A 922746-nucleotide genomic window follows, 5' to 3' on the forward strand; every position below is an offset into this window, starting at 1 on the left:
GGGCCGGTGAGTGTTTCAGTCTGGCTGAGTGACAACATGCAGTGTCGCAGGCCATTCAGGCTGGTCTGACACTCAGCCAGCAGTTTCATCCCTTCCCGGCTGAGTTTGAAGTGATGCTTATTTTCACGTTCAAACAGTGAACAGCCAAGCTGGCTCTCCAGCTTTTTGATCTGTGCACTCACCGTAGACTGCGAAACATTCAGCTTGTTCGCTGCTCTGGAAAAACTGTTGTACTCAGCGACTGCCTGAAAATAATGCAGCAGCGCAAATGATTTATCCATCTTCATTGACATCTATCTATAAATAAATCCGTTTGAATGAATTATCATTGATGTTTTGCTCAATTTACACTGGTTCTAATGACATAACGATAGGTAATTCCAGTGAATCTTGACACCCGATATGCTTTTCAGATGGCACTTGATAGCAGCGCGGCAGGCGTTTTTATGGCTGTTTCGGGCCTTTATTGTTTAGCTGAAGGTCTGACACTGCCACAAATCGGCTGGTTTTTTACGGTGTTTTTTGTCGTGATGGTCGTGCTGGAAGTCCCCAGTGGGATACTTGCTGACCGCATCGGTCATTTACGGACTTATCGCATTGCCAAAGGCTTTGACATGCTGAATTTTGGCTTGCTGGTCTTGGCACCCAGTGCAGAGGTGATGCTTCTGGCATCTGCGGTCGGCGGGATCGGCAGAGCTCTGGGTTCCGGGTGTCTGGAAGCCTGGTTCGTCAATCAGCGGGATCTGATGTTGATATCCGACACGACAAAATCAGCCTTGTCCCAAGCGAATGTCTGGATTCTGACCGGATTGGGTTTAGGGGCTGCAATTGGGGGCGGTTTGACGAGTTTTGTCCCCCAGACGCCTGTCGCGGAGGTATTTGAAGCAAACCCTTACAAAGCAGCGCTTCTCCTGAGTTTGCTGATTCACTTTGCCGCATTTCTGCTGAGTTTTGCCAGTTTTCATGAAGGTGAAAATTATCAGCAGCTGAGGGTCGATAGGGAATATGTTGGGCCGAATCCTATTCAACGCAATGGCATCGCACGACTGAAGACCTTTTGTTCAGGCAAAATTGTGGTGTTGCTTTGCTGGCAGTTTTTGTTCGGGTACACACTCGCAAATCACAGTATCTATTGGCAACCCGTCCTCAGTACATTGCAGGGCGGGGGAGCAGTCTTGTCCTGGATTGGTTTGATTCTGGCATCAAATTATCTGGTTGCAGCTATCCTCGGGCACCTCTGCCGACGGATGCTGACGAAAGCCAGTGCGCCTGTCTGTTTACTGCTTCTGTCCTTGTTGGTGGGATTGTCACTGGTTGGGCTGTCGGTTGTGAATCATGTGAGGTATTTGATCATCGCTTGCTGGTTGCTGCTATCTGCCGTGTTTTTATCACGCCCGGTGATCGCGGCAGAATTACACTTGCATATCCGCCCCAGCTTCAGAAGTGCGGCAGTTTCATCCCTATCGTTCAGTTTGAATGCAGGGGGTATGGTGGCAGGAATGATTTTGTCTGTGCTCACAGTTCAATGGTCTGTGACTGCGGCTTGGCTGCTGAATGCGTTCTTGGTCTCGGGTCTGGCGTTGGGACTGTATCTGAAACATCGCCAATTGAATTCAGCCGTTCCGATTGATATGGCTGAAATATCCTGAGCCAACGCTGATGGAGGGGTGAATGAAAGGGGGAAAGGGCTGTTTTTTCAGTTCACCCTAAAATAAACCTTTACAACAGATGCGGCTCGCGTATGATTCGTTTTGCTCTGTCGCTCAGATATTGTCATGCAACAACAAGTCAAAGTTAAACCTCAGAATTTCTTCATTACTGACGTGATCCTCAGTGTTTCCCTTAGCTTCATCGTGACATTCAATCATTCAGCTATCAGCGCATCGCATCATTGCGATTCCTATTTTTGAATTCATAATTTGTAAGGGACATCTCATGTCAAACAAATCAACTGGTCTGGTAAAGTGGTTTAACGAAGAGAAAGGTTTTGGTTTCATCACTCAAGACAACGGCGGTGCTGACGTATTCGTTCACTTCCGTGCAATCGCTTCAGAAGGCTTCAAAACTCTGGCTGAAGGTCAGAAAGTGTCTTTTGACGTTGAGCAAGGCCAGAAAGGTCCTCAGGCTGCGAACGTTGTAAAACTGTAAGCCTGTTCCGGCGCAAAGCATTTATGTCTTTGCGCCGATCAATCCTCGTGTTGTAACCTTTCTACCCTCTCTTCAGCAATTTTCATCACAATATTCTTCTGATTCATTCGTTAAATCCCAACTGTCTCATTGTCGCAATATTTATTTGATACAAATTCTCTGAAAGAAGATGCTGCATGGTGAGCAATGCTCAGACCATCAGTTCATTTCATTAATTATTTAAGGATATATATGTCACGTTCAACCGGCCGTCACCGTTTTTGGTTTCAGCTGAACCGTTCCAACCATCGTTCAGACAATATAATACCAATCGCAGTCAATCACTGGTCATCCTAGCTTGTTCAAATGTTCGATAACTGCGTTAGATTTTTTGATTGTAGAATGACGACTTATCTAAAAAATCTGCCTGGTTCTCAAACATTTTTCCTGAGCTATTTTTGACCATTGACTTACTTTGATTGGTATAAAAGGAGAACTATGATTGTTAACTTCACGCTCTATCAAACGAATGTTTCCTGGAGCTCAAAGATTCATCAGTTAAATGATGACGTACTCATGCGTCATGTACAGGTTAAAGGCCAAATGGCTTCGAGAGATGTCGGATTCTCTTATTGCGAAGCATCTCAAACCGGGGAAATCCTGAGTGCTGATGAGCGAATCATCGGTCAATTCAGTGTCGTGGCTGAATTCTGACAGACGTCGAAAGCCATTTGCTCTCCGTAACCAACGCTCTCAGAGTTGATACGTTTTTAAAATTATCCGGCGGTTGCCTTCACTGAGCCCGGATCAAGTTTCTTACAGTATAAAATTGCATCTACACTCTCATTAATCCCCTCAATGAAAGGTGATGCAGTTGATTAAAGCTCTGATCGCAGTGATTTATATGGTCGCAGTCTTGGGTCTCAGTGGCTGCGAAAGTCTGTTTTTCTGGCCTTCCAAACAACTGGTTCCATCACCAGAAGTGTTGAAATTTACCAAGGAAGATAAATTTTTCACCGCTCAGGATGGTACGTTAATCCATGGCTGGCAAATTGCCGCGCAGGGTGAAAAACAGGGCACGATTTATTTTCTGCACGGGAATGCGCAGAACCTGAGCTACCATGTCGCCAATGTTTTCTGGCTGGCAGAAAAAGGCTGGGAAATTGTGATTATTGATTATCGGGGTTATGGCCGAACAGCCGGTGACCCTGATTTTGCCAAAGTTCAGCAGGATGCACTCGCGGGTTATCTGGGGGTTTTAGAATCCCGGCAGGATCAGAAACCTGTCATCGTCTGGGGGCAAAGTTTAGGTGCCTCCATCGCCATCAATATGGTTGCTGAATTGCCTGCAGCACAACGACCGCAGGGTTTAATTGTGGATAGTACATTCAGTTCCCACCAGAAAATTGTGCGGGAAACTTTGGGGAACTTCTGGCTGACGTATCTGTTTCAGTATCCATTGAGCTTGTTCTTTACCGACGATTACGCGCCTGAACAAGCGATTGCCCGAATTGATAATGTGCCGTTCCTTTTTGTTCACAGTGTTCAGGATCCGGTCATTGATATCAGCCATGCGCAAACCCTCTATCAGCTTGCCCATGATCCGAAGCAGCTCTGGGTGTCTCCCGTCCCTGGTCATATTGCCGCCTGGAACGATGAAGTCTGGCGGGATCATCTGGTCTGTCAACTGAATCGCTGGCCGCAGCTGAATACGCAGGAAGCTGCTTGTGAGGATGCGGGTCTGGCTGCCGCCAAATAAAAACGGACAATCATGAGATTGCCCGCTTCAAAGATGCTATATGCTCTGCGGTGTTAAACCAGAGCAGAGGCTGCCTGCCAGAATGCCTGATAACGCTCGCTTTCTTCCATCAGCACATCATGCTGTCCGGACAGCACGAGTTGTCCGTTCTCCATCAAGAAGATTCGGTCAGCATCCACAATGGTATCGAGCCGGTGGGCGACGGTGATGACCGTTTTATCCTGACAATGCCGATGTAATGAAGTCAGGACCTGTGCCTGATATTCGGTATCGAGGGAGGCGGTAACTTCGTCCATCAGCACAATTCGGGCATCGTGCAACAGCGCGCGTGCAATACTCAGACGCTGACGTTCGCCACCGGACAGACGATTTCCGTTCTCGCCAATCTGACTGTCGATTCCGTCGGGTAGCCGTGCGACCAGATCGTAAAGCGCTGCATCCTGAATCACCTGTGACAGCTCGCTGTCTGTTGCGTTCGGGTTCGCAATCAGCAGGTTATCTCTCAGGCTCCCGGACATTAATTGCACGTCCTGAGTGAGATAAGTCAAATGCCGGTAAAGGTGATTTGTGCCCATGTCGCCCAGGGTCAGGCCACCGATGGTTATCTCGCCGGATGTTGGTGCATGGAAGGCTGCGATGAGATGCAACAGGCTGGATTTTCCGGCACCACTGGGGCCAATGATGGCGACTTTTTCTCCGGGATGGATGGTCATAGATACTGGCCCTAATACACGCGTCTGATTCATCGACAGGCAGACCTGATTCAGCGCGATGGTCATGTCTTTCGGCTGCTGGCCGGTTCGGGCTTGTTGCGGTGCTGTCGCAATCTGGTGCAGATATCCTGCAGACCGGCTGAAGTGACGCAGTAATGTTGCGAAAATAGCCAGTCGGGTCATTGGCCGGGTACCGGCAAAGGATACGGCTGCGATGGCAAGCCAGGCATTCAGCGTGAGCGTACCTTCGCTCAGTTGCCAACTGCCGATAAGCAGGGCAGCCGGAATACTGAGATCGACCAGCAGCGTGGCTGCCATCACGCCGGCCCCGGCAGCCCATTCCAGTGCCAGACCGGAGTCGCGGATGTGACCAATTTTGCGACTTAAAGGTGCGGCAAGCCGATCAGCATTACCAAAACTTTTCAGCATGGGTAAGCAAGCGATGTATTCCAGCAGATCGTTTTTCACATGCGTCTGGCTTTCTCGGTCTTCGATTGCGGCCTGTCGGAAGTGTTTTTCAGCAAGATACAGGGTGGCTCCTGCCATCAGGAGAAACACAGTGACAGTTGCGGCGACAGGCGGGGACAGCCAGAACAGGCAACCTAGCATGGCGATGGGTAACACAGTGGCCGCAAAGAGTTCAGCGACCAGATGGCTGAATATATCTTCGAAGAGCTTCAGATCTTCAGTCAGCACTTTGATGCGCTCTCCCAGTCTTTGTCCCAGCAGGTTTGCTAACGGCTGGTGGCGCACATCCAGCAAAAGCTGGCCGCGCAGTGCATGGGATATCCGGTACGCCCCAAGGAAACTTTTCTTTGCGGTCTGGCCAACCCACCACTGGAGCGCAATCACGGCGGTGGCAATTGGGATCAGGAGCCAGCCTGAAAACGTCTGGTGACCGAGCAGTAGTGCGAGGACAAGAAACCAGATCACCAGAAACAGGGATTCATTGGCCATTCTGCCGATCATGCCTTGCCAGAACTCTGCCGTTTTCACACCACTGTGGCGAATGAGGAATTGAATATCATGCATGGGAAGTCTCCAGTAGCGAACCTTGTTCGATCAGCCAATGGCGGTGAAAACCGCTGATGGAATTGAGCGGGCGATGATGAATCACCAGCTGGATCTGGCTGGGAGCGTAGGCAGCGATGGCATTGAGGATTTTTTGTTCCATTTCGCCGTCAAGGTGTGCCGTTGCTTCATCCAGAATCAGGACAGGGGTATTCGCAAGCAATGCACGTGCAATCGACAGGCGCTGTGTTTCACCGCCACTGAACTGGCGGGCAGCTTCTCCCATCTGAGTATGGAGACCTTCAGGCAGTGCTTTGATGCAGTCATGCAGGGCGAGTTTGTCCAGCAACTGCCAGATACTTTCTTCGGTCATTTCGCAATTTTGGTGCTGATCCTTGATGGCCAGTGTGAGGTTGTCGTAGATGGAACCATGAAAGAATACAGATTGCTGACTGACCGTCGCTATATACCGGGCACGCGCCTCGTCAGATAAGGTACTGACGGGCTGCTGGTTCATCAACCAGTCGCCATGTTCCGGCAACAGCCCCCGGAGAGCACTTCCAGCAGTGAACTTTTCCCTGAACCGGACTGTCCCTGAATCAGAACACGGTCGCCGGGGTGAAGCTGTGTGGTGACTTGGGTGAGCACGGCGTGCCCGTCACGACTGATGGTCAGATTGTCGCAAGACAAAGAGCGCAGTTCAGAATCGCAGACCCCTGTCGTTTGTTGTGCATGTTGGAATAGCGGGAGTAACCGGATCAGGGTGTGGCTGGATTTCTGAATCTGGCTGACAACCTGAGTCAGATCCTGCCAGGGTTTGAGGACACCTGCGGTTATGGCGGTCGCCATGGTCAGATCGACCAGCGAAATGCTGCCTGCAGCATAAAGCATGAGCGCCACAGGAACTGTCAGAATGAATGAAGACTGCGCGACAGTCACAAAGCTGACCCAGCCGCCGATGAGTTGGCGGGTGTAGAAATTCACCACACGGTTGTGACGGCGCAGGGCTTTTCTGAGCTGGCGGAATGAATCGGTATCGACGGCAAATAATTTCATCACCCCGATGTGCTGCAGAAAATCCATCTGGGCGACATGCATGCGATCGATTACGGACTGATAACCCGCTAACCGGGTTGAAAAATGACGCATGATCAATGTCTGAACCAGTGCGGCAACGGGCAGGGGAAGCAGGGCGATCAGCCCAAGCCGCCAGTCGATATAAAACAGAAGGCCGGTCAGCAGCACCGGCATCAGCAGACCGTTGATGATATCTGTGCCATGATGCGCAATCAGCGGCTCCAGTCCCTGACAGTCATCCGTCAGTCGCTTTTCTAAATCTGCCCTGTGGTAGCGGCGGAGTTTTTCGGAAGGCATGGTTGCAAGCGAATGAACCAAGTGCTGCCGGACTTTCTGAATCATATGATACGCCGCAAGATGCGCCTGCCAGACAGCGATACCATAACAGAGATGACGGATTACAAATGCGGCTCCGGCAATCACAAGATAAGGTGTGGCGGACTGCTGGCTGAACAGTGCCTGTGCGGCCAGATACAGCATCAGCCATGGAATGAATTCAATCAGTGTGGTGATGAATGCAAATGAAATCGAGGTGATGACTCTGACTTTTTCGCTGTTCAGCATAGCCCGCAGGGCCTGGCCGGGAGTGAGATGATCGGTAAGTTGCATGATAAGGCTCCTTTTGAAACAAGAGCCATTGTGAAACCCGCAGACAGGCGGTGCTGCGAAAATCAGCAATAAAAATATAAGAATCGGAAATTTCTATCGGGTGCGGAATACTTTGGGGGTTACGCCGGTTTCCCGTTTAAAGACCTGACTGAAATAGCTGACCGACTGAAAACCATGCGCCAGCGCGATATCCGTGATCGAGGTCTGGGTTGTTCTCAGCGCATCTTTTGCCAGCGCAATGCGTCGTTGCTGTATCCAGGCGGCAATACTCATGTTGAATTCATCCCGGAAAGCTTGTTTTAAATAGCAAGTGTTGGTGCCGGTTTGTCGTGCCAGTGCGGTAATAGTCCAGGGGTGATCCGGTGATTGCTCGACCAGAGTCGCCGCTTCCCAGGCAAGCGAGTTCTCGCGCGGATGAATCATCATCAGTGCCAGCATTTCTCTGATTTTTCCCTGTAACCACAGTTGCCGGACATCTCCTGTGAACGGACACTGCCAGATAGATTTTGCGACATGCAGCAACTCGCCATGCATCTGACTTTGCCACCCGGAAAGATATTTGTCGTATTGCGCCAGACTGTGATCCTGCCGGTTATCAACGAGGGCCGAGGCCAGGCCGCTATCAAACGGAAAATGGATACGGATTGCCTGAAGATCGCCGCCTTTAGGCAGGATTAGGTCTTCATCCTCTTTTTGGGAGGCCAGAATGGTTGCCATACAGCGATAGCGGAAGAATTCGGCTGGATATTGCGGATATTCGGGGCTGAATGCCGCGTTGTTTCCGATGGCGCAAATGTAATATCCAGAGGGGGTAGAATCGAGCAATTTGATGGTTTTCAAGGCCTTGAGGTGATACACCTGCGCGCTCACACTGGCGTCGAGTAAAACGTTATCGACTTTGCCTTCAAGAAGGTCTGGTGGTAACGGTTTTACGGGGAGTTGATCCATCGGATACGAGCATGTCATCACAGTCATCATCTTTTATTTGGCTTGATAATGAGAATGATTATCGCAAAAGTTCAGTCAAGCATCAAAGCCCAAGTGCACTCATATGTATAAAAGAATCTGCACATGTATGAAAGGTCACGGGCAGCCCTGAGATTGCCCGTGACCCGCAGCTTCAGGCGTTCACGAATTTCAGCTGGGTTGATGGCTGATGCAGCGCTCGCCACATCGCTGTCAGTGCCAGGACGGCCAGTACGATGTTTGAGAGCGGCATGGCCAGCCAGACGCCCGCCAGCCCCAGCCATTTCGGCAACAGCCAGAGGAATGGCAACTGAATCAGCATATTGGCCAATGAAATGACCAGCGCCATGCCGCCCCGGCCGACCGACATGAAATACACTGAACTGATCACAATCAGTCCATCCAGAAACAGGCTGAACAGATGCAGCCTGATGCCGTTTGTTGCTTCACTCAGAAGTGCAGCATTGCCTTGGTTAAACCAGCCAATGATCGTGTCCGGCAGGAAGTTGAGCAGGGCGATCCAACTGATGCCCACAACGCAGGTGACTTTGCATGCCAGCCAGACGGTTTGCCGGATTTTATCTGCAGCCTGTTCGCCATGAAAATAACTCACTGGGGGTTGCATCCCTTCGGAAATCCCCTCGGCCAGCAGGTAATACAGCGTCATCAGATAGCCGACGATAGCATATGCAGCGACATGGGTTGCTGAACCGTACTCCATGAACAGGCGGTTGTGCAGAGCAACCATCACGCCTGTGTACAGATACATCACCAGACTGGACGATCCCAGTGCCAGAATATCCGCCATCTTTTTCAGATCGGGCAGGCAAGCCGACGATCGGATTCCGAGTGTCGAAAACCGGCTCAGGAAATAACTCAGCCCAAGCAAGAGGACAACACCCTGTGCAGTCACGGTCGCGATGGCAGCGCCCGCCAGTCCCCAGCCCAGCTTGCCGATCATCACATAATCCAGCACCGTATTCAGCACCGCGCCCAAAACCATTAAGGCCGTGGCAAATTTCGGAGAATCATCGTTTCGTAATAAAAACGGCATGGCACTGGCAGCAATACTGATCATTGAAAACACGGCAAAGATCCGCAGGTAGCTGGTGGCATATTCTGCCGTTTGGCCCGCAGCGCCTTGCAAAGCGAGCAAAGGGCGACCGAACTGCAGTAAAAAAGCAGAGCTTGCCAGCCCGGTGAAAGCAATGACGATCAAGGCATTCCCCAGTGAAGCACGGGCTTGCCCGGTCTCTTGCCTGCCGCGATAGGTTGAGATCAGGCTGCCAGCACCCATCCCAATCATCAGGCCGGTGCCAAGCAACAGACTGATGATTGGCCAGGCCATGTTCATCGCAGTCAGACCGTCCTGACCCAGATAGTGACCGACGAAAATGCCATCCACAATCTGATACAAACCGTTGACCAACATCGCCATCACGGCAGGAATGGTAAACCGGTAAAACGTCCGGCGAATGGATGTGACTTGTTGAATCGCTTCCATGATAAACCTCACAAGAACGAAAGCAGATTTCAGAATGGCGATGATTCTCTTATCAGATTAAGATGGAATAAAGTTAGTTACTATCCGGTTTTCGGATGGGTGAGGGGATCATGTCACGTATCAATTGGAACCTGGATCAGCTGGAGGCTTTTGTCACAGCGGCTCAAACGGGCTCCTTTACTGCAACCGCGCGAAAACTGGGGAAAGCACAGTCACGTATCAGCACCGCGATTGCCAATCTTGAAGCCGATCTGGGTTTTGCACTGTTTGACCGGGCCGGAAAATATCCGGTGCTCACGGAAGATGGCACTGCCGTTTTGAATGATGCCCTGTCGGTGCTCTCTCAGTGTGAGCGTTTGCAGTCGCGTGCGTTATCGGTTGCGGCATCTAAACCCGTACAACTGACCATTGCGATGGATGAAGCGGTGCCGATTGAAAATTTTGAAACGCTTTATGCCGGGCTTGCGCTGCAGTTTCCGAATTTAAGCCTGACATTGCTCAATGGCTCACAGGAAGATATTGCCCGTTGGATTGATGAAGGCAGAGCTGAGCTGGGATTCGTGTTACAGGATCACCCGTTGCCATTGTCACTGGAGCGGTATGCGATTGTCCGGACCGGGCAGTCGCTGATCGTATCCGACGATCATCCGCTGGCTTCGGTTGATGCACCAACCGAAAGCCAGTTGATTGCGTATCGGCAGCTGGTGATTCGGGATCGGATGGGCAATGCAATCGGTAAACCGCTTTCACCAAGCTATTGGCACGTCGATAGCTTTTATCTCATTTCATCGTTAGTGATGCGCGGGATCGGCTGGGCCTTTGTACCGGAACATGTTGCCAGAGCCGACTGGTACGCCGTGAAAACCTTGTCGACGCAGAATTTACCGTATCAGCCGGACTTCATGTTGTCAGCGGTGAAACGCCGGGACAGCGGCTGGAATGATGTGCTGAAGTGGATGCTGGATGAAGCGCAGCGCTTATTTCGCGAAGAAGGTGCACGATAATTCAGGCATGTCGGAAATCTTCAATCTTTGCTGCGGCTGATTGGGTACTTTAGTTTCAAAGACAAAGGAGAACCCTCATGACAGCACGATTAGATTATTTCAGTACGGCACCACAGGCGATGGAAATTCTGGTGAAACAGGAGCACTATTTCCATCATCAGTTTCGCGAATCGGCAACGATGTCGATGACGATTTGGGAATTGGTGAAGCTGAGAGTTTCGCAGATCAATCAATGCGCTTTTTGTATTGATATGCACAGTAAAGATGCGATCAAACTGGGCGAACAGCCAGAAAGACTTTATGGACTGAACGCATGGCGGGACATGCCCATGTATACTGATCAGGAACGCGTCGCACTGGCATTTGCAGAAACGCTCACTGCGGCACAACCGATTTCTGAGACGCAGTATCAGGAAATTCTGAACACGTTCGGTGAGCAGAGCATGGTCGACCTGACTTTGGCGATCAATGCGATGAACAGCTGGAATCGGGTGGTGAAAACTTTTCAACCTGCAGTGGGCAGTTTTTAAACGGACGGGTGATGGATTTCAGAATCTACAAACCACAAGGAAAACTTGCAGACCATATCCAGGCGATATGGTCTGTTGCTGTCCCTGAAAATCAGGCTGCCGCTGAGCAAAAGCTTCTGTTCAGCGATGCTGGCACAGGCATTGTGTTCAACCTTGGCTGCGAAATTGTTTGGGGAGAGCGGCCACAGCCGATGGGCGTGGTGCTTGAATCCGTCAGCCCCAAAGCGCAGGCAGTATTGCTGCCCCCGGGCGCTGTGCTGGCGGGGATTCGTTTTCATCCTGCAATGGGGTTCAGCTTTCTTGGGAAACGTTACGACCGTACTGTTCAGGCTGAGGACGATCCGGAACATGCGCGTGCATTACAAGCACTACAGTTGAAGCTGGTCAATAGCACCGGACATCAGGGTAGAATCAGCCTTATCTACCGCTGGCTGATTCAGTCAATGGATGTCCAGCAAGCGTCACATGATGCGATTTCCGGGATCATGAAAGCGGTGCATTCCCATGATGAGTCGCGGACTTTGCCTGTCAGTCCTCGTCAGATCGAGCGGCATTTTCAGAAATGGCTCGGTATCACGCCGAAACATTATCAGCGTATTCTCAGGGTGCGAAACACCATCGACGTGATCAGAACAACCCCTGATATCAATCTGGCGGAATTGGCTGTCGCACAAGGCTTTTCGGATCAGGCCCATATGACCCGGGAATTTTCTGCCATTGCCTGTATCACCCCCGGCAATTCAGCCAGCGGGTGAAACAGCGTATTGCCCGGGTTCAGTAATACTTGCTCAGCGACATTGATTTGGCCTGGTCTGTTGCTTTGATGATCTCAGATGTTTCCATATACAGGCTGGGACGAGCAGCGTCAGGATGACCGAAACGGCAACAAGCTGTTTGAAATCAATCGGCTGCGTTGCAGCTTCCGAAATCATGAAGCTACTGAAGATCGCCCCCAATCCGACTGAAAGATGCTGAACGGCATTCTGAATCCCAGCCATTTTTGTCCGGAGGGCTGCTGGTAAGTCACTCAGGGTCGAAGTGACTAAGATCAGACTTCGCGCTGAACTGACCGTCATAAATCCGGCAAACATTGCCAGTGCCAGGTGCGGATTGTCCGTAAAAAACCCCAGGACACTGCATAATCCCATCAGGCCGGACAACACCGCGATACAGGTCAGATCTGAGCATGTCCCGTGATACCTGCTGTAACTCTGAATGAGCAGGAAAGAACCCGTCCCCCCGGCAAGATAGCTCAGTGCGAGTGATGTTTCAGAGAGATGCAGCCGTTCTACCAGCATGACCGGAAACTGAGTTGACACCAGAAAGGTGCCAAGGATGGTCATGGCGATCAGTAAGGCGAATGGCAGTACAGCGAATGGAGGCATTTTTTGGGCATCTGCCGGATGTGAATCAAGCTCATCTTGCGGATGTGTTGCATCGGGACGAATCAGCACCAAAAGCAGACACATGAAAAGCAGTCCTCCGATCACATAGAACGTACTTTGCCAGCCGAAAAAGTGAGTCAGCCACAGCAAGACAGGGACGCCCAGCGTCAGTGCCAGTGGAAAAGTACTCATCAGCATCGCCATATGTCGTTTCCGCAGCTGAGGAGGACTGACCCGTGCAAGTGCGTTCATATTCGTCACTGCCAGCATCCCCCCAAAGCAACCTGCTGCGGCTCTGGCAACGAGCAGGGCATTGAAATGCTGTAAAAATGGCAAAAGAAGCGTCGAAATGGCTAAACCCAGCAGGCAAATCAGGTGCCACTTTCGTTCTGACTGAGCTGAGCGGGTCAACAACAGGCTGCTGAGTGCCGCACAGAGTGCATAGCTGCCGGACAGGTAGCCCGCCTGGGATGCGTCGTTGTGCGTTTCCTGAAGGATAAATATGCTGAGTGGCACAATGATCAATAAGTCCAGTGCCATCAGAAAATGGATCAGGTAGGTCAGCATGGTGCCATTGGAACGTGCGGTATGCTCGGAAATACGATTTGAATTCATGGTTGTTTTGTCCAAGTATCGTTCGAAAACTCAGATTGTATAAACCTGTTCAAAGGGATAAATTGGGTTTCATTGGTTTGATTATCCCGAAAAGTGGGTGAATGATGTTAGAGCAGGTCGAAACCCAGTGGCTGCAAACTTTTCATGCTGTCTATCTTTGTCAAAGTTTTAAGCAGGCTGCGGAGATGCTGACGGTGCCAACGTCCAATGTCAGTCGTCATATCGCTTTACTTGAATCGGCAATCAACGCACGGCTTTTCGAAAGAACGACTCGCCGGATGACCCCGACAGAGGCAGGGCATCAGCTCTATGGATCAACCTTGCCATTACTGACGGCCCTGAATGATGCATTGGAGGATGTCCGGGATCATGCCAAAAGCGTCACGGGGCAGTTAAAACTGCTGATGCCTGATTTACCCGTTTTGGCCGAAACGGTCGTGAGTTTTTGTGAAAAACATCCGCAACTGAGCCTTTGCTGTGAAACCAGCCTGAGCCCGAAAGAAGATTTGCTGGATGGCTTTGATATTGTCCTGAGTTTTCACCGGGGAGCGCTGGCAGACAGCGGCTGGGTTGCCAAAGAAGTGTTCCGGAAGCGAAGCTGTATTGTGGGGTCCCCGGCACTGATTGCGCGGGTTGGACAACCGAAAACGCTGCAAGAAATTCAGCAGTTGCCCTGTATTACGACGCTGACTGCGCTGAATGGCTCGCCGTGGATATTCAAAACGGCAGATGGAAAACAACAGACTCTGCCGGTGAAATCTGCATTTAAAGTGAACAGTGGAACCCTGGCCAGCCGGGCGGCGCTTGCTGGATTCGGGTTTGCCATGTTGGCTCAGGAAGCCTGTCAGGAGGCCATCGAATCGGGTCGGCTGGTTTTGATCGAACTGGAAGCTGAACCGGAAGATTTAGTGCTGCACGCCATCTACGCAGGCCGCAAACATCTGCCTCAGAAAATTCGTGCGTTTTTGACGCATCTGGAGAATCAGATGTCCTCCTCAAAGCTTTGATGCGATAAGAAACAGAGCGTTGTTCTGCGGCTGCCGGACTGCGATTCTTTGGCACAACGCAGCATTTCCCATGTTTCTCTGTAGCTGCCGGTAAATGGCTGTGATAGAAAATGAGCTGAGAAAAATCCAGTGTTCATAATGATTGAGTCAGGAGTCAGGAGATGGCAATTACTATTCGGCACATGGAAGATAAAGACATGGATGGACTGTGTGACATCTATTCAATTTCCAGTGTGCTGGAAAATACATCTCAGTTTATGCATCTGGGCAGTAAACGGATCGGGCAGTTGTTTTCTTCTTCAGACTTGATCACGCTGGTGGCTGATCTGGATGGTCGCGCTGTGGGCCATGTCACGCTGTTTACCCGCCAGAAACCGAAAGAAAAACATATCGCCAGTACAGCGATTGCTGTTCATCCTGAATTTCACGGCAGGGGCGTGGGATCGATGCTGATGGCGGAAGCCATTGATTTATCGGATAACTGGCTGAATGTCCTGCGTCTGGAACTGGAAGTGAATACCGATAATGCACCAGCGATTGCCCTGTACCGAAAATTTGGTTTTGGCTTGGAAGGTGAGAAGAAAATGGCAACCTTTAAATCGGGTCAGTATGCCGATTTATATCTGATGGCCCGGCTTGCAAGCTGGCACCAAGTGTGAGAAAGTTGCCCGCGTTGTACGTCTTAACGGTCACAAACCGTTAAGATTCAGCTTCGTATAACCCCACTGATAGGGTGTGGGGGTCTCTACCAGAATCCGTAAAATTCTGATTACGAAGAGTCAAGTCGATGAACGGCTTTTCTCTTTGTGTTAGTCAGAATCCATCTTGCTCCCGCATTGCAGAATTGCTGTTCATCATGCTTATCCACGTATTGAGAACCCGATGAAGAGCAACCCATGAATCAATTTATTGCCGGACTGCCGAAAGTAGAGCTGCATTTGCACATAGAAGGTTCGCTGGAACCTGAGCTGATGTTCGCCCTCGCCGAAAGAAATCAAATTGCCATTCCTTACCGTTCGCCAGAAGAAGTGCGTGCGGCTTATCAGTTCCATAATCTGCAGTCGTTTCTGGATATTTATTATCAGGGCGCGAATGTCCTGATTCATGAACAGGATTTTTATGATCTGACCTGGGCTTATCTGCTGCGGTGCAAGGCAGACAATGTGGTCCACACCGAGATTTTCTTTGATCCGCAGACACATACCGAGCGCGGGATCGCGTTTGAAACCGTGGTCCATGGTATCCATCGTGCGCTCGAGCAAGGCCGGACTGAGCTGGGAATTTCCAGCCAGTTGATCCTGTGCTTCTTACGTCATTTGGATCAGGATGCGGCATTTCGCACGTTGGAACAGGCGATGCCACACCGCGACAAAATCATTGGGGTCGGGCTGGATTCTTCTGAACTGGGCCATCCGCCGGAGAAGTTCAAAGATGTGTTTGAGAAAGCACTGGAAGCCGGGTTTCTGACGGTCGCCCACGCCGGGGAAGAAGGGCCATCGCAGAACATCGACAATACCCTTGATTTGCTGGGGGCAACCCGGGTTGATCATGGTGTGCGCTGTGTGGAAGATCCGGCGCTGGTTGCGCGGCTGATCCGGGAGCAGGTGCCTTTAACCGTGTGTCCGTTGTCGAATCTGAAACTCAAGGTGTTTGAATCGATGCGTGATCACAACATCGTTGAACTCCTGCGAAAAGAGTTATGTGTGACCATTAACTCGGATGATCCGGCTTATTTTGGTGGATACATGACAGATAACTTTCAGGCTGTCGCCGATGCGCATCCAATGAGCCGGGAAGAGATTGCTCAGTTCACCTTCAATGCCATTATGGCCAGTTTTATCAGTGAAGAAGAAAAACAGCGCCTGACGCAGTTGACGCGGAACTATCTGGAATCCTTCTGAAACACAAAGCCGCTGGTTTCAGCGGCTTGAATGCATCATGGATCCAGAAAATTACGCGATTTCAGCAGCAATGAGATCCAGCACTGATCTGAAAGTGTCATCATGCATGTTCAGCAGGTGATCCCCCACATACCATTCGAAGAAAGACTGGTTGGGCAGGGCTGCCTGCTGCGGGTAGCCAATCCAGATCTGATGGTTTTTCGCCAGTTGATCCCGAATTGCTGTTGCTTTGACTTCACTGACCGGCAGGTACAGATGGAATAAATTGGACTGCGGTGCGGCCGGGTTTGGCGTGAGCATCGGGTAGGCGCGCACAATCTCATAGATTTGTTGGGTTCGCTCGAACAATGCAGGCATCTGCGCCAGACGCTGATCAAATTGCATCGCGGCTGAAACCGCGTAAGGGGTCCGGTGAACAACATTGCCACCCTGACGTCGCATCCACCGGCGGGCTTTGTCGATCAAGGACTTATCGCCGAGTAACATGGCGCCACCCAGTCCGGCAATGCCTTTATAGAGTGAGACATAGGCTGAATGAAATCCCGCTGTAATCTCCTGATACTCGCGGCCATACCAGGCTTTGGCTTCCCACAGACGTGCGCCGTCTAAATGCAGATGAATATTGTGTTGCTGGCAATGGGCTTTGATGGCTTCTAAGTCATCCCATTGTGGCAACTGACCGCCAATTTCACGCATGGGCAATTCATACAGAACTGCGGCGATATCGTCTGGCCAGTCTTTCAGATCATCGAGCGTCCAGGTCTGGTAAGGATTCCCAACCGGCAAGACCGAAAACCGATTCTGAAGCTGATAGTTCTGGCCTTCATGCAGATAAATATGGCTGGATGGATGCATGGCTACGACAGGGTTGTTGCGTGCCATACAGGCCAGTTGCAGCGCGGTAGGCTGGGTCATGGTGCCGGTGACTACAAACAGGGCGGCCTCATAGCCCAGTAAAGCGGCGATTTTGGCTTCAAATGCCTGCAGAAAATCACCTTCACCATAAACGTCATGGTTGATTTGGTGCGCCTGGCACCAATCTGCCATGCGCTGAAACGTTTCTGCCGGGGTTGGCAGGTGGTTTCCCGGTACAAAAGTGGTGCATTGGTTTCGTAATGCCTGACTCATATCTTTCCTTGTCAGTTTGATTTTTTTCCAGAATATATCGCTGACAGAGAGTATAACGAGCTTGCAGGCATCACAAGATAAACGAATTTAAAAGTTGATTCTGCCCACCTTATTCAAGCGATTTAATAGGTGAATCTTGCAAATTCCGTTTCAATCGAGGCATAGAGCTCTGAAACCCAGGTCGGAGATTGCGCTGCAATCGGACGGATAGGGGCTTTTCTTGGATCATGTGGCGCAATCACGACATCAACATTCCCTTTACCGATTTTACCGACCAGCGTAAATAATTCTTCTATGGCGGTATCCCCGATAGCCAGACACCCAATCGAGTCAGCTTTGCCATGAATGAAAATATTGGTTCCCGGACGCGTTCTGCCTTCGAGATTGGCATATTTCATATCAAAATCGTTCGGGTAATTGAGTTTCATGGACAGATGAAAGCGGCTGTTCGGATTCAGCCCGATGATTTTATAAATCCCTTCCGGCACCTGACGATCACCTTCTTTCATTTTCGGACCGGCCTTGCCACTTGCCGCTGTGACAGGGTAACTATGTACGAAATGCCGGGCACCCCGTTGATCAATCGCCCACAGCTCCAGTGCCTTTTCTTCCTTCAGACCAAGCAGGGCAATTTTGGTGGGTGGGTAGGCAACATTGGCTTTTCTGAATCGGTATTTCAGGCGTTGTTCCGACAGTTGACCATAAATGGCGAGTACATCGTCGACGGTACGTTTTCCTGAGTGGCTGACAGATTGTGCGTGAGTATGAAACGACGTCAGTGCAGGCACTAAAAAGACGAGCGTTTGAAAGATTTTCTTGAACATAGCATCCAGGTTGCATTTTCTTACTTCTGATAAAATCCATGATAGGGGAAGCCGGAGAAAAATGTCTTTTCAGCAATGTCAAAATTTGCCAGAGGCCGACAATTTTTGACAGTCTCAGAGGAATAATTTGAGGTGATGACCAAAAGAAGTGTCTTGCATTTGAATTTGGCTGATTGAATTCATCATGAAGGCCGATGATGAGAAAGCATTGATATTGAAGTATTGAATTTGGATTAAAGTAATACATCCTTTGCACAATCGATTGTGCTCATCTGTTCATCGCCATAGCAGGTCAGATTCTCTTTGAGAATGCTATTTGGAATTAAAAAACCAGGTTTATCATTAATTTGAATCTTGCTCTCTTCAGTCGAAGACGTATGGGAAAGAGTTGTCCCATCGCTGAATTGCCAGTACGACCAATAACTGCTGGCACTCGCACACACGGTGATTGTACAGCGCTGGGGTTGTGTTTCACCGTTTGTCGTCATGAAGCACTGAGCATCCATTTCACTGCAGCCAGCGTAAGCCGATGCGCTCATGCACAGAAATGCAGACACAATGACGACTGCAGCGGGAAGGCGCTTGAAAGAAAGCATCAATACCTTTTGATTATCTCGGGTTGTGAAGAAAACCATATTTAATGATAAATCGGCTAAAGTTCAGGTTTATTTAAATGTGAATATTTAAATTGCGTTGAGATAATTTATATTGGAGTGCCTGAATAAATGCTTTGTCACCTTGATCTTTTGCAGATAAAGCAATGTTTAACCAGATACCTGATTCGACGGCATTTACCCGGTAGATTCGAATTTTGTCCATTCGGGTATTTTCGATTAATTCGACGGAATCCAGTTCGTCGACATGAATCTCAAAGACAGAGATACGTTGATTCTCTCCCTGAGCATAATGAATTAACAGATCATCCGTCAGAATTGCACCGCCTTCCAGTACGGACTTCCTGCCATAACTGTAAAAAAACTCAATCTGATCGTCAGGCGAGAGAATATAATGATTCACTAATGTATCGCGGGTGTTTTGTGAGATTTGGCTACCCGGCTGAACTTGATTTTCTGGCACATGACGCAGAACAAAAAAGTGAAGGGTTGCCATAATCAAGAGAAAGATCACAATCACGGGAGCAAATGTGATCATGAGTCCACGTGGCTTTTGAGGTGAGGACGGTTGATAAGGCTGCAAAATAGATATCCCTGCTTTTTTGTCGTCACAGTTTACGTGAAAGATACTTTATTGATAAGTCCTCCGTTGAGTTGATCTCAATTCACGACAGCGTTCAGATGAGGTTTCAGCGCGAGCATGTCTGAAATTGTGCGGGTATGTCGCGCTTGAGTTCAGTGCAAATTTCAGCATTTTTTCATGCGCGCCAGATACGCTTTGCTGGCACAAAGCGTACCCATAAATGCCTTTTGATACCGTCAATTCCCGCGCAGGCGGTAATCCAAAGGGCGCCGGGCTAAAAACACACGATAATCATCATTGAACAGATAAAATCACAACAGGGTTCAGGTCATTCTATAGAATCGTTCACAGCACCCAGACGAGGCTCCGGCGCATGAACATCACTGGGTTCCCGCCTGCGCGGGAACGACAAATTTCATACAATTTATACGATTACCGTCATTCCCGCGCAGGCGGGAATCCATAGGGCGTTGGGCTCAAAGCGCGTTCACAACATCATTGAGCAGATAAAATCACAGCAAAGTTCAGTCTTTCTGTCGCATTGTTCACAGCACCCAGACGTGGCTTCGGCGCATCAACGTCACTGGGTTCCCGCCTTCGCGGGAACGACGAATGACTTTAAATTCATCGCCTTACTAAAATTTTCGCGCAGGCGGGAATCCATAGAGCGCCGGGCTCAAAGCGCGTTCACAACATCATTGAACAGATAAAATCGCAGCGAAGTTCAGTCATTCTATAGAATCGTTCACAGCACCCAGACGAAACTCCGGCACATCAACGTCACTGGGTTCCCGCCTTCGCGGGAACGACAAATTTCATATAATTCATGCAATTACCGTCATTCCCGCGAAGGCGGGAATCCATAGGGCGCCGGGCTCAAAGCGCGTTCACAACATCATTGAACAGATAAAATCCCAGCAAAGTTCAGTCTTTCTGTCGCATTGTTCACAGCACCCAGATGAACCTTCAGCGCATCAACATCACTGGGCTCCCGCCTTCGCGAGAACAACAAATTTCATACAATTTATACGATTACCGTCATTCCCGCGCAGGCGGGAATCCATAGAGCGCAGGGCTCAAAGCGCGTTCAAAACATCATGGAACAGATAAAATCACAGCAAAGTTCAGCCTTTCTGTAAAATCGTTCACAGCACCCAGACGAACCTTCAGCGCATCAACGTCACTGGGTTCCCGCCTGCGCGGGAACGACAAATCATTTTAAATTCATCGCCTTACCGTCATTCCCGCGCAGGCGGGAATCCATAGAGCGCCGGGCTACAAACACACGAAAATCATCATTGAACAAATCAAATCCCAGCAAGGTTCAAGTCAATCTATAGAATCGTTCACAGTACCCAGACGAAGCTTCGGCGCATCAACGTCACTGGGTTCCCGCCTACGCGGGAACGACAAATTTTATATAATTCATACGATTACCGTCATTTCCGTGCAGGCGGGAATCCATCGAGCGCCGGGCTAAAAATACACGATAATCATCATTGAACAGATCAAATCCCAGCAAAGTTCAGCCTTTCTATAGAATCGTTCACAGCGTCCAGACGTGGCTCTGGCGCATCAACGTCACTGGGTTCCCGCCTTCGCGGGAACGACGAATTTCATATAATTCATGAGATTACCGTTATTCCCGCGCAGGCGGGAATCCATAGGGCGCCGGGCTCAAAGCGCGTTCAGAACATCATTGCACAGATCAAATCCCAGCAAAGTTCAGTCATTCTGTAGAACGGTTCACAGCACCCAGACGTGGCTCTGGCGCATGAACGTCACTGGGTTCCCGCCTTCGCGGGAACGACGAATTTCATATAATTCATGAGATTACCGTTATTCCCGCGCAGGCGGGAATCCATAGGGCGCCGGGCTCAAAGCGCGTTCAAAACATCATTGAACAGATAAAATCCCAGCAAAGTTCAGCCTTTCTATAGAATCGTTCACAGCGTCCAGACGTGGCTCTGGCGCATCAACGTCACTGGGTTCCCGCCTTCGCGGGAACGACGAATTTCATATAATTCATGAGATTACCGTTATTCCCGCGCAGGCGCAATGCTGTTCGGTTAAGAGGATTCCTTCTTTTTTCTGTTGCTTTTTAACGGATATTTATTCGGCCTCATCTTGACCGCCCTTTCATAATTTGGGCGGTCTGGCTTGGGGAGAATCAGATCTTTCAGAGTATCCGTTAAATCTTTGAGTCGTGCTGGTATCGACTGTAAGTTTTTCGTCTGGCATATCGCTGTATAATCATACAAAACGACCTTAAAACCGAGTTTAAAGCTGATTCTTAGAGGGCTAACTTTCGCCTCCTTTGCCGCTAGAGCCATTTCGTAACGGATCAAATTATAAGCAAGTAACAGCCCGTATAATTCCTGGTAGACCAAAGTAATTTTCTTACTTCTTAAGGCAATGGCTTTGCGGAGCATCGTGCATTTAATTTCACGATATCCTAGTTCAATTTCCCAACGCTGATGATAGAGTTCGATAATTTTAGCGGCATCATACTGACTTTTCGGTAACGATGTCGCGAGAAAGCGTTCCGGGAAGCCTTCAAATTGATAGCGGATGACCCGAAAGTGCCACTCTTGCGGTAATGATGGTGACTGTTTACGCGCATGGGGGCTTAGCTTTCGTTTCACCAACCAGTCGTTATCCGTGTATTTATCCACGATTTCAAAGTTGATGTCTTTCTTCAATGGTGTCACCCAGTGGCGATCATGACCTCGACTTTCAATATGATGAAGCAACTCAGCACTATGATAGAGCTTATCCATCAGCAGGACTGAGTGATCGTCGATATCATCCACCAACTGTGATGCTTGCGTGATTTCAGCCTCTCGATAAGGTCCGGCTGCTGCTTTAAGGATCAACCGCGAAGCGGTATCCATTAAGCAGGTCAACTGCATTACTGGATAGCCGGACTGGTACTCGGAAGCCGTGTTTGCAGAGCCAAAATGCTCTCGGCATTCTGGCGTATCTTCTACACGGAATTGGGTACCATCAATGGCATAAACTCTGAGACCTTCCCATTTATCGACCTCAACTTGTTCTGACCAGTGACTGGCGCTTTGATGAAAGAGCCACTGAATGGGCTCGACGCCCAACCTTTTACGAGCCTCAGTTAATGAGCTTTTAGCAGACAGCAGTGCATTATCTAACTGTTTGGAATTTAAAGCTAATTGCTCAGCGACCGTATGGATAGACTCTTGCCTAAGCAAAGACATTCCAATCACGAGCCTGAGGATATCTTGCGGCTGAATTTTGCGACGCCTGACCGTAGCATGAGATGTCATGCTCAAGGCATTGTTGACCCACTCAAAGGGCAAGTGAGCATTTAACACCTCTAAATAATCATTCTTGAGTGGGTAGCTTGAAGAAAAGTCTTCTAATTCAGCAGCAAACATACAGGCTCCTTTCAGTTGAACCGATAGTTTGCTCGAAATTAAGGATCGTTCAAGTCCTTAATTTTCCTTAAACGATCAGCATTGCGCGCAGGCGGGAATCCATAGGGCGCCGGGCTCAAAGCGCGTTCAGAACATCATTGCACAGATCAAATCCCAGCAAAGTTCAGTCATTCTGTAGAACGGTTCACAGCACCCAGACGAACCTTCAGCGCATCAACGTCACTGGGTTCCCGCCTTCGCGGGAACGACAAATTTCATATAATTCATCGTCTTACCGTCATTCCCGCGCAGGCGGGAATCCATAGAGCACCGGGCTCAAAGCGCGTTCATAACATCATTGAACAGATAAAATCCCAGCAAAGTTCAGTCATTCTGTAGAACGGTTCACAGCGCTCAGACGAGGCTCCGGCGCATGAACGTCGCTGGGTTCTCGCCTTCGCGGGAACGACGAATTTCATATAATTCATACGATTACCGTCATTCCCGCGCAGGCGGGAATCCATAGAGCACCGGGCTCAAAGCGCGTTCATAACATCATTGAACAGATAAAATCCCAGCAAAGTTCAGTCATTCTGTAGAACGGTTCACAGCGCTCAGACGAGGCTCCGGCGCATGAACGTCACTGGGTTCCCGCCTGCGCGGGAACGACAAATTTAATACAATTCATATGGTTACCGTCATTCCCGCGCAGGCGGGAATCCATAGAGCGCCGGGCTACAAACACACGAAAATCATCATTGAACAAATCAAATCCCAGCAAGGTTCAAGTCAATCTATAGAATCGTTCACAGTACCCAGACGAAGCTTCGGCGCATCAACGTCACTGGGTTCCCGCCTTCGCGGGAACGACGAATTTCATATAATTCATACGATTACCGTCATTCCCGCGCAGGCGGGAATCCATAGAGCACCGGGCTCAAAGCGCGTTCATAACATCATTGAACAGATAAAATCCCAGCAAAGTTCAGTCATTCTGTAGAACGGTTCACAGCGCTCAGACGAGCCTTCAGCGCATCAACGTCACTGGGTTCCCGCCTGCGCGGGAACGACAAATTTCATATAATTCATGAGATTACCGTCATTCCCGCGAAGGCGGGAATTCATAGAGCGCTGGGCTACAAACACACGAAAATCTTTATTGAACAGATAAATCCCAGCAAGGTTCAGCCATTCGGCAGAATCGTTCACAGCACCCAGACGTGGCTCTGGCGCATCAACGTCGCTGGATCCCGCCTGCGCGGGAACGACGAACATGAGGCATGACTCATGCAGGGTAATGAAAAGTTTAGGGAGCTGAGATTGAGCCTGCCAATCTTAGCTGCGATTTTGTGCCAGGGCATCACAGCGAATGACGGATTGAGCTTCAACCAACCCCGATAAGTGCCGACGGCTGTCCAGATAATGGGAGGTTTGCTTATGTTCGGCAAGTGCTGCTTCACTGGTATAGATTTCGTAGAGGTAGAAACAATGATCATCGTTCTGGGACACCAGAACATCAAATGTCAGGCAACCTGCCTCGGTTTCCACGGAGGCTTTCGCATTTTCTTTCATAATGGCCAGATACTGATCCTTAAAGCCTTTTTTCACGACATTTTTTACCACAATACAAAACATGATGAAGGTATCCTTTTCTGAGGAGGTGTTGTGTCCGAAATTGAATTAATCACCACACATTGTATACAATGTTGTTTGTGATTTCACAAGGAGTGAGACGAAATGAGTCAGAGACCAAAACCGTTGAATGGGTTACGACACCTTGCGCTGTGCGTTTATCCGTTTGAAGATTGTATCCGTTTTTATACCGAGACTCTGGGGATGGAAGTCCTCAGAAGGGCCAGTGATAACCTGGTTTATCTGAGTTGCGGGAACGATAACTTATCTTTGAGCAGAGCGGATGGGCCACAGGACAATCAGCAGCAATCGTTGGATCACTTTGGATTCATTGTAGACAGCAAAGAAGAATTGCAGGCTTGGTATGAATTTCTGCAATCGCAAGGTGTGCCTTTGTTAGACAGGCCACATGATCACAGTGATGGTGCACGGAGCTTTCATTGCACCGATCCGGCAGGGAATGTTGTTCAGCCGTTGTATCATCCGGCGGTCTCCGGGCAGCGGATTCGATGAATGAAGGATATCAACGCACCTGTATTGGAAAGTACTGCTGCGTTGATATCACTGGATACGAATGTATTACTTTTGATTGAGCAGATAGTCCAGAATCTCAACGATCTGAGCTGGGGAGGTGGCCCAGGCCTGAGCGCTGGCATCCACTTCCTTTAAGGGGTGGACGATGTCTTCACTGTGCAGTGTGATGTAGGGCTTATTCAGCGCGGCACAGTAACCGGCATCAAAAGCAGCATTCCATTGTTTGTACTTGTCACCGAACCGGATAATGGCGAGGTCGCATTGCTGAATCAGGTTCTGAATCCGAATCGCATTGACTTTCGCCGACTTGTGATCCCGCCAGAAACTGTTGGACTCTTCACCTAAACCGTCTCCGGCTGCATCACTGCTGTCATGGTCTGTAACCGCAGAAGTAAACACAATGTTCAGGTCTTTGGCTTCACAACCTTTGATAATTTGTTCGCGCCAGTCGGTGTGGATTTCACCCGAGAGATAGACATTCCAGGTCATTGAGGCATCCTCTGTTGCTTAAATGTTCGTGTGATAACTTGGGTTATTGTACACAATCAGAGGTTATGTTGCACTCGTTGTTCTGGAGTGAAGGTAAAGTAGAGATGTTCAATCAGAGAGAGCATTGCGGTCCGCTGTGTATCAGCAGCTGACCGCAAATGATGGTTGATAGCGTGGACTGCTGATTAATCGACCAATGAGATGACGGTGAGCTTTGGTGCTTTATAATTCCAGAATGCATGGCATCCATTGGCCCAGCCAGTGATGGACTTCCCTGAAGCTTTTGCTGCAAGTGCTACAGAAAACATTTCTTTTTCGTAAGGGGAGTCTTTGTTAATGATGAGTTGCCTCTCGCGGCCATCATCACATTGTTCTGTGTGTTTTTTTGCGCCATCCCCAGCAATCTCCACAATGATCATGTGCGCATCATGAACGGTGACACTTTTAACTTGAACCGGCCCAAAATCGCTGTTGGCTGTCACCGATGCTGTAAACAGCGTCATTGCCGCCATGAGAGTGAGATGTCTTACTTTTTTGATGATCATGATATTTCCTTATATGAGCTGAATTGATTGACGGCCTGAGGTCAGAAATTATCGAAAACAACGCTCCGCCCAGCGGGTCAGGCCGGATGTCACTGAGCCAAAATAGTCACCCGCAACAATCGGAACACCCGGCAGACGTGATTCGATCAGTTGCCGCAAAATTGGGGAGCGAGCACTGCCACCTGTCATGTAGATCACATCTGGCTGGCATTCTGCCTGAACCAGCGCTTCGTTGATCAACTGACTAATCTTTTCGGCATTACTTTTGACGGCGTCTGCGAGCTCTTTATCAGTGCAGTGTAACGCCAGATGTTCTTGTCCAATTTTTAGCTGGCTGCTGGCAACATGCTGTTCAGACAGTGCAATTTTCATCATTTCTGCTTCACGGACTAACTGATGCCCCAGTGTGTGCTGATAAACCTGCACCAATCGCTGAATGATTTCAGGCTCCGCAGAATCTCTGACCAGTTGTTTCAGCGTTGCAAAATTATTGCTGGCATAGAAGTCACTCTGCGCAGCAACGTTGTTAATGGCAACGGGATTCCAGAACTGGCTGAGTGGTGCTGCGAGTCCGCGCTGGTTACGTGTGTGCTTTCCAAACAACGGCATGATACGTTCGAAGGCGAGGGCGATATCCAGATCATTCCCGCCGACTCGGCTACCGCTGTGTGCAATCAGACCGGCGGTCCGATCGGTTTGATTCAGCCAGCTCGGACCCATTTGCAACACAGAACAGTCTGTCGTACCACCACCGATATCCACAACAAGTACTGTTTTGTCTTCCTTCAGCCGACTTTCATACTCAAGCCCGGCAGCCACGGGTTCAAACTGGAATTCAACCGATTGAAAACCAACCCGTGTCGCGGCACGACGCAGAATGGCTTCCGCCTGCTCATTGGCTTTTTCGCCGCTGGTTCCCTGAAAGTTGATGGGGCGGCCGATGACAGCCTGAGTGATTGTGTCTTCACAAATCGCCTCACAGCGGCGTTTGATGTTCGCCATCATGGCACAAACTAAATCTTCAAAAAGACTCAGTTGCATCTCATGCAAACCGGCCGCTCCCAGGAATGATTTGGGGGATTTGACGTAATAAACTTCATCGGGTTCAGCCAGATAGCTGTCCAGCGCTTGCTGCCCAAACTGCAAGGCTTGCGCATCGACAACAATGTCTTCTTCCCGGTTCGCAATAATGGATCGGCGAAGGAGAATCTCTCCGGCTTTATCTGCGGGTTTGATATCGTAATGTTTGAATAATGCTTCGCTGACGGCTTCCCGGGTGGGTGCGGCCAGTGTGGAAGGGATATAGAATTGATCGCCTTCTAAAGGGAGCAGCCTGGGCTGACCATTCTCCATGATTGCCACTGCGCAATTGGCTGTGCCATAGTCGAAACCGATATACATACTCCCTCCTGTTCAATGAAAAGCCGCACAGTGTACGTCAATTCGTTGTGAAGCAAAAGGGAGATAGGATCAGGTGAAATGGTTGGATTAACGGTAAAGTTTCTTAAAGAATTTAGATGTCAGCGTGTAGTCATATCGCAATTGAACCAGCGAGTAAATCAGCGTTGAGCCAGCCACCGTCCCCCATGGATAGAAGAAAAAGAGTATGGCGCCAAACAGCATCGTGGCGTTCTCTGCCCAGCGATGACGAATCAGTAAGGTGTATCCAGCGGTGAGATGCAGGACAATCATCACAACGGCCAGCAACACCATATAGAGGTTATTGGTCTCAACATTCATAACGCCGTCAATCGCCGCCTGAAAGCCGCAGACAATCCCCCAAATCAACCAGATCACGGCATATAAAGTATGAAAACCAATGGCCAGCCGGAACTTCAGTGAATATTTTGACTGCAAACCGTCCTGTGATTGGGCCTGATCGCCTTCCGTGCATTTTTTACACATTTCAGCAGGCGTGCCGTCTGGTTTGTCGAGTGTTCTGACACCACATTTCACACAGTTCATGTTTGACACACCACAGTTAAGTTTTCCCTAAAATTCAGCAAAATAAATATTCAGTCAGGTTTACAAAAATTGAAAATTCCCATCACTATGATTCCATATTCTATTCTGATGTTTAACATCCCACCTTCGATTTTTTGCTCTGTAAGCGGTTGCAATCATGAAAATTGCCGAGGGCTTCTCATTTTGATTCAGCAGGAAATTGGTTTTTTGTTATCAAAAATAATAAATTAGTTAATTAGTCTTTACTTATTTTATGGTCGAACCAGAGGTCAGACTTGCAAATAGAGGTTATACATTGATCGTGATAAGCAATGGTGCGCATGGTTTGGCGCAGGGTAAACTGCATAAAAGTCACTTGTTTTTGCTGTGAAATGACATAGTGCTGGGAAATAAAAAGGAGAAACCGAGTAGTTTCTCCTGGTGCTCAATGGTGAGACTCAGTGGACGGACAACAGAAAATTAATCATTCTACCCATTTCTCTTTTTCCTGTAGTAATTCAGGTAAACAATGAAGAAATGCATCGACGAGTTCCGGGTCGAAGTGCATACCGCTTTGATTTCGGATATAAGTCGTTGCTTCCTCAACGGACCAGGCTCTTTTATAAGGCCGCTCGCTGGTCAGGGCATCAAAAACATCAGCGATGGCGGTAATGCGGGCTTCGATCGGGATTGCATCACCATTCATGCCATATGGATACCCCGAGCCGTCCCATCTCTCATGGTGATAAATGGTGATATTCCGAGCCATTTGCATCAGGTCTGACGGGTCATCGCCAAGAATTTCTGCACCAATTAATGTATGACGCTTCATCACGTGCCATTCATCCACGGTGAGTTTTCCATTTTTCTTGAGAATGTTATCCGGGATGCCAATCTTCCCGATATCATGCATCGGTGCGGCATGGAGCAGGGTTTCCGACCAGCTCTCGCTAAGGCCTGCTGCCCGGGCTATGGTTTGTGCGTAATGACTCATACGAATGACATGGCAGCCCGTTTCATTGTCTTTATATTCAGCCGCTTTACCAAGCTTCTGAACGACAGATAAACGCGTTGACTTTAATTCATCCATACTGACCAGAGACAAATGATTCTTGACCCGGGCACAGACAATCGGCGGGCTGACAGGTTTGGTAATGAAATCCACTGCACCCAGTTCAAAACCCTGTGTTTCATTTTCGGTTTCAGACAGTGCGGTCACAAAAATTACCGGAATATGACGAAGGCCTGGCCGGGCTTTCAGTTCCTGAATGACCTCAAATCCAGACAAATCCGGCATCATGACATCCAGCAGAATCATATCTGGTTTTTCAGATGCAGCGAGCGCCAGAGCGCGACTGCCGTTTCTGGCAAACAGCAGACGGTAATCTGCAGACAAAATGTTTTTTAGTACCTGAAGGTTTGCCGGTTCATCATCGACCAGCAGTAGTGTTTTTCGATTATGCATCCTGAGCCTCTGCATGCGTCTTGCTTGCCAGGTATTCACTCAATAATGAAGCGGCCAAATCCAGTTCGAAATCGCTCATCGCGGTTTCCACATCATCGGCCAGTTCGGCTGGTAACTGAGCCTGGAGGGCCATGAAGGCAGATTCGGGCATTTCTCCTTGTTCCAGCTGTTGGATCATTTTAAGAATATCGTGGTGGTTGAGTGCTGTGTTCGATGGATTGGCTTCAAAATCGGTCAACATATCCATGGAACTCAGCAAGTTATTCATCGCCTGAAAACGTGCTCGATACTGGCTGAACAACGGCACTGTATTTTCTTCTCGTTGCAGGGCTTTTTCGAGCTGTTTCATACACTGGTAGAGCGCTGGCATGCACAAATTGCCGGCAACACCTTTCACCTTATGAACATGTGACAGGGCTTTGGTTTGGTTGCCACTCAGGATCCGGGCCAGAAAATCAGGATGGTGCTGGTGCTGGCTGATAAACTTCTGGATTGCGGCGATCTGAGATTGCTCCGAGCCCCAGAGCAGGCGGCCTTTTTTGAAGTCGATGAGGTGATCTGCTTCGTCTGCGTTATCCTGAGGCGAAATGTGGGTCTGAACAGCAATCCCCATCAAATAAGCAATTTCTGCATTCAGTCCATAAATATCAATCGGTTTGACCGCGAATCCGTTCATGCCGGCAGCCATCGCATCGCGCCGGTCTTTTTCAAGCACACTGGCTGTCAATGCAATCACAGGGACTTGCGGCAGCCCTTGTTCTGCTTCGTATTGTCGGATGGCCTGACAGGCCTGCAAGCCATCCATGATTGGCATCTGAACATCCATCAAAATGATATCGACCGGGTGTTGCTGATAGATGCGCAGGGCATCCCGGCCATTTCTGGCGGTGAGTAACTGATGGTGATTCCGTTTGAGCAGGCCGCTCATCAGTTCGAGATTCTGCGATACATCATCGGCGACGAGTATCTTGAGTGGTGGCAGGAGGATTTCTTCCTGATGATTGTCTTCAACTTTCGCCGGTTCCCCGCGTTGTAAAGGGAGATCGACTTTGAAGGTTGACCCTTGCGCCAGCTGGCTGTAAACACTGATCTGGCCATGCATGAGCTCTACCAACTGTTTGGCGATGGTGGTTCCCAAGCCAGTGCCACCAAATCTGCGCGACATGGTCGAGTCTGCCTGTGAAAACGGTGCAAAAATGCTGTTCAGGCGCTCGGGTGGGATCCCAATGCCCGTATCTTCCACCAGAATCGTAATGCCTTTGATTCTGCCGGGAGAAAGATGCAATTTCACGTACCCTTTTTCCGTAAACTTCACGGCATTACTCAGTAGATTCAGAATAATTTGCTGTACCCGTAATGGATCGCCCTGATAATACTCACTGAGTTGCGCATCATAGTGCAACTGGAGTTCAATGCCCTTTTTATTGGCCAGCAGGGACTGAGTTGCGATCAGCTGTTCACACATCTGACGCAGTGAAAAATGCCGGCTTTCAAGCTCTGTTGTGCCACTTTCCAGCTTGGCGGAGTCCAGAACATCATTCAGCAGGTTCAATAATGTTTTTGCAGAATTGCGGATAATGCCCAGATGACGTTGCTGTTCAGGGCTCATGTTGCTGTCCAGCATCAGCTCTGAAAACCCGATAATTGAGTTCATCGGGGTGCGTAATTCATGGCTCATGTTGGCCAGAAATGTACTTTTCGCCTGAGCTGCAATTTCGGCTTCTTCTTTGGAGCGGCGCAGGGCATCTTCCATGGCTTTTTGCTGGCTGATGTCGGTGATCACGCCAACAAAGGTACTGATCCCGTTGAGTTTGGATTCACCGATTGACAGTCGGATCGGCTTGATCAGGCCATTTTTGTGCATGGCCGAGACTTCTCGGCCAATTCCGATAATCCGTGCTTTCCCGGTTTCCAGATAATTCCCCAGATAAGAATCATGGGCACTTCGGTATGGCTCAGGCATCAGAATATTGATATTTTTTCCGATGACTTCGTTTTCCTGATAGCCGAGGATACGTTCCGCAGAAGCATTGAAAGATTGAATAATTCCGCGATGTGAGATTTTGATAATGCCATCGACCGCAGTATCAATTGTCGCTTTGAGTTCAGACGCCGTCTCTTCACTTCGTTGGAGTAAGGCTCGGTAGCGGGTGAGTGCATTCGCTGCAGCAATGAACAGGCTCAGTGTCACTGTAACAATAGTGATGGTGCCTGCCAGCAAGTAATGCCGCTGACTTCCAGCGGTGAAACCCGGGTCTGGCAGCCCGATAAAACGTGTCGCCTCCATGGCGGTATAGTGCATGCCTGCAATCGCTAATCCCATCACAATACTCGCGAGCAGCTGGACCTGATAACTGGGAATATCCAGCCGTTTACGAAGCCCGAAACTGATCCACAGCGCCAGTGTGGCCAGCGTTGCTGCCACCAGAATCGACAGTACAAACAAAACGGGCTCATATTTCAGCGATGGACCAAGGACCATAGCGGCCATGCCGATGTAATGCATTGAACCGATCCCAAGACCCACGGTAACACCGCAAAGCAGCAACCGTGTTGAACTCACGGTTTGTTTGGTGAGCAAATGGAGAGTGACCCAGGATGCAAGGAAACTCGGCACGAGTGAAATAAGTGTGGTGTTGATTTGATAGTTGACTGTGGTACAGAGCTCGAAGGCCAGCATGCCGATGAAATGCATCGACCAGACGCCCACACCCAAAGAGGCTGCGCCCATCAATATATGCAACCGTCGCATCAATGGCGTTGTACTGAGTTTTGTGGATTCGGCCAGCAAGAGGGCCAGAAACGAGGCGCCAATTGAAATCAATAGCGAAATAATGACCAGTGAGGCGTCGTATTCTCCCGAAACCAATAAGCTGGGATCTGTGTTGTCGGTGACAAAATAATGAGAAAAAAGATTTGTTGTCATTGTTTTATTCAGGCAAACCTGACATTGAATCGGATGCATAAAATACAACTGATTTGCAGAGACAGAAGTGCAATCACTTGTATATATTGCCGGGTCAGGAAGTCTTTTATTTATAAGGTGTTTATTTGTATTGGTACGCCACATTAGCTTGTGGCGTGAAAAGAGTAAACTGTAGTACTGTTAGTCAGTGCTAATAATCCGTAAAGGGTCAATTATTTCCGATTTTTTTGTTTTATCCCCCGTTTTTGCATTGACAAATTCGCGCAAGAAAAAAAGCGCCAACCACTTTGCCAGGGCGGGGAAAATTTGTGTGGTGGGATGATGACAGTGAAAGATTCAGAAGAAGTGGGTGTTTCTGAGAACACGTTAAGCAACGTTGAAAAATGGCGGCTGTTCAGACAGGGATCCTTGGCCGTTTCGCCATTATGTATTGCCGTCATTCCATGGGGATTACTGGCTGGCTCTTTCGCAATTGAAGCGGGGATGAATGTCATGCAAAGTGTCGCAATGTCGGCCATTGTATTTGCCGGGGCTGCGCAATTGGTGGCAACCGGTTTGATCAAAGCCGGTGTCGGAATATTGACGATCCTCCTGACAACTTTTTTCATCACATCGCGTCACTTGTTATACAGCATCACAATGCGTCCGACGATCAGCCCTTTACCATTACGCTGGCGTCTCGGGCTGGGGTTTCTGCTCACCGATGAGTTATTTGCACTTTGTGGGAATCAGTCTCCGAAACGTTTTCAACCCTGGTACGCGCTGGGTGCCGGACTCTGGTTCTACATCAGTTGGAATCTGGCAACGCTGGCCGGGATATTTGCCGGAAAATTTATTCCGAATCTTGATGAGCTCGGTTTGGATTTTGCGATTGCTGCAACTTTCATTGCCATTGTGATTCCAACCATTCAACGCTGGTCTGTTCTGATGACAGTGCTGGTTGCAGTGCTTGCTTCTGTTGTTGCTGCAGCGATGGAGATTGAGGGTGGGCTGATGATCGCCAGCTTGCTGGCAATGCTCTGCGGTTACAGCATTGAACGAATTTTTGGGAACACAACATTCGAGTACCTGAACAAGAAGGAAGAACAGGCATGATTTGGTTAACGATTCTTGCGATGGCTTTGATTGTTTTTGCCAGCCGGTATCTTTTTCTGGCACCGGGCCTGCCCATTCGGCTGAATCATCAGGCGCAACGTTTTTTAAGTTACGCCAGCCCGGCGGTTCTGACCGCGATCTGGGCGCCGATTGTGTTTGTACCCGAACAAAGCGGGTTAAATTTATCGTGGAGCAACCCCTATCTGATTGGGGCGCTGGTCTCGGCATTGATTGCCTGGAAAACGAAAAACGTGCTGTTGACCGCGGTGATAGGGATGGCTGTATTTGGTGGTGTATCGATACTGATGTGAGCATGTATGTTGATCGTTGGGGGCAAACCAGGTAAGACAGTCTCTTGCCTGGCTTGAGGTTGTGATTTACTTCCGGGGGCCGACGGGCACCATAATATGAGCGTAAGGCGTGTCTTTCCACATGACGTAAGGACCGCCATTGTTCGGATCTGTCGGCAGGGCGTCCAGTAAAGACTTATCCGGCGTGATGATCATCAGATGTGGCCCTTCCACAATCCACTGATTGTCCGGTGTTTCCTTTTCAGCGTAAGGGTCAATGTTACTGGCACCGCCATCGCCAGCCAGCATGTAGGAGATGCCGATGGATTCGATCTGAACCGGTTTTTTATTCATCCATGCATCAGCCCAGAGCATCCAGAGGCCATCCATACACATCGGGGCTGTCCCTTCAAGCTGCGGGGGTGTCGGAAAGCAGGTGTAGGAACCTGAACCTTCCTGAAGTACATTTTTATCCCAGTCCATAACAGTGACTTTATCCCGCAGGGTGGGAGGTGCAGCACTCAAAGCATCTTGCAGCATGGCGTCTTTGTCGGCCGACTGGGCAAACCCAGCAACGGTCATTGCGACAATAGCAAGGGGGAATAGGGATTTCATACCGTTATCCTTCGTTGAATCACGGCGCTGAGCAGGTATTGGAGAAAGTATAGCAAGGCGACCGGTTTATCTGTCAGTCATTCAGAACAACATGCGTCTCAGATCGTTTGGAAAGAAACGCAGAAGTGTTGGCCGCCGCCATTGACTTCACGGGTATGAGCGCCATGCTGATTGGAACAACAAAAATAATGTGAAGGTTTACCGATGTCTGATAAGCAGAAAAAATTTCTGGAAGGACCGATTAACAAAGCGCTGATTTCACTGGCGATTCCCATTATTCTCACCAATGTATTGCAGTCTGCCTATCAGTTTACCGATGCGTTCTGGGTGGGCCGGCTCGGAGCCTCTGAAGTCGCGGCAGTGTCTGTAAGTATGCCCGTGACTTTTCTGGTGATTGCCTTGGGTTCCGGCTTAGCAATGGCAGGTGCTACTTTGTCTGCGCAATATATGGGCGCGGGACAATATGAAAAAGTGAATCATGTTGCTGCCCAAACCATGCTGATGGTAGCTTTTACATCCGTGATACTGGGTCTCTCGGGTTATCTGCTCTCCCCTTATTTTCTGATGTTGCTTGGGGTCAGTGAGCAAGTTTATGGTGATGCACTGAAGTTCATGCATGTGTCATTTATCGGCGTGATTTTTGTGTTCCTCTTCGCCATGTTTCAGTCACTGATGCGGGGAATAGGGCAAATTAAAATCCCGCTGATGATCGTGTTCGGAACCGTCGTCCTGAACTTCTTTCTCGATCCCTTGTTCATTTTCGGATGGGGCATGTTCCCGGGCCTGGGTGTGATGGGCGCAGCGCTTGCGACGCTGGTCACTCAGTCGATCGCAGCTGTACTCGGCTTGATTGTGTTTTTACGGGGCAGGCATGGCATCCAACTGGAGTGGCGGAATTTCATTCCGGATTTTGTTTATATCCGGAAGGCTTTCTTTTTGGGAGTACCGGGCTCCGTTGAGTTGTCGGCTCGCGCGCTGGGGACCATTATTTTGTCTTTTTTGGTGGCCAGTTTCGGCACCGTGACCATTGCCTCTTACGGGGTTGGCGCGAATATCCTTCAGTTCGTGATGATTCCTGCGATGGGCTTGTCGATGGCTGTTTCAACCCTGGTCGGTCAGAACATGGGTGCCGGCCAGATCGAACGGGCTGAAAAAGTCACCTTGCTCGGCACCCTGTGGGGATTGATGGGCCTGACGCTGATTGGTGTGCTGGTGTATGTGTTCGCACCACAGGTGATTGCGATATTTATTCCGGATGACTCCGAGGTCATTCAGGCGGGGGCGCAGTTTCTCAGAACCATGTGCCTGACCTGGGGCGGGATTGGGATTCAGTTGTGTGTGGTTTCAGCGTTTCGTGCGTCCGGCAATATGCAGAACGCCATGATGGTGGCCCTGGTGTCACAATGGATGGTTCAGTTTCCGATCGCTTATGTTCTGTCGAAGCACACCACGCTGCAGGAGCAGGGTATTTGGTGGTCTTTCGCGGTGACGAATGTTGTGGTCGCTATTTTTGCTTTCTGCTGGTTTCGGCGCGGAACCTGGAAAAAAGGCCGGATGACGGACGAAGAACAGCAAATCGTTCATGTGTGTGATGAAGCCTTGATTGAGAAGGGGAATCAGTAGGCAGCCTGCTGACGGGATTCCGTTTTGAATTGCTGCGGGGTTTGTTTAAACGCCAGACGGAACGCTTCAATAAATGCGGACACAGATTGATAACCAATCTGATGCGCAACATCCTGAACGGAATCTCCTTTCTCCAGTAAATTGAGCGAACTCATCAGGCGGAGCCGCTGGCGCCATTGCGGAAAGGTCAGGTGAACTTCTTTTTTGAACAGGCGAGACAGTGTTCGCTCGGTTGCGCCTGTTTCTTCAGCCCATGTCTGAAGTGTTTTCTGGCTGTCCGGCTGTTCAGTCAGTGCGTTGACTATCGGTTGTAACCGGCGATCGGCAGGCATTGGCAGTTCCAGCGCACTGTCTTTTTTTGCCCGGAGCTCGTCGGCAAATACCGCCAGTAAATTCAGGAGCGGTTGCGTGATCGGCTGAGCAGGATCAACGACCTGAACCAGCTTCAGGATCAACGCCCGGAAAAACGGGCTGACCTCAATGGGCTGGCTCACCTTGGGTAATGCGTTGATTTGTGACGGATTCAGGTACAGGCCAATGAAAGTCGCTTCCCGGATCACATCCGATGCATGACTGACGCCCGCCGGAATAAACAGGGCTCTGTGATGCGGGATATAAAAATGATGGGAATCTGTCCTCGTTTTCAGAAGGCCCCTGGATGGGTAAAGTACCTGATGCCAGTCATGGCTGTGATTGGCGTCATGGAAGCCTTTCGCCATTTCAATCCGATTGATCAGGACAGGATGGTCCGGGTATTGCGAGAGCAAGGTGTTACTATTCACCGCTTGCTTTGTCTGATTGCCGGTATTTTTTGTCATATTGTCGTTATCTGTTGTTACCAATAGTGCATATTATGAATTGGAATCACGAATGACAAGTTTGAAAGAAGGGACAGTCATGAAAGTACATTTTGTCATGCACGAATCATTTGAAGGGCCGGGCGCGCTGCTGCAATGGGTCGATCAGCGCAATTACTCTACATCCTATTCGCGGGTTTATCTGGAAGAAGCTCTACCGGAGCAGGTGGATGAGATTGATTTACTGATTGTTCTGGGCGGGCCGCAAAGTCCATCGACAACCCAGGAAAGCTGTGCTTATTTTGATGCAAAAGCAGAGATTCAGCTCATTCAGCGGGTTGTGGCTACCGGGAAACCTGTGGTGGGTTTCTGCCTCGGGGCACAGTTGCTGGGAGAGGCTTTTGGTGCGTCATACACGCGAAGCCCTGAGCCGGAAGTCGGATGTTTCCCGATTGTCATCAACAAACATGCCCGGCTGGACCGGAAATTCGAAGGCTTTCCGGCACAACTGGTTGTTGGCCACTGGCACAATGATATGCCGGGTTTAACACCAGAGTGTCAGGTGCTGGCGACGAGTCTGGGTTGTCCGCGCCAGATTGTCCGCTACTCGTCGCAGGCTTATGGCTTTCAGTGTCATCCTGAGTTTACCCGTGAATCCATTGCCGGTTTGATTGAACATTCAGGCGCCGATCTCGAAGGTGCTGGCATTCGCCCTTTCATTCAGACTGCAGAAGTGCTGCTCAGTGTTGACTACAGCGAGATGAACCGTGCACTGTTTGGATTTATGGATGCGCTGGTGGCGGAATCACAGTTGAATGCCCGTATCTGAATCCTGAAAAACAGCCTTTGTTCCAATAAGACACCCGTGACCGGGTGTCTTTTCAGTTTCAGAGAGAAGCATTTGAGGAAGCGCGATGACGCAGCCGCATCACCATGCGGACCAGCGACTGTCTGCCCGGATTCAGTAAAATCACCAGAACGCCAGACAAAATCAGGCTGGCAGCCAGAATCTGAAGCGCACCGACAGGCTCGCCATAGAAGAGGGCGCCACCCATTAACCCGAAAACAGACACGGTCAGATTCACGGGGGCTACGGTACTGAGCGGATATTTCAGCAGCAAGCGATTCCAGACCCAGTAGCCGAACACCGTGGTCGGATAGGCCTGAAAGAGAACGGAAAACGTGGTGTAACGGTTCCAGCCCTCAATGGTCTCCGCAATGATTCCCGTGCCGTGCAAGGACAGTGCAAAAATCAGTAACGGCACGGGGGCAAACGCCATGCCCCAGATACTGAACGCGAACGCCTGCGTGGTGCCGGATTTTTTCACAATGGTGCTGACCAGACTCCACGACAAAGCAGAGATCAGGATCAGCACAACGCCCTGAAGCGTGATTGTGCCGTCGGTTGCCATCAGAGAGAGTGTGAGCCCGCAACCTGCAAACAGTGCGCCGATGACTTTATTGGCCGTGATTTTGTCCTGAAACACCAGAAAGCCGATCAGCAGGCCAAAGATGACATTGGTTTGCAGCAGCACAGATGCCATGCCAGCGGACAACCCCGCCGTAATCGACCAGGACGCTACACCCCAGACACCAACACCAAAAATCACGCCATAACTGATGAGATACCGCCATGGCACATTGGGTTTTTTCACAAAAAAGATCAGCGGCACCGTGGCTAAGGTAAAGCGGATGGCCGTCATCAACATGGGATCGGTCTGACTGACGCCTAACTTGATGACTGAAAAGTTGATTCCCCAGATCAGCATGACAAACAGACCCAGCAAAGCATCCTTGAAATTCATTCGTTGTCCTCCTGCGTGATTGATTTCAATTGCATTGTGCATTGCTGAACAAGAGCGGTGCAGATACAATTTTTAAATTCAAAAAGAGTACAGTTGGTGGTGGGATATGAAGTATAAGCAGCTTGCAGCGCAGTACATCTCAGCGATTCAGTCGGGCAAGCTGGCTGCACCGAGCCGGATGCCGTCGCTGCGTCAGTTTTCTCAGTTGCATCAGGTGAGCATGACGACCACGCTCAACTGCTACCAGCATCTTGAATCACAGGGGTGGATCGTCGCCAAACCTCAGTCGGGTTACTTTGTCGCAAAGCGGGGCACCCATCGCCAGCCCGCGCTTGCCCGGTTTGAAAGCCGGATGACTTCGGCTGCGGAATATCAGGCTTCTGAAGAATGGGGTTCACAGGGACAGGCGCCCGAAAGTCAGCATGCGGGTCCTTTGGGATATTCCCGGTTTGAAGCGGATGCCGTGCTGGCAAAGCAGCTGGAACAGAGTTTTCGCCGCGCTCACCAGCGATTGGGCGAACGGATGAATTTCTATCCTGCACCTCAGGGCGAGCAGATCACACGCACTGTTCTGTCGCAGCACTTTGCACCTTACGGTTTTCATTTTCAGCCGGATCAACTGGTGATCACCAATGGCTGTATGGATGCAATCCGGGCTGCAATCGAGGTTTGTACCCAGCCCGGTGATGCCATTGCAATCAGCTCCCCCTGCTTTAATGGATTGCTGACATTATTGCGGGAAATGTCGCGCAATATCGTTGAAATTCCGTCGGTGGAAAGTGGTATCGATTTAGACCAACTGGAATATCACATGCAGCAGGGGACGATTCAGGCTGGCTTGTTCTGTACCACACACATGAATCCGCAGGGCATTACGATGACGCCAGAACAGAAACAACGTCTGGCCCGGATGGCCGCGCAATATCAGGTGCCTGTGATTGAAGACGATGTATATATGGAGTTGCCGCACAACAATACGGTGCCCTTACCGGCGAAATATTATGATCAGGCGGGTTACATCTTGTGGTGTGGTTCGGTGTCGAAAACACTGGCGGCCAGTTACCGTTTAGGCTGGTGTTTGCCGGGGCGCTATTTCGAATCTTATCTGCGTCGCTTCGCGGCCGGATGTTTCGGCGTATCGTTGCCAGTGCAACTGGCCATTGCCGACTTTATCGATAACGGCCAATACAGTCGTTCTCTCAAACATCGCCGGTTTGCATTGCTGGCTAATAAACGCCGTTATATCGAATATCTGGAACAGGCGTTACCAGGGGAAGTCAGAATCAGCGACCCGGCAGGCGGTATGGTGCTGTGGTTGCAAATTCCGGCACTGAACCTGGCACGATTCAAACATCTTTTGCAGGCAGTCCAATTGGATATCCGGCTCGGAGCGCTGTTCACCAGTCGTGATTTGTACCGGGATTGTTTACGGATCAACATTGGGTATGCATTACCGGAACCGGGTGAACCCGAAAACGCCACCCAGCAAGCGCTGGATGCACTTACTCAGCTGTTGAAACAGGCGATGCAGACACAAGACGCTGCCTGCGCCATCACAGAAACCCGCAACGGTGACATTGCGGAGACAATTTCAGAATGACCCAGATGTATCATGTCGCTTTTATCATTTTGATGTTGAGGGGGCGCTGGTGAAAGGCATCGGACGCTTGTGTTTTTTTCTGGCGATGCCCGTATTTGCGCAGCCGGGCAGTCCGGTGAATATGCCGGAGATTCAGGCGTTGTGGCAGCAATGGACCACACAATTATCTGCAGTGCGAAGTGACCGCTTGATTGCGCAGCAACAATTGAACTGCTATCCCCAGCATTTGTTATTGCCGGAGAGTCAGTATCCGGATCTGACGCGATACGACTGGTCTGAACTGAAGTTACTTTATCAGATACAGCGGCATTGCGATGTTGAAACCGCCATACCGCGAGATCTGCACAGTGCGTCCTGGTTGCAAGCTGTGGCCTTTGAGCGTCGGCTGTGCCGGGGAGAAGACTTCGGCGGCGATTGGGACGAACAGTGGTCTGCACTGCATCCGGCTGGTGGCAGTTATGCCGATCGCTATCTGGCCTACCTTCAACAGCAGCCCGATCTCAGCCAATCCCATATTTTTTATCGTCAGCACACTGGCAGTCTGACACTCGCAAACCCTGAACATCCGTTGCATCAGACGTTTTCAGGTTTATCAGCAGCAGGACAAACTGCCATCTTGGGCGGCTATCGGTATTATCTGGCGAAAGACGGCCGCTTGTGGCGCAGTCATCCGCAGGGGATTGATGTACTGGAAGCCGAGCAGTGGCAGCCCATTGCTGCGAGGGTCGGTCTTTCTGTCGCGTCAACCCGTCAAACTGCGGGGCAATCCTGTGCCATGCAATACAGCAATTTGTGCCTGTCCCCTGTGACTCAGCAGCGCATCTGGTGGCAGGTTGTGTTGATGGTGTTACTTGTACTGGCATCTGGGATGGCGGTGCATTTGTTGCTCGAGCGACGCCGTACGATGAAAGAACGTCAGTTTATTTTGCAGTTGCTGACGCATGAACTGAGAACGCCAGTGGCCAGTCTCGGCTTTACCGTGGAGCAGTTTCGTGATCAGTTTGATGATCTGAGCACAGCCGCGCAGGATGCCTTTTACCGGCTGTCGGCTGATTTTCAGCGTCTGTCCCGATTGACTGAAACGAGTCAGGGATTTCTGAGTGATCAGCGGCAAGCCATGAAAGAGACCGATGCGGTGCTGTTTTCAGACTGGCTGACCGCGGTCACTGAATCTTATTCTCTCGATTATGAACTGGAAGGGGACCGGGAACTCGCGTTGCCCTATTACTGGCTGGGCGTCTGTCTGGATAATCTGCTTCGCAATGCGTTCATTCATGGTCAGCCGCCCGTGACGTTGCGGGCAAGCATTGAATCAAATCGTGTGTGGATTGAAGTCTGTGATCAGGGACAGTCACCTTTCCGGTGGTCGTTCGCTCGCTCACCTTCTGTCGCGGGGATGGGCGTCGGACTGATGATTGTCCGGCGTTTGATGCGCCGGTTCGGCGGACGGCTGATCCATCGCCGCCATCCGACACGTTATCGTCTGGAGTTACCGTTATGAGCCACATTTTGCTGGTGGAAGATGATGCCCTGCTAGGCGAGGGTCTGTCGGATTTTTTGCGTGAGCAGGGATTCACCTGTCGCTGGGTCCGGCGTCTGACTGAGGTTGAACCATGCTGGTATCAGGCTGATCTGGTCGTTCTTGACCGTCAGATGCCGGAAGGTGACAGTGTCAGCTGGTTGCCGGGTTGGCTGACGAAAAAAGCGTTACCGGTGATTCTGCTGACCGCAAAAACAGAGATTGAGCAAAGAGTGGAAGGCTTGGGCGCAGGTGCGAAAGATTATGTCATCAAACCGTTTGCTCACCAGGAACTTCTGGCCCGGATACAGGCGCAACTTCGGCCTTTGGGGGAAGTGGAAATCCGATATAAAGATTTGGTTGTGAGCCTGTCTGGTCAGCGGGTCAAACATGGGGAAGTCACCGTGTCGCTGAAACCCAAAGAGTTCCAGTTGCTGGCCTTGCTGATACAAAATCAGAACCGGGTGTATCACCGGGACGAGCTGCTCAATCGAGTTTGGGGTTTTCAGGCCTTTCCGTCCACCCGGACTGTCGATAATCACATTCTGCACCTGCGTCAGAAACTGCCTTCGCTGGACATTGAAACGGTCCGCAGTGTCGGCTACCGCCTGAAAGGAACAGACTCATGAGCGGCAGTATGGCTTGTTTCGGCGTCCGTTGGCTGGCGTTACTCGCCACGCTCTTCGCACCGCTCACCCTTCAGGCAGGGTGGTTCAGAGCAACACCGTTGCAACCGGTGTATCAGGCGCTGATGAATGAAGAGACGACACTGGCCTGGCAGGAATTGCAGCTGGTTTTGCGGCAATCTGAATCCGTCGATGTGCCCGCTGAACGATGGCGGCCCCTGTTTCAACAGATCCTGAACCAGAGTGAGTGCGGCCGCCGTTTGACCGGTACTCAGAAGATCCGCCCGGCATCCGGCCAGCCACAGGTCACGCTGGTGATTCAGCACAAAATGAATCTGAATCAGGACGTTTATCAGCTCAAGATTGCGATGGAGGGGCTCAGCCAGCCCACTCAGGTGTCGTTGTCTGATCGTGACGGAAAACACTGGCTGAATGGCAATCTGTCTCCTGCAGAATCGGGCTATGCCGAACTCGAGAGTCAGGACGGGGTTCAGCCCATTCCTGAGGGGGAGTATCTGCTCAGCGTGGGCAGTCAGCGTCATGTCTTGATTCTGGCAACCCAATGGTCCGGAACGCCAGCGTCTCCGGTCATGATAGACCCTGATGATTCATCTGCGAGCCCGTTTCAATTTTCGGCATCACCAGCGATGCAGGATGAGCGTTGTCAGCGCTCGCGCCGATTATGGCAATGGCTGGATGCAGAATATAGGTTGATTGCACCGATGGAAGCAGTGCGCATGGATCGTCAGAATCGAGCAATTCTGCCAGAAAGTTTTCCTGAGTCGGCAAACTGGTTGAGTGCGGTCGTTTCTGAACGTTATTTTCAGGGTGAGATCGAAGTTGAAACGATCAGTCGCGCGACGTTACCTGTCCGTTATCTGCCACATCGGGGCCATTGATTGTGGAATGAAGACAATGGGGTGACATTTCATGGGCGCTGATGCGGTTGAATACCTGTGTTGATTTCACACAGGTATGTTTATGAAAATGTTGACTGTATTCAAGATGCAATCCGCCAGACAAACTGCGGTTTTCGGACTGTTCACGACGGGCTTGCTCTGTTTTTCCTCCGTCACAGGTGCGAGCGTCATCAAATTGACTCAAGGCGAACATCAGGTTCAGCTGGATCCTGAAACTCTGGCGATGCACTGGACTGTGGGTGGACAGACTTATGCGGTGAATCAGGCCAATGCCAGCGTCGAGGGCAAGATGCAATCGGTGCTGTTACAGCCACAAGTTCAGCCCAATCAAGTGAGCTGGCAGTGGCAGCCCAGCGCGATTCAGGTGACAGCCCGCCTTGAAGGCCGGGATCTGTCTCTGGATTTTCAACGGCGCTCCCATCGCCCTGTTGAGCGTCATCATCCTGTTCGGCTGAACTGGTTTGATTTACCGCAGGACACTGTTTCCGAGTTATTGTTGCCCTTCAACGAGGGGATGCGGGTGCCTGTGGATCATCCGCAATGGGCCGCTTATCTTGCGCAGGAATATTCAGGCAGTAACACCACTCAAGATTTGAAAATGCCGTTCTGGACGCAGGCGGTGCGACCTGAAGCGCTATCCGGAAACACGGGTGTGAACGCGAAGAAGACACGTTTTTTGTCATTTTTGCTGGTGAATCCGTATCAAAACCGTTTGGATTTTCAGGATCTGACAAACCGCACAGCAAGTTCGCATCCAGCGAAGATGAATCTGTCGGCCAGCCATGACTTCACGCCGCTTAACCGGGAAAATCCGTTTCAGGTGCTGATTCATCTGGGGGAAGAAAATCTCTCTGGTGCGTTGCGATATCGTGCGTGGCGGGCATCGAAGGGTGAGCGGGAAAGCCTGCACGACAAAGCAGCACGCAACCCGGATGTCCGAAAACTGATTGGTGCCAGCCATGTGTATCTCTTTGGTTCAGACGGGATTGCCGAAGCCGATGTCAAAGACTGGCCGGGACTGACGCACTGGTATTTCAGCGACACCCGGCTGAGTGAATCAGCTTCAGAGGAAGTGATCCGTGAATTGAAACACCTGGGGCGAACGGGAACCCCTATCCGCTTGAACGCCTATCAGAAGCAGATCCTTGTGGCTGCGATCAACCAGTCTTTGGTCGCGCTTTATCCTTTTGCCAAAGGACAGACGGATGCAGACGAGATTGCGACCCAGTTTGATGCGATTCAATACCGTAAAGCGTATTTAGAACAACACGCGTCGCGCTTTTTAATACCGCCTTCACAGTGGGGCCAAAGTTTATCTGCGCCAGTTTTAGCAACCCTGAAAACTGCCGGATTGTCCCGGCTCTGGATCGGACTGGATAACTGGCTGCCTGCGTTCTTCCAGCCGGATGTAGTGGCTGAGGCGAAACAGGCGGGTTATCTGGTCGCGACTTATGACTCGTATAACACTGCGATTGATGTGGCGGACAACCCAAGCTGGCTGACGGCACATCTGCCCAAAGCGATGCGCACCGCCTGTGCGATTGAAAATGCAGATGGTCGTCTGCAACGCGGGTTTCGCGGGCAGGGCAACTATCTCAATCCCGGGTGCGGGCTGGATGCGGTGAAACGGCGGGCGAAACAGATTGTGGCACTGGGCGGGTTTAACAGTCTGTTTTTAGATGTTGACGCAACCGGGATGGTACGGGAGGACTATTCAGCGCGCGTTTATCGTGATGACGCCGGTGCATCGTCTCGTCCCAAGTCACAACAGGCGATGGCAGTGGCCTTTAATCAGCGTTTATCCTGGTTCAGCCAGCAGAATCTGGTGCTGGGCTCGGAAGACGGCAATGGGATCACAACCCGGGGTGTGGTTTTTGCGCATGGCATGGAAACCACAGGGTTTGGCTGGACCGATCCGGACATGAAGACTAATCGGCAATCACCGTATTATCTGGGGCGTGGTATCCCGATCACAAACCGGCTTTCTTTTTCCGGCAGGCGCAAGTGAAAGAGCCGTACCGGACTTTATTTTTCTCGCCAGCGTTTAAAGTACCTTTGTATCAGGCGGTCTTTCATGATGAACTGATCAACAGTCATCACTGGCATACCGACAGCCTGAAGTTTTCAGATGTTCAGGGGATCCGGGATCTGGCTGGCATGCTCTATAACACGCCGCCAATGGTACATTTGAACCGGGATGAAGCGCAGTCAGCTGAGCAACCAAGAATCAGGGCTCTGCAACATTATCAGCAGGGGTTTGCGCCGATTCATCAGGCGCTGTGGGATAAAGCTTTAATCGGATTTGAGTGGCTGGATGCGTCGGGGAATGTGCAGCAAACTCGTTTCAGCGATGGCAGTGTGCTTGTGGCGAACTTTACCCGGCAGGCGCAGCCCGTTGACATTGGGAAGACGCGCGTGATGATCCCAGCGATGAGTCTCCGGGCTGAACTGGCGGAAAATGCGGGTCACAAGGCTGAAGTGATTGTCTGGCAGGCGCAATCGCGTTGATCCAAACAATCGATCCCGATTCATCTCTGGAGCAATGCGACCCCGTGGCACCTGCCGGGCCACGGGGTTTTCATGCATCCGTTATTGCTGGCGGATAATATATTCCAGTGCGCCGACAATGGCGGCCACCTGAGCATCATTACACGCTGATGGCGTCACCAGCGGACTGTCCGGATAGACTTCTGTTGTGGAGGTGTACTGGCAGTCTGACAAGCCTGCACACAGACCCAGTTTTTTCAGCGGATAATCAATGACACCTTCCTGCGACACCGGTGATCCAATGATGTTGCCTTCATCGTCCGGTGGCGCAATGTGGGTCACTTTGCGGACTTCATCAATGATGGCTTTCTGGAAAGCGTCGTGTGGGTTGTCGGTATCGCCAACCACATAGAAACCGTCCGGAATAGTGCCCGGAATATATTCAACCCCGTCACGGGCAGCGAGTGCGGGGCGGAATTCGGTTTCATCGGTATCCGTAGTTTCGTGCAGATCAATGTGCGCCCGAATCTCAACACCCTGATCTTTAACCAGCTTCATCAGTGCGGCTGATTCTTCAGCAGGGCTGTTATCGTAAAACGAGCGGTTCGGATCAACGGCATTCGGGTTCCATCGGTTGATGGTTTCGTAGCCCCAGGGACTCACGCAGGGTGCAACCAGAATGTTGAAGAACTGGCTGTAATGCTCGGCTTTCTGATCGACAAACTGGATGGCACCGTGAACGCCGCTGGTTTCGTAACCATGCACGCCACCTGTGACCAGAATCGTCGGTTTATGGTCCTGCCATTGCTTGGATTTGATGGCCAACAGAGGATACTTCTCGGTGTCGTAAGAGAGTGCACCATATTGAAGTACATCGAAGCGGTTTTTCAGGGCTTCGATCCGGGTCACCACTTCATCCTGATAAGATCGCTGAATGGTGAGCTGCGCCAGCCATTCCGCTTTTTCTTTCATGGTCCACTTCTGGCCTGGCGTGCCGATAGGGTAGGTACGCTTACTGCTCATAGCTGTCCTTATTGATTGTGTTGAAGCGCCGGAAGCATACGCTTACCAGCCTTATTGTTCAATTGTTCAGGGTTTTAATACGGCGCCGTTGGTCCGGATAACATCCTGATACCAGTAGAAACTTTTCTTTCGGTAACGTGCCAGCGTGCCGCTGCCATCATCATGCCGATCGACATAAATATAGCCGTAACGCTTGCTCATTTCTGCCGTAGAGTTCGCGACCAGATCAATCGGTCCCCAACTGGTGAATCCCATCACCTCGACACCATCCGCAATGGCTTCCCGTGTCTGTACCAGGTGATCATTGAGATAAGCGATGCGGTAATCGTCGTTGATGTCGCCATTCTCTGCCACACTATCCTTCGCGCCGAGACCATTTTCGACAATGAACAACGGCTTTTGATATCTGTCGTGGAGCAGGTTCAGTAAATAACGCAGCCCCTTTGGATCGATCAGCCAGCCCCATTCACTCTTTTTCAGATATGGGTTTGGCACACTGTCGACAATATTGCCGACCTCTTTTTGTTTTGGATCCGCGCTTGCACAGCCACTGGCGTAGTAACTGAACGAGATGAAATCAACACTGGCGCTGGCCAGTGTTTCCAGATCACCCGGCATGATTTTCAGTTCGATGCCCTGATCCCGGAAATAGCGGAGCATATAGCCTGGATATTTGCCCCGGGTTTGCACATCACCGAAAAACAGCCACTTGTTGTTTTCATGCATCGCTGCCAAAACATCATCCGGGTTGCAGGTGTAAGGATAGTTCACCGCGCCCAGCAGCATATTGCCAATCTTGGCGTCGGGGATGATCTCGTGACATAAGTTGACGGCGATTGCGCTGGCTACGAGCTGGTGATGAATCGCCTGATAGATGGATTGTTCATCGGCATCTTCAGGTAAACCCACGCCTGTGAAAGGCGCATGGAGCGACATATTGATTTCGTTGAACGTCAGCCAGAGCTTCACCTTGTGCTGATAGCGTTCGAATACGGTTCGCGCATAACGTTCAAAACAAGCGATGGTTTTACGGCTCGCCCAGCCGCCCTGAGCTTTGACCAGGCCGAAAGGCATCTCATAGTGTGACAATGTCACAAATGGTGTGATGTGATGCGTTGCGAGTTCATCAAAAATCTGGTCATAAAAAGCCAGTCCGGCTTCGTTGGGGGTTTCCTCATCACCGTTCGGAAAAATACGTGTCCAGGCAATCGACAAGCGCAGGCAGGTGAATCCCATTTCTTTGAATAGTGCGATGTCTTCCGGATAGCGGTGATAGAAATCAATTGCGACGTCTTTAATACCGGGCGTTCGTTCCGCTTCAGGCTGATGCGGGCTCAAAATGCCCTTGGGCAAAAGGTCGGCTGTCGACAATCCTTTACCGCCTTCATTGAAGGCCCCTTCGACCTGATTGGCTGCGATCGCACCGCCCCACAGAAAGTGAGCAGGAAAAGTCTGCATGCTGTGTTCTTCCCTTGATATGAAGCCTGATAGGATCCTAGCAGACTCAGGTTCAGGAAAAACTGAATGGCAGTTGAATGCTGATTGTTTGATCGTGGGTCAGCATGAAAAAAAGCCCCTGCAAGTCAGGGGCAAACGTACACATGCATTTCCCAAAAAACATGGAGGTCTTCAATGTAACTTTCCGGGGAAAAGATGGCTTGATTCAGATCAATCGAATCACGTTCTCTGCATTTTCCTGGCGGAAAAGGAGAATTTTATGCGATCGGCTGCGCGTAACGTTTCCTATCCGGAACGGGAAAACTGATTTTCATCGCCCTTAGAAATCAAATGCTTTAGGCTGGTGGGCTGAAGTATTCAAGATAAAGGCAGATTCAACATGATTAAGCTACACCACCTGAATCAATCACGTTCGAAACGAATCATCTGGTTGCTGGAAGAACTGGGACTGAGCTATGAGATGGTGCCGTATCAACGCGATGCCGTGACTTTTCTGGCCCCACCTGAACTGAAATCAGTGCATCCTTTAGGAAAATCGCCAGTGCTTGAAGATGGCGATCTGGTGCTGACGGAGTCCGGCGCGATCACGGAGTATCTGATTGAAACTTATGGTGAAGGCCGGTTGGCACCGCAACGCGGAACACCAGAATATGCGGCTTATGTGCAGTGGATTCACTTTGCAGAGAGTTCAGCGATGCTGCCAATGCTGCTGAAGATGTTTCTTGAGAAGGACGGATGCGAGACCAATTTCCTGGCAGGGTATGCCGATAAAGAAATGATGAGCATTCTTTCGTATCTGGAGCAATCGCTGGCAGGAAAAAAATATCTGGTCGCAGAGCAATTGTCTGGTGCGGATATCATGATGTCTTTCATGATTGAAATTCTGTATCAGAAGGGAGTATTACCGTCTTTTCCGAATCTTGCACGTTATGAGAAGCAACTGCTGAGCCATGAAAGCTATGTCAGATCCAATGAAATAGAGTCGGGCAAACGCTGAGGCTGATGGTGAAAATTGCCCCTTTGGTAAGCCAAAGGGGCAGAGCCAATTAATCTGACGTTTGATTTTTTTGATCAATGACCGCGGCGCGGCGAACGGAAAAGAAACCTAAGCCGACCAGCAGGAATGGAATGGCGGCGGCAGTCACTTCTGCCCAAGCGAAATAGGCCAAATCTTTCACAAGCACAAAGTGCCCAATCACCACCAGCAGCAGACACATGATGGCGGTTGGAATCATTCTGACTTCGTCAATTGGCTTGGTGGTTTTTTTCATGAGAAGACCCTTAGTACTGATGTGAGTCTGTATTTCATCACAGCACGTGCAAGACAGACCGATACAGTTCAGGGGTTAAATGACCAAACAGTTTAGCTTGAGGGCTCGCTCTCAGATCGCAGGCATCGTGCCGCGAGATCGCCCAATGTATTGATGGCCGTCAATGTTTTCGGATTGAGCGGATAAGAGTAATTTAAACGGATGTGCTGCCGGGCATCTTGCTGAAGGCTGAAAATGGTTCCCGGTGCGATCGCAATGTTTGCCTGTGAGGCCAGTTCGTAGAATTTCTGGCAGTCAAACGGAGGCGGGAAACTCAGCCAGACCACATACCCACCATCCGGGTCGGACACTTGTGTCTGCTTTGGAAAGGCCTGTTTGATCGCCGCGATCATCGCTGTTTTTCGGCTTTGCAATGTGGTCCGCAGTTTTCTCAAGTGGTTGTCGTAGCCACCATGCAGTAAATAATGGCTGATCCCGAGCTGCGCGGGCACGCTGCTGGAAATGGTCGACAGAAACTGCTGACGCTGAATCTGATCACTCAGCTTGCCGGCCACAACCCAGCCAATCCGGAATCCCGGAGACAGGCATTTCGAAAAGGAACTGCACAGCAGGACCCGATTCTGCGGGTCAAACGCTTTTGCCGGTAAGGGCTTTTGTTCACTGAAGTACAGCTCCGAATACACATCATCTTCAATCAGATACGCCTCGTGGCGATTCAGCAGTGATACCAGACGTTGTTTTTGTGCATTGCTGAGGCTGTAACCGAGTGGGTTCTGAAAATTGGTCATCAGCCAGCAGGCTTTGACCGGATAGGCCGCCAGCTTTTCTTCCAGCACATCCAAATCGAGCCCGGAGGTCACGGAAGCCGGGATTTCAACCGGGATCAGTTTCAACCGTTCGATGGCCTGCAATGCACCGTAAAAAGTGGGCGATTCAATCGCGACGTAATCGCCGGGCTGGGTAACCACCTGCAAACTCAGATTCAAGGCTTCCAGCCCACCGGTTGTAATTACAATGTCATCTGGTTTCACCGAGAGCCCTTGCTGGACATACCGCTGGGCGATCAGGCGGCGTAATTCGTAGCTGCCTGGGGGCAGATTGGTGAGCGCACTGTTCTCTTTCATCTTTCGGGAGGCGCTGGCCAGGCTGCGGACCAGTTCCTGCTGCGGAAACAGGTTGGCTTCCGGAAAGGCTGAACTGAAAGGCATGAAATCGCTGCTTTTGGTGCGTTGAAACACATCATAAAGCAGGTCGTTAATTCGCATCGGGGGGTGTCCGGTGGAGGCGTTTCACCTTCTGCCCGGATCACTTGCCTGATATTCGTTGCGACCAGATACCCCGATTGAGGCTTCGCAACCAGCCAACCTTCGGTTTCAAGTAATTGATAGGCCTGAAGAACGGTCGCAGTGCTGACCTGAGCCTGACGACTACAGGCCCGGACCGATGGTATCTTCTCGCCGGATCGCCAGATCTGTTCACGGATTTGTTGTTTCAGTTGTAAAGCAAGTGACTGATATTTATTCATTTCTCTGAGGGTGTTTCAGTGTTTGAGTGAACATAGCATGTGGCTGCGCGAACACAAGCCTGAACAACGGAAACTGATGCGTGAATTGGGTTTGAGGTGATGGGAAGGTGATGTAATTCGGATTTGCCGGATCGCCCCCTGCTTTCTAGTGTCAATAAAATGATAAATAACTGTCATCCCGTTTTAGACCGCGTGTCATATACGCGTTTTAGCATAGCTGACGACTAACTGGACTAGTCCAGATTATCTGGGCTCATATGACACAAAAGGAAAAAACATGTCGATAATCAAGCAGCAGATTGGCGTCAGAACCGCAGCGTTTCTGGCCGTAATGGCCATCTCAGGATGTAACACTCAGGATGATCCGACACCGGAAGATAAAAAAGGGCAAGTTGGTGTAGGCCACATTGTGCCAGCCCCGGTCTCTGAGCAGCCTGTCGTGTTTACGATTTATCCCTATTTGCAGCAGCCCACTGCACACAGCATGGCTGTTTTGTTTGAAACCGGGGATGACTCGCCGGAAGTCTGGGTCAGAGCAACCGACAGTGAGGGTGAATTTCTGGTGGTAAAACCTGTGCAGGTTGACCAAACAAACCTCTACAGTGCAAGCATTCAAGGGCTGGTTGCCAGCACGGCTTATGAATACTTTATTGTCAGTGGTGGGAAAGGGAAAAAACTATCGGCTGTTTCAAACCGCTATATCTTCAATACTTATCCTTCAGCAGGTGAAAGTCCTTTACCATTCAATGTCATTGCGATCAGTGATACACAAAATAACAGTACCCTTGGTGCGCTGAACGATATCATCACCAAAGGCGTCATTCCCACGGTCTGTCAGAATCAGGCAGAGCAATGCGCCTCTGAAATTGCGGCGATCACCATTTCCGGTGATATCGTGAACAATGGCTACGATCTGCTTCAGTGGCGTCGCGACTTCTTTGATCAGTTGAAAGCGATCACACCTTATGTGCCGCTGGTCGCTGTACCGGGAAACCATGATTATTACGGTAATACAGAGCTGACGAACTACCGCCATTTCTTCCAGCAACCTGAGAATGGTTCTGTAGGCTATGAAGAACGTTGGTACTGGCTGGATTATGGCAACCTGAGGCTGGTGGGTCTGGACAGTTATCCCATCTCCAAAAATCACGGTCAGTTTCAGGCTGAAATTCTCGGAATTCAGCGGCAATGGCTCAGAGAGTTACTGGTCGATACAGAAAGTAATCAGGATGTCGATTATGTGCTGAGTATGTTCCACCATCCGTGTTTGTCTGAAATGTGGTTGTCAGGTGAAAGTATCGGCAGTTGCGAGATGGTTGCCGAAATGGAAGATTTCAGCCGGAAAACGGGTAAGCTGACGGGGCATTTATTTGGCCACACGCATGCTTATTCGCGTGGGCAGTCGATGGACACATCTCATCTCTGGCTGAATGCTGCGACAGCCGCGGGGTATCGTGAGAAGATCAACGATGACAACTACTATCACAACGACACACGCGACTACGATACGTTTGCCATCAGCCAGAGTGAGTTTGGTTTTAACCTGCTGACGTTCAATCAGGACGCGTCGCCATCCATGAAACTGACCCGCTACAGCGCCACCGTTGCATCGAAAGGGGGCGGTTTTGCCAGCCTGGAAGATACTTTTACGGTGTCGGATACGCTGACAATGCAGACTTCCGTGCAGGCACCGGATGCGCCCCAAGTGTCCGAAGGTCATGGGAATCTGGGGTTGAACCAGTTGAAGCTGGCAATCAGCCACTCGGATCCGGATACAATCTATGAAGTGCAATGGCAACTGAGCAAAAACAGCCAGTTCAGTGAGGGCGTTTTTGATCTCTGGGGGAACCAGACCCGGAGCCATAACATCTGGCCGATGCAGGACGGCACCACGCAAGGCAAGCCGGTGGATACGCAGGCTGGCGCTGATTTAACGAAAGTTAATCTGTCGGATTATTCGGGCAAGCTGAAAATGGGAGTTGATGAAACCTATAAATGGCAGAAACGATCGTCTGAACATTCCCATGACTCATATCGTGATCCGTTTCAGGGCAGTTCAGCGCCTGTGCTGACACTCTTCCCGGGGACACATGGTACTGGCGTGCCCGGGTTCGCAATGAAAACCTGGGATGGTCTGACTGGAGTGATACCGCAACCTTGTCCATCAATGAGGGCGTCACAACCGCACTGCCTTTAGTCAATGGTGGCGCAGAAAATCAGGATCTGACGGGCTGGACTCTTGAGCAAGGCTACTGGCGCGTTCTGGAGCAAATCGACAATATCACCGCATCTGAAGGCCAGTCCTATTTCAGCGCCCGTCCGAACGATTCAACTGCGGGTGGTGCGGCGTATGATGATTTGAGTCAGGTTGTTGATCTCCATCCGTACCAAGAGGCTATCGACCAATCCTCTGCTTTTCTGCGCCTGAGTTTCAGCAGCAACGGCTGGGGAGATGGTGATCATGCTGTCGTTACCTTACAAGCTCAGGACGCGAGCGGAAATAACCTGGGTGAACCCAGCGTGATTCAGACTGAAAGTCAGAAGCAAACCTGGCTTACTCAGACATCCTCAATGCGGATACCGGCCAATGCGCGATCGGTGAAACTGACGCTGCGGGCGGTGAAAAAATCCGGCAGTATGGCAGACGTGCATCTGGATGATTTTCAGCTCTCACTGACGCAGCCTTAATCCGGTGATCGTTTCTTAGGGGAAGAGACGAATGAGCAGGCGGCATCTGTTCCGGGGCCGCCTGATGTCATTGGGCCGCAGAAGCTATCATTTTGAGTCCGAAGATCCCCAGCAACCCGCCTGCAGTCCGGCAAAATGCTTTCTTGAAACTGAGATACACAGATTGTGCTTTTTCAGTGGACAGCAGAATCGCCACACAGGCGTACCAGCCAAAGTTTGATAAAAATACGCCGGCACTTAATACATAAGGTGTCCCGGATGGCACATCAGCAGGCAGCAATGCAGCGAATACGCTGCTGAATACCAGGGCTGTTTTCGGGTTGCACAACTGGGTTGTGAGGCCAAAAACAAACCATGATCCGGCATGCTTTTCTGTATGTTTCGGTGAAGTCTGAGGGGCAGGTTGATCACTGATTTTCCAGATGCGGTAAGCCAGAACGCAGAGGTAAGCTCCGCCCAGAATTTTGAATGTCAGATAAAGTTCAGACACAACCGTCAGCAAGGTGACGAGTCCGAATGAGGCCAGCAATGCAAACACCAGTGCACCACATCCCATCCCCAGCGCCACGGCGATCGCATGAACGCGTGACTGTGACATCGCGCACTGGGCCACGAGCAGGAAAGACGGGCCGGGTGTCATCGCGCCCAGCGTGAGTAAGGCCAAAATTGGCCAAAGGAAATGAAATTCGGACATCTGAATGCTTCTCTGTTGGGTTAACTTTTTGACGAGAACTTTTTCACAAGAACTTTGGTGCTGGATTGCCATATTCAAGGTCAACACGGACGATTCTAACCCGGCAGAATGCTTGCTTTCAATCAATCTCATATCAGAGGTGAAGCGTGTTCAATTGAACAGAACTGTCGGATTTTTTTGATGGTTTTGATAAAGCAGAGTTTTTTTGTTGTGCTACTTTTAATCCGTACAAGAGATAAATGGCAAGTAATCCAGCAGTTTAATGCTTTAAGCGAATAAGGACGCTGAAGTTCAGTGGCACACAGGGAGTCAGGATGAATCAACAACAGAATTTCCATTGGGCCTTATCCGCTTTAGTGCTGCTAAGTTTCAGCACGACGGCTCAGGAGCAGGGGGCCTCTGCGGCGCAGGCAAATAACCCATTGGCGAATATGACGGCGCTGAATTTCCAGAATTATTACATCGGTGATGTTACCGAATCCGATGAAGATGCCAATCAGTTCTGGATTCGCTATGCCAAGCCCGTCTCTGTGGCGGAGACCAACTGGATTGTGCGGGCTTCACTCCCCGTGAATACCTATCCAATCCCGCCCAATGGCAGTCATACGACTGGTATCGGTGATTTCAATATCTTTGCGGCGTATTTAATTGATACTGGTAATCCAGCTGTGAGCTTCGGTGTGGGGCCACAGTTAACAGCGCCCACTGCCAGTAAAGATGAAGTTGGCAGCGAAAAATGGTCTGCGGGCATCGCGAATGTACTTTTTAACGCGAGTTCTGCTGTTTTCCAATACGGTTATTTACTGACCTGGCAAGAAAGCTTTGCTGGTGAAGATGCCAGACAGGATGTAAATGTCGGTGCCTTTCAGCCGTTTGCCTTCTATCAACTGGGCGGCGGTACCTATCTGCGGGCTGCACCAATCTGGGTCTATAACTTTGAAGATGACAGCTACAGCGTGCCGCTTGGCGTTGGTGCGGGTCAGGTGATTAAAAAAGGCAAAACGGTCTACAACGTGTTTGTTGAGCCACAGTTTTCTGTGGCAGATGATGGCGCGGGGTATCCGGACTGGCAAGTTTTTCTAGGATTCAACATGCAGTTTATCGACTAAAGACTGACATCAGTTTAGCCGTGAATGATGGATATTTGTGAATCAGAGTCGCGAAGGAGTCATGCAATGAAAGCAACATCGAATCAAGAATCAACCCCGGATTTCAGATTGAAGCACCGAATCACAACAAGATCGGATGATATGCGTCGGACGGTCCGGCTGGCATCTGTGTTTGTTTTGAGCGCATTACTCGCCCCCGTGGCATTTGCGGCGGAAGAACCAAAGCCCGCGACAGATGCGACCAAATCCGCTAATCAGGCACTGATGGAAGCACTGCCGTTTGAGGATAAAACCAGTTTTGAAAATGCGCACAAAGGTTTTATTGCCGCTTTACCTCAAGAACAAATTAAAGGTGAGCAGGGAAATCTGGTCTGGGATCCGGCGAAGTATGCATTTATCGAAGAAGGGAAAGCGTCTCCGGATACAGTCAACCCCAGTTTGTGGCGTCAGTCGCAACTGATCAATATCTCTGGCTTGTTTGAAGTCACGGAAGGGATTTATCAGATCCGAAATCAGGATCTGTCGAATATGACGATTGTCGAAGGGAAAGAAGGCCTCACCATTTTTGACCCGCTGATTTCGACAGAAACCGCAAAGGTTGCTTTGGATCTGTATTTCGAACATCGTCCGAAAAAACCTGTGGTTGCTGTCGTTTATACCCACAGCCATGTCGATCACTACGGTGGTGTGCGGGGGTTGTGGATGAAGCGGATGTGACATCCGGGAAAGTGAAAATTTATGCGCCTGTTGGCTTTATGGAAGCTGCAGTCGCTGAAAACGTCATGGCAGGGACGGCGATGAGCCGCCGGGCCGCTTACATGTATGGTAACTTGCTGCCACCAAGTCCGACGGGACAAGTGGGTGCAGGCTTAGGGACGACGACTTCAGCAGGAACCGTCTCTTTAATTCCGCCGACAGATATCATTGAAAAAACTGGTGAGACGCGCGTAATCGACGGGCTGACTTACGAGTTTCTGTATGCGCCCGGCTCTGAAGCACCGTCGGAAATGCTCTTTTATATCAAAGAGAAGAAAGCCATCAATGCTGCTGAGGATTCTACGCATACCCTGCACAACACCTATTCTCTGCGTGGTGCGAAAATCCGGGATCCGCTGGCATGGTCGAAATACCTGAACCAAGCGATTCATATGTGGGGTAAGGATGCGAACGTCATGTTTGCCATGCACCACTGGCCTGTCTGGGGCAAGGACAATATTAACAAGCATCTGAAGTCGCAACGTGACCTGTATCGGTTTATTAACGATGAAACGCTTCGAATGGCGAACCAGGGGAAAACCATGGTTGAAATTGCGGAAGATTTCAAATTACCCGATGCGCTGAACACTTATTTTTCAAACCGGGGATATTACGGTTCCATCAATCACAATGTGAAAGCCACTTATGTGTTGTATCTGGGGTGGTTTATCGGGAATCCGGCAACCCTGCATCCTTTAACCCCTGTTGAATCTGCCAAACGTTATGTGGACATGATGGGCGGCACCGATGAATTACTGAAAAAAGCGAAGGCTTACTATGACAAAGGTGAGTATCGCTGGGTGGCGGAAGTGGTGAATCACGCCGTGTTTGCCGATCCGTCCAATCAGGCTGCCAAGAATCTGCAGGCAGACGCGTTGGAGCAAATGGGATATCAGGCAGAAAGTGGCCCTTGGCGTAACTTCTATCTGACGGGTGCCAAAGAGCTGCGGGAAGGGGTGAATAAATTGCCGGTACCCGATACGGCGAGCCCGGATACTGTGAAAGCCATGAGTCTGGATTTGTTCTTTGATTATCTGGCGATGCGGCTGAACAGCGAAAAGGCTGATGGAAAATCCATTGTGCTGAATTTTGATTTCACCGATGTGAAAGAAAAATATTTGCTGGAAATGGAGAATGGTGTTCTGAACCATACTCAGGGGGCTGAATCGAAAGAGGCAGATGTGTCTGTCACACTGGCGAGGACGACTCTCAATGCGATTATGCTGAAGCAAATGAAGCTCGAAGATGCGATCGAAAAAGGTGATGTGAAAATTTCCGGCGATCAGGACAAACTCGGCGAGTTGGTCTCCTATCTGGATAACTTTGATTTCTGGTTCAATATCGTGACGCCATAAGGTTGTTCAGCACGGGTAGTCACGGAACAGGGCACTCGATTTCGAGTGCCCTGTTGTTTCATGGCGAATCACGGTGAGGTCGGTGTTGTGTATCTTCTCCGGCTGTAATAAACAGCATTTTGGCATACTGTTGAATTTTTGCGGTATGCCAGGTGCCTTTTGGCACAAACACGTATGCACCGGGCTGTGACAATTCCACAGCGTGTATGCCTTCAGCCTGTTCAAGCTGAAACACCGCAGCGCCTTCCAGTAAAATGACGACTTCATCGCCTTGCGGATGAATTTCACTGCTAGGCCAGTTTTCTGAAAATTCATATAGGCTCACCAGATACTCGTTGTGAAAATCACCAAGCTGGCCAGCCATCAAGCGAGGCCAGAATGTCTCATCAATGGCTAACTCTTCAATACGGGCATCCGGACGAAGACGCAAACAGTGGTTTGCCAGTTGTCGCGGCTGTTTCATGTTCATGATCTGATCTCCCTGTCCATTCATTGCGCCGAAATACAATACCAATCGCAGTAAATAACTGGTCATCCTAGCTTGTTAAAATGTTCGATCACTGCGTTAGATTTTTTGATTGTAGAATCACTACTTATCTAAAAACCTGCCTTGTTCTCAAACATTTTTCCTGCGCTATTTCTGATCATTGACTTACTTTGATTGGTATAAGACAAAGATAGCAGACGGGTGCATTCATTCCCGATTGTTTCTGATGCGCCATTTAAACTTTGGCTGATTGAATCGTTTTTTACTTACGGTAAGTCGAATGACTATTGAGTCTGATGGAAAACAGTATTTATTATTTCTGAATGGTTCGGTTTTAAAGTGAATGATTTATCGCTGCAGATGCGGAAGTATTCGAAGAGAGAACTATTAGTTTGATCACATTTTTAATTTTATTTCCTGATTTTTTAGCAGCATGTTATTTCATCGATTGATGAACTGAAAACGGATTTATTTTTAACATTATAAATTGGGTGTTTGTCCTAAGTGACTGACATTGAAGGACAAGTTTTCTCACTGAACGCTCTGTAACTTCATGTTTTTACTATTTGTTTTTGATGTTCGACTGACCTGGTGATGAATTGTATCTCCGTAATATTTAAATCTATAGATAAGTCAATTTGAAAGTTGCTTTGATTATTTTTATAACAAAATAAAGATGAACACCCTGAAATAATTGATTGACTCGATAAAATTCACCTTGGTATAAGATTTATCGCATATGTGCAAAGTGTATTATTCAAAAACTTGCGCAGTTTTGAATGCGATAACAACAATGAACAAGAAGGCAAATATGAAAAAAGAATGGACACCTTTACTATTGATTATCCCATTCGGATATATATCGAGCGCTTCAGCGATTGAAACCAGTGCGTTTTATCCGGAAGAAGTCGAAATCCATTACAATCTTGGGCCTGCCGTCTGTAAAGCCGATTACAGACCGGTTACACGTGCAGAAGCATTGCGTTTCCGGGATTCGATCATGAATAAAATCGGTAAGTGGTCGTATGTCACGCTGGCTGATGGCTGGGTGATTATGGGGCCGGGTTATCAGGGGGAAATTAAAGAAGGGAGTGCTGAGCATACCGCTTGTTACCCGCTCAATGCCGACACCAACATTTTAACTTTCCCTTCTGTCACGATTGATGAAGGTTCGAAAGAGCGGGTTGAGTGGACGCTGGTGAACGATGCTGACAACTTCGTATTGCCGGCTGCCTATCTTGCGCATCATATGGGATACGCCTGGGTAGGCGGTCCGAAAGGCGCTCAGGTGGGTGAAGATATGAAAGTCTGGTGGGACAGTCAGGCCAATGTCTGGAAAATCCGCGGGAATGATGGCGCGTGTGAAGGCTATCGTTGTCAGGACAGGAGCACCATTTCGGTGAAAAACTTCTCGTACACCATGGATCCGAAGTCTTTCAAAGTTGATGGCTCTGTTGTGAACTCGAACAGCCAGCTGGTGAATACCATTTCGTCAACGGCGGTCAACAAAACCAGTATTGAACAACAGTACGTCATTGATATCAGCTACAACACCTCGACAAGCTGGTCACAAAACAACAGCTACAGCTTCAGTGAGAGCGTCGCGGTGACCAGTACGTTCAAGAGCCCGGAAGTGACCGGCGGGGTGGACAAGTCGATTCAGGTCACCATTGGCGCCACGCAAGGCTGGGGCAGTACCAGCGGCGGGGAAGAAAGTAACCGTGTGACGATTCAGGCCAGACCGACCGTGCCAGCAAACAGCGCGCTGAAAGTGCTGTTGAATGTATACCGTGCCGACATTTCTTACCCTTATGTGTTTGATGCAGATGTGTCTTACGAACTGGGCTTCGATGGCTTTATGCGCTGGTCGGGGAATGGCCTGTTGTGGCATCCGGAAGACAGACCTGATTTCAGTGCGACGTTCGCAATTGGCCGTTTTGCCGGAAATGAAAAGAGCCTTGAATTCCAGTGGGATCACCGTGATATCACCGGGATGAACAAAACCTGGGACTGGAACTGGATCGCGCAAACTGCGGGCTCTTATGACACCCGTTACTGGTTGGGTAAGGTGCTGTCGCCGAAGAAAGCCCGAATCAAAGGCCAGTTCTATGCTGAAGACCAATTCACCGGTGAGCTGTATTTTGAAGAAATCCCGTTGCCACAGGGAGACAGCAATATGGCAACGATGGAAAAAAGCATCAAAGATCAGTTGGAAGATGCGGGTCTGACGGATGTCCAGGTGAGTGTGAGAAAAGAAAACTCAGGCGTTTAATTGACATGATCTGAGTGAAACAATCAGCCGGAAACCCTGTGTGGTTTCCGGTTTTTTAGTTTTGCACTGGGATGACTGAACCAATCTGTTTCACGGCAAAGTAGATTCGGTGCTCACTGTGCGTTACCTGAATTTGTGTGAGACTGCCATTTGCGATATTCAGCGTTGAATACCATTTTGGATTTCGCCAGTCGAGTCCCAGAACATCTGCCAGAATCGCCCGGATGACACCACCGTGGGTAACGATCAGTAAATCGTTCCGATGGGTTGCGATGGTTTGCGCCCAGGTGGATTGAACCCGGCAGAAGAAATGATCCAGTGACTCAGCCTCCGGAAGAGGATGACTGGCCGGGTTGTCCCAAAATTGCTCCAATCGTTGCCAGGTCTGACTGTGCGGGGTTAGCGACTCAAATGGTTGGCCATCAAGTTCACCAAAGTCTATCTCCTGAAATCCGGACGCTGTGATCAAGGGGGTTGAACCGCGAAGTAACTCGGCCAGTGACTGGCAGCGGCGTAAGGGGGAGGTGATGATCACATCAAAGGGGATCGGTTGAGATTGTATCTGGCGACAGATGACGTGGTTGACGGTCTCGCTCACTGCTATGTCCGTGGTGCCATAGAGCGCTGGCGGGCCATTGACTTTCCCATGGCGAATCAGTGTCACCGTATAAGATTTCTCGCAAGTGTTCATGATGAAGCGCCTTTGAGCTGAAGTGGCAATCCGGCCGCAATCAGCGTGACTTCATTGGCTATCGCTGCGATTTTCTGATTCATCCGACCGGCATGATCCACAAAAGTGCGGCTGACTTCGCCCATCGGCACGACACCGAGTCCGACTTCGTTAGAAACGAAGATCAGTTGTGCCGGACACTGGCTGGCCGTTGCTGCCAGTTCAGCAATTCGGGCGGTTAACTGATCGTGGCTACAGGTTGTTCCGAGTTCGAAAATCAGATTATTGAGCCACAGGGTCAAGCATTCGATCAGCACAATGTCGTCAGCACGGAAGCTTTTCAGCAAAGCGGCTAATTCCAGCGGACATTCATGCTCAACCCAAACTGTGCCTCGCTGCTGCTGATGGTGCAGAATTCGCGCCTGCATTTCCTCATCGAATGCAGTGGCCGTTGCGACATAATGCAAAGTATGAGCCGGGGTCGATAATCCATGCGCCAGTTTTTCCGCATAGCTGGATTTGCCGGAACGGGCACCGCCCAGAATCAGGCGAATATTTGACGGGTCAGCCATGCATACCGCCTGTCGGATTCACTGAGGCAATGATGATCAGGTAGATCAGCAGTTCCATCAATTGTTGTGCAGCCCCCAGACAATCGCCGGTAAATCCGCCCAGTCTTGCATTCAGCCAGAACTTGAAGGCCATCCTGAAAATCACTGCACCCAGAATGAGCGGGAGCGTCAGTTGCGGGGTAAAAATCAGGCAGACCAGCACACCAGTGGCAATCAGAAAGAGTAATTCAGGCACCGTCTGGGCGTTGGCAATCGGCTTGCTTTTGCTGGTGTCACTCTCGCGGACATAGTGCATGTCAAAAATGAGAGTTGCAGCGACAGCCCGGCTGAGTGTATAGCCCACAATCAGTGCTGCGACCAGCCCGGTTTCTGTGGCCAGATAACTGAGCATGATGAATTTACCCAGCAACGCCATTACGAGCGTTGCCGCGCCATAGGTGCCGATCCGACTGTCTTTCATAATGGCCAGACGGCGTTCTGTCGTCATGCCGCCGCCGATGCCATCGGCCATATCTGTCAGGCCATCTTCATGAAAGGCACCAGTCAGCAGGAGACTGAACACCATCATCAGAAAAACAGCGATCTGGGGTGGAAACCAGTGAGCAGCCCAAGCGTACAGGAAGGCGCACAGCGCGCCCAATAACAGCCCGACCAGTGCAAAATATCGCCCGGCCCGGTTCATCCGTTCATCCGAGTAGGGCGTTGCCGCAGGGATCGGCAGGCGGCTGAAAAATGAAACCGCCAGACAAAATAGTTGCGCCTGATAACGAAGGTTGATCATTTACACCGTGACTCCGGCATCTGCAAAGCTGGCCATGTGATTGTAAAACTCAGCACTGGCGGCCAGCAGCGGGTAAGCAAGTGCTGCGCCTGTGCCTTCCCCCAAACGTAAACCCAGATCCAGTAACGGCTGTGCTTCCATTTCTGCCAGCACTTTCTGGTGGCCCTGTTCCTCAGAGCGGTGGGCAAAGATCATGATATCTCTTGCTTCCGGTTTGATGCGTGTTGCGATAAACGCGGCGACCGACACAATGAAACCATCAACCAGCACAGGCACACGCTGATCACTGGCCTGAAGAAACGCACCGACCATCTGCACAATCTCAAAACCGCCCAGTTCTTCGAGTGCACGGTATGGGTCGGGTTGACCGGTTTCGTGATATCTCGCGACCCCTTTTCGGATCAGGCTGATTTTCTGACTCATTTGTGTATCGTTGATGCCGGTTCCTTTACCGACGCAATAGGCAACGTCGGTTTGCGTGATTGCTGCCAGCAATGCGGAAGCACTACTGGTGTTGCCAATGCCCATTTCACCGAACATCAACAGGTTACAACCCGACTCAATGGTTCGTTGCGCAATGGCCCCCCCAGTTCAAGGCCCTGGGCAACCTGCGCTTTGGTCAGGGCCGGCTTTTCTGCAAGGTTTTGGGTTCTGGCACCTAAACGTTGCAGAATGAAATCAGGGTGATCGGTGTCAACCGGAAGCAGAATGCCGCAGTCAATCACTTTCAGCGCAATGGCATTGATGCGGCAGAACTGATTGATTGCTGCACCACCGGCTAGAAAATTCAGCACCATTTGTTGTGTGACTTCACTGGGGGCGATACTTACGCCTTCTTTTGCGATGCCATGGTCACCGGCAAACAGCAGCAGGGTCGGGTTGGACAGCGTAATTTGCTGAACGGCTTCTGGTTGTCCCTGGCTCTGAATCAGGGCTAGCTGTAATGCGGTTGTCTCAAGCTGCCCCAGAGAACCTGGTGGTTTGGTTTTGGTGTCAATACGTTCCTGAATCGCTTCACTATGAAGTGTATCTAAAGTCATCGCTGATCTCTCCGTGTCGATAATGGGGTCGCTGTATGATTCGGGGCGCTTCACAGCAAATACTTTGCCCAGCAGAGCGTATTCAGAGCCGCCGAGGTGCGATGTTACATCGAGCATGTCTGGCTGGGTGCCAGCGCAGACCGTCCGTTATTTCTTGTGACTTCTATGCTCAGAATTTTTTCGCAGTTTATCTGCATGTATAGCACCTATCCAGCGAAAACAAAGTGATTGATATTTTTATCAGGAATGTGCCCGAGAGGGGACGGTATTCCCTGATTGCTGCAAATGAAGGAGGCCAAAACTGACCGCGGCCAGACCCGCCACGCCAATAATGATCAGCCAGGATGTGTCGTAGCCAATCTGTTCTATTGAAAAACCTATCAGCAGATATGAAGGCATCAGGCCAATATTTCGGATGGTCAGGAGGACGCCGCTGATGCGACCCCGATGGCTGCTCGGGGAATGGTTGGCGATATAAACACCTTCCTTCGTCAGCAGTAAGACTTCGGCGACGGAAAGGATAAACCACGCCGCAAAAATAAAAGGAATAGCAGTAGAGAGCAGAATTCCCAGATATCCAAGTGCAAAGAGTGTGCCCGCCAGCGCCAGACTGTTGAACTCGGATTGCTTTCGGGTGAGCCGTAGCACAAAAGGCGTGGTCACAACGACGACAATGCTGGCGAATGTCATGAGCTGACCGAATAATACGGCACCGTCTGCACTGAATAACTGACTGAAATAGAGCGGGCTGGTGAGCGTCATCTGATTGAGCGCAAACCAGAGCAGCGTACATAGCGCGCCAAAAATGAGGAGACGGGGCCGTTCTCTGAATACCGCCCAAACGGAGCGATCGGTCGCCTGCTCTAAGGTGGATTGGTTGGTGTCATCGTTGTAGTGCTGATGCTGAACGCTGCTGACCTGGAACTGGACGATCAGGATACCGATGAGCACCGCCAGACCATTTCCCCAGTAAATCCATTCGGTGTGATTCCAGAACAGGTAGCCAGCCACAACGGGTCCAACGCCAGATCCAAGATTGTAAGCCAGATAACTCAGTGACATCACGGCATCGCGGTTTTGTGGCTGGGAATGATCCGCGACCAGCGCATGACTCGCTGGCAAAGCAACGCCAATAAAGAAATAGGCAAGACACATGGACGCAGGGGCAATCCAATGGTGTTCTGCAAAAAAGCCGCAGATCAGCAAAATGATAGCGCCGAGGAGTTCTCCGGCAACCATCACTTGCTTATGCCCGTAGCTATCTGACAACTTCCCGCCAAGAAAACCGCCCAGCATATAAGTACCGGTTACGATCATGACCAGCGTGCCCGCCGCTGCGGTTGAATAGCCTTGTTTTTGGGTCAGCAGCAGTGCCAGAAAAGGAATGATGAAATTACCCAGCCCGAGAATAAAACGCGCAAGTGACAGCGCATAAATTTCTTTCGGTAATCCTTGATAAGCTTTGAGAGATTCTGTGATACGTTGCGATATCAATGAAAAGTCCTTTTGAATGTGTCCCTTATCGCGCTGCAGACGGTATCAGCCACGATCCGCTTTGGTTGCTGAGGGAGCATGTTAACCCTAGGCAGGTATGGAATGATATGTTTTTTATTTCATATTGAAATGTTGTTCAAACAATAGCTTGCATCACGTATCACGTATCACGTATCACGCATCACGCTCATGTGACCTGCAGGCTTTGGGTTCCATGATAGCCCGGATGATTCACTGGTGGTTGAGACTGGCGGCTATGTTTCTGTTTCACAAGCATGGATCATGCTGGTTTTACAGTGCTGAATGAAGGTTTTGAAGGCAGGGCTGTTTCGCAAAAGCGGAGAAAAGTAACAGTAGACATTGTGCTGAAGGGTGGCGTCATGTTTCTTTTTATCTTCCAGCGCAATGAGAGAGCCGGCTTTCAGCTCGTCTTCGATGACATAGTAGGGAAGAATGCCCCACCCAAAATCATTCTTGATGAAATGAATTGCATCGTCATAAGAGTCGACGAAACAGACCTTTGAACTGAGCGGATTTGATTGGACGTCGGCAATACTGTTACAAACATAAATCTGTCTGTGATTTAAGATCTCATTGAAACACACAGTTCGATTCTCTTGAACGCGTTTATTCTGAGCAGAAACGACAATCACATCTTCACGAATGCCCAGTGTTTTTTTATCTAATTTATGTAGTGATAAATCATTAAATATGGAAATAACAATGTATATATCACCACGTTTCGACTGTTGTATGTTAGTAATATCTAATCCTCGGTGAATATTGACCGTTTTATCTTCATGATCGAGGATAACGTTTTGTAATAAATCGAGAAACCGGCTGGAGACCCGTTGATCAATGTAAATGTGTAACTCAGGTTTGTCGGCAAAAATCTCATCAGCAATGCTAGACAGAATTCTTTGGTAACTGAGTAAGTTTTCCATGTAGGGGATCAGTTGAATCGCTTCTTCCGTCGGAATTGCTTTCTGGCCATCGCGAATCAGTAAATCCACGCCCAGCTCTATTTCTAAACTGACAACACTGTTGCTCACCGAGGTTTGCGACTTTCTCATCAGTCGCGACGCGGATGAAATTGACCCCGTTTTGACGACATTCAGAAATGAGTAAACGTGGTTCAGATTTTTGATATACATTTTTATTGACTCGTCCGTGATTTCTACACAAGCGTACGAAACAAAAGTAAACTATTGTTTGAAAGGTTTCGTATTCAATTTGATTGAAAGATTCAAGCGTAAGGAAGCGTGATTTTTACCTGAACTATCGGGTGTTCAAAGTCGGGTAGATAGGAGATAAAAACACTTCCACTTGTTCAAATGTTTGGTTAGCAAGTGCCGATATCATTTTATGGTTCCATAAGCAACTGATAATGTAGGGTATCTATTTCTTTTATCTGTATATTAATTTGATAGATATTTATTATGTATCGGGGCGCTATCATAACGCTCTTGTTGAGCATTTTCAAACTGTGTGTCCGCACGATAATGATGTAAATTTGAGCGCAGTCACGTAATGGCTTGATTAGAGTCATTGGATTTCAATGGAACAATTGAATATACATCCAGAGCGTTGTTTATTTCATATTTCCTTCCTCTTTATTGATGTAAGTGTTATTTGTCTGGTCGGATGACGGAGGAGTTGTCCATCATTATCCTGCATGATCATCAGGCGATGATGCGTCATGATCAGAAAGCTTGTTTATTTTCATTTATAAAAACTAGTGAGTTTTTAACTAGTTTTTGTTGGTCGGATTTTTCATTGTCATTTTGGATGATTCTTCTTATCAATCTTGGCTTGAGTCTTATCTATCAATGAATACTGCGCGGTAAACCATTTCTCTCCTGTGAATAGTCAGTTTTTTGTTTCGTCGGGCTTCAAATATGATCCTCTCAACATTATAGGAGATATACCGTGAAAATAGGGATCTACTACGCATCGACATCTGGAAACACTGAGATGGTATCCGAGTGCTTATTGGATACGCTGGGTGAAAAAATTGCGGAAAAGTTTGATATCGAGGAAGTGGGTTTTAAAGATATTGAATTACAGGACATCATTATTTTTGGCTGCCCAACCTGGGATTATGGAAATCTTCAGTCGGAGTGGGAAGAGCAGTGGGACATTTTTGAACGTTTGAATCTTTCAGGAAAAACGGTGGCTTTATTTGGCGTGGGTGACCAATACGGCTATCCGGAGTGGTTTTTGGACGCCATGGGGATGATTCATGAGTCACTTGTCTTGCGAGGTGTTCAGCCGATTGGGCAGTGGAAAAATGAAGGCTATGAATTTGAAAAATCCCGTGCATTAACTGCAGATGGCAAACATTTTGTGGGTTTGGCAATTGACGAAGAAAGCCAATCTGTCATGACGCAATCCCGAGTTGCGGAATGGTGTTGCGACATTTTAGAAACTTACGCGGCGGCTGTTTAAGGGAGCTAAACAGAATGAGAGTTTTGAATCTCACGGAAGAATTACTGTTTCATCGTCATGACATGCAATTGCCGCTTTACCGTTATAAAGGCAATCTCATTACGCGGAAGCGGATGATTCAATCCGTCAGTGAGTTGTCGAGTCATCTTTGTCATTATATTGAACCCGGTGATCAGGTTGTTTTGTATCTGAACGACAGTCCGTCACTTGTGTGTGCTTTTCTCTCCACGATTGCCTGCGGTGGTATTCCTTCCGTTGTGAATCCGATGACGAAGCGTGAAGGTCTACAGCATGTGATTCAATTGACGGATGCAAAACTGATTTTTACCTCAATTGATAAGGCGGCTTATATACCGCATAGCTGCCAGTTTGAAGTGTTGTTTGCAGAGAATGATCATCAGGTTGATATATCGGATTTTTCTTTAGGAAAGGGAAATCCTGACTGGCGTGATTTTGTCAGAACACCAGGCACGGACACGAGTTACTTACAGCTGACATCCGGATCTACCGGCTTCCCAAAAGCTGTCCGCCATTCTGCAGAAGCAACATTAGCTTTTTGCCGCAACGTTGCCTGTTCATGGTTGGGCTTAAGCTCTGCGGATGTGATTTATTCCGTGCCGAAAATGTTTTTTGGCTATGGCATGGGTAACAGTCTGTTTTTCCCTCTTTTCACCGGTGCGTCTGCGGTTCTCGATTGCGATTGGCCGAAGTTGAACAGCATCGTCAGTCATCTGAATGAAAGCCGCCCGACGATTCTGTTTGGTGGCCCGGCTATTTTTAATTTACTGCGTCCAAGAGCGAAAGATGTTGCCAGTATTATCCGAACCGCCGTCTCTGCCGGGTCTGTACTGAGTCGTGAAGAGGCTGCCTATTGGGCAGACTTGGGGGTGCACATTAGGAATGGTTTTGGTGCAACCGAACTCGGCCATGTGTTTCTGGCCAGCATGAATGAAGCCCAGCGTGGTTCACTGTTAACCCGCGTATTGGATGGCTATGAGTATCGGCTGATTGATAAAAGCGGACAAGAGATTAAGACCCCACATGTTGCGGGTGTACTGTTGATCCGTGGACCAAGCTTGAGCTCCGGCTATCTCAAGCAGGATCAATTGACCGCAGAAAAATTCTGTGACGGTTGGTATCGCACCGGGGATTTGTTCGAGCTGGATGAACATGGCTCCTTCTGTTATCTGGGCCGCGAAGATGACTTATTTAAAGTCAATGGACGCTGGATTGTACCGGCGGTGGTCGAGCAATCTGTGTGTGAAGCCTTCGCGGATGTCCAAGAGGCCGTTCTGGTGCCCAGCTCCAGAGCGCGAGATACGTTACGCGCGACACTATTCGTTGTGACCCGATCCGGTGAAATTGATGCGGCCGCGATGAAGCATTTTATCCGCTCCCAACATGAATCATATATGGCTCCCGGTGTGGTGATCGCGCTCCATGAGATGCCAAGAAATGCAAACGGGAAATTGAATCGTCAGAGTCTGATCGATCTTGCCGAAGAGAACGATCTGGAAATCAGGGAGGCGACCCAGTGCAGCTAATCACCGTTTCCTGCAAGTTGTTTAAGAACAACTTGAATCATGTCAAGGGTCCTTATGGCGCTCATCGCGCGAAAGGATTGAAGGGACAGTCGTTATTGCCTGACCTGACGGCGTGCGTTGACGATGTTTTGGCCCAGGGGGCGTGCAGCGCTGAATCGATTGATCTGATCGTGAGCTTGTCGCTGTCTCCTGATCATCTGGTTGCAAAAACAAATGTCATGGGGCCACGGATTGGTCATCCGTTACAGCGTGAGATTGGCGCGAAGCATGCCTTTGTTTTTGATGCGATGGATGCTTCTCTGGCAAAAACACTCCATGTCGTGAATTTGCTTGCCAGTGCGCAAGGATATCGGCGTGTTTTGCTTGTCCGCGCTGAAAATACCGTTCACCTCGATCCCTGCAACCAATCAGGATTTGAGATTGCAAATGGCGTGATGGCCATGTTGCTGACGCCGGATCCGACACAGTCATTTTTCTCCGAAGCCATCCAATGGCAGGGCCAGCCGTTACGCGTCAATCTGGCCAAACATATTCAGGACGCGCACTCAGCAAAAGGTCAGTTTGTACTGCCGCATGCCCCTGCGCTCGCCCAGGAAATCAATCGGAGCGTCGATAAAATCCTGTCCAACCCTGCTTTTTCAGGGACAACACCGATCATTGAATCATGGCTGTCCGATTCACCGGAATCCGGTGTTTGTGAAGGTCCGTTCGGTATCCCGAATGACTTGGCACAGCGCCCATCAGATGCTGGACGATTTCAACTGGTGAGTGTTGATTTATTTTCGATGCAGGTGGATACGGTCACTCTGAAATGGGCTCAGGAGAGAAGCCATGCATAAAGTAAAACTGGCCTCAATTACATGTGAAATGCCATCTCAATCCTTTGGAAATGAAGACAAAGTCTTTGATCAGCTGCCTGAAATGTCCAATCGCTGGTGGCGTTTCTGGGGCATTGAAAAACGGGGCTACTTTCGTCCGGAAAATGGCGAAAGTGAACTCAAGGTGGCACAGAGGGTTGTCAGTCGGTTACTCGATCACAACGGTTTAGCTCCCGGTGATGTTGATCTGCTTTTGTGTTCTGCTTCTTGCCCGATCATGACAGACGATGGCCGCGGGGTTCAGTCGGATGCGCGCTTATATCCGAGGCTGGCGACCGCGTTGAAACAGTCGATGAATCTGAATCATGCGCTGCACATGGACACGCAAATGGAATGTGCGAGTTTTCTGTTAAATCTCAGAATTGCTGCCAGTTTTGTCCAGCAGGGGCTTGCCAGAAATGTCATTGTCGTTTGCAGCGAATATATCTCAAACATGCTCGATTTTACGGCCCGAAGTGCAACGATATTTGCCGATGGGTGTGCTGGTGCATTGATTACTCGCAGCGATGATGAGAGTGATTTGCTGAGTGCGACCCAGCACAGCCGGGCGGATCATTATGATATTGCGACAGCACAATGGCGTTTTCACGAAAACGATCCGGAAAAAACACGCGCCAAATTGCTTTTTACACTGGAAGAAGAAGGCCAGAGCAAAATGCAAGAGTTCGTCCCGGATAATGTACCGATTGCGGTGAACCGTGCTCTCAGCATGGCATCCCTGTCAACGGCAGATATTGATCATTTTGTATTTCATCAGCCGTCTCCTATTTTGCTGCATGCCTGGGCGTCCGGTGTCGGTTGCCCGGAAGAAAAATTCACCACAACCATGGATAAAACAGGGGTGGTGGTCTCGGTATCTATTCCTTTCACGCTGTATACCGCGTTGAAGGAAAACAAAATCCCGGAAGGCGGAACAGTCGTCCTTGCAGGGGCTGCGACAGGCTGGGGCTTTGCGGCCCAAGTCTGGAAACTTGGAAAAATGACTCTCTGTTAATAAAAAAAGGAATTGAAAAATGGAAGCACTTTATTCAGTGATTACCGAATATGTAATCGATGCTGCAGAGCTTGATATTGATGAATTAGCACCGGATGAAGATTTGATTGAACTCGGTCTGGATTCATTGGCCGGGCTGGAAATTGCGGTGAATATTGAGAAAAAATATCAGATTAAAATCCCGCCAGCGCGTTATGAAGAAATGACAACAGTCAGAAAGATCGCCGAAATTCTGTCTGAATTACTGGAAGAAAAACAAGCTGTCCCGGCTGAATAACGGACAACTGGATATCGAATGGACAAACAGATCTTAACTGTGGATGAAGTTGTCGTCGGGGCCGGTTTAACCGGCCTCGTGTATGCCAATGTACTGGCTGCGGGTGGGAAACGCGTCGCTTTAATTGAAAAGCACACTAAGCCTGGCGGGTATGCGACGAACTTTCTGCGTAAACGACGTTATATATTCGACTGCAGCCTCCATAAAATGACTGGGTTCGGTGAGTCCGGGAATGTTGAAAATGCTTTGAAGCGTGCCGACTTGTTCGATTTGATCGAATTTCATCCTTATCACCATCTGACGACATTCCGGCTGGATGATCTGGAGCTCACTCTGCCGGCGGATGGCGAGTCCTTGATGGCTTGTCTGCGGGATTACTTTCCGGATGAGAAAGCCCAGTTGGATGCGTTTTGCCATGATGTGAAAACCCATGGTTATCAGAACTACATGCTGGCAAGGATGGCATTGGGGGAATATGAGATTGACCCTGAGTTATTTTTACAAAGCAAGCAGCTCAGTAAAGTTTCGACTTACGATTATCTGAAACAACGGTTTGATGATCCTCGGTTAATTACCCTGTTCAGTTCTCTGGCGATTAATTTGGGTGTTGAGTCGGTCGAAGCGGATGCACTGTATTTTCTGCATTTCGCTTACACCTTTCTATATACCGAAAAACGTTATGTAAAAGGTTCATCCCAGGCTTTGTCCGATGCGCTCGCAGCAGCCTTTGTGAGTAAAGGTGGCACATTACTGGTCAGAGAAGAGGTGAACAGCATTGACGTTCATCACGGCCGGGTGACTGGCGTACACAGTCGCCGATATGATATCCGCTGCGATCATCTGATCTTTACCGGCTGTCCGCATCAGGTGCTCTCGCTGTTGCCTGCTGAAAACGTGCCGGCAGCATATCGCGATAAGTTTGATTCTTTGTCGTTTGGATTGGGTGCGTTTATCGTTTACCTCGGGCTGGATGTTCCACCATCATCCATTGGCATCAGTGAGCAGGATTATCTGATTGCATCGCCAGATTATGCGATGCAGGCAAAGCAAGCCTGCCTCGGGGAGGAGCGGTATGACACCTGGCCGCTTTCAATCTCAAACTATCATGCACTGGATGAAAATTACGGGTATGTCATTCAATTGGAAATGCTGGATCAGCAGGATGATTGGCTGACGCTGCCCCGTCGTGAATATAAAGCCAAGAAAGCACAAATCACCGAAAAGATCCTGCAACGAGCGCTCAGATATTTTCCTGAGCTGAAACCTCATATCGCATTCATTGAATCTTCGACGCCGCGTACAAATCAGAAATTTACCAATTCTGGGGGGGGCTCCTCGTTTGGTTATAAACCTTTACCGGGAAGAAATATGCGCTTTCTGAAAAAGCCACCGGTTGAGGGACTTTCTTTTGTTGGGACCTGGATGAATGGGGCTGGCTATGAACCGGCAATTTGCCTCGGATTCACTGCTGCAACGTTGAAATGCAGGGCGGATGCGATACGGAAATCACCTGAAACGAACAGTTTGGAGACGGTTTGATATGGATACAAATACTGCTGAATTTGAAAAGAAAATTAATCGGTTGAATACCGTCACTGAACGGTTGATCAACTCCTCTGAAAAACGTTCGATGAGTACGCTGAACGATCATCCCTGGGATGTACCCGTAGGAGAACATCCGGTATTGCGGAAGAAAGAACGGATTTCGATTTACGGAACAGATTACTGGGACAAGATGACTGAAGCAGAACGCATCCGTTTATCACAGGAAGAAATGGTGTCGTGGTGGTCTGCATTTATTCATCTGGAATCGCTTGTGGTTGAGTACTACATGAAAGAGCTCAATGGTGGTGCCTTTGATGATTTGCCTGTCATTCGTGATTACATGAAGCACTTTATTAAAGAAGAGCTGGTCCACACGTTGGTCTTCGGAAAGGCGCTGGACTATTTCGGCATCGAAATTTATCCCATGCCTGAGTTTCTTCGCAGCTTTTATGACGATAACGCGGGGACCGGAAAATATCCGCTGATGGCAGTCTACCTCACCATGATTATTGAATGGATTGCGGATGAATATCAGCGGCTTGATGCTGATGCAGAGTATGTACATCCCATGGCAAAAGCGGTTGTGCAGGCTCACTGGCGGGAAGAAATGCGCCATATCAAATGGGGCCAGCAAATGATCAAGAGCCTGATTGATACCGATGATGAGTTTAAAGAACACGCACAACAACTCACGCCTGTTTATGTGCGGCAACTCATTGATCAGGGTGTGACGAATGTCGATTGTTTTGACCGCGTAAACCCGGCAGATCCAGCTTTTGATGATCAGGAATCTTTGCTTGAAACGGTGCTTGAATCCCCGCATCGGCAGCAATTAAATGATGAATTGATGAAGCCACTGATGCATTACTTTATTTCTTCCGGAATTTATAACCCGATGTATCACGACATTTGGGAAATGCAGGGTTTTGGCCATCTGCTCGACACATTAAACCACAAGGATAGTTAAAGATTATGGCGAAATTAAATAGCATTGATGAAGTGATTACTTCAATGGAAGCACGTTTTCAGCCTGAACAAAGTAAAGGCATTGTTTCCCGTTATCAGTGGAAAATTAAAGGGGATAAAGGCCGTGATTTCTGTGTATTCGTCAATGACGGGAAATATGAAATTATTTCAGGGCTGGTCGAGAAACCCAATGTCACTTTTGAAACTGATGATGAAACTTATCTGCGTCTGGTGAATAACGAAATTAAAGGGATGACGGCCATTTTGACACGGAAACTGCTGGTCAAAGGGAATATTTATCTCGCCAGCAAAATGGACAACATTTTTAAGTGATCAATATGACAAGTACTTTTATTTCGGGAACGGGCTATGCACTTCCTGAACGGCGAGTATTGAATTCAGATATTGTGTCGATGATGAATACCTCTGAGTCTTTCATTCTGGAACGAACCGGGGTGATCAGCCGTTTCCATCAGAATGGTGACGCGGGGGTCAGTGAACTCATGATTCCGGCTGGCCAGCGGGCGATAGCGGATGCGGGTTTAAAACCGTCTGATATTGATTGTCTGATTGTGAATACACTTTCACCGGACCATCACGATCCGTCCCAGGCTTGCTTGATTCAAAAGCAGCTCGAATTGCGATCCGTCCCTGCGTTTGATATTCGCGCGCAGTGCAGCGGCTTTTTATACGGCTATGAAATTGCCAGTCATTTTCTGCAATCGGGCAAATACAGGCATGTGCTGTTGATCTGCGGAGAAGCCCTGTCGAAACGCATGGACTGCAGCGACAAAGGCCGCAATCTGGCCATTTTACTGGGAGACGGTGCTGGCGCGGCCGTTATAACTCGTCAGTCTCATGCCGGGCAGGGCATGCTGGATCTTGAACTGGGGGCAGACGGTAACTTTTTTGATTTGCTCATGACGCATAGTCCCGGTTCCAGTGGGGCAACTTTTCTGTCTCAGGAAGCGTACGACAGCGGTCAGACTCAGTTCGTGATGCAGGGCAAACCCATGTTTGACCATGCCAGCACAACGCTGACCGCCATTGCAACAGCGATGCTGAACAAACATGGCCTGACCCTGAATGCGATTGACTATGTACTGTGTCATCAGCCGAATCTGAGAATCCTGGATGCTGTCCGTGAAAATCTCAGCCTGCCGCCAGAGAAGTTACTGGTGACCGTTGATCAATTGGGAAACATGGCATCGGCCTCGTTTCCCGTGACTTACGCCGTATGCAAGTCTCAGTTCAAACCGGGCAATCTGATATTGATGCTGACCTATGGCTCAGGCGCAACCTGGGGGGCGGCATTGTATCAAGTGCCGGTGTGGTGACCGATGTTGCAATGTATACATTCAGGTGAAGTCGCCCCCAACCTGTATCTGCTCGGCAGTGCGGATGTGCCTGTTTACCTGTTTCAGGTCTCAGCTGATCAGTGGGCACTGATTGAAGGGGGAATCGCCCGGCACAGTCAGTCTGTCTGGGAGCAACTGACAAGCCTGATTGAACCGGAAAAGGTGCACTGGTGGCTGATCACGCATTCGCATTTTGATCATTGCGGCGCTCTGGCTGCGTTGTATCCGTTTTTGCCGAACGTTGTGGTTGTCGCCAGTGAAGCCACTCAGCAGCATTGGCAGAGTGACAGTGCGCAAGGGGTGATCTGCCGGTTGAACCAAGAACTGTGTGAGACCCCGGTTCCTCTGATGGATTTCCGGGAAATGCGAATCAAAGCGGTGCAGCCTCAGGAAGTCGTGTCCTTGAGTGAGACCTGCAGATTTGAGGTCATTGCAACACCGGGCCATGCCGAGGATCAGATCGCATTTTACGATCGGAAGAACAAACGTCTTTTTTGCGCAGATGCGCTGGGCGATCTGCATGTGCCATCGATGTCCTGGCGTCCGCTGATGTTTGATGATGTTGAAGCCTATCTGGCCAGTCTCAGCCGGTTGTCACAGTTAGCGGTTGATGAACTGATTCCCGGCCACGGCGGTTTGGTTAAAGGTGAAGGGATTCAGGCGCTGATTCATTCGGCATCAGAATCTGCTCACGATTTAATAGCCCGATTTCAGCATCGTCAGCGCAGTCATGAGGATACTGAAAATTTTGCGGCCTTGCTGACCACAGACTGGGCGTCCAACTGCGCTTCCTATATCTCACCTTTTCTTCATACACGCAGCATGGCAGTGATGCTTCATGCGATTAAAAAAGTACAGACAGGTAAACACTTATGAACAACCAATTGAACACCATTCAGGGCAAGGTGGTTTTAGTCACGGGTGGTTCTCGGGGAATCGGTAAGGCCATTGTCCAGTTGCTGGCGCATGCGGGGGCAACTGTGGTTTTTACCTACAGCAATAGTGCGGGCGCTGCCATGGACCTGGCTGCGTCTTTTCAGGCTCAGAATCTTCAGGTGCATGCATTTCAGGCAGATATTCGTGATAAAGACGTTGTGGAAGGACTGGTTGAAACCATTGAAACGCGTTTCGGCCCTTTGTTTGGCGTGATTAACAATGCGGGCATCACGGCAGATAAATCGGCAGTGACGATGTCTTCTGAAAACTGGGAGGATGTGATTGCAACAAACCTGAGCGGCACCTTTTATCTGACGCAGGCGGCATTGAGAAAAATGATTCATCACCGGGAAGGGAAGGTGATCATGATGTCCTCCGTCAGTGGTCTTCAGGCCAGTCCGGGCCAGGCCAATTATAGTGCAACGAAGGCAGCTCTGGTTGGCCTGACACGGACACTCAGCCATGAAATGGCTCGTTTTCATATTCAGGTGAACGCAATTGCGCCCGGCTTTATTGATACCGAAATGGTTCAGAACATGGATGAAGCGGCGAGAAAACGGATCAAAAATCTGGTCCCGGCACGTCGAATGGGCACGGTTGAGGAAATTGCGAATTGTGCGCTGTTTCTATTGTCGTCAGGGGCAGACTATATCACGGGTCATACGCTGGTCGTTGACGGTGGCATGAGTGTTTAAAAACAGGGAAATAACTATGAAACGCGTCGTTATTACAGGTCTTTCTGTGGTTTCACCGCTGGGCTGCGATAAGGAACAGTTCTGGCAGCGTCTGACCCGCGGAGAGTCTGGTATTGATACATTAACTAAGCTGGATGCGTCGCTGTATCCGCGTCCGCTGGCTGCAGAAGTGAGCGGCTGGGATACGACACCTGAAAGTCAGGATCAGTCATTACGCCCATTTGGTCAGGCTGTGGCATATACCGTGGCTGCCAGCCGGATGGCGCTTGCCGATGCCGGGTTCAGCCAGCTTGCACCAGACAATGATTATGGTGTGATTGTTGGAACGACGATGGGAAATCAGGACATCGTTGAACGGGCGATTGATCAATATCATCTGACTGAAGACAGCCCCGCCAGCACGATAAGCGGCCAAGAACTGGATTATTTTTCACCGTCACTGCTGAGCGCTGAAATCATGCAGCGGTTTGGTTTTCAGGGAAGTTCGATGACGTTGGCCAATGCCTGTGCTGCGGGAAACTATTCTGTTGGATTGGCATTTGACCGCATCCGAAGTGGGCGGAATCAGATGATCCTTGCCGGCGGAGCCGATCCGTTCAGCCGCACCTGCTACACCATTTTCCACCGTTTAAATGCCTCAACAGCTGAGACTTGCCGCCCGTTTGATAAAGCGCGGGACGGAATGGTCGTCGGGGAAGGGGCCGCCATGCTGGTTCTGGAAGAATATGAACATGCGATTGCCCGTGGTGCAAAAATTTATGCAGAAGTGAAAGGCTATGCGCTGACCTGCGATGCCCATCATGCCACGGCACCGCATCCAGAGGGAGAAGGGGCCGTAATGGCCATGCAGCAGGCATTGGCAATGGCTTCCCTGAAACCCAAAGACATTGATTATGTGAGTGCCCATGGCACCGGCACCAGTGCGAATGACATCTCAGAAGCGATTGCGATGCACAGCGTCTTCGGCGATGCATTGAAGCAGACGCCAGTGAGCTCTGTAAAATCGATGCTCGGCCATTGTATGGGCGCCGCCAGCGCCATTGAAGCGGTTGTTTGTGCACTGGCACTGGAACGTCAGACACTGCCGCCCACCATGAATACATCTGAGATTGATCCAGCGTTTCCTGTGGCATTCGATGTTATTCCGGGAGAAAGCCGTCAGGCTCAGGTCAATCATATCCTGAGCAATGCGTTTGCATTCGGCGGTAATGTTTCGTCGGTGATCTTCAGCAAGCTGGAAGAAGGAGTGCAGTCATGAATTACAGTTTTGATGCCATTGTTTTTAAAAGCCCCGGCAGTGAGAGTCCGGCGAAACTCGGTGAAGCGCTGAATGAGCAGGCGTTCGCGGGTCAGTTCGGGAATTATGATGAAAAGAAATCACTGGGGAAGAGCCGTCATCTGAGTGCGGCGACACGGCTGCTAAGCTCTACTGCGCTGAAGTTGACTGAGCACGAAGACATTGCTTTGTCTGTGAATGCCCGGCCGCATCAGGTCGGAGTCTATATTGCCTGTGAAAACATCAATCTTGAAGATGATTTCGAATTTGATCTGTGTGCGAAAAATTATGGGCCGGATTATGTGAGTCCCTTGAAAGCGCCCAATACGCTCGCGAATGCTGTTGGCAGTCATTTCGCACGCTTTGTTGGCATTAAAGGTCCGAACTGCACGGTGTCTGCCGGGCGGCTCAGTGTGTTTCAGGCATTGGATGCGGCCATGATGCATCTTGATAATGGTTCGGTTGAAAAGGCCATTGTGGGGGCCGTCGAAGTGGTTTCACCTTATCACAGTCGCTTGTCTGTGCCCGGCAGGGAAATTGCGGTGGCATCCGCGCTGAGACGCGGTCATCTTGAAGACACTGTTGTGTTTTATCCGCCGATCATCCGAATGGCGGTGAACCATGAAGCCTCAATTGCACAGTCCGTATCCGAACTGGCTCGAAGAAATCTGGGCGGTAAACCCATCGATGAAATTTGGGTTTCCGGTCAGCGTTTGTTGAATCAGGAACGTCTGCTTCAGAAATTACAGGATGCCGGACTTCATCCGCACCTGATTGTTTTCTCAGAGGAACATTTTGATGGGGAATGTGCCAATGGACTACTCCTCGCTGCCCTGGCGGAAGAAAAACTGACAGAGGCGGCATCGGCTGATGACGCGCAACAACGCGCGATTGTGATTCTTGAACTGGATGATCATGGTCAGTTTTCTCTGTTGCTGATGGAGGGCCGCTGAAATGCTATCCGTGACAAGCGCACAATCTGCGGCTATTGATGTGTCCGATCTCGATGTGAAAACTTTAATCCCGCACCGGGATCCTTTTTTACTGATTGACGGTCTTGAAGACTATCAGCCTGGGGAATCTCTGACCGCTGTGAAATTGGTGAGAGAGGATGAGTTCTGGGTTGCGGGTCACTTTCCTGAGTTTCCGGTGATGCCTGGGGTTTTGGTTGTGGAAGCATTAGCGCAGACTTGCGCGGCATTTATGGCGCTCGGACAGGCGCAAAAGGATGTCCGATCGGACTTGTATGTCTTGCTGAAAACGAATGTGCGTTACCCGAAGCCAGTTTTACCTGGGGTCAGGCTCCAATTGACAGTCCAGCTGGACATGGCATCTGATGCGTTACATGTGTTTAAAGTAAAAGCATTTCATGGCAAAACCGTGTGTGTTCGGGGTGAACTTGCGGTGGGGATTGCTCCCCGAGAAAAAGTGATCCCAGCTTGAATCCTGTGACACGCTGGTGGTCAGTTGAAGTCTAAATCACGTGGTTCAGGGATCATCCAGCGATGGGTGATCCCTCATCTTGTGACGACGAATTAGACTCAATCTCTGATGGAATACATCACGCCAGAAATTGTCGGAACATGAAACGCATTGATTGAGAAGCGGACAAATCTTAAGGCGAAAGCAGCAGCAAGTTTGTTTTTAAATTTTGGGAGATGTGCTGAAGTTCATCACTTGAGAATTCGCGATGCAAGATGAATACAAGTAACCTTCGGAGTACTGAAAACAGTCACTCAGATGTATTCACTTTTATTGATTAGGGTAAAAATTAAATGGCTGAGTTTATCTCGATTTTTATGGCCGCATGTTTAATGCTGGTCTCTCTGATTCATGTTTACTGGGCCTTTGGGGGCCGGAAAGGGATATTCAATGCCATACCGGTCGAAGGCGGAGAACGGTCTTTTACGCCAGGGGCATTCATTACATTTGTGGTCGCATTCGGACTTTTCTTATTTTCTATTTTGTCATTATCTTTGGTCGGAATGATTCAGTTACCGCGATTCGTGACCCATTATCTTTCCGCTGCCGGGTTTATCGTCTCGGGAATATTCTTCCTCAGATCGCTGGGCGATTTTCGGTTGGTCGGGTTCAGTAAAAAAGTGAAGGGAAGTGCGTTTGCGACCTGGGATAGCTGGGTTTATTCACCGCTTTGTTTGCTTCTTGGGGCAGGCTATTTTTATTTGTCTTTCATCAGGTAAACACGTATGTCCGATCGCTTGCAGACACAACAAACGCTGATTATTGGTGCTGGGATAGGCGGTTTAACCCTTGCAAATCTTTTATCTCAAAAAAATTTACCATTCACGATTGCTGAAAAATCGGAGGAAATTCGTGCGGTGGGCGCTGGGATTATCCTGCCGTCGAATGCCATGCGTATTTTGGATGTGTTGGGTCTTTCTCAGCAGATTGTGCAAAACGGACATGAAATACATCGATTTTCTATTCATTCCAAGCAGGGAAAGACGCTCAATCAAATTCAGGTCAATCATGCGGGTCAGGGGAGTGCTGTCGCCATTCCCCGCAGCTGTTTACATCAGCTTCTCGCGGACGCAATTGAACCATCACAATTACATTTAGGGCATGGACTTGAATCCCTTCATCCGGTGGAAAAGTCTTGTGAATTTGAAAATGGATTGAAATGTCACTACGACGTGCTGGTTGGTGCCGATGGGATTCGAAGCCGGGTCCGGGAACAGATTTTTGGCCAGGAACCGCTCAGGGATGCCCGACAGTTTTGTTTTCGGGGATTAGTGACTTTGCCTGATGCAGAAGGGCTTTCTCATCAGTTCTATGAACTTTGGGGGATTGGATTGCGTTTTGGTTTTGTCAGAGTCAATGCGGCACAATTTTACTGGTATGCGACCTTGTCTGAGTTGCCAGCTCAGATGGTATCAGACCGACCCATTGAGATGTTGCGGAAAGTCTTTTCGGATTGGTGGTGGCCAGTGAAAAGCTTGCTGGATGCGCAACAGGAAGACGCGTTGATCGAAACGCCATTGTTTGACCGGAAACCAAAGCAACAATGGCATAACGACAACGGTGTGGTGCTGCTCGGGGATGCGATCCATCCAATAACGCCAAATCTTGGTCAAGGCGCAGCCATGGCTATTGAAAGTGCTTACAGTCTGGCCGAAGCGATTGCGGAGAATCCGGTATCTCCAGACTTTTCATCTTATGTCCATGCACGCCGAAATCGCACTGCGATGATTAATCAACAATCCTGGATGATTGGGCAGTTAGCCAATATCCGGCACCCGATGCTGTGTCGGCTGAGGGAAATGGCAATGAGTCTGGCAACGGACCGGATCGCAACGGCGCAATACCGAAAGATGATTAATTGGTTCCCGGACTCTCTGGCTGCAGGTTGTTCCAAGCCTTAAGATGTCTGACAGAACCTGAACCGAATTCATCATTCTTGAAAGACACCTGATTCTGAAACAGTTTTCGTTCATAATCTGCTGCCAGTAGGAAATGGGTAGATGGAGCGAACCATGATATCGGCAATCTTGTTGGCAGGTATGATACAAAGCTTGATGCTGAGTGTGTTTCTGGTTGGAAAGAGCAAGACGCAACCCTTGTTCTGGTCGCTTGCAATGATTCATCTGTGTTTTGCTCTGGATCTGAGTTTGGTGATGGCGTGGCAGGAGCACTGGGTCTCATCACGATGGAACATGATGTGGCCGCTGCTTTATCCGGTCTTGTTTTATTTGTTTATACGGCAGTGTTTAACCGACATCAAGTTGGCCTGGCGGGATGGCGTCCATTTTCTCCCACTGTTTACGATGAGCCTCATTTGTATTGATTTAATCATGTCACCGGCAAATACCTTGCTCACGACAAGGCATGTATTGATTGCCTTCTGTCTGGTGGTGTTTTATCTGGGCTATTGTTTGGCGGGAATGCGTTTGGTCTGGCGATATCAAATCCGGCAGAGCACGTATCAAGCGAATCTTTCAAATGCGAACGTCACGGTATTATGGGGCATGTGCGGCAGTCTGCTGCTGGCATTGATCATGGTGTTACCGCAAGCCACGCTGAATCCTGGTGTACCGTTGCCGTATCTCGCAGTCTCTTTGCTGCTTTTTGTCATCACTTGCGCGTTACTCCTTCGCCCAGAGTTGCTTCATTTTGAAGTCTGGGCGGAATCGGTTGTTGAAACGGTACCTTTACAACCTGATGAAGTGATGACGGCACTCAGTCAGGACATTCTCCAGCTCATGGACAGTCAGCAATACTTTCTGAAACCTGAACTCAGTCTGGCGTCGTTAGCCGCTGAAATTGGGGTGAAACCTTATCTGCTGAGTCAGGTGCTGAATCAGGTCATGGGAATGAATTTCTACGATTTAGTGAATCGTCGACGTATTGCGTATGTCTGTGCGCGGATGGAAAAACAGCCATCAAAGGCAGTATTGGCTCTGGCATTCGAAGCAGGATTCAACTCGAAATCAACCTTCAATGCAGCTTTTAAAAAATATCAGTCGTGTACGCCATCACAGTATAAAACCCGGTTGAAAGGTGCGAATTCGTGAATTCGGACGTCTGATTCACTTATCCGGACGCTTTTTCAGGGTGGCTTCTTCATGCTGGACTTCCAGAAAAAAGGAGAAGCACATGAAATTGAAACCGATTTATCAAGCCTTATGGCTGTCTGTGTTTGTGGGGTTGACCGGGTGTGATTCAGAGGATTCCCCCGCAGAAACAACAGTGACAGAACCCGTGGCGGAACATGTTTATCCCGCACCGGGAGGCCAGTATCAGGTCGGGGTGAAAACGATCGATATTCTGGATGCCGGGCCAGATGGCATGAGCCCGGTGCCCCATGAAACACGCCGATTGCCGATCAAAGTGTTTTATCCCACGAAGGAAAAAACCGGCACCTATCAGCGTTACTTTGATTCGTGGGGTCATCAGGTCGCGTTTCTGGAAAAGAATCGGCCTCAGGGCGCACCAATCCACCCGAATCAGTTTGATTTACAGGGCATTCAGTCCTGGTCGCAGGGGGATGTCGCGATAGCCGAGGCGGAATCAGGCCAGGGCTGGCCAATCTTATTCTATTCCCACGGTGCTTTGTTATTTGAAGTGGATAATACGGAGCTTTTGGAAGATCTGGCCAGCCGGGGTTATGTCGTCGTTTCAATCAATCATCCCTATATTGCCGGTGCCGCCAGTTTTCAGGACGGCAGTGTCGTGAACGTCTATTTGCCGGAAGGGACGTCGAATGTGAGAACCGAGAAAGGTTCAGCTTATTTTAACGAGGTCGTGGCACCGCAGATTACCCATGATGTGATTTATGTTTATCAGTGGTTGTCCTGGCATCAGGAAATCTTTGACTATCAGTTGGATGACACCAGAATCGGGACGCTGGGTTACAGTCTGGGTGGTTCGGCAGCAATGAACAGCTGTGCTCAAATTGCAGCCTGTGCTGCCAGTGCAAATATGGACGGACTGTTGCTCGGAGACATTCGTTTTCAGCCGCTGAATAAGCCTTTATTGTTGCTCCAGACACCGGAGCAGGAGTTATCGGATGCATTTGCAGACAATGGTCATGATACTTTCCTGCTCACAATAGAGAAAACCACGCATCAGGATTTCATGGATCAAAATCGCTGGGTACTGGGTTATCCTTCTCAGATTGACATTGATCAGATACATGCCATCAAGAAACAAAGTATGGTGACTTTTTTTGATCATTATCTGAAAGGGGGGGATGTTCTTTGGCCGGAATATGAAGGCTTAACACTGGCGGAGAAATAAAGGGCTGTCACTTTCAGTGGGCATAAGTCGAAGGTTTTGAAGAAAAGGCAGCGACAATATTTTTAATTGCATTCTGAAATTTCTTCTGACAAAAAATTCCACATGATGAAAATGAAATTAATGCCTCAACTGGCCATGCCAGTTTCACAAACCACCACCACTGAAACCAGCAGGTTGTTCGGGGGGTAGGTGCGATACAAGTTTTTTAAACCCTCTGAGCGATTCGTCAGAGGGTTTTTTCATGCCTGCATCCGCGTTTCGCTCAGAGTTTCAATGAAGCTGATACAGGAAAGAGACGCATGAAAAATCATCGCGATATCACAGAACAACTCGATTTATTTCAATCAGAACCCCCATGGTCCAGGGATGATCTTTTGGCATCCGAATGGCTGGCGGTTATTTCAGAGTATTCAGGAACACATCCGCCAACTTTATCAGTTGCATGGGCTTCAGGAGGTTCGTACACCGCAGTTTCTGAAAAAAGATCTCTGGTAAACATCTGGCCATTTATCAATGTTCAGTGAAAGCATATTCTTTGGCGGCGATCAGGAAAACGATCAGGATTATGCGCTCAAATCCATGTCATGTCCCGCACACATTTTACTATTTAAACGCGGTGTGCACAGTTACCGGGATATGCCTGTGAAATTGTTTGAGTTCGGGCTGGTGCACCGCAACGAATCCTCCGGATCATTGAATGGTTGCCTGCGTTTACGTCAGTTCACTCAGGATGATGCCCATGTATTTTGTGCCTGGTCTCAGGCTCGGGATGAGGTGAGACATTTTCTGAGTCGGGCTCAGCTTGTCTATCGCCAGTATGGTTATCCGCAGTTGTCCGTCAAAATCTCCACGCAGCATTTGGCAATGATTCAGTCCGCTGGGTTGCACGTTATCTCGGACCAGAGCAACAGTAGTGTTGCCCGAATAATTAAACGATTCCACAAATTGAAAATTCCTAACATCCTGATTATCAGAGAAAAGGAAATCAAAAATGCACAAGTCGCACTTCGGCGCGGGAAGCAGGTAACAGCGGTGCAGCGATCGGATTTGGTGGCGATGTTGCTTGAGAAAAGGATCATGTAAAAATGCATGTGAGCCGTTCCCGTTGCAGGAAAATATGTCGCGGGGCGGAAATTATCCATGAATAGATATCAGGCGTTGTGTTTTTGAACGGGTGACTTTAAATGATGAAGCATTGGTTTCGAATATCAATCATTTGAGGTGATATGGCAGACTTTTTCTGTGTTCCGTGATTCAAATGATAAGGATGTAAAAATGGTATTGATATGGCATGTCAGTTCACTGAAAAAGACAAAAAATCGATTCAGAAGTTTCAAACATTAGACTGGCAGAATCTTCGAAGTCATCATTCGAAAGTTCTAACACCGGACCAAAAGTTTTTCCGTCTACAGTATGGTTCACATGGCGGAAATCACGTCTACTTTAATAGGAATGGGAAAGAGACTCGATTTGGGCTCTGCCAGGAAAAAGTTGGTACGATGTATGTTTCTTTGCATGAAATGACTGCAATGAAGGAAGTCTTCCAGAATGTATTTGCATTAACTGAAGTCGATCTCAGGCAGTATTTTATGGGTGAAATTCAGCTTAAACAAACGTTGAGTGTGCTTGATACAACGATTTTACTGGCACGTTCAAACGTGAAACTCCATGAGTTAACCTCACCCAATCGTCACGTCACACAAATGCTGGCAAAGTGGGCCTATCGCGCTGGCTTCGATGGGATTGAGTTTTTGAGTAATGTCACAGGAAAAAACTGTTGGGCGCTCTGGGCCGATACTCAGAAATATACAGTCGCAGGAATAGGCCTTGCAGAAACCGTAAAACAGACGGTATTGAGTGAACTGGTTATCGATGGGATTGATGCGATTGATGTTCTGATAGAACAGTTGAATATCTCAGTGGAGGCCACCTAAACCAACGGGGGAGAAAAGACCTCTCCCCAATTTTATGCCTGATCCGCAGTGCCATATAACTTTGCCAGTCTTTCAAGCTCTGTGAGGGCTTCATTCGGAACACCAACTTTCAGGAGTTGAGCAATCGTGTAGGGTTGTTGACCGTCGCAGATCCCTTGAATGGGTTCATTTCTTACGGACAGAAAGAAAGAGTATTCCATTCGATCACTGAGCTGTTTCTCTTTCAGTATTTTCAGTAACTGGCCGACACCTTTGACAATGCCACGGTCTGAATTTTGATCAGTGGCCGTAAACTGAAAAGTTGGATAGACAAATTTATTGTCCATACTCAGCGCCAATAGTCTGCCTTCTTCACGCCAGGATTTCATTGTTTGCCGGGTGACAGAGAGTAATTCTTGAGCCTGCTTTGCCGTGAGTACGCCACCATCATTTTTCACCTGCTGTGCAAACATTCTTTTGCTTTTCAGTCGGCGAAGTAACACTTTTTCTTCTTTGGTGAGTTGACCCAACACAGAAGCTATCGATTCATATTCAAGCACTTCCAGCATGAACAGACGATCAGAGTGGCTGAGTGTGTTAATTTCGATGTCTACGGCACCTGTTTTCATTGCGGTGATCACTCTGTCCAGTGCGTTTTGCATTCGCTGGGCCATCACCTCAATCAGTTCCAGTTTGCTGATTTCTGTAAGCGCCTTTAGTTTCTGGGAATGAGATTCTGATGTCACTACTGCCATGCTCCGCTCCGTGATTACAATTTACATGGATTTATTTTAGTGTAAATAGTCATGTCAAGGCAAATTGTATCTGACCATTTACAGTAACTTTGTATGATGTAAATTGTAACCTTGAGGGCTGGCTGATCTGAATACGCCTTTTTGAAGGCTGAACACAGGGCGGCCTTCTACAGGCCGCCTGTTGCTTGTAAGAGATTGATTTATTTTATTTCACTGCCAATTTCCTGTGTCCGGTTCGAGTCTTCCGTGGGTGGCCCCGGCTGCGTGAAGGCCGCAATCACGGAAGTCGCACACCGGGAAGCATGCTCAACAATCAAGTCCAAAGCGCTGGTAAACAGGAAGTTACCGTTGGTAATTTCGCCTAAAGCAAACATGCTTGCGTGGGCGAATCCCCGGCTGTCCAGCACCTGATAAGTTTCGTTGAGGATTTGTAAGCCACCATGCGGATGACAGCGTGCAAGTCCAGACGCAAACATCTGATTCAGTAATGGGGAGTCCGCCTGATTCAGATGACGGGCGTTGCCGGTGGCATACACAATCACATCATCGGGTGTCTCCGCATCTGAACCCATCTGATAACTGAGCTGGCCGGATTGAACGGCTGCCAGCAGTTTTTCCGCATTGACCTTCGGAATCGAAACCCGCAACGCCATCGCGTTGGACCAGTGCGTGTCCAATGCCCGCTCTTTTTCGGCGTCGGTCAGTTTCCGCCAGATGACATCCAGTGCCGCGTTTGCACTGTACAGAATTGCCTGCCAGCCCCGCGGCCCGCTGGCCCGTTGAATTTCATCCTGCAGGAAGCGCCCAAAGTCATGGACGGGTGGCGTCGGGAACCGGACAGACTCTGGCGTATCTTCAAAGTTCGCCCGATAGTGTCTCAGCTCTTGGTGGAACAGCAAGGCTAAATCAGCCAGCGTCAGTGTTTCATAATGTTGTTCTATGTAGCGCTTGGATAAAAATTGGTTGCGGTATGCGCCTTGTGTGCCCCGGACACTCGGGAAGAATCCGCCTCTGGAGCGGAATCGGATTTTCCCCTGGTGGCCACTTTCAAGGAGGCCGATTGCCATGTCGATGGCGCTGAGACGTGCGCCAACAATGGTGACATTATCTTGTGGATTAATTGCACGTACGACAGACCGCACAGGATAAGGGCTTGAAAAGACTTTATTTGCTGGTTGTGCGTTCTCCATGATTTTCGTGTGCGTCCCGCAGGCCAGAATGACGGCATCAGCAAAATACTGGTGTCCGCATTCGGTTGAGATTGTATATCCGTCGGTGCCGGTATCCGGATGAATGGCGGCAGCTGAGGCAGCGACCGTGACGATGAATATATTCTTTTCTGCGGCCTGCCGGATCACCCGGTGATAGCGATCCTGCATGTAACGCCCGAATAACGGACGGGGGGCGTAAGTGGATGCGCTGATGCTCAGATCAGGGAAGTCCGGCTGCCATTTGAACGGATACGCATTCAGCCACTGCATAAAATCCCCCGGCTGACCCGGTAAACCTGAGATCAGACCAGCCTGCGTATTGAGCAGATTCGAATGGCTGTCGTCTGCATAGGCATTGCCGACGCCCCAGACACTCTTTTTCTCCATGACCAGCAGAATAACATCCTGATTTTTCCGGGGTTGCCAATGCCGGGTAAATGCATCGATGAAAGCCAGTGAAGATGCGCCGCCACCAATCAACGTGAATGTAATACGTGCCATCGTGCTAAGCCTCACTTGTGTCTGTGGAAGGAAAGATCAAGCTTCGAATGCCCAGTCCCAGTCCAAGGACGGTGACAGAGCTGATGAGCGCCGAGTCTGTTTCAAGGAACTGACTGATCAGGCCTGCCCAGAAAGCGCCGGTCGCCTGAGCTAGATACATCACAATCAGATAGATGGCGATCACCCGAGAAAGAATTTCTCGTGAAAAGGCGGACTGAATTTCGCCATTGAGCAAGGTCACGGCCATGCTCCAGCTCAGACCGAAAACCATGAGCGCGGCGAAAATGACGGTCAGATGACTGCTGAGCCAAATGGTTGCAATGGCTGAAGCCATCAGGCCATAACATAACCAATAACCATGCTGGCTGTGACGTAACTTCAGGACCACAGGCAGGACGATCACGGTTAACAGCGCGCCCAGCCCCGTTGCACCCATGAGTGTCCCTTGGCCTGCCGTGCTCTGATTCAGATGGTATTTTGCGATGAAAGGCATCATGGACCAGATCACACTGCCTGCGAAAAACAAAATACAGGCATCAAAGGTACAGCGGCGAAACAGAGGTGAGGCGGCAATGTGCTGCCATGCATCGCGCATGGAAATAAACGCTGGCGGACTGGCTGTCGCAGACCGCTCGTTGTAAAACCCCCAGAAAAAATAGACAGAGACAGCCAGTAACAGGGCTGCCGTCAGCAGATAAACCTGCGCATAGGCCAGAACAAGCAGGAGTGTGCCGGCGACGGCTGGCCCCGTAGCGCGGGCAATATTAAACCCGAGGTTATTCAGCACGGCAGCATGTTTCACCTGTTCCCGAGGCACGGTTAATGCGATCCCGGCTTGTGCCACCGGCATCCGAAAGACAGTGGCCACAGAAAAAGCAGCCGTCACCGCAATCAGTAATGCCGGGGATAACAGCCCCCACCCAGTGGCGGCTGCAAGCGTCAGTGAAACCAGACCTAGGCTGAGTTGAGCCATGGTCAGGACCAGTGGTTTGCTGTATCTGTCGCCAACCTGGCCAGCCAGAATCCCAAACACCAGAAATGGCAGCGTGGCAGCCACCTGGACCAGTGAATTCATCACGGCAGAGGTCGACAGATGCGTTAATGCAATAGAAGAGGTCGTATTCTGAATCCAGATAGCGCCATTGCTTATGATATTCGCCAGCCAGAAATGGCGATACTGCGGGTTTTTGGCAACCGCGATTAGTTCTGCGTGCACGTCGCGACCTCCACTGTCCGGGTTGACCAGGTGAATTCACTGGCTGCCCAGTGCGCGATATCCCGAAACAAGGCTTCCATCTCGGCTTCGCTGTTTGCTTTGGCAACCACATGCAGCAGTGCATCATTCGACATGGTCATGGCCTGGTAGTGATGCCCGGATATTGCTCTGGATTGAAATTTGACGATTCCCGGGTGCTGAAAAGTCGGTACTCCTGCACAGGTTAAATGGCCAGACTGGGGTGGTAGCTGAAAGCGCCCCCCAATCTGCAAAGGAAAGCGGCTCGGTTCACAGAGGGCTTCCGAGGTGAACTCAGCGTGTAAATAAGCCTCAACAACGTTCACGCCATAAGCCAGTTCCACTTCCGTGAGCAGATCGTTGCCCCCAAGGCGGCAGGCGATTTCACACAGGGTGATTTGCTGATCGTTGCCAACGAAGCATTCGATATGGAACAGGGAATGCTGCGGGGTCGGGAATACCTGCTCGAGTAAATAGCGGCTGAATGCAGTTAAAGGTCGATAAAGAGGGTTTGATTCAGACAGCGTATACGAGCCGAGACTTTGACCACCGACAAAATCCATACAGTTCCCGACATAGCGGGCAGGGCTGGAAATCAAGACGTTTCCGTTGACGACAAGGCCATCAATATGGAACACCTCGCCTTCGATGAAGGGTTCGATGATCATATCCGTCGGGTCAATTTCAGTTCTGATTTCAGACCACTGTTCGAACGATTCGATGCGTAGTGTTTGCTGCGATCCCCGCCCGGCTGCTGGCTTGATGACGATGGGATAGGGTAAAGATGGCCAGTGCTTCACCAATTTTGCGTCCTGCGGCATCGCAACTGTGACACCGTAACGTGCCGCGTGTTGTTTCATCAGGATTTTATCTCTGAACAAAATGGCTTGTTCGTAATGCTGTCCGGGAAGGTGGAGGATTTCACGGATATGTGCCGCCCGGAGAATGTCGCCTTCCGAAAAAGCGAGCACTTTTTCAATGGCTGGTTGTGTTTTGATGGTGGCGACAAACTGCAGCAGTGCTGTCGCGGCGTGTGAGAAATAGTCATCCAGTTCGAGAATGTGACCGAACTGAGGCACCAGAAGATCTCTGTCTTCAGCCGTGAGCTGCTCTGTGATGAGCAAGGTGTTTTCATGGAAATACATCGCTCGGATAGAGGGTTTGATGGACAGGATAAATTTCTTACTGGATAAAATGAGCGTCGTCATGACAATCCTTCTTTTAATTTCAATGGATTCAGAGTAAAAGTTTGAATTTTTGCTTCATTAGTAGTCATACAGTTTATATCGATGTGAAATTTATGGTTTATATGACTGCATGACGTGATGGATACTTGCCCATTCAGCAGAGAAATGGAATCTCTGCAGCATACATATATGCAACAATGTGATCATGATCGGTTTATATGGCGGATTGATTGCATTGATACGCTGGGTTGTCTGCTGAGGTGTTGACCCCAATCGGTTGCCAGACTTGAACGGTCGCTCCTGTTCTTCATGACATCGACGGAAAGTGTTCTATGCTTTCATAGGTTTACTTATCCTGACGCGTATCTGAGTTGTTTCGCTTGGGCTCTTAAAAATAAGGAGTTGTGATGAAGTTACTGAAGAAACCGCACAGGCAGCCATTCAACTTGGTGCCTTCCAAAAAATGAGGATGGCTCGATTGATATCTGGTTCGGCCCGAAAAAGCCAAAGGATGTGGTTGATGCCGCCTTTATTCAAACGGCTCCGGGGCGTGATTATCTGGTTGCGTTACGGCTTTATGGCGCCATGGATGCTTTTTATGATCAAACCTGGAAACCAGACGACATTGTGAAAGTGAAGTAAACGGGTCCGTTGTTCGATCGCTCAGGCACAGCCGTGTTAACTGTGCCTGATTTTGATCACAGGACCGATCCAATCGGGTGGGTCGCATGTATCGAAGCGGCGTGCGAAGATATGGGTTCCAAGGTGCACCCGATCAACAGAAGAAAAAGGAATTTGCGTGTCGAATCAATTGAAAAGTGTGGCCATCGAACCCTGCAAAACATCAGATTCGGTGAGCCGGGATCAGGCAAGTACGATGCGTTCGGATTGGGCGCATAAGAAACAGAATTCTGTTTGTAACTTGCTGATGGAGGTCTCTGCATGAGTCCGTTAATGGAAGGGACCGATGGCAAGCTGCGTTGCGGATGGTGCAGTGCAACCGAAGCCTATATCGACTATCACGATCATGAATGGGGTTATCCGGTGGGTGACGACCAGCGGCTGTTTGAAAAAATTTGTCTGGAAGGGTTTCAGTCAGGCCTGAGCTGGCGAACCATTCTGGCCAAACGGGAGAATTTCAGACAAGCTTTTCAGCAGTTTGATTTCTATCAGGTCGCCAAATTTACAGAAAAAGATGTGGAAAGGTTACTTCAGGATGAAGGCATTGTCCGGCATCGGGGAAAAATTGAAGCCACCATCAATAATGCCCGGTGCGCCATCGAGATGGTGCAAAAAGAAGGCTCGCTGGCAGCATTTTTCTGGCGATACGAACCGGATACCTCCGGGGTGACCCCGCAGACCTTATCTGTGTCGGAAGAATCCAAAGCGATTTCAAAAGAACTCAAGAAACGGGGCTGGAAATTCGTAGGACCAACCACGGTCTACGCATTTATGCAGGCGATGGGACTGGTCAATGATCACGCAGAAGACTGCGCGTTTCGGGAAGAAGCTGAACGTATCCGGCAGAACTTTAGCCGGCCTTCCTGAATATGGCGAACCTCCCGTGCTCAGCACTCAGTGGCTTTGATCATTGAATCGCGATGCGTCATCGCCACTGAAACCTGCAAAATATGCTTTATTCATTGATCACGCCTTTGCGCAGAATAAAGTTCCCATAAGGCCTGAATTCAGTGCACTGGATGATCGCAAAAGCTTTCTTTGTTCGGTTGTAAAAATCAAACCGTTCCAGAGAAGAGGGTTGTTGACCGGCTTTGGCCGCAACCTAAGCCGATGTAATTCCCTGTCCGGTGAGTGCGGTTTTCGAGCTGATATTGACGATCGCGCCTGTGGATGCCCGAAGATCATCCTGTATGAGATGGACTAAATGGTAATAATGAATCTTTGATATTCTGCAACATCGGTCGGATACCGCGCAGCAAAGTATGACTCGCCAGCTCACGTAAAGTTAGTGCAGCGTTTTCACTGGATAAATCACGGGCTGCGAGATCAAGCAGGAAGCGCGTTTCTTCGACACTTGCTGCAGTCTGCACCGCAATCACTTTTTCATTATTTGGATAATCTTCGGGTAAAAAGTTCTGAGGGATGGGTGTCAGTGCCTCAGTTCCTTGGGTTAACCAGTGATAGTCACCGCGTTCAAGACGCCAGAAATGACAATGTGCATCGATAACCACCTTTCACTGTCTCCGTTAGATTGTGACGCCACCATCTACGGAAAGAGCTTGTCCTGTGACAAAGCGGCTTTCATCCGAGAGCAGGTAGGTGACCAGAGGGGTGACGTCTTCCACGGTGGCCAGACGTCCCATCGGCTGGCGTGCAATGAAGTCTTTTTCTGCTTGTTCTGGATCATCGGCGGTGGCAATACGTCCGCGCAAAGAGGGGGTGTCTACGGTTCCGGGACACAGGGCATTACAACGCACGCCATGTTGAACAAAATCTGCGGCAATCGCTTTGGTTAATCCGATGACGGCAGCTTTGGTCGCACCATATGCGGCACGATTAGGGAAGCCTTTGATGGATGAAGCCATGGAAGACATATTTAAAATGGAGGTGGATCCTGTGACTTTTGCGCGCTCCAGCATACCGGGCAGCACGGCGCGGGTCATTCGGACCATGGAGGTGATGTTGACATCAATGCTGGTTGTCCAGTCTTGATCAGAAAGACCGAGCAGCGTGCCGTGATGCACGATTCCCGCACAATTAAAGAGTCCATCCAGCGGGCCAGTGAAGGCAGCAATGGCTTCAATGGCATGTTTATCGGTCACATCCAGCGTTGTTGTGGTAATTCCAAACTGGCTTAACCCCTGTAATGAATCTGCATCCAGATCCGTTGCGATCACCTGAGCACCCTGTGCTGCGCATGAAATGGCACTTGCGCGGCCCATGCCTTGTCCCGCCGCTGTAATGAGGATTTTTTTACCCTGGAGTCGCATGTCACTTCCTTCTGAACGCATTGACACAGCAGAATGGTATATTCATATTTAAAATATCATTCCATATTTAATATGTACCGACAGGGTGCTGAACCATAAATTTCATGGATATTAATGAAATGTGACTGTTGAGTGAAAGTTGAACGATTTTCGGGTTGAAGGAGATTGAGAAGGAGATAAGATGACAAAGGATGTTGATCTGAAAGAAACGCGTTACCGTGCTCCGGCACTTGATCGTGGACTGGATATTCTGGAAGTGCTGGCAAAACAGTCGGGTGGTTTAACGCGTACTGAGCTTGTGTCTGAGCTTGGAGTCAGCGCATCGCAGATCTATCGCATGCTGGAGCGGCTGGTGGCGCGTGGTTACGTGAACCGGATAGAAGGCGGCGATCGCTATGCCTGTCGATAAAACTATTTTTATTGTCGACAAGCTATTCCCCGATCCGCCGTTTGACGGCAATGGCTCAACCTTTGATGGATGAGTTTTCCCGCGATATGCGGCAACCTTGTCACCTTGTGATTCCCCAGCATGGATTTGGTGTGATCATCGCGCAAGCCAGCGCTGTTTCTCATTGGGAGTTTCGGGCCAGAGTCGGGGCAACGATGGATTTATTTGAGACGGGCTCAGGGCTGACATTATTAGCCTGCCAGCATCCGTCGCGGGTGGATGAAATACTTGGCCAATGGGGGGTGACTGATGCCCAGCGACGTTTGCGTGCAGTTGAACCTGAGTTAAACAGCGTGCGGCAAGCGGGCTATCGGATTGAACCGTCTCATCAGGTTGTGGGGAGCACCGATATGAGTGTGCCAGTGTGTGGCCCATTTGGTGATGCAGTTGCAGCATTGACCTGCGCGTATATGGAGCCACCGAAAATACCGAGAAACCGGAACATTGACGCCACGCTGGACCGCCTCATTCAACTCAGCCATTCGCTTTCAAGCGACATTGGTGATGTGAATTGATCCAATACTTTTGGACACCGCGTTCAGTGAGTCAAATGATTTATCGGGGTGGATATGACAACCCAAAAGACCCGCAATATCGATACCGTTGAAGTTGGGATATTCAAAGGCCAACTGGTTGAGCAAGCTGAGGGTTTAGCCATTCTAAATCAGGCGGCTGTAGACTCAGATTTATGCTTGAGCCTCAAGGTCGGTTTTGTCTGAATTCATGGCATTAATGCTGACCGTTTACCTGAATAATTCAGCCCAGATTAGCGAGCTACCTCCCCAACTATACCTAAGTGGGCAGTAGGAGAGGTGTTGTCAAAAATGAACGGTTTAGCCTCTACATCTGCATATGAAAGCGATGATCACCACACATGCAAGATGTGATTTCATAGACTGTTATCCTGGTGTGCTCATGAGCCTGAATAGCTTTTGAACGAACTCATCACAGCGTTCAAGCTGTTCCAGAGAGATATACTCGTTGGGCTTGTGAGCCTCGTTGATGCTGCCCGGGCCACAAATAATGCTCGGTATTCCGTTGATGCTCTCAAACGACCCTCCTTCAGTACCATAGGATACCTTCCCACTTGGTTTGCTGAACAGCGGGTTGAGTTTCATGAAAGCGTCTGAACTGCAAGCGTCGGACATCCCTGGATAGTTGAACTGAGTACGCCATGTAAAACCACACTTTGGATCGACTGCTTTCATGCCTGGTGTCAACTGAGTGTCAATATCATCGTAGAGCTTCTGAAGCACGTGCAAAGGTTGGGTTTCTGGCAGATGGCGGATCTCGAAACGAAACGCGCAGTCCTCAGGTGTGATATTGGTTGCAACACCGCCAGATATCATCGTAGTGAGCATCGTATTATGAGGAACGGTGTAGTCATGATCATACGGGCCCTCGGTCTTGAATCGTTCAGCTTGCTCGCTAATTTTGACGATAGCTTTCGCGGCATACTCTATGGCATTGACCTGGTTGGGGGCGTCCGAAGAATGGCCGCAGGTGCCCTTTACATGGCATTGAACGCTGATTTTTCCTTTGTGGCCGTTGATGGTATTCATCATGGAGGGCTCGCCAATAATAGCCAGATCCGGGTGGATGTTATTCTGTCTGAGGTAATCAAGGGCACTGTGGATACCAATACAGCCAACCTCTTCATCATATGAGAATATGAGATATAGCGGTGCTGTAAGTTCGTTGTGATTCAGTTTGGCGATGTTGTAAAGGACAACGGCAATGAACCCCTTCATGTCACAGGTCCCCCGTCCATAGACCAAGCCATCACGAATGCTCATCTCGAAAGGGTTGCTGTTCCAGTCGGGCTCAACGGCTGGTACCACATCCGTATGCCCAGACAGCACGATTCCGCCTTCCTTCTCTGGCCCGATATGGGCGAACAGGTTAGCCTTCGTTTTCTCCTGGTTGTAAATGATGGTCGGGTTTATGTCATGCTCAGAAAGGAAAGCTTGGATCCAGTCAATGAGGTCCAGGTTGCTTTTCGAACTTGTCGAGTCAAAGCTAATCAGCTTCTGTAAAATGGATAGATAGCTTAACATGCTTCCCTCATGATGTATTTTTCTAACAGCAGAGTGCCCTTAAACAGTTGAGTTCTGGATGAGTACTCTTCAGGGCAGTGGCTGCGACCGTCCTTTGAAGGAATGAATATCATGGACGACGGGCATATTTTGTTGATGTAGGCTGCATCATGGCCTGCGCCGCTTGCCATGGTGCAATGGGTCAGGTTGAGCTCCTCTGCATATTGGGTCAGATTGCGTTGGATATCAGCATCACAGATTTCCGCTGGCGACGAAGAGAGGATTTGTATGCCGACTGGTGTTTGATGTTGTTCCTGGATTTGCTGAGCCACCTCTTTTAAGATGTTGATGAATTTTACGATCATTGCGTCATTGCTCGATCGAATGTCACACGTAAACGTACATCGGTTTGGAACCACATTCGCACCGTTTGGAAAGACAGAGCATTGCCCGATCGTTGCGACAAAATAATGTTCACTTTCGGTGGCAAAGCTGATGGCCGTATCATGAATAAAACGGAAGAGGTATGAAGCAGAATTGAATGCATCTTTCCTTAGATTCATTGGTGTTGTACCAGAGTGTGCCGCGGTCCCTTCAATCACAACTTCGATACGCTGGATGCCAACAATAGAGCTCACGATGCCTACATCGGTGTTGGTGTCTTCCAGATGCGGGCCTTGTTCGATATGTAATTCGACGAATTTTGCTATATCGCTGTCAGACAATACGCACTGATCCAATTGTTCAGGCGCTCCGCCGATGAGCCGTATGGCACCGTCCAGTGACAACCCACTGCGATCCTGACGCTCTAGCGCATTTTTGGGGAGTTTGCCTGCCATTGCCCGAGAACCAATGCAGGAAATTCCAAAGTCACTCGGCTCCTCACTTGTAAAGTCAATGACCAAGAAGTCACGCTTTGTCACGATTCCCTGTTCTACGATGCTCCGAGCGACCTCTAGTCCGGCAAGCACGCCTGCGATACCATCAAACCGACCCCCGTTTTGCACCGTATCCAGGTGAGAACCTGTGGCGATGGCAGGAAGATCGCTATGCCCTTTCAGGCGGCCGATCATATTCCCAGCCGGATCGACCGTGGTTTCCATGCCCAGTTTGTCAAACTCCGACTGAAGCCAAGCTCTTGCCTGCCGGTATTCCTTTGTAAAACAACGGCGAGCAAAGGATCCTTCTTCTGTCATCGTTGCTATGGTTTCAATGTCTTTCCATAATCGTTCTTGAGAAATCATAGTGTTACCTTTTGTTTTTGAGATCGATGTTTGATGAGTTTGATGATGGAAATGAGAACAAAGCAGACAATCACAAAAACTAAGCCCTTGCTAATGCCTGATTCTGTAAAGATGCCTAGTTCACCTCTGGAGATAGAGAGAGAACGTCGAAGGTTCTCTTCGAGCATTGGCCCGATAATGAAAGCGATCAAAAACGGAGCGGTGGGGATCTTTGCACTCATCATGAAGTAACCGAGTCCGCCCATAACGAGCAGTACTGCGATATCAAAAGTGTTATTCGTGACTGAGTAGATCCCGAACAGGCACAGGACCAATACACAGGGGAATAAGTAGTGCTTGGGAAGTTTGACGATATGTGAAAACATCCTTGCGGTGATCGAGCCAGCAAAGAACAGAATGAACGAGCTGAGAAGGATACCGATGAACAGCGAATAAATAAGGTTAATATTTGTTTCGAAAAGGAGAGGGCCTGGGTTGATCCCGTGGATCATAAAGGCTCCCAACATGACGCCGGTAATCACATCGCCGGGAATTCCGAGAGCCAATAGAGGGATCATTGTTGCGCCGCAGCAGCCGTTGTTTGCTGACTCTGAAGCAGCGATACCCTCGATGGAGCCATGGCCGAATTCTTCAGGGTTTTTGGAGCTTCGTTTGGCTTCGCTGTAGGAGAAGAATGCGGCCGAAGCTGGTCCGATACCTGGGATAGCGCCAAGAACTACGCCGATTGTGCTTCCTTTGAGAATCGCTTTGGACGAACTTTTAAGATCACGTAATGAGAAGGTGGTTTTTTTCACTTTCATGACAGGAGAAGCGCCTTCGCCTTTGTTCATGATGAGTTTCAATACTTCCGGGATGGCAAACAAGCCAATAAGGACGGGAACGACATTCAATTTACTTTGCAGGTTCTCGTTAAATGCAAAGCGATAGCTGCCATAGATATCCTGACCTACGGTAGCCAGTATCAGGCCCAGGCAGGCGGAAAGGATCCCCTTCCTAAGGTTGCCCTCGGACACTCCCGATATAATAAACAGAGCAATGACCATGATCAGGAAATATTCTGGCGGCCCAATCAGAAGCGCATAAGCGGCAAGGGGAATCGCAAGGAAAATCAGAGCGATGTTAGAGATGAAGTCTCCTATGCATGAAGAATACAGCGCAGCTTTCAGGGCCGTATTCGCTTTCCCTTGCTGGGCGAGTGGGTAACCATCGAGTACAGTACAGGCGGCAGAGGCGGTACCTGGGGTTTTAATTAATATCGCCGAAATTGATGCGCCATATGTACTGCCTTTGTACAGAGCAACCAACAATAAGATGCTCGTGATAGGAGGCATATAAAAGGTAAAAGGAAGCGCGAGCGTGACCGCCATGGTTCCCGTCATTCCGGGAATGGAACCAACGATCACACCAAACCATATACCAGCAACCATGACGATGATATTTTCGAGCGTAAAAACGAGTTCTGCTGCAGAGAGTATTTCATTCAACATATCTGGTTACACTCCTAAGAAGCCGGTTGGAAATTGTGTTTGAGCGATGTTTGTAAATATGAAATATATTAATAAAGTAAACAAAGCAGACACGCCAAAGGCCTTCAAAACAGAGGTCGTGCTTGCTGGGCCTGGATTTGACATCATGATCAAGGCTAAACTAAGAAAGATTGTCGATATGATAAATCCGAGAATAGAGATTAATTCATAATAGAGAATAAATAGGGTAAATATAAAAATAAGCTTGAGTGATTTACCTTTATTGATGTTTATCCTTAATTTGGATATCTGCTTTATGTTGGTTAAAATCATGGAGAAAGAAATAACACAACAAACTGATGTGATCGTATATGGCCAGAAGCTAGGCCCCACAGCAGAATTGGTTAAATAAGCTGGGGTTTCGACCCACACAGGAATAATAAAAAATATGACAAGGAGAGATAATATTAAAAATATTATTCCAATGACTAGTTCATTTCTTTGTTCGTTCATGAGGTGTACTCAAAAAAGGGTAGGGACCTACCCTATTGTTGATGGACAGTTATCTTAATAGCCGAATTTTTTTGAAAGCTCGACAAATAGTTTGTACTGATCGCCAGCAAACGCTTCGGCATCAACCTGGTTGATGAGCGAGATAGCACTACGTTTAGAAACAAGTTCTTTCCACTCGCTATCTTTCTCAACTTGAGTCAGTATGCTTTGCCATTTTTCTACGACATCCTGTGGGAGGTTTTTCGGACCATAAAGGCCACTCCACCCAGTGATCTGCCCCGCCTGTATATAGCCCATCTCTTTCGCTGTCGGTACATCAGGCATGCTGCTCAGACGGTCGGTTGCATAAACCAGCAGCGGGGTGAGTTTGCCTGACTCGATGTGCGGGATTAACGAGCTCCCCGCAATTGCCAAGAAGTCAATATGTCCGCCCAGGAGAGCAGAGGCCATTGCGCCGCCCCCGGTGTAAGGGATAAGGGTGGCCCCTGACTGAGCTTGAATGCCGTTATCGTCAAGCAGGGCCTGAACTGTGAAGCCATCAATCGCAAGCGGGCCTGATGCAGCATAGGTTAGCCTTCCCGGCTCGGCCTTGATTTTCTCGATTAACTGTTCAATCGTCTGGATACCGGATTTAGCATTAACGGCTAAAATCATCGGTGTCGATTCCACGATACTCAGGAAACTGTAGTCATCCCAGTCTGTTGGAGACTGTTTATTTACAGCAGGGTAGAGAGACATACCCACGCGTGACAGGAGCAACGTATAGCCGTCTGGTTTGGATTTGGAAACATAGCTGGCACCAACCATGCCCCCGTTACCTGTCTTGTTGATGACGACGATGGGAGTGTCATCAGTGTACTTTTGAGCCACAAGAGCAAGGGAGCGTGCTGCAATATCAGAAGCGCCACCTGCGCTATATGGCGCAACCAGTGTGATAGCTTTATCTGGATATTCAGATGCAACGGCACCGGTGGAATAAAGTGCACAGATGATTGACGAATAGAAAATACCCTTTTTCATATTATCCCTCTTAGTTGTATGTATTCAGATGTTCAGCAAGTTTTACCTGTTGTTTCATTCGCTCTTCGTAGGTCGTTCTGTTATTTTTTGCTAAAGTAGAAACGAGAACGTTTGCGATAATCATCGGTGCTGCGAAAGTAAATGTTCCGGAAACATTCTCGATGACCATGGTATTCTCTTTTTTCATGGAAATAGGCGACTGGAAGGAGTCCGTAACTGCCAGTACGTTGCAATTTAATTCCGAAAAATACGTTGCCACATCAACGGTCTGCTTGGTATATCGGCTAAAGCTGAAAGAAATCAAAATATCATTGCTGCTGACGAATTGTAATGAGTTAGATAAATTTGAATGAGAGTCATCAAGCAATATAACATTTTTAATGAAATTTTTTAGTAGGAAATGGATATAATAGGCCAGTGAGTATGAGCTCCTGGAACTATGGATATATATCGTATCAGAATTGCTTATTTTGTTGCACCAGTCGTCTATCTTGATCTGGTTTTCAATCGTATTAACTGACTCGATAATTCTCATATCACTAGCGATAATATCATGTAATATGCATCCATCTCCTTTAATAATTTCTTTCGTAATATTCATGGGTTGAAATTGAACTTTAACTTCGGCCTGTAGCTGCTTTTGAAATTCGTTATATCCAGCAAACCCAATAGCTTTCACAAACCGGTTAATGCTGGAAAGGCTGCATCCCGCTGATTGGCTAAACTCACTGATCGTCATGAACGCGACCTCAACCTTATTTACCTGAAGGTAATTCCAGATGGATTGATTCACTCCCTTCAGTGACTCAGTTTCATGTATAGCAGAATTCAAAATGTTCATAGCTCTGTATTGATTGTTTTAACTGTAAGTGAACATACCACTAACAAATACTTGTGGAAAAATATTTCCATTTCAAGTGTGACTCAAGTAATGTTTTTTGCTCTGATAAGGTTTATACCCTACATTTTTGTGGCTAAAATCACTGTTTTTGGCTGTGTTTGACAGGTTTGAATTAATTATTTCCAGAATGGTTCTGGGGTGAATCAGCACGCTGAGTTATAGGTTTGTTATCAAAAATGAAGGAAAATCGGAGGAGACTTGCATGCACTCATCTTTCGCTTCCTGAAAATAATTTGATGATGAAATTTGAAGAGGTGTGCAGCCACAGACAGAGCCTTAAGCACATAAATTTCATCTAAGGCTTTGTCTTTATAGGATTTTTTCTGGGCTGTTTTGCGAGTATTCATGGATTTATATACCATAGCCCTGGCTTTGCTGACTAAATCGGCATGAACTTTTATTTCAGCCAGTGATCTGATCTTATAATGCTCACTGACTTTCTGGATCGACGAAGAAGCACTAAGCCGTTGGTTATGCTCTGAACATCACGGTAACCATGGACGCGCTATCAGTATTCAGACACGGCGATCATGACTGCGCTTATGGTGAAGTGTCTATTAACCTGTCACTTCGTGCTGTTCAAGGTTTCATGAATTCAGTGTTTTCTCTGATGAAAGTACCGCTAACATGCCCGAACTTCAGCAGTCTCAGCAAACGCGTGAAAATACTCGATATCTCCATCAAAATACCTGCTCGAGGTGAAATTCGTCATTTTGCCATTGACGCAACTGGCAAGAAGCTTTTCGGTAAAGGGAAAATGAAAAAGCGTGGTAAGGAGAAACGCCGTTTCAGGCGAAAGTTCCATCTTGCTATTGCTCATCAAGTCATCTGCGCAGAACTCTCGTTATCAACCGTCACTGATCGCGAAATCAGGCCAACGATGCTCAACCAGACTTATCGTCAGATCAAATCGATATCAGATGACGGTGCGTATGATACCAAGCGATTCAACGGAAGAAGGCACAGCCCCTTATTCCGTCCAGATCTGGAACGGCATACTTGGAGCGCGGGTTATCCCAGAAATGTTGCGGTTGGAAACCAGCGGATTCACGGTAGCAATGAACACTGAAAAAAGACCAGTGGTTACCACAGTCGCTCAATCTCGGAAACGGCGATGTCGAGATATAAGCGGCTGCTTGGCTCAGCTTTAAGCCTGCGTGATTACAACGGTCAAGTCGGCGAAGCACTTGCAGCCGTTCGTGCGTTGAACAAGTTAACAGGGTTATGTATCCCTGAAACACATAAAGCTAGATCATGACTTATTTAGGATGGATCTGTTTGTTATCTGAGTTGATCAACAAAGCTATCGCCAGGATCTGACTGTCCGTGTACCGTGATTTGTTCATGCAGAATCTCCTTTCGTTTAGGTTACGAGATAATTCTACTTTTTGTCACTGTTATTTATCGGGGGGATTACCGTGTGTAGCCTGCTCTTCAGCCATTCTAACCAAATTCCATTGGCCCCTTCAAGATATCATCTTTTTGTTTTCGGCTGAGATAGCTGAGGAAACAAAGTATACTCAATAAGATAATTGAAATAATGGGGTGGTTTTTTATGGAACACAATATTTCATGCGAATAAGATGATAAAAAATTGAATTCCCATCTCTTATTGTATGAGATCATCACGGTAAGATAAATGAAGATAAGTGTAAATATGGTTGCAGAGGTAAGATAGTATTTTTTAACTTTGTCGATGTTTTTTTCGAGCTTTTTGTAGATTGGTTCATCTCCCAGTTGAACTTCTTTTGCGTCTACTATTATCGATGTTGGCAGGGCGATTGGTGCATAGCCAGTTATATTCTGTGACAGCCGGTGAATGACACTTTTATCAACAAGGGTAATTGGCTTTTCTTTACCACAAATGTTACATCTTTCAGCGATCACTCGGGGGCTATAGCGGTAAAATATGCCTAACCCTTTCCTTGAATCGTACATTTTTCCATGAGGATTTGCTCGCTTTAAATAATTAGAAAAAATATGATGATCAATTATCAACCCTGCAGCTTGAGCTTTCTCAAGTATCCAGATCAGAGGAACATAAGACAGATCGTCATCTGGGTAACCGCCTCCAACATTTGAGTGCATGCCACTGAACCATACCTGTTCAATTCGAGGTGGATTTTTGGATGTTTTTGATGATTCCTCTACTTCATTTTCCCAAAGAACAGGATGAAAAGTTTCTCTTTCATCATCAATTGCAAGTGCATGGCAGGCTTTCTCTACAATGTGAGAGAGGTGATGATCAGGGAGGTATAAATGAAAAAACTTATTCACTATTTCTTTCATGAATTTTATTGGAGCGCCATAGGCATCGACTGTATCCCATAATCCTACAAATTTTATTTTTATTTCTGGATTCAATTGCTGGATGACATTGGTATGATCTGTGCCTTCTACTCTGTTTTTCCAATTTTTTCGGTACTCACTAAACTTTTGAATCGCTTCTTTTCTCATCTTATCTGGTGACTCACCATTAAAATTGATTAATCCTCTATTTGCGATAAACCCAATCAAAACACGAATAGTAAATGCACCACGACTAAACCCAAAGCAGTAGATATGATCGCCAGGTTTATAATTTCGGCTTAGGAATAGATATAAGTCGATAACATTTCGCCTGAGTCCATATCCAAAGGCGCCGCCAAGGAGCTTCAATGGTTTAAAAGATGATGTTCCAACACCGTCATCATAGAGAGATATTTGAATAACTTCCTGATTATTATAGTCAATCGCTTTGTAAGTCCGCCAGACATTTGTTTTATTGAGTTTTGCAGCACTGTTGCCAGTCCCATCTGAGAGAAGGATGATATTTTTGGTCATGTTGATACCCTCTGATTAGAGTCTCTATATTAATTTAATTTTATTTGTCTTGTTCATTAGAAATGTTACGGATTCCATGTTGCTGCTCTTCATTTATGAAACAATGTCTATTTGTATGGAAATAATCATGCTATAAAACAATATCGAGTTTTTCTGCTATTGTTAAACTAATAATTATGTCAAATTGTCATTGGCGAGGTTAATATGAGCAAGTCTCCTTTTGATAAGTATTACTATAACTTAAAAAATAATTTCAATAGTTTTCTTCCAGGAGGTATTTTACTTGAGAAAATATATATTTATTCTGATAAATATTATTCTGTTGATGATTTGACTTTTAATGATGAGAATGAAAAGTTTAAAGAATTTATTGATTCTAAAAAAGAGAGCATTAACCTTTTAAAAATGAAATTAGAGGATGTGAATGGAAAAGTAAAGAGTGATTACTTATGCATGAGTGACTGTATCAAAGAGATTTCCATGAAAGACAAATCTGCATCCGATTATTTGACATTTAAAATATTTATCGAGAAAAAGGTTAAATTATTATTATGCGGGATGATAAATAGTATAAACGAAGTAGAGGAAATAAAATATGATATTGATTGCTTAGATGTAGAAAGCAGGAAATTTTATGAACAAAGAGGTGGTAGTTTAAAGAAATATTTACAAGCATTAACAGAATCTTATTTGAATTCTTATAAAAATAACTATCCAACGATTTCAAGATCTGGGGTTTCGAAAATATTTCTCAGTGAGATTGACTCAGAGAAAGATAAAATTGAACGTCTGTCGAAAAGAATAAAAACAGAGTTGATGATAGTGAAATCTCTGAGGGAGTATATTCACTTGAAAAGGCGGCGTTTAGATGTGAATATTGATGAATTTGATAAAACCATTAACTTTCTTAAAAAGTTCATAAAAATTGATATTGTAAAAGAGAAAAATATCGAGGGGAGAATGGAACATAAATTAGATGGTTGCGTTTTGATTAAAGATTTTAAAATATTTAATCATTTTGGAATTGAAACCATATCACTTCCGATTGTAGGTGTTTCAGCAATATATTTATTTTCCATTATTTATTTGGTAACATATTTTTATTCTGATTTGTCTTTTTTATTTTATTCTCTAGGGTTTATTTCTTTTTCAGATCTATATGATATTGCTTTAACTTCAATTTCGTTTTATCTATCAGTTTTATTATCTATATTTATTTATTTTAATTATATTGAGAGGTATTATAGATTGATGTTTAAAGAAAGAGATGAAAATAGATTTATTAAGTTAACTCGACATCATCGTTTTGAAATAACAAAGTTAATGAGCTTTTTAGTTATGCCGATAGTGATTTTACCTATTATCTCAGCGATAATTGACATTAATTATGATGAGGGGAAATATATTGTTCAAAAGGGATTTGAAAATCACTATCCAGTTAAAATTCTATTTTCTAATTATACACTTGTCAAGTTAGTCGATAATGAAGAATGGTACAAAGAAACATACTCTTGGATTCCTAACCGTAACATTAGCTGCTTTTATGGTGGCCGAAATTCTGATGATAGTATGGATGTTTGTACAAGTGATAGTGAACCTAAAGTTATATCAGTAGCGGTTCAACTTCATTCACAGGAAAACTTTATGGAAAAGTATTCGCGTTGTTTAATTGAGTCTGTGGATTCTAGTGAATACTTTGAGGTTCATTTTTGTAACAATAGTGATTATGCCATCAATGGATATAAGGTTAATAATGAAAGAGTAGAAAAATTTAATAATAATTGTGATTTGGATTCGAATTCAAATATGGAACAATATAAGGGTAAATATTCGGATAATTATAATGACCTGAAAAGGAAGTTATCACATTATGTTTTGAGTCGTGTTAATGAAAATAAAAAAATTGTAATTTCAGGTCATGCTAGTCAAGTTGGTGACTCTTTAAATAATTTTAAATTATCAAGTACTAGAATTAAGTATGTAATAGATAATCTAATTATTAATAATGGTAATGTTGATGTTGAAAATGACATTAAGGCAAGAATACCTTTTTCTGAACTTCATCCAATAGCACGCAAAATAGATGACCAACGCTCTGTAATTATTATGTTGTGTCAGTTTTAATCGTGAATTTGTGTCATGTTACGAACAAAGTTTGTGAGCAGCACTATCGTGTTGAAAATTGACGGTAAAAAAAGCGAGGCCATTTGGCCTCGCTTTGTTGAACACTGTGATCAAAAACCATCAGTCCTCAATATAGTTCTCGATGCTTGGGCATGAGCAGATCAGATTCCGGTCACCGAAGACGTTGTCGACGCGATTGACGGTTGGCCAGTATTTCGCACCTTTGGTGTGTGCCGATGGGAAGCACGCCAGCTCGCGGCTGTAGCTGTGGTTCCACTCCGCATCCATTAGGTCAGCCTGAGTATGCGGTGCATTGACCAGCGGGTTGTCTTCCAGTGGCCATTCACCAGCCTGAACGCGGGCAATTTCCTGACGGATGGCGATCATTGCATCGCAGAAGCGATCCAGTTCAGCCAGATCTTCCGATTCAGTCGGTTCGATCATCAGAGTGCCAGCAACCGGGAAGGACATGGTTGGCGCGTGGAAACCGTAGTCCATCAGACGCTTCGCGACATCTTCTTCAGAAATGCCAGAGGCTTCTTTCAGCGGACGGATGTCGATAATACATTCGTGCGCGATGCGTCCCTGCGTACCCCGGTACAGGACAGGGTAGTGGTCACGCAGACGTTCCATTACATAGTTTGCGTTCAGAATCGCCAGCTTGGTTGCCTGAGTCAGGCCTTCTGAACCCATCATCGCGATGTAAGCGTAAGAGATTGGCAGAATCGATGCCGAACCCAGTTCAGCCGCAGATACCGCGTACTGAGAACCTTCTGTGGCATTCACAGATTCTACGTGACCTGGCAGGAAGGGAGCCAGATGCGATTTCACACCAATCGGACCCATACCCGGACCGCCACCGCCATGCGGGATACAGAAGGTTTTGTGCAGGTTCAGGTGCGATACATCGGAACCGATAAAACCAGGGTTGGTCAGGCCAACCTGTGCGTTCATGTTTGCGCCGTCCAGATAAACTTGGCCGCCAGCCGCATGAACCAGTTCACACACTTCACGGACTGCTTCTTCGTAGACACCGTGCGTCGACGGGTAAGTAATCATGATGCATGACAGGTTGTCGCGGTGTTTTTCAATTTTCGCTTTCAGATCTTCAACGTCGATGTTGCCGTTTGCATCACAGCCAACGACCACAACTTTCATCGACACCATTGCCGCAGAAGCCGGGTTCGTACCGTGCGCAGAGCTTGGGATCAGGCACACATTCCGGTGCGCTTCACCATTGGCGGCATGGTAACGCTGAATTGCAATCAAACCGGCATACTCGCCCTGAGCACCAGAGTTTGGCTGCAGAGAGAATGCATCGTAGCCAGTGACAGAACACAGCATTTCAGACAGCTTGCTCGCCAGTTGCTGATAACCTTGGGTTTGATCCGCTGGCGCAAACGGGTGCAGGGCACCGAATTCAGGCCAGGTGACCGGAATCATTTCTGCCGCAGCGTTCAGCTTCATGGTGCAGCTGCCCAGTGGGATCATGCCGTGTGTGAGTGAATAGTCTTTGTTTTCCAGTTTCTTCATGTAACGCATCATTTGCGTTTCGCTGTGATACTGGTTAAAGACAGGGTGCGTCAGGTATTCACTGGTGCGGCGGCAGTTTTCCGGAATTGCGGCGAACTCGTTTGCTGCAATGTCGTCGGTAAACGCGGTGGCTTTCAGCGACTGGCCAGTGAAAATTTCCAGCAGTTCTTCAACATCAGAAACCTGCGTGGTTTCGTCCAGGCTGACACCCAGCTTGTCGCTGTACTTGCGCAGGTTGATTCCTGCAGCCAGCGCTTTTTTGTAGATCGCGTCGGTTTGTTTTGCCGTGTTGACGGTGATGGTATCGAAGAAGGTGTCATTCACCAGTTCAATGCCAGCGTTTTTCAGGCCAGCAGCCAGAATTGCAGTCAGGTGATGCACGCGACGGCCGATTTTACGCAGACCTTCCGGACCATGATACAGGGCATAAAATGCAGCCATGTTTGCCAGCAGTGCCTGAGCCGTACAAATGTTCGAGGTCGCTTTTTCACGACGGATATGCTGCTCACGGGTTTGCATCGCCATGCGCAACGCCTGATTGCCTTTAGCGTCTTTTGATACGCCAATGACACGGCCAGGCATGGTGCGTTTGTGAGCATCTTTGGTTGCCATGAAGCCAGCGTGCGGGCCACCAAAGCCCATTGGAACGCCGAAGCGCTGTGCGCTGCCGATGACAACGTCTGCGCCCATGTCGCCCGGTGCTTTCAGCAGCGTCAGTGCCAGCAGATCAGAAGCAACAGCCACCAGAGTCTTCTTGGCATGTGCTTTTTCGATGATGTCAGACAGGTCGGACACGGCACCTGTCGTGCCCGGGTACTGAACCAGTGCACCGAAAACGTCGTGATTGTCCAGTTCTTCTGCTTTGCCGCGAATGATTTCGATGCCGATGTATTCGGCACGGGTCACAACCACATCAATGGTTTGTGGATGCAGGTCTGTCGAGACGAAGAATGTTTTGCTCTTGCTTTTGCTCGCACGCTGACACAGGGTCATCGCTTCTGCAGCAGCAGTTGCTTCATCCAGCAGGGAAGCGTTCGCCAGTTCCATGCCGGTCAGATCCATGATCATTTGCTGATAGTTCAGCAGGGATTCCAGACGGCCCTGAGAGATTTCTGGCTGATAAGGCGTGTATGCGGTGTACCAGCCTGGATTTTCCAGGACGTTGCGCAGAATCACGTTCGGCGTGAAGGTGTTGTAGTAACCCTGACCGATGAAACTGCGGTTGATGACGTTTTGGCTCGCAACGACTTTCAGCGCAGCGAGCATATCTGCTTCGCTTTGTGGCTGATCCAGCTTCATGGCTTCTTTCAGACGAATGGAAGCCGGGACAGTTTCTTCAATCAACTTGTCAATGCTGTCGACGCCGATGGTGTTCAGCATGGTTGCTTGCTGTGCTGCATTCGGGCCGTTGTGACGGGTTGCAAAGGCTTGGTCGTCACTGAGTGCATGTAAAAGGTTCATGTCGGTCATGGTTCTTTCCTGAACAGTTACTACACATTGCCAGTCAAGTGCCGGCAATGGCGAGAAATCTCTTGGGTGGAAAAACGGCTTTCAATCCGAAAGCCGTGGTGTTCCTTAGTCTTCGATCGTCGCCTGATACTGGTCTTGATCGATCAGCTTGCTCAGTTCTTCAACATCAGCAATCTTGATTTTAGCAATCCAGCCGCCTTCGAACGGTTCTTCGTTGATCAGCTCCGGGCTGTCCGACAGATCTTCGTTGATGGCAACAATTTCACCTGTGACAGGCGCGTAAATATCAGAGGCCGCTTTCACAGACTCAACCAGAGAGAAAGACTCACCGGCTTCAGTGCTATCACCGACTTCAGGCAGGTCTACGAAAACCACATCACCCAGCAGGCCTTGAGCGTGGTCTGTGATTCCCATGGTGATTGTGCCGTCGCCGTTGTCGCGTACCCACTCGTGGCTTTCAGTAAACTTCAGGTTGCTCATTTGAATCTCCTTGCGCAATGTTTCCGCATCTTTTGTTATTTATACCGGCAGGAGCAGGGCTTCCGCCGGTTGATTTCCTTCATCCGCTGCGACGTTAAATCGCAGCTTCCTGATTAATGGTACAGCGGGAAGCGGCTGCACAGCTTTTGGACCTGCTGCTTCACGCGTTGTTCAACTTCACTGTTATCCTCTGGATTTGCCGCCAGGCCATCCAGCACATCACCAATCCATTCACCGATTTGTTTAAATTCGGCTTCACCAAAGCCACGGCTTGTCCCGGCAGGGGTGCCTAAACGAATGCCAGACGTGACCATTGGCTTTTCCGGATCAAACGGAATTCCGTTTTTGTTACAGGTGATGCCAGCGCGCTCCAGCGCTTCTTCAACCTGATTGCCTTTCAGACCCTTCGGACGCAGGTCAACCAGCATCAGGTGTGTGTCGGTGCCGCCTGTGACAATGTCACAACCACGTTCCTGCAGGGTTTCTGCCAGAACTTTGGCGTTGTTGATCACACGCTTGATATACAGCTTGAATTCTGGTTCCAGCGCTTCACCCAGTGCAACGGCTTTACCTGCGATCACATGCATTAGCGGACCACCTTGCAGCCCTGGGAAAACCGCCGAATTAATCTTCTTATTGATGTCTTCGAGGTTGGTCAGAATCATGCCGCCACGAGGACCACGCAATGTTTTGTGCGTTGTTGTTGTCACCACATGTGCATGCGGCAGTGGCGACGGATGTTCACCGGCAGCAATCAGGCCAGCAATATGGGCCATGTCGACCATCAGGTAGGCATCGACTTCATCGGCAATGGCGCGGAATTTTTCGAAATCGACCTGACGCGGAATGGCTGAGCCACCCGCAATAATCATTTTTGGTTTGTGCTCAAGCGCCAGCTCACGAACTTGATCGTAGTCGATATCGCAGCTGCCTTGCTTCACACCATACTGGATGGCATTAAACCATTTACCCGACAGAGCAGGGCGTGCACCGTGTGTCAGGTGACCCCCGGCATCCAGAGACATGCCCAGAATTGTATCGCCCGGTTGCAGCAGCGCCAGCATCACCGCCCCATTGGCCTGTGCGCCAGAGTGTGGCTGAACGTTGACGTATTCGCACTGGAACAGTTGTTTGGCACGTGAAATGGCAATGCGTTCAACTTCATCCACATGTTCGCAACCGCCGTAGTAACGGCGACCTGCGTAGCCTTCTGCATACTTGTTTGTCAGGCAAGTGCCTTGCGCCTGCATCACAGCCTTGGAAACAATGTTTTCGGATGCAATCAGCTCAATTTGCTGGTTCTGGCGGTTCAGCTCTGCGGTAATCCCGGCATTCACGGCTCCATCAACCTCAGCAAGGTTGGTTGAGAAGAACATCTCCAGATCATGGTTTTGGTATGAAGCTTTCATTTCACGTTATCCTCAATTCGCACTCTGAACCGGTGAATCAGCGCGGCTTGCAGAGCGGTGACTATTGTTATCGTCAGTGGTCACGCTTTGGTTTTCAGGTATGCATCTTGGTGTGCTTGCCTAACAAATGCGTAACATACGCTTCTATTGATAACGGATCAATCCGGAATTTCCAATAGTGGATAACTGTTCACTTTAGTGTCCGTAATCTTACGCAAACGTTTGCTTCTTGTCATGTAAATTTCTATGATGTGCACCAACTTTTCGGATTTTTCAGGTGAGTCATTGAACGCTTTAACGTGATTTTGACCCGTGTAATGCCAGAGGTAGCAAGGTTTTCTGGTAAGTTTTGAAATCAGTCCGCGTTTCATTCAGCAACATTGAAATCTGTTTGGAAACCAAAGTTGAAGGATAAATAAGATGATTTTTTGCACAAGGTTTCCTATTGGAAACTAAATCTCAAATTTGATGCATTGGTCATGTTTTTGTTATTGGCTTGCTTTCCTGTTGTGAATGGGGTGTGCCAGAATGTGCACAGAATCGCCATGGAGGGCAAAGATGAACAGTGATGACAATCATGTGGATCCATATCCATCGCTTACGGTAGCCAGGGATCAGGAAAACGACAAAGAATCCATTGAGCCTATGCAGTTAGGAAAGCGTCTGAAAGAGATCAGGATGGCGCACGGGCTGACACTGGAAGAAGCCAGTAAACGGACCGGTCTGGCCCGTTCGACATTGTCTAAGATTGAAAACGAACAGATTTCTCCGACATTTCAGGCGATGCAAAAACTGGCCACAGGGTTGCAGATTGATATTCCGCAACTCTTTGCGCCCCCCAAACAAATTGTTGCGACGGGTCGCCGTGATATCACCCGAAAAGATGAAGGGAAACCGCACCCGACAACAACCTATGAACATGAGCTGCTGGCAACACAGCTCCGAAACAAGAAGATGATGCCGTTCAAGTCACGCGTTCGTGCCCGGCATTTCGAAGATTACCCGGACTGGATTCGCCATGACGGGGAAGAGTTTCTGCTGGTGCTATCTGGCAGCATTACCTTCTTTTCAGAGTTTTATGAACCGGTACAGCTCGGGGAAGGGGATTCGGTGTATTACGACGCGACCATGGGCCACATGCTGGTGTCGGTGAGTGAAGAGGATGCCCAGATTTTGTGGGTGACCGCATCTTAATCAGAGAATCTTTTTAAATAAATCAATAGGGGCATCGGGTTCTGTCGCATTTTGTGACCTGCTCGGTTGAGTGGTTGGAAACTTTGTCTACTATTGGAAACATGAAAACATTTTCGCTACATGCTGTCTTCATGAGAGCAACATCTTCGCAGTGATCGCCTGATTGAGGCCGTCACAAGAATTGATGGAACAACCGCAGTGCGCGGTGAATGGAGTAAAAATCAATGTCTCAGGATCTTCTCGTAACACCTCTGCATGCCCTGCATATTGAAATGGGCGCTAAAATGGTTCCGTTTGCGGGCTATGATATGCCGGTTCAGTACGCACTGGGCGTCCGGAAAGAGCACATTCATTGCCGTGAATCTGCCGGCCTGTTTGATGTGTCGCACATGGGTCAGCTGCGTTTGCATGGTGCGAATGCCGCCAAAGCGCTGGAAGCACTGGTGCCAGTTGACATCATTGACTTGCCTGAAGGTAAGCAGCGCTACGCATTTTTCACCAATGAAGCGGGTGGTATTCTGGACGACCTGATGGTAACCAACTTTGGTGATCACCTGTTTGTGGTTGTGAATGCGGCCTGTAAAGATCAGGATATTGCACACATCAAAGCGCACCTGCCTTCGGATGTCACGCTGGAAGTGATTGAAGATCGCGCGTTACTGGCGCTGCAAGGCCCCAAAGCAGCAGCGGTTCTGGCGCGTTTGAATCCTGCTGCCAGCGAGATGCTGTTTATGGATGCCATCAAGCTGGAGCTTCAAGGGGTTGAATGTTACGTCAGCCGTTCTGGCTACACCGGCGAAGATGGTTACGAAATTTCTGTCCCTTCTGCACAGGCGGAAGCACTGGCGCGTACGCTATTGGGTTATGAGGAAGTGGAATGGATTGGTCTGGGTGCGCGTGATTCGCTGCGTCTGGAGTGTGGCTTGTGTCTGTACGGACATGACATCGACACCACGACAACACCCGTAGAAGCAAGCCTGTTGTGGGGCATCAGCAAACCTCGCCGTGCAGACGGTGAGCGTGCGGGCGGTTTCCCGGGTGCTGATCTGATTCTGAAGCAGATCGAAACCAAAGATGTGGCCCGTAAGCGTGTGGGTTTGATTGGTCAGTCCAAGGCGCCGGTTCGCGAAGGCAGTAAATTGTTTGATGCGAACGATAACGAAATTGGCATTGTCACCAGCGGCACTTTTGGTCCGACCAAAGAAGCACCGGTTGCCATGGCGTATGTCAAAACTGAGTTTGCCACGATTGGTACTGAGATTTTTGCAGAAGTTCGCGGTAAGAAACTGCCAATGACTGTTGAGAAGATGCCGTTTGTCCCGCAACGCTACTACCGCGGTTAATCGGGCACGCTGGCATCATGTGCGGGCATTGCTCAGATGCCTGTTCATGATCTTCTTAAAAGCGGAAAGTTCAGAACGACAAAAGGAGCGCCTAGCGCTCCTTTTGATCTGATGCCGGGTGGTCGTTTTAACTGTCCAGCATGTTATAAGCTGATGTAAACATCAGGCTGAATCCATCCTGAGTGATTTCCTGAGGTGTCAGCTCGGCTGCCTCTAAACGTCGGTAACACTCACTTAAAGCTGCAATCACGCGCTCTTGCTCTTGTTTGTCCAGTAATTCTGCGTTCATTTTATGCTCACTTCTGCTTTTTGCTTTTATTCTTCAGGCTCACATGGCAATACGAAAACCGTGTGAGATGCAGAAAACGCTGTGATTGTCTTTGTTCAGGATGGTGCACAAAGCACATGACAGCTATTTCTGTCGGTTACATAACTTGTGATACAGAATAGTAAGCAAACCGAAAGCCATTGTCAGGCGCAGGTCAAACCTGTTCACTGACAATGACTATCAAAATCAAAGATTAATAACGCTGATTGATGTCGTGCAACTTATTCATGAAACGCTGAATCTGAGTTTCATTGTTATTGTGGAATTCAGAGGTGGTCTGATTGATCACTGTGTCCGGATCTTCATTCAGGGTATGGAAGCGATAGGTGTTGTGGAAGTTCACATCCACACTCACCTGACCATCCGATAAGCTCACGCTGTATCCGTCATAGCTTTCAGTACAGATGATATCTTCCAGTTGCTTGCCATTTTCAACCGTTTTCCCCTGAGTTTTCACTTTCTCATAAACGTTCAGCAGGGTTCGGATATCGACACTGTTTTTCATCTTCTCCTCCCGTTCAAAAACGCCATCCTCCCTTAAATTTAGGTGTTGCTTAGATGCATGCAAGTGAATTTGCAAGGAGGGTTAATCTGGATCAATTCTAGTTGTAACATTTTAATTACAAGGCGTTGTTCAGAAGACGAAACACTTAAGCAGACTATTTCAAAACAAGGTAGTGACCTCTGTAAAAGCGCGTGTTAATTTGAGTGACATCACAATAACTAAACGGAATTTTACTGATGTTCAAGCAGCTTACTGAGGCACAACTCGATCCGATTTTATCCCTGACGCAATTGTTCCGCGCAGATGCCCGTCCAGACAAAATGGATCTCGGCATCGGGGTGTATAAAAACAGTGCCGGCGAAACGCCAATCATGCAGGCCGTGCTGCAAGCCGAGCAACAACTGCTGGATACTCAGAAAACCAAGGCTTATGTCGGCCTGGCCGGAGATGAAGTTTTCAATCAGTCGATGATGGATCTGCTGATTCAGGGCACCTCGGCGCATGGCCGGGCAGCCGCTGTTCAGACACCGGGCGCCAGTGGTGCATTGCGTATGTTGGCCGACCTAATGCGTTTGGCGCAACCGGACACCACGGTCTGGATTTCAAACCCGAGCTATGTGAATCACAAGCCAGTGATGGAAGCTGCGGGTCTGAACGTGAAGTTTTATCCGTATTTTGATCCGGCGACCAAGCAGGTGAATCGTGATGCCATGCTGACAGAACTGGCAAAAGCCGGTCCGAAAGATGTGGTGCTGCTGCATGGTTGCTGCCATAACCCGACGGGTGCCGATATTGCGTTTGAAGACTGGCAGGCGATTACAGAGCTGGCCAATAAGAATGGTTTCCTGCCGTTTGTCGATATCGCTTATCAGGGCTTTGGTGACGGGCTGGAGCAGGATGCAGCCGGACTACGTTATCTGGCTGATCATGTTGAAGAAATGATTGTGGCGACCTCTTGCTCGAAGAATTTCGGTTTGTACCGTGAGCGGACTGGTGCAGCAATCGTGATCAGTGATTCACTGAAAGAAGCCCAGAAGGCGAAAGGCCGTATTTTGCAACTGGCCCGTGCGTCTTACACCATGCCGCCGGATCATGGCGCTGCGCTGGTTGCGACGATTCTGAACGATGAAGCATTAACGGCAACCTGGAAAACAGAGCTGAATGACATGAACCAGCGCCTGTTACGCTTACGTGCCGGACTAACGCAAGCCGTTCGCGATCAGGGTTCGACTGATTTTGACTTCATTGAAAAACACAAAGGCATGTTCTCTGTCACTGGCCTGAGTCCGGAGCAGATTCTGAAGATGCGTGAGCAGTTTGGGATTTATGCCGTGGGCGATGGTCGGATTAATATTGCAGGCTTACAGGAAGACAAGCTGGATTATCTCGCGACAGCACTGCTGAGTGTCAGCAAATAATCAGCCGAGTCTGAAGACGAAAGCTGATGACAGAAGAAGGAGCCGCAGGGCTCCTTCTTTGTTTTAAAAGCGTTATTGTGCCGACGATGGATCCGGAAAAGTGAACATGGCCTGAACCGGATAATGGTCTGACAGATCACTGTAGTAGCCGTTGTGCCAGTATTCACCTTCAGGCAATGGCCATTTGCCTTTCAGATAATGCCAGTACCATTGCTCGTGAGACTGCAGCTTGATCACCTGCATGGCGGTTGGTACTGAAGGTTGCAGGTAATCGCCATGCCACAATACGTAGTCCAGGGTGTCGTTGTAATTCAGAGAATAGCCGTCACGATAGGCCCCGGATTTTGTGACCCAATTATATTTGGCTGAAAAGCTGCCCACCGAGTCATCGGGAAAATTGAGTTTGCTGTGTGTGGTGGCAAGCATGTCCTGAATCTGGTCCTGACGACTCCATTCAACGTTCAAATCACCGGCAATGATGACAGGCTCTGTGGCAGGGATTTGCTCTGCAGTAATAAAGCGTTGCATTTCCGCTAACTGAGCCATCCGCACCGGATGTTCCTTGTCGGGATTATCGGTGCTGGATTGCAAATGCGTGCCGAGCACGTGAAACCGCTGGCCGTTTTTCTCGAGGGTGATATAAGCAAATCCTTTATTGGAATAATAATCCCAGGTGCCTCGCTCACTGGCCTGATAGACATGAGCTTTTTGGCTCAGAATCGGATAGCGGGAGAGAATCGTGACACCCCCGCGAACCACGACAATCGAATTCGAACAGTCACCGGTGAGTGCATCCCAGCCTTTGCCGCTGCAATCCAGGCCGACAACCGGCGTTTGGTAAGGGTAAAGTGTCCCCAATTCACTGAGCATGTTTTCGGAATCTGCGTTATACGCTTCGTTGATGATCAGGACATCCGGTGTGTTACTGAGTGCTTCAATGGCTGACGGAATGCGTTGCGCACGGTTTGCCTGGTCCCAGTCACCAACTGGCAGTTGCATGGTGTTATAAGCCATGACATTCAGGGTTTCTGCATGTGTTGCAGCAGACAGCAGCAAACAGGTTGCGCCTAAAACTTTCTTCATTACTTCTTTCCTGCTTCCGATTGATTTTAGGGGTTCATCTCGAGGAAAGAGCATAGAAGCGAATATGTTAAACCAGTGTGAATCATTAGTGAAACTTGATGCGTACAAGCAAAATTGCCAATCGAAATGAGAAGTGTCTCGAAGAAATTAATTCGTTGAACGCAGGTAAAATTCCAGCGAGGTGCAGTAAAGACAGGCCGTGATGCATTGGGTTCAAAGGCGCTGGGACAGGCTGTTCCGGAAGGCGGCTGGGCCCGCTGACCGAATCGGTGCAGGCCGAACGATCAGCACTGCCAGATCTGGGGAGCGAGTGTCGCCGCCTGAGTCGTCAGCCATGCGGTCATGGCGTGTTCGAGTGCTTGCTGATTGGGCAGAGGAAAAGCACAAACATCACTGATCAGAACATGATCCGGTACATCCGGATGGGTGAATAACATACCGCAAGCAACAGGTTTGCTCTGAAAAAATCCAACGAATAATTGTGCCGGGCTGGATTCATCCAGCATGATTTGAGTCAGAAACTCAATGATGGCTTCAGCATCCTGTTCGTCCCACTGGCTCGCCTGAACCAAGGCATAACGGATAGTCAGCGGGTGACAATCCACCGGATAAATGCTCAGCAGTGATTGTGGGGGTGTGGCAGGTGCTGGCTGGAAAGGAACGGTATTTGGTGCTTGTTGTGTGGTCTGATATAAGGCCAGTCCTTGTTTGCTGAGTGGTGTCGGAAACTCAGCTTCCGTGATGTGACTGCCCATCCAGGCGTTTTTCAGTGTAATTAATTGAGTCACTTGAGCATGCATAGGTATTGGCTTCTTCTGAATTCAGCCCCAAACATACAGGAAAGCGCTGCACGAGGGTATGCTAAATTGCTGAAAAAAGATCATTCAAGGCTCAATGTTTATCGAAGTAGTCTTTATTGCGGATATATTTATGCATGTAATGATAAGTGATCGGCCTGAGAAGCCAACTGACTAAAGATTTGTACAGTCGGTTTGGCGTCGAAATGTTGTCATAGATTTTTTCATTGTGAAGCCACAGCATTTTTCCCACATGCCAGTACAGCAGTGGAATCGCCGGTAAGAAAGTGACGATATCCAGATCGCAGCAAATCCTGTAAGTGCAGTGCTGATAGCTGTACGCCTGTTTAAAGCTCCAGAAGCCTGCGGCGGGTTGTCCGAAGGTCACAATCCGTTTGATTGCGTCCGGAAACTCGAGGCCAAGCCGCTCTGCGGTTAATACCGCCATGGCACCGCCCGAGGAGTGACCCGTTAAAGACACGCGTTTTCCCTGCTGGATCAGCGGCGCTAACGTGTTTCGGATTTGCTGGTATAAGGACTCCGCCTGAAAGTGGCGTGCATCGGTTGCCTGAAGGAAGTCGGCTTCCTGAGATGTCGACATGGACGGACGCAATTGCTCATAAGGATTGCTATCGACTTTGCTGCTTTGCTGAAGTAAATAGTGGTAGCCCCAATGCACATGATAAGGGCGTTTACCGCTGATCATTTTTTTGGGAAAACAGGCAAAATTGAGCAGCCAGTCCCACAGATTCTGCGACCCTTTAAAGACAACTATCACCTCGTTTTTCTGACCCCATAAGACCCGGATGATGGTGCGTCCCCAGCGGTCTGTGATATCGCGCCTGCCTTCGGTCTCGAAGCCATATTGGGTATGGTCAAAATCCGCGGGGTAGGCTTCCCGGCACAGGATTGCATAGCGCTCGTACTGATAGCGTTTAAGTTTCTTCATATCTGCCGGAAGGGATACCTCTGAATCACAATTCACTTCTGCAGCCTAAGTTGTGAATATCGCAAATTCATGACAATGCGGTGCTCCGAAAAATTTTGTCTACACTTGAGCCAGAGCGCGGTGGCAAAAATATGAATGTCGTCAATCAGTAAGCGCATCAGATGAGTTTCAGAGAACAAGCCTATGCATGCTTGTTTTTTGTTCAAGATGCTGTCATTTTGTGTGGGTAAGCTATGCGTATCAGGTATTGTGCGTATGATGCGCCTGACTGTTGAGGGCATACAATCTGGGTGCGGCGCCCGGGATGTTACAAGGACAATTGTGATTGAGAAGCCAATTTTAGGAGAATGACTGATGGACAACGGTTTACAAAAGGCTTTAGAACAACAGTGGACTTCACCGGTATTTGACCCGACTGCTTATTTCAAACCCGTGGAAACCTGGATGCAGGTCCACCGTGTTTGGGAATCGATCGCAGCCAAGCAGTTCAAAGCAGCAACACATGACAGTTTCGACAACGCGCTGAAAAATATTGAAGCAGCAGACAAAGCCTTTCATGAAAAGGTGCAGCAGACGAAAGAGCAGGGACTGGTATTTCCTTTCGATATGATGCAGCTGGCCAGCGACAATATGGTTGCGGGCTGGAATGCCGTCACGGGTCTCACTGCAGAAAGTTCGGTTGAGCAGATTGAGCTCCTGGAAGATGCACTGGCTCAGAAAACCGTGGAATGTGAGAAAGCCCTGAAGGCGAAACAGACAGCACAGCGGAATCAGCGGAAAGCCAAAACTGATCTGGATGCTGCCAATGAAAAGCTGAAAGCATTGAATGAGGATCTGAAGGCATCTAAAACCGAACTCGATTCTGAAAAGAAATCGGTGAAAAAGCTTCAGTCTGAATGGCTGACAGAGCAGCAAAAGCTCATCAAAGAAAATGATCTGCTGAAGCAGCAGGTGGCTGAATTACAGCAAAAGCAAGCGGCGTTAGCGAAAGTTTCAGACGCCTCATGATATTCCACGATACGTCAAAAAGAGTGAAGGGCGCCCTCGGGCGCTTTTTTTGTGGTTCGGATACGTGCAGAAAGGGCAACCGGACAGGCACTCAGGCGCTGAATATCGGGGGAAAGCATCCATCCTGACCGGTTGCCAGAAACCGAAAAACGACGGAGTAAGTCGCTCATTTCCGGATGGAAATTCAGCTGTCCGCAGTCGCACGCCGGTTTCATGGTGATTCAATTTAGACTAAAATAGGGAAACAAAAAATTGAACAGTTGAAACAAAAAGGTTCCTCTTTTTTATGAGCGGTCAGCGCCTTAAAACTCAATTTCAGCGTCTTTACACCCATTTTTCCGGTCAGGACAGCGATACAAACCTCCAGGATATCTCCGAAATATTGTTCTGTACGCGGCGCAATGTGCGGATGGTCATCAATAAAATGGTGGATAAGGGCTGGATTGAATGGGAGCCGGCGATCGGCCGGGGAAAGCAGTCCCGCTTGGTTTTCCAGAGCACAGATACCGAACTTCAGTATCATCATGCCCGCAAGCTGGTCGCTGATGGCAAGCTGGAACCGGCACTGGAGGCGCTGGGGAACGATGCCAACCGGCTGGCACAGCTGATTCAGGAGCAGCTTGGGCTGACCACGCAGAAAGGACGGCAGATTGTCCGGGTGCCTTACTATCGGGCGTTTACCAATCTGAATCCGCTCCGGCCATTGCGCCGTTCCGAGCAGCATCTGGTCCGGCAGATTTTCAATGGCCTGACCCGGATGAATGAGGAAAAAGAGGAAGTGGAGGGCGATCTGGCCCATCACTGGGAATCATTTACGCCGCGGCACTGGCGATTTTATCTGCGTCCGGCGGTTCGTTTTCATGACGGCAGTCTGCTGGACAGCCAGGATGTGTTAGCCAGCCTTGAACGGCTGAAATCACATCGCTTATTCCGTCATCTGGAGACCATTACTTCACCGTTCCCGAACACCATTGATATTCGTTTAAGTCATGATGATCGGCGGTTGCCCGATTTGCTGACGAACATTATGGCCGTCATTCAGCCCGCAATGCTGGATGAAGCCAGAGAAGCCGAACTGTTTCCTGTCGGCACCGGGCCTTATAAAGTGGTTAAGAATGATAAACAGCGATTGATTCTGGAAGCCTTTGATCAATATTTTGGATTCAGAGCGCTGATTGATGTGGTTGAAATCTGGATTCTGACTGGCGTTACAGCGTGCTACCTGCAACCCAGCACGGATAAAATCGCCACACCGGTTAATGAAGTGCCCGAGCGGTTAACGCTCGATGAAGGCTGTAATTATCTGCTGATGAATCGGGTGAACGGTCTGGCCAGTGATCCGGAATGGCTGGCTTATTTCCAGAGCCGGCTTGGCCCGGTGCCTTTATTGTCGCGGATGCACCCCGGCGAAATTGGCGAAATCCGGTTGATCAATGCCTATGGTCTTTTACCGGGCTGGACAGACACCAATCCGCTTATTTCACCAGCGCCGATCCCGGCAAAGCGCATGGTTACCCTGGCATTTCCGCAGCATCACCCGGTTTATCATGAAGTCGCCAGAGCCATCGAAAGTGTGCTGGCTGAAGATGGCTTACGCCTGAAAGTCATGGAAATGAGCAATACAGATGTCCTGATGGGGAAACATGCGGAAAAGATTGATCTCTGGCTGAATGGTATGAGTATGAGCCATCACAGGGATGATGCATTTCTGGCATGGTTTTATAGCTTTGACCATATTTCCCGTGTGATGCCAGAAACAGAATTTGAAGCACTGGATCAACAAGTGGTTCACTGGCGGGCAATGGCGTCGCAGCCTTGTCCGAGCCATGACATTGGTTCGATTCTGGTTCGCAGCGGGCAGGTGATTCCGCTGTTTCATGCCTGGCTGGGCGTGAACAGTGCCGGGCCAGTGCAAGGCATGGAGCCAAATTCGATGGGATGGTTTGATTTCAAATCGGTATGGCTCAAACCGGGGTCAACATCCTGACCCCGGCAGATGAGGAAAGCTAAGTTATTGGGTGGTTTTCATGGTGGGTTGATCATCCCTGGGAACCCAGTCTTGCTCACTGAACCAGTTTCCAATCGGACGCCAGACAGTATCCAGAATGGATTTATACCAGGGGGCTTTTTCAGAGGCTTCTGCGGCTAAAATGGGCTGGACGGTGATCAGGCTGTCCCCCATATACCATTCGACTTTACCAACCTGCTGACCTTTGGCAATCGGGGCTTCAAGGTTACTGTTATAAAACACCTGATGCGCTAAATTGGTCCGCTGACGCCGGGGTACGGTAATCACACCGCCATCCCCCAGTTCGACCTGAACATTCGAAGGCGAACCGTACCAGACTCTGGCTTTTTTCAGCGTTTTGCTATCAAATTTCGGATTGAGGTCCTGATAAAACCGGAAACCCCAGGTCAGAAGTTTTTTGCTTTCATTTCTGCGCGCGTTGACATCTTCAGTGCCTAACACCACCGCAATGAGCCGCATGTCACCCTGAATCGCAGAAGAAACCAGGCTATAGCCTGCTTCTTTGGTGTATCCGGTTTTTACCCCGTCTGCATTCAGGCTGGCATCCCAGAGCAGCGGGTTCCGGTTGCCCTGTTTGATGTTGTGGTAGGTAAAGGATTTCAGTTTGAACAACGCATAGATGTCCGGCATGTCCTGAATCAGGGCCCGGGTCAGCAAAGCCATGTCGTAAGCCGATGTAGACTGAGAGTCACTGTCCAGCCCGTGCGGATTCGTGAAGTAGGTATTTTTCATCCCGATTCTTTCCGCTTCGCGATTCATCATTTCAATAAACGCTGAAGAATGTCCGGCGATATGCTCTGCCAGTGCAACAGTGGCATCGTTCCCGGAAGAAATAATGACACCGTGGTTCAAATCATCAACCGTGACTTCATCCCCAACGTTCAGGAACATGATTGAAGAACCGGGGAATTTTTTCCCCCAGGCATTTTCACTGATCACAACTCTGTCATCCTGATGAATATGCCCGGCTTTCAATTCCTTTCCGACGATATAAGTGGTCATGATTTTGACAAGGCTGGCGGGGGCGTGAGGCTTGTTTTCATCACTTCCGGCAATGACCTGGCCGGATTCATAGCTCATCAGAACCCAGGCATCTGCCGCAATCTCAGGCGGACTCGGCATGATCGTCTCATCCGCCTTTGCAGGCGATAACCAGAAAACCGGCAGGCTAAAAGCCCAGCACAGCACAGCGGGTTTTAAGCACGTTTTCTTCATATTCCAGTGTCCCCATCGGATGACGTCGACTTACTTTCAGCTTAGTCAAAACTCTGTTCCTGAGGATAATTTTTACGTGGGCAGCTAACATGAAAGTCACAGGAAAACTTACTCCGATGCATGTCATCATTGATGGATACGCAGATTGTTATTTCTTGATTCATGTATCAAAAAGCAATCAAGGTTTTCATGCATTTCTTTGCGTTTTGCGATAAATGTGTAACTTTATCGCTGCACAATCATGTCATGACACCGGATGAAAGGAACCAACGGCCATGAAACGCAACGCAATTTTGCTGGGATTACTGACTTTGGGAACGGCGGCAAATGCATATGCCGAGATCAGCAATGGTGATTTTGAAGACTGGAATCAAACCGGTGCGATTGGCTGGACGACGGTCGACTCAGGCATTCGTCTTCGTGAAACCAATCAGCAAGTACGTTCCGGCAATCGGGCGGCTGAGGTTACGGTGATGACGGGAGCGCAGGAGACAACGGATTTGCGCCAACGTATTCAGGTGACTGCGGGCCAGACGTATGACTTTTCAGTCTGGGTCTTACATACCGAAGGGCAGGTGGCGGCCCGTCTTTATGTGGATGGTTATCAGGGCTACTCATTGCCTGCGAATACAGGCCAGTGGCAGCAGCTAACGTATCGTTATACCGCGTCTGTGAGTCAAACCATCGAAATTGGACTGCGGTTCTACGATCAGCCGGGATTTGACGGCGCTGAAGTGGTTTATGTGGATCAGTTTTCACCCGCTGAAAACGCAGGAGAAGCAGGGAATCCACCGGCGTCGGGCAACGGGATTGAAAACCTGTCGAGCGACTACCAAAGTGCAGCCGGATTGAGTGGCTATGCGCTTAAAACAGCGCTTCATCAGATCATTCAGAATCACAGCGTACAGAGTTATGGCGATCTCTGGACCTTTTATTACTCCGGCGACCTTGATTCGAGTTATGAAAAAGACGGCAGTATTCTGGATATATACTCCGAAAAGCCTGCCGGGGCAGATACTTTCAGTTTCTCTCCAGGTAATGATCAGTGTGGCAGCTATCGCGGAGAAGGGGACTGCTATAACCGCGAACACAGCTTTCCCCGCAGTTGGTTTGGCGGGGCCGTCAGCCCGATGAATACGGATGTCCACCATATTTTCCCGACCGACGGTTATGTGAATTCGAAACGGAGCAGTTATCCTTATGGCGAAGTGATCAGCGCCGTTTATACTTCATCGAATGGTTCGAAATTAGGTGCAGCACGCGCAGGATTAGGCTACACCGGCACGGTCTTCGAACCGATTGATGACTTCAAAGGGGATATTGCCCGTGCCTATTTTTATATGGCGACCCGTTATCAGAATGTGATTGCCGGATGGGAGTCACAAAGTAATTTTGGCGATGCAGTTCTGGATGGCAGCCGCGATCAGGTTTTTGAAGACTGGTTTTTAGCCATGTTATTAGACTGGCATCAGCAGGATCCGGTCAGCCAGAAAGAAAGGATTCGGAACGAGGCTGCATATCTGTTTCAGGGGAACAGGAATCCCTTTGTCGATTACCCGGCATTTGCGGCCGAGATTTGGGAAGACTGAATTTTGTCTCAGTGGCGCAGGACCAGAATCGGTCCTGCGCTCGTCGGGTTTGCCTTCTTTTAAGGCTGCTGATAGGCCAGATTCAGATGGTTCTGACCTGACATAAATGCCACATGTAAATCAATCAGATGTTTCGATTCTTCTAACCACTTTTCATTATGTTGGTGCTGGCAAAACTCAGACATGGCCACAACCAGTCGATCCAGTTTTTTCAGCGCCCAGCGTCTTGCATCCGGCTGAAGTGACGTTTCAGTACTCATTGCCTGTAATTTGGCATAGGCAAACTGGAGATAGTTGTAACCCTGATCGGCATCGCCGAGATCGGTGTAATAGATACTGAGCCGCTGACAGGCGTCTAACCAGTAAGCCAGCGCTTCGCTGTCATGCGGCGTTTCGAGTTGCATAAATACACTGTCTGGTACCCGATGCACGCTACGGCGCAGAATATCAATATCCCGGTGATTGCCGCGCTCGTACCAGGCTTTGAGGTCGGTTAACCAGATGTTCAGATTCATGCGACTTGCTCCTGTGTGTGATCATAGTGGGCAACAAAGTGGTTGTCGCCAATTTGACGATATCCAGCAATGGATTGAAGGCTGAACTGACGAATTTTTTCAGCATCCAACGCATAATTGGGTTCATGATCCACCAATTGCTGGAAGGGGAGGTCCGGATTTGGCATTGCTGAGATCAGCAATTGAGTATAGGGGTGCGTGGGTTGGCGAAGAATGGCTTGTGTGTCACCCCGCTCAACAATTTTCCCGCGATACATCACCGCCGTTTCTTCAGCGATGTAATGTGCTGTTGCCAGATCGTGTGTGATATATAAGAAACCAATCCCCAGTTTTTGTTTCATTTCTTTCATCAGATTCAGAACCCCAAGCGAATTGAAACATCCAGCATGGAGGTGGGTTCATCGGCCAGAATCACCTTCGGATTGACCGCTAAAGCTCTGGCTAAATTGACCCGTTGTCTTTGCCCACCGCTGAGCTGGTGCGGATATTTGGTTAAATCATCGACGGGCAGTTCAACTTGCGTCATCAGGGATGCCAGCTTGTCACGAAGACCGGATTGACTGACCTGCTTGTGGATCAATAAGGGCCGGGTGAGATGATGAGCGATGGTATGCGTGGGATTCAGAGAGCCGAACGGATCCTGAAAAATCATTTGCACCTGATTTCTATATGCTAGCAGTTGCTTACGAGATTCAATGGTCCGGATATCCTGACCATGAAAGAGAATTTCACCGGAAGTCGGGGCGTGTACTTTGGTGATCAGGCGGGCACAGGTACTTTTTCCGCATCCGGATTCACCGACAAGCGCCAGTGTCCGGCCAGCATGAAGCTGAAAACTGACATCATCAAGCGCCCGAAAAGTATCTGAATGGCTGAAGCCTCCGCCAGACTGGAAATCTTTGACGATATGCTTGAGTTCAATGACGGGCCGGCTCATGCGTTGCACTCCTCTGGGGTGGTGTGTGATGGCGTCGCCTTAAGATGATGGATATCCGGGAATGATGCCCACAGTTGCTGAGTGTAGGCATGCTGTGGGTTTTCCCGAATGGCGCGGGCTGTATTGATCTCAACAATCTGCCCCTGGCGCATCACGGCAATGCGATCACACAGCTGGGTCATCAGCGCTAAATCATGGGTAATAAACAGAATCGAAAAATCAAACTCACTGCGCAATTGGTAGATTTGCTGCAGGATTTCACGTTGAACAACGACATCCAATGCGGTGGTCGGCTCATCCATAATGATGAGCTTGGGATTCAGGCTGAGTGCAATTGCAATGACCAGACGCTGACGCATGCCACCGCTGAACTGGTGTGGGTAATCTGAAAGCCTTTCCGGTGGAATATTCACCAGCTGTAAGAGTTTTTCTGCTTTGGCGACCGCCTGTGCTTGCGTATAGCCCAGATGATGTCGCATCACATCGCAAAACTGTTCCCGAACGGGGAGTACCGGGTTCAGCGAGTTCATGGCACTTTGAAATACCATGGCAATGTCTTTCCAGCGAATGGCCCCCATGGCACGGTCAGACAAGGTGAGCAAATCCTGATTCTGGAAGCGGATCTGACCATTGGTGATCAGTGCGGGTGGCTTATGCAGCCGGTTGATTGCAAAGGCAATGGTACTTTTTCCGCAGCCTGATTCACCAGCCAGCCCAAAAATTTCGCTTTTGCCAATATCAAAACTGACACGATTCACCGCCGTAAAGTCTCCTTTATCGGTGATGTACGTCACTTCCAGATCCCGGACTTCAAGCAATGGTTCCGGGTGAAAAGCCTGTTCCATCATTCTCTCCACAAAAATAACAAACAAAAAATAAGAATAGAAATTATTATCATTTGTGTTTGCTGTAAAGATCAAATCAGGGATTAGTGATCCGTGTAGGGAATTTTTTCTGATTTTTCATCTCATTATTATCGGCTTGAACCAAACTGTATGTAACGAAACAGTGTGTTTTTAAAGCAGTGGGTTGTCTCAGGGAGTCGAGCATGCGAGTAGGGCTGAGTATTTTTGTTTTGTTTTTTGGTCTGGCGATGCTGCCATGGACGGCACAGGCCAGTACGGGATCCGGAGGACTGGATTTAACGCAAACCTCTTTTGGCTATCTGGCGATTGTGATTTTTGTGGTTGCTTATGGATTAGTGATGGCTGAAGAATACATTCAGCTACCGAAATCTAAGCCGATGTTGCTCGCAGCGGGTTTGATCTGGATCCTGGTCGGCTGGGCCTATAAAGAGCAGGGAATGTTAGATGTCGCCCACACTGCTTTAGAGCACAACCTCCTTGAATATGCGGAACTGATGCTTTTTTTGCTGGTGGCCATGACCTACATCAGCGCGATGGATGAACGTCGTTTGTTTGACGGACTGCAAGGCTGGATGGTCAGCAAAGGGTTTCACTTTCAATCCTTATTCTGGCTGACAGGCTTCCTTTCTTTTTTCATTTCTCCGATCGCCGATAACCTGACAACGGCGCTGCTGATGTGTGCCGTGGTGATGAAAGTCGGGGGCGATAACACCCGGTTTATCAATCTGTCGTGTATCAACATCGTGATTGCTGCCAACGCAGGGGGCGCATTTAGCCCGTTTGGTGATATCACCACCCTGATGGTCTGGCAGGCAGGGTTGGTCCGTTTTACTCAATTCTTTGAACTGTTTGTCCCTGCGTTGGTGAATTACCTTGTGCCAGCGTTGGTGATGTCTTTCTTCGTACCCCGGACGAAGCCGGAAACCGTCAGTGAGTTCGTTGAACTCAAGCGAGGCGCGAAACGAATCGTTGGCCTGTTTCTGCTCACCATCATGACAGCCGTGGCTTTTCATACCTATCTGCATTATCCGCCGGTGATGGGCATGATGATGGGGATGGCGTATCTGTCGATTTTTGGTTTTTATCTTCAGAAGACTTTGCCGCGTTCACTGGAGAAAAAGCGAATGGCAGCCCTTGCGAAGAATGATAATGCTGCATTAGAACGATTAGGCTCCGTTGTCCCCTTTGATGTTTTTCGTCGGATTTCAATGGCGGAATGGGACACCTTGCTGTTCTTCTATGGGGTGGTGATGTGTGTGGGTGGCCTGAGCTTGCTGGGCTATCTGAGTGTGGCATCTCACATCATGTATACCCAGTGGGATCCGGTGTGGGCCAATATTATGGTCGGAGTCTTGTCGGCCATTGTCGATAACATTCCGGTGATGTTTGCGGTCTTAACCATGAATCCGGATATGTCGATTGACAACTGGTTACTGGTGACTTTAACGGCCGGTGTCGGCGGCAGTCTCTTATCTATTGGATCGGCAGCGGGCGTCGCGCTGATGGGCGCGGCCCATGGCCGGTATACCTTCTTCGGACACCTGAAATGGACGCCTGTGATTGCACTGGGGTATATCCTGAGCATTGTGGTACACCTGATGTTGAATGGCGCTGAATTGGGTTGAGTCATGATGAGAGTGCGGCTGAAAAATAAAAGATTTGTTCGAAGCGATTCATGAGTTTCTGGTGAATCTGACGTTTGCAGCCGTCGTGATTCATGTCATCGCGATTGGGGGAGCCGTCAAAACTGACCGGAAATCGTTACCTGAAAGGTATGGTGACCGGACGAAGAAATTAGGTTGAGCGGGTGCCGTTTTTCAGCGGAAGACAATCGGGGAATCTGCCGCATTGCATTGAATGCGGCAGTGGCGCGCTTTATTGCGCATCTTTCAGAGATGTAATCAGGTGATCAATATCTTCCCGGCTGACATCCAGGTGCGTGACGAAACGCATCGGATTTCCGGCACTGATCAGAATCCCTTTGGATTTCAGAATTTCGGCCAAGGCTTTCGGCTCGATCGTTTCATGCAGCTTTGCGAATACGATATTGGTGTCGACAAGCGCTGGCTTGGTGCTGAATCCCGGAACTGTGTTGAGCTGCTCGGCCAGATAGCGGGCATTCTCATGATCTTCTTTCAGCCTTGCTGCGTTCTCTTGCAGGGCAATTTTACCGGCGGCAGCCAGAATACCAGCCTGACGCATGCCACCTCCCAGCACTTTACGCCAGCGGCGTGCTTTTTGAATCAGTGACTGATTGCCCAGCAGCAGCGATCCGACGGGCGCGCCTAATCCTTTGGACAGACAAATGGTGAAGGAATCGAAGTATTTCACAATCTCGGTAATATCAACGTCCAGTGCAGCGGCTGCATTGTAAACCCGTGCCCCGTCCAGATGCAGCGACAGGCCGTGTTGATCGACAAAGGCTCTTGCTTCGGCCAGATAAGATAACGGAAGCACTTTGCCATTGATGGTGTTTTCTAAACTCAGTAGCTTTGTGCGGGCGAAATGGCTGTCTTCCGGTTTGATAGCCGCAGCCAGCTTATCAAAGGGCAGCGTACCGTCCGGCAGATTCTCAATGGGCTGTGGCTGAATTGAGCCCAGGACCGCCGCACCGCCACCTTCAAATTTGTAGTTGTGCGCCTGCTGACCGCACAGGTATTCATCACCACGTTCGCAGTGCGCCATGAGGCCGAGCAGGTTGGCTTGGGTGCCCGAGGTGCAAAACAGGGCGGCTTCAAATCCATGTCGTTCTGCAGCCCATTGTTCCAGTTCGTTGACCGTTGGATCGTCTCCGTAAACATCGTCACCGACTGCCGCAGCAGCGATGGCTTGCCGCATCGCGGCGGAAGGTCTTGTGACGGTATCTGAGCGAAAATCAATTGCGTGTACTGAAGCGGGAGAAAGGTTGTCTGTCATTGCGATTCATCCATTATTACGCGCTCAGAAAGCGGTTTTTTCCAAAAAAAAGACTATATCACGGGATAACGACAGCAGCCTTGATGGCCGCCAAAAAAAAGAATCCGGGCCTGATACAGGCCCGGTTGTTTCGGCGGGGTTAGTTAGTCGTGAAATGAGACTTCAGTCAGAGGTGCGGAGAGCTGCGTGGCTGCAAAGTCCGCCCAGCGATGTTTCATTTGACTTAACCATTGTTCAGGGGCGGCAATGGCGACAGGTTGGATAGAAAAAACCACCAGTTTTCCAGGCTCATCCCCTTCGATATCACAGACTACTGCGCCGCTGACAGATTTGGCGAGCTCCCTCTCTTCCACTTCGTCACCCAAGCGGAACAAATGGGGCATATCGGGTTGCTGTTTTATCCAACGCAGCGTGTTCAGCCAGATCGGGTGCCAGTCTTCAACGGGGTCCTTTGTTGTTAATGACAATGTGATATTTTTCTCCTCAAAGGGTGGGCGAGGGGATATTTCAGGAAAAGCTTCTTCATAGGAAGGAAACTCGCCTTTCACAAGCCACAAGGGCATATAACCACTTTCTATGTCGGGTTCCAGACCATAATTATCATAGGCATAAGCCGCCAAGCCTGTAATACACAAAGCAATGTAGCCTTTGCTATCGAAGTCTGCATTCTCAAATTCGTATTGCCTTTGTGCAATTTCGGTATAGTACTTTTTATGGCATTCCAGCGCGAAGCGTAACTTTTCCGGATATTTGGTCGCCCGGTCATTCCTGTGAATCGCTATCAGTAATTCCGCCAAAGGCAGATATAGATAGTGAAACATATCCTGTGCGGCACTGCCGCCAATATATTCTGGTGCGGAGTAGGTCACCATGTCCCGGATGCGTTCATGAATATCGGTATCCTCGGTGATCCAGAAGGCCCGGAACAGGCGGAAGAGCACCCGGCGCACATCGTTATGATCGCCCGTTGCCTCCGGATCACTGACATCCCAAATGTCGATATCTGACGCTTCAATGTCCAGCAGCATCCGTCCTTGCTGGAATGGATCACGGAGAATGAAAGTGACGGCGAATGCATCCAGCCATTCTGAAGTTGAAATCAGACGCTTTCCTTCATAGGGCCAGAACACGGGTAAGTCTTGAAACCAGCCGTGATAACCACGCTCTTTTTGGGTATAAGGGCCTAGATTGATCGCCAGAATCTGTGCGCAATCGTATAGCGGACGAATAACTTCCTGACGTTCCTTGCCAAGCAGGAGCGCATGAGCAAAATGAGCGAAAAACATGCCCGTGCTTGGTATGCCCCTTATGGTGCCTTTATGAAGCGCTCTGTAAGTGCTCAGGCAAAGCTGCTGCTTATCTTCTAGGAGTTCTTCCACAAAACCACGAGGACGACGCTCTGAGCCAATGATCACGTGACTGTCAATTTTTTCCATATTATCCTCTTAAATTACGTTGTAATCAGTCACAGATACTTTTGTCGGTTTGCCTGTTTGCGTATCTATATGCTGTCTGACAACTTTGTATTCTATTATTGCATTCTTATCATTCAGCAGATTCATGGTCTTTCTATATTCATGTTTTGTTGTTGCATCAAGCGTGGAACCGTTGATGTCATACCATTTTTCCATGGAAGCAACGACACTCTCAAAATACTCTTTCGTTCCCTGTTGTACGCGTTGACCATTCAAGCCTATCCGAGAGCCTAACTGAGAGTCGCCCCCTTTCGCTTCAATGATTACGATTTTACCATCGGGCTGATGCCAGATCTGGTCAAATTGTCCGCGTTTGTCGTTAGAGCCAGGATAGTGAGACATCAGTCGTTTAGCACCATTCTGCGCTTGTGTGGCTTCACCAGCCATTTCACCCATTGCTTCAGAGTAAATTCTCTGTTTTGCGCGATAGTAGTTGACTTTATCGGTATCAAGCCAGGTTTCAGATTCTTGTTTCGCTTTTTGACGCAGTTCAGAAAAGCAGTCAAAGTTGCAGTTATCAATTGACTGTCCGTCTAACCCTCGGGTGGGTTTCGTCAGCCCGTTATAATCCACGCTGACATCGTCCTGCTTTCCGATCGACTTCGCTTTAATATCCACCGATTTGGATGTCGCTGGACGAACCCAGCGACCGTCCGCACCAATTTCCCCAACTTCACGCATTTCAAGCCAGCGATCGAATGTGAGAGAACCGTGAGGATAAGCTTTCTGGTAATTATCGAATTCAGGCAGCTTGTCAGCATGATTGGCATTGTTCGCATCGAAGCCTTTCAATCTGCGCTGCTCTTTCGCGGAAAGGTCACCAGCCATGACTTTTTTGAGATAGTCAATCTCAGAAGCCAGCATGTGATTGCCATGCTTGGATAGACTCTCTGAGGCGATTTCCAGCAGTTCTTCTATCTTCAGTTTCTGCAGAGCATCAGAGATTGTTTCACCAGCTTTGACGAGTTTAAGACCTTTACCAACCGTCATATCAATGCCAGCGTCAATCAATGCTGCGATCAGCACCTCTTTTGCTTTGTCGGTGTCTCCCTGGCGTATCAGATCAACAAAGGCTTCAACATCTTCGGTAAATTCGTAGACGCTATATGCCAGTAATGCTGCATTTACTGCCCAGAACAATGCAGGAATGAAAAATGCGTTGTTTTGTGCGGCATTGCCACTGGTATAGATTGCTTGGTCAACATCACCACCAAAGGCAAAAACAGTAATCCCTGCAGCAAGCTTGGCAATGTCAACGCCAGAGGCTTTCAGTTGCAGTAATTTTTGATATTGACTGTTTTTGTAGGCTTCCAGCGTTTCAGGAGAGACATTCTGTCCTGTTTTAATGAGTGCTAATTGCTCCTTAATGTAGTTCTCTGTTTCTTTCTCAATGGCTTCCAGTTCGGCACGTTTATGCTTGGCAATAAATTCACCAATTACGGCACCACCTGCACCCGAGAAGCAACTCGTTTTAGCGGTATCTGAGTTGCCACCACTAATGGCTGAGTTTGCTCCTGCTAGTGCACATCCAAGTGCAGCATGCGTAATATATTGTGTGGCTGCACCGATGTCTGGGTTCTTCGGTAAACCATCTTTGCCGCGTTCACCTGCAGCAATACCGATCTGCTTCGCCAGTGATTGACCAATTTGCTGAACGGAGGAAGTTGCAACATTCTGCAGGAATGCATCGCCAAACTCAGAAAAACTATGGCCTTGAATTAATGAAGGTACAGCAGCATTGACTGTTGATTGAATCAGGGTGTTTTTGGCTTGATCAAGTAAGCCGATATCTTCCCCTTGGGCCAGCCAGCCAAGTGAATCAATTTCAGAGAGAACACCAGCGGTGACCATGGATGTGGCTAAATTTTTCAGGCTATCTGATGACGTGACATCTTTGAATGTTGCAGAAAGATCACCACCATTTGCCAGCATACTGGCAGTAACCTGGTTCAGGAGTGTTGTTGCTGCTGCATTCACGGCTGAAGCCATGAAACCGGTTCCACCCATCACGGTCAAACCTGCACCACCGGTAGCGGCGGCAATTGCGACGGCCAGAATTGCCATCGCAGCAGGTGTCAGACCACTTTGGTCGTAGTTCCACTCTTCTATGGCAAGTTCAATTTCCTGCCATTGGGTAGCTAGATTCGGATCGTTTCTTAAGTCTTGCAGCCACCGATATTCAGGAGATTTCGCCATATTGGCGATGGTTTCATCAATGTTATCCGGATTACCGGCATACTGGATGTTGATCCCATTGGCTGCATCGAGCATCAAGCCGCCTTTGGCAATAAACTCATTGTAATAGGCGGTTTCGCGATAATGTCCATGGCCTTTAAAGCGGAAGGAGAGAGCGCCTTCATAGGATTCTTCCAAACTGTACTGATCAAGTTGTTTCGCCAGTTCGAGGTTGATTTGTCCGTTCGGTGCGACGAGTTTCGTCACACCAAGACTGGATACCGAAACTGCACGTAAAGTGATATCTCCCATCAGGGTATTGAGAACAACACTGTTACCGCCTTTCAGCACGGAACGAAGAATCTCTGTTTTCTGGTAAGACTCTGAATAGGATTCATCTGAACCAAAAATACCGCCAGTTGATGATTTAAAACTCTTTTCACCCGCCTGAAGATTTTCTGCCGGGATAATTTGAATTCCCATGCCTGCTAGTAATTCCAGGATCCCTTCACTTTCAACAATGGCTCCCTGAGAGATGATTTCATTCTTTGCAACGATGGAGAGGATATCCACTGCAGAAAGCTTGGTTTGCAAATTCACCAGAGACTGACTGGAATCCGTCCATTTCTTACCGGATTGTGCATGTTGCTGGCGGACCTGCTGGGTTAACAATTGAACACTGCCACCGGCATTGATCTGCAGGGTTCCCTGTGAATCAAACTGGCCGCCTTTGCTGATCACATCACCCGCCGTGCTCAGGTTGAGTGAGTTTAAGCCCGTAATTTTGGCGAGATTCCCTGCTAATTCTGAAAAGCCGTATTCATAGTCGTGTCGGAAAACGAGCGTTTCATTTTTAATGGCATTGGCAATCAGTTTGGTGTCCCGGCCTTGAATTGTACCGGAATAGTTTTCAATATTATTGCCTGCCTGTATTTTCAGATTTTCCTGAGCTTTGATATTGCCCTGGTAATTGATGAAATCCTGTTTGGTTTGAATGAACAGATTTCGTCTGGCTAAAACTTCTCCACCATTGACCGTAAAACTTCCTGCATTGATCACACCATTGCCGACGCTGAAGGTGGTTTTATCAATTTTATTGGTCGCAATGGTTGTTTTCGACAGATACACAAAAGGAATGACAACTTTCTTTCCTGTCGGTAATGTTCTGAGCTCAGGCCAGATCACATCGCTGGAAATACTGTCAATTTGTGCGGAGGTCAGATTCTGGCCAAACTTGTAGCCTTTTTCTTGCATCAATGTCAGGGCGTTGTCATACAGCGACTTGATCATGTCATTGTAATTTTCATATTCGCCTTCGCCGACAATATAACTACGATTTAAAAGCTGATTGAGCTGCAGGCGAACGATATCCCGCTCGACATAAGGGGAGCCAATGAATAGGGGCTTTTGGGGAGCGACTGGGATCATGGTGGTAATATCACCCACACCAATCGGCACCCATTTCAGGTCATCAAATTGTTTTGGATGCCTGGAAGCTGCAAGTTGATAAAAGTATCCGAAACCATCGAAAATATCTGCCAGTGGTGACATGAAGACTTCTTCATAGAGATGTTCGGAGACACGGCTGGCTAACTGATAGCGTGCAGATGAATCCAGTGCGGACTGTAACTTAGTGACATCCCGGGTTAGTTGAATATTTGCATAAGCCGGAAATGCCAGCTGCATCGGAATCACCCAGGTTAATACTGATGCCGTTGCTTTTCTCCAGACAGGGGGTTGTTTCATCTGGGGATGGATAGGTTGATTTTGTTTTTTCATTTTGATTGTCATCCCTGATTATTTACCGAAGGTGATATTGCCGGTAATTACTTTACCGTTCGCAACGTGGATGTTGGCCTTATTGATTTCAAAAAGGGCAGGGAATTGTGCTGTTACATCATGCTTGATTAATTGATGGCTTGTCGTCGTCCATCTTTCAGTTTTTCGTTTTAAACACGCTCCAAATACACGTCGTGAGCAGTAACGCTTTTCATGCTGAGTGATCTGTTGTTGAACAATTTTTTCTTTCAAAACTAAACCGAGTGACTTAATTTCTTTGAGGGAGCCATTCATTTTACCCCAAATTTCAAAGTTACTGGCTTCGTTTAGAATCTTGTTTCCATTCAGAATGAGGTTGCCTGCAACCAGCATACGGCCAACAGGAGATAAAGCACTAATATATTGCTCATCAATAATATCGGTTGTGTTCTTAATTTTACTACATTTGCTTTTGATATCTCTGACTTCTTTATGCATCTCCGGATAGTCAATTGGCGCCATTACATCGTCATAACCCATATCAACCATCCATTCCCAGAATCCATTCTCTGTACAAATGTGTGGTAGTGGTTTCTTCACATGTTTGGTATGGGTTTTTGCATGGATGAAGTAGCGCTGATTGTTAATGGATGGAGCGTTGATCGACATATTTCCATTCAGAACTTCAATGACACCGGATCCATTCTTCAATGCATTTTTTGCATGAATAACCATTGCATTTTCTGCTGATATAGAAACAGTGTTAGAATCTGTAATTTGCATGTTTACAGTAGGGTCTTTGTATTCTTTTCTTTGTTTAATGTAAGGATTCGAGTTAATGATTTCAGGTGCACTTAGCGATAAGTTAAAACCAAAAATACTGGCCGATCTCTGCGCTTTACTCCAGTCAGTGAGTAAAGCAGAACCTTTGCAAGTGTTGATGAAATCTTTGATGATTCCTTTCCCGGATCCGATTTCAATCTCGTCTTTCGGATGGTGAACATTGCTGCCAAACTGTGATGAGCTGCGAGGTTTCTGGCAATTCCATGGTTTGAATATGCCATTGATGATTGTATTTTGGCTTGTTAAAGCCACATTACTTCCAACAAATATGCCTTGATGACTGTTTTGAATCGAAGTGATGCCGTTCACATAGAGAGAATCAAGCGCAAAGGCTTCACCGCCAGAATGGACGATCTTGTTGGCTGCAATTTTGATATTTTCCGCATAAATCAATCCGGAGGATGTATATGATTTCTCTGCAGATATTTCTATATTTCCAGCTTTGATACTATATTCTTTATAATGTTCGTTAGGCTGGATTGTGATATTCTCCGATTCCAAATAAACATTAGATTGTGTTTGTAGCGTGTTTTCTCTCATTGAGAAGTGACTAAATGATTTTATATGGATGTTTCCATTTGGAATAATGTGATTGCCACGATAGCTATCTACTAAAGAAATATCGCCACTGGTGTTCACATTTCCTTGGATGTTAATTTTGGTATTTAATCCCGTTGATTGGATAAAAACACTTCCTGAATCAATATTTCCATTGATCTGCAGGGACCGCGGAAGTTGTTTTGCGTTATTAATCGTGACTGACGCCGTGTGGTAATCCATCGATGTCAGCCCCGTAATCATCTGCAGATTCCCTTGCGACGCCATGAATTTACCGCTGTCTGGTGCCACCTCGTATTGGCCCGCTGAGTTTTTGTTGACGCGGGCAAAGGTATTAATGTCGGCATTGATATTCATTCGGTCGGCGAGTAAATCAACGAAGACCGCATCTTGTGTTCTCAATCCGCTACCGATGATATCCAGTGTGCCTTTCTGCGTCCTAACGCTTGTCAGCTTTCCTTGGTTGAATTGTGGCGAACCTGTTGTCAGGACCACACGTTTCGCATTTGTAAATTCACAAGAATCGCAGATCAGTCCGGCAGGGCTGGCAATCACAATATCGCTCGCGGGTCCCAGCACTTCAACGTCGCGAATCGACAAGGGTTTGGTTGAGGTATTGTGAATCACGGTCACTTGTGCTGGCTTGGCTTTGACGCCCCGGTTCAGGATTGGGTTATTGACCAGTAACAGGCGTTTGACGGTTTGACCATCGCTGGCCACCTGAACGTTTGCAGTACCATCCGGGCTGAGTTTCCCCATAAATACAAGCGTTTCGTCTTGATGTGTGTCAGCTTTTTCAGACGTCACAATCTTTGTGTTTTGCGAGGTAAGTGATGCGAAAACGGTATGGGGCAAGAAAAGGGAACAGGTGACCAGCACGACTGCAGGCCACTTTTTGCGCAATTTTATTGTCATGATATTTAGAATAACCTTTAGGGTAATTTCTCTGTGAGTAAAAAGAATTCATAACTGCATGAAAAGCAGTCAGTTCCTCCCTGTGTAAGAAGGTGAGCGATAATACTTCTCACTCCAGTGGTGAGCAAGTTGATTCATGTGCAATCGGAATGATTTTTGCTGGCGCATTGATTCGGGTCATTTTTGGGGAGGGGAGCGGAGCGGACACGAAATAAAGAACTTTCCCTACTTGTCTGACAATTGAGACACGCAATTCATTATTCTCAGGCTTCAATCTTAAGAAGCATGAATATGAAGAAACGATAACAATGCATCATCGTGACGTGTACAGCATCCTGAGGAAATTGTGTCGTGATATTTCCGGAGTGATGTATTGCTAAAGCCAAAGTATTGAGTGAGAACAACATGATATAGCATCTTCCTCACCAAATTGAGTGATGTATTGTTTTTAATACGAGTGGCTCGATGTCTGGTGTTTACGAAAAAAGTATTATTTATCTTACGCTTAGATGAATTTCTGGCTGGGAAGAAATTCCTCGCGCGTTAGAATCTTTGACTACACTATTAGTTGCGAGTCAACTGAGTGGAGGAAAGGAGGATGTTAGCTGAACACCGGCAATACCTGTTACCAGACGGTAACGGAAGTCATTTGGATGTGACAGTCATACCCACTGGCTTTCTTGAAGTTGAAATTATGGAAGAACACGATAAATATCAGGCAGAATTTGATGAGCTGTTATTTTTAGCGAACGGCAAAAAGACTGAGCTTGTTTGCCGTGATCATGCCGGTGGTGAATGTGTACGCTGGCAAGTTAAAATGGCTAGTGAAGATGCCCGGGAGCTGGCCAAATTAATCGAACTTGCTGAAGATGAATTTGAGCTGTTAATGCGTGATCTCTGACGGATTGCCAGCATCAAAATCCATTACAACTAGCCCTGCTTCGGCAGGGTTATTTCTTTGGGGAAAATTGATATGGCGCGCAATCGGTTGGGCAATCGATTGATTGTTGCGTGAGGTCAACACTCTGTTTCTCCAAGGCCCCGCCTTTCGGGTTGTTCATGCTATGGGGACGGTCTAAAATTCCCGTCACAATATACGAAAAACGTATGATTCATAAAAACCTACGCCCCTACCGCCGAGATAAAGAAGTACACCATGAAATTAGAAGCAATTGATTTTACCGCACCCGACGCACAAGAACGTTTCGTTGAATCGCTGCGAGAGACAGGATTTGGCGTTCTGAAAAATCACCCGTTGCAGCAAACCCTGGTCAGTTCGATTTATAACAACTGGCAGGGCTTCTTCGATTCGGAAGCTAAATATGACTTCCGTTTCAATGTCGAAACTCAGGATGGTTTTTTCCCGCCAGACGTTTCTGAGACGGCAAAAGGCCATACGCAAAAAGACATTAAAGAGTTTTTTCACTATTACCCTTGGGGTCAATGTCCTGAAGCGCTGAAAGCGGAGCTGCAAGATTATTATGATCAAGCGAACGCGCTGGCATCGACTTTGCTGGGTTGGGTTGAAAAACACTCGCCAGCGGACGTTTCTGCACTGTACACGCAGTCTCTGTCGAGCATGATTGAGAACAGCGACAGCACACTGCTACGCGTGCTGCATTATCCGCCACTGAAAGGTGAAGAAGAGCTGGGCGCAATTCGCGCTGGCGCACATGAAGACATTAACCTGCTGACTGTTCTGCCAGCGTCGAATGAGCCAGGTTTGCAAGTGAAAGCGAAAAACGGTGAATGGCTGGATGTACCGTGTGAATTCGGGAATCTGATCATCAACATCGGCGATATGCTGCAGGAAGCATCTGGCGGTTATTTCCCGTCGACCACGCACCGCGTGATTAACCCGGAAGGTGCGGATAAGACCAAATCCCGCATCTCTCTGCCGCTGTTCCTGCATCCGAAGCCAGAAGTGGTATTGTCTGATCGCCATACCGCGAAAAGCTACCTGATGGAACGGCTGAAAGAACTGGGCCTGATTTAATCTCACTCCCCATCTGATTTGACCAACGCCAGCCATTCGCGCTGGCGTTTTGACGTGTTGCGCCTGCCTCACGCAATGATTGCGTCCCGCTCAATCTTCTCACTCAGTGATGAACAAATGTCTGATACTTATATCGGATGGCTTTCAGATGAGGTGATGCCTGAGTCAACCGCATGATGATGTGAGCCAGTTGATTCCATGCCACTCTCTGTCCCTTGCAAAAAGTGCTGGTCAGCCAGACAAAAGGCGAGCAGTAACCCGGCAGCAGCCGCGTAAAAACCGAATTTATCCTTTTGGCGGATATCAGCGACAAAGTCTGGCAACCAGTTCAGCAGCATGGTTTGCAGAAAATTGAGTTGGCTGAGCATGTCTTGTTCTGCATCAGTTTCGTTCCCGTGCTGATTGGTCAATAGAATGAGGTTCCCCAGATAATCCAGAATGACGGCAAGATGATCGGCCGGCTCATTGAAATGCTGACGTTGCGCTAAACCACTGTGAGCCAGCCACGCTTCCATATCGCAGGCAGGCTGGCTGTTCATCAGGCCTGAGCCCGGTGTATAGACCGAGGCATAAGGCAACGCGCCGGTTTTCGGAGAACACAGAAATAAACCACAGAAATCAGCGGCCAGTTCAAGTTGTGCATCCTGACGGCGACTCAGGTGTTGCACGGCTGTTTGTAATGCCATGGCTGGCCGGGACAATGCAGGGGTTTGCGTGAGTACCTCAAACAAGGTATTCATTGCAGGGCTTTGGTACAACCCGATATGTTCGGATGTTAATTCCTGTGCGAACAGGGTCGACATCCACCAGTAAAATTCTGCACGTTCTTCGTTAAAGGCGATGAAGTCTTTCATGGTCATCCTTACAGTGATTGAACATGGCAAAGGAAGCACCGAAGTGCATTCCTTTGATGTCAGGTTGGATCAGAGGTCCATTGCTGGAAACAATGGGTTGATATCTGTGACTTCCGATGGTCCGTGAAAACCGGTGACGGCAGGGACAGCGCCGGTATATTTTTCAATATTCACCAGTGCTGATGCCGCCGAGGTTGCCTGCGCCAGCCGGGATGAACCGATGTCCTGCGTGAGCACATTCGGATCGCCATAGCTGCATAAAGTGCCCGGTTTTCCGCCTTCCAGTGGACTGTACCAGGCGCCTTCATGGATCCGGCACACGCCCGGCATAAAGTCGTCGGTGACGACGGCCCCTGCCAAAACCTGCCCGCGATCATTAAAGACCCGGACAATATCCCCGTTGCGAATGCCGCGGCTTTTTGCATCCTGTGTGTTGAGATACACAGGTTCCCGGTCTGCAACGGCATAGGTCGCGCGATGCTCTGTCGAGGAGCAGAGCTGCGAGTGCAGCCGGTGTTTGGGATGTGTGCTTTGCAGGTTGAGCGGGTAGGCTTGTGAGCCGGGTCCTCCATGGCTGCGTTCATTTTTTTCAAACCACATGGGATGCCCCTGACAGTCGTCATAACCCATGTCAGCAATCGTCTTACAGTAAATCTCGATGAGGCCGGATGCGGTGCCCAGGGGTTCGAGATCAGGTTCTTTCCGAAAAGATTCATGGCGTACCCAGGGCTGGCCGCCCGAAAATTCGACAAAGCCTGTTTCGTCCCAGAACTTTTTAAAGTTGGGTAAACGTACACCAAGACCGCGGCCCTGCAATCGGGCACCATTGTAGATGTGTTCAATCCAGTCCATTTGAGATTTGCCTCCAGTGAAGGCTTCTTCCCGATCAAAACGGCGGCAGAGTTCACGGAAAATTTCGAAGTCATCCTTCGCTTCAAACATGGGGTCAACCACCTTTGGCAGGGCAAGAATCCCGGCATTGGAGTGGTTGCCATATTGTTCAATATCATCCCGCTCATGTGTGGTTGTGGCAGGCAGCACAATATCCGCAAAGCGGCAGGTCGCGGTCCACTGATGATCCACGCAAATCACGGTTTCCAGCTTTTGCCAGGCGTTGATCATTTTGTTGCGATCCTGATGGTGATGAAACGGATTATTGCCGCAGAAAATGGCCATTTTCATCAGCGGATAAGTGATGTCGTGACCATTCCACTGGATGGTCTTCCCCGGATTTTCGATGCAATCGACAAAACGGGCCACCGGGATGTACGGTGAGTATCCCCGATATGAACCGTTATGAATGGGGTCGACTCCCGTGACACCGCTGAACCCGGACATGAGCGGTCCAGTGGAGGTCATCGCCCCGGCATCGTTGTAATGCCAGCCGAAGCCGAACCCACCTCCGGGCAGGCCAATCTGGCCGAGCATCGCAGCAACGACAACCAGCATCCACGCATACTGTTCGCCATGCTGCATGCGTTGCAGACACCAGCCTCCGATGATTTGAGTTCTGCCTGCAGCCATCTGACGGGCCAGTTTGCGGATCTCATCGGCGGGCACGCCACAAAGTTGCGCCGCCCATTCAGGCGATTTCGCAATACCGTCGCTTTCGCCCAGTAAATACGGCAGAAATTTATCAAAGCCAGTGGTGTAATCGGCGATGAAATCTTTGTTATAGCGCTGCTCCGTATACAGCGTGTGGGCGATGGCCAGCATAAGGGGCACATCGGTTTGCGGGTTCACTTTGATCTGGGTGCCACCGACCATTTTTTGTGTTTCGGAAACTACGGGGTCAATGTAAATCACCTCGATTTCACCGCTTCTGACTTTTTCTGCCAGCTGCTCATAATAAGCATAAGGGCTGTGATCCGGCACAAGCCAGCCAACCTGAAGGTTTTTCACCGGATCGGATCCCCAGATCACAATGGTTTTGGCATGTTCAAGCACCAGTGGCCAGGACGTTTGCTGCTCATAGACTTCCATTGCGCCAGCCACGTAGGGCAACACCACCTGCGCCGCACCGGTAGAATAGTCTCCGGCTTTCGACAGGTAGGTGCCATGCAGTCCAATAGCCCGCATCATCATGGTGCCTGCCGAATGCAATTTTCCGACGGACTGCCAGCCTGTATGGCCAGCATACAGAGCGCTCGGACCATATTCGTTCTGAACCCGCTCAAGCTCATGGTAGAAAAAGTCCAGCGCCTGAGACCAGGGTACCCGGACGAAACGGTTATCACCGCGCTGGCTGGTATCCGAGCGAAAGCCATGTTTCAGCCAGTCCAGCCGGACCATGGGATATTTCACCCGGGCCGGGTTATAAACCACTTCGCGTACGGCCTGGATCATATCTGTCGGATGTTTGTCTTTTTCGAACGGCACCGTTTCAACCCAGATGCCGTTCACGACTTTGGCGCGAAATGCGCCCCAGTGGGAACCGGAAAGGACGTGACGATCCATGATGGGTTTCATTTCTGAGGCGGCCAGTGCGTTTCGGGGGGCCAGCAAACTGCCGCCAATCACCGACGCGGCTGTCGTTGCAATCATTCCTGCCAGAAAGCGGCGGCGGCTCACGCCTTGATTCATTGTCTCAGTCGACATGTATTCTTCCTTCATTCAGTAGCTGAAGTGAGGGAGAGTCTGGCTCTCCCGTCAATTCTGGAGTCAGTGGCTGTTCGCGCCGCCTGTGTCTTTTCCGTGGTTTTGCAGGTATTTGAGTAACGTCCGCTCTTCGGTTTTACTCAGGCGATAGTAGGCACTCATCGCGTTCAGACCGGAAATCCAGCCATTGGCCGTGAAATGAGCCGGGTCGGGTGCGGCATGGCAGGCATTACAGGTTGCGTCATACATGGTATTGGCGTAATTCCAGACCGGCTGAAGACTGTCCAGCATGTTGTCAGCCGTGATCCAGGCTTCAACAGTCACCTGCTGCCAGACGATCTCTGTCGTCGGGTCGGTCTTTTCTTCGATCAGGGTTTGTGTGGCTTTGATATCGTCCCGTATCGTGGCTTTGAAAACACGTTTCCCCATGTATTCTGTCAGAACACGTCCTTTCCCGGATTTTTCCAGCCAGCCATCAATGCGAATTCTGAGCATGTCGTTTCGGCGTTCCAGCACGGTGACTTCTGATGCTGGCAGTAACTGACCCTCAGCTTTGCTTTGTGGATCGGCACTCGCATAAAGAGATTTCTCGCTGAGAGAATACAGCGTGTCTGCTGCTGCGCCCTGAGATTGGGCCGTTTGCTGCAGGTGCTGGAAGTCTTTCTGGAATCCGCCTGCCATGTTTGGCAGTTCATGGGCAATGCCTTTATGGCAGGCAATACAGTTCATCTGTTCTGCGGCAGCTTGCTGCATTTCAAATGCAGCTTTAGCGGATTGTTTGCTGTGATCCATATTCTCGTAGGCATGGCAGCTTTTGCAGGTCTTTGAGTTCTGGCTCTCCATGCGATCCCAGACTTTCTGCGCCATCTCTAACCGGTGATCTTCGAACTTTTCCGGGGTATCTATTTTTCCCGTGATGAAGTGGTGATAGAGATCTTTGGCTGCTTCCAGTTTTCGCAGCACTTTCCCGGGGAAATCTTTGGGCTGATGGCAGTCCGTACACACGGCCTGGACACCCGAGGCATTTTTGAAGTGTACCGTTTGACGGTATTCCTCATAGTTCTGCTGCATGGTGTGGCACGACGTGCAGAACTCAAGCGATGAGGTCATTTCGAATCCTTTGTGAACCACAAAGGTGCCAGCGAGACAGAGACCGATGCCAATCAGGAGTAAAGTAAGCATTGAGTATTTTGTGCTCGGTCTGGTGAATTGATGCCAGATGTGTTTCATAGTGACTACCCGTAAAAGAATAAATCCGCATCTAAATCAATAATGCAGGTGATTTTCCCGGGTAAGCTTACTGAGTGTTTATGAATAAGGTTATTACTAGCGGTGAACAGGGAATGTGGATTTGTGAAAGATGATGAACAGGAAGAATAACGCATCACACGAAATTTGTTCGTAATCTTGTGAGGTTGTAATGAATCAGCATATTCTCATAGTCGAAGATGAAATCGTGACCCGGTCTCAGATGGCGGCATATTTTAAAAGTGAAGGGTATCGTGTCAGCGAGGCGGAAAGCGGCACCGAGATGCAGGAAATACTCGAAAAAGAGCGTGTTGATCTGGTGCTGCTGGATATTAACTTGCCCGGTGATGATGGTTTGATTCTGACCCGGAGGCTGCGCGGCCAGTCAAATGTCGGCATCATTCTGGTAACTGGCCGTAACGATAACATTGATCGGATTGTCGGGCTGGAAATGGGGGCGGATGACTATGTGACGAAGCCATATCAGCTGAGAGAACTTCAGGTCCGGGTGAAGAATCTGTTATGGCGTATCTCATTGATGCATCAGGCAATCAGGCCTGAAGAAGCTGTGAAGGATCATCGAGGGTTGTTCCGGTTTGACGGATGGACGCTGGATACGCACAGACGTTTGCTGACCTGTGGCGATCAACCGGTCAAGCTTACGAAAGCGGAGTATGAACTGATGGTTTCATTTTCATCAAATCCAAATACGGTACTGACCCGTGAGCGACTGCTGAATATGCTCAGTCACCGGGTCGACGCACCCAATGATCGGGTTATCGATGTATTAATTCGGCGTATGCGTTCGAAAATGGAAAAAGACCCCAAAAACCCGCAACTTTTTATTACCGTCCATGGCGAAGGGTATTTATTTGCCGCGAGCGAATAGGGCCATGAAGGAGTGCTGAAATGATTTGTTACATTGAAGGGTTGGCGCAATGGCTAACTGGCGAATGAATCAGATCATGGATTGACTGAGGTCAATTTCCATCGAGCGGTATAGCTCACATGAAAATAGATCATGCCGGGGCTGCGCCGGGATAAAGAAAAACAATTAAAAGGCGGAAAAATAGGCCGTCATGACGGCATAGCGATGTAAGGTTTGCTGGCTGTTCAGCCGCTTTAAGGGGTGGTGCAAACTTGGTTTTCCATCTAGCAGACCAAATTGAAGCTGGAGCTGATCGCACAGTGATAACTCGCAGGGAAGCAATTTGATGCCGTCCTGTAAATAGCCCTGAATGTTGTCTGGCATTTGCCCAAGCCACCAGGACGGCAGCTGTTTACTGGCCTTGCTGCGATCAAACCAGTGATCGGTCAGCAGCAGTAACTGGTTGTTTTCATCCCGGTTCAGTTGTTTCAGGGTGAGATCGACGGCCTGAAGCAACGCATTTCTTCTTGCACGGTTCGCACTCTGTAACCGGTGCGCGATGATCCAGAGCGTAACGTCCGGGGTCCGGATACAGAAAACAGGCGGCATCAGAACATCTTCAGTTTGGAGCTGCTCAAGGTTTGCCGTCACACCGGATTTTTCAAGGGTCGCCAGAATCCGACGGCACATCAGCCGACCTAAGTGGCGATCACGCATCCCCCGGTTATGGACCGTTGGATAGTGTTGTGAGCAAAGCTGTAAGCAGTCTGATTGAAATTCTTCAATACTGGCGCTGATAAAATCGCTGAACAAAGACGTTGAACCTCAAACTGAGTTGAATTGAAGCCTTTTCATATGTTGGTTAATCATATTGCCAGAAAGGATGGCAGAAAAGTGTTATGTGCCTGAATAACCTGAAGCTGTATCAAATTTATGCGCTCGCGCTGTATCGCTACGGGCGAGAAACTTCGGTTAGGCAACAGAGAACACGGGTTCAGCGGAGTCTAACAAAGACGTCCGCTGATTGGCAGATGTGAAAGGGAATTAACTTTGGCTGGATATCTGACGGAAGGATTTAGGCATCCAGCGAAGCAGGGTTTTCTTGCGGAAGCTTAGTAAAATCAGTGCGCCGAGCAGATACAGTGCCGGTTCAGTGACGCCGGATTTGACGGACCAGAAATAATGCACGGGGGCGAGCAACACGGCCAGATAAACCCAGTTGTGTAACTGCTGCCAGCGTTTACCCAGCTTGCGCTGTATCTTTTGCGTGGAAGTCACAGCCAGTACACACAAAATCAACCAGCATACCGCACCCACAGTCAGATAAGGCCGCTCGGCAATTTCGCTGGCCAGTAATGCCCAGTCCAGATTTAGATCCAGCAGGATATAAACCAGTAAGTGCAGCACAGCCCAGAAAAAGCTGTAAAGGCCGAGAACACGGCGGACTTTGACCAAGCACCCTTGTTTCCACCATTTTGCAATGGGGGACACCATGAGCGTGATGAACAGCGTGTTCAGAGCTGCTTTTCCGGTAAAGTGGCTGAGTCCCTGAACGGGATCGGCACCGAACTGACCTTGCAGCGTCTGCAGCACCAGCAAGGCAACATAAAATAACGACACCGCATGAATCACGGTTTTGAGCGCCGTGATATGGCTGGGAGTCAGACGAATTTTTCTCAGTCGCTCAACGGGGGAGACCATTAATAGAACTTCCTTAAATCCATATCTTTGTAAAGACTGGCCACTTCGTTGGCGTACCCGTTGAACAGCTGAGTTGGCTGACGACGGCTGCTGAAGAGATTGCCTTCACCGATGAAACGCTCGCTGGCCTGACTCCAGCGCGGATGATCCACACTTGGATTGACATTGGCATAAAAACCGTATTCCTGAGGCGCGAGCCGGTTCCAGGTCGTTGGTGGTTGTTTGTCTGTCAGGGTAATTTTGACAATAGATTTGATGCTTTTGAAGCCATATTTCCAGGGCACAACCAGTCGCAAAGGTGCACCGTTTTGTGGCGCCAGTGTTTTACCATACAGGCCGACTGCAATCAGCGTCAGCGGGTTCATTGCTTCGTCCAGACGTAATCCTTCGACATAGGGATAATCTATGCCGCCCCCGATACGACGGGATGCCTGTCCCGGCATGCGTTCGGGATCATACAGCGTCTGAAATGCAACATACTGAGCGCTGCTGTTTGGTTGTGCCTGCCGAAGCAGAGCTGCGAGCGGGAATCCGATCCAGGGAATATTCATCGACCAGGCTTCCACGCAACGTAACCGGTAGATTCGCTCTTCAATCGGGTAGCGTTTGAAAATGTCTTCGTAATTGAGCTTGAAGGGGCGGGAAACCATACCGCCAATCTCAACGCTCCACGGGTCGGTGACAAAATTGGCTGCATTGCGGGCCGGATCAGATTTGTCGGTACCGAACTCATAGAAATTATTGTATTGCAGCACTTTATCTTCCGGGGTTAAAGATAAATCCGGATGAAATTGTGCTGATTCACGGGCATTCAGAACACGACGACGATCGGGTGTTTTCTCATCACTTTTTAATACATCAAACAGCCCCGCCTGTGCCTGTGAAGCGAGAGGAAGTGCGGCCAGCGTGATCCCTAATTTTTTAAGAATATCCCGCCGTTGCTGGTAAACAGATTCGGGGGTGACTTCACTTTCCTTGATGACCCAGGATGGCTTGGATTGAATACGCATGGGAATCCCTTGTAAGAAAAACGGAAAAATGGCCTGTGCCATAAAAGACCCGAATTGCATCAAATAATTTCATGGGATTTGAGCATTCACGCAAGTGTTGTCAATCTTCCGTGATCAGTCTCAGAAATGACCTGTTTTGATCAACAGCAGGCATCCTTCCTGTGTGAAAGGGTGGTGGTAGCTTCCCGGTGGGGTTCTGAGCCAGAATCCTTGCCTGTAGGTTCCCCACTCATCCTGAAAACTACCAGCCAGAATATAAATTTCAAGCCCGCCTTCATAGACCTGTTTAGGCAAGCTTGCCCCAGCTTTCCATTGAACCAGCAGAGTTCTGTCTGCTCCGAAACCGTGGAGTGGCAGCACTGACTGGCCCTCGTTATGGCCGGGTTGCCAGCGGGCATTGTGGGTATCAATTCGGAGTGTTTCCAGATCGCCTTCTGCGAACATATTCAGTTTGACATAGAGCACACAGCCGTTCTGACTGGCCGGGGCATGTTGAGTCTGAGCCGGGTTTCGCAGATAGGTACCCGCAGGATACCGGCCAAATTCATCTTCAAAAACGCCACTGACCACGAAAATCTCTTCACCATTGGGGTGAAAATGCGCCGAGAAAGAGGTTTCTGGTTCATACCGGACAATACTGGTGACCTGGCCGGACTCTTCTGCTTCACGCTCCAGTGGGATTCGCCACACCCCAGAGGCAGGAGAAGGGGTCCAGTTTTCGGCAAGGGTGTTGATGACCACACGCTGATCTCTGTCCATATTGATGGGTTTGAAAGAGGCGTCTGATCGCGGTTTCATGGTGTCGACTCCGAACGAATGTGTTTTTCACACTAACTAGTGTAGCCAAGCTTCCCGAGTTTGGATTTCAACATGGCAGATTCTTCCAGGCGCGTGATTTCGTTCATAGAAGGCGCTGAAGCTGTGAAGCGACACATCAAATCACACACTTTTACGATTGACCTCAGAAGAATGCTTGGTATTCTAGCGAACACTTGTACGCCGAATACAGAGGTTCACATGTCCGAAACCAAACCGCCGATTATCTGGCTCAATGTAATGATTTTCACCCTGACTTTTCTGGTTGCAGCCATCGGTGCGCCTGTCTATGCCTATCTTGTCGGATTTGACTGGCAGCAAGGCTTGATGCTGCTGGCCGCATTTACCTACTGTGGCATGTCGATCACAGCGGGTTACCACAGGCTCTGGTCCCATAAAGCCTACGAAGCCAATGCCGTGGTCCGCTTTATTTTTGCAATCGGTGGTGCTTTTGCGTTGCAAAATAGTATTCTGCACTGGTCGTCTGATCACCGGATTCACCATCGACATGTTGACAATAATGATGTTGACCCTTATTCGGCTAAACGTGGTTTTTTCTACAGTCATATTGGCTGGATGCTGCGTGAGTATCAGTCACATCGCTACACGGATTACTCCAATTGTCGTGATCTTCAGAAAGATAAAATCGTGATGTGGCAGCACAAGTACTACGTGCCTCTGGCGATCGTCACAAACTTTGGCATCCCGCTGTTATTTGGCTTATGGCACGGCGACGTGTGGGGCGCACTGTTGCTGGTGGGCGTGGTTCGATTGGTGCTGAGTCATCATACAACCTTCTTTATTAACTCGCTGGCCCATATCTGGGGGGAACAACCATACACGGACAAGAATACGGCCCGTGACAATGGCTTTCTGGCGTTCCTGACTTTTGGTGAGGGGTACCATAATTATCATCATATCTTCGAGAATGATTACCGGAACGGGATTCGCTGGTGGCAGTTTGATCCAACGAAATGGCTGATTCGCACTTGCGCCTGGCTCGGTCTGGCAAGCAACCTGCGAACCTGCCCGGAAGATAAAATTGAAAAGGCGAAGGCAACCATGATGCTCAAACGGATTCAAAACCGATTGAATCAGGGCCCGGATCAGTCGGCCATGCTGCATCGTGTTGAGGCTGAATATGAGGTTCTGATTCAGAAGATTTCTGAATACTATGCGACGAAGAAGCAGATGCTGGAAGCCCGGAAGAAAGAGTTGCGTGAGCAGTACGAAAACCTGGAGTTTGTTCAGCATTATCAGGAAGTCAAAGCGAAGCTTGAACAACAGCGCCGCTCCTGGAAGCTCCTGACATCGCAATACGCTTAATTCATCCATTTTAATGTCAATAAAAGCGGGCAGTGCTCGCTTTTTTTGTCATTCTTTTCTGATAATTCTTAAAATATTCCTATCAAACGCCACTTTTTTGACGTACATCTGACCTTTGCTGCCCCGGACAAAAGTAAACTGAGATTAAATTCAGGGGAGCTCTGAGAGGTGATCATTCTCTCATTCTGTGTCATAACTAAGAATGTAGATGTCACTTCCTGAGTCAAAATCAAAATTTGCCATAATCATAAGTGGTCTGTAAACGCATCGTTTGTGAGAGTCCACTTTGTTCAGATGGTTCTGGCAGTTGAACCAACACATCGTATTGGAGGCGCTTCCGTGTATCGTACATTACTTTGTACTTTGATTGGCTTAGCCTCAATGAGCGCAAACGCTATTGAGTACCGTATTCCTGCTGACGGCGGAAAGCTCGTTGGTGCGGTGGAGTATTATCAGGTTCCGGAGAACGAGAAAGAAAGTATCGCAGACATTGCCAACCACTTTGATGTCGGTTTTCTGGCTGTAATGGAAGCGAACAAAGGTGTGGACCCGTTCCTGCCTGAACCGGGCACCATGCTGACGATTCCGACCCAATTGATTCTGCCGGATGTCCCGCATGAAGGGATTGTGATCAATCTGGCTGAATTGCGTTTGTATTATTTTCCACCGGGTAAAGACTCTGTTTATGTGTTCCCGATTGGTATCGGGCGGATTGGCCGTGAAACACCGGTGATGACGACATCCATCAGTCAGAAGATTGAAAACCCGACCTGGACACCCACGGCGAACATTCGCCGCGAGTATCGTGAAGATCGGGGAATTGAATTACCTGCAGTGGTTCCGGCCGGTCCGGATAACCCGCTGGGTGAATATGCGATGCGTCTGGCACATAGCCGCGGAGAATATCTGATTCACGGCACCAACAAAGATTTCGGGATTGGCATGCGAGTCAGCTCAGGTTGTATTCGCATGAATCCATGGGATATTGAGTGGCTGTTCCCGCAGATTCCAAAGGGGACGAAAGTCAGAGTGATTAATCAGCCTGTGAAAGAAACGCGTGAGCCAGATGGCAGCCTGTATGTGGAAGTGCATCAACCGTTGTCAAAATCTGAATCGGAAGCGGGTTCAGTGAAAGTGGTGAAGGCTTCACGTTCACTTGTGAGTGCTGTAGAAAGTAACCATCAGGCCGTGACGAAGTTGTCTCAGGCGCTGGAGTCGCAGGAAGGGCTCCCAATCGCACTGGATTAATCAGCAAGCATCTTTTCAGCTTGATACATGAAACAGGCCGCATTTGCGGCCTGTTTGCTTGATGGGGGTCGGTCAGTGATTCCGAAACGACAGACAAAAAAAAGAGTGGTGCAGAAGCACCACTCTTTTTGTCGGTTTGCTATTACTTACGATACGAGCTAGCCATGTTGTCAATACGCTGGTTAGCGCGCATTGCTTCCTGGTAAGCAGCATCAGCAGATGCACGAGCGTCATTCACGGCGCCTGCCATCTGATCTTGCTGACTTTGCAGAGCACCTACTTGGTCAGAAAGCATGTCTACTTTGTTGGTGAGTTGTTGCATTTGGTCTACTTCATCTGAGCTAGAACAGCCAATCAAAGTTGCGCTCAGAATGATACCAGTAAGGATAGATAATGAACGGTTCATTTTTCTTTCTTCTCCTTTGTTTTGCCACTACAGACCGAGTGTAAAATTTTTCAGTCGGCAGAGTTAGTATGGCATATGTTATTCAAATTGCTCATCCAAGAAGCTTTTTTCCAAAAAAAAATTCTCTCAAAGACGAGAAAGAGCCCGTGGGCAACAGAGAGAATGCGACTTTAACGAATTTTAGTCAATGGTCGCTATGTGAATGATATGTCAAATCTTATTGTTCAATTCTCAAATAAGAGACGCTCGTTTTTGGTGATGGCGTCTACCAGAATGTTCGGGTTCAAGGTATGCGGGACTTTTTCCAGCAAGGTGCCGTCTGGCTTTAATAGGTAAAAGTAGGAACTATGGTCGATGGAATATTCAAGCGCTGAATCTTCCTGAGTCGATTTCATATAAAGGACGCCATACTTTTTGGCCAGTAATTGTGTCTGCGCCTGAGTTCCCGTCATCCCGGTAATCTCCGGATGGAAATATTGCGCGTATTGTGCGCTTTTTTCCGGTGTATCTCTTTCCGGGTCCAGTGTAATAAATACGGGCCAGACTTTACTGAGCTCATCTTGAGAGACGGCTTTTAATGCGGCGCCTAAAATTGCCAGCGAGGTGGGGCAGACATCCGGACAATGGGTGAAACCAAAGTAAACAACACGAAGGCGCTCATCGCTGGTGTTGAAGAGGTTGATGGTTTCTGAGCCGCTTTCAAGTTGTCCGCTGGTTTGCTCAGCTTCAGCTACACGGGTTTCGTGACTGTCTACAAAGTAACGGGTGGCAAAGCCGGCGATCAGCGCGACGGCCAGGATTATCCATTGGAATTTCACTGTGTCATCCTCAGGGAAACGTAAAGCGGTGGATGGGAACCGGAAACGGGTGTAATGCGCCCTTGCCATGTCATGGAATCTTCCGTACAGAAAGGGAGCATGAGTTCACCAGAAAAACTGCGATCCGGCTGTCTTATTAATTTCAGTTGATACTGCCCCATCATCATTTCATGGCCTTCAAGGCTCAGGAGCAGCGTGTCTGCCTCTTCAGGGAGTGCTGGCCATTGGACGGTCATTTGCGTCGGTTGCAACGGATGAACGACATCGTGACTTAACCGGACGATGGCGTCCTGCTGCTGGCAAACCTCCTGGCTCAAAGTACAGGCGAGGTCGGGCTGAAATTCAGAGGGTTTCTTGATGAGCTCGGGTAACCACTCAATGGCAGCAAAGCCGAGACCAAATGCAAGAACCAGTTTCAGTGGTAAAGCCCACGGTTTAAAACGAAGTGTTTGAGACATGAATCACCTGAGTGCGTATATCAACCGATGTATGGTATCACGCTTTTTTCAGCAGAAGCAGTCAGATAAAACAAAGGCCACACTCGTGGCCTTTGTGATGGGTTACGCGTCGGCGAACTTTTCCAGCCCCCACACGAGCAAAATACCCAGTAACATAGCGAGAATTGCATACACCAGTAAAGCAGGCTGGCCCGTGATGTGTTCAAAACTGAAGGGCGACAGATTCTGTTCCAGCAACGGGACTTGCTCGCCACTGGAATTCGTGCGCCAGGTCAGCGTTTCTTTCCAGGGCCATACCTTATTGAGCGTACCCAGCATCAGCCCTGTCAGAAACGTCAGGGTCAGGTCGCGGTAATGCCTGAGCAGCCAGGACAGCACGTGAGAAAAACACAACAGGCCAATGGCACAGCCTGTCGCAAACAGGCCCAGAGTTCCCAGTTGCAGCGACTTCGCTGCCGCCAGGATGGGGCCATACATCCCCAGAAGCAGCAGAATAAAACTGCCGGAGATGCCTGGCAGAATCATGGCACAGATGGCAATCGAACCGGCCAAAATCACGTTTGTGCTGGTCGGAGCCATGTCGATTGGATGCAACACGGTAATCCCGTAGGCAAAGGCAGCACCGGCAAGGATGCACACAATGCGTGACAGTCCCCAGTGCTGGACTTGTTTGAACATATGCACTGCAGAAATCAGGATCAGGCCGAAAAAGAACGACCAAAGCGGAATCGGATGGGTATGAAGCATCCAGGTGATCACACGTGCCAGCGTGAGGATGCTGGTCAGAATACCCGCTAGCAGAACAATCAGGAACCCGGCATTAATATGATTCAGAACGGCTTTTATTCCTTGCTGACGCCAAAGGGTTATCAGGCTCGGATTGATACGTCGAATGCTTTCAAGCAGGGTGTCGTAAATGCCTGTAATAAAAGCAATTGTGCCACCTGATACACCAGGGACGACATCCGCCGCACCCATCGCTAAACCTTTTAAAAATGTAAATACTTTGCTCATTACAACTCAGGAATCGTTTTTATGAAAGTGGGGGCATTATACCGTTTCAGCGTCAAAACGGTATGCGCACTTTGTTGCCTCTGAGTAAAAGTTTGTGATCGTTTATCTTAGATCTGTCCGCCGATTGGATAAATGATGAAATGTCTCAATATCCGGTCGAAATTTGTCGTCGATTTGCTTAACTCTAAGTATGAGCCTGAAAGGCTCGACTTGTCATAAGGTGAACACAATGAAATGGAACAGTGTGCTTTTGGCGACGCTGGTTGTTTCCGGAATGTTCGTTGCAGGCGCTCAGTCTGAAAGCCGACTGATGTCCTATGAAGATTATATGGAACGTTGCACTGAAACTTATGGTTCAGACCGGGTTTCAACCAGTGTGTGCGAAAACCAGTATCTGACGATGTATGCCAAAGAGGAAGAGTTAACCGCACAGGCGGATACCCGGATGCCTGAAGCGGTAACTCCGGAAGATGAAGTATCATCGCCGTCTATCTCAGAGCCTGAAACAGAACAGCCGGAATAACCGGCTGCTCTGAGGCCTAGTGACTGTGGATGGGACCAAGCGGTAACGTGATGCTCACCGTGACCCCTTGCCGGTCATCCCGGTTGTCGATTTGGATCTGTCCATGGTGATACTCCACAATCAGCCGGGCGATATAGAGCCCTAATCCAAGATGGGGCTTGGTTTGGTGCGCTTGATTTCGTACAGAAACCATAGAATGAAGCAACTGATTGGTCATATTCTCGGGCAGTAAAGGCCCCAGATTACTGATTGAGAGCTGTGCATGCGCCTGATTTTGTGACAATGTCACTTCAATCGGGTTCCCGGGTTCACTAAACTCTGTCGCATTCGCAATCAGTTTATCCAGCAGCTGAGCCAGAAAATCAGGTGCCCCGTGCATCATCAGCGTTGAATCTGTTGTTTTCACTCGGAATTCATAATCTGGAAAGGCGAGTTGATAGCCTTGAATACAGCCCCGGATAAGTTCATCCAATGCAAATTGCTCCCGATCAGCCCCTTGTAAGCTTTGCTCAATCCGGGTGGCTTCCGTCATGCTGGACAAGATCGTGCCTAATCGTCGGATACCTTCCTGAGCCCGGTCGATATATCGCTGCGAGTCTTCATCGTGTTGAACCATGGCCAGGTTATCCAGTGAAGAACGGACGACGGCAACGGGGGTTCTCAACTCATGGGAAAGGCGGGAGGATAAATTCTCAAGATAGTGGTTGTACTGGCTGAGTCGGCTCACCATGTCTGCAAGGCTGCGGGATAAGTCCCCGATCTCATCTCTGGAGGCGGACGATGCAATCGCTTCCCGAATCCGGCCCTGCGCATCAATCGATTGTTCAGCCTGATCCCGGAGCTGGCGAATGCGATTCGACAGACTGGATGCAAACAGAAACAGAATCACAGCAGCAATCAGGATGATAATCAGCAGCACATTGAACAGCTGCTCCAGTGCTCGGTTTTTGAGGGTCTGGACCCCAGCGGTGGATTCTTCAACGACGACTGCCCCCATCACCTGATTCTGCAGCCAGATAGGATAGGCGGCGGACAGAATCATGGCTTTGCCGTCAGAAGAAGGACGCCAGTGCGCATACCCCCGGCCATGTAATGCCTGATCAATGTGGACTCCCTGAAGCCTGGCCGGATTGGGGGGCTGATCATCAAACGGCTCTGGTTTATCCAGCAAAAAGGTATAGTACAACGGCCGGAGCACGTGTTCTTCAATCCAGGACTGAACCCCTTCAGATGTTTCATCGTAACGGATGGATGTCGCCCAGACACCATCCGAATGGCGGATGTCACCAGACTGTGCCAGTACCCGCTGATGCCGATCCAACACCCAGATCCGTGAGCTGCTGTGTCCCATCCCTTGAACAATGCGCTCGATTTCCGGTGAAGGCAGTAACACGGTGCCTAAAGTTCGTTCTGATTTTGGGTTTGACGTTGCGATGACCCGCTCAACATCCCGGCTTGTTGCCTGATCAACCTGATGGACGGCAATGGCCAGTTTCTGGCCCAGATGGTCAGAAGGGACACTGAATTCAAGGTCATAGCCTGTATTGCTCGGCTGCCATCGGGCCTGAATCAGTGCAGAAGGGGAGTACAAATCTGGTGAGTCCAGCTCATCTGTGATTTGCCAGACCGAGGTTTGCCCATTGCTTTCCAGCGCAATCAGATATCGCTCAAACGTGCCATCCGGTGTGGTGAGTGAGAGGGTCAGATGGTCATTCCGGTCGGCACGCAAGCTGCCTGAGCGGCGTGTAATGAGATGTCCATCGTTGACTTTCAGCGCGCCATAAATGTGTTGTTGTGCACTGCCGAGAATCAAATAAAACCCGTGTTCTGTGCGAAGATCTGGACGTTTGCTGAACAAGACAAAAGGCTGACCGTAATACTGCATTTTGGTGGGCAGATCTTCCGGCCAGTCTGCGAACTGGCCATCGACTTCGATTGTCGGGGGTAAATCATAAATGTAGAGATCCCTGCCTTGCTGCATTTGGGGCTGCATACTGGCTTGCTGACTGAAGAGCGCAGGACGCTCGTTGAGTGCGGTTGCGATGGCTCTGGCTGTGCCGATCAGGGTCTGTTCCTGACCCTGACGGAGTAACTTTTCCATTTCAAGTACAAACCGATAGCCAAACCATGGCAATGTGAGTAACAAACTGGCGATGATGATGATTTTGACGCGCAGGCCAATCTTAAATCGCTGCATCAGACGCCCCATCGATATCCCATACCGTAGACTGTGTGGATCTGGTCAAAATCAGGGTCATGCTGCAGGAATTTTTTGCGGATACGCTTGACGTGCGAGGTAATGGTGCTGTCATCAACAACGACTCTGGCATCGTCCATCAAATCTTGCCGGCTGCGAACATGTCCCGGACGTTTGGCGAGTGCATACACCATCCAGAATTCTGTGACGGTCAAATCAATGCGTTGTTCCTGCCAGAAAATCTGCATTTTATTCTGATCGATCGTTAATGCATCCCGGCGGAGTAATGTTTCGGCTGAACTTGGGACTGAAAGGAGCTCGCTGCGACGGAACAATGCCGCAATCCTTGCAACCAGGTGTGGCAGGCTGATGTCTTTCGTCAGGTAATCATCGGCCCCCATTCTTAAGCCACACACGGTGTCAAAGTCGCTGTCGCGGGCAGTCAGAAAAATGATTGGTAAAGTGGGAGACATGGCCCGCAAAGACTGGCACAGCGTAAATCCGCCGTCAATTTCATGTCCGAGTCCGATATCAATAATGGCCAGATCCGGAAGTTTTACATCAAATGCAGCCTGAGCCTGCAACCGGTCAGCATAGCCCTGCACACCGTAGCCATGTTTTTTCAGGACATCGGTGTAGTTTTCCCGGATGGCTGTTTCATCTTCAACAATTGCGATTTGCTTCATCTGTTACTTCGTTCTTCATTGTGAATAATGCAGACTATACCGCAACTCACAGGCTAAAAAAGTGCAAATGCATGCTCAGATGCAATTGCCATTTTTTTGCCACAATTCATCCGCACATTGCCTTTTTTCGTCCCGTCTGAAGCCAGAACTTCTTGGTTTAATTCACTCATCGGCACACCACGGCAGCTATGCACAGGGTGGCCTCGTTGAATACTCAAACACACATGAAGGAAAGATTGATGAAAACGATGATGAAAAAACATGCGCTGTCTCTGGTGGTCGCTGCGGCAATGGTAGCAGGTTCGGGTCAGGCTCATGCAGCTTCAGCAGATGCTCAGGCTCCGATTCAGCAGGAGCAATGGGTCGGAATGGGGTCCGGTGCAACAATGGGCGTGATTGTCGGGGGCCTGTCGGTGCGGTGATTGGTGCCATAGTGGGCGGTATTGTCGGGACAGCCGTCGGTCAGGACGGATATATCGGTTCGCAGCAAGCCCAATTAGACCGTCAGACAGAAACGATCAACCACCTCAACGCTCGCAACGCAGAATTGGAACCGCTTCAGGAGAGCTACAGTGCGTTGCAGCAGGAGCTTGCAAGTTTGCGAGTCACACAGCAACAACGGGATTTAGCGCTGGCAATGAATGTCCACTTCCGTACAGGTTCTGCAAAGATAGAGCCTCATTTTCAGTCCCAGCTGGATGAAATCGCTGAATTAATGAAGCAGTCACCCGAAGTGAACTGGGAGCTGTCCGGCTATGCGGACCGTCGCGGCGACACAGAGCGAAACCTGTCGTTGTCAGAAGAGCGAGCGAATCGTGTCCGGGATTATCTTGAATCACGCGGGGTGAATTCTGTTCAGATTGTGACAATTGCGTATGGTGAAGAAGAGCCACTGCAGGTTGACGAAACGGGCGAGTATGACTTTTTTGACCGCCGGGTGACTTTGCGCAGCCAGCAAGGTCCGGTCCAGACGGCTCAATCGAAGTAGGAGCTGGCGATGAATACGACCACGCGTTTTACACTCAGCAGTTGTCTGATTCCGATTGCAATCATGGTGTTATTTACTTTGCAGTTGGCGATTAAGGGGATAAGTCGACATCTTCAATGAATTATCTGATGCAGATAAAGGGAGTGAACCATGAAACATGGCAGCATACGGAGCATGCGAATATCAGTGAATCCGAGCAGACGATCATTGCGTCACGGGGGCCTACTGGCCCCTGATTCCCACTTTGTCTTTCTTTTTAAGGTGACCGTACTTCACTTGAGTTTAATTTACTGTTAACGCCCAGCGTTCAATGAGAAATGCCTGCATTCAGCGTGGTTCGGAGGACTGCAGGCTCTCTCTCAATCTGTCTTGTACCACTTCAACCAGCAGATCGGGCTGGAATTTGGAAATAAAGCGATCACAGCCAACTTTTTCGACCATGGCCTGATTAAAGCTGCCACTCAGTGATGTATTCAGCGCGATAAACAATTCATTCATCCGCTTGTCCTGACGAATTTCATGCGTGAGGCGGTAACCGTCCATTTCTGGCATTTCTGCGTCCGTGAACATCATCAGAATTTCCTGATAGACATCTTTGCCTTCACCGCACCAGGATTTCAGTAACTCCAGGGCTTGCCGGCCATTGGTTGCTTCAATCACTTCAAGGCCCAATTGTGACAGGGTATCGCGGATCTGAGCGCGCGCGGTTGATGAATCATCCACGATCAGTACTTTCTGTCCATATAGCTGACTGACCAGTGTCTGATCCAAAACAGCGTCTGAGATTTCGGTATTGTAAGACACAATTTCGGCCAGCACTTTTTCGACATCCACAATGCTGACCAGCCGTTCATGATTATCCCGTTTGACACGGGTAATGGCCGTTAGGTAATTGTTTTTCCCGGCATGCTGCGGTGGTGGCTGAATATCTTGCCAGGTTAGATTGGTAATGTTCAGTACCTGTCCAACCAGAAACCCCTGAACACTTCGGTTGTATTCAGTAATGATCAGATTGGTTTCACTGTTTTCGTCCGTTGCCCGGACTCCAATCGCCTGCCGTAAATCAATAATCGGGATCGACTGTCTGCGAATTGTTGCCACACCGCACACACTGGGATGGCTACCCGGCAAGGAGTGTAAATGAGGCTGCTTCACGACTTCGCGTATCTTGAAGACATTAATTGCAAACAGTTGCGCTGAGTGGAGTCTGAAAATCAGCAGCTCCAGGCGATTTTCTCCAACAAGCTGTGTTCGCAGATCGACTGCATCAAGAATGGTCGTCATCTTGTGATCCGATACGTTGAGTATTTATTTGGGATTTCAGGAAATTATAGAGATTTGCAAGTTAAAGTCATAAACATCGACAAAAGCTAAGAGCAATATCTCAGTTTCAGTGTATTGAAGCCTGGACAAGACTTTCCAATCGTTATCGTGATGATGAATCGGGCTTCACAAAATTGAGAACTCTTCTGTCTTCGTGACTAGTTCAGTATTTCATCCCGTAATTCATAGCCTCAGCAACATAACTCTTTGACTCTTGCGGCGGCTTTGACTCAAAGAGTAAATATTATTTTTCAAAAGTGTCCATTCGGATGATTTTTGTCTGAATTAAGTCTTGTTAACCTTTTTTTAACTTTTGTCCAGAAAAGCTTATCTGTCATTGATTTATCATGTTTCAAAATGTAAATGTATGAATTTGAAACAATTTAGCAACATATTTTGCATGAAAGTTGACTATAAATTCGCCAGAAAAGCTGAAACAATACCGGGTAATGAAGAGGCCAGCCTAATAATTGGCATGTGATGTTGTTCTTGGATGTTTCAGTGAGGTGTTGATGAAATTCTTGTTCATTCTTCTGATTTCAGTCATTGCTGGTGTGTTTTCGGGTGAGCATTTCCATTCGTTTATGGCTGGTTTTGGCGTTGCTTCTTTGGCTGTGGGTACAGCTTACTGGCTGGCTTTTCGTTCAACGCAATACCCGCAAATGGCTTTTTTGCTGTTACTGACCGGATTAATGGCCAAATTGGGAGTGACTGTGTTTGGCGTGATGTGGGGCCTTGAGAATCAGGTGATTCATTCACCATTCGTGTTCGCACTGTCTTATTTGTTCTTCTCGATTGTTGCGACTTATGGTTACTTTAAACTTCGTGAGTTTCAATTGAGTCGTCTTGAGGCTGCGCGCGCTTAACGGGACATGACAGAAACAGAAATGCATTTGATTCAGGGCCGTTTTAGACGGCCCTGATTGGTTTTTGGGGAAAAGAAGTGCGTTTAGCGGTGTGAGAACGGGTGACGCTGACCCATTTGAACGGTGGCTGCCACGTCAAGTGTATCGGTAAGTAAAGTCAGGTTGGCTTTGTAACCGGGTTGGAGCACACCATAGCTTTGATCAATACCCAAAGCTTTCGCCGGGTACAGACTGGCCATCCGTAACGCTTCTTCCAGACTGAGCCCCACATGCTGAATCAGGTTTCGGACGCCTTCAATCATGGTCAACGCAGCACCAGCAATGGTGCCATCTGCATAATGACATTTCCCATCGGTGACGAAAGCCGGTGTCCCCGCCATGTTGTATTCAGTCAGATCGGTTCCGGCTGGCGTCACTGCATCTGTGACCATGAACAGTTGCTCTCCTAATAACTGATGCGCAATTCGCACCGCCGCATAGTCGACATGAATGCCATCCACAATAATGCCCGCAAAAGGTTTCTGGTCGAACACATAACCGACCGCACCGGGTTCCCGCGAATCGAGCGGGCTCATTGCATTAAAGAGGTGCGTTGCCATCTGAATGCCGTTTTTGGCCATCAGATCGGCGTATCTGGCATTGGTATGACCCATAGAAACAATGATCCCTGCTTGTGTCAGGATATCGATTACGGCTTGGTCACATTGCTCCGGGGCGAGGGTAATGACTTTGATGCGGTCGGCATGCGACGCAAGAAAATGTGCAGTTTGTTCATCAAGCTCCCGGATACAGTCTTCCTGATGTGCCCCTTTCTTTTGCCTGTTGATAAATGGCCCTTCCAGATGCAACCCTAAAATGCCTTGATTGGCGGGTTCGTGAATGCTCTCCGCTAAGGCGATGACTTCAGAAAGAGACTCAGACTGGCTGGTAATAAAAGTCGGTAAGTAATGCGTTGTTCCAAAACGCAGATTGGTTGCATTCATGGTGTCTAAGGTGGACTGAGAGATGTCTGTATTCAGCAGGACACCGCCGCAACCATTCAATTGAATATCAATGAAACCCGCTGTGGCCAGAAGCCCGGAACCATCCAGTGTATCTGCCGGGATGATCTGGGATTGCTCGGCAACGGACATGGGTAGGATTGCACTGATGGTATCGCCGTCAATCAGAATGGCTTGGTCTTTTTCAATCGTGCTGCCATTGAACACGCTGGTATGGGTAATTGCGTACATGGGCCGTTTTCCGAATGTGAAGGGAGATGGCGCATTGGCTATCTTATTTTTCTTATGAAAATAAGATAGCCTGCATTGACCCGTGAATCAATGCTTCTGTGAAGCATTTGTTACGCGAAAGCGGGGCTACTTAATCAGGTTTAAGATGGTTTTGAAGCTGTCGCCTGAGGCGATTTTCTGAAGTTCAAAGAGCACCATCTCTGTGCTGGTGAGCGTGACACCGGCTTGTGACATGCGGTTCAGCGCAATGGTTTTATTGTTGCCAATCCGGGAAGAAACAGCATCTGCGACCACTTCCACATGAAAATCTTTGTCCAGTAAATCCATCGCTGTCTGGTAGACACAGATATGCGCTTCAATCCCGACCAGCAAAACATGATGGCAGCCTGATGATTTCAGAGCATCCATGAAGGCCGGAGATTGGCAGCCACTGAAACAGTTTTTGGCAATGGGGGAAAGATCGGTCAGGTGATCAGCAACTTGCGGAATGGTCGGGCCAAGTTTGTCGGGTAACTGTTCCAGCCAGAGAATCGGCAGCCCTAATGCTTTTGCACCTTGGGTCATGACAGACAGATTGCTGAATAAGGTTTCAGCGTCCTCCATAAGCGTCGCCAGCTTTCCCTGTACATCGACAATGACAAGTGCGGTTTTATTGCGATCCAACATAGGAACATCCTTTTCAATTTTTAATGATAAATATCTTTTACATGAGAAGTTTAGTCATTCTGTGGAGCAGGGGATTCACCACCTAGAACATGTGCCGTTCTGACTGAAAAGTCAAGGGTGGCACTACAGGCAGAGAGTGGGAGGTTGTCTCATTTCCCGGGCCGGAATATACCTTGTAACCTGTTTCGCCTTTACATTGCGGGGAAATGGCGGAACAATGTGACGATTCTGAAATGTACTTGATTCAATATGACTGAAAAAAAATCGAACCCGCTTACCGATCTTATCTTTAACGTGATTGTGCCCTCAGTTGTTCTGATGAAACTGAGTGGTCAGGACTATCTTGGTCCGGTGAATGCACTTGTCCTTGCGTTGGCTTTCCCGGTCGTTCTCGGGGGATATGAACTCCTCAAACATAAGAAATTCAATTTTATCTCGTTGTTGGGCTTTATCAGTGTTTTGCTCACCGGGGGAATTGGTTTACTTGAGCTGGATACGCAGTGGCTTGCCATTAAAGAAGCCCTGATCCCTGGCTTAATTGGTCTGGTTGTGTTTGGTTCTACCTTTACCCGTTATCCGATTGTCACGAAAATGATCTTTAATGACACGGTCCTGAATCTTGATCTGATTAAAGAGCACCTGAACAAGCATGATAAGCAGGCTGAATTCAACAAGTGTCTGACGCAGTCTAATTATCTGTTTGCCAGTACTTTTGCGTTTTCTGCCGTGATGAATTATGTGCTTGCGACCACGATTGTCACCAGCCCGGCAGGCTCAGAAGCTTTTAATGAAGAGCTCGGTGAGATGACGCTGCTGAGTTACCCGATGATTGCAATTCCATCCATGCTGATGATGTTTGGAATTTTCTATTATGTGTGGCGTTCAATTCGCCGGATGACTCATCTGGAAGCGAATCAAATCTTTAAAATGCAATAATTGCTTTGATTTGACGGAATGCACAAAGGCCTGAGACATCAGGCCTTTTTTACACTTGTGTTTTGTTAAATTCCATCCGGACGGACTCTCAGGAATCGGGCAAATCTTGGAATCTGATTGCTTGTATACCCGTTGTGTCTGAAGGTGATTCGGCTGCCGACTGCCGGGGGAGACAGGCGATCCGCATCCGTGAAACCCGATCCGATTTTAAACGGAGGATGACCCGCCATTTTGACCCAGATTGCCCCCATCATGCCCCGATATTTACCTTTGCCTGGTTCATAGCCCATGACCATGGCTTCGGCATCTTCGAAACGTTTTAACTTGAGGACGCCATCCGTTTTACCGTGCTGGTAACGTTGTGCATCCCAGTGCAACATCAGCCCTTCACCGCCGCGTTTTTCCACTTCAGACAGCAGGGTGTCCAGTGCCAGCGCGGTATCCACTTTCTGTTGAGGGATCACTTTCAGGTGCGGCAGATTCAATTGGGCGACGTGTTTGCTGAAATGCTGGTGGCGTTCTCCAAATGTTCCGTCATGCGCTGGCGCATCAAAAATCATGAACTGAATCTGACGCCATTGTGAGTCGTTCGGCTGCCTATCAAGTACAGTCTGCATCACCAGCGGGTAGTTTTCCCGGCCAGCCCAAAGCTCGCCTTCCAGCGGGAAACCAGGAAGGGATTCGGTAAACCAGAGCGGCGCAGCGATGGGGTGACCAGACCGTGTCAGCAGTTGTTTGCCTGTCCAGTGAGCTCGGATCCCATCCAGCTTTTCGCTGACCCAATAGTCTGAGAGTGTTCTGCCTTTGGGCAGGTCAAATTCTGGTTCTGAGCCACTGAGTGACGTGGCTTTCATAACACTGAATTCCGGTGTTGCTTGAGTCACTGGCGATAATGTCAGTGTAATCAGAAACGCTAAAACAGAGTATTTCATGCGTGATGTCCTTTGAATCATTTCAAATCAGTCAAAAGCACCATAAGTGAAATTTCTGTGGTTGCAGTGCAGGATAGAGAACAGGCTGCAGGAATGCGGCTGGCCTGAAGGCTTACATGATATCGGTGCAGAGTCTGTCAACGGAATTGCGAGTGATCTCCTGATAGATAGTCTTTTGCGAGCCGGGGTAGAACAAGTGAATATCACGGGTAAAATGAAGGTTTGATGGGTGAGATGCGCTGAATTGAGCATCATAGAATCAATTGATTATAATATTGAAATTGTTCTGACATCCATGAAAGCGAGTATGTTAGGCTTTGCCGGTTTATGATTGCTTGTCCTGTTAGGAGTATGGAATGGTTTTGATGTCGAACTGGAAGGTGGCGTTGGTTGCAGGGGTCATTGCAGGCGCTGTCCTGGCGTCATCAATTGGTTATATCCGACAACAGCCTCATTCGGCAGAACTGCAAACCCTGAGAGTACAGAATGCCGAGCAGGTTGAGCAGATTCAAAGCCTGAGCGAGCGCTTGGAAACGTTGGAATCGTTCCAGACTGATAAAGCTCTGGAAGTGAAAACACTTCAGGAGGCTCTGGAAGAAAAGCAGCTTGCGCTGGATACATTGCAAAAAGAGCATGCAAAGGAGTTAGCTTCTCTTAAACAGCAAAAGCAGCAACTGGCAGTCAGCAAAAAGAAACTGGACACTAAAGTTGAGACCCTGACGCAAGCGACGAAAATACAGCAGAACGTATTGTCCAATTCGAAAGCACTTTATCAGCAGCAATTAGAGCTTCAGAAACAGCTGAATCAGGCAGAAGCGAACTTGAAGCAAGCCCGTCGAGTGGCGGATGAGTTTAAGAAACCCTGTGATGAATTTAAGTCTGGCAAAAGCTGGAATTGGGTGTCTCAGGCGGATTGCGATCGCTACGAGCAGAAGCTGTCGAAAGTCGCAGAAGCTGAGGTTGAGAAATCGGCGCTTCAGCAAGAACTGGAAGTCCTGAACCAGAAAATTGAAGTCGCATTACCCGAGAACCAATCCGAGTAATTTCCTGCGAGAGGTGACACATGGACCAGTGTAAGATGAATCAGGTGTCTGTTCAGAATTTACTGGATGACATCCCGGACCATTTACCCGAGGAATGCTTTCAGAACTTGATTGTGTCCCCCATGTTCGCGTGGAACGTATTGTGTCCAGAGGACACCAGACCCCGGATGGAGACTGGTATGATCAGGAAGAAAACGAATGGGTCATGGTGATTCAGGGACAGACCGAACTTGCATTTGATGATGCGCGGCCTCCTGTACAGCTCAAAGCGGGTCAGAGTATTTTTTTGCCAGCCCATTGTCGTCACCGGGTCAATTGGACTTCACCGGACGAGGACACAATCTGGCTGGCAATTTTCTTCCCTGCCTGAGCAATGGCCTTGATGAACGCGCTCAGTCAGTGACAGGCGTTTTGAGTTGTCCGACGGGCAGGGCAAGTGCTGTCGGGAAACAGCGTGCTGCAGCCAATTGTTCCGCTTTTTCCACGATAGCCTCAAGTGACAATTGTTGTGTGATTGAAAAACGTTCTTCCCAGCGATTGCTGGCGCCACTTGCTGACTCTGAAATTATCCCTTCGCAGACCAATTGTTCCAGAATTCGTTCGGCTGCAGCCAGCGCCGATGATGCCTTGACTATTTCAGCCCGTGCATAACGTTGTCCGGCAAACGAGACGTCTGCGGCGCGTAAGGATGGGTCATCCCCCGGAATTTGTTGGGCACCAAAGAGTGGTGGGCCACCAATCACAGCGGACTGATACGCCGGAATGAATTGAGCCAGATGATCGATTGCACGCTGAGTACGTGCTTCAGCTTCTTGGGGCTGCCAGCCGCTTTTCAGCTTGGTTTTGAAAGATTCGCCAAGCTCGGGTTGTGCACTTGTTGCAGTGCTGCGGACAAGACCATCCTGAAACAGCGTGATCTCCGGTGTCATGCCGTGGAGCTGGAAATAACCATCCGGGTAGGGAGTAAGCTGTGCCATGCCTTCAGGCGTACCACGCTGGCCGTGAAAAATAACTTCGGGCCAGTCGGCTTGGCTGTCTTGCCAGTGGGTGACATAAGCTGCTTTAAACTCCACCAGACGCTGACGAGGTTGCGATGCCAGATTGTCCAGTGTGCCAGTACGATACCCACAGGCATTGATGACATAATCAACCTCAATCTCACGGCTGATCACATCAGCTTTGTTTACATCAAAAGACTGATAAGTGATCCGCCATTGATTCGGTTGCGGTAAGTACGCCAGATCGGTGACTTGTGTGCTGGTATGTACCTGACAATTGCCGAGCGCATCCAGCGCCAGAGAAACGGTAGCTGCAAGCCGGAAGACGCTGACCCCATATTCCTGTACCAGGACGAAAGGATATTGGAAGTTATTCAGATCTAAGTGTCGGGCGACCGGAATCATCCAGTCATCGGCAGTCATCGTGTAATCGGGGAGTTCCCGTTGTGCGAGCCGTTCCATGTCTTCCCGGGAATACAGACGAAAATATTCATCAGGGTGCCCAAGAACCGCGTTGCATTCATCCTGTGTCACGAGCGCCTGATAACGCTGTTTGAGCAGGTTGAGACGTGGAATGAGATGTTCCGGATGCTCCGGATCCTGGCGTGGTACGGCAATGACTGTTGGACGGATGTTGGCACTGTGCGGATACACGCGTAGTGTCTCGATGGATTGCTCCAAGAGTTGCAGACACTGTTGATCTGAAATGTCCCGATATAAATTACCACCGGCATGAAGATGGCAGATTGGCGGACCATTCACTAAGCTTGGACCTGCTTCAAACAGACTTACAGCGAAGCCTTGCTCGGCAAGCCGAAGGGCAATGGTGGAACCAGCCATTCCTCCTCCAATAACCCCGATTTTAAGATGGTTATTGGGGGTTTTATTGCTTGCGTCAGTCATATTCAATGGGAATTCATCATCATTTCAAATCTCGTACCCGGCATTTTACTCACCATTGGCACGCTTTGAAACCGTGTAATCGTGTTCAAAGGACTGTTTGTACATTTTTCTGTCAGAAATAATTTACATTGTAAATTCCCGTGAATTCTTTGTCCTTCGTCTTTGCGAACGGAGCGACCGAGATGTTTGTTTACAAATGGCACATTGTGCTGTTTGTCTGCATGAATAGCGATGAATGACGGTTTGAACAGATCATAACTCGTTCATTTCAGTGGAAGCTCATAACATTCTAATTCCGTCGAAAAAATGTCTTAGAAAAGATAAAGCGTCGAGATAACTTGCTCATTCCCTTGTCAAATTGGCCTTCTGTGTCTAAACCCTTAGTTGGTAGTGGTGAAATGAAAACAAGGAAATAATCATGATAAAAATAGTGAAATTCGTTCCGTTGGCGATCTTTCTTTCCGGTGCAACCTATGCTGCCACAGAGAATCTCTGGTATTTCGGTGCCCGGGTCGGTGGGACGCATTTTAATAGTTTCGATGGTGCATTGGATGGTCAGAAAAGTAATTTCGGACAGGATGACTGGGGTGGTGGTGTATTCCTTGGTTATCAATTCTCTCCATTAGTTGGCTTAGAAGGGGGTTATACCTATCTTGGCGAAGCCGATTATGATTTGGCAAGCGGTGGCTTTGAAGCTTATGGATTGGATTTGGTTGCGAAGCTGACCTGGCCTGTATCTGATGCGATCGATTTATATGCGAAAGGCGGGGCTTTCTTTTTTAATGTCGATAATTCAGTGAATGATACCGATGGTGATGGTGTTTCCGGTACTGCAGGTGTCGGCGCTGAATTCTTTATGAATCCAAGCTTGTCTACCCGGCTTGAATACCAATATTACAATCAGGTTGGTCGTAGTGAGCCGGGTAAAGCTGATATCCATTTCTATGGTTTGAGTCTGGTGTATCACTGGGGAGCGCCTGCTGCAGCCGCAGTTGTTGAAGAAGCAGCGCCACTACCTGAACCAGCACCATTGCCGCCATCAACGATTCAGCCGATTCGGGTGGCACTGCCATTTGACTTTGACAGCAGCCAGCTGACACAGGAAGACATTGACAGGTTACAACCCATTGCGGATCGTCTTGTGAAATACCCCGACAGTAAGTTACAGGTGATTGGGCATACCGATGCTTCAGGTAAGCCGGCCTATAACCAGAAACTTTCTGAAGAACGGGCGGCAGCGGTTGCCGGTTACCTTGCCGGATACTTTAGCATTGGTATGGATCGGATTGAGATTAAAGGCTTTGGTGAGCGTGATCCGATAGCGCCGAATAATACTGAGGACGGCCGAGCGCAAAACCGCCGTGTGGAAGCCTTTATGCCTGGCATGACCATGGATGATGGCCAGTAACACAATGCAATTTTCTGATGAAACAGGCCTCCTGATACGAGGCCTGTTTGTTTTAAGATTTTGCGATCGACGTTATGAAACGGTGATTCTTTGAGCCAGGTTTTTCATGTTTATTCTCTTATAAATTCCATGATTGATTAAAAGTTAGGCATGTTTCTCTGATTTCAGTCAATTTGAGTTGCGCGCAGTTCTGCGCTGAAACCTCACTGATTTAAAGGATTAATCATGAAACAGAGAATATTTCCGTTAGCGACACTGGCTGCAGTGTTTGCCTCATTGCCGGTGCAGGCTGAAACCGGTGTGAATGAGATTGATGTAAATTACAGCCCGCGTATTGTGGGCGGAACGGATGCCGTGGCTCAGGACTGGCAGTTTTTTACCCAGATAGTCTCCAGAAATGGGAATCGGCCTTTTTGTGGTGCCAGCTATTTAGGTGAGGGTTATGTCCTGACAGCAGCGCATTGTGTCGATAATGATCGGCCCTCAGATATAGCGGTTAAAATTGGCGCCCACCAGTTTAATGGGACCGATGGGATTCGTGCCGAAATCAGCCAGATTCATATTCACCCACAATATCGGCGTGCAACGCTCACCAATGATATTGCAGTGCTGAAACTCACCTCAAATGTGATTGCCCCAACAGTTGAAATAGCCGCAGGTAGTTTAAGCCAGTATGTGTCGGTTGGTGATAAGTTACGGGTTGCCGGCGTGGGCAGATTATTTGAAAACGGCACCAGCCCGACGATACTGCAAGAAGTCACCGTGCCACTGGTTAGTGACGCGGTTTGTCAGCAAGGCGGGGGCAGCTACCAGAATGTCGGCCTGGATAACTTCTGTGCCGGGTATGCTCAGGGACAAAAAGATTCATGTCAGGGGGACAGTGGCGGCCCGATCATCGTGAAACGAAACGGGCAAATCACGCAATTGGGAATTGTCAGTTGGGGAATTGGCTGTGCACGCCCCAATCAATATGGTGTTTACTCGGATATCGCGGCTTTACGGGATTGGGTTGATACGGTGATTTCAGGAACGGATACACCTGTCGCACTGAGCTATGAAAAACAAGTCGTTTTGCCTGATTTTCATGTGGGAGAATTGCGTCAGCATGAATTCAAGTTTACCAACACCGGCGTGGCTCCGATTTCAATCAATGAAGCAATTGCCAAATCAACCGGGGTGACTGATGCAGCTGTCGTTGCTTCAGATACGTGCTCAGTGGCGACTTTAACTCAGAATCAAAGCTGTGCTGTCCGGGTAGAATTCGGAGCAAGGATTGCGGGTCAGGCGGGTGTCACTGTGACTCTGTTTGCAGACCAGATTCAAGGGCCAGTCGAAGCTCATGTGACGGCTGCGGCACTGGATCAGAACGGTGGTGGTCAGTATGACTTCATCTATCCGAATGGTCTGGGGCAATATCGTCCGGGGACGATTGTCCTGGCAACAGATGGTCAGCGGTATCAGTGTCGGCCTTATCCAAGCAGCCAATGGTGTAATTTTGGTGGTGCATATGCCCCAGGGGCTGGCTGGGCTTCAAAGGATGCCTGGCTGACGCTGTAAACAGGATGGTGTGAATCACAAGCACTTCTCATTCAAGGCATCCTGCGTGAAGCGGATGCCTTGTTCAGCACATGATGTTTTCTATGAACGAGCTGGGGCAGGGCAATTCGGGCGCTTGGCAGTCGATGGGGGTAAACGATTTATTTCTGCCCGCAGATCATCGATACGGGTTGCATGAGCAGGGTGCGTTGACAGGATTTCAGGCGGTTGATTTCCACCGCTCGCTTTACTCATGTTTTGCCACAAGGTAACACTCTCGCGCGGATCAAACCCGGCCTGAGACATCATACGCAGACCGATGATGTCCGATTCTGACTCTTGCGCTCTGCCGTAAGGCATGAGTACCCCATATTGAAGTCCGAGTCCCAATCCGGCCATGGCCATTTCCTGATATTCTGTGCCACCGAGCGCAACACTGGAAATCTGTAAGCCGAGGTTGGCTAACTGGGAACGAGAGAGACGCTCATTGCTGTGTTTGGCCAACACATGCCCAATTTCATGGCCGATCACAGTCGCGAGTTGGTCCTGATTCTTCGCCACATCGAGTAACCCCGTGTAAACACCAATCTTACCGCCCGGCAGCGCAAAGGCATTGACCTGCTCACTGTCGAAAACAACAACTTCCCATCCGGGAAAACCATCCTGATGGCCTAACTGGGCCGTCAAAGCCCGCGTGACGCACTGTACATAACGGTTGACCTGGTTGTCTGAGCTGATTTTTTCCTTCTCCTTCATTTGTTCGAAGGACTGTGCACCCAACGTTGACATATCCTGCTCAGAAAACAGCAAAACCTGTTGTCTGCCTGTTGGGGAATTACTGCAGGCCGCAATAAAAAGGCTTGTTGCTATCATTACGGACAGGCGAAATGTATGCATTGCTCTCATCCTGTTCACTCCTTTGTATTTTTAGTATATGTCATGTGCTCCTCTGCTTATCAGTCAAATTCAGAGATGCTATGCTGATGGGCGAATAACAATGGCTAAGGAACGTGAATGTCAATCTGGCAAAAACAATTTGACCTGAAAGATCTGAATCAGTCGTCCAAAAACACCTTGGTTGAACACATCGGCATCGAATATTGTGCTTTTGATGACAATAGCTTAACCGCAATGATGCCAGTAGATACCCGGACTCACCAGCCTTTTGGAATGTTACACGGCGGTGCTTCCGTCGTGCTTGCGGAAACGTTAGGTTCAATTGCGGCGAACATGTGTGTGGATGAGGGAAAATACTGTGTTGGTCTGGATATCAATGCCAATCACGTGCGTGCTGTCCGGACTGGTTTTGTGAAAGGAACGGCTACGCCGGTCCATCTGGGGGCAACGACACAGGTCTGGCAGATTACAATCACCGATGAACGGGAACAGTTAGTTTGCACCAGCCGTCTGACCATGGCGGTATTACGCCATAAAAAGCAGGTGACATCATGAACCTGAATTTCAGTCAGGGCCGAGTGATTGCAAATCAGCATGAGTTGGTGATTCGGCTTGAGGGAAAAAACCGAGTGACTTTGCAGGCCAGAACGGATGATATCCGTTTGATTCGTCAGCCTGTTCTGATTACAGCCAGTGGGAGTGGGGTTCACTGGTCTGTTCATTTAGATGACGATGCCCAGTTAGCGCAATTGTCTGATGAACTTGGGATTGCAATCGAAGCAATGTGAAGTACACAGGATGTCGAATGGATTTTTGGCAGCTTTCCTGTTTTGGGGCTTGCATCGCGAAGTTCAGTTGCGTGGCTTTGAAGTCCTTATCATTTGTAACAGAATTGCTACGCTTTCCTGACTTGGAAAGCAGAATAAAAATATGGATATGTATTCGTTTATTTCACTGTAGAGCCATCGAATCAAGATGACATTCAAGGCGAGTGGGTCTGGAGGGCCTGTATACCTTATTTTGTGTCGTACAGTGGGATACGTTCAAGGCGTTAGAAAGGAAATCTATGCAAGAACAACAATTGAACCACATTGCTGTGAAGGCGTTTCGGAGCCTTTTTTCAAGGTGTCCTGATTTTTGTAATTTACAATCAACATTTTATGGCTGGGTTGCCTTCCTTTCATCAGATAAACAACGTGTTGTCATCAAGTTTTGTCGCCAACCGGGAAGGCTTTGTAAAGAAATCCAGGCATTAAAGCGTTTGAATTTATTGATCGATTGTAAAGTGCCGGAGGTTATATTTTTTGGTCAGGAAGAGGGGCAGGAATATATTGTGATGGAGTGGGTGGAGGGGGTGCCCGCTTATGAGTTACCTTCGGAAAAACAAGCCATTGATATTTTTTCTGAGCACCTGACAGATTTGTTAATTGAAATGCATGACCAACCTCAGAATCATGGCTTTGAGTTAATGGCGAATCAATATGATGTGCAGTTATTACCCGCCTTTGAGGCTTGGATGTCTCCAGTCCTGAGATATCTGACAAGTCAGAATTCTCCGTTCTCAACTGAATTAAAGCAACAGTACGAAAGTTTATGGGAATCGCGTGCTGAAGTGCTCTCGCCACTGAACGACGCTCCCTCTTTTGTGCATGATGATTGCCATCTGGGCAATGTTTTATTTGATCCGGAAACGTACCGGGTCACGGCGATATTAGACCCGGCGGATGCCGGTGTAAAACATCGTGAGTTTGACTTATTTCATTTGAATGATATGCGGCCAGAACTGGATCTGATGTCGCGTTATGCTGCTAAGTCGCCTTTAGCCGAAGGGTATGAGGCCAGACGATGGTATTTCAGTTTATGGGACGATGCGAAGCATGCTTCAAATATTGGCTGGTATGATGAGCAGCATTTGCTGCATAAAATGAAAGCTTACCAGCGATTGTCCAAGGGTTAACAAAGGAGACTTTGAGCCAAATGCTCAAATTGTTTATGATACCTGCGAGTCAGAATTGATGGTGACGGCTGTATGAAGAAAAAGAGCTTATTGTGTTTAACCCTGTTATTGACGGGGTGTGTGTCAACCGAGAGTCATCAAACGCCAGACGTTGCAGATACGAATGGAATCCCGCTGGAATCCGAGTCGATCGTCCAACCAGTCAGCCCGCCTGAAGTCGCCACGCCAGTGGAAGACGGACGGGTTGAACAGGTTGCAGTGCTGCTACCTGCCTCGAAAGCCAAACCTGCGGCAGTGAAGCCTAAGCCCCAGCCGGCTTATCTTAAAAAAACAGTGCTGAAAACAAAAGATGGCAAACTGATTTTGGGACGCCAAGAGTGGGTGTGGTTGAGCGCGGAGAAAAAATACGTTCGTGCACATGTCGAACTCGATCAAAAGGAATCAACACTGGGGGTCACTGCGTTAACACTGTTTGAACGGGACGGACGGGAGTGGGTGAAGTTTCAATCTCGAGGTAAAACATTCGAATTACCGGTTGTTCGCTGGCAGGGTAGTGAAGAAAACAGATTGGCTGTGGTTCAGCTTCGAACCAGACTTGGTGAACTGAATGATATGACAGATTTTGTGTTGGTGGACGGCAAAGAGGTTCGGTTAGGGACTGATTTTACACGCGATGTTGCGATTGTCGATCTGACCCGGGAATATGTTCAGCCGAAACAAAAACTGACTCAGTAAAACACGGCTAGATTCGACTCAATCCCAATAAAAAGCCTTGAGATTCAGGCAGCCGTGATATGGCTGCCTGAATTGTTGATGAGTTTTACTGATGGCTATCAGGCACCACAACAGAAACTTCGTAACTGGTGAATTTACGGATGTTAATCACACCCGTATCAAAAATCAGATATTGCCCTTTGATACCGAGTAATACACCAGAGACCACAGGATCTTTGTCAAAGTTATGGGATGCGATTTTTGTTGGGTACTGATCGACCGGATAGTTGATTTCAATGATGTTTTCATCAAGTCGTTCGATGGCATCTGCGCCAAATTTCAATAAGAGATCCTGCAATCTGGATTCGATTTCAGGCAGTAAGCGTGCTGCTTCGGACTTCAGATCGATAGTCTCCGCATCACCTTTGAGCATGGCCCGCCAATTGGTTTTATCAGCAATAAATTCAGCCAGCGCGATTTCGACCAACCCGGAAAGGTGGCGGTTTTTCACTTTAAGGATTGGGAGTGCCTGTGTGGCGCCCTGATCAATCCAACGGGTTGGAATCTGGGTGTGCCGGGTGATCCCAACTTTCAGGCCGGATGTATTCGATAGATAAACATAATGGGGCACCATGCAGTGCGTTTCACCCCATTCTGGCTCCCGGCAGGTGCCTTGTGCATAATGGCAGGTTTCCGGCTTCATCACACACATGTCACAGCGGGCCAGCTTCTTCATACAGGGAAAGCAATGTCCCTGAGAATAACTCTTTTTGGTTTTCCGGCCGCAGGCGTCACAGTAGATGTTGCCACTGAACGTGAGCTGGAGCGGCTGACCAATCAGCGGATTCAGCGCGAGTGCTTCCTCGCCGACCAATAGCTGATAATTCACGACATCGCCCAGCGAGGCGCGCATTTTACTCAGAGTACCTTGCATATCATTCTCTTACACATTGCTTGATGGGGGCGTTTTGGCCCTTATTTCAGTTCATTCTGATGAGTGACAGTCACCTGAGGATTGCAGGAGGGATGACCTGTCTGAACTGAATTTTTTGTTTTTGGATGACCTGTTGAGTTTATCATCCCGAAGAAGCAGATGAAAAAAACCGGCTGTATTCAGCCGGTTTCTGCGTCGAATTAGCGATTTTCCAGTCTGTTGTAGTCCAGTAATCCCCCTTCGATCGGGTGGTTCTGACGAAAGAGCGCATTGAGTTGATCACTGAACGCCCAAAACTCGGGAGCCGTTCGGCGCACCGCGACTTTATCCAGCAGCGCACGATAGTCCGCTTCACTGTAAATTCGCTTGGCTTGCTGAACGACATCAGGCAGATCAGACTCTTTGACTCGCCAGAAAACGCTCGGGTAGCTGCCAATCAGGCCATGAACCAGCGTCAGGGAATCTTTCGAGGGCTGTCGGTTTTTTTCTTCTGCAAACAGGCTTGAGATGTTTTTATGCGCACTGTTGCGAAGCAGCGTCAGCAACTGCGGTTTCACGGAAGGATCCTCAGGTTCCACCATAATAAAGGTGAGTTCCGGGTACAGTGTTGCCTGCCGTCCTTGAATTCTCGCCAGTGCCTGTAGTTGGTAGATGCTGTCTTTTTTCAATTGCACGTTTGCCAGTGAGTAACGGGACAGATCCTGATCAACGGGGGCCAGCTTCGATTTCAGCATGCGCATCAATTCAGCTTTCGGATTGTCCGTCTGATACACGATCCCTGAGGGCTGGGAAAAGTCATTAATATCGCCTTGCAGGAACTTCTGCAGATGCTGATCGGCATCCTGATACCAATCTGCCAGTTCTGCACGCCGTGTTTCCGGGGGGAGCAGTGACAGGAAGTTGGATTCACCTTCCATACGCAGGAAATCCATATACATCCGGGTCAGTAATTGATGTCCGAAATTGCCATACACATCAAAACCAGCGACCAGCAGGTAGTGGATTCGTTCAATCAGTGAATAATCGATCACCCAGGCTGTTTTCGTGGGTTCACCAACTAAGCCTTTGGTGACAGTTGCACTGTCAAAATGACGAAAAATTGTCAGTGCCGCGTTGTCATTCAAGCCGTCACCATCCCAGATTAAGTCTGTGGTGAGGTGCTCTCCATGCTTGAAGGTATCATTCATGAAGGCATTCTTGGCCCGCAGGAATTTGCCCTGTTCTTTGGAAAACCTGATCCAATTATGTAAGGGAAGTGTGGTGCTTTCAGCTTCTGCCGGCATGCGCAGGTGACTGGCCTGAGATGTGTAGAACGCAGCGACTTTTGGCAGATCAGCCATATCCGGATCCACGAAAACAACCCAGAACCTGTCGTGAATGACATTCAGCGCCAGTTGCCCACGGCATACAGGGCCTTTGATGAACCCCATGATGGTGTGTTGTGCGTTGTCGATCATATATCGATAGCGCGCATTCACCGGTAATTGTTCAAATGCCAACAATGGGTTTGCAGCCAGTTCAGGTTGATATCCCGGTAATGCGCTGACTGTATATTCCGGTGTGATGAAATGGGCTTTCAGTCTTGCCAGCCGCTCATCGGTCAGTGAAAACGGCATATGCGTTTTATCAACGATCGTTTCCCGGACCGGTAAAATGCGGTAGTACACCCGGCTGACACCAGGATCATCAAAGGGTCTGCGTGTGGCGATTGGATCGACAGGTTGTCCCGGTGCTGTTTTTGAACGCACAATCCGGAAAAAGGTAGTCCGTCCGTTTTCTGTCGGTATATCCGGGAAATACAGATGCGAGACAAACCAGTGTTCGAACAGATACCGGGCTGTGAGCTGATGTTTGAAGTCATTATGGTTGAGGAAGCTTTCCCATTTGCTGATTTCAGCTTTGGCGTTTTCTGGGATCTGATTTTGCGAGGCCATCGGCGCGCCGGCTGCAACCCAGTCCATCAGCAGTTGATGTTCCTGATCGGCCAGTTTCGGCAGACCGTAGGGCATGCCCCAAAGTGGGTAGGATTGTTCATAAGCAGACATTTCTTCGATGGTCGGGCATTGCTGATTCCGATCCAGCGAGAAATCCCAGTCCCCGGATAGAATTTTCTGGTCGGGAAGCGGGTGGTTTTGCTTTAACGTCAGCATCCGTGCCAGCACGCTGAGTTGCGTATTGGTTTCCGGCGTTTGCATCCGTTCGTTCAGAACCGCCTGAAACCCTTTCTGGCGCCAGACTTCTGTGCTGTGGGCATCGGCAAACATTCGGGTTGTGTTCGCTGCGATCAGACGGGTTCCCTGATAGACTTTTTCTTTATTGGCGCCGCGATCGATCCCTTCAGCGGATGACATTTTAAGCTGGCAGGGGGCGTCATAACAGGCGTGGCAAACCACACAGCGATTCTCAATCAGAGGTTTGACTTCACTCAGGTAGCGTTGTGCCTGACTGGTTTCTATCGGGAGTATGCGGTGCTGCGGGACGGGCTTTCCGTAAAGTTGATCAAAGTTAAACCCTGCGTAAGTTGCACAACCGGAGCCAATCAGTGCCAGAAGCAGGAGGAGGGGCCGCTTGGCCAGTTTAGATAGATGGAAAGTCATGGGCCTTTGGAAGTCTGCCATCAAAAACATTCAGTATAAGTGAACAATGCGTGATCTCAACTGTGAATAAACATTGTTCGATTCCGCGGCTTACTTCGGATCCGAATACTATCACTCAAAAAAAGGGAGCTGATCGCTCCCTCTGAAAGATGATTATTTGTTGAAGATAGCCTGAAACTCTTTCTTCATTGGTGGATGGCGACGCGCTTGCTTCAATTGCTTGCCCAGATCTTTTACGCAGTTACGCAGAACTTTGTCCAACAGCACTGCTTTATATTCACTTTGCTCTTCTTCACTCATGTGAGCCGGCAGTTGGGTCTCTTGCATTTCGCCCAGAAAATCAACACCGGCATAACTCTGGCTCAATGCAACTAAGGCATGGAACTGCTCAAAATTGTCCAGAACATTCTGGGCACTGGCTGGCAGCTCATCCCAGGCTTCACGTGATGTAGGCTCTGAGACTTTGTATACATTGACCAGCATGTTGAGTAATTCATCTGGTACTTGTTCAAATTCAACAACCTGACGCAGTTCTGGCGAACAATCGTCCAGTGTGTACTCAGTCGTTTCAACTTGGTCAAGGTCTTGCTTTTCAATCTCAGACATACAAATTCCTAAGGATATAAACGTAAAGGAAGCGAATGCTAATGACATAGTGCTAAATGTCAATATAGATGAGTTTTTCAAATGAGAAGAATCTGGTCGCTTTCTTTCCGTGTGTTTGTGAAATGCACAAAGCTGTGTGAACTTGATTGTGAAACACAGAGGTTGTGAGTTGTGTTGAGTAACTCATAATTTTTTCATGATGACTCTGTGCTATAAATGGTCAGAGAGAATGCGGAATAGATTCAACAGGATGCCTAAATGGATGCAATGCGAATATTGCTGGTCGATGATGTACAGGTAGAAAGGTTGCAACTCGCGGTGCGATTGCAACGTCTCGGTCATGTCGTCGAAACGGTAGGCTCTGGAGCTGAGGCGATTCACCGATACCCAAATTTTGAGCCTGATCTGGTTTTAATGGATATCAGTATGCCGGATATGGATGGTGTTGAGGTCGTCCGGCAACTTCGTCGTCAGCATACGGAATGGGTTCCCATTATTTTTTTGAGTGGTCATGATGAACCAGAAATGATTGCCGAGGCCATTGATATGGGGGGCGATGATTATCTGGTGAAGCCCGTGAATAAAATTGTGCTGGTTTCAAAGCTCAAAGCAATGCAGCGAATTGCAAATATGCGTCATCAACTGAAATCGACGTCGGAGCAACTGAGTATTGCGAACGAAAAGTTGTCAGAGCAGGTCAATGAAGACGGATTAACAAAAATCGCCAACCGGCGTTATCTGGATATTAAGCTGGCGGAATATATCTCGACCCATGGTCGGAGTAACAGTGCACTGACGGTGATTATGATCGACGTTGATCACTTTAAGCCGTACAACGATCATTATGGTCATTTGGAAGGTGACCGCTGCCTGCAAATGGTGGCCAGAGAACTGAAAGATAATTTCAGTCGAGCCGGGGAGTTGGTGGCTCGTTATGGTGGCGAGGAGTTTGTGGTTTTGTTGAGTCAGTGCGGTCAGGAGCGCGCGCTCAAAGAGTGTGAACGGCTGAAAAAATGTATTGAGCGGCTCGGAATCCCGCATACACGTTCCACGACATCTGATTTTGTGACGGTCAGTCAGGGGATGCTGTCCTGGTATCCGACCGGACTGGAAACACCGGAGCATATTTACTCCATTGTTGATAAAGTTCTGTATCAGGCAAAAGGGCAAGGACGGAATTGCTTCATTGCTGCTGAATTTACCTGATTTCACGACCGATTGGCGAGACCTTCACCAGGCTTGATACGGTGATGGACTTTTCGCTTGTCGGAATATCTGACCATGCTAATCTCTCTTCAGGTCCGGCATGGCGCCGTCAGTCGCCATGCTGCTCTCTAGTGACAAGAAGAAGGATAATAAAGTATGGAAATGTCTCTTAGTTCGCAGGAAGCCAGAGTGATTGGCTGTTTGTTAGAAAAAGAAGTCACCACCCCAGATCAGTACCCACTGACGTTAAATTCCCTGACTACAGCCTGTAACCAGAAAAGTAACCGTGAACCCGTGATGTCTCTGGATGAAGCGACCGTTTTGGATACCCTCGAAGGATTAAAATCGAAGCGCCTGATTCAGGAAGTCACAGGTTTCGGTAGCCGGGTGACAAAATATCAGCACCGGTTCTGCAACACCGAATTCAGTACGTTTCAGTTTACGGAGCAGGAAAAAGGCGCACTGTGTGTTCTGTTGTTGAGAGGCGCACAAACGGCCGGTGAAATCAGAACCCGCACAAATCGTCTGTGTCATTTTGCGGATGTCAAAGCTGCTGAACAAACGTTGGCTGCACTGGCAGAAGACAGCAAAGGTCCCTTTGTTTTGAAACTTCCCAGAGAGTCGGGGAAACGCGACAGTCGTTATATGCATCTGTTCAGCGGCGAAGACTTCAGTCATTTATCCGCTGAATCAGAGAGCGCTGTCTCACCAGCGGTCAATGATGAAACAGAAGAGCGACTGACATCCCTTGAACATGAAGTTGATTCTCTGAAAGAAGAGCTCGCCTTACTGAAAGATAAAATCAGGGAGTTAAGTGAATCAGCGTGATCCTGTACCAATCTGGTCTGTCTATTTAATACGTACACGCTGTAATCGCCTATATTGTGGAGTAACGACGGATGTGAACCGTCGTTACTCTGAGCACCAGACCGGTAAAAAAGGGGCCCGATTTTTAAGAGGCAAGGGCCCTTTGACGCTCGCTTGGAGTGCCGGGGTTGGGGATAAGCGCAAGGCGATGCAGCTGGAATATAAAATCAAACAATTGACCAAGCCCGTGAAAGAGGCATTGGCTGCCAATCAAATTGATCTTGCTGAATTATTCCCTGCCTGTTTTGAATGAACGTCTGATTGAGTCAGTCGTTCATAAATTCTGACTTGCGTAGAAGTGGGGGTATATCGTGAAAGCTTCCTGGATTTCACGACCAGCAGCCGGGATCTGTCTGCTTGTCGTCTCATCTGCTTTGCCAGTGAATGCCGCTGGCATCAGCAACCATCCAAAACCTGGACAGCCATTGAGTGACAATGCTGTTCGCCTGATGAATCTGTACACCACTTATATGCTGAAAGATGCGGTCTTACAGGGATGCTCCCGAAGCGGGGATGAAACCCGCCGACAGGTGAATCATCAGTACATTGAGTATTCCCGTCTTGCATTGGAGTACATTCAGGCCGGACGTTTCGTGGTCAAAGAACAGCTGCCAAAGGTTGAATTGATGGCCTGGCAGGAAAAATTAGCCAGCTCACAACATTATTATGCAAATGGCTTTAGTGAATTTTCGGATGAGCGTGTAACATTGGAGTGTCAGCATCTTGCGAACGCTCTGGAAGCAATGAACCAGCGTTTTGCAGCACTGAGGCGCTGATTTTATTGACTCAATTATCTGGAATCCCAAATATGGCTCTGAAAGCCACGATTTATAAAGCACAATTAAATGTCGCTGACATGGACAGAGACTGTTATCTGGACGGTTCTTTCACGTTAGCATGCCATCCTTCTGAAACCCTGCAACGCCTGATGCTACGCGTTCTGGCGTGGGGACTGAATGCAGATCCTGAATTAACTTTTACCAAAGGCCTTTGTGAAACCGATGAGCCAGACCTTTGGAAAAAAAATCTGAATGACGAGATTGAAATCTGGGTAGAGCTCGGCCTTCCTGATGAGAAAAGGATCCGAAAAGCCGCACAGAAATCGACACAAGTTGTCATTTATGCATATGGTGACCATGCAGCGCCTGTGTGGTGGCAAGCGATGAAGTCCAAAGCCACCCAGTATAAGAATGTCACCGTTGTTTTTATCGATGATGAAGTCATGGACAGCATGGCTGACATGGTAGCGCGAACCATGCAGCTGCAGTTGACCATCGAAGGTGAGCATGCCTGGTTATCATCTACTTCGGCGAACTGTACGATTTTGCCACAGTGGTGGCAGCGTTCTGCATCATAACTTGAAAAGTAAAAACAGAAGAGTGGTCTCACGCCACTCTTTTTTTGCCGGATGATTTTCGTTTGCGGGTTGAACGTACTGTGTCGTAAATCACCCCAGATGATGTAACGCCTGTGTTTACTGGTTCACAGAGGGGCGCTGGCTGACTTTCGTAAACCATGCATGCAACGATGGCAGTGATGGATTGACCGTGATGTCTAGATTCTTCATGAAATTACACATCACGAATGCAGTAATGTCGGCGACAGAAAATTGATCGCCCGCGATATACGCCGACTGAGATAGACGTTGGTCTAATTCTGGCAGAAAAGCCAGCAGTCGTTCTTTGGAAACTTGTCCCCAGCTTTCCACGCAGGTTTCTCTGTCCTGATAGATGCCTGTTAAATTTCTGAATGATTGCATTGCAACAAATAAGCCTTTGAATTCAACGATTCGCTGCCACATCTCAATGTGAGCTTTTTCGAGGGCGGTCCGGCCAAACAGTGAATGCTCAGAAGGATACATTTCATCAAAATAACGGCAAATCGCAAGAGATTCACAGATTGTTGTGCCATCCTCTAATTCCAGAACCGGGATCAGACCATTTGCGCTTTTTTCCTGAAACGATGCAGACAGATTTTCACCGCCACGAATGTCAACGGAAACGCGTTCGATATCAAGGTTCATTTCAGCGAGAAAAATGCTGACACGACGTGCACTCGGGGATGGAGCAAGTTCATAGATTTTCATGGTTTCCTCTTTATCAGAATGATCGTTTAGAATAGAATCTATAGCCATAAATGGCTTTGCGTCAAGTCTGTATACTGAAAAATAAAGCCTGAGAGAGAAAGTATGGCTAGGACTAAAAATTTTGATAGAGAAGAAAAGCTAATCCAGGCGATGGAGCTGTTCTGGCAGAAAGGCTACGCCGATACTTCCGTTGCTGATTTAGTCGATCATCTGGGGATTAATCGGTTCAGTCTTTACAACACTTATACAGATAAATCGACTCTGTTTAGTGAGGCACTGGATTATTACCTGCAGCAGATCGCATTCCCGCCATTGCAGAAGATTCTGCATGATGAAGCCGGTTATGCGGATATCCTGGCTTACTTAACTCGATTTGTGAACCTGCAGCGTGATCAGACATGTGGGTGTTTTATCCAAAATGCCTTGCTTGAACGTGCGCATTGCGATGCCAGTGTTCTGGATTCCGGCGCATTGCTGTTTGAAGCGCTTGCGGAGCGATTTCAGCGGGTGGTGCAGAATGCTCAGGTTGCCGGTGACTGGGATCCGTCTGCTGATCCGGTCCAGATGAGCCATTTTCTTGTGATGCAAATGCAGGGCATTCGGGTGCTTGGCAAAGCTCGTCAATACGACATGATGGATCATGGCGTGAAGATATTGTTTGGCATGATTGAGCAGATTCATCAGGCAGGTCGTGCGGCAAAATAGCGAAGTAAATGGCTGTCACATTGGATGGTCAGTGATCCGGGTTTCAGTATCAGGCCAGCATTGCGCTGGCCTTTATGGTTGATGGAGCATCACTGAAAGAGAAATGATCAACAATGATGATTAGCGAGTCATTGCCGCATTCAATCCCTGTTGCCAGAAGGCCACTTCCATTCGCGTCGCGGTGCGGAAAATATGAATGAGTTGCTGACCCCGTGAACTTGCGATCGGAATATCTGCCAGCAATTGATTCAGAAATAGAATGCTTTGCTGCACACTCTGCTGAAATTCTTCTCCGCCGTACATGGCGATCCAACTGTAGTAGGGGTTCCCTGTCTCAAGGGTATCCGGTGCGTGAATCAAGCGCTCTCCAATCATGGCATAGCCAATGGCGCACGGGGCGAGTGCCGTGAAGAGATCCGCTAAATCGCCTGCCATACCCGTATCCAGAACATAACGTGTGTAGGCGACAGTACCAACATCTTCAGCTTCGGCTTCCATGTCTGATTCAGTCAGTCCCCATTGCTGGCAATAGCTGATGTGATGATGCATCTCACTGCCGATCAGGGCTTCCAGACTCGGTAACGGTCGGCGCATTTCTTCGAGCGTTTTCGCTTTGAAAATGGCCAGTGCATAGGCTCTGGCATAGTGTTTAAGAAAGAGAAAATCCTGTTTGAGATAGTGTAAATAAGCCTGTTGGCTTAAATCACCCTTGGCGAGCTGAGTGACAAACGTATGGTGAGTGTACGCGTACCAGTCTTTGTCGCAAGCTTGGATTAAATCCAGATGGTTCATCGAAGGCTCCAAAAATCAGTGAGGTAGAAATCCGCAAAAAGGTGCATTAAAAGGCCGGTACAAAGTCTTTTGCTTTCGGTGCATGGCTGATGATTTTGTGCTGGTACATGAAGGTCGCAAATTGATCGTAACGCGCTTGATCTACCGCTGCCGGGCGCAGCGCAAAGCGGGGGAGTGTATCGCGCCATGCCAGCTGATTCAGCTCATTGTTCAGGGTGTCTGGTGAGTAAGCAATGAAAGTCTTCCAGGCTTGATCCGGGTGATTAATGATGAATTGGGTGGCTTTTTCTAATGCCAGATTGAATTTCTGAATATCCTCAGCGTTGTAGGTGTTTTTATTGGCCACGACAACCAGTTCATCATATGGCGGTACACCATGCTCTTCCGGGAAAAAGGCTTTGGACTGATAACCTTCCAGTGCCAGCTGATTTGATTCAAAGTTTCGTAACCCGCCCCAGATTGCATCGACTTTGCCTGATGCCAGTGAAGAAGACAGCGCCCAACCGACATTGACGATTTTTACATCCGTAAAGCTCACACCGGCTGTCTTGAGCATGGTGCCAATGGTTGCCTCTTCGTTTCCGGCGATAGCGATGCCAATGGTTTTGCCTTTCAGATCAGCCAGCGAGTGAATGCCTTTATTTTCCAGCACCATCAGCGTATTCAGCGGAGTTGCAATTAAGGTGGAGGCGCGAATAAGCGGCAAGCCAGCGGCAACATCAATGGTCAGACTGGTTTGATAGGAAATTGCCAGATCGGTTTTTCCGGCAGCAACCAGTTTTGCGGGCATGGATGGATCGGCAGGTTCCTGAATCTTGATGTCCAGGCCTTGTTCTTTAAATAAACCGTTTTCTTTCGCAATAATGATTGGGCCATGGTTTGGGTTGACAAACCAGTCCAGCATCAGCGTCAGTTCTTTAGCCTGAAGCTGAATGCTGGTTGCAGATACGGCAATCGCGAGCGCAGTACGCGCCGGAAAATAAGTCATGTGAACTTCCTTTGTGAATCAATTAAGAGTCAGACTGGCTGTTTTCAGACAGCCAGGGGATGGCGTGTTTTAAGAGTGCATCTGTGATGAAGTACAGTGCGACGGATAACCCGGCTAAGACCAGCAAGGCGGCAAACATTTCGTCAATCATCATCCGGGCATTTGCTTGCAGCATCAGGTAACCCAACCCTTCACTGGCACCCACCCATTCGCCAACCACGGCGCCGATGGGTGCAACAACAACCGCGACGCGAATCCCAGATGCCAGTGCGGGCAGGGCTGCAGGTAATCGGATATGCCAGAGGATTTGCCAGCGGGTGGCATTCATGGTTTTGGCTAAGTCCAGATACCCCTGCGGGGTATGGCGTAATCCGTCAAAACAGCAAGTGGTGACCGGGAAAAAGATGATGATGGCAGCCATAACCACTTTGGATGCAATGCCGTAGCCCAGCCAGAGCATCAGAATGGGTGCCAGCGCAAAAACAGGAATGGCCTGGCTGGCAATTAATACGGGCAGCAACCAGCGCCGTACCGGCGTAAACAGCAACATCAGCAGGGCACAAAACAGGCCGAAAGTGAGCCCGGTGAGCAACCCCAGAAAAATCTCCGTGGCCGTCACCCAAGCATGCCGGAACAGGACATCGTGCTGTTGAATCAGTTTATTGAAGACTGCCAGAGGCTCGGGCAGGATAAATCCAGGCAGTTGAAACACCATCACAACCGCCTGCCAAGCTAATCCGAGCATCAGCAGCGTGATGACAACCCGGAACGCCGGATGCTGCAACAGCCCGCCAGTGGTTTTGACAAATGGACGGGGTTGCTCGATGGGAGCTTGCGTGATCAATTTAGTCATCTTCATTTCCCATCATGGCCAGCGTCGTCATCAATTGGTGTTGTGCATCTGCCATGGCTGCGTTGATGGGTCTGGGGATTTCTCCCTCAGGTGCCCCGAAGGCGGTAAGACGGGCTGGTTTCCCTTGCATCAAAAACAGATGATGACCCAGCCGGAGTGCTTCTTGCGGGTCATGCGTAATCAGGAGCACGGTCCGGTCCTGCAGCAGTTCTGCGGCCAGATCCTGAAGTTTGTAGCGCGTGACGGCATCCAGCGCAGAAAAAGGCTCATCCATGATGACAATGGGTTTTTCCTGCATCAGTGTGCGGACTAAAGCGACGCGTTGGCGCATTCCACCGGAGAGCTCGGATGGACTGGCTTGAGCATAATCTGCCAATCCAACCTGCGCCAGCAAGTGCATGGCACGTGTCTGAGTTTGGGAATTCACTTTTCGTTGCCGGAGTCGATAGCTGAAACAGACGTTATCCATCACATTCAGCCAGGGCAGCAGTAGATCTTGCTGTGCCATGTAAGCGATCTGCGGGCTGACCGGGTGACCGTCAAACGTTGTGACCTGTCCGCGGTACTGAACATCTTCTGGCAACAGATTGGCCAGAAGCCTCAGTAAAGTCGTTTTTCCGCAACCACTCTGACCAAGAATGCAATGCCACTGGCCGGGAAACAGTGTCAAAGACAAATGTTCGAATAAGGGGGTTGAAGCACTCGGGAAATGAAGATAGATATCCGACAAATGCACGCCAGGTCCCTGTATTACACGGTTCATTTGGCTTGCCTGCGTGCTCATGCAAGATCCCCGGACTGCGTCTGAAATGCATGAAAATGATGGACCGGGCCATGACCCTGACCAATCTTTAACTGATCGGCAAATTTCAGCGCTAAAGTCAGGTAGTTTTTCGCTTCTGCGACGGCGCCAGTGCGTGTGTATCCCTGAGCAAGATAGGAGGCAATCGCTGCAGATAATGTGCAGCCAGTGCCATGGGTGTTTTTTGTCTGAATGCGTTGGGTACTGAAGGTGACAATGTCACCTTTGGTGAGTAGGTAATCCGTACTCTGGCTTTCGGTTTCCCAGTGACCGCCCTTGAGTAGCACGGCTTCAGTATCGAGTGATTGTAATTGTGCGATGATTGTTTCTTTGTCACTCGAGTCAACAGAGGGAACTGGCGCCGCATGATTGTCTGACCGGGTGAGCGCAATCGCCTCCGGTAAATTGGGGGTGATGAGGGTTGCTAAAGGCAGAAGTTCAGCTTTCAGCGTTGTGATGGCTTTGGTTTCCAGCAGCAGGTCACCGCTGGTGGCCACCATCACTGGATCAAGGACGATATGCTCAGGCCGATATTGGCGTAGTTTTCGGGCCACAGCCTCAATGACGCCAGCGTCACTAAGCATCCCAATTTTGACTGCTTTGACATTCAGATCACTGAAAACGGCATCTAATTGCGCTTCAACAAAATCAGGAGAGACAGGAAAGATGTCGGTAACGCCCAGAGTATTTTGGGCGGTCAGGGCTGTGATGACAGAGCATGCATATCCACCCGTCGCGGAAATCGCTTTGATATCGGCCTGAATACCAGCGCCGCCACCACTGTCGGATCCGGCGATCGTCAGAACGATAGGCGTTGTGTTGCGGTTTGAAGCGTGTTGGGTTTGTGCTGGCTTGTTCATCTGCTTCCCTTTGCATCAATACCAGTTTGATGGGCAGGGAAGACGTACAGTCGCCAGTGGGCCGAATCGAAAGGGCCATGTTATTGGCAGTTTCGGTGGCAGGCTATCTGCTAGTTCCCTCCGCCAGTGCTAACTGGATCAGGTTCAACGGGTCCCACGATGTGGTCTCAGCCTTCCGGCTCCCCGACTAACGTTACTTTGATTCTTTGATAACGGTTGTGACGCTGAAGAATAATCTCTCAAGCTTGTTATCGCGCGGTCATTCTAACCTTGTTTTTTCTGTGAAAGCAAAAGAATTACGCGAAATTTGTCTGAGTGATTTATTCCTGGCGATTTCAGCCTATGATATCGGTAACCTCATTGAACCGGAGCAAGCTTGTGAATATTCATCATAAAATTAACTATGTAGAGTTTCCTGCCCGCGATATTCAGAAAACAAAAGATTTTTTTCAGTCGGTTTTTGGTTGGTCGTTTACAGACTACGGTGACGAATATACCGCTTTTTCTGATCAGGGGCTGGATGGCGGATTTTATGCTGCGCCTATGAAATCGGACGCCTCGCAAGGGGCGGCACTCATTGTGTTGTTCAGTGATGATCTGGAGGCGACTGAGCAGCAAGTCATTGCAGCTGGAGGTCAGATTATCCGGCCCATTTTTGATTTTCCCGGCGGACGGCGCTTCCATTTCACCGAGCCCAGCGGGAATGAATTTGCAGTGTGGGCAGAACCCCGATAAATGATACTTCATGAAAAGAAAAGAGCTCCTGCACGGAGCTCTTTGATTCATGGATTGCCAGATTAATTTACAGTTGCAACACGGCTGGTCCGCTGGCCGGAAACCGTTCTGATCTGAACACCGGCCGAAGCTGCGGGTGGGTTCAGGGCATCAAAGGTTTGCCAGCTTGCGCCTTGATCGGCCGAGAACTCAATGGTCAGTCCAGGGAATGTGGTATTTGCTTTGAGCACGCCATTTTCAATCACACCACCGGGCACTGGCAGGTTGAAAGCAATACCGGCCTGTTCCAGTTTCGGCAGAACTTTCTGGCCCAGCAGGTTGGCGAAGTGATTGTAGTCGCTGTTCCGTGCGGCTTCATCGGCCGGAATACCAGCATTGTCGTTGGCTTCCCAACTCGCTGTATGCCAGGCACGCTCAGCCAGACCCAGTACACGCGGGAAGGTCATGCCTTCAAACTGATCTTCCGTACGCACCGTTTCTGCCCACAGAGAGCCCTGAAGACCGAGTACATTTTCAGGCTTCAGCAGTTTTTTCACACCAGCGGAAGCCACAACGTCTTCTTTTGTAATCGGTGCACCGGCGCGGGTGAAATCTGCATTGGCAAAGACATCATCCGGCATATAGCCAAAGGTTTTCCGGGTATCGGTGAACCGCGGTGCCCAGTAGTAGCCGCGCTCGTTTGGATCGGGCTCGTACGGGTGGTCGAAGTACAGGTGAGTTGCATGGTTATAGACGACTTTATAATCGTTGTTGGCCAGATTATAAGCGCGATCCGCAACACCCCATTCCCAGATGTTTTGCCATGCGTTCCCCCACAGCGTGGTGTTGGCCATTTCAGAACGAGGATAGACCTGACCATCATGCATCAGACCGTCTTCCCAGCCCGCCATATCCAAGCCATAGTTCGCGGTGATAACGGAAATTCGCTCCACGAAATAACGGCTCAGATCCGAGACACTGTTCACACCATCGGTGTTATTGGCAATAAATGCCTGACAAACCGGAGAGTTCACCCAGGCACCGGCAATTTCGTCACCACCGAAATGGAAGGTTTTGAGAGGCTGAATCCCCTGATGCAGGTCGACCAGGCCTTTTACCACGGCATCCACAAAGTTGTAGGTTGAATCCATGCAGACGTTGATCGCATTGTCGGTAAACATCTGAACAGACAGATATTGCGTGGTGTCATCAAAATCAGTCAGCAGATATTGGTTCGCTTTTTCAAGATTCCCCTGTGCCGCATAGTGATCGTAACGCGCTTCCATGGCTTTGATTGCAGCATGCGCATGTCCCGGAATATCAATTTCTGGCACCACTTCAATATTCAGTGCAGCCGCGTGTGTCAGGATCTCACGATACTCTTGCGCGGTGTAATAGCCATTGGACTCAGGTGTGCCGTCCGGGCCTGCGCCGAGGAAAGGCAGCAAGCAGGTTTTTTCTTCAGGATCGTGACAGCGTTTTGAACCGACTTCGGTTAACTCAGGCAAACCGTCAATCTCAACACGCCAGCCTTCATCATCAGCAAGGCGCAGATGCAGTTTGTTCAGTTTAAAGGCTGCCATTTGATCAAGTAGTTGAAGGATGGAATCTTTGGTCCGGAAGTTCCGCACGGAGTCGACGGACAAACCCCGGTATGCAAAACGTGGTGCATCTGAGATTTGAACAGCTGGAACCTGATTTCCATCAATCAGCTGCAGTAAAGATTGTGAAGCATATAACGCACCTGCGCCGTCTGCTGCGCCAATTGAAATGATGTCTTTTGCCGGATCTACATGGAGGTTATAAGCCTCGTCCCATTTCTGAACGCCATTGACCTGTACCTGGCTCCAGCCAATCTGGATACGTTTTTGAGTTGCAGGCGACCAGGGCACCGCGGTCAGACCCAATTGGTCTGCCAGGAACATGGCCTGATCTTCATAGCCATTGTCGTAAACAATGACCCAGTTGGAATCCAGTGCGACCTGACCTGAACCCATGGCGATTTGAGCGGGGGTCGGAATCACGCCTGTCGCTTGACTCAGGACGCTGAGATCTGCATTTCGCTGATATCGGTCTTGTGCTGTAAAAGGATCGTAATAGTCGGTAATCGCGGCACTGCCGTATCGTTTCCATTGTTGAGGTGTTGAGAAATCAGAAACGAAAGCGAGCTCTTCTGATGGTTTGGTCGGGACCCATCCATTGACACGATTACTCGTGCTGGCAATCAGCGAAGTGAACGTTTCTCCGTTTTCTTGTGAGACCAGATACCAGTTCGGCATGATGTCCGTTTTTGCCACTTGCCAGTCAGACGCATCGAATTCAATGGTCAGGGACTGGCCAGGTGCCAGTGGAACGAAGCTTGCTGTAGGCTCCAGCTTAAACATATCGCCATTGACGTGAGAAATCTTCACCTGATCGGTCAGAACATTTTTCACCATCCGTATGTGGCTGAAATATATAGCCCAGCCAGAGGCGGGCAGTGTTTGAGCGCTTTGATTCGTGAAATCGAGCTTGGCTCGGAAAGAGACCCAGTCCTCCTGAGTGTTATCAATAACAGTGTATTGAACATCCAGCCCCTGACCCAGTTGATCAAGTGTTGTGGCTGGGATGGCGAACGCAGGAGCAGCAAGTGCAGCCGATAAGGCAAATGCCAGTACTGACGTTTTCATCATCTTTGGTTCCTTTTTTCGATGAGTAAAAAATCAGTTTTCAGCCTAACGAGCAGAGTTGATTAATAAAAATATCAATAGATGAAGTTGCAAGGCTGTTTTTCGGAATTGTCGGGGGTCCCAAGAAAAGAATACAACCTAAGGATTTTTTCATTCTGTATTCGTGATAGGGATTGTAAATTTTATACTCACTGTCAATACATTTACCTGACAGATGGCATAAGTACGATAATTCTATATGCGAATCATTGTGTTATCCCTCCTCAAAAAATCATGCCGATTATTTTGGGAGAGGTTGATTCAACCAAGCGTTGTACAAGTGTCAATCAGTGAAAATGATGTTTGAAGATATCGTTTCGTGTCAATTGTACAAAATAGAGCTCTTCGTATGCGGGGCAGTGGGTCATGCAGCAAAGATAAATGCGACAGGTTCTGGTCGAAAAGTAATCATATTCATGCCGTTAATGATAAATGTGTTAAAAATGGCAGCCAGCTATCAGTTTCGGGATTGGAAGTGGATTTCCGCTTATCTGTAGAAGATACTCGCTCTGCAACACCCAAATAACGATAAAGGATAGACATATGACAAGAGCAGCAATCGTTCTGTGTTCATTACTGGCTCTGGCCGGTTGTGATGAAGAGACAGTCGAAAATTTACTTGAGGGAAAAGTTGAAGTGTTCACCATCCATAGCGCTGATATTCAAGGCGTGACGGGTGTGCAAGATGGTTACTATACATGGGTAGAGCTACAAAATTTAGATCAAACTTATAACATTGGTCTGCCTGCAAATGTACCTGTGGCCACACGTGCAGATCTGGTGAATGTTGCCGGTTCTGTTGAAGATACAGGTTGTGCCAAGATTCCGAGCACAGCCGGTATGTGTTTTGATGAAGCCGATAACAGCAGTTGCCTTCCAAACGAATTGAACGAAGTTGGCCTGAAAACGTATAAGATTGATCTGGACAATCTGAAAGCGGCGATTGATGCAGGTTTTTATCCAACAGCAGCACAATACTTGATTGAATATAAATTCAATTCGAACCTGACGATTCAAGACGCAGAATGCTCAAGCATTGAATAAAATTTCAATCGATGTCTTTGAAGTCGAAGAGCCGGGCTGTCAGCCCGGCTTTTTTGATGACAGAACAGCGGGTTAATCGATTGACTTCTCGGTGTGACGACTTTGAGACCATGCTTTGGTTATCCACAAAAGTTGTGCATAACTCTGTGGGAAATGCTGCTAAGCCAGAAGCCGTGACGCCTTTGCCAAAGTCAAGCACTCGGCTAGCAGATTTTTATTGTATTTTTTTGCTTTGTGAAACTGAGCAAAATACCACTTAAGTGACTGTATTTTATTCAAAAAAATATTTTACAGCGTGTTAATCGATTGAGTGGCCTGATTTTCGACTTTCAGAAGTGGTGACGGGCTCTTTTCTAAGGCAGCTTTTTTGAAAAAAAGCGCAGATAGTTCCGGGTGTTGTTGGTAGAGAAAAGCCCGGTCTCTTTGTTCAGCATCACTATGCGTCAGATAACCCCGGCCATTCGGGTATTCGGTATTCCAGAGCTGACTCTTCGAAACCATACTGCTGGCAATGAATTGGCCAAGGTAGGTGACTTCACCGGCTGAAATACTGAAGTGGACGTTGAGTGGTTTTTCAGTTTGAGAAAAGACGGTTTTTCTGCCATCGGTGCCTTTAAAGGTAATGCTGTGTAGCTGGTAATTTCCGGCGGGTAGGGGAACAGTAAACAGAGAACTGGTGAAATGAGACGTTTTGAAATTACTGTCGTTATTGTTATTGGAAATCGCGAGATCGGTGTCGCTGCCCTGGCGACGAAAATACAATGTTGACTGAAGATTTTCTCCGGTCGATGGCCAGATTGTTGATGCGCCGAGGCTGCCAACCAGATAACCCTGCTCACTTGAATTGGAGACATGGTAATTTTCAGGAACTGAGACGACGATGCCGTTACTACATCCAGTCAGAAACAAACCTAACAGACTGTAAACCAAAGGCTTCATGCCTTACCCATCCTATGGTTGTTGAACGATTGTATCAAAGGCCGGATGATCACACCGATCAACCAATCCCATATGAGTGTTGTATTACAAAGCACATTTATGCCATATAACTCACAAAATCTCACTGGATTGATGAAAAAAATACTGCATTAAAGGGAAGTTTGAGCATTAGCTCAAGTTTTTCAAGGAAATAGCATGCACGCAGAAGGATGATTTGACTGGCAAATCGTGTTGCCAGTCAAAGTTGACTCAGGACGTAATCACGTTTTTGAATTTACTTTTTTTGCTCTGGATGTAATCAACATCTGGCGGAAAGTCTTTGTTCGACTTGGCATGCCGCATCATATCGAACACTGTAAATTCAGTCAGAATCGCGAAGGTGTAAGGGATGAATTTACCCGCCGCTTGCAGGGTTGGGTCAAAATACTGGTCCCCGAGACGGATCAAAGCATGATCGATCACGGGATCTTCACAGCGGAAGCCAAGTACGTAGCGATCCCCTTTGCCATAAATGACATTCATATAACTGTTATAAAAACATTCATTCTCTTGCGTTGTGCAGGCATCCAGCTGTTCTTGCGTCATCGCTGAAACCGTTACAATACGCATGTTTTCAGGACGATACCCTAGATCTCTGAGTTGTTTTTGAATGGATTCGTTAGGAAGCTCTGTCACTTTACTTTCCGATAGACTGATTTTTCGCGCATTATAGCTTTCCTTCTCGCATTGGTCACTTTCTGCTTTGAACTGAAGCAGTTTGATTTCAGGAAAATGCTCTGCTTTTCAACGTCCCCGGAAGAGGAAACAAAATTTCCGGATTGATAGTTTAAATGAGATTTGTTTTCAACTAAGATGTGTGACCAGTGACTCAGATAACTGAGTATCAGAACAGTTACAGAAAGTGTGCCGCGATACGCTTTCTGAATCGGATGCTTAAGGTAACCGTTCCAAAATGAATATCATGAAATCCAGTCTTGCCTTTGTTGCTATCGGCCTGAGCGTAAATACAGCAGCCAGTACGCTCGATTCTGCACGAGCCATTGAAAGTCAAATCAATCAGTCCGCCGCGCAAAGCCAGGGGCGCATTGATCAAAGCGCTGAAGCTTCTTTAAGTATGAGGGCGGAAATTGAAGCCCTTCGGGAAGAGGTCAAGAACCTGACCGTTTACCGTGATCACTTAGCCCGTCTTGTGGACAGTCAGGAAGGTGAAAAATCCAGCCTGAAAGAGCAAATTGCGGGTATTCAGGAAACACGGCAGGGGGTTGTGCCTTTGATGTATCAGATGATTGATGGCCTGAAAACGCTGATTGAAACAGACAAACCCATCAAACGTGATCAGCGTCTGGCTCGTATTGCTAAGCTGGAATTTATGATGGCGCAAGCGGACATCAGTGATGCTGAAAAATACCGTCGTATTCTTGAGGCGTACCAGATCGAAATGGATTACGGTACAAAGCTGGGTCTATATCAGGGAAAAGTTGCGCTGTCACCTTCGGAAAGTATTCAGGCAGACTTGCTGTATTTAGGCCGGGTGGCCTTTGTTGCCCGAAGCCTGGATGGTCAGCGTTACTGGGCCTGGAATGACAGTACGTCACAATGGCAGGCACTTGAAGCCAATGTTGGCACAGATTTGGATAAAGCCTATGCGATGGCTTCGAAGCAAATTGCACCGGGTCTGATTTCACTGCCCGTGTCTGTCAATGTGGAGGGCCAGTAAGATGCAATTGAAAACTTTGACCTTAGCATTGTCTCTGCTGGCAATGTCTGCAAATGCATTGGCGGTGGACGGGTTAGTTCAGCAATCACGTCAGGACCAAAAATCTGAGAAAGCTCACCAGCAGGTCCGGGAGTCCGGTTTCAAACAAACGGAAGCGCAAATTCGTGCTGAACGGGATGCACTTCTGGCTGAGCGGAAAAAGCTGAACGAAGAAACGGATCGCCTGAGCGATATTTTTGGTAAAAATGAACAGTCGCTGGCTCAGTTAGAAGAAGAGCTCCGCCTGGAATCCGGAAGTCTTGGAGAGCTGTTTGGTGTGGTTCGCCAGACTGCAAAAGATCTGGATGCAGAGCTGGACACATCGGTGACAACAGCAGACCGGAATCAACATACGGACGTTGTGAAAAAGATTGTGGATGCGAAAGCTTTGCCATCTCTGAAGCAACTGAACGGCCTGTGGCAAGGCATGCTTGAACAAATTCATGCCAGTGCTGAACTGCGTAAAGTATCGGTGCCGCTCGTGAACGGAGAAGGCTATGAGTCTGAAGTTGAAGCTTACCGTTTGGGGAGCATTGGCCTGATTGGTGAGCAAGGTTATCTGGCCTGGCATGCTGACCGTCACGTGGCGACCCCCTATCTGAAACAGCCAGAGCATGCCCCTGTTTCCAGCCAGATTGCTGCGTTGTCAGAGACGGGCGTCCAAATGGCTGTCGTTGACCCGTCTCGGGGCAAGATGCTGGCGCAATTAGCGCATACGCCATCGTTAATGGATCGTCTGGCACAAGGGGGTGTTGTTGGTCAGATTATTCTGGGTCTGCTTGCGATTGGTGGTGTGATTGCATTGTATCGTGGCGGAAAATTACTGGTCATCCGTCAGCAAATTAAATCCCAGCTGAAAAACCCGCAGCAGCCGGGTAATAATCCACTCGGCCGAGTCCTGAGTGTTTACGACAAAGAACAGAACCGAACTGTTGAAGCCCTTGAATTACGTTTGCTGGAAACCATTGTGGATGAACAGCAAGGTTTGGAACGTGGCCTGTCCATGCTGAAACTCCTGGCTGCACTGGCGCCGATGCTGGGCTTGCTGGGGACGGTGACCGGGATGATCGAAACCTTCCAGGTGATTACACAGTTTGGTAATGGCGATCCGAAAGTGATGGCTGGTGGGATTTCAATGGCACTGGTCACAACGGTTCTGGGTCTGGTGTCTGCGATGCCATTATTGCTGGCGCATAATCTGCTCAGTACGCAGGCTGATGTTATTCGTAATATTCTGGAAAAACAAGGGATTAGCCTGGTTGCTGCTGAGGCTGAAAAAACAGGAAGCCCAGCGTAATGAATGTTTCATTGTTCAGTGCAGCATTTGCTGAAAACTGGTGGTTTTCCCTGCAGCATTTTATGCAGCAGGGAGGACAGGTGCTCTGGTGGCTGGCAGCGGTCGTTTTGTTCAGTTGGCTTTTGGTGACGGAGCGTTTGCTGTATCTGGCTTTTACTTACCCGAAACAAAAACAGCAGTGGCTGACTCAATGGCAGGCCCGCAGCGATCAAACGTCCTGGTATGCCCATGCCATTCGTTCCGGTTGGTTAAATGAAGCACATCTGGCACTCAGTCAGAATCTGAATGTGATCAAGGTACTGGTGGCGATTTGTCCGATGTTGGGGTTGCTGGGCACAGTGACCGGTATGATTTCTGTGTTTGATGTCATGGCCAATCAGGGCAGCAGCCAACCTAAACTCATGGCTTCGGGGATTTCTCTGGCAACGTTACCGACGATGGCCGGGATGGTTGCGGCACTTGCAGGTCTGTTTGTTCATGCCCGACTGGCAAAAGCGTGCCGGATGCGTGAGCAAAAATTAGAAAAATTATTAAGGAGTCAATGATGAGATTAAGTCGTCCATCTGCCGCTCGGGAAGAAGCACAAGTCGATCTGACGTCGATGCTGGATATTGTGTTCATCATGCTGATTTTCTTCATCGTGACGAGTTCATTCGTGCGTGAATCCGGTGTTGAAGTCAATCGGCCTCAGGCCAGCAACGTCGTCAGTCAGAAAGATGCCGGTATTTTCGTTGCCATTACGTCTGCCAACGATGTGTACATCGATAAGCGTGTCGTTGATGTCGAGCGTGTTCAGGCAACGTTAGAAACCATGCTGCTTGAACAGCCGGATGCTTCGCTGGTGATTCAGGCTGACGAACATGCTTATAGCGGCACGGTCGTGAAAGTGATGGATGCTGCAAAAGGGGCAGGGGTTCAGAATATTGCTCTGGCTGCGGAGAAACGCTGATGTTCAGGCTGTTGATTGCTGCGCCAATTGCCTTTGTGATGACGTGGGGCTTATTTAGCTTTATGGCCTGGATGGTGGATGACGGCCATCGTCAGCCACCAGAGAAAACAGAAACACTGGCATTCAACATGGTGATGGTGGAGCAGGAACGGGAGGCGCAGCGACGTCAGCGCGCTGTCCCGGAGAAGCCAGAAACACCTGAACCGCCCCCAGAAGCCATGCCGAAGCAATCGAAAGCAAGTGCGGTTACACCTTTGGCATCGCCAACCATGCCTTCTGTCGCACTGAATGCTTCCGTGACAGGGATGGCGGTGAATATCCCGACATTTTCTGACATTGGCAAAGACCAGCAGGCGATGCCGTTGTACCGGATTGAACCCAAATATCCGCCGCGGGCATTGAAACGGGGCATTCAAGGGTACGTGGTGCTGTCTTTCACCATTGACCCACAAGGACGTCCGACCGATATCCAGGTCGTTGATGCTGAGCCAAAACGAATGTTTGATCGTGAAGCGATTCGAGCCCTTCGAAGCTGGAAGTATCAGCCAAAACTGGAAGGCGGGCAAGCGTTAGCTCAGCCAGGCCAATCGGTGAAACTGGAGTTTAAACTGAACAAATCATGAAAAAGTATGCATTAATCTTCGCACTGCTTTTTACGCCTGTCGCTTTGTCTGCTCAGTTATCACAGTATTCAGCGGGAAAAGTTCAGCAAGCGCAAAAATTACAGCAGGAAAACAAACTGAATGAAGCGATTTCGGTCCTCAAAGGCATGGATATCTCTCGTGCTTATGACCGTGCCTTCATTGATCGTGTCCTTGGCGTGTATTACTGGCAGGCAGAAAAGCCTGCAGATTCGATTCGCCATTTGAGCCAGTCTGTGAGTAGTGGTCTGCTGGAAGATGAGCAGGCGCGTTCGACGCAACGTATGCTGGCCGATATTCTGTTATCTCAGGCGCAATATAAAACGGCTCTGAAGCATTATTACCAGCTCAGCCAGTCGATTCCTGCGTCAGAAAAAGCAAAAGCAGATGAGCTCTGGCTGAGAATTGCGCAGGCACATTATCAGATTGAAGAGTGGCGGCCGGTTCTTTCGGCTTTGCAACATTATGAGCGCATGCATCGGAAAGACGAAGTCCAACCGCTCACGATGAAATTAGGGGCCCAGTTACAGTTGAAGCAACTTCAGTCAGCACTGCCCACGCTGAATCGCTTAATTGTGCTGCAGCCAGAGAAAAAGGTGTGGTGGCAACAAATGGCGGGCATTCAAATGCAGCTGGATCGTCACCGGCATGCCATGGAAACACTGGCATTGGCACAGCGGCAGGGCGTTGATTTATCTCAGCAGGATCTGAAAACGCTGGGACAACTGTATGCTCAGCAGGGCATTCCTGAAAAAGCGGCACGCATTTTTGCGTCGTTAGAAAATAGCGACTCGGATGAAACCTTACTGGTGTCACTCGCCACCTACTGGCAAATGGCGAAAGAGTGGGATAAATCGATTTCGAGTTGGCAGAAAGCCGTTCAACTGAACAGCAAATATCGCTGGCAATTAGCGCAGTTGCTGATTCAGGAAGGGCAATATCAATTGGCCTTAAATGAACTGAATCAGATACAAGATTCAAAGCGCAAAGCTGATGTTGAGCTGGCCAAAGTTCGTGTATTTTACAAATTAGAGCAGTACGAACAGGCAATTGTTCATGCCAAAAAAGCCGATCAAATTGAGTCGTCCAAATCTTCTCAAAGCTGGATTAAGTACTTGAATCAGATTCGAAATATGAACTCCTGATCAAATCTGCAATATTTTTGGGAAATGACAAACGAAAGCGGCCTTGTGTGCCGCTTTTTGTGTTGTCACTTCTGGTCGGAAATAAGCTTCGTATTTTATCTGATTGAAAAATAATGCTATTCTCCATCACCAGTTGTGAGTATGAATGCATTGTGTTGAGTATGATGGCGTGCTTTGGCAGGGTTGTCTGAACTGTCACGGAAAAGAGAAGATGTTGTTTCTAATCAAAATAATTTTGCTGCAGAACTTGCTTGCTGGTGGGGCAGTTTGGGTGGGTTATCGTTTTTTTGATGTGCCATACATGCTCGGACAGGATGCGCTTTTTTACATGTTTGCTTTGCAATGGGGCATGGCTGCGCTGGTTTGGAATGGTGGGCGTAGCAGTGTGAAGTATGATCAGGATCCTGCTGCGCGAACCACCAATAAGATGTTGTCATCTGCACAGGTTCAGGCTGATAAAAAGAAAGCGTTCGCAGCGAATTATCATTTTGGGCTGCAGCTATTTATTTCTGGTCTGCTGCCCTTGATTGTTTGCGTGATGTACTCGGTATTGTAAGACACACTACACCAGAGGTGTAGCGTGACGATGCAAGATTCGGTCAGGCTGTGTACGGCAGGTATCCTGTGAATCCACAGATTTTCCAGCCGCTGGTTGTGTGTTTCAGATAATAAATGGACTGCCAGAGTAATTCATCTGCTTGACCGTCCGCCCGCTGGATGGTGCCGCGGAACTGTTTCCGGGCAATGGCCCGCACGTTTTCAATGGTGATTTCATTGAGCGTTGTGGCGCGATGCACTGCCGTTTTCAACGGTTCAGCATAGGCCGTATTTTGAGCCACCAAGGCTTGCTTAAGCCATTCCTCCCGATAGTCGGCCAATGTAGAAAAGGCAAACGTCCATTGCGCAGGGTCCTGACTGTGGTTGGCATTGACGGCGTAGAATTCCTGTTCAATAAAATCTTCAGCAACCTGTGTCCAGTCAGCATCACAATAGGCCTGAATATCACGTGTAACCAGCATGTCCCAGATCTCGGCGCGATGGGTATCTTGTTCCGAAAATGGATTGGTCTTTATCATGTCTTCTCTCCCAAAAAACAGCTTGATAGGGCGGCCACAAAAAATGTGGCGAAACCGTCGGCTATCAAACTGGATTTTCGGCGGAATTGGAACTCTGGGTGTGAGATGTTGGGATCTCAGGCAAAGAATTGAGTTTTAGGGGAAAAGTGACGATTGCTGCTTGATGTTCTTAAAGAAAAATCCCGCTTTATAACAGAGATATAAAGCGGGATTTTTTAGAAGTACAGTCTGACAACAGATTCTGCGACACAGCCAGGGCGGCGGCAGCCTTCAATTTCGACTGAAATTTCCTGAACAATTTCTAGTCCCCGTTTAATTGGCGTGACTGACTGAATTTTGGTGCGTGCACGAACACGATTTCCGGATTTGACCGGGTACGGGAAGCGCACCTGATTCAGTCCGTAATTCACCGTCATCTTCGCCGTCGGAAACTTCATATTATCCGGGTCAACGCTATCGGTCAGAACAGAAAGTAAAGACAGCGTCAGAAAACCATGCGCAATCGTGGTTTTAAACGGTGATTCTTGTTCTGCGCGCTCGGGATCAGTGTGAATCCACTGATGATCTTCTGTCACGTCAGCAAAACGATTGATTCGGTCCTGATCAATCGTCAACCATTCACCCACGTGAATTTCTTCACCGAGCGAACCATTTAATGTTTCCATGAGCTTGGCTGCTTCCGGGTGCAATTCAACAGGTGCAGGGGCAACATTCTGATTTACAGTGCCATTCGAAGCAATGCTTTCAGTTTTTGTCCAGCCATTGACATGCGCTTTATTTAAAAACTCAATCCAGTAATCACGGATTGATGGCGACAACCAATCTTTTAGCTCGAATGGATGCTTGGCCAGAATTTCACTTTTTTGTTTGAGAAAGTCGACCACTTTCATGCGTACCAACCTTTATCGATTTTTCTTCGTATGATTGAGGCGGCATATTGAATCTTGGCTGATCAGCGTCAGGATCAAAATGTGCCCTTGATCTCAATAAACTCATCGGATGAGTTGCCATTATTATAAATCAAAGTCTTTTAGTCACTGTAAACTGTGCGTCAAATCATGTTTCAGATGCTTATTGTGATCCTCATCACACTTTTTGGGGTGTCACTCAAGGTCAGAGTTCACATTACATACAGTCAAGGATTTTTATATTTAAATGAGATTTATATCATAAACATTCGGGTGAATATGACTGTTGATACTTTGGAGTATAGATTGTCGCAGGAAAAAGAAGCGAAAATTGTGCGGTTGGTTCCTTTTTGAACGACATGCGTTATACCTAGGTTATACCTGTTCTGCAGGGAGAAACGTTGTCAGGTGGGGTTGTGTGTTGTCGAACCTGGTTGTGGTGTTGTCTGATTCTATGGGTGTCTTACAGGGTAAGTGCTGCACCTGGCGATGAAATTGTTTTTGCGCTGGATAAATCAGTGAACCAGGCTGTTGAGCAGTCGATTCCTGGTGCGTCTCTGGCGGTGATCGTGAATGGTCAGATTCGGCTATTGAGAGGTTACGGTGTCACAAAGGTGGGTGGGGCAAAGAAAATTGACTCTGCCACCATCTTTCCGCTGGCTTCCATTTCTAAAACGTTTGCCTCTGCGGCAACAGCGATGCTTGTGGATCGGGGGTTACTTGAATGGGACACCCATGTCGTTCCATATCTTGACAAAATACAGTTCAGCGACCCGGCTCTGGGAAAATCGGTCACCTTAAGAAATGTGCTTTCACATACCACTGGATTGGTTCCGCAAGCCTATTCAGATTTACTTGAAAACGATGTGAGTTATCGACGTATCCTTTCGATTCTGGATCGGGTGAAGTTCGTTTGTGATCCCGGGGAATGTTATGGATATCAAAATATCGTCTATAACCTGAGTGCCGATATGATCACACTGGCTGCAGGCATGGATTACGCACAGTTCGTCAGCGAGCAAATTTTTATTCCATTGCACATGCAACATGCCAGTTTTGGTCTGAAAGCTTTCCTGAATTCAGAGAATCGGGTAGAGCCACATGTCCGAGTCAAAAAAGGATATGCTTCTGTTAAACCAGCGCCTTACTATTATCAGGTGCCTGCGGCTGCCGGTGTGAATGCAAGTTCACAAGATTTAGCACAATGGATGCTGGCACAGTTTGGTCAGTACCCTGAAGTGGTCAGTGATGAGAATCTGGCATTACTTCATCAGCCTGCCATTCGGGCGAACCAATACCGGTACCGTGCAAAACTGGATAATGTGTATTACGGTCTGGGGTGGCGAACCTTTGATTATCAAGGGATTACCGGGTTTGTACACCATGGCGGTTGGGTGCGCGGGATCAGAACAGAAATGTTATTTCATCCTGCAACACAAACAGGCATGGTGTTTCTGACCAATTGTGAAACAGACTACGCCCGAGAAATTGTACTTGAATTTTTGAGCCTGTATCAACGATATATTGACCCAGCATCCTCTGAACGGGAAGTAGCAACAGCGGATTAAAAAATTTTTGTGGACCCCTTGATATTTGGTCTGTCAGGCGTACACTTCGCTTGAAATTTGCCTTTTAGATGAACGACAAAGGAGCGAACGATGGCAAAGAAACACAAACATTCCCAGCAGCAAGCAGCGGTGTCAGAACCGTCTGAAAGCCTGACTGAACATGGGCGGGGTGCGATTCAGGATAATGCCCTGAAAGCTATCGTCACGAGTAAGATTTTTCGCAGCCGCGTTGAAAAATCCAAAAAAGGCAAAGGAAGCTTTCAACGGAAGGCAAAACACGGCGGACGAGAGTCCTGGCCAATCGCCGCTTAACTGAGTTGTGATTGCCCAGGACTCTTTTTTGATATGAGTAATATTCTGACTTTGTGGTCAGGATTCATAAGGTCGGGTATAGTGGTTTTCTTCTCTGCCTGAGTATTTGATTTGAAAGGAGTCTAATCGTGAAACGAAACTGGCTACACCTGTTCTCGCTGTTATTTTTCCTCAATGTCCAGACAGCCCACGCAGAAGAAAAAGTATTGGTTTTTGCAGCCTCTTCCTTAACGAATGCCTTGACTGAACTGGCTGAGCAATTTGAAACCCAAACGGGAGATCAGATTGTTCTGTCCTTTGCTTCCTCCTCTGCACTTGCCCGTCAACTGGCACAAGGGGCACCGGCTGATATTTATCTTTCTGCAAACACCAAATGGATGGACTATGTCGAGGCTCAGCAGGTGGTGAATGCGGATACGCGAAAAGATTTGCTTCACAATCGCCTGGTTTTGATCGGCCATGCGTCATCAACACTTGGGCTGATAACGCTGGGCAATGAACTGGATCTGGCTGCGCTGCTGAATGGCAGCCGGATTGCTGTTGGGGATCCGAACCATGTGCCAGCCGGTATTTATGCGAAACAGGCGCTGACTTCCTTAGGACTGTGGCAGCAGGCTGAACCTCGGTTGGCGAGGGCAAACAATGTTCGTGCCGCTTTGTTGTATGTTGAACGACAGGAAGCAGCGCTCGGGATTGTTTATCAGACAGATGCTCAGATTGCAGCAAATGTTCGTGTGATTGCACCGTTCCCGCAAGGCAGCCATGATCCAATTACTTACCCAATGGTCTTAACGCAAAAACAACCTTCTGGTATGGCACTGGCATTTTATCGTTTTCTTGAATCAGATCATGCGGCAGACGTATTTAAAAAATATGGTTTTTCCATGGATTAACCTGAAAAATCAAGAAGACTGAACCATGGATGTTTTGACTTTAAGCGATTACGAAATCACAGCACTTCAGCTCAGTCTGAAAGTTGCGCTCACGGCTGTATTGATCAGTCTGCCCGCTGGCATTGCCTGTGCCTGGGCACTGGCAAGAGGGCGCTTTTGGGGAAAGTCACTGCTGGATGGGCTGGTTCACCTGCCTTTGGTGTTACCCCCCGTTGTTGTGGGTTATCTGCTGCTGGTGCTGATGGGCCGGCAAGGGCTGATCGGCGCGTATCTGTATGATTGGTTTGGCCTTACTTTTGGTTTCAGCTGGCGGGGAGCGGTGCTGGCTGTTGCTGTTGTCGCCTTCCCGCTGATGGTCCGATCAATTCGGCTGGCATTGGAAAATGTCGATCCCAAGCTGGAGCAGGCTGCCCGGACTTTAGGGGCAAATCCCGTACAGGTCTTTCTGACCATCACACTTCCACTGATGCTGCCAGGTATTCTGACCGGTACCGTTCTGGCTTTTGCCCGCGCGTTGGGTGAGTTTGGTGCCACGATTACTTTCGTTTCGAATATTCCCGGAGAAACACAGACGATCCCGCTGGCGATGTTTTCTTTTATCGAAACGCCGGGCGCAGAAACAGAAGCGGCCCGCTTATGCGCGATTGCAGTTGCCATTGCTTTATTGTCGCTTGTGCTCTCAGAGTGGCTCGCCCGAGTCGCGCGGCGCCGTTTGGAGGGTTAATGTTCGAACTGACAGCAATAAAACAGGTCGGGCAGTTCAGGCTGAATGTCGATCTCAGATTGCCTGATTCCGGGATTACCGCGATTTTTGGGCGTTCAGGCGCAGGAAAAACCTCACTGATTCATCTTGTCAGTGGCCTGACTCAGCCGGATGAAGGAAGAGTTGTTCTGGGGGAGCATGTCTTGTGTGATACGTTTCAGGGCATTGATTTACCGCCGGAAAAGCGTCGTATCGGTTACGTTTTTCAGGACGCCAGATTATTCCCGCATTATAAAGTTCGTGGAAATTTGCTGTATGGCTGGCGGGGAAAGCACGATCCAACTTTTTTTGATGAAGTGATTCACCTGCTCGATATTGCTCATTTGCTCAATCGTTATCCTTCGGGTTTGTCTGGCGGAGAAAAACAGCGGGTTGCGATTGGCAGAGCGCTCTTGAGCCGCCCGGACATGTTATTGATGGATGAGCCTTTGGCTTCACTTGATTTACCCAGAAAGCAGGAACTGATGCCTTATCTGGAGTCGCTGGCAAAAAGCGTCAAGATTCCGATGCTTTATGTGAGCCACAGTCTGGACGAGATTTTACGGCTTGCCGATCATATGGTGGTACTGGATCAGGGAAAAGTGGTTGCGAATGGACCATTGACCGATGTGTGGGGGTCATCTGTGATGCAACCCTGGCTGAGTACCAAAGAGCAGAGCTCGATATTACAATTGAGTGTCAAACGGCATCACCCGGATTACCCGTTAACCGAGCTTGAAATTTGCTCCGAGATTCCTTTATGGGTCAGCCGGGTGCGTCGGCAGGCAGGGGAGTCGGTGCGTGTCCGTATACACGCCAATGATGTTTCAATCACTCGAATCAAGCCTGAACAAACCAGTATCCGTAATGTGATGCCTGCTCGGGTCGAAGGCATTGAACAGCATCGGTATCAGGCGGATGTTGCTGTGATCCGTTTACGGGTCGGCAGCTCTGTATTGATGGCTAATATAACCACTTGGGCGTTGGATGAACTCAACTTGCATGTCGGTGACTCACTGTATGCACAGATCAAAGGGGTCAGCCTGAGCCAGCAAGATCTTGCTTGAGTCCGTTTTTTCTTTGGTGCTCTAAGTGATCTAAACGATATTTTTGCGAGCACTAAAAACACTATTTGGGTCCAAAAAAGAACAAATTGGTTAAAAAGTAGCCAATCTATCCAGGTTAACTTTTGAACAATGTACAAGCGATTTAACCAACTGTTTCACCGCTATTAAAAGCAATTTTCTGCGCGAAAAATGACAAATATTTGTGTCAAATGATTGTCAGAAAGTGTGTTTTTTAATCACCGACTATTGCTAGCCTAAGCCTTCAGTCAGTATATTCTTCCACCGTTGTTGGCTGATTTGATAGTTGCACCTGTAAAGGTTGCCTATTGCAGAGACATGTTTCTGAAGCATCTTTTTTGATGCCTCTGCCTTATCAATCAGGATCTTATTATTACTAAGTGGAAGTACCCATGCGAATTCTTACAGTTTTGATTCTTTCAATGGTTGCACTGGTTGGCTGTGGCGGTTCAGGCAGTGATTCAGGCAGTTCATCTTCATCGCCATCCGGTAACAGCACCACAACCAATGGTGGCACTTCAGACAGACCTGATTCAGGAGAATGGAATCAGAATACCGGCGGTTCAAGCAATACAGGCTCAAATGGTTCAGATTCTGGCTCTGCGGGATCTGGCAGTAACAGTGGTTCAGATACCGGCTCGAATACCGGTGGATCGGATCAATCAATGGCAGACGAAATGCTGGCTGCTGTGAATCAGGCTCGAGCGCAAGGTCAAGACTGTGGTGGGACCTGGTATCCGGCCGTTGGTGCGCTGACCTGGGATTATGCTCTTGAAGAAGCAGCGTTCGTTCACTCAAGCAATATGGCGAACTATGATTTCTTCAGCCATACCGGGATTGACGGCTCTACACCAAGCTCTCGCGTCACTGCTCAAGGCTATAACTGGAAAACCGTGGGTGAAAACATTGCAGCCGGTCAGAAAAGTGTTTCAGCTGTGATGCAAGGTTGGCTGGACAGCCCTGGCCACTGTAAAAACATCATGAATGGCAGCTTCACACAGATGGGCGCTTCTTCTGTGACCAACTCTGGCAGCCAGTACGGCATTTACTGGACTCAGGTGTTTGCTGCACCGAAATAATCTGAAATAAAACAATGCTTTGGTTTTCAGTTTTTTCATGGCATTGCTATGCATGTCATGAACACCGAACAAACCAAGGGATTTGATAAAGCCCCTGATTGAACGGATAAATCAATCAGGGGCTGTTTTATTTGTGCCATTGCTGGTAGGCATCAATACAGCGAATGCCGGGTAGTTTTTGTTTGAAACTGTCATCGATTCCTTTTTTGCTGTAATTCTTCAGTTCGACATTATATTTTGCGGTGACCAGATCGTAGTTCTGAGAATGGATGATGGTGCCGGCACATTGCCGTTTGTACTGATCCCAGTCACTGTAATACTTGACATAAAAGGTCTGCGTCCAGGCGCCGCCTGAACCTGTTTCATCACCGGTGATCTTTCTGTTCACGATATTTTCTGCATAGTATTCCCAGCTACCGTCGTCGAAAATTGTAAATTGTGCCGGATTATCATATTGAAGACCCTCGCGAAAATAGGCGAGGTTGGTGAACTGAAAAGCAATGTTTTTCGTGCCGGGTGTTTTGTCTGTCCGGACAGGCAGATAGATCGTCTGGGTTTTATCAAACGGCGAAGTGGCCGCCTCTGCAGCTGCTTTTTCGTCGTTTTCACCTGAACTGCAGCCTTGAAGACCCAACAGACCCAGAGTGATGAGAACGAACAGGATACTGTGTCGATACATCATGGATTCTCCTTTGCGATACACATCAATGAATTTCGCCATCGTGCATCAGGCTTATCACTCTTGAGAATACCGACAAAGTTCCGGTTCAGGCGTATCAAGCATGAGACGAGTCGAATCTGAGTCATTCAGAAACTCAAGTCTGTTCTAAGGAAGCGTGCAGGAATTAGTTGATGTCCTGCCAGAAGTTCAGTGCCAAGCGGCAGACCCACTCCGGATCATCCAGCGGCAAGTCGTGCCCCGCGCTGGGGTGAACATGCAACGGGCACCGCCAGTGTTCAGCCAGCAGTTGGCTGCAGGATATGTCGACCAGTTCATCATGCTGAGAGGCGAGCAGCAGCACAGGTTTGTCCGGGACATCTTTATACCGGAAGGTCGCAGCAGCATTGAGTTGTCTCAGCAGATTCTTCCGTTCGGTCGGGCATTCTTTACGCCATTTCAGCCATGATCTTAAGATGTCAGGATCATCTGGAAACATATTCGAGGTCATTTTCAGGATCTCAGCTTCCTGTACAGAGGGCTGACTGAACATCAGCCGGAGAATCTTCGGATATTGCTGCCAGCGCAGGCGTTTGTAGAAAGGAGATTGCTTGCCGTCACTCGTGTTTAACAACACAAGGGATTTGACTTCTTCCGGGTAGAGCCGTGCCCATTCCAGTGCGATCATCCCACCCATGGAAATGGCCAGCAGATCATAAGTGCCTGCATCCGGCGCCCCCGGTATCTCTAATTGACGAGCATGCAGGAAATGCAGTTGCTGGTGCAGGTCATCCACCATCGCACTCACGGTCGCGGGGGAAGATTCCAGAAATCGCTGCCCATTACCAGCCAGATCTAATGCGATGACTGTACGAAAAGGGAACTTCAGCTTCAACTGACGCACAAAATCGCCCCAGTGACGCTGTTCGCGCAATAACCCCCGGAGCAGAATAATCGGTCGATGGCTTTGGTTCATACTTAGGATTCCTGAAAATTGTCGCGGTACCAGAGTGAATGTGCCTGTTGCCAATGCTCTCCCTGAGGATCATGGCTGAACCAGTTGGTATAAGCTTCGGTCGCATTGATCAGAAAGTCTAACAGAACAAGATGTTTACGCAGCGTGCGCTCCACACGGTGTTTTTTCAGCGGATGGAACAAGCCAAGCGGATGCCAGAGCTGAAGCGGATTTTTCCTCACCCACAGCCAGGAGCCCATCTCCAGTGTCAGCGGTAATAAAGTCCGGCCATGGGCGGTGATTTGATCATACAGATAGTCCCAGAGATCACCGTGGCAGGTATAGTGTTTGGTTTGGGGTTCGAATACGTAATTCTGATGGGGATAGGCCTGAAAGAACATGTTTCTGAGCTGAAAAATACTGCCCAGGTGTGACACCGGGGTTTGTTTACTTTTGGCATAGGGAAACCAGATTCGGTCTTTCACGCCGAAACCGGAATGGCAATCCAGCGCAATCATGAAGCGACTGTGTTTGCTTTGTGTGATCACACGATCCACCAGCAGTTGTGCTTCTGCTTCCATGGGGGCATTGGCTTTGCCACGATACCAGGGGATTTTACGGCTGAAGCGATGGCCGCCAACGAGCCAGGCCGTTTTTTCAACACTGTCAACCGGTGCATTGCGCATCAGATCAACATGCTGTGCGTTGGAGCGCCATTGCATCGCCATGCCAACCGGGTTAAGCAAAGGAATTGCGATGATCTGCATCTGTTGCAGTGAGCGTTGCAGGCTGATGTCCCACTTTTGCCGCGCACATAAACTGGAGAGAAGCGACAGGAGTACTTGGGTCCCGATTCGCTCCAGTCCATGAACACCGCCCACCAGAAACAGGCAGGGAAGGCCTGGGGCAGGATTCCCCAAGCGGCATTCATAAATCGGAAAATTCTGAGACTGGTAATGAATGTCCAGTAACTTCTCTGCCCGCATTTCATCGGGACGATGACCCGCATGGGTTTGAATTAAAGTCTCAAGCTGGGCAAGTTCGGGCAAACGTTCAGCTATATTCACTCCTACCTCATCATTCTTCTGAAAAAAGGGGGCTCTGAAAGTCCGTGTCATCAGTGTGCACGAAAATGCTGACAGTCAGATTGCAGCAGTTCTACAAAGTGATTGTCTTGTTGAGCTTAGTCCCGATTTATCCGAAGTGTTCAGGAATCCACTGAAGCGAGTGCCCAGCGAAATGCTTCAGAAAAGAGGTGCTTACCGTCTTCGTGGATGACATGCCCGTGTGCGAACAGAATCCGGTCAAACGGCCAGGTCAGAATTTCCTGCAGAGATTGTCTGAGCCGGGTTTTATCGTGGAAGGTTTTGCGAAAATACAGGGGCATTGCCGGACGAAAATAACAGCCGTTGGCGATCGCCAGCGCTACGGTTGCCGGATGATACTGATTTTTCATCCAGGCCATGGTGTCCCCAGAATCAGGGTTTGTGAGTCTGGGTCGCAGAACACAACTTCTTCCGAGACATCGCAACCGCGTAAGACGGTTTGCAGCAGCTGTCCGCGCCATTGCGGCGGACACTGGCTGCTGAGTGTCTGATCGAAAACGAGATCAGTACGTTTTAATGCCAGGCCGGGGGATGCATAAAAAGTTGCCTGCGGGTAGGCAAGCCACCATTCAGACAAAAACAGATGGTGGTTCAGGTTTGGGGTCACGATGGCCTGTACACGTCCAAGCTTTGATAAAGCCAACTGGATTTTTGTGGTGAGCTGAATCGGCGAGTGAATCAGTAATTGATTGTCGTCTAATCGGATCACGGTCATCCGGCTGCCGACAGGAACGCCAAAACGTTTCCAGGGCATGTCAAAATACCAGATGCGATTTCGATGCCATTCAATCATTGCTTTCATCCTAAAAGCCAATCCCTTGTTTTGGCGGAGTCTATCAGAGTTTTTTTCTGTCAGAAACAGCGACATGTTTTGATGCGACTTTTAAGATAGCGGAGGTTGTGAACATTTCAGCGTGGCATCTGGCTGAATGAGTATCGAAGGAATTGCAATGCTGTTCTGGTATGCCGTGAACTCACTCATGCCATGTAATTTCCACGACTGTCATCTCAATGAAAATAAAATAAATATACAATCAAAATGTATTTTTTTATGTGAGTTAACATATTCAACTGAATACAGTTAAAACAAGGAAATGGTTCTTTTTATCTATTCGTCTGGCAAGTAGAATCCCATAGGTTTTATTGAGCGTATTTATCAGTAAAAGCTGATGATGGTGTCACAGCGTTTCATCATCATTTCAAAATGAGTCGGGAAAAATTGCGTTAGACTTGAGTCATGGTGATCGTGACGTTTCGTCATAAAAGGAGATGATGATGAGAGGACTTCGGGCCTTGTCGAGGTGGCTGTCTGCCAGACCCTATTTTTATGCTATCGGCATTACGATAGCAATTATTGTGTGGATGCTGTCGGGTCAAAGTAAGACAGAAGATCATACAGCGCAAGTTGCCGGGGCGTCGGGGGCGGCTGCCACTGAAACTGCAGCTCAGGCGCCAATCCCTAAAGTCAGAATAACCACATTTCAGGCTGAGCAGGTTTACCGCAGTCTGACGCTGTACGGTAAAACGGAACCCAGCCGTCAGGCCACGGTGAAAGCCGAGGTGACTGGCAGAGTGATTGAAGTGGTCGCGCAGCGGGGAAGCTTTGTTCAAGAAGGTCAAATTATTGCATTGCTGGCCAAAGATGACCGTCCGGAACAGCTTCGCCGGGCCAAAGCACAACTGAAACAGCGTCAGATTGAATATGATGGTGTCAAGCAGTTGAACGCGAAAGGATTTCAGGGCAGAGCGCGACTGGCTGAAGCAGAAGCGGCTTTGGTTGACGCTCAGGCCAATGTTGCATCACTGACACTGGCACTTGAGAAAACCACGATTCGTGCCCCGCTCAGCGGTATTTTGAATGATCGTTTGGTTGAAGTCGGGGATTACGCTCAGGTCGGCGACCCGATCGGCACGATTGCTGATATCAATCCGCTGATTGTACGGGCAGATGTTACGGAATCAGACATTCTGAAAATCCGGCTCCATCAGGATGCGAATGCACGTTTAGTGGGCGGTATTCCGGTTTCAGGCAAAGTGCGCTACATCTCAAAAGTTGCGAATGAAGCGACAAACACATTCCGTATTGAAGTCTCTTTTGACAATCCTGATTTGCAGCTTCTGGCAGGAACCAGCGCTGAGTTGCAGGTGCCACTGGAAGAAACAGAAGCCATCAAAGTCACCCCTGCGGTACTGGCTTTAGATGATGTGGGTAACCTCGGCGTGAAAACGGTTGAAGGAGATGCCGTTGTCTTTACCCCAGTGAATGTGGTGAAAAGTGACGGTGATGGCACCTGGCTGGGTGGTTTTTCCGGTCAGGTTGATGTGATTACTGTCGGCCAGGGGTTTGTCCGGCCCGGCGATCGGGTTGAAGCGATTAAATTGGAGAACTGAGGATGCTTGGGATTATTGATGCTGCTTTGCATCGCACCCGCACCGTTGTACTGATTTTGATCTTGCTTCTGGTCAGCGGCTACATGAGTTATGTCAGCATTCCGAAAGAAGCTGAACCTGACATCACCATTCCTTTTATTTATGTGTCGATTTCTCATAGCGGGATTTCCCCGGAAGATGCCGAACGTTTGTTGCTCAGACCCATGGAGCAGGAACTGAGGGGCATTGATGGCGTAAAGGAAATGACGTCCACTGCCAGTGAAGGGCACGCTTCAGTTTTGCTCGAATTTGATGCCGGTGCGGATCCCAAAGAATCACTGGCGGATGTTCGGGAAAAAGTCAGTCTGGCAAAAGCCAAACTGCCCGATGAAACCGATGAACCCACGGTGAATGAAGTCACCATGGCGACAGAGAATCCTGCCATCACGGTGATGTTGTCCGGTTCAGCCCCAGAACGTGCACTAATTACCATTGCCCGGGATCTGAAAGACAAGCTTGAAGGCATGCGGGAAGTTCTGGAAGTAGACATTGGTGGTGACCGGGAAGATATGATTGAAATCCTGGTCGATCCACTGTTGATGGAAAGTTACGATCTGGATCAGGGGGATATCTACAATCTGATTTCCCGGAATAACCGCCTGGTGGCCGCCGGTACACTGGACAGCGGGGAAGGCCGATTTCCGATCAAACTGCCTGCGGTGTTCGACAATATTAAAGATGTCATGGAAATGCCGGTCAAAGTGTCCGGTGATAAAGTGGTGACCTTTGGTGATGTCGCCACGGTGCGGCGCACCTTTCAGGATGCTGAATCCTACGCACGGGTGAACGGGCAGCCAGCGGTTTCGCTGGAGGTGAAAAAACGTCCGGGTGAAAACATTATTGAAACGGTGGGTCAGGTCAAAGCCTTGATCAGTCAGGAGCAAGAATTCTGGCCACCGAACATTCATGTCGACTATACCGGCGATCAGTCCAAGCATGTGAAAACCATGTTGAACGATCTCCAGAACAACGTGCTGTCTGCCATTCTGCTGGTTGTGATTGTGATCATCGCGATTTTGGGCGGGCGAACAGCACTGTTGGTCGGGATTGCCATTCCCGGTTCTTTTTTAACCGGGATACTGGCGCTGTCTGTGCTGGGTTATACGGTGAATATGGTCGTGCTGTTCGCGCTGATTATGGCGGTCGGGATGCTGGTGGATGGTGCGATTGTGGTCACTGAGTATGCGGATCGGGAAATGAGCGAAGGCACTCCCCGATATGAAGCTTACAAGAAAGCGTCGAAGCGGATGGCATGGCCCATCATTGCTTCAACGGCAACCACATTGGCTGCTTTTGGTCCCTTGTTGTTCTGGCCGGGGATCATGGGCGAGTTCATGAAGTTCCTGCCGCTGACTCTGATCATGACACTGGTCGCTTCTTTGCTGATGGCACTCATCTTTGTTCCCACACTGGGCGGATTGATCGGTCGGCCAAGAAATATCTCGGCTGAAAAACGTCAGCGCTTTATTGAAGCGGAAGAAGGCGACATTGAACATCTGCCGGGCGCGACGGGGACTTATGTGCGTGTGCTCAAAGGCGCACTGAAGCGGCCATGGAAAGTGCTGATGGGGGCGCTGGTCTTTTCTGCGGCTGTGATCGTTTTGTACGGTCAGGCCGGAAATGGCACAGAGTTTTTTCCTGAGGTTGAGCCTGAAGGATTCAATATTGTGGTCCGGTCTCAGGGGGATCTGTCGATTGAAGAAAAAGATGTGCTGGTGCAGGAAGTTGAACATCAGTTGCTGGGCTTACCCGAGGTGGAAACTTTGTATGCACGAACAGGTGGAGATGACCGTATCGGCACCATTCGTGTGAATCTGATCGACTGGCAGGAACGTCGTCCTGCGGAAGAAACCATTGAAGCAATTCGGGAGCGAACCGCCGGATTAGCCGGTGTTCGGATCGAAGTTAAAAAGGATGAGTCCGGCCCGCCGACCGGTGATAAAGATGTCAATCTGGAAATCAGTTCCCGTTTTCCGGAAGTACTGAAAGACACGGTTGGGAAAATCCGCAAAGAGCTGGAGTCGAACCCGGCATTTACCAACATTGACGACACCAGCCCGAAACCTGGGATTGAATGGCAGATCAAAGTCAGAAGAGACGATGCTGCGCGCTTCGGTGCGGATGCAACTCTGGTCGGGAATAATGTTCAGTTTGTCACAACAGGCTTAACTCTGGGTGAGTACCGTGCTGATGATGTGGACGACGAAATGGATATCCGGGTGCGTTTTCCGGAGCAGTATCGTCATATCACTCGTCTCGAAGAGCTGCGACTGAAAACCGCGCAGGGACAGGTGCCTTTAAGTAATTTCAGCACGCTTCAAGCGGCCAATAAGCTCGACACCATCGAGAAAGTCGATGGTCGTCAGGCCTTGTCAGTGACGGCTGATATGGCACCGGGCTACAACCTGAGTATTGTGTTGCCTCAGGTCATGGCACGATTGCCGGAGCTGGGACTGGATCCTCGCGCTCAGATCACCTTACGGGGTGAAAATGAGGAGCAGGAAAAAGCCTCTGCATTTCTGAGCAAGGCGTTCATGGTTGCAATGGCAGTGATGGCGATTATTCTGGTGACTCAGTTCAATTCGCTTTATCAGGCGTTCCTGATTTTAACGGCAGTACTGTTCTCAACCGTGGGCGTTTTGTTGGGGCTACTGGTCTTCAATCAGCCGTTTGGGATTGTGATGTCCGGGATCGGGATCATCTCGCTGGCGGGGATTGTGGTGAACAACAATATTGTCCTGATTGATACTTACAATGTGTTGCGTCATCAGGGCATGGAGCCAATTGAAGCGATTCTGAGAACCGGGGCACAACGTTTGCGTCCCGTACTCATGACCACGGTGACGACCATTCTGGGCCTGATGCCAATGGTGATGATGGTGAACGTGGATCTGATTCAGCGGAAAGTTGAATTCGGCGCACCGTCCACGCAAATGTGGGCACAGCTGGCGACTGCTGTTGCAGGCGGCCTTGCATTCGCAACGGTTCTGACGCTGGTGATCACGCCCTGTATGCTGGCCTTGGGGATTCGTCGTCAGTTACGTAAAGATGCGAAAGCCAGACAACGGCAGGCACCGCACCTGATTGATGATGAAGCAGAACAATTGAATGAACGCGAACAGAAAGCGCTCGAAAGAGTGGGTTAAGTTGGATCAATGATGTGCTCAATGAAAAAACGCCACCGACACGGTGGCGTTTTGTTGGGTGCTTCAAGATCGTGATCAGGCAATCACGACAAAGAAGATAGCGGTCGCGACAATCCCGATCAGTGCATAAGGGATCTGCGTCAGGGCGTGTTGCATGGCGGTACAGCCGCTGCCTTGTGCAGAAAGCACAGTGGAGTCACTGAAGAAACAGGAGTGGCTGCCTGCAGCAGAAGCAGAAAGCAGGGCGCCAATCGTAATGGACACCGGGACGCCCAGATGTGCCCCAAGCGGGAAGACGATTGGCATTGCGACGGCAAACAAACCCCAGGACGAAGCCGTTGCGAACACCAGTGCTGCCATCACCAGAAAGATGATTGCAGGGAACATCTCCGCAGACAGCCAAGGGGCGACGGTTTCGATAACGTATTGAGTCAGGCCCAGCTGGTCATTGACATTTTTCAGCATAAAACCGGCAATCACAGTCGCCAGAGGCAGCATCATGATTTTGATCCCGTCATACACGGCTTCAAACATGGTGTTGACTGGCATCAGGCGCTGCAGACCATACAGGAACATGGTAAAGATCATCGCGACGAAAACACCGGCCAGCAGATCGATATCGAAATACCAGCTCGCGGCAACCAGCACGATCATGGGCAGTGCGAAGTTCAGGACACCCATGGTGGAATTCGGATGCGGTTTCACATCTTCACCCATGGCGATATCAACGCCGCCCTCAGGCTGAACCTGGCCATTTTGTGCGCGTTTTTCAGCGGCTTTCATTGCGCCTAGATCCGGGATTTTGCCCATGGCAACCAGGAAGACCACCAGCAGGGTTACCCAGCCGTAAGCCATGTACGGGATAGCTTCGATATAGGCGGTGATGCCTTTACCGGACGCGGCAATATCGTTGTCTTCCAGTAAAGAACTGAAGAAGATTGCCCAGGTTGAAATGGGAAGCAAAATACAGACAGGTGCCGCCGTTGAGTCAACCAGATAGGCCAGTTTCTCGCGGGAGATATTGTAGCTGTCGGTAATCCGCTTCATGGACGATGAAATCGCAATCGCATTCAGATAGTCGTCAATGAAGACCAAAATCCCCAGCACGAAAGTTAGCACCATGGACTGGCGCTTACTCTTCACCTTCGTGACCAGCGCTTCACTGAAGCTCAGAATACTGCCGCCTTTTTCCAGGATGGTAATCATCCCGCCCATCAGACCACAAACCAGAATCAGCCAGGCGATGGTTTCATCCATCATGACCGTCATGGACATATCGACGACATTTCCGACGATCGCTTGCGGATCAATCATGATCAATCCGGCAAGTGCGCCGCTGAACAGCGCCTCCACCGTTCGGTGTGTCAGCAGTGCTACGGCCAGCACAAAAAGTGTCGGTAACAAACTGAACCAGCCGTATGAGGTTCCGGCTTCATGGGTATTGCCGATCAAGGCAAAGGTGCCGATGATGCCTGCAATCGCCAGAATCGCCGACAGACTCTTCATATTTGGCTTTTGCGGTGCATCTAATAAAGGTGTTTTCACTGTCATACAAGAATTCCTTTCTTATCTTTCAGTTACGCTGAATGAAGCATCCAATCGATTTCCAGCGGGGTGACAGCCTTTTCAAAATCGGCCAGTTCGCGCTGCTTGCATGCTAGATAAAGCGAGATAAATGTTTGCGGTAGGTACATCGACATGAGCTCGCTTGATGCAAGCTTTATAAGTGCGTCCGGCATGCGTAAAGGTAACTCTACCGCATTGTCGGCCAGTTGTGGTGGGCATTGCTGTTCAGAAAAATGTTCGCTGGCAAGTACACCCGCTAAAATGACGGACGCAAGGATGTACGGATTCACATCCGCGCCGGCTATACGATGTTCGATTCGTCGGTTGTGAGCGTCACTCATGGGAATCCGAAGGGCTACACCACGATGGTTTTCTCCCCAGTTCGCATGAGTCGGTGTATACATGGAGGCGGAAAAGCGACGATAGGCATTCACGTTCGGGCAGAGTAAAGCCATGGAATCCGGCATCATCGCCAGCATGGCAGCCAGTGTCTGATAATAAAAAGAGCTGGCTTCACCCTGAGCATCGGTGAAAAGGTTGCTGCCTGCCTGATCAACCACACTCAGGTGCATGTGTTTCCCGTTCCCTGCCTCATCAGCAAATGGTTTCGCCATGAAAGTCACATCAAAATCATGGGCCTGTGCGACCTGACGAATCAGTCGTTTCGCCAGAATCACCTGATCACAGGCGTTCAGGACATCCTGCTGATGATTGAAGTTGATTTCGAACTGACCGGGCGCAGATTCAGATAATGCCCCCGAAGTATTTAAGCCTTGTTTGACTGCAGCATCGTTCAAGTCATGAAGGAATTCGGAGTAGTCATCCAGATTCTCGACATTGTAAACATCTGAACGATATTCACGGTCATGATGCACCGGGTTCAGCGGAGGCTGGATTCCGCCTTCAGTATCACGCTGTTTATCAAGCAGGTAAAACTCTAGCTCAATCGCCATCACGGGATACCAGCCTTTGCTGCGAATCTGGTTCATCAGATTTTCAAGCATGGTTCTGGGCGACAGCTCGATGGGCTGCTCACTTTTTGCGTCCATCATGGTCAGCATGATTTGAGCGACTTCGGGATTAAAGGTGGGGGTTAGTGTCCCCGGAATCGGGTAGCAGATATGATCCGGTTCGCCCAAGGCTTCCCCTAATCCTGCTTCTTCGACCACATTGCCTTCAATGCTCAGAGAAATCGTAGAAAGCGGGAGGTAAACCCCTTTTTCTACTTTTTCAATGCTTTCAATCGGAATACGTTTGCCTCTTGGCGTTGCATTGATGTCTGTAAAAATCAGATCGACAAACTTCGCTTTGGGCCATTTTTGTTTAAAATTTTTAACTTCTGTTTTAAATCCGTTCATTCACGAAACACCTCGTGTGGATACATCCTGTAACTTATATTTAACAGTTAAACGATAAATGGCAATAATTGTGCGCAAAATGTTCGAAATATCGAACGTTGATCAAATTTTAGTAACAATAATGTAAATTGTGTGTTGATTTTCCTTCGTACTCTAAGCTAGGTTTGTTCAATAAATCGAACACGTACTGCAGGAGATATGCGAATGAATGCAACACAGACTGGTCCCGTGATTGGCGTTGTATGTTGTCAGAAATCACTGGATGGGTATGCCATTCAAAGTGTGAATGAGTTCTATCTCAATGCAGTCAAACAGTTTGGTGCAAACCCTGTATTGCTGCCGGGCGGTTCAACAGAAGCTGAACTGAAGCAGTTACTGAGCCTGGTGGATGGCGTGCTGCTGACGGGCAGCCATTCTAATGTTGCACCGCATCGCTATGGCGCAACGCACGAAGAAGCGAAGAAAGATGAAGGACGCGATGCACTGTCTTTTGCGCTGATTGATTTCTGTATCCGGCTAGAAGTACCCATTCTGGGGATCTGCCGTGGTTTTCAGGAAATGAATGTGGCGCTTGGCGGAAGCCTGCATCCGAAAGTTCATGAAGTCGAAGGCTTTCAGGATCACCGCGAAAGCCCGCTGAATGATATGGCATTGAAGTATGCGCCGGCCCATTCGGTAAATATTTCGGACAACGGCACCTTTGCACAGTGGTTGGCACCGCTGGATAACATTCAGGTGAATTCATTGCACGGACAGGGCGTGAATCAACTTGCGCCCAGTCTGACGATTGAAGCGGTTGCCCCCGATGGATTGGTTGAAGCCTTTAGTTTACAGGCCCACCCATTCTTTATCGGTGTGCAGTGGCACCCAGAATGGCAAGCCGATAAGAACCATTTTTCACGGATTTTGTTTGATCAGTTTATGATATCGGCTTCTGACCGAAGGAGCCTTAAAGATGGAAACAGAGTTAATTGGTAAAAAAATCGCACAGCTGAGAAAAGAGCACAAACTGTCGCAGCGTGAACTGGCGGAAAGAGCAGATATCACGCACAGCGCAATTTCATCGATTGAAAACAGCAAAGTCAGCCCGTCGGTCAGCTCGCTGCACAAAATTGTGAAAGTGTTTGGCATGTCCCTGTCGGAATTTTTCACACAGGACCAGACACCCGACGGTCGCCCCGTGGTGATCAGGCCTGAGCAACTGATTGAAATGGGGAATGAGCAGGTTTCGATGAAGCTGGTCTGCGATGGCCGAAAAGACAGACAGATGGGATTTCTGATTGAGCTGTATCAGCCTCATTCCAGTACCGGTCTGATTAGTATTAAACACGAAGGTGAGGAGAGCGGTACCGTTATTGAAGGTGAAATTGAACTGACGCTGGGTGATAAAACTTATGTTATCCGCGAAAGTGAAAGTTACCTGTTCGATACCAGTATCCCGCATAAGTTTACCAATAAAACAGACAAAATTTGCCGGATCATCAGCGCACATACACCGGCGAGTTTCTGATCACCAACAGGGAATAGCCTTGCGCTTCTGTCCTGACGGGGATCGCGTCTGAACCTCAAAAGGACAGCGTATGTATACTCAACAGCAATGGACAGCACGGAAAGAACAACTCAACATCGAAAGCAGGGCATTCATCAATGGTCAGTACCAAAATGCCCTGAGTGACCAAACTTTTCCGGTCATCAACCCGGCCACCGATGAACACATTACAAGTGTTGCCCGGTGCGATGCAAAAGATGCCGCTGCTGCCGTTGAAATGGCCCGAAGTGCATTTGAACGGGGTGACTGGCAGCATCAAAGCCCGGCACAGCGCAAAGCAGTCCTGATGGCATTCGCCGATCGGATTGATCAGGAACGTGAAACACTGGCTTTACTGGAAACACTGGATACCGGGAAACCGATCAGCCACAGTTACAGCACGGACATTCCCGGCGCGGCCGCTGCCATCCGCTGGTACGCTGAAGCCATTGATAAAACCTACGGCGAAGTAGCAACCACGGAAGTGAATGTCCATGCCTATATCACGCATCAGCCGATTGGCGTTGTCGCCGCAATTGTTCCCTGGAATTTTCCGCTCTGGCTGGCCTGCTGGAAATTAGGCCCGGCGCTTGCGGCCGGGAACAGTGTCATTCTGAAACCTTCTGAAAAATCTCCGCTGACCGCGATTCATCTGGGCAAGCTGGCGCAGCAGGCCGGGATTCCTGACGGTGTTTTTCAGGTGTTACCCGGCTTCGGGCATGAAGTGGGGGATGCGCTGGCCCGTCATCCTGATGTCGACTGTATTACTTTTACCGGATCAACCCGTGTTGCCCGTCAGCTGATGATTTGCGCTGGTGAATCGAACATGAAGCGTGTCTGGGCTGAAGCGGGCGGCAAAAATGCCAACATCGTGTTCGCGGATTACAAAAATCTGGACAAGGCGGCAGCCGAAACCGCTGCAGGATGTTTTTACAATCAGGGGGAAGTCTGCGTCGCTGCAACCCGTCTGTTGGTTCACGCGAGCATTCATGACGCCTTTGTCGAGAAAGTGATCGCAGCGTCAGCAGCGTTTACGCCCAAAGATCCGCTGGATCCGGCTTCATCTATGGGTGCGCTGATTGATCAGGCGCATAAAGCCAAAGTACTCGATTATGTTGCTCAGGGGGAAGCGGCAGGAGCCAGCGTGCTGTGCGGCGGTGATGTTGCCGGTCAGGGGGCGTTTGTTTCCCCGGTGGTTCTGGGAAATGTGACGAATGAGATGTCGGTCGCCCGGGAAGAAATCTTTGGCCCTGTTCTCTGTGTGATTCCATTCGAAACGGAAGAAGAGGCCATTGCCATTGCCAATGATTCCCCTTACGGCCTGGGCGCGGCCCTCTGGACATCGGATCTGGACCGCGCACACCGGGTTGCCAGACAGCTTCAGGCGGGATCCGTCTGGATCAACAACTACAACGAAGGTGATATGACAGTACCGTTTGGCGGCTTCAAGCAAAGCGGTAATGGTCGGGATAAATCACTGCATGCCTTAGAGAAGTTCACGGAAGTGAAAACAACCTGGCTTCGTCTTGGTTCGTATTAAAAGGAGTTTTACTGTGATTGATCATACCGGTTCTTACTACGCCTCAACGGCGAACTTTACCCGCGAATTTCCAACGCTGACAGACAACATTGAGTGTGACATCTGTATTGTCGGGGCGGGATTCAGCGGACTGTCATCCGCGCTGCATCTGGCTCAGAAGGGCTTCAAAGTGGTTGTACTGGAAAGTGCAAAAGTCGGATTTGGCGCAACGGGCCGAAATGGCGGCCAGATTGTGAACAGTTACAGCCGAGACGTGGATGTGATTGAAAAGCGCTACGACAAAAAAACAGCGGATGCGCTGTGTAACATGATTTTTGAAGGCGGCGATATTATCCGTGGCCTGATTCAGGACCACAATATCGACTGTGATTACAAGCAGGGCGGATTGTTTACCGCGCTGAACCAGAAACAACTTGATGGCCTGAAACACCATAAAACCAACTGGGAACGATACGGCAATGAAGACCTGCGCATGCTCGACAAAACCGAGCTGCAAACCATGGTCGGTACTGATGTCTATGAAGGTGGTTTGCTGGACATGCGTGGCGGCCATATTCATCCGCTGAAACTGGCTCTGGGTGAAGCTGAAGTCATTCTGGGTCTGGGCGGACAAATCTTTGAGCAGTCTGCAGTGACCCGGATTGAGAAAGGTGCGAAGCCTGTCGCGCATACGGCACAGGGCTCAGTGAAAGCGCAATATCTGGTGCTGGCGGGCAATGCTTATCTGGGGGGACTGGCACCGAACATCAGCAATAAAGCCATTCCTTGTGGTACTCAGGTGGTGACCACAGAACAGCTGTCTGACGCCATGTGTGATGAGCTCCTGCCTCAGCGTTACTGTGTGGAAGATTGCAATTACCTGTTGGATTATTTCCGCATCACAGCAGACAACCGCATGCTCTTTGGCGGTGGGGTTGTGTATGGCGCCCGTGATCCGGAAGACGTCGAAAAGCTGATTCGACCGAAGATGGAGAAAGTCTTCCCGCAGTTGAAAGGCGTGAAGCTGGATTATGCCTGGACGGGTAATTTCCTGCTGACTTACTCCCGCATGCCACAGTTTGGCAGTTTTGCCGACAATATTTATTACCTGCAAGGATACAGCGGCCATGGTGTGACCTGTACACATCTTGCCGGCAAATTGCTGGCAGAAGCACTGACCGGCCATGCAGAGCGTTTTGATGCATTTGCGTCTCTACGTCATTACGCTTTCCCGGGCGGACGCCATTTCCAGGTGCCGTTTACCGCGCTTGGAGCCGCTTACTATAACCTCCGCGATAAGCTCGCGATCTAAGGAACGGAAGAGGAAAAGAACCATGTCGAAGACAGTGACTTTTGCGTCTGTGCAGCTTGCGATGTCATGGGATATCGAAAACAACCTGAAGAAAATTGGTGATGCCGTGAAAGAAGCGGCATCAAATGGCGCTAACGTGGTGGTTTTGCAGGAACTGTTTGCCGCCCCTTATTTCTGTAAAAAGCAGGTCGCTCAGTATTTTGATCTGGCGGAAGCAACCGACAGCAGCCCGCTGATTCGCCAGATGAGTCAGCTGGCTCGCGAGTATAACGTTGTCATTCCTGTCAGTTATTTTGAAAAAGCCGGGAACAGCTTTTTTAATTCGCTGGTGATGATCGATGCCGATGGCACGGTTCTGGATAATTACCGTAAATCTCATATCCCGGATGGCCCGGGTTACAGCGAGAAGTTTTACTTCAGCCCTGGTGATACTGGCTTCAAGGTGTGGGAAACCCAATTTGGGACGTTTGGTGTCGGGATCTGCTGGGATCAATGGTTTCCTGAGCTGGCTCGTTGTCTGGCACTGGCCGGTGCGGAAGCGATTTTCTATCCGACAGCGATTGGCTCGGAACCACAGGATCCGACGCTGGATTCACGGGATCACTGGCAGCGGACGATGCAGGGGCATTCCGCAGCGAATCTGGTCCCCGTGATTGCCGCCAACAGGACGGGTGTTGAAACCGACGACGGCATTGAAACGACGTTCTATGGTTCGTCATTCATCACGGATCACACCGGGAAGAAGCTGGCGGAAGCGGATCGTCATGAAGAAACGATTATTTACGCCACCATTGATCTGGCAGCGACTGCAAAAGCACGTTACAGCTGGGGGTTGTTCCGGGATCGTCGTCCGGATCTTTATGGCCGAATCAACTCACTGACCGGTCAGTAATTCTGACAAGCACAGGAAAGGAAGTTGGCCATGGAATTACAGGGCACCCCATCACAACACGGTTTTTATTTCCCTGCGGAGTTCGCCCCGCAGGAACAGGTTTGGCTGGCATGGCCGGATCGACCCGATAACTGGCGAGAGAATGCGAAGCCAGCGCAGCTCGCTTTTGTTGAAGTCGCGAAGGCCATCAGCCAACATACCCTTGTGTCCGTTGCCGCAAGTCCGAATCAGTTTCTCAATGCGACTCTGATGTTGCCTGAGCACATCAACGTTGTTGAGATGCCTCTGAACGATGCCTGGATGCGGGACATTGGTCCGACGATTGTGATCAATGATGCGGGTGAGCGCCGTGGGATCAGCTGGCAGTTTAATGCCTGGGGGGGCGATGTTGATGGACTCTATGCGCCATGGGATGACGACGACCGGGTCGCTGCACAGGTCTGTGAGCTATTGACGTTGGATCATTACCGGGCACCTTTTGTGCTGGAAGGGGGCGCGATTCATACCGACGGGGAGGGCACCCTGTATACCACAAAAGAATGCCTGTTATCTGCCGGACGAAATCCGCATCTGACCCAGGCTCAGATCGAAGCTTATCTGGCGGAATATCTCTCGGTTCAAAAGATCATCTGGTTGCCGGATGGATTGTTTAATGATGAAACAAACGGCCATGTCGATAATCTGTTACACGTGATTGCCCCGGCCGAAGTGGTGCTGAGCTGGTGTGACGATCCGGATGATCCGCAATACGAGATTTCACGACGGGCACTGGCGGTACTCGAAAATTCAACCGATGCTCAAGGACGAGTGATCAAAGTACACAAAATTCTGATCCCCGGACCCTTATTTCTGAGTGAGTCTGAAGCGGCAGGCATTGATGCTTCCGAAGGGATGAAGCGAGAAGCCGGGGAACGTTTAGGGGGCTCGTATGCCAACTTCCTGATGTGTAATCAAAAAGTGTTTCTGCCTTTACTTGATTCAGCGCGTGACCAGCAGGCCATTGATATCCTGAAAGCGGCGTTACCGGACTACGAGATTATTGGTATTCCCGCCAGAGAAATTCTGCTGGGTGGTGGCAATATTCACTGTATTACACAACAAATCCCTCAAGCACTTGCCAGCAAGACATGCTGACAAACCAGAGAAAACACAAGGTTTACTTATGCAGCAAATTCAAAATCCAAAATTGCTCACTTTTATATGCGAGCCGTCTGACACTTCGCTGGCCGTGACCAACCCTGCGACCGGTGCTGTGCTGTGCCATATTCCAACCCAGAATGAGGCTGAGATTGTTGCGGCCATTGAGCGCGCCAATATCGCGCAGAAATCCTGGGCAAAAGCCAGTGCGAAAGCACGCGCGGCGATTCTTCGTCGCTGGTATGCGCTGGTGATGGAGAATCAGGACGATCTTGGCCGACTGATGACGCTGGAGCAGGGCAAGCCGCTGGCAGAAGCCAAAGGTGAAGTGGCTTACGGGGCCAGTTTTATTGACTGGTTTGCGGAAGAAGCCAAACGCACTTATGGCGACAGTATTCCGGGACCAACAGCGGATAAACGGATCGTGACGGTGAAGCAGCCTATTGGTGTGACCTGTGCAATTACGCCATGGAACTTCCCGATTGCCATGATCACCCGGAAAGCGGCCCCGGCACTGGCCGCTGGCTGTAGTTTTATCTGTAAACCCGCAAATCAGACACCACTTTGTGCGTATGCAGTTGCCGAGCTGGCTTACGAGGCTGGCGTACCACGCGATTTGCTGCAGGTCGTTGTGAATGAATCATCAAGCTTGGTAGGCAAGGTGTTTACCGATAGTCCGGTGATTCGCAAGCTATCTTTTACCGGCTCAACCCGGGTCGGCAGCCTGCTGATGAAACAGTGTGCGGACAGTATCAAACGGACCTCAATGGAACTTGGCGGCAATGCGCCATTTATTGTGTTTGATGATGCGGATATCGAGCTGGCCGTGAAAGGTGCCGTGGCATCGAAATTCCGGAATGCGGGCCAGACCTGTGTCTGTGCAAATCGTTTCTACGTTCATGATGGCGTGTATGACCTGTTCATCGAGAAATTTAAAGCGGCTGTTGAAGCGCTCAAAGTGGGAGATGGACTGGAAGACGGGGTCACCATTGGCCCGGTGATTGATGAATCCGCCAAAGAGAAAATCATGCATCTGGCGGATCATACCGTGGCGCAGGGCGCAACTCTGGTGACGGGCGGCAACCCGCTCGCGGGGCTGTTCGTTCAGCCGACCATTTTAGCCAATGTTACCCATGACATGGATATCGTACAGGAAGAAATTTTCGGTCCGATCGCGCCTGTGATTCGCTTCAGCAGTGACGACGAACTGATTCAGATGGCGAACGATACCATCTACGGTCTTGCGTCTTACTTCTACAGCCAGAACATCAACCGGATCTGGAAAGTTGCGGAAGCACTGGAATACGGCATGGTTGGAATCAACGAAGGCATGATTTCAACGGAAGTTGCGCCGTTTGGCGGCGTGAAACAATCCGGGATCGGACGTGAAGGTGCCAAGCAAGGCATCGATGAATACATGGACATTAAATATCTCTGCTTCGGCGGCATTCAGGCATAAGGAAGGTGAATGATGAGTAATCAAACATGGCAAACGCGTAAACAGCAGGTGATTGCACAAGGCATGGGGAATCTGAGTCCTGTCTATGTTGAAAAAGCAAAGAACGCTGAAATCTGGGACATCGAAGGCAATCGGTATATCGATTTTGGCTCGGGGATTGCGGTGAACAATACCGGTCACTCGCACCCGCGGATTGTTGAAGCGGTCAAATCGCAACTGGAGAATTTTTCCCATACGTGTGCGATGGTCACGCCTTATACCTCGTTTGTTGAACTGGCAGAGCAACTGACCGAACGTGCGCCGGGCCCAAGCGCGAAAAAAGCGGTCTTTCTGACCACTGGTGCTGAAGCGGTTGAAAACGCGATGAAAGTTGCGCGTGCCCACACCAAACGTACCGGTGTGATTGCGTTCAAAGGCGGCTTCCATGGCCGGACAAATCTGACCATGGGGTTAACCGGGAAGGTCGCGCCTTATAAAGCCGGGTTCGGTCCTTTCCCGGGGGAGATTTACCACGCGCCTTATCCGAATGCATTCCACGGGATCAGTATTGAAGACAGCCTGCAGGCCATTGAAGACTTGTTTGCCTGTGATATCGAGCCTTCCCGTGTTGCCGCAATCATCTTTGAGCCCGTACAGGGAGAGGGAGGCTTTTACCAGGCGCCACCAGCTTTTGCGCAGGCATTACGTGCCCTGTGTGATCAACACGGCATTTTGCTGATTGCGGATGAAATTCAAACTGGTTTTGCACGGACAGGTAAACTCTTTGCGACTGAGCATCTGGGCATTGAGCCGGATCTGATGACCATGGCCAAAGGGATTGCTGGCGGGTTCCCGATTTCCGCTGTCGTTGGTAAGGCGGACATCATGGATGCTGCGGGTCCGGGTGGCCTGGGCGGAACCTATGCCGGTTCGCCTTTGGGCTGTGTGGCTGGTCTGGAAGTGCTGAGCATTATCGACGAAGAGCAACTGTGTGAGAAAGCACAAAAGATTGGTGAAGTGATGACCCGACATTTCCGGGCACTTCAGTCTGACTTTCCAGTGATTGGTGATGTCCGGAATCTGGGCGCAATGATTGCTGTCGAGTTCGTGGATCCGCAAACTGGTGCGCCACTGGCTGATTTGACCAAATCTCTGGTTGCTCAGGCCCGTGAAGAAGGCGTAATCCTGCTGTCTTGTGGTGTCAAAGGGAATGTGATTCGTTTTCTGCCTGCACTGACCATTGAAGACAGTATTCTGGAAGAAGGGATTGAGAAAGTGAGCAAAGCATTGGCCGCTTTGGTCTGATTGCCTCAGCGATTCTGACCATTTTTCAGGCCATCACAGAAACCGCTCGGAGATTTTCGGGCGGTTTTTTTGTGCAATCAGACTAAATCACTGCTTTTTATACGATTTTCATCGTTCATACATATTAGCTTCATCAAAGTGTCACCGGATGAAATTATGCTCCCGCCTCATTCAATCCATCTGTCAATACACAGACAGCAATGAACAATAAGAAAGGAGCATACAATGTGGAAGCGTGATGAGCAGGATTCGCAACTGACTCAAATGATTGAGGGGAAACTGTCGCGCCGTTGTTTTCTGACCGGAACGGCTGCCGCTGGTGCCGGTGCATTTCTTGCGGTCAATCCGGTTGCAAAAGCAGTCGCAGCAACCCCAACGTCGTCTTTGCTGAATTTTGAAGCCGTGCCGGCTTCCACCGCCGACACAGTGACGGTTCCGAAAGGCTATAAAGCAACGCCACTGATGTCCTGGGGCGACCCGATTTTTACAGGTGCTCCCGAATTTGATCAGCGTGGCAAGCAAGACTCTAAAGCGCAGGAACGCCAGTTTGGAGATAACACAGATGGCATGAGTTTCTTCCCGATCAGCGAAGATCGCGGTGTTCTGGCCATCAATAATGAGTACACCAATTACGAGTATCTGTTTGATCATCAGGGCGAGAAGATGACTGCGGACGATGTACGTAAAGCGCAGGCTGCTGTGGGGATCACCATTGTTGAAGTGGTTCGCAAAAACGGGCAGTGGGCGATTGATCGCAGTGGACAACGGAACCGCCGTATTACGGCCAATACGCCAATGATGCTGACCGGGCCTGCTGCCGGTCATGATCTGATGAAAACAAAAGCGGATCCTGCCGGGATCAAGCCGTTAGGAACCTTTAACAACTGCGCCAACGGCCAGACGCCGTGGGGAACCTATCTGACCTGCGAAGAAAACTTTGATGATTTCTTCGGCAGCAACCAGAAGGGCGACGTCACGGCTGATCAGGCACGTTATGGCATTTCTGCTTCACCGAGTGATTACAAGTGGCATCAGCACGATGATCGTTTTGATGTTCTGAAAAACCCCAATGAAGCCAACCGCTTTGGCTGGATCGTGGAGATCGACCCGCACGATCCGTCGTCTACACCGATGAAGCGAACCGCTTTAGGCCGGTTCAAGCACGAGAATGCGGCACTGACACTGAACGGTGATGGTCATGCCGTGGTGTATCTGGGTGACGATGAGCGGGGAGAGCACTTGTATAAGTTCGTTTCCAAACATCGGTATGAAAAAGGCAACGACGCCTCTAACCGGAAACTGCTGGAAGAAGGCACGCTGTATGTTGCAAAGTTCGACATGACGGGCGACCTGAAAGGGCGGGGTCAGTGGCTTGAACTGACATTCGGGAAAAATGGCCTGACGCCGGACAATGGCTTCAACGATCAGGCAGAAGTGGTCATCTTTGCCCGTCGTGCAGCAACTCAGGTGGGGGCAACAACCATGGATCGCCCGGAGTGGGTTGCGGTGCATCCGGATAACAAACATGTATTCTGTACGCTGACCAACAACAAAAACCGAGGCAAAGAAGGCCAGCCGGTTGGTGGTCCGAACCCGCGTCAGAAAAACCATTACGGCCAGATTCTGCGTTGGATGCCGCTGAATGGTGACCACACCAGCACAAGCTTTGTCTGGGATCTGTATCTGGTTGCGGGCAACCCGACGGTGCATCAGGGCGATTTGTATGCAGGCAGTGACAACATCAACGCTCAGAATATGTTTAACAGCCCGGACGGGATCGGGTTCGATACCGCAGGACGTTTGTGGATTCAGACAGACGGCAACTACTCGAATCAGGGGGATTTTGCCGGACAAGGGAATAATCAGATGCTGTGTGGCGATCCGATGACAGGCGAGATTCGCCGTTTCCTGACAGGCCCGGTGGCGTGTGAAATTACCGGACTTGCGTTTTCACCTGATCATAAAACCATGTTTGTTGGTGTTCAGCATCCGGGTGAAGAAGGCGCACCGTCACACTTCCCATATGGTGGCACAACCAAACCCCGTTCTACGATCATGATGATTACCCGTGAAGATGGTGGCGTCATCGGCGCTTGATGTCTAAACGACATTCTTCCGTCTTTTCTGTAAAACCCCTTGGTCAGCCAAGGGGTTTTTATATGAAGCGAATTCACTCGCGCCTTATCAATCAGCGGTTGTCTGCCATTGGGGCGGGCGATGTGCCCTGAGTTTTTCAAGCAATGCCTGAAGCTTGGCTGGTGGCCTGCCGGAGGGATAATAACAAGCCACACAGGCGGGTTCTGCCCGCCATTGTGGCAAGCAGGGCACCAGATTTCCCGGATGGGCTTGATTGTAGCGAGACACAAACCAGGTAGGCAGCAAACCAATGCCATGCCCCTTTACGATGGTATCAGACTGCAACACGACACTGTCACTGATGAGCCGGGACGATGCCGCGGGTAAAGTCACGACCTGATTCCCGTTGGTCAGGGACAGGCCGCCTTCATGTACCAGATTCAGATTCACCCACTCATGGGATAACAGATCATTGGGGTGTTCAGGCTGTCCGGCAAGCTCAAGATAAGCCGGTGATGCAAACAGTCCATATTGCCAGTATCCGAGCACTTCGCGTCGGAAGTTATTTTTTGGCGGCTTTCCGACCCAAACGATCAGATCGACCTGATTTTCCAGATCAGGCAAATATTGATCATGTAACCGGATATGAATATCGGGGTAGCAATGGAGAAAATCATCCAGGACTTCACTCATCCATCCACGAACCAGGCTGGTATGAACGGCAATGTTGAGTCGTCCGTGAATATTCTCATTGAATGCCTGTAATGCTTCTTTGCTTTGTGTGGCCAGTGCCAGCATTCGTTCACTGAAATCAAAAAAGATTTTTCCGGCAGCGGTGGGTTGTAAACGATTGCCCTGACGCGCAATTAGCGTTTGTCCGAGCTCAGCTTCCAACTGGCTGATGCGACGGCTGAAGGTGGATTTAGGTTGATTCAGTGCTTCTGCGGCAGCCGTCAGGCTTCGGTGCTGGCACAAGGCATGAAACGCTTTAATGGTGGCCAAATCTTGCATGGCTTCTGATTCCTCTGGCTCATTCGTTCAGGAAATGGAACGAATGATTCACTCTTTGGTGCTTATATTCTCCACCCTAATCAATAGAATGCAGATGATTTTGAGATTTATTATCATTTAGGAGAATGTTGATGTCCAGCCGTATCCCTGTGTTTCTGCCTGTTAGTCTGGCTGTTGCGGCAGCAATCAGTGCTTCAGCGCAGGCCCAAGCGCAGAATCAGTACACAGAAACCATGGTGGTCACCGCGTCGGGTTTTGAGCAGGTTCAAACCGATGCGCCAGCCAGTATCAGTGTGATTACCCGTGACGATCTCGAAAAGCGCTATTACCGGGATCTGACCGATGCACTGCGTGATGTACCAGGGGTTGTTGTCACGGGTGGGGGCGATAAAACGGATATCAGTATTCGTGGCATGGGTGCGAACTATACGCTGATTCTGGTCGACGGTAAGCGTCAGACATCTCGCCAAACGCGCCCGAACAGTGATAGTTCCGGCATTGAACAGGGTTGGGTGCCGCCATTGCAGGCGATTGAGCGGATTGAGGTGATTCGTGGTCCGATGTCAACGCTTTATGGCTCAGATGCCATCGGTGGTGTGATCAACATCATTACCCGAAAATTCGATCAAACCTGGTCTGGTAATGTTCAGCTCGACACAATCTATCAGGAAAACCGCAAGTCCGGCGACCAGAACAGTGCCAACTTCTTTTTGAATGGTCCGCTGGGCAGCGACAAGCTGGGGATGCAATTGTATGGTCAGGTCACGCAGCGTGATGAAGATGAGATCCCTCACGGATTCGAAGATAAAGATCTGCGCAGTGTGACGTCTAAACTGCTGTACAGCCTGACGGATAATCATGATCTGACGCTGGAACTGGGTGCTTCTGAGCAAAACCGTATCGGTACCGTGGGCAAATCAGTGCCGACTGAAGGTTGCCGTGGCGGTTGTGAAGATTCGGAAGATGAATACCGCCGGACATATGCAGCGCTGACGCATCAGGGCAACTGGGGGTTTGCGACATCCACGACGGACATCCAGCGGGAGGTCAATAAAAACTACAGCCGCCAGATTGAGGAAGTGAATACGCTGGCGAAAACCAGCTGGGTTGTGCCGGTCAGCAATCACCTGCTGGTGACCGGGGCAGAATTCAACTATGCAGAGCTGGATGATCAAACCACCAACCAGGTGTCTGACCGGACTCACATTAATAATCAGCAATGGGCAGTGTTCCTGGAAGATGAATGGCGCTTGACCGACAGCTTCTCGCTGACTCTGGGCGGACGGATTGACGATGATGAAAACTTCGGGAGTCATTTCAGCCCGAGAGCCTATGGTGTCTGGCGTGCAACCGACGACTGGACCTTTAAAGGCGGTGTATCTACGGGCTATCGTTCTCCGACACTGCGTGATATTACCCCGGACTGGGGCCGGGTCAGCCGGGGCGGAAACATTTACGGTAACCCGGATCTGAAGCCGGAAACGTCCGTGAATACCGAACTTGCGATGATTTATTCATCTCTGGAGAACACGGTGTTCAGTCTGACGGTGTTCTACAACCAGTTTGAAGACAAAATTACCCGGGTGACTTGTCCTGCATCAATTTGTACGGACGGGCCGAACCAGTTTGGTGCGGATCCGACCTATCAGGTCAATATCAATGAAGCAACAACCCAGGGTGTAGAGCTGAGTTATGCGACTTATCTGACCGAAAGTCTGCAGGCCAATGCAAGCTATACCTACACCGACTCAGAGCAGAAATCCGGTGAGTATCAGGGGCGTCCGCTGAACCAGTTGCCGGTGCATGTTGCGACACTGGGCACAGACTGGCAGGCGACCGAAAAGCTGAATCAATGGTTGAAAGTGACGTACCGTGGCAAAGAAAATGATCCGGTGACCACACCGTCCAGCTCAACCATTGTTGAACCCGCCTATACCTTTGTGGATCTCGGAATCGGTTATCAACTCACAGATCAGGCCAAACTCAAGGCTGCGGTCTACAACGTTCTCGACAAAGAAGTGGCCTATGAGGACCACGAATACATTGAAGACGGACGTCGTTACTGGCTGGGGCTGGATATTGCTTTCTGAGGCCTTTGGCCGGGTGTAATCCCTTGAAATCAAGTCGTGGTCAAGCCTGAGAAGTATGGTATAATCCGCCGCTAAATTTCATCCCCGTTGTGAGCCATATCACAGGTATGCAGCGGGGATTTTCTTTGTGTTAGAGCGTTTTACCGGAGCAATACTTTGCACTTTAAAGATCTTGGTCTTGACCAGCGACTGTTGAAAAAATTGAATCACATGGCCTTTGAGCAGGCGACAGAGATCCAGCAGCAAGCGATCCCTGTGGCGATTGCTGGAAAGGATTTGCTGGCATCCTCGAAAACCGGTTCCGGTAAAACACTGGCGTTTCTGCTGCCTGCCATGCAACGCATGTATCGCGGTAAGCCATTTACAAAGCGTGATCCACGCGTGGTCATCCTGACGCCAACCCGCGAACTGGCAAAACAAGTTTATGCACATCTGCGGATGCTCAATGCAGGTACACCCTATGACAGCGCCTTGATTGTCGGGGGAGAAAACTTCAACGATCAGGTGAAAGCATTCCGTAAAGACCCGATGTTTGTAGTGGCGACGCCGGGCCGTCTGGCGGATCATCTGGAGCACCGCAGTACGCATCTCAATGGCCTTGAAATGCTGATTCTGGATGAAGCTGACCGCATGCTGGATTTGGGCTTTGCACCACAGCTGCGTAAAATTCATCAGGCCGCCGATCACCGTCGTCGCCAGACGCTGATGTTCTCAGCCACACTGGATGATGCCGAAGTGCTGGATATTGCTTCGGAAATGCTGATTGATCCAAAGCGGATTGCGGTGGGACATGCGGCACAGGATCATGGTGATATTGAGCAGCGCTTTGTGCTTTGTGATCATCTGGACCATAAACAGGCAATTTTGGATCGTCTGCTGGCGCAGGAAGATTACGATCAGGTGATTATCTTTACTGCGACCCGTGAGGATACTGACCGTCTGACAGCTTTACTGAATGAGCGGAAGCTCAAAGCCATTGCACTGAGCGGAAATCTGACCCAACCGCAGCGCAGCAGCATTATGAGCCAGTTTGAACGGAATGTTCATAAAATTCTGGTGACAACAGATGTTGCCTCACGCGGCCTGGACATCAGTAAAGTGTCCCACGTGATTAACTTCGACATGCCAAAGCATGCGGAAGAATATGTTCACCGGATTGGCCGGACAGGTCGTGCCGGAAACAAAGGTGACGCAGTGTCGCTGGTGGGTCCGAAAGACTGGAAAAGCTTTAAAAATGTTGAAGCATTCCTGCAAAAACGAATCACTTTCACAGCACTGGAAGGACTGGAAGGGAAATTTAAAGGCCTGAAACCAGCGCCGAAGAAGAAATTCACGCCAAAGAAAAATGCGACGGTGAAACCGAAGCAAGATTCGCAAAAAGCGGCGCCAAAAGCGAAGAAGAAAATGGATAAACGCTTTTATGAAAATATGGCTGTGGGAGACAATGTCTTCATCCCAAAGAAGAAAAAACCTGCCGCATCCTCTTCAGACGAATAAATCATCAGCAGTCATCTAAAAAATCAGGCCAGCACTTTGCTGGCCTGATTTCATTCTGCGATTCCCCGAAAATTCTGGGCGTGACTTTAGCCGTGCGGTTTCGATAAATGCTGCACCAGCGCTTTCACAAACCTTGCCGCTTCACCCCCGGTACAGGCTCTGTGGTCAAAGGTAACGGAGAGTGGCATTGCTTTGACCATCACAGGTTTGTGGTGTTGCAGAATCAGTTTATCGACCAAACGACCTGCACCGACAATTGCCACTTGAGGCGGTGTCACGACCGGTGTTGCGTAAAGTCCGGCAATGGCACCGAAGTTCGAAAGCGTAATCGTTGCATGCTGAAATTCTTCCCGGCCAATTTTTCTGGCCCGAATCCCTTCCGCGGTTTCATTGATCCAGCGCCGAATGCCTTTGGGATTTAAACTTGCAGCATCTCTCAGGACCGGGACATATAAACCATGCGGGCTGTCGACCGCGATACCGATATTGACCTTGTGGTGAACACAGCGGGTCATGGTTTCCGCATCAAACCAGGCATTCAGGGCTGGCTCTTGTTCACAGGCACTGACGACCGCCTGAATCAGACGGGAAGTGATATCTTCATCTTTTGCCCATTTGTCGAGCAATGCTTCTTCGGTTATCGTGACAGCAGCCACCTGCTGATGGGATTCCGTCATACTGCCGACCATGGTGCGACGGGCACCTTTCAGCACTTCCGTGCCCGGCAATTGCTGATCGCAGGCGCGATATACATCTGCTTCGATAATGATGCCGCTCGGACCAGAGCCTGTGATTTTTTTCAGGTTGACCCCCAGCTTTTGGGCCAGCATGCGCGCTGCCGGCAAAGCACTGATTTGTTCAGCGGACGGTTTTACCTGACTGCCAATCCAGAATTCATCCGCACTGACTTGCTGTGCGTGAGAAACATTGCCCACGACTGTCGCAGCATCGGCACGTTGTTTATTTTTCTCTTTTTCGACGTTTTCATCCGGACCGTCTGTTGCGTTGGTTTCATCGATTTCAAGTAACAGACTGCCGATGGAAATCACATCACCCGCTTCACCATGGCGACTTTTAATGGTACCGCTATAGGGGCGGGTACTTCCACAGTCGCTTTGGCCGTTTCCACGGTCAGCACAACCTGATCGACTTCGACGGTATCACCCACCTGAACGTGCCATTCGATAATTTCTGATTCTGCGAGTCCTTCGCCGAGATCAGGCAAGGTAAAAGGTTTCATTTCCACCCCTCCACTAGTTGTTTAGCCGCAATGACAATGTCGTCTTTTTGAATCATGAAATAGTCTTCATTGCGGTAATAAGGCATCACCGTGTCGTAACCCGTTACGCGGATTGGTGGTGCTTTCAGTAAACACATCGCTTTTTCAGACACCTGAGCCAGCAGTTCGGCGCCAACACCGCAGGTTTTACTGGCTTCATGGACAACCAGCAACCGGCCGGTTTTTTCCAGTGAGGCAATAATCGTGCTCATATCAATTGGCTTGATCGAGGCCAGATCAATCACTTCGGCTTCGATTCCCATTTTGGACAGTTCATTCACAGCCTGAAGGGACTCAACGACACAGGCGCCCCAGGTGACCAAAGTCAGATCGCGACCTTTACGCAAGGTAAAGCAGGTATCCAGAGGCAGGGCTTCACCATTATCAATCACATCTGATTTTACGGTCCGGTAGATACGCTTTGGCTCGAAGAACATGACGGGATCATTACTGCGGATGGCCGCCAGTAATAATCCATAAGCGCGTTTGGGAGAAGACGGGATCACCACTTTCAGACCAGCCGTGTGGGCAAACATCGCCTCAATGCTTTCTGAGTGGTGCTCCGGCGCATGAATTCCACCACCAAAAGGCGCACGAAACACAGCAGGGCAGGTGAGGCGTCCCCGGGTTCTGTTTCGCCAGCGTGCGGCATGGCAGATCAAATGTTCCATCGCCGGGAAGACAAAGCCCTGAAACTGAAACTCAGCGACAGGGCGTAATCCCTGGCTGGCCATTCCGACAGTGACCCCGCCGATGAGCGCTTCTGCCAGTGGTGTATCTATGACGCGTTTCAGCCCAAATTTTTGTTTCAGGCCAACCGTTGCCCGGAAAACCCCGCCATTATCACCGACATCTTCGCCCAGAACGACCACATTGGGATCGCTTTCCATTTCATGATGCAGGGCCAGATTTACGGCTTCCAGCATTGTCATCTCAGCCATGGTGGCCTCCTTGCATCCGCATTGCTTTTTCAATGAGTGCATCCCGTTGCGCCCGAACCTCTTCCGTAGGTTGTTCATACAGATAGTCGAATGCGGTTTCCGGTGGTTGTGGTGCAATGTCCAGATAGCGTTTCACCGCCTGTTCGACCGTTTCACGGCATTGCGCCAGCCAGGCTTTCTCTTCTTCATCTGACCAGGCATTTTGTGACATCAGATAAGCTTTCAAGCGTTTTACCGGCTCGTATTGCCAGGCTTGCTGGAGTTCATCTTCGCTCCGGTAACGGCTGGCGTCATCCGCTGTAGTGTGATCGCCCAAGCGGTAGCTGATGGCTTCAATTAAGGTTGCGCCTTTGCCTTTCCGGGCACGATCCAGACTTTTCATCAGGACGTCATACATGGCAATAATGTCGTTTCCATCCACAGCAATACCGGGAATACCGGCACCTTTGGCTTTCTCCGACAAATATTCAGCACCACATTGCAATTTCCGGGGAACAGAGATTGCCCATTGGTTATTGTTGATAACAAAGACCAGCGGAATATTCCACGCACCGGCGCAGTTAATGGATTCGAGAAAATCACCTTTCGAGGTTGCACCGTCGCCACAGGTCACCAGTGCAGCATGATGTCCACCCTGAATTTTCAGTGCAGCGGCGACACCGACAGCATGCGTGCATTGGGTTGCAATCGGCACACAGAAGGGCAGATCGTGGCAGTGCTGATCATCCAGTGTAAAATCACTGCCGCGTTCATCACCTCCCCAGTACTGAAGATTCTTTTCCATCGCGATCCCGCGTGCCCACATCGCTGGCATATCCCGGTAGTAAGGGATAAAGACGTCGTCTTTGCGAAGCGAACGGCCGACGGCAATCCCAATGGCTTCTGACCCCAGATGAGAAGGGTAAGTCCCCAGTTTCCCTGTGCGCTGGAGTGCGACCGCTTTGTTATCGTAAACCCTTGTCAGCACCATATCCCGGTAAAATCCTTGCAGGGTTTCCAGGGTTGCCCATTCTGGCAGGGACGCAACAGCTTGTCCCTGATAGTCCAGAAAGCGGTGCATGCTTAAGGCTTGAACATTCATATCAAGCTCCTTCTGAGCTGCTTGAATTGTTGAGCAGCAAATGAACAATGGTTGATAGCATCATGCCAACGTTGCATAGTATGCATTTGTAAATTCTTGGTTTGGTGAACACCTCTAATTGTAATCAAAGTGTTAAAACTTGCTTTGGCGAAAGGCGGTGAACTGAGTAAAGAATTCGGTACAGTGGCAAATTAACCAGTGAGTTATGCTGGTTTTTAAATAGCTTAAGGGAGATATTTGGATGAAGCTGATGGGAATAGCAAGACGAAAAGCGTCACGTGCTGTTATGGAAGAATTGCAATTTGTGAATGTTTCGCCAGAAAAAGGTGTGGAAGGTGATTTTCGGGGCAAACCGGGCAAACGCCAGGTGACTGTGCTGAGTCTGGATGCCTGGACAGATGCCTGTCAGGAAGTCGGTGAATCTTTACCCTGGACAATTCGCCGCGCTAACCTGCTGGTTGAAGGAACGCGTTTTTCACAAGCCAATGTGGGGGATGTGATTCAGATTGGTCAGCTCCGATTAAAGGTGACGCGAGAAACCGATCCTTGCCCCAGAATGGATGAGCAGTTCCAAGGGATGACGCAGGCACTCAAACCCGACTGGCGGGGAGGCGTTTGCTGTACTGTTCTGTCCGGAGGAACGATCCAAGTGGGGGATACGGTCCGTATCGAATCCGGAAATGCCGTTCAGGAATAACCGCTGGCGACTCGTCTCAGTGCTAAGAAATTCCAGACATTGAATCAGAGCTGCCCAAACATTTCACTCATACTCATATAGTCGTACGGGAAGCTGAGTCAGGCCTAGTTTCGCCTCTGGCTGGGTGACCCGTGTTTTACAGCTGGAAGTGAGTGAAAATGAAGTTATCACTGATTGTCTTTATTGCCTGTTTTGCAGGCGCTGCCTGCTCTTCTCAGAGTCCTGGGTTGTATGCACAGCAAGAGCGATATGTGCAGCAAAGTTGTTATGATCACACGATTGCTGATAACTACGCCGATAGTTTTGATGTGTTTTTGTCGGAGCGGAAGCAAGAGTTGAGCGTCCTGAAACCCGAATTGACCTCAGAGAACTACCAGCAGTTACATACGGCTTTAAACCATTTCGCAGACTACTGGCAAACCCTGAATCAAGAGCGGGACATCGCTTGTGAACGCCAGGCAGCTTGTGAGTTCATGCAATTAAAGTCGCCTGAGATTAAAAGTGCAGATGCACACCTGTGTGATGGTTCAGAATTTATGTACAGTGTGAGCCGGGCGAAAATCATTTCCTTTTTCAGCGATATTGAAAGGTTGCAATTACAGCGGACTGACTTTTAATGTGACGCTGTCACAACTCTGAGTAGGTTCACGGGTCGGCAGAGGGGCTTTACCTGTGTTTCCATAAGTTGTGGTATCATGGTCAAAAAATATTTTCCGGGAAGCCTTCCTGCAGTCCGGAAAGCTGGTTTAGAATTAGGAAAAACATGCCGAGTTTTACTGTAAGCTGCCCGCACTGCCAAGAGGCAGTGACCTTGCAGCCCGCTTCTTTGTCAAATACTGTGTCTTGCCCGCATTGTTCCAAAGCAGTTTTAGATGGCAGACCCGTAGAAGGTGACAGTCACAACTTTGCAGCACTGATTCAAGGCCCCAAACCTGTTGTTGCAATTTTTTGGGGGAACAACTGTGCGCCCTGTCAGGCATTTAAACCTGTGGTTGATCAAGTCGCCCAACAAAAGAAGCAATATCGGTTTGTCAGAGTGAATGTGAAACAGCATCCGGCTCTGGCAAAGCGGTATCAGGTGAGAGGGGTGCCAACCGTTCTGATTTTCCGGAAAGGGCGGCAACAAGCGGCTTTGAATACAGCTTTACGTAAACCTGCATTTTTGAAGTGGCTGGCAGAAGTGCTTGAATAAGCGCAGAAGCGCAGCGGCTGAACAGATTCATCAAACCGTCATGCTGACATGATTGACTCATGATTCGCAGACATCACTATCAACACAATGAAGAAAATGAGGAGGAATTTATGGCGACTTGCCGTAAAGTTAGTAAGGAACGTCTGGCACTGAAAATGTCTCTTGCCGGTACAGTTGTCCTTGCCACCCTGGGTATTGGTTACGGACTGTATGTTGGATCGAGCGCGATCCTGCTCGACGGTATGTTCTCATTCCTGAGTATGGGTATGACAGGCTTAAGTCTGTATACCGCCTACCTGGTCTCAAGACCGGATGATAACCAATTCCAATTTGGTTATGCCCACATCGAACCTTTGATCAATGTCGTCAATGGCTTGCTCATCTTGGTAACCTGTTTGTTTGCACTGGCGAGTGGTGTGCAAACCATTGTCAACGGTGGCCATGAAGTTGTGCTGGAACATGCGATGGTTTATGCAGTTTTGTCGACTGTTTGCTGTTTTGGTATCTATTTCACGGAAACCCACATTGCCCGGAAGGAAGACTCCGAACTTGTTCGGGTTGACTCTCAGGAATGGTTGGTCGATGGCATCTTGAGTGCTGCAATTTTAGTTGGCTTTATGCTGGTGATGGTGTTCGACGCATTCGGTTATTCACACTGGAATGCTTATGTCGACCCGATTCTGGTTTCAGCGATGGCCATTGCAGCGTCGGTCTTACCGATTAAGGTACTCCGTCGTAATTTGCGAGAGGTGCTGCTGGTTGCACCGCAGGATAAAGTTCAGTCACGCGTAGACAGCGTGATCGAAGAACTATCCAAGCAATACCGTTTTGATGATTACACGCATCATTTTGCAAAGACGGGGCGTCAGTATGACCTGGAAGTTAATATTCTGGTGAAAGATGACCGGTACTGGACAACGAAACGCCAGGATAAAATCCGTCAGCTTTTATGGGATAGACTCCAGGGAGAGCTGGGGGATACCTGGTTGTCAGTGACATTCACTGGTCAAAAACGCTGGTTGTAATCCAGATCCGGCTTAGTTCCTAGAAGAAAATACGGCCATTCCGGCCGTATTTTTTATTAGTTTTTTTTATGTTGCTTTCAAAGAATCATAAGGCAAATAGTGCTGGTACTTTGTTGAAAAAAAGAGCAAAATACGCAGGTCTAAAGTAAGCCAACGGTTAATCATTGGTAGAAGTCGAGTTAAAAACCTGATTCCTGCATTTTACTGAGTAACTTTCTGATACTGAGCACCTTTTCGCAGTATGTTTTTAACTGAACTTCACCCGACCGGGGGTTGGACAGCACTGTTTGCTGTCGATTTTAGCTGTAACTGACGCTGAATGAACCGGCCAGTTGGCCTGAATGATAATCCGGATTGGGGAAAAGTGATGTTTGAGACACTATTGGTCATGGCATTTATTGTCGGCGGGCTTGTGACTGTTTTGAAGGAAAAGAAAACCTGCAAAAATATCAACTACTCAAGTAAATCACTGTAAGCTGAATAAACCCCATTCGGGAGTTGGCGAACAGCCCAAGATTGATTGTGTGAGATTTCACGAGAAAAGGTACCTGAGGGTGCCTTTTTTGTTGCATGGTTTTCGGAAATATCATCATACCAATCGCAGTCAATCACTGGTCATCCTCGCTTGTTCAAATGCTTGATCACTGCGTTAGATTTTTTGATTATACAATCACGAATTATCTAAAAACCGGTCTGGTTCTCAAACATTTTTCCTGCGCTATTTCTAATCACTTGCTTACTTTGATTGGTATCAGGTATTGTGGACATCTTCCGAGTGCAACACCTTTCTTATTCGAGACTTTAGCGCTTCAATAGCTCATCCTGCTAAGCGTTCCGTTCTGATCGACTGAACTATAGTGTTAGAGATGTAATCGTAAGACATTTATATCGAACAAATATAAATCTTAATGATAAATGGCTTGTGTTGTTTATGTAACGAGACGTTTTCGATATTATTGTCATGAATGCAAACATTTACTTTCTATACACATAAAGGATAAGTCGAGATGGCAGCTAGTTCTCGAAAAACAACAAAGGGAGAACTGACCCGACAAAAAATCATCGACGCGACACTCGCGTTGATTGCGAGCACTGGATTGAATAGTTTGTCACACCGCAGCATTGCGAATGCTGCCCAGGTGCGGTTATCACTGACCAGTTACTATTTTGAAAGCATGGATCACTTGATTCTGTGTGCTTTTGAAGAATTTGCTCGTCGTGAATTGAAGCAGATTCAATGGATTCGGGAACAGGTCGATGACATTCTTCAGCCTATCGTGACTCTTGGGGAAGGCAGCGATAGAGGGCCTGCGTTCAGCAACTGACTGATTTACTGACGCAATATATTCTGACTGAGTTAACAGATGAAAGCCGGCGGAAGCAACTGATTATCCGCTGTCACTTTTTGTTTTCGCTTGGTCAGTCAGAAGCCTTGATTCAGCGGATTAGTGACTATAAAGCAGAGGTGTTAAGCCTGATCAAAGCCACTGCGGAAATGATTGGCAGCCCTTCGCCTGAAGTGGATGCGAATTTAGTCGTTTTCACGTTCAGAGAATTTGAATTTTCGTTGGTAAGCGGGGATAAAAACTTCAATCAGGAGATTGTTTCTCAAACACTCAACCGTTTATTGTCGACGTTGATTGTAACCAATTCCGGTGAAAGCATTGAACACACTGATGTTTGATGCTTAAGTCGATGCTCAGATCAATTGCCCGGTGATGCCGGGCAATTGCTTCTCTGGGAAACCTGAAATCAGGCCTGTGATTTTTCTTGCCATTCATCGCGTAACTGGCGAATCGCTGCCGAACACGCTTTCCAGGCTGAAGTCTGCGTGAGGGACTGATCCGGTGATGCGGGTGACTTGAGCAGTGCATTTAAGACAGGCACCTGCGTTTGTGGCAACGCCTCCAGCGCTTCAATAGCACCAGCACGGTTGTTACACAGCATGACCATATCGCAACCAGCCTGAAGTGAGGCTTTTGCTCGCTCACCGTAACTGCCCAGTACATCTGCACCTTTCATGTTCAGGTCATCAGAAAACACAACGCCTTTGAAGTTTAACTGCTCGCGAAGCACGTTTTTTAACCAGTATTCGGAACCACTGGCTGGCTGGTTATCAAATTCAGGATAGATGACATGGGCAGGCATCATGGCATCCAGCAAATTTTGTTCAATCAGGGATTGGAACACGGTCATATCATGCGACATGACTGTCTGGCGATCATCGACCGGCGTTTCATGATGCGAATCGGCAATGACACCCCCATGGCCCGGAAAATGCTTGCCCGTGGCTGCCATGCCCGCAGATTTCATGCCCTGGATAAACTCGCCCGCATACTGAGCGATGATCTGTGGCTGGTCAGAAAAAGCGCGGTCGCCAATGGCTTTACAGTCAAAACCAATGTCGAGGACCGGCGCCAGACTCAGATCGATATCCATCGACAGCAATTCTGCGGCCATCAGCCATCCACCATCTTTGGCAAGCTGCAATCCGTTGTGGGTTTGTGCGAATGCTTTCGCTGGTGGGAGCAAGGTAAATCCGTCGCGGAAACGCTGTACACGACCGCCTTCCTGATCAACTGCAATCAAAATGGGACGTTTTGCTGCCTGACGAATGGATTGGGTCAGGGCGAAGAGTTGCTCTTTGTCGTGATAGTTGCGGGCGAAGAAAATGATTCCGCCGACTGTCGGGTGTTGCAGAATTTCGCGTTCTTCTGCATCAAGCTCGTAGCCTGATACATCAAGCATTAATGGGCCCATTTGGCACTCCAATACAACCGCTGGATTAGTCCGTTGATGAAGCTGATAAATTATCACAACAAGTCAGCAGTCAAAACCGTGTTGGGCAAGACTTCGCAGGAAGATGACAATATTTGAAGTGATCTTGTTCACTCATGAAAACACTATGTTTCATTTATTGCATTAGAAGTGTGATCAGTGTCGGTGAAATGTTCAGAGACAATCTTTACACTGCTTTTTTGCGGGTGTAGCGCACCCGAGCTGAAAAACACTGAGGACGCATCATGTCAGTATTGATTGCTATTGCCATTACCACCGGTATTCTTTCAGGGCTTTGGGGGTGGATCGCTGTCTCACTGGGTCTGTTGAGTTGGGCTGGGTTTCTGGGATGTACGACCTACTTTGCTTCGCCGCAAGACGGCCTGAAAGGGGTCGGACTCAGCCTTGCAACAAATTTAAGCGGCGTGGCCTGGGCGATGATGATCATCCATGGTTCTGAATGGATCGGGATTGAAGTGTTCGGCTATGTGATTACAGCGCTGGTTTCTTTTTTGATGTGTGTGCAGGCGAAGCGTCAGTGGCTGAGCTTTATTCCGGGAACTTTTATTGGCTGTTGCGCCACTTTCGCAGCAAATGGTCACTGGCAACTTGTGATTCCATCATTGATTTTGGGCGTTTGTTTTGGCTATGCCATGAAAACTTCAGGACTTTGGCTGCAAGCAAAATTCCAGAAAACAACAGCATCTGTCGTACACTCAGCCGCTGCTGTTTCCGGCAAATCCACTTCATAAAAGGTTCTGAATCAAAGCATTCGGGTATACGTCGCTTTAGAAAGCTGGAACCAGCTCGCCTTCATGTTGCCTGCAAAGCTGAATCAGCGACTCAGGGACCATCCCTTTTTCAATCAGCACACACACTCGGACAGACTGGTCTAACAGCTGTCCGGCCTTTTCTGCTAACAGTTCAGTGGTGACATGGGCTCTGTCGGCATCCCGTCTGCAAAGATCAATGAATACTGCCTGACTGTGTTCGTTTGTATACAGCACCATTTCTGCCTGTTGCATCAAGCGCAACGCTTTTAAGGGCAGCATCTCCACATCATCGCCGGTTTCAATCACGCAGATACTGCCGAAATGTTGCACTTTCTGATCGAGTAGCTGCGTAAAAGCAGCTTCAAGCGTGGCTTCTGACTGGGCATTTTCGACCTGAGGCAAGCGGAAGAATTGTTCCCAGAAATGTCGTCGTTCATCAACCGTTTGATAATAGGATTTCAGTCGCTCTCTTTGTTTTCCGGCGTAGTCTGCCAGCAGGGAGAGGTTCTGGGCGAGTTGTGTTTCGAGTTTTTCCCGAAGGTAGCGCACTAATACCGGAGACGCGCCACCACTGGAAATCGCAACCTGGATTGGAGAGCGATCAATGATTGAAGGCGTGATAAAGTCGCAGTGTGCCGGATCATCGACGGCATTCACCCATAGCTTTTTTTGCTGTGCATCGTGAAATATTCGTGTGTTCAGTTCACGGTCATCGGTTGTCGTCCAGACTTGGTAAAATCCGTTCAGAATCGATGGCTGATAGGACTCAGCACGCCAGTTGATTTGTTCCTGGCTCGCCAGTTTTTGCAATGCAGGGTGAATGCGTGGCGAAACCAGGGTGACTTCTGCGCCGGCGCGCAACAGTAAGTCCACTTTACGGCAGGCAACATCGCCGCCGCCGATCACCAGAACGGGTTTATGTGCCAATCGGGTAAAAACAGGAAAGTAATCCATGAATGCATCCTTGCAGTGAATAGCCTGTCGACATTACCCTGATGGTTCTGGCGATTCAAGCCTCAGTATGTGTCTGACTGTTATCGTAAAAAAAGTGTGCGGTCTTTCGCGAATCTTTGCTATTCCTACAGCAAGTGGATCGTGAATCGGCTCGCAGAAAATTGCAATTGGTGAAGTGAGGGAATTATGACAAATGACAAGGCTCTGTCATCAGTCGTCACCGTCAAGTGGCTGCTGGAAAATTTGAATACGGAACATGTAGTGACGGTTGATGCCAGCTGGTTTATGCCGGGCAGCGGACGTGACCCCAAAGCCGAGTGGCAGGAACAACGCATTCCGGGTGCAGTGTTCTTCGATTTTGATCAGGAGATCTGTGACAAGCAGTCTCATTTACCCCATATGCTGCCGGATGAGGCACAGTTTTCCCGTCAGGTTTCAGCGCTGGGGATCAGTAATCATCATCATGTTGTCGTTTATGACTCTCAGGGATTGTTTTCAGCGCCGCGAGTGTGGTGGATGTTTAAGGCCATGGGGCATGATGCTGTGGCGGTACTCGATGGCGGGTTACCTGCCTGGATTCAGAGCGAAGGTCCGCTGGATACAGGCCAGCCAAAATCCAGAGATTCCGGTCAGTACCAGGCAACATTTCAATCGGAGTGGGTGACGGATGCATCATCACTGATGGGGCATTTGGAAGATCCACAAATCGTCGTTTTAGATGCGCGCCCGGCTGCTCGTTTTTACGGCCAGCAACCCGAGCCGCGAGAAGGGATTCGCAGTGGTCATATGCCGAATGCGAAAAGTTTACCCTTTGGCCAGTTGGTGAAAAATAATCAGTTGTTGTCGCCACAATTGCTGAAACAGCGCTTTGATGCGATTTCAGATGAAGAACAGCAGTTAATCTTTAGTTGTGGTTCTGGCGTGACGGCCTGTATTTTGGCATTGGCGGCAGATGTTGCCGGACGGAAAAAGCTGACAGTTTATGATGGCTCCTGGACGGAGTGGGGTGCGGGGATGAAATATCCTGTGGTGTCGTGAGTTGCTCAGTGATTCGGGATAGAGAAGCGCCGGATGTCTTGCCTGAGTGTATCTCAGGCAAGATGATTGAACCCGTGTATGAGATGCCGGATAACGGTTATTGATGAACCACAGGAATATAACCGCGCTGATGGATTATAGTCTGTCCCTGCTGTGAGATGACAAAATTCAGAAAATCACGACCTTCATCTGTCAGTTTCTTGGTTTTGTACAGCATCATGAAAGGGCGGGAGATCAGATATTCGCCAGATTCCAGATTTTCCAGTGTTGGCGGCACACCTTCAAACGCTAACGCTTTGACTGATTCATCCAGCGAACCCAGCGACAGATATCCCAATGCATGTTGGTTTCGGGCAACCAGGCTTTTTACCATCCCATTGGTATTGACGACCAGCACCTTCGCATTGATGTCGGAAACTGTTTTATCACCAATGGTGCGGGTTAAACCCATAAATTCTTCAAAAGAGAATCTGGAGCCTGATGCATTTTCACGGCTGACCACGGCAATGGGTAAATCAGCGCCACCGACTTCTTTCCAGTTGCTGATCTTGCCCTGATAAATCGCGATGATTTGATCTCTGGTGAGTGAGTGGACCGGATTGTTTTTGTTCACAACCAGTGCAATCCCATCGTGCGCAATAATCGTGGTTGAAATGTCTGAGCCGATTTCATCTTCTTTGAGAAACCGGGAACTCATGCCCAGTTCAGAAGCATTTTGTTTTACCGCTAAAATCCCGGCGGATGAGCCGGTGCCCTGAACGGCAACCAGAGTGCTGGGATGGTTTTGCTGATAAGTCTCAGCCATGACTTCCAGAACATGGCTGACTGAGGTTGAACCTGAGACAGTGACCGTTTTGGCATGCGCTTGAATGGGAATAAGTGTGATGATGGCCATTAAGGTGGCCAGACGGTACAGCATGAACATCGCTCCATCAAAAGTGAGAAGTAAAGCGACATGATATGACGAAGTTATGACATTCATGTGAACGGTTTTTGTGCGACGACCGGATCGGCTCTGTTGACTTCAGACCCGGTATTTTTGTTCTTTCTCTTCGTACATGGCGTTATCGGCTTTTGCCAGCAGCATGTCCGGATCGCTGAGATTTCCCGGATGGAAAGGGACGAGGCCAACACTGATTCCCAGATGGAAGGTTTCCCGGAGTTCACGCGTTTTCTCAAAAATTTGATCAAGCCACTCCTGACAAAGTGTTTGATCTTCGCTAGGAAGCAGGACGATGAATTCATCACCACCAATGCGGTAAATCTGGCTGCCGGTTGGCGAATGACGAAAAAGAATATTTGCCATTTCAATCAGGACCAGGTCACCCTGATGGTGCCCCATGCGATCATTGACCTGTTTAAAATTATCAATATCAATATAAGCCATCATGCCACGGTTCAGGTTGATCGCCATATTATCGAAACGTCTGAACAAAGAACGACGATTCTGTAGCCCGGTGAGATCGTCCTGAAGGGCTTGGCGGCTCAGTTCCAGTTCCAGCTCGCGCGATTTAGTTATCTGCACTTTCAAGCGCTCAACCAGCTCGTGGCGCTGATCTAAAATTTTGATGAAACAGAAGCAGAGCAGGAAGACCCCGATATTGGAAAATATGTTGTCAGCGCGAACCAGCAGCCAGTAAGAGGCCAGTTCAGGTATTTCATCCAGCAAATCGGCAATCACACCCAGTCCGTAGGTTGAAGCGGCCAGGATCAGCAGAAACTTCATTTCTTTACCGGCAACCTCACGCACCAGCAAAAAAATGAGTGCTAGTGTCAGGCTGGAGGTAATCGTTTCCAGATTCCCCTTCATTGGAATAAAGGTCGTTGCCAGAACCACAAAACAGACAAATATTGTCAATCCGGTCGGCAGTTGAGAGATTTTTTTCATAATTAAGTGAAATGTTAACACGGTGAATCCGAGGGAGATAGTTCTTATCCAGCACTTCGTGAGATGGAGCCCGCAACTAAATTGACACTGAAATGGATTACATTTAACACTGTCTGTTTACTTGATTGATACCAGAAATGAAATCATTGTTTGCTGGCTACTGAGCAAGTTCATAGTCTGATATACCTGTTTTGTAACAAAATATGTGATTTAACAAGCTTGTAACAATTATTTATTTCCGGCTATTCTGAGGTTATAGCAGGTGCAACTCAATTGAGCACCTTCATTTCCTGCAGTGTTTTCAGCCTTGAGGAACAGAATACGATGCTATCCATGGCAGCCAATACGCCCCCCAATAAAGCGCTGCTTGCTGAGCGGGTCAATAAACTGATTCATGCACTCTCGAATGGCGTGTATGAACGGGAACACACATTGCGCTTATGTTTACTGTCTGCGCTGGCAGGTGAGAGTGTGTTTTTGCTTGGTCCCCCAGGGATTGCCAAGAGTTTGATTGCAAAACGTTTGATCGAAGCCTTTGATGGCAGCCGATTCTTTGATTATCTGATGACACGCTTTTCGACCCCGGAAGAAGTGTTCGGGCCTTTATCGATTCAGGAACTGAAAGATCACGGGAAGTACGTGCGTCTGGTTGATGGCTATCTGCCGACAGCAGAAGTTGTTTTTCTTGATGAAATCTGGAAAGCAGGTCCGGCGATTCTGAATACATTGCTGACTGTTGTGAATGAACGAACTTTCAAGAACGGTCAGGAAACACTCCATGTGCCTATGCGCTTACTGATTACGGCATCGAACGAATTACCAGATGAAGACAGTGGCCTGGAAGCATTGTATGACCGGATGCTGGTGCGTGTGTTTGTCAACCGTATTCAGGAAAAGCAGAACTTTAAAGCGATGCTGATGGGCGAAGGGCCAGAGATGGCGCAAATTCCGGAAGCACTGAAAATCAAAGCTGATGAGTATCAGCAATGGCAGGCGTTCATTGATCATGTGGTGTTGGATGAGGCGACCTTTGAAACCATTTATCAGTTGAAATCCATGATCGAAGAGAAGGTTGAATCCGGGAAAAGTAACGAGTTGTATATCTCGGACCGCCGTTGGAAAAAGTCTTTGCGCTTGTTGAAAGCCAGTGCATTTTTTAATGGTCGGGACAGTATTAACCCATTGGATTTGCTCTTGTTACAGGAATGTCTCTGGCACAGTCCGGAATCGCGGCAGGAGATCCGTGAGATTCTGCGCGATTTTGCCTCGAATACCGTGTTTGGACAGCAGGCGGCAACCCAGCAGGCAGATACAGCACAACATCAGATCGAAGAAGTACACCAGGAAGTGGCCAGCAAACTGAGCATGGTCTTTGGTCACGATACCCTGATGGGGAAAGAAAGATACAAATATGATTTCACCGGCGCGAAGCGCTACACCGTCAATAACAATCCAAAGATGATCAAGCTGGTCATGTTGCAACACAACCCTTCGGTAAACGAGCAGGAAACAGGCGACAGCCGCTGGGTTTATGTCGACGGGGATGAGTTTGAGAAAAAAATCAAAACCGGGCAGTGCGATATCTATGGATTTGTAAACAAGAATACCCATCTGTGTCGGTTACATTTCGAAATCGATGCCAGTGATCGACTGGTCATCAAAGATATTGCCAGCCGGAATGTACTGGTCGGCATTGCAGGCGATTATGGTGTGAGTCAGGATCAACTCGCGGGCTGGCAGCAGAAAGTACAGCAAGCGACAGATGCCATCAGTGAAGCAGCTCATTTGCTGAAACTCGCCCGAAGCCGCTTTCATGGCGCATTGCCGCACAACTTTGTCGATCCAGAGTTTCCAGTTCTGATTGAACAAAGTCTGGCGACGGCCAGTGAAGAAATTCAGTCGATTCAACGGCATCTGGATAAAAGTGCCATGCGTTTAACCCGGCTGACAGAATACTTTGCGTAAGGGGGCAGGTCGATGCCAGTGACGGAAGGAATTAACCTCGCGCTGATGCTCACAGAATCTGGGATCATTGAGAATGCGGTGAATGAACTCATGACGCGTCCGCAGCTGATGATGGCTGCGGAATCCAGCCCCGGGATCAAATCTTCCATGAAGCATCAGGTGCAAAAATGGCGGGGATACGTGCAGCATCGAATTGCTAAAGTGGATGTTGCCGACAGATTCAATCAGGAGTTGACGCTGTATCAGACCGTTCGCCAATGGTCCTCCGACGAATTTATGGAGAACGCAGAACAGGTTGTCAGAGAGCTTGAATCTACATCTGGATTTTATTTTAAAGCGCGCAAACTGTTGGATCATGACCAAAAAAAACACAACCCGATGTTTCACAGTTATTTCTGTCATCAATGGTATGAGCATCTGGAGGGGGCGTTGAAAGATGCACAGAAATCTGAGCTGGAGCACCATAAAGAAGAATTGCTGAAAGATTTGTATCAGCGCATCGAAACCATGCAGCACATGGAAAAGGTGGATGAGGCCGGGGATGAAAAGCGCGCTGGCAGGCTCTGGGACATGGCGAAAGCGAAACTCACCCGCACTGACGTTGAGCGGATGAAATCAATCGCAAAGTTTCTTCAGAAGAACAGCGATTTGCAGCAAATCGCGGATCGCTTGGGCCGAATGGCGAATGAAGTGGATGACCCGAATCAGGCCCGGGTTGAAAGTGAAGAACTGAAGATGGTCGAAGAGAAGAGTGACAGTGTCACCGATGACATCGTCGGTGTCCACCCAAGTGATGACCTGGCTCGTTTGCTTCCGAATGAAGCGATGTTTCTGGCCTACCCGGAACTCGAAGTCGTGTTTTATAAGCATCTGGTTGACAAGCGATTGATGAATTATCGGATGCAAGGCGCCAGCCGTAAGCTCCGGAAGGTCAAAGCCTATAAGACGCAGAGTAAGCAGGTTGAGCAGGATAAAGGGCCTTTCATTGTCTGTATTGATGCATCCGGTTCAATGTCAGGCTACCCCGAACAATGTGCCAAGGCATTGGCCTACGGCTTGATGCAGATTGCACTGGCTGACGAAAGAGATTGTTATGTCATGCTGTTTTCAACCCAGCATATCACCTACGAGCTGACCAAACAGGATGGCTTGAGCGAAGTGCTGAACTTTTTGTCTTACTCTTTCCATGGCGGTACGGATCTAGCACCGGTGCTCGATCAATCTATTGAACTGATGGGGAGTGAACAATACAAAAATGCCGATCTGATCGTGCTGTCCGATTTTATTGCGCCGTCACAGACCCCAGAGATGCAAGCGAAAATTGCCACCCTCAAAGCTCAGAAAAACCGCTTCCATGCCGTCTGTCTGTCCCGCTACGGGAATCCGGCTTTAATGGATATGTTCGACACCTGCTGGTCGCATCATCCATCTGCACTGGGACGGCTATTGTCTCGCCGGGCTTCCTGAATGAGTGAAACGGGGCAAATGATTGCGCCGTTCCTCCTTCACATACAGCAGTAATTTTTTGTGCGCTATGCTTAAGGAGAACAAACTCTAATCAGTCGAAGCTGATGATTTTCCTGTCGGCTTTGGCAACTCTGCCTCTGGGGAGCAAGCGTAATGAAGCTGTTTTCCTTTTTGATCCTTTTGCTGACGTCACTCGTACCGCTGAAGACCTATGCTGATGATGTCTGGGTCGTGGCTGTTCAGGGTGGGATCGGTCCTGCGGTCAGCGATTTTGTTTCCCGTGAAATTGAAGGTGCTCAGGAAGCACAGGCAAAACTGGTTGTTCTGAAAATGGACACACCGGGAGGGCTGGATACCTCCATGCGGGAAATCATCCGGGCAATCACAACCTCTTCTATTCCCATCGCAACCTGGGTTGGTCCTGCGGGATCCCGGGCTGCCAGTGCAGGCACTTATATTCTATATGCCAGCCATATTGCCGCCATGGCACCCGGTACGAATCTGGGCGCTGCAACCCCTGTCTCGTTGACGGGCTCCGGTGGTGGCAAGCCGGATAATCCATTTGAGCAGGAAAAGGAACAACCGGGTAAAGACGAATCTGCTGCACAAGATGAAGATCGTGATACAGGTGCTCAGGATGCCGTGAAAGCAGAAACAGCGATGGAAAAGAAAGTGATTAACGATGCAGCAGCATATATCGTCAGTTTGGCAAAGCTGCATGGACGGAACGAAGTCTGGGCCGAACGTGCCGTGCGGGAAGCGGCCAGCCTGGATGCCGAAGAAGCCAGCACAGAAAACGTGATCGATTTTCTTGCAACGGACATTGATGATCTTATCCGGCAAGCCGATGGCAGGACTGTGCTGATCAATGGTCTTGAGCAGACCTTGACGCTGCAAAATGTCGCCTACGTTGAACGCGAACAGGACTGGCGTTTCAAGCTATTGGCAGTGATCACTAACCCCAACGTTGCCTATATTCTGATGCTGATTGGGATCTATGGGCTATTGCTGGAATTTTATAATCCGGGCGTCGGTCTGCCGGGTGTGCTGGGCGGTATTTGTCTGTTGCTGGCCATGTATTCCCTGCAATTGCTGCCTGTCAGTTATGCCGGACTGGGCCTGATTATTTTGGGGATCATCCTGATGGTCGCAGAAGCTTTCAGCCCGAGCTTCGGCATCCTGGGTTTCGGCGGCATTGTGGCTTTCGTGATCGGTTCTGTCATGCTGATGGATACGGAAGTCCCCGGTTATCAGATTGCGCTGCCACTGATTATTGGACTGACCGTGACCTCGGCGCTGTTCACTTTTGTCATTCTGAGTCTGCTGTTGAAATCCCGGCGAAAACCCGTGACGACAGGCGTCGAGATGCTTGCCCACGATGAAGGACGCGTGGTGAGTGGCTTTCCCGGTGAGGGGCGGGTGCTGGTCGAAGGGGAAATCTGGCAGGCCAGATGCGATGCACCGTTGGGAATTGGTCAGACGGTGGTGATCAAGCGGGTCGATGGACTCTGTTTATATGTTGAAGCCAAAGAGAAGGAATAACCTATGCTGACTTACTCCCTGGCCACCATTATTGTGCTGGTGATCGCACTGATCATCAGCATGTTCCGAGTGTTGCGTGAATATGAACGTGCTGTGGTATTTTTATTGGGGCGTTTTTATGAGGTCAAAGGACCGGGCCTGATCATTATTATTCCGATTGTTCAGCAAATGGTTCGGGTTGATTTACGAACTATTGTTCTGGATGTCCCGACCCAGGACTTAATCACCCGGGATAATGTTTCTGTCAAAGTAAATGCTGTGGTTTATTTTCGGGTCCTTGATCCCAAAATGGCGATTAATAATGTCGAAAATTATCTTGAAGCAACCAGTCAGCTATCCCAAACCACGTTGCGCTCAGTGCTCGGGCAGCATGAGCTGGATGAGTTACTCTCTGCACGGGAGGAATTAAATCAAGACTTGCAGTCGATTCTCGACATGCATACGGATAACTGGGGCATAAAAATAGCCAATGTCGAGATCAAGCATGTGGATCTGGACGATAGTATGGTGCGTGCGCTGGCCCGTCAGGCAGAGGCAGAGCGTGCCAGACGGGCAAAAGTGATTCATGCGACAGGTGAGCTGGAAGCCTCGAAAAAGCTGATGGAAGCAGCAGAAGTGTTGAACAAAGCCCCGAATGCAGTCCAGCTTCGTTATTTACAAACCCTCACTGAAATCGCCAATGACAGAACCAGCACGATTGTATTTCCGCTGCCAATTGACTTAATTGACAAGGTTAAAAGTATTTCAACGCCGCTCACAAAAGAGCCAAATGGCGGCGATAAATAAGCAGGATATATGCCATGAGTCTGAATATGGTGAAAAGGAATTCAATTTTTTCCGCCTGAATGAAGAAAAATCAGGGATTGAGCGAAGAACTGCTTTTTTAAGTTATTCATTACAAATGAATGATTGAAATTAGACTTCAGATTGTTATGATTTCCGACGCATAGAGTTGATGAGACTATTATGTATTCAAATAAAAACGAGTAAGGAATAACAATGAAGAAAGTAATCGCAGCAGCAGTATTCGCAGGTATGATGCCATTCTCCCAAGCGATGGCTGATGAAGACATCGGTTGTGGTCTGGGTTCTATGGTTTTTGCGGGCCAGGAAGGTAAAGTATTTAAAGTTCTGGGCGCGACAACAAACGGCACCTCTGGTAACCAAACTTTTGGTATTACCTTCGGTACGCTGGGTTGTGATGGCGACAGCGAAATCTCTTCTAAAGAGAAACTGGCCATGTTCATCGACGGCAACATGGACAACCTGGCTCGCGACATGGCACGCGGCGAAGGTGAAACGCTGGCAACTCTGACTGACGTTTGGGGCATGAGCGACGAAGCGAAAGCTGAGTTCAACACACTGGCTCGTGACAACTATGCGTCAATCTTCGCTTCTGAGAACGTGACTTCTTCAAACGTTCTGGCGAACCTGAACACTATGGTTGCTGAGCAAAACAAGCTGGCAGCATACTCACTGTAATTTGAACACAGTGATTTGCCTGGATACAGCGCCTGATGGCGCTGTATCTGTTTAGAGGGCATGGTAAACATGCCTCCAAATATTGAATTGAAGTCCCGTTATCTTCCATGAAGTTCTGGTATACGCTGTTTCCTCTCACTGTCTTCAGTCACGCTGCATTCGCTTATTCGCAGCAAGACATTCAGCACCTGTCCGAATCTGATTACTGGCACACTCTGGGCCATTACCAGCAAGGCATGACAGGCTCATATCAGAGTCTGGTCGACTCTGAAGCATTCTTTATCAGTGAGCAGGGAAAAAATGATCCGTTTGCTGAACTCACAGCAACCGTGGCAGGCTTTGAACAAGAAGCTGAAACTTTGAATGGTCAGCCGGCTGATGACAGTCTGAGCTGTCGCTATCCGGCCCGTTTTCACTGGCTCAATGACAAATTACAAGCAAACTGGCCTCAGCCGGTTTGTCCACAGCAAACGGTTTGGAAACAGGCACTCAATCCAAAAGGGTTAACGCTGGTTTTTCCGACTGCCTTTATGAACAGTCCTTCATCGATGTTCGGCCATACATTGCTGCGTGTCGATGCCAAAGATCAGACGCGCCATCGCGAGCTGGTGGCTTTTGCGATCAATTTTGCCGCGACACCAGAGGCGGATGACAACGCCTTTTTGTATGCTGCGAAAGGCATGTTTGGACAGTATCCGGGAACGTTTACCGTGATGCCGTACTATCGGAAAGTTCGCGAGTATAACGATCTGGAATCCAGAGATATCTGGGAATATGCGATTGATCTGAAAGAAGATGAAGTTCAGCAGGTTCTGCGGCATCTGTGGGAAATGAATGGGGTCGAATTCGATTACTATTTCATTGATGAAAACTGTTCCTATCAGCTGCTGGCTTTGCTCGAAGCGGGTCGGGAAGGGCTGGATTTAACCTCTGGGTTTGATCTGCAGGCGATTCCCTCTGAAACGGTTAAAGTTCTGAAAGAACAAGGGTTAATCAAAACCCCGGAGTATCGCGCATCTTTCGGAACACGGTTGATGCATTACGCTGCTCAGCTAGATGATCAGCAATTGAAGGCTGCTCGTGATGCAATGGCGGGCCAGTATCCGGAGACGGGAACACTGGCCGAACGCGCCGCTACACTCGAAATGGCTTATGAATGGATGAACTTTGAGTTCTACGATCAAGCCTTACCCCGTGAAGAATATGCGCCGAAGCTGCAACAACTGTTGCTGGCGAGAAGTCAGTTAAAAACGTCTTCGCCTTTTTCTGAGCCGGTGAGACCGTCGAAATCACCGGAAGAAGGGCATGGCTCGTCTCGTTTTGGTCTGGGATATCGCTACAGCAATCATGATGAAGATCAGGCCTTGCTTGACTATCGCATTGCGTATCATGATTTACTCGACAATGCCGGCGGCTATATTCCGGGTGCTCAGATCAGCTTTTTTGATCTGCAGTTGGGCATTGACCAATCGGGAGATGTCGATCTGAATCAATTTTATTTCATTGATGCGATGTCACTGGCGCCAGATTACCGTGTCTTTGATTCGCTTTCCTGGAATATCCGTGCGGGTTATGACAGGCTGCCGGGTCGGACTGAACTGAACGGTCGGTATTTTGTGCAGGGCGGTTATGGTAAATCCTGGGGTGATGCCAACCGTCTCCATGCTTATTCCCTGGTGTCGACTGAGCTGAATTATTTTGACGCTCAGGGAGAAAATCTGAATCTGGGGATGGGGCTTGAATCCGGCGTGGTCTGGCAGGCAAGTGATGTACATAAACTGGCTTTGTCCGGGCAGGGTTATATCAATGGGATCAAATGCGCTGGCGGACTGAAGCCAAAGCCAGCTGGCATTGGGCGCTGAGTCCACAGTTCGGACTCAGAACTGAGGCTGGGTATCATCAGTGGCAGAAGGATGAATTTTCATCCATGTTGCGATTGTTTATGTACCTGTAATGCTCTGATTGAATGAATTCCTGCGCGGGTTTACAAGGGCTGGCGCGGGGATTGAATTCGTTATAGTGAAGGTCATGCCAGTATTGATCTCTTTATCATGACGAGAGAATTTTTTTGCTACCATGAATGCAAGAATATCTATATCCTTGGCGCCGGATCTTTTCTGAACCCTGTTTAACATACGTTCTGCACTTTTGAACAACACCGTTTTAGAACGTTTTTTCGTTAAATATTGGGAACTAACACTTATGCTCATTGCATCACTTGCCATCTTGTTTGGGTTTGCACTCTTAGTCTGGAGTGCGGATCGGTTTGTCGACGGCGCAGCAGCCAGTGCGGGTCATTTTGGGATGCCTCCCTTATTGATCGGTATGGTGGTTGTCGGGTTTGGTACTTCAGCACCAGAAATGGTCGTTTCGGCCATGGCGTCTCTGGATGGCAATCCGGAATTGGCGTTGGGAAATGCACTGGGTTCAAACATCGTTAATATTGGCCTGATCCTAGGCATCACGGCGGTCATCGCCCCAATTGCAGTGCAGTCCAAAATCATCCGGAAGGAATTGCCTTTGCTGATCCTCATCAGCCTGTTTGCCGGGCTGTTATTGTGGGATGGGCAATTAACCCGCATCGAAGCGCTGGTCTTGCTGGCAGGCTTTTTCGGGTTGATTGGATGGTCGATTTACTCAGGCCTGAAAGGGAAAGGAGATGCCCTGGAAGCTGAAACAGAGTCTGAATTGCAAGCGAACGACATGCCGCTGAAAAACGCATTGATGTGGTTGATTGTTGGCTTGGTGCTGCTGGTCGTCAGTTCCCGTATTCTGGTTTGGGGTGCTGTTACCATTGCGCAATCACTGGGCGTCAGCGACCTGATTATCGGTCTGACCATTGTCGCTCTTGGAACATCATTGCCTGAACTGGCTGCATCTGTTGCGGCGGCACGTAAAGGTGAACACGATATTGCTATTGGTAACGTGGTGGGCTCGAATATGTTCAATATTCTGGCCGTGATTGGTATTGCCGGCACAATTTCACCGATGAGCAGTATCGGGATGGAAGTGATTTACCGTGACTGGCTGGTAATGATGGGTCTGACGGTCGCACTCGTCGTGATGTGTCTTGGATTCAGAGGTCCGGGTCGAATCAATCGGTTTGAAGGTGGATTACTCCTGCTGGCGATCTCTGCATATAACTTATTTTTAATCAGCACGATTACCGGCTGATTATTTCAAGCGACAAAATGGGAATGGCTGCACTGGCCATTCCCGTACAATCCCCGCATAGAACGCCCTTCATTAAAAAGTGATCTTACTTCTGATTGTTTGTCATTTTTTGCGCATGATTACCTCAAATTGAGAGCCCGCTGAGGTATACACAATTTATTCATCATCTTAATTATCATCATTTATAAAGTCGTCCATTATGTCTACGGATAATTTGCGAATTGAATAAAGCAAATATCTCTTTTGCGAATCATTTTTGAAAACAATCCGTTTGAGAGAAAAGGACGTAATTCTATGCGTAAAACCCTGATCCATACCGCGGTTGTCCTCGGGCTCGGAAGCCCGGTGACTGCATTTGCGGTTGATTGTACAACACTACCTAACTGGAACACTGAGTCGGCTTATCCAGGTGGCACTCAGATCCAACATCTCAATATTGCTTATCAATCGAACTGGTGGAATCAGGGGAAAAACCCGGTCCAGTATTCTGATCCCTATGAAGAATGGTCCTCACTGGGTGCGTGCGATTCGCATGGTGGAAATCAGCCCCCGTCTGTGTCGCTGACGTCTCCTTTAAATCAGTCACAGTTTGGGACCAATGAAGTCATTACTCTGGCGGCGAATGCTTCCGACAGTGACGGCCAAATTGTGGATGTGACTTTCCAGATCGATGGTGGTGTTGTCGGTGTTGATGAAACTGCACCCTATGAAATCAGCTGGACGACCCTTGCTGGGGCGCATACGGTGACTGCGATAGCAACCGATAATCAGGGGGCTAGTCAGTCACAATCGGTCTCGATTACGGTGACCGCTGACGGCAATAATCAACCACCATCCGTGAGTCTGACTTACCCGACGGCCAGCACACAACTTTCTGAAGGTGACGCTGTCACGCTGATGGCCGATGCCTCGGATCAGGATGGTACGGTGACTTCAGTCGAATTCTACGTGGATGATCTGCTGGTTGGTACAGCAAACGCTGCGCCTTTCGATACGGCGTGGTCAGCCACCGCAGGAACGCATACCTTTCAATCCAAAGCGATCGACGATGCGGGGGCAGTGACCTGGAGTTCTGCTCTGACGCTGGCTGTTGCCGGGAGCGGTGCAGGCGGTGGTTGCGCTGGCGTCCCTGTGTATCAGGCAGGTACGGTATATCAGGTGGGTGATCAGGTTCAGAACGCAAATCAGAAATATCGGTGTGATGTCGCGGGCTGGTGTTCGTCAGATTCAGCCTGGGCGTATGAGCCGGGAACCGGATTGTACTGGACGGATGCATGGACGGATCAGGGCGTGTGCGCCGTTGTGCCAACCGTGAACTTTACTGCTCCGGCAGACCATGCTGTCGTACTGTCCGGTGACACCGTCACTTTGGCCGTTGATGCAACTGATGCGGATGGCAGCGTGACACAAGTTGAGTTCTTTGCGGCGGGCCAGAGTCTGGGGACAGACACGGCTGCACCATACACTGCAAGCTGGACTGCAGCGGGTGTGGGTGATGTCAGTCTGACTGCGGTTGCGACAGATAATGAAGGTAACACAGGGCAGGCCGGTGTGCTGGTGAGTGTCAGTGATCAGCCGCTGGTCGTGACGCTGACGTCACCAACATCAGGGACCACAGTCGGTTTAGGGAAATCTGTTTCTGTTTCGGCAGATGCGGCATCGCTGAATAGCACGGTCAGCCAGGTGGCGTTCCTGGTCAATGGGGCGGTCATGGCGACAGACACCACAGCACCTTACAGTGTGGACTGGACACCGGGCGCGGTCGGCAATTATACCGTGTCTGCACAAGTGACGGATGCCACCGGACTCAGTGCGAATTCTTCTGCTGCCACGGTCAAAGTGCTGGCACAATCTGTAAAGCGCCACCAACTGATCGGTTACTGGCATAACTTCGTGAATGGCGCAGGTTGTCCGATAAACCTCAGTGAGATGTCTGATGCCTGGGATGTCATCGACATTGCTTTTGCTGAAAATGACCGCAGCAGTAATGGTACCGTGCATTTCAATCTCTACAGTGGCGACATTCACAGTTCTTGTCCGGCATTGGACCCGCAAAAGTTCAAGCAGGACATGGCCGCACTTCAGGCACAGGGCAAGAAGTTTGTGCTGTCGCTGGGCGGTGCTGAAGGAACCATCACACTCAATACAGATACAGATGAAGCAAACTTCGTCAGCAGTCTGACCAGCATCGTGCAGGAATGGGGGTTTGACGGATTGGATATCGATCTCGAAAGTGGCTCGAATCTGGTTCACGGATCCCAGATTCAGGCACGTTTACCGCGCGCGCTGAAACAGATTGAAGCCAATATGGGCGGCGATATGTACCTGACCATGGCACCGGAACATCCTTATGTTCAGGGCGGTATGGTGGCTTATTCCGGTATCTGGGGTGCATACGTTCCACTGATCGACCAACTGCGCGATACACTGGATTTGCTGCATGTTCAGTTGTACAACAATGGCGGTTTGCCAAACCCGTACACAACGGGAGCAGCGCCGGAAGGATCGGTCGACATGATGGTGGCTCAATCGAAGATGCTGATTGAAGGCTTTACGTTGGCCAACGGTCAACAGTTTGCACCACTGCGTGATGATCAGGTTGCCATTGGGTTACCTTCGGGCCCGAGTTCTGCAAACTCTGGTCAGGCACCGACTCAGAATATTCTGGATGCGCTGGACTGTCTGACTCAGGGAACTCACTGTGGCAGTGTCGTCCCGGCATTCAACTATCCGAATTATGGCGGTGTGATGACCTGGTCCATCAACTGGGATAAACATGACGGCTATAACTTCTCGGGTCCGGTTGGCGCGAAGCTGGATGCAATGAACGCGCAATAACTCTGAAAAATAGTCAAAGTGACAAAACGGGCTGTTTTCACAGCCCGTTTCTTCAGGTTGGTATCACGGTTCATGCTTCAATAGGGTTTGATGTCACTGACGAACCCTTTTGGTTTGAGGGCCAGAATAGAACACTGCGTGTTCTGAACAATATCCTCTGCTGTGTTTCCCATAATAAAACCGGGGATGCCCGTTCGGGCGACGGTGCCCATCACCAGCAATTCAACCCCTTCCTGAGCGATCGTTGCCGGAATGCATTGCTCTGGCAGTCCTTTCGGATGACACGCTTTGATCTCACCCTGAATCCCCGACTGTGCCACGAGTGCCTGGAACCGCTCGATATGGCGGGCTTCAGTTGCTTGAATCGATGCCTCGAGCTCAGCATCAGGGACATGGATGAACGGGTTGCTGGCGATTTCATCATAAGGGAAATCCCAACTGGAAATCACAATCAGCTTTTGATCACACGCGTTGGATAACTGGCGTGCGGTCTGAAGTAATTCAATATCCAGATCTGTCTCGGATTGGGTGTCGTTTTCAGCATCGATGGCGACAGCAACATGCACCTTATTCTGAGCATGAGTCATCGGTCGGCACAACCAGACCGGGCACGGACACTGGCGCAGCAGCTCCATATCGAGAGCTTTCAGCCCACTGCCGGGCTGGGCCAGTTCTGCATGCTTGATCACCAGATCATAGCTTTCACGAATCACGTGCTGTATGACCAGCGTTGATGGCATAGGGCTGCTTGCGGTTCGAATGCTCGGAACCACAAGGTTTGTATTGGCGGGTAACAGAGCTTTAGCCTCGGTCATCGCTTCATTGATTTTATGAACTAACGCCTGTTCCCAACTGGATTGATACCCCCCAAGCGTTTCGGGCAGCGCAGGGTAAACAATCAGAACGGTCAATGGACTCTGATAAGCGTCTGCGAGACTGAGCGCCTGTTGCAGTCCTTGTGTTTCATCCTGAATTCCGTCGCTGATATAAAGCATATTCCTGAAGTTGTGCATGCTGAACACTCCCCGTTGAATCCTGCATTGATTCAATCCTAGACGAGAATCTGGCGGACAGTTTTGTCTTCGGATACTGACTGTTTTTCATCAGACATAAAAAATGAAAACTAACTACTTCTGGTTATAACGAATCCTGCTTTCTTAGTGAGAAAGGGTATTTTTAACTTGGCCGCGTCATCACAATAATAACGACTGTGTCAGAAAAACTGAGAAGTAAATGAAATGGAAAACAAAGTTGTGTGGGTGGGAATCGTGATGGCATTGACACTCAGTTCGCTGCTGACGACTGGCGTTGTCAGTGCAGGGTTGAGCTTGCTGGCATTCTCACTGTTGTTTACATTGATCGCCCGAAAAGCATGGGGCAAAAACGCACAAACCGAGACGGAGCAGACTTCCTCTTCAGATCAGTCGCATTACTGAACACCCGTCCCGCTGAGGATCGCCAGCAGCGATCCGGCACTGATCACTGCCCATAGAATCCCCCCTAAAATGAGCGGCTTTGCGCCCGCAGCGCGGAGTTTCTGAACCGTAATCCCCGCCCCGATCAAAAACAGGCAGACAACCAGCACACGCTTGGAAAATGCAAAGATTTCCTGATAAATCAAATTGAACTGTGGCAGCCAGTGGGCGGTTAATATCGCGACACAGTAAAACACGATAAATAGCGGGATTGTGATTTTTTTCTCTTTTCCACTGAAGATCAACGCACTGAGAAAAGCCAGCGGAATAATCCATAATGCACGTGCCAGTTTGAGCGTTGTTGCTGTTTTCAGTGCCTCATCACCATAAGCGCCGGCAGCCCCGACAACGGAAGAGGTGTCATGAATGGCGATCGCCGCCCACAGACCGAATTCATGCTGCGATAAGTCCAGCAAATGACCGATGGTCGGAAATAGAAACAGGGCGATCGCATTGAGAATGAACACGGTCGCTAAAGCCAGTGATGTTTGATGGCTGTTCGCCTGAATGGCCGGGGATACCGCTGCAATGGCGCTCCCCCCACAGATGGCTGTGCCTGACGCAATCAGGTGTCCTGTTTTCGGATCCAGACTGAACAATCGGGTCAGCAAGGTGCCCATCAGTAAGGTGACGACAATGGATGCGATAATCAGCCCGAGTCCGGACTGGCTGGCCTCGATGGCGACATCGAGCTGGATACCGAATCCTAACCCGACAATGGCTGTTGAAAGCAGTTTTTTCGTCAGGGCCGCCACCGGAAAGTCGGTTGGCACCAGCCCGAGTGTCGCCAGTGAAAAGCCCAGAATTAAAGCCACGGGGGAATTCACCACAGGCAACAGGCAAGCCGCAGCACAGAGCCAGAATAGTGGATAACGAATCAACTGATGTTTGATGGCAGCAGGTTGGAACGACATTCTTTGAAAACAGGCAGAAAATGATGGCAGCAGTATACCTGTTTCAGTCCAAATCACTGACTGAAAAATTAGCGGGCTGATACCAGAAGTTGAGCAGGATCGGGTTTGCCGGATGATGGTGCGTTATTTTTTCACCCAGAGCCCGCTGGGGTTCTGGTAGAAATGCCCCGACTCTGTTTTTTCAACCGCTTTTTGATACGCCAGGCGAGCCACTTCCGCAAGGGTCAGGCCGTTTGACACCGCAATACGCTGATAGCTTTCTTTACGGTCGTTGTTGACCTGCTGAATCAACTGGCGAACATCGGTAGAGGGTGACAAGGTGACTGGCGCGAGATAGCCATTATTGGCCTCGCCAACGAGCCCCTGCGCTTTGGCTTGCTGAAGATCAATGGCAAGCACATTTGCACAGAATAAAAAGATGGCAATGTAGGTCAGCAAACGTTTCATGACTGGCTCCCCGCCGGGTCAGAAGACATCGTCATCACTAAAAAGATCATCAATTTCCTTATCAACTTTAATTCGAATCTCGTGTTCAATTTTAACGTTCAGATTGACTTCAATCGGTTTATCCGACGCCGCAACCTGAACTGTGGGTGTACAGCCAGTCAACCCGGAAACGGTGATGAATAGTATTGCTGCGAAACAGCCTGTCATGCAGTAATACTTTAACTGAATATCCATGGGCTTCGACCTTTTCAAGTCATTTGCATCAAATTTCAGCGCAAAATCTACTTTTCCAGACCAAGCTGCTTCAGGAACATGCGCTCAAACTGAGACGCATTGATCGTGTTCAGCGTTTTGATCAGAGCCGGGATGTCATCTTCTAGGTTCAGGTTTATGTGAACCGGCCGACCATTTTGAAAATCAGGGTTTCGGCCTTTAAACCTCGAACTTGCATTTAATTGACCATCCTTTGAATAGTCTATATCAACGGCAAGTGAGTCGTATTGATAATTTTTGAGAATCCGCGCGAGCACTTTAAGACTATTTTGCGATCCGGATTCGATGTTTTCATCAATCGAAGAACCTTCTTTATATCGCAATACGCCACCGGGACTTCTTGAAAATAAAGCGCCTTTTTTGATCACTGGAAATCCATCCTGAATGCTGATGGGGAGAACGCCGTCCATCAGTCCGGTTAATTCGATATCTTTTGGCTTCGATAAATCTATCAGTTTCTTAAGATTGAGACTCTGGATACGCAAAGGAATCCTGTCAATATTTCGCAAAGAGGGGGTCACCACTTCCCGGGTACTGAGATAACCGCCCAGCGCTTTCGCACTCGCACGGTGTAAAACATAGCGCGGGGTTTGTGTGTCAAACTCTCCGGACAATGTGATGTCCTGAAAGAGGGTGCCGAAGAACAGCCAACCGGCATGGATGCTCATGGGTGTTCTGCTGCGGAGGGTGTTCTGCTGAAGCTGACCAGAGAAAGCGAGATTGACGTCGGCAAAGTGAATATCGCGGATATTGCCGTTCAGATGTTCCGTAAATACATCGAAGGCGCCAGACCAATGCGCTTTGTCGTACTTTAAATCAGCGGCAAGGGTCAGACTGCCGTTATTGAGGTCAATATTGAATGGCAGTTGTGCCAGATACATTTTCTTCAGGCTGTGATCACCAGAAAAGTCCAGACGCCGGGGCTGAATCTGAATCCGGGTGGACGCCGTGGACGGTTGGGTGCTGACAGCATATTCAAGCCAGGGAGGACTTTGCGCGGTGCGAACCAAGCCTGTCAATCCAATCAGATGAGGGCGGGCATTGATGTGGCCCTGCTGATGGAGGGCAGGGAATCGCTGCTCATTCAGGGTCAGGTGCAGGCTGTGTTGATAGTCGCTTGTCAGGTGCCAATCGCCTTCAGAAAAATCTCCCGTGACGGTATTCAGCCGAAGGGAGGTTTCCGCACTGATCTTCTGAACGGGTTGCGGATGACGCTGAGGTGAATTTTGTTCGGTGACCGGGCGTATACCACTGTAATCTGCCTCAAACAGCACCGCAGGCGTTTGATGGCTCGAGATGTGCCATTGCGTGAAAGGCTTTGAAGCGTTCCGTTCGGATTCCAGGCTGAATTGCGGTGCTTTCAGCTCAATCTGCCGCAGTGCCTGTTGTGTCTGGCCACCCATGTCGGGGAATTGCAGGACTGCGGCGCTGAGTCGCGTTTCTGACAGACGGACCTGAAGCTGCGCCGGATCAAGCCGGATGCTGAACTGCTGCGACAGATCAATCTGCCTGGCCTGCAGCGTTGTTGTCGCCAGTGTTTCTGCATTGAATGTCATTGCTGCGGCAGCCTGACACCCTGTGGGAGTCTCAGATTCTGCTGTTTCCGGATGAAGCGGAAACTGGCACTGAAGTTGTTGCAGCGTGACTTGCCCCCGGGTCTGTGGTGCGGTCAGGCTGACTTGGACAGCTTCAGGCCGCTGTAAAGAGAATTGCGCTCGATGCGGACTCAGGGAGAAGTCCCACAGCCAGTGGCCGTCTTGTGTCAGGTCCAGCGCTGCTGTGTCCGATTCAGATTTCAGCCAGTCTGGCAGCGTTATTGAAACTTGGGCGTGCTTCGGGAATTGTGTCTGAATCCGGTATTGCCAGTGTTGTAAAGGATTGGAGGCAGACGGCTGGTTTTGCGAGTCTGTACCGAGCCGTGTCGCCCGGATACGGACCACTTGAGATGCGAGTCTCGGCCAGGCTTTCGGCTTGAGACCCAATCGAGTGGAAAGTTTAGTGACGTTGTCACTATTGCAGGTGATCTCCTCCGGAACCTCAGATGTGAATTGCCAGTCAGCGGTACAAGTCAGTAGCGGTAATTGATGTTGGTCGGCGGCCATCAGGTGAAAGGAAGCTGATTGTGCGTCCGATGTTTTCAGGCGAGCGTCAAATGACAGCGGGTCTTCTGAGACAAGGGACAGGTTTCCTTTCAGTTCGAACTGAGTCTGCTCAGGGGCTTTGCTGAAATGGAGTGATGCATGAGAAAGCCAGCCTGTCAGCACGAGATCTGTCACGTGTATTGCCTGTACGGGGAGTTGAAAAAGAGATGCGCTGAGCTGTCCCAAACGCGGCCAGTTTGATGTGTCGGGCTCGCTTGATGTACCAATCAGCGGGGCCGGGTTCCAGTGTAGTTGATGGGCCATCAGGGTGAGGCTATCGCCAGGCTGGCTCAAATCCAGTTTGATGCTGAGATTTTCGATGGCGTCTGTCGGTTGAGATAATGTTGCTGACGCCTCTGACGATACCTGCTTCAGCGTGATGTGCAGTGGTCGCTTGGGTGTTTCATTCTGGTAAGAAAAAGCCAGTTGTTGAATATGGATTGGATAGGATTCAGCAGAAGGCATTATATGAGCAGGGAGTACAATCCGGCCATGACCAACCGTGCCTTGAAGTGAGAAAGAAGGTGACATTGTCACCTTTAGAGTGATGTCACGAATATTCTGTTCAGGCGCCAGAGACTCACCACTTTCCGAAAGGTGTGTTGTCGCCTGAGCGGCGGTCAGGGCAAAGCGACCTTCGGCTAAGGCCCTTGTGTCGTGAGCTGCGCCTGCTGCAGGATGACAGGTTCTGTAGACAGCTGAAGCTCTGCCATTTGTGCCTTGATGGGGACGCTTAGTGACAATGTCACCTTTTCGGCGTCAATTTGCCAGCCATTTTTCTGGCGGGCAAGTTGGGCTTCCTGAAGATCAACAGTCGTGCCTTTGATACCCAGTGTCAGCCGTTGTATTTGGATCGTCTGCTCCGTCAGGCTGATGCCGGAAAGAGCATGTAACTGAATCCCCTGAGCGGCAAGCCACAAGGTCACCAGCAGGGCGGATAAGGTCATCCCACATGCCAGAACGGCCAGACTGATCAGGCTGGTGCGCCGTAACCGGCGTAATGCCCGACGAGTGATGCTCAGCTTGCCATCATCTTGGTTGTCAGAAGACATAGACTCCAACGGATCAACGAATGCATGGAACTTTCTTTATAAGCATAATCTTAAGCGTCAGTGCAGGAGAGAAATTTGCCCTGTGGTGTCACTATTTTTACAGTGAGCGATGACGGTTTACGTCTGAAAAGCAGAAGAATTGAAGAGCTCATCCTTCTTGGGAATATTTTTTATCGTTTTTTTGGCAACATCTATACGATTTATTGATGCCTCTGTCACTGAATGCAGTGCAATGTGCTTTATCGGTATTTGAAGCAGTGAAATCGACTGAATGGCGGATATTGAGGGGATTGCATAAATAATTTAAACCTGAGACAAAGAAGCGCATTACTATAAGAAACAATACAGGACGTATTCGAATGTCAGATACAGCATCTCTCTCGCCACAGTCTCAGCAGCAAAGTGGTTTCAAACAACTGATCAAATCTCTGGGGCCTGGCATCATGATGGCTTCTGCCGCGGTTGGTGGGTCGCATCTGGTCGCCTCAACGAAAGCCGGGGCCATTTACGGATGGCAACTTGCAGCCATCATCCTGCTGGTGAACCTCTTTAAATATCCATTCTTCCGTGCAGGCATCCAGTTCACCATGGGAACCGGGAAAAGCTTAGTCGAAGGCTATGATGACATGGGCCGCGGTTACCTTTGGGTGTTTGCCGCATTGAACATGATTTCAGCGGTTGTGAATACAGCGGCACTGCTGCTGTTCAGTGCCAGCCTGCTGGGTTACTTCATGCCGGGGAATCTGCCACTTTCCGTCTTGTCTGCGATTGTGCTGGCAGCGTGCCTGATCATTCTGATGGCTGGTCATTACAAAGCGCTGGATGGGCTATCGAAAATCATCATGTCGGTTCTGGTGATAGCCACAATTTCTGCTGTGGTGATTGCAGCAGGAAATGGCAGTGCCGCCCCGGCGGATTATGAAGGTCCGTCGGCCTGGACCCTGGCATCATTTGGTTTCATTGTGGTGATGATGGGTTGGATGCCGGCACCGATTGAAATTTCTTGCCTGACATCGCTCTGGCTGAAAAGTCAGCGGAAACAGCAGACAGTCACGACACGCTCGGCGATTTTCGATTTTAATGTCGGTTATATTGGTACTGCGGTGCTGGCGGTCGTCTTCCTGTCACTGGGTGCTCTGGTGCTGTATGGCACTGGGACAGAACTGAAAGCGTCTGGAATTGGTTTCTCACATCAACTGGTCAGTATGTATGCCTCCACAATCGGGGAGTGGTCTCGCTACCTGATCGCAGTGATCGCATTTTTCTGTATTTTTGGCAGTACGATTACGGTGATCGACGGTTATTCCCGCGCACTGGCTGAAACACAGCTGCTGATTCAGAAAAAAACACTGGGTCAGACAAGTTATGTCAATGGCTGGATGATTCTGGTCAGTCTTTGTGCCATGGGGATTATTCTGTTCTTCACTTCAGCGCTGATGCCGATGATGGATTTTGCCATGGTGCTGGCATTCATGACGACCCCAATTTTTGCCTATCTGAATTACCGGTTGGTTACGCGGACTGAACTGCCGGACGATCTACAGTTCTCCAGTGGCATGAAATGGCTGTCATGGGCGGGATTGATTTATTTGTATGGCTTTCTTGTCGCATTTATCTGGTGGAAATGGTTGATGTAATCTCCAAAAAAAACACGAAAACATCGAAGCCCTCAACTTGAACTGAGGGCTTTTTTCTTTGTGATGCTTTTAAAACAACCGCTTGATATCAATATTTTCAGAAAGAATACGAAGAAAGCTTGCGGTATAGAGTAATTACTCTAAAATGATTGCAGCCGATTTTGAGGTCACAAGGACAAAACAATGATCATCAGGCCATCCATGGCTAAACCGCTCTCTCTGGCATTTTTCATCAGCACCATTGGTTTTCAGGCCCAGGCGGCAACGGTCAGCTTTGACGATGCCTGGCAGATGGTGCGAAATCATAACGATGAACTTGCCGCAGAAAAAAGCAACCTGGACAGGGCTGCTCATCTTCAGCAGGCTTCGCGCGCCATGTCGCTGCCCAGAGTTTCAGTTTCCGCAAACTATACCTATCTGGACGATCCGATTGAAATCGCGCCATCAGACATCATTGCCAGCACACCGGCCGGAAAAAATCAGTCGGCTCAGCTGGCTGGTCTGGCTCAGACGATTGGTGTGAATCCAGCGCAGCTCGACAAAATGTTCACCTCCCGATTAACCGATCGCGATATTTTAACCAGTTCAGTTCGGGCCGTCTGGCCAATCTTCATGGGCGGACGGATTATGACCGCGCAGGATATTGCCAAAGGGAAAACACAGGAAGCAAAGTACATGCTCGAAATGAAAGAGCATGCCAAATTTGAAGATTTATCGACTTACTACTTTGGTGTTGTGCTGGCCGAGCAGGTCCTGAAAACCCGACAGGACGCCGAGAAAGGGCTGGAAAAGCATTATCAGAATGCGCTCAAGATGGAAGCGCAGGGCCAGATCGCCAAGGTTGAGCGGCTTCAGGCCCAGTCTTCTTACGACAAAGCACGCGTCGAACGTCTGAAAGCACAGCGGGATCTGGAAATTGCACAGGTCGCACTGACCCGGCTGCTGAAACTACAAACCCCTGCTTTGCCTTCCACGGGCTTGTTTGTGAATGAAGACCTGCCTCCGATGTCGAGCTTCCTGAACAAGACACTGACAGATTATCCGGGCTTACACATTTTGGATGCCAAACAAACGCAGGCAAGCGGCTTGTTGGATGCGGAGAAAGGGAAGTACTACCCGGAAGTTTTCCTGTACGGCAATTACAACCTTTATGAGCAGGATACATTGGCGGCCAAAACCGCGCCGGATTGGGCCGTTGGTGTGGGTGTCAGTATTCCATTATTCGACAGCTCAGGTCGTTCCGACAAAGTGAAAGCTGCGCACAGTGCGATGACTCAGGTGAATTATCTGCGGGCTCAGGCTGAACAGGATCTGAGTGTATTGGTTGAGAAAACCTACCGCGAGGCCTCTCAGGCACTGGAAGAGTATGAAGGTTTGGCTTCCAGTATTACGCTGGCGGAAGAAAGCGTTGCCTTGCGTGAAAAAGCATTCAGTCAGGGGCTTTCAACATCTCTGGATGTGGTGGATGCGGAGCTCTATCTGGCCAGTGTGAGAACGCAGCGTGTGGCTGCGTCCTATCACTATGTTATCGCTTTATCCAAGTTACTGGCCGTCAGTGGCGACATTAACGCTTTTGACAATTATGAAAATTACAAAGGACTTAAGGTTAACTGAAATGAGTAAGTTGAAAACGCTGGCAGTGATTGTGCCTGCCATTGCACTGACAGGCTGGCTGGGTTATCGGTTTTGGGCGGCTTATCAGCCTCAGCCTGAACGTTTGCAAGGGCAGATTGAGGCGCAACAATATAATATCTCGTCGAAAGTTGCCGGGCGGATTGATCAGGTTCTGGTTCGCAAAGGCGATAAAGTGAGTGAAGGTCAGTTGATCTTCACGCTCCTCAGCCCGGAAATTGACGCCAAACTGGAACAGGCAAAAGCCAGTCAGCAGGCCGCCGGTGCTTTGGCGGATGAAGCGTCCAATGGTGCGCGTGCGCAGGAAATAGCCGCCGCGCAGGATCAGTGGCAGAAAGCCAAGGCAGCATCGACCCTGAGCGAAAAAACTTATCGTCGTATCAACAACCTTTACCGCGAGGGTGTGGTTGCCGAGCAGAAACGTGATGAAGCCTACACACAATGGCAGGCATCCCGCTATACAGAACAGGCCGCTTACCAGATGTATGAAATGGCCAAAGAAGGGGCGCGGGAAGAAACCAAACGCGCTGCACTGGAAAAAGAACGGATGGCCGCGGGTGCGGTTGCCGAAGTGGAAGCCTATGCTGCGGATACCAAAATTTCCAGCTGGCATAACGGTGAAGTCAGTCAGATTCTCCTGCATGATGGTGAACTGGCGCCACAGGGGTTTCCCGTGGTGAGTATTGTGGATATGGATGATGCCTGGTCGGTGTTTCATGTTCGTGAAGACAGGCTGAAAGATTTCGCCAAAGGCAGCCAGTTTGAAGCAAGGATCCCTGCATTGGGTGAGACGCAATACAAGTTTCAGGTGACGCATCTCTCTGTGATGGGGGACTTTGCAACCTGGCGGACCACCGACGCACAGCAAGGATTCGATATGCGGACGTTTGAGGTGGAAGCCCGGCCAATACAGCCCATTGATGGCTTACGTGTGGGCATGAGTGTGCTGGTGGAGTGATATGTGGCTGACCGCAATAAAACGTGAATGCAACATCATCAGGCAGGAGCCCTGGCTGAAAGCCATGCTGTTTTTCTTACCGGCTGCATTGTTTGTGCTGATGTGGTGGATTTTTTCTTACGGGATCGCCCGGGATCTTCCTGTCGGCGTGGTCGATCTGGATCAAAGCCGCTTATCCAGAGGATTAGTCCGGTACTACGATGCCAGTCCGACCCTGTCTGTTGCCCGGCAACTGAACAGTGTGGAAGAAGGATCGGCTTTACTGCGTCATGGCGAGATCTATGCGCTGGCCATTATCCCTGAATCCATGGAAGCCGAGACATTTCGGGGGCAGTCGCCAACCGTGGCTGTGTTTTATAACACGCAATTTATCCTGATCGCTAAACTGGTCAACAGTGCTTTTGTCTCAGCTCAGACAACCTATACCGCAGGTATTGATGCTCTGAAACACATGGCCAGCGGCACCGCTGTCCCGATTCAGGCACTCGGACAGGCGTTGCCGATTCGAAATCAGATTACGCCATTATTCAACAGTAACGCTCATTATGGTCAGTTTCTGGTTTCCGCAGCGATCCCGGCGATGTGGCAGATTTTTATGATCGCAACCACGGTTCTAGCACTGGCGGCTGAACAGCGCCGGCAGGGGTTGCTCGTCTGGCTGAATCAACAACCCATACAGCAGTTATGCGCCAAACTGGCGGTGTATGGCGTGCTCTACCTGATTCAGGGCATCCTGTTCTTGTGGGGGCTGTATGGTCTGCTTGGCTGGCCGATGCATGGCAGCTGGGGCATCTTGCTGCTTGCTCAGATCCTGATGGTGTTTGCCTGCCTCAGCATGGGGACAATGCTGTTTTTCCTGACACTGGATGCAACCCGTACCATGAGTCTGGTCGCCGGATTTACGGCACCTGCATTTGCCTTTATGGGGATTACATTTCCAGCGACGGATATGCCGGTTCTTGCGGCAGTATGGCGTGCGTTGCTACCCGTGACGCATTACATTGAGATTCAGGTGCAGCAGGTCGATTATGGCAATCATCTGCAACAGGCCATGCCCCAGATGTTTGCCTTAATGTGTTTTGTTGTGGCTTTTGCGCTTGGGATTCTGCGGATGCTGTCCTGGCGGCGGAAGCAACAGGAGGTTCTGGGATGAGCTGGCGTGAATTAGTACTCCACGAATTCAAAGCGATTTTTACCAATCCGGCGATTCTCTTTACGGTTTTTGGCGGCGTGTTGATTTACTCGTTGATTTATCCGTTGCCTTACGCGAATCAGTTACCCCGTGAACAGCACATTGCTGTTGTGAACTTAGATCACAGCGCCATAAGCCGCGAATTGGTGCGGATGGTGGATGCAACCCCTCAGGTTCAGGTGATGCGAACGGCATCCAGCCTGGATGAAGCGAAACAATGGCTGCTCAATCAGGATGTGCAGGGGATGCTGGTTATTCCGGAGCATTTCTACCGTGATCTGTTACTGGGCACGAGTCCAACGGTGGCTTTTGCCGGAGATGCTGCTTTGTTTCTGGTCTATGGTACGGTTGTGGAAGGGCTGGCGACAGCAACAGGCACGCTCAGTGCCAAAGCGAAAGTTGTCCGTATGGTTGCAGCAGGGAACAATCTGACCCTTGCAAGCGAGCAGTATGCGCCCCTCAAACTGAATATGTTGCCGGTGTTCAATCCGACCATGGGGTATATCAATTACATCGTTCCTGCGGTCTTTGTTCTGATCCTGCATCAGACTTTGCTGATCGGTTCAGCATTGGTTGGAGCCGCCCATCAGGAATCACGCCAGCGTGGAGAGATCCCGTACACCATGGCTTATGCGCCCTGGAAAATGATCATGGTCCGGGTGTCATTGTTTACGTTGATCTACCTCCCCCTGACAGCATATTACTTTGGTCTGAGTTTCGAATCCTATGGCATCAGTCGTCTGGCACAGATCGGTGATTTGATTGCCATGACGCTTCCTTTCCTTGTGTCGGTGACATTGCTGGGGATTGTGCTTGGCGAATTGGTTCCCCGAAAAGAACTGGTGACTGTGATTGTGTTGCTGAGTTCTTTGCCTTTGGTATTTTCTGCCGGATTTGTCTGGCCGGTTTCTGCGTTACCTGAGCCTGTTGACTGGCTGGCACAGTGGTTTCCTTCGACACCAGCGATCAATGGTTTCCTGAGGCTCAATCAAATGGGCGCAAGTTTTGCGCAGGTCGGTCATTGGTGGATACATCTCTGGGGCCTTGCCGGACTTTATCTCTGTATCGCGCTGGGCCTGATGCTGAGAAAGCAAACAATGCAGCGAATGCATTCCGTCAGTGCAATGGATAACAGAGTTGAATAGGCAATAGGCAGGGACTGTGTTAAAACAACACCTTCATTTATGCTGAATGTCAGGGAAAGAAATTTGAACCGGTTATTATCCTTTGAAGCACTGATGGTCCTGGATGCGATTGAACGCCGGGGGAGTTTTGCTGCTGCCTCTGAGGAGCTAGGGCGTGCACCTTCTTCCCTGAGTTATCAGGTGCAAAAGCTGGAGCAGGATTTAGATCTGGTGATCTTTGACCGATCCGGACATAAGGCTGTATTTACCAAAGCAGGCCGGTTACTGCTGGAACGAGGGCGGCTGTTGTTAACTGCTGCGGATGAAATGGTTTCGGATGCAACCGCACTGGCCCACGGGTGGGAGCTGGAACTGACCATCGCCTATGACGGCTTAGTACGGCTGGATTGGATGTTCCCCATTGTTGAAGCGCTGGGTCAGAAAAGCAAAACCCGCTTGAAATTCAGTGAAGAAATTCTGGCGGGGTGCTGGGAAGCACTGGCACAGGACAGGGCGGATATTTTGATCGCTCCGGCACCCAGTGTGGCACCACCGGAAGTGAAAATTCAGCCGTTGGGTAAAATGGATATTGTCTGGGTCGCGCATCCGGATCATCCAATTCACCGCCATAAAGATCCGCTCGCTCCGGCTGTTCGCCAGCAATATCGGGGAATCGCGGTGGCCGATACGGCGAGAAATCTACCTCCGATTACGCGTAATATTCTTGAAGAGCAGCCGTTATTAACGGTTTCCAGTATGCATGACAAGTTGATTGCGTTGCGTGCTGGATTGGGCATTGCAACCATTCCGAGTGATCTGATTCAGGACGATCTGGCAAAGGGGACACTGGTCATGATTGGAGATGATCCGGTTCATGAGTTTGAACTGGTGCTGGCCTGGAACCGAAGCCGTATGGGTAAAGCTAAATCCTGGGCCATTCAGCAGTTGGAGCAGCTTTGGAAAAAGCACCTTCATCAGTGATTTCGCCAAGCACGCAGGTTCTTGCTGAGCCTGCGTGCTGATTTTCAACACCAATCGGCTAGATTTGTTCAGCCTCCGTCTGCAGTGGTAACAAAAGCTCTGCGGTCTGATCTTCAAAATGAATGGCCACCTGAAAACCACTTTTTCTGGCCAGTGCCAGCATTCCCTGATTGGTGGGCATGGTGATTCCGGTTAAGCGCTGGATGCCACGATGCCTGCAATACTGAATGATGGTATTGAGCAGCATACTTCCCAAGCCTTGCCCCTTTAGATCAGAACGGACTAACACGGCGAACTCGGCTTCTTCATTTGTCGGGTCTGAAACTGCACGGCTGACGCCAAGAATGTCGCTTTCTTCATGGGTATCCGGGTCCAGTTGTACCGCGATATAAGCCATTTCCCGGTCGTAATCGATCTGAGTCAGATTGGCTAATGCTTCGTGATTGAATTCTCCGACTTCAGAAAAGAATCGGTTGTACAAATCATCGTGGGATACCCGGGCGATAAAGGCTTTGTGCTTTGGTTCATCCTCCGGTCGAATGGGGCGGAGTAATACAGGCGTCCGGTCTTTGAGGGCGGTCAGTAACTCCAGCTCTTTCGGATAAGGGCGAATGGCGAGGCGTTGTTGTGTGTCTCCGGAAAATGGGCGGATCGCCATTGACGCATCAATCACCGTCATTTCTTCGCCTGCGGCCAGCAGTGGGTGAATATCAAGCTCGGTGATTTCAGGGCAATCAATGATGAGCTGAGATAGCTTAACCAGCAGCTTACACAACGCGGGAATGTCCAATCGATCCGGCAAACTTCGTTGCTTGATTTTACCGGTTTTCAAAGCATTGATGACCAGGTATCGGGCCAGGGCCATGTTCAGCGGCGGGATTGCGACCGCGGCATCACGGTGAATGTCCCATTCCGCGGCTTCGTCTCCAATCAGGATCACAGGCCCAAATACGGGGTCGGTATGAACGGCAATCCGTAATTCCTGAGCACCTGCGCGGTTTGCCATGCGTTGTACCAGAAGTCCTTCGATGCGTGCTTTCGGGTAATTGAGTGAGACCCGATCCAGAATCGCCTGAGATGCATTGGCAACTTCCGCCGCCGTTCTCAGGTGCAGCATCACCCCATGTACTTCAGACTTGTGGCGAATATCCGGCGAACGCAGCTTGACTGCAACCGGATAGCCGATTTGTTCAGCAATATGTGCCGCTTCAGCCGGGTCGGAAGCGATCCAGGTGGGCAGCGTCTGAAAACCATAGTTTTCCAGTAACGGACGCACTTCATGGGTTTCCAGATGATCAATCTGCTGTGCCAGCAGTTGATCAAGTAATTGATGGACGTGCTCCGGATGGCTTTGTGTTTCACCGAAAGAAGAGGGCGTTTCCATCAGCTGTTTCTGGTTGCGGCGGTATTCCACCAAATGCATGAATGCAGTGACCGCGCTTTCCGGAGTCCGGTATGCCGGAAATCCAGCCTGTGTAAAAACTTGCCGGGCTTTTTGTGCCTGATTCTCGCCCGCCCAGTTACTCAGAATATTGAAGTGGATTGTTCTCGGGTGTTGTTTCAGAACCTGCACCAGGTGCTCTGCCGTTTCTTTACTCGGCGCGATAGCGGAAGGAGAATGCATGATCAGCAGGGCATCAAAGTCATCACTGTCGAGCAGGATTTTTGTGGCAGCTTCATAGCGAGAGATGTCCGCATCACCGACGATATCAATCGGGTTGGAAGGTGCCCAGCTGGCCGGTAAAACACGGGACAATTTGTCGACTGTCTCCTGATTTAAGGTCGCCAGTTTTCCGCCACGTTCTGTTAAGGCATCGACCGCCATAATTGCCGGTCCGCCGCCATTCGTCAGAATCGCAAGCCGTTCACCGCGAAGCGGGACAGCATGCGCCAGTGTTTCTACGGCCGCGAACAAATCATGGGTGTTATGGACACGCAGCATCCCCGAGCGCCGGATCGCTGCGTCATAAACTGCATCTAACCCAATTTCTCCCCCGGTATGCAGATGTGCAGCCGCACTGCCGATTTTGGTACGGCCACTTTTGAGCACCAGAATCCGGCGATTGCGTGCCGCCGCACGGGCCGCCGACATAAAGCGTCTGGCATCCCGGATGGAGTCGATATAAAGCAGAATTGCCTGTGTTTTACTGTCGCGGCTCAGGGTATCGAGCAACTCATCAAAACTGATATCACAGGTATCTCCGAGTGAGATAAAGGTCGAGAATCCGATCCCTTTATTTTTGGCCCAATCAAGAATGGTGGTGCAAACCGCCGCAGACTGAGACACAAAGGCAATATTGCCTTTGTTGGCTGAAATAGGAGAAAACGAGGCGTTCAGGTGATGCCAGGGAAGAATCATGCCCATGCTGTTTGGACCAATAAGCCGCATCCCGTATTGTTTCGCAACCTCATGCATGCGGATATCTTCCGTGACACCGTCACCATCCAGATCCACATTCATGCCGGCGGCCAGAACAATCGCCAGTTTGACGCCTTTACGGCCTAACTGATCAATGAGGGTGACATTGCGGTGGCCTTGCGTACATAAAATCGCGAGATCCGGAATCCGCGGAAGACTATTGATATCGGGATAAGCCAGCACACCTGCGACCGCATCATACTTTGGGGTCACAGGCATGATCGGACCGTTAAAATTACCGGAAAGCAGGTTTTTCATCACCACGTAGCCAGCCCGTTTCGGGTTATCAGAGGCACCAATGACGGCCACGGAGCGTGGTTTTAGCAGTGATTCAAGTCCTTTCATTGCGTTCATTCTCTCAGCGTTCTGTAGGCGATTGGTGGTCTTATTGCAGGCAAATGTACTTCAGTTTTGTGCTTTGCTGCTGTGAGTGTACTGGAAAACATTAGGAATTGTTTGTTTCCGTCAGCAGGTTCAGACCTGCATCATTGTATTTTTTTGTTGGCACAAATGGATTAAAAACTGGAATTCGTAACAAAAATCAACCTATTATTGAGGTAACTTTGATCCTGTGACATAACGCCAATATTAGCGCTCATTCAGAGACACAGGCTTGATTGGCGTCAGGTCGGGGTGCAGAATCTTTTCAAGACAAATAAATCAGGCACGATGAGAATGAAAAAACTTGCCTTAATGGTTGCAATTACTTCAGCTTTAGCAGGCTGTGCACTGGATAACGAACGTCAAACAATCAACGGCGCCGTTGTTCCTTCACTGGAAGATCAGGAGCAGGCTGCCCTGGCACAGCAGCAAATCGAACCGGAACCCATGTCGGTTGAGTATGCCGAAGAACCCATTGAACCACTACGCTCAGGTGATATTGCGGTCACCGATGAAGTGGTGCCGCCTGAGCAGGAAATTGCCCCGGTAGACACACCGGCAATGGCTCAGGAAAAACAGGTTGAAGTTCAGCAGAAAGCCATGCCTGAAATGGCGCCGGCAGCACCTCAGAAGCCAACTTACGAATATGCGTCAGAGCCGGTAACTGGTTTTACCGTTCAGGTGCTTGGTCTGAGTAAAAACAATGGCTTTGCGCCTTATGTTGCCAAACTACCCGGAGAACAACCGGTTTGGGTGAACCAGAAAACTTATCAGGAAAAGCCATGGTATACCTTGCTCTATGGTCATTTCGACACAGTTCAGGAAGCCCAGGCCGCGATAAAAGCCTTGCCTAGTGATATCCAGTCTTTCGGCCCCTTTGTTCGCAGCATGGCAAAAATCCATCAGTCCGCAGAACCGAAGCTGACAAAAGTTCACTAAAAATTGACAAAATACAGCTCTCCTGACCGGGGAGCTTATTTTTTGTATCTTTAGCCGATTTCAGCCCTGTGAATCCGGCGTACCGCTTGATGCCAGATTGATAAGATGCAATAGTTGATGCCTTCAGGCCTGCCGACGCTTTCTGTAGATTTCTGATGACGTTTGGTTCATCTCGGCAGTGCAAACAAGTTTTCGATCTGATGGCCTGATGCCGGCAGACAGTGTTTACAAGGGATCAAGATGAATCCAATCCAAGTATTACTTCTTTGTGGTGGCGGTGGTGCTGAACACGAAGTGTCTTTAGTGTCCGCGAACTTTGTTGAGCAAAACCTGCAATCGCTTGATGGGATTGAGTACATTCGTATTGAAATGAAGCAGAACGGCTGGTTTGATAACGATCAACAACGCTGGCAACTGAATCTTGACCGAACCCTTCAATCCGAAAGTGGCCAGAAGTTGTCGGTAGATTATGTTATTCCTTGCGTACACGGCTATCCGGGTGAAACCGGCGACTTACAGTCATTGTTAGAACTGGCGGGTTTACCTTATTTTGGTTGTGGTCCGCAAGCCAGTACCAACTGTTTCAATAAAATCACCTCCAAACTCTGGTTTGACGCACTGGGCATTCCCAATACGCCATATGTGTTTTTAAGCGAACAGAGTGAGGCGTCGCTGGCAAGTGCACAGGATGCGCTGAATCGCTGGGGAAGTGTGTTTGTAAAAGCTGCTTGTCAGGGCTCTTCTGTGGGATGTTACCGCGCAACGGACGAAGCCAGCCTGAAAACTGCGATTGAGCAAGCCTTCACCTTCTCGGATCAAGTCTTGGTTGAAAAAACGATCAAGCCTCGCGAACTGGAAGTCGCCGCATATCAATACGGTGATGCGTTAGTCATTACCAAGCCTGGCGAAGTCACATGTCCGGAAGGTAAATTCTATTCATACGAAGAGAAATACAGTACGGAGAGCCATTCGACCACGCAGGTTGAAGCGTTGAATCTTTCTGAAGAGCAAGTGAAGCAAATCCGAACTTATGCTGAAAAAGCTTTTGTGCATCTGAAACTGAAAGATTTATCCCGGATTGATTTTTTCCTGAGTGAAGATGGCGACATTCTGCTGAATGAAATCAATACTTTCCCTGGCATGACGCCCATCTCCATGTTCCCGCAAATGCTGGCACATTACGGCCACACTTTTTCTGATTATCTTGAAAAAGCAATTCGGAAAGCCGTTCAAGCTTAATGGGATGTCTCCATGAAAACGCCAGCCTGACTGGCGTTTTTCTTTTCGGCTGCAATACTCACTGAGAGCAATGATTAGAACCTTATGTCCACGAACAAAGAAAAATTGAATCGCTTCATTGCAATGCGACAACGTAACTATCGGGCGAGCCTGAAACTTGAAGGCTTTGAAGTGGATGCTCTGGACGAGACGGGCAACGATGAGGCAGCACATAAGTCAGAGGAAGCGCTGATCATACAGCTGAAAAAGGTCTATGCGAGATAAATATGGCGTTCAGCAGGACCCGGACTGCTACCCGGATTCTGCAGTACTGATTAATTTATTAAATATTGAGGATGAAGATGAACTGGCTTTGGCTGAACGTGATTTTACGCGTGTCAGAGCAGAGCATTTTGAACCGCAATTTGACCAATTTCATCTTACTTATCTGAAAACCATTCATTTTACCCTGTTCCAGGACATCTACCCATGGGCCGGGCACATTCGCCGCGTAGACATCACCAAAGGGCAAACGCGTTTCTGCCATGCTGGCAATATCGAACGTGAAGCAGAACGGCTGTTTGCGGCTTTAGAAGCAGATGCTTTTCTGTGTGGGTTGAACTTTGATACATTCATTCAACGGGTTGCGCATTATTATTGTGAATTGAATGTCATTCATCCCTTCAGAGAAGGGAACGGTAGAGTACAACGCATCTTCTTTGAAATTCTGGCCCTGAATGCCGGTTACGAAATCTGCTGGGAAGGGATCAACCTGAAAGAGTGGGTTGCTGCGAATCAAGCCGGCTATTTCGGTGAACTCAAGCCTCTTGAACGGTTATTTGAGAGAATCACTCAGCCGATGCAGGACACACACTCGCCACAATGGGCATCCAGTCCAGGCTGATTGACTGCTTCCTCTTCGCTGACTTACCTTTCCCAGGGTTTCTTTTTTACATACCGGGCAATTTCAGTATCATGCTTATCTTTGTGACCCGCATACTGAGCGGGCATGGCAGGGCTTTTCCAGCGCCCCTGAGATTGAATCTCGTGGATGGTCACCCCTGCATCTGAGAGATCTTTCACTGCGCCAACCCGAGGGGATTGTCCGGAAAATATCGTCTCGTGACTGATGCCAAGCTCGTCGCCAGCACGGCGGAAGACACGATAGATTGATGAATGGTCTAATGCCTGATCGCCAATATTTCCATGGCGGTCGATGCGTCGGAACAATATGCCGCTATCAAGGCTACCTATGATTAGCCAGCGTTGTAGTGCTTGCGATGCCAGGCTGCTCAATTCAATGCGGTGTTCTTTGACGAACAAAGAAATTAATCCGGAAGGGGCGATTTCCAAGTCTTCGACTGTTAATGCTGCGAGCTCACTACGTTTCAGCATGGCTTCGAACATCACCGACCATATGGCCATATCACGGACATCTTTGGGCTTGGTTGCGAGCGCAAAAACATCCAGCAATTGCTGAAGATGGTCATCCCGAAAGGCGGCAGCATTTTTATAATCATCCTGCTTTTCTATTCGATACTTGTTCAGCACGAGCCTGACTTCTGTATGCCGACAGGGGTCGGGGAGTGCATGACAGCGGTGCACTAATCCAATGGTGACAATGTAACGCTTCAGGCTGGCGAGTTTCCTTTTCTGTGCCATCCGATCAATAAATTCGTGCACAGTTTTCACTGCAGCGGGCAGCGGCTCCATTTTTGTTTCCAGGCAAAACTCAAGAAAATGGTTCCAGTCATTTTTAAAGGCAAGTAGTGTATTGGCAGAGTACTGTTGATGCGTCAATATACGCCACGCTTCGACATCCTCGATTGGCACAGAGAATTTTTGGACACTTGCTCGTTGCTTTGATTCGTCTTGAATCGCAGGGATATTTTTCATACTAACGCACTATAACTTGAAATATTGAACACTAATACTATAGATAATACCGACTGAATCAATCAAGTCGGTATCTCATTTCGATAAAGACGCTTTACAATCAGACAGGTTAATCGTCGTCGTCTGATTTCTCGACATCGACCAGATAATCGCCCATCAACCAGTTACGGCCAACCAGCAGCTTATATTCTAGCTTGCTGCGGTTTCTCAGGTTCACCGTGATGCGTTTATGCTCACCATTCCAGCTCAGGTCCATTTTCACCCCATAGCGACGCTCAACACCCTGTGCATTTCGAATTTTGCTGACCTTTACAATTTTTGCTTTATAGGTCGCTTTTTCACCTTTCTCATTTTCAGTCGTAAACTCAACCATATTGCCCAGATTTTCACGCATATCGTCGCTTTTATCACCCAAGACACGGATATCATAAGCATTGATTGACGTCGTGTTCGCCCCAGTATCAATTCTGGCCAGATACTGCATTTCAAGATCTGAGATTTGAATTGTTTCGACTTGCCCAACAATCGACTTCTTTTCCTGAGGCCGGCTTTTTCCTTCTTCAGCTGTCGTGAAAGGGCTGTTCAAAGCGCAGACGACAAACATAAATGGAATCAATACTTTCTTCACAAAACCTCCAAGAAAAACCACTTGTCTAAAGTGGCCACTTTATCTATCTAAAATTCATTGTTGTTCAGAGAATTGTCAAAGCCATCACCTGGTAAGCATAGATTCAGCTAATTGTGCGTCAGTCTCAAAATTGAGCGGATGTCACGATAGCAATCCTCAGTAGCGGTAAAGTGAAATGCCGCCATACCAAGCTGTCTGGCCGTTTCAACATTCGGCGTATTATCATCAATGAAGAAACAGCTTTCAGGCTGTAGCCCATACTTTTCCATAAATCGTTGGAATATAGCAGGTTCCGGTTTCAACAGCAGTTCTCTGGCAGAAACCAAGCCACCATGAAAGTCATCAATAAAATCATGCTTGTCGTAAAGCGTATCAAAGAAGGCGCTACTCATGTTCGTAAGATAGTAGACATGAAAGCCTTTCGCGATGAGCTCATCCAACAACGCTTTTGTCTCTTCGATGAGGTGCAAACTGTTTTGGATATGATGAATAAAGTCTTCCATACGAGCTTCAGGAAAACCGGTTCGGGCAGCAAACTTAGGGATGACTTCCGCCATGAACATCGTGCCACGATCCAGATCGAGCCAGTCGGTATGCTTTAACACATTGTTTAGCAACAGATCTTGCTCGTAGCTGGATTGAGTGAATGTCTCCGCAATCTTTCGCGGGTTCCACTCGAACAGCACACCACCAAAGTCAAAAATTACGTTACGAATCATATGCGTTTCCGTTAGGTACCTATTTATTGATATTATTCTGGCTCAGCCTGGTCGCAAACATCTATATTCATCCTGAAGACCAGGTCACATTTTTTATCAGGCCAGTAGGACATTTTGCAATGAGTGATAGCAGCCGTTTAGTTTTTTCCACAGAAACGGGTCGAATCAAAGAAGAGAAAGCAGCACCAGAGCGCCCCAAAGGAGATGGTGTCGTTCGTATCCAGCGACAGACGAAAGGCCGTAAAGGGAAGGGCGTGTGTATTGTCACCGGGCTTGATATGAATGATACCGAACTCAAACTTTTGGCCGCAGAACTCAAAAAGGTTTGTGGTTGCGGTGGTTCCGTGAAAGACGGAAGCATTGAGATTCAGGGCGACAAGCGCGACCTGCTGAAAACGACACTTGAGAAAAAAGGCCATACCGTAAAACTCGCAGGCGGTTAACTCACGCTCCAATCTGACGCGACAAGTGATGCCCCATATGATGGGGCTTTAAAACACAGGTTTAGTTTGTTACATCAAGCGCTGCTGTTGATGGATTCTGCGAAATCCATCGGTCATACAATGGAATACTTCAGGACTGATGGACCATCAATGCTGATGGTTCATTCACGATTAACGGTATTTGTACTATTTTAGGTAACTTGATCAGGCAAAACAGTTATTATTCTGTGGTTTCAGCGGAAGCAGTTCAGTACTCAGACCAAGCTTTGAATGGCACGCATCTTATGAACGGTTCGCCTGCTGGCCAGACCTATAATGCTAGCATCATCGGGCTGTACACCAATTACCTAAACCAATACAGCCTGAAATTTACATTGTGAACGAATAAAATATGAAGACAAACGAACATTTTGCCGTTCGTTTGTTCCAGGTAATTACACTGTCTTTGAAGAACAAGGCAAACTGACCATTTGCAGCAGAACTTCAATAAAGTGTTAATTACCTATTTTATGGTAAATCAGCGTTATGGTTAAATGGCTCGTTTTTCAACGACGTCATGCTTAAAAAGAGCAAGTGCGGGGTTCCCAAAGACGGTTGATAATGGAGCTACCGGACACTACATTTAACATAATCTATGTTATGCGTACTGAATCTGTAAGATCTAGTTAGAAATGTCAGGTTTGAGCCAGATTGAAATGTCATGTTGTTCTAGCTTCAAAACACGCTTTCTTTAACAGTGTTTGGAGCCCGTGGATGCTATTAACCATGACTGACAGTGAATTACTGAGAATCAAGCTCATCCAAGACATCTGTGACAAACGGCTCACCGGTGTTGAGGCTGCCCGCTTACTTAAACTGAGCCCGCGCCAAGTTTATCGTTTGGTCAAACGCTTCATTGAATTAGGCGCTGCTGGTTTGGTTTCATTAAAATGTGGCCAACCAGGCAATCATCGCCATGATGATAAATTAAAATTACAGACATTGGCTTTGCTCCATCAGCGATACAGCGACTTCGGTCCGACATTGGCTCATGAAAAACTCTCCGAGGATCATGACATCCATGTTTCCGTTGAAACCCTGCGCCAATGGATGATCGCTGACGGTCTTTGGGTTCCCCATGCCAAACGCAAGCCACGCGTCTACCAGCCTCGTCATCGTCGTGATTGCCTGGGTGAATTGGTTCAAATTGACGGCTCCCACCATGACTGGTTCGAAGGCCGCAGCCCTAAATGTTGTTTACTGGTTTACATCGATGATGCCACTGGCCGCCTGATGAACCTGCGCTTCAGTGACACTGAGTCGGCTTTCGATTATATGGCGGCTACCCGTGAATATCTCGAACAACACGGTAAACCGACCGCGTTCTATAGCGACCGGCATGCAGTTTTCCATGTTGGCAAGCGCGATGCCCACACTGAGCGTTTGACCCAATTTGGCCGGGTGCTGAAGGATCTCAATATCGAGCTGATCTGCGCCAACAGTTCGCAAGCCAAGGGCCGCGTTGAGCGGGCGAATAAAACGTTACAGGATCGCTTAGTCAAAGAAATGCGTCTGCAAAGCATTGATACGATTGAGCAAGCCAACGCATGGCTCCCCGACTTCATTGCAGATTTCAACCGTCGTTTTGCCAAGCCTCCACGGTATCCAAAGGACATGCACCGGCCTTTGCGGGAATCGCCTGAAGAGCTCAATGACATTTTTGCCTGGCAAGAGCTACGTAAGCTCTCAAAATCACTGACATTTCAGTATGACAAGGTTGTCTATCTTATTGACCCAACAGAAGAAAACCAGCGCTTGGTTAACCAGGTGGTCAAGGTGCTCGACCGTCCTGACGGCACCATTGCCATCCAGTATGGCCACCGGAAGTTAGAATTCAGAATCTTCGATAAACTGGCCGACGTAGACCAGGGGCAAGTCGTCGAGAACAAGCGCCTGGGTGCGGTTTTGAAATTTGCCCAGGCAAAGCAGGAGGAGTTCGAGCAGCAACAGAAACGAAGCCGCAGCAAGAGCGCCCCTAAGCGGACCGCCCAGCACCGGGCTATCCGGCAGCTGGAAACCCTGAACATTGCCTTGAGGAGTGCGCCAATAGCTCTTTCTCGGGCCTCTTCGCATATCGTCTATCGATTTAAGATCACATCCAGTGAACACACATTAAGATTCCTATCTCCATTTCTGTAAATATGTGCCACATACCGCATATTTTATATTAGAAATTACCAACTCTAATGTATATTGAACCATTATTGTCGGTGAATCATATTGCAAATTTTTAATATCCAAATTTAACGAATGGAGATTTCATCATGTCGGAATCAAACCCAATCCCCTTGTTACCACTTTTTAATACAATGCATCATGAAATCCTATTTACTTGGTTAGTAACTAATTCACTGGGTAATTCCTCCGACTCAGAGCAGGCTTTGTTTTTTTCAAAAAATGGCTCAGGTGGTCAGCTACTTGAATTTTACATGAAGCTAAATAATGTACAGAATTTAACGTATTATTCTGTACGCCAGTTTCTAGAACACTTCGCAGATTTAACAATTATTGTCGATGGTAATGAACTTAAGAATTCTACGGGTGAAGTCAATGTGACCCCGGCATTCAATTCTCCTACAACTAATATTGACACGAACTACAAAGTCTCAGTCGTAATTCCTGGGGAAAGTCCGACTCGTGTTTCTCAGCCACACTCAAAAGTGGAGATTCGCTTATGTTCAAAAACAGCGATGTACTCTGGTGTTGGAGAAATTTCCATCAAACAGTCAAGGCTCCCGTTTTCTTCATCACTACACACGGAAAGATCTCGCCTTGGTAGAATTCAGAAATACTTCTACTGGGATAAAAACAATGTTGGAAATAGTACATTTTCCCTTGAGGAAAGCTTTCTTCTTGATCCTAGTCAAAGTGGTTTTTACAATTTTAGTTTAACGCCTATGGCGACGAAGATGAATCTATCTGGCACAGTGACGTATGGATTTTCTAATGGAAACCTTCTTGGTCAATTAAGCACAGAAATAACAAATCAATTAACGACTGCAACTAAACATCTAGACACAGTCGCCATTTGGCTTAATAAATTTTATGACAGATTGAACAAGAGCAGAGAACAAGTTACATTCAATCCTGCAAATGTTAATCGGCATCCAGATTTACTGTTCGATTTTAATGAATTAATGCCTGCTGATGCTGCCGCAGAGCGTGATGGACTAATCTCAATTGGTAACAGAATAATGACAAATGAAAATAGTTGGATTTGGACACTTGCTCACGAATTTGGTCATATGCTTGGTTTACCTCATCAAGACAGGCACAAAATGAAAAGTTTAATGACCTACGACAACATAGAGGGGTTTCAGCCTTTAGATGTTTATATCTTAAACGAAATTGAAGCAGAAGATGCGCATCGTTCTTCTTCCTAAATTCCCCAGTGACACTCTGGAATACTCGCTGTTTGTCGCTAAACATCGGTACGTAAACAGAGTATCTATGACTACTCTACTCAATGTTTTCAAAAAACCTAACCGGAGGATTTTATACAGTTTTATTCTTACCATTGCCTCTGTTGTTGTTTGGATCAAGACCAAAACCTAAAACTTGCGAAAGCCCGCCATGCGGGCTTTCATTCATCAACCATTATGGCAAGCGTTACAACAGTAATAACAACCATCAACATGCGCATAGATGTTCCGCGCTTCTTTCAAGGCTTCATCACAATCTGGATAGAGCCCCAGGTAGGTTCGGTTTTCTAATTTAGGCAGATGGGTACAGCCATCCTGATGCACTTCGTGCTCACCAGAATTTTGTGCATGATCATTCACATAAAAATTCTTCATTGCTTGCTTCCCTATTCTGTTGTCGTATTTAAGGTATGCCTACAACACCACTCAAAAGCTATGTCAGTGGTTCGGAAAACGATAAATTTTCTCCCTGATTTGTTGAAACCGATCACTCTCTTTCTCAGCATTTTGCGATTTGCAGTTCATCGATTCTTGTTGTCCACCGATTGGAACGAAACGCCTGCCGCATGTGCCAATTCGATGTTGCAATCACGGATGCAGGTTTTAGTCCGTTCTTATAGCGGATGTTTAGATTATCGGTGATGCTCATCAGATCCCGACGCTTGGCTTCTGCGAGCGCTTCTCCGTTAAACATATCCAGCTGAAGTTTGTTTTCGCTCACCGGGCTGAGTTCATCCAACATCACACCTATCTTTTGATAGGAATAGCCCGGCCGGTAAATCTTTTCAAGTTGTGATTGGGCAGAAATGATCAATTTTTGAGTGTCTTGGGTTGGACAGATTAACGCAGCAGCACTGCTTTTGTTATGTTGTGGGAGCTGTTTAAAACGGTTCGTCCGAATATATACCCCCACAATTGCCGCCTGACTCCCCTGTTTTCTCAGCTTTTCTCCTGCGCGGTGGCAATGAAAAGCGAGTGCAGACTGAAGTTCCTGAAGGTCCTTGATCCCAACGCCAAAGCTGCGGGTCGACATGATTTGCTTTCTGACTTCATCAACGTCTCCCGGCTCAATGCAGGCAGTACCTTGCAGCTCCATCACTGTCCGTGACAGACCAACATTCCATAAACGTCGCATGGCAGCGGAATCCTGGCTGGCAAGTTCCCAGGCAGTGTGAATTTGGCTTGTTTTTAAACGGGTTGCCAATCGGGCACCAATGCCCCAGATATCCTGAATATCTGTCCTTTCCAGCAGCCAGCGGCGTTGTTGTTCCGTTTGGATATGAATCACACCATTGACGCGTCTTTCAAACTGCTTCGCAGCATGATTGGCTAATTTCGCCAGTGTCGGAGAGGTCCCGATCCCCACGCGCACTTTCAGTCCAAGTCGGGTCTGAATCGTATTCACGATATTGTTGCCATAATTCGTGAGGGTTTCAGGTGCCAGTCCATCTAATCGGATGAAGGCTTCATCAATCGAATATTGTTCAACCTGAGGTGAAAATTCGGCCAGCTCATCGATGAATCTTTTACTCATGTCTGCATAGAGTGTGTAGTTCGAGCTGCGGACTGCCACACCCAGTCGTTTTGCTTCCCGTTCAATTTTATACCAGATCGCGCCGCGCTTGATCCCAAGTGCTTTCGCCTGCTCGTTGATTGCGACGCAGCAGCCATCATTGTTAGAGAGAACAACAACGGGTTTGTTTGTTAACTGAGGATCGAAGAGCTGTTCGCAAGCCGTATAAAAACTTTTGGCATCGATCAGTGCCCAGATCTGGCCCTGTTTTCCCGGTTTGATCGTATCCATCAGCGCTCCAGAAGATTATGAATATTGCGTGTGACGACACCAAAAATTTCAGAGTCTTCTGGCATTGGAAACGGTGCCATACTGGCGTTTTCAGCTTTCAACCACCATGTATTATTTCTTCGGATCAGTCGCTTACAGGTAAATTCATCATGAATTCTGGCGATGACGATTCGACCAGGCAATACCGCTTCTGCACGATCGACGATCAATAAATCACCATCATAAATACCAGCGCCTGTCATTGAATCGCCAGCGGCTCTGAGCACAAAGGTGGCATTAGGGTGCCGAATCAAATACTCAGTCAGTTCCAGTGATTCTTCATGCCCTTCAGCCGGAGACGGAAAGCCACAACGCACCGGTTCGATGAATAGAGGTAATACTGCCATTGTGCCTCCCTACCCTTAATACTGTACATGCAAACAGTATAATCTCATCCTCTGCTCAGGAACAGAGAATCGTGGCAAGAAAAGCCAGAGAAAATGTAATCCGCTGAATACACTTCAAAAGAAACGAATGAACTAAATCAGCAAGGTTGCAATTTGATTGTCAAAGAGACGAAAGTACACATCATATTGGGAGCGGAACTGGGTTTGACCGACTGCCCGGGTCATCCGAAGACTAATGATTTGCGCAGCCGTATCGACAGCAATCACTTCTGAATCGAGAAAATCCAGATACTGACGAACTTCAGGATAGATGGCTTTGAATAAACTTTCTTTGGCAGAAAATGTCAGCGTCAGTTGAACGGCAACAGGCACATCCAGAACCTCTAAACGGTGCATCTCTTTTGGGGTCAGCAACATATTCTCTAGTGAACGGCAGTGAGCAGCATCAATTAACTTTTCCATGTCCAGCCCAACGATTTGTCCGTCTGTTTTAGGTTTGGTCAGCGCGATTGCCATGGTATCGTGATGAGAAATCGCGCCGACCACATGCTGAGGCCAAACGGGCGCACGTTGCTCTCCGATTGGAATCTGCTTATCCGCTTCAATCCCCATGGCCTGCAGGGCATCTCGCGCAGCAATCCGTCCGGCAAGGAACTCCGCTTGCCGTTTGGGCACTGATCGCTGGATCGTTTCCGGCATGTGAATTCCGGCATCGGTAAAATCTGATGCTCGATAAAGCTTTTGGTCAAATTCTCGCAAATAAACATATTCAGGACCGATGGCTAAAAATTTAGCATCAGAGATAAAATCCATTTACTTTTCCTCAGATGATACGATATGAATCAATTTCTTAACGCGCATCTTGCCATTGACGATTCAGAAATACCATCACCTTGAAATAAAGTCGTTCATTGATTTTCTGATCCATTATTGGTGTAAAAAACACCAAACTCTCCGCTAATTTAGGGTTTTCTCCATTTTCGTGTTTATCTTCCTGCTAGACTGGCCGCCTGTTGGTGACAGGGACTGGAATTGGAGAAGAATTAGAATGCGAAAAATCATAATGATTTTAGCGTTGTCTGTATTGAGTGGTTGTGCGTTACAGCCTGCCCCACAATATCACACCGGGCAATGCGTTGGGAAAATGACCACAGAAGAAGCTTACGGACATTTAGATCCGAATCGCTATACCATTCAGGTACTGGCTTTAAGCGAAGAGCGTGATATTCGAGGTTATTTACGCGAGATTCCGGGCCAAGACCCTATCTGGGTGAACTGGAAACATAGTCTGGGTAAAAGCTGGTATGCCGTAATTTACGGCGATTTTGCGACGAAACAAGAAGCAAAACAGCGAGTTCAGATGCTTTCTCCGCGGATTAAAGCACAAGGGCCTTTTGTTCGCAGCTTCGCTGAAGTGCAGAACGATAAGCAAACCGAAGTTTTCCGCATGCGTTAATTGCAAAAAGACGCCCGGCTCTGGAAAGACCGGGCGTCTTTTATGTTGAGGTTATCAGACGGACTCAATCAATTCAGGCAAGATCTCAAATAAATCTCCCACTAATCCATAGTCGGCAATCTCAAAGATTGGCGCTTCCGGATCCTGATTAATCGCAACAATGACTTTCGCATCTTTCATGCCGGCTAAATGCTGAATGGCCCCGGAAATACCCACCGCGATATAAAGCTCCGGCGCAACGATTTTCCCGGTTTGCCCAACCTGAAGATCATTTGAAACAAATCCGGCATCGACTGCAGCACGAGAAGCCCCCACCGCACCACCCAGTTTGTCCGCCAGTTGCTCAATGAGTGCAAAGTGCGCTTTGTCACCCAACCCCCGGCCTCCGGACACAACCACTCTTGCAACCGGTAGTTCTGGTCGGTCACTTTCAGTCACCTCCTGACCGAGATAGTCAGAAAGCGGGCTTTCAATCACTTTGTCGAGAGAGGTGATTTCCGCTGGATGCGTCGCACTCGCAACAGCATCGAATGCAGACGCGCGAATCGTCATCAATATTTTTGAGTCGGATGATTTCACTTTTGCGAGCGCATTCCCTGCATAAATTGGCCGAATAACCGTGTCGGGTGACTCAATACTGATCACGTCAGAAAGCACACCCACGCCAAGTAAACCCGCGATCCTGGGGAGAATATTTTTTCCAGAAGTTGTGGCCGCCATCAAGATGTGAGAATAATCCGCAGAAAGCTCTGCCACTAATTCAGACACATTTTCTGCCAGGCAATGCTGGTAAACCGGGTGATCAACCAGAATGACGTTGTTCACGCCCTCAAAATGGCTCACGGTATCTGCGACAGACTGACATTGGTGCCCGACCACTAAAACATGGCATTCTCCGGTCATCGCCTGACTGGCCGAAATTACTTTGGCTGTCTCGGGTGCCAGTATTTGCTGATGATGTTCCGCAATAATCAAAATACTCATGAGATCACCTTCGCTTCATGTTTGAGCTTGTCGACCAGCTCACTCACAGAACTGACTTTGATTCCCCCTTTTCGGGCAGGTGGTGCGATAACTTCAAGCACTTCATGATGAGGTGACAACGTCACACTTAAATTTTCCAGCGTCATTACAGCCATTGGTTTTTGCTTGGCTTTCATGATGTTTGGCAGTGAAGCATAACGTGGTTCATTCAGCCTGAGATCGGTACTGATCACTGCTGGCAATTTCAGTTTTAACGTTTCAAGACCACCATCGACTTCTCGGACAACTTCTGCATGGCCTTCCGAAATTTTCAGGTTCGACGCAAATGTTCCCTGCGGCAAATGAGCCAAGCCTGCCAGCATTTGTGCCACCTGATTATTATCTGAATCAATCGACTGTTTTCCCAGTAGCACGAGTTCCGGCGATTCTGTTTTCATGACAGCATGAATAATTTTCGCGACATTCAGCGGCTCGATGGAAGCTGGTGCATCAACGTGAATCGCGCGGTCCGCTCCTAGAGCAAGCGCTGTGCGTAACTGTTCCTGACACACAGCTTCTCCGGCAGACATCACAACAATTTCAGAAACGATTCCCGCTTCCTTCAAGCGAACTGCTTCTTCAACAGCGATTTCACAAAATGGGTTCATCGCCATTTTTACGTTATTCTGCTCCACACCAGAGCCATCTGATTTCACCCGAATTTTCACATAAGGGTCAATGACCCGTTTAATTGCAACCAAGACCTTCACAAGCAACTCCTTGTAAATCATGATGTTTTAACAAAACCACAACTGAACGCGGATACAAATTCCATCGATCAATCCCGATCAGATCGTTCTCTTCGTTTCAAATGAGTGTGGTTCGGGTTTACGTTTACGTCAACTGGACTACAGTTATTCATAATATTGCGTAAATCAGGGAGTTGGGATGGAACGGGAAAGTATGGCATTTGATGTTGTCATTGTCGGTGCAGGACCGGCAGGCTTGGCCTCTGCCTGTAAACTAATGCAGCTGGCCGCAGAACAACAACAGGAAATTTCAGTTTGTGTGATTGAAAAAGGCGCGGAAGTGGGTTCGCATATTCTGTCTGGCGCATTGTTTGAGCCAAGAGCACTGAACGAACTGTTCCCCGATTGGTCAGAGCGAGGCGCACCGTTAAATACGGCCGTCTCAGACGATCAGTTTTACTGGCTGACCAACGAATACAACCAGATCAAAATGCCCGCCGCATTCGTTCCCGCTCCCCTGCATAATCAGGGCAATTATATTATCAGCTTAGGAGAACTCTGCCGCTGGCTGGCGCAACAGGCCGAAGCATTGGGTGTCGCCATTTTTCCCGGATTCGCTGCAGCCGAGCTTTACTTCAATGAACAGCAGGCTGTCGCAGGTGTGATCACGACAGATATGGGCCGGGATAAACAAGGCCATGAAAAACAGGGATTTCAACCCGGAATTATTCTTGAAGCAAAATACACCATCTTTGCTGAAGGTGCTCGCGGTCATTTAGGAAAAGCCCTGATCGAGCGTTTCAAGCTGGATGAAAACAAACAACCACAACACTATGCAATTGGCTTTAAAGAGCTCTGGCAGATCCCTGCACAGCAACATCAGCCGGGGCTCGTTTTGCATTCAACCGGCTGGCCGTTAACTCAGACCGGAACATCCGGCGGTGGATTTCTGTACCATTTCGGAGAGAATCTCGTGTCCGTTGGCCTCGTGATTGACCTGAATTACAGCCACCCTTACCTCAGCCCTTTTGATGAATTTCAACAGATGAAACACCACCCCCGATTTGCCTCTATCCTTCAGGGGGAGAACGCATTGCGTATGGTGCCAGAGTCATCACGAAAGGCGGATATCATTCACTTCCGGAACAGAGTTTTCCTGGCGGGCTGCTGGTAGGATGTGATGCGGGGACTTTAAATGGTGCAAAAATTAAAGGGTCTCACACCGCTATGAAATCCGGCATGCTGGCCGCTGAAGCCATTTTTGAAGCGCTGATTGCAGGTCATGCCCACTCGGTGCCTGACTACCAAGCCCGGTTTCAAGCTTCGTGGTTGCAGGAAGAGTTATATCAGGCCCGGAATTTCGGGGCGGCAATCCATAAATTTGGACCAGTACTGGGCGGTGCTTTAGCAACGCTGGAGTTTAATGTTCTGAAAAAGCCGCTCTGGTCTGTCAAAGATCATCAACCGGATCATCTGCAGTTAAAAACAATCGATCAGGTGAAGCCCCTGAATTACCCCAAACCCGACGGCCAATTAAGCTTTGACCAAGCTTCATCGGTCTTTTTGTCGACGATCAAACATGAAGAAAATCAGCCCTGTCATTTACTGCTGAAAGATGCGCAAATCCCAACGAGCACACATTTATCGCTTTATGATGAACCCAGCCAGCGTTACTGCCCGGCAGGCGTTTATGAGATTGTTCAGAAGAAGGACGGGCCGTTTTTTCAAATCAACGCCGGGAACTGTATTCACTGCAAAACCTGCGACATTAAAGATCCGTCTCAGAACATACAATGGACGCCGCCGGAAGGTGGTAGCGGCCCCAACTATTCCTCAATGTAGCTTATTGACCGCCGGATTGGGTTTCCTGTCGAATCCAATCCAGATAAGCATGATAACCGGCTTCAACCGGTAAGCAGATGATTTCTGGTGTTTCATAGTGATGATTCGCCAGAATATCTGCTTCAACCGCCGGATACTTCTCGCGGGTTGTTTTGATGACGACCAGCTTTTCCCGATCGGACTGAACCTGCCCCTTCCAATGGTAAAAACTGTCAATCGACTGAACCTGGATACAGGCAGCCAGCTTCTGATTTAATAAAGAATGAATTAATCGCTCGCCCACAGTCTCATCTGTAAAAGTCGTCAATACAACACAACAGGATTCTTTCGACATTACTTCCCCCAATTCTAACGTTGCGTCAGCGCAATTTTTGCACTCAGTGCAACCAGAAGCCCGCCCGATACACCTTCAATCGCTTTGGTATAACCCGACATTTTGGGGTTCCCGAACACAAAACTACCTAACATGGCATACAGCAGGTTAATCACAGTGGCCAGTACACTGAATACACACCCTAAAATCATCAATTGCATGGTCACATTACCGGCTTGAACATCAATAAACTGCGGTAAAAAGGACAAGAAAAATAAACCAACCTTCGGATTTAAAATGCTGACAATCACGCCCTGTTTAAAAACATTCGAACTCTGGCTGATAGATTCCGCAGCAATCAGGCGGCTTTTTCCATTCAGACTATTTCTTATTGAAGAAATACCCAAATAAAGCAGATACGCCGCACCTAAATATTTCACAACACTAAATAAAAGTGCAGAATTCAGAATGAGTGTTGAAAGACCCAGTACAGCAGCAAAGGTGTGCCCCATGTACCCGACTCCCAGCCCAAGCGCGGCTTGAATGCCAGAGCGCATTTTGCCTCGCATCGCGTTTGAAACAATGTAAATCACATCTGGCCCTGGGACTAAATTTAAGCTGATAGAGGCTAATGCGAATAAGAATAAAGTTTGTAAATCCATTTCATTCCTCACTTTTATGATAAGCATTCTCAATAAGACTGATATTCAGGACTTCCAAAAACATCCCGGATGAAAGCGCGGAGAATCTTAAGAAAACACGAGTTATAGAGCATCATTCGCCAGAAAAAATCAAGCAGAAAGCGTCTCATCCTGAAAGCAATCACACACAGCATACTTTTAAGGCTCAAAATTATTCCATATAAGAACCAAACCTGTTTTTTTTGCCCGCACTAATAACAAATAAGTATACCTTTACAGCAACTTTGTACTTCCTGTGAATAGATTGTGTGCGATCTGTGTGTTAGTGTTTCAAAGTACTGCAACAAGAAGCACCACAACTAACAAACCAACAATTAGTAAACTTGCTCAAATCTTGTAGAGGGGACCCGATATGGATGTCAATACACAGGAAGTAAGTAGCTTTGATACTGATGTAATTCATTTGTATTTGCAGGAAATTTCTCACAAATCATTACTGACTAAAGAAGAGGAGATCCAGTACAGCCGTAAAAGTCTGGCGGGAGACCCAAGTGCGAAAGCAGTCATGATCGAAAGTAATTTGCGCCTTGTCGTTAGTATCGCCAAAAAGTATCGCGGTAGCACGATGCAACTCAGCGATCTGATTGATGAAGGAAACATTGGCCTCATCACCGCAGTTGAAAAGTTTGATCCGGAAAGAGGGTTCCGTTTCTCAACTTATGCCACGTGGTGGATTAAGCAAACCATTGAGCGTGCAATCCATAATCAGGCTCGTACCATTCGCCTGCCGGTGCACGTGTCAAAAGAAATCAATACGATTCTGAGAACACACAAGCAATTGATGAAAAACAGTAATCAGGAACCCACGCATGAGCAGGTTGCTGAGAAAATGCAGAAATCCGTTGAAGAGATTTCTGAGGTTCTGTCATACGACACCCCTGTTGTTTCTATTGACCAATCTTTGTCGGATGACAGTAATTCGAATTCAATTGCTTCTTTTATCGCAGATACGAATATCACTTCACCTGATACCTCACTGGATCAGTCAGATATTCATGCACTGGCGGTCACCATGCTGAAAACCCTGAACGAAAGAGACAGAGAAATCCTTTGTCGTCGTTTTGGCCTGCTGGGATACGAGGCTCAAACCCTTCAGGAGGTTGCTGAAGAAGTTGGCCTGACGCGTGAACGGATCCGTCAGTTGCAAGTCAGCTCGCTCAGCAAGCTGAAGAATGCGCTGCAGCGCGAAAACTACAGCCTGGAAATTTTGTTCTCCGAAACCGCTTAACGCGCGATTCGCCGTAAGATCCCGAAAGCCTGGCAAATTTTGTCAGGCTTTTCTTTGCGCTTTTCACGCAGTGCTGACATCCTATCAACGCGTCGTTTTAAGATGCTTGGCAGGCCCCTTTATCTTACCCATAATTTGGGGTATCCCTTTTGTATTACAGCAGTGAAGTAAACATGATTCTCAGAAAACTTTTATTGATAACTTCTGTCGTCTTACTGTCCTCTTGTGCCAGTTACAGCATTACAGAGCAAGAAGTCCAAAACTACCTGGATAAAAACGCCAGAGTGGAACAAAAAGTTGGCTTCGGTGGCTTTGCACAAGCCCATGTTCTCTTCAACGACATCAAAGTTGGTATTGGTCGTGCAGACACGGATCGCATCAACCTGGAAGCAAAATCCAAAGCAGATATCAGTATCAAAGGACAGCCTCAGCAGAAAGTTGCCATTCACGTCAACTTTAGTGCGATCCCCTATTACGACAAAAGTGAAGGTGCTGTTTACCTGAACAACCTGAAGGTTGAATCTCTGGACATTTCCCCCAACACACTGGGCCCTTTCTCCAGCAGCCAGGTACTTGCCCCACTCATTGAGATCGTTGGCCAGTACTTATTAAAAATTCCTGTCTACAAACTTCAGGAAGATGACTTGAAACAATCTCTGTTGAAGACAGCCCGTCCTGAGCTCAAAATCAAGAACCATGCATTGGTGATTCAAATCTGATCTGCTGATGTTTGAGGAGATGGTGTTGTGTTTGTTTATCCCTGCACAACACTATTTTTTAGGGTCCATACGAATAAAGTTATAGTGCGTTAAAGGCTTCTTCTTTTGCTTTCTCGTATTTCATCCTTATCAAAACTTCATCACGTGATTCAACAAGGAAGAGCGAAGTATTGCTACCGAAAATTGACTTGATTGTTTACACTAGAAAACAATCAAGTCAATTTTCACAAGCGCACCCCTCATTTGAATGCGCATGAGTCCATTTTCAGGATCGTTTTCATGCTGGATAACTTACAACAAATGGTCATTCTGGCCTCCGTCAGCCACGAGCAAAACTTTACCCGAGCAGCAGAACGCCTGGGAATCTCCAAGTCCCAGGTCAGCAAACAGATTCGCTTCCTCGAAGAAAGACTGGGCTGTCAGCTCGTTCAGCGTAGTACACGGACTGTCGCCCTCACCGACATCGGCCAGCAATATGCCGAGTTTGGCCAGCAACTGCTCGACACAGTCAAAGAAGCTGAGGCCATGGTGGCAGGTTACCGCAATGAAATCAAAGGGGTATTACGCGTTGGCGTTGCACAATCCTTTGGCAATACCAATATCACACCCGCCATGGTCGCATTTCAGAAAGCAAATCCGGATCTTGAACTGGAAATCAGTCTGTTCGATCACCGTCCTAACTTGCTTGAAGAAGGGTTTGATTGCTGGTTGGCGATTCACGAGCATCCGCCGGAAGGCATGGTTGCCAAAAAACTAGTGGACTGTGAGTTCATGGTTGTTGCTTCCCCGGACTACATTGCGCGCTACGGTCATCCCGAATCGCCGGCAGATCTGCGCAAGCACAACTGTATCACCTATGAAAGCCGTGAACGAAAATATGTTCAGTGGGATTTTATGAAAGACGGTGGGCGTGAATCGGTCCGTGTTGCGGGCAGTTATCGCATCAACAACGCGCCGGCTGTGCTGGAAGCCACAAAGGCTGGCGCCGGCATTGCCTATCTGGCCACCTATCTCATTCATGATGAGCTCGATACAGATCAACTGATTCAGCTCATGCCGGACTGGAAACCTGAGCTCGCCTTGCCGATGTATGCCGTTTACCCACGTCACAAATATCTGGCGCCCAAGGTCCGCGCATTTATAGACTTCATGGCAAACTGGATGTCGAGCCATCCTTTTCAACCAAGCACTAAAGCATCTGTTGCGTCTTAGTTCTGCAGTTGTGGATTCGGGCGGACTGTTCTACACCTATAGGAAGTTCAGTCAGGTGCCCGACCATGTTTTCAGATCGTTGTCGATTACAAACATTGCTCCGCAACATCTTCATCATGATGATGCTGCTCCTTTTCATCGGCTGTGCAACACAGCAGGAAGAAGCGCCACCTGAAGCAGAAGCGACCACACCAGCCGCAGAAGTTGGAACAACAGAACCACCACCGCCACCTCAGGTCATCCTGGCAGAAATCCCCGAAGTTCGGGAGACCATCTACTTCGACTCAGGCAGTTTTGAGATTACCCAGTCTGAACAGTTAAAAATCGATCCGATCGCAGTCCGGCTGAGACGCCATCCAGACAGTAATGTCATCATCATCGGGCACAGTTCTGAAAGTGATAACGAAGAAGACAATATGGCATTGTCTTATGAACGTGCGTTCTCCGTCGCCATCTACATCGCTTCAGTATTTGGCATTGAAGAAGAAAGAATACAAGTTGTCGCGCAGGGACAGGGCGACCCGGCTTCCTCGGGATCGAACAGCCGCGTTGAGTTGATTTCGCCGGAGACTGTGGTCAGAACTCTGGATGCATCGACAGATAGCAATCCGTTCTGACCACAAAGCAATACGTTGATTGTCTGAGCAACAACCAATCAGGATTGTGACTTTTTCAACGCTGGGAATGCGTACATCTGGCGAATAATGTCAGCGACACCCTCAGGTTGAGAGGCCAGTTTCGCGTTAAATCTATCTTTTTCATCCGCAGACACAGAATCATCAGCCACACCGGCAGCAATCAAGTTGGCCGGGAAAAGATGGTAAATATCCGTAATCTGACGATCAATTTCTTCAGACAATTCTTCTGGGGACTCAAACGGCTGGGTAATCACATCACCAAAACTGACGTGGACTCTGCGTTTCTCGCCTACGATCCCTTGAACGATACTTTCAATGTCCTCGAACTCACCTTTTTCATACATGCCCGTGGTGCGTTTCGCATCCAGCTCTTTGGCTTTCGCCAAATCACAGGGATCATTCTCGTAAGAAATCGCCACCGGCACAATATGCAGTTGGCTCATGAATTCTCCGAAAGACTGCTTCCGCTTCCGGCCTTCCATGTAAAACATTTTCAGCAATGCCGGATCTGTTTTATCGTTGCCATCTTTCGCACGTCCTTCTTTCTGAGCAATCCAGATTGAATGGCCGGTTTCAATGGAATTTGCAATGTAGTCCGACAGCAAGCCGAGCGCTTTCATCATTTCACGAGGCGCTTTTACAGAACGTTTGACAATAAAGCTCTTGTTCAGGCGCATCAGCTCAGTCGCACAAGGCTTCTTCAGCAAATTGTCACCAATCGCGATACGAACTGTATTCATCCCATTGTGGTACAGACACCAGTTCACCATAGCCGGATCCATCGCAATATCACGATGGTTTGAAATGAACAGATAAGCCTGATTTGGGTCCAGTTTATCCAGACCAGAATGTGTGACACCGTCACAGGAGTGTTCGATGGTCGCCGCCATATACTTCGCAACCTGTAACTGAACATCTTCAACCGTCTTGACACTTGACCATTTCCGGACAAGAAAACGCTGAATCAGTGGACGCAACAGCCAACCAAACACGCCCGACAACTGCGGAAAACGGTAGTTCAGAATGGCGTTAATGAACTCATCATCATTGATCAATCGCTGAATCGCCTCACTGACTTCATCATCATTGTACGGGCGAATGTCTTTATAAATATCGTTATTTGTTTGCACTATTTTGCTTCATCTAGTTTAAAACCGCGCTATTCTACGCAGAATTGTTGGTTTACCCAATGATCAGCCACAAACACTCAGATGGTTGGAGGTCTGACCAATCGAAATCTCTCTCGCCTGCAGTCCGTCACTGGTTCTTGACCCGAAAGATAAAACCGAAGACTATGTGCAGGCTTTTATCAGAGGTACCCCATGAATCAGGCTATTGAATATACACAGCACGAACCTTCTCAGCTGTTTGTCGGCGCTCGGAAAAAAAATGTCACAGCTTATCTGATCGCCATCCAACACGGTGTTGCACTGTTACGCCTCGGTAAACATGAATTTGCCCTCACACAAGGCACTGGCTTCTGGCTTCCGTTTGATTGCCTGCATGCCCTGACTGTCCTGCCGGGGTGTCGCTACCACAGAATTGACTTCTCAGCCAGACTGACACTGCCCTACCCGGAACAAGCCGGTTTTATCACCGTGAGCCCGCTTCTTCAGGCGTTGCTTGATGAGTTAAACCGACTCTCAACACTGCCTGTTCAAAGCAAGCATAGTTCTGAAAGCCACGTTTTGGCGGTCGTCGCAGATCAGTTGGCTGTTTTCAAGCCGTCGACACAGCAAATTTGCCCGGCATTAACACGCCAGCAGCAATCGTCACTCGCCGCATTGCTGGAAAGCACGCAGCCGTCCAGCAAGGATTCACTGTCTGCCATTGAGTCTGTACTGGGAATCAGTGTGAATGAACTGGAAGCTTGTCTGTTGGTCCGGGAAGCCCTGAAACTTTCCCGCTCAGGCAGAAAAGCAGAGCAAATTGCCAAAACACTGCACTGCCAATTAGACCATCTTCAGGCGTTAGGCCAAACCCTGACAGGCAAGCATTTCTGATTTTTTTGCTCCATATCGCGAAAGCCCCCGACTTTCTTACTGAACTCGGGGGCTTTCTGTCAAAAATGGTGTTTACTGTATCGGAATTTCAATCTGAAACATCACACCATCCTGCTCATCTTCATGCCACATGTAATCCAGACGATACTTCGCTGAAGCCCCATCATTTGCCCCCAAACCAACACTCATCAGAAGGCCATGTTTTCTGACCCACTCTTTAGCATCTTCAAAGGTCAGAATATCCAGATCTTCATACTTCTTCGGCATCCACAGCCCCAGGCCATAAAAAGCCGAGGACGAATTGTCTTTCAGCAACGGGTCACCGTTTTGTGCTTGCCAGTCATCCCAGAAGGACCGCTGAATCACCTCATGTTCAATGTCCCAACGCATGCGATCTGCACCAGCCATTCTTGCCTGCGTTGACGCAGCAGCACCTTTGCCTGCGTCCATCGGATGAACACACGTCAGTAAATAGGCACCGCGCTCATCTTCGGGCATCGATTTTAACTGATTCTGACTGTAATAATGGCAAGGTAACGCATTTGCAGAAAACGAAAAAAACAGTAGCCCTATATGCAATAGAGCGTCATGAAATTTCCGACGATAAGCGGCCACAAATCACCCTCAATATTGTTGTCTAACCCAGAATGTGAAGGCGACAGAAAAAATAAATTGATTTATTTTTAACCAAATTAATGCGCATAAAAACGCTCGCAGTGAATTATTTTAACGACACCTGGCGTTGTTAAGTGTGAAATTGGCCTATTTTTGACAATATTATCACGAATCGTTGTACTTCGAATCGGCACCGTTTCGGGACATGCCAATACCTGCCATTTCGCCAGGATTTCATTCGCCCGGTAAAACTTTGAAAAACTGAGAAAATTATCCGGGCCAATGACAAAAGTCAGCTCCACTTCAGGATCTATCTTTTGCAGCGTATTCAACACATCATAGGTTGTGACGGGTTGATCTTTTAAAGCAATCTCTTCTTCCAGACGGCTCAGCGATAAATTAGGTAAAGATAAATCAGAGATAAAAGCATGCACCATATTGCAACGAGACTCATAATCGAGCATATTTTTACCCCACGCATGCGCATAACTGGGTAATAATAAAACCTGATCAAAATGCGATAATCGTTCCAAAATGGATTGGTGGCCTAAACTGGGCGGATTAAATGCACTGCCAAACACCGCAATCTTTTTTGCCATATCTCGATTACCTCTTTTACCTCGGTGAATGAAAGAAAAAATACCATTTTCTTCACGATTCATCATTGATCCAACGCTAGAGTTATCGCATGATTTCATCAAAGGGTTAATATAATTTTACGCTCTCACCACTTTTTTACACTGACTGTTCAGAAAGTGGCCGAAGCGAAGAGGATTCATGTCATGGAACAGCTTATCCGTGCAGAAATGCAGGTTCTACCGGTCATTGATGCCGAGTTTGAGGTTCAGCGCCGCGTTGCATTCATTCAACAGAAACTGAAGCAAGCCAGATGCAAGAACCTGGTCCTGGGGATTAGTGGCGGCGTCGACTCCACAACCTGCGGTCGTCTTGCGCAGCTCGCCATCAATGGTCTGAACGAAGAAACACAAAGCAAAGATTACCAGTTCATTGCGGTCCGCTTGCCTTATGGTGTTCAGCAAGATGAAGAAGAAGCGCAACTCGCCCTTCGTTTCATCCAGCCAACACATTCCGTTTCCGTCAATATCAAGCCAGGTGCAGACGGCACACATGCAGAAACACTGGACGCTTTAGCCCATACTGCTCTGATTCCTGCAGACGACAGTAAAGTGGATTTCGTGAAAGGCAATGTCAAAGCACGGACACGAATGATTGCCCAGTACGAGATCGCAGGGCTAGTCAACGGTTTGGTGTTAGGGACAGACCATTCCGCTGAAAATATCACAGGTTTCTATACCAAATGGGGAGATGGCGCTTGCGACCTCGCACCACTCTTTGGCCTGAGCAAGCGCCAGGTTCGTCAGTTAGCGGATTATCTGGGCGCGCCAGAGTCACTGGTTCACAAGGTTCCGACGGCGGACCTGGAATGTCTGACGCCACAGAAAACAGACGAAGAAGCCTTACAGCTGACTTACGACGAGATCGATGATTTTCTTGAAGGGAAGCCGGTCAGTGACCATGTGACAGAAAAACTGATTGGGATTTATCAGGCGACACAACACAAGCGTCGTCCAATCCCAACGATTTACGATGAAGATCTGTCACACTGACCGTTAGCAGTGCCAATAAACACCAAGATCAAAAAGGGCTTGTATTCAAGCCCTTTCTTTGATCATTCAGCGTCTTTGTCGCCACTCTTTTCCTGACGAATCTGTTCTGCAATCACCCGGATTGCTTCACCGCTGCTGATGCCCTGTGCCATCAGCTCATGAATTCGTTCTGCCGCTTTTTGCTGTTCTTCGTGGGTCAGAGAAATAGATGAGTCACCAAACATTACGGCTCCTGTCGCTCACATTGAAAGGAGCGACATTCTATCGACTCTGGCAGAGACTGTCATCGACAATCTGTGTCCTGCTAGCCAGGATTTCCGTCCGGACGGGCCCGGGTTAAGACACGCCAGAAACAAAGCACGAATATTCCATAAGCCACAGCCCATAAAATCGCGGAAAGAACAAAGGCATGTATCATCATGCCAGGCATGAAGATAATCACGATCGTTCTGAAACACATCGCGATGATCAGCGTGAAAAATGCAACGCGGATCATCAACCCGGTCTGGAGTTTTCGTCCCGTATGCCCCAGAGACACCCGGACAATCATCGCCAGAATCATGCCGCCGATACCGCCAACGGTCAAAACATGTAAGGCAACACTATCACTGGCATGTTGCGGCTCAACTGATGACAGCCCTATCAGAAAAAGTCCGAGAATCGTGCTGTAATACGCGAAGTGAAGCAACCAGAGCAAGGGCTCTTTGTAAGTCTGAAGCGTGCGCCAACGAATCACCCGCGGTATCTGTGCAATGGCAGCCACCATGCAGATCCAGCCAAACCATGCAGGCGGTACCACAGACTGGCCAACAAGACCTGCAATGAGCGCTCCCCAGGCCGGGATTAATGCCAGAAGTTCACGCCAGGGAACACGTGATATCGGTTCTGTCTGTGTTCCTCTTGCGGTAAAAAACGGAATGACCCGCCCACCCATAACAATCATGATCACAGCGATCAGCAGTGTTAACTGTCGCGAAACCACGCTGAATTCTGTGGAACTCCAACCCAAAACTGCAAAATGCATCATGAGATTCAGGGCAATCAACAAGGCCAGCAGAGGGACGAAAAAGAGGTTCCGCCATTGCTTTTGCTTCAGAATCGGAACGGCCAAAAACACGATCGCCAGCACGATCCAAAGTTGGTCGGCAATCATCCAGAGCCAATGTGGATGAGACAGCAGCAGCATCACTCTCGCAATCAACCAGCAGCTGAAAACAGACGCCAGTTTCCACCCATTCACCCCGGGGATCCCCGTCCAGTTTTGAACGGCCGTCAGCAGAAACCCAACAATAATTGCGCCGGTAAATCCGATCAGCATTTCATGGGCATGCCACCACACCGGATTCCCATAGAGGGGGACGAATGTCTTGCCCAACCAGAATGCAGCCCACACCACCATCGCAAGGACAGAAAAGAGACTGGCAGAAAGGAAAAATGGTCGAAAGGCTAACCGAAAGAATGGCGGGACCCGAAGGGCCGCAGTTTTGTCGATGATTTGCATAAAGCCACACTGACTTAGATGTGAAATCATCATGATAGGAAAACAATGCTTCGCGGGTTTTGATATCAAACAAAAATCAGGACAATATTGTCCTGATTCTTCATCAAAAGAGCTGTGTCGCGCTAATAATCAGGGTAATCCACGGGACGAGTGATCCGCTGAATATCCAAGATCGAGATGTCGCCTTGCCAACGACTTTCAACCAGACCGACGCTGAGCCAGTAACGGCCATCAGGCACATCAATAGAAGGAAGGCTTGTCGGCAGTTTGCCATCGACATCCTGCGTCCAGATCGGCGTCCAGGTGGTATCGTTCAGATCAAACAAACTCATCGACAATACGGGCGAAGGGCAGGCTGTATTCGGTAAAACCTCGCGTTCTATCCGCCAATTTTTACTGTCTTTCCAGCCAATTTTCTGTTTCGGATCCGGTTTGGTCAGAATCACCCAGGAACTCCAGCTTTTCTCCTGATCGGCAGAAATTTTCAACTGATACAGACCAGCCGCTAAAGGTTCATCCAGACGGCGCGATTCAGAAACAAACATCCCGTTGTCAGACATAACAGGGGCCGGCAGATTGAAACCGCTATCCGGCCAGCGGGTGAACTCAATATTCACCTGCTTTTCCTGCGTCATCCCTGTCACAGACAGCCGAAGCAATACCTGATTCAGGTTCTGAATGACTTCCCGGCGAATCGCAACCTTTGACAACCATTCAGGCAGGCTCCGTTGCTTGAGGCTGAACCCGCAGTCTTCCGTAATCGCGAGTTCCAGCAGCTCATTCAAATTCGCTTGTTGTTCATCTGTCGCACCTTGCTGCCAGGCTTGAACCATAGTTTCAAAACTGGCGGTTGTATTCCCTTCCAGCAGCCGTTGATGAGCAACCGTATATAAGTCTTTGCCCACGAACCACTTTGCAGCGGCCTGTGGGGTCATCAACATCCAGGCGACAGCACCGACAACGGAGGAATACCACAACGACTTCATTCTTGCGGCGCTTTCATCCGGTAGCCCACGCCACGGAGCGTTTCGATTTCAATGCCCGGCAGTTTCTGACGTAACTGCAGAATATGCGTATCCACCGTCCGGGTCGTCGGGTAATGGTTATAGCCCCAGACCTGGTCCAGCAGCTCATCACGGGTAAACACACGTCCTGAGTTTTTGGCCAGGAAGACGAGCAATTCAAACTCAGTTCTAGTGAGCGTGACGGACTCTCCCTTTTGCTTTACTTCACGGCTTTCAAGGTTGATCAGTGTTTCACCAATCGAAATGATGTTTGCATTTTGCGGTTCAGACTCACCATTGCGCAAATGTACGCGGATACGCGCGAGCAGTTCTTCTTCCGCAAATGGTTTGGTCAGGTAGTCTTTCGCACCTGAGTCCAATCCAATCACCTTGTCATTCACAGAAACCATCGCAGTCAGCAAAATCACAGGAACCGATTTCAGCTTGAGCCAGTTGTCCAGATAAGTCAGCGAGTCACCCTCGGGAAGCTGGCGATCCAAAACAACAAGATCAGCATTTGGCCAGAGTGGCGCGACATTGGTTGCACAGTCAGCGTACAGACATTCGTAGCCTGCTTCTTTCAAACATTCGAGCAAACCATCAGCAAGGTTGCGGTCATCTTCAACCAGTAGCAGAGTTTGATTCACACGGTATCTCCAAAATAAAAGTGGTTGGCGGACCTATCAATTTCATCCGCCCACCCATTCGACGGATCATCGATTCAACGATTGTCAGTCCTAATCCGAGTCCCTTTTCACTGACGAAAGGTTTCCTCAGTCGAGCCCAATCTTTACTACCTAAATTTCCCTGGTCCTTCACGGTGACAATCAGTTTTCCATCATTGAACGATGAAGTTAATTCAATCGGTGCTTTGCCGTATTTATGAGCGTTGGACAGCAGGTTATCAATACAGGTTCCAAGCCAGTACATGTTCACATTGACCACACGATCTTCAGGGAGTGTCAATGAAACATCATAGGGCTCAGCGATAAACTCAATCCATTCATTATAGGATTCAACCTCTTGGATACTGAGTTCCTGATGATTCGCCTGTAAATAATCCTTACTCGCTTCTGCCAGTTGTCTCAGGCGTCGGGAATCTTCCGTGAGTCGTCTGAACTCATCATATAGGGTTTCTGGCAAAGCATCAAAGTGACGACGAAATCCTTCGACCGTCATGCTCAAGCTCGCGATTGGTGTGCGAAGCTCATGCGTCAGAATTTGTAAAACCAGCATTCGTTCCTGCATCGCGCGGCGGCGGATCCGCCAGCGATACATCACCCAGCCCATCAGCAACCCGATATTCACCACCAACAAGCCTGCCAGCAGGTAAGTTGTCAGATGAGATTTATCTTCTTCTTGCCAGCAAATATTACCACTTTTCACCAGACAAAATTCTGTCGCAATCAAACGTGTAAAGTGTAAATCATGTTGAGCAAGCGCCTGAGCCCAGGTCGGCTGATCATAAATAAAGTATTCGTTGCCATTGCGAACCCAGAGCTCCCCGTTCGAAATGAACGCCTCTGCGCCTGCAATGAATACCCGGATTTCCTCACTGCTCATTCGCTGTAAGCGCCCAAGCACAGTATCTGTTGCTGCCAGCTCCCTTTCCTGAATATGCAGATAATTGGACAACTCATTCTTCCGGTTTGGAAACTTCTCCAGATACCGGGCCGCATAACTCCCACCGCCCGGATGAATATAACCGGAACGCACAAACCAACCTCTTGGCAACACAGTGCTGTTACACATTGCCCGCGTAAAAACAACGGGATGTGTCACCAGCGGACTCACTGGCCAGGGCCCCTTACAGGTCTCAGCATTCTGATACAAACGGCGCAAAGCAGCCAAAGGATATTTCGCCGACTGCGGCAAAAGACTGGAAGGTAGTAAGAGTGGTGTTGGATACCGGCTTTGTAGTTGTCGGAAATCGTACGTGGCTAATGGTTGGCTGGAAAGCAGTTCCGCCCGGGCAGCTGCCATACGATCAGGCAAGCTGTCCGACTCCGCATGGAGGCAGCCAGAAAACAAAAGAGAAATCATCAGCACATACTTTTTCATAGCGCGAAAGTTTACCACCGAGCGGTTCAGGTTTGTCAGAAAATTGTCATGAGATCAGCTAACTATAAGATCAGAACCCCTGAACGTCATTTCCTGTTGTCGTTTTCCTGCCGGGCTGCACGAATCCTCACCATTTTCAGACAAACCATAAAGAAGCGCCGCTCATTCGAGCGGCGCTTCATCACAACACAATTGAGGAAATCACAGGAATCGTGCGATATTCTCGACACTTTCCTTCGCATCACCAAATAACATCTGGGTATTATTCTTAAAGAACAGCGGGTTCTGAACCCCGGCATAGCCTGTATTCATGGAGCGCTTGAACACAATCACGTGCTTTGCATGCCAGACTTCGAGGACCGGCATTCCCGCAATCGGACTGGTTGGATCTTCAGTCGCCGCCGGGTTCACCGTATCATTCGCACCAATGACCAAGACAACATCCGTCTCGGGGAAGTCATCATTGATTTCGTCCATTTCCAGAACGATGTCATAAGGGACTCTCGCTTCAGCAAGCAATACATTCATATGTCCTGGCAGACGCCCCGCAACCGGGTGAATCCCGAACCGGACATCAACACCTTTTGCGCGCAGTTTCTCTGTGATTTCATGCACCGGATATTGCGCTTGTGCCACAGCCATACCGTACCCCGGGGTAATAATCACAGAGCGGGCATCTTTCAGCATTTCCGCCACTTCTTCTGCAGACGCTTCATGATATTCACCCTCTTCTTCATCCCCCGTCGAGACTGCACCATCTGTGCCGAAACCACCGGCAATCACGCTGATGAAAGAGCGGTTCATTGCCTTACACATGATATAAGACAGAATCGCACCGGATGAACCCACCAGAGCCCCCGTGACAATCAACAGATTGTTTGCCAGCATAAAGCCCGCAGCCGCAGCCGCCCAGCCTGAGTATGAGTTCAGCATGGACACAACAACCGGCATGTCCGCACCACCAATGGACGCAACCAGATGATAGCCGAATGCAAAAGCAATCAGTGCGACCAGAATCAGCGGGAAAACCGAAGGATCCGGATCCACAAAAATCACCAGAAGCAGCAGCGAAACAACAACAGCAGCCAGATTCAGCTTGTGACGATGCGGCAGCATTAACGGCTTGGATGACATTGTGCCACGGAGTTTCCCGAATGCGACAACAGAGCCGGTAAAGGTTACCGCACCTATGAACACACCCAGGAAGATTTCAATCAAATGAATGGTTTGCATCGCCCCGACCAGTGGCTCACCATGATCCAGAAAAGTATTAAAACCAACGAGAACAGCCGCCATCCCCACAAAGCTGTGCAGAATCGCCACTAATTCAGGCATTTGGGTCATTTCAACTTTCTTGGCATAGTGAATCCCGATGGCACCACCCATGATCATGGCCAGAATAATCCAGCCGGTTCCAGCAGATTCAGGACCAAAGATCGTGGCAATCAGTGCGATGGCCATCCCGACCATCCCAAAGTAGTTCCCCGACTTTGCAGATTCCTGTTTCGACAAGCCAGCGAGTGACAGAATAAATAGAACGGCCGCGACGATATAAGCCGCTTGTACAATTCCAGCAGACATTGAAAACGACTCCCTTACTTATCTTTACGGAACATTTCGAGCATACGTTTGGTCACCGTAAAGCCACCAAAAATATTGATACTCGCAATTAAGACAGCAATAAAAGCAAGGAAGGAAACAAAGCCAACTCCCTGGCCAATTTGCAACAATGCCCCCACGATGATGATGCCGGAAATTGCATTCGTCACAGACATCAGCGGGGTGTGCAGCGCATGGGTGACGTTCCAGACCACGTAATAACCCACGACGCATGCCAGAACAAACACCGTAAAATGAGTCAGGAATTCAGCCGGTGCGGCGTCCGCAACCCAGCCAAACAGCGCTACACCCACAGCCATCAGACCATATTTCTTCGCAGGTGCCATGGGTGGTTTTTCTGGTTTCGCGAGCGGCTTCGCTTTTGCAACTTCCGGCTGCTTCGCGACAGCAGACACCTGAATTGGTGGTGCCGGCCAGGTGACCTCACCGTCTTTCACGACTGTCAGGCCGCGAAGGACTTCATCTTCAAAGTTGATATCGATGGTGCCGTCTTTCTCTTTGCAGAGCAATTTCATCAGGTTAACGAGGTTTGTCGCATACAACTGAGACGACTGATTCGGCAAACGGCTCACCATGTCGGTATAACCAATCACTTTCACCCCATTCGGTGTTGTGACGATTTTATCCGCTTCAGTGTAAGCACAGTTCCCGCCGTTGGCCGCAGCAAGATCGACAATCACACTACCCGGTTTCATCGAATCCACCATTTCCTGAGTAATCAGGCGTGGTGCCGGGCGACCCGGGATCAATGCCGTGGTGATAATAATATCGACATCTTTCGCCTGTTCTGCGTATAAACGCTCTGCTGCCCGGTTGAAATCATCCGACATTTCTTTGGCATAGCCATCACCGGTGCTGGTGTCCTCTTTGAAATCAACTTCAAGAAACTCAGCCCCCATGGACTCAACCTGCTCTTTGACTTCAGGCCGGACATCAAACGCACGGACGATCGCGCCGAGGCTGCCCGCAGCACCAATTGCAGCCAAACCTGCAACACCAGCACCGGCAATGAGGACTTTTGCAGGCGGGACTTTACCGGCAGCGGTAATTTGTCCGGTAAAGAAACGGCCGAATTCGTGTGCCGCCTCCACAACCGCACGATAACCGGCAATATTCGCCATGGAACTCAGCGCGTCGAGTGCCTGTGCACGCGAAATACGCGGCACGGAATCCATCGCCATCACACTGATATTTTTAGCGGAAAGCTTTTCCATCAATTCAGGATTTTGAGCGGGCCAGATAAAACTGACCAGGCTTGCACCTTCCTTGATGCGGCCAATTTCTTCATCGGTTGGGGCGTTGACCTTAAAAATCAGATCTGATTGCCAAACCTCATCTTTGGCTGCAACGCTGGCACCGGCAGCTTCATAAGCTGCATCATCAAAACTTGCATGGATACCAGCATCATGCTCAACCGCGACGCTGAACCCCATTTTTAATAACTGCTCGACCGTTTTTGGCGTCGCAGCCACTCGCGTTTCATTCGCAAGTATCTCTTTAGGCACACCTATCTGCATCGTTATTCCCTGAACAGTAGCAAAAATGTACACATTTAGTTCCTTCCCTGACTTTAAGGCAACGGAGAAAGGAACAAATACAACACTCTTCACTTGAGATTAAAAAACGGATATGAGGGCTTACAGAAAGCCGGACATATCAATGATCAGATGTAATTCACTTGCCAGACATCATCAGCAAAGTCAGTTACATCTATGGGCAGAACTTCAGTTCTGAGCTCACCTGAGCGTCTGATAAAATTCAGATCGCTGCTTTGATCAGCATCACCACTATCTACCGTTTTCTCCCAACCAGATTCAGAACAATCTCCCTCGGGTTAACTGTGAACCCAAAGGCCCGGCTGTTCTGAAAAAAAGTGCCGGATAAATCCTGACTTGTGTTCGTTGAGATACGCCTTTCAACAACGACACAGAGTCTTTACCGAAACATTGCCTCACCGGTTTGATCAATGAACATTTTGGCTTTATTGATCATGAAAGTTTTGGCATCCGCCTGACTTGCAAGTAAGTCAGACCGGATAAAAGTATGCGTTTTTAATTCACCCTCGATATTTTTGCAGATTCTGCCCGCAATGCGATATTGGCCGCCCTCGGAAATTGGCTCAGGGTATATCAGGTAACCCTGATATTCTTCCGGCTCTACAACGGCAGTACTCGCCTGACTCGCTTCTTTACCAAAAAGCTTCGACCAAAAACCCACTCAGCAACCCTCAATTCATGTAAGCAAAACACTATCATGCCATATGCTTCTGTAAAATAAACCCAACCAGATGAAAATCTGATAATAATGATGAAAATGTTATAACTCAGTGGGATACATGCCATCCCTAGAAAGAATTTGGATAAGAAAAAATAACGAAAAAAACGCCGACCCAAGGTCGGCGTTTCAAATGATACTTTTTCAGCATGCTTGATTAGCGAATCAAGCCGATATCTTTTTGCAGGTGAACCGGAAGATGAGAAACCTGATAGGTTTTCCCCGCTCCCTGAACGGACTCCTGACGTGTAAAAAGTACATCGAACGCGTGTGCAATCAATCCTTTGATATTCAGCGTGTAGGCTTTCTTTTCCATTGCGTCCTGTGTTGCGATGGTGTCGAAATCAATTGCCTGTGCCATGATTGCCTCTTCGAGAAAGTAAGTGATTCGTTGTTCTACAGGGCAAATAGTAAACGGTTGATTTTTGAACTAAAAATGACATTTTTTCTTTTCATGGATAAAAAAATCTAATCTGTTAAGCAAAAGTTTCACCTAAACAACCTCACCAAAATAAAAATCACACCATCAGTGCATAATATCCCGAAAAATGGTATCAATTGATGCGTAATTAACGCATCACCTCCCTACAAAACACGAAACATCACAAGATTTTAACAAGAAAAAAGGATTGAATATGCTTGCGCTGCTTGCGAGACACTCATCAATTTTATTAATACTTGCTGCCCTGACAGGTTTTACTTTTCCTGAGGTTTCATCTGTTGTTTTCCCCTATTTACCTTACATTCTTTTCTTTCTGATGCTATTTACATTAATTGGCATCAGACAAAATGAATTAATCAGACTTTTATTCCAGAGAAAGACTTGGGTATATGCCCTGTATCATGCCGGATTACTCACTGCAATCACGACAGGCATTGCCATCCTGTTCGGTGCTTCAGAGTCTTTAACGCTGGCTTTTGCCGCTGTCGCAGCGACAGGTTCATTATTTGCCACCCCAGCCATTGCACGTTCCGTCGGTCTTGATGTCATGAAAGCCATGGCGATGACCATCGCGACCACCTTACTGATGCCGGTTGTACTTTATATCAATCTGTCCCTCTTCCAGTCTCAACAGGTCCAGCTTGATCTGTCTGGTTACCTCGCACGCCTGATCATTTTTATTTTCGGCCCCATGTTCCTTTCTGCACTTTGTCATCGCTATATTCCGGCCCAACGACTGCAACGGACACACAGTAAAATTGCGCAACTGACAATCTTGCTGGTTCCGGCATTTCCACTGGGGCTGGTTTCAGAATTCCGGGCACTGGTCGATCAGTCCTGGCAGCAAGGGCTCATCTATTTCGGGTATGGTGTCGGCATGAGTCTGTTGTTTTTTCTGACGGGCATGGTGCTCTATATGCGGCACAGTCTCAGCGATGCCCTGCTGGCGGGCATCACCTCAACGAACAGAAATGTACTGCTAACGTACACGGTTGCCGGAACTGCACTGGGGCCGGATTATCTGGTCCTGATTGGTGCGCTGCAACTACCAATTTACGCAATGCCGATGGTCGTGCAATGGCTCGACCGCAAGCTTCAATCCGACTCAAACCCGCTGTCACCCACAACAGGCTAATCAAAAGAAAACTGCCTGTATTTTCAGCATCAACAGGCTCAATTGCGCAACGTGTGAGAGTTCGCTTGCATCTCTGGTTAAAATTTCATTATTATCAGCAAGTATTCTCAGGGCGGGGTGAAATTCCCCACCGGCGGTAACTGAACTGACCTGCACAGGTAGTGATGTTCAGAAGCCCGCGAGCGCTTCATCGCGGTTGTACTCAGGTACAGATGAAGGTCAGCAGATCTGGTGTAATGCCATCCTTGGCGTGAGTCCAGAGCCGACGGTTATAGTCCGGATGGAAGAGGATCAGCGGAGTTATCTCTCGCGTTTACAATCGTTCAGCGAGCCACAGGCTTGCCTGTACGCTCATTGATGTAAAACGAATTTCAGCCATCACTGGCCTGAAACGCTGTCTTATTGCGCCCTGATTCTGGTAACAAAATCATATTGGAGTTCATACCATGAATCAGTCTCTACTTTCCCCTTATGGCACCGCATTTGAGCGTGTCAAAGCTGGCATCCTTGCGATTCAGGAAGGTCGCGGTGTCCTTGTTGTTGACGATGAAGATCGCGAAAATGAAGGCGATATTATTTATGCCGCCGAAACGCTGACTGCCGAACAGATGGCACTGATGATCCGTGAATGCTCGGGGATTGTCTGTCTGTGCCTGACCGAAGAACGCGTCGCACAACTTGCGTTGCCAATGATGGTGGACAACAACACCAGCGCCAATCAAACCGGATTTACGGTCACCATTGAAGCTGCTCGGGGCGTGACCACAGGCGTCTCTGCTGCCGATCGCGTCACAACCATTCAGGCAGCCATTGCTGAGGATGCAAAACCTGGCGATCTCAACCGTCCGGGTCATATCTTCCCGCTGAAAGCAAATGCTGAAGGTGTATTAGGCCGTCGTGGCCATACGGAAGCAACCATCGATCTGATGCGATTGGCGGGTCGTCAGCCTTATGGTGTTTTATGTGAGCTGACCAACCCGGACGGCACCATGTCACGCTTACCTGAAGTGATTGCATTTGGTGAAAAACACCAGATGCCTGTGCTGACCATTGAAGATCTGGCTGCATACAGGCTGGCGCTGATTGCTGAACAGACGAACAATGAAGCCCATCATTTAGTGACAGCGTAACTAACATATCTAAGAGGCACAGTCAGGTGCCTCTTTTTCAGATCCCGGTCACCGGTATCCAGTAAACGAGCGCGCTCCAGGCTGCGACCCAAACCCCAATCAAAACCGCATCAAGCCAATCCCGATTCATATTGCCCCCCTGATGAATTCCCTCATCAGTAATGAATCGACCAATGCATGATTGGCATTAAGTTGTGATCTTCATTCTTCCAGAGCACAAAAAAAACCAGCAGAGGTTCCTGCTGGCTTTTCAATGATTTTCAGATGAATAAAACCCAGAAAATTTTACGCAGCGCCTTTTTCACACTCACATGGGATGTAGGTGATGAGATCCATTCTGGGCGCAGATAATGTCTTCTGTTCAGCAGCATACCCTTCAAAGGCTTCTGCCATGGTGCAGTCCAGCGACACAGGTGCCATTTCATAGTCGAGCAGTGCCTGATAGCCCTCTTTCCCTGTCGCCGTATAGCCGGATGAAACCGAGGTGTATACATCATCATCCACCAGCGGTTGCCAGACACCCTGTTTCCGAAACTCGATGGCTTCGATGCGATGCCCGCTTGGTGCACAACACCGGTAAGTAAAACGAAGATCCGCCGTGTAAGGGAAACTGCCGGTCCCTGTCCCTTCAACACCATTGTCCACGGCATTGTCGATCGCCCCTTCCAGTGCTTCACGGATTCTGATTCCCCGGACTTTATACACCATCAGGCCAATCGCAAACGGTAAGAGCCGTCCGGCAATATCGGCTGTGGAGATCGGCCCCGGATTCAACGAGGTTCTGACACCCCCGGCATTGTGAATCCCAAAGTCGACATCATAGCCCATACTTCTTCCCTGCCACACAAAGCTTTCTACGACGAGCGGTGCAATGGCGCTGCCTCCCCGGCTATCGGGGACACGGACATGCCGCAGCGTTTCTGTGATATCTGCAACATGGTTGGTCTGTCGTTCACGAACAGCCGGGCGGTAATCCAGATTCAGGATGTGCTCAATCACAGGGTCTTTGGCACACATATTGATGTTGGATTGATTTTTCAGATACCGCTTCACCGCTTCATGACAATCCGGATCCAGATGCTCATTGCGCGTTGCATCCAGCGTAAACTGACGCCCGAGTAACAGCTGGTTTCCGCCACTCACTTGTTCCAGTGAGCCATCTTCAGCAAAATCGAGATGAATCTGGCCCATCGACAGTGCATTACAGCCTGCCTGCACCACACAGGTTTCATTCACCTGAATGGCATAGACATCTTTCTTGCCGTAACCAACATTGGTGAAATCACCCTGCATGGTATGCGTATGGCCACCGATGATCACCCCCAGACCCGAGACCTGTTCCGCCAGCTCTAAATCACGCTCATAGCCTAAATGACTCAGCAAGATGATTTTATTGATCCCTTTCGCATGGAGTGCCGCAATGGTATTTTCAGCAACCGTCACAACATTTCTGAAGGATGTATCCGGATCTGGGTTGGCAATTTTATCCATGTTTTCAATGGTCAAGCCAAATATTGCGACGGGCTCACCCTGAACATCTTTCACCAGATAGCGTGCGCATTCTGTTTCAGGATCATACGCATACAGATTGGGTTTCGAACGCAGCGGGTTTCGCTTGCTTTGATCTTCCTGGCTCAGATCCCAGTTGCCTGCCAGCATCGGGAAATTTACCTGATCAAGAAAGTCAGCCACCAGGGTGTTCCCCATATCCAGCTCATGGTTGCCCAGAGCCATCATTTCAACCCCCACAGCACTGAGCAGTCGTGCATTGGCTTCGCCTTTAAACAACGAAAAGTACAAGGTGCCCTGAAAACAGTCACCGGCATGCACGAACAAGAATTCCCGGCCTTTCAGATAAGCTTGCTTTCTGGCCTCTTTCATGGCCGTTGATACCCGCGCAAAACCACCGCAACTGGCGTACACAGTCGTGTTCCCGTGCGAACCATCAGAAGACAAATGCTGTGTCCCTTCGAGCGCATGCTCTGGCAGGGTCAGTTGGATGGCAGAGGGTTCGAAATGCGAGTGTGTATCGTTGATATGAGCGATGGTAATTTGTGCTTTTTTGTTTTGGGTCATAAAGGCCTGATGTACTCCGTGAAAATTTTCAATCAGATATGATAGTTATCACATAATTGCTGGCATGATACAGCAAAGCGGGTGAACAAGGGATGAATATCTCATCTGTCACCAAAAGATCATCATTTTTGTTGGCACAAATGCAAAAAAGGCAGCGAATCTGCTGCCTTTCCGATATCGAATTGATTACTGATAATGGCCGTGACGCTGAAGCACTTCAATTTTATAGCCGTCCGGATCCAGCACAAAAAAGAACCGTGCAATCAACTGACCGTCCCGTGAGAATTCTTTGATGTCCAGCGGCGCATAACCCAGTGACTGAAAACGCGCATGTTCTTCATCCAGGTTATCGACGGCCACCGCGATATGGCCATAACCGCTGCCATGCGTATAAGGTTCAGCACCTTTGTTCCAGGTCAGCTCGATTTCCATATCGTTTTCATCATTTCGCAGGTACACCAGGCTGAAGTCTTCGAAATCCAAACGCTTTGAAATGTCTAAATCCAGTGCCTGCTTATAAAAATCCAGTGATTTTTCCAGATCGCGCACACGCACCATGGTGTGAATAATTTTTGCCATCAGCCAACTCCAGTCGTTTCATTGTTCTTCATTTTCAAGCCTTGCTCAGGCTTTCATATCAGGCGCGACTATAACAATCCCGATCGCTCACGACAAGCAGTATCCCGGCCTGGTCACAGAGAGACCAATGCAAATCAGAAAACAGCTGTTACCATGAAAAATCAACAGCTTCAGCAAAAATTGTGAGCATTTCCATGAACACACCGACACCAGATGCTATAGGCTTAAGAAGAGAAAAATAAAAAGGCTGATGAACTATGCATTTAAGCAGAATCGAAATTTCAGGATTCAGAGGGATCAAACGTTTGTCACTGTCCTTCAACCAGCTGACAGTATTGATTGGTGAAAACACCTGGGGTAAATCTTCACTGTTAGATGCGCTCAGTATCGCGCTCTCACCGGATGCCAAGTTCCATAACTTTCATTTTTCAGATTTTCATGTGGATTACTCTTTAGGGCACACGCAGGTTTCTCAGTTACAAATCATTCTGAAATGGGTCGAAGATTATCCGGGAGAACATAAAGCCCGGCGATACAGAGCATTTCAGCCTGTGTGGGTTAATCGTGGTAAAGAAGATAAAGAACTTTATTACCAGATCAGCAGTCTCCGTGACGAAGACAAAGTCACAACAGAGCGCAATTTTCTGGATACCAGCGGCAACATCATCGGCTGTAAAGAGACCACCAAACTGGTCAAGCAGCTCATGGTACTGCATCCCATTGTACGTATCCGCGATGCCCGCCAGCTTCGGATTGACGGAGAAGATAAGTTTGAAGATGTTGATCCGGCTTTGCGCAGTGATATCAACGCACGTATCCAAAGACGACTGGATAACACTTGCCGGCGATTGATGACCCGTCCGGGTCACGTGAGCAGTGAAGAAATCAAAAGCAGCATTCGGGCTTTGCGGACACTGGTTGATCATTACTTTGCATTTACGCCGCATCACAAAGCATCGCAGCACGAGTACCGTCATGCGCCGGTGCATACCCAGTATTCACCTAACCCGTTAGAAATGCTGGCTCGTCCGGAGATGACCAAGCAAAACAAACTGGTGCTGATGGGGCTGATCAACGCTTACATCCGTGCCCGCGGCCCCGTGGAACTGAAACGGATTTCCCGGCCGATTATGACGCTGGAAGATCCGGAAGGCCGGCTCCACCCGATTATCCTGCATCAGGCCTGGGCATTCGTCGCCAATATGCCGATGCAAAAAATTCTGACCACCAACAGTCCGGAGCTGGCTTCCGTGGTCCCCCTCAAAAGCATTAAAAAACTCAATCGTGAACCGGACCAAACGCGCGTATACAGTTTGGATCAGCACAGCCTGAGCCGGGATGAACTGCGGCGGGTTGGCTTTCATGTCCGCCTGCACCGGCCAGGCGCGCTCTATGCCCGGGCATGGCTGTTGGTTGAAGGGGAAACAGAAGTCTGGCTGCTCAATGAGTTTGCTTATCGCTGCGGCTACAATTTTGCCGCCGAAGGGGTCCAGATTATCGAATTTGCACAAAGCGGACTCAAACCCATCATTAAGATTGCAAAGCTGATGGGGATTGAGTGGCATGTGGTGACCGATGGTGACGCTGCGGGTAAAAAGTATGCTGAAACCGTCCGGCATATGCTGGGCAGTGAATCGGATAAACACCGCTTAACTGTCCTGCCGGATCTGGATATCGAACATTTTCTTTTTAACCATGGGTATGAGCCACTCTTCCGCAAGCTTGCGAAAGTGTCCACCGATAACCCTGCGCCGCCGAAGAAAATTATACAGAAGGCGTTAAAGCATCATGCCAAGCCCGATGTCGCGCTGGCTATGGTCGAATTTACGGACAGCAGTGAAATCGACCATATTCCAACTCTGCTCCGCTGGTTGTTAAAGCGTATGATCGCTTTAGCGCGTGCTGCAACAGCCTGACAGGCGATTTTGATGCCCGTCTGGCGAGATTACTGCTTTTCAAAAAACAGGGTGACGGTTCCGACATGAAATCCCCATTTGCTCATGGTTGCGACATTGAACATCCGGACGTCATCCTGCAGGAACATCCAGTCATCAAAGGCAATCTCATAAGTTGTATCACCCACCGGAACGCGCAGGGTATATTGCCAGTTCAGTGCATTCCCTGCGGTTTTCCCGGTCGCTTCCCCAACAACATCGCCTGCCGTTCCCGAATAACGCCCGTCTGAATGACGCGTGATCGTCCAGATCCGTTGTTGCTTTTCGCCATCATCAAACACAAAGTCCTCATTCAGCGTTAGCGTATTCCCTTTGACGGTGCCGAGAATATCAACCGAAAAGCGCCGGGTTTGTTTGCCACTTCTGTCCTGCAACATCCCCCAGGCTTTCACTTCTCCGTCAAAATAGCTGAACAGATTCAGTGCCGGCCGATGATACTTGTGGTCGTCAACAGACGTCGAGCAACCGGTCACCAGCAAAGCAACACAAAGCAACATCAATCGCTTCAGATCACGAACAGTCTGAGATCCTGAAATGATAATCATCGTGGTTATCTCCTCCAGAGAGATGAATTAAACATCCCCAATCAAACGCCTTCTCAGTTCAGGGTATTCGGTTCTGGGTGACAGCCAGATTGAAATGAATGCTTTTGCCATTTCCTCATCAGCAACTTCACCAATCACGCGATTGTCACGATAGAAAGTGCCGCCCTCAGCATGCGTGACAAAAATCAGCCGATCCCCTTTCCTGACATCTGGCCAGATTCCTGCCAACTGACGTAGCCAGCGCTGCCTTTTTCCGGATGAAAAACCCAGTTTCTGCCATTGTTCATCTGTGGCTTCCAGTAAATCGTCTTTATCGATGTCACGGCGGTACCGAATCACCAGAGCCAGTGGCGTTTGAGCTTCAGACACCTGAACCTCATATCGCCCCGACGGCGAACGCAGTTGCGAATCATAAATCACCCAAGGCCCCCATTTCAGGGTCGCTTCCCCGACCGTTGGCCACGCCTGCCAGGTTCCGGAAGCGCTGACTTGAGAAACAATTGCCAGCAGCCCCCCTGCCACAATAGATTTGAACTGACGCATCATGATTCCTCCCTTATGGAAGACGACGAATCCACATCAGTACCACGCCGGAGAACAGTAACCAGCAGGTACTGACAATCAAAAAAGTCAGCCATTTCCCCAACGGCCACACCACAACCCCCAACTGCAATCCGGCCAGATAACTGCTCGCGCCCCCCAGACTTCCGGCAATACACAGCACAAGCGGTGACATGCGGCGCAGATTCATCCGTAAAAACCAGAGAAAGCTGCCAAACCCGAACCAGAGCACAATAAGCCAGATTGGCAGACTTCCGGCTTCAAACCGGTAAATGCCCGTCCACATCAGCGTTAAGTCCATCAGGCTTCCGGCAATCGCGACCGGAATCACGAACTTCAGGCAAGAGGGATACCGCCACCAGCAAACCAGCAGCGCCATCATCAACAGCCACAGTCCGTCGTTTTGTCCCAGCACAGCCAACAGCCAGAACAGGTTGAATATCAGACCTGCCGCGACCAGCGCTTTCGTTGACAGCGGTGGTGTGAAGAATTGAGGTTTCAAGACGTCCATCTCATGTCACTCCATGAAGATCAGGGCCATTGTGGTCTGCTGGCGAGTACTTGTACCGTGCTGATGGTTTTTTCTTTAAACCCGCCTTCGCAGTAGCACAGGTAATACCGCCACATTCGAATGAATTGCGTATCGAATCCCTGCTTTTGCAATGTTTCAGTGCTGGCGTTAAAGGCCCGGTGCCAGTCAGACAGTGTTCGGGCATAATCCAGGCCGATATCCTTCAGATCGCGCAGTACAAAGTCGCTGTGTTTGGTCAGGCTTTGTGCCAGATGCGTGACCGAAGGCAGGAAGCCGCCCGGAAAAATATGTTTCTGAATGAAATCAACGCCCTTGCTGTATTGTTCAAAGCGTTGATCCGCAATGGTGATGGCCTGAATGGCCAGTAAGCCACCGGCTTTGAGTAAAGACTGGCACTGACGAATATAAGTCGGCAGAAAGGCTTTACCGACGGCTTCAATCATCTCGACTGACACCAGCTTGTCGTATTGCCCTTCCAGATCCCGGTAATCCTGTCGCAGCAAGGTGATCCGGTCTGCCAGTCCGGCTTCATGCACGCGCGCTTTCGCGTACTCGTACTGTGCGTCTGAAATCGTGGTTGTCGTGACCCGGCAGCCATAATGTCTGGCGGCATGAATTGCCATAGCGCCCCAACCCGTACCGATTTCCAGCAAGTGATCGTCTGGCTGGAGATCCAACTGACGGCACAATCTGTCCATTTTGAGCCACTGGGCTTGCTCCAGAGAGGTTTCGTCCGTGTCGTAGATCGCACAGGAATACAGCATATGCGGATCGAGAAAGGTGCGGTAAAACGCATTGCCCAGGTCGTAATGCGCGAGAATATTCTTCTTCGACCCGGCTTTGTCATTCTTACGTGACAAGTGAAGCCAGCCATCCCGCAGTTTCGTCAGCCAGCTGGTGTTGGCTTCCAGCCGATCCAGCATGGGGAGATTTCGAGCCAGAACCTGAACCACAACGGTCAGATCAGGTGAATCCCACCAGCCATCGATATAAGATTCGCCTGCTGCAATACTGCCGCCCTGAAGCAGGCGCTGATACACAGCCGGATTTTTGATCAGGACATGTGCCTGACAATCCGATGCCGCATCCCCAAACCTGTGGGTTTCTCCCTGACTGTCAACCAGAGTCAGGCCGGCATGACGAAGTTGTTTCAGCAGCTTAAACACCAGGTTTCGGGCCATAGAGCCTTCTTTTTCCCCGGTGTGATACCTGCTTTTGATTTCTGTATTCGACATTGTCTCACCTTAGCGTTCTGGTTGATTGGTTTGTTCTCTATCCTTGTGCACAGGCAAATGGCCTGAACCCGGGTGTCCGTAAAAAGGGACTTTCTTGCGCCAGAGCTTCCAGGCCTGGACATAAATGCCCCAGAGCACTTTCACAGTCTGAACTGGCGTCTGACGTAACAACTGCCAGAGCACGCTCGTGCTAAACGTCCGTCTGCGCAGCGCCATGGTCGCGTCCATGACGGTGTCCTGCTTTGCTTTTCCCGCAATGTCCAGGTGCACAAACACTTGCTTTTCAGGCGGCCTCAACCGCCATAAATAATGCTGAGCCATCGGATTGAAGGGCGACACATGAAAAGCTTTGCCCTGTATCCAGTGCTTTTCATGCCAATCCGAGACAGCAGGCACAGCGTAATAATGACGCTGGTTCCACGGGGTGTTACTGACCTCAGCCAGTAACCAGCGCCATTCCCCCTGTTCGTTAAAGCAGTAATACAAATTGATTGGGCTGAAGTAGACGCCGAAGTACCTCAACTGACAAAGCTGCATCACTTTACCGGTCAGCCGCTCTCCGGTTAACGCCATGATTTTCTCCTGCACTCTGGTTTTCAGCGGGCCATCCCCTTCATTGCGAAGATAATCCTGCCGCCGCCAGCGGGCCGGGTGATACCAGCGACAGCCAAACCCCCGAACCTGTTCGGCCAGTGCATCCAGCTCATCCAGATCAATCAGCGGCATAAACATCGGATAGGTAAAAGCATGCTGCGCTGGCGAATAGCGACGATGCCGCACCTGCCCGACAAAAAGTCCGCTCTGTAACCCTGCCGCACTCATGACACCAGCTCCAGATGCGAACTCGGATGTCCCTGATCAAGTGCAGCGATCCCAGCCACGACATCCAGTGCACTGCGAACGCCGTCTTCATGAAAACCGTTGTACCAGTAAGCGCCGCAGAACCAGCAACCCGCTTTGCCGTTGATCAAGGCTCGCTGCGTTTGCGCAGCAATGGATTCGTCATGAAACACCGGGTGTGCATATTGAAAACGACGCAGGATCTTGCCGGGATCAATATCTCCGGTGCGATTCAGCGTCACGCAGAAGGTTTCCGGTGCCTGAATCCCCTGAAGCAGATTCATGTTATATGTGACGCTCGCCAGCCGCCGCTCCCGGTTCGACACATCAGGCAGATGGTAATTCCAAGCGGCCCAGGCACGCCGCGATTCCGGCAGCATTCGGGTATCCGTATGCAGAACCACTTCGTTCATCTGATACGGCATGTCACTCAGGATTTGTTGTTCGGCTATGGTTGGATTGGCCAGCATCGCCAGCGCCTGATCGCTGTGGCAGGCAAAGATCACGTGATCAAAAAGCTGTGGCCCCTGATGTGTGGTCACTTCAACTTTCGGGCCGAATCGCTGAACCTGCAATACCGGCTCATTCAGACGAATGCGATCGTCAAAATCGCGAACCAGACTCCGGACATATTCGCGGGAGCCGCCCGGAATCACATACCACTGCGGACGGTTGGTGATTTCCAGTAACCCATGGTGGCGGAAGAAACGGACAAAAAACGGCAAAGGGAAAGCGCGCATATCTGAGAGTGTGGACGACCAGATTGCTGCGCCCATCGGCAGAATATAGTTCTGACAGAAGTACTCATCGAAGTTGTGTGCAGACAGAAACTGCCCAAGCGTCTGATCTGCGACGTCCTCAAGATTCACCGCTCTGGCGAGCTGATTAAACCGCAGAATTTCCCGGATGAAACGATAGAACTTTGGATTGAGCAGATTACGACGCTGGGCAAACATCGACCAGGCATCATGACCGTTATATTCAAGACCAATGGCCTCGTTTTGCACACTGAAACTCATTTCCGTAGCCTGACGCCCGATGCCGATTTCATCCAGCAATTGCTCAAAATTCGGATAAGTCCGATCATTGAAAACAATAAAACCGGTATCAATGGTATAACGGCCGCTCTCCACCGCAACATCCACGGTCGCAGTGTGACCGCCAATATAATTGTTGGCTTCAAATACGGTGATCTCATGGCTTTCATGTAGCTTCCAGGCGCAGGTCAGACCCGCAATCCCCGTTCCGATAATGGCTATTTTCATCATGATTTCCCTGTCATTCGTTTGATGATCGCCAGCTGTAATGACACCGGTAACAGCGACACCAGTTTAAGAAACCCACTGAATACCGGTGGGAAGTGAACTTCAGATTTTCTTTTCGCAATGCCTTTCCGGATTTTGTCTGAGGCGTAATCGGTCGAAACACGCATCGGCATTTCAAAATCGTTTTTATCCGTCAGCGGCGTTTTCACAAAACCAGGAGAAACCAGTGTAAAAGTGACACCGTCGCGCGCCAGATCGAGCTTGAGCGTATGGATCAGATACCGCACTGCTGCCTTAGATGCGCCATAAGCTTCGGCTCTGGGTAAAGGCACATAAGCGGCTGTGGAGCCAACAATGGCCACATGCGTGGTTTCGGTAAATCTGGGCTGCAGCGCCTCAAGACAATTCAGGACACCAAAGAAATTGACGTCAAACACCCGCCGGAACAGGGCAACATCGACTTCGCCATGCTCAATGTATTCGCAGGTGCCCGCATTGAGGATAATCAGACTGGGACGTATCGAAGGATCGCCCAAAGCATCCAGCGTGGCCTGATGGTCCGCCACATCAAATGCCAATGGGGTAATTCTTTCGCTGACCATGGCCAGCTGATGCAGCTTTTCAGGTGATCGTCCGCAGGCAATCACCTGCCAACCGTCTGCGGCATAGTCTTTTGCAAGCTGAGCGCCAATGCCTGAGCTGGCCCCGGTAATCAATACTGTCGACATCATCACAGTCCCGCCTTGATTGATTTCACGACGCGCCCCAACAGTGGGATGGCCTCGTAAAGCATTTCACCTAAATCGAAATAGTCACGGTGATGAATCACCTGGTTGTCCTGAAACGTCAGGTGGGAACACCCCTGAACTTCCCGGTGCTGACCCCGGTTGAGCTTGGGATGCGCAAACACCATGGTCCAGACAACGTATCCCTGTGCACCATCTGCCATCGACTGATGAATCCTGAATTCACAGTGCGTGACGTTTTGGAACAATCGCTGAAAGTAATCGTGCAGAGCAGGCCAGCCTTCAACCCGGTGCGCCGAATCTTCAAACACCACTGCCGGATGATAAAGCGCTTCAAGGCTGCTTAAATCCTGCTGGTCTAATTGGCTGTATATGCGGACAAACTGCGCCATCACCGAATCTGATGCCGGATTTTCCTGCCCTTCAATCGCTGAACTTGTGCTGAAATCTTGCATGATGTCTGGCTTCCTTTTTCTGCGCTGACAAAGGGTTTCACCGCGGTTCAGGCTTGTTCTGTAAAGGCTTTCGCCTGCTTGAATGCTTCGATGGCTTTTACCCGGGCCGCCTTGTGGTCCACCATGGGCGGCGGATAATCCAGGCTTTTCACATCCGGCCAGTCATACGGATTGTGGATGTATTTATCCGGCACTTTTGCCAGCTCTTTGACCCATGTACGGATGAATTCGCCATTTGGATCAAACTTTTTCCCTGCGCCGTCGGATTAAACACACGGAAGTAAGGTTGGGCGTCTGTCCCGGTTGATGCAGCCCATTGCCAGCCACCATTGTTCGAAGCCAGATCCCCGTCAATCAGCTGTGACATAAACCACTGTTCACCAGCCTGCCAGTGAATCAGCAAGTCTTTGGTCAGAAAACTGGCCGTAATCATGCGAAGCCGGTTGTGCATCCAACCGGTTGCTTTGAGCTGACGCATCGCGGCATCCACAATCGGGAATCCTGTCTCGCCGTTTTGCCAACGCTCCAGCGCTGATTGATCCCATTGCCAGTCCACCTGTCGGGTCCAGTTCACAAACGGCTGTGCCCGGCTCACCTGCGGATAGGCATCAATCAGATGACGGTAAAATTCACGCCAGATAATTTCATTGAGCCAGATAAACGGGCCTTGCTCCTGCTTTTCAAAAGCCTCCGGAAATTCATGCAAAACGGCCGACAAACACTGCCTTGCAGAAACTGCCCCGATGGCGAGATAAGGCGATAAACCGCTGGTGCCATCCACTGCGGGCAGATCGCGGTGCTCACCGTAATCCTGAACTTTCTCAACGCAAAAACGGATCAGACGCGCCCGGATGTCTTCTTCTCCGACGGGCCAGTCGCTGCTGTCTCTGAGGGCATATCCCATCCAGCGATCAACTTGCTCGTCACTCAGAGGGGTCGCAAATTTCATGTGTTCAGCATCATGGGCTTGCGCTGCTGGCGCAGGCTGAGCAAGTGCCGGGCTGAGATGGAACTGATTCAGCCACTCACGCCGAAATGGGGTGTAGACCTTAAACGGATCGCCTTGCCGGGTGAGCACACTGCCAGCCGGAAGCACACAGGTATCTTCAAACACACTGAATTTAATCTTTTGCTTTTTCAGTGCCTGACCCACAGCCTGATCCCGCAATTTTTCGTTCCATTCATACTGCTTGTTACAAAAGACGTGATCGCACGACCATGCCTCGGCCAGTGCAGCGATGGCAGCCGGAAGCGCCTCAAAATCAGCAACCTGCTCAATCCGAAGCGGTATATTGCATTCACTTAACTGTGCCTGGAGCGATATCAGGCGGCGGCGGATCAAATCAATTTGAATCGGCGCTGTGTCATGAGACGCCCATTGTTCCGGCGTGGCAAAAAAGACGGCAAACACGGGGTTTTTCTGTTTGCAGGCCTGAAGCAGCGCGGTGTTATCAACGACCCTTAAATCGGCCCGGAACCACATCATGCTGTTGGCGGATTCACGCTTCGTCATGCTCAGTCTCTCCTGCCAGTTGCTGTAACCAGGAACCATGAATCACCGCAATACTGCCTTTCAGAATCACAGGGCAATGCAACGCCGTATGCAGCCTCGCCAATTGCTTCAGGATGGCTTGCGGGAGTTTGCTTTCGCCCACCACCAGTACCTGCGCAAAATCCTGTTGTGATACGGCGGCTTCTAATCCGTGCAATTTGCCCTGAAATGGCAGATTCTCCAGGATAGTGACACTGTCACCATCCAGACTCAGCGCCAGCGCCGAGAGCCAGATATGATGTGAGATACCATCCTGTGCCGGCTCAAAACTCAGCAACAGTGCTTTTCGTCCGTTTCTCTTGCGGGCTTTCGCAACCAGTGCAGCGCAGTGCTCGATTAAAGCGGATTGCCATAATGCGCACTGTATGGGCTTGAGCGGATTCGCACTCTCATTCAATTGCCGGTCGACGGGCTCAACCACCTGCTCGATAAACAATGACAGCGGATATTCTTTCATCAGCTGAGTTAACAGTTGTTCCAGCTTTCCGCGTCGGCATTCAGCCAGCGCAGTCATCACAGGTGTCACCCAGGCCTGCTCGCTTTCCTGCTCTGCGACAGCCTCTGATCCGGTTTCGAGCAACGGACGCACTTTACTGATAGCGACGCCTTTATCGAGCCAGGACACAATCAGCTGAATCCGCTCAATATCTTCCTGCGTGTACAGTCTGTGCCCTTTTTCGGTCCGCTGCGGTTTGATTAAGCCATACCGGCGCTGCCAGGCACGCAAGGTCACCGAGTTGACGCCGGTGATTTCAGAGACTTCACGGATTGCAAATAATTTCACTTCAGAGGCCATAACGTAATTTCAACTCCTCCGGATACGGATGAAGGAATGTCTGCAATTGCAGATACGGATCCGGAAATTCTTTCAGGTAATGATTAATCAGTGCCAAAGGCACCAGAATCGGCTGATGCCCCAATCGGTAACTTTGGATCAGATCCAGCAGTTCCTGCTTTTGCGCCTTGGTCAGATTGCGTTTGAAATATCCCTGCAGGTGCATCAGCACATTGGTATTGTTTTTGCGGTTGGCCCGGTGACTCAGTGCCGCCATAAATTGCTGACGGTACGTGGCAAAGAATTCATTCAGATCCCAGTGTTTAATCCCGGCCACCAGAGGCCCCATCGACTTGTAAGCCGCGGGACAATGTGCCATCAGCACGAATTTGTATCGGGAATGAAACTTCACAAAAGCATCGATTGTCGGCTGCTGACCCACACTCTGATAAAAATCGTGCAGGGCATGAATACGGAATACAAAGTTCTCCCGCAGCACCGGATCATGTAATCGTCCGTCTTCTTCAACAGGCAACCAAGGCATGGCTGCCATCAGCTTGCGCGTGAAGACACCAACCGTGCCTCCCGGCACCGTATTACCATTCGGAATGTACAGTTTCACCCGCTCCATTCCGCAGGTCGGCGATTTAGCACAAACGATGAAACCACACAGATCATTGAGGCCAGCAATATGACGCTCGGCGAAACTCTGCATCGCCGCTGTATAGTCGTTTTCACCTTGCTTGCTATCGACTAAATGCTCGCCGTCTTCCTGCTGAACCAACCGGATAGTCGGACGGGGCACAGGCAAACCAATCGCCATTTCCGGACAGACCGGACGAAACCGAACGTATTGAGCCAGCTCATCGGTCACGAACCGATTCCGCTTATGCCCGCCATCGAATCGTACTTTCTCGCCAAGTACACAGGCACTGATACCCACCGGAATAGACATGTCACACCTATACAAAAATATTTCTTGTACAAGAATCTTAGATAAGACACCGGAGTTGTACAAGAAAAAAAAATGTATAGGTTTGTAACAGCTCTGAGTTCAGGGGAAAAAAAAGCTGCCTGAGCGATTCAGGCAGCTTTCAAATTTTTCAGCTCAATGAGGTCAACCAACCAGCCACGAGGTTTTGAATGACTTCGTCAGCAAATGTTCATGACCAGGTCGCTTCACGGGTTCTCGCATCTGGTCATCGAATGGCGGCGCATCATAATAATAGATGCGGTACAAATCGCCTCTTCGCGAAGCCTTTTGATGTTTTCGAACTAAGGTATATAAAACGCTGATGAGATGTTCAGGTTTCAATTCGCAAGCGGAAAAAAATTTACGATGGAAATATCGAACCCGATGAACAAAATATCCACCATCAACAAAGAAAGTAATTTTTCGATTCATGTTCGCCCAGATGCTAAAAAGCTCGGGACTGTTGATATCCGCTAATTATATGGATATGAACTGTACCGAGCTATGTCCGTATCGTAGTCTGATGCAGAGCAGACTGTCAAATCCTTTGATCAAAAAACAGCCCTGACTGACTGATTTCATCTGAGTGCGAGTCTACAGAAATTTACTGGGTTCACAAGAAGATAACCTCTCCATCCTTGTCTTCAGTGATCAGATTGCGAAGCTTGTTCTTTTTCTGAACGCCAGCGTTCAAAATCCTCCAGATCCTGTTGTACAAGCTTAAGGCAGACGGCCAGAATCAGTGCATCGTCCGTGAGGCCGAGAAACGGAATCACGTCCGGCAGTACATCCAGCGGATTAAACACATAAAGCAAGGCTGTCACAATGGCGGCGATGGTGAACCAGGGAATTTCCCGGTATTCCCCTTTCCAGTAGGCTTTGACCAGACTGTACATTGATTTCACAACATTGAAGTACTGTCGCAGGGACCCATTTTTCTGAACTTTTTCTTCAATGTCCTGTTCTTTTTCCAGGACCCGCTCAATGTCTTTATCAGTCACCTTTTTCGAAGATTTTTCCAGTTTTGCTGCCGCTTCCTGTTCTGTCATTTTTCCTGCCATACTCAGCGCCTCTGATTCACATGACCTCTGCGTTAACTATGGCTTTTCTGAGAAACATTGTCACCTCATTCCAAAGAGATGATGACCGCAAAAAACAAGCCGGGAGTTCCCGGCCTGCAATTGTGAATGTTCTAAGTGCATCAAAGCTTTCTGCCCAAACGCTTCTCAACCTGTTTCTTCTCCCAGTCCGTACTGAAAAAATTGAACCACTCATAGGTACTTGCAGCCTGAATGGCGACGCCAATCCCCCACCCCATTGCTGGCCACCAGGCCCAGATATAAGAGGGATCTGTGACAAAGTTGATGACAAACAATAAGCCGATCACCAGACAGTAAGTGATCAGATGCGAATAAAATGCCTTAATATCGCGCACATAAGAGAGCGCGCGTTCTTCTTCCGTGCTCACCGCGTTTTCCTTGTCCATGTCTGGCTCCTGTTTCAGTTCAGTGATATCGATTTCGAAAACAGCCGCAAAGGACTTCAGGGTCTCCAAGCCGGCATTCCCACCGCGCTCAATTCGCTGAATGGTCCGGACACTGACGCCACTCAATTGTGCCAATTGTTCCTGAGACCAGCCACGTTGTAACCTGAGTTTCCGAATTATCATCATTCAATTCCCTTTTGCTGTTTCAATGCCAAGCCTACTGAACTTTTCACCCGACAGGCCACGACATGGACCCGACACTAAGCCGACAACCTTTACTTTTCAATCAGTTAGAACGACATTAAAATTCAATCACATCGAAATGCACATTGGGCTGTGTTGCTTCCATGCGCACCAGTTCATCCAGCACAACGATTTGCAACCCACGGCTGGTTTGTAATGACAGGCACTCCTGCCTGTCACTGTTCCGGAGGGTATCTTTCGCATGGCCTTCTATCTGCTGACCATTGTTCAGGGTCAGCCTGACCGGTAATGTGTACAGACAGGCAATTTCGATATAGTCATATTGCTGACATGAGATCATCTTTCAATCTCCAATGCGATGGTTCGGACAGAGGACCGATCATTTTTTCACCCAATACATCCCTTCAGATTTCGGGCGAACCCGTTGAAAACCAAATTTTTCATACAAAGCCGGGACATCCGCCACCAAAGACACATAGGAACGCGGAAAGGCTTCCCGATCAATATAGGCCATCATGCATTCCATGATTTGTCGTCCTAGGCCATTTCCCTGATGCGCCGGGTCGACGGCGACATCGACAATGTCAAAATTAACGGCACCATCGCCAATCACCCGACCCATCCCGACAACCTGACCCTCATGGACAATATGAACACCATACAAGCTGTTCGGCAGCCCTTTCACAGCCGCTTCATATGATCGAGACGATAAACCTGAAATTTCGCGTAAACGCAAAAAGTCATCCGGACCAACAACTTGTTCAATCACCTGGTACATCAGTTTTCCTTTCATTCATGGCTGTTCATTCAATTTCCGAAAAATCCGTATCGTCTGTTCTCATCCTGATGAAAATACGCTGCCGCAGCTTCAATATCTTTTGAATACGCCTGCACGTTGACGATGTCATACATCACTGAACCTCCGCAAAAATAAGAGATGAAACAAGACTCAGGAGTAACCCGGATTGCCCCCGATCCTACCCGGATACTCAATAAAGTTGATATGCAATGAAAGGAATCGTGATCGTCTTCAATGGAAATGCACTGCTGGTGGAACGTTTGAAGTTCATTCGACGAAAAAACCCGCACTACTGCGGGTTTGTGGGGATCAGGCTTGCTCTTCCTGTATCGGAACCGGCTCAGGTTTTTCACGGGTGATCCACCAGCACAGGATAGATGCGAAAGTCACCATCACAACCCCTTGCCAGAACGTTGCAGTGAGCGTCAGCCCAAGCAGCTGCGCCGATAAAAATGTTGAAAATACCGGAACAAAGTAAGACAAAGTAGCCAGCAGTACCATATTGCCGCGCAGAATCCCGAGATTCCACAACGCATAACCACCGCCCATCGCCAGACCCGCCAGCAGCAGATCCCGGATCACCGGAAGATCAAACGCCATTGGGGGCTCATGAGAAAATAGATATTTCACCCAAAGGGCGACGGCTGTTGCCGCAAAAAACCAAGTGATCGCATTTTTGCCATCCGCCATCAGGCGGGTCAGATTACAGTAAATCGCCCAGATAAATGCACCGCTCAACGCCAGCGTATAACTGACCGGGTTACTTTGTACATTGGCGATTAACTGGGAAATCGATAAACCGCTGTCGCCGGAAACTGTCCAGGCAACGCCCAAAAAAGATAATAACAACGAGGGATATAACAGCCAGCTGACTGAGCGACGAGAAAAGATCACCGCAAACAAAACAGTCAGGCACGGCCAGAGGTAATTGATCAACCCCATCTCAACCGCTTGCAACCGGTCATTGGCCATCCCCAGAGACAGCGCCAGACACATCTCATAGCTGACAAACAGCCCCCCACCCAGCACAAGATATTTGTAGGAAAAAGAAGACAATTTGGGCAAACCAACCGTCAGGATAAGAATGACAGCACTGACACTGTAGATCATGGCGGCCCCACCCACCGGACCCAGTTGCTCGGTCACATTTCGGATCAGGGCAACCACACTGCTGAAAAGAAAAATTGCGCCACACCCGGCCAGCGTAAATTGATGACTGCGAACCACGTTTGAACCTTGTTGATGAAAACCTGAGAATCCACAACATTGCCTGAGAATAAAGGCGAAAACAACCCGAAAGAAAGCCGTTTATGGTCCGGATGCATACCTCAGCAACATGACGTCCCGATTCAGCCTTCGGGCTTCCAATAACATCAGTCTTTGCCGTAATTTCACGCCATCCAGAACTTGCTTCCCCTGATTGCTGATAAAGGGCTCCAGTAAAAACTGATATTCATTGATCAAATTTGCATCCGCCAGTGATGTGCCCAACGCGGGGCTGCCAAACAGAACAACATTACCGGAGATCCCGGATAAAAATTCTCGTGCCTGATCGATGTCCGGTCCTTTCAGAATCTCAGTATTCTGCCAGGGATATTCAAGCGGCCGGGTCGTGACAACCCGCTTGGGAATGGACTGTAATTCCATCGCCAGATACTGCATATATTTGGGTAAGTCCCGCCTTGTTGCGGCTTCAGGCCAAAACGCAGAAAAAAGATCATAAGTGTGACGCCCCAGAATCAAAGCTTCAGATGCATGCAATAATTCAAGGGCATATTCATGATGTTCCTGATCCACTACAGCATCCGCATGATGGCAGTGACCATTTAATGTCATGTTTAAAGAATAAATCAGATGAGCCATGGCATAACCCTGTGTCGATAACGCGCGCAGAAACGCTCTGCAAGACTGCCTCATGAGTATTTGCAGAGCACATCAGTTTTGCCAGTTTTCAGGGTCAAAAAGGTGTAAAAAAGTTTGTTTTTTTGCTGATAAATCAATAACTACTGTTCAGATCGGGCAAGCCTTATCCTGCGACTTTTGATTTGATGATTACAGATCTGTTCACACCGTAGCCCATGGCTCCCCAGGAACGGAAGAAAAACTACAGGATTGCGGCCAGATCCGGTGCGATCACCAGATTCCCTTTGACAACTTCTTTGTGGAGCTACGGCCGCCAGATTGGAATGTCATCCAATGCCGCTTTGGTTCTGTGGATCCCTCCTGCACGGTATACCAGCGTTCCAGCTTATCAATCACTGCCAGAGAACTGTCCTCAATGCCACAACATATTGGGTTGGTTTGTACAAAAAATTCCCCCCTTTGGGATGTAGGACATTTAGATTATTGACATCATGGCTTTCCATTGTGCATGTTTACTAATAAACTCTCGCTTTTGTGAATGAATACCTGTCCCGGCAAGACTAACGAATAGAGCCAAAATGGACCCAATCCCACTTCAATGACGACTTGAGACTGATGACGAAATCGCCGGTGAATGTAGTGATTTTTTCAAAACGAAGAAAAACTGTATCAAATTTCATAAAATATTTATCATTAAATATAAAAAACAAAAAAACAAAATTTCCGTTAAATAAAACTGGACAAAAAATTTTATTCCATTAAATTTAAAAAAAACATAAAAGGTCAAATCATGGATATTATATTTAATATATTAAAAGTATCTTTTCTTTTCACATTCATTCTGTTTTCTTCATTCTTCCTGGGGCAGAAGCTACCCATTCTTATCAGTGATTACGGTGCAACAAAGAAAAGAATAACAATGACTCTATCAACCATCTTGATTGGAGTGCTTATGGCATTGGTTTTATATGTTGTTTGCATAGGGTTTTTCTGGAACACTGATGTACTTATCTTTTCAATCACAATAACGCTTTTATTGGTAGGCACTTTGATACTATCTATCCTCTTTTCCCAAAAGGAGTATGGATTAATCATGACACAATCTTTTCCCTTACCCAACGCATTCAAAAACATCCACCTGACTGCGTCAGTAAATAAATTTGTTATCGAACATTCAAAGGGAAAAACAAAACAAGAAAACGATCACCTCATTAACGGCATCATCTCAGAGGCATTCAAGACCTTGAAAAAGCATAACATCCCATCTGGAAATTATAAGATGGAGTCTCATCTGCTTTGGGATCAAAAAAGACGAGATAATATCGAGTCGATATTGAAAGAATTAAACGCAATCATCATCGTCAATGAGCGTAGTAGTAAAAGCACTGAACTCATCGGAAATATCACGAAAACACTATTGACAGGAAAGTACAAACCAAAGCATCACTGGTTTAAAATTGAGTTCAAAATTCAGCATTCCAATTAAATCCTACAAGAATGTCAATGAGGTGAGAAAAAACTCACCTCTTTATGAATCCTGTCATATTGATGAACATTGACGTTATCCCTGCCATGAATGCCGGCCCCGGCAAGATATCAAGCTCACTCATCGGGAAGATTACCTATCTCGACCAGGGATTCGCACGTCTCAAGGTTCTTGCCCACTTCAATCACATAGCGCTGTGTTTTCTCATTTAAAAGTGATGACCTATTGTAAGAACAGCCACCGCTGTTCGTTTTTTCACCTTGAAGAATCGCACGCTCCAAATCAATCAGTGCCAACCCATGGGGGACATTTCTTTGGGAAACGTCTGCCTGATTGAGAAAATCTCTGGCTTCTCCTTCTGTCACGATCCGATAGTTCTTGGCAAATGCATCTACCGATAAGAAAACCATCAACATAAACAGATATTTCATGATTGCCCCCGCTTCAAAAACTTCATCAATCATCGTCACTGCATCACTTTTCGGGACAGCATCGGAATTTATTGAGCGTCGGAGCTTCTGTCACCAACAGGTTTGAGAGATACCGGGTTGCCAACTACACTCTCAATCAAAGTTGTAACCTTTAAGCATGAAACATACAGTATTTTGCTGGCTTCGTGCTTGAACATCTGTCTTGAATGGCACCTTGCGTGACTCATCTTGTTGTTCCGGGCGCTCGCCTGTTGACTCAATGCATTGAGCCCGAGGTGTCTGAACATTCATCAGATATAGGTGTGTACGATGGCCAGAGAGAAGAAAAATCCACCACGAGGTATCTTCGAGTTTTACGAAAAGCACCCAAAGTCTGCAGACCAGAAGATCTTTGGCCGGGTCAGCTTTCCGGACAGACGCGGTTTTCTGAAAGGCGCCGGTTTAGCCACGATGGCTGCCGTGCTCGGGGGCGCGATTCCATTTCACCGCAACATGCCTGCCGGGATGATTCCGGCTGCATTTGCTGAAGGTCTTGACGATGTCGTGATTGAAGGAAAAGACGGCTTAACCGTTTTGAATGACCGGCCCATGAATGCAGAAACACCACCTCATCTGCTGAATGACGATATTACCCCCACTGCGCGTCACTTCATTCGCAATAATGGTGTCCCTCCGGCTGAGGTCAATGCGGATGCATGGAAGTTCACGATTGACGGTCTGGTCGATAAACCCATGACATTAACCATTGCTGATCTGAAGAAAAACTTCGAGGTGGTCAAGCAGCAATTGGTTATCGAGTGCGGTGGGAACGGACGTGCCTTTTTTGAACCCAAAGCGACAGGGAATCAATGGACATACGGGGCTGTCGCCTGTTCGGAGTGGACTGGTGTTCGACTGGCTGATGTACTGAAAGCAGCAGGTGTAAAAGACAATGCTGTTTACACGGCTCACTACGGTGCGGACAAGCACCTGTCGGGGCAGGAAGGAAAATTACCCATTTCACGGGGTGTCCCCATCGAGAAAGCAATGGGCAGCGACAACCTGATTGCCTTTGCGCAAAACGGTGAGTCACTGCACCCCATGAACGGTGCTCCATTACGGCTGGTTGTGCCTGGTTGGCCTGGCTCCTGTTCGCAAAAGTGGCTGACACGAATTCAAATCCGGGATCAGATCCATGATGGCCCCAAAATGACCGGGACTTCATACCGCGTGCCGAACCGTCCCGTTGCACCCGGTGAAAAAGTAGACGAAAAAGATTTTGAGATTATCGAACGGATGCCGGTGAAATCTCTGATCACATCGCCACAAACCAATACTCAGGTTTCAGGCAGTGAAGTCGCCGTTCGCGGTCATGCATGGTCTGGCGATCGCAAAGTGGAAAAAGTGCAGGTTTCCATCGACTTTGGCGCCACCTGGATGGATACAGAACTTGCAGCTCCGGCCAATAAAGGGGCCTGGCAGACCTTCAATCTCAAGGTGAAGTTCCCGCAACCCGGCTACTATGAAATTTGGGCAAAAGCCACGGATGATCAAGGGGTCAGCCAACCTTTTGCGATTGCCTGGAATCCCAAAGGTTACCTGAACAACACCTTCCATCGGGTCGCTGTCGTCGTCAACGGATCACTGACATGACCATGGCATCTTTCTGCGAGCGGGTCATCCCACTCTCGTTTCTTCTGAATATTTGGGTCTGTTTGCCTCTTTCGGCAAACGAATCTCTGATTACTGCTGGTGAAGCACAAGGCTTGGTCTGCAAAGCCTGTCATCAGCTGGAAGCAGAGGGTGTGGTGGTCGTCGGACCGCCGCTCTGGGGACTGGCTGATCGTCCGATCGCCAGTTTTGACGGCTTTCAATACAGTGACGCCTTAAAACAACAGCAAGGAAAATGGGACGCGGACAAGCTGGATGCCTTTATCGCCTCCCCCGAAGACTTCGCCCCCGGTACAAACATGCTTTTCCCGGGCATCAAAGACCCGGGTGCCCGCGCAGCGATCATTGCCTGGCTAGCGACTAAAAATCCCTCTCCGCCGGATTGGTCCACCCCTTTTGAAAGTGAGCCGGTCAAATCCCCAGGGGAGGACATTCTGACCCCAGGAGAAAACATGACGCTGGTGGCAACGGCCTGCTCTGCCTGCCATTCACTCCATCTCGTCACACAGCAGGCACTCAGCCAAGAACGATGGGATGAACTTTTAGTCTGGATGGTTGAGGAACAGGGAATGGCTGAGCCGGAACCCAGTGATCGGGAGGCGATACTCACCTATCTGTCGACCTATTATGGGAGCTAGGTCATATTTACATATCGTCAATGATCAGAACTATCGATACATCCCAGACACCATTAGATGTTTTTTATCTGACTGAAGTCTCAACTGACAAACTTGATGCATAGTAAACTCCATGTCCTCACACTGTACATGGAGGTTCATATGCCTGGTGCTTTTGCTCACATCACAGCGGTCAATGTGGCTTCTGCCAACAATGCGATGCAGGCGCTAAACATGCCGAACAAAGCTAAAAAAGCTTTAGCGCAAAACAAAAGGTACTTAGAGCTGGGTTGTGTCAGCCCCGACTTCCCTTATCTCGCCATTCTGAATTCAGCACAAAACAAGTGGGCCGATGAAATGCACTACAACGATGTGGGTACGTTGATCAATGTGCTCATTCAGGAGGTCAAAGCAGTCGAACACGAACACTTTGACAAAGCCTTTGCCTGGCTATGCGGCTTTGTTTCACATGTCGCTGCTGATATTACGATTCATCCGGTCGTGGAAATGAAAGTGGGTCCTTATGCGGAAAACGCAAAACAACACAGGATCTGTGAGATGAATCAGGATGCTTATATCTGGCCATCCAGAATGCAACTCGGACAGCTCGGTTTGGCCGATCGTGTCAAAGAGAATATCGGCAGTTGTGTCGACAGTCAGGACGATAGTCGCATCGATCCAATCATCCGGCAAATTTGGTGTAATGCCCTTTCCGTTGTCTATCCTGCATACGCAAATGAATGTGAGCCGGACATTCACGCCTGGCATCAAGGTTTTCAGACGGTTGTGAATCATGCCGAGGAGTCACACCGATTATTCCCATGGGCACGTCATGTTGCCGCCAGACACGGGTTAACTTACCCGCTTCAAGAGGAAGTCAATCCAGTTTATATCGAGCATTTAGAAACACCGGATGGCCTGAAACACTATGATGAGATCTTTGATAAAGCCGTTGAAACGATCCAATTATTTTGGGAACAAACTGCGAGTTGTGTATTTGAAAACCAGACGACAGGCTTTTTCAAAAATTGGAATTTAGATACCGGCTACTGTGAAGATGGTCAGCTGACTGCATGGAGGGCGCTATGAGATTATTCACCACAGTCGCGTTATTTTTAACTGTCACTTCTTGTACAACACAAGCCGAATATCCTGAAGAAGTCATGTATGACATCGCTTCAATTTTAAAAGATATCAGTCAAGCTGTTGATGGTGAGCTGAAGTATGAAGATACAACAGGGCTCACAAGTGAAGAAGTGATCAAAAACGCAACTGCTTCAATCCCGGATCAACTCGCGAAACTCCCCAAACTGGCTGTCGAAGGGAACGTCTCTCGTTATCGTATTATTTCAGAATTTCAGGGCAACAATGCTGTCATGCTGATCTGTGATGGCGATATCGCACTGATGGAAGATGTCGGCTGCAATACAGAATTTGATAACATTTACTGGCACTCTCCGCAGCCCAACACCTGCACAATCAAACTCGATGCAGCCGCTATTTGCGGTAACTAGGATCGGGGGGGCAATCACAGCCTCATGGCAGAACCATACGAGTCTGCCATGAGGTATACGGATTCAGACCTGATCTGGCAGTCAGCCATACCGACGATGCGCTCCCCCTGTTTAAACCCGGTTATTCATGACCGAGACTTTCCCACTCTGTGAGCAACTGCATGATGTTGCATGAGTCTTGCCAGGTTGCACAGGGGCTCACCAGTTCCTTTCGTCCGGCTTCTACCGCTTCACGTATTTGCCGTACCTGATAAAAGAATGCATCGCCTTGGGCGGTGACTGCGATATCGCGTTTTGAAGTTTCATAGATTTCAACACTGAAGTGGTTTTCTCGTGCCGGAAGCCACGGATTCGATACCATGGTGATACAACCCTGACTGCCAAGGATCGTAAACTGATGCTTCAAACCATGGTCTTCAGCGGTATGGACAAAAGCAGAGTTTTGTTCACCAAAACTCATCAGTAAGCTCGATTCACAAATATTGTTATCCGCTCCCCTTCGGCTCACTGCCTGCAGAGTACGATTCTCGAAAGCTTGTTCGCCCAGCATCGTTTTCACAACCAGATACACTAAAGACACCGGGTAACACCCCAGATTATATAAAGCGCCTTTGCTCTCCGGATTGACGAACTGCGCAATCGAAGCGATGTACGATGTATGAATCGAGCGCAGTTCACCGATTTCTCCAGATTCAAGCACCGCAACCAGCTCACGAATCAATGGATGATGCAGGTACATCAAACCTTCGGCAAAAAACACCTGGTGTTGCCTGACGGCTTGCAGTGCCAGCTCAGTTTTCGCCATATCAATCGAAAGCGACTTCTCACACAGAATCGCTTTGCCTTGTTGCGCCGCTTTCAGGATAAAATCATGGTGAAGGTGATTCGGCAAAGCGATGTAAATGATATCGACCTGTTCATCACGCAAAAGCATTTCATAATCTGTGTAGGTTTTCTCAACAGCATGCTGCCTGGCAAACGCAGATAAGTTATCCGCTGAACGGCCGGCCACGGCATACAGCTCACTTTGATCGTCGCCTTTGATCGCTTCTGCCATCACGCCAGAAATAAAACTTGTTCCAAGAATTCCCCAATTCATCATGCCTTCTCTCCGTTTTTGTGTGTTTCAAAGGCCTGAACCTGCTCAGTGAACACCAACTTTAATGAACGCCACTGGATTGATAAACTTGCCTTCAGTCAATTCTTTATCAACCTATAGTGTGCAATGGACAAACTGACCAGCATGAGAGTGTTCGCGTATGTTGTCGAACACGGCAGCTTTCGCAACGCAGCTCACCACTTTGATCTTTCCCCCACCATGATCGGCAAACATGTCCGTTTTTTAGAACAAAGCTTGGGGACACAACTGATTCATCGCACCACAAGAAAACAGTCCCTGACCGAAGCAGGAAAACTTTACTACCAAGAGTGCCATCGCATTATTGAAGACATTAGCAATGCAGAAAACCTGATCCATACATTAGTGAACAGGCCACGAGGAACAGTAAAAGTGAACTGCCCGGTGACGTATGGAAAAAGAATTCTTGCCCCGATCGTAGCCGATTTTCTTGCTCAGTACCCTGATATCCATGTGGCGTTAATGCTCGACAATCATCTGATCGACCCGTTTCGCTCCGATGCCGACGTGATCATTCGGATCGGTGAACTGGTGGATTCTTCACTGGTCGCAAGAAAATTAGGCAACTACGAGATGACCTACTGTGCCGCCCCGAGTTATCTTGAACAGCATGGACAGATCAATTCATTAACTGATCTCAGCCATCACAGCTGCCTTGGCTTTCAATACCATCAAGGGGAATGCCAGCAAGTCATCAATTTGCCGTCCAATACCTTTCGCCGCAACAACACCCGGCTCACCTCAAATAATGGTGATGTCTTGAAATATGCATCCATTCAAGGCGCTGGCGTGCTGCTTCAGCCAAAGATATTGGTCGAACAGGAAATCGCATCAGGGCACTTAGTGGAAATACTCAAAGACGCGGTTCCGAAAGCCAAGCCGATTCACCTTCTGTATCGTTCAAAGCATCTGTCTCTGAAAAACCGCACCTTCATTGATTTTGTACTTGGTGCAGTAAATTTGGGGGACGTGATCGTGAGATAAGGCTGGACGTCTAGACTTTATCTTTTATCCATTGTCAGTTCAGGAATCCCCGCCAACACAAAAAGAAACTCCGGGTTTATATATATATTATCCACACGAATAATGTGAGCCAACTCAACTGTATGAACCTTCCCCAACCGCATAATCAGCTCGGCTTCATTCAAAAAAGCCTAATTTATTACCTTTCAGATGGAACCGAAGATGAAGAAAACCATTCACAGACCAAGCCTGGTGACGCTGGTCGCTGCGCTGTTGGGCACATCCTCCTATGCCGTTGCCGAAGTGCATCAGGTTACGCTGCTACATACCAACGACATTGAAAGTGTCTATGAGCCCGTTGATGCATTTTGGAACCCAGCGATCACCCGAATCGGAGGTATCCCCTATCTCGCCACACTCATCAAAGAAACGAGAGCGAAAGAAAAGACAAGTTTCCTCCTTGATGCTGGTGACATTTTCACGGGATCACTGGCAAAAAAATCTAAAGGGAAGCTCTCTTTCGATTTATACAGCGCCATGGGCTACGACGCAATCACACTGGGAAATCACGAGTTTGAATACGGTTGGGAAACGCTCAAGCAAACGATGCCCAGAGCCGCTTACCCCGTGTTGAATGCGAATATCAAATTTGAGCAAAATGACGCTCCTTTTGCTCAGCCTTATACCATTCTTGAACAGAATGGTGTTCGAGTGGGTGTCATTGGCGTGATGGGGATTGATGCCTTCTATAACACGATGTGGAAAGGGAACAGAAAAGGTTTAACCATTGATAACCCCATTGAAGTAACCCAATACTGGGTGGACAAAATTCGTGATGACGTCGATATGATTGTTGTTCTGACTCACCAGAATAAAACCGCCCCAATGCAAACCGACAAAGAAGCCGATCCAGAAGTACAACGTGGTTTCGATGAAGACTATGACATGGCGGGCAAATTGAAAGGGGTTGACGTCATTTTTGGTGGCCATTCCGACCATGGTTTGTGGAAACCCGTTGTTCATCCTAAAACAGGCACAGTTATCGGCTTAACTTTCGGGCAAGGGAAATACCTTGGCTACACAAAATTTTCCGTCGATACTGATAAACATGATGTCAAGCTGCTTGAAGGTAAACTGATTCCGGTTGAATCAGACAAACTGAAGCGCGATGAGAAAACCAGCCAGTTAATTGAAACCGCACGCAACAAACACCCGGAACTGACGCAGACATTAGCGACGCTGAACAAAACCGCTTACCGCAGCTATTACCGGGAATCAAATGTCGGTAACTTGGTTGCCGATATGATGCGCACTGCTGCAAATGCCGACATCAGTATGATCAGCTCTGGCAGTATACGTGTCGATCTGAACCAAGGCCCGGTGACCATGGAAAATATAATGGATCTCTTCCCATTCACCGATAAGCTGTCTCTGGTTGAGCTGACAGGAAAACAAGTCAAAGATCTGCTGGAGTACAGTTACACTCTCCCTTACGGATTAGCGCAATTCTCGGGTATCGAGGCACAATACGATAGTCAGAAACCAGAAGGAAACCGTTTACTGGCACTCAATATCAATGGCAGCGCAGTTGATGACGACCAGGTTTACAAGGTCGCGACCTATTCTTATGCTGCGAGTGGTGGCGATGGCTATAAAGTGTTTGCTGAGGGTAAAATGCTGTCTGAAACAGGCTCGATCACTCAAGTACTGATTGATCAGCTGAAAGCGCAGAAAAACGTTCAGGTGCCCGCTCTAGGCCGTCAAATCGACGTATCCAAACAATAAAGACGCTGTGGAGGGTAAGCCGTGCCTTTCAGAGAAGATTACAATGGGTGCAAGACTTACGGTTGCCCAAATTGTGGCAATCCCGAACCGTCACTCTACTCGCGCTCAGACAGGCTCGGTTACGATGCTTGGTATTGCTCTGCATGCGGTGCTTACCCGCCCGTATTATTGAATCAACCGATCATCGCACTGGCGGAGCAAATTCGTTCCCGCCAGTGTGATCACTCCCTCTTTCGCAGCTGCGCGTGCCGGCAGCCAACATTCCAGCGCTATGGCTTTACCGCAAGCGGCAGTCAACGCGTACAATGCACGCAATGCCGTCAAGTGCTCACCTTACCCAATGCCAGAAAGCTGGCGGATCTACTTCAGCCTCTCATGGATGCCTTAATCCATCAGGTTCGGCCCGAAGCGCTCCAAAAGACATGCAATCTGAGCGGCAAAGCGTTTGCAAAACGTCTGTCTCTCCTCGCCCGGCTACTCGCTCAAGTAAGCCGCAGCTGGGAAAAAAGATACAAATTCGCCTTGATTCAAACCCGCACGACACGACAAGTCTGCCGCTCTGGCTTTCAACACGACAATAGCCAGCAATGTGAAACCCACCTTTGGACGCTTTCGAGTGCAGATTCCCAGTCCGGCTATCTGCTGTTGTTCAACGACAATGCACTATATAAAGACACCCTGCTCGCGCCATCAGTGCTGGCACAGAGCCTTTATCACCTCGATCATGTCGAGCCAGTCTTAGAACATTTCATCGATGTATTGAGTAAAGCCGAGAATACATACAGCAAGATATTAGCCCGCAGCCAGTTCGATAAACTGGCATACAGCCTCCAACGTCATGCTAAATCAAAAGAGGCACAGATACTTCGCCCAGTCTACGCCGCCCATGCCCATTTCCAAAACCTGTACATGATGACACATAGCGTGCCGCCATCAGCGATTGCTCTGGAGCATGAAAGCTTCTTGCGTGGCGCTTCTATCACAGCGTTTAGCCACGAAATACAAAAAGGCCAAACCGATCTTTACTATTATCATTTAACCGAAAATAATGGCAGAACGCTGTCGCCTTCAATCAGTAAAAATATGAGTTGGTGGAATGAGAAATGGTATCGGTTACCGATTGAAAACCTCTATGGACGTTGGCAGTCAGGCATTGGCGTGCTAACCAATGAACAAAACAAAATTCATCAGATTTTTCCTTCACATCCTGACTGGAACCAATATTTCTGGCATGGTTTTAACCAATGGCTTACGCCACAATACGCCCGACGCATTAGCCTGAATCGGCTTCATCAATGGCAAACCATCTATCAGTATTTTTACAATATTGTTTTTACCGATCGGATCAACATTGAAACAATGTACAACGTTCAACCAATAAAAATAATCACAATTGTAGATTTTATAAATCAGGACAAATTTGACTCACGCCACCTGTAATTACGAGGATGTCATCAGTAAAAATAAAATCGCCGAAATTGAACGTTTGAATCCATCGTTGGTTATTTCACTTTGACTTCAACGAATCAATGATTTAGCTGTTATTTTTCGGGGAAATTACCACCCAAACAAGCTATCAAGCTCCTGTTCGACCCATAAATAGCTCATACCTATAATACGCTCAACCTCCGAGAGGTTACCAAAACATAGCAACGTTTGATCTTGACGCCTCGCATATTTGTCTTCAAAAGGATTTGCGAGTGTTTGTTGCTTTATTGTATCCAGCCAGGGTTTACCTAAGGAGCATGTATTTCCATAAAGAATAATCTTATTAATATTCAACGTGATTAGTAAGTTATAGAGAGATTGGCCAATAATAGTCGCAGCGCACTCAGCAACACTTAAAGCAATAGGATCTTGTTCTAGATATAACGCAACAAAATCACTAAAACCCATATCCTCTTTGGTGTAGCGATTAAGCGATTTTTTTTGAGATAAACTCTGCTGACGATATTTTCTACACAACGCTTTAGAACTCGCTTCAGTTTCTAGACAGCCTTCTCGTCCACAGCCACAAACAGTACCATTATCAACAGCTTTAATATGTCCAATCTGGCCACTACCAAACATTTTTCCGCGGTAGATTTGATTATTGATTAGGAATGAAGAACCAATACCATAATCAATATTCAGGATGCAGAAGTCTTGCTCGCTGCGCCCGTCCATCCACTTTTCTGCCAAAGCCAGCATAACACAATCATTATCGACTAATACGTTCACATTTAATCGCTTTTCTAAAATATATTTAATCTCTATTGTCTCTGTCCATGGAGCCTGTGGCTATTCAAAAACAGTAAAAAAGGGATGAAACCCGCCTCTAAAAGGTGATTCTATATGAGAAATCTCTGTTCAGTATGGTAACCCAGCAATAATTTCAACTAGTATACTTTGGGTAACCTTGAACCGCCTCCCCCTCATATAGCTGCTCCAATACAAAAAATAAAAATCATATTAAACATAGATTTAACCTAATTTATCTCGACCTTCATGGTGGTTACTAAAAGTTAACTAGTTGCACTAGAAATGTAGGTAACCATAATAAACCGCAAGACAGCGAAATCATTCTTCGCTCTATTAATATCCAAATATTGAAGGGTTAATATCATGAGTAACGTTCTAATCATTAACGCACACGAACCATCTCCATTTTCTGAAGGCAAGCTAAATGCGGCTTTGGTCGAGAAAGCTCGCGCCCAGTTAGAGTCAAAGGATCACGAAGTTCGCGTGGTGACGATGCAAGATGACATCGTGGTTGATGAACAACTAGCACATTTTGAGTGGGCAGACCGAGTCATTCTTCAGTCGCCAGTCAACTGGATGACGATTCCGTGGTCTTTCAAGAAATACATGGATGATGTATTTACCGCTGGAATGGGTGGTGCGCTATGTGCATTTGATGGTCGGACACCAGAGGAGCCAAAGAAAAATTACGGCACTGGCGGCACCCGCACTGATACTAAATACATGCTGTCTTTCACATTCAACGCGCCTGAAGAATCATTTAATGACGATAGTGAGTACCTATTCCAAGGTCGTAGTGTTGATGATTTGATGTTCCACATGCATGCCAACTTCCGCTTCTTTGGCATGTCTGCATTGCCTACTTTCGCTTGCTATGACGTCATGAAAAACGCGGACATTGAGAACGACTTCGCTCGCTTTGAAGCCCACCTAGACGCCAATTTTTAAGGAGATTGTCATGAGCACTGAATTTACTTACTACAATGCAGAAACGGCCCCTGAAGAGTCTAAAGCACTGGTAGAACAGTCACAAAAAGGCTTCGGAATGCTGCCAAACCTGCACGCCGTTCTCGCTGAAGCACCGGCAACCTACGAAGCATACAACACCGTCTTCGACCTATTTATGAAGAACACGACATTAAGTCCACTAGAGCAGCAAGTGGTCTTTATGACTGCAAACTTTGAAAATAACTGTCACTACTGCGTTCCTGGTCATACTTGGATGATGAAAGCGGGCAAAATGCCAGATGACGTTATTGAGGCATTGCGTGAAGGTACAACTATTCCTGATACGAAGCTGCAAGCACTGCATGATTTTACCAAGGCGCTGCTTGATAACCGTGGTCATATTGGTAATCAAAGACTGCAAGCATTTATAGACGCAGGCTTTACCAAACGCCAAGCACTGGAAGTTCTGACGGGGTTGTCTGCAAAGCTTATCTCAAACTTCACCAACGCATTGGCACACACTGAACCAGATGCGCCGTTCCAAAAGTTTGCGTGGACGCACCCTAGCGAGCGTTAATCTGAACACGCAGTACTCAAAAGCCAGTCAAAGCACTGTTACCATATGGTTACAGTGCTTTGAGTAAGGAGCCATTATGAACAATACAGTTAAAATCGACATCATTAGTGATGTCGTCTGCCCTTGGTGCATCATTGGCTACAACCATTTAAAAGCTGCGATTAACGAGCTTGGAATTGAGGATCGCATCGATATCGAGTGGCAGCCGTTTGAGCTGAATCCTGATATGCCTGCTGAAGGTGAAAATCTTCGTGAACACGTAGCACGCAAATATGGCAGCACAGTAGAAGAAAGTAAAAATGCGCGTATTCGCATCGCTGGCATCGGTGCTGAACATGGCTTCGAGTTTAATTACTTTGATGACATGAAGATGGTGAACACGTTTGACGCACACATTCTACTTGATTACGCCAAAGGCTTTGGCAAGCAAAGTGAACTAAAGATACGTCTGTTTACGGCTTTTTTCAGTGAACAGAAAGACATCTCTGACCGTGAAGTTCTAAAAAAAGAACTTATCTCTGTAGGTCTTGATGCTGAAGAAGGCATGCGTTGGTTAGATGATATGCAGCGACGCAGTGCGATACGTACCACTGAGAAGCAATGGCAGACAATGGGCGTTTCAAGCGTACCAACAGTGATTTTTAACAGAGAACATGGTGTTTCTGGTGCACATCCAGTGGAAGGTTACAAACAAATCTTAACTGAGTTAATGGCTCAGGCGAATCAAAGCTAGGTTACTAAAAATATACTGATTGCAACTTATTTCTTAGTGTCTTATCTTTTTTCTAATTAGTTGTGACTTCAATCCTAGGAGCCGAGATGACATACTCACAAAAACTCAAAGCGGGTGACGCTTTTCCTACATTAGAGGCAACAAAGCTGGATGGAACCAAAGTCAAACTAGGCCAACCTCAAGGTGATGCAACATGGCAAGCGGTGTTTGTCTATCGTGGTAAACATTGCCCACTCTGCACTAAATATCTGAATGAAATTGAGAGCTATAAACAAGCATTTAGTGACTCAGACGTTGATATTCTGGCTGTCTCTGGTGACTCGAAGCAACAATTGGAGCAACACCTAGAAAAGCTCGATATCAGTTTTCCAATCGCCTATGGTCTTACTGAGCAACAAATGAAGACTCTGGGGCTTTATATATCACTACCACGCTCTGAAGCCGAAACCGACCATAACTTTGCAGAGCCGGGGTTGTTTGTCGTCAATGAACACGGCAAATTACACGTGGTTGACATATCCAATAACCCGTTTGTAAGACCTGAACTCGGTGCACTGACCCGAGGTTTGGCATGGATTCGTAACCCAGAGAACCACTACCCCATCCGTGGCACGCTAGACTACTGAACCTCCAGTTCAAAAGACAACAAGGCAACCGTTTGGTTGCCTTGTTACATGACAGAGAGGAATTGATCAATGTTGCTCACGCTATTTAAGCTGCACGTTGTTGCTTTCAGACCATTTTCTCAACTCATCGAGAATCGTTAACGCACTGTGCCCAAACTCGGTGAGCTCGTAACTGACTGCCAATGGTTTTTCATTGAGCACACGACGTATTACCATGTTTTCACTTTCTAGTTCTTTTAGACGCTGGTCGACCATCTTCTTGCTTGCACCGCCCAACATTCTTGAAAGGTCATTGAATCTCACTGGACCATCTTTCAGATGGTAGATAATTGAGCCCTTCCATTTTGAACCTAAAATCCTCATACCTTTTTCTATCGCACAAGGCTCGGTACAGGCATCAACAACGCTCTTGCGCCCTTTTTGGTCAACTTCAACTTTTGCTTTCATACAGCCTCGCCAATTAGGAAACTAGGTCGCTTCGGTTTCACTGAGTGTCATTGAAGCACAGCTATTTGATTTACGCTCTACGCCCTAGTAGCACTACATATCAGTTGGATTGAATTCACCGTACCACTACACACTGTGCATGGTCACTGCACGAGCTGAACCGACCGCCTTATCCATCAGATAAGATCACGCTTACCTTCTGTGAAAGGCGATGACTCGCAGTCATTGCTGATAAGTATGTTACTCATAAATAATTACACAGCAAAGATAGATTGTATACACAAGTACCCCTACGCCATTATCACTTTTAAGTATATATTAGTTACCTGAAAGTTGATTGCAATTAGTATACTTTTAGTACCCTAGTTCAGAATGAACTGAATCAACTAACGTGAAAGTCTTGTAAACCTCCCTTAAACTAGGGGTATATGCACGTATTCTGAAAGACATCATAGAAAAAAAGCTGTAAAGCCAGCGATCAGGCGGGAGCTTGTCGACTATGCCCGGAAAGAGCATGGAGTATGCCTTCGTATGGCCTGTCGTGCCGTTGGCATCAGTGACTCTGTGTATCGTTATCAGCCGGATACCAATAGGAATGATCATGTTATTCTGAAACTGCAGGCAGCAGTTGAACAATACCCCGCTTATGGTTTCAGTAAGCTGCTCAAAATCCTGCGCCGTTGGGGACATCAGTGGAATCACAAACGAGTCTATCGTCTGTATTGCGACCTTAATTTGAACAAACGGCGGCGAGGCAAAAAACGTCTGCCAACACGCAGCCCTGAGCCACTATCCGTACCTGCCACAGCCAATTATTGTTGGTCTATGGATTTTATGAGCGATAGTCTGTTCTGTGGCCGGCGCTTCAGGACATTCAATCTCGTTGATGACTTCTATCGCGAAGCATTGGCGATTGAAATTGACCTCAGCTTACCGGCCAAACGAGTCATTCGGGTATTAGAGCGAGTCGTTGCCTGGCGAGGTTATCCCAAAAAGCTTCGTATGGATAATGGCCCCGAGTTTATTTCTACCGTGCTTGCTGAGTGGGCTGAAGAACACCATATCCAACTTGAATTTATACAGCCAGGAACACCAACTCAGAACTCATATGTTGAGGGCTTCAATCGCACATATCGCGATGAAATCCTGAACATTTATGTGTTCAAATCACTGACCGAGGTTCGAGAATTAACAGAAAACTGGGTACGTGAATATAACGAAGAGCGGCCTCATGATTCACTGAATGATCTGACGCCTTGGGAGTATCTGGCACGACATTCTCAGGCTGAAAACTCTAATTATGCATGTAACTAATTAGGGGAGATTTACAGGTCAAACAACTTAGCTATAGTCTCATCAGTTCTCGGTGAATAAGTACCTTGGGTAAAGATAGAAATATTAGTGTTTTATTTGAATAGATTATCGTTGGCATAATCTTCTCCCTACTTTCCAATACAAATATATTTTAAAATACTCACTAACTTGAAAATAAATAAGTAAATGGGTTCTAAATATTAATAGGTTGCCAATGGCTTGAAAAAAACAATAGGGAAAAACGTGCTAACTATCTAAGGTCAGCTAAAAGTTAAATAACCAAAAGTTACTTAATCTAGCTATCTGTAAACTAATTATGTTATAGCTAAGTCGCTTCGTTCTACACATTGTTGAGTTGACAAAAATAACTCATCACCGACCTAAATTACTTAATAAATCTTAACGCACTGCCACAACATCTTGGGAACCAAAATTCGTGGTAGTGCGAAGTCAAATACTACTATTTTTTATACTTTCAGCTATGAGATGGTTAAATATGTTGCAATATCTACGTTCTCAGCCAACGTGTCCAGCTGATTAATCAAATGAGACAAATAGGGTTGACTGTTGTGATAATCCAATGCACTTTGATTTTGATATTCCTCTAGCACTGTGAACTTGGCAGGATTCTCGATAGATTGGTGCAAATCATAACGAATACAACCGTCCTCTTCCCGAGATGGTACTATTAATGCTGATAATGCATTTTTTAAGATTTCTGTTTTATTTTCTTTAGCAACCAAAGTAGCAACAACCGTAATTTTAGAACTCATTGTTTTTCCTTATTTACTTATTTACTTATTTACTTAAGATATACTGAAATTATATATAATATAAAAAAAGTTTATTATACAGAAGATTTATCACTTTATTTACTGTATATTTATACAATCTTAAAATTATACCTTACAAAAGGTTGGATATAAACCCTTAAAAACCATTGGGAATTTCAAAATAAATGTATACCCTCAAGGAAATATTATTAATAACAGTGAAAAAAATCAAGTAATTTTTTAGTTAATTTGGTTTATTAAACTCTAAAAATTACGGGCTAAAACATGAAATGAAACAAAGGTATTTCTGTCAGAATTGGTTAGAACAAAATTGTCGGATACGCGACAAAGCTTTGTTAGGCAGAATCATGCAGAAATGTCCCTGGACAGAAGTATTTTAGAAAGTTAGCTTTATTTAAGCAGAACTGCGTGAGTACTCAATGACTTACACTTAGTAATTCCATTTTCTTTAATATCGCTTGATGCTGTTATTCTTGATTTTTTGAACCTATGAATACTCTTTACAAGTTTATCTATTTCACTTCGATTCTTGATAGCAGTTACAGATTGGCAATCTGAATAAATTGGTTTTATATAAGTAACCTCATTTTTTTGTATGACAATATTATAATCTGTATCTTTGAAATGCCTTTTAAGTGCTTCATTTAAGGCAATCCAGCCTGATGTTATAGAAGCCATAGAAGATGAACCGCCAAACAATGATCCATTGTGATTGCAATTTTTTTCAATATTTGCAACAGTTGCCTGAGCGAAAGGGATAGTTCAGTTGTTGCATTATCAGCAACAACTGCCATCACGTCTAATTGTCCAACAGCCTGTTGGACAAATTCTAATAACTAATTGTTCAAGAGGTTCTTGCACAAACGGGCTGGCATATTTATGCCCCTTTCCGCGATAACTTGAATTTAAGCCGATAAATTCTGTCCCTGATTTATCGGCACTGCCCGAGCGAATGGAAGCAAAGATTCGGTGAACGGTTTCTCCCAAAAGCTTGCATTGACGGGATTCTCAATCAATAACTTTCACCTGCATCTTTATGCAAGTTCGCTGGCAGAATCGCTCGGTGATCAGTAACACGTTTCTGGACAAAACTGAGTTGGGTGCTTCGGGCGGAATCTAACCATCGAATCACTTTTGATATCCCATAACGGAACCAGCCACCGCCTTTTGCGGGGACTGAGATGCACGGTTCTGGACATTTTCTGTCACCAGCGATCTGTCACACCAGACTGAGTTTATGCAGTGATTAATAGAAAGTATACAATAACTCATCAGCCCCGAAGCACTTCTGCCCCCATGTTTGTTCGCGTGGAGCTTTTTACTTTATGGGTTACCACTCAATCGAAGAACCATCAAATACGCGAAAACTTCCTGAAGTTTCTAGCGTCATAGATTCAGCAACATTAATGATTCCAGCAACACTTTCTTGAGGTGTGAATGTCGCGTCTTTGCCACCCATATCGGTTTGTAGCCAACCAGGGTGAACTGCTACTGTTTTAACACCTTGCTCGGCTAAGTTTTTCGCCGCCGATACTAGGATTTGATTAAGCGCCGCTTTTGATGTGCGATAGCTGTACATATTACCTGAACCGTTATCACCAATACTTGCAACTCGAGTCGAAATACCAACAATGGTTTTATGCTCACTAGCTGCTACATTTTCTCTTAACGCCTGAATAAGCAGAGCTGGTGCTACGGTGTTTATATTCAGAACTTCTAACCATTTTGATTGGGTCATTTCGCCCAGTTTTGCACAATCGTCACCCAGTACACCTGCATTTAGGATCAGGTGATCAATTGCTCTACCATCAAGGGTTTTATCGAGTGCGTTGATGTCTTTCTCTGAAGTCACATCAAGCTTTAGTAGCTCAACATGACCTGCATTCGACAGCTCGATTAACTCGCTCGCTTGTTGCGGATCACGACAAGCAGCCAGCACTTTCCAGCCTTTATCAAGGTACTGACGAACGAATTCTAAACCAAGACCACGATTTGAACCTGTAATAAGTACTGTTGACATTTTTCTTCCTCATCTATTTGGATGAGGCAAGTGTAGAGTGCCTTAATCTTAATGGTGCATAATGAAGAAGAATATCCAACAAGATTCGACATTGTCGAATCTTGAGTTACTTATTGAGGAACACGGAAGCAAAATGCTCAAGGCGAGGTTGATTTAGCTCGTTTGCATGTCCACTAACGCCCGCGACAGCGGCCAGACTACCATCAATGTATAACGGGATTGCTAAGCAATTGAGGTTAGCTTCTGCTTGCTCTAAATCAAGTGCAAAACCTTGTTGTTTCACTTTTAGTAGCTCTCGTTCAAGCGGATTATCGATTTGTTCTTTTGTACGTAGCTCACGCAGCAGATCGTCATCGAATGCTAAGAACACTTTACCAATAGCAGAAGAGGTAAGCCCTTCACGCCGCCCTCGCGGGCTTCGTATAGTTAATGGATTGTTTCGTTCTATAGCATCAATATACAAATACTCTTGTGTGCCACTTATCACGGCTAGATAAGCGGTGTTATTGGTAAGGCTCGCCATACGTTGGAGTAGAGAAGAGAAGTGGGTACGAATCGCTTCATCGTTTTGTTCAAGCGATATAGATAGCTCACGTAAACGTAGACCTAGACTGTAACCATGTTTGCTCTTTGTGACATACCCAAGCGAGCGTAGAGTTGCTAGTAGGCCATGAACTGTGGTCTTACTTAACTCTACTTGTTGACTAATATCTTGCAGAGAAAGAGGCTGATTATGCATAGAGAGCGTCTCGAGAATAGCAAAGGTGCGCTCGACAGACTGAATGTTACGGGTTTCTTTCGCCATGTGGTTACTGTGTGTTGGATAGACACCTAGAGTATACCCTCGGTTATATGTACAAGCAGTATTTGATTGGGACAAATTTGGGTTTGTACTCTAACCAAGAAATGTCCAGTTGCGAGATATGTCTGCCAGCGAACTTGTGTGATCACCGAGCGATTCTGAGTTTACTTATAACAGATAGAGTTTACTTACCTTAACCATGCCCTTAAAACTTATGTAAACCTCCCTCAAACTAAATAACTGTTCCTAAATGTAGATCACTGGAAAGCAAAAAATGAAGGGAACTCGGTAGAGTTTGTGCGATCTGATCAGTCGCCAAACATACAAACCCACAAAACAATACCGAGACCTATGATTTTAACATTACTTGACCGGGCAGAGCGACGCCGGATTATCAAAAATATCCACAAGACCAAAGACAAAGATCACTGCAGACGCTTAAACGCCAATTGTTACTCGCCGATGGGCTGACTGTTACAGCTGTCTCCAACATACTTGCCGCTGCTCGATCGTCCATCAATCGATGGGTTTAATGGTACACAGAATGTGGTATCGAGGGTTTAAAAAGCTCAACCAGAGGAAGAACGTCAACACTTCCTTTTGCTCAGATTTCAGCCGTAATCACAGCACTGTTGGAGTTCAGCCCTCAAGATCTGGGTTACCAACGCTCACGCTGGAGCACTGAGTTGATAGCGATAGAAATCAACCGAGTATTCGGCCTCAAGGTGCATGCATCAACGATTCGCCGCTGGCTTCCTAAGCTCGGTATTGTATGGCGAAGAGCAGCACCGACGTTACATATCAAAGATCCAGATAAAGAAGCGAAACTTGCCAGGATTCAACAGACTTTAGAGCAATGTGATATCAACCATCCCGTATTCTACGAAGACGAAGTAGACATTCACTTTAATCCTAAAATAGGAGCAGACTGGGTACACAAAGGCCAACAAAAGAAAGTGGCCACACCAGGACAAAACGCTAAACATTATCTGACGGGCGCGCTGCATGCGAAAACTGGCAAAGTTTCATACGTTGCCCAGTCCAGCAAGAACTCTGAACTGTTTATTGCGATGATGGAACAGCTAAAACGACAGTACCGGCGAGCCAAAACAATCACCCTCATCGTCGATAATTACATCATTCACAAGAGTCGAAAGACTCAAAGCTGGTTGAAGGAAAACCCGAAATTCATTTTACTGTTTCAGCCCCTATATTCCCCGTGGGTGAAAAAATAGAGAAGTTATGGCATGCCTTACATGAAACCATTACACGCAATCATCAATGCACAACAATGTGGAAACTCTTAAAGCAGGTGCGCTACTTCATGGATCATGCATCACCTTTTCCCGATGGAGGCCATGGGTTACTGAAAGTGGAGCGGAATTAGGAGCAGTTATTTAGTACAAGATCTTGCCATTCTTTCAAAATGGAGGGGGTTAAATACCAATAAAGAGGAAACATAAAGATCACAACATCGTGATCTTCCAGTCGACGCTGCTCCCTTTCAATATCAATATTGAAATTTGGGTACTCTGAATACCGGTCTACCAGAGTGACCCCTTCAACCGACTGTGGTGGCTTTAGCCAATGGTTAGTTAACTTCCGAGCGATGCTGAGACAGATGAGCGCATAGCACTAGAATACGTTTCATGGATCTTTACCCTCCCGAGCGCAATTCTATTAGGAACTTTGCACGACTTAGAGTCCGGGTATTCCAAAACCATGATGGCTGCGTTTATTGTGGTGATACAAGGCAGCACACTCACTGTGCTACCATATTAAAATGCGATTTAGCTTTTAGGGCAAGGTGCACCCGCATCTATCCAGATCGACATTGCTTTTACAAATTCACTATGACTTCCCGGCGCAGGAGACCGTTCCACCCCAGGATTCCAAGCCCACCTGACCAATGGATCATCCTTTACGTGATGCTCAAATTCCTTTTTAAAGGTTTTCATGTCATTACGACCTCCTCGGTAGACAAGATTTGAGTTGCTCGCTGGGTCTAACCACAATTCACATAATTCGACCGCACTCACGTCACGCTCGATTTTCATCCTAACTGGTGGCATATGCCAAACGAATCCCGGCATCAAGTCGTTCGCAGCACCCGGTGGCATTCCAGGCTCTTCACCATTGGTGTCCTGGTGGCAACCACGGCAGTTCACCGCATGTCCTGCACTACTCTGGATAAACTCTCCATTTTCTACTCGAAGGTGAAGGTTGTTCAGGAAGCTGATGTTCATAGGGTGAAGTTCGCGGTTATCGCCCACCGTAGGTCTGTGAAGCCCTTCCTCTTCTACGCCATGACAGTTAGCACAACGCGGATGTGTCGCAACCTGATGTAAATAGGCAAATGCCGTTTCAGGATTTGGGTTTGCGCTATATTCATCAAAAGGTGTCTCATACGGTATTGTGTCCGCTTTCAGTTCATCAGCTCCGAAACTAACACTAAGAACGACCCCTGACATCAATACCGAGCGCATAAAAGAATCCATCATATTGCTCTCCTCATTATGTTCTTAATACGCTTGTTATATGACTGGGTTTCATAGGTAATGCGCGTAAACGTACCCCGACAGCATTAAATACGGCGTTACTAACCGCGGGTGCAACACCTATCACCCCCGGCTCACCTAAGCCGACAGGAAACTCATCGCTGTCTACAAACTCAATATCCATCTCAGGCATATCATTCATCCTTAGCGGCAAATACGTATTGAAATTCGTCGAGCGGACCTGACCATTGTGATATGCATTTGATTCAAACAGAGCCAAACTTGCCCCCCAAAGTAAAGAGCCTTCAATTTGTGCTAATGCGCCATTTGGGTGAATAATTAAGCCGCCATCAACCACTGCGTAAAGTTTTTTCAGCGTGATTTTACCAGTTTGACGATTCACATGAACGTGAGCCGCGGTCGCAATCCAAGCCGGCATTGTCCGCTCTTGGCCAGCACTAACAGCAAAGCCAATTCCCTCATCTTTACCAAGTTTGATATTTACAACTTTCTTAGCTAATACTTCTAATGTGTTCCTAAGGCGTTTTGCACCACCAACACTTTCTGGTGCCTTGCCCGCTTGCTTACCTTTTCCATCCAGCATATCAAGACGGAATTGAACTGGATCTTTCCCTAATTTATGTGCTATTTCATCGATGAAGGATTCCAATCCCCATACAATCCAACCTTGTCCTACACTTCGTAACCAGCCTGGTGTAAATGTTTTTTGGGCTAATTCATTATTGATAGCTCGAGCTCTGTGATTAACCATGCTGTACCAATGATCAGCCCCAGAGGCTGAAAATGGATCAACCTTTCCTTTACCATCGACACCTGGTGGCATGAAATCTGGAGCCATTGTTTTGGTCGGCCAACCTGCTGCAAACGCTTGTTCTAAACCACTAAAGTTTCCTTCCTTGTCGAATGAAGCTTTCAACAAAGATGTGGATGCAGAGCGCGACTGGTCAAATAGGGAGTCATCAGCCCGAGTGAATACCAACTTAACTGGTCGCCCTATGGCTTTCGCTGTCAGCACTGCCGGTATAATCCAATCACCATAGAGGCGACGCCCAAAACCTCCCCCCAGGTAATAAGGTTTAATAACTACCTTCTCTTGAGGAACTTCAAGTGCTTTTGCTAAAACAGGAAGTGTTAATGACGGCCATTGATTTCCCGTATGGACATACCATGTATCCCCTTTAAATTCAGCGACGGCATTAAGAGGTTCAAGCTGAAAATGGTTTGCAGTGTCTGTGGTGTATAACCCTTCAATGCTTTCTTTCGCTTCAATACGTGCTTTTGCAACATCGCCTTCATCAACAAACAAGGTGCCTGTTGAATCACTGCTTACTAAGCGTTTACCTTCTGCTTGAATATCCGCTTCAGACACACTGGCTGTTTCACCTTTTTTATAATCCACCTTGATCAAGTCGACCGCTTTTATCGCTGCGGGGTAGTTTTTAGCGTAAACCACAACCCAGCCTTGCAATGTGTCACTTGGATCTTTTAAAATTTCATAACCAAGGTAACCATTGACCTTTTTCGACTTACTATCGTCAACCTTCCTTACTTCACTACCGTAGCGAGTTGGTGGTATAACGGGCCGTGCATACACCATACCCTCTACTTCAGCATCGATTCCATACACTGCAGTACCATTTGTTTTGGTCGGAATATCAAGTGCTTTAAAGTCTTGATTAAGTCCTGTAAGGTGGCGTTTATTAGCTGGTTTAATTGCCAACGCCGCGATCTCGTCAGCACTAAAGGTACGGTTGAATTTACCTTTTTGAACAATTTCGGCGTACGTTACAGAGTTGCTGCCAGCAATCACTCGACCTTTTTCAGCTCGCGCGCTCCCAGGCTTCACGCCCAACAATTTCGCGCCAGCTTCAATCAATGCGATTCGTCCTGCAGCACCTGCTTGAGACAAAGGTTTAAAGCTTTGGAAGACAGACCAAGAGCCCCCGGTAACCATAAAGCCCCATTTTTTATCGGTATCGACATATTCAATCGATACTTTGTCCCAATCACACTCAAGCTCATCAGCGACAATACGTGCAAGCGCAGTACCGATATGCTGACCCATTTCTGCTTTAGCGATATTAATTATTACGTCACCATTTGGTGTCATATGCCACCAAATGGTAGGTGAAAATGCTTCTTGTGAAACCGCTTCCGCAGCAGACAAATCAAAGCTAACCAATGTAGGTGCAAAAGCCATAATAAGCCCAGCGCTAGCACTCCCAACCATGAATGAGCGACGATTCAAATCAACAGTCTCTTTCTTTTTTTGAAATAACTTTTTCATCACCGCCTCCTGTTATGCTTCTTTTTCATTTGGGTCGAACACTTGCACTGCTGACTGTGACTCAGACACAGCTCGCTTAATCGCACTTTTAATGCGTTTGTAGGCCATACAGCGGCAGTAGTTCGTGCTCATGTGGTTGTCGATATCCTTATCGGAAGGATTAGGATTGCGGTCCAACAAAGTCGCTGCTTGCATAATTTGTCCAGATTGACAGTAACCGCACTGAGGAACTTGTTCCTCTACCCATGCTTTTTGCAGAGGATGCTCGTTGTTTAGCCCCTCGATAGTCGTTATCTGCTTGCCGGCTGCCATTGAAAGTGGGAATGAGCATGAACGAACAGCGTTGCCATCTACATGAACTGTACAAGCACCACACATTGCGACACCGCAACCAAACTTTGTGCCCTTAAGACCGATTTCATCACGGATCACCCAAAGCAATGGCGTATCATCGCTTGCTTCTGCGCTCACCTCACTACCGTTTAATGTAAACGTTACCATGCCTTTGTCCTCTTGATTAATTTTTCAATTAACGCCAAATCAACTTAAAATAACCTAACCATTTTTTAAAAATGAAATTGAAAGAACACCCCGAACACACTCCAAAAGCGGCGTTCTTTCATTCCTACAATCAGAAGCGACTTTCGAACATTTACATACTTAGCCAAGTTCTGAAAAAATCTTCATCGGTGTAATTGGCGCTTCGCCTACCGATAGCCCAACTGCGCAAATAAAGCGCATTACCATCAACGGATGTCTACCGTACAGCACCTGAGGCCGCATAATACTGCGCGATGGCATAACCAAGACAATCTAGCCTCACGACAACTGCATGAGCATTAAGGAGGCGTTCCTTACCTTAAAATTCAATCTCGGCCAAAATAATGTGACGACTCAAACGAAGCACTTGTTGATATTCGATTCCTTTAAACACATTGCCCTATATTCGATTCAAGACAGCCTGCGGCCAATAAGCGCCGCGCGTTGACTAGATCGTCAAGGGTGTCTACGTCAACAGTTGCACGTGGCATGCTTAAAAACTGAGTCCTAACAGTAGTATCACGTAGTAGTTTTTTAGCACCGTGCTCGCCGCTTAATGCGCTGAGTAATACGTTATCTTCGGGTGGGAATATTGCAGGTACGCCTAAACATTGGTTATAACGCGCACACCAACGTGTTGGTTGTCGTTTAAAGCCTGATACCAGCTTTTTCAAGTCATCACTGGTAAGAGCAACTTGATCTGCAAGCACAAATAGAAGCGCTCGGTCAGACTGGCCAAGTTTCTTTGCGGCAAAGGCAATACTGTTACCTAGCCCTTTTTGCCATTGTTTGTTGTACATCACTTCTACATAGCTAGTATCTTCAAGTGCTCCATGCACCTCATGGTGCCATGCACCGCTAATCACATACGTTGGCTCATTATTGACGGAGTTAAGCATTTGCACTGCTTTTTTAACAATGCTCGTATCACCGAGTTGCTGAGTTAGCTTACACTGGCCGAACCGAGAAGATTGTCCTGCTGCTAGTAGCACTTTAGTGATCTTCACTTAGCTTACTCCCCATTCACTCAATGAACGGCCGTCTCTACCACACAAGCTTGCATGTATTTCACTCAGCATAGAAAGGGCGATACTCTCGGGCGTCTCTCCACCGATATTTAAACCTACAGGGCCAAATACAGGTGCTTTAATATCTGCTTTCGTAATACCACTTGTTTCAAATACTTCTGCGCGTCTGTGCGCGGGCCCTAACATGCCTAAGTAGTTCAAAGGTAGTAGTGCCAAAGCTTTAAGCACTTGACTGTCAAGATCCACACTGTGTGCCATTAAAATCACTGAGCTAACTCGTTGCGTGTGACAAAATTCAGCTAGCCTTTTGGCACTATCGCGTAAGATAAAATCTGCATGTTGGAAATATTCACGGCGTGCATTGGCTGGGCGTGGGTCCCAAAGACTGACGTTCCAACCAAGTTTTTTTGCCATTTGATAAACGGGAACAGCATCACTACCAGCGCCTGCAATTAACAAATGAGGCTCAGGGTTGATATGGGTTCGCAACCAGCGATAGCCATCCTGTTCAAGCAACTCTGCTCGACGGTTGAGCGACCATTTTTTTCCCCCTCAGCGAGTTCAAAATAACCTTGTGCTTCACCATCCTCTGGGTTGATACACTGGTAATAGAGCCCTTGCTGATGAGCCTCAAGAGCATTAAACAGTTCTTTAAGACCTAAGTAGGCATTTTCTTTGCTGACAGGTTGTAGCAATATATGAACTACGCCGCGACAACCTATGCCTAACTGGAATGTCAAATCATCTTCGTCGGTCGCATCGTAAGTGAGTGTCAATGAGCGCTGGTCTGACATCACTCTTTTAGCATGGAGTTGAATGTCTGCTTCAAGGCAACCACCAGATAGCAATCCAAGACGTTGCCCTCGTCCCGATATCATCATCATGGCACCTGGCTTTCTATAGCTGGATCCAGTAATTTCATAGATAGTGCATAAAACCCACTCACAATTGTCGCGGCTTGCATTCCATTGAGTCAAAATGTCTCTTAAACTATTCGTCATGAACTTCTCCTAGCCCGCCAAAAAATGCCACCATGCTTACTGCAAAATATCTATAATGAATCACGAAAATGACCATGGAGTTTTTTCCGAATTTGCAACTTAGACTCAAGCAATCATGACAAGCCTAATATCACGATAGTGGTACAGCGCCCACCATTTTCACGCAACACATTCTTAACACTTACTTCCATGACAAAGCCATTCTAGGCAAAATCTTATTAACTTAAAGCTAATACAAAACGAACAAAAAACAACCAGTATACTTTTGGTAACCATGTGTTTTTCACTTGCTTTTTACGACATAGCGCTTAAAACGAAAAACAATAACATCTTGTTATTTAATGTATAAACTCCACTATCATTCACCTACAACTCACTATGAAAATTTCTTTTATAAACTGACCTAAACAAGAAAGCAGGAAACAAGATCTTCCGAGGCAATGCGTTGTTGGAAGCAAACATGCAAAAAGGTGAATAGGTCGCAGGCAAATACTTTGCTTTGGCCACACGATGAGGCTGATACGTAAGGAGTGTTCAAACATGAATCTGCCAGGGATCTCAACATGTCAGTGAAACAGTCGCCCACAACTATCGGAATTTGGTTAGATTTATAAAGGTGAGTACGAAACTTTATTCTTATTACTTATTGCGACAATAATTTGTACTTGTACAAGTATGGTTAAACTTACTTTTTAAGGGGCTAAATAAGCTTTTGTCGTTAAAAAGAATGCTGAGTTAGGATCTCCGCAATACTCTTATCTTTAGCAGTATGTCTATCTACCTATCACCTCTTAGTGGTGGATAGACGAGATCTATATTAACTTCAAAGGTTAATGGAAATATTATTACCGAGCCGTTGGGAAATATGGTGATATGATCAATCTTCTACTACGTTATACGCAAAATAAAAAGATAGCGAGAGTTTTCCAAAAGGCTATCGGACAACATGGATTCCCCGAAAAGGTGTTAATTGACGGCAGTCATAACAACGCGTTAGTACCGCATCATATCAATGTTGAACATTGGCAGAGTGGCCTGATGCTCAACCTCATTGAAGTCCTTCAAGTAAAATACCTGAACAATATCGTCGAGCAAAGCCACCGCAGAATGAAAGGAAAAATGAACCAGGCACTGGGCTGGAAATCTGATGAAGGCGCAAAGGCCTCATAAGTCAGCATAGAATTGTGGGCGATGGTTAAAAGCGGACAGATCGACAACCCTGACGGTTTACCTGCTTGGGATGAATTCTACGTGTTTGCAGCCTAATGGCATTTCTAAATCAGTACGAATGCACATCTGCATCACTTTGCGACAAAACCGTATTGATTGACTTTTACTAAAGAACGCATGATTAAGACTACATTGCTGAAACAGGCCGTTACTGGATGAGGCTGATAATGTCAACGGCCGAATCTAGTCGATAGTAAACTTCTTGTCTTCAATGGACTGTAGATAGAGTTCCAGCACCAGTATTATCTTAGGCATCACATCATAGACAAAACCCTCTCTACGATGAAATGCCTGCTGTACCGCACCTATGGCCAAGGAATGCATAAAATTCACCTCATGGTCGACCTGGTCTTGGGTCCATTCGGGATTCCGTTGCTGCATTGCTTTCATCAGAAACCTCATATAATAGGTCTCACCGAAAACAAAGCCCTTAAGCTGCTGCACAGGAAGATAATCCCTGTTCTCTCTCAGGTACCGGGCATAAGGGCCGAAAAACGACTGAATAAAAGAGCCTGCATCCCATTCCACCCAATCTTCTTTGTCTGTCGTGGCATCAAGGTGCTCAACGATGTTCTGGATATTTTTATCGTGACGCTCCGCCAGAGCTTGGATCACGGCATCAAGATTAGGGAAAAAATGATAGAGCGAACCCGCTGATGTGCGGGAGGCCTTAGACAAATTTTGAATAGTCAGCTGCTCAATTCCACTATCTACAATTATTGCGGTGGCAGCCTCAAGAATTTGCTCAACTCGCTTACGTCCTCTGTCCTGCCTAGGACTATGCCCGATGTGTGGCACTTGCTTTTGGTTTCCCAAAGTACCCTGCTTGTTTTTCATTGCTTAGCACTCTTTTAAATCAAGATCTTATCTAAGTTGTTACTTTCCAATTATACAAAATTTGAATATTTTTTTTAGTTTTATCTCAGTAAAACTAGAAATTAAGTTCTAGTTTGGTGATAATTTAAGAAATAGAATCAAGATTCTAGTTTTATGTTGTTAGCATAATAGGTAAAGAAATGTATAAAAATGCTTATATTTTAACTGCAGGTTCTCCTAGGAATTTGCTACTGATCTCGGCAGTATCTTTTATAGCCGGGTGTACTCCCGCGCCCTCAATCGTGATGTTTGGCGCTTCATTTCCGGATTGGTTGCTATGTTCTGCAGCAGGCATCCTGATTACCTGCCTGCTGCATGTTTTACTCAGCAACAACAGAGCAAAGCTGCTGCTCAAACCTGTCGCTATCGTTTATCCATGCATAACGGCCATATCCTCAATGCTTGTCTGGCTACTGCTTTTTCCTAATTAACTCAATACATTCAAGTAATTCAGCATCAAGAAAGTCGGTATTAAGAAATGTCATTACTAAGAAAAATCTATGCACTTGTTTTGCTCGGTCTTACTGTTTTTGTTCTGGGGCTGGTTCTGGATAGAGTTGATAGCGCCCCGAGAACAGATGACGCCTACGCCTGGGCAGACACAATAGATGTGGTTCCTGAGGTAAGCGGACGTATTATCGAGCTTCCGGTTCAGGATAATCAGCTGGTGCGCAAAGGCGATCTGCTGTACAGGGTCGATCCTCGTCCGTACGAAAACGCACTGGCCGCAGCACAGGCAAAGCTGGCTACGCTGGATGAGCAGATCAGACTGCAACAGCGCTCGGTGGACGCTCAAAAATTTAATGCCGAGGCCGTCTCCGCGCAGGAAAAGAGCGCTAAAGCTCGCTACATTCAGGCGGCAGACTCATACCAGCGTAAACTATCTCTGGTTAAAAAGGGCTATGTATCCAGAGACGATCTGGAGCAAGCCTTGAGCGCAAAGAATAGCGCCGAAGCTATCTATAAAGCCGCCCGTCTTCAGACTCGTCAAGCAAATTCGGCAATAACCGACGTTAAAGCCCTTGTCGCTCAGAAGGCAGAGGTAAAAGTCCAAATTGTGACAGCCAAGCTCAACCTTGAATACAGCGAGGTTTATGCCCCTTTTGACGGAAGGATAGCTTCACTGAGAACCACTGTCGGTCAGTACGCCTCTCCAGCTCAGTCTGTAATGACGCTAATTGATACCAGTCAATGGTACGTGATAGCCCACTTTAGAGAAACAGACCTTAAGGGTGTTCATAACGGAACCCCAGCCAGAGTGTACCTGACCGCAGATACCAGCAAGCATTATACCGGCGTCGTTGAATCTATGAGCTATGGCGTTGCTCCTAAAGATGGTGGCCGCATAGTTAACGGTCTGCCGTCAGTCGAACGCAGTATAAACTGGGTGCATGTCTCACAGCGATTCCCTGTCAAAATTGCAATACAAGATCCTGATCCCTGGTTATTCCGTATCGGTGCTTCAGCAATAGCAACAGTGCAACGAGATATAAAAGCGGAAGATAAATAACTATGCAGATCCAAGCTGAGCACAAACATACAGGCTTCTTGCACCGCCTGGCACAGGATCTGATGCCCTATCCGGGAAGAGCAAACCAGGTACTGCGAACCGTATTGGCATGCGCTATCGTTATCCTTATTTCCCAGACTCTTATGGTACCGTGGTTAGCCCTTTCATTGGTGGTGGTTTTCTTTGTAACCCAGACCAACGTCGTAGTGACCCGGTTAACCGGTGCACTGTTTATACTTGCAGCCACGCTGGCTATTGCCTTGTCACTGCTGATCATTATGGTCACCTGGAATGCACCGCTGCTGCGGATTCTCTCAGCTTGCATCGTTTTTTTCGGCAGCGTGTTTCTTATGCGCACCAGCAAGTTGGAAGTTATCTTTTTCGTTGTTGCTATTGTTGTCATTTACGCGCAAAGCCTGGTTGATATTGCACCTAACGCCGAACTGCTTGTCAGAAGCATTCTCTGGGTATGGGTGGCCGTCAGTTACGCCATCGCCGTAACGGTGATCATCAATACGCTTTTTTTGCCGATTGATCCGGTAAAGCAATTCAAACATGCCATGCAGGGTCAACTGGAGGCGGTGATTCGCCTGCTTGAGCCGGCAAAGACCGAGGAGCGTTTATCGGACGATCCCGGCAAAGCAGGCCGGGAGATGCAGTCTCTCTACAAGCTGCTCAGGTTCAGCGTGATGAGTGATCAATCGATCAGGGACAGGGAGCAGGAGCATCTGGCTCTGCTCTCCTTGATCTCGGAACTGAGGGCAATCACCTGTCATCTGCCCGCCGTCATCAATCACCCCGCAGACAGAGAGCTCGCCCGTCACTTGCAACAAAGCTGCCGGCTTATCTCAGCATCAATAGCGGAAAACAGCGCCTTTCCTGCGATCACCTTTGATAAACAGGCGGGAGAAAACGCTGCGTTAAAAAACATGGCAACCACTCTGCATAGCTACTACGAAGGTTCGGCAATACATAATTCAACAGCAGAGGCGGGCAAAGCCGGTTTTCTGGTGTCTGATGCATTCAGCAATCCGCGCTACCCTATGTTTGCCTTAAAAACACTGCTAAGTGCATTCCTGAGCTATCTGCTGTATGCAATGACGGATTGGGAAGGAATCCACACCATTATGCTGACCTGCGTGATAGTTGCCCAGCCGGGACTGGGCAACATACAGCGAAAGATAGCACTGCGTCTGATTGGCGCCTGCATTGGCGGCCTGATAGCGCTGGGCTCGATTGTTTTTATCCTGCCGCAACTGGATTCTGTTTTCGGTCTTCTGATGCTGACCCTGCCCGTTATGGCTGTCTCTTCCTGGATCACAACCGGCCCGGAAAGAATAAGCTATGCCGGTATTCAGATGATGTTTACCTTCTCCCTGGCCGTTCTGGGAGCATTTGGCCCTGTTTATGAGCTGACGGAGGTCCGGGACCGGATAATAGGCATTATCGCCGGTATCATTATCGCCGGTATCACGCACCTTCTGATCTCACCCGAACGGGAAAGCGATCTGCTGCTGTCCAAGCTGTCCAGACTGCTCAATTTAGCCAGAGAAGGGTTCGGCCGTGCAGATACTCCCTACCGCAGAACGGAGATAAACAGCGGTATGGCGGAGTGTGAAGATATCTCTTCCCGGGTTGCGCTGGAGCCCACTTGGATGCGTACAGAAGGTGCACACGACATCATTTATCACAAGCAGCAAATGCTGCTCCAGGGTGTAAAGCATGTGTTGATACAAACCGACAGGCTTTCCCTGATCATCCGTCATATGTCAAAGCAACACCTTTCCCAGAGCGAGGCCGCGCTCGCCCTGCTGGAAGCCAGACTGAAACAGACCTCCAACTGGCTGGAAGGAAAAAGCGAACGAGCGCCTTTGCTAAACAGTTTCAACCTGTTAGCTGCTACAATGCCGGAAGAATTAAAGATCTCGGCAATAGAACTTAATGAAAGCCTTAATCAACTGAACCAGCTCTCTACCGATTTCGATAAAGTTAGCTCTTAGGTTACTAAAAGTAAACTGATTGACCATAGTTACCATAAGGACATAATACGTCTTGTAAGGGCTGGGCGTATGTCCAATTCGTCATCAACAGAACAGCAGGTGCCGAAATTGAGCAAAACAGCAGACCTAGATATAAAAAACGCAGTGGCAAAAAAAATCATTGCGCTAGTGCCTTGGATATTTGTGTTTCTCTGGAGCACGGGTTTTATCGGAGCAAAATACACTGTGGCTTACAGCGAGCCCTATTTTCTTCTGTTTCTGCGCGGAATATTGTCCTGTATTGCGTTCGCGGTACTGGCTCTGCTGTTTAAAGCAGACTGGCCCAGCAAGAGCACAGCACTTAAGCAGATGACAACCGGCTTGATGATACAGGCGATGTTTCTTGGTGGCTGTTTTAAAGCTATCTACCTAGGAATGCCAGCGGCTTTTGTCTCGTTGGTAACCGGCATGCAGCCTATACTCACTGCATTGATTGTTACGTCACTGTATAGAAAAAAATTCAAAGCTATCCAATGGGTGGCTATTGCGATTGGTTTTCTTGGTGTTTATTTGGTACTCAACCCGAATACAGAAAACAACACTATCGAGTTCAGCGCCATTTTGGCGGCAGCTGTCGGGCTCCTTGGTATGACTATTGGGAGCCTCTACCAGAAGAGATTCAGGGGAAACGGCCATGTGCTGACACAAGTATTCTTCCAGTATGTTTCGTTGACGCTGATCATGGGGATGTTGACTTTTATCTTTGAGAAGCAGAATGTCCTGTGGAGTGCCAGCTTTGTACTTGGACTCGGCTGGCTGGTATTTGTTGTCTCGGTCTGTGCCATTCTTCTGCTGATGTTTATGATTGAAAGCGGAGAGTCGACCAAGGTAGCCACGTACTTCTATCTAGTGCCTGTTTTCACTGCTATAGAGTCATGGCTACTGTTCAATGAAAGCATTTCAACCATTGGGATGCTTGGTATGATATTTTCACTTGTCGGTTTGCTGGTCTTTATGCGTACGTCAAACTAAACGCTTCTCGAGACTTTCTGTTTTTTAATCATTACCTATAGTTTCTGACTACTAATGAGCGCTGCACCTTCATTATAATTCAAGCCAAGAGCCTGATTCACCTTTTCCTTTCACTTTGCGGTGCCTTTATTCATTGAAGTAGTTCAGGTATTTCACTTGAACCACTTCAATGAGGTTGAGCTTCAGGCTACTCAACCATAGCTCAACATTAAGAATATGCAGTGCTAACACGTTGGAATGGCAGCTATCAATTACCACCTTTTCGAGTCATCCATGAAGTCCGATTACCTTTTGGAAAACTCTCGCTCTCTTTTTTGTTTCGCGTATAACGTAGGAGAAGATCAATCAAATCAGCATATTTATCTGCCGCCAGGTAGTAATATTCCGATTGACGTTAAGACTGGCTTCTTTCTCAGGTACGCCCAGTGCTCCAGTAGTGGTGAAAATTTGATAACCCTCCAATTAATAGTCGAGTGTTCAACTTAGACACCCTGCTCTGTCATCGCCTCTTCGCTTACACAGTAGCTTAAACTCAGCACTCCTGTTTGCAACAAACCAGTATTCGACTTACCTGACAGTCAGGGTCGAATTCCCAGGCCCTCAACTGATAATATCACCCTTCACGTACACGAATATCCTTTTCGAGACCCCCTAGTAGCAAAAAGTCGAGGTCTCGTGGGTAGATAGAACTTTTTATTTAATAAACCTATTGTTCTGGAATATAAAGTCCCAATCGATTGATTTTATTTAACATACGTGTTCGTACATTTATCGAAAAAACAGTGGTTACCAAAAGAAAACTAATTACAAACAGTTTCCTTTTGTTTTATAACTTGAAAGGTCCGGCTGTACTTGGTCACTGAAAAATGTGAGAAGCTAAGTAACTCCGGAAATCATCTAGAACAAATAGTACGTTCCGACATTAATTTGTAGGAGAAGAAAATGAAGAAAACTATACTCATAACCGGTGCCGCGACAGGTCTGGGTAAGGGTACCGCAATCGGCCTCGCTCAGGCTGGTCATAAGGTGATTGCCACCGTCGAAAACTGGCCGCAGGTCACCCAGTTGCGCGCCGATGCGGATGCCGCATGTGTCGATCTTGTGGTCGAGAAGCTCGACTATCTCAAGCCCGATGATCACGATACGGTTCTGCGCAAATATGGCAAAGAGGTCGATATCGCGGTGCTCAATGCCGCCACAGGACAGACTGGCCCGGTAGCGGAGGTGCCTGTCGATCGTATCCGCGAGGTCTTCGAGGTGAATGTCTTCCACACCCTAGAACTGGCGCAGCGCTTTGCAGCCATCTTCGTCAAGCGCGACAGCGGAAAGATCATTTTCACGTCGTCGATCGCTGGCTTCTGGATCCTGCCCTATCTTGCGCCCTATGTCGCGTCAAAACACGCGCTCGAGGCCATTGCACAGCTCATGCGACATGAGCTGGAAGACACCAATGTCAAGATTGCGACCATCAACCCCGGTCCGTACCGTACTGGCTTCAATGACCGCATGTATGACACGGTCGATCAGTGGTTTGAGCCAGGCGTAAACTTCAGCGACGAAGCTCCGCTGCGCGAAATGCAAGCGCAGATAGCAGGAGAAGACCTTCAGCTCGATCCGCAGCCGATGATCGACTTCATGGTCAATCTCATCCCGCAAGACGATCACAAGTTTCGCAACGTTTACCACGAGGGTTTTGTCGAAGATGTCAAGCAGTATCAGCTAGGTCTCTGGACGCAGCCGATGAAAGGGAAAGCGTAATTAGAACGCAACGTGAGCCGGAGACAAGTCCGGCTCATGGCAATAGGAGTTTTTTATACGACGACCGGTGATACACGCTATGACTATGTTCAAATTTGAGGTCGGACCGCCCTTTCTCTTAACATGAATACCAAAATATGAAGTAAATCTTTGTAATTCTTTAATTGCGCTAAATACAGATCGATATTGGAGAATAGACTTAGAAATCGCCCAAATAGAAGACAAGTCCGCTAGTTACGCGAGGTAATGATATGGCAGAGAACACAGCAGGAAATAAGCAACAAGGTGCCCGTGCACAGTTGAATTACCATTTGGATGACGGTAGCCCTTTGCAAATCCTGATTGACGCTGATGGCATTCCAGGCAAGCGAATTGATCCACCATTGGAAACAATTACCATCCATTTGGAGGACGTTAGAGACTCACTTCCCGTATTTAAGGATGGCGGGCTAGAGTTCACCGTATCACCTACTCAAGTGGAATCATTTGAACCACTTGAAAACATCAAAGCACAATATGACAACGAATCGGAAGCCTTGATTAAAAAGGTGACAGGTGCTTCCGAAGTCGTGATATTTGACCATACCATTCGGGTTGATGGACCGGGCGTCAGACCTCCTGCAAGACATGTTCATGGCGACTACAACGCGACCTCAGCTCTGAAACGCCTGAAGGACGTTCTTGGCGAAGAACAGGCTGCACAATGGGTCGAATCAGGTTTCGGTATTGTCAATATATGGCGCCCGATTGTGGGCCCAGTCCAGCGTGCGCCACTAGCCTTTATTGACCCCGCAACCATGGATGAGAAGGACTGGCTGGACATTGATATTGTCTACCCGGATCGAATTGGGCATATCATAGGCCTAAAGTACAGCGAACAGCACCGCTGGGTCTATTGGCCAGAAATGACGACTGATAATGCTGTCGTTTTTAACGTCTATAGCAGCACTGGCCTGGCACCAGTAGCGCACTCAGCTGCGGACGTCATTGGCACGCCAAAGGACGCCCCCACCCGCAAGAGCATTGAAACACGTTGCTTGGCCAAATTTGAGCGTTCGTAGCTGTGCATAACTTTGCAACAGAACCCTTGCACAGCTCATGCAACTCTAATTATGCATGTAACTAATTAGGGGAGGTTTACATATACTCAACGCTAATGGTATTCGTTATTCTATAGTTTGAAAGGCGCACATGGCGTTCCCTGGTGATACTTGAGTTGCCAACAAGTCCCTGTAAAAACCCAAATAGAACAACGTTTCGCATAATCACTAACTTCACCTGAGGCACTCACCATTGCTGACTCATACGTCAGAAGTTGAACTGATGGCTCAAGCTGAATGCATTGGTAACTTTGAGAATGAATACGCGTATTAGAAGGCTCTTCTGATGCCATCAATTGTTTAATCGACGTAAAATCATAACTGTTTCCTGATTTACCCACTTCTAAAAAACAGGGATGAATTAGACGATCAATATCCGCTTTACTTTGACGTATGTCGTACTGATGCAATTCGATCTCTTGTTCAATGAGAATATCCATTGAATCTCCCAAGCTAAAATGACAGGTAACACCGCATCAGAGGTGGCAACGTTATTCCAAGAAACTAAACATCCCCCCCCCCCCCCGAAACACAATAACCAACTGAACCGAGAAGCTGTTATGTGATGAGAGTGCTCTGAAACGCCTTGCTAGGCGAGCGCTGCCCAACGAAAGTACGGCCGCTGACCAACCATACGCTCAACGTCAGCACCTAGATTTTTGTAAAAATCGTGTGCTTTCACATTATTCGAACTCGCCGTCCACGCGATGTGCGATGCCTGTGCTATTTCAGCTTGGGCTTTCATCGCTTGCATCAGTTCACGGCCATAACCCTTCGACCTTTGCTCTGCAATCACGAAAAGATCGTCAAGCCAGATAGAAGGTTCGCCACTAAATGAAGAATACCGATAATGGAATAAAGCAAAACCCAGAACTTTACTCGCCCGTTCCAACAACAAAGCATGGGCAAATGGATAATCACCGAATAACGTGAGTTCAATTTTTTCTACCGTTGTAGAAATTTCACCGTTAAAGCCTTTCATACTTCGATCAAATTCAGCTTTCAGCGCAATGAGTTCTAACAATTTACCGGCATCTCGCCTGGTCGCTTTCCTTACGATCATTTCTTCTCCATGACTGAAAATTTGGTTGTCCGCTATCGCCCAGTGACATTATGCAACACGCGTTCCAGTTCACCTTTGAACAATAGGCTAGCTTCATATCTGTCGGATAAACAACAGGTTAGCACCAGATAACGCCAGAAAAGATGCACAAGCTCTGTTAAAACGCTTCGCCATGTGCGGTTTTGTGAACCATTGCCTCACATATATTCCAAGGATGGCGTATATAGAGATTGCGCACATTTCTAAGACCAAGAACGTTAAACCCAAAACAAAAAACTGTCCATTTACACTTGTGGAAACATCGACAAATTGTGGGAGAAACGCAGTAAAGATCAAGATGGCCTTGGGGTTGCCAGCGGCGAGTACAAACTCTTGTTTCGCTAAGCCTAAATGGTTACGATGGTTCTCTATTTCTGTCATTGGACTGGCTTCTGAACGCCAAAGTTGAAACGCAATCCACAGCAAGTAGGCTGCACCCAAAAGTTTTATCACGAGAAATAGGGTCTCAGATGCGTAAAGCACGACGGCTAAACCTGAAGCAGCGAATACGATCATTACTGTAAAAGCTGAAATCCGGCCAAGGCCAGCAATGAACGCAGACTTAAAGCCATAACAACGAGCATTGTTCATTGATAACAGGTTGTTTGGCCCTGGTGTCATATTGAGCGCAAAACATGCAGGGATAAAGAGTAATAACTTCCAGATTTCCACAATCGTTCCTCCATGAAAACGAACACCACCCGGCAGCGGTCTGTTCACACATCGCTAGCCGGGCCTTGTTATGTGCTCCGTGGGGCGAACATGATAATTGCCATCCCCAAAAGTGCCACACCAGAACCCACAAGATCCCAAGTGGTTGGGCGAATACCATCAACAGCCCACAACCATAAAATAGCCATGAAAATATAGACGCCTCCATACGCAGCATAAACTCTGCCTGCAGCGGTTGGATGTAAAGACAGCAGCCAAGCGAATACCGCAAGACTCAGTGCAGCCGGCAGCAGCAACCAAACCGATTTCCCCTCACGCAGATAAAGATATGGTAGGTAACAGCCAACAATTTCGGCGAAAGCGGTGATTAAAAATAGACCGACTGTTTTTACTTCCGGCAAAAGATAATTCCTCTGATTGATGACACATGATCAATGGCATGGACTCCTCTCATCAAGCTTTGCCGCACGAGGAAAGCCTGCTCATGCACGGGCACCCACCAAAGTGTCGGTAATATACTGCTTATGGCTATTGAGATATTGGATATCCGCTAAGTAAGCCAAATGATGCCCATCTTTGATATTTTCGATGAAAGCTTGGTTACCCTGACTGGCTTCATTGTACATATGGTCTACCAAAGCTTGTACTCTGTCCATCATTGCATCCACGAAAACCAGACGGTCTTTTTCTGGTAAACCATAAGCATCACAAAACTGCTTGGCTCGTACAGACTGAGATTGCAAGTCACCCATTGCATCATACTCGTGAGTTTTGAATGGAGCCCAGCAGTATACGGCATAAGCGATATCCCAAATTCTGGGTGCGGGATGTGCAGTATCAAAGTCAATCATGCCCACAGTTTCTGAGCCAATCAGCGTAACATTATAAGGCGCATAGTCTCCGTGACAGATAACCTCGATTGGCTCTCGACTGGGAAGCATCCACTCTAGTGATTCGTTCGAATGTTTTGATAGAAACGAACTGGATACATCATGAAATAAACGGAGGAGTTTAGCCGCAGAAGTCAGGGCTTCAGTCGTAGCAATATGACCTTTCAGCGGATCATTGAAAACCTCACCGTCAACATAAGACAAAATTTCATTTCCTTTATCATCGAAACCATCAGGCTGTGGGGCTGCATGAAAGCCACTTTCAGCAATATGTGACAATAAACAATGTACTGTTTCAGACCACTTGCTACGTGGTCGATAAATCTTATTTTCTGATCGAAAAATCTGACCTTCTCGCCCACCTTGAAGCTCTTCCATCGATATCCTTATGTGTAATTTATTTGTGCTTAAAACGCCGACTTAAGGGGCTGGAAACGCGACACCTTGACAGTCAATCTTGAGGCGTTTGTGATATGTAACGACCCAGATAATTTTTGATGAAATTTACATCAGCACTATAGAAGTCACTCAGTGGAATTTGGTGTGAGACACGCAATACCGATGCTGCCGCAGAACCTTCACCACTGAACCCTATTGCAACCCCAAATACCACGCGTTTGCGATCCATCTTTAACGGCTTGTTAGGAATACTAAGTACCGTGATACGACATAATTGCTATCAAGTTAGAGGGCTTAGCACTATTTGTTGTTAATACCCATTGCTCTAGAAATCTATTGCCTTGAAACAAAGTATAAGAAGTCGTAGTTAGACTACCTGATTGTACAATTATTTCTTTTTTGTAAGTAAAACCGCTACCGGCAGGGGGTAACCAGGCTTCCATACTTGCTTGTATTTTATCAATACTACCTTGATGAACAAAAACAGAACAAAGATTGTTGTTTAGCAAAACCAATCCAAATTTACCTTCGCTATTTTCTAAATACCATGCTCTTCCATCGTTACCTTTAAGGTAGTTTTCGGCAATTTCTTTAGGTGCAACTTTGAAGCCTTTTCTTTGCGCAGAGGTTTCTAGAGCCGATTCGTCTTGACGCCCCACAACACAAGTACCCATAAACAGTTGTATTGGTGTTGATTTGCGTAAAGCAAGGCCTTGATCCTCTTGCGCTGTTGTTGCCTTACAGCCAACAACTGAAATTATAAAGGTCGCAAGAATATATAATTTAACTCGATTCATGTTCCGTATTCCTAAACACCATGTTAAGGGGTGAAGCACGCACTACGATGCCTCCGCATAACCACCTAACCTAAAGGTAACGTAACACATAGTAAAAATGTCACGCGTTGCGAATCCCTTTTGAACAGTTGGTTATGTTTCTAGCTCACGTTTGACGGCTAGGACTTCAGCCTCTGCGAGATCGTAAAACTTGCGCTTTGCCGTGGCTGCAACTGGGTTGTGTAGCTTCCTGATATTGTTCAATTTCCATGCTAACCAACCCTCTTCAAACGCCGACTCTTCACAACCTGAAAACTTGCAGTCTGCTTTGCTCCAAGGTGCGCAGGAAACGATATCAATGATAGCGACAATTTGACCCTCATAATCCTCATCCCCATCCTTTGTTAACCTTGTATTATTTTGTACCAGCGCTACGTTTCGCATTGGGAGTCGTTCTGGCATCCAAGATCTGATTTCCAATGATTTAGTTTCATTGGAAATCATGGTTCCCCATGGTTCAACTACGGATAAAGCTTTCAAATTTTCCTCCATGAAGCATAACGCCGCAGTAAGTAGTGAGCAACGCTCACCATGACACCTAACCCATTGTGCTGTAAATACTTAAGCCGATTTCATAGACAGGATCTTTAGCTCTAACCCCATATTTTAGATAGAAAAAAGGCTTCACTTATGATCTGATAATCGTCGCCAAACAAACAACCAGAATCAACCGTGAAGCCGATGACGATTATCTCTTTAAAAAAGCAACTGGTGCAATTCTTCGATGCCAGTTTTCTCGAAAAAACTGCAAGAAAGTGTGGTTTTACTCAGCGGGCCAGAGCAATTCAGCCTCAACAATTGGTACTCAGCCTTCTCGCGGCTTTGAGCAAGGGCAATTGCCACGCCATTGCCGACCTTCATCGCCAGTTCAACGGGATGTGTCTGAGTGAAAAGCAAAATGTGGCTTATAAGCCTTTTCATAACCAGTTGCGAAAAGATAGTTTTGCCGACTTTATGAAAGAGCTGGTCAAATTTGCAATAGTTCAGCTGTTCCAGAAGAGTTCGCGTTCAATGCCAGCAAATTTATCTCATTTCGACGATGTTATTCTGCAGGATGGCAGTTCTTTTCGAGTTCACGACGGACTTCGTGAGGTTTTTCCAAGCCGCTTCAAAAACTATCCTGCTGCGATTGAATGTCATATGACCATGTCGCTGTTTGACCAGTCACCAAAAACGATGACAGTAACGGCAGATACAGCATCTGAGCGGACGTACTTGCCCACACCTGGCAACCTAGAGAAAAAATTGCTTTTAGCCGATGCTGGCTATGTGGATTTTAGCTATTTCGAGCAACTTTCTCGTCATAACGGCCATTTTATCGTCCGTGGCGGTAAATCACTGAACCCAACAATTGTTAGTGCCCACAATGGCAATGGTCGGCGTTTACCAAGATTAATAGATATGAAACTCAAGGATATTAGCCGAAAAACTAACCGCTCCGAAGTTCTTGACCTGAGATGCAAGCGAGGAAAGTACGAGTTCCGGGTGGTGCGTCGATGGTTCGCTGAAGAAAAGCGTTTTTGTCTGTGGTTGACAAACTTGCCGACATCACAATTTTCAGCAGACGATATCATGGCGCTCTATCGGTGCCGATGGCAAATTGAGTTGCTATTCAAGGAGTTAAAGTCGCATACGAATTGGCGTCGTTTTGTAACGGCACAAAAAGCCATTGCTGAGGGGCTGATTTGGGCCAGTTTGCTAGCGCTGATTGTTCGGCGAAGTATTGCCATAACCAGCCTGCCGTCAGTATCTGTATTAAAAGCGGCAAAAAATGTTGATGTTTGGCTACTTCCAATATTGGAAAGCTTGATGCACCAAGCAAGGTCTGAAATATCAGGGCGACTGGAATGGGCTATGGTATATATATCAATGAATGCTCGCAAAGCAGCTCAGAGAAAATCCAAGAAAGACAGAACCTTAGATGGAATTTATGAAAAGCTTAATGCTTAAGGTCCTGTCTATGAAGCCGATTTAAACCAACATTGTCAGGGGTTGCGAATCTGTCTTCAACACTTTGTTATCCGTTTTTTAGAAACACACGCTGAACCTTATTAACACCAAATCCAATAGCTTCGTAAAACTCATGTGTGTCTTTTCTTAGTTCATTACAACGTACTCTAATATCCCCTTTATTTTTCTTTTGGGCATATTTTACGAGTGCTTTGCCGATACCTTTGCCACGTGCTTCAGGAGAAACAACTAGCCCACCAATTTCAAAGAAGTTCTCTGATGCAAGGCGCCGAGCATAGAAAAGGTGTAACCAGCCTAAAATTCGGCCATCTGATTCTGCGACATAAACCTGATCTTGAGCAGAATTCAGTAATTCTTGAAGCTTTGAAAGAGATTCGGAAGAAGATAACTCGGCATATCCAAGATATTTGGATACTTCATTAATGCCGAGAACATCCGATTCTGAAGCAGTTCTGATTATATGTTCCACTCTACGTTTTCCTTGTCTTTCATAACACCAAGTTCAGGTGTGAAGCACATAATACCGATGGCACCGCCGAGCAGTATAATCACAAAAACCAACACAGAATAAAAATGGTACGCGTGCCGAATCGCTCTTTAATTGTCTGTTGTGCGGTTTCCTAATACAGTAACTCATCAGCTTCAATACCAACATGATCGGGAGCTAAATATTGAGGAAATCTGACTGCTCGGATTGTATCGTGACCAAGTAACATAGCTTTGCACACTCTGTGCATCCCATCCATGACCCTACCTTTATGACACAGGAGGATTGGGTATGATAAATCAGCGTTCTGGATGAGTTTCGTGTGCTCTATAATGTTTCTACATGTTGGTTTTGCACCACCCAACTCGAACCAAAATTCTTCGTCTAACTCACTGATGTCAGCTAACGAAATTTCGATAACGGGTAAATCTTTAGCGAGTTCAATTAGCCGGAAAACATCCCACGATAGCAGCCCTTCATCAGAGCTTCGAAAATGATACTGTTGTCTCATGATTCTCCTTACTCCACCACGCCCAGTTCAGACGTGAGTGGCAACATCGATAAATCTAAGTCATTGTTCTGTAGATAACTAAATTGATTTCGACTCAAGTACCAAGCATTGCGAATCGCTTTTTAATTACTTATTATGTGTGTTACTCAAACTTGGCGATATGACATTGATACTTTCTCTCACGCCACCACCAAATCAATAAACTAAAAGGAATAGCACCCATCAATCCCCAGAAACCACTCATGAATATATCGGTCGTTTGCGCCCAGCCCCAAACCGTTTCAGATATAAAAACCGGTTCAATACTTTGCCCTACCATCACGCCTAAAATTGCTGGAAAAGAAGTGCGGACAACAAACCTAAGACTCCCCTGTTGTCGTTCTAGTTTCCACTTGGAAAGTTCGTTTTCCGAGCAGGGCGAGAGCACGTATGCTCAGTTTTTATCCAAACCTTGGATTCCCGCCAATATTACTTGCTCCAAATAGGCTATATTCATGGCAGCTATTTTTTGCTTGCGCCTGATACTCGCCTTTTTGCTTGTTTCTAATCGAAGCATGTTAAGCGCCATGTGACGCACACCAGCCAGGAGTTCGGCGGCATTGCCACGATAGATTTGGCAAGCATCTTCCTTCATCGTGACATCAAGCACCCAGTGCAACCGATTTTCGATTTCCCAGTGACCTCGGACTGCATCGGCAAAACCTTCGGGGGTGAGCACCGCAGAGCTAATGTAGTAGCGGTACTCCAGCGATTCTTTCCCTGCTGAGTCAATACGATAGCCAATAGCAACACCGACGCTTTGAAGCCCTTTCCAATCAGGGAAATCTGTCTTCAACTCCTGCGCTGGCATGACGTGGTATTCGCGCGCTTCAATACGCCCATGTCCGCGCTCGATGTCACACGCTGGGCTTTTTTCGAGCAATGGCGCCAACGCTTTTTGTACTGCTTTAGCCAGGCTTTTTTGGTTGCCTTTGACTGCTAATAGGTAATCGCCACCTTGCTCAACTATCTGCTTGGCGATATCGGTTTGACAGCCCATCGCATCGATAGAGACAAGACAACCTTTGATATCTAACAGCTTGAGCAGCTCAGGGATGGCGGTGATTTCATTGGACTTATCTTGGGTTTTAACTTGTCCCATGACAACGCCGTTGGCTGTCGCAAAAGCACTGACCATGTGGAGCGTTGATTGCCGATCTTCTCGGTTATAGGAGCTGCGTAACACCTTGCCGTCAATAGCAATAAGCTCGCCATTCGAATGGACGTTGGCTGCCTGCATCCATTTTAAAAAGCAGTCTTGAAACTGGTCAGGCTCAATGGAAGAAACAACCCTGGCAATCGTGTCATGGACAGGGATGCCCTGGCGAAAAAGTCCTTTGTCCTGTAGCCAATTGAGGTGAGCTTCGCCAAAGTCTTCGATATCTTCCCAGCCCTCCATACCGGCAATGGTGGCGCATACGGTCAGAAACAAAATGTCGAACAGTGGGTACGATATTTTTGCTGACTGCCGTGGGTCTTGAATCACTGAAAAGAATTGAGAAAAAGCATCGATATGCATCAGGAACTCCCGTAAAAAGGGGAGTATATGATCACAGCCAGCCTTGATCGTCAAACTGATCTATTTTGTTCAAAAAACGTTCGTGATCTTGCCCTGGTTTTCCGAGTCTTTCATTATCTCCTCCATGAGATATGCGGTATAAACATATAACGCAAAGCACACGGGCGGAAAGCGTATTAGCCTTTGACGTCTCAGCAGCCCAAGACTGCGATTGATCCGCCTTTTTATATAACATGCTACCTTTACCACCAACAAACATGCCTATAGCAACTAATACCGCCCCTATTGCGAATGTATGAAACCTAAATTGTGTCCAATCAAATGAATGATCATCAGTAAAAGCGAGCTTCAAGTAGACATCATCAGGCGATGATTGAAATGCATAAATTGGCAATAAATCTGCCATGAAGGCTGCAAAAGCGTACAAAAGAATCAAACAGCCGATGATCATCAATGTTTTATTCACTTGAACCTGCCTCTTGCAATTAACGCTGCGTTGCTTAGTAAACGCTGTGACCACCAAACCTAAATCATTGTGAATGCCTCTTCAACAGTATTCTATGTGTGAAGTGGTCAGCACACAAACTATCTAACTACCTTCACCAATGTTCAACTCATCGATTACATCTTCCCAAGCAGAACAGTCAACACCAAGAATATGACTAACTTTTCTCTTTTCTTCAATTGTTTAAGAGGGAGTCGATCGGATTCAGGACTATAACTGGACTTAGTGACAACGACTACTTCGCTATGTTTCATTCGTTAATTCCGTATGAGTGAATAACGCTTTGTTACAGCTTAAGCGTACACGTACTGCTCTAATCTTTTACCTCGATCATCAACTGTAATTGCTTTCACATAAACTTGGTGATTTTTTGCCATGTAGACTTGAAGATAAAACTCTTTAACGCATTCCAAGGTAACATTGTGACTAGCAGCATGCTTAGGCAACCATTCACGATAGTGACCGATTGATTTTCTGATTCTCGGAGTTAAACGAAAGAGTTCCTCTGTTTGGACGGGAATCCAAGAAATCTGAACTGGCTTACCTCGATTTAAGCGAGCCAAAGTGTATAAATCTTCGATAATAAATGTGCCGTCAACATAATTGCACCCACCGACGAATGAATGGGTAAAGTTATGAGCCATCGATTTAATTAACTTATACTTCATGCTACCCCTTGAATGATAACCCCTTGTTTAGTCGTAAGGTACGCTATACAAAAGCTTCTACACGATTGCGTAATCAAAATTTCACTGCAAACCCAGAACGCCATGCGTGTCGAATCTGCTTCAACAATTTGTTATATGTCGTTATTCGCATCGACTAGTTCACCAACATTGACTTCTGCGAATATAGGATTGCTTAACAACCAACGTTCTATCACCAAGCGCTCTTTCTCTGTTGGAGAATCATATCGATTATTAGATACCACAAAACAATCAAATTGTTCCTGACTAGATCCGCCACCAACAATTAAATTTTGACTTTCTACAAGATCAATAAACTCATCGATAAATTCCTCATAATCAGTTTCACTATGTTCCGTCATTCGACAGTTCACTGCAAAACCATATACTGTAAACTCACCACTGAATAATTTCTTTCTTAATCTTCTACTACGATTTTTCGTCATTTATCCTCCTAGGCATAATATGCTGAAAAGACTGGTAGCAAAACCAAAGTAAAGCTGCAGTTTTGACATCCATGTGATTTCCCCTGTTACAAAGCAGTTTCATTGCCAAAACTTCCACAACTTTTTTCCTTCTCTCTTTCGTTGACTTCCCATTTCTTAGCCATTCTAGAGAATATACTCTCTGCGTAGCCGAAGTTGGTAAAAGTCAGTTTCATCGTGTTTGGGATTCTTACGTACGAAAGCCCAACCATGACGCTTATAGAATCTGAAGGCTCTCGTGTTAGTTCGGCTCACGGAAAGTCCAGCATCCAAACAACCCGCTTGACTCAAAGTGCAGTGTAACCCAGAATTCGAACGTGCCTACCAACGGCTTCTGGCTGAAAGAAAGCCCATAAAAGCAACCATCATTGCATGCGTCAGGAAGTTGGTTGTCATCCTAAATTCTATGTTGTGCAATGGCATTTTATGGGATGCAAAATCAGCATGATCTTAACGATTGATGCCATAGTCGTTTGTTATGTGAATTTAGCAAGTTGTATGCTCCGTTAACGCCTTATATATTGCAGAAAACAAACTAACTTTCGTATCTTTCGGTTGCCTATACAACCATGATTCAACAATAGCCCACAGCCCATCTTGAACAGGCTTACCTACGTCATTCTTGGGTAAGCATACTTCAACTTTTGCTGTATCTAAGCTTTGTACAACTGCTGACATATATCCTTGACACCATTTATCTTGCGCCGAACATGAAGAGATTATCATCATAGGTTCAACTTCTAAGCCTCTTTCAAGTGCCTCCCTAATTAAATCTCGTCCATCGCTTGCGCTTGAACAACAAGAAATAGACATCATTAGCAAAAACAAATACTTCAAACTTTCACCTTTTCATATAACGAATGAGATGGAAACCCCTCATCAGGCTTTGCCACACTTGGTCAGTCTAATGACAAAATCACCGGAGGCCACCATGCCACCATCTGTCTATGGCATTGACTTAGCCAAACATCGCTTCAGTATCCATGGTGAGGATCACCAAGGCAAGCTGTTGATCCACAGAACAATATCACGATCAAAAGCTCTCTCGACATTTGCCAATATCACGCCAGCAATTGATGGGATGGAAGCCTGTTGCGCCTCTCATTACTGGGCCCGAGAACTGGCGAAGCTCGGCCATACGCTAAAGATCATCTGCATGGCACTTCAGCACCAATATCAATGCAAACCAAAAATGCCACGCGTACTGTATCATTCTTAATTTGTTTGTTATATGCCTTTACGACTTACCCAAATACTTCGATAAGAAGCTACTGACTTGCTCATGGCAAAGACCAATATCAACCTTTATACCTGCTTGCTCAAGGATAGTTATACCCTTGCCACGATTACGTTTGTCTGGATCAAGCATTGAAACCACAACATACTTGATGCCTGACTCAGCGAGAGTTTTTGCGCACGCAGGTGTACGACCAACAAAAGAACAAGGCTCTAAAGTGACGTAGGCGACTACACCGTCCAGTAACCCATCATATCAGGGCAAGATCACGAACGTTTTTTGAACAAAATAGATCAGTTTGACGATCAAGGCTGGCTGTGATCATATACTCCCCTTTTTACGGGAGTTCCTGATGCATATCGATGCTTTTTCTCAATTCTTTTCAGTGATTCAAGACCCACGGCAGTCAGCAAAAATATCGTACCCACTGTTCGACATTTTGTTTCTGACCGTATGCGCCACCATTGCTGGTATGGAGGGCTGGGAAGATATCGAAGACTTTGGCGAAGCTCACCTCAATTGGCTGCAGGACAAAGGACTTTTTCGCCAGGGCATCCCTGTCCATGACACGATTGCCAGGGTTGTTTCTTCCATTGAGCCTGACCAGTTTCAAGACTGCTTTTTAAAATGGATGCAGGCAGCCAACGTCCATTCGAATGGCGAGCTTATTGCTATTGACGGCAAGGTGTTACGCAGCTCCTATAACCGAGAAGATCGGCAATCAACGCTCCACATGGTCAGTGCTTTTGCGACAGCCAACGGCGTTGTCATGGGACAAGTTAAAACCCAAGATAAGTCCAATGAAATCACCGCCATCCCTGAGCTGCTCAAGCTGTTAGATATCAAAGGTTGTCTTGTCTCTATCGATGCGATGGGCTGTCAAACCGATATCGCCAAGCAGATAGTTGAGCAAGGTGGCGATTACCTATTAGCAGTCAAAGGCAACCAAAAAAGCCTGGCTAAAGCAGTACAAAAAGCGTTGGCGCCATTGCTCGAAAAAAGCCCAGCGTGTGACATCGAGCGCGGACATGGGCGTATTGAAGCGCGCGAATACCACGTCATGCCAGCGCAGGAGTTGAAGACAGATTTCCCTGATTGGAAAGGGCTTCAAAGCGTCGGTGTTGCTATTGGTTATCGTATTGACTCAGCAGGGAAAGAATCGCTGGAGTACCGCTACTACATTAGCTCTGCGGTGCTCACCCCCGAACGTTTTGCCGATGCAGTCCGAGGTCACTGGGAAATCGAAAATCGGTTGCACTGGGTGCTTGATGTCACGATGAAGGAAGATGCTTGCCAAATCTATCGTGGCAATGCCGCCGAACTCCTGGCTGGTGTGCGTCACATGGCGCTTAACATGCTTCGATTAGAAACAAGCAAAAAGGCGAGTATCAGGCGCAGGCAAAAAATAGCTGCCATGAATATAGCCTATTTGGAGCAAGTAATATTGGCGGGAATCCAAGGTTTGGATAAAAACTGAGCATACGTGCTCTCGCCCTGCCCATCATATGCATTGAGTGCTTGTACTTCGGCATGGTTTCCTCCAATGGCTTGAGTATACCCCTCAGAGACCACCATATTATCTTTAACAAAAACGCAGCCAACAGGTGGATTTGGAACACAATCAGGCAAAGCGCTTTTAGATATTTCTAAAGCTCTCAGCATATACTTTTCTGACATTATTCCGCATTCCTTGTTCTGGCATTTAACGAATGAAATGGACTCCCCCTTATCAGGCTTTGCCACACTTGGACAAAATCACGGAGGCCACCATGTCACCATCTGTCTATGGCATTGACTTAGCCAAACATCGCTTCAGTATCCACGGTGAGGATCACCAAGGCAAGCTGTTGATCCACAAATCAATATCCCGCCAGCAATTATCGGGAGGGAAGCCTGCGGAGCCTCTCATTACTGGGCCCGAGAACTGGCGAAGCTCGGCCATACGCCATAGATCATGGCGTGGAAGTATGTGGCACCTTCAGTATCAGACCAGTTCTACACATAGCGATGTTTTGCTATGCAGTGTAACCCTGTTTTTAAAGGCACGTATCAACGACTTCTTGCTGAAGGAATACCCGAAAAGTGGCGATCATTGCATGGGTCAGGAAAATAGTTGTCATCCTAAATTCTATGTTGTGCAATGGCATTTTATGGGATGCAAAATCAGCATGATTTAACGATTGATGCCATAGTCGTTTGTTAGAGTTTTGCTATCGTCGTACTGCTATTAACAAACATCAGTTGCTCAACGACTCTAAACTCTGCAACTTCGTAATTGAGCGACGCCTCGAAAGCAGTGTGTATTTCTTTAAATTTTGGTTCTGATGCTACCCGTCCACATAAGTCTAAGTATTCCCAGTACAAATCTACTTTTTCAATAATGTACTTGTGAGACTTACCGAGAAGGAAATAGCACACCCTGCTGTCCCAAATAGCATAAACACTTGGGTTTACGAAATGTAGAAGTTTTGAAACACCAACAAGCGAGTTGTTTACCAGTAATTTTAAAGCAAGAATTTCATCAGTTGAAATTCGTTCAGGCAACTTTGCTTTGTTTAGTATATTCAGCGATTCTTCAAAGTTATTCGACTTGAAGTTCATGATTGTTGGCATCCACCCATAAGTGAAATTTGCACCAATAACCAAGTCTTGCTCTGTAAGAATATCCTTGTCACTAAAATACTTTACGAAGTGACGATAAGAACGGTGATATGTGTGCTCAGGGTCTTCTCTTGTCAAAGAGTCAGAGAACCTCAAGATATCTTTAATTTCAATGTTCTTCATAGTTTCCTAAAAATTCTAACGAATGACATGCCCTCCACCTCATCTGGCTTTGCCACACTTGGTCAGTCTGATTACAAAATCACGGAGGCCATCATGTCACCATCTGTCTATGGCATTGATTGAATCAAACATCGCTTCAGTATCCACGGTGAGGTTCATCAAGGCAAGCTGTTGATCCAAAAACAATATCACGATCAAAAGCTCTCTCGACATTTGCCAATATCCCGCCAGCAATCATCGGGATGGAAGCCTGCGGAGCCTCTCATTGCTGGGCTCGGGAGCGTGCCGAATCTGCTTGACTGTTTGTTTTGCACTCAACTGACATGGGCACATGAACTCGGCTTAGTTACTTTATTCTTGAACTATCGACCATGCTTAATCTTGTTCAACTCATCTTTAAGAAAATGAGTTTTCTCTAGGTCCACGCCATGAATGTTTGCTAAAGCACATATATAGTAAAGAACGTCATACAGCTCTTCCGCAATGCTCCCCTTGAGATCCGAAATTTCGGGTTGTCCAGTTTTTTCTTTAAAGATTGATTCAGAAAGCTCACCGACTTCTTCGACTAATTTAAGAAAGTATTTGTGTGCTAATTCTGGGTTGTGATCAACCGTTTTAATATAGCTTTGCAACTCTGATAATGTCATAAAGTCCCTATTAATCAATTTTATGTACTGGCGCATAACGCCGCATCAATGGGCGACAATGCTCTACCAAAAAACCAAACCATTTCGCCTTAGACACTAAACCCTAATTAACACTGAAAGCGTCAGGAGTCCCTCTTAAACGTATAGTTAGGTTCATTTATTTGCTGAGCGTACTGCCTTTTCAATTTTTTCCCTGTGTTTTATTTCCCATTCAGATAACGTCAATAAAGCTTCTGCATTTGCTTTCTCTGAGGCTAATTGATATACATCATCTAATCTCGACTGAGGGATAACAACAATGCCTTCGACATCAGCAACAACAATATCTCCTGTTGAAACTCTGACACCTCCACAAGTGATGGGAGCACCAAGCTCTGAGTACACATCTTTTTTCCCAGGGACCGGATATAAACCCTTCGCAAAAACAGGAAATTGCATATTCTCAATGTCGCTTAAGTCCCTAATTACACCATCAATAACGAAACCTTTTATCCCTCTTCGCTTAGCGACTGCGCATACATTACCTCCCGCAACCGCGTATTCGTTGTCCACACCATCAACGATAACAATAGAACCTTTAGGAGCTTCGTATATGGCCGAGTGGAGCATTAAATTGTCTCCTGAAGCCAACTGAACCGTAAATGCTTTTCCAAATATTCTAGGTATTCTCTGCCAAATAGGACGAATACTGAAATCCATAAAGTGTTCACGACTTAATACGTTCCCATAGTCTGTTGTCGCTAATTTTGAAAAATCCTGTTTCACATTTAAACTCCATATTTAAAATAAATCTAACGCATTGCACTGCGAGATTATTTATCATTTATTAACCTTGTTAAAAACTCGATACCACCTACCCTATTTTTTCTAAGGATATCTATCACTATGTCTCCTTGAGGAGTATTTTCTATGGTAATACTCTCTTGAAATTGCCACTCTGAATTTGGTTTATTCGGATTTCTTTCGTTCACAAAGTAAGTGTAATAGTCATTTCTTGCTTTTGCTCTAGTACACTTTCATAGACAGGACCTTAAGCATTAAGCTTTTCATAAATTCCATCTAAGGTTCTGTCTTTCTTGGATTTTCTCTGAGCTGCTTTGCGAGCATTCATTGATATATATACCATAGCCCATTCCAGTCGCCCTGATATTTCAGACCTTGCTTGGTGCATCAAGCTTTCCAATATTGGAAGTAGCCAAACATCAACATTTTTTGCCGCTTTTAATACAGATACTGACGGCAGGCTGGTTATGGCAATACTTCGCCGAACAATCAGCGCTAGCAAACTGGCCCAAATCAGCCCCTCAGCAATGGCTTTTTGTGCCGTTACAAAACGACGCCAATTCGTATGCGACTTTAACTCCTTGAATAGCAACTCAATTTGCCATCGGCACCGATAGAGCGCCATGATATCGTCTGCTGAAAATTGTGATGTCGGCAAGTTTGTCAACCACAGACAAAAACGCTTTTCTTCAGCGAACCATCGACGCACCACCCGGAACTCGTACTTTCCTCGCTTGCATCTCAGGTCAAGAACTTCGGAGCGGTTAGTTTTTCGGCTAATATCCTTGAGTTTCATATCTATTAATCTTGGTAAACGCCGACCATTGCCATTGTGGGCACTAACAATTGTTGGGTTCAGTGATTTACCGCCACGGACGATAAAATGGCCGTTATGACGAGAAAGTTGCTCGAAATAGCTAAAATCCACATAGCCAGCATCGGCTAAAAGCAATTTTTTCTCTAGGTTGCCAGGTGTGGGCAAGTACGTCCGCTCAGATGCTGTATCTGCCGTTACTGTCATCGTTTTTGGTGACTGGTCAAACAGCGACATGGTCATATGACATTCAATCGCAGCAGGATAGTTTTTGAAGCGGCTTGGAAAAACCTCACGAAGTCCGTCGTGAACTCGAAAAGAACTGCCATCCTGCAGAATAACATCGTCGAAATGAGATAAATTTGCTGGCATTGAACGCGAACTCTTCTGGAACAGCTGAACTATTGCAAATTTGACCAGCTCTTTCATAAAGTCGGCAAAACTATCTTTTCGCAACTGGTTATGAAAAGGCTTATAAGCCACATTTTGCTTTTCACTCAGACACATCCCGTTGAACTGGCGATGAAGGTCGGCAATGGCGTGGCAATTGCCCTTGCTCAAAGCCGCGAGAAGGCTGAGTACCAATTGTTGAGGCTGAATTGCTCTGGCCCGCTGAGTAAAACCACACTTTCTTGCAGTTTTTTCGAGAAAACTGGCATCGAAGAATTGCACCAGTTGCTTTTTTAAAGAGATAATCGTCATCGGCTTCACGGTTGATTCTGGTTGTTTGTTTGGCGACGATTATCAGATCATAAGTGAAGCCTTTTTTCTATCTAAAATATGGGGTTAGAGCTAAAGATCCTGTCTATGAGTACACTTTAGCAGCGCGTCTCGGAGCCAAGGGTACTCCGAATTTCGATACTCAGACGATTCGATCAGCCACGTTGGGTCATAGTCTTTCCATCGTTTAAAGATCATTTATTCCTCTGCTGAATTCACATAATGAATGACATGCCTCCCCCTCATCAGGCTTTGCCACACTTGGACGAAATCACCGGAGGCCATCATGTCACCATCTGTCTATGGCATTGATTTAGCCAAACATCGCTTCAGTATCCACGGTGAGGATCACCAAGGCAAGCTGTTGATCCACAAAACAATATCACGATCAAAAGTTCTCTCGACATTTGCCATTATCCCGCCAGCAATTATCGGGATGGAAGCCTGCGGTGCCTCTCATTACTGGACCCGAGAACTGGCGAAGCTCGGCCATACGCCAAAGATCATGGCGTCGAAGTATGTGGCAGAAATCTCCAGTTTAGACTGTCTCAGCATAGGGGAAGTGGACATTTGCTCTTTGGTAAAACACCCGCCACCTAAAATTGAGCCTTCAGGGACTTCTTCGAAACTATTTAGATCGCAATCTTCTTTTTCTGCGAAAAATGTAACGTCCATACTCAATCCTTTAGGTATTTATAACGCCTTGCTAATGGGCCGCCGAAGCAACACGTAGGCTGTCCCGTGGAAGCCGCGCCTTTTGCGGCCGGAACGTAATTGAGAAACTTGTTAGTTGTAATATGGCTCCATGACCATTGAAACTTTAAACTCATCAAAAATACATATACTTAAGATACACGCTCCAGTCCAAACCCTATCATCATCCAGGATATAAACAAACGTATAATAAAATATATTCTTATTTTCACCATGGGAGTCGTTTCTATCAAATAAGCCAAGAAGTTCTTCATGCTTTTCTAAATCTTCTTGCTCAGCATCTTCTTTAATCAAGAAGTGAGGAGCAATACTAACCCTACCTTTCCACACCTCTTTTTCATGGTGGTAATACAACCCTCTAGCAAGGCTACCAAAAAAACCATATACCCGCTCTAAATCAATTTCATGAGAAACAGAAGAAATAGTAATATTATTTGGTAAAACAATAATTGCAGGCTCAGGGTTAGCCTCAACGGTCTTTTTTAACCTTGAATTTCTAGCTATAGCTCTTTCACTTGATGATTTAACTTCATCAAGATCCTTCCTAAGCATCAAATCAGCAGACCTGCCAAGTACTATTTTCACATATTCGTCGTCTTTAGATTTATCTCCATTATGTTCATCGCAAGAAGGAACCGTAAAAAGATGATCTCTATTATCTTTCGGAAAAAATGCTTTTGGTGGTATATGCTCTTTGGAGGTGGCTTTTTCTCCACAGAAGTAGCATATATTTTCAATATTACTCATTGGCTTCCTTTGCAACTAATGCCGCAAGCAGCTGCGGCTTTGTAATGGATTTTATCGGTAGCGTTTAACCGCAAAAAAAGGAACGGAAAAGCCGTCAGACTGGCTTGCTTTGTGATGCATTTTTTCGGGCCAAATCTCTAATGAATTCAACCCCGTCTCTTGTGATTCCATTATCGAAATATCCGTGTCTTTCCAAATCATCTAAGTATTGATGAGGTACATCGCTTAACATTTCATCAATTTTCTTCTTAAGACCGATAGGACTTAAATGAAATACACGCTCAATTCCAATTCCCTTAATGATCCGATGAAATGTATATCTTTCTAAACTAGAATCAAAATCATCGCGATTCTCTCGGTTTTTTAGACGATCTATAAAAAGACGCTTGTTCATCTTGTTTAATTCACGCTGCAAAGACTCTAGCTCTCTTTCTTTTTCTGCTAGCGCCGAAAGAATATTTTCTTTCTCTTCCTTCTCAAGCTGTGACCTTTCAATAAGATTGCTTACAATCTGATTTCTTTCTTCAATCACTTTTTCAATCTCTTCCTTTTCACCTTTAATTTTTTGTTTTGTTTCTTCGGTTTCACCATTTTGATACGGAGCACTTTGAAGTTGGCTTCTCATGGCCGCATAGCCTTCATCGAGATTTCTCAACTTCTCACCGAACCCACTTTCAATTTTAATGAGAAGCTGCGCTATATCTTTAGTGAAGTTATATGTATTGTCGTAAAAAGTGTTGCTGGTCTCTGTTGCCTTGAAGTAAAAGAGAGCAGCTAGCCCTACTGAAAACAACGCAAGAAGTAGTGACAATAAAGTGGGGAAGTCCACCGTGAGATTAATTGGTGTCAAGTAAACTTTATAAGAGATGACACCCACTACCATTATGGTGGAAATAGCTTTTACCCAATCCCACAGCGCTAACCTTTCTTTAGCTATTTTATTCTCCGACACTACTGATCTCCTTTTTTATTGCACAACATTTTATTCAACGACACCAAGTCGAATAACTCTGTCATATAACTCTTTCAATCAGAAACAACTTAAGCAGTTGATTATATTGAACTAAATACGCTTAAATAGATAAATCTATCAGTAAGATACGCGACATCATGTCGTATATCCTACTCAATCCACTTCTGCTAACCAACTGATATATCATACTTTTCTTGTATTTTATGACTGACCCCAAAAATCAGCGTCGCTTCGTCCTGTGAGAAAAGCGACATCGGTCGCTTAGCCGATACCAAGAAGCCATAGAATCGAACTCGCTCTATGGATTTCCGGCTGCGCGGGGATGACAGTAAATCATTGAATTATAACTAAATTACATGAATTTTGGCGTGTATCTTAAAAGCAGGAATCAAAAGTTCGATACAGGCCTCTCCCTCAGGGAAAAATTCAGGACGAATTTTTAGGTTGTCGGCGCCGGGAGCGCCTACAACCGACCCGAACCGCACCAGAGAAGAAAAAGGCATTTCTGGGTACTCTTTTTGCCTCAAAAGAGTACCTGGCGCGCATCAGAAAATCCCAAGACAACCACGAAACCCAATACGCGACAAACCTACCCAACAACAAGAATTGCACTTACTGTAAAGATCGACAAAGCAAACTGACATTTGGTTTTGCACCAACCCAGAGAGAAATTCAGGACGAATGTTTCGGTTGTCGTCACCGGGCGTGTCTACAACTGACCCGGACGACACTTATAAACAGAAAGGCATTTCTGGGAACGCTTTGTACCAGCAAAGCGTACCTAACGCGCTGAACGGAATACTGAATGAACCACCGGACTTAAGCGCGACAAATATACGCCCTCGAAGAGCTCAGAAATAACTTAAGTCCGATATAAAACCTTGATGATGTGGTACCCAAACTTGGTTTTCACCGGGCCGATTGGCTCGAGGACTTTGCCGGTGAACACGGCTTTATCAAAGGCTGGAACCATGGCGCCTTTTCGGAATTCGCCTAAGTCGCCACCACGCTTGCCAGACGGGCACGTGGAGTATTTCTTTGCCAATGTCTGGAACTTGGCGCCTTTTTTCAGCTGTTTGAGAATGTCGTCAGCCTGTTCTTTGTGTTTCACCAGAATGTGCAGTGCTGCTGCGGTAGAGGCCATGATGCTCGCCCTTTCGTGTTTGAATCTGTTTGGGCGGCAAGTGTGCGACAAATCACAACAACTGGCAAGTGTTCACGCAAACCCGGCTCACGGCCAGAAGATCAGGTTGACCATACGCAGAACAATACCCAGAACGACGGCTGCAACCCCGAAGCGGTAAAAGTTGTATTCTTTCGCCGTCATACTGACTCGTTTATAAAACATCGTGACCAATCCGCCCCAGTCTTTGGTTCGGCGACCATAATTCGCCATGCTGGTGAGGATCAACAGTAACCCGACGATAAGCAGTGTCCATTCGGCTGTCTTTGCTATGATTTCCAACATGCTGACTCCTTTACTGCGCATGAGCATCAATTCACGCGATTACTTTGATCAAGAAGCGGCGCTCACGCTATTAGACCATGGTGGCATAGCAAAATAAGCGGGATCCAGATCACCGAATCACATGCACATCGGCTGGCTTTGGTGTAAACTCCTGCCCCCAATGTATTTAGCCAGTGATATCGAGAATTTATGGACTTACTGGAAGCCAGACTCAAAAAAATCGACCGACGCAATTACCGCAGCTATTCCAGCCTGCGTGGTCAGTACAACTTTGTTGATTACGATTTCTTTATCGATATCCCGCAATCGGATCCCTTCGCACCAGCAACCCGCGTTCGAGCGCGGCGCCAGTGGTCGCTGACGGATCTGGCCTGGCTGAAAGATCAGTCGGCGGGTTATCAGCGTGCGGCGCGCGATTTTATCGCCCGTCAGTTTGCTGAACTGGCGAAAGAAGTCAACGAGATCCAGATCGATCGGCCGGGACAGGCTGTTCTGGATCGCACAGCAGTCGTCTTTGATGACGATGCCATTGAGCTGCGTTTTCGTGTCGACCTGCCCGCGGATGGGCGCACCATCATCGCCAAAAAAACACTGAGCCTGCTGACATTCACACTGCCGAAAATTATTCGTCGTGCCACCATTGCGCGTGAACTGCCGATGGACGAGCTGCGCCGTCACTGTGAAACCGTCGAAGATCAGGTCGCGCTGCGCGCGCAATTAAAAGACAACAACCTGATTGCCTTTGTGGCCGATAACAGTGTTCTGCCTCGTCTGGCGGGTAACAGCGATCAGCCCATGGCAGATGCCGTGCCTTTCCGCAGTCCGGAAGAACTGGCGATCGAACTGGAAGCACCGCACGCAGGGAAACTGCGCGGCATGGGTATTCCAACCGGCATTACCATGATTGTCGGCGGTGGTTTCCATGGTAAATCGACCTTGCTGAATGCTGTTGAGAATGCGGTCTATGATCACATGCCGGGAGATGGTCGCGAATATATTGTGACGGATGAAACGGCGAGTAAGATTCGTGCCGAAGATGGCCGTTGTGTGCACAGTGTGGACCTCTCCCCGTACATCAGTAACCTGCCGATGGGCAAAGACACGACTTGCTTCAGCACGCAGAATGCATCCGGTTCGACGTCACAGGCAGCCTGGCTGCAGGAATCACTGGAAGCCGGTGCGCAAACCCTGCTGATCGATGAAGATACGTCTGCTTCAAACTTTATGATCCGCGACGAGCGCATGCAGGCGCTGATTGCCAAAGACGATGAGCCGATTACTCCGCTGGTTGATCGGATCGCACTGCTGCGTGATCACCTGAATATCTCGGTGATGCTGGTCATGGGCGGCTCAGGTGACTATCTGGACGTGGCCGATACCGTGATTCAGATGCACAACTATGAGGCAGTTGATGTGACCGCCAAAGCGAAGATTGTTGTGCAATCACACCCGACTCAGCGCCAGCCGGAAGGCAGCGATACCATTGAGCGGCCGCGTACCCGTCAGTTGAATCGCTCTGGGTTGCAGGCGCAGCTTGAAGATGGCAAGTTCCGGATTCAGGTGAAGAATAAACAAAGCCTGCGCTTTGGCCGCGAGTTTGTCGATTTGCAGGCGCTTGAGCAAATTACCGACGCGAGTCAGCTACATGCGACAGGCTGGTTATGGTGTCAGCTGGCAATGATGAAAGGCTGGGAAAAACAACCCGTGAAAGCCTTCGCCAACATGCTGCATGACGACTGGTTCCGTAGCATGCCTCATTATGGCGACTTCGCGAAGCCTCGCGTTGTCGATGTGATGGCTGTGCTGAACCGGATGCGTAAAGCCGAATTCAAGTAAGCTCAGGTACGCTAGCACCTTTTCAGACGGGCATCCTTTGTATGCCCGTTTTTTTCGTCTTCGTTTCAGTTGATGTGCTGAATGCTCCCTTCCGGAGCAGCAGTGATCAAAAAACCGCTGGCCGAAGCACAGCGGTTTTTTACATTCATGTTGGTTCCGGTGCCGAACTGATACCAACCAAAGTCAGTCAATGATCAGAAATAGCGCAGGAAAAATGTTTGAGAACAAGGCAGATTTTCAGACAAGTCCTGATTCTACAATCAAAAAATCTAACGAAGTTATCGAGCATTTGAACAAGCTAGGATGACCAGTGATTGACTGCGATTGGTATTATTAGCTGTCCGGATAACCTTGCGGATTTTGGGACTGCCAGCGCCAGGTATCGGCTGTCATCTGCTCAACCGTGCGGTTTGCGGTCCAGTGCAGTTCCCGCTTCGCTTTGCTTGGATCCGCCCAGCATTCTGCAATATCACCCGGACGACGTGGCGCTATCTGATACGGCACCGCTTTATCTGCGGCTTTGGCAAATGCTTCAACCATCTGCAGCACACTCAGACCATTGCCTGTGCCCAGATTATAGACATGCAGGCCCGCTTCCTGACCTTTGTGCTGCAATGCTGCGATATGACCGTCAGCCAGATCGACAACGTGGATGTAATCACGCACACCCGTGCCATCAACCGTCGGATAATCATTCCCAAATACAGACAGATGCTCACGCCGACCCACGGCAACCTGCGCAATGAAGGGCATCAGGTTATTCGGAATTCCTTGCGGATCTTCACCCATTTCACCGGACTCATGCGCCCCGACCGGGTTAAAGTAGCGCAGCAGCGTAATGCTCATTTCAGGATGTGCGTGCTGGATATCCCGCAGACACTCTTCGACCATCAGCTTGCTTCGGCCATAAGGGTTCGTTGCGCTGGTCGGGAAAGATTCCAGAATCGGCACGCTGGCCGGATCGCCATAAACGGTCGCGGATGAACTGAAAATAATGCTGTTGACGCCCGCTTCACGCATCGCTTCAACCAGTACTAAGGTGCCGTGAACATTGTTATCGTAATATTCCAGCGGCTTCTGAACGGATTCTCCAACGGCTTTCAGACCGGCAAAGTGAATCACAGCCTCGACATCATTTTCACGGAAGACACGGTCCAGAAATGCGCGATCACGAATATCACCTTCATAAAATGCAGGTCTGACACCCGACAATGTTTCAATTCGCTCCAGGACGGTTTTCTTACTGTTATAGAGGTTATCGACAATAATCGGGGTCATACCGGCTTCAATCATTTGTACACAAGTATGACTGCCGATGTAACCCATGCCGCCTGTGACCAGAACGCGCATAATCTTCTCCTTGTTTGGTCTTGCTTGTTATGCCAACTGCGCTGAAGTATATCAGAGAGTTATACCAATCTATCAGCGTTCTGTTTGTTTGCTCTGATTCTGACCAGCGCTGTGTATTGGCACCGCTTTGATTTCAATCGCTTTCAATCGCTGTTATGTTGGCAGCAATAAATTCAGATTGAATGATCGAGGCTTCATGACAGCACAAACGCTCTGCCAATGGAAAGGCTTTTCCGTCGAGCAGGACACCCATCAGTTACCGGATGGACGGGACATCACATTTACAACCGTTCGTCATCCGGGCGCAGTGGTGATCGTCCCGATCACAGACTCAGGAGAACTGGTTCTGTTACGGCAGTATCGCCCGGCCATTGGCCGATGGATTCTGGAGTTCCCCGCCGGCACGGTGGAAAAAGGGGAAGACTTGCAAATCTGCGCGCAGCGTGAACTGGCAGAAGAAGCCAAATTTGCGGCTGGACACTGGCAACCGCTGGGGGAACTCTTACCTGTTCCGGGTTTTTGCGACGAAGTTCAGCACATTTTTCTGGCCACTCAGTTATCACCTGCGGAAGGCGAACTGGATGCCGATGAAGTGCTGGAAGTACTCACCTTACCCGTCAGTTCCTTTTTAGAAAAAGTGGCCGGGAATGAGATTCAGGATGCAAAAACTCTGGCTGTATTTCTGAAAATGCAAGCATTAGGATGGCTCCCCCGCTCCTGAATCGGTTCAGCTCGCTTTTTATAGTTAGCTATATAGCGAACAAATATGCCATCATTTAATTTGTTAGCCATATAGATAACTTTTACGGGTGCAACTATACTGTTTGTTCAAACGCGAACAAGGAAACCCGATGTCCAGCAGAGCAGAAATCGGCAACACTATCGCCAAAACAAGGAAAGCATCCGGTGCGACCCAAAAACAAATGGCTGAGCGCACCGGCATCAACAAAACAACCTTGTCAGAAATCGAAAATGGCCGGTTCACCGGCTCGCTTGATATTTTCGAACGGTATCTGGATGCCGTAGGACTTCAGTTAGAGGTCACCCCCAAACAGCATCAGTTACCCAACTGGGATGAACTCGACGAGCTCTTTGGGGAAGACTGACCATGACACTCGCACAACTGCCAGGGAAAATTGAACAGATCACAGTTTGTCTTGAAAATGATGCGCTTGGCGTGCTGACCCATGGCTCGGTGCACCATTACCAGCCGACACAAACGCAACGACATGTCTCGCTGACCATGACCAAGCCAAATCTGGATGGGTATTCTTCCGGGGCACTCCATCCGGTGTTTGCTCAGAACTTACCCGAAGGATTTAACCGGCGTTTCATCGCAGAAAAACTGGCACGTTATGCCCGGGTCAATGATATGTACCTGCTTGCGTTACAGGGTCACAACAGTATCGGCATGCTTGCTTATCAAAGTGACCTGAAACTTCCGGAAGCCGAATCCGTCAGCTTATCCGACATCCTGACTTATCAGGGAAGCACCCCGCTATTTCCTCAGCTGCTGGAAAAATATTATCTGAGGAACGCGCTGGCCGGTGTCCAGCCGAAAGTCAGTATTCCGAGAACAGACCGGACCGTTGAGCAGAAAGATCTCATCGTGAAATCTTTCGACGAAGAATTCCCATTACTGACCGTCAATGAATACGTGTGCATGGAAGCCGCAAGATTCTGTGGTCTTGCTCCGCCGAACACCTATTTATCGGAGAATCTGGAAACCTTTATTGTGGAGCGGTTTGATAAACCAGAAGGTCAGCGTCTCGGTTATGAAGACTTCACCACGTTGATGAAAAAGCCAAACCATCCGGATGCCAAGTATTCCGGCAGTTACGAGACGCTGCTGAAAGCAACCCACTTATATACCAACAGTCTGGATGAAGTGGAAAAAATGTATCGCTATATTGTATTTAATTGCCTGATCGGCAATGGCGATGCGCACCTGAAAAACTTTGCATTGCAATATACACAGGACATGAAACACATTTTTGTGTCTCCGCCATTTGATATCACGCACACCCTGATTTACGACACCATTGACAACAAAATGGCTCTGAAACTGGCCAACAGTAAAGTGTTTCCCGACAGAAATCACTTACTGAAACTGGCCGAATCCACCAGCTTCCGAATCCGGCATGCGGCACACATCATCGATGCAACTGCTCAGGGCATTCTGGATTATCTGCAGCACGCCCATGAAGCCGAACTCATGCCCGGTCTCAAAACGTCCATTGAAGCGGCGGTATCTCAGGCCATGGCATCAGGCTACAGTACGAAATCCTACCGGCATGATAAGAAACGAAAGTTTGAATAAAGCTATATAAAGCCAGTCATAACCTGTATTTCCTGCTGCTTCATCGTTTCCGGGCACTCCCTATCCTAAGTCAATATACCCTTCACTGAATAACAAAACTTTGTCAATCCTTACACCTCAATCGCATTATTTATACGAAATTAAGAAGTTAATCAATAAATATCATATAGTGCAACAGGCAAAGCAGCTGATGGCTAAAACAAAGGCCATCATCTGAAAAAACAAATAAAGTAAACACAGTGAGGGCATTTCAAGTTATTCACTATACATCGTCAGTAGTATCGATGTTCTTAAATTCATCACATACACTAGGGATCAAATCATGACTCATTTAGACAATAAAAAAAATATTATACTTCCGCATGGATAATCAGTGATTCAGCTGAATCAGCCAGAGCACTTAAATCTTTTCTGATTCAGGAAAACATTCGATTTAAACAATACAAAACTAGCGAAATACACGGTATTCAATACTTACACAGTCCAGATATTGTTTTCATTGACACCGATACGCTTTCATTTGAGCAAATCAAACAAATAAAGTATGGATTAACCTTTCATCTTCAGGTAAAAGATGAAAAATCCCCCGTATTCCTGGCCATCATTGAAAACAAATATCCACATAAAAAGCAATTGTTTGATTTAGGAATAACAGACTACATTAGTTCCCCTTTCATCGACAAAGAACTCCGATACAGAATCGCTCATCTCCTCAGTACAAATTTCAAACCAGAATTCAATTATGAATACCATGGAAACACAGCAAAATATCTGACTCAAACCGAGGAAGCATTACTTCTGGACAAAAATTATCAGTTAATTGAAAAGTGCGTCGAGATTTTAACCAATTCATTATCCGATGAGATCAGACTTGAAAATCTCTGCAGGACATTAGGGACGAACAGGAATAAAATCAATCAAGTATTCAAAGAGTATTTAGGAATGACCGTTTTTGAGTGGATCAGAAACCAGAGAATGAGAAAAGCAGCTGAACTTCTGGAAAGCTCTTCACTCAATATTGTGCAAATTGCAGAACAGGTTGGTTATATGGATTCAAACAATTTTTCAACCGCTTTTAAAAGAGCGTATCAAACCAGTCCCAGCCATTTTCGGCAGAACTACAAAAAATACAATTCATTAAGAAAAAATGAATCATAATGCTTTCAATCGTTGAATCTCAGCACGAAACCCAACTCTTATCAGAATAAGATCTTCATCAAGCCACTTTCAATGAGAGTGGCTTGCATTGAAAGTAACTTCATCAAACCGCACCAAGAAATAACTCGTTACACAGCAGGCAGTGCGTGTACAGATGATACATTTCAATGCATTATACGAAGGTCAGATTTTTTATGGGACGGTAAGATTACTTTGGTTATTTAACCAAAACCAAATATTCAGGAGAACTATCATGGCAAATTACGTGGACTACAACAACATTGCACAATCAACTGAAAACGCTTGCGGTGCTTTTGCTATCAGTGCAAGCCTGTGCCAGCTCAATTTGAAAAGCGCACAAACTGTACAATCACTTGATCAGACAAACCTGGCAAATGGGTATAGTGCTGCCTCTCAGGTGATAGACCTCCGGCAAGATGCGAATAAAAAAACTGCCGCTGAAAATGCATATAAAATTACAGGTAATCTAGATATTCACTATGATACTCTTAAAGCGACTTATTATGCCATTAACAGTAGTAAGGAAAATTCGCCATCTGCACTTTGCAAGATAGCTTATGACTTCAATGGTAATACTGCCGCCAAAATTAAGTTATGTTATCTGGAAAGTGCAAAAAATATTTTCAGTGCGATTACTCAATCAGATAATACTGGTTTCGGAGATAACTTATTCTCCACTGAGTCAGATCTGATTCATAGTATTGATGGAGATATCGGTATCTCAGAGGAAAACTCATACGCTGTACCATCAGGACACGAGGTTCATTTACTTCTGGTCCAACATGATCAAGGCAAGCACTGGTTTTCACTGTGCGTGAATGACGAATCAAGTTCAAGTTTATACGATCCGGCAAACGGAAAAGTATATTCAGTCAACAACTCAGACCTGAACAACCAGTCCCAACTTAACCTGGATAATACAAATTACGTATTACCAGGGTTATGGATTGAGTTGAGTAATTAATCAGAATGGTCAACTAACTGAGGCAGCCATTCATATCATTAAAAAAACCCTATCTCCACCAAGAGCTAGGGTTTATTTATTAACAATCAAATTCACCATCAATATAACAATGTGAATACAACAAATAAACTCGATGAAAAAATCAAAGGTATTTTGACAAAAAAACCTCTAAATTAAGGATGTACTTCAGCAAGAAAACAAATCGCTGAAAGTACACAAAATGTCAGTTTAACTTTAAAAAGGGTAAAAACTATGTCACAAGAATCGATTAAACTAAACTTCATTAACCGTTCTAACGATGTGAATAACAGCGAAGTTGTTATTTTCCAGAAAAATGTTGCAGAAAACTTTGATGAAATTGCCATTGCCTGGCGGGTGATTCAAAACTGTGGGCGCAACGACAATCATCCATTTGTTTATCCATTGAAGTTTGAAGTCTGTGCCAGTGATTCCTACGGTAATTTCACGCCACAGATGACAGCTTATGATGGTCAGGCTTATGAAATGGTCAAAGACACTTCTGGCGATGTATTACGACTGGCTGCCACACCATCCGTATCACAGCAAGAAGTTGAAGTCCGCAACAACCTGACAGGCGGTGCCATTAATGCCAACATTTACCGTGACGGGAAACTGCTGGCATCAAAAACCAATGTATCACCGGGTCAGAAAGGCGTTTTCCAGTTCCATCCAAGTATCTTTGTTGGGGTCGTTTCTCAGGTTGTCGAAGGGGAAGTGATGAATTCTGCCATTATCCAGCAGGTGAATACTGAAATTAACCTCTTTGGTGTTCAGAGTGCGGATCTGGTCATGACAGGTGGCGGCTCTGGCCCGACCGCAGCGCCGTTTGAATTCCATCTGGAAAATATTAACAAATAACGTTCAATGCAGGTGTTATACGTTCACCCCGGTAACACCTGCGATTTATCTGGCTTGATTCAAGGAGAGAGACCCATGGCGGATACACCAAACACTCAAACGTGGTATTCCGGAGACTGGAAGCGTCGGGCAAACACGAGCGCACCTTATAATGGTGTTCAGATAACCGGAACGCCGCAGTACGACGATAACGGCACATTCATTTCGGTAGCTGTCGCCGTCACAGACTATACCCTGAACCCAAATGGTGTGAGCAGCCTGATTCAGGCTTTAACCGTCGCACAGGGCAAATTAAAAATTCCCGTGCCTGACGCTGCAACCCAGGAAAACTCTGGCAGTCAGACCACTCCGAACTCACATTCATCAGCACAAAACCCGGACAATACCACAGCGGACACAGAAGCTGTGAAAGATGAGTCTGTTACTGAACCAACACAAAACAATACTGACACGAATTCCGATACAAACGCGGCCACACCGGTCCAACCTACACCGGATCCCGACTTCACTGTGAATGGATGGATTTCACTGGAAATGAATTTCTCACAGATTCATTTGCGGGTTCATTTTCAATATGGTCAGGAATACAAACAAAGAGAAGAGCTGGGCTATATCATGGGCTTCCGTGCGTTACTGACAGAAACGGATTGAAAGCACAGGAGCAGGTATGAAAACCGAAATTTGTTTTACAAATTTATCACTGAACCCACATCAGCCCAGCGTGACTGTTTTTCAGAAACTTCATCCTGCTCCTGCTGACCGGTGGATAGCCTGGCACGTGATACAATGCTGCCCGTTTCGATGGCATCATCCTTTTTCTATCGACTGGCATTACAGATACCGCATGGCAGATAACGATGGCAACTTCAGTCCGGCCACAGATTTACCATCACGCCATATCACTCAGTATGTGCATCGAGAATTACTGATCGAGTATCTGGGAGATCAGGTTGTCATCACGAAAACGGCGTACAGTAAATATTGTAAAATCCAACTCTTAAACAAGGGAGTCGTGATTGCAACCCAACCGCTACACCTGCACACACCAACAGTTTTTGTGCTGTCAGATAAGTTCTATCTGTGCGCGGATACCAAAGTCACAGCAGGCCACAGAATTCATTCGATTCATCTGAATGCCAGCCTGACTCCTTTCCGGATATCAGGCATTCAGAAGCTCAACATTGTCATGCGAGGAGGCCAGCCCGGTCCAACGTCAACACCGTTACACTTTCTGTTTCATCCCAGACAGAATTAAGCTTTACCCGAAGCGTAACCAAGGGGTGATCCAGCTTGTGCCAGATATTTTTCCATTTCCTCGGGTGGCACCATGCCGCCCCCTGTTGCCCAGACCAGATGTGTCGCTTGGTGTAACCGTTTTTCGCTCATCTCGATCCGGCGTTGATAAGGCGCATCCTTCAACACATGAATCACCCCAGGCATCCCCGCCAATGCCGAAGGTTCCAACTGAATGCCTTCAGACTGATTCAGTTTCCCCAGCCAGTGATACATCTGCGCATCACTCAGGGTGTAATAACCATCAATCAGCCGTTCCATCGCCCGCCCCACAAACCCAGAAGGCCGGCCGACCGCTAAACCATCCGCCGCTGTGATGTTATCAATCCCCAGATCCTGAACAGCAATCTGGTCATGTAATCCCGTATGCACCCCCAACAACATACAGGGAGAATGTGTGGGTTCCGCAAAGATGCAGTGTACGTGATCGCCAAAAGCCAGCTTCAATCCGAACGCAACACCACCCGGACCGCCACCCACACCGCAAGGCAGGTAAACAAACAACGGATGCTCGGCATCAACCAAGATACCTTGTTCGCCAAACTGCTTTTTCAACCGCTCTCCGGCAACGGCATAGCCCAGAAACAAAGTTCTCGAATTTTCATCATCAATGAAAAAACACCGCGGATCTTGTTCCGCCGCTTTTCTGCCCGCCTCCACGGCAACGCCATAATCCTGTGCGTATTCAACGACGGTAACACCGTGCGAACGCAGTTTTGCTTTTTTCCACTCGCGGGCATCTGCCGACATATGAACCGTCACCGTGAACCCCAGTTTGGCGCTCATGATGCCAATTGACATCCCCAGATTCCCTGTCGATCCAACCGCAATGCTGTACTGGCTGAAGAAACGCCGGAATTCGTCTGAATCGAGTTTGCTGTAATCATCCGCTTCAGATAACAATCCCGCATCCATCGCCAGCTTTTCAGCATGGGTCAACACTTCATAAATACCGCCACGGGCTTTGATCGAACCTGAAATAGGCAAATGACTGTCCTTTTTCAGCATCAGTCGTCCTGGTATCGCTTGGCCCTCAGTCCGTTCCAGTGCCGCTTTCATCGCGGGAATTTCAATCACCTCAGATTCAATCATACCGCCCGCTTGCGCCGTTTCAGGAAACACCACCATCAAATACGGTGCAAATCGGGTCAACCGGTCACTCGCCTCCTGAATATCTGCTGCGGTCAGGCCCACATACGGCAACGCGTCATTCAAAGGCGTCACATTGGGGTTAAACCAGCACACTTCATCAAGTACCTGCAGGGATTTCAGTAAGGGAAATTGCACGGTCAGGGTGGATACATCAATCATGGTCATCGTTCCTTCAGGGATATCGCGTCGCTCCGGATCATTGGCCGATTCTATGAGGCATCCATCGAAATACAAAGCAACGTTCATCAAACCAGTGACATCAGCACAAGAAAGCCCGGTTTCATCAATCGCCATCACCTGACAATACCAAAGCTGAAGGCTAGGATACGACCCATAAGTTACTGAGATGTGAAATTCACAATCGATGTATATCGAAACTTTTAACCGGACAATACGAACAAAAAGAGTGCAACTTGCATCAAACCCATCCATTCAATGCATTGAAACCAGCAATAGATCACATTTTGTTAACATTTTTGTGCGCGCATCTGATTTCGTATTAACCTTTCACTCATCGGAGGTCTAACAAGGAGAGATACATTGAAACGATTCATTCCCCTGCTCATCTGCTGTGTGGTTGCATTCAGCACTCAGGCCAGCAGTACCCCCTCAGGCGTCTCGCAGAAAGGTTATACCGAGACAAAGTACCCGATTGTGCTGGTTCATGGCTTATTTGGCTTCGATTCCATTGCCGGGATCGATTACTTTTATGGCATCCCGCATGCCTTGAATAAAGACGGTGCGAGCGTCTTTGTGGCTCAAATCTCTGCAACCAACAGTTCCGAACTGCGAGGCGAACAACTGCTGGCTCAGGTGGAAGATGTGCTGGCCATTACCGGCGCTGAAAAAGTCAATCTGATCGGCCACAGCCACGGCGGACCAACAGCCCGTTATGTTGCCTCGGTCGCACCGGAGATGGTGGCCTCAGTCACCAGCATCGGCGGTGTCAACAAAGGTTCCCGAATCGCTGACATTGTCCGGGGTTCAGTCCCGTCGGGTTCTGTTCCTGAAGGCATTGCGGTCAAGCTGGCTGAAGGTTTAGTCACCATGATTAACCTGTTGTCCGGCGGCAGTGATTTACCTCAGGATCCGCTGGCTTCTCTGGCTGCCCTGACCACAGAAGGATCCCTGGCATTCAACGCTAAGTATCCGGAAGGCCTACCGGCAACGGCTTGCGGTGAAGGTGACTATATTGCAGACAACGGCGTCTATTACTACTCGTGGACAGGAACCAGCAATTTCACCAATGCGCTGGATCCGTCGGATGCTGCCATGACCGTACTCGGCATCGCTTTTCAAGAACCCAACGATGGTCTTGTTGGTCAGTGCAGCACCCATTTAGGGAAAGTGATCCGTAATGATTACCGGATGAATCATCTGGATGAGATCAACGGCCTGCTGGGCATCACTCATTTGTTCGAAACGGCACCGACAACACTCTATCGCCAGCACGCCAACCGCTTGCAGCTGCAAGGATTATAAATCATGAAAAAGACCGTACTTTCAATCATTGGTGTTGTCGTGACTGCAGGTGCGGTCTATACCTACACGCAACAGACCTCCGAGCCACCCGTTGTCCGGGTGGCCTCTCAACTGGATACACAGATTGACCAGGACTCCACCCGGGATACATTCGATTATTTTCTGTCGGGCATCGGAGAAGCCGATCTCGATACCCTGCGAACGCACTTTCTGACATACAACGCAAACAAAGCCAAAGCTTACCGCCATGATGAAGCTTTATTCGAGCAATTTGTTCAGTACCGGGCTGCGCTGGAAGCGCTGGATCCGGGCAACATGAACGCACTGGACATCGAGGGCCTCCGCTTTCTGACTGACCAGTTGCTTCAGACACAACGTGAATTCTTCAGTCCCGAGGAACAACAGCGTCTTTTTGGCGAAGAAAATCTGCAACGTCAGCTGGCACTCAGAAAACTGGAACTCCGTGAGCAAACGCGTGATCAGGCGGATTTCCTGAATGCCTGGCAACAAGAGTTAGACGCCTTACCGCCCGTGATGGCCGACAGTTACCGTCGCTCCAGCCTGCTTGCTCAGCTTGAACACGCAAAATCCATGGATCCGCAGGACCAGTTTCTGACCCGGCAGGCATTGGTTGGCCCGGAAGCAGCAGAAAGACTGGCGCAGGTCAGTCAGAAACGTCAGGATTTTCAAAATCGGCTGGCGCAGTATTTCGAACAATACGACAGTCTTCAGGGGGACTTCAGCCTTTCTGAAGCCGACCGCCAGCTTGCTATCCATACGCTCCGGGAAAGCAGCTTTTCAGAAAGCCAATGGCGCCGGGTGCAGGCTCTGGAATCAATCCGTCAGACTGAACAGGCAAATTAAAAAAAGCCCCGGCGACAGGCCAGGGCTCTCAGTGTGTATCAGTCTTTCTTTGGCCGCTTGTTCTTCGGCACATAATTCAGAATAGAAACCGGAACCGGTTTTTTCGGCGCGAAGCCTTCCACTTCACGGCGCTCAATCAAATGCCCGAGGCGGCTTTCAATCATGCACAGGTTTTTGAAGTTATCTTTCGAAACGAACGAAATCGCTTCACCCGTCGCATCAGCACGACCGGTTCGTCCAATACGGTGAACATATTCATCGGCCGGGAAAGGCAAATCGTAATTCACGACCCGTGGCAGCTCTTCAATATCGATACCGCGAGCACCAACGCCAGTGGCAATCAGGTATTTGATCTTTCCGGCTTTGAAGTCTTCCAGTAACTGAGCACGGACGGCCTGACTGCGGCCACTGTGAAACGCTTCGGCTTCAATCCCGCGCTTCTCCAGCTGTGAAGCCAGCTTGGCAGCACCATGTTTCGTCTCAATAAAGATCAATGTCTGATCCCACTGATGTGTTTGAATCAGGTGACTCAAGAGTGCGGATTTCTGATCTTTATCCACGGTGATCAGCCACTGTTCAATACTCGCTTTCGAAGCCTGACTGGCCGTAATCGTGATTTCATGTGGATTTTCTACGGCGGACTTCGCCAGCTCGCGAACTTTTCGCGACAAGGTTGCCGAAAACAGCAGCATCTGAACCTGCTCCGGCAGCCGATCCAGAATTTTATTGATGGCTTCAATGAAGCCCATGTCGAGCATGCGGTCTGCTTCATCCAGAACCACCATGTCGATTTCTTCGAAATACACCGCCCGCTGACCATACATATCGATCAGACGGCCCGGCGTCGCCACCAGCACATCAACACCTTCAATTAAACGTTGCTTTTGTGGCTGTTCATCAACACCGCCATACATCGCCATCGACGTCAGGCCCAGGTGTTTACCATAAGCGCTGACTTTCTCGTCCACCTGCATTGCCAGTTCACGGGTGGGCACCAGAATCAGTGCGCGCACACGCTTCTTACGTTTCGTTTGCCCTTGGCTCAGCTTTTCCAGAATCGGTAAAACAAAGCTGGCGGTTTTGCCCGTACCGGTCTGTGCCGCTGCGATCAGGTTCTGCCCTTGCAGAATGACCGGAATGGCTTTGTTCTGAATTGTGGTTGGTTTGGTATAACCCAACTCAGTAACAGCCTGAACAAGTGCGTTGCTGAGTCCAAGTTTAGCGAATGGCATGAATCGTCTCTGTCTCGTTGATCGCTGGAAGTAGCGGATGATCTGCATGAAGCGCGGGAGTTTAACACGGACTTTTGGTCCAGGTACGAATAATTACAAAAATGTTCCCTTCCGGAACAGGCGGATCCCATTCACTGGAAGGGCGCATTTCACCGGTTACACATCGACGCCCGCTTCATCTTCAGCCACAAACTCGGTTTCTGTCAGCGCATCGCTCAGCCAGGCCTGGATGGCTGGTGATTCAAAGACTTTCTTCATATAACGCTGACTGGCCTCGGAGACCTCAATGCCGTAAGTCATGAACCTGAGAACAACGGGAGCATACATGCAGTCTGCGATACTCCACTTTCCAAACAACCATCCCCCTGATCTTCATATGCTGCCATTTGTTCCCGCCAGATCTGATCAATCCGGACAACATCTTTTTGAGCAGCCTCAGACAATGTCACCCGGCGTTTCGCCCGGCAATTCATGGGCATTTCACTTCGTACAGCCATCAAGCCGGAATGCATTTCACAGCTGATGGCTCGCGCTTTTGCCCGTGCGGCTTGGTTCTGCGGCCATGCCTGATGATCGCAATAGGTTTCGTTGATGTACTCACAAATCGCGAGTGAATCCCACACGGTGACATCGCCGTCTATCAGGACAGGCACTTTTGCCGTCGGCGCATGCAACGCGAGGGTTGCGTAAAATTGGTCTGTGAAAAGTTTGAGTTTGATTTCTTCGAAAGAGATGTCGTTTTGTGCCAGCATCAGCCAGCCGCGCAGTGACCAGCTCGAGTAATTTTTATTTCCGATGATGAGTTGCATCTGTTTTCCTTCTCTGATGTCGGTGATCCTGCCGTCAATCTACGCCCGCACTGAGCCGATGACTATCGCATTCTATGAATTGCAGTTATCAGAAAATCGAATGGGTTATCAATCCGAATTGTCTTCCCTGAAATCCTAGTCCAGCCAGCGATGGTTACAGCCAGATCGGAGATAAAAGACACAATGAGAATGAGATTTGAGCAGCATTTTTAAAAATCACAGCCCATTCCGTCTGAATGACAGCTTCATTCGACAGATCGACAGGTAAATTAGCATTCCATTCAATAAGTTGACGCGGTAAAATCGGCGAAAATCATCCCGTTGCATATTCATCACGGCATTCGATCCCATGACCTCAAGAAAATATGTCAAAGCAGCTTATCTCCCGCTGGAAAGTCATCATCAGGCGTTTCATCCGCCTGTACTCACACTCAGTGAGACGTTGAAAAAGTCGGTGGATTATGAGTGCAACATTTTGATCTATTGCACACCGGAGGAACTCAATTCGCTGCAAACCGGCGCATGGACACTCAAACATACTTTGGCTGAATCCGCCGTGATGAACTGGCACAAAACTCAGCACAGAAAAGGTCACACGATTCTGACGGCACGCTGCACAGAAAAAGAAGCGAAAAACCTGCTCCATGAATGCTTTCAGCAGGCCGGATCGGCATCCAGCTTTCACATCGAGCCCAGAGCAAAAGGGATGAGTTATCTCAATGCAGAGTTTATTCCGGCGAAACTGGCGGTGCAGTTCGGGCAACGGCTTGGCTGGCCAACAACAGGTTTTTACTACTACTTTGTCGAGCACAAACTGTATCAGGAGTGTCAGCTCACCGGCGATGACCGCTGGAGTTTTTATTTCACCCGCTCTGATGCAACCACACTCACCGATCAACTGATCTCAGCGCGCCATTTCTCCAATCTGCTCTTACCCTACCGGATTGAAGGGCAGCACGTCGGAGGCCAGTACGTGCTGTACCGGAAAGAAAAGCTGACCCAGAAAGAATTTTCACAGATATCAGAACCATGGCTCAAGCGCCATGCAACTGCGATTGATCTGAACAGCGTGATGAACAGCCGAATTCAGACACGGGCGATCCGTCTAAGCCGGAGCCATATCGGGATGACTCAAAAACCACCCGCTTCTTATCGCGTTCAGATGAATCCACAGACCCGGCAACGGGAAAGCTGGCCTGAAATTGCAGAAAAGCACGGCCTCTCTGCCAAGCAATTACTCGCCTTAAATCCGGATTACAACGACAACCCGCTCCGGTTACAGATCGGTGACACCTTGCTGGTGTCTTCCTGGGAACATCAGACGCAGCCACAAAAAGCAGACCTGCCCGCCCCCGTCACGCATTTCGAACCGGGAAAAGCCTATCCCTTCGGCGATGTCTGGGGCACTTATCGGCAGCGTTTTATCATGCCCTGGCTTCTGCATATTCAGGAAAGCAGCAGGATTCTCTCCAATACACCAATCATCAACGCGATTCAGGTGCAGCACCCCGAGCCGACGTAGGATGAATTCACCCACAGCCGCTTCTTTGCTGAGGACTCGTTTCACTAAATAGAGCTGATTTTTTCGCTCTGCGAGAGTCACAAAAACGCCTGTACCTTGTTTCCCTAGAACCGTGTCGGCTTCCCGATCACCCAGACGCTCACGCGTGTCAGCTAAAGGAGGTCTGAAGTTCGTTGAAGTTGGATCTTGATTCGATTAAATCCACCTAATTTCAGCAATGCGTGGACAGAATAGAGAAAAATTGATAGGTCTCAGATATTTATGAGACCTTTTTCATTAGGTACTTTGTTTGGTCGCCGTTTGTCAGTATGTTAATGATTTCAAAATGGGGTAAGTTTTGGGATATAAGTTAGTAAAATTAGACGATCTTTGTGTGGAGGATGTGCGATTTATTGTCTCTCCAAGCAGCGCAAGTTACCTTATCGAATACGAAGAGTATATGCAGGGGGCAACTGGCTACAATGCACGCACTAAACGTGATATTGCTGACTTGCGTAGTGAAATAGAAGACTGTCAAATTGTCCTGTTGAATGATTCAGCAAACACTGCAAGTAGCACACTTCCGAGACGTTTACAGCAAGTTGTCGATCAGTTAATCGCTAGTGGAAAAAAAAGACACTACGTTAAAGCGGCTTATACACCGATAGATCCGGTGACATACTTATACGAGACAGTGGGTGATAGCTTACCCAACAGATCAAATAATGAACCAAATAATTACGTTGGAAACACCGCCAGGGCGAGAGCACGTATGCTCAGTTTTTATCCAAACCTTGGATTCCCGCCAATATTACTTGCTCCAAATAGGCTATATTCATGGCAGCTATTTTTTGCTTGCGCCTGATACTCGCCTTTTTGCTTGTTTCTAATCGAAGCATGTTAAGCGCCATGTGACGCACACCAGCCAGGAGTTCGGCGGCATTGCCACGATAGATTTGGCAAGCATCTTCCTTCATCGTGACATCAAGCACCCAGTGCAACCGATTTTCGATTTCCCAGTGACCTCGGACTGCATCGGCAAAACCTTCGGGGGTGAGCACCGCAGAGCTAATGTAGTAGCGGTACTCCAGCGATTCTTTCCCTGCTGAGTCAATACGATAGCCAATAGCAACACCGACGCTTTGAAGCCCTTTCCAATCAGGGAAATCTGTCTTCAACTCCTGCGCTGGCATGACGTGGTATTCGCGCGCTTCAATACGCCCATGTCCGCGCTCGATGTCACACGCTGGGCTTTTTTCGAGCAATGGCGCCAACGCTTTTTGTACTGCTTTAGCCAGGCTTTTTTGGTTGCCTTTGACTGCTAATAGGTAATCGCCACCTTGCTCAACTATCTGCTTGGCGATATCGGTTTGACAGCCCATCGCATCGATAGAGACAAGACAACCTTTGATATCTAACAGCTTGAGCAGCTCAGGGATGGCGGTGATTTCATTGGACTTATCTTGGGTTTTAACTTGTCCCATGACAACGCCGTTGGCTGTCGCAAAAGCACTGACCATGTGGAGCGTTGATTGCCGATCTTCTCGGTTATAGGAGCTGCGTAACACCTTGCCGTCAATAGCAATAAGCTCGCCATTCGAATGGACGTTGGCTGCCTGCATCCATTTTAAAAAGCAGTCTTGAAACTGGTCAGGCTCAATGGAAGAAACAACCCTGGCAATCGTGTCATGGACAGGGATGCCCTGGCGAAAAAGTCCTTTGTCCTGTAGCCAATTGAGGTGAGCTTCGCCAAAGTCTTCGATATCTTCCCAGCCCTCCATACCAGCAATGGTGGCGCATACGGTCAGAAACAAAATGTCGAACAGTGGGTACGATATTTTTGCTGACTGCCGTGGGTCTTGAATCACTGAAAAGAATTGAGAAAAAGCATCGATATGCATCAGGAACTCCCGTAAAAAGGGGAGTATATGATCACAGCCAGCCTTGATCGTCAAACTGATCTATTTTGTTCAAAAAACGTTCGCGATCTTGCCCTGGAAACACCGCTCCTCAAAAAGAAAAAAACACTAATAAGGAGAAGAAAGAAATCCCTATTATCAATATGGAAGGTGACCGGGTACAGAACATTCTAAAAGATGAACCTGCACTTTTTGAAATAGAAGATAACCCTAATGTTGATGGTTCTGAGCCACTTCTTGAAATAGGACTGTTCAATCCAATAGGATCAGGTGAAATTTATGAAAAAATAGCCCTAAAATACGGGCTTGACCCCGGCTGGTTAAAAGCTATCGCTTACATGGAAAACACGCACGGTTATTATGATGCCATGCCCGGAATTAACCTTGTCAATGACTCTTATCGTCCTATGAATGTTCAATATAAAACATGGAAAGGTATTGCAGATGAACTAGGATTTTCTGAGTGGCAGGTACAGTATCGCGTTGAGTGCAACGTAGAAGTAGGTGCTGTGATACTTAGCCGGATCAAAGCACGTGTCGTTAATCCTACACTCGAAAAAGTGGCAAGCATTTATGTATTCACAGGAGCTGAACTGACACGTGATTATGGGGCACGTGTACAGAAAATCTATGAGGAAAGGTTGTGGGAAAAATAACGGTTTACTTTATTAGTTGTGTTTTCACTTGCTTACTTTTCATCACATTGGCCTTGTCTTCTGACTTAGGTGATTACTGTGTAATGCAAACAGATTACGGCTGTGACGCATGGGACGTCAAGGGTCTTTTTGTACTCGGCTTCATCAGTGCTTTATACGGTTTCCCTGTTGGATATATTGCTATCTGCATAGGGAAGATGTCACAACGTATATTTAAACGATTAAAAAGCACTAAACCTTAATGTGAAGAATGTGTAAATAGGACGCGCATTAAGGCGGTAGGTGAAAGCTTTAAGTATAACTATAAGTCTTCACCTTCAGCCTTGTCCTTAGTTGTGTTGATAATGATGGGGTCACTCAGTACCCCATCCATCATAAATGGATGAAATGGAGGACATTCAGGTTACTTCACTCTACAAAACCATGGTGATTGCAGGGGTGGTGATTGCTTGTGCCCTGATGCTGATTGGATTATGGAACGCAGATACGCTGGCTATGAACGAGAAAGGCTTTTTCACCATGTCTTTTGTACTGGGCTTATTTGCAGCCGTTGTGACTCAGAAAAATGTACGCGACCTCGCCTGTTTCGACCAGACAACGACCCATCCGGCCACGGAAACCGCTCGCCGCGCAACCGAAAACAAAGACACTGAAACCCTTTAAGGCGACAGGCACAAGACCGAGACAGTCTGTCTTGTGCTTTCATGGCTTCAAAAATCCATTTCATTCGGTATGCTGACAAAAAAGAATGGAGTGTGTACATGGATATTGATGCGCTGCGCAGTTTTCTCGCCTTTGTCGAAACGGGCAGTTTTACCCGGGCTGCCAAACAAACATTCAGAACGCAATCTGCGATCAGCATGCAAATGAAGAAACTGGAACAGGAATTAGATCAGACGCTGTTTCTGCGCGAAGGTCGTCAATTGGTGCTGACCCATGACGGACAAACCCTCGCGAGTTATGCACGCCGATTGGTCAGTTTGCATGATGAAGCGGTCTCCAGCCTTCGTTCCCAAACAAACAGACAGCCCTTATTATTGGGCTGCCCTGACGATTACGCAGAAACACTGCTGCCGCATTTAATCACGCTGCTCCGTCAGCAACTGGGACCCATTCAGATTCAGGTGACATGCGCTGCCAGTGTCCGGCTGCGGCAATTGATGGACAAGGGTGACATTCACGCAGCCATGCTGACCCGGCATCCCGGCTCTGATGAAGGCCATTTTCTCATGCACGATCAGGGGATCTGGTACACATCGCCGGATTTCGACCTGCTAGCCCGGCGCCCGTTACCTGTCGCCCTGTTTCAGACCGATTGTAAATTTCATGCAGCAGCGCTGGATGGATTAACGAAAGAGGAAATCAGTTTCGAAATGGTGACCTGCAGCAGCAGTGCAACAGCACAACGCGGCGTCGTTCGGGCCGGATTAGCCATCGGTGCGATGGCGCGCAGCAGTCTGTCGCCCGATTTAGTCGAATTAACCGATGCCTGGCTGCCGCCGTTACCCAATGTTGAAATTGCGCTGGTCCTGTCACCGAATGCCCATTCGCTGCTGACCTCACAGGACGTCCGGCAGATCTGTCAGTCTTTCGAATCTGAAATCACCCAATCCACGCGTCGCCAAAGGCCGCCCTTGCACTTCATGAAAACTGCAATCAAATGTGAATAGCCCTCGCCACTGCGCGACTTTTATGGCATTGTGCGGGCCGTGACCCACAGAATTACAAGAAACAAAGATGAAAGAAATCAATCAAAAATTGATGGCCATTCTCAGCAAGTTCACGGCTTATCTGTCTATGCTGATGCTGGTGATTGGCGGTGGGCTGGCACTCTACGCCATGATTTACGGGCCTTAACTGACCCGTAATCCAATCCGTTGCTTGTCATCAGGCTTGTATGATGAGCGGTTACATCCGCATCCCGCCGTCAATCTCCAGCACACGTCCGGTAAAATAATCATTTTCCAGAATATACTGAACGGCGTGCGCTATTTCCTGAGCCTGTCCGACCCGGCCCAGCGGGATCATTTTTTCCAAACGCTCTATCGCTTCCTGCGGTAACTGATCCGCCATTGCGGTTCGGACCACTCCCGGCGCAACTGCCGCAGCCCGAATACCGTACCGACCCAGCTCTTTGGCCCAGCAAACGGCCATGGTCGCCACTGCAGCTTTCGACGCTGCGTAGTTGGTCTGACCAAAATTCCCGGCTCGGGCGACACTGGAGATATTAATAATGGCACCCGGTCGTTGAGACTGAATCATTCGTGCTGCCGCTTCCCGGCCACACAAGAAAGTGCCGGTCACATTCACCGTCATGACGGCATTAAACTGCTCCAGCGACATTTTAGAGATCTCGCTATCTTTGACTTTCACCAGCAAACCATCCCGCAGAATCCCGGCGTTATTCACTAAGCCATCCAGTTGACCAAAATCATCCATAATCCGGTCAAAAACACGCTCAACTTCATGTTCCTGCGTCACATCCACTTCATATGTCAGTGCCTTGCTGCTGAGCATCTGGCACTGAGAGCGGGTTTGAGCCAGGCCTTCCGGGTTGAGATCAATCAGCGCCAGATCCGCCCCGGCTTTTGCCAGCGTGATCGCCATCATTTGCCCGAGCCCTTGTCCGGCGCCCGTAATCGCAATCACAGAATTCTTGATATCCATGGGTCTCTCCTTGTTCTGCAACACTCATTGCTGCCGCTGATACAACTCAAATAAACTGGAAAAATCGCGAAGTTCATTGCCTTTCGCATTGTGCAGCGCATAGAGGTTGCGCGCCAGTGATCCCATGGGGACAGCCGTCTGACTGAGCAACGCAGCGTCCATCCCTAACCCCAGATCTTTCAGCATCAGCTTACTCATGAATCCCGGCTGATACCCCTTGCTGGCCGGTGCATTTTCGAGCACACCCGGACAAGGGTTATAGAGTTCTAACACCCAGTTTCTGCCTGAACTTTGCAACATGATGTCTGACAATACTTTGGGATCCAGGCCGTTCTCGATCCCCAGATTCAAGGCTTCACAGGCACCAGCCATCTGTACGGCGAGCATCAGGTTGTTACAGATTTTGGCCATCTGGCCTGCCCCGGCCGGACCGGCATGAAAGATATTCTTCCCCACATGCCGCAGCACAGCCTCAGCCTGACGAAACGCTGAATCCGTTCCCCCGACAATAAAAGTCAGCGTGCCCGCCTCTGCACCCGCAACGCCGCCTGATACCGGCGCATCGACAAATTCGAGCTGGTGGTCAGCCGCATGATCAGCCACTTCCTTTGCAGTCGCCGGATCGATCGTCGAGGAATCAATCAGGAAGGTGCCCGGTGACACCATCGCAAACAGACCGTCTTCCGGCCGACCTTTCGGCCCAAGATAGACCTGGCGCACATGCTGACCTGCAGGCAGCATGGTCATCACGGTATCAGCGCCAGCTACAGCATCTTTCAGACTCCTGGCCGCAACCGCACCATCGGACTCTAACTGACGTGCCGCTTCTGTATTGATGTCGAACACCTGCACTTTGCAGCCCGCTTTGAGTAAGTTCCTTGCCATCGGGCCACCCATATTGCCGAGCCCGATAAATGCAATTGTCGCTGCCATCACACACTCCTTTTCAAACATTGAATCTGGTTTGCAGAACTGGGATCAGTTCTGAGATCAGTTCTGAGATCAGTCTTGTTCGGTGTTACAGTTCAGCATCACGCATGATACGGCCTTCATTCATCCATGATTCATGACTTTCCGGTTACACCAGATCAGCCAATGGGTGATCGTCTTCATGCCACATGGGCGCGAACAGATCGTCAATCACGCTGGTATCCACTGCTGCAACGTTCGGGAAAATCCACTGAGGCTCACCAGTTTTGTCAATCAGATGGGCACGCACCCCTTCCTGAAACTCTCCCAGTAAGCCACAGCGTACAGAGAGCCCCAGCTCCAGCCGGAAACTGTCTGCCAGTGAAATGTTCTTGTAATCCCTGACCTGCCGGTAACAGGTATGCGCTGAGATCGGGCTGCCCTTTTTCAGTGTCGCTTTCGCCGTTTCCAGCCAGGTCCCCAAGCCATCGATCGCCTGAATCTGCTGGCAAATCTCGTCCAGGTTCCGGCCCACACAAGCGGCCATGATCTGCGGGAAATAAGGGATCATCTGGCTGGGTGGCCACGCCGGTTTCGCAGATTCCGCCAGTTGACTCAGACAGTCCGTCACTGCCTGATCGTGATCCGTTACAGTCTGCCAATTGAGATCACACAGCGCCGCAAGCAGCGCCTCTTTTTGATCGGCAAGCAGAATATGATCCGTCATTTTCAGATCCAGCGCGTCACTGGCATTCACCCTTGCCCCGGTCAGACCGAGAAAGAGCCCGACGCCACCCGGCAGTTGATTCAGAAACCAGGTACCGCCGACATCCGGATAAAGCCCGATGGTAATTTCAGGCATCGCCAGCGAACTGGATGGCGTAACCACCCGATGACCCGCACCGACAAATAAACCGATGCCGCCTCCCATGACGATCCCTTCACCCCATGCAATCAATGGCTTTTTGAACTGATGAATTTGATAGTCGCAGCGGTATTCCACACTGAAATACTCAGTCAGGAAAGCTTCCGGAGAAGCCCCTTGTTCACCGGCTTCTTTATGACTTTCTGCACTGAGCATCGCGTGATACATCGCCCGCACATCGCCGCCGGCACAGAATGCTTTGGCAAATTCACTGTGCAGGAAGACGCAGACAATCCCATCATCCTGCGCCCAATCCGTCAGTTGGGCACTGAGCTGCTTCAGCATATCCAGCGTCAGTGCATTCAAGGATGCCGGGTTATCCAGTGCAGCCACCCCAATCCGATGGCCGTCCTGACATGGCAGCTCACTAAAATTCATCTTTCCTGTCATACATACTCCATGTGCCGCATTCAACTTCCGTTAACAAACGGCCTACAACTTTGTTTCTTATGGTCGAAAACCACAGATTATTGATTTTTCCACACGGGCGGGCGCTTCTCTAAAAACGCCTGAACCCCCTCCCGTTGGTCTCTGGTGTCAAACAGACGAATAAAACGCTCTCTTTCCTGAATCAACCCCTGATTGAGTGGTGCATAACGTGCATTTTGGATCAATGCCTTACATGCGGTCACAGCGACCGGTGACTGATGCGCAACCTTTTCCGCCAGATGAATGGCCGTTTCCAGTGCCTGACCAGAAGCCACCACTTCCTCAACCAGACGGATCTCTGACGCCTGAGAGGCCCCGACACGCTCACCGCATAAAATCATGCGTTTCGCCCAGCCTTCCCCCACCAGCCAGGCCAGATTCTGAGTTCCGCCGGCACATGGCAACAGTCCCACGCTGGCCTCGGGTAATGCCATCACCGCATGTGCTTCAGCGATCCGGATATCACAGGCTAAAGCCACTTCCAGTCCGCCCCCATGGCATAGCCATTGATCGCTGCAATCGAAACGCCCCGGAATGTCGACAACGTTTCAAAAGCCTGCCCGAAGCAAAAGGCCATATCTGCCGCCACTGCTTTGTCACCGTCGGCGAACAGCTTCAGCTCGGCACCCGCCGAGAAAAACTTCTCGCCTTTCCCGGTCAGAACCAGTGCATAAATCGTTTTGTCTTCATTCAACGCTTCTACCAGTGATTTCAGCTGATTGAGACTGTCTGCCGTCCAGGTATTGGCGGGGGATTGTTCATGGTTAAAACGGCCACATGACCTTGAATCTCCACTTCAATCGGTCCACCCGTCTGTGTCAGTGCGTGCATCTTGCCATCCTCTCAGTTAATTTGCTGCGTTATACATCCTTCAAAGTGATTCAAAACAGCGTAGTATCCTCGCTCAGCAATCGCCTTGCGATGATCAAGCGCATGATTTCATTCGTTCCTTCAAGAATTTGATGCACACGCACATCCCGGAAATGCCGTTCAATCGGATATTCCTGAATATAGCCATAGCCGCCATACAGCTGCAGCGCCTGATCGCAAACCGAAAAACCGACATCGGTCGCGAACCGTTTGGCCATCGCACAATACGCCGTGGCTTCCGGATCCTGACGATCCAGCTTGGCCGCCGCAAACCGGACTAACTGACGAGCAGCCACCAGCTCGGTTGCCATATCTGCAAGCTTGAACTGTAACGCCTGAAACTGAGCCAGCGGTTTACCGAACTGTTTTCTTTCAGTCATGTATGACCGCGCCAGATTCAGTGCCTGTTGCGCCGTTCCCACAGAACAGGTGGCAATATTAATCCGGCCACCATCCAGTCCTTTCATCGCAAAGCGAAAACCTTCACCTTCTTCACCCAACCGGAAGTACGCAGGTATGGTGACGCGGTCAAAAGTCACAGCCCGGGTTGGCTGACTGTGCCAGCCCAGTTTGGGCTCTTTGCGGCCATAACTGATGCCGTCGGCATCCGCCGGAATAATGAAGGCAGAAATCCCGCTGGCACCAGCTTCGCCAGTCCGTGCCATCACAACCAGAACATCCGTGTCTCCCGCGCCGGAAATAAAAGCTTTGGAGCCGGAGATTTCATAGGTATCGCCTTTCCGTTCGGCTTTTGTAGTCAAAGACGCAGCATCCGATCCGGCATTGGCTTCTGTCAGACAATAAGATCCGAGCCACTCCCCGGTGATCAGCTTGGGACAACATGCCGCTTTGGCGGCTTCCGACCCAAAACTGGCAATCATCCAGGTCACCATATTGTGAATCGTCATAAAAGCCGTGGTAGACGTACAGCCCATCGCCAGTTGCTCGAAAATAATCGAGGCATCAAGACGGCTCAGCCCCATCCCCCCTTGCTCGACTGGCGTATACAGACTGAGGAAGCCCATTTCACCCGCCTGTCGAAAGACAGATTTAGGGAAAGTTGACGTTTCATCCCAACTCGCAGCCATCGGTAACAGCTGTTCTTGCGAGAACTGGCGGGCAGCCTCGGCAAAAGCAGCCTGATCTTCGTTGAATTCAAAATCCATTGCTTTGCTCCGGTTGATATGAGGATCAGTGATCCATATTGATCGTCAGATTCGGCCCTTTCGGAATATCGTCATCAAACCAGCGCGAAGTCACGGTTTTGGTCTCGGTATAGAAACGGACCGCCTGTTTGCCATAGGCATGCAGGTCACCATAGAAACTGCCGCGCCATCCGGTGAATGAAAAGAACGGTAATGGCACTGGAATCGGCACATTAATGCCAACCTGGCCCACCTGAATCTCATGCTGGAATTTACGGGCAGCAGCACCGCTGGCGGTGAAAATGGACGTTCCGTTACCATATGGATTCTCATTGATCAGCGCGATGGCTTCTTCCAGCGAATTGACTTCCACACACACCAGCACCGGTCCGAATATCTCTTCGCGATAGATGCTCATTTCAGGCGTCACGCCACTGAACAGCGTCGGGCCCACCCAGTTACCGTTCGGATAATCTTTGACCGTGCATTCACTCCCGTCGAGTTCACAGACTGCGCCCTGAGATTTACCTTCCTGAATCAAACGCAGCACACGCGTTTTCGCTTCGGGGCTGATCAGCGGGCCATAGGCCGCGTCCTCTTCATCCCAGCCGCCCGGCTTCATCTTGGCCATGGCTTCTTTCAGTTCTGGGATCCAGTCTTTAGCACCATCGACAAACACAGCAACTGAAATCGCCATACAACGCTGTCCGGCCGCACCCACCGAAGCGCCCACCAGATTATTAATCACCTGCGCTTTATTGGCATCCGGCATCACCACCAGATGGTTTTTCGCGCCGGCAAACGCCTGAACGCGTTTCAGATGCTGGGTGCCGGTCTGGTAGATATACCGGGCAACAGGCACCGATCCGACAAAGGAAACCGTTCGGATATCCGGATGCTCCAGAATGTGATCCACCTGAGCTTTTCGGCCATGCACCACTTGCAGCACACCCGGAGGCGCCCCCGCCTGTTCGAAGAGTTCCGCCAGCCGAACCGAGGTCAGCGGCACCTGATCAGACGGTTTGAGGATAAAAGTATTGCCGGCCGCAATGGCCAGCGGGAACATCCACAGCGGGATCATCGCGGGAAAGTTAAAGGGGGTGATCCCACTGCACACACCCAGCGGCTGCGTCAGCGAAAAGGTATCAATATGCTTGGCTACATTTTCACTGGTTTCCCCCATCATCAGACTGGCAATATTCGCGGCCTGCTCAACCACTTCAATCCCACGCCAGACATCCCCTTTGGCATCAGCCAGAATTTTGCCGGTTTCGCTCGACAGCAGACAGGCTAACTCGTCATGATGTGCTTTCAGAAGCTGCTGATAACTCAGCATTAATCGGGCCCGTTCCGGAACCGGCACTTCTTTCCACTTTTCAAAAGTTGCTTTGGCACTGGCAATCGCCTGATCGATCTCTGATGTCAGTGCACAGGGCAACTGTGCAATCACTTCATTTGTCGCCGGGTTTGTCACATCAATCCATTCCTCAGTGCGTGACTGGCGAAACTGGCCTTCAATAAACTGCGGTACTTTCTCAATCATGGGGTTGTCCTCTCCACTGTTCGTTCCTGACCGGTGATACAGCTACCCGACCATTGATTTAATCAGAAGGTAGTTCAATGGCGATGGCTGTTGCCTCACCGCCACCAATACAGAGTGATGCAATGCCGCGCCGAACGGATTTGCCGTTTTGCTGCATGCGTCGCAAAGCGTGAATCAGGCTGACAATGATCCGAGCGCCGCTGGCACCAATCGGATGACCCAAAGCGCAGGCTCCGCCATGGATGTTGACCTTTTCAGCATCCAGCTGAAGTTCCTTCACCGCAATCTGAGTGACCACTGCAAACGCTTCGTTGATTTCCCAGAGATCAACGTCTTCAGCACGCCACGACAGTTGATCGAGCAACTGACGGATCGCATCCACAGGCGCAATGGTAAATTCAGCAGGCAGACGTGCGTGCGTCGACTGTCCCCGCACAATTGCCAACGGCTCAAGGCCATGTTGTCGTGCCGTATTACTGTCCATCAGCAGCAAAGCAGCGGCACCATCTGCAATCGCACTGGAATTGGCGGCCGTGACACTGCCGTCTTTGGCAAATACGGGTTTCAGCTTCGGAATTTTTTCCGGATCGACTTCATGCGGGTGCTCATCCGTTTTCACCAGATGCTCCCCTTTGCGATCAGCAACCACCACAGGGCAGGTTTCCTGATCAAACGCCCCGTCATCAATCGCCTGACGCGCCCGCTGGACCGACATTGCGGCCCACTCGTCCATCGATTCCCGGCTGAAAGCAGTCGCGTCTGCTGTGCGCTGGGCATACACCCCCATCAGATCGCCTTCATAGGCATCCTGCAAGCCATCTAAAAACATGTGATCGTGCGTTGTCTGATGGCCCAGACGGAAGCCTTCTCTGGCTTGCTTGAGCAGATACGGCGCGTTGGTCATGCTTTCCATGCCCCCCGCGATGGCGGTGTGAATACTGCCAGCGCGAATCATATCTGTAGCCAGCATGACGGTTTTCATCCCGGACCCGCAGACTTTATTCACGGTCACACAGCCTGTTGAAATCGGTAATCCGGCATTCAGTGCCGCCTGCCGTGCAGGCGCTTGTCCGCACCCGGCCGGTAAAACGCATCCCATCAGCACTTCATCAATACGGATTCCGTCTGATTTGGATGGCCACAGCGCATCGGTAAAAATTCCAATACTTTCCAGCGCGCCTTTCACCGCGTATGCCCCCAATGTTGGCGCAGACAACGACGCAAACTGTCCCTGAAAACTACCCAGGGGAGTACGTTTTGCAGATACGATCCAGACTTCTTTGTCGCCTGATGCGACCGCTGATGAATTGGTGCTGGCTTCCATTTTCCCGGCTCCACTTTGCTTGACGTTTTCGTAAGCATAGCACTAACATTTACGTAAACGTTAAGAAACAAGATGACAACACAATCAATGACTAACCGTACAGAATTGTTGCCATCTTACTGACAATATCCATATTCAGGCTTAAGTCTGCGGCAGTCATTTCGCTGTCCTGCTTTCGCTCACAACGGGAGGACAGCAGTGTGGTAGAGACCTTTAAAATCAGCGAACTGGCCAAAGAATTCGGCATCACAACCCGCAGTATCCGGTTTTACGAGGATGTCGGCCTGCTGCAGCCGGATCGTGAAGGGGCCATCCGGGTCTACCAGCGCCGGGATAAGATCCGGCTGAAACTAATCCTTCGCGGCAAACGGCTGGGGTTTTCTCTGGCAGAAATCCGGGAATTGTTTGACCTGTACGATACCGACCAGAGCGACAGTCAGTTACGTCAAATGATTAAAATCATTGATGAAAAACAAGACAAGTTGCAACGACAACTGGATGATATCCAGGTCATCATGCAGGATCTCGATACTGCCAAAGCACGATGTGAACACGCGCTGGGTCAGAATAACCGTCAGCACAACAATCGTCACAATCATCGGAAGACTCTGGAATAAACGCCTGCTCTGAGGCATTCCATCGTCTTGTTATCAGTTGAGAATTCAGTCGTTTCTCATGAAATGTCCGGATTGCCGGACCCAAGGGAGATGTTATGAAAGACCTGTTTACACCGCTCAATTTCGGGCTGGGTGAAACACTGGACATGCTTCGGGACCACGTCAATCATTTTGCTGCCGATGCAATCGCACCGATTGCGGAACAGATCGACAAAGACAACCAGTTCCCATCGCATTTGTGGCCGAAATTCGGAGAAATGGGATTGCTTGGGGTCACGGTGAGTGAATCCTTTGGTGGCGCTGGGATGGGTTATCTGGCCCATGTGGTCGCGATGGAAGAAATCAGCCGTGCTTCCGCATCCGTCGGGCTGAGTTATGGCGCCCATTCCAATTTGTGCGTGAATCAGATTTTCCGCAATGGGACGCAGGCCCAGAAAGAAAAATATCTGCCGAAACTCATTTCCGGGGAACATGTCGGCGCACTGGCGATGAGTGAAGCCAACGCTGGTTCAGATGTGGTCAGCATGCAGCTCAAAGCCGAACAACACGGCGATGTGTTTGTGCTCAACGGCAGCAAAATGTGGATCACCAACGGGCCGGATGCCCACACCTTTGTGGTCTATGCCAAAACGGATCCTCAGGCTGGATCCCGCGGGATCAGCGCATTCCTGATTGAAAAAGGCTTCCCCGGATTCAGTCAGGCGCAAAAACTCGACAAGCTGGGGATGCGCGGCTCAAACACCTGCGAACTGGTATTCAAAAACTGTGAAGTGCCCTCAGAAAACCTCTTGGGTCAGTTGAATCACGGCGTCGAGGTACTGATGAGCGGCCTGGATTACGAGCGCGTTGTCCTCGCTGCAGGTCCGTTAGGCATTATGCGTGCCTGTCTGGATGTGTGTTTACCTTACATTCATGACCGTAAACAGTTCGGAAAATCCATCGGGGAATTTCAGCTGGTTCAGGCCAAAATCGCCGATATGTATACCCGCATGAATGCAGCACGTGCTTATGTTTATACCGTTGCCGCGGCCTGTGACCGGGGTGAAACCACGCGTCAGGATGCTGCCGGTGTCATTCTGTATTGCGCTGAACTAGCCACGCAGATGGCTTTGGATGCCATTCAGTTGCTGGGCGGAAACGGTTATATCAATGAATTTCCGACAGGCCGCCTGCTTCGGGATGCCAAGTTGTACGAAATTGGTGCCGGAACCTCAGAGATTCGCCGGATGCTTATCGGACGCGAATTATTCGAACAAAGCAAATAAACCAGATCAGGGAACAGATTCATGGCGAAAATTGAAAGCCGTATTCAGCCGCATGATGCACAGTTTCAGCAGAATCATCAGGCGATGGCTGCTGTGGTTGATGAATTGCAGACCCGCGTCAGTATTCAGTTGCAAGGCGGTGGCGAGGCGGCGCAGGCCAGACAACGGTCAAAAGGAAAATTGCCGGTTCGGGAGCGGATTGAGCGATTGCTGGATTCGGGCAGTCCGTTTCTGGAAATCGGCCAGTTTGCCGCCTGGGAAGTCTATGCGGAAGCAATTCCCTGTGCGGGCGTCGTCGCGGGGATCGGCCAGGTCTCCGGTCGCGATGTGATGATCATCGCCAATGATCCAACCGTCAAAGGCGGCACTTACTATCCGCTGACCGTCAAAAAACACCTCAGAGCACAGGAAATTGCCGAACGTTGTCACCTGCCCTGCCTGTATCTGGTGGACTCAGGTGGTGCAAACCTCCCCCATCAGGCAGAAGTCTTTCCGGATAAAGATCATTTCGGCCGGATTTTTTTCAATCAGGCCAGAATGTCTGCCAAAGGCATTCCGCAGATTGCGATCGTCCTCGGGCTGTGTACTGCCGGGGGCGCCTATGTCCCGGCAATGGCAGATGTTGCCATCATGGTCAGAAATCAGGGCACCATTTTCCTCGCCGGACCGCCGCTGGTCAAAGCAGCGACGGGGGAAGATGTCAGTGCAGAAGACTTGGGCGGCGCAGATGTGCACTGCAAAACCTCGGGCGTTGCTGATTATTATGCCGACGATGAAGCCCATGCACTGACGCTGGCCAGACAGGCAGTCCACAGTTGCCACCCAGCGCACATCTCAGGACAGGCAGTCATGCCTGAAGCCGTGAAACCACCGCGCTACCCGGCAACGGATCTCTACGGCATCGTCGGTACTGATCTCAAGAAACAGATTGATGCCCGGGAAGTGATTGCCCGGCTGGTGGATGATTCTGAGTTCGACGAATTCAAAGCGCTCTATGGCGATACCCTGATTTGCGGCTTTGCCCGTCTGCATGGTCATCCGGTGGGTATCGTTGCGAATCAGGGCATTCTGTTCTCGGAATCAGCACAAAAAGGTGCCCACTTCATTCAGTTGTGTACCCAACGCAAAATTCCGCTGCTCTTTTTACAGAACATCACGGGTTTTATGGTGGGTAAGAAATATGAAGCGGAAGGGATTGCCAAGCACGGTGCCAAAATGGTGATGGCTGTGGCCTGTGCCAATGTGCCGAAATTCACCGTGATCATTGGCGGTTCTTACGGCGCCGGTAACTATGGGATGTGCGGACGAGCCTACGATCCGACGATGATCTGGATGTGGCCCAATGCCCGGATTTCAGTCATGGGGGGGAACAGGCTGCCGGTGTAATGGCGCAGGTGACCCGAGACGCAAAGGCGCGTCAGGGGGAAACCTGGTCGCCGGAAGCAGAAACTGCGTTCAGGCAGCCCATTCTTGAGCGCTATGAACAAGAAGGTTCTCCGTATTTTGCCAGTGCCCGTTTGTGGGATGACGGCATTATCGATCCGACTCAGACACGGGACGTGATAGGTCTCGCGTTGAAGGCCGCCGCCAATGCCCCGATTGAAGAGAGCCCATTCGGAATATTCCGGATGTAGCCGCGAGGACAACCCATGCATACTCATGAAATACCGGTGTTCCAACCCAGTGACATTGCTGAAATTCTGCACGCCACGGCAAACGATCCAGTGTTGTGTTCGATCAGTCGTCGTGGCATTGCGCACCTGACCCTGAACCGCCCGGAGAAATCCAATGCATTTGATGATCTGCTGATTGCTGCCCTGCGTCACTACCTGCAGCAACTGGCCAAGCATCCGGATGTGCGCGTACTGGTCCTCAGTGCGGCCGGAAAACACTTTTCTGCCGGCGCCGATCTGAACTGGATGAAAGCCATGGCTCAGAAAAGCCGTCATGACAATCTCAATGATGCTCAGGCACTGGCTTCGCTGATGTCTGAACTGGATACCTTCCCGCATCCGAGCATTGCGATGGTTCAGGGGGCTGCATTTGGCGGCGCATTGGGGCTGATAAGCTGCTGCGATATCGCACTGGGCGCGGACAGCGCACGCTTCAAACTGAGTGAAGTGAAGCTGGGTCTGATCCCGGCAACGATCGGTCCCTATGTCTGCCGGTCCATGGGCCAGCGACAGGCCAGGCGTCTGATGCTGACAGCCGAAACCTTTGATGCAGCAACAGCCCTGCAGTTGGGTGTCTTGCATCATGCCTGTCCGGCTGGTCAGTTGGAAACCGAACTTCAGCAAACCATTGAAGTGCTGCTGGCAAACAGTCCTGCTGCACTCAGTCAGGTAAAGCAGCTCTGTCAGATGTGTGATCAGTCAGCCATTGATGAAAAGCTCATCCGGCTGACCAGTGAAATGATTGCAGATATCCGGGTCTCGGCTCAGGGACAGGAAGGGCTTTCTGCATTTTTTGAAAAACGTCGTCCGGACTGGGATACCAGTCAGTCTTTGCAAGGAGCGAAAGATGAGTAAGCCCGGTGATCGGCTGCAGCCACTCTTTGAAACATCTGTAACGGAGGCAGCACAAATTTCAGGACAACCTGCTGTGTCTGTCCCCGCCAGCATCCGTCGATTGTTAATCGCGAACCGCGGTGAAATTGCCTGTCGGGTCATCCGGAGCGCACAACAAATGGGCATCGTGACCATTGCGGTCTATTCCGAAGCCGATCGTCATGCCAGACATGTCCGCATGGCGGACGAAGCCATCTGCATCGGCCCGGCGCCTGCGCTTGAATCCTATCTGGTGATTGAAAAAATCATCGCTGCGGCGACGGCCAGTCAGGCAGATGCCATCCATCCTGGCTATGGTTTCCTGTCTGAAAATGTTGATTTTGCCAAAGCCTGCGAGCAGCACGGCATCCGGTTTATTGGCCCGCCTCCTGCGGCGATGGCTGCCATGAGTTCCAAATCAGACGCTAAAAGCATCATGGAGAAAGCCGGTGTTCCCCTGCTCCCCGGTTACCATGGTGCGGATGACAATACCGATAACCTGACACAGGCAGCGGCGAAAATTGGCTATCCCGTGATTCTGAAACCCGCGCTTGGCGGCGGCGGTAAAGGCATGAAAATCGTCCGGCACGAATCAGAACTGTCCGAGGCGGTCCGTTCAGCCAAGCGGGAAGCCCGTTCCGCCTTTGGCGATGAAGCCCTGTTACTGGAAAAGTATCTGACCGAGCCGCGACACATCGAGGTTCAGGTCTTCGCAGACCAGCACGGCCATTGTGTGTATCTCTCCGATCGGGACTGTTCAGTTCAGCGCCGCCATCAAAAAATCATTGAAGAAGCGCCTGCGCCTGGATTATCCGATGATTTACGACGGAAGATGGGAGACACCGCAGTTCAGGCAGCATTAGCAATTGCGTATGTCGGAGCGGGGACCGTCGAGTTTCTGTTTGACCCGGCCAGCCAGACCTACTATTTCATGGAAATGAACACCCGGTTGCAGGTGGAGCATCCAGTCACCGAACTGATCACAGGTCAGGATTTGGTGCAGTGGCAAATTCACGTCGCAGAAGGACGCCCGTTACCGCTCGCTCAAGCTGACATCCGCCATCAGGGACATGCCATCGAAGCCCGGCTCTATGCCGAAGACACAACACAAGGCTTCCTGCCCGCCTCCGGTCTGATTGAATTTTTGTCTGAGCCGGTCTGTCAGCATCCAGACTCAAATGCCACGCAACCTATCCGGGCCAGAATCGACAGTGGCATCGCACAAGGTGACACCGTCACAGCCTATTACGATCCCATGCTTGCTAAAATCATCGCCTGGGGAGAGAACAGAACAGCCGCAATTGGCCAGTTACAGTCGCTGCTCGCCCAGTATCAGTTAGGCGGCGTTCAAACCAACCTGTCCTACCTGCAACGCATTCTGAAGCAAGACGCATTTAAACAGGCCAATCTGAGCACGCATTTTATTGAGCAGTATCAAGATGCGCTGGCAACGGATTCTGTTGATGCCATTACGCTGACCTCAAACGCGGACCGTTCAGTGTCTGTCCCGGAAAATGATCTTTTGACTGCCGCGGCATTATGTTTCCGGCAAATGGATTCGACACCGCTGTCGGGCTGGCGACTCAATCAACCAGCCCGACAAATCGTCACCCTGTATGATGCCAAGGATACGCCCTGCCAGTTCTGGTTCTCTGTTGACCATGGCGTCACGCATACCATCAAGCTGGAACAACTGGGCACCGGAGAAGAAAACAACAGTTTTTCTTCGGTCAGTCTGACCTTGCTGGCATGCCATGAAGTCTCCTCAACTCTGGACTGTCATGTTGAGTTTCTTGGCCGCCGGAAGCAGATCCGTCTGGTTTTCCTGGCCGACGACGATCAGATTCTGAGCTTTTATCAGGGCACGCAGATCCTGCACCGCCTGAATCCAGCGCACAGGCACCATGAAAATCAGGCCGAAGATATCCCGGTCGCGCCATTAAACGGTGTGGTTGCCGAAGTCCTGTGTCATCCGGGACAGCAAGTCGAGAAAGATCAGGGGCTGGTCGTGATTGAAGCCATGAAAATGGAATATACCGTGCGAGCCCCCCATGCCGGACATGTGGACGCGGTTTTGGTCAGCCAAGGCGCACAGGTTCAGCACGGACAGGAGCTTGTCCAGCTGAGTCCGTCGGAATCTGTAAACGGGCAGACACAGTGAGGTGCGCATGAATGATTGCCTAGTGGCCAGAGAGCTTCCGACATTACCGGCTTCTGTTCGCATTGTTGAAGTGGGTCCGCGGGATGGATTACAGAATGAGTCCAGTGTCACTGTGGGCGATAAGATTGCTCTGGTGAATCAATTGGCTGCAGCAGGTCTTCAGCATATTGAAACGGGCTCCTTTGTATCCCCGAAATGGGTTCCGCAAATGGCAGATTCTGAAGATGTGTTTCGCGGCATCCACCGAATACCAGGAGTCATCTACGCTGCTCTCACGCCAAATCTGAAAGGTCTGGAGAGAGCGTTGGCTGCCGGCGCTGATGAAATCGCAATTTTTGCTTCTGCATCGGAAGGTTTCAGCCAGCACAACATTCACTGCAGTATTCTGGAGAGTCTGGCTCGTTTCGAGCCAGTGATCGCCCAAGCGAAATCCAGCGGTATTCGTGTCCGGGGCTATTTGTCCTGCGTGACCGATTGCCCGTATGACGGCCCGACGTCCCCTCAGCAAACCGCGCGCATTGCCAACGCACTGTATCAGTTGGGCTGTTACGAGATTTCGCTGGGCGATACCATCGGCCGCGCCACACCGCTGCGGTTTGCAGCTATGCTGAATGCCTGCCTCAGCCACATCCCGGCTGAAGCGCTTGCAGTCCATTGTCACAATACCTGGGGACAGGCACTGGCCAATATTTATCAGTCCCTGCTGATGGGAATCTCGACGATTGATGCCAGTGTCGCTGGCTTGGGCGGATGCCCCTATGCGCCTGGGGCGAGTGGCAATGTTGCCACTGAAGATGTGGTTTACTTATGTGAACAATCCGGCATCCACACAGGCATTGATTTACAGAAACTTGCATTGGCTGGTGAAGCCATTTGTCAGCGTCTTGGTCGTCGACCATCTTCCAATGCAGCTTTAGCTTTCATCGCAGGCCGAACACAAGCATAAAATGATTCAACATCATGAGGCCGGTGTTTTCCACCGGCCTCTTTCTTATTATCAGGTCGTGTAGCTGTCCTCATCTGAGCGCAGTGTCCGCTGTTCAGCTTCCAACTCGCTCACTACACGCCATACCTTCTGCTCACGCCGTTGCTTCAAGTCTGATGGCATACCCAATCCGGAGCCCCTCAGTGAATCGTCAGGACCGACATATTCATCAATATGTTCATTGAATAAGGCCCGAAATTCCTCCATCGTTGGCATGCAATAATGTTCATTTTCATACACTTCGAAGATATGTTCGACTTTAAGTGAGATATCCCGTTTAATTCCATCAAAATCTGACATATCCATCTCACACCTCACCAAAAATAACCTATACAGGGGCGTATAGGTTTTCTATACCGATTTATTGTAGTCGAGTTTTATGACATCAAAGTGCTGTCGAAACAGTGAAAAATACAGCAAATTATTCTCATACCGCATAACCCTGTATCCCTGAAGGTTTTTTCATTGATAGCGCCATTCTGCACATGTAATCCTTTTCATAAGTTACAATCAAGAATTCGATCCAATTCAAAAATTACTAAACTCAAGATTGTATCGGCACAAAATATCTCACTTGCCTATACTGAATATAGCTTGTATTTCAATTTGTTAGCGATTGCGCCGAGGGCCTGCATGAGATGTTTTCATCGGTTAGGGATCATTACTTTATTCATGACGTTCTGGTTCAGTTCGGTAAAAATTTGCTTTGCGGACAACACCATCGCAACGGATCCCTGGCAACAGTCCGAAGGGGTCACAGAAGATACCCTCATGCCAGCTTGGTTGGATGATACGCAATCCTCACTTTCAGAAACCATCACCGAAGTCAGTTCAAATATTGATGAATTCCTGAGCCTGAGTGATCTTGAAGATCCCATGCTCAATAAAAGCTATTTGCGGATCCGCCTTCAGCCTATCTATTCACATCGAAATTATTTTGAGTTTGATTCCAGCATCTCTTTGCGGATGGATTTACCACATACCGAAAAGAACTGGAAACTGATTTTCGAAACGGATCCGGAAGACTTTGAAAGCCTCGAAGACAAAGAACGGGGGCTGGTTGAAACCACCCGAACCGAAAACCGGGGGGCCATTGGTGGGGTGCGCCTTGAAAGCCGTAAATTCGGCGAATGGTATGCCGATTTCGACATCGGCCTGAAGCTGCGCCTTCCACTCGATCCATTCACACGAGCTCAGTTCAGACGTACCGATAAACTGGGAGAAGGCTGGACCAGTCTGCTCCGTCAGGAACTTTTCTTTTTTCACAGTAAAGGACCGGGTAGTCTGAGCTCAGTCGACCTTTATTACGCTCTGGAGCCTGCAGAGCTCACGATCCTCAGAATTGGGAGCAGCGCGCAGTTTCTGGATGAAGATGACAACTGGCAGTTTGTGAATCTGGCAGAAATTTATGACCGGGTAAGCAGCCGGAATCTATTCACCTACTCCATCGGCACCAGTGCCAACAGTCGTCCAAACCTTGCCGCAGAGAACGCCTGGATTTCTTTCAGTTGGCAACGCAGACTGCACAAGAACTGGCTGTTCATGAAACTCACGCCAAGTCTCAACTTCCAAAAAGAACACGATTATAAAGTCAACCCCGGCATTCAAGCCGAAATCGAACTCTACTTCACCCAAAACCGCCAAATCAACAAGCTTTATCGCAGCATTCCAAAACCGTGATTCCATTGCAGCGCATTCCATACAGGCCACTTTCCTGCTCTCTTTGCAGGGACTTTTCCTCACAAGGACAGACACTTCAAGCCAAGCCCTCATAAGCAGCCCTCATAAGGACAGTCAGCTGAAGGGACATTAGGACAGTCACTTCAAGCTGAAGGGACAGTCGCCAAACTACTGGGACAGTCGTGCTAAGGGAATCTGCCAAAATCCAAATTGCTTCGATGAACAATGTTCAAAAAACGCGTTCATTTATTAAACGATAGTATTTTTTGAACTCAGAAGGCTTTGTTGTGGCAATAACGGTGATTTTCAGGTGAGTCGGAGCATAAAAGCGAACGCTTGTGCATTGTGAGTTCAGTGGCGTTGCATCACGCTACGGAATTTGTAACCCAGAACACCGCTGTCGGTTGAAATGCGGCAGAGCGGCTTGTATTACTGAAGCGGTACCGATCAATGTCCCCTTTTCTATTGTTGTGCAAATACTCAGCCATACAGCCGAATCCAAACCAAGTCGTTTGAGAATTGACGGCTGCGTTGCGTCAATACAATGATGAGACCTACTTTTTACCTGTCGGCCAGTCCAGTCAAGCAGTTGAAGGTATTCCATGAGTCGAAATGGCAGCCCTTCCGGCTGTTGCTCTCTCGGATTACCTGCGAACGGAAAGAGAAATGGAGCGGATTTCCTGTCTTTGTGAAGTGATTCAATACGGGCTTTCACCGATGTAAATTCGGACGTTTCAGGCGTCTCAGCAACACCGGCTCGAATCGGGTTCAGATCAACATAAGCCATGGCCGCGGCTAATGCTTTTTCATCCAGCAACGCCTGACTTTTGAAACGCCCTTCCCAAAAGTGGCCGGTGCAACCATCTTCGCGGTTGGCCTCCTGGGCAATATGTTGATTGAGCAGGCGCATGAACCAGCTGATAGAACAGAGGCGCTCCCGCCAGGTTTGAATGATTGCCCGGCATGCTGTTGTTTCTGTATCCGATAAAAGTTCACCTTTCAAGAATCGTTGTATCAATACCGGCGCTCGATGTAAGGTGAGCCAGCGTTGAATCACCTCCTGTTCAGAAAGGCCCTGGGCCTGCTTCATGTTGATATAAAGCACGACATGGTAGTGATTGCTCATGATTGCGTAAGCGCAGACACCAATACAGAACATGCTTGATATAAGCTGTAATCGCTCCTCTACCCAAGCACGCCGATGCGCGTAGCTGGTCTGCGTCAGTTGGTCATAACCGCACAAATAGGATCGGCGAACACATCGGGAAACGCAGTGATAATAAGGGGTTGCTTCAACACTGATGAGTTGACTTCTGGCTGTAGTCATAAGGTTACTTGAACAATAACTGGATAAATAAACAGTGTCTGAGTTTGATTTCTGTGTATAGGGGCAAATGATGATTGTGAGAGTTCATTCGAAAAGCATTGAAATTGATAAGGCAGATTTTTTCTTCAGGTGTCTGTCCTCATCATCTTGAGCCAAAGGGGTGACTTGACTAGAATGCACCTCTCGATATCCATTCTCAGGTCATTATTATGAGCGACAACAACTCAAAACCAGCTTTACCGGATCATCTGGCGGGCAATCCGCGCAGCCCACATTATGTGGCAGAGTGCTTTGAGCACGCGATTGGCATTCGACTCAATGGTAAAGAACGCACCGATGTTGAAGAATACTGCATCAGTGAAGGCTGGGTGAAAATCGCATCACCAAAAGCAAAAGACCGCTGGGGCCAGCCCATGCTGGTTAAACTGAAAGGTGAAGTAGAAGCCTTCTACAAATAAGATATTTTACGAGCATCATTCCAGTACATAGAGTCGCAATTTGGCTCTATGTACATTTTCTCTGGCACCTTCCATTTATCCTGCCCATTCTCACATTTGCATATCCTCGCACTTTTCAAATGAACACCCATCGTATAGCGTGTTCTCTGATTTTCAGAGACGTGGTTTGTGCCTCTGAAATCTTTCAATTTCCTATCCCACAGCAATTATCAGGAGAAAGTATGGCATTTTCGAAATCTGAGCGAGAAGCGTTATTGGCTGTGAAGGGTATCGGCCCGACCGTTTTGAAACGATTTGAAGAAATTGGTATCGACTCAATGTCCGAGTTAGCCACTTACCGCGCGGATGATATTGCAGAAAGAGTTGCGTCAATGCTGCGAACAACCTGCTGGAAAAACAGCCCGCAAGCAAAATCGGCAATTGAAGCTGCAATCCATCGCGCCAAAATCGGGTTGGATTGAACAACGTGAATCATCATGGAATGGAATCTTGAAGATCAATTTGCGACCGCATGAAAACGTCATCATTACCCAAGTCAGCTCATCACATGTGATCAGTTTTCATCAATGCTTGGATATTGTCGCCAAAGAGAAACAATATCTGGCACAGACAGAAGCCTTACCGCTGGAAACTTTTACCCAATTTGTGAAAGAAAACGAAGCAAACGATGTGATTCAGTGGATTGCATTAGCTGGCCGACAAGTTGTCGGGTGGGCCGATATTTTTTCGCATTGGGCCCCCACCCTCAGGCATCGTGGTCAGTTGGGCATGGGTGTCCATCCTGATTTCCGTGGTCAAGGTATCGGCGAGCAATTACTAAAATCTTGTTTAACGAAAGCCAAATCAAAAGGTATTTCGCGCGTGGAATTAGAAACGCGAGCAGATAATCACGCGTCTTTGCATCTGTATCAAAAGCTCGGGTTTAACATTGAAACAATCATTACCAATGGCATGAACTTTGATGGCAAATACTTTGATACGGTTCAGATGTCACTGGTCTTCGATTAAATTGATCGCACACCTGCATCCCACGCAACATCATGTCGGATGTTGCGACTCAATATGGAACCCGCAAAATGGAACACATCGAAAAAGATCTTTATGACGCTGCGATACAACTCATTCAAACGCGATATCCGACCGGCTGGGGTGGCGCAGCAGCGGTGAGAACCGCTTCCGGAAAGATATTAACCAGTATTGCCCCAGACATCAAAAATGATGCGCTATCCCTGTGCATGGAAGTCGGTGCATACTTAGAAGCGCATAAATTGAATGATGCCGTAACGCATTCATTGTGCCTCTGCCGTGAAGATGAAAATAGTGCATTTATGGTGTTGTCACCTTGCGGCATTTGTCAGGAGCGTCTGGTCCATTGGGGCGGCGATGTTCAAGCTGCAATCACCACCCAAGACAATGAACTGGTTTTTAAAACCATACGAGAGCTCATGCCGCATCACTGGTCTTTGGTGAACGGAACAGCACTATAACAAGGCAAGAGTAAATCAATGTAAAGTATTGATTGCGTCACAAGTCAGAGCACATATCAGCCTGTTTCCCAACCAGCTGATTTTAAAGAAATTTCAACCATCACCCCTTCAGGAGAAGCAAAAATAAGCGCTGCAAAACAGAATACAAAGGAGAACGATTCTCAGTTTTATTCGTGACAATAATCCGCAAATTGAATAGCATTGTGCCACTTATTTCATTCTTAGGACGTATACACAATGAAATCATTCGGTCTTCTGTCTCGGATTGTCCTGCTCGCTGCAGGTTTGCTTGCCACGCAAGCGGCCTTCGCTGAGAACCTCTCTCCCAAAACTATCAAACATGCGTTGGGTGAAATTACGCTTGATCAGGTCCCACAACGGGTTGTCGTGCTGGGCCAGGGAAGCCTGGATACACTAACCCGATTGGGCATTGAGCCGGTTGGCGTCGTAAAACCGATGATGCCGGCTTATCTCAGTAAATATCAGGGTGATCAATATGTGGGCGTTGGCTCGGTTGTAGAACCAGATTTCGAAGCGATTTTCATGGCTAAACCTGACCTGATCATTGCCGAAGCCCGAATGACCGCACTGATGGATCAGCTTCAGGAAATCGCACCAACCATCATGTACTCCGTCGAGTACGGACAATACTGGCAGGATGCACAAAAAAACTGGCGCATGCTGGGTGAGATCTTCAACAAACAGGCTGAAGCAGAGCAACTGATCGCAGCGGTCCAGAACAAACTAGATGCCACCAAAAAACGTGTCAAAGACAGTGGCATGAATGCGCTGATGCTGATGAACAATGGCAACAAGCTCGCCATGTTCAGTGAAGGCAGTCGTTTTTCTATGGTCTTCAACGATTTTGGCTTCTCCCCTGCCAAAAGCGAGAAAGTGTCAGCAGGCGGCCCACACGGCAACCTGATTTCATTTGAATATATCGCAGATGCTAAGCCAGATGCCCTGCTCGTGCTTGATCGTGAACAAGCCATTGGCCGTGATACCGGCAAAGCGAAAGCCCGTTTCGATAATCCATTGGTGAAATCAACACCAGCTTTTCAGAAAAACCATATTGTCTACCTGAACCCGAATGCCTGGTATATCACCATGGCTGGCGCAACCGCCACTGAGTTGATGATCGACGATATTAACGCCCTGTTCTAACCCATGTTGTGAGATCTGCCTCCGGGCAGATCTCGGTTTATTATGAAGTCATCAAGCATGAATTTTTCCCGGATCTTTCTTCCGGGCACTTTGCTCTTATTGCTCAGTGCAGCCTCTTTATCCGTGGGTGTTGCAGACCTGCATCTCAGCCAGTTATGGCTGGGTGACCTTGAAGCGACATCAATCCTGGTTACTAGTCGAATCCCTCGTTTGCTTGCCATTTGTCTGGCGGGTGCCGGGTTAAGCATTGCCGGACTCATCATGCAGCAGATCTGTCAGAACCGATTTGCTGCGCCAGATACCACAGGCACCATCGACTGCGCCCTGCTTGGTTATGTGGCCAGCATGGTGTTTTTCACCGGTTTGAGTAAATGGGTGGATTTAGCCGTTATTTTTGCATTTGCAGTTGGTGGCACCCTGCTCTTCGTTAAATTCCTGCAGCGGCTCACCTTCAAAAATACAGTACTCGTCCCTTTGATTGGCATGATGTTCGGCAATGTGGTCTCCGCATTTACACAGTTCATTGCCTACAAATATGATCTCGTTCAGACCATGGAAACCTGGACAATTGCTAACTTTTCCTCCGTCCTTCAGGGGCAGTATGAGCTGTTGTACCTTGCGATTCCGGCCTCTGTGCTTGCCTATCACTTTGCCAGCCAGTTCAGTGCGGCCAGTGTTGGCGAGAGTTTCGCGAAAAATATCGGCCTGAACTATCAGAATATCGTGCTGATCGGCGTCGTTATCGTCGCCGTCATTTCAGCGTCCGTCGTCATGATCGTCGGGGTGATTTATTTTGTCGGCCTGATTATTCCGAATCTGGTGTCCTTGTTTCTCGGCGACAACATGAAGCGTAACCTGCCCTGGACAGCCTTCTGGGGCATTGTGGTCGTTCTGACCTGTGACATTCTGGGTCGATTGGTAATTTTTCCGTATGAAATCCCAATCTCCATGATCGTGTCTGTGCTCGGCGGTGCTGCGTTCATCTATCTGGTTCTCAAGGACAAAACCAATGCGTGATTCCATGAAAGTGCTCTGGATGGCAGCTTTGTCTGTGCTGGTCATTGGCTATTTCATCGGTCAGGGACTCACACCGGATAACTACAGCTTCTTTCTGTCCCGTCGCATCCCGAAAGTTCTGGCGATTTGTCTGGCAGCCATTGCTATTTCTGCCTCCTCAATGGTGTTTCAGACCATCACCAACAACCGGATTCTGACCCCTTCAATTCTTGGCTTTGACTTTCTTTACGTCATGCTGCAAACCTTGATTGTGGTGATCTTTGGCAGCGCCAGCTTTCTGATTATCAATCAGAAAATCAATTTCTTTGTTTGTGTGTTCCTGATGACTGGCCTGTCTACCCTGCTGTTCAGTCTCTATTTCCGTCGCCGCAATACCAACGTCTTTACCCTGCTGCTTCTGGGGATTGTACTGGGCAGCCTGTTCTCCAACATCTCGAACTTCTTTGCCATGCTCATCGACCCGAATGAGTTCACCGTGATTCAGAATGCGATGTTTGCCAGTTTTAACAATGTAAACAGTGAACTGGTTTACTGGTGTATTCCGGTTCTCCTGATTTGCTTGTTGTGTCTGCTGCGACTGTCCCCGCAACTGGATGTCATGTGGCTGGGCGAAGATAACGCGAAAAGCCTTGGGATTGATACCCGCAAGCTCACGCTGCAAGTCATGCTGATTGTGTCCGTGATGATTTCAGTTTCGACCGCATTGGTTGGCCCCGTCCTTTTCTTTGGCCTGATTGTGGTCAGCCTGACCCGTGAAATTTTCCGGACATACCATCACAGAAACCTGATTCTGATCGCCAGCCTGATGGCTGTCCTACTCCTGATCAGCGGTCAGTATTTTGTAGAAAAAATCCTGCGCTTTGAAACAACCGTGAGTGTCCTGATTAACTTTGTCGGTGGTAGTTATTTTCTGTACCTGCTGACCCGAAATAAAATCTGAAATTTATGATCGAATTAACCGGATTGACCAAACATTACGGCAACACCCCTGTAGTCAAAGATGCGTCAGCGCTTTTTCCTAAAGGTGAAGTCACATCCATTATCGGCCCGAATGGTGCCGGTAAAAGCACCCTGCTTTCCATGGCCAGCCGACTGACCCAAAGCGATGCCGGTGAAGTCGTGATTGCTGGCACACCGCTCTCACAATGGGACAGCAAAGCGCTGTCGAAGCGTCTGGCTGTCCTGCGACAATCCAATAACATCAACATGCGGTTCAAAGTCCGTGAACTGGTGGCCTTTGGTCGTTATCCGCATTCGCAGGGGCGGCTGACGCCTGAAGATAACCGTATTATCGATGAAGCCCTGGATCATCTGGGGATCCGTGAAATTCAGGATCGCTTTATCGATGAACTCAGTGGTGGTCAGCGACAGATGGCCTTTATTGCCATGGTCGTTGCACAAGATACAGACTATATCTTTCTCGATGAGCCGTTAAACAATCTGGATATCCGTCATTCCGTGGACATCATGATGACGCTTCGCCGACTCGCAAAAGACATGCACAAAGCTGTGGTGATCGTGATTCACGATATTAATTTCAGTTCATGCTATTCAGATAACATCATTGCGATGAAACGCGGTGAAATTGTCGCCAGTGGCAAAGTCCATGACGTGATCGAAAAAACGATCATGGAAGAAATGTACGAGATCCCGTTTGATATCAAAGAAATCGACGGCCAGCGGATCTGTCTGTACTACGGTGGATAATCAACTCGCTCAGCCCGCCTCTCCGGCGGGTTGTTGGTTTAACGGAAAGGAATAATCACCCCCACGCTGTACAAAGCGGGATTCGAGTCATTCAACCCGACCAGCGTGCTGGCTTCTGCATAACCAATCCATTTATCGTTAAATGCACCCGACACACCGGCATGGAAGCGGCCATAGAATCGATCGTCAGCCTGAGTAATTACTGGCAGGTTGCTGCTTGTATACGCAGACCGGAACTGGCTGATGATCCGATCTGAATCGTACTGATAATCATAATGCAGATAACTTTTCACATAAGGCTGAAATAACCCAAGACTGGTACGAAACGGTTTAGAAATCGTTGCGCCGGAAATGAAAGTCATCCCTTCGAGTTTATTGATATCGTCTACCTGCGAAATGACATAATTCGAATTGCCTTTCGACAGCCGCTCGTTATAGCGATCCTGATCAGACAATGTGTACTGTACGGAACTTTCCAGCGCGACCTTAGCATAGGGATAATCGACCACGTAGCCGCCCCTAATGTGAACACCCAGACATCAGAGTCTGCATCATCCATACTGCTGACCACAGGATCGCTGTACATATTCACCTGACGCTCCATATCCGTATCGATCAGCGCGTAACTGGCGGTGAAATCCAGAAACCATTCGTTTTCGAAGTAACTGAAGTACCCGGATGCCACCAAGCCATCAATATCACTGCCCTGCTCGTTATCGTAATCCGCAGATCGATAGGTTGGCATGCCGAGCGCCAGACCAAACAGGTAATTGTTATTCAGCAAATAATCTCCCCCCATGGTCAGGGAATAACCATCCGTGACCACAGGTTGTGTGCGCCCAATAGGTGACTGATTCAATGTCAGCTGTGGCTGCGCGCGAGCAACTCGCATATAGGTCCCCAATCCGCCCTGAGAGTTGTCAAAATACGAGGTTTGCGCGTACTCAGGTTCTGCATAAGCGGTTGGATAGAAGCTGCGGGATCGGCTGTCTTCACGAATACTGCTGGTCCGGCTGCTGACATCACCGGGATACAACGCTAAAGGAGAAGAAAACAGGCTGACCGCCGGGTGTAGGGATTCTTTCTGGCTGGGTTTATCAACACGGACATCGTTCGCAATCGTGGTGAGTGAGTTCATCACTTCATCTGAAACTGAACTGACAAAACTGGATTGACTGCTGTCGGCCCAGGTTTGAGATGCCGTGGCTGTGAGCAGAACAACAGGTATCCAGACACCGTGACAGCGATGTGCGCATTTCATAAAGCCCCCTAAATCGACACGCTGAATATATGTACGCTTTGTTTTATTAGGCGTATCTAATACAAGTAATACATCGTCACTAGTGCAGCTAACCTTGAGTATAGGGAGGGGATTTTTTGAGCAGTGTCGCAAAAATAACACTCTTAATTTTTTGCGATCCAAAGAATGCAGTATCAGTATTTATCTGATGTGCCAAGGCCCTGCAAGTCATTGATGATATGACACACTGTCAATGATATGCATGCAGGAACCGCAAAATTTTCACAGGCGGTCTTTTTCTTGCCGGATAAAACTCAACCGAGGCTGATATGCAATTACGTCCATTTTTATTTCTGACCGCCAGCATGATGACTTTGCCGTCCTATGCCGACAATCTGGATCAGGCTGCAAAAGATGTCTGCGGTTGTCTGGCCGCGCCCTATGCTGAACTTGAGAAAGCTTTACAGTCGATGAAAACAGAAGAAGGGAACGACATCAGTCAGCTGATGAGTTCGCAGGGAAAGCTCACCACCTTATTTCAGGAAACAGAAAAGTGTACCGAAGCACTGCGGAAGAAATATCCTGAAATTGATGCAAACAATGATCTGAAAAAGCAGGTCTTGGACAAAACCCGTCAATATTGTCCAAACCCGCTTGAAACCGTTGACTTCAGTGCCCCTCATTAAACGGGTTTCACCCTGTAATACCAATCAAAGTCAGTCAATGATCAGAAATAGCGCAGGGGAAATGTTTGAGAACAAGGCAGACTTTTTAGATAAGTCGTGATTCTACAATCAAAAAATCTAAAGCAGTTATCGAACATTTGAACAAGCTAGGATGACCCGTTATTGACTGCGATTGGTATAAAATAAGGTCGACAACGGCGGTAATGACAGACGCACCTGATGCGCTTGTTGCCCCTCATGGTATTGAGAGATAACCTGCGTTGGGATTGGCAGGCCACTGCCCCAGTATGTGGTATCGTCTGAGTTCAGCAACACATCATACGTGCCCGCCACAGAGACCGGAATCACATAATCCTCGCGAGGCACCGGGGTAAAATTACTGACCACCAGCACAGTATCCCCTTGCTTCGACCGGCGCTCATGCGCAATCACACTCTGTTCAGCATCGTCTGAGACCCGCCACGCGAAACCGGATGGATCACAGTCAAGTTCATATAATGCTGGCGTTTCCCGGTACAGATGATTCAAATCTTTCACCAGTCGCTGCACGCCCTGATGACGCGCATACTGCAGATGATGCCACGCCAGTGTACCGTCATGATCCCATTCCGCACTCTGAGCAATTTCAGTCCCCATGAAATTCAGCTTCTTCCCCGGCTGACCGTACATGTAGCCCAGAAAAGCTCTGAGGTTTGCCGTTTGCTGCCATTCATCTCCCGGCATCTTGTTCAGCAGAGAACCTTTGCCGTACACCACTTCATCATGAGAAAGCGACAACACGTAATTCTCGCTGAAGGCATACACCAGAGGAAACGTCAGCGTCCCGTGATGATGACGGCGATGAACCGGATCCTGCCGGATATAGCTGAGGCTGTCATGCATCCAGCCCATATTCCATTTAAACCCAAAGCCCAACCCGCCCGCATAGGTCGGACGCGACACACCGGGAAAGGTCGTCGATTCTTCGGCAATAGTCATTGCATTCGGATAACGGCTGTAAACTTCTTCATTCATCCATTTCAGCAAGCTGACGGCATCATGGTTGATGTTCCCGCCTTCTGCATTGGGAATCCAATCGCCGGGCTGACGGGAATAATCCAGATACAGCATGGAGGCCACGGCATCGACCCGTAGTCCGTCAATATGAAAATGCTCGAACCAGTACAGTGCATTGGCCACCAGAAATCGGCGGACATGCTCACGGCCATAATCATAGATATAACTTTGCCAGTCGGGATGCCATCCCCGGCGCGGATCCGGGTCATGAAACAGGGCAGTACCGTCAAACATGGCCAGCCCGTGATCATCTGCCGGAAAATGCGCCGGAACCCAGTCGAGAATCACACCGATACCCGCCTGATGACATTGATCGATCAGGCTTTTCAGATCATCCGGCGTGCCGTACCGGCTGGTCGGTGCGAACAAGCCAACCGGCTGATATCCCCAGGACCCGTAAAATGGATGTTCGGAAACCGGCATCAGCTCCACATGGGTATATCCCATATCAACCAGATAAGGGATCAAGACGTCAGCAAGTTCCAGATACGTCAGATGGTCCCCGTTTTCATGGCATCGCCAGGAACCCGGATGCAGTTCATAGATCGACAACGGCTGTTCATGTTTAGCCGTGACCGGACGCTGCTGCCAGGTCGCATCGCCCCATGAATACGTGTTGTGATCATAAACCAGCGATGCAAACGACGGATATTGCTCCGCATGGTAACCCCAGGGATCCGCCTTATGCGGCAGTGACTGTCCCGATATGTCGCGGATCTCAAATTTGTACCGCGCTCCCGTTTCAAGTCCCTCGACAAAGCACGCCCAGTACCCGCCCGCCAGCGCAGACATCGGATTGATGTGACTATCCCAGTTGTTGAAATCCCCCACCACACTCACGGCAGAAGCATTCGGGGCATACACCACAAAACGAACGCCGCAAACGGGCCCTTGCGGGCCCTGAATATGCATTGGTTGCGCCCCCATCTGGTGATACTGGGTCGAAGGGTGACGCAGGGCTGCCATGTCGGGTTGCCAATTTTCCTGATTTTTTTGGCCGCGATTCACTGACTACTCCGTTTTCTGAGAGGCTTTTGCCCGCGCTGCAGTCAGCCGTTTGCTCAGCGCCTGAATGTTCGGTCGATTAAACAGATCTTCCAGATTGGCCGACAACTTTCGTCGCCAGTTCGGATATTCATCGACTGTCCCCGGAATATTGACCGGCTTGTCCATTTCCAGCCAGTCTTCCAGCTGCAAGCTCAGCAGCGCACTGGCACCGGCTGCCAGATGAAGTTGCAGGCTTTCGCTGAGTGCCTGATCCATCGGGACAGACATCGCATCCCGGCCGACATTGTCCGGCAGAAATCCATGCCAGTTCACGCTGTCGAGAATGCGCTGTTTGCTCTCCGCCCGGCCATCAAACAACCCCTTCAACTGCGCCTCATCCGGATACAGCCCCAGTTCCCGGCCAAGTTTGAGATCGTCACAGTGCCAGAAGCCACGCAATGTCGGCATATCATGGGTACATAATGCCGACATTGACTGTTCAGCATAGTGCGCCGGTGAGTAATATCCCCCATCTTCAGCAGTTTCGAAGAAGAAGACTTTGTATGAATGAATACCCGCCGTTGCCAGTTTATCGACAATCTCGTCCGGCACCGTTCCCAGATCTTCCCCAATCACCGTACATTGATGGCGGTGACTTTCCAGCGCAAGAATGGCCATCAGATCATCCACCGGATAATACATATAAGCCCCCTGCTTGGCGGACTCGCCTTTCGGGATCCACCACAGGCGGAGTAGCCCCAAGACATGGTCAATTCGCAACGCACCACAATGACGCATGTTCGACTGCAACAAATCAATAAACGGCTGATATGCCATCTTTCTCAATTGTTGCGGGTTAAATGGCGGCAAGCCCCAGTTCTGACCCAGTGGCCCCAGAATATCCGGTGGTGCGCCGACACTCACGTCCTGACACAGCGCGCCCTGATCCGCCCAGGTTTCCGCGCCGGAATCACACACGCCGACGGCCAGGTCACGATACAAGCCCATGACCATGCCTTTTTCTTCAGCCAGTTGCTGCGCTTCCGCAAGCTGGGTATCCGCCAGCCACTGCAAATACATGTAAAGCTGAACTTGGTCCGGATGTCTTTCGATAAACTGCTGCACAGCCGCACTGTCGAATTGACGGTATGGTTCCGGGAAAACCGGCCAGCCCCAGACATGCTCATCAGTCGCTTTCAATTCTGCATGCAGCGCATCAAAGGCCGCCTGATGCATTAAGCTCTCGCCGCCGTTTTCCACGAAGGCCAGAAATGCACAACTGCGAGCCGTTTCAGCCTTGAGATGACGTTGTTTAAAAGTGCTGAACAGCATGGGCAGCACTGCCATTTTCAGGCAGGCAACTTCACTGTAATTCACCCAGTTACTCTCCCGGGCAGCATTGAGTCGTTGCTGGAATGCGTCACTACCGACCAGTTGCAGCGCTTCATCGCATTGAGCAAACTCCGGCACGGCACACACATCAATGTAGATAATATTCAGCCAGCGACGTGACGATGGGCTGTACGGACTTGCCCCTTCCGGGTTGGCCGGAAACAAGGAGTGAATCGGGTTCAGCCCGACAAAATCACCGCCCTGCGCAGCGACATCCGAAACCAGTTGTTTCAGATCGCCAAAATCACCAATGCCCCAGTTGTGGCCGGTTCGCACGGAATACAGCTGGACACTCGGCCCCCACAATTTTTTACCCTGTACCAGTGCAGGCTGCTTGAAACACGCAGTTGGCGTCACAATCAGCGTCATCTGATAAGGCGACTGGCGACGCTTGCGATACATTTCTAACTGGTGATAACCCAGCGGCAACTCAGGTAAGGCGACACGCAAGCTCCCGCCCTGCGCACGATCATCAGAAACCAGCTGTGATTGCAGCCAGCCTTCCATCACTTCGCCCTGTTCCGTCACCAGCCGCCAGCTGAAATCGCTGACGCGGGCACTGCGCCCCAGCATCAGTTCAACCTGAATCGGCTCTCCCTGATGGATCACCTGGACCGGTGCCAGTACCTCCCGTGGCTGAATGCGGGCAGCAGAGGCTTCCAGTGTTGCATCACTACTGACGTCATACCCCATCGCTGCCAGTAATCGGGCCAGCGTTTCTTCACTGACCGGGGTGTCTTCACCCCAGGCGCTGATGTAACTTTCAGCCAGCCCAGCCTGCCGGGCGACTGTTTTCAAGACCTTTTCTGTTCTCATTCTTCTTCTCCGTGACGCCACAGGGGAAATCTCTCCCGAAATGCATGTCCCCGTTCACCACAATACAACAAAGCCGGGACCATCAGCCCCGGCAAATCAATCAGCGTTTCACAGCCTCAAGCTGCCAGATATTGTTCACATAATCACGAATACTTCGGTCTGAGCTGAACTTGCCGACCAGCGCAGTATTCAGAATGGCTTTTCTTGCCCAGCCCGCCTGATCACGATAGGCCTCATCAATCCGTTCCTGAGCAGAGACATAATCCGCAAAATCTGCCAGAACGAAGTAAGGATCACCGCCTTCCAGCAGATTGTGGCGAATGCCAGCCAATGCATCCGGTTCACCCGGTGTAAAGGTGTCACCCAGCAGCAGATCCAACGAAGCTTTCAGCAAGCTGTCAGACTCGTAGTAACGCGCGGGCTGATAGCCCTGCTGCTTGAGCTCAAGCACTTCATCCACCAGCAACCCAAAGATGAAGATATTGTCATCACCCACTTCTTCACGGATTTCCACATTGGCGCCATCCATGGTCCCGACCGTCAGGGCGCCATTCAGTGCCAGCTTCATATTCCCGGTGCCAGAGGCTTCTTTGCCTGCCGTTGAAATCTGCTCGGAGACATCTGCCGCCGGGATGATGATTTCAGCCAGACTGACCCGGTAATCCGGAATGAAGACCACCTTGAGCTTACCGCCCAGACGCGGATCGTTGTTCACTTGCTCAGCCACTTTATTGATGGCAAAAATAATCTCTTTCGCCAGCGCATAACCCGGCGCTGCTTTTGCAGCAAAAATGAAGACCCGGGGCGTCATCTCAAACTGCGGATCATTCAGCAGACGATGATACAGCGACAGAATATGAACAAGATTCAGATGCTGACGCTTGTACTCGTGCAGACGTTTAATCTGAACATCAAAAATCGCATCAGTATCCAGTGCAATGCCCAGATTGTCTGCAACCCAGTCTGCCAGGCGCTGCTTGTTCGCTTTTTTGACCGCCATATAACGCTGCTGGAATTCAGCATCATCTGCAAAATCAGCCAGGGCAGACAACTGCGATAACTGCGCCGGCCAGCCCGTTCCAATTTTCTCATCAATCAGCTGGCTCAGAGCCGGGTTACAGAATTTCAGCCAGCGACGTGGTGTCACACCATTCGTGACGTTCTGCAGTTTTCCTGGAAATAACGCATCAAATTCCGGGAACAGATCGCGCTTCACCAGCTCCGAATGCAGTGCTGCCACACCGTTCACTGCATAACTGCCAATCACACAGAGGTTTGCCATGCGCACCATACGCTGACCGCCTTCCTGAATCACCGACAGTTTCTGTTTGATGTCATCTCGTCCCGGCCATTTCGCTTCCACTTCAGCCATAAATCTGTGGTTGATTTCAAAGATGATTTCCAGATGACGGGGTAACAGCTCAGCAATCAAGGCTTCGCTCCAGGTTTCCAGCGCTTCCGGGAGCAATGTGTGGTTGGTGTAAGCAAACACCTGATTGCAAATCGACCATGCAGCTTCCCAGCTCAGTTGATGCTCATCCAGCAGGATCCGCATCAGCTCAGGGATCGCGATGGTCGGGTGTGTGTCATTCAGCTGAATCGTTTCCTGCGCAGCCAGCGCTTCAATCGGATGACCCGCAGCCAGATGGCGACGCAGAATATCTGCAACTGAACAGGCACAATGGAAGTACTGCTGCATCAGTCGCAGCGTTTTGCCCTGATCATGATTGTCATTCGGGTACAGCACCTTGGTGATATTGCCGGCTTCAATCGCGGCTGCTTGCGCCCCGACGTAATCCCCCTCATTGAACGGTGCGAGACGGAAAGGCACCGGGGCACGACACTCCCACAAACGCAGCGGATAGACACTGTGATTCTGGTAGCCGATCACAGGCAGATCCCAGGCCACACCTTCAACCTGCATACCTGGCACCCAGCGGCGTCGCTGTGCGCCCTGCTCATCGGTATACACTTCAACCCGGCCATAAAAACCTGCTGTCTGGTTCAGTTCCGGGCGTTGAATCTCCCATGGGTAGCCTTCCTGTCCGCGCCAGCCATCCGGCGCTTCCATCTGGCGGCCCTGATCGAATGACTGCCGAAACAGACCGTATTCATAGTGAAGACCATAGCCCACTGCAGGAAATTCCTGCGCAGCCAGAGAATCCATAAAGCAGGCAGCCAAGCGCCCTAGTCCGCCATTCCCAAGCGCAGGATCTCGCTCCTCTTCCAGCAAATCGGTCAGGTTCTGACCCAGCTCAGCCATCGCTTCAGCCACAGGCGCATACAGATCCAGACTGATCAGGTTGTTGCCGGTCAGGCGACCGATCAAAAATTCCAGAGAAAGATAATTCACACTGCGGCAATCAGTCGCTGCCAGATGTTGCTCCGTGTCAATCAGGTTACCCGTGCTGGTTTCAGCCAGGGCACGACTCATCGCCAGATACCAGTGACGGGCACTGGCTGTTGCCGGCGTCTGGGCATAAGTCGTCAGAAGATGTTGTTTTACCGAAGCCTGAAATGCGGCTTTATCAAAAGAAAGCGCCTGAGGTTGATTCTGCATCATGGTTTTCTCGCTGTCGGGTCATATTCAGTCAAAAAATTCTGAGGTTCATGCTGCCTGTGACCCGGCCGAAAAACATCATCCTGAAAACCTGAGGTTGAGGGAGTAGCAGCAGGGCGTAGTCCGTCTCTGAACATGCTTTCTGTGACAACATCTTGAAATTCATTGTGATATCCCGGTTCAATTCTGATGCCAGTCACAAAAACACGGGCACTACACCTGTGCAGGAGACATACCGAAAGTACTGGAGAATTCAATAAAGTGTGACTCATCACTTACTTTCAGGGATGAGAAGTGCAACAAATGCTGATTTAGGCGGGGATACAGGTAATGATAAATACGCCTACACCATCAACCATGACAATTCAGAAAAATTAAAATTATGTGGATACCTTCTAAGCTGACTCGCCCTGCGCGATTGCACAATGCGATATTACGCCCCAGATTGCTGGATCTGCTGCAACATGCCCCCGCCTACCGGCTGGTGCTGTTTCGGTCTCCGGCTGGCTATGGCAAAACCACCATGGCTGCGCAGTGGCTGAATGAGCATCCGCATACCGGCTGGTTCAATCTGGACGACAATGACAACGATCCCTTTCGCTTTGCCAACTATCTGCTTCAGGCACTGAATAAAGCGTCTCAGGATGCTTGCCTGAAGACCAAAGCCATGGCAGAACGTCGCCAGTTTGCCTGCCTCAGTACCCTGTTCAGCGAACTCTTCGCAGAACTGCAGGATTACCCGCACCAGACGTATCTGGTGCTGGACGATTATCATGTGATTCACAACGAAGACATTCATGATGGTATGCGCTTTTTCCTTAAGCACATGCCGGATGAAATGACACTGGTTGTAACGAGCCGCAGTCAGCCTCCGCTGGGCACTGCCAACCTGCGGGTCCGGGATCTGCTCATCGAAGCCGATCATGAATCTCTTGCATTTGATGAAGAGGAAACCACGCGGTTTTTCAGCAAACGTGTCGCGAATGAGATCGAAACCACCGCACTAAGTAACCTTCGTGCACAAGTTGAAGGCTGGCCGTCAGCCCTTCAGCTCATCGCGCTGCACGCTCAGCAGCGCCCGAATCATCTCGCCGAATCAGCCCTGTCACTCGCAGAATTTAATCGAAGCCACCTGTGGGATTACCTCGCGGAAGAAGTCTTTGATTTACTCGATGAAGACACCCGCAGTTTCCTGCTGCATTGCTCAGTGCTCGATATGTTCAATGCCGAATTAGTCATGGATCTGACGGGTCGCAGCGATGCCCTGATCAAACTCGAAACACTCAATCGCATCGGGCTCTTTATCAGCCCGCTGGAAGGTGCCGATAACTGGTTCCGTTTTCATCATCTGTTTGCTGAATTCCTGCGCCACAAACGCCACGCTCACATCCCGGAACAGCGAAAAGAACTGCACAACAAAGCCGCACTGGCCTGGCTGAATCAGAACAGTCCGCAGCAGGCGCTTTACCATGTGAAAAAAAGTCAGAATCATTCTTTAATGGTTGAGATTCTGTCTGACCATGGCTGGCAGATGTTCCATCATGGTGAACTGCGCATACTTGAAGACTGTATTGCTTCGCTGGATAAAGTCTTGCTGTTCAGCAGCCCGCGCCTGATTCTGCTGCGACTCTGGCTGGCACAAAGTCAGCATCGCTACAACGAAGTGGGCGATCTGATTGCAGAATCTGAAGCAGAAATGCTGGCCAATCACATTCAGCTGGATGATGCCCTGCAGGGTGAACTGAATGCGTTACGTGCGCAGGTTGCCATCAATCAGGGCAAACCCGAAGACGCTCTCTTGCTGTCTGAACAAGCGCTGGGCCAGTTGCCTGCAACCACCTACCGCAGCCGGATTGTGGCGACTTCCGTGGTGGGGGAAGTCCATCACTGTCTGGGGAATCTGAACCGCGCATTACCGATGATGCAACAAACCGAAAAAATGGCGCGTCAGTATCATGTGTATCATCAGGCACTCTGGGCACTGTTGCAGCAAAGTGAAATTTTGCTGGCGCAAGGCGCTGTACAGCCTGCTTACGAGTTACTGGAGCAAGGATTCAAACTGGTCAAAGATCAGCATTTGCACCAGGTCCCCATGCACGAGTTCCTGTTGCGATTGAAAGCACAGATCCTGTGGTGCTGGAACCGGCTGGATGAAGCAGAAGAAGCCGCGCTGAAAAGTCTGGATGTGCTCGCCCCTTACGATGACACCAAATCGCTGCAGGCATACTCCATGCTCGCCCGGATAGCGATGACCCGGGGGGAGCAGGACAAAGCCGCGCGCTATCTGCAACGCTGCAATGATCTGATGGCGCGTGCAGATTTTCACATTGACTGGCGTGCCAATGCCGACATTGCCAAACTGCTGTACTGGCAACAGTGCAACGACACCAGCAGTATCCAGCAATGGCTGGAACAAGCAGAAGAACCGGACGGCTCGTGTAACCATTTTCAGCAGCAACAATGGCGAAACCTGGCATTAGCCCAGCTACTGACTGGCAATATTGAAGAAGCACATCGGATTCTGACCATATTGCTGGACAGTTGTGAAAAGCACGCGCTGGTCACCGACAGAAACCGAAACCTGATTCTGCTGGCAACCATTTGCAAGCGGGCAGGCAATCGGGAGACGGCGCTGAAACATCTGGCAGAAGCCCTGCATCTGACCAACAGCACAGGCATGGTTGGGAACTTTCTGATCGCAGCGGCAGATATTCAGGATCTGTTGCAAACCCTGATCGACGACAAAATGCTCAATGAGTTATCAATGCACCGGGCGCGGCATTTACTTCGTGAAATGAACAGCAAAGAAAAACACCGTCTGGTCCACTTCGATGAGGCATTTGTCGAAAAACTACTGAATCTGCCGGATTTACCGGAACTGATCCGCACCAGCCCGCTGACACAGCGTGAATGGCAGGTGCTTGGACTCATTTATACCGGCTACAGTAACGAACAGATTGCCACTGAACTGGACGTGGCGGCAACGACAATCAAAACCCATATCCGGAATCTGTATCAAAAACTGAATATCGCCAATCGCAACGAGGCGATTGAGACCGCACAGGAATTACTCAGCCTGATGGGCTATCAGGTTTCCTGAGCCATTCACCTGTCGAAGAGTCGTCAGCCCAACGCTGGCTATTGTTCAACATCATTGCATGCTCGCCTGCGCAACAATGACAACATTCATGAATATTCAGTGTCTTACGAGCCCCGCGACTGCGGGGATTCACAGGATGCAGGATGAGCGCGAGCCAGAAAGCTAACGTCCGAAAGGATTCTCCTCCCCCCGTTCTCATCCCTGGGTTTGATGACTCACGTTAACGAGCGATCACCTCAGCCGTCGGGACCGCCTGAATCCGCACCGGGAAACTTTCCGCCCACGACAGCACCGACGTATGGTGCTCACGAATCAGTGCGCCTGAAGCATAAGGCTTGTCATGTGTGGTATGTGCATCCGCCACCAATGTGACACCGTAACCCAAAACCGCTGCACGCCGTGTTGTCGTGTCGACACAGAAATCTGTCGCGTAACCACAAATGATCAGATGATCGATACCCAGTCGCTCCAGTGTCGATTGCAAAGCGGTGTCGTGAAAAGAATCCGGTGTCGTTTTTCTGACAAGCACATCGTCGTCCGACGTTTCCAGATCCCGGTGCAATTGCCACCCTTCCGAGTTGTAGGCGATCTCAGTGCCAGGCGCTTCGTGCTGAATCAATATCACGGGCAAAGAGCGTGCTCTGGCCCAACGGGTCAGTTGATTGATCCGTGAAACCACTTCATCGGCTTCAAACGGGTGTGGTTCAGGTTCAAAACAAATTCGCTGAACATCAATTACAACGATCGCTTGTGTCATGGCGTATCCTTACTCGCACGAAATTAACTTAGCAGCCAATAAGATAGCGACGAATCGAATGGGTTGCACGGAAAAGATCGGAGACCGGGAGATCAAGATGCATCTGTTCAACTTCCAGTGCCATTTCACCCTGCATGAGACTGAACGTGTCCCAGTCCACTTGCCGGATATGCCGAATCTTTCGAGTCTGTTTTAATAATTCGGCAAAATCGAATGCGGAATAACCGCATGATTCTGCAATGAAATGCTGTGTACCCTGCACTTTCAACGATGCCAACGTTGCATAAAAGGGTCCGATATCTGCCACATGCACATATTGATGCCATCCCGTGCTGGGGACTGCCACAGTCATCTGTTGGTCAGGTAATCCCGCCAGAATGCGTCTCAGCTGACAATTATCGCCACCATAAATCAGGCTGGGGCAATAAACGATATTCCACCCCCGATTCAATGCAGCCTGAATCGTTGCCTGATCCGGCTCAACGACTGAGATTGGACGACAGATAAAATGCTTGAGATCCTGAACCGATGCATGGCCGAACAGCCACACGCCTGAGGTATGAATCCGAACGGCATCCGGGGCAGCAAGCATATCTAACTGCTTCATCAGCCGCTGCTCCTGCACCGCAATTTCCTGGGGCGAGTATTGTGACCAGTGAGGTCTGGCGCAATTGATCACAACATCAAAAAAAGCATTCAAGTGTTCGTCCTGAGCCGAAACCGTCATCGCAGGGTCATCACATTCCGATACGGGCCGGTGAGCAAAATGAAAAACCTGATAACCCAGAGAATTCATATATCCCGAAACATGCCGGCCAACATAGCCTGAAGCCCCGGCGATCAACACTTTATTCATCTTTACGCCTCTGAAAACAACGCGAGCACCTTTCATTCACAAACAATTATGCCAGTAAGCGCATACAAAGGCACTTCTTCATCAATTGTTCGATTTTTTCGAATGATCAATTCATCCGACAAGCATGGTGTTTCTAGTCATAACCGTTAGGATCGGGAGATTCATTCAAAAGCGGAGTCCCGTCATGTTTCATGCTGTAAGACGACACTGGTATATGAGAGGATTAACACAATTTTATACCTTATCCCGATTGAAAATACTCCAATTGTGACCATAGTGGTTTTGCACAAAACCATCATCTACCCCCGCCAAATTTGAAATAGTTAAAAGTTCGAGCAGTGAGGACTTGATCGGATACTCAACAAGAGAGATAGATGATAATATTCAAATACTTAATCCAATAATTCAGGAACCATATTAATGTTCGAGCAATTGAAGGACGTCTTCAAGGTAGCTGCTTTCAAATACCTCAGTACGGTCGATGCTAATCCTGCTATATCCAACCAGCATGAGATTGGTGGCCTAAAAGACGCAGGAATTGGCCAGCACCTCGGAATACTGGATGATGGTAAACGAAGGCAGATCCAAGCAACACTGGTTTATCTGGAAGATAATGAATCAACAATTCTTGTGGAAGATACCGTTACTTGGTACGACTGCCGTTTTGAAGACCATACACGCTCTGCTGAATGGAGACTGTATTACAAATCCAATGATGTAACCGAACGATTTCAGCCCGGTGATTTCTTCATGATTGCCCTGACGCATGAAGGCCAGTTGCTGATGATTTTCTGCCCTCCTCAGAGTGAATATGAAAATCAAATTCGTTCAATTTTTGGGGCTCAACACCTTAATGCAAATAGAAAAGGACTTAAACAGGTAAGTATTAACAGCAACATTGCTTCCCCAATAAGGCTGATGTTCGCCCGATATGGGCTTGAGATTGGCCATGACGGTACCAACTATCTCGATCTTATCCATGATAAATTTGGAAACAGCTTTCCTAAAACAAGAGACTTCTCAACGTTTGCCAGAGAACTATCACCAGAGGTATGTCCGATTGAGATGCCAGATGTTGCACTTATTCAATGGATGGAGACGGAAGAGTCAGCCTTCAGACAGTTGGAAAAGCACATTGTTCGGGAAAAGCTCAGAACTGGATTTGGCGAAAACGGCGACGACGTGGATGAATTCGTCATCTTTTCACTCAGTGTTCAGAATCGCAGAAAAGCAAGAAGTGGACATGCATTCGAAAACCACATTGAACATATCTTAAAAGAAAATAGGCTCACATTTCAGCGTGGGGCCCTTACTGAAGGAAAACAGAAACCCGACTTTTTGTTTCCAGGTTCTGACAGCTACCAGAACCCTGCATTCCCTGCTGAACGCCTACGTATACTTGGTGCCAAAACGACATGTAAAGATCGATGGAGACAGGTACTTGCTGAAGGAAGCAGAGTAAAGCGAAAACACCTCATCACCCTTGAACATGCGATCAGTGAGGCTCAAACATCTCAGATGCAGCTCCTGAACCTGCAGTTGGTTGTCCCGGCCGCATTACACGAGACTTACACAACCACACAAGCATCTTGGCTCATGAGTTTTGGTGACTTTATTTCAGAAATTCGCACATTAACTTAAACTCATGAATGAGAGTGATAAGCCCAGTGAATCAGGCTTGTAAAGGTTAACTTAAACGGAGGCTTGAGTGACTGCTGAAAGCCGCAAAAGCATGCGAAGCAGAAATATGCGCTCCGTTCGCACCAAAAATACAAAACCTGAAATGCAAATACGGAGAGCCTTGCATGCCCGTGGTTACCGTTTTCGGGTTTCACCAAAAGATATCCCGGGGAAGCCTGACCTCTGGTTTTCAGGAAAACGAGCAGCCATCTTCGTCAATGGATGCTTCTGGCATGCCCACGGATGCCATCTCTTCAAAATACCTGGAAGTAACGCACCTTTCTGGAACAAAAAGCTGACGGAAAATGTAAGCAGGGATGCCCGAGTTCAGCAATTGCTTTTCGAACATGGCATTCGTGTTCTCGTTGTTTGGGAATGTGCAATGAGAGGAAAGTCTTCGATAAGCCCTGACCTTGTCGCATTACTTGCAGCCACATGGCTTCAAAGCGAAAGCAAGTGTGGTTGTATCACAAGTAAAGGACTCAACACCTTTCCCTGCCCTGATCCCCTCTTTATGATCGGCACTTACTATACTGTATAAAGATCCATAAAAAATGGAGAAAGGGAAAATCGTGTGATATATTTACACACAATTTGACCTATATGACAAAAACGAAACCATGCTAAAAAAAGAATACATTCAGGGCGATCAGGTTGACGACAGCAGAATCCGGGAACAGCAGGAAAAGTCCAATGCCCTGCTTCGACTGTTAGTAACCATCTACGATCAAAAGAACCTGGGTCAAAAACTTAACAGTGATGAAACTGGCCTACATACGGGCATTATCCGTGAGAAGCTCAACCGCTGGAAGAAAGACCCAGTCGGGAACCCGATACTCATTGAAGAGCATACAATGACTCAAATCCGGGAAGCTCTACTTCCAGCCAAGCCCACTCACTGGGACAATCCAGATTTTGAGTTCATTGACCTATTTGCAGGGATTGGCGGACTGCGCAAAGGCTTTGAAGAGATTGGTGGCAAGTGTATTTACACCAATGAATGGGACGATCAGGCAAGAAGGACCTATTTGGCCAATCATTATGTGGACAATAATAAGCTCCCCTATTTTCTTGATTCCCCAGAAGAGAATCCTGAAAGAAATGTCTCACATATGGATATCACCAAAGTAACCCTGAGTGGTAAAGCGGACGCTACACCCGAGGATATCAGTAACAGTATTCACTTTCATATCCCGGATCATGACGTGCTGTTGGCCGGCTTTCCATGTCAGCCATTTTCAATTGCCGGTGTTTCCAAAAAAAATGCACTCGGACGGGCCCACGGTTTCGAATGTGATACCCAAGGAACACTGTTTTTCGACGTAGAACTCATCATCGAACATAAAAAGCCAAAGTTCTTCGTGCTTGAAAACGTCAAAAACCTGAAGAGTCACGATAAGGGCAATACTTTTGCCACCATTATCAGAAGGCTGGATAAACAAGGCTACCACATCCTCAATGTCACGGATGAAGGGAATGATATTGAAGAAGCCATTCAGGTGGTCAGGAAGCGGCGCAATGACCCAACCATAATCGATGGTGTACATTTTACGCCACAACACCGGGAACGTGTTGTCCTTGTCGGTATTCGTAAAGACTTGCTGAAACAGGACCCGCAGCTGAAGCAGCTCAGTCTGACGGACATTCCTAAGCCGGCACATCGATATACACTGAAAGACATTTTATGTACTTTAGATAAAGACGATAAGGCAAAGTATACCCTTACAGAAAACCTGTGGAACTATCTGTATCACTATGCTCTAAAACATCAGACCAAAGGCAATGGCTTTGGGTTTGGCCTTGTCGACCCAGAAGATCCGAATGCAGTAACACGTACTCTCTCCGCTCGCTATTACAAAGATGGTTCAGAAATACTCATTAATCAGGACGGTCTGGACCCTGAGTATCTCCTAAAGAAACGTGAGTATGGGATTTTGAAGAATCAGGAACGCGCAGAGGTTGCATTAAGGTACGCAAATAAACAGGCAGCAATCGCACCTGACTATTCCGATGCTGATTTCAAAATCTGGACCAAAGAAGGGGAGCAGAAATATGACGAACTGCACGGTCGCTATGCTCCTGAGTTTGATGCTTCATGGAAAACACCAAGACGACTGACACCTCAGGAGTGTGCGCGGCTGATGGGTTTTGAGAAACCGGAGGCCGATTCTGAGCGTTTTCGTATCGTCTGTGCGGATGCTCGGGCTTATAAGCAGTTTGGTAACTCTGTTGTGGTGCCTGTTTTTAGTGCGGTCGCAAAGTTACTGGCGCCGAAAATTCGAAAATTTTCACTGAAAGAAAACACATCGACAGCTGCTTAATTTCAGTTATCTTAAGGCCCTATTTAGTTTAGGGCTTTCTTTTGTCAACACCAACTTACTTTGACCATATTTAAAGTGGTCTACACATTCCGTACACTGATTTCAACCGATTTATATCACTAACTGGCGACAGCTCATCAAGAAGTGACAATGTAGCAAATAGTTCATATCCCTCTTCGGCCTGTTCATCCCACGAGATCTACTGTAATTTTGGAGAGAAGTTTCCCAAAGTTTAAAGTACAGTAAAAACAATACTTTGAGTCGTACATCCTATGAGGTTCTTATGTTTCATGCCCACGTTTACTTTGAGTTATCCCAGCAGACGCTTGCCGAGCAAGTCCGGCAGCAAATTATTGCAGAACGTCCGGATGACATTCTGGCGATTTTTTCACTGGTGCCACGACGGGTTGGTCCGCATGATATGCCGATGTTTGAATTGCATTTTGCAGACAACCGAACGGGATTAATTGAGTGGCTGGATCAACACAGAGCAGGTCTGTCTGTGCTGATCCATCCGGTATCTGCCAATGAGCTGGCCGATCATACGGTCAATGCCCTTTGGTTAGGAAAGCAATTACCGGTTCATACTGACATTTTTAAAGCTGAACAGTAATTTTCTCTGCCAGCGACATTGCCAGGTTGTTATCGTAATAAGCGGCTTCATTAATGAAATGAGGATAAGCTTCGTAATGGCCATCCCAGCAGATTTCTTCGCCGTTAAACAACTTAAAGATTGGATCGCCCTGATGAAGCGGCTTGAAATCGTTGTCCTGAACAAACCGATGGACCATGCCAATCCGCTCGCCTTGGGCATTTTCCGGTAGTTTCAGGGTTTCAGTGTACCGAAACGCTTCATAACTGGCGGGTAATTCAGGCAGCGAACCCTGATTGTAAAGATCAACGTAATCAAGAATATGCATGGTCATGATTTCCATCCAGTCCAGCACATCCTGCCGTAAAACCGATTGCGGTTGCGGGCCGATTTCAACAATCACCCCTTGCGCAGCAATTGAACTGACAAACTTATGCTCAGCCAGCGGAGTCTGATCTTCAAAAATCACCACCGCTTCAGGCATTTTTGCCTTCACATAAGCGCCCATTCTGATGTTGAAATCGTCTGACTGAAGCACGATTAACGTCGGCCCCATGTTGCTGGTTGTATTGTGTAAATCGATGATAAAGTCAGTCTTGGCATTCCCTTTCGGCCCCAGAACGTTATTCATCACTTTGGCGCGGCTTTGTTCATAATTTGCCAGTGCCGGGTTAGCCAGATCTTCAACCGAAAACTGTCGGTTCAGATCGCTATCGACATAGCGTTTATTTTCTTCATGCGCCTTAGGGTTTGCGAACAACGTCTGTGTTGTAAAGGTATCCCGGGTAATGCGCTGCGGGTGTTGTTGCCATTGGCGCACTAAGTAAATGCCACTGAATTCATTGCCATGGGTGCCTCCCACAACGGCGACAGAATTAATGCTTTTCATCCTTGTCATCACCACTTGAAAAATCTGAATATTGATAAAGATTCTCAGTATGCCAGCCTTCTTTTCGCCAAACAAACGAATAATCAGGCAATTTTATTTAATTTTTATTCCACTCAGTACTGAACCTTCCCGCGCATATTTTTGACCTGCCCCCGTTGCGCCTTTTTGTCCATCCGGCGTTTTTGCGACGCTTTCGTTGGCTTGGTCGGTCGGCGCTTTTTTTCCTGCTTCATCGCCAATTGGATCAGTTGCTGAAGCCGTAACAAAGCATCCTCTTTGTTTTGTTCCTGCGTTCTGAACTGCTGCGCTTTGATGATAATCACACCGTCTTTGGTAATGCGCTGATCCGACAGGGCCAGTAAACGCTCTTTATAAACAGCTGGCAAGCTGGAGCGATTGATGTCAAAGCGCAAATGAATTGCACTTGAAACTTTATTCACATTCTGGCCGCCAGCGCCCTGAGCCCGGATGGCGGTGATTTCGATTTCCCAGTCAGCAAGCTGAACCGTGTTAGAGATTGATAACATAACAAGATGAACGATTGAAGAAATACAAAGGCTATTATCTTATTTCAGCAGAAGATTTCCACTCATGCAGAATGTGATCTGTTCTGCATCTCATTCGTCAGGGCATTCATCCCTTTCAGCAGTCGGCGTATCCTTACGGCTTTGATGTGCATTTTTAGAACAATCAGTTATGGATACCCTATTACACTACCTTGCTGAGTCCGGACAGTTCATGCGTCCGTGGATCAACGACATTGCCATGGCGATGGTTGCCTGCTTATTAGTTGTATTTGGATCAGATATCAACATGATCCTGCGACGCTACCTGTCTGGCACCAACTTCCTGATTCGTACCAGCGCATTCATTTTCGTGAACGCCTTCGGATACGGGCTGCTGATCGTGGCCGTTGCACCGTGGCTTGCGAAACAAATGACTGCATTGAGCAACCTTTGGTTGTTTGTTGCAGTGCTCGGGACATTTATCTTTCTGGGAAGCTGGGCCCAGCGAAATCAACAGGTATAAAAAAACCGCCTTCATTCAGGCGGTCTTTTTATGTGGAAATCAGAAGTTGACCGTCAGGCCATCCGTTCCCAAAATCTGGTCCATGATCGTCTGCTGTAGGATCAACGTATCACCCGCTTGTTCCGGGTCATCTTCGTTACCGTTACATACCAGATTCAAATCATAGGTATCGAATGGCAGGTAACCAATCGCGTACATTCCGGTCGCTGAGTCGACTGCAGCAGATGCTAATGGCTCATTCTCAGAACCCAGATCGCCATACTCGCCTGCGTTTGCGAGTGGATAAACGTAAACAAAAGCATTCGAAATGTCATTGCTGCACAGGGAAGGATCCACAGAGCCGTTAATCGCTGCCACAGATGTATTTTCGACAACCCGGACACCACGCGGTTTCAGCTGATATCCATTGGCATTCAGCACCATACTCTTGCGCAAATCAAATTCGATGGTGTAAGCCTGAGTTGCATCCGCTTCAACTGTAAATCCGTCCAGTTTCAGCTCACCGCTTGGCACTCGAATGCCTTCGACTGCATCGGTATCCGTTACAACATGCGAATAAGGCGTGCCATCACTGTAAGTACCGTTCGTCAGTACAGATAAGCGCATTTGCGTATAATTTCCGGACAGCAGCACTTCATCGCTCAAGACCTGTAAAGCCTTTTCACCCTGATACTCAAGCAAGTTGATCACCATAAAGGACGGATTGCGGTTTTCATCTTCTGGAATCGATAAGCCATCCGGTATACAAGATGCAGAACTCTCATCCGCAGCAAATGTATTCGTGGTCCACGAAGACTCGCTGCCACCCGAATGGTGAACTGTAATGTTGTCAAATGCGACACAGACTTTTTTCAGGCCATCGACCGGCGCATCAGACATCCCCAGTGAGACTTTCCCTGTTGTTTGATCATTCGAATCTGAACCACAGCCCGCCAGTACTAAACTTGCCATACTGGCAATCAATAATTTTTTCATACACTGCTCCTTTTGCTTTGAGAGAACTTTAGCGGGATCAGCGTCGAAAAGCATTCCTGTGCCATCTTCCTAACAGAAGAATGACATCCGGGCTCAAAATGGTGAAGAAATAGACAAGGGTAAACAAGAAATTCAGAGGGACTTAATCAACCCGCATGCAGCCATGCTGAATAGAGCGCGGATTTTCCAGACGATGTAGGCAAGACCCGACAGACTGGAGGTCCTGATATTGATACTTCGCAACCATTGCGGCTGCGATCAGTAAGCCAATCAATGAAAAACGGGTCAGCCAGAGCCACTGACGATGCAACGCCACGGCAAGTGTCAGCAGGCACGCGAGTACGATAAACAGTAAACTTGGTGCAATATAACCAGATATCACTTACTCAACCCCAAACCTTGCAAAGTGGCAAAATAATAAGGTGTTGGACGTCATAATTAAAGATGATTTATGCATATTTACACTGCAAAGTGTATCCGGCCAGATTTGGACAATTGACCACAATTTCAGACTTGGAGCATGATCGCATTTAGGGGATTTGAAATGACAAAAGCCTCGATTTCTCGAAGCCTTTGTGTACAAAGTCACAAAATGGATTGGTGATTAAATCACCAGTCCGCCATCAATTTTCAGGGTCTGTCCTGTGATGAATGACGATTGATCGCTGGCAAGAAACAGCGCACCATTTGCAATGTCCTGCGGTTTCCCCATGCGCTGCAGCGGCGTTTTCGACTTCATGTAATCCAGAATTTTTTCTGGCAGGTCCACAGTTAATGGCGTTTCGACAAAGCCGGGAGCGATACAGTTCGCCCGGACCTGAGCGCCTTTGCGAGAAAATTCTTTCGCCCAGCCTTTTGTCATGGCAATCACACCCCCTTTCGTCGCGGCATAATTACTCTGACCAATATTTCCGTCTGTCCCGACAACAGAAGACATGGTAATGATCGACCCCACACCATGTTCCATCATGACAGGAGCGACGGCCTGGGTCATATTGAAAACGCCTTTGAGGTTGACATCCAGCACCATATCCCAATCTTCAACAGACATTTTTTCGATCAGATTGTCCCGGGTAATCCCCGCATTATTCACCAAAACATCGACACGACCGAAGGTGTCTGCAATGCCCTGAACAAAATGCTGGATTGATTCGCGATCACAAACATTCAGCTCAATCGCTCTCACATTCTTGTAAGTTTTCTCCAAATCAGCCATTGCTGCTGCGTTCATATCACAAGCGAAAACAACTTCAGCCTGATTGCTGGCAAAGGTCTCCACAATACATCGGCCTATGCCCTGAGCGCCACCCGTTACAATGCAAACCTTCTTATCTAACATAGTCTTTCCCTCTTGGTTCGAAATGTCGAAGTGAAATACCGAATACAGTGCGGGCACACCGCTTCCCTGCTCACTTCCGTCAGTTTTGATTTTAGATGAAACAAATCAAAAGATTACACTCAATGATGCAATTCACCTTTGCGCTGATTACTCAGTCATTATGCACGCAGATCACTGATTCCCCATAGAAATCGCCAAAAAACATCCTCAATTGACTGAGAACACAACAATCTGAACGTTTTTACTGACCGATTTCCATTCACTTCGCTTTCAGGAAAATCAGAGCGTTAACGGTAATTTTTCGGGATTCACGAACTCTTCACTGGTATCGGGTCTGACCTTTGCTATAAATGTATGAAGAATGTACAACAATGGAACTGTTGCAAAGCATGCTTGATAAAGTAGTTTTTTTCCTACATGTGGTGCGGAGTGGCTCACTCAGTGAAGCGGCCAAACACTACGGCATTTCTGCGTCTGCAGGCAGCCGGTGGCTGAGCGAGCTGGAAGCTGGCATGGGCGTCAGTTTGCTCAAGCGCACGACACGTAAAATCACCCCCACTCAGGCAGGACAACGTCTGTATGACAGGTTCAGTCTGATCAACGGCCAGATTAATGATGTCTTCAATGAAGTTCAGAACCTGAGCCATGAAGACAAGGGATTGATCCGGGTCGCCAGTACACCGCTGTTTGCTAAATATTATCTCAGCCAGATCATTGGTGAGTATGTTCAGATTCATCCTTCGATTAATTTCGTCGTGATCGAGACAGCATTTGAAGTCGATCATGTCCATGATGTCGACTTTGCCATTCGTGCAAACGCAACTTATCGCGGCTTTCAGGACAAAGACAGCCTGCTCGTGAAACGTTCACTGGTTCGTGAACCTTTAATCGCTTGCTGCTCTCCTGAATATATTGATCAATACGGTAAACCTGAATATCCAGAAGCTCTCAAGACACACTTCTGCTTATATGCGACCACGCTTGTTGGTGGGAATAAGTGGATCTTCGAACAGAATGGTGAATACAATTCTGTGGAAATTGCACAAACCGTTGAAGCGGATGACAGTGAGATCCTCAAGAATATTGCGCTCGCTGGCGGCGGTATTGCTTATTTACCCTATAGTCTGGTCAATCAAGAGCTCCAATCCGGTCAGCTACTTCCGGTATTAAAAGACTATGTCAGCAGTGAATTTGAATTGAATCTGTACTTCAAACCCAGAAAATATATGCCGGTCCGTTGTGTGAATTTTAAAGACTACCTGATCGGACGCGTTCAGGAGATGGATAAGAAAAATAAAAATGCACTGGGTTTACCCAAGCCAAAGCAATTGCTCGTTGAATAAACAACCAGTGCTTTTAAACGGTGTCAGTTAGTTTGATTCCGGATTAAGCAGACATTTTGAAAAACTGCAGCTTTTCCGCCATGTCTTCTGCCAATTGAGAGATTTCTTTACTGGCTGCAGCACACTGGCTGATACCCGTGGCATTGGTTGAAACAATCTCATGAATCGTCGCCAGATTCTCATTGATTGTCTGGGTGACTTCCGTCTGCTGTGCGGCAGATTCTGCGACCTGATGATTCATCTCACCAATCTCGGCAATCGATGCTTTGATTTTGGCCAAAGCTTGTGAAGCCTGCTCTTCAAGCATCCGATTATTCTCAATCAGTTCAGACATCGTACTCATTGAAGCGCTGGCAGACTGAGAACGCATTTGCAGTTGTTCAATAATTTTCTGAATATCCCCGGTCGACTGTTGTGTCCGGGCAGCCAATTGTCGGACTTCATCCGCAACCACAGCAAACCCCCGGCCGCTTTCACCCGCTCGGGCGGCCTCAATCGCAGCATTCAAAGCTAACAAGTTGGTTTGTTCTGACACCGCATGGATCACTTCCAGCACACCGGTAATCTGAGACGCAGCTTGTCCGAGCTCTGCGATTTCAATCGTCGCCGCTTCAACACCTAACCCCATTTCATGGGTCGCCTGCGACACACGACGGAACATGACTTCACCTTCATCAGTCATTTGTACCGCAGTGTTTGCCCCCTGATCCGCCTGCAGGGCCGTTTCAGCCACTTCACGGGAAGACGTTGCCAGTTCCTCAACTGCAGAGGCAATCTGTTCGATTTCACGACTCTGACGAACGGCATTATCTTCTGACACTTGCATCACTGTCGCCAGTTCAGAAGTTGCTGTCGCAGTGCTGTCCCCATTCTGTCTCAACCCGGACACAATGCTGCGTAAATTCCCAGCCATGCTTTCAATACTCTGTCCCAGACGGCTGAGTTCATTGTTCCCTGATAAATGAGCATCAATCTCCAGTTCACCTTTTGCAAACTGCTGCATTTTTCCACTCAGTGAAGCCAGCGGGCGGGAAATAAACCCGGCAAGGAACCAGCCCGCCATCAGCCCGATCAGGATGGTCACCACAATCGCCATCTGACTCCAGAATAACACTTGATCATGTTGTTTGACCTGTTTCAGCATATAGTCCGAAGAAAGCTGATTGAGCTGCTTAGAGAGCACATCAATCCGTTGAATTAAGACATTCCCTTTATCTCGGTAAGGCACCACATACTGATTAAAATCTCGATCAGACATCAACCCCTGGTGACGTCGCTTCAGCACATCCAGCATGGTCTGCCGACTATAATTCAGGTAATCATTGACTGCTGATTCCAGCGAAGCAATTTCTGCTTCTGCACCAGTAAACTGATTCAATTCAGGTATCAAACGCTGAATCTGTAACTCTCGCTGATCAAGCGTCGATTTTAAAACACTCAGTTGTGTTTCATCGTATAACGCATAGATTGCTCCAACGCGCATGGCGTAAGTGCTTTCAATCAAGTTTGCAACGTTATCTTTTAATTCAATTGTGACTTTTGAGGCTTCATTTAATTCTTTAACGGTATCCACCAATACCTTATTAGAAATAACCACGGAAGCAAGTAATAATATAGCTGACAAAATGACAGGCATCAGAACCTGATTTCTGATGGATATTTCTTTAAGCATGCGTTGATAGCCTTATATGATAACAATGAAAATTGAACCAATATTCAATCTTAGGCGGTTTATTATTCATAAAATGAGAGTAATATCAACAATGCATTTAATTCAAGTCAATTCTAATAAAACAGATAACTTATACTTAATATATAACTATATTAATTTAAAAATACCTAAAATAAACTTCTCTAAAATAGAATCAATTAAAGTAAAAGTTTACTGGATCAGGGTGAAATATGAGAGTTTAATTTCAAAACGACAAATACGAAAAAAGCCGGGAAAATCCCGGCTTTTGTACAAATGAGGTTTGCAGCATGTTTAGTCGAAACGCGGCTTACTACGTTCCTGACGCTGACCCTGGTTACGCTCACTATGGTTACGTTCACCACGGAAGCTACCACGATGGTCACCGCCACGGTTACGGTCAAAACGGCGCTCACCATCACGACGGCCACGAGATTGACCATCACGCTGGCCTTCACGGTTACCACCACGAGGACCACTACGGAAACCACCTTCACGGTTGCCACCGTTACCGCCACGACGATGCTCACGCAGTACGTTATCTTCAACCACAACGGCTTTCACATCGTTCTGGCGAATACGCAGTTTTTTCAGCTGAGCGACAACATCTGAGCTCATCTTCTTCGGCAGCTGAACATAAGTATGCTCAGGCGCCAGTTTAATTGCACCGATAAAGTCTTTGCTCAGACCCAGTTCGTTGGCAATGGCACCGACGATGTCTTTCACCTGTACGCCTTGCTCACGGCCAACCTGCAACTGGTAAGTATCCCAGTCAGCAGTATTGAACTGGCGGCGCTCACGACGTTCGCCACGTTCCCCGCGTTCACCGCGCTCGCCACGTTCACCACGGCGATCACGACGTTGCTTTTCACGCTCAATCGCAGCGATCATCGGATCCGGGCCATTGTAGAACAATGGACGATTGCCTTGCTGACGTTTCAGCAAGATTGCAGCCAGTGTCGTCGCATCAACTTCGATAGAGCTTTGCAGCTTTTCGATCAGCTCAACAAAAGCTTCCAGGCTTGCGCTTTCTTTCTGCTCTTCCAGCTCTTTACCCAAACGAGACAGACGTGCTGCAGCAACATCATCACGCATTGGCAGCTGAATTTCTTCCATACGGGACTTCGTCACACGCTCAATGGTACGCAGCATGCGGATCTGGTTGGTGCGAACCAGCAGAATCGCTTTACCCTGACGACCAGCACGACCAGTACGGCCGATACGGTGAATGTAAGATTCAACGTCAAACGGAATATCGTAGTTGAATACGTGCGTGATACGCGGCACGTCCAGACCACGGGCAACAACGTCAGTTGCAACCAGAATATCAATGACGCCACGTTTGATGTGATCAACAGTCCGCTCACGCAGAGACTGTGGAATATCACCGTGCAGCGCTGCTGCTTTGAAACCGCGGGCAGACAACCAGTCAGCCAGACGCTCAGTATCCTGACGGGTACGAACGAAAACAATCGATGCATCCGTTTCTTCAGTTTCAAGCAGACGGATCATGGCTTCGTCTTTCTCGACACCTTTGACGACCCAGAACTGCTGCTCTACTTTCGCAACAGTACGGTTTTCACCCGCAACATCAATTCGTGCAGGATCACGCAGGAAACGATCAACGATTTCCTTCACCATCGGTGGCATGGTTGCAGAGAACAGAACACGCTGTGCTGACTCTGGCGCTTGCTCCAGAATCCAGGTTACATCGTCAACAAAGCCCATTTTCAGCATTTCATCGGCTTCATCCAGAATGAAGGTATGAACTTCATCCAAATGCAGACGATCACGGGTGATCAGATCTTTCACACGACCCGGTGTACCAACCACAATATGTGCACCGTTTTTCAGCGCACGCATCTGGTCAACGATAGAAGCACCGCCGTAGATTTCCAGAACCTTCAGGCCCTGAATGTTCTGGCCCAGGTTCTTGATTTCAGCAGCAACCTGAATTGCCAGCTCACGAGTCGGAGCCATCACAATCGCCTGAGGCTTGTGTTGTTTCAGATTGATTTTGTTCAGCAGAGGCAGTGAGAATGCTGCTGTTTTACCTGTACCTGTCTGAGCCTGGCCCAGTGCATCAGTGCCGGTCAGCAACAGTGGAATAGAGGCCGCCTGAATCGGTGTCGGCGAAACGAAGCCCATCGCGTCAAGTGCGGATAAAATAGTGTCGGCCAGCTCTAACTGGCGAAATTCTGTAACAGATTCTTGCATTGGGTACCCAATAGATAATCGAACGTAAACGGGGCCCCTTTGCTTTCAACACGGTTCAGCAACAGTATCCACAAGCATGGGCCTCGACTAAGGCGCGCATTGTGCGCTATTCAAGGTTAAAATGCCAGAAAAAATTGATTGCCGTCACAAATCATTACTTAAGCATGTATTTATTATTCAATCAGCTTGAGATATGAGCACCCTGATATTCTTTTTCGACTGCTATTGCATCATCCCATTGAAAGTATTGATTCCTTCCACGCTGTTTTGCCAGATATAACCCCTGATCAGCGCCAGCAAGCAGCACTTCTTCCTGAGCGTCTTCAACTGGTGTTCGCGTATATAAACCCAGACTGATGGTGATAATCCCTTCCCGGGTTCCGGTATGCGGAATTCCGAGTTGTGAAATCGCGGCTAACATCTCGCCAGCTAAGCCACTGAGGGCTTCTGCCGACATATTGGGGAGCAGGCAAACGAACTCTTCCCCACCATAACGGCTGAAAATCGCTTTTTCGTGTTTCTCTGCCAGGTTTTCAAGCGTGACTGCAACCTGCTTCAGACAGACATCTCCCCGTTGGTGACCATAAGTATCATTGAATGCTTTAAAATGATCGACATCTAAAATAATGATACTCAATGGCAGTTGCTTACGCGCTGCAACCTGCCAATAGCGTTTCAGGGTTAAATCAAAGAATCTGCGGTTTGCCACACCGGTCAGACCATCTTGCATGGACCATGCTTCTAATCTCCGGTTAGCTTCTTCAAGCGCTTTATTGGTTTGTTGTAATTCCTGCATCCTTTGCTGAACGCGCTGCTCCAACTCGGCATTTAACCGGGTCAGCGCTTCATGGCTGCGCTTAATCACAATTTGTTGCCCCAGCGCCGCACCAAACAACTTCATGATTTCTTTTTGATGTTCGGTCAGGCTTCTCTGACTGATCAGGTTATCCGCAGCAACCCATCCGATACACTCATCGCCATTCCACATCGAAATCATGGCATTCCAGCCCGTGCCGACCTGCTGCGTGCCAAAATATAGCGGCGCGTTTTCTTTCACAACCACAACATCTTTTCTGCTCAGGGCTTCATGCACGAGCGGATGATCAGGAATATCACTGGAAAAACTGTATCTGGAAACAATTTCACCATCAGGATCCGTTCCGTACGTCCCTTGCATGGTGTATTGCTGCATATCTGTCAGGAAAACGGCCAAACGGTCGATCCCCAGTTTTTTCCTGCCCAGGGTAATCGCTGTCCGGTATAAGTTATCAAGGTCAACCGATTCAGCCAGAGCCAGCGTGACTTCGTGTAGCTGCTTTAATAAAGACAAATATTCCCGGAGCGAGTAGTTACGGACCTCCAGTTCAGCCTCCACACTCCGGCGGCTGATGTTATGTGTCAGTGCTTCTTCACGAAGCATGTGCACACTGATGTCAGAAGCGATCAAAAGCAAGACTCTTTCAAAAGCAGCCAAATTTTGGGTCAGACGTTCAAGAGAAAGCGTTTCCGCATATAAATAAGCCACTGCTTTGTCGTGCATGATGATAGGAAACAAAATTCGCTGCCATTGCAGGCTCTGTTCGTTCCAAATCGCCTTAAATGGCTTGTGTGCGGTCCGGGTGACGGCACGGCGGGTTTGTCTGACTTCTTCCAGATGCTCGGGAGGAACGCCATTATAATTCGTCAACGACAACGGATGCAGATAATACTTAAACTCTTCATTTCCCATCCAGCTTGCCAGCACACGCGTTTGCCCTTCCTGTTCAACCAGTAACGTCAGGTAGGATAAATCAAGGGTATGATGCAATTCAGAAAGCAAACGATGGCACCAACGTTCCATGTTTGCCTGACGGGCAAGCGTGTCAACGAGCTTATCCAACTCATCGTTGAGTTTAAACGGCATGCTTTTCCTTACACGATTCTGTGTCTTGATTCAGTCAAAAAAATATAACGCAGGGAGTACAAAATACTCCAAGTTGAGAATAATAACGACCGCTGGGGCGGACTATGAAAGCTTGTTTGTGATTTTCTACAACATTTGTGACCAAGAATTTATAAGTCGACTTTATCACCACACATTTTCTGAATATGGAACGCGCCATTATTGATTCATATATTAGTTACTTTCCGCAAATTCTACCCAAGGTATGAACCGGAGTGACGATAAAAGAATCAGCAATCCGTGACCGTGATTGTCTGAAAAGCCAGACAAAAATAGTTCTGATTGTCTTTTCGCTGCGCTGAAACATGCTTTGCCCTTGGTTTTGCCCCTGTTAATCCGTATAGTGTGTCAGTTCATAATCCGGGACCAGGCATAATGTTTCAAGATAATCCGCTTTTAGCACAACTGAAAAAACAGATTCAAGAATCACTTCCGAAGAAAGAAGGTCAGATCAAAGCAACGGATCGTGGCTTCGGCTTTCTGGAAGTTGACAACAAAGACAGCGTTTTCATTCCGCCTAACTATATGAAAAAAGTGATGCACGGCGACCGCGTGATCGCTGTCATCCGCACGGAAAAAGAGCGTGAAGTTGCTGAGCCGCAAGAGTTAGTCGAACAATTTATCACACGCTTTATCGGCCGAGTGAAACGCATCAAGGATCGTCTGAATGTGGTTCCGGATCATCCTCAGTTGAAAGATGCCATTAAAGCACGGACGGTCAAAGGCCTCAGCGCAGACAGCCTGAAAGAAGGCGACTGGGTTGTTGCAAAGATGACACGCCACCCACTGGTTGGTGATAACAAAACTTTCTTCTGCGAAATCACTGAAAAAATCACCGACAGCGAAGATAAGATCGCACCTTGGTGGGTCACACTTGCCCGTCATGAACTACCAAACGCTGAACCTGCCCCGCAGGAAAGCTGGCACATGATAGAAGAAGGCCTTCAGCGTGAAGATTTAACCGATCTGCCTTTTATTACCATTGACGGCGAATCAACCAAAGATATGGATGATGCGCTGTACACTGTGGCGAAAGAAGACGGCAGCTTTGAGCTGACTGTCGCGATTGCCGACCCAACCTCTTATATTGAAGTTGGCAGCGACATGGATAAAGAAGCGCGTGAGCGTGGGTTTACCATCTATCTGCCTGGTCGCAATATTCCGATGCTGCCTCGTGAACTGAGTGACGAACTGTGTTCACTCATGGAAAACGAGAAGCGCCCTGCGCTTTGCTGCCGTCTGACGGTGGACAAAGATGGTGTGATTCAAGATGACATCACGTTCTTCGCGGCATGGATTCAGTCTCAGGCACGCCTGAACTATGATGACGTCTCTGATTATCTGGAGCATGGTTCCACGGAGAACTGGGCACCAAACGACATCATTGACGCTCAGGTGAAAGCCCTGAAAGGTTTCGCGGATGCGCGGAGCAACTGGCGGAGTCAAAACGCTGTTGTGTTCCCGGATCGTCCGGATTACCGCTTCGAGCTGAGTGAAGATAACGACGTTGTTGCAATTCATACCGATCCGCGCCGTACGGCGAACCGGATGATTGAAGAAGCCATGATCTCCGCCAACATTTGTGCGGGCCGGGTGCTGCAAGCGAAGTTCGGTAAAGGCGTTTACAACTACCATAACGGTTTTAATCCGGAAAAAATCGACAACGCGATGGAATTCCTGGCTAATGCCGAAGCACCTTTTGAGAAAGAGCAGCTCCTGACGCTGAATGGCTTCAGCGCATTGCGCCGTTGGTTGAATGATCAGGAAACCACTTATCTGGATAATCGTCTGCGTAAATTCCAGGCATACAGTGAGGTTGGCAACGAGCCTGCTGCGCACTTTGCGATGGGACTGGATGTCTACGCGACCTGGACTTCACCTATCCGTAAGTATGGTGACATGATCAACCACCGCATGCTGAAAGCTGTGGTCAGTGGGCTGGAACCTGTTCAGACACCAGATGAGACCATTGGTGAAGAGATTTCAACCCACCGCCGTAGCCATCGCATGGCTGAACGAGATGTGGCTGACTGGCTGTACGTACGTCTGCTGAAAGATGCTGTACAGGAAGGCACTGTCTTTACCGCCGAGGTGTTCGACATTAACCGTGCCGGCATGCGCGTTCGCGTACTGGAAAATGGCGCATCCGCCTTTATCCCGGCGCCGCTGATTCTGGATAATAAAGAACGCATTGAATGTAACGGTGATCTTGGCATCATCAACATTGATAAAGTGCGTGAATTCCAGTTGGGTGATCACTTTGAGATCGTCCTGACCGAAGTTCGTGAAGCGACGCGTCAACTGGTTGCAAAACCAGTGAAGCAATTCCCTGAAGTCAAGACTCAGGCAGAGAATCAGTCCGAAACCGAAAAGGCCTGATTTGTAAATCACCGAGGGTGGTCACCTGCCGCCCTCAGTCAACCTCTCTACCCCATTAGCCAACCTGAAAACTCATTACAATATCTGGTGATTCATGTCTTATCTTCATCACGTTGAACAGTGGCTCGATGATGTCGTCATCGGATTGAACTTATGTCCGTTCGCCGCCAAACCGCGCAGAAATAAGCAAATTCGGATTGCGATCTGCGAAACTGACTCGCTGGAAGTGCTTTTAGAAAACATTCAACAAGAGATTCAACGCCTGGACAATACGCCAGTCTGTGATCTTGATACAAGCTTGGTCGTTTGCCCCAACCTTTTACAGGATTTTGACGAGTACAATCAGTTTCTTGATATGGTTGAGGCGCTCATCAGCCAGTGCGGGAAAGATGGTGTTTATCAGGTCGCCAGTTTTCACCCCGATTACTATTTTTTCGGAACGCACCCCGATGATGCAGAAAATTTGACGAATCGTGCGCCCTATCCAATCTTTCATCTAATCCGTGAGGACAGCATGGAGAAAGTACTGGCGCACTATCCTGATCCAGAAGCAATACCAGAACAGAACATTGAGAAGATGAATGCGCTGACCAAGGAAGAAATACGTCAGCTTTTCCCTTACTTAATTAGTAAAAACTAATATATTCAGCCCGGCAATTGCAGGGCTTTTTCATTCTATAACAATGGCCTATGACTCAAAATTGTATCGCGTTCAGACTGAATCCATCCCCGCCTTCAAATGTGTTGGGATTAAGCACCAAGTTAGCTATGATATCTCCTTGACAGGGAATATTGTAATGCAAACACTCTCATTTTCAGTATTTAGAAACGCTAAAATGCGTTTCGCGCTGCCTTTAGTTCTGGCTATGGGTACCTTCGCCGTACACGGTGATATTGTGGCCTCGATGTCACATCAGGTTGAAGTGTTGCTGCTGCTTCCCTACATACTCCTGAGTCTGGTCATGATGCTATGCCAGCCGTTCAATCAGAGTAAAACAGGGATCAGCGCGATGCTGATGCTGCTTGCTTATTATTTGATTCAGCAGAATTTACAGGCACCGCTGGCCCAGTCAAAAACCGGATTAACCTACATTTTACTGGCCATTCTGCTGCCTCTGAACTTGTTTCAGCTTCACTTTATCCCGGAAAGGCGGCTGTTTTCGCGGTTTGGGCTGATCTATCTCGGTATCCTCGGGCTTCAGTTATCCTGGGGGTGGCTGCTGATTAAACATGTGGAACCGGATCAAACCACCAATGTATGGCAAACCTATTTTTATACATTGGGAGATTTTTCGCCGCTGCCCTTAATCCTGATTCTCATGCTGCTTGCGCTGGCCTGTGCCAGTGCATCAATCATTCTGAAACGAAATCAGGGCTATGATCAGGCCACCTTTATTTGCTTACTCTTTTCCGGGCTGACACTGACTCAGTTTCAGCAACCCTATATATCGAGTATCGCCTTTACTGTGGCGTCTGGTTTGTTGTTACTCAATCTGATGTCCTGTTCGCATGAACTTGCCTTTATTGATCCGCTGACAGGCATTCCAGGCAGACGGGCAATGGAGACAGAGCTGAAGCATCTGGGCAGAACTTATACCCTGGCGATGCTGGATGTGGACCACTTCAAGCAGTTCAACGATAAATACGGCCATAAAACCGGCGATGATGTGCTGAGATTGGTGGCTCAGTTTTTACTGAATATCAACATTAAAGCCGATGTTTACCGCTATGGCGGCGAAGAGTTTACGATTCTCTTTAAGGGACGGCGTAAAAGTCAGTGTATCGAAGCACTGGAAGAACTCCGTGAAGCAATTGCAAACTATCCGATGCATATCCGAGATGTGGAGTCCAGGCCACTCGATGATTTGGAAGGGAAACGCAAACGCGGCAGTCGGAGAAAAAATGAAACCGTGCAGATCACAGTCAGTATCGGTGTGGCAGACAGTCAGGAAGACTCAAGAACCGCCAATGTCCTGAAAGTCGCTGATAAAGCACTGTATAAAGCGAAACAACAAGGAAGAAATCAGGTCGCCTGATCCAAGCAGCGACCGCTTTCTGTCCAACACAACAAAAGCCTTTTCATTAATGATAAGGCTTTTGTTGTTTCCGGCCCTGTACTTCACTTCCAGAACACCTTCTCTGACAGGCAGATCAACGTTTTGCGATTGAACACATATAAAAAAGCCCGGTGAACACACACCGGGCTTTGGTTACCAATTCAACCTGCGGTTTGTCTGAAACAAAGAGCAAGTCCAGCTATGCAACGCCAATAGATTGAGAGAAACATTTAACAGATCGGCGGCCAAACCAATGTTAAACCTTCATCTCCGGGGATGGCCCACCCTAAGTGAACATGGGCCTTCTTGTTATTTTTATCCCTTGACCCCGCCGGCAGTCAGACCGCCGACCAGGAATTTCTGCGCCAGCAAAAACACAATCGTAATCGGCATCGCCGATAATACGGCTGCGGCTGCAAAATCACCCCACAAGTAGTTTTGCGGATACAGATATTGCTGCATTCCCACAGCCAATGTGTAGGAATTTACATCACGCAATAACAACGATGCAACAGGAACTTCTGTAACTGCGGCAATGAACGAAAGAATAAACACCACAGCAAGGATAGGTACAGAAAGCGGCAATAAAACCAGTCGAAAGGCCTGCCAGGGTGTCGCCCCATCCAAGGCGGCGGCTTCTTCCAGAGAGCCGTCAATAGATTCAAAATATCCTTTGATTGTCCACACATGCAACGCAATACCGCCCATATAAGCAAAAATCACACCGCCATGCGTGTTCATCCCCAGGAAAGGAACATACGCCCCCAAACGGTCAAACAACGCATACAGTGCAACCAGTGCCAGCACCGGCGGAAACATCTGTAAAATCAGCATAGCACGCAGAATATGGCTTTTTCCGGCAAACTTCATTCTCGCAAATGCATAAGCACAGGTTGTGGACAAAGCCACAATTCCGATTGCCGTTAGCCCTGCGACTTTCACTGAATTCCAAAGCCAGGTCAGAACCGGGAACGGGGGTAAAGTTTTACTCCCGTCGGCATGCTCAACCGCAATACCCAACGCCAGTTTCCAGTGTTCAAGCGACGGATCGCTCGGAATCAGTTCTCCGGATGCATAATTCCCTTCCCGGAATGAAATCGCGATCACCATTAACAGCGGTAACATGATCAGTCCAAGGAAACACCACATTGCAATATGCGTGGCCCATACCCGGTATTTCAACGATTTTGGCTGTACCATTGCCATGGATTTCCCCTTACTCAGCATCCAGTTTGGTAAATTTCATATTCAACAGCGACAAGCCACCGACCAGCAGAAAGATGATCGTTGCGATTGCACCCGCCAAACCAAAGTCTTGCCCGCCTGAGCCTTCAAATGCAATCCGGTAGGTATAACTGACCAACAGGTCGGTATGTCCTGCCGGAACACTGGTTCCAAGCATGTCAGGCGCACCGTTGGTGAGCAGCTGAATCAACACAAAGTTGTTGAAGTTAAATGCGAACGTAGCGATCAGCAGCGGGATCATCGGTTTCACCAGCATCGGTAAAGTGATGCGGAAGAAGTTATCCAGCGGCCCTGCGCCATCCATTGCAGATGCTTCATACAAATCATCCGGAATGGCTTTCAACAGCCCCATCGCCAGAATCATCATGTAAGGGTAACCCAGCCAGGTGTTGACGATCAGAATCATGGATTTCGCCAGAAACGGATCGGTGAACCAAGATGGACTCAATCCAAACAGACCTTCCAGCACCTGATTAATTTCACCAAAACTCTGGTTAAATAAGCCTTTGAAAATCAGAATTGAAATAAATGCCGGGACAGCATAAGGCAAGATTAACAGCACCCGGTACAAGCCCCGCCCTTTGAGGGCTTCCCAGGACACCACCTGCGCGAGCACAACGCCGACGGCCAGTGTGAAGACCACGGTCAGCCCGGCAAATAAAACCGTCCAGACAAAAATGCTCAGGAATGGTCCCTGAATTCCGGGATCCGTAAAAATTCGCGTAAAGTTCGCCCAGCCCGCGCTGACAACAAATCCAGGCGACATTGGCTCACCAATAAACTGTCCCTGACTGTCTACTTCCTGATAAAAACCAATGGCTGCATTCGGCTGATAGACCTGCTGCGATTTTTGATTGATCAGTGTCTCCCCGTCGCTCTGCAACGCATACAGCGGCTGACTGGCGGCAAACTTGCGCAGTCCGGACATGGTCAATTGTTCGCCGTTCGGTAACACTGCAGCCACTTCACTCAATTGCTGACGATGCTGAATTACAGTTTTCAGCGGTGCTTTCGGCGAGGATGGCATTGATGCCTGACGAAGTGATACAGCACCGCTCAGCGTTGTCAGATCAACCGGATCACTGACAAAAACGCCTTCATCGGTTTCCAGTGCCAGCTGATATAGGTTGTCCTGCCCGTAGAGTGAAAACTGATAGCTTTCTCCGGATTGAAACCGTTGTGCCATCAACACCGATTGAGCGCGTTCAAAACTCAGCTGATTCGTACCGCTGTAGTTCGTAAACGCCAGACCTATGGTATACACCAGCGGAAAGATGATGAACAGAATCATCCCGGCCACGCCGGGGAAAATATATCGGTGCGCGTAAGTCCGCTTTCGGGCAAACACATAAACGCCAAGCGAAGTCAGGATCAGGGTCAGTAACGCAAAAGCATACTCAGCACGCGCATACATCAAGATGATCGCGTAGCCATTCAGGATGCTGATCCCGCCCAGCGCGGCCCATTTCAATCCAGCTCTGAATGCGGGCTTTTTCTCAGAAGTTTTAGTCATATCAGTCGCATCAAGCGTGATTTCGGCAATAGGTTGAGGCTGCATGCGCTTTCCTCGCAGTACGTCAGAGGAAGGAGCAGACGAACGCCTGCTCCGATAGGTCAGTTTACTTGGTCATTCGGTCTGCGACCGTATTCAGTGCTTCTTCAACAGACTGGCGACCGTTCACGACGTTATTGATTGCAGCTTTCTCGGCATACCAGAAAGACGACATCTGCGGAATATTCGGCATTACTTCACCGTTCATGGCGTTCGCCATTGTGGCAGAGATACGCGCATCTGCACTTAGTTCTTCCTGGAATGAATTCAGTGCAACGGCGCCCAGCGGCGTATCATTGTTCACTTTACGCAGACCATCGTTGGTCAGCAGATAGTTCTCCAGAAACTCCACGGCCAGATCTTTGTTTGGTGATGCAGAGCTGATGCCTGCGGTCAGAACGCCGACAAAAGGTTTAGACGGATTACCATTGAGTTTCGGCAGTAACGCGACACCATAATTGATGCCTGCTTTATCAATGTTCGCCCAAGACCAGGGACCATTAATCGTCATGGCAACTTCGCCTTTGTTGAAACCCGCTTCTGCAATCGCGTAGTCAACGTCCGGGGCAATCACACCCTTCTCAACCAGGCTTTTTACAAAAGTCATGGAACGCTTGGCGCCTGCATTGTTCACACCCACATCTTTTGCATCATAACCAGATGCGGTGAATTTAAAGGCATAACCACCGTCAGCAGCCAGCAGCGGCCAGGTAAAGAAAGGTTCCTGCAGATTCCACATGACAGCACGCTTGCCCTGTTGCTTCAGCTTGGCATCCAAAGCCGCGACGTCCTCCCAGTTTTTCGGTGGCTCTGGCAACAGATCTTTATTGTAAATCAACGACAACGCTTCAACCGCAACCGGATAACCGACATACTTGCCGTTATAAGAAACCGCATCCCAGGTGAAATCAGCAAATTGACTGCGAAACGCATCTGAAGGCTTCACTTCAGTCAGCAGGCCCGCCTGCGCATACCCGCCAAAACGATCGTGCGCCCAGAACACAATGTCCGGGCCATCACCGGTTGAAGCCAGTTGAGGAAATTTTTCTTCCAGCTTGTCCGGGTGTTCGACCGTCACTTTGATGCCAGTGTCGGCTTCAAATCGTTGACCCACTTCGGCCAGGCCGTTATAGCCTTTATCACCATTGATCCAGATGGTCAGTTGCCCTTCTTCAATCGCTGCGTGGGCAGAGACAGAACCAAGAGCGGCAAGGGTACAGAGTGCGACAGTACTGAGGACTTTCTTCATTGTTATATCCTTCCAGATGGTTATCGTTGCAGTTTTGAACAGGCAACACATTATCCAGCCTCTATCATCTCTGAGTCATTCTGATGAGGCATCATCCTAAGCGCTACGCCCCCACCACTGTGTATAAAAAGCGTGATCAACGTCATCAGCATCAGTGACCCACTTCTAAAAAACGCATCTATTCGTGATGGGGCGCACATAGTACTTGCAATGATTTCATCTGGCAGTACAACAGGCCGTAAAGTGTGATCCAAATACTCCTCCCCCTCTCATCCCCTGAGAAGAATGCTGTAAGGAGGATGTTATCAGCAAGTGGCTCATACACAATTCAACGACCCTCAACGAGGCTTGAGCTTGTTCAGCAGGATCACTGCTGCTGTATTGTTGACTGTTGCTGCACATTGCAGCTTAGATGCCCGCCACTTGGCATCGCACTGAACAGGATTGCTTGGGGAAGTCTCTCCTGTTGATCATGGGTAGCTGCCGTTCAACTGCCGCTGTACTTTTGGGCGCTACCCTGTTTTTTCTTCACCGACTTTGAGCAGTTCGCTTGCAGGCAATCCGCCTGAAGCGGGCTGGAAACAACTGATAGAGGGAAGCCGGATGGCAAGTGTCACTTTACGTAATGTCTGTAAAGCATATGGCGAAAACCTGATTTCGAAAAATGTCGACCTGGACATTGCTGAAGGCGAATTTGTCGTCTTCGTTGGCCCGTCAGGCTGTGGTAAATCCACACTGCTCCGTTGTATTGCAGGCCTTGAAGAGATCACTTCAGGCGATTTGTACATCGGCGAACAACGCATGAATGACATTCCTCCCGCTCAACGTGGTGTGGGGATGGTCTTCCAATCCTACGCGCTGTACCCGCACCTGAATCTGTTCGATAACATGTCATTCGGGATGAAGCTGGCCCGCGCTGATAAAGAGGAAACACGTAAACGTGTGGCGCACGCTGCTGATATTCTTCAGCTCGGCCACTTACTGGAGCGGAAACCGAAAGCATTGTCTGGCGGACAGCGCCAGCGTGTCGCCATTGGGCGGACACTGGTCGCACAGCCTAAAGTTTTCCTGCTGGATGAACCACTGTCAAACCTGGATGCTGCACTGCGTGTCCAGATGCGAATCGAAATCGCCAAACTGCACAAGCAACTGGGCAGCACCATGATCTACGTGACGCACGATCAGGTCGAAGCCATGACGATGGCAAACAAGATTGTGGTTCTTGATGGTGGCGCCGTTTCTCAGGTTGGAAAGCCACTGGAGCTGTACCACTACCCGGAAAACCGCTTCGTTGCCGGATTTATCGGCTCACCGAAAATGAACTTCATCAGTGTATTCGTCGAGCAGGTAGAAGATGAACGCGTGATGGTTCAACTGGCCAACGGTACAGCCTTCTGGATTCCTGTCGACGGCAGCTCAGTGACCCGAGGCGATCGGATGTCGCTCGGCATTCGACCGGAGCACCTGACGACGGCAGAAGAAGGCGACGCAGTTGTTGAAGGTAAGATTCAGGTGGTTGAAAAACTAGGGCATGAAACGCAGGTCTATCTCAATCTGAAAGGTGTTGATGCCGACTTTATCTATCGTCAGCCGGATATTCTGGATGTCGAATCCGGCGAAACACTGCGTGTCGGCATTCCGGCATATCGCTGTCACCTGTTCCATCGTGACGGCCAAGCCTGTCGTCGCTTGTATCGGGAAAAAGGGGTCTGATCCCATCGACAATGCCAATCAGCCACAGAAAGTCACGGGTATCCTTCAAGGTACCCGTTTTCATATCTGCAGATTATAAAGACCCCGCCTCTTTCAAACCGATCGGAATGAACAAGGCCGCTAATTTACATTAAGATTGGTAGTGGGGATGTGTCAGGAAGACGCCGCCTGACACTGATTGCGACACTGTTCATGAGTCGGAGGTCACAATGAGTATCAGAGAACGCATTGAAGACATCGAACAACGCCTCACTGCTGCTTATCAGGAAGGGGACTATCAGCAGGTCAGGATGCTGGAGAACCAATTGAAAGAAATTCGGGGTCACCAGAGTATCGTGGATGACAGAGAGCCATACTCACCGGAAGGTCGATTCTATCCCGATGATGGGGAATAACCCCTCAAACTTCATTACTTCAGTCCGGCACAACTGCCGGGCTGAGATTTCAGTCGTCTTGATGAGGTCATCGCTTCCAGCTCCCCTCGTTGAACAGAAAGTTTACGGATTGTTAAAATCAATCTCTAAGGTTTGAAAATAACAAATTATCTCCATGCCAACAGACGGCACGATGTATAAAATGAAACAATCAATGTCAAACACAGAGATACCGAGCTTCTTTTTACAGTAATTTAAGTCGTCTGAGGGCGTTTCCTCGTTGAATATGCAGGCATCAAGAATGACATTCTGAAGCATCATGCCAGAACCATGATATTGTTTGACACCACTCAGATGGCACATCAATGCCTGACCTTGGTTCGGATCTCTCAGAGAGAGATCGACAATTCTCAGATAGGGATCAACGTGTATTGTGCTGATTTCCCAATCATGTAAATCAGGTAACCGCCAAGTCTCATTCATTGATAACCCCCAGATTCAGAATCCACGTTCCCATTCAATCGTCTACACGCATCACTAAATAGCTTTCGCCATCGAAGATCCCAAGAATGAGCACTTGAATGTTGTCCAGAACCTCAGAAATAAAACGGTCAATATCGTCGATACAATCAACCTCAGCATCGAACAGCACACATAAGAAATGCCAACTGAGTTTGGTGGCATAAATTAACGACAGTAAATCTTTTTCAGAATCAATCATAGATTGACTGACAAAATGATAAGCGACGTCATGGAAAATAAAGCCATGGGAATGACCATGCATGAACTCACTCCCATTTGCCATCACATCATCAAAGAGGCAGCTTAAATGTTCTTCTTTGAGTAACTCTTTTATAAAACAGGATAACCAGAGACTTGAATCAACGACTTTCACAACGCCAGATTCATGTTGATTTTCTTTGTGGTTCTGACTGAATACACCACCACAATTCAGGTTAATCTGGTGAGTCATATGATAATTATCTGGGACAATGACCTTACAATTAAATCGTCTATTTCTAATCGTTTCAATTAACTTCTTTTGAAATCCATTCCGTCCATCCAAATAATCACGGATATACTTTCTCCCGTGTGACAGATCGATATTCATCAGTTTCACATCATTGCCTGTGTTAAACTTTTCCATCTCTGAATCAATCCTCCATACTGGTTCGCCTCAGACACTCAACGACATACAGAATCATCGAATCACGACTTTCAATAATCAAGCTGACCTAACCTGACCATCTTATTTATTTGAGTACCTATCCCGATGTAATCAGTGCACAGTCATGCCATAGCTGAGTCTTGAGGATTTGCTCTATCTGAAACAGTGTAACAAGTTTGTAGTTTTCTTCTTTTCTTTTGATGAAACATGGAAACACCCAATAAAAAATGCGTTGTAATTGCGTATCGCCGGGAAACTCCATAGGAAAGTATGACTCAAAGACAAAACTTGATAAGTCGACACCAAATACTCAAAGCCTCTGTCACAACCACCTTGGTTCACTGCGTTGTACCAGCTGTCGATAGAAGCATCATCAAGCCAGTTCAGTGGCTGCTCTGCTGTTCCCCTGGGTTGCTATCTGTAACTGATTTGGCCTTCGGTGTTAATCTGTGTTCCCTTCCGATATGAGTGAGATATTCACTATTTTTTCTCTAATTCCCTTGAGTAAGTTTTTCTCTATAAATTCAAAGTCGCTCTATCCTTATGCCTGCATTTATCTTAGTGAACTTTGAAATTTTGTAATGATCATTCTCATGATTTAAACATACACGGGAAACATGATTACCTATACATATAGGATAAAAAATTTAACCCTCAAAATAAAAGTTAAGGAATGAACATGTCTAAAATTATTCTAGCGTGCCATGGTGGTGGAGTGAGAGGCGCTGCAACTACCCAATTTTTGGCTCGAATTGAAGAATCTTTAATGAATGAACATAATAAATCAATACGTGATTGCGTAGATTTTTATGCTGGAACTAGTACTGGCTCAATCATTGCTTTAGCTTTAGCAACGACGAACCTTTCTATGTCCGAGATAAACGAGCTGTATAATGTCACTACCGCAAAAAAAATATTTAAAGAGAATAAGGGATTTTTCGAGTTTGATGGTATTAATGCACCAAGATATGAAGGGTACGGTAAGACGAAAGTTCTCTCCGGAAAATTTGGTACTGCACGGATTCAAGATGTTCCTGATGGCAAACATGTGCTCGCAGTCACTTATGATGTAGAAAAAAGAACACCTGTTGTTTTTAAATCAACAAATAAAGAAAACCGAAGAAAGTTATCTTCAGACATTGCAGATGCATCCAGTGCTGGGCCTACATACTTTCCTACCAAAAGCCTAAATGGCCACTGGTATGTTGATGGAGGGGTTACAACCAACAATCCTACAATGTGTGCAATCGTTGAAGCCTTGAGAGCATGGCAAGAGACACCTATTAGTGAGCTACTTGTACTTTCAGTTGGGACAGGTTTTAGAACTCGAAAAATCAATGGGCCTGAATCAAGAAAGTGGGGGGCCTTGGGGTGGTTTACAAAAGGCAATATAATTGACTTGCTTAGAGACGAAAAAATTGTTTCTTACCAAGCAAGAACATTACTCAAAGATGGAAATTACATACATGTAAATTCTGATATGAGTAAAGAGACAATGCCTAATCCACCAGACGATGCAATGGACGATATATCAAAAGCTAACATTGATAAGCTTAAAAAAATGGGTGATTGGTGGTTTAATATTTATGGTAATGATGCAATTAAATTATTGTTAGGTAAATCTCTCAACCGATCGCTTGACAGCATTGACCCACTTACCAAGAAACCAACCTAACTCTTATATTTAAGATGGTATTATAATCCTTTATCCAATGTAATTTGTAAATTAAGTAGAGCCTGAAAATGATCAAAAACCTTTGGGATAAATTTACATATTCGATTGGACGTCGTCCTCAGGGTAGCTTAAGAGAGGTTACTTAAAGAATAATAAAGAAACCTTTCTTAGTCGCCTTGCTGTGATTGAAAATCTTGACGGTATTTCTCGTGAATTGGCGACTAAGTTTCAAGTAGATATAGAGCAAAAGATCCGGTGGATGCACGAAAACAAAATGTACCATCGGAAACGATACCTGTTCTTTCAACATGTCAAAATCTGGCTCTCTTTTGTCACTACGGTCAGTGTCGCATTGGCTGCAACTTATTATTATCCTCCAACTTGTTGGAGCTCCATAGCAATTGTTTCAAGTGCGTTGGTGACAACCATTGCACCAGGGCCGGATTTTACTTTGTTAATTCCATTAACCAAAGAACAGCTCTGACCTAAAATCGTCGCTCCAGCCCGCCCGCTTTATCTTCAGTTTCTTACTCGATTTTGCCGGATGTTGCTGAGCCAGATTAAGTATAATACGCCTGAACAACGCCATGCGCTCTGCTGCTTCCCGGTCACCAATCTGGTTCAGGTCTTCGCGGAATACCACATCCAACACCCAGTGTTGCTGATTCTCCGTGTACCAATGCTGGCGTACGCTGCGAAAGGCGAGCTTAGGGTCAACGTCTAGCGAACTAATATAGAAGTGTGTATCGATGGTTGTCTTGCCCTTGTTCCGCCTTTCTCGCTCGATAGCGATAAAACTCTTGGCTGACGGCCACTTCTTGGTCAATTCTTTAGACAGTTGCGCTGGTAGTTGAAACAAGGTTCGATGTTCTGAGCGCCCATGTCCCTTCGTTCTTTCCTCTTGCTGAGGCAGGTTTTCAGCCTCGTCCCAGTGAGGCATGAAGGCTGCTTCAATGGCCTCTTTCAGCTTGGGTTGGTTGCCTTTTACCTGGACAACATAGTCGCCCTTGCGCTGCTGAATTTGTCTCAGCGTTTCCTGGTTACAATGCAGCGCATCGAAGGTCAGAATGCTGTCTTTGACATCAAGCATCGTCAGCATGTCGCGTACGGTGGCGACTTCACTACCCTTGGTAGAGGTCGGTTGCTGATACAGCACAACTCCTTGTTCAGTATCGAAGGCCGTTACCATGTGTAGCGCTTTTTCTCTGCCATTCTGATTGACCGCGCCACGCAGTGTTTTACCGTCAATGGCGATCACGGGCCGACCAGTCTGCTCCCGCAGGGCGTTCACCCAACTGAACAGCGCTAGCACCAGGCTTTCCACATGCACCGCCTTAATAATACGTGCGATGGAGTGCCGTGTTGGAATGCCGTTTTCGAAACGTCGGTACTTACGGAGCCAGTTGATGTGATCATGACCGAAAGCTTCAATCTCTAGCCAACCCTCGCATCCGGAAGCGACGGCTGCCATGACAAGGAACATGATATCGACCAGGTCATGCTGGCGATTGATACGGGAACGGGTGTCTTCGATGATGCTCAGATGGTCAAATAGGGACATGTGGTTTGTCGATTTAGCGTAGTATATGGGATCAGAACACTGCTAAATCAATAAGTTCCCTGCTTCCTTAACAAAGTATGATCCGGCCCTGATGACTCCAGTTGCGCACGGCATCCTCAATCTGGAAGTAATCTGGGCGGGAGTTCACAAAATCATTCAGCTCTTCCTGGGTCATGCCCATCTCTTCAGCTACACGCAAGATACGGCGGTTTTCTAAGCCGGATTTGTGGCCGTAGTGCCAGTTTTCAATGACATTCTCATCTTCATCAAGAAAGTTGCCGTTAATATCTTTATCTTGTGCTGCTTCAATCTGGCACTTGGTTTCGGCACGCAGTGACGTGCGTTGCAGTGTCGGCTTCGGCTCACCACTGGATCCCCAGCGACCATCCTTGCCCCTAGGCTGATTTTCCCAGTATACGATATAAATCGGCGCAATCCCCGAGTCCTGCGGGAACACCAGCACAAAGTCACTCCAGTGCGTTTCCGCATTGGCCGGATAGGTTTCCACCGTTGGAAACCACTCATCCGAAACCGGTGTGGGGTGAATATCTTTCTGCTCAAAACCATCGGCTTGGCCCGGCGTCAGTTGCCACTCGGGATCCCCTGTTTCCGCCGGGAGCCAGATGAGATGCGGCCCGTCTTTCTCAAGGGCGACGGAGTAGCTTTGATTGCTCTCGTCAAACCTCACCTGAAGCACCGGAATACTGACGAAGTTCATGTGCCATGCGTGAACGTTCGGGTACAGCTCACCGGGTGCCGGGTCGGTCAGGCTGATACGGATGCGGCTTTGCACAGTTTCCAGATTGCGCAATTCCTCCTCCGTGTGCTGGGTATCGTCGCTGTGCCAGATTTTCTGATGGATCAGGAGCAGGGAGGCAATGCCGCCCAATGCAAGCAAGGTGTATTCATCCAGTGCACTGTCGAGTTTCCCGGCCAGCCGGGTCATCGCGGCTGCGGCATCTTTGTTCGCCTGCCCTGCCGCCCCAACGCCCCCTGCTCCTGCCCCCAAAGTGGGTGGTGGCACTGGCGGGGCAACCGGCACAGCGGCATGCGCCGAGCTGAAAAACCATGAAAACGGCCCGAAATTGGTGATGGGCTCAGGTGCTGAGCCTGCCTCTGTACTGCCTTGCGGCAGTTTGCACGACTTGGCAAATACAGGCGAGACAAGCGATTTGATGCGGACCACCGGAATTGTTGTTTTCACCATAAGCTGACATAAACACGAACATCATATCAGAGGCTTATCGGACCATTTTCACCATAAGATGACATAAAAATGAAGCATAAGGTGACATAACCTTCCCTTCGCTTAACATCTGTTCCAGAGTGTGTAAGATTTTTTCTTTCATATCGTCACTACGACGAAGCTATTCCCATATCTTTGGAAATGCTCAACACGATTCTGGACAGAAACGCGCTATAGTTATTGTTCTATTGTGCTAGATGGCATTAGTTTAACTTCAGAGTAACGTCGGAGATCAGCAGCACCTTGTTGGGCGGCGCGCACGTTGCCGACAAACGGCGAGTCAAACAAAGTACGTTAATTCGAGTCAGCCGTATTCCTAAAATCCTGGACAACAAACCTGATTTCACCGATTAAGCACTAGAGTGGGCCTATTCAAAGTGCGGAGTCCAACTGGCCAATTCAGCAGACAGCCCCTCCGCCCAAAACTCGTATAAATTAATCTGGGTTCGAATCAGTGGCACTGGAACCGATCCCGGCGAAGAGCTGAACAACTTTGGAAAGGGGCCACTTGGTCCCCAATACTCCGTTCGCTCCGTATATTCCTCCGAGCCATCTTCGCCTAATTTGCGAGTTATCACTTTGGTCTTGACACCACCGGTTGTGTACAAGTACATGCCATACATGGCGACTATAGCGAGAATGCCTACCTCGATAACCGGAGCCTTTTTCTTTGCGTCTTCAACAGAGCCAACGACGGCTTCTCTCTGTTCTGGCTCCTGCCATGCTGTAGACAGCACAACGAGAGAAGCCTCCGAAATCGTATCCGGGCTACGTTCCAACATTCGAAGACACTCGACGATGGAGTTCTCGTTGCCTACGAGATCCACGAGACACTGCCGCATCTCCTGGGGTGTAAGGTAGTCCGTTTTCTCCGCAACGACGTAGCGCATCGCTTGCTGTAAGGTGTCATCGTCTGCAGATTTTTCGCTCAATAATTCCGCCAATGATTTGCTCATCTCCAATCCCCTTCTATAGATAGAGCCCACGATACCCAACGTGGCTGCGAATTGACAGCAGCCAGACAAGCATGTCGAACCGCCTCGGCAAGCGAGTGGTTGCCTTGCAGGTACTCCTCAAATGCCGCATCCATGATTGGTAAGACTAACGGCACGATGACATCCCATCGTGGAGCGACTAATGCTTGTCCGCCACCCCAACGAAAGGCATTCAGAAGACCGAGGCGATCACCTAAACCAACGGTGTGGCTAACTCCGGTTGAGCACGCTATCGAAAACAATACTCGAGGAACATTAACTAAGACCTGGCATGCGCGCCAACTCATTCGATGACCTTCGAAACCGTGGCCGCCCGCCGCCACTGAATCAGCTAGCGGTAGCGCACCATTGTGCGAAAGCATAAAGGCGACTTCCCCAAGCTTCCTATCAATGTACCCATGACAGAGAATCTTCCCTACTGTACAGCCCGCCAAAAGGTCAGAAAACGCACTTCTGTCGCACTCAACACCCGTACAATTTCGAAACCCAATATCGTTTGCGATTGCGTAAGTTTCGCTACGTCTAACGGATTCCTCAAATGCCGAGATAATGGTCAGCGACTCCCGAAAGCGAGGAACGAGGGCAACACCAATTGACCAGGTAACAGGCTTGTTCCTCGAGTTAGATAGCCTAATAAGTTCCGTCCAACTGGAAGCGTAGGAAACTGACCTCGACGGTGCGATGGCAACATGCCATGGCAGAGATTGAGAGCCGCGACTGTCGATAATAACAACATGGTGTTCGTCGCTGATCGCCTCGCTTAGCGACTCATTGAGCCACTCTTCGAGTAAGCGCCAACCTTCGATATCGAAAGGATCTCCATTGCGACTTGGACGCCAGTTGCTGAGCCTTTGCTCAAGACGTCGACCCACCTCGGCATCATCGACACATGGGGCGGCCAACCATTTAGAATGTATTGTTCCGTCCTTTGCTGTCGCTGTAAGCAGATGCGAGGTAGATTCACCATCGTCTATCCATTCTAAAACTGCTAAAGGCCCACTAGATGCAGATAACTGAGCGAGTGCATCTTCGATTTGGTTGAGAAATATTTGCTGCCTCCCACCCTGTTCAACTGCTCGTCGTCTCTGCATTGCGTGCGTTACGGCATTTCGCTTAAGTTCGGCAATAAGCCGGATGTCCTCGCAGGAAGACGCCAGACCGTATTTCGATCTCACAAGACGCACGAGTTCGTTAAGTTGATACTCCAGACGGCGGGGACCGAGCACAGTAGTGCCGAGATCAATGGCACCACCAAACTCATTAGCCAGGGCCGTAGGTACAGCCATCAGTTTCTCTCTTGCCTCAGGAACGGCGCCTCGACCGTAAGCTGCATGTGCGAGCGCTATTAAAACCTCGGCCACTTGCGACTTATCATGTTTTTCATGAGCCTCGTAGCAAGCTTTCCAGGCGCACTCGAAGCGGTCGGAAGAATCGTAGTCCGTGAGGCTTGCCTCAACACGAAGTACGTCGAGAACAAGAGGCACGTCTCCGCGAGCTTCGGCGCGCTGCCTCACATCGCAAAGGTTGGGAACGATTTCGTCGAACACAGGCGCCAGTTTAGGAGCCTGCCTGTCCGCAACTTTGGCAACCATTCCCAGTACGGACGCAACAACGACAGTTTCGTAGTCGACCTCTGCTTGCGACATTCTGTTTTGCCAAACATCATTGCTTTCGGAATTACTTTCGGATTCGCGGCTCGAGGAGTACCCCAGGATTGAATCAACAGCTCCTTCGACATCACCAGTGAGCGCGGATACCATAGCGAGAAGTGCCACGATATGAAGCGCGGATGAATCCCATGGAGGAGTCGCGTGCTGGCGCGCCTCTTCAAGTACGGCCCGCGCGTCCTCATACCATCCTAGGGAGAGCTTCGTAACGCCTAGAGATATTAGAATTTGTATTTTCTCCGCCGGATTCTCGACGTCTTCCGATAGCATCAAAAGCGCAGCGTGAGCCGAGTCGGCTGCCCCGATTTCGCGGAGAAGGATAGCTCGATTAAGCAACGCAACTCGAAACAACTTAGGCGGCAACGAGTCACCGTCAACCCGAAGGATTTCATCAATCCACCACAACGCTTCGGCGGTCTGTCCGGTTAGGCGAAGTGCATTCGCACGCTCGTTCCACAATGGCGCGCGATCATTGGGATCCAACGTTTCTTCCCACGGCGCATGGGTCGAGCCGATCAACGCGAGGAATGGATGTGGCGTTCGGAGGTTTTTAAAGCACTCTCCAAGAGTGGCATACAGATTTGCTTTAGCGGAGTCAGAACCAACAACAAGTTGTGTCAACTCCTGACTAAGACTTACCAAGTCGTCGACTTTGGATTCTGCGACCAACTTGTGCAGGAAATGCTCTAGAACCAGAATAAAATTGTGTCGCTTCTCCGGATCCAAGGCTACTTCCTTCAGCACATCCAGTATGTCCTTTACGGAAGAACTCTGGCTAAGGGGGCCGTCAACATGGACACGTATACCGTGGTTGGTTGCGTCTGAAATAACATCTGGATAACCGCACCGTTTGGCCACTGCTCCGAGAATCTGCGGCCAAGTCGGGTCCTTGGAGGCAAGACGCGCCGATACGTTCTTCCATGCGTCTTCATACGTGATCGTAGAACGTGCGCGGTCTGTAGAAACTTGTCTAGCGCGGAGTTGGTCGAGAGATGCATCAGAGTTGCTTGCACACTGAACAAGTAGCTCAAAGTCAAAGAAGGCTCCTGCCCATCGTGAACGGTGAGGATTTTCGACTTGAGCGGCATCGCAAACGCTCGCCGTAACAGCTTGTCTGCAATATTTTGTGATAACATCTCCTTCGTCTGTATGACTAGTGACGAATTGAATAAAAGTATCAACTGCGTTTGGCAAGATCATATCTGACGAAATGTAACGACTCAGGTCATTCTCGAAATTTCTTCCTTCTTCATTTTCCGATGCCCAAGATTCTCGTAGTGCAAACCACGACAGGGTTTGTATTAAAGAAAGTCGTCGAATTAGCTCAGCGGTTAATTCGGCAGAATTCGCCGTAACGTCAGAATAGATTTTGGTGCCTTTAAAGCCTTGGTTCGCAATAAACCATCCAGCATTGAGCAAAAATGGTGTGACATGTCGCCACTGGGTAGTGAGGAGACCAGCAATGGTACCGCTAGCTACTGCACTAAATAGAGCATTGATAAATGGTTCTTTTGCTAGGATGCGTTTCTTAATAGCCGATCGCAATGCGTCGAGCGATGTGAATGTCTCGAGCTCTGCAGCCATGGGAGGTTTTGAGAAGCGGTTAGCTGCTTCTAAAGCTCTAAGGTCTGTTGAATTAGTGGCAATTAATCTAGCTGGCGGGTCGGAACAATGAAATATGACGACGGGCTCTACGGTTAGTCGGTGTCCACATGTGCACTGTACATAGTCAATCTCACCTCCAAAGAGTTGTAAAAGGGAAGTCATCTGTGAGTCACGTAACTCATATATGCCAACCACATCGGTGGCAAGCACCTTCAATGGCTTTCCGCAATTAGGACAAATGCCTGTCATTAATGGACTCCTGTTACGGTAGGGATCGCTCTTATCAGGTATGGCTGTCTCCTAGGCTTACCCCAGTGACGCCCTAAGCTTTTTATGGAGAGTTCAGGATATGTAATTAATGAGTATCTAGTGCACACCTCAATAGATAATCTTAACTTTAGTGAATACTAGTACAATAGCCTGTTCCTTGTTGCAGCACTTCTAAGACCTCCGTGGTATGTAGTGGTCAACCATTTCCGGACAGTAAATTAGTTTGATTCTCAGCTTTGTCCGGTGGAATGCCTCCGTTGTGTTTATGAGGCCGTTCCCAGTTGTAATAGCCCATCAGGTAATGGCTGATATCTCTCGATGCATCGGCCTTTGTCATGTATCCCATAGCCGGAACCCATTCCGTTTTCAGACTTCGAAATAAGCGCTCCATTGGCGCGTTATCCCAGCAATTTCCCCTGCGGCTCATACTTTGGCTTATTCGATAACGCCACAGCCGTTGGCGAAAGTTCCGACTGCCATATTGGGAACCTTGATCTGAGTGAAAGAGAACACCTTTGGGTTTCCCTCGTAGCTCATAAGCTCTGTCCAATGCGCTCACAACCAGCGCAGCATCGGGATGTTCAGATAGCGCCCAACCCACAACACATCGAGTATATAGGTCGAGAACAACAGCTAGATAACACCATTTTGAGCCCGCCCAGATGTAGGTGATGTCTCCGCACCAGACCTGATTTGGCGCACTAACATCGAACTCTCGGTTCAGGTGATTCGGGATATCTGGCCGTTCATGAGCAGCCTGCTTATATTTGTGTGCACCGGGTTGTTTACTGGTAAGTCCGGCTTCCTGCATCAGCCGCCGAACTTTAAATCGGCCGATACTATAGCCTTTATCACGCATCATCATCACAAATGAGCGACTTCCCGCGGAGCCTCGACTCACTGTAAAAAGTCGTTTGACCTCGCTGCGCAATTCAACGCGTTCAGCGTCTATATCACGGTGGCGTTGTCGGTACTCATAATAACTTGAGGGTGAGATGCCGAAAACGGTCCCCCCAGGGCAAGATCACGAACGTTTTTTGAACAAAATAGATCAGTTTGACGATCAAGGCTGGCTGTGATCATATACTCCCCTTTTTACGGGAGTTCCTGATGCATATCGATGCTTTTTCTCAATTCTTTTCAGTGATTCAAGACCCACGGCAGTCAGCAAAAATATCGTACCCACTGTTCGACATTTTGTTTCTGACCGTATGCGCCACCATTGCTGGTATGGAGGGCTGGGAAGATATCGAAGACTTTGGCGAAGCTCACCTCAATTGGCTACAGGACAAAGGACTTTTTCGCCAGGGCATCCCTGTCCATGACACGATTGCCAGGGTTGTTTCTTCCATTGAGCCTGACCAGTTTCAAGACTGCTTTTTAAAATGGATGCAGGCAGCCAACGTCCATTCGAATGGCGAGCTTATTGCTATTGACGGCAAGGTGTTACGCAGCTCCTATAACCGAGAAGATCGGCAATCAACGCTCCACATGGTCAGTGCTTTTGCGACAGCCAACGGCGTTGTCATGGGACAAGTTAAAACCCAAGATAAGTCCAATGAAATCACCGCCATCCCTGAGCTGCTCAAGCTGTTAGATATCAAAGGTTGTCTTGTCTCTATCGATGCGATGGGCTGTCAAACCGATATCGCCAAGCAGATAGTTGAGCAAGGTGGCGATTACCTATTAGCAGTCAAAGGCAACCAAAAAAGCCTGGCTAAAGCAGTACAAAAAGCGTTGGCACCATTGCTCGAAAAAAGCCCAGCGTGTGACATCGAGCGCGGACATGGGCGTATTGAAGCGCGCGAATACCACGTCATGCCAGCGCAGGAGTTGACGACAGATTTCCCTGATTGGAAAGGGCTTCAAAGCGTCGGTGTTGCTATTGGCTATCGTATTGACTCAGCAGGGAAAGAATCGCTGGAGTACCGCTACTACATTAGCTCTGCGGTGCTCACCCCCGAACGTTTTGCCGATGCAGTCCGAGGTCACTGGGAAATCGAAAATCGGTTGCACTGGGTGCTTGATGTCACGATGAAGGGAGATGCTTGCCAAATCTATCGTGGCAATGCCGCCGAACTCCTGGCTGGTGTGCGTCACATGGCGCTTAACATGCTTCGATTAGAAACAAGCAAAAAGGCGAGCATCAGGCGCAAGCAAAAAATAGCTGCCATGAATATTGCCTATTTGGAGCAAGTAATATTGGCGGGAATCCAAGGTTTGGATAAAAACTGAGCATACGTGCTCTCGCCCTGCGGTGCAGACCAATTCAACTGGCTCTTGCTCTCTTAACTGGTCTATCAGCGAATACGTTCTATCTCGTCCGCCATCAAAAGAGCTGTAGCCTAATGGGATGGTCTGCTCCCCCCGAACTTCTTATGCTGAATGTAGGGCTGATGAAGGAGATATATGATGACCAAGGCTTTGTTGATCAAATCGGATAACAAACAGATCTATCCCAAATAAATCATAATTTATCTAACTTTATGTGTTTTGGGCATACCCAGCCCTGTTAATTTGTTCAACGCTCGGACGGCCGCATATGCTTCGCCGACTTGAGCGTTGTAATCTCGCAGGCTTAGCGCCGAGCCAAGTAATCGTTTATATCTCGACATCGCTGTTTCAGAGATTGAGCGACTATGGTAACCACTGGTCTTTTTCCAGTGTTCATTGCTACCGTGAATCCGCTGGTTTGCAACCGCAACATTTCTGGGATGACCGTGCTCCCAGTAGGCTGCTCCAGCTCTGGGCGGGATAAGGGGCTGTGCCTTTTTCCTTTGAATCGCTTGGTAGCACAGCCTGGTATCATACGCACCATCACCTGATATCGATTTGATCTGACGATAAGTCTGGTTGAGCAACGTTGGCATAACTTCGCCATCAGTGACGGTTAATAACGAGAGTTCTGCACAGATGACTTGATGGGTATCCGCATCAACTGCAAGATGGAGTTTTCGCCAGACACGGCGTTTCTCCTTGCCATGCTTTTTCATTTTCCATTCACCTTCACCGAAAACCTTCAGGCCAGTTGCGTCAATGGCAAGATGACGAATTTCACCTCGAGCAGGCATTTTGATGGGGATATCGACCGTTTTCGCTCGTTTGCTGATACTGCTGTAGTTCGGGCATGTTAGCGGTACTTTCATCAGAGAAAACACTGAGTTCATGAACCCTTGAACAGCACGAAGTGACAGATTGAATAGTCGCTTCACCATGAGCGCAGTCATGATCGCTGTGTCTGAATACTGATAGCCGCGTCCACGGTTACCGTGATGTTCAGAGCATAACCAACTGCTTATTGCTTCTTCGTCGATCCAGAATGTCAGCGAGCCGCGGTTAATCAGTGCTTGGTTGTACTCTTTCCAGTTTTCTGTTCGGTAAGTGCTTTTGTCCATGGAAGTGATCAGTCAGTGAGCGTTATAAGATCAGATCACTAGCTGCAAGAAAAGTTCAAGCTGATTTAGTCAACAAAGCCAGTTTTTCCCCAAATTTCTGGATTTCTGCCAGCGTGTTTGGACAACGCATGGCCTACACGAGTACTTCCCTTATATGCCTCTTGGGCGGTAGATAACGCGATCTTAGTTTGGGCTCTTGTGAGTCCATACTTCGCAACCCGGCTCGCAGCCCCCAATCCCGTTACGCCGGGTATCGCTAATCCCGCGACATCTAAACTCAGCGCTGTTAAGTTACTGCTTAAATTCCCACAATCACCAAGAACATTGTCGGTTAAAATTCGATATAAACCATAGCCAATAAACCCGAAGTCAGCGACAGTGTCAATGATTAACCCTGTCGAATCTGTATAGTTCAGCGGGTCTGCACCGGCATAGCTGTACAGGTTGTATCCCCCACCCAACCCAATCGGATCCCGCTGAATGTACCGCCCAGTATTCGGATCGTAATCCCGGTAGAAATTGTAGTTCAGGCCGGACTCTGCATCCCGGTATTGCCCCGGAAAACCGATATTGAAGGTGACTGGCTGAGCTGTGCCGCCTGTTTTCCCAAACGGGCTTCTCGCCTGTTGCCAGATCAGGTTTTGTGCCTGAATCAGCCCGACCGGGGCGGACAGGTGATCACTCAGCACATCTGCAACTTGTCCGTCTGCATCAATCGTGACAGGGGCATAACCTGTGGCGCCGTAGGTATAATCTTTCTGACCCTGAGGGCCGTTTTCACGGAGTAAAGTGTTCCCCAGCCAGTCAAACTGCGTTTGTTCACCATTCACAGTTTTGCTGATCCGGCGTCCCAGAGGATCATAGGTATAGGCAGCAGTCACTTCGATACTGGATTGCAGTGACGTTTCACCATTTCCGGCATCTGCGCGGGTCACCCGCTCGCGCTGGTAGCCAACCAAACGTTCTGCGTCGTTATAGGTGAAGGTTTCGATGGTGCTGCCGTCTTTACGGGTTTTCTTGCTCAGATTACCGCGCAGGTCATATTCGTAGCTGAACTGATTATCTTCCAGCAACTTGCCGTCCGGGCTGTAAACACCGCCGAAGTCTAACCGGTTGCCTAAATCATCGTATTGATACTGATATGCTCCGGTGACAGTGTTCGCCTGCACTAAACGCTGGCTGGCATCGTATGCAAAGGTCTGATTCACACCATCCTGAGTGATGCCTTCCAGCAGCCCCGACAGACTGTACGCATACTGCCAGTCTTTGCTGAAAGCGCCCTGATTGTATTGCCGTGAGGTTAATCGGTTTAATGCATCGTACTGATTGGTTAGCACCAGCCCGTGCGGTGTTTGCTGGCGGGTGAGCATCCCGTTGGCATTCCAGGTAAACGAATAACTCCCCTGCGGCGTGGTCATGTTCTGGATCTGACCATTCGCATCATAAGCATAACTGACGGGGGTCCCTGCGTTATCCCATTGTGCAATTTCACCAAATGGGGTGTAGCTGTACTGATGGGTCAGCCCTGCTGAAGCTGAAAATCGATCTAATTTACAGTCCGGGAATAGTTGACCACAACAATCAGATCATCCTCAATCACCGCCATAAAAATCGTATTTAATACTAATTTTTGAATCGGAAAGCATATTAATCGTTTCAAGACCAAGCTCAAACATTACATTTTCATCAGAAAATACTCCGATTAAAAAATTACAACTTCCTCCAGACTCAACAAGTTGAACAATATACTCCCTATCATAGCCCCTTAGCTGCATCTTCAGAAAATTATCTATCGAAACATCATCAAAATTCAACGGCGATTCATGCAAACAAAAGCTAACATTTGTTCGCTTGTACTTTCCATCTAATATTTTTCCACTTTTGGTTTTTTTGGGGCCTCCTACAGATTGAGAGAATCTAATCGGCAACTCAAAAACCCCTTCAATATCAGCCGCCGATATAGTCGGATGAGAAACATGAAAAGTAAGCCTAAAGGTAGCATTTCCACTCATAACAAATCCTCCCAATGTCCTTGAGGTGACCATTCTCCCCCTTCATTAATACCAACCGTTCCATCCGGCGCTACACCCGTCCATGATTTTCCTGTACCCATACCACCATGTGCCGCATCTTTGATGCCATGAAGGGTATCTTTATCCCAACCATATTTTTTCTTAGCTTTATCTATATCCTGAGTACCAGAAGGGCAACTCTTCGGCTTTTTCTCATTCTGGCTAGAATCTTCGTTATTGTATATCAGCCAATCTATTAATGCAGCGCCACCCAGTGCAACACCATACCCAACCCATTTGGGCCAAGCTGCATCTGTTGGATCTGGTATCGCTGTATCTGTGCCGATCCACCCACCAACTACAGCAGTAGCTGATCTACCATAAGGATCAATATAGTTGGTGGGGTTTCCACCAACATAGGCATAAATATTCAACCCTCCCCGCAACCCAATCGGATCCCGCTGAATGTACCGCCCAGTATTCGGATCGTAATCCCGGTAGAAATTGTAGTTCAGGCCGGACTCCGCATCCCGGTATTGCCCTGGAAAACCAATGTTGAAGGTGAGTGGCTGAGCAGTGCCACCTGTTTTCCCAAACGGGCTCCTCGCCTGTTGCCAGATCAGGTTTTGTGCCTGAATCAGCCCGACCGGGGCGGACAGGTGATCACTCAGCACATCTGCAACTTGTCCGTCTGCATCAATCGTGACCGGGGCGTAGCCTGTGGCGCCGTAGGTATAATCTTTCTGACCCTGAGGGCCGTTTTCACGGAGTAAAGTGTTCCCCAGCCAGTCAAACTGCGTTTGTTCACCATTCACAGTTTTGCTGATCCGGCGTCCCAGAGGATCATAGGTATAGGCAGCGGTCACTTCGATGCTGGATTGCAGTATCGTTTCACCATTTCCGACATCTGCGCGGGTCACCCGCTCGCGCTGGTAGCCAACCAAACGTTCTGCGTCGTTATAGGTGAAGGTTTCGATGGTGCTGCCGTCTTTACGGGTTTTCTTGCTCAGATTACCGCGCAGGTCATATTCGTAGCTGAACTGATTATCTTCCAGCAACTTGCCGTCCGGGCTGTAAACACCGCCGAAGTCTAACCGGTTGCCTAAATCATCGTATTGATACTGATATGCTCCGGTGACGGTGTTCGCCTGCACTAAACGCTGGCTGGCATCGTATTCAAAGGTCTGATTCACACCATCCTGAGTGATGCCTTCCAGCAGCCCCGACAGACTGTACGCATACTGCCAGTCTTTACTGAACGCGCTCTGGTTGTACCGCCGTGAGGTTAAACGGTTTAATGCATCGTACTGATTGGTTAGCACCAGCCCGTGCGGTGTTTGCTGGCGGGTGAGCATCCCGTTGGCATTCCAGGTAAACGAATAACTCCCCTGCGGCGTGGTCATGTTCTGGATCTGACCATTCGCATCATAGGCGTAACTGACGGGTATTCCTGCGTTATCCCATTGTGCAATTTCACCAAATGGGGTGTAGCTGTACTGATGGGTCAACCCCTGACTGGTTTCCGACGTCAGCCTGGCCCATTGGTCATAGGCGCGAGTCAGCGTATCGTTGGCATTGCTGATTTGGGTCAGTTGACCACGCGCGTTGTAAGCGTACTCAACCACTTCCGAGCCAACCGATAGCCTAACCAGCCGCTTGCCATCATCATATTCATAACGGGTCACGATCCCCATCGGATCGGTACTGCTGGCCAGCAGGTTATCCGTTCGGTAGGTATAGGTTTCTTTGCTGCCGTCATAGCGGGTCAGTACACTCAACCGGCCATCGCTGTCGTAACTGTAGGTTTCCGAAGCGCCGTTGGGTGCAATCACAGCGTTCAGCTTTCCGGCCTCGTCGTAGGTATAGCGGGTTTCATGGCCCGCCGGATCCCGCTCGCTGAGTTGACGACCTAATGCATCGTACTGATAATGCCAGCTTTGCCCGGCAGCATCCGTGACTTGCGTTAAGTAGCCATTGCCGTCATAACTCAGGGTTTGGGTTTGCCCCAGTGCATTCACGGCAGCAACTAGCTGCCCCTGATTGTTGTATGTGAAGGAAGTGACATTGCCTTCCGGGTCTGTGCTGCTGGCAAGCAGGCCATTTGCCAGATAACTGCGATGTGTCGTCTCCCCCTTCGGCGTCGTGACGGAGGTCAGGTTGTGACTGGCATCATAAGTCAGCGAGATGGTTCGGGATGCGTCACTGCCTGAGGTTTCAAGACTGCCATTGGCAGGCAGATAAACCATGGCATTCGGATACCGGCTTTCTCCCGGATACTGGTACTGCGTGATGAGATAACCGTGGTGCTGCTGCGTCACCCGATCGGCATCATCTCGAGTTACGGTCTGGCTGTAGCCCATGGGATCGGTTACAGAAGTTGCATAGCCTTTTTCATCCCGCGTATACACGGTTTTGTAACCCAGTGGATCAATATCTTCGATGCGCTGACCACCCGTACTGAGTTTAAAACGCCAGTTCGCACCCATGCTGTCCGTTTTCGTGACCCAATCGGCGCTGTAGTCGTAACTGAAGGTATTGCTGCCCTCGGTATAAGATTTCACGCGGGCGCCGTTGTAAGTGACCGAGGTGACAACAATGCCGGCTTCATCGCGGATCTCTTTCAGTTGGCTGTAAACAAAAGCATCACCACTGGGCTGATACCGGCCATACTGATAGGTCTGGCTCTGGCCCATTGGATCAGTCACAGAAACCAGTTCACCATCCGCATTGTAATCATACAGCCACTGGCGTCCGGCCTGATCGGTCACGGCCTGCACACGGCCGCTCGCGTTATAAGCCAGTGTGAGCGACTGAGAAAAACCATTACTCAGTTCAATCAGGCGCTGATTCTCATCATATTCATACGTCACCTGATTGTTGTTGCGGTCGGTTTTTCTCAGCACCAATCCCGATGAAGAAAAAGTAATCGAGTGGCCCTGTTCAAAGGCAAGGGTTGGCGTTTCTCCCGCGATTAAGGTTGCTTTTACACGATCAGGCGAGAGATATCCGCCCTGCCCGTCCGGCAGGAAAGTCATCCGGCGGCCATTGCCAACGCGATAGATAAATTTCGTGAAGGTTTCAACACCGCCATCAGCGGTTTCCTGTGTATCCGTGACTTTCAACAGAGAAATTTCGCAATTGAACGTCCAGCCTTTTCCGAAGGGACCATCTTTCGGATCATTCGAATTAAAGACGCGTCGAATCGACAAAGGCGTCGCATGACCAACGACCAGATCCACGTCATGCCAGACAAAATGCCCGGTCTTCAGATAAACGGGAGACCCTTGCTCGCAGTTGCTGTCTTCACTTTCCGATTCTCCGGGCCCCGGTTCATTTTTCGGATTATTGTTCAGCGTCGTATCGTGTCCCTGATCCCACGGGTAGTGATACGCCAGTAAAGGAGAACTGAATAACAGCGCACTGAAAAATGCCGTCGCCGCTGTGAGTCTGATCTTCATGATGCATGCTCCTCTGCGGAAACCGTTTCAGGCTGGATGGCACGAATCGATTGCGTGTACTGATTGAATTTTGCCTGTATGTGCTCCAGCCTGGCCTTTGATTCAGGATGAGACAGCAGGTACACAGCAATATCCCCTTCATGCACAACACCAAAACGCGCATGTTCCGCAGGTGAACAATCATAACGTGCGAAGACAGCATTCACTTTCTGAGCCGTTTCCCAGTCGGCTTCATACATCAAATCCATATTGGCCTGTTGTTGTAGCAACATCAGCCGCTGTGCCATCCCATCCACAGTGTGCTGACGTGATTCAATCTCAACAGAAACATACTGCGCAATAATCAGATTGCATGCGGCCATGACGGGTGCTGTCATCCATACAAGGAATATGACCATTAAATTTTTCATCATCTGCTTCACCTGTCCTCGATCAGACGAACAATCATTAGTAATAAACCCGCTGCACGGTGTAGAGATACGGACTGACATAACCTTGCGGGTCAATGGCACGGATGCCGAGGCGATATTTTCCTGGGGCAACACCATTGCCATCGTCGGCTTTCACGTCCCAGATGAGCTGCTGACTCCCTGCAGCCACATTGCTGAATCGTTGCAGCCGAACCAATGCGCCGGTATCAATATCGCTGACACAAAGTTCAATATCCGCGGGTTTATTCAGAGAAAATGATAAATGACTGTTGCCGTCGCTGGTCTCTGTATGGGTGTTTGGTACAACAATCGCAGGCTTCGCCTGGAAGCTGTTCAGCACGGGGCCGGAAGACACAAAGATCACGTTATCCCCATCGAATATCCCCAGATCCCAAACAGGAACTTGTTCGAAGCGGTCGTTACAACCGGTTTGCCATCATCCCCCAAGCCACTCCACACGATGCGGTGCTTGCCTTTACCCAACGGTTCGCGGTTTTTAAAAGTCACCAAACGCGTATTGGTATTAAATAACCCCATGAATGCCGTCACTTCAGAAGGCTTGTTCAACGTGAATTCAATCACCAAAGGTTTGTTGTTATAGGGCTCAAACGTACGGGGAATCCGGCTGCGACTGGGGTTATAAGCCGCACCACTGGTTGAAGGACGTAAATCAAAGCGCACGATCCTTCCGTCTTTGCGATAGTTCAGCACGGCATAGTAATCGCCCTGTGGCAGGGGTTGCCCCTGTGCATCGAATCCATTCCAGATATCTTCATACGTGCCAGCCTGCCGCTCCTGCCAGGGCACGAGCGTACGGACAACCTGCCCCAGACGGTCTTCAATCTGTATGGTCAGCGAGAGATTGGCACTGATGACGGTTTTCACCCGTGCGGTCTGGCCGCCAGCCGGGTCGATACTGTTCCCGAGAATGCTCAGACTCAGGCTCTCCTGCACCGTGACCTGCTGAACGTCTTTGGCACTGCTGCCGTCACTGAACTGCACTGTCAGTGTGGGGAAAAAGGTGCCGGCACTTTTGTAAACCCACTGAACCGGGTCCAACACAGACGCGATCTCGTCAGTCTGCCCATCACCATCGAAGTCCCAAAGGATCGACTGAACAGACACGGTATCTTTGTGTGTGGCACTTGGCGTCAGAGACACAGTCAGCGGCGCATTTCCGGATACGGTATCCAGAGCGAGCTGAACCGTGGGTGAGTCAGGGTTCACCGCTCGAATTTCAATATTGGGCAGTGCAACGCGTGTTTGTTTACCCAGCGTATCTGTCACCGTGACTGCAGCCTGATACTGACCGACTTGATTAAAGGTAAAGTCCTCGGTGCCTGCTGTGTCACGAGTTACATCCACCAGCCCGTCACCGTCAAAGTCCCACGCGACACTCGCTATGCCCTCGTTGTCGGTTACGTTTGCTGTAAATTGCACCGTCAGTGGCACCGGACCATTGGTTTGACTGACGCTTGCTGTAACAGCTGGTGCTGCATTTTCTACTTCGACAGCAAGATACCCGGTATCTGTCCGGCCAATGGAGTCCGTAATTTCCAGCGCTGCAAGATAGGTACCCGGCATATCGAAGGTATAACTCTGACTTCTGCCCACCGTATCCTGCCTGTCATAGATACCATCGCCATTGAAGTCCCAGCGATAATGATTGATCGCTTTATCTGTCGTGATATTCGGACTGAACAGGACTTTCAGAGGCGCTTCACCACGCCCCGGCATAGCAATCATGTCCGATTGAATCGGCACTGAAATATCAGCCAATAAGGAGAACTGCGCTTCAGATCGATTGCCCCAGGTATCTTCCGTTTTCACAATCAGTGTCAATTCACCATCCACCCAGGGAGAAACCGGTTGAATGATTAGATTGCCTTCCAGCCATGCCAGCGTGAAGTCAGTGACGGTCGTCGACGCAACGGTATAATCCGCTAAATCCGAAGAAAGATGCTTATCCGTGACCCTCACGACAACCGGCTGATATTCATCCGTCAGCGGTTCACCAGCTTCGGGGCTGATCAGCGCGATCTCTGGCCCGGTCAAGTCTGCCTCACCCAGATAGACCCATGGCCCCCAGGGCGATAAACTTCCCGGTTCCAGCCAAATCGTCCACCAGGCTGCGAGATAAATCTTCCCTTGGAAAAATACGGCATCCCCAGGGCGATACACTTCATGGCGAGACCAGGCAGGCGGCAGACCATTGATAGAAACCGGCGTCCAAACATGCGGAGACACGTCCGGTTGTTCCCCCCGGTTCCAGAACTTCGCCAGATATAAATGCTCGTCATAGACCACCAGATCCTTTCCGCGGTAAATCTGGGTTTCCTGCCATGGGGGGGCATCAAATAATTCAACGGCTACCGCCTGACAACTCGTAAAAAATACAATTGCCAAAGCGACATAATGAAATACTTTCATCATGCTTCCTTTCATGAATTGAGCCTGAAACGTTGGATAGAGAAAAGCCTAGACAACCTGCGAAGCGAATTGACGCCTTTTTTAAGTGGATCATCAAAAAGGTGACGAAGTAATAATTCGCTATGAAAATGACAATGCCATCAGTTTCTTTCAGAGGCTTGTTTGATTTGTGCGCAGTATGACGGTCAGTGAAATATCAGGAAACGTACCGACAAGTTACCCTGTTCAACAATTATTCATTCACAAATTTGACGGACGAAACACCCACCTGCCCGTCGAATCCGGTAATGTTGACGGTCAGATAATGCACGCCCTTCGAGTAATTCGAAGGCTTAAATTGCCAGGTAAAAGGGACGTAGCCCTGTTCTTCTTCCGAAACGAATTCACCGTCAATAAAAAAGCCGACTTCATATAAACTCTCTTCAACAAGCCCCCGATCCGCGAGAGGAATATCCACTTCAACGGTGGTCAGCTGACTGTCCGGATTTTGTTGCAGCGCCAGTTGAACCCGGGGATCTAAAGGCAGGTACTTGGGTTTGAAAAACACCTTTGAGAGGACTTGTCCATTTCTTGTTTCCTGAATACTGGCACGCTGATCCGCTGACTGTTCCGGATACCCCAGCGACTGACGCCACTGCGTGTAGCTGATGGATTCGTTCTGCCAGGTCAGGATACTGTGTTCGGGAAGCTGATAGGCCGTGGCCATCACCGCAAAATTTGCCAGCCCGGTAAATGGAAAGACATCAGAACGATCACGCCCGTTCCATTGAATCACATGCGTCCCGGCAGCTTTAGGCTGCCAGTTCACAATCGTTCTTAACATCGCGCCGGATTGAATGCCTGCCCGCATTAATACGCGTGCTGGTTTCTCAAGCGTGATTTTCAATCGATAGGGAGACTCGATAGAGAGCGGTACATGCGCGATCACTTCCCCACCGGAACTGTCTCGCGGAGACACCGAAATCTGGGTGTCATTTTGCCGGTATCGCACCACAGGGAACCAGGCTTCGTTTGGCACAGGCTGATCCCGCATGTCCGTCCCGTTCCAGGACAGCTTGAGTACACCTGCATCTGTAGGTTGCATCGGATATAACGTCTTCGCCAAATCACCATCAGGCGAGACAATATCAACCTGAAGCTCTGTTGCCTCAGTCACACGAATCATAACCGGAAATTGCTGATCGCGTTCCAGATCGAACAGATTGGACTCGAACGATACTACCTCGACAGGATGCGACGCGGCCTGCACCCCGCCTGAAACAGTCACCAGCATACAAATGAGGATAGAAAGAACCCATTTCTCACTCACTGTGTAATCTCCAAATCCCGGATATCAAGAATATGTTCCAGCTTGATTTCAACAGCCCCGCTCGCCCCTAATCGCATCAACCGGCCCCGGCCTTCGTCCCGGCGCACGAAATAGAGCACTCCGGATGGAGACAGCGATGGCCAGAGATCCGTGCTGTCGGAATGGGTTAACTGCGCCGACCGGCCGGATGAATCCGTTTGCCACAACTGAAAATGAGTGGACGCTCTGAAGCTATACACAGTGCGTTGCTGTTGTGTATCCCAAACCGGATATCTGACGATCCCATTGTGCAGCGTCAGTTGCTTTGCGCGGTGTGTGACCCGATTTTTGAGCCAGGCTTCCTGAACAATACCGCCGCAGTCCAGCATGCAGCTCACCACACTGAACAGGAAATTTTCATCATTAAAATCGGGATCAAATATTTTGCCAAACTGCTGATGAATATCGAAAAAACGCTGTTTTCGGGGGTGCCATACAGTCAACGCTGTCCGTTCACTTTTCCGCTCAAACAACCGAATGGCAATCAGCGACTGACCTTGTTCACCAAGCCGGATTTGCGTAAAAGCGTCCGCCGCATCACTGGGTACTAAAGTGTTCGTGACGGCGTTTTGTCTATCCGATATCGTGCCGTCCGCACGAATAAATACCATGCGATTGGCTGAAGGCGACCAGGTGAATTCCCGGGGTTCGGTTAAGCCACTGACTCGCTCAGGCAGACCATTTTCATCCACAATAAATGCCCGCCAGCCTTCGGCTGTCAGACCAATAAACGACATTCCGCGGGGTAAATCCTGTGCCAGGCTCAACGACGGTAGCCACAAAGCAACAAGGAAGATGAGCCATGCCTTCATTCTGTACTGACCCTACGCATGGGTTTCGGACGAAGCAATAACCTTCGGAGAATACCGATACCAATCAGTACCATCAGCACAATCAACAGCATTTGTATGATGGGATGACGCGACTCCGTCCCGATCGTCAACGCATGCCAGGCCGCCAGATAAAACGCTGGAATCGCAAACCGGTGTCCCCATTTTTGCAATGCCCCGGACAGCCAGATTCTGGCAAAAACAGCCGACAGGATCAGAATCAGCGCAACCAGGCCAACCGTAATTCGCGCATGATAATAATCGTCAATATCCGGCAGTAAAAAATGGCCTGTAAAATGACCGCTTCTGAGTGAGGTTGCCGCAATAAAGCCACTGACATGCAGCAAGACCATCAGAAGCACACTTGCCCCGACCCAACGATGCACCCGTTGCTTGGTTGCAAAACTGAATTTGATGGTAAACAGTCCGATGAGCGCCTGAACACCAAAAAGGAGCAGAGAAATCAACGCCGCCAGCTTAGACAAAACATAATATCCCTGGCCAACCGGCACCCAATCGGTGACATACAGCAACGGATTCCCGGTATTCTTCCCCCATACAATGATTGGCAGCAGCACAAGCAGTATGAGGATCAAGAAAAATTGCGGACGATGAATCACGAACATCTGACTTCCCTGACTGAAGTTAATTTTCGATGGGCAGGCCGGCAGAGCGCCAACCATTGAAACCTGCCGGCTCCATCAGGACAACATTCCTGACACCTTTGTTTTGTAAGGCTTTCGCGGTTTCAAACCCCCGGAAATCCTTTAAACAATAGGGAACCACATAAGCGTATCCCGCCAGATCCGAGGCCTTGAATTGATGAAGGTTGCGAAGCGGGATATTCACCGCCCCCGGAATATGTGATTCCGCATACTCATCCGGCTCACGTGTATCAATGAATAGCACCTCGCCCTCAAGATGAGCTTTTGCCAGCACCTCAACTTTCTCCTGACTCACGCCATGTGCATAGTCTGCACTGAACCAGTTCGCCTGAACCTGACAGGCCAGGAATCCCAAAATGCACACAATCAATCGCATTGCCAATCCTTTGCACGCAGCCGAACAATTTCAATCGAACACAGAAAAGATATGCAATTCTGAAACACACGACCAAAAAAGTTCGGTCTGCCTGGTGAATGAACCACTAAAGTGCAGGCAGCATCAAACCTTCAACCAAATAACAAACAAATCAATTACAAAACACGATTTTATTCGAGGAGCAATGCATCGCTCAGCTCCCCCGGCCGTCTCCTCCCCAACAAAGCGTGATATCAGTAACTGTTTCTCATCGAAACAGATCGCCTGTGATGGAAATTCGTGATCCGACTTTGAAAAAACGTGTGGTGTGTGTCCTTTTTTTCCTACACCCCTACAAAGTGTGATCCCCGCACTCATCCTCTGCTCTACGCCATCAATCCGCCCATCAGAGGAGGATGTGACACCTGCATGACAGGCGCAGAATAAAAAAATCCAAAGTGAGCCTGCCCCTTTCAATCAAACACGCTCGGATTTCTTTATCTCTGCGCGGCCGTTCATAGAAGGGCAAGCTTTTCAGGGTGATTTTCCTGTACCTGAACACTCTGAGCCTTGCTTCAGGCTTCACCAGGCAAGGAAAGATAATAAAAAAGCATCCATCAAGGAGTTATGCAATGAAACTGAACAAAATCTGTTTGACCGCAGCAGCCGTGTCCGCAGCATTGATGTCTGCTGCGACCTACGCAGAAGTCGATTTTCATGGGTATATGCGTGCCGGTGTTGGTATCAGCGGTGAAAACGGTGAAAACGTTTCCTATGAGAAAAACAAAGTGGGCCGTTTAGGCAACGAAAACGACGTTTACGGCGAGCTGGGTCTGGGCAAGGAAGTCTATAACGAAGATGGAAAATCCTTCTACGTTGACTCGATGCTGGCCGTTGCAACGGATGGGTCAAATGACTGGGAAGGTCTGGGCGTGAACGATGACGGTTCAGATAATATCGCGCTGCGTCAGTTCAATGTTGTCGCCAAAGGTTTCATTGCAAATGACGCGGATGCCGCACTGTGGGCAGGTAAGCGTTACTACCAGCGTCACGACATCCATATTTCAGATTTCTACTACTGGGACACTTCGGGTGCAGGCGCGGGGATTGAAAACCTGAGTGCAGGTCCGGGTAAAGTGTCTTTTGCTGTGATTCGTGACGACTCCGGCGAAGTGAACGTGAACAACCTGGACCTGCGTTACGCGGGTCTGAACCTGTGGAGCGATGCCAGCCTGGAGCTGGGTGTGAACTACGGCCTGGTGAATGCAACCGATGATCAGGAAGCCATGGGTGACTTCAACGATGGCGTATTGCTGACCGCAGAACTGACCCAAGGTGGTTTCCTGGGTGGTTTCAACAAGACTGTGCTTCAGTTCGGTACTGAAGGCTATGGTGAGCAAATGGCTGGTCTGGGTGCAGGGCACTATTTCAATGCTTCCTCCAATGACGGCGCACAAGGCTACCGCCTGATCAACTGGGGGGTCATTGCGCCATCAGCTTCCTGGGAAATCGGCCACCAGTTGATCTACGCAAACACCAGCTTCGACAGCCAGGAAGATCACAGCATTCTGAGTGCGGTCATCCGTCCTGAGTACAAATGGTCTGATCACGTGAAAACCATCTTCGAAGCCGGTTACTATGATGAAGATGACTCCGGTGTCGACAAGTCTGGCAGCAAGCTGACCATCGCGCAGGCCTTCACTGCCGGTCCTAGCTTCTGGGCACGCCCTGAACTGCGCTTCTACGCTAGCTACCTGTCTGATTTCGACAACGACAATGCATTTGGCACAGGAAACGATACAGAGTACAGCATTGGCGCTCAGGTTGAAGCCTGGTGGTAATGTCTCCGCAGCGTTGACAGACAACAGCCAGTCTTATGACTGGCTGTTCTTTTTTTCAGTCCGGTCAGGAAATTTCAATGGAAAACACCACCACCAACATCGCACTGGGAACCACTCTGACAGACCGTGGCTGCCATTTCCGCTTGCACGGCCCGCAACTGGCAAACTTGTTTCTGGTTTTGCCGGAGCATCCCGACGAACACGAGACGGCACCTGAGATGCCCCGACTGATGCAAAAACAGCCCAATGGCGACTGGACCTGTTTTATCAGCAATGTTCAGGCCGGTGCTGCCTACGCGTTTTACACCCTGAATGCAGACAATCAGAAACAGTGGCTGATCGATCCGCATGCCCACCACGTGTTACAACGTCACGATAAGATTCCGTACTGGACAGCGCAGGTGACAGACCATTATTTCGACTGGGGACAGGCACAACACCCCAAAATCCCCTCGGATCAAACCATCCTTTGCGAAGTTCACGTGAAGGGATTCACGGCATTACATCCCGATATTCCACCCGCGATCAGAGGCACTTACCTCGCCCTGTGCCATCCTGTGATGCTTGCCTATTTCAAACGCCATGGCATCACCACTTTGCAGCTGATGCCCATAGCGACCAAAGCGGATGAAACACATTTGCAGGCGAAATCCCTCACCAATTACTGGGGCTATAATCCACTGGCATGGTCAGCACCCGATGCCCGCTTTGCCTGTAAGCACCCGGTTGACGAATGTAAGACCCTGATCCGCACCTTGCATGAACATGGCATCGAGGTCATTTTAGATGTGGTCTACAACCACACAGCAGAAGAAGGCCACGGTGGGCCTGTCTTTCATTTCAAAGTATTGGATCCGCAAACCTACCGGCACAATCAGGACGGACAACTCCTGAACTACACGGGTTGTGGCAATACCGTCAATCTGCAACATCCGCCAGCGCTGGCCGCAGTGATTCAATCGCTGAGAAGCTGGGTGACACATTATCAGGTCGATGGCTTTCGATTTGATCTGGCTTTAACGCTGGGCAGAGACGGGGAGTTATTCGATCAGCACGCCGCCTTCTTCCTGGCCATTCAGGCCGATCCTGTGCTCAGTCAGGTGAAATTGATCGCAGAACCCTGGGACATCGGTCCGCAGGGCTATCAGTTGGGACACTTTCCGGACGGCTGGCATGAATGTAATGATGTCTTCAGAGACACCTGGCGCAGCTACTGGTTACACAACACGGCTTCGGCAGAAATCGCCCCGCTGTTGCTCGGAACACAATCACTCTTTCCGGCCGTTCACTGGCCATCCAAAATGAGTGTGAATTACATCTGCTATCACGACGGGTTTACCTTGCAGGATGTGGTGTCTTATCACCAAAGGCACAATCAGGCCAATCTGGAACAGAACCGCGATGGACATCCGGATAATCGATCCAACAACCTGGGGATAGAGGGGCCAACCCGTCACCCGGGCATCATGAAAAAACGCGAACAACACAAGCGAAACCTGATGACAAGCCTGATCTTCAGCTTCGGAATACCTCATCTTCTGGGGGCTGATTTACGTGCCCACAGCCAGTTGGGAAATAACAATGCCTATTGTCAGGACAATCCTGTCAGTTGGGTCAACTGGGACAGTCACACAACCACAGACCAATTTGCACACTGGTGTGTCTGGCTCATTCAACAACGGCAAGCAACCCTGCCCCGGTTCATTCAGGCACTCACCGAATTGCCGGAATCGATGATCATTCACTGGCATGTTCCGAACGGTTCGCCGATGACGGCTTCGGACTGGGCTGAACGTCAACCCTTCGCCTGTCGGATCCAGATACAGGATCAGGACAGCCTGTGTTATCTCTTCAACCCCGGCAATCTGCCCGTATACTTTCAGTTGCAAGGCAGCGGTTGGCATTGTCTGATCGATACGGCTTTGCAAGCCCCAGAGATCAGAAAAATACGTCAGTCCGGCTGTCTGGTTCGCGGCCAGTCCATGATGATTCTTCACAACAACCATCGCTGACGCCGTCTACACTTACCCGCACAGTGTCAGCAGCGAACCTCTCGCCGGGTTCTTGTGATACAGGCTTGCAACCCGCGCATGATAATGATAATAGTTATCACCAGTCGAGGTGTGGAGCGTTTTATGGACAAAACCAGAGAGCTGTACCGCCAGTATTTCCTGGCTGAAGATCGTTTTCTCAACCATCCTCTGATCCCGGGTTATGAGCAAGATGTCATTATTGAAATGACTCAGGCAGGCATGAATCTGGCGGCTTATTACGGACAACTCACTGCAGCCAGAAATCCATTGCTTCAGGAGCTCTTTCTCCGGCGGGTGTTCTTTCATCTGCTGGAAACGATTCAGGACAACCGGCAATCCCGAATTTTTCGTCGGATTTGTCTGGATTATCTCTATTGCCCTTTACTCGCCCTGAAAAAGTTATACGGTGACAATCACACCGATAAATTCCTGGCACTGAAACAAAACCTCCTACAGTTACAACATTCGTCCGGATTATAAGGAACCTCTGACATGACGAAAGCTTACCGAATTGAAAAAGACAGCATGGGTGAAGTACAAGTCCCTGAAAATGCGTTGTATCAGGCCCAGACCCAACGTGCAGTCAATAACTTTCCTGTCAGCGGTCTGACCATGCCAGCACAATTTATCAAGGCGCTGGCATTTGTAAAACAGGCAGCCGCCAGAAGTAACCTTGAACTGGGCCTGCTGGATGATCCGATCGCCCACGCCATCATCGACAGTTGTCAGGAAATCATCGACGGACAGCATCTTGAGCAATTTCCGATTGATGTGTTTCAAACCGGCTCAGGCACCAGTTCCAATATGAATGCCAATGAAGTCATTGCCACACTGGCCACTCAACGGGCCGGACAGCCCGTCAATCCAAATGATCACGTGAACATGGGCCAAAGCAGTAACGACGTGATCCCGACGACCATTCAGGTCAGTGCTGTGCTGGCTTGTCATGAACATCTGTTCCCGGCGATGGCCCATCTCAGCCAGACGCTGGACGAAAAATCAGCCGCCGTTGGCCACATTGTTAAAACGGGCCGAACTCACTTGATGGATGCCATGCCGGTCACGCTGGCGCAGGAATTACAGGGCTGGAAAACACAGATTGTCAAAGCCCGTCATGGCATCGAACAGAGTCTGGACAATGTTTCGGCGCTGGCACAAGGCGGAACCGCTGTGGGGACTGGCATCAATGCGGATCCCCGTTTTGCTGCCGTGTTTGCAAACAACCTGTCCGTTTCTGCAGAAGTCCCGTTCACCAGCAGCGATAACTTTTTCTACAACCTCAGCAGCCAGGATGCCATTGTGGGTTTGTCCGGTCAGCTCAAAACAGCGGCTGTCGCCCTGATGAAAATGTCCAATGATTTACGCTGGATGAATTCCGGTCCGCTGGCGGGTCTGGGAGAAATTGAACTGGAAGCCCTGCAACCCGGCTCGTCCATCATGCCCGGCAAAGTCAACCCGGTCATTCCCGAAGCTGCAGCCATGGTTTCAGCACAGGTGATTGGTAACGATACAACGATCACCGTTGCCGGCCAGTCCGGAAACTTCCAGTTGAACGTCATGCTCCCCGTGATCGCCTATAATCTGCTGCAAAGCATTGAACTGCTGGCGAACACTTTCACCCTGATGGCAGACAAAGCGATCGCCACCTTTCATGTCCGGGAAGATAAACTTCAGGAAGCACTGGCGAAAAACCCGATTCTGGTGACCGCACTGAACCCGGTGATTGGCTACCTGAAAGCCGCAGAAATCGCGAAAAAAGCGTACAAAGAAAAACGGGACATTCTGGATGTCGCGGAAGAAGAAACCGATCTGTCACGCACTGAACTAGAAAGCTTGCTGGATCCACAAAAGCTCACTACAGGTGGTGTAGCCCAATAATTCAGTTTGAATGTTAAAGGGTTTGCCTCAGCAAACCCTTAATTCCAGCATTTCTGATAACAACTGCGGCCTGCCCAGATGAAACCCCTGAATATAATCAGCCCCCAGTGCACGAGCGGCTAACCAACCCGCTTCGTTCTCAACGCCTTCCAACAATAACTTTGCCCGTAACTCTTTCGCCAAATGAACGACAGACTGAAGTGGTTGCTGATTACCGGCCAGATAACCAGCCAGCAGCGAACGGTCCACTTTAATCATATCCGGGTGGAGTAATCTGGCACGGCGCTCTGAAGACGCTTTGACGCCATAGTCATCCATGGCAATTTTCATGCCCTGTTCCCGCATCTCCCTCAGTGCCTGTTGTAATTCTGAATTTCTGGCACAATCATGCTCCAGCAACTCGAAGTAAATCTGGCTCGCCAGCAAACCATGCTCGTTCAGTCGTTCATGGAGTAAAGACGCAGGCACATGCTTGTGATGTGACAAAAGCGCATCTGGCACCATGTTCAGGAACAGAACATGATCCGGAAAATATTGCGCAAAATTTTTGACATGAATGACTCTGGCAAGTCTGTCCAGATTGACCTGATCCGTTGTTTCCAAAAACGTAGATGTGAAGAATGGTTCCGTGTTCAGCTCATCTCCGGCTTTGTTATATACACGCGCCAGGGCCTCGAATCCGAACAGTTCCCCCTCTGTCGCATGGATGGGCTGAAAAGCACTTTTGATCAGATAGCCATCGTACTTCGCACTGAAACTTCCATCAGATTCAGTGATTAAGTGTTCTTCTACGTCCTTTAGTGTCGCGATTATCCTGTTCACGCTCTTCTCTTTATACAATGACAGACATGGCGTACGCGCTGATGAGCACGTATTTCGACCTGCACACTTGCGTAAAACTGCCGCAATATATAGATATAAGCGACCAAAAACTGTCTCAAATATGAGACATAAAAAGTTTATGCGATCACAGTGAGAAAAATGTCACAAAAACGTTAAAATATCGCTTTCATTTCAGAACACGTGACTTCAAAACGACATATCATTGAAACATGAGTGTCATGATTCACACCTAACCTGAGCCCTTAAATCTGAAGAAAAGTGAAGAAAAGGACAGACACGTTGTTATCCAACATTCAACCCATCACAAAATTACCGAACCTTGCCATCTTCGATTTAGATGAAACACTGATTGCCGCCGACTCAGCTTCGCTGTGGGTCAGTTTCATTGTCGAAAAAGGGTTGGCCGATGAGCGTCTGATCGAGCAAGAACGGGCGCTCATGAAAGATTACGCCAAAGGCAGCATGGACATGCATTCCTACATGGCTGCGACGCTCGCGCCCATTGCAGGGAAAGCAATCAACGATCTGGCCCCGCTCATTGAAGAATTTGTGGAAACCCGCATTGAGCCCGCCATTTATCCGGATGCGATCGAGCGGATTGCGTGGCATAAAAAGCGAGGCGATCGCGTGATCATTATTTCTGCGACGGGCGAACATCTGGTCAGGCCCATTGCAGAACACCTGGGGGTTGATGACTCACTTGCGATCAAGCTTGAATCAATCAACGGTATTTATACAGGAAGCACCACGGGCGTGCTGAGCTATCGTGAAGGGAAAGTGACGCGACTGGAAGACTGGTTACAGACACAGCAGACCTCATTCAGCAGCCTTTACTGTTATACAGATTCCATCAACGATTTGCCGTTACTCCAGGCTGTTGAACATCCGTTTGCTGTCAACCCGGATCCAACGCTCGCCTTGCATGCACAAATGCAGGAGTGGACAATGATGGATTGGCGGCATCAGAATGACATTCAGCGATAAGTCATTCGAAAGAAAGCAATAAAATGCTCACCAGCCCTCACGGACAGAGGGCTGAAATGTTTTGTTACCTTATTTATTCGGCCATTTATCTCAAGATCTGCCAGTACTCTCTGTGTTCTTTCGATGTTGTTCAAATTCTTCGAAGAGCTTATTCAACTTAATCCACTGATTTTTGAAATATTTGCTATTAGAATAGGGAAATTGTTTTTATTCCGGGTTCAGGTATACATGAAAAAAACAGTCACTCATTACGATTGGGTTTCAATTTTGCTGCATTGGCTGAGTGCCCTTGTCATCATTGGACTCTTCGCTGTTGGTGTGTGGATGGTCGATCTCAATTATTACTCCACCTGGTATACCACTGCCCCACACTGGCATAAATCCGTGGGTCTTTGCCTCTTGGCGGCAACTCTGTTTCGCCTTGTCTGGAAGTGCATCAGAAAGCAACCTGAAATTGAAGGTGCGACCTGGGAAAAACTATCAGCCAAACTGGTACATTCAGTCATTTATCTGCTGATGTTTGGTCTGTTTATCAGTGGTTATCTGATTTCAACCTCTGACGGCCGTGGCATTGATGTGTTCAACTGGCTGACCGTGCCCTCTTTGGGGGAGCTTTTCCCGGATCAATCTGATATCGCCGGAGAAATTCACGAATATATTGCTTACGGCCTGATTGGACTTGCAGTCCTTCATGCGGGAGCAGCATTGAAACACCACTTCATCAATAAAGACAATACTTTGAAGAAAATGTTGGGAGTTAAGGAAAAATGAAAAAGCATCTGACCGCTTTCAGTCTGGCTGCAGCCCTGATGGTTCCTGGGTTTGCTAACGCAGCTGATTATATGATCGACAACAAAGGTGCCCACGCATCTGTCAACCTGAAAATCAGCCACTTAGGCTACAGCTTTATTAAAGCGCGTTTCAATACTTTTGATGGTACTTTCAGCTACGATCCTGAAAACATCGCGGCATCGAAAGTGACAGTGAACGTTGATACCACCAGCTTCGATTCAAACCATGCAGACCGTGACAAGCACGTTCGCAGTGAAGATTTCCTGGAAGTCAGCAAATATCCGAAAGCCACTTTCACCAGCACCAAAGTAACCGATAAAGGCAATGGTAAACTGGCGATTGATGGTGATCTGACGCTGCACGGCCAAACCAAACCCATCACAATCGACGCTGAATTTGTTGGCGCAGGTAAAGATCCTTGGGGCGGCTACCGTGCTGGCTTTATGGGAACAACCCGCCTTGAACTGGCTGATTTCGGAATTCAGGTGATGGGAACTTCCAGTTATGCCGATATGGAACTCCATATCGAAGGGGTTCGTCAATAATACCAATCAAAGTAAGTCAATGATCAAAAATAGCGCAGGAAAAATGTTTGAGAACAAGGTAGATTTTTTAGATAAGTCGTCATTCTACAATCAAAAAATCTAACGCAGTGATCGAACATTTGAACAAGCTAGGATGACCAGTGATTGACTGCGATTGGTATAACAAAACCTGACGTCTGATGAGTCCGGCTGTGTTTGTCACAGCCGGATTTTTTCAGAATAGAGATAGTCCCAAAGCGCGTTTTACATCCAGCAAGAGACGCTGGCTCACTTCATTTGCTTGCTCTGTACCCTGCCGCAACACCTCAATCAGCATGGCTTTATCCTGCATTAGTCTTTGTCTTTCTTCCCTGATGGGTGCCAGTAAGGATTGCAGACAATCTTCAAGAATCTTTTTGGTTTGACCATCACCCAATCCGCCCCGGCGATAATGCGTTTTTAATTCTTCAATAAAACCAGCATCCGGATGAAAAGCATCCAAATAGGTAAACACCACATTTCCTTCAATCTGGCCCGGATCCGTGATCCGTAAATGGTTGGGATCCGTATACATCGCTTTGACAGCAGCACGAATCTGGTTTTCAGTGGCACCCAATGTGATCGCCGTTCCCATGGATTTCGACATTTTCGCTCGACCATCAATGCCCGGAAGTCTTGGAAAGTGGCTGAGCATGGCCTGACATTCACACAGGACGGGAGCTCCAACAATGCTATTCAAGCGGCGCACAATTTCATTCGTCTGCTCTATCATGGGAAGTTGATCATCGCCCACCGGAACCTGAGTTGCTCTGAATGCGGTAATGTCTGCTGCCTGGCTGATAGGATAAGTTAAAAATCCTGCCGGGATGGTTCTGCCAAACCCCCGATAATGGATTTCATGTTTCACCGTTGGATTTCGTTCCAGCCTGGCAATAGACACCAGATTCGAGTAATACATGGTGAGTTCAGATAATGCGGGCAACGCAGACTGTAAGCATATCGTCGTCTGGGTCGGATCAATCCCGACCGCTAAGTAGTCGGCAACCACATTGAGGATATTATCCGAGATCTTTTTGGGGTTCTGCCCGTTATCGGTCAGCGCCTGTAAATCCGCGACTAAGATGGTTTGGTCATGTGTCTGCTGAAGCCGAACCCGCTGCTGAAGTGAACCAACATAGTGCCCTAAATGCAGTGGACCGGTGGGTCTGTCGCCCGTGAGAATGCGTTCTTTCATGTGATATTTCCTTGAATTAAACCGATTCACGGCAACCAAAGAAAACATCAGATCAGGGATAAAACGTCCATTGGCTGCCATTTCCGGCGGCAAATGAACGTAAAAATTCAGTGCCGCTCTTTCAGGAGCGCCACCAACGAATAAATGATGAAATAGATTGATGTTGAGTCATATGCATGGTTAGGACAATAACTGAACCACGTTTTCATTGCAATCAAGACGTTTCGGTTTCTTTTTATGCTGGATTGAGGGTTAACCTTCTCATGGATTTCACAATCCCTTCGAATATTTTATCTCTCACATTCTCATCAATGTCTTGAGGCAACTGATTCCCAACCTGATCGACCGCCGACATATAACTCCCTTGAAATTCCTCTAAAATTTCCCTCATCGACTCAGAAGAATATTTCACAAGTCTTGCGGTGTTCATAAAGTGCCGGGCCTGAATTTGATACCAATGCCGTTTATAGCCAGTGCTCGCCTTCAAACCCATCGCCAGTTTTATTTTCCTTTCGTGGATCCCTTTTCCCCCCATCATCGGATATGCAGAAATGATGTCATATAGGGGTGTCAGACGGTATTTCCCGTTGGGCTGAAGAAACAAAGAAAAGTTTTTGGCATGGCCATCAATGGCTGCCAGCACAAAAAACAGCACCTGAGCTTTCATAAAGGTACGCCTGTCTTCTCCGGCAATTTCTGAACCGAGCAGATGATTCATAATCCCCTCAATTCCAATGCCACCATCTACCTCGTACTTTTTCGCAGGTGAAATACCCGATACCTGACAAAAATCTTCCTGTGGTAACCGTACAATCCAGTCTTCTTTCTGGGCATATCGCCTGTCGAAGCGCTCAACGGCTAATGCTCTGACCTTCCCGGCATGAAGCACGTCACAGCTTGCTGTGGGTAAACCAAACGCTCTGGAAAGGCGCATGCAGATCAATTCATTATCGACGCTGGTTGTCAGGTCCAAAACACTGCTTTGTGTTCTGATTTCCCCAATTGGCAGTTTAATAATATGCGTGGTGGGTGTTAATCCATTCGGGATATACCAGCGATCATGCCGCTTCAGTAAGGCTGTTTTTTCCTGAGCACCGGCAATCGAAATCCGAAAGTCGTCATTCCCGTCGACCATACCCAAGGGGATATTGTCTGTATAAGCATTTAACACGTGTTCCAGCCGTGCGGCAGTTAATTCCGTTGCACTGATTTTTTTGAAGTCAGGGATTGGCTGACCTTCAGGAATCAGAGTAATTGCACCCACACTGTCACGGCCAATTTTTTCCAGCAAGTCAAATGGCTGCTTTGTTTTTGCATCATACCTGGCAACGATTCGCTCCCTGACCTGAGGGTTATCCGGCAACAGGTTATCAAAAAAATTGATCACCTCATCGCCAGTAAAGCGGGCTTTTCTTAATGGCAGAGAAAGTGAGATTGCACGACGCTTTTTTGAATGAATCCACGCTTCATCGTATTGAAAAGTGTGTGCGCCAGTGACTTCTTTTGTAAATACACCCACATTCAAACCATTCATCAGCACCCGAAGCTGCCTTACCATAGCTCATCATCCTCATCACTCGGCTCGCCACTTTTCCCTTTGGGTTGTAAATGCAGCTCGAGATCCAGTGAAGATAAAATCCGGAATAATGTTCCAATACTGGTTGTTTCAGGATTAATCTCAAATTTTGAGACGGTGTCCTGCTTCAGCCCAACGGGATCAGCGACTTTTTCCTGAGACAATCTTTTGGACTTCCTTTCATCTTTGAGATGAGTGGCGAGTTGTTTTGGTGATGTGATCAGCACGTGCTTTCCTCTTTCCTACCCTCGTTTAAGGGTAGATCTTAATTTACCCCCGTTCAAGGGTAAAACCAAGATTACCCCTGATCGGGGGTAAAGTTATTTTTACCCCCGTTCAAGGGTAAACCTGAAAGGCATCCCAACTCATATCAAAAGAAGTCACCCACGATGACGTATTCAATGACTGAAAATACGAATGGAGGGTATGCTGACCATCAGTGGATGCAACCCTATCATTTGCTTTCGCTGTCAGGAAAAATTCGCCGGAGGTTAGAGATCACACTGCGTCATCGTCATCTTAAAACCACAAACGCATCTGTTGATTCATTAGCCACATCCATTGAAAGACTCTGGGACATGCTCTGGTCTTATCTCTCAGAAATCGAAAACAGGAGTAAGATGATGAATTCAAGATTCAGTGATGGTTTCTGGTTGCTGTGTATTTGTCCGCTGGCTCAGGCGCAAGTCTGGCAGCATGCGGGACCACCAGCGCAAGTGATTGAATTGTTTACCTCGCAAGGCTGTTCCAGCTGCCCGCCCGCAGATAGATTCACCCATCAACTGGGTGAGACGAATTCGCTCTGGGAAACCATCATCCCTGTCGCATACCACGTTGATTACTGGGATTATCTGGGCTGGAAAGACGCTTTTTCAAATCCGGCATTCAGCCTGAAACAACGTCTTTATCATCAATATGACGTGCTGAGCTCGGTTTACACGCCGGGGTTTGTGGTTGATGGCAAAGAATGGCGCGGATTTTTCAGCCATCAGCGTTTACCTGAACAAAACACAACTGCGGCAAAAGCGTTAAAACTGACATACGAGAATCAAGCATTCACCCTGGATTATGCCGGTGAAGGCAGATTTGTCGCACATTTTGTTTTAATGGCCATGGATGAAACCACACCGATTCTCCGGGGAGAAAATGCAGGCAAAGTATTGACATACAACCACGTGGTCCTTGACTCAGCTCAATCTGCATCCGAAAACCGCTGGTCATTTTCGCCCGCCCGTATCCCGGCCAATGCCGATGCAGTTGCCGCATGGCTCACCCGGGAAAACAGTTTTGTGCCGGTTCAGACCGTTGCAGGCTGGCTCACGCCATAATCAGCCATCTCATACCAATCGCAGTAAATCACAGGTCATCCTAGCTTGTTCAATTGTTCGATAACTGCGTTAGATTTTTTGATTGTAGAATCACTACATATCCAAAAATCTGCCTTGTTCTCAAACATTTCCCCTGCGCTATTTCTGATCATTGACTTACTTTGATTGGTATCAACTGAGCGTCAGGCGAATCAAATCATCCCGTACGCTTTCGTCGTTGATGAAGAAATGTCCACCGGGAAAAGTATGCAGGACTGGCGGTGTTGAAAACACAGACTGCCAGTCGGACAATTCATCTTGTGTGATGTCATCATCGGCCCCCCAAAAACAATGGCCGGAACTGGCATCGGCTGTTGCTGTCCATCCGGACACTGATAGGATTCCGCAATGTGATAGTCTGATTTCACAAAAGGCGTACACATCGCCATCAGTTCATGATGATTGAGAATTTCGGCCGGAAAGCCACCTTTTAATTTCAGTGCACTGATAAAATCATCATCTGCAAGCTGGCTCAGGAAACGAGTCCGATGATTCTTCCAGGGAGATTTTGCGGCAGAAAACACGGCTTTTACCGGCAATCTCCTGCCCGACTGCTGCAACTTGCGAATCAATTCATACGCCACGAAAGCCCCCATACTGTGTCCGAAGAGGATCATGGGCTTATCCGGAATCTCACACAGCCCTTGCCAGATATCTTCGATATAAGCAGACATATTGATGCAACGAGGTTCACGTAAACGTTGCGCCCGCCCCGGGGGCTGATAAGCAAACATCTGAACATGCGCAGGTAATCTGGCAGCCCAGGGATGAAACACGGTTGCACTTCCTCCTGCAAAGGGGAAACACAGTAAATTCAGTTCAGCCGCTGGATTGGGCTGATAGCAGATAAATCGTCTGTTGGCTGACATCATGTCCTTCACATTCAATCCGTTAAAACAAGTCTTTCGATACAATGATATGCACACAAAATAACATGAATATGCCGAACAGGGTATGCCACTCAAGGCATCGTTTATCTGCCAGAGATGATGCATTTATTGGGGGGAGCCAGAGCGGGCTGCTCTGGCCGAAATTTAACTGTCTGAAGGGTACTCCCCTTCTTTTCTTTGACGAGGTTGCCGAATCGTCCAATGCTCATTCGGGTCGTAATTCTCATCGCATAAGTCGATAGAAAAACCCATATCAACAATTTCTTTCAATGTCAGGTTATCTGCCATGTGGGCGATATCGCCAGATCGATTCCGTAATTCCATAACCGTACCTATCTTCGTCTGCTACGCCAAATCTATTCCCTGATATTCATATCATCAGTATTCACGTCCTCTGTCTTTGAGCCGATGACTATAAATATAGCTGGATTCATCCGACTCCGGCGTCGTCGGAGACGGGTTTGACACGTTCAGGATCAAATGAATTTCTGGATCAGTCTCAAAGTTCAAGTACTAAGAATAAAATCAATACGATGAATTCCTTTTGCACGGCAGACAGACTACTATAATCGGGTGATACCCAAGTGATCTCACAACCAAGATTCAGCGTCTGGTGATCCGTTTCCGTTTCTGAATGATCGATCGGCAAATGAACATCCTTCTTGCTTCTCTGCGGACGATGAAAGATGTTCGTTTGCTCCCCGGAAAGATAACACTGGATGATGGCATGAGCGGCAACTCAGACTTGCCGGAGCATGATGAGATGATTTGGGTATCAATTCTTGTCCTCCATGATTTCTGGAGGCAACTCGACTGGTGGAAAAGGGAAGCTGAAATGCTCAAAACCGCAACCAATCAATCACAGGGAATGCTACTGTTCAGGCTGAACTCCCGACAACTTTTTGCTATCGGCACACTGAAAGTGAAAGAAATTGTGCCGTACACCCCTTTAACAGCCATCCCTCAATCCCACCCAACGGTCTTAGGTGCAGCCAGCTTGCGTGGTGACACTTTGCCCGTGGTTGATATGGCGAAGGCCATTGGTTATCCGGCGCTGACGCAGGAAGAGCTGAAACAATGCTACATCATCATCACAGACTGTCGCCGGCGACTGGTGGGCTTTCTGGTCCGTGGCATCAATAAAATTACCGAGTGTAACTGGCATAACATTGATGCGCCGCCCCCGTCACTTGGCAGAAATATTTTCGTCACCGGTGTGACAAACATTGAGAACCAATTGGTTCAGTTACTAGATATTGAGTTGTTGTTATCTAAAGTGTTTCCTGATTCTCCTGAAAGCCTGCACCCTGTCCTGACAGATGTTCAGCGCGAAACATTACGTCCGTTAAAAATCCTGCTGGTTGATGATTCAGCCGTTGCCCGTCGCCAGCTCTGTCAGGCGATGGATAGTGTCAGTATTCCTTATCACATTGCGACGACGGGGACAGATGCGCTCCGGATGCTCAATCAGGCCGCAGATGCCGGCCAGCCGTTTGAAATACTGGTCAGTGACATCGAAATGCCGGGATTGGATGGCTACGAGCTGGCATTTGAAATTCAGAACAACCCCAAACTCAAGGGCACTTACATCATTCTGCATACGTCGCTTTCCAGTGAAATCAGTGTCTCTCAGGCACATCAGGTTGGCGCCCATGAAGCCCTGACCAAATTTGAGGCCAATGAACTGATCCACGCCATGCTCCGTGGGGCCCAAATGCACCAGGAAACCATGGTTGAATGAGGTTCAAAAAAATTACACTGATTTATCCAAGTTAACAGAAAACTGACATTAGGGACGGCAGCTATGGCACAGTTGCCGTTATCAGCAATATTCATCTTTCAATGTCGGATTCACCATGTTCAAGCGAATTGTATTCAGTGCCACGCTTCTCCTCTCTTCCTGCGCCGTGTTGGCCAATCCGGAACTGCTTTCTCCCGAGGAAGCAAACTATGGCAATTTTCAGCTTGTCGAAACGATTGAAGTCAAAGGCGATATTGACGACAGCATTGCCCAACTGATTCGCAAATCTTTACGAAACAGACAAGGTCAATTCTATGCCATTGATACGATCCGGGAAGATATTCGCAATGAAACCCTGACGCTGGTGATCAAGCTCTACAACGAGCCCATGGTCCTGTCGAACGATCAACTGCCGGCTTAAGCGGTTGATACATCGGTATCGTTCACCTGCAGTCAACACGCTGTTTCCGCATCATTGAGGTTTTCTTTTTGTTGTCTGTACCTGAAAGGAGTAAGATGTGGGCCTCTGAAATGTCAAAGGCTTAGTATATGAAATATCAGTGGATTCTTTTTGATGCTGACGAAACACTCTTTCATTTTGATGCTTACAGTGGCCTCAAACTGATGTTTTCCCGCTTTGAGGTCGACTTTAGTCAGACTCACTTTTCAGAGTATCAGCGCCTGAATCAACCGCTTTGGGTTGACTACCAAAATGGGGATATCAACGCAGCGCAGTTGAAGCACAAGCGTTTTGAATTCTGGGCATCTGAGCTGGGAGTGACCACCGCAGTACTGAACAGCGCATTTCTTGAAGCCATGGCAGATACCTGCGCGCTGTTACCGGGTGTGGCTGACATGCTGGAACAGCTCAGCCCTCATGCCAAAATGGGCATTATTACCAACGGTTTTACGGAACTGCAGGACGTTCGTTTAGAACGGACTGGTGTCGCCCATTACTTCTCCTCACTGATCATTTCCGAGCAGGTGGGCGCCGCCAAACCTTCCCCGGTCATCTTCGATTACGCCATGGATCAAATGGGTCACCCCGATCGGGAAAAAGTCCTGATGGTGGGCGATAACCCGCATTCAGATATTTTGGGGGGAATCAAAGCCGGGATGGATACCTGTTGGCTCAACCAGCATGGAGATGATGCACCGGAAGGGATTCAACCCAGCTATATAGTCCGGCAACTGGATGAACTGCCCGCTTTGCTGCTTGGCCCTCAAGCCTGAATATCAGCAAAAGTATCAGGCCCGGAAACAACAAAGCGCACCATTCGGTGCGCTTCTCGTGTCTGGGTGGCCAGATGACTCATCACTGAGGCCATGCTGGCAGGCTATGTGATCAAAAAAATCAGAACTTATTCGTAGTCGAAATCCATGTACTCACCGCTGTCCTGACGCTGGCGCGTTGGTCGGCGTTTTTTCTTCCGCGCCTGCTCATTGTAATCAATAAAGTCTTCCTCAAAATCACTCTTGAACTTGGACTTCGACCCCTTGCGGAACTTCTCATCTAACTTTGCCATGCTTGTTTCCTGACACACAACCAGATAAAAACATTGAAAAATGTTGAGTTAGCCACGATTGGCTGACTTTCATCACTAAGCATAGGGTAACAAATCAAAAAAACACAAATGCTTCGTGGCATGGTCAGACGGTCAGTTCAGTCACAGTGCATAGCCGACACTGCAAAACAACATTTTATGAACCGCCCCTTCCAGCTGCGAGACTAATCCAAAGTCTGAAGTCCTGTACAACAAGATATTTTTATCATCACAACAAAAAATATTGCCGGATAAAATATCGCTAAACCCGCTCGCTGATCTCGGTGAAAGCCACGTCCAGCAACTTGTCCAGCAACTCGATCTTCTCATTATCTTCCCGCCAAACCAGGTACAACGTCTGCTCCATGACGGGTGCATTTTTCACCACATGGATTTCACCTGCTTCTACGGGATGCGCAATCACCGGAGACGGCAGATAGCCGACACCACCATTTTGCAACAAATGCTCCAGCGCCATCTTGCTGGAATGGCTGTGTAAAATCGGGGTCTTTTGCAATTCATTGATCCGGCTGTGTTCAACGGCAAAGCGGGTTCCCCAGTCCAGATACACCAAAGGGAGCTCTTTAATATCCGCCATACTGCTTTCCGCCAAATGGCAAACAAGCTGCAGCTGATAAGAGCGAACCTCATGCACGATCAGATTCTCGATCTTCGGTGGCTCACTGGTGATCACCACATCAATGCTTTTATTCAGAATCTGCTTTGACAGCCCTTGCCGGGACAAAGTCTCTAAACGCAGTGCCAGATCCGGGATCGCGCCATAAATACGGCTGACCCAGTCAGACATGCCATCGAACTCCCAGACAAGTGCTGTCGCGCCAAGGGTGATCTGGTTATTGCAGGAATCGGATAAAGCAACATCCTGCCTTGCCCGGCTCCAGGTCTGAAGAATGGCTTCTGCATAAGGCTGCAGCCGCTCACCCGCGGCAGTCAGGTGAACATTCCCCCGCTGACGAGAGAACAACGCATTACCCAGCTGGGATTCCAGCTGACGGATTCTGAAACTCACCGCGGATTGGGTCAGATACAGGTTGTCAGCAGCCCGGCCAAAGTGCCTTGTTTTTGTGACTTCAAGAAAAGTTTTCAGTAGTTCTGTGTCCACAAGATAACTCGTATATAAATAGGAATGGGACTCATGGCGATACTACACTGTGCGTCCCATTCTTATCATCAAAAAGTTTTATCGTCACGACGAAAAAGCTTTGATTTACAACTCAACAAACCTGAAAGAATATCAGCGCAAATCTCACATGGCAGGTGATCAGATGAGAAGTGTAGGCAAATTTTACGACGATAAAAATTTCCCACGCGGCTTTAACCGCTCGGGTGTCTTCACAGTGGGCGAAGCCACAATTCTGGAAAGTTACGGGCGTACCATGCGTGGTATTCAAGAAGGACTACTTCACCCTGAAACGCCAGAAGAAGAACAGTTTTTTGCTGAAATTACCGGACAGCAGGAAATTGCTTCAGACTTCGCAAAATGCTGGACGAAGTACCTGAAACAGACTTCAACCAAGATACGTAGCTATACCTTGTGTAATTCTCCTCGCAAAGCTTCTGCAAACAACTTTGAAGAAGACAGCGATGATGGCGGTAGCGATGATGATATTGATTACTAAGTAATCACTCGATTATCGCCATAGCAACACGCTTTACCGAGCCATTCGCCTCACCGCGCATGGCTCTTTTCTTTTTTGCCCCATGAAACAGGGCAATACAATGGTTTATTGAAATGAAAATTTGTTTCGTGATGTACCCTTGGAGCAAAGTTGAGCCTGAAACAGACTCAACCCTGCGTTTGATTCATGAAGTTGCCAGCCGTGGTCATACGGTTGCCCTGACGACCCCAAGCAACCTGACGATGCGTGACAGCATGGCGATTGGTTTTTGCCGCGTGCTGAAAAAAACCGACGTCTCAAACAACATTCCAAGCTTCTACCGTAAGGCAGAGTTTCGTAAAGCTGAACTGCCACTGGCTGGATTTGATGCCATTATTATGCGCGCAAACCCACCACTGGATACCATGGCCCTGAACTTCCTGGATTCAGTACGGGACGACACTTTCATTTTCAATGACATTGACGGTCTGCGTGTTGCAAACAACAAGCTGTATACCGCATCCCTGCCCGATCCAAACCGCGAGTTTATCCCGGTCACGCACGTGTCGAAAAACCGCGAGTATCTGGAACGCGTGCTGGAAGAAAACCCAAACGACCGCATGATCATGAAGCCACTCAACGGCTACGGCGGTAAGGGCGTGATCTTAGTCGAGAAAAGCGCAAAATCCAGCGTCCGTTCACTGCTGGACTTCTACATCGGCGACGATCACAACTACGTGATTCTGCAAGATTACATTGAAGGCGCTGAAAAAGGCGATGTGCGGATCATGATGCTCAATGGTGAGCCGATTGGTGCCATGAAGCGCGTGCCAGCCAAAGACGACGTCCGCTCAAACATCCACGCCGGTGGTCAGGAAGTCAAACACACTCTGACCAAGCAGGAACTGCGCCTGTGCCGTCATATTGGCCCGAAACTGGTCCGTGACGGCCTGTATTTCGTGGGTCTGGATGTCATTAACGGCAAACTGGTTGAAGTGAATGTGCTCAGCCCTGGCGGCATTACGCGGATCAACCGTCTGAACCGAACCAAATTGCAGCGCGAAGTGATCGACTTCGTTGAAAGTGTGGTCAAAGCCAAAGACGTCAGCATTGCGCGGAAGAACAAGTTCAGACAGGTGATTGAAGATGCAGCAACTAGCTGAGCACGAGGTGCTGGCGCTCATCCAGCATCAGATCCCTTTTGAAGCTCAGCTCGCAGATGGCAGCCTGACGATTCGCATTTCCGAGTATCAGCCTTTTGTCGCGACGGCCATCCATCATGGGGGGCGTCTGCGTCCTGAACTGGTGGCGAAATGCCACCTTTCAGCAGAAGAAAGATACTTTGAGGAAGATCCGTATACCGGTGAGTTCATCTCTTCAATGCCGATTGTGCTTCAGGGCGAAGACTCCCGTTATGAGTACGATCTGAACCGGGCTCCGGAGCATTGTATTTACAGCCAGGCGTGGGGAAAAGACGTCTGGCATGCCGCACTGACAGACGCTGAAAAGCAGCTATCACAGGCAAAACATGCGTGTTACTACCGAATTTTTCGTGCGTTGATCACGTCACTTGAGCGCAAGTTCGGTTACTGCGTTGTGTATGACATACACTCATACAATCATGAACGCATCACAACACCGTGTCCGACATTTAATTTGGGGACGGCACAAGTTGATCGCAAAGGATGGCATACCGAAATCAATGATCTGCTCACACGTCTGGGACAGATTACCCTGCCAAACATTGCGGTGACTGCCGGAGAAAACCTTGTGTTTCAGGGTATGGGATATCAGGCCACCTTCATCCGTGATCATTTCTCCCGCACCCTGATCTTACCGATTGAGATCAAGAAGGTGTATATGAATGAGAGCGGTGGTGAAAGTTATCCTTTAGTGATTGAGCAGCTGAACACTGAGCTGAAAGATGCACTGACCGGGCATGCTGCTTATGTGATGGAAGCACACATGAAGCAACCTGCCATCAGACGTCGTCAGAAAGCCCATGTGCTGGATTCAAAAATGCCAAAGGAAGTGATTCAGCTGGATCGCCAGCTGTATAAGTTTGCCCGCGGCCTGAATACCCTCAGCTATATCAATCCGATCAACCTGAAGCAGGAAAAACGTCGTTTTCTGCATAATCGAGATGCATACCAACCGAAGTTCACCTATCGGCAGTTAGATCTCGACCCTTACAAATTCAGGGAACAGCTCTATCGCCTGCCGGTCGAAGAAATTCGCGACGCCGGTATTCAGGCAATGTACCGGAAAGTGATTGATCAACTGGCAGTGCGGATTGATCTGCTGACGAGCCTGGGCCACGAAGCGTTTTTATATAACTCACTGCGTTACTACGGACGCCCGGATGAAAGCGACATTGCCAATGCCAATTTCATTCTGCACGCGCGTGATGATGCTGAGCCTGAACAATCCAGTATCAGTGCTGAAGAAGCAATTGCAGCATTTCATGAAGCCGCCGATGACTATGGCTTCACCTGTAAAATTCAGGGCACCACCAAACTGATTGCACGTGCCATGGTCAGTGGTACAACCGTGAAAGTGAACCTGAACAGCCGTTTCTCACCCACGGATCTGTATGCGCTGATTCATCATGAAATGGGCGTTCATATGGTAACCAGTGTGAATGCGGAAGCGCAGCCTCTGAAAGTGCTGCAGCTGGGACTACCGGGGAATACCCATACGCAGGAAGGCTTGGCCATCCTGTGTGAACACCTGTCCGGGAATTTCCCGCTGCACAGGCTGAAAACGCTGGCCCTGCGTGTGGTCGCGGTTGACATGATGGTTAACAAGCGAAGCTTCAATGAGACATTCAATACACTGAAGTTCGATTACGGGCTGTCCAATGATACAGCTTTCACCATTACAACCCGTGCCTACCGGGGCGGTGGTTTCACAAAAGATTACCTGTACCTGCGTGGCCTGAAAGATGCGCTGAGGCTGCATAAGGAAACCGATCTGACTTCATTGTTCATCGGTAAAACAGGGTTTGAATTCAAGCCCTTGCTGGACGAACTGATCGAGCGGGAAATTCTGATGCCGCCGCAGTATCTGCCGAAAGCACTGTCGCTTGAAACAGAGACGGATCCGATCATTAATTTCATGCTGAACTGCATCAATTAATCATCCCCGTTCTGAAAACAAGACGGTTCCTTTGCAGGAACCGTCTTGTAGCTTCAATGTGCTCACATCTGAGTTATTCCCATTCCCAGTGACGACCGTCATGCGCCTGAGTAAACAACATCCGGTAACCAGAAATGTTACGGTGCGGGATGTCCCGCATCACTTTGTGGAACTGCTTGTTATCGAGATGAATCAGATTCTCGTGATCACCTGATTCAATATAAAGCTCGTCTTGCTCCAGTAGTAAATCATCCACCAGCATGTTGATCTGGTAAGCCTGTCCGAGTGAAGGAATCGCTCCGGGTTCACAGTCCTGAAACAGCTGAGACAACTCATGCTCACCCATCAGAAAATACTGTTTCCCCATGATTCTGTTGATCTTATCGATCATCACTCTTCGGTTCGCAGGCACGACTGCCATCAGGTAATCATCCCGCTGATCTTTCAGCAATACAGCTTTCGCCACCTGTGACGTTGGCACATGTGCCGAGATCGCTGAACTGAACGCTGTGTCTGTGTGTCTGTGGTGTGTCAGGCTGAAATCCACATGATGGCTGTTGAGGAATTGCCCGACTGTCATTGCCATCGCCATAGGTCACCTCCCGGATATCCCAGTCCTGAGGGCTGTTGCCTTCTTCCCAAGTATGAAAGGAGTCGGTGCATTTTGCGAATTTGTGCCGGAGAAAATCAGAGCGGGGATTGAATACGCCGGACCTGCCAGAACGCCCGTTGCCAGTAAGGCGTATCCAAGCTGGAGACCACCACGCCCTGAGAAGTGGACGCATGCAGGAATTCGTTATTGCCCAGATAAACGCCGACATGCCGCATCGTTCTGCCTGTGCGGAAGAACACCAGGTCACCTTTCTTTGCCATGGTCAATGGCACCGCTTTGCCCAACCGGGACTGCTCTGCTGTGGTTCTTGGCAGCATGCGCTGATAAACCTTTGAATAAGTGAGCTGAACAAAAGCAGAACAGTCAATCCCGCGGCGGCTTGTGCCCCCAGACGATAGGGCGTCCCTTTCCAGCTTTGATAAACATCCAGAAATCCCGGTGTGGGGGGTTTGCGCGCGATATTCAGCGGAACATCAGGTTGCGAAGCAATGGGGAGGGCAGAAGTTTCTGTGGTCGCGTTACGCTCTGGCGTTGTGCTGCAACCCGCGATAATCATAACAAGGCAGATGGGCAATAACGGGAATCGCTGACGCCAAGAGCGCCCGTCGGAATACAGCTCTGTTCCCCCATTTCAACCTCTGCGCAAAAAATTACCACAAAGAAGTGATTATGCATGAAGCCTTCCCGCGATGCATCCTCAGGCGAGCTGCCTGCTCAATCTTAAAGCAATTTTTGCAAACGGCTCACTTTCAAGTTTCCGTCAGTTGATTGAACCACCAAGAGACAAAGCAAATATTACCTTTACTTTCAGCCAGTTAACCGTTTAAAAATGTGAGGTCTTTCGGATTACTCATCTGACCTCTTTTGCTAATTCCCAAGACTGGATTACGCTAAGAAAAGCCGTTGAGAAAAAATCAAGGAGTTGATGTGCTTGCTTTTATTCGCCTGGTTCTGGCAGCCGGATTTATCATGTTTACCTGTCTGTTCGCGCTGATTTACTGCCTGTTCAGCCCGAGAGACCCAAAGCACGTTTATTTTTTCAGTCAGTGGTTTAAGGTGCTGAGAAAAATCGTCAATGTTCAGATTATTGAGCGCGGTTCAGAGAAGCTCACCGGTATCGGCAACGCCGTTTATATCTCCAATCACCAGAGTGTATTCGATTTTGTCACTTCCCCGGGTATGGTCCGGCCAAGAACCGTGTCCATTGGCAAGAAAAGCTTACTCTGGATTCCGTTCTTTGGCCCACTGTACTGGATCACCGGAAATATTCTGCTGGACCGCGAAAACAAAGCCAAAGCCAGAGATACCATCCAGCAAGTGGCCAGTGCTATCCTCAATCGCAATCTTTCCGTCTGGATGTATCCCGAAGGAACCCGCAGCAAAGGCCGCGGCTTACTTCCTTTTAAATCCGGCGCATTCCGAATGGCCATTGAAGCAGGTGTGCCGATTGTGCCGATGGTGGTCAGCAGTACACACAATCAGATCAATCTGAGCAATAAAGACAACGGCATCGTGATCGCTGAATATCTGGATCCCATTGAGACATCCGGATTGACGATGCAGGATGCCAGAGCACTGGCAGATCATTGCCATCAGATGATGCTGAATCACATTGCGACCCTGGATGCCGAGGTGGCCTCTCTTAGCAGCGAGTCTGCGGCGATTGCAGCGAAACCCAGCTGATGCCAGCCGGATAGGCGCGCTGACTGATGGCCGTAAAGGCAGCGAGAACAGCCTCACTTTTCAGAATCCGGCTATGCCCTAACCCTTCAGTTTCACGCAGTTCGACGTGATTCAGGGCTTTCGCATGGCGGGATTGCTCAATTTGGGCAAACCTGTCGCTGACATCATGCACAATCAGCACATTGGCCTGATGGCCTCCCAGCCGTGCATGACTGTCCACTGCATCGATGGGATACTGATAACGCTGTTCAACCTCTCCGACCACATCACGAAACAAGCGCTTCGAGAATCCGGACACTTCAACAACACGGTACAAATTTTCTTTGTAGTTCAAAATCGGAGCAATCAGCAGCAGTGGCTTCCCCACCAGTTTAAGATGCTGACTTTCCAGGACCATGGTGCATCCCATGCTGTGGGCAACAATCCCTTGAATCTCTTCAGCTTCTGCATCCAGAACAGCTTCCAGACCTTTCACAAAGCCTGGCAAATGGCCGTGCTGACCCTCACTTTCTCCGTGAGCCGGGTTGTCAAATGCCACCGCCGTAAAACCGGCAGCCGCCATATGTTCCATCAACGGAAAAAACTGACTGGCAGAACCCGACCAGCCATGCCCCAGTAACCACACCGGGCCCGAGCCCAGACGATAGGTTTTCAACTGACCTTCCGGACTAGCAATGGTGGCGGTTTGCATCCCTTCCGGTATCGGATTGACGGACGAGAACTTCTCGGGCGTCAGTAACAGATTCCGGGCTGTTTTCAATGCATGAGAAGGGGCGACACGGTGATAAATCCGGGTCGCCAGATTCATTGCACGACGTTTCACTTGTACGCCGCCTGTTGAACTGAAATAAATTTTGCTGCTCATTGATCGTCTCCTCACCAGAAAAAAGAACGGTCGTGCTTTTTTGGTGGATTAAAAAATTTGGGTTATACCAATCAAAGTAAGTCAATGATCAGAATTAGCGCAGGAAAAATGGTTGAGAACAAGGCAGATTTTTAGATCAGTAGTCATTCTACAATCAAAAAATCTAACGCAGTTATCGAACATTTTAACAAGCTAGGATGACCAGTGATTTACTGAGATTGGTATGACACCCGCCAACGCGCCAGAATGATTTCAGCTTCCTGCCAGAACCGCGAATTACTTTCATCTTCCAGACCGAGTGAATGAAAAAGCTGACTGCTCAGATATGCGCCATACAGTTGAAAAACGGCCTGCCAGGCATCTAAATCGGTTTGAAATTCACCCGACTCTTTCCCCTTTTCGACCTGCCGGCACAAATAGTCCATCCACCGGCGCGTCAGGATGTCCAATTCCTGCTGCACCGGATCATCCGTGCTCCGCCCTTCTTTCCAGGCATCGATAAACATACAACGTCCCTGAAAAGAATGATTCCAGTCCAGCCAGCGATCTAACAAATGCCGCAGTTTTTGTTCAACTGACTCAAAGCCCTGTATCCGGGCCGGTTGAATCACACGAAGCGCAAAGTATTCACCTGCATAGCAAAGAACTGAAACCTGCAGATTCTCTTTCGAATTGAAATGCGCAAAAAGCCCGCTTTTCGACATCCCCGACGCTTTAGCTAACTGACCGATCGTCAGACTGTCCAGCCCATCTTTACTGGCCAGATCAAAGGCGGTTGTTAAAATGTGCTCTCGGGTAATGCGGCCTTTACTCATGACGCGTCCTTAAAAATACTGCACACAGTAAAGCACGATCGTTCTATTTCAGACAAGAAAAGAGTGGTCGAACCACGACGCCAACCCAAAATTAGCACCGCTCCTACCGGGACATACACCGTTCCTACCGGGACATTCCTACCGGGACATTCCTACCGGGACAGACACCGTTCCTACCGGGACAGGCACCGCTCCTAGCGGGACAGGCACCGTTCCTACCGGGACAGACACCGCTCCTACCGGGACAGACACCGCTCCTACCGGGACAGACACTGTTCCTACCGGGACAGGCACCGCTCCTACCGGGACAGGCACCGCTCCTACCGGGACAGGCACCGCTCCTACCGGGACAGGCACTGTTCCTACCGGGACAGACACGACAATGACGCGGTTGCTTCGAGCAAACTAGCGTTCAGCGAAATAGAACAAACTGTCCACCTTAATCGGACAGTTCCCTACTTCATGCACCATATCCTCGGCCTGTTTCAGCGAATCATAACTGCAGGGAATGCCATAAATATCCGTGAGTGGGAAATCATTCCCATCCTGATCTTTAAAATTCACACTCCAGCCTGCACTCAGAAAATCGTGCACAAGACGCGCTTCAACTAAGGAGTGCTTCTGATACATTTCACGACATTCAGACAGAACCATAGTGACCCCTCATCTACATCATCACGATTCTTATCAATTTAAATATAGTTAAAATTCGACTGAACCCTGCCAGCAGAAAAACCTGCTGGCACCACGGTGAAACGATGAAACTGATTCAACTCAGATTTCTGGGATCTGCTCTCAAAGTGTCCCTTTTGATTCATTGTTTTTTGTGCGGCTATAGAACATTTCGAGTTTCTCCTATTGAAAATGCTGATGCATCTATGCTCTTATGCACCGGATAAAAATCTTATTAAAACAAGGGTTATACGTGTCTGCTATCTCCATTCACACCACGAAGGACGGTGAAGTGACATTTCCTGCAGGTGAGCAGTTAGTGTCGACGACTGATCTGAAAGGCAATATTACCTATTGCAACCCCTGCTTCTGTCAGGTTGCCGGTTATCAGGAAGCTGAACTCCTGGGTAAACCCCACAATGTGATTCGCCATCAGGATATGCCCAAAGCTGCTTTTGCAGACATGTGGAAACACCTGAAGCTTGGCCATGCATGGCGCGGTGTGGTCAAAAATAGAACCAAAAATGGCGGTTATTACTGGGTCGACGCCTATGTGACACCGATCTACGAACAGAGCAAGATCGTGGGTTACCAGTCCGTACGAGTCAAACCTACGCCAGAGATGGTCAGAACAGCCTCACAAGCCTATCGGGCATTACGATCCAATGAAGGGAAACAAAGTTTTCAATTCTCGGTGCCTTCCTCCGTGCGTTACGGTTTGCTGGGCGCTGCAACCTTGTTGCCTGGCATCCACAGTTTGATAGAAGGCGGAATTTCTTTCAGCGCAGGACTGCCCTTCCTGCCCTTGCTGATTCTGGCTATTTTATTCCGCGAAGAGCTGTTTCATACCCCGCAACAGTTGGGAAAACTCCGGCAAAATTATGACAGTATCAGCCGTTTGATCTACTCAGGTGACAGTCAATATGCGATTGCGGACTATCATCTCAAAATGGCTTCAGCACGCATGCGGACCGTATTGGGCAGGATGACCGACGCAGCGCATCCACTACATGCCCTGGCGGATAACCTGAATGAAACGGCAACCCGGGTCAATGAAGCCATCCGCCATCAGAACGACAATATTCGCAGTGTTGCCAATGCGCTGGATGATATGACAGGTTCTGCGCAGCATGTCAGTCAGCACGCGGAACATTCTGAGCAACTCCTGCAAAATACGCAGGGCTTTAGCGATCAAACCCGTGAACAACTGGATGCCACACAGCAAAACCTGCAGGTCTTGTCTTCTCAGGCGGAACAAGCTACATCAGCAACGGTTCAGCTCAGTGATGAAGCAGCAAAAGTCAGCACCGTGATGGACGAGATTCGTGGCATTGCAGATCAAACGAACCTGCTGGCGCTCAATGCAGCCATCGAAGCAGCCCGAGCAGGGGAACACGGCCGGGGCTTTGCCGTGGTTGCTGATGAGGTCCGTGCCTTATCCTCACGCACGCAAACCGCAACCGAGCAGATCCAGCACAGTATTGAACACATGCTGGAAACCATTGGCGAATGGCGCTCTGTGATTGAGCACAACCGCGATCAGACCAATGCGTGTGTTTCCATTGCTGCTGAAGGCTCTGAAAGCCTGAAGCGCATGGAAAACAACATGAATGAAATGAGTCAGCTCATCCGGAAAATGGCTCAGGCTGCCAGTGATCAGGAATTACTCACGGATCAGACCCGTCAGCATATCCATTCCATTGCTGCCGCCTCTGAGCAGAACTTTAAAGAGCTGCTGCAAGTTGAAGCATCCAGCAATGGCCTGAGTGCGAAGGTTGATGACTTTGAAGCGCTGGCAAAGCGATTTGAAGAAAAATAACCCAAACGCCACCTGTAAGCCGGTCGAATCATCTCGGCTGGCTTCTTCATTTTCAGACCATCCCGCGCATCTGCCGCACTTTTACCACTTACCTTGATCCTGCGCAATTCTCCGTCGCGGACTGCAATAGCAGGTTCCGGCATTGACGGATACACTGTCTTCATCCCAAAGCAAAAGTTGAGTTTCCCCAAATGGCAGATTTAAAACATCTTGAAGCGCCTTGTGAAGCTTGTGGTGTCGCCGCCGAAATTGGTTTTCTGATCCGAGAAGGTGATGACGTTTCCGAGCTTGATTTCCGTGGTGAGCACCGTGTCGCAATCGAGTCTGAATTCGAACCTTATCTTCGACTGGCACAATCAGTGAATGCAGCCGTTCAGCATGAGTGTCTGTTTCTGGCAAATGACACAGAAATGAAAGCTCGTCTTCATTTCGAATGCAGTGCAGAAAAAATCATCTTCGACCTCAAGTCCCGCGCACTATCCTGACCTGCCACTTCCAATGTCCACAGTGCTTTGCCGCAAGGCGTAGCACTGCCATTTCCTGCCTTCGTGACCCAGCGACTGTGCTATGATGCCGCCCATAAATAAAACCAATGAAGGACAGAGCACCATGACTTCGAAAACCGTTGCATTTATCGGCTTAGGCACGATGGGATTCCCAATGGCCGGACACCTTGCCAAAGCAGGCTTTCAGGTGGTTGTGTATAACCGGACCACGGCAACTACTGAGAAATGGCTGAACACTTATACTGGCACACTGGCACGTACCCCTGCAGAAGCTGCTCAACATGCCGATGTCATTCTGACCTGCGTCGGCAATGATCACGATGTCCGTGAAGTGTACTGTGGCCCGCAAGGAATTCTGAGCACAGCACGCCCAGGATCTTTGCTGATTGACCACACGACAGCCTCGGCTGAAGTGGCCCGTGAAATTGCTGCGGCAGCGGCAAACGTTTCGGCCGCCTTTCTGGATGCCCCTGTCTCTGGCGGAGAAGCGGGTGCAGTCAACGGATGTCTGACCGTGATGGTTGGCGGAAGTCAGGCAAATTTTGAACAGGCCCAGCCCATCTTTGCGGCTTATGCGAAGGCTTCAACCCTGATGGGCGACGTCGGCTTCGGTCAGATTACGAAAATGGCAAACCAAATCTGCATCGCAGGCGTACTCCAAGGCCTGTCCGAAGCAATTACCCTGGCAAAATCTGCAGGTCTGGACATAGAAAAAATGACTGACGTGCTGAAACACGGTGCGGCCGGTTCCTGGCAAATGGAAAACCGTGCTGTCACCATGGCAGCGGATAAATTTGATTTCGGTTTTGCGATCGACTGGATGCGAAAGGATCTCGCCATCTGTTTTGAAGCTGCCGAACAATACGGTGTTGCCCTACCGCTGGCGCGTCAGGTTGACGCTGAATATGAAAAACTTCAGGCTCGCGGATTTCAGCGTGCCGATACTTCCGTACTGATTAAGCAGTTCGACAAGTAATCCGCCTCGACATGCGTCAATCCCATGGTTTGGCGCATGATTCACCTCATTCTTTATTTCTGCGATTCGGTGACACTACTCCCAATTCAATTTTTCACACTGTCTTTTTTGCACTTGCCAGATACAATCTCAGGCAAGAATAAAAACTTTGATTTCACTATGTCGAAAAAAATTCGTCAATTCTGTCAATCGAGCATGATTTTCCTGAGTTTATCTGTCCTTCAGGCTTATGCTTCCGATCAATTTGTATCAGAACTCAAACTCCTGAACTACACCGACAGTTATGGAAATGTTTCCCTGCGGCATTCGAAACTGATTCAGTTACCCGATCCCCTTCATATCAAAGGTAATCTGGATCTGGAAAACAGTGATCTCAGGTTGTTACCCAAAAAAACCCGTGTCGATGGAAATCTGGATCTCGCCTACAGCCATATCACGAAACTACCGACGAAACTGGAAATTGGCGGCTATTTGAATCTGGCTCATACACACTTAACGCACATTCCCCCAAACCTGCGAGTCCCCGGGGATTTAAGCCTGATCGGCATGCCAATCAAGCAGTTACCTCACAATCTTTTTGTTGGTGGGAACCTTTATCTTGCACACACACAAATCACAACCCTACCGCAAACCATGAATATTCGGGGCGATATTTATCTTGGTGGGATTCGGTTAGAAAGTATTCCAAAGAATATCAAAGTCGGTGGGAAAATTTATCAGTAGTCATCAAATGATGATGTTCGTTCAACAGTCACAATTGAAATAAATCTTCTATAAAAAACTTTAGCCAGAAACACAATACTCAAGTGTTCCTGGCTGCTTTCACTTACTTACTTTATGGTTGTACAATCTTTCTATCTTTTCAGTCGTTTACGTGCGAGGCACGTTCATTTATTTTTTAACTTCGACTTAGAAGATTGAGATTGGTAATAAAACCATTGTCTACGGCTTCTATTTGTCATCATTCACCTCTCAATAAAACATAGGGAATCAGCCTTCTTTTTTCTCGACTGAATTACCTAATCCGCTTCACTGTACCTATATGTCTGTGACAGTTGAATGACATTTAGGTATCGCTTACGTGATTCTTCCAGAGATCACTCTGATGATACATACCACATAAACTGCGGTGTCCTTGGTACTCAGATCCGGAAGAATGATTTAATGGACGAGATGGTTGCTTACCGAATATCCTGAAATGGAAACTGACCTTAGGAACGCTCGGGGAAACGTTGGTAACAGGTTCAGCCACATTTTGTGGGGCTCAGGTTATCCAAGGCTTTTTCAGTGTTATCACCATCTAGTTCACATCAACAAAACTCAATATAAGAGCCCTGCACATTTTTTTCAACAGGATTTTTGACCTTTTTTGTGAGTTTTTGCTCACATTTTTATCATCAATCAATCAGACATCTTACAATGCGATGTGAATCAACACTTTAACAATCAAGTACAACTTTCTTACAATCATGGGCTGGTTTTGCACCATACTTGGGCAATCAACGATGTTCAACGGCACTCAACGTGCTGATAATCCATTAGAAAATAAGAAATCTATCAATGCACTTGGATTTGACAGATGAGTCGCACCTGTTAACATATTGTTATAAATTTTACAGGACAGAAACATGCCAGCTCACACAATCTCTCTGGAGCAATCTGCCCAGGCCCCGAAGGAAGTTTTGTTCCAGTTGTTAACAGACCATCAGAACCTGGGGCGTTTTTTTGACGGCACTTATCATCTGGTCAAACCCGGCTTTCCGATGCCAAATGGTATTGGTGCAATTCGACGTGTCTCTGCGGGCCCCTTTTCCTTCGATGAAAAAGTAATTGATTACAAAGAGAATGAGCACCTTCACTACCGGATTGTCAAAGGTGGCCCACTTCAGGAGCACGGAGGTTGGATTCAGATTCAGAGCCTGAATGCTGTAACCAGTAAGATTCAATACCGCATCAGTTTTTCCCCGAAAGTGAAAGGAACAGGCTGGATCATTAAACTTTTGCTTGAAAAAAGCATTCGTAGAGCTCTGGAAAATATTGCAAGGCATGGTGAGTCGGCATGGAAGCGCTAATCTTACTGGCGGTCAGCCCGATCTTTTTTCTGGTGATGCTGTGGGAATACCGCCAACTCAAACGAAAAGGCGATACAGATTACAGTCACAAAGAGATCTTCTGTAACCTCACGCTCGCCGGGTTACATCAGACAGCCGATCTCATCGCAACAATCTTACTCATGCCCTTCTTTTTATGGGTCTATCAATTCAGGCTGTTTGATCTGAGTTTATCGGCAGCAACTTTGTTTGCCGCTTTTTTGCTGCAGGATTTCTGTTATTACTGGTTTCACCGGGCCTCACACCATGTCAACTGGTTATGGGCATCGCACATCGTGCATCACTCCTCACAAAAGATGAACTTCACCACAGCTTTCCGCCAAAGCCTGACTTACCCGATTTCAGGAATGTGGCTGTTTTGGATGCCTCTGATTCTGATTGGTTATCCACCAGAAACTGTTGTGCTGGTCGTCGGGTTGAATCTCGGGTTCCAGTTTTTTGTCCATACGCGGATGATCAAGCGGCTTGGGTGGCTTGAATTTATTTTTAACACACCGTCTCACCACAGAGTGCACCATGCGCGAAACCCCGAGTATATCGACAAAAATTTTGCGGGCGTGCTGATCATCTGGGACAAACTTTTCGGTACTTTCGTACCCGAAAACGACCAAATCGTTATCCGTTATGGCATTCGGGAAGACTTTACGGGCTGGCATCCGCTCAAAGCAACATTCCATCATTGGGGGCACATCTTTCATGCCGCACTTGCGCCCAATCAATCCATACGGACTCGTTTTTACCGGCTTTTTGGTCCACCCGGTCAACATTGAAGCATCTGCACTGAAGTGATGATTTATTGATCCAGTCGTGGGGAAATCAATTTGAAACCTATTTAATATAGGCTCACCCCGTGCTTTCATCAGCCATGAACGTCAATCATTCAGTTTTCAGGAGAGATCGTGTGAGACAGCCTTTACTAACAACCGAACGTTTGTTGCTTCGTCCACTGCAACTGGCTGATGCCCCCCGAATTCAGAAACTTGCAGGTGCGCCTGAAATCGCGCTGGGCACGACCAATATTCCCTCCCCCTATGATTCCGGCATGGCGGGTCAGTGGATTGGACGTGCGCTTGCAGGCTGGGAACAAGGCACGCTGGCTATCTTTGCCATGACGCTTCGGGATACAGAGCAATTCATTGGCTGCATTGGGCTCCACCACATTGAAAATCAGACGGCGCAACTTGGATTCTGGTTGGGCGTTCCCTTCTGGCATCAGGGCTACTGCAGTGAAGCTGCCTGCTGTATAGTACAATATGGTTTTTCTTCCCTAAAACTCAGTAAGATCTTTGGTCAGCATCGTCGAGTTGATCCTAAACCGGGGAAAGTTCTGGAACGCGCAGGCTTTCAGTTCATACGAATCAAAGAAAAAGCGATTCGAGTCAATCGGATCACTGAAGATCTCTCTTACTACGAAGCCACTGCCCCACAGTTTGCAGAAGTCTGAGATATCCCGCCTGAATACCTCATAAAAATACCAAACCACAAAAAAATACCACAAAATTATCCTCTACTTTTACATGAAGAAATAAAATTAACATCCAATCATTATTGCTGCTTACTATAATAATGGTGATGGTTAAGCAATGATTAAGTTATCAATCACTATATTCAGAAAGGTAATAACTGGGCAGACATACTTTCCAAGCGCATATGAAGCGACCATCTAACTGAGATTGGGTTAACAAAGGAATGAAATTTCTTGGAAACAGGTAGGTCTTATTGTGAGAGCCCTGTAGCAAAAAAACCCTTAGAAAATTTGGCGCAACCCAATCAATGGCTTTGCCACTGATGAAAGAGGTGAATATTATGACTAGCTTTAAAGTACTCACTGCAACCGCTGTACTGTTAATGTCTACATCTGCTCTGGCCGATATCCGGGTCACAGATACCAACAACGGCGCATGGGTGACTGTGACAGAGAATGGCCAGCCTGCTGCGAATGCTTCCGTCTCTGTTGCGAATGTCCCTCAACAACGCAAAACCTTCACAACTGATGAACGTGGTCGGGTCTTCATTCCACTTCAACTGAATGCATCACGTTCAGTGAAATTTGAAGCAACCACTGAGAATGGCCAAAAATCATCACGTTACGCATTTACCGGCCAGAATAAAAACTAAGTCAGTCTGACTGATTCAAAGGCTCCCAATCGGGAGCCTTTTAGTTTTGTATACAATATCAAATACATAAACTTGCCCTATACAGTATAAAACTGCACCATAAGCAGTACATTCAGACATCATGATGCAAACACAAATGAATTTACTGTTCCAGGAGAGTAGACAGTTATGGTTCAATTTCCGACAGCTGCCACCCGAAGCGTATTGCTCACAGGAAGTTCAGAGCAAAGCAAGCGGCAAGAGTTAAAAGCAGCATTCAATCAAACCTGGGCGCTTTACGAATCCCTGTTTCGTCTGATCCACGATGACGATGCCTTTTATCGTAAAGCCGAGCCACTTCGCCACCCACTCATCTTTTACTTTGGCCACACGGCCGTTTTCTATATCAATAAGTTAAAGCTGGGCAAATACATTGAGCAAAGACTCAACCCGCAATTCGAATCGATGTTCGCCATCGGGGTGGATGAAATGTCGTGGGATGACCTCAATGAAGCCCATTACGACTGGCCAGCTGTAGATGACGTCCGAGTATATCGAGAACAAGTCAGACACGCAGTCAATCAGTTTATTGATGACATGCCTCTGACGCTTCCCATCAAAGACGCGGATCCCGCCTGGGTCGTCCTGATGGGGATAGAGCACGAACGCATTCACCTTGAGACTTCTTCCGTTATTATTCGCCAGTTACCCTTATCCGACCTGACTCCCTCCCCCGAGTGGGCCCCCTGCACTGAGTTTGGTCCAGCCCCTGAGAATCAGCTGATTGCCATGTCCGGGCGCCATCTGACGCTGGGCAAGTCTGAAGATGCCGACACCTATGGCTGGGACAACGAATACGGAACACAACATTTCAAGATTGAAGATTTCAAAACAAGCAAGTATCTGGTTTCAAATCAGGAATACCTTGAATTTGTCAAAGACGACGGATATCGGCAAGCGCGTTACTGGACCGAAGAAGGGCTGGCCTGGCTCCAATATACGCAAGCCACGATGCCACGTTTCTGGCGCGAGTATCAGGGTCAGTATTTTCAGCGCAATCTGTGTCATGAGATTCCCCTTCCCCTCAACTGGCCTGTTGAAGTCAATCAGTTAGAAGCCAAAGCTTTTTGTCGCTGGAAAGCAGAGCAAGCGCAGCTGCCGGTCCGGTTGCCAACTGAAGCTGAGTGGTATTTACTGCGCCAATGTCTGGAAGAAGCCTCTCCGCACTGGCAGGAAGTGCCCGGCAATACTGAGCTGGCTTATTTTGCTTCATCCTGTCCGGTTGACCGCTTCGAACACAATGGCTTATGCGACATTGTGGGCAATGTCTGGCAATGGACCGAAACGACAATCGACGGCTTCCAGGGCTTCCAAGTCCACCCGTTATATGATGATTTCTCGACACCAACATTTGATGGTAAACATAACCTGATGAAAGGTGGATCCTGGATATCAACCGGTAACGAAAGCATTCCCGAGTCGCGTTACGCATTTCGCCGACATTTTTATCAGCACGCCGGATTCCGGTATGTCGTCTCAAAACAGGATCCAGCCAGCATGACGCACCTCAACGTGTATGAAACCAATGAATTGATCGCTCAATATCTGGAGTTCCACTACGGTCAGGAATATTTCAATGTGCCGAATTTCTGTGTCAATGGCGTGAAGCAATGTCTGGAAGAAGTCTCCCTGCACCAGACACGGCGAGCGCTGGATATTGGTTGCTCTGTCGGGCGCGCAAGTTTTGAGCTGGCAAAACGCTTTGACCATGTCGATGGCATCGACTTCTCTGCCCGGTTTATACAGCAGGCCTACGCTTTGCTTGAACAAGGTGAGAAGCGTTACACAATTCCAACCGAAGGGGATCTGGTTGAGTTCAAAAGTATCACGCTGGATCAGATCGGTTATCAGAACCTGAGCGACAAAATCCATTTCAGTCAGGGCGATGCCTGCAACCTGAAACCCCAATTTACAGATTACGATTTGGTTTACGCCTCAAACCTGATCGATCGGCTGGGTGATCCGGCAGGCTTTCTGACCAGCATTGCTGCACGGATTGCGCCCGGCGGCTATCTGGTGATCACCTCTCCCTACACTTGGCTTGAGGACTATACTGCCAAAGATAAATGGCTGGGCGGGATTAAAGTCAACGGTGAAAACTTCACAACGCTGGACGGACTGACGGAAACCCTGATCCCGCATTTTGAACTGGTCGCCGTGAAAGAAATTCCTTTTGTCATCCGGGAAACCAAGCGAAAATTTCAACATACCGTTTCTGAAATGACGATCTGGCGCAAGCGTTAACGGGCATTGGAGAATCTCCCCCAGACCGATACATTGACGCAGGTCTGGGGTAGAATGCCCGCTTTTGATGGATAGGAACAGCGAAGTGAAAACCCCTTGCGTCGCGAAGTGTAAGAATCAGGAAGGTATTTGCAGCGGATGCCTGAGGACCATGAAAGAAATCAGTGAGTGGCGGCTCATGAATGATGAAGCACATACACAAGCTATCGCACAAATTCAAGGAACAGAATCTACTCACACCTGTGAGCGATGCGGCAATCCGGCCTACTGCGCAATAGACGATAATCAACAATCCTGCTGGTGTTTCGAACTCAGCAAACGCGATACCAGCAGTCTGCCCGAAGGCAAGTGTGTCTGTCGTGCCTGTCTCGCGAGTCTGCCTCCGCAGTGAGCATCAACTGCTACTATTAGAGTGACTCCTGCTTGTTGTCTGAGAGTGACACACCTATGAGAAAGTGGATCTGGTTATCAATCTGTTTGAGCATGCTGGGCTGTAATCCTCCCCCTAAAGCAGGTTTTACGGCAAAAGATCTGCAACAAGATTGGGTACTCAGTAAGATTGACGGGCGGGAGCTCACCCAGACAGAGATCCGGGAACCGATTCGCCTGAGCCTGGATGGGCAATTCAAAGCAACGGGATTCAGTGGATGTAATCAGTTCATGGGATTAGCCGAACTTCAAAATGGAAACCAGTTCAGAGTGACCTCACTGGTTTCCACGAAAATGGCCTGTATTCAGAATGAAGTGGCAACGATTGAATCCGTCGTGGTCAGTTCATTGCAACAGTGGAACACCACCGCACTGGAAAGCAATACCCTGACGCTGACGACTGAACAGCATGTACTGACTTATATTCCCGAAGCACTGCACACGCCTTCTGATACAGCGCCTTAACCCCTCGATTCAACGCCATGATAAGCAAAATAGGCTGACGTTTTTTCCGGGGTCATATACTTTGCCAGCGTCTTTTCCGGCACCTGAGTTAAATCCACGACGATCAGACCATCCAGTGCATCATTGAAATCCGGATCGACGTTAAAGCACACCAGCTTACCGTTCAAACCCAGATACTGCCGAAGCAGGACAGGCACCCCTTTCCCTTCATCCATACGTGCCAGAACTTTCGACAGCAACTGGACATCAGCCAATGCCGACAACATGTCAGGCTGCCAGAATACACGTTGATCATTCTCCAGCGGATTCGTGGGTGACACCAGCTTCGCGCCCTGTGCATCCGAGTGATGAACCGTCATGCAGGCAGCCATAAGCTGACGCGCTTCCTGACTGTAATCACCACTGATACTCACCGGTCCGAACAAGTGCGTATACTTCGGATTGCGGCTCACAAATGCTGAAATCCCTTTCCAGAGCAGCAGCAAAGCACTCAGGCTGCGCTGGTAAGATTCGGCCACAACAGAGCGGCCCAGTTCAATCGATGCACCATATGCCGCAATAAAACGTTCATCATAGTGAAACAGCGTGCGTGAATAGAGACCGCTCAGTCCCTGTTCGGCCATCAGCTCATCGGTCAGGCCCAGCCGGTAAGCCCCGACAATTTGTCCGGCTTCCCGATCCCACACAAATAAGTGGCGATAATTTTGGTCAAAGTCATCTAAGTCAATGGACTTGCCGGTCCCTTCGCCAACCGCACGGAAATTGATTTCCCGGATACGCCCCAGCTCTCTGAGGATCGCAGGAATCTGCGCTGCCCGCGCGCAATACACATCGAACTCACCCTGACTGAGCATTTTGTCTGTCTCGTTCAGCCGGGCAATGTCGGCTTCCAGCAAATTGCGACTGACAGGGGCTTCAATTGTTTCTGCCGGCGAGAAAGTCTGGCTCTGTCGCGCGTGCGTTTGCGGTGTCAGTTTTGCCTGGCTCCCCAACAGATAGGTATTCAGTTTCAGGTAATTTGCCAGTTCCTGTCCATCCCCGATATTTTTGACCTCGCTGTAACGAATCGGCTCCCCAATCGCGATGGGAATCCGGACCTCACGCTTATTCAGCATTTCACGGCCCAGCATCAGTGTGCGCAGGATCGGATGAATCTTGCCCGCCATATAAAACTGACGGCTGTTCTGGCCGCCGATGAATACTGGCACGGTTGTCGCCTGATGCTTCTGAATGAATCGGCTGACTGACTTGCTCCAGCCCTTATCCCGCAGCTGCTTGGTTTTTTTATCGTAAACCGACACTTCTCCGGCCGGGAACATCAAAAGCAATCCACCCGCCGATAAATGACGATTCGCTTCCCGCATGGCACGGGCATTCGCCCGGACCGCATCCTGTCCTTCAAACACATCCACGCCAATAAACAGCGCATCCAGCTCAGGTACCGTTTTCAGGTAATGGTTGGCAAGAATTTTCACATCCGGGCGAATTCCCCGCAAAATGCTCGCCAGGATAATGCCCTCTGCGCAGCCCAACGGATGGTTTGCCACCACAACCACCGCACCCTGCTCAGGAATGTGATGACATCCGCCTTTCACAACCTGATAATCAATCCCGAGTACTTCCAGGGCATACCGCAAAAATGCCTCGGTATCCTGACCGACAGGCCGTTGTGCGTAAAAACGGCTCAATCTGTGCAAACCCGTTGCCCATTCTGTCAGTTTTTCACCAACCCCAAACGGGGTCTTCCGTGGTAAACGAAAAGGACTTGTGGTTTCCATAGTGTCTCCATCCTCAGTGGGTGTATACCCAAGCAACCTCAGCCTGCGTGCTCATCTGGCATGTCTGCAACAAAGCCGTCAGACCGGAGGTCACTTGGGTATACACGACAAGTATGAGAAAAATTTATGACTCGACCGTGTCATTTCGGCTTCAGAATGATGAGAGATATGCGTCGGTTTCATGAAACAGAATCGAGCTCACATTTTGTAACATACGGCCACAGAGGCGATTTCGGAGGGATTTTGCACGGACAAAGGTTCTTAACATTAAGCCAATACTTCAGTGCATCGCGCGCTATCTTCAAAACATCAGCTCCCAAACATAACCACTAAGGAAGGAGGTCACTGGAAAAAGAGGATGCGTTGTTGTGAATAAAGTTATCCTGATTCTGTTGCTGAACATCTTTCCGCTGCTGCTCTTTATGGCAGCTTTCATGCTGATACCCGAACAGTGTGAAAATGGCATGGCCGGATTGATCCACTGGCTGAACAATCAGCCGGAAACCAGCATCCATGCGATCTGTAGCACTTCTGCTACAGAACTGTTTGATTCCCTCCAACACCCCATCAAGTAACCTTTCCTGGGCTATTCTCTCAATAGAGATCACAAAAATGTCCTGTTCCGGTGATTTTCTGCCACAGAAAAGGACACCTTGATTCAACCAGCTGACTGATCCCAGCATTCACAAAGGACGTCACATTGGACACGCTGCTTGGCACCATTGGCTACCTGTCAGCCGCAGCAGGTTTTCTGTTTATTTTTCTGCTGTTATTAACCACAAAAGCGAAAAGCCTGCCAAAACGGTTGCTGCAATCGACCTGCCTGCTCGGCACGGGCTGGGCCATTGCTTCTTATTTTCAGGTCCGGTACCAGCTCTCGATCCTGCCGGTTCTCTTTACCGAGAGTCTTCTGACACTGGGCTGGTGTCTGCTGGTGACCAGCAGCCTGACCGACACACCGCGGTTCTCGCGCTTATTTTCAGAAAAAGTCCCGGCGTTCCTGTGTCTTGCCATTCTGGGAATCGCCGTTCTGGAAGGGCTGCGTTTTTTCTGGCCTCTACTCGATCAACGCAGTTTTCTGTTTCTGCATCTGTGCCAGACCATCGTGGGTCTGTGGTTTACGGAACTGCGTTACCGAAGAACCCTGAAAGAAGATCGCTGGGCAATTAAACCGCTTTGCCTCGGGCTTGGGATGTACTTTGCCTACCACTTTGCACTGTATGCCGATGCATTTCTGACCAATGTGCTCGCGCCCGGATTCTGGCTCAGTCGGGGGTGGATCATGCTGGTTTCTCTGCCCCTGATCTTACTGACGGCACGACGGGCCAAGCACTGGCAAAGCCGGGTTTATGTGTCGCGGGATATCATCTATCACAGCAGTCTGTTACTGGTTGCAGCCGGGTACTTACTGGTGATGTCGCTGGCAGGCTTTTATATCAAATCGATGGGCGGGCAATGGAGTGACACGATTCAGATCCTGTTTTTTGCGCTCAGCGGGCTGGTGCTGGCCAGCCTGTTTCTCTCCGAGACTTTTCGGAAAAACATCATGGTGTTCATCACCAAACATTTCTTTGCCAACAAATATGAATACCGTGAAGAATGGATGCGGTTTACCACCACATTGGAGCAGCCGGAAGGAACGGAGTATGACACCGCCCTGCGCGCGATGATGCATCCATTTGGTTGTGACAAAGGTGTACTGGCCACGCGGCAAGGCCCAAGACTGAAAGTTCAGGCCAGTATCGCCATTGACAGTCCGCATCCGGAAATTGATCTCTTGCTTACCAATGTCGCCTTCCCCGTTCTGGAACATCAGTGGATCCTGGACATTCAGCAAGCAAAACAGCATCGGGAGCCCGCCCCTTTTGAAATCGATCCGGACGCGCTGGCGGCAATCACAGAATTTGCTTACGTCGTCCCGTTAACCAGTAGCAGCGGCACCCAAGGCGTTTGTCTGCTCTCGAAACCAACATCAACAGAAAAAGTGAACTGGGAAGATCGGGATCTCATGCATGTGATCAGCCGCCAGTTGTCCGTGTTCCTCAATGTCTTTGAAACGAATCAGAAGCTTGCTGAGAGCCAGCAATTCGATACCTTCAATCGCATGTCTGCGTTTCTGGTTCATGATCTGAAAAATGTTTTAGCACAGCTTCAGTTGCTGAGTAAAAATGCTGCCAAACATAAAGACAACCCCGCGTTCATTGAGGACGCTTTTGAGACGGTGGATTCCGCAGCCAGCCGGTTAACCAAAGTCCTGACTCAACTCAACAACAAGCGGGTCGATCACCAGTCCATGGAAACGATCGACCTCGATCAGCTGATTCATCAGGTCTGCAAGCATCGCGCCGTCAAACTTCCCGCTCCCGCAATCATTGGTCAGTCCGTACTTCCCTTCTGTTTTCAGGCTGACCGCGAACGGTTCAGTAATGTGCTGTCACACCTGATTCAAAATGCTCAGGAAGCCACCGATGACTCGGGATATGTTCACATCTCGACAGCGGTCACAACCGATTTTTACCGCATCAGTATTTCGGATAACGGGCGTGGCATGAGCCGGGATTTCATCGAAAACCGGTTATTTAAACCTTTTGATACAACAAAAGGTAATGCAGGCATGGGCATTGGGGCATACGACGCCAAAATGATGGTGGAACAACTGGGTGGCTACATTGATGTGCTGTCTGAGCCAGCTCAAGGCACATCGATCCACCTTCATTTACCGCTGAGCATCGCCGCACAACCCACCCATGACAGTGAATCTTGCCAGTAAGGAAAGCAAATATGGACACATTATTAGTCATAGAAGATGATCCCGGCATTCAAAAACAGTTGAAATGGTGTTTTCCACAATATGAAGTCGTCATGGCTGGTGACCGAAAGTCGGCCATTAATGCGTTACGCCGTCACGATCCAAAAGTAGTGACTTTAGACCTGGGTTTGCCGCCAGATGAAGCCAATGCTTCAGAAGGACTGAATGTACTGCAAGAAATTCTGGCTTTGTCCCCGCATATCAAAATCATTGTCATCACCGGCAACGATGACAAAGCCAATGCGCTCAAAGCCATTGCGCTGGGCGCGCATGACTTCTACCAGAAACCGATTGACGACGATATTCTGGCCGTGATCATCGACCGTGCTTTTGTGGTCGCGAATCTTGAGGCCGAAAACAATACGTTGAAACAGTCCTCCCTGGAAGCCAATGGTTTTATTGGCAACAGTCCGCAAGTCCAGCAAGTGTGCCGAATGATCGATCGGATCGCCCCCACAGAAATTACAACGCTGATCCTGGGAGAAAGCGGGACAGGCAAAGAAGTCATCGCCCGTGCGATCCATACGAAAGGCCCGCGTTGCAATCAACCTTTTATTGCCATCAATTGTGCATCCATTCCGGAACATCTGCTGGAAAGCGAGCTCTTCGGCTTCGAAAAAGGTGCATTTACCGGCGCTCATAAAACAACCGCAGGCAAAATTGAGTGTGCGGATGGCGGAACGCTGTTTCTCGATGAGATTGGCGATATGCCCTATCCGCTTCAGGCCAAAATTTTAAGATTCCTGCAGGAAAAGGTGATTGAACGTGTAGGCGGGCGTCAGGAAATTCCTGTGGATGTGAAAATTATCTGCGCCACACACCAAAACCTGGAACAGATGATGGAAGAGAAAACGTTTCGGGAAGACTTATATTACCGCATCAGTGAAATCACGATTCAGAACCCGCCCTTGCGGGACAGAGATCAGGACATCCTGCTGCTGGCCCGCTATTTTCTGCAACAGGCCAGCCAGCAGAACGCTCACAAAATCACAGGTTTCTCTGACGACGCAATTCGCGCCATGCTTCAGCACAACTGGCCGGGTAATATTCGCGAACTGCAAAATAAGGTCAAATCAGCGGTCATTATGTCGGACAGCAAACTCATTACCGCATTGGATCTGGCCTTGCACACGACCGACGCTGAGTCTGAACCCTTAGCGCTCAACCTGCGTCAGGTCCGCGAAGATGCAGAAAAGCAAGCCATCACCAAAGCCCTGTCGCTGACGGATGGCAACATGTCCAATACCGCCAACATTCTGGGGATCACCCGCCCGACGCTCTATTCGCTGATGGATAAATATATGGTCAGGAATGAGTGACAGAACCAGTGCCAGTCCCGTCATTTCATATTGGGACAGGCACGTTTTCTGGGCAGCTTTGAACCGGGACAGACACGCTTTTACCGAAACCACTTAACGGGACAGGCGCCATTTCCTTATCAAAAATCAACCCCCGATGATGTGACTGTCCCAGTTGCCTCTTAGTACTGCCTCTTAGTACAGGCACTGTTTTTCTGAGCACTTTTAATTGGGACAGACACTATTTTCCTCATCGATAACTTACTCCGATGTCGTGACTGTCCCAGTTTATTCTGTGCCTGTCCTGACTCCCACAGTGCAGTGCCTGTCCCGCTTGAGCGATATCAACGCAACAAAAAAGCCGGTGGTTTCCCACCGGCTCTGGTCACATCATTTTTTCATTCAGACGATTTCATTAGCTGTCTCACCCAATACTTTTCTTTTAAGCCCGGGGGATAATCCTCATTCAGTATCAGCTCATCGTCGCTGCCTTCTTCGCCTTGCTGCAGCAACATTTTTCGTTTTTTAACCAGGAGCTGGTCCAGCTTACGGATGGTCGCAATTTTCCGCTCAATCACATTATCCAGCACTTTTTCAATTTCATTCAGGGCCTGGAACGCGTTACTGGATCCGGACGATTGCGGTTCGCGGTCCGATCCTGACTGTGCAGGGTAATTCTCATAGGTTTCGCGTGCAGAATATTCATAGCGAGAACTCGCCGGACTTTCCTCCGGGCAGGTCGCCTGGTTTCTCTGGACTGCTGGCCGGATAATTCCTCATTCATTTCGGCGATCACTTTTTCCACGTTCACCGTATTGATTGCATTCAACCCTTCCATACAAGCGAACAGGAAAAGACGATCGGTCAGAATATTGATTTTTCTGGGCACCCCTTGGGTATACCGGGTGATGGCTTCAAAAACACCATCGCTTAACGCGGGTGTCCCCTGCCAGCCCACACAATTCAGGCGATGTAAAATATAGTCTTTCACTTGATCGGCCGAGAAAGGCTGAAGATTGCAGGAGGCGATAATTCTTTGCCGCAACTGCTCCATTTCAGGCAATCGGATGATTCCTTTCAGCTCCTCTTGCCCCAGCAAAAAGCTCTGTAGTAACGGTTTATCATTGAACTGAAAGTTGGACAACATCCGCAATTCTTCAATGGTTTCTGCAGGCAGGTTTTGGGCTTCATCCACCAGCAAAACTGCCCGCCGCCCCTGTTGTCTCAGGCCAAGCAAAAACTGCTCAAACCGTTTCAGAATATCGGCTTTCGATAAGCCTTCGGTGGCAATACTGAATTTTGAAGCGACCAGTTTGACCAGTTCGTCAGGTGATAATCGGGTGGTTGAGATTTGAACCGCCATAATCAACTCATCCAGACTGGATAACAGGCGGTGGACCAGAATGGTTTTCCCTGTCCCAATCGGGCCGGAAACGACAATGAATCCTTCCCCTAAAGACAAACCATACTGCAGGTAAGATAGCGCTTTTTCATGATGTGGACTGGCAAAGAAAAAGCGTGAGTCGGGACTTAATTTAAACGGTTTATCCGTAAATCCAAAATGCGCTTCATACATAATTAAAACTCCACCCTTACATCCAGAAAAAGTCGGGTTTCATCGTAGTCATTGACAGAATTCGATGACGAACGGTCGTAATACTCGACACCAGCCTGAGTGATCAACTCCGGTCTGAAAGCGTAGGACATATCCAGACTGAAGGTATGGTAATCATCATTTTCTTTCCCTGAGCTGACATAAATGAACTCATATCGTTCAAATCCGTAACCAATATGCCCGGACAGAGCACGGGATAACCGATGATTCACATCCAGCTCAATCCCGTGTGAATTGTCTTCAACAACATCCGACAACGATTCCAGCGTTTCCCGGTCAATCTGAAACAGAGATAGCGTGTAACGTGTCCGCCGGAGCCCCAACTCTGAACGCCAGCGCGCTTCTTTTCTCAGATAGAGCTCGTCTATTCGCCCCCTTGCACAAAACGCTCCCGTTCATAACTGTCCGGCCGTTCCGTATAAGTCAGCGTGTTTGTCCAGCGTCGGGTGCGATGCCGTATTTCAGCTGCGTAAGCGTCTCCTCTTAATCGCTTGTCGTACTGAAAATAAAATCGCGTTCTGTCGCTGGGGCTCAGGTTGATTGCACCAGCCCAGAAATCTGAATTCACATCATCTTCCGAGAAGTTATAGCTGACATCCAGATACGAGTAGCGATCCCAGAAGTATCGCGTACCAATGCCCCAATTCAGAATTTCGTTTTCCGGCGAATCTGTCACACCGTTATAATTTTCGTAATTCAAGCGCACAAATGGTGCGAATCCGCCAATCGTCTGCAAGCCAAATACTTCATTGATCCGGGAAAATTCCGTAGACACCTCATCATCCCGTCCTTCCCGGTAATCGTAGCTAAGACTAAGCAGCCAAAAAGCATCTTTCACCGATCGGCCGTTGGCATAACTGACGTTGCCGCCCCAGCCCGTGTAATTTCCAATTTCATCTTCATTATCGATAACACGGGTATAAATTCTCGAACGCAGATCCATGGTGCTGAGCGGATTGGTCCGATAACTTAAACCAATCTGTGCCTGATTACTCTGAATGGTATCCCCGCTGATCTCATCTGCATTGGCGTCCGTCGCAATATCTTCCGCAATGTTTTCAATGGATGCACTGGCATCAACCTGAAACCCACTGCGACCGAGCCCTTTAAAGGTATAGAAATCAAGGTTCTGGTACAGTTTGTCATTCCGGTCGGTTTCCGTGTAATACAGGTACCTTAATTCATAATCCAGCCCAAGGTAGCCCCGGTTTCCCTCAACGGTCGCTTCAATGCCTGTTTCCAGTGCCGTGATAAAACTGCTCTGTTGATTCGTATTGGATCGGTTCACATTGTCGGTAAACGTCAGCTCTGTGCCAACATAAGGCGTTATTTCCACATCCGCCGCCTGCGTGGGAAGCCCAATCAGAGAAAGGCCCCAAGTAAATACACACTAGGATTGATCCTCTGTAGCGCCATAGTCATGTCCATGTCTATATTGACCCAACACATTGCGCACGGCTTTGTTCATCACAAACCCGATTGCCATATCCTTATTCAGCTGTGACACTGCAGCTTCGATATCATCCAGACGCGACTTATCCTGCTCTACAACAAACAGTGCCTGTCCCAGTAATTTGGAGAGCGTCATGGTTTCAACCACACCCAGCACCGGCGGACAATCAAAAATCACCATCCTGTCCGGGTAACGGTGCGCCAGTTCATTCATCAAACGTTCCATTTTGTTACTGGCTAGCAGCTCGTTACTCAGATGATGCGGCTGGCCCGCCGGGATAATCCGCAAATTCGGGATGGAAGTGGGATAAATAATCTCCGACAGAGTGCTCACTTGTCCCTGCAAAAAATCAATCAGTCCGGGGCGTGTCTCGATTCCAAGCAAATCGCTGACACCGGGTTTGAGTACATCGGCATCCACCAGTAGCACGGTTTTATCTTTTTCCGACGACATGCTGAGAGCCAAGTTCACTGCGGTAAATGTTTTCCCTTCCTGCGGTGAAGCACTGGTGACCATCACCAGATTTGCACGCTGATGAAACTGCGCACCGGCACTGAATGCGTTATGAAACAGTTTTTGTTTGATCGCACGATATTCATTGGTGATGGTGACATTCGCTTTCTCATTGGTATGAGACACCATCCCCATCTCCTGCAGGCGATGTATATCAATCTCAATCACCGCTGGGGGATGCCAGGCAGGCGGAAAACCATTCCCCAGACCCGTGTGGCCGGATGGCTGAGAGAGACCTTCAGCTCTGGTCTGGTTGTTCGATGACGCATCCCATCCCTGCTGCTTTTCAGAGGTCTTGGCTTTCGATTGCCCTTGATTCCCCTGCGTCGTTTTCTCCATTGCTTTTTGAATGATGCTCATAACCACCCCATCTCCTGCATGACACGCGCATGAATCGAGGTATCAAGATTCAGTGCCATGAAACCAAGAAAACAAACAACCAGTGCGGTGCTCATCCATAGAAATCGCCAGTTTTCTTTACGAACCGAGGCCGAGATGCCCGATTGCCGGGTTGAAGTCACTCCGCCAAGCACGGGTAGTCCGGTGATCTGGTACAGTTGTCTGGCTGACGTTGCAACCGGATAAAGCTGACTGACAAAGAACGCCAGACCCAGGCCAGTCCCGAGCCCGGCAACCAACACCATGCCGAGAAACAGCGGACGAATCGGGCCGGAAGGTTTGAGCGGCGTTCGCGGTGGATCGACAACCCGGAAGGTGATGTCATCTGAAGCAGCGCCAACCTTTTGCGAAATCAGCGCCGATTCCCGGCGTGACAGCAATTCTTCGTACTTGGCTTTGGTGATGTCGTAGCTCCGGGTCAAGCCCGTCAGTTGCGCTTCAACATCCGGCATTTGCACCAGTTTTTCCTGCAAATAGGCCGCTTTTTCCAACTGAGCTTTTTCCCGAACCTGCAATGATGCGACCTCATTCTCCAACTGGCTGATCAGTAATTTCAGATTCTGAAACAATTCAGAATTACGGAAATCACTGTTGTTACTGCCGGATGCCGAAATTGCATCCTGCTTTTGCTGTGTCAGTTCATCGATCTGGCGTCTGGTTTCCTTCACATCGGGGTGCTTGTCGGTAAAGCGAAACATCAGGTTATCCAGGCGGGTTTGCAGATATTCCAGCCGGTCATCAAACGCTGTTGGGACTGCCCCTGATTTCGGGCCGCAATTGCGGTTTCTTCATTCAGTTTGCGCTTCGCTGTCTCGAGCTGTGTCCGTCTTTCCTGAAGCTGTAACTGTGTGTCTTCAATTTCAGTCGTCAGCAAATCCAGCTGGCGACGGAATCCTTGCTCTGCACTGGGTAAGTAACCGGCATGCTCCCGCTTAAATTCGGCCAGACCGGTTTCTGCATCCGCCAGTCGTTTTTCATAATCCGACAGTTGGCGGGCGATAAACTCATTGGCTTTATCAGTATCCTGCTTATTTTTTCCCAGCGTGTTTTCAACAAACACATCCAGCGCGGATTGCACTACATTCTTCACAAAGATCGGATCTGAACCGCTGTAGCTGATCGTAAACAGGTTTTCCCGGCCAGCCGACGCAATCTCAATATTGTCTTTCAGCTCTGCCAGAATCTCCTCATATTCTTCGTTTGTCGTTGCTTTCAGATCGGCATCGGTATACCGGGCAATCGTCTCCAGGTTTTGGCGGCTGAGTAATGTCTTCACCATCAGGCTCAATTCCTGATTTGAATCATTCGGAATCGCCAGCCCTTTCAGCAAGGGTTGCAGAATAGACCGCGTATCCGCATAAACACGGGCCTCAACGGTATATTGATTCGGCCACAAGGTGACAATCGCCCAACCCAGCGGACAAACAATCCAACTGGCGACGATGATCCAACGCCGCCGTACCCACACCCCTTGTAGGTACTCAATCAGGTTCTGAAATTGCTCCTGCATGTGACCTCCAATTAGAACCAGGCTTCTGGAATAATAATGATGTCACCGGGAAGAATATCGACGTTCCGCCGAATGTCGCCGTCCCGCAGCAGATCGCCCAGCGACAGCGCAAATGCTTTCTGCTGACCGCCGATCACCCGGATCAGCCGGGCATCATTCCCATCCGCAAAATCTGTCAGTCCGCCCACAGCAACCATGACATCCAGTAACGTCATGTTTTCCCGGTAGTTAATCGCCATCGGTTGCTGAGCTTCACCAATCACGCGTACTTGCTCACTGTATGGCCCGACAAAGCCATTGACGATGACACTGACAATCGGATCGCGCACATACTCAGCCAACTGTGCTTCCAGACTGCGTGCAAGTTCCGTCGGCGTTCGGCCTGATGCCAGCACGTCATCCACTAAAGAGGTCGATAACATGCCATCCGGCCGGACAATATAGCCGCCCGAAATTTCCGGATTCCCCCACACAAAAATGGTTAAGGCATCACCGGGTCCAATCAGGTACTTGTATTGATTAATGTTTTTTGTCAAAGAAGGTTGTGGCGTTGCCGTCGGTAAAGACGACAGTGAATTTGACGAACAGCCGGCGAGAAAGGTCATCAGCGCTGCTGCTGTCAAACTGGTTATCTTGTAGAGGTGACCGCGTCTTGTCATAACAGCATCCATCCTGCATTTAAGTCCATGTCTTACATCGCTTTATCAAGATTTGAGGTGTTCAACACACTTGTAATTACTGCAGGTCAAAGCATCATTGAACTAATTTAACTATATATGATTTTTTTATTTTGCAGATTTTTTATGCTTGCCGATACTCATTAGACGTAGTGGGAAATTAAATAATTCACACCTGGGACAAGGTGATTATGACGTACTCAAAATTTCATGATTTAAATATCAGCAATGCTGTGCTTATTTTTTCAGACATATTAATGCTTTCTGGCATATTCTGGGGCGTGCAACGATTTGGAACTATTCCGGAGGCGTCGGTCAATCTGTACATGGATGATGTATTAAATATAGCAAATCTCATTTTTTATACACTTCCTTTACAGTTAACTTTGCTATCCGTTGGCCTTTATAATGAAAAAATCCGGGAGTCATTTCGGGGGATTGCGGTCAGAATATTAGTCGCCATTAGTTTGGCGTACATGTTGTCAACCAGTCTTTATCTCATCACACCGCTGCCGTTTCCCCAAACATTCAGCAGAGAATGGATGTACAGCCTGGCATTTCTCGGACTCGTCATCACGCGCTACATTGCCATTCGCTCCCAATACCAGATGCTGGGACGGCTGAAAGTCTTAGTTTTAGGTGCAGGCGCACGAGCCGGTTTAATCAACCGTTGTATGCGCCGACAGTCTGACCGGGTACACGTCGATCTGGTGGGATATATTCCGATGCCAGGTGACCAGCTCGCCTCCTCAGCCGTTTCCCCGGTTCTGGATACAGACACGCCGCTGGATAGCTTTGTTCGCCAACACCACATCAAAGAAATCATCATCGCGGCAGATGAACGCCGTGGCAACCTGCCAAGCAGCAGTTTGTTCCAGTGCAAAATGAATGGCGTACAGATCATCGATATTATTGATTTCATTGAGCGGGAGACGGGCCAGGTTGCCGTCGATCATATTCATCCTTCCTGGGTCATTTTCAATTCTCAGACCACCCGGAACCGGATTGGGCAGTTTTTGTACTGGCTCTTTAACTGCGGCATTGCGCTGCTGATTTTGCTTGCAACCTGGCCTTTACTGATTGCTGTGGTTCTGATGATCAAACTCGAAGATGGATTTCGTGCCCCTGTTCTGTATTCACAGGAACGGACCGGGCTGAAAGGCAAATCATTTTCAATTTATAAGTTCAGAAGTATGCGGATAGATGCTGAAAAAATGGGAGCTCAAATGGCCAGCCGAGCCGATCCGCGCATCACCAGGGTCGGTCATTTCATCCGGAAATACCGACTGGATGAACTGCCTCAATTAATCAATGTGCTGAAGGGTGAAATGAACTTTGTTGGCCCCCGGCCTGAGCGTCCTTATTTTTCTGATCAATTTGAACAAACGATCCCATACTACAACCATCGTTTATATGTGAAACCCGGACTGACAGGTTGGGCACAATTAAAATATCCTTATGGTGAGAACCTAGACGATGCAATAGAAAAACTAAAATTCGACCTTTATTACATTAAACACAAAAGCTTTTTGTTTGATGTATTAATCCTGATAAAAACCTCTGAAATCGTTTTATTTGGCAAGGGGCGTTAAGATGAAAGCATTAGCCCCGACAAACTTTAGAACCAGATATAACGCGATGACAGTTGATGTCGAAGATTATTTCCACGTCTCTGCATTTTCTTCCATGATTCAAAAAAAGGACTGGGGGAAAAGATATCCGATCCGCGTCGATTACAGTACGAGAAAAGTACTGGATATTTTTGAGACGCATCAAATCAAGGCCACCTTCTTCATTCTTGGCTGGGTGGCCGATGCCTGTCCTGCACTCATCCGGGACATCGCATCGCGCGGCCATGAATTAGCTTGCCATGGCTATGCACACGACAAAGCCAATCAGTTGTCACGCCATGCTTTTTTTCAGGATGTCAGCAGAAGTAAATTTCTGATCGAAGATATCGCCGGAAAATATGTTCAGGGTTATCGTGCCCCCAGTTTTTCTATTGACCCGTCGAATCTGTGGGCATTTGATATTCTCAAACAACTGGGATTCACGTTCAGCAGCAGCACTTACCCGGTCAGACATGATCATTACGGCTGTCCGGACTGGCCGCGATTTCTTCATACACGTCAGGAAGGCATCATTGAGATCCCTATCCCGACACGCCAGATCTTTGGCACGAATATTCCAATCGGCGGCGGAGGTTATTTCCGTTTATATCCTTACGCACTGAGTAAACAACTGATTCGCGGATTCACTGAACAGTATCAGCAGCCCTTCTGCTTTTATTTTCATCCCTGGGAAATCGATGCTAATCAACCGAGGATTCATCAGGCGTCCTTCAAAGCCCGCTTTCGTCACTATCTCAACCTTGCGCAAATGGTTCCCCGATTACACCGATTACTGAACGATTTCCATTGGACCACCATCAGTGAAGCCTATCAATTGGATGGATATGATTATGAAACAGGATCTGACAATTCGAGCACTGACCCGGAAAGCGCACAACCTCTGGGATCACTACGTTGATTCACACCAGCACGGCAGCTTCTTTCACCTGACGGGATGGATTCATGTGATTCAGGACGTTTTTGGTCATCAGCCACACTACCTGTTTGCACAACAGGGGGACCAAATTGTCGGCGTGCTGCCTCTGTTTGAACAAAAAAGCCTGCTGTTCGGCCATGCGCTGATTTCAACACCTTTTTGTGTCTATGGCGGCGCGCTTGCCGATCAGGATGATATCCGCCGTGAACTGGAAAACGCAGCCTACGATCTTGCCTGCGAGCTCAATGTCGATTACATCGAATTACGGGACAGTCACGAACATCCCTGTGAATCCCCCTGGTTCCGGCACTGTCATCATGCCACTTTCAAAAACACACTGGCGTTGCCGGCAGAAGACCTTCTCTCAGGTATCAAACGCAAACAGCGTGCCGTCATCCGGCATGCCCAAAAGAATAACCTGAGCTGGGAAGCGAAAGATAACCCGGCGCTCTGTTTTGAACTCTATGCGGAAAGTGTCCGGAATCTGGGAACACCGGTGTTTCCGCCGGCATTGTTTCAGACCCTGAAAGACACTTTTGGCAGCAGCTGCGAAACACTGGTCGTCCGCGATGTTCATGGTCAGCCCGTCTCCGGTGTCCTCAGTTTCTACTATAAAAATCAGGTTTTGCCTTACTACGGCGGCGGGACTCAGGCCGCCCGGGATCTGAAAAGTAATGATTTCATGTACTACCAACTCATGCTGCTCGCAAAAGAAAGAGGGGCCGAATTGTTTGACTTCGGGCGCAGCAAGATCAATTCAGGCGCATATCACTACAAAAAACACTGGGGGATGGAAGAGCAGCCCTTGCACTACCGCATGGCGCTGGTCAGGGCAAAACGGCCTCCCAATCTGTCGCCAAACAACCCCAAATATCGCTATTTCATCCGAGCCTGGCAAAACCTGCCGATGGGACTGAGCAAACAAATCGGCCCCATGCTTTCAAAATATCTGGGTTAAGGGGAACGTGAAGATGAAACCAGCCATTCTGTATCTGTGCCACCGTATCCCTTATCCGCCCAATAAAGGCGATAAGATTGCCAGCTATCATCTGCTGAAATATCTCAGCCAGCATTACGATGTCTATCTGGGCTGTTTTATTGATGATCCCACGGACTGGCAATACTGCCCGACAGTCGATTTATTGTGTCGGGAAACCTGCTTTGTCGCACTTCACCCAACTCAGGCAAAGTTCAAATCCCTTCGCGCACTGCTGAGCGGACAACCGATGACTCTACCCTATTATGCGTCGTCAGACATGAGGAAGTGGATTGATCGTTGTCTGGACCGTTGCCGGGACAGTCACCCAATTCGAAAAGCCCTGGTTTTCTCGAGCAGCATGGCCCAATACCTGATGACAGCTTCCCCGGACCTTCACAAAGTCATGCACTTTGTTGATCTCGATTCTGAAAAATGGCGGCAATATGCGGAGAAAAAATCCGGCCTGATGCATCTGATTTATCAGCGCGAATACCACACGCTGGCACGTTACGAAAAACAGGTCTGCGCTGCATTTGACGTCAGCTGCTTTGTCACAGACACGGAAAAAAATGCCTTCACTGCGCAACTGCCCGATTCGCTCCACCATAAAGTCCGGACACTGGAAAACGGTATCGACAGCCAGTATTTTTCACCCGATGCTTCCTTTTCTCGCGAGACGGATTATCCGCTTGCACAAGAAAATTATGTCGTGTTCACTGGTGCGATGGATTACTGGGCCAATGTTGATGCGGTCTGCTGGTTTGTTCAGACGGTCTGGCCCATCGTCCTGCAACATCACCCGGACTGTCGCTTCTATATCGTAGGTTCATCCCCACATCCAAAGTGAAATCGCTGACGAAAGTTCCCGGTGTTATCGTCACCGGCCGTGTCGCCGATGTCCGACCGTTCCTGTTTTATGCCAAAGCCGCCGTCGCCCCATGCAAATTGCCCGCGGCATTCAGAATAAAATTCTGGAAGCCATGGCAATGGAAAAGCCCGTCCTCACCAGCTCTCTGGGCATCGAAGGTCTGGAGGACTATCCGTGCAGTCAGGCGCCGCGCCATCAACGGGGACAGGCACCTTTCGCCGGGGCAAGATCAAACGGGGACAGACACCTTTCGCCGCCGGGACAAAGATCAAACGGGGACAGACACCTTTCGCCGCCGGGACAAGATCAAATGGGGACAGACACAGTTGCCGAAGCCAAAGCAACGGGGACAGGCACAATCACAGAATCGGCCGGATCCATACCGGGACAGGCACTCTTTGTTTCCGATGAATCGCGGGAGAATGCTCAGTGGGTGTGTGATCAATTGAGTGCTCCCCGGCAACCCGCGACAGTTTCCCGGTATTGGATAAAAACACATTTCAGCTGGGAGGCACGACTGTCCCCGGTGTTGAGTTATCTGGAGGCACACCATGGCTAAGTCTCTCTGGCTGCGGCTTGGGTTCCCATTGGCTACCTGGTTGTGGCTTTTCTGGCCTTCCCTCGATCACATGGTCACCGTTTGGCTAAATTCTAAAACTTACGAGCATTGTTTTCTGATTCTGCCGATCTGCCTGTGGCTGGTCTGGCGTCAGCGGGATGAAATCCGAAACATTCCACTTTCTGTGAGTGGCTTGGCAGCCTGCTTACTCGGGATTCCCTGCCTGTTATGGCTGATGGGCCGCGCTGCGGACATTGGCTTATTTGAGCACCTCGCTGCCGTGATGAGCCTGCAGTTATTGCTGTGGGCCATCCTTGGAACCGCAATTGCACGCGCTCTTTGGTTTCCTTTACTTTACCTTTTCTTTGCCGTGCCTTTTGGTGAAAGCCTGGTGCCGCAACTTCAGATCATTACGGCAGATCTGTCGGTGTGGCTGCTCAATCTGAGCAATATTCCGGTCTACCGGGAAGGGTTGTATTTAACGATCCCCAATGGCCGTTTCTACGTCGCTGAAGCCTGTTCCGGCATCCGTTTTCTGATGTCGAGTGTTGCACTGGGGACGTTATTTGCCTATCTGCAGTTCACAAAAACATACAAACGTCTCTGCTTTGTGGCTTTTTCGTTCGTCTTTCCCATTATTGCCAATGGTATCCGCGCTTTTGGCATCGTCATCATTGGGTATTGGAGTGACATGAAATACGCCGCAGGCGCGGATCATCTGATCTATGGCTGGGTCTTTTTCAGTCTGATTATTCTGGTGATTTTCTTCACGGCCAGCCGATTCTCTGATGCTGAGTTACCTCCTACCGATCACAATCAAACAAAAACACCGACTTCGCCTCGTGCGCAAAAGCGCGTGTTCGTCTCAGTTTTTTGCCTGTTTGGACTCACTGCGCTCTGGCATTTGCATTTAACACATCACGCTGAAAGCACGAATGCTTTGCCCAATTCAGCCACGAACAGAACGGGGACAGACACGACTAGCGCCGAGGCCGGCATCACCACCGTAAATGAAACGAGGACAGGCGCATCAAACACACCGCTGACAACATGGGGAATCACCTTCCCGAAAGCCATTAACAGCCAGCGACACTCTGCCGCCGAAGGCAAGGCAGAAATCTATACCGCCAGTTACAACCTCTGGCAGCGGGATGGGGAATTAATCAGCAGCACCAATCAGCTTTTTAATCAAGACACCTGGTCCCTTCAGCGCAGCCGGGGCGTACAGCTTCAATCAGGTGTCCATGCGAAAACCATGACAATCGCCAATGCCAGAGGCGACACCATGCATCTGGTGTACTGGTATTGCATCAACGAATTTTGTAGCAGTAATCCGCTGGCGATCAAGTTGGTCAGAGCGTCTTACCGGCTGGCTGGGCTGAAAGGTGTCTCTAACGTCACTGCGGTAGCCAGTTCGGAGCTTGGCGAAACCGAGATCACGCAATTTGCGGGACAAAACGAAGCCGTTCTTGTCCCGAGCATGTGAACACCGTCAGATTCAGTCAACATTGCTATTCAGGATGAAGGGGAAAAGCTATGTGTGGTATCGCAGGAATGATGAATATGCAGCGGCCTGCCGGGATTGATACTCGGCTGCTTCAGCATATCAACCGGATCCAACATCATCGTGGTCCGGATGATGAAGGATATTACTGCGACCAATGGGTCGGATTGGCACATCGGCGCCTCTCCATCATCGATTTGTCCGGCGGCCACCAGCCCCTGTTTAATGAAGATCAAACCATTGCCATCGTTTTCAACGGGGAAATTTATAATTTCAAAACTTTAGCGCATGAGCTGAAGTCGCTGGGCCATGAGTTTCGCACCTTGAGTGATACCGAAGTGATTGTCCATGCCTGGGAGGAATGGGGCGAAGCGTGTCTGTCCCGGTTTCGTGGCATGTTCGCGTTCGCACTCTGGGACAGTCGCAAACGAGCCCTGTTTCTGGCGCGGGATCGGCTCGGGAAGAAGCCGTTGTTTTACACCATGACGCAAAAAGGACAGTTCATTTTTGCTTCTGAACTCAAAGTGCTGACAGTGCATCCGGATGTGGATCTCGCGCTGAGGCATGAACTTGCAGAAGATTACCTGATGTATGGCTATATCCCCGATCCGCATACGGCGTATCGCAACATCTTCAAACTTCCTGCCGGACATGCGCTCACACTTCATCCGGGACAAGTGCCTGTCCCTGTCCAGTACTGGGATCTGCCAGAGACGACCACAACCCTGACCTGGCCTCAAATTCAGGAATCCTTACTCGAAAAAATCAAGGAAGCCGTCAGCATCCGCATGGTCGCAGATGTACCGCTGGGGGCATTTTTATCCGGTGGCGTCGATTCCAGTGCGATTGTCGCTCTTATGTCGCAACTAAACACTGACCCGGTCAATACCTGCGCCATCGGATTCGATCAAGCCAAATTTGATGAAACCCAGTACGCCCGCCTGATTGCTCAGCAATATCAGACACAACACGAGGAGCAGCAGGTTAGTGCGGATGATGTCAGTCTGGTGGAAATTCTGGCGCAGTTGTATGACGAACCATTTGCCGATGACTCAGCGTTACCGACTTATCTTGTCTGCAAACTTGCGCGGCAGAATGTCACGGTCGCGTTGTCTGGTGATGGGGGAGATGAAATTTTTGCCGGATACCGCCGTTACCGTTTCCATCTGGCCGAGCAAAAAGTCAGGGGCTTACTGCCCTCCCCGATCCGGCAGCCTGTATTCGGACTTCTCGGCCAGATCTATCCCAAAGCAGACTGGGCGCCACGCGCCTTTCGGGCAAAAACCACCCTGCAGTCTCTGGCACTCGACAGTGTCGATGCCTATGCCAATACCATCTCCAAAATTCGGTATCAGGACAGACAGTCTTTGTTCAGTGCGGCCTACCGACACAGTCTGAGTGGTTACACAGGCGCAGAAATCTTAAGACAACATGCATTGAATACGCCCACGGACGATCCATTGAAATTCATTCAGTATCTGGATTTCAAAACCTGGTTGCCGGGAGACATCCTGACCAAAGTAGACCGAGCCAGCATGGCGAATTCTCTGGAAGTGCGCGCACCTTTACTGGATCACGCGCTCATCGAATGGGCTTTCCAAATTGAGAGTCAGGACAACATCCGACGCCAGACCGGTAAATACTGTTTCAAGAAAGTATTGGAGCCGTTGTTGCCTCAAGCCATTCTTTATCGTCCTAAAATGGGATTCAGCCTGCCTTTGTCTCACTGGTTCCGGCACCAGCTTCAGCCACTGTTACATGAACAGGTCTTATCTCCGGTGATGATGGACAGCGGCTATTTTGAACCCAGGCAATTACAAAAGCTGGTGACTGAGCATGCCAGTGGCCGGGGCGATCATGGTGCTGCGCTGTGGAGTTTGCTGATGTTCGCCCAATTTCTATCGAGGCAAGCCTGATGAGAATCCTGACGATTTCAACCCTGTATCCCAACGCCGCCAATCCAAGACATGGCATTTTTGTTGAGACCCGGCTGCGTCAACTGAAAAAACATTATCCGGAAACTGAAATCACTGTCATCGCGCCCGTGCCCTGGTTTCCCAGCAGCCATCCAATCTTTGGCCGATACGGTGAACATGCGTCTGTCCCCGTAAAAGAAACACGGTATGGGATCCCTGTCTATCACCCAAGATATCTCGTGATCCCCAAAATTGGCATGTTCTGGACGCCCACCACCCTGGCCCGGTGCCTCCAAAAACAAATTCACGCCCTTATCAACGCTGGTCTGGAATTTGATCTGATTGATGGTCATTACTTCTACCCGGACGGCGTGGCGATTGCAGCCGTAGCCAAAGCTTTGCGCAAACCATTTACCGTGACCGCAAGGGGGACAGACATCAATTTGATCCCGGATTATCCATCGGCGCGCAGGCAGATCCAGCAAGTCCTGTCTGCGAGCAACCATAATGTAGCCGTCTGTGAAGCCCTGAGAACAGCCATGATTGGTCTTGGCGCGACACCCGACCGGGTCAGCACCCTGCGCAATGGCGTTGATCTTGAGTTGTTTTCCTTCTGCGATGAATCTCAGCAGGCAGGCTTGCGACGAGCGCTCGGCCTGCCGTTGAACACGCCAATCATCCTGTCGGTTGGCTTATTGATTGAACGCAAAGGGCACCATCTGGTGATCGACGCGCTGCGTCAGATTCCGGGCGCCGTCCTGTTGATTGCCGGTTGCGGACCGCTACGCAAAACCTTGTCTGTCCTCGCTGCGAAATACGGCGTTGCAGACAGAGTCCGCTTTCTTGGTCGTCTGAGTCAGGAAGAGCTCTCGGCTTATTATGGTGCTGCCAATGTTCTCACTCTGGCTTCTGATCGCGAAGGCTGGGCAAATGTCCTGCTTGAGTCGATGGCCTGTGGCACGCCTGTCGTTGCCACCAACATCTGGGGCACCCCCGAAGTGGTGCAACAGCCCCGAGCAGGCCTTCTGGTGGAACGTAATGTAAATGCAATTGCTGCAGGACTGCTGCAGATTCTTTCAAACCCCTTGCCCCGTGCCGCAACCCGGCGATACGCAGAGCAGTTTGACTGGTTCGCAACGTCCGAAGGACAGTACCATCTGTTTCGTCGTTTGATCAGGAGTGCGACATGAAAATCCTCTATCACCATCGTGTGGCTTCGAAAGACGGACAATTCGTCCACATTGACGCGATCATCCATGAACTGAAACAACTGGGGCACGAAGTGATCCTGGTTGCACCCAAGGTTTCTGAAAAATCTGATTTTGGTTCAGATGGTGGCTGGGTCAGTAAAATTCGGCGCCTTTTACCCGGATTTCTATGTGAGTTACTTGAGTTTGGCTACAGTGCTTATGATTTCATCCGGCTTTGTCATGCCATCATACGTCACCGGCCGGATGTGATTTACGAACGCTATAATCTGCTGTTCATCTCAGGAATTCTCGCTAAATACATGTTTCGTTTACCTTTATTGCTGGAAGTGAATGCCCCGTTGTATCACGAACGCCAAAGCTACGGCGGTATTCATCTCGACTGGCTGGCAAGGTGGTCTGAACTTTTCGTCTGGCGCAACGCCGATCACGTCCTGCCAGTCAGCCATGTCCTTGCAACAGACTTGCACGATGCCGGTGTCCCAGACACGCGAATCAGCGTAATTCCTAACGGCGTTGACACAACCCAGTTCTATCCTGATACAGCCACCAAGCGCCCAGAATTCGCCAACCACCTGATTGTCGGGTTTGTTGGTTTTTGCCGGGAATGGCATCAGTTGGATCAGGTGCTGTCCTTAATTGTGAATGCCAATCAGCAAAGGCCACCGGAGCAACCTCAGGTTCTGTTCCTGATCATCGGAGACGGCCCCGTGCTGGAAGATCTCCAACAGCAGGCACAGTCTCTCCATGCAACCGATCAAATCATTCTCACCGGACTGGCACCACGGGAAAACATGGCCGAGTGGCTGTCCCAGATTGATATCGCCCTCCAGCCTGCTGTGACTCCCTGGTGCTCCCCGCTCAAACTTATTGAATATCTCGCAACTGGCAAAGCAATCGTGGCACCAGATAGTGAAAACATCCGAGAACTGTTAACGAATAACGAGAATGCCCTGCTTTTTCAGGAAGGCAATCTCAACGAGATGCTCGCCAAAATTGAACAACTGATCACAGACACATCGCTACGCCAGCGCCTGAGCCAAAACGCGGCCGCAACCATCAAGGACAGGCACCTGACCTGGCAGGCGAATGCTGAGGAAATTACAACGATCTTCAAGCGACTAACCAAGAAACGCTGAGCGGGAAGAGGCGGAAAAAAGTGGGACAGTCGCACTTTAGATCAGCAGGACCAGATAAACAGGACAGGCACTGTTTAAGCTGAGCGCCTCCCAAATTGAGGACAGACACCTCAAAGTTTAGTGAGCATTTCCAAAGAAAAACCAGACACTCAATTACAAATTGTTTATGAAGTCGTCGCAATTTCACCATCATCGCCTTTATTTCATCTCACCCTCCAAATACTGTTCATTTATCCAGTACCGGAGGTATCATTGTGACAATTGCCAGACACAGACAAATCCAGTTAGACGCAACAGCATATTATCATTGCATGTCCAGATGTGTCCGCAGAGCTTTTCTATGCGGCGTCGACGAGACATCCGGGACCAGTTATGAACACCGTCGACATCAAGTCGAAGCGCGGTTATTCGACCTGGTCAAAGTCTTCTGCATTGATATTTGTGCCTATGCAATCATGAGTAATCATTATCATCTGGTGCTCCACATCAACCGCGATCAAGCTGAATCTTTAACAGACATTGAAGTGATTCACCGATGGCTAAAATTTCATCAACCACCTGTTTTAATTCAACGATTCCTCAAAAACGAGCCATTAAGCCCAAGCGAAAAGCAGTCTGTTCAAACGATCATTCGTACCTGGCGGCAGCGCATCTACAGCATCAGTTGGTTTATGCGCCTAGAAGATGGTTGTACGGGGCATTTCTGGGAGGGCAGATTCAAAAGTCAGGCATTGCTGGATGACAAAGCGCTGGCTGCGGCAATGTCTTATGTCGATCTGAATCCGGTTCGGGCCGGAATTGCGGCCACACCGGAATCATCTGAATATACCTCAATCAAACACCGTGTTGATTCACTCAGGAAGCACAATCGTTTTGCTCGTAATCTCCACCCATTCTCAGACAGTCCAAACCCGCATCGCAAAGTATGTCTGCCCTTTGAATTTAAGGATTATTTAGCATTATTAGATTTCACGGGAAAGCAGTTCAGGGAAGGCAGCTCAGGACATGTGTCGAACAATTTACCGCCAATGATGCAAAGACTTGGCTTTGAAACCACGCTCTGGCTCAAATGTTATGAACAGATGGAAAGTGGCTGCCTGATTGGTACGAAATCCGCGATCCAGTCAAAACTGGCGATCTTTGGTCGCAAAAAAATAGCTGGCGTCTGCCTTTCCCCTGCTTAATGTTGACTGAAACAACAGGAAACAACAGATTTGATATTCATACAGCTCAACTCCCCCCAATAACTCCTTTTAGGAATAGATCTGCAATTTTGATCTGGTCTTGCCCAATACCCCTCTTCCGACGCTGACTAATGCTGTTCGGATATAGCCAAACTGGAACCAATTAAATAATGTGTCTGTCCCATGAGCCCGGTCCCATGGGCCACGATGCCAGCCTACTGTGCCTGTCCCAATCCTATAATTCTATGCCTGTCCTCCAAAACCTAACTGTGCCTGTCCTCTAAAACCTGCCTGTCCTCTAAAACCTGCCCCGCATTTGCATGCTGTCGACGCTGCGGAGACACCATCACTTTCACCTGAATCGTTAAACCCACCATAGCCGCGACTAAGCACCAGAATAATTCCAGATATGCCAATGACAGCGCTGCGCCAGCGGTACAATATGCCAGAAGCGAGACTTGCATCATTCTGGCCAAATCAACCTGCCAATGGTGTTCAGCCTTCCACGGGGCACGGTTGAGGGTCGCAATCACCCAATGCATTTTCAGGAAAGAAAGCGCGATGATCAGTAAGAACAGCACCAACCCAACAAAGCCGTGATCCCCCAGAACCTGAAAGTAAATACTATGGGCAGCCCGCGGTTTTTCACCCGGTGGTGGTGTTTCGATCACATCAATCTGATCAATTTTGGTACTGAGCCTGTCCCAGTGGGTCTGATAGTACGCCGTTTTATAGCCGCCACCGGTTGCAGGTCTTTCCAATGCCAGCAACGTATGGATTTTCCAGGAGTTCACACGATTGGTGAAGGATGAATCTTCATCAGCGGCTTCAATAGTTTCCATCCTGTCGTACCATTTCTGCGGTAATAAAAGGACAGACACCGAAGCGATGATGCCAACTGCAATCAGCGTCAACAGCTTCCTTTTACTTTTCAGCCAGAAATAGCAGCCGATGATCGCCAGCGCAAGAAAGCCTCCCCGAGAATAGGTGCCAAGGACAGACAAAGTACACAGCACCAACATGCTGAACAGACCAAATCGGATCCATTTCTCCTCCACTGATTTGAGTTGATAAATAATCAAAGGAATGATCATGCACAAAGCGGTCGCAAAGTGGTTATTGTCTGCCAGTAAATGTCCGTAAGGCCCCTGAATTTTATGCCCGCCGAGGCTGGCAACAAATTTGAGCCCTTCGATTGCGCCCATAAAGCCTACCGACATGAGTATGCCCCAAATCAGCATTTCAAACTCATGCCGTTGCCGGATAATCAGAGTGACCATGATGAAAGAGAGAAACACCTTGGAGAACTTCTCCCATTCTGGCCAGACCAACTCAGGCATGCCGATCGAGCTGTAACTTGTGATGCCGGTATGAATCCAGAATAAACACACCAGCAATGCAACAACATCAACAGGCATCCGGGGTTTATGACGGGTAAATAAATAAGTCAGAAAGGTGATCAATGCAAAAACCGTATTGTAACTGATGGGTTTTGCAAAACTGTACACCCAATACGTGGGTACAAATAAACCCGACCAGATCCACAGTGAAGCAGCCATATAAGGTCGCCGGAAAGCAAAGCAAACCAGAATCAGGAATACACCTAAAAAGATGAGATCTCTCATGGCTCTGCCTCCTGTCGACTTTGCTACCTGTCAGCGTGTTTCGATGTATGCTGCGGACGGCTTGTGCGCTTGTGCTTTGGTGGTGTCACTTCTTTGTCTTGCTTCAGAGACCGGTGACAAAGAAAAACCAGCAAAAAAAGCCCGAATACAAAAAGAATCGACTCCATTCCTCACTCCTTACCACTGGAAAATCCGTCAATTTTTTGTCGAAAATACAGCAGAGTAGCGCTAAACTGGAGCAATCACGCCCCGGTAAAACGGCCTTTCTTTACTATAGAACCGGTTTCGCCGGGCAACAAAATTTTGACTATGATTCATTTATCAATGTCAGTGCAATTTCAAACGCTGAACTTGGTATTGGCAGCCATGAAAAAGCCATATCCATAAAAACAATCGTTGGATTCAATCCGTTCAAATCAAGCGGGGTGTGAGGATGTATCAAAGTTACCTATGGTTAAAAGAACGTTTAGAGCGGTATCGATTTCAACTGACTGCACAACAGATTCAACACATGCCACCGCTTGAATACGAACCGGATGCCAGTGTCACCATTGTGTCGATGGTCAGCCACAATGCACTGAACATGTACCTGATTTCAATCACAACCTTCATGAACAATTTCGGTTACGGCACCATTGAAGTGATTGACGACGGGACACTCACCACATCTGATCATGCCACACTGACACAACTGATTCCCGGGGTCAGAATCACTCAGGCCAAAGATGTCGACACTCAGGGATGCCCGACATATATCTCCTGGAAGCGTTTGTTCCGTATTATCGAACTGATGAAAACATCATATGTGATTCAGTTAGACAGCGACATCATCTCACTCGCTCCCCTCTATGAAATTCACGACAAAGTCACCCAAAATCATGGCTTTGTTGCCGGCAGTCAGGAATGGGGAGAAGCCGTCGATGTGCATTTCCTGCACGCGATTATCAAGCATTGGCGCAGCGAACATGTGCAGGTTTGTGCTGAACGCGCCTTTATTCATCTCGATTTCTTCCGAAAAGGCACGCGGTATCTGAGAGGCTGCGCAGGATTCTGCGGCTATCCGAAGCAATCAGCCAGTGCCGAGATGCTGATTCAGTTATCGCAGGACATCGCACACCATATCGGTGCAGAAAAATGGGCTTCCTGGGGCAGTGAACAAACCGCTTCTCTGTGCCTGATCTCACAAAGTGACTGTCCCACTGTGTTGCCGTGGCCGAAATATCAGAACTATCGTTTTCCGCCGACCGGAGAACCCGTGCGCTCCATGACGCTGGTCCACTTCATTGGCAGCAACCGTTTTAAAACCAGTGATTACCGCAAGCTTGCCCGCCAAGCTATCCGTCAGATTACGCAACAGCAACCGGAACAAGCGCCCCAGCCATTGATTCAGCAAATTGGCAGTGTCTTTAAGTAATCTGCGAAAATTATTCGTAAGAAGGTAATCTGAACAAGCGCCCCAGCCTCACCTGAATACTTCGGTATTCAGGTATCATTTTTATGCTCAATGGCAACAGCAGTACCATCAGCAAACTATAAGTCATGCCACCTGCAATCACGGAAGCCAGCAAGCTCAGTAAATGATTGTCTATCTGATCAGAAACGGTTTGAACACAGACAAACATCAGCGCAGAAGCCAGGCAGGGAACCAGTAAAGCACTCAGAAAACGGCTGGCCTGCAAACGAATCACAAACAAGAATATCGAGGACAGACACACCAGAAAAACGCCGCCAACCATCAAACGGGCCATCGACAAATCGCCGGGCGTGTTGTAACCCAGGCCATAAAAACTGCCGATGACCATCGCGACCGTCAAACAATCACACAGAAACAGCATCGGCATTTTTGACCGAAGGATCAGAACTGAATGCACCAGCATATACAACGTCATCACAATCATCAGAAACGACAAATGCTGCATCACAGGAATTGCACCGAGCCATTTTTGCCCCAGAATCACGTAAACAAAATCTTCACTGATCGCGCACATCCCAAATGCCATCGGCATCGCAAACAGCATCAGCATGGCTAACTGAGAATGCAACCGTTCCCGGAATCCGGTTTCATCATGCTTGAATTTTGCCAGTACGCTAAATGACCCCTTGTTCATCGGTGTTAAAAAATCAGTCAGCGGCAGCCAGGCAAATTCCTGCGCCATATTGTAAAAACCCACATCACGGCTGCTCAGGATATTCCCGAGCAGCAGCATATCCACGCGTGAACGCAAATAGCCGGACACCGAAACCAGATAAAGCCATTTTGAGATCGACCACTGCTCTTTCCAGTAACGCGTACTCCATTTTGGCCGGAACGGGCTGAGCCGATAGCTGAAGAAAACTTCAATCAACGCCATCAGAATAACGCCTGTAATCAGCGCCCAATAATTCTGGATCACCAGAGCAATGGCAATGGTACTCAGCGTGCTGATCGTTTTAGCCACGGTCAGCAGCACAGCTTCCATCTTAAAATTGAAATTTTTTTCAAAAACATCCATGCCAACATTGTGAAAAGCACGAATCAGCGGGATCACGCTGACCACCTGTACGACCAGCGCAACTTTAGGTTCATTGGCGTACGAAGCGACAGAATCAGCAGACAGCCACAGAATCGCGGCACTGGCCAGACGAAACACCAGATTGAGCGACCAGATACTGTTCAGCTTTTCAGCATCTTCCGTGTTTTCCATCATGACATAACGCTTCGTCCCAACCGTCGACAATGCAATGAAGAAGAACACAAAAAACATCGCAAAACTGGCAATCCCGTAATCTTCAGGAGAGAGCAAACGCACCAGTACCAGAGTGCTGATCAACCCAAGACAACGGTTATACCAGATTCTGAGCATGGACCATTTGGCACCGGCATAAATTGCTTTTGTGTATTGATCCGCCATAGGTTCTGCCTTTACCCCTGAGCAACCGCCATCTCTTTCGCCAGAACGATTTCACCGCCCAGTTCCTGCTGAAACCACTCAATGTACTGCCGGGTGGTTGATTTCAGTAACTGACTGTCCTCTGCGGTCTGCACGTAGGGGGTCATGCCTGCCACCAGACTGGGCGAATGAAAAGACAACACAAACACCGTCTGCCCGATATTTAACTGTGCCTGAGTAATGGCCCGCAGCTGAGAAAAATCATTGCCTTCCGGGGAGAGCCGGAATTTTCTCAGACGAAATGCTTTCCCCAGCAGTCGTGTAATATGCCAGCGATTCAGAGATTTACACCAGGAAGGGCTGCGATTGGCTTTCCGTTCGATCTGCCGGGACAGGGACAACCAGGAACTGGTATGCGGGACATGGCAGATTTTATTGTCAATGAAAGGGGCATTGGTTCGATCGCTAAAATCCGGACCATGCTGATGACTGAAATCGCAATAAGCGCTGATACTCAAGTCCACCTGATAACCCAGCGCGCGCAAATGCTGATTGGTGTGATGGCCAATACCAAATCGTCCGGCAAGATAGGTCACCGGGGGAAGTCCGGAAACGGTCTGGATCTTTTCGGTCAGAACTCGAATTTTTTCGTACTCGACTTCGGGTGACAAATTACAGGGGTAAGACTCAAACTCTGATTCAGCGCTGGAGCTGGCATGATATGGCGGATTCACCCAAGGATGAAGGTGTGCAGCAAATTCAACGTGCTGGCCAGCACTGTGCTGGTAATGCGAGATGACTTCTCTGCCACCGGGGCTGTCGACAAACGGATAATCCATCGCCAGTGTAATTTTTGCGCCTAACCCAATCAGCTCACCCATAAACGGAATCAGTGCCTGATGATGGGTCACAGCTTGATTCTGACTGTGGAATCCCTGCTCCCAGTTAAATTCTTCTTCAGCATGTATCACGACCAGCAGTTTCGCTACCATCTCTACCCCTGGTTCCATTGCAGTTTCAGAACGGTCCCGAACTTGGAGAGCTGCCCCAAGTCAATCCGAAGTACGTTCGGCGCAGTATTTTCTTGTTATCGGTTGACTTAATAAAGATGGCACAAGAACTGCTGAGCAACCATAGCGATCACAAAATTCCACCTGTATCCCAGCAAAACCAAACCTCAGAACCGTGGACAGAGCTAAGCATCAAAACGCATGATCTGAGGATGAAACGCCCTCAAATCCTTGATGAAAGACCCGTCACGCTGAAGTTTCGTCAAGCAGACGAACAAAATTGGACTGCTTCACAAACGATCCATCGCCCCGCCATGGGGATTTTTTCTATACTTTTTGTCAGTACCGCAGGATTTTTTTGACCTGATTGATGTTCAGTCAAGTACCGGATGAGGAAGTCAGAATATGCGAAGCAATGGCCTGAAAACCTATTTTGCTACTGTCGGATTACTGGCTCATCTGCTAGTGGTTCTCTGTGGAATAGTGCTGGTGAAACACTGGTATTCTCAGGGGGAAACGTTACCGGAGAGCCTGCGCCAATCGGCAAACCAACTGCAACAGCACATCCCTGAATTACAACCGGTCCAGACTGTACTCACCAGTGTCGCAACCAATCTTGCCAGCCCGACCTATTTCTGGCGTGAGTTCGACCCGAGATCCTGGCCAACTATCGGGCCAGACACACAAGCCAGCGTAGCCAGTTCTTTGCCAGCCGCTTCGCTGGGTACCTTGTGGGTCAGTGATGCTCGCAGTCTGAAAAAAGCGCTCAAACAGGTGCTGCCCGGTCAGGACATTGTTCTGAAAAAAGGGACCTATGAATTCCATGGCAAGCGCCTGAATATCAGCCAGGTGACACCATCGGCATCTCGGCCGGTCACGCTGAGAGCAGAAGCGTCAGGTCGGGTGTTACTGAAAATGGACAGCCTGGAAGGCATCGTGATCAACCAGCCGCACTGGATCATCAGCGGACTGACATTTCAGGGCGTTTGTGCAAAAACTTCCCGGTGCGATCATGCGTTACACATCGTGGGTCAGGCAGATCACACCCGAATCGAAAACAACACCTTTATCGATTTCAATGCAGCCATCAAAGTGAACCGAATTCAGGAACAGTTCCCGGATCACGGCCTGATCCGGCGAAATCATTTCTACAACACCAAACCCAGAGACACATCCCGCTCCGTGACGCCCATCAATCTGGATCACGGCAATCATTGGGTGATTGACCGGAATATCATCCGCGATTTCATCAAAACCGGTGGCAATCAGGTCAGTTACGGGGCATTCATGAAAGGAGGCGGTGAAGGTGGTGTTATCGAAAATAATCTGGTGATCTGTAACACCAGCAGCCGCCAGTATGGTGGTTTTCAGGTCGGCTTATCGCTCGGTGGCGGAGGAATGGGACAAAACAGTCGGCGGGAACTGGCCTCCGCAGAAGGGTTTCGCCACACGGTCAGAAATAATATTGTGATGCATTGTAATGATGTCGGCCTCTACATCAATAAAGCCAGTGATGTCATGGTCAATAACAATATTTTCTATCATACATCCGGGGTTGATGTCCGATTTCCGCAGTCCAGTGCGCATCTGGTCAATAATGTCGTCAGCGGACAGATCCGAGAGCGGGATCAGGGCAAAGCCACGGCCTCGAACAACCTGCTGCTTTCCCGGGCGTTCTTCACCGACAAACAACCGCTGGATCGCTGGTTTACCTCCCCGGCCATCGGCAACTTCACACCAAAAGACGACGCCAGTAAAGCAAAACTGATGTCACAGGCAACCCCCTACCCGATTGCGACGCACAACGAGGTCACTGACTTTTGTGGCAACCGGATCAGTCCTGAAGACAGCTTTGCCGGTGCATTCAAGGACAGCCAGAACTGCTTTGTGACCAGACCCGGCGCTTCAGCCCGCGAATAACCTTTTTCATGGCATACACCACGTGGGGGAACCGGTAGTGATACACCGCTAACCCCACGGTCTGATTCGCGAAAGTTTGCTTATAACGTGACTGTCCCCCCATGAAATCATAGCCCGCGAAACCCTTCGCCATGGCCTCTTCAATCAGCAGATAATGAGCCACCAGCCCCGGCTTCAGGTGTCTGTCCCCGTTTGCTTCTTCGTTACCCTTCGCGTCAACACACGGTGCAGGTGCTTCATAATTCAGTGCACTTAAATAGAAGTGCACCCAATGGTCATAGTGAAAGTTATAGATCACCCCGAGGTCGTGCTGTCCGGCCTGCAGATGATGAAGGACCACCTGCCCTTTGGGGAATCCCCGGCGGATCAGTTCCTGATGAAAATGAAGAAAATTCGGATTGGCAAAACCGCTTTGATGAGGCGAGCGCCCCCAGCGTTTCAGATGATGCTCCGCAGCATGCTCAAAGAAATGAAGCCCCTGTGTCACACTGCTGGCTGTCGTGATTTTCAATGTGCCAAGTGCCTGATACTTCTTCAGGCTGCGCTTGATCTGATAGCGGGCATTTCGCGAAAGATAGCGATCGAGTGTCTGATTTTCTGCTCGAAGTGGTGAAAAGTCCAACCGGTATGCCGTTGAATCCCACACCACCTCCCGCTCTGGCTGCACAACACTGCCATCGGCCAGTACCATCAGCGTGTCTGTCCCGTAAACGCCATTCACCGCGAGCGTGCCGGTTTCAGCAACATCGCAGCCAAGAAAATCCAGCGCCTCACTTGCGCCCACCACAAAGGTGTCTGTCCCTTTCATGTTGGCCATGACACAGGCGGTCATCAAGGGCCGAACCAAGGCTGCCACCGAACTGTCGAGCAGGAAGTCGTTGTATTCAATCCAGATTTGATCCATGAACGGATCGCCGGTGCGATGCAGACAAAACTGGCGACCCACATTCAACGTCGCCAATTTTTTGGCTTTGATCACAATGATGCCCAATCCGACCGTCGTATCGTCATTGCGTGCCAGCACCACGTAATAATCGTCCACAAAACAGTCCAACCAAGTCCCTATCCATAGCCACGACAGAAACAGGTTCGGCTCTGCTCGTGCTTCAAGTGCCATCCATTGTCCTTTCAGCCACTGTGGATCCGGATTTGCGATCCACTCACACTGAAAAAAATCACTGTTTCGAGCCATCCATTGCTGTCCGACAATTCTCAAATTCATTAGCTTCAATGATAGCAAAAGGAAAGCATTTGACTTTTCAGGTTAAATTTTTCTGTAGACGATTTTTCACAATGTGATTGGTCTGAGCGTCAAAATTGTGACTATCCTAAAAAAAGTCCATCAAAAAAACTCTCAAAGGGATGCTTATGGCTCAGTTACCTCACAATTCGCTCAACCGGCTTGCACTGGCAGGCCTGATTGCAGCGGCACTGACTGGTTGTGGTGAACAGACCGTCGATGAATACATGTCGAAAGCGAACACTCACCTTGTTAATCAGGAAGTGAATGCCGCGGTGATTGAATTGAAAAATGCCATTCAGCAGCACCCTGAATCCAGCCAGGCCCGACTGATGTTAGGCAAGATTTATCTGCAGCAAGGCGATTACGCCAGTGCAGAAAAAGAACTCTATAAAGCCGTCCGTGGCGCCGAGACCATCGATGACATTGAACCTTTGCTGGCGCGGGCCTATCTGGGACAGAAAAAAACGACAGAAGTGATCGATCTGGCGAAACGGCCCCGGAGCCTCCGCCCTGATGCACTGGCTGATCTGTATGCGATGGAATCCATGGCGCTGCTGCTGGATAACGACCCAGAAAGTGCCCGGAAATCGTATGATCAGGCCCAGGGAACTGGCCAGAAAACTCTGTACACACGTCTGGCCAAAGCCAGTCTTGAAGCCACAGACGAACAACCGGAACTGGCGCTGAGCCAACTCGAGTCGATTGTTCAGGATTATCCGGACAGCAGTGAGGCCTGGCTTTTAAAAGGCCACATTGAAACCCGCATGAAAGAGAACAAGTCCGCTGCGGCCAGTTACCGGAAAGCGGTTCAGACCGCACCCAAAGCCCTGCAGAATACGTTGTATCTGGCTCAGGCACTGGTGAAAACCGAGCAGTACAACGAAGCTGAAACCTATGTGGATCATTTGCTGACCGCTTTCAGTGGTCACGCCCTCAGCAATGAAATGAAAGCCACAATTCTCTATGCCAAAGGGGAACAGAACGAAGCAAAAGTGCATGCAGACCTTGCGATTCGTAATGGCTCCCGGAACCTGACGACTTATCTCATTTCAGGTGTCGTGGCGTATCACCAGGGCAATTATGAACTGGCCAGCGACCGTCTGGAAAAGCTCGTGCCTTTTGTTGCTGAAGACAATCTGGTGAAACGTCTGTATGCCTCCAGCCAGCTCAAACTGGGTGACATTGAAGGTGCCATGCAAACCCTGAGTGGTTTCGACGCATCAAAACAAGAGAACAGTCAGTTTATTTCTGCCATGAGTCTGGAATTCGCCCGGATTGGCCGCAGTGATTACGCGATGTCACTGGCTGAGCAAGCTTCGTCGACACCAACCCCGCATACACAACTTCGATTGGGTCTGATGCAACTGGCAAACAACGACACAACTGGCATTGAAACTGTCCAGCAGGTGCTGGCGAAAGATCCGAATCTGCCGGAAGCGAATTTAGGTCTGGCCTATTTCTACCTTCGCCAGGGAGAGTATAAAAAACTCCACGGTGTCGTGAATGACTGGCTTGCACAGGATCCGAATGATCGGGCCGCACTGATGCTGAAATCTCTGGTCTATCTGGTGGAAAACAAACCGGATCAGGCCAAAGCCATTTATCAGCAGGTGCTGAACGATGATCCGGAAAACCTACAGGCGAAACTCGGTCTGGCTCAGATTGCAGCCATTGAGAAAGACCCGGATACCGCCTTTCAATATGCACAGGCAGTGTATGAGAAACGGCCCGGCACTTCCCTGACCACGCGAACCCTGTATCGCTATGCCCAGATGAGCAACAAACTGGACCAGGCTTTCGCCATGGTTGAAGCCCAGGTCAAAGCACATCCGGACAACACCTCGCTGAAATTGGATCTGGTCAGAGGCTACATCCTGAAAAAAGAACCCGATCAAGCCATTCAACTCATTCGCGCCTTGACACCACAGCAACAAACGGCGCAGAGCTGGCGACTGCTGGGGGATCTTTATTTCAGCAAGCAGGACTACCGGGAAACGGAACCGGCTTATGCCAAGTGGCTGGAAATGGATGTACTGAATCAGCAGGCTTATGTCCGCAACATTCAGATCAAAGAGATGAACCATAAGGTGAAAGAAAGCATCGCGCTGGCAGACAAAGCAGCTTCACTTTTTCCGCAAACGCCCATGTTCACCATGATGAAAGCCGGCCTTCAGATCAAAACCGAAGATCTGTCTGCCGCCCAGAAAACACTGGATTTAATCCCGGAAAACGCCAGATCCCAGCAATACTTTATGCAGTTGCAGGCGGCGATTCACTCCCAGAAAAAAGACTATCAACAGGCGCTTGAGTGGCAATTGAAACGCTACAACGCTTACCCCGGTATCCTCAGTGCCGGTGATGTCGCCAATGCGTATACGCTGAATCAGCAAAACAACCAGGCCATCGCATTTCTGGAAAAGGCCCTCAAAGAACATGGGGACAAAGCAGCGCCATTACGTTTGCCGCTGGCTCAGCTTCAATTGAAAGAACAGCCCGAGAAAGCCATCAGCCAGTACAGGGATGTGCTCCGGAAAGACCCGAACAATGTTGTGGCGCTGAACAATCTGGCCTGGATTTATATGACGATGGAAGACTACAAACAGGCTTGTGACAATGCTTTGAAAGCACTCGGACTCGCCAAAGAGCACCCGCAGATTCAGGACACTTACGGTTATTGCCTGCTCAAATCCGGACAGACCGCTAATTCGCTGCCGATGCTAGAGAAAGCCTACAAGCAAGCCCAGAATAATGCCGAAATTGCCCTGCATTATGCGGAAAGCCTGCTGGCCAACCAGAAAGCAGACAATGCCAGAGCCATCCTTTCAGGCGTTGACACTTCAGACCCTGAACTCCTGAATCTGAAAAATAAACTGGAGAAGCAAATCAATCTCTGAAATGGTTCTCAGGATCGCCTGCACCCGCCCGCGGCGGGTGCAGCATCTGTTTTATTGTGAGGGCATCAGCACATGCGGTTCACTGTTTTCTGTCGCGCTATCTTGAATCACTGCAGTCTGCAATACAAAAGTCTGGGTCTCTGGCTCACCCTCCTGATCGCCGGGATCCCGGTACAGGCTGCACTGCCCGAGGTGATTCATCAAATTAAGCCTTCCGTTGTGGGTGTTGGCACCTATCACAAACTGAACACGCCCCGTGCCAATTTAATGGGAACCGGGTTTGCCGTCGGGGATGGCTCGTTCATCGCCACCAACAGCCATGTCGTGCCCGCAACGCTTGCAAGCAATCGCAATACCGACATCGTCGTCTTTATCGGGACAGGCACTGCACCAGACGTTCGCACGGCCAGAGTCATTGCCCGCGACGATGAACACGATCTGGCATTACTGAAAATTTCAGGACAGTCACTTCGCCCTCTTCGTCTGTCTGCGCATCCGGTCCGGGAAGGTGAAATGTACAGTTTTACCGGTTTTCCCATCGGCGCAGTGCTGGGGCTTTATCCTGTGACTCATCGCGGCATGATCTCCAGTATTACCCCGATTGCGATTCCGGCAAGAACCGCAAAAGAGCTGTCGATTGCACGGCTTAAACAGCTGAAAAAACCCTATCTGGTCTATCAGCTGGATGCAACCGCCTACCCCGGCAACAGCGGCAGCCCGGTTTATCATCAGAACACCGGCGAAGTGATTGCCATCATCAACAAAGTGCTGGTGAAAAAGAGTAAAGAAAATGCCTTATCTGACCCCAGTGCGATTACTTACGCGATCCCCATTCGCTACCTGACCCAGTTAATGACGCAACTTCCCTGAACAGGGCTGGAGATCAGGCCATGGGTGATTCAAGCATGAATCCTGCCTATCAATGGTGCCATGCACGCAGCCTGCTTCCACTGGCAAGGGGGTTGTTTCTGCTGCATGCATTATTGATTACCGGCCTGACTTTGATGCCCGCAGCAGAGCCGGGATCGCTCACCGACTTAAACAGTTATGACGTGACAGGCCTGGATGCGCTCCTGCATGCCGGTTGTTATGCACTTCTGGCCATGCTGGCATTACCGGTTCACAAATACATACCCCACTATATCCGGTTGCTTTTCTTGTTAGGGCTGTACGGGACAATGCTCGAAGCCTCGCAAAGCTTCCTCCAGCCAGGCCGTGAAAGCTCTCTCGCTGACGGCCTGGCTAATCTGGCCGGCATCATTCTGGGCGGATGGCTGTCTTGTGCTCTGATACAGCACCGAAGATCGCCATCAAAGCGAAGTGGCCCTGATCAATCAGGAAAAATTTGAGGGTCAGTCAGGCAAAACAATAACTTTCCGGTTATGCTGTCAACAAATTCTGAATGCTGACTTGCGCCAGCCGCCCCCGAATCAAGGGGAGCTGCAATCGCTACATCGATAGCGATGCGTTGGCAAACTGTAAACCCATGGAGACTTTCAATGAAACGAGCTTTGCTCTTAACCGCCATGATCGCTGGCACCACCTTACTGTCAGGCTGCTCAGACAACGAAGTCGGTGATGTCAGTCTGGGGGTCTTTACAACCAAAGACATTAAACTGAATGTCCTCAGTGATCCGCTCGTGCCGGGTGTGACCTGTCATATTGCCAGTATTGAAGCCGATCTGGATTTTTCCGATCCAAGTGACTCCTCCATTTCATGTCGTCAGACCGGAGAAATCACGCCCGAAATGATCGCAGCAATCGATCGTTCTAAATCGGGTGAAGTGGTGTTCAAAAAATCGAAAAGCGTCTTTTTCAAAACGATGAAAATTCGCCGGATCTATGATCCCGAAAGCCAGACACTGATGTATGTGTCTTATTCAACCAAGGAAACCTCTGGCAGTTACAAACACAGCCTGTCGACCGTGCCACTGTGGGGGACCAAAGCCTATCAGATGCCAATCGCACCCGCACAGCCGCAGTAATTTCAGTTAGATTTACATCCTGTAACATAAATAAAACCTACCTGTCTCGCAGCTCTGAGAAAAACAGAGCTGCATTATTCTGGCTCAACGTCTCACTCCAGTCTAAAGTTCAACAAGTTAAGGGCTACTTTCGGTCACCCGTACGATTTTTTCTGAAAAATCAATGCAGTGCCCTCTTGACGCATCCCGCAAAGACGCATTTAATTGTTTTAACAAGATAATAACAACCAAGGAATGGAAGAATGACTTTGCCTTTACAGCCAAATACTTCAAGGGAATCACTCATGACGCAGGTATTACCGCACGAACGCGTGTTGCAATGGGCGAAAGAACGCCCGGATGAGATTTTTCTTCGACAAATTATCAATCGCCAGTTTACGGATTTCACCTTCGCTGAGGTTGCAGATAAAGCACTGCGACTGGTCAGCGCATTACGTGCCCTGGGGCTGCAGCCGGGCGATAAAATCGGCCTGATCTCGAAAAATTGTGCAGAATGGTATATCTGCGATCTGGCCATGATGCTTGGCAGCTATGTCAGCGTGCCTGTCTTCCCGACGGCTGGCGAAGAAACCATTGAGCATTGCCTGACTCACAGTGAATCCAAGCTCCTCTTTATCGGTAAACTGGACGATACAAAAGCCATTACCGCAGTCACAGACAAACTGACGGATCTCATCACAATCAGTTTCCCTTACGACAATACGCCGGCTTGTCAGCACGAACTGAATGCGCTCATTGCAGAACATGCCCCATCCGAAGAACGTCCAGCGCATCAGCATGATGACATGATGTCTCTGGTGTATACCTCCGGGACATCAGGGCTGCCGAAAGGCGCCATGCTGTCCTACGGTGGCTTCGCTTTCTCTGCCCAAAACCTGATCGACCATATTGGTATCATTGAAAATGAACGTTTATTCTCCTACCTGCCGTTAGCGCACATCACTGAGCGGGTCTTCATTCTGGGGACATCCATGATGGCAGGCGTTCAGGTTGCTTTTCCTGAATCGCTGGATACCTTCATTGAAGATGTCAAAATGCACCGCCCAACCCTCTTCATTTCCGTTCCGCGTTTGTGGACGCTGTTCCAGCAGCGGATCCTGGACAAACTGCCACAGAGCAAACTCAATATCCTGCTGAAGATTCCTTTTGTATCCGGGATCATCAAACGGAAGCTGGCCGACGGCTTGGGGTTGAATGAAGCTCGGGTGCTCGGCTGCGGTTCTGCGCCAGTTTCACCAGCATTGCTGCGCTGGTATGAGTCAGTCGGACTCAATATCACCGAAGCCTGGGGCATGACAGAAAACTTTGCCTACGGCACCCTCAACTTGCCATTCCGCAGTGACAAAATCGGAACCGTCGGCTGTGCCGGGCCCGGCGTCGAAATCAAAATTGCCGAAGACGATGAAATTCTGGTTCGCAGTCAAGGCCTTTTCTCTGGCTATTACAAAAATGACATTGCGACCAAAGAAAGCTTCAACAATGAGGGATGGCTGCACACCGGTGATCTGGGTAGCTTAGACGAAGACGGTTTTCTGGCCATTCAGGGCCGGAAGAAAGACAACTTCAAGACTGCCAAAGGCAAATATGTTTCTCCGGTTCCGATTGAGAAACGTTTATTTGAACTGAGCGGTATCGAAATGATGTGTTTGATCGGCTCAGGAATGCCATCGCCGATTTTGCTGGCCGTGCCACATGCTTATCCGAATTTTGACCGTGAACGTTATGCGCGTCGTATTCAACAAGCCATTGGTACCATCAACAAAGAGCTGGAATCCCACGCAAAAATTAAAGGGGTACTGATGATCAGCGACCCGTGGAGTATTGAGAACGGCATTCTGACGCCTACGCTCAAAATCAAACGCCACTTGCTGGAAAAACGGTATCACGACATTGGCAACAACTGGCCGAGAGATCAACTCATCCGTTGGGAAGAATAATCAATAACCAGGCATTTTCATCTAAACGGGCAGCAAACGCTGCCCGTTCGTTATCACCAATCTCAGAGCGACCGATCACTCATATTCGGCATATGGATTTGCCGTCGGCAGCGCGATGGCGTCCTGAAAAGCCGACAGCTGAATACTGTCTGGGGTCAGGCTGACTGAGGTTTCATCCATCACCGACTCACCAAAGTAGTAGCGGATTTCTTCTTCACCCTGACAAGCCTGCTGATCACGGGAGGCACTGACTTCCCGAACTTTCACATTTCGCGCCAGATACTCCGCAACAGCAACCTGTCCGTACTTTTTCTCCAGCATAGACAATGTCTTTTGCGGAGACAGCACCAGAGCCGATGCGTTGTTACCGCCAAAGCCTTTCGCGTTGATGATCACCCCTTGCATGTCATCACCCGCCGTTCCGGCAAAATAATGATCCATCAGAATATTGAGGTTTGACTGATGAACATCGTCTGCAATATGGTCGATGGTTTTAATACCCGGAATCCAGCCGTACTGCCAAACCCCAGAGACGCCATCAGCTGATCGCCTGCCGCTGCACTCATTGAGTGGCCCACATAAGACTTAATCGCTGTGACTGGCCAATTTGAAATCCCAAAGGTTTTCGCGACCTCATTCAGGATATGGCTTTCCGTGACCCGGTTTTGCGGCGTTCCGGTTCCGTGCGCCTGAACAAAAGTTTTCTGAGCACCGTCCGGCCCCAGAATTGCTTGTGCCAGTGCCGTTGCTTTCGCAACCGTCACATAGTTCCCTACCCCCGGCGCTGAAATAGATTTCTTATTTCCATCGGCGTTAATAAACACATCTGCGGCTGAACCGTAGATGCTCACGCCCAGCTTTAATGCCAGTTCTTCATCCATCAGCACAGCGAACTGTGCAGATTCGGCCATGGTAAAACCCGCATTGTCGGAAAACGGACGACAGGCACGACGGTTATCAACCGTCTCGCTCTGATCAAGCGCTTTTAACTGTTCATCTTCCGCCAGTGCACCCATGATGCGGAAGCCTTCCATAATCTCCGAAACAACAGGCGCTTCCGCATTACCAACAATGACGACTTTCGCCTGACCGCTCTGAATATCCTGGATCCCCTGACGCAGGTTATACAGGAAAGTGGCGCAGGCACCCATGTTCGTGCCTGTGGTTCCGACACTGTTAATCACGTAACCATTGATAAAATCAGCAGGCATTTCCGCCAGCGACAACGCCATCATTTTAGAGCTGACCCGGCCTCCCGTCAGGGGTGCGGCAACCATCCCCGCCAGAGACTGATCATCAATCTGAGCCAGGCCACTGCCCGCATAAACCGAAATTTCATCCGGACGAATATGCTGCAGCACTTCATCCCAATCAACGCCTAGAGAATTCAGAGCATCTGAAGCGCCATAGACCGTCAATTGCAACCCCCGTGGATGATGCCGGGAGTTATACAGTTTCCCCGGCTCAAAACCGCGGGGAATATTACCGCCGCTGCTGACCGGGAAAGTGATGTAATCTGCCAGCAAGGCATCCAGTTCACCCTGCACCGTCACCTGGACTTTCGAACCGGTTTCTTCCAGTGTCCAGTTTGCAGGAATCTGCGCGGGCAGTTTCGATTTACGCAATGTGAAACGAATCTGATCATCGCCTGCACTCAATTGCGCTTTGTACTGCTGAAGGACACGATCCGGGTCAAAGGTTTCGATCCGGCGAACCAAGGTTCCGGCTTGAATCGCTTCAATGACGGACGGTGTGATGTCATTTTTTTCCAGCCCCATTCGATGTGCCAGATCCTGCCAGGTTGAATGCATCTCGCTGGCCGGCAATATGTCTGCCAGCATGCGTTTATAACTGTGAAAACCTGAGCTACGACCTGCGGCATTGATACCGCCAATTCCGACAATCAATGGTAATTTCATGTTTTGATTCTTGCTTTAATAGGAGTTGCCACACAGATTACCAGCTTGGACTGGCTTTTCATTAGGATATTGCGCCATAATTACTGCCATTCACGCCAAACCAGCTGAATAACCGGACGACTGAGTCAAATTTCAGCCATGGTTCAGCAACCCGGAAACCAAACGGTAATGTCACGGACTCAACCATGAAAATCGCTTTTGTTCTTTATCCCCGCGCACTCATCACCGGCATCTCGCTGGCAGCAGAGATGCTGAGCAGCGCAGCCAGCCTTCGGCCACGGCGGGTCCAGAAATCGCAGCCGGTGACGATTTCTGTTGTGGCCACCAGCCTTGCCCCGATCACACTGAATTCAGGCCTGCACATTCAGCCTGATATGACGTTGTCAGAGCCGGAGCATTTTGACTTTATTATCCTGCCGCCTATCTGGGGGAACCCGCTGGCATCACTCAAACAATGCCCGACACTGGTGCCATGGCTGAGTCAGCAATACCGACAGGGGGCCAAAATCATCGCCACAGGAACAGGCGTTTGCTGGCTGGCCGAAACCGGACTGCTCGATCATCAGGTCGCCACGACACACTGGTATTTTTACGATAAGTTTGCGGCCCGCTATCCCAATGTTTCGCTCAACCGACAAGCCTCAATTACCGTCGCCAATGGCTTGTACTGCACCGTCAGTATCAACTCACAATCGGAGCTGGTTTTGTACCTGATCCGAGAACACTTCGGCCAAACCGTTGCAAAAACAGTGGAGACACATTTCGGCCACGAGATTTCACAATCGAATCAGCAGCCCTTTTATCAGATTGGTGGCGAAGTTCAGTTCGATGAGTCGATTGCGCTGGCTCAGGACTGGCTGAAACGAAATCTGGGACAAACCATGACCGCAGCAGACATCGCCCGGCAATGCGGCTTACCCCTTCGCACATTCCAGCGCCGCTTCAAAGCACAAGTGGGACAGACACCGCATGAGTATCTGCAATCCCTGCGTATGGAAGCAGCACAAATCCTGCTGCGTGACTTCGGCTTATCCCTGCAAGATGTTGCTGAACAGGTGGGTTATAAAGACGCGCACCACTTCAGCACCCGATTTCAGCAAGAGTTCAGCCTCAGTCCTGCGCAGTACCGGAACATGGTGAAAGCGAAAATTTATCAGGCTTAACGCTTCAGGAGTGAGACGAACAAAGGAAATCCGGATCGGATCAAAGGCTTAGCAATCCAGTCAGCGGAAGTGAATTCATCCAGTCGCTATGCTGAAAAGAAAGAACATGGACCGGGCTTTACTGTAACGGGTCCTGATTTTCAGTGTTATGCAGGGGATGTTGTCGCCTCGCAGTCAAAGGCGTATCGCAATGTTGTGTCGGGTTGTTGCCAGCTTACGCTGGTTATGGTTATTCATCGCAATCGGTACTGTGCAGAGTGCCGCCGCCAATCTGTTGCCCACCAGCACAACCGTGCTGGGACAGCAGCTCTGTCGGCTCGATCTCTACCATCTGGCTAAAAATCAGTGGAATCAGATAGAAACTGATTTCCAGATTGCCTTTATTGCCGATCAGGACTTCAACCGCCGCTATGTCGCGCTGAAAGCCGATATCGCTTACCCGAGAGGGTTTGAAAACTTCAGTTATTATCGAACTGGCCAGCCTGTTGAGATCTTTACTGCGAACTGGAAAAAATACCACGGCGGCATCAGCCTGGCGGACACCCGCCGCAGTTACAGCATTTCACATTTGGTCCGGCTGGGCGGAAACAATCCAAGACAAGCCTTTGATTTGCTGATCCGGTTAATTGCTGAAGATGAAGGCCGTTTCGAATTGCAAAGTGCCAATCGGCGCTATCGTTTCTATCTGGAGGATGGCGATCTGGATGCTTTTTTCCATTGCCTGCGCACGAATTAAGCAACGCCGAAAAGTGACTGCCCCAAAATAGCAAACGCCAGCGTGATTCGCTGGCGTTCTGTATTCGTTGTCTGGTCTCTGAGGGGTTATTTGTGATTCTGTACGGGCTCGTACTCACCTTCAATCACACGTCCCTGACCTGAAGATGCTTCCGGATTCCCTGCGTAAAAGGTCGCGTACTGCTTGGCCAGTTTACGTTTCAGGAATGGCTGCGCAATCAATGCCACCAAAGCCATGGTCAGTCCCATCACGGCTGCGAAAGTTAACGCAAAAAAGCCAATGACAAGCGCAATCACACCAGCAATGATATTTTTCATCTTACACCTCTTTATCGGCTGAAAGCAGGAGAATCCCTGCCTTCAGAAACTCAGCCTCGCATAGCGAAGTTGAATGACAGTTGAACAAAAGGTCGATTAAAAGCAAGATTCAACTGTGAACAGGTGCCATGATACCGCAATCTGCTTACATCTGCTCGACATATTTGATCACAGACACAACCGCCCCGCAAGGATCGAGCATGACACACATCCGGCCGACATTGGGTACATCCATCGGCGGGTATAAAACTTTGCCTCCTGCTGCGATTGCTTTCTCTGCACAGGCGTCCACATCATCGACCGTGATATAGCTCCCCCAGCCAATTGGAGCATCCTGAAACTCAGCCGTCCGCTCCATAATACCCGCAACCGGTGACCCACCCGCCTTGATGATGTGATACTGCTGTCCGCTTTCTGTGCCTGGCATAGGAACTGACTCAATCTCCCAGCCAATCACTTTGGTGTAGTAATCTATCGCGGTCTGCGCGTCATCAACCAAGAGTTCAGCCCAACTGAATGCCCCATGCTGTTGAAACGGATTTTCCATATTGCCTCCATTGCACATAAAAAAGTTCCGTTTAAAGATAGTCCTATGATTTCAACAGCGCCAATAAACAAGTTCGGTTCATTCAGTCAATTCACAATGATAAAAAGGCCAGCAACGGCTGACCTTCGTGCCATCTTCTCAATCAGGGGGCCGAATCAACCTCGACCGGCAAATAGTGTTTCGGTTCCAGCTTCAGCCACTCGGGTAACACCGTTCCAATGGAGATAGAGGACCAGGTCCCAGAAACGATCCCGATAAACATCGCTGTGGCGAAACCTTCCAAGGGGGCGCCCCCATCAGCCACAAAGCCGCAACGGTCATGAGCGTGGTCCCGGAAGTCACCAGGGTGCGGGAAAATGTCGCAATCACAGCCTGATCATTGATCTCTGAAACCGGCGTCTCTTGCCTGGCGACCAGCAGTTCGCGGATCCGATCAGCAATGATGATGGAGTCATTCAGCGAGTATCCCAAAATAGCCAGAACCGCAGCAAAGACGGTCAGATTGAATTCCATCTGAGTCAGTGCGAAAAATCCCAGCACCAAGACAACATCATGCATCAGCGCCAGCAAAGCCCCGCTGGCCAGTCGCCACTCAAATCGGAAACACAGGTAGACAAGAATACTCAAGAGGCACACCAGCAATGCCAATCCCCCTGATCAACCAAATCCTCACCCACCTGAGCACCTACCATGCTGTTACTGATCACCGAAACTTCACCAGAAATCTGATGGAGTACATCTGCCAAAACCGGTGGTGCCTGATCCGGTTCTGCCAGCGGATAACGAATCACCCAGCGCCCCTCGCCACCTGCGGCAGTCACTGTCGTTGCTTCTCCGAGTGCAGGTTTGAGTACCTCCAGCATTTGCTGATGCGTCACCTCAGTACTGACAACAGCTTCGGTGACCATGCCCCCCGTAAAGTCCAGACCCATGTTTAATCCGCGAATCGCAAACGCCGCAAGCGAAATGAGCATCAGTGCAATGGAGACCACACTGGTCAGGTAGCGGATATTCCGAATCCGCAATTTGAAAAATTCACTCATCATCAAACCCTCACATCACGACGACTGTCGCGTCCCCATACCCAATTAATCAATGCACGCGAAGCAAATACCCCGGTGAACATGCTGGTCAGTAACCCGAGCCCCAAGGTTAACGCAAAGCCCTGAATTGGCCCGTTACCGATGGCATACAGAATGAATGCCGTGATCATCGTGGTCAGATTTGCATCGAGAATCGTGCTGAACGCACTGCGAAAGCCGGTATCAATCGCCTGTGCAAAACTGCGACCCTCTGCCAGCTTGTCTTTGATCCGCTCAAAGATCAGCACATTCGTATCCACAGCCATCCCTACCGTGAGCACTAAACCGGCAATACCGGGTAAGGTCAACACCGCACCTGGCAGCAAAGCGATCAGACCCAGCAGGCAAACCATATTGATCAGCAGTGCAACGTTAGCCACCCAGCCAAGACGGCGATACCACAGCGCCATGAACGTCAGTGTCATTGCCATCCCTAAAGCCAGAGCAGTAAAGCCATTGCGAATATTCTCGGCGCCCAGAGACGCCCCAATGGTTCTTTCTTCAACGATCGTCACGGGTGCCGTCAATGAACCTGCTCTGAGCAACAAGGCGAGTTGCTGCGCCTCTGCCTGGCTGCCAGCCCCGGTAATCCGAAATTGATTCCCTAACTGCGACTGAATGGTCGCAACGCTGATCACCCGTTCCTTACGCACGGTTTCGCCCCGGGTATTCGTCTGATATTCGCGGTAAACCGTCGCCATTGGTTTGCCGATATGCTTCCCGGAAAAGTCACTCATCTTCTTGCCGCCGGCATGATCCAGTGCGATGTTCACCTCAGAGAATCCCATCGGATCGACACCCGCGCTGGCATTCACAATGTGATCCCCGGTCAGAACCGGGCGTTTGTTCAGCACCACAGTTCTGCCCTCATTATCTTTCAGTGTGAGGTGCGGGCCAGCGCCCGCTTCGGAACCCGACTTCACTTCATAAAATGCCAGACTCGCCGTCGCACCAATCACATTTTTGGCCTGAGACGGGTCTTGTACCCCCGGCAGCTCAATCCGGATACTGTGTTCCCCCTGCCGCTGCACCAGTGCTTCGGTGATCCCCAGCTCTTCGATCCGTTCACGCATGATTTTGAGATTTTGCTGGACCGTCGCCGTCTGGAAATCCAGCTTGTTTTGTGCGGTTGGGACGATGGTCAGAGACCCAGAATTCCACTTCATTTCCCATCCGGGATAATGCTGTGCAACATACTGACTGATCTGCCCCTGTGCCGCCTCCGGTATCAACTCAACCCGAACGCCATCCGTGCCCTGTGGCTGCATCCTGACCCCACGGACATGGGACTCAATCAGCATGTCGCGGACATCATCCATCAGCGTATCGCGCTGTTCCTGAAAGGCTTTCTCCACATCCACATTCAATAAGAACTGAACGCCACCCCGCAAATCCAAGCCAAGCTGAATCGGGTGAAGCCCAATTTGACCCAACCAGGCCGGCGCGACAGAAACATAGCCATAAGTAATTGAGTCTCCGGTTTTCACTTGCTTATCCAGTGAAGTGCGCGCCTGTGACTGCGCCGATTCATTCTCAAACACGAGCACCATCTGGTGACTTTTCTGTTGGATCGACTGCGCAGCGATCCCTTGCTGCTTCAAATAATGATCAATCCCGACCACAGAGTTCAGTTCATGACGGGTATCCGCAAAATGAATCTGAATAGAAGGCTTTTCACCAAACCAGGTTGGAATCGCGCTCAGGGCAAGCACAACAATCGTGACCACCAACGCCACATATTTCCAGGCAGCATAGCGGTTCAGCACCCGAGCGGATGCATTTGTATTTTTTTTCTTCATGATTATCCCCTCAGCATGATGCTGAGTTGCAGAAACTAATTTGTGACAACGTCACCTGAAGTGAGAGAAAATCAGCTGAAGTACTGACGATTGAGTGCCACATACATGGCATTGGTCTCTTTCCAGCCAGAAAGACGATAAGAAGTATGGAAATTCAGATACGGCAGATGTCTTGAATGCGACAGATCACGCAAGGCAAGACTGATACCGGTTTGGGGGAACAGCAGTGTGGTTGTATCCGCGACGTTCGGATCGTCACCCTGAGCATTAAATCGCGCGGGGGCGCTCCAGCGCAAAGAATGAAGAATTGCAACGTTTGACCCGGCATACCCGGTTTGAGTCTCGGGTAACGAAGGTTGATTGTGCGCAGATGGCTGCTCGTCCCGTACGTTCTGCTTCAGAGCAGTGGGGGGCGCAGCAACAATCTGTTTCAGTGACGCCGCTGTATTGGGTTCGCTCAGGCATGCCATCGCCTGCGCAGGCAGAGCCAACGCAAACAGTAACAGCCAGAAAAATCGAATCAAATACGTGAACATCAATCGAAAGCCTCAAAAACCACAAGGGCACTATAAGGCTGAGTGTGACAGCACTCAAGCGAAATCTGATTCACCGGTATTGGTTATGCATCCTTCTCAAGAACCCGCCTACCACGTCCAGACGTTATAGTGTTAAGATCGCCGCAAATCAGCACGGCTTTGCGGGTTCTCTGATTCAACGGTGATTCACCGAAAACGGCTCAATTTGGGTTCATCCGGCAATTATCCTGGTATTCACAAACTGACCCTAGTCCCTCAAACCGTGATCATCAAAGTAAAAGGTTTATTTTTCAAATGTCTAGCACAAGTATCCAATGGTTTCCGGGGCATATGCATAAAGCCCGTAAAGAGATTGAAGAAGCCATTCCGAAAGTTGATGTCATTATTGAAGTGCTCGATGCGCGGATTCCCTTCAGCAGTGAAAACCCGCTGATTGCTTCACTTCGTGGTGAAAAACCAGTCATCAAAGTGTTGAATAAGCGCGATTTGGCTGATCCTGAAATGACGGAGCTTTGGATTTCGCATCTGGAAAAAGAACACAATGTGAAAGCGATGGCGATCACCACAGAGAATCAGAATGAAGTCCATAAAATTCTGGAACTGTGCCGAAAGCTTGCGCCAAATCGTGAAGAAATGGGCAAAAACATTCGCACCATGATCATGGGCATTCCGAATGTCGGGAAGTCCACCATCATCAACACGCTGGCAGGCCGCTCGGTGGCCATCACCGGGAATCAGCCTGCGGTGACCCGTCAGCAGCAAAGAATCAACCTGCAAAACGGCATTGTGTTGTCAGATACACCAGGGATTTTGTGGCCAAAAGTCGAAAACCCGCACAGTGGTTTTCGTCTGGCTGCAACTGGCGCCGTGAAAGATACTGCGATGGATTACATTGATGTCGCATTCTTCACGGTCGAGTATCTGAAAGAGGCTTATCCAGACCTCATCAAACAGCGTTATGAACTGGATGATGAACTGCCTGAATCAGAAATCGAACTGATGGAAGCCATCGGTCGCAAGCGCGGCTGCTTGCGTTCCGGCGGCAGAGTGGACCTGCATAAAGCATCTGAAATTCTGATCAACGAACTGCGAAATGGCACACTGGGCCAGATTACAATGGAACGTCCAGAGATGATCACGCAGGAATTGGTCGAAGTTGCGCTTGAGAACGAACGGAAAGCTGCAGAAAAAGCCAAAAATAAAGAAGAGCGCCGTAAGCGCTATCTGAGAAACAAAAGATAACGAAAAAAGGTGCTGTTCCCCCGCTACGCGGAACAGCACCACAGTCAATCATCGACAAAATGTACCTACACTCAGTCGCCTGCAGCAGTGCGGAGATCACTTGTCATCTAAGCCTGTTAAATCACAAGAAAACACCGCCACAGTCTCCCCATAATAGAGCACGTACCGTGCCAACTTTTTAATTCGATATTTTTCAATAATTTATTTGATTTCCCTTCACACTTCCGCTGTCAACTATCTCGATCATGCACAACTTCAGTGAATGGATGCACCAAAATTACATCTTTACCTCTGACGGACTCATAGTCGCTCTGTATAAATTTTTTCAGTGGAAATAGAAAATATTTTGAGATCAACAAGCAATTTAAATATATAGAACGCAAAAGATTACACCACAAAACAATGATATTTATTACCATTACATAGCAAGCAAACGGTTGATAAAAATAAATAAATCATTTAATTAACCTTGATTTAACACCTCGTATCATTCATAGCTCTAAAGTTTGTTATTTCCTTATGTTTTGTGTGAGAAAAATGCGCTTTGTTTATTACTTTTTCTCATTTTACCTCACCGCATTTTCAGTCCATATTCTGCCCAAATTTCAAGAATGGCTGGTTTTCGATAATCGATCATTCCTGGGTATTTGACCCGAATACGCTTCCTGCAATGACTTGAGCGGGCCAGATCACTGTCTTCACGACAGCCACGCACCGGCCTGCCCCCTAAACTTGGAGATCTCTGTCGTGAGTGATATCACTGCGGCACGTCAGTCCGGCGGTATGTTTGTACCCGTAGCCGGACTGGCGGTTTTTGCTATTGCATCAGGTTATCTCATGAGCCTGATTCCATTAACACTCAGCTACTTTGAGCTGCCCGCTTCACTGGCAAGCTGGCTGGCGAGTACATTTTATTTAGGACTGCTCATCGGTGCTTTACTGATTGAAAAAGTCGTTGCCAAGATTGGACATCGTTTGTCATTTATTGGCTTCCAGTTTCTGCTTGCTTTAACCATTATGATCATGCCTGTCATGCCGGAACAGTGGGTATGGCTGCTGGCACGCTTTATCGCGGGTATTGCGGTTGCAGGTATCTTTGTTGTCGTCGAGTCCTGGTTACTGATTGGTGACAATAAAAAAGAACGAGCAAAACGCTTGGGCTTCTATATGACGGCCTTGTATGGCGGTGGTACATTAGGTCAGTTTGGGATCGGGTTCATCGGTGTTGAAGGGCTTTTGCCATTTTTCAGCATTCTGGCTCTGGTCGTGCTTGCGATGGTTCCGGCACTGGTTTCCAAACATTCACAACCCGCTTGCGAACAACATACAAGCCTGACGACCAAACAGATTCTGGCGCTGAGTAAACCGGCAATTCTGGGGTGTCTGGTGTCTGGGATTGTCATGAGTACCATTTATGGCCTGCTGCCATTCTCTCTGAAACTTCAGGGATTGACTGCCGAGCAGATCAGCGGCCTGATGGCATCCACTGTACTCGGTGGCATGGCAATTCAGCCTGTCGTCAGTACTTTATCCTGCAAAATGAGTAAGTCGCTTCTGATGGCAGCAGCCTGCTTACTGGGTATTTTTGCAACTGGCATAATGACGCTGTTTGAAGGCTACGCCGTAATGGTTATCGGGCTGGCATTACTGGGAATGTCCTCGTTCGCGTTGTACCCGATTGCGATTTCACTGGCGTGTGATGCGCTGAATTCCACGCAGATTGTCTCTGCCACACAGGTGATGTTGTTCAGTTACAGTATTGGATCTGTGGCGGGTCCGCTTGGCGCAGGCAGTTTTTTACATCATGCCAATGGGCTGATGAACTTTTTCTTCATCGCACTTGCAAGTACAGCGGTGTATATGTTGATGGTGAGTCTGAAGCAAAAGCCTCAGGTGGTTGTCGGTTAATTTCGGTCAGCACAAAAAAGAGCGGGCGCAACTTTCGTTGCGCCCTTAGGTCTTACTTGCAGCAATCCCGCTACGATAGTGCTCCCTGCATCATTCCTTGATAATGCTGTATCCTTCAGCGTTCCCTAAAACTCCATCCTGGAGGTGTTCCTTTGGTCTGACCCTGACCCATTGCAACATCCTGTTACAACTCTCTTCTCCATCCTGGAGGTGTCCGTTACTTCATCCTGAAGTGGTCCATTGTGTCGTCCTGACCAGTAAGCATCCTACTCACTGTATCGAATCCATTCGATGCTTCCCTTCACAGTCCCTGTAGATACATCATCCTAACGTACCTGCTTCATCCTGAAGCTGCCAAATTCCCTAGCCTGTTCCTGTTCCGTTCCGTCAGTTCCTTCCGACGGGGTAAAGATTACTTGATTCAGAATTCTGCGCAACGAACGAAGATCACATTTTCAGTGTCAACAAAAGAAACAAAGTCAGAAACACATATAACTTAATGAAAAATATAGCATTATCATTTCTTTGATCGTATTTTCCGTATCAAAGGAAGCAAGATTTCCCACGCCATTGTGAGATATCTCTTACAAGCGCAGCAGACTTTATCCCGAAAATTACTGCAAGCCACAAATTCAGCGGAAGAAATTGTTCTATTTCACCAGCATCGCCGCACCAAAAACCCCGGCACTATCGCCTAAAATGGGCTTCACAATTGGCGTGTGAAGGGTCGGATTGAACAAATGAGGCATCACCGCTTCTCTGCCTGCATCATATAGATCTTCAATATTCCCAACACCACCCCCAATCACGATGACGTCTGGATCCAGCACATTGATGATTTGTGCGACTGCTCGTCCAAAATAGTCAATCAGGCGGGCTTTCACTTGCAGCGCTTCTGCTTGCCCGGATTGAGCCAGCGCCATCACCCGGCTGAGTGAACAGGCTTCTCCGGTCAGCGCCTGATAAGCCCGTTCAAGCCCCGGCCCAGAGATCACCGTTTCCAGACATCCCCGCTTCCCGCAATAGCAAGGCTGACCGTCGGGCTCAATCACATTGTGACCCCACTCACCTGCAATCCCATGCAAGCCATTGATCAAACGGCCATGGACAACAATACCCGCACCCACGCCTGTCCCCATAATCACCGCAAAAACAACTTCAGCATCCGGACAAATCTGCCTGACAATCCCCAGATGCGTTTCAGCCAGCGCCAGACAATTCGCATCATTGGCCAGTGTTACCGCGACCCCCAGCAGATCGGCGAGATCCTGCTGCAATGGCTGGCCATTGAGTGCCGTCGAGTTACAGTTTTTCATCAATCCGGTTAAAGGATCCAGTGCGCCGGGTGTACCAAACCCTATCGCATCCGGGTCATGTCCGATCTGTGCGGCACATTGATCAACCAAAATTTTGATTCGATGCAGAATGTGACGATACCCCTGGTCGGCCTCACTCGGTATCCGCTCCCGGAGCACACAGCGATCGTCTTTTCGATCAATCACAACGCACTCGACCTTGGTACCACCCAGGTCGATCCCCCAATAAAAGTCGTTCATAGCCTGTCCTTTTCCACGACCGGAATAAAATCGGCCATAATTAGAGTACCCCAGCGACAGGAGGTTAGCGTGATGTTTCTGAAAGAATCGAGAACAGGCGACTTGGTGGATGTCGTTGACATGGCGTCTCTGACCAATCCCTTCAAACGCCATGTCACCGTACAGTTTCAATCGGGCGAAGATTTGGCGGAGCCCGTCATTCTGGATAAGCAGCAACTGGCGTTTCCATCCGGCGAAGGATTACCGGAGTGTTGGGTGAATGGATATTACCGGTTGCAACAACGTTAGTCCGATTGATAAAGCGAAGCTGTCGAGAGCCGCTGCGCAATCTGTGTCGTCAGTCGGCTGACAGCTTCCGACAATGCCGACACTTGAGCACTGTATCCGGCCGCTTTCAAAGGGACCTGTACGCTGAATGGCTGAATTGTTTGCAGCTTCCCTTGCTGACTCACCAACAACCATTCTCCGCTAAAGTGAGCCAGCCCTGAATAGTGGCCATTAAACTCACTCACCCGCACCTGAAGTTTGGGCAAACCCGTTGATTGAATCGCCGCCGACAGTTCTGAGGGCCAGTAACGGGTTTGTTTCATCCGTAAATCCCCCTGAATTCGCCGGGTCAGTTGGCGAGACACATCCTCAGCCCAAAGATTCTGTTGTGCCTGAACGATAGCCGTCTCGCTGGTTTGATAAACCAGCCCTGTTCCAGTCAGATGCAATGCCATCTCAACCGGTGAAACAACCAAAACAGGCTGACGGGTGAGTATCGCCGTTGCCGTTTGCTCTGTCGCCTGTGGCAACAGATACGTCGTGATATCCGACTCTTCCGGCTGGCTGCTGCATCCGGCCAAACCCCAGAGCATCATCAAGCACTGCAACAACCGCCAATCTTGTTTCAACATGTTCATTCCCCCGCGACAGGAATCGGGTCTTTACCCTTGCTGTCTGAAAAAATCAGTGAATTCGGCTTGTCATTCACCTGTCTGAGCACAGGTTGCAGTTCTTTCATCACCTGCTCGAAACGAACCAGCGCATTTTCAAGGTTTCTGTAAGGCGCCCCATCAGCCCCATAGCTTCTGAGCGTGGCCTGTATCTGCGCCAGACTGTTTCTCAACTCCGCCGGGATAGCTTTTGTCTCCTGCTGGGCCATTAATCTATCTACACTTCGTGCTGCCTGCTCTGCAGACTTCAGGGTTTTCTCGGCGGCCGCCAGCGTCTGATTCAGCTCTGATAAGGTGGTTTCCAAAGGCAGGTTATTCAGTTTATCCAGCAGCGAAGCCACCTGCTTTTGAATCTCAGCAAAACCACCAGCGGCAGTTGGGAAACGGTCATAATTTTTGTACGTTGTTTCGGTTGTCGTTGCGCCATTCTCATAAAAGTTCACATCAACCATCAATTGACCCGTTAAAAAATTTGCCGTTTTCAGTGAAGCCCGTAATCCATTATCGAACTCTGCTTCGAGATAATGGTGAAGTTCCTCCAATGTGTTCATCTCTACATATTCATGAACCCTGGCAAACTCAATCCGAACCAATACCGGAATCTGCTGCTCTGAAAACTCTTTTCCTTGGAGAGGAACCCGCAGAGGCACCTCTGCCACGGTGCCAATTCGGATACCCCGATACTCTACCGGAGCCCCTTCACTTAAGCCGCGAACAGATTCATTAAATAACATGACGTACTCCAGATATTGATCATAGAGTTGCTCGCGTACTTCACTCTGATTATTAAACAAATGAAATGTCATCATCTGCCGGGTGACAAGTTCTCCCGGCTCAGCACCATCAGGGACATTAAAACTCACACCACCTGTAAGAAGTGATTCAACCGAACCAATCTTCAGGTTAAACCCTTCTGCAGACATACTTAATTCAACACCGGATGTTAACCAGAATTGAGTCCGTTGCCGGATGAGGCTGTCATACGGTTCGAAAATAAACAGCTGATAATTTGCGTTTTTAGTTTCAGTATCAAAACTGACCTTCTCAACCCGACCCACCGTAAATCCTTCATAAAGAACGGGATCACCAACGCTCAGTTTGCCCGCCTCTTCATGAGTCAGGACTAATCGTAACCCCTTGGTATCCAAGGGTGCGACCGGAGGAATATCTAAAACGGTAAATTTCAACTGCTCTTCTTTTTCCACACCCGGTTGCAATTCAATGTAAGCGCCGGAGAGTAATGTATCTAACCCCGAAATCCCTTGCGTCCCGATCCGGGGCTTTACCACCCAAAACCGTGTGTCCGTTTTCAGCATTCTCTCGGCATCTTTGTCGAGTTGCGCGACCGCCATGATGGAATTGTAATCATCGCTCAGTTTGACATCCGTAATCACTCCGACTTTGACATTGAGTGCTTTAATTTCGGTTTTGCCAACTTCAATTCCCTCCGCTGTGGTCAGCTTGAGTGTAATTTCAGGGCCTTTACTGGCAAGGAACTGAATCAGCATCCAGAAACCAATCACCAGCGCGACGACAGGTACCAGCCAGATCAGAGATATCTGGCGAATTGGACTGACTTCAGCTTTTGGCGGCGCTTGTTCACTCATGCAGGCGGCTCCTTCTGTAAGGGAGAAATTTCATGATCCGGGAAACGTTCTGGTTCTTCTTTTGGTTTTGGATCCATTATCGAATTCACATCCTGCCAAAAAATTCTCGGATCAAAGATCATTGCAGACATCATGGTCAGAATCACAACAGATGCGAACGACAATGCCGCCGGACCCGGGTAGATCGCCATCAGGTTTTGCAACTGCACTAATGCAACAAGCAATGCTACGACAAAAATATCGATCATCGACCAGCGCCCAATAAACTCTGTCAGACGATAAAGTTTCAGCCGGCGGATTGCTTTTTTTTCCTCACAATCATCATTCTTTCCCGCCCGGTAAAAAAGCCAGGCCAGCATAAAGATCTTTGCCAATGGTATAACAACACTGGCAATAAAAATGACCAGAGCGACCGGGTATGAACCGAGTTGCCAAAGTAAAATCACACCGCCAAGAATGGTCGAACCTTCCGACTTTCCTAAACTAACGGTGTACATCATTGGATACAGATTTGCAGGAAACAAGAAAATGGCTGAGGCCAATAATAACGCCCAAGCAAATTGGAGGTTTCGCTTCGGATGGAATGGATGCAGTTTTCCGCCACAACGCAGGCAATGTGTATGCCCCTGTTCTGGCAGAGGATTCAATTGAGAACAGATGTGACAAGCGACATGATTTTGAGAGTGATGACTGTCCCCTGCCTTGACAGCAGACAATGGAATCATAGGAGCGAATTGCAGCCACAACCAGGTCCGGTCAACCATTGAAACACATTTCACCACCAGCACCGTATAGATACAGAATGCCCAAAAGGACAGGCCAAGCCCGACATCGGCCAACGCCGCAATTTTGATCAGGCTGACCAGAATCCCAATCAAAAACACATCGACCATGAGCCATGGTTCAATCCGTAAAGTCAACCTGCAAAGCCGTTTCACACGATACGTCACACTGTCTCTGTGAATTTTTCCATGCCTGTCTGCCATCCAATATAAATAGAGAACCGAAGCGACATAACACGCAGGCAAAACGACGACAGTCAGCAAAAGGAGCAATGCCAAAGGCCCGTTTTCAAACTGACTCAGCATTTCGGCTGAATGCATCAGGGTAATTTCCTGCCGGAGCCCCTGCACACTGAATGACATAAACGGAAAACTGACGCTCAACACCAGCATAATCAGGCAGGCAATCCCATAGGCTAGCGTTCGGTGTTGCGGGTATTGAATGGTTTTCATCAACAGGTGGCCACAGCGTGGACAGCAAGCACGCTGACCGGGTTCAAGCAGGGGCAGGCTGACAACAAGGCCACACTCTTCACACCCCGTCATCCCTGTTTCTCGCTGTTCCTGAACCATAAATTCCCCACACGAATTCACGCCTACTCACTCAGTATAGAGCGCGAAACATTAGTCGCAGGGTTTCTTATCAAAGAAAGTGTGCAAATACAGAGAGATGACAGCACAGTGTTAAGAACGGCTTGCCAATCGCATCCACAAAGACATCCCTCGAATTTATCGACACCAAAAAAAAGCCAGTGAGGTAATCACTGGCTTTGCACGACCTTTTGTCAGAAAGCATCGATGGGATGCCCAAAGAACACGGTTTTAGTTGCTATCCGCAAGCTCAATCGGCAAGGTTTGCTTCACATAATGGCCCGGTGCCGGACTGATTGACGGGTAACTCTCGTTACCAATGTCACGCGCAGAAACCTGTTCTTCAGCGTTATAGCCGTTCAACCAGGTGTTCCAATGTGTCCACCAGGAGCCATCATGTCGCTTGGCACCTGCCAGCCAGTTCTCCGGATCAGCCTCAGCCTTCTCATTGGTGTAATAACCATACTTCTTCTTATCAGGATGGTTAATAATCCCTGCAATATGACCAGATTCACCCAGCACAAAGACTGAATCACCGTTCAGCACCTGAGCACCACGGTACGTCCCTTGCCAAAGGGCAATATGATCTTCCTGCGTTGAAATGAAGTAGGTCGGGATTTTGATTTTCGACAAATCAATATAAACACCACCCACTTTAAATCCTTTCGGATCCATCAACTTGTTTTCCAGATAGAACTGACGCAGCAGCGTACTGTGGCATGCCTGGGCCACGTTGGTGCTGTCACCATTCCAGAACAACAAGTCGAAATCGATTGGACTATTCCCTTTCAGGTAGTTATTCACATAATAGTTCCAATACAGGCTGTTCTCACGAAGCAAGCTGAAGGTCACGCTCAACGAGCGGCCATCCATATAGCCTTTGAGTTCATTCTGCGCTTCAATTGCGGAAATGATCGGGTCATTTATGTAAGCGCCAATCTCTCCCGGCTGTGAAAAGTCCAGAATCGTGGTAAAGAAAGTCGCCGTTTTTACCCGGTTCCGCATTCGTTTCGCAGCACTGTAGGCCAAAGCGGTCGCCAGCAAAGTTCCGCCAATACAGTAGCCCACAGCGTGGATTTGTTTTTCACCCGAGACACTTTCAACGACATCCAGCGCTTTCAACGCACCATCCAGAACGTAATGATCAAAATCTACGTCTTTCATGGTCGCGTCTGGGTTGCGCCAGGACATCATGAACACCGTATGACCCTGCTCTACCAACCAGCGCGCCAGGGAATTCTTCTCACGAAGATCCATGATGTAGTACTTATTGATAAATGGCGGCACAATCAGGATCGGCGTCGCGTTCACTTTTTCAGTTAACGGCTTGTACTGAATCAATTCAAACAGCTCGTTCTTGAAAATGACTTCTCCCGGGGTGTTCGCAATATTATCGCCCACCTGGAATGCATCACCGTTTGTCATCCGGATTTTCAGCACATCAGCACTGGACTGCATGTCTTCATGCAGTAATTCCATGCCTTTGATCAGGTTCTGACCATTCGACTCAACCGTCAGCTTAGCAAGCTCTGGGTTCGTGGTGATGAAGTTCGTTGGCGACAGTGCGTTAATGGCCTGACGAGAAAAAAAGTTCAGACGCTCTTTCGCTTTGTCATCCAGGCCTTCAATCGAATCGATGGTTTCTTTCATCTTATTGCTGAACAGCAAATAAGATTGCTTGATGTAATTATAAAAAGCTTCATTCTGCCATGCAGGATCGATGAAACGCTTATCATCATGCGCCGGAGTGACAACTTCCTGATTGTCGCCAGTGTTGGTCACACTTTGCAAAATCTTCATCTGGTTCTCAAACCAATCCATCTGAATTTTTGCAATCACAGCTGGCTGCGCCGATGCTTTTTCCAGCCAAGCCGTCGTGTCTTCCAGATTCAACTCATTCATTGCTTTGTTGAATGGGGTGTTAATGGCTGCCTTGCCGGAATCAAACTCCTTCCACCACGCTTGGTTCATTTCCTGGAGTTTAGCAAAGTAGTCCGTGAAAAAATTCGGGTTCATCGCGATGACCTCTGCTTTTGGACTAAAAATGCCGCCCACAAATTGGGACGGCATTAGGGTAGGAATCGAACTTAAGCTGGCGTAGCTTGCTTTACGTTTTCGGCAACCAGGACCTCAACTTCAGACTTAAAGCCTTGCGCCAGTGCAGAAAATTTATTGCTGTCTTCAACCAACTGCTGAGACAGTTTCGTCAGGTTTTCCAACTGCTGGCTTTGGAAAGAAGTCAGCGATTGCAGATCCTTAATTTCGCTGATTGCTTTCAGCTGAGACAGACCCAAATCACTGTAAGCACGTACGGCTGCCAGTTGAAGCTCAGTCAGCTCTTCAACATTTTTCGTGAACAGCTTGTTGAATTTCACGTAAGGTGCCAGTGATTTTTCAGTTTGCTCAGAGAACGATTTAAACATTTCCGTATACATAATATGTTTCCTTCAATTTAAGTGCTATTTAAGGGCGTTTGCCGGAACAAACGCCAGTTTGGTCAAGAGTCTTGTTAGATTTTTTTCAGTACGATCGCCGTACCCATGCCGCCACCGACACAAAGCGTGGCCAAACCATGCTCTGTGCCCCGACGGCGCATTTCATGTAGCAGGCTCACGATAATCCGGTTGCCCGAAGCCCCCAGCGGGTGGCCCAGTGCAATCGCACCACCATTGACATTGCTACGCTCAGCCAAATCTTCGACTTTGGTATCCAACGCGTCAGCCAACTCATGCAATACACCTAATGCCTGTCCGGCGAAAGCTTCGTTAAACTCGAACAAACCGACAGCATCAATGCCTAAATCAGCTTTTTCCAAGGCTTTCTGGACTGCCGGGACAGGGCCTAAACCCATGACCTCAGGGGCAACACCAGCTTGCGCATAACCTTGAATTTCAGCCAAAGGGGTCAGCCCATATTTTTCAACGGCGGCTTCCGAGGCAACGATGATGGCACTAGCGCCGTCATTAATCCCGGAAGCGTTCCCCGCAGTCACACTGCCTTCTTTATTGAAGGCCGGGCGCAGTTTCTGGAGACCTTCCAAAGTTGCATTGGCTTTCGGATACTCATCGGTATCAATCAATTTGGTTTCACGACGTTCCTGCACTTCTACAGGAGCAATTTCGTCCACAAACTTGCCTTGTTCAATCGCAGCAACCGCTTTTTGCTGACTTGCCAGCGCAAAGTTGTCTTGCTGCTCGCGGGTCAAACCAACTTTCGCAACCACATTTTCCGCAGTCACGCCCATGTGGTAGTGATTGAATACATCCGTCAGGCCATCATTGATCAGCAGATCGGTCATCTGCAGGTTGCCCATCTTTTGTCCGTCACGAATCGAAGCCGGTACAGTAAATGGAATCTGAGACATGCTCTCCGCACCAGCAGCAACGACCAGTTCAGCATCACCTGCTTTGATATGTGCCGCTGCATCCATGACTGCCTTCATGCCGCTACCGCAAACCATGTTCAGGCTATACGCCGGAACCTGCTCTGGAATACCAGCGAAAATCGATGCCTGCCGACCCGGGCCCATCCCCTGGCCTGCACCAATCACATTCCCCAGAATCACTTCATCCACTTTTGCAGGATCAACTTTTGCCTGAGTCAGCGCCGCTTTAATGGCAACAGCTGCCAGTTGAGCCGGTGAAACTGACTTCAACGATCCATTAAAGCTGCCAATCGGAGTCCGTTTCGCTGCTACGATAAAAACTTTGGTCATGTATCGGGTATCCTTACTTCGTCTTATTGCATGTAGAGGCCGCCATTTACCGAGAGTGTTTCACCGGTAATGTAGGCGGCAGCATCGCTGGCGAGGAAATTGACAGAAGCAGCAACCTCATTCGGCTGCGCTAAACGCTTCATTGGAATTTCAGCTTTAATCGCATCCAACACTTCAGGTTTAATGGCTTCTACCATGGGTGTGCCGGTATATCCTGGCGCGATCGCATTCACGGTTACACCATAGCGCGCACCTTCAGCAGCCAGCGCTTTGGTAAACCCAATCATGCCAGCTTTCGCAGCAGAATAGTTCGCCTGACCGAATTGACCTTTCAGCCCGTTCACCGACGAAATATTAATAATCCGGCCAAACCCTTTATCACACATGGAAGCGAATAATGGATGCGTCACATTAAACAGGCTGTCTAAGTTCGTCGAGATGACTTCCTGCCATTGTTGTGCCGTCATTCGTTTAAAAGTACTGTCACGGGTTATTCCAGCATTGTTCACCAGCACGTCAATCTTACCCTCTTCATTTAAAAGAGTAGTCAGTGCCTCTTCACAATATGCCGCATCCGTGACATCAAGAGGGAATAAACGAACCTGAGCATCGGAATAGTTATTTTCAGCAAACCATTCCTTCGCTTTCGCTTCACCTGTGGGGAAATATGTGGCAATGACACGATACCCTGCATCAACTAAACCCTGAGTGATTGCAGAACCAATGCCACCTTTTGCGCCAGTTACCAATGCTACCTTAGTCATCAAGCAGACTCCTTTCCATCCTGTACAGTGCAAAAATTATTGTCATAACAAACAATTAACTCGCACCTCCGTCGATGAGAACCTCTCTCTGTACAGCTCAACCAGACTTATTCTCAACACCACACTTTCGCAGCGTATCTATCCCACAAGACACTTGCGTGAAGTTTACATTGCATAAATATTATAAGAACACAGTCACATATATATATCAACACACGGAATTTATGGTTTCGAAAAAATTCCTGTATGGAATCTGATAAAAACCAATCAATCGATTACACAATAGTAGAGATTTGTTAACGGTATATTGCAATGCATCTCTGATGCCAAGTTTACAAAATGCTGCAATTTCGGTGATTTCTCTCTTTTGGTTTCCTATTTCAATCGCATTTTTAATAGCAACGCACCACTATCGTGCAGCCCTGCACCAATGAATCACTGAAAATGGAAAAAATAAAAAAATGAAATTTTTTTGATCTTGCACAAATTCAAGCAGCAAAAATGCAACACAAAAAACACATCTGACCAGTGAATACTGTGATTACATCAACTCTTTATCGTTTTATTTTTAGCAACTTTTTCTTTAAAAGATGATCATGGTCACCATGGTGTGTAAAAAAGAAAAATAACATTTATCATTTGTTTGCTTCTCTGTGTGAACTTCCCTGTAATCACAAAGTCAAATGTGGTTCATACAGAATCGTGGCACTAAAAAATGACCGTAGGTTTTGACCAGAACATCCAGACGAATTCAATGGTGGGAAATGCGGACAACCTCCCACTTAGATTCTATATAAACACTTGAATTTACAGCGTTATTTCCGGATGCTAGCCGTGTTTCGAAGCCTGACCCCAAGTCAGCCGCCGGAAATTGTCATTGATCCCAGGGAAATGAGAAACAATGCTTTCACAGACCTTTCAGCAACTCGAACAATACTTACAACAACAGGTCATCGGACAACCCGAAATGGTGCAGCAACTGCTCGTTGCTCTCCTTGCAGACGGTCATATTCTCGTCGAAGGCCCTCCTGGGCTTGCAAAAACACGAGCCGTCAAAACGCTTGCCGCCTGCATTGAAGGCGATTTTCACCGCATTCAGTTCACGCCGGATCTGCTTCCGGCCGATCTCACCGGCACAGATATCTTCCGTCCGGAAACCGGTGAGTTTATTTTCCAGCCCGGTCCGATTTTTAACGCACTGCTGCTGGCCGATGAAATCAACCGCGCCCCGGCAAAAGTTCAGGCGGCCATGCTGGAAGCGATGGCTGAAAAGCAAATCACTGCGGGCAGAAAGACATATCCGTTGCCTGAACTTTTTCTGGTCATGGCGACACAGAACCCGATTGAACAGGAAGGCACCTACCCGCTTCCCGAAGCCCAGCTTGATCGGTTTTTGCTTCAACTCAACGTCAATTACCCCAATGAAGAGAGCGAGCTGGCAATCTTACGACTGAATCGTGGGGAAGCAATTGAGCATCACCAGGAATCAGCACCTGCTGTGATGCTCAGTCAGGCTGAGATTTTCAGTGCGCGGCAGGAAGTGCTGCAAATCCATATGGCTGCCGAAGTCGAGCAGTATCTAATTCGGTTGGTGATGGCGACACGCGAACCCCAGCGTTACAGTGATGATCTGGCCGCATGGCTTCAAATGGGTGTCAGCCCGCGGGCCACACTCGCGCTAGACCGCTGTGCCCGTGCTTATGCCTGGCTGCAAGGCCGAGATTTTGTGACCCCGGATGACGTGCAGAAAATGGCCTACCCCGTTTTGAGGCACCGCCTGCTGCTGAGTTATGAAGCGCAAGCTGAAGGCATTGCACCGGATCGGGTCGTTGAGGTACTGCTTCAGCAGGTAACCAGTGCATGAGCAAAGTCACAGACACCCTGCCCGCTGCACTGCCAAGACACAGCAACGGGTATGACTTATGTCTGGCTGAGCTGCTCCAGTATAAAAGTCAGACGGTTCAATGGCTGCCACCAGCCAGAAGCGTCTGGTCCCAGCTCAACGGCCAGCACTTAAGCCGCCAGAAAGGACGGGGCATGAATTTCTCTGAAGTCCGTCCTTATCAGCCCGGCGACGATATTCGGGCCATTGATTGGCGGGTAACCGCACGAACCGGAAAAGCGCACACCAAATTATTCAGCGAAGAACGTGAACAACCCGTCATGCTGCTGATTGATTTCAGCCCCAGCATGCGTTTTGGCAGCCAGCTTTTACTGAAATCCGTGCAGGCGGCGCATTTTGCCAGTTTGATCAGTTGGCTGGCCGTACAGCAGCAAGACCGTGTTGGCGCCTTGATTTTCAATGGCGAAAGCCTGAGTGAGTGCAAACCCACGGCCAGACAACAGGGTCCGCTGTCTGTCTTAAATGCGATGATCAATCTGCACCAGCACAGTGCTTCTGCCCCGGCTGCCACCCGCGTGTCTTTTGCCGATGCATTAAGGCATTTACACCATGTTTGCCCGAAAGGCAGCGAAATCATCCTGCTGAGTGATTTTTATATGCTTCAGGCGCAGGATCGAAAACGACTCAGTCAACTGCGAAGCCATAACCGGATTCAGTTCGTCCATCTGTATGATCCGCTGGAAACCGGTGAAACCGGTTATCGGGGACGTGAATATGTGTCGGATAGAACCCAGTCCGCCTGGATGAACTTTGGTTCCGCCAGGGTTCGGCAGGACATGGCGTCGCATTTCGCTCATCGTCTGCAAACGCTGACTGAACTGGCCGCATCTCTGGCCATTCCCCTGCATTCTTTATCTGCTGCGACGCCATTGCTGAAACAACTGGCTCAGCCAACGCGTCCGTCAGCGGCAAAAATTGTCGGATAAATCGTCATTTATGTCACAAACACAAACACACCCGATTCCACTGGCCGATCTCCATCTGCCTTCCCCGCCGGATGTCTGGCCTTTAGCCTGGGGATGGTGGAGCGCCGCGCTGATTGTCATTCTGCTTCTGGGACTCGCGTACCTTCTGCGTCAATTTTACCGGAAACATCATGCGCATCGGACGATCAGAAAGCTGGCGTTCAAACACATCCATGCTGCGCAGTCTGTAACTGAGCTTAATACAATCCTTCGCCAGACAGCACTCACTTATTTTCCGCGTGAAAAAGTCGCCGGGCTGAGCGGCACAGACTGGCTCACTTTTCTGGACCATCAGTTACCGGAACAACACCGGGGTTTTCAAGCCATGAGTGAATGCTGGCAACAGGCGCTGTACAGCCACCATCAAACCGATCAAACCCTGGAGCAATGCCGGACACTCACAATCCGCTGGGTACAGCAAACCTGTAAGGCGTCAGGTGCTGCAACAATGATGGGAGACAAGCATGTTTGAATTTCTTTGGTGGTGGGCTTTTGTCCTGCTCCCATTGCCCTGGCTGATTTCCCGTGTCGCCCGTCCGGTTGAACCGTCAGCCCGAGTCTTTCTGCCCGTTTTACCAAAGCAGGCCACACGGCAACCTTCCCGCCGGTGGCCTGTGATCCTGGCTTGTTTATGCTGGGGATGTCTGATAGCCGCGATTGCAAGACCCGTCTGGTTCGGCGATCCGGTACAAATTCAGCCAGAACATCGCGACATGCTGCTGGCTGTGGATTTATCCGGCTCGATGTCCACGGAAGATATGGTGGATGAAGACGGCCAAAGCATCGATCGGCTCACGTCTGTGAAGCAGGTTGTGTCCGATTTTATCAGCCAGCGTCAGGGCGATCGTCTGGGTCTGGTGTTGTTTGCCAATCATGCTTACCTGCAAACACCCCTGACCTTTGATCTCAATACGGTGAAGCAACAACTGAACCGAAGTGTATTGGGCTTAATTGGTCAAAGCACAGCCATTGGTGAAGGATTGGGGATCGCGACCAAAAGCTTTATCAACAGCGAAAATGCCCAGCGCGTGATCGTACTGCTCAGTGACGGCGCCAATACCTCGGGTGTGATCGCCCCGATGGAAGCAGCAACACTGGCCGCAGAGAATCAGGTCAAAATTTATACCGTCGGGATCGGCGCGGATGAAATGATTGAGCAAAGCTTTTTCAGCCGGCGCATTGTGAATCCATCACAGGATCTGGACGAAAAAACCTTAACGCAAATCGCCACTCTCACGGGCGGGCAGTATTTCAGGGCCAGAAACCCGGAGCAGCTGGCACGTATTTATCAGAGCATCAATGATCTTGAACCGGTTTCGAGCGCCAGTCAGACGTGGCGTCCTCAGGAGGAACTGTTCCGGATACCGCTCGCAGTCGCGTTACTGCTGAGCGTGATGCTGGCGATACATTGGAGGCACTATGGCTGATTTTACCTTTTTGCACCCGCTGTGGTTCACCGCCCTGATCCCGTTGGCAGTGCTTGTCCCTGTACTCCTGAAGCGACGTGGCCAAACCGGACTGATTGCGCCCCACCTGCAGGCAGAAGATGCCTCGCAGGCCCAGCAGTTCCGCCGTCTGCCTGTGCTGTTACTCAGTCTCGGCTGGCTGCTGACCGTGCTGGCCATGGCGGGGCCCAGTTGGGAAAAACAGAACATGCCGGCGTTCAACCTGAAACAAGCCCGTGTGCTGGTGATGGATATGTCGAATTCAATGTTCGCCACCGATCTTCAGCCCAACCGGCTTGAACAGGCCAAATACAAAGCGATGGATCTCCTGCCCCACTGGCGCGAAGGTTCAACAGGCTTGATCGCGTACGCAGGAGATGGCTATGTGATCAGCCCGCTCACTCAGGACAGTGCCACCCTTGCTGCTTTGATTCCCGGCCTGTCGCCTGAAATCTTGCCGATTCAGGGCAGCAACGCTGCAACCGGCATTCAGGCCGCAGTGAATCTGCTCAAACAGGGCGGTCATCCCCAGGGGGATCTGATTCTGATCACTGACGGACTCAGTGAACGTGAAACTGAACAGACCAACGCGATTCTCAATGGCACGGATTACCAACTCTCTATTCTTGCAGTCGGAACAGCACAAGGCGCGCCAATTACCATGTCGGATGGCCGCCTGTTGCAAGACAATCAGGGCAAGACAATCGTCAGTAAAACCAACCTGACCCAATTGCGGTCACTGGCTCGCAGTCATGGCGGGGTGATGACAGCCTGGCGGGGTAACGATCAGGATATTCATACGCTGCTTCAAGCCACGACGAACCGGAAAACGGCACAAACGCCGGATCAGGACAACCAAATTGTTGAACGGCTGAATGGTGGCTTCTGGCTGATAATTCCGGTGCTCTTGCTCTGTCTGCCCGCATGCCGCAAAGGTATTGCTTTCATCGTGCTGCTCGGCCTGTTCATGCCAGTTGATCAGAGCGTTGCATCCCCATGGCAAAATCAGGACCAGCAAGCCTACGATCAATACCAGCAGCAGAACTATGAACAAGCAGCGCGGATGTTTGAATCCCCCGCATGGAAAGGCGCAGCCCAATATCAGGCAGGGGATTATGCCGGTGCTATTGAGACGCTGACCCCGATGACAGATCCTCAGTCCCGATATAATCTGGCGAATGCTTACGCTCAGTCCGGCGAATTACAAAAAGCCAAAGATATCTATCAGGATGTACTCCGGCAGGATCCTGAAAACACAGACGCCAGACACAATCTTGAGACGGTCGAGACGCTGATCAAACAACAGCAAACCGAGCAGCAAGCGCAGAATGGCAACAATCACCCGCAAGATTCACAAAATCAGCAGGGTCAGCAGGGTCAGCAGGGTCAGCAGGGTCAGCAGGGTCAGCAGGGTCAGCAGGGTCAGCAGGGTCAGCAGGGTCAGCAGGGTCAGCAGGGTCAGCAGGGTCAGCAGGGTCAGCAGGGTCAGCAGGGTCAAGATAACGCCCCCCCAGCTGGCGGGCAACAGTCAACCGGCAACGCCGCTGATCAAAGACAAAATGAACAGCAGCCAAGTCAGACCTCTGAAACGGACGGTTCAGGATCCCTGGATTCAGCCGGACAACACACAGCCTCTGCTACGGCCCCGGATTCAGAATCTGCGCAACAGCGCAATCCCGGACAGCGTGCGCCGTCGGAGACCCAGCAAGATGACGCGTCTGCCTCTGAACCATCTCAGACTGCGAACACTTCGGGTCGCCCATCCGATGCACAAGAGAGCGATCAGCCCGGAGAATCATGGTCAGAGAACCAGAACCAAAGTCATGCGGACGATGTCGAACAGAATACTGACACACTCGCTGGCACACAAGACGGTCAAAATCCACAGGATGAACCGGCCAGTGGCCTGACAGCCAGTCATCCGACGCTGAAGAAACTCGAACAAATTCCCGACAGTACCAGTGAATTACTCCGGGCGCAGATTCTTCTGCAAGCCCGAGAGAAATCTGCACCGGATGCCCCGGAAAACCGCTGGTAATGATGTCGGACTGAACAGCAGGACTTATGATGAATTTCAAGCATGACACCCTATTGTCTCACCTCAGCCATACACGGTTCTGGTTGAGCCTCATTCTGTTTTTGGCGGGCCTTCTCTCCTATTCGGCCTCAGCCGCCCAGGTGGTTGCAACCGTGTCGAGTAATCAGGTTGGGGTCAACGAGATTTTCGAACTGAAAGTCAGCATTGATGATAATGTCAGCCAAAAAGCGTTAGATCTTTCTCCGCTGGCTCAAGATTTTACGGTAGGCACCCCCAGTACCAGTTCTTTCAACAGCTTTGTGAATGGCACCGTTTCCCGCCGGACAGAATGGCGCGTGGCATTGGCAGCGAACAAAACCGGGCAACTCACCATTCCCGCCTTTCGGATCGGCGCTTCACGTTCTGAGCCCATCGTGATGCAGGTCAGCGATCAGCCTTCACAAAAAAGTCTGAATGCTGATCTTGCGATTGAAATCTCAGGGCGGTTAGACAAAACCAAGCTTTATGTGGGTGAAAGCCAGATCTATCAGGTCCAGCTCAAAGTGGGCGAACAATTGGAACAAGCCAGCCTGATTGCCCCCCAGGGAGACGGTATCGATGTGGTTCAGGTGGGCGACGATCATCAGGCAGAGACGGTCTTGAACGGTCGCCGTTACATGATCGTGAACCGTAAATACCGGATTACGGCCAAACAACCCGGAGACATCACACTCCAGGGAGCCAAGTTGACAGGCACCGCTTTCAAAAGCGGCCGTGGCCGAACTCTGGGACTTCGGATTCCCGTGCATCTTCAGGCCGATCCTGAGCCGTTAACCGTGCTGGCCAAACCGGCGCATTATCAGGGGCTATGGCTGCCAACCCCAGATTTGCAGCTGGATCAGCAATGGCAGAACGATGCACCGGAACTGGAAGTCGGCGAGCCAATCACCCGGATTCTGACCCTGAAAATGAAAGGGACACCGCAAAGCCAGATGCCGGATCTGTCGCTGAGCTATCCGGACTCCGTCCGGGTTTACAGTGAAAAGCCCGTCTACACCCAGCAGGATAACTATAGTGTGATGACTCTGAAACAGGTCATCATTCCCCGTGATACTGGTACCATTACGCTGCCGCCGCTCAAAGTGAACTGGTGGAATACCGAAACAGGGCAACAGGCACAAAGTCTTGCGACGGGGAAAATCCTTGAGGTGAAACCAGGCAACACAGCGCCGGGTACCGCATCGTCACCGAGCGGCACAAATACCACCAGCACAAACGGCCAGTCAAACGGAGCGCAACATTCAACACCATCCGTTCCCGGCGTAAGCACTCAGCAAGGCGTTTCCCCATGGTGGCCCTGGCTGACATTACTGGTGACAATCCTCTGGATTGCAACGCTCCTGCTGTGGCTGAAAGCACGCCAGTCTAACAAGCACCAATCGGGAAACACTGACGTTGTGGCAAGTTCGGAGCCCGTGAAAAAACGCCTGATGTCAGCCGTTCGCGCCCGTCAGCCCCTGCAGATTCAAACCCTCTATCAGCAGTGGGATAAATCTCAGCTTGACCCCGCACAACGTGCAACTTTAGATCAGGCCATTCAGACCATGATGGCTGCTTTCTACGGAAAATCACCCGAAGCATGGGATAACCAGCCTCTGCTGCGTCTTTTACAGCGGGATCGTTCACAAGCGAAGCAGACTGAAAGGCAGCAGACACTCGCACCGATCGTGCCTGATTTACCGTCTGCCAACGAGAAAAACATGTAAGCATTCAAGTGCTGAATTGATTTGTGTACGAATCTTTTATGCAACTGGATTGTTAACAGTTTCTCCCTTACAATCCTGCTTTCGGGCAGGATTTTTTTCATCTGTTAACAAGTCCCGGAACAACGCTGACCACACACCCTTCTCGCGGAAGCACGAAAACAGGCAGATTGCTCTGTTTCTGGTCACTCATTATTGATATCCAGCTCACAAATGTCAGCAAACATGAAGGTTAAAAATGTGTAACCTAAAAGTTTATAAAAAGAATTGTGGAAATCTATCGATTATCCTGTTAAAAAACCATCCGCAAACAACATAAAACGCTTCTAAACCAACTCAAAACATTCAGGATGTCTTATGAGTCAACCACAACCTTTTCTCGCTAAAATTGCCAATGGCAATCTGGTTATTCAGATCCTCATTGGAATCGTGGCGGGTATCCTGCTGGCCAGTTACTCCACTGATGCTGCAGCAAAAGTCGAATTTTTGGGGAATCTGTTCGTCAGTGCCCTGAAAGCCGTTGCTCCTGTGCTGGTATTTATTCTGGTTGCGTCTTCTATTGCAAATCAGAAAAAAGGCGCTCACACCAATATGAAGCCAATCATCGGCCTGTACCTGCTGGGGACACTGATGGCTGCGCTGACTGCCGTTACCATGAGTTTCCTTTTCCCAACCACTCTGACTCTGGATGGCTCCGCAAATCAGGCAGCACCGGAAGGCATCGCTGAAGTTCTGAACACCCTGCTGTTCAAAGTGGTTGATAACCCAATCAATGCGCTGATGACCGGTAACTACATCGGTATTCTGGCTTGGGCTGTGGGTCTTGGTTTTGCCCTGCACTCTGCTTCTGATGCGACCAAACAAGTGTTCCAGGACATGTCGAATGGCGTGACACTGATTGTTCGCTTCGTCATTCGTCTGGCACCTATCGGTATTTTCGGTCTGGTTGCGGCAACCATCTCAAAAACAGGTTTCGAATCCCTGCTTAGCTATGCTCGCCTGCTGGGTGTTCTGCTGGGCTCAATGGCGATTATTGCTTTTGTTGTGAACCCAATCATTGTGTTCTACAAGACCAAACAAAACCCATTCCCGCTGGTACTGAAATGTGTCCGCGAAAGTGGTATCACCGCGTTCTTTACCCGTAGTTCTGCAGCGAATATCCCTGTGAACATGCAACTGTGTAAAGATCTGGACCTGCACGAAGATACTTACTCTGTATCCATCCCACTGGGTGCGACCATCAACATGGCAGGTGCAGCGATCACCATTACAGTTCTGACGCTGGCTGCTGTTCATACGATGGGCATTCAGGTTGACCTGTTCACCGCACTGCTGCTGAGTGTTGTGGCGGCCGTTTCTGCTTGTGGCGCATCTGGTGTTGCTGGCGGTTCTCTGCTGCTGATTCCACTGGCGTGCAGCCTGTTCGGTATTTCCAACGAAGTTGCCATGCAAGTGGTTGCGATTGGTTTCATCATCGGTGTGATTCAGGATTCTGCTGAAACAGCCCTGAACAGCTCAACAGATGTCATCTTCACTGCGGCAGCCTGCCGTGCTGCTGAAGCACAGGAAGGCGCAGCCCAAACTGCAAAAGCTTAATGAAATGACCTTAGCTGTCTGAGACAGCAGGCAGCATTAAAAACGGCGACCCAAAGGTCGCCGTTTTCGTCTTCATCATCGCTGTCACGCAACGATACCCTGCCCTGAACGATTAGTTTTGCAGCGACTCCAGCTGCTTGTTCAGCGCATCTTTGGCATCTGATGCCTGATCCCCCATCTCTTCCATCAAATCCTGTGCTTCTTCCATCGGACGTGAATCCAACGCATCTTCAATCTGATCTTTGTATGTCACGCCGACATAAATCCCCAAACCGACTAAAATAATCGCAATATATTTCAGCATTCTGTTTCTCTCTCTTTTCTGATTATTCTGATACGCTTCTGGCAAAGTCGTTTGCAATGGCGTTTCATCTGTTCAGTACGGCACAATGAAATCAATCAATGACTACTCGCATCGCCCAAGCCAGTATAACGTTATCGTTCCGTCCGAACCTGCAAGACCGCTCCCAGATTTTCGCCACAACACCGTCGGCTTTGTCCCGGCAAATCCGGAGACACCAGCGTGGCACAACTGAGTCAGAAAACGGTTAAGTTCGGTGCACAATGAAAAAGAAATGAATCAACAGCGACAATCACGGTCGACAGGAAAGAAAAAACCCACGATTGCTCGTGGGTTTTTCGGTGGCTTTAAGCATAAAGCCTGTGACAGGTTTTCAGCAATTTGCTGATTTAATTTTTATGTGTTTCTGAAATTAAAAACGGCGCTAAAGCATCAAACAATTGATCAATTTCTTGCTGAGTATTGTAGTGCATGAAACCGACCCGGACGACACCACCCTCTTCCAGGACACCAAGCTGTCTGCACAGCCCAAGGGCATAGAAATGGCCATGCCAGACACACATGTTCTGCTGACCGAGCCGGGATGCTACATCCGACGGCGGAACACCATCAAGACGAAGCGCAAAAGTCGGCGTCCGTTCTGCGATTCGCGTCTCATCTTTGATGCCATACAAGGTGAGATTACTGTATGTTTTGACTCGTTCTAGGAAATAGCGACTCAATGACGCTTCATGCGCCTGATAATGTGCATAACTGGATTCAAGCCGCTGACGAAGGCTATCCTTTTCATCGCCCCACTGCGCCAGATAGTTGATCGCAGCCACAACACCGGCTAAACCTTCGAAGTTCTGGGTGCCAGTTTCAAAGCGTCCCGGACCGACATCAGTCGCTGGTTCAACCTTATAAGGTTTCAGTGTCTGCAACCATTGTGGTGCAACATAGGCGAGCCCCACATGGGGACCAAAGAATTTGTATGCCGAGCACGCCAGAAAATCGCAACCCAATGCCTGTACATCCACCAGCTGATGAGGAGCATAGTGCACCGCATCAACAAATACTTTCGCGCCGACCTTGTGCGCGGCCTGTACAATACGCGCCACATCCACCACAGAGCCCGTGGTATTCGACGCATAAGTCACCGCGACCAGCTTTGTTTTCGGATTGAGCAGGGAATCAAAGTGGTCGTAATCCAGTGTGCAGTCTTCTTCATTCACCCGCACCTGACGCACAAGCACACCTTTATCATCTGCTGCCTGCTGCCAGCTCGAGACATTGGAATAATGATCCAATGACGTCACAATCACTTCATCGCCCGGCTGCCAGTCTCTGGAAATCGCACGGCTCAGCTGAAATGTCAGCGACGTCATGTTCGGGCCAAAGACAATGTTTTCTGGCGTTGGGGCATTCAGCAGCGCCTGCGCTGCCTGACGCGCAGAAGCCATTAAAGACACAGTCGCTTCGCTGGAGAAGAAAGCCCCACCCAGATTCGAATTGTAACGTCCCAGGTAATCCGTCATGGCCTGAAGCACAGATTCAGGCACCTGAGATCCACCGGGACCATCAAAGAAATACACGGGCTGATCATTCACGGTTTGATTCAGTGCAGGAAACTGCTGCCGTACCTGATCCACATTAAAGGGCATAGTTTGTCTCCCGAGCGGTCAGTACAAACAGGTTCATGTAACCTTGCTGGTCCTGTTTCACCGCTTTGATTGGACGCGCGTTATGCCACAGCTGATCATCCGCTAAAATTGCGACTTCACCCTCAGCCAGAGCCATGCTCAGAATGGGCAGATCATCTTTGGATTTGTAAACCATAAACTCTCCGCCTTCGACATTTTCCCGGCCGAATCCAATCACAGCAATGTGGTTGAAACCATCCTGGTGCACACCTTCCGGTGCAACCTGAGTCTCGCCATCCATCGCCGCAATACGAATCTGATGAATCTCTATTTCCTGATCCTCCGTTAAGGCATTGGCACGCTGAAAGACTTCGCACATTTCACGCAGCCCGTCACTGTGAAGAATGCTGTCTTCTAAAGGCTCAAAAGAACGACTGACATTCCCCTGGAAATGATTGATCTCATCCGACTGAACAAAAGCTCTCGGCGGTAAATGCTCAACACCATTCGCGGTTGCCTTCACCACAGAATACCGGCGTAAACGATATTCACCATCGGCATGGCCGGTTTTCGGAAGGTGATTAAACGACGGTGTCAGGTCGCTGATGGCCTGTCCGCTGAGTTGGGTGAGTTGAAGGGTACGATCCACTGAAACACTCATTGCATCCGCTCCTCTTAGCAAGCGCTATTTCCTTAGCTACGTCTCGCGTCCTGCCAGACATCCTTGGTTGACTGCACATCAATGCAAACATCGATTAACAATTCAGTTACAGGAGAGGATAAAGAAAAATTCTCGGATGCCAACATCAGACAGATAAAAAGTTTGGTAAATAATCAAAATAAAGAAAATATCACTATCAAAGTGAAAAACACTGGCCTGATCGTCCAAACCTTTTCACCCCCGCTCCAAAAATACAGTATTCTTTGCTGCTGAAATAATTAAACCACTGATTTTAAAGTATTTACCAGAGCGTGCCAGCGGATTCAGAAGGGGGGAACGGTGTGAAAACCCCAGATGATCATTCTGTTTGTGACCAGAATCCCATCCAAAATTTTGTCACACTTGGCATTTCAATGAAGATCTTCGAGAAGAAAAGCCTCCCGATTCGATCGGGAGGCAAACACAAAAGTGCTCAAAAATAGAACGGAGGATTGTTAAGGACGATGTGGCGTATAGATATACTGTTCGCCAGATTGTTTATAAAACGTATTATCAATAATCGCGTAAGTAATCCCTGAAATCACCGCGAAAGTCACTAAATCGGGTAAATTCGAACGGTGATACTCCCGGCGTGGACGCTCATGAACCACGACCACATCTCGATGATAGTGGTGATGATGCCGAACTTTTTTCCGGTAATGATGCTTATGCCAGTGTTTCTTTTTATGCTTATGTTTGTGCTTGTGATACTTTCTATGGTCATCGTCATAGTGATGACCTTTACCGCCATGTGCCCAGCTCACAGCCGGAATGACTAAAGACAGACACAACACGCCAATCCATAGAGTTTTCATCAGATGCTACCTTGTATTTACCGCTTTTATGTACAGCGTACATTTCATTCAGTAAAGCAGTGTCAGCAACAGGTAAAGCGAAAGTAAAATCTGGCTACATTCACTCAACATTCTGCATATTGCAGACGTTCAATGCTAATGACTAAAAATACCGACACAATCACCGAAAAACCTGCCATTCACATCGTCGGGATGGGTTGTTCTGAATTTCAAATCGCGGCTTATATGGAGCATCGTCCCGACATGCCAGGCATGGCCGAGTTAGTGCAACTTCAGCCTGCCATTCCGGGAGAAATCCATTGTATCGGGCAAGCCTGCGGCAACGGCTGGCGGAAAGTCTTTAATGTCTATGCCAAGCTGCTCTACGCACTCGATCCAACCTGTTTTGACTATGCGAAATGCGCCGACAGCTGGCAGCGTTTCCGCGACCAGTTTCTGCTGCAGGCAGGAAGCCAGACAGCGCTGCTGTTTAGCCCACCCGTTCTGGATTTGAACCGAGCAGCCTCCCGGTATCACATCATCATGGGACGAACTTACGCCAAAAAGCTCATCCACCAAGGCTTACTGAACGCTCCACTCACCTGGTTGGATCATGAGTTTGCCGTCAATCAGGAACATCGCCTCGTTGTTTGTCCTTACTTCGACTACCGGCAGTTGTCGAACCTCAAGATTGAACGTCTGGCGGCAATTCTCGCCGGATTTACACAAACCAACTCTGCATCATACCAATCAAAGTAAATCAGTGATCAGAAATAGCGTCGGAAAAATGTTTGAGAACAAGGCGGATTTTTTAGATCAGTCGTGATTCTACAATCAAAAAATCTAACGCAGTTATCGAGCATTTGAACAAGCTAGGATGACCGATGATTGACTGCGATGGGTATAAGCCACACAGCCAGAATTCGAATTCGTTCTATGCTTGTAAAGGGTCTGTCCTGATTCTGGCCGTACGGGGGCTGTATGCTGAACGAGCTGCAAACCATGATTTTCGAACTCGGGATCATTGTGGTCAGTTCAGCAATCTTAGGCACCCTCTTTCTCTATGCGCGCCAGCCCATCATTCTGGCTTATATTGCCGCCGGTATTCTGCTCGGCCCCAGCGGCTTCGGATTGCTCAACGATAATGACCGGATTATTCAGTTTGGTCAGTTCGGCGTGATTCTGCTGCTCTTCCTGCTTGGGCTCAACCTCCAGCCTTATAAGCTCATCAGCCTGTTTCAGGAATCCGCCCTGATCACGCTGGGCACCTGCTGTCTGTTTTTTCTGGTCACGTTGGGGTTTTGCTGGGCGATCCGCCTGTCACTGACAGATGCACTGGTCGCAGCCGCGGCCCTGATGTTTTCCAGTACAGTGATCGGCCTGAAGCTCATCCCAACCACCACGCTGCATCATCAGCGACTCGGTGAAATCATGACCAGCGTGCTGCTGATTCAGGATATGCTGGCGATCATTGTGATTCTGTTTCTGAACGTCCGAAGCCCGGATGCCATGCTCAGTGCGTTTGGTCTGATCCTGCTGAAACTGGCTTTGCTGTGTTTGCTGGCTTATCTGGGCGTGCGATACCTGATCCTGCCTTTATTCCGCCGATTTGATGTGATTCAGGAATACACCTTTGTCGCGGCACTGGCCTGGTGTCTGCTCTGGGCAGAAGCCGCGCATCTGGCCGGATTATCTTATGAAATTGGTGCATTCGTCGCAGGATTATCCATCGCGATCAGCCGTGTTTCTCAGGCAATCTCGTTACACCTGAAACCATTGCGGGAGTTCTTTCTGATTCTGTTTTTCTTCGCTGTGGGCGCAAAAATGGACTTTAACCAGGGAGACATGATGCTGATATGGGGATGCCTGTTCGGCGTGATTTTAATCGTAGTGAAAGCGGTTGGATTTGCCTTCGCACTCAAACTTGCCAGAGAAAAAGCGACCCGAGAGCTTGCTGCCCGTTTAAGCCAGGCCAGTGAGTTTTCTCTCTTACTGGCCTACACCGCCCTCACGGCTGGGCTCGTTTCGGATCAAGGGATGCTGTTTATTCAGGCTGCGACACTCACCACCTTTATTGTATCGACCTATTGGGTGGTCAGCCGGTTTCCGACGCCTATCTCCAGCGACAAAAACCTGCGAAAAGACTAGCCATTATGCCGTTCGGCGCTGGCATTGCATCGAGAAGTGATTCTCCGGAGTAATGTGATACCACATTTCAAAATGCGCCTTGTTTTTTCCTTTCATGATGGGTTGCAGGAATATCCGGTAACCCATCAGATCCCGCTGAGCGTCGTAGCCGAACGGATTGGCCTGATTCGGATCAACCAGAATTTCACGCTTCATCGCCACTGGCTTCAGGCGATACTGGCCCTCATGACTTTCCAGCAGATAGTCCACAAAAAGATTAAACTCCAGTTCGGTTTCACCCTGCTCGGTATAGCGAATCCACTCTTTGGAGATCACTTTGCCATCACGCTGAATGTCGTAGTTCACCCAGCTTTCTTCTTTATCAGACGCCTTTCGATCCGGCAGGCACTGCCATTGTCCAACCAGTTCAGTGATTGACGCGATATCCGTTGCATGTTCTGTTTTCGCCGCCATGGCTGGCTGCGTCCCCAAAAAAACGAAAGCGGCCAGACAACCGCGCTGCATCCATGACTTCATCCCTCTCCCCTCAAGATTTCATTGATTCAGCTAACATAGCGAACTTCAGCGGATGGCTCCACAAAGTTTTCTGAAAATCAGACATGAAAAAAGGAGCCGTAGCTCCTTGATCTGATTCATTTGGTATGGCTCAGGATGGTTTCACCTGCAAAGTCGCCTGAGCATCTGCGGCAGACTGGGCCGTCGCAGACGACGGCTGAGCATCTTGCGCCGACAATTTCGCCAACAAATGACTCACCGGCACGATCGGTCCCATCATATTCACCCGCATCGGCGAACCCACTGCACCCAGGTGCAATTCAGAGGTATCTGAGGCGGAGTAATTGTATTTGTAATTGAATTTATCAACCGCCATGTGGAGCAAATCAAACTCCTTCCGATGGCAGGAAACATAGGCACGCCAATACATCGCATCCAGCACTTCATCCGGCGTATAGGCCCGGATGATGAAACGCCAGCTGCCATCCTCACCGTAAAAATCCAGCGGGAATATCTGCTTTATTTTTCTTTTGTTCAACAAGGTATATCTATCCACTCAGCCAGCGAGACAACAGAATTATCCTTGGATTAGCACAGATTGGAAGAGAAAAAAGCAGAAAAATGACAATTTTGACAATCCGTTTCAGAAACGGCTATCGGGGAAAGCGAGGATGGAATCTTCGGGAGGATACCACAAAAAAAATGCACATTTCAGACTTGTGGAAAAATTTTCTCTGCCTATAATGCTGAAAACCGGAGCGTCTGCCAACGCTCCGGTTTTTTTGTGCCTGCTCTTCGGGAATGAAGTCATCTGCCAATGATTCACCCCTGGGAGCAATATTCAATCGCTACACTGAAGATAAAGAAGGAACTTCAATGCGTATCGAACAAGACCTGAAACTGGGCTTCAAAGATGTTCTGTTTCGTCCAAAACGATCCACCCTGAAAAGCCGTTCTCAAGTTGAATTAACCCGCGATTTTACATTCAAGCATAGTGGCCGTCAATGGTCTGGCGTGCCAATTATCGCCGCCAACATGGATTCCGTCGGCAGCTTCGAAATGGCGCAAACGCTGGCGAAGCATCAGGTGATGACCGCAATCCACAAACATTACACTGTGGATGACTGGGCCGGATTCGTGCGAGAAAACCATGCGGAAGTACTCAAGCATGTCATGGTCTCGACCGGTACATCCGAAGCGGATTTCCAGAAAACCAAAGATATTATGGCGCTGACGGACGATCTGATTTTCATCTGTATCGACATTGCCAACGGTTACTCGGAGCATCTGGTGGAGTACGTTGAGAAAGTCCGTGCAGCCTTCCCGGATAAAGTGATCAGTGCCGGTAACGTGGTGACGGGCGACATGGTGGAAGAGCTAATTCTGGCAGGTGCCGATCTTGTCAAAGTCGGGATTGGCCCGGGTTCTGTCTGCACCACCCGCGTGAAAACCGGCGTCGGCTATCCGCAATTGTCGGCCATTATTGAGTGTGCCGATGCCGCGCACGGTCTGGGCGGCCGGATTATCGGCGATGGCGGCTGTACCTGTGCTGGTGACGTTTCCAAAGCATTCGGCGGCGGCGCCGATTTCGTGATGCTCGGCGGCATGCTGGCTGGCCATGAAGAAAGTAATGGCGAAGTTGTTGAAAAAGAAGGAAAAACCTTCATGAAATTTTACGGTATGTCATCTCAGAGTGCGATGGACAAACATTCCGGCGGTGTTGCCAACTACCGTGCAGCTGAAGGAAAAACCGTCCTATTGCCTTACCGTGGCCCGGTGGAAAACACCATCCAGGATATCATGGGTGGCGTGCGCTCAACCTGCACCTACGTTGGCGCGGCGCAGTTGAAAGAGCTGACCAAACGCACCACTTTCATCCGTGTACAAGAGCAAGAGAATAACGTGTACGGGAAAGAGTGATACGTCACTTTGAATCCTAATTGTCACAAGTGAAAGGTCGCAGATGCGGCCTTTTTTTATGTCCGGAACCTATGGCATCTCTATATACGTGTTGTATTTGCAAACATGGTGGCGTCCTGCCCTTGGCGACATATTCAAATAACTTACTTAGAAAATCGCTTCAGCGCCTTCATTCGATAAAGCCACCATGTTGATGAGTGGTTTTTCCTTTGGGTTGCCTGGTGTTTTCGGACGGATGGGCAGTCGCTATCGTGAATCATTTTGTTCACCTGGCCGACGGCAATGCCTGAAATTTCAGAGAATTTCTGAACTGTGACAAAGGGACAAAGTGGTGCATTGAACACTATTGAATAATTGTTCGTGGTGGTATCCTTGCGAGTTGTTCAGATACTTGATTATCGAAAAACCGTGCAAGTTAATTCGATATCACTCAAATGGCTTCTTTTGGGGGAAGGTAAGATGTATGTAAGTGATAAGTCCAATGCAGTTCACAACACAGTCAACCTGCCTTACTTCACGTTCAAAGATGGTGATTTGGTCGAGGAAGAAAAGCTCCAATTTGATCGCCGCTATCTAGAAAGTAAAAGAGTGCTACCTAACGACAACCTGATCGTTATAGCAAAAAATGGCGACTTGGTGTTTGATGACAAAGCAATTTCAGGCCAGTATCTGATCAAAATTGATGAGGATGCGTCAATCAACTCGCTACAAAAGCTGCCAGGTAACAAGGTAGCGATTGCGTTCTCCAACTCTACTGTGCAGTTGGATGAAAGGGATATTGAGGTTTTGGGTAAAATAATAACTAGGCTCTAATTTATATGAAAAGTATCGTGTTTTTTAACAATAAAGGTGGTGTTGGTAAAACAACTCTCCTGTGTAATGTGGCAGCAATATTAGCTGATGAACATCAAAAAAAAGTACTCATTGTAGATGCTGATCCTCAATGTAATTCGACTGCTTATTGTTTAGGAGATTCCGTAGTTGAGGAAATGTTTTCAAAAGCAAAAAGAAATACTATTGAGAACTTCATTCAACCATTAAAAAAAGGTAAGGGATATTTATTAGAAAAAGTCAAACCGATTTACTCCCAACGATTCAATCTAGATATTATTCCAGGGGATCCAAATCTTGCTTTAAGTGAAGATTTGCTTGCTTCCGATTGGAAATCCTCTATCTCCGGCGACGAGAGGGGATTACAAACGACTTTTGTAATGAAAGATTTAATTCACAAATATAAAGATGACTATGATTTTATATTTTTCGATGTAAGCCCATCACTAGGAGCACTAAATAGAGCTATATTAATTTCTTCGGATTACTTTGTTGTTCCAATGAGCGTTGATGTTTTTAGTCTCTCGGCTATTGAAAACATTGCTGCATCTTTAAAGTCTTGGAAAAAAGCGTTAAAACAGAGCTTAGATTTATTTAAAGATGATGAAAAAGAAAGTTTTAGCGTAAATAATGAAGTCGTTGACTGGAATCTTAATTTCATTGGATATGCTGTGCAGCAATATACATCAAAAACAGTTTCTGGAACGAAAAGACCTGTGAACGCATATGAAAAAATCAATAAAAAAATCCCATCAGTCATTAACAAATATTTAATAGATAATGATGAACTAAATATTGATTATAGACTAGGTGAGATACAAAACCTTCATAGCCTTATTCCATTATCTCAATCTGCAAACTGCCCCATTTTTAAGTTAAAGTCTAGCGATGGTGTTGTTGGTGCACATTTTTCAATGGTTAAAGATTCAAGAGCCATTTTTGATAAAATAGCAATTAACATTATTAAAAATATCGAGGTTATTAATGATTAATTGGCCTGAGGATGTTATTGAGGATATAGCTAGACGGCGTTGTGTCATTTACATTGGTTCTGGTGTCTCAATGAATAGCACCAATAAAAACGGCCAAAGACCAAAGACATGGCACGCTCTGCTAACTGACATGCTTAATAAAGTTGAAAGTCCAAAACAGCATATAATTAAACTTCTAAAAGAAAACGACTATTTAACATCTTGCGAGATTATAAAAGATAAAATGGGTCGAGAACAGTTTGTAAGAACCCTACGTCAAGAGTATTTAACTCCGTCTTACCTCCCTGCGGATATTCATAAAAACATATTTAGATTGGACTCAAGACTAGTAATCACTCCAAACTTTGATAAGATTTATGATTCATATGCTACGGGGCAAACACATGGATCTGTAATCATAAAGAATCATTATGACAGCGATATACATTCAGCCATAAGAGAAAATGGACGATTGATAATTAAAGCTCATGGGACTATTGACACGCCAGAGAAACTAATATTTACACGAAAAGAATATGCAGAAGCTCGTTCAAAATATAGTAACTTCTATGAAATATTAGAAGCTCTATCTGTAACGCATACGTTCATTTTTATTGGCTGCGGTGTAAATGATCCTGACATTAGATTACTGCTTGAAGATACATTTTTCAAACACGATAGCTACAAGCCTCACTATATGTTGATGCCAAATGGCTCATTACACAAAGACCAAATAAATATAATACAAAGAACTATGAACTTAAGAGTTTTAGGATACTCTAAAAACAACAATCATATTGAACTTACTGATTCCTTAGCAAACCTAGAGGTTAAAGTTAACTCAGTACGTGATGAATTAAGGCAAAACAGTAACTGGTGATTTAAACAAGCCGCCTTGCGGCTTGTTTAATTCAAACTTACTACTTTTAAATAATAACTTGTTTACACATTTATTACCTTATTACCTGCCGGTTCTGTGTTCTATCAAGCATTACGAATTTCTATCAGCCTGCTTGGAAATTTATTGATTATTTAAAAATTAATTTTATCAGTAATAATATAAATCCGATAATACTCCATTCCATTCCCTCACCTTCATAGAAATAAAATGCCCTGTATATACGCCAATGCAAGCACAGATAATGCCTATAACCCAATTTTCAATGCTCATAACTGATTCCGTTTAAATTTATAGGTTCAATGGAAACTTCTAATTATCTATCAAACATCGCTTGGAACTGATGTTAAGAGATAGTCATAGACAGGACCTTAAGCATTAAGCTTTTCATAAATTCCATCTAAGGTTCTGTCTTTCTTGGATTTTCTCTGAGCTGCTTTGCGAGCATTCATTGATATATATACCATAGCCCATTCCAGTCGCCCTGATATTTCAGACCTTGCTTGGTGCATCAAGCTTTCCAATATTGGAAGTAGCCAAACATCAACATTTTTTGCCGCTTTTAATACAGATACTGACGGCAGGCTGGTTATGGCAATACTTCGCCGAACAATCAGCGCTAGCAAACTGGCCCAAATCAGCCCCTCAGCAATGGCTTTTTGTGCCGTTACAAAACGACGCCAATTCGTATGCGACTTTAACTCCTTGAATAGCAACTCAATTTGCCATCGGCACCGATAGAGCGCCATGATATCGTCTGCTGAAAATTGTGATGTCGGCAAGTTTGTCAACCACAGACAAAAACGCTTTTCTTCAGCGAACCATCGACGCACCACCCGGAACTCGTACTTTCCTCGCTTGCATCTCAGGTCAAGAACTTCGGAGCGGTTAGTTTTTCGGCTAATATCCTTGAGTTTCATATCTATTAATCTTGGTAAACGCCGACCATTGCCATTGTGGGCACTAACAATTGTTGGGTTCAGTGATTTACCGCCACGGACGATAAAATGGCCGTTATGACGAGAAAGTTGCTCGAAATAGCTAAAATCCACATAGCCAGCATCGGCTAAAAGCAATTTTTTCTCTAGGTTGCCAGGTGTGGGCAAGTACGTCCGCTCAGATGCTGTATCTGCCGTTACTGTCATCGTTTTTGGTGACTGGTCAAACAGCGACATGGTCATATGACATTCAATCGCAGCAGGATAGTTTTTGAAGCGGCTTGGAAAAACCTCACGAAGTCCGTCGTGAACTCGAAAAGAACTGCCATCCTGCAGAATAACATCGTCGAAATGAGATAAATTTGCTGGCATTGAACGCGAACTCTTCTGGAACAGCTGAACTATTGCAAATTTGACCAGCTCTTTCATAAAGTCGGCAAAACTATCTTTTCGCAACTGGTTATGAAAAGGCTTATAAGCCACATTTTGCTTTTCACTCAGACACATCCCGTTGAACTGGCGATGAAGGTCGGCAATGGCGTGGCAATTGCCCTTGCTCAAAGCCGCGAGAAGGCTGAGTACCAATTGTTGAGGCTGAATTGCTCTGGCCCGCTGAGTAAAACCACACTTTCTTGCAGTTTTTTCGAGAAAACTGGCATCGAAGAATTGCACCAGTTGCTTTTTTAAAGAGATAATCGTCATCGGCTTCACGGTTGATTCTGGTTGTTTGTTTGGCGACGATTATCAGATCATAAGTGAAGCCTTTTTTCTATCTAAAATATGGGGTTAGAGCTAAAGATCCTGTCTATGAAGAGATAGTTATATCTATTGGCAAGGACGAAACTTGGAATAATTCACTTATGTTATCACTTCGTTTAGACTTACCTTTCTTGAAACCGCTTTAGTAATGACAAGAAATAGTGGAAGTTCGAAGGCGGAAAGCAATACCACCGCCAGTCAGAAATCCACGGCGTGTACAGAGAGCAGGCCCAGGGCGGTATCTCGACCCCTTCGGGTCTGGATGCGATCTTCATTTTCACCGGTGACGGTGGTGAAAAGCATGGCTATGCCGACGACTTCGGCGACGATGGCATTTTCTACTACACCGGCGAAGGCCAGGAAGGCGACATGGAAATGGTACGCGGAAACAAGGCCATTTTGAACAACATGAAAGATGGCCGCACCACTCATACCTTCAAATGCTGACGGATTAAAAATCTCTATCAAGTTCAAAGAGTATGTTGCCGCCGATCGCCGTCCCCAACTCGCCTTCCTGAACGTTTGATATTCAATGTAAGGAGTCAGCCTAAGGAATGGTAACGTGATCAAAGACAGAATTGATCAGATGGCAAGAGAAATGGGCATCTCCCTTGGCACTCAAATTGCCCGGTAAAATCTATTCCAATTTCCGCCAACGACGTCTGTCGGTCGATATCAATTTTTTGCTCGACGTTGGCAATAGATGTTTCTTCTATCGCCAGAACCTTCCACTTTTGAACCCAAAACCACTCTGATTTTTTATGGATTATCCAATGATGTCGGTATTCAACCATCAGACTGAAATTTCATAGAAGACCAAAATATTATATAAACCAAGAAACACATTCATAAAACACCAGGATTGATTCATTAAGCCCATTTTTACATGGATAAATATACGAATAACAACAATTAATTTACACCAAAAATTACAACAGAAACGTAGCAGCATTTTTCTGTCTTCTACGTTGACAGAATCAGAGGGATTGACTAGCTTTACCGTGCAATCTGGCGCAGTGCACTGATTTTAGTTCTGTGTCAGTTATCAAAAATACGAGCCAAATCAAAAGAAAAGAGACAAGGATCATGTCACATATCGAGCGCTATACGCCACATATGTCAGCTTATGCTGATGATTTTGCCGACTCTGGCAATATCAACTGGATGCCTTACTTAATGTATTTTCATCCCTATAACTACTGCTCGGCAGTGGTAAATACGGATCAGTTTGGCTTTCGATATTCAGAAGTAAACAATCAGAAATATGCTGTCGGCGATATCGATCCCGAGCAGCCAGTCAGATTAATTGCAGGCAGTTCAACCGTTTTCGGGATAGGTGCCAGCCAGGATCGCTATACGCTGGCGTCGCTGATGAGCAAATATGACCCCAGAGACGAGCCTTGGCTCAATTTCGGCGGCCGCAGCTTCAACTCCACGCAGGAATTGATTTTATTCACATTAAATCGCCACCGCCTGAAGCACGTCAAAGAAATCGTATTATTCTCTGGCTTTAATGATCTCGGTCTTGCCCGCTTGCCTGCTTCTCTGCGTATGGAACATGGCGCATTTTTTATGTGTCGTGATTTTTTCGATGCCTTCAAGCAGAAAAAAAATTCTGGATTCAGTTCATGGTTTGGAAAATCAGACGACGGCCCGGATGAAAATATTCCTACACTAGATGAACAAATGGATTATGCCGTGTCGCTCACCACAAGACATATCGCAAGCTGGAACGCACTGGCGAAGGATATGGGTGCAACATTAACCTTTGTACTTCAACCGCTTGCAAACTGGGTGCGCGAGAATTGTTCGAAAGAAGAACAAGATATTTTCTCTGAACTGGAAGCCAGGGGAAATTTTGAGGAAATGTATGGCGACATTCTTTCTAAAGATGTCTGCCAGAAGTACGCCGATGAAATTGAAAAAGAAACCCGTCGTCTGGGTGTTCGATTTATCAATTTTTCACCCATCCTTGATGCAGCAATAACGTCAGATGACTGGTTGTTTGTTGATAGAATTCATTTCACTGACACTGGTCATGATATTGTATCAAGATTACTTTTGAATGAATTAACAAAGCGAGAGACAGCTGATGAAGAAATTCATGAAAAAAATCAAGAGCATGTTTTCGAGAGATAAATCAGGCAAAAGAAAGAACAAAAATAAGAAAAAGGATGCTTCGATCTATCCGATGTTTTAAAACCCGCCTGATTGCTCTGATACACAGGGTGCAGGGTGATTTTGTCGTATCAGACTGGATTGAATACGACGAAATCACCTGATTGAGAGTCACTGAATTCACGAGTCACACCATGTTCGGGATAAGGGAGTTCTGACCAGTGTTCTGGAAAAACACGTTTCAATATGTCATCTATCCGGAAATATATTTAGATCAGCAGAATATCTGTGAACAACTGGAAAAGCTGAAGAGCGAGACATCCGACTGTTTCAGGTGGACAGATATGCCTGCGACTTCGCTGACGGTTGTCGAACAACAGATAGATGAACACCTTTCCCGCTTACAGTCCTTATGGCAGGCAGATCTGAGCAAACTGGCAGCAGAGGAAACGCAGATTTCTGAGATAGTCATTCAGTCTGCCCCGCTCGCTGCTTCGCTTGGAGTGTGGCTGCAAGGTCTCAGTGCGCCCGGCGTATTTGAAGATCAAAATATGCTGGCTTGCCTCAGCCTGCTCGCAGATGACTTTGGCGGTGGCACCGCTTTGCACAGTCGAAAAGACTGCTTTGAAACCCTTGGCAAACATCTGGGCATACGCGATTACTCCACGCAGAGCCATCACCTGATCACCCGTCCGGATATTGGTGATGCCATGTATTGTTTTCCATCTTTACTCTTGATGCTGAGTCGTCGCAGTGATGCATTCATTCCCGAACTGATCGGAATCGACTACATCATGCGCTCTATGGGCATTGTGCCTGCATGGCAAGCACTCAAAGCAGCATGCCCCCAGCATGATCTCGGTTTTCTGGATCTGAGCCTTCCCCTGACCCAGGAGATTCCGGATCAGCAGTCTCCTGTCAATGTATCCCGACAATTGATCACCGAATTTTCCCGCAATCCTGCGCACTGGCAACGTATTCAAGCAGGATTCAGCATTGCGCTCAATGGTTTGTACCAGTGGCATCAGGCATTATTCAAGCAGCTTCAGGCTCGTCAGGATCCGGCGTTTGCGATGGCAACTCTGATTCAGAACAAAGCGCAGGCGGCGGCAGTCTATCACCATGACTTCCCTCTGGAAGGAAAGCCATTGTCGGATTGGTTTGAAGATGCAGTGACAGATCCGATTCCGCTTTTAAATGTCCTGGCCCGCTCACGTCTGATCCGGCCCGGAAAGCCAGAAAAAAGTCCGCTGATTCAACAGCTCATTCAATATGGCGGCCCGATGTTCCGGATATTCGATGACGCTGAAGTTCATGTGATCCGGCGTTGGATTCTGAGTTTACCTGCAACAAAAACGCCCGAAAACGGGCTTCACTCAAGCTTGGGCTTCGCCGCTGAAGAACTGACAGCGCATTTCAAACCTTCCCATCATGTCACCGTTGCACAGGGTGATGAACATCAAGGGCAGGCTCCCCAGAGTATCCGTCAGGCTTATCATCTGCTGCAAGGCCGCGCACTGACACCCGTGTTGTCTGCATTTGTTACCGACTACATTGAGTTCTGGCTGACCCGAGCTGCTGGCTCGCTTGATCAGACACCGCGTTCCCTGCCTCGGATTTATCAGCCCGGCATGTTGAAAGCGTGGTTGCTGAACACCCATGCGCAGCAGAGTCATGCTGCCGGTGAGATGGATGACGAGTCGATTCCAGAGCGAGAAACCGTCATCGAACAGACACTGCAGCTTGCGCCGCTGACCCTGATTGATGGTTCCTGGTTACAGGGATTTACGGACATCCAGCTTGCAACCAGTCGCTATGGTGCGCGGCTCTTTAAAACCTACTGGGATGAATTAGGTAACGGAATGTATGCGATCAACCATCCGAAGGTTTACCGGGATGTATTACGCGCGATGGCAATTGAATTGCCTGCAACGGGAAGCCAGGCTTTCGCTTTTGATGAGCGTTTCCAGGACGCCTCATTTTATTTGCCCGTTTACTGGTTATGCCTCGGAAAAAAAGCAATCTCCTATTTACCTGAAATATTGGGAATGAATCTGGCCATGGAGCTTTCGGGGGTTGGCGGCAGTTATATGAATGCCAGCCGTTTTCTGCATCATCACGGCTTTCCATCCACATTTGTTGATCTTCATAACACCATCGATAACGTTTCCACCGGGCATTCAGCCTGGGCTGCGGAATCGATCGATGACTTTATGAGCCAGTATCTGCATCAGGAAGCTGCAGAAACACTCTGGCAGCGTATTCGGGTTGGTTACGAGTCACTTGCGCCGATTGTGAAGCATGCCGATGCGCTCAACTTTTTTGACCACACCACTGACCCGTCAGACATTACGGATGAAAAGACTCAGAACGGGTTGCTTCATCATCATGAACTGAATCGGACACCCAAGGCAAAGGAGCAGGTGTATGCCTGAGTACCACTTAGGAATTTCAGCATTCTATCACGACAGCGCAGCCGCATTGGTTTGTGATGGTATACCGGTTGCGGCAGCACAGCAGGAACGCTTCAGCCGTATTCGTCATGACTCAGGCTTCCCTGCCGATGCAATTCGTTACTGCCTGCAGGAAGCGGGGATCACATTCGATGACCTGACCTCCGTCAGCTATTACGAAAATCCCAAAATGAAATTTCGGCGGGTGCTTGATTCTTTTGCACATGCCGGGCCCAAAGGGTTCGATTCGTTTATGCGGGTGATCCCGCAATGGCTTCAGTGGAAATATCAGGTTCTGGATAAAGTTGATTTACAGTTGAAAGCACTGGCGCTGGGAACAGCGCCACCTGCGCAGGCCAATGATCATCACCGCTCACACGCGGCCTCCGCCTTTTTTCCGTCCCCTTTTGAAAATGCAGCAATACTCTGTATCGACAGTGTCGGCGAATATCACACAACATCTGTCTGGCATGGCCAAGGTGACCAGCTCACGCTCGTGAATTCCATCTCTTATCCCCACTCTCTCGGGCTGCTTTACTCTGCGATGACGTATTTTTGCGGATTCAAGGTCGATTCCGGTGAGTACAAACTCATGGGGCTGGCACCTTACGGCACCCCGCTGTACGCAGATATCATCAAAGAACACCTCATCTTTTTACGGGAAGACGGTTCATTTTCACTGAACCTGACATATTTTGAATTCATGTTCGGCAAACAGATGGTCGGTGAAAAATTTGCCCAACTGTTCGGTGGTCCGGCAAGAGAAGCAGAATCGCCTCTCACACAAAGGGAGTGCGATCTGGCCGCTTCCGTTCAGGTCGTCATTGAAGAAGCCGTGATGGGGCTCGCTCAAACCGCCCGCCAACTCACCGGAGAAGAAAATTTATGCCTCGCCGGGGGTGTGGCGCTCAATTGCGTGTCGAATGGCCGGTTGTCCCGCGCCGGACTGTTCTCTGAAATCTGGGTACAGCCTGCCGCCGGTGATGCTGGATGTGCGCTGGGGAGCGCGCTGGATGCCAGTATCAAACGTTCCGGACGCCAGTACGCACATGCTTTAAAAGTCAGTGACTTAATGCAAGGTGCTTATCTGGGCCCCGGCTTCTCAGACGACGAAATCGCCGCTTTCCTGAATCAGCATCACTACCCTTTTCAGCACTTGCCTGAGGAAGCGCTGCTCAAAGCAGTCAGTGGACATCTCAGCAGCGGTGCGGTAATTGGCTGGTTTCAGGGACGCATGGAATTTGGGCCCAGGGCGTTGGGTGCCCGGTCAATCATTGGTGACCCGCGGAATCAGGAAATGCAAAAGACCATGAATTTAAAAATTAAATATCGTGAGTCTTTTCGCCCGTTCGCACCGTCAATTTTACAAGATGATGCCAAACAGTATTTTGAGATGTCTGACGACAGCCCTTACATGCTGATGGTTTCCGATGTACAGAAAGAACTGCGTCAGACGGACAAAATCAACCGTTCTCTCGGCTCGATTGACGAATGCCGGTCATCCTTGCCAGCGATCACCCACGTCGATATGTCGGCCCGGGTTCAGACCGTCTCAGAAGAACGAAACGGAAAATATGCCCGTCTGCTGAAGCAGTTCCGGGAAGATTCCGGGTGCCCGGTTGTCGTCAATACCTCGTTTAATGTCCGGGGTGAACCCATCGTCTGCACACCAGAGGAAGCATACCGGTGTTTTATGCGAACCGAAATGGATGTGCTTGTTCTCGGGAATTGCCTGCTGCTGAAGACCGAACAGCCCCCTTTTGAAGAAAATGTGGACTGGCGTCGTGACATTCCTCTGGACTGACATGAATCAATAAAGGAATAAACCATGATGAAATTTCTGTGTTTGATCAGTTACCTGTTCATTTTTCTGCCGGTGTGGGCAGTTTCGGCTCTCCTGGGAACCGGACGATTTAACCGGCGCTTCCACCAGCGCCACTCCACCTGGGACAAACCGATCACCCTGAAGCGTCAGGCAACAGAGGCGGTTTCCTTCAAGCGTGCAGTTTCGGGTCAGACAAACCAATAGCAGATCACAGGTATTTATGACTTACGTAATCAATAAAAAGCTGAATGAAAGACCGATCCTGCTGTCTGGCGGTGATGGCGTCTGGCTGCAGGATGCTGCAGGCAACAAAATCCTGGATACCTGTGGCGGCGTCGCGGTTTCGAGCCTGGGTCATTGTCATCCGAAAATGATACAGGCAATGAAAGAGCACGCTCACATGCTGTCCTGGGCCCATGCCGGCAGTTTTACGACGCACGCTGCTGAAGCATTGGGAGAGTTTCTTGTTGAGCGCTCCGGAGGTCTGGGAAAAATTCAGTTCTTGTCCGGCGGTTCCGAAGCGGTTGAAGTCGCCATGAAGGCGGCTTATCAGTATCACTGTGAAAACGGTCAGCCTTCCCGGACTCAATTTATCAGCCGACGCCAGAGTTATCACGGCAGTACATTCGGTGCACTGGCACTGTCTGGCAATCTGGAAAGACAATCCATTTTCACGCCATTGCTGAGTCAAACCGAGTTTGTTTCTCCCTGTTATGCCTATCGTGATCAACGGGCAGATGAAAGCGATGAACAATATGTCCATCGTCTGGCTCACGAGCTGGAGTCTCGAATCCAGTCGATTGGGGCGGAGAACGTTGCTGCTTTTATCGCGGAGCCAGTCGTCGGTTCAACGAACGGTGCCGTTCCTGCGGTAAAAGGCTATCTTCGGGCAATGAAAGCGGTCTGTGAGCGTCATGGCGTATTACTGATGCTGGATGATGTGATGTCCGGCATGGGACGAACCGGCTATTTGTTCGCGCACCTTGAAGACGATGTACAGCCGGACATTGTTGTGATCGGCAAAGGGCTTGCCGCCGGATATCAGCCAATATCGGCTTATCTGCTTTCAGACACGATTCATGATGTGCTCGCTCAGGGTTCCGGGATTTTGCGTAACGGTCAAACGCATGTGAACCATCCGTTTGCCTGCCAGATTGCACTCAGCGCCCAGCAGATATTGGAAGAAGAGGATCTGCTGGCCAATGTTCGGGACCGAGGCGTTCAGATGCGGCAACTTTTTCAGGATGCTTTATCAGATTTTGAATATCTGGGGGACATCCGCGGACGCGGTCTGTTTACCGGACTTGAGTTTGTGGGCGACAGGCAGGAACAGTCTCCGCTGAACGGTGGCGCTGAGTTTGTCAGTGTCTTAAAACAAACCGCTTTCGAGATGAATTTACTGATATATCCGGGGAGTGGTACCGTCGATGGTGTCCACGGCAATCATCTTTTATTTGCGCCGCCATTCATCGCCTCTTCACAGGATATCGAAACAATGGTCGGAAAAGTGGCTCATTTATTCAACCGACTCCGTCCGAATTTTGCAGCTTGGGCTGAATCATTCAATGAAACAGGGAGCGTGAAATCATGAAATGTCAGGATAAAATTTTGCTGTCTGTGGTGGATATGGACTGGTGTCATTACGGGGTTGAATACACGAAAACTTTATTCAGCCATGTGGAAGTCCTGTGTTGGGATACAGGTGATCCCTATCCTTCACAAGTGGATGACTGGGAAGGTGACTGGATCATCTCTTATCGGGGCGATTTCATTTTTGGCGAGCACATTTTCCGGCGCGCCAGAAAAGGGGCGATTAATCTGCATCCGGCTCCCCCGCGCTACCGTGGACTGGGCAGCCAGCACTATGCCATTGATTCCGGCGAGAAAACCTATGGTTCGACCTGCCACCATTTAGCGTCGTCGGTGGATTCCGGCCAGATTATCCATGTGAATGAATTTCAGATTGCAGAGCACGAAACAGCGAGCAGTCTCAGAATGAAAGTCGGGGCCAATTGTCTGTCCCAGTACATGATGTTACTGACTGACTATATCAGTCGGGGGAAACCGCTGCCCAAGTCGGAACAGCAGTGGGGAGACCGGCTTTACCGGCAGTCTGAGATTGACCGCTGGCTGGAAGAAAAAATGTCGCAGGATCCGGCACATCGCTGCCTGATCTGAATCGAACGCTATACAACATATAGGAGAGACGATGGAAAGTCTTCTGCCCGTTCTGATTGCTTATTCGACTTATTGTATCGGTACCCTATCCCCGGGACCGGCGAATCTGGCGATCATGGGGACTTCAATGGCATCCGGACGCTCAGCCGGGCTGGCGATCGCTTTCGGCGTCATTACCGGATCGGTCATGTGGGGCGTGATTGCTGCGTTCGGATTGGGGACGGCAGTCCATCGCTCTGTCGAGTTGTTTAATTTACTCAAAGTTCTGGGCGGCACCTACCTGCTTTGGCTGGCCTATCTTTCTCTGAAAACGGTCTTGTCTGCCCGCTCGGGTTCAGAAGCGGCGGCTTCCGTGAATCCGGAGGTGCAATCCACCAGCCCGGAAGTCCAGCAGAAACACCCGGTGAATCGACTGGGAAGGCATTATTTAAGAGGGCTGGGCATTCATTTAACCAACCCGAAAGCCATGGTTGTATGGCTTGCTGTCATCAGCACAGGTATGAATGCCAATTCAAGCAGTGTCACGCCTTCATGGATTGTTCTGGGATGTGCTGTGCTGGGGATTCTCATTTTTTCATTTTATGCCTTAGCTTTTTCAACGCCGAAAATGATGGCCTATTATGTTCAGAAAAAAACGCTGATCAGCCTGTTTATGGCCGTCATGTTCTTTATCGCTGCAGTCACAATCTATGTGGATGTGCTGAGGGCATTCGATTAGTCATTCAAATGCGGTGCGTTCTCCTCAAAGCGCGCTTTCTTTGCTCACAACATTGTTTTTCAATCAGGTTCAGATGTGAATATTCAACAGTTTTACTTTATTTTTAAATTAACAATCCCCGTGGCCATGGCCTATGTTCCTTTGGGTCTGGCATTGGGTGTCTTTATGGTTTCAAGTGGTATCCAATGGTTCTGGGCCCCGCTCTCTGCACTGATCATTTTTGCAGGCTCGATTGAATTTCTGGCCGTCAGTTTCATCATCTCCGGCCTGCCTCTGGCTGCTATCGCCTGGACGACACTGATTGTGAACTTTCGTCATCTGTTCTACGGGCTGTCATTCCCCCTCTCTTCATTCAGTTCCCGCTGGCAAAAAATTTATGGCATTTACGCATTAACCGATGAAACCTATGGCATCACCTCCGCAGGTGCGGGCCAAAAACTCCGGGATTCAGAGATCACATTACTGCAGGTGATCAGCCATTTATGGTGGGTGGGTGGCGCACTGTTCGGTGCCTTTGTCGGGACGATTATCCCACCGGAGATCAAAGGATTTGAATTTGCGCTCACAGCCATGTTTGTGACCCTTGCCGTTGATGCCGTCCGTCACCACCGGGAGAACCAGTTGATTCTTTACGCCGTGATTTCCAGTGTCGCAGGGATACTGTCTGAGCGTTATATTGCCGAACATTCATTCCTAGCAACGGGCCTGATTTGTTATCTGATCCTGATCAGCAAAGACTATAAAACTGAGTGTAAAGAGGTGCTCGTCCATGATTCCTGATCATCACGTTCTGACGACAATTTTAACCATTACAGCCGTGACCTTGTTATTACGTGCATTGCCCTTCGTACTAATGGACGTCTTAGCAAAAAGCCAATATCTGAAATTTATCGGTCAGAAAATGCCTGTGGGTGTGATGATATTATTAGTCGTCTATACATTCATTCATATTGACTTCACGGTTGCGCCTTACGGATTACCGCAGATCATCTCAACACTTCTGGCCGCTGTGCTGTATTGGTTCCTGAATAACGCGCTGGCGGCAATCAGTGTTGGCCTGGCCGCTTACCTGATGTTCGTGAATGATTTGACCTGGTGGACCTGAAAGCCAGTGCTTGAGCTGGTTCGGCTGTTGCCTTTGCGCTGACAAAGGCAACGCTGTCTAAATCCATTGCAATGTTTCTCCTGCATCACCGATTTACAGACACTGAACTTCAGTATTCTGCTCAAGCTTACATCTGATCAGAATCATGCAATCGTCAGATGGAAGAAACACAACCGTCAGCATTGGAATCAAACACAGCAAGCTGGAACCCCTGCGAAAAAAAAACGGCAGCAAGCGCTGCCGTTCCAATTGGTTCGCGATTGGGTGCATCAATCCAGCGTCTGCTGCAACGCCACTTTCAATTCTTGCTCGGCTTTCGCAATCACTTTTTCGGCCTGCTCACGTTGCTGACGACCTTCTTTCACGCGGGATAAAGTGTTATGCAGCGTTTCAATCGTCAACTGGTTTACTGCCTGCAAAGATTCAAGATCCAGAATGCCGCGCTGGTAGTTCTCAGCAATCTGTTCTTCAAGCACTTTCAGATGCTCAGCGTTTTTCACGTACTGTTTGTTGGTGTAATCCTTCACAGTCCGGGTGACTTTTAACGCTTTTTCTTTCTCGTAATTGGAAATCGCAATCAGGAACTGACGTTTCCACAGCGGAAAAGTGTTGTGGACGATATCCTGAATATCTTCCATCAGCATCTTATTGCCTTCCTGCGACAAACGAATCTGTGGTGCCGTCTGTACGGCAGCAAGCCGGGTGAGCTCCAGATTGTGAACCCGTTTTTCCAACCGGGCAACGGCCTGACTGGCATCACGATACTTCTGAGCTTCCAGCGCATCACCAGACTGCTCTGAAGCCGCCTGCAACGCGGGCAGCACATCAGCATGCAACTGGCTGATTTTGTACTTTCCGGCAGCAATATACTGCTCCAGACCTTTCAGCAAAGTCAGGTTGTTATCGTACAGACCATCCAGCTGCGTGATATCGTGTGCCAGCTTCACTTCCTGCGCTTCCAGCTGTTGAGACAGCAGTTCAAGCTGCTGCTTCACGGAATCAAAACTGCGGGAGAACTTCTTGAATGAGTCAAACAACTCACCAATCAGCGGCAGATTCGCCAGAAAGCTGTTGCCTTTGAGCTGATCAAACGCAGCGCTGTCCATCGATTCCACCATAGATTGCAGAATATCTCCGGCATCACCGGTGTCACGAACTCGGACCTGCTCCAGGACGTTATCCGAGAACGCAGTGATTTCCTCCAGTGCTTCTTTCCCGAAAGTGATGGTCGCGACAGTATCAAATGGATCGAAGCTGTCTGACAACGCAACGATTTCAGGTGTGACTTCCAGTGTACCGGCAGTGTTCACAACGCCCGCAGGCGGAGAATCCGGGTTCACAATGCCATTCATGTAAGCGGCTCCTTAAGGCTGATGACAGGGAAAACGCTGCCAGAGTGCTTCAAACTGCTGCTCAAACGCAGTCAGAAAACGGCGGTCATCCGTCAGCGTGATGTCTTCCTGATTGTATCTGGACGCACTCCGTGTCCAGTTGAAGCTGCCGTTGATCAGGCGGGTGCCATCAAACACAGCAAACTTATGATGCATGTGATAAGGCGTTGTATCAATTTTCACAGCCACACCTTTGCGTGCCAGATAATCAATATCGCTGCCTGCATCATTGATCTTGTCGTTATCTGTGATCACGCGCACCTGCACACCGCGCTCATGAGCTGCCAGAATATGTTTGGTCAGTTCATCATCCGCAATGGTAAACACACAGATATCAATCTTGCTTCGAGCCTGACGCAACTGCTCAATAATGCCGGCCGCACAAGTACGGCCCGGGGAAAACCAGCTGCTTGCCACTTCTGCCGTGGCCGCGCTGCGGGTGTTATCCAGCACTTTCACCACCCGTTCCAGCCAGCGAAGTACAGCAAGGGACTCTGTCCCTTCCTGTATTGCCTGTTGTGCGAGTTTAAAGCTCTGATTACGCAAAAAAGATCGCTCATCATCCGACAGACCCACTTCCACCAGCGAAGCCTGCAATTCCCGGCGCTCGCTGTCATCCAGCCGGCCATCTTCAAGCGACGCTTTCAGCCAGTCGAGCCACTGTTGCTGATTCATTCCAGATCCTCCAGTTTGGCAGGCTGAGCAAACCGTGCGATGTGCTGATTCAGCATCGCCAGTTGCTGAACTACTTGTCCTGCCCGGTCACTTTCATCACCCATCATTTGCTTGCGCTGATAAGCCTGCTTGATGTCTTCCCAGCGAACTTTCTGTTCGGCGGTCATATTGCCGCGCAGTTCAGCCAGCTTCAGCAGGTTCTCTTCGGTGCCATTGGCCAACGTCTGCGCTTCACCCTGATAATGATCCTGAAGCAAGGTATTCAGCTCATCATCCGTCATCACGGAAGCGATCTTCTCAGCCAGTTTGTTCATGTTCCGGTAAGAACCCTGCAGCTTGAACGGCGGTTCAACGCGGTAATCATCTGCCGTTGCTGCCGACAGAATGTACTGCTGGTTCACCTTCAGAACGGTCTGCTGAACGAGCATGAGTTTCTGCAGCGTTGCCACAATCTCGTTGGCTTCTGTTGAAGAATACGAATGTGACATATCACTGAGTGCGACGCCGTCACCCTGAGCCATTTTCACGAAGCGATACAGATCGTTGAGATCCCGTGTTGCCAGGGGTGCCAGAACCGGGTTGGAGGTCAGCGAGTTCTCAATGAAGCTCAGTTCAAAGGCATATTGCTGATCCGACAACATGTCACCCAGGTTGTAGATATCCGCACGGTTGGCCAGCATATCCGGAATCCGGAAGGCTTCACCAGTTTCGGTATACGGGTTTCCGGCCATGACCACAGCGAACTTCTTACCGCGCATGTCATAGGTTTTGGTTTTCCCCTGCCAGGTCCCTTCAATCCGTCGCGTCCCATCACAGAGTGAAATGAATTTCTGCAACAGTTCCGGGCTGGTGTGCTGAATATCATCCAGATACAGCAACACGTTATTGCCCATTTCAAAGGCCAGATTGATCTTCTCGATTTCACGGGCAGAGTTCTGATCAGGCGCATCGGCCGGATCCAGAGAGGTGACCTGATGACCAATCGACGGACCGTTGATCTTCATGAATACAAGTCCCAGCTTATGCGCCACGTATTCAATCAGGGTCGTTTTACCGTAGCCCGGCGGAGAAATCAGCAGCAGCATCCCCATCAGGTCCGTCCGTTTCTTATCACCGACGGTGCCCATCTGTTTGGCAAAGTTATCGCCAATCAGATGCAGATAGCTATCGCTGATCAGCTTGTTTCGGACGAAAGACGTCAGCGGACGCGGTTTGAACTCGCTCAGTCTGAATTGCTCTTTGGCCTGATTCAGCAACGCGGTCCGCTGGTTCAGATAAGCTTCAAACTGAGGCACCACGACGCTGCGGTGATGTTCGCTTCGCTGAATGAAATCATCCAGAACCAGTGTCAGCTTGCCTTCCTGAACCCGATCGTGTTCACCCAACAAGCCCTCAACCGGACAAGCCAGTGAGAAGTCCACCGGACTCAACAGCCGATCGGAATGCGTTTTACACACCGCAATCGCGGCGGCTTCCACCACAAACGGCTGACCGTATGATTTCTGGGCCGTATAAGCCAGCAGCCATTGCTGATGATCCGCAAATGCAGTATCCAGCGCCTGTTGCTCGCCTGCCCAGCCCAGGCTGCGACGGAATTGCAGATAATCTTCACTCAGCTCAAATGCATCCTGACTGACTTCAATCCGCCCATCCGTGCCAGCCAGCAGTCGGATCAGGTAACCACTGCTTTCCATCGCAGCCTGTCCCTCAAGCGATGCCGCCAGTGTCTGCTGAAGTGACAGGAATGCCTCAGCTGAATTCAGATGCTCTTTCAGCAACTGCGCATTTTTAGCTTCCTGCTGCCAGCGATGCAGATCGGATTCTTCCTGCTTCATCAGCCACAGCAGCGCCGTTGCACGTGCCTGCTGGCTGAAACGCAGCAACCCGGCCTGTTCAAAGGTCGGGAGCACCTGTTGCAGAATCAGGGCTGCATCATGGTCATGAATCCCTTTGACATACCCTTCTTTGTAGCGCGGCGCTGCAAAACGCTGAACCCGTGTCAGCAGTGACTTGTCCCGCCCAGCCTGATACAGCTGATCCAACGACAGATCCTCGGTTTTATTCATGGCACTGTGCAGGATCAGATACGCCAGATACTCGCCACGATAAACTGCGTCGCTTTCAGAGGAAACGTCCAGTCGTGCAATATTTTGTAACGCCAGAAAGGTTTCATCCTCGATTGGCTGATAAAAATCCGTGCCCGAAATATGCGTACACAGTTGCTTTTGATACTCGACCAGACTCAGATCCAACGCCTGCTGGTTCACACTGAATTTGTGACGCCCAAGCCGCAGCACTTTGCCGCCGTCTTCGAAAATATCCTGATTATCCCGCAGCGCACGCAGGGATTGATCCTGCAGAGATTTCAGCTTGGCATCCAGGCTATCGGCCTTGACGCTGTCGCCCAGATCACGAATCGACTGCGACAACTGATGCAGCTTCAGCACCATCGCATCCGTGGCGAAATAGCTGTTCAGCGCCTTCACATCATCAAAACGGGACACCCGTTTTTCGATGCTGCCCATGGTGACATTGGCTGCCTGCATCAGGTTCTGAACCCGACGCTGTTGTGCTGAAATCAACTGCTGTTTGTGATTATCCAGCGTAGACTGAATTTCATCGCGCTTGGCGTAAATCTCAACCAGGAACTGATCGAAATCTGCAAACCGGGATTCCAGTTTGTCCAGCTGACCCACCAGCTTCGCCAGCTGGGTATCACACTCATCTGGCGTCGTCGCCTGCTCCATCGCACTGCTGACCGATTGACCCAAGAGTTTGAACTGGGCACTGAACTCAGCCTGAGCCTCGTTACTTTGCAGACTCTGCGATTTATTTCTCAGTTTGGCCGAAGCCGCGTTCAGTAACGACGAGACTTCCGTGGTTAAATCCAGAATCCGGGTCGACTGCGTCGGATCATCGGTTTCAATATCGGTCACTTCTTCAGAAACCAGCTGCAAGTCTGCACGCAGGGTTTCCACCTGCTGCTGAAGTTCCTGAATTTCTGCGGTTTTGCTGACCTCAGTTAACGCGGCTTCAATGTCGTGAATCTGCTGCTTAAACGGCTGATACGCTTTTTCTTCCTGCAACAATGCCAGCAACTGTTGGTTGAGCTGTTCACGATTGTTTTGCAGGTTGTCCAGCAGCGCATCCACACTGTCGGTGTCCATGTAATGTTGCTGACGCAGCGCCATGGTCGCCCCGACCTGAGCTTTCAGATCAGACAGCAGCGACAGCAGCACATTCGCCTGCTCTTTCGGCGCCAGTTTGATCTTCGCGATTAAGTCCGTCACAACCTGCTGATGCTCTGCCAGGCTTGCTTCAGCATGACGTTGCATCTGAAGGACTTTGGCAAACTCATCAATGATCTTGTTTGCTGTGTCCATCAGGCTGTTGATCACATCGCCCATGCCCAACGCATAGTTGTGATTCAGCCAGTGATAATGATCCAGTGTGCTCTGACACTCTTTCAGCAAGACTTCAAACGCAGCCTGAGTGACTTCCTCCGATTGAGCCAGCTGACAGATCGACAACACCGACGACAATGCACGCACCAGCTCTGCGTTACCCAGATTAAACAGCGGACTGCCGCTGTCGGCATTGGCATTTTGCGCGGCATAATGTTCCGGCGTGGAAAACGGCGTATCCCAGATCCGGAGCGGATGAATGGTGGACGCTTCGGCATTTTCAGACAACTGGAACACCAGCATCCGGCCATCGGGGTACAAACTGAAACCATGGCTTTCCAGCGGCGCCGCAAACTTCTTCTCAATCATGTTGTAGGTAAAGCCAACATAATGGCCTTCCATCATGTTGAAGAAGAAGTAAAGGATATCTTCGCCATTTGGCGAGGCAATTTTCTGGAAGAACTTCAGATGCTGCCACGGCATGTCGAACTGCTTGCTTTCGCCGTTTGCCAGCACAAAACCATGGGAGTAAAGCACACCATGATCTTCCGGCAGGGCTTTGGCACTGAGTCCGAGTGCATCGGCGCGGGTGACCGACTGATTGATCGGGTTATAGATAAAATAGCGCGCGTTTTTTTCCCGGTGCGGTTTGATCTTTAACGCGATCAGATCGCCAAGCAAGGCATACTCAATCAATGCATCGGACACACTCTGATGCGGATCTTCCACCGCTTCACTGTAGATCCCTTTGCCATCGTCCGTGTTATCTTCCACTTTGATGGTCAGATCACCGCCGATACATTCGACAAACAATTTATCGCGGATCGACACATGCGGATGAGCCCCGGCAATCTGATCGTCGCGGGTCGTCATGATCCAATCAAAATCGTGTTGCTGGACACTTTCCAGCTGTTTGTTCCCCAGCGAATCAATGTATTCAACAGAGTTGGCATTGAGCTGGAAACGGAAAACCTTGCGGTCTTCCGGGCGCATCCCGATCTGGAATGCGATATACAGAATGCTTTCCTGACGGGAGATCTGTGTCAGACGTGCATCGCTGTAATACGTAAAGAGTTCGGTGAATTCGTGCAGGAAGCGGGCATCCGTCAGGAAGCTGCCTTCTAACGGTAGAGGTTCGATCCGGAAGGTGCCGTCTTGTTCGTGCAGCTGATATAAGCCAAAGACATCCTGAAGAGACGGCAATGCTTTCAGGCCCACATGCACCTGATAGCCAAATAAAAGTTGCTGATTGACCTGCGCCATGTCGATTGGAATCGAACGGGCTTCGGTCTGGACATTCGCCTTACCGACGAGCTGGCTTTCGGTGCCGCCAAAAATCGACTGACGATTCTGATTAAAGGTTTGAGACAGGGACTTAAGCTGTTTGCCTTGCTGAAATAGCCTGGATTTCAGTATTTCGTACGCCCCGCCCTCGCTCACTGCTTGTTGCGTTGTTTCGGACATGCAATTACCTAATAAATCCCGCCTCGGAAGAGGCGGGAAGTGTGGGATGATTGACGAGGATTACAGTTTTTCGTCGGACTGTGTGTTCAGGGTATTCTGAATTTTCTTCAGTAACTCTGAAGCACCGCCCTGTGAATTCAGCAGGCTGGCCAGTGCGACATTGCTCAGGTCGCTGCTTTTCAGATCTGTGTTTTCCAGGATGTCTTTAATGTCCTGAGGCATGCTGCGCAGGCCATCCACATATTCAGACACCAGCGGGTTCAGGACTTTAGATTCTGCAAATTTCGCATCCATGGCAGCAGCATCCATGATGGTCCGGCGGATTTGATCCATGCCTTCACCACCAAACAGCTTGATATCTGCCTGAGACAGTGCCTGAGCCAGCGCTTTCGCGTTCTCGCCCACGACAGATTTCTGCGCGTCGATCCGTGCGATTTCCAGCTCTTTATCCTGTTGCAGCTGCATCACCCACTTATCGTGCTCACGCGTGTGCTCATCGTACTGCTGAGCGGCTTCGAAGCGCGCTGTCTGTGCTTCAGCTTCTGCCAGACCTTTCGCACGCAGTGCCTGAGCTTCTGCTTCACCCGCGCTTTGCAGTGCGTAAGCTTCTGCTTCACCCACTTCACGAATCGCCAGTGCGCGCTCACGTTCAACTTCAACTTCAGCCAGGCCAGTTGAGCTGATCATTTCTTTCTCAGCTTTCGCCATACGCTCTTTCGCTGCAGCTTCACGCTCTTTCGTCACGTATTCTGCTTCAGCACGCTTAGTCGCAACAATCTGATCAGCTTCAGCTTCGCGCGTCTTCACAGCCAGCGCGTTTTCAGCATCACGGGTCTTAATCTTCAGGGCTGCATCATTTTCAATCAACAGACGTTCCGCTTTCTCACGGGCTGCATCTTTCTCAGCACGGGCTGCAACCAGCAGTTCCAGCTGTTTCGATTCAGCCAGCGCTTCCGCTTCTGTCAGCGTTACGCGTTTCTTACGATTTACTTGCTCGTGAACACGCAGGTTCTCCGTTTCTTCCTCTTCACGTGCAATCTTACGTTCGATTTCAACACGCTGAGAACGCGTTTCCGCAACTGCTTTCAGAGACTCTTCCACTGTGGTCTCTTTATGCATTTCTTTCTCTGCAACTTCAGTTGCAGTGCGGACTTTCTCCGTTTCCACGGCACGATTGAGTTCTTCTTGCTGGATAGCAACCTGACGCTGGTTCGCAATGCGCGTCATTTCAACTTCCATCTGAACACTTTCGCGTTTCTTGGCAACTTCTTCTTCGGTTTCCAGCTTCGCCAGCTGCGTCACGCGCTCGTATTCTTCACGCTTCTCAGAAGACAGTGCTTCTTCCTGCGCTTTGATAATGTCGATTTCACGCTTGGCACGGGCGACACTTTCCTGCTCTTGTTTATCCAGTTGCAGGCGGTTCGCTTCCGCTTCAACATTCTTCTTCTTGATTGTTGTGCGTTCGTCCTGACGAATCGCGTTGGTTTCCGTATTTTTGTGCGCAGTGATCATAGAGATCTTACGGATACCTTCAACGTCCAGAATGTTATCCGGGCTGTGCGCATCCAGTGAAGTCTGATCAATTTTATCGATCACAACGTCATAGATTTTGAAGCCATCCATTTCGCTGCCGATAACTTCAACCACAGCGTCACGGAAAGTCCGGCGGTTGGTCAGCAGTTCTTCGAATTCAAACTGCTTCACTGCGGTCTTCAGGGCTTCAGAAAACTTCGGCTGGAAGTGTTCTTTCAGGCGTTCGATATTTGAAGCTTCGTGCGCCGTAAACAGCTTCGCCACACGAACAATATCTTCTTCTTCGTGGTTCACACCGATATAGAAATCGACTTTCAGGTCAGCGCGGATATTATCGCGGCAATGCAGGCCTTCATATTCTTCGCCTTCCTGATCTTTACGACCACTGCGAATGACGGAAATCTTTTTACGGGTGATATCCATGTATTCGTACTGGTTGATGACAGGCCAGACGAAAGTACCGGTCAGTGAAGCGCGGGTTTCATGCAGACCATTGACGATCAGTGCATCACCCTCTCCTCTGACTTTTTTATACCTGGATGTGAGAAAAATTAAGATCAGTAAAAATATACCGACTCCAGCACTAATAAAGATAACGCTTGGAGATATTTGCATAGCCAACTCCTTATGCTCAGCTATTTTTCGCTACTATATAATGATTTGTTGTTTTATCTTGAGCAACGATGATGACCTCATCGCCATATTCCATTGATATCTCCGGCTCAACCGCCCGGACATCAAGTAAGAATTCACTGCCGTTATGCTGAACGACAACTTCGCCGCGGCTCTGATTCACTAAACTGCTGTGAACCCGGCCTTTCAGGCCGATGAAATCAACCTTGGCAAAGCTTTTCTTTTTATCAAACAGAGGTGCTAAAGGTTTGAGCAACCAGGCTGCAATGAAGAGAGCCAGGTAAGCCGTGAACGGAATCGTCGCCAACTCAACCGGAAGCATCCAACTTGCCTCTGAAACAACATTTAATGCCAGTGCAAGATAAAAAGAAATAATACTTCCGACAAAGAAACTGACACACAAAGCCACCATGAGCGGCACTTTCGACAGAATCGGTGGCAGAATCAAACCCGCCCCCGGAATATTTTCGGCATCGAACAGATCAACATCCGGTGCAATACTTTCGACCACATTAAAAACCAGATCGACCAGCATAATGACCAAAAAGATGACACAGGGAACGAAAAAAACATTCGTCGGGAAAGAGAGCAGGATCGAAATCATTTCATCAATGGTCATGCTTACCAACTATTTACAGGCTTATCAATTTATACCTTCAGGGAACCAGTCACATTTTGCGACGGTATATAAGAAAACGTTAAATAATGTGACCTGAATTTATCACTCCCACACTAGACGGACAATTATTTTTTATCTGAAATAATTGAAGAAAATCAGCTCAATTCACCAGAATCATCTTACAGTTCAACTCTGGTTCGTTGATGGCTCCATTTATTTTCACGCTTCATCCTGTGTTTTACACTTGTCTGCCAGTCATTCTGACAGTCAAACGACTCATACAATTTCAGGTCTAATTTCATTTTTTTGAACCAGCCCCCCAATTGCCTCTTGCCTTTCCGGTCAAATATTCAAAGGTTCTGGAAGCAATATTTAAGTGTGTACTGCTTCCAATCACGGATGCACCTGAATACGCCGTTGATCACAGGTTTGCCCTTCGCAGGCCGTGAGTGTGACTTCGCCACGGTAGGATTTTAATGACAGCGTGTTCTCACTATATGGCAAATGATTGACGTACCAGAACACCTGGGCATTGGGGCGATTTGTGGTCAGCGCAATCCGATCCAGCTGGCCAAGATAATAATGCTGCCCTTCTTTGACAGACTGAATTTTCAGGACGGCTTCGGGCTGAGCTGAACTGACAATTTGGTGTTGCTGCTGCCAGAGACTCAGCGATTGCGGCCATTGATCCTGCCGGACAAAATGCCCCTGACTTTCCAGGGTCGGTGGCGTAATACCGTTCCGGGTCAGTGCATACTTCTGGGCCAGACACCGTTCTTCGGCAGTTGCAGCTTTCGCCCGGCCACCCGGCCAGCAAATCAGTGTACGCTTTACCGTATCCGGTTGTTCAAGCCGGCGATGGTCTTCAGGCAACTGATCAAAGACATCAAACATCACCGGTGCGGCTCGGGTCGCCCCCAGATAGCCGACGACCGGAGTTGCGTCTGGCCGGCCAACCCAGACGGCCACGGTATACGCCGGACTGACACCGACGGACCAGAAATCCCGGTAACCATAACTGGTTCCGGTTTTCCAGGCGATTTCACGCCGGACCCTGGGCACGACACGATCGGAGGCGCTGATGCTACTGAGCATATTGAACACCATCCAGCTGCTGGCCGGACTCAGAAGCTGCTTCTCTTCATGGGTAACTGGCTGCGGTTGCGCATGTTTCAGCATCGTCAGCGGTGCAACTTTCCCGCCGGTTGCCAGAGCACGGTACAGGGTGACCAGCGTCATCAGGTTTGCCCCCGTACCGCCCAGCCCCACCGTCAGATTCGGTTTGTCCTGAATCAGGGTAATCCCCGCAGCGCTGAGCTGCTGGTCGAACGTTTCCGGACCCAGCGCATTGAAGACCTGAATCAGCGGAATGTTCAGCGATTGTTTCAGCGCCTGACTCACGCTGACGGCTCCCTGAAAGCGGCCATTGAGATTCTGAGGTTTGTAATCGTAAAACGAAAATGGGATATCACTGAGCAGGCTTTCGGTATGAATCAATCCCTGATCGAACGCCATGCCGTAAATAAATGGCTTCAGAGCTGAACCGGGCGAGCGCACGGCCTGTGTCATATCCACATGAGAAAATCGGCTGTCATCCTGAAAATCAACCGATCCCTGATAAGCCAGCACTTCTGCGGTTTCATTATCCACCACCAGCACCGCGGCCGATGAGTGCGCAGGTAAGTCGCGTTTGACTTTCGCCAGCAGTCGGGCCACGCGCTGCTGAATCCCGGCATCAAGCGTTGTTTGAATCACATGATGATCCGGCAGGGCCTGTTTCAGGGTCCGGCTCAGCAGAGGCGCAAGTTGTGCATGGGCTGCGGGGCGAAGCTGCACGGCTTCCTGCATCAGATAAGACGCCGATTGTGAAGGCAGCACGCCGCTGTCAGTCAGGCGGGCCAATACTTTATTGCGCATTTCCTTCGCGACCTCTGGATAACGATCCGGCCGGTACAGCGAGGGTTTTTGTGGTAACACCGCCAGTAATGCGGCTTCGTTTTTACTCAGATGCTTCGCGGACGTACCGAAATAACGGTTTGCCGCAGCCTCGACACCAGCAATGTTGCCGCCAAAGGGCGCCAGATTCAGGTATAACGTCAGGATCTCATCCTTACTGAAATACCATTCCAGCTGAAGTGCCCGCCAGAGTTGTTTCAGCTTGCCTGAAACAGAACGCTGGTGCGGGTCGATCAGCCGCGCAACCTGCATGGTGAGGGTCGAACCACCGGAAATGACACGGCCATTGCTGGCCCATTGCCAGGCAGCCCGAACAATCGAAACCGGATTGAATCCGGGATGGTGATAAAACCAGCGATCTTCATAATTCAGCAGGGCCTGAATATAAAATGGATCGACAGCCTCCAAAGTGACGTTGTAACGATGAACACCCTGACGATCACCGAAGGATCGCAGCAATTCTCCTTCCCGGCTGACCACAACCGTGGCCGGACCATCCGGATATAACGACGGAAGCGGGAACACAAGATTCAGTGTTCCCGCCATGATGATGAAAACGGCACACAGCCCGGCCAATTGTTTCAGCAGCGCTGTGCCCGATGCGATCCGCAGACACTTCATCTTCAGAAGGCGAACTGACGCATTACTTATCCACCGTAAAAGTTTGCGGCGTTTGCCAGTAGGCCAGATGTTTTTCAGGACGGTACATCGACTCAATAAACACAGGCGGTACAGCAAAGGTGCCAGGAACTTCAGCCCGGAGTACATAACCAAAGTGATACTTCTGGTCTTCGTAGAGTTTGCCAGACAGGACAAATCTGTCGTTACGGTACTCCTGATGTTCCGGTGTATTCAGCTTCACCCCTTCAGGCAGCATTCGATCAATCGGCAGTCCCTGATTCAGCGCCGGATTTTCCAGCACGAATCCCGCCGGGATCTTGTCCACCAGCAACGCATCATTCAGTTTCTCATCCAGGTTCACGGTCAGAATCACCACCACGCGCTCCCCGACTTTTACCCGGTTACCCGACAACGGCTGCCCTGTCGGGGTATACCATTTGCGCGTTACCGAATTTGCTTTCAGGGTATTGAACGAATTCGCAGCATTCGCGATAGTCCGATCCAGTACCTGATAGCCTTCCGCCATGACTTTTACATAAGCCGGTTGCTCATCCAAATTGCGAATCACCAGATCCGTCGTCAGCGGCTGACTGAACATACCCTGCTGTGTAACGGTTTGATCGTTGAATGCCAGATTGAACACCTGATCGCGATTCGCAGCACTGGTCAGCGCTGATGCCTGAACCAGCGCAGCACGTTCCTGCGTGCTCATCCAGCGTTTCTGAGACAGATCCGGCAGGCGCTCTAACTGAGCCGTCTGCAAGGCTCTGGCTTCTTTTTGCAGCGTTTTGTCTTTCGCCATGGCGTCAAGGATCAGCACGGACTTCGCGGTATCCCGCAGCTGAGATCCATAGTCGCCGTAATAACGATACTTACGGTCGAACGCTTTCATGTCTTCAAGCATGTCCTTGGCCTGTTCGCTTGCGCCAACATTGGCATAGCTCGCAGCCAGTTGCAGATAACTGAGCTGAGTCGGCAATTCCGGCAGTTGCATACTATCCAGATCACTCCACTTCAGCATCCCCTGCTGACTGGTGAGATACGCCGCATATGCCCGGGCAACATCAGCAGACTGACCGTCGTAAGCCAGCCCGTCGACCAGCGAACCATTACGGACATAAGCCATCAGCCGTTGTTTGGCCCGGCTCAGCATCGATTCTGGCACGATCCCCTGATAACGGGACTCTGCTGTCATCAGAAAATCTGACACGTAAGCAGTCAGCCATGGGTTTTCGTGGCCGCTGCTGTCCCACAGCGCAAAGCCACCCGTTCCCACCTGCATGGTTTTCAGGCGCAATACGGAGGTTTCGATCACCTGACGATCCGCATCTGCCGGGATCCCCTCATGATCCGTGTTCTGCCGATGTGATTGATGTACAGTCGCTTTGAACTTCGCCAGCTCAGGCGCCTGAATCAAAAACGGCCAGGCTTTACTGGTGGTTTGCTCGGCACAGCCATACGGATAACGAAACAGGCCTCGCGCGTGTTCTTCCGGGCTCAGCACGGGTGTCCGGCTGATATAGGCCTGACCCATGGCGCTTTGCACCACATCCATCCCGGACCACAGTCCGGCCCCCGCCTGATAAGATGCCCCTTTCTCCAGCACCGTTGAATGGACCTGCGTGACCCATGGCATGATCGGACGAACCGGCACATCCCAGTCACGGTCAATGTTGATCTCATCATTGCCGACACGCAGTGCCAGATTCACCCGGTCACTGACCATGGCATCAGACACGCGGAAACTGAAACTCTGGCTCCAGTGCGCACCATGTTGCAAGGTGAAAGGTTCTGTCTGTGGCTGACGCTGCAGCGCCAGTGCTTCACTCAGTGCCAGCGAGACATTCAGCGTCTGCGGCTGACCACTGACATTGTGCAGGTCTACGGTCACCGTTGAAATATCACCGGGTACCAGGAACCGGGGCACACTCAGTTCGGCCACCACAGGGGCACTCACCGGTTTATCCAGCACTTGCTGACCGACCTGTGATCCGTTGAAGGCGGTCGCGATGATCTGAACTTCACCGTTGTAATCGGGAATATCCATCTCGATGACGGCCTTCCCCTGCACCACCTGGACCGGCTTGCTCATCAGAATGACGGTTTTACTTTCCACCAGACCATCATTTTTATTCTCGGTTTTATCGTTGCCATCACTTCCGAAGCGGGATTGTGCAAACGGATTCGGTCGCGGGTCATACATTCGCGAATATAAATCCACGACATCTGCGCTGTAGCGACGCTGTTCGAAAAAGTAACGATGCGGATCCACCGGTTTGAAGCGGCTCAGGTTGATAATGCCTTTATCCACCACAGACAATGTGACCCAGGTGTCACCGCTGTGTGCCGCGTCCAGATTGTCGATGGTGACCGGTACCGACAGCGTTTCTGAAGGATGAATGAGATCCGGCACCGTCACAGAGACGGACAACTGCTGGCTGCTCCGGTCCAGTGTCAGCGGGCGGATGCCGAAGTAACGCTTCGGCACCTGACCATCACGCCCCGTCAGCGTCGCTGTCAGATAGAGATCATGACGTGCCAGTTTGGCATCAACCGGCACAGGAATGGTGACATCCCCCGCCTGAACCGGATAACTTTCGGACCAGACCAGTTCATCCGTTTCCAGCGTCAGTAAAAGATTTCCGGCAGCTGGCGCGGTCAGCGTCACCTGAGCCGTTTCACCCGCCAGATAAGCTTTCCTGTCAGTCGACATCGTCAGATGATCCGGCTTGGCTTTCAGCTGTTCGCTGCCGTCGTACCAACCGGCATAGAAATCATAAACTGTGGTCACATCCGTGGCTGTATCTTTCACCGTCAGGCGATAATCGCCCCAGGTGGTCGGAAACACCAGTTGCGTGGGTTCATTTTTCACCTGAATCGTCTGAGCCGACACCTGTTTCCAGCGGTCCTGTTTTTTGCGTTCCCAACCGATCCCTTCTTCGTAAATCCAGTAATAAGGCCCCTGATCGTAATCCATGGTGACTTCCAGCTCACCTGCAATCAGAGACTGGCCGTCACTGCTTAGCAAGCCCACATGAAACAAGGCGTCCGAGTTGTAAGGCACGTCCACAAATTGCGGCTGAATTCCGGGAACCGGCGTCTTTTTCCAGGTCACGTAATTCAGCTTGCGCTGAACCGCTGCCCCGCCGGATTCCAGCAAGCTGAAGTTTGCCACGACTTTCACCGGGCTTTTGAGTGCTGCCGGTTTTGGTGTAGGCAGTTTCACCCGTAACAGGCCCTCGTCAGAGAGTTTCTGCTCTTCCAGTTGCTCATAATCGGTATCCAGACTGAAGGACTGACCGACCACATAATCTGAGAATTTACCCGGAATCGACTGAACCGGCTGATAAGTCACCGCCGCTTTCAGGCGATTGCCTGCAGCCGGGCTGCCGAATAAATAGCGTCCTTTCACCTGAACATCGTTGGTCTGACCCGCCACCACAAAAGATGCTGGCGATTCAAATGTTAAATCCATACGCTCAGGCACAAACTCTTCCAGCTGAAATGCGAATTCACTGACAGGGGTTGGTGCTGTCGGATCCAAACGGACTTCAACCCGGTAACGTCCGGTTTTCCAGCTCAGTTCAGTCGCCAGTTCGCGGGAATAATAGCCAGCGGCTTGCGGCTCCAGCTGAACTTTCAGAATTTCTTCATTCCAGGGGTTCATCACCGACAAGTTGATCGGACGATCCGACATCTTGCGGCCATCCATATCGCGGAGCAACACATTAATAGGTAAGGTTTCACCGGGCTTCACGAGATCGCGGTTACTGTAGATATAGGCTTCCGCAGGCTGATACTGACGGCCTCCCACTTTGCTGTCGGCCAGATCTAAAGGCGATTCCCGCATGGGCAGAATCGCCATGTCTTCTTTGGATTTGCCTGCAGCATCTTTCCCTTTCACGCGAGCAACCACAATATCTTCACGCTTCATGCTGAAATCGAAGCGGCTGACACCGTTCAGATTGACATCCTGACTGGCCAGCAATTTGTTCTCGCGGTAAATCTCAACTTTACCCTGTGTGATCGCTTCACCCGTGGACAGTCTGGCCAGGCTGAAAATCGCCTGATGCTGGTGAATACGGGCCTGAATCCCCACATCGGTCAGCAGCATGTGTTTAGCTTTCACTTTATAAAAGCTGCCTGGCACTTTGACGACCACCACATACCAGCCGGAAGGCAATGCATGCGGAATCGGTAAACGCGCAGGCGTCTGCTGATCTTTCTGACTGGGCGGCAAGGTGTAACGGTCGGAAAAAACACTTTGGTACGCGTGTTTGATATGGTCCAGATCATAACTGGACATGCTGTCGTTAATATAATGACGGCTGAATAATTGTCCCGGTTCGGTGACTTTCAGAATCTCAATATCCACCTGTTCAAGGTTGATAAAGTTCACCGGAATCGACTGGTCATCCGACTGAGGCACTAAGGGACCATTGCCGACAAACAATACATCCGGTGTTTGTTGTTTATTTTCTTCTGTGGTTTCCGCCTGACTCAGCGTCGACAATGCAAATAAAAACAGCAGAAGCCCAATATGCCGCCAACTGTTCCGATAACGTGATAAAACCATATAAATCCCAGCCATCCTCACTGATTTTAATCAACAGGCAGACATGCCTTTTTCTTTGAATAGAGGAAATGATCACTTCCCCGAAAATAAAAACTGTGATGCAACGCTAATCCTCAGAACTGCAACCCGTTTCCTTATATACAACGCCGCCAATGCTTGTTTGATTGCGTGACGAGATCATCCAGCACCGGCAAAGCAATCGCAGCCAGCGGATGGATGTCATGGAACAGAATCACGCCTTTGCGCCACAGCAGCATTAATGTCACGACCCGATCGGTCACCGCTTTTGCATTCAGGGTGCGATTCCAGTCCTGACTGTCGATATTCCAGAGGTACGTCTGAATCTGATGCTGTGCCAGCCAGTCTGAAAACTCAGGGGTTCTCATCCCATAAGGCGGGCGAAATGTTTTTGTCGTGTTCAGTGAAAGCAGCGGTGCCATGGCTTGTTCTGTTTGCGCCATCGACGATTCAGACCATTTCAGATCCTGATGCGCCCGGTGACGCCAGCCATGAGCGCCAAGACATTGCTGCTGATAGAGCGTTGTGTGCTGTGTGGCGTTTATTTTATGACCCAGAATAAAAAACATCGCCTGAATCTCTTTCTGATTCAGCGCCTGAATTAACCGCGGCGTTCGGGTCGGGTGCGGACCATCATCAAAGGTCAGCAGAAATTCACCATCGGCGAAATGATCACCCCGGATTTCATTCGCGTTCATCGTCAGAATTTCACTGCTGATCCGCGGAAATAATGCCGCCAGTCTGATTTGCTCGAATAAATAATCGTGATAAAAGGCTTCACTGGCCTGTCGCCAATGGGGGTCATAAACCGGCAATTGCGCCTGAGCCTGACGGACCAATCCCTGCCAGTCATGAACAGGCAGATGCGTCGCACTTTGGTAACCAACCACCAATTGTTGCTGTGTGGCACGGAGCCAGCGCTCAACCGAAGGCAGACTCACTTGCTTCACACCCGTCAGCGCTTTGATGTCTTTCGCATTGGCTAGGCTGGTTTGATGAATGACATACGCAAACTGCAGAATTTCCGCAGCGGAAGCCCGGTCAAAAGCCATCTGCGAATCGATGGTTTCCGGCCACAATGCCCTGTCGATTGTGGCCACTCTGTCTGGCCCGGCAGCATAAAGCAAACCCGGCCACAAACAGACCAGCAATACCAAGCGAATGATTTTCATGAGAGATCCGACCTAATTACACCATGACGACTTGCGCCGAAAAGCAAATCTGGACACATTGGCCAGAAAGCTGTTCCCAAGCGACTTCAGGTCGCTGGGTCTACTGGTATAAGCGACATAAGCATGCAGACACTTAAGGGTTTCCTCAATCAATACGAGAAATTGTTCACTGTTCCTTCGGACTTGATTGGGTTCATGCTGAACTACCGGCATACCGCTTCGAAAATCAATTGTGATTGTAGACTGACCCGAAGCTGATGCGCCTGTGAATCAATCTGATACCTGTAGTGCCCGCGCTGGAACGACAAGTCGATTGTACCGGGCTCGGCCAGGGTTTTTGCCATTGTGAGTTCCTGCATGCCTGCTTTAGAAAACCTGTAAGTCAGCGTCTGATCTTGCTCGCGGAGACAGACACTGGCCACACGCTCACGTCCAATCTCACACAGATAGACATAAGTTTCCCCATCCAGACAGCCTGCGTGGGTGGCGTGTCCGATCCGATTCAATAAAGAAAAATGTTGCTCGTCAAAGAGTTGAGCCGGAGAAAAGCGGCGGGTATCCAGAGGCAAATGATACAGCGTGGATAACAGATGCACATCCCGTGAGGAACGTATTCGATCCAAATCCACAGCCAGAGGCTCCAAGACCTGCTGTTCAAGCATTCGGAAATCTGGCAGGAATTGCTGCCGGGTGAAAGACACTTGTGCAGCAATGGTGAGCGGACCGGCCGTATTGATATAATAGCGGGTTGAATGTTTGCCCCGGTCATGCATCACAGTCAGCTGTTGCAGTTGCTCACTGTCACGATACACCGCCTCTGTTTGAACACCGCCACACCAGGTTCCCCATAATTGCGTTTCAAGCACTTGTCCCTGTGAACTGAGCTGTATCGCACAATAGGGTTCGCCATTGTCGCGGCGGTTCTCTGTGTGTATATCAAGGGCTGCCGCCGGGCCTGACAACAACACAATGACCAGCCAGAAAATACGTAAGATCATCCTTCGTCCCCGAATTCACAGGCATCAAACAAGACTGGCAACAGACAACCCTGTGCGCCTTCTGTCCCGCAAATCACGGCCATGCTTTAAATCCCTGATAGGCTTTTCCGTCAAATTTCAGTGTCTGTTCAAAACTCCAGGCTTTTTCATAAGCATCAGAGCCCATTTGCTGACTCGTTTTATCTTTGACTTTCGTCGTCAGTTTTAAATCACGGTAGCCATGAGAGCGCTGATTTCCGAGATTGATATAGACTTTGGCCTGATGAATTGGGGCAGGCTCATCGGTCACTGAAAAATGGCCTCCCTGATTCGTCCAGTAATTCATCGGCAAACTTTTCAGTACAGGCTGTAACTTTTCCTGCTCGCGCACAAAGAGCGTCATATAGCCAGACGCCCCACCCTCGGCATACCGGGAAGCATGGCCAATATCCAAGCGGACCCCGACGGCTCTAGTGTCATCGTTCAGGTAATAACGTGCCGTATCAAGCCAGATCTGATCACTATCAATCCGAATTCCCCCTTCATCGCCAACTGAACCGGTATAAGCAGAAACCACCTGCTGCGCTGCTGTATCAACCAGAACAACGCGCCAGAGGTACTGAGATGAGCCATCGAACGAATCAATAAAATTGCGTTGAAAATATGACCCCAACATAATGCCTGACGTACCCGGTAAGCGCTTACATGCAACCGAACTGAAGTTATCCTCGCGCCATTCAGAATCATTCTGAAGACGGGCATCAGACTTCAACACCGACATCATGGCGTTACTGCATAACTGGGTTTGTGCGGCGTGTGCCGAACCACCCCACACGGAGAAAAAGAGGGCAGCAGGCACGATCAATTTCAATCGTTTCATAATTCATTTACCTTCAAAGATTGAATATCATCATTTATTCACACGCATCTATCTCAAAATTCAATGCGACATAGCGATTCCCATACTTCCTCAGCAATAAGGAACTTGTCGAAAAATAAGTACCCAGGGTCGACTTATCCACAAAACAAAAGTGATAGCCTAAATGGTTCTCTTTGGTGAGGGTTAAAGCGTAATACCAATATTCACTTTCCATCACAATCATCTTTTCTGAATAAACTGGCTTGGGAATACTCTCAAAATCTGGAAAACGATTTTCATTCTCTATACGTTGAGGCATCAAAGAACTTCTGAATGTGGTGATATCCAGATTCTCATAGACATCTTTCAGTAATTGCGAATCAGTTGGCTGTACTTCTGTCGCTTGATAAAATTTCCCATCAAAACGAAGCGTTTGGTCTGTTTTCGTGACGTCAGATTCATGGATGTTCTTGAATGGGTAATCAGTCGACTTTTCGACCTTTGTTGTGATTCGAATGTCCCGATAACCCTGGGTTTGATCCTTGAGAAAAGAAAGGAACACATGGCTCTGTGTTGTTATCAGCAGATCATCGTTCGTCGTACAGTGATCCCCTTCAAGTCGTTGCCAAAGATTCGTGGGAAGATTCAAAAGGACAGGCGTCAGCTCTGAATCTTTTTCTACAAACAGCGAGAGAAAATCAGTCATGGAAGAATCAGCACACCGGGGAGCAGTGCCGATCATTAACCGGACTCCCAATGCTCGTGTTGTTTCATTTAAGTCATATCTGGCAGTATCCAGCTTGATGCTATATGGACTCACTCGAATACCACCATCTTCTTGAACTTCATCCCGATAGCTGGATTCGATTTTTCCGGATGATTGATCAATCACCAATACACGCCATACATATCGATCACCGTGACCGACTTGCGTCATATTCTTCAGATACGACGCGAGCATTTTCTCTTGATTGTGAGGCAATATTTTGCAAGCAATCGCATCAAACGTTTCATCGTCGAAGCCTTGATGAGATAAGTCGAGTAACAGCATTGATTTCGATGCCTCAGAACAAGGCTGATTATCGGACGCATAAAGGTGGCCGGTGAACAATAAAACGCACAACGTAAAAATAAAACGGATGGTACTTTTCATCAGTCAGTTTCCATTTCAAACAAGTGTATTCTTCAAAATCATGAACGTCATAGTTTCAAGGCCCCGAATTAAAGCTGCAAAACTGAATAATAAAATCGTTGCCTTTCCATGCAATCGGCTCGGTTATCTTTCAGATAGTTGCTTAAGAATTGACAGTGTTTGTCGGCATAGACTTGCCACAATGAATTCCGGTCCGCTGGTGATGCCTGCGGTGTTTTGTTTTTGGATGCATAAAGGGTGTAAGCCAGTTCCGTTTCATGAGAAGTAATATATGCCAGCTCTCATAGACAGGACCTTAAGCATTAAGCTTTTCATAAATTCCATCTAAGGTTCTGTCTTTCTTGGATTTTCTCTGAGCTGCTTTGCGAGCATTCATTGATATATATACCATAGCCCATTCCAGTCGCCCTGATATTTCAGACCTTGCTTGGTGCATCAAGCTTTCCAATATTGGAAGTAGCCAAACATCAACATTTTTTGCCGCTTTTAATACAGATACTGACGGCAGGCTGGTTATGGCAATACTTCGCCGAACAATCAGCGCTAGCAAACTGGCCCAAATCAGCCCCTCAGCAATGGCTTTTTGTGCCGTTACAAAACGACGCCAATTCGTATGCGACTTTAACTCCTTGAATAGCAACTCAATTTGCCATCGGCACCGATAGAGCGCCATGATATCGTCTGCTGAAAATTGTGATGTCGGCAAGTTTGTCAACCACAGACAAAAACGCTTTTCTTCAGCGAACCATCGACGCACCACCCGGAACTCGTACTTTCCTCGCTTGCATCTCAGGTCAAGAACTTCGGAGCGGTTAGTTTTTCGGCTAATATCCTTGAGTTTCATATCTATTAATCTTGGTAAACGCCGACCATTGCCATTGTGGGCACTAACAATTGTTGGGTTCAGTGATTTACCGCCACGGACGATAAAATGGCCGTTATGACGAGAAAGTTGCTCGAAATAGCTAAAATCCACATAGCCAGCATCGGCTAAAAGCAATTTTTTCTCTAGGTTGCCAGGTGTGGGCAAGTACGTCCGCTCAGATGCTGTATCTGCCGTTACTGTCATCGTTTTTGGTGACTGGTCAAACAGCGACATGGTCATATGACATTCAATCGCAGCAGGATAGTTTTTGAAGCGGCTTGGAAAAACCTCACGAAGTCCGTCGTGAACTCGAAAAGAACTGCCATCCTGCAGAATAACATCGTCGAAATGAGATAAATTTGCTGGCATTGAACGCGAACTCTTCTGGAACAGCTGAACTATTGCAAATTTGACCAGCTCTTTCATAAAGTCGGCAAAACTATCTTTTCGCAACTGGTTATGAAAAGGCTTATAAGCCACATTTTGCTTTTCACTCAGACACATCCCGTTGAACTGGCGATGAAGGTCGGCAATGGCGTGGCAATTGCCCTTGCTCAAAGCCGCGAGAAGGCTGAGTACCAATTGTTGAGGCTGAATTGCTCTGGCCCGCTGAGTAAAACCACACTTTCTTGCAGTTTTTTCGAGAAAACTGGCATCGAAGAATTGCACCAGTTGCTTTTTTAAAGAGATAATCGTCATCGGCTTCACGGTTGATTCTGGTTGTTTGTTTGGCGACGATTATCAGATCATAAGTGAAGCCTTTTTTCTATCTAAAATATGGGGTTAGAGCTAAAGATCCTGTCTATGTGCCAGCTCTAATAATCGTGCTTCAGTGACTTCCGCCCGGCAAAGGTAGATGATTGATTTTGCAGATGGATCCAGCTCGGACAAAGCAAAGTCATCCCCAAAGTAAGGATGATGATCACACAAATCTTCTTTGAATTGAATCCAGGCACGCTGAACGCTTTTCAGTTGCGAGAACTCATCCGCAGACAATATCGTTTGAAGTGTCCGGTATTTTTCGTTCAATGCCGCATCTTTGGCTTCATACTTATTAAAGTAATGATGATACAGTGCATTCAAGTCTTCGGAGTTGACCCGATCATCCGCATTCGCAGAAGAGATACTGCCAAACACAGCCAGAATCCCTGCAAAAATTAAGCGGCATTGAAAACCCACTCGACTCATCCCATTATTCTCCGTAGTCGTCTGCATCTTGGTCTTTATTGATCCAGACTTCAAAATCGAATTCGGCCGGTACCAGATTAAGATACTGAGACAGCAGTGTTTCGGTTTCACGATCGTCTGGCACAATCCCGATTGAACTCTGCGAGCAACGAATCGTCGTCAGCGGCCTTCCGTTTTTTTCAACATAGATACCGGATTGGAAATGCGTTGCAGTCACTTGAGATTGATTCCCTTTTCTTTCCAGAGCCTGACTGTAAAAGCCAAATACATGATACTGATAGCTGTGATTTTGAAACGACAACAGCATCCCTTCATTCCAGCCCGCAAAAGATTGACGGCTGAAATGCATCGTAGGTGTCAAGGCCAGCTCAACATGACCAGGGCGACCATATTGATCCATCAGCACTTGGTCACGCCCACAAATTGAGATCAGCTTCCCATTTGCCGTGTGGCACACAGAGCACTCATTGAAGATAAAAGTCACAACTTTGATTCAATATCACAGTAAACACTACTGATATCAAAACTATCAAAGCCACTTTTCCTGACTTCAGTTTTTATCTTGCATTTTCGAGTCAAGCTTTTATCACTGCCGTGTTGATCCATGACAGGGACATTCGAAAATGACTGCTCCAGACGGTTAAACTTTGAAGAAAATATTTCTTCTGACGGCAGTTCATCAAATGCTTTCAGATTCAGTCCATGATAATCGTACTGATACAGATAATAATTCAATTGCTCTTTTTCTCTGTCGTATAATGAATTCAAACAAATGACATCATTCAATTGAATACTGTTGTTCACAATATTCATGTTGAAGAGACATTCCTGATTGGTACTGGAAAGAAAGGTATATCTTACGACTTTCAGATGTCCATCTGCTTTCTCTTCTGCAACCTGATAAGCGTAAGTACTTGCTTTAATGATATTTTCATTCATTATCGTCTGATCAAGGTAGAGACCATCAGCATCAATACTTACACGGGATTGATATTCTTCGGTTGATTCTTCGTTCAGTTCATCCAAAAGCGTTGACGCCGATTGGCTCTCTAAAACATCGTTCAATAAGAATCCACCCGACGATGTTTCATATCGTATACCGTTGAACCGAACGACTTGGTTGACTCGTTTCGTTTTTTCTTCTGAGCTTCCTTTCGGATCAAATGTAAAATCCTCAACTTTATTCGAAAGTCGGATGTCTCTGTAGCCATTCGTTTTCGTATTCAGTAAATGCAAAATGGTGTGAACGGTTTCCTCTTGAATCATACCGTCATCGCCACTGCAATGATCCCCTTCAACTAATCGCCAAGAATAGGTTGGCATGTTATTCAGAACCGGAACGAGTTCTTTGCCTTTCTGGACAAACAAAGTCAAAAAATCATTTTCCAGAAATCCGGCACATCGTGGTTTATCCCCTATATGTAAACGCACCCCTAATGCACGGACTTCTTCGCTCACATAATATCTTGCTGTATCCAGCATGATGTTGTTTTCATCGATGCGTGTATCGCCTCCTTCGACGATGATATTTTTGTAACTCGCGATTGATTCCCTGGTCTTCCGGTCAGCCAGTAACACACGCCACAAATAATTCTGATGTCGCTCAGTTTTATGCTGACTCCTGATATAAGAAGCAAACACGATATCTTCATGCTGCGGATGTGTTTTACACTGGATCGATTCTATATTGCCCCGAAACTCAGCATCGTTGTCATCCTGATATTCATGAATCAGGCTCAGATCGCTTTCCTGACACCCAGAATCTGACGCAGCATTCACCTTCATACTGAGGATAAGTAAGGAGGCGGTCACGATAGTTCTTACACACAGTTTGATTTCATTTTTCTGCATTTTATCTGTACTCGTATTCAGTCATATAAACTATCGATTCAAAGCGATATGAAATCTATGCTTTGGTCAGCGTATCGTAGCTATACTCTAAAAAATCTGGATAAATCTCCTTTTCAATCGTCTGAAAATGACCATCGGTATCTATTAATTTCAATCCATTTGATTCAAACACGACATGAGATATTTGATTGTCTTCTTTCTCTCTCAAGCGTAAACCGTCCTTACTTATATATTATTCATTTTCATATTTTGAAAGATGAGGTTTACTATCTAACGTTAAATCAATGGATTTATTTACATTGAATGTAAAATCTTCAACTTTTACTTCTCTTTTCTCTACCTTCCCTCTGATAACTTCAGGTGCATCGAGTCGAATGACTAACTCATCTTCAAAATGATTCCCTTTCAAAAAAATCGGATAGCTGTTACCTGTAGCGCTAAATAAAATCAGACATAAACAGAAAACAGTACTATATAGCTTCATGATATCCCTAAATATCCTTCATTTTTTCGACACCTTCTCACAATTTTCAGCACTTTCTCAGCACTTTCTCAGCACTGAAATTGGGCCATCTTTTTCGATAAAAACGCTTCCTTTATCCGAAACGATCGGCCGACCTTGCCATCATTGGTCATAACATCATTGATGGATATCATCAGTATAAGCCTCAACAGAAAATCCAATTGATAACGCAATTAGAATAATTTTCGTTTTCATGAATTTTTTCAACTGTAAATTTCAATTGGAATTATCATTCATCGGCTTCAGTTGCTTATCAATTGAATTCCAGTGGATTTTCTAAAAACACATGCACACTGGAATCCTTCATTTATCCATACATAAATATCAGTAAGAATTTTCTGGGGTTATTTCTACTTTCTTTTGAAGTATTGCTTCTAGTAGTGTCCCCAATACTTCTGATAGGCTTCAAAATTTGTTTCTTCCAAGTCGTTCAGACATTCATAACCACCATATGAATGCTCAAAATCCATCGCCCTCATGACGTTATCATTATTAATCCCATTATCGACATCAGCAAATATGATTTGCCAGTCATGCTGTCTTAGCATGGTCTCGGGATTATAAAATAAAAAGTCAACAAGCACGTAAGATTCTGAAAATTCTTGAATACTTGCATTGATCACAATACCCTCTGAAGGCGTCTTAATACTCGTATTTATGAGTACTTTGTCATTACTTCTCAGAATGAAATTATCACCCTCAACTTCGATATTATAATTCCTAATCAGAGGTTCATTGATAATTAAATAGTTTTCTGGATATTCTGGGTGATTTTTAGGTGCGACCGTAATACCTAACTCTTGAAAATCAAATTTTGTTTGATAAGGTGCAAGTCTAATATATTGACCTTGTTCACTCACAATGTCTTGCGTATAGTCGATTTGACAGTCAAAACTGAATGAATCTGCTGCATAAGCCTTAACAGAAAATCCGATGCATAATAAATTTAGAATGATTTTCGTTTTCATAAATTCTTTCATATTTAAATCTCAATTGGAATTATCATTCATCGGCTTCAGTTGCTTATCAATTGAATCCCAGTGGATTTTCTAAAAACACATGCACACTGGAATCCTTCATTTATCCATACATAAATATCAATAAGGATTTTCTGGGGTTATTTCAATTTTCTTTTGAAGTATTGCTTCCAGTAGTGCACCCCAATATTTCTGATAGGTTTTGAAATTTGTGTCCTCCAGGTTATCCTCACAATCATAACCACGATTATATTTCTTGAAACTTAATGTTCTCGTGACATTGTCATTATTGATTTCTTTATCGTAATTATCAAACATGATCTGCCAATTATGTTGTCTTAGCATGGTATTGGGATTATAAAATGAAAAGTCGATAAGCACGTAAGACTCTGAAAACTCTTGAATGCTTGCATTGATCACAATACCCTCTGAAGGCTTCTTAAGACTCGTATTTATGAGTACTTTATCATTACTTTTCATAATAAAATTATCATTCTCAACTTCGATATGATAATTTCTAATCAGAGGTTCATTGATAATTAAATAGTTTTCTGGATATTCTGGGTGATTTTTAGGTGCGACCGTAATACCTAACTCTTGAAAATCAAATTTTGTTTGATAAGGTGCAAGTCTAATATATTGACCTTGTTCACTCACAATGTCTTGCGTATAGTCGATCTGACAATCAAAGCTGAATGAATTATCTGCATATGCTCTCAATGACCATAGAAGCATCAATAAATATAAAGCTGGTAATCTGACTTTCATCATCTAACGTCCTCAAGACATGATCAGCAACGGATCATCGATAAAAATGACCATCAAACTTCAGTAGTTTGTTGCGGTGAATGATTTTCAGTTGCTCATCCAGCACCTCATCTCGTTCATTTTCAATTATTTCTCTACGTTTTACTAGTAAATCGTAGAATCCATTTGTTTTTGTTTCTTTTACTTCAACGGATGAATTTACTATCTGCTTGATGACTCTTTGATCTTCATAGCAAGCATTCCCTTTTAAAATAAACCAATCTTTCATTGGATAATCAATCAACACCCGATTCATATTATTCTGGTTTTGAACCAATAAGTTGAAATACTGATTCCTGCCACCTGTAGAACAGGGAGCTGCATACCCAACATTCAGTATCACGCCAAATGCTTTGACGTTATCATCAAGATAATAGTCATGAGTGTCTAATAAAATTGGATCATCACCGACTGCAATCTCAGCCTCTTCCTCTATGAATCCTGAATACGAAGATTCAATACGCTGCTCGTCTTTAATTAACAAAACCCGCCAATGATATAAATCATATTTCTTATCTTTCTCACTGAGCTGTAAATATGAGGCTATTGTATAGGCACTATCTGTTGTTTTTTCACAGGTGTACGCTTTTAAATCATCTTTGTGACGCTCCCCATCATTTGAATAAAATGCATCATTTTTCATCAATCTCACGATTGAATCCACACATTTCTGGCTCTCATTTGCAAATGATGGTTTACTTGCAAAAATAGCGAAAAATATAATAACAAACTTATTCATCACTTATATTCAATCTTCCTGTTAATCCTTTGTCGGAATTTAAAAAGTGTTGTCTTGTTTTATTTATCCATGCTTAATTATCATTAAGTATCTTCTGGGGTCATTTCTACTTTCTTTTGAATATAGCTTCTAGCAGTGCAGCTCTACACTTCTAATAGGCTTCGAAATTTATTTATTCTAGGTTATTTAGTCATTCATAACCACAAAATAAATTTTCAACCATATAATAGTGTATAACTCTGTTCTAATTTAAAAATTTGCTTACTTTTATTTTTATATGAACATTCACTTTAATTATTTTGATTGAACAAATAAATAATTGAAATCACCTGGATTTCTCACTGGCGATTTCAATTAATTCTAGCAATATATCACTTTCCTGTTGATTCACATTGAATCTCTTCACGGCCTAAATGAATTTTACACTTTTGCTCAGCCCAAGGCGCTGCAACAAGGAAAGAAAGATTAGCACCATCAAAGCTTAACCGTGTAGGGTATATCGTTGGATAGCTTTTCTCTAAATTCAGTTGACTATCTCCCATCTGACAATATCTTTTTCTACTATTCTTTTTCTTGTTGTATACAATGATACAAGGATCATCTTTTTTGATATATACACTTCCTATTTCCGAAGAACTAGGCCGTGTTGGCCATATCTGGTAATAACGATAATTACTTATCTCATCTGCAATCGACTCAAAAGAAAAAACCAATAGCATAGTATATATAATTTTCATACAAATGTTCCCGTCTTGTGCGATGATCATATTCCGCCTAAAGTTTCATGAACGTCAGATAGTCATTGATCACTGATACGAATCCATCAATGTACTGATTCAGTGCCTGGGCGACCGCATCCCAGTCTAATTTCCGGATATATTCGATACTTTTTCCCGTACCCTGATAGCGCACACCATCCAGTAAGAAAACAGCGGGTAAGAACTCATCTGGCGTGAACAGCACAGACAGAATATAACCTTGTTCACTCACAATGTCTTGCGTGTAGTCGATCTGACAGTCAAAACTGAATGAATCTTCTGCACAAGCCCCAATAGAAAATCCAATGGATAACAAGATTGGAATAATTTCCGTTTTCATGAATTATTTCAATTGGAATTATCATTCATCGGTCTTCAGTCGCTTATGAATTGAACTCCAATGACTTCTTTTCCGAAAAAATCTCTTGCACACTGTATCCATTTTATTAACCATGTTGGATCTTCAATAATAAACTGTTGTGTTTATTTCGTCTTTTAACCGTTTATCTTATGCTCTCAACTAGTTAAATGAACTAGATCCTTTCGAATTCGTACGATACTGACAGTCACTCGCAAATGAGTAATGGCATGTCAGTAAAGTAAAAATAATGCGGCAGAACTGCCTAACCATTATACATACAAGATTTAACAATGATGCTGGAAATAGTAAAATTACAACATCATTGATTATCATTCAAGTCAATAAATTCATTTCTAATTGTTATAGGAAGATCCGTCGTAAACATATTTAGAATGAAATTCTTTTATCGATGATAGGATTTCACTCGCTAATTCTGTTTTAGTCTCAGTACTACTTTTCCCTTTTATCAGCAAGTCATTAAATCCATTAGTTTTTGAATTTAGAATAAAAATATATTTTTTCTCATCAACCTTTACAATCTCCGGGTCTAAACAAGCGATTCCGTTGTAATTAGACCACGTACTCATCGCAATATTCTTTAATACAGGTTTAAGATGAGTACCATCCTGTAAAAATAACGTTAAATAATCTGACTCACCACCATCAGCGCATCTCGGACTGTATCCAATATCTAACCGAACACCAAATGCTCTTTGGTTTTCTGCTAAATCATATTTAGCTGTATCAATCCATATGCTATCTTCTCCGACTTGAATAGAGCTATCTTCAGAAATATATCCTGTATAAGATGCCAAAACAGAACCATTAGTTTTGCTGGTCTTCATAACACGCCATAGATACGAAGATCCGATATCATATTCTCGTATCTTTTGTAAATAGGATGCCACTAATGTATCGCTTTCATTGGGCATGTTTTTACATGAAACACTAATGAACTCTGAGTTGTTAAAAGTTGTTTCATTATGTTGCTTTGCATCTTGGTACATTGCATCCAACACAAGCTCACTACAGCCCTTTTTTGTTTCTGCTATAGCATGAGCAGATGCAATCATCGTAAATATTAAACTACATATATTGATTGTTTTTTTACAAATTACATTCATATTAATCCCCCGATAAAACAGCATATCCTTGGCTGAAAAATCTTTTCCTTTTACTTCGACTCGAAGTATGAAAATTAACCACATCTGTAATGCTATCTGTTGATTCTTCAGTATTATCTACTCTATCGTTTAACTTATTTAACTTCCAGAACCCTAAAGCACTTAAAAAACCAGGTATCGTTTCAAGCAAAATATTAGGGTCTTCGACAAGATTAAAACTCACCTCAGGAATAGTCTCTTCCAGAATATCCTGAACATTCTCATAATTTGACTTCCATGTTAACTGTATAAAACCTTTTCCTTTAAAATTGATTCCACTCTCATCGCCGCCTTGTATTAACTTAAAGCCGCCATCAGGGCAAGCATAGACACGTTTCGCAATTTCATCTTCTTGTGGATATTGCAAATAATACAACCCATCCTTGCTCCTGTATTCATACTGTGATTTATCAGATTCATTAAGCCCCCGATATACCTCAGGCTCAACTCTAATATAACCATAAGTATCGGCTTCAGAAGGATAATGATTAAAGTAACGTGAAAATATACTCTTTAGTGCGCTGACACTATACCATAGGTCTTCTTCTCTACCAGTTAAGCTTGAACCAACTTCCGCCCTGATCTGAGCAAAAAACTGAGCCGCACGCTCATGAGTATTGATTTCGAATAGCTCAGCATTAGCATTAAATAAAATGCGAACTTCTTCTCGCTTATCTTCTGGAGCATCGGGGAATAACGCGGCCATTTTTTCTTTAGAGATCTGATAACCATAACTGCGGATAGCGAACGGCCAAAAATGCCACACTTGGGGCTGAATCTCCAACTTCTCCGTATCTAACTGTTGCATCCACGCTGTTTGTTCAATACGTGCTTTTTCATGGTCAATAAAATCATCGTACAGCGACATGATTTTTTCGCGATACGCAGATTCCTGGAAGATGGCTTCAGACTGAAAATACTTGCTGGCATGCTGTTCCAGCAGATCACGCCCTTTTTCCAGCACCTGATTAAACCAGGCATTATCCACTTGTTCTTCAAAGTGCCACTCACTTGGATGCTTGGCGATCACTTTTTCCAGTTTGTTCGTGGCGGACTGATAAAATGCGATCAGTTCATTCTCTGAAAGCTGTCCATCGTTGTCGGTGTCAATCGCGCGGTAAATGTCATTGAAAAACACATTTTCCGGTTCCATCACGCCATTACTGCCGCTGCCGTCGATCACCTGAAAACCATGTTCTTCCTGACCGGCTGCAAGCGCTTTCAGGAAGTATTCTGGCGGGCGATCGTTAGAGAAGACCTCAAGATGAACACGATATTCCTGATCAATATTGCCCTGCGCATTCTTCAGAAATTCATATTTACCCAGATAGCCCAAGTGTTCCCCGGCCTCAATTTTGAACGGGATGTCCGGGATCTGAACGGCGCCATCCACCGTAATCGGAAGCTTAGCCTCCGGCCCATTTTTCATGTGCCACGGTGGTAGCTTCTTGGTTAGGGGTTCTGCAATTTCATTCCACATGGCTTCCGGTTCGATCCCTTCACCGTGTTGCTTGATCGCAATCCAGACTTCCTGATTGAGCGTCAAATCGGCATCTGATTGAATTGCAACTTGATTTGAGCCTGTATATTGACCCACGCAAACCACTTTTGCCTGAAGGAAATCATACTCAGTGCTGCCCAGCTTACCTTTCACCACCGTTGCTCTTGAAGGATCAATGAGTTTCAGAATTGTACCTTCGGGCAGTAACACTTTTTTGTCAAAATCTGCACTGCCTGGCTTACTGCGAGAGTTCCGGTTCTTTTTCAAGCGGATATAGGGGAGCTGGCTGGCATTTTCCGCTGCCGCCATTGAATCCTGAATTTCCTTCTGGGACTGCAAATGCATGTAGAGGGAATAGAAAGTATAACTTTCGTCTTCTTTGTCCGGGTTCTGGAAGGTGTGCCGCAGCAGACAAAAGTTGTTGCTGTAGCTGGACGTGGTATCCAGATACTGTGTGGTTGGATATTCCTCCGACATGCGATAGGCCACCAGCTCACCATCGATCATCGCCTGAACCGGCTGAAAGTGCTGCGCCCAGAAAGCGATGCGGTTATTTAAGTGAATACCGCCATGCCAGCCACGGCCTTTACTGATGAGATAGCGGCCGCTGGTCTGCCCGCTCAGCAGCACTTTCAGTGCCGCCATATCCGCGAATGGTTTGCCATCGACCTGACAGATAGGAAATGCTGTGTTCATGAATTTACTTCCTTAGTCTGAAAACACATCAAAGAACGGAATCAGGCTTTCCTGTCCGGGGGTCGCTGTTGTAAATACCACAGCAGTCACCTGGCCAACCGTGGAACTGTAACCGGAAACCTGGGTGTTTGTCACAATACTTTCCTCTGCGTTTTCAATTAGCTGCATCAATTTCTCACTTAGCGAGGAAAAGTATTGCGTTGTGAGATCCGGCAGGAGTCGGTTCAGCGTTTTCAGACCTTCCTGATAACGGGTGATCCCCTCCACAATCACAGTGCGATGATCATATTCCGCCTGAAGTTTCATGAACGTCAGATAGTCATTGATCACTGATACGAATCCATCAATGTACTGATTCAGTGTCTGGGCGACCGCACCCCAGTCTAAATTCCGGATATATTCGATACTGTTTCCCGTACCGTGATAGCGCACACCGCCCAGCAAGAAAGCCGCGGGTAAGAACTCATCTGGCGTAAACAGCACAGACAGAATATGACCTTGCGGATGGCAAATCGGTGCCAGACTGTGGATCAGCGGCACATAGTGATCGACGGTGTCTGCATCGCGCTGGATCCAGTCCATGGCAGACACAAAACATTCGCCAAAGACTTTGTGCTGATGTTCAGTGGCGAAATACGCAGCGCTGAACTGACTTTCAAATCGCACCAATGCTTCAAAGTCCGGATCCGAGAAGGTTTCAGATAGCAGAACCCCCCAGTCATTTCGCACCCCGCTTCGTTCCTGCCAGTACGGAACGCGGTTTCCGGCCACAGCAGAAAAGTAAGCAAAGAGGTCCGGATAGGTATTTTCCGTGGTGTTCTCAGGCAGCGTTTCATAAGGCTGGTATGGGTCCTGAGACTCTTTGAAATTGAACATGCACAGTTGTTCATCCAATCCGCTGACCGTGGCCTGACCGCTGCTGTCCAGCGTACCGCTTCCCAGCTCAGCCCCACCTTCATCGGTCACCGTAAATGGTGCATTGGTCAGCGGCGCGCCCGTCGGATAACGGCAACTCACGGTCACATCGAAGGTTGATGCTTCATCCGGCGGAACTTCAACGCTGGCCTGCGACACACCGGCAAGGCACATGGTATTGGCTTTGTTCATCGTCATCATGTCGGACAGGCGCGTCACACCTTCACCTTCAAACTTCACGGTTGCAGAAGCCGTCACAAAGGCGGCTTCTCCCTGAATGGTGCCCGAGACAATGCCTTTTTTATCGCCGCCTTCATCGCCGGTACTGGTTGAAAACTTACTGGGCTTAATCGCAACACTGTTGCCGCCATCCATGGTGATCGTTTTGGTGCCATCGACCAGATCCGCCGACTTGGCCTGATTGGAATAAGGAATCGGCACCACAGGGGGTCCGCACTGTGTCATACAAACATCCGGAATATCGGCATTTGCCACGCCTTCTGACCCCTGATGGACAATACTCAAGCCATCTGCACTTACCGTCACTGCCATGCCGCTACCTCATATCATTGATTTTCAGCGTATTTTATCAACAAGGCCCGGTTGCTATCTCACTGGATTCACCTTCATTCAGTCGGTTTGCCCTGTCGTTCTGACGGATTCCTGAAAAATGAGACCTCACTCCACGATTTGGCGGTTTTCATCCAGAAAAAAATGCTGAAATGCAGGCGATTTATCAGGCAGTTATGCAACAATGCGCTATGCTCTGGTCAGATATTCGAGACAGGGACGGTAGTCTGATGCTGTTATGCCATTTCTCTTTTCTGATCATCGACGACAGTCATATTTCAATTTCCCTGATGCGTTCCATGCTGACACACGCAGGTGTGCCGAACGCAAAGATTCAAACCACCAGCGACAGCCTGAAAGCATTGCGGATGCTTCGCACCAACACGTACGACGTGGTGTTATGTGATTACAACATGCAGCACCATATTGACGGTGGCCTGATTTTTGATGAAATCAAACACAACCACCTGCTGCCACCGAGCAGTGTGTTTATTTGTGTGACTGGCGATAACAGCCAGCAAGTGGTCACTCACTTTCTGGAGCTGGAACCTGATGACTATCTCATTAAACCCTTCCGGATGAATGATTTTATCTCCCGGATTGAGTATGTGCTTGAGCGTAAAATTGCCCTGAATACGTTGCTCACTGCCGTGGAAGAGAAACGATATGAAACTGCCCTGCATTGCGGTGAAACACTGCTGAGTCAGTACCCGAAATACAAAGGCTATTTGTCCCGGATTCATGGGGATTGTCTGCTGCGACTGCAACGGCATCAGGAAGCAGAAATTTTTTACAAACAGGCTATGCAGGAAACACAGCACATCTGGCCTATGGTTGGTTTTGGCAATGCGTTACAGGGTTCCGGCAAACTCAAGCAGGCAGAAGAGGTATTTCAGGAAATACTGGCGCGTCATCCCAACCATCCGAAAGTCCGTCAAAGCCTGGCCAATTGCCTGATCCGGAAAGAAGAATTACCTGAAGCGCTTCAGCAGTTTTTGCTGCTGCATAAAATCAACCCGGCCAATCCCATCCGGGAGCTCATTATTGCCAACCTGTACGCGGCACAGCAGCAGCACGAACAAGCCGCGTCCAGCTATTGCCGCTACACAGAAAAAGTGAAAGATACCAGCCAGTACAGCCTGGGTATTGACGTCAATATGTCTGTATCCATGCTGTTGGCCAGTATTTATCTCAAAGCGCCCAAACAACAGATCAAGCTGGTTGATGACGCCCGTACCGCACTCATCCGGCTGAATCAGAAAACAACGAAAGATGATAAACAACTCGCCAGACATCCGAGTTTGCTGGTCGGGATGGCGATTCTGGCCTGCTTACGCGGAGAGATTCAGAACTGCTACAGCATTGCCAATCAAATTGAATCGGATCAGGAGGACATTTCAGATTTTTACACGGCACTCAATCTGGCCCGCATGTATGGTTTTTGCGGCATGCCGGATATGTATGAGTCCGCCATGGTGAAAGCCCGGCAAATCTGTGGGGAAGCGGACGATGAAGGCTTGATGCTGAGCCAGACAGAACTGCTGAATGGTTTTCAGGATGAAATATATCAACGCCTACGCCTTGGTGGCACACTGGTGAAACAGGCGCAGCAGTATCGTCAGGAAAATTTAGCCAACAAAGCTCTGAAAAAAGCTTATCGCGCCTTTTTCATTGTGCCTTTTCACCATGAGTTATGTTTTCTGATCCTGGAACTCACCGGACTGGCGACCCCCAGCTGGTTACAGCATGATGAAGTCATGGCCATCCTGAAATCCTGTTATTGGGTGTACTGCAATGACAAACGTCCCACTGAGCAACAAAAAAGACGGGCACTGGATTTTTATCGGTTAGCGTTGATTCGGGTGGATTGAGTGAAAGGTTGAACCAAACCCCTGAAACCAAAAAGCCAGGTTTCCGCTACCGATGTCGAAAATTAATTCTGACGATTGGTTATATATTGATTTAACGGTTATGATTCCGGTTAATTTTCAATACCAGATAACCGTATTTCTCTGGCATTTTCGTTTTCATTATTTATTTATTATGCAGAGGCAAAAAATGAAGAAACTTATACTTTTTACAGCACTAGTAATGCTCTCTGCGAATTCATCCGCAACAATTGAAACCGGCCCAATGATGGACACTTTATACCCTGTCAGTTTTTATCACGATGCCGGAGATGGCTTATACGTTGAATTCCAATCAGGTTCGCTTCCGGGGTGTAACAATGACAGAGGTGCAAGATTATCCAAAGAAAATGCGAACTACAAAGAGCTCTATTCTTTGTTGTTAACCATGATGGCAACCAAAAACTTCAAAGGACAATTGCGTTTTGAACAAACCAATCAATACACCGGATGGTGGAAATGCTCGATTCAAGGCGTTTTTGTCCAACCCAAATAATCAAGTCACCGCAGATTTCAGATCACGAATGATGACGACTGATATACGGGTCACCCCAGAAATAGACATCGACCAAGCAACCCATGCCGCCATTCAGCAACTCCGGAATGAAAGCTTTCCGAAGCATCAGGTGGCCCGTTCTTATTACAAGCAATGCCCGCATTTGCGATTGCTGGCATACGACGGTGACACCCTGACGGGCCATCTCGGGTTGGATTATCGGCGAATCCGGGTGGGTGATTCCGTGCTGAAAGTACTGGGGGTGATTGATTTTTGTGTTCGTGAGCAAGTCCGGGGGACTGGAATCGGCTCCGCCATGCTGACGTATTTAAACCAGTATGCCCAATCCAGAGCCGTGGACTTTATCATGCTGCTCTCTGAGCATGAGACGTTTTACCGCAAACACGGTTTTCAAAACATCTCAGCCCAGCACCACTGGCTGATGATTCATGAACATCAGAACTTTGGCATCGGCCATCATTGGCTGGACGATCTCTGGGTCTGTTCCATTCAGGGCGCCCCCTGGCCAGACGGAGAGATCGACTGGCTGGGTTATCTCTACTGAAGCACCACGGCATTGGGTGCTGCCGTGGCGCACCGTGTGACCGCACCGCGATCAAGGATCGACATTCAGCGCGTTTTGATCAAAGAGCGCGGTGACAATCTCATTGGCCGTTGAGGCGATGTCCAGCCCGAGTGAGCTGAGATCCAGATTTTCCAGCACCACATTCTGTTGCTGGCCCGCGTCTGCATTCACCGTCAGATTGACATTCCCGCTACCATCAACGCTCGCATCCAGATGATCCAGCAACCGGGTCAGTTCATCACCACCTTCATCCGGCAATACATCCGACAGGGTCAGGACATCTTCGCCCAGCGTCAGATCGGTGATCACATCAGTATTCGCCGGGGTCGACAACGAGCCCGGATTCAGTACAAAGATATCGTTGTCATCGCCGCCAGTCAGAATATCGTTCCCCGGACCGGCGATGAGTGTATCATTGCCAGCCAGTCCGTTCAGCGTGCTGCCGGACGGGTCTGCGCTCAATTCATCATCACCATTGGTGGCAAAACTGATATCCAGCAGCAAGGTGCCATTACCAAACAGCGTTTCCAGTTTCTCGCCATCGGTCAGGCTTGCCGGATCGGTGCCCAGCAAACTGGCCTGGCTGACCCCTTCCAGCACAATACGCTGAACAACCGAACCGCCATCCAGAATATCCAGGACGGTATCCGCACCGTCATCGGTCAGTTGAATTTGAGCGGTCAGATCATCAAAGGAACTGCTGCCGGACGTATCCACCGCTTCGGTCAGATCCAGACCGTCGATTCCGGCTTCGAAATCTTTCACCGTGTCCGTGGCTTCATTGCCAGCTGTGCCTAAATCTGCCGCGATCCACCTGAACAGATCACGAACCCCGTCACCGGTGCCGCCGGCTTCACCGCCCCAGAGCAGGTCATCGCCTGCACCACCGACCAGAATATCCTGACCTAAGCCGCCAACCAGAATATCTTCGCCATCTCCCCCCAGCAGCGTGTCTCCGCCATCCGCACTGATGACCAGATTCGGTGCGCCGCTGTCACCTGCACCGATTTCCCCGCCGGTATTGGCCGGATCATCGACGCGGACTTCAATTGCGACCGGCGCTGATTCCGCCTGACTGCCATCCACTTCTTCAGAAACCGCAACCACGGACAGATTACTGGTCCCTTCCGGCAAATTGCTGACAAAAAGATCACTGAGCTGTGCCGGAGTGACCGTCCAACTGCCATCGCCATTGTCTGTTCCGACTACAGCCCCGGCGCTGTCGACTAACTGACCCGTGCCAAGATTGCGTATCTGCACCGTCAGGGTTTCATTCGGATCCCCCGCCACCGCTTCAAGCCCCAGCAGCGGTATGACCGCACCGAGTGCCCCCCGCATCACAGCGGTCTGCGGGACAGACAGTGTCATTGTCGGTGGTGTCGCGACCGGCGTCACCGTCACATTCACTGTGGTTGTGGCAGTTTTCGGGCCGTCAGTCCCGACGTTGCCCTGATCATTGACCGTCACTGTGACCGTATCTGCGCCATTGAAATCCGCATTTCCCTGATAATCCACACCCGATGCCAGAATGGCATTGATCTCATCCAGGCTACCTTCCAGCGTCACCGCGCCTGTCCCGTTATCGGTCACGATGACCGAAGAACCACCGGGGACAGTCACGGTCAGCGTGCCCTGATCCGCGCTCAGTGTGGCGGTCATCACGCCGGTTGATCCGGCTTCGCCGAAATCAGCATCAGTGACGGATAAACCACTGAGTGTCAGTACCGCCTCTTCCGCCACGGTCTGATCGGGCACTGGTGTCAATTCAGGCGCATCATTGATGGCCTGTACCTGAATAGTCACCGTGTCACTGTCTTCCAGCGGGCCGCCAGCGCCCGTGTTGCCCTGATCATTGGACGTCATCGTCAGCGTGACATCGCCATTGAAGTTCAGGTCCGGCGTAAAATTCAAACCGCTGCCAAGCAGTGTGTTGATGTCTGTGACTGAACCTTCCAGCACGATGGTGTCTGTCCCGTCACCGGAAATCATAAGCGCGCCCGTATTGCTGCCGTCCGGTACAGCAAGCACGCCGTCGCTGACAGACAGCGTGACTGTCATTGTCCCTTCAGTGTCTTCATCCACATCCACATCCGTGACCTGCAGTGCCGTGATCAGCAGTGTGTTATCTTCATCCACCACCAGCGGATCCGACGGTACCACATTCACCGGCGCATCGTTGACGCTGTCCAGTGTCACCGTAATGGTTTCAAATACCGCCAGATCATCCGTGGCTTCGTCATCTAAATCAACAGCACGAATATCCAGATTCAGCTCACCATTCCAGTTGTTGCTGTTCGCATCACCCGGCACGAATATCAGGCTGTCCAGCGAGGAACTTTCTACCTGAACTGTCCAACTGCCGTCCCCGTTGTCCGTCACCGTTCCGGACACCCCCGGTGGCAATTCAATCCGGCTGGAATCCGGCACGTTGGACACGATAATCTGCAGTGTCTCAGGGCCAATTTCATTCACATTCGGGGCTTCGGCCACGCTGAGTTCATCATCAAAGGCCTGAAGATTCAGTATCAGCTCAATATTCTGATCTTCAGAACCACTGGCTGTGGTTTCAATATCGCTGTCAACACGATCGGCCACCGGCACGATCACAAGATTAAAAGTATCTCTGAACTCTGCCGGTTCAGGTAAGCTCTCTTCCTTAGTAAAAACAACAATATCAATATCCACGGTACCACTAAAATCTTTCGGAGGAATCACCGTAATGTCATTCAGTTCTTTCGCCGTTAATCCAGCAGGCACGGCAATAGACCACTCCCCCCACCATTGTTCGCTGCACCAACGATGACAAAACCTTCAGGTACATTTTCCAGTTTCACAGAAAGAATACTTTCTGAGCCATCCACATCGAGTACTGAACCACTCAATCCCCCAACACAATTTCAGTTGAGTCTTCAAACTGAACAATCGGTACATCTATGCCAATAAATTCCACAGCATCATTCACCGCAATCACATCAAATACGGCACTTCCCGAGAAAGAAGCAGTATCGGTTTCTGTTGCCGCACCCGGTGTTTCATCAAACATGGCCGTATCGACCACATTTGCATTCAATAACAATTCAACGCTGCCGCTGAAATCCTCAGCAGGCTGAAACTGAATGGCGCTCAACATGCTCATATCCGTGACCGTGATTGAGTTGACCAGAGAACCATCAGCATCCACAAGAAGCCCTGTCGAAGGATCGGCAACAGTCACGGTAATTTGCGAGAAGGTTTCAATTCCTTCCTGTTCCGTTGTACTGGTATCACCGACAACAATCCCAGCGAGATTTAAAATAATTAAACCATCTTCATAAGCGGTGCCTGCAATAATCACTTCTGGCTCACCGGTCTCGGATACAGGCTGTCTATCTGCATCCAGCCCCTGGGATTCAACAACTGAGACCGAAAAGTCCGGCGTGTCGACGACAGGAGAAATACGCACTGGAATCGAATCGGTTCGCTCTTTAAAATCACCACTCACCACATCGGTATTGACATACTTGACCTCAAGCATGAAGTCACCAGCAAAGTCTTGTGGCAAGTTCAGTTTCACACCCGTCAAGTCCACCGTTCCATCCGGATTCACCGGCGCCTTTATCTGATATTGGCCCGTGGTGAAATTAAATTCTGTGCCAGATATAGATGCCCCTGGCGGTAAACTTGCAGCGTCAATCACCAGGGCTAACTCATCATCGCCGACATCACCATTGGAGACGTCTGCCTGTACAATCTGCAGCAAATAATCCCCTAAATCGACCTGAGTATCCTCTGTACCCAAAACGATCACACTGTCATCGACCACAATATCCGCAGCAAACTGTGTTAAATCTCCCTGATTAAAATTCACAACGATTTCATCAAAAACGGTCGCAATGGCGCTCGGATCGCCATCATCACTCAAATCCTGCACTTCCCCCGCAATTTGAACATTCACAGGTCCGACAAAATTGGCTGGCGCAATAATCTTGATTTGATCGACGTTTTGAGCGGGAATCACCCAACTGCCATCACCATTATTAATCCCACCAATCACAACAAAACCAGCATCAGGCTGATCAAGGAAGGTAATCACAACATTTGTGATCACTTCGTCGCTACTCAGATCAAAATCTTCAAAAGCAATGATTCCGACAGAACCCGGCCCTCCCGTTAAATCTAACTCACCGTCAACTGTGATTGGATCGTCTTCAAAGATCGGATTTCCATTTCCGTCAGTCCCGACCTGAATACCAATCCCGGCATCAGGTTCAACAACCGCTTGAATATCGACTGAAATCGTACCCGTCACCTGCTCTATCGCAGTTGCCGCAGAATCCACATCATCTTCCTGCAGATCGACAATCGTTGTCAGCGTCACATCCACATCTGAGTCTTCAGGTGAAATCAACTGGAGCTGAGCACCCGCCTGTAATAGCGCGAATTCAGATGAACTCAGCGTCACTGAGCCGCTGGCATCAAGACTCAAGACAGTGATCACCCCACCGTCGTTGATTTGCAACACATAGCCCGGAGCCGTGGGTACATTCTGAATCGTCAGCCCTGTGACAAATTCTTTTGCATCTGTGATGACCGGTTGCCACTGAATATTGACTGCCTGATCTTCCAGTCCCTGACTGACTCTCGTGTAATTACCGGAATTGATAACTGGCTCAATATGGATAATCAACGCTGTATCGAACTCCAGTTGATCACCATCGTTTTCAGTGACGATATAACGAACGTCGAGTGCAATATCTTCAGTCCGATTCGGCGGCGGCTCGACAACAATATCCCCAGCGGTCACATTTCCTTCTAACCGTAATTCATATTTCGCTAACCCGGTCTCCGGGTCAGTCCCCGCATAAATCAAATTCTGCTGTTGACCGTTTACATCATAAATCAATGTCCCTTCCGGAATGTTCGCAATCAAAACCGCTAAGATTTCAGAATTGTCATCAGGCGCATTCAATTTCTCTCCCGACTGAACTTTGAAGTCAAAAACAGCCTGTCCACCTTCATCAATCGTCGTTTCCAGTGCATTCTCTCCCGGAACATCAGTCCAACTTGACCCGGAAGTATCAATCAGTGGTTCATCAGCCACACCCGTCAAATCTACTTCGATGGTTTTTGCCGGAATCACCCGTTCATCGGTCACTGTGGTTGAGGTACCATCCGCCAGCGTGACATCAACCGTATCCCGGACCACACCTTCCACCGTGAACGTAAAATCAACATTGCTTTCCGGAACCGGTTGCAGCGTGATGTCAGCAATATCGTCGTAAGCGAATTCATACACCCCGTTTGCATCCGGTGTCAGCGGCACACCGTTTTGCAGTAACACGGCGCCATCCGGCAGGTCGGAAATCCGGACGAACAGGGTTTCGACACCAAAATCATCGGCGGTGTCATCCAGCTCGGTCAGGGTGATATGGTCACTGAGCGGAATGGGTTCATCTTCGAGAGACTCAACCCGCGTCACTTTGAGCAGGGCATCATCTGCGACTGGCAGAACGTTGATGACGACTTCCTGCACCACTGACTGCGCTGTGATTGCCGTGGGTAACGGATTCATCGTTTCGCGGCTCTGGGCCACCAGTTCCAACCGGATATCACCACTGAAGTTATCGGCCGGATCCACCGCCACCGAGCCGACAGAACTCAGCGGCACCAGAAACGAGCCATCGGGCTGTGCAATCAGGCCATCGCCGACAATCTGTCCTTCCCCTTCCACAATGCGGACAAAATACATCAGTTCTTCTGAACCGTCGGTGTCCTGCAACAGCGCATTGAAGGATGCGGCAATGCTGATATTGTCGCCGTCTTCTTCACCATCGCTGTAATGGACCTGCGCCGCCGGATCCCACAAGGGCACATCCGCTACACCCTGAACATTGATCAACAGGGTGTCGGTCAGAACAGCAGGCGGCGTGCCTTCGGTGACATTGATTTGCGCCGAAACCTCAAAATCAATCATGAAGGCCTGTTCCGCTGCGGTCGAGAAGTCCGGATCGGGCACAAAGGTGACGCCTTCGAGTTCAAACACCCCATCGCCATCCGGATCGACAAACGCACCGGAAGGAATCTGGACCTGGCCGCCAACCGGCGTCAGAAGCGTCCCGTTGAAATAAAACGCGCCGTGCGGCTCTGCGGGCAGCGTAATCAGCACATCACCAATGGTCTCGCCCCGGTCCTGATCGCCCAGATCAAGGAACATGCTGACCGGTATCCCCTGCGTCGGGTCGTCCAGCGTTTCATCCGGATCCGGGAAGCGTCCCTGTTCTTCAAAGCCCAGCGACAGAGCAATGGTGAAGCTGGGGGCTTCGTCTGTCATCGTCAGGGTGATCGTGCTGGTATCAACATCGTTATCGCCGTCAGTGACCTCAAATGTCAGATTCGCGACCAGATTGCTGTCGGTATGATCGATATCCGGCTCAGACACAAAAAAGCTGTCACCTTCCGGATGCACGAACAACTGACCCAGTAACTGGCCATTCTGGAATATATCAATAGGCACAAATCCATTGGCATCCGGCGTGCCGTCAGCCAGTTCATTGCGGTTACCATCCGGATCAGTAATCGCGGTGACCGTCGCGTCATCCGCCCCTTCCTGCGCGACCGACAGCAAATCGATGGTGTTGGTGGTTTCCCCTTCCTCAATCGTGTTAAAGGTCACATCAGTTGTCACAGGCACATCATCGTTGACGATCACCGACAGCACCGCCGGGGCGCTGGGATCATTATCCTGATCGACCGCAGTGACACTGAAATCAAGCTGCAGGCTGGTATCATCGGCGGGCTGCTGATGATCCAGCGCCCCCGTCAGGGTAAAGGTGTAACTGCCGTTCGCATCATTGATTGCCAGCACAAAGACGGTCACGCCGCTTGCCTGTCCCAGATAGCGGTCGGTTGCTGCATCATAAATCAGAGTAACCGGCACTCCGCCAGCACTCAGATCAGGGTGGGCGGCATTAAATGCATCAACATCCACCACAAAATCAACCACAGCATCCGAGCCGGAATCCACACTGATCTGACCGGTCGCAGATTCCCCGTCTCCCGCCGGGTTGGTGCCGGGATGAACACCATTGCCCCCATCCAGATCGGATTCAGACACCGTGGCGGCATCGACCGAAAGAATCACCGGATCGTCGCCGTCGGTAACGGTGACAGACACCGGAATCGTGTTGTCGAGGAAATCGCCATCCGTATCCTGCGCCTGAAGTGGCAGCTGAAAACTGATCGTATCGTTTTCTGAAATCACCACGCCGCTGGTGTCTGTCCCTGAATGATCCAGTGGCGCAAGCTGTTCAATATCAACCGACACATCAAGGCCCAGACCATCGGCACTCTGGCTGGCGGTCAGGGTTGCTGTCAGGACAGTCACCCCGGCAGCCGTGAGTGTCAGTGTTTTCGTTGCATCATTCCAGACCGCAGTCACCGGTTCACCGCCTGCCGTCACTTCCGCTTCCAGCTCGCTGATCAGCGAAGCCAGCGCTGTCGCATCCAGCATGACGGTATCCGGATCCAACCGGTCCACACCGGGCTGAATGCTGAGTTGCGCCTGTCCCGATGCCGGATAACCATTGGCCGGATCTGCGGGCGTCAGATCCGGCTCGGTGAAACTGATGCTGTCGGTGCCGGTAAACGAACCCTCGGCATTTACGCCGTCTGCAATGGTGATATTGAGCGTGCCCGGCGCGCTGAGATCGCCGTCTCTGTCCTGAGCCAGCACCGTGAGTGCCAGATTGTTATTGTCCGGTGCATCAAACTGATCCAGTGGCTGAAGCTGATTCACCACATAGTTACCGTCCAGATCGATGGTGATCGTCAGCACGGTGATGGACGGATCGTCGGTGCGGGTCAGCGTGATGGTGTCGCCGTTCACGGAATAGTCGGTTTCAAAACCGTGGCTGGTCAGATTGTCCAGCGCGGCCTGGGTGCCGTCAAAGACAACACTGACAATGTCATCACTGCCAGTATCCACCGCAATGGTGCCATTGCCGGTTGCAATGCCATCCTCGCCTTCATTGAGACTTGCCCCTGAATCAGCGCCAAAGGCCGGATTGTCCCCATCGGTGATCACCACCTGAGTCACATCCGGATTCAGCAGCAAATCCCCGTCGGTATCGGCAAGCTGAAGCGGCACATCAATCCGGATGTCGCTGCCATTCGCCTGCACAAGTTCACCGGAAAAATCGACATGCTCCAGCGGACGGAACTGCTCAACCGTGGCCGCGACATCCACATCACTGCCATTCTGAGTCGCAGTAAAGGTGATGGTGACTACGGGTTCTATCCCCCAACAGTCACCAAACGCAGCACCACAACACCCGCTTGTGACTCATCTACGATCACTGTGATTTGAGCCCCATTGGAGGTCATCTGAGAAATATCAGAAAATAAATCAGCCGCTGCTCCCGGTGCAATTCCAAACGAAGTGACATCTAAATCATCGGTTTCAGCTGCAATTGTAAAATTAGTGGACTGACTCACCGGATATTCTTCTGCAGGATTGCTTGTTTCCAAATCCCCTTCTTGAATCATGACGACATGAACACCACCGTCCGCATCCGGGCCATCGGTGATATTGATCATCAGATTGCCCGGATTACTGACATCCCCATCCTGATCCACTGCCGTGACGGGCAGTACCAGTTCGGTGACATCGCCGGCATTCAACTGATCCAGCGGTTGATGCTGAACCAGGGTGTAGCTGCCATCTGGGTTGATCGTGATGGTCAGCACGGGCGACGCATTGTCATCCGTCACCAGTGCAATCACATTTCCGGTCACGGTATAACTGGTATTCACACCATTTGAGGTTAAATCATCCAGCGATGGCTGGCTGTCTTCGAATAAAAAAGCCGCGATGGCATCACTGCCCACATCCAGTGCAATACTGCCGTTGACGGTTTGTTCAGTCAGCGTTTCGGTGAAGTTTGTGCCCGAATCCGTGCCCAGCACTGGCAAGACGCCATCATTGATGGTGACCTGCACATTCACGGGTTGCTGGAGCGGATCGCCGTCCGTGTCCGATAACTGCACCGGCACATTGACCACCAGTGCACTGCCGCTCACCAGCACAAATCCGGTGCTGTTTCCGCTCGGTTGATGGTCTAAAGGCCGGTGTTGCGTCGTGGTCAGGTTCAGGGTCACATCCTGACCGTTCGCGGCCTGACTGGCGGTGATACTGATGGTGAGTACAGGGGTCCCATCGGCCAGCGCCCCAATCAGATTCCCGGTCAGCGGGTCATAGCTGAAGGAAAGCGGTTCACCGCCGGAAGTCAGCTCTGTGTCCAGTTCGGCGATCAGGGCAGCCAGTTGCGCCGGGTCGATCTGGACACTGTCTTCATCCAGCGCATCCGAGCCCGCCGTCACCGTGCCAGTCACGGATACCGTTTCCGGATACGCACTGGGGTCAAGATCCGGTTCCGTCAATGACAACGCTACCGTGCCGCCACCCGCAGCATCATCCCCGTCGGTCACGGTTATCGTGATGATGCCTGTATTGGTGTCACCATCTTCATCGGTGATCACCAGTTGAAACGGCAGGTCGATTGAATCCCCGGCGACCTGATCCAAAGACCCGGTCAGCAGTACATCGTAGCTGCCGTCTTCTGCAATGGTGACCGTCAGGACCGGATTGCCACTGGCATCACTCACCGTAATTTCATTGCCACTGACCGCAAAACTGACCGGCTGACCATTGCTGGTCACCATCAGTAAACCGGGCTGATCCGGCGCAAAATTCAGCGATGCAATCGCATCGCTGCCAATGTCCACGCCAATGCTGCCGGTTTGATTCAGCACGCCGTTGTCGGTCGTTTCGTTCAGCGTGACACCGCTGTCTGCCAGAAACTGCGGTATGTCTCCGTCAATAATGGTCACGGTTGCATCAACGGGTGCGATCAGGCTGTCGCCATCCACATCTTCCGCCTGCACCGGGAAGTTCACAACCAGACTACCACCATCGACAGCCACAAAGCCGTCGCTGTTTCCGGCTGGATTGTGATTGAGCGGGAGGTTCTGCGTCAGGGCCAGATTCAGGGAGACATCATTGCTGTCCGGCACCTGAGTTGCGGTCAGCACAATACTGACTGCCACAGTGCCGTCCGCCAATGCCCCGGCCAGCACGCCGGTTGCCGGGTCATAACTGAAGCTGAGCGGCTCCGTTCCGGATGCGACTTCCGCATTGAGTTCATCAATCAGCGCCTGCACCTGCGTCGGATCAATCTGTACCGACGCCGGCACCAGGCGATCCGAGCCCGCAGTGATGACCACGTCTGCACTGGTGGTCGCCGGATAAGCATTCGGCGCAAGATCCGGCTCTGTGACCGTGACAGCAATGCTCTGACCGCCAGCGGGATCTCCCCCATCCGTGATACTCAGGGTGATCACGCCGGTCGCCGTATCACCGTCATCGTCGGTGAGCAGCACATTGAGCGGAATCACCAGCGGATCGGTATCCGTCTGGTCAAACGTCCCCGTCAGGGTGACGTCATACGCACCGCTCTCATCAATATTCACCGTCAGGATCACAGTCCCGGCGCTGTCGAGGATTTCAAGCGTATCCTCATCCACCTGATTCAAACTGACCGGGGCACCGTTACTTTCAATGCCTGCAAGACCAGGCTGATCTGTGGCAAAGTTCAGCGAGGCGATGACATCACTGCCGGTCTCCACACCAATCGTGCCATTTTGTGTCACGCCTATATCATCCGTTTCATTCAGACTGACCCCGGAATCATCCAAGAACGCAGGCGCGACACCATCATTCAGTGTGACTGTCCCTGCAATGGGCGTGTCCAGCGGATCACCATCCGCATCACTGGCCTGAATTGGCAGCGTGACGGCAATGCTGTCGCCGTTGACCGACACCAGCCCCGTTGCATTGCCGCTGGCCGTGTGATCAAGCGGGGCGTTTTGGGTCACCGTCAGCGTCAGGCTGATATCCTTACTGCCTGCCACCTGCACCGCAGACGGCAAGACACTGAGCACCACAGTACCGTCTGCCAGCGTGCCTTCCAGCGCGCCCGTCGCCGGGTTGATGGCAAACGTCAGGGGATCACCGCCTGAGGTCAGTTCTGCATTCAGTTCAGCGATCAGCGCGGCCAGTTGATCCGGGGCGATCTGAACCGATTCCGGCACCAGCCGGTCTTCCCCGGCCGCAACCGTCACCGTTGCATTCGTGGTTGCCGGATAAAGATTCGGATCCAGATCCGGCTCGGTCACCGTGACAGCAATCACTTCCCCGCCCGGCGGGTTCGCACCGTCTGTGACGGTCACGGTGATCACGCCGGTATCCTGATCGCCATCGTTATCGGTCAGCACCAGATTCATCGGGATCTCCAGCGAATCGCTGCTTTGATGATCCAGCGTCCCGGTCAGCACCACGTCGTATTGGCCGTCCGGTGTGATCGTCACGGTCAAAATGACATTCCCGTTACTGTCTTCCAGGGTGATTTGGTTCCCGTTTGGCACCAGCGACACCGGGTTGCCGTCACTGGTCAGCGGCACATCCGGCTGAGTGTCGTCAAACAGCAACGAAGCAATGCCATCACTGCCGATATCCACCCCAATCGCGCCATTCAGTGTCTGTCCGTTATCTGTGGTTTCATTGGCGGTGACGCCGGAATCCGTCTGGAGATCGGGAAGATCACCATCGTTGATGGTCATCGTGACTTCCGCGGGCGTGGTCAGCGGATCGCCATCCGTATCCTGCGCATTGAAGGGCAGCGTCAGGACAATCGCCTCGCCATTGGTGGCCACATAAGGCGAGGTCTGGCTGCTGTCGACATGGTCCAGCGGCACATGCTGGGTCAGGGTCACGTTCACCGCCAGATCTTTATCGCCGGACTGAGCCGCCGTCACACTGATTTCAAGCACCAGGGTATTATCCGGCAGGCGACCTTCAATGACGCCGGTCGCCGGATTCACCGTGAAGGTGATGGCTTGCTGATCGGACGTTAACAGGGCACTGAGATCAGCCAGCACATCAGCCAACTGATCCGGGTCAATGGCCAGTGAGTCCGGCACCAGACGATCCGATCCCGCAGCCAGCACAAATGAGGCCGTGCCACTTTCAGGATAGTTGTCCGGGTCTGAATCCGGCTCAGTCAACGTGATTGCGGCCGTTTCGCCACCCGCAGCATCATCGCCATCCTGAATGGTGACTGCAATCTGTCCTTGCGCGGTATCGCCGTCATCATCGGTGGCCAGTACATCAATCGACAGCACAATCTGATCATCCGCGCTGAGTTCATCAAAAGCATCGCTGATCACCACGTCATAACTGCCGTCGATGTTGAGCGTCACCGTCAGAATCACGTCACCGTTGCTGTCACTGACAGCCAGCAGATTGTCTGTGACCGTATACGTAACCGGATTCCCGTTGCTGGTGAGTGCTCCCAGCGCTGTCGCCAGAGCGGGGTTATCCATCACGGTGACAGACGCCAGATCATCACTGCCGATATCCAGTGCGATCTGACCACTGACAGCCACGCCAATGTCGTCAGACTCATGGACGGTCGCGCCGCTGTCCTCGCCGAAGGCCGGAAACACGCCATCAATGATGGTGCCCGTCACCAGCACGGGGTCATCCAGAAAATCGCCGTCCGTGTCCTGCACCTGAACCGGCAGCGTCACCACAATCGCCTCGCCCGTCACCGTCACCAGCCCGTTGCTGTTGCCTGCCGGGTTATGGTTCAGCGGCAGAGACTGCGTTAATGTTGCGGTGAGATCTAAATCCAGACCGTTCGCACTCTGCACGGCAGTCAGCACGATGCCGACTGCCAATGTGCCATCCGGTAAACGGCCTTCAATGGTGTCGGTTTGCGGATCGTAGGTGAACGTGAGTTGCTGGTTCCCGGACAGAACTTCAGTGGTCAGCTCGGCCAGCAAGGCATCAATTTGAGTGCTGGCGATGCCCAGCGTTGTCGGCTCCAAGCGATCGACGCCCGCAGCAATCGTCACCGTGCTGGCATCCGTCGCCGGGAACGCATTGGGAGAGAAATCCGGTTCGGTCACCGTCAGATTGATCACCTCACCGCCCGACGCGTTATTCCCGTCGGTAATCCGCAGCACCACAATGCCTGTGGTCTGGTCTCCGTCAAAATCCGTTGCCGTGACGCCCAGCTGGAAGGTGATATCTTCCGACACCAGTTCATCAATGGGCTGAAACAGTGTCACCACATAGGTGCCATCCAGCGCAATGCTGACGGTGAGCACGGTTTCACCGCGAGAATCCACCAGCGTCAGCTGATTGCCCTCGACCGTCAGCGTCGTTTCAAAACCATTGCTGGTCAGCCCGGTGAGATCAGGCTGTTCCGCTTGAAAAACCAGAGTTTGAATGGCATCCGCGCCGACATCCAGCGGGACAGCGCCGTTTTGTGGCGTGCCCATGTCAGCCGATTCATCCACCGCTGTGCCGCCGTCGGCGCCAAATTCCGGATCAGCCCCATCCAGCACGGTCAGCGTGACACTGACCGGCGAATCCATCAGATTTCCGGCAACATCAGTGCCCTGAATATCCGCAATCATCTGCAGGACATCGTTGTTGTTTGTGACCCGTCCACCAGCAGCTGTCTCATTCAAATGATCCACCGGACCACTCAGCACCGTGGTGAAAGTCACCGTCACATCACGCCCACTGGATTCAGCGCTGAGCCCTAAAGTCAGTACGGCCTGGCCCTGGCTCTCCCCGAGGATGGCATTTTGTCCGGCATCAAAGCGGAAAGAAACAGGCTGTCCGCCGGATGTGATTTCATTGCTCAGTTCAGCCAGCAGGGCTTGAAGTGAGACGCCGTCAAAAGTGAAACTGGCTGGATCCAGCGGTAAAGTGCCCGCTTCAATGGTGACCATGCTGGTCGTTTCAGTCGGATAAGTGTTCGGTGCGAGATCACCTTCGGTCAAGGATAAATTCAGGTTTTCACCGCCGCTGGCAGCATAAATGACATCCGTCTCATCCTGCGTCTCCACAGGCGCGAACAGGTAGTCGGTGTCGAACCCGGCTTCGGTGAGAATACTGTCGCCGTCGTAATTCACCACAACAAAACCGCTGTTGGCGGAAATTCCGCCGGAAGAGCCAGCAGCACTGCCCGCCGCGGCCGCTTCAAAGACTTCGGTCGGGTCTTCCCCGGCCAGAATCAAAGCCTGTAACTGTTCAATATCGACGTCTGCGACCTGAGGTTCCTGCGGTTGCCGGAATTCAATGTCTTGGTTCAGATCGGCCACCCAAACGCCGGCACCATCGAGCAAGACACAGGTTGGACAGGGCCGATCCACCAAAACCGGCTCGCCATTGCGCAGCATGACATAGCGGGCATAGCCGTTGGCAACCACCACATCATCGGGCTGGACTGAATAAGCAAACTCAACCGGCCTGACTGAACCGTCAGATTGAATGACGAACACAACACCATTTTCAACCGTCAGGGTTGCAAGACCATTTGCGGCAAACTCTTCCATAAATTTAACCTCATATGCAGACGCAAGTGCACACTACGACAGTCCGGGTTTAGTAGACGCAACAATGAGCAGAAAGTTAAAAGTGAGATTTCTATCTCATCTGTTAGTTAAGAATTGTAGATTAAAAGTGACGCAGCTCACATTTGGTTGTTCTATCCTTGTCTTAACGGAAGAATTCAGTCGCTTAGCGTCATTTTTTTAACACTTCCGGACCAAATTCATCATAAAAAGACTGAAGACAACATGAGAACTTAGGTTCTTAGGCCAGAAAATCGCTGCCAGTCTTATCTTTGAGACATTTTGCAGGGATTCACAGAGCGTGAAGGGATATGAAGACGCCGCCAGTAGACCGCAAACATCTTGATTTTGTGGACGATAAAACCGCCGCATTGCTGCTCAATACACCGGGCAGTGCCCGGCTCATGCTTTGGGTGATTGTCATTTTCTTCGGCGTCGCCGGGGTCTGGGCATCCCAGGCAGAATTGGAACAGGTCACCTCCGGCAACGGTAAAGTGATCCCGTCCTCCCAATTACAGATCGTGCAGAATCTGGAGGGTGGCATCGTCAAAGATTTACTGGTCAGAGAGGGCGAACAGGTGACCAAAGGCCAGCCGTTATTACTGATTGACGATACCCGGTTTCAGTCGGATTTCCGGGAGCGTGCTCAGGAGCTGGCCAGCGCACAGGCGAATGCGATCCGGCTGAATGCGCTGTTAGACAATGTGTCGGTAGACCGGCAGAAAAAAACCGTGACCGTACGCCAGACCCCACTTTCTTTCCCGGATGATTTTCTGGAAAGCTATTCGGCTCTGGTCCGGCGTCAGCAAGCGGAATACCGGGATAACCTGACCAATCTTGAGAGCCAGCTTGCCGTCGCCGCGCAACAGATTCAGCAAAAACAACAAGAACTGGTTGAAGCACGTTCCCGCCTGAACAATCAGCGACAGGGCTATCAGCTCGCCAACCGCGAATACAACATCACCAAGCCACTGGCGGAAGAAGGGGTTGTGCCGGAAATCGAATTGCTGAAACTCCAGCGTCAGCTCAATGAAACCCGCAAGGATCTGCGCTCAACCGAACTGCAAATCCCGGTGATTCAGGCCGCAATCCGGGAAGCAGAATTCAAACGGCTGGATATTGCACTGCAATTTCGTTCTGAAACTCAGTCGGAACTCAATCAGGCAACCACCCGGCGGGATGCCCTCAGTCAGTCCAGTGTCGGATTACAGGATAAAGTCCAGCGCACACTGGTTCGTTCGCCGGTCACCGGCACCATTCAAAGCCTGTATGTGAATACCATCGGCGGTGTGATTCAACCGGGTATGGACATCGTTGCGATCGTGCCCACCGAAGACAATCTGGTGATTGAGGCAAAAATCTTACCCCAGGATATTGGCTTCCTGCGTCCGGGTCTCAAGGCAATGATTAAATTTTCAGCCTATGATTTCACAGTCTATGGTGGTTTGGAGGGCACTTTAGAGCAAATCAGTGCCGATACCATTCAGGACGAAGAAGGGAACAGTTTTTATCAGGTAAAAATTCGAACAGATAAAAATAACTTAGCGGATGACAGCGGCGAAGCGCTTCCGATCATTCCCGGAATGATCGCTTCAGCAGATATCATCACCGGAAAACGGACAGTGATGCAGTATTTACTGAACCCGGTGCTGAAAGCCCGCCATTCCGCCCTCAGGGAGTAGCGAAATGCATTATCGGTTTACAAAGGTATGTTCAGCGCTCACGCTCGCGCTGTTGACGGGATTTGCCTCGGCACAGTCGCTGGAACAGGCGGTTGCCCAGACGTTAGCCTCCAACCCGGAAATCAAGGGCGCCTATAACGATTTTATGAGTCGGTATGAATCGATCCGGGCTTCCAGAGGCCAGTATCTACCCTCGCTGGATTTAGATGCCGGCGTGGGCTATGAAGACTATGATGACACCACGAACAACACCGGGGATTACAATACCTCTGATGCCACCATCAGTCTGCGCCAGCTCATCTGGGACGGTTCCATTACCTATCATGATATTCAACGGAATAAATCTGAAGCTGAAGCTCAGCGTTACCAGTTGCTGGCGGATGCTCAGGACAAAGCACTGCGGGTTGCGGAAGTATATCTGGCTGTGTTGCAGGCGCAGGAAGTCCAGTCTCTCTCTCAGTCGAATTATCAGATCCACCAGCGCATTTATACCGACATTAAAAAACGGACCGATGCCGGCATTGGCTCGACTGCGGATTTATCCCAGATCGAGGGGCGTCTGGCACGCGCGGAATCCAACCTGATTGCCTCGCAGAACAATGTGCAGGATAAAATCACCGAGTTTTACCGCGAGGTCGGCGAACAGCCCGTGAGTCTGGTGCGTCCGGAAGTCGATATCAATTTCATCCCGCCGTCGCTCAACCGGGCGATGGAGATTGCCCAGGAAAATAATCCGACGTTAAAAACGGCCAGCAATGACATTGACGCAGCCAATTATCAGTACAAACAGGCCAAAGGCGATTTCTGGCCCACATTCACGATTGAAGCGTCTCAGGAATGGGGGGAAGATCTGGAAGGGACACCCGGTCATACCGATGAACTGAAAGCCGGACTGCGCATGCGCTATAACCTGTACAACGGGGGAACGGATCTCGCTGAAAGCCGCCGGGCCGCCTATGAAGTCAATCAATCCAAAGACATCCGCGATCGGGCCTATCGTCTGCTGAATCAAAGCACCCGCCTTGCCTGGAGTGCCCTGGAACTGTCAGAGCGCCAGACTCAGTATCTGCAGAAACATGTCGATGCGGCAGCACGCACTGTAACGGCTTACGAGAAGCAATTCCAGATTGGCCAGCGCACCCTGCTGGATGTGCTGAACACAGAAAACGAACTGTTTGAAGCCCGAAAAGCCTATTTGCAGGCCGATTACGATGGGATTCTGGCCCGTTACCGGGTCCTGAACGCAACCGGACAGTTGCTGGACGAAATGCGGGTCGATGTCCCGGATGAATGGACAGCGTCAGTACGCTGAGGTCTGTTGAGAAGGAGGCTTTATGACACGCACACAGCACATGCTTTGCTTACTGATGTTTTTACTGCCATTGGGCTGCGCAACCACAGTGGGGGACCCACCGGTTGCTGAACAGTCCCGTGATTTACTGGATCAGGATTCAGATGGCGTCATCAATGCGCGTGAACGCTGCGCGGACACCCCGCTCCCGGCGATCGTCAACAACGACGGCTGTCCGGCGTACGTTGCCAGCGAACGGACCAATGAACTGCACATTCTGTTCGCCAATGATTCCGATGTGATTCCGGACGCGTTTCGATCCCAAATCATCAAAATGGCAAATTTTCTGAAACACTATCCGGAAACCGCGATTGAACTGAAAGGCTACGCTAGCCCGGTTGGTGGTGCTTCCCATAATCAGGATTTATCTCAGCGTCGGGCGGCCAACGTGCGGCAATTACTGCTGGCACAGGGCATTGCTCCGGCCCGGGTGCGAACCGTCGGATTTGGTGATCATGATCCAGTTCAGGGCCAGACACGTGAACAAACGAATATTCTCAGTCGCCGTGTGACTGCTACAGTAACGGGAGCCGATCAGGGCGTTCTTGAACGCTGGACCATCTTTACGACAAGGAGTCAGTAACACCATGAACAGGCATCTTACTCTGGCAATACTGCGGTAATACACGTGAAGCAATGGCTGTTGATTTGCTGTCTGTTGATTGCTTCCCCTCTCAATGCACTGAATGAGCAGGAACTGGCGGCCGTCACGCGGGTGGCCGATTATTACGGTGAGCGTGCAGGAAAACGGATGATCGCCTGGCGTCAGCTCCTGACCGATGTTTCAGCACAGCAGGAAACCGCCAAGCTGGAAGCCGTGAACCGTTTCTTTAATCAGTTGCATTTTGTTGATGACATCCAGCTCTGGGGAGAAACAGATTACTGGGCAACGCCTCTGGAATTCATCGGGGCTGCGGGCGGAGACTGCGAGGATTTCACTATCGCCAAATATTTTTCTCTTCGCGAACTGGGCGTCGCCGATGAGAAACTGCGGTTGGTGTATGTCAAAGCGCTGACCCTGAACCAGTTCCATATGGTGCTGGCCTATTATCCCGAACCTCATGCGGTTCCCGTCTTGCTGGATAACCTGATCCCGGAGATCAAACAAGCGACAGAACGGCAGGACTTGAAACCCGTCTACAGTTTTAACGCCAGCCAGCTCTGGCTGGTGAAACAACAAGGTCAGGGACAGCTTGCAGGCAAAGCTTCCCGGCTCAAGCGCTGGACGAATCTGAGACAACGCTTTGATTCACAACAGATGCACAAGCCCATTATTCATCTGGATCAGGATTAGGGGAAAGGACGCATGACGCTGTACAGGCAAACATTCATCTGGCTCTTGCTGGTATTTACCCTACTGCTGGCCTGTGTGTTCTATATCCAGATCCACAGTTCACGCAGCTATCTGCTCCACCAGCAGTCCATTGACCTCGACAATGCGCTGAATGCAGCCGGGCTGGCCTTGACGCCTTATCTGGATGAGCAGGACGTCGTGGGCGCGGAATCCGTGATCAATGCCATGTTTGATGGCAGTTTTTATCAGCATGTCTCCCTGAAAATTTTCACCCCGAATGCAGTGATTAACCGGGAATACCCACAAGAAGCTTCCGATGTACCTGCCATTTTCCGGCAATGGCTGCCGGTTTCGCCCGTCACCCGAAGTATGACGCTCACCAGTGGCTGGCTTCAGACCGCAGAATTGTCGATGACCAGCAATACCACGGTCCTGCACCGTCAATTGTGGCGGAACGCGAACCAGCTTTTTCTGACGCTGACGGCCATTCTTGGCATCGGTGCAGCGGCTTTATTCTTCGGATTAAACCGAATCATCCGTCAGCCGCTTCATCGGCTGCAAACCAAGGCCCAAGCGATTTCCCGCAATGATTTTGGTGCGCCTTTGCCCCTGCCTGCCACGCGAGAGCTTCATGACGTGGTACAAGCCTTCAACCACATGAACAGTCGGTTGCAACAGCAATTTCAGCAACAGGCCGAAGAGGCAGATCGGCTGCGCGTGCAAGCTTATCAGGATTCAGTCACCGGGCTCGCAAACCGGCGGTTTTTGAGATCGCAACTGGATGCGTTGCTGACTGGTCAGCATCAGGGCGGCATCATCATTCTTCGGGCAGATCACATCGAAACGGTCTATCAGGAACAGGGATATCGGGCAGGTGATCCGATGATTGCCAGTCTTGCGCGCCAACTGGCGGAGATGCAGACCACCCAATCCACGCTGGGTCGGCTGAGTCACACCGAGTTGATGTACATCAGCCCGACACAGTCCAGAAAAGCCCTGGTGGAAACAGCGGAACGGATGCTGGCGATCACCCAGAAGCTAAGCCCGGCTCAGAACGGGCAAACCAGTCCCCGCTGTGCTGCAGCCGTGGTCATGAGTCATGGCATTGAATCCGTGTCGGCACTCCTCTCGATTGCCGACAATGCGTTAAACCGGGCCAGCCTTCAAAAGGACCAGCCCATTGCGGTCGTGGGTCAGGAAGTCGTTCTGCCTGCATTTGGCCGTCAGCAGTGGCTGGCGATGGTGACCAAAGCCATCGAGACCGATCAGTTTACATTCAGTCTGCAGACTGCGATTTCACCGGAGCAGCGCCCCCTGTTCCGGGAAGTCTACGCGAGCTTCCGCCACTCAGGTGAAACGTTCAGGGCCAATCAATTTATGCCCGCGCTGGATACCCTCAGCGCAGGTGCCGCGCTTGACCGCTATGTCTTAAATAAAATGGCCAAGACCCTCGGCGTGATGCAAGATACCACACCGTTGACCGTCAACCTCAGCATCAGCAGTATCACGCATGCTGGCTTTACACGATGGCTGGGCGGGTTTATGGGATTACATCGCAGATTTTCCGGCCGATTGCTGTTCGAAATTCCGGAGATCGCTTTTGTCCAGCATTTCGAACAGACAAGTCTGTTATGCGACATCATTCGTCACTACAATTTCCGTTTTGGCATCGACCACTATGGGCATCATTTCAGTACGCTGGGCTATTTACAGCGCTTCCAACCCTATTACGTCAAGCTCGATCCGGCCTATACCAGCCGTTTGGATCAATCCGTCAGCTCCGATGTTCTGCGTGCGATTACCCGAACCGCCGCGAACCAGCACATCCTGACCATCGCAACCCATATCGAAACCGAGGCCAGAATGAAGGCGCTGGCACAATTATCCGTGACCGGATTTCAGGGCTATGGTGTCGACGGTCTTCTGGGGGAAAGCAGCGCATGAGTGATCCTTTACTGACGGCTCTGATTTATGTCAGCCGTCATTATGGCGTGTCCAACACCCCGGATGCGCTGATTGCAGATTTGCCGCTGGCAGACGGCCAGCTCACGCCCTTCCTGCTGCCCCGTGCCGCAGAAAAGGCAGGACTGGAAGCCAGAGAAGAAAAACTCCCGCTGCATCAGTTACCGGCATTGCTGCTGCCAGCCATCTTGCTGCTGAAAGGCAATCAGGCGTGCGTGTTGCTCGGGATCGATCACGAAAAACAACAGGCTGCCATTCTGGCCCCACATCTGGAACAGGAAGAACGCTGGGTGCCCTTTTCAGAACTCAGTCAGACCTACAGTGGTCACCTGTTTCTGCTGAAAAAGCGTTTTCGCTACGATGAACGCTCCCCTGAATTACTGAAATCCAGAGAAGGGCACTGGTTCTGGGGCACGCTCTGGCAGTCCAGGAATATATACCGGGATGTGCTGATCGCGTCCGTTCTGATCAACCTTTTTGCCATTGCCACGCCCCTGTTCACGCGCTTGGTGTACGACAAAATTGTTCCCAATCAGGCATTTGACTCTCTCTGGGTGCTGGCCAGCGGGATCACCATTGTGTTTGCCTTCGATTTCCTGCTGAAACTGCTGCGCAGCTACTTCATTGATGTTGCCGGGAAAAAATCCGACATCCTGATTTCTGCCCGTATCTTCGCCAAAGTCATGGGCATCCGAATGGAATCGCGGCCGCCGTCCGTCGGGGCTTTTGCCCGTCATTTACAGGAATTCGAGGCTATCCGGGAGTTTTTTACCTCGGCCACCATTGCTTCCCTGATTGACCTGCCCTTTGCGATTCTTTTTCTGGTCGTCATCTGGCTGATTGCCGGTCCTCTGGTGATTGTGCCCGTCATCGCCGTGGTGTTTCTGATGCTCTACAGCCTGCTCGTCCAGCGGCCACTGCGCCGGACCATTGAAGAAGGGTCCCGGCTGGCATCGCAAAAACACGCCAATCTGATCGAAAGCTTATCCGGCTTAGACACCATCAAACGCTACGAAGCGCAGAGTCAGTTCCAATACAAGTGGGAAGAAGCCGTTGCCCATATTGCGAACTGGAGCATCAAATCCCGCCGTCTGACCGATTCGGTTCAGAACACCGCCGGATTCAGCCAGCAGTTTGTCACCGTCGCGATGATTGTTTTCGGCGTCTACCTGATTGCCGCCGGAGAACTGACCATGGGGGGACTGATTGCAGTTTCTATGCTGAGCAGCCGGGCGATTGGCCCCATGGTCCAGCTTGCGGTGCTCTCCACCCGCTATCATCAGGCAAAATCGGCCAAAGCCATCATTGAACAGCTGATGGCCATGCCAGTAGAGCAGGAGGCCAATAAACGCTTTATCCATCGTGCGGCACTCCAAGGGCGAATCCAGTTCAGTCAGGTCAGTTTTCAGTATCCCGGCCAGCAGCGCATGGCGATTCAGGATCTGAGTTTCACCATTGAACCGGGGGAGAAAGTGGCCGTCATCGGCAAAGTCGGCTCGGGGAAAACCACCCTGGAACGCCTGATCATGGGGCTGTACAAACCCACGGCAGGAGCCATCAGTCTGGATGATACGGACATCGGTCAGCTTCACCCAACAGATATCCGCCGGAATATCGGCAGCGTGCCACAGGATCTGATGCTGTTTTATGGCTCGATCCGAGACAATATTGCTCTCGGACGGCCGCAGGCTTCAGATGAAGCAATCATTCGTGCCGCAGAGCGCGCCGGAGTCACGGCCTTCACTCGTCAGGATGAAGCCGGATTAGACCGGCAAGTGGGCGAAGGCGGACAGTCTCTGTCCGGCGGTCAAAAGCAGGCCATCGCGATTGCCCGTGCACTGCTGAGCGATCCCCAAGTGCTTGTGATGGATGAACCCAGCAGCAGTATGGATAACAAGTCCGAATTGGATCTGAAAAACGTGCTTCGTCAGCTTGGGGCCGACGAAACGCTGATCCTCTTTACTCACCGTATGAGCATGCTGGATGTTGTCGACCGGATTCTGGTACTGGAACAGGGCCAGCTCGTCGCCGACGGTCCGAAAGATCAGGTCCTCCGCCAACTCCGGGAAGGCAATATCCAAGGCGGAAAAGTGGGGAACGGGTGAGAACAGTCGTACTGCCAGCGAACTTGATCTGTCCCTCCCTCACCTTACCAAGGGGAGGGAAAATCAGTGCTCGCAGCAAACTCGATCTATTCCTCCCCTTACCAAAGTGAAGGAAAAACCAGTGCTCGCAGCATACTCGATCTGTCCCTCCCCCTTTTCAAGGGGGAGGCTAGGAGGGGGTTATCAGGCACTACTGCCAAATCCACGCGCGCTGTTCGAACCCCACCCTGGCCCTCCCCTTGCCAAGGGGAGGGAATGTTCAGCGCTCACAACAAACGCGATCTGTCCCTCCCCCTTTTCAAGGGGGAGGTTAGGAGGGGGTTACCAAACACCAGCGCCAAATCCAAATCTGAGCGCGCTATACGAACCCCACCCTGGCCCTCACCTCACCAAAGTGAAGGAAAAACCAGTGCTCGCAGCATACTCGATCTGTCCCTCCCCCTTTTCAAGGGGGAGGTTAGGCGGGGGTTACTGTGCACTGCTGCCAAATCCGGGCGCGCTGTTCGAACCCCACCCTGGCCCTCCCCTTGCCAAAGTGAAGGAAAAACCAATGATCGCAGCAAGCTCGATCTGTCCCTCCCCCTTTTCAAGGGGAGGCTAGGCGGGGGTTACTGTGCACAGATGCCAAATCCACGCGCGCTGTTCGAACCCCACCCTGACCCTCCCCTTGCCAAGGGGAGGGAATGTTCAGCGCTCACAACAAACGCGATCTGTCCCTCCCCCTTTTCAAGGGGGAGGTTAGGCGGGGGTTACTGAGCACTACTGCCAAATCCGGGCACGCTGTTCGAACCCCACCCTGACCCTCCCCTTGCCAAGGGGAGGGAATATTCAGCGCTCACAACAAACGCGATCTGTTCCCCCCTTACCAAGGTGAAGGAAAAACCAGTGCTCGCAGCATGCTCGATCTATCCCTCCCCCTTTTCAAGGGGGAGGTTAGGAGGGGGTTATCAAACACCAGCGCCAAATCCAAATCTGAGCGCGCTATACGAACCCCACCCTGGCCCTCCCCTTGCCAAGGGGAGGGAAAATCAGTGCTCGCAGCAAACTCGATCTGTCCCTCCCCCTTTTCAAGGAGAAAACTAGGCGGGGGTTATCAGGCACTGCTGCCAAATCCGGGCACGCTGTTCGAACCCCACCCTGACCCTCCCCTTGCCAAGGGGAGGGAAAATCAGTGATCGCAGCATGCTCGATCTGTCCCTCCCCCTTTTCAAGGGGAGGCTAGGAGGGGGTTATCAGGCACTACTGCCAAATCCACGCGCGCTGTTCGAACCCCACCCTGGCCCTCCCCTTGCCAAGGGGAGGGAATGTTCAGCGCTCACAACAAACGCGATCTGTCCCTCCCCCTTTTCAAGGGGGAGGTGAGGAGGGGGTTACTGTGCACTGCTGCCAAATCCGGGCACGCTGTTCGAACCCCACCCTGGCCCTCCCCTTGCCAAGGGGAGGGAATGTTCACTACTCGCAACAAACGCGATCTGTTCCCCCCTTACCAAGGTGAAGGAAAAACCAGTGCTCGCAGCATGCTCGATCTATCCCTCCCCCTTTTCAAGGGGGAGGCTAGGAGGGGGTTATCAAACACCAGCGCCAAATCCAAATCTGAGCGCGCTATACGAACCCCACCCTAGCCCTCCCCTTGCCAAGGGGAGGGAATATTCAGCGCTCACAACAAACGCGATCTGTTCCTCACCTCACCAAAGTGAAGGAAAAACCAGTGATCGCAGCATGCTCGGACTGTCCCTCCCCCTTTTCAAGGGGAGGCTAGGCGGGGGTTACTGTGCACTACTGCCAAATCCGGGCACGCTGTTCGAACCCCACCCTGACCCTCCCCTTGCCAAGGGGAGGGAATAATCAGGCGCTCGCAGCAAACTCGATCTGTCCCTCCCCCTTTTCAAGGGGGAGGTTAGGCGGGGTTACTGTGCACTGCTGCCAAATCCACGCGCGCTGTTCGAACCCCACCCTGGACCTCCCCTTGCCAAAGTGAAGGAAAAACCAATGATCGCAGCAAGCTCGATCTGTCCCTCCCCCTTTTCAAGGGGGAGGCTAGGCGGAGGTTACTGAGCACTACTGCCAAATCCACGCGCGCTGTTCGAACCCCACCCTGACCCTCCCCTTGCCAAGGGGAGGGAAAATCAGTGATCGCAGCATGCTCGATCTGTCCCTCCCCCTTTTCAAGGGGGAGGCTAGGAGGGGTTATCAGGCACTACTGCCAAATCCACGCGCGCTGTTCGAACCCCACCCTGGCCCTCCCCTTGCCAAGGGGAGGGAATGTTCAGCGCTCACAACAAACGCGATCTGTTCCCCCCTTACCAAAGTGAAGGAAAAACCAGTACTCGCAGCATGCTCGATCTGTCCCTCCCCCTTTTCAAGGGGGAGACTAGGAGGGGGTTATCAAACACCAGCGCCAAATCCAAATCTGAGCGCGCTATACGAACCCCACCCTGGCCCTCCCCTTGCCAAGGGGAGGGAATGTTCACTACTCGCAACAAATTCGGACTGTCCCTCACCTTTTTCAAGGCGAGGGAATATTCGGATTAGCCATGTTTCAGACTTTACATGGCCGGGTTATCGATCCGATTCCAGAAGCAGACTTTTTGATTGCTGCGCTGATCAACCAGCCAGGTGTAGTTACAGTTATCGTCGTAACTGTAACGTCCGGTTTGTACCTGATAAGGACCGAAACTGGTGCCTTGCATCGACTGGAAGCGTCCCTGATACAACAAAGAGAAATGCAGGTGCGGGCCTGTGGATGAGCCGCCTTCACACAGTGCGACGGATTTCTGGCTGGCATACACGCCGAGCTTGGTATCCTTGTTGACCCACTGGCCGTTCGAGACCTGAATCCCGTCCATGTGATAGTAGTTCGTGCCCCAGCCATTGGCATTGGTGACCCGAACCTGACAACGGGACAGCACAGTGACATAACCATCGTGCGCTGCCGTCACGCTGTAAGTTGCGCCACCCCATCTTGGCCAGTCATACGAAACATCAATCGAAGACAGTGGAAACCCTGAGCCGCTGTGTGCATGCGGGCCATTCGGCACCCAGCTGTAACCCTGACGCCAGGGCATCTGCATAAAGCCAAAAGGGGGTGCGACGCTGCTGAATGACCGCGCTTCCATTCTGCTTTCCGCCGTTGGCACCGGCTCACCGAACCAGGCCTCGTATTGCTGCAACCAGACAGACGAAAGCTGACTGTCATTCAACGTACTGAGAATCGCCAGTGTCGACGCATTGGACGCCGTTAGCCTTTCGCCTTCATAACGATAAAAATACTGTGAAAGATGATTTGCAATCCGTTTGATGGCTGCCTTGAACTGAACTGCCTGCGCTTCCGTCACTTCTGAGTCCGGCTGCCAGTGTTCCGCAACCTGCAACGTGACCAGCACCACTCTGGGGTCCACCCCGGTTGCGCCACTCCAGTGCAGCAGGGTTTCACGCAATGATGCCCAGTTGGGTGCAAAGACCTCAAAAAATGCTTTGTCGTCAAATGGATGTTGATAAGGCCTGAATACAAAATTGTCATCAGAGAGCAAAGGCTGAATATGAAGACCTTGTTGCTGTATTTGCTGCGGAATCGGCGAACTCGCCACGGCCGGATACAGATCATGAGCCAGAACCTGAGCACTGGCTGCAACAGATAAAGCCACGAACGTCATTGTTTTTTTCATGATGATTTTTCTCCTCATCGCATGACATGCAATGAGAAGTCTGACAGAGAAGAAAAAATATCGCGGATTCATCTGCCAATTTGCGAGTGGGCTTTAATCTGACTGCATCTATTTGTAATTGATAGATTAAAACATAAGAGGCAGGCCTCAAATTTGACCGACGCCGCTCACAGCCAACGCCGGACCTGTCTTTGATCATTCAGATAGCTGTCGCCGAAACGCTGAATCATCGCCCGCGCTTCAGGGATGATCTGGAAACGGTTCATGTAAGCAATGAAGAAAAGGACACCCAGTAGCAGGCATGGCGATTGCAGATAACAGGTTTGCGCCACCAGCAAACTGGCTAGACCGACATACATCGGGTTCCGGGAATACCGAAACACGCCAGACGTCACCAGTACTGAAACCTTCTCCGGCTGGCGCGGGTCCACGGTCGTGTGTTTCCTGCGAAACTCCCACACGCCCAGTACGGCGACAGTACAGCCGGCCAGTGTCATGCCCATTGCTGCGATCAGTGCTGGCAACGCACCCAGCGGCCAGACAGGCAAATAAGGCGCTGCCAGCTTCATACCGAGCGCCGTCAACAGCCACAGCACCACAGGCGGGATCTTAGTCTCAAGCCATTGCATCACAGCGTCTCATCTGAGTTGTCAGTTCCGCCTGAACAATGAGATCAATCCCCTCCGGATTCGCCATCACCCGGAAATATCCACCTTCAGAGGAACACTGTTGCGCGTCCAGAATCGGCTGACCCAGACGTTCGAGCCAGTAAGGTGCCAGTGAACATTGCGCAGAACCTGTGGCGATGTCTTCATTGATCCCGATCTTGGGTGCAAAATTTCTGAGTACATAACCGGTCTCGCCATCGGCAGCGGTCAAAATAACAGACTGAAGCGGATCCCGGGGGCGAAGGCGTTCGAAATCCGGCTGAAAATGACGAACTTCTGCTGCGGATTCCAGCACGATGATCAAGTCACGGGTTGAAAACACATCAAGCGGGGTGAAACCCATCGACTCTGCTTCCTGCCAGAGCTGGGGATCACGATTTCTTCGCCATGCGGGCATCTTCATCCGGTATCCATCAGCGACTCGATCAATCTCCAGATTTCCAAACGTGCTGAAGAAGCTGATGCTCTCTGACGGCACCAGCGTCATCACCCAAGCTGCGGCAGCCAAAGCGCCATGACCGCAAAGGCTGATTTCCTTTTCCGGACTGAACCAGCGAATGTCATATCCGTCGTCGCGCGCGACCACAAAAGCAGTCACCGGTTGTGCAGCCTGCTGACTGATAGACAACAAAGCCTGATCGCACAGCCAGGACGCCAGAATAACCACCGCAGCCGGATTGCCATTTGCCGATCCCCCGGTAAATGCATTCACAACCTGTACCGTGATTTCTTGTCTGAAGATATGTTCCAAACGGATGTCCCCTGATAAAAAATCAGCAAAGCGTGGTGCTTTGCTGATGAGACACTATCGTGGTCAGTTAATGACGTTCTTCCACTAAGAATCGCTTGAAGAAGTCACTCAAATCGACTTTCGCCAGATCTTTAAATTCACCGGCGTCATAAAAACGGCCTTTACAGGTTGGGCAGCTTTCAAACCAGATGTGGGGCTGTTTGGGATCAACCAGTCGCAACAGCGCGTTATTCGGGCACACCGGACAGTCAATCTGATCAATCTGGTTAAACGACTGACCAATACCGGCGTCCCCGATATCGACCGTGTCTGCCAGCGGTTTCATTTTTTCAATTTCGTAGGCATCCAGCCACAGACCCTTGCAAGCCGTACAACGTTCAATATCGCCCAATGGGGTCGTCACATGTTCAAAATTCGAATGACATTTCGGACACTGCATTTGAAACTCCTTTTATGATTGTCATTGATTTCAAACGCATAATACATTCAGACAACTGCTGCGAGATAGGCAATTTCACGCATAACACAGATTTCTGTGATCCCGCGACGATTACGCCTTGCGCCGAAACAAAAAGTCGTCCACCCGGACGGCTTAGTTTCCGCGATTTACTGGTCTTGCTGCCACTGAATCTCTTTCAGCGCTGCCGTGACTAAAGCATGATCGTCTGCCTGCGGTAATCCAGACACGGTCACGACACCAACCAGCCCGCTGCCTTTGATCCGAATGGGAAAAGCGCCGCCGTGCGCGCAATAGTCCATGGCATTCACGTGAGGCTGAGACTCAAACACCCGCTGCTTCTGCGCGTTATAGCAGCCCAGATAATACGAACTTTTCCCGTATCGCAGCACACTGTTTCGCTTCCGTCGGATCCAGTCCAGATGATCGCTGTTGGTCTCTGGCATCGCATAGCTGAACAGCACTTGCCCAAAACCATAAACCTCTATGGCAACAGATGCCTGTCTGGACTCAGCCAGCGTTTTCAGAAGACTGCCCAGCGCCCAGGCCGTTTCATGGTTAAAGTGATTCAGTTGCAGGGTCTGTTCCTGCGCAAGCAAGGCGTCGGGATTCATGGGTTCACCTGCAGTGTCTGTCCCAGTCGGCTGCTTTCCATCGCCAGTTCAATCAGCCGGATGTTCAGCAACGCCTCCTGAGCCGGAACCGGGTTCGCCTTGCCTTCGCGAATGGCATCCGCAACCCCGATAAAGTAATGCTGATAGCCCCCAGCTCGGTTGGCACAACCTGAGACCCAGTCGCGTGATGGAACTGACCAAACTGCGATGCGGCCTCTGCGGCCCATTCCGGCTGCTCCGGCAGAACCCCGGCTTTCAGGTAATCTTCCTGCGGATCGAGGCCATATTTTTCATACTTCCCGGCAGCACCCAGCACTTTGTAGCGCAGGTTCGGTTCCGGGCTGTACAGATTGGCATGCAGATACACAAAGTGAGTCGGATACCGCAGGATCAGGTTGAAGTAATCAATGGTCTTGGCCCCCGGACGCAGCATCTCACACTGTGCGGTCAGCGCAGTCGGCGCGCCAAACAATGCAATGGCCTGATCGAGCAGGTGCGGTGCCAAATCGAACAAAATGCCGCCGCCGTCCTGCGCCTGCTCGCGCCAGCGCTGACGCACTTCCGGCCGGAAACGGTCAAAATGAGATTCGAAGTACTTCAGCTCGCCCAGCGTGCCCGCTTCAATCATTTTTTTCACGGTCAGGAAATCGCCATCCCAGCGGCGGTTGTGGAACACACTCAGCACCCGGCCTTTGTCTTCGGCCAGACGAATCAGGGCTTCCCCGTCTTCCACGCGGGTGACGAATGGCTTTTCAACAATCACATGTTTACCGTTTTCCAGCGCCAGCTTCGCCAGATGAAAATGCACATCGTTCGGCGCAGTGATGATCACCAGCTCAGCATCGCTTTCCACCAGCATCAACTCAGCCTTGCTGTAACACACAACACCGGGCCAGTCGGCTTCTACCGCGGCCTGCTGACTGCTGCTGATTGCTGTGAGTTCGAGCTGAGGCAGCGCGGCAATAAATGGCAAATGGAAGGTTTTGGCTGAGAATCCATAGCCGACGATTGCAGTTTTTACAGGAGTATAAGACATATTAACGCTGTCCTTGGTTGGGTTGCGCCAGCATCACCTGAATCTCATGGTGATCGCAAAGTTCGGCAAAAGAAGGAGTCAGGGGCTGGTCCGTGATCAGTACATCAATCGCATCCAGACCGCAGATATGATGGAAGTTTTCCTGCCCCAGTTTAGCGTGCTCACACACCAGAATGACTTGTTGTGCTTGCGCCATCATGGCTTGTTTCAGAGAAGCTTCCTGCTCATTATTGGTCGAAAGCCCGTTTTCAGACAGCGCACATACGCCGATGAATGCTTTATTGACGCGATAATCCAGCAGTTGCTTTTCGGCCTGAGCCCCCAGAATCGCGCGATGGAACGAATCAAATCGCCCACCCAGCACATGCACCCGCACATCCGGATTGAGCGACAACTGCTGTAAAATATCCATTGAGTTCGTCACGACTGTTGCAGGCTGGTTGATCCGAGCCGCCATCAGCGTCAGCGTGGTACTGGTATCCATCAGCAAGTGATCATCGGCTTCAATGAGTCCGGCTGCACACACAGCCAGCGATTGTTTCGCCTCGCTGACCGGTTTCTCTGCGTAGGATTCCAGTTTGGCGGTGAGCGTGGCACGCATGGCACCCCCACGGATACGCTGAATGCCGGGCTGCTGGGTCAGTTTGACCAGATCCCGGCGGGCCGAATCCCGCGACACCGAAAACTGCTCGCAGATCTCATGCAACATCACTTTCCCCTGCTGTTCAATCAGCGAGATTAAGTGAATCAAACGTTCTTCCTGGGTCATTTACTCACAATCGCTTAAGTGTTTTTAAGTGATTATGACGTAAAAATGCATGAATGCAAGCGGCAACGCGCTGAACCGCCCTCGGCTTAAGCTATCTCATCCACCCGGTCTCCGTCTCCGCAAATGGCGGATGATCAATCGGCAGTTGCCGAATCTGACTGCCTCTGGCATTTTGTCGGGATGATTGTCGTCTGCTGCGCGCCTGAATCGCAACCACGCATGAGATGTACAGGATGTTCAACATTTCACGGAGGAAGAAAAATGAGCGAGCGCAAACCCGTCGACGCTGCCGCAGTCGGGATGATGATCGTGTTTTGTTTTGTGATGGGATTACAGCAAATCTTCCTCAAAGCAACAGGCGATGATATCGCGCCCATCCTCCAGATTGGCATTCGATCCGGCATTGCGGCTTGTCTGGTCTGTGTGTATCTGGTGTTGCGCCGGAAGCGGCTGTCATTTGCCGATGGCAACTGGAAACCGGGCTTGCTGGTCGGGCTGCTGTTTGCGGTTGAGTATCTGTTTCTGGGCGAAGCACTTCGCTATACCTCGGCTTCCCATGCGGTGGTTTTCCTGTATACCTCCCCTTTATTCAGTGCCCTGATGCTGCATTTTCTGATTGATTCAGAGCGCTTGTCAGTGGCGCAATGGACGGGTATTTTGCTGGCCTTTGGCGGCATTGCCATCACCTTCCTGCTGCACGACGGCACCAGCCCGGTGAACACGCAACCCAATCAGCTCTGGGGGGATTTTCTGGCGTTACTCGGCGGTCTGGCCTGGGGGGCAACCGTCGTGCTGATCCGCAGCACCCGGCTGGCCCGGGTCCCTTCAGAGCAAACCTTGCTTTACCAGCTCACCATGGCGTGTCTGGTGCTGGTTGCAACGGCATTCCTGACAGGACAGACAACAATCAATCCGACCCCGCTGGCAATCACCAGCGTGGCTTTTCAAACGCTGGTCATTTCTTTCGCTGGATTACTGGTGTGGTTCTGGATGCTCAATACCTATATCGCATCACGCCTGGGGGTGTTGTCCTTCATGACACCACTTTATGGTGTCGTACTGGGTGCCTGGCTGCTGGATGAAGCCATTGAACCGGGCTTTGTTTATGGTGCATCCATGGTGATCACCGGGATTGTGCTGGTCAGCGGCCATGGCTGGATCAAACAAAGGCTCTGGCGCGCGGTTGGCAGACGCAAACTGCCGGCACGCGGAAAGGGATAAAACGGGAAGCCATCAACAGGCCGGCGGCCACCGCTGCCAGCCTGTCTTTCTGACTAGAAACTCAGGGTTCTCCAGAGACCGTTATCCACCAGTAACCAGACAGCAACCAGCCCCAGTGACAGAAAATAAATGAATCCCTGCACTTTCTGATTTTTTCGGTTCCCCGACATCTTTGCCAGTAAGCCACCCGCCCAGATCCAGACCAGATGCATAGAAATATTCAGCACGGCAAGCCAGGCAACCAGCACCCAGATCGCCTGCTCGCCGAACTCCTGATGCGCCTTCTCGGAAAAAAGCGAAAACATCAGCAACACCAACAACCAGCCTTTGCTGTTCAGCAACTGAATCAGCACCCCATCGACAAAACCCAGCGGCTTTTGGGCCTCACCCTGCGCATACAGACTGGTTTTCAGGAAGCCGATCGCCAGATACAGGATATACAGCGCCCCCACACATTGAAGCACCTGTAAAGCCATCGGATATTGTTCGATAAACGCACCTAAGCCGAGACCGATGATCAGGGACTTCACCAGAAAAACACTGTCGATGCCAAAGAGTAAGGGCAACGACCGCCGGACACCCACACTGGCACCAGACGCAGCAAACACGATATTAGCGGGACCGGGACTGAATACCAGCGGGAACATCACGCCTAACCACAGAAACAAAAAGCTCATTCATATCTCTCCATGTCAGATGATGCCAGCATCTTAATGGGGGATGACGTGCAGGTTCTTGTATAAAATTGCAGATGGAGGGATCAGCGCCAATGAAGTCAGTTGGCGTAGTGCCGGGGCGGAACGCCAAATGCGCGCTTGAAGTTGCGGGTGAAGTGGCTTTGATCAAAGAAACCACAAGCCAGTGCAGTGTCTGCACAACTCTGCCCCTGACGAAGCAATGTTTTGGCGCGCTGCACTTTCAGCATCAGCAAATACTGATGCGGCGTCATGCCATATTGCGTTTTAAAATCCCGGATGATTTTAAATTTGGTTTGCCCGCACAGGTGTGCCAGCTCATCGAGTGCGACGTTATCCTGCCAGTGATCCTGTAAGTAATCGCGCACTAACACCGGAGACTTTTTATCGGACGTCGTGAGAGAAGCAACATGACGCGCATTGCCGTAATTTGTGAACAGCATCTCCAACGCGGTAATCAGCAGGGAATCCCGGGTCAGATCCAGGCTCGGAGATTCCAGCGATACATGTAACTGAAACAGCAAGTGAAACAGTTCCGGATGATGAATGACTGCGCGATCAATCACTGGCGACACATGCGCTGGTGTCTCTGCAAAACACCGGGCGATGAATTCAGGCGAGAAGTAGAACATCCGATAACGCCAGCCCTGCGCACTGCCGGGAAAGCCGGTATGAATTTCGGCAGGGTTGATCGCGACGATTTGCTGCTGAGGCACAATAATATTACTGCCCCGGTAAAACAGCCCTTCGGCACCCGATTCAATCACACCAATGGCCAGCTCATCATGCCAGTGCCGGGAAAACTCGAACTGCGTGAAAGCAGCGGACAGCAATTCAATGCCTGAATACCGTGCTGGCCGCCACATTCTGGAAAAATCCCTGGTTTCCGTATTCAATCGCATCCCCTTCGCGCCACTGATCTTCTGTGGATCACCCTGCCATCGCACCATCCATGGCGATTCTCATCACGCCAGCAACCGAGCTATCAAGCGGTCACCGATGAAGCTCACCATGGTATGCCGCATCTGAATATACTGTCAATTTGATTGGGTGATCACGAATGAGATTGCCGAATTCACCCTACAAATGTTCAAGATTTCATAGATTAAAGCGCACAGGATCGATAAGACCGGATTCAATAATCCTACTCTGTGCAAGCGCTTGGAATTGTAGTCACGCAAGTGAAGCACAGAAAGCTAGCAAACTGACTCAGGAGATCAATGCATTTCATATGCATAGCGGAAGGAAAACATGAGTTTGTGGGGTTGAGCCAGAAACAGGTTCTGGCTCGGAAGGAAGGGTTAAGCGTTGGATAATGCCAGACGGGCGGCAAAGCCAATAAACAGAGTGCCCATCAAAGTGTTTCCGAGCTTGCGGACACGCTGGCTGGCTTTCACCAACCGGGTGATATAAGCTCCCCCGAAAATCAGTGCGCTCAGGAAAATCAGACTGAAAAGTTCAAGTACAGCCGCCAGAATAAAAAATGAAACGCCCGGACTGTGGTAACTCGTATCAATAAACTGCACGAAGAACGACACATAAAATAAAATGGCTTTCGGATTCGTCAGGCTCAGAATCAGGGCTTTGCGAAAAACGCGCTTTCCAGCTGTTTCTGGCAGTGTTTCTGCCGAACCCGGTTTGAAAGCGCTGTAGACAATCTTACTTCCGATGAACAGCAGGTAAATTGCCCCCAGATAGCGCACCAGAGTAAACAGAATCGGCGTGGTTTGGATCAGCGTGGCGACACCGGCATAAGCGAAAAACATCAAGATGGCATCGCCCAAAAAGACGGCCAGTGCAGCCATGTAACCTTGCCGGATCCCCTGAGTCATGCCGGTTTTGAGAACAAACAAGGAATTGGGGCCAGGCAGAAGAACAATCAGCATTGCCCCGGCAACATAAGCCCAAAAATTCAGTACACCATAATCCGCAAACATCGATACCCGCCTTCAGCAACCCGATTCCAACACTGCTTGCACTATATCGTGTTTGCATCTGGATTCAATGTTTCCATCATGCTGTGTTCTAGTGGTTGATGGAATTAGATCAGCTGGATCGCAAGAGCCGACGCCTCCACTGAGAAACCAGCCCAGATTACAGAGCGCGGCCGTCGAAATACGTCACCGGAATCTGCTCGAGATCGACATCTTCAAGGCAGCGGACATTAATTGCAGCCATGGCTCTGCCCTGTGGATCTGTGCCTTCACCATACGGATGGATGCCGCACGTCGGACAAAACTGATGTCGAATTACATGCCGATGAAAGGTGTATGTCCTCACCGTGTTTTCCGGGGTCAGCAAATGCAAAGCGTCACGCGGCACAAACCACAGTAAGGAACCTTTCCGTTTGCAAATCGAACAATTGCAGGCCAGTACTTCCTGCAACGCTCCCTCTACTTCAAACGCCACATTTCCGCAGTGGCAGCTTCCGCGATAGTTCACGACGCTTCCCCTTTTCATGCTTTGAAATCAGATCACGGCTCAACAGATTCGAGTATAGCTTTCTGACACCAAGATGACGGGAAAACAGGCAAACTCACAGCATTGAATCCGCTGACAATCGCTTCGCCATCCAGAGTGAGCTCAGATACTCGCCCTGTTTTCGGGCATATTCGGGGAAAACGCCCACTTCGGTGAATCCGAACTTCTGATGCAATGCGACCGAGGCGTCATTTGGCAGGGCAATACCAGACAATGCGCAATGCACCGGCTGCGATGCTAACGCATCCAGTAACCTTGCCATTAATGCGCTCCCCAGCCCGTGCCCTTTTGCGTCGGGATGAAGATAAATCGTCACTTCTACGGTTTCAGCAAAAGCAGAACTGGGACGGTAAGGCTGACTGCAGGCGAATCCCAACACCTGATGATTCTCGACGGCAACAAATAGCTGGTGTGGGCTTTCGGGCTGAAACTGTGTAAACCACTGGTTGCGATTGCCCAGCGTCATTGGCTCGGTTTCGAACCGGGCCTGGGTGTGTTCAATATAATGGTTAAAAATCGCTGTGATTGCGGGAATGTGGGAGAGGTTCCCAACTTCAATGACTGACATATCGCGGCTTCCTTTTTGCGTCCAATCGAATCATGCAGAACCAGACTCGTGGATGCAACCCCAGTCTTTTTGAGTACAAACTCAGAACACAGAGCATCATGACACGATACATCTACTGGCGAATGTTCATTTGCTCGAAGCGGCAAGTGCATGGATCAGTGCCGTACATGTGATCAAAGCGGCAGCAAGATCCTGATAACCTGTTGCAATCAGAGCGAGCAGAAAAACCACCCACATGATGTAAGCAGTTCGGATCAATGACGTTTTGTGTTCAAACTTCTCTAACGCCTCTTGCCCCGAATGGGCCAAGAGGTAAACATCCTGCATGACAAAACCATCAGACTTTAACTGTGCAATCTGTCGTTGCAATAAGAAATTTTTTGTTTCTACTTCATTCCAGCGCCCCAGAATACAGACGACCCATTAAATAAAAACCAGATTGTATTTTTTCTATAGCCATTGACATTAACCTTTATTAGTATAATTGTTTAACCCAAGAGTCTTGATATTTTTCTTTTGAAGGTAACTCAGGAAAATAATCTGAAATATCAATCCCTTCAAATGCTTTCTGTGCACTTATCGGAAGATACAAATCATCGTAAACTGTAAACTGATATTCATCGCCAAAGTTATATTTATATTTTATCTTAGATAGAGGTGTATCTTCCGAATTATTTACTATTCTATATATTTCCCCATCCTGTATTGCCCACTTACCTAATTCAATCACACGAAAACCTAAACTTTTTCCTACAATATTGTTCGGGTTATTTGATTCATACACATTATAATAAACCTTATTACTATCATAACTACAAGTAAAAAGGCTAGAATTCACACCAAATGTTCCACCATATTTACACTCATCAGAAAGATAATTCCCTCTTTCCGGTTTTTTAAATCCTGGCATGTCGTAAGTTATCTGTTCACCATTCCCTTGAATAGAATTTACAAAATCATTGTGCTTGTAAATATTTGAAATAGCTTTTGTTCCATCTTTCACTAAGAAAAACTTACTGTTAGCATCTTCAAATTCATGCCCATAAATATCTTTTATGTATTTTATTTCTTTCGATTCAAGTGTTAGATATGCTTTTCCATCACCGTCGTTTATGATTGCAAATTTTCCATCATCAATCCATGATTCGACATAACATCGGCCTGATGAAAAAATATGCCCTTTTCTTTTTTTTATATCATAGAGGGTACAACCATATCCTTTATCACTTGATGTCGAAATAATATACCTTCCATCGGGAGAGCGATTGGGACCTGTGAAATAACCCAAAGGTAAAATGTTCGCACCAAAATCCTCGCGTGTTGCAACGAGTTTGACATCTTTCCCATCGATTCCCATTGAGTAAAGGTCAAAATATGGAGCTCCATACTTTCTGGCCTTGAACAATACTCTTGGTATCTCATAATCTTCATCCCATTCCTCATATTCAATATCATCCGGGATACTTACATTTATTTTCCATCCAATAATGTCAGCTCTTGTTTTCCAACGATGGATCTCAATGCCTCTAACAATTAAATCCAACTGCTCCTGATAAGCCTTATCATAAGCTAATTTCTCTGCAATCATTTTCCACGCTGGGTAGGCGATTGCACCAAAGCAAAGCGCCCCAATACTATAAGCCAGCAGTTTTTTCTTCATGATGGATTCCTAAATATTTGTTGCGTTCAGCCAACCATTTCTGAGTTCTTCAATTTTCTTTGCTTCTTCGAAGGACGCTTCAACCATTTCAGCATGTTCAATTTCTTCACATTCGTCTTGATCGTTTGCCAGTTCTTCAAACGGAATGTCTGTAAAAATAAATTCAGCACCGTGTGGATCTTTGGGATTCGCAATGAATAACAAAAACTCCCGTCTGTTGGTAAGCCCAGTTCTTTTGTGTGCAACCACAGAAAACACAGAGCATCATGACGCGATACACTACTGGCGAATGTTCATTTGCTCGAAGCGGCAAGTGCATGGATCAGTGCCGTACATGTAATCAAAGCGGCAGCAAGATCCTGATAACCTGCTGTAATCAGAGCGAGCAGAAAAACCACCCACATGATGTAAGCAATTCGGATCAATGACGTTTTGTGTTCAAACTTCTCTAACGCCTCTTGCCCCGAATGGGCCAAGATGTAAACATCCTGCATGACAAAACCATCACACTTTAACTGAGCACTTTTGATATCATGATCCGGCTGATGGGTATCCACATAGACATGAATGTCATCTTTTGAGTAAATCACAAACTGACGTTTTTCCTTGGTATTGGCCTGTTGCTGGCCATTGGTTTCAGACATGCGTTGTGCTCCGACGATTCTGCCTCGTTCGTTCAGGCAGAATTTGAATTTAAGATACCTTAGAAGGCGACAGATCTGTGCAATCAGTTAAGTATCGTTCCTCTGAGAAGCAGATATCGATGATTGAGTGGCGGATTGATATTGTTGTTTAGAAACAAACAGTTGACAAAATCCTTTATGATATTGTTGCTCCCTTTGGGATTAACCAAAAGGAGCATTGTGATTTTCATTTATATCTGAGCAGAATAGGATTGATCAGTAATACATACCCATTTGTTTTCTCTGTTGTGGCGTTGATGTTTCGTAGAATGGCGTTTCCGAGATGTTAAAGTTACAATAACCAAAATTACAAAACACATAAATAATAATATGCTAACGCAGTAAAAATCCGCCTTCTTAGAAGGCGGCTTTAGTTTACAGCCCCCTAGAAGGGGGCATTCCTGCGCGGTTAGTTCATCTTCAACTCTAACTGCGCCTCATATTCTTGATCTTTCTTGTCTTGGTGCCTTACGTACCGTCTGATGATTTCTTCATTTACACCGACAGTGTCAACAAAGTACCCTCTCGCCCAGGGCGAGAGCACGTATGCTCAGTTTTTATCCAAACCTTGGATTCCCGCCAATATTACTTGCTCCAAATAGGCTATATTCATGGCAGCTATTTTTTGCTTTCGCCTGATACTCGCCTTTTTGCTTGTTTCTAATCGAAGCATGTTAAGCGCCATGTGACGCACACCAGCCAGGAGTTCGGCGGCATTGCCACGATAGATTTGGCAAGCATCTTCCTTCATCGTGACATCAAGCACCCAGTGCAACCGATTTTCGATTTCCCAGTGACCTCGGACTGCATCGGCAAAACGTTCGGGGGTGAGCACCGCAGAGCTAATGTAGTAGCGGTACTCCAGTGATTCTTTCCCTGCTGAGTCAATACGATAGCCAATAGCAACACCGACGCTTTGAAGCCCTTTCCAATCAGGGAAATCTGTCGTCAACTCCTGCGCTGGCATGACGTGGTATTCGCGCGCTTCAATACGCCCATGTCCGCGCTCGATGTCACACGCTGGGCTTTTTTCGAGCAATGGCGCCAACGCTTTTTGTACTGCTTTAGCCAGGCTTTTTTGGTTGCCTTTGACTGCTAATAGGTAATCGCCACCTTGCTCAACTATCTGCTTGGCGATATCGGTTTGACAGCCCATCGCATCGATAGAGACAAGACAACCTTTGATATCTAACAGCTTGAGCAGCTCAGGGATGGCGGTGATTTCATTGGACTTATCTTGGGTTTTAACTTGTCCCATGACAACGCCGTTGGCTGTCGCAAAAGCACTGACCATGTGGAGCGTTGATTGCCGATCTTCTCGGTTATAGGAGCTGCGTAACACCTTGCCGTCAATAGCAATAAGCTCGCCATTCGAATGGACGTTGGCTGCCTGCATCCATTTTAAAAAGCAGTCTTGAAACTGGTCAGGCTCAATGGAAGAAACAACCCTGGCAATCGTGTCATGGACAGGGATGCCCTGGCGAAAAAGTCCTTTGTCCTGTAGCCAATTGAGGTGAGCTTCGCCAAAGTCTTCGATATCTTCCCAGCCCTCCATACCGGCAATGGTGGCGCATACGGTCAGAAACAAAATGTCGAACAGTGGGTACGATATTTTTGCTGACTGCCGTGGGTCTTGAATCACTGAAAAGAATTGAGAAAAAGCATCGATATGCATCAGGAACTCCCGTAAAAAGGGGAGTATATGATCACAGCCAGCCTTGATCGTCAAACTGATCTATTTTGTTCAAAAAACGTTCGTGATCTTGCCCTGCCCTCTCGCCCAAAAATGATTTCCCCATAATTTCTTTCGAATATGTGGGAATTTATTGAACAATCGGATTGCTGAACGTCCTTTCAATACCCCCATTAATGTCGATATCGAAACTTTTGGTGGCACTATCGCAACCAGATGAACATGGTCTGGCTGAACATTTAGCTCCAAGACTTCACAATCTTTCATATTGCACAAAATGTAGATTGAGCGGTAAAGCTCCTTGCCAACATTGCCTTTCAAGATCTTAAATCTGTACTTCGGCGTCCACACTATGTGGTATTTACATCGCCAATATACATGTGATGAACTTCTGTAATCGCCCATGTTTTTAGTTTCCTCTTACTTGTGGTGAATAAGAGGTTTACTTCTAACATGGGCACTCCTTCGGGCAATAGCCCCAAGGAACAATCACCACCGCCCAAGGCGGTGGTTTAGGGATGACAATAAAAGAAGACATCAAATTGACTTTGATGTTTTTGTATGTGTTGAAGTTTAGCTATTCATCCACTTATGCAGCAATTTCTTCCTCCCGTCATTTAACTCTTCTATATCTTTAGGATTAAGTTTAACCCATTCATATAAAGAGTCTCTTTTATGAGGTTGTATACCGTTCTCTTCGGCTTCTTTTTGCTTATCAAGTAAATCAGACTCTAAACTTTCATATTCAGTATTTGTTTCAATTTTCCCAACAACATTATCAATTAATTTTTTGTCACTTAATCTGTACCAATTAGAAGGTACTTCAAATGGTCTGCCATGAAGGTGGATTTCATTTGATTCTGCACCAGATAGACCCGAATTGTAAGGACCATTAATCAATATTTTAAAATCTACGAAATTAGCCGATTTTGTGCCTGTGAATTCATAGCCAACACCCAGCTTCTCAGGATAAATCATAGGCGTTAATCCATCAACCTCTTCACCCAGTATATTGATATATTTCAAGGCTGAGATATTACCCCAAATTTCAGTTTTTTCAAATTTAAGCAATAGATTCCTTACCGCTAATTTCTCCAAATCCTTTTTATCTAATCTCTCATATTGGCTTTGTAGTACTGAAACTTGACTACTAGGTAAACCATCCTCATATTTTGCTCGTGTAAATTCTAATTCATTATTTTCATTATAATCAATATATCCAATCCTATATAAACAGTTTAATTCATCAATTTCATATTTATAATCTTCTTGCAGTATTCCACTACGAGCTACTAAAGCTTGATTTTTTAAAAAAATACAATTTTCTTCAAATTTTTGAGTCTTCAATTGCGATTGAGAATTTTCAATTGCCTTCGTTCTTACTATAACAGTAAGTAATGTAGTCTTATTCCAGTCAAAACCAACAATATCTCCTCTGAGAAATCTGCGAGATAAAAAATTAGGAACTTTTTCTTCACGATTTATTTCGGATTCACCCCGTAGGAATAACTTTTTATTAGGCTGACCAATATATAAGTCAACTTTTGGATTATCAAATACCTTGACAAAACTTACTTTTTCCCCTTTAGATTTATCATTCAAAAAACCTTTTTCATAAAATATATGATCCGATTTTAATAAAACTTTATTTTCTTTATTATTATAATTGAACTTATATTGTCTATTTGGATTAAGAGTTAAAATAAATCGTGCAGAGGAATGACTATCAAATGTATATTTTGATTTTTTCTTGACATGCGAAACAATTGACTTTGTTTCTGAACGCCCTGGCACCTGTACTTGATAAAAATATTTCAAAGACTTTTCTGCGCCGATAATATTCGCGCGATTATCCTCTTCTTTTTTTGAAAATAGGGTTTTCATGGTTCTATCGTTATAGTTTACCAATGGGCGCGTACCAAATATTTGATGCATACCATAGTAAAATGAAGGCTCAATTATCACGCCCCAAAGATTATCACCTTCGATTTTTTCAGCTTCATGATCACATAACTCAGCTCTTGATATTTTCCGTATATAACCTGTATTACTTGACGCTACCTTTTGTTCTGCAGGTATATCATACATCATTTCAGTTTTAGCAAGACTCTCGAGCTCGGTCACCGCTTCAACATTGATTGGGAAGTTTAGAATAGTGGTATCATCAAGGTCCAGTTTATCTTTATCCACTATAACTACAATTCTAATTTTATCAAACGGAGATAACTTTCTTTGTCTATGCTCTATATAAAATTCATTGAAGTCGATCCATTGTTTACTATCAGGTAGCTTTGCCGACATTGAAATATTACGATAGATTGATTTGTCGATATTATCAGGAATGTGACAACCAAAAACGGACTGAAATTGATCAATAGATTCAGCTGAAAAGTAATGTATTGGAAAATACTTATTATTTACGGATGCATCTTTTAATGAAACTTTACCATCATCATTGATAATTGCTTTATTCCACAGCATTCTTCCAGCCGCAACTAACATCTGTGAAGATGGTAATACATAGCCATCACTAGCATCTATTTTTTTAAAATTTAGCCATAATTCATCAAGGTGTATTTTATCTGTCAATCCACCCTCAACTCCCCAATTATCATTCAAGATATAATATTTAATATATCCTTCAACATCAAAATCTTTTAATGTTATTCTTTCATTGGAATTATACTTTACATAATTATATTTTTTAATTAACCTGATTAGCCCATTTAACGCTAATGAACGCTTCAAGTAAGCTTTCATCAAAGTATCATGAAATGCAGAAGTGTTCTCATCATCAAATAAGCGATCTGTGATCAAAATGTCAGTATAAGCAAGATTTTTCAAAGCTTCACCTGCCTTGTAAGCCTCTTGATTTACAACTTTTTCAAACTCTTGATACCCTGTAGACAGCATTTCTGCAGCAGATTTTGCAACCAACAATAAGCCAGCCAAAGGATATGCTTTAGCAATATTCCCAACGATTACATCAAATGCCATCGAAGCAGCTTCAACAGCACTATCGACAATATGTTTATCATACGTTGTTAATGCGGTTAAACTGCTCTTTCTTGCTTTTTCAACATTGATTAGTTCCGCTCGATTTGGTGGATAATCGAAGTGTGCACTAAATTTCAATAATAAATCGACCCGGCGATTTTTAACCCGATTTTCTTTATTCGAGTTCTCGACTAATGGCTCATGTTCACCATAGCCAAAAACTAATATTCTTTCGTCCCACAGTGATATTAAAGATTTATTTTTTATCGCATTCAGAATGCTTTTCTTTACAGATTTAGCTCGTTTCAAAGACAATTTTAAATTGTATTCATCGTCACCTATATTACAGGTATGACCCGAAATTATAATTTCAATTGGGTCAGAAAGATTTGAGAGTAAGCTACCAATTTCATCAAAAGCAGATTGAACGCTTTTATTTGCAAAGTTAGGTGTTGCACGATCAAACCCAAATGTTGTACTGTCAATTCTGTATAATGTATCAGTATTTAACGTTTCTGCTTTAAGATGACTTCCATGGACATCCTCCACAGACATTGACTTTAATTTCTCTTGAAGGGAAATTAATGCATCACGCTCCCTTTTTATTAAGTCTTTATCTTCACCTAATGATTTCACTTTATTTACACTAGGCGTAATTATATAAGATCCATAATCTAAAACACTATTTAATAGTTTTTTTTCTGCTTGTTCTGCCTTTTTACTTACTTCAATGCTATTCCAGGCATGCATACCTATTATCGCAGCAGATAATGGTTTATCTAAAAGCTCTCCGACAACCTTTCCTGATTTGGTAATAAAAGAGTCAAATCCACGAGGGAGCCTAACAAATTCAATTTGTCGGGCTTCCATTATACCTTTAAATTTCTTAGCTTGAGTTACCAGACTACTATTTTCAATTTTAAGATCAGCTACACAATTTATAAACGCATTCGCTGTGCCAGTTACATTTGCTGCTGCCAATGTCATTTGAGCTAAGCCTGAGTTTTGACCAACTAAAGCCTTTGAAAGTCCTGCATAAGTTATTTTCGATAGTAACTGCCAACTGACTCCTTTTTCTAGAAACATCGCGCCTGTGCTTAACGGATTCTTGTAGCTTTGAACATAGTGAATGAAACTTTCATTAAAATTCAGAGGCTTTCCATTTTCCATTGCAAATGATTGTGGTAATCCCAGTGGATTCTCATCAATCTTTTTAATTAGGCTTTGATAGTATTCTGGTGCATGCAATAGCAAGGATTCTTCGACACTGATTGGATCGCCGTTTATAACAGTTGTTCTGCCCGTTACTGATTTAATGGGTAATTCAAAAATACGTTCTTTTAATTTATAACTATTAATCCCTCTTGAACTGAAAAATTTATCACCAACTTCATCTGTTATTGTTGATAAATCCACATTTATTTCAATATATTTATTAGCGTACTCGTCTATATCAAATATATTACCTTCTATCCAAAATGTTGCACAATATATACTATTTGTATCTTTGCTATTATCCAAAAAATTAACAGGTTCAACTTTTGAAGTGCAGCGACCTATATTACCATCCAATGTAATTTTCTCAGGTATGTTTTTTATTTCTACCGTCGCACCAAGGAATTTAGAAGAGGAGAACACCACAGTAACTGTATAATACTGAGGAACCTCTAACAAGTATAAACTATTATCTTGTTCTGATTTTTTTAAGGACTTTACCCATTTATAATAGTTCTCATAATGTTCATTTGACAAATCACCTTTATCTTTAATATTATAAACATTATCTAACATCTCATTTACTTTGATCTCACTTAATGATCTTTTAAATAAATCATCGTTATCAGCATTAATTTTATTTATGAGTTCAAATAATTTTCCTTTCCATTTATCACCAAAAGATGCTTGATAAATGGGTGCTAATCTTGAAGGAAAAAATGACACTCTTCTTTCTTTATTTCCCTCTCCAGACTTAACAACTACTGGAGATCCAAGTACAGATAAAGCATCTAAGGTTTCGACATCTTCTGATAGTATATTCAATTTTCCATATTGATCACTAAATACTATTGGATGCTCAGATTTCACTGACTTAACTAATTGATTTTTCTTATTATATGTAAACTCTTCGTACCAATTATTATCACCAAAAACAAGCGTTTCATATGTCAATGGAAAGAACTTAGCTCCTTTTGAAACTGCTCCATCTTTATCATAAATACGCCCCATCAAGTAAATACCGGAGATAGAAACCACTGACATTATTTAATCCTCTTTTTGAATTTCATTTAATGCTATTTTGTATATATCATAATCAGGAATCGGCGGAAAATATTGACCGAAATCTTTCACTTTATAGTTATCTTTTAAATTTTCCGGTAAAAAATATGATAAATGATGTATGATATCTTTTGATTTAGATTCTTTAAATGCATAATAAATTCCAGATAAAGGTGTTTTTATATCATCTCTGATATGTCTATAAATAGTATTTGAGTTCTCCTTCATATACCATTTACCAGCTTGAATTATTAATTCTTCTCTAGCTTCCCCAACTATCGAATCAGGATTGTCTTTACTATAATAATACTTTCCACTTTTCGCATATACACAAGTGAAATACTTACCGTCAGCACTTAAATTTTGTCCATAATTACATCCATCTGGATAATAATTTTCAACACCAACATATGTCATTTCAGGCAACTTAAACCTAAACCCCTTCCCATAGTATTTATTAAGTTTGTTTTCATCACCTTTGACTTGACGTATAAAGAATTTATTATTATCAATCGGATACCCACCAGCTAAGTCAGATTTGAAGCTTAAGTCCTCAAAAAAATTATCTTTATCAGGATTCAATTCTACCAATTTTCTTTTATTTAAATCAAAGTAATATGGTGATTGCCAGCTATTTCCGCCTATATAATAAACACCATTAGATTCTGAATTCCAGTTAAAGTTATAACAGCGCCCCTTGCCTAAATCTATCTTTTCTCTAATTTTCAAATCATAAACTGCACAACTAAATCTAAATGCTCTTGGTTGAATTGACGTAATAATATACCTGCCATCTGGTGATCGTGAAGGTCGAGATAATCCTCTAATTTCAGGTACACCACCTATCTCTTCTTGACTAAAAAGGATGCGAACATCACTTCCATCCAGATTCATTGTATAAAGAGAACCCTTTCCGATATTTTCATTGCCTTTATAAAAAAATTGAATTTGAGGTAAATTTAACTCTGAATTCCATTCTTCAATTTTAGTACCTTGAGGAATATCAACAAATATTGGCCAAGCCACATGAGGAATATTTTCATCAGATTTTTCTACAGATGCAACAATGCTTTTTAAATTTTCCATATACTCTTCATCATATGGATTTGTGACATAGAAATATCCATATGCTGCAGAGCCACCTATTACAGATAACCCTAGAGCTGCAATTACCGATTTTTTTACTTTATTCATCTCATTATTCCTATATATCTATACCTAATGCTTCTTTTTTCCACATTGCCATTAGGTCTTCTAGTCTTTGGTCTTTCTTCTGATTCTCTTCCGTATCAACAGTTTCTTTTTCTGGAGCGGGTGTAAATGGTTCAAATTGATCCGGTTCCATCATCTGTTGATACGTTCTATTCAAAAACACATATTCACCGCTATTTGGATCGCAAGGACTCGCGATATACAGAGAAAAGTCGCCATCTGATGGCATTCCTTCAAATACTCCGTGAATAAAGTGTCCACTACCATCGCCTGATGGCTCTAGCAGTACAGACTGTTGCCACTCACTCTTCGTGTCATTCAAGATTGCATAAATCTCTTGCACAAAGCCTATATTTTCATCCTCAAGTCCTCGCTCAAGCGTCACTTTGAATCCTTTATTATGCCCTTCAACATACGCCACCGCCGTATTCGACTCAGCGTATTTATCTTTCACCACACACTGTTCGGTGAGCCAGGACATATCCTCTTCGGTGACCTGATGCAGCTTGGCCGACTGAATGTCCGATGTGTGCTCCTGCGGTTCGAAAGCTTTCCCCTGAGAGTAAATTGATAATTCATCCAATGGCGTCGCTGCAGCGCTCAGTTTTGCCGAGTCACTTTCCAGCGCCTCAATTTGCGTGTAGGTTTTCTGATCGGGTGAGAACATCAGCTGAATACCGCTCTCCCCTGCCTGAACTTCACCCGCAACTTTGTAAGGCACCCAGAACTGAGGCAGGTCGAACCCGCTCGCCTCGCGATGTTCAATCACGGGCTGCGATTTCTGGCGCTCGTACTGATCTCTGACACGGTAATATTCCGTATCAATATCTTTGTAATAACCCGCTTCGGTGATCTGAAGTTCGCGCCACAGTCTCCCTTTCCAGAACACATACAAATAGCCGCCTTTCAGTTCAGCTGCTTTTTCTTTGTCTTTGCTCTCGTCCAGATAAGCCAGAGCGCGAACCGGAATCATCACCGTTTCCCACTCATCCATTTCCGTTTCGTTTTCTACCGGCATCAGATTTTCAGCCAGTAAAAAGGTCAGCGGATTTGGTAGCCCCTGCAATGGCACAACCAGATAAAGGTTCTTGGCTTCATTTTCCAAACCTTTAAATGTTGCCAGGGTACGATGTCCCGCTTTCATATCTGCAACTGCACGTGCAACCTTCTGTGCCTGCACATCGGTTTTCGCCAGTTGAAAATAGGCGCGGTTCGACCCCCACTGCCCGGCCAGTTCCACCACCAGCTTGTGGTCGGGAACAGGTTCGATGGGTTGGTTCACCACGTTGCGGGGCAGCGGGGTGGTATCTTCAAGGGGCTTATAGTGTGCCTTGACGTATCTCACTTTTTCCATGGTTGTATTCTCATTTCTTATCGCACGGGCGAAGCTGATTCATGCGGGTTGAAGGGACGGGTCACCAGAAAAGCAACAGCGGACTTCAGCATGAAGAAAACAAAGGGAAGCGCCTGAAGAAGAATCGTCAGACACAGATAATTCAGACGTGAGAAAAGCATGAAATGGAAAAATAAGTGATTCAGCACAGGTAAACGGTACATCATGATGACGGTCTCCGAATCGGGGTCAGGCACCTGCTGGCTGAAAAGTGATGATTCAGGACAACAATGCATCTGCCGGGTTCTTTTTTATTGTCAGTTCAGGGAATTAACAAAGAAGTACGGTCATCAAGACGTACAGCGAAAAACCCTAACAGATTGAATCACCTAATCAACTCATTTAATATCCTGCCGGTCTTCAATGCGTCAGCTTGAGACATTGAGCCAAAAAACAGGAATTCCTTTTCTCTCGCGTGGTTGCATCATGCCCCGGTCTCTGCCGAGGGCGCCGCTAACGTCAGCGTCAGCATGGCCCGGCTGTGATCGGCGCCGAACAGGAACGCACTGCGGTTGCGCAGCGCATTCGGGTAACGGGCGGCCAGCGCAAGCGTCGCGTATAACGATGCATGGCCGAGATAGCCCCACAGGCTATGGCTTTGGATCACCTGCTCCGGATTCAGTAACGCCTCCCCTTTCGCACCCACGGCAAAGCCATAGTCTTCCTGATGGGTTCGCAGGTTGGTCATGTCACTGAACAGCAGCCCCAGCTGGTCGACCGCTCGGCTGTGGCGACGCAGTACCCGCGACATCAGATGGTGGCCCTCGTCCGGTTCGCAGCTCCAGCCGTCGAGCGTTGCCAGCGGCTCAATTTTCATGGCTTCCACAAAACTTCGGCTGGCCATGATCACACCGGCACCGCCTTCACTGGCAATCACCCCCAGGGATGCTGGTTGGTCTGTAACTGATTGTCGGCTGCCAGCGCTTCCAGATGGGCAATAGGCGCATCGATGGACACCGCCAGTAAAATCTCTTCCTCCGCCAGCACATTCAGCACCTGAGTGAAATGCGCATGTGCCGCATCGTGGCTGAGCTTCACGCGGCTGATGGTTTTGTGTGACGATTCCTGCGCGTGCATTGTCTGCAGCCACTCATCCAGTAACCGCTGGGTCACGACTTCTGGCATCCGCACGTAAAGCGGCACGGAAGACACAGTGCCCGGTAACCGGGCCGTCAGCTGCTCAACCAGCAGTGTCAGCAGTGCCAGTGCACGTTCAGCACCAGCAGCGTCGCTTTCCAGATAGGTGACCGGTGCGACGGTGATCCGCGCATCCTGATCGGCAAGCGTGGCGGTGTCGTACATGTCCAGATCCGATTCACCCACCGCGACTGAAACATCCAGATTGAATCCTGCCGCTGTGACTGCTTCAGCACACAGCAGATATTTCGCGCTTGATGCACTCATACGCTTGCCTGCTCCTCAGAAATCACGGTTTTCACCAGCGTTGCTTCCCGTCCCTGACAGGGAAACGCCGCCGACCAGGTTGCGGTCACGGTTAATGCATCGGCATCCACCGACAGGGTATGCAGCGCCATCTGCTTTTTCTCTTGGCCATTGCCGAAATCGGCATGGGCTGAAAATGTTCGGCGCGGCACATTGAAGTACAGGGTTTCTTCATGATTGAAGCCCGACAGAATCAGACGCTCGCCCCCCGCAAGTAAGCCCTTGGCTTGCTGATCTTTGGGGGCGGACTGGTAAAACGCCGGGTCGAAATCTAACGGATAGAGCGGGCGGCGCTCTTCCTGCCATTGCGCGTCAAAGGTGCCTGCCAGTGCGGCGCGCGGCATATCAAACACCGCGACCGGCCCGAAACTGGCCGGCTGCACCTTGGCACCTTCAATGCGCCAGTCCTGACCCGGATAAAACACCGAGGGCACGGGTTGAACCAGTAAATCCATCGGCTTTCCGGCAACACCGCATCCGACACGGTTCCGCTCATCCTCACCGCCCATGGCCTGCGCATAAGACACCGGCTGCTCGATAAATGCCGCAGGCACAGTCACCCCGACCTGACCGGCCTGCGTGATCCACTGACGCGGCCCCATCACCTGTAGCGTTTTATCGATATGTTCTTCAATCAGCAGACGGCAGTTCATCTGAGTGACGGGCTGTTTGCCGTAACTTCTGGCATGCCCCTGCACCAGCACATCGGTATTGGTTTTGGAGACCACAAAATCCTGATCTGCCAGCAGGGCAGAAAAACCCGCCTCACCGGCAAACACTGGGGTTGCGAAAATCTCTGGCTGCGCCTCGAGCGGTTGCCACTGGCCCCCGTTCTGCTGCCAGCCGGTTTTCAGACACACCACCCAAACAGATTCGCCGTGCTGATCACGGACAAACTGGCCTTTCATGGCATAAGGAAGCGAAGATTCAACGTCCCACAGCTGCATCGTTTATCCTCTGGTTATACCGCTCTGCAGCAGTTGTGTGATGAGAAAGAGAGTGTATGGCCCGTCGCTGCCGTTCCGGCCAGCTCATCGGGTCGTAGGCGACATAGATCCCGCCGCACAGACAGAGCTCCCGCCAGACCCAGTGACGAAATTCAGCCGGAATCGACTGGCTGCGCAGCACATCGACGCTGCTGGCATAATCCAGCGGTTTTCCGAGCCGCATCATGGGCACCTGAACCGCTTCAGGTTCAAGGTGTTGCCACCATTGCATCAGTAAATCTGCAGCCTGCTTCGCGTCATATTTCACGCCCAGATCCGCGACGCGGACCGGCACCTGCTCTCCCAGAATCAGCAAAATTGCATTCAGCCACTGTTCCTGCTGTCCTTCATCCTGAGCGCTGAAAAGTGCTTCAATCATCGGTTCCACTGCGAGCGGATCACCAGCCAGCGCGGCTTTCAGATAGGCTTTCTCGTCATGCTGGAAGTCCGGCAGATCGAACGATTCCGGTAACCGGTTCAGAATGCCGTACAAGGCCACATCCGGACGAAATTCGGCTTGCGGCATCATGTCCCGGCGCAGCCAGGCCACTTTGTCTTTGCGGATCAGCAAGTGGGTAAAGAGTGAATCGTCTGTTTTGCCGTATTCCAGCACCCAGTTCATCCCGGCCTGATCCCCCATCCGGGCCAGTTGATACCGGGCCTGCACTGCGACTTTGGCTGACCCTTCCCGGATACACTGCGACGCCAGAGACTCTGTCACTTCCCCCCGGTTGATCAGGGCTGTCATCGCAGTTCCGGCCAGAGGCAACGCACTGAGGGCTGCGGACGCAAGCATGTTGGACAGATGTGGTGCCGTGGCCAGCGAGACAGTGCGAAGCCACTTTTCGGCGGGCATTTTTTCGGTGAGTAATGGCGACAAAGACGCGGCTTGCGGATCGAGTTGTGCCAGTTCTGCAGACGTCAGCAGCCAGAGCAACACCTGAGGTGCCTGATCCTGCATCCAGAACAGATAGCCGGGCTCAACCCGGTAAAATGAGAGCAGGACAGACAGATACCGGTTCAGTTTCCGGTGAAGCAGATGGTAATAATGGCTGCCCGCGTCCGGCAATCCGGCGTCCAGCGCACGCTCCCGCTGGGCCAATAGAAACTGGACTTCGCCAGCGACGGTTTCAGTTTTTTCGCGGGCAAATCGCTGCATGCCCGCAGGCGTTGCCTGCGCCCGGGCGATGCTGTCATTCACGCGCTGGGATAACCCTTGGAAATCCTCTTCCGTGAGCTTGGTCAAACCCGGGGCTTCCGGTTGAATCAGACTGTTTATCATCATTCGTATCCGTCAGTTAATCGCGATGATCGCACCCTGAATTTTCTGTGATTTCTCGGCCTGACTCGTGATGTATTTGGCTTCGGTGGTGACCCGTTTCTGTGCTGCTTCGTAGCGGGTTTTCGCCTCCCCGCCCGACACCACCAGCTCATTTTCCGCTTCAATGCGAATGTTTTTGGCTTTCAGCACCAGTTCATCCCGCTGTTCAATCAACGAGAAGAAGATATCAGTCACGAGTGGCAGATTCGGATCCTGTCCGACAAAATCAATCCGGCACGACAACTGGTTTTGCAACGCCAGTTCCAGCTCTGTGATGCTGAACTGGCGTCCGAGCCGCGCTGCCATACCGGATGGCATGTCACAACCATCGAAAGTCACGCGTACGCCATCATTTTCAATGGCAAGAATCTGACCAAAACGGGGATGCAAAGGCGCCGGGGATTCCCCGGCACCTGCTGTGATGGTCGCACTGAACTGTGTCTGATGTTTTTGCATTAGTTCACCGATACTTTTCCGCCCTGAACCACAACTTTGTCTGAACCATTAATCGAAATTGAGGTGCCTGTGATCTGAATCGAACCATCACTATTCAGGACTATCTGAGAAGATCCTGCTTTTAGCACGATCTTTTCTTTACTGATAATCTGCGTCGTACTTTTGGAATCAGACGTCACATTCCCGGTGACGGTCAGGGTGGAATTCCCTTCTACATTCAGGTTGTTGTCTTTATCAACCTGAGTCTGACGGGCACCGTGAATCGTGATGGTCTGGTTTTCCATCACTTCCAGTTCATCGTTTTTACCAATTTCAGTGGTGCGGTTCTGGTTGATCTTCAGATCCGAGTTCTTCACCACGGTGACGGCTTCATTACTGTTGTAATTCACCGTGACATCGCCATCGACCGTTTCCGTGAAGGTGCCTTTGACTTCTGTGGTTTTGTTTCCTTTGATGGTTTCCAGCTGATTCTGACCAATCTCGTTGGTTTTATGACGCGCAACCGTCAGGGTGTCATCGTTACCGATCTGTTCGAACCGGTCGTTGAGCACTTTCACCGACATATCTTTCTGCGCGCGCAGATACAGCTCTTCCTGATTGGTTTCATCATCCAGGCTGATTTCGTTGTAACCCTCGCCTTTGTGGGTTTTCGAACGAATCGTGGTGCGAGTTTTCTTCAGCGGCAGATCGTACGGCGGACGATGCAAACCGTGATACACCGAACCCGTCACCAGCGGCTGATCCGGATCCCCTTCCAGAAAGGTGACGACGACTTCATGCCCGATGCGCGGCAGGAACACGGAGCCCCAGTTTGGTCCGGCCAGCGTCTGACTGACACGTACCCAGCACGTAGAGTGCTCATCCCTCCCGCCCAGGCGGTCCCAGTGGAACTGCACTTTGACCCGGCCCAGATTGTCGGTGTAGATCTCTTCGTTCGCAGGCCCCACCACGACAGCCGTTTGCGGCCCTTCGACTACAGGCGCTTTCTGCGCCGGTGCCCGGTAAGTCATGTCGGCCGGGAAGGCAATGAATTCATTGTGATAGGTCGTTGGCTCGCCGCTGCGTTCTTCGGCATGCACCTGCGGATCACGCCCGTAATGCTTCACTTGCAGCAAGATAAAATCACGGTTCAGCGACTGGCGCGGGTGGCTTTCCATCACAAAGCTGTAGCCGGGGATGAAGCGCATCACACAGCCCACAGCGTTCAGCTCGGTGCCGGAAACTTTGTGAGCCGACAGACGATAATCGGCCTGCTGCTTGCCATGAGGCTGCTGCTGATAACGGCCCGGATAGCGGTACACGGCCAGATCGGTGTAGACTTCGGCTTCATCCGATTCCGGTACATCTGCCATCAGACGCGTTTTTGGCGTGAGGTAGTTATAATCGGTTTGCGACACCGCACCGGTATGAACGCGTGTGGCAAAATCAGCCTCAAAGATGTGTTCACGGTCCGGCACACCCCCGGAATCACCGTGGTACAGAATCGCATGCTCACTGGCATCGGGCACCAGCGTTGCGTTTTCCGGTGTGCTGACCAGCGCGTTGATGAGCTCATTCTTATCCACAATCACCAGCTCATGACCGGTTTCGCTGTGGTCAAAGAAATACCAGAGCCCGTGCTGCGCCATCAAACGATGGATAAATTCTAAATCCGTTTCACGGTATTGCAGAATGTATTCCTGCTTTTCACCGGTATCCGCCAGCATACGAAACGCCGTGACATTCGCTTCTTCCAGCACCGACTCAATAATTTCATTGATGGTCAGATCCTGAAAAATCCGGCAGTCCTCCCGCTGAGTCAGGAACCATAAATCCGGCACCAGCACCAGTTCATAACGGCTGAACTGACGACCACTGCCTTTAAAACTGACTTCTTTCACGATCCCGTGGAAATAACGGGACACGTCCCGCCCCTGACCGAGCAGCTTCAGTACGCCGGCTTTACGGACCAGTTCATCCAATGCAATATCTGCATCACGTGAAAGCAATGACACTTTCACTTCGAATGGCTGAAACAGACGTTCTTCCACTTCAAAGCTTTCAACACGAAATTCGTGATCTGTTTCTTCAATTGAAAACGAAAATTGAACCTGATTACTCATTACTTTTACCTGATGCAACTAAAACAAAGGGGCCAAGTGCGGCCCCATTTACGCTTCGCGACCTTAAGCTTCGCGAGGTGCGCGCCAGTCGTCGTTACCCGCGGTACCACAAACTTCGTGAGTCACTTCAATTGCGCGGTAAGTGAACTTCAGCACTTCTTCAACAACGCGGTCAGATGTTGCTGCGTCCTGGCAGTGCGCCATACGCGTCTGAACATCCACCAGCAGCGCATCAATCAGTTTGATGGTGTAGTAATGCTCTTGCTTGCCTTGCGTGGAAGTGCGGTAGAAGTTGATGTAAGCTTCTGGCAGTTTCTCGCCGCTCACCAGGGCATTGAACAGCAGTGGAGACGTACGGTCTTGCTGCTTGGTGACGATAACCGGACGGTGAACACGCTGACCGGTTGGCTGGCCGCTTTGCGGGTCACGAGGGACAGTCAGCACGTGATCCAGTTCCTGAACCAGGAATTCGTCAACGTGTGCTTCCTGCCAGGTGTTCCCCACAGAATCGGCTGTGTATGCATCTTTCGTAATGTGGCCCTGAGTTTCACCGTGAATCGACATATAAGCTGGAGTTGGCATATCGCTTTTCCTTTCCGTATTAATTTCAGTTGTTTTGATTCGTTTTAGCTTATCGCTAATCATTGCGATGCTGAGTATATTGCAACCACTATGCCAACTTTTCATATATTTAAATATCAATAACTTAACGTAATTGATGTCTTTATCACTTCTTGAATCCTTCCAATTTCTTAGAAAATTTTCTCATTTTTTAGAAAGCACGCTGAATTTTCACCAATCGCGTTTTACTCTCGGATAAAAGAATCAGGTCAGGGGCAGAACACCGTTTGATTAACGTCATTTGCGCGATGCTCCGGCGCATTAACGTCACTGGGTTCCCGCCTGTGCGGGAACGACGAATGACTTTAAATTCATCGCCTTACCGTCATTCCCGCGCAGGCGGGAATCCATAAAGCGCCGGGCTACAAGCACACAAAAATCATCATGGAACAGATCAAATCACAGCAAGGTTCAAGCCAATCTGTAGAATCGTTTACAGCACCCGGACGATGCTTCAGCGCATTAACGTCACTGGGTTCCCGCCTTCGCGGGAACGATAAACTTTATAAAATTCATGCGATTACCGTCATTCCCGCGAAGGCGGGAATCCATAAATCGCCGGGCTACAAACACACGAAAATCATCATTGAACAGATAAAATCCCAGCAAGGTTCAGACCAATCTGTAGAATCGTTCACAGCACCCAGACGATGCTTCAGCGCATTAACGTCACTGGGTTCCCGCCTGCGCGGGAACGACAAAGGCTTGATAAATCATCACATTACCGTCATTCCCGCGCAGGCGGGAATCCATAGAGCGCCGGGTTGAAAACACCCGAAAATCATCATGGAACAGATCAAATCACAGCAAGGTTCAAGCCAATCTGTAATTTCGTTCACAGCACCCAGACGAAGCTCCGGCGCATTAACGTCACTGGGTTCCCGCCTGCGCGGGAACGACAAACTTCATACAATTCATACGATTGCCGTCATTCCCGCGCAGGCGGGAATCCATAAAGCACCGGGCTACAAATACACGAAAATCATCATGGAACAGATCAAATCACAGCAAGGTTCAGCCATTCTGTAATTTCGTTCACAGCACCCAGACGAAGCTCCGGCGCATTAACGTCACTGGGTTCCCGCCTTCGCGGGAACGACGAACTTCATACAATTCATACGATTGCCGTCATTCCCGCACAGGCGGGAATCCATAAAGCTCCGGGCTACAAACACACAATAATCATCATGGAACAGATCAAATCACAGCAAGGTTCAAACCAATCTGTAGAATCGTTTACAGCGCTCAGACGTGGCTCCGGCGCATCAACGTCACTGGGTTCCCGCCTGCGCGGGAACGACGAATGACTTTAAATTCATCGCCTTACCGTCATTCCCGCGAAGGCGGGAATCCATAAATCGCCGGGCTACAAACACACGAAAATCATCATGGAACAGATCAGATCACAGCAAGGTTCAGGCCAATCTATCGAATCGTTCACAGCACCCAGACGAACCTCCGGCGCATTAACGTCACTGGGTTCCCGCCTGCGCGGGAACGACAAATGATTTTAAATTCATTTACTTACCGTCATTCCCGCGCAGGCGGGAATCCATAAAGCACCGGGTTAGAAGCACACAAAAATCATCATGGAACAGGTCAAATCACAGCAAAGTTCAGTCATTCTGTAGAATCGTTCACAGCGCTCAGACGTGGCTCTGGCGCATCAACGTCACTGGGTTCCCGCCTGCGCGGGAACGACGAATGACTTTAAATTCATCGTCTTACCGTCATTCCCGCGCAGGCGGGAATCCATAAAGCGCCGGGTTAAAAACACACAAAAATCATCATGGAACAGATCAAATCACAGCAAGGTTCAAACCAATCTGTAGAATCGTTTACAGCACCCGGACGCAGCTTCGGCGCATGAACGTCACTGGGTTCCCGCCTGCGCGGGAACGACGAATGACTTTAAATTCATCGTCTTACCGTCATTCCCGCGCAGGCGGGAATCCATAGAGCGCCGGGTTAAAAACACACGAAATCATCATGGAACAGGTCAAATCACAGCAAAGTTCAGTCATTCTGTAGAATCGTTCACAGCACCCAGACGATGCTCCGGCGCATGAACGTCACTGGGTTCCCGCCTGCGCGGGAACGACGAATGACTTTAAATTCATCGTCTTACCGTCATTCCCGCGCAGGCGGGAATCCATAGGGCGCAGGGCTCAAAGCGCGTTCACAACATCATTACACAGATCAAATCCCAGCAAAGTACAGTTATTCTGTAGAACGGTTCACAGCGCTCAGACGAGCCTTCAGCGCATCAACGTCACTGAGTTCCCGCCTGCGCGGGAACGACGAATGACTTTAAATTCATCGTCTTACCGTCATTCCCGCGAAGGCGGGAATCCATAAAGCGCCGGGCTTTAAGCGCGTTCAAAACATCATTGAACAGATCAAATCACAGCAAGGTTCAGGCCAATCTATCGAATAGTTCACAGCACCTGGGCGAACCTCCGGCGCATTAACGTCACTGGGTTCCCGCCTGCGCGGGAACGACGAATGACTTTAAATTCATCGCCTTACCGTCATTCCCGCGCAGGCGGGAATCCATAAAGCGCCGGGCGACAAACACACAATAATCATCATGGAACAGATCAAATCACAGCAAGGTTCAAGCCAATCTGTAGAATCGTTCACAGCACCCAGACGATGCTCCGGCGCATCAACGTCACTGGGTTCCCGCCTGCGCGGGAACGACAAAGGCTTGATAAATCATCACATTACCGTCATTCCCGCGCAGGCGGGAATCCATAAAGCTCCGGGCTACAAGCACACAATAATCATCATGGAACAGATCAAATCACAGCAAGGTTCAAACCAATCTGTAGAATCGTTCACAGCACCCAGACGAGGCTCCGGCGCATCAACGTCACTGGGTTCCCGCCTGCGCGGGAACGACGAATGACTTTAAATTCATTTACTTACCGTCATTCCCGCGCAGGCGGGAATCCATAGGGCGCAGGGCTCAAAGCGCGTTCATAACTTCATTGAACAGATACAATCCCAGCAAAGTTCAGCCACTCTGTAGAACGGTTCACAGCGCTCAGACGAGGCTCCGGCGTATGAACGTCACTGGGTTCCCGCCTGCGCGGGAACGACGAATGACTTTAAATTCATCGCCTTACCGTCATTCCCGCGCAGGCGGGAATCCATAAAGATCCGGGCTACAAACACACAATAATCATCATGGAACAGATCAAATCACTGCAAGGTTCAGGCCATTCTATAGAATCGTGCACAGCACCCAGACGAAACTTCGGCGCATTAACGTCACTGGGTTCCCGCCTTCGCGGGAACGACGAATGACTTTAAATTCATTTACTTACCGTCATTCCCGCGCAGGCGGGAATCCATAAAGCGCCGGGCTACAAACACACAATAATCATCATGGAACAGATCAAATCACAGCAAGGTTCAGCCATTCTGTAGAATTGTTCACAGCACCCGGACGAACCTCCGGCGCATTAACGTCACTGGGTTCCCGCCTGCGCGGGAACGACGAACTTCATACAATTCATACGATTACCGTCATTCCCGCGCAGGCGGGAATCCATAAAGCGCCGGGCTTTAAGCGCGTTCAAAACATCATTGAACAGATCAAATCACAGCAAGGTTCAAACCAATCTGTAGAATCGTTCACAGCACCCAGACGATGCTCCGGCGCATTAACGTCACTGGGTTCCCGCCTGCGCGGGAACGACAAACTTTATAAAATTCATGCGATTACCGTCATTCCCGCGAAGGCGGGAATCCATGGTGCGCCGGGCTACAAACACACGAAAATCATCATGGAACAGATCAAATCACAGCAAGGTTCAGGCCATTCTGTAATTTCGTTCACAGCACCCAGACGAAGCTCCGGCGCATTAACGTCACTGGGTTCCCGCCTGCGCGGGAACGACAAACTTCATACAATTCATACGATTACCGTCATTCCCGCGCAGGCGGGAATCCATAAAGCGCCGGGCTACAAACACACAATAATCATCATGGAACAGATCAAATCACAGCAAGATTCAAGCCATTCTGTAATTTCTTTCACAGCACCCAGACGAAGCTCCGGCGCATTAACGTCACTGGGTTCCCGCCTGCGCGGGAACGACAAACTTCATACAATTCATACGATTGCCGTCATTCCCGCGCAGGCGGGAATCCATAAAGCGCCGGGCTACAAACACACAAAAATCATCATGGAACAGATCAAATCACAGCAAGGTTCAAACCAATCTGTAGAATCGTTTACAGCGCTCAGACGTGGCTCTGGCGCATCAACGTCACTGGGTTCCCGCCTGCGCGGGAACGACAAAGGCTTGATAAATCATCACATTACCGTCATTCCCGCGCAGGCAGGAATCCATAAATCTCCGGGCTACAAACACACAATAATCATCATGGAACAGACAAATCACAGCAAGGTTCAAACCAATCTGTAGAATCGTTCACAGCACCCAGACGATGCTCCGGCGCATTAACGTCACTGGGTTCCCGCCTGCGCGGGAACGACAAAGGCTTGATAAATCATCACATTACCATCATTCCCGCGCAGGCGGGAATCCATAAAGCGCCGGGCTACAAACACACAAAAATCATCATGGAACAGATCAAATCACAGCAAGGTTCAAGCCATTCTGTAATTTCGTTCACAGCACCCAGACGAAGCTCCGGCGCATCAACGTCACTGGGTTCCCGCCTGCGCGGGAACGACAAACAAAATCACCAAATTGATTTCATTGCGCACTTGGTTCAAGAAATACGGGTTCAATTCAACATTGGCGATGCTTTGCAATGTTTTTGTTTCTGGGGTTTCGGTAGACTAAGGCACTAAAAATAAAGGATGTCCGCATGAAATTTTACAGGCTAGGACTTGCATGTACGCTGCCATTATTCGCGGCCTGCAATGACAACAATTCACCCATCAAAATCACCAGCGAGACGGTATCGCAGCAGCGACTTGATACCATTGTCGCCAATATCGAAAAGCGTTACCCCGAGGCGACCCAAGAGCTAAAACAAAACGCCGCTGAAGTGGTGGTTCGCGCGATTGAGAATTTGGTGTTTGTTGAAGGCGGCAGCTTTGAGATGGGGGATTTTGGTGCCCCTTGTGAAATCCCCAGCGGTACGATCAGCCGGATAGATTGGTCTCCGGATGCTGAATGCTTGAGTTCGCCGTTTAGTCAGGAGACAGGGGCTGCCTTTCTCCATAAAGTCACACTCGATGCCTACTCAATCGCTAAGTTTGAAACGCGATTTATTGATATGGAGTGGATGCGCCAGATCAACGGACTGCCTGTGGCCAAAGATGATGCAAAAGATCAGTCGATAATCCAACGTGATTCGGAAACATATCAATGGCTGATAACTAATATGAAGGATTATCCAGCCAGTGCTAAAGCGTGGCAGGAAGCGAAAGATTATTGCCAATGGTTAGGTCAGGTCAGTGAAATGCCCTTCGACTTGCCTACCGAGGCACAGTGGGAATATGCTGCACGAAGTCGTGGCCAGAAATACTATTATGCGACCGATAATGGTTACCATCAGGTTTTGGAAGATGCCTATTTCGACCCCGAGATTGATCGTTACGTCGAATACAATGAAATTGATGCAAATACATCAACAAATACCAAAGAAGTAGATCGCTATCCCCCAAATCCTTTAGGGATTTATGGTATGTCCAATCCAGTCAGTGAATGGGTGGAGGACTGGTACTCCCCTGACTACTACGAATACTCCCCTGAGCTAAACCCAAAAGGACCAAAGGAAGGGACGGAAAAAGTACTTCGAGATGCGGGAGGAACAACGATGACTTTTTCAAGGATTCATTCTGTACCAGTCAAGAGTGCATATTTTTACAGCACCAGTTTCCGTTGTGCACTTCAGTAATCAGTCCCAGCAATAAATAAAGCCCCTTCCGGGATTTGAATTATACAGTTTGTATATCGCTTTCCTGATGGCGTTGAGCTATCTGTTGGTGAACTTGTGTTCTTTGACTGACTCAGTCGGGTGGGACTTCAAGTCGATTTCTTTTTATCCATTGTGAACCCTATTCAAAAAACACCTGTGAATTTCCTGATTTAACCACCAGTTTTGTGTTTTTGTTTCTGGGGTTTCGGTAGACTAAGGCACTAAAAATAAAGGATGTCCGCATGAAATTTTACAGGCTAGGACTTGCATGTACGCTGCCATTATTAGCGGCCTGCAATGACAACAATTCACCCATCAAAATCACCAGCGAGACGGTATCGCAGCAGCGACTTGATACCATTGTCGCCAATATCGAAAAGCGTTACCCCGAGGCAACCCAAGAACAAAAACAAAACGCTGCCGAGGTGGTGGTTCGTGCCATAGAAAATCTGGTGTTTGTTGAAGGCGGCAGCTTTGAGATGGGGGATTTTGGTGCCCCTTGTGAAATCCCCAGCGGTACGATCAGCCGGATAGATTGGTCTCCGGATGCTGAATGCTTGAGTTCGCCGTTTAGTCAGGAGACAGGAGCTGCCTTTCTTCATAAAGTCACACTCGATGCCTACTCAATCGCTAAGTTTGAAACGCGATTTATTGATATGGAGTGGATGCGCCAGATCAACGGACTGCCTGTGGCCAAAGATAATTCGCGTGATGGGTCAATTGTTCAACGGGATTCTGAACGATACGCACGATTAATCGTAAGTGAACAAAAAAATGACCCCGCCAGCGCCAAAGCATGGCAGGAAGCCAAAGATTACTGTCAATGGTTAGGGCAGGTCAGCGCATTGCCCTTCGACTTGCCCACCGAGGCACAATGGGAATATGCTGCCCGCAGTCGAGGCCAACATTACTATTTTGCCACCAACAATGGTTACAGTCAGGTACGTGGGGATATCTATTTCGATCCTGAAACAGAGTCTTATATTGAATACACTGAAAATGATGCCAATACATCAGGCGATATCGAGGTCGTCGACAAATTTTATCCGAACCCTTTGGGGGTTTATGGCATGACAAATCAGGTCAGTGAATGGGTGAATGACTGGTACTCCCCCGACTATTATCAGATTTCTCCGGAGCTCAATCCCAAAGGCCCTGCATCCGGCACACAGAAGGTTCAGCGCGATGCGACAGGAACAACAATGACGTTCGCCCGGATTTATAATGATCCGGTCGAAAAAGCCTATTATCCAAGCACCAGCTTTCGCTGTGCTCTTCAACAGGTAGCCCCGGCGATTGACCCGTCCTGATAGGGTTGACACTTTTAAGTTTCAAGCCCCTTCCGGGGCTTGGATTACGCAGTTTGTGTCTCGCTTTCCTGATGGCGTTGAGCAATCTGTTGGTGAACTTTTGTTCTTTTACTGGCCAGGGCCTGCCCACTCAGCGGGGTATAGGGGTCAACAGTCACCAGAGTACTTTTTTCCAGCTCAGCCAGTTTACCAACCCAACGGTTAAAGTCTGATTGTTGGCTGCCATCCAGTATCGCATTAATCCGGGCAAGGTTATCAAACATAACTTGATCCCCGCTCGTTTTTTGACCCTCAGGATTCATACGCTGCAAGATTTCCTCAAACTTATGCCAGCTGTAAGTACTTTCTTTCAGCAGCTTATAAATTGCCCATTCCTGGTCTTCGTTAAAGCTCAAATAAAATTCTTCAACTAATAGATCCAGCATACTTCCTATGGCTTCGGGAAGTAATTGATTAAAGGGAATACCTGCGTTCGTCGTGTTGTTTAAAATCCGTTTGGCAAGAATATTGACTTTACGTTGACGATCACTTCTTTCATCAACTTCCTTTTTCCACCTTCTGATTTGCTCATCACCCGATGCAAGGGCATGTAACAATGCTTGATTCGGGTCTCGAATCAAGTCACTGGCAAACGCAATCATGGTTGCGTCCACCAAATACTCATATGCTCTTCGGTCAATATTGTCCAGCACTCGATAATCAACATGCTGCAGCCCCTGCCAGATAATTTTCGCCAGCTCCCACAACTGCTCCATATTAATCATGGCGCCAAAACCGCCACCGCCACCGACACCCCAAACCAATTGCCCGGAACATTTGAGGTAGAATCGTCCATCAATCAGAGCAAGCTGGAAATCGGCGTTGAATCCCGCCCCGGCAGCAACATTGCCCTCAAGCTTCACTTCGGCGAGCACCTGAAAATTGAAGGTATTTTCATCTTTCGGGGGTTGCCACTCCAATCCCCCGAGAGTTGGCCACTCGCCTGCGCCCCCGCGAACCCTTGCGCTTTAAAGCCGACATCCCCCTTCGGGGCCTTGTCTAAATCAACTCTGGGGGTAAACATCACCCCAGTACTTGCGCCATCCTCTTCCGGCCGCCCAATCTGAACTCTGCCATCGAGCATCACGCCAACAAAGCAGCCTAATGTGACTTTCCCCTGAAGGCGAAAGCAGCCAAATGAGTAGGTGGCATCGCGCCCATTACTGTCCTTATAGTGCAGCTTCACTGGAAATCCAGTTTCAGAAGGGAAGAATAAACTCGCTTCCGTTTTAGCTTCGGCCAGTGAAAAGCTGGCTTCGCCGCCAATCCCTATATCAATTTTTCCTTTCGTGGGTTCAAATGTTGTAGAAACACTGGCTTGTGCCCCCAACGAAACAACTGAGCTTCCGCGCTGACCGCAAAAAACGTATCTCCATCTTCATCCAGGTAAGGCTGAGTCGCTTTCCATTCTTTAAATTTATCGCCATCCGCTTTCCACTCAATCAACTTACCTTCAATTTTTAAATTCTTTTGTTCTTCCTTAATATCGTCTCGAATCGCACGGCCGAAGCCCCTGTAGTCTCTTTGATGCAAGGCATTCATCGCATGACTATTTCGGGCCACGCGTTTCCAGCGCCTGACTTCACGCTCTTGAAACCGAGAACGGATATAGACATGACGTGTTTGATTAATGGAATAAACTTCCACGATATGATCACGAATATACTGAGTCGTATATTTTTTCTTGGTCTTATTCATATTATCCATCACCACCCCCGACTTTGTGGTCGACTGAGGTGTGACGGCTTTCATCTCGAGCGTCTTGTAATAATCGATCTCTTTTTGAATCTGACTCAGAATTTCCGCTCTGAGTGTTTCAATCGAGCTTTCACCAAACCAATCATCCCGATATTGCGAGACAAAACGGCGACGATTTTCGAGTGATTTCAGCATCGCCTTCACTCGCTCCTGATTTGGATTGGGCTGCGGACGACGGGCCTTCACCTGTGCCGCTCTGCGTGTAGCAGGATTGGGCACTTTGCTCTGAGTTGCAAAAATTCCGGCGTATTTCGCATCTTCCAGCCAAGCTTCTCTGGCCTGGGCATGCTGTTCCAACTGCTCACGCGTCACCCCTTCACCTTGTGGTGCGCGCTCAACTAAAGCTTTGTAATCCTGTAATAAGCGATCTGTAATTTTGGTTTCTTCTTCCAGCAATTTCGAAGCAGTTTCATCCAGAATCCAATATTCCAGCGGACCATCTCCGGTCACAAACACGACATCGTGCACCTCACTTGGCTGACATAAAGGCGGAGAAATCAATGGGCCCGCGGCCTCCAGCGGCCGCAGGTCAGACACGGGGGCCACAGAATAAGTCGGCTCAGCTGGCTCAGTCTGGCTCTCGTCAGGTAACCGAACTGGTTCGCCGACCCGAATAAAATCCGGATTTCTCTGATACTGAGGGTTCAGCTCCAGCAGGGTGCTAAAATCAACTTTCTGATCAATAGCAATCTGCAGCAGGGTGTCATTCGGTTTGATCGTATAGATTCGGCTCATCAGGCTGTTTCTCCATGCCATTGTTCCGCGATAGACATCATGATGTTTATTTGATCATCAGACATCAGCCATCTCTCAGCTGAGGTCGTATTCATCGCTTGGCTGCGCCAATCTGCCAAAAGCCAATATTGATCAAACCAATGAATTCGATGGAGTTTGGGGAAAAACTGTTGTCGCTGTTCAGAAGACATTGAACCAACCAACATCAATAACTTACGGGGCTCATAATACCGGATGACTGCATCAGCCCGGCCACGTGACACGATCAACCTTTCCCGCAATGACGCCGTCAGTTCTGAAAATGAAACGGTGTCTGGCGCCACCAGCAAACAACCGCAAGGGGTCGCCTCCAGTTGAGCCATCAGTCTTTGCCATAAGGGCAAGTTTCGTGCCAAAGGAACCAGAAGCGGCCCATTCTCCAAGTGCGCAAAACGCGTCTTGGAAAAGAGTGACACCACTTCGTCTTCAGAGAACAGCGCCTCCCAGTCTGGCCATAACAAGGGCTCAAATAGCACATAGGCGTTTTGATCTGAAGCGGGCAACATGGGGTTGGCTTGCTGAATCTGCCATTCAGGCTTTAACGGTGCAATTGACATGTTTTCCCTCTTCCGCATTCACACAGTTCCATCATCAGTACGCCTTCTTCGATCATGCTCTGAAAGACAGCAGACGTGATTACGGGTGGCTTTAATCGTGAAATCGATAGTCCGATCGGACCCAGAGCGCTCACGCCTTGATTGCTGCCAGCAGCGGCGCCAGGATTCAGGTCGACCTTGCCCCCTTTCAGGGCCACGTCACTCACGCCATTGAGCTTAATCGCCGTGCCGTAAAATTCGATTGCCCCGCTGCTTTTGAGCACCAATCCGGCAGCACCGACTTCCACTCTGATTTCATCAGCAGAAACAACCGCAGCTTCACCTTCTGCACGGATTGAAGTATCGCCTTGGGTTTCAATATGAAAGCCGCCACCAACCGTCAATTGATCGTTACCCCCGACTGAAGTGGATCGGGACGCAAGGATCACCGTGGTCAGATCCGCACCAATCTCCAGCGTGTCGCTTTGACCCAGTTGAACACGCCGGTGCGCTTCCAACTGACGGTGCTGGTTACCAGCAACACTGACGACTTCATTGGCCTGATGATTCACCGTGACATCCTGATCGACCTGTTCGATCAATGTCTGCTCATTGAGTGACGTTTTATTCCCGTGAATCAGTTCTTTCCGATCGCCCTGAACTGCAATCTCACGATGCTGTACAACCTTCAACTCGTCATCCTGTCCGATATGGCTGAAGCGGTCATGCAACACCAGTGTGTTCATATCTTTCTGCGCGCGCAGATACAGCTCTTCCTGATTGGTTTCATCATCCAGGCTGATTTCGTTGTAACCCTCGCCTTTGTGGGTTTTCGAACGAATCGTGGTGCGGGTTTTCTTCAGCGGCAGATCGTACGGCGGACGATGCAGGCCGTGATACACCGAACCCGTCACCAGTGGCTGATCCGGGTCCCCTTCCAAAAATGTCACCACGACTTCATGTCCAATGCGCGGCAGGAAGACGGAACCCCAGCTTGGCCCGGCCAGCGTCTGACTGACACGTACCCAGCACGTAGAGTGCTCATCCATCCCGCCCAGACGGTCCCAGTGGAATTGCACTTTGACCCGGCCCAGATTGTCGGTGTAGATCTCTTCAGTCTCAGGCCCTACCACCACAGCAGTTTGCGGCCCTTCGACCACAGGCGCTTTCTGCGCCGGTGCCCGGTAAGTCAGGTCGGCCGGGAAAGCAATGAATTCATTGTGATAGGTCGTTGGCTCGCCGCTGCGTTCTTCGGCATGCACCTGCGGATCACGCCCGTAGTGCTTCACTTGCAGCAAGATATAATCACGGTTCAGCGACTGGCGCGGGTGACTTTCCATCACAAAGCTGTAGCCGGGAATGAAGCGCATCACACAGCCCACCGCCTTCAGCTCGGTGCCGGAAACTTTGTGGGCCGAGAGACGATAATCGGCCTGCTGCATGCCCTGTGGCTGCTGGTGATAACGGCCCGGATACTGGTATACCGCTAAATCTATATAGGAATTTTCAGCTTCGAAATCAGCAGCGCTGGCCATCAGGCTGGTATGGGGTGTGAGGTGATGATAGTCGGTTTGCGACACCGCACCGGTATGAACGCGCGTGGCAAAATCAGCATCAAAGATGTGTTCACGGTCCGGCACACCCCCGGAATCACCGTGGTACAGAATCGCATGTTCACTGGCATCGGGCACCAGCGTTGCGTTTTCCGGTGTGCTGACCAGCGCGTTGATGAGCTCATTCTTATCCACAATCACCAGCTCATGACCGGTTTCGCTGTGGTCAAAGAAATACCAGAGACCGTGCTGCGCCATCAGACGATGGATAAACTCTAAATCCGTTTCACGGTATTGCAGAATGTATTCCTGCTTTTCACCGGCATCCGCCAACATACGAAACGCCGTGACATTGGCTTCTGCGAGTACCAACTCAATGATCTCATTGATGGTCAGATCCTGAAAAATCCGGCAGTCCTCACGCTGGGTCAGGAACCATAAATCCGGTACCAACACCAGTTCATAACGGCTGAACTGACGGCCACTGCCCTTAAAACTGACTTCTTTCACGATCCCGTGGAAATAACGGGACACGTCCCGCCCCTGACCGAGCAGCTTCAGCGCCCCGGCTTTACGGACCAGATCATCCAATGCAATATCTGCATCACGTGAAAGCAATGACACTTTCACTTCGAAAGGCTGAAACAGACGTTCTTCCACTTCAAAGCTTTCAACGCGGAAATCATGATCGGTTTCTTCGATTGAAAAGGAAAATTGAACCTGATGACTCATTACTTTTACCTGATGCAAAGATGACGAAGGGGCCAGATTTGGCCCCTTTCTCTTTTCGGTTTACCGAATTATGCTTCGCGAGGTGCGCGCCAGTCGTCGTTACCCGCGGTACCACAAACTTCGTGAGTCACTTCAATTGCGCGGTAAGTGAACTTCAGCACTTCTTCAACAACGCGGTCAGATGTTGCTGCGTCCTGGCAGTGCGCCATACGCGTCTGAACATCGACCAGCAGCGCATCAATCAGTTTGATGGTGTAGTAATGCTCTTGCTTGCCTTGCGTGGAAGTGCGGTAGAAGTTGATGTAAGCTTCTGGCAGTTTCTCGCCGCTCACCAGGGCATTGAACAGCAGTGGAGACGTACGGTCTTGCTGCTTGGTGACGATAACCGGACGGTGAACACGCTGACCGGTTGGCTGGCCGCTTTGCGGGTCACGAGGGACAGTCAGCACGTGATCCAGTTCCTGAACCAGGAATTCGTCAACGTGTGCTTCCTGCCAGGTGTTCCCCACAGAATCGGCAGTGTATGCATCTTTCGTAATGTGACCCTGAGTTTCACCGTGAATTGACATATAAGCTGGAGTTGGCATATCGCTTTTCCTTATTCGTAATAAATTCAGTTGTTTTGATGCGTTAGCGCAAATCGCGCTTCATCGTTGTGATGGTGAATACATTGCAACGACCATGCCAACTTTTAATATCGCTTAAAATCAATAGCTTAGGCCTATTGACAAAAAGAATACTAAATCTGCCTTTCTCATTTTTCAGAAAATAATCTCATTTTTTAGAAAATCTTTATCAAAATTCAGATCAGGAAATGCTTTACTCTTTCCCACTTTTATTTAGGATCCGATTTCGAAAATCCTGTGTAGCGCACGCTTATTTAGTGAATTCTGAAACCTCTGCCACACTTTTCGCATTCCGTGAAATTCACAGCCTTCACTGTCATTTTTCCTATAAAAAAGCTCACATCGAAACCTTCTGATGCAGGATCACTGAACGGATTGTCATATCCACATGAAATAGTCACTAATTCAGCCGCTTATCCCCCGCTCTGCCGCCGTCAGCAAATTTTGAATCTGCTTATAATCAGGGCTTTCCACGACTCGAATTTGATGGACCTATGATTAACGTAAATTTAGCTTCTCTGATTCAACGTCTGCATCCCATCGCAAAAGTTGCGCTGGAAGATGCAGCGGCACTTGCTGTTTCTGAGCGATCCACGGAAGTGGCGATTGAGCATTATCTGCTGAGCCTGCTCGAACGTCCGAACAGTGATTTTGATAAGATTCTGTTGAGTTTTGACTGCTCGGAAAATTTAATCCGCCAGTCGCTCAATGCGTCATTACAACGCAGCGACAAAGCGGCGGGAGGGAAACCTGTCTTTTCTGCACTGCTGATTGAATGGCTGCAGGAAACCTGGCTCATGTCGTCGATTGATTTGGGCCAGCAGCAAATCCGGACGGGTGCGCTGTTACTGACGCTGGTGAAAAATCCGATCCGTTACGGGCAACACGACATCCAGGAGCTGTTTGAGCCGATCAACAGCGAAACCCTGAAACGAAACTTTGATCAGTTCACCGCAGATTCGATTGAAGCACAGGTGGCCAATACAGAAAGCAGCGAACCGCGTCAGGAAGGTTCTGCGCTGAGCAAGTTCACCATCGATTTCACTGGCAAAGCGCGGGAAGGCAAAATCGACCCAGTCTTCTGCCGGGATCGTGAAATCCGTCAGATCATCGATATTCTGGCCCGTCGCCGGAAAAACAATCCGATTGCCGTGGGTGAACCGGGTGTGGGTAAAACCGCCGTGGTTGAAGGTCTGGCACTGAAGATTGTCGAAGGGGATGTGCCGGATATTCTCAAAGGTGTTGAACTCTTTGGGCTGGATATGGGTCTGTTGCAAGCCGGTGCCAGCGTAAAAGGTGAATTCGAAAAACGCCTGAATGCCGTACTGGAAGAGGTGAAAAACTCTCCGACACCGATCATTCTCTTCATTGATGAAGCCCATACGCTGGTTGGCGGGGGAATCAGGCAGGCGGCAGCGATGCAGCAAACCTGCTGAAACCGGCTCTGGCCCGGGGTGAAGTGAAGACCATTGCCGCGACCACCTGGTCTGAATACAAGAAGTATTTCGAAAAAGATCCGGCCCTGGCCCGTCGTTTCCAACTGGTGAAACTGGATGAGCCTTCGCCGAAAGAAGCCGCACTGATCATTCGTGGTCTGCGTCCGGCCTACGAAAAAGCACACAATATTTATGTCCGTGACGATGCGATTGCGTGCGCTGCCGAAATGTCTTCCCGCTATATTTCCGGGCGTCAATTACCGGATAAAGCCATTGATGTGCTGGATACAGCATGTGCCCGCGTGAATATCAGCCTGCGTTCAACTCCGGCAGCCGTCGAAAGCCTGCAACAGCAGATTGCTTCCTCTCAGCGCGAGCTGGATGGCCTGAAGCGTGATGAACTGCAACAGACCGGCGATAAGAAAAACGCCACGCTGATCCCGCAGATTGAAAGCCAGATCGAGACGCTGACAGCAGAACTGACAGAACTCACTGCGCAGTGGGAGCAGGAAAAGAATCTGATTGATGAAATGATCAGCCTGCGCCAGAAGCTGCACATTGCAACCGGCGAAGCAGAAGCCCCGGCTGCGGATGAAGCGTCTGAAGACGAAGCGCATGCGGATCTGGCGGATATGGATGAGGTGTCCATTCGTGAAGCGATTCTGCGTTGTCAGCAGGCGCTTGAAGCGTGCCGTGGCGAAGAAGCGCTGGTTCACTTTGAAGTCGGCCCGGCTGAAATCAGTCAGGTGATTGCAGACTGGACGGGTGTCCCTGTCGGGAAAGTGCTGAAAGATGAGTCGGCTTCTGTCCTGACGCTGGGCGAGTCACTTTCCGAAGTGATCAAAGGTCAGCCATTTGCCATTGACTCCCTGAGTGAAGGGATCCGCGCTGCGAAAGCTGGCCTGATGAACCCGGATGCCCCATGGGCGTTTTCCTTCTGGTGGGCCCGAGTGGTGTCGGTAAAACAGAAACGGCACGCGTGATTGCTGATCAGCTGTTTGGTGGTGAGCGTTTCATGACCACCATCAACATGTCTGAATTTCAGGAAAAGCACACCGTTTCCCGTCTGATTGGCTCACCTCCGGGTTATGTCGGCTACGGCGAAGGCGGCATGCTGACCGAAGCCGTTCGCCAGCGTCCTTACTCGGTTGTGCTGCTGGATGAAGTTGAAAAAGCCGATCCGGAAGTCCTGAATCTCTTCTATCAGGTGTTTGATAAAGGCGTTCTGAACGACGGTGAAGGCCGTGCCATTGACTTCAAAAACACCCTGATCCTGATGACCAGTAACCTGGCCACACAGGAAATTGAATCCCTGGCGCAGCAAAGTGACGACATCACAGCACCGCAAATCGGCGATGCGATTCGTCCGGCGCTGAATCGTTATTTCAAACCGGCGCTGCTGGCCCGGATGAATGTGATCCCTTACCTGCCGCTGGCAGATGATGCCATGACCGACATCATTGGACATAAGCTGCGTAAACTGGGCGAGCGCCTGAAAACGCACCATGATCTGACACTGGCGTTTGAGCAGGATCTGGTCGACTTCGTGCTGGGCCATTGCCGCCTGAGCGAAACCGGTGCGCGGAACATCGATGCGGTCATCAACCGTCAGCTCCTGCCTCAGCTGTCCACGGAACTCTTGTCGCATCAGGGTGAGGACAGCCCGCACACCACGCTGACTATTTCTGTCGATGAACAAGGATTGATCGAGTATGCCTTCAGCTAATACTGGAGAACTCAATAACCTGTTACTCGCGATCAGTCAGACACTGGCCGATCGCACCCAGCTGGCGTCCACCATGGACGCCATCCTGGGGGCGGCGCGTCAGCTGACACAGGCCCGGCACGGCATTATGTACGTGCTGGACCAGACCGGACAGGCATTGGTTCCACTGAGTGTTCACAAACATGAACAACCTTTGCATGAGCATCCGTGGATGCCGTTGCAACTGGATTTACTGACTGACAATGATCCGTTCAGTTATGCAATAACAACCGGAGAAATTGTGCTGATCAATGAACTGTATGCCTACTCCGGCTACAACTGTGACACCATTTATCAGCATGAAGCTGCGATGGATTTACGCAGTGCCAATCTGCTGGCCTGGCCGTTAAAAGATCATCAGAACCTGACGGTTGGCTTGCTGGTGCTGTTCGATCTCTGCCTGATTGACGACGAGCAGTCCTTGTCGGTGTTCACCAAACTGGCCGGGACCAGTATTCGTCAGGCCATGCTGTTGGATACGTACCACACCAGTCTGCGCAGTCTGGAAGCAGACAATGCAGCACTGAACCGGGAAAATCAGCAGCTCAAAGCCCGCAAGAAAGCCAATTACACTGGCCCCATTGCGGAAAGTGAGCCGATGCGGGACGTTCTGGAACGATTGCAGCGGATTCTGACCTTACCGGTCGATGTTCTCCTGCGGGGGGAAACCGGTGCAGGCAAAGAAGTGATTGCCCGCTATATTCACGACAACTCCGACCGTGCCAATCAGCCGTTCATTGCACAGAACTGTGCCGCGATCCCTGAGCAGTTACTGGAATCAGAATTGTTCGGTCACAAAAAAGGCGCGTTTACCGGCGCAGATAAAGACAAAAAAGGGCTGTTCGAAGCCGCGAATGGCGGCACACTGTTTCTGGATGAAATTGGCGATATGCCGCTGTTATTACAGGCAAAATTACTGCGTGTTTTACAGGAGCGGAAAATCCGTCCTATCGGGGGAAGTGAAGAGCGAAGCATCGACGTTCGGGTCGTGGCAGCAACCCACTGTCATCTGATGGAAAAAATCCAGAAGAATGAATTCAGGGCCGACTTGTTTTATCGCCTGAATGTGTTCCCGATTACGCTGCCACCGCTCCGGGATCGGCCTGCAGATATTCTGCCGCTGGCAGAACATTTTGTGACACTCACCAGCCAGAAACTGGGACTGGACAGCGAACCTGTGCTGAGCAAAAAAGCACGCAAGCGCCTGATGGAATATGCGTTTCCCGGCAATGTGCGTGAACTGCGCAATATCATTGAACGGGCCGTCTTGCTGTCGGATTTCGAAACCGTTGATACCGTCGAACTGGGCGATGAAGAAGCCTATATGCTGAGTGAACTACCGGCAGAGATCCCGGAAGAAAGTGTGTTCGACAGTGAGTTGCCGGAAGTGGATATGGGATCGCTCAAAGATTCTGTGATTCAGTATGAACGGACCGTGATTATGAAAACTCTGGAGCGCTTCAACTGGCAAACCAAAAAAGCTGCGGAGTCGCTGGCCGTTCCACTGAGCACACTCAGCCATAAAATTAAAAAGTATGAAATTCTGCCCTAACCCTGAGCGCTCAGGTTTGACTTCGCCAACCACCCCGAATGATCCTCGGGGAGGCTGGCGTGATTCAACCGCTTGAGCCAGGTGCTGGAATCAATCCCCAGAATTAAGAACCTGAAGCCGACTGTTGCAGCGCCATATCCCCAGGCTGTGGCATAGTCACCAGTTGCCTCGGCATTCGATCCCCAGACTTTACTGTCTGTCCCTGTTGTAATCGGGTCAATTGCCCATTCGGACCAGTCATCAGCCAATGCACTGCCACTCAATGCGATCAGCTACTGAAACGATGCGCGTTATCTGTTTCATTTTTCCATCCCTTTGATCTCTGTGAACCACATATGTGCGCAAGTGTATTACGCCATAGGCACTCAATTGCAAAGGAACATATCAATCCAGCCTATTTTCATAGGCTGAGGATCACTGGTGAACTCTGGCAATGGCGAGAAATGTTTCGGTGAGATTATGGAGAAAACAGGCTTTGTTAATGATATGGACACTTCCACTCACCACCTACACTAACAATTGGTGAACTGAATGAGGAAGAGATCATGACCATTACAACCTTAGGTATCGATTTAGCCAAATCATCTTTTGCTCTACACGGCGTTGATTCATCAGGAAAAGTTCTTCTTAAGAAAAACGTCAGCAGAAAGAAGCTGTCCGAGACGATAATCAATATCCCTCCCTGCCTTATTCGTATGGAAGCTTGCGCCAGTGCTCACGATTGGGCGAGAGTATTCAAGCAATTTGGTCATGACGTAAAGCTCATGCCTCCACAGTTTGTTAAGCCCTATGTGAAATCAAATAAGAATGATACCGCTAGTGTCAGCATGGCCCGAGGGTGAATTGGGTGAATACGGATGAATGACAACTTATCTAAGAAGGCGACGGTTCTGTGCAATCAGTTAAATATCAGCGGTAGGTGAACAAGATAACTCCTCACTGGATAAGGATTGGTCTTCATTGAGCGATAATTTTTCAAGGGGATTACCGGGGAGATAAAAAATCACCGCCGAATGGCGGTGATTTTTTATCAGAAAGAAACTAATTAGTTACATCCACTACCACTATTGTTTCTGCATTATAGTTACCATATTCATCATACAACGTTGGTTTTATTCCGACTTTATGTCTGCCTGCGCTTGTAGCGTTATAATAAAACCTTAATTCCTTGTCACCATTAAACCATTTATTTTTCCAAGCTTCGCCACCTTCTGAAATATAACTTTCATTATTTTCTATTGGTCTATTAAACGTTATTCTCCCTGAAATCGTTTCTCCTACCTTCATCGTATATTTATCCATTTCAATTGACTTCACTAATGGAGAAGCAATCACATTGATATTCGTGTTCTCAGATTTACCAGGCATGCCATCATCTTCAGCAACGTAACTACCATTCTTTAAATAGATGGTGACATTGGTATCCTCACCAGTTGGCGTCACATAGTCGACATACCAAATCGTGTTATACCTGTTAGCTTGTATATTTTGGAAATAACCATGATCACTTCCTAAATCCGCAATTGCCTCAAAGTCATCAGTCGTAATGTCTGTCACAGCTTCTGAGAAATCCATCGTAACTGTGACCGTTTGATTCCCACCAACTTCGCTTTGATTGACAGTCATTCTAGTAACCTCAGGCACTGTCCACGGCTCCACAACAAAATCAGTGTACGGAGTGCTGACTTCATTGCCTGCATAGTCCGTGGCCTTAATCATCAGATCATGTGTGCCTACGGCTGCCTTAAAGTCGAAGGTGTACACGCCGCTCGCTTCCGCCGGCTTGGTGTAATCAGACGGGTTCGTGCCACCGTTCAGTGTTGCCACCACCTTGGTACTGTTCAGGTTCGCATCCTGAATATTGGCTGTTAAGCGAATGGTGTATTTGCCATCCACAGTCGGCATGACAGCCTGTTGCACGACCTGAACATTCAGAATATTCGGTCTTGCCATATCAACAATCAGTGGCGAGATGGTCACCGGAGAGCTTTCCCCCTTCAGGGTATAGCTTGGCAGTGAACGGCCCAGATTATCCAGAATCGACAGTTTCAGGTGATACGGCCCCTGCATACTTTCTGTCAGAGTCGCAATCTCAGTCGCCGTTGTCAGACCATTGAATGTACCGATCAGCGTAATTGGGCTCAGGCCCTCAGCCTGTGGATCCAGTGTCACCACGTAGCCTTTCACTTCTGCACGTGAATTCGGATCTGTCACTGTGCTGATGTTGAATGTCTGCGTATTGTTCGCCAGCACTATATTCGAATCTTTCTTCTGCGCACCCAGCAGTTCCAGCGTCGCTTGCGGTTTCACAATATTGACGGTGAATTCTGTCTTATCAACCATACCAACATTATCTTCCGCTTCGATATACACCCTGAAACTACTCTTATTCCCAAGCTTTGCAGATTCAAATGCCAGTTGATGGATAACATCATCTGCGGAAGATTTATCAATCGTGAAACTGTCACCCAAATCTTTCACGATATATTTAACACGATTCAGGCCACTGGCTTCATCTGAAATATCGAAGTTCATCAGTACATTGCCATTTTCATCAGAGCCAATGCTATAAACATCTGAAATCACTGGTGGGGCCTGATCAATACCTAAAGTGATTTTTTCATGTGTCGTCGAATTACCCCATTTATCAGAAACGATCACAAGCACATCGACATTATCACCCACATGATCAGGTGCAACCTCTCCACGGAAATTCACACACATCAATTCAGGTTCATCCAAACAAGGCTTCGCTCCACCATCAAAATTTTCTTTCGCGTGAGAAGTTAATTTGAAGGTGTTCGAGCCTAGGCGAACATCAACATTATCAAGCGTTGCTTCTTGGCCAACACCAATCTTCATCGCAAACTCGACCGTTTTCGAGTTAATGTAGTCGCCTTCTTTAATTCCAATCACTTCAACACTTGGTTTGACATTCGGTACCTGAAGCTGAATCGTTGAATCAGAATCCAGTACAATATTGCCAGCTTTATCTTTCAGCCCTGAAACCTTCACAAAGTGTTCCACATCATTAAAGCGGATGAAGTCGTTATAATCTCCTGTAAAAGCATAAGTAATCGTTTTATTACCATTGCTTGGCTGAATGTTCGTTGGTACGTATTCTGCCAGACCTTTATGCAACTTCACTTCAGCATTGTTGTCCATACCGGAGAGCGCATCATCTACAGTCACACGTACCGTGAGTTTCTTCACGTCTCCAACCGTATCAACATCACCTTGCTTCAGTTTGAAGTTGTCTTTATTCGCGATCACTGGTGCATCAATATCCACCATGTTGAACGAGAAGATCTGGTCAACTTCAGCACCATTGCTTGCGGTTGTTCGGGTGATCAGCACCGGATTATTCGCCATATTGCGGTCGATATTGTCGAACTGGCACACAGGCGAGGCGGTGTTGGTGTACACCTTGTAATACCCTGACGTATCGTTATCCGGCGCGCCGTCACCGGTGTAATCTTCGCGCAGCCAGCATTCGAGTTTATTCAGAACCGCACCTTCTGCATTCTGAATACCGAATTCAGCACGCAGGCTCTGGCCAAAAGTGAATGTTCCGAAATTCGCCGGGTTCAGAACAGTCAGGCTGTAACCTTCACGCTGAACCGTCAGCGGACGGACGATGGTGTTTATCTGGCGTTCGCTATTTTTGTTCACCTTGGTTTTATTAAAAGCTTTCACCACCAGATTATATTTACCGTCGTTAGCAATCTGAGTATTCAGGCTGGCTTTGCGCTGGGATTCGTTGCCCGTAACCGGACTGAAGACAATGGTTTCCCCCTGTTCTGTTCCCACGCGGAACAGGGTTGCTTCCACTTTATCAATGCCGCTTTGCGGATCAGTCGCATCCAGGTAGAGATCAACCGTCCCGGGTTCGGTAATCGTCTGAGCCGGAGAAATTTCTTTATTATCGCTCTGATAACGCGCCGTCAGCGATGCATCCGGCGGTGTGGTATCCACCTGAATGGCAAAGGTTGTTTTATCCTGCAGATTGCCACGAATATCCTCGGCATTGATTTTCAGAGTGAAATCCTGCTGCATATTGGTTGCAATTTCGTTCGGGTTGGTTGGCTGTGTCCCAGCCACGCCCGGCGGTGGGGTTGTGCCGGTATAAGTCCAGTAAACCACTGAACCCGGTTTGATCGGATCTGTGCCCTCGTCCTGAACGGAGATATTGAACACATAGCCTGGCTCAACATAATCATTCTCTACATCAAAGTTATTCAGGGTGATGGCCGGGCCTTCATTATCGAAGTAAGTTGAGACCGCATTTGAGCGGCTCTCGAAGCCATATTTATCTGTCGCTTTGACAAAGACTTTGATCTGATGGCCTTCACTGGTATTGATCAGCGACGTATTCGCCTTTTGCAGATCAATATTAATGTTGGTCAGCCCCTCCGGCTTGAACGGCTCCACCAGTTTGACTTCACTGGCACTCAGTTCCTGCCAGAAGCTGATATTTTCAACACTGGAGTCATCCGTCATGCTGGCAATATTGGCAATGAATTTGGTTCCCATAATATTACCGGATAACTCCGGGGCGGTGCCGTCTTTCAGGGTTGGGGTCGCAATCACCGGGCCCATTTTATCAATCTTGAATGCGAAGGTGCCTTCCCCTTCATTCGGTGGATAAGCCGTATCCCGCGCTGTGATGTAGAGGGTGTAGGTTTTCCCATGCTCTAGGTTCGCCGCGACCAGCTGCATTTTGGTGTTGGCTTTATCGCCCAGCAGATACGCCGGGACTGTTGAGCAATCCGGGCCGCATGGCGCCAGATCAATCAATCCTGCACCGGTATGCAGTTTCAGTTCAATCTCGCCCAGCGCACTGACATTCCCGATCCCGTTGTTCAGCACCGCGAGTGGCGACCACTGGCTGTTACCGCCCAGCAGTTCCACGTCAGAATCCAGCACTTCCGGTGCCAGATAATCAACATTCACCCGGAAACGACCGACATTCGGGTCGGTGGCAGGAATGAAATTCCCCAGTTTATCCGCACCTTCGGTGATCAGCGTCCATGAACCGGCATCCAGATGCACCGGTTTCGGAATTTCCAGATCATCGGCACACTGCGTATCCAGACACAGATACAGCGTGACGATGTTACTCTCGGATTTGGATTCCTCCTGCGTCACCACACGTTCTTTGGTGCCATTGCGGAAAATGAAACGACGCTTGGCCGGATCCTCACCGACACGCTCATCCACCTCAAATTTCAGCGTTTGTTTGAAGTTGGTGTTGATATACGTGGTATCCGGCAGATTGTCGGCTTTAAATGGCGGAATGAAAGTATATTTCGGCGGATCGTTATCAATAATAAAGATAGTCGCTTTTTTAGTCTGGCCGTGATAACCATGGCTGTTCCCTTCACGGTCCGTTGCACTCAGCAACAGATCCAAACGGGCAATACCCGGATAGTCGTTGGCCGTATCTAAGCCAAACTGATGCTTCTCTGCATAGGCATCGTTATCGATTTTATTGGCCGTGATCCCTGTCGGCGTGGCCGCATTGCTCTCGGTATCCACACCCCAGAACAATTCCAGCTTGGTCGGCTGCGCACTTTTATCCAGGCCGGACGGGTCGGACACATTCACAATTGCGCTCAGATCACCACTCACATACCACTTGTTGAACAACTGAATGGCATTGCTGGCCAGCGGATCCAGACTGACCGCTGGTGGCTCCTGATCGACCGCTTCCGCAGGCGTTTTAAAGACCTTCTGGCTTTGCAGCGTCGGATCTGATTTCGCAAAGCGGTTGGCGTAATACATCGCCACTTTGTCATCGACTTTGCCGGTAAACTTTGTTTTCACAAAGTCGTAGAAATGCTCGCCCAATTTTTCGCGGTAATAATTTTCACCCAGCGGATCATTGGCAAAATAGAGCTGCTGACCGGCAGCATTTTTCCCATCCGGCTTCCCGTCGCCAACGATATCGGTGTAATACAGTTTTGCCAGATCCGTACTGTTCTGAACCGCACTCGCATTGGCAATATCCCCCATGGCTTCCAGCAAGAAGCGGTACAGATATTTACTGGACGGCGGGTTCGGAATCGTCAGCAACTCATCATTATTCGCGTAATAGGTGGTGGTCGGGTTGAAGCCAAAGAACTGGCTGGTCTGCTCCCCGAACATGGCATTCACATCCGAGAGAATACCCTGCGCTGTACCTTGTGTTTTATTCGATTGATCAAACAGGTAATCAAAGAATCCAGACTGGAAGACCGACAGTTCCGTGATGATAAACTCACGATCACCGGATTCACCGCCCACAATGCCGTACATGCGCAAGCCATGTTCTTCGGTCAGGTCAAATTCAGTCAGTGCATTCTGACTCCATTTGTAGAACTGGGTTGACCCCGTCACCGTCACCCGGTGGATTTCACCGGCAAACTGAGAATGGGTCTGACAGCTGGCCGTGTCTTTGAGCGTGCCGCCGCCTGTTTTCGACGGGACAGCAAGCATCTTACATGACGCAATCGACGCCCACTGGCCGGAGGCGTTTAGACGCTCAATGGTTGCACTCGCGCCAATATAAGGCGATGTCACCTTGATTGAAGGCAAGTTAAACGTAGATTTGAACTGAAACTTATAAGGGACAGATAAGTTGCCTGAACCATCCTCGGTCACAATGGTGATGGTTTGCGCATAGCTTTCGTCCACCCGGGTGAAGTCTGCCCCGAAGATCTCCCGGACAAAAGGAATGAAATAACGCGCTTCGCTGATGTAGCCTTCGGTGTCAGGCGCCGGGAACACTTCATGAGGAAGCTGGCCCAGATTACTTTTCACTGTCCGGGTGATCGCGACCGGTTCACCGATTTTCCCTGCTTCATAAGTGACGATGACATTGAGTTCCTCAGCCGAGGAACTGGTCACTTCAGAACTGCCTGTGGCGTCTGAAACACTCAGAGTCAGATACGGCACCTGGTTCTGATCGAGCACCAGGGTAGTAAAGTCTGCAAAATCGACTTCCGGGTGAACGCCTTTCAGCCCTTGCAGAGCATAAGCATAATTCAGATTCAGGTACTGTTTTCCGTACAGATCCTGAAAATATTCTTGCGTCAGGTTGTCCTGATACTCGCCGGTATCTGCGTCGAAGAACTTCATCGCAACTTCAGGAAACGCGACGCTTTGCGTCGGCGCTGTGGTATCCGACAGGATCAGATGCTGTGCCTGACTTTTGTTGCCGTTGCCATCCGTTGCGGTGAGGAAGAAGGTGGTCTGCCCGCCAATGAACAGACCCCGGTCGAAATTCTGGGTAAACGCACACACTTCTTCCTGAGTCTCAGGATCGGTTTGCATCGTACAGTTCAGCACGTCCGGCGCACCGGCGTTCACCGCAATGGTTGCGCTGTCAATGACTGACCCGGCATCTTTGATGGTTCCGGTCAGGGTATAGAATGCCTTATTGACCGGGTTAAAGGTCTCTGGCGACGTGACATTGATCACTGGCGCGAGGTTATCCCACCGGAAAGCAACGGATTGTGCATCATCGGCATTTCCGAGCACATCAGCCACTTTCAGAACCAGCCTTGCCTCAACGGGTTCAGCCGATAGCTTGTCGATTTCCAGCGTATTGACCTTGGTAACCACCAGCGTTTCGCGCACGCCACTGTCGAAAGCCTCAGACTGCACATGACAGAGGGAAGAAATACCGTTTTTACAGTTTTCCAGTTCGCCCCAGCCGCTTTCTGCGGTTTTGGTCTGCAAGAAGACTTCTGCGTACTCAATTCCGATAAAGTCAGTCACTTTGACAGAAACCAGTCCGGAGCCAGACAAGGTTTCATTCCCGAAACGAACCACTTCCGGTGCATCTTCATCGATGGAAACCGGGGCACGCGGGGCATATATCCCGCCAGAAGCATTGTTCAAACGATTCACCAGCGGCGTGTAATCACTGGCTGGAGTCGAAGAAATATTGATGTCCGGGTTGTTGACCACCCGAAGCAAATGCTGGGCTAATGTGTTGGTGTAATACTCAACATTCAGTTTTTGCAGACCAAACGACAGCGCCACCGGCAAAGCCGAGACTTCATCCAGTGACCAGCCATCCAGTTGTCCGGTTGCCTGAATATCGCGATATTGCAGATCAGCCAGATTGTAAGAGGTATAAATGAGCTTTTCTTTGTCGCTGCCGCCTGACTTTTCCAGCAGTTCATAAGCGGCTGAAGAGTATGCCAGCAAGAATGCGCCATACTGATGACCTTGTGTGGCGACAGCGCTGTAGTTACCGACAGAAATATCCAGTGGCTGAACCGCAAAAACGTCAAATCCATACTGGCTGTTCACGGCTGCGTTTGCGGATTCGATGGCTGCCGCAGTCTGTTGACCTAAACGCTGAAAATTATATTCAGCCAGACCCGCGGCAATATTGGTCAGCGGTGTCAGCATGACATTCCGGCTCTGACCTTCCACAAAATTGACATAAGCCCGGAACTTCAGCGGACCTCTGTCATTCACGGTTACAACATTTTTAGAATGCGGATCCAGATATCCGCCACCGCTGGCTTCAAGATACAGCGGCGTGGTCCCGGCGGTGAGCGCGATAGAAAAACGCCCATCCGGGTTGGTGTTGGTGGCGGCTAATAAACGACCTGCTTTACCGTTGTTGAATTCGTAAACACTGACTCTTGCATTAGAAACCGCGGCATCAAAAACAACACCGGAAAGAATGCCTTGCTGGCGATCTTTCGGATATTCCGGATAAGTTTCTTCGCTGCCACATGCAGATAGAAAAACAACAATGAAAAATAAAGCAATTCGTCTGAACACAATAGCCACACTGAATAATAGGTCAATAACCTGACATTATATTCAGTGTGAATGGCATGACAATCCAGTAAAAACAACCACTTATATATTCAAATTCACTGGTTCAACTTTCGAAATGACAGGCAGAGCTGTCATAAATTCAGGCACTTTTAATTGATTCATTTCCGAATTGACACTCTGTAAGGCCCGAAAGCAACAGAAAATCCTCGATTCAATCTTCATATTTGTGACCTGCCCACCAAGCTGGCAGTTTGACTGCCTGAGATGTGAAAATGACAGCAAATAAAATCAGCCTGAGCGTGGCAGACTCACGCGCTCATCATGTCAGTAGATTGATTGTGCCGGTTGCTGAGAAGACTCAGACCCAGACTGTTGATTGTAAGGTTGGCTCAACGGCTGTTCGGACACTTCCAGGCGGCTGGTGGCCATAATACGACGCTGACCATCTTCACAGGCGTTTTTTCCGTCTTCCCAGCCTTCGTTATACCGGGTATCCGAATCTTTAAGCGCGATATCTTTCATGTAAGCGGTATCCACAACACCTTTCAGGCTCAGTGAACTTTCACATCCCTGATTATAGCCGTAATGATAAATGCTGTCGTAAGGCTCATCATTCACATAGGCTTTGGGAAATAGCGTGTACTCACCCACGCCGTACGCTGAATCCATACCGGAACAGCCAGCCAGTATGACGCTACCGAAACATAATCCCAGAACTTTCCACATAGCCCCTCTCCCAGACAAGAACGCACAATACTTTGTGCTGTTGCTTGAATTCTAGACTATTTTTTTAAAATTCTGGGGCGGGTTCTTGTGCGGGGCGCAGTGAAAACGAAACAGGCCGCGATTTACGCGGCCTGTGCATTTCATCGCAATGGGCGAGTCATGACTTGGCTTGCAGCACAGCATTCAACCGTTCAAAGCCTTGTTCTAAATCCCGGATCAAATCGTCTGCGTCTTCAAGGCCAATATGCAGCCGCAGGATCGGACCGGCAAATACTTTCTTTGTTGCCGTACGCAAACTGTTGATATTTTCATTCGCCAGAATCAGACTTTCAAATCCGCCCCAGGAATACCCCATGCTGAAGTGCGCCATGCCATCCAGTAAAGCCGTGAGCGCCTCCGTATTGCCGCGGTTCAGCACCACAGAGAACAAGCCGTTACAACCTTTAAAGTCACGGAGATAAAACTCATGCCCCTCACAGCTCGGCAAGGCCGGATGACGAACATGATCCACTTCCGGACGCTCAGCCAGCCAGCGGGCAACTTTCAGGCTGTTTTCCTCGTGCTGACGCAAGCGCACGCCCAGGGTACGCAACCCCCGCATCGCCAGATAAACATCATCCGGGGAGGTGCACTGCCCCATCAGATAACTGTGTTCACGCAGTTGGTCCCAGCAGCGTTCATTCGCAGTTGCCGTGCCCAGCATGACATCGGAATGCCCGACAATATATTTGGTGGCCGCCTGAATGGAGATATCCACGCCATGCTCAAAAGGCTGAAAGTTGATCGGCGATGCCCAGGTATTGTCCAGCATCACCACGATGTCTTGCTCATGCGCAATGTTAGCCAGCGTCGGAACATCCTGCACTTCCATCGTGATTGAGCACGGTGATTCGAGGAACAAAACGGTCGTATTCGGACGAATGAGATCGCGGATCCCTTCCCCAATCATTGGGTCGTAATAAGTGGTTTCCACACCCATTTTCGCGAGGACTTTATCGCAGAAATCACGGGTCGGCTCATAAGCGCCATCGACCATCAGGAGATGATCGCCTGTTTTCACAAAGGACAGAATGGCATTTGAAATCGCGGCCGTACCACACGGATACAGGGCACAGCCGACGCCACCTTCCAGTTCAACCATCGCATCCTGAAATGCAAAATGGGTGTTGGTGCCGCGGCGTCCGTAAAAGAGTGCTTGATTCGCCCGGTTGGCTGTTGCGTGTTTCATCTCCGCGACAGAATCAAACACCACGGTTGAGGCGCGGCTGACCGGCGGGTTTACAAGATGCTGCGTCCATTTTTTTGAACGGCCAGCGGTGATAATTTTAGTATCAAGTGCTTTTTTGTTTGCCATGCTGTTCCCAAATCTGTCTTTGATCCATCAAAGTAAAACCCTGCCGAGGCGTTCGAAACCACACTCAGCAGGGAGAAAACGACGGTGCAATGCATTTGCTGTCAATGTTCCTGACGTTAACACACTTCAACGACTTTTGGGTACAGCCCGGCAGCGCTGGTCATTATCTTATTGCTGCATAAGATATATCGTTATTGGCGGCCTGAGTTTCTGCAGCCATCACTTCAGGCTGCACAGTTTCAGGCTGCTTGATCTTCTGCGGTTTGACCTGAGGCATCCTGACCGCCTGGGGATCAACCATTTCCAGATGTGCCCGGTAATTCAGGCACTCACGCATGACTTCCATTTCACTGGCAACTTTTGCTGTCAGGACGGTCAGCAGCACAGCCTTGTAGGCAAAGTGGCGGTGCAATTCAATAACCAGACTCGCCGAACAGGGTTTATCTCCGACCGGACGGAGCACCTGTAATGCTTGCCGTTTGGGGTAAAGCTGGAAAACATTCTTGTTGATTCCGCTGGCTTCCCGGATCTGGCTGCGAATTTCACAGCGAGACACCGGGCTGTAGTAATCCTGATTTCCATCGCCGGCAATCCGCTTCAGATAAGCTTCGTGCAGATGCGTCATCCGGCCTTCCAGCGCGGGCAGACTCAGGAAAATGATGTCCTCATAGTCTTCACCTAAGGTCTGGAAAATACCCCGAGTTTGCGGAATAAACCCATGATTCAGTAAGCAGGAAATAGATTTCAATCCGGCCATATATTGCGCCAGAACAGCCAGAATCGCGGTATAAAGCTCTGGCGGCTCCGTGACCCGCTCCTGTACATTCTCTTGCAATGCCTGAATTTTATACTCCAGAAACTGGACGATTTGATGGTTCAGCTTCATCTCTGCGTCATACATAGTGCTGCCCCCTAAATGGACTGAACCCAACCGGTTCAATCGGTCATGCTTTATTATCTCTGCTGCCGTCAGCTCGCTGGCCGACCCATTCTGCGTGGCAGAATGTGATCTGAATCATGCAATTTCAATGCCGGAGGTAAGTGAATGATCTGTGGCTGGTCCACACGGTGAATGACGGATTTTTCGTGACATGCTTCGCATTTTGCATGTCAGAATGCAAATTAGAAAAGGCTAAAATTCGTTTTGCAATCATCCACTAAACGCTGATTTGAATGCCAGACAGGCACTTTTATCCGGTCTGCAGTTGTCATCTGCAGCGGCTTTCGCTCCGTCACTGTCAAAAAAGCTGACAGCTTGGTGGCTACCTCAGGAATCCCAGCCATAAAAAAAGCGCTGAGATTCAGCGCTTTTCGTCAATCACACGGGTTTTCACCGGCCAAATGCGTCAGAAAAAGTGTTTAATTTTCTGACAGTCGGTCTGTTTTCGCGGCACAGATGAAGTCATTTTTATGCAGCCCTTTGATGGAGTGGCTCCACCAGTTGACCGTAACTTTCCCCCATTCCAGCGTGATGGTTGGATGGTGAAACTCTTCTTCAGCCATTTCGGCCACTTTATCCGCGAAGGCCCAGGCTTGCTTGAAGTTTTTGAATTTGTAGGCCCTTTCTAACTGTTTAATGCCGTTTACATCCAAAACTTGCCACGCTGGGATGGCTTGGGTGAGTTCCGTCATTTCACTTTCCGTGACCATCGGGGCATCAATTTGACAGGCTTCGCACTTCAGTTCAGTTAAATCAGACATATTCCCCAACTTGCTCCTTGTTTTTCGGTGGGTATAGCGGTGCATGCAGGCCCATAGACTGCGCCTGATGCACCAGACTCATGATGTCCTGATGAGCCAGCTCATAAAGTTGCTGGATATCATCAATCTCAAAATAGATGGGCTGCATGATGTCGATGCGATACGGGGTTCGCAACACATCAATCGGCTCGAATGGTTTGTAAACCGGTTTCTCGCTGGTCATGGCATATTCCGTTTCACCCGGAGAGGACAGAATGCCCCCGCCATAAATGCGGCGCTGACCGCCCTGACGCATCAGCCCAAATTCGACGGTAAACCAGTATAAACGCGCTAAATACACCCGCTCTTCTTTGGATGCATCCATCCCCAGACGGCCATAAGTGTGCGTAAACTCTGCAAACGCAGGATTGGTCAGCATGGCACAGTGGCCAAACACTTCATGGAAAAAATCCGGCTCCTGCAGATAATCAAACTCTTCCCGGCTGCGCAAAAAGGTGGCCACAGGAAACTCTTTGTTCGATAACAGTTTGAAAAATCGGTCAAAGTTAATCAATGCCGGAACTTCGACACAACGCCAACCCGTTGATTTCTCCAGTACCGCGTTGATTTCAGAAAGCTGAGGCACACGATCGATGGGCAGATTCAGCAGCTTCAGACCATGGAGGTATTCATCACAGGCTTTGCCCTGAATACAACGCAGCTGTCTGGTCACCAGATCGTGCCAGATCTGATGCTCTTCCTCTGTCCAATGAATCAAGCCGTTTTCATCTGGCTCTTTCGATACGTACTTTGTCGCTTTACCCATAAAACAACCTTCTCTCTTTCGCTGCCTGACCTTGGCAATTGTCCGTCCAATCGTAACCTCAGCCGCTCCATCTAAAGTGAACGGTGAAATTACCCTAGAAAAACCTGAGTGTGTTCCCTGCTTGATTTAAGGGTAGGCGTTTTGGGGATCGCAATGGAACCATCCGGGACGAATCGTAAAAATGCTTCACTGTAACAATATTTTTACAACACCCCAACAAATCCGCAGCCACACTGCCCGGAAGAAAGACCATTCCTGACTTCAACTTAGAGCATCAATAAGAACATACAGTTATGTAAAAAAATCAACACACCTATCAAAAGTGAATATGACGACAGGGGTTGCTTGTTCATTCGGACTCAACCAGAGTTAAAGCATCAAGTTAATACGGTGTTAAACCAGTGCCCCCGGGCTTTCGCAGCCGCCTTCAATACAGGGTTGTCCCCGGGCCTGGCCAACAAGGATAGGCACCGTCTGATCCATATATACTTCAGACGGTGATCGTCAATGAGGACCGAAAGATGCGTCAATGGTTTCAGTTTCCAATCATCGAAGGCAAAGCTTCCCGTCAGGCTCACTGTGATCTGCCGGACGGTACGTATGAACGTGAATGTGGCAAGGAAGGATTCTTTGGTCCGGCCAGCCACATGTATCATGCCAACCCGCCCACTGGCTGGGTCGAATGGGAAGGGCCGCTGCGTCCGCGGGCCATTGACACCACCCGTCTGGAACAGCAGGGAAAGTCGCCCTGGGATGCTTCTCTGGTCTTGTTCAACAATCAACTGAAAATGCGGGTCTGGAACACAAACGAGTCGATGGACCATCTGGTCCGCAACGGGGATGGCGACGAAGTGCTGTTTGTCCATGAAGGCAGCGGCCACCTGTACTGCGACTACGGACATTTACCATTCCGTGACGGTGACTACATTACAATTCCCCGCGCCACCAGCTGGCGGATTGAAGTGGATGAACCCGTCTCCCTGCTGCTGATTGAAGCCACAAACAGTGGTTATCAGATGCCGGATCGCGGCATCGTCGGACAACATGCCGTGTATGACCCGGCGGTTCTGGAACACGCCAAAATTGATGATGCGTTCCTGGCCCAGCAAAGCAACGATCAGCGCTGGCAGGTCAAGCTGAAAGCCCGCGATCAGATGAACACCATTACCTACCCTTACAACCCGCTTGATGCCCAGGGCTGGAAAGGGAATCTGACGGTCTTCAAACTGAACTGGCGCGATATTCGTCCGCTGATGAGCCACCGTTACCATCTGCCGCCTTCAGCACATACGACTTTCGTTGCGCATGGCTTTGTTATCTGCACCTTCGTCCCCCGTCCGATTGAGTCTGATCCGGGCGCGCTCAAAGTGCCGTTCTATCACAACAACGACGACTACGATGAAGTGCTTTTCTATCATCGCGGGAACTTCTTCAGCCGGGACAACATTGAAGCCGGGATGATCACTCATCACCCTTGTGGTTTCTCGCATGGCCCGCACCCGAAAGCATTGGCCGCCAGCCAGGCACAGCCGAAAAAAGAAACCGATGAAGTGGCCGTAATGATCGACACCCGCTATCCGCTGGAAGTCGCAGAACTGCCGGAAGGCGTTGAAAACAAAGATTATGTGTATTCCTGGATTAACCGGAAATGATCTTCAGGTCAAAAAACAAGCATTAGATTTACATTGTAAAGTGAAGGAGTAAAACGTGAAATTAGCCTCTTTAAACCATGGCCGTGACGGACAACTGATTATCGTTTCACGTGATCTCACCCAAGCCGTACATGCACATGACATCGCCCCGACGCTGCAGTTTGCTTTAGATAACTGGGATCAGGTCGAGGCCGATTTACAACACCTCTACCGTAACCTGAACGATGGCATTGCCAACGATGTCTTCCCGTTCAACCCGGCATTATGCGCCTCGCCATTGCCCCGCGCCTACCAATGGGCTGATGGCAGTGCCTACGTCAATCATGTCGAGCTGGTACGCAAAGCCCGGGGGCTGAAATGCCGGAAAGTTTCTGGACGGATCCCCTGATGTATCAGGGCATGTCTGACGGCTTTCTGGGACCACGCCAGCCCATTGAAATGGCTGACGAAAGCTGGGGGATCGATTTTGAAGGCGAAATTGCGGTCATTACCAACGATGTCCCGATGGGAACGCGCACCGAAGAAGTTCACGGGCACATTAAGCTGCTGATGCTGGTGAATGATGTTTCTCTGCGTAATTTGATCCCTGCAGAACTGAGCAAAGGCTTTGGCTTTTTCCAGTCCAAACCGGCCTCTGCGTTTTCACCGGTTGCAGTCACGCCGGATGAACTGGGCAGCAGCTGGCACGATTACAAGGTTCACCATCGTCTGACGGTTCACCTCAACAATGAACTCTTTGGCGAACCGAATGCTGGTATCGATATGACCTTCAACTTTGCCGAGCTGGTGCAGCATGTGGCCAAGTCCCGGCATGTCAGTGCAGGCACGATTATCGGCTCTGGCACCGTCTCCAATATTGATCGCTCGAGTGGCTCCTGCTGTCTGGCAGAGCGCCGCATGCTGGAAATCATCGATCAGGGTCAGGCCGTGACGCCGTTCATGAAGTTTGGTGATACCGTCAAAATTGAAATGTTCGATGATCAGGGCGATTCCATTTTCGGCGCGATTGAACAAACTGTGGTGCAGTATGAACATCAGTACGATCCGACGGATCTGAATCACCACAAACCAGACTAAACAGGAGGCTGGATGACGCTTTACGATTATTTTCGCTCATCCGCCGCCTACCGGGTGCGCATCGCACTCAACCTGAAAGGGTTGCGTTACGATAGCCACCCGGTTTCTCTGGTGGATAAGGCACAACAATCTCCGGCCTATCAGGCCATTAATCCCGCTCAGCTTGTCCCGACACTGGAAACCGAGCAGGGATATCTGAGCCAGTCGCTCGCAATCATTGAATATCTGGATGAATGCTATCCCGAAAACGCGTTGCTGCCTTCTGATCCCTGGCAAAAAGCGCAATGTCGTGCGCTGGCGCTGAGCGTGGCCTGTGACATCCATCCAGTGAATAATCTGCGGGTTCTGAATTATCTGACCGGCGAACTGGCAGTAAGCCAGGAAGACAAGCTGATTTGGTATCACCATTGGCTGAAAGCCGGTCTGGCCGCACTGGAAACACAACTGGCAGCTCGCCATCAGCAACACAGCACCACGTTCTGCTGCGGTGATACTCCCATGCTGGCCGATCTCTGTCTGGTACCACAACTTTATAACGCCCGTCGTTTTGAACTTGACTTGTCTCCATATCCATCGTTAACTCGCATTGAGCAGGCTTGTCAACAACTCAAAGCATTCAAAGACGCACATCCTGAAAATCAAGCCATCTAAGACAGACGAAAAGAAGCAAACAAGAAAAATTACATAAGACGTCAGCCATCAAAAGAAGGACGATAACGATGAGCATGCATGACCATCATCTGGAAGACGATCAAGCGCCAATCTTATGGCAACCCACAAAAGACAAGATTCATGACAGCCTGATTTACCAGTTTATGGTGGCTTTAAGCGAGCAGGAAGACACACTGTTTCATGATTATCAGCAGCTTCATCACTGGTCTGTGCGTCACAGCGATCATTTCTGGGACAGGCTTTGGGATTTCTGCGGCGTGATCGGCGAAAAAGGTGCGCGCATCACCGATTGCCCACCCAACAGTAAAGAACCGGCGAAGGATACCCGCTGGTTTCCGGATGCCCGGCTGAACTTTGCGGAAAACCTGCTGGCTTATGGTCGGCAACACCCGGACAAGGATGCTATTGTGTTCCACTGTGAAGGGAACCCAGCGCGACGTCAGCAACTGAGCTGGCGCGAACTGGAACAACAGGTCTCTTCGCTCAGTCAGTTCCTGCGTGAACAAGGGATCAGCGCTGGCGATGTGGTTGCGGGCTATCTGCCGAATTTGCCACAGACAATCATTGCCATGCTGGCCAGCAGTGCCGTTGGAGCGATCTGGACCTCAACCTCACCGGATTTTGGCGTCGACAGCGTCGTCGAGCGTTTTGGACAAACTTGTCCGAAGATTCTGTTTGCCGCCGATGGCTATTTTTACAACGGCAAAAGCCACAGCTGCCTTGAAAAAGTCAATGCCATGCTGACGGAACTGCACAGTGTTGAAACCGTCGTTCTGATTCCATTTGCCGATCTGCCCGCCCCTGTTGCACCGCCACTGGTAGACAAATACCGAGGCTGGAATGAAGTACTGAACCAGTATCAGGCAGGGCCGATCGAGTTTGAACACGTTGAATTCAACCATCCGCTGTATATCCTTTACTCGTCTGGCACGACCGGAAAACCCAAATGTATCGTGCACAGTGTCGGCGGCATGCTGCTGAATCATCTGAAAGAGCATCTGCTGCACAGCAATGTTCACAAAGGGGATCGCCTGTTCTATTTCACCACCTGCGGCTGGATGATGTGGAACTGGATGGCCAGTGGGCTGGCCGCGGGCGCAACGCTGATTCTTTACGAAGGGTCGCCTTTTTACCCCGATGGCAATGTGCTCTGGGATTTGGCCGATGCAGAAGACGTCACCTTATTCGGCACCTCAGCCAAATATCTGGAAGCTCTGGAGAAAAAAGGGTTTCATCCGAATCAGACGCACACACTGTCCCGCCTCAGAACCTTATGTTCCACAGGTTCTGTTCTGGCACCAGAGCAGTTTGACTATGTGTATCAGTCGATCAAAGCTGATTTGCAACTGGCATCCATTTCCGGCGGAACAGACATTTGCGGTTGCTTTGCCATCGGGAATCCAATCAGTCCGGTCTATCGGGGTGAATGTCAGGGCCGGGCACTGGGGATGGATGTTCAGGTGTTTGATGATCAGGGCCATCCGCTCACCGAAGCTCAGGGAGAACTGGTCTGTCGTAACAGCTTCCCGAACCAGCCCGTTGGCTTCTGGAATGACGAAGGCGATCAACGCTACCACAGTGCTTACTGGGACGTGTTCCCCAACACCTGGCATCACGGTGACTTTGTTCAGCTGACCCGGCATGGTGGATTGATCTTCTTTGGCCGTTCCGATGCTGTTTTAAATCCGGGCGGCGTTCGGATTGGCACGGCTGAGATCTATCGCCAGGTCAACCCGATGGATGAAATCATCGATTCGATTGTGATTGGTCAGAACTGGCAAAACGACGTGCGCGTGGTGCTCTTTGTCCAGCTTGCAGAGGGTCAGTCACTGGATGAGACGCTCCAGGCCCGGATACGGCAGCGCATCAAAGCGCATTGCTCACCACGTCATGTTCCGGCGGTGATTCTGGCCGTCACGGACATTCCACGCACCAAATCCGGCAAACTGGTCGAGCTGGCGGTGCGGAATGTGGTGCACCAGCAGCCGGTGAAAAACGTCGGCGCGCTGGCCAATCCGGAGGCGCTGGAGCAGTACAAAAATCGTCCGGAGTTGCTCTCCTAAACCCGATATCTGATGGCCAATATGACACACGCCCCGGTTCGGGGCGTGTGTGTTTTTAACGGGATAGCTCTGGCACACAAGATCAGTTACCCGGAAACGCTCGCGCATGAAAAAGCTGAGCGATTTTATCCACCAGCCTGAGATGCACAATGCCATCATGAAGCAGATTCAGCACGATAATCGACTCCAGTCCATTCGGTGTTGCTGCGCTAGGGGCAATCAACCTCAAACTGATGTCGAATCGTTCAAAAATGACCTTACAGCCCTTCCCAGGCACCGAATTACAACAGCAAATCGTCATTGATAGGAAAATAGGTACTGGCTTCGTTCACCAACGAGGCTGCCGTCAAGTCAGGCACACCATACAGCTCAACCTGTTTGCCTTTATCGACTCGCAACTTGTTCAGCAGCAAATCAAAATCACCGTCCCCGGAAACCAGCACAACGACATCGGCCTCAGCTGAATGTTCCAGCGCATCAATGGTGATGCCGACATCCCAGTCCCCTTTTGCTGAACCGTCTGAACGTTGAATAAATGGTTTCAGTTTGACCTCAAACCCGATGGCGCGCAGGATGTTCTGAAACTCCTGCTGCTTGCGATCGCCCCGATCGATGGCATACGCAAACGCAGCCACCACTTCCCGATCTTTCGTCACACTGGCCCAAAACGCATTGTAATCAAAGTTGCGCTGATACTGCTGCCTGGATGTGTAATATACGTTTTGCACATCGACGAAAATGGCTACTTTTTCCATTCAGTTCAGTCCTGAGTTTTGAAAATTCGCACACAGTATCAGCCGCTGCAATGCATTACCAGCCCATTAGGCCAATGTCCTGATTCAGGGCAAGTTTTCACCTGCCCTGAGCACAGTTTGCAATCAAGATTCAGCGAACAAATACCGGGCATGGAAGCGCAGGTGATCGTCAATGAAACTGGCGATAAAGTAATAGCTGTGGTCGTAACCGGATTGCATGCGCAGTTCGAGCGGCGAATCATGCTGTTTGGCGGCGGCCTGTAACAGCTCAGGTTTGAGTTGCTCATTCAGGAAGTTATCGGCGTCGCCCTGATCCACCAGCATTGGCAGTGCAGCTTTGCCCTGCTTCAGCAATTCGCAGGCATCGTACTGGCGCCATGTCTCTTTATCATTCCCCAGATAGGCCGCAAAGGCTTTTTGTCCCCACGGGCACATCATCGGATGCGTAATCGGGCTGAACGCAGAAATGGCACGATACAATTCCGGGTGTTTCAGCCCAATCGTCAGGGCGCCATGTCCGCCCATACTGTGCCCGGCAATCGACTTCACATCAGACACCGGGAAATGCGATTCAATGAGGCCAGGCAGTTCCTGAACCACGTAATCATACATTCGGTAATGCGTGTTCCAGGGCGGCTGGGTCGCGTTCAGATAAAAGCCTGCGCCCTGCCCCAGATCGTAACTGTCGTCATCGGCCACCTCATCGCCACGCGGGCTGGTGTCCGGCATGATCAGGGCGATCCCCAGCGACTCAGCCACACGAAAAGCACCGGATTTTTGGGAGAAATTTTCATCTGTACAGGTCAGGCCCGACAGCCAGTACACCGCAGGCACCGGATGCTCCGCTGTGGCCACGGAAGGCAGGAAAATGGAAAATCGCATGGTGCAGTTCAGCGTTTCTGACGCATGCGTATATTGTTTCAGCCAGCCACCAAAGGTTTTGTTCTGGCTGACATGCTGCAGATTTTGGGATTCAGAAGTCATCACTTCATCCTTTGAAATTGAACCACACAGCCTGTGGCTGTATGGTTCATGCTTGATTGGTTTGGGGTTGGCTTACTTATCCATATGGACGACGCTTCGAATGCTCTTGCCTTCATGCATCAGCTCAAACGCTTCGTTGATTTCATCCAGACCCATGGTATGCGTAATAAACTCCTGCAGACCAAATTCACCCGCCAGATACTGTTCAACAATGCCCGGTAACTGAGAGCGGCCTTTCACCCCACCAAAGGCAGAACCACGCCAAACCCGGCCAGTGACCAGCTGGAACGGACGCGTCGAAATTTCCTGCCCGGCACCGGCCACACCGATGATCACCGACTCGCCCCAGCCCTTATGGCAGCATTCCAGCGCCTGACGCATCACATTCACGTTGCCGATACACTCAAACGAGAAATCCACACCGCCGTCTGTCATTTCGACAATCACTTCCTGAATCGGCTTGTCAAAATGCTGCGGGTTGATGACATCCGTCGCACCCAGTTGTTGTGCCAGTGCAAACTTGCTTTCATTGATATCAACCCCAATGATACGGCTGGCACCTGCCATGCGCGCACCGATAATGGCCGATAAGCCAATACCACCCAGACCAAAAATCGCGACCGTATCACCCGCTTGGACTTTCGCTGTATTCAGTACAGCCCCCATACCTGTTGTGACGCCACAACCCAGCAGGCAGACTTCTTCCAGCGGTGCTGCTTCGTTCACCTTCGCCAGAGAAATTTCTGGCAGCACGGTGTATTCCGAGAACGTGGAGCAGCCCATATAGTGATAAATCGGCTCCCCATTGATCGAGAAGCGCGTCGTACCGTCCGGCATCAGACCTTTGCCCTGCGTTTCACGCACGGCCTGACACAGGTTGGTTTTGCCCGAGGTGCAGAATTTACACTCACCGCACTCAGCAGTGTAAAGCGGGATCACATGATCACCCACCGCCACGCTGGTCACGCCTTCACCAACCATTTCAACAATACCACCGCCTTCGTGGCCCAAAATCGCCGGGAAAATCCCTTCCGGATCATCGCCTGATAACGTAAAGGCATCCGTGTGGCAAACACCCGTCGCCACAATACGAACCAGGACTTCACCGGCTTTCGGCAATTGAACGTCGACTTCTTCCATTTTCAGCGGTTCACCCGCAGCCCAGGCGACAGCCGCTTTCGATTTGATTGAGGTTTGACCGGGTTTCAGTGCCAGCGTCATAAAATCTTCCTTATTGTTGAATGAGATACACAGCTTTCATGCAGTATATCTCTGAACATCTCAGAAATAATTACCGATTCCGGCAAATCATTTTTACGCCTGTGTAATAATCAGCACTTCGGAATCAAACACGGAACACACCATGGCAAACTGGGAAGGCGTCAGTGAATTCGTCGCCGTAGCAGAATCGAGCAGCTTCACACTGGCCGCCAAAAAACTGTCCACCTCGGTGGCTCAGGTCAGCCGCCGCGTCGCAGCGCTGGAAGACAGGCTCGCCGTCAAACTGCTCAACCGCACCACACGTAAAGTCACACTGACGGAAGCCGGAATGCTGTATTTCCAGCAATGCAAACATCTGGTGGACGGACTCGAACAGGCGGAACTCGCCGTCACGCAGATGCAAACCACCCCAAAAGGACTGGTGCGCGTGACCGCCCCCGTCACATACGGCGAGATGCACCTTGCGCCCCTGATCAATCAGTTTTTAGAACAATACCCGCAGGTCGACGTCGAGCTGGTGCTGACCAACCAGAAACTCGATCTCATTGAATCCGGCGTTGATCTGGCCATACGCTTAGGCCGGCTGGAAGATTCCACCCTGCTGGCCCGCAGGCTGTCGACCCGGCAATCTTATGTCTGTGCCAGCCGGTCTTATCTCGCGCAATATGGCGAACCGCACACTTTGTCTGAACTGAGTAAACATCAATGCCTGGTCGGCTCCGTGGATGTCTGGCGGTTCAAAGACCAACAGCAGAGCCGATCCGTTCGTATTTCAGGCCGGCTCAAATGCAACAGTGGTTTTGCCCTGCGTGATGCCGCCAAACGGGGACTGGGCCTCATCCAACTGCCCGATTATTACATTCAGCAGGATCTGGAATCCGGCGAGCTGATAGAAGTGCTGGCCCAGTACCGCGATGATAAAGAAGGGATCTGGGCGTTATTTCCATCCAGTGTCCGGCTGTCTCCGAAAGTAAGGCTGCTGGTGGATTTTTTAGTGGAAAGCTTGGCGGTGGGTTTAAGTGAAAACAACCTTTCACAACGCTGAAGCAGGGTGACGCGATGCCTGGCATCTGCGTCACTGAACCGCATCAGTCAGGTTGGGAATGTCTGGCAACTTATCATGAAAAGCTCCCTGAGCCGCCATAAAACCGAAGGTATAAGGGGCAACTTTCAGGCCTTCCCGTGCTCTGACATCCTGACTTTCGCGCAGCTTATTGAACATCCAGTCATCTAACTTGTGCATGACTTCCAAAAACTCTTCATGCGTCAGCTCTGCTTTTAACGTCATCAAAAAAGCCTGGTTATCCTCAGCAGGGAGATCAATCACCCGTTCCTGAAGGCGGTTCAGCACCGTTCGGGTGAAAAAGATGGGAAACCGGGCCCCTTTTTCAAAAGACGTGTGGCTCGGGACTAATAACTGACAAGTTCGGTTCGCTTTGATCTCAATCAGCTGAATGGATTCCAGTTTTCTCAGATACAGATGGATTGAGGGCTCATTCAAGCCATAGCGTTCAGCAATCTCGCTCACTGTCCGGTGTTCTGTTAACTCAGACCAGAAGGTAAAAAGCGGCGGACAGTCAAAAAAGGCCTGATCCTGCGCTGTCGTGAAAACCGGAATGGTGTAGATATTTTTTTCTGCTTCTTCAAGCAACTTCGACAGTGGGAAATTCAGCAAACGACCGATACGAATCAGTCGCTGCATTGACAGGGGCTGTGCGTGATTCAGCAGTCGCTTCACACTCACTTCAGAAATTTCCAATGCATCTGCCAAGTGCTGATAGGATATTTTCCTTTTCCTGAGCTCCTTTTTCAGCAAAGCACATACTTCTTGCGACAACCTGTCATCCATTTCGCGTTCTCCGAATCACATTCCGACACTCAAAGCATCATAATACGACCCTTTATGAGATTACATTGAAACAATGAATCAATATGGGATTCTTTGCGAACATTCAGCATTACAGAGAACATCAGCATGAGCAAAAAAGGACTGACACGCCGATTCGGGATTCAACAATGCCTCCACTGGACGATTGTGGGCATCATGATTCCGGTACTGATACTGATTTTCCAGTCGAGAGGACTGAACCTGATGGATATCGGGATCGTCATGGCGGTCTGGATCGGCAGCACCGCCCTGCTTGAAATCCCTCTGGGCGGCGTCGCAGATACCTACGGGCGCAGGAAAACTTACCTTATCTCGCTGCTGGTCAACATTCTGGGCTGCATCGTGCTGTACTTTGCAGACGGCCTGCCCCTCATTCTGATTGCAGCCATACTGCTGGGAACAGCAAAAGCCGTCTATTCCGGTACGCTTGACGCTTGGTTTTACGACAGCTTCCGGCGCCAACCCGGCCAGCAATCTTTTCATTCCGCGATTGCCACCATTCATGTGTTCGTCACGCTCGGACTGGCGGCTGGCTCCCTGATCGGTGGCTGGCTGCCCGACGTCACCGCCCGCTCGTTTTCAGTGTCATCAACGATGACAGCGCTGAACCGATATGATCTCAATATCGCCCTGGTTGCCATCGCCAGTCTGGTTCTGATATTGATTACGCGGGGATTGATTCATGAAGAAAGACAACCTGCGCCATCACCTGAAAATCAGCAACCTGCAGACGCTTTCAAGACAAGTTTGCAAGCCATCAAAACCGCTTTCCGTCATGCGGTGCTTCGCCGGCTGATGCAGACCTCGCTGGTGTTTGGCATGGTCTTGAGCGGGATTGAAAACTACTGGCAACCTTATCTGTCAGAACTCATCCATGGCACAGGTTATGGGGTCACCTTTTTCGGATGCCTTTCTGCCCTTTACTTTCTGATGTCTGCCAGTTCGTCAATTTTGTCCGTCCGATTACTCAAAATTCTGAAAGGATCCCACAAAACCCTGATGTTCTCGACCCGGGTCGCCGCGGGCATCGCGTTCATTGCCTTAGCCAATACCACACAGCCTATCAGCTTTGCTATGTGTTACCTGCTGTTCTTCTTTCTGTTCACGGCTGGCAATAATTCTGAGCGCGTCTTGCTACATGAACACACAGAAACGCGTGTCCGCTCCACTATGTTGTCCATCAGCTCTTTCATGATCACGTGTGGCGGCGTGCTTGCATCACTGCTTTTCGGGATGATTTCAGAACATTACGGTATTTCTGTCAGTTGGACCCTTGGTGGCCTGCTGCTTGTCGCATCTTCTATGCTGTTTCTCTTCATGCCGGAGAAGCTGGAAGCTGAAGTGGCATGAAGCTTACTGTATCGGGAGAACTCTAAAATTGTTGCCAATTTTAGATGACCATTACACTATGCCACGACAACCTTTACATTATTCCCATGGAAATTGGCCGGTTTGCAGGTAGCGCCTGATATTTTGAATCGTTTCCTGATCACTAAAGACTTCTTTGTTGGCTTTTAAGGCCAGAGGTTTCGCAGACTGAATATTATCATTCAAAGCGCTGATATACCGTTTATAACGACTGATGGCGATCTTGTTCATTTTTTTCAAACGAGAAAGATACTGTTGTAACATCCGCAAGCTATCCGATTCACATTCATCAACCAGACCCCACTGCTTAGCCAGCTCTGCTGAAATCGGTTTCGTCATCAGAGTAAGGTGATGTGCTTTCTGGAAAGAGGTTCGTCTTGTCAGAAATGGGAAAACACAGGCGGGCATCAGTCCAAAAAGAAGTTCAGATAAACTAAACTGAGCCCCAGGGTCAGAGATAACAATATCGCAACACGCAACGAAACCGATTCCGCCCGCGTTCACCCGACCACACACATGAGCGATGGTAATGAACGGGCCTGTCGCCATGAATGTCCATAAATCATAGAGCTGTTCCGGCATTGATTCATGAAGTCTCCTTTCTTCGTCCGACCCGGTTATGGAATCCAGATCGCCACCGAGGCAAAAAACTTCAGGCAATCCCTCAAGCACAATAACAGTGATGCTTCGTTCTCGACAAAGTGCCAGCACCTCGTAACATTCATGAATCATCTTGTGATTAATCGTGTTGTGAGCGTCAGGGCGATACAACTGGAGATAGCATACAGAACCTTCAGATCGAACTCTTATTGTTTGATACGCTTCAATCATGGGCGACCTCTGGCGTCACATCCGTCAGAGAAAAATACCCTTTGTAGCCTTCCATATAGACGACGGCCCTGATCCCAAACAGTAGCCTGGCGATACTGCGGGTCACAAATATGTCGTCATAACCAGCAACACGCACTCTGGTCCCAATCGGATGTCGATGATTCCATGCTTCAACAGCTTTATTCGGCGTCAAAGCCTCTGAATTGCGAGCGACAGACTCTGGCTCCCGTTTTTGTATCATGTCAGGGATAGCTCTGTTACGCCTCCGCCTCGGCTTTTCGTCACCTGCCTGTATTGCCTTCACCATTTTGGTCAAAATGTCTCCGCCGCCAATTTCAATCAATTCGGTCTCGCCCTGATCCAGAAGATACCGAATACTTTGTGTCCACTTGACTGGATGAGTGATCTGATCGGCCAGCGACTGATGTATATTTTCCGGCTTTTGCGGTTGTGCAGAAACATTGGAAACAACTGGGATTTCAGGCGTAGAAAATTTAAATTGATTGAGAAAGTCGAAGAACTCAGCTCTGGCATTGCCCATATAGCGTGAATGGAATGCGCCACTGGTGTTGAGGGGAATAAACATTGCCCCTGCCTTTTCAAAGATAGGTTGTGCGACCTCCAGATCGGCAATCAATCCCGACAACACTGTCTGCATCGGGCTGTTATAGTTCGCGATATCAATATCAGTCAGATTGTTTTCAATCAGACACCGTTCAACTTCATCTGCTCCCAGCCGAATAATAGCGGCCATTGCTCCGCCAACGGATTTACTCATCAACTCCCCTCTTCTTTTAACCAGGGAAAGTCCGTCAGAAAAGCTCATCACTCCGGCAGCCTGAAGGGCGTTATATTCTCCCAGACTGTGTCCAGCAAGAAAGTTCGGTTCCCTCCCCCTTGTTGCAGATGTTGCCGGTATAGTAAAGCGTTGACCACATATAAAGCTGGCTGAGTATATTGGGTATTATTCAGTTGATTGTCCGGATCTTCAAGACACAGCTTCTTAATGGAATAACCGAGAATCTCATCGGCTTGCGCAACCAAGTCCGGAAAATCATCAAAAGCGTTTTTTCCCATTCCTTTGCTTTGCGAGCCCTGACCGGGAAATAAGTATGTGGTCATCGTCCGATTCCTTTTCCTAATGTAGATGATAGCGTTCCGTTAACTTCAGGCCCGGCAAAAATCACAGATGTGTTGATACCGCCGAATCCAAAAGAGTTGCTCAATGAATAATGAATTTGAGCCGGTTCAGATTGAGGGCCAGCCAGCATGCAGTCGCCATCTACTGGGTTAACTAAGTTAAGATTGGGATGAATAAACCCGTTCTGCATCTGCAGGATTGTGCTGATGGCCTCCACAACACCCGCGCTATACAGGCAGTGTCCCGTCACCCCTTTGGTGGAATTGATCCATGGACTTTCGTCGCCTGAGCCAAAGATAGCTTTGATTGAACACAGCTCCGTTTTGTCGCCAAGCGGAGTGGAAGTGCCGTGGGCATTAATATAGTTAACCTTTCGTGCATCTATTCCAGCCCAACGCAGTGTCTCTTTCATGACACGGATCTGGCCTTCCATCGACGGATTTGCCTGTCGGTTGGCGTCAAGGCAGATTTTGCCCATCAGCATGGTCGCCAATGGCGGTATTCCCCGAGCCTGAGCGCTTTGCTGGCTTTCAAGAATAAGACAAGCGCTGCTCTGCCCCGGTATAAAACCTTCATGTCCGCTGTCAAAAGGCCGGCAGGCAAGTGCCGGATTTCCGATACCACCAGTTCCACCTAATGCGGCGATCTTTTCGAAACCCTGAAAGAGCATCGGGGATAGTTCCGATACCGGACCTACCACCAATGCGACATCTGACTCCCCTGACCGAATGAGCTGAAACGCCTTAATGAGTGCTACGTTGCCACTGGCCGAGGCACCACCTGTCGTCAGTCCTTCACCCCTAATTGAAAAAACTTCGCTTAAAGTCCCGACCTGATCGGTATCCATTGAATGGAGGATGAAGCGTGGCGGCAGATATTCAGGGGAATCCTCATAGGTTTGATGCAATTGGGCTATGTAGTCGTTAGTCAAATTGTTCCCAGCAACAACAACACTCACCCTGTCTGCTTCTGCGACATGCTCCGATAACCCAGCCTGCAACCAAGCATCCATTGCTGACAAAATGGATGCTTGAATGGCGGTTGGAGCCCTCCGGCCGACATTGAACGCTTTCTCTTTCAATGCGGCTGGAATCGACTCCCGAGAACTCAGTTGCTCTTTGAAGTCAAAATCTTGCAAAAAAGAACCGACGACTTGCATGTGTTCGGATCCGTAAACAACCGTCTGAGTGGAAAAGTTTGTGCGGCCTGATTTTAGCGCCGCCAAGAAATCTGTAATGTTGGGGGCAATACTCGAAAATATCCCCATTCCTGTTACCACAACAGACATCTTTCATCTCCTTAGGCTGATTCGTGCAAATGCTTGTGAAACAGATCTACCAAGCCAGCAAGATTGTCGATTTTGGCTAATGATTGCAGAGGGACCTTGATTCCAAGATCTTCCATTGAAAAAGTAACAACTTCCATCCGGTCGATAGAGTTGGCGCCAAGCTCTACAAGACTGCCATCCAAGCGAATCTGTTCGCGGGGAATTTGCGGCAAAATCTCTTCAATATTGTTTATGATGACATCAAAAATTGCGCTCTTATCCATGTGAATTCCTTTTTACTGTGATCTGTTAAATTCGTGGTGACTTCAACGATAGAATATGTGCTTCGAGTTGTTGGCGTATGGTCTCGGGTATGGGTCCCGGTTTCTTTGTCTTGTAATCAAAATGAACAATGGTCGTCTGGCCAATTGCACACAGCACATCGTTTTGTACTAGCCTCTGTACAACTGTGAGAGATGAATTTCCAATCTTCTTGATGCCTGTCGAAATCTGCACATCATTTTCATAACGTATCTCATTGCTAAACTCGATCTCATATTTCACTGTAATCAAATTAGCCTTGGATAAATCTCGCCCTGGCATAAACAATTCAAATATCGGATCCCTGGCCTTCTCAAACCACACAGGAAGAACCGTGTTATTAATATGCCCCATGGCATCGGTTTCCGAATATCTCGGGGATAAATCGTAGTAATACATCAGCCGTAATCCTTCAAAGTGGGTTCAAGTCCACTGGTATTTGCGATGGTAGTCTTCAATACCAACAAGGGCTAATAAGCCTTTGCCCGCCATCGTTTTCTCATAAATGTTCTTAAACGGTGTAAGATCAACGAATCGATCTTTGATACCAAACGTCCATTCCGAATTCAGTTTCAGCAATAACTCATATTCTTCCGTACTCAGGGGGTATCGCTGCTCAAGACGTTCCTTTATTTTCATTTCAGCGAGTTTTTCCTTTGCAAAAGGTAGGATAACGCCACTAAAAAACTCCGAAGAACATCCCGAGCCGTATGAAAACATGCCGACGCGTTTTTCATCGTCAAAGTCAGCATTATCGATGATGCCACATAAGGCAAAATACAAAGTGGCAGAATAGACATTACCGACATCCTGGCAATAGCTCAGTGAAGGTTTGACCCGCTCGGTAAAGTCAATGTCTATCTCATTGGGTTTGGTACGATAAAGGGAACGCATCACTTTCCGATGAGCGCCTTTGACCATCCCGCAAAATGGTGTGTGAAACGCCAAATAGTCAAAGGTATGGCGAAAATCAGAATTTTCTACTTTCTCTTCATATCGCTTGTAACAATTTTCCAGACAATCAAGATAAGAAAGTAAAGACAAGTCAGGATTTCCCGTTTCCAGTTCCGTCTCCGGCCGACATGTATCCATGACTTCATAGCTGTGCTGGCCTATTGCACCAAAATCTATTTCCAGTATTTGCGGATTATCGCTTACCAGCATGGCAACTGCACCGATCGATTGTGTCGGCTCCGCGTAGTTCAGGTTTGCATGGCGTGCGATATCGGTTGCAATCACCAACACCTTACCTCCGGGTGACACTCCGGACGCCACATAGTTAACGGCTTGCTGCAGTGCGGCCGTCCCTCCATAACAGGCTTGCTTTACTTCAAATACCCGGCAAGCACTGTTCAGCTTTAAATAGTCATGGATGTACGTACTGATTGATTTCCCAAAATCCACGCCGGATTCAGTCGAGGTAATAACCATCTCGATCCGGTCCTTATCTTCCAGCGCCATACTGCTAATCAGTTTTACAGCGGCATTCACGGCACAAGTGACCGCATCTTCATTCGGCAAGCCAACTGATTTCTTATTCATCATGAGATTGTCAAATCGATCGATTTGCAGCTCTCTATGCTTAAAAATCGTTAAAACGTCCATGCAGGCGACACCGGCATAAAGATTGATTGCCTCAATACCTACTCTCATTCCATCTTCCTTTTTTGGCTTTGTTTTATTCAATTTTGATTGATCAGTCGCGTGGAATTAAAAGTTAATCCACATTCTCATGCGTCAATTCTCCAAACGGTATCTCTTTACGGCGAGAGATGAAGTGATTAAGTGTCTCATTGAATTCTCGGTGATGAGTAACACAGGCAAAATGCCCGGCACCTTCTATGCTGTAAAACTGGCTTCCAGACACTAAATCGTGCATGGTGTTGTTCACTTCCCGGGTACTCAGTCTGTCTCCGGTTCCGCTAATCATCAGCGTGGGAACTTTGATGTCTTTCAATATTTCCCGAGTAGAGGTTTTGGTAAAGCTATCGATATAAGTTAAGGCGTCAACTGAATCCAGGCTGATACTGTCTTTAATGAACAGGTAGTCCTTATGAAGCTTCTCATTTTCTTGCAAGGACTGTTCATTGAATTCCAGCCACAGCTCACCTCCGAACGATATGATGCCTCCAGCAAATGGGTCTGTCGGGCTGAACCTGTCTTTGAGCTCATAAAAGCCGTTAGCGATTGTCAGCGTGTTCACCATTGCGCTGTGCCTGGCCGCCAGGCATTGGGCAATCTGACTTCCATAGGATGTCCCTACCACATCAACAGACTCATGGATATTCATTGCTTTTAGCACCTGAACGAAGTATTGCGCAATTTTTGAGGGGGAAACATCATCACTAGCGTCACTTTTACCGTGGGCAGGTGGATGAATAATAATGATGCGGTGGTGAGCAACAAAGTATTCTAATTGACGAAGCCACAATTGAGCCGTCATGCCAAACCCGGGGATGAACAATAATGGACTGCCCTGTCCCATAGTGATGACTTCCAGCTTTATCTCAGGGGAGACCGAAATATTCTGAATTTGACTTTTTACCGGGAGGCTCTGTAAAAGCATCGCTAGCGTGGCCTGCCCTTCTTCGACCGGTGACGAGGTATTTGGCACCTGTCTGGAAGGTTCTTTGAATCGACGGCTTAACATAGAATCGAGATTACCGCGATATTTCTCGCACAAATAACTTGCCACCGCATCAATTGTTGGATGTTCAAAAAACAATGTCCCGGGGAGGTCATTGAAGTCGTTTTCCAGCGAACGAGTCAGTTCCATCACCATCATTGAGTCCATACCATAGGAGGATAAATGCTTCGTTGTAACTATGGAATCTGTAGGGATCCGAGACTTTTCAGCGAAAAGTTGTAATAACGTTTCCCGGACGGACTGAAATGTGTCAGGAGTGAAACTGCCACTGACCTGTAATGATGCCTGAGGCGCTTCTTCCAAAGCCTGCAGATTAAATTGATTGATCAATTTGTGCTTGTGCCCATAGAGCACAACCAAGCGACTGAGACCACTCAACAATCCATAATTCAAGGCCTTCAAGCCTTCAGAAGCAGGCATCGGTAACAATCCCAAATTCTGTTCAATCCACTCCAATTGGGCTGTCGCCAATGTCATTCCGCCATCTCGCCATAATGGCCAGTTGATGGATAAAGTGGCGCCAGAGCGCTTACCCCCTTCGACTTGTGAATTTCGATATGTGGCAAAGCTATCCAAAAAACCATTGGCATAGGCGTAGTCGGTTTGACCTGCATTTCCCACCACACTGGCAAGCGAAGAGGACATAACAAAGAAATCCAATGCATGATCCGCCGTGAGCTCATCAAGTAGCACTGCACCTATCGCTTTGGGATTGATCACACTGGCAGTGGTTGTCAACGACTTATTGATCAGATAGTTATCGTCGGTGCGACCCGCACAATGAAAGATGCCATTGAGCTGACCGAAGCACGCTTGCACTGCAGACAGCATTTGACTGACACTGTCCCGATTGCTGAAATCGGTTCTGAAGTATCTGACGCTCCCCCCCTTGCTCTCTAGTTCATGAATCACTTTGAGCTTATCTTCATCTATCGGAGAGCTTCCCGCCAAAACCAGACGAACATCACCGTGGGCAGCGAGATAACGGGCGAAAATTACGCCCAGCTTCCCCATCCCACCGGTAATGAGATAAACGCCACCGTGTTTGATGGGTGAATTGTCGTATGAATCAGGCTGCTGACAAATCACACTATCGGTGACTACATCTAATTGCCTCAGATATTCCTGTTTGCGGCGCCCTGCATCAATGCATATATCGTCTGTATCTGACCTGGAAAATTCGGCCAGGATTGCCTCTATAGCAAGAGAGTTTTCGGTAACCCCTTGAAAATGCACATATCGGCATTGCAGCAGAAGAGATTCCTTGGACAAAGACCTGAGTAAAGACAAGATCGCCTTACTCCATGGGCTAATGGTCTTGTTCATGTCGACACAAATAATCTGTGTTTCCTTGCCGACCTTGGATACCAACCCCTTGAATAACCTGAATACTCTTTCAAATATCCATCCACCAGGATTTTCAGAAGTCGCGGGCATCGTCAATAAAATACATGAAGGTAAAGTCTTCTCTGCCAGAAGTTCTTCAATACACGGGTTAATATCATCGCTATCCTTGAAGCTGAATTGTGCTGCCGTGATACGATCCTGAATTATTCCTTCTCCCATTCGCCAATGAAGAACGTGAGGGGAGCCGTTATTTTCGGAAGGCAATCTTTCGGATATCACGCTGTACTGACCAATATCAATAGCCAGAACAGATGGAACATGATCAAAGCAGCCTCCTATCGATTCTAACGAATCACTCACGACCGTCTGACTGACACTTTGGGCAAGGATCAACTCTGCCGTCGTCTGCTCGCCCCCCTTCTGCTCTTCCTGCTCTGGTGTTTCATGCCATAACCGGACGCAGAACTCCGTTAACTCGGCCAATATTCGCCCATCACCCGCGATAAGCGTGATATTAAACTGCAAGAGGCTATCATCCTGAGCAGTAAAGCTCTGAATACGTTCGCTCAGGGCGTAACATGGCTCGTTCACCGGTGCATAAATACAGATCTGACCGAGCGAAAATGGAAGATAGAGACGGTTGGATAAGTCTCCCGACACGAGTGAAGTTATTGTCTGTAAAGCGCCATCCATAATTGAAGGATGTAGGTAGAAACCTTTGGATGAAGAATGGATTCCAGAAGGGATATCCAGTTGTCCGAGAGCTTGTTCGCTGTTAAACCAGACTTTACGCAAAGGACGGAAAGCGGGCCCCAAGTGTAGTCCTCGAAGTCCAAATTGATGATAGATGGCATCGTGTTCAAGCACCTGGTTGAAGCTTTCTAGCAGCGTCTCCAGCCTGATAAGATTCGGAGTTGAATGTGAACTCTCGGTATGAAAAACAGTCCCTTTGCAATAGAAGTTCTCTCCCGAATGCACCTCAAAATAGTGGGATTGTGCTGCCTCGTCTTTGACTCGAATTGAGCAGTCTACCGCCAAATTTTGATCACGAATCACGATCGGCTGTCCCCACATGATATTTTTCATCACAGAGACATTCAGTCCGGCATCTTCGGCGGAACAACGCGCCATTTCAAGGTGAGCAACCCCAGGCAGAATCTTATCCTCCCCTACCCGGTGATCAGCAAAAAAGAACTCGCTCCCGGTAAATTCAATCTTGTATTGAGGCTGTGCTCTTGTAGCGCAATGATGACCAAGCATGGGATTTCGGGAGGCTTCAGAATATTCATCGATATTTACTGGCCAATAAATTGCCCGATCGAAGTCAGGGCATGGAAAAGGCGTTCGGCAGCCGTGAGGTTCCAATTGATGGCGTTGCCAGTCGATAATATTTCCCGCGTGCCAGAATGCTGCCAATGTCAGGAGTTTTTCATCCCTCGATAAATCTTCTAATATGGGCTGGCCATCTTCACTGACTGGAATCGATTTTAAATCAATCGACTTTATTTCAGAGACCTGCCCCTCCCTCAGGTAATGATCTATCTTTCCAATAAGTTCGGCCTTTGATGACACAATAAAGTGTAGGCGAGATGACAACTGTGGGCGGCCACAAAACAAGGTGAATGCCAGATCGGCAAGCGTGGATTCAGCGCCATAAATGGCGACTTCAGGATTTGTCAGATAATCCCTGATGCTTTTCAGATACTGCGTTAGTTGATTTTTGGTACCCGCCGAAAGCACGATCAGGCTACGCTCTGATCGATGGTTTAGCAGTGGTGCCGGTCGGCTATATTCCTGAAGAACCAAATGAACATTGACGCCACCGTATCCAAAGTTATGCAGACTGGCCACCGTGGGATGATTCGTCGACGACTTCCAAGGGTGTGTATGGGATGGAAAGTAAAACGGTCCCTTATCCATTGAAAAATAGGGTCGGCATTCACTTGCGTGCAACATGGGCGGTATCTGTTGATTCTTCATCGCGAGCAAAACCTTAATCAAGGCAACAACTCCGGAAGCTGTTTCCAGGTGCCCGATATTCCCTTTGATGCTTCCGATGCCGATTGATTTCCCTGGTGCCTCGTTCGAATCAAACACTTCGTGATAGGCACTTAGCTCTGCTGAATCTCCCATCACATTGCCTGCGCCCTGAGCTTCAATATACGAGGCTTGCGAGGGTGATATGCCAGCATCGGCGTAGGCGTCGCGAATCACCTGTGCCTGCATCTTGGGATTCGGGGTTGTCAGCGAGGCTCCGTTTCCGCCATGCCGGACAGCGCTGCCTTTGATCACAGCGTACACAAAGTCGCCGTCTGCCAGGGCTCGAGAAAGTGGTTTTAACAGAACCGCTCCGGCACCTTCACCACTCAGGTAGCCGCTAGCCGTCTGGTCAAAGGAACGAACTGTACTTTCGTTACTGAGAAGCCCCATTTTTCTATTTGATATAAATGTGGTCGGACTGAGAATCAGATTCACGCCACCTGCCACCGCCTGGTCACATTCGCCCGATGAAATGGCTTTCACAGCCTTATGAATCGCCAGAGACGAACTTGAACATGCGGAATCAATGGCCAGGCTTTCCCCCGTCCAGCCGTAGATGTAGGAAACTCGATTCGCTAAAATCGCATGCGTATTTCCGGTATTGGCATAACCATGAGTTCGGTCGTTGCTGTCTGCAATGAGACTGGCGTAATCAAACCGGGCAACACCCACATACACACCGGTATGGCTACCGTTCATTGCATCTCGACTGTATCCGGCATTCTGCAGACACTGCTCAACGACTTCGAGAAAAATCCGCTGTTGGGGATCCATCAGTCTGGCTTCGCTGGGAGAAATATTAAAATACAGAGGATCAAATAGCGCTGCCCCCTGATAAACCCCCCGTGGTTACAATCGGTATTGTCGCTATGGGTCAAGGGGTCTCCGTAGATTTTCCTCCAGTCCCATCGCTCCTTCGGCACCAGACTGATCATGCTTTGACCTTCTTTCAATTGGTGCCAAAAATCGACAATGCTTTCGCTACCCGGAAAACGACCGGCGAGACCTATTATGGCAATCTCGTCAGTCTTTCTATTCAGGTTTTTTCTTTTCTGCTGTAGATTCGTCTGCTCAGCCTTCCAATTTTCCCGGTTGTCTTGCTGGGTATGCACCACATCTTGTGCTAACTCTTTTGCTAAATATGCAGACAGGGCCGAAACGGTTGGATACTCAATAAATATTGAAGGGGCAACGGCCAGATCCTTGTATCGCCGGTTAATATCGTTTGCCAGACGAGTCAGCGAAATAGAGTCAAAGCCAAGCGCCACAAAAGGTGTATTCAGGTTTTCCTGAGTAATATCGACCTTGAGAAGATCATAGATCGTATTGCTCAGCCACGACACAAGAGTCGGATTATTCTCAATATTCGGTTCGCTTACTTCCACCTGACCTTCTGTATTTTTTGAGCCTGTCGACGCTAAACCTTGGTCAGATGTCGGTTTTTGATGCTTTGCAACGATTTCTACGGCCAGTTTGTCAAGCGTGGTATGCTGCAAAAACGCTGCTGGGCTTAATTTAACGCTCGGAAAGCGTTGATTGATCCGGTTGGCCAGCCTAGTCAATGTGATGGAATCGAAGCCCAGAGCTAACCAGGGCTGCTGCGTGCTTAAAGTGCCTGGGTCAATTTTCAAAATATCGAAGACTAGCTCTTTTAAGACTGATTTTACGTCTTCATCGATATCGCTATCTCGCCCCTCTTCGGCTACGTGTTGTTGTTCCCCATTGATTACAGAAAGGGCAAGATTCAGCTCATTTGAATCAATCTGATGCGTATTGCGTAAATGCATCAGAGACGACTGACCCAACCTGCTCAGCAAGACATATTTGTATTTCTCAATCTCAGGCGTCATGAAGTTCGGAGGACAGGTCCTTGCCTTCACGTCATCAATATATTGCCTTGCTTGAGGCCAAGGGTTTGGGCCCTGTAACCTGAATAGTGAGGGATAAGAAGGTATATTGAGAAGCTCCCAGTAGAGAGACCAGTTCTCACGGGGATCAGGAAATGCACCGAATTTTTCAGCAAGGGATATCGGGTAAAGTTCGTCGATATTGACTCCCTCCCAACGTTCCAGAGCACTCAGCATCACATCCCGCGTGGGCGGCTCCACCTCTCCACTGAGTATATGGCTGAACCACCTGGACTGTAATTCAGTGACAGGGAAGATATTGGTTGTCGCTCTTCTGACTGGCTTGCAGACATTGCCGATGTAAGCCAGTTTAGGAAAATCTGGGTGAAAGACGCCTTCGTACAAGCCCTCTTCAATAGCGAGTTCTGGAAGGAAATCCGGTGAAGAAAAGCGGTAGCCCGTACAAAAGACAATTGCATCGACGATCTGGCTTGATCCATCAACATAGTAAACCGTGTCGCCTTCAATGCGACTCAGGGCGGGCTTGATATCAATGTCTCCCTTTGCAACTTTACTGACGACATTATCATTGATATGCAGCACGCTATTCTGATGTGAGTGATCCGGCATCAATCCACTCTCTTCGAAATCCCTCATGAAATCAGGCATGCTGGCACGCCATTTTTTCAGGACGTCATTTCGTGGAGTCTTGCTGAATACAGCCCTGCGAATGGGGCTAACGGTACAATCGTTGGGTATGAAACCGACGATACGGGGCATAATCCAGTTTTTCCTGCGCAAGCTCCAACTGACTTGCTCAGAGGTCTCGGCTGCTTCAGCGACAATATCCATTCCGCTGACACCGTTTCCAACAATAAGAACACGCTTTCCTTTGAGGATGTTTGTATCGTGATAATTGCTGGAGTGGATGATCTCACCGGTAAAGCGCTCTAAACCACTGACATCAGGTAACAAGGGGGACCAGTAACAACCAGAACAAATGGCGACTGCATCATACTTCTCTTTTAAATCCGAATTAAAATCCGAGCTAAATACGACTTCCCACCGGGATCCATCGTAAGTCAGTCGTTTCACTTCATGGCGATATCGTATCAATGGTTTCAGTGTAAAGGCCTCTGCATAACGATGGAGGTAGCGATTCACATCTTTGACCGTTGGAAACGTATCAGCCTCCTCCTCAAACGGAAAATCCGAGAAGTGGCTAGTAAATTTGGAGCTTTGAAAACGCGTACTTTTGTAGGCACCGCCATCATGTCCGGGGCGAAAAACCCAAATACCTCCAAGTTCATCCGTTTTTTCGAAAACTGTCACCCGATGTCCATTTTCGGTAAGGCATTTAGCGGCTGCCAAACCCGCAGGGCCTGCGCCAATGACCAATACGCTGCATGATTGTCTGTTTGATTCCATGATGACTCACTCCCTTTGAACTACAGATCAGCCAGCAATGCGGCAGTTGTTATCGATTTTCCGGATGGAACGGATTGAAACACTTGATTGTTTACCGTAGCTGATGGCGGACGCACTTCTGGTTGTGCCACCCGATCCTGATGTGCTGACGGCCAGAGTTCTCTGGTGTTAAACGGATATGTTGGCAGAGGTATCCTATGACATTGCTCATTGCCATATAAAACTGACCACTGAGGCAAATGCCCGCTGAGGTAGTGATTTACCAATCCTTCAATGCTTCCGGCATGATCTGCTGTCTCCAGTCCCGACGGTAAAGTACGGGGCTGCTGTGGCTTGGCGCTTGTTTCCGTGGCGCCAGTCCGGCCATCATTGATCATGAAAAGGAGCGTTTCTTCGAGTTCATCCAGACTGCTTACAACCAGCACTCGTCGAAGGGCAAAGTGGCTACGACCGATCTGCAGCGTGTAGGCAATGTCCTCCAGGTTGGTTTCTGCAGGGGCTTGTCTAAGCCAGTGAAGCAGATCTTTCACTTTTTGCATTAAAGCGGTTTCGTTGCTGGCTGAAAGGGGAATAATTTGCACCCTTCCCTGTCTGGGTTTTAGTGGCCTTTTGGACGGGAACTCTTCAACAACTAGATGTGAGTTGGTTCCGCTAAAGCCAAATGAACTGATAGCTGCCCGGCGCTTGTGCTCATTTTTCGCTGGCCAGTCCTTCAAGGTCTTGTTGATATAGAACGGACTGTCGTTAAGATTGATATGTTCATTTTCTTCTTCAGCATTCAGAGACGGTGGAATTTGCTGATGAGCAAAACTTAACAATACCTTGATTAGGCTCGTGATCCCGGCAGCCATGGTTGTATGACCGACATTGCCTTTCACTGACCCAATTGCACAAAAATGACGGCGCGAGGTAAATTCGGCAAATGCTTTGCGCAAAGCATTGATTTCGATCGGGTCACCAAGGGCGGTGCCAGTGCCATGCGCTTCTACCAATGAGATGGTGTCAGGATCAATCCCTGATTTATTGTAAACATCAATTTCCAGCTGCTTTTGAGCATTGACGCTTGGAGCCGTAATGCCGTTGGTCGCCCCATCCTGATTTACGCCGCTTCCTTTAATAACGCCATAGATGTGGTCCTTATCAGCGATTGCCTGAGTCAGTCGTTTCAGCAGCACAACGCCAACACCTTCGCTAACCACAATGCCATCGGCACCGGCGCCAAATGGCCTGCACTTTCCTGTCGGTGACAGCATGTTCGACTGGCTTCCCTGAATGTGCATTCGAGGTGAGTGCATCATATACACCCCGCCGGCCAGAGCCATATCGCAGTCGCCGTTAAGAATACTCTGACATCCTGAATGGACTGCCACCAAGGAAGAAGAGCACGCAGTATCAATTGCCAGGCAGGGACCTTTAAGGTTCAGATGGTATGCTGTTCTTGCCGCTAATATGGAGGGCGCCAGACCGGTAAATGCGTGAGAAGTTCGATCCAGTGAAACCGATGTCAGCACCTCGTCATAGTCACTGAAGGTGGCACCTACGTAGACTCCGCAGCGGGAGCCAGCCAAATCCGTGTCGCTGTACCCTGCATCCTCGAAGGTTTTATAAGCTTCCTGTAAGAATAACCTTTGCTGAGGGTCCATGATTTCACCCTCCAAGGGTGAAATATTAAAGAACTCGTGATCGAACTGCCCGGGATTATTTAGAAAACCACCCCACTTACTATAACTCTGACCATCTGCGTGAGTGTCTTCGTTAAAGGTTTCACGATAGTCCCATCGACTGATCGGTACTTCCGTGATACTGGCTGTACCGGCAGCAAGGTTGCTCCAAAATTCTTCTGTGTTGTTCGCTCCAGGAAACTGGCCCGACATCCCGATAATGGCAATATCATTTGAGTGTTGTTTCGAAACCTGGATTGGGTCAATGGCTTGTTCCGAAGATGAAGATTTACCTGTCGGTCTTAGCCTGACCCTTGTCGCCTTCGGAGCCTCAACAAACTGTATCGTATCCCCTTTCTTTCGTTTTTCCCTTAACCGAATAGAGCCGGAGGTGGCGCTTTGTCGCAGCGTCACAATTTCTTTAGCAATATTTTCTTTATTTGATACCTCATTCTTGATGTCAATATGAAGTTCTTCTTGAATACCTTTCACTTTTACAGGAGGCTCTACTGCGATTTCAGAAGCTACGGATGGCAAGACATCAAGGACGTACTGAGCCAATTTAGAAATACTTGGATAGTCATATAAAGACGTCACCTCCAGATTTGCATTCAGATGTTTATTCAAATCCCGAATAATTTCGACTCCGGAAATTGAGTCTACACCCAGACTAGAGAAGTTCTCTTCAAGATCTTCCTGGCGAATGTTTTCATGCAATATTCGACTGACAATTTCCGTGATCTGTTTGGTAAACACATGCAGATCGGCAGGCTTCCGATCAGCTTTAGATTCTGCTTTGCGGTTTTTCTGTTCCAACGCTTCTTTCGAATCGTTTCGTTTTATCGAGGAAAAGGCAGACAATACATGTTCTGTTAACTTATCTAGCGTTGGGTAGTCATATAACGCTGTCACCTCCAACTGGGTCTGCAACGTTTTATTGATATCGCGTATGATTTCAACCCCGTTAATGGAGTCCATTCCCAAAGAATGGAAATTCTCATACAAATCGTCGTCACTGATCGAGACCTGAATAATACGTTCGACTATCTCGCCAAGTTGCTTGATCAGATGATCCTTATCTCTCTCGACAAAGACTGTCGGATGTTTTTTTGAGGCGGGTTCCTGATGGGGCAATACGTCATGAAGCCGCATCTCAAAGAGGTTGATAGGACTGGCAAGCTCGCCGTTAGAAGAATGGCTGTCCGAATTTGAGGCTGACATTGAAGCGTTTAACGGTTGTTGCCTAACTCCCTGGTTAAACTTCTTCAAGCTTTCAAAGTGCGCCTGCAGACGGGCTTTTACCTCTGATTGAGAAAAGGTCTTTTGATGCATTTCAAGTTCATAATCAATCACCTCTGGCAGTTGAGCGTTCATCTCTCTGGTTAAACCCTGCTTCAGTGTTTCCAGAGTCAACTGCGGTTTGTCTGCAATCTGAGCCGCAATCGCCAGCGCTTCAGGCAACACTTTTTCCGATGAAAAGTACAACAGTTCGGGAGCCATGGACCTTAACTCTTCCCCCCGATAAGCGCTAGCCGTATACATCATCCGGGTTGACAGGTTCTCACCAAATCGCCGTTTCAGAATAAGTGTCGCCCCCATTCCAGGTGTGAAACCGTATTTAGTAAAGTTCGCGCTGTAGACCCCCTGCTCGGCCAGAATCACGATATCGCCATACAAACCGAATGCTAAGCCTCCGCCGGACGCATGCCCTTGCATGGCAGAAATGACCGGCACCTTACAGTCCAGCAGGCCTCGATAGACAAAAGCATTATCTGCAAAGGTGCCTTTATTCTCTGACAAATCGTTAAGCATTTCCGCAGTGCCGCCCATACAAAACACATTATCGTAGCCTGTCAGCACAACCACTTTAACGTTGCTACTTTGATTGATCTGTTGAAATATATGGCGTAACCCCGCCAATAGGTTATCGGTTAGCATATTGCGATTGGCTCGATCATGCATTTTTACCAAGGCAATACCGTGAGAACTGATCTCTACCGATACCTCATCGCTTTGGAAATCAAACATCAGCATAGCTGCTTTACTATCCGACAGTCTCAATGGCCCAGAATGAACTGTATGGGCTTCTGAATTCTCTTCAGAACTTGTTGTGAGCAACTGATCATACCAGTGACGCTTACGTTCAAAAGGATAAGTCGGTAACGAAATCGTGCATGCCCCCCCAGCCGCATACCAACGCTCCCATGCGGTTGAATCGTGGCCCTGCTCAAAACAGGCGGCGAGCCATTGAAGACGGACAATTTCCTCATCATCGCCAGTCTCAGCATTGCCAATCAACAGCTGCAGTTCTCTCTCCATAGCGATCTGCACATCCCCACCTTCTTGTGCCCCGCCCGGCAAGATGTCAGAGCGGGATACGAGATCCTGCACAGGGACAGTCAATGGCCCAGACTGAAGCACATCAGATAGCTTCTGCCTAAGTTCGGAAATGCTGTTCACGACCATTCCGAAGCGTTTCTTGAAGTGTTGTCGTCCCACCATCAAGGTATAGGCAATATCGATCAGCCTGTTTTGATCACCATTGTCTTCCAACCATTGATGTAAATTCCTGATGGCTGCCATTAATGCTGTGTCTGTTCTGGCAGACAGCACGATCACCTGCGGTCTATTGACCATGGGGGTGTCTGTTGGCGTTCTGTCCGGTGCTTCATCAATCACCACGTGAGCGTTAGTTCCACTAAAGCCGAAGCTGCTGATAGCTGCCCTTCTCACTGCATTTTTCTGGGGATGCCAGGGGGCCAGTGTGGTATTGACGTAGAAAGGGGTTGAGTCAAAATCGATGTCGGGATTGGCGTGCGCAAAGTTCAGGGAAGGGGCAGCGCTTTATGCTTTAATGCCATCAAGACTTTAAGCACCCCTGCAATTCCAGCAGCGGTTACCGTATGACCGATATTGGTTTTGACTGAACCAATCGGGCATATCCCTGGCTGGCCTTGCATCCCATAGCTTTGGTTTAATGCATCGATTTCGATGGGATCGCCCAGCTTGGTTCCCGTGCCGTGAGTTTCGATATAGTTGATTGATCCGGGAAAAATATCAAATTGTCGATATAATCCCTTTTGCAGCTCGGCTTGTGATTTTACGCTGGGCGCCGTAATGCCATTGGTTCTGCCATCCTGGTTTGTAGCAGATCCTTTGATGACACCATGGATGTTATCTCTGTCAGCGATAGCCTGCTCCAACGGCTTAAGCATGATCACCCCAACGGCCTCTCCTGGGGTGAACCCATCAGCCCGCGCATCGAACGCATAGCTACCACCAGTCGGCGAAAGCATATTGGCCTTACTGGCATAGATATAAAAGTCTGGTAACGTGCGAATAAATACGCCACCGGCTAATGCATAATCACTTTCGCCACTCCAGATACTCTGGCAGGCTAAGTGCACGGCAACCAAGGAAGACGAACAAGCCGTGTCCACAGCCAGACAAGGGCCTTTCAGGTCCAGCAGGTATGCTACTCTGGAAGCGAGAATAGCATTCTCATTTCCCATAAATGCCTGAGCTGCATGACTTATGTCTGCCTGATGCATTTGACCCTGATAATCACCATTACCGACCCCGGCAAATACTCCGCAGCGGCGATTGCCGATACGGTGACTGGCATAGCCAGCATCTTCCATGGCTTCCCAGGCCTGCTCAAGAAACAAGCGTTGCTGAGGATCGGTCAGTTTGGCTTCCTTTCCAGAAATATTGAAAAATCGCTCGTCAAACTGATCAATCCTGTCGAGAAAAGCGCCCCACCGGCTATAGCTTTTGTTTTCGACACTGTGGTCAGCGTCAAAATATTCTTCTGTATTCCAGCGAACAGAGGGTACTTCTCCGATCATACCGGTTCCAGATGCAAGCATGTCCCAGAATTCATGGACACTATCTGCGCCGGGAAACCGGCCAGACATGCCTATGACGGCAATATCTCCAGCGCGTTGAGAAGCGACGGCGGTTATTGCACGATCTCTTGAAGGCTGTTGAAGACTGGACAGATCAGCCTGATTTGCAACATATGGTGCAAGTGTTTCAATAGAGGGGTAGTCGAATAGCCTATTGGGCTTCAGGTTGACCGAAAATACTTGATTAATGACCTCAACCAATTGGACGAGAATCATAGAATCAACGCCCAACTCGGCAAAGGATTTATCCAACTCCTCTTCCGTGAGCTTTCTTTGCAGAACCTTCTCAAAACAAGCTTTCAGGTGATACTTAACCTGTTCACGCTTGTCGTTTGCGCTTTCTTTATCCTGGCCATCGACTTCTTTGAGCGTTTGTCGTGCCAACGCCTTTAACTGTAAAGCAGCTTGTTGCGGATCAAGTTTCTTTGACTTAACCAGATTCAGTACATCCTGTGCACTCAGGTGATTGCCAGCCATTCTTCCCTTCCTTTTTATTCCGTAACTTAATTCAACCGACTTAATCAATAACCAATGTATCGAGCTTGGATAACGCATCCTCTACAGACAGTTCATCGTTACCCAGTTCGGTCAGAAGGCGAATCAATTGAGAATCTTCTGCGGCGAACTCTGGTGAAGTGGCCTCTCCCGCGCGACTTTCTGCTGCAATAAATTCAAGGACTCTGGCTTGCGTAAAAGAACCATCCTGCTCAAAATTACCGCCAGGCCAGTATTCTCTTCCGTTAAATGGGTAGCCGGGCAACACTATTTTTTCAGGTACACCCGCAGAATAAAGTTTGTGCCAGTCAACGGTGGCGCCCTCCAGCCATAGGGTAGCAACCTCGAGAAGGTGCCTTTCTCCCAAATGCATCATGGCATCCTGATTCACCTTTGCCCCCTTAACCATCACGTCACTGTTTTGGCCGTTGACATAAGCAGTGAGTGCTTTCTCCAACTGATCTGCAGAAGAAACGATCACTGCAATCCTCTCCAGCATCGGCTGACGGTTCACTTGTAGGGTATAAGCCAAGCTATCCAACCAAAATTCCCGCGCATTATCCTTTGCAGAGTGAACATAATTAGCAATGCTTTTCGCCTGTTGCTTCAACTGCATTTGGCTTCTGGCCGACAGGACAATTAAATGCCGAGACCGCGCTTGATATCTGCTTCTTGATTTTGCCTCATACTGCTCCAATACAAGGTGCGCATTACTACCATTGAATCCGAATGCGCTGACTGCCGCTCTTCTGGGGAAGCCGGATTTAGGTTCCCAATCCCTTAACTCTTGATTAACCGAAAATGGACTGTCTGCGAAGTCAATAAGCTCACTTGCATCGTTGTAATGTATCGAGGGAGGAAGCTGACGGTGCTCCATTGCCAATAAGACTTTGACGAAACTGGCCATGCCTGCAGCAATGGCTGCATGCCCGATATTGCTTTTTACCGAGCCGATTAAGCAGTTTCCCGGAGGAACATCAGCAAAGGCCGAACTCAGCGCCTCAACTTCCAGAGAATCGCCAAATCGGGTACCCGCACCATGGGTCTCCACATATCCGATTGTGGCTGGGTTAATATTGTGTCTGGCATAGACAGAGGACAGCAAGTCGGCCTGAGCTTTAGCGTTCGGCGCCGTTATGCCGTTTGAACGGCCATTCTGATTTAATCCACTGCCCTTGATCACGGCAATAATTCTGTCACCGTCCGCAATCGCCTGCGACTTTCGCTTCAGTACGACGGCACCAACACCCTCACTGGGTACAAAACCATCCGCACTCTTGTCGAACGGACGGCATTTCCCCTGCTTTGACAGTAGCCCTGCAGCGTCACACTTTTCATAAAACTCACCAGTATGGGTAAGAAATACGCCTCCGGCGATCGACATGTCGCATTGGCCGTTCAGAATACTTTGACAGGCAAGATGAATAGCCGCCAACGAAGAGGCACAAGCCACGTCTATTGCCAAACAGGGACCTGAGAGGTTCAGGTGGTAAGCGATACGAGACGGCGCGACCGATGTCTCGTTCCCCCAGAAAGAGGCGGCTGACATCGATTCTGTTTCGACTTTCAGGAGATCGTCATAATCACCGCCCGTTATCCCTACGAACACGCCGCAGGAAAGCGCCTCTTCAGCTGTCTTGGCATATCCGGCCTGCTCCAGTGCCAGATAAGACTGTTGCAGGAACAGTCTTTGCTGTGGGTCAGTCTGCACTGCATCCTGTGGAGAAAGATTGAAAAAGTCAGCATCGAAAATCGCAGCATTATCAATCAATCCGCCATATCTGACATCGGGAGCAGCAAGAGAGCCCTGACGCCAACGTTTGATCGTACTAACTGAATCAACACCCTCCGCCAGATTTTCCCAAAACTGCTCAGCATCCTGAGCTCCGGGAAACTGGCAAGCGACGCCTATCACCGCGACATCATCGTTGCCTGATGCCTCTGAAACACTGGCAGTATCGCTAGACTCAGTCATAAGTTGAGCTGGGACAGGTTGACATCGGACGACCACCTTGCCAATGTTTTCCCTATTTTCAAGATAGTGATATGCCTGTTGAATCTGTTCGAATTCAAACACCCGGCTAATGGTTGGGCTGATCCTGTTCTCCTTCAGATATTGCGACATTTCATTCAGATATCCGGGGATTGAAGCTGAATTCCTAAGCAACATTTTCCGAAGATCGATGCTATGAAATGACTGGTTATCATTCATCTTCGACAAATCAATCGATGTTGCCCCTTTAAGGCCAGTCATGGCGATTTCGACATACCGGCCACCATATGCCAGGCAGTCGATACCCTTCTGAATGGCATCTCCTGCCAAAGTGTTTATGACGATGTCGACCCCTTTCCCAGCAGTCATCTCCATCACCTGTTCGGCAAAATCTGTTTCACGGTAGTGAATCACCCGTGAAACTCCCATTTCTTTGAGATAGTCTAATTTTGCGACCGAGCCAGCAGTGGCAAATACCTCCAGACCTGCCTGTAACGCGAGCTGTACGGCAATTAAACCGGTACCTCCTGTCGCCGTTTGAATAAGGATTTTCTCTCCTGGATTCATCATCACGGATTTGAATATGTGATGCATGGTTAAAAACACCACAGGAAAAGCACAGGCGTCCTCGAACGGCACTTCTTCCGGTTTAGGGACCACAAGCGAAGCCGGGCAGTTAACGAAGTGCGCGTGTCCACCTAATTCACTTCCAGTTAACGCGATAACCGCATCGCCAATTGTTACATTGGATACATTTTTGCCGATCTTACGGACTACTCCCGCGACTTCGAAGCCTGGTGTGAAAGGATAATCCGGCATCGTAGGATACAAGCCCCTAACACACAGCAGATCGCCAAAATTCAATGAAAATGCTCTGACTTCTATCTGTACCTCTTGTGGCCCTGGGTCGCCGATGGACAGCGTTGCTAGTGAAATACTATCGATATTCCCCGGTCGGGCGATCAGAACCCTACTGTTTCCATTCACCGGCAGAAACTTCTCCCCCTGTATTGTTTCAACATCAGCCCGTACCGATGCGTTTTGGGGGATGGCGGAAGCAATTGCGGCTGCCTGAGCTGCAGACTGAGGGAGCGTCATTGGCCTAGATGTTGCTGGTAGCTTGATTGGTGTCGTTTCCTCTATGCTTCGCAGGTGGGCAGCCAGTCTACGAATGTCGGGATAATCAAATATTGCGGTGGTTTTTAGGGTGACTCCAAACTCATCATTGACCCGGTTCACCAGCTCGACACCAGTGATTGAATCAACACCATAGTCCGCGAACCCTTTATCTTCCGATACATCTTGTACCGACATCTCCATCGCAGTAGAGACCAGCTCTTTCAGCTTCTGAACTATTTCCTGAGAATCTACCGCCGAGAACGCCTTTTCCCCTGCGGTTGCCTCATCAGACGGAGCGAATGCCACAATTTTCTCGGACACCAGAAAATTCGCCAGTCCGCGGATATTGGGGTAATCAAAAATGACTGTGGTCTTCAGGTTGATACCAAAGGCATCATTGATCTGATTGACCAATTCAACTCCGGTAATTGAATCAACGCCGTAGTCCGCAAAACCCTTGTCATCGGAGAGGTCACTTTGATTCAACTCCAGCACAGAGGCAGTAACCTGTTTCAATCGAGCAAGTACATCGCTCGTGTCAGCTCCGGCGTTGGCCGTTGTAGTACGACCACCAGTTGTAAGTGCTGCGTCCTGGATTGTTGGCCGATCACTGATTGCAATACTCTCGTTTTCAGCAATGATGACGTTTTGGCCAAGATCTTCGCCACTGGAGAATGATTGCTGCAAGACGACAGAGTCTTTGAAGCCCGCTAACTCAAGTTGAGTTTGCCATCCGGAACAACTCAATAATGGTGAACCAGGTATCCTCACCTGTTTGTCATCAAACACCCACCAGCCCGGCAAAAGACCGAAAGTTAGAGTATATGGACTTTGTGCTGCGGTGAGTTCATTAAGTATCAGCCAACCGTCACTCTTCAGTAATGACTTGATATGGCCAAGTGAACGGCCGATATAAGGAGTGGCATGTATCACATTGGTCGCTAAAACCAAGTCTATCGTTCCGGGTTCTATGCCCTGCCCGTCCACCGCTTGATCGACATTAAACAGAGAAAACTCAACAAAGGGATACTGTTCCCCGAAAGACTGACGGCCATGTTTGGTAAACGCCAACGATATATCGGTATAGAGATACTGAATAGACTCTCTAAAGGGCGAAATGGCCTCCAGGACTGGTCTGCTTGTACCACCGGTGCCGGCACCAATTTCCATAATTCTTATTTTTTGCCGATTGTCCTGACTCTCTAACCTGGCCTTCAAATACCGAACGATGGATGCGGCAACCAGACTATTGCAGTGATCAGCCTGACGATTCCCGTTATAAATTCCCTCGACCAAGTGGAGAGATGCATTGGGGAACATGACATCACTAGCCGTTACCTTACCGGATAAAATACTCGGGTATTGTGAAAGGCAATGTTTGAGCAATTTAACGTGCGGGGCCAAGTCTGAATAACGCATCAGAAGCTTATCCAGATCGGTGACATCAACCTTCCGAAGGCGACTGTCGGCCACTGAAGCAGAAGTGATGAAACCTCCAGCGTTCTTTTCAAGGTAACCGCCCCGAACAAGTATCTTCAGTAATTCACCGAATAACTGTTCATGTTCAGGTTCAAGTTCCAGCTTCTGTGTTAACTCGACCATTGACCATGCCTCTTCAACCGTCTGGAATACCCCCAGCGACTGAAAAATGCCCAATAATACCGGAGGTAAGGCAGACGCCAGGGCTTTATCCTGCTCGGTCTGACGTTTCAGAAACAACGTATCTGCCTTGTATGTCAATAAATCCGGTGACAGTGAACGCAGCAGCGACTGCCCCTTCGAAATAATATTTGGCTCCCGAACGGAGGCATTGGTTACTTCGCCCAAGCCAGTCACTAACGGGCTTAGGAATTTCTCGGTCGCATGAATAGCCACAATCTGACTGTGCTCACTAGCCAATACTCTGGATATGGCCCGAATTCCATCTGGTGTACTGATGGAGAGAATTCCCTGAGCAGCTAATCGATCACGGTATGCCTGGGTGGACACGATTCCCACTTCACCCCAGTATCCCCAGTTGATGACTTTGACGGGATAAGATTCCAAATCGTTCAGGTAGTCGCTATATGCGTCTTTAAAGGCACACCCAGCCGCATAATTACTCTGCCCGGCATTGCCCCAGAATGACTGGGCGGAAGAAAAGACAAGCATAAAGTCCAACTGATGCGCGGCCAGTGTGTGATGAAGGATCCCCAACCCTTTCACCTTGGGATCCAGAGCTGAAATGAACTGTTCTTCGTCCATACTGAGCACAGAGCTATCCTGCAAAACGATAGCCGAGTGCACTGCACCATCGATATTCCCAAAACGACCTGTCGCTTTTGCCACAGCAGCTTTCATACTGTGTTCATCACATGCATCAGCCTGTAGATACAGGACCTCAGCACCCAACTTTTCCAACGCCGTAACCGCTTCCTGTTTCGCTCCTGATAAGGAAGAGCGCCCTATCAGTATCAGTCGTGCGGAAAAATGTTGCGCCAAATATCGGCTAAAGGCCAGCCCGATACCGCCGAGTCCTCCCAGGATCAGGTACACCCCTTTGTGCTTGTAGTGGGGCATCTCACTGGTGTCATCAGGGAGTGGTGATGGAATCAAGTGTTGCTCGAGCTTAGTCCCCTGGCGGATCGCAACAAGTTTTCCTGAGTATGCCTTGTCTTGTTTGACCAAGCGTGCAATGTCTTCTACATCGCTCCCCTCAAAATCTGCGTCGATGATGCTGAGCTGCCATCTTGGAAATTCTCGACTTAGACTACGAGCAAATCCGTGGCAACTCGCGCCATAGGGGCTCACACTGGATTCTTCCGTGACTTTCATTGAATTGCCGGTAATCACTTTGAGAGAAAGTGGCATCTGCGAGTGATGCCGTCCCAAATGCCCAGCGATCCGATACAGCATGCGAACACCGAAGCGCTGGCTCAGTTCAATTTTCTCTACTTCATTCAAGGTCTCTTTCGGACAGTTCCAACACCCGCCCAGAAAATAGATTATCTCGGGGTTATCAATTTCGCTGAACAGCCGTTTCAAAGCCACTGGATCGTCGACACCCAGTAACCAGACCTTTTCATCTAAATGACTCGACTGATCTGACAGTTGAATCCTAAATATATTATCGTCTTGATGCTGCCGGGCTATCGATTCCGCGAGGTCTGCAGCATTCTCCGGATAGATAAGCCATACATTTTGGGTCGGGGCAGCCAGATTCCCGCTGTCAGTCGCTTCCGACTGCAGTTCTGCCGGCCTCCATTGCGGGGCATAGAAAAAATTAGACAACTTGTCTTTGGATTTTCGTAAACAAATATCAGAAATTCGCACACACAATTGACCCTCTTCGTCAAGCAGGGAGGCACTGTACTGGCCGCTGCCTTCTTCACGAACATAGCCGATACAGCTTGAATTCAGGGGTTTGAACTGCTCAATACTGCCTATAGAAAATGGCAGCAATGGACCTGTCTGTTGCTCCTGTATACCTGCAATCATCTGGAGAGCACCATCCAGCAAGGATGGCGACAATTGATAATCCAGGGAATGGCCTTGTGCATTTGCAGGCACCGCTAATACGGCCAGGGCTTCTTTATCAGAAGAAATAAGGCTTTCAACCGTGGTAAATAACGGTCCGTATTCCACTCCGTTTGAAACAAACTGCTGATATAAAAGACTTGGTTCCGTAACGTTCGACAGTCTCCCACGAATTTCTTCGATATCAACAGGGGGAGTGTCAGGCACATTGAGGATATTCGTCTGAAGCTTGCCCTGGCTATGCAATACCTTTTCCGCGCCCTCGTAAGCGTATAACTGGAAACTTCCTTCACTGCCGCTGAAGTCCAGCGCGATATGCACGGCAGCGTTATCGTCATTAACAACCAGAGGGCGTAACCATATCATCTGGGAAATATGGTACACCGATGCCATCTCCATCTTAGTTAATGCTTCAGCAACCATCTCGACCTGTGCGGTCCCCGCCAGCATGAACTCACCTCCGACACGGTGATCCCGAATGAAAGGTAAATCCACTGACAAATACTTATCAAACACGATCCCATGATCCATACTTTGAGTTGGATTCATGCTGTCCAGCAATGGGTATCGAACTTGTCTGACGTTTTCTGCTTGTGGTTGTGACTGGCTAATCCAATAATGATCACGAGCGAACGGATAGAGCGGCAGAGAGGTTTTCGCATATTGCTTGCCCTGATGCAGAACACGCCATTCAACAGGCTCACCTTTGATCCATTTCTGTGCGATTTCCCACAAGACTGTTTCTTGAGAGGAGCGATTGTGCTTGAATAGCGGTGTTGTGCTCTCTCCGATTTTTCCCGCCAAATAGTTCCCGTTATCCTGCAGTGTTCGATTCAGATAGCCGTTAAGTCCGGTCAACAATTGATCCACGCTTTCTGCCACAACTGCCAGGCGGCAATCTAACTCAGGGCGTCCAGTCTGAAGGTTATACGCCAGTTGTGCGAACTTTTGCGGAGACGCGAATGCACCTGCGCTGGCTGTAATAAAGTCACAAATATTCCTGACGTATTCATCAAGCTGAGCCTCCCTTAACGCAGAGAAGACAAATAATTGTGTCGTTGGCAGAAATACCTGGGTTTCGAGCTGAATATCAGCCTTCGGGATATATTCTTCGATGATCAAATGGGCATTGGCTCCACCGGCACCAAACGAGCTGATGGCAGCTCTTCTCGGGTAGGATGAATCAGAAGAGTACTTGCCATTTTGAATCTGTTCGGCAGTATGCCAAGGCCCTAGAACCTGCTGGGGTTTAAATCGGGTTTTCTGCCAGTCAATATTGTTATTCAGTTCTGTAGAGTGGAGAGAAGGAACTATTTTTTTGTGCTTCAGTTGCAACAGCACTTTTGTTAGCGCCGCCATACCGGCAGCAGACTCCAAATGACCAATGTTGGATTTCACCGACCCAATTGGCACAGGTTTTTCTTGTTGATGCGCTTCGCCCTGAGCTTCTCGGGAAAATGCTCTATCCAGCCCATTCATTTCGATTGGATCACCCAGAGCCGTTCCTGTTCCGTGAGCTTCCACATAACTGATGGACGGTGCCGGTACACCCGCCTTGTCCAATGCTGCAGAAATCAGTTGTCCCTGTGCGACGGGATTCGGCACTGTAAATCCATTGGTCTTACCGCCATGATTGACTGCACTGCCTTTAATCACAGCGTGTATCTGATCCCGGTCTTCAATCGCTTTTCTGAGGGGCTTTAACAACACCGCACCGACACCTTCACCCGGTACATAACCGTCACCTCCGGTGCCGAAACTCCGGCAGCGGCCATCACTGGATATGAATCGGTCTTTGGTCAGTAACTGATATTTCCAGGGATGAAGGGAGAGATTTACACCTCCGGCCAGAGCGATGTCGCAATCCCCCATAGCAATACTATTACAGGCAAGATGAATGGCACTGAGCGAGGACGAACACATACTATCCAGCGTCATGCTGGGACCACTAAAGTTATAGTGATATGAAACTCGATTGGCAATAGCGGCAAAAAAAGCTCCGCCACGCTGGGCTTTTTCATTCTCGAACAACTGATAGTGACTGTACATCGCACCGACGTACACCCCGACCACTTGGTCATTCAGACTTTGTTTTGTGTAACCGCTGTCCTGCAGGGTATGCTCTGCTATCTGCAGAAATAACCGCTCCTGAGGGTCTATATAACGGGCTTCCTTGGGCGAAATATTGAAGAAAAGCGGATCAAAACAATCCACATCATCAATAAATCCTCCCCACTTACAAATACTACGCTGTTGTTGCTCGCTGGGATTTTCATAATCCCGCCAGTCCCAGCGCTGCCGGGGGATTTCGATGATGGAATCCCGGCCATTACACAAATTATCCCAAAACTGATCTAAATTCTCAGCATCCGGATAGCGGCCACTCACACCGATAATAGCGATGTCAGTCAGGTCAGATATATCTGGGGACACTCCAGCTTCGTCGAAATTTTCGCTTATCCGAGATACGTCTTGATTGACTTCGAGATGACTGATGTCTTCCTGGCTAGAGTAAGTTCCCAAGAGCTTTGCCAGTGCATGTTCATGTTTTTTCGTGACATACTCCGCCAATTCCTGCAAGGAACGGTACTCAAAAAACAACGTCTTTGACATCGGTCCAAGATCAGACTCTAGCTGTCGGTTCAAGTCCGTTATCATGATCGAATCGATGCCGTATTCGTCAAAACTGGCATTAACCCTGATGCTATCCAAAGGCAGCTTGGTCACATCGGCAAGCTGTTTCTTTAGGTATTCCAGAGCGGCACTTCTTAAGGTTTGGCTGGACTTCATCGATTCACTTTCCTTGTTTGTGGCAAAGCTGCTATCAGCGGATTCATCTAAGCTATCAGGTAGCTGGGCGTTGACTAATGACCCGTGATCCAAGCTTTTGTAAAAAGCCTTGTGCAGCTTGTTTTCGCTGGCATTGAATAACAAATAGTGCCCGGGCTCATGGGTGAACAGACCACCAAAAGCAGCGAGTCCTTGAGGTGTTGTCAGAGGTGTCATTCCCAACCAATCATCAAGATAAGCGAGAACATTGGTGGCCACTTGCATCCCACCTTCTGCCCACAACGGCCAGCCTATTGAATAGGTTTTGCCCTGACGCTGATCTTTTTGTCTTAGCCGTTCCCGATAAGTGCAGAAATGATCAATAAAATTATTTGCATAGGCGTAATCTGTTTGCCCTGTATTCCCGAGCACGCCAACAAAAGAGGAAAAGCAGATAAAAAATGCCAGCGGATCTTGCTGTGTATGAAAGTCCAGCCACTGTGTGCCGGCGATTTTAGGGGCGAGTACCTGTTTCGAATCCTCTCGGGATTTGTTGATAAGAAAAGCATCCCGATTCAATCCTGCAGCATGAACCACGCCTTCAATATCACCATATTTCTGTCGAACCATCTGCAAAGTATCGCGAACAGAATCACGGTCTGAAATATCGCAACAATAATATGCGACTCTGATGCCTTGTTTTAGTCGTTCGTCAAGCAGCCGGCTTTTATCCCCTGTTAAAGGAGAACGCCCAAGCAAGACAACCGTTCCTTTAGAACGACCTGAAAAATACTTCAGGAAGATCTGTCCTAAGCCGCCCAGCCCACCGGTCAGGAGGATGACACCGGTGGTAGAAAGCAAACTGCGATCTGATGTAGCCTCATCGCCAATGGATAGAAATGGATGGTTGTCATCGGTCGTACCACTGACAGCATGCAAGAAGCTTACTTCTCTCTGAGCTTGACGATACCTGACTTCAAACTCCCACGGTTCCCTGCCTCCGAGTTCAGTTGACAACCATTGAGCGATTCTGCCAGCTCCCACTTCATCCGGGGCAGCAACAGCAACCGTTTTCAACAACTGTCCTGGATTTTCATTGTACAAAGCGCGGCCAAATCCGCTGAGGGAGGAAAAATAGCACGACGCCAAAGATGGACTGTGCTCATACAACAATAACGTCTTGCAGGTATTTTCTGCAGGATGGGCCAGTCGGCTCTTAAACCACAACATGACCGGATAAAAGCTTTGTTCCAATCTGGAAGCGATTGCTTCTTCCCTCAATTCTTCACTGGCAGAGTTTGGTGAAGATGACGTTATTGACGGGCTGAATATAGTCAGGTCAGGCAATAGGCTTGTGTCTCTCAGCTCATCAACCAACCGGAAAACATGAGACGCATTGCTCATATCAAGTGTAAAACGATCTTCACTAACCCGGGCATACTCGTCTCCTGGAACCACCACCACATGGCGCTTCACTCTGCTGGCCAACTCTGCAACAGCATCAAGGAAAGGCTTAGCCGTTGACGGCTCCATAAACGTTAGCAATACCTGACTGCCAAGTTCCTCTCCATTTATTCCTTCCCCATTTAAGGGGACCTCTCTTTGGCCATGCCACCGTACCTGATGGAAGCAAGATGAGCCTGCTAAAGGCTGCTGCTCCTTGGGCATTTCCTTCGGGTTTTCTCTCAGGCATACGGTAAGGCGATTGAGGCTAACCAGAATCCGTCCTTGCCTGTCAGTCATGTCAACATCAAACCGCTTCAATCTGGCATTGCCAGTGTCTTCCGGTATGAGCCTTATATTCACCAGGCATTCAGCTGCAAGCGGTTGAAAAAGTGCAATTTCTTCTATCAGGTATGGGAGGTATTGCTCGTTTGTATGCTGACCTTCAATCAGAAGACAAGCTTGCAAAGCACCATCAATTAACGCAGGAGGAAGACCCATTGAGGGGTTGATGCTGAACTGCAAGTCCTCAGGCAAAGTAAGCAGAGCAAAGCCCTCCTCGTCTCCAAGTCTTAAATGATCGATGGGACGAAGCTTTTCACCATAAGAAAAGCCTTTCCGTTGTAGCCTTTGGTAGCAATCACGGGAAGAAAGGAGGTGCGGGCAGCGCTTGCGGATTGCATCCAGATCAAGGACTTCAAGGTCTCGATTGGGAGACTTGTGGAACTCTATCCTTCCCTCAGCAAATCGGTCTTCCCCATTGGAGAATACGAAATCCAGTGGATTGGGTAAGTCACCGCTAATGTTTAAGTGGAGTATCTGCTGATCGTTATCCGCGACATAAGGTTCAAGCCACCTGACTCCACGAAGGGATATCTCGCCAACACCAGACATGATCATTGCCTGTTGAGCAATGATGCTCATGTACGCCGCTGCCGGAAGCACTTTCGTGCCCGATACGACATGATCCTTCAGGTAATATTCGGCTCCACTAAATTTCAGTTCATATTGCCTTGTTCGATCTTTAGCTGTGCCAATAAACTGAAGCGGCCAATGTCTGGCAGATGAAGTTTCTGAATCGATTCTATATGTAGGGCCTTCGGACTGAGGACCACCGCCCTGGTCTGCCGTAAACCAATAAGATGATTGATCGAATTGATACTTGGGAATATCTACAAATATCCCACGACCACTCATCAGGGCCCGCCAATTAACATCGACACCAGAATGATAGAACTCCGCTACCAAGCTATACAATTGCCAGCTCTCAACATCATCCGGTTGCGACGAGTTGTGGCCTGCAAAGGTATTAAAAGAGCGTAGCTCATGCAAACGCAGGGGAACGCCCAAAGAAAGACAATGCGTATAAGTCGACGCCGACCAATTCCTTTTTGAATTGCTCCGTGTCAGCCATTGCTCTGATGAGCTCGCAAGATTCACCCAAAATACCTGCTCTTGAGGAGAGTCGGCAGTATTCAACTCGATCTGATGTTTATGAAACGAAACCTGATGCAATACCTCTAAATAAGAACAGTTCTCCGATAGCAGCTCGTTGTGATCAAGCATTTCGCCTAACTCGCAGACCAAGTCTAGTGTATCCTCCAGACCGATAACCCCGGCAGCATTAGCCGCTGCGAACCAACCTAAACCTTCCGCCTGAATGCCTTGAGGAATAATTCCCAGTTTCTTGAACAGAGCAAATTGTGCTATCTGGACACTGCACCAGGCCGGGAATCGATATGAGTAATCTGACATCAACGACTGATTGTCGCCCCATAGCGCCTGCGTTAATGGAACCTCAAACCAATCTTTAAGGTATTGCGCACATCGGTCCAGAGACCGCTTGAACTCCGGGTGGTTGTCGTATAGATTTTTTCCCGGAAACGGTATTGAACGGGATGTCGGGACCGATTCAAAAAAGCATTGGAGTTGTATGATTGAATCCCGGAAATCAACCGAATCAGTTGACCTCAGTTTTGAAATCAGCTCTTCACGAGAAGATCCATGAAAACAACGGCGATATTCAAAATCAGCCCTGTTGACAGCTGCACTAAAGCAAATATCCGCGAGGTCCATAGACCTGCTCTCTTTTCCGGTGAGGACTACCTGATATTCCTGTATCAACCGATTTAAACTTTTAGGTGTCTTGGCTGACAGTTTGAGGAGATAGCCTCCCGCTGGTCGACTGATCCTATCGTAGTTCTTTCGTTTGGCTCTAGGCGCTTCCTCTACGATCACGTGTACGTTAGTACCGCTAAACCCAAACGAACTGATACCTGCCATCAACTTCTTTTCCTCCCAGAGACAAGCATCTTTACCCAATATACTCAGCCCGGTCAGAGGCGAAATCTGTTCATTTCGGGTGTGATAGTGGATCTGGGGGGGAGCTCCCGATGCTGCATGGCCATGACGACTTTGATTAATCCAGCGAGTCCGGCAACAGCTTCTGTATGACCTATATTGGCTTTAACCGAGCCAATCAACATATCTTTGGTTCGCCGGGTGCCATTGGTCTCTCCGTATACATCGTTCAACGCCTCGATTTCGATGGGATCGCCCAGTCTCGTGCCGGTCCCATGCATTTCCACATAGGAAACCTGATGGGGCTCTACCTCGGCAGCGGTCAAAGCAGATTGAATAACTTGTCTTTGGGCAAGGCCATTGGGTGAGGTCAACCCGTTACTTCTACCATCCTGATTAACGGCACTACCGCGAATCACCGCCAGAATATTATCCCCATCCTTTTGGGCCCGGGATAACCTTTTCAGTACAATAACGGCGCAACCTTCGCTACGTACATAACCATCAGCTTTATGATCGAAGACTTTACAGCGACCGTCTTTGGCCAGCATTCCAGCACCGGCAAAAGCGTTGGTCAGTTCAGGGGACAATATAAGATTGACGCCGCTGACCAATGCTACTTCACACTCATCATTTTTAAGGCTTTGGCAGGCTAAATGGACTGCTGTCATGGATGAAGAGCATGCTGTATCCACCGATAGTGTCGGTCCCATAAAACCAAATGTATAAGCAATCCGCCCTGCAGCTGTTGAAGAGGAATTCCCGGTCGCGTAATAAATCCCACCTCCGGGGTTTCCTGAATAGCGGTTTTGCAACAGCTCATAGTCGTGAGTGAAAATGCCTGTAAATACTCCAATGGGGCGTTTTTTAAGATTTTCAGGAACGATGCCCGCATCTTCCAATGCCAGCCATGTCTGTTCCAGTAGCAAGCGTTGCTGAGGATCTAGGTACTCTGCCTCCCGTGGAGTCACCTGAAAGAAAGCACCATCAAACAGATCAACCTGATCCAGGAAACCGCCATGACGATTTGTCAGTGTATTATTTGATATATATCGTCTTGCAACCCCGTCAGGAGCATAACCAATGGCATCCCCTCCTTCTGACAGAAGTTGCCATAGCCGTTGAGGGCTATCGACTTGCCCGGGAAAGCGGCAGGACATCCCAATGATTGCGACAGGCTCAGCTTCAGAATCTACCTTTTTTTTGACCGAGCTTTCGGAGGGTGAAGCAGATCTGGCAAGGTTTTCTACGATTTCGTCTACGGAACCATGCTTGAAAAAAAATGTCGGAGGTATGTTGCTTCCGATCACTTTGTTGATACGGTTTCTTAGCTGCATCAGAGCCATGGAGTCAATCCCCATATCTTTTAACGGTCTGGAATGACTATAGCCAGTGCCTGTCTGATTACCCGTTAGCGCCAATACCTGAGACTTGATCGATTCAGCTAAAGCTTCAGCATCCAGATTCACGACTTCTTTAGCATGCTGAGGGGTGTCTTTTCTGCCCAACGCCAGTAAGTCGTATTCAATGAGGACCCCGATTCCCAAATTCTGCTTATCTTCAGGTCTGAACCCTTTCACGATTCCACGAACTTGCGCGCCGTGTCCCCGGTGAAAAGTGACCAGTGGATCAACACTATCGCCCTCAGACATGACATAGCGTTCCATTTGTGTTTCGTTACTGCCGGTAAATTCGGTACACCGGGTAACAGCACACACTTTGTCAATCCTGTCATCGGACATGGAAATTAGCAGTGCTCCAGAGAGAAGTGTGTCGCCAATCCCCATTTCCCGATATTGGGGGAGCACATTTAGCGCGATCAATTGAGTTGTCGGTGCCCCGTCGCGATGAATCCTATAGGCATTGATGTAGTCTCCCTGATAAACATCATCCGGAGACTCAATTCTTTGTGAGTACACAACTCCCGCGATTTTGTTATCAATTGTTAGCAGCCAATTGCCTTCCCTGCAGTAGGAAAGCCTCTGCAACAGATCGTGTCGCGTAACCTGTAAGTGATCAGCCCAACACAGTTGTTCCAGTTGATACAGTTCATCCAAGTCTTCCAGTGTGGCCCGGCGAACTGCGTAAGGCGCATTGTGGAAATGACAAACGGCCTGAGAGGTTATACGGCTGTCTTCCGGATAACCCCGCCAAATCTCTCTGTCACAAAACATTTGTTGCTGCGCAGCAGTAACAAGAAGATCCCAAGCCGATAATGAATGTTGACGCTCAAGTGCATCAATCGTATTCACTCGACTTAAAACAGACTGCAGCTTGGCGTGTTGTAGCGAATCACTGTCGAGAGTTTGTTTGGCTGAAAAGGATGCTACACAAATAACACCATGACGCCCCCCGACAGCTTTCCATTGTTCCACCCGTCTCTTGTAGTCAAAACAAACACGGCTATAACCAGGAAAGTGATCGATGAACAGGACCTCGTCTTCCTGATATAGATCTCTTGATTCAAGTGCCTGCTTTATGCTTAATAAGTTGTCTCCTGATGCCTTCAGCAGGAGGTGATCAATCCCCTGCTGCGTTAGCAAAGCGCCAGCTCTCTCAAGCTCTTCCGGATTATTGTTAACACCAATCAGCAGCGGCAGATTTCCAGATTCTGAACTGTTTTCTTCAAGGACACTTGCAACCCAGGCTAATAATGAGCCGTTGCCACAAAGACAATCAACAATGACTCGCGGGCCCGGAGCTTCTCCGTCTTTTTGGGTTGCTTTGAGTGCTTCGCCCAGTGCATTTAGTGCATGCTCTGTATTGAAGTGCGGATTCTGTATGTTCTCGGGAAAAATCGGTAGCTGATTCGAGGGATTGGCCTGCCCGCTATCATTTTTCAGAAGTTTGTCGATGAAAAGGTATCGGTGAGCAAGCTCAATTTCCTCCTCTCCTGCGGAAATATGTTGATATAGAGCTATACCGGATTCGGTCATTATCAGGTTGTTCTCATCCAGTTTTGCCCACCCCAAGCTGAGAATCAGCCTTTCCAAGAGAGCTTTGTATTCAGACTGAATCGGTCCGATAGATATGTGGTGTATGTGATTATCTGAAACCTGCACCCATTTCCGGCCGATATAACAGAACAGAGGAAGCAACAGCGCTGCATGACTATAGCCACCATTTTCTACTGACTTGTTCTCAAGCTCTGTCAAAACTTGCGAAGCAAATGAAAACACGACATCACGGTCATCAGACTTTCTCTGGTCAGATGAAAGTACGGCATCAAAGTCGATGCGGTAAAGCGTTATCCAATCCTCAAGTTCGGTGACTCTCTCAGGGTTGAGGCGAAGGATAAGATTGTTATTGTCATCGGTTTCAATAAGTCCCAGAGTTTTCAGATAGTCGATCAGTTGATCCAAGCGGAGAAGGTCAAGGCCCAGCTCAGTGGCAAGCATGGTCGTCGTATATTTAGCTGAAGATAAAAGGTATTCAATAACCCGCAGACGAAAAAGGGCACTCACAACGGGGACAACACCATACCCAACTACATATTCAGACATCTTGTGTTTCATACTTATCATCTCCATCCCTGAATGTCTAAAACCGCCATCTGGCTGTCCGCCCGAGACGAGAACCGCCATGATCTGGGCATCCGTTAAACCTCGGTCGAACGCTGACAGAACATACGCTCGATTAACTTCCCGTGCATGATCCAAGCCTTTTTGCACGATGTGACTCAATTAACTTTCGTAACTTTTCATCAAGATGTTATTCAGTCTGTTACGCTCAATGACAGCTGCCAGATAAGCCAAACGATTGCCACTCACACCGCCACAGCAAACTTGATGAACCGCTGTAAAATCGAACCATCTATTGAATAGACATTTCCTGCGCTGCTTTATTAGATGAATATTTGGGTACTTAGTAACTGATAAACCACTTTTTAATAAAGCATTTTGTGCGATAACGTGCTAACGTAAAATAATACAACCCATGATTCGTGATGATGCCAGAAATTAATTGACTCCCGCAGAACAATGATTCTAGCGATAGGTATTTATTGCTCTGGCTCAACCTCCCGATGAGTGCATCTATTACATGGAACCCGACACTAACAGAGTCACGACCCTTAATAAACCATACAATTCAATATGTTAATATTTACTCTTGAGTTCAATAATTCCACACCTCGACACATAGAGGCACTGACTGTGGTGTTTTAAATCTGAATTCCGGACTGAATTTTAGACTTTTTTCTTCGCCATTCTGTCACCGAATCTATCAATAACTGAATTCACAGTAACTATGCTTAAGAAGTCTGATTCACTATGCCATTGCACTAACCTTCGAAGTTATCATTTTCAATTATTTGGTGATTTTTTCGAGTCACATCTCATATAAAACACCCACAATACATTAAATTTCAAAATGAGTTGCATTCATGCAGTTATATTAACGTCAGCTGAACAACATATTTTTATACAAGCTTGGCTCCTTCAAGAGGCAAACGGATATCAAAACTGCTCTGTATTATCGATTTACCGCAATATTGCCACTTGCTCCTGGCCAGTAGCACAGGCGCGTTGCTATAGACACCGATGTTTGATGCCTACAACGAAGCAGTGGCAATCGATTAAAATTTTAGGTGCATGCCTGATTCCATCGACTAGCCGTGAGTACACTGCACAAGATTCCAAGATACCCAAAGTAATAGAGAGCAATGAAACTAGCTGTGGATCATGAGAAAACAGAAGTGATTGAGGAAGAGAAGCTCAGCATGATATCCCGGCCTATGAAGTATGGACATTCAATACAAAACAATCGCTGATGGATTATAAAGTGATTAATTTATAAAAAGCCCAGATAGGGAGTTCCAATGAACCATAACGCTGATTCCCTCAAGAAAGGCTTTTTAAATTAGGGGAAACATTTAAAATTGGCATGCTTTGAAGATTGCTGTAAATATCAGTATCCCCAGTTCTTTCATTTCAGGGATAACAACCTGAGCTGCTGTTCCTGATAATGCTCCAATTGGCATTCTAACGACTCTCACTGCAGAGCATTAAGTATGACTCAAATCTTGCCGTGTAAGACTTTAGGCTCAGACTTAAACCATCCCTGATGAGGATGGGGGACAGACCCACTGAATGGAAGATATCCCCATAAATCACCACCCCCGCCTCAAAGAAACCACAACCTGAGCCAACCCCACCAAGGCAGCCGATATCAGAAACGTCACCCCAAAGGCGGTAGCCGGTTGATTCTGAGTTGCCGGAAACAGCGTCGATGTGAAAAAGTAGAACCATCCCATCACCGAAGCGCCAGCCATCAGGCCGAGATTCCGAGAAAAATGAAGCCATGCCGATGTCACCCCTTTTTGCCCTTCCTGAACATCTGTCATCACGGCGGTATTATTGGCCGCCTGAAACATAGCATAGCCCGCGGTCACCAGAATGAGAGCAAAGAGATAGACAGGTACAGAAGTCCAGAATGCGCTGGCAGAAATCAGGACGCAACCCAAGAGCATGACCCAAAGGCTGACACGGACCACAACGCCTGACCCCAAATGATCCGTGAGCTTTCCGGCAGGCGCGCCAGTCAGGGCAGAAACAATCGGTCCGACCGACAAAATAGAGCCAATTTGCGCTGGTGAAAGCTGCAGGCCATCCGTGAAATAAAAGGGGCTCACAACCATGGTTGACATAATAATGGCCGAAACGCAGACATTCGCGGTCAGACTGCCTGCCAACACCGGATTTTCAGTAATCTGTGCCAGAAACCGTCCTGACTTCGCCGATTTAAGGGGCACAGGCGGATTGTCTGGCAACTGCCGGGCCAGTAACAACAACGCAAACAGACCAAAGGGGACGCTGACATAGAACAGCGCATGCCAGTCATAATGCGAGATCAAATAGCCGCCCAAGACCGGGCCGAGTGCCGTCCCGATTGCAGAGGTTGTGCCTAAAACCCCCATCGCTGTCCCGGTTTTGGTCGCAGGAATGAAGTCTCCGACAAAGGTCATCGCCAGGCTGATAAATATCGCGGCCCCAATCCCCTGGACCAAACGCGCCGCAATTAGCTGTGTCAGGCTTTCCGACACAATACAGGCAATGATCCCACAGAAAAAGATGCCGATACCAAAAAGAAACAGTCGCTTCCGGCCATAGCGATCACCCCATATACCCGCCATTGGCATCAGGCATGTCATCGCCAGCAGATAAACCACAACCAGCCACTGCACCTCAGACATAGACACTGAAAAAATACGGGCCAGCCTGGGCAATGCTACATTGACGATACTGATATTGAACGAAGAAAGCAGCACAGCAACGGCTAACCCCAGTAGTGAGAACCAGTTTGTCATCGACAGCTTCTCTGCCTTTTCTGCCTGTGAAATTTCCGCTTTCATGAAGCACACTCCAATTTGAGACCCGAGATAAAAGTCATCTTAAAATCCGGCCTTGTTTTGCGGAAGACGCATCATTTACACTGATTGAATGCATGAAACGCCATAGGTAGACAAATGAAAGTACTCGACTTGAATCTGATTCCGGCCCTGAATGTCCTGTTAGAAGAACGGAACGTTGCCCGCGCAGCGAAACGGATGAATTTGAGTCAGTCTGCCATGAGCAGAACGCTGGCACGATTGCGCGTCACCATGGACGATCCGGTATTAGTCCGGGCCGGACGGCATCTGGTCCCTTCTCCCAGAGCGCTAGAAATTCAGGCGCAGGTCAGCCAGCTGACCATGGACGCCAGAGCTATTCTGACCCCTGCTGTCCCCGTCAACATTGCCAGTCTGGAGCGAACGTTTACACTGTTCGCCAGTGATGGATTTGTGGAAAGCCTGGGTGGGGCGCTGGTGAAACGCATGACAGAAGAAGCACCGCGGAGCCGTGTTCGTTTTATCAGCCAGTCTTCACCACAAGGCGCAGGTCTGCGGGATGGCAGCGTCGATATTGAAATCGGAAAACTGAGGGAAACCACCCATCCGGAACTCAAAGTACGTCGATTATTTGAAGATCACTTCATCGGTGTGGTGTCCGCTCAACACCCGCTCAGCCAACATCTGGTGTCCGCTGAGCAATACTTTAGCGCCGACCATATTGGTATCACCAGAGTTGAGGAAGGCAAAAGCCACCTCGAAACCCTGCTGAGCGAATCCGGACAACGGCTCAATATCCGTGCCTCCGTCGGCAGTTACACCAGTGCTGTCACCTTAGCCAGCGCCACCGCCTTAGTTGCCACTGTCCCCGCCAAACACACACAAAGTTTCCGGCAGGGGATGCATTGTTTTCCACTGCCTTTCACCGTGCCGCCGATACCCATCTCCATGCTCTGGCATCCCAGAATGAATGCCGATCAGGCCCACGGCTGGCTGAGAAAAACAATCGTCGACATCAGTCGTGAACTCTGAATCGGAGCACCATCAATCACCACACTGCCCACACCTCATTCAGATCAAAGCGGTATTTGTACGCCATCACCACGTTGTGACCCTGAAAGTCGTGATTTTTTTCGCTGAGTATCGGGCTGAAGTTATAGAGCTGGAACTGATGCGGCCCCTTGTTGGCTTCCAGATATACATTGATGGCCATGCCAAAGCCGCCGAAGTTCACATCACGGGTTTCACCCCGCTGTTCTGCAATATGCGTGATTTGATAATGACCTTTCAGATCCAGATAGCCTGCCCCAAAACCGAGACCAGCTTTGGCATTCCAGTCAGCGCCGGCATCCCGGTGCCAGTGGTAGAACAACACAGGCACCGCTGTCATGGCATAACCTGTCACCGACGTGCCGAGATCGACTTTTTCCCGGCTGTTCTGCAGTTCCTGCTGGCCCGCCTTGAAAAATGACCAATCGAGCTGAAACTGCACGCCAAAGTTTGAGTCTTCCGCAAAATAATACGGCGATGAGACCAGAGAAGCCGTTGGGAGTATATGGAAACCACTGGTCATCACAGCGACATTTTTATCCCCGTGTTCCGGGTCCTGAATTTCAATATTCGTGAAGGTACTTTGTAATCCAACGGCCAGTTCAACTGCCTGGCTGGCAGCAGGAAAAGCAAAGGACAAAATCGGTAAAAGAACGCGATACATCAGCAAACTGGGTCTGTCAGCAGAGAAAAACGAATCCTAACAGTGGCTTAGATTTTGAGCAACGAGAATCATCCGACGCCAGATGTTTGAGCTCAAAGCGATGCCCCCATCGAAACAGCACCCGCCTGATACGCTGGGGAAAACGGCCATTTTCTTTGATCAACCCGATGCTTTCCGCATATGAAGACTTTTATTTGTATACAGAACTGCATATCGCTTTAAGATGATGCCACCGATTCACCGAAAGTGAATGCACTTTCCCCAACACAAACAAAGGAGGATATTTATGTCGCAGTGGTGTTCAATCAACCCACGCTTTTTTGGTATTGATGTCCGCTCAAGAGTTTTTGATATCGCGCTGCGATAATCTCGACTTGAGCGAAAGATTCATCTCCGACCAAACGCGTCCATCCGAGTTTTCCTCATGCTCGAAGAATTATTGTCAGCTTTGACAACGGCTTTTTACGCCCAAAATTCTTGAGTTCTATATGAGTACTTTTTTAACTGCACAATCCCTGACACTCTCTTATACATCTTCGTCTTTATTCACGGATCTGAACTTTACGATCCATCACGGCGATAAAATTGGCCTGATTGGCCATAACGGCTGTGGCAAAAGTTCTTTGCTGAAACTCTTAGCTGGCCAACTGGAAGCCAGTTCAGGACGCATTGCCAAAGCCCAGTCCTGCCTGATGCGCTATGTTGAGCAATATATTCCGCATGCCTTGCAAACCACAACCGTGCTCTCCGCCCTGGCCGAGACACTGGCTGATGATGCGCTCTGGCGCGCAGAATTACTGCTGGACGAACTAGGGTTCAGTCCCGCGGATCGGCACCTGCAGGTTGCCCACTGCAGCGGCGGCCAGCAAATGCGTTTATTACTGGCCCGGGCTATCATCCACCAGCCGGATTTATTGCTGCTGGACGAACCGAGTAACCACCTGGATCTCCCTGCTTTGCTCTGGCTGGAGCATTTTCTTTCGAACTGGAAAGGGGCATTTGTGCTCGTCTCTCATGACCAGACATTGCTGGATGCGGTGACCAACAGCACCTGGATCATGCGCGATCGGTCCCTGCATCATTATTCACTTCCCTGCAGTGCGGCCCGGCTGGCGCTGCAAGAGAAAGATGAAACCGACCAGCTTCGGCATGCCAGCGAGCAGAAAGAAATCGACCGGATCGAGAAAAGTGCCAAGCGTCTCGCCATCTGGGGCAAAGTGTACGACAACGAAAATCTGGCCCGGAAAGCGAAAACCATGTTCGCCAGAAAGGAACGATTGGAAGAAACACAAACGGAACTGAGTGAAGGTGCTCCCTGGTCACTCACGCTTCAGGGAGAATCCCTGCCAGCGAACCGACTGCTGGCAATCACGCCTTTTTCAGTCAAACCGGCAACACATGCCAGTCCCTTGTTCGAGATGACTGAAATGCGTGTCCGAAGCGGTGATCGCATCGCGGTGCTCGGCAGCAACGGCTGCGGCAAATCAACCTTGCTCAACCTGTTGTATCAAACGTACCAGACTTCAGCGCTGCCTGCGGTGACATTTCACGATCGCTGCCGATTGGGCTATTACGATCAGTCTCAGCAGCAACTGCGTGATCAGGATGCCCTGACGGATGCATTGCTGTCTTTCGCTTCGATCAGTCGTGAACAGTGTAAACGGGCGCTGATCAGTGCCGGGTTTGAATACGCCAGACACAACCAGCCTGTGGCCTCACTCAGCGGTGGCGAACGGGCCCGGCTGTTATTTGTCGGACTCACACTGGCCCGCTACCACCTGCTGTTTCTGGACGAGCCGACCAATCACCTTGACTTAGACGGCAAAGAAGAGCTCGGGGAAACCCTGAATCGCTTTGAAGGCGCGGCGTTACTGGTCAGCCATGACCGCAGCCTGATTGAGCAAAGCTGTAACCGGTTCTGGTTGATCCACGACGGGAAGATCACGGAGCATCTGACGGCAGAAGCTGTCTATGCGCAAATGACGGCTCAGACGGCCCGGCACCTGAATCAGTCCGATCCCAATACTGTCCTGCAATCGGATCAGCCAGCCGCACCACACGACCATCCGGCGCAAAGTGATGAAGAACAGCTGCTGGCTCGCCTGATTTCGCTGGAAACCCTGCTGGACGATGATCTGAGACGCCGGCCAAAGCATCAGAAGCCGAGTTTGCAACGCGCATGGCGGGCGGAAATCGCCCAAATTACGGCACAGCTTGAACTCAGTTAACAAACGCTTAGTCCCCGAGGCAGCCGGAGGGTTGTCTCGGGATTCTCCCTAATGACACCATGCATTCGACGCAATAAAAACTTAATCCATGCTGCTGCGCAGATCGACCATCGACTGCTGGCTCACCAGAATCAGGCCATTCTGAGGCCGGTTGAGATCAACCACCAGCGTGACAAGCACAGCGAAAGCAAGCAGAAGCGGAATCACTGCAATCAGCCGTCGCTTACCGGAGTACCCCACTTGCGTGCCCAGCGCAATCATTGCGAGCGCTGTAATGGCTGTCAGTGCGAACCAGATGCTGGCAGGAATCCGGCTCCGCAATGCCCCTGTCACTCTTTTTTCATGCATATCGATCAGATCATTGGTTGCCTGAACCATCAGCGACGTCAGTGGGCTTGGCTTTGCAATGGCAGCAGCCGAAACTGCATCCCAAAGCTGACGATGAATCACAAGTGATTTGCTCAAAGCTTCATTGATATCACCGCCGCTGGCCGCGTCGAGTCGGATATCGACATAAGATTTAAGCAACGCTTTCACAATCCTTTCAGAGGATGTCTCCAGCAGATCCGCCCGCAGATAAGCGGTGCCAATCACATTCGCTTCTTCAAGCACATTATTTCGCCGAACCTCATGCTGGGAGGAGGCAATGGAAAACGTAAACGCGAGCACAAACGCCAGCATCCCCAGCAGCCCGCCCACCATGGATCCCAGCGGGCCAGGAACTTCTTTATCTTTCCGGGCAAAAGCATGACGGCCAAACTGAAAGCCAATTTCGCAGAACAGCAACATCAGCAAAGCAATGCCGACAAAGATCAGAGCGATCGGCAGGGATTCAAACAGCTCGCCATTCATGGGCCACTCCTGATGCGGGTGCGACTGAATACCGCAGCGGGACAACTAAATCTGCCACCCGCTGTATTAGCATCACTATTGATTAAGCATATGCCGCAAATTCCAAAGGTAGCAAAAGGATTTCACCCGATATCGCTGGCATACAAACGCACTGAGCGAACTGTAATTTTTGCTCCCTTCAGCAAACAGGAATGACTCAAGGTATCAGAAACCCGCACAGTTTCCTTCAATTCACGGCCTGCCATGCAGTATGATGAGCAGCAACGAAGTTTTATGCTAAGACGGATTCTTCATGACCATCAGCAAACCTATCCCAACCAATATCATCACCGGCTTTCTGGGTGCCGGCAAAACAACCGCGATTCTGTCGCTGCTGGCGCGCAAACCTGCCGATGAAAAATGGGCCATTCTGATCAACGAATTCGGTAACGTTGGCGTTGATGGCGCGATGCTGGATCAGCAAGGTGCCATCGTCAAAGAAGTACCGGGCGGCTGTATGTGCTGTGTCGCCGGATTGCCCATGTCTGTGGGGATCAATGCCCTGCTCGCCCAGAAGCCGGATCGCCTGTTACTGGAACCAACCGGGCTGGGCCATCCGAAAGAAATCATCCATAAACTGACCTCAGGCAGCTACGCGGCCTATATTGACCTGAAAGCAACCATTACGCTGGTTGATCCGCGACAGTTTTCCGACAGCCTGTATACCGACAACCAGAACTTTCAGGATCAAATCGCGCTGGCTGATGTGCTGGTCGCAAACAAAATTGATGCCTGTTCTGATTACGATTTGCTGATGTTTGAGCAATACGCCGACGCGTGCGATCCTGCCAAACAAAAGATTGCACAGGTAGAACAGGGCCAACTGGATCTGGCCTTACTGAATGAACCCCGCATTGAACGTAAGGCGGCTCACAGCCACCACCATCATCATTCGGACGACGCGGCACCACTGCCTGGCCTGGAGCTGGCACCGGGTGAAACCTTCATCCGCAAGGAAAACCATGGTCAGGGCTATCACAGCTGTGGCTGGTTTTTTTCGACGGATCTCAAGTTCGATTTTTCGCAGCTGTTTACCCTCTTCTCCAACCTGAATGCACAACGGGTCAAAGCTGTGGTCAACACTGAACGCGGCTGTTTTGCGTTTAACGTGGTCAACCGGGTCGTCTCCGTCAATGAACTGACGCTGGAAGGATTCGAATCCCGGGTCGAAGTGATCGACAAAGACCTTCTGCCGTGGGACGAACTGGAAGGCATCCTGCTTTCGTTAGCCCAAACGGCCTGACAACGACTATGATTTATCAATGTTTTGGGAACACTTGCCACCTGAATTTTCGCAAGGAGCAATTATGCTAAACCCATCCACGGCGAAAGCCGTTATCGACCATGCGCTGTTTCTCGGCGCAGATTTTGCCGAGCTGTTTGTGGAACACCATCAGTCCGGTTCTGTTGAATTCAATGCCGGCGACGTCGACAAAATTAACGGCGGGATCGATTTTGGTATCGGCATCCGCTTATTCTTTGGCCACAAGGTGCTGTACGGTTACACCAACAGCACGGAAGAAGAAGAACTCAAACGCGTCACCAGTCTGCTGGCCGCCAAAGACAGCCGCGACCAGATTGCGCAGGCGACGGCACTGAATCTGACCCGCCAGAATGATCGCCATCCGGTCCGCCAGCCGCTGTCTCTGGATGCCAATCTGGAAGCGAAAATTGCTTTTCTGCGTGCCACCGATCAGGCTGCACGTGCTGAGAACGAGAAAATTGCTCAGTTCATCGGCCGAATTTTGCAGCGTCAGCAACAGGTCGAAATTTTTAACTCCAATGGCCTGCACATCGGCGATACCCGTCATTACACCCGCATTGCCGCGACGGCTGTGGCACAAAATGGCAGTGAACAGTCAACCGGCTTTGAAGCGCCGGGCGCACTGACTGGCTGGGAATTCAACACGCGAATTAACCCGTCCGCGCTGGGTCAGCAAGTTGCCCGGCAGGCCATGGTAAAACTCACTGCAGATAACTGTCCGTCCGGCGAAATGCCCGTAATTATCGGCAATGGTTTTGGTGGTGTGATTTTCCACGAAGCCTGCGGCCACTTACTGGAAACAACTTCGGTTGCCAAAAAGGCATCCGTCTTCCACGACCAGATGGGCGAGATGATTGCCAACCCGGTTGTGAGTGCGGTCGACGATGGCACCATGGCGAACGAATGGGGCTCCATCAACATTGACGATGAAGGCATGGAAACCCAGCGCACCCAGTTGATCAAAGACGGCAGACTCACCAGCTTTATGGTCGATCAAATGGGCGCGAAGAAAACCGGCTTTGCACCCACGGGCTCCGGTCGTCGCGAATCTTATAAGTATGCGCCCACTTCGCGGATGCGAAACACCTTCATTGAAGCCGGTGACAGCAGCCTCGATGAAATGATCGCCAGTGTCGACAAAGGTATCTTCGCCAAGAAAATGGGCGGCGGTTCTGTTCAGCCCGGCACCGGTGAGTTCAACTTTGCTGTGCAGGAAGCGTATCTGATTGAAAACGGTAAAATTACCCGCCCGCTGAAATCAGCCACCCTGATCAGTACCGGACCAAAAGTCCTGAAAGAAATCAGCATGGTCGGCAAAGACTTTGCACTGGCAGCTGGCATGTGCGGCTCGGTGAGTGGCTCTGTGCCAACGACTGTGGGTCAGCCAGCGCTGAAAGTGGATAACATTCTGGTGGGAGGTAACTAATGGCCGATCAACACACCCTGCAACTTGCAATGGAACAGGTCCTGGAACTGGCCAGCGCAGCAGGCGCAGAAGCCGATGTGCTGGCCAGCAGCAACCATAACCTGTCACTCAAAGCCAACCAGGGCGAACTGGACGAATACAAGGTCACTTCAGGCCAGGTCATCGGTGTACGCGTTGTCAAAGACGACAAAGTCGCGACCAGTTATTCGGAATCCCTTCAGGCAGACAGTCTGAAACTCATGGTGGAGCAAGCACTGCAAAGCGCACAATTCACCAAAGCTGATACGCATCAGCGGATTCAGGCAGCAAACAGCCAGTTGCGTACCGAGCAGCCTGAAGTGTATCAGGCCGATGACACGACCATTGAAGCCAAAATCGCTCTGGCGCTGTCTTTAGAACAGGGTGCGCTGGATAAAGGCGCGAAAAGTGTGCCTTACAATGGCTTCGGGGAATCCGACAGCCTGAGCATGCTGGCCAATACTCAGGGCAGTCTGTGCGTACACAAGGAACGTTCCACTTATTGCTATGCTTACGCGCTGATTGATCAGGAGGGCAAGCAGGCGATGCATGGTGGTATGTCTTCCGGACGCCGTTTCGCCGAGTTGGATCCGCAATACTGCATCAATCACGGTGTTGAAACCGCGATGGCGCTGCTCGACGGCGGACCGGTGAATACCGGCAAGTACGCGGTGATTTTCAACCTGAGCGAACTCAGCAGCCTGTTCGGTGCGTTTGGCATGTGTCTGTCCGGCCAGTCGGCGATGAAAGGCATCAACCCGTGGCGGGATTCGCTGCATCAATCCGTTGCCAGCCCGCTGCTGACCGTCAGCGATATGGCTTATGTGTCAGGCGGATCCGCCATCAAGGCATTCGACAGCGAAGGTTTTGCCACTCAGGATACGATTCTGATTGGTGAAGGTCAGTTGCAAAGCCTGCTACACAACAGCCACACCGCCAGCTACTTCAACATTGCCAATACCGCAAATGCCTCGCGCTCTGCGAAAGGCGGACTGGGTGTCTCTTCCCGCCATCTGGTGATTGCAGCAGGTCAGAGTTCAGATGCTGAAGTGACTGCTGGCGAGTATCTGGAGCTGGTCGAGCTGCAAGGCGTCCATTCCGGTGCAGATGCGATCAGTGGTGATTTCTCATTCGGGGCCAGCGGATTCCTGTGCCGGGATGGACAGCGCATCCAGCCCGTTCGCGGCATTACGGTCGCCGGTAATTTCTATCAGATGATCAAAGCGATTGATGCGGTCGGAAATCAGCTTGAAAATGACTACGAGCGCGATTTCTTCGCACCCAAAATTCGTTTCAGCGGATTGAGTATTGCGGGTAAATAATCAGGCTGGCAAACACCACCTGCATACTCCGGCTTCATCCCTTTCAGCGAAGACAGTGAGCGTTTGACAAGCCAGAAACAGTCGCCTTATCAGAATGACCTCATCAGATTGATGGGGTCATTCTTTATGCGCGAACAAGGGCTGCGCTTCAGACCATGCGTGCCGCCATACTGACAGCGGCCAAAAACATAATGACTCCCGCCCCCTTAAACAGCCAGGTCTGTGCCTGAGAGCTGGCGAGAAAACGCCGGATTTTCAGCGCACCAACAATAAATACCGCGCCGACAAAGACAAGAACCAATACAGTCAGCGGCACTAAAAGCAGCCCCCAGGTTTGGAAAGACACCGTGTCCAACGTGATAACCAGCGGCAGAATGGCCAGGTAGAAAGCGATGGTTTTCGGGTTACCCAGAGTAATCGTTAAGCCGGATAGCCAGGCTGCCGTCAATTCCCGCTTGTTCGTCTGTTTATCTATATTGATGGCTTCCGGATTGTGATTCCAGAATTGCCAGGATAACCACGCTAGATAGAGAGAGGCACACCAACTGACTGCAGTGAACAACCCGCCGTAACTATGGGCAACAACAGCAAGGCCAAACACGGCAAAAGACAGGTAAATTAAATCCCCCAGAATTAACCCGCTGAGCATGGTAAATCCGGTCACCGCACCGCCACGTACGCTGTGCGCTACCAAGGCTGTCATGCCGGGGCCAGGGATCGCTGCCGCCAGCATCAGCGCTGACATGTATGCCAGGATTTGCGTTGTCTCTAACATAAAATACCCTTTATAATCAATTTCTTGTGTTTATGCAGTTTCAGATCTCTGCATATCGCGCCTTTCTGGCTGATTTAATTCACGATGTCGGTGCACTACCTCTCGGGCAAAAACCAAATCAAGCACCGCAAGTCCCACCGATTTAAACAGCGTTCTCTGATGAGATGATTTCCAGCCACCATCAACATGAATTTCACCAATTTCTTTACCTGCCTGGTCCAATGCAATTACGCCTTTTTCTCTGGCTTCTCTCAGGCATTGAGATGCGTTCCACGCCGCATCACGGCCATCAAGAAACCAATCGGTGACGGCATACATATCCGGACTCAACTCCTGAAACCCGAGTGCAGAGGCCCCCACAGCATTGATGTGACAGCATTCAGGCAACATATGCGGATATAGAATAGGTGCTCTGGAAGCTGTCACAGTGCACACAATCTCAGCATTCTGAACAGCCTGTGCAGGCGTGGCTGCAACACGGACCAATATACCGGTCTCTTGCCGACACCACTTGGCAAACTGCTCCGCATGTTCATGAGCCCGGCTCCAGACTGTGACTTCTTGAATCGGCCGGATATTCAGCATGGCTTGCAAATGACGTCTGGCCTGTACACCAGTCCCTAAAATCGCCAGCTTGCTGGCTGATTCCGGAGCCAGCAAGTGAGTTGCCCAAGCTGAAGCGGCAGCCGTCCGAAGTTCAGTGATGATTCCTGCATCCACACTTACCATGCCGTGATTAACTTTCGAATCATAAAGCAACACACAACCTTCATGTGACTGCCGGTCCGACGCACGTGTGAAATCCACCAGAACGGATTTCACACCAAAACCTTCGTATCGGCCTTCTGAGATAAACGCAGGCATATTACCCATGATCCGGCCGTCATCTGAACGAATGAGATCACGAAGCGATTGCTGCACCTGCCCCGCACTTTGTAACGCAAAAGCCGTCCCGCATAACTCCAGACATAAAGATAAAGGTAATGCACTTTCAACTGACGCCCGATCAAAAAATTGCATCTCAGTACTCCTTGTCTGTCAGGACACGTTCATAAATTCCGGTTCGATCTGTGACCCGGCCAGGCTGTTCAACAGCGTAGACATCGTTTTCTGAGATACACCTAAAATGATATCCAACATGTTCTGTTTGGTATAACCTGCCCGCAGAAAATCCATTGCTGCCGACTGCGGGATGATACCCTGAGCCTTCGCCACTACTTGAGTAAAACGGTGAATAGCCCGCAGCTTTTCCGGCAAAGAATCAGGATTCGTTTCCAACTGAGTTAATGTGTCAACAGAAACACCTTGCTTCAAGGCAATCCAACGATGCGCCTGAACGGTATAACGGCACTGATTCAGCAACCCTGTTGTTATCCAGACCACAGCTTTTTCTTCATCAGAAAGTGAACAGTCTGAAAATCGCTCATGCGCATATTGATAAGATGAAAGAAGTGCCGGAGACTCTGCCATATAAGCACTCTGATTTGGAATCCAGCCAAAATTATCAATAGAGCTTTGCAATAATTTTCGACTGTCCTCTGGTGCGCTCTGAACCGTATGCATTTCTAATTCAATCATTTGACACCTCTTTAATTTGTTCCAGCGCTTTCGGTTGTGTTGAACTGAATACTGACCACAACATATGAATAGGCCGAACCCGGGAGATAAATTTAAGTTGATGTAGCCCGGCTGCAACCTCAGTTGTCAATGCTAAGTCCACCTGACCTTCGACAACTGCCGCTGCAGCCGCACTGGTCGATTTCATTTCGACAACCCTCTCGATTTTCATTCCTTCCGGCAGTAGCTCTCTGATTAAAGGGATAGGTGCCGGATGTGAGGCCACCACCAAAGGGCGGTCAGCTACTGTGTTCTTTGTCGCCAGACCATACATAGGCGTATCAAAAAGAAATGAGCCTAATAATGTCAGTTTTGGATCCATATAAAAGTCGTTTACTTGCGAATAAGCATTCGCAACAATCAGCAAACCATCTTCTTTATGAAGGTTATCTCTTGCTTCCTCATATGTGTTCTTTAAAAAGATCGAGTGGTCGCTTTCCGAATAACGGCTTTTCATCCAGTTACTAAAATGGTGAGAGGCATATTCACTACTCGTCCCCTTCGGACCAAGTGTAAAGATAGGGAAATTGACCGCATTATTCAGAGAAATATCTAAGAAATGCATATTTATTACCTTATCTATATAGAATATTAAATATCACGAGAGCCTACCGCTGTAAGCCAATGACCAACATCATTCATCTCACCTCTGACCGCCTTCATATAAAGTGATTTCAGTTTTAAGGTTAAGCTGCATTCCTGGTCACTGTTCAATTCGTACTGATCAATTTTTCTCACGGGCGTTATTTCCCTTCCTGTACCAGTGAGAAAACATTCATCCGCAGCGTACAACTCAGAAGGTAAAATATCCCGCTCTTCAATGTCACAATTTAAATAAGTACCAGCCAGTTGAATCACTGTATTCCGGGTGATGCCATCCAGAATATGAGCATGCAGCGGCGGTGTAATCAACCGTTCATTTTTTACCATAAAAATATTCGATGTTGTCGCTTCCGAGACACACCCATGAATATTTAACATGATGGCATCATCATGCCCCCCATTCATTGCGGCCTCCATCGCTAATGCCGAATTCACATAGCTGCCAGTAATCTTTGCGCGAACAGGCATCGCTGTATCCGGCACCCGCCGCCACGCCGAAACGGAGCAGGAAATTCCCTGAACCGATTGCCGGGAAGGCATATTCAGGCTGTTTACTGAAAACCCGGTACTTATACCTGAAAGTTTCACTCCAAACCCCATCTTCGGTAGCAAGTTTTTCTTAAATGCAACCGGACGTATATAACAATCCTGATTTGCCTCATTCTTCACCAGAAGTTCAAGAATGCTGTTTTCTATCGCCTGCCGGGACGGCAAATCATGAATCATCAGTAACCGGGCTGAATTCAAAAGCCGCTCAACATGATCGCCCAACCTGAAAACATTCAGTTGTCCGCTGCGGTTGTCACGGTACGCCCTGATACCTTCAAAAACAGCTGTCCCATAATTGAAAGCCTGCGTCGTGACTGATATGGAAGCCTCTTCAGCAGAAACCATGTTTCCATCCATCCAGACCCATTGATGATGCGCAGAAACTGTTTCTTGTTCCAACTGAGCTGTCATTATTCGAATCCCCGGTTGAGCAACGCCAGAGCCGCATTCCGATCATCGTTGTCACCATCCGGCCTCAGGTCATGCAATCTGGCAGCTTTCCAGCTCACCATGGCTGACGTACCTGTAAGTGCACTGGTTTTGCCAATCTCTATCTGAATCTGCACCCCGTTCAGTTTTTCCTGCATATGCCGGCGGACTGGATTGAGTATTGTCGAAGCCTGCACTGCATCATCCAGCAGTTCCACTGTGACATGAAGCATATCTTTCCCGTCTTCACGGGTAATCCTGATTGCATAGTCCAGACAGCCTGAAAGCTGATCCAACAAGGCTGATTCAATATCCCAGGCACAATATTGAATGCCATCTAACAGCAACACATCTCTTACCCGGCCAATCGGAATGATTTTTAAAGCACCATTTGGCTGAGGTATTGCCCGTACCATATCTCCGGTACGATAGCGGATAAGTGGCTTTTGACCCTGATACAGATTTGTGATGACTAACTCACCGATCACAGAGGTTCCGGTAAGTGGTATCGGTTTGTCAGTTTCCGGATGAATCACTTCATAAAAGTTATTAAGAGGTACCGTGCAGAGCTCACTTTCTTGATTACAGACAGCCAGAATTGAAGATTCCTGCGAGGCATACATACAGTTATAAATCTTTGCACCCCAGACTTCACCGATATTTCGCAACAAGGCAGGCGTAGTTAATTCACCTAAAGTCAAAATCAGGCGAACACTGGTGTCTGCAGGAGAAATACCTGCATCTCTCATATATCTGGCCAGATTTATAGCAACTGCCGGTGTACAGACTAATGCCGTCAGTTGAAGTTCACTGATCAGCTTCATCACTCTTTCCATACCAACAACCGGTGAACGAGGCCACATTTTCACCACACTGTGGCCAAGACTTCGCATAACATCTTCAAAGGTATCTCCGGTTGAGTGAAGCTCTGTCGGCCCCATCACACCCACAATATGATGCTCGCCATGCTGCCGGAAAATCTCTTTGTAACGGATAATTAAGGGGGTGTTGTTATGAATTGAATCAATTTCATTTCTCGGGCATGGCGTCGGAGAACCTGTCGTCCCGGTGGTTTCATAATAAACCCAGCTTCGATACAGCGGTGCCGAAGCCATAGCTGCGCCTTGTTCACGAAGATCCTGCTTCGTCGTAAAGGGTAACCGCTGGATGGCTTCAAGCGCCATCTGATGAATATCCGTTTCCGTCAGCCCGGAAAGGTGCTTTTTATAAAAAGGGGAATAATTGGTTACATAGCCTAGTACATGCTTCAGTTGAGAAAGCTGCTGCGCATTTAATTGTTCAGCTGAAAGATCATTATTTTCAAACCGCTGATGAAGCTGAAACACATCCCGGGCTTGATTCATTAAATCATCTTTAAAAATCGCGTACATATCGGCTTCTCATTAATATTGAGGGAAAAAGGAAATCATTCCATTATGTAAAGAGTGACAGGTTTCCAGTCAGTTTCTGAATTTTCTTTCGTGGGCCAATCAAACCAATAGCAACCAATTCTATGTTTTCACTATTTACACTTGAAATTCTCTCACCATATTCATCATACGTTTTACAGGATTGAGCTAAGGAACTGAACGGCATGACATAAATATCCTCATCCTTTTCACCAATCTGATGCAACTCATGCAGGTAATAACCTCTGGCTTTCAAAATTGGCAACGGAGTATAAATGACGCCCGGGTAAGAGAAATCATTAATACTTTTCATATCCGGACCAACTAGGTTTTTTATGTTTTTTCCAAAGCTAATCCCAATCACACTGGCCGCATTGACCGCAAGACCAGTTGGTAAGTCATTATCAATAACAATCGTGCATTTATGTTTGCTTGCATCAAATTCCATCTTCAGGCCTCAATTAAGTCAGATTTTTCAAGAAACATTGATTTCAACAATTCAAAATCGCCGATAGCAAGTGAGTAACTGCTCGTTAAGTCAATGTCGACAACATGCCAGTCCGCAAGTGCTTTCCACTTCGCCACACCAATTTGATGATCAGGATGTTGAATATACTCCGCCAGCGTTTCCTGATTATCAAAAAGCCCGATAACCACAAAATCCGCTGCAATGGAACGGTTAGAAATGTTTCTGCCGCAAACCCAGGCCCGAATTTGTGGAATATGGGCTGGATGGTTTCTGGTTGCCTGCTCTGCTTCTATAGCTTCTATCGATGCCCATGACCACGGGCTTCTGAAGTTGAACGTAACGATATGTAAAATCATAGTTTTCCTAGCTCGTTATTTGTGTAATGCCAATATTCATCACCTTCTGGCAATGTCATTGATAATTATTCATTCGCACAGTGTGAAATAGTATGCATCATCCCCTATGAAAATTGTTACCTATATTGCTTGAATTTAAGGCTGAAAAAGGTAGAGTCTTTCTTAAAGCCAACCATTTTAGAAAGAAATTGACCAACTCAATGCTGAATCAGATAGATATTAAGATCCTGACTCTTTTGCAAGATGATGCACGTATCACCAATCAGTCGCTGGCAGATAAAATCGGTCTGTCGTCTTCCCCCTGCTGGCGTAAAGTCCGTAAGCTGGAAGACGATGACATTATTCAGGGATACAGGGCTGTTCTGGACCGGAGGAAGATTGGCCTGGGCGTGATGGTATTCGTTCGGGTGGCCATTGACAGTCACAGCGAATCGGAAGCCAGAAAGTTTGAGGAAGAAGTGACAGCACTTGAAGACGTTGTTGCCTGTTACAGCATAGGCGGTGATGCCGACTTTCTGATTCAGGTTGTTTCCCGCGATCTCGATTCCTATGCCGATTTCGCGATGTCAACCATACGGCGCTTACCTGGCATTAAAGAAATGCAGAGTATGTTTGTGCTGAAAGAGATTAAGCCGTTCACCGCATTTCCAATTAAAAATTCAAAAAAAGCAAAAGGATAGACGCAGTTGACCTGTCGGTTTTCGTTTCTGGCCTCTTTTTTCGCTCAATAGACGGGAACAACAGAGGAATTTTTGAAGTGAGCCGCAAAAACATCTGAACCAAATAGAAATCAAGTTGCATATCATTCATTGTTCTCAGTGTTTCTCGTTCATTGTTCTTTATTTTCTATAAAGTTTCCAATAACGCTCTGGTAAATTGAAATTTAATCAAAATAATCCACTGAAATGGGGTGATAAATGGAAATCTTGCTCTCTCTGTTCTTTTCGGCTTATCTGGTCCTTGGCATGGCGGCAACACTATATGCCATCGGTTTCTTTTTTGTCTCCGGTTTAACCCTCTTCGATCAGGGTAAAAAACGACCGATGCCATTTCGCTTTCAGTGCAGCTATGTCTTTGTCATGCTCCTAATGATGCCAGTGTTTTATCTGATCTTTATCCAAGAGATTCTGTCACTGCCGCGCCACTATCAGGCACAAAAACACACAGCAACAAAATCGTAAATATCATCGGGCTGATATTATCATTCAGCCTGATTCATCCTGAGCATATTGCAGATGCCGTCAGTTTCCGACGCGCCGTACACTTTTTCGTACCACCAGTGTCGGTTCCAACTGTACTACTTGTGGCTCGGTGATCTCTTTATTGATGCGTTTGAGCAAAGTCTCGACAGCCGCCTGCCCTAAGCGGTATTTCGGCTGATGAATGGTGGTCAGGGATGGGGTCATAAATTTTGCGATATGGATATCATCGTACCCGATGAGGGAGAGATCCTCCGGGATCCGAATCCCTTTTTCATTCGCGGCATTAATGACCCCCATCGCCATCATATCGTTACACGCAAAAATAACACTGGGCAATGAACCACTGGCAAAAATCTTGTTGAAAGCATGGTAACCGCCTTCACATTCAAAATCAGACTCCACAATCCAATCATGCTGAACCACCAGTCCGGCTTCACTCAGCGCATGCTTAAAACCTTCATAACGGATCTGCGCCTGATGTTTTATCAATGGTCCGGTAATACAGCCGATCTCCTGGTGTCCGCAATCAATCAGATAGCGGGCGGCCAGGTAACCGCCCTGGTAAGAGTTGTCCTGAATTTTATCACTGACAAAGGACATTGGTCCCCAGTCCATCACCACCACAGGAATATCCGGATAGCGCTCAAAAACGTCTATCTGCTCACCTTCCAGTGTCGAACACATTAACAGGAGTCCATCAACCCGCTTTTGCAGCAGTGTATCGATAGAAGCCTTCATGCGCTCACTGTCCCCTTCGGTGTTACAGAGGATCAGGTTGTACCCTTTCTGATAACAGCTGCGTTCCACCCCTTTGACCACTTCACCGAAGAATGGGTTGGTTGAGGTCGTCACCAACATGCCGATGGTTTGGGTGCGATTGACTTTGAGGCTGCGGGCCAGTGCGGACGGGGCATAGTTCAGCTCTTTCGCTGCCCGGTTCACCCGCGCTGCAATTTCCTCACTGACAAAGCGGGATTTGTTGATCACATGGCTCACGGTAGAAGTCGACACCCCTGCCAGTCTCGCAATATCTTTCATCGTGGCCATGTCATGTTCCTGTATTTAATCGACGACCGCAAAACGCTCCGCCAGAAAAGCATCCACCTCTGCATGCGTTGGAATCGATGTCTGCGCACCAAAACGCGTCACAGAAATCGCGGCAGCAGCGTGTGCAAAACGAATGGCTGATTCTAAAGACATTTCTTCCAGTAAACCAGTCACCAACGCGCCGTTAAAGGTATCACCTGCCGCCGTAGTATCCACCGCATCCACTGTGTAACCGGGAATCAGCTGGCCCCGGCCATTCTGACTCAGCCAGACGCCTTTCGCACCAAGCGTAATTAGCACAATTTCGATGCCCTTGCGGTGCAATTCGTCCGCCGCAAGCTGAGCAGACGCATTGTCTGTGACCGGAATCCCTGTCAGCACTTCAGCTTCAGTTTCATTCGGCGTAATCACATCGATGCACGACAGCAAGCTGTCCGGCAATGCACGCGCCGGCGCCGGATTGAGAATCACGTTGGTCTCGTGTGCTTTCGCAACCTGTGCCGCTTTTTCGATCCCGTCCAGCGGTGTCTCCAGTTGCATCAGCAGAAACCGGGCTTCACGAATCCGCGCCAGATCCGGTTCGATCCGCTCAGCCGTCAGATAATCATTCGCTTCCGCAAAGAGGCAAATTGTATTTTCACCACTGTCCGACACCTGAATCATGGCGATGCCGGTCGGGCAGTTGGGCTGCATTTTCACACCTGAGATATTGATACCATCGTGCTTGAAGCTTTCCCGGATATGAATGCCGAATGCATCATCGCCGACACAGGCAATAAAGCCGATATCCGCATTCAGCCGTGCTGCCGCAACCGCCTGATTGGCGCCTTTGCCACCGGGAATGACCTGATAGTCACGACCATGCAGGGTTTCGCCCGGGCGGGGAAATGCGGGCACACGCAGAACATGCGTCCGCATTCACACTGCCTAAAACCACTAATTTATTCATCACGTTATCCTGGCCAATATTCATCCACTAAAACTCTTGTATTGTCCCTCCCCCTTTTCAAGGGGGAGGCTAGGAGGGGATTACAAGACACACCTGCCAAATCTGTGCACGCTTTACGAACCCCACCCTCGCCCTCCCCTTGCCAAGGGGAGGGAATATTCAGTGCTTGCAACAAACTCGGACTGTTCCTCCCCCTTTTCAAGGGGAAGGCTAGGTGGGGGTTACAAGGCACACCTGCCAAATCTGCGCGCGCTTCACGAACCCCACCCTGACCCTCCCTTGCCAAGGGGAGGGAATACTCAGTACTTGCAACAAACGCTGTACTGTCCCTCCCCCTTTTCAAGGGGGAGGCTAGGAGGGGGTTACAAGGCACACCTGCCAAATCTGCGCACGCTTTACGAACCCCACCCTCGCCCTCCCCTTACCAAGGGGAGGGAATATTCAGTGCTTACAACAAACGCTGCACTGTTCCTCCCCCTTTTCAAGGGGGAGGCTAGGAGGGGGTTACAAGGCACACCTGCCAAACCTGCGCGCTTCACGAACCCCACCCTCACCCTCCCCTTGCCAAGGGGAGGGAATCGTCGTACTCGCAACAAACTCGTGCAGTCCCTCCCCCTTTTCAAGGGGGAGGCTAGGTGGGGGTTACTGTGCACACCTGCCAAATCTGCGCACGCTTTACGAACCCCACCCTCGCCCTCCCCTTACCAAGGGGAGGGAATATTCAGTGCTTACAACAAACGCTGCACTGTTCCTCCCCCTTTCAAGGGGGAGGCTAGGAGGGGGTTACAAGGCACACCTGCCAAACCTGCGCGCGCTTCACGAACCCCACCCTCACCCTCCCCATACCAAGGGGAGGGAATATTCAGTACTTGCAACAAACGCTGTACTATCCCTCCCCCTTTTCAAGGGGGAGGCTAGGTGGGGGTTACTGTGCACACCTGCCAAATCTGCGCACGCTTTACGAACCCCACCCTCACCCTCCCCATACCAAGGGGAGGGAATGTTCAGTACTTGCAACAAACACTGTATTGTCCCTCCCCCTTTTCAAGGGGGAGGCCAGGAGGGGTTACAAGGCACACCTGCCAAACCTGCGCGCGCTTCACGAACCCCACCCTAGCCCTCCCCATACCAAGGTGAGGGAATATTCAGTGCTTGCAACAAACTCGGACTGTTCCTCCCCCTTTTCAAGAGGGAAGCTAGGTGGGGGTTACCAAACACCAGCGCCCATTCAAAATCCACGCGCGCTTCACGGACCCCACCCTCACCCTCACCCTGCCAAGGGGAGGGAATACTCAGTACTTGCAACAAACGCTGTACTGTCCCTCCCCCTTTTCAAGGGGGAGGCTAGGAGGGGGTTACAAGGCACACCTGCCAAATCTGCGCACGCTTTACGAACCCCACCCTCGCCCTCCCCTTGCCAAGGGAGGGGATCATCGTGCCGCAGCAAAGTCGGACAGTTCCTTTCCCTTTTTCAAGAGTGAGGCTGGGTGGGGGTTACTGTGTACACCTGCCAAACCTGCGCGCGCTTCACGAACCCCACCCTAACCCTCCCCTTGCCAAGGGGAGGGAATCGTCGTACTCACAACAAACTCAGGCAGTTCCTCCCCCTTTTCAAGGGGAGGTTAGGAGGGGGTTACAAGGCACAAATGTTCGAGCTCGTGCCCGACACAGAAATGATCACTTTCGCATCGCATTCAACTTGTTTTGCGCAATTCCCAACACAGACTCCGCAGCATAGCCGCCATCCTGCCACTCCCCGGTATCTTTCCCCGTCAGCAAACTGATCGCTTCGCTGACATGGTCAATCGCCCAGATGTGAAAATCACCTTTCTCAACAGCAGCCAGTACATCTTTCCGCAGCATCAGGTTATGCGCATTGGAGCGAGGGATAATCACCCCCTGCCCGGCTGCCCGTCCCTTGATACAGCAAACGTCGTAGAAGCCTTCGATTTTCTCGTTCACCCCACCAATGGGCTGTGCCTGACCAAACTGATTCATTGAACCGGTAATCGCAATGGACTGATGGATCGGACAACCCGAAAACGCCGAGATAATCGCACACAACTCGGCCATGGAAGCACTATCGCCATCAACGCCGCCATAAGACTGCTCAAACGTCAGATGGGTCGTCAGTGGGATCTTGGCACTCTTGCCAAACAGAGAAGAAAGATACGCCGTCAGAATCATCACGCCTTTGGAGTGGATACGCCCGCCCAGTTTGACACTGCGCTCAATATCCATCACTTCTCCTTCGCCCCACGACGTTGTTGCCGTGATGCGGTTGGGAATACCAAATCGGTGATCTGAAGTTGAAATGACCGACAGTGCATTAATCTGCCCGATGACTTCACCTGCCGTATCAATCAGCGTGGTGCCATTTTTAAAGGTATGCAGCATTTGGTCCTGCAATCGGCTCACCCGCTTTTCCTGACGTTGCAACGCCTGCTCCACATGTGACACCCGGATCATGGTCGCATTCGCGGCTTTCGCGGTATAATTGGTCTCCCGCAGCAAGTTGGCGATATCAGCAGAGTGCAATGACAGTTTATTCTGATCTTCCGCCTGACGGGAGCTGTATTCAATAATTCGGGCAATCGCCTTACGGTCACAGTGGAGCATGCCATTGTCATGCACAATGCTGGAGATAAAGCGGGCATACTGCGCTTCTGACTCCTCTGTCCGATCCATCTCATCTTCAAAATCTGCCGTCACACGGAAGAGCTCACTAAAATCCGGATCATAATTCACCAACAACTGATAGGTTTGATAATCCCCGAACAGGATAATCTTCACATCCAGCGGGATCGGTTCCGGTTCCAATGAGATCGTGCCCGATAGGGTCACTTCCCGCTCCAGAGAGCTCAAATTGAGTTTTCGCGAGCGAAGCGCACGCTTTAAGCCGTCCCAAACATAAGGGCGCTCCAGTACTTTCACGGCATCCATCAGCAGGACGCCACCATTGGCACGATGCAGGCTGCCGGAGCGAATCAGTGAGAAGTCGGTAAAAACCGTGCCTTTGTAGGTCGCATTCTCGATATAACCGAAAATGGTGTGATAATTCGGGCTTTCTTCAACGACGATCGGAAAACGCTCACTGCTCTGACTGACCAGCACATTCACCTGATAGCGTCGCGGCATTTTCTTATCCAGTGCCGCATACGCCAAAGCAACCTGATCTTCGCTTTCCTCCAGGAAGATATCGAGATTTTCCAGAATATCTTTCTGCATCGCAGTCAGATAATCCTTAATCTCGCTATGCCCGCGATACTCTTTTTTCAAAGGTTTGATGAAGTGTGAAACCACATCCAGCGCAACTTCTTCATTCAGTTGCTGGATTTTGTCGGAAAACTCTTCTTCCCAGTTGGTCAGTTGGCGCGCAATACCCCGTAACTTCACTTCCAGGGCACTGATCATCGCCTCGAACTTTTCTTGTTCTTCCTGCGGAAGCGCATCAAAGCTTTCTTCCGTATGGGGTTCTTCACCATTCATGGCGATGAGCTGATAATCCCCTTGTGTCGTCAAAGTCAGGCTGACACTTTGTTCCTTCGCTTCCGTAGTCAGACTACCCAGTGCAGACTGCTGTTTTTCTGCCAGCTGATTTTTCAGCTGTTCAGCACGGGAGTAATACATTTCGTTGTCAAACGCCAGCGGCAGGGCTTTCACCAGTCGCAGCATCAGCTTTTCAATATCTTTTTTGAATGGTGCCCCTGTCCCCGGCTTCAGTTTCAATACCTTCGGGGTCCGTGGCTCATCGAAATTGGCAACATAACACCAGTCATACAAGGGCGATGCGTCACCATTGGGATCATGCCGGTTCAGGTAGCGCAGCACCATGGTCCGCTTACCGAGCCCGTTACGGCCAATGGCATAAATATTATACCCCTTCTCCTTAATCGACATCGCAAACTCAACCGCCAGCTGGGCACGCTCCTGTCCGACGATTTCGTCCAGAGGTTCTAAATGTTTGGTTGATGAATACTCGGTATCCAACCCTGTTAAAACACTGGCGCGATACAGGGTATCTGCTTTTAATGATTGAGTTGTCATACCCTTTCCCTTTCCTTCACTGATATTGTTTTCAGTGTAGTCAGCAAACAGTTACTTTTTAGTGACTTAGCTTGGTTTTAGGGCAAAAACCACTCAATTGGATGTTTTTTATTCAAATCTGATTTCAGATACAACGTTTCAACTTTTTGAAACGTTACCTGCGACTGTTCGAAATAACATGAATACTGTGGTTCTGGAAATGATGACATACAAAAAATCATGACATCTCCGCCATCGGAAACTTCTTCAGAAAATGGGTTGCTTCATCCACCCAACAGCGCCCAGCCTGAACAGCCCTTTCGGCATCCGTTGTGGCATGTCCTTTCCGTTGAATCTGCGGAACCTGAGTTTCGATATAATCACAATGTTCCTGTAATCGATCGCGTAAATAGCCAATCATCCGAATGCCTTGTAGCGGTGTCGTATTCGCCAACGAGAGGACGCACCACCCCTCTGCAAGACCAAACGAGCCGCCTTGCAGCACATGCGTGATCTGTGAAGTCATTTCCTGACCTGTCATCTCACCCTGCTCGTCGATTTCAAACACCATGAGGACATCACCCACCTGATACTGATGATGGTTGAGGCACAATTGATGTGTTTTTCTGCCCGAAAGAATGTCAGTAAATTCGGCAGCGTGAATAATCAGTTCATGAAACTTTATCTGGCGCATGAGGACACCTCCTGAGCGTATGTTCTGACTGAGGCCACTCGTTGCCTGCCGTGTGAATGCCGATTGATTTGCCACAACAAAACGGCTTTTGTGGCGCAGCGCAAATCAATTGCTGTTTGAATGCTTGCCATGAGTGGTATCCTTACCCATTGGTTTTGCGTAACTTTTTCCGCGAGATACGCGACTTATTGAATACACTCGATGTTAGTCCTCAATTGAATCCAGTCAATGATTTTTAACGACATTAAGTCGTTCATGACGATTTAACTCGAGTTTGATCACACTCAATGGACTCTGAATGCGTAAAAAAATTGCAACTTTTGACTACTTAAAAGGCCATGATTTCACAACTAATCTCCGCGAACGCACTCATTGTGCTTCATATGGTGAAATGGCCGATGTGTTTGACGTCCCTAAAACAACGTTCAGTACATGGAATACGCATAACCGGACCTCGCATGAGTTAGTGGTTCGCACTCATTTACGAACAGGCATTCCTGTTCACAAGCTCATTTTACCCAGCGATTTTTCCGCAGATGAACTGCATCACTCCTTTGCCACCGAGGATCCTCAAGCCAGTTCAGACGCCATTGCAGAAACTGCCAATGAATACAAACGTAATCCGCATGTCGCTGAACGCAACAGCACCGATATCGTCACCCTCGAAAGTTTCACTCTGATCAATGGTAAATTAATGAGCACGGGCACAATCCCTTACGCCAGGCGCATTTTTCAGAACTGGCGTTTGGATGAAAGCGCCATCATTGAAGTCGACACTCAAGACGTTCGCTGCCTGATCGATCAAAACCAGTGCGACGCTGTGAATGGCGAGTATCTGATTGATTTAAATGGCCATCGCTCGATCCATCACATTCAACGCCTCCCCCACGCCCTTTCCGTGCTGTTTGGCAGTTCAACGGTTGAAGTCAGCGAAGACGATCTCAAAGTCATGGGGAAAGTGGTCGTGGTTCTGGCCTTAGGCTGATTGACAGCTCCCTTGCAGGGTGCCATCGTTTAGTCAGCACAGAAAAGACGATAAGAGATTGAATCGCCATGATAAATCCGCCATCCCCGCACCTGCGGGGAACCCGCGAAATTGAAAAAATCCATTCCGCACTTCGGGGTAACTCAGATCTGAAATAAAAAAGACAAGCCAGAACATCCATTGAATTGTTGTACGAAAGAAGCAACCGCGCCTCGCCCAAAAAGATCACATCTTCCCTAAAGCCATTTCATTCACTTTCAGCAAAATCAGATTCACCTCGAACATCTTTCCCCAGACATAAGATTCCCTGACAGCATTGTTATTTCAACGCGTTAAATTCACTTGAAATATGCCTCTATCTGCATTAGCGTAGAACACCAATTGTTATGTTATAACATTATCAATACGGAGGTTTCATGCGTTTCCACATTGTGCTGCTTTTCATCCTGGGGTGTTTTGGTGCCATCCAAAGTGCCAATGCAACTATCCAGATATCTGATGTGCTCAACCGCCAGATCACACTAACACAACCGGCTCAGCGCATCTTTCTTGGGTTTTATTTTGAAGATTATCTGGCCATTGCTGGCCCGGATGCCTACCAGAAAGTCGCCATCTTTCCACGCAAATCCTGGGAAGATTATCGCCAGTCTCAATGGACGGTTTATACCAAGGCCCTGCCTGAAATTCTGACCATCGCAGATTCCGGTTCGATTTATACCGGTACTTTCCAGTTCGAAAAGTTACTACTCGCGAAACCTGATGTCGCCTTGCTGGCAGCCTGGCAATACAAATCACTGGCAGACAAAATCCCGCTGCTGGAACAGGCTGGCATCCAAGTCGTCGTGGTTGACTTCAATGCTCAGACTCTGGAAAAGCACCTGCTCAGCATTCGGGTGATCGGTCAGGTGATGGGGACAGAAGCCCGCGCTAACGCAATTGCGAATGAGTACGAGCAAAGCGTGAAAGACGTGGAAACTCGAGTCACGCAATATCTGAAAACCCATCCCAAACGTCGCGTTTACGTTGAAATCGGCACAGGTGGTTCAGCAGAGTTCGGCAAAAGTTATTCAAACACCATGTGGGGAAACCTACTGGCGATTGCCGGAGCCAACAATATTGCGTCCGGTCAGTTTCAGGGCTCTGCACACCTCAGCCCGGAATATGTGCTCAGCCGAAATCCTGAAGTTATTTTTATTACAGGCGCACACTGGAGTAAGCATACACACAGCGCCCTCATGGGACACGGGACATCAAAAACTGAATCCATGGCACGTTACACACCTTATCTGAACCGCAAGGGTTGGTCGCATTTGGATGCCGTTAAAAACAATGCGGTCTACGGCATGTACCATTCCGGGACACGAACTCTCTATGACCACATTTTCCTGCAGTTTCTGGCGAAATCCATCTATCCCGAAGCATTCAGCGACCTTGAGCCCGATCAAAACCTGCACCGATTCTTTCAACAGTACATGCCCGTGGCACTGGATGGCACGTTCATGATGCAGGTCGAGGGGTAATTTATGACTGAGCGTTCTCTGATCGCTTCCCGTCCGGCCAATCCGCCCGAAGGGATATACAGCCAGCTCAGCGGACGTCGGAAGCGACTTCTCTGGCTCGGACTGGTCAGCTTGTTCCTCACTGGCCTGATTGATATTTCAACCGGCAGTTCACCCCTGTCTTTCGGCGAGTTGCTGCAAACCTTGCTGGCAGGTCCTGAGGGCACCGCGCTCAATACCACCATTGTCTGGCAACTTCGATTACCCGTGACTCTCACCTGCTTCGTTGTTGGTGCTTCTCTGGGACTGGCGGGCGGATTAATGCAGACCTTGCTGGCCAACCCACTCGCCAGTCCGTATACCCTGGGTATTTCTGCAGCCGCCGGGTTTGGCGCTGGTTTTGCCCTGCTGACCGGATTCTCGGTCGCGGGCATACACTGGCTCGGCATTCCGGTCGCCGCATTTGTCACCGCCGGCCTTGCGAGCCTGGGCATCTGGCAGATTGGGCGCCTGCAACACATGAATGCCCGCTCACTGATTCTGGCCGGAATCGTGGTGTTGTTTTTCTTTCAGGCTTTGCAATCGCTGGTGCAGTATCTGGCTGCTCCTGAAGTGCTGCAACAAATCGTCTTCTGGCTTTTTGGCAGCCTGCTCAAAGCCAACTGGACGTCCTTTTGGGTGTCTGGTTTAATTTTTATCTGCGTCTTTCTGGCTGTGATTCCACGGGTGTGGAAACTGACGGCTTTATCGGTTGGCGACGACAAAGCTCAGGCATTGGGGATCAAAACCAGTCGACTGCGATTGGAAATCTTTCTGTTGTGTTCGCTGCTCACTGCAGGGGCCGTCTCTTTTGTCGGCACCATCGGTTTTGTTGGTCTGGTTGCCCCGCATCTAGCCCGGATGCTGGTTGGTGAAGATCAGCGATTCTATCTGCCACTGTCAGCGTTAATGGGCGCATTGATTCTGACCGCAGCGTCGCTGGTGTCAAAGCTGATTGTTCCGGGCACCATCATTCCTATCGGCATTGTGACTTCACTGGTGGGTGTGCCTTTTCTCCTCTATTTTCTGATCCGTGAAGGAGGCCGGCCATGAAAGGCATTTCCGTTCAGCAACTCGATTTAACATTGGGTGGCCGCCAAATCTTATCAGGAATCAACGCGACCTTTCACAGCGGAGAACTGACCACCCTGCTCGGGCCCAATGGCACCGGCAAAACCACATTGCTTAAAGCCATGATGGGGCAATACCCCTATTCCGGTCAGATCCAGGCGATTCAGGGTCAGGCAGATGTCAAAAAACACCGGTTTTCTTATCTTTGCCAGTTGGCATCCTCCGCCAGCCAACTCACGGTTATCGAAGTCGTTCTGCTGGGGCTGGTTCATGAACTCGGTTTGCGCATTACACCCGAGCAGGAATATCAGGCGGAAACCATCCTGACCGAACTCGGGCTGTCTGCACTGGCAACCCGGCGTTTTCATACTTTAAGTGGCGGTCAACAACAATTGGTGTCGCTGGCACAAACACTCATTTCCAAACCTGAAGTGCTCTTGCTTGATGAACCCACCAGTGCACTGGATTTACGTCACCAGATACAGGTGCTGGAACTGGCGAAAAACTACACCCGGAATCAGAACGCGGTGACCATTGCCGTTTTGCACGATCTGTCACTTGCGGCCCGCTACAGCGATCAACTGGTACTGTTACATCAGGGAAAAGTGCGATGCAGCGGGGCGCCGGAAAACGTCTGTCAGCCGAAAGTACTGTCTGATGTCTATCAGGTCGGCATTGATGTTGGCTATTGCCAGCAAGGACATTTACATATTACGCCCGTTCATTTGACGGAAGGAACCGTTCAATCATGATCATCGACGCACCAATCACGCAACTGAACGACAAATACAAACTCCTGACCTCGCTGATCGCATACGAAGCACAGTTGGACGCCCTGGTGGATTACAGCCTGGCCGACTGTGAATGTTACAGTCTGCTGCAACAAAAACTGGATGAGGTTTGCAACCTGATTGCCGATCCGGACAACTTACGGATCTGGCACTCGTTTGCACAATGTGCAGAAGTCGATCGTCAGATCAAAACCCTGCGGGAAACCGCGATGAAATCATTGTGCTTACTGGAAAAACACCAATCCCGCTGTGCCATCAATCACGCGCTCAGCTTCACCCATTATTTGGATGGACTCAACCACAGCGCCAGCTGCGAGATTGAAGCCGCACAAATCAGCAGAGACAGCCGGGTGCTCTTTATCGGATCCGGCGCCTATCCGCTTTCGGCCATCACCATCGCGACGCTGACACAAGCAACAGTCAAAGGGCTGGATATCGATCCGGACGCTGTCCGGCAAGCCAGACAACTCGACACCGCACAACTTCGGATTTCTTTTGAACATACGGACTTGGCACTTTGTCTGGCTCAGTTTCAACCCACACACATTGTGGTTGCTTCTCTGGTTGAACATAAGTGGGAAGTGCTGTCGACCCTGCGCCCGTCTCTGACCGATTCACAGAAAGTTCTGGTCCGTTATGGCAACGGACTCAAGTCTGCGTTCAATTACCCGTTTAATGCATCCCTGTCACTGGGTTGGCGGAGCCAGCCGATTCATAGCGGTTCCTCACTTTACGATGTGGTCCTGATGGAGAAAGCCCATGGCAACTGAGACAGAAAATATCCTGCTCTTCGGCGCAGGTCCGGCAGCCATGCAACTGGCCGTTTGTCTGAAACAATCCAATCACATCATACTGGGGATCACCAATCGTGCTTCTGAAAACTGGTTGCGATGGCAACGCGCCTACGCTGAACGCGGCCAGATCCAGTGCGACGTTGCAAAACCGGCACTGTCCGCACTGGCCGGACAGGCCAGACTTGACCGGATTGAGCCCAATCCCGCATCTGTTTGCCCCATCTGGCACACGCTGATTCTGGCCGTACCGTCCGATGCCTATCTGGCTGCCTTACAGCAGTTGCCCGAAACCGTATTGAGACAGTTGAAGCGTATCCTTCTGCTCTCTCCGGCCTTCGGTTCACAGCAAATCCTCTGCAACTGGCGTCAGTCGAAAGGCCTGTCATTGCATGTTCTAGGCTGCTCAACCTACTTCGCGGCCACAAAATGCCAGCACAGTGAAACCGGCCATCTCATCCCCACTCAAGTTCTGACCAAAGCCAGAAAGCGGAAGATCTATTTGTCATCTTCCCTTCACGACGATCCGGCTTTAGCCATCTGGCAAACGCGACTGGAAAACATCGGCGTGTCTGCCGAACCTTTGTCAGACGGCTTCAGTGTCGAAGCCAGAAATATCACGTCCTATGTTCATCCGGCATTATTTATCAATGACTTTTCACTCAATGCCATTCTGCAGGCCCCCAAAATCCCGGTGTTTCTGTATAAACTGTTCCCGGAAGGACCCATTACTCCGGAAATCATCCGTCGCTATGTCGCTTTATGGCGAGATATCTCAGCCATTGTCAGCTATTTCGGCGGAAAACCGATCAACTTGCTGCAATTTTTGAATGACGACAATTATCCGGTTCGTCCTGAAACCATTGCCCGGCAAAAAATCGAACAATTCTGCACACTCAGCCCAACAGAACAGGAATATCTGATTTACGTACGTTACAGCGCGATTCTCATTGACCCTTTTTCCGTCCCGGATCAACACGGCCGTTATTTTGAATTTTCAGCAGTGCCCTACCCTAAGGCTCAGTTGAAGCAGGGACAATGGCATCTGCCCCGCATTCCCGGCGAAGATATTCAGGCGCTGTACCGGCTGAATGAAATTGCCCAACGCACCGGTATTGACGTGCCCGCCATCCGGGAACTTATCGGCCTGTTTGAACACTGGCTCAGTAATAACGATGCCGTTTCCATCCGCCCAGAACAATACATTCAAGCCGCCATTCAGGAAATTGACGGTCTGTTTTCCTCTCAATTCTTTACCGCCCCGGAGCTTACCCATGATGCATAACGGCGTATTGCTGGCCATTTTTTCTGCGTTCATTTTCAGTGTCATGAATGCCCTGATCAAAGCAGCCAGCGAGACCATCCCCACGTCTGAAATTGTTTTTTTCCGCAGTCTCATCGGCACCGTGCTGATTCTGATGCTCATGCGTCAGGCCCGCGTGCGTTTTTCGACCACAGGAGTTCCCTTACTGGTGTTGCGTGGAATCTTTGGCGCCTTATACCTGCTGGCCTTTGTGTACACCATCGCCAATATCCCCATTGCAGATGCCATTATTCTGGCTTACCTGTCGCCGTTTTTTGTCATTCTGTTCTCTCACTTTGTGCTCAAAGAATCACTGCCGCGAGGGGCAGCGATATGGCTCGCCGTTGTGCTGCTTGGTGCTGCGATGATTATTAACCCGCTGAAATATGAGTCGTTTAATCTGTATGCGATTGCCGGGATCGCCAGTGCCGCTTTTGCTGCCTGCGCATCGATCACCATTAAAAAACTGAGCAAACGTCATCATACCTATGAGATCGTCTTTTATTTCCTGTTCATCGCAACCCTGATCTCTGCCTACCTGATGCAAGGTAGCTTCGTGATGCCACAAGGCATTGCCTGGCTGTATCTGTTCGCAATTGGTGCTGTTTCTTTGCTCGGACAAATCTTCCTGACGAAAGCATTCACCCATGAAAATGCAGCGGTGGTTGCCGTCACCCGCTACATCGGGATCGTGTTCAACATCTTGTGGGGCGTGTTGTTCTGGCAGGAGATTCCGGAGGCACTCACCCTGATGGGTGGCGTCATGATTGTGGTTGCATCCATGGCACTTGGTCGCAAAAACAAATCTGCTTCACGGAGCGATTCCGACACCCCATCCGGAAAAGCACCAGAAACAGCGCAGGAAAGTACATCAGCCAGATAAAACAACCCCGGGTTGTTCTCACAGCCCGGGGTTATCTGATGCTGCAACTCAAGTGTTCATGTCGACTTAAGGTGCATACTGAGCAAAGACTTCTTCTTCGGTCAGGTTTTGGGTCTCATTGCTGAATGCGTAGTAAGCTGGTTTCTTATCAATAAAAATCTGCTGAGTCAATTCCAGCTGCTGTTCCTGATCCAAAAACCCTGCCGGAACAATGTATTGCCCGGTCGGTTTCAGATGGTAGAACAAGTGTGTCCCGCAGTTTTTACAAAAGCCACGTTCGCCCCAGTCAGACGATGAATAGCGGGCAATGAATTCTTCGCCGCTAAACGTCACTTCCGTGCCTGCCGCGACAGCCAGATAAGGACCACCGCTCCATTTACGGCACATACCACAGTGACAGACTTCAGCATGTAAGGTGCCGCTGCTTGATTTCATTCCGACCTTTCCACACAAACAATGACCGCTGATCGACTGCAGCGGTTGTGATGGCTGTGACATGATGCGCTCCTTATTGAAATGCCTCTATGAGCATAGTGCGATTCAAATCTCACCTCAAATCACAGATTCAGGCCTGTGTCTGAAATCACTTTTCTCCCGTCAGGCATTGAGATTCCAATACTGATTCACACCACAATCCAACACAAATTCAGGATCATGACTCACCAGAATGAAGCTGCCGCGATGCAGTCTCAGCGCCTGTGCCATCATGAGTTTTCCCTCCAAATCCAGATGGTTATCAGGCTCATCCAGTAACAGAGTTCCAGCCTGATCCTGATGGCTCACCACCAGCATGGCCAGTCGCATGCGCTCCCCGCCACTCAGTGATCCCATCTGCTGAGTCACGCGCTCACCACGAAAGCCAATACAGGCAGCCCGCGTTCGTAATTCGGCGACCGTGGATGACGGGCAAAGCCGATGCAAATTGTCCAGCACCGTCTCGTTTGGTTCAAACAAAGAAAAGTGCTGATCCAGATAGCAAAGCGGGCTGTGCCGCAGGATTTCACCGGATTGGGCAGGCAGTACACCCAACAGAGTTTTCAGCAACGTCGATTTCCCGATCCCATTGTTTCCCTGCAAATGAATTTTATCGCCAAACCAGACACACCGGCTGATTGGATCAAATTGCCCGTGTTTCAGGCGAAGTTCCGTGAGCGTCAGCAGTCGGGCCTGTCGCTTTTCTGCATCTTCGGTTGTAAAACGCAACGGTTTTGCCGGATCCATCTTTGCCTTTAACGTCTGCAACTCTGTCTTCGCCCGCGCCATTTGCTGAGACTGCTGCTGCTTTCGCGCAGACCCTGCACTTTCTGCACTGTTTTTCTGATAATCCAGCAACAACTTCGACTGGCTGCCATTGTGTCTGTCCCGCTGGCCGGCAGCCGCCCTTTTCTGAGCTTTTTCTTCATTGCGCCGGTGCTGACGTGCCAGACTGGCAACCTGCTGCTTTGCTCTGGCAACATCATGGGCTAATGCCTCTGCCTCCTGCTGCTTTTGCCTGCGGTAGTCCGAAAAATCACGCCCGTAGCACACCAGTCCTTGGTGACTCATCTCATAAATACAGTTGGCCAGCGACAGCAATTGCTGATCATGACTGATCAGCAAAATCCCGCCGCGAAATTGAGTAATCTGATGCATGAGCCACCGCCTGCCTTCCGCATCCAGATGATTCGAGGGTTCATCCAGGATCAGTAAATCCGCTTCCTGCTGAAAACAGCGCCAAAGTCGTAAACGACTCAATTCACCGCCACTGAGTGACAGACAGCGCTGCCAAGGGTCGTCCGGTAATCCCAGCATCGCCAGTTGATGCGACAATTGTTCCGGCAGCTCCCATTGATCGTTCACCGCTTCAAAATCGGCCGGATCACAACTCCCCGCTTCAATGCGAGCCATTGCATTCAAACAGGCGGTAACGCCCAATGCATCTGCCACGGTACCGAGCGACTGACGTTCCTGAAAATCCGCCATCTGGGGCAGAAAACCTACCCGGCCCGCTGCCACGACGGTTCCTTCATCGGGTTGCCGCTCCCCGCTCAGTACAGTAGCCAGTACAGATTTACCGCTGCCGTTGCGGCCAACCACAGCCGTGACTTCACGATGCAGCGCCAGATGAAGCCCAGAAAATAGCGTGTCTCCCTGCGGGAGAAAAATTGAAATTGCGTGTGCTTGCAATAATGTCATTGCGACCTCCGGTGCAAGTGCAGGGAAAGTCGTAACCGTCGAAAAAATGCAGATGTCTGAACGAAAGCCAGGAAAAACAAGCAATGCAGCGATACAAACCACGGCTTGACGACAGCCGGAAGACTGAACAGACGAAGACGGTGAACGCCCACTAACCCTGCGGATCCAAAAGAAAAATGTTTAAGGATGTCAGGGGTTAGTGATTCATGTTGGCGTTCGCTCCAAAAGAAAGGATGGCGGGATTAAATCATCCCGGCCCGAGATTCGCAAGACTTCGGCCTTGCGCATGTTCACAAATTGAGCCACTCAAAATGCAACATGTTGCAATATCATCAGCAGGATACCTGAACTCCGCGCAGAGGAAACGGGTGGTCAGCCATCCACCAACACAACCTCAATCCCCGCTTTTTTCAAGCCGTCCAGATAACGTTCGGGAATTGCTTTGTCGGTGATCACTTTATGCACCTTGCCTGGTTCAAGAATCTTATGCAGGCTGATCCGGCCAAATTTACTGGCATCGGTCACCACAATGATTTCATCAGCCACTTCACACATGCGTCGATTCAGACGGGCTTCATTTTCATTGTGCGTGGTAATGCCTTTGCTCAGATCAAAGCCATCCACCGCCAGAAACAGCTTATTGAAATGATAATTTTCCAGCGCCTGCTCTGCCTGTGTCCCATAAAAGGACATGGATTTTCGCCGTAAATGTCCGCCAAGCACAATGACTTCAACGCCTTCTGCAGCAACTAAAGTATTCGCGACATTCAAACCATTGGTCAGCGCAATCACGTTCTCATGGTCAACCAAATGGGCCGCAATCGCATGTGTGGTGGTGCCGGAATCCAGAATAATCGTATCGCCATCCTGCACCAGGCTCGCCGCGGCCTGGCCAATGAGATCTTTGATGCTGCGGTTCAGCTGACTTTTATCTTCGATTGAATGCTCAGGTAACTGTGCGGCACTGTCCTGGCTGTCTTTCAGGAAAGCACCGCCATACGAGCGGGTGGCCATTCCCTGCTTTTCCAGAAAAGCCAGATCATTGCGTATGGTTACTGTAGAAACCTGAAACAGCGCTGCCAACTCCGCGACTTGCACACTGCCTTGCTTTCTCAGCATCCCTAAAGTCTGTTCACGCCTTTCGCTTGTACTTTTCATTGAATGTTCTTCTCTACTCACTGACGCATGCTGCTCAGTATACGGTTTTCATCGCTCAATAGAAAGCTCACACCTTTTGTTTTCTTTCGTTTCATCGCGAACGAATTCAGAAGAAACCCAAATAACAAAGGCTACTTCTGGTTTTCCGCCAGCAAAGAGCGCCTCAAAAAGATTTCAATTCCTTTCCATTGAGGTAATCTCACAATTTGAGTGAGATCATAATTTCATTCTATTTTTATTTCCTTTCGATTATTTTCTGCGTAGTCTGCCAATGAAACGAACCGAAAGAAACTTCAATTCACGAATTACCTCTTCAACACGATGGAGCGATCAATGGACATTTTGCTGGATCGAATCAAACGTCACAAACAAGGCGAAGCGGTCGGAATTTATTCAGTCTGCTCTGCACATCCCCTTGTGATCGAAGCAGCAATCCGCCAAGCGCAACACGACCAGTCGATCTTGCTGATTGAAGCCACCTCAAATCAGGTTGATCAACTGGGTGGCTACACCGGCATGACACCGCAAGACTTCACACAATTTGTGTACGACATTGCCCAGCGTCTTGATTTTCCACTCAGTCAATTCATTCTCGGTGGGGACCATTTAGGCCCCAACCGCTGGCAACATGAAGATGCTGATCGCGCGATGCAAAAAGCTGAGGCACAAATTGCTGCTTATGTCGCAGCAGGTTTTAAAAAAATTCATCTCGATTGCAGTATGTCCTGCCTTGGCGATCCTGTCCCGCTCGACGATGAAACCGTCGCAACAAGAGCTGCAAGATTGGCTGTGATTGCAGAGCAAACCTGCCTTGATACATTCGGCGTCAGCGATCTGGTCTATGTGATTGGCACGGAAGTGCCGATACCGGGCGGTGCTCACGAAGCACTCAGTGAGCTGCAAATCACCACGCCTGCAGCCGCAAAAGAGACGATTCTTGCCCACAGGCATGCATTTGAGGCCGTTGGGTTGTCTCAGATTCAGTCCCGGGTGATTGGGCTGGTCGTTCAGCCTGGTGTCGAGTTCGATCATGACGGCGTGATGGACTACCAGCCAGAAAAAGCCGCCGCCCTCAGCCAGTTTGTCGAACAATACGAGCACCTGATATTTGAAGCCCACTCCACCGATTACCAGACAGAACAAGCCTACAAGCAACTCGTGCGGGATCACTTCGCGATTTTAAAAGTCGGCCCCGCCCTGACGTTTGCCCTGAGGGAAGCCTTATTTGCACTGGCATGTATTGAAGAAGAACTGATTGCGGCCCGTTCCTGTTCCGGTTTACGTCAGGTGATTGAACAAGCGATGCATGAACACCCGGAATACTGGCAGAGCCATTATCAGGGCGATCCTGCCCTTCAGCGCCTGGCACGCAGTTTCAGTTATTCCGATCGCATCCGCTATTACTGGCCCGATGAAAAAGTCGGGGAATGTCTGGACCGACTCCTCACAAATCTGAATGAAACCCCACTACCGCTCCCCCTTCTGAGTCAGTATTTTCCGGTTCAATACCAGCGGATCCGTGAAGGACTTCTGAAAAATCAGGCCAGAGCACTCATTCTCGACAAGATTATGCAGGTCACCGCGGTCTATTCAGCGGCCTGTTTCCCGAACACCCAAACTGCTTAAAGAGAAGATAACGATGTTTTTAGGTCATTCAATCCAAGCATTGCAAACCGCAGGTGGTGAGGCCACGGCGCGTGAAATCAGCCAGCAGCCTCAGAGCTGGCAATCTGCGCTGGCCGCTGTCCGGGAGCAATTGCCACACATCACAACATTTCTGAGCCCATTGCTGAATCAACCTGATTTACGGATCGTGATGACAGGCGCGGGCACCTCCGCCTTTGCCGGACGGGCATTAGCCCCCTATTTATCCGGTCGCACCCGGCGGCGTTTTGAAGCCATTGCAACCACAGATATTGTGACAGATCCGCAGGAATACTTTGCAGAAACCTGTCCGACCTTACTGATCTCTTTCGCCCGCTCAGGTTGCAGTCCTGAAAGTGTCGCAGCCGTTGAACTGGCCAGCCAGTTGCTGCCCCATTGCTACCACCTGGTGATCACCTGCAATGCTCAGGGGGATTTGTACCAGCGCAGCCTGAACGATTCGCGGACGCTGGCATTATTGATGCCGGAAGAATCCAATGACCGCAGTTTTGCCATGACCAGCAGCCTGACGTGCATGATGCTGTCCTGTCTGGCGGTTTTCCAGCCGGACACCTTCAATCCGGAGCACTTTGCACCCGTCACCGAAACCTGTCGCCGCATCCTGAACGAACAGCACGCCGCCATCACCGCTGTCGCTGATGATCCCTGCCAGCGCGTGATTTATCTGGGCAGCGGCAGTTTGCAGGGCATCGCTCAGGAAGCGGCGCTGAAACTGCTTGAGCTGACCGCCGGAAAGCTGCTGGTCGGATTCGATACGCCTGTTGGCTTTCGTCACGGCCCGAAATCCGTGATTGATGACACCACGCTGGTGGTCATTTTTATCTCCAACGATCCTTACACGCGTCGTTATGATCTCGATTTGCTGACGGAATTGCGTCAGGACAATCAGGCCAGACGCGTGATTGCAATCGCCGATCGGCCAGATCCTGTGATTGCACAGGGTGAACATTTCTACTTCCCTGAATCCCTGAATGCGGATGATGCCACGCTCAGCTTCCCCTACCTGCTGATGGCGCAAATCTATGCATTCAGTCGTTCAGTCAAGCTTGGCATCAGTCCCGACAATCCGTGTCCCAGCGGTGCAGTCAATCGGGTTGTACAGGGTGTCACGATTTATCCCTATCAAAACTAAAAGAGGAAAAGGAACATGCCAAACATTGTGTTGAGCCGCATTGACGAGCGACTGGTCCATGGCCAGGTTGGCGTGCAATGGGTGGGATTTGCCGGGGCAAACCTGATTATCGTCGCCAATGACGAAGTCGCAGGAGATGCAATTCAGCAAAACCTGATGGAAATGGTGCTGGCAGACGGGATTGGGATCCGGTTCTGGACGCTGCAAAAAGTGATCGACACCATTCACAAAGCTGCCGATCGGCAAAAGCTCCTCATCGTTGCCAAAACCCCGGCTGACTTTGTCACCCTCATTCAAGGCGGGGTTCCGATCCACCAGCTCAATGTTGGCAACATGCATTTCGTCGAAGGCAAAAATCAAATCCATAAAACGGTCTCCGTTGACGAAACAGACATTGCTTCCTTCCAGACACTGAAACAACTCGGGGTGACATGCACTGTTCAGGGCGTCCCGACCGAACCTGCAACGGACATCTTTAAGCTGCTGTAACCCGACATAATCCAATCATAAAAGGAACTGAAAGATGGAAATCGGATTGATACAAGCTTTATTACTGGGGATTCTGGCCTTTTTCGCCGGATTAGATCTGTTCAATGGCTTAACCCACTTTCACCGCCCCGTGGTACTCGGACCGCTGGTCGGGCTGATTCTGGGCGATCTGCACACCGGAATACTGGTTGGCGGTACTCTGGAATTGGTCTGGATGGGGCTGGCCCCGTTGGCTGGCGCACAGCCACCCAATGTGATTATCGGCACCATTGTCGGCACCACCTTTGCTATCACGTCCGGCGTTGAAGCCGAAGTTGCAGTCGGTGTCGCCGTCCCGTTTGCTGTCGCCGTCCAGATGGGGATCACTTTTCTCTTCTCTGCCATGGCTCCCATGATGTCGAAGTGCGATCAGATGGCCGCTAACGCGGATACCAACGGCATTGAGCGCGTGAACTATTTCGCACTGGCGATGCTGGGAACCTTCTACTTTTTGTGGGCTTTTCTACCTGTTTACCTCGGTGCGGAACACGCCAAAGTTGCCGTGGAAGTTCTGCCCAAAACCCTGATTGACGGTCTGGGCGTTGCAGGCGGCATCATGCCCGCCATCGGCTTTGCCGTGCTGATGAAAATCATGATGAAAAATGCCTACATTCCCTACTTCATGCTGGGTTTTGTCGGCGCAGCCTGGCTTGAATTACCGGTGCTGGCCATTGCCGCCGCCGCACTCGCCATGGCGCTGATTGACTTCATGCGGAAAAGCGAGCCTGTACAGCCAACACAAGAGGAAGTGGAAGATGGGATCTAATAAAAATATCGACCTGAGTCAGGTTCAGGAAGTCGGGGCAGACGAGTATCAGGACAAGGCTGTCGGTGCCGAGCTGACCAAGGCAGACATCAATAAAATGGCGTGGCGTTCTTTGCTGCTGCAAGCCTCTTTCAATTTTGAACGAATGCAGGCTTCCGGCTGGCTGTATGGCTTACTCCCTGCACTGAAAAAAATCCACACCAACCGGGACGATCTGGCGAAATCCATGAAAGGCCATATGGGCTTTTTCAATACCCATCCGTTTCTGGTGACCTTTGTGATGGGCATTATTCTGGCCATGGAGCGCTCCAAGCAAAATGTCAGCAGTATCCAGAACACCAAGATTGCTGTCGGTGCCCCGCTGGGCGGGATTGGCGACGCCATGTTCTGGCTTACCCTGTTGCCAATCTGCGGCGGAATCGGAGCCGACCTTGCCCTTCAGGGATCAATTCTCGGCGCGGTGGTCTTCTTTCTGTTGTTTAACGTGGTTCACTTCGGGTTACGTTTCGGGCTCGCGCACTATGCCTACCGAATGGGGGTGGCCGCCATTCCGCTGATCAAAGCCAATACCAAAAAAGTGGGACATGCTGCTTCGATTGTGGGCATGACGGTCATCGGTGCACTCGTTGCGACCTATGTCCGTCTGTCCACCACCCTGGAGATCACAGCCGGTGACGCGGTCGTCAAGGTTCAGGACGGTGTCATTGACAAACTGATGCCAGCCTTCCTGCCACTGATATACACCTTGCTGATGTACGCACTGGTGAAACGCGGCTGGAGTCCGATTCGCCTGATTATCGTTACTGTCGTACTGGGTGTTGCCGGTAAGTTTGCCGGATTCCTGTAAACCATCGCCGGGCTGCAACCAATCGCAGCCCGCCATTTCATGGAGAAATATCATTATGTTAGGTGTCATTATCAGTGGCCATGGCGGGTTTGCCAGTGGCATGGAAACGGCGATGTTTCAGGTTCTGGGTGAGCAGGCGCAAGTAGCAGCAATCGATTTCCCGCCCGAATCAACAACACAGTTACTCGAACAACAATTCAAAACAGCACTGGAACAGGTCGACACTGGTGAAGGCATTGTCTTTATCACCGATCTGCTGGGCGGCAGTCCATTTCGCGTCGCCTCCACTTTGGTGATGGCGCGCAAGGATGCTGAAGTGATCACCGGTGCCAATCTTCAGCTCATTCTGGAAATGATGCTGGAACGGGATGAACTGAATGTCACCGAATTCCGGGAGCAGGCTCTGGCTTGTGGCCATCGCGGCATGACCAGCCTGACGGATGAAATGGCCAGAAAATCCTCTGGCAGTACTCAGGATGAGGGCATTTAGCATGAGGCCCGACCATTCAATCCGGGCACGACGTCTGCTGACTGAATCCGGCTGGCGTGAACACGTTGTTGTTCATCTGTCCCAGGGGATGATCACAGCAATCGAACCCACGAACGCCATTGCCTGGGATGCTGAAATGCTGATCCCTGCTCTGATTGATACGCACGTTCACGGGGGCGCAGGGGCGGACGTAATGGATGCTACCCACGAGGCACTGGAGACGATGTCGCAGTATCTGGCCCGTCAGGGCGTCGGTGCTTTTCTCGCCACCACAGTGACCGCGCCACTGGCCGACATTCAGAACGCCCTCAAACAAGTGGCCCGCTCACAGAAACAAGGGCTCAGCGGTGCGCAATTGCTGGGCAGTTATCTGGAAGGCCCCTATTTCACGCCGGAAAACAAAGGTGCGCATCCCGAATCGTTGTTCCGTGATCCCACGCCTGTTGAACTGGACCAACTGATTGCAGCCAGTGAGGGCAGTCTGAAAGTCGTCGCTCTGGCGCCCGAACACCCGGATGCTCTCACCGCCATCCGTCACCTGAAAACCCGGGGGCTCAACGTGATGCTGGGCCATACCGCTGCCGACTACGAAACCACTCGCGCTGCACTGGATGCCGGAGCCGATGGTCTGGTGCACTGCTTTAACGGCATGAAAGGGGTGCATCACCGGGAACCTGGTACTGTCGGCGCGGGGCTCAGCCATGATACCGCAGCGATTGAACTGATTGCGGACGGTCACCACGTTCACCCGGCCGTGATGAAAATCTGCTGTCGCTGCGCGCCCGACCGTCTGGTGCTGGTCAGTGATGCGATGCGGGCCGCAGGCATGCCAGACGGTGAGTATCAACTGGGCGAAATGACAGTCACTATGAAAAACGGTGTGGTGAAAACCGCCAGCGGTGGTTTGGCAGGCAGCACGCTGTCGCTGAGCACCGCCCTTCAGAACATGGTCACCACCGCCGATCAGCCACTGGAAAAGGCGATCGAGATGGCTTCACTCATCCCCGCCCGACTGCTGGGGATTGATGACCGGCTTGGCAGCATTGCCATCGGCAAAACAGCAAACCTGGTGGCCCTGAACACTGATCTCGGGGTGACGTCAACCTGGGTGCAGGGCCAGCAGGTCTGGGCTGCCCCGGCAACTCAAACCGTCTCCGCGTCATGATGTTGCATTCTTTTTCTTTGTCTCTCTTCAATAAAGCCGGGTTGAATCCCGCCGCAAGGAGCTTATTTTATGTACCTGATTTCTTCTCATGAATTACTCAAAGATGCCCAACGCAATGGCTATGCTGTCCCTGCATTTAATATCCACAATCTGGAGACAGTACAGGTTGTAGTCGAAACCGCAGCGAGACTACGCTCCCCGGTGATTCTGGCCGGCACTCCCGGCACTTACAAACATGCGGGCGTTGACTATCTGATCTCGATTTGCCAGTCGGCCGCCAAAAAGCATCGGCTGCCTTTAGTCATGCATCTTGATCATCACGAAGATCACAGCGACATTCGCAATAAAGTGGAAGCCGGGATTCGATCCGCCATGATTGACGCTTCTCATTATCCGTTCGAAGAAAATATTGCCCGGGTGAAATCTGTGGTCGATTTCTGTCACAAACTGGGCGTCAGCGTAGAAGCGGAGCTTGGGCTTCTGGGAGGACAGGAAGACGACCTGATCATTGATGCTGCTGACGCACAATTAACCGATCCGGCATCGGCGAAAGCCTTTGTCGAACTGACGGGAATCGATTCGCTGGCGGTTGCGATCGGCACAGCCCATGGTCTGTATCAATCCGAACCTAAGCTGGACTTCAAACGTCTGGCTGCCATTCAGGAATGTGTCGATATTCCGTTGGTCCTGCACGGTGCGTCCGGCATCTCCGATGCCGATGTCCGCAAATGTATCGCTTTAGGCGTCTGTAAAGTCAACGTGGCGACAGAACTGAAAATCGCCTTCTCCGGCGCAATGAAAAACTATCTGGCACAACATCCGGATGCCAGTGATCCCCGCCAGTATCTGGTCCCCGGAATGGATGCCATGCGCGCCGTCGTTGAAGACAAAATCCGGGTGTGCGGCAGCGAAAACCGTATTTAGCGGAAGTTTCAAATCCAGAACATTCAAGGCAAGGCTTCCTCCAGGACAGGAAGCCTGCCCCCTCACGGTTAACCAGCTCCTCGCCAGACTCACCTCTTCGGTGTTCAACAGCATGTCGCACCCGGATTCAGGCGGCTTTTTTTGGTTCTTGCGATCCTTTTCTAAAAACATTCACCAAAACACACAAACAAGTTTCATTTTGTTTCTTTTGTGATCTGACATGCGTCATTTCATTTCCTTTCACGTATCATTTTCATTTTAGTTACAACCCAACAACAAACAAAAGACAATGAAAGGAAGGAGTGCAACATGAAAACCACAGGTTTGCGGCAACTCGCCCTTGCAACAACGATCAGCTGCTGTCTCAGCAGTTATGTCTGGGCAGCACCGCTCGGTCAACTGGATTCTCACTCGATCAATCAGCAGGGACAAACCGTCAGTTTCTCAACACTGGATGGTGTCCGCGGACGCATTCATTTCGTGAATACAGGGGCTTTTCGGGTTCAGTTCAGTGAAGACGGACAGTTCCGCGATGAAAAAGCAGATGCCCTGCGCGATCAGTGCAGCAATTTTCAATGTAACCAACCGGACTTCGACCGGGCTGCATTACCCCAGATCATCACCGGCCATGATCAGGGTGCCGTCAACGTCTCTGTCACCGATATGGGTGACTATGTCCTGCTCTCCACCAACCAGCTCGCGCTTCGGATTTACCCGGCGCCACTGACGTTTGCTTTGTATCAGGCCGATAACCAGACCCAGTTGTGGCGCGAGCTTACCCCCATTGAACTGGGGACAGCCACGAATCATTTTGATCAATCAGAATTGAAACTGAACCGGGACAACATCAAAACCGTTCAGACATTATCCAGCGACACCAGCGAGCATTTCTATGGTGGTGGCCAGCAAAACGGCGCATTCGAATTTAACGGAAAAATACTGAAAGCCTCTTATTCCGGCGGCTGGGAAGAGTTTGACCGCCCCAGTCCGGCCCCCTTTTTTATGTCTGATAAAGGGTATGGCGTTGTCCACAACACGTGGCGAAATGGCGCTCATGACTTCCGGGCTATCGACCGGACAGTGTCCAGCTATAACGAAGACCGCTTTGATGCTTACTATTTTGTCGGGGAGACCCTGCCGGAATTGCTCAAGCAGTATACCGGCCTGACCGGACGCCCGCACCTGCTGCCGCGCTGGGCCTACTATCTGGGGGATGCAGATTGTTACGAAAACAAAAAAGGGAGTTATCCCCCCGGCTGGCCAACCGCACCGGGCACGACCATGGATGTCGTCAATCAGGTCGCCGTGCCTTACAAAACCCATGACATGCCCGTGGGCTGGATTCTGCCGAACGACGGCTACGGTTGTGACTATTCAAATTTACAGGGCGTGGTGAACAACCTGGACAATCTGGGGATCAAAACCGGCTTATGGACCCAAAAATCATTGGATCAGATTGCTCAGGAAGTCCAGGCAGGAGTCCGGGTCTACAAACTGGATGTCGCGTGGACGGGGCCGGGGAAACTCTATTCACTGGCGGCCAATCAGGATGCGCATCAGGGGTTAGTCAATAACGCTGACACCCGTGGTTTTGTCTGGACCGTCATGGGCTGGGCCGGCACTCAGCGATATGCCGTTACCTGGACCGGCGATCAGGCCGCGAGCTGGGACTATATCCGCTGGCACATTCCAACCTTTATCGGCTCCGGATTATCCGGTCAGGCCTACGCCTCTTCAGATGTGAACGGCATCTTCGGCCATGGCGCCGAAACCTATACCCGGGATCTGCAATTTAAAGCCTTCACACCGGTACTGATTGCCATGTCCGGCTGGGACAGCCGTGAGCGCAAACATGCCTGGTGGCATGACGAAACACTGAACGGCCAGAGCTACAGGGATATCAACCGGCAATATCTGATGTTGAAATCACAGCTGATGCCATATTTATACAACTACGCCTATGAAGCCGACCGAACCGGCGCGCCAATTGTCCGGGCGATGACCTGGGAATTTCCGGATGATCCCCGACTGAAAGACGAATCTTTCAAATACCAGTACATGTATGGGGAATCGTTGCTGGTGGCGCCAGTGTACGAACCGATGTCCAAAAACAATGGCTGGTATCAGGATTTGTATCTGCCGGAAGGCACCTGGATAGATTTCTGGGACGGCACCCGGACTGTCGTCCCTGCGGGCGGGCAGGTCCTGCCCCATTATCCCATAACCATTGACCGGATCCCGGTACTGGTGCGTGCCGGTGCCATCATTCCGATGTACACAGCCGCTCGCTCGGATGCGCTGCAGCCCAAAGATCACCTGATTATCGACATTTATCCAAGTGGTGAGTCCGCCTTCACACTATATGAAGATGACGGCGAAAGCCGGGCATATCAGGAACACAATGCCTACGCAGAAACGGAGATCCGGGTCACGGCACCACACACTGGCACGCCGGGCGACATCACAATTCAGATCGACCCTGCAACCCTTCATGGCGCTTATACCGGTGAAGTCACGCAGCGCAGCTATCATCTGAAGGTGCATTCGCTGCTGGCGCCACTGACAGTCAGCGATGGTCACAATACGCTGACCCGACATCAGAATCGGGCTGAGTTTGATCAGGCTGCTTCCGGCTGGTTCTTTGATGCCACAGATCGGTACGGCATTGTGCATCTCAAAGTGCCGCATCGCGCAGTCAGCCAGTTCCAGCAATTCACACTGGATATGGATGAAAATGCCGCCATCCCGGAAACCCCGGCTTATCCTGAGCCGGCTTATGCCACCGACTTCGATAAAGCCAATGTCAACATACTGAAAAAACCAGCAGAACATCCGAATGAGCCTTTCAGTCACGCACTGGATGGTGACACGGAAACGGTGTATCACACGCCCTGGTGGCCGTCTGATCCTTCCGAAAAAGCACCACAGGACTTCGTGCTGCACCTGGGGGACAACTTTCTGGTCAGCGGTTTCACTTATCTGCCCCGGATCGATGCCGGAAACGGGACCATCACTCAGTATCGGCTGTATCTGTCCAGCAGTCATGGTCACTGGGGCCAGCCGGTCGCTGAAGGCAGTTGGCCCGTCAGTGCTGACCTGAAAATTGCCCACTTTGCCGCACGCGAAGCCAGTTATCTGAAATTCGAGGCACTGTCAGGCACCGGCGATTTTGTGTCGGCACGAGAATTTGATGTTATCGCCACCAAGGTTCAGGCCCCGCAGCACACCCTGCCCCTGACCGCGCAGCAGGCGACGATCAGCGGCAATGTCGTTCAGGATGCTGCGGTAACCGGCGCTCCCATGCTCATGAACGGGCTGAGTTTCACTTCGGGTTTAGGTACAGAAGCACCGTCATCCATTCAGTTCAGTCTGGACGGAACCTGGCAACGGCTGAATGCCGATGTCGGGATTGATGACAGCTGTAAGATGGACGGGAACACCGTGCTCGCCAGTATTTATACCGACGGCTATAAAGCCTGGGAATATCGACTGGATGGCCCGACCGTCGTGAAACCGGATCTGGATTTATTCGGCGTCCGGAAACTTGAACTGCGCACCGGAGACGATGACGGTCATCCGCAGGGGGATTGCGTGAACTGGGCAAATCTCCGGATCACCGGGCCAGAAAGTGCGACTTTCAATGAATTCGACAAGTCGTTGATCAGTTATGTCCTAAAACCCAAGTACCAGCCCAATCAGGGGATTGAAAAGGCATTTGACGGCGATCCGTCCACCCTGTACCACTCCCCCTGGTCCCCGGTGAATGCTTCGGAAAAAGCCCCCCAGCAATTTGTGATCGATCTGGGCGGCTACTTCAATGTCTCTGGATTCAGCTATCTGGCTCGGGCGGGTGCCGGTAATGGCACAATTGGCGATTACCGCCTGTGGCTGTCGACGGACAATCAGCACTGGACGCAGGTTGCCAGCGGCCGCTTTGAACGCCTCGACGAGGTTCAGCGCCTCAGCTTCAGGGCAACAGAAGCAAGGTATCTGAAATTTGAAGCCTTGTCCGGCGTCGGCGATTTTGTGTCGGCCGCAGAATTTGACGTGTTCGGCACCCAAGTAAAATAACCACACGATGAAAGCCCACACCGGCACCCGATGACGTGTGCCGGTGTTTGATGACCCCGGAATCCCATCCACAAAAAGATCTGTTTTTCCTTGATCACCGCCCTGCTTCCGTCACCACAGATGCCGCATTTTGGTCACTACAGGCTGATCCGCTTCACAAAGCAAAGAATCAATAAGCACGAAAAACAGCGGATTGATTAGGATTAGCTATGATTGATCAGGGAATTCAATATCTTATACTAATCAAAGTCAGTCAATATTCAGAAATAGCGCAGGAAAAATGTTTGAGAACAAGGCAGATTTTTTAGATAAGTCGTCATTCTACAATCAAAAAATCTAACGCAGTGATCGAGCATTTGAACAAGCTAGGATGACCAGTGATTAACTGCGATTGGTATTCATCCCATTTCCGGCACGGCAGTTTCTTGTGCCTGTATGCTGATTTCAGGAGTTTTACAGGATGTTTAAACGCACGCTCTCATCGCTTCTTGCTTCCGCGGCGCTCAGTGTTTGCCTCTCGACAGGCGCACAGGCTGCAGATAACCGAAATTATATTCTTGCCACCGCTTCAACCGGTGGCACTTACTACCCGGTGGGTGTCGCACTGGCGACCCTCAGTAAGGTCAAACTCGAACCAGCGCACAGCTTTTCACTGTCGGCCATCAGTTCTGCAGGGTCGAGTGAAAACGTAAAACTGATGAATGAAAATGAAGCCCAGTTTGCCATATTGCAGGGCTTATACGGTGCCTGGGCCTGGAATGGTGAAGGCCAGTTTGCCAGCAGCGGTCGTCAGGAAAAGCTGCGCTCCGTGACCATGCTGTGGCAGAACGTGGAGCATTTTGTGGTACGCGCTGATCTGGCGAAAACCGGTACGGTCGACGATCTGGCAAATCTCAAGGGTAAGAAATTCTCCATTGGCAGCAAAAACTCCGGAACGGAAGGCTCGGGACGTCAGATCATGAAAGGACTGGGCGTCGATCCCGACAGCTTCAATCTGGCTTATCTGGGGTATGGTGCCAGTGCGGATGCCATGCAAAATGGAACCGTGGATGGGATGAACACGCCAGCCGGTGTCCCTGTGAGTGCGGTAACCCGAGCTTATGCCGCGCTGGGAGATAAAATTACCGTATTGTCGTTTACCGACGAGCAGGTGAAAAAAGCCAATCAGAATTACGACTTGTGGACCCCCTATACCATTCCGGCAGAAACCTATCCGGGCCAGAAAAAAGAAATTCGTACCATTGCACAACCGAACTTTCTGGCCGTCCGTGATGATATTTCAGAGCAGGATGTCTATCTGCTGACCAAAACCGTCTACGAAAACCTGTCTTTCCTGAACAGCATCCATGCGGCAACAAAAGCGATGGCCATTGAAAAAGCCATTGCAGGCCTGCCGATCCCACTCCATCCCGGCGCAGCCAAATACTACCGAGAAATTGGCATTGAAATTCCCCAACGGTTAATTGCCAAATAACTGTTGTCGGCCAGCCCTGAACGGGCTGGTTCGTTTGTTTGCCGAATACCCAATCTTTTTGAGAGTACAGGATGACTCAACATGCCAATCCTTCGCCTGAGCAGCCACCTGAACAGGCCAAACCGGAAGCCCTCCAGCAATTCGAACTGACCACGCGCACCGAATTTCCCTGGCTGACTCACTTCGTTACTTTTTTTGCCGTGGCTCTGTCTGTCATCCACATATGGTTTAACACCCTGTCAACGCTGCCGGAACTCTGGATTTCAGCCACTCACTTTGCTGGTTTCGCCGTGATTTGTGCTTTGCTGTATCCCGCTCACGCCAGCCTGAAACACAGCAAGATTGCTTTAGCGGGCGATTTGCTGATTGCGTTCGCAGCGCTGGCCTGCCTGATCTACATTCCTTTTGCAGAAGATGCGCTCTACGCCCGGGGGGTCAAATTTGTCGCCAGCGACTGGTTCTTTTCTCTGCTCGCCATTGCAATTGTACTGGAGCTGATTCGACGGACCATCGGCCTGTTTATTCCGGTCCTGATTGTGATCTGTCTGACCTACGTGGTGTTCTGGGGGAAGTGGGTGCCCGGCATGTTCCAGTTTCCCGGCCTCAGCATGGAAACCCTGCTCTACCGCAGCTTTTACAGTGCCGACGGCATGTTCGGCCCAATCGCCCGGATCAGTTGGAGCTATGTCTTCATGTTCATCCTGTTCGGCGCTTTTCTGGTCCGTTCCGGCGTGGGCGATTTCATCATTGATCTTTCCAAAGCTGCCGCCGGAAAGATCATCGGCGGCCCCGGTTTCATTGCTGTTCTGGGGTCGGGATTAATGGGGTCTGTGTCTGGCTCCAGTGTTGCCAATACAGTGTCCACGGGCGTCATCACCATCCCGATGATGCGCAAAGCCGGGTTTCCGGCCCGGTTTGCTGCCGGTGTTGAAGCAGCGGCCTCCACCGGCGGACAACTCATGCCCCGGTGATGGGCGCCGGGGCATTTATCATGGCCTCGTACACGCAAGTGCCTTATGTCGACATCGTGGCTGTGTCTGTCGTCCCCGCTCTGATCTATTTTTTGTCGGTTGCTTTTTTTGTCCGCATTGAAGCCAAACGCAGTGGCGTCCACAAAGTTGAAAGCGAGAGCCAGCCCTTTCTCAAAGTGCTGCTCAGTGGCTGGCACAACCTGATTCCCATTGCCGTACTGGTCGTTTTGCTGGTGAAAGGATTCACGCCAACCTATGCCGCAGGCATTTCAATCCTGTCGGTGATTGTCGCTTCCTGGATTTCTCCCAATAAAATGGGACCCAAAGCCATCATCGAAGCCCTCTCGCTGGGCGGCAGAAATATGGCGACCACGGCGGTATTGCTGGTGGGCATTGGCCTGGTGATTAATGTCATCAGCACCACAGGCATTGGCAACACCTTCTCACTGATGATCAACGACTGGTCAGGCGGCAATCTGATGGTGATGTTGCTGCTGATTGCACTGGCTTCTCTGATCCTCGGAATGGGCCTGCCTGTAACCGCTGCTTACATTGTTCTGGGCACTTTATCTGCTCCGGCGCTCTACCAGCTGATTGCAGAAAGTCAGCTCGTCGATTTGCTGGTCCAAGGCCAGTTACCGGAACAGGCCAAAGCGATTTTCATGCTGGCAGCACCAGATCAGCTGGCGGCACTGAATCAGCCGATGTCGCCTGATCAAGCCTTGTCTCTGCTGGCACTGGTGCCCGCCGATTTCAAAGCAACCCTGCTGGAACAAAGCCTTGGCGCCGGCGCCATCACACTGGCGCTTCTGTCCGCTCATTTGATCATTTTCTGGCTGTCGCAGGACAGCAATGTCACCCCGCCGGTGTGTCTGACGGCCTTTGCGGCGGCAACTATTGCCGGTACACCACCGATGCGCACCGGCCTCATGGCATGGAAAATCGCCAAGGGTCTGTATCTGGTGCCGCTGCTTCTCGCTTATACCGCTTTGATCAGCCATGACTGGGGAGAAGTTTTGCTCATCGGCGGTTTTGCGATCATCGGCACTTACGCGCTGGTGGCCACCATTGAAGGCTATCTGGAGGGGCATCTGAATCCACTGTGCCGAATCGTGCTGGCCATCGTCTCTGTGGTGCTGCTCTGGCCGGATCTGGACTGGTGGTGGCGCCTACTTGCCACACTCATCTTTCTGTTGCTGTTTATACTCTCGGGCCGGAAACATCGCACCGATCGGCAGAAACACCAAGAGGCATTTCCATGACAGAACAGTACGATTTTCTGGTGATCGGCGGGGGAATCGTCGGTGTAGCCACAGCGTGTGAACTTCAGCGTCGTTATCCGGATCAAAACATCCTGCTGATTGAGAAAGAGTCAGCCCTTGCCCGCCATCAGACCGGCCACAACAGCGGCGTGATCCACGCAGGCGTTTATTACCAGCCCGGCAGCCTGAAAGCGCAATTCTGCAAAGCTGGCGTGGAGCGCACGCTGGCCTTTTGTCAGCAGCATCAGATTCCGGTTGAGAACTGCGGCAAACTTCTGGTGGCGACTAACGCGGTGGAACTCAGCCGGATGGCCGCCTTATTCGAACGGTGCGCAGCAAATGGCATTGAAGCCGAACAACTGGATCAAGCACAACTCCGCGAACGCGAACCCAATATCACAGGTCTGGGTGCTATTTTTGTCCCTGCAACCAGTATTGTGGATTATTGTTTAGTCACCGAAGCGATGGCGCAATCGTTCCAGCAACAGGGGGACAAATTGCTCTGCATACCCTCGTGACTGGCCTGACAGAAACCGAACAGGAAATCCGGGTGCAATGCCAGCAACGGGAGCCTACAGAACTCCGTCCCTTTTCCGTCAGCGGGAAATTTCTGGTGTGCTGTGGCGGCCTGATGGCCGACAGACTGACGCAGATGCTTGATCTGAAAACTGACTTTCAGATTATTCCTTATCGCGGGGAGTATTACCGGCTGCCTGCCCGGCACAACGGGATTGTGAACCACCTGATTTATCCGATTCCGGATCCCGACTTACCCTTTCTCGGGGTTCATCTGACCCGCATGATTGACGGCTCCGTGACGGTCGGCCCCAATGCCGTTCAGGGCTGGAAGCGAGAAGGCTATGGCCGGATCAATTTCAGTTGGAAAGACAGTCTGGAGATGCTGACTTTCCCCGGCTTTTGGCAGGTCACCGCGAAACATTTGAAAACCGGCATGATGGAACTGCGGGATGCATGGTGGAAGGCTGGCTATCTGAAGCGGGTCCAGAAATATTGTCCAAGCCTGACGCTGGCAGATCTTGAACCTTATCCGGCAGGTGTCCGGGCGCAAGCCGTCCTGAAAGACGGAACGTTAGTGCATGATTTTCTGTTCGCAAGCAGCCCGCGCAGCTTACATGTCTGTAATGCCCCGTCACCTGCTGCAACTTCCGCTATGCCCATCGCGGATTATATCTGCGATAAAATTGCGGCACAGCAGTATAATGAATAAGTGGATTCTTCAGAATGGCTGAACCTTGCTGTGATTTTATCTGTTCAAGGATGAACTTCGTGTGTTTTTAGCCCGGCGCTTTATGGATTCCCGCCTGCGCGCAATGCTGTTCGGTTAAGAGGATTCCTTCTTTTTTCTGTTGCTTTTTAACGGATATTTATTCGGCCTCATCTTGACCGCCCTTTCATAATTTGGGCGGTCTGGCTTGGGGAGAATCAGATCTTTCAGAGTATCCGTTAAATCTTTGAGTCGTGCTGGTATCGACTGTAAGTTTTTCGTCTGGCATATCGCTGTATAATCATACAAAACGACCTTAAAACCGAGTTTAAAGCTGATTCTTAGAGGGCTAACTTTCGCCTCCTTTGCCGCTAGAGCCATTTCGTAACGGATCAAATTATAAGCAAGTAACAGCCCGTATAATTCCTGGTAGACCAAAGTAATTTTCTTACTTCTTAAGGCAATGGCTTTGCGGAGCATCGTGCATTTAATTTCACGATATCCTAGTTCAATTTCCCAACGCTGATGATAGAGTTCGATAATTTTAGCGGCATCATACTGACTTTTCGGTAACGATGTCGCGAGAAAGCGTTCCGGGAAGCCTTCAAATTGATAGCGGATGACCCGAAAGTGCCACTCTTGCGGTAATGATGGTGACTGTTTACGCGCATGGGGGCTTAGCTTTCGTTTCACCAACCAGTCGTTATCCGTGTATTTATCCACGATTTCAAAGTTGATGTCTTTCTTCAATGGTGTCACCCAGTGGCGATCATGACCTCGACTTTCAATATGATGAAGCAACTCAGCACTATGATAGAGCTTATCCATCAGCAGGACTGAGTGATCGTCGATATCATCCACCAACTGTGATGCTTGCGTGATTTCAGCCTCTCGATAAGGTCCGGCTGCTGCTTTAAGGATCAACCGCGAAGCGGTATCCATTAAGCAGGTCAACTGCATTACTGGATAGCCGGACTGGTACTCGGAAGCCGTGTTTGCAGAGCCAAAATGCTCTCGGCATTCTGGCGTATCTTCTACACGGAATTGGGTACCATCAATGGCATAAACTCTGAGACCTTCCCATTTATCGACCTCAACTTGTTCTGACCAGTGACTGGCGCTTTGATGAAAGAGCCACTGAATGGGCTCGACGCCCAACCTTTTACGAGCCTCAGTTAATGAGCTTTTAGCAGACAGCAGTGCATTATCTAACTGTTTGGAATTTAAAGCTAATTGCTCAGCGACCGTATGGATAGACTCTTGCCTAAGCAAAGACATTCCAATCACGAGCCTGAGGATATCTTGCGGCTGAATTTTGCGACGCCTGACCGTAGCATGAGATGTCATGCTCAAGGCATTGTTGACCCACTCAAAGGGCAAGTGAGCATTTAACACCTCTAAATAATCATTCTTGAGTGGGTAGCTTGAAGAAAAGTCTTCTAATTCAGCAGCAAACATACAGGCTCCTTTCAGTTGAACCGATAGTTTGCTCGAAATTAAGGATCGTTCAAGTCCTTAATTTTCCTTAAACGATCAGCATTGCGCCTGCGCGGGAATGACGGGGGAGAGTCGGGAATGACGAAATGAAGTATTTTCAATGTGGATGGAAATGCGAGGGAATAGAAAATTTGAGTGTATTTGTTGTGGCTGTGAATTTTCTATGAACCATGCTCAGCACGCTGAAAAATTAAAACCTTCCCCACGTGAGAAAATGCCAAACCTTGTCATTCCCGCGCAGGCGGGAATCCAGTGACGTTGATGCGCCTGAGCCTCATCTGGGTGCTGTAAACGATTCTTCAGAATGGCTGAACTTTGCTGTGGTTTTATCTGTTCAAGGATGAACTTCGTGTGTTTTTAGCCCGGCGCTTTATGGATTCCCGCCTGCGCGGGAATGACGGGGGAGAGTCGGGAATGACGAAATGAAGTATTTTCAATGTGGATGGAAATGCGAGGGAGTAGAAAATTTGAGTGTATTTGTTGTGGCTGTGAATTTTCTATGAACCATGCTCAGCACGCTGAGAAATTAAAACCTTCCCCACGTGAGAAAATGCCAAACCTTGTCATTCCCGCGCAGGCGGGAATCCAGTGACGTTGATGCGCCTGAGCCTCATCTGGGTGCTGTAAACGATTCTTCAGAATGGCTGAACTTTGCTGTGGTTTTATCTGTTCAAGGATGAACTTCGTGTGTTTTTAGCCCGGCGCTTTATGGATTCCCGCCTGCGCGGGAATGACGGGGGAGAGTCGGGAATGACGAAATGAAGTATTTTCAATGTGGATGGAAATGCGAGGGAGTAGAAAATTTGAGTGTATTTGTTGTGGCTGTGAATTTTCTATGAACCATGCTCAGCACGCTGAGAAATTAAAACCTTCCCCACGTGAGAAAATGCCAAACCTTGTCATTCCCGCGCAGGCGGGAATCCAGTGACGTTGATGCGCCTGAGCCTCATCTGGGCGCTGTGAACAATTATTCAGAATGACTGAACTTTGCTGCGATTTTATCTGTTCAAGGATGAACTTCGTGTGTTTTTAGCCCGGCGCTTTATGGATTCCCGCCTGCGCGGGAATGACGGGGGAGAATCGGGAATGACGAAATGAAGTATTTTCAATGTGGGTGGAAATGCGCGGGAATAGAAAATTTGAGTGTATTTGTTGTGGCTGTGAATTTTCTATGAACCATGCTCAGCACGCTGAGAAATTAAAACCTTCCCCGCGTGAGAAAATGCCAAACCTTGTCATTCCCGCGCAGGCGGGAATCCAGTGACGTTGATGCGCCTGAGCCTCATCTGGGCGCTGTAAACGATTCTTCAGAATGGCTGAACCTTGCTGTGGTTTTATCTGTTCAAGGATGAACTTCGTGTGTTTTTAGCCCGGCGATTTATGGATTCCCGCCTGCGCGCAATGCTGTTCGGTTAAGAGGATTCCTTCTTTTTTCTGTTGCTTTTTAACGGATATTTATTCGGCCTCATCTTGACCGCCCTTTCATAATTTGGGCGGTCTGGCTTGGGGAGAATCAGATCTTTCAGAGTATCCGTTAAATCTTTGAGTCGTGCTGGTATCGACTGTAAGTTTTTCGTCTGGCATATCGCTGTATAATCATACAAAACGACCTTAAAACCGAGTTTAAAGCTGATTCTTAGAGGGCTAACTTTCGCCTCCTTTGCCGCTAGAGCCATTTCGTAACGGATCAAATTATAAGCAAGTAACAGCCCGTATAATTCCTGGTAGACCAAAGTAATTTTCTTACTTCTTAAGGCAATGGCTTTGCGGAGCATCGTGCATTTAATTTCACGATATCCTAGTTCAATTTCCCAACGCTGATGATAGAGTTCGATAATTTTAGCGGCATCATACTGACTTTTCGGTAACGATGTCGCGAGAAAGCGTTCCGGGAAGCCTTCAAATTGATAGCGGATGACCCGAAAGTGCCACTCTTGCGGTAATGATGGTGACTGTTTACGCGCATGGGGGCTTAGCTTTCGTTTCACCAACCAGTCGTTATCCGTGTATTTATCCACGATTTCAAAGTTGATGTCTTTCTTCAATGGTGTCACCCAGTGGCGATCATGACCTCGACTTTCAATATGATGAAGCAACTCAGCACTATGATAGAGCTTATCCATCAGCAGGACTGAGTGATCGTCGATATCATCCACCAACTGTGATGCTTGCGTGATTTCAGCCTCTCGATAAGGTCCGGCTGCTGCTTTAAGGATCAACCGCGAAGCGGTATCCATTAAGCAGGTCAACTGCATTACTGGATAGCCGGACTGGTACTCGGAAGCCGTGTTTGCAGAGCCAAAATGCTCTCGGCATTCTGGCGTATCTTCTACACGGAATTGGGTACCATCAATGGCATAAACTCTGAGACCTTCCCATTTATCGACCTCAACTTGTTCTGACCAGTGACTGGCGCTTTGATGAAAGAGCCACTGAATGGGCTCGACGCCCAACCTTTTACGAGCCTCAGTTAATGAGCTTTTAGCAGACAGCAGTGCATTATCTAACTGTTTGGAATTTAAAGCTAATTGCTCAGCGACCGTATGGATAGACTCTTGCCTAAGCAAAGACATTCCAATCACGAGCCTGAGGATATCTTGCGGCTGAATTTTGCGACGCCTGACCGTAGCATGAGATGTCATGCTCAAGGCATTGTTGACCCACTCAAAGGGCAAGTGAGCATTTAACACCTCTAAATAATCATTCTTGAGTGGGTAGCTTGAAGAAAAGTCTTCTAATTCAGCAGCAAACATACAGGCTCCTTTCAGTTGAACCGATAGTTTGCTCGAAATTAAGGATCGTTCAAGTCCTTAATTTTCCTTAAACGATCAGCATTGCGCCTGCGCGGGAATGACGGGGGAGAGTCGGGAATGACGAAATGAAGTATTTTCAATGTGGATGGAAATGCGAGGGAGTAGAAAATTTGAGTGTATTTGTTGTGGCTGTGAATTTTCTATGAACCATGCTCAGCACGCTGAGAAATTAAAACCTTCCCCGCGTGAGAAAATGCCAAACCTTGTCATTCCCGCGCAGGCGGGAATCCAGTGACGTTGATGCGTCTGAGCCTCATCCGGGCGCTGTGAACAATTATTCAGAATGGCTGAACTTTGCTGTGATTTTATCTGCTCAAGGATGATTTTCGTGAGTTTATAGCCCGGCGCTCTATGGATTCCCGCCTGCGCGGGAATAGAAAATTTGAGTGTATTTGTTGTGTCGTGAATCTTCTATGAACCATGCTCATCACGCTGAGAAATTAAAACCTTCCCCACGTGAGAAAATGCCAAACCTTGTCATTCCCGCGCAGGCGGGAATCCAGTGACGTTGATGCGCCTGAGCCTCATCTGGGCGCTGTGAACAATTATTCAGAATGACTGAACTTTGCTGCGATTTTATCTGTTCAAGGATGAACTTCGTGTGTTTTTAGCCCGGCGCTTTATGGATTCCCGCCTGCGCGGGAATGACGGGGGAGAATCGGGAATGACGAAATGAAGTATTTTCAATGTGGGTGGAAATGCGCGGGAATAGAAAATTTGAGTGTATTTGTTGTGGCTGTGAATTTTCTATGAACCATGCTCAGCACGCTGAGAAATTAAAACCTTCCCCGCGTGAGAAAATGCCAAACCTTGTCATTCCCGCGCAGGCGGGAATCCAGTGACGTTGATGCGCCTGAGCCTCATCTGGGTGCTGTAAACGATTCTTCAGAATGGCTGAACTTTGCTGTGATTTTATCTGTTCAAGGATGATTTTCGTGAGTTTATAGCCCGGCGCTCTATGGATTCCCGCCTGCGCGGGAATGACGGGAGAGAGTCGTGAATGACGAAATGAAGTATTTTCAATGTGGGGGAAATGCGCGGGAATGCCGAACTTGGCAACCGAAATTACAAACTGGCCATCGCGCCTTTGCCAACGCCTTCATAGGCAATGACATCCAATTGTTGCGATGGACCGATCATGGGTTTGACCTGAGCCGCAATGAAATGAGCCAGCAGTTCAATGGTGGTGTCCGTATCAATCATGTCGGTTTCGCTTTTGGCAATCGCCAGCTCAAACAGCCCCTGAGGCGCGGTGTAGCGGAAAGCATAATGCGTCTCGTCTGAAACGACTGTCGCATGTTCACTCAGATTCAAATCGCCGATCTGAACCTGATCTTCCAGCGTGCCCAGATAGATATCGGTCCAGCGTTCAGCCCACTTGGCTTCTAGCATCGTATCGCGCTGACCGTCCACCAGCAACTCAATCGGAGAGCGGTGACCATGTGCAATCCGCTGGCAGTTTCCGTCATGCTTTTTCAGGCCATGGCTGTAATGATAGAAAGCGCCATCAATCTGCTCATGGCGCAGCACCAGCTCCAGTCCCTGCACATTGTCGGGTAATTTCCCTTCCAGAACGGTGTACAGATGCTGCGTCACGGTTTCAATGGTGATCGTTTCTGCATCGACCAGACAATACGCTTCTTCCGGACAATGCAGATGAATGCTCTTGTCACCCCGCAGTACATCAACCGTGGCATAATCCGGTGTTGTCGCAGCCACTTTGATCGCTGCGTGTTTCACAGGCACCAGCAGGCGGTGATCAACATAGGCATCGACCAAATGTTTGATCTGCTTTTTCACGCGACCGAAATCCAGCACCATGCTCATTTCATTCAGCTCGCCCGACATCACCACATCCAGTATCCAGCTGTCGCCGACCATGCCACGGGTCGGGCACAGGTATGAGGCATCAATTACGGTGAGATCTCTGACAAATAGCTTCACGCTGGCGTCCTTCAAGAAATGATAGTCGTTTTCAAAGCTGGGCATTATACCCAAGTCGCCTCAAGATGCCAGACGCCACGCGTCTGACGCAAACAACACTTCGCCTCAATACCGGTAATTTGCCGCCAGGAATAACGAACTCACCCCACGTTGCTGAGATTGAAACTGGACTGAGTTCCCCTGCTCATCCTGTCCTTGCCAGTTTTGAAGTTTACTCGGCAGCATGCTGTGACGGAACCCGGCTTCCAGCGTAATATCTGTCGACACGCGCCAGGCCAGTCCGGTCTGTAAACCGAAAATGAAACCACTCACACTGTAATCGCCCCGATAATCAGAATCTGACTTTACGCTGGCATAGCCAAAGTGCAGGCCAACATAAGGGGAAAAATCCTGACCATGCAGGAAGAAATAATCGGTCGCTAGCAGGTTGAGGTTGGCAATATTGGGGTAGCTCAGACCGGAATTTTTGAAATCACTGTCACTTTCATGTCTTTCAAAACTGTAATACACCCGGCTGCGGCCCTCAGGGGTGTAATAGCCAAAGTCCAGACCGAAGTAACCATTGACATCCGGATCCTGAGAAGACTCTGCAGTGCCCGATACGGTTGCCGTATCATCCATCCCCATCAGGCTGAGTCCACCGCGTAATCCGACATAGTAGCGCCCCGCTTCTTTCGGAACACTGATGTCTGCCGATACCGGCGCTGCGTTTTGTGCTGCTGTCTGATTGTCGGCAGCGGAAACCCCTGCACTGCTCATCGCACCCAGTACGACGCCAGATGCACACACAAAAGAAGATAAAGTTCGAAACGGCAAAGTGGCCTCCCTGAATTGACGGCTTGCCGGGTGAGAATTCCGGCATGGCCGAATCATAGCAAGTCCCTCAAAGTCAGACGAGCAAAAAACCATGCAAAACAGGGAACTTGGGGACAGGGGTCACGCTTCCCGCAGCCATGCCAGCGCATCGAATGGCGTGTCGAACCGACGAACTTCACCGGAAATAAACCAGCTGCCAACTTTTGCCATCACATCCATCCATTTCTGATTGCCATAGACAGCGATACGCCGGAATTTCTTTCCGTGCTTGAGGCCAAGTTTCAGATCATCCCAGGCGGCCTGTAATTCCCAGCCTTCGAATTCTGAGCCGTCAAAATATATATTGACGATTGGATGCTCGACCTCCGCCAGTGCGTCATCAATCAACGGGGTAATCTGCTCGTAATCTTCATGGGTCAGTTTGCCGACGGCTTTCAGCTCCATGAAGAAATAATCACCATCTCTGTCCACTTCAAATAATAAACCATGCGTGGTGTGCATCGCGGCCTCCCATTGCCGAACCGAGGGGAAAGAAAACCTGAACTTTCAGACATTTCAGGATAAGTGTAGTGGCTATCCTGCATTTTGGGGGAGAATACGAACACCGGGCACCCGTGCCCGGTGATTTCAAAGTGAACGAGGGATCAGACCGACTGAGTGATTTCCGCTTTCAGGTCTTTTTTCATGATTTTGCCGGTCGCATTCATCGGTAAGGTATCGCGAATCTCCACCTGACGCGGATATTTATACGCAGCCAATTGTGTTTTCCCCCAGGCCCGCAGCTCTTGCGATGAAACAAACTGACCCTCTTTCAGGACAACACAGGCTTTGATGTCTTCCCCGTATTCACTGCTTGGCACACCAATCACGGCGACCATGGCGACCGCCGGATGCGTCATGAACACTTCTTCAATCTCACGAGGGTACACGTTGAAACCACCGCGGATGATCAAATCTTTCACGCGGTCCACAATGAACAGATTCCCCAGTTCATCAAACCGCCCGACATCGCCAGAATGAAACCATCCGTGACGTAATGCGCGTTCGTTTTCTTCAGGACGATTCAGATAACCTTTCATGACATTATGGCCACGAATCACGATCTCACCGGGTTCCCCCAATGCAACCGGCTGATCCTTATCATCGACAACGCGCACTTCCACGCCCTGAATGGGCTGCCCCACAGATCCAGGCAGGCGTTGCTTATCCAGATGATTGAAGCAGACAATCGGGCTGGTTTCGGACAAACCATAGCCTTCCAGAATCGGCACGCTGAATTTTTCCTCAAAGGTTTTCAGTACTTCCAACGGTAATGAAGCGCCGCCGCTGACGCCAATCCGCAAACTGGAACAATCAGATTCTGCCTGACACAAATTCATGCCGATAAACATGGTCGGTACCCCGGCAAATAAAGTCACACCATGTTTCTCAATCAGCCCCATCACCAGCGTCGGATCAAAACGGGGCACCAGCACCATGGTGCAACCCAGACTGACCGGTGCATTCATATTAACGGTCTGACCAAAGGTATGGAACAGCGGCAGCGTGACCAGATGGACATCCCGCCCTGCCATCTGCATCAGGTTCTGCGCCGCCATGGCATTGAGATACTGATTCGCCTGCGTCAGTTCAGCGCCTTTCGGCTTCCCGGTTGTGCCGGATGTATACAGAATCACGGCCGTATCATCGGCATTTCTCGGCGCATAGTCACACTCGGCGGACTGTCTGTGGATCAGCGACGTTAATGTTTCAAATCCTTGATATTCTGACAACGTCTGATCGGCCGTCATCACCACCAGTTGCTCGCACGCGTCTGTTTTCTGAAAAGCTTCGATCCCGGCTTCTGCCATCGGCAGCCCTTCAACACCTTCAAAACAAAAATAAAATTTCGCCTGTGAATCTTCGAGGTGATACTGAATCTCTCTCGCCCGCAGTAACACGTTCAAAGGAACGGTGACTGCCCCTGCCTTCTGAATCCCGTAATACACCAGCGGAAAAAACGGCAGATTTGGACAGCTCAAAGCCACCCGATCTCCAGGCTGGATCCCTCTGGCTTTGAGGCCGTTCGCAATCTGGCTGGCAATCGCATTGAACTGAGCATAAGTGATTTGGGTCTCCCCACAGACAATGGCAATTTTATCCGGATTGATCACAGCATTACGTTGGAGTGCAGCGGCAAGATTCAGCATGGCGTTTCCTTGTGATGAGTCACACGTCTTATTCCCTGAGCAAAGGATTGCTCATCCGTTTAAACAGCAGCATGAAACGGACGTTTAACTGAAGTCAAACAAAGCACGACACCCTGTTAAAAAATTGTGAAGAGCATACTCTTCTGACCAAACGTCAGGATTTAGACGTCAGTTTCCGGCTGGTTTCCGAGCGACGCTTTGTTTCCTGTCGGGTGGGCGGAAAACCAATCGACTGGCCTTCTGCCGTCAGGATAGCGATATGGTCCGGCTTACCTTGATCATTGATCCAAAGCTCTCCGATACAGCTGGTATTCACCAGTCGTCCGTGACCCGGCGTATCCGGATCGCGTTTATAGATTTTCATCCGTTTCCGTTTGGTGAACCAGTTGAGCGGCGAATAGGGCGTATAGAGGATTCGGTCCATCCGCTCGCAAAAGCGCAGTAACTGCTCCGGGAAGGTATTTTTGATTCCGCTGGCCGTAATCTGATAAATGCTGGGGCTGTTCCGGCGAAAACGCAGCTTGATATCGTAAGCAAACGAATAATGAACATCGCCGGAGATAATTACAAAGTTCGTCGGTGTTTTGGTATGCGTAAAAATACTGAGTAAAGTATTGGCTGCACCGGGATGCGCCATCCAGTTTTCTGCATCCACAACTAAAGGTTTACCAAGCAACGTCATGACCCGTTGCAGCATTTCAATGAACTTTACCCCGAAGATCGGCGCAGGAGACACAATGATCACTGCACTTTCATTCATCAGTGAGTGCTGCATATCCATCAGTGCTTCCCAGTCCATCAGGCCGGACGGTTTGTTCATCGTTGACTCAGACCGCCAGCGCCGGGTCCGGGTATCCAGCACCAGCATTTTCGGCTGAGTGCCGATCTCATAATGCCAGTGTTCGAACCGGTACAAATGTTCAATCATGGCATCCTGTGTGTTATCTCCGGGTTGTTCGAAAAAGGCGCGCGCCAACGAGGTGAACTTCTCATCAAATTGAGTCGGATCATTCCCCCAGCCCTGACAGAGCCAGTAGCCGAACAAGCTGTTACCAATGATGCGGCGGGAAAACGCATGCTGATAAGCGGCTTGCTCCCAGCCAATCGTCAGGTTCCAGTCGTCAGTCACATCATGATCATCGAAAATCATATAGGTGGGTAAATGGGCCACCAGCCGCTGTACCTGGGTCAGCCCCTCAATAAAGCCATCAATTTCCTGTTTTTCTCTGTGCCAGAGCTGCTGCCATTTTTCAGAAAGCACCTGATCGCCGCACTGAAAGCCCTGCTGCTGCAAGCGGCCATGATCCACCAACCGCCAGACCTGAGGCGACCACACCAACAGATACATCGCCAGAAATTCACTCAGGCCAATCAGGTGATTCTCACATTCATTGGCGCTGAATACCGGACGACGCGGCTTCGGCAGCCAACTGAACAAACGGGTGTCCGACAACCAGTTACCGGTTTCTTCATGCACGGGCAAGACCTGATCTCGACCATATAATTGTTTCGCACTCTGGCGCAATTCAGACAAGGTCGCATACGGGGCATCCGTGAAGGTTTCATCCGGCAATCCCAGCAAGTCGATGACCTGACTGATGGCATCCAGAGTCGGGCCGGCGACATGATCGGCATAGATTTGATCCCCGCTCATCATCAGCAGTGCCGGGCGATCCTCAACCGCCAGTCCCGCGACTTTCTCATCCGCGGCAACCAGGCTGTCTTTTCCGGGAAAATGCGGATTCCGGCAAGAGCCATGCTGAATGTAATCCGCTCGGGATTTAAACATCACCGTCAACCGCGCTTCGCCGGGATAAAGCAATTCAGGGATCAACGCACTGATCGGGCCTTGCTGCGTGACAATCTCATAAGTCAGCACAGTATCCAGCGGAAACTCGCCCGTAAACCGGGCCATCACAATCCAGACTGACTGCCCGATCTGAATCTGTTGCGATGCGGTGAAATCCGCCTCAAAACAGGGGGAATGATCATCGCCCGGATACAACACAAACTGGCCTTCCAATGGCGCCGTCGTCACCAGCCAGAGGGTGATCTCACTGGCATTGCACCGGCGCAGGACCGGCCCGGTTAATACCAGCGGGAGCGCTGGTGCTGACTGCATCTCGATAGATGTTTCTGCATCCTCATGGCAGGCTTGGCTTGTGGCTGTCATTCGTTGTCTTCACCTGTTGTTATTCGTTGAATCCATAAACAATTGTAAACGATACACCCTCCCGGCTTGCCAGTGAAATGTCAAAGTCTGTGTCCCTGCCTTCGGAAAGCTTTCAAAAATTATTCTGTAACCCATGAAATTTTTAGTCGTTTCTCCTCTCTTTATGTGGGCAGCCGGTTGCTCTGGCATTCTGGCTGAATGAACTTTTAGTTTTTTCGGTTAAGCGCATCATGGGTTATTCATTTGTATACGGATTTACTGATACAGCCCCAGCACAGTCCGATGCTTCTTTTTTTTGGCATCATCGTGCTTTCCTATTTGCTTGAAGATGTGGCTATTACAACCGCTGCCTTGCTTTCGGGCAGTGGGTCAATCCCTGTCTCTCTGGCGCTACTGGCAGTCTTTATCGGGATTGCCAGTGGCGATCTGATGCTTTTCTTGCTTGGCCGGTATGCCCGGCGATGGGATGGGCTCCGGCGCAAGTTACTGCGTCATCACGCGATGCACTGGATACAACACCGGCTGGAATCCCGGCCATTTCTCAATATATTTCTGCTGCGCTATACCCCCGGCCTGCGAACAATCGGTTTTACCCTGTGCGGGTACTTGTCGGTCCGTCCGGTGATTTTCTGCAGCGCAGTTCTGGTTGCGACCGCCCTCTGGACCGCCGTCATTTTCACGCTTTTCTATCATCTCAGTCAGCTGAGCATGTTCCAGAACAGTCCTCTGAAGTGGCTGTTGCTGCCTGTCGTCTTTGTTTTGTTTTTCTTTGTTAACCGGCGATCATCCAACCAGCGCAAATCAAGTTGTATTGCCGGGTCACCCAATCAACAGGAGTGTGCCGAGTGACCTTGCCACTAATTCAGGAATCCTTAACCAAACAGCCACAGCGCTCCCCAGCCCACCCGGTTCTTCCTCCGACGACGGTGAATCAGGGGATGCCGGTTCTCCGGCACGGCGGGAAAGCCCTGTCACGCTATGAATTCTGGCCGGGCTGGATCTTTTATCTGCCCGTGGTCGTGCAAAGTCTCTGTCAGGGCATCAGATACCGTGATCTTCGGTTGCCTCTGGTCGCCAATCCGGGGATCGCTTTAGGCGGCATGGTCGGGGAGTCCAAATCTGACATCCTGTCTCAGGCGGGCCGCTATGCCCGACAATGGATTCTGCCATTTACCACACTCCGCAGAACCACGCAGCCGCTGGACAGCCAGATCAAGATCATCAAACGCTGTCTGACTCAGCGTCACCTGAGTTATCCCCTGGTGGCCAAACCCGATCAGGGTTGCAGAGGCGCAGGCGTCAAACTCCTTCATTCCGATGCAGATCTGCGCGCTTACCTGCAGCACTTTCCGGCGAATGCCCGTTATCTGCTGCAAAAAAAATCAACGTATCAGGCGGAAGCCGGTATTTTCTATATCCGTTATCCCCATGAATCGAAAGGGAAAATTTTTTCGCTGACCCTTAAATATACCCCGTATGTCATCGGCGATGGGCGCAGCACCCTCAGAGGATTGATTGAGCAGGACGAACGTGCAAAGCATCTCGCGCACCTCTACCTGCCCCGGCACCCGGAATGGGCCGACCGGGTCATCGAACAAGGCGCGGTATTTCCGCTGGCGTTTGCGGGCAGCCACTGCAAAGGCGCCATTTTCAAAAATGGCAACGCTTACATCACCCAAGCGCTTGCAGCCAGGCTGGATCGTATTTTCGACGATTATCCCGGTTACCACTTTGGCCGCTTAGATGTGAAATTCAAAGACATTCACAGCCTGATGAACGGCGAAGCGTTCGAGATTCTGGAAATGAATGGTGCCAGCAGTGAAGCGGCACATATCTGGGATAGTCAGACACCACTGCGAGAGATTTTCTCGACCTTACTCTGCCAGTACCGGTATCTGTACGAAATCGGCCACCAGCAAAAACAAGCCGGTTATCCCGTGCCAACGCTGGGTGCGCTGTGGCGGGCCTGGCGACATGAAAAACGTCTGGTGGCGGCCTACCCGCCAACCGACTGAATCCATGAAATTCGGCTCGGATGCCGCACGAAGCAACCCAGTCAAACATCACTTTGTCAGAAGAACAGGTAATCCATGAGTGAAACGATGACAGCAATCGCCCCGACAGAAGCAGCCTTCATTACCGGAAACCTTGAAGGCATTGATCAGGCCATCACTCTGATCAAACAGCTGAATCCGCAGCAATATCAGCATATCGCCAAACCCTATGTGCAAAGCAGTATCGGGGCACATCTGCGCCATATCATCGACCAGTATTTTGCGCTGATGACATGCTCGCCCGATCACGCAGTAATTGACTACGATATCCGCCGCCGGGGTGCCCGGGTAGAGCATTGCCGAGAAACCTGCCTGAACGAACTCGCACAGATCCGGCACTGGCTGCTGACTTTACCGGACATTCAGCTGGACAACACGGTCACCATACGTTCAGAAAATTCAGTGATGTCGCAACAGGTGGTGCAAATGACTTCCACACTGCGCCGGGAACTGTTGTTCGTGGCCAGTCATACCGTTCACCATTTTGCGGTGGTCCGGGTTGCGGCCGAAATGTGTCAGGTCCGGACGGCAGATATCTTTTCTTACGCACCGGCTACGGCCTCTTACTTAAGGTCACTCAAATAATGTGTACCGCATCCTGGCGAATCACCCCTGAAGGATATGAACTGCTGTTCAACCGCGACGAACGACGTGAACGCCCGCTGGCCCAGCCCCCGGCACGTTTTCATTCGGCCGCGTATCAGACTCAGGCGCTAATGCCCATCGATCCACTGGGTCAGGGGAGCTGGATTGCCGTGAATCAGTATGGGCTGTCATTGTGCCTGCTGAATCACTATCAGGGAGAAACCCCGAATTCCGCAGATTCAAGTCGGGGCCAGATTGTCAGAGCCCTTGCCTTTTGCCCGGATGCCGCTTCAGTGATGTCGCAGTTTTCCCAACTGCGACTCGCCCGGTTTGCGCCCTTCACTCTACTCATTCTCGCCCCATCTGCAGACACTACGGCGCAGGACATTCCAGCCGTATGCTGGGATGGGAAACAGATGCTGGTCTGCCCGGTCGATGCCCCGGTCACGTCATCTTCCGTGGCTTTTGAAACGGTTCGCCAGAACCGGCACGAGACCTTTGCACAACTGACCAGCGAACACATCAGTCCGGAGACCCTGATGCAATTTCACCACAGTCATGCACCGGATCACGGCTTCTCTTCCGTTTGCATGCACCGGGAGCACTCTCAGACCGTGAGTCTGACCCAGGTGCTCTGCAACAAAAATACGGTTCAGATGCACTACTACGATAAAGCCCCTGTCAGGAACCGAGTTTATTTCAATCGGCCTTACAACGAACCTTTCCCCCAATGCCTCAGACACAGGCCACGATTTAAAGGAATGACATATGAGACGATTATTGATACTGCTTCTGCTGGCGTTCAGCCCCTTCTTCACCTCCTCAGCTTTTGCCAAAGAGGATCCTATTTACACCAGCTTTTTCAGCGATAAAGCCCTCAGTGGCTACGATACCGTGGCTTATTTCACGCAGGGAAAAGCCGTGGAAGGACAAAGCCAGTATCAAACCCGCTACATGGACGCGGACTGGTATTTCTCATCGCAGGCCCATCTGGATGCCTTTCTTGCAGACCCGGAAAAATATGCACCGCAATACGGCGGCTACTGCGCCTGGGCCTTGGGCGCCAAAAACACGCTGGCACCGGGCAATCCAAAACACTGGACCGTTCATCAGGGCAAACTGTACCTGAATTACGATGCGTCCGTCAGAAAACAATGGCTGGCTGACAGAGATGCGCTGATTCAACTTGCCGATCAACGCTGGCCTGCCGTCCTCAACTAATCTTCTGAAAGGAAATCATCATGAAAACATGGCTGTCGTTGAACACCCTGTTACGCGCTCTGATTGCGTTTGTTTTTCTGCAATCGCTGTTGTTCAAATTTTCCGGCTCTCCGGAAACCGTCCATATTTTCTCGACACTGGGAACGTGGTCAGGACTCGCCTGGTTCGGTACCTACGGCGCATATGGCGTGGGAATGGCAGAGCTCATCGCATCCGTTTTACTCTTCTCTCGCTGGCAGGGTTATGGTGCCTTGCTGTCGCTGGGCATCATCAGCGGCGCAATCTTTTTTCACCTCTTCACCCCGCTGGGAATCGCAATGCCCGAATTCGATGCACAAGGCATGATCATCGGGGATGATGGCGGCGCCCTGTTCGGGATGGCATGTCTGGTTTGGGCCAGTGCTGCCACGTTATCTGTCCGCTTCCTGCGGCAGAAAAACCCACCCATCGCTGATCCGGAATATCTGTAAGGAGTCGTGACATGGAAGCCAGCCCCTTTCAACTGCCTGCCCGCACCCCTTTCCGGCTGTTCGAGCGATTCGCCGAACAACTCACCGGTTTATCCCGGCTTGATGCTTATTATCGTGCCCTGCCGGCTGATCTGGATACAGCAGAATTTCTGCGCTACACGCTGGATGTGCTCGGCATTGACGCCCACATCGCATCCGGCTCTGTCGGGAATCTGCCGGAAAATGGCCCTTGGTGATCATCGCTAACCACCCGCTCGGAGCTGCGGACGGCGTGATTCTGGCGGAGTTGATTTTAAAAGTCCGGCCCGATCTGAAAATTCTGGCCAATCGCTTTCTGGCGCGAATCAAAGAGCTGGCGCCATTATTCATTGATGTCGATGTGTTCAGCCCCTCTGGCAAAACGAATCTGAAAGCGACCCGTGCGGCGCTGAATCATCTCAAACAGGGCGGTGTTCTACTGCTGTTTCCGGCTGGCGAGGTGTCTGCTTATGACTCTGAGGGCACCTTAACGGATTGCCCCTGGCAACGTTCTGTCTCCCGGCTGATCCGAAAGAGTCAGGCCGATGTGCTGCCGATATTCATTCAGGGGCAAAACAGCAAACCTTTTTACTGGGCCGGAAAAATTCATCCCAGATTGCGCACCGTGCTGCTTGGCCGGGAGCTTCTGAACAAGCGAGCGCAACGCATCGGGCTCGCCATCGGACAGCCGATTCCCTTTCGCGAACTGTCACACATGACCACCGACCAGCAGACACTGGATTACCTACGGCTGAACACTTATCTGCTCGCACCGGGTGCGCCGCATCACGCGCCAGTCCTGACCAACGCTGAGCCGATCGATCCGCCCGCCGATCCCCGGTTACTGCAAACCGAGCTGACACTTCTGGATGATGAATGCCACCTGCTCCGTTTCAAACAGTTTGATGTGTACTGCACCGACGCACCGTCAATTCCGCACCTGCTTCAAGAAATCGGGCGAATCCGGGAAACCAATTTCAGACAGGTGAATGAAGGGACGGGGAAATCCTGTGACCTCGACATCTATGATGCCAACTATCAACATCTGTTTGTGTGGGATCGGGATGCAAACAGACTCGTTGGCGCCTATCGGCTCGGACTGACCGATCAGATTCTGGCGAGCAGCGGTGTCACCGGCCTCTATTCCAATTCGCTGTTCCACTACGATGAATCATTGATTCATCAGTTTGGTCATGCGATCGAGCTCGGACGTTCGGTCATTGATGCGCCCTACCAGCGCGACCTGCATGCGCTCCAGCTCCTGTGGAAAGGCATTGCGACTTATGTTTCCCGTCATCCGCATTACACCCATCTGTTTGGTCCGGTCAGTATCAGCAGTGAATACAGTCCACTGGCAAGGCAGTTGATCATCTCGACACTGCAAGAACACCATTTCGACCATGACGCCGCCAAACTGGTGCGTGCCAAAACGCCACCCGGGCAAAATAACCGGTCACTCTGGCGCCCGGATATGTTGTCGGCACTGGCCAATACACAACTGCTGTCGAAATTGCTGATCCGACTCGGACAAGCCAGTGTCCCCATTCTGCTGAAGCAGTACCTGAACCTAAATGGCAAACTGATTAGTTTTAATCTGGATAAAGACTTCAACGACGCCCTGGACGGGCTGATCGTGGTCCATCTGCCTCAGGTGCCGCAACGCACGCTGGCTAAATACATGGGAAAACCTGAAGCAACGCAATACCTGCACAAACATCAAGCCTGACACCACCATGGCGGCGGTGTTCTTCCCTATCTGTCGAATCCATTCAGTGATAGGATTCAGGGCAGTTAAGGACACACTACAGACATTGAACCGTCGCCATGAAAACCGCAGCAAACACAGAAAAACCCTATCAATTCACCCGGATTGAACGCGTTCTGGATTATATTCACACACATTTGGACCAGCCTTTGTCTGTCGTCGATCTGGCCGAACAAAGCTGCTGGTCACGCTGGCAACTGCAGCGGGTATTCAATCACGAAACCGGCCTGACACTGGCGCAGTATGTTCGCGAATTGAAGCTCAGCCATGCCGCAGAACGCTTGCTCTCGTCCAATGACCGGGTCCTGGATATTGCACTGGCTTGCGGCTTCAATTCTGAAATCAGCTTTATTCGTGCCTTCCGGCAAATGTTCGGCTGCTCGCCCGGTGCCTACAAAAAACGCGGTTTACTGACCGGCCTGAGAACACCGTTTCAGCCCACCCGGCCCGTTTCGATGGCACCAGAGCTGCCCCACCGGTTGTTACAGATCCGGATTGAACGGCGTCCGGCATTTGAAATCACCGGGATGACTGGCATGATTCAGGGCCTGTTTGCCGAGCAGCCAGATTACGGCCAGTCCGTGCCTGCGCTCTGGCAGCAATTCACCCAATCCTGTCCTGACACAGCATCCATCAACCGCATTGGCGTCACCGATACAAGGCATCTCCAGCGCGCAGGATTACCTTACTGGGCGGGCGTCTGCACTCCGGATCTGCCCGCAACCGCCCCAAGCAACCCGGAACGCCATCGCCTTACCATCCCGGAGCAATTGTATGCGGTGATCCATTATTCCGGACCGATTCACCAACTGGATACGGTTTTACACTGGTTCATCGCCGCCTGGCTGCCTGAATCCAGTTACCGGGGCGTGGATGGTTTTGAACTGGAAATTTATCCGCCCCAGTTTGATCCCGATAATCCGGCACATCAGATGACTTACTGGCTTCCGATTGAAACACGCTGACGGCGGCATCACTGCGGAACGGCACACACGGGCAGAATGCACCAAATTGTTAATTATCCCGGTTTGAAATCCTTAAAATGCAATTGATAACAATTTGCATTCACAAAACTTTCGAGCCACGACCTGTGGCTTGAGAATATTGCAGTCGAGGTTTTCAATCATGCAACGCAGATATGCCCTGTCGGGCCTTGCCATCGCTATCGCAGCCACCTTCAGTGCCGCCACCCTTGCTCAAAACAGCGAGACACCTGAAGTCGAAACCATCACGGTTCTGGGTGAAACCTACCGGAATACCGCCACCAAAACCGCTCTGTCACCCGAAGAAACCCCACAGGCCATTTCGGTGGTCGACCGGGAAACACTGGACCTGCGTGGTACGAATTCGGTCAGTGAAGCATTACGGTATGTTTCCGGGGTGAATACAGAATTGCGCGGCGGTGCCGTCACCCGCCTGGATTTGTTCAATATCCGCGGATTTATCAACTATCAGAACTTCTACGACGGCTTGCAATTGCCCTACCTGAGTGGCTGGAACTTACAGGCCCAGGTCGACGATTTTGCTGTGGAACAAGTGGAAGTCTTTAAAGGCCCGACATCCGTGCTGTACGGTAACATCCCACCGGGCGGCATGGTCAATCTGATTGCAAAATCGCCGCAAAAAGAAGCACAGACCACCGTGGAGATCAGCACCGGAACCCGCAACCTGAAAGAAGCCACCCTCGATACCACAGGCCAATTCGGCAACAGTGATGTGAACTACCGTATTCTGGCGCTGGCTCGTCAGCGCGACAGTCAGGCCAACACTGCAGAAGATGAGCGATACCTGATCGCACCTTCTTTTGACTGGCAGGCAAGCGATGCCACGCTGGTGAATGTCAATCTTTACTATCAGAAGGATCCGAGCGCCGGAATTTATACGACACTGCCCGCCCAAGGCACGGTCCTGCCAAGTCCCGAAGGCCCGCTGTCACCAGACACTTTCACCGGTGACGCCAACTGGAATGAATTTGACCGCGAAGTCCTGATGGCTGGCTATAAGATCCTGCACGACTTCAATGAAGACTGGTCGATCCTGCATAACCTGCGTTACAGCGATGCCAGCTTGCATCAAACCAATACCTACAATGGCGCACTGGCTGCTGATCACAGAACGCTGTCCCGAAACGCCTATCAGACTGACGAAGCGCTGAAATTTCTGACTCTGGATAATCAGCTCTCCGGCAAACACCAATGGGGAAGTGTTGAGCACAATCTGCTGATCGGGCTGGATTATCAGCAAATGGATTCTTCTGTCCGCTATCAGGATACGCTGGATTACAGCGCTCCAAGTCTTGATCTTTACAACCCGGACAACCATCAGATTGACCCGAACAACCCCGGCTTCAAGTACAATGCGACTTATGACATTCAGACAGCCCAACTGGGTGTGTACCTTCAAGATCAGATCCGATGGAACCAATTGATCATGATCGCCGGGGGCGTTTTGACCACTACACCCTGGACCAGAAAACAGATGGCGTAAAATCCGATGATATAGATCAGAACCACTTCACGGGTCGTATCGGGGCGCTGTATCACCTGGGAAATGGCTTTTCACCTTATGTCAGCTATTCAGAAAGCTTTGAGCCTGTCGCCGGGCAGGATCGTTTTGGAAAAGTCTTCGATCCTTCAGAAGGCCAGCAATGGGAAGCGGGGTGAAATATCAGTCGGATGACGGGACGCAAACGGCCAGTCTGGCGGCATACAGGCTCACCAAACAAAACGTCGTGACCCGCGATCCCAATGGCAGCGCCTACGATAAAATTCAAACCGGTGAAATACAAACCCAAGGATTGGAATTTGAGAGTCTGTGGCTATTCACCAGCAACTTTGATCTCGCGTTCAATTACACGTTCACCGATGCTGAAATCACCAAGGATCATTCCGGCTTAAAGGGAAAAACCCCGGTCTGGGTGCCCGAACAGATGGCTTCTCTATGGACAAATTACTCTGTCGATCAGGGCATGCTAAGCGGCACAACACTGGGGCAGGCGTACGCTATGTGGGTGAAAGCGAGTTAGACGCGCAAAACTCAGGAAAAGTCCCCGACTATACATTGTTCGATCTGTCCGCCCGTTATCAATTCGGCGAACTGGACGCCAGTCTGGACCGGATGACGGCTACTTTGAGTGCTTCCAATCTATTTGATGAAACATACTACACCTGTTTTGATCAGAATAACTGCTGGTTTGGTGCCGAACGTACTATTGAAGCCAAAATCGCGTTTCAGTTCTAACGATTGAATCAATCATCCAAAGCCACTTCCATTCTCAGAAGTGGCTTTTTTATTTCCTGCCTAATTTAGCCCTCACTGAATCACAATCGACATTCATTGCGGGTAGTCATGTCGATCACATCACTATTTTTGGGTATCGCTTCAAAGAATTTATTTAATGCGACAAATGATATGAACTCATATTGTGATGCAAAACATCCTAAATTAGAGTATTTCGCCAAAACAACAGTCGGGAAAAATTCCTGTGATTAAAATAAAACACGTCAAAGGTGAATATCATGAGCATACCCAGTCAAATTACGTTTCAAGACTTACCTTCAAAAGTCAAAATAACATTACCCGAAGAGCCAGAGACAACTGGGACTAGCGCAATAGAGTTTATCGGCCTTGGAATCGCGATTATTGGTGTCTTATTTATTCTTTTTGGTCCGAACGAGATTGTTTATAACCGATACGAAGGCATGTCGTTTGTACAGATGCTTCAGGCTTATCCCGGTCCGATTGCCAGTGTCGGCTTCCTCATTTATGGTTTGACGAACCGAATGAGAGTTTCTGGACTCGAAGAATATCAGGTTCAAGTGCTTGAAACCCTGGAAGCCGCAATCCTCATCAAAGATGAAGAAATTCCGGAAGGCTATCGCTTAAGCATTGATACCGAAGCAGGCGATGAAAAAGGGGTTTATTTAGTCAGCCTGGTGGAAGCCAGCGATGAAGATGAGGAAACATCTCAGGAATCTAAGATGGATACAACCCAGCCTGACGAAGAAGCATCCGGCAAGCACAATGAATCAACGGCTAAATTCTAAGCCATATATCAAAACAGGTGGACAGGAAGTCCACCTGAAATTTCATTCATTTGAGGAAGCATGTCATCAAACGGCATTTTATCCTGCACTTCAGACCAATATTCATAATAGAAATCGTCATCTTTCGATAGGATGTTCAAGTCGTGATTATCATATTCTCGAATGATCCAGATTACCGTTTCCAACTGGTCAGCAGTTAAGATTAATTCATTCTCTCCATGCGTCTGCATTTTATACTGATCATATAATAATGGTTTTTTTACAATTAAAGCATAAATGCCCAACCAAGGCCACGCACTTTCTTCGGGCTCAGGTTCTGGTATTGAACCTAACTTTAAAAATGAGAGCGAGGCGGCACCTGCGCCAGCAAAAACCATAGGTCCGGCAACAAATAACAGAATGAAAGCAATCACAAATCCACCGATCATGCAGTATTGCGCCATTTTTTTCCTTCGCTCATTGCCTGTTTTCACACCATAGGAGTAAAAGCCGGTTGCAGTGATCTTCTGGTAGTATCTGACTGGAAACCATTCAGCACCGAGGATAAATGCAACCAATGGTAATAAGAAAAATGATACTGCAATAATACTAGCTTTGTAATTATCAAACATGTCACCAGTGATTAAATGAAATGACATCATTGGTAAAATAACAATTGCTAAAATGGTTATAATTGGCATAAACCATTTGCCATATCTTCCCCAATAGTCAACCTTCCATTCCATAATGGCTGGTTCACATTGTACAATTTCTGCGTATATGTTTTTGCACACTTCTTCTTTATCTATAAAATCTTTGAGATTGTTATCATTATCGATTCTACCTCTCACACTTTTATAAATAAATGAAACACGTTTGTAATTATCCATTTGACTCACTCATAATCTGACCAATTCATATCCCTGCTTTAGTTTCCCAGATAAATAAAAAAACGCCAATACAGTGATTGGCGGATTGTTTCTTCATATGATTAAGAAGATGAAGGGAGAGATGTCATTCAACTTAGCTTTTATTATCTAAAGCGGACATGTCACGATTGGGTGCTTCAACTCTACGAAATGGCATCGTATCTTGGTGATCCCACCATCGATTATAAAATACGCCTTCCTTTTTATCCAAAATATCAACTTCATGTTGACCATATTTTTTCAGAATTTCTTGCACTTGAGACAACTGCTCTTTAGTCAAAATCAATTCATTACCACCATGTGTCCCTACCTTATAGAGGTGATATAAAAAAGGTTTCTTCAATAATACAAGGCTATAAACCCCCAACCAAGGCCAAGCACTTTCTTCAGGCTCTTGCTCTGGTATTGAACCTAACTTTAAAAATGAGAGCGAGGCGGCGCCAGCCCCAACAAAAACCATTGTGCCCGCTACAAAAAGTAAGATGAGCGCGATGATTAAACCACCAATCATGCAGTACTTAGCCATATTTTGACGTCGTTCACGTCCAAGTCTAACGCCATAGGAATAAAACCCTGATGCCGTTATTTTCTGGTAATAGCGAGTTGGGAACCATTCGGCGCCAAGTACCATGATTATGATTGGGAGTGAAAGCACAAAGAAACCCATAAACATGATTTCATATATACCGTCTTGATCTCCTGCCAACCAATATAGTGGGAAAAATGGAACAAATGTAGAGATAAAAAGTACCAATACAGGCAAACCCCATTTCCCACATCGCCCCCAATAGTCGACCTCCCACTCTAAAATTGCCGGTTCTTTTTTGATAATTTTCTTATAAATACGACTACATGTCTGATATTGAACTTCCCAATTATTGAATACAGGATCGGCATTGAGTTGCCGTTGTACTTGCGCGTATCTTTGCTTGAGTTTTACCATCAATGTAATCAAAACAATCCACCACTATAGTTATTGGCGGATTGTTTCTTCATATGATTAAGAAGATGAAGGGAGATATGTCATTCAACTTAGCTTTTATTATCTAAAGTGGACATGTCACGATTGGGTGCTTCAACTCTACGAAATGGCATCGTATCTTGGTGATCCCACCATCGATTATAAAATACGCCTTCCTTTTTATCCAAAATATCAACTTCATGTTGACCATATTTTTTCAGAATTTCTTGCACTTGAGACAACTGCTCTTTAGTCAAAATCAATTCATTGCCACCATGTGTCCCTACCTTATAGAGGTGATATAAAAAAGGTTTCTTCAATAATACAAGGCTATAAACCCCCAACCAGGGCCAAGCACTTTCTTCAGGCTCTTGCTCTGGTATTGAACCTAACTTTAAAAATGAGAGCGAGGCGGCGCCAGCCCCAACAAAAACCATTGGGCCCGCGACAAAAAGTAAGATGAGCGCGATGATTAAACCACCAATCATGCAGTACTTAGCCATATTTTGACGTCGTTCACGTCCAAGTCTAACGCCATAGGAATAAAACCCTGATGCCGTGATTTTCTGGTAGTAGCGAGTTGGGAACCATTCGGCGCCAAGTACCATAATTAGAATTGGCAATGGTAAAACCAAAAATCCCATAAATACAATTTGATATATTTCTTCTTTCTCTCTACCTACCCAGTATATAGTAAACAATGGCATAAATGCGAAGACAAAAAACACGAATGTGGGTAATCCCCATTTCCCAAATTGTCCCCAATAGTCGACCTCCCATTCTAAAATTGCCGGTTCTTTTTTGATCTGTCTTTTATATATCCTACTGCATTGCGAGTATCTTTTTCCCCAGTCCTCTAAATCAGGTTCGGAATTCAATCTATTTTGGACACTTCTATATCTACTCTTAATAATTTCAAAATCTTTCATATCACACTCTTCACATATAGCCAACAGTTAATAAACTCGTTTTTTTATTGGCTCCAAACCTCATCAATTTATAATAAGGTGAAGAAGACCTCAGATCATTCAAAACTTCACCAAAAGCACTTTCAACTATTGTAATATCTGTTTTCATTCCGTGTGCATTAATATCGGTTGCATCAAATGTACCTGGCAATTTTTGCATATCAAAGCAGTGCGGTGACACTTGGCTTTGAGGCTGTTCTCTAGTTATCAAATCATCAGGATACCATACAAATAGAAGCAATGAATCCATTTTATTTCCATAAGGACGAGGAAGCCAAAAACGATGAATCAGATTCATTTGGCCAGTATCAGGCCATGTATTAATATAATTTAATTTATCTTTTGGTGTCGCTGGTAAACGTGGGGCCATACCTACTTTCACCGGAGAAAATGGTCTTTTATTCCGGACCCACTCCGGGTAATAAACTGCTTCATTCCCTACCTGAACATAGTTAACTTCAGAGTTGTTCTTGCTATACCACAAGGCTTCAATACGCACCACTTTTTCTTTCAACTCATATGGGAAATCAACCATAATCCAGTAGCCATTAACGCCATATAAAGAATCACTCATCTGGTGGTTATATGGCATAGGAAGATCTTTATAACGATTCGCTAAAGTTGGTTGATAATAGACAGTTGGTTTATTTTTAAGCCTGGTCAATGCATCAAATGCTTTGCGGTAACCATTAAGGCTGTATTCCTTAACGGTTTTTTCATCTCCATACTCAGACAGATCCACCCAAGGTGTTTTAACCAGCCAGTCTGTAACGTCATCTTCCCGAATAAAGTTCAAATAAGCAGTACAAATTGCATAAACCACACCTGCGACCAATGCTGGACCCGCTAACAACCACAAAGGCACAGCTATCCCTGCCAAAGCCGCCACCTCTAGTGCTCCTGTTGCAGCGAAAGTAATCGTTGACAATGCCTTAAAAGCATTTACAACGCTAGCTGTTCCTTTCGATTTACTAAAGTCATACATTACGATTTGATATGTTTCAAACCCTCCCGCCAGAACTAAAGCCAAATTCGCTCCTAAACCAACCATTATTGCACGACGTAGTATAAACTGTTTTTCTGCATCTAAAGCATGCATTCCTTTTGTTGTAGAGAATAGATTTTTTGACTTAAGAGAATCGTAAACATCTTCTTGAAAAGGAGCACGCTTTAAACCTGCTAGCATTTCTCGAGCTTCAGCCAGGTAAGTCGATTTATTCATACTCAATATAGAATCAATTAAATAAGCTACTCGATACTTGATGGTGAGCTCATCCTTCTCATCCTTGTTATGCTTCTTTGAAATATTATTCACATCTTCAATTAACGCTAAAAAATTGAGGTTTGTAATCGTTAAATTAAGAGTTCGGGATCCAAAACTTTCCACGGCATCATAAAACTTTTCAGCCTGGTTGATGATAAAGGCTTTAAATATCCTTTTAACCTTCTTATTTTCAAAATAAAATATATCAGAAATCTTCTCCCTGATATTTAGTACTTTTTCTCTTTGAGCCTTAATATCTTCCAGGGTTGCATTCCCTGCCCCTATTTCTTCCATTAAGATCAACCAGTAAGTTGATCTAAACTCCATATCGCGTAATTTTTCCAGTTCATCTCTCATACCTTTAGATAAATAAATCTCACCGTTTGCGATTTGATTCGATATTAATGATGATATCCATCTTGTTCCCCATTTCATTTCAGGGGTTGTATCTATAACACCAGCTGAAAGCCTAAGCTCTTCACTTAATGATTTTTGGATAAGGCGATTCACAGAGAATAAAACTTGTTGATTAATCAAACTCCCGGCATGTTTTACAAATACTTTTTTAATATTTAAGTATTTAGATAATATGTTATCTTTATACCAATTCCAATTTTCAAATGACTCTACTTTAAATGCACCAAATAAACTCACCACACCTACTGTCAAGGCTGATTGGTCTGCACGAGATCCTTGAAGATGCCACTGGTGCGACTCTTCAATAAGATGCACTAGTTGCTCTTGATTGAAACCCATTTCAGAAAGGTAATTGAAAACATCATTGGGACCATTTTCAGTGAGTAATTTAACATAGTTTTCCAGTTCATCTTTTAAAAACTGACTACCTTGATAGAACATACTCCCAATAATGTTAATGAGTGGTTGTCCTGGGTGAAACTGATTCTTATGTTGAATCAGTTCACTCCCTTGTAAAGTGTGCTCAAGACCAAATTGAAATTTAGTTACAAATAAAACAAACTCAGTGGATTGTTCATTGCTTCTTAGGTCAAAAGATAAATAATCAGGTGTAATCCCTAGCTGATTAACAGATATTAGTGAGCATTTAGAAACATATTGAACCCAACTATCATATGCAACTTTTGACGCAGTATGTTTGACAATGACTTCATTCACATCATATACATTGACGCGAGACCGCCACTTGCTAATTTCCTGATACCTTTTAACATACTCTTTCTTATTATTCCCAAGTGGCTCTTTAGTCTTCAAGCCTAATTCATTTGCATATTCAGCCAATAAATCAAAATAATTTGCTGTTACATCCGCACCTTGCTTTCGCATGTTATGTTCAATTTCAGAAACCTTAGCATCATTACTACCACTAGAAATATAGGTGAACATGCTTAAGTCTTGTAAATTCATACGTTTGACGAACTTCGCCTTCAGCAGCTCATTGTCTTCAAGTTCTTTAGTAAGCGGATCTTCTGGTAATAGATTCAGGTTACAAAAATCCCCGACGGCTTTCGCCAGATTCAGCTCCGGTAAGTTTTTCTCCTGCCATTGAATACGCAGATCATTAGCGAGAATAGTGAGTTTCAGGCTGTCTTCTGCGAGGGCAATACCATCTTCAAGGATCAGAATGTCCGCATGGTGAGGCGTTTCCGGGTCAATGGTGTCGAGATAGGCTTGGTTAGACAAAACCGGCGTGAAATGCTCTTTCTCTGCGTTAGTCTCTTGATCATTGGTGCCAGGTCGATTCTCGGTATCCGACTGATGCGTTGGTGTGGTGGTATCGGCAAACCGGTGATCTTGATTTGCAGGGCCAGCATCAATATCTGCAACCAATACAGGTAAGTCGGTGAAGACTTCTTCTTCTCCTTTAGCACTAACCAGTCGCTGATTGAAATCATAAACAGCGCCTGTGTTTTTGGCCAAAGCACGGCGGAACTCTGGATCCTGCTGAAACTGGTTGCGCTGTTTTTCAGTCCATTCCCGCTCTGAGAAAACAATATATGCCCAACCATTCAGGCTATGACATGGCAAGTATGGGGTTGTTTCGTCATTGTATTCAAACAGGCCATCGGCATAGCGAAACTCATGTAATTCACCAGCGTGCGGGTAACGGGCTGCAACATGGGAGTTGACCGCTGCGTAATAAACATAAACATAACCGTCACGGATCTGGCGAATCGTTAAACTGTGCGCTGTTTCTTTGGCTAACGGATGCGGTTTCACCGCATATTTTTCACTCAGCGCGGCGTCAATGGGGTGCTTTCCTTGCTTTTGTTCAAGCACCAAGGCCTGATTATAAGGTGCATCCACTTCATCCAACGCGTAGCGGCCCAAACACAGTTTAATCGTTTGAATATCTGCAGCCGTTGTCAGCGAAGCCACCCGAACGACTGTCGCTTTGGGGGCCAGAACACTTGCATGGTGAATCGGAGCGAATTGAGCACTAATCTTCGGCTGCGCATAGTGATACACCATGTTTTCCGCCAGATTGTAATCTTCGACAAGGACTGCCGGATACGTGTTTCGCTGCACGCCTTCTGCTTGCGGATGTGGTGGGTCGATCTTCAGAACCTGGCCTACCTGTAACGTAAACTGCGGATCAGACAGATCCAATCCGTTGATTTCGGCCAGTTTTTGCGGGGTCTGATCGTAGAGCGCTGCGATACTGCTCAGGCTTTCATGGCCTAAAGCATCATGAATGGCTTTGACTTCATGCGTGCGCGTGTCTGGTGTTTGCGATTCTGTTTTGTTCACAATCACCACGTCTTCAGCCATGACGACATCGGTAGGGTCCAGACTCTGAAGATACGGGTTGTATGCCAGCAGCGTAGCCGTATCGAGTCCTGCAAGCGCTGCAACTTCATCGACACTCGCATCCTGCTTCACCGTCATGTAATCGATATGGGTGGAGGTAATTTCTTGCGCTTCGTGAGATTCATCAACAGGTAAAATAAGAGTCTCACCCGGATAAATATGATCCTGACGGTCGCCAACCTGATAATCAGGATTCAGCGTCAGGACGACATCCAGCGTAATGCCATGCGCTTTTGCTATCGTAGTCAGCGTGTCGCCCTTCTGAATCGTGTAAAGCTGGCCTTCCCGCTGATATTGCACTGCTTCTGCCTGCGCCTGCTTCCCAGCCGCCATCATGGCATCCAGATCCAGTAAGGTGGCATGTTCATCCAGCCATTCACCATCCATTTGCTTCAGATCGTTCAGCGTGAGTTTGTGAGGGCTGTAAAGCAAGTGCTGACGTTTTGCAGGCTCATTCTGAATCTTCCAGGGCAGAATCACTGCATTGAGTTCACGGTCATCCAGCACGTCATCGGTCAGGGATTCAGCGTTCGACTTCGTCGCCTGATAGTGCCAGTTCTCTTCATCACCTGTGATTTTATACTCGTGAAGCAGTGCATCCGCCATGAAGTGGTAATAATAACCGATCGTTGGCAGCGCCAAACGGTGCCCGACTTCAACCGCCAGTTGCACCGGAATAAAGCCATCCTTTGCAGCGTGACTTTCAATTGGATCTGGCATCACTCCGTCAATCGAGGTGCTCAAGGCAACCTGACCGCTTTTCACCTGAACGGTTTTCGTTTCATTCACCCGAAGCCGTGATACAAAAATCAGTGCATCCTGACTGATGGTTGGTTGCAACACTTCCGTTTCGGTTTCTGCAGCGGTTGGCGCAACAACAATGGCTTCATCGAGTTTGAGCGCATTAAACGTTTCTTCAGTACACGCCAGTTCAACGGCATATTCAAACTTCGGCGAATCCGCCAACGGCTCCTTCAAATAAACCACTGCGGTTTTTGAGTCATGCAGTTTTTTCAGCACGCGAGCCTGCCCATCCAGCCAGGATTTCTTGCTGGAGAGATGCTCAGAGGCAACCTCAGCGGAATCAATCGCCGCAACCTGATCATGAACCTCGAATCCCTGCGTTTTGGAATAAACAGAGAGTTCATCCAGGGTCGATGAGATTTGTGCCAGACTATCCGTTTTCTGTTCCAGCTCATCTAATTGCGGGATGGTCATTTGTGTCGGAGAAAACAGGATTTTCACCCCTTCCGTACTTTGCTGGTAATCTCCCTGAATTTTATAAGGCACCCAGAACTGGGGCAGTGAAAAGCCATCGGCTTTACGGACTTCATGCGCATCACTGTAGCCAGCCCGGCTTCGGTAATAGGTAATATCAATATCCCGGTAATATCCTTCCGAGGTAATTTCCAGTTCGCGCCAGACTTTACCTTTCCAGAATATGTAAAGGTATCCGCCTTTCAGATCGGCAACATGGGCTTTATCTTGTGTGTCTCCGAGATAAACAAGTGCGCGGATTGGCACCAGCACATTATCCCATTCCTCTTTTTTGGTACCTTTCTCGACAGGCTCCAGTGCTTTGGCCAAGAGCAAATCGAGTGGCTCAGATACATTTTCTCGGGACAAGGATAGATATAAATTTCTGGGCTCTTCCATTAGCCCTTCAAATACCGCCAGACTTCGGTGTCCAGCTTCAGGATCTTGCGCAGGTTTTGCAATTTTGACCGATTGCTCGGCTGTTTTTCCAAGTCGGAGTGTCGCGCTGTTTGACGGCCACTGGCCAGCCAGTTCAACCACAATTTTGTGCTCGGGCATTGGCTCAGCAGGTTCTGCATCTGTTGGCCGGCATTCCGCCACATATGGGTTCAAATCTGTGAGAGGGGCATAATATGCTTTCACGCAACGCTTCGGTGACGTTTGATCGGTATCCTGATCTGAATGATATTTCTTTGACGACATGTGAAATCTACTACTTTAATTTCTTGGAAGGATTATTGTTATTTTTTTTGGCGGTTCAGAAGAGAGGGCGCATTGAACAGCCAGTGTGAATGCCTGCCAAAACCTTGAAATTTCAGCATACATTCACAAATCAAGTCTTGATTCGCAGAATATCAAACCGGGGAATTGCGCAACAATGTTTATAAGCGGAAGCTTTCACGGGAAGGAACAAAGATCAAAAATTCAAATTTTACGTTCGTTACTATTTAATCATCCAAAATAAAAAGGCAGCTCCCGCCGGAACTGCCTTTGTCGTTAGTTGCAAAGTACACGTTGACTGCTGTTTTACACCTCTTGTGCCTGTGCTTTTGCAGCCAGCTTGCGCTTATCGCGCCAGCTGCTCAACAGCGGCAGCATCAGGGCTAAAACAGCCAGAATCATGATGGAGAGGGTCAGCGGACGCTCCCACAGGAAGGAAAAAGAACCATCCGACAGGGTCAGTGAACGGCTGAGGTTTTTCTCCAGAATATCGCCCAGAATGAAGCCCAGCAGCATGGGCGCCATCGGGAAATTCAGTAGCTTCAGGAAAGTGGCAACCACGGTAATCAGCACCATCAACTGAATGTCAAAGGCGTTGAAACTCACCAGATATACCCCGGTAATCGAGAAGAACAGGATTAACGGAATCAGAATCGGACGCGGAATCACCAGCAGACGCGAGATATACGGAATCAGCGGCAGGTTCAGAATCAGCAGCACCAGATTACCGAAATACATCGAGATAATGACCGACCAGAAAACATCCGGGTTGTCGATGAACAGGCGCGGACCCGGCTGAATACCATAGGCAATCAGGGCACCCAGCATGATGGCTGTGGTCCCGGAGCCCGGAATACCCAGGGTCAGCAAGGGCACAAAGGAACCGGTCGACGCGGCATTATTGGCAGATTCCGGTGCAGCCAGACCCCGCAGTGCACCTTTACCGAATTTCTCTTTCTCGGCTTTCGGTGCCAGATTACGCTCCATCCCGTAGCTCAGGAAAGAGGCAATGGTCGCACCCGCACCCGGCAGAACCCCCACCAGAAAACCGAAGACAGAAGAACGACCCACGGTTGGCGCCACATGTTTCACTTCTTCTTTGCTCAATTTCATGCTGCCGAGGTTGTTCATGTCCATCTGGTCGTCTTCCCGCTTGTGTTCTCCGCGCAGGACAGTCATCACCACTTCAGTCAGTGCAAAGGTTGCCATTGCCAGCAGCAGGAAGCTGATGCCGTCGATTAAATCGACATTGTCGAAGGTAAAGCGCGGGACACCTGTCATCACGTCGTTCCCGACGGTGGAGATCATCAAGCCAAAGACCGTCATCATCAGGGCTTTGAGCACCTGACCTTTCCCGGAAAACGCTGCGACAGCCGTCAGACCCAGGATCATCAGGGCAAAATAGTCGGTCGACTGGAAGCTCAGAGACACTTTGGCCAGTGCAGGCGCGGCAAACAGCAGGATGATGGCGCCAATGGTGCCGCCAGTGAAAGAGGAGTACGCTGCCAGTGCCAGTGCTTTACCCGCCTGATTTTTCTGGGCCAGCGGAAAACCATCAAAGGCAGTCACGACGGTGCTTGAACAGCCCGGCGCATTAATCAGAATCGAAGATGTGGAGCCACCAAATACAGCACCATAATAAACACCAGCCATCAGGATAATGCCTGAAGACGGGTCCAGTCCGTAGGTAATCGGGATCATCAGCGCGATTGCTGAGATCGGGCCTAAACCGGGTAACATGCCGATAAAGGTGCCGGCAAAACAGCCGACGACGACCATCATCAGGTTGAACGGCATAATCGCCGTACTCAACCCTGTCATCATTCCATCAAACATGAGATTACCCCCCAAATACGGTTGTGATGAGGCGGCCAGGCGCCAGATAGATATCAAGCAGTTGGGTCAACAAAGCCCAGAAACCCACCGCAAATGGTACAGACGCCAGGAACAAAGTTTTCGGACGACGTTCGCCCAGTAACCAGTAGCCGCCGACCAGGAAAATAATGGTCGAGAGCAGGAAGCCAATCCATTCCAGCGCCGCTGCGAATATCAGCATCAGCACCAGCAGTTTGGCCATCAGGACAAAATCCAGTCCCTGCAGGTTCAGTTTGTCATCCGCACTGCGGCTCGCCGTCAGGAGTTGACACACTGAAAAAACAATACCTAATCCGGCCAGTGCCAAAGGCAGAGATTTCGCATGGAAGGGCTGAAACTCATCTCCGGGAAATAAGACAATCTCGCTGCCGTAGTATCCGTAAGCGATGGAAAAGCACAGAAATACCAATCCACCAATGTGATCTTTCGTAATCATCATGGTCATCCTCACCACTATCAGACCCGACCTGATTCACCCTGGTCGGTTTGTTACCACGCGCACTGCCGGGATCAGGCAGTGCGCAACAATGTTATTCAGACAGGGATTACTTCAGGAAACCAAGTTCACGCATCAGGTCGCCGATTTCTTTTTCCTGCTGAGACAGGAAGGAAACGAACTCTTTCCGTGGCTTGTAGATTTCAGTCCAGCCATAACGGTCACGAACTTTGTTCCACTCCGCTGTGCCGTACATTTTGCCCAGCACGTCGGCGAATTCATCCGCTTTCTCTTCGCTGATGCCCGGTGCAGCAAAGAAGCCACGCCAGTTCACGAAAGTCGCGTCATAGCCCAGTTCCTGCAGGGTTGGCACTTCAGGCGCAGAAGGAGAACGTTTGTCGCCCGTCATCGCCAGAATCCGGATTTCACCCGCGTCTGCCAGCGTCAGTGCTTCACTCAGCCCGGTCGACAACAGTGTGGTTTCACCAGACAGCAAGCCCGCCATCGCTTTACCACCCGCGTCATAGGCCAAGTACTTCAGACGACGTGGCTCACCGCCACCCGCTTTAAACGCCAGTGCAGCAACCAGATGATCCATACTGCCCCGTGCAGAACCACCAGCAACCGTGATGCTGCTTGGATCTTTGTTATAGTCATTCACAATTTCAGTGAAGCTGGTGTATTTGGATTTCGCCGGGACCACGAATGCCGCGTAATCGCCCACAGTGGCTGCAACCGGGGTCAGATCACGGAAAGATTGCGGAAAAACTTTAGACAGAGAGCGGATAACAATCGGGGTCGAGTTTACCATCAGGGTATCTGTGGATTGCTCTGCGGTTTTGATCAGGTAAGCGATTGCTTTACCACCACCGCCGCCAGACATGTTCTCGTAAGAAATCGTGTCGACCAGATCGGTCTCCTTCAGCACTTCACCCGTGCCTCGTGCAGTGCTGTCCCAGCCACCACCAGCACCGCCCGGTACCAGAAAATGAATTGAATCGACTTTTGCCTGAGCACTCATCGACATTGCTGAAGCCATGATAGCTGCGAGTACAGACACACGCTTGCGGGTCATCAACTGAGTAAACATACCTTTTCCTCGTTATTAGACTGGGTTCCATTGCCCTGGCCTGATTCACGCTCACTGCATGATTGCTCCGGATGTCCTGTCGATCAGGGGGGCCGGGTTCGCGGTTCAGGCTCTGATATTGCTTGTAGACAGATTGAAGTTATGACACCTGCACAAATATGAAAAGATTGTAAAAATAATGTGAATATCGGGCTTAAAGTGTATTAAGTTCATATTGTTCACAGCAATTTCAGACCACTGACGGTACACTGTCGCACTGGTGTTACTTTGGTGGACGGAACTCACCTGATTATGACTAAGCTGTTGTCTTTACGTCATTTCCGACTCAAAACCAGGATGGTGCTCATTCTGGGATTCATTGCGATTTTACAGACGGGTGCCCTGGGTCACTTTACGATCCAGTACCTCGACAAAGTGTTACATGAACAAATTGGTCAGCAAGCGATGCGGGTCGCGCAGACCATTGCCTCATCTCCAGATGTCATCCGCGCCGTTTCAGAAAAAGACAGCGCTTTTCTGCTGCCGCTGAGTCTGAAACTAGCTCAGGCGGCTCAGGCCCGGTTTGTGGTCATTGGTGACAGCCAGGGCATCCGGCTCGCCCACCTGAACCCGCAACGGCTGGGTAAATCCATGTCGGACGATGATACCGACGACAACAGTAGAGCCCTGATTCAGGGGCAGTCTTACGTCGCACTGGACAAAGGCAGCATTGGCTGGTCGATCCGCGGAAAAGCGCCGGTATTCAGTGCCGACGGCACTCAAATCATCGGTATCATCTCTGTAGGTTATCTGCTGACTGAAGTCGACAGTATTGTCAGCCGTCATCAATTATCGATGATTGTCGCGATTACCTTAGCGCTCCTCTTCAGTGTGCTGACCGCTTTATGGTTCGCCAATCACTTCCGCAAAGCGATTTTTAATCTCGAACCCGAGCAGATTGGCCGTACCTTTCAGGAACGAAACGCGACGCTGGAAACGGTGCGGGAAGGCATTGTGGCGATCAACCAGCGCGGCATCATCACCACCTTTAACCATGCCGCAATCAAAACACTGCACCTGCCGGAAGACGAAGAATATATTGGTCGTCACATCACCGATGTCCTGCCGGATAACGGCATGCTGGATGTGCTGGAGAGCGGCGAACATCATTTCGATAAGGAAATCTGGCTCCATGACCACAACCTGATCGCCAACCGTTTTCCTCTGGTTCAGAACGGTGTGGTCAATGGCGTGGTTTCCAGTTTCCGGCTCAAAAACGAAGTGGATCTGGTCAGCCGGAAACTGACAAGAATTCAGCAATATGCAGACAGTTTGAGAAGTCAGTCCCATGAATACAATAACAAGCTTCATACGATTGCCGGTCTGATTCAAATTGGCGCCATTGAACAGGCGCTGAATGTGATCGGACAGGAAACCTCCAGCCACCAGAGCTTTATTCAAACCATTATGCGCGCGACTTCAGACAGTATTCTGGCCGGCTGCCTGCTCGGAAAATACAACCGGGCCCGTGAGCTCAATCTTGAACTCAGGATTGAAGAAGACAGCCAGATGTCCGATATTCCGCCAGCCCTGCCGCGGGAACAGTTGGTCAGTATCCTCGGCAATCTGATTGATAATGCACTGGAAGCCACCTTGCACGAACATGGTGCGGGTGGTGTCGTCACAATCAGCATGAGTGATTTAGGTAAAGAGCTGATCTTCGAGGTCAATGATCAGGGCCGGGGATCCCACCGGAGGATGAAGATAAAATCTTTACCCGCGGCTACACCACTAAGAATAAAGAAGGGCATGGCATCGGTCTTCATTTAGTGAAACAACTGACCACACACCTCGGCGGTCTGATTACTGTGGAGCCCGCCGAGCCTAGCGGCAGCCGTTTTACCGTTTATATCCCAAAATCACTGCGCCGCACTGGCAACTCAGGACATGGAAGTAAGGAGCAACAATGACAGCACCGATCTCTGTAGTCATTGCTGAAGATGATCCGCAGATTGCGGAAATACAACGCCGTTTTGTAGAAAAAACCCCAGGCTATCAGGTGGTGGGCATCGCTCATGGGCTGGCCGAAGCCCGCGATCTGATTGACGTCTTTCAACCGCAGCTCCTGTTACTGGATAACCAGTTTCCGACCGGAACCGGCCTCGAACTGTTAAGAGAAATGCGGGCAGAAGATTGCCATACTGACGTGATTCTGGTGACTGCCGCAACGGAAGTGGAAACACTCCGAGCCGCCATGCGCAGCGGGATCTTTGATTACATCCTCAAACCTGTGGTTTTTGAACGCTTGCAATCTGCCTTATTCAACTACAGTGCCCACCTGAACAAACTATCGGATATGGACTCTCTGGTCCAAAGCGATGTCGACGGGCTGTTACAGTCGCCGACATCAGAAACAACGGGCACGTCCCAGCCAGTCAACCCGTCCACACCTCGTCTGCCGAAAGGCATCGACGGCCTGACGCTGGATAAGATCCGCAACGTGTTTACCGAGCCCGGCATCCATCTGAATGCCGAGCAGGTCGGACATAAAATCGGGGCCAGCCGGACCACAGCCAGACGCTATCTGGAATACCTGGTCAGCACTGATGAACTCACCGCTGAAGTGTCTTACGGCAGTGTTGGCCGCCCGGAAAGAAAATACCGTCATCCGGGTTAAAGCCCGTCACCGTTTCAGTAACCTGCCAGCAAAATGCGGGGGGACTCAGCGTCCACCCGCCAAATCAATGAAAGATCCGGTTGAATAAGAAGCCTGCTCCGACAGCAGCCAGCAGATCGCTTCTGCGACTTCTTCTGCCGTGCCACCACGCTGCATAGGAATGGCAGATTTCAGCCGTTCGATTCTGTCGGGTTCACCGCCGGAAGCGTGCATATCCGTATAAATAAATCCGGGTCGAACGCCGTTCACACGGATCCCTTCGCTCGCAACTTCAAGCGATAGCCCCCGCGTCATGGTATCCATTGCACCTTTTGAGGCCGCATAATCCACATACTCAAACGGGGCGCCGGTGCGCGATGCTGCAGAAGAGACATTCACAATGGATCCCCCCTGTCCGCCCTGAGAATAAGCCATGCGACGAATCGCTTCGCGACAACACAGAAAACAGCTGGTGACATTCGTTTGCATGATGGCATTGATCCGTTCTGCAGACATCTGCAACACCGGCATCTGCTGCATTAATATCCCGGCATTATTCACCAGACCCGTGATCGCACCCAGTTCATTATCGACCACTTCAAACAGCCGCATCACTTCACCTTCATTGGACACATCGGCCTGAACGGACACAGCATTCACACCATATTTACGGGCACGATGTACAATTTTCTCCGCAGCTTCCTGCTCAGTGCGGTAGTTCACACAAAGATTCACCCCCTGTGATGCCAACTGAATCGCTGTTGCCGCGCCGATCCCCCGGCTAGAACCGGTGATCAATACAACCTGTTGTTTTGTCATCTTTCTTCCTTCAATGAGTGGACCTGCGCTACACCGCAATGACGCTCTGTCATCAGCACGGAGTCATTTGCGATCCCTGTCGGCTGGCCGTTTGCATAGTTCACGACATTCTCAAACGCTTTCTCGAAATACAGTGCATAACTGTCTTGTTCCACAAACCCAAGGTGTGGCGTACACAACACATTCGGCATCGTCAGCAAAGGCTCGTGCGCCGGTGTTGCGGGTTCCTGTTCATAAACATCAACCGCCGCAAAGCCCGGTCTTCCCAGACGAAGGGCTTCCACCAACGCCCCCGGCGCCACCAGTTCCGCACGGCTGGTATTCACAAATAAAGCATCCGGTTTCATCAGCGCCAAATCATCAGCCGTCACACAGGCTTGGGTATACGTGTTGAGCCGCAAGTGAAGCGATAAGACATCCACACTGGAAAAGAATTCTGCTTTGGATCCGGCAGCCTGATAACCCTGGCTGGCCGCGGCTTGTCTGGAGGCTTCACTGCCCCACACCACGACATGCATGTCAAACGCGCTGGCGATTGCTGCAATACGCTGGCCTATTTTGCCAAATCCCCAGATGCCCATCGTCCGGCCATGCAGCACCCGGCCCAGGCCGAGCGAACCGGATTGCTGCCAGTGCCCTTGCTGAAGGCGTTCTCCATAAGGCAGTAAGTGCCGACTCGCAGCCATGATCAGCGCCCAGCAGAGTTCAGTGGGCGCAACCGGAGAACCCACCCCTTCGGCCACTGCGACCTGGTGCGCCGTACAGGCGGGTACATCAAGATGATTGCTGACTTTTCCGGTCTGACTGATCAGTTTCAGCTGAGGTAATTGCCGCAGTAATGCCGCGCGAATCTCGGTTCTTTCACGAATCAGCACCAGAACATCCTGATCCTGAAGTCTGGCAATCAATTCAGCATCATTCGCTGCAGGTGTGGTATGAATGGTGACCTCATGGTCATTCAGCAGGGAAAAGCAAGGCAGGGTGCGAACAACATCCTGATAATCGTCCAGAATCGTAATCTTCACGCCATCATCTCCTTGGCAATGGGGGGATATTCAATCACCCTCGCCCTGAAAATTCAACCAATTGCTTATTTTGGCGTCCGGTGGCCTCAATCTGCGAGACCGACAGCATCCAATGGGTTTCTTTTTGTTTCTTCAGTGACTCAATGTGTTACAGAATGCGATATGCATCTGCTAAGATGCCCCTTTCTTACATCACGCACCCGTTTCTATGACAAATGCCAGCTTTTCAGTCAGACAACGCCACGGAATGATCCTCTTCATTCTGGTGTCGCTGTTGTGGCTGAACTTCCTGTCGGCCATTGTCGTCGTGAATCCGGATTTCCACCAGCGCAGTCAACACTGGCTCACCGGTGAGAAAGTGCTGATCTGTACAGTGCATGGCCTACAGTGGGTCTCGGTGTCCGACTTCAAGACACAGGAGTCCAGTCACAGTACAACGCAGTGGCAAACACACTGTCCGCTGCTCAGCCCGCTACAACCAGTCCAGTTTGATCACGATCTCTTCAGCAGGCTCTTTTTCGCCTTTCAGATGATCATTCGCGGGGTGCCTGTTTCTGAATGGCTGCCAGCCAATAACAAACTGTACGAGCTGTACGGCCCCAAGCAGTCTCCGCCCGTTTCGTTGCCGAGTTATTTCAATCCGTCACCGAACAATAAAATGAATGTACATGGAGATTTATGATGAAAACACTGAAATCACTGCTGATGGCCACCGCTTTGCTTACCTCAGGTCTGGCCAGCGCACACGAATTTGAAGCAGGTCAACTGCATATTGATCATCCCTGGTCCAAAGAAGTCCCGCCGATGTCTTCCGTGGCTGCTGCCTTTTTCTCGGTTGCAAACCACGGCGATCAGGCAGACACACTGCTGCGGGCTGAATCTCCAATTGCCGGAAAAGTGGAACTGCACGAACACGCCCACGAAAACGGCATGATGAAGATGCGTCAGGTCAAAGACATTCAGGTCGCGGCACATGCAACGCAGATGCTCAAGCCTGGCGGCTATCATGTCATGATGTTCAACCTGAAATCCGTGCCAAAGCTGGGTGAAACTTTCCCGCTGACACTGTATTTCCAGCATGCCGGGAAAGTTGAAGTTGAAGTGAAAGTTGAGAAAGCAGACTACAACATGGCCAGTGGTCACTCCGGCGAAGATGCGCATAATCATCACTCGCACATGAATCACGACACGATGCACTGATCGCAAATAAAAAAGCGAATTACCCATCACCCCGCATCATTCGTGCGGGGTGTTTTTTATCCCGCCCGTAGCTCTCACCCCGACGATCAGAAAAACAGACACACCTGTCTTAACTATGAGACAGATCGACATTTCATGATCGTTATATGATTCATACAGACTCAGTGAACACCTGCAAATGAGCAGAGAATAATCCTGTTCTTCACAAGAAATGAATTCGTTTTCAGCGCATCCTCCCTTGAATCACAGGGCTTCCCCAGCATTCACCTCCATATGAACCCAAATTGATAATATTATCATCACAGTATTGATTCGAACAGATGAAAACTGATTCGCACTGTTGTGATCCTTGTACTATTTTGAGTTCTAGGCAGCGCAGTACCACAAGAATTCCCCAGGATTTGCTTGCCTTTTTATTGATATTCATGGACGAGGATGAACAAGGATGAATCAGCGCATTTGTTTGCCTGCTGCTTGGCTTTTAGCCAGCACTTTCATTATTGCCAGCGCGAACGCGGCAGATCACCGGATTGGCCTTCGGGCTGATTTCACCCATGCCGACGGCGCATGTGAAAGCCAGTACACCAAATGTGATAAAGACATCATTGGCGGCGGCCTTTTTTATAACTATGCCTGGACACCCAATTGGGAAGTTGAAGTCGGCTACGACTATTACGGCCAGGTTGACGCAACCTATCCAGCCGTTGCCGATCCAAGTGTTGGGGCTGACTATGAAGCCGATGTTCTCGGCCTGACCGCAACACTGGGTTACCGCTACCCTGTTTCCGATGTGGTTTCGCTGGTGGGTAAAGCAGGCGTGCTGGCCTGGCATGTTTCCACCGATGGTAAGGAGATTGGTGAAACGGTTTCAAACGATGACGATGGTTTCTCCCCTGTGGTGGGCGTCGGCATTGATTGGGACTTCACCCCCCGCTGGCGGACTGGCCTGAGCTATCAGTTTGCAAACAATGTCGGAGATGAAAAAACATCCGGTGCAGATCTGCACACCCTGATGCTGGGGATCAGTTACCGTTTCTCTGCCGATCCGCAACCTGTCATTGTCGAACCTGAACCCGAGCCAGCTCCGGAACCCATTATTCTGGAAACCTTCACGCTGAAAGTCGACGGTACACAGTCAAACGCCATTTTCGAATTCAATTCAGCCAAGCTTCGCCCGGATATGATCGCAGCCTTCCAGCCGATGCTGAAGCACCTGACACAATACCCCGAATCCTTGGTCCGCGTTGAAACCCATACCGATAACGTCGGATCGGATAAATACAACATGCAGCTCTCTGAACGCAGGGCGCAAAGTGTTGTGCACTACTTCGAACAACAGGGAATCACCCCTGACCGAATCAGCTACGAAGCATTTGGAGAAACGAAACCTCTGGTCAGTAATGACACACCGGAGAACCGAGCGATGAACCGTCGCGTCGTACTGACCTCACCTCAATTTACAAGGAAGGCAATCCAATGAAACTTGAATTTTGCCAAAGTATACGAAAATGGCTGGGATATTTCTTAATGGTACTGGTGCTCACCGTAGCAGGCTGTGGAGGTGATGGCAGCGGCATGCCAAATCAAAAGGACGGGACAGGAACCGGTCTTGACGACAAAGGGGGTAAATCCATCAGCGCACTGAACCTCATCCCCAGTGCGAATACGGTAGAAGCAGGCAACTTACTGAATTTCGTTGTAGAAGCAACCTACAGCGATAACAACACCGTCGATGTGACCGCACAGGCTGCCTGTGTGAGCGCCAACGCCAACATCGCAACGGTGAAAGAACAGGGTGTGATCGAAGCGATTGCTGCTGGCGATGCAACCATTGACTGTGATTTTGGCGGCGTGAGTGTCGGTGGCCTGGTGATCACTGTTTTTGGCGGCCACACCATCAAACAGCTGCAAATCACACCAGCCGTTGAATCGGTCGCGGCAGGCACTGAGGTTCAGTTTACGGCTCTGGCTTTCTATCACGATGGCACCCGTGAAGACGTGACTGCACAAGTGAACTGGAGCAGCAGTGCACCGGGCGTTGCGAGCATTGATGCCAGTGGCAAACTCACGGCCAATACGGCGGGTACGGCTGAAATCAGCGGTGTTTTTGAAGAAGTCACCAGTAACATCGCCGATTTAACCGTCACGAATGCTTCCCTTGTTTCTCTCGATCTGACGACATCGGGTTTATCGTTGGCACTCGGTACAGAGCAACAACTGCAAGTGATTGGTCACTTCTCAGATGGTACCACGCAGGATCTGACAGCTCAGGTCACCTGGAACAGTGACGATCTTGTGCTTGCCACCGTTTCGGAGTCGGGTCTTCTGGCTGCACTGAATATTGGTACAGTGTCCATTACAGCAACCTTGGACGGCAAAACCAGCAATGGTCTGCTGATCACCATTACCAATGCAACTGTTGACAGCCTGCAAATCACACCGGGGAACCTCAATCTTGCCAAAGGCACTTCAAAAGCGTTTCAAGCGATTGCGTCTTTCTCGAATAACACCACGCAAGACGTCACCAATCTGGTGAACTGGTCTTCCAGTGATGCTGCGGTTGCCAATGTTGTCCTGACGGGTGCAGTACATGCACTGGCGGAAGGAACGGCGGCCATCTCGGCTGAATTCATGGGCATGACCAGTAACGTGGCGAACGTTCAGGTCACTGCGGCCAGCGTCGTCTCGATTACGGTTGAACCACTCTTGGCAACCATTGCCAACGGCACAACACAGCAATTTAAAGCGACTGCGCTTTTCTCAGACGGCAGCCTGATCGACATTACCGACCAAGCCAACTGGCAGAGCGGAGATAACGCTGTTGCAACAGTTTCTGTTGCTGGTCTGGTTCAAGGCGTTGCCAAAGGAACAACCGTCATTTCTGCGCACCTGCAAGGGGTCGACAGTGCGGATCATTCACTGACCGTAACCGATGCGATTCTGAATGCGCTGGAAATTACACCGCTGACTTCCAGCATTGCCAACGGCACGACCCAACTGTTTGAAGCCATCGCAACCTTCAGCGACGGCAGCACGCAGGATGTGACCCATCTGGTCAGCTGGAGCAGCAGTGACTGGAATGTCGCGACCATCAACGCAGACGGTCTGGTTCAGTCGCTGGCACAGGGCACCACAGATATCGTCGCGCAGTATCTGACTTTCACAAGTAATCTGGTGAACCTGGAAGTCACCCCTGCAACGCTGACCAATCTGGATATCACGCCAGCGGTTCTGGATCTGGCCAATGGTCTGTCCCAGCAATTGCAAGCCATTGCAACCTTCTCGGATGGCTCAACGCAGGATGTCACCAGTCTGGTCAGTTGGCTGAGCAGCAATACCGCAATTGCCACCGTAACGGATGGTTTGGTTCAGGGTCTGTCTGAGGGTTCTGTAAACATCAGCGGGAACTATCAGGGCACCAATCAGACGGCTACACTGAATGTGACCGCAGCACTACTGGATCGGGTGCGTATTGAGTCTGACCATCTGGGCCAGTTGGCTATCCAACTGCTGGGTGACAGCATCTTTGATGTCTACACCAAAGCCTACTTCTCTGACGGCAGCAGCCTGGTGCTGGATAACAGTATCGTGACCTATCAGGCCACTGAGCATGCGCTGCTTTCTGTGAACACTGAAGGTCTGGTGACACTGAAAGCTGGGGTTCTGTCCAACGAGAAAGTGACCTCAAGCGCGTTGATTTCCGGCACGAATCACGCCAGTGAAAACGCGATTAATATCAGCTGTCTCGCGGCACTGCCACCACTCGCCTCAATTTGCACCATCAGTTCGGTTGAACAACCGGATGCCGGTCTCTGACACACTGCACTCGGCCCACATTCTGTGGGCCGATTTTTTTCACAACGATTCCCACACCATGAACTCTTGATGATCCCCCCTTCATGTCACTTGATCTTTCCGGACACAGCGCTAACATATACGCGAATTCGAATATTCATATGTTTGTCTGGATTCTCGTTGCACCATTCCTTCTCATCCCTGAGAACCGGACTGGTCAACGCTGATTCGGGTCAAGCCTTCCATCATCAACAGAGTCAGTCATCATGAATCAAGAAGCGACAATCCCGCTGAAGAAAAGCAGTAAAATGAGTTTTCTGGATCGCTATTTAACCGTCTGGATTTTTCTTGCCATGGCGGCAGGTATCGCCCTTGGCGTTACTTTTCCCGGCATTGCTGAAATCAATGAAGCGATGACCGTCGGCAATACCAACATCCCACTGGCCATCGGATTAATTCTGATGATGTACCCACCTCTGGCGAAAGTGAATTATCAGTTACTGGGACAAGCCACCCGGGACAAGCGTGCAATAACGCTATCGCTCGTGATGAACTGGCTGGTTGGTCCGATCCTGATGTTTGGTCTCGCTCTGTTCTTTCTGGGTGACGAACCGGGCTATATGACCGGCATAATTTTGATCGGACTGGCCCGCTGCATTGCCATGGTACTGGTCTGGAATGACATCAGTGGCGGCAATAAAGAATACGGTGCAATGCTGGTTGCATTAAACAGCGCATTCCAGATATTGACCTACAGTTTCATGGCCTGGCTGTTTATTACCGTACTGCCGCCATACTTCGGCTACAGTGGTTTTGCCGTTGATATCACGATGCTGGATATCGCGCAGAGTGTATTGATCTACCTGGGCATCCCCTTTCTGGCTGGTTTCCTGAGCCGAAAAATTCTGGTTCGGCTGAAAGGTGAAACCTGGTATACCCAAGTCTTTATTCCCCGAATTTCTCCAATAACACTGATTGCGCTGCTCGGCACCATCGTGCTGATGTTCAGCCTGAAAGGCGACATGATCTTTGAGCTGCCAATGGATGTCCTGCGCGTGGCACTGCCGCTGGTGATCTACTTTCTGGTGATGTTCTTTGTCAGTTTCTGGGCCGGGAAGAAAATGGGGCTGCCCTACGATCAGAACACCTCGATTGCGTTCACCTCAACGGGGAATAACTTCGAGCTGGCCATTGCGGTTGCGATTACGGTCTTTGGCCTGAATTCCGATCAGGCTTTTGCGGGTGTGATCGGGCCACTGGTCGAAGTCCCTGTACTGATTGCTTTGGTCAATGTTGCGCTACGCATGAAAAAAACATACCCAGCCCCAACGCATCAATAACTTCCAGGCCCAGCCACGGTATGTTCCTTGCCGGTCCGTTTCACGGCAGGAACTTACTGGCTTCGACCTGTCATATCTTCATCCCTCTCTTCTGAACTGAGGGATGTCGTTGATGAAGGATCCAGCACAAAACACCCGTGATACAAAAACCACTTGGCCTGCTGCAGCATTCAATGTGAATATTTCATGACACCGACAAGAATCACATTGATCTCTTCATCAACAAAGCTAAGATATACGGAAATTCGAATATGGTTATAAGCATGCTTCCCCATCAATTTTTTAAGCTGCTGGCTGATGAAACCCGAGTACGTTGTATTCGGCTCATCGTGAAAGAACAGTGTCTGTGCGTTGCGGAACTGACCGAAGCGCTGCAGGTCAGCCAGCCAAAGATGTCGCGCCATCTGGCCGTGATGCGAGCCAGTGGGTTGCTGGTGGATGTGCGGCAAGGCCAGTGGGTTTTTTACCGGTTAACCGATGATTTACCCGGCTGGATGCGAAAACAGATTTACGGACTGGTCGATTCAAACTGTCTGGAGCAGGAATATCAGCAAGACAGTGATCGATTAGCAGACATGAAGCAGCGACCGGTGTGCTGCCAATAATTCACCTGATTTTTGTAGGAAGAGACAATGACAATCAAAGTAGGTATCAATGGTTTTGGCCGCATTGGCCGTTTGGCTTTGCGTGCAGCGTTTGACTGGCCAGAGCTGGAATTTGTTCAGATCAATGATGTTGCCGGCGATGCTGCAACGCTCGCCCATCTGCTGGAATTCGATTCCGTTCAGGGCCGCTGGCACCATGAAGTGACTTCAGAAGGCAACCAGATCCTGATCCATGGTAAAGCCATCACCGCGACGCAGGAAAAAGACATCGACGCCGTCGACTGGTCGGGCTGCGATGTCGTCATTGAAGCCACCGGCAAACACCGAAAAACAGAGTTTCTGAACAAGTATCTGGCGCAGGGCGTTCAGCGTGTCGTCGTTTCAGCGCCTGTGAAAGAAGCCGGTATCGCCAATATTGTGGTTGGTGTGAATGATCATATCTTTGATCCGGCGCAGCATCGCATTGTAACTGCAGCTTCCTGCACCACCAACTGCATTGCACCCGTGGTAAAAGTCATCCATGAAAAACTGGGTATCGAGCAATCCGCTTTCACCACCATTCACGATCTGACCAACACACAGACAATTCTGGATGCGCCCCATAAAGATCTGCGCCGTGCTCGCGCCTGTGGCATGAGCCTGATCCCAACGACCACAGGTTCAGCTTCTGCCATCGTTGAAATTTTCCCGGAACTGAAAGGAAAAATTAACGGTCATGCTGTTCGTGTCCCACTAGCCAACGCTTCCCTGACGGACATCATTTTTGATGTGAAACGCGACACGACCGCCGAAGAAGTCAACGCTCTGCTCAAAGAAGCCGCTCAGGGCGAGCTTCAGGGCATTCTGGGTTTTGAAGACCGCCCACTGGTTTCGATTGATTACAAGGGCGATCAGCGTTCTACCATTGTCGATGCGCTGTCGACCATGGTCGTTGGCAAACGCATGGTGAAAATCTACGCCTGGTATGACAACGAAATGGGCTACGCCACCCGCACCGCCGAGCTGGTGCGTAAAGTCGGACAGGCATAAGGAGCACGACCATGATTCATCCAACCTGGACTTTACCCGTGAATGCCCAAAGTGCACTGGTGCTGACACCCTGCCCCGGCACCAAAGGCGTGCCACTGGCCGAAAGCCTCGCACAACTGAAAGCTCAGGGCGTGCGTGCTGTGGTCACCGCCATCAACGCACAGGAAATGGCAGAGAAAGATGTCGCTGAGCTGGGCCAGCTTGTGGAACAGGCCGGTATGCTGTGGGCACACACCCCGATCGAAGACGATGCAGCTCCCGGAGCAGACTTCGCGGCCCAATGGCAGGCGGCCAGCCCGCAGTTGCATACTATGATTGAAGAAGGCGGCAAGATTGCCCTGCATTGTATGGGCGGCTCAGGCCGGACCGGATTACTGGCAGCTCACCTGCTCTTAGAGCAAGGCTGGCCACTGGACCGAATCATTGCAGATGTTCAGGCGCTGCGTCCCGGCGCCTTTACCAAAGCCGTTCAGGTCGATTACATCCGTCAGGTTGCGTCACCCGCATAATCACAACATCGCCGTTTCCTGACACGCTCGGAAGCGGCGACTATTCAAGAGTGTCGTGTCTATGTTTGCCAAGTACTTTGCTCAATTCAGCCAACCTGTTCGCCAGTATATGCTGGTCACTTTCAACTATTGGAACTTCACGGTTACAGACGGCGCACTGCGAATGCTGGTTGTGCTGTATTTCTATGACCTCGGTTATTCGACGCTCGCCATCGCCTCCCTGTTTCTGTTTTATGAATTTTTCGGCGTGGTCACCAATCTGGTCGGGGGTTGGCTCGGCGCCAGACTCGGTCTGAACCGAACCATGAATATCGGACTCGGAATGCAGATTGTCGCTCTGCTGATGCTCGCCGTTCCAAACCCGATGCTGACAATTCCCTGGGTGATGGCTGCACAGGCACTCTCGGGGATCGCCAAAGATCTCAATAAAATGAGTGCCAAAAGTGCGATTAAAACACTGGTGCCAGATAACAAACAAAGCGCGCTGTATCAGTGGGTTGCGCTGATGACGGGCTCCAAAAACACCCTCAAAGGTGCCGGATTTTTTCTGGGCGGCCTGCTCCTGAGTCTCATGGGCTTCCAAAATGCAGTCATGACCATGGCCGGTGTGCTTGCAGTGGTGTTTATCAGCAGTCTCATTACGCTGAAAGCGGAGATGGGAAAAGCCAAGAACAAACCCAAATTTGCTGAGATGTTCTCCAAATCAGAAAGCGTGAACATTTTATCTGCAGCCCGGATGTTCCTGTTCGGTGCCCGCGATGTGTGGTTTGTAGTTGCGTTGCCGGTCTATCTCGGCTCCGTCTTCGGCTGGAATCACAGCGCTGTCGGCGGTTTTATGGCTGCCTGGGTGATGGCCTATGGCTTTGTACAGGGCTTCGCCCCGAAACTCACCGGAAAAGCTCAGGGCAAAGTGCCGGACGGCCAGGCCGCGACCCGCTGGGCTTTATTACTGGCCGTGATCACGGCAGCCATTGCCTATGGTGTTCAGGTTCAGTGGCAGCCAGAACTGGTGATTGTTGTCGGCCTGATGATTTTTGGCGCAGTCTTTGCCGTGAACTCCTCACTGCATTCTTACCTGATTGTCAGCTATGCCAAAGACGATGGCGTGTCGCTGGATGTCGGCTTCTACTACATGGCCAATGCCATGGGCCGGTTAATTGGCACAGTGCTGTCTGGCTGGGTCTTTCAGGTGGCAGGACTGTCGGCCTGCCTCTGGGTGTCGTTTGCTTTTCTGGCTCTCACGACACTGATTTCCCTGAAACTGCCAAAGATTCAGGCCTATCAGGTCGTTTCTTAACCTCCCCTCACTCAGCGAACGGGCTTCAGGCGACTGGTAAGTCCGTTCGCTGCCCCCACTCTGCCCATGAACCATCATAGATCGCCAGATGGGTGTATCCGCACACTGCTGCTGCCAACAAGCCAATGCAGGCGGTTACCCCGGAGCCACAGCTGAAACAGAGCCGATCGGATGATTCAATCTTCAGGGCAGCAAATATGGCCCGAAGTTCTTCAAGCGGCTTGTACTGCCCGGCCTCAAGCAGTTCAGTAAACGGAAGATTCACGGCATAAGGCATGTGCCCGCTTCGCAGCTCAGGACGAGGTTCTGGCTTCAACCCTGAAAAGCGATCCGCGGCACGAACATCGATCAGATGAAACCCCGGTTGTCCTACCCATCGCGCCACATTTTGCCAGTCCGCAATCCAGTGGCGCCGTTGTTCCCCTTGCCAGCGGTTGCCCGGTTTGGGGGCCGAAGGCACATCTGCAACCGGCAGACCCGCCAATTGCCACTGAGGTAATCCGCCATCGAGAACAAAGACGCGCTCATGTCCCATCAACCGAAATAACCACCAGGCTCGCGGGGCTGAGTAAATGCCTTTGGCATCATAAATCACCACGGTATCGTCCGGCTGAATGCCCAGTTGGTTCACTGCTTTCCGAAAAGCATCCGGGCACGGCGCTGCGTGCGGCAAGGGAGACGTCAGATCAGAAAACTGGCCGTGCAAGTCAAATAACAGTGCCCCCGGAATGTATTTTCGCGTGGTCATCCCCGAGTTATCTCCGCTGATACTTTCCATCGTCGCATCTAAAATCACAAGCTGCGCCTGAGATTGCCTTTCTGCAAGCCAAGCGACTGAAACTAAAGTATTCATGATCCCCCCTCAGGCCATCTTTCAACATGGGTAATTTCTGCACGATTAAAAATCATCCCAATGAAAATTGCCAGTGTGGTATTCAGGGAGAATCACTTTTTGGGTGATTCAGCACTTTTCAACGCTGTGACATACAAAAGTGGCACTCTTTATCATGTGAGCCATTGAGAGATAAACGGCGATGGATATGCAGCATCCCTTCTGTGAGTCCCATCTGGTAGCCTTCATCCAAAGTGGATTTCCGCATACTCAGGCGTTTGACGCTAAAGTTCTCTGGCGGTGCGATCACTCGAATCGTCGCATCTTCCGGCGGATTCCGGATAAATGCCAGTGATGCATTGTAGTTTTCTGCACGCTTGAGCATGGCTTCAGCAATCTGCGGTTGCCGTGCAAAGAGCTTTTGTAATATCCAGGGATGTCTGGTCGGTTTCATCTGATAACTCAGCGGATGAGACAGAATGACCGTAATATCCCGCGCACCGCGGCGATAAGCCTCGCGAACCGGAATGGAATCGGCAACACCGCCATCGGTATAGCAGCCGCCGGAAAAACATGGCGTGGCTTTATACGCCAATGGCAGGGCACTTGTCGCTTCGATCACATCACTGATGTTGTCAGGGTTCACATGATAATAATCTGCCTGACCTGTCTGGATGTTGGTCGCCGCCGCAATGAATTTCGTTTTTCCGAACAGTTTGCCCGAATCCAACGGGTAAAGTCGCATGGACTCTTCCACCAGCCATTTCACATCCAGTAGATTCCCACCCCGCAGAAAACGGGCCGGGTTAAAAAAGCGCTTATCCGTTGCCAGTTGGGTGATCACCCGGTAACTGCGCTTTGGCTGATGCGCCAGATAGCCCAGCAAATTTGAAGCCCCGGCAGAAACACCAACCACCATATCGTATGGGTTGAATTCATCCTCCATGAAGGCATCCAGCACGCCACTGGCAAAAATACCGCGCATCGCGCCACCTTCAACGACTAAAGCTTTCTTGTGATTCATCTGCATCTTAACCATCTGATTTAACATGAGGAAAGCTTACTCAAATGCATGAACACTGGATAATCGAAAAGATGGATAGTTGGGATAGGCGGCGTCTATGAGAGTTGAATTCGCGTGTTGAAATTCAATTCGGTATTCAGGAAATGCTACCTCAACCATCAACCCGGATTGACAGGCTCTGGAAAAGCGTTACCGTATTGGCTTTGATGATTATGGTCCTCTGAATCAACATGCGAAAAACTGATAAAAACACTGAAAACCAGCTCAGACAATTACTGACTGACGTCTGCAATGAAGCGATGGAAACCTACCCTGGTTTTCAATGGCTTACCCATCTGGTGAATTACGATAACTTTCCAGCCAGTCTGCGTATTGTTTGCGTGTTCGACACCAATGAACAGCTGTCTGACTTTGTGGCGACCGACGGAAAATCAGCACTGAACTCGCTGATTGAGCAACAACTTCAGGCTGCGGGGATCAAGTTGAACAAAGCAGCCAACCATATCCGCTACGACACCGAGGAAAGCTGTGAACTTGCCCATCAGGGAAATTGGGCAGCCCGGCTGCGCTGACGTTCAACTTGTCCCAATTTCGGTGAGATCTGTCCCGCGGGCCACTCACGCTTTGATGCTGACACCAGGATAATCAACGGACTTCAGTAACGAAGTCTGTTTAACCACTGTTCAAGGAGTCAGCGATGAAATTCACCCAAGTGCGTAACGCAACCCTCATCATTCAATATGCCGGGAAACAGTTTCTGATTGATCCGATGCTGGCCAGTCAAGGCACCTATCCGGGCTTCGAAGGCACCCCTAACAGCCATCTTCGTAATCCGCTGGTCGAACTGCCCTGTTCTCTGGAAACCCTGCTGGAGGTTGATGCTGTGATTGTCACCCATACGCACCCGGACCACTGGGATGAAACGGCAAAACAGGTGATCCCGAAAGACATGCTGATTTTCGCCCAGCATCAGGCCGATGCCGACGTTATTCGTACCTCAGGTTTTACCAACATCCGGGTCATGGCCGACAACACCGACTATGAAGGCATCACCTTGAGTCAGACAGATGGCCAGCATGGCAGCGACGATCTGATGTCTGCCATTGGTGATCGCATGGGTGAAGTCTGCGGTGTTGTGTTTCGGCATCCTGACGAAAAGACACTGTACATTGCCGGTGATACCGTCTGGAATCATCACGTACAACAGAGCATTGAGCGTTATCAGCCTGATGTGATTATCCTGAACAGCGGCGATGCACAGATCGATGGACTGGGCGCCATTATCATGAACAAAGAAGACGTCCGCGCGGTCTATGAGGCTGCGCCCAAAGCCACCATCATTGCCAGCCATATGGAGGCCGTCAATCATGCCGTATTATCGCGTCAGGCACTGCGCGATTACCTGATCACCCATCAGATGACCGACCGGGTGCGGATCCCGGAAGACGGAGAATCCTACACGTTCCACGAATAAAAACCATGCGGATGCCCTGCCAGCAGGGCACTCTGCGCATCAACAGGGAAGTTTCATGCCAAGGTCAAAACACATGCCTTTACCCACAGTCGCTGTCGTGGCATTTCACCGGTTCAGCCAGTTCCACCTGTCTGTACCCTGCATCATTTTTGATGACATTCTGCCGGACATGAAGCTGTTCAACCTGCGAATCTGTGCCGGTGAACCCGGCCCGATTCAATCCAGCCATGGGTTAACCCTGGAAACAGCGCACGGGCTCGAAGGCCTGGAAGACGCCGATATCATCGTGATTCCCTACTGGCGAAACCCGGCTGAACAACCTCCGGCTCCGCTACTGGCAGCTTTGCAATCTGCGCATGCGCGTGGCGCACAAATCGTCGGCTTTTGCCTCGGCACCTATGTACTGGCCTATGCCGGTCTGCTCGGCGAAAAACGGGCATCGACTCACTGGGAGTTCGAGCAGGATTTCATTCAGCGTTTTCCCGGCATCACCCTCGATACCAATTCACTCTACGTGGAAGACGGTAACATGGTCACTTCAGCAGGGACGGCTGCCGGACTCGACTGCTGCCTGCACCTGCTCCGACAACGGTATGGCAGTGCGATTGCAAATAAAGTCGCACGTCGCATGGTGATCCCGCCGCACCGGGATGGCGGTCAGGCACAGTTTATTGAGCGCCCCGTACCCGCGACCACGCAAGATGCACGGATGAATGCCCTGTTCGAATTTCTGCGCAATCATCTGCATCAAGCTCATGATCTCGATAGTCTGGCCGATCGCGTCATGATGACCCGACGCACCTTTACCCGGCAATTTCATAAAGCTGCCGGCCTTTCTGTGGGTGAGTGGTTACTCTCGGAACGGCTTCAGCGCTGTCAGGAATTACTTGAATCAACCACACAGCCCATGGAGACGATTGCCAGTCAGGTTGGATTCCCTTCCGCCAGTGCTTTGCGGGCACAATTTAAGCGCCGATTCAATGTCACACCCAGTGAGTGGCGAAAGTCGTTTCAGTACGCTTGAGGATGAAATCAGTGAAACGCACATGGCAACGCGTCGCTTCAACGCACAAATTGACAGGTCATCAGGATTGATGATTTTACGCTGAGCTTTGTTGTCTGAGCGTCGTCACCGGAATCCCGCCGATTCCCCAGTTATCGGTCGCCACTTCATCAATCACCACAACGGTTGTGTTGGGGTTTTTGCCCAGCACATCCACCAGCAGCTGCGTCACACCTGAGATCAGCTGTTCTTTCTGCGCGGGTGTGGCGCCTTCATTGGTAATTTTAATATTCACGTATGGCATGTTTTTCCTCCATTGATAATTGGACCAGTACACTCGCAACGGCCAGTGTCATTGCCGCGAAAAAGCAGGTTTCCTGCACACTAAACCGCAGCACCACCAAAGGACCGAGCACCTGCCCAATCCCGTAACTGAACGTCACCAAAGCCATCAGCTGTATCGCTCCGGGGGCCACGACTTGTCTGGCTAAAGACATCACTAAAGCGACCGTCCCCATAAAAGACGAGCCCATCCCCAGCGCGGCAAAAACCAATCCAAGCGGACTGCCAAGAGCCAGCAACAACGTTGAGACGGCCTGAATCAGCAAGTTCAGGATCAGCGTTTTTTGATAGCCGATTCGATGCGCCAACCGCATCCAATACAAGCCCGCAGGGAGTGCGGCGATGCCAAATAACGTCCACACATGCTGTGGGAAGAAGCTCGTCTGCTTTGCCAGCAGCGGTAAATAAGTCGCCGCGATGATGTATCCAAAACCAGCCATCCCGTAAATCAGCACCAGCATCCACCAGCGCATCGAGGGGACTCCTGGCGGCCGCGTTGCCGCTGCATCAGGCTGACTGAGCTCGCCTGGCTGCCTGAAGATCAACAATCCACACACGACCAGCGAAAACAAACCCGCTCCCCGCCAGACCCACACGGATGAAAGTTCAGCAAAAACGGCCAGATTCACCCATTCATTCCCAAGCACGATCCCGGCCCCCACACCAGCAAAGAACAACGGCGCGACTGATTTCATGTGCGGTGCCTGAAATATCACAAGCGCCCCGAACACCATCAGACCGGCACTGGCCATACCGGCGAAAAAACGCAACACCATGGCAACCGCTTCAGACTCAGCATTGCCCATCGCAAACAATGTCACCGCTGTCGTGAACGTACACCCTATGACAACGCGTTCCGGCCTGATGGCATGGGCGAGCGCGCGAGACGATCCCAGCAGGCTGCCCGCCAGATAACCCAGGTAATTTGCACTCGCCATCAGAGAAAGCGAGCCCAGGGTAAAGCGTCCTTCGTTCATCAACACCGGAACCAAAGGGGTCAACAAAAATCGTCCCAATCCCATACCGACGCAAAGTAACGCAAGTGCATAAAAGTGTTTGAAATATCTCACCTTGATAACGTCCTTATGACGCAGTTTGTGCCACGGGGCTCCGGAAAAGCTATGTGCTGATTACATCAGATTCGCGAACATGAATAAAAGTGATTAATATAAATGAACTTATTCATAAAAAATGAACAATTGAACATGAACAGCGCTGCCCTGAAAGTTTTCAAAGCTGTTGCCGAAGCCGGGTCTGTCCATCAGGCTGCGGAACGATTGCACTGCGTCCCTTCGAATGTCACAACGCGACTGAAAGAACTGGAACATAGCCTGGGAGTAGCCTTGTTCAGCCGGGAAAAACGCCGCCTTCAAATCACGGCAGAAGGTCAAATTCTGCTCGAGTATGCGAAGCAGGTGTTTGCATTACTTGAAGCCGCGGAAGGTGCACTGAAATCCGATACTCCCGCAGGCCCGCTTCACTTGGTGTCGATGGAGACGACCGCAGCGGTCCGGCTACCGTCCTTGTTGACAGCATTCCATCAGAGCTTTCCAGCCATTTCCCTCAAGCTGACCACAACCACCACTCAGCACGCGCTGGAGATGCTGCGAAAGGGCGAAGCTGACATTGGTTTTGTGGCTGACAACCCGCACATCAGCTCGCTGGGACTCATGACATATCCCCTCTTTCATGAAGAGCTCGTGCTGATTTCACCGGCTGAACTCTCCTTTCCCCTCACGGCTTCAGCCTGCAGAGACATGTCGATGCTGGTCTTCAAAGATGGGTGCAACTATCGCCAGCGTTTTCAATCGTGGCTTGAAACCCAGCAGCTGGGGCATCTGAGTATTCAGGAGTTTGGCTCATTCCAGGCGATTTTAGGCTGTGTGTCCGCCGGCATGGGGCTGGCCATGTTGCCGAAATCCGTCATCACACTGGATAGCGCTCAGTCTCTCATCAGGCTCCATGCAGCAGCACCACTTCCCGTCACGACCCAGATGGTCTGGTCTGAACAACGTGCGGTCAGTAAAACCGTTCGTGCATTCCTGGATTTCAGCCGACACGAATCAGAGAGTCATTTGGACAAAGCCGCGGTGTGATCCTTTTCAAAAGGATGAAAAACAATCAGTTGCCTGCACGGCAAAGTGCTGGCAACCGTTATACTTGGCTCAGTATTCATGATTCAGGACAGACACTCGATGGAAACCCTCCTTCACAGCCAAACAACCGTCAGTCAGCACGCCTTGACTGCCATCGCCCATATGCCAACCTCCAGCCTGCCGGTACTGGCTGACGATGCTTTTCTGCAGAAGCTGTCCGATGCGGATTTCATGCGCATTGCTGTGCTGCTGGCACAAAAAAGTTACGACGAGGGCGGCTGCCCGATTGGCGCGGTGATCATTGATAATCAGACCCGGCGTATCGTCGGCAAAGGCCACAATACGCTGGTTCAGGAAGACCACCCATATAACCACGGTGAAACCTCTGCCATTCGCGATGCAGGCCGGATTGATTTCAGCAAAACGACTCTGTTTACCAGCCTGAGTCCATGTGATGTGTGCGCCACGCTGCTGTATATGCGCGGATTCAGCCGGGTCGTTGTCGGCGATGTCACCAACGCTGCCGGCAACGAACCCATGCTGCGCGAAAAAGGCGTTCAGGTCGATATTCTGGAAGATCAGACCGGCATTGCGCTCTATGGCCGCTTCCGTCAGGAGAAACCCGCGCAGGATCTGGAAGACTGGAAAGGTCTGTGCGCCGTTCACCAGAACACCAAAGCGTGACTGAAAAGCCAATCCCCTAACAAGAGAACAGTGCATGGAAACCATCAGAAGCGCCCGCCTACAAGATTTGGAAGGTCTGTTGCGACTGTACCGGGAATTGCGTCCGCACGACCCGCCACTCACAGCACCCGTTGCCGAAGCACACTGGGAAGCCTTGCTGACCCAGCCAAACACTCGCATCATTGTTGCCGACATCGACGGTACGCTGGCATCAACCTGTCAGTTAGGGCTCGTTCCCACCCTGACGAATGGCGCAAAGCCCTTTGGTGTCATTGAGCATGTCATCACCGCCGATCAATACCGGCGTCGTGGCCTGAGCCAGAAAGTCATTGAAAAAGCACTGGCGCTTGCCTGGGAATTGGATTGCTATAAGGTGATGTTGCTGTCGGGTGAAACCCGCACAGTGGCACATCAGCTTTATGAAAAGATCGGATTTCAGTCGGGGATAGAACGCGGATTCGTCATCAAACCCCGTCAAGTTTGATCAGCTCCGAAAATCTGCGCAAAACATCAGCCAATTTTGCCATGGCTATATACCTGATTTCGTTCACCAGATAATTTGATGCATCAGAAATTTTCCGGTGCAGGCTTGCTGCTATCTGCCCGACTCAGGAGAAATAACCTTGATTGGAAGACTGCTCGATAAACTGATTTTTGGTGCTGCGCTGCTGGCAGCATTGCAATTACCGCTGCTCGCCGAGCATTATCAGCAATACCTTTCCGGTCTGTATGATGCGACCAAATGGCAGGTCGATGGGTACGAAGCCACTGCGCATCAATTTGGCTATGCCAGCACTCAGGCGATGATCGAACGCCACCTGACCAACGATGAACCCAGTGTTCAGGCCGATGCCCGTCAAAAACAGGCCACGGTGATCCGCTATCAGGCACTGCAACACGGGCTGGCCGTTTTCCGTCAGGGCGATTTGATGGCAAAAACGCTCTATATGTTCCACCCATCACGGATAGAGCAACTGGAAACCACATTAGAAAACTTTAAGCCGGGCATTCCGCTCACCGTCCATGGCATCCTCTTTGGCGTGATTGCAGCACTGGCCGTGAATCTCTTGCTGACGTTCCCCTTCCTGCTCATCGCTCGCTGGAGCAGGAAAAAACAGATGAAAGCAGCACATGCCGGGCGATATAAGATTTCTTAAACATCCGGTCAGGCATCATCTCGCGTCATCACATTGATCCTGACCGAAAATTTCACACCCGGCTTCGCCTGAATGGGAGCAGGGGTAAAGTACCGAACCATCCATACCGCAACGCCATTGGCTTAGCGATTCTTTGTGCTGGCAGCGGCATCAAGATACCACGACGTTGCGACTTCCAGACGCGTGAGTGCGGAACCAACAGTCACTGCAAGTGCACCCGCTTCGATCGCTTGTTTGCATAGCGCTGGAGAATTGAAGCGCCCTTCTGCCATCGTGAGATAGCCTGCTCGAGAAAACTGAGTCACGAGCTCAATATCTGGATCTTCAGGTGTCATCTCGCCAGTGTATCCCGAAAGCGTAGAACCGATTAACTCAATCCCTTGAGAGTGAGCCCAAGAGCCATCCTCAAACGCTGCGCAATCGGCCATGCCAATACAGCCGGAATGCACAATTGCTTCTGCAATTTCTTGGCGACTTTCGGGTCTGACTCTATCGGTAGCATCAAAAGCAATAATCGCGGCCCCAGCGGCTTCCAGAGCTTTGACATCATCCACAAAAGGGGTGATACGCACTGGGCTGTCTGGGAGATCGCGCTTGACGATGCCAATGATCGGAATGGATACCGCTTTCGCTACCGCAGTCACGCGTTCGATGCTTTCAATTCTTAATGCAGGTGCGCCAGCCATCTCAGCAGCTCGGGCCATCGCAACAACAAACTCAGTCGTATCGAGCGGGCTTCCTTCAACGGGTTGAATCGAAACGACAATCGTGTTCGCCAACTGTTGGGCCATTTCAGTGATATCCCAGTTCTTCATGACTTGCCTCTTACCATGCTTTTATTTTCAAACTTGTTTGATGAGGCAGTTATACTTTTAAAAAAAATCTTCATCAACCACAAAGAAAATATTCTTCACATTGATCACAGATTTCATTCATAACGTTTGAAGAAAATTTTCACCGTATTGATAATTGGCTCGATTCAGGGAGGCTGCATCGCAGTTAAAAAAACAACATTCATCATTCAAAGGGTTTGGAGGGTACATGAACAGTATCTTTTCTGTACTACAAAAAATCGGGCGGGCATTCATGCTACCGATTGCTGTATTACCCATGGCGGGTATTTTACTTGGGGTCGGTGGCGCATTTACCAGTGGGCCACTGATTGAAACCTACAACCTGACCTTCCTCGCGCCGGGAACTCTGGCGAACCAATTTTTGGTGCTGTGTTTCCAGGCAGGTCTGTTTGTGTTTGTCAATTTACCCTTGTTATTCGCGGTTGGTGTTGCAATTGGGATGGCAAACAATAATAAAGAAACCGCGGCACTTTCTGCAGTACTGGGCTTTTTGCTCTTCCATACCGTGATCGGAGCAGTCCTCGGTTTTCAGGGTTTCACGCCAGAGACAACCAATGTTGAAGCACTCATTGCGGCAGGTGCCAACGCCGATGAAGCGGTGGGTTTAGCCTCTTTGTATACGAAAGAGCTCGGAATCTTTACCCTACAAACAGGCGTGTTCGGGGTATCACATGTGGTCTGTTATCAGCGTTTATTACGAACCGTTTCTCGAACGTCACCTTACCTGACTACCTGGCGTTTTTTAGTGGCAACCGCCTCGTACCAGTCATGACCATGCTGTTTTTTATCCCACTAGCATTTTTGTTCCCATTCATTTGGCCACCAATTTTTAAATCTATCGTTTTTGCAGGTGAAGCCTTCTCTGCCATGGGTTACATCGGCACTTTCTTCTATGGCTCACTGATGCGCCTGCTGAACGTATTTGGTTTACACCATGCGATCTACCCATTGTTCTGGTACACCGAACTGGGCGGCCTACAAGAAGTCGCGGGGGAAATGGTTGCAGGCGGGCAGAAAATTTTCTTCGCTCAACTCGCAGACCCATCAACAGCGCATTTTAGCTCAGAAGCAACACGTACAATGACAGGCGGCTTCTTACCCATGATGTTTGGTCTGCCTGCGGCAGCCTTAGCGATGTACCACTGTGCTGATGATAAGAACAAAGCTAAAGTAAAAGGCATCCTGTTCTCGGCTGCATTGACGTCATTCCTGACAGGTATCACTGAGCCACTAGAGTTTACTTTCTTATTCGTTGCGCCAGTATTGTACGCCGTACACGCTGTGTTAGAAGGCGTGGCTTACATGCTCATGCACATGCTTGATGTCGCGGTAGGGATTACCTTCTCTCGCGGTATCATCGACTTTACTTTCTTTGGCTTGTTGCAAGGTACGGCGAAGACATCTTACCAATGGATTCTCATCCTTGGCCCACTTTACTCCGTGATTTACTACTTCGTGTTTCGCTTTATGATTCGCAAGTTTAACTTCGCAACGCCGGGTCGTAACGATGCTGAAAACAAGCTCTACACACGCAAAGATTACAACGGTAAAGAGAACGGTTTGATTGATGAAATCGTGGCGAACTTGGGTGGTCCGGAGAACATTGCGTCGATTGATGCCTGTATCACTCGCCTTCGTATCTCAGTGATAAACAGTGCGCTGCCTGCGAGCGATGAGGTCTGGAAAACACTCCATGCAAAAGGCGTGATTCGCTCAGGAAATGGGATTCAGTTGATTTACGGCACGCAGGCTGAAATCTACAAGAATCAGATCATAGAGAAGTATCAGTTATAACAAATGATGGAGACAAGAACCCAGCGAACGCTGGGTTCTTGTTGTTTCAATTTACGTTATACTCCCAGCGTCAGTTAGGGAATCAAGAGCACTATGAACGCACAACCTCAAGTTAATCTACTCTCTCGCCTCCGCTACGGCATGGAAGGTTACAGCCCTAAGTTAAAGACGGTGGCTGATTTTATTGTCTCGCATGCTGATAGTGCCCAGTACCTCACCATTACTGAACTCGCAAGAGATACCATGACCAGTGAAGCGACAGTGATCCGCTTGTGTCGAGATTTAGGTTTTAAAGGTTACTCTGATTTTCGAATGGCACTGGCGATCGAGATTAGCCAGCCGAAATCGACCAAAACCAGCGATGTACCAAAAGAGGACGGTGACCGGATTGATGAAGCAACCCAAAGTGCGATGACAAGTTTGCAAGATACGGGTGCGTTAATTGACCGTAAACAGATTGATCGAATTTGCCAGCTGATTCATCAAGCGGAAAACATCCATTGCGTTGGTGTGGGAGCCTCAAGCATCGTCGGTCGCTATTTATCGTTCCGCTTAACCCGAATTGGTAAACGCTCCACCATGTTTGAGGACACACATATTGCAGCCATGCGAGCAATCAAATCTAAACCGAGTGATTTATGGTTTGCGATTTCCAGCTCAGGCTCCACAAAAGATGTTGTCTATGCAGCGAGCAGAGCAAAGAAACAACAATCGCCCGTGGTGAGCTTAACGAACATTCGCCATAGCCCACTATCGGTCACCTCTGATGAAGTGTTAGTTGCAGCCAGACCTGAAGGGCCTTTAACTGGTGGTGCATTTGCATCCAAAGTGAGCGCTTTGTTACTCGTGGATATTCTGATTAATCAGCTCGTTGCCGAATATGAAGAATATGCTGAATCCGTCAAAGAGACTGCCGAAGTAACCATGGCGTTCATGGTTTAGCATTCGCTTTGGTGTGCGGCAAAAAGAATGCGGTGTAACCTGTTGCCTGATCTCGCCTGAACAACCACTCATATCAAACACACCGCAATGAAATTACAGACTAATATTGATCAATCAGTGCTTTAATGGCTGGATCAATGCCCGCAATGATATCCATTGCTTCACGGACAGATTTTCCTCCGGGTGCGGCTGCATCCGGGTCGGCACCATACTCTAAGAGAACTTTCACCACATTGAACTCAAAAGGATGACTGTCAAATGCCATATCTAAGGCATTCTGGGAGTCTATCCCCCGGTGTTCAAGAGTCTCTTTTGCACCGTTGTCCAGCAAGAGCCGCATTGCCGGGACATTTCTTTGCCGCACGGCATAAATCAGCGGTGTATAGCCATAGCTATCAATTGCATTGACGTCCAATCCTTGAGCAATGAGAAATTGGATTGATTCAGGTGGGGATTTATCTCCTAATCCAATCAAAACTTGGTGCAGATACGTCCATTGATCATCATTTGTTATATGGTGTATATCATCACCTTGGGAAATAAGTTGCTTTGCTTTCGCAATATCGCCTTCATCTAATGCTTCAAAAAGTTCGAAACTCATTGGCTATTCCTTTTTCTCAAAAATTTCTTCATATCGCTTTTAATAATGTTCAGCCCATCCGTTCCCGGCTTTTCATTCCTGTGACTCAAATTTGGACCTTCTTCTTCGATCTGGAAGTAATCCGGACGGGAATTCACAAAATCATTCAGCTCTGCCTGAGTCATCCCCAGTTCCTCAGCAGCACGCAGGATACGGCGGTTTTCTACACCGAATTTATGCCCATAGTGCCAGTTTTTAAAGGCACTTTTTCATCAAGTTGATACTGACTTCAATCTGCCACTTGGGTACGGAACTATTGTGACACTCAAAATCAAGAAGAAAGGTAAAATAGGAAAAGATAGCAGGCCACATTGAGGCAATCACAGATATGCCCAAGTGGCCTTTGCAGACAAGTTATTCAAGTTTGAAGCAAGGCAACCCTTGTTCAGCGTACCAGCGTTTGAGTTCTGCGATCACTGCTTCAGGTGACTCTTCAATACCTACCAATGATGGATGTGTCAACAACGCACTTCCCTCTGGATGGGTTATTTCACTGTTAAAATAGTAAACAACATCCTCGAGAAGCGCATCATCTCGGTCATCAGAGTAAACCGTTTTCAGTACGGTTAGAAATTCGAGTTCTTTGTAATCATTAAGTTTTCTCATCATTCAAGCCATTTTTCATATGGATAGTTCATCGAAGAAAAGATCAGGTTTTCAATTTCTTATGCTTATCCATTCGATTGAACCTTGCCAACATGATGAAGCATTTCAAAATGCATGACGGTGCGGATAAATCTTAGGCCAAGAGTGATGCAATACAATGGGAGCTCGAGCAGGATAATCTTCACTATCTTTTTCTGAGTTATCATTCCTAATTCACAGACATGGTCATCTAATGTCTCCTCTTGCCACAAAAGAAAACCGCTCAACATTACATCGTGCCACATGAAGCGTATTTGTATGTTTTGCGGTTTTTTTAGATTTTTGATTGATTTACGTTGGTGATGTTGCGGTTATTGTTTCAATTTACCTTCGCCATCTTGCGTGACGCTGACGGAAATTGACTCTCCAGTATAAAAGTCTTCTCTTGACATCATCTTCCCAGTAGATATTAACTCATTCTCCATAACATCCCAGCATTCACCAGTTGTCAAAATATCTACGGCATACCAAAAAATACCATCATCATCTTCAGCAAAGCCTAATATAGCGCCATCGAAGCCATTGATTTCAGATAATTCAGGTCTTTTCGAGCTTACTTTCACCACTTCATAGTAATCAAATTTTGATGTCATCACGGTGTCCTGTTGTGGTGTACGCAAAAAAATGTGTTGCGACCTGTTGCTCACTCTCGCCTGAACAACTGCTCAACATCACATCGTGCCACATGAAGCGGACTTGAATGTTTTGCGGTTTGCGGTAGTTTTTCGACTGTTTTGTTATGGGCTGTAACTGACTGATCTTTAAAGCCGGGTAAACCTTGCGACCTTCGCCATTTTTGGACTATCTCTGTAATCGCTTCAGGCGTAGCGTCTGCTGGATTCTCGGGATAATAGATCAAATCTGAACCATATGGATGTTGGGATATACCCTCAAAATGATCCACTAATTTGTCCAGCTCCGCTTCGGAGCTGGTATCTGCTCGGTAAATAATATTAAGCATTTCGACAAATTCTGACCTGTTATAGTCAGTGAAAGTATTTTTATCAAAAGTCTTCAATATCTGCATTATCCAAGTTGAAGCTTTTTAGCACATGTAAGACATTATCACTAACAACTAAGCGAAAATCATCAGCAAGGCCAAAATCATCTCTGCCAGATTGACCTGTTATTTTTAACCAAACAAAATTTGGAAGGTTAATTCCAGGTTGTAATTCTTCAAATTCATCTGAAATTGATATCATAACGCTATCAATAGTGAATCCGCTGAATTTGTTAGTAGTTAATGCATCAGCCAAAGGGCGGGTGACGACAAAACAAGGAAAGGATTCTAGAATAGAATCGCCTAACCAAGATTCAAATCGATACTCGAGTAGATTGACTACTGGAGGGTGCATGCTATTGTCCATAACCGTAGTAGGACCTAGCTCACCAGCCACTTCAGGTTCGATATAAAAGAAATTCATTTTTTATCCTATTCTTTTTTGTCAAGTGGAGGATTAAATTGCTCGCCAAACATATTATCAATTTTTTCAGCTTGGGTAAGTAAATCTTCTTTACTTGGTGCTGGATGAGCCCTATAAAAGCGGTTCCATTCTTTTCGAATTTTACTTAAATGGATGCTAGAATTTTTTTCTTTCGGTATCCCGCGTAAATTATCCAATGAGTGTAACTCTGAATCAGTTACTAAATCAGGGTAACGCTTTTGTACTTGTTGCTCGACAGCGTGATGGACTACCACTTTTCCCTTGGTATCAGGATAGGCGTCAAAAAAAGTCTTTTTATAGTTTTTACTGTCAGACTCACCAAACTTAGCTTTGCTGAACACCAGATAAATCGGCGGGATCCCCGAATCCAGCGGGATTGGGGCTGTGGGAAAGTTTACCCAATCAAACAATTCCCGCCAGATGGCGGGAATTCAGCATACGTTTATTTTCAAATCAATACTTAGCAATCAGTGCGTTAATGGCTGGATCAATGCCCGCAATGATATCCATTGCTTCACGGACAGATTTTCCTCCGGGTGCGGCTGCATCCGGGTCGGCACCATACTCTAAGAGAACTTTCACCACATTGAACTCAAAAGGATGACTGTCAAATGCCATATCTAAGGCATTCTGGGAGTCTATCCCCCGGTGTTCAAGAGTCTCTTTTGCACCGTTGTCCAGCAAGAGCCGCATTGCCGGGACATTTCTTTGCCGCACGGCATAAATCAGCGGTGTATAGCCATAGCTATCAATTGCATTGACGTCCAATCCTTTATCAATAAGATACTTGATAGATTCACTTGGGCTTAGTCTATCAACACTTGTACTTGTTAAGACTTTATGAAGATAAGTCCATCTATCATTTTCTGTAACATGATGAACATTCACACCCTGATTCAGTAAATTTTCTGCACTTTCTAATTGCCCACGTTTTATTGCCTGAAAGAATTTAAATTCAGGACTGTCGATATATCTCATCTTATTTCCTGTCCTCTAAAAACGATACCATATCATCTAAAATTTCATCAATTTCATCGACCCCCGGCTTTTCATTCCTGTGGCTCAAATTTGGACCTTCTTCTTCGATCTGGAAATAATCCGGGCGGGAATTCACAAAATCATTCAGCTCTGCCTGTGTCATATCCAGCTCTTCGGCTGCACGTAAGATCGTCGGTTTTCTATTCTAAGTCTGTGTCTGAAATGCCAGCTTCAATACAATCTTTCTTCTCATCAATTTTGATGAAGTCAATAAGATATATAAACCAGTATATGAAAATACTGGTTTATTTTGATAAACTTTCAGTAACACAGAAAAACCTTAATGAACATTTCTAATGTGTTGTTTGGTAATGTATACATTTAACCTTATCTGAACCAATATGGTAAACCACTTGGAAATATTTTCTCTCAGATATTAAAAACTTATCCCAAGAACCAACCCGCCCTAAAACAGGCACAACTTTTTCTGGCATAGATTCGGATGGAGAGCCAATTAGATCATATATTTCTTTTCGACAACTTATACCAGTCAATCCGCACTCGAAATATTCCGGATTATACGCAACAATCAGCTTTAGCTTATTATCATTCCTCGTAAACTGGAATTCCAAACCACGATTAAATAACTCTATATAAAACTCATCATTATAGCCATCAATTTTAGAAGGAACATTACCCCCAATTAAGGATGTAAAGCTCGAATCTTTGATCAGCTCTTCATAAGTTTTTCCTAAAAAATCGAAGTAATTATTCATCATCAATACCAACCATTTCGTTTGTTTATGATATGTAATTCGTTACGGGCTTGCTCAAGCTCTTCTTTTGAGTAACCTTGTTCAGATAGACAAGTTTTGATTGTATATGAATAATATCTAGCCCATCCTTAGCGCTTCTCGGAGAAAGTCCGCCATATATGCCCACTTCAAGAATTTTAACTCTGTTGTCAGATTTCTTGAAAACAATATAAATCGGCGGGATCCCCGAATCCAGCGGGATTGGGGCTGTGGGAAAGTTTACCCAATCAAACAATTCCCGCCAGATGGCGGGAATTCAGCATACGTTTATTTTCAAATCAATACTTAGCAATCAGTGCGTTAATGGCTGGATCAATGCCCGCAATGATATCCATTGCTTCACGGACAGATTTTCCTCCGGGTGCGGCTGCATCCGGGTCGGCACCATACTCTAAGAGAACTTTCACCACATTGAACTCAAAAGGATGACTGTCAAATGCCATATCTAAGGCATTCTGGGAGTCTATCCCCCGGTGTTCAAGAGTCTCTTTTGCACCGTTGTCCAGCAAGAGCCGCATTGCCGGGACATTTCTTTGCCGCACGGCATAAATCAGCGGTGTATAGCCATAGCTATCAATTGCATTGACGTCCAATCCTTTATCAATAAGATACTTGATAGATTCACTTGGGCTTAGTCTATCAACACTTGTACTTGTTAAGACTTTATGAAGATAAGTCCATCTATCATTTTCTGTAACATGATGAACATTCACACCCTGATTCAGTAAATTTTCTGCACTTTCTAATTGCCCACGTTTTATTGCCTGAAAGAATTTAAATTCAGGACTGTCGATATATCTCATCTTATTTCCTGTCCTCTAAAAACGATACCATATCATCTAAAATTTCATCAATTTCATCGACCCCCGGCTTTTCATTCCTGTGGCTCAAATTTGGACCTTCTTCTTCGATCTGGAAATAATCCGGGCGGGAATTCACAAAATCATTCAGCTCTGCCTGTGTCATATCCAGCTCTTCGGCTGCACGTAAGATCGTCGGTTTTCTATTCTAAGTCTGTGTCTGAAATGCCAGCTTCAATACAATCTTTCTTCTCATCAATTTTGATGAAGTCAATAAGATATATAAACCAGTATATGAAAATACTGGTTTATTTTGATAAACTTTCAGTAACACAGAAAAACCTTAATGAACATTTCTAATGTGTTGTTTGGTAATGTATACATTTAACCTTATCTGAACCAATATGATAAACCACTTGGAAATATTTTTTCTCAGATATTAAAAACTTATCCCAAGAACCAACCCGCCCTAAAACAGGCACAACTTTTTCTGGCATAGATTCGGATGGGAAGCCAATTAGATCATATATTTCTTTTCGACGACTTATACCAGTCAATCCGCATTCGAAATATTCCGGATTATACGCAATAATTAAATTTAGCTTATTATCATTACTCGAAAATTGAAACTCCAAACCACGGTTAAATAACTCTATATAAAAATCATCATTATAGCCATCAATTTTAGAAGGAACATTACCCCCAATTAAGGATGTAAAGCTCGAATCTTTGATCAGCTCTTCATAAGTTTTCCCTAAAAAATCGAAGTAATTATTCATCATCAATACCAACCATTTCGTTTGTTTATGGTATGTAATTCCTTACGGGCTTGCTCAAGCTCTTCTTTTGAGTAACCTTGTTCAGATAGACAAGTTTTGAGGGCATCAAAATTTGAGTTTACAGCTTGCTCTAAATTATCGGCATCTTCAATCTGTTTTTTTGCTTGGTTACGTCCACCGTAGGTTTCACTACATTTTTTATGAATTTCATTAGGGATGGCAACAGCTGCTGCACTTTTAACAATTTCTGTTTTCTCTTCTTTAGACAGAGAGCGACCTACAAGCTTCTCTGCTGCTCGAATCAAAGCTGCTTTTGATGGTATATGATCAATATCTAGTCCATCCTTAGCGCTCCTCGGAGAAAGTTCGCCATATGTGCCCACTTCAAGAATTTTAACTCTATTGACAGCTTTCTTGATAACAGTATAAATCGGCGGGATCCCCGAATCCAGCGGGAACACCAGCACAGCGTCGCTCCAGTGCGTTTCTGCATCGGCCGGGTAGGTTTCCACGGTTGGAAACCACTCATCCGCAATGGGTGTGGTGCGAATATCTTCCGGTTCGTAGCCATCCTCGTGCCCCGGCGTGAGCTGCCATTCGGGAGCCCCGGTGGCTGTCGGGAGCCAGGTCATTCGTGGCCCCTCTTTCCCCAAAGCCACAGAGAAACTTTGATTGTCTTCGTGAAAATCCACCTGAAACACCGGGATACGGGCAAAGTTCATGTGCCATGCATGAACAGTCGGGTACTGCTCACCCGGTGCCGGGTCGGTCAGGCTGATGCGGATCCGGCTTTGCACACTTTCCAGATTGCGTAATTCTTCCTCGGTGTACTGTGTATCGTCATGGTGCCAGACTCTATGGGGCATCATGAAGACATTGCCGATGACCCCGATCCCATTGAACAGATAGAGTTCGTAATTATCCAATGCATTGTCGAGTTTTCCAAATAATCGGGTCAGTCCAATTGCGGCATTTCTATTGGCTTTCTCTACCGCGCCAACGTTTCTTCCCGTCCCTTTCCCTGAGTCCACACCCGGTGGTGGTGCGGGCGGAGGCATGAGTAATGTCGCGGCATGCGCACTCCCCATGATTTGAAATGTCCAACTGAAATTGGAGAGCGATTCGGGCTCAGAGCCTGCATCTGTACTGCCTTCGGGAACATTGCACGACTTGGCAAACACCGGTGTGACGATCGATTTCACGCGAACGACCGGAATATCATGCGCCAGATGTGCTTCACGGAGCGGATGGATCGTCGTGTCTTCAAGGCATTGGCTGTCATAGGGGTAATAGCTGTTTAATGCCTGATTAAAATCTTTTGGCTGCTCTGGCGGCCGCTCTCGAACGGGTTTGGGCGCATCAGGGGCATCCGGTGACTGTACCGTTAACTGATCTCCGACACTCAGTGCTAGCGGATCTGCTTCATAAAGCGAATTGAAATCCAGCAGTTCACGGGCGGTCAAACCATATTGCTGAGCGATCTCATCCCAAGTTTCCCGTTCCCCTGTCGCCGGATCCCGCTGGACGGTATGAGTTTGGCGGGTGGACGCCGCAACTTGTTCGTTAGCGACCGCGGTTCGCTCAAGGACAGGTTGTTGAATGGCATCCAACAATGCATCGAGGTCGATTTTCACACCGTGCTGTAACAACCAGTCTTCACTGAAATGATCCAGATCCTGACGGGTGATCCGCTCTCGAAGGTAAATCAGGTACTGATCCGTCATCAAGGTCCCGGCCCGTTTCCAGGGCAGCAAAATCGCACTCAGGTGCCCCTGATAAAAATCGTCACTGAGCTGGTCATGGGTAGAATGTGTGGCACGGAATGCCCAACGCCTGTCACCGAGGAGTTGATATTCCTGCATCAGCTTTCCATCACAGAAGTGGTAGAAATAACCATGGCTGGGATGCCCTAACAGCCCTTCAATTTCTACGGCGGGCATGACGGCCATGAATGCTTCCTGCACGACCCCGGAATCCGCAGGATGAACGCTCACAGGTTCAGGCGGAGTCACGCCCAGCGATTCACAGGCTCGGGCCGCATACAGACGTTTGGGTTCATTGATCACGACGGTCGTAGTCAATCGGAAACCCTGTTCAACGGGCTTTTCCTGCCAGTTCATGAGCCTGCCTTCTTCCTGAGTCTTACCGAGAAAGAACGCGCAATTGTTGTGCTTGTGCAGCGACTGCATGGCGCAGGACAGCTCGAAGCAATATTCAAATTCTGCCACCGGAGCCGGATCTTCCCGTACCGGCGGTGGCGGGGGCAGGATGGTGCATTCCTCCAACGGCTGAAAGGCCGCATTGGGATATCTTCTGTTTACCGAATCGTCATCAATACTCACAGTGCCCCTGAACAAAATGTCTACATATCAAACACATTGCGCGGATTTTACCACCCAAAGGGGGTTGCGGTGTGACGGTTTTTGAGGGGTGTTTTTCAGTGAAACTGACGGGCGAGACTGTGAATTGTCAGGTTGGGGGCGTCAAAATAACAGTCATTCGTTCTGGTGTACTGGCCAAAAGAATGCGGTCTAACCTGTTGCCTGAGCTCGCCAGATCAGCAACCCGTACGAAATACACCGCAACCCAGTTGCAAGTGAATATTGGGCAAACAGTGCCTTCATTACGTCATCACATTGATCCTGTGCGAAAATTTCACACCCGGCTTCGCCATGATGGCGGTGCAGGGATAAAGTAACAAACCATCCACACCGTCATTGATGAGCTTTTTCTATGCGCAGCCACCGTCTTACATACAAATTTCTGGCCATCAGCCTCTTCCTTTGTTCGGGGCAGGCATGGGCAGATTGCACCACAGAAGCACTCAACGAGATTCGGGGGGAAGCCCTTGCAGCCTACAAAAATCAGCAAACTGATCGGGCGGCGCAGATCCTGAATCAGTTTTATCAGGAAGGTTGCGATCTGTATGAGATGCGTCAGGCTTCCGATACCGTCTTCAATCAGGGGTTATGGCTCATCAGCGATCTGATGTTCTATCGCCAAAAACAGGGGGATCAACTGGAATGCCTGTCTCTGGGGAATCAGGTTTATACGCAATGGATGGCCAGTACACCCGAGCGACATGAGCCGAAAGTCGAAAAAGCCCTTCAGACCAATCTCAGGCAGTGTCAGAAATCTCTGGATCAACAGTATGCAAAGCCCGAAACATGTCCGGTCAAAGGCTTTGAAAACATGCTCGCGTTTCCGAAAGCGTGGCAAGCGCAGGACCCGATCTACTTTGAATTGCGGTGTATGCGATTTGCTGAAAATACGAAAAACCTGATCGGGGGTCAGCGGGATTCCGAGCAGTTCAGAAGCGAAGGACTCAATGATGTTCCTTCGTTCGATGTGCTCTATGTCAGCAATGTGACAACCACCAACAGCGAGCTCAGCCGCTTAGATGCCATTATTGATGAGCCCATCATCGAAGAGGAATGGGTCAATCATTACGCCCTGGATAAACTCTACCTGAAAGACGACGACAATA

General features: G+C 48.9%; 792 protein-coding genes, 41 pseudogenes and 3 riboswitches (2 of these 836 running past the window's edge). Of the genes and pseudogenes, 389 read left to right on the plus strand and 444 right to left on the minus strand.

The window, feature by feature from the left end:
- On the minus strand, positions 1-281 hold the 5' portion of the coding sequence (locus KDD30_RS18635) for a LysR family transcriptional regulator (protein ID WP_211651487.1). The gene continues 685 nt to the left of window position 1, outside the view; only the first 281 of its 966 coding nucleotides appear in the window; its start codon is at positions 279-281; its stop codon lies off the left edge, out of view.
- 165 nt (positions 282-446) lie between these two features.
- Here KDD30_RS18635 and KDD30_RS18640 point away from each other — a divergent pair, with 165 nt between their 5' ends.
- The 4 genes from KDD30_RS18640 (at position 447) to KDD30_RS18655 (ending at position 3886) form a co-directional block, all read left to right on the plus strand.
- On the plus strand, positions 447-1649 hold the full coding sequence (locus KDD30_RS18640; protein WP_211651488.1) for an MFS transporter: 1203 nt from the start codon (positions 447-449) through the stop codon (positions 1647-1649).
- Positions 1650-1935: 286 nt separating this feature from the next.
- A complete protein-coding gene (locus KDD30_RS18645) occupies positions 1936-2148 on the plus strand; it encodes a cold-shock protein (protein ID WP_211651489.1) in 213 nt (70 codons plus the stop codon).
- Between the two features lie 477 nt (positions 2149-2625).
- Positions 2626-2841: a hypothetical protein gene (locus tag KDD30_RS18650; RefSeq protein WP_211651490.1), complete on the plus strand. Its 216-nt coding sequence runs from the start codon at positions 2626-2628 to the stop codon at positions 2839-2841.
- Between the two features lie 154 nt (positions 2842-2995).
- Positions 2996-3886 (plus strand): alpha/beta hydrolase, encoded by an 891-nt coding sequence (locus KDD30_RS18655; protein WP_211651491.1) that lies wholly within the window; start codon positions 2996-2998, stop codon positions 3884-3886.
- A 53-nt stretch (positions 3887-3939) separates the two neighbouring features.
- On the opposite strand, the gene KDD30_RS18660 is transcribed toward KDD30_RS18655, so the two are convergent.
- From KDD30_RS18660 to KDD30_RS18680, 5 genes are all read right to left on the minus strand, one after another.
- Complete coding sequence (locus KDD30_RS18660) at positions 3940-5631, minus strand: ABC transporter ATP-binding protein (protein WP_249199417.1); 1692 nt, start codon at positions 5629-5631, stop codon at positions 3940-3942.
- On the minus strand, positions 5624-6127 hold the full coding sequence (locus KDD30_RS18665; RefSeq protein WP_211651492.1) for an ABC transporter ATP-binding protein: 504 nt from the start codon (positions 6125-6127) through the stop codon (positions 5624-5626). The genes KDD30_RS18660 and KDD30_RS18665 overlap by 8 nt, the downstream gene beginning before the upstream one ends.
- Positions 6127-7296 (minus strand): ABC transporter ATP-binding protein, encoded by a 1170-nt coding sequence (locus KDD30_RS18670; RefSeq protein ID WP_211651493.1) that lies wholly within the window; start codon positions 7294-7296, stop codon positions 6127-6129. The genes KDD30_RS18665 and KDD30_RS18670 overlap by 1 nt, the downstream gene beginning before the upstream one ends.
- A gap of 93 nt (positions 7297-7389) precedes the next feature.
- Positions 7390-8262, minus strand: a complete 873-nt coding sequence (locus tag KDD30_RS18675; RefSeq protein ID WP_249199468.1) for an AraC family transcriptional regulator — start codon at positions 8260-8262, stop codon at positions 7390-7392.
- Between the two features lie 154 nt (positions 8263-8416).
- A complete protein-coding gene (locus KDD30_RS18680; RefSeq protein WP_211651495.1) occupies positions 8417-9766 on the minus strand; it encodes an MATE family efflux transporter in 1350 nt (449 codons plus the stop codon).
- A gap of 119 nt (positions 9767-9885) precedes the next feature.
- Here KDD30_RS18680 and KDD30_RS18685 point away from each other — a divergent pair, with 119 nt between their 5' ends.
- The 3 genes from KDD30_RS18685 to KDD30_RS18695 all read left to right on the plus strand — a co-directional run bounded on the left by KDD30_RS18685 (position 9886) and on the right by KDD30_RS18695 (position 12055).
- Positions 9886-10770 (plus strand): LysR family transcriptional regulator, encoded by an 885-nt coding sequence (locus tag KDD30_RS18685; protein ID WP_211651882.1) that lies wholly within the window; start codon positions 9886-9888, stop codon positions 10768-10770.
- Between the two features lie 77 nt (positions 10771-10847).
- A complete protein-coding gene (locus KDD30_RS18690) occupies positions 10848-11300 on the plus strand; it encodes a carboxymuconolactone decarboxylase family protein (RefSeq protein WP_211651496.1) in 453 nt (150 codons plus the stop codon).
- Positions 11301-11311: 11 nt separating this feature from the next.
- On the plus strand, positions 11312-12055 hold the full coding sequence (locus KDD30_RS18695) for a helix-turn-helix domain-containing protein (protein WP_211651497.1): 744 nt from the start codon (positions 11312-11314) through the stop codon (positions 12053-12055).
- Between the two features lie 33 nt (positions 12056-12088).
- Here the strand turns inward: KDD30_RS18695 and KDD30_RS18700 are convergent, their stop codons facing one another.
- Entirely contained in the window at positions 12089-13300 is a 1212-nt protein-coding gene (locus KDD30_RS18700; RefSeq protein ID WP_211651498.1) for an MFS transporter, read from the minus strand.
- A gap of 104 nt (positions 13301-13404) precedes the next feature.
- Between KDD30_RS18700 and KDD30_RS18705 the strand changes: the two genes are divergently transcribed.
- The 3 genes from KDD30_RS18705 (at position 13405) to KDD30_RS18715 (ending at position 16208) form a co-directional block, all read left to right on the plus strand.
- Entirely contained in the window at positions 13405-14307 is a 903-nt protein-coding gene (locus KDD30_RS18705) for a LysR family transcriptional regulator (RefSeq protein WP_211651883.1), read from the plus strand.
- A gap of 161 nt (positions 14308-14468) precedes the next feature.
- Entirely contained in the window at positions 14469-14966 is a 498-nt protein-coding gene (locus KDD30_RS18710; RefSeq protein WP_211651499.1) for a GNAT family N-acetyltransferase, read from the plus strand.
- Positions 14967-14999: 33 nt separating this feature from the next.
- A riboswitch (purine riboswitch) is annotated at positions 15000-15099 on the plus strand.
- 104 nt (positions 15100-15203) lie between these two features.
- Positions 15204-16208, plus strand: coding sequence for an adenosine deaminase (locus KDD30_RS18715; RefSeq protein ID WP_211651500.1), 1005 nt, complete (start codon positions 15204-15206; stop codon positions 16206-16208).
- A gap of 51 nt (positions 16209-16259) precedes the next feature.
- Here the strand turns inward: KDD30_RS18715 and KDD30_RS18720 are convergent, their stop codons facing one another.
- The 7 genes from KDD30_RS18720 to KDD30_RS18750 all read right to left on the minus strand — a co-directional run bounded on the left by KDD30_RS18720 (position 16260) and on the right by KDD30_RS18750 (position 24381).
- On the minus strand, positions 16260-17336 hold the full coding sequence (locus KDD30_RS18720) for a low specificity L-threonine aldolase (protein ID WP_211651501.1): 1077 nt from the start codon (positions 17334-17336) through the stop codon (positions 16260-16262).
- Positions 17337-17458: 122 nt separating this feature from the next.
- Positions 17459-18160, minus strand: coding sequence for a murein L,D-transpeptidase family protein (locus KDD30_RS18725; RefSeq protein ID WP_211651502.1), 702 nt, complete (start codon positions 18158-18160; stop codon positions 17459-17461).
- A gap of 233 nt (positions 18161-18393) precedes the next feature.
- Positions 18394-18756, minus strand: a complete 363-nt coding sequence (locus KDD30_RS18730) for a hypothetical protein (RefSeq protein ID WP_211651503.1) — start codon at positions 18754-18756, stop codon at positions 18394-18396.
- Between the two features lie 73 nt (positions 18757-18829).
- A complete protein-coding gene (locus KDD30_RS18735) occupies positions 18830-19312 on the minus strand; it encodes a hypothetical protein (RefSeq protein ID WP_211651504.1) in 483 nt (160 codons plus the stop codon).
- Positions 19313-21426: 2114 nt separating this feature from the next.
- Complete coding sequence (locus KDD30_RS18740; RefSeq protein ID WP_211645381.1) at positions 21427-22767, minus strand: IS4 family transposase; 1341 nt, start codon at positions 22765-22767, stop codon at positions 21427-21429.
- 1020 nt (positions 22768-23787) lie between these two features.
- Positions 23788-24021: a hypothetical protein gene (locus KDD30_RS18745; protein ID WP_211651505.1), complete on the minus strand. Its 234-nt coding sequence runs from the start codon at positions 24019-24021 to the stop codon at positions 23788-23790.
- 60 nt (positions 24022-24081) lie between these two features.
- Complete coding sequence (locus tag KDD30_RS18750) at positions 24082-24381, minus strand: putative quinol monooxygenase (RefSeq protein ID WP_211651506.1); 300 nt, start codon at positions 24379-24381, stop codon at positions 24082-24084.
- A 102-nt stretch (positions 24382-24483) separates the two neighbouring features.
- Here KDD30_RS18750 and KDD30_RS18755 point away from each other — a divergent pair, with 102 nt between their 5' ends.
- Positions 24484-24891 (plus strand): VOC family protein, encoded by a 408-nt coding sequence (locus KDD30_RS18755; RefSeq protein WP_211651507.1) that lies wholly within the window; start codon positions 24484-24486, stop codon positions 24889-24891.
- Between the two features lie 66 nt (positions 24892-24957).
- On the opposite strand, the gene KDD30_RS18760 is transcribed toward KDD30_RS18755, so the two are convergent.
- The 6 genes from KDD30_RS18760 to KDD30_RS18785 all read right to left on the minus strand — a co-directional run bounded on the left by KDD30_RS18760 (position 24958) and on the right by KDD30_RS18785 (position 32281).
- Positions 24958-25401 carry a YtoQ family protein gene (locus KDD30_RS18760; protein WP_211651508.1) on the minus strand — a complete coding sequence of 148 codons (444 nt, stop codon included), beginning with the start codon at positions 25399-25401 and terminating at the stop codon, positions 24958-24960.
- 185 nt (positions 25402-25586) lie between these two features.
- Complete coding sequence (locus KDD30_RS18765) at positions 25587-25946, minus strand: hypothetical protein (RefSeq protein ID WP_211651509.1); 360 nt, start codon at positions 25944-25946, stop codon at positions 25587-25589.
- Between the two features lie 48 nt (positions 25947-25994).
- A complete protein-coding gene (gene yegD / locus KDD30_RS18770; RefSeq protein ID WP_211651510.1) occupies positions 25995-27347 on the minus strand; it encodes a molecular chaperone in 1353 nt (450 codons plus the stop codon).
- A gap of 87 nt (positions 27348-27434) precedes the next feature.
- Entirely contained in the window at positions 27435-27911 is a 477-nt protein-coding gene (locus tag KDD30_RS18775; protein WP_211651511.1) for a hypothetical protein, read from the minus strand.
- 463 nt (positions 27912-28374) lie between these two features.
- Positions 28375-29355, minus strand: coding sequence for a two-component system response regulator (locus KDD30_RS18780; protein ID WP_249199418.1), 981 nt, complete (start codon positions 29353-29355; stop codon positions 28375-28377).
- The gene (locus tag KDD30_RS18785) at positions 29348-32281 is read right to left on the minus strand and encodes an MHYT domain-containing protein (RefSeq protein WP_211651513.1); all 2934 of its coding nucleotides are present in this window, start codon (positions 32279-32281) and stop codon (positions 29348-29350) included. The genes KDD30_RS18780 and KDD30_RS18785 overlap by 8 nt, the downstream gene beginning before the upstream one ends.
- A gap of 321 nt (positions 32282-32602) precedes the next feature.
- Here KDD30_RS18785 and KDD30_RS18790 point away from each other — a divergent pair, with 321 nt between their 5' ends.
- Positions 32603-33376, plus strand: a complete 774-nt coding sequence (locus KDD30_RS18790) for an AzlC family ABC transporter permease (RefSeq protein WP_211651884.1) — start codon at positions 32603-32605, stop codon at positions 33374-33376.
- Complete coding sequence (locus KDD30_RS18795; RefSeq protein ID WP_211651514.1) at positions 33373-33687, plus strand: AzlD domain-containing protein; 315 nt, start codon at positions 33373-33375, stop codon at positions 33685-33687. Before KDD30_RS18790 ends, KDD30_RS18795 begins: the two co-directional genes overlap by 4 nt.
- 66 nt (positions 33688-33753) lie before the next feature.
- Here KDD30_RS18795 and KDD30_RS18800 read toward each other — a convergent pair whose 3' ends face one another.
- Positions 33754-34248 carry a hypothetical protein gene (locus KDD30_RS18800; RefSeq protein ID WP_371826125.1) on the minus strand — a complete coding sequence of 165 codons (495 nt, stop codon included), beginning with the start codon at positions 34246-34248 and terminating at the stop codon, positions 33754-33756.
- A gap of 237 nt (positions 34249-34485) precedes the next feature.
- On the opposite strand from KDD30_RS18800, the gene KDD30_RS18805 reads away from it, so the two are divergent.
- Complete coding sequence (locus tag KDD30_RS18805) at positions 34486-35904, plus strand: MATE family efflux transporter (RefSeq protein ID WP_211651516.1); 1419 nt, start codon at positions 34486-34488, stop codon at positions 35902-35904.
- On the opposite strand, the gene KDD30_RS18810 is transcribed toward KDD30_RS18805, so the two are convergent.
- Positions 35898-36722, minus strand: coding sequence for a helix-turn-helix domain-containing protein (locus KDD30_RS18810; protein WP_211651517.1), 825 nt, complete (start codon positions 36720-36722; stop codon positions 35898-35900). The genes KDD30_RS18805 and KDD30_RS18810 overlap by 7 nt on opposite strands.
- Positions 36723-36801: 79 nt before the next feature.
- Here KDD30_RS18810 and KDD30_RS18815 point away from each other — a divergent pair, with 79 nt between their 5' ends.
- Positions 36802-37530, plus strand: a complete 729-nt coding sequence (locus tag KDD30_RS18815; RefSeq protein WP_211651885.1) for a gamma-glutamyl-gamma-aminobutyrate hydrolase family protein — start codon at positions 36802-36804, stop codon at positions 37528-37530.
- A 58-nt stretch (positions 37531-37588) separates the two neighbouring features.
- Here KDD30_RS18815 and KDD30_RS18820 read toward each other — a convergent pair whose 3' ends face one another.
- Entirely contained in the window at positions 37589-38506 is a 918-nt protein-coding gene (locus KDD30_RS18820) for an EamA family transporter (RefSeq protein WP_211651518.1), read from the minus strand.
- Between the two features lie 106 nt (positions 38507-38612).
- Between KDD30_RS18820 and KDD30_RS18825 the strand changes: the two genes are divergently transcribed.
- The 5 genes and pseudogenes from KDD30_RS18825 to KDD30_RS18845 all read left to right on the plus strand — a co-directional run bounded on the left by KDD30_RS18825 (position 38613) and on the right by KDD30_RS18845 (position 45679).
- Positions 38613-40106 carry a PLP-dependent aminotransferase family protein gene (locus tag KDD30_RS18825; protein WP_211651519.1) on the plus strand — a complete coding sequence of 498 codons (1494 nt, stop codon included), beginning with the start codon at positions 38613-38615 and terminating at the stop codon, positions 40104-40106.
- Positions 40107-40155: 49 nt separating this feature from the next.
- A complete protein-coding gene (locus KDD30_RS18830) occupies positions 40156-41607 on the plus strand; it encodes a DUF3404 domain-containing protein (protein WP_211651520.1) in 1452 nt (483 codons plus the stop codon).
- Positions 41604-42254, plus strand: coding sequence for a response regulator transcription factor (locus KDD30_RS18835; RefSeq protein ID WP_211651521.1), 651 nt, complete (start codon positions 41604-41606; stop codon positions 42252-42254). The genes KDD30_RS18830 and KDD30_RS18835 overlap by 4 nt, the downstream gene beginning before the upstream one ends.
- Complete coding sequence (locus KDD30_RS18840; protein WP_211651522.1) at positions 42251-43150, plus strand: DUF2861 family protein; 900 nt, start codon at positions 42251-42253, stop codon at positions 43148-43150. The genes KDD30_RS18835 and KDD30_RS18840 overlap by 4 nt, the downstream gene beginning before the upstream one ends.
- Positions 43151-43256: 106 nt before the next feature.
- Positions 43257-45679: pseudogene (locus tag KDD30_RS18845) on the plus strand (glycoside hydrolase).
- An 81-nt stretch (positions 45680-45760) separates the two neighbouring features.
- Here KDD30_RS18845 and KDD30_RS18850 read toward each other — a convergent pair.
- Both KDD30_RS18850 and KDD30_RS18855 read right to left on the minus strand, forming a co-directional pair.
- Positions 45761-46681 carry a M14 family metallocarboxypeptidase gene (locus KDD30_RS18850; RefSeq protein WP_211651523.1) on the minus strand — a complete coding sequence of 307 codons (921 nt, stop codon included), beginning with the start codon at positions 46679-46681 and terminating at the stop codon, positions 45761-45763.
- Between the two features lie 66 nt (positions 46682-46747).
- Entirely contained in the window at positions 46748-48139 is a 1392-nt protein-coding gene (locus tag KDD30_RS18855; protein ID WP_211651524.1) for a glycoside hydrolase family 1 protein, read from the minus strand.
- A 379-nt stretch (positions 48140-48518) separates the two neighbouring features.
- On the opposite strand from KDD30_RS18855, the gene KDD30_RS18860 reads away from it, so the two are divergent.
- Positions 48519-49136 carry a glutathione S-transferase family protein gene (locus KDD30_RS18860; protein ID WP_211651525.1) on the plus strand — a complete coding sequence of 206 codons (618 nt, stop codon included), beginning with the start codon at positions 48519-48521 and terminating at the stop codon, positions 49134-49136.
- Positions 49137-49185: 49 nt separating this feature from the next.
- On the opposite strand, the gene KDD30_RS18865 is transcribed toward KDD30_RS18860, so the two are convergent.
- The gene (locus KDD30_RS18865) at positions 49186-49410 is read right to left on the minus strand and encodes a hypothetical protein (RefSeq protein ID WP_211651526.1); all 225 of its coding nucleotides are present in this window, start codon (positions 49408-49410) and stop codon (positions 49186-49188) included.
- 92 nt (positions 49411-49502) lie between these two features.
- Positions 49503-50935, minus strand: a pseudogene (locus KDD30_RS18870) (PLP-dependent aminotransferase family protein).
- 277 nt (positions 50936-51212) lie between these two features.
- Here KDD30_RS18870 and KDD30_RS18875 point away from each other — a divergent pair.
- Together KDD30_RS18875 and KDD30_RS18880 are read left to right on the plus strand one after the other, a co-directional pair.
- Complete coding sequence (locus KDD30_RS18875) at positions 51213-53132, plus strand: metallophosphoesterase (RefSeq protein ID WP_211651527.1); 1920 nt, start codon at positions 51213-51215, stop codon at positions 53130-53132.
- Positions 53093-53623, plus strand: a complete 531-nt coding sequence (locus KDD30_RS18880; protein ID WP_211651528.1) for a hypothetical protein — start codon at positions 53093-53095, stop codon at positions 53621-53623. Before KDD30_RS18875 ends, KDD30_RS18880 begins: the two co-directional genes overlap by 40 nt.
- Positions 53624-53690: 67 nt before the next feature.
- Here the strand turns inward: KDD30_RS18880 and KDD30_RS18885 are convergent, their stop codons facing one another.
- Positions 53691-54317 carry a LysE family translocator gene (locus tag KDD30_RS18885; protein WP_211651529.1) on the minus strand — a complete coding sequence of 209 codons (627 nt, stop codon included), beginning with the start codon at positions 54315-54317 and terminating at the stop codon, positions 53691-53693.
- Between the two features lie 314 nt (positions 54318-54631).
- On the opposite strand from KDD30_RS18885, the gene KDD30_RS18890 reads away from it, so the two are divergent.
- Both KDD30_RS18890 and KDD30_RS18895 read left to right on the plus strand, forming a co-directional pair.
- Positions 54632-55426 (plus strand): hypothetical protein, encoded by a 795-nt coding sequence (locus KDD30_RS18890; protein WP_211651530.1) that lies wholly within the window; start codon positions 54632-54634, stop codon positions 55424-55426.
- Positions 55427-55567: 141 nt separating this feature from the next.
- A pseudogene (locus KDD30_RS18895) lies at positions 55568-57537 on the plus strand (alkyl/aryl-sulfatase).
- A 58-nt stretch (positions 57538-57595) separates the two neighbouring features.
- Here the strand turns inward: KDD30_RS18895 and KDD30_RS18900 are convergent.
- Positions 57596-58006 carry a cupin domain-containing protein gene (locus KDD30_RS18900; protein WP_211651531.1) on the minus strand — a complete coding sequence of 137 codons (411 nt, stop codon included), beginning with the start codon at positions 58004-58006 and terminating at the stop codon, positions 57596-57598.
- A gap of 829 nt (positions 58007-58835) precedes the next feature.
- On the opposite strand from KDD30_RS18900, the gene KDD30_RS18905 reads away from it, so the two are divergent.
- Positions 58836-60296, plus strand: coding sequence for an aerolysin family beta-barrel pore-forming toxin (locus KDD30_RS18905; RefSeq protein WP_211651532.1), 1461 nt, complete (start codon positions 58836-58838; stop codon positions 60294-60296).
- Between the two features lie 55 nt (positions 60297-60351).
- Here the strand turns inward: KDD30_RS18905 and KDD30_RS18910 are convergent, their stop codons facing one another.
- From KDD30_RS18910 to KDD30_RS18935, 6 genes and pseudogenes are all read right to left on the minus strand, one after another.
- Complete coding sequence (locus tag KDD30_RS18910; protein WP_211651533.1) at positions 60352-60987, minus strand: histidine phosphatase family protein; 636 nt, start codon at positions 60985-60987, stop codon at positions 60352-60354.
- A complete protein-coding gene (cobU, locus tag KDD30_RS18915; RefSeq protein ID WP_211651534.1) occupies positions 60984-61538 on the minus strand; it encodes a bifunctional adenosylcobinamide kinase/adenosylcobinamide-phosphate guanylyltransferase in 555 nt (184 codons plus the stop codon). Before cobU ends, KDD30_RS18910 begins: the two co-directional genes overlap by 4 nt.
- A complete protein-coding gene (locus KDD30_RS18920; protein WP_211651535.1) occupies positions 61531-62319 on the minus strand; it encodes an adenosylcobinamide-GDP ribazoletransferase in 789 nt (262 codons plus the stop codon). Before KDD30_RS18920 ends, cobU begins: the two co-directional genes overlap by 8 nt.
- Positions 62320-63359 (minus strand): annotated as a pseudogene (gene cobT / locus KDD30_RS18925) (nicotinate-nucleotide--dimethylbenzimidazole phosphoribosyltransferase).
- Positions 63360-63599: 240 nt separating this feature from the next.
- Complete coding sequence (locus tag KDD30_RS18930) at positions 63600-64853, minus strand: MFS transporter (RefSeq protein WP_371826118.1); 1254 nt, start codon at positions 64851-64853, stop codon at positions 63600-63602.
- A gap of 254 nt (positions 64854-65107) precedes the next feature.
- On the minus strand, positions 65108-66007 hold the full coding sequence (locus KDD30_RS18935; RefSeq protein ID WP_211651536.1) for a LysR family transcriptional regulator: 900 nt from the start codon (positions 66005-66007) through the stop codon (positions 65108-65110).
- A gap of 775 nt (positions 66008-66782) precedes the next feature.
- On the opposite strand from KDD30_RS18935, the gene KDD30_RS18940 reads away from it, so the two are divergent.
- From KDD30_RS18940 to KDD30_RS19035, 21 genes are all read left to right on the plus strand, one after another.
- Positions 66783-67301 (plus strand): flavodoxin, encoded by a 519-nt coding sequence (locus KDD30_RS18940; protein WP_211651537.1) that lies wholly within the window; start codon positions 66783-66785, stop codon positions 67299-67301.
- Positions 67302-67315: 14 nt separating this feature from the next.
- On the plus strand, positions 67316-68845 hold the full coding sequence (locus KDD30_RS18945) for an AMP-binding protein (RefSeq protein ID WP_211651538.1): 1530 nt from the start codon (positions 67316-67318) through the stop codon (positions 68843-68845).
- 32 nt (positions 68846-68877) lie between these two features.
- Complete coding sequence (locus KDD30_RS18950; RefSeq protein ID WP_211651539.1) at positions 68878-69684, plus strand: hypothetical protein; 807 nt, start codon at positions 68878-68880, stop codon at positions 69682-69684.
- The gene (locus KDD30_RS18955; RefSeq protein ID WP_211651540.1) at positions 69677-70717 is read left to right on the plus strand and encodes a 3-oxoacyl-ACP synthase III family protein; all 1041 of its coding nucleotides are present in this window, start codon (positions 69677-69679) and stop codon (positions 70715-70717) included. Before KDD30_RS18950 ends, KDD30_RS18955 begins: the two co-directional genes overlap by 8 nt.
- A gap of 19 nt (positions 70718-70736) precedes the next feature.
- Positions 70737-70994, plus strand: coding sequence for an acyl carrier protein (locus KDD30_RS18960; RefSeq protein ID WP_211651541.1), 258 nt, complete (start codon positions 70737-70739; stop codon positions 70992-70994).
- A gap of 18 nt (positions 70995-71012) precedes the next feature.
- Positions 71013-72533 carry an NAD(P)/FAD-dependent oxidoreductase gene (locus KDD30_RS18965; RefSeq protein WP_211651542.1) on the plus strand — a complete coding sequence of 507 codons (1521 nt, stop codon included), beginning with the start codon at positions 71013-71015 and terminating at the stop codon, positions 72531-72533.
- A gap of 1 nt (position 72534) precedes the next feature.
- Positions 72535-73506, plus strand: a complete 972-nt coding sequence (locus tag KDD30_RS18970) for a diiron oxygenase (protein ID WP_211651543.1) — start codon at positions 72535-72537, stop codon at positions 73504-73506.
- A 5-nt stretch (positions 73507-73511) separates the two neighbouring features.
- Complete coding sequence (locus KDD30_RS18975; RefSeq protein ID WP_211651544.1) at positions 73512-73838, plus strand: SCP2 sterol-binding domain-containing protein; 327 nt, start codon at positions 73512-73514, stop codon at positions 73836-73838.
- A 5-nt stretch (positions 73839-73843) separates the two neighbouring features.
- On the plus strand, positions 73844-74842 hold the full coding sequence (locus KDD30_RS18980) for a beta-ketoacyl-ACP synthase 3 (RefSeq protein WP_211651545.1): 999 nt from the start codon (positions 73844-73846) through the stop codon (positions 74840-74842).
- Between the two features lie 3 nt (positions 74843-74845).
- Positions 74846-75739, plus strand: a complete 894-nt coding sequence (locus KDD30_RS18985; RefSeq protein WP_211651546.1) for an MBL fold metallo-hydrolase — start codon at positions 74846-74848, stop codon at positions 75737-75739.
- Positions 75736-76494 carry an SDR family NAD(P)-dependent oxidoreductase gene (locus KDD30_RS18990; protein ID WP_211651547.1) on the plus strand — a complete coding sequence of 253 codons (759 nt, stop codon included), beginning with the start codon at positions 75736-75738 and terminating at the stop codon, positions 76492-76494. Before KDD30_RS18985 ends, KDD30_RS18990 begins: the two co-directional genes overlap by 4 nt.
- Before the next feature lie 16 nt (positions 76495-76510).
- Positions 76511-77752 carry a beta-ketoacyl synthase gene (locus KDD30_RS18995; protein ID WP_211651548.1) on the plus strand — a complete coding sequence of 414 codons (1242 nt, stop codon included), beginning with the start codon at positions 76511-76513 and terminating at the stop codon, positions 77750-77752.
- The gene (locus tag KDD30_RS19000; protein WP_211651549.1) at positions 77749-78723 is read left to right on the plus strand and encodes a beta-ketoacyl synthase N-terminal-like domain-containing protein; all 975 of its coding nucleotides are present in this window, start codon (positions 77749-77751) and stop codon (positions 78721-78723) included. Before KDD30_RS18995 ends, KDD30_RS19000 begins: the two co-directional genes overlap by 4 nt.
- Before the next feature lies 1 nt (position 78724).
- On the plus strand, positions 78725-79213 hold the full coding sequence (locus tag KDD30_RS19005) for a 3-hydroxyacyl-ACP dehydratase FabZ family protein (RefSeq protein WP_211651550.1): 489 nt from the start codon (positions 78725-78727) through the stop codon (positions 79211-79213).
- Between the two features lie 332 nt (positions 79214-79545).
- Entirely contained in the window at positions 79546-79971 is a 426-nt protein-coding gene (locus tag KDD30_RS19010; RefSeq protein ID WP_211651551.1) for a DUF3995 domain-containing protein, read from the plus strand.
- A 6-nt stretch (positions 79972-79977) separates the two neighbouring features.
- Positions 79978-81153 carry an FAD-dependent monooxygenase gene (locus KDD30_RS19015; protein WP_211651552.1) on the plus strand — a complete coding sequence of 392 codons (1176 nt, stop codon included), beginning with the start codon at positions 79978-79980 and terminating at the stop codon, positions 81151-81153.
- A 111-nt stretch (positions 81154-81264) separates the two neighbouring features.
- Positions 81265-82302, plus strand: a complete 1038-nt coding sequence (locus KDD30_RS19020) for an AraC family transcriptional regulator (RefSeq protein ID WP_211651553.1) — start codon at positions 81265-81267, stop codon at positions 82300-82302.
- Positions 82303-82384: 82 nt separating this feature from the next.
- A complete protein-coding gene (locus tag KDD30_RS19025; RefSeq protein WP_211651554.1) occupies positions 82385-83527 on the plus strand; it encodes a hypothetical protein in 1143 nt (380 codons plus the stop codon).
- 299 nt (positions 83528-83826) lie between these two features.
- Positions 83827-84051, plus strand: a complete 225-nt coding sequence (locus KDD30_RS24615; protein ID WP_249199419.1) for a hypothetical protein — start codon at positions 83827-83829, stop codon at positions 84049-84051.
- The gene (locus KDD30_RS19030) at positions 84041-84610 is read left to right on the plus strand and encodes an aminoacyl--tRNA ligase-related protein (RefSeq protein WP_249199421.1); all 570 of its coding nucleotides are present in this window, start codon (positions 84041-84043) and stop codon (positions 84608-84610) included. The genes KDD30_RS24615 and KDD30_RS19030 overlap by 11 nt, the downstream gene beginning before the upstream one ends.
- Before the next feature lie 203 nt (positions 84611-84813).
- Positions 84814-85461 carry an RES family NAD+ phosphorylase gene (locus KDD30_RS19035; RefSeq protein ID WP_211651555.1) on the plus strand — a complete coding sequence of 216 codons (648 nt, stop codon included), beginning with the start codon at positions 84814-84816 and terminating at the stop codon, positions 85459-85461.
- A 32-nt stretch (positions 85462-85493) separates the two neighbouring features.
- On the opposite strand, the gene KDD30_RS19040 is transcribed toward KDD30_RS19035, so the two are convergent.
- The 4 genes from KDD30_RS19040 to KDD30_RS19055 form a co-directional block, all read right to left on the minus strand.
- A complete protein-coding gene (locus KDD30_RS19040; RefSeq protein ID WP_211651556.1) occupies positions 85494-86195 on the minus strand; it encodes a hypothetical protein in 702 nt (233 codons plus the stop codon).
- Positions 86196-86395: 200 nt separating this feature from the next.
- Positions 86396-87907: an FAD/NAD(P)-binding protein gene (locus KDD30_RS19045; protein ID WP_211651557.1), complete on the minus strand. Its 1512-nt coding sequence runs from the start codon at positions 87905-87907 to the stop codon at positions 86396-86398.
- A 4-nt stretch (positions 87908-87911) separates the two neighbouring features.
- Entirely contained in the window at positions 87912-89123 is a 1212-nt protein-coding gene (locus KDD30_RS19050; protein ID WP_211651558.1) for an MFS transporter, read from the minus strand.
- The gene (locus tag KDD30_RS19055) at positions 89108-90349 is read right to left on the minus strand and encodes an acetyl-CoA carboxylase biotin carboxylase subunit family protein (protein WP_211651559.1); all 1242 of its coding nucleotides are present in this window, start codon (positions 90347-90349) and stop codon (positions 89108-89110) included. Before KDD30_RS19055 ends, KDD30_RS19050 begins: the two co-directional genes overlap by 16 nt.
- Positions 90350-90775: 426 nt before the next feature.
- On the opposite strand from KDD30_RS19055, the pseudogene KDD30_RS19060 reads away from it, so the two are divergent.
- Positions 90776-90970, plus strand: a pseudogene (locus tag KDD30_RS19060) (DUF1214 domain-containing protein); the annotation flags it as partial.
- Between the two features lie 300 nt (positions 90971-91270).
- On the plus strand, positions 91271-91876 hold the full coding sequence (locus tag KDD30_RS19065; protein ID WP_211651560.1) for a DNA-3-methyladenine glycosylase I: 606 nt from the start codon (positions 91271-91273) through the stop codon (positions 91874-91876).
- Positions 91877-91964: 88 nt separating this feature from the next.
- Here KDD30_RS19065 and KDD30_RS24910 read toward each other — a convergent pair whose 3' ends face one another.
- From KDD30_RS24910 to KDD30_RS19080, 3 genes are all read right to left on the minus strand, one after another.
- A complete protein-coding gene (locus KDD30_RS24910; protein WP_211651888.1) occupies positions 91965-92078 on the minus strand; it encodes an RbsD/FucU domain-containing protein in 114 nt (37 codons plus the stop codon).
- A gap of 112 nt (positions 92079-92190) precedes the next feature.
- Complete coding sequence (locus KDD30_RS19075; protein WP_211651561.1) at positions 92191-92520, minus strand: amidohydrolase; 330 nt, start codon at positions 92518-92520, stop codon at positions 92191-92193.
- A 15-nt stretch (positions 92521-92535) separates the two neighbouring features.
- Entirely contained in the window at positions 92536-93279 is a 744-nt protein-coding gene (locus KDD30_RS19080) for an SDR family oxidoreductase (protein WP_211651562.1), read from the minus strand.
- Between the two features lie 181 nt (positions 93280-93460).
- On the opposite strand from KDD30_RS19080, the gene KDD30_RS19085 reads away from it, so the two are divergent.
- Genes KDD30_RS19085 through KDD30_RS19095 form a run of 3 tightly spaced genes read left to right on the plus strand, consistent with a single transcriptional unit; the run spans position 93461 to position 94446 of the window.
- Positions 93461-93688 (plus strand): helix-turn-helix domain-containing protein, encoded by a 228-nt coding sequence (locus KDD30_RS19085; RefSeq protein WP_211651563.1) that lies wholly within the window; start codon positions 93461-93463, stop codon positions 93686-93688.
- Between the two features lie 50 nt (positions 93689-93738).
- Positions 93739-94242 (plus strand): IclR family transcriptional regulator C-terminal domain-containing protein, encoded by a 504-nt coding sequence (locus KDD30_RS19090; RefSeq protein ID WP_211651564.1) that lies wholly within the window; start codon positions 93739-93741, stop codon positions 94240-94242.
- 48 nt (positions 94243-94290) lie between these two features.
- A complete protein-coding gene (locus tag KDD30_RS19095; RefSeq protein WP_211651565.1) occupies positions 94291-94446 on the plus strand; it encodes a hypothetical protein in 156 nt (51 codons plus the stop codon).
- 180 nt (positions 94447-94626) lie between these two features.
- Here KDD30_RS19095 and argE read toward each other — a convergent pair whose 3' ends face one another.
- The 6 genes from argE to KDD30_RS19125 are packed head-to-tail and all read right to left on the minus strand — an operon-like array spanning position 94627 to position 100847.
- Complete coding sequence (argE, locus tag KDD30_RS19100) at positions 94627-95784, minus strand: acetylornithine deacetylase (protein WP_211651566.1); 1158 nt, start codon at positions 95782-95784, stop codon at positions 94627-94629.
- The gene (locus KDD30_RS19105) at positions 95778-97007 is read right to left on the minus strand and encodes a Zn-dependent hydrolase (RefSeq protein WP_211651567.1); all 1230 of its coding nucleotides are present in this window, start codon (positions 97005-97007) and stop codon (positions 95778-95780) included. The genes argE and KDD30_RS19105 overlap by 7 nt, the downstream gene beginning before the upstream one ends.
- Positions 97004-98494, minus strand: coding sequence for a tripartite tricarboxylate transporter permease (locus KDD30_RS19110; protein ID WP_211651568.1), 1491 nt, complete (start codon positions 98492-98494; stop codon positions 97004-97006). The genes KDD30_RS19105 and KDD30_RS19110 overlap by 4 nt, the downstream gene beginning before the upstream one ends.
- A 6-nt stretch (positions 98495-98500) precedes the next feature.
- Positions 98501-98986 (minus strand): tripartite tricarboxylate transporter TctB family protein, encoded by a 486-nt coding sequence (locus KDD30_RS24915; protein WP_211651569.1) that lies wholly within the window; start codon positions 98984-98986, stop codon positions 98501-98503.
- A gap of 54 nt (positions 98987-99040) precedes the next feature.
- The gene (locus tag KDD30_RS19120) at positions 99041-100006 is read right to left on the minus strand and encodes a tripartite tricarboxylate transporter substrate binding protein (RefSeq protein ID WP_211651570.1); all 966 of its coding nucleotides are present in this window, start codon (positions 100004-100006) and stop codon (positions 99041-99043) included.
- A gap of 10 nt (positions 100007-100016) precedes the next feature.
- Positions 100017-100847, minus strand: a complete 831-nt coding sequence (locus KDD30_RS19125; protein WP_211651571.1) for a MurR/RpiR family transcriptional regulator — start codon at positions 100845-100847, stop codon at positions 100017-100019.
- 670 nt (positions 100848-101517) lie between these two features.
- Between KDD30_RS19125 and KDD30_RS19130 the strand changes: the two genes are divergently transcribed.
- A complete protein-coding gene (locus KDD30_RS19130; protein ID WP_249199422.1) occupies positions 101518-101976 on the plus strand; it encodes a transposase in 459 nt (152 codons plus the stop codon).
- A 374-nt stretch (positions 101977-102350) separates the two neighbouring features.
- On the opposite strand, the gene KDD30_RS19135 is transcribed toward KDD30_RS19130, so the two are convergent.
- Positions 102351-103730: a DUF2235 domain-containing protein gene (locus KDD30_RS19135; RefSeq protein WP_211651573.1), complete on the minus strand. Its 1380-nt coding sequence runs from the start codon at positions 103728-103730 to the stop codon at positions 102351-102353.
- Positions 103731-103934: 204 nt separating this feature from the next.
- Between KDD30_RS19135 and KDD30_RS19140 the strand changes: the two genes are divergently transcribed.
- Positions 103935-105854 carry a hypothetical protein gene (locus KDD30_RS19140; RefSeq protein WP_211651574.1) on the plus strand — a complete coding sequence of 640 codons (1920 nt, stop codon included), beginning with the start codon at positions 103935-103937 and terminating at the stop codon, positions 105852-105854.
- Positions 105855-105974: 120 nt separating this feature from the next.
- Here KDD30_RS19140 and gcvP read toward each other — a convergent pair whose 3' ends face one another.
- The 3 genes from gcvP to KDD30_RS19155 all read right to left on the minus strand — a co-directional run bounded on the left by gcvP (position 105975) and on the right by KDD30_RS19155 (position 110746).
- On the minus strand, positions 105975-108857 hold the full coding sequence (gcvP, locus tag KDD30_RS19145) for an aminomethyl-transferring glycine dehydrogenase (protein ID WP_211651575.1): 2883 nt from the start codon (positions 108855-108857) through the stop codon (positions 105975-105977).
- A gap of 105 nt (positions 108858-108962) precedes the next feature.
- Positions 108963-109337 carry a glycine cleavage system protein GcvH gene (gene gcvH / locus KDD30_RS19150; RefSeq protein WP_211651576.1) on the minus strand — a complete coding sequence of 125 codons (375 nt, stop codon included), beginning with the start codon at positions 109335-109337 and terminating at the stop codon, positions 108963-108965.
- Between the two features lie 113 nt (positions 109338-109450).
- A complete protein-coding gene (locus tag KDD30_RS19155) occupies positions 109451-110746 on the minus strand; it encodes a serine hydroxymethyltransferase (RefSeq protein WP_211651577.1) in 1296 nt (431 codons plus the stop codon).
- A 558-nt stretch (positions 110747-111304) separates the two neighbouring features.
- On the opposite strand from KDD30_RS19155, the gene KDD30_RS19160 reads away from it, so the two are divergent.
- Entirely contained in the window at positions 111305-111940 is a 636-nt protein-coding gene (locus KDD30_RS19160) for a helix-turn-helix domain-containing protein (RefSeq protein WP_211651578.1), read from the plus strand.
- Between the two features lie 224 nt (positions 111941-112164).
- Positions 112165-113283 (plus strand): glycine cleavage system aminomethyltransferase GcvT, encoded by a 1119-nt coding sequence (gene gcvT, locus KDD30_RS19165; RefSeq protein WP_211651579.1) that lies wholly within the window; start codon positions 112165-112167, stop codon positions 113281-113283.
- Between the two features lie 127 nt (positions 113284-113410).
- Here the strand turns inward: gcvT and KDD30_RS19170 are convergent, their stop codons facing one another.
- Both KDD30_RS19170 and KDD30_RS19175 read right to left on the minus strand, forming a co-directional pair.
- Complete coding sequence (locus KDD30_RS19170; protein ID WP_211651580.1) at positions 113411-113572, minus strand: hypothetical protein; 162 nt, start codon at positions 113570-113572, stop codon at positions 113411-113413.
- Positions 113573-113804: 232 nt separating this feature from the next.
- Entirely contained in the window at positions 113805-114116 is a 312-nt protein-coding gene (locus KDD30_RS19175) for a DUF3081 family protein (protein ID WP_211651581.1), read from the minus strand.
- 236 nt (positions 114117-114352) lie between these two features.
- On the opposite strand from KDD30_RS19175, the gene KDD30_RS19180 reads away from it, so the two are divergent.
- Positions 114353-115534: an amino acid aminotransferase gene (locus KDD30_RS19180; protein WP_211651582.1), complete on the plus strand. Its 1182-nt coding sequence runs from the start codon at positions 114353-114355 to the stop codon at positions 115532-115534.
- Between the two features lie 72 nt (positions 115535-115606).
- Here KDD30_RS19180 and KDD30_RS19185 read toward each other — a convergent pair whose 3' ends face one another.
- The 3 genes from KDD30_RS19185 to KDD30_RS19195 form a co-directional block, all read right to left on the minus strand.
- Positions 115607-116617 (minus strand): sphingomyelin phosphodiesterase, encoded by a 1011-nt coding sequence (locus tag KDD30_RS19185; RefSeq protein ID WP_211651583.1) that lies wholly within the window; start codon positions 116615-116617, stop codon positions 115607-115609.
- Positions 116618-116901: 284 nt separating this feature from the next.
- The gene (locus tag KDD30_RS19190) at positions 116902-117405 is read right to left on the minus strand and encodes a hypothetical protein (RefSeq protein ID WP_211651584.1); all 504 of its coding nucleotides are present in this window, start codon (positions 117403-117405) and stop codon (positions 116902-116904) included.
- A 103-nt stretch (positions 117406-117508) separates the two neighbouring features.
- Positions 117509-118363, minus strand: a complete 855-nt coding sequence (locus tag KDD30_RS19195; protein ID WP_211651585.1) for a lipase — start codon at positions 118361-118363, stop codon at positions 117509-117511.
- Between the two features lie 354 nt (positions 118364-118717).
- Here KDD30_RS19195 and KDD30_RS19200 point away from each other — a divergent pair, with 354 nt between their 5' ends.
- Both KDD30_RS19200 and sgrR read left to right on the plus strand, forming a co-directional pair.
- Positions 118718-119371 carry a hypothetical protein gene (locus tag KDD30_RS19200; protein ID WP_211651586.1) on the plus strand — a complete coding sequence of 218 codons (654 nt, stop codon included), beginning with the start codon at positions 118718-118720 and terminating at the stop codon, positions 119369-119371.
- Positions 119372-119657: 286 nt separating this feature from the next.
- Positions 119658-121358 carry an HTH-type transcriptional regulator SgrR gene (sgrR, locus tag KDD30_RS19205; protein WP_211651587.1) on the plus strand — a complete coding sequence of 567 codons (1701 nt, stop codon included), beginning with the start codon at positions 119658-119660 and terminating at the stop codon, positions 121356-121358.
- A 24-nt stretch (positions 121359-121382) separates the two neighbouring features.
- Here the strand turns inward: sgrR and KDD30_RS19210 are convergent, their stop codons facing one another.
- Positions 121383-122615, minus strand: a complete 1233-nt coding sequence (locus KDD30_RS19210; RefSeq protein WP_211651588.1) for a D-alanyl-D-alanine carboxypeptidase family protein — start codon at positions 122613-122615, stop codon at positions 121383-121385.
- A 275-nt stretch (positions 122616-122890) separates the two neighbouring features.
- On the opposite strand from KDD30_RS19210, the gene KDD30_RS19215 reads away from it, so the two are divergent.
- Positions 122891-124204, plus strand: a complete 1314-nt coding sequence (locus KDD30_RS19215) for an endonuclease (RefSeq protein ID WP_211651589.1) — start codon at positions 122891-122893, stop codon at positions 124202-124204.
- Positions 124205-124263: 59 nt separating this feature from the next.
- Here the strand turns inward: KDD30_RS19215 and KDD30_RS19220 are convergent, their stop codons facing one another.
- The 3 genes and pseudogenes from KDD30_RS19220 to KDD30_RS19230 form a co-directional block, all read right to left on the minus strand.
- Positions 124264-124719 (minus strand): hypothetical protein, encoded by a 456-nt coding sequence (locus KDD30_RS19220; RefSeq protein WP_211651590.1) that lies wholly within the window; start codon positions 124717-124719, stop codon positions 124264-124266.
- A pseudogene (locus tag KDD30_RS19225) lies at positions 124716-125656 on the minus strand (ATP-binding cassette domain-containing protein). Before KDD30_RS19225 ends, KDD30_RS19220 begins: the two are co-directional and overlap by 4 nt.
- Entirely contained in the window at positions 125653-126501 is an 849-nt protein-coding gene (locus tag KDD30_RS19230; protein WP_211651591.1) for an ABC transporter ATP-binding protein, read from the minus strand. Before KDD30_RS19230 ends, KDD30_RS19225 begins: the two are co-directional and overlap by 4 nt.
- 248 nt (positions 126502-126749) lie before the next feature.
- On the opposite strand from KDD30_RS19230, the gene nhaD reads away from it, so the two are divergent.
- Positions 126750-128147 (plus strand): sodium:proton antiporter NhaD, encoded by a 1398-nt coding sequence (gene nhaD, locus KDD30_RS19235; RefSeq protein WP_371826126.1) that lies wholly within the window; start codon positions 126750-126752, stop codon positions 128145-128147.
- A 250-nt stretch (positions 128148-128397) separates the two neighbouring features.
- On the opposite strand, the gene ltaE is transcribed toward nhaD, so the two are convergent.
- The 4 genes from ltaE to KDD30_RS19255 all read right to left on the minus strand — a co-directional run bounded on the left by ltaE (position 128398) and on the right by KDD30_RS19255 (position 137162).
- On the minus strand, positions 128398-129402 hold the full coding sequence (ltaE, locus tag KDD30_RS19240; RefSeq protein ID WP_211651889.1) for a low-specificity L-threonine aldolase: 1005 nt from the start codon (positions 129400-129402) through the stop codon (positions 128398-128400).
- 179 nt (positions 129403-129581) lie between these two features.
- Positions 129582-130874 carry an Imm49 family immunity protein gene (locus KDD30_RS19245; protein ID WP_211651593.1) on the minus strand — a complete coding sequence of 431 codons (1293 nt, stop codon included), beginning with the start codon at positions 130872-130874 and terminating at the stop codon, positions 129582-129584.
- 9 nt (positions 130875-130883) lie between these two features.
- Positions 130884-134867: a DUF637 domain-containing protein gene (locus KDD30_RS19250; protein WP_211651594.1), complete on the minus strand. Its 3984-nt coding sequence runs from the start codon at positions 134865-134867 to the stop codon at positions 130884-130886.
- A gap of 18 nt (positions 134868-134885) precedes the next feature.
- Positions 134886-137162 carry a hypothetical protein gene (locus tag KDD30_RS19255; protein WP_211651595.1) on the minus strand — a complete coding sequence of 759 codons (2277 nt, stop codon included), beginning with the start codon at positions 137160-137162 and terminating at the stop codon, positions 134886-134888.
- A 598-nt stretch (positions 137163-137760) separates the two neighbouring features.
- Here KDD30_RS19255 and KDD30_RS19260 point away from each other — a divergent pair.
- The gene (locus KDD30_RS19260; RefSeq protein WP_211651596.1) at positions 137761-138063 is read left to right on the plus strand and encodes a hypothetical protein; all 303 of its coding nucleotides are present in this window, start codon (positions 137761-137763) and stop codon (positions 138061-138063) included.
- Positions 138064-138318: 255 nt separating this feature from the next.
- Complete coding sequence (locus KDD30_RS19265; protein WP_211651597.1) at positions 138319-139158, plus strand: isopenicillin N synthase family oxygenase; 840 nt, start codon at positions 138319-138321, stop codon at positions 139156-139158.
- 128 nt (positions 139159-139286) lie between these two features.
- Here the strand turns inward: KDD30_RS19265 and torD are convergent, their stop codons facing one another.
- From torD to torC, 3 genes are all read right to left on the minus strand, one after another.
- Entirely contained in the window at positions 139287-140012 is a 726-nt protein-coding gene (torD, locus tag KDD30_RS19270) for a molecular chaperone TorD (RefSeq protein WP_211651598.1), read from the minus strand.
- 69 nt (positions 140013-140081) lie between these two features.
- Positions 140082-142610 carry a trimethylamine-N-oxide reductase TorA gene (gene torA / locus KDD30_RS19275; RefSeq protein ID WP_211651599.1) on the minus strand — a complete coding sequence of 843 codons (2529 nt, stop codon included), beginning with the start codon at positions 142608-142610 and terminating at the stop codon, positions 140082-140084.
- Between the two features lie 63 nt (positions 142611-142673).
- Complete coding sequence (gene torC, locus KDD30_RS19280; protein WP_211651600.1) at positions 142674-143840, minus strand: pentaheme c-type cytochrome TorC; 1167 nt, start codon at positions 143838-143840, stop codon at positions 142674-142676.
- A gap of 190 nt (positions 143841-144030) precedes the next feature.
- Between torC and torR the strand changes: the two genes are divergently transcribed.
- Positions 144031-144747, plus strand: a complete 717-nt coding sequence (torR, locus tag KDD30_RS19285) for a two-component system response regulator TorR (protein ID WP_211651601.1) — start codon at positions 144031-144033, stop codon at positions 144745-144747.
- Positions 144748-144912: 165 nt separating this feature from the next.
- Here torR and KDD30_RS19290 read toward each other — a convergent pair whose 3' ends face one another.
- From KDD30_RS19290 to KDD30_RS19305, 4 genes are all read right to left on the minus strand, one after another.
- On the minus strand, positions 144913-145539 hold the full coding sequence (locus KDD30_RS19290) for a hypothetical protein (protein WP_211651602.1): 627 nt from the start codon (positions 145537-145539) through the stop codon (positions 144913-144915).
- Positions 145540-145770: 231 nt separating this feature from the next.
- A complete protein-coding gene (gene msrQ / locus KDD30_RS19295) occupies positions 145771-146427 on the minus strand; it encodes a protein-methionine-sulfoxide reductase heme-binding subunit MsrQ (RefSeq protein WP_305800654.1) in 657 nt (218 codons plus the stop codon).
- Positions 146427-147437, minus strand: a complete 1011-nt coding sequence (gene msrP, locus KDD30_RS19300) for a protein-methionine-sulfoxide reductase catalytic subunit MsrP (protein ID WP_211651603.1) — start codon at positions 147435-147437, stop codon at positions 146427-146429. The genes msrQ and msrP overlap by 1 nt, the downstream gene beginning before the upstream one ends.
- 120 nt (positions 147438-147557) lie before the next feature.
- Positions 147558-148235 (minus strand): cupin domain-containing protein, encoded by a 678-nt coding sequence (locus tag KDD30_RS19305; protein WP_211651604.1) that lies wholly within the window; start codon positions 148233-148235, stop codon positions 147558-147560.
- Between the two features lie 219 nt (positions 148236-148454).
- On the opposite strand from KDD30_RS19305, the gene KDD30_RS19310 reads away from it, so the two are divergent.
- Positions 148455-149579 carry a fatty acid desaturase gene (locus KDD30_RS19310; RefSeq protein ID WP_211651605.1) on the plus strand — a complete coding sequence of 375 codons (1125 nt, stop codon included), beginning with the start codon at positions 148455-148457 and terminating at the stop codon, positions 149577-149579.
- 294 nt (positions 149580-149873) lie between these two features.
- Positions 149874-150827 (plus strand): L,D-transpeptidase family protein, encoded by a 954-nt coding sequence (locus KDD30_RS19315; protein ID WP_371826127.1) that lies wholly within the window; start codon positions 149874-149876, stop codon positions 150825-150827.
- Between the two features lie 142 nt (positions 150828-150969).
- Here the strand turns inward: KDD30_RS19315 and KDD30_RS19320 are convergent, their stop codons facing one another.
- The 4 genes from KDD30_RS19320 to KDD30_RS19335 all read right to left on the minus strand — a co-directional run bounded on the left by KDD30_RS19320 (position 150970) and on the right by KDD30_RS19335 (position 153523).
- A complete protein-coding gene (locus KDD30_RS19320; RefSeq protein ID WP_027251090.1) occupies positions 150970-151233 on the minus strand; it encodes an Lpp/OprI family alanine-zipper lipoprotein in 264 nt (87 codons plus the stop codon).
- A 224-nt stretch (positions 151234-151457) separates the two neighbouring features.
- Positions 151458-152051, minus strand: coding sequence for an SCO family protein (locus KDD30_RS19325; protein WP_211651606.1), 594 nt, complete (start codon positions 152049-152051; stop codon positions 151458-151460).
- Positions 152048-152509 carry a hypothetical protein gene (locus KDD30_RS19330; protein WP_211651607.1) on the minus strand — a complete coding sequence of 154 codons (462 nt, stop codon included), beginning with the start codon at positions 152507-152509 and terminating at the stop codon, positions 152048-152050. Before KDD30_RS19330 ends, KDD30_RS19325 begins: the two co-directional genes overlap by 4 nt.
- A gap of 102 nt (positions 152510-152611) precedes the next feature.
- Positions 152612-153523 (minus strand): DUF368 domain-containing protein, encoded by a 912-nt coding sequence (locus tag KDD30_RS19335; protein WP_211651608.1) that lies wholly within the window; start codon positions 153521-153523, stop codon positions 152612-152614.
- 229 nt (positions 153524-153752) lie between these two features.
- Between KDD30_RS19335 and KDD30_RS19340 the strand changes: the two genes are divergently transcribed.
- Positions 153753-154046, plus strand: a complete 294-nt coding sequence (locus KDD30_RS19340) for a hypothetical protein (RefSeq protein WP_211651609.1) — start codon at positions 153753-153755, stop codon at positions 154044-154046.
- 16 nt (positions 154047-154062) lie between these two features.
- Here the strand turns inward: KDD30_RS19340 and pdsS are convergent, their stop codons facing one another.
- A complete protein-coding gene (gene pdsS / locus KDD30_RS19345; protein ID WP_249199423.1) occupies positions 154063-156243 on the minus strand; it encodes a proteobacterial dedicated sortase system histidine kinase in 2181 nt (726 codons plus the stop codon).
- Positions 156243-156929 (minus strand): proteobacterial dedicated sortase system response regulator, encoded by a 687-nt coding sequence (gene pdsR / locus KDD30_RS19350; protein WP_211651611.1) that lies wholly within the window; start codon positions 156927-156929, stop codon positions 156243-156245. The genes pdsS and pdsR overlap by 1 nt, the downstream gene beginning before the upstream one ends.
- A 239-nt stretch (positions 156930-157168) precedes the next feature.
- Between pdsR and KDD30_RS24620 the strand changes: the two genes are divergently transcribed.
- Both KDD30_RS24620 and pdsO read left to right on the plus strand, forming a co-directional pair.
- Positions 157169-157351, plus strand: coding sequence for a hypothetical protein (locus tag KDD30_RS24620; protein ID WP_249199424.1), 183 nt, complete (start codon positions 157169-157171; stop codon positions 157349-157351).
- Positions 157348-157917, plus strand: a complete 570-nt coding sequence (gene pdsO, locus KDD30_RS19355) for a sortase-associated OmpA-like protein PdsO (RefSeq protein WP_249199425.1) — start codon at positions 157348-157350, stop codon at positions 157915-157917. The genes KDD30_RS24620 and pdsO overlap by 4 nt, the downstream gene beginning before the upstream one ends.
- Positions 157918-158244: 327 nt before the next feature.
- Here pdsO and KDD30_RS19360 read toward each other — a convergent pair whose 3' ends face one another.
- Entirely contained in the window at positions 158245-159201 is a 957-nt protein-coding gene (locus KDD30_RS19360; protein WP_211651612.1) for a chemotaxis protein CheV, read from the minus strand.
- Between the two features lie 551 nt (positions 159202-159752).
- On the opposite strand from KDD30_RS19360, the gene KDD30_RS19365 reads away from it, so the two are divergent.
- Positions 159753-160106, plus strand: coding sequence for an NADH:ubiquinone oxidoreductase (locus KDD30_RS19365; RefSeq protein WP_211651613.1), 354 nt, complete (start codon positions 159753-159755; stop codon positions 160104-160106).
- An 83-nt stretch (positions 160107-160189) separates the two neighbouring features.
- Here the strand turns inward: KDD30_RS19365 and nagA (KDD30_RS19370) are convergent, their stop codons facing one another.
- Positions 160190-161338: an N-acetylglucosamine-6-phosphate deacetylase gene (nagA, locus tag KDD30_RS19370; RefSeq protein WP_211651614.1), complete on the minus strand. Its 1149-nt coding sequence runs from the start codon at positions 161336-161338 to the stop codon at positions 160190-160192.
- 126 nt (positions 161339-161464) lie between these two features.
- Positions 161465-162004, minus strand: coding sequence for a hydrolase (locus tag KDD30_RS19375; RefSeq protein WP_211651615.1), 540 nt, complete (start codon positions 162002-162004; stop codon positions 161465-161467).
- Between the two features lie 249 nt (positions 162005-162253).
- On the opposite strand from KDD30_RS19375, the gene KDD30_RS19380 reads away from it, so the two are divergent.
- The gene (locus KDD30_RS19380) at positions 162254-162940 is read left to right on the plus strand and encodes a VC0807 family protein (protein ID WP_211651616.1); all 687 of its coding nucleotides are present in this window, start codon (positions 162254-162256) and stop codon (positions 162938-162940) included.
- Between the two features lie 65 nt (positions 162941-163005).
- On the opposite strand, the gene KDD30_RS19385 is transcribed toward KDD30_RS19380, so the two are convergent.
- A complete protein-coding gene (locus KDD30_RS19385; RefSeq protein ID WP_211651617.1) occupies positions 163006-163872 on the minus strand; it encodes a DNA ligase in 867 nt (288 codons plus the stop codon).
- 365 nt (positions 163873-164237) lie between these two features.
- Between KDD30_RS19385 and KDD30_RS19390 the strand changes: the two genes are divergently transcribed.
- Both KDD30_RS19390 and KDD30_RS19395 read left to right on the plus strand, forming a co-directional pair.
- Positions 164238-164915: a chromosome segregation ATPase gene (locus KDD30_RS19390; protein WP_211651618.1), complete on the plus strand. Its 678-nt coding sequence runs from the start codon at positions 164238-164240 to the stop codon at positions 164913-164915.
- Positions 164916-165057: 142 nt separating this feature from the next.
- Complete coding sequence (locus tag KDD30_RS19395; protein ID WP_371826119.1) at positions 165058-165285, plus strand: cupin domain-containing protein; 228 nt, start codon at positions 165058-165060, stop codon at positions 165283-165285.
- A gap of 22 nt (positions 165286-165307) precedes the next feature.
- Here KDD30_RS19395 and KDD30_RS19400 read toward each other — a convergent pair whose 3' ends face one another.
- A complete protein-coding gene (locus KDD30_RS19400) occupies positions 165308-166753 on the minus strand; it encodes an FAD-dependent oxidoreductase (RefSeq protein ID WP_249199426.1) in 1446 nt (481 codons plus the stop codon).
- Between the two features lie 481 nt (positions 166754-167234).
- Between KDD30_RS19400 and KDD30_RS19405 the strand changes: the two genes are divergently transcribed.
- On the plus strand, positions 167235-168224 hold the full coding sequence (locus KDD30_RS19405) for an OmpA family protein (protein ID WP_211651619.1): 990 nt from the start codon (positions 167235-167237) through the stop codon (positions 168222-168224).
- Between the two features lie 225 nt (positions 168225-168449).
- Positions 168450-169781 (plus strand): trypsin-like serine protease, encoded by a 1332-nt coding sequence (locus KDD30_RS19410; protein WP_211651620.1) that lies wholly within the window; start codon positions 168450-168452, stop codon positions 169779-169781.
- Positions 169782-169862: 81 nt separating this feature from the next.
- On the opposite strand, the gene KDD30_RS19415 is transcribed toward KDD30_RS19410, so the two are convergent.
- Positions 169863-170657 (minus strand): M48 family metallopeptidase, encoded by a 795-nt coding sequence (locus KDD30_RS19415; RefSeq protein WP_371826120.1) that lies wholly within the window; start codon positions 170655-170657, stop codon positions 169863-169865.
- 117 nt (positions 170658-170774) lie between these two features.
- Between KDD30_RS19415 and KDD30_RS19420 the strand changes: the two genes are divergently transcribed.
- The 4 genes from KDD30_RS19420 (at position 170775) to KDD30_RS19435 (ending at position 173349) form a co-directional block, all read left to right on the plus strand.
- Entirely contained in the window at positions 170775-171212 is a 438-nt protein-coding gene (locus KDD30_RS19420) for a hotdog fold thioesterase (RefSeq protein WP_211651622.1), read from the plus strand.
- On the plus strand, positions 171209-171445 hold the full coding sequence (locus tag KDD30_RS19425; protein ID WP_211651623.1) for a DUF3389 domain-containing protein: 237 nt from the start codon (positions 171209-171211) through the stop codon (positions 171443-171445). The genes KDD30_RS19420 and KDD30_RS19425 overlap by 4 nt, the downstream gene beginning before the upstream one ends.
- 278 nt (positions 171446-171723) lie before the next feature.
- Complete coding sequence (locus KDD30_RS19430) at positions 171724-172614, plus strand: phosphotransferase (RefSeq protein ID WP_211651624.1); 891 nt, start codon at positions 171724-171726, stop codon at positions 172612-172614.
- Positions 172615-172686: 72 nt separating this feature from the next.
- Entirely contained in the window at positions 172687-173349 is a 663-nt protein-coding gene (locus KDD30_RS19435) for a RimK/LysX family protein (RefSeq protein ID WP_211651625.1), read from the plus strand.
- 85 nt (positions 173350-173434) lie between these two features.
- Here KDD30_RS19435 and KDD30_RS19440 read toward each other — a convergent pair whose 3' ends face one another.
- From KDD30_RS19440 to KDD30_RS19450, 3 genes are all read right to left on the minus strand, one after another.
- Positions 173435-174262: a DUF2797 domain-containing protein gene (locus tag KDD30_RS19440; protein WP_211651626.1), complete on the minus strand. Its 828-nt coding sequence runs from the start codon at positions 174260-174262 to the stop codon at positions 173435-173437.
- Between the two features lie 200 nt (positions 174263-174462).
- Positions 174463-176880: a fatty acid cis/trans isomerase gene (locus KDD30_RS19445; RefSeq protein WP_249199427.1), complete on the minus strand. Its 2418-nt coding sequence runs from the start codon at positions 176878-176880 to the stop codon at positions 174463-174465.
- A gap of 132 nt (positions 176881-177012) precedes the next feature.
- Positions 177013-177465, minus strand: a complete 453-nt coding sequence (locus tag KDD30_RS19450) for a DUF3069 domain-containing protein (protein ID WP_211651627.1) — start codon at positions 177463-177465, stop codon at positions 177013-177015.
- A 258-nt stretch (positions 177466-177723) separates the two neighbouring features.
- On the opposite strand from KDD30_RS19450, the gene KDD30_RS19455 reads away from it, so the two are divergent.
- The 5 genes from KDD30_RS19455 (at position 177724) to KDD30_RS19475 (ending at position 180895) form a co-directional block, all read left to right on the plus strand.
- Complete coding sequence (locus KDD30_RS19455; RefSeq protein ID WP_211651628.1) at positions 177724-178671, plus strand: diguanylate cyclase domain-containing protein; 948 nt, start codon at positions 177724-177726, stop codon at positions 178669-178671.
- A gap of 156 nt (positions 178672-178827) precedes the next feature.
- The gene (locus KDD30_RS19460; protein ID WP_211651629.1) at positions 178828-179499 is read left to right on the plus strand and encodes a YceH family protein; all 672 of its coding nucleotides are present in this window, start codon (positions 178828-178830) and stop codon (positions 179497-179499) included.
- Complete coding sequence (locus KDD30_RS19465) at positions 179486-179791, plus strand: GIY-YIG nuclease family protein (RefSeq protein WP_211651630.1); 306 nt, start codon at positions 179486-179488, stop codon at positions 179789-179791. Before KDD30_RS19460 ends, KDD30_RS19465 begins: the two co-directional genes overlap by 14 nt.
- A gap of 58 nt (positions 179792-179849) precedes the next feature.
- Positions 179850-180314, plus strand: coding sequence for a hypothetical protein (locus KDD30_RS19470; RefSeq protein ID WP_211651631.1), 465 nt, complete (start codon positions 179850-179852; stop codon positions 180312-180314).
- A gap of 32 nt (positions 180315-180346) precedes the next feature.
- Positions 180347-180895: a YaeQ family protein gene (locus tag KDD30_RS19475; RefSeq protein ID WP_211651632.1), complete on the plus strand. Its 549-nt coding sequence runs from the start codon at positions 180347-180349 to the stop codon at positions 180893-180895.
- Positions 180896-181012: 117 nt separating this feature from the next.
- On the opposite strand, the gene KDD30_RS19480 is transcribed toward KDD30_RS19475, so the two are convergent.
- Complete coding sequence (locus KDD30_RS19480) at positions 181013-181624, minus strand: glutathione S-transferase (protein WP_211651633.1); 612 nt, start codon at positions 181622-181624, stop codon at positions 181013-181015.
- A gap of 102 nt (positions 181625-181726) precedes the next feature.
- Between KDD30_RS19480 and KDD30_RS19485 the strand changes: the two genes are divergently transcribed.
- On the plus strand, positions 181727-182329 hold the full coding sequence (locus KDD30_RS19485) for a TetR/AcrR family transcriptional regulator (protein ID WP_211651634.1): 603 nt from the start codon (positions 181727-181729) through the stop codon (positions 182327-182329).
- 120 nt (positions 182330-182449) lie between these two features.
- Here KDD30_RS19485 and tenA read toward each other — a convergent pair whose 3' ends face one another.
- The 5 genes from tenA to thiD are packed head-to-tail and all read right to left on the minus strand — an operon-like array spanning position 182450 to position 186624.
- Positions 182450-183121: a thiaminase II gene (gene tenA, locus KDD30_RS19490; RefSeq protein ID WP_211651635.1), complete on the minus strand. Its 672-nt coding sequence runs from the start codon at positions 183119-183121 to the stop codon at positions 182450-182452.
- Positions 183122-183167: 46 nt separating this feature from the next.
- Positions 183168-184109, minus strand: coding sequence for an ABC transporter substrate-binding protein (locus KDD30_RS19495; RefSeq protein WP_211651636.1), 942 nt, complete (start codon positions 184107-184109; stop codon positions 183168-183170).
- Positions 184110-184131: 22 nt separating this feature from the next.
- Complete coding sequence (locus KDD30_RS19500) at positions 184132-184962, minus strand: ABC transporter permease (RefSeq protein WP_371826121.1); 831 nt, start codon at positions 184960-184962, stop codon at positions 184132-184134.
- The gene (locus KDD30_RS19505) at positions 184955-185725 is read right to left on the minus strand and encodes an ABC transporter ATP-binding protein (RefSeq protein ID WP_211651638.1); all 771 of its coding nucleotides are present in this window, start codon (positions 185723-185725) and stop codon (positions 184955-184957) included. The genes KDD30_RS19500 and KDD30_RS19505 overlap by 8 nt, the downstream gene beginning before the upstream one ends.
- Positions 185726-185742: 17 nt before the next feature.
- Entirely contained in the window at positions 185743-186624 is an 882-nt protein-coding gene (gene thiD, locus KDD30_RS19510; protein ID WP_211651639.1) for a bifunctional hydroxymethylpyrimidine kinase/phosphomethylpyrimidine kinase, read from the minus strand.
- Positions 186625-186722: 98 nt separating this feature from the next.
- Positions 186723-186820, minus strand: a riboswitch (TPP riboswitch).
- A 182-nt stretch (positions 186821-187002) separates the two neighbouring features.
- On the opposite strand from thiD, the gene KDD30_RS19515 reads away from it, so the two are divergent.
- Positions 187003-187359, plus strand: coding sequence for a VOC family protein (locus tag KDD30_RS19515; protein ID WP_211651640.1), 357 nt, complete (start codon positions 187003-187005; stop codon positions 187357-187359).
- 62 nt (positions 187360-187421) lie between these two features.
- On the opposite strand, the gene KDD30_RS19520 is transcribed toward KDD30_RS19515, so the two are convergent.
- A complete protein-coding gene (locus tag KDD30_RS19520) occupies positions 187422-190010 on the minus strand; it encodes a family 20 glycosylhydrolase (protein WP_211651641.1) in 2589 nt (862 codons plus the stop codon).
- A 579-nt stretch (positions 190011-190589) separates the two neighbouring features.
- On the opposite strand from KDD30_RS19520, the gene KDD30_RS19525 reads away from it, so the two are divergent.
- The gene (locus KDD30_RS19525; protein WP_211651642.1) at positions 190590-191090 is read left to right on the plus strand and encodes a hypothetical protein; all 501 of its coding nucleotides are present in this window, start codon (positions 190590-190592) and stop codon (positions 191088-191090) included.
- A gap of 288 nt (positions 191091-191378) precedes the next feature.
- Here KDD30_RS19525 and KDD30_RS19530 read toward each other — a convergent pair whose 3' ends face one another.
- Complete coding sequence (locus tag KDD30_RS19530) at positions 191379-192029, minus strand: hypothetical protein (RefSeq protein WP_211651643.1); 651 nt, start codon at positions 192027-192029, stop codon at positions 191379-191381.
- Between the two features lie 249 nt (positions 192030-192278).
- Complete coding sequence (locus tag KDD30_RS19535; RefSeq protein ID WP_249199428.1) at positions 192279-192614, minus strand: hypothetical protein; 336 nt, start codon at positions 192612-192614, stop codon at positions 192279-192281.
- A gap of 367 nt (positions 192615-192981) precedes the next feature.
- On the opposite strand from KDD30_RS19535, the gene KDD30_RS19540 reads away from it, so the two are divergent.
- The 7 genes from KDD30_RS19540 (at position 192982) to KDD30_RS19570 (ending at position 198373) form a co-directional block, all read left to right on the plus strand.
- Positions 192982-193746: a DUF3450 domain-containing protein gene (locus tag KDD30_RS19540; protein ID WP_211651645.1), complete on the plus strand. Its 765-nt coding sequence runs from the start codon at positions 192982-192984 to the stop codon at positions 193744-193746.
- Between the two features lies 1 nt (position 193747).
- The gene (locus KDD30_RS19545) at positions 193748-195082 is read left to right on the plus strand and encodes a MotA/TolQ/ExbB proton channel family protein (protein WP_211651646.1); all 1335 of its coding nucleotides are present in this window, start codon (positions 193748-193750) and stop codon (positions 195080-195082) included.
- Entirely contained in the window at positions 195082-195627 is a 546-nt protein-coding gene (locus tag KDD30_RS19550) for a MotA/TolQ/ExbB proton channel family protein (protein WP_211651647.1), read from the plus strand. The genes KDD30_RS19545 and KDD30_RS19550 overlap by 1 nt, the downstream gene beginning before the upstream one ends.
- On the plus strand, positions 195627-196031 hold the full coding sequence (locus KDD30_RS19555; RefSeq protein WP_211651894.1) for a biopolymer transporter ExbD: 405 nt from the start codon (positions 195627-195629) through the stop codon (positions 196029-196031). Before KDD30_RS19550 ends, KDD30_RS19555 begins: the two co-directional genes overlap by 1 nt.
- A complete protein-coding gene (locus tag KDD30_RS19560) occupies positions 196031-196654 on the plus strand; it encodes an energy transducer TonB (RefSeq protein ID WP_211651648.1) in 624 nt (207 codons plus the stop codon). Before KDD30_RS19555 ends, KDD30_RS19560 begins: the two co-directional genes overlap by 1 nt.
- A complete protein-coding gene (locus tag KDD30_RS19565) occupies positions 196651-197817 on the plus strand; it encodes a lipopolysaccharide assembly protein LapB (RefSeq protein ID WP_211651649.1) in 1167 nt (388 codons plus the stop codon). The genes KDD30_RS19560 and KDD30_RS19565 overlap by 4 nt, the downstream gene beginning before the upstream one ends.
- Positions 197818-198031: 214 nt before the next feature.
- A complete protein-coding gene (locus KDD30_RS19570) occupies positions 198032-198373 on the plus strand; it encodes a hypothetical protein (protein ID WP_211651650.1) in 342 nt (113 codons plus the stop codon).
- A 43-nt stretch (positions 198374-198416) separates the two neighbouring features.
- Here the strand turns inward: KDD30_RS19570 and KDD30_RS19575 are convergent, their stop codons facing one another.
- Both KDD30_RS19575 and KDD30_RS19580 read right to left on the minus strand, forming a co-directional pair.
- Positions 198417-198893 (minus strand): hypothetical protein, encoded by a 477-nt coding sequence (locus tag KDD30_RS19575; RefSeq protein ID WP_211651651.1) that lies wholly within the window; start codon positions 198891-198893, stop codon positions 198417-198419.
- A 215-nt stretch (positions 198894-199108) separates the two neighbouring features.
- On the minus strand, positions 199109-199783 hold the full coding sequence (locus KDD30_RS19580; protein WP_211651652.1) for a MaoC family dehydratase: 675 nt from the start codon (positions 199781-199783) through the stop codon (positions 199109-199111).
- A gap of 476 nt (positions 199784-200259) precedes the next feature.
- Here KDD30_RS19580 and KDD30_RS19585 point away from each other — a divergent pair, with 476 nt between their 5' ends.
- The 6 genes from KDD30_RS19585 (at position 200260) to KDD30_RS19610 (ending at position 205480) form a co-directional block, all read left to right on the plus strand.
- Entirely contained in the window at positions 200260-201369 is a 1110-nt protein-coding gene (locus KDD30_RS19585) for a serine hydrolase (protein ID WP_249199429.1), read from the plus strand.
- Positions 201370-201459: 90 nt separating this feature from the next.
- Positions 201460-201681 carry an alternative ribosome-rescue factor A gene (locus tag KDD30_RS19590; RefSeq protein WP_211651654.1) on the plus strand — a complete coding sequence of 74 codons (222 nt, stop codon included), beginning with the start codon at positions 201460-201462 and terminating at the stop codon, positions 201679-201681.
- Positions 201682-201806: 125 nt separating this feature from the next.
- Complete coding sequence (modA, locus tag KDD30_RS19595) at positions 201807-202574, plus strand: molybdate ABC transporter substrate-binding protein (RefSeq protein WP_211651895.1); 768 nt, start codon at positions 201807-201809, stop codon at positions 202572-202574.
- A 25-nt stretch (positions 202575-202599) separates the two neighbouring features.
- A complete protein-coding gene (gene modB / locus KDD30_RS19600; protein ID WP_211651655.1) occupies positions 202600-203298 on the plus strand; it encodes a molybdate ABC transporter permease subunit in 699 nt (232 codons plus the stop codon).
- Positions 203298-204383, plus strand: a complete 1086-nt coding sequence (modC, locus tag KDD30_RS19605) for a molybdenum ABC transporter ATP-binding protein ModC (protein ID WP_211651656.1) — start codon at positions 203298-203300, stop codon at positions 204381-204383. The genes modB and modC overlap by 1 nt, the downstream gene beginning before the upstream one ends.
- A 410-nt stretch (positions 204384-204793) precedes the next feature.
- Positions 204794-205480, plus strand: coding sequence for a CAP domain-containing protein (locus KDD30_RS19610; protein WP_211651657.1), 687 nt, complete (start codon positions 204794-204796; stop codon positions 205478-205480).
- Positions 205481-205607: 127 nt separating this feature from the next.
- On the opposite strand, the gene KDD30_RS19615 is transcribed toward KDD30_RS19610, so the two are convergent.
- The 5 genes from KDD30_RS19615 to KDD30_RS24925 form a co-directional block, all read right to left on the minus strand.
- Positions 205608-206162 (minus strand): hypothetical protein, encoded by a 555-nt coding sequence (locus KDD30_RS19615; protein ID WP_211651658.1) that lies wholly within the window; start codon positions 206160-206162, stop codon positions 205608-205610.
- A 163-nt stretch (positions 206163-206325) separates the two neighbouring features.
- A complete protein-coding gene (locus KDD30_RS19620) occupies positions 206326-207114 on the minus strand; it encodes an alpha/beta fold hydrolase (RefSeq protein ID WP_211651659.1) in 789 nt (262 codons plus the stop codon).
- A 2-nt stretch (positions 207115-207116) separates the two neighbouring features.
- Positions 207117-208160: a M14 family zinc carboxypeptidase gene (locus KDD30_RS19625; RefSeq protein ID WP_249199431.1), complete on the minus strand. Its 1044-nt coding sequence runs from the start codon at positions 208158-208160 to the stop codon at positions 207117-207119.
- Between the two features lie 140 nt (positions 208161-208300).
- Positions 208301-208558 (minus strand): hypothetical protein, encoded by a 258-nt coding sequence (locus tag KDD30_RS24920; protein WP_371826122.1) that lies wholly within the window; start codon positions 208556-208558, stop codon positions 208301-208303.
- Entirely contained in the window at positions 208546-208992 is a 447-nt protein-coding gene (locus tag KDD30_RS24925) for a DUF4336 domain-containing protein (protein WP_371826123.1), read from the minus strand. Before KDD30_RS24925 ends, KDD30_RS24920 begins: the two co-directional genes overlap by 13 nt.
- Positions 208993-209474: 482 nt before the next feature.
- Here KDD30_RS24925 and KDD30_RS19635 point away from each other — a divergent pair, with 482 nt between their 5' ends.
- Positions 209475-210590: an efflux RND transporter periplasmic adaptor subunit gene (locus KDD30_RS19635; RefSeq protein WP_211651661.1), complete on the plus strand. Its 1116-nt coding sequence runs from the start codon at positions 209475-209477 to the stop codon at positions 210588-210590.
- A 2-nt stretch (positions 210591-210592) separates the two neighbouring features.
- Positions 210593-213775 (plus strand): efflux RND transporter permease subunit, encoded by a 3183-nt coding sequence (locus KDD30_RS19640; RefSeq protein ID WP_211651662.1) that lies wholly within the window; start codon positions 210593-210595, stop codon positions 213773-213775.
- Between the two features lie 75 nt (positions 213776-213850).
- Here KDD30_RS19640 and KDD30_RS19645 read toward each other — a convergent pair whose 3' ends face one another.
- On the minus strand, positions 213851-215326 hold the full coding sequence (locus tag KDD30_RS19645; RefSeq protein WP_211651663.1) for a Na+/H+ antiporter NhaC family protein: 1476 nt from the start codon (positions 215324-215326) through the stop codon (positions 213851-213853).
- Positions 215327-215352: 26 nt separating this feature from the next.
- The gene (locus KDD30_RS19650) at positions 215353-216699 is read right to left on the minus strand and encodes a glutamine synthetase family protein (RefSeq protein WP_211651664.1); all 1347 of its coding nucleotides are present in this window, start codon (positions 216697-216699) and stop codon (positions 215353-215355) included.
- Positions 216700-216903: 204 nt separating this feature from the next.
- Between KDD30_RS19650 and KDD30_RS19655 the strand changes: the two genes are divergently transcribed.
- The 9 genes from KDD30_RS19655 (at position 216904) to KDD30_RS19695 (ending at position 227927) form a co-directional block, all read left to right on the plus strand.
- Entirely contained in the window at positions 216904-217677 is a 774-nt protein-coding gene (locus tag KDD30_RS19655) for a gamma-glutamyl-gamma-aminobutyrate hydrolase family protein (RefSeq protein ID WP_211651665.1), read from the plus strand.
- Complete coding sequence (gene puuR / locus KDD30_RS19660; RefSeq protein WP_211651666.1) at positions 217655-218209, plus strand: HTH-type transcriptional regulator PuuR; 555 nt, start codon at positions 217655-217657, stop codon at positions 218207-218209. Before KDD30_RS19655 ends, puuR begins: the two co-directional genes overlap by 23 nt.
- A gap of 70 nt (positions 218210-218279) precedes the next feature.
- Positions 218280-219767 carry an aldehyde dehydrogenase gene (locus KDD30_RS19665; RefSeq protein WP_211651667.1) on the plus strand — a complete coding sequence of 496 codons (1488 nt, stop codon included), beginning with the start codon at positions 218280-218282 and terminating at the stop codon, positions 219765-219767.
- 13 nt (positions 219768-219780) lie between these two features.
- Entirely contained in the window at positions 219781-221058 is a 1278-nt protein-coding gene (locus KDD30_RS19670) for an FAD-binding oxidoreductase (RefSeq protein ID WP_211651668.1), read from the plus strand.
- 22 nt (positions 221059-221080) lie between these two features.
- On the plus strand, positions 221081-221950 hold the full coding sequence (gene aguB, locus KDD30_RS19675) for an N-carbamoylputrescine amidase (RefSeq protein ID WP_211651669.1): 870 nt from the start codon (positions 221081-221083) through the stop codon (positions 221948-221950).
- Positions 221951-221980: 30 nt separating this feature from the next.
- Positions 221981-223084 (plus strand): agmatine deiminase, encoded by a 1104-nt coding sequence (gene aguA / locus KDD30_RS19680; RefSeq protein ID WP_211651670.1) that lies wholly within the window; start codon positions 221981-221983, stop codon positions 223082-223084.
- Between the two features lie 28 nt (positions 223085-223112).
- A complete protein-coding gene (locus KDD30_RS19685) occupies positions 223113-224546 on the plus strand; it encodes an NAD-dependent succinate-semialdehyde dehydrogenase (RefSeq protein WP_211651671.1) in 1434 nt (477 codons plus the stop codon).
- 12 nt (positions 224547-224558) lie between these two features.
- Positions 224559-225830, plus strand: coding sequence for a 4-aminobutyrate--2-oxoglutarate transaminase (gene gabT / locus KDD30_RS19690; RefSeq protein WP_211651896.1), 1272 nt, complete (start codon positions 224559-224561; stop codon positions 225828-225830).
- Between the two features lie 225 nt (positions 225831-226055).
- A complete protein-coding gene (locus KDD30_RS19695; protein ID WP_211651672.1) occupies positions 226056-227927 on the plus strand; it encodes a PhoX family phosphatase in 1872 nt (623 codons plus the stop codon).
- An 87-nt stretch (positions 227928-228014) separates the two neighbouring features.
- Here the strand turns inward: KDD30_RS19695 and KDD30_RS19700 are convergent, their stop codons facing one another.
- The gene (locus tag KDD30_RS19700) at positions 228015-228917 is read right to left on the minus strand and encodes a LysR family transcriptional regulator (RefSeq protein ID WP_211651673.1); all 903 of its coding nucleotides are present in this window, start codon (positions 228915-228917) and stop codon (positions 228015-228017) included.
- 131 nt (positions 228918-229048) lie between these two features.
- Here KDD30_RS19700 and KDD30_RS19705 point away from each other — a divergent pair, with 131 nt between their 5' ends.
- Both KDD30_RS19705 and KDD30_RS19710 read left to right on the plus strand, forming a co-directional pair.
- On the plus strand, positions 229049-231007 hold the full coding sequence (locus KDD30_RS19705) for a ligand-gated channel protein (RefSeq protein ID WP_211651674.1): 1959 nt from the start codon (positions 229049-229051) through the stop codon (positions 231005-231007).
- Positions 231008-231217: 210 nt separating this feature from the next.
- Positions 231218-232504 (plus strand): DEAD/DEAH box helicase, encoded by a 1287-nt coding sequence (locus KDD30_RS19710; protein WP_211651897.1) that lies wholly within the window; start codon positions 231218-231220, stop codon positions 232502-232504.
- Positions 232505-232590: 86 nt separating this feature from the next.
- Here the strand turns inward: KDD30_RS19710 and KDD30_RS19715 are convergent.
- From KDD30_RS19715 to pdhA, 3 genes and pseudogenes are all read right to left on the minus strand, one after another.
- Positions 232591-233744 (minus strand): annotated as a pseudogene (locus KDD30_RS19715) (dihydrolipoamide acetyltransferase family protein).
- Positions 233741-234724 carry an alpha-ketoacid dehydrogenase subunit beta gene (locus KDD30_RS19720; protein WP_211651675.1) on the minus strand — a complete coding sequence of 328 codons (984 nt, stop codon included), beginning with the start codon at positions 234722-234724 and terminating at the stop codon, positions 233741-233743. Before KDD30_RS19720 ends, KDD30_RS19715 begins: the two are co-directional and overlap by 4 nt.
- Positions 234717-235805, minus strand: a complete 1089-nt coding sequence (gene pdhA / locus KDD30_RS19725; protein ID WP_211651676.1) for a pyruvate dehydrogenase (acetyl-transferring) E1 component subunit alpha — start codon at positions 235803-235805, stop codon at positions 234717-234719. The genes KDD30_RS19720 and pdhA overlap by 8 nt, the downstream gene beginning before the upstream one ends.
- Before the next feature lie 286 nt (positions 235806-236091).
- Here pdhA and KDD30_RS19730 point away from each other — a divergent pair, with 286 nt between their 5' ends.
- The 6 genes from KDD30_RS19730 (at position 236092) to KDD30_RS19755 (ending at position 240403) form a co-directional block, all read left to right on the plus strand.
- Positions 236092-236502 (plus strand): MOSC domain-containing protein, encoded by a 411-nt coding sequence (locus KDD30_RS19730; protein ID WP_249199432.1) that lies wholly within the window; start codon positions 236092-236094, stop codon positions 236500-236502.
- Positions 236503-236660: 158 nt separating this feature from the next.
- Positions 236661-237119, plus strand: a complete 459-nt coding sequence (locus tag KDD30_RS19735) for a hypothetical protein (RefSeq protein WP_211651678.1) — start codon at positions 236661-236663, stop codon at positions 237117-237119.
- A gap of 146 nt (positions 237120-237265) precedes the next feature.
- Positions 237266-237694, plus strand: coding sequence for a thioredoxin domain-containing protein (locus KDD30_RS19740; protein ID WP_211651679.1), 429 nt, complete (start codon positions 237266-237268; stop codon positions 237692-237694).
- 110 nt (positions 237695-237804) lie between these two features.
- Positions 237805-238719 carry a cation diffusion facilitator family transporter gene (locus KDD30_RS19745; protein ID WP_211651680.1) on the plus strand — a complete coding sequence of 305 codons (915 nt, stop codon included), beginning with the start codon at positions 237805-237807 and terminating at the stop codon, positions 238717-238719.
- Between the two features lie 1007 nt (positions 238720-239726).
- The gene (locus KDD30_RS19750) at positions 239727-240044 is read left to right on the plus strand and encodes a TetR/AcrR family transcriptional regulator (protein WP_211651681.1); all 318 of its coding nucleotides are present in this window, start codon (positions 239727-239729) and stop codon (positions 240042-240044) included.
- 107 nt (positions 240045-240151) lie between these two features.
- On the plus strand, positions 240152-240403 hold the full coding sequence (locus KDD30_RS19755; protein WP_211651682.1) for a hypothetical protein: 252 nt from the start codon (positions 240152-240154) through the stop codon (positions 240401-240403).
- 68 nt (positions 240404-240471) lie between these two features.
- Here KDD30_RS19755 and nagZ read toward each other — a convergent pair whose 3' ends face one another.
- A complete protein-coding gene (gene nagZ, locus KDD30_RS19760) occupies positions 240472-241479 on the minus strand; it encodes a beta-N-acetylhexosaminidase (RefSeq protein WP_211651683.1) in 1008 nt (335 codons plus the stop codon).
- Positions 241480-241742: 263 nt separating this feature from the next.
- Between nagZ and KDD30_RS19765 the strand changes: the two genes are divergently transcribed.
- Positions 241743-242249, plus strand: coding sequence for a DUF1097 domain-containing protein (locus KDD30_RS19765; protein WP_211651684.1), 507 nt, complete (start codon positions 241743-241745; stop codon positions 242247-242249).
- A gap of 36 nt (positions 242250-242285) precedes the next feature.
- Here the strand turns inward: KDD30_RS19765 and KDD30_RS19770 are convergent, their stop codons facing one another.
- Positions 242286-243224: a bifunctional precorrin-2 dehydrogenase/sirohydrochlorin ferrochelatase gene (locus KDD30_RS19770; RefSeq protein ID WP_211651685.1), complete on the minus strand. Its 939-nt coding sequence runs from the start codon at positions 243222-243224 to the stop codon at positions 242286-242288.
- 186 nt (positions 243225-243410) lie between these two features.
- Between KDD30_RS19770 and KDD30_RS19775 the strand changes: the two genes are divergently transcribed.
- Positions 243411-244262: a sulfurtransferase gene (locus tag KDD30_RS19775; protein ID WP_211651686.1), complete on the plus strand. Its 852-nt coding sequence runs from the start codon at positions 243411-243413 to the stop codon at positions 244260-244262.
- 97 nt (positions 244263-244359) lie between these two features.
- On the opposite strand, the gene KDD30_RS19780 is transcribed toward KDD30_RS19775, so the two are convergent.
- Together KDD30_RS19780 and KDD30_RS19785 are read right to left on the minus strand one after the other, a co-directional pair.
- Positions 244360-245181, minus strand: a complete 822-nt coding sequence (locus KDD30_RS19780) for a phosphate ABC transporter substrate-binding protein (protein WP_211651687.1) — start codon at positions 245179-245181, stop codon at positions 244360-244362.
- 105 nt (positions 245182-245286) lie between these two features.
- Positions 245287-246150 carry a GGDEF domain-containing protein gene (locus KDD30_RS19785; protein ID WP_211651688.1) on the minus strand — a complete coding sequence of 288 codons (864 nt, stop codon included), beginning with the start codon at positions 246148-246150 and terminating at the stop codon, positions 245287-245289.
- A 324-nt stretch (positions 246151-246474) separates the two neighbouring features.
- On the opposite strand from KDD30_RS19785, the gene KDD30_RS19790 reads away from it, so the two are divergent.
- From KDD30_RS19790 to KDD30_RS19830, 9 genes are all read left to right on the plus strand, one after another.
- The gene (locus tag KDD30_RS19790) at positions 246475-248115 is read left to right on the plus strand and encodes an ATPase RavA domain-containing protein (RefSeq protein ID WP_211651689.1); all 1641 of its coding nucleotides are present in this window, start codon (positions 246475-246477) and stop codon (positions 248113-248115) included.
- 12 nt (positions 248116-248127) lie between these two features.
- On the plus strand, positions 248128-249582 hold the full coding sequence (gene viaA / locus KDD30_RS19795) for an ATPase RavA stimulator ViaA (RefSeq protein ID WP_211651690.1): 1455 nt from the start codon (positions 248128-248130) through the stop codon (positions 249580-249582).
- Positions 249583-249735: 153 nt separating this feature from the next.
- Positions 249736-251124, plus strand: coding sequence for a nodulation protein NfeD (locus KDD30_RS19800; protein WP_211651691.1), 1389 nt, complete (start codon positions 249736-249738; stop codon positions 251122-251124).
- A gap of 3 nt (positions 251125-251127) precedes the next feature.
- Positions 251128-251910: a slipin family protein gene (locus KDD30_RS19805; RefSeq protein ID WP_211651692.1), complete on the plus strand. Its 783-nt coding sequence runs from the start codon at positions 251128-251130 to the stop codon at positions 251908-251910.
- Entirely contained in the window at positions 251894-252037 is a 144-nt protein-coding gene (locus KDD30_RS19810) for a hypothetical protein (RefSeq protein WP_211651693.1), read from the plus strand. Before KDD30_RS19805 ends, KDD30_RS19810 begins: the two co-directional genes overlap by 17 nt.
- Before the next feature lie 86 nt (positions 252038-252123).
- Complete coding sequence (locus tag KDD30_RS19815) at positions 252124-252606, plus strand: DUF3015 family protein (RefSeq protein WP_211651694.1); 483 nt, start codon at positions 252124-252126, stop codon at positions 252604-252606.
- A gap of 107 nt (positions 252607-252713) precedes the next feature.
- Positions 252714-254468, plus strand: coding sequence for a DUF4105 domain-containing protein (locus KDD30_RS19820; RefSeq protein WP_211651695.1), 1755 nt, complete (start codon positions 252714-252716; stop codon positions 254466-254468).
- Positions 254469-254808: 340 nt separating this feature from the next.
- Positions 254809-255780 (plus strand): calcium/sodium antiporter, encoded by a 972-nt coding sequence (locus KDD30_RS19825; protein WP_211651696.1) that lies wholly within the window; start codon positions 254809-254811, stop codon positions 255778-255780.
- Positions 255781-256074: 294 nt separating this feature from the next.
- Complete coding sequence (locus tag KDD30_RS19830) at positions 256075-258618, plus strand: Ig-like domain-containing protein (RefSeq protein ID WP_211651697.1); 2544 nt, start codon at positions 256075-256077, stop codon at positions 258616-258618.
- Between the two features lie 77 nt (positions 258619-258695).
- Here the strand turns inward: KDD30_RS19830 and KDD30_RS19835 are convergent, their stop codons facing one another.
- Positions 258696-259631, minus strand: coding sequence for a universal stress protein (locus KDD30_RS19835; protein WP_211651698.1), 936 nt, complete (start codon positions 259629-259631; stop codon positions 258696-258698).
- 225 nt (positions 259632-259856) lie between these two features.
- Here KDD30_RS19835 and KDD30_RS19840 point away from each other — a divergent pair, with 225 nt between their 5' ends.
- Positions 259857-260054: a hypothetical protein gene (locus KDD30_RS19840; RefSeq protein ID WP_211651699.1), complete on the plus strand. Its 198-nt coding sequence runs from the start codon at positions 259857-259859 to the stop codon at positions 260052-260054.
- Here KDD30_RS19840 and KDD30_RS19845 read toward each other — a convergent pair.
- The 5 genes from KDD30_RS19845 to KDD30_RS19865 form a co-directional block, all read right to left on the minus strand.
- Positions 260048-261007, minus strand: coding sequence for a YeiH family protein (locus KDD30_RS19845; RefSeq protein ID WP_211651700.1), 960 nt, complete (start codon positions 261005-261007; stop codon positions 260048-260050). The two genes, KDD30_RS19840 and KDD30_RS19845, sit on opposite strands and share 7 nt — an antisense overlap.
- A 123-nt stretch (positions 261008-261130) precedes the next feature.
- Positions 261131-261454, minus strand: a complete 324-nt coding sequence (locus KDD30_RS19850; RefSeq protein WP_211651701.1) for a YdbL family protein — start codon at positions 261452-261454, stop codon at positions 261131-261133.
- An 18-nt stretch (positions 261455-261472) separates the two neighbouring features.
- Positions 261473-261688, minus strand: a complete 216-nt coding sequence (locus tag KDD30_RS19855; protein ID WP_211651702.1) for a YnbE family lipoprotein — start codon at positions 261686-261688, stop codon at positions 261473-261475.
- Positions 261689-261735: 47 nt separating this feature from the next.
- On the minus strand, positions 261736-264399 hold the full coding sequence (locus KDD30_RS19860) for a YdbH domain-containing protein (protein WP_211651703.1): 2664 nt from the start codon (positions 264397-264399) through the stop codon (positions 261736-261738).
- Between the two features lie 110 nt (positions 264400-264509).
- Positions 264510-264920, minus strand: coding sequence for a hypothetical protein (locus tag KDD30_RS19865; RefSeq protein WP_211651704.1), 411 nt, complete (start codon positions 264918-264920; stop codon positions 264510-264512).
- 359 nt (positions 264921-265279) lie between these two features.
- Between KDD30_RS19865 and KDD30_RS19870 the strand changes: the two genes are divergently transcribed.
- The 6 genes from KDD30_RS19870 (at position 265280) to KDD30_RS19895 (ending at position 272444) form a co-directional block, all read left to right on the plus strand.
- Positions 265280-266557, plus strand: a complete 1278-nt coding sequence (locus KDD30_RS19870; RefSeq protein ID WP_211651705.1) for an NRAMP family divalent metal transporter — start codon at positions 265280-265282, stop codon at positions 266555-266557.
- A 183-nt stretch (positions 266558-266740) separates the two neighbouring features.
- The gene (locus KDD30_RS19875; protein WP_211651706.1) at positions 266741-268171 is read left to right on the plus strand and encodes a TolC family protein; all 1431 of its coding nucleotides are present in this window, start codon (positions 266741-266743) and stop codon (positions 268169-268171) included.
- A gap of 1 nt (position 268172) precedes the next feature.
- Entirely contained in the window at positions 268173-269147 is a 975-nt protein-coding gene (locus tag KDD30_RS19880) for an HlyD family secretion protein (RefSeq protein ID WP_211651707.1), read from the plus strand.
- A gap of 1 nt (position 269148) precedes the next feature.
- A complete protein-coding gene (locus KDD30_RS19885; RefSeq protein WP_211651708.1) occupies positions 269149-270300 on the plus strand; it encodes an ABC transporter permease in 1152 nt (383 codons plus the stop codon).
- Positions 270297-271484 carry an ABC transporter permease gene (locus tag KDD30_RS19890; protein ID WP_211651709.1) on the plus strand — a complete coding sequence of 396 codons (1188 nt, stop codon included), beginning with the start codon at positions 270297-270299 and terminating at the stop codon, positions 271482-271484. Before KDD30_RS19885 ends, KDD30_RS19890 begins: the two co-directional genes overlap by 4 nt.
- Before the next feature lie 63 nt (positions 271485-271547).
- Complete coding sequence (locus tag KDD30_RS19895) at positions 271548-272444, plus strand: LysR family transcriptional regulator (RefSeq protein WP_305800656.1); 897 nt, start codon at positions 271548-271550, stop codon at positions 272442-272444.
- A 58-nt stretch (positions 272445-272502) separates the two neighbouring features.
- Here KDD30_RS19895 and KDD30_RS19900 read toward each other — a convergent pair whose 3' ends face one another.
- A complete protein-coding gene (locus KDD30_RS19900) occupies positions 272503-275208 on the minus strand; it encodes a bifunctional acetate--CoA ligase family protein/GNAT family N-acetyltransferase (protein WP_211651711.1) in 2706 nt (901 codons plus the stop codon).
- A 330-nt stretch (positions 275209-275538) separates the two neighbouring features.
- On the opposite strand from KDD30_RS19900, the gene KDD30_RS19905 reads away from it, so the two are divergent.
- The 4 genes from KDD30_RS19905 to KDD30_RS19920 all read left to right on the plus strand — a co-directional run bounded on the left by KDD30_RS19905 (position 275539) and on the right by KDD30_RS19920 (position 278305).
- Entirely contained in the window at positions 275539-276183 is a 645-nt protein-coding gene (locus KDD30_RS19905; protein WP_211651712.1) for an SPOR domain-containing protein, read from the plus strand.
- Between the two features lie 240 nt (positions 276184-276423).
- The gene (locus KDD30_RS19910) at positions 276424-277422 is read left to right on the plus strand and encodes a D-alanine--D-alanine ligase (protein WP_211651713.1); all 999 of its coding nucleotides are present in this window, start codon (positions 276424-276426) and stop codon (positions 277420-277422) included.
- An 84-nt stretch (positions 277423-277506) separates the two neighbouring features.
- Positions 277507-277686 (plus strand): YhfG family protein, encoded by a 180-nt coding sequence (locus tag KDD30_RS19915; protein ID WP_211651714.1) that lies wholly within the window; start codon positions 277507-277509, stop codon positions 277684-277686.
- Positions 277676-278305: a putative adenosine monophosphate-protein transferase Fic gene (locus tag KDD30_RS19920; RefSeq protein ID WP_211651715.1), complete on the plus strand. Its 630-nt coding sequence runs from the start codon at positions 277676-277678 to the stop codon at positions 278303-278305. The genes KDD30_RS19915 and KDD30_RS19920 overlap by 11 nt, the downstream gene beginning before the upstream one ends.
- A 23-nt stretch (positions 278306-278328) precedes the next feature.
- On the opposite strand, the gene KDD30_RS19925 is transcribed toward KDD30_RS19920, so the two are convergent.
- From KDD30_RS19925 to KDD30_RS19935, 3 genes are all read right to left on the minus strand, one after another.
- A complete protein-coding gene (locus KDD30_RS19925; protein WP_211651716.1) occupies positions 278329-279297 on the minus strand; it encodes a tyrosine-type recombinase/integrase in 969 nt (322 codons plus the stop codon).
- A gap of 109 nt (positions 279298-279406) precedes the next feature.
- Positions 279407-279925 carry a RimK/LysX family protein gene (locus KDD30_RS19930; RefSeq protein ID WP_249199433.1) on the minus strand — a complete coding sequence of 173 codons (519 nt, stop codon included), beginning with the start codon at positions 279923-279925 and terminating at the stop codon, positions 279407-279409.
- Positions 279926-280032: 107 nt separating this feature from the next.
- The gene (locus tag KDD30_RS19935) at positions 280033-280644 is read right to left on the minus strand and encodes an HAD family phosphatase (RefSeq protein ID WP_211651717.1); all 612 of its coding nucleotides are present in this window, start codon (positions 280642-280644) and stop codon (positions 280033-280035) included.
- A 119-nt stretch (positions 280645-280763) separates the two neighbouring features.
- Here KDD30_RS19935 and yciH point away from each other — a divergent pair, with 119 nt between their 5' ends.
- The 3 genes and pseudogenes from yciH (at position 280764) to KDD30_RS19950 (ending at position 284509) form a co-directional block, all read left to right on the plus strand.
- The gene (gene yciH / locus KDD30_RS19940) at positions 280764-281087 is read left to right on the plus strand and encodes a stress response translation initiation inhibitor YciH (protein ID WP_211651899.1); all 324 of its coding nucleotides are present in this window, start codon (positions 280764-280766) and stop codon (positions 281085-281087) included.
- A gap of 765 nt (positions 281088-281852) precedes the next feature.
- A pseudogene (locus tag KDD30_RS19945) lies at positions 281853-283160 on the plus strand (ISNCY family transposase); the annotation flags it as partial.
- Positions 283161-283390: 230 nt separating this feature from the next.
- A complete protein-coding gene (locus KDD30_RS19950; protein WP_211651718.1) occupies positions 283391-284509 on the plus strand; it encodes a hypothetical protein in 1119 nt (372 codons plus the stop codon).
- A gap of 207 nt (positions 284510-284716) precedes the next feature.
- Here the strand turns inward: KDD30_RS19950 and KDD30_RS19955 are convergent, their stop codons facing one another.
- The 4 genes from KDD30_RS19955 to KDD30_RS19970 all read right to left on the minus strand — a co-directional run bounded on the left by KDD30_RS19955 (position 284717) and on the right by KDD30_RS19970 (position 287551).
- The gene (locus KDD30_RS19955) at positions 284717-284923 is read right to left on the minus strand and encodes a hypothetical protein (RefSeq protein WP_211651719.1); all 207 of its coding nucleotides are present in this window, start codon (positions 284921-284923) and stop codon (positions 284717-284719) included.
- A 124-nt stretch (positions 284924-285047) separates the two neighbouring features.
- Positions 285048-286352 (minus strand): Y-family DNA polymerase, encoded by a 1305-nt coding sequence (locus tag KDD30_RS19960; protein ID WP_211651720.1) that lies wholly within the window; start codon positions 286350-286352, stop codon positions 285048-285050.
- Positions 286352-286738 carry a LexA family transcriptional regulator gene (locus tag KDD30_RS19965; RefSeq protein WP_211651721.1) on the minus strand — a complete coding sequence of 129 codons (387 nt, stop codon included), beginning with the start codon at positions 286736-286738 and terminating at the stop codon, positions 286352-286354. Before KDD30_RS19965 ends, KDD30_RS19960 begins: the two co-directional genes overlap by 1 nt.
- A gap of 132 nt (positions 286739-286870) precedes the next feature.
- A complete protein-coding gene (locus tag KDD30_RS19970; RefSeq protein ID WP_211651722.1) occupies positions 286871-287551 on the minus strand; it encodes a 4'-phosphopantetheinyl transferase in 681 nt (226 codons plus the stop codon).
- A gap of 235 nt (positions 287552-287786) precedes the next feature.
- On the opposite strand from KDD30_RS19970, the gene KDD30_RS19975 reads away from it, so the two are divergent.
- On the plus strand, positions 287787-288194 hold the full coding sequence (locus KDD30_RS19975) for an SPOR domain-containing protein (protein ID WP_211651723.1): 408 nt from the start codon (positions 287787-287789) through the stop codon (positions 288192-288194).
- Between the two features lie 54 nt (positions 288195-288248).
- Here the strand turns inward: KDD30_RS19975 and KDD30_RS19980 are convergent, their stop codons facing one another.
- The gene (locus KDD30_RS19980) at positions 288249-289178 is read right to left on the minus strand and encodes an electron transfer flavoprotein subunit alpha/FixB family protein (RefSeq protein WP_211651724.1); all 930 of its coding nucleotides are present in this window, start codon (positions 289176-289178) and stop codon (positions 288249-288251) included.
- Entirely contained in the window at positions 289175-289927 is a 753-nt protein-coding gene (locus KDD30_RS19985) for an electron transfer flavoprotein subunit beta/FixA family protein (RefSeq protein WP_211651725.1), read from the minus strand. Before KDD30_RS19985 ends, KDD30_RS19980 begins: the two co-directional genes overlap by 4 nt.
- Positions 289928-290105: 178 nt before the next feature.
- Here KDD30_RS19985 and KDD30_RS19990 point away from each other — a divergent pair.
- Positions 290106-291748: pseudogene (locus KDD30_RS19990) on the plus strand (electron transfer flavoprotein-ubiquinone oxidoreductase).
- 1 nt (position 291749) lies between these two features.
- On the opposite strand, the gene cutA reads toward KDD30_RS19990, so the two are convergent.
- Positions 291750-292082: a divalent-cation tolerance protein CutA gene (cutA, locus tag KDD30_RS19995; RefSeq protein ID WP_211651726.1), complete on the minus strand. Its 333-nt coding sequence runs from the start codon at positions 292080-292082 to the stop codon at positions 291750-291752.
- 14 nt (positions 292083-292096) lie between these two features.
- The gene (locus KDD30_RS20000; RefSeq protein ID WP_211651727.1) at positions 292097-292723 is read right to left on the minus strand and encodes a LysE family translocator; all 627 of its coding nucleotides are present in this window, start codon (positions 292721-292723) and stop codon (positions 292097-292099) included.
- A 391-nt stretch (positions 292724-293114) separates the two neighbouring features.
- On the opposite strand from KDD30_RS20000, the gene rpoS reads away from it, so the two are divergent.
- The 4 genes from rpoS (at position 293115) to KDD30_RS20020 (ending at position 296538) form a co-directional block, all read left to right on the plus strand.
- Positions 293115-293990 (plus strand): RNA polymerase sigma factor RpoS, encoded by an 876-nt coding sequence (gene rpoS / locus KDD30_RS20005; protein WP_211651728.1) that lies wholly within the window; start codon positions 293115-293117, stop codon positions 293988-293990.
- 173 nt (positions 293991-294163) lie between these two features.
- Entirely contained in the window at positions 294164-294709 is a 546-nt protein-coding gene (locus KDD30_RS20010; protein WP_211651729.1) for a DUF1439 domain-containing protein, read from the plus strand.
- Positions 294710-294988: 279 nt separating this feature from the next.
- The gene (locus KDD30_RS20015; protein ID WP_211651730.1) at positions 294989-295921 is read left to right on the plus strand and encodes a LysR family transcriptional regulator; all 933 of its coding nucleotides are present in this window, start codon (positions 294989-294991) and stop codon (positions 295919-295921) included.
- A gap of 65 nt (positions 295922-295986) precedes the next feature.
- The gene (locus KDD30_RS20020) at positions 295987-296538 is read left to right on the plus strand and encodes an OmpA family protein (RefSeq protein WP_211651731.1); all 552 of its coding nucleotides are present in this window, start codon (positions 295987-295989) and stop codon (positions 296536-296538) included.
- Positions 296539-296576: 38 nt separating this feature from the next.
- On the opposite strand, the gene KDD30_RS20025 is transcribed toward KDD30_RS20020, so the two are convergent.
- Complete coding sequence (locus tag KDD30_RS20025) at positions 296577-297689, minus strand: 1-acyl-sn-glycerol-3-phosphate acyltransferase (protein WP_211651732.1); 1113 nt, start codon at positions 297687-297689, stop codon at positions 296577-296579.
- Between the two features lie 192 nt (positions 297690-297881).
- On the opposite strand from KDD30_RS20025, the gene KDD30_RS20030 reads away from it, so the two are divergent.
- A complete protein-coding gene (locus tag KDD30_RS20030) occupies positions 297882-298562 on the plus strand; it encodes an AraC family ligand binding domain-containing protein (protein ID WP_211651733.1) in 681 nt (226 codons plus the stop codon).
- Positions 298563-298634: 72 nt separating this feature from the next.
- Here KDD30_RS20030 and KDD30_RS20035 read toward each other — a convergent pair whose 3' ends face one another.
- A complete protein-coding gene (locus KDD30_RS20035) occupies positions 298635-299141 on the minus strand; it encodes a hypothetical protein (RefSeq protein WP_211651734.1) in 507 nt (168 codons plus the stop codon).
- 113 nt (positions 299142-299254) lie between these two features.
- Positions 299255-299776, minus strand: a complete 522-nt coding sequence (locus KDD30_RS20040; protein ID WP_211651900.1) for a nicotinate-nicotinamide nucleotide adenylyltransferase — start codon at positions 299774-299776, stop codon at positions 299255-299257.
- A gap of 183 nt (positions 299777-299959) precedes the next feature.
- On the opposite strand from KDD30_RS20040, the gene nadE reads away from it, so the two are divergent.
- Positions 299960-300805: an ammonia-dependent NAD(+) synthetase gene (gene nadE / locus KDD30_RS20045; RefSeq protein WP_211651735.1), complete on the plus strand. Its 846-nt coding sequence runs from the start codon at positions 299960-299962 to the stop codon at positions 300803-300805.
- Between the two features lie 62 nt (positions 300806-300867).
- Here nadE and KDD30_RS20050 read toward each other — a convergent pair whose 3' ends face one another.
- The 9 genes from KDD30_RS20050 to KDD30_RS20090 all read right to left on the minus strand — a co-directional run bounded on the left by KDD30_RS20050 (position 300868) and on the right by KDD30_RS20090 (position 309626).
- Positions 300868-301029: a YoaH family protein gene (locus KDD30_RS20050; protein WP_211651736.1), complete on the minus strand. Its 162-nt coding sequence runs from the start codon at positions 301027-301029 to the stop codon at positions 300868-300870.
- Positions 301030-301109: 80 nt separating this feature from the next.
- Positions 301110-302339: an NnrS family protein gene (locus KDD30_RS20055; protein WP_249199434.1), complete on the minus strand. Its 1230-nt coding sequence runs from the start codon at positions 302337-302339 to the stop codon at positions 301110-301112.
- An 89-nt stretch (positions 302340-302428) separates the two neighbouring features.
- Positions 302429-303292 (minus strand): DUF2861 family protein, encoded by an 864-nt coding sequence (locus KDD30_RS20060; RefSeq protein WP_249199435.1) that lies wholly within the window; start codon positions 303290-303292, stop codon positions 302429-302431.
- Positions 303289-303957 carry a response regulator transcription factor gene (locus tag KDD30_RS20065; RefSeq protein WP_211651737.1) on the minus strand — a complete coding sequence of 223 codons (669 nt, stop codon included), beginning with the start codon at positions 303955-303957 and terminating at the stop codon, positions 303289-303291. The genes KDD30_RS20060 and KDD30_RS20065 overlap by 4 nt, the downstream gene beginning before the upstream one ends.
- The gene (gene vxrA, locus KDD30_RS20070; protein ID WP_211651738.1) at positions 303932-305371 is read right to left on the minus strand and encodes a sensor histidine kinase VxrA; all 1440 of its coding nucleotides are present in this window, start codon (positions 305369-305371) and stop codon (positions 303932-303934) included. The genes KDD30_RS20065 and vxrA overlap by 26 nt, the downstream gene beginning before the upstream one ends.
- Before the next feature lie 201 nt (positions 305372-305572).
- The gene (gene pntB / locus KDD30_RS20075; protein WP_211651739.1) at positions 305573-306952 is read right to left on the minus strand and encodes a Re/Si-specific NAD(P)(+) transhydrogenase subunit beta; all 1380 of its coding nucleotides are present in this window, start codon (positions 306950-306952) and stop codon (positions 305573-305575) included.
- Positions 306953-306966: 14 nt separating this feature from the next.
- The gene (gene pntA / locus KDD30_RS20080; RefSeq protein WP_211651903.1) at positions 306967-308508 is read right to left on the minus strand and encodes a Re/Si-specific NAD(P)(+) transhydrogenase subunit alpha; all 1542 of its coding nucleotides are present in this window, start codon (positions 308506-308508) and stop codon (positions 306967-306969) included.
- Between the two features lie 418 nt (positions 308509-308926).
- Complete coding sequence (locus KDD30_RS20085; RefSeq protein ID WP_211651740.1) at positions 308927-309208, minus strand: HlyU family transcriptional regulator; 282 nt, start codon at positions 309206-309208, stop codon at positions 308927-308929.
- Positions 309209-309422: 214 nt separating this feature from the next.
- Entirely contained in the window at positions 309423-309626 is a 204-nt protein-coding gene (locus tag KDD30_RS20090) for a hypothetical protein (protein ID WP_211651741.1), read from the minus strand.
- Positions 309627-309900: 274 nt separating this feature from the next.
- Between KDD30_RS20090 and KDD30_RS20095 the strand changes: the two genes are divergently transcribed.
- Together KDD30_RS20095 and ribB are read left to right on the plus strand one after the other, a co-directional pair.
- Complete coding sequence (locus KDD30_RS20095) at positions 309901-310842, plus strand: hypothetical protein (RefSeq protein WP_211651742.1); 942 nt, start codon at positions 309901-309903, stop codon at positions 310840-310842.
- A 99-nt stretch (positions 310843-310941) separates the two neighbouring features.
- Positions 310942-311138, plus strand: a riboswitch (FMN riboswitch).
- A gap of 150 nt (positions 311139-311288) precedes the next feature.
- Positions 311289-311972, plus strand: a complete 684-nt coding sequence (gene ribB / locus KDD30_RS20100; protein WP_211651743.1) for a 3,4-dihydroxy-2-butanone-4-phosphate synthase — start codon at positions 311289-311291, stop codon at positions 311970-311972.
- Positions 311973-312257: 285 nt separating this feature from the next.
- Here ribB and KDD30_RS20105 read toward each other — a convergent pair whose 3' ends face one another.
- Together KDD30_RS20105 and KDD30_RS20110 are read right to left on the minus strand one after the other, a co-directional pair.
- Positions 312258-314048 carry a bifunctional UDP-sugar hydrolase/5'-nucleotidase gene (locus tag KDD30_RS20105; RefSeq protein ID WP_211651744.1) on the minus strand — a complete coding sequence of 597 codons (1791 nt, stop codon included), beginning with the start codon at positions 314046-314048 and terminating at the stop codon, positions 312258-312260.
- A 186-nt stretch (positions 314049-314234) separates the two neighbouring features.
- The gene (locus KDD30_RS20110) at positions 314235-314627 is read right to left on the minus strand and encodes a VOC family protein (protein ID WP_211651745.1); all 393 of its coding nucleotides are present in this window, start codon (positions 314625-314627) and stop codon (positions 314235-314237) included.
- Between the two features lie 257 nt (positions 314628-314884).
- Here KDD30_RS20110 and KDD30_RS20115 point away from each other — a divergent pair, with 257 nt between their 5' ends.
- Positions 314885-316543, plus strand: coding sequence for an ATP-dependent endonuclease (locus tag KDD30_RS20115; RefSeq protein ID WP_211651746.1), 1659 nt, complete (start codon positions 314885-314887; stop codon positions 316541-316543).
- A 29-nt stretch (positions 316544-316572) separates the two neighbouring features.
- Here KDD30_RS20115 and KDD30_RS20120 read toward each other — a convergent pair whose 3' ends face one another.
- The 17 genes and pseudogenes from KDD30_RS20120 to KDD30_RS20200 form a co-directional block, all read right to left on the minus strand.
- On the minus strand, positions 316573-317079 hold the full coding sequence (locus KDD30_RS20120) for a DUF3833 domain-containing protein (protein ID WP_371826128.1): 507 nt from the start codon (positions 317077-317079) through the stop codon (positions 316573-316575).
- Between the two features lie 75 nt (positions 317080-317154).
- Positions 317155-317673, minus strand: a complete 519-nt coding sequence (locus KDD30_RS20125; RefSeq protein ID WP_211651748.1) for a chalcone isomerase family protein — start codon at positions 317671-317673, stop codon at positions 317155-317157.
- A gap of 10 nt (positions 317674-317683) precedes the next feature.
- The gene (locus KDD30_RS20130; protein WP_211651749.1) at positions 317684-318199 is read right to left on the minus strand and encodes a DUF2878 domain-containing protein; all 516 of its coding nucleotides are present in this window, start codon (positions 318197-318199) and stop codon (positions 317684-317686) included.
- A gap of 20 nt (positions 318200-318219) precedes the next feature.
- Complete coding sequence (locus KDD30_RS20135) at positions 318220-319455, minus strand: cyclopropane-fatty-acyl-phospholipid synthase family protein (protein ID WP_211651750.1); 1236 nt, start codon at positions 319453-319455, stop codon at positions 318220-318222.
- 9 nt (positions 319456-319464) lie between these two features.
- Positions 319465-320277: a DUF1365 domain-containing protein gene (locus KDD30_RS20140; RefSeq protein ID WP_211651751.1), complete on the minus strand. Its 813-nt coding sequence runs from the start codon at positions 320275-320277 to the stop codon at positions 319465-319467.
- Positions 320274-321560 (minus strand): NAD(P)/FAD-dependent oxidoreductase, encoded by a 1287-nt coding sequence (locus KDD30_RS20145; RefSeq protein WP_211651904.1) that lies wholly within the window; start codon positions 321558-321560, stop codon positions 320274-320276. The genes KDD30_RS20140 and KDD30_RS20145 overlap by 4 nt, the downstream gene beginning before the upstream one ends.
- Positions 321560-322288 carry an SDR family NAD(P)-dependent oxidoreductase gene (locus KDD30_RS20150; RefSeq protein WP_211651905.1) on the minus strand — a complete coding sequence of 243 codons (729 nt, stop codon included), beginning with the start codon at positions 322286-322288 and terminating at the stop codon, positions 321560-321562. Before KDD30_RS20150 ends, KDD30_RS20145 begins: the two co-directional genes overlap by 1 nt.
- Before the next feature lie 2 nt (positions 322289-322290).
- The gene (locus KDD30_RS20155; protein WP_211651906.1) at positions 322291-322698 is read right to left on the minus strand and encodes a nuclear transport factor 2 family protein; all 408 of its coding nucleotides are present in this window, start codon (positions 322696-322698) and stop codon (positions 322291-322293) included.
- A 110-nt stretch (positions 322699-322808) separates the two neighbouring features.
- Positions 322809-324247, minus strand: a pseudogene (gene phrB / locus KDD30_RS20160) (deoxyribodipyrimidine photo-lyase).
- Positions 324248-324260: 13 nt separating this feature from the next.
- A complete protein-coding gene (locus KDD30_RS20165) occupies positions 324261-325097 on the minus strand; it encodes a MerR family transcriptional regulator (RefSeq protein ID WP_211651752.1) in 837 nt (278 codons plus the stop codon).
- A gap of 1 nt (position 325098) precedes the next feature.
- The gene (locus KDD30_RS20170; protein ID WP_211651753.1) at positions 325099-326043 is read right to left on the minus strand and encodes a DUF523 and DUF1722 domain-containing protein; all 945 of its coding nucleotides are present in this window, start codon (positions 326041-326043) and stop codon (positions 325099-325101) included.
- Positions 326044-326705: 662 nt separating this feature from the next.
- A complete protein-coding gene (locus KDD30_RS20175; RefSeq protein ID WP_249199436.1) occupies positions 326706-327122 on the minus strand; it encodes a YkvA family protein in 417 nt (138 codons plus the stop codon).
- 140 nt (positions 327123-327262) lie between these two features.
- Entirely contained in the window at positions 327263-327730 is a 468-nt protein-coding gene (locus KDD30_RS20180; protein ID WP_211651908.1) for a 2TM domain-containing protein, read from the minus strand.
- Between the two features lie 118 nt (positions 327731-327848).
- Positions 327849-328091, minus strand: coding sequence for a Rho-binding antiterminator (locus tag KDD30_RS20185; protein ID WP_211651754.1), 243 nt, complete (start codon positions 328089-328091; stop codon positions 327849-327851).
- A gap of 39 nt (positions 328092-328130) precedes the next feature.
- Positions 328131-328529, minus strand: coding sequence for a GNAT family N-acetyltransferase (locus KDD30_RS20190; protein WP_211651755.1), 399 nt, complete (start codon positions 328527-328529; stop codon positions 328131-328133).
- Between the two features lie 330 nt (positions 328530-328859).
- Entirely contained in the window at positions 328860-329777 is a 918-nt protein-coding gene (gene yddG / locus KDD30_RS20195; protein ID WP_211651756.1) for an aromatic amino acid DMT transporter YddG, read from the minus strand.
- An 81-nt stretch (positions 329778-329858) separates the two neighbouring features.
- The gene (locus KDD30_RS20200; protein ID WP_211651757.1) at positions 329859-330413 is read right to left on the minus strand and encodes a dihydrofolate reductase family protein; all 555 of its coding nucleotides are present in this window, start codon (positions 330411-330413) and stop codon (positions 329859-329861) included.
- A 790-nt stretch (positions 330414-331203) separates the two neighbouring features.
- Between KDD30_RS20200 and KDD30_RS20205 the strand changes: the two genes are divergently transcribed.
- Entirely contained in the window at positions 331204-331899 is a 696-nt protein-coding gene (locus tag KDD30_RS20205; protein WP_211651758.1) for a hypothetical protein, read from the plus strand.
- 116 nt (positions 331900-332015) lie between these two features.
- Here the strand turns inward: KDD30_RS20205 and KDD30_RS20210 are convergent, their stop codons facing one another.
- Entirely contained in the window at positions 332016-332363 is a 348-nt protein-coding gene (locus KDD30_RS20210) for a hypothetical protein (protein WP_211651759.1), read from the minus strand.
- Positions 332364-332639: 276 nt separating this feature from the next.
- Between KDD30_RS20210 and KDD30_RS20215 the strand changes: the two genes are divergently transcribed.
- From KDD30_RS20215 to KDD30_RS20230, 4 genes are all read left to right on the plus strand, one after another.
- Positions 332640-333962 (plus strand): molybdopterin-dependent oxidoreductase, encoded by a 1323-nt coding sequence (locus KDD30_RS20215; RefSeq protein ID WP_211651760.1) that lies wholly within the window; start codon positions 332640-332642, stop codon positions 333960-333962.
- A 2-nt stretch (positions 333963-333964) separates the two neighbouring features.
- The gene (locus KDD30_RS20220; RefSeq protein WP_211651909.1) at positions 333965-334618 is read left to right on the plus strand and encodes a c-type cytochrome; all 654 of its coding nucleotides are present in this window, start codon (positions 333965-333967) and stop codon (positions 334616-334618) included.
- Between the two features lie 141 nt (positions 334619-334759).
- On the plus strand, positions 334760-335686 hold the full coding sequence (locus tag KDD30_RS20225; protein WP_211651761.1) for a zinc dependent phospholipase C family protein: 927 nt from the start codon (positions 334760-334762) through the stop codon (positions 335684-335686).
- Positions 335683-336111 carry a hypothetical protein gene (locus tag KDD30_RS20230; protein WP_211651762.1) on the plus strand — a complete coding sequence of 143 codons (429 nt, stop codon included), beginning with the start codon at positions 335683-335685 and terminating at the stop codon, positions 336109-336111. Before KDD30_RS20225 ends, KDD30_RS20230 begins: the two co-directional genes overlap by 4 nt.
- Before the next feature lie 121 nt (positions 336112-336232).
- Here the strand turns inward: KDD30_RS20230 and KDD30_RS20235 are convergent, their stop codons facing one another.
- Positions 336233-337210: a Gfo/Idh/MocA family protein gene (locus KDD30_RS20235; RefSeq protein ID WP_211651910.1), complete on the minus strand. Its 978-nt coding sequence runs from the start codon at positions 337208-337210 to the stop codon at positions 336233-336235.
- A gap of 126 nt (positions 337211-337336) precedes the next feature.
- On the opposite strand from KDD30_RS20235, the gene KDD30_RS20240 reads away from it, so the two are divergent.
- From KDD30_RS20240 to KDD30_RS20250, 3 genes are all read left to right on the plus strand, one after another.
- Positions 337337-338233: a LysR family transcriptional regulator gene (locus tag KDD30_RS20240; RefSeq protein ID WP_211651763.1), complete on the plus strand. Its 897-nt coding sequence runs from the start codon at positions 337337-337339 to the stop codon at positions 338231-338233.
- Positions 338234-338434: 201 nt separating this feature from the next.
- Entirely contained in the window at positions 338435-339997 is a 1563-nt protein-coding gene (locus KDD30_RS20245) for a bifunctional UDP-sugar hydrolase/5'-nucleotidase (protein WP_211651764.1), read from the plus strand.
- Positions 339998-340018: 21 nt separating this feature from the next.
- On the plus strand, positions 340019-341437 hold the full coding sequence (locus tag KDD30_RS20250; protein ID WP_211651765.1) for a hypothetical protein: 1419 nt from the start codon (positions 340019-340021) through the stop codon (positions 341435-341437).
- Between the two features lie 117 nt (positions 341438-341554).
- Here the strand turns inward: KDD30_RS20250 and KDD30_RS20255 are convergent, their stop codons facing one another.
- Complete coding sequence (locus KDD30_RS20255; protein ID WP_249199438.1) at positions 341555-342217, minus strand: ROK family protein; 663 nt, start codon at positions 342215-342217, stop codon at positions 341555-341557.
- Positions 342218-342601: 384 nt separating this feature from the next.
- Here KDD30_RS20255 and KDD30_RS20260 point away from each other — a divergent pair, with 384 nt between their 5' ends.
- The 4 genes from KDD30_RS20260 (at position 342602) to KDD30_RS20275 (ending at position 345122) form a co-directional block, all read left to right on the plus strand.
- Complete coding sequence (locus KDD30_RS20260; protein ID WP_211651766.1) at positions 342602-343186, plus strand: NAD(P)H-dependent oxidoreductase; 585 nt, start codon at positions 342602-342604, stop codon at positions 343184-343186.
- A gap of 10 nt (positions 343187-343196) precedes the next feature.
- Positions 343197-343763: a carboxymuconolactone decarboxylase family protein gene (locus KDD30_RS20265; protein ID WP_211651767.1), complete on the plus strand. Its 567-nt coding sequence runs from the start codon at positions 343197-343199 to the stop codon at positions 343761-343763.
- Between the two features lie 76 nt (positions 343764-343839).
- Entirely contained in the window at positions 343840-344496 is a 657-nt protein-coding gene (locus tag KDD30_RS20270) for a DsbA family oxidoreductase (protein WP_211651768.1), read from the plus strand.
- An 86-nt stretch (positions 344497-344582) separates the two neighbouring features.
- Positions 344583-345122 (plus strand): peroxiredoxin family protein, encoded by a 540-nt coding sequence (locus tag KDD30_RS20275; protein WP_211651769.1) that lies wholly within the window; start codon positions 344583-344585, stop codon positions 345120-345122.
- Positions 345123-345203: 81 nt separating this feature from the next.
- Here KDD30_RS20275 and KDD30_RS20280 read toward each other — a convergent pair whose 3' ends face one another.
- Positions 345204-345569 (minus strand): helix-turn-helix domain-containing protein, encoded by a 366-nt coding sequence (locus KDD30_RS20280; protein ID WP_211651770.1) that lies wholly within the window; start codon positions 345567-345569, stop codon positions 345204-345206.
- A gap of 418 nt (positions 345570-345987) precedes the next feature.
- On the opposite strand from KDD30_RS20280, the pseudogene KDD30_RS20285 reads away from it, so the two are divergent.
- Positions 345988-346883: pseudogene (locus KDD30_RS20285) on the plus strand (IS3 family transposase); the annotation flags it as partial.
- Between the two features lie 479 nt (positions 346884-347362).
- On the opposite strand, the gene KDD30_RS20290 reads toward KDD30_RS20285, so the two are convergent.
- From KDD30_RS20290 to KDD30_RS20305, 4 genes are all read right to left on the minus strand, one after another.
- Positions 347363-347656: a putative quinol monooxygenase gene (locus KDD30_RS20290; protein ID WP_211651771.1), complete on the minus strand. Its 294-nt coding sequence runs from the start codon at positions 347654-347656 to the stop codon at positions 347363-347365.
- A gap of 411 nt (positions 347657-348067) precedes the next feature.
- Positions 348068-348376 (minus strand): YiiD C-terminal domain-containing protein, encoded by a 309-nt coding sequence (locus KDD30_RS20295; RefSeq protein WP_249199439.1) that lies wholly within the window; start codon positions 348374-348376, stop codon positions 348068-348070.
- A 631-nt stretch (positions 348377-349007) separates the two neighbouring features.
- Positions 349008-349697 carry an SDR family oxidoreductase gene (locus KDD30_RS20300; protein WP_211651772.1) on the minus strand — a complete coding sequence of 230 codons (690 nt, stop codon included), beginning with the start codon at positions 349695-349697 and terminating at the stop codon, positions 349008-349010.
- Positions 349698-349803: 106 nt separating this feature from the next.
- The gene (locus KDD30_RS20305; protein WP_211651773.1) at positions 349804-350502 is read right to left on the minus strand and encodes an IclR family transcriptional regulator; all 699 of its coding nucleotides are present in this window, start codon (positions 350500-350502) and stop codon (positions 349804-349806) included.
- 348 nt (positions 350503-350850) lie between these two features.
- Between KDD30_RS20305 and KDD30_RS20310 the strand changes: the two are divergent.
- A pseudogene (locus tag KDD30_RS20310) lies at positions 350851-351886 on the plus strand (IS630 family transposase).
- Between the two features lie 11 nt (positions 351887-351897).
- Here the strand turns inward: KDD30_RS20310 and KDD30_RS20315 are convergent.
- The 7 genes and pseudogenes from KDD30_RS20315 to KDD30_RS24630 all read right to left on the minus strand — a co-directional run.
- Positions 351898-352150, minus strand: a pseudogene (locus KDD30_RS20315) (NAD(P)H-dependent oxidoreductase); the annotation flags it as partial.
- Between the two features lie 139 nt (positions 352151-352289).
- A complete protein-coding gene (locus tag KDD30_RS20320) occupies positions 352290-353000 on the minus strand; it encodes a hypothetical protein (RefSeq protein WP_211651774.1) in 711 nt (236 codons plus the stop codon).
- A 13-nt stretch (positions 353001-353013) separates the two neighbouring features.
- On the minus strand, positions 353014-355305 hold the full coding sequence (locus tag KDD30_RS20325) for a xanthine dehydrogenase family protein molybdopterin-binding subunit (protein WP_211651775.1): 2292 nt from the start codon (positions 355303-355305) through the stop codon (positions 353014-353016).
- A gap of 12 nt (positions 355306-355317) precedes the next feature.
- Positions 355318-355806 (minus strand): (2Fe-2S)-binding protein, encoded by a 489-nt coding sequence (locus KDD30_RS20330; RefSeq protein WP_211651776.1) that lies wholly within the window; start codon positions 355804-355806, stop codon positions 355318-355320.
- 425 nt (positions 355807-356231) lie between these two features.
- On the minus strand, positions 356232-356852 hold the full coding sequence (locus KDD30_RS20335) for a nucleotidyltransferase family protein (RefSeq protein WP_211651777.1): 621 nt from the start codon (positions 356850-356852) through the stop codon (positions 356232-356234).
- Entirely contained in the window at positions 356853-357332 is a 480-nt protein-coding gene (locus KDD30_RS24625) for an XdhC family protein (protein ID WP_249199440.1), read from the minus strand. It lies immediately after the preceding gene.
- Positions 357326-357874 (minus strand): XdhC family protein, encoded by a 549-nt coding sequence (locus KDD30_RS24630; protein WP_249199441.1) that lies wholly within the window; start codon positions 357872-357874, stop codon positions 357326-357328. The genes KDD30_RS24625 and KDD30_RS24630 overlap by 7 nt, the downstream gene beginning before the upstream one ends.
- Positions 357875-358720: 846 nt before the next feature.
- Between KDD30_RS24630 and KDD30_RS20345 the strand changes: the two are divergent.
- Positions 358721-359044: pseudogene (locus KDD30_RS20345) on the plus strand (DDE-type integrase/transposase/recombinase); the annotation flags it as partial.
- Between the two features lie 243 nt (positions 359045-359287).
- Here KDD30_RS20345 and KDD30_RS20350 read toward each other — a convergent pair.
- Positions 359288-359941: a TetR/AcrR family transcriptional regulator gene (locus tag KDD30_RS20350; RefSeq protein WP_211651779.1), complete on the minus strand. Its 654-nt coding sequence runs from the start codon at positions 359939-359941 to the stop codon at positions 359288-359290.
- 179 nt (positions 359942-360120) lie between these two features.
- Here KDD30_RS20350 and KDD30_RS20355 point away from each other — a divergent pair, with 179 nt between their 5' ends.
- From KDD30_RS20355 to KDD30_RS20380, 6 genes are all read left to right on the plus strand, one after another.
- Complete coding sequence (locus tag KDD30_RS20355) at positions 360121-360411, plus strand: YtcA family lipoprotein (protein ID WP_211651780.1); 291 nt, start codon at positions 360121-360123, stop codon at positions 360409-360411.
- Positions 360412-360458: 47 nt separating this feature from the next.
- Positions 360459-361490 carry a multidrug transporter subunit MdtN gene (gene mdtN, locus KDD30_RS20360; protein ID WP_211651781.1) on the plus strand — a complete coding sequence of 344 codons (1032 nt, stop codon included), beginning with the start codon at positions 360459-360461 and terminating at the stop codon, positions 361488-361490.
- A gap of 2 nt (positions 361491-361492) precedes the next feature.
- Positions 361493-363490 carry an FUSC family protein gene (locus tag KDD30_RS20365; RefSeq protein WP_211651782.1) on the plus strand — a complete coding sequence of 666 codons (1998 nt, stop codon included), beginning with the start codon at positions 361493-361495 and terminating at the stop codon, positions 363488-363490.
- A gap of 69 nt (positions 363491-363559) precedes the next feature.
- Entirely contained in the window at positions 363560-364501 is a 942-nt protein-coding gene (locus KDD30_RS20370; RefSeq protein ID WP_211651783.1) for a DMT family transporter, read from the plus strand.
- 942 nt (positions 364502-365443) lie between these two features.
- A complete protein-coding gene (locus KDD30_RS20375; protein WP_211651784.1) occupies positions 365444-366259 on the plus strand; it encodes an SDR family oxidoreductase in 816 nt (271 codons plus the stop codon).
- A 251-nt stretch (positions 366260-366510) separates the two neighbouring features.
- Entirely contained in the window at positions 366511-367320 is an 810-nt protein-coding gene (locus tag KDD30_RS20380) for a CmcJ/NvfI family oxidoreductase (RefSeq protein WP_211651785.1), read from the plus strand.
- A gap of 110 nt (positions 367321-367430) precedes the next feature.
- Here the strand turns inward: KDD30_RS20380 and KDD30_RS20385 are convergent, their stop codons facing one another.
- The 7 genes from KDD30_RS20385 to KDD30_RS20415 all read right to left on the minus strand — a co-directional run bounded on the left by KDD30_RS20385 (position 367431) and on the right by KDD30_RS20415 (position 371738).
- Positions 367431-367799 (minus strand): DUF4440 domain-containing protein, encoded by a 369-nt coding sequence (locus tag KDD30_RS20385; RefSeq protein ID WP_211651786.1) that lies wholly within the window; start codon positions 367797-367799, stop codon positions 367431-367433.
- A 149-nt stretch (positions 367800-367948) separates the two neighbouring features.
- Entirely contained in the window at positions 367949-368422 is a 474-nt protein-coding gene (locus tag KDD30_RS20390) for a GNAT family N-acetyltransferase (RefSeq protein ID WP_211651787.1), read from the minus strand.
- Between the two features lie 93 nt (positions 368423-368515).
- Positions 368516-369133, minus strand: coding sequence for a LysE family translocator (locus tag KDD30_RS20395; RefSeq protein WP_211651788.1), 618 nt, complete (start codon positions 369131-369133; stop codon positions 368516-368518).
- Between the two features lie 68 nt (positions 369134-369201).
- The gene (locus KDD30_RS20400; protein WP_211651789.1) at positions 369202-369534 is read right to left on the minus strand and encodes a YnfA family protein; all 333 of its coding nucleotides are present in this window, start codon (positions 369532-369534) and stop codon (positions 369202-369204) included.
- Positions 369535-369615: 81 nt separating this feature from the next.
- Positions 369616-370401: an aminoglycoside phosphotransferase family protein gene (locus KDD30_RS20405; RefSeq protein ID WP_211651790.1), complete on the minus strand. Its 786-nt coding sequence runs from the start codon at positions 370399-370401 to the stop codon at positions 369616-369618.
- A 272-nt stretch (positions 370402-370673) separates the two neighbouring features.
- Complete coding sequence (locus tag KDD30_RS20410; protein WP_211651791.1) at positions 370674-371219, minus strand: hypothetical protein; 546 nt, start codon at positions 371217-371219, stop codon at positions 370674-370676.
- 132 nt (positions 371220-371351) lie between these two features.
- A complete protein-coding gene (locus KDD30_RS20415) occupies positions 371352-371738 on the minus strand; it encodes an ASCH domain-containing protein (RefSeq protein ID WP_211651792.1) in 387 nt (128 codons plus the stop codon).
- A gap of 201 nt (positions 371739-371939) precedes the next feature.
- Between KDD30_RS20415 and KDD30_RS20420 the strand changes: the two genes are divergently transcribed.
- Entirely contained in the window at positions 371940-373208 is a 1269-nt protein-coding gene (locus KDD30_RS20420) for an IS4 family transposase (RefSeq protein WP_211646538.1), read from the plus strand.
- 67 nt (positions 373209-373275) lie between these two features.
- On the opposite strand, the gene KDD30_RS20425 is transcribed toward KDD30_RS20420, so the two are convergent.
- From KDD30_RS20425 to KDD30_RS24640, 8 genes and pseudogenes are all read right to left on the minus strand, one after another.
- The gene (locus KDD30_RS20425; protein WP_211651793.1) at positions 373276-373698 is read right to left on the minus strand and encodes a GNAT family N-acetyltransferase; all 423 of its coding nucleotides are present in this window, start codon (positions 373696-373698) and stop codon (positions 373276-373278) included.
- Between the two features lie 151 nt (positions 373699-373849).
- Positions 373850-374227 carry a hypothetical protein gene (locus KDD30_RS20430; protein ID WP_211651794.1) on the minus strand — a complete coding sequence of 126 codons (378 nt, stop codon included), beginning with the start codon at positions 374225-374227 and terminating at the stop codon, positions 373850-373852.
- A gap of 142 nt (positions 374228-374369) precedes the next feature.
- A complete protein-coding gene (locus KDD30_RS24635) occupies positions 374370-374549 on the minus strand; it encodes a hypothetical protein (protein WP_249199442.1) in 180 nt (59 codons plus the stop codon).
- A 111-nt stretch (positions 374550-374660) separates the two neighbouring features.
- Complete coding sequence (locus KDD30_RS20440) at positions 374661-375785, minus strand: ISAs1 family transposase (protein ID WP_211650980.1); 1125 nt, start codon at positions 375783-375785, stop codon at positions 374661-374663.
- A 31-nt stretch (positions 375786-375816) separates the two neighbouring features.
- The gene (locus KDD30_RS20445; RefSeq protein ID WP_211651796.1) at positions 375817-376251 is read right to left on the minus strand and encodes a hypothetical protein; all 435 of its coding nucleotides are present in this window, start codon (positions 376249-376251) and stop codon (positions 375817-375819) included.
- 332 nt (positions 376252-376583) lie between these two features.
- Positions 376584-376958, minus strand: a complete 375-nt coding sequence (locus KDD30_RS20450) for a hypothetical protein (RefSeq protein ID WP_211651797.1) — start codon at positions 376956-376958, stop codon at positions 376584-376586.
- Positions 376959-377089: 131 nt separating this feature from the next.
- Complete coding sequence (locus KDD30_RS20455) at positions 377090-377422, minus strand: YggL family protein (protein ID WP_211651798.1); 333 nt, start codon at positions 377420-377422, stop codon at positions 377090-377092.
- Between the two features lie 165 nt (positions 377423-377587).
- Positions 377588-377752: pseudogene (locus tag KDD30_RS24640) on the minus strand (N-acetyltransferase); the annotation flags it as partial.
- Position 377753: 1 nt separating this feature from the next.
- Between KDD30_RS24640 and KDD30_RS24645 the strand changes: the two are divergent.
- Positions 377754-377909, plus strand: a pseudogene (locus KDD30_RS24645) (IS110 family transposase); the annotation flags it as partial.
- Between the two features lie 38 nt (positions 377910-377947).
- Here the strand turns inward: KDD30_RS24645 and KDD30_RS20460 are convergent.
- Positions 377948-378298 carry a hypothetical protein gene (locus tag KDD30_RS20460; protein ID WP_211651799.1) on the minus strand — a complete coding sequence of 117 codons (351 nt, stop codon included), beginning with the start codon at positions 378296-378298 and terminating at the stop codon, positions 377948-377950.
- Positions 378299-378326: 28 nt separating this feature from the next.
- Here KDD30_RS20460 and KDD30_RS20465 point away from each other — a divergent pair, with 28 nt between their 5' ends.
- Positions 378327-378680, plus strand: coding sequence for a hypothetical protein (locus tag KDD30_RS20465; protein ID WP_211651800.1), 354 nt, complete (start codon positions 378327-378329; stop codon positions 378678-378680).
- Positions 378681-378698: 18 nt separating this feature from the next.
- On the opposite strand, the pseudogene KDD30_RS20470 reads toward KDD30_RS20465, so the two are convergent.
- A pseudogene (locus KDD30_RS20470) lies at positions 378699-378950 on the minus strand (riboflavin-specific deaminase); the annotation flags it as partial.
- 100 nt (positions 378951-379050) lie between these two features.
- Here KDD30_RS20470 and KDD30_RS20475 point away from each other — a divergent pair.
- Positions 379051-380175: an ISAs1 family transposase gene (locus KDD30_RS20475; RefSeq protein ID WP_211651176.1), complete on the plus strand. Its 1125-nt coding sequence runs from the start codon at positions 379051-379053 to the stop codon at positions 380173-380175.
- Here KDD30_RS20475 and KDD30_RS20480 read toward each other — a convergent pair.
- Positions 380157-380375 (minus strand): annotated as a pseudogene (locus KDD30_RS20480) (riboflavin-specific deaminase); the annotation flags it as partial. The gene KDD30_RS20475 and the pseudogene KDD30_RS20480 sit on opposite strands and share 19 nt — an antisense overlap.
- Before the next feature lie 92 nt (positions 380376-380467).
- Here KDD30_RS20480 and KDD30_RS24650 point away from each other — a divergent pair.
- Both KDD30_RS24650 and KDD30_RS24655 read left to right on the plus strand, forming a co-directional pair.
- Positions 380468-380646, plus strand: a pseudogene (locus tag KDD30_RS24650) (IS110 family transposase); the annotation flags it as partial.
- Positions 380647-380684: 38 nt separating this feature from the next.
- Positions 380685-380870, plus strand: a pseudogene (locus tag KDD30_RS24655) (IS110 family transposase); the annotation flags it as partial.
- A gap of 27 nt (positions 380871-380897) precedes the next feature.
- Here KDD30_RS24655 and KDD30_RS20490 read toward each other — a convergent pair.
- The 4 genes from KDD30_RS20490 to KDD30_RS20505 form a co-directional block, all read right to left on the minus strand.
- Entirely contained in the window at positions 380898-381482 is a 585-nt protein-coding gene (locus KDD30_RS20490) for a hypothetical protein (protein WP_211651803.1), read from the minus strand.
- 362 nt (positions 381483-381844) lie between these two features.
- A complete protein-coding gene (locus KDD30_RS20495) occupies positions 381845-382129 on the minus strand; it encodes a MazG nucleotide pyrophosphohydrolase domain-containing protein (RefSeq protein WP_211651804.1) in 285 nt (94 codons plus the stop codon).
- Between the two features lie 153 nt (positions 382130-382282).
- Positions 382283-382894 (minus strand): RraA family protein, encoded by a 612-nt coding sequence (locus tag KDD30_RS20500; protein ID WP_211651805.1) that lies wholly within the window; start codon positions 382892-382894, stop codon positions 382283-382285.
- 265 nt (positions 382895-383159) lie between these two features.
- Positions 383160-384428, minus strand: a complete 1269-nt coding sequence (locus KDD30_RS20505; protein WP_211646538.1) for an IS4 family transposase — start codon at positions 384426-384428, stop codon at positions 383160-383162.
- Between the two features lie 304 nt (positions 384429-384732).
- Here KDD30_RS20505 and KDD30_RS20510 point away from each other — a divergent pair, with 304 nt between their 5' ends.
- Positions 384733-385179, plus strand: coding sequence for a hypothetical protein (locus KDD30_RS20510; protein ID WP_211651806.1), 447 nt, complete (start codon positions 384733-384735; stop codon positions 385177-385179).
- A 53-nt stretch (positions 385180-385232) separates the two neighbouring features.
- Here KDD30_RS20510 and KDD30_RS20515 read toward each other — a convergent pair whose 3' ends face one another.
- The 4 genes from KDD30_RS20515 to KDD30_RS20530 form a co-directional block, all read right to left on the minus strand.
- The gene (locus tag KDD30_RS20515; protein ID WP_211651807.1) at positions 385233-385907 is read right to left on the minus strand and encodes a hypothetical protein; all 675 of its coding nucleotides are present in this window, start codon (positions 385905-385907) and stop codon (positions 385233-385235) included.
- A gap of 94 nt (positions 385908-386001) precedes the next feature.
- The gene (locus tag KDD30_RS20520) at positions 386002-386859 is read right to left on the minus strand and encodes a hypothetical protein (protein ID WP_211651808.1); all 858 of its coding nucleotides are present in this window, start codon (positions 386857-386859) and stop codon (positions 386002-386004) included.
- 883 nt (positions 386860-387742) lie between these two features.
- Positions 387743-388024 (minus strand): peptidylprolyl isomerase PpiC, encoded by a 282-nt coding sequence (gene ppiC / locus KDD30_RS20525; protein ID WP_007465584.1) that lies wholly within the window; start codon positions 388022-388024, stop codon positions 387743-387745.
- Positions 388025-388111: 87 nt separating this feature from the next.
- Positions 388112-388348: a hypothetical protein gene (locus KDD30_RS20530; RefSeq protein WP_211651809.1), complete on the minus strand. Its 237-nt coding sequence runs from the start codon at positions 388346-388348 to the stop codon at positions 388112-388114.
- 189 nt (positions 388349-388537) lie between these two features.
- On the opposite strand from KDD30_RS20530, the gene KDD30_RS20535 reads away from it, so the two are divergent.
- A complete protein-coding gene (locus KDD30_RS20535; RefSeq protein WP_211651810.1) occupies positions 388538-390184 on the plus strand; it encodes an ABC-ATPase domain-containing protein in 1647 nt (548 codons plus the stop codon).
- A 333-nt stretch (positions 390185-390517) separates the two neighbouring features.
- On the opposite strand, the gene galE is transcribed toward KDD30_RS20535, so the two are convergent.
- Positions 390518-391534, minus strand: coding sequence for a UDP-glucose 4-epimerase GalE (gene galE / locus KDD30_RS20540; RefSeq protein WP_211651811.1), 1017 nt, complete (start codon positions 391532-391534; stop codon positions 390518-390520).
- A gap of 196 nt (positions 391535-391730) precedes the next feature.
- On the opposite strand from galE, the gene KDD30_RS20545 reads away from it, so the two are divergent.
- The 8 genes from KDD30_RS20545 to KDD30_RS20580 all read left to right on the plus strand — a co-directional run bounded on the left by KDD30_RS20545 (position 391731) and on the right by KDD30_RS20580 (position 398131).
- Positions 391731-392255 carry an NUDIX hydrolase gene (locus KDD30_RS20545; RefSeq protein WP_211651812.1) on the plus strand — a complete coding sequence of 175 codons (525 nt, stop codon included), beginning with the start codon at positions 391731-391733 and terminating at the stop codon, positions 392253-392255.
- Positions 392256-392385: 130 nt separating this feature from the next.
- Positions 392386-392640, plus strand: coding sequence for a helix-turn-helix transcriptional regulator (locus KDD30_RS20550; RefSeq protein ID WP_211651813.1), 255 nt, complete (start codon positions 392386-392388; stop codon positions 392638-392640).
- Positions 392641-392642: 2 nt separating this feature from the next.
- Positions 392643-393854, plus strand: coding sequence for a type II toxin-antitoxin system HipA family toxin (locus KDD30_RS20555; protein ID WP_211651814.1), 1212 nt, complete (start codon positions 392643-392645; stop codon positions 393852-393854).
- A gap of 633 nt (positions 393855-394487) precedes the next feature.
- On the plus strand, positions 394488-395012 hold the full coding sequence (locus KDD30_RS20560; RefSeq protein ID WP_211651815.1) for an AraC family transcriptional regulator: 525 nt from the start codon (positions 394488-394490) through the stop codon (positions 395010-395012).
- 253 nt (positions 395013-395265) lie between these two features.
- On the plus strand, positions 395266-395997 hold the full coding sequence (locus tag KDD30_RS20565) for a hypothetical protein (RefSeq protein ID WP_211651816.1): 732 nt from the start codon (positions 395266-395268) through the stop codon (positions 395995-395997).
- Positions 395998-396249: 252 nt separating this feature from the next.
- A complete protein-coding gene (locus KDD30_RS20570; RefSeq protein ID WP_211651817.1) occupies positions 396250-396876 on the plus strand; it encodes a hypothetical protein in 627 nt (208 codons plus the stop codon).
- 75 nt (positions 396877-396951) lie between these two features.
- Positions 396952-397527, plus strand: a complete 576-nt coding sequence (locus KDD30_RS20575) for a hypothetical protein (RefSeq protein WP_211651818.1) — start codon at positions 396952-396954, stop codon at positions 397525-397527.
- 193 nt (positions 397528-397720) lie between these two features.
- Complete coding sequence (locus tag KDD30_RS20580; RefSeq protein WP_211651819.1) at positions 397721-398131, plus strand: hypothetical protein; 411 nt, start codon at positions 397721-397723, stop codon at positions 398129-398131.
- Here KDD30_RS20580 and KDD30_RS20585 read toward each other — a convergent pair.
- Positions 398128-399480 (minus strand): D-serine ammonia-lyase, encoded by a 1353-nt coding sequence (locus KDD30_RS20585; RefSeq protein WP_211651820.1) that lies wholly within the window; start codon positions 399478-399480, stop codon positions 398128-398130. The two genes, KDD30_RS20580 and KDD30_RS20585, sit on opposite strands and share 4 nt — an antisense overlap.
- 414 nt (positions 399481-399894) lie before the next feature.
- Between KDD30_RS20585 and KDD30_RS20590 the strand changes: the two genes are divergently transcribed.
- Both KDD30_RS20590 and KDD30_RS20595 read left to right on the plus strand, forming a co-directional pair.
- On the plus strand, positions 399895-400803 hold the full coding sequence (locus tag KDD30_RS20590; protein WP_249199446.1) for a triacylglycerol lipase: 909 nt from the start codon (positions 399895-399897) through the stop codon (positions 400801-400803).
- A gap of 3 nt (positions 400804-400806) precedes the next feature.
- Positions 400807-401667: a lipase secretion chaperone gene (locus tag KDD30_RS20595; RefSeq protein WP_211651822.1), complete on the plus strand. Its 861-nt coding sequence runs from the start codon at positions 400807-400809 to the stop codon at positions 401665-401667.
- Between the two features lie 38 nt (positions 401668-401705).
- Here the strand turns inward: KDD30_RS20595 and KDD30_RS20600 are convergent, their stop codons facing one another.
- Both KDD30_RS20600 and KDD30_RS20605 read right to left on the minus strand, forming a co-directional pair.
- Positions 401706-402899: a DEAD/DEAH box helicase gene (locus KDD30_RS20600; RefSeq protein ID WP_211651823.1), complete on the minus strand. Its 1194-nt coding sequence runs from the start codon at positions 402897-402899 to the stop codon at positions 401706-401708.
- A gap of 156 nt (positions 402900-403055) precedes the next feature.
- Positions 403056-403708: pseudogene (locus KDD30_RS20605) on the minus strand (glutathione S-transferase family protein).
- A 349-nt stretch (positions 403709-404057) separates the two neighbouring features.
- On the opposite strand from KDD30_RS20605, the gene KDD30_RS20610 reads away from it, so the two are divergent.
- Complete coding sequence (locus tag KDD30_RS20610) at positions 404058-405230, plus strand: LysM peptidoglycan-binding domain-containing protein (RefSeq protein ID WP_211651824.1); 1173 nt, start codon at positions 404058-404060, stop codon at positions 405228-405230.
- 18 nt (positions 405231-405248) lie between these two features.
- On the opposite strand, the pseudogene KDD30_RS20615 reads toward KDD30_RS20610, so the two are convergent.
- A pseudogene (locus tag KDD30_RS20615) lies at positions 405249-405395 on the minus strand (IS30 family transposase); the annotation flags it as partial.
- Between the two features lie 590 nt (positions 405396-405985).
- Positions 405986-407110: an ISAs1 family transposase gene (locus tag KDD30_RS20620; RefSeq protein ID WP_211650980.1), complete on the minus strand. Its 1125-nt coding sequence runs from the start codon at positions 407108-407110 to the stop codon at positions 405986-405988.
- A gap of 65 nt (positions 407111-407175) precedes the next feature.
- Between KDD30_RS20620 and KDD30_RS20625 the strand changes: the two genes are divergently transcribed.
- From KDD30_RS20625 to KDD30_RS20640, 4 genes are all read left to right on the plus strand, one after another.
- Positions 407176-407784: a hypothetical protein gene (locus KDD30_RS20625; RefSeq protein WP_211651825.1), complete on the plus strand. Its 609-nt coding sequence runs from the start codon at positions 407176-407178 to the stop codon at positions 407782-407784.
- Positions 407785-408162: 378 nt separating this feature from the next.
- Positions 408163-408447 carry a YiaA/YiaB family inner membrane protein gene (locus KDD30_RS20630; protein WP_211651826.1) on the plus strand — a complete coding sequence of 95 codons (285 nt, stop codon included), beginning with the start codon at positions 408163-408165 and terminating at the stop codon, positions 408445-408447.
- Between the two features lie 98 nt (positions 408448-408545).
- Positions 408546-409454, plus strand: coding sequence for a LysR family transcriptional regulator (locus KDD30_RS20635; protein WP_211651827.1), 909 nt, complete (start codon positions 408546-408548; stop codon positions 409452-409454).
- A gap of 67 nt (positions 409455-409521) precedes the next feature.
- Entirely contained in the window at positions 409522-409641 is a 120-nt protein-coding gene (locus tag KDD30_RS20640; RefSeq protein ID WP_211651828.1) for a 3-ketoacyl-ACP reductase, read from the plus strand.
- A 51-nt stretch (positions 409642-409692) separates the two neighbouring features.
- Here KDD30_RS20640 and KDD30_RS20645 read toward each other — a convergent pair whose 3' ends face one another.
- The 7 genes and pseudogenes from KDD30_RS20645 to KDD30_RS20675 all read right to left on the minus strand — a co-directional run bounded on the left by KDD30_RS20645 (position 409693) and on the right by KDD30_RS20675 (position 417596).
- Complete coding sequence (locus KDD30_RS20645) at positions 409693-410451, minus strand: SDR family oxidoreductase (protein ID WP_211651829.1); 759 nt, start codon at positions 410449-410451, stop codon at positions 409693-409695.
- Positions 410452-410475: 24 nt separating this feature from the next.
- Positions 410476-411384, minus strand: a complete 909-nt coding sequence (gene mmsB, locus KDD30_RS20650) for a 3-hydroxyisobutyrate dehydrogenase (RefSeq protein WP_211651830.1) — start codon at positions 411382-411384, stop codon at positions 410476-410478.
- Positions 411385-411529: 145 nt separating this feature from the next.
- The gene (locus tag KDD30_RS20655) at positions 411530-412675 is read right to left on the minus strand and encodes an enoyl-CoA hydratase/isomerase family protein (RefSeq protein ID WP_211651831.1); all 1146 of its coding nucleotides are present in this window, start codon (positions 412673-412675) and stop codon (positions 411530-411532) included.
- 77 nt (positions 412676-412752) lie between these two features.
- Positions 412753-413545, minus strand: a pseudogene (locus tag KDD30_RS20660) (enoyl-CoA hydratase).
- A gap of 50 nt (positions 413546-413595) precedes the next feature.
- Positions 413596-414750, minus strand: a complete 1155-nt coding sequence (locus tag KDD30_RS20665; protein ID WP_211651832.1) for an acyl-CoA dehydrogenase family protein — start codon at positions 414748-414750, stop codon at positions 413596-413598.
- A gap of 25 nt (positions 414751-414775) precedes the next feature.
- Entirely contained in the window at positions 414776-416272 is a 1497-nt protein-coding gene (locus KDD30_RS20670; RefSeq protein ID WP_211651833.1) for a CoA-acylating methylmalonate-semialdehyde dehydrogenase, read from the minus strand.
- Positions 416273-416330: 58 nt separating this feature from the next.
- A complete protein-coding gene (locus KDD30_RS20675; RefSeq protein ID WP_211651834.1) occupies positions 416331-417596 on the minus strand; it encodes an acetyl-CoA C-acyltransferase in 1266 nt (421 codons plus the stop codon).
- Positions 417597-417796: 200 nt separating this feature from the next.
- Between KDD30_RS20675 and KDD30_RS20680 the strand changes: the two genes are divergently transcribed.
- From KDD30_RS20680 to KDD30_RS20705, 6 genes and pseudogenes are all read left to right on the plus strand, one after another.
- Positions 417797-418213 (plus strand): MerR family DNA-binding transcriptional regulator, encoded by a 417-nt coding sequence (locus KDD30_RS20680; protein ID WP_211651835.1) that lies wholly within the window; start codon positions 417797-417799, stop codon positions 418211-418213.
- A 95-nt stretch (positions 418214-418308) separates the two neighbouring features.
- Entirely contained in the window at positions 418309-419478 is a 1170-nt protein-coding gene (locus tag KDD30_RS20685) for an isovaleryl-CoA dehydrogenase (protein WP_211651836.1), read from the plus strand.
- A gap of 21 nt (positions 419479-419499) precedes the next feature.
- Positions 419500-421112: pseudogene (locus KDD30_RS20690) on the plus strand (carboxyl transferase domain-containing protein).
- Between the two features lie 15 nt (positions 421113-421127).
- A complete protein-coding gene (locus KDD30_RS20695; RefSeq protein ID WP_211651837.1) occupies positions 421128-422006 on the plus strand; it encodes an enoyl-CoA hydratase-related protein in 879 nt (292 codons plus the stop codon).
- A complete protein-coding gene (locus KDD30_RS20700) occupies positions 421999-424185 on the plus strand; it encodes a biotin carboxylase N-terminal domain-containing protein (RefSeq protein WP_211651838.1) in 2187 nt (728 codons plus the stop codon). Before KDD30_RS20695 ends, KDD30_RS20700 begins: the two co-directional genes overlap by 8 nt.
- 7 nt (positions 424186-424192) lie before the next feature.
- Complete coding sequence (locus tag KDD30_RS20705; RefSeq protein ID WP_211651839.1) at positions 424193-425131, plus strand: hydroxymethylglutaryl-CoA lyase; 939 nt, start codon at positions 424193-424195, stop codon at positions 425129-425131.
- Positions 425132-425182: 51 nt separating this feature from the next.
- On the opposite strand, the gene KDD30_RS20710 is transcribed toward KDD30_RS20705, so the two are convergent.
- Positions 425183-425476: a hypothetical protein gene (locus tag KDD30_RS20710; RefSeq protein ID WP_211651840.1), complete on the minus strand. Its 294-nt coding sequence runs from the start codon at positions 425474-425476 to the stop codon at positions 425183-425185.
- A 327-nt stretch (positions 425477-425803) separates the two neighbouring features.
- Between KDD30_RS20710 and KDD30_RS20715 the strand changes: the two genes are divergently transcribed.
- The gene (locus KDD30_RS20715) at positions 425804-426850 is read left to right on the plus strand and encodes a hypothetical protein (protein ID WP_211651841.1); all 1047 of its coding nucleotides are present in this window, start codon (positions 425804-425806) and stop codon (positions 426848-426850) included.
- Positions 426851-427220: 370 nt separating this feature from the next.
- On the opposite strand, the gene KDD30_RS20720 is transcribed toward KDD30_RS20715, so the two are convergent.
- The gene (locus tag KDD30_RS20720) at positions 427221-428177 is read right to left on the minus strand and encodes a transposase (RefSeq protein ID WP_211651842.1); all 957 of its coding nucleotides are present in this window, start codon (positions 428175-428177) and stop codon (positions 427221-427223) included.
- Positions 428178-428386: 209 nt separating this feature from the next.
- Between KDD30_RS20720 and KDD30_RS20725 the strand changes: the two genes are divergently transcribed.
- The 8 genes from KDD30_RS20725 to KDD30_RS20760 all read left to right on the plus strand — a co-directional run bounded on the left by KDD30_RS20725 (position 428387) and on the right by KDD30_RS20760 (position 434010).
- Entirely contained in the window at positions 428387-428635 is a 249-nt protein-coding gene (locus KDD30_RS20725) for a DUF3297 family protein (protein WP_211651843.1), read from the plus strand.
- Positions 428636-428856: 221 nt separating this feature from the next.
- A complete protein-coding gene (locus KDD30_RS20730; protein WP_211651844.1) occupies positions 428857-429096 on the plus strand; it encodes a hypothetical protein in 240 nt (79 codons plus the stop codon).
- A 28-nt stretch (positions 429097-429124) separates the two neighbouring features.
- Positions 429125-429643 (plus strand): GNAT family N-acetyltransferase, encoded by a 519-nt coding sequence (locus KDD30_RS20735; RefSeq protein ID WP_211651845.1) that lies wholly within the window; start codon positions 429125-429127, stop codon positions 429641-429643.
- Positions 429644-429711: 68 nt separating this feature from the next.
- A complete protein-coding gene (locus KDD30_RS20740) occupies positions 429712-430122 on the plus strand; it encodes a cytidine deaminase (protein ID WP_211651846.1) in 411 nt (136 codons plus the stop codon).
- A 237-nt stretch (positions 430123-430359) separates the two neighbouring features.
- On the plus strand, positions 430360-431286 hold the full coding sequence (locus tag KDD30_RS20745) for a siderophore ABC transporter substrate-binding protein (protein ID WP_211651847.1): 927 nt from the start codon (positions 430360-430362) through the stop codon (positions 431284-431286).
- 57 nt (positions 431287-431343) lie between these two features.
- Complete coding sequence (locus KDD30_RS20750) at positions 431344-432303, plus strand: ABC transporter permease (protein ID WP_211651848.1); 960 nt, start codon at positions 431344-431346, stop codon at positions 432301-432303.
- Positions 432296-433243: an iron chelate uptake ABC transporter family permease subunit gene (locus tag KDD30_RS20755; protein WP_211651849.1), complete on the plus strand. Its 948-nt coding sequence runs from the start codon at positions 432296-432298 to the stop codon at positions 433241-433243. Before KDD30_RS20750 ends, KDD30_RS20755 begins: the two co-directional genes overlap by 8 nt.
- A 5-nt stretch (positions 433244-433248) precedes the next feature.
- Positions 433249-434010, plus strand: a complete 762-nt coding sequence (locus KDD30_RS20760) for an ABC transporter ATP-binding protein (protein ID WP_211651850.1) — start codon at positions 433249-433251, stop codon at positions 434008-434010.
- A 38-nt stretch (positions 434011-434048) separates the two neighbouring features.
- Here KDD30_RS20760 and KDD30_RS24660 read toward each other — a convergent pair whose 3' ends face one another.
- Together KDD30_RS24660 and KDD30_RS20765 are read right to left on the minus strand one after the other, a co-directional pair.
- Positions 434049-434372 carry a hypothetical protein gene (locus KDD30_RS24660; protein ID WP_371826124.1) on the minus strand — a complete coding sequence of 108 codons (324 nt, stop codon included), beginning with the start codon at positions 434370-434372 and terminating at the stop codon, positions 434049-434051.
- Between the two features lie 23 nt (positions 434373-434395).
- Complete coding sequence (locus KDD30_RS20765) at positions 434396-435271, minus strand: autotransporter domain-containing protein (RefSeq protein ID WP_211651851.1); 876 nt, start codon at positions 435269-435271, stop codon at positions 434396-434398.
- Between the two features lie 308 nt (positions 435272-435579).
- Here KDD30_RS20765 and KDD30_RS20770 point away from each other — a divergent pair, with 308 nt between their 5' ends.
- Complete coding sequence (locus tag KDD30_RS20770) at positions 435580-435936, plus strand: hypothetical protein (protein WP_211651852.1); 357 nt, start codon at positions 435580-435582, stop codon at positions 435934-435936.
- A 159-nt stretch (positions 435937-436095) separates the two neighbouring features.
- Here KDD30_RS20770 and glgB read toward each other — a convergent pair whose 3' ends face one another.
- From glgB to KDD30_RS20785, 3 genes are all read right to left on the minus strand, one after another.
- Positions 436096-437958, minus strand: coding sequence for a 1,4-alpha-glucan branching protein GlgB (gene glgB, locus KDD30_RS20775; protein ID WP_211651914.1), 1863 nt, complete (start codon positions 437956-437958; stop codon positions 436096-436098).
- Between the two features lie 45 nt (positions 437959-438003).
- The gene (malQ, locus tag KDD30_RS20780; RefSeq protein WP_211651853.1) at positions 438004-440187 is read right to left on the minus strand and encodes a 4-alpha-glucanotransferase; all 2184 of its coding nucleotides are present in this window, start codon (positions 440185-440187) and stop codon (positions 438004-438006) included.
- A 100-nt stretch (positions 440188-440287) separates the two neighbouring features.
- Positions 440288-442747: a glycogen/starch/alpha-glucan phosphorylase gene (locus KDD30_RS20785; protein WP_211651915.1), complete on the minus strand. Its 2460-nt coding sequence runs from the start codon at positions 442745-442747 to the stop codon at positions 440288-440290.
- A gap of 382 nt (positions 442748-443129) precedes the next feature.
- Between KDD30_RS20785 and malT the strand changes: the two genes are divergently transcribed.
- Positions 443130-445847, plus strand: a complete 2718-nt coding sequence (malT, locus tag KDD30_RS20790; RefSeq protein WP_211651854.1) for an HTH-type transcriptional regulator MalT — start codon at positions 443130-443132, stop codon at positions 445845-445847.
- Positions 445848-446067: 220 nt separating this feature from the next.
- On the opposite strand, the gene KDD30_RS20795 is transcribed toward malT, so the two are convergent.
- Together KDD30_RS20795 and KDD30_RS20800 are read right to left on the minus strand one after the other, a co-directional pair.
- Positions 446068-446604 carry a cysteine hydrolase family protein gene (locus KDD30_RS20795; protein WP_211650179.1) on the minus strand — a complete coding sequence of 179 codons (537 nt, stop codon included), beginning with the start codon at positions 446602-446604 and terminating at the stop codon, positions 446068-446070.
- Positions 446605-446632: 28 nt separating this feature from the next.
- Positions 446633-447460, minus strand: a complete 828-nt coding sequence (locus KDD30_RS20800) for an NAD-dependent epimerase/dehydratase family protein (RefSeq protein ID WP_211650181.1) — start codon at positions 447458-447460, stop codon at positions 446633-446635.
- Positions 447461-447880: 420 nt separating this feature from the next.
- On the opposite strand from KDD30_RS20800, the gene KDD30_RS20805 reads away from it, so the two are divergent.
- The 4 genes from KDD30_RS20805 (at position 447881) to KDD30_RS20820 (ending at position 452074) form a co-directional block, all read left to right on the plus strand.
- Positions 447881-449101 carry a type II restriction endonuclease gene (locus tag KDD30_RS20805; RefSeq protein WP_211650183.1) on the plus strand — a complete coding sequence of 407 codons (1221 nt, stop codon included), beginning with the start codon at positions 447881-447883 and terminating at the stop codon, positions 449099-449101.
- Positions 449102-449168: 67 nt separating this feature from the next.
- The gene (locus KDD30_RS20810; protein ID WP_249199342.1) at positions 449169-449681 is read left to right on the plus strand and encodes a very short patch repair endonuclease; all 513 of its coding nucleotides are present in this window, start codon (positions 449169-449171) and stop codon (positions 449679-449681) included.
- 79 nt (positions 449682-449760) lie between these two features.
- Entirely contained in the window at positions 449761-451461 is a 1701-nt protein-coding gene (dcm, locus tag KDD30_RS20815) for a DNA (cytosine-5-)-methyltransferase (RefSeq protein ID WP_211650185.1), read from the plus strand.
- A gap of 283 nt (positions 451462-451744) precedes the next feature.
- A complete protein-coding gene (locus KDD30_RS20820; RefSeq protein ID WP_211650187.1) occupies positions 451745-452074 on the plus strand; it encodes a DOPA 4,5-dioxygenase family protein in 330 nt (109 codons plus the stop codon).
- Here the strand turns inward: KDD30_RS20820 and KDD30_RS20825 are convergent.
- Positions 452058-452942 (minus strand): aspartoacylase, encoded by an 885-nt coding sequence (locus KDD30_RS20825; RefSeq protein ID WP_211650189.1) that lies wholly within the window; start codon positions 452940-452942, stop codon positions 452058-452060. The genes KDD30_RS20820 and KDD30_RS20825 overlap by 17 nt on opposite strands.
- Positions 452943-453055: 113 nt before the next feature.
- Positions 453056-453469, minus strand: a complete 414-nt coding sequence (gene arfB / locus KDD30_RS20830; RefSeq protein WP_211650191.1) for an alternative ribosome rescue aminoacyl-tRNA hydrolase ArfB — start codon at positions 453467-453469, stop codon at positions 453056-453058.
- A 169-nt stretch (positions 453470-453638) separates the two neighbouring features.
- Between arfB and KDD30_RS20835 the strand changes: the two genes are divergently transcribed.
- Positions 453639-453971: a DUF3392 domain-containing protein gene (locus KDD30_RS20835; RefSeq protein ID WP_211650200.1), complete on the plus strand. Its 333-nt coding sequence runs from the start codon at positions 453639-453641 to the stop codon at positions 453969-453971.
- A 39-nt stretch (positions 453972-454010) separates the two neighbouring features.
- Here KDD30_RS20835 and KDD30_RS20840 read toward each other — a convergent pair whose 3' ends face one another.
- From KDD30_RS20840 to fabG, 3 genes are all read right to left on the minus strand, one after another.
- Positions 454011-454946, minus strand: a complete 936-nt coding sequence (locus KDD30_RS20840; protein ID WP_211650202.1) for a DUF4382 domain-containing protein — start codon at positions 454944-454946, stop codon at positions 454011-454013.
- A 142-nt stretch (positions 454947-455088) separates the two neighbouring features.
- Positions 455089-455328: a hypothetical protein gene (locus tag KDD30_RS20845; RefSeq protein ID WP_211650204.1), complete on the minus strand. Its 240-nt coding sequence runs from the start codon at positions 455326-455328 to the stop codon at positions 455089-455091.
- 222 nt (positions 455329-455550) lie between these two features.
- Positions 455551-456285 (minus strand): 3-oxoacyl-ACP reductase FabG, encoded by a 735-nt coding sequence (gene fabG / locus KDD30_RS20850; protein ID WP_211650206.1) that lies wholly within the window; start codon positions 456283-456285, stop codon positions 455551-455553.
- Between the two features lie 389 nt (positions 456286-456674).
- On the opposite strand from fabG, the gene KDD30_RS20855 reads away from it, so the two are divergent.
- Complete coding sequence (locus KDD30_RS20855; protein ID WP_211650208.1) at positions 456675-457628, plus strand: LysR family transcriptional regulator; 954 nt, start codon at positions 456675-456677, stop codon at positions 457626-457628.
- A gap of 43 nt (positions 457629-457671) precedes the next feature.
- Here KDD30_RS20855 and KDD30_RS20860 read toward each other — a convergent pair whose 3' ends face one another.
- The 3 genes from KDD30_RS20860 to KDD30_RS20870 form a co-directional block, all read right to left on the minus strand.
- Positions 457672-459201, minus strand: a complete 1530-nt coding sequence (locus KDD30_RS20860; RefSeq protein WP_211650210.1) for a methyl-accepting chemotaxis protein — start codon at positions 459199-459201, stop codon at positions 457672-457674.
- A gap of 411 nt (positions 459202-459612) precedes the next feature.
- Complete coding sequence (locus KDD30_RS20865; protein WP_211650218.1) at positions 459613-461535, minus strand: DEAD/DEAH box helicase; 1923 nt, start codon at positions 461533-461535, stop codon at positions 459613-459615.
- Positions 461536-461716: 181 nt separating this feature from the next.
- Positions 461717-463438, minus strand: coding sequence for a diguanylate cyclase (locus KDD30_RS20870; protein WP_211650227.1), 1722 nt, complete (start codon positions 463436-463438; stop codon positions 461717-461719).
- Between the two features lie 414 nt (positions 463439-463852).
- Between KDD30_RS20870 and KDD30_RS20875 the strand changes: the two genes are divergently transcribed.
- From KDD30_RS20875 to KDD30_RS20885, 3 genes are all read left to right on the plus strand, one after another.
- The gene (locus tag KDD30_RS20875) at positions 463853-465856 is read left to right on the plus strand and encodes an exoribonuclease II (RefSeq protein WP_211650229.1); all 2004 of its coding nucleotides are present in this window, start codon (positions 463853-463855) and stop codon (positions 465854-465856) included.
- Positions 465857-465950: 94 nt separating this feature from the next.
- On the plus strand, positions 465951-466496 hold the full coding sequence (locus tag KDD30_RS20880; protein WP_211650231.1) for a DUF1415 domain-containing protein: 546 nt from the start codon (positions 465951-465953) through the stop codon (positions 466494-466496).
- A gap of 157 nt (positions 466497-466653) precedes the next feature.
- Positions 466654-467892 carry a GGDEF domain-containing protein gene (locus KDD30_RS20885; RefSeq protein WP_211650233.1) on the plus strand — a complete coding sequence of 413 codons (1239 nt, stop codon included), beginning with the start codon at positions 466654-466656 and terminating at the stop codon, positions 467890-467892.
- A gap of 336 nt (positions 467893-468228) precedes the next feature.
- Here KDD30_RS20885 and malG read toward each other — a convergent pair whose 3' ends face one another.
- The 3 genes from malG to malE form a co-directional block, all read right to left on the minus strand.
- Positions 468229-469119 (minus strand): maltose ABC transporter permease MalG, encoded by an 891-nt coding sequence (gene malG / locus KDD30_RS20890; RefSeq protein ID WP_211650235.1) that lies wholly within the window; start codon positions 469117-469119, stop codon positions 468229-468231.
- Between the two features lie 10 nt (positions 469120-469129).
- Positions 469130-470671: a maltose ABC transporter permease MalF gene (malF, locus tag KDD30_RS20895; RefSeq protein WP_211651917.1), complete on the minus strand. Its 1542-nt coding sequence runs from the start codon at positions 470669-470671 to the stop codon at positions 469130-469132.
- A 106-nt stretch (positions 470672-470777) separates the two neighbouring features.
- Positions 470778-471959 carry a maltose/maltodextrin ABC transporter substrate-binding protein MalE gene (malE, locus tag KDD30_RS20900; protein WP_211650243.1) on the minus strand — a complete coding sequence of 394 codons (1182 nt, stop codon included), beginning with the start codon at positions 471957-471959 and terminating at the stop codon, positions 470778-470780.
- A gap of 603 nt (positions 471960-472562) precedes the next feature.
- On the opposite strand from malE, the gene malK reads away from it, so the two are divergent.
- Positions 472563-473672 (plus strand): maltose/maltodextrin ABC transporter ATP-binding protein MalK, encoded by a 1110-nt coding sequence (gene malK / locus KDD30_RS20905; protein ID WP_211650245.1) that lies wholly within the window; start codon positions 472563-472565, stop codon positions 473670-473672.
- A 209-nt stretch (positions 473673-473881) separates the two neighbouring features.
- Positions 473882-474067 (plus strand): hypothetical protein, encoded by a 186-nt coding sequence (locus KDD30_RS20910; protein WP_211650247.1) that lies wholly within the window; start codon positions 473882-473884, stop codon positions 474065-474067.
- Between the two features lie 102 nt (positions 474068-474169).
- Here KDD30_RS20910 and KDD30_RS20915 read toward each other — a convergent pair whose 3' ends face one another.
- Together KDD30_RS20915 and KDD30_RS20920 are read right to left on the minus strand one after the other, a co-directional pair.
- The gene (locus KDD30_RS20915) at positions 474170-474529 is read right to left on the minus strand and encodes a hypothetical protein (protein WP_211650249.1); all 360 of its coding nucleotides are present in this window, start codon (positions 474527-474529) and stop codon (positions 474170-474172) included.
- A 34-nt stretch (positions 474530-474563) separates the two neighbouring features.
- Positions 474564-475193, minus strand: coding sequence for a hypothetical protein (locus KDD30_RS20920; RefSeq protein ID WP_211650250.1), 630 nt, complete (start codon positions 475191-475193; stop codon positions 474564-474566).
- Between the two features lie 700 nt (positions 475194-475893).
- Here KDD30_RS20920 and KDD30_RS20925 point away from each other — a divergent pair.
- The gene (locus tag KDD30_RS20925; protein WP_211650252.1) at positions 475894-476889 is read left to right on the plus strand and encodes a patatin-like phospholipase family protein; all 996 of its coding nucleotides are present in this window, start codon (positions 475894-475896) and stop codon (positions 476887-476889) included.
- A 463-nt stretch (positions 476890-477352) separates the two neighbouring features.
- Here KDD30_RS20925 and KDD30_RS20930 read toward each other — a convergent pair whose 3' ends face one another.
- From KDD30_RS20930 to KDD30_RS20950, 5 genes and pseudogenes are all read right to left on the minus strand, one after another.
- Positions 477353-478450, minus strand: coding sequence for an ISAs1 family transposase (locus KDD30_RS20930; protein ID WP_211650254.1), 1098 nt, complete (start codon positions 478448-478450; stop codon positions 477353-477355).
- A gap of 67 nt (positions 478451-478517) precedes the next feature.
- Positions 478518-479657, minus strand: a complete 1140-nt coding sequence (locus KDD30_RS20935) for an S-type pyocin domain-containing protein (RefSeq protein WP_211650256.1) — start codon at positions 479655-479657, stop codon at positions 478518-478520.
- Between the two features lie 407 nt (positions 479658-480064).
- Entirely contained in the window at positions 480065-480652 is a 588-nt protein-coding gene (locus KDD30_RS20940; RefSeq protein ID WP_211650258.1) for a hypothetical protein, read from the minus strand.
- Complete coding sequence (locus tag KDD30_RS20945; RefSeq protein WP_211650266.1) at positions 480649-483942, minus strand: CHAT domain-containing protein; 3294 nt, start codon at positions 483940-483942, stop codon at positions 480649-480651. Before KDD30_RS20945 ends, KDD30_RS20940 begins: the two co-directional genes overlap by 4 nt.
- Before the next feature lie 487 nt (positions 483943-484429).
- A pseudogene (locus tag KDD30_RS20950) lies at positions 484430-485236 on the minus strand (IS3 family transposase); the annotation flags it as partial.
- Positions 485237-485343: 107 nt separating this feature from the next.
- On the opposite strand from KDD30_RS20950, the gene KDD30_RS20955 reads away from it, so the two are divergent.
- The gene (locus KDD30_RS20955) at positions 485344-486468 is read left to right on the plus strand and encodes an ISAs1 family transposase (protein ID WP_211650268.1); all 1125 of its coding nucleotides are present in this window, start codon (positions 485344-485346) and stop codon (positions 486466-486468) included.
- 239 nt (positions 486469-486707) lie between these two features.
- On the opposite strand, the gene KDD30_RS20960 is transcribed toward KDD30_RS20955, so the two are convergent.
- The 11 genes from KDD30_RS20960 to KDD30_RS21010 form a co-directional block, all read right to left on the minus strand.
- Positions 486708-487628, minus strand: coding sequence for an IS5 family transposase (locus KDD30_RS20960; RefSeq protein ID WP_211646944.1), 921 nt, complete (start codon positions 487626-487628; stop codon positions 486708-486710).
- Between the two features lie 65 nt (positions 487629-487693).
- Positions 487694-489046: an RHS repeat-associated core domain-containing protein gene (locus tag KDD30_RS20965; protein WP_211650270.1), complete on the minus strand. Its 1353-nt coding sequence runs from the start codon at positions 489044-489046 to the stop codon at positions 487694-487696.
- A 174-nt stretch (positions 489047-489220) separates the two neighbouring features.
- The gene (locus tag KDD30_RS20970; protein WP_211650272.1) at positions 489221-489640 is read right to left on the minus strand and encodes a hypothetical protein; all 420 of its coding nucleotides are present in this window, start codon (positions 489638-489640) and stop codon (positions 489221-489223) included.
- Positions 489637-493098 (minus strand): RHS repeat-associated core domain-containing protein, encoded by a 3462-nt coding sequence (locus KDD30_RS20975; RefSeq protein WP_211650274.1) that lies wholly within the window; start codon positions 493096-493098, stop codon positions 489637-489639. The genes KDD30_RS20970 and KDD30_RS20975 overlap by 4 nt, the downstream gene beginning before the upstream one ends.
- A complete protein-coding gene (locus tag KDD30_RS20980) occupies positions 493095-493511 on the minus strand; it encodes a hypothetical protein (protein WP_211650276.1) in 417 nt (138 codons plus the stop codon). The genes KDD30_RS20975 and KDD30_RS20980 overlap by 4 nt, the downstream gene beginning before the upstream one ends.
- A 34-nt stretch (positions 493512-493545) precedes the next feature.
- Complete coding sequence (locus KDD30_RS20985) at positions 493546-493893, minus strand: FlgD immunoglobulin-like domain containing protein (RefSeq protein WP_211650278.1); 348 nt, start codon at positions 493891-493893, stop codon at positions 493546-493548.
- Positions 493890-495962: a PKD domain-containing protein gene (locus KDD30_RS20990; protein ID WP_211650280.1), complete on the minus strand. Its 2073-nt coding sequence runs from the start codon at positions 495960-495962 to the stop codon at positions 493890-493892. The genes KDD30_RS20985 and KDD30_RS20990 overlap by 4 nt, the downstream gene beginning before the upstream one ends.
- A 229-nt stretch (positions 495963-496191) precedes the next feature.
- The gene (locus KDD30_RS20995; RefSeq protein ID WP_211650282.1) at positions 496192-497268 is read right to left on the minus strand and encodes a hypothetical protein; all 1077 of its coding nucleotides are present in this window, start codon (positions 497266-497268) and stop codon (positions 496192-496194) included.
- A complete protein-coding gene (locus KDD30_RS21000; RefSeq protein ID WP_211650284.1) occupies positions 497265-498119 on the minus strand; it encodes a hypothetical protein in 855 nt (284 codons plus the stop codon). The genes KDD30_RS20995 and KDD30_RS21000 overlap by 4 nt, the downstream gene beginning before the upstream one ends.
- Entirely contained in the window at positions 498116-498763 is a 648-nt protein-coding gene (locus KDD30_RS21005) for a hypothetical protein (protein WP_211650286.1), read from the minus strand. The genes KDD30_RS21000 and KDD30_RS21005 overlap by 4 nt, the downstream gene beginning before the upstream one ends.
- Positions 498764-498782: 19 nt before the next feature.
- Positions 498783-499178, minus strand: coding sequence for a rhodanese-like domain-containing protein (locus KDD30_RS21010; protein ID WP_211650288.1), 396 nt, complete (start codon positions 499176-499178; stop codon positions 498783-498785).
- A gap of 617 nt (positions 499179-499795) precedes the next feature.
- Between KDD30_RS21010 and KDD30_RS21015 the strand changes: the two genes are divergently transcribed.
- From KDD30_RS21015 to KDD30_RS21030, 4 genes are all read left to right on the plus strand, one after another.
- Positions 499796-500998 carry a maltoporin gene (locus KDD30_RS21015; protein WP_305800659.1) on the plus strand — a complete coding sequence of 401 codons (1203 nt, stop codon included), beginning with the start codon at positions 499796-499798 and terminating at the stop codon, positions 500996-500998.
- A gap of 77 nt (positions 500999-501075) precedes the next feature.
- Complete coding sequence (locus KDD30_RS21020; protein ID WP_211650292.1) at positions 501076-503010, plus strand: glycogen-debranching protein; 1935 nt, start codon at positions 501076-501078, stop codon at positions 503008-503010.
- 123 nt (positions 503011-503133) lie between these two features.
- Positions 503134-503511 carry a hypothetical protein gene (locus KDD30_RS21025; RefSeq protein WP_211650294.1) on the plus strand — a complete coding sequence of 126 codons (378 nt, stop codon included), beginning with the start codon at positions 503134-503136 and terminating at the stop codon, positions 503509-503511.
- 12 nt (positions 503512-503523) lie between these two features.
- A complete protein-coding gene (locus KDD30_RS21030; protein WP_211650296.1) occupies positions 503524-504909 on the plus strand; it encodes an aspartate ammonia-lyase in 1386 nt (461 codons plus the stop codon).
- 27 nt (positions 504910-504936) lie between these two features.
- Here the strand turns inward: KDD30_RS21030 and KDD30_RS21035 are convergent, their stop codons facing one another.
- Positions 504937-505731, minus strand: coding sequence for an EAL domain-containing protein (locus KDD30_RS21035; RefSeq protein WP_211650298.1), 795 nt, complete (start codon positions 505729-505731; stop codon positions 504937-504939).
- A 300-nt stretch (positions 505732-506031) separates the two neighbouring features.
- Between KDD30_RS21035 and KDD30_RS21040 the strand changes: the two genes are divergently transcribed.
- From KDD30_RS21040 to KDD30_RS21050, 3 genes are all read left to right on the plus strand, one after another.
- Positions 506032-506736 carry an HAD family phosphatase gene (locus KDD30_RS21040; protein ID WP_249199343.1) on the plus strand — a complete coding sequence of 235 codons (705 nt, stop codon included), beginning with the start codon at positions 506032-506034 and terminating at the stop codon, positions 506734-506736.
- Between the two features lie 228 nt (positions 506737-506964).
- On the plus strand, positions 506965-507507 hold the full coding sequence (locus tag KDD30_RS21045) for a cytochrome b (RefSeq protein ID WP_211651919.1): 543 nt from the start codon (positions 506965-506967) through the stop codon (positions 507505-507507).
- Entirely contained in the window at positions 507504-508073 is a 570-nt protein-coding gene (locus KDD30_RS21050; protein WP_211650300.1) for a YceI family protein, read from the plus strand. The genes KDD30_RS21045 and KDD30_RS21050 overlap by 4 nt, the downstream gene beginning before the upstream one ends.
- Before the next feature lie 214 nt (positions 508074-508287).
- Here the strand turns inward: KDD30_RS21050 and trpS are convergent, their stop codons facing one another.
- From trpS to KDD30_RS21065, 3 genes are all read right to left on the minus strand, one after another.
- A complete protein-coding gene (trpS, locus tag KDD30_RS21055; protein ID WP_249199344.1) occupies positions 508288-509286 on the minus strand; it encodes a tryptophan--tRNA ligase in 999 nt (332 codons plus the stop codon).
- Positions 509287-509521: 235 nt separating this feature from the next.
- The gene (locus tag KDD30_RS21060; RefSeq protein ID WP_211650302.1) at positions 509522-510844 is read right to left on the minus strand and encodes a type II toxin-antitoxin system HipA family toxin; all 1323 of its coding nucleotides are present in this window, start codon (positions 510842-510844) and stop codon (positions 509522-509524) included.
- Positions 510838-511089 (minus strand): helix-turn-helix domain-containing protein, encoded by a 252-nt coding sequence (locus KDD30_RS21065; protein WP_211650304.1) that lies wholly within the window; start codon positions 511087-511089, stop codon positions 510838-510840. The genes KDD30_RS21060 and KDD30_RS21065 overlap by 7 nt, the downstream gene beginning before the upstream one ends.
- 393 nt (positions 511090-511482) lie before the next feature.
- Between KDD30_RS21065 and KDD30_RS21070 the strand changes: the two genes are divergently transcribed.
- Complete coding sequence (locus KDD30_RS21070) at positions 511483-512190, plus strand: DUF1223 domain-containing protein (protein ID WP_249199345.1); 708 nt, start codon at positions 511483-511485, stop codon at positions 512188-512190.
- 191 nt (positions 512191-512381) lie between these two features.
- On the opposite strand, the gene KDD30_RS21075 is transcribed toward KDD30_RS21070, so the two are convergent.
- Complete coding sequence (locus KDD30_RS21075; protein ID WP_211650307.1) at positions 512382-513101, minus strand: thioesterase II family protein; 720 nt, start codon at positions 513099-513101, stop codon at positions 512382-512384.
- A gap of 162 nt (positions 513102-513263) precedes the next feature.
- On the minus strand, positions 513264-513443 hold the full coding sequence (locus tag KDD30_RS21080; protein WP_211650309.1) for a hypothetical protein: 180 nt from the start codon (positions 513441-513443) through the stop codon (positions 513264-513266).
- A gap of 511 nt (positions 513444-513954) precedes the next feature.
- Here KDD30_RS21080 and KDD30_RS21085 point away from each other — a divergent pair.
- The 3 genes from KDD30_RS21085 (at position 513955) to yjjG (ending at position 516093) form a co-directional block, all read left to right on the plus strand.
- Positions 513955-514860: a chemotaxis protein gene (locus KDD30_RS21085; RefSeq protein WP_211651922.1), complete on the plus strand. Its 906-nt coding sequence runs from the start codon at positions 513955-513957 to the stop codon at positions 514858-514860.
- A 115-nt stretch (positions 514861-514975) separates the two neighbouring features.
- Positions 514976-515281 (plus strand): hypothetical protein, encoded by a 306-nt coding sequence (locus KDD30_RS21090; RefSeq protein WP_211650311.1) that lies wholly within the window; start codon positions 514976-514978, stop codon positions 515279-515281.
- A 128-nt stretch (positions 515282-515409) separates the two neighbouring features.
- Positions 515410-516093, plus strand: coding sequence for a pyrimidine 5'-nucleotidase (yjjG, locus tag KDD30_RS21095; protein ID WP_211650313.1), 684 nt, complete (start codon positions 515410-515412; stop codon positions 516091-516093).
- 128 nt (positions 516094-516221) lie between these two features.
- Here the strand turns inward: yjjG and KDD30_RS21100 are convergent, their stop codons facing one another.
- Together KDD30_RS21100 and hdfR are read right to left on the minus strand one after the other, a co-directional pair.
- Positions 516222-516386 (minus strand): hypothetical protein, encoded by a 165-nt coding sequence (locus KDD30_RS21100; RefSeq protein WP_211650321.1) that lies wholly within the window; start codon positions 516384-516386, stop codon positions 516222-516224.
- Positions 516387-516666: 280 nt separating this feature from the next.
- Positions 516667-517527, minus strand: a complete 861-nt coding sequence (hdfR, locus tag KDD30_RS21105; RefSeq protein ID WP_211650323.1) for an HTH-type transcriptional regulator HdfR — start codon at positions 517525-517527, stop codon at positions 516667-516669.
- A 49-nt stretch (positions 517528-517576) separates the two neighbouring features.
- Here hdfR and maoP point away from each other — a divergent pair, with 49 nt between their 5' ends.
- The 3 genes from maoP (at position 517577) to KDD30_RS21120 (ending at position 521161) form a co-directional block, all read left to right on the plus strand.
- The gene (maoP, locus tag KDD30_RS21110; RefSeq protein ID WP_249199346.1) at positions 517577-518044 is read left to right on the plus strand and encodes a DUF413 domain-containing protein; all 468 of its coding nucleotides are present in this window, start codon (positions 517577-517579) and stop codon (positions 518042-518044) included.
- Between the two features lie 113 nt (positions 518045-518157).
- Positions 518158-519186, plus strand: coding sequence for a glutathione synthase (gshB, locus tag KDD30_RS21115; protein ID WP_211650325.1), 1029 nt, complete (start codon positions 518158-518160; stop codon positions 519184-519186).
- Positions 519170-521161, plus strand: a complete 1992-nt coding sequence (locus tag KDD30_RS21120; protein ID WP_211650333.1) for a flavohemoglobin expression-modulating QEGLA motif protein — start codon at positions 519170-519172, stop codon at positions 521159-521161. Before gshB ends, KDD30_RS21120 begins: the two co-directional genes overlap by 17 nt.
- Before the next feature lie 73 nt (positions 521162-521234).
- Here KDD30_RS21120 and KDD30_RS21125 read toward each other — a convergent pair whose 3' ends face one another.
- Both KDD30_RS21125 and KDD30_RS21130 read right to left on the minus strand, forming a co-directional pair.
- A complete protein-coding gene (locus KDD30_RS21125) occupies positions 521235-521753 on the minus strand; it encodes an aminoacyl-tRNA deacylase (protein WP_211650335.1) in 519 nt (172 codons plus the stop codon).
- 95 nt (positions 521754-521848) lie between these two features.
- Positions 521849-522330 (minus strand): annotated as a pseudogene (locus KDD30_RS21130) (NlpC/P60 family protein).
- Positions 522331-522701: 371 nt separating this feature from the next.
- Here KDD30_RS21130 and KDD30_RS21135 point away from each other — a divergent pair.
- Complete coding sequence (locus KDD30_RS21135; RefSeq protein WP_211650337.1) at positions 522702-523457, plus strand: 1-acylglycerol-3-phosphate O-acyltransferase; 756 nt, start codon at positions 522702-522704, stop codon at positions 523455-523457.
- Here KDD30_RS21135 and KDD30_RS21140 read toward each other — a convergent pair.
- From KDD30_RS21140 to KDD30_RS21155, 4 genes are all read right to left on the minus strand, one after another.
- Positions 523417-524322, minus strand: a complete 906-nt coding sequence (locus KDD30_RS21140; protein ID WP_211650339.1) for an alpha/beta hydrolase — start codon at positions 524320-524322, stop codon at positions 523417-523419. The two genes, KDD30_RS21135 and KDD30_RS21140, sit on opposite strands and share 41 nt — an antisense overlap.
- A 209-nt stretch (positions 524323-524531) precedes the next feature.
- Positions 524532-525137: a TetR/AcrR family transcriptional regulator gene (locus tag KDD30_RS21145; protein WP_211650341.1), complete on the minus strand. Its 606-nt coding sequence runs from the start codon at positions 525135-525137 to the stop codon at positions 524532-524534.
- A 138-nt stretch (positions 525138-525275) separates the two neighbouring features.
- On the minus strand, positions 525276-525494 hold the full coding sequence (locus tag KDD30_RS21150; protein ID WP_211650343.1) for a hypothetical protein: 219 nt from the start codon (positions 525492-525494) through the stop codon (positions 525276-525278).
- 48 nt (positions 525495-525542) lie between these two features.
- Positions 525543-525791, minus strand: a complete 249-nt coding sequence (locus KDD30_RS21155; protein ID WP_211650344.1) for a hypothetical protein — start codon at positions 525789-525791, stop codon at positions 525543-525545.
- A 232-nt stretch (positions 525792-526023) separates the two neighbouring features.
- Here KDD30_RS21155 and KDD30_RS21160 point away from each other — a divergent pair, with 232 nt between their 5' ends.
- The 11 genes from KDD30_RS21160 (at position 526024) to KDD30_RS21210 (ending at position 536516) form a co-directional block, all read left to right on the plus strand.
- A complete protein-coding gene (locus tag KDD30_RS21160) occupies positions 526024-527628 on the plus strand; it encodes a PAS domain-containing methyl-accepting chemotaxis protein (protein WP_211650346.1) in 1605 nt (534 codons plus the stop codon).
- Between the two features lie 191 nt (positions 527629-527819).
- On the plus strand, positions 527820-528113 hold the full coding sequence (locus tag KDD30_RS21165; protein WP_211650348.1) for a DUF406 family protein: 294 nt from the start codon (positions 527820-527822) through the stop codon (positions 528111-528113).
- A 124-nt stretch (positions 528114-528237) separates the two neighbouring features.
- Positions 528238-529110, plus strand: coding sequence for an NAD(P)-dependent oxidoreductase (locus tag KDD30_RS21170; protein WP_211650350.1), 873 nt, complete (start codon positions 528238-528240; stop codon positions 529108-529110).
- Positions 529111-529269: 159 nt separating this feature from the next.
- Complete coding sequence (locus KDD30_RS21175) at positions 529270-529833, plus strand: hypothetical protein (RefSeq protein ID WP_211650352.1); 564 nt, start codon at positions 529270-529272, stop codon at positions 529831-529833.
- Positions 529834-530738: 905 nt separating this feature from the next.
- Positions 530739-531182, plus strand: a complete 444-nt coding sequence (locus tag KDD30_RS21180) for an SRPBCC family protein (RefSeq protein ID WP_211650354.1) — start codon at positions 530739-530741, stop codon at positions 531180-531182.
- Positions 531170-531991 carry a sterol desaturase family protein gene (locus tag KDD30_RS21185; protein WP_211650355.1) on the plus strand — a complete coding sequence of 274 codons (822 nt, stop codon included), beginning with the start codon at positions 531170-531172 and terminating at the stop codon, positions 531989-531991. Before KDD30_RS21180 ends, KDD30_RS21185 begins: the two co-directional genes overlap by 13 nt.
- A gap of 131 nt (positions 531992-532122) precedes the next feature.
- A complete protein-coding gene (locus KDD30_RS21190; RefSeq protein ID WP_249199347.1) occupies positions 532123-532665 on the plus strand; it encodes a GNAT family N-acetyltransferase in 543 nt (180 codons plus the stop codon).
- 362 nt (positions 532666-533027) lie between these two features.
- Positions 533028-533339, plus strand: coding sequence for a hypothetical protein (locus KDD30_RS21195; protein WP_211650357.1), 312 nt, complete (start codon positions 533028-533030; stop codon positions 533337-533339).
- A gap of 168 nt (positions 533340-533507) precedes the next feature.
- Positions 533508-535622 (plus strand): 5-histidylcysteine sulfoxide synthase, encoded by a 2115-nt coding sequence (ovoA, locus tag KDD30_RS21200; protein WP_211650365.1) that lies wholly within the window; start codon positions 533508-533510, stop codon positions 535620-535622.
- 151 nt (positions 535623-535773) lie between these two features.
- Complete coding sequence (locus KDD30_RS21205) at positions 535774-536013, plus strand: cysteine-rich CWC family protein (RefSeq protein WP_371826103.1); 240 nt, start codon at positions 535774-535776, stop codon at positions 536011-536013.
- A gap of 56 nt (positions 536014-536069) precedes the next feature.
- Entirely contained in the window at positions 536070-536516 is a 447-nt protein-coding gene (locus KDD30_RS21210; RefSeq protein ID WP_211650369.1) for an META domain-containing protein, read from the plus strand.
- On the opposite strand, the gene KDD30_RS21215 is transcribed toward KDD30_RS21210, so the two are convergent.
- Complete coding sequence (locus KDD30_RS21215) at positions 536513-538294, minus strand: lysophospholipid acyltransferase family protein (protein ID WP_211650377.1); 1782 nt, start codon at positions 538292-538294, stop codon at positions 536513-536515. The genes KDD30_RS21210 and KDD30_RS21215 overlap by 4 nt on opposite strands.
- 368 nt (positions 538295-538662) lie before the next feature.
- Here KDD30_RS21215 and KDD30_RS21220 point away from each other — a divergent pair, with 368 nt between their 5' ends.
- From KDD30_RS21220 to prsR, 3 genes are all read left to right on the plus strand, one after another.
- Entirely contained in the window at positions 538663-538869 is a 207-nt protein-coding gene (locus KDD30_RS21220; protein ID WP_211650380.1) for a hypothetical protein, read from the plus strand.
- Positions 538870-538994: 125 nt separating this feature from the next.
- Positions 538995-541064: an XrtA/PEP-CTERM system histidine kinase PrsK gene (gene prsK, locus KDD30_RS21225; protein ID WP_211650388.1), complete on the plus strand. Its 2070-nt coding sequence runs from the start codon at positions 538995-538997 to the stop codon at positions 541062-541064.
- 11 nt (positions 541065-541075) lie between these two features.
- On the plus strand, positions 541076-542422 hold the full coding sequence (gene prsR, locus KDD30_RS21230) for a PEP-CTERM-box response regulator transcription factor (protein ID WP_211650397.1): 1347 nt from the start codon (positions 541076-541078) through the stop codon (positions 542420-542422).
- Between the two features lie 377 nt (positions 542423-542799).
- On the opposite strand, the gene KDD30_RS21235 is transcribed toward prsR, so the two are convergent.
- The 8 genes from KDD30_RS21235 to KDD30_RS21270 are packed head-to-tail and all read right to left on the minus strand — an operon-like array spanning position 542800 to position 548550.
- A complete protein-coding gene (locus KDD30_RS21235; RefSeq protein ID WP_211650399.1) occupies positions 542800-542991 on the minus strand; it encodes a hypothetical protein in 192 nt (63 codons plus the stop codon).
- A gap of 14 nt (positions 542992-543005) precedes the next feature.
- Positions 543006-543977 carry an XrtA/PEP-CTERM system-associated ATPase gene (locus KDD30_RS21240; RefSeq protein WP_211650401.1) on the minus strand — a complete coding sequence of 324 codons (972 nt, stop codon included), beginning with the start codon at positions 543975-543977 and terminating at the stop codon, positions 543006-543008.
- Between the two features lie 2 nt (positions 543978-543979).
- Complete coding sequence (locus KDD30_RS21245; RefSeq protein ID WP_211650403.1) at positions 543980-544339, minus strand: outer membrane beta-barrel protein; 360 nt, start codon at positions 544337-544339, stop codon at positions 543980-543982.
- A gap of 41 nt (positions 544340-544380) precedes the next feature.
- A complete protein-coding gene (locus KDD30_RS21250) occupies positions 544381-545352 on the minus strand; it encodes a TIGR03016 family PEP-CTERM system-associated outer membrane protein (RefSeq protein WP_211650405.1) in 972 nt (323 codons plus the stop codon).
- Between the two features lie 54 nt (positions 545353-545406).
- The gene (locus KDD30_RS21255; RefSeq protein ID WP_211650407.1) at positions 545407-546342 is read right to left on the minus strand and encodes an XrtA-associated tyrosine autokinase; all 936 of its coding nucleotides are present in this window, start codon (positions 546340-546342) and stop codon (positions 545407-545409) included.
- Positions 546339-547079, minus strand: coding sequence for a hypothetical protein (locus tag KDD30_RS21260; RefSeq protein WP_211650409.1), 741 nt, complete (start codon positions 547077-547079; stop codon positions 546339-546341). The genes KDD30_RS21255 and KDD30_RS21260 overlap by 4 nt, the downstream gene beginning before the upstream one ends.
- Positions 547079-547891, minus strand: a complete 813-nt coding sequence (locus KDD30_RS21265) for a Wzz/FepE/Etk N-terminal domain-containing protein (RefSeq protein WP_211650411.1) — start codon at positions 547889-547891, stop codon at positions 547079-547081. Before KDD30_RS21265 ends, KDD30_RS21260 begins: the two co-directional genes overlap by 1 nt.
- An 11-nt stretch (positions 547892-547902) precedes the next feature.
- Entirely contained in the window at positions 547903-548550 is a 648-nt protein-coding gene (locus KDD30_RS21270; protein WP_371826104.1) for an XrtA/PEP-CTERM system exopolysaccharide export protein, read from the minus strand.
- A 275-nt stretch (positions 548551-548825) separates the two neighbouring features.
- On the opposite strand from KDD30_RS21270, the gene KDD30_RS21275 reads away from it, so the two are divergent.
- The 10 genes from KDD30_RS21275 to KDD30_RS21320 all read left to right on the plus strand — a co-directional run bounded on the left by KDD30_RS21275 (position 548826) and on the right by KDD30_RS21320 (position 560472).
- Positions 548826-550160, plus strand: a complete 1335-nt coding sequence (locus KDD30_RS21275; RefSeq protein ID WP_249199348.1) for a TIGR03013 family XrtA/PEP-CTERM system glycosyltransferase — start codon at positions 548826-548828, stop codon at positions 550158-550160.
- A 1-nt stretch (position 550161) separates the two neighbouring features.
- Positions 550162-551097, plus strand: a complete 936-nt coding sequence (locus KDD30_RS21280; protein WP_211650435.1) for an XrtA system polysaccharide deacetylase — start codon at positions 550162-550164, stop codon at positions 551095-551097.
- The gene (locus tag KDD30_RS21285; RefSeq protein ID WP_211650437.1) at positions 551030-552073 is read left to right on the plus strand and encodes a FemAB family XrtA/PEP-CTERM system-associated protein; all 1044 of its coding nucleotides are present in this window, start codon (positions 551030-551032) and stop codon (positions 552071-552073) included. Before KDD30_RS21280 ends, KDD30_RS21285 begins: the two co-directional genes overlap by 68 nt.
- Positions 552074-552086: 13 nt before the next feature.
- Positions 552087-552941: a TIGR03087 family PEP-CTERM/XrtA system glycosyltransferase gene (locus KDD30_RS21290; protein WP_211650439.1), complete on the plus strand. Its 855-nt coding sequence runs from the start codon at positions 552087-552089 to the stop codon at positions 552939-552941.
- A gap of 91 nt (positions 552942-553032) precedes the next feature.
- Complete coding sequence (locus KDD30_RS21295) at positions 553033-553521, plus strand: hypothetical protein (protein ID WP_211650440.1); 489 nt, start codon at positions 553033-553035, stop codon at positions 553519-553521.
- Positions 553514-555007 carry an exosortase A gene (xrtA, locus tag KDD30_RS21300; protein WP_211650449.1) on the plus strand — a complete coding sequence of 498 codons (1494 nt, stop codon included), beginning with the start codon at positions 553514-553516 and terminating at the stop codon, positions 555005-555007. The genes KDD30_RS21295 and xrtA overlap by 8 nt, the downstream gene beginning before the upstream one ends.
- 50 nt (positions 555008-555057) lie before the next feature.
- Complete coding sequence (locus tag KDD30_RS21305) at positions 555058-556941, plus strand: XrtA/PEP-CTERM system amidotransferase (RefSeq protein ID WP_211650459.1); 1884 nt, start codon at positions 555058-555060, stop codon at positions 556939-556941.
- Positions 556941-558131, plus strand: coding sequence for a glycosyltransferase family 4 protein (locus tag KDD30_RS21310; RefSeq protein WP_211650461.1), 1191 nt, complete (start codon positions 556941-556943; stop codon positions 558129-558131). The genes KDD30_RS21305 and KDD30_RS21310 overlap by 1 nt, the downstream gene beginning before the upstream one ends.
- Entirely contained in the window at positions 558128-559288 is a 1161-nt protein-coding gene (locus tag KDD30_RS21315) for a glycosyltransferase family 4 protein (protein ID WP_211650463.1), read from the plus strand. The genes KDD30_RS21310 and KDD30_RS21315 overlap by 4 nt, the downstream gene beginning before the upstream one ends.
- A 455-nt stretch (positions 559289-559743) precedes the next feature.
- A complete protein-coding gene (locus KDD30_RS21320) occupies positions 559744-560472 on the plus strand; it encodes a Mobile element protein (protein ID WP_371826105.1) in 729 nt (242 codons plus the stop codon).
- A gap of 263 nt (positions 560473-560735) precedes the next feature.
- Here KDD30_RS21320 and KDD30_RS21325 read toward each other — a convergent pair whose 3' ends face one another.
- The gene (locus KDD30_RS21325; RefSeq protein ID WP_211650474.1) at positions 560736-562097 is read right to left on the minus strand and encodes a putative O-glycosylation ligase, exosortase A system-associated; all 1362 of its coding nucleotides are present in this window, start codon (positions 562095-562097) and stop codon (positions 560736-560738) included.
- Positions 562098-562210: 113 nt separating this feature from the next.
- Between KDD30_RS21325 and KDD30_RS21330 the strand changes: the two genes are divergently transcribed.
- Together KDD30_RS21330 and KDD30_RS21335 are read left to right on the plus strand one after the other, a co-directional pair.
- Positions 562211-562528 (plus strand): hypothetical protein, encoded by a 318-nt coding sequence (locus tag KDD30_RS21330; protein WP_211650476.1) that lies wholly within the window; start codon positions 562211-562213, stop codon positions 562526-562528.
- Between the two features lie 2 nt (positions 562529-562530).
- A complete protein-coding gene (locus KDD30_RS21335; protein WP_211650478.1) occupies positions 562531-563511 on the plus strand; it encodes a hypothetical protein in 981 nt (326 codons plus the stop codon).
- 10 nt (positions 563512-563521) lie between these two features.
- Here the strand turns inward: KDD30_RS21335 and KDD30_RS21340 are convergent, their stop codons facing one another.
- Both KDD30_RS21340 and KDD30_RS21345 read right to left on the minus strand, forming a co-directional pair.
- Entirely contained in the window at positions 563522-564988 is a 1467-nt protein-coding gene (locus tag KDD30_RS21340) for an oligosaccharide flippase family protein (protein ID WP_211650480.1), read from the minus strand.
- Between the two features lie 11 nt (positions 564989-564999).
- On the minus strand, positions 565000-565959 hold the full coding sequence (locus KDD30_RS21345) for a hypothetical protein (RefSeq protein WP_211650482.1): 960 nt from the start codon (positions 565957-565959) through the stop codon (positions 565000-565002).
- Between the two features lie 116 nt (positions 565960-566075).
- Here KDD30_RS21345 and KDD30_RS21350 point away from each other — a divergent pair, with 116 nt between their 5' ends.
- Positions 566076-566339 carry a hypothetical protein gene (locus KDD30_RS21350; RefSeq protein ID WP_211650483.1) on the plus strand — a complete coding sequence of 88 codons (264 nt, stop codon included), beginning with the start codon at positions 566076-566078 and terminating at the stop codon, positions 566337-566339.
- A 43-nt stretch (positions 566340-566382) separates the two neighbouring features.
- Positions 566383-567897: a chondroitinase-B domain-containing protein gene (locus KDD30_RS21355; protein WP_211650498.1), complete on the plus strand. Its 1515-nt coding sequence runs from the start codon at positions 566383-566385 to the stop codon at positions 567895-567897.
- Here the strand turns inward: KDD30_RS21355 and KDD30_RS21360 are convergent.
- The gene (locus tag KDD30_RS21360; RefSeq protein WP_211650500.1) at positions 567842-569119 is read right to left on the minus strand and encodes a GNAT family N-acetyltransferase; all 1278 of its coding nucleotides are present in this window, start codon (positions 569117-569119) and stop codon (positions 567842-567844) included. The genes KDD30_RS21355 and KDD30_RS21360 overlap by 56 nt on opposite strands.
- 146 nt (positions 569120-569265) lie before the next feature.
- Between KDD30_RS21360 and prsT the strand changes: the two genes are divergently transcribed.
- The 5 genes from prsT to KDD30_RS21385 all read left to right on the plus strand — a co-directional run bounded on the left by prsT (position 569266) and on the right by KDD30_RS21385 (position 575956).
- A complete protein-coding gene (prsT, locus tag KDD30_RS21365; protein WP_211650509.1) occupies positions 569266-572034 on the plus strand; it encodes an XrtA/PEP-CTERM system TPR-repeat protein PrsT in 2769 nt (922 codons plus the stop codon).
- A 72-nt stretch (positions 572035-572106) separates the two neighbouring features.
- On the plus strand, positions 572107-572904 hold the full coding sequence (locus tag KDD30_RS21370; RefSeq protein WP_211650511.1) for a serine protease: 798 nt from the start codon (positions 572107-572109) through the stop codon (positions 572902-572904).
- Positions 572905-572924: 20 nt separating this feature from the next.
- Positions 572925-573383, plus strand: coding sequence for a hypothetical protein (locus KDD30_RS21375; protein WP_211650513.1), 459 nt, complete (start codon positions 572925-572927; stop codon positions 573381-573383).
- Positions 573384-573533: 150 nt separating this feature from the next.
- Positions 573534-574019 (plus strand): CreA family protein, encoded by a 486-nt coding sequence (locus KDD30_RS21380; RefSeq protein WP_211650515.1) that lies wholly within the window; start codon positions 573534-573536, stop codon positions 574017-574019.
- 284 nt (positions 574020-574303) lie between these two features.
- Positions 574304-575956: an AMP-binding protein gene (locus tag KDD30_RS21385; protein WP_249199349.1), complete on the plus strand. Its 1653-nt coding sequence runs from the start codon at positions 574304-574306 to the stop codon at positions 575954-575956.
- 75 nt (positions 575957-576031) lie between these two features.
- Here the strand turns inward: KDD30_RS21385 and KDD30_RS21390 are convergent.
- Together KDD30_RS21390 and KDD30_RS24775 are read right to left on the minus strand one after the other, a co-directional pair.
- Positions 576032-577875 (minus strand): annotated as a pseudogene (locus KDD30_RS21390) (beta-ketoacyl synthase).
- Between the two features lie 61 nt (positions 577876-577936).
- On the minus strand, positions 577937-578062 hold the full coding sequence (locus KDD30_RS24775) for a hypothetical protein (protein WP_256449242.1): 126 nt from the start codon (positions 578060-578062) through the stop codon (positions 577937-577939).
- On the opposite strand from KDD30_RS24775, the gene KDD30_RS21395 reads away from it, so the two are divergent.
- Together KDD30_RS21395 and KDD30_RS21400 are read left to right on the plus strand one after the other, a co-directional pair.
- Entirely contained in the window at positions 578061-579038 is a 978-nt protein-coding gene (locus KDD30_RS21395) for a GlxA family transcriptional regulator (RefSeq protein WP_211650526.1), read from the plus strand. The genes KDD30_RS24775 and KDD30_RS21395 overlap by 2 nt on opposite strands.
- A 190-nt stretch (positions 579039-579228) precedes the next feature.
- Positions 579229-579774: a hypothetical protein gene (locus tag KDD30_RS21400; protein ID WP_211650528.1), complete on the plus strand. Its 546-nt coding sequence runs from the start codon at positions 579229-579231 to the stop codon at positions 579772-579774.
- 86 nt (positions 579775-579860) lie between these two features.
- Here the strand turns inward: KDD30_RS21400 and KDD30_RS21405 are convergent, their stop codons facing one another.
- The 5 genes and pseudogenes from KDD30_RS21405 to KDD30_RS21425 all read right to left on the minus strand — a co-directional run bounded on the left by KDD30_RS21405 (position 579861) and on the right by KDD30_RS21425 (position 584055).
- A complete protein-coding gene (locus KDD30_RS21405; protein WP_211650530.1) occupies positions 579861-580091 on the minus strand; it encodes a hypothetical protein in 231 nt (76 codons plus the stop codon).
- Positions 580092-580236: 145 nt separating this feature from the next.
- On the minus strand, positions 580237-580638 hold the full coding sequence (locus tag KDD30_RS21410) for a VOC family protein (protein WP_211650532.1): 402 nt from the start codon (positions 580636-580638) through the stop codon (positions 580237-580239).
- 142 nt (positions 580639-580780) lie between these two features.
- Positions 580781-581681: pseudogene (gene secF, locus KDD30_RS21415) on the minus strand (protein translocase subunit SecF).
- A 2-nt stretch (positions 581682-581683) separates the two neighbouring features.
- Positions 581684-583519, minus strand: a complete 1836-nt coding sequence (gene secD, locus KDD30_RS21420; protein WP_211650534.1) for a protein translocase subunit SecD — start codon at positions 583517-583519, stop codon at positions 581684-581686.
- Between the two features lie 71 nt (positions 583520-583590).
- Complete coding sequence (locus KDD30_RS21425) at positions 583591-584055, minus strand: hypothetical protein (RefSeq protein WP_211650536.1); 465 nt, start codon at positions 584053-584055, stop codon at positions 583591-583593.
- A 294-nt stretch (positions 584056-584349) separates the two neighbouring features.
- Between KDD30_RS21425 and ylqF the strand changes: the two genes are divergently transcribed.
- Together ylqF and KDD30_RS21435 are read left to right on the plus strand one after the other, a co-directional pair.
- Positions 584350-585297, plus strand: a complete 948-nt coding sequence (ylqF, locus tag KDD30_RS21430; protein WP_211650538.1) for a ribosome biogenesis GTPase YlqF — start codon at positions 584350-584352, stop codon at positions 585295-585297.
- Positions 585298-586044: 747 nt separating this feature from the next.
- Positions 586045-587205 carry an MFS transporter gene (locus KDD30_RS21435; RefSeq protein WP_249199351.1) on the plus strand — a complete coding sequence of 387 codons (1161 nt, stop codon included), beginning with the start codon at positions 586045-586047 and terminating at the stop codon, positions 587203-587205.
- A 650-nt stretch (positions 587206-587855) separates the two neighbouring features.
- Here KDD30_RS21435 and KDD30_RS21440 read toward each other — a convergent pair.
- A complete protein-coding gene (locus KDD30_RS21440; RefSeq protein ID WP_211650540.1) occupies positions 587856-588761 on the minus strand; it encodes an ROK family protein in 906 nt (301 codons plus the stop codon).
- Between the two features lie 72 nt (positions 588762-588833).
- Here KDD30_RS21440 and KDD30_RS21445 point away from each other — a divergent pair, with 72 nt between their 5' ends.
- A complete protein-coding gene (locus KDD30_RS21445; RefSeq protein WP_211651926.1) occupies positions 588834-589049 on the plus strand; it encodes an acetyltransferase in 216 nt (71 codons plus the stop codon).
- Here KDD30_RS21445 and KDD30_RS21450 read toward each other — a convergent pair.
- The 7 genes from KDD30_RS21450 to KDD30_RS21480 all read right to left on the minus strand — a co-directional run bounded on the left by KDD30_RS21450 (position 589046) and on the right by KDD30_RS21480 (position 597158).
- Positions 589046-589660: a membrane integrity-associated transporter subunit PqiC gene (locus KDD30_RS21450; protein WP_249199353.1), complete on the minus strand. Its 615-nt coding sequence runs from the start codon at positions 589658-589660 to the stop codon at positions 589046-589048. The two genes, KDD30_RS21445 and KDD30_RS21450, sit on opposite strands and share 4 nt — an antisense overlap.
- Before the next feature lie 2 nt (positions 589661-589662).
- Positions 589663-591306 (minus strand): intermembrane transport protein PqiB, encoded by a 1644-nt coding sequence (gene pqiB, locus KDD30_RS21455; protein WP_211650548.1) that lies wholly within the window; start codon positions 591304-591306, stop codon positions 589663-589665.
- Positions 591303-592661, minus strand: a complete 1359-nt coding sequence (locus KDD30_RS21460) for a paraquat-inducible protein A (protein ID WP_211650550.1) — start codon at positions 592659-592661, stop codon at positions 591303-591305. Before KDD30_RS21460 ends, pqiB begins: the two co-directional genes overlap by 4 nt.
- A 249-nt stretch (positions 592662-592910) precedes the next feature.
- On the minus strand, positions 592911-594695 hold the full coding sequence (gene phaC, locus KDD30_RS21465) for a class I poly(R)-hydroxyalkanoic acid synthase (protein ID WP_211650559.1): 1785 nt from the start codon (positions 594693-594695) through the stop codon (positions 592911-592913).
- A gap of 71 nt (positions 594696-594766) precedes the next feature.
- Positions 594767-595114, minus strand: a complete 348-nt coding sequence (locus KDD30_RS21470; RefSeq protein WP_211650561.1) for a phasin family protein — start codon at positions 595112-595114, stop codon at positions 594767-594769.
- A gap of 74 nt (positions 595115-595188) precedes the next feature.
- Positions 595189-596394 carry an acetyl-CoA C-acetyltransferase gene (locus tag KDD30_RS21475; protein WP_211650563.1) on the minus strand — a complete coding sequence of 402 codons (1206 nt, stop codon included), beginning with the start codon at positions 596392-596394 and terminating at the stop codon, positions 595189-595191.
- A 23-nt stretch (positions 596395-596417) separates the two neighbouring features.
- Positions 596418-597158 carry an SDR family oxidoreductase gene (locus KDD30_RS21480; RefSeq protein WP_211650565.1) on the minus strand — a complete coding sequence of 247 codons (741 nt, stop codon included), beginning with the start codon at positions 597156-597158 and terminating at the stop codon, positions 596418-596420.
- Between the two features lie 901 nt (positions 597159-598059).
- Here KDD30_RS21480 and KDD30_RS21485 point away from each other — a divergent pair.
- The 7 genes from KDD30_RS21485 to sstT all read left to right on the plus strand — a co-directional run bounded on the left by KDD30_RS21485 (position 598060) and on the right by sstT (position 606847).
- Entirely contained in the window at positions 598060-599022 is a 963-nt protein-coding gene (locus KDD30_RS21485) for a MoxR family ATPase (RefSeq protein WP_211650567.1), read from the plus strand.
- The gene (locus KDD30_RS21490; protein ID WP_211650568.1) at positions 599019-599987 is read left to right on the plus strand and encodes a DUF58 domain-containing protein; all 969 of its coding nucleotides are present in this window, start codon (positions 599019-599021) and stop codon (positions 599985-599987) included. Before KDD30_RS21485 ends, KDD30_RS21490 begins: the two co-directional genes overlap by 4 nt.
- Before the next feature lie 10 nt (positions 599988-599997).
- Positions 599998-600498, plus strand: a complete 501-nt coding sequence (locus KDD30_RS21495; RefSeq protein WP_211650570.1) for a DUF4381 domain-containing protein — start codon at positions 599998-600000, stop codon at positions 600496-600498.
- On the plus strand, positions 600491-601453 hold the full coding sequence (locus KDD30_RS21500; RefSeq protein ID WP_211650571.1) for a VWA domain-containing protein: 963 nt from the start codon (positions 600491-600493) through the stop codon (positions 601451-601453). Before KDD30_RS21495 ends, KDD30_RS21500 begins: the two co-directional genes overlap by 8 nt.
- Complete coding sequence (locus tag KDD30_RS21505) at positions 601446-603509, plus strand: VWA domain-containing protein (protein WP_211650572.1); 2064 nt, start codon at positions 601446-601448, stop codon at positions 603507-603509. Before KDD30_RS21500 ends, KDD30_RS21505 begins: the two co-directional genes overlap by 8 nt.
- 26 nt (positions 603510-603535) lie before the next feature.
- Complete coding sequence (locus tag KDD30_RS21510) at positions 603536-605254, plus strand: BatD family protein (protein WP_211650573.1); 1719 nt, start codon at positions 603536-603538, stop codon at positions 605252-605254.
- A 354-nt stretch (positions 605255-605608) separates the two neighbouring features.
- Positions 605609-606847: a serine/threonine transporter SstT gene (gene sstT / locus KDD30_RS21515; protein ID WP_211650574.1), complete on the plus strand. Its 1239-nt coding sequence runs from the start codon at positions 605609-605611 to the stop codon at positions 606845-606847.
- Between the two features lie 112 nt (positions 606848-606959).
- Here the strand turns inward: sstT and KDD30_RS21520 are convergent, their stop codons facing one another.
- Positions 606960-607151 carry a YtxH domain-containing protein gene (locus tag KDD30_RS21520; protein ID WP_211650575.1) on the minus strand — a complete coding sequence of 64 codons (192 nt, stop codon included), beginning with the start codon at positions 607149-607151 and terminating at the stop codon, positions 606960-606962.
- 98 nt (positions 607152-607249) lie between these two features.
- On the opposite strand from KDD30_RS21520, the gene KDD30_RS21525 reads away from it, so the two are divergent.
- Positions 607250-607399, plus strand: a complete 150-nt coding sequence (locus tag KDD30_RS21525) for a hypothetical protein (protein ID WP_211650576.1) — start codon at positions 607250-607252, stop codon at positions 607397-607399.
- Positions 607400-607537: 138 nt separating this feature from the next.
- Here the strand turns inward: KDD30_RS21525 and KDD30_RS21530 are convergent, their stop codons facing one another.
- The 3 genes from KDD30_RS21530 to KDD30_RS21540 all read right to left on the minus strand — a co-directional run bounded on the left by KDD30_RS21530 (position 607538) and on the right by KDD30_RS21540 (position 610285).
- Entirely contained in the window at positions 607538-608791 is a 1254-nt protein-coding gene (locus KDD30_RS21530) for a cysteine desulfurase-like protein (protein ID WP_211650577.1), read from the minus strand.
- Complete coding sequence (locus KDD30_RS21535) at positions 608781-609431, minus strand: 2OG-Fe dioxygenase family protein (RefSeq protein ID WP_211650590.1); 651 nt, start codon at positions 609429-609431, stop codon at positions 608781-608783. Before KDD30_RS21535 ends, KDD30_RS21530 begins: the two co-directional genes overlap by 11 nt.
- Before the next feature lie 494 nt (positions 609432-609925).
- Positions 609926-610285 (minus strand): hypothetical protein, encoded by a 360-nt coding sequence (locus tag KDD30_RS21540; RefSeq protein WP_211650592.1) that lies wholly within the window; start codon positions 610283-610285, stop codon positions 609926-609928.
- Positions 610286-610417: 132 nt separating this feature from the next.
- Between KDD30_RS21540 and KDD30_RS21545 the strand changes: the two genes are divergently transcribed.
- Both KDD30_RS21545 and KDD30_RS21550 read left to right on the plus strand, forming a co-directional pair.
- A complete protein-coding gene (locus KDD30_RS21545; RefSeq protein WP_249199357.1) occupies positions 610418-611023 on the plus strand; it encodes a hypothetical protein in 606 nt (201 codons plus the stop codon).
- A gap of 222 nt (positions 611024-611245) precedes the next feature.
- Positions 611246-612412, plus strand: coding sequence for a cation:proton antiporter (locus KDD30_RS21550; protein ID WP_211650594.1), 1167 nt, complete (start codon positions 611246-611248; stop codon positions 612410-612412).
- 3 nt (positions 612413-612415) lie between these two features.
- On the opposite strand, the gene KDD30_RS21555 is transcribed toward KDD30_RS21550, so the two are convergent.
- Both KDD30_RS21555 and KDD30_RS21560 read right to left on the minus strand, forming a co-directional pair.
- Positions 612416-612928, minus strand: a complete 513-nt coding sequence (locus tag KDD30_RS21555) for a hypothetical protein (RefSeq protein ID WP_211650596.1) — start codon at positions 612926-612928, stop codon at positions 612416-612418.
- Between the two features lie 130 nt (positions 612929-613058).
- The gene (locus KDD30_RS21560; RefSeq protein WP_249199359.1) at positions 613059-613448 is read right to left on the minus strand and encodes a hypothetical protein; all 390 of its coding nucleotides are present in this window, start codon (positions 613446-613448) and stop codon (positions 613059-613061) included.
- Positions 613449-613783: 335 nt separating this feature from the next.
- On the opposite strand from KDD30_RS21560, the gene KDD30_RS21565 reads away from it, so the two are divergent.
- From KDD30_RS21565 to KDD30_RS21580, 4 genes are all read left to right on the plus strand, one after another.
- Positions 613784-614827, plus strand: coding sequence for a GMP reductase (locus KDD30_RS21565; RefSeq protein ID WP_211650598.1), 1044 nt, complete (start codon positions 613784-613786; stop codon positions 614825-614827).
- 459 nt (positions 614828-615286) lie between these two features.
- Positions 615287-615640, plus strand: coding sequence for a hypothetical protein (locus KDD30_RS21570; RefSeq protein WP_211650601.1), 354 nt, complete (start codon positions 615287-615289; stop codon positions 615638-615640).
- Positions 615641-615645: 5 nt separating this feature from the next.
- Positions 615646-616650 carry a ParA family protein gene (locus tag KDD30_RS21575; protein WP_211650603.1) on the plus strand — a complete coding sequence of 335 codons (1005 nt, stop codon included), beginning with the start codon at positions 615646-615648 and terminating at the stop codon, positions 616648-616650.
- Between the two features lie 70 nt (positions 616651-616720).
- Positions 616721-617509: an SIR2 family protein gene (locus KDD30_RS21580; RefSeq protein WP_211650605.1), complete on the plus strand. Its 789-nt coding sequence runs from the start codon at positions 616721-616723 to the stop codon at positions 617507-617509.
- A gap of 389 nt (positions 617510-617898) precedes the next feature.
- Here KDD30_RS21580 and KDD30_RS21585 read toward each other — a convergent pair whose 3' ends face one another.
- A complete protein-coding gene (locus tag KDD30_RS21585) occupies positions 617899-619167 on the minus strand; it encodes an IS4 family transposase (RefSeq protein ID WP_211646538.1) in 1269 nt (422 codons plus the stop codon).
- A 270-nt stretch (positions 619168-619437) separates the two neighbouring features.
- Between KDD30_RS21585 and KDD30_RS21590 the strand changes: the two genes are divergently transcribed.
- The 10 genes from KDD30_RS21590 (at position 619438) to KDD30_RS21635 (ending at position 629621) form a co-directional block, all read left to right on the plus strand.
- Positions 619438-619671, plus strand: coding sequence for a hypothetical protein (locus tag KDD30_RS21590; RefSeq protein WP_211650607.1), 234 nt, complete (start codon positions 619438-619440; stop codon positions 619669-619671).
- 639 nt (positions 619672-620310) lie between these two features.
- Complete coding sequence (locus KDD30_RS21595) at positions 620311-621363, plus strand: SGNH/GDSL hydrolase family protein (RefSeq protein ID WP_211650609.1); 1053 nt, start codon at positions 620311-620313, stop codon at positions 621361-621363.
- A gap of 323 nt (positions 621364-621686) precedes the next feature.
- A complete protein-coding gene (locus KDD30_RS21600; RefSeq protein WP_211650614.1) occupies positions 621687-623777 on the plus strand; it encodes an iron-containing redox enzyme family protein in 2091 nt (696 codons plus the stop codon).
- Entirely contained in the window at positions 623770-625599 is a 1830-nt protein-coding gene (locus KDD30_RS21605; RefSeq protein WP_211650615.1) for a carbamoyltransferase, read from the plus strand. The genes KDD30_RS21600 and KDD30_RS21605 overlap by 8 nt, the downstream gene beginning before the upstream one ends.
- Positions 625600-625623: 24 nt before the next feature.
- Positions 625624-625824 carry a hypothetical protein gene (locus KDD30_RS21610; RefSeq protein ID WP_211650616.1) on the plus strand — a complete coding sequence of 67 codons (201 nt, stop codon included), beginning with the start codon at positions 625624-625626 and terminating at the stop codon, positions 625822-625824.
- A 16-nt stretch (positions 625825-625840) separates the two neighbouring features.
- Positions 625841-627211: an aspartate aminotransferase family protein gene (locus tag KDD30_RS21615; RefSeq protein ID WP_211650617.1), complete on the plus strand. Its 1371-nt coding sequence runs from the start codon at positions 625841-625843 to the stop codon at positions 627209-627211.
- Entirely contained in the window at positions 627208-627798 is a 591-nt protein-coding gene (locus tag KDD30_RS21620; protein ID WP_211650618.1) for a formyltransferase family protein, read from the plus strand. Before KDD30_RS21615 ends, KDD30_RS21620 begins: the two co-directional genes overlap by 4 nt.
- A 31-nt stretch (positions 627799-627829) precedes the next feature.
- On the plus strand, positions 627830-628516 hold the full coding sequence (locus tag KDD30_RS21625) for a LysE family translocator (RefSeq protein WP_211650619.1): 687 nt from the start codon (positions 627830-627832) through the stop codon (positions 628514-628516).
- A gap of 75 nt (positions 628517-628591) precedes the next feature.
- Positions 628592-629296 (plus strand): AzlC family ABC transporter permease, encoded by a 705-nt coding sequence (locus KDD30_RS21630; protein ID WP_211650620.1) that lies wholly within the window; start codon positions 628592-628594, stop codon positions 629294-629296.
- Positions 629286-629621, plus strand: a complete 336-nt coding sequence (locus KDD30_RS21635) for a branched-chain amino acid transporter permease (RefSeq protein WP_211650621.1) — start codon at positions 629286-629288, stop codon at positions 629619-629621. Before KDD30_RS21630 ends, KDD30_RS21635 begins: the two co-directional genes overlap by 11 nt.
- Positions 629622-629890: 269 nt before the next feature.
- Here the strand turns inward: KDD30_RS21635 and KDD30_RS21640 are convergent, their stop codons facing one another.
- From KDD30_RS21640 to KDD30_RS21755, 24 genes are all read right to left on the minus strand, one after another.
- Positions 629891-630973, minus strand: coding sequence for a toxic anion resistance protein (locus KDD30_RS21640; protein WP_211650622.1), 1083 nt, complete (start codon positions 630971-630973; stop codon positions 629891-629893).
- A 12-nt stretch (positions 630974-630985) separates the two neighbouring features.
- Positions 630986-631687, minus strand: a complete 702-nt coding sequence (locus tag KDD30_RS21645) for a phospholipase D-like domain-containing protein (protein ID WP_211650626.1) — start codon at positions 631685-631687, stop codon at positions 630986-630988.
- Entirely contained in the window at positions 631684-636555 is a 4872-nt protein-coding gene (locus tag KDD30_RS21650; protein ID WP_211650627.1) for a DNA repair ATPase, read from the minus strand. Before KDD30_RS21650 ends, KDD30_RS21645 begins: the two co-directional genes overlap by 4 nt.
- A gap of 60 nt (positions 636556-636615) precedes the next feature.
- Entirely contained in the window at positions 636616-638703 is a 2088-nt protein-coding gene (locus KDD30_RS21655; protein ID WP_211650628.1) for a peptidase, read from the minus strand.
- Between the two features lie 16 nt (positions 638704-638719).
- Positions 638720-639340, minus strand: coding sequence for a DUF1449 domain-containing protein (locus tag KDD30_RS21660; protein WP_211650630.1), 621 nt, complete (start codon positions 639338-639340; stop codon positions 638720-638722).
- A 393-nt stretch (positions 639341-639733) separates the two neighbouring features.
- On the minus strand, positions 639734-641917 hold the full coding sequence (gene pbpC, locus KDD30_RS21665; protein ID WP_211650631.1) for a penicillin-binding protein 1C: 2184 nt from the start codon (positions 641915-641917) through the stop codon (positions 639734-639736).
- A gap of 22 nt (positions 641918-641939) precedes the next feature.
- Positions 641940-646493: an alpha-2-macroglobulin gene (locus KDD30_RS21670; protein WP_211650632.1), complete on the minus strand. Its 4554-nt coding sequence runs from the start codon at positions 646491-646493 to the stop codon at positions 641940-641942.
- Positions 646494-646627: 134 nt separating this feature from the next.
- Positions 646628-647683, minus strand: a complete 1056-nt coding sequence (locus tag KDD30_RS21675) for a polysaccharide deacetylase family protein (protein ID WP_211650634.1) — start codon at positions 647681-647683, stop codon at positions 646628-646630.
- Positions 647684-647886: 203 nt separating this feature from the next.
- Positions 647887-648681 carry a hypothetical protein gene (locus KDD30_RS21680; protein ID WP_211650635.1) on the minus strand — a complete coding sequence of 265 codons (795 nt, stop codon included), beginning with the start codon at positions 648679-648681 and terminating at the stop codon, positions 647887-647889.
- A gap of 73 nt (positions 648682-648754) precedes the next feature.
- On the minus strand, positions 648755-649540 hold the full coding sequence (locus tag KDD30_RS21685; protein WP_211650637.1) for a hypothetical protein: 786 nt from the start codon (positions 649538-649540) through the stop codon (positions 648755-648757).
- Positions 649541-649574: 34 nt separating this feature from the next.
- Complete coding sequence (locus KDD30_RS21690) at positions 649575-650672, minus strand: hypothetical protein (RefSeq protein WP_211650638.1); 1098 nt, start codon at positions 650670-650672, stop codon at positions 649575-649577.
- A 295-nt stretch (positions 650673-650967) separates the two neighbouring features.
- Positions 650968-652236, minus strand: coding sequence for an IS4 family transposase (locus KDD30_RS21695; protein ID WP_211646538.1), 1269 nt, complete (start codon positions 652234-652236; stop codon positions 650968-650970).
- A gap of 90 nt (positions 652237-652326) precedes the next feature.
- The gene (locus KDD30_RS21700; protein WP_211650640.1) at positions 652327-652725 is read right to left on the minus strand and encodes a lysozyme inhibitor LprI family protein; all 399 of its coding nucleotides are present in this window, start codon (positions 652723-652725) and stop codon (positions 652327-652329) included.
- Positions 652726-652729: 4 nt separating this feature from the next.
- The gene (locus KDD30_RS21705; RefSeq protein ID WP_211650645.1) at positions 652730-653182 is read right to left on the minus strand and encodes a hypothetical protein; all 453 of its coding nucleotides are present in this window, start codon (positions 653180-653182) and stop codon (positions 652730-652732) included.
- 23 nt (positions 653183-653205) lie between these two features.
- The gene (locus KDD30_RS21710) at positions 653206-654576 is read right to left on the minus strand and encodes a hypothetical protein (protein ID WP_211650648.1); all 1371 of its coding nucleotides are present in this window, start codon (positions 654574-654576) and stop codon (positions 653206-653208) included.
- A gap of 232 nt (positions 654577-654808) precedes the next feature.
- On the minus strand, positions 654809-655060 hold the full coding sequence (locus KDD30_RS21715; protein WP_211650650.1) for a hypothetical protein: 252 nt from the start codon (positions 655058-655060) through the stop codon (positions 654809-654811).
- 413 nt (positions 655061-655473) lie between these two features.
- Positions 655474-656079, minus strand: a complete 606-nt coding sequence (locus KDD30_RS21720; protein WP_211650652.1) for a hypothetical protein — start codon at positions 656077-656079, stop codon at positions 655474-655476.
- Positions 656080-656196: 117 nt separating this feature from the next.
- Positions 656197-656847: a hypothetical protein gene (locus tag KDD30_RS21725; protein WP_211650654.1), complete on the minus strand. Its 651-nt coding sequence runs from the start codon at positions 656845-656847 to the stop codon at positions 656197-656199.
- Positions 656848-656878: 31 nt separating this feature from the next.
- Positions 656879-657622: a hypothetical protein gene (locus KDD30_RS21730; protein ID WP_211650656.1), complete on the minus strand. Its 744-nt coding sequence runs from the start codon at positions 657620-657622 to the stop codon at positions 656879-656881.
- Between the two features lie 371 nt (positions 657623-657993).
- Positions 657994-658359 (minus strand): hypothetical protein, encoded by a 366-nt coding sequence (locus KDD30_RS21735; protein WP_211650658.1) that lies wholly within the window; start codon positions 658357-658359, stop codon positions 657994-657996.
- A gap of 37 nt (positions 658360-658396) precedes the next feature.
- Positions 658397-658720, minus strand: coding sequence for a hypothetical protein (locus KDD30_RS21740; RefSeq protein WP_211650659.1), 324 nt, complete (start codon positions 658718-658720; stop codon positions 658397-658399).
- 374 nt (positions 658721-659094) lie between these two features.
- The gene (locus tag KDD30_RS21745; protein WP_211650661.1) at positions 659095-659949 is read right to left on the minus strand and encodes a hypothetical protein; all 855 of its coding nucleotides are present in this window, start codon (positions 659947-659949) and stop codon (positions 659095-659097) included.
- On the minus strand, positions 659867-662101 hold the full coding sequence (locus tag KDD30_RS21750; protein ID WP_211650663.1) for a hypothetical protein: 2235 nt from the start codon (positions 662099-662101) through the stop codon (positions 659867-659869). The genes KDD30_RS21745 and KDD30_RS21750 overlap by 83 nt, the downstream gene beginning before the upstream one ends.
- Before the next feature lie 12 nt (positions 662102-662113).
- Positions 662114-663568: a DUF4150 domain-containing protein gene (locus KDD30_RS21755; protein ID WP_211650665.1), complete on the minus strand. Its 1455-nt coding sequence runs from the start codon at positions 663566-663568 to the stop codon at positions 662114-662116.
- 248 nt (positions 663569-663816) lie between these two features.
- Here KDD30_RS21755 and KDD30_RS21760 point away from each other — a divergent pair, with 248 nt between their 5' ends.
- Genes KDD30_RS21760 through KDD30_RS21770 form a run of 3 tightly spaced genes read left to right on the plus strand, consistent with a single transcriptional unit; the run spans position 663817 to position 666554 of the window.
- Positions 663817-665457 carry a response regulator gene (locus KDD30_RS21760; protein WP_211650674.1) on the plus strand — a complete coding sequence of 547 codons (1641 nt, stop codon included), beginning with the start codon at positions 663817-663819 and terminating at the stop codon, positions 665455-665457.
- Between the two features lie 52 nt (positions 665458-665509).
- On the plus strand, positions 665510-665989 hold the full coding sequence (locus tag KDD30_RS21765) for a hypothetical protein (protein ID WP_249199360.1): 480 nt from the start codon (positions 665510-665512) through the stop codon (positions 665987-665989).
- 28 nt (positions 665990-666017) lie between these two features.
- Complete coding sequence (locus KDD30_RS21770; protein ID WP_371826106.1) at positions 666018-666554, plus strand: GNAT family N-acetyltransferase; 537 nt, start codon at positions 666018-666020, stop codon at positions 666552-666554.
- Between the two features lie 51 nt (positions 666555-666605).
- Here KDD30_RS21770 and KDD30_RS21775 read toward each other — a convergent pair whose 3' ends face one another.
- The 3 genes from KDD30_RS21775 to KDD30_RS21785 all read right to left on the minus strand — a co-directional run bounded on the left by KDD30_RS21775 (position 666606) and on the right by KDD30_RS21785 (position 681020).
- The gene (locus KDD30_RS21775; RefSeq protein ID WP_211650676.1) at positions 666606-669332 is read right to left on the minus strand and encodes an S-layer family protein; all 2727 of its coding nucleotides are present in this window, start codon (positions 669330-669332) and stop codon (positions 666606-666608) included.
- 121 nt (positions 669333-669453) lie between these two features.
- Complete coding sequence (locus KDD30_RS21780) at positions 669454-674799, minus strand: hypothetical protein (protein WP_211650683.1); 5346 nt, start codon at positions 674797-674799, stop codon at positions 669454-669456.
- Positions 674800-674846: 47 nt separating this feature from the next.
- Positions 674847-681020, minus strand: coding sequence for a retention module-containing protein (locus KDD30_RS21785; protein WP_211650684.1), 6174 nt, complete (start codon positions 681018-681020; stop codon positions 674847-674849).
- Between the two features lie 329 nt (positions 681021-681349).
- On the opposite strand from KDD30_RS21785, the gene KDD30_RS21790 reads away from it, so the two are divergent.
- Genes KDD30_RS21790 through KDD30_RS21815 form a run of 6 tightly spaced genes read left to right on the plus strand, consistent with a single transcriptional unit; the run spans position 681350 to position 689432 of the window.
- Complete coding sequence (locus KDD30_RS21790; RefSeq protein WP_211650685.1) at positions 681350-682720, plus strand: HlyD family type I secretion periplasmic adaptor subunit; 1371 nt, start codon at positions 681350-681352, stop codon at positions 682718-682720.
- A gap of 4 nt (positions 682721-682724) precedes the next feature.
- Complete coding sequence (locus tag KDD30_RS21795) at positions 682725-684032, plus strand: TolC family outer membrane protein (protein WP_211650686.1); 1308 nt, start codon at positions 682725-682727, stop codon at positions 684030-684032.
- Between the two features lie 22 nt (positions 684033-684054).
- The gene (locus KDD30_RS21800; RefSeq protein WP_211650687.1) at positions 684055-684654 is read left to right on the plus strand and encodes an OmpA family protein; all 600 of its coding nucleotides are present in this window, start codon (positions 684055-684057) and stop codon (positions 684652-684654) included.
- Positions 684655-684699: 45 nt separating this feature from the next.
- On the plus strand, positions 684700-685365 hold the full coding sequence (locus tag KDD30_RS21805; protein ID WP_249199361.1) for a transglutaminase-like cysteine peptidase: 666 nt from the start codon (positions 684700-684702) through the stop codon (positions 685363-685365).
- A gap of 12 nt (positions 685366-685377) precedes the next feature.
- Positions 685378-687309: an EAL domain-containing protein gene (locus KDD30_RS21810; RefSeq protein ID WP_211650688.1), complete on the plus strand. Its 1932-nt coding sequence runs from the start codon at positions 685378-685380 to the stop codon at positions 687307-687309.
- Positions 687306-689432 carry a type I secretion system permease/ATPase gene (locus tag KDD30_RS21815; protein WP_211650689.1) on the plus strand — a complete coding sequence of 709 codons (2127 nt, stop codon included), beginning with the start codon at positions 687306-687308 and terminating at the stop codon, positions 689430-689432. Before KDD30_RS21810 ends, KDD30_RS21815 begins: the two co-directional genes overlap by 4 nt.
- A 2546-nt stretch (positions 689433-691978) precedes the next feature.
- Here KDD30_RS21815 and KDD30_RS21820 read toward each other — a convergent pair.
- The 7 genes and pseudogenes from KDD30_RS21820 to KDD30_RS21850 all read right to left on the minus strand — a co-directional run bounded on the left by KDD30_RS21820 (position 691979) and on the right by KDD30_RS21850 (position 697374).
- Positions 691979-693097 (minus strand): M23 family metallopeptidase, encoded by a 1119-nt coding sequence (locus KDD30_RS21820; RefSeq protein WP_211650690.1) that lies wholly within the window; start codon positions 693095-693097, stop codon positions 691979-691981.
- A gap of 167 nt (positions 693098-693264) precedes the next feature.
- Positions 693265-693726, minus strand: coding sequence for an isoprenylcysteine carboxylmethyltransferase family protein (locus tag KDD30_RS21825; protein ID WP_211651932.1), 462 nt, complete (start codon positions 693724-693726; stop codon positions 693265-693267).
- The gene (locus KDD30_RS21830) at positions 693713-694516 is read right to left on the minus strand and encodes a PhzF family phenazine biosynthesis protein (protein WP_249199362.1); all 804 of its coding nucleotides are present in this window, start codon (positions 694514-694516) and stop codon (positions 693713-693715) included. The genes KDD30_RS21825 and KDD30_RS21830 overlap by 14 nt, the downstream gene beginning before the upstream one ends.
- Before the next feature lie 67 nt (positions 694517-694583).
- Positions 694584-694955: a zf-TFIIB domain-containing protein gene (locus tag KDD30_RS21835; RefSeq protein WP_211650691.1), complete on the minus strand. Its 372-nt coding sequence runs from the start codon at positions 694953-694955 to the stop codon at positions 694584-694586.
- Positions 694956-695122: 167 nt separating this feature from the next.
- Positions 695123-695587 (minus strand): heme-degrading domain-containing protein, encoded by a 465-nt coding sequence (locus KDD30_RS21840; protein ID WP_211650692.1) that lies wholly within the window; start codon positions 695585-695587, stop codon positions 695123-695125.
- Positions 695584-696623: pseudogene (locus KDD30_RS21845) on the minus strand (oxidoreductase). Before KDD30_RS21845 ends, KDD30_RS21840 begins: the two are co-directional and overlap by 4 nt.
- A 1-nt stretch (position 696624) precedes the next feature.
- The gene (locus KDD30_RS21850; protein ID WP_249199363.1) at positions 696625-697374 is read right to left on the minus strand and encodes a DeoR/GlpR family DNA-binding transcription regulator; all 750 of its coding nucleotides are present in this window, start codon (positions 697372-697374) and stop codon (positions 696625-696627) included.
- A 279-nt stretch (positions 697375-697653) separates the two neighbouring features.
- Here KDD30_RS21850 and KDD30_RS21855 point away from each other — a divergent pair, with 279 nt between their 5' ends.
- Entirely contained in the window at positions 697654-698613 is a 960-nt protein-coding gene (locus KDD30_RS21855) for a DMT family transporter (protein WP_211650694.1), read from the plus strand.
- A gap of 53 nt (positions 698614-698666) precedes the next feature.
- On the opposite strand, the gene KDD30_RS21860 is transcribed toward KDD30_RS21855, so the two are convergent.
- The 23 genes and pseudogenes from KDD30_RS21860 to KDD30_RS21970 form a co-directional block, all read right to left on the minus strand.
- The gene (locus KDD30_RS21860) at positions 698667-699290 is read right to left on the minus strand and encodes a LysE family translocator (protein ID WP_211650695.1); all 624 of its coding nucleotides are present in this window, start codon (positions 699288-699290) and stop codon (positions 698667-698669) included.
- A gap of 98 nt (positions 699291-699388) precedes the next feature.
- Positions 699389-700174, minus strand: coding sequence for an AraC family transcriptional regulator (locus KDD30_RS21865; RefSeq protein WP_249199364.1), 786 nt, complete (start codon positions 700172-700174; stop codon positions 699389-699391).
- Between the two features lie 435 nt (positions 700175-700609).
- The gene (gene leuE / locus KDD30_RS21870) at positions 700610-701245 is read right to left on the minus strand and encodes a leucine efflux protein LeuE (RefSeq protein WP_211650697.1); all 636 of its coding nucleotides are present in this window, start codon (positions 701243-701245) and stop codon (positions 700610-700612) included.
- A 157-nt stretch (positions 701246-701402) separates the two neighbouring features.
- Positions 701403-701750, minus strand: a complete 348-nt coding sequence (locus tag KDD30_RS21875) for a GFA family protein (protein ID WP_211650698.1) — start codon at positions 701748-701750, stop codon at positions 701403-701405.
- 94 nt (positions 701751-701844) lie between these two features.
- Positions 701845-702357 (minus strand): GNAT family N-acetyltransferase, encoded by a 513-nt coding sequence (locus tag KDD30_RS21880; protein ID WP_211650699.1) that lies wholly within the window; start codon positions 702355-702357, stop codon positions 701845-701847.
- A 126-nt stretch (positions 702358-702483) separates the two neighbouring features.
- Positions 702484-702684, minus strand: a complete 201-nt coding sequence (locus KDD30_RS21885; protein ID WP_211650700.1) for a hypothetical protein — start codon at positions 702682-702684, stop codon at positions 702484-702486.
- 148 nt (positions 702685-702832) lie between these two features.
- Positions 702833-704017, minus strand: coding sequence for a hypothetical protein (locus tag KDD30_RS21890; protein WP_211650701.1), 1185 nt, complete (start codon positions 704015-704017; stop codon positions 702833-702835).
- Positions 704018-704026: 9 nt separating this feature from the next.
- Entirely contained in the window at positions 704027-704275 is a 249-nt protein-coding gene (locus KDD30_RS21895; RefSeq protein WP_211650702.1) for a hypothetical protein, read from the minus strand.
- Positions 704276-704310: 35 nt separating this feature from the next.
- Positions 704311-704661, minus strand: coding sequence for a hypothetical protein (locus tag KDD30_RS21900; RefSeq protein ID WP_211650703.1), 351 nt, complete (start codon positions 704659-704661; stop codon positions 704311-704313).
- A 448-nt stretch (positions 704662-705109) separates the two neighbouring features.
- Positions 705110-705232 (minus strand): annotated as a pseudogene (locus KDD30_RS21905) (IS200/IS605 family transposase); the annotation flags it as partial.
- Between the two features lie 18 nt (positions 705233-705250).
- Positions 705251-706375: an ISAs1 family transposase gene (locus KDD30_RS21910; RefSeq protein WP_211650704.1), complete on the minus strand. Its 1125-nt coding sequence runs from the start codon at positions 706373-706375 to the stop codon at positions 705251-705253.
- Between the two features lie 96 nt (positions 706376-706471).
- Positions 706472-706798: pseudogene (tnpA, locus tag KDD30_RS21915) on the minus strand (IS200/IS605 family transposase); the annotation flags it as partial.
- A gap of 168 nt (positions 706799-706966) precedes the next feature.
- Positions 706967-711649, minus strand: coding sequence for an OmpA family protein (locus KDD30_RS21920; protein WP_211650706.1), 4683 nt, complete (start codon positions 711647-711649; stop codon positions 706967-706969).
- Between the two features lie 3 nt (positions 711650-711652).
- A complete protein-coding gene (locus KDD30_RS21925) occupies positions 711653-712861 on the minus strand; it encodes a hypothetical protein (RefSeq protein WP_211650707.1) in 1209 nt (402 codons plus the stop codon).
- Between the two features lie 10 nt (positions 712862-712871).
- Positions 712872-714233 (minus strand): hypothetical protein, encoded by a 1362-nt coding sequence (locus KDD30_RS21930; RefSeq protein WP_211650708.1) that lies wholly within the window; start codon positions 714231-714233, stop codon positions 712872-712874.
- 17 nt (positions 714234-714250) lie between these two features.
- Complete coding sequence (locus tag KDD30_RS21935; RefSeq protein ID WP_211650709.1) at positions 714251-714439, minus strand: hypothetical protein; 189 nt, start codon at positions 714437-714439, stop codon at positions 714251-714253.
- A 257-nt stretch (positions 714440-714696) separates the two neighbouring features.
- Positions 714697-715149 (minus strand): hypothetical protein, encoded by a 453-nt coding sequence (locus KDD30_RS21940; RefSeq protein ID WP_211650710.1) that lies wholly within the window; start codon positions 715147-715149, stop codon positions 714697-714699.
- Positions 715146-715676, minus strand: a complete 531-nt coding sequence (locus KDD30_RS21945; RefSeq protein WP_211650711.1) for a hypothetical protein — start codon at positions 715674-715676, stop codon at positions 715146-715148. The genes KDD30_RS21940 and KDD30_RS21945 overlap by 4 nt, the downstream gene beginning before the upstream one ends.
- The gene (locus tag KDD30_RS21950) at positions 715673-716662 is read right to left on the minus strand and encodes a DUF2169 domain-containing protein (RefSeq protein ID WP_211650712.1); all 990 of its coding nucleotides are present in this window, start codon (positions 716660-716662) and stop codon (positions 715673-715675) included. The genes KDD30_RS21945 and KDD30_RS21950 overlap by 4 nt, the downstream gene beginning before the upstream one ends.
- Positions 716643-717986 (minus strand): hypothetical protein, encoded by a 1344-nt coding sequence (locus tag KDD30_RS21955; RefSeq protein WP_211650713.1) that lies wholly within the window; start codon positions 717984-717986, stop codon positions 716643-716645. Before KDD30_RS21955 ends, KDD30_RS21950 begins: the two co-directional genes overlap by 20 nt.
- Before the next feature lie 9 nt (positions 717987-717995).
- Positions 717996-718478, minus strand: a complete 483-nt coding sequence (locus KDD30_RS21960; protein WP_211650714.1) for a hypothetical protein — start codon at positions 718476-718478, stop codon at positions 717996-717998.
- Positions 718478-720580: a type VI secretion system Vgr family protein gene (locus KDD30_RS21965; protein ID WP_211650715.1), complete on the minus strand. Its 2103-nt coding sequence runs from the start codon at positions 720578-720580 to the stop codon at positions 718478-718480. The genes KDD30_RS21960 and KDD30_RS21965 overlap by 1 nt, the downstream gene beginning before the upstream one ends.
- A gap of 63 nt (positions 720581-720643) precedes the next feature.
- The gene (locus tag KDD30_RS21970; protein WP_211650716.1) at positions 720644-721162 is read right to left on the minus strand and encodes an Hcp family type VI secretion system effector; all 519 of its coding nucleotides are present in this window, start codon (positions 721160-721162) and stop codon (positions 720644-720646) included.
- Positions 721163-721585: 423 nt separating this feature from the next.
- Between KDD30_RS21970 and KDD30_RS21975 the strand changes: the two genes are divergently transcribed.
- The 6 genes from KDD30_RS21975 (at position 721586) to KDD30_RS22000 (ending at position 728418) form a co-directional block, all read left to right on the plus strand.
- Complete coding sequence (locus KDD30_RS21975) at positions 721586-721969, plus strand: hypothetical protein (protein WP_211650717.1); 384 nt, start codon at positions 721586-721588, stop codon at positions 721967-721969.
- A gap of 18 nt (positions 721970-721987) precedes the next feature.
- A complete protein-coding gene (locus KDD30_RS21980) occupies positions 721988-722230 on the plus strand; it encodes a hypothetical protein (protein WP_211650718.1) in 243 nt (80 codons plus the stop codon).
- 1561 nt (positions 722231-723791) lie between these two features.
- Positions 723792-724112: a hypothetical protein gene (locus KDD30_RS21985; protein ID WP_211650719.1), complete on the plus strand. Its 321-nt coding sequence runs from the start codon at positions 723792-723794 to the stop codon at positions 724110-724112.
- A 526-nt stretch (positions 724113-724638) separates the two neighbouring features.
- Positions 724639-725640 carry a hypothetical protein gene (locus tag KDD30_RS21990; protein ID WP_211650720.1) on the plus strand — a complete coding sequence of 334 codons (1002 nt, stop codon included), beginning with the start codon at positions 724639-724641 and terminating at the stop codon, positions 725638-725640.
- Between the two features lie 409 nt (positions 725641-726049).
- Positions 726050-727087 (plus strand): SUMF1/EgtB/PvdO family nonheme iron enzyme, encoded by a 1038-nt coding sequence (locus KDD30_RS21995; protein WP_211650721.1) that lies wholly within the window; start codon positions 726050-726052, stop codon positions 727085-727087.
- Positions 727088-727350: 263 nt separating this feature from the next.
- Entirely contained in the window at positions 727351-728418 is a 1068-nt protein-coding gene (locus KDD30_RS22000; protein ID WP_211650722.1) for an SUMF1/EgtB/PvdO family nonheme iron enzyme, read from the plus strand.
- A 44-nt stretch (positions 728419-728462) separates the two neighbouring features.
- On the opposite strand, the gene KDD30_RS24665 is transcribed toward KDD30_RS22000, so the two are convergent.
- The 6 genes from KDD30_RS24665 to KDD30_RS22020 form a co-directional block, all read right to left on the minus strand.
- Positions 728463-729377, minus strand: coding sequence for a hypothetical protein (locus KDD30_RS24665; RefSeq protein ID WP_249199365.1), 915 nt, complete (start codon positions 729375-729377; stop codon positions 728463-728465).
- Positions 729317-729787: a hypothetical protein gene (locus KDD30_RS24670; protein ID WP_249199469.1), complete on the minus strand. Its 471-nt coding sequence runs from the start codon at positions 729785-729787 to the stop codon at positions 729317-729319. Before KDD30_RS24670 ends, KDD30_RS24665 begins: the two co-directional genes overlap by 61 nt.
- Positions 729727-730950: a LysM domain-containing protein gene (locus KDD30_RS24675; RefSeq protein WP_249199366.1), complete on the minus strand. Its 1224-nt coding sequence runs from the start codon at positions 730948-730950 to the stop codon at positions 729727-729729. The genes KDD30_RS24670 and KDD30_RS24675 overlap by 61 nt, the downstream gene beginning before the upstream one ends.
- A complete protein-coding gene (locus tag KDD30_RS22010) occupies positions 730950-731495 on the minus strand; it encodes a DUF4123 domain-containing protein (RefSeq protein ID WP_211650723.1) in 546 nt (181 codons plus the stop codon). Before KDD30_RS22010 ends, KDD30_RS24675 begins: the two co-directional genes overlap by 1 nt.
- 32 nt (positions 731496-731527) lie before the next feature.
- Positions 731528-733810 (minus strand): type VI secretion system Vgr family protein, encoded by a 2283-nt coding sequence (locus KDD30_RS22015; protein WP_211650724.1) that lies wholly within the window; start codon positions 733808-733810, stop codon positions 731528-731530.
- 68 nt (positions 733811-733878) lie between these two features.
- Positions 733879-734397, minus strand: a complete 519-nt coding sequence (locus KDD30_RS22020) for an Hcp family type VI secretion system effector (RefSeq protein ID WP_211650716.1) — start codon at positions 734395-734397, stop codon at positions 733879-733881.
- Positions 734398-734930: 533 nt separating this feature from the next.
- Between KDD30_RS22020 and tssH the strand changes: the two are divergent.
- Together tssH and KDD30_RS22030 are read left to right on the plus strand one after the other, a co-directional pair.
- Positions 734931-737598 (plus strand): annotated as a pseudogene (tssH, locus tag KDD30_RS22025) (type VI secretion system ATPase TssH).
- On the plus strand, positions 737585-739189 hold the full coding sequence (locus KDD30_RS22030) for a sigma 54-interacting transcriptional regulator (RefSeq protein ID WP_211650725.1): 1605 nt from the start codon (positions 737585-737587) through the stop codon (positions 739187-739189). The pseudogene tssH and the gene KDD30_RS22030 overlap by 14 nt, the downstream one beginning before the upstream one ends.
- On the opposite strand, the gene KDD30_RS22035 is transcribed toward KDD30_RS22030, so the two are convergent.
- Positions 739186-739452, minus strand: coding sequence for a hypothetical protein (locus KDD30_RS22035; protein ID WP_211650726.1), 267 nt, complete (start codon positions 739450-739452; stop codon positions 739186-739188). The two genes, KDD30_RS22030 and KDD30_RS22035, sit on opposite strands and share 4 nt — an antisense overlap.
- A gap of 282 nt (positions 739453-739734) precedes the next feature.
- Here KDD30_RS22035 and KDD30_RS22040 point away from each other — a divergent pair.
- Positions 739735-740007, plus strand: a pseudogene (locus tag KDD30_RS22040) (IS110 family transposase); the annotation flags it as partial.
- A 223-nt stretch (positions 740008-740230) separates the two neighbouring features.
- On the opposite strand, the gene KDD30_RS22045 reads toward KDD30_RS22040, so the two are convergent.
- From KDD30_RS22045 to phhA, 6 genes are all read right to left on the minus strand, one after another.
- Positions 740231-747973 (minus strand): carboxypeptidase regulatory-like domain-containing protein, encoded by a 7743-nt coding sequence (locus KDD30_RS22045; RefSeq protein ID WP_211650727.1) that lies wholly within the window; start codon positions 747971-747973, stop codon positions 740231-740233.
- 324 nt (positions 747974-748297) lie between these two features.
- Entirely contained in the window at positions 748298-748699 is a 402-nt protein-coding gene (locus KDD30_RS22050) for a hypothetical protein (protein ID WP_211650728.1), read from the minus strand.
- A 157-nt stretch (positions 748700-748856) separates the two neighbouring features.
- Positions 748857-750053 carry a cystathionine beta-lyase gene (locus tag KDD30_RS22055; RefSeq protein ID WP_211650729.1) on the minus strand — a complete coding sequence of 399 codons (1197 nt, stop codon included), beginning with the start codon at positions 750051-750053 and terminating at the stop codon, positions 748857-748859.
- Positions 750054-750216: 163 nt separating this feature from the next.
- Complete coding sequence (locus tag KDD30_RS22060; protein ID WP_211650730.1) at positions 750217-750954, minus strand: hypothetical protein; 738 nt, start codon at positions 750952-750954, stop codon at positions 750217-750219.
- A gap of 458 nt (positions 750955-751412) precedes the next feature.
- A complete protein-coding gene (locus KDD30_RS22065; RefSeq protein ID WP_211650731.1) occupies positions 751413-751754 on the minus strand; it encodes a 4a-hydroxytetrahydrobiopterin dehydratase in 342 nt (113 codons plus the stop codon).
- The gene (phhA, locus tag KDD30_RS22070; RefSeq protein WP_211650732.1) at positions 751747-752559 is read right to left on the minus strand and encodes a phenylalanine 4-monooxygenase; all 813 of its coding nucleotides are present in this window, start codon (positions 752557-752559) and stop codon (positions 751747-751749) included. The genes KDD30_RS22065 and phhA overlap by 8 nt, the downstream gene beginning before the upstream one ends.
- Before the next feature lie 521 nt (positions 752560-753080).
- Here phhA and KDD30_RS22075 point away from each other — a divergent pair.
- The 4 genes and pseudogenes from KDD30_RS22075 (at position 753081) to KDD30_RS22090 (ending at position 758023) form a co-directional block, all read left to right on the plus strand.
- A complete protein-coding gene (locus KDD30_RS22075; RefSeq protein ID WP_211650733.1) occupies positions 753081-754211 on the plus strand; it encodes a homogentisate 1,2-dioxygenase in 1131 nt (376 codons plus the stop codon).
- A gap of 55 nt (positions 754212-754266) precedes the next feature.
- A pseudogene (locus KDD30_RS22080) lies at positions 754267-755288 on the plus strand (fumarylacetoacetate hydrolase family protein).
- Between the two features lie 12 nt (positions 755289-755300).
- Positions 755301-755939 (plus strand): maleylacetoacetate isomerase, encoded by a 639-nt coding sequence (maiA, locus tag KDD30_RS22085; protein WP_211650734.1) that lies wholly within the window; start codon positions 755301-755303, stop codon positions 755937-755939.
- A 68-nt stretch (positions 755940-756007) separates the two neighbouring features.
- The gene (locus KDD30_RS22090) at positions 756008-758023 is read left to right on the plus strand and encodes an acetoacetate--CoA ligase (RefSeq protein ID WP_249199367.1); all 2016 of its coding nucleotides are present in this window, start codon (positions 756008-756010) and stop codon (positions 758021-758023) included.
- A 281-nt stretch (positions 758024-758304) separates the two neighbouring features.
- Here KDD30_RS22090 and KDD30_RS22095 read toward each other — a convergent pair whose 3' ends face one another.
- The 3 genes from KDD30_RS22095 to KDD30_RS22105 form a co-directional block, all read right to left on the minus strand.
- The gene (locus tag KDD30_RS22095) at positions 758305-758778 is read right to left on the minus strand and encodes an NYN domain-containing protein (protein ID WP_211650735.1); all 474 of its coding nucleotides are present in this window, start codon (positions 758776-758778) and stop codon (positions 758305-758307) included.
- Positions 758779-758901: 123 nt separating this feature from the next.
- Entirely contained in the window at positions 758902-759762 is an 861-nt protein-coding gene (gene fghA / locus KDD30_RS22100; protein ID WP_211650736.1) for an S-formylglutathione hydrolase, read from the minus strand.
- Positions 759763-759834: 72 nt separating this feature from the next.
- A complete protein-coding gene (locus KDD30_RS22105) occupies positions 759835-760983 on the minus strand; it encodes an S-(hydroxymethyl)glutathione dehydrogenase/class III alcohol dehydrogenase (RefSeq protein WP_211650737.1) in 1149 nt (382 codons plus the stop codon).
- 142 nt (positions 760984-761125) lie between these two features.
- Between KDD30_RS22105 and KDD30_RS22110 the strand changes: the two genes are divergently transcribed.
- The gene (locus tag KDD30_RS22110) at positions 761126-762028 is read left to right on the plus strand and encodes a LysR family transcriptional regulator (protein WP_211650738.1); all 903 of its coding nucleotides are present in this window, start codon (positions 761126-761128) and stop codon (positions 762026-762028) included.
- Between the two features lie 30 nt (positions 762029-762058).
- Here KDD30_RS22110 and KDD30_RS22115 read toward each other — a convergent pair whose 3' ends face one another.
- Positions 762059-762742 (minus strand): XRE family transcriptional regulator, encoded by a 684-nt coding sequence (locus tag KDD30_RS22115; protein ID WP_371826107.1) that lies wholly within the window; start codon positions 762740-762742, stop codon positions 762059-762061.
- Between the two features lie 216 nt (positions 762743-762958).
- Between KDD30_RS22115 and KDD30_RS22120 the strand changes: the two genes are divergently transcribed.
- The gene (locus KDD30_RS22120) at positions 762959-764221 is read left to right on the plus strand and encodes an MFS transporter (protein WP_211650740.1); all 1263 of its coding nucleotides are present in this window, start codon (positions 762959-762961) and stop codon (positions 764219-764221) included.
- 78 nt (positions 764222-764299) lie between these two features.
- Here the strand turns inward: KDD30_RS22120 and KDD30_RS22125 are convergent, their stop codons facing one another.
- The 14 genes and pseudogenes from KDD30_RS22125 to KDD30_RS22185 form a co-directional block, all read right to left on the minus strand.
- Complete coding sequence (locus KDD30_RS22125; protein WP_211650741.1) at positions 764300-765070, minus strand: enoyl-CoA hydratase/isomerase; 771 nt, start codon at positions 765068-765070, stop codon at positions 764300-764302.
- Positions 765063-766010: an ACP S-malonyltransferase gene (locus tag KDD30_RS22130; RefSeq protein WP_371826129.1), complete on the minus strand. Its 948-nt coding sequence runs from the start codon at positions 766008-766010 to the stop codon at positions 765063-765065. The genes KDD30_RS22125 and KDD30_RS22130 overlap by 8 nt, the downstream gene beginning before the upstream one ends.
- Positions 765896-766192 (minus strand): acyltransferase domain-containing protein, encoded by a 297-nt coding sequence (locus KDD30_RS24780; protein WP_256449243.1) that lies wholly within the window; start codon positions 766190-766192, stop codon positions 765896-765898. Before KDD30_RS24780 ends, KDD30_RS22130 begins: the two co-directional genes overlap by 115 nt.
- The gene (locus KDD30_RS22135; protein ID WP_211650742.1) at positions 766189-767499 is read right to left on the minus strand and encodes a beta-ketoacyl synthase N-terminal-like domain-containing protein; all 1311 of its coding nucleotides are present in this window, start codon (positions 767497-767499) and stop codon (positions 766189-766191) included. The genes KDD30_RS24780 and KDD30_RS22135 overlap by 4 nt, the downstream gene beginning before the upstream one ends.
- Before the next feature lie 11 nt (positions 767500-767510).
- Positions 767511-767762, minus strand: a complete 252-nt coding sequence (locus KDD30_RS22140) for an acyl carrier protein (RefSeq protein WP_211650743.1) — start codon at positions 767760-767762, stop codon at positions 767511-767513.
- Positions 767763-767787: 25 nt separating this feature from the next.
- Positions 767788-768198, minus strand: coding sequence for a thioesterase family protein (locus tag KDD30_RS22145; RefSeq protein ID WP_211650744.1), 411 nt, complete (start codon positions 768196-768198; stop codon positions 767788-767790).
- 24 nt (positions 768199-768222) lie between these two features.
- Complete coding sequence (locus KDD30_RS22150) at positions 768223-769452, minus strand: hydroxymethylglutaryl-CoA synthase family protein (protein WP_211650745.1); 1230 nt, start codon at positions 769450-769452, stop codon at positions 768223-768225.
- A gap of 64 nt (positions 769453-769516) precedes the next feature.
- Positions 769517-770365: an alpha/beta fold hydrolase gene (locus KDD30_RS24930; protein ID WP_371826130.1), complete on the minus strand. Its 849-nt coding sequence runs from the start codon at positions 770363-770365 to the stop codon at positions 769517-769519.
- A gap of 77 nt (positions 770366-770442) precedes the next feature.
- Positions 770443-777108, minus strand: a pseudogene (locus KDD30_RS24935) (phosphopantetheine-binding protein).
- A 20-nt stretch (positions 777109-777128) separates the two neighbouring features.
- Positions 777129-781598, minus strand: coding sequence for a beta-ketoacyl synthase N-terminal-like domain-containing protein (locus tag KDD30_RS22165; protein ID WP_371826131.1), 4470 nt, complete (start codon positions 781596-781598; stop codon positions 777129-777131).
- Complete coding sequence (locus tag KDD30_RS22170; protein ID WP_211650749.1) at positions 781595-783154, minus strand: type I polyketide synthase; 1560 nt, start codon at positions 783152-783154, stop codon at positions 781595-781597. The genes KDD30_RS22165 and KDD30_RS22170 overlap by 4 nt, the downstream gene beginning before the upstream one ends.
- Positions 783155-783194: 40 nt before the next feature.
- On the minus strand, positions 783195-796295 hold the full coding sequence (locus tag KDD30_RS22175; protein ID WP_211650750.1) for a type I polyketide synthase: 13101 nt from the start codon (positions 796293-796295) through the stop codon (positions 783195-783197).
- A 53-nt stretch (positions 796296-796348) separates the two neighbouring features.
- Positions 796349-799984, minus strand: a complete 3636-nt coding sequence (locus tag KDD30_RS22180; protein WP_211650751.1) for a type I polyketide synthase — start codon at positions 799982-799984, stop codon at positions 796349-796351.
- 1439 nt (positions 799985-801423) lie between these two features.
- Positions 801424-802665 carry an MFS transporter gene (locus tag KDD30_RS22185; protein ID WP_211650752.1) on the minus strand — a complete coding sequence of 414 codons (1242 nt, stop codon included), beginning with the start codon at positions 802663-802665 and terminating at the stop codon, positions 801424-801426.
- Positions 802666-802779: 114 nt separating this feature from the next.
- Here KDD30_RS22185 and KDD30_RS22190 point away from each other — a divergent pair, with 114 nt between their 5' ends.
- Positions 802780-803673, plus strand: a complete 894-nt coding sequence (locus KDD30_RS22190; protein ID WP_211650753.1) for a LysR family transcriptional regulator — start codon at positions 802780-802782, stop codon at positions 803671-803673.
- A gap of 16 nt (positions 803674-803689) precedes the next feature.
- On the opposite strand, the gene KDD30_RS22195 is transcribed toward KDD30_RS22190, so the two are convergent.
- Positions 803690-804355: a hypothetical protein gene (locus KDD30_RS22195; protein ID WP_211650754.1), complete on the minus strand. Its 666-nt coding sequence runs from the start codon at positions 804353-804355 to the stop codon at positions 803690-803692.
- A 488-nt stretch (positions 804356-804843) separates the two neighbouring features.
- Here KDD30_RS22195 and KDD30_RS22200 point away from each other — a divergent pair, with 488 nt between their 5' ends.
- Positions 804844-806583, plus strand: a complete 1740-nt coding sequence (locus KDD30_RS22200; protein WP_211650755.1) for an ABC-F family ATP-binding cassette domain-containing protein — start codon at positions 804844-804846, stop codon at positions 806581-806583.
- An 81-nt stretch (positions 806584-806664) separates the two neighbouring features.
- Here the strand turns inward: KDD30_RS22200 and KDD30_RS22205 are convergent, their stop codons facing one another.
- A complete protein-coding gene (locus KDD30_RS22205) occupies positions 806665-807435 on the minus strand; it encodes a hypothetical protein (protein WP_211650756.1) in 771 nt (256 codons plus the stop codon).
- 292 nt (positions 807436-807727) lie between these two features.
- Here KDD30_RS22205 and KDD30_RS22210 point away from each other — a divergent pair, with 292 nt between their 5' ends.
- The 3 genes from KDD30_RS22210 (at position 807728) to KDD30_RS22220 (ending at position 811504) form a co-directional block, all read left to right on the plus strand.
- Positions 807728-808717, plus strand: a complete 990-nt coding sequence (locus KDD30_RS22210) for a GTP-binding protein (protein ID WP_211650757.1) — start codon at positions 807728-807730, stop codon at positions 808715-808717.
- 64 nt (positions 808718-808781) lie between these two features.
- Positions 808782-810164: a TldD/PmbA family protein gene (locus KDD30_RS22215; RefSeq protein ID WP_211650758.1), complete on the plus strand. Its 1383-nt coding sequence runs from the start codon at positions 808782-808784 to the stop codon at positions 810162-810164.
- A complete protein-coding gene (locus tag KDD30_RS22220; RefSeq protein WP_211650759.1) occupies positions 810164-811504 on the plus strand; it encodes a TldD/PmbA family protein in 1341 nt (446 codons plus the stop codon). The genes KDD30_RS22215 and KDD30_RS22220 overlap by 1 nt, the downstream gene beginning before the upstream one ends.
- 148 nt (positions 811505-811652) lie before the next feature.
- Here the strand turns inward: KDD30_RS22220 and KDD30_RS22225 are convergent, their stop codons facing one another.
- The 8 genes from KDD30_RS22225 to KDD30_RS22260 are packed head-to-tail and all read right to left on the minus strand — an operon-like array spanning position 811653 to position 817711.
- Positions 811653-812279, minus strand: a complete 627-nt coding sequence (locus KDD30_RS22225; RefSeq protein WP_120512301.1) for a LysE family translocator — start codon at positions 812277-812279, stop codon at positions 811653-811655.
- A gap of 30 nt (positions 812280-812309) precedes the next feature.
- Positions 812310-813299, minus strand: coding sequence for an ornithine cyclodeaminase family protein (locus KDD30_RS22230; protein ID WP_211650760.1), 990 nt, complete (start codon positions 813297-813299; stop codon positions 812310-812312).
- 18 nt (positions 813300-813317) lie between these two features.
- Positions 813318-813857, minus strand: a complete 540-nt coding sequence (locus KDD30_RS22235) for a carboxymuconolactone decarboxylase family protein (RefSeq protein WP_211650761.1) — start codon at positions 813855-813857, stop codon at positions 813318-813320.
- Positions 813850-814467, minus strand: a complete 618-nt coding sequence (locus KDD30_RS22240) for a hypothetical protein (RefSeq protein WP_211651935.1) — start codon at positions 814465-814467, stop codon at positions 813850-813852. The genes KDD30_RS22235 and KDD30_RS22240 overlap by 8 nt, the downstream gene beginning before the upstream one ends.
- Before the next feature lie 20 nt (positions 814468-814487).
- Positions 814488-815459: a branched-chain amino acid transaminase gene (locus KDD30_RS22245; protein WP_211650762.1), complete on the minus strand. Its 972-nt coding sequence runs from the start codon at positions 815457-815459 to the stop codon at positions 814488-814490.
- Entirely contained in the window at positions 815459-816868 is a 1410-nt protein-coding gene (locus KDD30_RS22250) for a phenylacetate--CoA ligase family protein (protein WP_211650763.1), read from the minus strand. The genes KDD30_RS22245 and KDD30_RS22250 overlap by 1 nt, the downstream gene beginning before the upstream one ends.
- A gap of 43 nt (positions 816869-816911) precedes the next feature.
- The gene (locus KDD30_RS22255; protein WP_211650764.1) at positions 816912-817334 is read right to left on the minus strand and encodes a DUF2000 domain-containing protein; all 423 of its coding nucleotides are present in this window, start codon (positions 817332-817334) and stop codon (positions 816912-816914) included.
- A gap of 2 nt (positions 817335-817336) precedes the next feature.
- Positions 817337-817711 carry a Dabb family protein gene (locus KDD30_RS22260; protein ID WP_211650765.1) on the minus strand — a complete coding sequence of 125 codons (375 nt, stop codon included), beginning with the start codon at positions 817709-817711 and terminating at the stop codon, positions 817337-817339.
- A 200-nt stretch (positions 817712-817911) separates the two neighbouring features.
- Between KDD30_RS22260 and KDD30_RS22265 the strand changes: the two genes are divergently transcribed.
- Together KDD30_RS22265 and KDD30_RS22270 are read left to right on the plus strand one after the other, a co-directional pair.
- Positions 817912-818391, plus strand: a complete 480-nt coding sequence (locus tag KDD30_RS22265; RefSeq protein ID WP_211650766.1) for an Lrp/AsnC family transcriptional regulator — start codon at positions 817912-817914, stop codon at positions 818389-818391.
- A 237-nt stretch (positions 818392-818628) separates the two neighbouring features.
- The gene (locus KDD30_RS22270; protein WP_211650767.1) at positions 818629-818892 is read left to right on the plus strand and encodes a hypothetical protein; all 264 of its coding nucleotides are present in this window, start codon (positions 818629-818631) and stop codon (positions 818890-818892) included.
- A 60-nt stretch (positions 818893-818952) separates the two neighbouring features.
- On the opposite strand, the gene KDD30_RS22275 is transcribed toward KDD30_RS22270, so the two are convergent.
- From KDD30_RS22275 to KDD30_RS22290, 4 genes and pseudogenes are all read right to left on the minus strand, one after another.
- Complete coding sequence (locus KDD30_RS22275) at positions 818953-819960, minus strand: substrate-binding domain-containing protein (protein WP_211650768.1); 1008 nt, start codon at positions 819958-819960, stop codon at positions 818953-818955.
- Positions 819961-819975: 15 nt separating this feature from the next.
- Positions 819976-820909 (minus strand): annotated as a pseudogene (gene rbsK, locus KDD30_RS22280) (ribokinase).
- A gap of 1677 nt (positions 820910-822586) precedes the next feature.
- Positions 822587-824956, minus strand: coding sequence for a Lon protease family protein (locus tag KDD30_RS22285; RefSeq protein WP_211650769.1), 2370 nt, complete (start codon positions 824954-824956; stop codon positions 822587-822589).
- A 217-nt stretch (positions 824957-825173) separates the two neighbouring features.
- Positions 825174-825629, minus strand: a complete 456-nt coding sequence (locus KDD30_RS22290) for a DUF3850 domain-containing protein (RefSeq protein WP_211650770.1) — start codon at positions 825627-825629, stop codon at positions 825174-825176.
- 298 nt (positions 825630-825927) lie between these two features.
- Between KDD30_RS22290 and KDD30_RS22295 the strand changes: the two genes are divergently transcribed.
- The 7 genes from KDD30_RS22295 to KDD30_RS22325 all read left to right on the plus strand — a co-directional run bounded on the left by KDD30_RS22295 (position 825928) and on the right by KDD30_RS22325 (position 832991).
- Entirely contained in the window at positions 825928-826614 is a 687-nt protein-coding gene (locus tag KDD30_RS22295; protein ID WP_211650771.1) for a helix-turn-helix domain-containing protein, read from the plus strand.
- 416 nt (positions 826615-827030) lie between these two features.
- On the plus strand, positions 827031-828134 hold the full coding sequence (locus KDD30_RS22300) for an ABC transporter substrate-binding protein (RefSeq protein WP_211650772.1): 1104 nt from the start codon (positions 827031-827033) through the stop codon (positions 828132-828134).
- A gap of 3 nt (positions 828135-828137) precedes the next feature.
- The gene (locus KDD30_RS22305) at positions 828138-829205 is read left to right on the plus strand and encodes an iron ABC transporter permease (RefSeq protein WP_211650773.1); all 1068 of its coding nucleotides are present in this window, start codon (positions 828138-828140) and stop codon (positions 829203-829205) included.
- A complete protein-coding gene (locus KDD30_RS22310; RefSeq protein ID WP_211650774.1) occupies positions 829202-829975 on the plus strand; it encodes an ABC transporter ATP-binding protein in 774 nt (257 codons plus the stop codon). The genes KDD30_RS22305 and KDD30_RS22310 overlap by 4 nt, the downstream gene beginning before the upstream one ends.
- Entirely contained in the window at positions 829972-830784 is an 813-nt protein-coding gene (locus KDD30_RS22315; RefSeq protein WP_211650775.1) for a nicotianamine synthase family protein, read from the plus strand. The genes KDD30_RS22310 and KDD30_RS22315 overlap by 4 nt, the downstream gene beginning before the upstream one ends.
- Complete coding sequence (locus KDD30_RS22320; RefSeq protein ID WP_211650776.1) at positions 830774-832090, plus strand: opine metallophore biosynthesis dehydrogenase; 1317 nt, start codon at positions 830774-830776, stop codon at positions 832088-832090. The genes KDD30_RS22315 and KDD30_RS22320 overlap by 11 nt, the downstream gene beginning before the upstream one ends.
- On the plus strand, positions 832083-832991 hold the full coding sequence (locus tag KDD30_RS22325) for a DMT family transporter (protein ID WP_211651936.1): 909 nt from the start codon (positions 832083-832085) through the stop codon (positions 832989-832991). The genes KDD30_RS22320 and KDD30_RS22325 overlap by 8 nt, the downstream gene beginning before the upstream one ends.
- Before the next feature lie 66 nt (positions 832992-833057).
- Here KDD30_RS22325 and KDD30_RS22330 read toward each other — a convergent pair whose 3' ends face one another.
- The 3 genes from KDD30_RS22330 to agaR all read right to left on the minus strand — a co-directional run bounded on the left by KDD30_RS22330 (position 833058) and on the right by agaR (position 836324).
- Positions 833058-833489, minus strand: coding sequence for a GFA family protein (locus tag KDD30_RS22330; protein WP_211650777.1), 432 nt, complete (start codon positions 833487-833489; stop codon positions 833058-833060).
- A gap of 99 nt (positions 833490-833588) precedes the next feature.
- Entirely contained in the window at positions 833589-835166 is a 1578-nt protein-coding gene (locus KDD30_RS22335; protein ID WP_211650778.1) for an ATP-binding cassette domain-containing protein, read from the minus strand.
- 372 nt (positions 835167-835538) lie between these two features.
- The gene (agaR, locus tag KDD30_RS22340; protein WP_249199368.1) at positions 835539-836324 is read right to left on the minus strand and encodes a transcriptional repressor AgaR; all 786 of its coding nucleotides are present in this window, start codon (positions 836322-836324) and stop codon (positions 835539-835541) included.
- Between the two features lie 333 nt (positions 836325-836657).
- On the opposite strand from agaR, the gene kbaZ reads away from it, so the two are divergent.
- From kbaZ to lhgO, 12 genes and pseudogenes are all read left to right on the plus strand, one after another.
- A complete protein-coding gene (gene kbaZ, locus KDD30_RS22345; protein WP_211650780.1) occupies positions 836658-837950 on the plus strand; it encodes a tagatose-bisphosphate aldolase subunit KbaZ in 1293 nt (430 codons plus the stop codon).
- Positions 837951-837963: 13 nt separating this feature from the next.
- Complete coding sequence (locus KDD30_RS22350; RefSeq protein ID WP_211650781.1) at positions 837964-839121, plus strand: SIS domain-containing protein; 1158 nt, start codon at positions 837964-837966, stop codon at positions 839119-839121.
- 15 nt (positions 839122-839136) lie between these two features.
- Positions 839137-839610: a PTS N-acetylgalactosamine transporter subunit IIB gene (gene agaV / locus KDD30_RS22355; RefSeq protein WP_211650782.1), complete on the plus strand. Its 474-nt coding sequence runs from the start codon at positions 839137-839139 to the stop codon at positions 839608-839610.
- A gap of 34 nt (positions 839611-839644) precedes the next feature.
- Positions 839645-840415 (plus strand): PTS N-acetylgalactosamine transporter subunit IIC, encoded by a 771-nt coding sequence (gene agaW, locus KDD30_RS22360; RefSeq protein ID WP_211650783.1) that lies wholly within the window; start codon positions 839645-839647, stop codon positions 840413-840415.
- Positions 840405-841262 (plus strand): PTS N-acetylgalactosamine transporter subunit IID, encoded by an 858-nt coding sequence (gene agaE, locus KDD30_RS22365; protein WP_211650784.1) that lies wholly within the window; start codon positions 840405-840407, stop codon positions 841260-841262. Before agaW ends, agaE begins: the two co-directional genes overlap by 11 nt.
- Positions 841263-841317: 55 nt before the next feature.
- Positions 841318-841752 carry a PTS galactosamine/N-acetylgalactosamine transporter subunit IIA gene (gene agaF, locus KDD30_RS22370; protein WP_211650785.1) on the plus strand — a complete coding sequence of 145 codons (435 nt, stop codon included), beginning with the start codon at positions 841318-841320 and terminating at the stop codon, positions 841750-841752.
- Position 841753: 1 nt separating this feature from the next.
- Positions 841754-842917, plus strand: coding sequence for an N-acetylglucosamine-6-phosphate deacetylase (nagA, locus tag KDD30_RS22375; RefSeq protein WP_211650786.1), 1164 nt, complete (start codon positions 841754-841756; stop codon positions 842915-842917).
- Positions 842918-842986: 69 nt separating this feature from the next.
- The gene (locus KDD30_RS22380; RefSeq protein ID WP_211650787.1) at positions 842987-843841 is read left to right on the plus strand and encodes a tagatose bisphosphate family class II aldolase; all 855 of its coding nucleotides are present in this window, start codon (positions 842987-842989) and stop codon (positions 843839-843841) included.
- A gap of 309 nt (positions 843842-844150) precedes the next feature.
- Entirely contained in the window at positions 844151-847912 is a 3762-nt protein-coding gene (locus tag KDD30_RS22385; protein ID WP_211650788.1) for a discoidin domain-containing protein, read from the plus strand.
- 460 nt (positions 847913-848372) lie between these two features.
- Positions 848373-849386 carry a TAXI family TRAP transporter solute-binding subunit gene (locus KDD30_RS22390; RefSeq protein ID WP_211650789.1) on the plus strand — a complete coding sequence of 338 codons (1014 nt, stop codon included), beginning with the start codon at positions 848373-848375 and terminating at the stop codon, positions 849384-849386.
- A 71-nt stretch (positions 849387-849457) separates the two neighbouring features.
- A pseudogene (locus KDD30_RS22395) lies at positions 849458-851619 on the plus strand (TRAP transporter permease).
- Positions 851616-852847: pseudogene (lhgO, locus tag KDD30_RS22400) on the plus strand (L-2-hydroxyglutarate oxidase). Before KDD30_RS22395 ends, lhgO begins: the two co-directional pseudogenes overlap by 4 nt.
- A gap of 114 nt (positions 852848-852961) precedes the next feature.
- Here lhgO and KDD30_RS22405 read toward each other — a convergent pair.
- The 7 genes from KDD30_RS22405 to KDD30_RS22435 all read right to left on the minus strand — a co-directional run bounded on the left by KDD30_RS22405 (position 852962) and on the right by KDD30_RS22435 (position 864276).
- Positions 852962-854302 carry an IS4 family transposase gene (locus KDD30_RS22405; protein ID WP_211645381.1) on the minus strand — a complete coding sequence of 447 codons (1341 nt, stop codon included), beginning with the start codon at positions 854300-854302 and terminating at the stop codon, positions 852962-852964.
- A 1451-nt stretch (positions 854303-855753) separates the two neighbouring features.
- Positions 855754-857094, minus strand: a complete 1341-nt coding sequence (locus KDD30_RS22410) for an IS4 family transposase (protein ID WP_211645381.1) — start codon at positions 857092-857094, stop codon at positions 855754-855756.
- Positions 857095-858219: 1125 nt separating this feature from the next.
- Complete coding sequence (locus KDD30_RS22415) at positions 858220-859098, minus strand: 6-carboxytetrahydropterin synthase (RefSeq protein WP_211650790.1); 879 nt, start codon at positions 859096-859098, stop codon at positions 858220-858222.
- A 105-nt stretch (positions 859099-859203) separates the two neighbouring features.
- Positions 859204-859914, minus strand: a complete 711-nt coding sequence (locus KDD30_RS22420) for an outer membrane beta-barrel protein (protein ID WP_211650791.1) — start codon at positions 859912-859914, stop codon at positions 859204-859206.
- Positions 859915-860034: 120 nt separating this feature from the next.
- Positions 860035-860415 (minus strand): STAS/SEC14 domain-containing protein, encoded by a 381-nt coding sequence (locus tag KDD30_RS22425; RefSeq protein ID WP_211650792.1) that lies wholly within the window; start codon positions 860413-860415, stop codon positions 860035-860037.
- Positions 860416-860558: 143 nt separating this feature from the next.
- Entirely contained in the window at positions 860559-862103 is a 1545-nt protein-coding gene (locus tag KDD30_RS22430; protein WP_211650793.1) for a long-chain fatty acid--CoA ligase, read from the minus strand.
- Between the two features lie 154 nt (positions 862104-862257).
- Positions 862258-864276 carry an alkaline phosphatase D family protein gene (locus KDD30_RS22435; protein ID WP_371826108.1) on the minus strand — a complete coding sequence of 673 codons (2019 nt, stop codon included), beginning with the start codon at positions 864274-864276 and terminating at the stop codon, positions 862258-862260.
- Between the two features lie 282 nt (positions 864277-864558).
- Between KDD30_RS22435 and KDD30_RS22440 the strand changes: the two genes are divergently transcribed.
- The 10 genes and pseudogenes from KDD30_RS22440 (at position 864559) to KDD30_RS22485 (ending at position 874435) form a co-directional block, all read left to right on the plus strand.
- Positions 864559-865125, plus strand: coding sequence for a DedA family protein (locus tag KDD30_RS22440; protein ID WP_211650794.1), 567 nt, complete (start codon positions 864559-864561; stop codon positions 865123-865125).
- Between the two features lie 89 nt (positions 865126-865214).
- Entirely contained in the window at positions 865215-866291 is a 1077-nt protein-coding gene (locus KDD30_RS22445) for a D-alanine--D-alanine ligase (RefSeq protein WP_211651938.1), read from the plus strand.
- A 75-nt stretch (positions 866292-866366) separates the two neighbouring features.
- A complete protein-coding gene (locus KDD30_RS22450; protein WP_211650795.1) occupies positions 866367-866915 on the plus strand; it encodes a DinB family protein in 549 nt (182 codons plus the stop codon).
- Positions 866915-867787 (plus strand): NRDE family protein, encoded by an 873-nt coding sequence (locus KDD30_RS22455; RefSeq protein WP_211650796.1) that lies wholly within the window; start codon positions 866915-866917, stop codon positions 867785-867787. The genes KDD30_RS22450 and KDD30_RS22455 overlap by 1 nt, the downstream gene beginning before the upstream one ends.
- Positions 867684-868136: a YHS domain-containing (seleno)protein gene (locus tag KDD30_RS22460; protein ID WP_211650797.1), complete on the plus strand. Its 453-nt coding sequence runs from the start codon at positions 867684-867686 to the stop codon at positions 868134-868136. The genes KDD30_RS22455 and KDD30_RS22460 overlap by 104 nt, the downstream gene beginning before the upstream one ends.
- 20 nt (positions 868137-868156) lie before the next feature.
- On the plus strand, positions 868157-868606 hold the full coding sequence (locus KDD30_RS22465) for a hypothetical protein (protein WP_211650798.1): 450 nt from the start codon (positions 868157-868159) through the stop codon (positions 868604-868606).
- Between the two features lie 11 nt (positions 868607-868617).
- Positions 868618-870350 (plus strand): annotated as a pseudogene (locus tag KDD30_RS22470) (lysophospholipid acyltransferase family protein).
- 98 nt (positions 870351-870448) lie between these two features.
- Entirely contained in the window at positions 870449-871354 is a 906-nt protein-coding gene (locus tag KDD30_RS22475) for an AraC family transcriptional regulator (RefSeq protein WP_211650799.1), read from the plus strand.
- 160 nt (positions 871355-871514) lie between these two features.
- A pseudogene (locus tag KDD30_RS22480) lies at positions 871515-873629 on the plus strand (TonB-dependent siderophore receptor).
- 278 nt (positions 873630-873907) lie between these two features.
- Positions 873908-874435, plus strand: a complete 528-nt coding sequence (locus tag KDD30_RS22485; protein ID WP_211650800.1) for a hypothetical protein — start codon at positions 873908-873910, stop codon at positions 874433-874435.
- 8 nt (positions 874436-874443) lie between these two features.
- Here the strand turns inward: KDD30_RS22485 and KDD30_RS22490 are convergent, their stop codons facing one another.
- The 7 genes from KDD30_RS22490 to KDD30_RS22520 all read right to left on the minus strand — a co-directional run bounded on the left by KDD30_RS22490 (position 874444) and on the right by KDD30_RS22520 (position 886701).
- Positions 874444-875304, minus strand: coding sequence for a hypothetical protein (locus tag KDD30_RS22490; protein WP_211650801.1), 861 nt, complete (start codon positions 875302-875304; stop codon positions 874444-874446).
- Between the two features lie 133 nt (positions 875305-875437).
- On the minus strand, positions 875438-876298 hold the full coding sequence (locus KDD30_RS22495) for a hypothetical protein (RefSeq protein WP_211650802.1): 861 nt from the start codon (positions 876296-876298) through the stop codon (positions 875438-875440).
- A 77-nt stretch (positions 876299-876375) separates the two neighbouring features.
- Complete coding sequence (locus tag KDD30_RS22500; RefSeq protein ID WP_211650803.1) at positions 876376-877233, minus strand: hypothetical protein; 858 nt, start codon at positions 877231-877233, stop codon at positions 876376-876378.
- A 10-nt stretch (positions 877234-877243) separates the two neighbouring features.
- Positions 877244-883222, minus strand: a complete 5979-nt coding sequence (locus tag KDD30_RS22505; protein WP_211650804.1) for a toxin VasX — start codon at positions 883220-883222, stop codon at positions 877244-877246.
- A gap of 384 nt (positions 883223-883606) precedes the next feature.
- Positions 883607-885136 carry a tripartite tricarboxylate transporter permease gene (locus tag KDD30_RS22510; protein ID WP_211650805.1) on the minus strand — a complete coding sequence of 510 codons (1530 nt, stop codon included), beginning with the start codon at positions 885134-885136 and terminating at the stop codon, positions 883607-883609.
- 4 nt (positions 885137-885140) lie between these two features.
- On the minus strand, positions 885141-885614 hold the full coding sequence (locus KDD30_RS22515; RefSeq protein WP_211650806.1) for a tripartite tricarboxylate transporter TctB family protein: 474 nt from the start codon (positions 885612-885614) through the stop codon (positions 885141-885143).
- Between the two features lie 106 nt (positions 885615-885720).
- Complete coding sequence (locus tag KDD30_RS22520; RefSeq protein ID WP_211650807.1) at positions 885721-886701, minus strand: tripartite tricarboxylate transporter substrate binding protein; 981 nt, start codon at positions 886699-886701, stop codon at positions 885721-885723.
- Positions 886702-886992: 291 nt separating this feature from the next.
- On the opposite strand from KDD30_RS22520, the gene KDD30_RS22525 reads away from it, so the two are divergent.
- From KDD30_RS22525 to KDD30_RS22530, 3 genes are read left to right on the plus strand one after another with little or no spacing between them, the layout of a single operon-like run.
- The gene (locus tag KDD30_RS22525) at positions 886993-888510 is read left to right on the plus strand and encodes a PAS domain-containing protein (RefSeq protein WP_371826109.1); all 1518 of its coding nucleotides are present in this window, start codon (positions 886993-886995) and stop codon (positions 888508-888510) included.
- A complete protein-coding gene (locus tag KDD30_RS24940) occupies positions 888450-888650 on the plus strand; it encodes an ATP-binding protein (RefSeq protein WP_371826132.1) in 201 nt (66 codons plus the stop codon). The genes KDD30_RS22525 and KDD30_RS24940 overlap by 61 nt, the downstream gene beginning before the upstream one ends.
- The gene (locus tag KDD30_RS22530; RefSeq protein WP_211650808.1) at positions 888647-889357 is read left to right on the plus strand and encodes a response regulator; all 711 of its coding nucleotides are present in this window, start codon (positions 888647-888649) and stop codon (positions 889355-889357) included. Before KDD30_RS24940 ends, KDD30_RS22530 begins: the two co-directional genes overlap by 4 nt.
- Before the next feature lie 45 nt (positions 889358-889402).
- Here the strand turns inward: KDD30_RS22530 and KDD30_RS22535 are convergent, their stop codons facing one another.
- Complete coding sequence (locus KDD30_RS22535) at positions 889403-890155, minus strand: SDR family oxidoreductase (RefSeq protein ID WP_211650809.1); 753 nt, start codon at positions 890153-890155, stop codon at positions 889403-889405.
- Positions 890152-891180, minus strand: a complete 1029-nt coding sequence (locus KDD30_RS22540; RefSeq protein ID WP_211650810.1) for a D-2-hydroxyacid dehydrogenase family protein — start codon at positions 891178-891180, stop codon at positions 890152-890154. Before KDD30_RS22540 ends, KDD30_RS22535 begins: the two co-directional genes overlap by 4 nt.
- A 208-nt stretch (positions 891181-891388) precedes the next feature.
- Between KDD30_RS22540 and KDD30_RS22545 the strand changes: the two genes are divergently transcribed.
- From KDD30_RS22545 to arsJ, 9 genes are all read left to right on the plus strand, one after another.
- Positions 891389-891862, plus strand: a complete 474-nt coding sequence (locus tag KDD30_RS22545; protein ID WP_211650811.1) for a hypothetical protein — start codon at positions 891389-891391, stop codon at positions 891860-891862.
- Positions 891859-892380, plus strand: a complete 522-nt coding sequence (locus KDD30_RS22550) for a copper chaperone PCu(A)C (RefSeq protein WP_211650812.1) — start codon at positions 891859-891861, stop codon at positions 892378-892380. The genes KDD30_RS22545 and KDD30_RS22550 overlap by 4 nt, the downstream gene beginning before the upstream one ends.
- 445 nt (positions 892381-892825) lie before the next feature.
- Positions 892826-893860, plus strand: a complete 1035-nt coding sequence (locus KDD30_RS22555) for an OmpA family protein (protein WP_211650813.1) — start codon at positions 892826-892828, stop codon at positions 893858-893860.
- A complete protein-coding gene (locus KDD30_RS22560; protein WP_211650814.1) occupies positions 893857-896196 on the plus strand; it encodes an Ig-like domain-containing protein in 2340 nt (779 codons plus the stop codon). Before KDD30_RS22555 ends, KDD30_RS22560 begins: the two co-directional genes overlap by 4 nt.
- Before the next feature lie 245 nt (positions 896197-896441).
- On the plus strand, positions 896442-897515 hold the full coding sequence (arsB, locus tag KDD30_RS22565; protein WP_211650815.1) for an ACR3 family arsenite efflux transporter: 1074 nt from the start codon (positions 896442-896444) through the stop codon (positions 897513-897515).
- A gap of 263 nt (positions 897516-897778) precedes the next feature.
- Positions 897779-898120: a metalloregulator ArsR/SmtB family transcription factor gene (locus KDD30_RS22570; RefSeq protein WP_211650816.1), complete on the plus strand. Its 342-nt coding sequence runs from the start codon at positions 897779-897781 to the stop codon at positions 898118-898120.
- Positions 898121-898147: 27 nt separating this feature from the next.
- Positions 898148-899149, plus strand: a complete 1002-nt coding sequence (locus KDD30_RS22575; protein ID WP_211650817.1) for an ArsJ-associated glyceraldehyde-3-phosphate dehydrogenase — start codon at positions 898148-898150, stop codon at positions 899147-899149.
- Positions 899150-899160: 11 nt separating this feature from the next.
- Positions 899161-899658 carry a cyclin-dependent kinase inhibitor 3 family protein gene (locus tag KDD30_RS22580; protein ID WP_211650818.1) on the plus strand — a complete coding sequence of 166 codons (498 nt, stop codon included), beginning with the start codon at positions 899161-899163 and terminating at the stop codon, positions 899656-899658.
- A gap of 61 nt (positions 899659-899719) precedes the next feature.
- Positions 899720-900955 (plus strand): organoarsenical effux MFS transporter ArsJ, encoded by a 1236-nt coding sequence (arsJ, locus tag KDD30_RS22585; RefSeq protein ID WP_211650819.1) that lies wholly within the window; start codon positions 899720-899722, stop codon positions 900953-900955.
- Positions 900956-900980: 25 nt separating this feature from the next.
- On the opposite strand, the gene KDD30_RS22590 is transcribed toward arsJ, so the two are convergent.
- Together KDD30_RS22590 and KDD30_RS22595 are read right to left on the minus strand one after the other, a co-directional pair.
- Positions 900981-901808 (minus strand): sulfurtransferase, encoded by an 828-nt coding sequence (locus KDD30_RS22590; RefSeq protein ID WP_211650820.1) that lies wholly within the window; start codon positions 901806-901808, stop codon positions 900981-900983.
- A gap of 118 nt (positions 901809-901926) precedes the next feature.
- Positions 901927-902811: a patatin family protein gene (locus KDD30_RS22595; protein ID WP_211651939.1), complete on the minus strand. Its 885-nt coding sequence runs from the start codon at positions 902809-902811 to the stop codon at positions 901927-901929.
- 230 nt (positions 902812-903041) lie between these two features.
- On the opposite strand from KDD30_RS22595, the gene KDD30_RS22600 reads away from it, so the two are divergent.
- The 3 genes from KDD30_RS22600 to KDD30_RS22610 all read left to right on the plus strand — a co-directional run bounded on the left by KDD30_RS22600 (position 903042) and on the right by KDD30_RS22610 (position 905309).
- Complete coding sequence (locus KDD30_RS22600) at positions 903042-903383, plus strand: Fis family transcriptional regulator (RefSeq protein ID WP_211650821.1); 342 nt, start codon at positions 903042-903044, stop codon at positions 903381-903383.
- A 125-nt stretch (positions 903384-903508) separates the two neighbouring features.
- Entirely contained in the window at positions 903509-904285 is a 777-nt protein-coding gene (locus tag KDD30_RS22605) for an MBL fold metallo-hydrolase (protein WP_211650822.1), read from the plus strand.
- Positions 904286-904358: 73 nt separating this feature from the next.
- Entirely contained in the window at positions 904359-905309 is a 951-nt protein-coding gene (locus KDD30_RS22610; RefSeq protein ID WP_211651940.1) for a GlxA family transcriptional regulator, read from the plus strand.
- 76 nt (positions 905310-905385) lie between these two features.
- On the opposite strand, the gene KDD30_RS22615 is transcribed toward KDD30_RS22610, so the two are convergent.
- Both KDD30_RS22615 and KDD30_RS22620 read right to left on the minus strand, forming a co-directional pair.
- Positions 905386-905592 carry a 2-hydroxymuconate tautomerase family protein gene (locus tag KDD30_RS22615; protein WP_211650823.1) on the minus strand — a complete coding sequence of 69 codons (207 nt, stop codon included), beginning with the start codon at positions 905590-905592 and terminating at the stop codon, positions 905386-905388.
- Positions 905573-906700 (minus strand): YbfB/YjiJ family MFS transporter, encoded by a 1128-nt coding sequence (locus KDD30_RS22620; protein WP_211650824.1) that lies wholly within the window; start codon positions 906698-906700, stop codon positions 905573-905575. Before KDD30_RS22620 ends, KDD30_RS22615 begins: the two co-directional genes overlap by 20 nt.
- 135 nt (positions 906701-906835) lie before the next feature.
- On the opposite strand from KDD30_RS22620, the gene KDD30_RS22625 reads away from it, so the two are divergent.
- The 4 genes from KDD30_RS22625 (at position 906836) to KDD30_RS22640 (ending at position 909567) form a co-directional block, all read left to right on the plus strand.
- The gene (locus tag KDD30_RS22625; protein ID WP_211650825.1) at positions 906836-907726 is read left to right on the plus strand and encodes a LysR family transcriptional regulator; all 891 of its coding nucleotides are present in this window, start codon (positions 906836-906838) and stop codon (positions 907724-907726) included.
- Positions 907727-907825: 99 nt separating this feature from the next.
- Positions 907826-908410 carry a nucleoside deaminase gene (locus KDD30_RS22630; protein WP_211650826.1) on the plus strand — a complete coding sequence of 195 codons (585 nt, stop codon included), beginning with the start codon at positions 907826-907828 and terminating at the stop codon, positions 908408-908410.
- Positions 908411-908444: 34 nt separating this feature from the next.
- Positions 908445-908894 (plus strand): GNAT family N-acetyltransferase, encoded by a 450-nt coding sequence (locus KDD30_RS22635; RefSeq protein ID WP_211650827.1) that lies wholly within the window; start codon positions 908445-908447, stop codon positions 908892-908894.
- Positions 908895-909033: 139 nt separating this feature from the next.
- Positions 909034-909567 carry a DUF2937 family protein gene (locus KDD30_RS22640; RefSeq protein ID WP_211650828.1) on the plus strand — a complete coding sequence of 178 codons (534 nt, stop codon included), beginning with the start codon at positions 909034-909036 and terminating at the stop codon, positions 909565-909567.
- A 122-nt stretch (positions 909568-909689) separates the two neighbouring features.
- On the opposite strand, the gene KDD30_RS22645 is transcribed toward KDD30_RS22640, so the two are convergent.
- Positions 909690-910382 carry an N-acetylmannosamine-6-phosphate 2-epimerase gene (locus KDD30_RS22645; RefSeq protein ID WP_211650829.1) on the minus strand — a complete coding sequence of 231 codons (693 nt, stop codon included), beginning with the start codon at positions 910380-910382 and terminating at the stop codon, positions 909690-909692.
- A 226-nt stretch (positions 910383-910608) separates the two neighbouring features.
- Here KDD30_RS22645 and KDD30_RS22650 point away from each other — a divergent pair.
- A pseudogene (locus KDD30_RS22650) lies at positions 910609-912215 on the plus strand (PTS transporter subunit EIIC).
- A 93-nt stretch (positions 912216-912308) separates the two neighbouring features.
- A complete protein-coding gene (locus KDD30_RS22655) occupies positions 912309-913157 on the plus strand; it encodes a MurR/RpiR family transcriptional regulator (protein ID WP_211650830.1) in 849 nt (282 codons plus the stop codon).
- A gap of 100 nt (positions 913158-913257) precedes the next feature.
- Here KDD30_RS22655 and KDD30_RS22660 read toward each other — a convergent pair whose 3' ends face one another.
- The 14 genes from KDD30_RS22660 to KDD30_RS22725 all read right to left on the minus strand — a co-directional run bounded on the left by KDD30_RS22660 (position 913258) and on the right by KDD30_RS22725 (position 921601).
- Positions 913258-913758 (minus strand): ankyrin repeat domain-containing protein, encoded by a 501-nt coding sequence (locus KDD30_RS22660; protein WP_211650831.1) that lies wholly within the window; start codon positions 913756-913758, stop codon positions 913258-913260.
- Positions 913755-913949 (minus strand): hypothetical protein, encoded by a 195-nt coding sequence (locus tag KDD30_RS22665; RefSeq protein ID WP_211651941.1) that lies wholly within the window; start codon positions 913947-913949, stop codon positions 913755-913757. The genes KDD30_RS22660 and KDD30_RS22665 overlap by 4 nt, the downstream gene beginning before the upstream one ends.
- Before the next feature lie 202 nt (positions 913950-914151).
- The gene (locus tag KDD30_RS22670; protein ID WP_211650832.1) at positions 914152-914406 is read right to left on the minus strand and encodes a bacteriocin immunity protein; all 255 of its coding nucleotides are present in this window, start codon (positions 914404-914406) and stop codon (positions 914152-914154) included.
- Positions 914407-914753: 347 nt separating this feature from the next.
- Positions 914754-915035, minus strand: a complete 282-nt coding sequence (gene imm31, locus KDD30_RS22675) for an Imm31 family immunity protein (RefSeq protein WP_211650833.1) — start codon at positions 915033-915035, stop codon at positions 914754-914756.
- A 50-nt stretch (positions 915036-915085) separates the two neighbouring features.
- Entirely contained in the window at positions 915086-915460 is a 375-nt protein-coding gene (locus KDD30_RS22680; protein WP_249199370.1) for a bacteriocin immunity protein, read from the minus strand.
- Complete coding sequence (locus tag KDD30_RS22685; protein ID WP_211650835.1) at positions 915447-915866, minus strand: hypothetical protein; 420 nt, start codon at positions 915864-915866, stop codon at positions 915447-915449. Before KDD30_RS22685 ends, KDD30_RS22680 begins: the two co-directional genes overlap by 14 nt.
- Before the next feature lie 8 nt (positions 915867-915874).
- Entirely contained in the window at positions 915875-916297 is a 423-nt protein-coding gene (locus KDD30_RS22690) for a hypothetical protein (RefSeq protein WP_211650836.1), read from the minus strand.
- Between the two features lie 43 nt (positions 916298-916340).
- The gene (locus KDD30_RS22695; RefSeq protein WP_211650837.1) at positions 916341-916865 is read right to left on the minus strand and encodes an ankyrin repeat domain-containing protein; all 525 of its coding nucleotides are present in this window, start codon (positions 916863-916865) and stop codon (positions 916341-916343) included.
- 1 nt (position 916866) lies between these two features.
- Positions 916867-917028, minus strand: coding sequence for a hypothetical protein (locus tag KDD30_RS22700; RefSeq protein ID WP_211650838.1), 162 nt, complete (start codon positions 917026-917028; stop codon positions 916867-916869).
- 190 nt (positions 917029-917218) lie between these two features.
- Positions 917219-917644 carry a hypothetical protein gene (locus KDD30_RS22705; RefSeq protein WP_211650839.1) on the minus strand — a complete coding sequence of 142 codons (426 nt, stop codon included), beginning with the start codon at positions 917642-917644 and terminating at the stop codon, positions 917219-917221.
- Between the two features lie 314 nt (positions 917645-917958).
- Positions 917959-918483: an ankyrin repeat domain-containing protein gene (locus tag KDD30_RS22710; RefSeq protein WP_211650837.1), complete on the minus strand. Its 525-nt coding sequence runs from the start codon at positions 918481-918483 to the stop codon at positions 917959-917961.
- 1 nt (position 918484) lies between these two features.
- Positions 918485-918646 (minus strand): hypothetical protein, encoded by a 162-nt coding sequence (locus KDD30_RS22715; RefSeq protein WP_211650838.1) that lies wholly within the window; start codon positions 918644-918646, stop codon positions 918485-918487.
- 190 nt (positions 918647-918836) lie between these two features.
- Positions 918837-919262, minus strand: coding sequence for a hypothetical protein (locus tag KDD30_RS22720; RefSeq protein ID WP_211650840.1), 426 nt, complete (start codon positions 919260-919262; stop codon positions 918837-918839).
- Complete coding sequence (locus KDD30_RS22725; protein ID WP_211650841.1) at positions 919262-921601, minus strand: S-type pyocin domain-containing protein; 2340 nt, start codon at positions 921599-921601, stop codon at positions 919262-919264. The genes KDD30_RS22720 and KDD30_RS22725 overlap by 1 nt, the downstream gene beginning before the upstream one ends.
- Before the next feature lie 391 nt (positions 921602-921992).
- Between KDD30_RS22725 and KDD30_RS22730 the strand changes: the two genes are divergently transcribed.
- Positions 921993-922746 carry the 5' portion of a hypothetical protein gene (locus tag KDD30_RS22730; RefSeq protein ID WP_211650842.1) on the plus strand. Its footprint extends 191 nt past the window's final position, so 754 of the gene's 945 nt are visible here — the first part of the coding sequence; its start codon is at positions 921993-921995; its stop codon lies beyond the right edge, outside the window.

It is taken from the genome of Photobacterium sp. GJ3, assembly GCF_018199995.1.
Lineage (GTDB): Bacteria > Pseudomonadota > Gammaproteobacteria > Enterobacterales > Vibrionaceae > Photobacterium.

Bases quoted from the DNA above. Each gene is read 5' to 3' on its own strand.
- KDD30_RS22430 (WP_211650793.1), bottom strand. From the start codon at position 862,103: ATGCTGAATCTTGCCGCTGCACTCCAACGTAATGCTGTGATCAATCCG.
- KDD30_RS22235 (WP_211650761.1), bottom strand. From the start codon at position 813,857: ATGATTGAATTAGAAATGCATACGGTTCAGAGCGCACCAGAGGACAGT.
- KDD30_RS19620 (WP_211651659.1), bottom strand. From the start codon at position 207,114: ATGAACCAAAGCCATCGACCGATTATTCTGCTCCGGGGGTTATTGCGC.
- KDD30_RS22440 (WP_211650794.1), top strand. From the start codon at position 864,559: ATGCTTCTTTTTTTTGGCATCATCGTGCTTTCCTATTTGCTTGAAGAT.
- KDD30_RS21750 (WP_211650663.1), bottom strand. From the start codon at position 662,101: ATGAACACAGCATTTCCTATCTGTCAGGTCGATGGCAAACCATTCGCG.
- KDD30_RS21210 (WP_211650369.1), top strand. From the start codon at position 536,070: ATGAGAAAGTGGATCTGGTTATCAATCTGTTTGAGCATGCTGGGCTGT.
- gcvH (WP_211651576.1), bottom strand. From the start codon at position 109,337: ATGAGCAACCTGAAGTTTACTGAAAGCCACGAGTGGGTACGCGACAAC.
- KDD30_RS21930 (WP_211650708.1), bottom strand. From the start codon at position 714,233: ATGGAAAAAGTGAGATACGTCAAGGCACACTATAAGCCCCTTGAAGAT.
- KDD30_RS22150 (WP_211650745.1), bottom strand. From the start codon at position 769,452: ATGAGAGTAGGTATTGAGGCAATCAATCTTTATGCCGGTGTCGCCTGC.
- glgB (WP_211651914.1), bottom strand. From the start codon at position 437,958: ATGGCAGCCCTGCGTCACCCTTCGACCCAGTATCACCAGATGGGGGCG.
- KDD30_RS22065 (WP_211650731.1), bottom strand. From the start codon at position 751,754: ATGTCTGATTTAACTGAACTGAAGTGCGAAGCCTGTCAAATTGATGCC.
- KDD30_RS20230 (WP_211651762.1), top strand. From the start codon at position 335,683: ATGAGATTATTCACCACAGTCGCGTTATTTTTAACTGTCACTTCTTGT.
- KDD30_RS21005 (WP_211650286.1), bottom strand. From the start codon at position 498,763: ATGTTCGTGATTCATCGTCCGCAATTTTTCTTGATCCTCATACTGCTT.
- KDD30_RS20885 (WP_211650233.1), top strand. From the start codon at position 466,654: ATGCAAACACTCTCATTTTCAGTATTTAGAAACGCTAAAATGCGTTTC.
- KDD30_RS18985 (WP_211651546.1), top strand. From the start codon at position 74,846: ATGTTGCAATGTATACATTCAGGTGAAGTCGCCCCCAACCTGTATCTG.
- KDD30_RS19925 (WP_211651716.1), bottom strand. From the start codon at position 279,297: ATGAAAAATATCCCTGCGATTCAAGACGAATCAAAGCAACGAGCAAGT.
- KDD30_RS21500 (WP_211650571.1), top strand. From the start codon at position 600,491: ATGTTTGAATTTCTTTGGTGGTGGGCTTTTGTCCTGCTCCCATTGCCC.
- KDD30_RS21675 (WP_211650634.1), bottom strand. From the start codon at position 647,683: ATGAAAATCATTCGCTTGGTATTGCTGGTCTGTTTGTGGCCGGGTTTG.
- KDD30_RS22445 (WP_211651938.1), top strand. From the start codon at position 865,215: ATGCCGGTTCTCCGGCACGGCGGGAAAGCCCTGTCACGCTATGAATTC.
- KDD30_RS22450 (WP_211650795.1), top strand. From the start codon at position 866,367: ATGAGTGAAACGATGACAGCAATCGCCCCGACAGAAGCAGCCTTCATT.
- KDD30_RS19705 (WP_211651674.1), top strand. From the start codon at position 229,049: ATGTCCAGCCGTATCCCTGTGTTTCTGCCTGTTAGTCTGGCTGTTGCG.
- KDD30_RS22455 (WP_211650796.1), top strand. From the start codon at position 866,915: ATGTGTACCGCATCCTGGCGAATCACCCCTGAAGGATATGAACTGCTG.
- KDD30_RS20695 (WP_211651837.1), top strand. From the start codon at position 421,128: ATGCATACTCATGAAATACCGGTGTTCCAACCCAGTGACATTGCTGAA.
- KDD30_RS20320 (WP_211651774.1), bottom strand. From the start codon at position 353,000: ATGATGGATTCTTTTATGCGCTCGGTATTGATGTCAGGGGTCGTTCTT.
- pdhA (WP_211651676.1), bottom strand. From the start codon at position 235,805: ATGAATGTTCAAGCCTTAAGCATGCACCGCTTTCTGGACTATCAGGGA.
- KDD30_RS20020 (WP_211651731.1), top strand. From the start codon at position 295,987: ATGTTTTCAGATCGTTGTCGATTACAAACATTGCTCCGCAACATCTTC.
- KDD30_RS21285 (WP_211650437.1), top strand. From the start codon at position 551,030: ATGAAACAGGATCTGACAATTCGAGCACTGACCCGGAAAGCGCACAAC.
- KDD30_RS19005 (WP_211651550.1), top strand. From the start codon at position 78,725: ATGCTATCCGTGACAAGCGCACAATCTGCGGCTATTGATGTGTCCGAT.
- KDD30_RS20300 (WP_211651772.1), bottom strand. From the start codon at position 349,697: ATGTCAACAGTACTTATTACAGGTTCAAATCGTGGTCTTGGTTTAGAA.
- KDD30_RS22170 (WP_211650749.1), bottom strand. From the start codon at position 783,154: ATGGCTGGCAATCACCTGAGTGCACAGGATGTACTGAATCTGGTTAAG.
- KDD30_RS18730 (WP_211651503.1), bottom strand. From the start codon at position 18,756: ATGCTTTCTTTCAAGCGCCTTCCCGCTGCAGTCGTCATTGTGTCTGCA.
- KDD30_RS19975 (WP_211651723.1), top strand. From the start codon at position 287,787: ATGCGAAAAATCATAATGATTTTAGCGTTGTCTGTATTGAGTGGTTGT.
- KDD30_RS18960 (WP_211651541.1), top strand. From the start codon at position 70,737: ATGGAAGCACTTTATTCAGTGATTACCGAATATGTAATCGATGCTGCA.
- KDD30_RS22290 (WP_211650770.1), bottom strand. From the start codon at position 825,629: ATGCGCCAGATAAAGTTTCATGAACTGATTATTCACGCTGCCGAATTT.
- KDD30_RS20565 (WP_211651816.1), top strand. From the start codon at position 395,266: ATGGCAAATTACGTGGACTACAACAACATTGCACAATCAACTGAAAAC.
- nagZ (WP_211651683.1), bottom strand. From the start codon at position 241,479: ATGGGCCCATTAATGCTTGATGTATCAGGCTACGAGCTTGATGCAGAA.
- KDD30_RS20685 (WP_211651836.1), top strand. From the start codon at position 418,309: ATGAAAGACCTGTTTACACCGCTCAATTTCGGGCTGGGTGAAACACTG.
- KDD30_RS20275 (WP_211651769.1), top strand. From the start codon at position 344,583: ATGACATACTCACAAAAACTCAAAGCGGGTGACGCTTTTCCTACATTA.
- KDD30_RS19405 (WP_211651619.1), top strand. From the start codon at position 167,235: ATGATAAAAATAGTGAAATTCGTTCCGTTGGCGATCTTTCTTTCCGGT.
- KDD30_RS20820 (WP_211650187.1), top strand. From the start codon at position 451,745: ATGTTTCATGCCCACGTTTACTTTGAGTTATCCCAGCAGACGCTTGCC.
- KDD30_RS21865 (WP_249199364.1), bottom strand. From the start codon at position 700,174: ATGTGGCGGCCAGCACGGTATTCAGGCATTGAATTGCTGTCCGCTGCT.
- KDD30_RS22120 (WP_211650740.1), top strand. From the start codon at position 762,959: ATGAGCAAAAAAGGACTGACACGCCGATTCGGGATTCAACAATGCCTC.
- cutA (WP_211651726.1), bottom strand. From the start codon at position 292,082: ATGTCGAAAGAATCCTGTTGTGTTGTATTGACGACTTTTACAGATGAG.
- KDD30_RS22670 (WP_211650832.1), bottom strand. From the start codon at position 914,406: ATGATGAGAAAACTTAATGATTACAAAGAACTCGAATTTCTAACCGTA.
- KDD30_RS20150 (WP_211651905.1), bottom strand. From the start codon at position 322,288: ATGTCGACAGTATTGATTACCGGGGCCAGCTCAGGCATTGGCGCTCAG.
- KDD30_RS20640 (WP_211651828.1), top strand. From the start codon at position 409,522: ATGAAAGAAATCAATCAAAAATTGATGGCCATTCTCAGCAAGTTCACG.
- KDD30_RS18675 (WP_249199468.1), bottom strand. From the start codon at position 8,262: ATGACATGCTCGTATCCGATGGATCAACTCCCCGTAAAACCGTTACCA.
- gcvT (WP_211651579.1), top strand. From the start codon at position 112,165: ATGTCTCAGGATCTTCTCGTAACACCTCTGCATGCCCTGCATATTGAA.
- KDD30_RS19775 (WP_211651686.1), top strand. From the start codon at position 243,411: ATGACAAATGACAAGGCTCTGTCATCAGTCGTCACCGTCAAGTGGCTG.
- KDD30_RS22055 (WP_211650729.1), bottom strand. From the start codon at position 750,053: ATGGCAAACAAAAAAGCACTTGATACTAAAATTATCACCGCTGGCCGT.
- KDD30_RS19535 (WP_249199428.1), bottom strand. From the start codon at position 192,614: ATGACGCAAGAACAGCTGGATGCCTGCACAACGCAAGAGAATGAATGT.
- KDD30_RS21310 (WP_211650461.1), top strand. From the start codon at position 556,941: ATGAGAATCCTGACGATTTCAACCCTGTATCCCAACGCCGCCAATCCA.
- KDD30_RS21605 (WP_211650615.1), top strand. From the start codon at position 623,770: ATGCCTGAGTACCACTTAGGAATTTCAGCATTCTATCACGACAGCGCA.
- KDD30_RS19770 (WP_211651685.1), bottom strand. From the start codon at position 243,224: ATGGATTACTTTCCTGTTTTTACCCGATTGGCACATAAACCCGTTCTG.
- KDD30_RS21975 (WP_211650717.1), top strand. From the start codon at position 721,586: ATGGAACAGATCAAATCACAGCAAGGTTCAAGCCAATCTGTAGAATCG.
- KDD30_RS22530 (WP_211650808.1), top strand. From the start codon at position 888,647: ATGACAGCACCGATCTCTGTAGTCATTGCTGAAGATGATCCGCAGATT.
- KDD30_RS20155 (WP_211651906.1), bottom strand. From the start codon at position 322,698: ATGGCGCAGTTTGTCCGCATATACAGCCAATTAGACCAGCAGGATTTA.
- KDD30_RS21610 (WP_211650616.1), top strand. From the start codon at position 625,624: ATGATGAAATTTCTGTGTTTGATCAGTTACCTGTTCATTTTTCTGCCG.
- sstT (WP_211650574.1), top strand. From the start codon at position 605,609: ATGAGTCAACCACAACCTTTTCTCGCTAAAATTGCCAATGGCAATCTG.
- KDD30_RS22220 (WP_211650759.1), top strand. From the start codon at position 810,164: ATGGCCGATCAACACACCCTGCAACTTGCAATGGAACAGGTCCTGGAA.
- KDD30_RS19850 (WP_211651701.1), bottom strand. From the start codon at position 261,454: ATGAAACGTTTGCTGACCTACATTGCCATCTTTTTATTCTGTGCAAAT.
- KDD30_RS19020 (WP_211651553.1), top strand. From the start codon at position 81,265: ATGATATCGGCAATCTTGTTGGCAGGTATGATACAAAGCTTGATGCTG.
- KDD30_RS21355 (WP_211650498.1), top strand. From the start codon at position 566,383: ATGCGAAGCAATGGCCTGAAAACCTATTTTGCTACTGTCGGATTACTG.
- KDD30_RS20375 (WP_211651784.1), top strand. From the start codon at position 365,444: ATGAAGAAAACTATACTCATAACCGGTGCCGCGACAGGTCTGGGTAAG.
- KDD30_RS22255 (WP_211650764.1), bottom strand. From the start codon at position 817,334: ATGGAATTTGATGCAAGCAAACATAAATGCACGATTGTTATTGATAAT.
- KDD30_RS21290 (WP_211650439.1), top strand. From the start codon at position 552,087: ATGAAACCAGCCATTCTGTATCTGTGCCACCGTATCCCTTATCCGCCC.
- KDD30_RS19915 (WP_211651714.1), top strand. From the start codon at position 277,507: ATGTCCACGAACAAAGAAAAATTGAATCGCTTCATTGCAATGCGACAA.
- KDD30_RS22685 (WP_211650835.1), bottom strand. From the start codon at position 915,866: ATGAATTTCTTTTATATCGAACCTGAAGTGGCTGGTGAGCTAGGTCCT.
- KDD30_RS19335 (WP_211651608.1), bottom strand. From the start codon at position 153,523: ATGAGCAAAGTATTTACATTTTTAAAAGGTTTAGCGATGGGTGCGGCG.
- KDD30_RS21325 (WP_211650474.1), bottom strand. From the start codon at position 562,097: ATGAGAGATCTCATCTTTTTAGGTGTATTCCTGATTCTGGTTTGCTTT.
- KDD30_RS22095 (WP_211650735.1), bottom strand. From the start codon at position 758,778: ATGGAAAAAGTAGCCATTTTCGTCGATGTGCAAAACGTATATTACACA.
- KDD30_RS22465 (WP_211650798.1), top strand. From the start codon at position 868,157: ATGAAAACATGGCTGTCGTTGAACACCCTGTTACGCGCTCTGATTGCG.
- KDD30_RS19700 (WP_211651673.1), bottom strand. From the start codon at position 228,917: ATGCAAGATTTGGCCACCATTAAAGCGTTTCATGCCTTGTGCCAGCAC.
- KDD30_RS20305 (WP_211651773.1), bottom strand. From the start codon at position 350,502: ATGGCGAAAGAAACCCGTAACATTCAGTCTGTCGAGCGCACCTTTGCT.
- KDD30_RS18815 (WP_211651885.1), top strand. From the start codon at position 36,802: ATGAAAGTACATTTTGTCATGCACGAATCATTTGAAGGGCCGGGCGCG.
- KDD30_RS20170 (WP_211651753.1), bottom strand. From the start codon at position 326,043: ATGTCTATTCCGGTGGGTATCAGTGCCTGTGTACTTGGCGAGAAAGTA.
- KDD30_RS22230 (WP_211650760.1), bottom strand. From the start codon at position 813,299: ATGCAATTTTTTGATCGGGCGTCAGTTGAAAGTGCATTACCTTTATCT.
- KDD30_RS21740 (WP_211650659.1), bottom strand. From the start codon at position 658,720: ATGAAAACGGAAATTATTCCAATCTTGTTATCCATTGGATTTTCTATT.
- KDD30_RS18970 (WP_211651543.1), top strand. From the start codon at position 72,535: ATGGATACAAATACTGCTGAATTTGAAAAGAAAATTAATCGGTTGAAT.
- KDD30_RS18780 (WP_249199418.1), bottom strand. From the start codon at position 29,355: ATGCATAATCGAAAAACACTACTGCTGGTCGATGATGAACCGGCAAAC.
- arfB (WP_211650191.1), bottom strand. From the start codon at position 453,469: ATGTTATCAATCTCTAACACGGTTCAGCTTGCTGACTGGGAAATCGAA.
- KDD30_RS18990 (WP_211651547.1), top strand. From the start codon at position 75,736: ATGAACAACCAATTGAACACCATTCAGGGCAAGGTGGTTTTAGTCACG.
- pntA (WP_211651903.1), bottom strand. From the start codon at position 308,508: ATGCAGATAGGTGTGCCTAAAGAGATACTTGCGAATGAAACGCGAGTG.
- KDD30_RS22190 (WP_211650753.1), top strand. From the start codon at position 802,780: ATGAAAGTACTCGACTTGAATCTGATTCCGGCCCTGAATGTCCTGTTA.
- KDD30_RS19420 (WP_211651622.1), top strand. From the start codon at position 170,775: ATGTCAATCTGGCAAAAACAATTTGACCTGAAAGATCTGAATCAGTCG.
- KDD30_RS20630 (WP_211651826.1), top strand. From the start codon at position 408,163: ATGGATGAAATGGAGGACATTCAGGTTACTTCACTCTACAAAACCATG.
- KDD30_RS21885 (WP_211650700.1), bottom strand. From the start codon at position 702,684: ATGCAGGATGTTTACCTCTTGGCCCATTCGGGGCAAGAGGCGTTAGAG.
- KDD30_RS20330 (WP_211651776.1), bottom strand. From the start codon at position 355,806: ATGGTAACGTTTACATTAAACGGTAGTGAGGTGAGCGCAGAAGCAAGC.
- KDD30_RS22525 (WP_371826109.1), top strand. From the start codon at position 886,993: ATGACTAAGCTGTTGTCTTTACGTCATTTCCGACTCAAAACCAGGATG.
- KDD30_RS19460 (WP_211651629.1), top strand. From the start codon at position 178,828: ATGGAAATGTCTCTTAGTTCGCAGGAAGCCAGAGTGATTGGCTGTTTG.
- KDD30_RS18760 (WP_211651508.1), bottom strand. From the start codon at position 25,401: ATGACCTGGAATGTCTATCTCTCGGGTGAAATCCACACCGACTGGCGC.
- KDD30_RS22605 (WP_211650822.1), top strand. From the start codon at position 903,509: ATGAAATTCACCCAAGTGCGTAACGCAACCCTCATCATTCAATATGCC.
- KDD30_RS22575 (WP_211650817.1), top strand. From the start codon at position 898,148: ATGACAATCAAAGTAGGTATCAATGGTTTTGGCCGCATTGGCCGTTTG.
- KDD30_RS19500 (WP_371826121.1), bottom strand. From the start codon at position 184,962: ATGACTAAATTGATCACGCAAGCTCCCATCGAGCAACCCCGTCCATTT.
- prsT (WP_211650509.1), top strand. From the start codon at position 569,266: ATGGCTCAGTTACCTCACAATTCGCTCAACCGGCTTGCACTGGCAGGC.
- malF (WP_211651917.1), bottom strand. From the start codon at position 470,671: ATGACTAAAACTTCTGAGAAAAAGCCCGCATTCAGAGCTGGATTGAAA.
- KDD30_RS22590 (WP_211650820.1), bottom strand. From the start codon at position 901,808: ATGAATACTTTAGTTTCAGTCGCTTGGCTTGCAGAAAGGCAATCTCAG.
- KDD30_RS18705 (WP_211651883.1), top strand. From the start codon at position 13,405: ATGTTAGAGCAGGTCGAAACCCAGTGGCTGCAAACTTTTCATGCTGTC.
- KDD30_RS19880 (WP_211651707.1), top strand. From the start codon at position 268,173: ATGAGTAAGTTGAAAACGCTGGCAGTGATTGTGCCTGCCATTGCACTG.
- KDD30_RS21185 (WP_211650355.1), top strand. From the start codon at position 531,170: ATGGAAGCGCTAATCTTACTGGCGGTCAGCCCGATCTTTTTTCTGGTG.
- KDD30_RS21440 (WP_211650540.1), bottom strand. From the start codon at position 588,761: ATGAACGACTTTTATTGGGGGATCGACCTGGGTGGTACCAAGGTCGAG.
- msrP (WP_211651603.1), bottom strand. From the start codon at position 147,437: ATGCGTATTCAATCCAAGCCATCCTGGGTCATCAAGGAAAGTGAAGTC.
- KDD30_RS20290 (WP_211651771.1), bottom strand. From the start codon at position 347,656: ATGAGTTCTAAAATTACGGTTGTTGCTACTTTGGTTGCTAAAGAAAAT.
- KDD30_RS21495 (WP_211650570.1), top strand. From the start codon at position 599,998: ATGTCACAAACACAAACACACCCGATTCCACTGGCCGATCTCCATCTG.
- KDD30_RS20380 (WP_211651785.1), top strand. From the start codon at position 366,511: ATGGCAGAGAACACAGCAGGAAATAAGCAACAAGGTGCCCGTGCACAG.
- pntB (WP_211651739.1), bottom strand. From the start codon at position 306,952: ATGTCTGCTGGAATTGTACAAGCGGCTTATATCGTCGCGGCCGTTCTA.
- KDD30_RS21505 (WP_211650572.1), top strand. From the start codon at position 601,446: ATGGCTGATTTTACCTTTTTGCACCCGCTGTGGTTCACCGCCCTGATC.
- KDD30_RS21965 (WP_211650715.1), bottom strand. From the start codon at position 720,580: ATGAGTAATCAGGTTCAATTTTCGTTTTCAATTGAAGAAACAGATCAC.
- KDD30_RS22285 (WP_211650769.1), bottom strand. From the start codon at position 824,956: ATGACAACTCAATCATTAAAAGCAGATACCCTGTATCGCGCCAGTGTT.
- KDD30_RS19450 (WP_211651627.1), bottom strand. From the start codon at position 177,465: ATGTCTGAGATTGAAAAGCAAGACCTTGACCAAGTTGAAACGACTGAG.
- KDD30_RS19950 (WP_211651718.1), top strand. From the start codon at position 283,391: ATGTCGGAATCAAACCCAATCCCCTTGTTACCACTTTTTAATACAATG.
- KDD30_RS21670 (WP_211650632.1), bottom strand. From the start codon at position 646,493: ATGGTTTTATCACGTTATCGGAACAGTTGGCGGCATATTGGGCTTCTG.
- KDD30_RS20140 (WP_211651751.1), bottom strand. From the start codon at position 320,277: ATGAGTGCGGCAGGGTTACAGAGCGGACTTTTTGTCGGGCAGGTGCGG.
- KDD30_RS20770 (WP_211651852.1), top strand. From the start codon at position 435,580: ATGCAATTACGTCCATTTTTATTTCTGACCGCCAGCATGATGACTTTG.
- KDD30_RS19400 (WP_249199426.1), bottom strand. From the start codon at position 166,753: ATGGCTGGTTCCACCATTGCCCTTCGGCTTGCCGAGCAAGGCTTCGCT.
- KDD30_RS19955 (WP_211651719.1), bottom strand. From the start codon at position 284,923: ATGAAGAATTTTTATGTGAATGATCATGCACAAAATTCTGGTGAGCAC.
- KDD30_RS19815 (WP_211651694.1), top strand. From the start codon at position 252,124: ATGAAGAAAGTAATCGCAGCAGCAGTATTCGCAGGTATGATGCCATTC.
- pdsR (WP_211651611.1), bottom strand. From the start codon at position 156,929: ATGAAGCAAATCGCAATTGTTGAAGATGAAACAGCCATCCGGGAAAAC.
- malT (WP_211651854.1), top strand. From the start codon at position 443,130: ATGTGGATACCTTCTAAGCTGACTCGCCCTGCGCGATTGCACAATGCG.
- KDD30_RS18805 (WP_211651516.1), top strand. From the start codon at position 34,486: ATGTCTGATAAGCAGAAAAAATTTCTGGAAGGACCGATTAACAAAGCG.
- KDD30_RS18720 (WP_211651501.1), bottom strand. From the start codon at position 17,336: ATGAGTCAGGCATTACGAAACCAATGCACCACTTTTGTACCGGGAAAC.
- KDD30_RS20970 (WP_211650272.1), bottom strand. From the start codon at position 489,640: ATGAGTGGAAATGCTACCTTTAGGCTTACTTTTCATGTTTCTCATCCG.
- KDD30_RS19065 (WP_211651560.1), top strand. From the start codon at position 91,271: ATGAGTCCGTTAATGGAAGGGACCGATGGCAAGCTGCGTTGCGGATGG.
- KDD30_RS21160 (WP_211650346.1), top strand. From the start codon at position 526,024: ATGCACCGGATAAAAATCTTATTAAAACAAGGGTTATACGTGTCTGCT.
- gcvP (WP_211651575.1), bottom strand. From the start codon at position 108,857: ATGACCGACATGAACCTTTTACATGCACTCAGTGACGACCAAGCCTTT.
- KDD30_RS18660 (WP_249199417.1), bottom strand. From the start codon at position 5,631: ATGCATGATATTCAATTCCTCATTCGCCACAGTGGTGTGAAAACGGCA.
- KDD30_RS21090 (WP_211650311.1), top strand. From the start codon at position 514,976: ATGTTCAAGCGAATTGTATTCAGTGCCACGCTTCTCCTCTCTTCCTGC.
- KDD30_RS19810 (WP_211651693.1), top strand. From the start codon at position 251,894: ATGGCGGCGATAAATAAGCAGGATATATGCCATGAGTCTGAATATGGT.
- modB (WP_211651655.1), top strand. From the start codon at position 202,600: ATGGATGTTTTGACTTTAAGCGATTACGAAATCACAGCACTTCAGCTC.
- KDD30_RS18955 (WP_211651540.1), top strand. From the start codon at position 69,677: ATGCATAAAGTAAAACTGGCCTCAATTACATGTGAAATGCCATCTCAA.
- KDD30_RS19390 (WP_211651618.1), top strand. From the start codon at position 164,238: ATGTCGAACTGGAAGGTGGCGTTGGTTGCAGGGGTCATTGCAGGCGCT.
- KDD30_RS21375 (WP_211650513.1), top strand. From the start codon at position 572,925: ATGGGTGATTCAAGCATGAATCCTGCCTATCAATGGTGCCATGCACGC.
- KDD30_RS21270 (WP_371826104.1), bottom strand. From the start codon at position 548,550: ATGACAAGACGCGGTCACCTCTACAAGATAACCAGTTTGACAGCAGCA.
- KDD30_RS22260 (WP_211650765.1), bottom strand. From the start codon at position 817,711: ATGATTTTACATATCGTTACGTTCAACTTCAGAAGCCCGTGGTCATGG.
- KDD30_RS20350 (WP_211651779.1), bottom strand. From the start codon at position 359,941: ATGAAAAACAAGCAGGGTACTTTGGGAAACCAAAAGCAAGTGCCACAC.
- secD (WP_211650534.1), bottom strand. From the start codon at position 583,519: ATGAAGAAAAAAAATACAAATGCATCCGCTCGGGTGCTGAACCGCTAT.
- KDD30_RS20585 (WP_211651820.1), bottom strand. From the start codon at position 399,480: ATGATTGATGTATCCACCCTGACCGTGCAATTTCCCTTACTGAAATCC.
- KDD30_RS20495 (WP_211651804.1), bottom strand. From the start codon at position 382,129: ATGACATTATCAGAGTTGCAAAGCTATATTAAAACGGTTGATCACAAC.
- KDD30_RS20420 (WP_211646538.1), top strand. From the start codon at position 371,940: ATGACGATTATCTCTTTAAAAAAGCAACTGGTGCAATTCTTCGATGCC.
- KDD30_RS20050 (WP_211651736.1), bottom strand. From the start codon at position 301,029: ATGTTTGGTGACTCATCTATTTCTCTGACCCACGAAGAACAGCAAAAA.
- KDD30_RS21935 (WP_211650709.1), bottom strand. From the start codon at position 714,439: ATGATGTACCGTTTACCTGTGCTGAATCACTTATTTTTCCATTTCATG.
- KDD30_RS20920 (WP_211650250.1), bottom strand. From the start codon at position 475,193: ATGGAAAAGTTTAACACAGGCAATGATGTGAAACTGATGAATATCGAT.
- KDD30_RS22075 (WP_211650733.1), top strand. From the start codon at position 753,081: ATGCGTCAATGGTTTCAGTTTCCAATCATCGAAGGCAAAGCTTCCCGT.
- KDD30_RS21100 (WP_211650321.1), bottom strand. From the start codon at position 516,386: ATGGCAAAGTTAGATGAGAAGTTCCGCAAGGGGTCGAAGTCCAAGTTC.
- KDD30_RS21715 (WP_211650650.1), bottom strand. From the start codon at position 655,060: ATGAAGCTATATAGTACTGTTTTCTGTTTATGTCTGATTTTATTTAGC.
- KDD30_RS22210 (WP_211650757.1), top strand. From the start codon at position 807,728: ATGACCATCAGCAAACCTATCCCAACCAATATCATCACCGGCTTTCTG.
- vxrA (WP_211651738.1), bottom strand. From the start codon at position 305,371: ATGAAAAAGTATGTGCTGATGATTTCTCTTTTGTTTTCTGGCTGCCTC.
- KDD30_RS21080 (WP_211650309.1), bottom strand. From the start codon at position 513,443: ATGGAATTACGGAATCGATCTGGCGATATCGCCCACATGGCAGATAAC.
- KDD30_RS19035 (WP_211651555.1), top strand. From the start codon at position 84,814: ATGGCATGTCAGTTCACTGAAAAAGACAAAAAATCGATTCAGAAGTTT.
- KDD30_RS20365 (WP_211651782.1), top strand. From the start codon at position 361,493: ATGCAGATCCAAGCTGAGCACAAACATACAGGCTTCTTGCACCGCCTG.
- KDD30_RS22145 (WP_211650744.1), bottom strand. From the start codon at position 768,198: ATGTATTACTACGATTTATCCCCGAGATATTCGGAAACCGATGCCATG.
- KDD30_RS19735 (WP_211651678.1), top strand. From the start codon at position 236,661: ATGAAGTTATCACTGATTGTCTTTATTGCCTGTTTTGCAGGCGCTGCC.
- KDD30_RS22695 (WP_211650837.1), bottom strand. From the start codon at position 916,865: ATGAGATATATCGACAGTCCTGAATTTAAATTCTTTCAGGCAATAAAA.
- fghA (WP_211650736.1), bottom strand. From the start codon at position 759,762: ATGACTTCTGAATCCCAAAATCTGCAGCATGTCAGCCAGAACAAAACC.
- KDD30_RS20855 (WP_211650208.1), top strand. From the start codon at position 456,675: ATGCTTGATAAAGTAGTTTTTTTCCTACATGTGGTGCGGAGTGGCTCA.
- KDD30_RS20510 (WP_211651806.1), top strand. From the start codon at position 384,733: ATGTCACCATCTGTCTATGGCATTGATTTAGCCAAACATCGCTTCAGT.
- KDD30_RS19845 (WP_211651700.1), bottom strand. From the start codon at position 261,007: ATGTCGTTCCAACCTGCTGCCATCAAACATCAGTTGATTCGTTATCCA.
- KDD30_RS21380 (WP_211650515.1), top strand. From the start codon at position 573,534: ATGAAACGAGCTTTGCTCTTAACCGCCATGATCGCTGGCACCACCTTA.
- arsB (WP_211650815.1), top strand. From the start codon at position 896,442: ATGAATCAAGAAGCGACAATCCCGCTGAAGAAAAGCAGTAAAATGAGT.
- KDD30_RS22030 (WP_211650725.1), top strand. From the start codon at position 737,585: ATGCCTTCAGCTAATACTGGAGAACTCAATAACCTGTTACTCGCGATC.
- KDD30_RS22270 (WP_211650767.1), top strand. From the start codon at position 818,629: ATGGAAATCTTGCTCTCTCTGTTCTTTTCGGCTTATCTGGTCCTTGGC.
- KDD30_RS20990 (WP_211650280.1), bottom strand. From the start codon at position 495,962: ATGATGAAAGTATTTCATTATGTCGCTTTGGCAATTGTATTTTTTACG.
- KDD30_RS21725 (WP_211650654.1), bottom strand. From the start codon at position 656,847: ATGATGAAAGTCAGATTACCAGCTTTATATTTATTGATGCTTCTATGG.
- KDD30_RS19120 (WP_211651570.1), bottom strand. From the start codon at position 100,006: ATGAAAAAGGGTATTTTCTATTCGTCAATCATCTGTGCACTTTATTCC.
- KDD30_RS20060 (WP_249199435.1), bottom strand. From the start codon at position 303,292: ATGAAGTCGTTGTGGTATTCCTCCGTTGTCGGTGCTGTCGCCTGGATG.
- KDD30_RS18775 (WP_211651511.1), bottom strand. From the start codon at position 27,911: ATGAACTGTGTGAAATGTGGTGTCAGAACACTCGACAAACCAGACGGC.
- KDD30_RS22625 (WP_211650825.1), top strand. From the start codon at position 906,836: ATGAACAGCGCTGCCCTGAAAGTTTTCAAAGCTGTTGCCGAAGCCGGG.
- pqiB (WP_211650548.1), bottom strand. From the start codon at position 591,306: ATGAGTGAACAAGCGCCGCCAAAAGCTGAAGTCAGTCCAATTCGCCAG.
- KDD30_RS22350 (WP_211650781.1), top strand. From the start codon at position 837,964: ATGTTTTTAGGTCATTCAATCCAAGCATTGCAAACCGCAGGTGGTGAG.
- KDD30_RS19530 (WP_211651643.1), bottom strand. From the start codon at position 192,029: ATGAAGCCTTTGGTTTACAGTCTGTTAGGTTTGTTTCTGACTGGATGT.
- KDD30_RS18745 (WP_211651505.1), bottom strand. From the start codon at position 24,021: ATGTTCGTCGTTCCCGCGCAGGCGGGATCCAGCGACGTTGATGCGCCA.
- KDD30_RS19200 (WP_211651586.1), top strand. From the start codon at position 118,718: ATGGACAACGGTTTACAAAAGGCTTTAGAACAACAGTGGACTTCACCG.
- KDD30_RS21260 (WP_211650409.1), bottom strand. From the start codon at position 547,079: ATGTTTCGCTTTACCGACAAGCACCCCGATGTGAAGGAAACCAGACGC.
- KDD30_RS24675 (WP_249199366.1), bottom strand. From the start codon at position 730,950: ATGAGCCGAATCTATACGATCAAACCGAATGACACCCTGCTGCAGATT.
- KDD30_RS18935 (WP_211651536.1), bottom strand. From the start codon at position 66,007: ATGTATATCAAAAATCTGAACCACGTTTACTCATTTCTGAATGTCGTC.
- KDD30_RS19045 (WP_211651557.1), bottom strand. From the start codon at position 87,907: ATGGCACGTATTACATTCACGTTGATTGGTGGCGGCGCATCTTCACTG.
- KDD30_RS20090 (WP_211651741.1), bottom strand. From the start codon at position 309,626: ATGGCACAGGCAATTGATTTCGACACCATCGCAACACAGGACGCAATG.
- KDD30_RS20745 (WP_211651847.1), top strand. From the start codon at position 430,360: ATGAAATCATTCGGTCTTCTGTCTCGGATTGTCCTGCTCGCTGCAGGT.
- KDD30_RS21175 (WP_211650352.1), top strand. From the start codon at position 529,270: ATGTCGAAAAAAATTCGTCAATTCTGTCAATCGAGCATGATTTTCCTG.
- KDD30_RS20945 (WP_211650266.1), bottom strand. From the start codon at position 483,942: ATGGCTGCAGAGCTCGAGACATTCACATCGCTCGACGCATTGCGATCG.
- KDD30_RS19565 (WP_211651649.1), top strand. From the start codon at position 196,651: ATGAAAAAGTATGCATTAATCTTCGCACTGCTTTTTACGCCTGTCGCT.
- KDD30_RS19340 (WP_211651609.1), top strand. From the start codon at position 153,753: ATGAAATGGAACAGTGTGCTTTTGGCGACGCTGGTTGTTTCCGGAATG.
- KDD30_RS20595 (WP_211651822.1), top strand. From the start codon at position 400,807: ATGAAAAAGACCGTACTTTCAATCATTGGTGTTGTCGTGACTGCAGGT.
- KDD30_RS19640 (WP_211651662.1), top strand. From the start codon at position 210,593: ATGCTTGGGATTATTGATGCTGCTTTGCATCGCACCCGCACCGTTGTA.
- KDD30_RS19615 (WP_211651658.1), bottom strand. From the start codon at position 206,162: ATGATGTATCGACACAGTATCCTGTTCGTTCTCATCACTCTGGGTCTG.
- KDD30_RS19965 (WP_211651721.1), bottom strand. From the start codon at position 286,738: ATGGCAGTATTACCTCTATTCATCGAACCGGTGCGTTGTGGCTTTCCG.
- KDD30_RS21650 (WP_211650627.1), bottom strand. From the start codon at position 636,555: ATGTCCGAAACAACGCAACAAGCAGTGAGCGAGGGCGGGGCGTACGAA.
- KDD30_RS21470 (WP_211650561.1), bottom strand. From the start codon at position 595,114: ATGTATACGGAAATGTTTAAATCGTTCTCTGAGCAAACTGAAAAATCA.
- KDD30_RS19085 (WP_211651563.1), top strand. From the start codon at position 93,461: ATGACAAAGGATGTTGATCTGAAAGAAACGCGTTACCGTGCTCCGGCA.
- KDD30_RS21050 (WP_211650300.1), top strand. From the start codon at position 507,504: ATGAAAAAGCATCTGACCGCTTTCAGTCTGGCTGCAGCCCTGATGGTT.
- KDD30_RS20915 (WP_211650249.1), bottom strand. From the start codon at position 474,529: ATGAATGAGACTTGGCGGTTACCTGATTTACATGATTGGGAAATCAGC.
- KDD30_RS21320 (WP_371826105.1), top strand. From the start codon at position 559,744: ATGAGTAATCATTATCATCTGGTGCTCCACATCAACCGCGATCAAGCT.
- KDD30_RS19155 (WP_211651577.1), bottom strand. From the start codon at position 110,746: ATGAAAGCTTCATACCAAAACCATGATCTGGAGATGTTCTTCTCAACC.
- KDD30_RS20030 (WP_211651733.1), top strand. From the start codon at position 297,882: ATGAATCAGGCTATTGAATATACACAGCACGAACCTTCTCAGCTGTTT.
- KDD30_RS22050 (WP_211650728.1), bottom strand. From the start codon at position 748,699: ATGTGGAAAGTTCTGGGATTATGTTTCGGTAGCGTCATACTGGCTGGC.
- KDD30_RS19315 (WP_371826127.1), top strand. From the start codon at position 149,874: ATGGTTCTGGCAGTTGAACCAACACATCGTATTGGAGGCGCTTCCGTG.
- KDD30_RS21600 (WP_211650614.1), top strand. From the start codon at position 621,687: ATGCCTGCGACTTCGCTGACGGTTGTCGAACAACAGATAGATGAACAC.
- KDD30_RS20825 (WP_211650189.1), bottom strand. From the start codon at position 452,942: ATGAAAAGCATTAATTCTGTCGCCGTTGTGGGAGGCACCCATGGCAAT.
- KDD30_RS19170 (WP_211651580.1), bottom strand. From the start codon at position 113,572: ATGAACGCAGAATTACTGGACAAACAAGAGCAAGAGCGCGTGATTGCA.
- KDD30_RS19015 (WP_211651552.1), top strand. From the start codon at position 79,978: ATGTCCGATCGCTTGCAGACACAACAAACGCTGATTATTGGTGCTGGG.
- KDD30_RS18850 (WP_211651523.1), bottom strand. From the start codon at position 46,681: ATGAGCAGTAAGCGTACCTACCCTATCGGCACGCCAGGCCAGAAGTGG.
- KDD30_RS21825 (WP_211651932.1), bottom strand. From the start codon at position 693,726: ATGCAATGGCTTGAGACTAAGATCCCGCCTGTGGTGCTGTGGCTGTTG.
- KDD30_RS19720 (WP_211651675.1), bottom strand. From the start codon at position 234,724: ATGGCTGAGATGACAATGCTGGAAGCCGTAAATCTGGCCCTGCATCAT.
- KDD30_RS21960 (WP_211650714.1), bottom strand. From the start codon at position 718,478: ATGCAAAAACATCAGACACAGTTCAGTGCGACCATCACAGCAGGTGCC.
- KDD30_RS20700 (WP_211651838.1), top strand. From the start codon at position 421,999: ATGAGTAAGCCCGGTGATCGGCTGCAGCCACTCTTTGAAACATCTGTA.
- KDD30_RS19485 (WP_211651634.1), top strand. From the start codon at position 181,727: ATGGCTAGGACTAAAAATTTTGATAGAGAAGAAAAGCTAATCCAGGCG.
- KDD30_RS19935 (WP_211651717.1), bottom strand. From the start codon at position 280,644: ATGATTCGTAACGTAATTTTTGACTTTGGTGGTGTGCTGTTCGAGTGG.
- KDD30_RS21945 (WP_211650711.1), bottom strand. From the start codon at position 715,676: ATGAGTGCATCAAGCGCGAAATATCTGCTGTGTGCTGAAGCAGTCACA.
- torR (WP_211651601.1), top strand. From the start codon at position 144,031: ATGAATCAGCATATTCTCATAGTCGAAGATGAAATCGTGACCCGGTCT.
- KDD30_RS20655 (WP_211651831.1), bottom strand. From the start codon at position 412,675: ATGACAGGAAAGATGAATTTTAGTGAGCTGCCATGTCAGGACGGCCAT.
- KDD30_RS19910 (WP_211651713.1), top strand. From the start codon at position 276,424: ATGAATCCAATCCAAGTATTACTTCTTTGTGGTGGCGGTGGTGCTGAA.
- KDD30_RS21305 (WP_211650459.1), top strand. From the start codon at position 555,058: ATGTGTGGTATCGCAGGAATGATGAATATGCAGCGGCCTGCCGGGATT.
- KDD30_RS21745 (WP_211650661.1), bottom strand. From the start codon at position 659,949: ATGTGGTTAATTTTCATACTTCGAGTCGAAGTAAAAGGAAAAGATTTT.
- KDD30_RS18640 (WP_211651488.1), top strand. From the start codon at position 447: ATGGCTGTTTCGGGCCTTTATTGTTTAGCTGAAGGTCTGACACTGCCA.
- KDD30_RS22475 (WP_211650799.1), top strand. From the start codon at position 870,449: ATGAAAACCGCAGCAAACACAGAAAAACCCTATCAATTCACCCGGATT.
- KDD30_RS22320 (WP_211650776.1), top strand. From the start codon at position 830,774: ATGGCAACTGAGACAGAAAATATCCTGCTCTTCGGCGCAGGTCCGGCA.
- maiA (WP_211650734.1), top strand. From the start codon at position 755,301: ATGACGCTTTACGATTATTTTCGCTCATCCGCCGCCTACCGGGTGCGC.
- KDD30_RS22705 (WP_211650839.1), bottom strand. From the start codon at position 917,644: ATGATGAATAATTACTTCGATTTTTTAGGAAAAACTTATGAAGAGCTG.
- KDD30_RS18795 (WP_211651514.1), top strand. From the start codon at position 33,373: ATGATTTGGTTAACGATTCTTGCGATGGCTTTGATTGTTTTTGCCAGC.
- aguB (WP_211651669.1), top strand. From the start codon at position 221,081: ATGTCGAAGACAGTGACTTTTGCGTCTGTGCAGCTTGCGATGTCATGG.
- KDD30_RS19650 (WP_211651664.1), bottom strand. From the start codon at position 216,699: ATGAACGGATTTAAAACAGAAGTTAAAAATTTTAAACAAAAATGGCCC.
- KDD30_RS19555 (WP_211651894.1), top strand. From the start codon at position 195,627: ATGAGATTAAGTCGTCCATCTGCCGCTCGGGAAGAAGCACAAGTCGAT.
- KDD30_RS21985 (WP_211650719.1), top strand. From the start codon at position 723,792: ATGGAACAGATCAAATCACAGCAAGGTTCAAGCCAATCTGTAGAATCG.
- xrtA (WP_211650449.1), top strand. From the start codon at position 553,514: ATGGCTAAGTCTCTCTGGCTGCGGCTTGGGTTCCCATTGGCTACCTGG.
- KDD30_RS18840 (WP_211651522.1), top strand. From the start codon at position 42,251: ATGAGCGGCAGTATGGCTTGTTTCGGCGTCCGTTGGCTGGCGTTACTC.
- KDD30_RS21140 (WP_211650339.1), bottom strand. From the start codon at position 524,322: ATGAGCAGCAAAATTTATTTCAGTTCAACAGGCGGCGTACAAGTGAAA.
- KDD30_RS22105 (WP_211650737.1), bottom strand. From the start codon at position 760,983: ATGACGCTGGCACTGAAACCCGGTCAAACCTCAATCAAATCGAAAGCG.
- KDD30_RS21770 (WP_371826106.1), top strand. From the start codon at position 666,018: ATGATGACGACTGATATACGGGTCACCCCAGAAATAGACATCGACCAA.
- KDD30_RS19025 (WP_211651554.1), top strand. From the start codon at position 82,385: ATGAAATTGAAACCGATTTATCAAGCCTTATGGCTGTCTGTGTTTGTG.
- KDD30_RS21810 (WP_211650688.1), top strand. From the start codon at position 685,378: ATGACGCTGTACAGGCAAACATTCATCTGGCTCTTGCTGGTATTTACC.
- KDD30_RS20980 (WP_211650276.1), bottom strand. From the start codon at position 493,511: ATGATGAAAAATTTAATGGTCATATTCCTTGTATGGATGACAGCACCC.
- KDD30_RS22425 (WP_211650792.1), bottom strand. From the start codon at position 860,415: ATGCACACCACGCATGGTTTATTATTTGAAGTGGACAGAGATGGTGAT.
- KDD30_RS19830 (WP_211651697.1), top strand. From the start codon at position 256,075: ATGCGTAAAACCCTGATCCATACCGCGGTTGTCCTCGGGCTCGGAAGC.
- sgrR (WP_211651587.1), top strand. From the start codon at position 119,658: ATGAGCGGTCAGCGCCTTAAAACTCAATTTCAGCGTCTTTACACCCAT.
- KDD30_RS21445 (WP_211651926.1), top strand. From the start codon at position 588,834: ATGTTTCTGAAAGAATCGAGAACAGGCGACTTGGTGGATGTCGTTGAC.
- KDD30_RS22200 (WP_211650755.1), top strand. From the start codon at position 804,844: ATGAGTACTTTTTTAACTGCACAATCCCTGACACTCTCTTATACATCT.
- KDD30_RS19560 (WP_211651648.1), top strand. From the start codon at position 196,031: ATGTTCAGGCTGTTGATTGCTGCGCCAATTGCCTTTGTGATGACGTGG.
- KDD30_RS18765 (WP_211651509.1), bottom strand. From the start codon at position 25,946: ATGATCATCAAAAAAGTAAGACATCTCACTCTCATGGCGGCAATGACG.
- KDD30_RS21595 (WP_211650609.1), top strand. From the start codon at position 620,311: ATGTCACATATCGAGCGCTATACGCCACATATGTCAGCTTATGCTGAT.
- KDD30_RS19580 (WP_211651652.1), bottom strand. From the start codon at position 199,783: ATGAAAGTGGTCGACTTTCTCAAACAAAAAAGTGAAATTCTGGCCAAG.
- KDD30_RS18905 (WP_211651532.1), top strand. From the start codon at position 58,836: ATGAAAAAAGAATGGACACCTTTACTATTGATTATCCCATTCGGATAT.
- KDD30_RS21755 (WP_211650665.1), bottom strand. From the start codon at position 663,568: ATGGCAGTGACGGTAAGTGCAGATGGCTTGAGTATTGTCCATCAGGGG.
- KDD30_RS18650 (WP_211651490.1), top strand. From the start codon at position 2,626: ATGATTGTTAACTTCACGCTCTATCAAACGAATGTTTCCTGGAGCTCA.
- KDD30_RS20145 (WP_211651904.1), bottom strand. From the start codon at position 321,560: ATGAAAATAGCCATTATCGGAACGGGGATTGCGGGTCTGACCTGCGCC.
- KDD30_RS18695 (WP_211651497.1), top strand. From the start codon at position 11,312: ATGGATTTCAGAATCTACAAACCACAAGGAAAACTTGCAGACCATATC.
- KDD30_RS21540 (WP_211650592.1), bottom strand. From the start codon at position 610,285: ATGAAAACTCTATGGATTGGCGTGTTGTGTCTGTCTTTAGTCATTCCG.
- KDD30_RS19520 (WP_211651641.1), bottom strand. From the start codon at position 190,010: ATGATGAAAACGTCAGTACTGGCATTTGCCTTATCGGCTGCACTTGCT.
- KDD30_RS21180 (WP_211650354.1), top strand. From the start codon at position 530,739: ATGCCAGCTCACACAATCTCTCTGGAGCAATCTGCCCAGGCCCCGAAG.
- KDD30_RS21510 (WP_211650573.1), top strand. From the start codon at position 603,536: ATGATGAATTTCAAGCATGACACCCTATTGTCTCACCTCAGCCATACA.
- KDD30_RS18645 (WP_211651489.1), top strand. From the start codon at position 1,936: ATGTCAAACAAATCAACTGGTCTGGTAAAGTGGTTTAACGAAGAGAAA.
- ylqF (WP_211650538.1), top strand. From the start codon at position 584,350: ATGTCTAGCACAAGTATCCAATGGTTTCCGGGGCATATGCATAAAGCC.
- KDD30_RS21735 (WP_211650658.1), bottom strand. From the start codon at position 658,359: ATGAAAATTATATATACTATGCTATTGGTTTTTTCTTTTGAGTCGATT.
- KDD30_RS22600 (WP_211650821.1), top strand. From the start codon at position 903,042: ATGCGAAAAACTGATAAAAACACTGAAAACCAGCTCAGACAATTACTG.
- modC (WP_211651656.1), top strand. From the start codon at position 203,298: ATGTTCGAACTGACAGCAATAAAACAGGTCGGGCAGTTCAGGCTGAAT.
- KDD30_RS21635 (WP_211650621.1), top strand. From the start codon at position 629,286: ATGATTCCTGATCATCACGTTCTGACGACAATTTTAACCATTACAGCC.
- KDD30_RS21955 (WP_211650713.1), bottom strand. From the start codon at position 717,986: ATGATGATAAACAGTCTGATTCAACCGGAAGCCCCGGGTTTGACCAAG.
- msrQ (WP_305800654.1), bottom strand. From the start codon at position 146,427: ATGGTCTCCCCCGTTGAGCGACTGAGAAAAATTCGTCTGACTCCCAGC.
- KDD30_RS20670 (WP_211651833.1), bottom strand. From the start codon at position 416,272: ATGATTGAGAAAGTACCGCAGTTTATTGAAGGCCAGTTTCGCCAGTCA.
- nagA (WP_211651614.1), bottom strand. From the start codon at position 161,338: ATGTACGCAATTACCCATACCAGCGTGTTCAATGGCAGCACGATTGAA.
- KDD30_RS19855 (WP_211651702.1), bottom strand. From the start codon at position 261,688: ATGGATATTCAGTTAAAGTATTACTGCATGACAGGCTGTTTCGCAGCA.
- KDD30_RS21700 (WP_211650640.1), bottom strand. From the start codon at position 652,725: ATGAGTCGAGTGGGTTTTCAATGCCGCTTAATTTTTGCAGGGATTCTG.
- KDD30_RS22205 (WP_211650756.1), bottom strand. From the start codon at position 807,435: ATGAATGGCGAGCTGTTTGAATCCCTGCCGATCGCTCTGATCTTTGTC.
- pbpC (WP_211650631.1), bottom strand. From the start codon at position 641,917: ATGAAGTGTCTGCGGATCGCATCGGGCACAGCGCTGCTGAAACAATTG.
- KDD30_RS21900 (WP_211650703.1), bottom strand. From the start codon at position 704,661: ATGTCTGAAACCAATGGCCAGCAACAGGCCAATACCAAGGAAAAACGT.
- nagA (WP_211650786.1), top strand. From the start codon at position 841,754: ATGAGGCCCGACCATTCAATCCGGGCACGACGTCTGCTGACTGAATCC.
- KDD30_RS24630 (WP_249199441.1), bottom strand. From the start codon at position 357,874: ATGACGAATAGTTTAAGAGACATTTTGACTCAATGGAATGCAAGCCGC.
- KDD30_RS21620 (WP_211650618.1), top strand. From the start codon at position 627,208: ATGAAATGTCAGGATAAAATTTTGCTGTCTGTGGTGGATATGGACTGG.
- KDD30_RS21195 (WP_211650357.1), top strand. From the start codon at position 533,028: ATGACTAGCTTTAAAGTACTCACTGCAACCGCTGTACTGTTAATGTCT.
- KDD30_RS21580 (WP_211650605.1), top strand. From the start codon at position 616,721: ATGAATAGCACCAATAAAAACGGCCAAAGACCAAAGACATGGCACGCT.
- KDD30_RS18755 (WP_211651507.1), top strand. From the start codon at position 24,484: ATGAGTCAGAGACCAAAACCGTTGAATGGGTTACGACACCTTGCGCTG.
- cobU (WP_211651534.1), bottom strand. From the start codon at position 61,538: ATGGCTGACCCGTCAAATATTCGCCTGATTCTGGGCGGTGCCCGTTCC.
- KDD30_RS21795 (WP_211650686.1), top strand. From the start codon at position 682,725: ATGCATTATCGGTTTACAAAGGTATGTTCAGCGCTCACGCTCGCGCTG.
- KDD30_RS22460 (WP_211650797.1), top strand. From the start codon at position 867,684: ATGAGACGATTATTGATACTGCTTCTGCTGGCGTTCAGCCCCTTCTTC.
- malE (WP_211650243.1), bottom strand. From the start codon at position 471,959: ATGAAGAAAGTCCTCAGTACTGTCGCACTCTGTACCCTTGCCGCTCTT.
- KDD30_RS19415 (WP_371826120.1), bottom strand. From the start codon at position 170,657: ATGCATACATTTCGCCTGTCCGTAATGATAGCAACAAGCCTTTTTATT.
- KDD30_RS22215 (WP_211650758.1), top strand. From the start codon at position 808,782: ATGCTAAACCCATCCACGGCGAAAGCCGTTATCGACCATGCGCTGTTT.
- KDD30_RS19870 (WP_211651705.1), top strand. From the start codon at position 265,280: ATGTCAGATACAGCATCTCTCTCGCCACAGTCTCAGCAGCAAAGTGGT.
- KDD30_RS21640 (WP_211650622.1), bottom strand. From the start codon at position 630,973: ATGAATGGCATTGTGAACCCGGATTCTCCGCCTGCGGGCGTTGTGAAC.
- KDD30_RS21840 (WP_211650692.1), bottom strand. From the start codon at position 695,587: ATGAATCCCGACGCCTTGCTTGCGCAGGAACAGACCCTGCAACTGAAT.
- viaA (WP_211651690.1), top strand. From the start codon at position 248,128: ATGCCAGTGACGGAAGGAATTAACCTCGCGCTGATGCTCACAGAATCT.
- KDD30_RS21345 (WP_211650482.1), bottom strand. From the start codon at position 565,959: ATGGTAGCGAAACTGCTGGTCGTGATACATGCTGAAGAAGAATTTAAC.
- KDD30_RS19980 (WP_211651724.1), bottom strand. From the start codon at position 289,178: ATGAGTATTTTGATTATTGCGGAACATCATCAGCAAATACTGGCACCC.
- KDD30_RS20960 (WP_211646944.1), bottom strand. From the start codon at position 487,628: ATGGACAAAAGCACTTACCGAACAGAAAACTGGAAAGAGTACAACCAA.
- KDD30_RS19380 (WP_211651616.1), top strand. From the start codon at position 162,254: ATGACTGAAAAAAAATCGAACCCGCTTACCGATCTTATCTTTAACGTG.
- KDD30_RS21385 (WP_249199349.1), top strand. From the start codon at position 574,304: ATGACGCAGGTATTACCGCACGAACGCGTGTTGCAATGGGCGAAAGAA.
- KDD30_RS22245 (WP_211650762.1), bottom strand. From the start codon at position 815,459: ATGACAGCTCAGTTGGAACAAGAAACAGTTTCTGCGCATCATCAATGG.
- KDD30_RS19505 (WP_211651638.1), bottom strand. From the start codon at position 185,725: ATGAACCGTGTAATACAGGGACCTGGCGTGCATTTGTCGGATATCTAT.
- KDD30_RS19750 (WP_211651681.1), top strand. From the start codon at position 239,727: ATGGCAGCTAGTTCTCGAAAAACAACAAAGGGAGAACTGACCCGACAA.
- KDD30_RS18965 (WP_211651542.1), top strand. From the start codon at position 71,013: ATGGACAAACAGATCTTAACTGTGGATGAAGTTGTCGTCGGGGCCGGT.
- KDD30_RS19575 (WP_211651651.1), bottom strand. From the start codon at position 198,893: ATGATAAAGACCAATCCATTTTCGGAACAAGATACCCATCGCGCCGAG.
- KDD30_RS20940 (WP_211650258.1), bottom strand. From the start codon at position 480,652: ATGAGCAAATCATTGGCGGAATTATTGAGCGAAAAATCTGCAGACGAT.
- KDD30_RS21075 (WP_211650307.1), bottom strand. From the start codon at position 513,101: ATGATGTCAGCCAACAGACGATTTATCTGCTATCAGCCCAATCCAGCG.
- KDD30_RS19110 (WP_211651568.1), bottom strand. From the start codon at position 98,494: ATGTTGAATGAAATACTCTCTGCAGCAGAACTCGTTTTTACGCTCGAA.
- KDD30_RS20620 (WP_211650980.1), bottom strand. From the start codon at position 407,110: ATGCATATCGATGCTTTTTCTCAATTCTTTTCAGTGATTCAAGACCCA.
- KDD30_RS19475 (WP_211651632.1), top strand. From the start codon at position 180,347: ATGGCTCTGAAAGCCACGATTTATAAAGCACAATTAAATGTCGCTGAC.
- KDD30_RS22195 (WP_211650754.1), bottom strand. From the start codon at position 804,355: ATGTATCGCGTTCTTTTACCGATTTTGTCCTTTGCTTTTCCTGCTGCC.
- KDD30_RS22700 (WP_211650838.1), bottom strand. From the start codon at position 917,028: ATGACACAGGCAGAGCTGAATGATTTTGTGAATTCCCGCCCGGATTAT.
- KDD30_RS20505 (WP_211646538.1), bottom strand. From the start codon at position 384,428: ATGACGATTATCTCTTTAAAAAAGCAACTGGTGCAATTCTTCGATGCC.
- KDD30_RS19765 (WP_211651684.1), top strand. From the start codon at position 241,743: ATGTCAGTATTGATTGCTATTGCCATTACCACCGGTATTCTTTCAGGG.
- KDD30_RS22520 (WP_211650807.1), bottom strand. From the start codon at position 886,701: ATGTTTACTCAGTTGATGACCCGCAAGCGTGTGTCTGTACTCGCAGCT.
- KDD30_RS20530 (WP_211651809.1), bottom strand. From the start codon at position 388,348: ATGTTGGAAATCATAGCAAAGACAGCCGAATGGACACTGCTTATCGTC.
- thiD (WP_211651639.1), bottom strand. From the start codon at position 186,624: ATGAACAAGCCAGCACAAACCCAACACGCTTCAAACCGCAACACAACG.
- KDD30_RS21615 (WP_211650617.1), top strand. From the start codon at position 625,841: ATGACTTACGTAATCAATAAAAAGCTGAATGAAAGACCGATCCTGCTG.
- KDD30_RS19685 (WP_211651671.1), top strand. From the start codon at position 223,113: ATGCAGCAAATTCAAAATCCAAAATTGCTCACTTTTATATGCGAGCCG.
- KDD30_RS19130 (WP_249199422.1), top strand. From the start codon at position 101,518: ATGAAAGTACCGCTAACATGCCCGAACTTCAGCAGTCTCAGCAAACGC.
- KDD30_RS19780 (WP_211651687.1), bottom strand. From the start codon at position 245,181: ATGCTGTACCGTCTGGCCACCTTAATGGCCATCATCACACTTATTCCC.
- KDD30_RS24660 (WP_371826124.1), bottom strand. From the start codon at position 434,372: ATGACTTTCATTTCCGGCGCAACGATTTCTAAACCGTTTCGTACCAGT.
- KDD30_RS20205 (WP_211651758.1), top strand. From the start codon at position 331,204: ATGGATATTATATTTAATATATTAAAAGTATCTTTTCTTTTCACATTC.
- KDD30_RS20880 (WP_211650231.1), top strand. From the start codon at position 465,951: ATGTCTTATCTTCATCACGTTGAACAGTGGCTCGATGATGTCGTCATC.
- KDD30_RS21660 (WP_211650630.1), bottom strand. From the start codon at position 639,340: ATGACCATTGATGAAATGATTTCGATCCTGCTCTCTTTCCCGACGAAT.
- KDD30_RS21820 (WP_211650690.1), bottom strand. From the start codon at position 693,097: ATGAAAAAAACAATGACGTTCGTGGCTTTATCTGTTGCAGCCAGTGCT.
- KDD30_RS19175 (WP_211651581.1), bottom strand. From the start codon at position 114,116: ATGAAAAACAGTGTCGATATCCGAACCCTGCTGAACGTTTATGAGAAA.
- KDD30_RS21070 (WP_249199345.1), top strand. From the start codon at position 511,483: ATGATGAATTCAAGATTCAGTGATGGTTTCTGGTTGCTGTGTATTTGT.
- KDD30_RS21165 (WP_211650348.1), top strand. From the start codon at position 527,820: ATGGCAGATTTAAAACATCTTGAAGCGCCTTGTGAAGCTTGTGGTGTC.
- KDD30_RS18790 (WP_211651884.1), top strand. From the start codon at position 32,603: ATGACAGTGAAAGATTCAGAAGAAGTGGGTGTTTCTGAGAACACGTTA.
- KDD30_RS18945 (WP_211651538.1), top strand. From the start codon at position 67,316: ATGAGAGTTTTGAATCTCACGGAAGAATTACTGTTTCATCGTCATGAC.
- KDD30_RS19710 (WP_211651897.1), top strand. From the start codon at position 231,218: ATGGCCTTTGAGCAGGCGACAGAGATCCAGCAGCAAGCGATCCCTGTG.
- KDD30_RS19425 (WP_211651623.1), top strand. From the start codon at position 171,209: ATGAACCTGAATTTCAGTCAGGGCCGAGTGATTGCAAATCAGCATGAG.
- KDD30_RS19860 (WP_211651703.1), bottom strand. From the start codon at position 264,399: ATGTCACCTTCTTTCTCACTTCAAGGCACGGTTGGTCATGGCCGGATT.
- KDD30_RS19185 (WP_211651583.1), bottom strand. From the start codon at position 116,617: ATGAAGAAAGTTTTAGGCGCAACCTGTTTGCTGCTGTCTGCTGCAACA.
- KDD30_RS19360 (WP_211651612.1), bottom strand. From the start codon at position 159,201: ATGACGACCATTCTTGATGCAGTCGATCTGCGAACACAGCTTGTTGGA.
- aguA (WP_211651670.1), top strand. From the start codon at position 221,981: ATGGAATTACAGGGCACCCCATCACAACACGGTTTTTATTTCCCTGCG.
- KDD30_RS20260 (WP_211651766.1), top strand. From the start codon at position 342,602: ATGAGTAACGTTCTAATCATTAACGCACACGAACCATCTCCATTTTCT.
- KDD30_RS19820 (WP_211651695.1), top strand. From the start codon at position 252,714: ATGAAGTTCTGGTATACGCTGTTTCCTCTCACTGTCTTCAGTCACGCT.
- mdtN (WP_211651781.1), top strand. From the start codon at position 360,459: ATGTCATTACTAAGAAAAATCTATGCACTTGTTTTGCTCGGTCTTACT.
- KDD30_RS21400 (WP_211650528.1), top strand. From the start codon at position 579,229: ATGTTGTGTCGGGTTGTTGCCAGCTTACGCTGGTTATGGTTATTCATC.
- KDD30_RS20750 (WP_211651848.1), top strand. From the start codon at position 431,344: ATGAATTTTTCCCGGATCTTTCTTCCGGGCACTTTGCTCTTATTGCTC.
- KDD30_RS18710 (WP_211651499.1), top strand. From the start codon at position 14,469: ATGGCAATTACTATTCGGCACATGGAAGATAAAGACATGGATGGACTG.
- KDD30_RS21555 (WP_211650596.1), bottom strand. From the start codon at position 612,928: ATGAAGTCATGGATGCAGCGCGGTTGTCTGGCCGCTTTCGTTTTTTTG.
- KDD30_RS18655 (WP_211651491.1), top strand. From the start codon at position 2,996: ATGCAGTTGATTAAAGCTCTGATCGCAGTGATTTATATGGTCGCAGTC.
- KDD30_RS18995 (WP_211651548.1), top strand. From the start codon at position 76,511: ATGAAACGCGTCGTTATTACAGGTCTTTCTGTGGTTTCACCGCTGGGC.
- KDD30_RS22710 (WP_211650837.1), bottom strand. From the start codon at position 918,483: ATGAGATATATCGACAGTCCTGAATTTAAATTCTTTCAGGCAATAAAA.
- prsR (WP_211650397.1), top strand. From the start codon at position 541,076: ATGGACACATTATTAGTCATAGAAGATGATCCCGGCATTCAAAAACAG.
- KDD30_RS20635 (WP_211651827.1), top strand. From the start codon at position 408,546: ATGGATATTGATGCGCTGCGCAGTTTTCTCGCCTTTGTCGAAACGGGC.
- KDD30_RS21360 (WP_211650500.1), bottom strand. From the start codon at position 569,119: ATGAATTTGAGAATTGTCGGACAGCAATGGATGGCTCGAAACAGTGAT.
- KDD30_RS21045 (WP_211651919.1), top strand. From the start codon at position 506,965: ATGAAAAAAACAGTCACTCATTACGATTGGGTTTCAATTTTGCTGCAT.
- KDD30_RS20785 (WP_211651915.1), bottom strand. From the start codon at position 442,747: ATGCAGAATCAACCTCAGGCGCTTTCTTTTGATAAAGCCGCATTTCAG.
- yjjG (WP_211650313.1), top strand. From the start codon at position 515,410: ATGAAATATCAGTGGATTCTTTTTGATGCTGACGAAACACTCTTTCAT.
- KDD30_RS18700 (WP_211651498.1), bottom strand. From the start codon at position 13,300: ATGAATTCAAATCGTATTTCCGAGCATACCGCACGTTCCAATGGCACC.
- KDD30_RS19900 (WP_211651711.1), bottom strand. From the start codon at position 275,208: ATGAAAGGACTTGAATCACTGCTAAAACCACGCTCCGTGGCCGTCATT.
- KDD30_RS22265 (WP_211650766.1), top strand. From the start codon at position 817,912: ATGCTGAATCAGATAGATATTAAGATCCTGACTCTTTTGCAAGATGAT.
- KDD30_RS21145 (WP_211650341.1), bottom strand. From the start codon at position 525,137: ATGAGTAAAGGCCGCATTACCCGAGAGCACATTTTAACAACCGCCTTT.
- KDD30_RS18860 (WP_211651525.1), top strand. From the start codon at position 48,519: ATGATTAAGCTACACCACCTGAATCAATCACGTTCGAAACGAATCATC.
- KDD30_RS21645 (WP_211650626.1), bottom strand. From the start codon at position 631,687: ATGAATCAGCAACAGTGGCTCGACTGGCTGAAAGCGTCGCTTGAAGAT.
- KDD30_RS20000 (WP_211651727.1), bottom strand. From the start codon at position 292,723: ATGGATTTACAAACTTTATTCTTATTCGCATTAGCCTCTATCAGCTTA.
- KDD30_RS20535 (WP_211651810.1), top strand. From the start codon at position 388,538: ATGGACTTACTGGAAGCCAGACTCAAAAAAATCGACCGACGCAATTAC.
- KDD30_RS19840 (WP_211651699.1), top strand. From the start codon at position 259,857: ATGGAAAACAAAGTTGTGTGGGTGGGAATCGTGATGGCATTGACACTC.
- KDD30_RS18920 (WP_211651535.1), bottom strand. From the start codon at position 62,319: ATGATCAACCTTCGTTATCAGGCGCAACTATTTTGTCTGGCGGTTTCA.
- KDD30_RS19055 (WP_211651559.1), bottom strand. From the start codon at position 90,349: ATGACGACGCTCATTTTATCCAGTAAGAAATTTATCCTGTCCATCAAA.
- KDD30_RS24920 (WP_371826122.1), bottom strand. From the start codon at position 208,558: ATGGCCTGGATGAAAAATCAGTATCATCCGGCAACCGTAGCGCTGGCG.
- KDD30_RS20600 (WP_211651823.1), bottom strand. From the start codon at position 402,899: ATGCCATTCGCTAAACTTGGACTCAGCAACGCACTTGTTCAGGCTGTT.
- KDD30_RS21550 (WP_211650594.1), top strand. From the start codon at position 611,246: ATGCTGAACGAGCTGCAAACCATGATTTTCGAACTCGGGATCATTGTG.
- KDD30_RS20430 (WP_211651794.1), bottom strand. From the start codon at position 374,227: ATGAGACAACAGTATCATTTTCGAAGCTCTGATGAAGGGCTGCTATCG.
- KDD30_RS21860 (WP_211650695.1), bottom strand. From the start codon at position 699,290: ATGAGCTTTTTGTTTCTGTGGTTAGGCGTGATGTTCCCGCTGGTATTC.
- KDD30_RS22595 (WP_211651939.1), bottom strand. From the start codon at position 902,811: ATGAATCACAAGAAAGCTTTAGTCGTTGAAGGTGGCGCGATGCGCGGT.
- KDD30_RS20185 (WP_211651754.1), bottom strand. From the start codon at position 328,091: ATGATCTCATGTCAGCAATATGACTATATCGAAATTGCCTGTCTGTAC.
- imm31 (WP_211650833.1), bottom strand. From the start codon at position 915,035: ATGACATCAAAATTTGATTACTATGAAGTGGTGAAAGTAAGCTCGAAA.
- KDD30_RS21800 (WP_211650687.1), top strand. From the start codon at position 684,055: ATGACACGCACACAGCACATGCTTTGCTTACTGATGTTTTTACTGCCA.
- KDD30_RS21790 (WP_211650685.1), top strand. From the start codon at position 681,350: ATGAAGACGCCGCCAGTAGACCGCAAACATCTTGATTTTGTGGACGAT.
- KDD30_RS20270 (WP_211651768.1), top strand. From the start codon at position 343,840: ATGAACAATACAGTTAAAATCGACATCATTAGTGATGTCGTCTGCCCT.
- KDD30_RS18875 (WP_211651527.1), top strand. From the start codon at position 51,213: ATGTCGATAATCAAGCAGCAGATTGGCGTCAGAACCGCAGCGTTTCTG.
- KDD30_RS22295 (WP_211650771.1), top strand. From the start codon at position 825,928: ATGCGTAAAAAAATTGCAACTTTTGACTACTTAAAAGGCCATGATTTC.
- KDD30_RS20225 (WP_211651761.1), top strand. From the start codon at position 334,760: ATGCCTGGTGCTTTTGCTCACATCACAGCGGTCAATGTGGCTTCTGCC.
- KDD30_RS21950 (WP_211650712.1), bottom strand. From the start codon at position 716,662: ATGCAGCTGTGGGACGTTGAATCTTCGCTTCCTTATGCCATGAAAGGC.
- KDD30_RS18740 (WP_211645381.1), bottom strand. From the start codon at position 22,767: ATGTTTGCTGCTGAATTAGAAGACTTTTCTTCAAGCTACCCACTCAAG.
- KDD30_RS22715 (WP_211650838.1), bottom strand. From the start codon at position 918,646: ATGACACAGGCAGAGCTGAATGATTTTGTGAATTCCCGCCCGGATTAT.
- KDD30_RS22720 (WP_211650840.1), bottom strand. From the start codon at position 919,262: ATGATGAATAATTACTTCGATTTTTTAGGGAAAACTTATGAAGAGCTG.
- KDD30_RS19385 (WP_211651617.1), bottom strand. From the start codon at position 163,872: ATGAAATACTCTGTTTTAGCGTTTCTGATTACACTGACATTATCGCCA.
- KDD30_RS21720 (WP_211650652.1), bottom strand. From the start codon at position 656,079: ATGAAAGAATTTATGAAAACGAAAATCATTCTAAATTTATTATGCATC.
- KDD30_RS18800 (WP_371826125.1), bottom strand. From the start codon at position 34,248: ATGACCGTTGCTGGGTTTGCCCAGTCGGCCGACAAAGACGCCATGCTG.
- KDD30_RS20545 (WP_211651812.1), top strand. From the start codon at position 391,731: ATGACAGCACAAACGCTCTGCCAATGGAAAGGCTTTTCCGTCGAGCAG.
- KDD30_RS20910 (WP_211650247.1), top strand. From the start codon at position 473,882: ATGAGTATCAGAGAACGCATTGAAGACATCGAACAACGCCTCACTGCT.
- pdsS (WP_249199423.1), bottom strand. From the start codon at position 156,243: ATGCAGCGATTTAAGATTGGCCTGCGCGTCAAAATCATCATCATCGCC.
- KDD30_RS18665 (WP_211651492.1), bottom strand. From the start codon at position 6,127: ATGAACCAGCAGCCCGTCAGTACCTTATCTGACGAGGCGCGTGCCCGG.
- KDD30_RS22310 (WP_211650774.1), top strand. From the start codon at position 829,202: ATGAAAGGCATTTCCGTTCAGCAACTCGATTTAACATTGGGTGGCCGC.
- KDD30_RS20455 (WP_211651798.1), bottom strand. From the start codon at position 377,422: ATGACGAAAAATCGTAGTAGAAGATTAAGAAAGAAATTATTCAGTGGT.
- agaW (WP_211650783.1), top strand. From the start codon at position 839,645: ATGGAAATCGGATTGATACAAGCTTTATTACTGGGGATTCTGGCCTTT.
- KDD30_RS20720 (WP_211651842.1), bottom strand. From the start codon at position 428,177: ATGACTACAGCCAGAAGTCAACTCATCAGTGTTGAAGCAACCCCTTAT.
- KDD30_RS20835 (WP_211650200.1), top strand. From the start codon at position 453,639: ATGGATACCCTATTACACTACCTTGCTGAGTCCGGACAGTTCATGCGT.
- KDD30_RS21480 (WP_211650565.1), bottom strand. From the start codon at position 597,158: ATGACTAAGGTAGCATTGGTAACTGGCGCAAAAGGTGGCATTGGTTCT.
- KDD30_RS22305 (WP_211650773.1), top strand. From the start codon at position 828,138: ATGACTGAGCGTTCTCTGATCGCTTCCCGTCCGGCCAATCCGCCCGAA.
- KDD30_RS20865 (WP_211650218.1), bottom strand. From the start codon at position 461,535: ATGCAAGAATCTGTTACAGAATTTCGCCAGTTAGAGCTGGCCGACACT.
- KDD30_RS20840 (WP_211650202.1), bottom strand. From the start codon at position 454,946: ATGAAAAAATTATTGATTGCCAGTATGGCAAGTTTAGTACTGGCGGGC.
- KDD30_RS21120 (WP_211650333.1), top strand. From the start codon at position 519,170: ATGCAGCAACTAGCTGAGCACGAGGTGCTGGCGCTCATCCAGCATCAG.
- agaV (WP_211650782.1), top strand. From the start codon at position 839,137: ATGCCAAACATTGTGTTGAGCCGCATTGACGAGCGACTGGTCCATGGC.
- KDD30_RS19785 (WP_211651688.1), bottom strand. From the start codon at position 246,150: ATGAAAAAAATCTCTCAACTGCCGACCGGATTGACAATATTTGTCTGT.
- KDD30_RS21460 (WP_211650550.1), bottom strand. From the start codon at position 592,661: ATGGTTCAGGAACAGCGAGAAACAGGGATGACGGGGTGTGAAGAGTGT.
- tenA (WP_211651635.1), bottom strand. From the start codon at position 183,121: ATGAACCATCTGGATTTAATCCAAGCTTGCGACAAAGACTGGTACGCG.
- KDD30_RS18900 (WP_211651531.1), bottom strand. From the start codon at position 58,006: ATGAACATGAAACAGCCGCGACAACTGGCAAACCACTGTTTGCGTCTT.
- KDD30_RS20870 (WP_211650227.1), bottom strand. From the start codon at position 463,438: ATGCCGTTTAAACTCAACGATGAGTTGGATAAGCTCGTTGACACGCTT.
- KDD30_RS20055 (WP_249199434.1), bottom strand. From the start codon at position 302,339: ATGATGATTTCACATCTAAGTCAGTGTGGCTTTATGCAAATCATCGAC.
- KDD30_RS18670 (WP_211651493.1), bottom strand. From the start codon at position 7,296: ATGCAACTTACCGATCATCTCACTCCCGGCCAGGCCCTGCGGGCTATG.
- KDD30_RS18835 (WP_211651521.1), top strand. From the start codon at position 41,604: ATGAGCCACATTTTGCTGGTGGAAGATGATGCCCTGCTAGGCGAGGGT.
- KDD30_RS21855 (WP_211650694.1), top strand. From the start codon at position 697,654: ATGAGCGAGCGCAAACCCGTCGACGCTGCCGCAGTCGGGATGATGATC.
- KDD30_RS20390 (WP_211651787.1), bottom strand. From the start codon at position 368,422: ATGATCGTAAGGAAAGCGACCAGGCGAGATGCCGGTAAATTGTTAGAA.
- ribB (WP_211651743.1), top strand. From the start codon at position 311,289: ATGAATCAGTCTCTACTTTCCCCTTATGGCACCGCATTTGAGCGTGTC.
- torA (WP_211651599.1), bottom strand. From the start codon at position 142,610: ATGTCGACTGAGACAATGAATCAAGGCGTGAGCCGCCGCCGCTTTCTG.
- KDD30_RS24915 (WP_211651569.1), bottom strand. From the start codon at position 98,986: ATGAACGAACAAAGAAATGAACTAGTCATTGGAATAATATTTTTAATA.
- KDD30_RS20095 (WP_211651742.1), top strand. From the start codon at position 309,901: ATGCTTGCGCTGCTTGCGAGACACTCATCAATTTTATTAATACTTGCT.
- KDD30_RS21450 (WP_249199353.1), bottom strand. From the start codon at position 589,660: ATGTTGAAACAAGATTGGCGGTTGTTGCAGTGCTTGATGATGCTCTGG.
- KDD30_RS21215 (WP_211650377.1), bottom strand. From the start codon at position 538,294: ATGGAAACCACAAGTCCTTTTCGTTTACCACGGAAGACCCCGTTTGGG.
- KDD30_RS19000 (WP_211651549.1), top strand. From the start codon at position 77,749: ATGAATTACAGTTTTGATGCCATTGTTTTTAAAAGCCCCGGCAGTGAG.
- KDD30_RS24775 (WP_256449242.1), bottom strand. From the start codon at position 578,062: ATGGTTGAGTCCGTGACATTACCGTTTGGTTTCCGGGTTGCTGAACCA.
- KDD30_RS22555 (WP_211650813.1), top strand. From the start codon at position 892,826: ATGAATCAGCGCATTTGTTTGCCTGCTGCTTGGCTTTTAGCCAGCACT.
- KDD30_RS21265 (WP_211650411.1), bottom strand. From the start codon at position 547,891: ATGCAGGAGCAATTTCAGAACCTGATTGAGTACCTACAAGGGGTGTGG.
- KDD30_RS21060 (WP_211650302.1), bottom strand. From the start codon at position 510,844: ATGGTAAGGCAGCTTCGGGTGCTGATGAATGGTTTGAATGTGGGTGTA.
- KDD30_RS18855 (WP_211651524.1), bottom strand. From the start codon at position 48,139: ATGCAGACTTTTCCTGCTCACTTTCTGTGGGGCGGTGCGATCGCAGCC.
- KDD30_RS19875 (WP_211651706.1), top strand. From the start codon at position 266,741: ATGATCATCAGGCCATCCATGGCTAAACCGCTCTCTCTGGCATTTTTC.
- KDD30_RS19885 (WP_211651708.1), top strand. From the start codon at position 269,149: ATGTGGCTGACCGCAATAAAACGTGAATGCAACATCATCAGGCAGGAG.
- trpS (WP_249199344.1), bottom strand. From the start codon at position 509,286: ATGAAAGAACGCATTCTCACGGGCGACAGACCCACCGGTCCACTGCAT.
- KDD30_RS22410 (WP_211645381.1), bottom strand. From the start codon at position 857,094: ATGTTTGCTGCTGAATTAGAAGACTTTTCTTCAAGCTACCCACTCAAG.
- KDD30_RS19480 (WP_211651633.1), bottom strand. From the start codon at position 181,624: ATGAAAATCTATGAACTTGCTCCATCCCCGAGTGCACGTCGTGTCAGC.
- KDD30_RS18735 (WP_211651504.1), bottom strand. From the start codon at position 19,312: ATGATCACATTTGCTCCCGTGATTGTGATCTTTCTCTTGATTATGGCA.
- KDD30_RS21690 (WP_211650638.1), bottom strand. From the start codon at position 650,672: ATGAAAAGTACCATCCGTTTTATTTTTACGTTGTGCGTTTTATTGTTC.
- KDD30_RS20355 (WP_211651780.1), top strand. From the start codon at position 360,121: ATGTATAAAAATGCTTATATTTTAACTGCAGGTTCTCCTAGGAATTTG.
- KDD30_RS22315 (WP_211650775.1), top strand. From the start codon at position 829,972: ATGATCATCGACGCACCAATCACGCAACTGAACGACAAATACAAACTC.
- KDD30_RS19320 (WP_027251090.1), bottom strand. From the start codon at position 151,233: ATGAACCGTTCATTATCTATCCTTACTGGTATCATTCTGAGCGCAACT.
- KDD30_RS21025 (WP_211650294.1), top strand. From the start codon at position 503,134: ATGGACAAAACCAGAGAGCTGTACCGCCAGTATTTCCTGGCTGAAGAT.
- KDD30_RS21835 (WP_211650691.1), bottom strand. From the start codon at position 694,955: ATGCAGTGTCCGAAATGTCATTCGAATTTTGAACATGTGACGACCCCA.
- KDD30_RS21995 (WP_211650721.1), top strand. From the start codon at position 726,050: ATGAAATTTTACAGGCTAGGACTTGCATGTACGCTGCCATTATTCGCG.
- KDD30_RS22510 (WP_211650805.1), bottom strand. From the start codon at position 885,136: ATGTTTGATGGAATGATGACAGGGTTGAGTACGGCGATTATGCCGTTC.
- KDD30_RS22610 (WP_211651940.1), top strand. From the start codon at position 904,359: ATGCCTTTACCCACAGTCGCTGTCGTGGCATTTCACCGGTTCAGCCAG.
- dcm (WP_211650185.1), top strand. From the start codon at position 449,761: ATGCTAAAAAAAGAATACATTCAGGGCGATCAGGTTGACGACAGCAGA.
- KDD30_RS21485 (WP_211650567.1), top strand. From the start codon at position 598,060: ATGCTTTCACAGACCTTTCAGCAACTCGAACAATACTTACAACAACAG.
- gshB (WP_211650325.1), top strand. From the start codon at position 518,158: ATGAAAATTTGTTTCGTGATGTACCCTTGGAGCAAAGTTGAGCCTGAA.
- KDD30_RS20705 (WP_211651839.1), top strand. From the start codon at position 424,193: ATGAATGATTGCCTAGTGGCCAGAGAGCTTCCGACATTACCGGCTTCT.
- KDD30_RS19245 (WP_211651593.1), bottom strand. From the start codon at position 130,874: ATGGAAAAAATTGACAGTCACGTGATCATTGGCTCAGAGCGTCGTCCT.
- KDD30_RS19105 (WP_211651567.1), bottom strand. From the start codon at position 97,007: ATGATTTCTCAAGAACGATTATGGAAAGACATTGAAACCATAGCAACG.
- KDD30_RS19375 (WP_211651615.1), bottom strand. From the start codon at position 162,004: ATGTTGGATCGCAATAAAACCGCACTTGTCATTGTCGATGTACAGGGA.
- yegD (WP_211651510.1), bottom strand. From the start codon at position 27,347: ATGTATATCGGTTTCGACTATGGCACAGCCAATTGCGCAGTGGCAATC.
- KDD30_RS20580 (WP_211651819.1), top strand. From the start codon at position 397,721: ATGGCAGATAACGATGGCAACTTCAGTCCGGCCACAGATTTACCATCA.
- KDD30_RS19215 (WP_211651589.1), top strand. From the start codon at position 122,891: ATGAAACGCAACGCAATTTTGCTGGGATTACTGACTTTGGGAACGGCG.
- KDD30_RS22560 (WP_211650814.1), top strand. From the start codon at position 893,857: ATGAAACTTGAATTTTGCCAAAGTATACGAAAATGGCTGGGATATTTC.
- torC (WP_211651600.1), bottom strand. From the start codon at position 143,840: ATGAAACACATCTGGCATCAATTCACCAGACCGAGCACAAAATACTCA.
- KDD30_RS19825 (WP_211651696.1), top strand. From the start codon at position 254,809: ATGCTCATTGCATCACTTGCCATCTTGTTTGGGTTTGCACTCTTAGTC.
- nhaD (WP_371826126.1), top strand. From the start codon at position 126,750: ATGCTGCCATGGACGGCACAGGCCAGTACGGGATCCGGAGGACTGGAT.
- KDD30_RS22535 (WP_211650809.1), bottom strand. From the start codon at position 890,155: ATGACAAAACAACAGGTTGTATTGATCACCGGTTCTAGCCGGGGGATC.
- KDD30_RS20710 (WP_211651840.1), bottom strand. From the start codon at position 425,476: ATGGATATGTCAGATTTTGATGGAATTAAACGGGATATCTCACTTAAA.
- KDD30_RS22405 (WP_211645381.1), bottom strand. From the start codon at position 854,302: ATGTTTGCTGCTGAATTAGAAGACTTTTCTTCAAGCTACCCACTCAAG.
- KDD30_RS21205 (WP_371826103.1), top strand. From the start codon at position 535,774: ATGAAAGAAATCAGTGAGTGGCGGCTCATGAATGATGAAGCACATACA.
- KDD30_RS19265 (WP_211651597.1), top strand. From the start codon at position 138,319: ATGAAATTAGAAGCAATTGATTTTACCGCACCCGACGCACAAGAACGT.
- KDD30_RS19365 (WP_211651613.1), top strand. From the start codon at position 159,753: ATGAAATTCTTGTTCATTCTTCTGATTTCAGTCATTGCTGGTGTGTTT.
- KDD30_RS21490 (WP_211650568.1), top strand. From the start codon at position 599,019: ATGAGCAAAGTCACAGACACCCTGCCCGCTGCACTGCCAAGACACAGC.
- KDD30_RS21170 (WP_211650350.1), top strand. From the start codon at position 528,238: ATGACTTCGAAAACCGTTGCATTTATCGGCTTAGGCACGATGGGATTC.
- KDD30_RS19905 (WP_211651712.1), top strand. From the start codon at position 275,539: ATGAAAAAACTTGCCTTAATGGTTGCAATTACTTCAGCTTTAGCAGGC.
- KDD30_RS20760 (WP_211651850.1), top strand. From the start codon at position 433,249: ATGATCGAATTAACCGGATTGACCAAACATTACGGCAACACCCCTGTA.
- KDD30_RS19540 (WP_211651645.1), top strand. From the start codon at position 192,982: ATGAATATCATGAAATCCAGTCTTGCCTTTGTTGCTATCGGCCTGAGC.
- malG (WP_211650235.1), bottom strand. From the start codon at position 469,119: ATGGCAATGGTACAGCCAAAATCGTTGAAATACCGGGTATGGGCCACG.
- KDD30_RS21685 (WP_211650637.1), bottom strand. From the start codon at position 649,540: ATGAAACGATTGAAATTGATCGTGCCTGCTGCCCTCTTTTTCTCCGTG.
- KDD30_RS20730 (WP_211651844.1), top strand. From the start codon at position 428,857: ATGGCATTTTCGAAATCTGAGCGAGAAGCGTTATTGGCTGTGAAGGGT.
- KDD30_RS22125 (WP_211650741.1), bottom strand. From the start codon at position 765,070: ATGATTGAAGCGTATCAAACAATAAGAGTTCGATCTGAAGGTTCTGTA.
- KDD30_RS22140 (WP_211650743.1), bottom strand. From the start codon at position 767,762: ATGGATAAGAGCGCAATTTTTGATGTCATCATAAACAATATTGAAGAG.
- KDD30_RS21525 (WP_211650576.1), top strand. From the start codon at position 607,250: ATGACTACTCGCATCGCCCAAGCCAGTATAACGTTATCGTTCCGTCCG.
- KDD30_RS19040 (WP_211651556.1), bottom strand. From the start codon at position 86,195: ATGGCAGTAGTGACATCAGAATCTCATTCCCAGAAACTAAAGGCGCTT.
- KDD30_RS20555 (WP_211651814.1), top strand. From the start codon at position 392,643: ATGACACTCGCACAACTGCCAGGGAAAATTGAACAGATCACAGTTTGT.
- KDD30_RS20440 (WP_211650980.1), bottom strand. From the start codon at position 375,785: ATGCATATCGATGCTTTTTCTCAATTCTTTTCAGTGATTCAAGACCCA.
- KDD30_RS22545 (WP_211650811.1), top strand. From the start codon at position 891,389: ATGACAAATGCCAGCTTTTCAGTCAGACAACGCCACGGAATGATCCTC.
- KDD30_RS20955 (WP_211650268.1), top strand. From the start codon at position 485,344: ATGCATATCGATGCTTTTTCTCAATTCTTTTCAGTGATTCAAGACCCA.
- KDD30_RS21520 (WP_211650575.1), bottom strand. From the start codon at position 607,151: ATGCTGAAATATATTGCGATTATTTTAGTCGGTTTGGGGATTTATGTC.
- KDD30_RS21010 (WP_211650288.1), bottom strand. From the start codon at position 499,178: ATGCGATTGATTGTGTGCATTTTGGGATTCCTGGCCTGTCAGGTTCAG.
- ppiC (WP_007465584.1), bottom strand. From the start codon at position 388,024: ATGGCCTCTACCGCAGCAGCACTGCACATTCTGGTGAAACACAAAGAA.
- KDD30_RS19800 (WP_211651691.1), top strand. From the start codon at position 249,736: ATGAAGCTGTTTTCCTTTTTGATCCTTTTGCTGACGTCACTCGTACCG.
- KDD30_RS20465 (WP_211651800.1), top strand. From the start codon at position 378,327: ATGGAAACCCCTCATCAGGCTTTGCCACACTTGGTCAGTCTAATGACA.
- KDD30_RS18810 (WP_211651517.1), bottom strand. From the start codon at position 36,722: ATGACAAAAAATACCGGCAATCAGACAAAGCAAGCGGTGAATAGTAAC.
- KDD30_RS19445 (WP_249199427.1), bottom strand. From the start codon at position 176,880: ATGGCAGACTTCCAAAGGCCCATGACTTTCCATCTATCTAAACTGGCC.
- KDD30_RS20120 (WP_371826128.1), bottom strand. From the start codon at position 317,079: ATGTTGCTTTGTGTTGCTTTGCTGGTGACCGGTTGCTCGACGTCTGTT.
- KDD30_RS21655 (WP_211650628.1), bottom strand. From the start codon at position 638,703: ATGCAAATATCTCCAAGCGTTATCTTTATTAGTGCTGGAGTCGGTATA.
- leuE (WP_211650697.1), bottom strand. From the start codon at position 701,245: ATGTTTGCGGATTATGGTGTACTGAATTTTTGGGCTTATGTTGCCGGG.
- KDD30_RS21125 (WP_211650335.1), bottom strand. From the start codon at position 521,753: ATGGCGATGGCAATGACAGTCGGGCAATTCCTCAACAGCCATCATGTG.
- nadE (WP_211651735.1), top strand. From the start codon at position 299,960: ATGGAACAGCTTATCCGTGCAGAAATGCAGGTTCTACCGGTCATTGAT.
- KDD30_RS22135 (WP_211650742.1), bottom strand. From the start codon at position 767,499: ATGTCTGTTGTGGTAACAGGAATGGGGATATTTTCGAGTATTGCCCCC.
- KDD30_RS21815 (WP_211650689.1), top strand. From the start codon at position 687,306: ATGAGTGATCCTTTACTGACGGCTCTGATTTATGTCAGCCGTCATTAT.
- KDD30_RS19455 (WP_211651628.1), top strand. From the start codon at position 177,724: ATGGATGCAATGCGAATATTGCTGGTCGATGATGTACAGGTAGAAAGG.
- KDD30_RS20125 (WP_211651748.1), bottom strand. From the start codon at position 317,673: ATGATGCGTCAGTTCAAATCTATTGTGGCAGGGGGGCTGCTGGCAATT.
- agaE (WP_211650784.1), top strand. From the start codon at position 840,405: ATGGGATCTAATAAAAATATCGACCTGAGTCAGGTTCAGGAAGTCGGG.
- KDD30_RS21925 (WP_211650707.1), bottom strand. From the start codon at position 712,861: ATGAATAAAGTAAAAAAATCGGTAATTGCAGCTCTAGGGTTATCTGTA.
- KDD30_RS21370 (WP_211650511.1), top strand. From the start codon at position 572,107: ATGCGGTTCACTGTTTTCTGTCGCGCTATCTTGAATCACTGCAGTCTG.
- argE (WP_211651566.1), bottom strand. From the start codon at position 95,784: ATGTTAAGCTATCTATCCATTTTACAGAAGCTGATTAGCTTTGACTCG.
- KDD30_RS20040 (WP_211651900.1), bottom strand. From the start codon at position 299,776: ATGGCAAAAAAGATTGCGGTGTTTGGCAGTGCATTTAATCCGCCCAGT.
- rpoS (WP_211651728.1), top strand. From the start codon at position 293,115: ATGGATGTCAATACACAGGAAGTAAGTAGCTTTGATACTGATGTAATT.
- KDD30_RS19195 (WP_211651585.1), bottom strand. From the start codon at position 118,363: ATGAAGAAACTTAAACGCTATCAGTACGAGCGCTATGCAATCCTGTGC.
- KDD30_RS21625 (WP_211650619.1), top strand. From the start codon at position 627,830: ATGGAAAGTCTTCTGCCCGTTCTGATTGCTTATTCGACTTATTGTATC.
- KDD30_RS20570 (WP_211651817.1), top strand. From the start codon at position 396,250: ATGTCACAAGAATCGATTAAACTAAACTTCATTAACCGTTCTAACGAT.
- KDD30_RS21335 (WP_211650478.1), top strand. From the start codon at position 562,531: ATGTATCAAAGTTACCTATGGTTAAAAGAACGTTTAGAGCGGTATCGA.
- KDD30_RS20240 (WP_211651763.1), top strand. From the start codon at position 337,337: ATGGACAAACTGACCAGCATGAGAGTGTTCGCGTATGTTGTCGAACAC.
- KDD30_RS19740 (WP_211651679.1), top strand. From the start codon at position 237,266: ATGCCGAGTTTTACTGTAAGCTGCCCGCACTGCCAAGAGGCAGTGACC.
- KDD30_RS18680 (WP_211651495.1), bottom strand. From the start codon at position 9,766: ATGGAAGCGATTCAACAAGTCACATCCATTCGCCGGACGTTTTACCGG.
- KDD30_RS19545 (WP_211651646.1), top strand. From the start codon at position 193,748: ATGCAATTGAAAACTTTGACCTTAGCATTGTCTCTGCTGGCAATGTCT.
- KDD30_RS21970 (WP_211650716.1), bottom strand. From the start codon at position 721,162: ATGCCAACTCCAGCTTATATGTCGATTCACGGTGAAACTCAGGGCCAC.
- KDD30_RS18715 (WP_211651500.1), top strand. From the start codon at position 15,204: ATGAATCAATTTATTGCCGGACTGCCGAAAGTAGAGCTGCATTTGCAC.
- KDD30_RS19410 (WP_211651620.1), top strand. From the start codon at position 168,450: ATGAAACAGAGAATATTTCCGTTAGCGACACTGGCTGCAGTGTTTGCC.
- KDD30_RS24925 (WP_371826123.1), bottom strand. From the start codon at position 208,992: ATGATTGAATGGCATCGAAATCGCATCTGGTATTTTGACATGCCCTGG.
- KDD30_RS21295 (WP_211650440.1), top strand. From the start codon at position 553,033: ATGCAAATTGCCCGCGGCATTCAGAATAAAATTCTGGAAGCCATGGCA.
- KDD30_RS20490 (WP_211651803.1), bottom strand. From the start codon at position 381,482: ATGAAGAACATTGAAATTAAAGATATCTTGAGGTTCTCTGACTCTTTG.
- KDD30_RS21530 (WP_211650577.1), bottom strand. From the start codon at position 608,791: ATGCCCTTTAATGTGGATCAGGTACGGCAGCAGTTTCCTGCACTGAAT.
- KDD30_RS19665 (WP_211651667.1), top strand. From the start codon at position 218,280: ATGTATACTCAACAGCAATGGACAGCACGGAAAGAACAACTCAACATC.
- KDD30_RS21405 (WP_211650530.1), bottom strand. From the start codon at position 580,091: ATGAAAAATATCATTGCTGGTGTGATTGCGCTTGTCATTGGCTTTTTT.
- KDD30_RS21350 (WP_211650483.1), top strand. From the start codon at position 566,076: ATGGCACAAGAACTGCTGAGCAACCATAGCGATCACAAAATTCCACCT.
- KDD30_RS20965 (WP_211650270.1), bottom strand. From the start codon at position 489,046: ATGACCACGCCGCAGGGGAGTTATTCGTTTACCTGGAATGCCAACGGG.
- malQ (WP_211651853.1), bottom strand. From the start codon at position 440,187: ATGAGAACAGAAAAGGTCTTGAAAACAGTCGCCCGGCAGGCTGGGCTG.
- KDD30_RS19890 (WP_211651709.1), top strand. From the start codon at position 270,297: ATGAGCTGGCGTGAATTAGTACTCCACGAATTCAAAGCGATTTTTACC.
- KDD30_RS20550 (WP_211651813.1), top strand. From the start codon at position 392,386: ATGTCCAGCAGAGCAGAAATCGGCAACACTATCGCCAAAACAAGGAAA.
- KDD30_RS19730 (WP_249199432.1), top strand. From the start codon at position 236,092: ATGGAAGAATTGCAATTTGTGAATGTTTCGCCAGAAAAAGGTGTGGAA.
- KDD30_RS22390 (WP_211650789.1), top strand. From the start codon at position 848,373: ATGTTTAAACGCACGCTCTCATCGCTTCTTGCTTCCGCGGCGCTCAGT.
- KDD30_RS19080 (WP_211651562.1), bottom strand. From the start codon at position 93,279: ATGCGACTCCAGGGTAAAAAAATCCTCATTACAGCGGCGGGACAAGGC.
- KDD30_RS20110 (WP_211651745.1), bottom strand. From the start codon at position 314,627: ATGGCAAAAATTATTCACACCATGGTGCGTGTGCGCGATCTGGAAAAA.
- KDD30_RS21340 (WP_211650480.1), bottom strand. From the start codon at position 564,988: ATGGCGGATCAATACACAAAAGCAATTTATGCCGGTGCCAAATGGTCC.
- KDD30_RS21255 (WP_211650407.1), bottom strand. From the start codon at position 546,342: ATGAGCATCATTCAAAAAGCAATGGAGAAAACGACGCAGGGGAATCAA.
- phaC (WP_211650559.1), bottom strand. From the start codon at position 594,695: ATGAACCCGAATTTTTTCACGGACTACTTTGCTAAACTCCAGGAAATG.
- fabG (WP_211650206.1), bottom strand. From the start codon at position 456,285: ATGTTAGATAAGAAGGTTTGCATTGTAACGGGTGGCGCTCAGGGCATA.
- KDD30_RS21570 (WP_211650601.1), top strand. From the start codon at position 615,287: ATGTATGTAAGTGATAAGTCCAATGCAGTTCACAACACAGTCAACCTG.
- KDD30_RS21680 (WP_211650635.1), bottom strand. From the start codon at position 648,681: ATGATCTTACGTATTTTCTGGCTGGTCATTGTGTTGTTGTCAGGCCCG.
- KDD30_RS20450 (WP_211651797.1), bottom strand. From the start codon at position 376,958: ATGAAGTATAAGTTAATTAAATCGATGGCTCATAACTTTACCCATTCA.
- KDD30_RS20755 (WP_211651849.1), top strand. From the start codon at position 432,296: ATGCGTGATTCCATGAAAGTGCTCTGGATGGCAGCTTTGTCTGTGCTG.
- KDD30_RS20210 (WP_211651759.1), bottom strand. From the start codon at position 332,363: ATGATTGATGAAGTTTTTGAAGCGGGGGCAATCATGAAATATCTGTTT.
- KDD30_RS19695 (WP_211651672.1), top strand. From the start codon at position 226,056: ATGTGGAAGCGTGATGAGCAGGATTCGCAACTGACTCAAATGATTGAG.
- KDD30_RS19805 (WP_211651692.1), top strand. From the start codon at position 251,128: ATGCTGACTTACTCCCTGGCCACCATTATTGTGCTGGTGATCGCACTG.
- KDD30_RS20740 (WP_211651846.1), top strand. From the start codon at position 429,712: ATGGAACACATCGAAAAAGATCTTTATGACGCTGCGATACAACTCATT.
- KDD30_RS21425 (WP_211650536.1), bottom strand. From the start codon at position 584,055: ATGTTCACGTATTTGATTCGATTTTTCTGGCTGTTACTGTTTGCGTTG.
- KDD30_RS19310 (WP_211651605.1), top strand. From the start codon at position 148,455: ATGTCCGAAACCAAACCGCCGATTATCTGGCTCAATGTAATGATTTTC.
- KDD30_RS19305 (WP_211651604.1), bottom strand. From the start codon at position 148,235: ATGAAACCGCGATCAGACGCCTCTTTCAAACCCATCAATATGGACAGA.
- KDD30_RS22020 (WP_211650716.1), bottom strand. From the start codon at position 734,397: ATGCCAACTCCAGCTTATATGTCAATTCACGGTGAAACTCAGGGTCAC.
- KDD30_RS19525 (WP_211651642.1), top strand. From the start codon at position 190,590: ATGACAAGAGCAGCAATCGTTCTGTGTTCATTACTGGCTCTGGCCGGT.
- KDD30_RS21030 (WP_211650296.1), top strand. From the start codon at position 503,524: ATGACGAAAGCTTACCGAATTGAAAAAGACAGCATGGGTGAAGTACAA.
- KDD30_RS20930 (WP_211650254.1), bottom strand. From the start codon at position 478,450: ATGTCCCTATTTGACCATCTGAGCATCATCGAAGACACCCGTTCCCGT.
- KDD30_RS22000 (WP_211650722.1), top strand. From the start codon at position 727,351: ATGAAATTTTACAGGCTAGGACTTGCATGTACGCTGCCATTATTAGCG.
- KDD30_RS19960 (WP_211651720.1), bottom strand. From the start codon at position 286,352: ATGGATACGATCAAACCGGGAAAACAGGGCCAGATCTGGGCACTGATC.
- KDD30_RS20875 (WP_211650229.1), top strand. From the start codon at position 463,853: ATGTTTCAAGATAATCCGCTTTTAGCACAACTGAAAAAACAGATTCAA.
- KDD30_RS20975 (WP_211650274.1), bottom strand. From the start codon at position 493,098: ATGAAGATCAGACTCACAGCGGCGACGGCATTTTTCAGTGCGCTGTTA.
- KDD30_RS18890 (WP_211651530.1), top strand. From the start codon at position 54,632: ATGAATCAACAACAGAATTTCCATTGGGCCTTATCCGCTTTAGTGCTG.
- KDD30_RS18825 (WP_211651519.1), top strand. From the start codon at position 38,613: ATGAAGTATAAGCAGCTTGCAGCGCAGTACATCTCAGCGATTCAGTCG.
- KDD30_RS19010 (WP_211651551.1), top strand. From the start codon at position 79,546: ATGGCTGAGTTTATCTCGATTTTTATGGCCGCATGTTTAATGCTGGTC.
- KDD30_RS22515 (WP_211650806.1), bottom strand. From the start codon at position 885,614: ATGATGATTACGAAAGATCACATTGGTGGATTGGTATTTCTGTGCTTT.
- KDD30_RS22060 (WP_211650730.1), bottom strand. From the start codon at position 750,954: ATGTATGACGCAGAGATGAAGCTGAACCATCAAATCGTCCAGTTTCTG.
- KDD30_RS19090 (WP_211651564.1), top strand. From the start codon at position 93,739: ATGGCTCAACCTTTGATGGATGAGTTTTCCCGCGATATGCGGCAACCT.
- KDD30_RS19655 (WP_211651665.1), top strand. From the start codon at position 216,904: ATGAATGCAACACAGACTGGTCCCGTGATTGGCGTTGTATGTTGTCAG.
- KDD30_RS20715 (WP_211651841.1), top strand. From the start codon at position 425,804: ATGAGATGTTTTCATCGGTTAGGGATCATTACTTTATTCATGACGTTC.
- KDD30_RS21880 (WP_211650699.1), bottom strand. From the start codon at position 702,357: ATGTCAGTCATTGAAGTTGGGAACCTCTCCCACATTCCCGCAATCACA.
- KDD30_RS20180 (WP_211651908.1), bottom strand. From the start codon at position 327,730: ATGATAATTCGGAAACTCAGGTTACAACGTGGCTGGTCTCAGGAACAA.
- KDD30_RS20925 (WP_211650252.1), top strand. From the start codon at position 475,894: ATGTCTAAAATTATTCTAGCGTGCCATGGTGGTGGAGTGAGAGGCGCT.
- KDD30_RS19260 (WP_211651596.1), top strand. From the start codon at position 137,761: ATGTTAGCTGAACACCGGCAATACCTGTTACCAGACGGTAACGGAAGT.
- KDD30_RS20215 (WP_211651760.1), top strand. From the start codon at position 332,640: ATGGCCAGAGAGAAGAAAAATCCACCACGAGGTATCTTCGAGTTTTAC.
- KDD30_RS18725 (WP_211651502.1), bottom strand. From the start codon at position 18,160: ATGTTCAAGAAAATCTTTCAAACGCTCGTCTTTTTAGTGCCTGCACTG.
- KDD30_RS19255 (WP_211651595.1), bottom strand. From the start codon at position 137,162: ATGACAATAAAATTGCGCAAAAAGTGGCCTGCAGTCGTGCTGGTCACC.
- KDD30_RS22185 (WP_211650752.1), bottom strand. From the start codon at position 802,665: ATGAAAGCGGAAATTTCACAGGCAGAAAAGGCAGAGAAGCTGTCGATG.
- KDD30_RS21475 (WP_211650563.1), bottom strand. From the start codon at position 596,394: ATGACCAAAGTTTTTATCGTAGCAGCGAAACGGACTCCGATTGGCAGC.
- KDD30_RS24930 (WP_371826130.1), bottom strand. From the start codon at position 770,365: ATGCTTTTACAGAGCCTCCCGGTAAAAAGTCAAATTCAGAATATTTCG.
- KDD30_RS20405 (WP_211651790.1), bottom strand. From the start codon at position 370,401: ATGGAAGAGCTTCAAGGTGGGCGAGAAGGTCAGATTTTTCGATCAGAA.
- KDD30_RS19135 (WP_211651573.1), bottom strand. From the start codon at position 103,730: ATGACCAAAAATATCATCCTTCTCTCAGATGGGACTGGCAACAGTGCT.
- KDD30_RS22500 (WP_211650803.1), bottom strand. From the start codon at position 877,233: ATGAAAGATTTTGAAATTATTAAGAGTAGATATAGAAGTGTCCAAAAT.
- KDD30_RS22300 (WP_211650772.1), top strand. From the start codon at position 827,031: ATGCGTTTCCACATTGTGCTGCTTTTCATCCTGGGGTGTTTTGGTGCC.
- KDD30_RS18785 (WP_211651513.1), bottom strand. From the start codon at position 32,281: ATGACAACAAATCTTTTTTCTCATTATTTTGTCACCGACAACACAGAT.
- KDD30_RS19970 (WP_211651722.1), bottom strand. From the start codon at position 287,551: ATGGATTTTATCTCTGATGCTAAATTTTTAGCCATCGGTCCTGAATAT.
- KDD30_RS22660 (WP_211650831.1), bottom strand. From the start codon at position 913,758: ATGAGTTTCGAACTTTTTGAAGCATTAGATGAAGGCGATATTGCGAAA.
- KDD30_RS22090 (WP_249199367.1), top strand. From the start codon at position 756,008: ATGAGCATGCATGACCATCATCTGGAAGACGATCAAGCGCCAATCTTA.
- KDD30_RS21240 (WP_211650401.1), bottom strand. From the start codon at position 543,977: ATGTATGAAGCGCATTTTGGATTTACGGATAAACCGTTTAAATTAAGT.
- KDD30_RS18885 (WP_211651529.1), bottom strand. From the start codon at position 54,317: ATGTCCGAATTTCATTTCCTTTGGCCAATTTTGGCCTTACTCACGCTG.
- KDD30_RS22325 (WP_211651936.1), top strand. From the start codon at position 832,083: ATGCATAACGGCGTATTGCTGGCCATTTTTTCTGCGTTCATTTTCAGT.
- KDD30_RS19140 (WP_211651574.1), top strand. From the start codon at position 103,935: ATGAGCAAGTCTCCTTTTGATAAGTATTACTATAACTTAAAAAATAAT.
- KDD30_RS21890 (WP_211650701.1), bottom strand. From the start codon at position 704,017: ATGAAGAAAAAACTGCTGGCTTATAGTATTGGGGCGCTTTGCTTTGGT.
- KDD30_RS20235 (WP_211651910.1), bottom strand. From the start codon at position 337,210: ATGAATTGGGGAATTCTTGGAACAAGTTTTATTTCTGGCGTGATGGCA.
- KDD30_RS20935 (WP_211650256.1), bottom strand. From the start codon at position 479,657: ATGGTGAAAACAACAATTCCGGTGGTCCGCATCAAATCGCTTGTCTCG.
- KDD30_RS22275 (WP_211650768.1), bottom strand. From the start codon at position 819,960: ATGGCCACGATGAAAGATATTGCGAGACTGGCAGGGGTGTCGACTTCT.
- KDD30_RS20130 (WP_211651749.1), bottom strand. From the start codon at position 318,199: ATGGACGTCTTGAAACCTCAATTCTTCACACCACCGCTGTCAACGAAA.
- KDD30_RS18750 (WP_211651506.1), bottom strand. From the start codon at position 24,381: ATGTTTTGTATTGTGGTAAAAAATGTCGTGAAAAAAGGCTTTAAGGAT.
- KDD30_RS19330 (WP_211651607.1), bottom strand. From the start codon at position 152,509: ATGTCTCAAACACTTCGTTTTAAACCGTGGGCTTTACCACTGAAACTG.
- KDD30_RS24620 (WP_249199424.1), top strand. From the start codon at position 157,169: ATGAAAACGATGATGAAAAAACATGCGCTGTCTCTGGTGGTCGCTGCG.
- KDD30_RS19180 (WP_211651582.1), top strand. From the start codon at position 114,353: ATGTTCAAGCAGCTTACTGAGGCACAACTCGATCCGATTTTATCCCTG.
- KDD30_RS21000 (WP_211650284.1), bottom strand. From the start codon at position 498,119: ATGAAGGCATGGCTCATCTTCCTTGTTGCTTTGTGGCTACCGTCGTTG.
- KDD30_RS22380 (WP_211650787.1), top strand. From the start codon at position 842,987: ATGTACCTGATTTCTTCTCATGAATTACTCAAAGATGCCCAACGCAAT.
- KDD30_RS18820 (WP_211651518.1), bottom strand. From the start codon at position 38,506: ATGAATTTCAAGGATGCTTTGCTGGGTCTGTTTGTCATGCTGATCTGG.
- KDD30_RS22250 (WP_211650763.1), bottom strand. From the start codon at position 816,868: ATGTACGCGATTTTTAAAGATGATTTAATGAATCAAGCCCGGGATGTG.
- KDD30_RS21545 (WP_249199357.1), top strand. From the start codon at position 610,418: ATGCTAATGACTAAAAATACCGACACAATCACCGAAAAACCTGCCATT.
- KDD30_RS19495 (WP_211651636.1), bottom strand. From the start codon at position 184,109: ATGACTTATTTTCCGGCGCGTACTGCGCTCGCGATTGCCGTATCTGCA.
- KDD30_RS20200 (WP_211651757.1), bottom strand. From the start codon at position 330,413: ATGGCTCATCTGATTTATTCTTTAAACATGACATTAAATGGTCACTGC.
- KDD30_RS20515 (WP_211651807.1), bottom strand. From the start codon at position 385,907: ATGAGTAATATTGAAAATATATGCTACTTCTGTGGAGAAAAAGCCACC.
- KDD30_RS19160 (WP_211651578.1), top strand. From the start codon at position 111,305: ATGAACAGTGATGACAATCATGTGGATCCATATCCATCGCTTACGGTA.
- KDD30_RS19210 (WP_211651588.1), bottom strand. From the start codon at position 122,615: ATGAAGAAAACGTGCTTAAAACCCGCTGTGCTGTGCTGGGCTTTTAGC.
- KDD30_RS21585 (WP_211646538.1), bottom strand. From the start codon at position 619,167: ATGACGATTATCTCTTTAAAAAAGCAACTGGTGCAATTCTTCGATGCC.
- KDD30_RS20610 (WP_211651824.1), top strand. From the start codon at position 404,058: ATGACCTCAAGAAAATATGTCAAAGCAGCTTATCTCCCGCTGGAAAGT.
- KDD30_RS21730 (WP_211650656.1), bottom strand. From the start codon at position 657,622: ATGAATAAGTTTGTTATTATATTTTTCGCTATTTTTGCAAGTAAACCA.
- KDD30_RS19610 (WP_211651657.1), top strand. From the start codon at position 204,794: ATGCGAATTCTTACAGTTTTGATTCTTTCAATGGTTGCACTGGTTGGC.
- gabT (WP_211651896.1), top strand. From the start codon at position 224,559: ATGAGTAATCAAACATGGCAAACGCGTAAACAGCAGGTGATTGCACAA.
- KDD30_RS20015 (WP_211651730.1), top strand. From the start codon at position 294,989: ATGCTGGATAACTTACAACAAATGGTCATTCTGGCCTCCGTCAGCCAC.
- KDD30_RS20805 (WP_211650183.1), top strand. From the start codon at position 447,881: ATGTTCGAGCAATTGAAGGACGTCTTCAAGGTAGCTGCTTTCAAATAC.
- KDD30_RS22655 (WP_211650830.1), top strand. From the start codon at position 912,309: ATGAACGCACAACCTCAAGTTAATCTACTCTCTCGCCTCCGCTACGGC.
- KDD30_RS22490 (WP_211650801.1), bottom strand. From the start codon at position 875,304: ATGGATAATTACAAACGTGTTTCATTTATTTATAAAAGTGTGAGAGGT.
- KDD30_RS18690 (WP_211651496.1), top strand. From the start codon at position 10,848: ATGACAGCACGATTAGATTATTTCAGTACGGCACCACAGGCGATGGAA.
- KDD30_RS19220 (WP_211651590.1), bottom strand. From the start codon at position 124,719: ATGAATCTGAACATCTGGTTAACCGACCTCAAAGCCTGGTACGAGCGC.
- KDD30_RS22645 (WP_211650829.1), bottom strand. From the start codon at position 910,382: ATGAAGAACTGGGATATCACTGAAATGGCCCAACAGTTGGCGAACACG.
- KDD30_RS20245 (WP_211651764.1), top strand. From the start codon at position 338,435: ATGAAGAAAACCATTCACAGACCAAGCCTGGTGACGCTGGTCGCTGCG.
- KDD30_RS19635 (WP_211651661.1), top strand. From the start codon at position 209,475: ATGAGAGGACTTCGGGCCTTGTCGAGGTGGCTGTCTGCCAGACCCTAT.
- KDD30_RS19435 (WP_211651625.1), top strand. From the start codon at position 172,687: ATGAAGAAAAAGAGCTTATTGTGTTTAACCCTGTTATTGACGGGGTGT.
- KDD30_RS20385 (WP_211651786.1), bottom strand. From the start codon at position 367,799: ATGGATATTCTCATTGAACAAGAGATCGAATTGCATCAGTACGACATA.
- KDD30_RS22010 (WP_211650723.1), bottom strand. From the start codon at position 731,495: ATGTTGCCCGCTTCAGATCAAAACGCCTATGTGCTATTTGAGCCCTTG.
- KDD30_RS20190 (WP_211651755.1), bottom strand. From the start codon at position 328,529: ATGTACCAGGTGATTGAACAAGTTGTTGGTCCGGATGACTTTTTGCGT.
- KDD30_RS22615 (WP_211650823.1), bottom strand. From the start codon at position 905,592: ATGCCATACGTGAATATTAAAATTACCAATGAAGGCGCCACACCCGCG.
- KDD30_RS22385 (WP_211650788.1), top strand. From the start codon at position 844,151: ATGAAAACCACAGGTTTGCGGCAACTCGCCCTTGCAACAACGATCAGC.
- KDD30_RS21535 (WP_211650590.1), bottom strand. From the start codon at position 609,431: ATGAGTGTTTCAGTGGATCGTACCCTTCAACTCACCCAACTCAGCGGA.
- KDD30_RS22485 (WP_211650800.1), top strand. From the start codon at position 873,908: ATGAGCATACCCAGTCAAATTACGTTTCAAGACTTACCTTCAAAAGTC.
- KDD30_RS20645 (WP_211651829.1), bottom strand. From the start codon at position 410,451: ATGGATATCAAGAATTCTGTGATTGCGATTACGGGCGCCGGACAAGGG.
- KDD30_RS20800 (WP_211650181.1), bottom strand. From the start codon at position 447,460: ATGAATAAAGTGTTGATCGCCGGGGCTTCAGGCTATGTTGGCCGGCAT.
- galE (WP_211651811.1), bottom strand. From the start codon at position 391,534: ATGCGCGTTCTGGTCACAGGCGGCATGGGTTACATCGGCAGTCATACT.
- KDD30_RS21315 (WP_211650463.1), top strand. From the start codon at position 558,128: ATGAAAATCCTCTATCACCATCGTGTGGCTTCGAAAGACGGACAATTC.
- KDD30_RS20135 (WP_211651750.1), bottom strand. From the start codon at position 319,455: ATGTCGAATACAGAAATCAAAAGCAGGTATCACACCGGGGAAAAAGAA.
- agaF (WP_211650785.1), top strand. From the start codon at position 841,318: ATGTTAGGTGTCATTATCAGTGGCCATGGCGGGTTTGCCAGTGGCATG.
- KDD30_RS20665 (WP_211651832.1), bottom strand. From the start codon at position 414,750: ATGGATTTTGAATTCAACGAAGATCAGGCTGCTTTTGCCGAGGCTGCC.
- KDD30_RS21710 (WP_211650648.1), bottom strand. From the start codon at position 654,576: ATGCAGAAAAATGAAATCAAACTGTGTGTAAGAACTATCGTGACCGCC.
- KDD30_RS19550 (WP_211651647.1), top strand. From the start codon at position 195,082: ATGAATGTTTCATTGTTCAGTGCAGCATTTGCTGAAAACTGGTGGTTT.
- KDD30_RS21565 (WP_211650598.1), top strand. From the start codon at position 613,784: ATGCGTATCGAACAAGACCTGAAACTGGGCTTCAAAGATGTTCTGTTT.
- KDD30_RS22435 (WP_371826108.1), bottom strand. From the start codon at position 864,276: ATGACAGCCACAAGCCAAGCCTGCCATGAGGATGCAGAAACATCTATC.
- KDD30_RS20220 (WP_211651909.1), top strand. From the start codon at position 333,965: ATGGCATCTTTCTGCGAGCGGGTCATCCCACTCTCGTTTCTTCTGAAT.
- yciH (WP_211651899.1), top strand. From the start codon at position 280,764: ATGAGTGATAGCAGCCGTTTAGTTTTTTCCACAGAAACGGGTCGAATC.
- KDD30_RS22630 (WP_211650826.1), top strand. From the start codon at position 907,826: ATGGAAACCCTCCTTCACAGCCAAACAACCGTCAGTCAGCACGCCTTG.
- KDD30_RS21910 (WP_211650704.1), bottom strand. From the start codon at position 706,375: ATGCATATCGATGCTTTTTCTCAATTCTTTTCAGTGATTCAAGACCCA.
- puuR (WP_211651666.1), top strand. From the start codon at position 217,655: ATGGAAACAGAGTTAATTGGTAAAAAAATCGCACAGCTGAGAAAAGAG.
- KDD30_RS21980 (WP_211650718.1), top strand. From the start codon at position 721,988: ATGGAACAGATCAAATCACAGCAAGGTTCAAGCCAATCTGTAATTTCG.
- KDD30_RS20725 (WP_211651843.1), top strand. From the start codon at position 428,387: ATGAGCGACAACAACTCAAAACCAGCTTTACCGGATCATCTGGCGGGC.
- arsJ (WP_211650819.1), top strand. From the start codon at position 899,720: ATGTTTGCCAAGTACTTTGCTCAATTCAGCCAACCTGTTCGCCAGTAT.
- KDD30_RS19230 (WP_211651591.1), bottom strand. From the start codon at position 126,501: ATGGAACAGGCTTTTCACCCGGAACCATTGCTTGAAGTCCGGGATCTG.
- KDD30_RS20175 (WP_249199436.1), bottom strand. From the start codon at position 327,122: ATGGCAGGAAAAATGACAGAACAGGAAGCGGCAGCAAAACTGGAAAAA.
- KDD30_RS21275 (WP_249199348.1), top strand. From the start codon at position 548,826: ATGCTTTCTGGCATATTCTGGGGCGTGCAACGATTTGGAACTATTCCG.
- KDD30_RS19745 (WP_211651680.1), top strand. From the start codon at position 237,805: ATGGCGACTTGCCGTAAAGTTAGTAAGGAACGTCTGGCACTGAAAATG.
- KDD30_RS19865 (WP_211651704.1), bottom strand. From the start codon at position 264,920: ATGTCTTCTGACAACCAAGATGATGGCAAGCTGAGCATCACTCGTCGG.
- KDD30_RS22580 (WP_211650818.1), top strand. From the start codon at position 899,161: ATGATTCATCCAACCTGGACTTTACCCGTGAATGCCCAAAGTGCACTG.
- KDD30_RS18910 (WP_211651533.1), bottom strand. From the start codon at position 60,987: ATGAACACTTGCGAGAAATCTTATACGGTGACACTGATTCGCCATGGG.
- KDD30_RS21155 (WP_211650344.1), bottom strand. From the start codon at position 525,791: ATGGTTCTGTCTGAATGTCGTGAAATGTATCAGAAGCACTCCTTAGTT.
- KDD30_RS19125 (WP_211651571.1), bottom strand. From the start codon at position 100,847: ATGAACATTTTGAATTCTGCTATACATGAAACTGAGTCACTGAAGGGA.
- KDD30_RS20795 (WP_211650179.1), bottom strand. From the start codon at position 446,604: ATGACACAAGCGATCGTTGTAATTGATGTTCAGCGAATTTGTTTTGAA.
- KDD30_RS19835 (WP_211651698.1), bottom strand. From the start codon at position 259,631: ATGCACAACTTCAGGAATATGCTTTATATCAGCGACGGAATTCAGGAT.
- KDD30_RS20280 (WP_211651770.1), bottom strand. From the start codon at position 345,569: ATGAAAGCAAAAGTTGAAGTTGACCAAAAAGGGCGCAAGAGCGTTGTT.
- phhA (WP_211650732.1), bottom strand. From the start codon at position 752,559: ATGGGTAAAGCGACAAAGTACGTATCGAAAGAGCCAGATGAAAACGGC.
- torD (WP_211651598.1), bottom strand. From the start codon at position 140,012: ATGAAAGACTTCATCGCCTTTAACGAAGAACGTGCAGAATTTTACTGG.
- ovoA (WP_211650365.1), top strand. From the start codon at position 533,508: ATGGTTCAATTTCCGACAGCTGCCACCCGAAGCGTATTGCTCACAGGA.
- KDD30_RS21695 (WP_211646538.1), bottom strand. From the start codon at position 652,236: ATGACGATTATCTCTTTAAAAAAGCAACTGGTGCAATTCTTCGATGCC.
- KDD30_RS21410 (WP_211650532.1), bottom strand. From the start codon at position 580,638: ATGGAAAATCCGTTTCAACAGCATGGGGCATTCAGTTGGGCTGAACTC.
- KDD30_RS21765 (WP_249199360.1), top strand. From the start codon at position 665,510: ATGTCGAAAATTAATTCTGACGATTGGTTATATATTGATTTAACGGTT.
- KDD30_RS21920 (WP_211650706.1), bottom strand. From the start codon at position 711,649: ATGTCAGTGGTTTCTATCTCCGGTATTTACTTGATGGGGCGTATTTAT.
- KDD30_RS20410 (WP_211651791.1), bottom strand. From the start codon at position 371,219: ATGAATCGAGTTAAATTATATATTCTTGCGACCTTTATAATTTCAGTT.
- KDD30_RS19030 (WP_249199421.1), top strand. From the start codon at position 84,041: ATGTTCAGTGAAAGCATATTCTTTGGCGGCGATCAGGAAAACGATCAG.
- KDD30_RS20765 (WP_211651851.1), bottom strand. From the start codon at position 435,271: ATGAAATGCGCACATCGCTGTCACGGTGTCTGGATACCTGTTGTTCTG.
- KDD30_RS21280 (WP_211650435.1), top strand. From the start codon at position 550,162: ATGAAAGCATTAGCCCCGACAAACTTTAGAACCAGATATAACGCGATG.
- KDD30_RS22015 (WP_211650724.1), bottom strand. From the start codon at position 733,810: ATGAGTCATCAGGTTCAATTTTCCTTTTCAATCGAAGAAACCGATCAT.
- KDD30_RS22110 (WP_211650738.1), top strand. From the start codon at position 761,126: ATGGCAAACTGGGAAGGCGTCAGTGAATTCGTCGCCGTAGCAGAATCG.
- KDD30_RS22570 (WP_211650816.1), top strand. From the start codon at position 897,779: ATGCTTCCCCATCAATTTTTTAAGCTGCTGGCTGATGAAACCCGAGTA.
- KDD30_RS19250 (WP_211651594.1), bottom strand. From the start codon at position 134,867: ATGAAAAAACAAAATCAACCTATCCATCCCCAGATGAAACAACCCCCT.
- KDD30_RS19590 (WP_211651654.1), top strand. From the start codon at position 201,460: ATGGCAAAGAAACACAAACATTCCCAGCAGCAAGCAGCGGTGTCAGAA.
- KDD30_RS18980 (WP_211651545.1), top strand. From the start codon at position 73,844: ATGACAAGTACTTTTATTTCGGGAACGGGCTATGCACTTCCTGAACGG.
- KDD30_RS19430 (WP_211651624.1), top strand. From the start codon at position 171,724: ATGCAAGAACAACAATTGAACCACATTGCTGTGAAGGCGTTTCGGAGC.
- KDD30_RS21575 (WP_211650603.1), top strand. From the start codon at position 615,646: ATGAAAAGTATCGTGTTTTTTAACAATAAAGGTGGTGTTGGTAAAACA.
- mmsB (WP_211651830.1), bottom strand. From the start codon at position 411,384: ATGGCAGCGACAATTGCATTTATCGGGCTCGGCAATATGGGTGGCCCG.
- KDD30_RS21760 (WP_211650674.1), top strand. From the start codon at position 663,817: ATGCTGTTATGCCATTTCTCTTTTCTGATCATCGACGACAGTCATATT.
- KDD30_RS19790 (WP_211651689.1), top strand. From the start codon at position 246,475: ATGCTATCCATGGCAGCCAATACGCCCCCCAATAAAGCGCTGCTTGCT.
- KDD30_RS19645 (WP_211651663.1), bottom strand. From the start codon at position 215,326: ATGACAGTGAAAACACCTTTATTAGATGCACCGCAAAAGCCAAATATG.
- KDD30_RS20475 (WP_211651176.1), top strand. From the start codon at position 379,051: ATGCATATCGATGCTTTTTCTCAATTCTTTTCAGTGATTCAAGACCCA.
- KDD30_RS19920 (WP_211651715.1), top strand. From the start codon at position 277,676: ATGCGAGATAAATATGGCGTTCAGCAGGACCCGGACTGCTACCCGGAT.
- KDD30_RS19440 (WP_211651626.1), bottom strand. From the start codon at position 174,262: ATGCAAGGTACTCTGAGTAAAATGCGCGCCTCGCTGGGCGATGTCGTG.
- KDD30_RS22335 (WP_211650778.1), bottom strand. From the start codon at position 835,166: ATGACATTATTGCAAGCACACGCAATTTCAATTTTTCTCCCGCAGGGA.
- KDD30_RS20115 (WP_211651746.1), top strand. From the start codon at position 314,885: ATGCATTTAAGCAGAATCGAAATTTCAGGATTCAGAGGGATCAAACGT.
- KDD30_RS24615 (WP_249199419.1), top strand. From the start codon at position 83,827: ATGAAAAATCATCGCGATATCACAGAACAACTCGATTTATTTCAATCA.
- KDD30_RS24780 (WP_256449243.1), bottom strand. From the start codon at position 766,192: ATGACCACATACTTATTTCCCGGTCAGGGCTCGCAAAGCAAAGGAATG.
- KDD30_RS22635 (WP_211650827.1), top strand. From the start codon at position 908,445: ATGGAAACCATCAGAAGCGCCCGCCTACAAGATTTGGAAGGTCTGTTG.
- KDD30_RS20105 (WP_211651744.1), bottom strand. From the start codon at position 314,048: ATGACCCAAAACAAAAAAGCACAAATTACCATCGCTCATATCAACGAT.
- KDD30_RS22225 (WP_120512301.1), bottom strand. From the start codon at position 812,279: ATGTTAGAGACAACGCAAATCCTGGCATACATGTCAGCGCTGATGCTG.
- KDD30_RS21020 (WP_211650292.1), top strand. From the start codon at position 501,076: ATGGAAAACACCACCACCAACATCGCACTGGGAACCACTCTGACAGAC.
- KDD30_RS20575 (WP_211651818.1), top strand. From the start codon at position 396,952: ATGGCGGATACACCAAACACTCAAACGTGGTATTCCGGAGACTGGAAG.
- malK (WP_211650245.1), top strand. From the start codon at position 472,563: ATGGCAAGTGTCACTTTACGTAATGTCTGTAAAGCATATGGCGAAAAC.
- KDD30_RS20265 (WP_211651767.1), top strand. From the start codon at position 343,197: ATGAGCACTGAATTTACTTACTACAATGCAGAAACGGCCCCTGAAGAG.
- KDD30_RS18865 (WP_211651526.1), bottom strand. From the start codon at position 49,410: ATGAAAAAAACCACCAAGCCAATTGACGAAGTCAGAATGATTCCAACC.
- agaR (WP_249199368.1), bottom strand. From the start codon at position 836,324: ATGAAAAGTACAAGCGAAAGGCGTGAACAGACTTTAGGGATGCTGAGA.
- KDD30_RS20675 (WP_211651834.1), bottom strand. From the start codon at position 417,596: ATGGAAGCCAGCACCAATTCATCAGCGGTCGCATCAGGCGACAAAGAA.
- KDD30_RS20325 (WP_211651775.1), bottom strand. From the start codon at position 355,305: ATGAAAAAGTTATTTCAAAAAAAGAAAGAGACTGTTGATTTGAATCGT.
- KDD30_RS20010 (WP_211651729.1), top strand. From the start codon at position 294,164: ATGATTCTCAGAAAACTTTTATTGATAACTTCTGTCGTCTTACTGTCC.
- KDD30_RS20370 (WP_211651783.1), top strand. From the start codon at position 363,560: ATGTCCAATTCGTCATCAACAGAACAGCAGGTGCCGAAATTGAGCAAA.
- KDD30_RS22550 (WP_211650812.1), top strand. From the start codon at position 891,859: ATGATGAAAACACTGAAATCACTGCTGATGGCCACCGCTTTGCTTACC.
- KDD30_RS21785 (WP_211650684.1), bottom strand. From the start codon at position 681,020: ATGGAAGAGTTTGCCGCAAATGGTCTTGCAACCCTGACGGTTGAAAAT.
- KDD30_RS21395 (WP_211650526.1), top strand. From the start codon at position 578,061: ATGAAAATCGCTTTTGTTCTTTATCCCCGCGCACTCATCACCGGCATC.
- KDD30_RS18975 (WP_211651544.1), top strand. From the start codon at position 73,512: ATGGCGAAATTAAATAGCATTGATGAAGTGATTACTTCAATGGAAGCA.
- kbaZ (WP_211650780.1), top strand. From the start codon at position 836,658: ATGGACATTTTGCTGGATCGAATCAAACGTCACAAACAAGGCGAAGCG.
- KDD30_RS22175 (WP_211650750.1), bottom strand. From the start codon at position 796,295: ATGGCAGGTATCAGTTCGTTTGGGTTTAGCGGTACTAACGTACACGTG.
- KDD30_RS21085 (WP_211651922.1), top strand. From the start codon at position 513,955: ATGCTCAAAACCGCAACCAATCAATCACAGGGAATGCTACTGTTCAGG.
- KDD30_RS22330 (WP_211650777.1), bottom strand. From the start codon at position 833,489: ATGTCACAGCCATCACAACCGCTGCAGTCGATCAGCGGTCATTGTTTG.